This is a genomic window from Nannocystis pusilla (genome assembly GCF_026626665.1).
Lineage (GTDB): Bacteria > Myxococcota_A > Polyangia > Nannocystales > Nannocystaceae > Nannocystis > Nannocystis pusilla.
This window is the reverse complement of the sequence record NZ_JAPNKE010000002.1, coordinates 9,136,452-10,059,197: the sequence shown is the minus strand read 5'-3', so window position 1 is coordinate 10,059,197 and position 922,746 is coordinate 9,136,452. Positions and strand designations below refer to the sequence as shown.

747 protein-coding genes, 33 tRNA genes, 1 other RNA gene and 58 pseudogenes (2 of these 839 running past the window's edge) are annotated in these 922,746 nt (G+C 71.4%); 393 read left to right on the top strand and 446 right to left on the bottom strand.

Annotated features, from left to right (window positions below; all coding sequences use genetic code 11):
- From OV079_RS44525 to OV079_RS44505, 5 genes and pseudogenes are all read right to left on the bottom strand, one after another.
- Positions 1-1,004: the beginning of a xanthine dehydrogenase family protein molybdopterin-binding subunit gene (locus tag OV079_RS44525; RefSeq protein ID WP_267775924.1), read on the bottom strand. It extends 1,270 nt beyond the left edge of the window; 1,004 of the gene's 2,274 nt are visible here — the first part of the coding sequence; it begins with the start codon at positions 1,002-1,004; its stop codon lies beyond the left edge, outside the window.
- Between the two features lie 5 nt (positions 1,005-1,009).
- Complete coding sequence (locus tag OV079_RS44520; protein WP_267775923.1) at positions 1,010-1,477, bottom strand: (2Fe-2S)-binding protein; 468 nt, start codon at positions 1,475-1,477, stop codon at positions 1,010-1,012.
- Positions 1,474-2,136: an Isoquinoline 1-oxidoreductase subunit gene (locus OV079_RS44515; RefSeq protein ID WP_267775922.1), complete on the bottom strand. Its 663-nt coding sequence runs from the start codon at positions 2,134-2,136 to the stop codon at positions 1,474-1,476. Before OV079_RS44515 ends, OV079_RS44520 begins: the two co-directional genes overlap by 4 nt.
- Positions 2,137-2,199: 63 nt before the next feature.
- Positions 2,200-2,733, bottom strand: coding sequence for a PDZ domain-containing protein (locus OV079_RS44510; RefSeq protein WP_267775920.1), 534 nt, complete (start codon positions 2,731-2,733; stop codon positions 2,200-2,202).
- A 263-nt stretch (positions 2,734-2,996) separates the two neighbouring features.
- Positions 2,997-4,082, bottom strand: a pseudogene (locus tag OV079_RS44505) (M61 family metallopeptidase); the annotation flags it as partial.
- Positions 4,083-5,347: 1,265 nt separating this feature from the next.
- Between OV079_RS44505 and OV079_RS44500 the strand changes: the two are divergent.
- Entirely contained in the window at positions 5,348-7,027 is a 1,680-nt protein-coding gene (locus OV079_RS44500) for a hypothetical protein (protein WP_267775918.1), read from the top strand.
- 19 nt (positions 7,028-7,046) lie between these two features.
- Here the strand turns inward: OV079_RS44500 and OV079_RS44495 are convergent, their stop codons facing one another.
- The gene (locus tag OV079_RS44495) at positions 7,047-7,907 is read right to left on the bottom strand and encodes an alpha/beta fold hydrolase (protein ID WP_267775917.1); all 861 of its coding nucleotides are present in this window, start codon (positions 7,905-7,907) and stop codon (positions 7,047-7,049) included.
- Positions 7,908-8,525: 618 nt separating this feature from the next.
- Here OV079_RS44495 and OV079_RS44490 point away from each other — a divergent pair.
- The 7 genes from OV079_RS44490 (at position 8,526) to OV079_RS44460 (ending at position 16,621) form a co-directional block, all read left to right on the top strand.
- Positions 8,526-9,419 (top strand): hypothetical protein, encoded by an 894-nt coding sequence (locus OV079_RS44490; protein ID WP_267775915.1) that lies wholly within the window; start codon positions 8,526-8,528, stop codon positions 9,417-9,419.
- Positions 9,420-9,460: 41 nt separating this feature from the next.
- Positions 9,461-10,810, top strand: coding sequence for an exodeoxyribonuclease VII large subunit (gene xseA, locus OV079_RS44485; protein WP_267775914.1), 1,350 nt, complete (start codon positions 9,461-9,463; stop codon positions 10,808-10,810).
- A 200-nt stretch (positions 10,811-11,010) separates the two neighbouring features.
- A complete protein-coding gene (locus tag OV079_RS44480) occupies positions 11,011-12,627 on the top strand; it encodes a SulP family inorganic anion transporter (protein ID WP_267775912.1) in 1,617 nt (538 codons plus the stop codon).
- Positions 12,628-12,985: 358 nt separating this feature from the next.
- Positions 12,986-13,867, top strand: coding sequence for a penicillin-insensitive murein endopeptidase (locus OV079_RS44475; RefSeq protein ID WP_267775910.1), 882 nt, complete (start codon positions 12,986-12,988; stop codon positions 13,865-13,867).
- A 199-nt stretch (positions 13,868-14,066) separates the two neighbouring features.
- Positions 14,067-14,846, top strand: coding sequence for an SDR family NAD(P)-dependent oxidoreductase (locus OV079_RS44470; protein WP_267775909.1), 780 nt, complete (start codon positions 14,067-14,069; stop codon positions 14,844-14,846).
- A 147-nt stretch (positions 14,847-14,993) separates the two neighbouring features.
- Positions 14,994-15,776 (top strand): crotonase/enoyl-CoA hydratase family protein, encoded by a 783-nt coding sequence (locus OV079_RS44465; RefSeq protein WP_267775907.1) that lies wholly within the window; start codon positions 14,994-14,996, stop codon positions 15,774-15,776.
- 317 nt (positions 15,777-16,093) lie between these two features.
- A complete protein-coding gene (locus OV079_RS44460) occupies positions 16,094-16,621 on the top strand; it encodes a Csp1 family four helix bundle copper storage protein (RefSeq protein ID WP_267775905.1) in 528 nt (175 codons plus the stop codon).
- A 175-nt stretch (positions 16,622-16,796) separates the two neighbouring features.
- On the opposite strand, the gene OV079_RS44455 is transcribed toward OV079_RS44460, so the two are convergent.
- The gene (locus OV079_RS44455) at positions 16,797-17,291 is read right to left on the bottom strand and encodes an endonuclease V (protein ID WP_267775904.1); all 495 of its coding nucleotides are present in this window, start codon (positions 17,289-17,291) and stop codon (positions 16,797-16,799) included.
- A 608-nt stretch (positions 17,292-17,899) separates the two neighbouring features.
- On the opposite strand from OV079_RS44455, the gene OV079_RS44450 reads away from it, so the two are divergent.
- Positions 17,900-19,531 (top strand): WD40 repeat domain-containing protein, encoded by a 1,632-nt coding sequence (locus OV079_RS44450; RefSeq protein WP_267775902.1) that lies wholly within the window; start codon positions 17,900-17,902, stop codon positions 19,529-19,531.
- A 90-nt stretch (positions 19,532-19,621) separates the two neighbouring features.
- Here OV079_RS44450 and OV079_RS44445 read toward each other — a convergent pair whose 3' ends face one another.
- A complete protein-coding gene (locus OV079_RS44445) occupies positions 19,622-20,626 on the bottom strand; it encodes an LIC_10091 family protein (protein ID WP_267775901.1) in 1,005 nt (334 codons plus the stop codon).
- A gap of 50 nt (positions 20,627-20,676) precedes the next feature.
- On the bottom strand, positions 20,677-20,949 hold the full coding sequence (locus tag OV079_RS44440; RefSeq protein WP_267704743.1) for a hypothetical protein: 273 nt from the start codon (positions 20,947-20,949) through the stop codon (positions 20,677-20,679).
- A gap of 92 nt (positions 20,950-21,041) precedes the next feature.
- On the opposite strand from OV079_RS44440, the gene OV079_RS44435 reads away from it, so the two are divergent.
- Entirely contained in the window at positions 21,042-24,719 is a 3,678-nt protein-coding gene (locus OV079_RS44435) for a protein kinase domain-containing protein (RefSeq protein WP_267775900.1), read from the top strand.
- Positions 24,720-25,222: 503 nt separating this feature from the next.
- Here the strand turns inward: OV079_RS44435 and OV079_RS44430 are convergent.
- The 4 genes from OV079_RS44430 to OV079_RS44415 all read right to left on the bottom strand — a co-directional run bounded on the left by OV079_RS44430 (position 25,223) and on the right by OV079_RS44415 (position 31,073).
- A complete protein-coding gene (locus OV079_RS44430) occupies positions 25,223-25,828 on the bottom strand; it encodes an RNA polymerase sigma factor (RefSeq protein WP_267775899.1) in 606 nt (201 codons plus the stop codon).
- Between the two features lie 1,156 nt (positions 25,829-26,984).
- Positions 26,985-28,394 carry a KamA family radical SAM protein gene (locus OV079_RS44425; RefSeq protein ID WP_267775897.1) on the bottom strand — a complete coding sequence of 470 codons (1,410 nt, stop codon included), beginning with the start codon at positions 28,392-28,394 and terminating at the stop codon, positions 26,985-26,987.
- Positions 28,395-28,565: 171 nt separating this feature from the next.
- On the bottom strand, positions 28,566-29,765 hold the full coding sequence (locus OV079_RS44420; RefSeq protein WP_267775896.1) for a sensor histidine kinase: 1,200 nt from the start codon (positions 29,763-29,765) through the stop codon (positions 28,566-28,568).
- 636 nt (positions 29,766-30,401) lie between these two features.
- Positions 30,402-31,073 (bottom strand): winged helix-turn-helix domain-containing protein, encoded by a 672-nt coding sequence (locus OV079_RS44415; protein WP_267775895.1) that lies wholly within the window; start codon positions 31,071-31,073, stop codon positions 30,402-30,404.
- 142 nt (positions 31,074-31,215) lie between these two features.
- Here OV079_RS44415 and OV079_RS44410 point away from each other — a divergent pair, with 142 nt between their 5' ends.
- From OV079_RS44410 to OV079_RS44385, 6 genes and pseudogenes are all read left to right on the top strand, one after another.
- The gene (locus OV079_RS44410) at positions 31,216-32,241 is read left to right on the top strand and encodes a peptidase associated/transthyretin-like domain-containing protein (protein WP_267775894.1); all 1,026 of its coding nucleotides are present in this window, start codon (positions 31,216-31,218) and stop codon (positions 32,239-32,241) included.
- 465 nt (positions 32,242-32,706) lie between these two features.
- Positions 32,707-34,323 (top strand): DNA polymerase, encoded by a 1,617-nt coding sequence (locus OV079_RS56730; protein ID WP_267775892.1) that lies wholly within the window; start codon positions 32,707-32,709, stop codon positions 34,321-34,323.
- Between the two features lie 90 nt (positions 34,324-34,413).
- Positions 34,414-34,770: pseudogene (locus OV079_RS59635) on the top strand (PmbA/TldA family metallopeptidase); the annotation flags it as partial.
- 271 nt (positions 34,771-35,041) lie between these two features.
- Entirely contained in the window at positions 35,042-35,965 is a 924-nt protein-coding gene (locus OV079_RS44395; RefSeq protein WP_267775891.1) for a TldD/PmbA family protein, read from the top strand.
- Positions 35,958-36,692, top strand: coding sequence for a PmbA/TldA family metallopeptidase (locus tag OV079_RS44390; RefSeq protein ID WP_267775890.1), 735 nt, complete (start codon positions 35,958-35,960; stop codon positions 36,690-36,692). Before OV079_RS44395 ends, OV079_RS44390 begins: the two co-directional genes overlap by 8 nt.
- Positions 36,647-37,270, top strand: a complete 624-nt coding sequence (locus OV079_RS44385; RefSeq protein WP_267775888.1) for a metallopeptidase TldD-related protein — start codon at positions 36,647-36,649, stop codon at positions 37,268-37,270. Before OV079_RS44390 ends, OV079_RS44385 begins: the two co-directional genes overlap by 46 nt.
- Positions 37,271-37,548: 278 nt before the next feature.
- Here the strand turns inward: OV079_RS44385 and OV079_RS44380 are convergent, their stop codons facing one another.
- The 8 genes from OV079_RS44380 to OV079_RS44345 form a co-directional block, all read right to left on the bottom strand.
- On the bottom strand, positions 37,549-37,770 hold the full coding sequence (locus OV079_RS44380) for a hypothetical protein (protein WP_267775886.1): 222 nt from the start codon (positions 37,768-37,770) through the stop codon (positions 37,549-37,551).
- Entirely contained in the window at positions 37,767-38,387 is a 621-nt protein-coding gene (locus OV079_RS44375) for an alpha/beta fold hydrolase (protein ID WP_267775885.1), read from the bottom strand. Before OV079_RS44375 ends, OV079_RS44380 begins: the two co-directional genes overlap by 4 nt.
- On the bottom strand, positions 38,330-38,728 hold the full coding sequence (locus OV079_RS44370) for a hypothetical protein (protein ID WP_267775883.1): 399 nt from the start codon (positions 38,726-38,728) through the stop codon (positions 38,330-38,332). The genes OV079_RS44375 and OV079_RS44370 overlap by 58 nt, the downstream gene beginning before the upstream one ends.
- Before the next feature lie 578 nt (positions 38,729-39,306).
- Positions 39,307-39,816: a hypothetical protein gene (locus OV079_RS44365; protein ID WP_267775882.1), complete on the bottom strand. Its 510-nt coding sequence runs from the start codon at positions 39,814-39,816 to the stop codon at positions 39,307-39,309.
- Positions 39,817-40,238: 422 nt separating this feature from the next.
- On the bottom strand, positions 40,239-41,525 hold the full coding sequence (locus OV079_RS44360) for an NAD(P)/FAD-dependent oxidoreductase (RefSeq protein WP_267775880.1): 1,287 nt from the start codon (positions 41,523-41,525) through the stop codon (positions 40,239-40,241).
- A 24-nt stretch (positions 41,526-41,549) separates the two neighbouring features.
- Positions 41,550-42,404 (bottom strand): MBL fold metallo-hydrolase, encoded by an 855-nt coding sequence (locus OV079_RS44355; protein WP_267775879.1) that lies wholly within the window; start codon positions 42,402-42,404, stop codon positions 41,550-41,552.
- On the bottom strand, positions 42,404-44,599 hold the full coding sequence (locus OV079_RS44350; RefSeq protein WP_267775878.1) for a transketolase C-terminal domain-containing protein: 2,196 nt from the start codon (positions 44,597-44,599) through the stop codon (positions 42,404-42,406). Before OV079_RS44350 ends, OV079_RS44355 begins: the two co-directional genes overlap by 1 nt.
- A gap of 276 nt (positions 44,600-44,875) precedes the next feature.
- The gene (locus OV079_RS44345) at positions 44,876-46,504 is read right to left on the bottom strand and encodes an FHA domain-containing protein (RefSeq protein ID WP_267775877.1); all 1,629 of its coding nucleotides are present in this window, start codon (positions 46,502-46,504) and stop codon (positions 44,876-44,878) included.
- A gap of 203 nt (positions 46,505-46,707) precedes the next feature.
- Between OV079_RS44345 and OV079_RS44340 the strand changes: the two genes are divergently transcribed.
- Positions 46,708-48,249, top strand: a complete 1,542-nt coding sequence (locus OV079_RS44340) for a glycerol-3-phosphate dehydrogenase/oxidase (protein ID WP_267775876.1) — start codon at positions 46,708-46,710, stop codon at positions 48,247-48,249.
- Between the two features lie 427 nt (positions 48,250-48,676).
- Here the strand turns inward: OV079_RS44340 and OV079_RS44335 are convergent, their stop codons facing one another.
- The 7 genes from OV079_RS44335 to OV079_RS44305 form a co-directional block, all read right to left on the bottom strand.
- Positions 48,677-48,820, bottom strand: coding sequence for a hypothetical protein (locus tag OV079_RS44335; protein WP_267775875.1), 144 nt, complete (start codon positions 48,818-48,820; stop codon positions 48,677-48,679).
- A 102-nt stretch (positions 48,821-48,922) separates the two neighbouring features.
- The gene (locus tag OV079_RS44330; protein ID WP_267775873.1) at positions 48,923-49,885 is read right to left on the bottom strand and encodes a hypothetical protein; all 963 of its coding nucleotides are present in this window, start codon (positions 49,883-49,885) and stop codon (positions 48,923-48,925) included.
- A gap of 107 nt (positions 49,886-49,992) precedes the next feature.
- On the bottom strand, positions 49,993-51,003 hold the full coding sequence (locus OV079_RS44325; protein ID WP_267775871.1) for a hypothetical protein: 1,011 nt from the start codon (positions 51,001-51,003) through the stop codon (positions 49,993-49,995).
- A gap of 128 nt (positions 51,004-51,131) precedes the next feature.
- Positions 51,132-52,508 (bottom strand): ABC transporter permease, encoded by a 1,377-nt coding sequence (locus OV079_RS56725; protein WP_267775869.1) that lies wholly within the window; start codon positions 52,506-52,508, stop codon positions 51,132-51,134.
- Positions 52,505-53,215, bottom strand: coding sequence for an ABC transporter ATP-binding protein (locus OV079_RS44315; RefSeq protein ID WP_267775868.1), 711 nt, complete (start codon positions 53,213-53,215; stop codon positions 52,505-52,507). Before OV079_RS44315 ends, OV079_RS56725 begins: the two co-directional genes overlap by 4 nt.
- Positions 53,216-53,260: 45 nt before the next feature.
- Positions 53,261-54,049, bottom strand: a complete 789-nt coding sequence (locus tag OV079_RS44310) for a VOC family protein (protein ID WP_267775867.1) — start codon at positions 54,047-54,049, stop codon at positions 53,261-53,263.
- A 56-nt stretch (positions 54,050-54,105) separates the two neighbouring features.
- The gene (locus tag OV079_RS44305) at positions 54,106-54,822 is read right to left on the bottom strand and encodes a hypothetical protein (RefSeq protein ID WP_267775866.1); all 717 of its coding nucleotides are present in this window, start codon (positions 54,820-54,822) and stop codon (positions 54,106-54,108) included.
- 139 nt (positions 54,823-54,961) lie between these two features.
- Here OV079_RS44305 and OV079_RS44300 point away from each other — a divergent pair, with 139 nt between their 5' ends.
- From OV079_RS44300 to OV079_RS44290, 3 genes are all read left to right on the top strand, one after another.
- Complete coding sequence (locus OV079_RS44300) at positions 54,962-56,941, top strand: IgGFc-binding protein (protein ID WP_267775865.1); 1,980 nt, start codon at positions 54,962-54,964, stop codon at positions 56,939-56,941.
- A gap of 124 nt (positions 56,942-57,065) precedes the next feature.
- Entirely contained in the window at positions 57,066-58,352 is a 1,287-nt protein-coding gene (locus tag OV079_RS44295) for a dicarboxylate/amino acid:cation symporter (RefSeq protein WP_267775864.1), read from the top strand.
- Positions 58,353-58,526: 174 nt separating this feature from the next.
- On the top strand, positions 58,527-61,547 hold the full coding sequence (locus OV079_RS44290; RefSeq protein WP_267775863.1) for a serine/threonine-protein kinase: 3,021 nt from the start codon (positions 58,527-58,529) through the stop codon (positions 61,545-61,547).
- A gap of 207 nt (positions 61,548-61,754) precedes the next feature.
- On the opposite strand, the gene OV079_RS44285 is transcribed toward OV079_RS44290, so the two are convergent.
- From OV079_RS44285 to OV079_RS44275, 3 genes are all read right to left on the bottom strand, one after another.
- A tRNA-Cys gene (locus OV079_RS44285) sits at positions 61,755-61,825 on the bottom strand.
- 23 nt (positions 61,826-61,848) lie between these two features.
- Positions 61,849-61,919: transfer RNA gene (locus OV079_RS44280), tRNA-Cys, on the bottom strand.
- Between the two features lie 26 nt (positions 61,920-61,945).
- Positions 61,946-62,016, bottom strand: a tRNA-Cys gene (locus OV079_RS44275).
- Positions 62,017-62,501: 485 nt separating this feature from the next.
- Between OV079_RS44275 and OV079_RS56720 the strand changes: the two genes are divergently transcribed.
- Entirely contained in the window at positions 62,502-64,268 is a 1,767-nt protein-coding gene (locus OV079_RS56720; protein ID WP_267775862.1) for a M61 family metallopeptidase, read from the top strand.
- A 131-nt stretch (positions 64,269-64,399) separates the two neighbouring features.
- Here the strand turns inward: OV079_RS56720 and OV079_RS44265 are convergent, their stop codons facing one another.
- Together OV079_RS44265 and OV079_RS44260 are read right to left on the bottom strand one after the other, a co-directional pair.
- The gene (locus tag OV079_RS44265) at positions 64,400-66,688 is read right to left on the bottom strand and encodes a response regulator (RefSeq protein WP_267775861.1); all 2,289 of its coding nucleotides are present in this window, start codon (positions 66,686-66,688) and stop codon (positions 64,400-64,402) included.
- Positions 66,689-66,724: 36 nt separating this feature from the next.
- Positions 66,725-67,597: a CAP domain-containing protein gene (locus OV079_RS44260; protein ID WP_267775859.1), complete on the bottom strand. Its 873-nt coding sequence runs from the start codon at positions 67,595-67,597 to the stop codon at positions 66,725-66,727.
- Between the two features lie 111 nt (positions 67,598-67,708).
- Here OV079_RS44260 and OV079_RS44255 point away from each other — a divergent pair, with 111 nt between their 5' ends.
- Positions 67,709-68,071, top strand: a complete 363-nt coding sequence (locus OV079_RS44255; protein WP_267775858.1) for a cupin domain-containing protein — start codon at positions 67,709-67,711, stop codon at positions 68,069-68,071.
- A gap of 605 nt (positions 68,072-68,676) precedes the next feature.
- Here OV079_RS44255 and OV079_RS44250 read toward each other — a convergent pair.
- The 3 genes from OV079_RS44250 to OV079_RS44240 form a co-directional block, all read right to left on the bottom strand.
- Positions 68,677-69,564 carry an OmpA family protein gene (locus OV079_RS44250; RefSeq protein ID WP_267778790.1) on the bottom strand — a complete coding sequence of 296 codons (888 nt, stop codon included), beginning with the start codon at positions 69,562-69,564 and terminating at the stop codon, positions 68,677-68,679.
- A complete protein-coding gene (locus OV079_RS44245; RefSeq protein WP_267775857.1) occupies positions 69,534-70,400 on the bottom strand; it encodes a hypothetical protein in 867 nt (288 codons plus the stop codon). Before OV079_RS44245 ends, OV079_RS44250 begins: the two co-directional genes overlap by 31 nt.
- A 169-nt stretch (positions 70,401-70,569) precedes the next feature.
- Entirely contained in the window at positions 70,570-71,076 is a 507-nt protein-coding gene (locus OV079_RS44240; RefSeq protein ID WP_267775856.1) for a hypothetical protein, read from the bottom strand.
- 290 nt (positions 71,077-71,366) lie between these two features.
- Here OV079_RS44240 and OV079_RS44235 point away from each other — a divergent pair, with 290 nt between their 5' ends.
- The 10 genes from OV079_RS44235 to OV079_RS44190 all read left to right on the top strand — a co-directional run bounded on the left by OV079_RS44235 (position 71,367) and on the right by OV079_RS44190 (position 84,240).
- The gene (locus OV079_RS44235; RefSeq protein ID WP_267775854.1) at positions 71,367-72,725 is read left to right on the top strand and encodes a hypothetical protein; all 1,359 of its coding nucleotides are present in this window, start codon (positions 71,367-71,369) and stop codon (positions 72,723-72,725) included.
- A gap of 48 nt (positions 72,726-72,773) precedes the next feature.
- Positions 72,774-74,492, top strand: coding sequence for an IgGFc-binding protein (locus OV079_RS44230; protein ID WP_267775852.1), 1,719 nt, complete (start codon positions 72,774-72,776; stop codon positions 74,490-74,492).
- Positions 74,493-74,605: 113 nt separating this feature from the next.
- On the top strand, positions 74,606-76,309 hold the full coding sequence (locus OV079_RS44225) for an IgGFc-binding protein (RefSeq protein WP_267775851.1): 1,704 nt from the start codon (positions 74,606-74,608) through the stop codon (positions 76,307-76,309).
- Positions 76,310-76,482: 173 nt separating this feature from the next.
- Positions 76,483-78,078, top strand: coding sequence for a lamin tail domain-containing protein (locus OV079_RS44220; protein WP_267775850.1), 1,596 nt, complete (start codon positions 76,483-76,485; stop codon positions 78,076-78,078).
- A gap of 198 nt (positions 78,079-78,276) precedes the next feature.
- A complete protein-coding gene (locus OV079_RS44215; protein WP_267775849.1) occupies positions 78,277-79,590 on the top strand; it encodes an amidase in 1,314 nt (437 codons plus the stop codon).
- Positions 79,591-79,641: 51 nt separating this feature from the next.
- Entirely contained in the window at positions 79,642-80,190 is a 549-nt protein-coding gene (locus tag OV079_RS44210; protein WP_267775848.1) for a gamma-glutamylcyclotransferase, read from the top strand.
- Between the two features lie 310 nt (positions 80,191-80,500).
- Positions 80,501-81,664 carry a MopE-related protein gene (locus tag OV079_RS44205; protein ID WP_267775847.1) on the top strand — a complete coding sequence of 388 codons (1,164 nt, stop codon included), beginning with the start codon at positions 80,501-80,503 and terminating at the stop codon, positions 81,662-81,664.
- A complete protein-coding gene (locus OV079_RS44200; protein ID WP_267775845.1) occupies positions 81,661-82,263 on the top strand; it encodes a sugar transferase in 603 nt (200 codons plus the stop codon). The genes OV079_RS44205 and OV079_RS44200 overlap by 4 nt, the downstream gene beginning before the upstream one ends.
- Positions 82,254-83,267, top strand: coding sequence for a sensor histidine kinase (locus tag OV079_RS44195; RefSeq protein ID WP_267775844.1), 1,014 nt, complete (start codon positions 82,254-82,256; stop codon positions 83,265-83,267). Before OV079_RS44200 ends, OV079_RS44195 begins: the two co-directional genes overlap by 10 nt.
- 304 nt (positions 83,268-83,571) lie before the next feature.
- A complete protein-coding gene (locus OV079_RS44190) occupies positions 83,572-84,240 on the top strand; it encodes a LytR/AlgR family response regulator transcription factor (RefSeq protein WP_276604160.1) in 669 nt (222 codons plus the stop codon).
- Between the two features lie 9 nt (positions 84,241-84,249).
- Here the strand turns inward: OV079_RS44190 and OV079_RS44185 are convergent, their stop codons facing one another.
- The 7 genes and pseudogenes from OV079_RS44185 to OV079_RS44150 form a co-directional block, all read right to left on the bottom strand.
- Positions 84,250-85,083, bottom strand: a complete 834-nt coding sequence (locus OV079_RS44185; protein WP_267775842.1) for a hypothetical protein — start codon at positions 85,081-85,083, stop codon at positions 84,250-84,252.
- A 128-nt stretch (positions 85,084-85,211) separates the two neighbouring features.
- Positions 85,212-86,134, bottom strand: a pseudogene (locus tag OV079_RS59630) (pirin family protein).
- Positions 86,135-86,434: 300 nt separating this feature from the next.
- On the bottom strand, positions 86,435-87,364 hold the full coding sequence (locus tag OV079_RS44170) for a LysR family transcriptional regulator (RefSeq protein WP_267775840.1): 930 nt from the start codon (positions 87,362-87,364) through the stop codon (positions 86,435-86,437).
- Positions 87,365-87,441: 77 nt separating this feature from the next.
- Positions 87,442-87,819, bottom strand: coding sequence for a hypothetical protein (locus OV079_RS44165; RefSeq protein ID WP_267775838.1), 378 nt, complete (start codon positions 87,817-87,819; stop codon positions 87,442-87,444).
- A gap of 367 nt (positions 87,820-88,186) precedes the next feature.
- Positions 88,187-89,494: a caspase family protein gene (locus OV079_RS44160; RefSeq protein WP_267775836.1), complete on the bottom strand. Its 1,308-nt coding sequence runs from the start codon at positions 89,492-89,494 to the stop codon at positions 88,187-88,189.
- A gap of 153 nt (positions 89,495-89,647) precedes the next feature.
- Positions 89,648-90,082, bottom strand: coding sequence for a hypothetical protein (locus OV079_RS44155; RefSeq protein WP_267775834.1), 435 nt, complete (start codon positions 90,080-90,082; stop codon positions 89,648-89,650).
- A gap of 9 nt (positions 90,083-90,091) precedes the next feature.
- Entirely contained in the window at positions 90,092-90,655 is a 564-nt protein-coding gene (locus OV079_RS44150) for a hypothetical protein (RefSeq protein ID WP_267775833.1), read from the bottom strand.
- A gap of 441 nt (positions 90,656-91,096) precedes the next feature.
- Between OV079_RS44150 and OV079_RS44145 the strand changes: the two genes are divergently transcribed.
- Together OV079_RS44145 and OV079_RS44140 are read left to right on the top strand one after the other, a co-directional pair.
- Positions 91,097-91,366: a hypothetical protein gene (locus OV079_RS44145; protein WP_267775831.1), complete on the top strand. Its 270-nt coding sequence runs from the start codon at positions 91,097-91,099 to the stop codon at positions 91,364-91,366.
- 145 nt (positions 91,367-91,511) lie between these two features.
- Positions 91,512-92,111 carry a hypothetical protein gene (locus tag OV079_RS44140; RefSeq protein WP_267775829.1) on the top strand — a complete coding sequence of 200 codons (600 nt, stop codon included), beginning with the start codon at positions 91,512-91,514 and terminating at the stop codon, positions 92,109-92,111.
- Between the two features lie 186 nt (positions 92,112-92,297).
- On the opposite strand, the gene OV079_RS44135 is transcribed toward OV079_RS44140, so the two are convergent.
- A complete protein-coding gene (locus OV079_RS44135) occupies positions 92,298-92,573 on the bottom strand; it encodes a hypothetical protein (RefSeq protein ID WP_267775827.1) in 276 nt (91 codons plus the stop codon).
- Between the two features lie 117 nt (positions 92,574-92,690).
- Complete coding sequence (locus OV079_RS44130; protein ID WP_267778788.1) at positions 92,691-94,331, bottom strand: FG-GAP repeat domain-containing protein; 1,641 nt, start codon at positions 94,329-94,331, stop codon at positions 92,691-92,693.
- 582 nt (positions 94,332-94,913) lie between these two features.
- Here OV079_RS44130 and OV079_RS44125 point away from each other — a divergent pair.
- Positions 94,914-95,129: a hypothetical protein gene (locus tag OV079_RS44125; RefSeq protein WP_267775825.1), complete on the top strand. Its 216-nt coding sequence runs from the start codon at positions 94,914-94,916 to the stop codon at positions 95,127-95,129.
- 79 nt (positions 95,130-95,208) lie between these two features.
- On the opposite strand, the gene OV079_RS44120 is transcribed toward OV079_RS44125, so the two are convergent.
- The 6 genes from OV079_RS44120 to OV079_RS44095 all read right to left on the bottom strand — a co-directional run bounded on the left by OV079_RS44120 (position 95,209) and on the right by OV079_RS44095 (position 99,722).
- On the bottom strand, positions 95,209-95,607 hold the full coding sequence (locus OV079_RS44120; protein ID WP_267775823.1) for a RidA family protein: 399 nt from the start codon (positions 95,605-95,607) through the stop codon (positions 95,209-95,211).
- Positions 95,604-96,284 carry a hypothetical protein gene (locus tag OV079_RS44115; RefSeq protein WP_267775821.1) on the bottom strand — a complete coding sequence of 227 codons (681 nt, stop codon included), beginning with the start codon at positions 96,282-96,284 and terminating at the stop codon, positions 95,604-95,606. The genes OV079_RS44120 and OV079_RS44115 overlap by 4 nt, the downstream gene beginning before the upstream one ends.
- 189 nt (positions 96,285-96,473) lie before the next feature.
- Positions 96,474-97,337 (bottom strand): 3-hydroxyacyl-CoA dehydrogenase family protein, encoded by an 864-nt coding sequence (locus OV079_RS44110; RefSeq protein ID WP_267775820.1) that lies wholly within the window; start codon positions 97,335-97,337, stop codon positions 96,474-96,476.
- 173 nt (positions 97,338-97,510) lie between these two features.
- Positions 97,511-97,595, bottom strand: a tRNA-Leu gene (locus OV079_RS44105).
- 49 nt (positions 97,596-97,644) lie between these two features.
- Complete coding sequence (gene pyk, locus OV079_RS44100; RefSeq protein ID WP_267775818.1) at positions 97,645-99,096, bottom strand: pyruvate kinase; 1,452 nt, start codon at positions 99,094-99,096, stop codon at positions 97,645-97,647.
- Positions 99,097-99,308: 212 nt separating this feature from the next.
- A complete protein-coding gene (locus OV079_RS44095; protein WP_267775817.1) occupies positions 99,309-99,722 on the bottom strand; it encodes a DUF3592 domain-containing protein in 414 nt (137 codons plus the stop codon).
- A gap of 170 nt (positions 99,723-99,892) precedes the next feature.
- Between OV079_RS44095 and OV079_RS44090 the strand changes: the two genes are divergently transcribed.
- From OV079_RS44090 to OV079_RS44060, 7 genes and pseudogenes are all read left to right on the top strand, one after another.
- Complete coding sequence (locus tag OV079_RS44090) at positions 99,893-100,627, top strand: CAP domain-containing protein (protein ID WP_267775816.1); 735 nt, start codon at positions 99,893-99,895, stop codon at positions 100,625-100,627.
- A gap of 87 nt (positions 100,628-100,714) precedes the next feature.
- On the top strand, positions 100,715-101,890 hold the full coding sequence (locus OV079_RS44085) for a THUMP domain-containing class I SAM-dependent RNA methyltransferase (RefSeq protein ID WP_267775814.1): 1,176 nt from the start codon (positions 100,715-100,717) through the stop codon (positions 101,888-101,890).
- Between the two features lie 30 nt (positions 101,891-101,920).
- Positions 101,921-102,901, top strand: a complete 981-nt coding sequence (corA, locus tag OV079_RS44080) for a magnesium/cobalt transporter CorA (protein WP_267775812.1) — start codon at positions 101,921-101,923, stop codon at positions 102,899-102,901.
- Between the two features lie 101 nt (positions 102,902-103,002).
- A pseudogene (gene glgC, locus OV079_RS44075) lies at positions 103,003-104,264 on the top strand (glucose-1-phosphate adenylyltransferase).
- 9 nt (positions 104,265-104,273) lie between these two features.
- Complete coding sequence (gene glgA, locus OV079_RS44070; RefSeq protein WP_267775811.1) at positions 104,274-105,845, top strand: glycogen synthase GlgA; 1,572 nt, start codon at positions 104,274-104,276, stop codon at positions 105,843-105,845.
- An 81-nt stretch (positions 105,846-105,926) separates the two neighbouring features.
- Positions 105,927-106,805 carry an AlbA family DNA-binding domain-containing protein gene (locus OV079_RS44065; protein WP_267775809.1) on the top strand — a complete coding sequence of 293 codons (879 nt, stop codon included), beginning with the start codon at positions 105,927-105,929 and terminating at the stop codon, positions 106,803-106,805.
- Between the two features lie 400 nt (positions 106,806-107,205).
- Positions 107,206-107,514, top strand: a complete 309-nt coding sequence (locus OV079_RS44060) for a DUF3820 family protein (protein ID WP_267775807.1) — start codon at positions 107,206-107,208, stop codon at positions 107,512-107,514.
- A gap of 29 nt (positions 107,515-107,543) precedes the next feature.
- Here OV079_RS44060 and OV079_RS44055 read toward each other — a convergent pair whose 3' ends face one another.
- Complete coding sequence (locus tag OV079_RS44055; RefSeq protein ID WP_267775806.1) at positions 107,544-108,470, bottom strand: LysR family transcriptional regulator; 927 nt, start codon at positions 108,468-108,470, stop codon at positions 107,544-107,546.
- Positions 108,471-108,570: 100 nt separating this feature from the next.
- Here OV079_RS44055 and OV079_RS44050 point away from each other — a divergent pair, with 100 nt between their 5' ends.
- The gene (locus tag OV079_RS44050) at positions 108,571-109,356 is read left to right on the top strand and encodes a 3-oxoacyl-ACP reductase family protein (protein ID WP_267775805.1); all 786 of its coding nucleotides are present in this window, start codon (positions 108,571-108,573) and stop codon (positions 109,354-109,356) included.
- Between the two features lie 42 nt (positions 109,357-109,398).
- Here the strand turns inward: OV079_RS44050 and OV079_RS44045 are convergent, their stop codons facing one another.
- The 5 genes from OV079_RS44045 to OV079_RS44025 form a co-directional block, all read right to left on the bottom strand.
- Positions 109,399-109,770 (bottom strand): hypothetical protein, encoded by a 372-nt coding sequence (locus OV079_RS44045; protein WP_267775803.1) that lies wholly within the window; start codon positions 109,768-109,770, stop codon positions 109,399-109,401.
- A 214-nt stretch (positions 109,771-109,984) separates the two neighbouring features.
- Positions 109,985-110,992: a hypothetical protein gene (locus tag OV079_RS44040; protein WP_267775802.1), complete on the bottom strand. Its 1,008-nt coding sequence runs from the start codon at positions 110,990-110,992 to the stop codon at positions 109,985-109,987.
- 46 nt (positions 110,993-111,038) lie between these two features.
- Entirely contained in the window at positions 111,039-113,108 is a 2,070-nt protein-coding gene (locus OV079_RS44035) for a carbon starvation CstA family protein (protein ID WP_267775801.1), read from the bottom strand.
- Positions 113,109-113,177: 69 nt separating this feature from the next.
- Positions 113,178-113,981: a PAS domain-containing protein gene (locus tag OV079_RS44030; RefSeq protein ID WP_267775800.1), complete on the bottom strand. Its 804-nt coding sequence runs from the start codon at positions 113,979-113,981 to the stop codon at positions 113,178-113,180.
- Between the two features lie 43 nt (positions 113,982-114,024).
- Positions 114,025-114,924 carry an aldo/keto reductase gene (locus tag OV079_RS44025; RefSeq protein WP_267775799.1) on the bottom strand — a complete coding sequence of 300 codons (900 nt, stop codon included), beginning with the start codon at positions 114,922-114,924 and terminating at the stop codon, positions 114,025-114,027.
- Between the two features lie 322 nt (positions 114,925-115,246).
- On the opposite strand from OV079_RS44025, the gene OV079_RS44020 reads away from it, so the two are divergent.
- Positions 115,247-117,103, top strand: coding sequence for an IgGFc-binding protein (locus OV079_RS44020; protein ID WP_267775797.1), 1,857 nt, complete (start codon positions 115,247-115,249; stop codon positions 117,101-117,103).
- A gap of 49 nt (positions 117,104-117,152) precedes the next feature.
- Here OV079_RS44020 and OV079_RS44015 read toward each other — a convergent pair whose 3' ends face one another.
- Positions 117,153-117,572 (bottom strand): hypothetical protein, encoded by a 420-nt coding sequence (locus OV079_RS44015; protein ID WP_267775796.1) that lies wholly within the window; start codon positions 117,570-117,572, stop codon positions 117,153-117,155.
- A 92-nt stretch (positions 117,573-117,664) separates the two neighbouring features.
- A complete protein-coding gene (locus OV079_RS44010; RefSeq protein WP_267775795.1) occupies positions 117,665-120,643 on the bottom strand; it encodes a carboxypeptidase regulatory-like domain-containing protein in 2,979 nt (992 codons plus the stop codon).
- Between the two features lie 538 nt (positions 120,644-121,181).
- Between OV079_RS44010 and OV079_RS44005 the strand changes: the two genes are divergently transcribed.
- The 4 genes from OV079_RS44005 to OV079_RS43990 all read left to right on the top strand — a co-directional run bounded on the left by OV079_RS44005 (position 121,182) and on the right by OV079_RS43990 (position 125,743).
- The gene (locus OV079_RS44005) at positions 121,182-122,090 is read left to right on the top strand and encodes an ABC transporter permease (protein WP_267775794.1); all 909 of its coding nucleotides are present in this window, start codon (positions 121,182-121,184) and stop codon (positions 122,088-122,090) included.
- On the top strand, positions 122,087-123,010 hold the full coding sequence (locus OV079_RS44000) for an ABC transporter ATP-binding protein (protein ID WP_267775793.1): 924 nt from the start codon (positions 122,087-122,089) through the stop codon (positions 123,008-123,010). The genes OV079_RS44005 and OV079_RS44000 overlap by 4 nt, the downstream gene beginning before the upstream one ends.
- A gap of 52 nt (positions 123,011-123,062) precedes the next feature.
- Positions 123,063-124,226, top strand: a complete 1,164-nt coding sequence (locus OV079_RS43995; protein WP_267775791.1) for a hypothetical protein — start codon at positions 123,063-123,065, stop codon at positions 124,224-124,226.
- Between the two features lie 305 nt (positions 124,227-124,531).
- Positions 124,532-125,743 carry a hypothetical protein gene (locus tag OV079_RS43990; RefSeq protein ID WP_267775790.1) on the top strand — a complete coding sequence of 404 codons (1,212 nt, stop codon included), beginning with the start codon at positions 124,532-124,534 and terminating at the stop codon, positions 125,741-125,743.
- A gap of 46 nt (positions 125,744-125,789) precedes the next feature.
- Here the strand turns inward: OV079_RS43990 and OV079_RS43985 are convergent, their stop codons facing one another.
- The 4 genes from OV079_RS43985 to OV079_RS43970 all read right to left on the bottom strand — a co-directional run bounded on the left by OV079_RS43985 (position 125,790) and on the right by OV079_RS43970 (position 129,692).
- Complete coding sequence (locus OV079_RS43985) at positions 125,790-126,386, bottom strand: GTP-binding protein (protein ID WP_267775789.1); 597 nt, start codon at positions 126,384-126,386, stop codon at positions 125,790-125,792.
- Between the two features lie 33 nt (positions 126,387-126,419).
- A complete protein-coding gene (locus OV079_RS43980; protein ID WP_267775788.1) occupies positions 126,420-127,106 on the bottom strand; it encodes a TetR/AcrR family transcriptional regulator in 687 nt (228 codons plus the stop codon).
- Positions 127,107-127,417: 311 nt separating this feature from the next.
- The gene (rtcA, locus tag OV079_RS43975) at positions 127,418-128,455 is read right to left on the bottom strand and encodes an RNA 3'-terminal phosphate cyclase (protein WP_276602944.1); all 1,038 of its coding nucleotides are present in this window, start codon (positions 128,453-128,455) and stop codon (positions 127,418-127,420) included.
- A 1-nt stretch (position 128,456) separates the two neighbouring features.
- Positions 128,457-129,692 carry an RtcB family protein gene (locus OV079_RS43970; protein WP_267775786.1) on the bottom strand — a complete coding sequence of 412 codons (1,236 nt, stop codon included), beginning with the start codon at positions 129,690-129,692 and terminating at the stop codon, positions 128,457-128,459.
- Positions 129,693-129,848: 156 nt separating this feature from the next.
- Here OV079_RS43970 and rtcR point away from each other — a divergent pair.
- From rtcR to OV079_RS43950, 4 genes and pseudogenes are all read left to right on the top strand, one after another.
- Positions 129,849-131,449: pseudogene (gene rtcR / locus OV079_RS43965) on the top strand (RNA repair transcriptional activator RtcR).
- Between the two features lie 246 nt (positions 131,450-131,695).
- Positions 131,696-132,553 carry an SDR family oxidoreductase gene (locus tag OV079_RS43960; protein ID WP_267775785.1) on the top strand — a complete coding sequence of 286 codons (858 nt, stop codon included), beginning with the start codon at positions 131,696-131,698 and terminating at the stop codon, positions 132,551-132,553.
- 81 nt (positions 132,554-132,634) lie between these two features.
- Positions 132,635-133,507, top strand: a complete 873-nt coding sequence (locus OV079_RS43955) for a hypothetical protein (RefSeq protein ID WP_267775783.1) — start codon at positions 132,635-132,637, stop codon at positions 133,505-133,507.
- A 102-nt stretch (positions 133,508-133,609) separates the two neighbouring features.
- Entirely contained in the window at positions 133,610-134,164 is a 555-nt protein-coding gene (locus tag OV079_RS43950; protein ID WP_267775782.1) for a hypothetical protein, read from the top strand.
- 55 nt (positions 134,165-134,219) lie between these two features.
- Here OV079_RS43950 and tuf (OV079_RS43945) read toward each other — a convergent pair whose 3' ends face one another.
- Together tuf (OV079_RS43945) and OV079_RS43940 are read right to left on the bottom strand one after the other, a co-directional pair.
- Entirely contained in the window at positions 134,220-135,368 is a 1,149-nt protein-coding gene (gene tuf, locus OV079_RS43945; protein WP_267775781.1) for an elongation factor Tu, read from the bottom strand.
- Positions 135,369-135,763: 395 nt separating this feature from the next.
- Complete coding sequence (locus OV079_RS43940) at positions 135,764-136,885, bottom strand: hypothetical protein (RefSeq protein WP_267775780.1); 1,122 nt, start codon at positions 136,883-136,885, stop codon at positions 135,764-135,766.
- A 168-nt stretch (positions 136,886-137,053) separates the two neighbouring features.
- Here OV079_RS43940 and OV079_RS56715 point away from each other — a divergent pair, with 168 nt between their 5' ends.
- From OV079_RS56715 to OV079_RS43900, 8 genes are all read left to right on the top strand, one after another.
- Positions 137,054-138,664 (top strand): sensor histidine kinase, encoded by a 1,611-nt coding sequence (locus OV079_RS56715; RefSeq protein ID WP_267775779.1) that lies wholly within the window; start codon positions 137,054-137,056, stop codon positions 138,662-138,664.
- A gap of 15 nt (positions 138,665-138,679) precedes the next feature.
- Entirely contained in the window at positions 138,680-139,474 is a 795-nt protein-coding gene (locus OV079_RS43930; protein ID WP_267775778.1) for a hypothetical protein, read from the top strand.
- Positions 139,475-139,856: 382 nt separating this feature from the next.
- Positions 139,857-141,077 (top strand): beta-aspartyl-peptidase, encoded by a 1,221-nt coding sequence (iadA, locus tag OV079_RS43925; protein ID WP_267775777.1) that lies wholly within the window; start codon positions 139,857-139,859, stop codon positions 141,075-141,077.
- Complete coding sequence (locus OV079_RS43920) at positions 141,074-141,919, top strand: cyanophycinase (RefSeq protein ID WP_267775776.1); 846 nt, start codon at positions 141,074-141,076, stop codon at positions 141,917-141,919. The genes iadA and OV079_RS43920 overlap by 4 nt, the downstream gene beginning before the upstream one ends.
- A gap of 76 nt (positions 141,920-141,995) precedes the next feature.
- A complete protein-coding gene (cphA, locus tag OV079_RS43915) occupies positions 141,996-144,857 on the top strand; it encodes a cyanophycin synthetase (protein WP_267775775.1) in 2,862 nt (953 codons plus the stop codon).
- 21 nt (positions 144,858-144,878) lie between these two features.
- On the top strand, positions 144,879-146,861 hold the full coding sequence (locus OV079_RS43910; protein ID WP_267775773.1) for a Mur ligase family protein: 1,983 nt from the start codon (positions 144,879-144,881) through the stop codon (positions 146,859-146,861).
- Between the two features lie 71 nt (positions 146,862-146,932).
- Positions 146,933-147,535 (top strand): sigma-70 family RNA polymerase sigma factor, encoded by a 603-nt coding sequence (locus OV079_RS43905; RefSeq protein WP_267775772.1) that lies wholly within the window; start codon positions 146,933-146,935, stop codon positions 147,533-147,535.
- A gap of 77 nt (positions 147,536-147,612) precedes the next feature.
- Positions 147,613-148,161 (top strand): cupin domain-containing protein, encoded by a 549-nt coding sequence (locus OV079_RS43900; RefSeq protein WP_267775771.1) that lies wholly within the window; start codon positions 147,613-147,615, stop codon positions 148,159-148,161.
- A 127-nt stretch (positions 148,162-148,288) separates the two neighbouring features.
- On the opposite strand, the gene OV079_RS43895 is transcribed toward OV079_RS43900, so the two are convergent.
- Complete coding sequence (locus OV079_RS43895; RefSeq protein ID WP_267775770.1) at positions 148,289-148,675, bottom strand: globin domain-containing protein; 387 nt, start codon at positions 148,673-148,675, stop codon at positions 148,289-148,291.
- A 280-nt stretch (positions 148,676-148,955) separates the two neighbouring features.
- Between OV079_RS43895 and OV079_RS43890 the strand changes: the two genes are divergently transcribed.
- Positions 148,956-149,864: a serine/threonine-protein kinase gene (locus OV079_RS43890; RefSeq protein WP_267775769.1), complete on the top strand. Its 909-nt coding sequence runs from the start codon at positions 148,956-148,958 to the stop codon at positions 149,862-149,864.
- Positions 149,865-150,211: 347 nt separating this feature from the next.
- The gene (locus tag OV079_RS43885; RefSeq protein ID WP_267775768.1) at positions 150,212-151,171 is read left to right on the top strand and encodes a hypothetical protein; all 960 of its coding nucleotides are present in this window, start codon (positions 150,212-150,214) and stop codon (positions 151,169-151,171) included.
- 26 nt (positions 151,172-151,197) lie between these two features.
- Here the strand turns inward: OV079_RS43885 and OV079_RS43880 are convergent, their stop codons facing one another.
- Positions 151,198-151,638, bottom strand: coding sequence for a DUF2141 domain-containing protein (locus tag OV079_RS43880; protein ID WP_267775767.1), 441 nt, complete (start codon positions 151,636-151,638; stop codon positions 151,198-151,200).
- Positions 151,639-151,770: 132 nt separating this feature from the next.
- Here OV079_RS43880 and OV079_RS43875 point away from each other — a divergent pair, with 132 nt between their 5' ends.
- Together OV079_RS43875 and OV079_RS43870 are read left to right on the top strand one after the other, a co-directional pair.
- Positions 151,771-152,685: a MerR family transcriptional regulator gene (locus OV079_RS43875; RefSeq protein WP_267775765.1), complete on the top strand. Its 915-nt coding sequence runs from the start codon at positions 151,771-151,773 to the stop codon at positions 152,683-152,685.
- A 441-nt stretch (positions 152,686-153,126) separates the two neighbouring features.
- Positions 153,127-153,948: a fasciclin domain-containing protein gene (locus OV079_RS43870; RefSeq protein ID WP_267775763.1), complete on the top strand. Its 822-nt coding sequence runs from the start codon at positions 153,127-153,129 to the stop codon at positions 153,946-153,948.
- Positions 153,949-154,044: 96 nt separating this feature from the next.
- Here OV079_RS43870 and OV079_RS43865 read toward each other — a convergent pair whose 3' ends face one another.
- Positions 154,045-155,259, bottom strand: coding sequence for an MFS transporter (locus OV079_RS43865; protein ID WP_267775761.1), 1,215 nt, complete (start codon positions 155,257-155,259; stop codon positions 154,045-154,047).
- A 192-nt stretch (positions 155,260-155,451) separates the two neighbouring features.
- On the opposite strand from OV079_RS43865, the gene OV079_RS43860 reads away from it, so the two are divergent.
- Both OV079_RS43860 and OV079_RS43855 read left to right on the top strand, forming a co-directional pair.
- Positions 155,452-157,932, top strand: coding sequence for an FG-GAP repeat domain-containing protein (locus OV079_RS43860; RefSeq protein WP_267775760.1), 2,481 nt, complete (start codon positions 155,452-155,454; stop codon positions 157,930-157,932).
- A gap of 85 nt (positions 157,933-158,017) precedes the next feature.
- Positions 158,018-159,058: a hypothetical protein gene (locus tag OV079_RS43855; RefSeq protein WP_267775758.1), complete on the top strand. Its 1,041-nt coding sequence runs from the start codon at positions 158,018-158,020 to the stop codon at positions 159,056-159,058.
- Between the two features lie 61 nt (positions 159,059-159,119).
- On the opposite strand, the gene OV079_RS43850 is transcribed toward OV079_RS43855, so the two are convergent.
- The 3 genes from OV079_RS43850 to OV079_RS43840 all read right to left on the bottom strand — a co-directional run bounded on the left by OV079_RS43850 (position 159,120) and on the right by OV079_RS43840 (position 161,312).
- Entirely contained in the window at positions 159,120-159,806 is a 687-nt protein-coding gene (locus OV079_RS43850) for an alkaline phosphatase family protein (protein WP_267775756.1), read from the bottom strand.
- A complete protein-coding gene (locus OV079_RS43845; RefSeq protein WP_267775755.1) occupies positions 159,803-160,513 on the bottom strand; it encodes an alkaline phosphatase family protein in 711 nt (236 codons plus the stop codon). The genes OV079_RS43850 and OV079_RS43845 overlap by 4 nt, the downstream gene beginning before the upstream one ends.
- A gap of 628 nt (positions 160,514-161,141) precedes the next feature.
- Positions 161,142-161,312: a hypothetical protein gene (locus tag OV079_RS43840; protein ID WP_267775754.1), complete on the bottom strand. Its 171-nt coding sequence runs from the start codon at positions 161,310-161,312 to the stop codon at positions 161,142-161,144.
- A 298-nt stretch (positions 161,313-161,610) separates the two neighbouring features.
- Between OV079_RS43840 and OV079_RS43835 the strand changes: the two genes are divergently transcribed.
- On the top strand, positions 161,611-162,801 hold the full coding sequence (locus OV079_RS43835) for an RCC1 domain-containing protein (protein WP_267775753.1): 1,191 nt from the start codon (positions 161,611-161,613) through the stop codon (positions 162,799-162,801).
- A 327-nt stretch (positions 162,802-163,128) separates the two neighbouring features.
- On the opposite strand, the gene OV079_RS43830 is transcribed toward OV079_RS43835, so the two are convergent.
- The 6 genes from OV079_RS43830 to OV079_RS43805 all read right to left on the bottom strand — a co-directional run bounded on the left by OV079_RS43830 (position 163,129) and on the right by OV079_RS43805 (position 170,537).
- A complete protein-coding gene (locus OV079_RS43830; protein ID WP_267775752.1) occupies positions 163,129-164,295 on the bottom strand; it encodes a hypothetical protein in 1,167 nt (388 codons plus the stop codon).
- Complete coding sequence (locus OV079_RS43825; RefSeq protein WP_267775750.1) at positions 164,292-165,920, bottom strand: rhodanese-like domain-containing protein; 1,629 nt, start codon at positions 165,918-165,920, stop codon at positions 164,292-164,294. The genes OV079_RS43830 and OV079_RS43825 overlap by 4 nt, the downstream gene beginning before the upstream one ends.
- A 31-nt stretch (positions 165,921-165,951) precedes the next feature.
- Positions 165,952-167,301 (bottom strand): APC family permease, encoded by a 1,350-nt coding sequence (locus OV079_RS43820; RefSeq protein ID WP_267775748.1) that lies wholly within the window; start codon positions 167,299-167,301, stop codon positions 165,952-165,954.
- 2 nt (positions 167,302-167,303) lie between these two features.
- Positions 167,304-168,515, bottom strand: coding sequence for a DUF4388 domain-containing protein (locus OV079_RS43815; protein WP_267775747.1), 1,212 nt, complete (start codon positions 168,513-168,515; stop codon positions 167,304-167,306).
- Positions 168,449-170,164, bottom strand: coding sequence for a 3-oxoacyl-ACP synthase III family protein (locus OV079_RS60685; protein ID WP_267775745.1), 1,716 nt, complete (start codon positions 170,162-170,164; stop codon positions 168,449-168,451). The genes OV079_RS43815 and OV079_RS60685 overlap by 67 nt, the downstream gene beginning before the upstream one ends.
- Before the next feature lie 300 nt (positions 170,165-170,464).
- A tRNA-Ala gene (locus OV079_RS43805) sits at positions 170,465-170,537 on the bottom strand.
- A 247-nt stretch (positions 170,538-170,784) separates the two neighbouring features.
- Here OV079_RS43805 and OV079_RS43800 point away from each other — a divergent pair.
- The 8 genes from OV079_RS43800 (at position 170,785) to OV079_RS43765 (ending at position 177,810) form a co-directional block, all read left to right on the top strand.
- A complete protein-coding gene (locus tag OV079_RS43800; RefSeq protein ID WP_267775744.1) occupies positions 170,785-171,480 on the top strand; it encodes a MotA/TolQ/ExbB proton channel family protein in 696 nt (231 codons plus the stop codon).
- Positions 171,477-171,893: an ExbD/TolR family protein gene (locus OV079_RS43795; RefSeq protein ID WP_267775742.1), complete on the top strand. Its 417-nt coding sequence runs from the start codon at positions 171,477-171,479 to the stop codon at positions 171,891-171,893. Before OV079_RS43800 ends, OV079_RS43795 begins: the two co-directional genes overlap by 4 nt.
- A 109-nt stretch (positions 171,894-172,002) precedes the next feature.
- Positions 172,003-173,331 carry an eCIS core domain-containing protein gene (locus OV079_RS43790; RefSeq protein WP_267775741.1) on the top strand — a complete coding sequence of 443 codons (1,329 nt, stop codon included), beginning with the start codon at positions 172,003-172,005 and terminating at the stop codon, positions 173,329-173,331.
- Positions 173,332-173,411: 80 nt separating this feature from the next.
- Positions 173,412-174,047, top strand: a complete 636-nt coding sequence (locus OV079_RS43785) for an MYXO-CTERM sorting domain-containing protein (RefSeq protein ID WP_267775739.1) — start codon at positions 173,412-173,414, stop codon at positions 174,045-174,047.
- Positions 174,048-174,208: 161 nt separating this feature from the next.
- A complete protein-coding gene (locus OV079_RS43780; RefSeq protein ID WP_267775738.1) occupies positions 174,209-174,784 on the top strand; it encodes an MYXO-CTERM sorting domain-containing protein in 576 nt (191 codons plus the stop codon).
- A gap of 73 nt (positions 174,785-174,857) precedes the next feature.
- Positions 174,858-175,199: an FtsB family cell division protein gene (locus tag OV079_RS43775; protein WP_267775736.1), complete on the top strand. Its 342-nt coding sequence runs from the start codon at positions 174,858-174,860 to the stop codon at positions 175,197-175,199.
- Positions 175,196-177,346 (top strand): sensor domain-containing diguanylate cyclase, encoded by a 2,151-nt coding sequence (locus tag OV079_RS43770; RefSeq protein WP_267775735.1) that lies wholly within the window; start codon positions 175,196-175,198, stop codon positions 177,344-177,346. The genes OV079_RS43775 and OV079_RS43770 overlap by 4 nt, the downstream gene beginning before the upstream one ends.
- A gap of 47 nt (positions 177,347-177,393) precedes the next feature.
- A complete protein-coding gene (locus tag OV079_RS43765; protein ID WP_267775734.1) occupies positions 177,394-177,810 on the top strand; it encodes a hypothetical protein in 417 nt (138 codons plus the stop codon).
- Positions 177,811-178,013: 203 nt separating this feature from the next.
- On the opposite strand, the gene OV079_RS43760 is transcribed toward OV079_RS43765, so the two are convergent.
- A complete protein-coding gene (locus tag OV079_RS43760; RefSeq protein ID WP_267775732.1) occupies positions 178,014-178,838 on the bottom strand; it encodes an endonuclease/exonuclease/phosphatase family protein in 825 nt (274 codons plus the stop codon).
- 159 nt (positions 178,839-178,997) lie between these two features.
- Complete coding sequence (locus tag OV079_RS43755; protein ID WP_267775731.1) at positions 178,998-180,086, bottom strand: TIGR04552 family protein; 1,089 nt, start codon at positions 180,084-180,086, stop codon at positions 178,998-179,000.
- A 514-nt stretch (positions 180,087-180,600) separates the two neighbouring features.
- On the opposite strand from OV079_RS43755, the gene OV079_RS43750 reads away from it, so the two are divergent.
- Positions 180,601-181,071: a hypothetical protein gene (locus OV079_RS43750; RefSeq protein WP_267775730.1), complete on the top strand. Its 471-nt coding sequence runs from the start codon at positions 180,601-180,603 to the stop codon at positions 181,069-181,071.
- A 9-nt stretch (positions 181,072-181,080) separates the two neighbouring features.
- Here the strand turns inward: OV079_RS43750 and OV079_RS43745 are convergent, their stop codons facing one another.
- The 3 genes from OV079_RS43745 to OV079_RS43735 form a co-directional block, all read right to left on the bottom strand.
- Positions 181,081-181,212 carry a hypothetical protein gene (locus tag OV079_RS43745; protein ID WP_267775729.1) on the bottom strand — a complete coding sequence of 44 codons (132 nt, stop codon included), beginning with the start codon at positions 181,210-181,212 and terminating at the stop codon, positions 181,081-181,083.
- 104 nt (positions 181,213-181,316) lie between these two features.
- Positions 181,317-182,195: a ribulose phosphate epimerase gene (locus OV079_RS43740; protein WP_267775728.1), complete on the bottom strand. Its 879-nt coding sequence runs from the start codon at positions 182,193-182,195 to the stop codon at positions 181,317-181,319.
- A 145-nt stretch (positions 182,196-182,340) separates the two neighbouring features.
- Positions 182,341-182,766: a hypothetical protein gene (locus tag OV079_RS43735; RefSeq protein WP_267775727.1), complete on the bottom strand. Its 426-nt coding sequence runs from the start codon at positions 182,764-182,766 to the stop codon at positions 182,341-182,343.
- Between the two features lie 254 nt (positions 182,767-183,020).
- Between OV079_RS43735 and lexA the strand changes: the two genes are divergently transcribed.
- The 3 genes from lexA to OV079_RS43720 all read left to right on the top strand — a co-directional run bounded on the left by lexA (position 183,021) and on the right by OV079_RS43720 (position 188,243).
- Entirely contained in the window at positions 183,021-183,659 is a 639-nt protein-coding gene (gene lexA, locus OV079_RS43730) for a transcriptional repressor LexA (protein WP_267775725.1), read from the top strand.
- A 214-nt stretch (positions 183,660-183,873) separates the two neighbouring features.
- Positions 183,874-185,934, top strand: coding sequence for a TonB family protein (locus OV079_RS56710; RefSeq protein ID WP_267775724.1), 2,061 nt, complete (start codon positions 183,874-183,876; stop codon positions 185,932-185,934).
- A 473-nt stretch (positions 185,935-186,407) separates the two neighbouring features.
- Positions 186,408-188,243 carry an AMP-dependent synthetase/ligase gene (locus tag OV079_RS43720; RefSeq protein WP_267775723.1) on the top strand — a complete coding sequence of 612 codons (1,836 nt, stop codon included), beginning with the start codon at positions 186,408-186,410 and terminating at the stop codon, positions 188,241-188,243.
- Positions 188,244-188,318: 75 nt separating this feature from the next.
- Here OV079_RS43720 and OV079_RS43715 read toward each other — a convergent pair whose 3' ends face one another.
- The 7 genes from OV079_RS43715 to OV079_RS43685 form a co-directional block, all read right to left on the bottom strand.
- Positions 188,319-191,921: an AgmX/PglI C-terminal domain-containing protein gene (locus tag OV079_RS43715; RefSeq protein WP_267775721.1), complete on the bottom strand. Its 3,603-nt coding sequence runs from the start codon at positions 191,919-191,921 to the stop codon at positions 188,319-188,321.
- A 226-nt stretch (positions 191,922-192,147) separates the two neighbouring features.
- On the bottom strand, positions 192,148-193,452 hold the full coding sequence (locus OV079_RS43710; protein ID WP_267775720.1) for a cellulase family glycosylhydrolase: 1,305 nt from the start codon (positions 193,450-193,452) through the stop codon (positions 192,148-192,150).
- A gap of 106 nt (positions 193,453-193,558) precedes the next feature.
- A complete protein-coding gene (locus OV079_RS43705) occupies positions 193,559-194,791 on the bottom strand; it encodes a hypothetical protein (RefSeq protein WP_267775719.1) in 1,233 nt (410 codons plus the stop codon).
- Between the two features lie 425 nt (positions 194,792-195,216).
- Positions 195,217-195,501, bottom strand: coding sequence for a hypothetical protein (locus OV079_RS43700; protein ID WP_267775717.1), 285 nt, complete (start codon positions 195,499-195,501; stop codon positions 195,217-195,219).
- A 26-nt stretch (positions 195,502-195,527) separates the two neighbouring features.
- Positions 195,528-196,181, bottom strand: coding sequence for an endonuclease/exonuclease/phosphatase family protein (locus OV079_RS43695; protein ID WP_267775715.1), 654 nt, complete (start codon positions 196,179-196,181; stop codon positions 195,528-195,530).
- A gap of 580 nt (positions 196,182-196,761) precedes the next feature.
- Positions 196,762-196,968 carry a 30S ribosomal protein S21 gene (gene rpsU, locus OV079_RS43690; protein ID WP_346660392.1) on the bottom strand — a complete coding sequence of 69 codons (207 nt, stop codon included), beginning with the start codon at positions 196,966-196,968 and terminating at the stop codon, positions 196,762-196,764.
- A gap of 173 nt (positions 196,969-197,141) precedes the next feature.
- Positions 197,142-197,915 (bottom strand): SDR family oxidoreductase, encoded by a 774-nt coding sequence (locus OV079_RS43685; RefSeq protein WP_267775714.1) that lies wholly within the window; start codon positions 197,913-197,915, stop codon positions 197,142-197,144.
- Here OV079_RS43685 and OV079_RS43680 point away from each other — a divergent pair.
- The 4 genes from OV079_RS43680 (at position 197,914) to OV079_RS43665 (ending at position 200,617) form a co-directional block, all read left to right on the top strand.
- The gene (locus OV079_RS43680) at positions 197,914-198,495 is read left to right on the top strand and encodes a MerR family transcriptional regulator (RefSeq protein ID WP_338089006.1); all 582 of its coding nucleotides are present in this window, start codon (positions 197,914-197,916) and stop codon (positions 198,493-198,495) included. The two genes, OV079_RS43685 and OV079_RS43680, sit on opposite strands and share 2 nt — an antisense overlap.
- A 43-nt stretch (positions 198,496-198,538) precedes the next feature.
- The gene (gene folE, locus OV079_RS43675; RefSeq protein WP_267775712.1) at positions 198,539-199,126 is read left to right on the top strand and encodes a GTP cyclohydrolase I; all 588 of its coding nucleotides are present in this window, start codon (positions 198,539-198,541) and stop codon (positions 199,124-199,126) included.
- Entirely contained in the window at positions 199,123-199,809 is a 687-nt protein-coding gene (locus OV079_RS43670; RefSeq protein ID WP_267775711.1) for a histidine phosphatase family protein, read from the top strand. Before folE ends, OV079_RS43670 begins: the two co-directional genes overlap by 4 nt.
- 91 nt (positions 199,810-199,900) lie before the next feature.
- The gene (locus tag OV079_RS43665; protein ID WP_267775710.1) at positions 199,901-200,617 is read left to right on the top strand and encodes an LON peptidase substrate-binding domain-containing protein; all 717 of its coding nucleotides are present in this window, start codon (positions 199,901-199,903) and stop codon (positions 200,615-200,617) included.
- Positions 200,618-200,983: 366 nt separating this feature from the next.
- On the opposite strand, the gene OV079_RS43660 is transcribed toward OV079_RS43665, so the two are convergent.
- Positions 200,984-202,069: an Mrp/NBP35 family ATP-binding protein gene (locus tag OV079_RS43660; RefSeq protein WP_267775708.1), complete on the bottom strand. Its 1,086-nt coding sequence runs from the start codon at positions 202,067-202,069 to the stop codon at positions 200,984-200,986.
- Positions 202,066-202,473, bottom strand: a complete 408-nt coding sequence (locus tag OV079_RS43655) for a (2Fe-2S) ferredoxin domain-containing protein (protein ID WP_267775706.1) — start codon at positions 202,471-202,473, stop codon at positions 202,066-202,068. The genes OV079_RS43660 and OV079_RS43655 overlap by 4 nt, the downstream gene beginning before the upstream one ends.
- On the opposite strand from OV079_RS43655, the pseudogene OV079_RS59615 reads away from it, so the two are divergent.
- Both OV079_RS59615 and OV079_RS59610 read left to right on the top strand, forming a co-directional pair.
- Positions 202,472-202,684, top strand: a pseudogene (locus OV079_RS59615) (peptide deformylase); the annotation flags it as partial. The gene OV079_RS43655 and the pseudogene OV079_RS59615 sit on opposite strands and share 2 nt — an antisense overlap.
- A gap of 104 nt (positions 202,685-202,788) precedes the next feature.
- On the top strand, positions 202,789-203,121 hold the full coding sequence (locus tag OV079_RS59610; protein WP_267778787.1) for a peptide deformylase: 333 nt from the start codon (positions 202,789-202,791) through the stop codon (positions 203,119-203,121).
- A gap of 161 nt (positions 203,122-203,282) precedes the next feature.
- Here OV079_RS59610 and OV079_RS43640 read toward each other — a convergent pair whose 3' ends face one another.
- Positions 203,283-205,580 carry an NADP-dependent malic enzyme gene (locus OV079_RS43640; protein WP_267775705.1) on the bottom strand — a complete coding sequence of 766 codons (2,298 nt, stop codon included), beginning with the start codon at positions 205,578-205,580 and terminating at the stop codon, positions 203,283-203,285.
- Positions 205,581-205,700: 120 nt separating this feature from the next.
- Entirely contained in the window at positions 205,701-206,618 is a 918-nt protein-coding gene (locus tag OV079_RS43635; protein ID WP_267775704.1) for a SprT-like domain-containing protein, read from the bottom strand.
- A gap of 269 nt (positions 206,619-206,887) precedes the next feature.
- On the opposite strand from OV079_RS43635, the gene moaD reads away from it, so the two are divergent.
- The 8 genes from moaD (at position 206,888) to OV079_RS43595 (ending at position 220,497) form a co-directional block, all read left to right on the top strand.
- A complete protein-coding gene (gene moaD / locus OV079_RS43630; RefSeq protein ID WP_267775703.1) occupies positions 206,888-207,574 on the top strand; it encodes a molybdopterin converting factor subunit 1 in 687 nt (228 codons plus the stop codon).
- Between the two features lie 21 nt (positions 207,575-207,595).
- Positions 207,596-208,477, top strand: coding sequence for a hypothetical protein (locus tag OV079_RS43625; RefSeq protein WP_267775701.1), 882 nt, complete (start codon positions 207,596-207,598; stop codon positions 208,475-208,477).
- Between the two features lie 55 nt (positions 208,478-208,532).
- The gene (locus tag OV079_RS43620) at positions 208,533-211,526 is read left to right on the top strand and encodes a spermine/spermidine synthase domain-containing protein (protein ID WP_267775699.1); all 2,994 of its coding nucleotides are present in this window, start codon (positions 208,533-208,535) and stop codon (positions 211,524-211,526) included.
- Between the two features lie 156 nt (positions 211,527-211,682).
- Complete coding sequence (locus OV079_RS43615; RefSeq protein ID WP_267775697.1) at positions 211,683-214,115, top strand: ATP-binding protein; 2,433 nt, start codon at positions 211,683-211,685, stop codon at positions 214,113-214,115.
- A gap of 193 nt (positions 214,116-214,308) precedes the next feature.
- Entirely contained in the window at positions 214,309-215,127 is an 819-nt protein-coding gene (locus OV079_RS43610) for a hypothetical protein (protein WP_267775694.1), read from the top strand.
- 242 nt (positions 215,128-215,369) lie between these two features.
- Positions 215,370-217,637 (top strand): DUF1592 domain-containing protein, encoded by a 2,268-nt coding sequence (locus OV079_RS43605; RefSeq protein WP_267775692.1) that lies wholly within the window; start codon positions 215,370-215,372, stop codon positions 217,635-217,637.
- Between the two features lie 19 nt (positions 217,638-217,656).
- On the top strand, positions 217,657-218,976 hold the full coding sequence (locus OV079_RS43600; protein WP_267775691.1) for a DUF1501 domain-containing protein: 1,320 nt from the start codon (positions 217,657-217,659) through the stop codon (positions 218,974-218,976).
- Positions 218,977-219,609: 633 nt separating this feature from the next.
- Positions 219,610-220,497 carry a serine/threonine-protein kinase gene (locus tag OV079_RS43595; protein ID WP_338089138.1) on the top strand — a complete coding sequence of 296 codons (888 nt, stop codon included), beginning with the start codon at positions 219,610-219,612 and terminating at the stop codon, positions 220,495-220,497.
- 198 nt (positions 220,498-220,695) lie between these two features.
- Here OV079_RS43595 and OV079_RS43590 read toward each other — a convergent pair whose 3' ends face one another.
- The 4 genes from OV079_RS43590 to OV079_RS43575 all read right to left on the bottom strand — a co-directional run bounded on the left by OV079_RS43590 (position 220,696) and on the right by OV079_RS43575 (position 225,504).
- Entirely contained in the window at positions 220,696-221,106 is a 411-nt protein-coding gene (locus tag OV079_RS43590) for a VOC family protein (RefSeq protein ID WP_267775689.1), read from the bottom strand.
- Positions 221,107-221,112: 6 nt separating this feature from the next.
- On the bottom strand, positions 221,113-222,348 hold the full coding sequence (locus OV079_RS43585; protein ID WP_267775687.1) for an AAA family ATPase: 1,236 nt from the start codon (positions 222,346-222,348) through the stop codon (positions 221,113-221,115).
- Between the two features lie 508 nt (positions 222,349-222,856).
- Entirely contained in the window at positions 222,857-224,329 is a 1,473-nt protein-coding gene (locus OV079_RS43580) for a hypothetical protein (protein ID WP_267775685.1), read from the bottom strand.
- Positions 224,330-224,556: 227 nt separating this feature from the next.
- A complete protein-coding gene (locus OV079_RS43575) occupies positions 224,557-225,504 on the bottom strand; it encodes a serine/threonine protein kinase (protein WP_267775682.1) in 948 nt (315 codons plus the stop codon).
- A gap of 88 nt (positions 225,505-225,592) precedes the next feature.
- Here OV079_RS43575 and OV079_RS43570 point away from each other — a divergent pair, with 88 nt between their 5' ends.
- The 3 genes from OV079_RS43570 to OV079_RS43560 are packed head-to-tail and all read left to right on the top strand — an operon-like array spanning position 225,593 to position 228,554.
- Positions 225,593-226,927 carry a protoporphyrinogen/coproporphyrinogen oxidase gene (locus tag OV079_RS43570; protein ID WP_267775681.1) on the top strand — a complete coding sequence of 445 codons (1,335 nt, stop codon included), beginning with the start codon at positions 225,593-225,595 and terminating at the stop codon, positions 226,925-226,927.
- Positions 226,924-227,661: a glycosyltransferase family 2 protein gene (locus tag OV079_RS43565; protein WP_267775680.1), complete on the top strand. Its 738-nt coding sequence runs from the start codon at positions 226,924-226,926 to the stop codon at positions 227,659-227,661. Before OV079_RS43570 ends, OV079_RS43565 begins: the two co-directional genes overlap by 4 nt.
- Positions 227,661-228,554 carry a polysaccharide deacetylase family protein gene (locus OV079_RS43560; RefSeq protein ID WP_267775678.1) on the top strand — a complete coding sequence of 298 codons (894 nt, stop codon included), beginning with the start codon at positions 227,661-227,663 and terminating at the stop codon, positions 228,552-228,554. Before OV079_RS43565 ends, OV079_RS43560 begins: the two co-directional genes overlap by 1 nt.
- Here OV079_RS43560 and OV079_RS43555 read toward each other — a convergent pair.
- Positions 228,505-229,182 (bottom strand): ribonuclease HI, encoded by a 678-nt coding sequence (locus tag OV079_RS43555; RefSeq protein ID WP_267775676.1) that lies wholly within the window; start codon positions 229,180-229,182, stop codon positions 228,505-228,507. The genes OV079_RS43560 and OV079_RS43555 overlap by 50 nt on opposite strands.
- A gap of 217 nt (positions 229,183-229,399) precedes the next feature.
- Between OV079_RS43555 and OV079_RS43550 the strand changes: the two genes are divergently transcribed.
- The gene (locus OV079_RS43550) at positions 229,400-231,022 is read left to right on the top strand and encodes a hypothetical protein (RefSeq protein WP_267775674.1); all 1,623 of its coding nucleotides are present in this window, start codon (positions 229,400-229,402) and stop codon (positions 231,020-231,022) included.
- Between the two features lie 229 nt (positions 231,023-231,251).
- Here the strand turns inward: OV079_RS43550 and OV079_RS43545 are convergent, their stop codons facing one another.
- Positions 231,252-231,881, bottom strand: a complete 630-nt coding sequence (locus tag OV079_RS43545; RefSeq protein WP_267775672.1) for a glutathione S-transferase family protein — start codon at positions 231,879-231,881, stop codon at positions 231,252-231,254.
- Between the two features lie 113 nt (positions 231,882-231,994).
- On the opposite strand from OV079_RS43545, the gene OV079_RS43540 reads away from it, so the two are divergent.
- The gene (locus OV079_RS43540; RefSeq protein ID WP_267775669.1) at positions 231,995-232,582 is read left to right on the top strand and encodes a TetR/AcrR family transcriptional regulator; all 588 of its coding nucleotides are present in this window, start codon (positions 231,995-231,997) and stop codon (positions 232,580-232,582) included.
- A gap of 142 nt (positions 232,583-232,724) precedes the next feature.
- On the opposite strand, the gene OV079_RS43535 is transcribed toward OV079_RS43540, so the two are convergent.
- The 4 genes and pseudogenes from OV079_RS43535 to OV079_RS43520 form a co-directional block, all read right to left on the bottom strand.
- The gene (locus OV079_RS43535) at positions 232,725-234,833 is read right to left on the bottom strand and encodes a hypothetical protein (protein WP_267775667.1); all 2,109 of its coding nucleotides are present in this window, start codon (positions 234,831-234,833) and stop codon (positions 232,725-232,727) included.
- A gap of 38 nt (positions 234,834-234,871) precedes the next feature.
- Positions 234,872-235,450: a hypothetical protein gene (locus OV079_RS43530; RefSeq protein WP_267775665.1), complete on the bottom strand. Its 579-nt coding sequence runs from the start codon at positions 235,448-235,450 to the stop codon at positions 234,872-234,874.
- Positions 235,451-236,453: 1,003 nt separating this feature from the next.
- A pseudogene (locus tag OV079_RS59605) lies at positions 236,454-236,606 on the bottom strand (hypothetical protein); the annotation flags it as partial.
- 127 nt (positions 236,607-236,733) lie between these two features.
- Positions 236,734-237,309 (bottom strand): thioredoxin family protein, encoded by a 576-nt coding sequence (locus OV079_RS43520; RefSeq protein WP_267775661.1) that lies wholly within the window; start codon positions 237,307-237,309, stop codon positions 236,734-236,736.
- A gap of 175 nt (positions 237,310-237,484) precedes the next feature.
- Here OV079_RS43520 and OV079_RS43515 point away from each other — a divergent pair, with 175 nt between their 5' ends.
- The 3 genes from OV079_RS43515 to OV079_RS43505 all read left to right on the top strand — a co-directional run bounded on the left by OV079_RS43515 (position 237,485) and on the right by OV079_RS43505 (position 242,231).
- Positions 237,485-240,493 (top strand): PAS domain S-box protein, encoded by a 3,009-nt coding sequence (locus OV079_RS43515; RefSeq protein WP_267775660.1) that lies wholly within the window; start codon positions 237,485-237,487, stop codon positions 240,491-240,493.
- A gap of 180 nt (positions 240,494-240,673) precedes the next feature.
- Complete coding sequence (gene radC, locus OV079_RS43510) at positions 240,674-241,408, top strand: RadC family protein (protein WP_267775658.1); 735 nt, start codon at positions 240,674-240,676, stop codon at positions 241,406-241,408.
- 43 nt (positions 241,409-241,451) lie between these two features.
- Positions 241,452-242,231 carry an SDR family oxidoreductase gene (locus OV079_RS43505; RefSeq protein ID WP_267775657.1) on the top strand — a complete coding sequence of 260 codons (780 nt, stop codon included), beginning with the start codon at positions 241,452-241,454 and terminating at the stop codon, positions 242,229-242,231.
- Positions 242,232-242,460: 229 nt separating this feature from the next.
- Here OV079_RS43505 and OV079_RS56705 read toward each other — a convergent pair whose 3' ends face one another.
- From OV079_RS56705 to OV079_RS43460, 9 genes are all read right to left on the bottom strand, one after another.
- Positions 242,461-243,210, bottom strand: a complete 750-nt coding sequence (locus OV079_RS56705; RefSeq protein WP_267775655.1) for a DNA methyltransferase — start codon at positions 243,208-243,210, stop codon at positions 242,461-242,463.
- Positions 243,211-243,728: 518 nt separating this feature from the next.
- Positions 243,729-244,637 (bottom strand): alpha/beta hydrolase, encoded by a 909-nt coding sequence (locus tag OV079_RS43495; protein WP_267775653.1) that lies wholly within the window; start codon positions 244,635-244,637, stop codon positions 243,729-243,731.
- Positions 244,638-244,658: 21 nt separating this feature from the next.
- Positions 244,659-245,771 carry an MBL fold metallo-hydrolase gene (locus OV079_RS43490; RefSeq protein ID WP_267775651.1) on the bottom strand — a complete coding sequence of 371 codons (1,113 nt, stop codon included), beginning with the start codon at positions 245,769-245,771 and terminating at the stop codon, positions 244,659-244,661.
- Positions 245,772-245,990: 219 nt separating this feature from the next.
- On the bottom strand, positions 245,991-246,371 hold the full coding sequence (locus tag OV079_RS43485) for a thioredoxin domain-containing protein (protein ID WP_267775650.1): 381 nt from the start codon (positions 246,369-246,371) through the stop codon (positions 245,991-245,993).
- Positions 246,305-246,646, bottom strand: coding sequence for a glutathione S-transferase N-terminal domain-containing protein (locus OV079_RS43480; protein WP_267775649.1), 342 nt, complete (start codon positions 246,644-246,646; stop codon positions 246,305-246,307). The genes OV079_RS43485 and OV079_RS43480 overlap by 67 nt, the downstream gene beginning before the upstream one ends.
- Positions 246,647-246,742: 96 nt before the next feature.
- On the bottom strand, positions 246,743-246,919 hold the full coding sequence (locus OV079_RS43475; RefSeq protein ID WP_267775648.1) for a hypothetical protein: 177 nt from the start codon (positions 246,917-246,919) through the stop codon (positions 246,743-246,745).
- Positions 246,916-247,389: a retron system putative HNH endonuclease gene (locus OV079_RS43470; RefSeq protein WP_267775647.1), complete on the bottom strand. Its 474-nt coding sequence runs from the start codon at positions 247,387-247,389 to the stop codon at positions 246,916-246,918. The genes OV079_RS43475 and OV079_RS43470 overlap by 4 nt, the downstream gene beginning before the upstream one ends.
- Positions 247,386-248,741 (bottom strand): AAA family ATPase, encoded by a 1,356-nt coding sequence (locus OV079_RS43465; protein ID WP_267775645.1) that lies wholly within the window; start codon positions 248,739-248,741, stop codon positions 247,386-247,388. The genes OV079_RS43470 and OV079_RS43465 overlap by 4 nt, the downstream gene beginning before the upstream one ends.
- A gap of 162 nt (positions 248,742-248,903) precedes the next feature.
- Positions 248,904-250,382: an aldo/keto reductase gene (locus OV079_RS43460; RefSeq protein WP_267775644.1), complete on the bottom strand. Its 1,479-nt coding sequence runs from the start codon at positions 250,380-250,382 to the stop codon at positions 248,904-248,906.
- On the opposite strand from OV079_RS43460, the pseudogene OV079_RS43455 reads away from it, so the two are divergent.
- From OV079_RS43455 to OV079_RS43440, 5 genes and pseudogenes are all read left to right on the top strand, one after another.
- Positions 250,381-251,916 (top strand): annotated as a pseudogene (locus OV079_RS43455) (ABC transporter ATP-binding protein); the annotation flags it as partial. The gene OV079_RS43460 and the pseudogene OV079_RS43455 sit on opposite strands and share 2 nt — an antisense overlap.
- Before the next feature lie 32 nt (positions 251,917-251,948).
- A pseudogene (locus tag OV079_RS59600) lies at positions 251,949-252,041 on the top strand (hypothetical protein); the annotation flags it as partial.
- Between the two features lie 36 nt (positions 252,042-252,077).
- Positions 252,078-252,770: a cyclic nucleotide-binding domain-containing protein gene (locus OV079_RS43450; protein WP_267775639.1), complete on the top strand. Its 693-nt coding sequence runs from the start codon at positions 252,078-252,080 to the stop codon at positions 252,768-252,770.
- A gap of 40 nt (positions 252,771-252,810) precedes the next feature.
- Positions 252,811-253,320, top strand: coding sequence for an SET domain-containing protein (locus OV079_RS43445; protein WP_267775637.1), 510 nt, complete (start codon positions 252,811-252,813; stop codon positions 253,318-253,320).
- Positions 253,321-253,344: 24 nt separating this feature from the next.
- A complete protein-coding gene (locus OV079_RS43440; RefSeq protein ID WP_267775636.1) occupies positions 253,345-254,214 on the top strand; it encodes a tetratricopeptide repeat protein in 870 nt (289 codons plus the stop codon).
- 24 nt (positions 254,215-254,238) lie between these two features.
- On the opposite strand, the gene OV079_RS43435 is transcribed toward OV079_RS43440, so the two are convergent.
- The gene (locus tag OV079_RS43435; RefSeq protein WP_267775634.1) at positions 254,239-254,490 is read right to left on the bottom strand and encodes a hypothetical protein; all 252 of its coding nucleotides are present in this window, start codon (positions 254,488-254,490) and stop codon (positions 254,239-254,241) included.
- Between the two features lie 592 nt (positions 254,491-255,082).
- Between OV079_RS43435 and OV079_RS43430 the strand changes: the two genes are divergently transcribed.
- Positions 255,083-256,759, top strand: coding sequence for a hypothetical protein (locus OV079_RS43430; RefSeq protein ID WP_267775632.1), 1,677 nt, complete (start codon positions 255,083-255,085; stop codon positions 256,757-256,759).
- A 3-nt stretch (positions 256,760-256,762) separates the two neighbouring features.
- Here OV079_RS43430 and OV079_RS43425 read toward each other — a convergent pair whose 3' ends face one another.
- From OV079_RS43425 to OV079_RS43415, 3 genes are all read right to left on the bottom strand, one after another.
- Positions 256,763-256,972, bottom strand: coding sequence for a hypothetical protein (locus OV079_RS43425; RefSeq protein ID WP_267775630.1), 210 nt, complete (start codon positions 256,970-256,972; stop codon positions 256,763-256,765).
- A gap of 32 nt (positions 256,973-257,004) precedes the next feature.
- The gene (locus OV079_RS43420; RefSeq protein ID WP_267775629.1) at positions 257,005-257,625 is read right to left on the bottom strand and encodes a hypothetical protein; all 621 of its coding nucleotides are present in this window, start codon (positions 257,623-257,625) and stop codon (positions 257,005-257,007) included.
- Positions 257,626-258,115: 490 nt separating this feature from the next.
- Entirely contained in the window at positions 258,116-258,418 is a 303-nt protein-coding gene (locus tag OV079_RS43415; RefSeq protein WP_267775628.1) for a hypothetical protein, read from the bottom strand.
- Positions 258,419-259,174: 756 nt separating this feature from the next.
- On the opposite strand from OV079_RS43415, the gene OV079_RS43410 reads away from it, so the two are divergent.
- On the top strand, positions 259,175-260,173 hold the full coding sequence (locus OV079_RS43410) for a hypothetical protein (RefSeq protein WP_267775626.1): 999 nt from the start codon (positions 259,175-259,177) through the stop codon (positions 260,171-260,173).
- Positions 260,174-260,181: 8 nt separating this feature from the next.
- On the opposite strand, the gene OV079_RS43405 is transcribed toward OV079_RS43410, so the two are convergent.
- The 3 genes from OV079_RS43405 to OV079_RS43395 form a co-directional block, all read right to left on the bottom strand.
- A complete protein-coding gene (locus OV079_RS43405) occupies positions 260,182-261,852 on the bottom strand; it encodes a serine/threonine protein kinase (protein ID WP_267775625.1) in 1,671 nt (556 codons plus the stop codon).
- 181 nt (positions 261,853-262,033) lie between these two features.
- Complete coding sequence (locus OV079_RS43400; protein ID WP_267775624.1) at positions 262,034-263,497, bottom strand: ABC transporter substrate-binding protein; 1,464 nt, start codon at positions 263,495-263,497, stop codon at positions 262,034-262,036.
- A 207-nt stretch (positions 263,498-263,704) separates the two neighbouring features.
- A complete protein-coding gene (locus OV079_RS43395) occupies positions 263,705-264,526 on the bottom strand; it encodes a peptidoglycan-binding protein (protein WP_267775622.1) in 822 nt (273 codons plus the stop codon).
- Positions 264,527-264,632: 106 nt separating this feature from the next.
- Between OV079_RS43395 and OV079_RS43390 the strand changes: the two genes are divergently transcribed.
- Positions 264,633-266,345 carry a serine/threonine-protein kinase gene (locus OV079_RS43390; RefSeq protein ID WP_267775620.1) on the top strand — a complete coding sequence of 571 codons (1,713 nt, stop codon included), beginning with the start codon at positions 264,633-264,635 and terminating at the stop codon, positions 266,343-266,345.
- Positions 266,346-266,355: 10 nt separating this feature from the next.
- On the top strand, positions 266,356-267,879 hold the full coding sequence (locus OV079_RS43385; RefSeq protein ID WP_267778785.1) for a tetratricopeptide repeat protein: 1,524 nt from the start codon (positions 266,356-266,358) through the stop codon (positions 267,877-267,879).
- A gap of 491 nt (positions 267,880-268,370) precedes the next feature.
- Here OV079_RS43385 and OV079_RS43380 read toward each other — a convergent pair whose 3' ends face one another.
- A complete protein-coding gene (locus OV079_RS43380; protein WP_267775617.1) occupies positions 268,371-269,384 on the bottom strand; it encodes an ADYC domain-containing protein in 1,014 nt (337 codons plus the stop codon).
- Positions 269,385-269,571: 187 nt separating this feature from the next.
- Between OV079_RS43380 and OV079_RS43375 the strand changes: the two genes are divergently transcribed.
- The gene (locus OV079_RS43375; protein ID WP_267704957.1) at positions 269,572-270,186 is read left to right on the top strand and encodes an RNA polymerase sigma factor; all 615 of its coding nucleotides are present in this window, start codon (positions 269,572-269,574) and stop codon (positions 270,184-270,186) included.
- Positions 270,187-270,275: 89 nt separating this feature from the next.
- On the top strand, positions 270,276-273,536 hold the full coding sequence (locus OV079_RS43370; RefSeq protein WP_267775615.1) for a serine/threonine-protein kinase: 3,261 nt from the start codon (positions 270,276-270,278) through the stop codon (positions 273,534-273,536).
- Between the two features lie 401 nt (positions 273,537-273,937).
- On the opposite strand, the gene OV079_RS43365 is transcribed toward OV079_RS43370, so the two are convergent.
- Genes OV079_RS43365 through OV079_RS43350 form a run of 4 tightly spaced genes read right to left on the bottom strand, consistent with a single transcriptional unit; the run spans position 273,938 to position 287,147 of the window.
- Positions 273,938-275,239, bottom strand: a complete 1,302-nt coding sequence (locus OV079_RS43365) for a reverse transcriptase family protein (protein WP_267775613.1) — start codon at positions 275,237-275,239, stop codon at positions 273,938-273,940.
- Between the two features lie 6 nt (positions 275,240-275,245).
- Positions 275,246-277,156, bottom strand: coding sequence for an SWIM zinc finger family protein (locus tag OV079_RS43360; RefSeq protein ID WP_267775611.1), 1,911 nt, complete (start codon positions 277,154-277,156; stop codon positions 275,246-275,248).
- Entirely contained in the window at positions 277,153-283,866 is a 6,714-nt protein-coding gene (locus OV079_RS43355; protein ID WP_267775608.1) for a HEAT repeat domain-containing protein, read from the bottom strand. Before OV079_RS43355 ends, OV079_RS43360 begins: the two co-directional genes overlap by 4 nt.
- A complete protein-coding gene (locus OV079_RS43350; protein ID WP_267775606.1) occupies positions 283,866-287,147 on the bottom strand; it encodes a BRCT domain-containing protein in 3,282 nt (1,093 codons plus the stop codon). The genes OV079_RS43355 and OV079_RS43350 overlap by 1 nt, the downstream gene beginning before the upstream one ends.
- Positions 287,148-287,364: 217 nt before the next feature.
- On the opposite strand from OV079_RS43350, the gene OV079_RS43345 reads away from it, so the two are divergent.
- The 3 genes from OV079_RS43345 (at position 287,365) to OV079_RS43335 (ending at position 291,335) form a co-directional block, all read left to right on the top strand.
- Positions 287,365-287,826 carry an AgmX/PglI C-terminal domain-containing protein gene (locus OV079_RS43345; RefSeq protein ID WP_267775605.1) on the top strand — a complete coding sequence of 154 codons (462 nt, stop codon included), beginning with the start codon at positions 287,365-287,367 and terminating at the stop codon, positions 287,824-287,826.
- A gap of 202 nt (positions 287,827-288,028) precedes the next feature.
- A complete protein-coding gene (locus OV079_RS43340; RefSeq protein ID WP_267775603.1) occupies positions 288,029-290,173 on the top strand; it encodes a hypothetical protein in 2,145 nt (714 codons plus the stop codon).
- A gap of 385 nt (positions 290,174-290,558) precedes the next feature.
- The gene (locus tag OV079_RS43335) at positions 290,559-291,335 is read left to right on the top strand and encodes an SDR family oxidoreductase (protein ID WP_267775600.1); all 777 of its coding nucleotides are present in this window, start codon (positions 290,559-290,561) and stop codon (positions 291,333-291,335) included.
- 172 nt (positions 291,336-291,507) lie between these two features.
- On the opposite strand, the gene OV079_RS43330 is transcribed toward OV079_RS43335, so the two are convergent.
- From OV079_RS43330 to OV079_RS43320, 3 genes are all read right to left on the bottom strand, one after another.
- Entirely contained in the window at positions 291,508-292,893 is a 1,386-nt protein-coding gene (locus OV079_RS43330; RefSeq protein ID WP_267775599.1) for a monooxygenase, read from the bottom strand.
- 250 nt (positions 292,894-293,143) lie between these two features.
- A complete protein-coding gene (locus OV079_RS43325; RefSeq protein ID WP_267775597.1) occupies positions 293,144-294,538 on the bottom strand; it encodes a sensor histidine kinase in 1,395 nt (464 codons plus the stop codon).
- Positions 294,535-295,233, bottom strand: a complete 699-nt coding sequence (locus OV079_RS43320) for a response regulator transcription factor (protein ID WP_267775595.1) — start codon at positions 295,231-295,233, stop codon at positions 294,535-294,537. The genes OV079_RS43325 and OV079_RS43320 overlap by 4 nt, the downstream gene beginning before the upstream one ends.
- A gap of 55 nt (positions 295,234-295,288) precedes the next feature.
- Between OV079_RS43320 and OV079_RS43315 the strand changes: the two genes are divergently transcribed.
- From OV079_RS43315 to OV079_RS43285, 7 genes and pseudogenes are all read left to right on the top strand, one after another.
- Complete coding sequence (locus OV079_RS43315; protein WP_267775593.1) at positions 295,289-295,738, top strand: RidA family protein; 450 nt, start codon at positions 295,289-295,291, stop codon at positions 295,736-295,738.
- Positions 295,735-296,589: an enoyl-CoA hydratase family protein gene (locus OV079_RS43310; protein ID WP_267775591.1), complete on the top strand. Its 855-nt coding sequence runs from the start codon at positions 295,735-295,737 to the stop codon at positions 296,587-296,589. Before OV079_RS43315 ends, OV079_RS43310 begins: the two co-directional genes overlap by 4 nt.
- 512 nt (positions 296,590-297,101) lie before the next feature.
- Positions 297,102-297,971, top strand: coding sequence for an acyl-CoA dehydrogenase family protein (locus OV079_RS43305; RefSeq protein ID WP_267778784.1), 870 nt, complete (start codon positions 297,102-297,104; stop codon positions 297,969-297,971).
- 436 nt (positions 297,972-298,407) lie between these two features.
- Positions 298,408-298,944, top strand: a pseudogene (gene modA / locus OV079_RS59595) (molybdate ABC transporter substrate-binding protein); the annotation flags it as partial.
- Between the two features lie 67 nt (positions 298,945-299,011).
- Complete coding sequence (locus tag OV079_RS43295; protein ID WP_267775587.1) at positions 299,012-299,176, top strand: hypothetical protein; 165 nt, start codon at positions 299,012-299,014, stop codon at positions 299,174-299,176.
- A 33-nt stretch (positions 299,177-299,209) separates the two neighbouring features.
- On the top strand, positions 299,210-300,013 hold the full coding sequence (locus OV079_RS43290; protein WP_267775586.1) for an ABC transporter permease: 804 nt from the start codon (positions 299,210-299,212) through the stop codon (positions 300,011-300,013).
- Between the two features lie 25 nt (positions 300,014-300,038).
- On the top strand, positions 300,039-300,770 hold the full coding sequence (locus OV079_RS43285) for an ABC transporter ATP-binding protein (RefSeq protein WP_267775584.1): 732 nt from the start codon (positions 300,039-300,041) through the stop codon (positions 300,768-300,770).
- 180 nt (positions 300,771-300,950) lie between these two features.
- Here OV079_RS43285 and OV079_RS43280 read toward each other — a convergent pair whose 3' ends face one another.
- From OV079_RS43280 to OV079_RS43255, 6 genes are all read right to left on the bottom strand, one after another.
- Complete coding sequence (locus OV079_RS43280) at positions 300,951-301,697, bottom strand: hypothetical protein (RefSeq protein ID WP_267775582.1); 747 nt, start codon at positions 301,695-301,697, stop codon at positions 300,951-300,953.
- 42 nt (positions 301,698-301,739) lie between these two features.
- Entirely contained in the window at positions 301,740-302,624 is an 885-nt protein-coding gene (locus tag OV079_RS43275) for a hypothetical protein (RefSeq protein WP_267775581.1), read from the bottom strand.
- Positions 302,600-304,144 carry a serine/threonine-protein kinase gene (locus OV079_RS43270; protein ID WP_267775580.1) on the bottom strand — a complete coding sequence of 515 codons (1,545 nt, stop codon included), beginning with the start codon at positions 304,142-304,144 and terminating at the stop codon, positions 302,600-302,602. Before OV079_RS43270 ends, OV079_RS43275 begins: the two co-directional genes overlap by 25 nt.
- 111 nt (positions 304,145-304,255) lie before the next feature.
- Entirely contained in the window at positions 304,256-305,023 is a 768-nt protein-coding gene (locus OV079_RS43265) for an LTA synthase family protein (protein ID WP_267775578.1), read from the bottom strand.
- Positions 305,020-305,616 carry an LTA synthase family protein gene (locus OV079_RS43260; RefSeq protein WP_267778783.1) on the bottom strand — a complete coding sequence of 199 codons (597 nt, stop codon included), beginning with the start codon at positions 305,614-305,616 and terminating at the stop codon, positions 305,020-305,022. Before OV079_RS43260 ends, OV079_RS43265 begins: the two co-directional genes overlap by 4 nt.
- Positions 305,617-306,769: 1,153 nt before the next feature.
- A complete protein-coding gene (locus OV079_RS43255) occupies positions 306,770-307,693 on the bottom strand; it encodes a hypothetical protein (protein ID WP_267778898.1) in 924 nt (307 codons plus the stop codon).
- Positions 307,694-307,821: 128 nt separating this feature from the next.
- Here OV079_RS43255 and OV079_RS43250 point away from each other — a divergent pair, with 128 nt between their 5' ends.
- Positions 307,822-308,679 (top strand): GNAT family N-acetyltransferase, encoded by an 858-nt coding sequence (locus tag OV079_RS43250; RefSeq protein WP_267778782.1) that lies wholly within the window; start codon positions 307,822-307,824, stop codon positions 308,677-308,679.
- A gap of 12 nt (positions 308,680-308,691) precedes the next feature.
- Positions 308,692-309,331: pseudogene (locus OV079_RS59590) on the top strand (DUF4291 domain-containing protein).
- A gap of 36 nt (positions 309,332-309,367) precedes the next feature.
- Here the strand turns inward: OV079_RS59590 and OV079_RS43235 are convergent.
- From OV079_RS43235 to OV079_RS43215, 4 genes and pseudogenes are all read right to left on the bottom strand, one after another.
- Positions 309,368-310,141: an SDR family NAD(P)-dependent oxidoreductase gene (locus tag OV079_RS43235; RefSeq protein WP_267775576.1), complete on the bottom strand. Its 774-nt coding sequence runs from the start codon at positions 310,139-310,141 to the stop codon at positions 309,368-309,370.
- A 13-nt stretch (positions 310,142-310,154) separates the two neighbouring features.
- Positions 310,155-311,755, bottom strand: a pseudogene (locus OV079_RS43230) (serine/threonine-protein kinase).
- Positions 311,756-311,905: 150 nt separating this feature from the next.
- Positions 311,906-312,856: a hypothetical protein gene (locus OV079_RS43220; RefSeq protein WP_267775572.1), complete on the bottom strand. Its 951-nt coding sequence runs from the start codon at positions 312,854-312,856 to the stop codon at positions 311,906-311,908.
- Positions 312,857-313,240: 384 nt separating this feature from the next.
- On the bottom strand, positions 313,241-313,474 hold the full coding sequence (locus tag OV079_RS43215) for a hypothetical protein (RefSeq protein WP_267775571.1): 234 nt from the start codon (positions 313,472-313,474) through the stop codon (positions 313,241-313,243).
- A gap of 11 nt (positions 313,475-313,485) precedes the next feature.
- Here OV079_RS43215 and OV079_RS43210 point away from each other — a divergent pair, with 11 nt between their 5' ends.
- Together OV079_RS43210 and OV079_RS43205 are read left to right on the top strand one after the other, a co-directional pair.
- Positions 313,486-313,770, top strand: a complete 285-nt coding sequence (locus tag OV079_RS43210; protein ID WP_267775570.1) for a hypothetical protein — start codon at positions 313,486-313,488, stop codon at positions 313,768-313,770.
- 183 nt (positions 313,771-313,953) lie between these two features.
- Positions 313,954-314,379 carry a hypothetical protein gene (locus OV079_RS43205; RefSeq protein ID WP_267775569.1) on the top strand — a complete coding sequence of 142 codons (426 nt, stop codon included), beginning with the start codon at positions 313,954-313,956 and terminating at the stop codon, positions 314,377-314,379.
- Between the two features lie 278 nt (positions 314,380-314,657).
- On the opposite strand, the gene OV079_RS43200 is transcribed toward OV079_RS43205, so the two are convergent.
- Positions 314,658-315,650: a YkgJ family cysteine cluster protein gene (locus OV079_RS43200; RefSeq protein WP_267775568.1), complete on the bottom strand. Its 993-nt coding sequence runs from the start codon at positions 315,648-315,650 to the stop codon at positions 314,658-314,660.
- Between the two features lie 98 nt (positions 315,651-315,748).
- Between OV079_RS43200 and OV079_RS43195 the strand changes: the two genes are divergently transcribed.
- Together OV079_RS43195 and queC are read left to right on the top strand one after the other, a co-directional pair.
- Complete coding sequence (locus OV079_RS43195; protein ID WP_267775566.1) at positions 315,749-316,654, top strand: hypothetical protein; 906 nt, start codon at positions 315,749-315,751, stop codon at positions 316,652-316,654.
- A gap of 36 nt (positions 316,655-316,690) precedes the next feature.
- Positions 316,691-317,391: pseudogene (gene queC / locus OV079_RS59585) on the top strand (7-cyano-7-deazaguanine synthase QueC).
- A gap of 175 nt (positions 317,392-317,566) precedes the next feature.
- Here the strand turns inward: queC and OV079_RS43185 are convergent.
- Together OV079_RS43185 and OV079_RS43180 are read right to left on the bottom strand one after the other, a co-directional pair.
- The gene (locus tag OV079_RS43185) at positions 317,567-318,355 is read right to left on the bottom strand and encodes a zinc ribbon domain-containing protein (RefSeq protein ID WP_267775564.1); all 789 of its coding nucleotides are present in this window, start codon (positions 318,353-318,355) and stop codon (positions 317,567-317,569) included.
- 96 nt (positions 318,356-318,451) lie between these two features.
- Positions 318,452-318,525: transfer RNA gene (locus OV079_RS43180), tRNA-Ile, on the bottom strand.
- A gap of 231 nt (positions 318,526-318,756) precedes the next feature.
- Between OV079_RS43180 and OV079_RS43175 the strand changes: the two genes are divergently transcribed.
- Positions 318,757-320,163 (top strand): lipopolysaccharide biosynthesis protein, encoded by a 1,407-nt coding sequence (locus OV079_RS43175; RefSeq protein ID WP_267775563.1) that lies wholly within the window; start codon positions 318,757-318,759, stop codon positions 320,161-320,163.
- A 3-nt stretch (positions 320,164-320,166) separates the two neighbouring features.
- Positions 320,167-321,270 (top strand): glycosyltransferase, encoded by a 1,104-nt coding sequence (locus OV079_RS43170; RefSeq protein WP_267775562.1) that lies wholly within the window; start codon positions 320,167-320,169, stop codon positions 321,268-321,270.
- Between the two features lie 71 nt (positions 321,271-321,341).
- On the opposite strand, the gene OV079_RS43165 is transcribed toward OV079_RS43170, so the two are convergent.
- Complete coding sequence (locus OV079_RS43165) at positions 321,342-322,262, bottom strand: LysR family transcriptional regulator (protein WP_267775560.1); 921 nt, start codon at positions 322,260-322,262, stop codon at positions 321,342-321,344.
- On the opposite strand from OV079_RS43165, the pseudogene OV079_RS59580 reads away from it, so the two are divergent.
- Positions 322,243-322,995, top strand: a pseudogene (locus OV079_RS59580) (SDR family NAD(P)-dependent oxidoreductase); the annotation flags it as partial. The gene OV079_RS43165 and the pseudogene OV079_RS59580 overlap by 20 nt on opposite strands.
- Before the next feature lie 377 nt (positions 322,996-323,372).
- Here the strand turns inward: OV079_RS59580 and rnpB are convergent.
- The 4 genes and pseudogenes from rnpB to OV079_RS59575 form a co-directional block, all read right to left on the bottom strand.
- Positions 323,373-323,750: RNase P RNA component class A (rnpB, locus tag OV079_RS43155), an RNA gene on the bottom strand.
- Positions 323,751-323,824: 74 nt separating this feature from the next.
- Positions 323,825-324,643, bottom strand: coding sequence for a PP2C family protein-serine/threonine phosphatase (locus OV079_RS43150; RefSeq protein WP_096328098.1), 819 nt, complete (start codon positions 324,641-324,643; stop codon positions 323,825-323,827).
- Between the two features lie 202 nt (positions 324,644-324,845).
- Positions 324,846-326,396 (bottom strand): SpoVR family protein, encoded by a 1,551-nt coding sequence (locus OV079_RS43145; protein ID WP_267775559.1) that lies wholly within the window; start codon positions 326,394-326,396, stop codon positions 324,846-324,848.
- A 16-nt stretch (positions 326,397-326,412) separates the two neighbouring features.
- Positions 326,413-327,509: pseudogene (locus tag OV079_RS59575) on the bottom strand (DUF444 family protein); the annotation flags it as partial.
- A 167-nt stretch (positions 327,510-327,676) separates the two neighbouring features.
- Here OV079_RS59575 and OV079_RS43135 point away from each other — a divergent pair.
- Positions 327,677-329,728, top strand: coding sequence for a PrkA family serine protein kinase (locus tag OV079_RS43135; RefSeq protein WP_267775557.1), 2,052 nt, complete (start codon positions 327,677-327,679; stop codon positions 329,726-329,728).
- Between the two features lie 72 nt (positions 329,729-329,800).
- Here OV079_RS43135 and OV079_RS43130 read toward each other — a convergent pair whose 3' ends face one another.
- The 4 genes from OV079_RS43130 to OV079_RS43115 all read right to left on the bottom strand — a co-directional run bounded on the left by OV079_RS43130 (position 329,801) and on the right by OV079_RS43115 (position 334,601).
- Complete coding sequence (locus tag OV079_RS43130; RefSeq protein ID WP_267775556.1) at positions 329,801-331,642, bottom strand: sensor histidine kinase; 1,842 nt, start codon at positions 331,640-331,642, stop codon at positions 329,801-329,803.
- A gap of 109 nt (positions 331,643-331,751) precedes the next feature.
- The gene (locus OV079_RS43125) at positions 331,752-332,369 is read right to left on the bottom strand and encodes a hypothetical protein (protein ID WP_267775555.1); all 618 of its coding nucleotides are present in this window, start codon (positions 332,367-332,369) and stop codon (positions 331,752-331,754) included.
- A 92-nt stretch (positions 332,370-332,461) separates the two neighbouring features.
- Positions 332,462-333,247, bottom strand: coding sequence for an exodeoxyribonuclease III (xth, locus tag OV079_RS43120; protein ID WP_267775553.1), 786 nt, complete (start codon positions 333,245-333,247; stop codon positions 332,462-332,464).
- A 10-nt stretch (positions 333,248-333,257) separates the two neighbouring features.
- Positions 333,258-334,601: an APC family permease gene (locus tag OV079_RS43115; protein ID WP_267775552.1), complete on the bottom strand. Its 1,344-nt coding sequence runs from the start codon at positions 334,599-334,601 to the stop codon at positions 333,258-333,260.
- Between the two features lie 145 nt (positions 334,602-334,746).
- Between OV079_RS43115 and OV079_RS43110 the strand changes: the two genes are divergently transcribed.
- The 11 genes and pseudogenes from OV079_RS43110 (at position 334,747) to OV079_RS43060 (ending at position 343,956) form a co-directional block, all read left to right on the top strand.
- A complete protein-coding gene (locus tag OV079_RS43110) occupies positions 334,747-335,676 on the top strand; it encodes an outer membrane protein assembly factor BamD (RefSeq protein WP_267775551.1) in 930 nt (309 codons plus the stop codon).
- Between the two features lie 98 nt (positions 335,677-335,774).
- A pseudogene (gene truD / locus OV079_RS43105) lies at positions 335,775-336,505 on the top strand (tRNA pseudouridine(13) synthase TruD).
- A gap of 51 nt (positions 336,506-336,556) precedes the next feature.
- Positions 336,557-337,018 carry a tRNA pseudouridine(13) synthase TruD gene (gene truD / locus OV079_RS43100; RefSeq protein ID WP_338089135.1) on the top strand — a complete coding sequence of 154 codons (462 nt, stop codon included), beginning with the start codon at positions 336,557-336,559 and terminating at the stop codon, positions 337,016-337,018.
- 74 nt (positions 337,019-337,092) lie between these two features.
- Positions 337,093-337,746, top strand: coding sequence for a MotA/TolQ/ExbB proton channel family protein (locus OV079_RS43095; protein ID WP_267775547.1), 654 nt, complete (start codon positions 337,093-337,095; stop codon positions 337,744-337,746).
- A gap of 30 nt (positions 337,747-337,776) precedes the next feature.
- Positions 337,777-338,217, top strand: a complete 441-nt coding sequence (locus tag OV079_RS43090; RefSeq protein WP_267775546.1) for an ExbD/TolR family protein — start codon at positions 337,777-337,779, stop codon at positions 338,215-338,217.
- A gap of 350 nt (positions 338,218-338,567) precedes the next feature.
- A complete protein-coding gene (locus tag OV079_RS43085) occupies positions 338,568-339,023 on the top strand; it encodes an energy transducer TonB (RefSeq protein WP_267775545.1) in 456 nt (151 codons plus the stop codon).
- A gap of 2 nt (positions 339,024-339,025) precedes the next feature.
- The gene (locus OV079_RS43080; RefSeq protein ID WP_267775544.1) at positions 339,026-339,367 is read left to right on the top strand and encodes a hypothetical protein; all 342 of its coding nucleotides are present in this window, start codon (positions 339,026-339,028) and stop codon (positions 339,365-339,367) included.
- Positions 339,368-339,492: 125 nt separating this feature from the next.
- Positions 339,493-340,701: a hypothetical protein gene (locus OV079_RS43075; RefSeq protein WP_267775542.1), complete on the top strand. Its 1,209-nt coding sequence runs from the start codon at positions 339,493-339,495 to the stop codon at positions 340,699-340,701.
- A gap of 736 nt (positions 340,702-341,437) precedes the next feature.
- Entirely contained in the window at positions 341,438-341,818 is a 381-nt protein-coding gene (locus OV079_RS43070) for a hypothetical protein (protein WP_267775541.1), read from the top strand.
- Positions 341,812-343,350 carry a TolC family protein gene (locus OV079_RS43065; protein WP_267775539.1) on the top strand — a complete coding sequence of 513 codons (1,539 nt, stop codon included), beginning with the start codon at positions 341,812-341,814 and terminating at the stop codon, positions 343,348-343,350. Before OV079_RS43070 ends, OV079_RS43065 begins: the two co-directional genes overlap by 7 nt.
- Positions 343,351-343,707: 357 nt before the next feature.
- Positions 343,708-343,956, top strand: a complete 249-nt coding sequence (locus OV079_RS43060; protein ID WP_267775538.1) for a hypothetical protein — start codon at positions 343,708-343,710, stop codon at positions 343,954-343,956.
- A 10-nt stretch (positions 343,957-343,966) separates the two neighbouring features.
- On the opposite strand, the gene pgeF is transcribed toward OV079_RS43060, so the two are convergent.
- The 5 genes from pgeF to OV079_RS43035 form a co-directional block, all read right to left on the bottom strand.
- On the bottom strand, positions 343,967-344,707 hold the full coding sequence (gene pgeF, locus OV079_RS43055) for a peptidoglycan editing factor PgeF (RefSeq protein ID WP_267775537.1): 741 nt from the start codon (positions 344,705-344,707) through the stop codon (positions 343,967-343,969).
- Positions 344,708-344,795: 88 nt separating this feature from the next.
- Positions 344,796-345,632: an RluA family pseudouridine synthase gene (locus tag OV079_RS43050; RefSeq protein WP_267775536.1), complete on the bottom strand. Its 837-nt coding sequence runs from the start codon at positions 345,630-345,632 to the stop codon at positions 344,796-344,798.
- A gap of 136 nt (positions 345,633-345,768) precedes the next feature.
- A complete protein-coding gene (locus OV079_RS43045) occupies positions 345,769-346,038 on the bottom strand; it encodes a hypothetical protein (protein ID WP_096328116.1) in 270 nt (89 codons plus the stop codon).
- 536 nt (positions 346,039-346,574) lie between these two features.
- Positions 346,575-347,255 (bottom strand): hypothetical protein, encoded by a 681-nt coding sequence (locus OV079_RS43040; protein WP_267775535.1) that lies wholly within the window; start codon positions 347,253-347,255, stop codon positions 346,575-346,577.
- The gene (locus OV079_RS43035) at positions 347,252-347,758 is read right to left on the bottom strand and encodes a hypothetical protein (RefSeq protein WP_267775534.1); all 507 of its coding nucleotides are present in this window, start codon (positions 347,756-347,758) and stop codon (positions 347,252-347,254) included. The genes OV079_RS43040 and OV079_RS43035 overlap by 4 nt, the downstream gene beginning before the upstream one ends.
- 368 nt (positions 347,759-348,126) lie before the next feature.
- Between OV079_RS43035 and OV079_RS59570 the strand changes: the two are divergent.
- The 5 genes and pseudogenes from OV079_RS59570 (at position 348,127) to OV079_RS43010 (ending at position 354,785) form a co-directional block, all read left to right on the top strand.
- Positions 348,127-348,901 (top strand): annotated as a pseudogene (locus tag OV079_RS59570) (ADP-ribosylglycohydrolase family protein).
- Between the two features lie 413 nt (positions 348,902-349,314).
- The gene (locus OV079_RS56690; protein WP_338089002.1) at positions 349,315-351,189 is read left to right on the top strand and encodes a histidine kinase dimerization/phospho-acceptor domain-containing protein; all 1,875 of its coding nucleotides are present in this window, start codon (positions 349,315-349,317) and stop codon (positions 351,187-351,189) included.
- A complete protein-coding gene (locus tag OV079_RS43020) occupies positions 351,087-351,422 on the top strand; it encodes an ATP-binding protein (RefSeq protein WP_276602933.1) in 336 nt (111 codons plus the stop codon). The genes OV079_RS56690 and OV079_RS43020 overlap by 103 nt, the downstream gene beginning before the upstream one ends.
- A 54-nt stretch (positions 351,423-351,476) precedes the next feature.
- Positions 351,477-352,985, top strand: a complete 1,509-nt coding sequence (locus OV079_RS43015) for a sigma-54-dependent transcriptional regulator (RefSeq protein WP_267775531.1) — start codon at positions 351,477-351,479, stop codon at positions 352,983-352,985.
- 408 nt (positions 352,986-353,393) lie between these two features.
- A complete protein-coding gene (locus tag OV079_RS43010) occupies positions 353,394-354,785 on the top strand; it encodes a hypothetical protein (RefSeq protein WP_267775530.1) in 1,392 nt (463 codons plus the stop codon).
- Positions 354,786-354,896: 111 nt separating this feature from the next.
- On the opposite strand, the gene rsmI is transcribed toward OV079_RS43010, so the two are convergent.
- Together rsmI and OV079_RS43000 are read right to left on the bottom strand one after the other, a co-directional pair.
- Positions 354,897-355,757, bottom strand: coding sequence for a 16S rRNA (cytidine(1402)-2'-O)-methyltransferase (gene rsmI, locus OV079_RS43005; protein WP_267775529.1), 861 nt, complete (start codon positions 355,755-355,757; stop codon positions 354,897-354,899).
- Complete coding sequence (locus tag OV079_RS43000; RefSeq protein WP_267775528.1) at positions 355,754-356,890, bottom strand: RNA polymerase factor sigma-32; 1,137 nt, start codon at positions 356,888-356,890, stop codon at positions 355,754-355,756. The genes rsmI and OV079_RS43000 overlap by 4 nt, the downstream gene beginning before the upstream one ends.
- Positions 356,891-357,096: 206 nt before the next feature.
- Between OV079_RS43000 and OV079_RS42995 the strand changes: the two genes are divergently transcribed.
- Both OV079_RS42995 and OV079_RS42990 read left to right on the top strand, forming a co-directional pair.
- Complete coding sequence (locus tag OV079_RS42995) at positions 357,097-360,309, top strand: MXAN_5808 family serine peptidase (RefSeq protein WP_267775526.1); 3,213 nt, start codon at positions 357,097-357,099, stop codon at positions 360,307-360,309.
- A 177-nt stretch (positions 360,310-360,486) separates the two neighbouring features.
- Positions 360,487-361,071, top strand: coding sequence for a DUF6892 domain-containing protein (locus OV079_RS42990; RefSeq protein ID WP_267775525.1), 585 nt, complete (start codon positions 360,487-360,489; stop codon positions 361,069-361,071).
- Positions 361,072-361,197: 126 nt separating this feature from the next.
- Here OV079_RS42990 and OV079_RS42985 read toward each other — a convergent pair whose 3' ends face one another.
- Positions 361,198-361,689 (bottom strand): carboxypeptidase-like regulatory domain-containing protein, encoded by a 492-nt coding sequence (locus OV079_RS42985; protein WP_267775524.1) that lies wholly within the window; start codon positions 361,687-361,689, stop codon positions 361,198-361,200.
- Positions 361,690-361,778: 89 nt separating this feature from the next.
- Here OV079_RS42985 and OV079_RS42980 point away from each other — a divergent pair, with 89 nt between their 5' ends.
- Positions 361,779-361,943 (top strand): hypothetical protein, encoded by a 165-nt coding sequence (locus OV079_RS42980; RefSeq protein ID WP_267775523.1) that lies wholly within the window; start codon positions 361,779-361,781, stop codon positions 361,941-361,943.
- A 15-nt stretch (positions 361,944-361,958) separates the two neighbouring features.
- Positions 361,959-362,189, top strand: a complete 231-nt coding sequence (locus OV079_RS42975; protein ID WP_267775521.1) for a hypothetical protein — start codon at positions 361,959-361,961, stop codon at positions 362,187-362,189.
- A gap of 658 nt (positions 362,190-362,847) precedes the next feature.
- Here the strand turns inward: OV079_RS42975 and clpX are convergent.
- From clpX to OV079_RS42900, 15 genes and pseudogenes are all read right to left on the bottom strand, one after another.
- A complete protein-coding gene (gene clpX / locus OV079_RS42970) occupies positions 362,848-364,110 on the bottom strand; it encodes an ATP-dependent Clp protease ATP-binding subunit ClpX (RefSeq protein WP_267705092.1) in 1,263 nt (420 codons plus the stop codon).
- 45 nt (positions 364,111-364,155) lie between these two features.
- A pseudogene (gene clpP, locus OV079_RS59565) lies at positions 364,156-364,752 on the bottom strand (ATP-dependent Clp endopeptidase proteolytic subunit ClpP); the annotation flags it as partial.
- A 192-nt stretch (positions 364,753-364,944) separates the two neighbouring features.
- Positions 364,945-366,303 carry a trigger factor gene (gene tig / locus OV079_RS42960; protein WP_267775520.1) on the bottom strand — a complete coding sequence of 453 codons (1,359 nt, stop codon included), beginning with the start codon at positions 366,301-366,303 and terminating at the stop codon, positions 364,945-364,947.
- A gap of 135 nt (positions 366,304-366,438) precedes the next feature.
- Positions 366,439-371,091, bottom strand: coding sequence for a tetratricopeptide repeat protein (locus tag OV079_RS42955; RefSeq protein ID WP_267775519.1), 4,653 nt, complete (start codon positions 371,089-371,091; stop codon positions 366,439-366,441).
- A 29-nt stretch (positions 371,092-371,120) separates the two neighbouring features.
- Positions 371,121-372,554, bottom strand: a complete 1,434-nt coding sequence (gene accC, locus OV079_RS42950) for an acetyl-CoA carboxylase biotin carboxylase subunit (protein WP_267775518.1) — start codon at positions 372,552-372,554, stop codon at positions 371,121-371,123.
- The gene (accB, locus tag OV079_RS42945) at positions 372,554-373,057 is read right to left on the bottom strand and encodes an acetyl-CoA carboxylase biotin carboxyl carrier protein (protein WP_267775516.1); all 504 of its coding nucleotides are present in this window, start codon (positions 373,055-373,057) and stop codon (positions 372,554-372,556) included. The genes accC and accB overlap by 1 nt, the downstream gene beginning before the upstream one ends.
- Positions 373,058-373,096: 39 nt before the next feature.
- Positions 373,097-373,550: pseudogene (aroQ, locus tag OV079_RS42940) on the bottom strand (type II 3-dehydroquinate dehydratase).
- 7 nt (positions 373,551-373,557) lie between these two features.
- Positions 373,558-373,908 carry a roadblock/LC7 domain-containing protein gene (locus tag OV079_RS42935; protein WP_267705099.1) on the bottom strand — a complete coding sequence of 117 codons (351 nt, stop codon included), beginning with the start codon at positions 373,906-373,908 and terminating at the stop codon, positions 373,558-373,560.
- A 110-nt stretch (positions 373,909-374,018) separates the two neighbouring features.
- Complete coding sequence (locus OV079_RS42930) at positions 374,019-375,014, bottom strand: 3-dehydroquinate synthase (RefSeq protein ID WP_420829586.1); 996 nt, start codon at positions 375,012-375,014, stop codon at positions 374,019-374,021.
- Positions 375,014-375,184 carry a hypothetical protein gene (locus tag OV079_RS42925; protein WP_267775513.1) on the bottom strand — a complete coding sequence of 57 codons (171 nt, stop codon included), beginning with the start codon at positions 375,182-375,184 and terminating at the stop codon, positions 375,014-375,016. The genes OV079_RS42930 and OV079_RS42925 overlap by 1 nt, the downstream gene beginning before the upstream one ends.
- Positions 375,185-375,192: 8 nt before the next feature.
- A complete protein-coding gene (locus OV079_RS42920; RefSeq protein WP_267775512.1) occupies positions 375,193-375,759 on the bottom strand; it encodes a shikimate kinase in 567 nt (188 codons plus the stop codon).
- Between the two features lie 17 nt (positions 375,760-375,776).
- A complete protein-coding gene (gene pilO / locus OV079_RS42915; RefSeq protein WP_267775510.1) occupies positions 375,777-376,394 on the bottom strand; it encodes a type 4a pilus biogenesis protein PilO in 618 nt (205 codons plus the stop codon).
- 9 nt (positions 376,395-376,403) lie between these two features.
- On the bottom strand, positions 376,404-376,958 hold the full coding sequence (locus tag OV079_RS42910) for a hypothetical protein (protein WP_267775509.1): 555 nt from the start codon (positions 376,956-376,958) through the stop codon (positions 376,404-376,406).
- Entirely contained in the window at positions 376,955-378,001 is a 1,047-nt protein-coding gene (gene pilM / locus OV079_RS42905) for a type IV pilus assembly protein PilM (RefSeq protein WP_267775508.1), read from the bottom strand. Before pilM ends, OV079_RS42910 begins: the two co-directional genes overlap by 4 nt.
- A 91-nt stretch (positions 378,002-378,092) precedes the next feature.
- A complete protein-coding gene (locus tag OV079_RS42900; RefSeq protein ID WP_267775507.1) occupies positions 378,093-378,548 on the bottom strand; it encodes a helix-turn-helix transcriptional regulator in 456 nt (151 codons plus the stop codon).
- Between the two features lie 366 nt (positions 378,549-378,914).
- Here OV079_RS42900 and glpK point away from each other — a divergent pair, with 366 nt between their 5' ends.
- Positions 378,915-380,399, top strand: a complete 1,485-nt coding sequence (gene glpK / locus OV079_RS42895) for a glycerol kinase GlpK (protein ID WP_267775506.1) — start codon at positions 378,915-378,917, stop codon at positions 380,397-380,399.
- A gap of 60 nt (positions 380,400-380,459) precedes the next feature.
- Here glpK and ppx read toward each other — a convergent pair whose 3' ends face one another.
- Positions 380,460-381,977: an exopolyphosphatase gene (gene ppx / locus OV079_RS42890; protein WP_267775505.1), complete on the bottom strand. Its 1,518-nt coding sequence runs from the start codon at positions 381,975-381,977 to the stop codon at positions 380,460-380,462.
- 295 nt (positions 381,978-382,272) lie between these two features.
- Positions 382,273-382,416: a hypothetical protein gene (locus OV079_RS42885; RefSeq protein ID WP_267775504.1), complete on the bottom strand. Its 144-nt coding sequence runs from the start codon at positions 382,414-382,416 to the stop codon at positions 382,273-382,275.
- A 492-nt stretch (positions 382,417-382,908) separates the two neighbouring features.
- Here OV079_RS42885 and OV079_RS42880 point away from each other — a divergent pair, with 492 nt between their 5' ends.
- Complete coding sequence (locus OV079_RS42880) at positions 382,909-384,747, top strand: TolB family protein (protein ID WP_267775503.1); 1,839 nt, start codon at positions 382,909-382,911, stop codon at positions 384,745-384,747.
- A 512-nt stretch (positions 384,748-385,259) separates the two neighbouring features.
- Here the strand turns inward: OV079_RS42880 and fmt are convergent.
- The 4 genes and pseudogenes from fmt to OV079_RS42865 all read right to left on the bottom strand — a co-directional run.
- Positions 385,260-385,427, bottom strand: a pseudogene (gene fmt, locus OV079_RS59560) (methionyl-tRNA formyltransferase); the annotation flags it as partial.
- A 113-nt stretch (positions 385,428-385,540) separates the two neighbouring features.
- A pseudogene (locus OV079_RS59555) lies at positions 385,541-386,083 on the bottom strand (methionyl-tRNA formyltransferase); the annotation flags it as partial.
- Positions 386,084-386,112: 29 nt separating this feature from the next.
- On the bottom strand, positions 386,113-387,378 hold the full coding sequence (locus OV079_RS42870) for a hypothetical protein (RefSeq protein ID WP_267775500.1): 1,266 nt from the start codon (positions 387,376-387,378) through the stop codon (positions 386,113-386,115).
- A gap of 1,912 nt (positions 387,379-389,290) precedes the next feature.
- Positions 389,291-390,202: a response regulator gene (locus OV079_RS42865; protein WP_267775498.1), complete on the bottom strand. Its 912-nt coding sequence runs from the start codon at positions 390,200-390,202 to the stop codon at positions 389,291-389,293.
- Between the two features lie 175 nt (positions 390,203-390,377).
- Here OV079_RS42865 and OV079_RS42860 point away from each other — a divergent pair, with 175 nt between their 5' ends.
- Positions 390,378-390,848, top strand: a complete 471-nt coding sequence (locus OV079_RS42860; RefSeq protein ID WP_267775496.1) for a DUF2147 domain-containing protein — start codon at positions 390,378-390,380, stop codon at positions 390,846-390,848.
- Positions 390,849-390,945: 97 nt separating this feature from the next.
- Positions 390,946-391,635, top strand: a complete 690-nt coding sequence (locus OV079_RS42855; RefSeq protein ID WP_267775495.1) for a dienelactone hydrolase family protein — start codon at positions 390,946-390,948, stop codon at positions 391,633-391,635.
- Between the two features lie 74 nt (positions 391,636-391,709).
- Here OV079_RS42855 and OV079_RS59550 read toward each other — a convergent pair whose 3' ends face one another.
- The 5 genes and pseudogenes from OV079_RS59550 to OV079_RS42835 form a co-directional block, all read right to left on the bottom strand.
- The gene (locus tag OV079_RS59550) at positions 391,710-392,012 is read right to left on the bottom strand and encodes a hypothetical protein (RefSeq protein WP_420829585.1); all 303 of its coding nucleotides are present in this window, start codon (positions 392,010-392,012) and stop codon (positions 391,710-391,712) included.
- Positions 392,013-392,322: 310 nt separating this feature from the next.
- Positions 392,323-393,441, bottom strand: a pseudogene (priA, locus tag OV079_RS59545) (replication restart helicase PriA); the annotation flags it as partial.
- Positions 393,442-393,761: 320 nt separating this feature from the next.
- Entirely contained in the window at positions 393,762-394,262 is a 501-nt protein-coding gene (locus OV079_RS42845; RefSeq protein WP_267775492.1) for a primosomal protein N' family DNA-binding protein, read from the bottom strand.
- A complete protein-coding gene (locus tag OV079_RS42840; RefSeq protein ID WP_267775491.1) occupies positions 394,259-394,861 on the bottom strand; it encodes a hypothetical protein in 603 nt (200 codons plus the stop codon). Before OV079_RS42840 ends, OV079_RS42845 begins: the two co-directional genes overlap by 4 nt.
- A 59-nt stretch (positions 394,862-394,920) precedes the next feature.
- Positions 394,921-395,253, bottom strand: coding sequence for a hypothetical protein (locus tag OV079_RS42835; protein WP_267775489.1), 333 nt, complete (start codon positions 395,251-395,253; stop codon positions 394,921-394,923).
- A gap of 221 nt (positions 395,254-395,474) precedes the next feature.
- Here OV079_RS42835 and OV079_RS42830 point away from each other — a divergent pair, with 221 nt between their 5' ends.
- The 4 genes from OV079_RS42830 to OV079_RS42815 all read left to right on the top strand — a co-directional run bounded on the left by OV079_RS42830 (position 395,475) and on the right by OV079_RS42815 (position 399,747).
- The gene (locus OV079_RS42830; protein ID WP_267775488.1) at positions 395,475-396,107 is read left to right on the top strand and encodes a TetR/AcrR family transcriptional regulator; all 633 of its coding nucleotides are present in this window, start codon (positions 395,475-395,477) and stop codon (positions 396,105-396,107) included.
- A gap of 84 nt (positions 396,108-396,191) precedes the next feature.
- Complete coding sequence (locus OV079_RS56685; RefSeq protein WP_267775487.1) at positions 396,192-397,424, top strand: LON peptidase substrate-binding domain-containing protein; 1,233 nt, start codon at positions 396,192-396,194, stop codon at positions 397,422-397,424.
- Positions 397,325-398,575 (top strand): endopeptidase La, encoded by a 1,251-nt coding sequence (gene lon / locus OV079_RS42820; protein WP_267778780.1) that lies wholly within the window; start codon positions 397,325-397,327, stop codon positions 398,573-398,575. Before OV079_RS56685 ends, lon begins: the two co-directional genes overlap by 100 nt.
- A gap of 242 nt (positions 398,576-398,817) precedes the next feature.
- Positions 398,818-399,747 (top strand): serine/threonine protein kinase, encoded by a 930-nt coding sequence (locus OV079_RS42815; protein ID WP_267775486.1) that lies wholly within the window; start codon positions 398,818-398,820, stop codon positions 399,745-399,747.
- Positions 399,748-399,822: 75 nt separating this feature from the next.
- On the opposite strand, the gene OV079_RS42810 is transcribed toward OV079_RS42815, so the two are convergent.
- The 56 genes and pseudogenes from OV079_RS42810 to OV079_RS42535 form a co-directional block, all read right to left on the bottom strand.
- Positions 399,823-401,244 (bottom strand): YncE family protein, encoded by a 1,422-nt coding sequence (locus tag OV079_RS42810; protein WP_267775485.1) that lies wholly within the window; start codon positions 401,242-401,244, stop codon positions 399,823-399,825.
- Between the two features lie 24 nt (positions 401,245-401,268).
- Positions 401,269-401,475 carry a hypothetical protein gene (locus tag OV079_RS56680; protein ID WP_338089000.1) on the bottom strand — a complete coding sequence of 69 codons (207 nt, stop codon included), beginning with the start codon at positions 401,473-401,475 and terminating at the stop codon, positions 401,269-401,271.
- Between the two features lie 755 nt (positions 401,476-402,230).
- The gene (locus OV079_RS42800) at positions 402,231-402,500 is read right to left on the bottom strand and encodes a hypothetical protein (protein WP_267775484.1); all 270 of its coding nucleotides are present in this window, start codon (positions 402,498-402,500) and stop codon (positions 402,231-402,233) included.
- On the bottom strand, positions 402,497-403,084 hold the full coding sequence (locus OV079_RS42795) for an EscR/YscR/HrcR family type III secretion system export apparatus protein (RefSeq protein ID WP_267775483.1): 588 nt from the start codon (positions 403,082-403,084) through the stop codon (positions 402,497-402,499). Before OV079_RS42795 ends, OV079_RS42800 begins: the two co-directional genes overlap by 4 nt.
- Positions 403,074-403,484, bottom strand: a complete 411-nt coding sequence (locus OV079_RS42790) for a hypothetical protein (protein WP_267775482.1) — start codon at positions 403,482-403,484, stop codon at positions 403,074-403,076. The genes OV079_RS42795 and OV079_RS42790 overlap by 11 nt, the downstream gene beginning before the upstream one ends.
- A 438-nt stretch (positions 403,485-403,922) precedes the next feature.
- Positions 403,923-404,402: a 50S ribosomal protein L17 gene (gene rplQ / locus OV079_RS42785; protein ID WP_267775481.1), complete on the bottom strand. Its 480-nt coding sequence runs from the start codon at positions 404,400-404,402 to the stop codon at positions 403,923-403,925.
- A gap of 6 nt (positions 404,403-404,408) precedes the next feature.
- The gene (locus tag OV079_RS42780) at positions 404,409-405,422 is read right to left on the bottom strand and encodes a DNA-directed RNA polymerase subunit alpha (protein WP_267705140.1); all 1,014 of its coding nucleotides are present in this window, start codon (positions 405,420-405,422) and stop codon (positions 404,409-404,411) included.
- Between the two features lie 16 nt (positions 405,423-405,438).
- A complete protein-coding gene (rpsD, locus tag OV079_RS42775; protein WP_267775479.1) occupies positions 405,439-406,068 on the bottom strand; it encodes a 30S ribosomal protein S4 in 630 nt (209 codons plus the stop codon).
- Between the two features lie 3 nt (positions 406,069-406,071).
- A pseudogene (rpsK, locus tag OV079_RS42770) lies at positions 406,072-406,474 on the bottom strand (30S ribosomal protein S11).
- Positions 406,475-406,477: 3 nt separating this feature from the next.
- Complete coding sequence (gene rpsM, locus OV079_RS42765) at positions 406,478-406,852, bottom strand: 30S ribosomal protein S13 (protein ID WP_267705147.1); 375 nt, start codon at positions 406,850-406,852, stop codon at positions 406,478-406,480.
- 10 nt (positions 406,853-406,862) lie between these two features.
- A complete protein-coding gene (rpmJ, locus tag OV079_RS42760) occupies positions 406,863-406,976 on the bottom strand; it encodes a 50S ribosomal protein L36 (RefSeq protein ID WP_096328167.1) in 114 nt (37 codons plus the stop codon).
- Between the two features lie 444 nt (positions 406,977-407,420).
- Positions 407,421-408,737: a preprotein translocase subunit SecY gene (gene secY, locus OV079_RS42755; protein ID WP_267775478.1), complete on the bottom strand. Its 1,317-nt coding sequence runs from the start codon at positions 408,735-408,737 to the stop codon at positions 407,421-407,423.
- A 235-nt stretch (positions 408,738-408,972) separates the two neighbouring features.
- Positions 408,973-409,437, bottom strand: coding sequence for a 50S ribosomal protein L15 (gene rplO / locus OV079_RS42750; protein ID WP_267775477.1), 465 nt, complete (start codon positions 409,435-409,437; stop codon positions 408,973-408,975).
- Positions 409,438-409,465: 28 nt separating this feature from the next.
- Positions 409,466-409,654 (bottom strand): 50S ribosomal protein L30, encoded by a 189-nt coding sequence (rpmD, locus tag OV079_RS42745; protein WP_096328171.1) that lies wholly within the window; start codon positions 409,652-409,654, stop codon positions 409,466-409,468.
- A gap of 11 nt (positions 409,655-409,665) precedes the next feature.
- A complete protein-coding gene (gene rpsE / locus OV079_RS42740) occupies positions 409,666-410,163 on the bottom strand; it encodes a 30S ribosomal protein S5 (RefSeq protein ID WP_096328172.1) in 498 nt (165 codons plus the stop codon).
- 9 nt (positions 410,164-410,172) lie between these two features.
- Positions 410,173-410,532, bottom strand: coding sequence for a 50S ribosomal protein L18 (gene rplR, locus OV079_RS42735; protein WP_267775476.1), 360 nt, complete (start codon positions 410,530-410,532; stop codon positions 410,173-410,175).
- Between the two features lie 21 nt (positions 410,533-410,553).
- Positions 410,554-411,098, bottom strand: a pseudogene (gene rplF / locus OV079_RS42730) (50S ribosomal protein L6).
- 30 nt (positions 411,099-411,128) lie between these two features.
- Positions 411,129-411,518: a 30S ribosomal protein S8 gene (gene rpsH, locus OV079_RS42725; protein WP_420829454.1), complete on the bottom strand. Its 390-nt coding sequence runs from the start codon at positions 411,516-411,518 to the stop codon at positions 411,129-411,131.
- A 21-nt stretch (positions 411,519-411,539) separates the two neighbouring features.
- Complete coding sequence (rplE, locus tag OV079_RS42720; RefSeq protein ID WP_267775472.1) at positions 411,540-412,199, bottom strand: 50S ribosomal protein L5; 660 nt, start codon at positions 412,197-412,199, stop codon at positions 411,540-411,542.
- Positions 412,200-412,214: 15 nt separating this feature from the next.
- The gene (rplX, locus tag OV079_RS42715) at positions 412,215-412,532 is read right to left on the bottom strand and encodes a 50S ribosomal protein L24 (RefSeq protein ID WP_267705158.1); all 318 of its coding nucleotides are present in this window, start codon (positions 412,530-412,532) and stop codon (positions 412,215-412,217) included.
- Positions 412,532-412,900 (bottom strand): 50S ribosomal protein L14, encoded by a 369-nt coding sequence (gene rplN, locus OV079_RS42710; RefSeq protein WP_224192998.1) that lies wholly within the window; start codon positions 412,898-412,900, stop codon positions 412,532-412,534. The genes rplX and rplN overlap by 1 nt, the downstream gene beginning before the upstream one ends.
- Complete coding sequence (rpsQ, locus tag OV079_RS42705; RefSeq protein ID WP_096328179.1) at positions 412,897-413,184, bottom strand: 30S ribosomal protein S17; 288 nt, start codon at positions 413,182-413,184, stop codon at positions 412,897-412,899. Before rpsQ ends, rplN begins: the two co-directional genes overlap by 4 nt.
- 3 nt (positions 413,185-413,187) lie before the next feature.
- Entirely contained in the window at positions 413,188-413,394 is a 207-nt protein-coding gene (rpmC, locus tag OV079_RS42700) for a 50S ribosomal protein L29 (protein WP_267682455.1), read from the bottom strand.
- On the bottom strand, positions 413,391-413,807 hold the full coding sequence (rplP, locus tag OV079_RS42695; protein ID WP_267705160.1) for a 50S ribosomal protein L16: 417 nt from the start codon (positions 413,805-413,807) through the stop codon (positions 413,391-413,393). Before rplP ends, rpmC begins: the two co-directional genes overlap by 4 nt.
- A gap of 15 nt (positions 413,808-413,822) precedes the next feature.
- Positions 413,823-414,495, bottom strand: a pseudogene (gene rpsC / locus OV079_RS42690) (30S ribosomal protein S3).
- Positions 414,495-414,830 (bottom strand): 50S ribosomal protein L22, encoded by a 336-nt coding sequence (rplV, locus tag OV079_RS42685; protein ID WP_096328183.1) that lies wholly within the window; start codon positions 414,828-414,830, stop codon positions 414,495-414,497. The pseudogene rpsC and the gene rplV overlap by 1 nt, the downstream one beginning before the upstream one ends.
- A gap of 14 nt (positions 414,831-414,844) precedes the next feature.
- On the bottom strand, positions 414,845-415,123 hold the full coding sequence (rpsS, locus tag OV079_RS42680; protein ID WP_267775471.1) for a 30S ribosomal protein S19: 279 nt from the start codon (positions 415,121-415,123) through the stop codon (positions 414,845-414,847).
- A 3-nt stretch (positions 415,124-415,126) separates the two neighbouring features.
- Positions 415,127-415,951: a 50S ribosomal protein L2 gene (rplB, locus tag OV079_RS42675; RefSeq protein ID WP_267775469.1), complete on the bottom strand. Its 825-nt coding sequence runs from the start codon at positions 415,949-415,951 to the stop codon at positions 415,127-415,129.
- An 11-nt stretch (positions 415,952-415,962) separates the two neighbouring features.
- On the bottom strand, positions 415,963-416,262 hold the full coding sequence (gene rplW / locus OV079_RS42670; protein ID WP_096328186.1) for a 50S ribosomal protein L23: 300 nt from the start codon (positions 416,260-416,262) through the stop codon (positions 415,963-415,965).
- Positions 416,259-416,912 carry a 50S ribosomal protein L4 gene (rplD, locus tag OV079_RS42665; protein ID WP_267775468.1) on the bottom strand — a complete coding sequence of 218 codons (654 nt, stop codon included), beginning with the start codon at positions 416,910-416,912 and terminating at the stop codon, positions 416,259-416,261. Before rplD ends, rplW begins: the two co-directional genes overlap by 4 nt.
- A 6-nt stretch (positions 416,913-416,918) precedes the next feature.
- Positions 416,919-417,227, bottom strand: coding sequence for a 30S ribosomal protein S10 (rpsJ, locus tag OV079_RS42660; protein ID WP_096328188.1), 309 nt, complete (start codon positions 417,225-417,227; stop codon positions 416,919-416,921).
- A gap of 41 nt (positions 417,228-417,268) precedes the next feature.
- Positions 417,269-418,468, bottom strand: coding sequence for an elongation factor Tu (tuf, locus tag OV079_RS42655; protein ID WP_267775467.1), 1,200 nt, complete (start codon positions 418,466-418,468; stop codon positions 417,269-417,271).
- Positions 418,469-418,573: 105 nt separating this feature from the next.
- Positions 418,574-420,701, bottom strand: a pseudogene (gene fusA, locus OV079_RS59540) (elongation factor G).
- A gap of 281 nt (positions 420,702-420,982) precedes the next feature.
- Positions 420,983-421,471, bottom strand: coding sequence for a 30S ribosomal protein S7 (gene rpsG, locus OV079_RS42645; RefSeq protein ID WP_267682461.1), 489 nt, complete (start codon positions 421,469-421,471; stop codon positions 420,983-420,985).
- Between the two features lie 18 nt (positions 421,472-421,489).
- On the bottom strand, positions 421,490-421,861 hold the full coding sequence (gene rpsL, locus OV079_RS42640) for a 30S ribosomal protein S12 (protein ID WP_096328192.1): 372 nt from the start codon (positions 421,859-421,861) through the stop codon (positions 421,490-421,492).
- A 364-nt stretch (positions 421,862-422,225) separates the two neighbouring features.
- Positions 422,226-426,428, bottom strand: a complete 4,203-nt coding sequence (gene rpoC / locus OV079_RS42635) for a DNA-directed RNA polymerase subunit beta' (protein WP_267775466.1) — start codon at positions 426,426-426,428, stop codon at positions 422,226-422,228.
- Between the two features lie 96 nt (positions 426,429-426,524).
- A pseudogene (rpoB, locus tag OV079_RS42630) lies at positions 426,525-430,637 on the bottom strand (DNA-directed RNA polymerase subunit beta); the annotation flags it as partial.
- Positions 430,638-430,912: 275 nt separating this feature from the next.
- Positions 430,913-431,304: pseudogene (gene rplL, locus OV079_RS42625) on the bottom strand (50S ribosomal protein L7/L12).
- 63 nt (positions 431,305-431,367) lie between these two features.
- Entirely contained in the window at positions 431,368-431,892 is a 525-nt protein-coding gene (gene rplJ, locus OV079_RS42620; protein WP_267775464.1) for a 50S ribosomal protein L10, read from the bottom strand.
- 231 nt (positions 431,893-432,123) lie between these two features.
- The gene (rplA, locus tag OV079_RS42615) at positions 432,124-432,825 is read right to left on the bottom strand and encodes a 50S ribosomal protein L1 (RefSeq protein ID WP_267705182.1); all 702 of its coding nucleotides are present in this window, start codon (positions 432,823-432,825) and stop codon (positions 432,124-432,126) included.
- A gap of 126 nt (positions 432,826-432,951) precedes the next feature.
- On the bottom strand, positions 432,952-433,392 hold the full coding sequence (gene rplK, locus OV079_RS42610) for a 50S ribosomal protein L11 (protein ID WP_267775463.1): 441 nt from the start codon (positions 433,390-433,392) through the stop codon (positions 432,952-432,954).
- A gap of 130 nt (positions 433,393-433,522) precedes the next feature.
- On the bottom strand, positions 433,523-434,059 hold the full coding sequence (gene nusG, locus OV079_RS42605; RefSeq protein ID WP_224192981.1) for a transcription termination/antitermination protein NusG: 537 nt from the start codon (positions 434,057-434,059) through the stop codon (positions 433,523-433,525).
- 21 nt (positions 434,060-434,080) lie between these two features.
- Positions 434,081-434,419 carry a preprotein translocase subunit SecE gene (gene secE / locus OV079_RS42600; RefSeq protein WP_267775462.1) on the bottom strand — a complete coding sequence of 113 codons (339 nt, stop codon included), beginning with the start codon at positions 434,417-434,419 and terminating at the stop codon, positions 434,081-434,083.
- 136 nt (positions 434,420-434,555) lie between these two features.
- A tRNA-Trp gene (locus OV079_RS42595) sits at positions 434,556-434,628 on the bottom strand.
- Between the two features lie 16 nt (positions 434,629-434,644).
- Positions 434,645-434,806, bottom strand: coding sequence for a 50S ribosomal protein L33 (rpmG, locus tag OV079_RS42590; protein WP_267705188.1), 162 nt, complete (start codon positions 434,804-434,806; stop codon positions 434,645-434,647).
- A 151-nt stretch (positions 434,807-434,957) separates the two neighbouring features.
- The gene (gene tuf / locus OV079_RS42585; protein ID WP_267775461.1) at positions 434,958-436,157 is read right to left on the bottom strand and encodes an elongation factor Tu; all 1,200 of its coding nucleotides are present in this window, start codon (positions 436,155-436,157) and stop codon (positions 434,958-434,960) included.
- A gap of 49 nt (positions 436,158-436,206) precedes the next feature.
- Positions 436,207-436,282: transfer RNA gene (locus tag OV079_RS42580), tRNA-Thr, on the bottom strand.
- Between the two features lie 62 nt (positions 436,283-436,344).
- Positions 436,345-436,416: transfer RNA gene (locus OV079_RS42575), tRNA-OTHER, on the bottom strand.
- A 9-nt stretch (positions 436,417-436,425) separates the two neighbouring features.
- Positions 436,426-436,511: transfer RNA gene (locus OV079_RS42570), tRNA-Tyr, on the bottom strand.
- 51 nt (positions 436,512-436,562) lie between these two features.
- A tRNA-Thr gene (locus tag OV079_RS42565) sits at positions 436,563-436,635 on the bottom strand.
- 232 nt (positions 436,636-436,867) lie between these two features.
- Positions 436,868-437,221 (bottom strand): hypothetical protein, encoded by a 354-nt coding sequence (locus OV079_RS42560; protein WP_267775460.1) that lies wholly within the window; start codon positions 437,219-437,221, stop codon positions 436,868-436,870.
- Positions 437,218-438,057, bottom strand: coding sequence for a hypothetical protein (locus OV079_RS42555; RefSeq protein WP_267775459.1), 840 nt, complete (start codon positions 438,055-438,057; stop codon positions 437,218-437,220). Before OV079_RS42555 ends, OV079_RS42560 begins: the two co-directional genes overlap by 4 nt.
- A 179-nt stretch (positions 438,058-438,236) precedes the next feature.
- Positions 438,237-439,964, bottom strand: coding sequence for a HEAT repeat domain-containing protein (locus OV079_RS42550; RefSeq protein WP_267775458.1), 1,728 nt, complete (start codon positions 439,962-439,964; stop codon positions 438,237-438,239).
- A 267-nt stretch (positions 439,965-440,231) separates the two neighbouring features.
- Positions 440,232-440,921: a bactofilin family protein gene (locus OV079_RS42545; protein ID WP_267775456.1), complete on the bottom strand. Its 690-nt coding sequence runs from the start codon at positions 440,919-440,921 to the stop codon at positions 440,232-440,234.
- Between the two features lie 2 nt (positions 440,922-440,923).
- Complete coding sequence (locus OV079_RS42540) at positions 440,924-441,238, bottom strand: bactofilin family protein (protein ID WP_267705195.1); 315 nt, start codon at positions 441,236-441,238, stop codon at positions 440,924-440,926.
- 26 nt (positions 441,239-441,264) lie between these two features.
- On the bottom strand, positions 441,265-441,639 hold the full coding sequence (locus tag OV079_RS42535; protein ID WP_267705197.1) for a bactofilin family protein: 375 nt from the start codon (positions 441,637-441,639) through the stop codon (positions 441,265-441,267).
- Between the two features lie 53 nt (positions 441,640-441,692).
- On the opposite strand from OV079_RS42535, the pseudogene OV079_RS59535 reads away from it, so the two are divergent.
- Positions 441,693-443,232: pseudogene (locus tag OV079_RS59535) on the top strand (glutamate--cysteine ligase).
- Between the two features lie 111 nt (positions 443,233-443,343).
- Here OV079_RS59535 and OV079_RS42520 read toward each other — a convergent pair.
- Together OV079_RS42520 and alaS are read right to left on the bottom strand one after the other, a co-directional pair.
- A complete protein-coding gene (locus OV079_RS42520) occupies positions 443,344-445,089 on the bottom strand; it encodes a hypothetical protein (protein ID WP_267775453.1) in 1,746 nt (581 codons plus the stop codon).
- A 124-nt stretch (positions 445,090-445,213) separates the two neighbouring features.
- Positions 445,214-447,891 (bottom strand): annotated as a pseudogene (gene alaS / locus OV079_RS42515) (alanine--tRNA ligase).
- A gap of 417 nt (positions 447,892-448,308) precedes the next feature.
- Between alaS and OV079_RS42510 the strand changes: the two are divergent.
- Positions 448,309-448,824: a hypothetical protein gene (locus OV079_RS42510; RefSeq protein ID WP_267775452.1), complete on the top strand. Its 516-nt coding sequence runs from the start codon at positions 448,309-448,311 to the stop codon at positions 448,822-448,824.
- A 251-nt stretch (positions 448,825-449,075) separates the two neighbouring features.
- On the opposite strand, the gene OV079_RS42505 is transcribed toward OV079_RS42510, so the two are convergent.
- Positions 449,076-450,407: a class I SAM-dependent rRNA methyltransferase gene (locus OV079_RS42505; RefSeq protein ID WP_267775451.1), complete on the bottom strand. Its 1,332-nt coding sequence runs from the start codon at positions 450,405-450,407 to the stop codon at positions 449,076-449,078.
- A 227-nt stretch (positions 450,408-450,634) separates the two neighbouring features.
- Here OV079_RS42505 and OV079_RS42500 point away from each other — a divergent pair, with 227 nt between their 5' ends.
- On the top strand, positions 450,635-452,548 hold the full coding sequence (locus OV079_RS42500) for a GspE/PulE family protein (protein ID WP_267775450.1): 1,914 nt from the start codon (positions 450,635-450,637) through the stop codon (positions 452,546-452,548).
- 261 nt (positions 452,549-452,809) lie between these two features.
- The gene (locus OV079_RS42495) at positions 452,810-453,496 is read left to right on the top strand and encodes a type II secretion system F family protein (RefSeq protein ID WP_267775449.1); all 687 of its coding nucleotides are present in this window, start codon (positions 452,810-452,812) and stop codon (positions 453,494-453,496) included.
- An 80-nt stretch (positions 453,497-453,576) separates the two neighbouring features.
- Here OV079_RS42495 and OV079_RS42490 read toward each other — a convergent pair whose 3' ends face one another.
- From OV079_RS42490 to OV079_RS42480, 3 genes are all read right to left on the bottom strand, one after another.
- Entirely contained in the window at positions 453,577-455,331 is a 1,755-nt protein-coding gene (locus OV079_RS42490) for a hypothetical protein (RefSeq protein WP_267775448.1), read from the bottom strand.
- A 79-nt stretch (positions 455,332-455,410) separates the two neighbouring features.
- Positions 455,411-456,637, bottom strand: coding sequence for an OmpA family protein (locus OV079_RS42485; protein ID WP_267775447.1), 1,227 nt, complete (start codon positions 456,635-456,637; stop codon positions 455,411-455,413).
- Positions 456,638-456,666: 29 nt separating this feature from the next.
- Entirely contained in the window at positions 456,667-457,155 is a 489-nt protein-coding gene (locus tag OV079_RS42480) for a DUF4398 domain-containing protein (protein ID WP_267775446.1), read from the bottom strand.
- 673 nt (positions 457,156-457,828) lie between these two features.
- Here OV079_RS42480 and OV079_RS42475 point away from each other — a divergent pair.
- On the top strand, positions 457,829-458,110 hold the full coding sequence (locus tag OV079_RS42475; protein WP_267775445.1) for a hypothetical protein: 282 nt from the start codon (positions 457,829-457,831) through the stop codon (positions 458,108-458,110).
- 634 nt (positions 458,111-458,744) lie between these two features.
- On the opposite strand, the gene OV079_RS42470 is transcribed toward OV079_RS42475, so the two are convergent.
- Complete coding sequence (locus OV079_RS42470; protein ID WP_267775443.1) at positions 458,745-459,104, bottom strand: hypothetical protein; 360 nt, start codon at positions 459,102-459,104, stop codon at positions 458,745-458,747.
- Between the two features lie 291 nt (positions 459,105-459,395).
- On the opposite strand from OV079_RS42470, the gene OV079_RS42465 reads away from it, so the two are divergent.
- The 14 genes from OV079_RS42465 (at position 459,396) to OV079_RS42400 (ending at position 471,801) form a co-directional block, all read left to right on the top strand.
- Positions 459,396-460,394: a bifunctional riboflavin kinase/FAD synthetase gene (locus tag OV079_RS42465; protein ID WP_267775442.1), complete on the top strand. Its 999-nt coding sequence runs from the start codon at positions 459,396-459,398 to the stop codon at positions 460,392-460,394.
- 39 nt (positions 460,395-460,433) lie between these two features.
- Complete coding sequence (locus tag OV079_RS42460; protein ID WP_267775441.1) at positions 460,434-460,859, top strand: hypothetical protein; 426 nt, start codon at positions 460,434-460,436, stop codon at positions 460,857-460,859.
- Between the two features lie 222 nt (positions 460,860-461,081).
- Positions 461,082-461,978, top strand: a complete 897-nt coding sequence (gene dapA / locus OV079_RS42455) for a 4-hydroxy-tetrahydrodipicolinate synthase (RefSeq protein ID WP_267775439.1) — start codon at positions 461,082-461,084, stop codon at positions 461,976-461,978.
- Between the two features lie 32 nt (positions 461,979-462,010).
- Positions 462,011-462,835 carry a 4-hydroxy-tetrahydrodipicolinate reductase gene (gene dapB, locus OV079_RS42450; protein WP_267775438.1) on the top strand — a complete coding sequence of 275 codons (825 nt, stop codon included), beginning with the start codon at positions 462,011-462,013 and terminating at the stop codon, positions 462,833-462,835.
- Positions 462,835-463,185 (top strand): ApeI family dehydratase, encoded by a 351-nt coding sequence (locus tag OV079_RS42445; protein WP_267775436.1) that lies wholly within the window; start codon positions 462,835-462,837, stop codon positions 463,183-463,185. The genes dapB and OV079_RS42445 overlap by 1 nt, the downstream gene beginning before the upstream one ends.
- A gap of 78 nt (positions 463,186-463,263) precedes the next feature.
- A complete protein-coding gene (locus OV079_RS42440; protein ID WP_267775435.1) occupies positions 463,264-464,862 on the top strand; it encodes an NAD(P)/FAD-dependent oxidoreductase in 1,599 nt (532 codons plus the stop codon).
- A 96-nt stretch (positions 464,863-464,958) separates the two neighbouring features.
- Entirely contained in the window at positions 464,959-465,228 is a 270-nt protein-coding gene (locus OV079_RS42435; RefSeq protein WP_267705227.1) for an acyl carrier protein, read from the top strand.
- A gap of 7 nt (positions 465,229-465,235) precedes the next feature.
- Positions 465,236-465,796 carry a hotdog family protein gene (locus OV079_RS42430; RefSeq protein WP_267775434.1) on the top strand — a complete coding sequence of 187 codons (561 nt, stop codon included), beginning with the start codon at positions 465,236-465,238 and terminating at the stop codon, positions 465,794-465,796.
- Entirely contained in the window at positions 465,793-467,025 is a 1,233-nt protein-coding gene (locus tag OV079_RS42425; RefSeq protein ID WP_267775433.1) for a beta-ketoacyl-ACP synthase, read from the top strand. The genes OV079_RS42430 and OV079_RS42425 overlap by 4 nt, the downstream gene beginning before the upstream one ends.
- Before the next feature lie 76 nt (positions 467,026-467,101).
- Positions 467,102-467,968, top strand: a complete 867-nt coding sequence (locus tag OV079_RS42420) for a lysophospholipid acyltransferase family protein (RefSeq protein WP_267775432.1) — start codon at positions 467,102-467,104, stop codon at positions 467,966-467,968.
- A 1,421-nt stretch (positions 467,969-469,389) separates the two neighbouring features.
- The gene (locus OV079_RS42415; protein WP_267775431.1) at positions 469,390-469,656 is read left to right on the top strand and encodes a DUF4398 domain-containing protein; all 267 of its coding nucleotides are present in this window, start codon (positions 469,390-469,392) and stop codon (positions 469,654-469,656) included.
- A gap of 24 nt (positions 469,657-469,680) precedes the next feature.
- Positions 469,681-470,517, top strand: coding sequence for an OmpA family protein (locus OV079_RS56660; protein ID WP_267775430.1), 837 nt, complete (start codon positions 469,681-469,683; stop codon positions 470,515-470,517).
- A gap of 79 nt (positions 470,518-470,596) precedes the next feature.
- A complete protein-coding gene (locus OV079_RS42405; protein WP_267775428.1) occupies positions 470,597-470,791 on the top strand; it encodes a DUF3309 family protein in 195 nt (64 codons plus the stop codon).
- Positions 470,792-471,075: 284 nt separating this feature from the next.
- Positions 471,076-471,801 (top strand): hypothetical protein, encoded by a 726-nt coding sequence (locus tag OV079_RS42400; protein ID WP_267775427.1) that lies wholly within the window; start codon positions 471,076-471,078, stop codon positions 471,799-471,801.
- Between the two features lie 787 nt (positions 471,802-472,588).
- Here the strand turns inward: OV079_RS42400 and OV079_RS42395 are convergent.
- On the bottom strand, positions 472,589-475,186 hold the full coding sequence (locus OV079_RS42395) for a protein kinase domain-containing protein (RefSeq protein WP_267775426.1): 2,598 nt from the start codon (positions 475,184-475,186) through the stop codon (positions 472,589-472,591).
- Between the two features lie 283 nt (positions 475,187-475,469).
- Here OV079_RS42395 and OV079_RS42390 point away from each other — a divergent pair, with 283 nt between their 5' ends.
- From OV079_RS42390 to OV079_RS42375, 4 genes are all read left to right on the top strand, one after another.
- Positions 475,470-476,330: an inositol monophosphatase family protein gene (locus OV079_RS42390; RefSeq protein ID WP_267775425.1), complete on the top strand. Its 861-nt coding sequence runs from the start codon at positions 475,470-475,472 to the stop codon at positions 476,328-476,330.
- Positions 476,302-476,739: an HNH endonuclease gene (locus OV079_RS42385; protein ID WP_267775424.1), complete on the top strand. Its 438-nt coding sequence runs from the start codon at positions 476,302-476,304 to the stop codon at positions 476,737-476,739. Before OV079_RS42390 ends, OV079_RS42385 begins: the two co-directional genes overlap by 29 nt.
- A gap of 604 nt (positions 476,740-477,343) precedes the next feature.
- Positions 477,344-478,348 carry a hypothetical protein gene (locus OV079_RS42380; protein WP_267775423.1) on the top strand — a complete coding sequence of 335 codons (1,005 nt, stop codon included), beginning with the start codon at positions 477,344-477,346 and terminating at the stop codon, positions 478,346-478,348.
- Positions 478,349-478,467: 119 nt separating this feature from the next.
- Positions 478,468-479,373: a hypothetical protein gene (locus OV079_RS42375; protein ID WP_267775422.1), complete on the top strand. Its 906-nt coding sequence runs from the start codon at positions 478,468-478,470 to the stop codon at positions 479,371-479,373.
- A gap of 302 nt (positions 479,374-479,675) precedes the next feature.
- Here the strand turns inward: OV079_RS42375 and OV079_RS42370 are convergent, their stop codons facing one another.
- Positions 479,676-480,572, bottom strand: a complete 897-nt coding sequence (locus OV079_RS42370; RefSeq protein WP_267775421.1) for an alpha/beta hydrolase — start codon at positions 480,570-480,572, stop codon at positions 479,676-479,678.
- A 17-nt stretch (positions 480,573-480,589) separates the two neighbouring features.
- Positions 480,590-481,030, bottom strand: a complete 441-nt coding sequence (locus OV079_RS42365) for an acyl-CoA thioesterase (protein WP_267775420.1) — start codon at positions 481,028-481,030, stop codon at positions 480,590-480,592.
- 205 nt (positions 481,031-481,235) lie between these two features.
- Here OV079_RS42365 and OV079_RS42360 point away from each other — a divergent pair, with 205 nt between their 5' ends.
- A complete protein-coding gene (locus OV079_RS42360) occupies positions 481,236-482,075 on the top strand; it encodes a SirB1 family protein (RefSeq protein ID WP_267775419.1) in 840 nt (279 codons plus the stop codon).
- 81 nt (positions 482,076-482,156) lie between these two features.
- Here the strand turns inward: OV079_RS42360 and OV079_RS42355 are convergent, their stop codons facing one another.
- Positions 482,157-482,432, bottom strand: coding sequence for a hypothetical protein (locus OV079_RS42355; RefSeq protein ID WP_267775418.1), 276 nt, complete (start codon positions 482,430-482,432; stop codon positions 482,157-482,159).
- Positions 482,433-482,503: 71 nt separating this feature from the next.
- Between OV079_RS42355 and OV079_RS42350 the strand changes: the two genes are divergently transcribed.
- The gene (locus OV079_RS42350; RefSeq protein WP_267775417.1) at positions 482,504-483,331 is read left to right on the top strand and encodes a DUF4440 domain-containing protein; all 828 of its coding nucleotides are present in this window, start codon (positions 482,504-482,506) and stop codon (positions 483,329-483,331) included.
- Positions 483,332-483,455: 124 nt separating this feature from the next.
- On the opposite strand, the gene OV079_RS42345 is transcribed toward OV079_RS42350, so the two are convergent.
- From OV079_RS42345 to OV079_RS42335, 3 genes are all read right to left on the bottom strand, one after another.
- On the bottom strand, positions 483,456-483,842 hold the full coding sequence (locus tag OV079_RS42345; protein WP_267775416.1) for a hypothetical protein: 387 nt from the start codon (positions 483,840-483,842) through the stop codon (positions 483,456-483,458).
- A gap of 110 nt (positions 483,843-483,952) precedes the next feature.
- Complete coding sequence (locus tag OV079_RS42340; protein ID WP_267775415.1) at positions 483,953-484,624, bottom strand: YceI family protein; 672 nt, start codon at positions 484,622-484,624, stop codon at positions 483,953-483,955.
- A 115-nt stretch (positions 484,625-484,739) separates the two neighbouring features.
- A complete protein-coding gene (locus OV079_RS42335; protein WP_267775414.1) occupies positions 484,740-485,720 on the bottom strand; it encodes an alpha/beta hydrolase family protein in 981 nt (326 codons plus the stop codon).
- 142 nt (positions 485,721-485,862) lie between these two features.
- Here OV079_RS42335 and OV079_RS59530 point away from each other — a divergent pair.
- Together OV079_RS59530 and OV079_RS59525 are read left to right on the top strand one after the other, a co-directional pair.
- Positions 485,863-485,913, top strand: a pseudogene (locus OV079_RS59530) (hypothetical protein); the annotation flags it as partial.
- A 98-nt stretch (positions 485,914-486,011) separates the two neighbouring features.
- A pseudogene (locus tag OV079_RS59525) lies at positions 486,012-487,152 on the top strand (CaiB/BaiF CoA transferase family protein).
- 25 nt (positions 487,153-487,177) lie between these two features.
- Here OV079_RS59525 and OV079_RS42320 read toward each other — a convergent pair.
- From OV079_RS42320 to OV079_RS42290, 7 genes are all read right to left on the bottom strand, one after another.
- Positions 487,178-487,966, bottom strand: coding sequence for an FG-GAP-like repeat-containing protein (locus OV079_RS42320; RefSeq protein ID WP_267778777.1), 789 nt, complete (start codon positions 487,964-487,966; stop codon positions 487,178-487,180).
- Complete coding sequence (locus OV079_RS56655) at positions 487,963-488,502, bottom strand: FG-GAP repeat domain-containing protein (RefSeq protein WP_267775412.1); 540 nt, start codon at positions 488,500-488,502, stop codon at positions 487,963-487,965. Before OV079_RS56655 ends, OV079_RS42320 begins: the two co-directional genes overlap by 4 nt.
- 10 nt (positions 488,503-488,512) lie before the next feature.
- Entirely contained in the window at positions 488,513-491,551 is a 3,039-nt protein-coding gene (locus OV079_RS42310; protein ID WP_267775411.1) for an FG-GAP-like repeat-containing protein, read from the bottom strand.
- Between the two features lie 626 nt (positions 491,552-492,177).
- On the bottom strand, positions 492,178-493,449 hold the full coding sequence (locus tag OV079_RS42305) for a proteinase inhibitor (protein WP_267775410.1): 1,272 nt from the start codon (positions 493,447-493,449) through the stop codon (positions 492,178-492,180).
- 595 nt (positions 493,450-494,044) lie between these two features.
- Entirely contained in the window at positions 494,045-494,734 is a 690-nt protein-coding gene (locus OV079_RS42300; RefSeq protein WP_267775409.1) for a hypothetical protein, read from the bottom strand.
- Positions 494,731-495,843 (bottom strand): chorismate synthase, encoded by a 1,113-nt coding sequence (aroC, locus tag OV079_RS42295; RefSeq protein WP_267775408.1) that lies wholly within the window; start codon positions 495,841-495,843, stop codon positions 494,731-494,733. Before aroC ends, OV079_RS42300 begins: the two co-directional genes overlap by 4 nt.
- Positions 495,840-496,727: an alpha/beta fold hydrolase gene (locus OV079_RS42290; RefSeq protein WP_267775407.1), complete on the bottom strand. Its 888-nt coding sequence runs from the start codon at positions 496,725-496,727 to the stop codon at positions 495,840-495,842. Before OV079_RS42290 ends, aroC begins: the two co-directional genes overlap by 4 nt.
- A gap of 146 nt (positions 496,728-496,873) precedes the next feature.
- On the opposite strand from OV079_RS42290, the gene OV079_RS42285 reads away from it, so the two are divergent.
- From OV079_RS42285 to OV079_RS42275, 4 genes and pseudogenes are all read left to right on the top strand, one after another.
- Positions 496,874-497,104, top strand: a complete 231-nt coding sequence (locus OV079_RS42285) for a SlyX family protein (RefSeq protein WP_267705259.1) — start codon at positions 496,874-496,876, stop codon at positions 497,102-497,104.
- A 3-nt stretch (positions 497,105-497,107) separates the two neighbouring features.
- Positions 497,108-497,299 (top strand): annotated as a pseudogene (locus OV079_RS59520) (DUF6597 domain-containing transcriptional factor); the annotation flags it as partial.
- 58 nt (positions 497,300-497,357) lie between these two features.
- The gene (locus OV079_RS42280) at positions 497,358-497,846 is read left to right on the top strand and encodes a helix-turn-helix transcriptional regulator (RefSeq protein WP_267775406.1); all 489 of its coding nucleotides are present in this window, start codon (positions 497,358-497,360) and stop codon (positions 497,844-497,846) included.
- 310 nt (positions 497,847-498,156) lie between these two features.
- The gene (locus tag OV079_RS42275; RefSeq protein WP_267775404.1) at positions 498,157-498,537 is read left to right on the top strand and encodes a VOC family protein; all 381 of its coding nucleotides are present in this window, start codon (positions 498,157-498,159) and stop codon (positions 498,535-498,537) included.
- A 281-nt stretch (positions 498,538-498,818) separates the two neighbouring features.
- On the opposite strand, the gene OV079_RS42270 is transcribed toward OV079_RS42275, so the two are convergent.
- The 3 genes from OV079_RS42270 to OV079_RS42260 form a co-directional block, all read right to left on the bottom strand.
- Positions 498,819-500,234 (bottom strand): carboxypeptidase-like regulatory domain-containing protein, encoded by a 1,416-nt coding sequence (locus OV079_RS42270; protein ID WP_267775403.1) that lies wholly within the window; start codon positions 500,232-500,234, stop codon positions 498,819-498,821.
- A 139-nt stretch (positions 500,235-500,373) separates the two neighbouring features.
- A complete protein-coding gene (locus tag OV079_RS42265; protein ID WP_267775402.1) occupies positions 500,374-501,201 on the bottom strand; it encodes a PAS domain-containing protein in 828 nt (275 codons plus the stop codon).
- A gap of 605 nt (positions 501,202-501,806) precedes the next feature.
- Positions 501,807-501,968, bottom strand: coding sequence for a hypothetical protein (locus OV079_RS42260; RefSeq protein WP_267775401.1), 162 nt, complete (start codon positions 501,966-501,968; stop codon positions 501,807-501,809).
- Between the two features lie 139 nt (positions 501,969-502,107).
- On the opposite strand from OV079_RS42260, the gene OV079_RS42255 reads away from it, so the two are divergent.
- The 3 genes from OV079_RS42255 (at position 502,108) to OV079_RS60680 (ending at position 507,858) form a co-directional block, all read left to right on the top strand.
- Positions 502,108-504,996, top strand: coding sequence for a WD40 repeat domain-containing serine/threonine protein kinase (locus OV079_RS42255; RefSeq protein ID WP_267775399.1), 2,889 nt, complete (start codon positions 502,108-502,110; stop codon positions 504,994-504,996).
- Positions 504,900-505,625, top strand: a complete 726-nt coding sequence (locus OV079_RS42250) for a hypothetical protein (RefSeq protein ID WP_267775398.1) — start codon at positions 504,900-504,902, stop codon at positions 505,623-505,625. The genes OV079_RS42255 and OV079_RS42250 overlap by 97 nt, the downstream gene beginning before the upstream one ends.
- A 190-nt stretch (positions 505,626-505,815) precedes the next feature.
- Entirely contained in the window at positions 505,816-507,858 is a 2,043-nt protein-coding gene (locus tag OV079_RS60680) for an FG-GAP-like repeat-containing protein (RefSeq protein WP_267775397.1), read from the top strand.
- 130 nt (positions 507,859-507,988) lie between these two features.
- Here the strand turns inward: OV079_RS60680 and OV079_RS42240 are convergent, their stop codons facing one another.
- Together OV079_RS42240 and OV079_RS42235 are read right to left on the bottom strand one after the other, a co-directional pair.
- Complete coding sequence (locus tag OV079_RS42240; RefSeq protein ID WP_267775396.1) at positions 507,989-508,120, bottom strand: hypothetical protein; 132 nt, start codon at positions 508,118-508,120, stop codon at positions 507,989-507,991.
- A 194-nt stretch (positions 508,121-508,314) separates the two neighbouring features.
- Entirely contained in the window at positions 508,315-509,238 is a 924-nt protein-coding gene (locus OV079_RS42235; protein WP_267775395.1) for an FHA domain-containing protein, read from the bottom strand.
- Between the two features lie 488 nt (positions 509,239-509,726).
- On the opposite strand from OV079_RS42235, the gene OV079_RS42230 reads away from it, so the two are divergent.
- The gene (locus OV079_RS42230) at positions 509,727-510,287 is read left to right on the top strand and encodes a hypothetical protein (RefSeq protein WP_267775394.1); all 561 of its coding nucleotides are present in this window, start codon (positions 509,727-509,729) and stop codon (positions 510,285-510,287) included.
- Here OV079_RS42230 and OV079_RS42225 read toward each other — a convergent pair.
- The gene (locus OV079_RS42225; RefSeq protein ID WP_267775392.1) at positions 510,238-510,579 is read right to left on the bottom strand and encodes a hypothetical protein; all 342 of its coding nucleotides are present in this window, start codon (positions 510,577-510,579) and stop codon (positions 510,238-510,240) included. The genes OV079_RS42230 and OV079_RS42225 overlap by 50 nt on opposite strands.
- Positions 510,580-511,129: 550 nt before the next feature.
- Between OV079_RS42225 and OV079_RS42220 the strand changes: the two genes are divergently transcribed.
- Genes OV079_RS42220 through OV079_RS42210 form a run of 3 tightly spaced genes read left to right on the top strand, consistent with a single transcriptional unit; the run spans position 511,130 to position 517,631 of the window.
- Positions 511,130-513,070, top strand: coding sequence for a hypothetical protein (locus OV079_RS42220; protein WP_267775391.1), 1,941 nt, complete (start codon positions 511,130-511,132; stop codon positions 513,068-513,070).
- Positions 512,968-516,273 carry a neuraminidase-like domain-containing protein gene (locus OV079_RS56650; protein WP_267775390.1) on the top strand — a complete coding sequence of 1,102 codons (3,306 nt, stop codon included), beginning with the start codon at positions 512,968-512,970 and terminating at the stop codon, positions 516,271-516,273. Before OV079_RS42220 ends, OV079_RS56650 begins: the two co-directional genes overlap by 103 nt.
- Positions 516,207-517,631 (top strand): hypothetical protein, encoded by a 1,425-nt coding sequence (locus tag OV079_RS42210; RefSeq protein ID WP_267775388.1) that lies wholly within the window; start codon positions 516,207-516,209, stop codon positions 517,629-517,631. Before OV079_RS56650 ends, OV079_RS42210 begins: the two co-directional genes overlap by 67 nt.
- Here OV079_RS42210 and OV079_RS42205 read toward each other — a convergent pair.
- Positions 517,514-518,014 (bottom strand): cupredoxin domain-containing protein, encoded by a 501-nt coding sequence (locus OV079_RS42205; protein ID WP_267775387.1) that lies wholly within the window; start codon positions 518,012-518,014, stop codon positions 517,514-517,516. The genes OV079_RS42210 and OV079_RS42205 overlap by 118 nt on opposite strands.
- Positions 518,015-518,031: 17 nt before the next feature.
- Between OV079_RS42205 and OV079_RS56645 the strand changes: the two genes are divergently transcribed.
- The 4 genes and pseudogenes from OV079_RS56645 (at position 518,032) to OV079_RS42185 (ending at position 528,441) form a co-directional block, all read left to right on the top strand.
- Positions 518,032-520,350 (top strand): Tc toxin subunit A-related protein, encoded by a 2,319-nt coding sequence (locus OV079_RS56645; RefSeq protein ID WP_267775385.1) that lies wholly within the window; start codon positions 518,032-518,034, stop codon positions 520,348-520,350.
- Between the two features lie 368 nt (positions 520,351-520,718).
- A pseudogene (locus OV079_RS42195) lies at positions 520,719-521,455 on the top strand (SpvB/TcaC N-terminal domain-containing protein); the annotation flags it as partial.
- A gap of 45 nt (positions 521,456-521,500) precedes the next feature.
- Positions 521,501-524,941 (top strand): toxin TcdB middle/N-terminal domain-containing protein, encoded by a 3,441-nt coding sequence (locus OV079_RS42190; RefSeq protein ID WP_267775384.1) that lies wholly within the window; start codon positions 521,501-521,503, stop codon positions 524,939-524,941.
- Positions 524,938-528,441, top strand: a complete 3,504-nt coding sequence (locus tag OV079_RS42185) for an RHS repeat domain-containing protein (protein WP_267778775.1) — start codon at positions 524,938-524,940, stop codon at positions 528,439-528,441. Before OV079_RS42190 ends, OV079_RS42185 begins: the two co-directional genes overlap by 4 nt.
- A gap of 304 nt (positions 528,442-528,745) precedes the next feature.
- Here OV079_RS42185 and OV079_RS42180 read toward each other — a convergent pair whose 3' ends face one another.
- The 4 genes from OV079_RS42180 to OV079_RS42165 form a co-directional block, all read right to left on the bottom strand.
- Positions 528,746-529,651, bottom strand: coding sequence for an ADP-ribosylglycohydrolase family protein (locus OV079_RS42180; RefSeq protein WP_267775382.1), 906 nt, complete (start codon positions 529,649-529,651; stop codon positions 528,746-528,748).
- 44 nt (positions 529,652-529,695) lie between these two features.
- Entirely contained in the window at positions 529,696-530,496 is an 801-nt protein-coding gene (locus OV079_RS42175; protein WP_267775381.1) for a tRNA(His) guanylyltransferase Thg1 family protein, read from the bottom strand.
- Positions 530,497-530,608: 112 nt separating this feature from the next.
- Complete coding sequence (locus OV079_RS42170) at positions 530,609-531,649, bottom strand: inorganic phosphate transporter (RefSeq protein ID WP_420829453.1); 1,041 nt, start codon at positions 531,647-531,649, stop codon at positions 530,609-530,611.
- A complete protein-coding gene (locus tag OV079_RS42165) occupies positions 531,642-532,280 on the bottom strand; it encodes a DUF47 domain-containing protein (protein WP_267705273.1) in 639 nt (212 codons plus the stop codon). The genes OV079_RS42170 and OV079_RS42165 overlap by 8 nt, the downstream gene beginning before the upstream one ends.
- A gap of 277 nt (positions 532,281-532,557) precedes the next feature.
- Between OV079_RS42165 and OV079_RS42160 the strand changes: the two genes are divergently transcribed.
- Positions 532,558-534,198, top strand: coding sequence for a protoglobin domain-containing protein (locus tag OV079_RS42160; RefSeq protein ID WP_267775379.1), 1,641 nt, complete (start codon positions 532,558-532,560; stop codon positions 534,196-534,198).
- A 6-nt stretch (positions 534,199-534,204) separates the two neighbouring features.
- Here the strand turns inward: OV079_RS42160 and OV079_RS42155 are convergent, their stop codons facing one another.
- Positions 534,205-534,474, bottom strand: coding sequence for a hypothetical protein (locus OV079_RS42155; RefSeq protein WP_267775378.1), 270 nt, complete (start codon positions 534,472-534,474; stop codon positions 534,205-534,207).
- Positions 534,475-534,834: 360 nt separating this feature from the next.
- Here OV079_RS42155 and OV079_RS42150 point away from each other — a divergent pair, with 360 nt between their 5' ends.
- The gene (locus tag OV079_RS42150; RefSeq protein WP_267775377.1) at positions 534,835-535,686 is read left to right on the top strand and encodes a universal stress protein; all 852 of its coding nucleotides are present in this window, start codon (positions 534,835-534,837) and stop codon (positions 535,684-535,686) included.
- A gap of 83 nt (positions 535,687-535,769) precedes the next feature.
- Here the strand turns inward: OV079_RS42150 and OV079_RS42145 are convergent, their stop codons facing one another.
- Positions 535,770-537,350, bottom strand: coding sequence for a bifunctional 3-(3-hydroxy-phenyl)propionate/3-hydroxycinnamic acid hydroxylase (locus tag OV079_RS42145; RefSeq protein ID WP_267775376.1), 1,581 nt, complete (start codon positions 537,348-537,350; stop codon positions 535,770-535,772).
- A gap of 241 nt (positions 537,351-537,591) precedes the next feature.
- Here OV079_RS42145 and OV079_RS42140 point away from each other — a divergent pair, with 241 nt between their 5' ends.
- On the top strand, positions 537,592-538,329 hold the full coding sequence (locus OV079_RS42140; protein ID WP_267775375.1) for a head GIN domain-containing protein: 738 nt from the start codon (positions 537,592-537,594) through the stop codon (positions 538,327-538,329).
- 1 nt (position 538,330) lies between these two features.
- Here the strand turns inward: OV079_RS42140 and OV079_RS42135 are convergent, their stop codons facing one another.
- From OV079_RS42135 to OV079_RS42125, 3 genes are all read right to left on the bottom strand, one after another.
- Positions 538,331-539,005, bottom strand: coding sequence for an RNA polymerase sigma factor (locus OV079_RS42135; protein WP_267775374.1), 675 nt, complete (start codon positions 539,003-539,005; stop codon positions 538,331-538,333).
- 97 nt (positions 539,006-539,102) lie between these two features.
- Positions 539,103-539,459 (bottom strand): hypothetical protein, encoded by a 357-nt coding sequence (locus tag OV079_RS42130; protein WP_267775373.1) that lies wholly within the window; start codon positions 539,457-539,459, stop codon positions 539,103-539,105.
- 242 nt (positions 539,460-539,701) lie between these two features.
- Complete coding sequence (locus OV079_RS42125) at positions 539,702-542,191, bottom strand: serine/threonine-protein kinase (protein WP_267775372.1); 2,490 nt, start codon at positions 542,189-542,191, stop codon at positions 539,702-539,704.
- A 173-nt stretch (positions 542,192-542,364) separates the two neighbouring features.
- Here OV079_RS42125 and OV079_RS42120 point away from each other — a divergent pair, with 173 nt between their 5' ends.
- The 3 genes from OV079_RS42120 (at position 542,365) to OV079_RS42110 (ending at position 545,054) form a co-directional block, all read left to right on the top strand.
- On the top strand, positions 542,365-543,318 hold the full coding sequence (locus OV079_RS42120) for a caspase family protein (protein ID WP_267775371.1): 954 nt from the start codon (positions 542,365-542,367) through the stop codon (positions 543,316-543,318).
- Positions 543,319-543,332: 14 nt separating this feature from the next.
- Entirely contained in the window at positions 543,333-544,178 is an 846-nt protein-coding gene (locus OV079_RS42115) for a hypothetical protein (protein WP_267775370.1), read from the top strand.
- Between the two features lie 138 nt (positions 544,179-544,316).
- Positions 544,317-545,054 (top strand): CHAT domain-containing protein, encoded by a 738-nt coding sequence (locus OV079_RS42110; protein WP_267775369.1) that lies wholly within the window; start codon positions 544,317-544,319, stop codon positions 545,052-545,054.
- A gap of 16 nt (positions 545,055-545,070) precedes the next feature.
- Here OV079_RS42110 and OV079_RS42105 read toward each other — a convergent pair whose 3' ends face one another.
- The 3 genes from OV079_RS42105 to OV079_RS42095 form a co-directional block, all read right to left on the bottom strand.
- On the bottom strand, positions 545,071-545,967 hold the full coding sequence (locus tag OV079_RS42105) for a toxin-antitoxin system YwqK family antitoxin (protein ID WP_267775368.1): 897 nt from the start codon (positions 545,965-545,967) through the stop codon (positions 545,071-545,073).
- Positions 545,967-546,614, bottom strand: coding sequence for a hypothetical protein (locus tag OV079_RS42100; RefSeq protein WP_267775367.1), 648 nt, complete (start codon positions 546,612-546,614; stop codon positions 545,967-545,969). The genes OV079_RS42105 and OV079_RS42100 overlap by 1 nt, the downstream gene beginning before the upstream one ends.
- Before the next feature lie 314 nt (positions 546,615-546,928).
- Positions 546,929-547,132 carry a YjzC family protein gene (locus tag OV079_RS42095; RefSeq protein WP_267775365.1) on the bottom strand — a complete coding sequence of 68 codons (204 nt, stop codon included), beginning with the start codon at positions 547,130-547,132 and terminating at the stop codon, positions 546,929-546,931.
- 599 nt (positions 547,133-547,731) lie between these two features.
- On the opposite strand from OV079_RS42095, the gene OV079_RS42090 reads away from it, so the two are divergent.
- Positions 547,732-547,983, top strand: a complete 252-nt coding sequence (locus OV079_RS42090; RefSeq protein ID WP_267775364.1) for a hypothetical protein — start codon at positions 547,732-547,734, stop codon at positions 547,981-547,983.
- Positions 547,984-548,102: 119 nt separating this feature from the next.
- On the opposite strand, the gene OV079_RS42085 is transcribed toward OV079_RS42090, so the two are convergent.
- The gene (locus tag OV079_RS42085; protein ID WP_267775362.1) at positions 548,103-548,249 is read right to left on the bottom strand and encodes a hypothetical protein; all 147 of its coding nucleotides are present in this window, start codon (positions 548,247-548,249) and stop codon (positions 548,103-548,105) included.
- Complete coding sequence (locus OV079_RS42080) at positions 548,242-549,468, bottom strand: hypothetical protein (RefSeq protein ID WP_267775360.1); 1,227 nt, start codon at positions 549,466-549,468, stop codon at positions 548,242-548,244. Before OV079_RS42080 ends, OV079_RS42085 begins: the two co-directional genes overlap by 8 nt.
- 35 nt (positions 549,469-549,503) lie before the next feature.
- On the opposite strand from OV079_RS42080, the gene OV079_RS42075 reads away from it, so the two are divergent.
- On the top strand, positions 549,504-550,193 hold the full coding sequence (locus tag OV079_RS42075) for a hypothetical protein (RefSeq protein ID WP_267775359.1): 690 nt from the start codon (positions 549,504-549,506) through the stop codon (positions 550,191-550,193).
- On the opposite strand, the gene OV079_RS42070 is transcribed toward OV079_RS42075, so the two are convergent.
- Positions 550,188-550,661, bottom strand: coding sequence for a helix-turn-helix domain-containing protein (locus tag OV079_RS42070; protein WP_267775357.1), 474 nt, complete (start codon positions 550,659-550,661; stop codon positions 550,188-550,190). The two genes, OV079_RS42075 and OV079_RS42070, sit on opposite strands and share 6 nt — an antisense overlap.
- An 87-nt stretch (positions 550,662-550,748) precedes the next feature.
- Between OV079_RS42070 and OV079_RS42065 the strand changes: the two genes are divergently transcribed.
- Entirely contained in the window at positions 550,749-551,330 is a 582-nt protein-coding gene (locus OV079_RS42065) for a 2OG-Fe(II) oxygenase family protein (RefSeq protein WP_267775355.1), read from the top strand.
- Between the two features lie 45 nt (positions 551,331-551,375).
- Here OV079_RS42065 and OV079_RS42060 read toward each other — a convergent pair whose 3' ends face one another.
- The gene (locus tag OV079_RS42060; RefSeq protein WP_267775354.1) at positions 551,376-552,557 is read right to left on the bottom strand and encodes an FG-GAP repeat domain-containing protein; all 1,182 of its coding nucleotides are present in this window, start codon (positions 552,555-552,557) and stop codon (positions 551,376-551,378) included.
- A 48-nt stretch (positions 552,558-552,605) separates the two neighbouring features.
- On the opposite strand from OV079_RS42060, the gene OV079_RS42055 reads away from it, so the two are divergent.
- Positions 552,606-552,821, top strand: coding sequence for a hypothetical protein (locus OV079_RS42055; RefSeq protein ID WP_267775353.1), 216 nt, complete (start codon positions 552,606-552,608; stop codon positions 552,819-552,821).
- Between the two features lie 226 nt (positions 552,822-553,047).
- On the opposite strand, the gene OV079_RS42050 is transcribed toward OV079_RS42055, so the two are convergent.
- The 4 genes from OV079_RS42050 to OV079_RS42035 form a co-directional block, all read right to left on the bottom strand.
- Positions 553,048-554,817 (bottom strand): monovalent cation:proton antiporter-2 (CPA2) family protein, encoded by a 1,770-nt coding sequence (locus OV079_RS42050; RefSeq protein WP_267775352.1) that lies wholly within the window; start codon positions 554,815-554,817, stop codon positions 553,048-553,050.
- Between the two features lie 284 nt (positions 554,818-555,101).
- A complete protein-coding gene (locus OV079_RS42045; RefSeq protein ID WP_267775350.1) occupies positions 555,102-555,299 on the bottom strand; it encodes a hypothetical protein in 198 nt (65 codons plus the stop codon).
- A 72-nt stretch (positions 555,300-555,371) separates the two neighbouring features.
- The gene (locus OV079_RS42040) at positions 555,372-555,950 is read right to left on the bottom strand and encodes a hypothetical protein (protein ID WP_267775349.1); all 579 of its coding nucleotides are present in this window, start codon (positions 555,948-555,950) and stop codon (positions 555,372-555,374) included.
- 51 nt (positions 555,951-556,001) lie between these two features.
- Positions 556,002-557,144 carry an Ig-like domain-containing protein gene (locus OV079_RS42035; RefSeq protein ID WP_267775348.1) on the bottom strand — a complete coding sequence of 381 codons (1,143 nt, stop codon included), beginning with the start codon at positions 557,142-557,144 and terminating at the stop codon, positions 556,002-556,004.
- 636 nt (positions 557,145-557,780) lie between these two features.
- Here OV079_RS42035 and OV079_RS42030 point away from each other — a divergent pair.
- Positions 557,781-559,691, top strand: coding sequence for a vWA domain-containing protein (locus OV079_RS42030; RefSeq protein WP_267775347.1), 1,911 nt, complete (start codon positions 557,781-557,783; stop codon positions 559,689-559,691).
- A 38-nt stretch (positions 559,692-559,729) separates the two neighbouring features.
- Here OV079_RS42030 and OV079_RS42025 read toward each other — a convergent pair whose 3' ends face one another.
- On the bottom strand, positions 559,730-560,842 hold the full coding sequence (locus OV079_RS42025; RefSeq protein WP_267775345.1) for a hypothetical protein: 1,113 nt from the start codon (positions 560,840-560,842) through the stop codon (positions 559,730-559,732).
- Between the two features lie 191 nt (positions 560,843-561,033).
- Between OV079_RS42025 and OV079_RS42020 the strand changes: the two genes are divergently transcribed.
- A complete protein-coding gene (locus OV079_RS42020) occupies positions 561,034-561,273 on the top strand; it encodes a hypothetical protein (RefSeq protein WP_267775344.1) in 240 nt (79 codons plus the stop codon).
- A 436-nt stretch (positions 561,274-561,709) separates the two neighbouring features.
- Positions 561,710-564,325, top strand: coding sequence for an ATP-binding protein (locus tag OV079_RS42015; RefSeq protein ID WP_267775343.1), 2,616 nt, complete (start codon positions 561,710-561,712; stop codon positions 564,323-564,325).
- A gap of 23 nt (positions 564,326-564,348) precedes the next feature.
- On the opposite strand, the gene OV079_RS42010 is transcribed toward OV079_RS42015, so the two are convergent.
- Both OV079_RS42010 and OV079_RS42005 read right to left on the bottom strand, forming a co-directional pair.
- The gene (locus OV079_RS42010; RefSeq protein WP_267775342.1) at positions 564,349-564,525 is read right to left on the bottom strand and encodes a hypothetical protein; all 177 of its coding nucleotides are present in this window, start codon (positions 564,523-564,525) and stop codon (positions 564,349-564,351) included.
- A gap of 101 nt (positions 564,526-564,626) precedes the next feature.
- Positions 564,627-565,295 carry a hypothetical protein gene (locus OV079_RS42005; protein WP_267775340.1) on the bottom strand — a complete coding sequence of 223 codons (669 nt, stop codon included), beginning with the start codon at positions 565,293-565,295 and terminating at the stop codon, positions 564,627-564,629.
- 395 nt (positions 565,296-565,690) lie between these two features.
- Between OV079_RS42005 and OV079_RS42000 the strand changes: the two genes are divergently transcribed.
- From OV079_RS42000 to OV079_RS41960, 7 genes and pseudogenes are all read left to right on the top strand, one after another.
- Positions 565,691-566,503: a hypothetical protein gene (locus tag OV079_RS42000; RefSeq protein WP_267775339.1), complete on the top strand. Its 813-nt coding sequence runs from the start codon at positions 565,691-565,693 to the stop codon at positions 566,501-566,503.
- 263 nt (positions 566,504-566,766) lie between these two features.
- Positions 566,767-567,210, top strand: coding sequence for a hypothetical protein (locus OV079_RS41995; protein WP_267775338.1), 444 nt, complete (start codon positions 566,767-566,769; stop codon positions 567,208-567,210).
- Between the two features lie 51 nt (positions 567,211-567,261).
- A pseudogene (locus OV079_RS59500) lies at positions 567,262-568,429 on the top strand (alanine racemase).
- A gap of 225 nt (positions 568,430-568,654) precedes the next feature.
- On the top strand, positions 568,655-569,956 hold the full coding sequence (locus OV079_RS41975) for a D-arabinono-1,4-lactone oxidase (RefSeq protein WP_267775334.1): 1,302 nt from the start codon (positions 568,655-568,657) through the stop codon (positions 569,954-569,956).
- 58 nt (positions 569,957-570,014) lie between these two features.
- On the top strand, positions 570,015-570,698 hold the full coding sequence (locus OV079_RS41970) for a DUF3592 domain-containing protein (RefSeq protein ID WP_267775332.1): 684 nt from the start codon (positions 570,015-570,017) through the stop codon (positions 570,696-570,698).
- A 152-nt stretch (positions 570,699-570,850) separates the two neighbouring features.
- On the top strand, positions 570,851-572,155 hold the full coding sequence (locus tag OV079_RS41965; RefSeq protein ID WP_267778774.1) for a cytochrome P450: 1,305 nt from the start codon (positions 570,851-570,853) through the stop codon (positions 572,153-572,155).
- A 7-nt stretch (positions 572,156-572,162) separates the two neighbouring features.
- The gene (locus OV079_RS41960; protein WP_267775330.1) at positions 572,163-572,372 is read left to right on the top strand and encodes a hypothetical protein; all 210 of its coding nucleotides are present in this window, start codon (positions 572,163-572,165) and stop codon (positions 572,370-572,372) included.
- 25 nt (positions 572,373-572,397) lie between these two features.
- On the opposite strand, the gene OV079_RS41955 is transcribed toward OV079_RS41960, so the two are convergent.
- Both OV079_RS41955 and OV079_RS41950 read right to left on the bottom strand, forming a co-directional pair.
- The gene (locus OV079_RS41955; RefSeq protein WP_267775327.1) at positions 572,398-573,147 is read right to left on the bottom strand and encodes a hypothetical protein; all 750 of its coding nucleotides are present in this window, start codon (positions 573,145-573,147) and stop codon (positions 572,398-572,400) included.
- 510 nt (positions 573,148-573,657) lie between these two features.
- On the bottom strand, positions 573,658-574,041 hold the full coding sequence (locus tag OV079_RS41950) for a KGG domain-containing protein (RefSeq protein ID WP_420829452.1): 384 nt from the start codon (positions 574,039-574,041) through the stop codon (positions 573,658-573,660).
- Between the two features lie 439 nt (positions 574,042-574,480).
- Between OV079_RS41950 and OV079_RS41945 the strand changes: the two genes are divergently transcribed.
- The 3 genes from OV079_RS41945 to OV079_RS41935 all read left to right on the top strand — a co-directional run bounded on the left by OV079_RS41945 (position 574,481) and on the right by OV079_RS41935 (position 576,856).
- Positions 574,481-574,726, top strand: a complete 246-nt coding sequence (locus OV079_RS41945) for a hypothetical protein (RefSeq protein WP_267775324.1) — start codon at positions 574,481-574,483, stop codon at positions 574,724-574,726.
- Between the two features lie 107 nt (positions 574,727-574,833).
- A complete protein-coding gene (locus OV079_RS41940; RefSeq protein WP_267775322.1) occupies positions 574,834-575,697 on the top strand; it encodes a hypothetical protein in 864 nt (287 codons plus the stop codon).
- A 73-nt stretch (positions 575,698-575,770) separates the two neighbouring features.
- Entirely contained in the window at positions 575,771-576,856 is a 1,086-nt protein-coding gene (locus OV079_RS41935) for a LamG domain-containing protein (protein ID WP_267775320.1), read from the top strand.
- A 146-nt stretch (positions 576,857-577,002) separates the two neighbouring features.
- Here the strand turns inward: OV079_RS41935 and OV079_RS41930 are convergent, their stop codons facing one another.
- Positions 577,003-577,515, bottom strand: coding sequence for an oxidoreductase (locus OV079_RS41930; RefSeq protein ID WP_267775319.1), 513 nt, complete (start codon positions 577,513-577,515; stop codon positions 577,003-577,005).
- Positions 577,473-579,200 (bottom strand): FAD-dependent monooxygenase, encoded by a 1,728-nt coding sequence (locus tag OV079_RS41925; RefSeq protein WP_267775318.1) that lies wholly within the window; start codon positions 579,198-579,200, stop codon positions 577,473-577,475. The genes OV079_RS41930 and OV079_RS41925 overlap by 43 nt, the downstream gene beginning before the upstream one ends.
- A gap of 115 nt (positions 579,201-579,315) precedes the next feature.
- Here OV079_RS41925 and OV079_RS41920 point away from each other — a divergent pair, with 115 nt between their 5' ends.
- The 3 genes from OV079_RS41920 to OV079_RS41910 are packed head-to-tail and all read left to right on the top strand — an operon-like array spanning position 579,316 to position 582,277.
- A complete protein-coding gene (locus OV079_RS41920; protein WP_267775317.1) occupies positions 579,316-580,302 on the top strand; it encodes a spermidine synthase family protein in 987 nt (328 codons plus the stop codon).
- The gene (locus OV079_RS41915) at positions 580,281-581,471 is read left to right on the top strand and encodes a spermidine synthase family protein (RefSeq protein WP_267775316.1); all 1,191 of its coding nucleotides are present in this window, start codon (positions 580,281-580,283) and stop codon (positions 581,469-581,471) included. The genes OV079_RS41920 and OV079_RS41915 overlap by 22 nt, the downstream gene beginning before the upstream one ends.
- Positions 581,471-582,277, top strand: a complete 807-nt coding sequence (locus OV079_RS41910) for a hypothetical protein (RefSeq protein WP_267775315.1) — start codon at positions 581,471-581,473, stop codon at positions 582,275-582,277. Before OV079_RS41915 ends, OV079_RS41910 begins: the two co-directional genes overlap by 1 nt.
- A 24-nt stretch (positions 582,278-582,301) precedes the next feature.
- Here the strand turns inward: OV079_RS41910 and OV079_RS41905 are convergent, their stop codons facing one another.
- The 3 genes from OV079_RS41905 to OV079_RS56635 all read right to left on the bottom strand — a co-directional run bounded on the left by OV079_RS41905 (position 582,302) and on the right by OV079_RS56635 (position 585,994).
- Complete coding sequence (locus OV079_RS41905) at positions 582,302-583,087, bottom strand: terpene synthase family protein (protein ID WP_267775314.1); 786 nt, start codon at positions 583,085-583,087, stop codon at positions 582,302-582,304.
- A 558-nt stretch (positions 583,088-583,645) separates the two neighbouring features.
- Positions 583,646-584,785 carry an STAS domain-containing protein gene (locus OV079_RS56640; protein WP_267775313.1) on the bottom strand — a complete coding sequence of 380 codons (1,140 nt, stop codon included), beginning with the start codon at positions 584,783-584,785 and terminating at the stop codon, positions 583,646-583,648.
- Between the two features lie 99 nt (positions 584,786-584,884).
- Positions 584,885-585,994 (bottom strand): STAS domain-containing protein, encoded by a 1,110-nt coding sequence (locus OV079_RS56635; RefSeq protein WP_267775312.1) that lies wholly within the window; start codon positions 585,992-585,994, stop codon positions 584,885-584,887.
- A 333-nt stretch (positions 585,995-586,327) separates the two neighbouring features.
- Between OV079_RS56635 and OV079_RS41890 the strand changes: the two genes are divergently transcribed.
- Positions 586,328-587,074: a hypothetical protein gene (locus OV079_RS41890; RefSeq protein WP_267775311.1), complete on the top strand. Its 747-nt coding sequence runs from the start codon at positions 586,328-586,330 to the stop codon at positions 587,072-587,074.
- A 78-nt stretch (positions 587,075-587,152) separates the two neighbouring features.
- Here OV079_RS41890 and OV079_RS41885 read toward each other — a convergent pair whose 3' ends face one another.
- Positions 587,153-588,433, bottom strand: coding sequence for a 4-vinyl reductase (locus OV079_RS41885; protein WP_267775310.1), 1,281 nt, complete (start codon positions 588,431-588,433; stop codon positions 587,153-587,155).
- Between OV079_RS41885 and mddA the strand changes: the two genes are divergently transcribed.
- Positions 588,432-589,160 (top strand): methanethiol S-methyltransferase, encoded by a 729-nt coding sequence (mddA, locus tag OV079_RS41880; RefSeq protein WP_267775309.1) that lies wholly within the window; start codon positions 588,432-588,434, stop codon positions 589,158-589,160. The two genes, OV079_RS41885 and mddA, sit on opposite strands and share 2 nt — an antisense overlap.
- Positions 589,161-589,214: 54 nt before the next feature.
- Positions 589,215-590,855 (top strand): 3-(methylthio)propionyl-CoA ligase, encoded by a 1,641-nt coding sequence (locus OV079_RS41875; protein ID WP_267775308.1) that lies wholly within the window; start codon positions 589,215-589,217, stop codon positions 590,853-590,855.
- On the opposite strand, the gene OV079_RS41870 is transcribed toward OV079_RS41875, so the two are convergent.
- Positions 590,822-591,400 carry a hypothetical protein gene (locus OV079_RS41870; protein ID WP_267775306.1) on the bottom strand — a complete coding sequence of 193 codons (579 nt, stop codon included), beginning with the start codon at positions 591,398-591,400 and terminating at the stop codon, positions 590,822-590,824. The genes OV079_RS41875 and OV079_RS41870 overlap by 34 nt on opposite strands.
- Positions 591,401-591,466: 66 nt before the next feature.
- On the opposite strand from OV079_RS41870, the gene OV079_RS41865 reads away from it, so the two are divergent.
- Positions 591,467-592,384 (top strand): LysR family transcriptional regulator, encoded by a 918-nt coding sequence (locus OV079_RS41865; RefSeq protein WP_267775305.1) that lies wholly within the window; start codon positions 591,467-591,469, stop codon positions 592,382-592,384.
- A 48-nt stretch (positions 592,385-592,432) separates the two neighbouring features.
- Here OV079_RS41865 and OV079_RS41860 read toward each other — a convergent pair whose 3' ends face one another.
- The 4 genes and pseudogenes from OV079_RS41860 to OV079_RS59495 form a co-directional block, all read right to left on the bottom strand.
- The gene (locus OV079_RS41860) at positions 592,433-593,569 is read right to left on the bottom strand and encodes an STAS domain-containing protein (protein ID WP_267775304.1); all 1,137 of its coding nucleotides are present in this window, start codon (positions 593,567-593,569) and stop codon (positions 592,433-592,435) included.
- Between the two features lie 234 nt (positions 593,570-593,803).
- Complete coding sequence (locus tag OV079_RS41855) at positions 593,804-595,357, bottom strand: M16 family metallopeptidase (protein WP_267775302.1); 1,554 nt, start codon at positions 595,355-595,357, stop codon at positions 593,804-593,806.
- A 1-nt stretch (position 595,358) separates the two neighbouring features.
- Entirely contained in the window at positions 595,359-596,603 is a 1,245-nt protein-coding gene (locus OV079_RS41850; RefSeq protein ID WP_267775301.1) for a M16 family metallopeptidase, read from the bottom strand.
- Between the two features lie 23 nt (positions 596,604-596,626).
- Positions 596,627-596,980: pseudogene (locus OV079_RS59495) on the bottom strand (M16 family metallopeptidase); the annotation flags it as partial.
- A 245-nt stretch (positions 596,981-597,225) separates the two neighbouring features.
- On the opposite strand from OV079_RS59495, the gene OV079_RS41845 reads away from it, so the two are divergent.
- Both OV079_RS41845 and OV079_RS41840 read left to right on the top strand, forming a co-directional pair.
- Entirely contained in the window at positions 597,226-597,804 is a 579-nt protein-coding gene (locus OV079_RS41845) for a peptidoglycan recognition protein family protein (RefSeq protein ID WP_267775300.1), read from the top strand.
- Between the two features lie 55 nt (positions 597,805-597,859).
- On the top strand, positions 597,860-599,251 hold the full coding sequence (locus OV079_RS41840; protein WP_267775299.1) for a cytochrome P450: 1,392 nt from the start codon (positions 597,860-597,862) through the stop codon (positions 599,249-599,251).
- A gap of 96 nt (positions 599,252-599,347) precedes the next feature.
- Here the strand turns inward: OV079_RS41840 and OV079_RS41835 are convergent, their stop codons facing one another.
- Positions 599,348-599,929, bottom strand: coding sequence for a hypothetical protein (locus tag OV079_RS41835; protein ID WP_267775298.1), 582 nt, complete (start codon positions 599,927-599,929; stop codon positions 599,348-599,350).
- A 434-nt stretch (positions 599,930-600,363) separates the two neighbouring features.
- Here OV079_RS41835 and OV079_RS41830 point away from each other — a divergent pair, with 434 nt between their 5' ends.
- The 3 genes and pseudogenes from OV079_RS41830 to OV079_RS41820 all read left to right on the top strand — a co-directional run bounded on the left by OV079_RS41830 (position 600,364) and on the right by OV079_RS41820 (position 601,549).
- Positions 600,364-600,804, top strand: a complete 441-nt coding sequence (locus OV079_RS41830) for a DUF4215 domain-containing protein (protein ID WP_267775297.1) — start codon at positions 600,364-600,366, stop codon at positions 600,802-600,804.
- A 64-nt stretch (positions 600,805-600,868) separates the two neighbouring features.
- Positions 600,869-600,934, top strand: a pseudogene (locus OV079_RS56630) (hypothetical protein); the annotation flags it as partial.
- A 33-nt stretch (positions 600,935-600,967) separates the two neighbouring features.
- The gene (locus tag OV079_RS41820; protein WP_267778773.1) at positions 600,968-601,549 is read left to right on the top strand and encodes a hypothetical protein; all 582 of its coding nucleotides are present in this window, start codon (positions 600,968-600,970) and stop codon (positions 601,547-601,549) included.
- On the opposite strand, the gene OV079_RS41815 is transcribed toward OV079_RS41820, so the two are convergent.
- The 3 genes from OV079_RS41815 to OV079_RS41805 all read right to left on the bottom strand — a co-directional run bounded on the left by OV079_RS41815 (position 601,521) and on the right by OV079_RS41805 (position 604,375).
- Positions 601,521-602,960: a dihydrolipoyl dehydrogenase gene (locus OV079_RS41815; RefSeq protein ID WP_267775295.1), complete on the bottom strand. Its 1,440-nt coding sequence runs from the start codon at positions 602,958-602,960 to the stop codon at positions 601,521-601,523. The genes OV079_RS41820 and OV079_RS41815 overlap by 29 nt on opposite strands.
- Before the next feature lie 58 nt (positions 602,961-603,018).
- Positions 603,019-603,825, bottom strand: a complete 807-nt coding sequence (locus OV079_RS41810) for a uracil-DNA glycosylase family protein (protein WP_420829582.1) — start codon at positions 603,823-603,825, stop codon at positions 603,019-603,021.
- A 172-nt stretch (positions 603,826-603,997) separates the two neighbouring features.
- Positions 603,998-604,375 carry an STAS domain-containing protein gene (locus OV079_RS41805; protein WP_267775293.1) on the bottom strand — a complete coding sequence of 126 codons (378 nt, stop codon included), beginning with the start codon at positions 604,373-604,375 and terminating at the stop codon, positions 603,998-604,000.
- Positions 604,376-604,941: 566 nt separating this feature from the next.
- On the opposite strand from OV079_RS41805, the gene OV079_RS41800 reads away from it, so the two are divergent.
- Together OV079_RS41800 and OV079_RS41795 are read left to right on the top strand one after the other, a co-directional pair.
- On the top strand, positions 604,942-606,558 hold the full coding sequence (locus OV079_RS41800; RefSeq protein ID WP_267775292.1) for an alpha/beta hydrolase family protein: 1,617 nt from the start codon (positions 604,942-604,944) through the stop codon (positions 606,556-606,558).
- The gene (locus OV079_RS41795; protein ID WP_267775291.1) at positions 606,540-607,166 is read left to right on the top strand and encodes a hypothetical protein; all 627 of its coding nucleotides are present in this window, start codon (positions 606,540-606,542) and stop codon (positions 607,164-607,166) included. The genes OV079_RS41800 and OV079_RS41795 overlap by 19 nt, the downstream gene beginning before the upstream one ends.
- 38 nt (positions 607,167-607,204) lie before the next feature.
- Here the strand turns inward: OV079_RS41795 and OV079_RS41790 are convergent, their stop codons facing one another.
- Positions 607,205-607,540, bottom strand: coding sequence for a hypothetical protein (locus tag OV079_RS41790; RefSeq protein WP_267775290.1), 336 nt, complete (start codon positions 607,538-607,540; stop codon positions 607,205-607,207).
- A 62-nt stretch (positions 607,541-607,602) separates the two neighbouring features.
- Here OV079_RS41790 and OV079_RS41785 point away from each other — a divergent pair, with 62 nt between their 5' ends.
- From OV079_RS41785 to OV079_RS41770, 4 genes are all read left to right on the top strand, one after another.
- Positions 607,603-608,235 carry a hypothetical protein gene (locus OV079_RS41785; protein WP_267775289.1) on the top strand — a complete coding sequence of 211 codons (633 nt, stop codon included), beginning with the start codon at positions 607,603-607,605 and terminating at the stop codon, positions 608,233-608,235.
- A 238-nt stretch (positions 608,236-608,473) separates the two neighbouring features.
- Positions 608,474-610,381, top strand: a complete 1,908-nt coding sequence (locus tag OV079_RS41780; RefSeq protein WP_267775288.1) for an IgGFc-binding protein — start codon at positions 608,474-608,476, stop codon at positions 610,379-610,381.
- 390 nt (positions 610,382-610,771) lie between these two features.
- On the top strand, positions 610,772-612,721 hold the full coding sequence (locus OV079_RS41775) for an IgGFc-binding protein (protein ID WP_267775287.1): 1,950 nt from the start codon (positions 610,772-610,774) through the stop codon (positions 612,719-612,721).
- A gap of 108 nt (positions 612,722-612,829) precedes the next feature.
- Positions 612,830-613,636 carry a hypothetical protein gene (locus tag OV079_RS41770; protein ID WP_267775286.1) on the top strand — a complete coding sequence of 269 codons (807 nt, stop codon included), beginning with the start codon at positions 612,830-612,832 and terminating at the stop codon, positions 613,634-613,636.
- A gap of 3 nt (positions 613,637-613,639) precedes the next feature.
- On the opposite strand, the gene OV079_RS41765 is transcribed toward OV079_RS41770, so the two are convergent.
- From OV079_RS41765 to OV079_RS41755, 3 genes are read right to left on the bottom strand one after another with little or no spacing between them, the layout of a single operon-like run.
- Positions 613,640-614,494: a bile acid:sodium symporter gene (locus OV079_RS41765; protein ID WP_267775285.1), complete on the bottom strand. Its 855-nt coding sequence runs from the start codon at positions 614,492-614,494 to the stop codon at positions 613,640-613,642.
- 53 nt (positions 614,495-614,547) lie between these two features.
- Positions 614,548-615,354 (bottom strand): glutathione S-transferase family protein, encoded by an 807-nt coding sequence (locus tag OV079_RS41760; RefSeq protein WP_267775284.1) that lies wholly within the window; start codon positions 615,352-615,354, stop codon positions 614,548-614,550.
- Positions 615,351-615,635, bottom strand: coding sequence for a polyhydroxyalkanoic acid system family protein (locus tag OV079_RS41755; protein ID WP_267775283.1), 285 nt, complete (start codon positions 615,633-615,635; stop codon positions 615,351-615,353). Before OV079_RS41755 ends, OV079_RS41760 begins: the two co-directional genes overlap by 4 nt.
- A gap of 268 nt (positions 615,636-615,903) precedes the next feature.
- On the opposite strand from OV079_RS41755, the gene OV079_RS41750 reads away from it, so the two are divergent.
- Positions 615,904-616,722 (top strand): DNA-methyltransferase, encoded by an 819-nt coding sequence (locus OV079_RS41750; protein WP_267707135.1) that lies wholly within the window; start codon positions 615,904-615,906, stop codon positions 616,720-616,722.
- Between the two features lie 87 nt (positions 616,723-616,809).
- Entirely contained in the window at positions 616,810-617,346 is a 537-nt protein-coding gene (locus tag OV079_RS41745) for a hypothetical protein (RefSeq protein WP_267775282.1), read from the top strand.
- 165 nt (positions 617,347-617,511) lie between these two features.
- Here the strand turns inward: OV079_RS41745 and frr are convergent, their stop codons facing one another.
- The 4 genes from frr to rpsB all read right to left on the bottom strand — a co-directional run bounded on the left by frr (position 617,512) and on the right by rpsB (position 620,500).
- A complete protein-coding gene (frr, locus tag OV079_RS41740) occupies positions 617,512-618,066 on the bottom strand; it encodes a ribosome recycling factor (protein WP_267705353.1) in 555 nt (184 codons plus the stop codon).
- A gap of 46 nt (positions 618,067-618,112) precedes the next feature.
- Positions 618,113-618,835: a UMP kinase gene (gene pyrH, locus OV079_RS41735; RefSeq protein ID WP_267775281.1), complete on the bottom strand. Its 723-nt coding sequence runs from the start codon at positions 618,833-618,835 to the stop codon at positions 618,113-618,115.
- 96 nt (positions 618,836-618,931) lie between these two features.
- Positions 618,932-619,585: a translation elongation factor Ts gene (tsf, locus tag OV079_RS41730; protein WP_267775280.1), complete on the bottom strand. Its 654-nt coding sequence runs from the start codon at positions 619,583-619,585 to the stop codon at positions 618,932-618,934.
- Positions 619,586-619,588: 3 nt separating this feature from the next.
- Positions 619,589-620,500, bottom strand: coding sequence for a 30S ribosomal protein S2 (gene rpsB, locus OV079_RS41725; RefSeq protein WP_276602924.1), 912 nt, complete (start codon positions 620,498-620,500; stop codon positions 619,589-619,591).
- Between the two features lie 408 nt (positions 620,501-620,908).
- Between rpsB and OV079_RS41720 the strand changes: the two genes are divergently transcribed.
- The 4 genes from OV079_RS41720 to OV079_RS41705 all read left to right on the top strand — a co-directional run bounded on the left by OV079_RS41720 (position 620,909) and on the right by OV079_RS41705 (position 625,153).
- The gene (locus OV079_RS41720; protein WP_267775278.1) at positions 620,909-621,856 is read left to right on the top strand and encodes a hypothetical protein; all 948 of its coding nucleotides are present in this window, start codon (positions 620,909-620,911) and stop codon (positions 621,854-621,856) included.
- On the top strand, positions 621,853-622,284 hold the full coding sequence (locus tag OV079_RS41715; RefSeq protein WP_267775277.1) for a hypothetical protein: 432 nt from the start codon (positions 621,853-621,855) through the stop codon (positions 622,282-622,284). Before OV079_RS41720 ends, OV079_RS41715 begins: the two co-directional genes overlap by 4 nt.
- A 33-nt stretch (positions 622,285-622,317) precedes the next feature.
- Positions 622,318-622,578 (top strand): hypothetical protein, encoded by a 261-nt coding sequence (locus OV079_RS41710; protein ID WP_267775276.1) that lies wholly within the window; start codon positions 622,318-622,320, stop codon positions 622,576-622,578.
- 442 nt (positions 622,579-623,020) lie between these two features.
- Positions 623,021-625,153, top strand: coding sequence for a tetratricopeptide repeat protein (locus OV079_RS41705; protein WP_267775275.1), 2,133 nt, complete (start codon positions 623,021-623,023; stop codon positions 625,151-625,153).
- Positions 625,154-625,374: 221 nt separating this feature from the next.
- Here the strand turns inward: OV079_RS41705 and OV079_RS41700 are convergent, their stop codons facing one another.
- Positions 625,375-626,235, bottom strand: coding sequence for a hypothetical protein (locus tag OV079_RS41700; RefSeq protein WP_267775274.1), 861 nt, complete (start codon positions 626,233-626,235; stop codon positions 625,375-625,377).
- Between the two features lie 948 nt (positions 626,236-627,183).
- Here OV079_RS41700 and OV079_RS41695 point away from each other — a divergent pair.
- The 6 genes from OV079_RS41695 to OV079_RS41670 all read left to right on the top strand — a co-directional run bounded on the left by OV079_RS41695 (position 627,184) and on the right by OV079_RS41670 (position 633,405).
- Positions 627,184-628,611, top strand: a complete 1,428-nt coding sequence (locus OV079_RS41695; RefSeq protein WP_267775273.1) for a DHA2 family efflux MFS transporter permease subunit — start codon at positions 627,184-627,186, stop codon at positions 628,609-628,611.
- Between the two features lie 563 nt (positions 628,612-629,174).
- Positions 629,175-630,515 carry a polynucleotide adenylyltransferase PcnB gene (gene pcnB / locus OV079_RS41690; protein WP_267775272.1) on the top strand — a complete coding sequence of 447 codons (1,341 nt, stop codon included), beginning with the start codon at positions 629,175-629,177 and terminating at the stop codon, positions 630,513-630,515.
- Complete coding sequence (locus tag OV079_RS41685) at positions 630,512-631,360, top strand: class I SAM-dependent methyltransferase (protein WP_267775271.1); 849 nt, start codon at positions 630,512-630,514, stop codon at positions 631,358-631,360. Before pcnB ends, OV079_RS41685 begins: the two co-directional genes overlap by 4 nt.
- 197 nt (positions 631,361-631,557) lie before the next feature.
- Positions 631,558-632,127 (top strand): endonuclease dU, encoded by a 570-nt coding sequence (locus OV079_RS41680; protein WP_267775269.1) that lies wholly within the window; start codon positions 631,558-631,560, stop codon positions 632,125-632,127.
- A 315-nt stretch (positions 632,128-632,442) separates the two neighbouring features.
- Complete coding sequence (locus tag OV079_RS41675) at positions 632,443-632,889, top strand: HAD domain-containing protein (protein ID WP_267775268.1); 447 nt, start codon at positions 632,443-632,445, stop codon at positions 632,887-632,889.
- Between the two features lie 87 nt (positions 632,890-632,976).
- A complete protein-coding gene (locus OV079_RS41670; RefSeq protein WP_267775267.1) occupies positions 632,977-633,405 on the top strand; it encodes a GNAT family N-acetyltransferase in 429 nt (142 codons plus the stop codon).
- A gap of 61 nt (positions 633,406-633,466) precedes the next feature.
- Here OV079_RS41670 and OV079_RS56625 read toward each other — a convergent pair whose 3' ends face one another.
- The 5 genes from OV079_RS56625 to OV079_RS41645 all read right to left on the bottom strand — a co-directional run bounded on the left by OV079_RS56625 (position 633,467) and on the right by OV079_RS41645 (position 639,732).
- Positions 633,467-634,969, bottom strand: a complete 1,503-nt coding sequence (locus OV079_RS56625) for an FAD-linked sulfhydryl oxidase (protein WP_267775266.1) — start codon at positions 634,967-634,969, stop codon at positions 633,467-633,469.
- Positions 634,970-635,023: 54 nt separating this feature from the next.
- Positions 635,024-635,869: an EF-hand domain-containing protein gene (locus OV079_RS41660; RefSeq protein ID WP_267775264.1), complete on the bottom strand. Its 846-nt coding sequence runs from the start codon at positions 635,867-635,869 to the stop codon at positions 635,024-635,026.
- Positions 635,870-636,245: 376 nt separating this feature from the next.
- Positions 636,246-636,467: a hypothetical protein gene (locus tag OV079_RS41655; protein WP_267775263.1), complete on the bottom strand. Its 222-nt coding sequence runs from the start codon at positions 636,465-636,467 to the stop codon at positions 636,246-636,248.
- Between the two features lie 194 nt (positions 636,468-636,661).
- The gene (locus tag OV079_RS41650) at positions 636,662-638,707 is read right to left on the bottom strand and encodes a hypothetical protein (protein WP_267775262.1); all 2,046 of its coding nucleotides are present in this window, start codon (positions 638,705-638,707) and stop codon (positions 636,662-636,664) included.
- A gap of 599 nt (positions 638,708-639,306) precedes the next feature.
- The gene (locus tag OV079_RS41645) at positions 639,307-639,732 is read right to left on the bottom strand and encodes a hypothetical protein (protein ID WP_267775261.1); all 426 of its coding nucleotides are present in this window, start codon (positions 639,730-639,732) and stop codon (positions 639,307-639,309) included.
- A 276-nt stretch (positions 639,733-640,008) separates the two neighbouring features.
- On the opposite strand from OV079_RS41645, the gene OV079_RS41640 reads away from it, so the two are divergent.
- Positions 640,009-640,461: a hypothetical protein gene (locus tag OV079_RS41640; RefSeq protein WP_267775260.1), complete on the top strand. Its 453-nt coding sequence runs from the start codon at positions 640,009-640,011 to the stop codon at positions 640,459-640,461.
- A complete protein-coding gene (locus OV079_RS41635) occupies positions 640,458-641,777 on the top strand; it encodes a choice-of-anchor Q domain-containing protein (RefSeq protein WP_267775259.1) in 1,320 nt (439 codons plus the stop codon). The genes OV079_RS41640 and OV079_RS41635 overlap by 4 nt, the downstream gene beginning before the upstream one ends.
- 10 nt (positions 641,778-641,787) lie before the next feature.
- Here the strand turns inward: OV079_RS41635 and OV079_RS41630 are convergent, their stop codons facing one another.
- The 7 genes from OV079_RS41630 to OV079_RS41600 all read right to left on the bottom strand — a co-directional run bounded on the left by OV079_RS41630 (position 641,788) and on the right by OV079_RS41600 (position 646,461).
- Positions 641,788-642,906 (bottom strand): STAS domain-containing protein, encoded by a 1,119-nt coding sequence (locus OV079_RS41630; protein WP_267775258.1) that lies wholly within the window; start codon positions 642,904-642,906, stop codon positions 641,788-641,790.
- A 480-nt stretch (positions 642,907-643,386) separates the two neighbouring features.
- Positions 643,387-643,824: a periplasmic heavy metal sensor gene (locus tag OV079_RS41625; RefSeq protein ID WP_267775257.1), complete on the bottom strand. Its 438-nt coding sequence runs from the start codon at positions 643,822-643,824 to the stop codon at positions 643,387-643,389.
- Between the two features lie 292 nt (positions 643,825-644,116).
- Entirely contained in the window at positions 644,117-644,698 is a 582-nt protein-coding gene (locus OV079_RS41620) for a cupin-like domain-containing protein (protein ID WP_267775256.1), read from the bottom strand.
- A gap of 29 nt (positions 644,699-644,727) precedes the next feature.
- Positions 644,728-644,898: a hypothetical protein gene (locus OV079_RS41615; RefSeq protein ID WP_267775255.1), complete on the bottom strand. Its 171-nt coding sequence runs from the start codon at positions 644,896-644,898 to the stop codon at positions 644,728-644,730.
- A complete protein-coding gene (locus OV079_RS41610; protein ID WP_267775254.1) occupies positions 644,895-645,137 on the bottom strand; it encodes a hypothetical protein in 243 nt (80 codons plus the stop codon). The genes OV079_RS41615 and OV079_RS41610 overlap by 4 nt, the downstream gene beginning before the upstream one ends.
- 99 nt (positions 645,138-645,236) lie before the next feature.
- On the bottom strand, positions 645,237-645,755 hold the full coding sequence (locus OV079_RS41605; RefSeq protein ID WP_267775252.1) for a hypothetical protein: 519 nt from the start codon (positions 645,753-645,755) through the stop codon (positions 645,237-645,239).
- A 34-nt stretch (positions 645,756-645,789) separates the two neighbouring features.
- The gene (locus OV079_RS41600; RefSeq protein ID WP_267775251.1) at positions 645,790-646,461 is read right to left on the bottom strand and encodes an EamA family transporter; all 672 of its coding nucleotides are present in this window, start codon (positions 646,459-646,461) and stop codon (positions 645,790-645,792) included.
- On the opposite strand from OV079_RS41600, the gene OV079_RS41595 reads away from it, so the two are divergent.
- From OV079_RS41595 to OV079_RS41580, 4 genes are all read left to right on the top strand, one after another.
- Positions 646,460-646,738 carry a hypothetical protein gene (locus OV079_RS41595; RefSeq protein WP_267775250.1) on the top strand — a complete coding sequence of 93 codons (279 nt, stop codon included), beginning with the start codon at positions 646,460-646,462 and terminating at the stop codon, positions 646,736-646,738. The two genes, OV079_RS41600 and OV079_RS41595, sit on opposite strands and share 2 nt — an antisense overlap.
- A gap of 270 nt (positions 646,739-647,008) precedes the next feature.
- Complete coding sequence (locus OV079_RS41590) at positions 647,009-647,296, top strand: alpha-ketoglutarate-dependent dioxygenase AlkB (RefSeq protein WP_267775249.1); 288 nt, start codon at positions 647,009-647,011, stop codon at positions 647,294-647,296.
- A 48-nt stretch (positions 647,297-647,344) separates the two neighbouring features.
- The gene (locus tag OV079_RS41585; protein ID WP_267775248.1) at positions 647,345-649,483 is read left to right on the top strand and encodes a hypothetical protein; all 2,139 of its coding nucleotides are present in this window, start codon (positions 647,345-647,347) and stop codon (positions 649,481-649,483) included.
- Between the two features lie 356 nt (positions 649,484-649,839).
- A complete protein-coding gene (locus OV079_RS41580) occupies positions 649,840-649,980 on the top strand; it encodes a hypothetical protein (protein WP_267775246.1) in 141 nt (46 codons plus the stop codon).
- 63 nt (positions 649,981-650,043) lie between these two features.
- Here OV079_RS41580 and OV079_RS41575 read toward each other — a convergent pair whose 3' ends face one another.
- The 7 genes and pseudogenes from OV079_RS41575 to OV079_RS41545 form a co-directional block, all read right to left on the bottom strand.
- A complete protein-coding gene (locus tag OV079_RS41575; protein WP_267775245.1) occupies positions 650,044-652,164 on the bottom strand; it encodes a hypothetical protein in 2,121 nt (706 codons plus the stop codon).
- A 53-nt stretch (positions 652,165-652,217) separates the two neighbouring features.
- Positions 652,218-652,715 carry a cupin domain-containing protein gene (locus OV079_RS41570; RefSeq protein WP_267775244.1) on the bottom strand — a complete coding sequence of 166 codons (498 nt, stop codon included), beginning with the start codon at positions 652,713-652,715 and terminating at the stop codon, positions 652,218-652,220.
- Between the two features lie 51 nt (positions 652,716-652,766).
- Positions 652,767-654,452 carry a caspase family protein gene (locus tag OV079_RS41565; RefSeq protein ID WP_267778770.1) on the bottom strand — a complete coding sequence of 562 codons (1,686 nt, stop codon included), beginning with the start codon at positions 654,450-654,452 and terminating at the stop codon, positions 652,767-652,769.
- Positions 654,453-654,571: 119 nt separating this feature from the next.
- A complete protein-coding gene (locus OV079_RS41560) occupies positions 654,572-656,254 on the bottom strand; it encodes a WD40 repeat domain-containing protein (RefSeq protein WP_267775243.1) in 1,683 nt (560 codons plus the stop codon).
- Positions 656,251-657,633, bottom strand: coding sequence for a hypothetical protein (locus OV079_RS41555; protein WP_267775242.1), 1,383 nt, complete (start codon positions 657,631-657,633; stop codon positions 656,251-656,253). Before OV079_RS41555 ends, OV079_RS41560 begins: the two co-directional genes overlap by 4 nt.
- 103 nt (positions 657,634-657,736) lie before the next feature.
- Entirely contained in the window at positions 657,737-658,531 is a 795-nt protein-coding gene (locus OV079_RS56620) for a DUF4384 domain-containing protein (protein ID WP_267775241.1), read from the bottom strand.
- Between the two features lie 244 nt (positions 658,532-658,775).
- Positions 658,776-659,263 (bottom strand): annotated as a pseudogene (locus OV079_RS41545) (glutathione peroxidase).
- An 81-nt stretch (positions 659,264-659,344) separates the two neighbouring features.
- Here OV079_RS41545 and OV079_RS41540 point away from each other — a divergent pair.
- Together OV079_RS41540 and OV079_RS41535 are read left to right on the top strand one after the other, a co-directional pair.
- Positions 659,345-660,508 (top strand): oxygenase MpaB family protein, encoded by a 1,164-nt coding sequence (locus OV079_RS41540; protein WP_267775240.1) that lies wholly within the window; start codon positions 659,345-659,347, stop codon positions 660,506-660,508.
- Positions 660,509-660,605: 97 nt separating this feature from the next.
- A complete protein-coding gene (locus OV079_RS41535) occupies positions 660,606-662,057 on the top strand; it encodes a cryptochrome/DNA photolyase family protein (RefSeq protein WP_267775239.1) in 1,452 nt (483 codons plus the stop codon).
- Between the two features lie 371 nt (positions 662,058-662,428).
- Here OV079_RS41535 and OV079_RS41530 read toward each other — a convergent pair whose 3' ends face one another.
- The gene (locus OV079_RS41530) at positions 662,429-663,088 is read right to left on the bottom strand and encodes a GIN domain-containing protein (protein ID WP_267775238.1); all 660 of its coding nucleotides are present in this window, start codon (positions 663,086-663,088) and stop codon (positions 662,429-662,431) included.
- A 119-nt stretch (positions 663,089-663,207) separates the two neighbouring features.
- Here OV079_RS41530 and OV079_RS41525 point away from each other — a divergent pair, with 119 nt between their 5' ends.
- From OV079_RS41525 to OV079_RS59485, 4 genes and pseudogenes are all read left to right on the top strand, one after another.
- The gene (locus OV079_RS41525) at positions 663,208-664,677 is read left to right on the top strand and encodes a hypothetical protein (RefSeq protein ID WP_267775237.1); all 1,470 of its coding nucleotides are present in this window, start codon (positions 663,208-663,210) and stop codon (positions 664,675-664,677) included.
- 819 nt (positions 664,678-665,496) lie between these two features.
- A pseudogene (locus OV079_RS41520) lies at positions 665,497-665,901 on the top strand (SDR family NAD(P)-dependent oxidoreductase); the annotation flags it as partial.
- A gap of 14 nt (positions 665,902-665,915) precedes the next feature.
- Positions 665,916-666,113, top strand: a pseudogene (locus OV079_RS59490) (SDR family NAD(P)-dependent oxidoreductase); the annotation flags it as partial.
- Positions 666,114-666,195: 82 nt separating this feature from the next.
- A pseudogene (locus tag OV079_RS59485) lies at positions 666,196-666,339 on the top strand (SDR family oxidoreductase); the annotation flags it as partial.
- A 3-nt stretch (positions 666,340-666,342) separates the two neighbouring features.
- On the opposite strand, the gene OV079_RS41515 reads toward OV079_RS59485, so the two are convergent.
- From OV079_RS41515 to OV079_RS41505, 3 genes are read right to left on the bottom strand one after another with little or no spacing between them, the layout of a single operon-like run.
- Positions 666,343-667,077, bottom strand: coding sequence for a hypothetical protein (locus OV079_RS41515; RefSeq protein ID WP_267775235.1), 735 nt, complete (start codon positions 667,075-667,077; stop codon positions 666,343-666,345).
- A complete protein-coding gene (locus OV079_RS41510) occupies positions 667,049-667,894 on the bottom strand; it encodes an AAA family ATPase (RefSeq protein WP_267775234.1) in 846 nt (281 codons plus the stop codon). Before OV079_RS41510 ends, OV079_RS41515 begins: the two co-directional genes overlap by 29 nt.
- Positions 667,895-667,941: 47 nt before the next feature.
- Positions 667,942-668,364, bottom strand: a complete 423-nt coding sequence (locus OV079_RS41505) for an ATP-binding protein (RefSeq protein WP_267775233.1) — start codon at positions 668,362-668,364, stop codon at positions 667,942-667,944.
- A gap of 323 nt (positions 668,365-668,687) precedes the next feature.
- On the opposite strand from OV079_RS41505, the pseudogene OV079_RS59480 reads away from it, so the two are divergent.
- The 4 genes and pseudogenes from OV079_RS59480 to OV079_RS41485 form a co-directional block, all read left to right on the top strand.
- Positions 668,688-669,232 (top strand): annotated as a pseudogene (locus OV079_RS59480) ((2Fe-2S)-binding protein); the annotation flags it as partial.
- Between the two features lie 14 nt (positions 669,233-669,246).
- On the top strand, positions 669,247-671,289 hold the full coding sequence (locus OV079_RS41495) for a xanthine dehydrogenase family protein molybdopterin-binding subunit (RefSeq protein WP_267778769.1): 2,043 nt from the start codon (positions 669,247-669,249) through the stop codon (positions 671,287-671,289).
- Positions 671,290-671,536: 247 nt separating this feature from the next.
- Positions 671,537-672,517 (top strand): FAD binding domain-containing protein, encoded by a 981-nt coding sequence (locus tag OV079_RS41490; RefSeq protein WP_267775232.1) that lies wholly within the window; start codon positions 671,537-671,539, stop codon positions 672,515-672,517.
- 14 nt (positions 672,518-672,531) lie between these two features.
- Complete coding sequence (locus tag OV079_RS41485) at positions 672,532-672,750, top strand: hypothetical protein (protein WP_267705412.1); 219 nt, start codon at positions 672,532-672,534, stop codon at positions 672,748-672,750.
- 10 nt (positions 672,751-672,760) lie between these two features.
- On the opposite strand, the gene OV079_RS41480 is transcribed toward OV079_RS41485, so the two are convergent.
- From OV079_RS41480 to OV079_RS41425, 12 genes are all read right to left on the bottom strand, one after another.
- Positions 672,761-672,844 (bottom strand) — tRNA-OTHER (locus tag OV079_RS41480).
- A gap of 25 nt (positions 672,845-672,869) precedes the next feature.
- Positions 672,870-672,951, bottom strand: a tRNA-Tyr gene (locus tag OV079_RS41475).
- A 29-nt stretch (positions 672,952-672,980) separates the two neighbouring features.
- Positions 672,981-673,066 (bottom strand) — tRNA-Leu (locus OV079_RS41470).
- Between the two features lie 30 nt (positions 673,067-673,096).
- Positions 673,097-673,178, bottom strand: a tRNA-Tyr gene (locus OV079_RS41465).
- A 45-nt stretch (positions 673,179-673,223) separates the two neighbouring features.
- A tRNA-Leu gene (locus OV079_RS41460) sits at positions 673,224-673,309 on the bottom strand.
- 28 nt (positions 673,310-673,337) lie between these two features.
- Positions 673,338-673,424, bottom strand: a tRNA-Leu gene (locus tag OV079_RS41455).
- Between the two features lie 25 nt (positions 673,425-673,449).
- A tRNA-Tyr gene (locus tag OV079_RS41450) sits at positions 673,450-673,532 on the bottom strand.
- Between the two features lie 32 nt (positions 673,533-673,564).
- Positions 673,565-673,650, bottom strand: a tRNA-Leu gene (locus OV079_RS41445).
- A gap of 38 nt (positions 673,651-673,688) precedes the next feature.
- Positions 673,689-673,771 (bottom strand) — tRNA-Tyr (locus OV079_RS41440).
- 21 nt (positions 673,772-673,792) lie between these two features.
- A tRNA-Leu gene (locus tag OV079_RS41435) sits at positions 673,793-673,879 on the bottom strand.
- Positions 673,880-674,073: 194 nt separating this feature from the next.
- Positions 674,074-674,148 (bottom strand) — tRNA-Pro (locus tag OV079_RS41430).
- Between the two features lie 181 nt (positions 674,149-674,329).
- Positions 674,330-674,458: a hypothetical protein gene (locus OV079_RS41425; RefSeq protein WP_267775231.1), complete on the bottom strand. Its 129-nt coding sequence runs from the start codon at positions 674,456-674,458 to the stop codon at positions 674,330-674,332.
- 260 nt (positions 674,459-674,718) lie between these two features.
- Between OV079_RS41425 and trhA the strand changes: the two genes are divergently transcribed.
- From trhA to atzD, 8 genes and pseudogenes are all read left to right on the top strand, one after another.
- Positions 674,719-675,366 carry a PAQR family membrane homeostasis protein TrhA gene (gene trhA / locus OV079_RS41420; protein ID WP_267775229.1) on the top strand — a complete coding sequence of 216 codons (648 nt, stop codon included), beginning with the start codon at positions 674,719-674,721 and terminating at the stop codon, positions 675,364-675,366.
- Between the two features lie 275 nt (positions 675,367-675,641).
- Complete coding sequence (locus OV079_RS41415) at positions 675,642-678,275, top strand: serine/threonine-protein kinase (protein ID WP_267775228.1); 2,634 nt, start codon at positions 675,642-675,644, stop codon at positions 678,273-678,275.
- Between the two features lie 278 nt (positions 678,276-678,553).
- Positions 678,554-679,378 (top strand): ADYC domain-containing protein, encoded by an 825-nt coding sequence (locus tag OV079_RS41410; RefSeq protein WP_267775227.1) that lies wholly within the window; start codon positions 678,554-678,556, stop codon positions 679,376-679,378.
- A gap of 836 nt (positions 679,379-680,214) precedes the next feature.
- On the top strand, positions 680,215-680,679 hold the full coding sequence (locus OV079_RS41405) for a DUF4142 domain-containing protein (RefSeq protein WP_267775226.1): 465 nt from the start codon (positions 680,215-680,217) through the stop codon (positions 680,677-680,679).
- Between the two features lie 289 nt (positions 680,680-680,968).
- A pseudogene (locus OV079_RS59475) lies at positions 680,969-681,154 on the top strand (PAS domain-containing protein); the annotation flags it as partial.
- A 13-nt stretch (positions 681,155-681,167) separates the two neighbouring features.
- Entirely contained in the window at positions 681,168-682,457 is a 1,290-nt protein-coding gene (locus tag OV079_RS41400; protein ID WP_420829581.1) for a PAS domain-containing sensor histidine kinase, read from the top strand.
- Between the two features lie 395 nt (positions 682,458-682,852).
- Positions 682,853-683,242: pseudogene (locus tag OV079_RS59470) on the top strand (ureidoglycolate lyase); the annotation flags it as partial.
- Positions 683,243-683,420: 178 nt separating this feature from the next.
- On the top strand, positions 683,421-684,515 hold the full coding sequence (atzD, locus tag OV079_RS41390; RefSeq protein WP_267775223.1) for a cyanuric acid amidohydrolase: 1,095 nt from the start codon (positions 683,421-683,423) through the stop codon (positions 684,513-684,515).
- A gap of 166 nt (positions 684,516-684,681) precedes the next feature.
- Here the strand turns inward: atzD and OV079_RS41385 are convergent, their stop codons facing one another.
- Genes OV079_RS41385 through OV079_RS41375 form a run of 3 tightly spaced genes read right to left on the bottom strand, consistent with a single transcriptional unit; the run spans position 684,682 to position 688,447 of the window.
- The gene (locus OV079_RS41385; RefSeq protein ID WP_267775221.1) at positions 684,682-685,641 is read right to left on the bottom strand and encodes an ADYC domain-containing protein; all 960 of its coding nucleotides are present in this window, start codon (positions 685,639-685,641) and stop codon (positions 684,682-684,684) included.
- Between the two features lie 29 nt (positions 685,642-685,670).
- On the bottom strand, positions 685,671-686,957 hold the full coding sequence (locus OV079_RS41380) for a tetratricopeptide repeat protein (RefSeq protein WP_267778768.1): 1,287 nt from the start codon (positions 686,955-686,957) through the stop codon (positions 685,671-685,673).
- Entirely contained in the window at positions 686,954-688,447 is a 1,494-nt protein-coding gene (locus OV079_RS41375) for a serine/threonine-protein kinase (RefSeq protein WP_267775220.1), read from the bottom strand. The genes OV079_RS41380 and OV079_RS41375 overlap by 4 nt, the downstream gene beginning before the upstream one ends.
- A gap of 90 nt (positions 688,448-688,537) precedes the next feature.
- On the opposite strand from OV079_RS41375, the gene OV079_RS41370 reads away from it, so the two are divergent.
- Positions 688,538-691,048 (top strand): thiamine pyrophosphate-requiring protein, encoded by a 2,511-nt coding sequence (locus tag OV079_RS41370; protein ID WP_267775218.1) that lies wholly within the window; start codon positions 688,538-688,540, stop codon positions 691,046-691,048.
- 287 nt (positions 691,049-691,335) lie between these two features.
- Here OV079_RS41370 and OV079_RS41365 read toward each other — a convergent pair whose 3' ends face one another.
- The 3 genes and pseudogenes from OV079_RS41365 to aceB all read right to left on the bottom strand — a co-directional run bounded on the left by OV079_RS41365 (position 691,336) and on the right by aceB (position 694,883).
- Positions 691,336-691,539, bottom strand: a complete 204-nt coding sequence (locus OV079_RS41365; protein WP_267775216.1) for a helix-turn-helix domain-containing protein — start codon at positions 691,537-691,539, stop codon at positions 691,336-691,338.
- Positions 691,540-691,860: 321 nt separating this feature from the next.
- A complete protein-coding gene (aceA, locus tag OV079_RS41360) occupies positions 691,861-693,138 on the bottom strand; it encodes an isocitrate lyase (RefSeq protein ID WP_267775214.1) in 1,278 nt (425 codons plus the stop codon).
- Positions 693,139-693,236: 98 nt separating this feature from the next.
- Positions 693,237-694,883 (bottom strand): annotated as a pseudogene (gene aceB / locus OV079_RS41355) (malate synthase A).
- Positions 694,884-694,894: 11 nt separating this feature from the next.
- On the opposite strand from aceB, the pseudogene OV079_RS41350 reads away from it, so the two are divergent.
- The 3 genes and pseudogenes from OV079_RS41350 (at position 694,895) to OV079_RS41340 (ending at position 698,750) form a co-directional block, all read left to right on the top strand.
- Positions 694,895-696,444: pseudogene (locus tag OV079_RS41350) on the top strand (helix-turn-helix domain-containing protein).
- A gap of 322 nt (positions 696,445-696,766) precedes the next feature.
- A pseudogene (locus OV079_RS59465) lies at positions 696,767-696,988 on the top strand (helix-turn-helix domain-containing protein); the annotation flags it as partial.
- Between the two features lie 670 nt (positions 696,989-697,658).
- Positions 697,659-698,750 carry a hypothetical protein gene (locus OV079_RS41340; RefSeq protein WP_267778897.1) on the top strand — a complete coding sequence of 364 codons (1,092 nt, stop codon included), beginning with the start codon at positions 697,659-697,661 and terminating at the stop codon, positions 698,748-698,750.
- Positions 698,751-698,831: 81 nt separating this feature from the next.
- On the opposite strand, the gene OV079_RS41335 is transcribed toward OV079_RS41340, so the two are convergent.
- From OV079_RS41335 to OV079_RS41325, 3 genes are all read right to left on the bottom strand, one after another.
- Positions 698,832-700,043, bottom strand: coding sequence for a GAF domain-containing sensor histidine kinase (locus OV079_RS41335; protein WP_267775213.1), 1,212 nt, complete (start codon positions 700,041-700,043; stop codon positions 698,832-698,834).
- A gap of 489 nt (positions 700,044-700,532) precedes the next feature.
- Positions 700,533-703,436 (bottom strand): serine/threonine-protein kinase, encoded by a 2,904-nt coding sequence (locus tag OV079_RS41330; RefSeq protein ID WP_267775211.1) that lies wholly within the window; start codon positions 703,434-703,436, stop codon positions 700,533-700,535.
- Positions 703,433-706,276, bottom strand: a complete 2,844-nt coding sequence (locus tag OV079_RS41325) for a serine/threonine-protein kinase (RefSeq protein ID WP_267775210.1) — start codon at positions 706,274-706,276, stop codon at positions 703,433-703,435. Before OV079_RS41325 ends, OV079_RS41330 begins: the two co-directional genes overlap by 4 nt.
- Positions 706,277-707,051: 775 nt before the next feature.
- Between OV079_RS41325 and OV079_RS41320 the strand changes: the two genes are divergently transcribed.
- The gene (locus tag OV079_RS41320; RefSeq protein WP_267775209.1) at positions 707,052-707,678 is read left to right on the top strand and encodes an RNA polymerase sigma factor; all 627 of its coding nucleotides are present in this window, start codon (positions 707,052-707,054) and stop codon (positions 707,676-707,678) included.
- A gap of 397 nt (positions 707,679-708,075) precedes the next feature.
- Here the strand turns inward: OV079_RS41320 and OV079_RS41315 are convergent, their stop codons facing one another.
- The gene (locus tag OV079_RS41315; protein WP_267775207.1) at positions 708,076-708,846 is read right to left on the bottom strand and encodes a sigma factor-like helix-turn-helix DNA-binding protein; all 771 of its coding nucleotides are present in this window, start codon (positions 708,844-708,846) and stop codon (positions 708,076-708,078) included.
- A gap of 53 nt (positions 708,847-708,899) precedes the next feature.
- A complete protein-coding gene (gene gshB, locus OV079_RS41310) occupies positions 708,900-709,874 on the bottom strand; it encodes a glutathione synthase (RefSeq protein ID WP_267775206.1) in 975 nt (324 codons plus the stop codon).
- An 84-nt stretch (positions 709,875-709,958) separates the two neighbouring features.
- Between gshB and OV079_RS41305 the strand changes: the two genes are divergently transcribed.
- The 5 genes and pseudogenes from OV079_RS41305 to OV079_RS41290 all read left to right on the top strand — a co-directional run bounded on the left by OV079_RS41305 (position 709,959) and on the right by OV079_RS41290 (position 712,875).
- The gene (locus tag OV079_RS41305) at positions 709,959-710,273 is read left to right on the top strand and encodes a hypothetical protein (protein WP_267775205.1); all 315 of its coding nucleotides are present in this window, start codon (positions 709,959-709,961) and stop codon (positions 710,271-710,273) included.
- The gene (locus tag OV079_RS41300) at positions 710,243-710,467 is read left to right on the top strand and encodes a hypothetical protein (RefSeq protein ID WP_267775203.1); all 225 of its coding nucleotides are present in this window, start codon (positions 710,243-710,245) and stop codon (positions 710,465-710,467) included. The genes OV079_RS41305 and OV079_RS41300 overlap by 31 nt, the downstream gene beginning before the upstream one ends.
- Positions 710,464-710,712 (top strand): annotated as a pseudogene (locus OV079_RS59460) (helix-turn-helix domain-containing protein); the annotation flags it as partial. The gene OV079_RS41300 and the pseudogene OV079_RS59460, both read left to right, overlap by 4 nt.
- A gap of 128 nt (positions 710,713-710,840) precedes the next feature.
- Positions 710,841-711,458, top strand: coding sequence for a tetratricopeptide repeat protein (locus tag OV079_RS41295; protein ID WP_267775202.1), 618 nt, complete (start codon positions 710,841-710,843; stop codon positions 711,456-711,458).
- 16 nt (positions 711,459-711,474) lie between these two features.
- Positions 711,475-712,875, top strand: coding sequence for a GH3 domain-containing protein (locus OV079_RS41290; RefSeq protein WP_267775201.1), 1,401 nt, complete (start codon positions 711,475-711,477; stop codon positions 712,873-712,875).
- Between the two features lie 371 nt (positions 712,876-713,246).
- On the opposite strand, the gene OV079_RS41285 is transcribed toward OV079_RS41290, so the two are convergent.
- Together OV079_RS41285 and OV079_RS41280 are read right to left on the bottom strand one after the other, a co-directional pair.
- Complete coding sequence (locus tag OV079_RS41285; RefSeq protein ID WP_267775200.1) at positions 713,247-713,519, bottom strand: VOC family protein; 273 nt, start codon at positions 713,517-713,519, stop codon at positions 713,247-713,249.
- Positions 713,459-714,376, bottom strand: coding sequence for a VOC family protein (locus OV079_RS41280; protein WP_267775199.1), 918 nt, complete (start codon positions 714,374-714,376; stop codon positions 713,459-713,461). The genes OV079_RS41285 and OV079_RS41280 overlap by 61 nt, the downstream gene beginning before the upstream one ends.
- A 567-nt stretch (positions 714,377-714,943) precedes the next feature.
- On the opposite strand from OV079_RS41280, the gene OV079_RS41275 reads away from it, so the two are divergent.
- The 3 genes from OV079_RS41275 (at position 714,944) to OV079_RS41265 (ending at position 719,488) form a co-directional block, all read left to right on the top strand.
- Positions 714,944-716,638 (top strand): IgGFc-binding protein, encoded by a 1,695-nt coding sequence (locus tag OV079_RS41275; protein WP_267775197.1) that lies wholly within the window; start codon positions 714,944-714,946, stop codon positions 716,636-716,638.
- 161 nt (positions 716,639-716,799) lie between these two features.
- Complete coding sequence (locus OV079_RS41270; protein WP_267775196.1) at positions 716,800-718,629, top strand: adenylate/guanylate cyclase domain-containing protein; 1,830 nt, start codon at positions 716,800-716,802, stop codon at positions 718,627-718,629.
- A 163-nt stretch (positions 718,630-718,792) separates the two neighbouring features.
- Positions 718,793-719,488, top strand: coding sequence for a hypothetical protein (locus OV079_RS41265; RefSeq protein ID WP_267775195.1), 696 nt, complete (start codon positions 718,793-718,795; stop codon positions 719,486-719,488).
- A 53-nt stretch (positions 719,489-719,541) separates the two neighbouring features.
- Here the strand turns inward: OV079_RS41265 and OV079_RS41260 are convergent, their stop codons facing one another.
- The 3 genes and pseudogenes from OV079_RS41260 to OV079_RS41250 form a co-directional block, all read right to left on the bottom strand.
- Positions 719,542-721,677, bottom strand: coding sequence for a caspase family protein (locus OV079_RS41260; protein WP_267778767.1), 2,136 nt, complete (start codon positions 721,675-721,677; stop codon positions 719,542-719,544).
- Positions 721,674-722,468, bottom strand: a complete 795-nt coding sequence (locus tag OV079_RS41255; RefSeq protein ID WP_267778896.1) for a hypothetical protein — start codon at positions 722,466-722,468, stop codon at positions 721,674-721,676. Before OV079_RS41255 ends, OV079_RS41260 begins: the two co-directional genes overlap by 4 nt.
- Positions 722,469-722,493: 25 nt before the next feature.
- Positions 722,494-722,946, bottom strand: a pseudogene (locus tag OV079_RS41250) (RNA polymerase sigma factor); the annotation flags it as partial.
- A gap of 274 nt (positions 722,947-723,220) precedes the next feature.
- On the opposite strand from OV079_RS41250, the gene OV079_RS41245 reads away from it, so the two are divergent.
- A complete protein-coding gene (locus OV079_RS41245) occupies positions 723,221-724,552 on the top strand; it encodes a monooxygenase (protein ID WP_267775194.1) in 1,332 nt (443 codons plus the stop codon).
- 247 nt (positions 724,553-724,799) lie between these two features.
- A complete protein-coding gene (locus tag OV079_RS41240; RefSeq protein WP_276604089.1) occupies positions 724,800-727,322 on the top strand; it encodes a serine/threonine-protein kinase in 2,523 nt (840 codons plus the stop codon).
- 63 nt (positions 727,323-727,385) lie between these two features.
- On the opposite strand, the gene OV079_RS41235 is transcribed toward OV079_RS41240, so the two are convergent.
- The 4 genes from OV079_RS41235 to OV079_RS41220 all read right to left on the bottom strand — a co-directional run bounded on the left by OV079_RS41235 (position 727,386) and on the right by OV079_RS41220 (position 732,423).
- Positions 727,386-728,780, bottom strand: a complete 1,395-nt coding sequence (locus tag OV079_RS41235; protein WP_267775193.1) for a hypothetical protein — start codon at positions 728,778-728,780, stop codon at positions 727,386-727,388.
- Positions 728,781-728,928: 148 nt separating this feature from the next.
- Entirely contained in the window at positions 728,929-730,266 is a 1,338-nt protein-coding gene (locus tag OV079_RS41230) for a serine/threonine protein kinase (protein WP_267775192.1), read from the bottom strand.
- A 28-nt stretch (positions 730,267-730,294) separates the two neighbouring features.
- The gene (locus OV079_RS41225) at positions 730,295-731,494 is read right to left on the bottom strand and encodes an MBL fold metallo-hydrolase (RefSeq protein ID WP_267775191.1); all 1,200 of its coding nucleotides are present in this window, start codon (positions 731,492-731,494) and stop codon (positions 730,295-730,297) included.
- A gap of 272 nt (positions 731,495-731,766) precedes the next feature.
- Positions 731,767-732,423, bottom strand: a complete 657-nt coding sequence (locus OV079_RS41220; RefSeq protein WP_267775190.1) for a histidine phosphatase family protein — start codon at positions 732,421-732,423, stop codon at positions 731,767-731,769.
- A 104-nt stretch (positions 732,424-732,527) separates the two neighbouring features.
- Here OV079_RS41220 and OV079_RS41215 point away from each other — a divergent pair, with 104 nt between their 5' ends.
- On the top strand, positions 732,528-733,217 hold the full coding sequence (locus tag OV079_RS41215) for a helix-turn-helix domain-containing protein (RefSeq protein WP_267775189.1): 690 nt from the start codon (positions 732,528-732,530) through the stop codon (positions 733,215-733,217).
- 406 nt (positions 733,218-733,623) lie between these two features.
- On the opposite strand, the gene rnhA is transcribed toward OV079_RS41215, so the two are convergent.
- The 5 genes and pseudogenes from rnhA to OV079_RS41190 form a co-directional block, all read right to left on the bottom strand.
- Positions 733,624-734,148, bottom strand: coding sequence for a ribonuclease HI (gene rnhA / locus OV079_RS41210; RefSeq protein WP_267775188.1), 525 nt, complete (start codon positions 734,146-734,148; stop codon positions 733,624-733,626).
- 41 nt (positions 734,149-734,189) lie between these two features.
- Positions 734,190-735,011, bottom strand: a complete 822-nt coding sequence (locus tag OV079_RS41205) for a hypothetical protein (protein WP_267775187.1) — start codon at positions 735,009-735,011, stop codon at positions 734,190-734,192.
- A gap of 52 nt (positions 735,012-735,063) precedes the next feature.
- Complete coding sequence (locus tag OV079_RS41200) at positions 735,064-735,567, bottom strand: hypothetical protein (RefSeq protein ID WP_267775185.1); 504 nt, start codon at positions 735,565-735,567, stop codon at positions 735,064-735,066.
- Between the two features lie 466 nt (positions 735,568-736,033).
- A pseudogene (locus OV079_RS59455) lies at positions 736,034-736,396 on the bottom strand (FAD-binding protein); the annotation flags it as partial.
- A gap of 327 nt (positions 736,397-736,723) precedes the next feature.
- Complete coding sequence (locus OV079_RS41190; RefSeq protein ID WP_267775183.1) at positions 736,724-737,176, bottom strand: S41 family peptidase; 453 nt, start codon at positions 737,174-737,176, stop codon at positions 736,724-736,726.
- Between the two features lie 198 nt (positions 737,177-737,374).
- Between OV079_RS41190 and OV079_RS41185 the strand changes: the two are divergent.
- From OV079_RS41185 to OV079_RS41160, 5 genes and pseudogenes are all read left to right on the top strand, one after another.
- Positions 737,375-738,273 (top strand): annotated as a pseudogene (locus tag OV079_RS41185) (SGNH/GDSL hydrolase family protein).
- Between the two features lie 228 nt (positions 738,274-738,501).
- Positions 738,502-739,980 (top strand): penicillin-insensitive murein endopeptidase, encoded by a 1,479-nt coding sequence (locus OV079_RS41175; RefSeq protein WP_267775180.1) that lies wholly within the window; start codon positions 738,502-738,504, stop codon positions 739,978-739,980.
- A 102-nt stretch (positions 739,981-740,082) separates the two neighbouring features.
- A complete protein-coding gene (locus OV079_RS41170; RefSeq protein WP_267775179.1) occupies positions 740,083-740,544 on the top strand; it encodes a YkgJ family cysteine cluster protein in 462 nt (153 codons plus the stop codon).
- Between the two features lie 74 nt (positions 740,545-740,618).
- Entirely contained in the window at positions 740,619-741,761 is a 1,143-nt protein-coding gene (gene serC, locus OV079_RS41165; protein WP_267775178.1) for a 3-phosphoserine/phosphohydroxythreonine transaminase, read from the top strand.
- A 23-nt stretch (positions 741,762-741,784) separates the two neighbouring features.
- Positions 741,785-742,459, top strand: a complete 675-nt coding sequence (locus tag OV079_RS41160; protein ID WP_267775177.1) for a suppressor of fused domain protein — start codon at positions 741,785-741,787, stop codon at positions 742,457-742,459.
- A 71-nt stretch (positions 742,460-742,530) separates the two neighbouring features.
- Here the strand turns inward: OV079_RS41160 and OV079_RS41155 are convergent, their stop codons facing one another.
- From OV079_RS41155 to OV079_RS41140, 4 genes are all read right to left on the bottom strand, one after another.
- Positions 742,531-743,442 carry a hypothetical protein gene (locus OV079_RS41155; RefSeq protein WP_267775176.1) on the bottom strand — a complete coding sequence of 304 codons (912 nt, stop codon included), beginning with the start codon at positions 743,440-743,442 and terminating at the stop codon, positions 742,531-742,533.
- A 323-nt stretch (positions 743,443-743,765) separates the two neighbouring features.
- Entirely contained in the window at positions 743,766-745,028 is a 1,263-nt protein-coding gene (locus OV079_RS41150) for a hypothetical protein (protein ID WP_267775175.1), read from the bottom strand.
- Positions 744,947-748,582, bottom strand: coding sequence for a protein kinase domain-containing protein (locus OV079_RS41145; RefSeq protein ID WP_267775174.1), 3,636 nt, complete (start codon positions 748,580-748,582; stop codon positions 744,947-744,949). The genes OV079_RS41150 and OV079_RS41145 overlap by 82 nt, the downstream gene beginning before the upstream one ends.
- Before the next feature lie 320 nt (positions 748,583-748,902).
- Complete coding sequence (locus OV079_RS41140; RefSeq protein WP_267775173.1) at positions 748,903-749,838, bottom strand: hypothetical protein; 936 nt, start codon at positions 749,836-749,838, stop codon at positions 748,903-748,905.
- A gap of 63 nt (positions 749,839-749,901) precedes the next feature.
- Here OV079_RS41140 and OV079_RS41135 point away from each other — a divergent pair, with 63 nt between their 5' ends.
- From OV079_RS41135 to OV079_RS41125, 3 genes are all read left to right on the top strand, one after another.
- The gene (locus OV079_RS41135) at positions 749,902-750,558 is read left to right on the top strand and encodes a glutathione S-transferase family protein (protein ID WP_267775172.1); all 657 of its coding nucleotides are present in this window, start codon (positions 749,902-749,904) and stop codon (positions 750,556-750,558) included.
- A gap of 193 nt (positions 750,559-750,751) precedes the next feature.
- Entirely contained in the window at positions 750,752-751,501 is a 750-nt protein-coding gene (locus OV079_RS41130) for an SRPBCC family protein (RefSeq protein ID WP_267775170.1), read from the top strand.
- A gap of 191 nt (positions 751,502-751,692) precedes the next feature.
- Positions 751,693-753,381: a receptor L domain-containing protein gene (locus OV079_RS41125; protein ID WP_267775169.1), complete on the top strand. Its 1,689-nt coding sequence runs from the start codon at positions 751,693-751,695 to the stop codon at positions 753,379-753,381.
- Between the two features lie 49 nt (positions 753,382-753,430).
- On the opposite strand, the gene OV079_RS41120 is transcribed toward OV079_RS41125, so the two are convergent.
- On the bottom strand, positions 753,431-753,835 hold the full coding sequence (locus tag OV079_RS41120) for a hypothetical protein (RefSeq protein WP_267775168.1): 405 nt from the start codon (positions 753,833-753,835) through the stop codon (positions 753,431-753,433).
- Between the two features lie 78 nt (positions 753,836-753,913).
- Positions 753,914-757,024 carry a preprotein translocase subunit SecA gene (secA, locus tag OV079_RS41115; RefSeq protein WP_267775167.1) on the bottom strand — a complete coding sequence of 1,037 codons (3,111 nt, stop codon included), beginning with the start codon at positions 757,022-757,024 and terminating at the stop codon, positions 753,914-753,916.
- On the opposite strand from secA, the pseudogene OV079_RS59450 reads away from it, so the two are divergent.
- Both OV079_RS59450 and OV079_RS41110 read left to right on the top strand, forming a co-directional pair.
- Positions 757,008-757,520 (top strand): annotated as a pseudogene (locus OV079_RS59450) (LD-carboxypeptidase); the annotation flags it as partial. The gene secA and the pseudogene OV079_RS59450 overlap by 17 nt on opposite strands.
- 25 nt (positions 757,521-757,545) lie before the next feature.
- Positions 757,546-758,067, top strand: a complete 522-nt coding sequence (locus OV079_RS41110) for a S66 peptidase family protein (RefSeq protein ID WP_267775166.1) — start codon at positions 757,546-757,548, stop codon at positions 758,065-758,067.
- A 105-nt stretch (positions 758,068-758,172) separates the two neighbouring features.
- Here the strand turns inward: OV079_RS41110 and OV079_RS41105 are convergent, their stop codons facing one another.
- Positions 758,173-758,841 carry a SecDF P1 head subdomain-containing protein gene (locus OV079_RS41105; protein WP_267775164.1) on the bottom strand — a complete coding sequence of 223 codons (669 nt, stop codon included), beginning with the start codon at positions 758,839-758,841 and terminating at the stop codon, positions 758,173-758,175.
- A gap of 251 nt (positions 758,842-759,092) precedes the next feature.
- On the opposite strand from OV079_RS41105, the gene OV079_RS41100 reads away from it, so the two are divergent.
- On the top strand, positions 759,093-759,500 hold the full coding sequence (locus OV079_RS41100; RefSeq protein ID WP_267775162.1) for a CPCC family cysteine-rich protein: 408 nt from the start codon (positions 759,093-759,095) through the stop codon (positions 759,498-759,500).
- A gap of 43 nt (positions 759,501-759,543) precedes the next feature.
- On the opposite strand, the gene OV079_RS41095 is transcribed toward OV079_RS41100, so the two are convergent.
- Positions 759,544-759,963 (bottom strand): Maf family protein, encoded by a 420-nt coding sequence (locus OV079_RS41095; protein ID WP_420829451.1) that lies wholly within the window; start codon positions 759,961-759,963, stop codon positions 759,544-759,546.
- A gap of 273 nt (positions 759,964-760,236) precedes the next feature.
- On the opposite strand from OV079_RS41095, the gene OV079_RS41090 reads away from it, so the two are divergent.
- Positions 760,237-760,566 carry a helix-turn-helix transcriptional regulator gene (locus OV079_RS41090; RefSeq protein WP_267775161.1) on the top strand — a complete coding sequence of 110 codons (330 nt, stop codon included), beginning with the start codon at positions 760,237-760,239 and terminating at the stop codon, positions 760,564-760,566.
- Here the strand turns inward: OV079_RS41090 and OV079_RS41085 are convergent.
- The 6 genes from OV079_RS41085 to OV079_RS41060 form a co-directional block, all read right to left on the bottom strand.
- Entirely contained in the window at positions 760,523-762,457 is a 1,935-nt protein-coding gene (locus OV079_RS41085; protein ID WP_267775160.1) for a serine/threonine-protein kinase, read from the bottom strand. The two genes, OV079_RS41090 and OV079_RS41085, sit on opposite strands and share 44 nt — an antisense overlap.
- The gene (locus OV079_RS41080; protein ID WP_276602917.1) at positions 762,454-766,167 is read right to left on the bottom strand and encodes a serine/threonine-protein kinase; all 3,714 of its coding nucleotides are present in this window, start codon (positions 766,165-766,167) and stop codon (positions 762,454-762,456) included. Before OV079_RS41080 ends, OV079_RS41085 begins: the two co-directional genes overlap by 4 nt.
- Before the next feature lie 163 nt (positions 766,168-766,330).
- Entirely contained in the window at positions 766,331-767,152 is an 822-nt protein-coding gene (locus OV079_RS41075) for an enoyl-CoA hydratase/isomerase family protein (RefSeq protein ID WP_267775158.1), read from the bottom strand.
- A gap of 63 nt (positions 767,153-767,215) precedes the next feature.
- The gene (locus OV079_RS41070; protein ID WP_267775157.1) at positions 767,216-767,800 is read right to left on the bottom strand and encodes a nucleotidyltransferase family protein; all 585 of its coding nucleotides are present in this window, start codon (positions 767,798-767,800) and stop codon (positions 767,216-767,218) included.
- 276 nt (positions 767,801-768,076) lie between these two features.
- Positions 768,077-769,927 carry a hypothetical protein gene (locus tag OV079_RS41065; RefSeq protein WP_267775156.1) on the bottom strand — a complete coding sequence of 617 codons (1,851 nt, stop codon included), beginning with the start codon at positions 769,925-769,927 and terminating at the stop codon, positions 768,077-768,079.
- Positions 769,928-769,941: 14 nt separating this feature from the next.
- Positions 769,942-770,823, bottom strand: coding sequence for an XdhC family protein (locus OV079_RS41060; RefSeq protein ID WP_267775155.1), 882 nt, complete (start codon positions 770,821-770,823; stop codon positions 769,942-769,944).
- A gap of 147 nt (positions 770,824-770,970) precedes the next feature.
- On the opposite strand from OV079_RS41060, the gene OV079_RS41055 reads away from it, so the two are divergent.
- The 4 genes and pseudogenes from OV079_RS41055 to OV079_RS59445 form a co-directional block, all read left to right on the top strand.
- Entirely contained in the window at positions 770,971-771,501 is a 531-nt protein-coding gene (locus tag OV079_RS41055; RefSeq protein ID WP_267775154.1) for a hypothetical protein, read from the top strand.
- 162 nt (positions 771,502-771,663) lie between these two features.
- On the top strand, positions 771,664-771,870 hold the full coding sequence (locus tag OV079_RS41050) for a hypothetical protein (protein ID WP_267775153.1): 207 nt from the start codon (positions 771,664-771,666) through the stop codon (positions 771,868-771,870).
- A gap of 145 nt (positions 771,871-772,015) precedes the next feature.
- Positions 772,016-773,848: an ABC transporter ATP-binding protein gene (locus OV079_RS41045; protein ID WP_267775152.1), complete on the top strand. Its 1,833-nt coding sequence runs from the start codon at positions 772,016-772,018 to the stop codon at positions 773,846-773,848.
- Positions 773,841-775,370 (top strand): annotated as a pseudogene (locus OV079_RS59445) (ABC transporter ATP-binding protein); the annotation flags it as partial. The gene OV079_RS41045 and the pseudogene OV079_RS59445, both read left to right, overlap by 8 nt.
- On the opposite strand, the gene OV079_RS41035 reads toward OV079_RS59445, so the two are convergent.
- Positions 775,311-775,514 carry a hypothetical protein gene (locus OV079_RS41035; RefSeq protein WP_267775150.1) on the bottom strand — a complete coding sequence of 68 codons (204 nt, stop codon included), beginning with the start codon at positions 775,512-775,514 and terminating at the stop codon, positions 775,311-775,313. The pseudogene OV079_RS59445 and the gene OV079_RS41035 sit on opposite strands and share 60 nt — an antisense overlap.
- Positions 775,515-775,517: 3 nt before the next feature.
- Entirely contained in the window at positions 775,518-775,697 is a 180-nt protein-coding gene (locus OV079_RS41030; RefSeq protein ID WP_267775149.1) for a hypothetical protein, read from the bottom strand.
- Between OV079_RS41030 and OV079_RS41025 the strand changes: the two genes are divergently transcribed.
- A complete protein-coding gene (locus OV079_RS41025) occupies positions 775,696-777,183 on the top strand; it encodes a trypsin-like peptidase domain-containing protein (RefSeq protein ID WP_267775147.1) in 1,488 nt (495 codons plus the stop codon). The two genes, OV079_RS41030 and OV079_RS41025, sit on opposite strands and share 2 nt — an antisense overlap.
- A 327-nt stretch (positions 777,184-777,510) precedes the next feature.
- Here OV079_RS41025 and trxB read toward each other — a convergent pair whose 3' ends face one another.
- Positions 777,511-778,443, bottom strand: a complete 933-nt coding sequence (trxB, locus tag OV079_RS41020; RefSeq protein ID WP_267775146.1) for a thioredoxin-disulfide reductase — start codon at positions 778,441-778,443, stop codon at positions 777,511-777,513.
- Positions 778,444-778,724: 281 nt separating this feature from the next.
- Positions 778,725-778,904: a zinc ribbon domain-containing protein gene (locus OV079_RS41015; RefSeq protein ID WP_267705507.1), complete on the bottom strand. Its 180-nt coding sequence runs from the start codon at positions 778,902-778,904 to the stop codon at positions 778,725-778,727.
- Positions 778,905-778,990: 86 nt separating this feature from the next.
- Between OV079_RS41015 and OV079_RS41010 the strand changes: the two genes are divergently transcribed.
- Entirely contained in the window at positions 778,991-779,419 is a 429-nt protein-coding gene (locus OV079_RS41010; RefSeq protein WP_267775145.1) for a hypothetical protein, read from the top strand.
- Positions 779,420-780,371: 952 nt separating this feature from the next.
- Entirely contained in the window at positions 780,372-780,956 is a 585-nt protein-coding gene (locus tag OV079_RS41005) for a response regulator (RefSeq protein WP_267775144.1), read from the top strand.
- A 127-nt stretch (positions 780,957-781,083) separates the two neighbouring features.
- Here OV079_RS41005 and OV079_RS41000 read toward each other — a convergent pair whose 3' ends face one another.
- Positions 781,084-783,684: a DUF5916 domain-containing protein gene (locus tag OV079_RS41000; RefSeq protein WP_267775143.1), complete on the bottom strand. Its 2,601-nt coding sequence runs from the start codon at positions 783,682-783,684 to the stop codon at positions 781,084-781,086.
- A gap of 146 nt (positions 783,685-783,830) precedes the next feature.
- On the opposite strand from OV079_RS41000, the gene OV079_RS40995 reads away from it, so the two are divergent.
- Positions 783,831-784,997, top strand: coding sequence for an isocitrate/isopropylmalate dehydrogenase family protein (locus OV079_RS40995; protein ID WP_267775142.1), 1,167 nt, complete (start codon positions 783,831-783,833; stop codon positions 784,995-784,997).
- Between the two features lie 95 nt (positions 784,998-785,092).
- Here OV079_RS40995 and OV079_RS40990 read toward each other — a convergent pair whose 3' ends face one another.
- The 3 genes from OV079_RS40990 to OV079_RS40980 all read right to left on the bottom strand — a co-directional run bounded on the left by OV079_RS40990 (position 785,093) and on the right by OV079_RS40980 (position 791,610).
- Entirely contained in the window at positions 785,093-787,543 is a 2,451-nt protein-coding gene (locus OV079_RS40990) for an ATP-binding domain-containing protein (RefSeq protein WP_267775141.1), read from the bottom strand.
- Between the two features lie 261 nt (positions 787,544-787,804).
- Positions 787,805-790,084 carry an MYXO-CTERM sorting domain-containing protein gene (locus tag OV079_RS40985; RefSeq protein ID WP_267775140.1) on the bottom strand — a complete coding sequence of 760 codons (2,280 nt, stop codon included), beginning with the start codon at positions 790,082-790,084 and terminating at the stop codon, positions 787,805-787,807.
- Positions 790,085-791,196: 1,112 nt separating this feature from the next.
- Positions 791,197-791,610, bottom strand: coding sequence for a hypothetical protein (locus OV079_RS40980; protein WP_267775139.1), 414 nt, complete (start codon positions 791,608-791,610; stop codon positions 791,197-791,199).
- On the opposite strand from OV079_RS40980, the pseudogene OV079_RS59440 reads away from it, so the two are divergent.
- The 3 genes and pseudogenes from OV079_RS59440 to OV079_RS40965 all read left to right on the top strand — a co-directional run.
- Positions 791,576-792,153, top strand: a pseudogene (locus OV079_RS59440) (M28 family peptidase); the annotation flags it as partial. The gene OV079_RS40980 and the pseudogene OV079_RS59440 sit on opposite strands and share 35 nt — an antisense overlap.
- 223 nt (positions 792,154-792,376) lie before the next feature.
- Positions 792,377-793,972, top strand: coding sequence for an NAD(P)/FAD-dependent oxidoreductase (locus OV079_RS40970; protein WP_267775137.1), 1,596 nt, complete (start codon positions 792,377-792,379; stop codon positions 793,970-793,972).
- A 120-nt stretch (positions 793,973-794,092) separates the two neighbouring features.
- On the top strand, positions 794,093-795,271 hold the full coding sequence (locus OV079_RS40965; protein WP_267775136.1) for an Ig-like domain-containing protein: 1,179 nt from the start codon (positions 794,093-794,095) through the stop codon (positions 795,269-795,271).
- A 69-nt stretch (positions 795,272-795,340) separates the two neighbouring features.
- On the opposite strand, the gene OV079_RS40960 is transcribed toward OV079_RS40965, so the two are convergent.
- The 5 genes and pseudogenes from OV079_RS40960 to OV079_RS40945 all read right to left on the bottom strand — a co-directional run bounded on the left by OV079_RS40960 (position 795,341) and on the right by OV079_RS40945 (position 798,113).
- Positions 795,341-795,658, bottom strand: coding sequence for an HvfC family peptide modification chaperone (locus OV079_RS40960; protein WP_267775135.1), 318 nt, complete (start codon positions 795,656-795,658; stop codon positions 795,341-795,343).
- A 163-nt stretch (positions 795,659-795,821) separates the two neighbouring features.
- Positions 795,822-796,133 (bottom strand): annotated as a pseudogene (locus OV079_RS59435) (HvfC/BufC family peptide modification chaperone); the annotation flags it as partial.
- Positions 796,130-797,029 (bottom strand): MbnB/TglH/ChrH family RiPP precursor modification enzyme, encoded by a 900-nt coding sequence (locus OV079_RS40955; protein WP_267775134.1) that lies wholly within the window; start codon positions 797,027-797,029, stop codon positions 796,130-796,132. The pseudogene OV079_RS59435 and the gene OV079_RS40955, both read right to left, overlap by 4 nt.
- A gap of 113 nt (positions 797,030-797,142) precedes the next feature.
- Complete coding sequence (locus OV079_RS40950; protein ID WP_267775133.1) at positions 797,143-797,397, bottom strand: hypothetical protein; 255 nt, start codon at positions 797,395-797,397, stop codon at positions 797,143-797,145.
- A 62-nt stretch (positions 797,398-797,459) separates the two neighbouring features.
- Positions 797,460-798,113, bottom strand: coding sequence for a hypothetical protein (locus OV079_RS40945; protein WP_267775132.1), 654 nt, complete (start codon positions 798,111-798,113; stop codon positions 797,460-797,462).
- Positions 798,114-798,278: 165 nt separating this feature from the next.
- Between OV079_RS40945 and OV079_RS40940 the strand changes: the two genes are divergently transcribed.
- The 5 genes from OV079_RS40940 to OV079_RS40920 all read left to right on the top strand — a co-directional run bounded on the left by OV079_RS40940 (position 798,279) and on the right by OV079_RS40920 (position 803,795).
- The gene (locus OV079_RS40940) at positions 798,279-798,488 is read left to right on the top strand and encodes a hypothetical protein (protein ID WP_267775130.1); all 210 of its coding nucleotides are present in this window, start codon (positions 798,279-798,281) and stop codon (positions 798,486-798,488) included.
- A gap of 449 nt (positions 798,489-798,937) precedes the next feature.
- Positions 798,938-799,534: a DUF1802 family protein gene (locus OV079_RS40935; RefSeq protein ID WP_267775129.1), complete on the top strand. Its 597-nt coding sequence runs from the start codon at positions 798,938-798,940 to the stop codon at positions 799,532-799,534.
- Complete coding sequence (locus tag OV079_RS40930; protein WP_267775128.1) at positions 799,531-800,862, top strand: spinster family MFS transporter; 1,332 nt, start codon at positions 799,531-799,533, stop codon at positions 800,860-800,862. Before OV079_RS40935 ends, OV079_RS40930 begins: the two co-directional genes overlap by 4 nt.
- 99 nt (positions 800,863-800,961) lie before the next feature.
- Entirely contained in the window at positions 800,962-802,722 is a 1,761-nt protein-coding gene (locus OV079_RS40925; RefSeq protein WP_267775127.1) for a DUF4215 domain-containing protein, read from the top strand.
- A 71-nt stretch (positions 802,723-802,793) separates the two neighbouring features.
- Entirely contained in the window at positions 802,794-803,795 is a 1,002-nt protein-coding gene (locus OV079_RS40920) for a DUF4215 domain-containing protein (protein WP_267775126.1), read from the top strand.
- Positions 803,796-805,286: 1,491 nt separating this feature from the next.
- Here the strand turns inward: OV079_RS40920 and OV079_RS40915 are convergent.
- On the bottom strand, positions 805,287-805,727 hold the full coding sequence (locus OV079_RS40915; RefSeq protein ID WP_267775125.1) for a hypothetical protein: 441 nt from the start codon (positions 805,725-805,727) through the stop codon (positions 805,287-805,289).
- 269 nt (positions 805,728-805,996) lie between these two features.
- On the opposite strand from OV079_RS40915, the gene OV079_RS40910 reads away from it, so the two are divergent.
- The 4 genes from OV079_RS40910 to OV079_RS40895 all read left to right on the top strand — a co-directional run bounded on the left by OV079_RS40910 (position 805,997) and on the right by OV079_RS40895 (position 809,570).
- Positions 805,997-806,479 carry a hypothetical protein gene (locus OV079_RS40910; protein ID WP_267775124.1) on the top strand — a complete coding sequence of 161 codons (483 nt, stop codon included), beginning with the start codon at positions 805,997-805,999 and terminating at the stop codon, positions 806,477-806,479.
- A gap of 689 nt (positions 806,480-807,168) precedes the next feature.
- A complete protein-coding gene (locus OV079_RS40905) occupies positions 807,169-807,855 on the top strand; it encodes a hypothetical protein (protein ID WP_267775123.1) in 687 nt (228 codons plus the stop codon).
- Positions 807,852-808,250 (top strand): fibro-slime domain-containing protein, encoded by a 399-nt coding sequence (locus tag OV079_RS40900; protein WP_267775122.1) that lies wholly within the window; start codon positions 807,852-807,854, stop codon positions 808,248-808,250. Before OV079_RS40905 ends, OV079_RS40900 begins: the two co-directional genes overlap by 4 nt.
- A 228-nt stretch (positions 808,251-808,478) precedes the next feature.
- Positions 808,479-809,570 (top strand): fibro-slime domain-containing protein, encoded by a 1,092-nt coding sequence (locus OV079_RS40895; RefSeq protein WP_267775121.1) that lies wholly within the window; start codon positions 808,479-808,481, stop codon positions 809,568-809,570.
- Between the two features lie 42 nt (positions 809,571-809,612).
- Here the strand turns inward: OV079_RS40895 and OV079_RS59430 are convergent.
- From OV079_RS59430 to OV079_RS40855, 7 genes and pseudogenes are all read right to left on the bottom strand, one after another.
- Positions 809,613-811,054: pseudogene (locus OV079_RS59430) on the bottom strand (RtcB family protein).
- A gap of 346 nt (positions 811,055-811,400) precedes the next feature.
- Complete coding sequence (locus tag OV079_RS40880; RefSeq protein ID WP_267775119.1) at positions 811,401-812,096, bottom strand: lipase maturation factor family protein; 696 nt, start codon at positions 812,094-812,096, stop codon at positions 811,401-811,403.
- Positions 812,042-812,317, bottom strand: a complete 276-nt coding sequence (locus OV079_RS40875) for a lipase maturation factor family protein (RefSeq protein ID WP_267775118.1) — start codon at positions 812,315-812,317, stop codon at positions 812,042-812,044. The genes OV079_RS40880 and OV079_RS40875 overlap by 55 nt, the downstream gene beginning before the upstream one ends.
- A 15-nt stretch (positions 812,318-812,332) precedes the next feature.
- On the bottom strand, positions 812,333-812,875 hold the full coding sequence (locus OV079_RS40870; protein ID WP_267775117.1) for a hypothetical protein: 543 nt from the start codon (positions 812,873-812,875) through the stop codon (positions 812,333-812,335).
- On the bottom strand, positions 812,872-813,279 hold the full coding sequence (locus tag OV079_RS40865; RefSeq protein WP_267775116.1) for a hypothetical protein: 408 nt from the start codon (positions 813,277-813,279) through the stop codon (positions 812,872-812,874). Before OV079_RS40865 ends, OV079_RS40870 begins: the two co-directional genes overlap by 4 nt.
- Positions 813,280-813,591: 312 nt before the next feature.
- Positions 813,592-813,837, bottom strand: a complete 246-nt coding sequence (locus OV079_RS40860) for a hypothetical protein (RefSeq protein ID WP_267775115.1) — start codon at positions 813,835-813,837, stop codon at positions 813,592-813,594.
- Complete coding sequence (locus OV079_RS40855) at positions 813,834-814,298, bottom strand: hypothetical protein (RefSeq protein ID WP_267775114.1); 465 nt, start codon at positions 814,296-814,298, stop codon at positions 813,834-813,836. The genes OV079_RS40860 and OV079_RS40855 overlap by 4 nt, the downstream gene beginning before the upstream one ends.
- A 73-nt stretch (positions 814,299-814,371) precedes the next feature.
- On the opposite strand from OV079_RS40855, the gene OV079_RS40850 reads away from it, so the two are divergent.
- Entirely contained in the window at positions 814,372-814,551 is a 180-nt protein-coding gene (locus tag OV079_RS40850) for a hypothetical protein (protein ID WP_267775113.1), read from the top strand.
- A 911-nt stretch (positions 814,552-815,462) separates the two neighbouring features.
- Complete coding sequence (locus tag OV079_RS40845) at positions 815,463-817,157, top strand: AgmX/PglI C-terminal domain-containing protein (protein WP_267775112.1); 1,695 nt, start codon at positions 815,463-815,465, stop codon at positions 817,155-817,157.
- A gap of 60 nt (positions 817,158-817,217) precedes the next feature.
- On the opposite strand, the gene OV079_RS40840 is transcribed toward OV079_RS40845, so the two are convergent.
- Entirely contained in the window at positions 817,218-817,874 is a 657-nt protein-coding gene (locus tag OV079_RS40840; protein ID WP_267775111.1) for a deoxynucleoside kinase, read from the bottom strand.
- 53 nt (positions 817,875-817,927) lie between these two features.
- Positions 817,928-818,359, bottom strand: a complete 432-nt coding sequence (locus OV079_RS40835; protein WP_267775110.1) for a hypothetical protein — start codon at positions 818,357-818,359, stop codon at positions 817,928-817,930.
- 235 nt (positions 818,360-818,594) lie between these two features.
- Here OV079_RS40835 and OV079_RS40830 point away from each other — a divergent pair, with 235 nt between their 5' ends.
- The 3 genes from OV079_RS40830 (at position 818,595) to OV079_RS40820 (ending at position 823,276) form a co-directional block, all read left to right on the top strand.
- The gene (locus tag OV079_RS40830) at positions 818,595-820,484 is read left to right on the top strand and encodes a hypothetical protein (protein WP_267775109.1); all 1,890 of its coding nucleotides are present in this window, start codon (positions 818,595-818,597) and stop codon (positions 820,482-820,484) included.
- The gene (locus tag OV079_RS40825; protein ID WP_267775108.1) at positions 820,481-821,353 is read left to right on the top strand and encodes a UbiA family prenyltransferase; all 873 of its coding nucleotides are present in this window, start codon (positions 820,481-820,483) and stop codon (positions 821,351-821,353) included. Before OV079_RS40830 ends, OV079_RS40825 begins: the two co-directional genes overlap by 4 nt.
- 165 nt (positions 821,354-821,518) lie before the next feature.
- Positions 821,519-823,276: a nitrite/sulfite reductase gene (locus OV079_RS40820; protein ID WP_267775107.1), complete on the top strand. Its 1,758-nt coding sequence runs from the start codon at positions 821,519-821,521 to the stop codon at positions 823,274-823,276.
- Positions 823,277-823,402: 126 nt separating this feature from the next.
- Here OV079_RS40820 and OV079_RS40815 read toward each other — a convergent pair whose 3' ends face one another.
- The 3 genes from OV079_RS40815 to OV079_RS40805 form a co-directional block, all read right to left on the bottom strand.
- Complete coding sequence (locus OV079_RS40815) at positions 823,403-824,725, bottom strand: tetratricopeptide repeat protein (RefSeq protein WP_267775106.1); 1,323 nt, start codon at positions 824,723-824,725, stop codon at positions 823,403-823,405.
- A 267-nt stretch (positions 824,726-824,992) separates the two neighbouring features.
- Entirely contained in the window at positions 824,993-826,324 is a 1,332-nt protein-coding gene (locus OV079_RS40810) for a S1 family peptidase (protein ID WP_267775105.1), read from the bottom strand.
- 149 nt (positions 826,325-826,473) lie between these two features.
- The gene (locus OV079_RS40805; protein WP_267775104.1) at positions 826,474-827,100 is read right to left on the bottom strand and encodes a hypothetical protein; all 627 of its coding nucleotides are present in this window, start codon (positions 827,098-827,100) and stop codon (positions 826,474-826,476) included.
- 274 nt (positions 827,101-827,374) lie between these two features.
- Between OV079_RS40805 and OV079_RS40800 the strand changes: the two genes are divergently transcribed.
- Positions 827,375-827,659, top strand: coding sequence for a hypothetical protein (locus OV079_RS40800; RefSeq protein ID WP_267775103.1), 285 nt, complete (start codon positions 827,375-827,377; stop codon positions 827,657-827,659).
- A 105-nt stretch (positions 827,660-827,764) separates the two neighbouring features.
- Here OV079_RS40800 and OV079_RS40795 read toward each other — a convergent pair whose 3' ends face one another.
- Together OV079_RS40795 and OV079_RS40790 are read right to left on the bottom strand one after the other, a co-directional pair.
- Positions 827,765-829,045, bottom strand: coding sequence for a collagen-like domain-containing protein (locus tag OV079_RS40795; RefSeq protein WP_267775102.1), 1,281 nt, complete (start codon positions 829,043-829,045; stop codon positions 827,765-827,767).
- A 138-nt stretch (positions 829,046-829,183) separates the two neighbouring features.
- Positions 829,184-829,579 (bottom strand): AMP-binding protein, encoded by a 396-nt coding sequence (locus tag OV079_RS40790; protein WP_267775101.1) that lies wholly within the window; start codon positions 829,577-829,579, stop codon positions 829,184-829,186.
- 197 nt (positions 829,580-829,776) lie between these two features.
- Here OV079_RS40790 and OV079_RS40785 point away from each other — a divergent pair, with 197 nt between their 5' ends.
- On the top strand, positions 829,777-830,670 hold the full coding sequence (locus OV079_RS40785; protein ID WP_267775100.1) for an ATP-grasp domain-containing protein: 894 nt from the start codon (positions 829,777-829,779) through the stop codon (positions 830,668-830,670).
- Positions 830,671-830,825: 155 nt separating this feature from the next.
- On the opposite strand, the gene OV079_RS40780 is transcribed toward OV079_RS40785, so the two are convergent.
- Positions 830,826-831,662, bottom strand: coding sequence for a PhzF family phenazine biosynthesis protein (locus OV079_RS40780; RefSeq protein ID WP_267775098.1), 837 nt, complete (start codon positions 831,660-831,662; stop codon positions 830,826-830,828).
- A 45-nt stretch (positions 831,663-831,707) separates the two neighbouring features.
- Here OV079_RS40780 and OV079_RS40775 point away from each other — a divergent pair, with 45 nt between their 5' ends.
- Together OV079_RS40775 and OV079_RS40770 are read left to right on the top strand one after the other, a co-directional pair.
- Positions 831,708-831,995, top strand: coding sequence for a hypothetical protein (locus OV079_RS40775; protein ID WP_267775096.1), 288 nt, complete (start codon positions 831,708-831,710; stop codon positions 831,993-831,995).
- Positions 831,996-832,030: 35 nt separating this feature from the next.
- On the top strand, positions 832,031-832,357 hold the full coding sequence (locus OV079_RS40770; RefSeq protein WP_267775095.1) for a hypothetical protein: 327 nt from the start codon (positions 832,031-832,033) through the stop codon (positions 832,355-832,357).
- A gap of 273 nt (positions 832,358-832,630) precedes the next feature.
- Here OV079_RS40770 and OV079_RS40765 read toward each other — a convergent pair whose 3' ends face one another.
- The 4 genes from OV079_RS40765 to OV079_RS40750 are packed head-to-tail and all read right to left on the bottom strand — an operon-like array spanning position 832,631 to position 836,835.
- Positions 832,631-832,780 carry a hypothetical protein gene (locus OV079_RS40765; protein ID WP_267775094.1) on the bottom strand — a complete coding sequence of 50 codons (150 nt, stop codon included), beginning with the start codon at positions 832,778-832,780 and terminating at the stop codon, positions 832,631-832,633.
- A gap of 17 nt (positions 832,781-832,797) precedes the next feature.
- Entirely contained in the window at positions 832,798-833,799 is a 1,002-nt protein-coding gene (locus tag OV079_RS40760; protein ID WP_267775093.1) for an FAD binding domain-containing protein, read from the bottom strand.
- A gap of 58 nt (positions 833,800-833,857) precedes the next feature.
- The gene (locus tag OV079_RS40755) at positions 833,858-836,200 is read right to left on the bottom strand and encodes a xanthine dehydrogenase family protein molybdopterin-binding subunit (RefSeq protein WP_267775092.1); all 2,343 of its coding nucleotides are present in this window, start codon (positions 836,198-836,200) and stop codon (positions 833,858-833,860) included.
- Positions 836,201-836,202: 2 nt separating this feature from the next.
- The gene (locus tag OV079_RS40750) at positions 836,203-836,835 is read right to left on the bottom strand and encodes a (2Fe-2S)-binding protein (protein WP_267775091.1); all 633 of its coding nucleotides are present in this window, start codon (positions 836,833-836,835) and stop codon (positions 836,203-836,205) included.
- Positions 836,836-836,885: 50 nt separating this feature from the next.
- Between OV079_RS40750 and OV079_RS40745 the strand changes: the two genes are divergently transcribed.
- Positions 836,886-837,533: a hypothetical protein gene (locus OV079_RS40745; RefSeq protein WP_267775090.1), complete on the top strand. Its 648-nt coding sequence runs from the start codon at positions 836,886-836,888 to the stop codon at positions 837,531-837,533.
- Positions 837,534-837,572: 39 nt separating this feature from the next.
- Here OV079_RS40745 and OV079_RS40740 read toward each other — a convergent pair whose 3' ends face one another.
- Positions 837,573-839,228: an alkaline phosphatase D family protein gene (locus tag OV079_RS40740; RefSeq protein WP_267775089.1), complete on the bottom strand. Its 1,656-nt coding sequence runs from the start codon at positions 839,226-839,228 to the stop codon at positions 837,573-837,575.
- Between the two features lie 104 nt (positions 839,229-839,332).
- Here OV079_RS40740 and OV079_RS40735 point away from each other — a divergent pair, with 104 nt between their 5' ends.
- The 4 genes from OV079_RS40735 to OV079_RS40720 all read left to right on the top strand — a co-directional run bounded on the left by OV079_RS40735 (position 839,333) and on the right by OV079_RS40720 (position 844,434).
- Positions 839,333-841,192 carry a M61 family metallopeptidase gene (locus OV079_RS40735; protein WP_267775088.1) on the top strand — a complete coding sequence of 620 codons (1,860 nt, stop codon included), beginning with the start codon at positions 839,333-839,335 and terminating at the stop codon, positions 841,190-841,192.
- Between the two features lie 68 nt (positions 841,193-841,260).
- Positions 841,261-842,361 (top strand): sigma 54-interacting transcriptional regulator, encoded by a 1,101-nt coding sequence (locus OV079_RS40730; protein ID WP_267775086.1) that lies wholly within the window; start codon positions 841,261-841,263, stop codon positions 842,359-842,361.
- 305 nt (positions 842,362-842,666) lie between these two features.
- A complete protein-coding gene (locus tag OV079_RS40725) occupies positions 842,667-843,827 on the top strand; it encodes a hypothetical protein (protein WP_267775085.1) in 1,161 nt (386 codons plus the stop codon).
- Complete coding sequence (locus tag OV079_RS40720) at positions 843,778-844,434, top strand: GNAT family N-acetyltransferase (protein ID WP_267775084.1); 657 nt, start codon at positions 843,778-843,780, stop codon at positions 844,432-844,434. The genes OV079_RS40725 and OV079_RS40720 overlap by 50 nt, the downstream gene beginning before the upstream one ends.
- Before the next feature lie 123 nt (positions 844,435-844,557).
- Here the strand turns inward: OV079_RS40720 and OV079_RS40715 are convergent, their stop codons facing one another.
- Positions 844,558-845,517: an alpha/beta fold hydrolase gene (locus OV079_RS40715; RefSeq protein WP_267775082.1), complete on the bottom strand. Its 960-nt coding sequence runs from the start codon at positions 845,515-845,517 to the stop codon at positions 844,558-844,560.
- 67 nt (positions 845,518-845,584) lie between these two features.
- Here OV079_RS40715 and amrS point away from each other — a divergent pair, with 67 nt between their 5' ends.
- The 3 genes from amrS (at position 845,585) to OV079_RS40700 (ending at position 849,177) form a co-directional block, all read left to right on the top strand.
- Positions 845,585-846,640, top strand: coding sequence for an AmmeMemoRadiSam system radical SAM enzyme (gene amrS, locus OV079_RS40710; RefSeq protein ID WP_267741427.1), 1,056 nt, complete (start codon positions 845,585-845,587; stop codon positions 846,638-846,640).
- A 20-nt stretch (positions 846,641-846,660) separates the two neighbouring features.
- On the top strand, positions 846,661-847,497 hold the full coding sequence (amrB, locus tag OV079_RS40705) for an AmmeMemoRadiSam system protein B (RefSeq protein WP_267775081.1): 837 nt from the start codon (positions 846,661-846,663) through the stop codon (positions 847,495-847,497).
- A gap of 483 nt (positions 847,498-847,980) precedes the next feature.
- Positions 847,981-849,177: a hypothetical protein gene (locus OV079_RS40700; protein WP_267775080.1), complete on the top strand. Its 1,197-nt coding sequence runs from the start codon at positions 847,981-847,983 to the stop codon at positions 849,175-849,177.
- 185 nt (positions 849,178-849,362) lie between these two features.
- On the opposite strand, the gene OV079_RS40695 is transcribed toward OV079_RS40700, so the two are convergent.
- On the bottom strand, positions 849,363-849,731 hold the full coding sequence (locus OV079_RS40695; RefSeq protein WP_267775079.1) for a hypothetical protein: 369 nt from the start codon (positions 849,729-849,731) through the stop codon (positions 849,363-849,365).
- Entirely contained in the window at positions 849,728-850,063 is a 336-nt protein-coding gene (locus OV079_RS40690) for a hypothetical protein (protein ID WP_267775078.1), read from the bottom strand. Before OV079_RS40690 ends, OV079_RS40695 begins: the two co-directional genes overlap by 4 nt.
- 35 nt (positions 850,064-850,098) lie before the next feature.
- Between OV079_RS40690 and OV079_RS40685 the strand changes: the two genes are divergently transcribed.
- Positions 850,099-850,485 (top strand): hypothetical protein, encoded by a 387-nt coding sequence (locus OV079_RS40685; RefSeq protein ID WP_267775077.1) that lies wholly within the window; start codon positions 850,099-850,101, stop codon positions 850,483-850,485.
- Between the two features lie 85 nt (positions 850,486-850,570).
- Here OV079_RS40685 and OV079_RS40680 read toward each other — a convergent pair whose 3' ends face one another.
- Positions 850,571-850,864, bottom strand: a complete 294-nt coding sequence (locus tag OV079_RS40680) for an acylphosphatase (protein WP_267775076.1) — start codon at positions 850,862-850,864, stop codon at positions 850,571-850,573.
- A 308-nt stretch (positions 850,865-851,172) separates the two neighbouring features.
- Here OV079_RS40680 and OV079_RS40675 point away from each other — a divergent pair, with 308 nt between their 5' ends.
- Positions 851,173-851,586, top strand: coding sequence for a hypothetical protein (locus tag OV079_RS40675; protein ID WP_267775075.1), 414 nt, complete (start codon positions 851,173-851,175; stop codon positions 851,584-851,586).
- 177 nt (positions 851,587-851,763) lie between these two features.
- On the opposite strand, the gene OV079_RS40670 is transcribed toward OV079_RS40675, so the two are convergent.
- On the bottom strand, positions 851,764-853,407 hold the full coding sequence (locus OV079_RS40670) for a DUF5777 family beta-barrel protein (RefSeq protein ID WP_267775074.1): 1,644 nt from the start codon (positions 853,405-853,407) through the stop codon (positions 851,764-851,766).
- Between the two features lie 89 nt (positions 853,408-853,496).
- Here OV079_RS40670 and OV079_RS40665 point away from each other — a divergent pair, with 89 nt between their 5' ends.
- Genes OV079_RS40665 through OV079_RS40655 form a run of 3 tightly spaced genes read left to right on the top strand, consistent with a single transcriptional unit; the run spans position 853,497 to position 855,366 of the window.
- On the top strand, positions 853,497-854,195 hold the full coding sequence (locus tag OV079_RS40665) for a hypothetical protein (RefSeq protein WP_267775073.1): 699 nt from the start codon (positions 853,497-853,499) through the stop codon (positions 854,193-854,195).
- The gene (locus tag OV079_RS40660) at positions 854,192-855,010 is read left to right on the top strand and encodes an arsenate reductase/protein-tyrosine-phosphatase family protein (protein WP_267775072.1); all 819 of its coding nucleotides are present in this window, start codon (positions 854,192-854,194) and stop codon (positions 855,008-855,010) included. Before OV079_RS40665 ends, OV079_RS40660 begins: the two co-directional genes overlap by 4 nt.
- A complete protein-coding gene (locus tag OV079_RS40655; protein WP_267775071.1) occupies positions 855,010-855,366 on the top strand; it encodes a 2Fe-2S iron-sulfur cluster-binding protein in 357 nt (118 codons plus the stop codon). The genes OV079_RS40660 and OV079_RS40655 overlap by 1 nt, the downstream gene beginning before the upstream one ends.
- 152 nt (positions 855,367-855,518) lie before the next feature.
- Here the strand turns inward: OV079_RS40655 and topA are convergent, their stop codons facing one another.
- Complete coding sequence (gene topA, locus OV079_RS40645) at positions 855,519-858,476, bottom strand: type I DNA topoisomerase (RefSeq protein WP_276604075.1); 2,958 nt, start codon at positions 858,474-858,476, stop codon at positions 855,519-855,521.
- Between the two features lie 329 nt (positions 858,477-858,805).
- Positions 858,806-859,315, bottom strand: a complete 510-nt coding sequence (locus tag OV079_RS40640) for a hypothetical protein (RefSeq protein WP_267775070.1) — start codon at positions 859,313-859,315, stop codon at positions 858,806-858,808.
- Positions 859,316-860,078: 763 nt separating this feature from the next.
- On the opposite strand from OV079_RS40640, the gene OV079_RS40635 reads away from it, so the two are divergent.
- Positions 860,079-862,064: a hypothetical protein gene (locus tag OV079_RS40635; RefSeq protein WP_267775069.1), complete on the top strand. Its 1,986-nt coding sequence runs from the start codon at positions 860,079-860,081 to the stop codon at positions 862,062-862,064.
- Between the two features lie 125 nt (positions 862,065-862,189).
- On the top strand, positions 862,190-862,984 hold the full coding sequence (locus OV079_RS40630; RefSeq protein ID WP_267775065.1) for a hypothetical protein: 795 nt from the start codon (positions 862,190-862,192) through the stop codon (positions 862,982-862,984).
- A gap of 93 nt (positions 862,985-863,077) precedes the next feature.
- Here the strand turns inward: OV079_RS40630 and OV079_RS56615 are convergent, their stop codons facing one another.
- Entirely contained in the window at positions 863,078-865,177 is a 2,100-nt protein-coding gene (locus OV079_RS56615) for an FG-GAP-like repeat-containing protein (RefSeq protein ID WP_267775064.1), read from the bottom strand.
- A 51-nt stretch (positions 865,178-865,228) separates the two neighbouring features.
- Between OV079_RS56615 and OV079_RS40620 the strand changes: the two genes are divergently transcribed.
- From OV079_RS40620 to OV079_RS40610, 3 genes are all read left to right on the top strand, one after another.
- Positions 865,229-865,606, top strand: a complete 378-nt coding sequence (locus OV079_RS40620) for a hypothetical protein (protein ID WP_267775063.1) — start codon at positions 865,229-865,231, stop codon at positions 865,604-865,606.
- A 547-nt stretch (positions 865,607-866,153) separates the two neighbouring features.
- On the top strand, positions 866,154-868,481 hold the full coding sequence (locus tag OV079_RS40615) for a DUF4215 domain-containing protein (RefSeq protein WP_267775062.1): 2,328 nt from the start codon (positions 866,154-866,156) through the stop codon (positions 868,479-868,481).
- 256 nt (positions 868,482-868,737) lie between these two features.
- Entirely contained in the window at positions 868,738-869,565 is an 828-nt protein-coding gene (locus OV079_RS40610) for a hypothetical protein (protein WP_267775061.1), read from the top strand.
- Position 869,566: 1 nt separating this feature from the next.
- Here OV079_RS40610 and OV079_RS40605 read toward each other — a convergent pair whose 3' ends face one another.
- Positions 869,567-871,075 (bottom strand): flavin-containing monooxygenase, encoded by a 1,509-nt coding sequence (locus tag OV079_RS40605; protein WP_267775060.1) that lies wholly within the window; start codon positions 871,073-871,075, stop codon positions 869,567-869,569.
- 280 nt (positions 871,076-871,355) lie between these two features.
- On the opposite strand from OV079_RS40605, the gene OV079_RS40600 reads away from it, so the two are divergent.
- From OV079_RS40600 to OV079_RS40570, 7 genes are all read left to right on the top strand, one after another.
- Positions 871,356-872,462, top strand: a complete 1,107-nt coding sequence (locus OV079_RS40600; protein ID WP_267775059.1) for a hypothetical protein — start codon at positions 871,356-871,358, stop codon at positions 872,460-872,462.
- A 130-nt stretch (positions 872,463-872,592) separates the two neighbouring features.
- On the top strand, positions 872,593-873,333 hold the full coding sequence (locus OV079_RS40595; protein WP_267775058.1) for an alpha/beta hydrolase-fold protein: 741 nt from the start codon (positions 872,593-872,595) through the stop codon (positions 873,331-873,333).
- Positions 873,334-873,395: 62 nt separating this feature from the next.
- On the top strand, positions 873,396-874,997 hold the full coding sequence (locus OV079_RS40590; protein ID WP_267775057.1) for an FAD-binding oxidoreductase: 1,602 nt from the start codon (positions 873,396-873,398) through the stop codon (positions 874,995-874,997).
- A gap of 292 nt (positions 874,998-875,289) precedes the next feature.
- Positions 875,290-875,766 carry an RNA recognition motif domain-containing protein gene (locus OV079_RS40585; protein ID WP_267775056.1) on the top strand — a complete coding sequence of 159 codons (477 nt, stop codon included), beginning with the start codon at positions 875,290-875,292 and terminating at the stop codon, positions 875,764-875,766.
- 231 nt (positions 875,767-875,997) lie between these two features.
- The gene (locus OV079_RS40580; RefSeq protein WP_267775054.1) at positions 875,998-878,205 is read left to right on the top strand and encodes a M28 family peptidase; all 2,208 of its coding nucleotides are present in this window, start codon (positions 875,998-876,000) and stop codon (positions 878,203-878,205) included.
- Positions 878,206-878,327: 122 nt separating this feature from the next.
- Positions 878,328-881,045: a DUF4215 domain-containing protein gene (locus OV079_RS40575; protein WP_267775052.1), complete on the top strand. Its 2,718-nt coding sequence runs from the start codon at positions 878,328-878,330 to the stop codon at positions 881,043-881,045.
- Positions 881,046-881,149: 104 nt separating this feature from the next.
- Positions 881,150-881,875 carry a hypothetical protein gene (locus OV079_RS40570; protein ID WP_267775050.1) on the top strand — a complete coding sequence of 242 codons (726 nt, stop codon included), beginning with the start codon at positions 881,150-881,152 and terminating at the stop codon, positions 881,873-881,875.
- Positions 881,876-882,033: 158 nt separating this feature from the next.
- Here the strand turns inward: OV079_RS40570 and OV079_RS40565 are convergent, their stop codons facing one another.
- Positions 882,034-882,387, bottom strand: a complete 354-nt coding sequence (locus tag OV079_RS40565; RefSeq protein ID WP_267775048.1) for a hypothetical protein — start codon at positions 882,385-882,387, stop codon at positions 882,034-882,036.
- A gap of 100 nt (positions 882,388-882,487) precedes the next feature.
- Positions 882,488-884,053, bottom strand: a complete 1,566-nt coding sequence (locus tag OV079_RS40560) for an alkaline phosphatase PhoX (RefSeq protein ID WP_267775046.1) — start codon at positions 884,051-884,053, stop codon at positions 882,488-882,490.
- A gap of 213 nt (positions 884,054-884,266) precedes the next feature.
- Between OV079_RS40560 and OV079_RS40555 the strand changes: the two genes are divergently transcribed.
- The 5 genes from OV079_RS40555 to OV079_RS40535 all read left to right on the top strand — a co-directional run bounded on the left by OV079_RS40555 (position 884,267) and on the right by OV079_RS40535 (position 889,919).
- Complete coding sequence (locus OV079_RS40555; RefSeq protein WP_267775045.1) at positions 884,267-884,740, top strand: hypothetical protein; 474 nt, start codon at positions 884,267-884,269, stop codon at positions 884,738-884,740.
- A 221-nt stretch (positions 884,741-884,961) separates the two neighbouring features.
- Positions 884,962-886,392, top strand: coding sequence for a hypothetical protein (locus tag OV079_RS40550; protein ID WP_267775043.1), 1,431 nt, complete (start codon positions 884,962-884,964; stop codon positions 886,390-886,392).
- Between the two features lie 171 nt (positions 886,393-886,563).
- On the top strand, positions 886,564-887,427 hold the full coding sequence (locus OV079_RS40545; protein WP_420829450.1) for a hypothetical protein: 864 nt from the start codon (positions 886,564-886,566) through the stop codon (positions 887,425-887,427).
- 47 nt (positions 887,428-887,474) lie between these two features.
- Positions 887,475-888,845: a DUF4785 domain-containing protein gene (locus tag OV079_RS40540; protein ID WP_267775039.1), complete on the top strand. Its 1,371-nt coding sequence runs from the start codon at positions 887,475-887,477 to the stop codon at positions 888,843-888,845.
- Between the two features lie 42 nt (positions 888,846-888,887).
- Positions 888,888-889,919 (top strand): fibro-slime domain-containing protein, encoded by a 1,032-nt coding sequence (locus tag OV079_RS40535; protein ID WP_267775038.1) that lies wholly within the window; start codon positions 888,888-888,890, stop codon positions 889,917-889,919.
- Positions 889,920-889,998: 79 nt separating this feature from the next.
- Here the strand turns inward: OV079_RS40535 and OV079_RS40530 are convergent, their stop codons facing one another.
- A complete protein-coding gene (locus tag OV079_RS40530; RefSeq protein ID WP_267775037.1) occupies positions 889,999-891,426 on the bottom strand; it encodes a c-type cytochrome in 1,428 nt (475 codons plus the stop codon).
- Between the two features lie 25 nt (positions 891,427-891,451).
- Between OV079_RS40530 and OV079_RS56610 the strand changes: the two genes are divergently transcribed.
- From OV079_RS56610 to OV079_RS40435, 20 genes and pseudogenes are all read left to right on the top strand, one after another.
- Positions 891,452-892,594 carry a TetR/AcrR family transcriptional regulator gene (locus OV079_RS56610; protein WP_267775036.1) on the top strand — a complete coding sequence of 381 codons (1,143 nt, stop codon included), beginning with the start codon at positions 891,452-891,454 and terminating at the stop codon, positions 892,592-892,594.
- A gap of 225 nt (positions 892,595-892,819) precedes the next feature.
- Positions 892,820-895,069 carry a type VI secretion system Vgr family protein gene (locus tag OV079_RS40520; RefSeq protein ID WP_267775035.1) on the top strand — a complete coding sequence of 750 codons (2,250 nt, stop codon included), beginning with the start codon at positions 892,820-892,822 and terminating at the stop codon, positions 895,067-895,069.
- A 10-nt stretch (positions 895,070-895,079) separates the two neighbouring features.
- The gene (locus OV079_RS40515; RefSeq protein ID WP_267775034.1) at positions 895,080-895,601 is read left to right on the top strand and encodes a hypothetical protein; all 522 of its coding nucleotides are present in this window, start codon (positions 895,080-895,082) and stop codon (positions 895,599-895,601) included.
- Positions 895,544-896,311, top strand: coding sequence for a hypothetical protein (locus OV079_RS40510; protein WP_267775033.1), 768 nt, complete (start codon positions 895,544-895,546; stop codon positions 896,309-896,311). The genes OV079_RS40515 and OV079_RS40510 overlap by 58 nt, the downstream gene beginning before the upstream one ends.
- Positions 896,305-898,959, top strand: a pseudogene (locus OV079_RS40505) (DUF6531 domain-containing protein); the annotation flags it as partial. The gene OV079_RS40510 and the pseudogene OV079_RS40505, both read left to right, overlap by 7 nt.
- A 544-nt stretch (positions 898,960-899,503) precedes the next feature.
- Positions 899,504-899,977, top strand: coding sequence for a hypothetical protein (locus tag OV079_RS60675; RefSeq protein WP_476703791.1), 474 nt, complete (start codon positions 899,504-899,506; stop codon positions 899,975-899,977).
- Positions 899,916-900,869, top strand: coding sequence for an RHS repeat domain-containing protein (locus tag OV079_RS40500; protein WP_267775030.1), 954 nt, complete (start codon positions 899,916-899,918; stop codon positions 900,867-900,869). Before OV079_RS60675 ends, OV079_RS40500 begins: the two co-directional genes overlap by 62 nt.
- A 73-nt stretch (positions 900,870-900,942) precedes the next feature.
- A complete protein-coding gene (locus tag OV079_RS40495; protein WP_267775029.1) occupies positions 900,943-901,560 on the top strand; it encodes a hypothetical protein in 618 nt (205 codons plus the stop codon).
- 1 nt (position 901,561) lies between these two features.
- Positions 901,562-902,011, top strand: coding sequence for a hypothetical protein (locus OV079_RS40490; protein WP_267775028.1), 450 nt, complete (start codon positions 901,562-901,564; stop codon positions 902,009-902,011).
- A gap of 789 nt (positions 902,012-902,800) precedes the next feature.
- Positions 902,801-902,871 (top strand) — tRNA-Met (locus OV079_RS40485).
- 174 nt (positions 902,872-903,045) lie between these two features.
- Positions 903,046-903,132, top strand: a tRNA-Asn gene (locus tag OV079_RS40480).
- Between the two features lie 259 nt (positions 903,133-903,391).
- Positions 903,392-903,464: transfer RNA gene (locus tag OV079_RS40475), tRNA-Asp, on the top strand.
- A 129-nt stretch (positions 903,465-903,593) separates the two neighbouring features.
- Positions 903,594-903,664: transfer RNA gene (locus OV079_RS40470), tRNA-Gly, on the top strand.
- A 212-nt stretch (positions 903,665-903,876) separates the two neighbouring features.
- Positions 903,877-903,949 (top strand) — tRNA-Thr (locus OV079_RS40465).
- A 16-nt stretch (positions 903,950-903,965) separates the two neighbouring features.
- Positions 903,966-904,037 (top strand) — tRNA-Val (locus OV079_RS40460).
- 104 nt (positions 904,038-904,141) lie between these two features.
- A tRNA-Arg gene (locus tag OV079_RS40455) sits at positions 904,142-904,213 on the top strand.
- Between the two features lie 99 nt (positions 904,214-904,312).
- Positions 904,313-904,385, top strand: a tRNA-Arg gene (locus OV079_RS40450).
- A 20-nt stretch (positions 904,386-904,405) separates the two neighbouring features.
- Positions 904,406-904,477, top strand: a tRNA-Trp gene (locus OV079_RS40445).
- A 107-nt stretch (positions 904,478-904,584) separates the two neighbouring features.
- Positions 904,585-904,656 (top strand) — tRNA-Val (locus tag OV079_RS40440).
- Between the two features lie 103 nt (positions 904,657-904,759).
- Positions 904,760-904,832, top strand: a tRNA-Pro gene (locus tag OV079_RS40435).
- A 263-nt stretch (positions 904,833-905,095) separates the two neighbouring features.
- Here the strand turns inward: OV079_RS40435 and OV079_RS40430 are convergent.
- Both OV079_RS40430 and OV079_RS40425 read right to left on the bottom strand, forming a co-directional pair.
- Positions 905,096-905,491, bottom strand: a complete 396-nt coding sequence (locus OV079_RS40430) for a cupin domain-containing protein (protein WP_267775027.1) — start codon at positions 905,489-905,491, stop codon at positions 905,096-905,098.
- A gap of 112 nt (positions 905,492-905,603) precedes the next feature.
- Positions 905,604-906,029, bottom strand: a complete 426-nt coding sequence (locus tag OV079_RS40425; RefSeq protein WP_267778761.1) for an MBL fold metallo-hydrolase — start codon at positions 906,027-906,029, stop codon at positions 905,604-905,606.
- Here OV079_RS40425 and OV079_RS40420 point away from each other — a divergent pair.
- Entirely contained in the window at positions 906,025-906,318 is a 294-nt protein-coding gene (locus tag OV079_RS40420; protein WP_267775025.1) for a hypothetical protein, read from the top strand. The two genes, OV079_RS40425 and OV079_RS40420, sit on opposite strands and share 5 nt — an antisense overlap.
- A 145-nt stretch (positions 906,319-906,463) precedes the next feature.
- Here OV079_RS40420 and OV079_RS40415 read toward each other — a convergent pair whose 3' ends face one another.
- Both OV079_RS40415 and OV079_RS40410 read right to left on the bottom strand, forming a co-directional pair.
- Positions 906,464-907,297, bottom strand: coding sequence for an alpha/beta fold hydrolase (locus OV079_RS40415; protein WP_267775024.1), 834 nt, complete (start codon positions 907,295-907,297; stop codon positions 906,464-906,466).
- Between the two features lie 6 nt (positions 907,298-907,303).
- A complete protein-coding gene (locus OV079_RS40410; RefSeq protein WP_267775023.1) occupies positions 907,304-908,779 on the bottom strand; it encodes a catalase in 1,476 nt (491 codons plus the stop codon).
- A 479-nt stretch (positions 908,780-909,258) separates the two neighbouring features.
- Between OV079_RS40410 and OV079_RS40405 the strand changes: the two genes are divergently transcribed.
- Positions 909,259-910,080: an alpha/beta hydrolase gene (locus OV079_RS40405; RefSeq protein ID WP_267775022.1), complete on the top strand. Its 822-nt coding sequence runs from the start codon at positions 909,259-909,261 to the stop codon at positions 910,078-910,080.
- Positions 910,081-910,166: 86 nt separating this feature from the next.
- On the opposite strand, the gene OV079_RS40400 is transcribed toward OV079_RS40405, so the two are convergent.
- Positions 910,167-911,432, bottom strand: coding sequence for a DUF4215 domain-containing protein (locus tag OV079_RS40400; RefSeq protein ID WP_267775021.1), 1,266 nt, complete (start codon positions 911,430-911,432; stop codon positions 910,167-910,169).
- 145 nt (positions 911,433-911,577) lie between these two features.
- On the opposite strand from OV079_RS40400, the gene OV079_RS40395 reads away from it, so the two are divergent.
- Positions 911,578-912,051, top strand: a complete 474-nt coding sequence (locus OV079_RS40395) for an ExbD/TolR family protein (protein ID WP_267775020.1) — start codon at positions 911,578-911,580, stop codon at positions 912,049-912,051.
- Positions 912,052-912,062: 11 nt separating this feature from the next.
- Here OV079_RS40395 and omp85 read toward each other — a convergent pair whose 3' ends face one another.
- A complete protein-coding gene (gene omp85, locus OV079_RS40390) occupies positions 912,063-913,421 on the bottom strand; it encodes an Omp85 family outer membrane protein (protein ID WP_267775018.1) in 1,359 nt (452 codons plus the stop codon).
- A 57-nt stretch (positions 913,422-913,478) separates the two neighbouring features.
- Here omp85 and OV079_RS40385 point away from each other — a divergent pair, with 57 nt between their 5' ends.
- The gene (locus OV079_RS40385) at positions 913,479-914,804 is read left to right on the top strand and encodes an MFS transporter (protein WP_267775017.1); all 1,326 of its coding nucleotides are present in this window, start codon (positions 913,479-913,481) and stop codon (positions 914,802-914,804) included.
- Positions 914,805-914,806: 2 nt separating this feature from the next.
- Complete coding sequence (locus OV079_RS40380; RefSeq protein WP_267775016.1) at positions 914,807-916,255, top strand: pyridoxal phosphate-dependent decarboxylase family protein; 1,449 nt, start codon at positions 914,807-914,809, stop codon at positions 916,253-916,255.
- Here OV079_RS40380 and OV079_RS40375 read toward each other — a convergent pair.
- The 3 genes and pseudogenes from OV079_RS40375 to OV079_RS40365 form a co-directional block, all read right to left on the bottom strand.
- A pseudogene (locus tag OV079_RS40375) lies at positions 916,252-917,359 on the bottom strand (TauD/TfdA family dioxygenase). The gene OV079_RS40380 and the pseudogene OV079_RS40375 sit on opposite strands and share 4 nt — an antisense overlap.
- Before the next feature lie 66 nt (positions 917,360-917,425).
- A complete protein-coding gene (locus OV079_RS40370; protein ID WP_267775015.1) occupies positions 917,426-918,637 on the bottom strand; it encodes a hypothetical protein in 1,212 nt (403 codons plus the stop codon).
- A gap of 75 nt (positions 918,638-918,712) precedes the next feature.
- Positions 918,713-919,042 (bottom strand): PepSY domain-containing protein, encoded by a 330-nt coding sequence (locus OV079_RS40365; RefSeq protein WP_267775014.1) that lies wholly within the window; start codon positions 919,040-919,042, stop codon positions 918,713-918,715.
- A 96-nt stretch (positions 919,043-919,138) separates the two neighbouring features.
- On the opposite strand from OV079_RS40365, the gene OV079_RS40360 reads away from it, so the two are divergent.
- Positions 919,139-920,590 carry a pyridoxal phosphate-dependent decarboxylase family protein gene (locus OV079_RS40360; protein ID WP_267775013.1) on the top strand — a complete coding sequence of 484 codons (1,452 nt, stop codon included), beginning with the start codon at positions 919,139-919,141 and terminating at the stop codon, positions 920,588-920,590.
- A gap of 24 nt (positions 920,591-920,614) precedes the next feature.
- On the opposite strand, the gene OV079_RS40355 is transcribed toward OV079_RS40360, so the two are convergent.
- Positions 920,615-921,577, bottom strand: coding sequence for an outer membrane protein assembly factor BamB family protein (locus tag OV079_RS40355; protein WP_267775012.1), 963 nt, complete (start codon positions 921,575-921,577; stop codon positions 920,615-920,617).
- Between the two features lie 572 nt (positions 921,578-922,149).
- On the opposite strand from OV079_RS40355, the gene OV079_RS40350 reads away from it, so the two are divergent.
- On the top strand, positions 922,150-922,746 hold the 5' portion of the coding sequence (locus OV079_RS40350) for an HTTM domain-containing protein (RefSeq protein ID WP_267775011.1). It continues 582 nt past the right edge of the window; only the first 597 of its 1,179 coding nucleotides appear in the window; it begins with the start codon at positions 922,150-922,152; the stop codon falls past the right edge of the window.

Below are 922,746 nucleotides of genomic sequence, written 5' to 3'. Positions count from 1 at the left end.
CCGACGTCGCCGACCTCGCGGACGACCACGCCGGGCAGGCCGACGGCGGCGAGCAGGGTCTTGCGGTAGGTCTCGGAGTCGTACTCGCCGTTGGCGCCGGCGGCCCAGGTGATCTCGAGCTGCGCGCGGCCTCGCATCGCCGACCAGGTGTCGTCGGCCACCACGGCGATCCCGCCGAGCGGCTGGAACGCGAACGGAGGCGTCGGCGCCGGCAGCGGCACGACCGCGCGCACGCCGGGCACCGCCAGCGCCCCCGTGGCGTCGTGCGCGGTGGCCCGGCCGCCGACCACCGGCGGGCGGGCGACGATCGCCGTCCGCATCCCCGGCAGCACGATGTCGGCCCCGTAGGCCGCGCTCCCGTCGACGATCGCCGGCCCGTCGAGCAGCGGCAGATCCTTGCCGACGTGCAGCAGCTCGGCCTTGGGCCGCAGTAAAATGTCCTTCGGGACAGGCAGCTTCGAGGCCGCGATCGCCAGCTCGCCGAAGCCCAGCGAGCGCCCGCTGGCCTCGTGGTGGACCGCGTGGTCGTGGGCCGTGCAGGTGTTCGGCGCCACCTTCCACTGCTTGGCCGCGGCCGCGATCAGCATCATCCGCGCGCACGCGCCGAGCTTGCGCAGCGCGTCGTAGAAGCCGCGCACGCTGTGCGAGCCGTCGGTGTTCTGGTCGCCGTAGGCCGGGTCGCCGGGGGCTTGCACGACCTCGACCCGGCTCATGTCGGCGCCGAGCTCGTCGGCGATCAGCACCGGCAGCGAGCTGCGCACGCCCTGCCCCATCTCCGAGCGGGCGCACACGATCTGGACCCCGCCGTTCGGCGTGACGTGGACGAACAGGTTGGGCCGCAGCCCCGCGCCCTCGGCCTCGGCCGCCGCCTTCGCCGCTGGGTCGACGGCGGGCGGCAGGGCCGGCTCGGCGCGGGCGAACGAGCCGAGCGCGAGCCCGGACAGCGCGCCGCCGAGGCCGGCGAGGAAGCTGCGGCGGAGCAGGCGGATCGGCGGCCCGGACATCGCGCTCACTTCTCCTTGCCGCCGGCCGCCGCCGCTTGCTTCACGGCGGTGCGGATCCGCAGATACGTCCCGCAGCGGCACAGGTTGCCCGCCAGCGAGGTGTCGATGTCCGCGTCGGACGGGCTGGGGTTCTTGGCCAGCAGCGCCGCCGCGGTCATGATCTGGCCGGCCTGGCAGAAGCCGCACTGCGGCACCGCGAGCTCGACCCACGCCTTTTGCAGCGGGTGCGAGCCGTCGGGCGAGAGGCCCTCGATCGTCGTCACCGCGCGGCCGTCGGCCCGGCGCACCGGGGTGACGCACGCGCGCACCGCCTCGCCGTCGAGGTGGACCACGCACGCGCCGCACAGCGCCTGGCCGCAGCCGTACTTGGTGCCGGTGAGGCCGACGTGGTCGCGCAGCGCCCACAGCAGCGGCATCTGCGGATCGATGTCGAGGACGTGCGGCTTCCCGTTGACGTGCAAGGTGATCGTCATGGCCCCTCCCCCGCCGGGCAGGCCGCGCCGTCCGCGACCCACGCGGCCATCAGCGCCCCGAATTGCGCCTGCGTGCCCGGGGCCGGCGTGCGCCCGTGGCCGGGCTCCCAGCCCCACGCGACCAGCTCGTCGTGCGCCGAGTGCTCGACGAGCTGCGCCAGCGTCTTGCCGCCGTTGCGCTTGGGATCCTTGATCTGCTCGCACAGCGCCGCCGGCGTGAGCCCGACCCACGCCATCTCGATCGGCGCGAGGTGCCACTTCGGCGCCCCCGGCACGCGCGCCAGCTCGAGGTTGGCGTCCTGGTGGCACGACGTGCACAGAAGCCCCGGCACGCCCTCGTTGGCCGGGCCGCGCACCACCGGCGGGTCGTGGATCTGCGCCGCGTCGCCCTGCAGCGGCGTGTCGCCTGCCGGGTGACAATTGGTGCAGCGCGGGTGCAGCATCACCTGCGACGCCTCGAGGAACAGCGCCCGCGAGCGCTCGACCGGGTCGGCGATCCCCGCGAACTGCTCCGGCGCGCGCAGCCCTCCGGGCTCGGCCGGCGCGATCGACACCGGCTGGGCTGTCTGCGCCTGCTGCTTCGCCGGCTCGGACGCGCCGCGACAGGCGACGAGCGCCGCCAGGCACGCGCAAGGCACGAGGCATGCCGGGAGGCGCATCGCCCAGTGTGTGACCGGATTTGCCTCTCGCGCAAGCGGCGAGCGCACCGCGGGCCCGCGCTGCTACTTGGCGGGCGCCTTGGCCGGCTTCTTCGCCGCCGGCTTCTTCGCCTTCTTCTTGCCGCCGGCCGGCACCACCACCACCGAACCGTCTTCGGGCTCGGCGCCGATCGTGGGGTCCTGGTTGAACAGCTTGAGGGCCGCGTCGCGCAGGGTGCTGTTGCCGCTCGCCGGGGCGGGCGCGGTGTAGCCGAGCCAGGCCTGACGCAGGACCATCTGTTCGTAGGTGGCGGCCGGATCGAGGGCGATCTTGTAGGTGACAGGGCCGCCGGTCGCGGGCACCGCGGTGCGCTCGATCATCCGCGCCCCGCGCTGGATCGTCAGGGTGTGGCGCGAGTTGCCGGCCATCGCCTTGATCTGCCGCTTGGCCTCGGCCGCGCCGGCGATCTTGAGGCCGTCGATGGCGACCAGCACGTCGCCGTTGGCGAGGCCCGCCTTGTCGCCGGCGCCGCCCTGGCGCACCAGCTTGATCGTCGCGCCCTTGTCGCCGCCGTCGGCGAACACCAGCTCGAGGTCACCACCTGTCTCTTGGACCATGTCCATCTTGTAGCCGGACAGGCGCAGGTGCTTGGCGTACTCGATCTCGTCGAAGCCGTGGACGTACTTGCGGAACAGCTCGCTGATCTCGGCGCCCGCGGCCCGCCGGCGGCGACGAAGGTGGCCTCGAGCTCGGTCGGCGAGATGCCGGCGCCGGTGTTCTTCCACCGGCCGTAGAGCTCGCGCATGACGGTGTCGAGGCTGCGCTGGCCGCCGGAGATCCGCCGCAGCTCGAGGTCGAGGGCGAGGGCGATCAGCATGCCCTTGTTGTAGTAGTCGACGTAGCTGTTGCCGCCGTCGTCGGGCCGCAGCCAGGCCTCCCACGAGGCCTGCTCGACGGTCATCAGCTTGCGCCCCGGCGACTCCTGCAGGCGCTTTATCTGCTCGCCGAGCGCCTCCATCGCCTCGGCCTCGCTGGCCAGGCCGGCGCGGGCCAGGATCACCCACGCGTAGTAGCTGGTGAAGCCCTCCGAGAACCACAGCATGCTGGTGTGGACCTCGCGCTCGTAGGCGAACGGGCCGAGCACGCCGGGGCGGATGCGCTTGACGTTCCACGCGTGGAAGAACTCGTGGGCGGCGGTGCCGAGGAACTTGCGGTAGGCCGCGGGGTCGCCGAAGATCCACGGCTCCAGGCCGATCGCGGTCGAGTTGCGGTGCTCGAGCCCGCTGCGCCCGCCCGGCCGCAGGTGCAGGATGTACGTGTAGTCGGTGAACGGCACGCCCTCCTCGCCGCCGAAGATCGCGTAGGTGGTGTCGGCGATCTTGGCGAGGTCGGAGCTCAGCTTCTTGTCGCTGTAGTTGCCGATGCCCTGCAGGGCGACGTGGAACTGGACCTTGCCGGCCTTGAAATTGATGGTGTCGACCTTGCCGACGTGGACCGGCGCATCCACCAGCATGTCGTAGTCGCCCGCCTTGAACGCCTTGCCGCCGCCGCCCGCGCGCGGCAGCGCACAGACCACCTGCGCGCCCGGCAGGCCCTCGACGCGCAGCTCGATCGGGCGGTCCTTGTGGCCGACGGCGTAGGGGAACAGGTACACGCCGTTGAAGAAGCCGAACTCGTCGTCGAGGAAGGCCCCGCCGATGCCGCTGTAGCTGCCGCGGTAGACGCGGTAGCGGACCTTGAACGGCTGGCCGCCGTGGCTCACCCGCCAGGTGATCTCGTCGACCTTGACGACCGGGATCGGCTTGCCGCTCGCGGTCTCGGCGACCATGCCGCGGACGTTGCGGTGGGCCTCGGTGACGCGGTAGGCGCCCGGGTTCCAGCGCGGCAGCTGCAGGTCGGTGACCTCGCCCGGCAGGTCGGAGAAGCCGAGCTCGACCTGGAATTCGTGGCGGTGCGGGTCGTCCATCGCGACCTTGTAGACGAACGCGTCGAGCTTCTTGGCCGCCGCCTCGGCCCCCGGGGCCGCCGACGTGGTCGCCGGGTCGACCAGCAAGAGACCGAGCGCCAGCGCCGCGGCGAACCGGCGCTTCGAGAGCAAGCGGGACAGCATGGGCCGGAGGATACTCGAAGTACACCCCGGGGCGCCCGCCACGGGGCGTCTGCTGCCCGTGGAGCCGCGGAGAAAACGAGTACACTCCGGCCCCTTGTCCCTCGCACCGCCCGAGCGCCAGCCCGCGCGCCCCCATGCCGGCCCCCCCATGCCGGCCCCGGCCCGTGGCCGCTCGGGCTGGTCGCCGGCGCCGTCGCGGCGCTGGTGCTGGTCCCCGGCTACGGGGCGCACGGCCTGTGGTCGCAGGGCGAGATCGGGGCGCTGCAGCGCGCCCAGGCGGCCCTCGGCGCCGCGCTCTCGGGCCTGGAGCGCAGCCCGTGGCTGCCCGACGCCCTGCGGACGCAGGCGCTCGCGCTCACCGGCGACCCGGCGGCCATCCGCCTGCCCGGCGCGATCGCCACCTGCGTCCTCGTCGCGCTCGCCGCCGGCCTGGCCCGCGCGCTCGGCCTGTCGCCGACGATCGCCCTGCTCGCCGGCGCCTTCGCCCTCGGATTCCCGCTGTCGCTCACGCAGGGCCGCCTGGCCCTCGGCGACCCGGTCGGCGAGCTGGCCGCCACCGCCGCCGCCCTGCTCCTCGCCGCCGCCCTCGCCAGCCCCCGCCTCGCCCGCGGCCTCGCCCTCGCCGCCGCCGGGGCCGGAGCCCTCGCCCTGGCCGCCACCGCCTCCGGCCTGTGGCTCGGCGTGGCCCTGCCGCTGGCCGCCGCGGCGCTGTGGGGGCCTGCCTCTTCGGACATGTCCGTGGGGACATTGCCTTCGGGGCATGGCGCGGAGGACATGTCCGAGAGGGCAGCCTCGACGCGCCCCGTCGACCCGGCCTCCGCGCCAGGCTCCTCGCTCGCCGGCCCCGCCTCCTCGGCCGCTCCGTCCTCCGCGCTCGCCGCTCGCACGTCACCTGTCCCTTCGGACCTGTCCCCGCCGCCATCCGCCCTCCAGCGCCCGCTGCGGCTGGTGCTGGTCGCCGGCGCGCTGGCGGCCGCCGGCGTCGCGGGCTTTTTGGCCTATCACCAGCAGGAGGGCTACATCCCCGCGCTCGGGGCGGCCAAGGACCTCGCGCTGCGCGAGCGGCCGCACATCCGGGGCTTCCACGCCGCGCTCGAGGACTGCGGCTACCAGCTGTTCCCGTGGCTGCCGCTGGTCCTGCTCGGCCTGCTGCAGCCCGGCGCGCGCGCTGGCCGGCGCTGTGGTTCGCCGTCGGCCTCGCGCTGGTCAGCGCCTCCTCGCTGCTGTACGGCGCGCGGGCGGTGCCGCTGACCGTGCCCGCCGCCGTCCTCGCCGCGGCCGCGTTCGCCCGCCTCGTGTCCGCGCGGACCCCCGCGGCGGCCCGCCGGCTGGCCCTCGTGCTCGCCCTCGCGGGTTGCTGGATCTTCGCCAAGGACGCCCGCCGCACCCCCAGCCGGATCGGCGCCGCCCTGGTGCCCGCGCGCGGCGAGCACAACTACCCCGCCGCCGACCTCGGCGCCGCCGACCTGCTGGCCGGCCTCGCCGGCGGGGCCGCGCTCGCGCTTGTCCTTTCGGCCATGTTCTCCGCGCCAGGTCCCGGAGGACAGGGCGCTTCACGCATGTCCCAAAGGCTATACCTGGCGCGCACCCGCCTGCCCGCCTGGCTGCCGGCCGCGGTCATGATCGCCTGCCTGGGCCGCCAGACGTGGAGCTACGGCCGCGACCTGCTGCCGCGGACCAGCGAGCAGTTCTCGCTGCTGCGCCCGCTGACGCGCTGGGCCGCGTGGGCCGAGGCCGGGTCGCTGCCGCCGACGCTCGGCGTCCACCGGGTCACCGACCCCGGCCTCGACCTCTACGGCCCGGCCGCCGACCGGCGGGTCCCGCTGGCCACCCGCGAGGCGCTCGGCGGCGCGCTGCGCCAGCCGGCCCCGGCGGCGGCGCTGATCCGCACCAGCGAGCTGGCCGCGCTGCACCAGACCGCCCGCGCCGCCGGCTTCCCGCTGTACGTGCTCGACGCCAGCAACCGCGACGTCCTGCTGGTGGCCAACACCCTGCCGCCCGGCGAGACCGACGTGAACCCGATCCGCCGGGTCCTGTTCGACGAGCCGCCGCAGCTGGCCCACCAGACGCTGGTGCGCTTCGACGACTTCGTCGAGGTGATCGCGTGGGAGTGGGACGAGCCGGTCGTGCGTGGCCGCGACGTCGAGCTGCGGGTGGTCCTCCGCCCGCTCAAGGCCATGCCGAGCGGCAGCAAGATCACCGTGCGCCTGCAGCAGGGCCGGCTGTCGCGCGTCAACCCGATGCCTCACGACCTGGTCGAGAACATCTACCCGCCGCAGTACTGGCGCCCCGGCGATTATCTGCTGCACCGCTTCCGCGTCCACGTGCCGACGCTCGAGATCGTGCCCGGCCCGCACGAGGTGGTGATCGGCATGCGCCGCACCGAGAGCACCAATTATGAATTACGGTCCCCGAGGGCGAGACGGGCGAGCACGGCGTGCGCGTGTTCGCCGGGCCGCACGAGTTCGCGGTCGTCGGCGAGCTGCAGGTCTGGTAGCGGCCGCACCTGTCCGCCGGGACAGATGCTCCCCGGCGCAGTCGTCGGCGACGGACCGCAGACAGGACGGGCACCGGGCCAGCGGCGACGGCCCGTGCTCGTCGGTGAAGCCGCGCAGATCATCCCGGGCCCCGCCCGCGCATGCACATGTCCTTCCGGACAGGCATCGCAGCGCCGTCAGGTCGCGGCCGCGCGCCCCGACGTGGCCGGCGCATCGCCGTGCCCGTCACGTCGCGCCCGCGCGACCCGACGTGGCTGGCGCATCGCAGCGCGCGTCACGTCGCGCCCGCGCGCCCCGACGTGACCGGCGACCGCCGTGCCGTTCACGTCGCGGCCGCGCGCCGCGACGTCGTGCGCACGAACGCGGCGATGTGCTGCGCGCTGGCCTCGGGGTGCTGGTGATGCGGCCCGTGGCCGGCGGACGGGTACGTCAGCAGCTGCACCGTCGGCAACGTCCCGTTCAGCGCGTACCAGTTCTCCACGGGAAAAATGATGTCGTGGTCGCCGGCGATGTGGAGGATCGGCACCGTCGTGGCCCGCAGCGCCTCGAGCACCGGCAGCGCGGGGAAGATCGGCGCAGCGTGATCGGAGGACAGGTTGGCGCGGGCGAACTCGACCGGCACCGGCGGGCTGCGGTCCTGGGTGCGGGCGGCGATCCGGTCGGCCGAGCGCCGCGCGGCCGCCCGGCTCTCGGGCGAGCGCGGCTCGAAGAACAGGATCACCTCGTCCTCGAAGTCGTTGACCTCGCGCGCCGCGGTCGTGAAGAACAGCTCCTCCGCGGGCTTGACGATCGGCCCCGGCGGCGTGGTCCCGAGCAGCACCGCGTGGCTCACGTGCGTCGCGTGCAGCGCGACCACCACCTGGGCGACGAGGCCCCCGAGCGACCAGCCGCCGATCACCACCTCGCGCAGCCCGAGCGCCTCGATCAGGTCGCGCGGGTCGTTCGCCATCATGAACGGGTTGTAGGTGGCGGTCCCGCTCGACAGGCCGAGGCCGCTGTAATCGAACGTGATCACGCGAAAGCCCGCGGCCGCCAGCGCGTCGAGGAAGGCGGGGTCCCAACAGTCCAGGTTGCCGCGGAAGCGCGTGCAGAGGAGGAGCGGCTGGCCCTCGCCGAGCGTCCGATACGCCAGACGGCGGCCGTTCGTCTCGATGAACTGGGTGGGTGCGTCGATCGCAGGCATGGTGCCGGTGTAGCGAGCTCCGCAACGGCGTGAAACCCGACCAAGGTCGGGGTGCGGCCTGACGACGATCGCGTGAATCGAAGGTCGGGCGAGCAGCGGAGCCCGGCGCCCGTGGTGCCATCAATGGCTCCCTTGTTCTTTATCAAAAGACACCGCTGAATCACGACCGACATGATTACCCGATTGCGATCGCGTCGCCCCCGCGGCGCCGCGGTCCAGCTCGAGAGGGGGAGGCAGCCGGGCGCGGGACGGGGTCGGCGCGCGAGCGCCGCGCGATCTCCTCGGACGCCGCACGGACCCGGGACCGCCGAGAAAAGCCCGTCCCGCGCCGCCCGACGGTCGTGGCGGCGGAGGCCGATCGCGGTGACGGATCGCCGGCCTGGCGGCCACCGCCCCGCCCGGACTGTCCGAAAAGACATGCTATGAGCCGTTCGACGCCGCGGCGCTCTCGGTCCATGCACGAACAAACATGTCTCTCAGGACATTTTGCATCCCCGCCGACTGGTGCCAATCGAGGCGGCTCGGCGGATTCCGAGGCAGTCACCGGGGAAGCTTCCTGAACACAACGCGGTAAACACGCAGCATTCGCGCGTTTTTGCGTCGTGATAGCTTCCGGCGATGCGGAAACATCGTCTCGCCTCCCCTGCATTCACCTTCCTGCTTGCGATCGCCGGTTGCGGCGACCCGGCTGCTGTCACCGACACGCTCGCCACCGATACGAGCACCACGACCGGCACCGGCACCGATACGACCACCGGCACGCCGCCGACCACCACGGACAAGCCGACCGGCACCACCGACGAGCCGACCTCGACGTCGACCACCGAGCCGGGCACCTCGACCACCACGTCGACGACCGACCCGATCACCGGCACCACCGATCCGGGCACCACCACCTCGACCGATACGACGGCGACCACCGATACCACCGACGCGACGACGAGCACCACGACCGACGCGACGACCGACACCACCACCACGACCACCGACGCGACGACCGACACCTCCACCACGACCACCGACGCGACGACCGACACCACCACCACGACCACCACCGACACCACGACCGACACCACGACCGACGCGACGACCGACGCGACGACCGACACCTCCACCACCTCCACGACCGACACCACCACCGACACCACCACCACGACCACCGGCGAGGAGCCCCCGTGCACCCCGGGCGAGGCGCTGTGCGTCTGTCTCAACAACACCTGCAACAACGGCGCGGAGTGCCTCCTCGGCGAGTGCCCCGAGCTCACCGGCCTGTGCGACTGGGAGGGCGACGGCGAGTGTGACGAGCCCTTCCTGTGCGACGAGGGCACCGACCCGTTCGACTGCTGCGCCACCCCGAACGACGGCACGTGCGAGGAGCACAACTTCCCCGGCGGCACCTGCTCCAAGGGCTCCGACTTCTGGGACTGCGGCTACTGCCCGTGGGTCGACGACGGCGAGTGCGACGACGGCATCTACTGCCCCGTGGGCTCGGACGTGAACGACTGCGCGTGACGCCGCCCGCGCGGGCGGGGCTCTGCTAGCCTCGTCCGCGCATGGCCCCCGTCGCCCCGCACGTCTTCGCCGTCAGCGAGCTGGTCAACCGCGCCCACCGCAGCATCGAGCAGCAGTTCCCGCCGCTGTGGGTGGAGGGCGAGATCACCAACCTGCGGCTCGTCAACAGCGGCCACGCCTACTTCACGCTGCGCGACAGCCACGCCGTCCTGCCGGTGGCGATGTGGCGCAGCGCCCTCTCGCGCCTGCGCCACCGCCTGGCCGACGGCCAGCTGTTCCGCGTCTACGGCCGCCTCGGCATCTACGCCGCGCAGGGCAAGTTCCAGCTGTACGCCGAGCGGGCCGAGCCGGCCGGCCTCGGCGCGCGCATGCAGCAGCTCGAGCAGCTCAAGGCCAAGCTGGCGGCCGAGGGTCTGTTCGCGCGCGAGCGCAAGCGGCCGGTGCCCGCCTGGCCGCGGATCGTCGGCGTCGTCACCTCGGCCAGCGGCGCGGCGATCCACGACATCCTCAAGGTCGCGCGGCGCCGCTGTCCGGTGCGGATCCTCCTGTCCCCCGCGCAGGTGCAGGGCGAGGACGCCGCCTTCAGCCTGGTGCGCGCGCTGCTGCGACTGCAGCGGCGGCCGGGCGTCGACGTGATCATCGTCGGCCGCGGCGGCGGGGCCCAGGAGGACCTGTGGGCCTTCAACGACGAGGGCCTCGCGCGGGCCGTCGCCGCGTGCCCGGTGCCCGTCGTGTCCGCGGTCGGTCACGAGGTCGACATCACGATCTGCGACTTCGTCGCCGACCTGCGCGCCGCCACGCCGTCGCACGCCGCCGAGCTGGTGGTCCCCGACCGCGATGGCTACCTCTCGCGCCTGCATCACGTCGAGCGTCGCCTCGTCCTCGCCACCAAACGCCGCGTCCTCGACGAGCGCGGCCGCCTCGAGCTGCTCACGCGGCGCCTCGCCGCCGCCGGCCATCGCCTCGTCCTCGCGCCGCGCCGTCGCCTCGACGCCCTGCTCGCGCGCCTCGGCAACCAGCACCCGCGCGCTCGCCTCGCCCGCGACCGCCGCCTGCTCACCGCCTTGCACGCGCGCCTGCTGGCCCAGCACCCGCGCCACCGGCTCGACCGCGCTCGCCGCCGTCTCCTCGCCGCCGAGCTCGCCCTGCGTGAGCGGGCCCGGGTGCTGGCACAACCGGCGCGCCTGCGCCTCGCTCGTGCGGCCGCGGCGCTGAACGCCCTGAGCCCGCTCGCCGTGCTGCAGCGCGGGTTCGCGGTCGTCAGCACGGACGCGGGCGTCGTCACCGACGTCGCCCAGGTCGCCGCGGGCGAGGCCGTCCGCGTGGAGCTCGCGCGCGGGGCCTTCGCGGCGCAGGTCACCGCTGTCGAACCGGTGAAAGTCCCTTCATGATGAAGTTCGGTTCATCGCCGTTCGCCCGCTGCGGCCTGCGGACCTGAATCGGCCGCGCCGCGCCGCGCGGGCGGATGAATCCTGTCCTGGCTCTCTTGAACCGCGCTTCTGCTCTCGACTAGGCTGAGCCTCGGGTCTCCACACGAACGGCGTACGTCGCCGTCTGTCTCGTGGGACATGTCTTCAAGGACAGCATCGCAATGAGCAACCGCAACGTCCCCGCCGACGGGCTCGCCGGCCTGCGTCAGAACCTGCAGTCGGACCTGGTGGCCGGCTTCCTCGTCTTTTTGATCGCGCTCCCGTTGTCGCTGGGGATCTCGATGGCCAGCGGGTTCCCGCCGGTCGCCGGCATCTTCACCGCGATCATCGGCGGCCTGGTCGTCAGCCTGTTCATGGGCGCGCGGGTCACGATCAAGGGGCCGGCGGCCGGCCTCATCGTCATCGCGCTCGGCTGCATCGAGGAGCTGAGCCGGGGCGTCCCGCCGACGCTCGGCTATCAGTACGCCCTGGCGGTGATCGTCGCGGCCGGCGTGATCCAGATTATCTTCGGCCTGATCCGCGCCGGCGTCATGGCCGACTTCTTCCCCTCGGCGGCGGTGCACGGGATGCTGGCGGCGATCGGCATCATCATCGCCTCCAAGCAGATGCACATCATGGTCGGCGTCGACCCGACGGCCAAGACCCCGCTCGGCCAGATCGCCGAGCTGCCGCAGCGGATCCTCGACAACAACCCCGAGATCGCGCTCATCGGCCTGCTCAGCCTCGCCATCCTCGTCATCATGCCGCGGCTGCGGCACCCGCTGGTGCGCAAGATCCCCGCGCCGCTGGTCGTGCTGCTGCTCAGCATCCCGCTCGGCATCTACTTCGACCTCGACCACGAGCACAACTACAGCTTCGCCGGCCACGAGTACCACCTCGCGCCGACCATGCTGGTCAACCGGCTCGACAACCTGCTCGGGATGGTCACGTTCCCCGACTTCTCGAACCTGGGCAATTGGACCTCGATCAAGTGGATCATCGCCTTCGCGCTGGTCGGCAGCATCGAGTCGGTGGCCAGCGCCAAGGCGGTCGACACCCTCGATCCTTTCAAGCGCAAGTCGGACTTCAACCGCGACCTGCTGGCCGTGGGCGTCGGCAACACCGCCGCCGGCATGATCGGCGGTCTGCCGATGATCTCGGAGATCGTGCGCTCCTCGGCCAACATCAACAACGGCGCCAAGACCCGCTGGGCCAACTTCTTCCACGGCGCCTTCCTGCTCGGCTTCGTCGTCCTCGCGCCCGGGCTCATCCACATGATCCCCAAGGCCGCGCTGGCGGCGATGCTGGTGTTCACCGGCTTCCGCCTGGCCCACCCGCGCGAGTTCATCCACACCGCGCAGGTCGGCAAGGACCAGCTGCTGGTGTTCCTCGTCACCATCGGCGTCACCGTCGGCGAGGACCTGCTGCTCGGCATCTTCGCCGGCATCTTCACCAAGCTGCTGCTGCACATCGTCCGCGGCGCCCCGCTCAGCGCGCTGTTCAAGCCCGACCTCGAGATCCGCGACGAGGGCGCGAACACGACTCGCATCACCGCGCGCAAGGCCGCGATCTTCAGCAACTACATCGGCCTCAAGCGCGCCATCGATCGCGTGCCCGCGCCGCGCAACGTCGTCGTCGACCTGCAGGCCACGCGGCTCGTCGACCACACCGTGATGGAGCGTCTGCACGAGCTCGCGCGCGACATGGAACACGAGGGACGCGAACTGACAGTCGTGGGTCTCGAAGGCCACAAGCCCGTGTCGGGCAATACGCTGGCTGCGCGAACGCGGGCTGCATGAACTCGATTTCGGCGAACGGCGCGCGCCGTTCGTCGAAAACTTGATTTGCGTCTCGTCGAGGGGTTGCGCCCCCCGATGCTTCCTCCATAGACTGCCAACTCCCCGCAGCAGCCTCTGCGGGGATCTGCAGGGAGACCCATCGATGCGTGACGCAGCGGATAAGCTCTCTCCACGACCCCCGGCGCAGCGCTGGACGCTGTACGCCGCGCTCACCGCCGGGCTCGGTCTCGTCACTTGCGTCGCCGTGCCGGCGAAAGACAATGCGCCGATGGCGGTGCAATCGGTGCTCGCCGCGGGGGCCGATCTCCCCGCAACGTCAATCCCACCGGCGCGCGCCCCGACCGACGATATCCCACCCGTGATTTCGGCCTCGGCGGATTCCGCGAATGCGCAATCGGGGCCCCAGACCCCCGCGCTCGCCGGCGATCCGTCCGAGATCGAGGACACAGCGGTCGCGCTCGCTGACGAGCCGCTGCGCGAGGTGTTCTGGACCGCGCACGAGAACATGTCGCTCGACGCGCTCGCCATCGCCTGGGGCATCAAGGCCGCACAGCTCAGCGAGCTCAACCCGGAGCTCGACCGCGAGGCCCCGGTCGGCGAGGGCACCAAGCTGCTGGTCTACCGCCACGACCCCGAGCACCCGCCGCAGTCGATCGGCTCGCCCAACCGCGGCAAGCTGCGCAACGGCATGCCCCTGCCCGAAGGGCCAGGTTGGCGCCTGCGCACCCACCGGCCGCGCACCTACGGCACCGTCAACACCATCCGCGCGCTGGTCGACGCCTTCGAGGACTTCGGCGAGCGCTACCCCGACGGCCCGAAGATCCGCGTCGGCGAGCTGGCGCGCCGCACCGGCGGCCGCGTGCCCCCGCACCGCTCGCACCGCTCCGGCCGCGACATCGACATCGGCTACATCTTCCACGGCATCGATGACGGCGAGCACCGCTGGAAGTACATGAACGTCCGCAACTTCGACGCCGAGAAGAACTGGGCCCTGGTCCAGGAGCTGCTCGAGACCGACCAGGTGCAGACGATCTACATCGCCAAGAAGCTGCAGAAGCTGCTGCACAAGGAGGCCCAGAAGCACCTCCCGCCCGAGCAGCTGGCCGCCCTGTTCGAGTACCCGAAGACGCCCGAGAGCCCGCACGCGAAGATCCAGCACTGGCGCGGCCACTCGAACCACATGCACGTCCGCTTCCTCTGCGAAGAGGGCAACCGCCGCTGCAGCGCCCGCAGCAAGTGAGCGACGCGGCGCGGCACGCCCCGAGCAGCCGGCGCATCGCGCCGCTCCTCGGGGCGCGGCGCTTCACGCTCGTGCAGGCCTGCAGCTGAATTCGGCTCGCCGCCGAGATTCGGCGCTCCGGCGGACCCGGCCGGGGGCTCGACCTCACGCCCCGGCGGCTTGCCCGCACGGCCCGGCGTTTGCGACGCTGGGCCGCGTCATGTCCGCCAAGCCCATCATCGATCTCAGCGACAAGGTAGCGATCGTCACCGGTTCGAGCCGCGGGATCGGGCGGGCGATCGCCGAGCACCTGGCCCGCGCCGGCGCGCGGGTGGTCATCTCGAGCCGCAAGCCGACCCCGTGCGACGAGGTCGCCGAGGCGATCCGCGGCGCCGGCGGGCAGGCGCTCGCGGTCCCGTGCAACATCTCGGAGAAGGCCCAGGTCGACGCGCTCGTCGATCGCACGCTGGCCGAGTGGGGCAAGGTCGACGTCCTCGTCTGCAACGCCGCCACCAACCCCTACTTCGGCTCGCTCGACGGCCTCGGCGACGAGGTCTTCCACAAGATCATGCACAACAACGTGCTGTCCAACCTGTGGCTGGCCAAGCGCGTGGCCCCCGGGATGATCGAGCGGCGCGACGGCGCGATCCTCATGATCTCGAGCATCGGCGGCCTGCGCGGCGACCCGCTGATCGGCGCCTACAACATGAGCAAGGCCGCCGACATGCAGCTCGTGCGCAGCCTCGCCGTCGAGTGGGGCCCGCACAACGTCCGCGTCAACGCCATCGCCCCCGGCCTGGTCAAGACCGACTTCGCCCGCGCCCTGTGGCAGAACCCCGACCTCAAGCAGCTGGTCGAGCGCCGCACCCCGCTCGGACGGATCGGCGACCCCGACGACATCGCCCCGCTCGCGGCCCTGCTGTGCTCCCCGGCCGGCTCGTTCATCACCGGCCAGGTCCTCGTCGCCGACGGCGGCGTCACCATCGCCGCGGCCTGGTGAGTGACCTGTCGTATCGAACATGTCCTGAAGCGCAGCCCATGACTGCGCCCGGGGCGAGCGCTCGGACAGCTCTGTTTGTCTGACGCCAGGCAGGCCGCTTCGGCCGCGCCGTCTCCGGCCCGCCGCGTTCTGGTCTATCCTCGCGGCATGTCCGTCCGTACCGAGCGCAACGGCCCCGTCACCACCGTCATCCTCGCCCGCCCCGAGCGGCGCAACGCGGTCGACGGGCCGACCGCGGCCGCGCTCGAGCAGGCCTTTCGCGAATTCGACGCCGATCCGGCGGCGCGCGTCGCCGTGTTGTGGGGCGAGGACGGGCACTTCTGCGGCGGCGCCGACCTCAAGGCGTTGGCGAGCGGCGAGGCGAGCAACCAGCTCCACCTCGACGCCCCGGCCGACGCGCTCGGGCGGCCGGCGCCGATGGGGCCCACGCGGCTGCTCCTGCGCAAGCCGGTGATCGCCGCCGTCAGCGGCTACGCGGTCGCCGGCGGCCTCGAGCTCGCGCTGTGGTGCGACCTGCGGGTGGCAGACGCCGACGCGGTGTTCGGCGTGTTCTGCCGCCGCTTCGGCGTCCCGCTGATCGACGGCGGCACGGTGCGCCTGCCGCGGCTCGTCGGCATGGGCCGCGCGCTCGACCTGATCCTCACCGGCAGGCCGGTCGAGGCCGCCGAGGCGCTGGCGATCGGCCTCGTCAACCGCGTCGTCCCGCCCGGCCAGGCCCGCGCCGCCGCCGAGGCGCTGGCCGCCGAGATCGCCGCCTTCCCGCAGGAGTGCATGCAGGTCGACCGCCGCTCCACCTATGGCCAATGGGACATGTCCCTCGAGGAAGCCCTGCTCGCCGAGGGCCGCGGCGGCGCCGACGTGATCGCTCGCGAATCGATCGCCGGCGCCCGCCGCTTCGCCGCCGGCCAGGGCCGCCACGGCGCCGCCTGATTCCCCGTCGAGCCGCGAACACCGGCGAATCGACCGTCGACGAGGGCCACCACGGCGCAGCCCGAGCTGCCGTGGCGCCGCGCTCGTGCCTCGCCACCGACGGCGAATCGCCGCCGATCCAATCAGATGTCTCTTCAGACAGGCGACCTCTCGCGTTCGCGGCCGACATCCTCGCGGCGATGGCCTCCCGCTCACGCCGCGCCCCTCCTGGCGACTGCCGCGGCCTTCTCCGTCTAACAGAGTTTCGCGGCCGCCCAGGCCGTCGCCTCGCGCCTGCGTTGCCGCCCCCGCGCGATCGCCCCTATAGTCGCGCTCGCATGCAACGCCGCGAATTCGTCCTCGGGTCCCCTGCCGTCCTCGCCACCACCGCCTGCAGCAGCGCGCCCGACGAGCTGCCGCCGCCGCCGGCCAAGACGCCCGGCAAGACTACCGCCCCGCCGCCGGCCCCGGCCGTGCCGACCCCCGCGACCGCCGACCCGCACGCCGGCCACGACAGTCACGCCGGCCATCACGCGGGCGACGACGCCACCCTCACGGTCGCGGCCGAATGCCTCAAGACGGGTGAAGTCTGCGTGCAGCACTGCTTCGTCTTGCTGGGCCAGGGCGACACCAGCATGGCCGCCTGCGCCCGTTCGGCCCACGAGATGCTCGCCGTCACCCGGGCCTTGCTGGCCCTCGCGGCCGGGCCCTCCGATCAGCTCGCCGCCCAGGCCCGCGTCGCGCTCGCGGTCGGTGAGCGCTGCGAGGCCGAGTGTCGCAAGCACGAGGCCAAGCACCCGGCGTGTAAGGCCTGCGCCGAGTCGTGCGAGGCTGCCATCACCCGCTACCGCACCCTCGTCGGTTGAGCTCGCGGCCGCGGCCGCGGTAGCTTCGCCAGCGAGGAGCCCCGCGCCCTCGTCAGCCGCCCGTCATGGCATTCGCCTCCGCCCCTACGAGGTGTCGGGCGAGGCACCGCATTCATCCGCGATTGCGCGGATGACTCGGCCTCCTCCGCTCCCGCGATCGCGCGAGCCTCACCGCTCACCCACGACGGCACAGCTGATCGACCAGCCGCAGCAGCGTCGGCACCCGGTGCGGCCCGTGCATCGCTTGCACATGTGCGGCCGCCTCGTCGGCGCTCATGCCGAAGGCGGTGACGAACAGCGGCCGGCGGCTGTCGCCGCGCAGCACCTCGCGCGCGGGCGCCCCGCGGAACGGATTCTTGGCCACCCCGACCACGGGGGTCGCCTCGCCCAGCGCCCGGTACAGATGGACCCCGAGGCCGGGCCGGTCGGGTCCGAGCCACACGTGACCGTCGATCACGATCGTCGACGGCGGCGCCGGGCAGCGGCCCAGCGCCGCCAGCAGGCACGGCAGCTCGCGCATGAAAAACGCCCCGGGCTCGTACTCCGCGGCGGCCGGGCTCACCACGGTATAGCTCTCGAGGACATGTTCTTCGGACCATGTCTCGAAGAGCACGCAGGCGGTGACCGCCGCGTCCGGCCGGTAGTCGACGTCGAGCGCGGCGATCGCCACCCCTCGTCGATACCAGCTCACGGCCACGGGCGCGAGGCCCCGACGCATCGGGGGCCGTCATGGAGCGCGATCTCGCGCAGCGCCTCGGCCTCGCCGCGAGCTCCCATACAAAGTTACAGCGAAGAAGCGCCGGTTCGCCTCGCCGGCCGAGGCCGCGCGCGCCTCCCTGGCTGCGGATCAACACGGCGGCAGAGCCAGGTGGCGCGAGGGGAGGCTGCCGCGATCGCTTTCGACCGTCACGCCGAGTGACATGTCCACTTCGACATGTCCAGAAGTATCCGCGCGTACGAGGCCCATCACGCCCGCCGGGCGCCTTGTTGCGGCCCGGCAAACGAGATAATCCCTCGGACGTGACGACGACCAAGCCGCGCAGCAGATCGAGCCGGTCGACTGACAGTGATGCGAAGCCCGCCGGCGCTACGGCCAGGCGCAAATCGGCCGCCGGCGAGCAGACGAGCCCCCCTGCCACGAAGGCGACCACTACCGTCGTTGCGAAGAAGCGCAAGCCGAGCGCGGACGAATCGAAGGCCGCAGCCAAACCGACCGCGCGCGAGGCCGTCGCCATCTTGACCCCGCGTGCGCTGCGATCGCCAGGCCAGGCCGCGCCGGTGGCAGTGCCCTCGCGCTTCGCCGAATTCGCCGCGCGAGCGCCCGTGTCGGCGTGGGCCGACGCCAAGCGAGCCGTCACGATCACAGGCGACGATGCCCCGCAGCCCGTCGCGCTCAAGCTCCCCCGGGGCGCCGAGATCACCGGCGTCACTCTCGGTGACGAGGGCACCCGGCTCGGCGTGCGCGTCACCACGCCCGGGCAGGGCTCGCGTGTCCACGTGCTCGCGCCCGACGGCGCCGGCACCGTCCACGAGAATTGCGTCGCGGTCGGCTTCGGCCCGGACGGCGACTTCTACCTCGCGCGCCCCAAGGAGATCGTGCACCTCTCACGCGCCGGCGATTCGCTCGGCGAGCCGCGTCCGACCGGCGGCTACCTGGCGGCGCAGCTGCGCAGCGACGGCGCGGCGTGTTTTCCCAGCTACGGCCAGATCCGCGTGCTCCTCCCCGACGGCCGCGCCGTCGCGCTCACGGCCGGAACCGGCCCGGTCGCCGCGGTGCGGATGCACCCCACCCTGCCGCTCGTCGCCGGTCAATGGGTCGAGGAGGGCGTGCTCCGCGTGTTCGCGTGGGACGACTGCCGCGTCTTGCTCGAGGTCGCGGCCCCGTGGTGCCGCGGCGTCATGAGCCTCGCCTTCGCGCCCGACGGTCAGGCGATCGCGGCGATCGGGCCCGGCGTGAACGTCTATTCGCTGACGACCGGCGCCCCGGTGCTCGGATTGCCGGGCGGCCGCGAGATGACCGGCGGCTTCGTCGACGCGACGACGTTGCAGATCGGCGCCGGCCTGCGCTCGACGCATTCGCTCGGCGCGCCGGCGGAGCTCGCCGCCCCGGTGTTCTCGCTGGCGCTCGCGGGCGACGATCGTTTCGTGCGCGAGCGCGGCGGTGCGGTCGAGCTGGGGTCGATCGCGTCCGGCGAGCGGACGACCGCGCTGCCGGTGACCGGCGCGCAGCGGGTCGCGTTCGCCCGCGACGGCGCGATCGTGCTCGTGACCACCGGCGAGGCCACCCTCGCGCTCGACGCGGTCACCGGCGCGGAGCTGTTCCGCCGGCCGCACCTCGGCGAGGCCGCGGCAGACCTCGCAGTCGCACCCGACGGCGCCAGCTTCGTGGTCGCCGACGCGACCCTGACCCGCGTCGACCTCGACGGCTGGCGCCTCACCACCCTCGCCAGCGCGGACACCGGCTTCGCGGCGGTCGCCTGGAGCGGGACGACGATCACCGCCCGACGCGGCGACGTGATCGTCGCCATCGACGCGGACTCGGGCGCGCTCACGGCCGAGATGACCCCGGGCCGCGACGCCGGACCCGTCGTCGCCACCGCCGTGCTCGGCGAGTCCTTGCTCGCCGCCACCGACACCGCGCTGTTCGCCGCCCCGCTCGCCGGCGGGTCTCTGCGCGGCAAGCTCGTGCGCAGCGACCTCGCCGGCCCCATCGTCCCGAGCCGCGACGGCCGCCGCCTGTTCGTCCTGGTCACCCGCGGCGAAGCCACCGAGGCGCAGCTCCTCGATCCATCGCTGGCCCCGATCGCCCGCTTCCCCGCCGACGCCGTCACCGCCGCCGCCTTCGACCCCGCCGGCGCCCGCCTCGTCGTCAGCCGCGACGGCCAGCTCGAGCTCGTCGACCTGCCCTGATCCTCGCGGCCATCACATGTCCCAAGGGACATCTCAAATCGAGAATGGCACGACCCCGGCCGGCGCAACATTTCTTCGAGGACATCCACCTCACCGAATCACGGCACGCCCCGAGCGGCGCGCCGCAGCTCGTCGATCAACATGTCCCCGAGGACATATCATCATCAAGGCCGCGGCCGCCCCGGGTCGACCACGTGGACGCGCCGGCTGACCAGGTGTTCCCCCTTTAAATCCGCGGATCCGGTAGACCGAGCGGACCTTCGGGTTCTGCGCCCAGGCCTGGAAGTCGGCGCCCTGTTGCAGGATGTACTCGAAGCCTGCCGGGCGGCCCGGCAGCGTGCGCAGCACCTGCCCGCCCGCGAGCGGCAGCCCCTGCACGTTTTGCCGGAACTCCGGCGTGTACAAGAAGTACTGCTCGATGTTCGACAGATACAACAGCCCCACCCGCAGGCCCGCGGCCCGCAGCGCCTCGCCGACCGCGCGGACCGTGCCCGCGCGCGTGAAGTCGCCGCGCAGCGCGATCACCCGGTTCGCGCGCACCAGCCCGGCCACCCGGGCGTACAGCGTCGGGTCCGACAGCAACCACGCCCGGCCCTTGCTCGTCATGTGGCGCTGCAGCTCCGCGAAACGGCGAGCCACCCCCGGACGCGCGGCCACGAACGTCTCGACCAGCGCCTCGCCGCCGGCGGCCTCCACCAGCGCCAGCGCCTCGGCCTCGCCGGCCGGCGTCCACAGCCGCGAGAACTCGGCCGGGCCCGGCGCCGCCGCGAAGAAGGCGGCGTAGATCCGGTGCAGCGCCACGATCGCCGGGTCGAGGTCGATCAGCACCAGCGCCTGCGCGTCGGCCCACGCCGCGAGGATGTAGCCGGGGTCGGCGGCGACTGCCACCACGACCTCGCCGGTGTCCTGCACCGCGTCGGCGACGAGGTCGAGGTCGCGCTCGTTCGAGGCGAAGTAGTGCAGCCCGTTCGTCAGCGGCCCGGTGTCGGCGTCGGCGGCGAGGCTGCGGGCCGCCGCGGTGAATTCGTCGACGTCGGCGCGCGCCGCCGCGGGCAGCAGCGCGAGGGCGAACAGGGCCGGGAGGAGGCGGCGCACCCCGGCTCTACGCCCCACCGTTTGCGGTGATTCCACCGCAGCGGGTGCGCTCAGCCGTGGAAGCCGGTGCCGTCCCAGCGGTGCGCCGGGTCGGGGTAGAACAGCGCGCCGCCGGTGTCGCGATACTCCTGGCAGATCAGCACCAGCCACCCGCCGGGCACGCGGGTTCGATACGTCTCGATGTTGTTGCTGGCGGTGAGGCGCTCCCACACCACCTGGGGGCGCTTCATCCCGCGCTCGGTCCAGTAGGCCTCGCTGTTGGGGTCGCCTTCGGTCTCGTAGCCGCCCTCGTCTTCACCGCGCATCATGTTGCTGATCGCCATGGCGGGGCGATGGTGACATAGCCCGGCAACCCCGACCAGGGGGCCTGGACCATTGTCGCGTCCGCTCGGCTTTGGCATCTTCGAGGGGCCCCGTGCACAAGGACGCTCCGGCGGACGCCCCCGACGGCGACTCTTTCGCCGCGCAGTTCGCCGCGGCCGAGCCTCCGCGGCCGCGCGAGGCGCCCGCCGAGCACACGCGCGCCCGCCTGGCGGCCCAGCTCTTCGGCGCCGCGCTGCAGGTCCCGCCGCTCGGACCCTACGCCGTGCTCCGAGAGATCGGGCACGGCGCGATGGGCGTGGTCCACGAGGGCCGCGGCCCCGGCGGGCAGCAGGTCGCGCTCAAGACGCTGCGCCGGCCCGACCCCGCGGCGATCGCCCGGCTCAAGAAGGAGTTCCGCAACGTCGTCGACGTCGGCCACGCCAACCTCGTCGCGGTCTACGAGCTGGCCCTCGATCAGGCGCGCGGCGAGTGGTACATCGCCATGGAATATGTCCCCGGGGACAGCTGGCTGGCGCACCTGCGGCCGGCCGGCGAGCGCGCCCCCGAGGCCGTCCTGCGCGCCGCGCTGGGCCAGCTCGCCTCCGGCGTCTACGCCCTGCACCGCGCCGGCCTGCTGCACCGCGACCTCAAGCCGTCGAACGTGCTCGTCACCGCCGAGGGTCGGCTCAAGATCGTCGACTTCGGGCTCGCGCGGCTGGCCGACGGCGGTCACGAGGGCCTGGCCGGGACCGCCGGCTACCTCGCCCCCGAGCTCTTGGCCGGCGCCCCGCCCTCGCCCGCCAGCGACTGGTTCGCCGTCGGCGTGATGCTCTACGAGGCGCTCGCCGGCCGACGCCCGCGCGTCCCGCCCGGCCCGACCGCGATCGACGGCATCCCGGCCGACCTGCAGGCGCTCTGCCGCGATCTGTTGGCCGAGAACCCGGGCGCGCGCCCCAGCGGCCGCGACCTCCTGCTGCGCCTCGGCCTCGACGCCCCGCCCGCGCCCTCGCCCGTGTTCGTCGGCCGCGCCGACGAGCTGGCCGCCTGCGCCCGCGCCCTCGACGACGCGCCGGCCCTGCTGCTGCTCGTCGGCCCCTCGGGCGCCGGCAAGTCGGCGCTGCTCGCCCGCGTCGCCGCCGACCTCCACGACCGCCGCGGCGCCCTGGTCCTCCACGGCCGCTGCTACGCCGGCGAGTCGGTCCCCTACAAGGCGCTCGACGGGGTGGTCGAGGCGCTCGCCCAGCACCTCGAGACATGTTCTCCAGGACATGTCCTAAACGCCATGCCCGAAGAGGCAGCCGACTTGCGGCGCGTGTTCCCGGCGCTGCACCGGGCCGTCGGCGCCGTCGGCCTCGGCGAGCCGGTCGACGCCGCCCCGCGCGAGACCCGGCGGCGGGCGGTCGCGGCGCTGCGGCGGCTGCTCGCCGAGCTGGCGAGCGCGCGGCCGATCGTGCTGGCGATCGACGACCTGCAGTGGGGCGACGCCGACTCCGCGCGCCTGCTCGGCGAGCTGCTGGCCCCGCCCGATCCGCCGCCGATCGTCGTCGCCGCCAGCGTGCGCAGCGACGCCCGGCCCGGCTCGGCGTTCTTCGCCGAGCTCGACGCCGCCCCGCTGGCGTGCCCGATCCACGAGGTCGAGCTCGCCCCGCTCGGACCCGCCGAGGCCGAGCGCATGGCCGCCACCATCCTGGCCGAAGGGCCAGGTCGCGGCGACGACCCGGGCCTGCGTCAGCGCCTGGCCGCCGCGATCGCCCGCGAGTCGCAGGGCAGCCCGCTGTTCATCGAGGCCATGGCGCAGCGCCTGGGCGACGGCGCCGAGGGGGTCGCGACCTCGCTCGACGGCGCGCTGCAGGCCGAGGTCGCCGCGCTCGAGCCCGGCGAGCGGCTCGCGCTCGAGCGCCTGGCCGTCGCCGGTCGGCCGTTGCGCCGCGACCTCGCGCTGCCCCGCGAGCTCGGGGCCGCGGCCGCGCGGGTGCTCGACGGCGCCGCCCTGGCGGTCCTCGGCGCGCGCCGGCTGGTCCGCCCGTGCGGCGAGGGCGACAGCGTCGAGACCTACCACGACCGCGTGCGCGAGGTCGTGCTGCACCGCCTCGGCGCCGCCGGCCGCCGCGACCACCACCGCGCCCTCGCCCGCGCCCTCGCGGCCGCCCCCGACCCCGACCCCGACGAGCTGGTGCTGCACTGCCACGGCGCCGACGACCTGCCGCTGGCCAGCCGCTGGGCCCTGCGCGCCGCGGAGCGGGCCGCCGCCGCCCTCGCGTTCGCCCGGGCCGCCAGCCTGTACGAGAAGGCCCTGTCCTGGGGGACATATCCTCCAGAACATGTCCTCAAGTACACCATCGCCCGCGCCGACGCGCTGGTGTACGCCGGCCGCTGCGCCGAGGCGGCGCCCGTCTACCTCACCGCCGCCGCGCTGGCCCCCGATCGCCTGCAGGAGCTCGAGCTGCGCGGCCGCGCCGTCGAGCACTACCTGGTGTCCGGCCGCGTCGACGCCGGCCTGCACGTGCTCGGCCCGCTGGCGCACGAGCTCGGCCTGCCGTTCCCGGCCACCTCGGCCGGCACCGCGCTGCGCCTGGTCGGCGAGCTCGCCCGCCTCGCGATCGCCCGCCGCCGGGCCCCGCGCGAGCCCGTGGCCGCCGAGGACGTCGCCGCCGAGCTGCGGCTGCGCATCGATCTCTGCTGGTCGGCCGGCAAGGGCCTCGGCTTCATCGACCCGATCCGCGCCGCCGCGATCTCGGCCCAGGGCCTGCGCCTCGCCCTCGCCAGCGGCGAGCCGCGGCGGATCGCCCGCGCCGCCGCGTACCTCACCATCGTCGACATCAACGCCCCCGACCCGCGCCGGGCCAGCGCCGCCGCCCGCGAGCTGGCCCTCGCCCGCGGCCTCGCCACCCGCCTGTCCGACCCTCACCTCACCGGCCTCACCACGATCCTCACCGGCGTCGCCGCCCTCAACAACGGCCAATGGCGCCGCGCCCTCGCCGGCGTCGAGTCCGGCGCCGACCTCCTGCGCGCCCGCTGCGTCGACGTCCACTGGGAGCGGGCGATCGCCCACGCCATGGCGATGCACGCCCACCTCATGCTCGGCGACTTCGCCGGCCTGCGCGCCCGCGCCGAGTCGTGGCAGCACGAGGCCGAGGACATCGGCGACCGCTTCGCCCTCGTGGTAGCGATCCTCTACACCGCCCACGCCGCGGTGGCCGCCGGCGAGCCCGCCCGCGCGCGCGCGGCTGTCCGCAAGGCCCTGTCCCTTTGGCCATACGAGGGCTTCTCGTTCCAGCACTGGCTCGCGCTCGGGGTCGAGGTCGACTGCGACCTCTACGACGGCCGCGGCCGCGAGGCCTGGGCGCGGGTCGAGCGGGCCTGGCCGGCCCTCGTCCGCTCGCAGCTGATGCGCATGCAGATCCCCCGGATCGACGCCCATCGCCTGCGCGCCAGCGCGGCCCTGGCCGCCGCCCGCGCCGGCCAGCGCGGCCTGATCCGGGCCGCCGCCGCCGACGCCGCCGTCCTCGCCGGCGAGCGCATCGAGCTGGCCCACGCCGCCGAGGACCTCATCCGCGCCCAGATCGCCGCGCTCCGCCGCCGGCCCGCCGCCGACCTGCTGCAGCGCGCCGCCGACCGCTTCACCGGCGGCAACATGCCCGCCCTCGCCGCCGCCGTCCGCCACGGCCACGACCGCCAGCTCGGCCGCCCCCCCACGGCCGCCGAGCTGGCCCTCGTCCGCTGCGGCGTGCGCGACCCGAGCCGCTGGTCCGCCACCGTCGCCCCTGCCCTCTACGCCATGCCCCAATGAACATGTCCAAACGGACATTCTCTATGAAGCATGTCCATCACGACATCCTCGAGCGCCGAGCCCGACCGCGGCGAGAACTCCGTGCCGCCCGTCCGCGAGAGCCTGTCCCTTACGACCTGTCCTCTCCAACTTCCCGCGTCGAGCTCCGCGCGGCCCGTCCGCGAGAGCCTGTCCCTTACGACCTGTCCTCTCCAACTTCCCGCGTCGAGCTCCGCGCCGCCCGTCCGCGAGAGCCTGCCCCTCACGACCTGTCATCTCGGACTTCCCGCGCCGAGCTGCGCGCCGCTCGTCCGCGTGAGCCTGTCCCTCACGACCTGTCCTCTCGGGCTTCTCACGCCGAACTGCGCGCCGCCCGTCCGCGAGCGCCTGTCCCTTACGACCTGTCCTCTCGGACTTCCCGCGCCGAGCTGCGCGCCGCTCGTCCGCGTGAGCCTGCCCCTCACGACCTGTCCTCTCGGACTTCCCGCGCCGAGCTGCGCGCCGCTCGTCCGCGAGTCTGTCCTTTACGACCTGTCCTCTTGGACTTCCCACGCCGAGCTCGGCAGCGCCGCGACCCACCGGTCGAGGTCGAGATCGACCGCCGGCAGCTCGGCGAGCGCGTCGCCGGCCGCGAGGTCGGCCATGTGTCGGCGCAGCTGCGCCTTGGCGCCCTGGAGCTTGCCCTTGACCGAGCCCAGCGTCACCCCGAGCGCCGCCGACAGCTCGCTGTGGCTCATGTGCTCCCAGTAGTGGAGCTCGAGCAAGATCTGCAGGTCGAGGGGCAGCCGGCGTAGCGCCGCCGCCAGCAGCCGGGCCGCCACCGCCTCGTCGACCAGCCGGCTCGGGCTCGGTCCGAGGTCTTCGAGCGACGTGTGGACCGCGTCGAAGCGCTCGTGCAGGTGCTTGCGGTAGTGCGCGTACAACACGTTGCGCGCGGTGCCGAAGAGGTACGCGCGCACGCTGGTCGTCGACTCGCCGGCGATCCGGTCGCGCCCCTCGACGCAGGCGAGCATCGTCTGCTGGATCAGGTCTTCGACGTCGCGCGACACCTTGCCGGCGAAGAAGCGGTACAGGCCGTCGAAGTGGCGTTCGAACAGCGCGTTGCCGGCCGCGAGGTCCCCTCTCGCCATCGCCGCAGCAGCTCGCGTTCGTCGTCCACTGCACGCATCGTAGCCGCCTCGTCGACCCGCGTGCCACATCCGAGGAACCTGCAGGCGCAGGCCCGCAAAGCCCCCTGTGCAAACCATCGACATGGCCGCAAGGCCATGGCAGAACGGTCACGCGGGAACCCCGCTAGAGCTCGCTGGACTGCAGATGTCCGCGCCGTTACAGCGCGTGAACGCGATTATTTTCAGAAAGACAGATCCTTGTGGGCCTGGCCATCACTACTAAGGCAACGACTGGACGGCCCCCCATGTCCCCGACCAAGCCCACGCGCACCCTTGCAGACGCCACACCTCCGCGCGAGGTGTCTGCACCGGAGCTGTCGTCACGGACCTCCCCCCTCCGAGGTCGACCCGCTGCGCCAGCTCTTCCGTCGTCACGCGAATCACTTTTCTGGCGTACGCGCCCGCCAGATCCAGCACCGCCTGCGTGACCGCCTCTTCCGCGAAATCCGGGTGAGCCCGAGACGACCTGAGCGACGCCCGACGGCAGCGCCTGCGAAAATCCCCCACCGCTGCGCGCGCGGCGGATGACGTCGTTGCGACGTGCGACGTCCTGTCGCAGCGCGCCGCTCTCGCCTTGCCCTCCGCGACCCGTCCCGCGCCGCCGCGCAGCACGAGGCCCCTGGCGCCGCGCATCACCCACGCACAGCGCTCGTAGCGTCCTGCGAGGTGCGCATCACCCACGCACGGCGCTCGTAGCGTCCTGCGAGGTGCGCATCACCCACGCACGGCGCTCGTAGCGTCCTGCGAGGTGCGCATCACCCACGCACGGCGCTCGTAGCGTCCTGCGAGGTGCGCATCACCCACGCACGGCTCGCAGGACGTCGCGCTGCCGAGGCCGCGCCACGCAACCTCGTCGAGGCCGCGCCGCTGCGCATCAGAAAGACGCACCGCTCGCAGGACGTCGCGCTGCCGAGGCCGCGCCACGCAACGAGCCCTCGTCGAGGCCGTGCCGCTGCGCATCAGAAAGACGCACCGCTCGCAGGCGTCGCGCCGCCGAGGCCGCGCCACGCAACGCCCTCGTCGAGGCCGCGCCGCCGCGCTTCCTCGACGTGGCGCGTCCTCACCGACCTCGCCCGCAGGCCGCGTGCGTACCCGCGGCCGGGCTCACGTCATCGATTCAGCGCCGACGGTCGCGCGCCGCGGCGATCGCCTCGCGCACCATCACGTCGTGCTCCGCGGGGTCGGCCCAGCGCTTCTGGCCGGCCTCGGGCAGCAGATGGATCGGGTCGAAGTACAGGTAGTGCGCGTCCGCGTTGACGTTGGGGCTGCGGTACACGCTGATGCCCGTCTCGCGGTTGTAGTGCTCGAACGAGTGGCAGTCGCGCTTGCCGCCGCCGCCGGGCGCGTCGACCACGAAGGTCGGCGTGTTGAAGCCGGCCGTCAGACCGCGGACCTGCTTCTCGAGCTCGATCGCGGTGTCGACGGTGGTGCGCAGGTCCTCGACGCCCTTCACCAGATCGTGCACGTACACGTAGTACGCGTGGACGTTCAGATAACTCATGCGCTTGATGAGCAGGCGCATCGCCTCGGGCGTGTCGTTGACGCCGCGCTGCAGCACCGACTGGTTGCGCACGAACACGCCGGCGGCGAACAGCCGGTTCATCGCCCTTTGCGTGATCTCGGTCAGCTCCGACGGGTGGTTGAAGTGCGTGTGCAGCACCACCTCTTTGTGCAGCTTGCGCCCGCGCTCGACCACGCCGACCAGCGCCGAGAACCACGCGTCGTCGGTGAGGATCTTCTGCGGCATCACGGCCGGACCCTTGGTGGCGAAGCGCATGCGCCGGATGTTGGGCATGTCCAGCAGGCGGTTGCCGATCGCCTCGATGTGCTCGGCCCGCAGGTTGTACGCGTCGCCGCCGCTGATGACGATGTCCTCGAGCTCCGGCCGCGACGCCACGTACGCGAAGGCCCGCTCCCAGCGGTCCTGCGTCGGCCGCAGGTGCACCTTCTCGACCTGGTCGGTGTCGATGCCGACCGCGTAGCTGCGCGTACAGAACCGGCAGTACACCGGGCAGGTGTCGAGCGCCAGGAACAGCGCCTTGTCGGGGTAGCGGTGGGTCAGCCCCGCCACCGGCGCGTCGGCCTGCTCGTGCAGCGAGTCGAGGTCGAGCTTGGGGTGGTCGGGCAGGAGGCGCGAGCCCATCGGGATGAACTGCCGCCGCAGCGGGTCCGCCACCGGATTCGACCAGTCGACGAGGCTCAGCAGATACGGCGAGACCCGCAGGCTCATCGGCGAGCGGTGGAACCCGTCGCGCACGTCGGCGATGAACTCCGGCGAGGCCAGCTCCTGCACCGCCTCGAGCAGCTTGTCGGGCCGCGTGATGGTGTGCTTGGCCTGCCACTTGTGGTCGAGGAACGTGGCCTCGTCGATGTCGCGATACGCGGGGATCTTGCGCCAAAAATCGCCGCCGAGTAGCTGCCGGTGGACGAGCGTGGCCGGGTCCACCGGCGGTTTGAGTGCCGGCACCGGCTCGCTGCCGGCAGCCGCCGTGGGGGTCACCACGGGCAGTCGGATCGGGCTCGTCACGCTGCTCTCCATAGCGGTCAAGGTGTAGTCGAAAACCCCGCTCGGGGGCACAGAGGCGCGGATCTTCGCCGCAATCGCGCCCAACTCGCGGCCCTCGCTGCGAGCTTCGCCACGCGCGAGGGGCCCGCACACCTGTCCACAAGCGCAACGGCGCACACGCCGGGATCTAGCTCACAAGTGCGCCTCCTGCGTGGAATCAGCAACCTCTGCGCATACGCGAGGACCGATGAAATCGACCTGCAGCCCGCCGCCCGGCGGACCGTCGAACACCAGCTCGAGGCCGTGCAGCGCGGCGACGCGGGCCGCGATGTGCAACCCGAGCCCCTGCCCGTCGGGCGCCCGCGTGCGCGCGGCGTCGCTGCGAAACCCGCGTTCGACGAGCCGCGCCAGCTCGTCCGCAGGCACCCCGGGGCCGTCGTCGACCACGCGCAAGCGGAACCTGTCCCCGGCGATACCTTCGAGCACCACCGCCACGTGCCCGCCCGCGCGGTTGTGACGGATCGCGTTGTAGACCACGTTGCTGACGGCCTGCTCGAGCAATGTGACATCGGCGACGACGTGGAGCGGCGACTCGGGCACCGCGCCGTCGAGCTCGACCTGCAGCCGCCGCGCGATCGGCCGGTGACGCGCCAGCACCCGCTCCACCAGCACGCCCATCGCCACCGGCTCGCGGTGCAGCCGCGGCGCGTCGGCGTCGATCTTCGCCATGACCGCAAGGTTATGCACGATCGCCGCGATGTAGTGCGCCTCCCCCATGGCCGCCACCAGCGCCCCGCGATCGACCGCTTCGCCGGCGCTCGCGCCCTCGACAAGCTCGCTCAGATGGCCCTGCAGCACCGTCAGCGGGATCATCACGTCGTGCGTGGTGTTGGCCAGGAACTCGCGCAGCGCCGCCTCGCGCCGGTCCTTCGCGGCCAGCTGCGCCCGCACCTCGCGGCCCGCGGCCTCGAAGGCGCGCGCGAGCTGGCCGACCTCGTCGTCGCCGTCGATCGGCACCGCGCTCGCGTAGCCGGCCGACGCCGAGCGCCGCACCGCCTCGGTGAGGCGGCGGATCCGTCCGACGATCGGACCCATCGCCAGCAGCACCGCGGCGAACAGCGCCACCAGCGGCGCCAGCCAGATCCGCGTCGGCGGCAGCACCGCACCGAGCCAGCCCGGCACCGTGCTGCCCTGCGCCAGCACCCGCGCGCACGGCCCCGAGTCCCACGGCATGCGCACCAGCACCTCGACCTCCGCGCTCACCCACGACCGCACCCACGAGCGCGGCCAGGTCGCAACCTCCGAAGTCGCGATCGCCGCCACCAACGGCTCGCCGAGAGCCGGCGCCGCCGGGTTGGCCGACCGCTGCGCCGCGTCGTACGCGAACAGCACCGCCGGCCGCCCCCGCGGCCGCCCGTCGTCCGGCGGCGGCGGACGCCCCCCGCGGCTCGGCCCGCTCGCTCACCTCCCCCTCACGACCGCGCGAGTCACTCGCCACGCCCTCACGACCTCGCAAGTCACTCGCCACGCCCTCACGACCTCGCAAGTCACTCGCCACGCCCTCACGACCGCGCAAGTCACCCGCCTCGCCCTCACGACCGTGGAAGTCACTCGCCTCGCCCTGGCGCTCTCGCAAGTCACTCGCCTCGCCCTCACGACCGCGCGAGTCACCCGCCCCGCCCTCACGACCACGCGAGTCACTCGCCACGCCCTCACGACCGCGCAAGTCACCCGCCTCGCCCTCACGACCGCGCGAGTCACTCGCCACGCCCTCGTCCTGCCTCGCCTCGCCCGGCTCTCGCCCCTCCCGCGGCGGAGGCCCGCGCCCCGGCGGCAGCTCTCCGCCCCAGTGCGCCGGATCTGCCTCGCAGCGGTCGCGTCCGCCGGGCTCCTGCATGCGCGTCAGCGCGTAGCCGGCCAGCGCCTCCTCGGCCGCGCGGTGGCGGGCCGCCGCGTCGAACAGCACCAGCGCGACGACCATCGGGATGGTCACCGCGATCGTCGTCAGCGCCAGGCGCAGCCGCAGGTTCACGGCGCGGGCTCCGTGCGCAGGCGATAGCCGATGCCCCATACCGTCTCGATGCACTCCTCCGGCGCCAGCTTCTTGCGCAGGCGCGACGCGTGCACGTCGAGCGTGCGCTCGCTGCCCTCGCGGTCGGGGCCCAGCACGTGCTCGGCCAGCCACGCGCGGGTGAGCGCCGCCCCCGGACGGCGGGCCAGCGCCGCCAGGAAGTCGAATTCGACCCGCGTCAATTCCACCGCCCGCCCGCGCACCTGCACCGTCCGCCGCGCCCGGTCGATCGTCAGCGCCCCGACCGTCAGCGTGTCGTCGCGCTGCAGCGTCGGCCGGCGCAGCCGCGCCCGCACCCGCTCGACCAGCTCCTCCGGCCAGAACGGCTTGGTCATGTAGTCGTCGGCCCCGAGCTTGAGCGCGCCGACCTTGTCCATCGTGTCGGCGCGGGCGCTCAGCACCAGCACCGGCACGTCGGCGCGCGCTCGCAGGTCGCGGAGGATGTCGAGCCCGTGCGTGCCGGGCAGCATCAGATCGAGGATCACCAGCGCCAACCCGGCCGCGTCCTCCGGCGCGATCGCCCGCCCCTCCGTCCACCACGTCGGCTCGTAGCCGGCGCGGCGCAGGTGCAGCACGATCTGCCGCCCCAGCTCGCGGTCGTCCTCGATGACCAGCACGCGCTCCGCCACGCTCCAGTGATTCTCGATCCGCCCGCCCCGCGCAACGCCGCCCCGCGTGAGCCGCCTGCACGACGCCAGTTGGGTTCACCCGCGAGCTGCAACATTTGCTTAAGATCGGTCGCCTACGGTTCCAGACGAGGGAGCGAACACCATGACAGCGCATTCCATTCTTCGACGTCCGACACGGCGCGAATTCGCGCTCGGCGCCCTCGGCGGCGCCGCTGCGGCGGTCCTGGTCGCTTGCGGCGACTCGAGCGGCGGCGACACCGACACCACCACCGGCACCACCACGGGCACCACCGACGGCGACACCACCAGCACCACCGGCGGCACCGACTCGACCACCGGCCCGACGTCCACCACCGGCCCGACCACCGGCGACGCCAGCACCAGCGGCGACGCGACCACGGGCGACACCACCGGCGCCGCCTGCGGCAACGCGACCGCGTGGGCCACCGGCGGCACCGCGGCGATGACGATGAAGCACTGCTACCCCGACCCGTTCGCCGGCGGCGTCACCGAGTGCGTGCTGATGTGCGAGACCACCGAGGGCCCCTGCACCGCCGACACGATCGAGCGCCAGGACGTGAGCGAGGGCTGGGCAGGCCTGCCGGTCCGCCTCGCGCTGCTCGTGGTGGCCGCGGACACGTGCGAGCCGCTGGCGAACGCGAAGGTGGAGATCTGGCACACCCAGCGCACGGGGGTGTACTCGGGCGTGACGCCGAGCGGGGCGTTCTGCTACGGCGACGACCCCGAGGCGGAGAACTACCTCTACTTCCGCGGCACGCAGACGACCGGCAGCGACGGCCGCGTCGACTTCGATACCTGCTTCCCCGGCTGGTATGGCGGCCGCGCGGTCCACATCCACTTCCGCGTGTACGTCGACGACGCGCTGCACGCGACGTCGCAGCTGTTCTTCAGCGACGACCTCAACGCCGAGATCTTCGCCGGTCACGCCGAGTACAGCGAGTTCGGCCAGCCCGACACCACCAACGAGACCGACAACATCATCGGCGGCGAGGACGACAAGACCAACTACCTCCTCACCGTCGCCCGCATGCCCGACGGCGCCATGCTGGCGTCGAAGGTCATCGCCATCCGCTCGTCGCTCGACCAACAGTCGTGCGCGACCCAGGGCGGCGGCGGCGGCGGCGGCATGCCCCCGCCGATGCCGTAAGCTCCGCGCTGCAGAGCGACGCGGACGCAGTCCTCTCGTGGCGACGACGCGCGCCGGGCAGCGACGCGGCCCGGCGAACCTCGCCAGTGACTGTTCGTCCCGCCGTCTCACGGCGCTCGACTCGAGCGCGATCTTCTTTGATCGCGCTCGAACTCTCCAACCTTGCGAACACCGCCCGACTCGAACGCGCCGAGATCTCTGAACCCCCCTCCGACCGCGCGAACCTTGGCGCTGCGAGATCGCGTCCTCACTTCGCCCGAAGTCCGACCTCTCCGATCTCACGAGGCTCGCGCATTGGATCGCGTCCTCACTCCGCCTCGACACGCCCTCGCGAACGACCTCGCCGCGCCCTAGCTCGCGTCCTGCTACCACTCGCGCGATCGCCGGCCGGCTCAGCGTCCCGTATGAGCCACCGTAGCCCTCCGGCGTCGAAGCGCGGGCGCGCTCGCGCTACACTGGCGGGCCGTGACCGCGAACGCCAGCGAGGACGTGCTCGACGCCGCGGGTCTGCGGCGCGCCGTCGACTCCCTCGCCGGCAGCCCCGTGCTCGGCGTCGCGGTCGTCCTCGCCGCGCCGCACCCCGACGCCCCGCGCGACGCCGCCAGCGACCCGCGGCGCGTCCGCGTCGACCTGCTCGCCCTCGCGGCCGAGGGCCGCACCTTCGTCGTCCACTGCAACTGCTTCTCGCCGTCCGACCTGCTGCAGCTCGTGCCGGTGCTCGCCGGCCCGCACGCGCCCTACGTCGTCTTCCCCGACGCTCACTTCCACCTCACCGCCCTCGCGCTCCTCGGCCTGCCGGTCGCGCGGGTCGGCTGCACGCGCACCGCCGCGACCTTGTTGGCCGAGGGGGCCCTTGCCCGCCACGACGAGCTCGAGATCGCCGCGCTGGCTCGCCGCCACCTCGGCGCCGGCCTGCCCGGCGAATGGCTCTCGGGACAGGTCCTTCCGGCCTGGTCGCGGCTCGAGGTCGTCGCCGCCGCCGCCGCCGCCGCGCCCGCGCTGCTGCGCGTCCTCACCCCCGAGCTGCGCGCCCGCGGCATGTCGCGGGCCTACGAGCTCGAGTGCAAGCTGCTGCCCGCGGTGGTCGCCATGGAGGCCGCCGGCGTCGGCGTCGACGGCCCGCGCTGGAACACCATCGCCGACGGCTGGCGCGCCGAGCTGCAGGTCACCGAGGCGCCCGAGCGCAAGGCCCAGCTCGAGAAGTTGGTCTCGACCTACGCCCACTGGCCGCGCGAGCACCTCGGCGACGACGGCCGCATGCGCCCGCACCTGCACCCGTTGGCGACCGACTCCGGCCGGTTCGCCTGCAGCCAGCCCAACCTGCAGCAGGTGCCCTCGGAGCACACCGCCCCGGGCCTGCGCTCGTGCTTCCGCGCCGAGCCGGGCAACGTGCTGGTGATCGCCGACTACGCGCAGATCGAGCTGCGCGTGGCGGCCCACCTGGCGCCGTGCGCGGCCATGCGGGAGGTGTTCCACGCCGGCCGCGACCCGCACCGCGCCACCGCGGCCACCCTCGCGCGCAAGCCCGAGGCCGAGGTCACCGCCCACGAGCGCAAGCTCGCCAAGGCCGTCAACTTCGGCTTCCTGTTCGGCATGGGCGCGCGCCGCTTCCAGGAGTACGCCGAGGCCAGCTACGGCCTCACCCTCGACCTCGCCGCCGCCGAGCGCGCCCGCGAGGCCTTCTTCGCCACCTTCCCCGGCATCGCCGCCTGGCACCGCAAGGTCTCGGCCCTGCAGCCCCGCAGCGCCCGCGAAGACCTGACCGTCCGCACCGCGCTCGGCCGGCGCAAGCGCTTCCTCGCCGGCAAGTTCAGCTTCAACGCCGCCCTCAACATCCCCGTGCAGGGCACCGCCGCCGAGGGCTTCAAGAAGGCCATGGTCGCCCTGCATCCGGCGCTCGCCGAGCTCGGCGGCCGGGGGATCCTCTGCGTCCACGACGAGTACCTGGCCGAGGTCCCCGAAGAGCACGGCGAGGCGGCCCGGGCGCTGGTCCAGCGGGTCATGCAGGACGCCATGGCCGAGGTCGTGACTTCGGTGCCGATCGTCGTCGACAGCCGGGTCGCGCGGCACTGGGCCGAGTGATTCCTGCCGACCGGCCACATCCTTGTATCGCGGCGAAACCTCACGCCCATTTCTCGTTTCCAAGCACGCCAGCACCACGCGGAGCCCTTCATGTCTCAGACCCTATCTCGCCGCTCGTTCGCGGCCGTCTCCACCCTCGGCCTCGGGCTCCCGGGCTTGCTCGGCGGCTGCCGAGGGACCACAAAGGCCGGGAGCACCACCATGATCCCCGGTGAACAAGCCCCCCTCGCCGACCACCTCGGGTGGTTCTCCGTCGACAAGCCCACGATCGCGCGCGTCATGACCGAACTGACCGCGCGCGGCGCCGACGCTGCCGACCTCTACTTCCAGTACAGCCGCGACAACTCGATCACGATGGAGGACGGCATCATCAGCCGCGCCAGCTCGTCGGTCGACCAGGGCGTCGGCCTGCGGGTGGTGGTCGGCGACCAGACCGGCTACGCGTTCACCGAGGACCTGTCCCTCGAGGCGATGCTGGCGGCGGCGCGCACGGCGGCGGGCATCGCCCACGCTGGCGCGGCGCACGCCCCGGTCGAGTTCAAGCAGCGCTCGCGGTCGACCAACTTCTACACGCTGAGCCAGCCGTGGGCCGAGGTGCAGACGGTGCAGAAGCTGCCGCGCATCGAGCACCTGGCCGCGCTCGCGCGCAAGGCCGACCCGGCGATCCACAAGGTCACGGTCAGCTGGGCCGACGGCGAGGCTGGTCCTCATCGCCGACATGCACGGCAACGTCCACACCGACGTGCGGCCGATGACGCGCCTGTGGTGCATGCTGACCGCCAAGAAGGGCGACGTCACCCAGAGCAACAGCGCCAACCTGGCCGGCCGCCACGGCTTCGACTGGTACACCGACGAGCGCCTCGAGTTCCTGGCCAAGGAGGCCGTGTCGCGCACGATGGTGCTGTTCGACGCCAAGCGCCCGCCGGCCGGCGAGATGCCGGTGGTGCTGGCCGCCGGCGCCAGCGGCATCCTCCTGCACGAGGCCATCGGCCACGGCATGGAGGCCGACTTCAACCGCAAGAACACCAGCATCTACGCCAGCATGATCGGCAAGAAGGTCGCGCCGGACTTCGTCACGATCGTCGACGACGCCACCCAGGCGGGCGAGCGCGGCGCGCTCAACGTCGACGACGAGGGCAACCCGGTCGAGAAGACCGTCCTCGTCGACCACGGCGTGATGGCGTCGTACCTGCACGACAGCATCAGCGCCAAGCACTACAAGGTGAAGGCGACCGGCTCGGGCCGGCGCGAGTCGTTCCGCCACTCGCCGATGCCGCGCATGCGCAGCACGTACATGGAGAACGGCCCGCACACGCGCGAGGAGATCATCGCCTCGGTCAAGAAGGGCATCATCGCCGAGACCTTCACCAACGGTCAGGTCCAGATCGGCGCCGGCGACTTCACCTTCTACATCAAGAACGGCTGGCTCATCGAGGACGGCAAGATCACCGCCCCGATCAAGGACATCAACATCATCGGCAACGGCCCCGAGGCGCTGCGCAACGTCACCATGGTGGCCAACGACTGCAAGCTCGACTTCGGCGGCTGGACCTGCGGCAAGGACGGCCAGAGCGTGCCGGTGTCGCAAGGCCTGCCCACCACCCTGGTCTCGAAGATGACCGTCGGAGGCGAGAATGTCTGACCTGATCCAAAGCGCCCGCACCGCCATCGACCTGGCCAAGAAGGCAGGTGCCCAGGACGCCTGGGCCGCCGTCTCGCGCGACCGCTCGGTGTCCCTCGTCTACCGCGACGGCAAGGTCGAGAAGGTCGAGGAGAGCACCTCCCGCGGCCTCGGCATCAGCCTCTACGTCGACGGCCGCTACTCGTCCCACAGCACCACCGACCTGCGGCCCGACCGCCTGGCCGGCTTCATCAAGGAGGCGGTCGCGCTCACCCGCGTGCTGCAGCCCGACCCCTTCCGCGTGATCCCCGACCCCGCGCTGTTCAAGGCCCGCCCCACCGTCGACCTCGAGCGCGTCGACCCCTCCGTCGCCAAGCTGACCCGCGAGCAGCGCGAGGCCTGGTGCGCCGAGATGGACGCCAAGGCCCACAGCGACTCGCGCGTCATCTCGGCCGAGAGCAACCTGTTCAGCGGCGAGTCGCAGGGCGCCGCCGCCAGCAGCAACGGCTTCGACGGCACCTGGGACGGCAGCTACGTCGGCTACTCCTGCACCGCGACGGTGCGCGAGGGCGAGGACAAGCGCCCCGAGGGCTCGGCCCACGCGGTCGGCCGCTTCCTCGCCGGCCTGCCCGAGCCGGCGGCCGTGGCCGCGCTGGCGCTGAAGCGGACGATCGATCGCCTCGGCAGCACCAAGGCCCGACGGTGCGCACGACGATGGTGGTCGACCCCGAGGCCGCGGTGTCGTTGATCTCGCGCGCCCTGTCGCCGCTGTCGGCGGCGTCGATCCAGCAGGGCCGCTCCTACCTGGCCGGCAAGCAGGGCCAGAAGGTGTTCGGCGACAAGCTGACGATCACCGACGACCCGCTGGTGCCGCGCGGCCTGAGCTCGCGCCACTTCGACGGCGAGGGCATCTCGGCCAGGCGCATGCCGCTCATCGAGGCCGGCGTGGTCCGCAACTACTACGTCGACACCTATTACGGGCGAAAGCTCGGCTGGGCCCCGACCACCGGCTCGGCCAGCAACCGCGTGCTCGCCCTCGGCGACAAGTCGCTGGCGGCGCTCATCGCCGACGTCCAGGACGGCATCTACGTCACCTCCTGGCTCGGCGGCAACAGCGACGCGACCACCGGCGACTTCTCGCTGGGCCTCCGCGGCCACCAGATCAAGGGCGGCAAGATCGGCGCCCCCATCGGCGAGATGAACGTCACCGGCAACCTCGCCGCCCTGTTCGCCAAGCTCGCCCTCGTCGGCGACGACCCCTACCCGTACTCGAGCCTGCGCGCCCCCACCCTCGTGTTCGAGGACGTGCAGTTCAGCGGGACATGACCCGAAGGACCTGTCCATCCGGGCAGGTCCTCTGAGACAGCCGAGAAGGGCGAGCCCGCGCCGCGGCCTCGCCCTTCTCACGTGGAACGGGACGGACGAGCCCGCGGCGCGAGTCGAGACGCCCCTCGCGGGCGCCGGGCGGCCCGCGGGGCGCAGTCCGTCACTCCTCGGCGATCGTCACCAGCCCCATGTCGACGTGGCGCCGCGGGTCGCAGACGGTCACTCCTCGGCGCTCGTCACCAGCCCCCTGTCGACGTGGCGCCGCGGGTCGCAGTCCGTCACTTCTCGGCGATCGTCACCAGCCCCATGTCGACGTAGCGCTGCTGCGCCTCGGCCCCGGTCAGGTAGGTGTCGTAGCCGGGCTCGTCGCGCAGCCATCGCCCGTAGTACGCGACCACGTAGGCGCGCGCGAGCTCGTTGACGACGGCGTTGTCGAGCGTGGGCTGCTGACAGAACGAGCAGGTGATCCCGCACGACGCCACGTCGTCGAGGAAGCTCATGTGATTGGCGCCGTTGACCGTGACCTGCAGCGCGGGCGCGCCCGCCTCGGCGTAGAAGGTCGTGAAATCTCGGCCGCCGGCGCGCAGGCCATGAAGCCGGCGGTGTCGAGGGTCTCGCCGAGGAAGCCGAGCGGGATGGCGATCGGCAGCATCGCGCTGGCGTCCGGGCACGCCTGCATGTTCGGACACATGTTGGCGCCGTCGACCGGATCGAGGGTGAGCGAGGCCTTGACGCGGGCGTCGTACATGGCCGCGAGCACGGAGATCTTGCCGCCCAGCGAGTGACCGGTGGCGCCGACGTTGCTCACGTCGGAGATGTCCCCGAGGACAGGATGCTCGGCCGCCCAGTCGAGCGCGGCGAGCACCTGCTTGGCGTTGGCGACGTGGTCGACGGTGCCGAAGATGTAGCCGGCGTGGTCGACGTTGAGGACGACGTAGCCGTGCGAGGCGAGCCGGGTGGCGTAGCTGGTGTACTGCGTCGGCGGCAGGTTGAAGCCGTGGGCGAGGGTCACCACCGGATAGGGACCGGCCTCGGGCCCGCCGGTCGGGTAGTAGGCGGTCACCCCGATCGCCACGCCGTCGACGTCCATCTCGTCGGCGAGTTCGTCAATTGCCACGGCCCGTCCTCGGCCGGATCGTAGATCGCGTCGCCCGGCTCGTCGGTGGTGCCCTCGGTCGTGTCCACACCCGTGGTGTCGATGCTGGTCGTGCTCGTCGTGGTCGAGGTCGGCCCGCTCTCGGTGGTCGGAGCGTCGGTCGTCGTGCTCGTAGACGAGGGATTGCTCGTCCCCGTCGGCGTCATCGTGCTGGTCACCGGGTCGTCCCCGGTGGTGCTGCCGGTACTGACGCCGGTGCCTGTTCCAGTGGAAGAGCCGGTGTCGCCGTCCGTGCCCGACGACGTCCCGCCGCCGTTGCACGCGATTGTGAGTACAAGGAGAGAGAGGGCAGACCGCTGCATGTGGCCACGTCTAGCGGCGCCCCCGATCGCGAGCAATCGTGCAACGCTCACGAAACCGCCGTAAAACCCGGTTGAACGCCGGATCGTGGCGACGCGCCGCGGCCTCCGGGCGACACCGCTTTCGTCGTTCACGCCGCGCCTTCTGCTCTCTTTTGCGTTTACCAGCGCCCGCGAGGTCTCGACGCCACGAAATCACAGTTTTGCGTAGATTCGCCGGAAGAGGCTGCGAACCGCCGTGCGCGGCCGCGGCCGACGGCGCCGACCTCCATCTCTACCGTCTTTTAAGACATGTCGCGAGGGCCATATCACGCGGAGCGTCGTCGCCTCGACCTGGCCGCCCTGACCCGCTCGGGCCCGCGTCTGCTGCCGCGCCTGTGCGAACGCCTGACCTCGCCTCGGTAAGGGCCGTCGTCGCGGCTCCCCCGCTGCGTCACCTCGCCGCCCCGTTCGCCAGGCACCTTCTCGTCCGTGACGACCCCTACCGTCCCTACGCGCCCCACTCGTGTTCGAGGAGGTGTGGTCCGCGTCAACATGTCCTTGAGAGCATGTTCAACCAGACATGTCCCGCGGCGACGCGCTCAGCCGCCCGGGCACCGCGGCTCGCCCGTGACCATGTCGATCGCCGAGCCGAGCGGCTTCCAGCCCGGCTGGTCGGGGTAGCAGCCGCTGCGGAACTGCCACATCACGCCGCGCGGGTCGCGGGCGCGGCCCATCGAGTCGGTGCACACCTCGGCGCGCGTGCAGCCCGCGAGGGTCAGAGGCTCACGGCAGTTCGGATAGCCGAAGACCTCGCCGCAGAACGCGTGGGCCCGGCACTGTTCGACCCGCAGGCGCCCGCAGTCGCAGAACTCGCGGTCGTCGTCGGCGCAGCTCACCGAGACCCTGAAGACCTCCGGCAGCGCCATCGCCCCGCGCACTTGCGGATGGGTCGCCACCACCAGCACGCTCCCCAGCGAGGAGTAGGTGTGGATCTCCCGCGCCCCGTCGGCCTGCAGGCGCTCCATCACCCGCTGCCGCCGCGCCAGCTTCTCGGCCTCGGTGTACTCGACCCGATCGCCGCGCTCGTCCGTCCAGGACTCGTCGAACACGAGGGTCCAGTCGAAGCGCACCCGCGGGTGCGCGCGCCTGCAGGCAACGCGCGAGGTAGGACGGCGCGTGGCACTTCGCCTCGACGTCGCCCGGCGCGAGCTCGGCGCTGACGAGCAGCGACGGGTCGACGCCGACCGGCTCGACGACCTGCTTCTTCCCCTCCCGCGGCGCCTCGGTGCGCGCGGGCTCGCCCTCGGTCGGCGGCGCCTCGGTGCGCGCAGGCTCGCCCGCGCGCGCGCACGCCAGCGCGAGGCTCAGCCAGCCGGCCGCCGCGCGGATCTTCGGGCTCCCGGGCGCTCCTCCCATCCCGGCGACCGTACCACCGAACCTCCACGTTCCGCATCGGACGCGGATCGGCCGCTCCCCCGTCGTGGCCACATGTTCCTTCAAACATGCCCCGAAGAGCATGTCGCAACGCCGCTCAGCTGTAGCGGCGGATGTACTGGCGCATCAAGAACCGGCGGAACCAGATGTTCACCGCCGCGAAGTCGACCACCAGCCGGCCGTACACGACCAGCGACTCGTCGCCGATGCTGACCCCGTGGGGAAAATCCTCGCGCAGCGTGTGCGGGCGCAGCGGCGGCACCCCGTGCGGGTATTCGGGCGCCTCGCGGGCCAGCCGCGTCAGGTTGTCCGCCGTCAGCCACGCCTGCCACAGGCACTCGATCGCCCGCTGCATCGTCGGCCACTCGCCGGCGGCGCTCTGCACCCGCGCCGCGTCGCCGATGGCGAAGATGTCCGGCCGGGTCGGCTTCGGCGTGGCGAAGCACTGCAGGGTCGGCCCCACCGCCAGCCAGCCGGCGGCGGTGCGCGGCAGCGGCAGCCTGGCGAGCACGGGGGCCGGCCGCACGCCACCGGACCAAAAGGCCATGTCGCAAGGGACATCCACCGCGTCCCCGCCGGGCCCGGCCGGGCGCACCGCGGCTGTCCCGGCGGCCAGGCGCGTCAGCCGGGTGTTCAGCCGCAGCTCGACGCCCTGGGCCTGCAGGTGCTGCTCGGCCTTGCGACCGGCGCGCTCGCACAGGTGCGGCAGCAGGCGCGGACCCGAGTGGATCAGGACGACCTTGGGCGCGCGCCAGCCGGCCGGCCTGACGCGCGCGAGGCGGGCGAGGTCGCCGGCGAGCTCGACGCCGGAGATCCCGCCACCCGCGACGACGATCGTCGGGCGCTCGCCGGCCGGGCCGCTGGCCTCGCCCTCGCGGTAGGGGCCGTCACCGCTGCTCACCCGCCGCGAGACCTCGCCGCCCGGACCCAGCAGGGCCGCCAGCCGCTGGGCCGCGCTGGCGAACTCGCCCTCGAACTTGTAGTCGACGAACCGCTCCGCGCCCTCGATGCCGGCCGGCGGCGCCAGCACCGAGCCGAGCGCGACGACGATGAAGCGCCCGCGCAGCCGCTCGCCCGAGGCCAGCACGACCTCCTTGCGGTCGGGGTCGAGCTCGACGACGTCGCCGACCACGTAGCGCGCGGCCGCCTTCTGCTCGACGGAGCGCCGCGTCGGCAGCACCGAATTCGCCGGGTCGAGCCGCCCGACCAGCCGCTCCTGCACCAGCGGGATGTACGGGTGCTCGGCCTGGCGGTCGACCACGGTGATCTTCAGGCCCCGCCCGCGCGCGCTGCGGCGCAGCTGGTGGACCAGCTCGATGCCCGCGAAGCTGGCCCCGAGGATCAGGACGTCGGCGGCGCCGTCATCATGTGTCCCTTCGGCCATGTCCCTTGCTCCCTGTCCCTGGATTCAGTTGCCGAACACGTGCACGCGGTCGCGCACGCCCGCGGGGAAGCGCTCGCGCGCCAGCCGCTCGGCCTCGGACCGGCTGTGGCGCATGCTGCGGTGGACCAACACCAGCGCCTCGCCGGTGAACCGCTCCGACTCGGCGACCAGCTCGTCGAGGTGGGTGTGGCCCCACCGGCGCGTCTGCGCCACGTCGCGCTCGTCGGTCCAGCTCGTGACCTCGTGGACCAGCACCCGGCAGCGGCGCACCAGCTCGTGCTGCTGGAAGAACTCGATCTGGGTGTCGCCGGTGACGCAGATCAGCGGCTCGGTGTGGGCGTCGAGCACGTCGACGCCGCTCCTGCGCAGCGCCGCGATCTCCGGCCCCGGCAGGCCGACGTACTCCGGCTTCAGGCGGCTGGTGGTGCGCTCGACGATCCACCCGAGCGACGGCACCCGGTGGGTCGTGCGCAGGCAGTGCGCCGCGCACCCGCGGGAGAGCCCGCCGCCGAGCGGGAAGCGGTCGCCGGGCGCGTGCCCGTGCAGCTGCCACTGCAGGTCGAAGCCTTCGATCTCCGCCCAGCCGCGGAGGATCGCCGTCAGCGGCGCGTGGACCTCCTGTGGCACGTGGATCGCCGGCGGCGGGGCGCGCATCAGCTGGCGCTGCGACACCAGGTAGCCGACGCCGCCGAGGTGGTCGGCGTGCCCGTGCGAGACCAGGATCGTGTCGTACTTGAGCGCGCCGGGCGGGCACATGCCGACGTCGAACATGACCCCGAGTTCAGGTACCATGAGACAGGTCTCGATCCCGCCGCGGGTGATCCCGCGCAGGGTGAGACCGCCGACCTTGAGCTCGTCGAGGACCGCCGCTTCGTGCATCAGGTGACCGAGTTACGGCTCGGCGTCCACAAGATCTGCGGGCGCGCGAACACGTCGGCGCTGCCGCGCGCCGGCCGGGCGGGCGCGGCCGCGTCGGCGGCCGGCTTGGCCCGGCGGATCGACATGACCTCGAGGACAGCCGCGTGGACCTTCTCGGGGCTGACCACGATCTGCTCCTCGATCTCGATCGGCGACGGGATGCCGGGGCTGGGGTCCTGGCCGAGCACGCGGGTGATCACGTTCTCGCCGGCCATCGCCTCCTGCACCGCGCCCTGGATCTCGCGGCCCAGGCTGGCGAACACGCGGTCCTCGTGGACGACCAGCAGGCGGCCGGTCTTGCGCACGCTGGCCAGCACGGCCTCGCTGTCGTAGGGCACGATGGTGCGCAGGTCGAGCAGCTCGACGTCGACGCCCTCGGCCGCGAGCTTCTGCACCGCCTCGTTGCAGAACAGGGTGCAGCGGCCCCAGGTGACCACGGTGATGTCCTTGCCCGGGCGGCGCAGCGCGGCCTTGCCGAGCGGCACGCGGAAGTCGTCGGGCAGGTCGGGGATGTGGCCGCCGAAGCCGATGCTGCGCTTGAGCGCCGCGATCTCCTTGGGGTCGGTCGGCTCGCCGGGGAACGCGTCGCCCAGCGTCATGCGGTAGAGGCCCTTCGACTCGAACACCAGCACCGGCCCCGGGTACTCGGCCGCGCTGCGAAGCAGGCCGTACATGTCCCGCGAGGTCGTCGGCGCGACGATCGTGATGCCCGGGATCGAGGCGTAGAAGCCCTCCATGCACATCGAGTGGTAGACCGACCCGCCGTGCAGCGGCTCGACCGGCAGGCGCAAGATGACGTTGACGTCGACCGTGCCCGCCGACTGCCAGCGCTGGTTGCCGAGCAGCACCAGCCAGTGCAGCGTGTTGAGCGAGTAGTCGGAGAACTGGATCTCCGGGATCGCGGTGGCGCCCTTGTGCAGGGCGAACCCGAACGCGGTGCCGAGGATCAGCGGCTCGTTGATCGGCGCGTCGCGGACCTGGTCGGGGAAGCGCTCGTAGAGGCCCTTGGTGGCCACCATGACGCCGCCCTTCTTGCCGACGTCCTGGCCGTACACCCACGACATCGGGTTGGCCTTGAGGATCGCCTGCAGCGCCGAGCGGATCGCGCCGTTGATCGAGATCGCGGTCGGCCGGTTCTCCGGCGGCGCCTCCTCGACCGCCGGGAACGGGGCGCGGATGTCCGTAAGGACAGACTCGTAGCTCGGCTCCGGCTCGGTGGCGCAGATCGCCATCGTCTCGACCACGTAGTCGTCGGCCGCCTTGGCCAGGGTGCCCCAGTCGTGGCGGCGGAAGTAGTCCTTGCCCTCGGTGACCGCGTTGCGGCGCAAGACCTCGTGCGGAGCCAGCACGCCCGCCTGCACCAGCGCCTCGCCGAAGTCGATCAGCGGGTCGTAGCTGTCGAACTCGAACGTGAAGTCGGCGGCCGAGCTGTGGTTGTTGAGGCGCGACAGGTTCTTGACCCACATCAGCGCCGGCGCCTGCTGCTCCTTGCAGTACTCCGCGGCCGCGCGGGCGGTCTCGTAGCAGCCGAGGAAGTCGTTGCCGTCGCACTCGAAGTAGGCGAAGCCGAAGGCGGCAGCGTAGTGCTCGAAGCTGCGGATCCCGCGGCCGTCCTCAGGCCGCACGCTGATGGCGACGTTGTTGTCGGTGACCGTCAGCAGGACCGGCAAGCGCAAGATCGAGGCGCCCGTCATGCCCTCGTGCATGTCGCTCTCGGCGGTGGTGCCGTCGCCGACGACCGCGACCACGAGGCCGTCGTCGTGGCCCTTGCGCCGCAGGCCCTGGGCGTAGCCGACGGCCTTGCCGAACTGCATGCCGAGCGCGCTCTGCACCGGCAAGGTGTTGAAGCGCAGGTCGTTGAAGTGCGCCGTCATCAGCCGCCCGCCCGTCCACGGGTCGGTCGACTTGCACAGCTGCTGGCGCATGTGGTCGAGGTGGAAGTCAGGGTAGCCGCGCAGCCGCGACCACATGGCCAAAAGACCAGCCGAGCGGTAGTGGGCGCAGATGCCGAACGCCTCCGGGTTGACGACCTCGGCGAACGCCAGCGCCTCCGCCGCCCCGTGCAGCTCCTCGCCCGAGCCCCAGATGGCGAACTTGATGGTGCCCTTGGCGCACTCCTGGACCACCCGCTCGACGTGACAGCGGGCGAGCAGCATCTCCTGATAGGCCAGCCGCAGCAGCTCGGGGTCAGGCTCGGGAACCGCGGCAGGTCGCGGAGATCGAAGCGGAGGGTCTTGCTGGGCGTCGGCATGTCCATGCGCGAGGCAAAGCCTAGGCGAGATCGGCGCTGGGGTAAACCGACCGCAGACGAGCGCCAAGTCGCAGCGCAGCGGGCGCGAACGAACCGCGTGACGTGGCGCATGCGTCACGCGCGGCGAACGAACGCGGGCGCGAAGACGAAGTGGCACCTGGCGGAAAGGCCAGGTGCCACTTCAGCTCGCCGTCACGCCGGCGACGCGCAGGCTCACGCGCTCGGGAGGACGCCCGCGGCCGCACCGAGGCGCGCGCGCCTCGCTCTCGGGGTCGCCGCCCTCGTGCTTGCGCCGGACCCAGAAGTACAGCCACACGCTCAGCGCCGAGAAGAACGCGAACAGGAATGCGGTCACGCCGTTGACGAAGATGCTGTTCAAGATCCCGCCGAGCGGCAAGAAGCCGAGGATCAGGCCGACGATCACCATGGCGATGAAGACGGCCAGGACGGCGCCGAACACCGCGGCGAGGATCGGCACCAGCTCCTTCTTGAGCAGTTCGAAGTTGCGCTTGATCACCGGGACGAGCTTCTTGTCCTCGACGTAGTAAATCGGCGCCGCGAACACGCCGAGCACGATGCCGGGGACGAAGCAGTTGACGGCGACGTCGGCGACCTTGGCGATCGTCTCCTGCACGGCCGCCTGGATCGAGATCGGCTGGCCGAGGTAGCTGCTCAGCATGAAGCGGCCGAGCGCGGGCATGAGGATGACCATCGCCGCGAGCTGCACCAGCGACAGCAAGGTCGCCAGCAAGGCGGCGATGCTGAGCGGGAGGATCAAGAGGCCGAGCTGCGCGAGCAGGCCGATCGGGATCAGCACCGCGCCGACGGTCGCGACCGCGGGGGCGGCCACCGGCTGGAACACCTTCCAGCCCTCGCCGAGGATGAACTTGACCTGCGAGACGAGATCGCCGCCCACGGGACCGACGGACGCGGCCGCGGGCTCGCCGGCCGGCGGGGTGTCGAGCACCGCGGACTCGGGCACCAGCACCGGCGGCCCCGCAGGCATCGGCGGCGCGGCCATGGGCTGGGAGATCGGCGTCGGCACGGCCTGCGGCGGCGGGGTGGCGATCGCGGACTGCGGCGGGGACCCGAAGGCGCCCGGCTGCGGCTGGAACCCGCCGGTCGCCGGCTGCGGCTGGAACCCGCCGGTCGCCGGCTGAGGCTGGAAACTGCCGGGCGGCTGGGCCGCAAACCCGCTCGGCGGCGTCGGCGCGGGGAACGGCGCCGGCCCACCGCCGGGGAACGGCGCGGGCTGCGGCGGCGCGGCGGCGAAGCCACCCGGCGCGCCCGGGGCAGGACCCCCCGGCGCGGGCCGGAGCAGCGGCCCCTGGTGTTGCGCGGTCGGCGCGAAGGCGAAATTCCCCGGCTGGGGCGCGCCGAAGGGCGCAGGCGGGGCCGGCATCACCGGGCCCGGCGGGCGCGCCGCCGCCGGCTTCATCGGCGCGGGGAAACCGGGGACCATGCCCGGCGCGGCGATCACGGTGCGACCCTTGCCGGCGCCGCTCGAGCCGAGCCCGTCGATGCTCTGCACGGTGATGAGCGAGTTGCCGACGCGGAGGGCGATGCCCGGGGTGAGCTCGAGGTTGGCGACGCGCTGGCCCTGGAGTAGGAAGCTGCCGTTGGTGGAGCCGAGGTCGGTAAAGCGGAGGGTCGCTCCGTCCCAGAGGATCTCCGCGTGGCGGCCCGAGACCTGGCTGTCGTGGAGGACGATGTCACCGGCGTCTCGGCCGATGAGGACTTTGGGCTGGGAGATCGTCCGGGTCTCCGCTGGGCGGTCGACGTACTGGATGTGGAGCGTGTACGAGGCCATCGAGGTCTCCGGGGGTCGCGGTAGGCTTGGGCAGAGTGTCACAAATGCCCGCCGTGCGGCGCAACCATCGCGCCGATATCCTGCCCGTACAAGAGTCGCCCCCGCCGTGGGGCCCGGCCGAGATCCGCTCGCTTCGGGACCGCTTGCGGCGAGCCGACGCCGATGGGCGCGCCCGAGCCGAGCCCGCGTGGGACCTCGTGGTCGTGGGGGCCGGGATCGCCGGCGCCGGGGTCGCCCGCGACGCCGCCCTCCGCGGCCTCAAGGTCCTCGTCGTCGAGGCGCGTGACCTGGCCTTCGGGACCTCCTCGCGCTCGAGCCGACTGATCCACGGCGGCGTCCGCTACCTCGAGCAAGGTGAGCTCGGCCTCGTCTACGAGGCGCTGCGCGAGCGGCGGCTGCTCTACAAGATCGCCGGCCACATCGTCCAACCGGCGCGCTTCCTGTTCCCGGCCTACCGCGGCGACCGCCTGCCGCTGTGGAAACTGCGGATCGGCCTGTCGCTCTACGACGCCCTCAGCCTCTACCGCAGCCACGGCCACCGCGTGCTGCGCCCCGCCGCCGCCCGCGCGCTCGAGCCGCTGCTCCGCGAAGAAGGGCTCCGCGGCGCGGTCACCTACGAGGACGCGGTCACCGACGACGCCCGCCTCACCCTCGCCACGCTGCAGGACGCCCGCCGCCACGGCGCGCAGGTCCTCACCTACGCGCCGGTGGTGGCGATCCGCCGCGAGGGCGAAGCCCAGGTCGTCGAGCTCGACGGCGGCCTCCGCGTGCGCGCGCGCAGCGTCGTCGTCGCCGCCGGGCCGTGGACGTCGGAGCGACTGCTCGGCGTCGCCGGCGCCCACTTGCTCGCCCTGTCGCGCGGCATCCACCTCGTCCTGCGCTCGGCCGACATCCCGATCCGCCAGCCCCTCGTCGTCCAGGCGCAGAAGGAGCGCCGGATCTTGTTCGTCGTGCCCTGGGGTCCGCGGACCTACCTCGGCACGACCGACACCGCCTACGAGGGCGACCCGGCCGCCGCCGGCGTCACCGCGGCCGACACCGACGAGCTGTTCGCCCTGATCGGCAAGGTCTTGCCGCGCGCGGTCCTCGGCCAGAGCCGCATCGTCAGCGCCTGGGCCGGCGTGCGGCCGCTGGTGCGCGACGAGCATGCCGCGTCCGGCGACCCGACGGCCGAGATCTCCCGCACCCACCGGATCCTCGAGACCGCGGAGGGGGTAATCGCCGTGGTCGGCGGCAAACTGACCACCTACCGCTCGATGGCCGAGGAGACCGTCGACCGCGTGGTCCGCCGCTTGCGGCAACGCGGCCAACTCCCGGCCGGGATCGGCCGCTGCCAGACCCACCGCCACCCGCTGGTGGCCGGCCTGCCGCTCTCGGCCGAGGAGCTGCACGACCCGCGCCTGGGCGATCTGGCGCAACGCCACGGCCCGCTCGCGCGGCAGCTTTATGGGCAGGTCCAGTCCGACCCGCGGCTCGGCGCCCGCATCATCCACGACCTGCCGTACTGCTGGGCGGAGGTCGAGCACGCCATCACCCACGAGGGCGCCGTCCACCTCGAGGACATCCTGCGCAGGCGGATCCCCCTCGCCCTCACCGACGAGGGCCTCGGCGCCAGCGTCGCCCGCGAGGTCGCCACCCGCCTCGTCGAGGCCCGGGGCGGCAGCGCGGCCGACATCGAGGCCGAGCTGCAGCGCTACCGCGAGGCCATGTTCGTCGAGACCGGCCGCACCCTCGGGCCCTGCTGAGGCTGTCTCTCGGAGCATGTCCCTTCGGGCATGTTTTTAAAGCATGCGCAGAGGGACATGCTCTCGTGAGCATGTCCCCTCGATCGGTCAGCGCTCTGCGGCGCGGGTGAGATCACGGGGCGCTGCTGCAGCTCGAGACGCGCCATCGACGAGGCGCGTCCGCAGCGTCACGAGCCGCGCGAGCCGAGCCGTTAGCCCTCGCCGCTCACGCTGCGGCTCCCGGCTTTAGCCGAGCTGGCCGGCGCGAGCCGCTGCGGCTCGTGGCTTTCGCCGAGCTGGCCGGCGCGAGCCGCTGCGGCTCGTGGCTTTCGCCGAGCTGGCCGGCGCGAGCCGCTGCGGCTCGCGGCTTTCGCCAGGCTGGCGCTCGCCGCTGCGGCTCGTGGCTTTCGCCGAGCAGGCCGGCGCGAGCCGCTGCGGCGCGCTGGCTTCAGCCGCCGAGCAGGCCGGCGAGGCCGGTGACGGCCCAGGCGATCCAGCCGTCGGGATAATGGGCGCCGACCAGCACGCCGCCGCCGAAGATCCCGCCGAACACGAGGCTCGGCACGCCGACCCAGCCGATGAACCAGGCCACGCGGGACGGCGGCGCCTCTTCTTCCTCGCGCTTGGCCGGCTGGTTGCCCGGGGGGTCCTGCCGCTTGGGGCTGTTTTGGGGGCGCGGGCGGGGGCGGCCATCTCAGTTCTCTCCTTGAAGCGCGGCCTCGTCGGCCGGCTGCGGGGGGGCGTCTTCGACGACTTCGGCGGTGAAGGGCAGGTGCTTGCGCTCGAGCAAGATCCGCCGCTCCTCGGCCGAGAACGCGATCGGGTCGGCGTCGGCGGCGACCGGGTCGCTGCCCATCGCCTGGGTGACCGCGCGCAGCAGGCTGCGGAGGTGCGGCGCGGGCGACGTCGGGTCGGAGCTGAACGCGATCGCGGCGGTCGCGTGGTGCGTGGCGGTGGTCGGGCCGGCCTGCACAGGCGTGCGGATGTTGCGGCCGCCGAGGCCGAGCACCAGGTCGGCGCCGTCGCTGCCGACCCGCTCGAGGTCGGCGAAGGCCACCTGTCCCGAAGACCAGGCGGTCGGCCAGGCCACCACCCCGCGCAGCTCGAGCTCGACCCCGAGCTCGCGCAGCAGCACCTGCGAGGCCCAGCGGACGTGGCGCTCGGCGTAGTCGATCCAGTCGCTGCGGCGGTCGAACACCTCCTCGTCGACCACCACCTTGACGCGCAGCTTGAGCGGCTCGCCGAGGCGGGCCTGCAGCTCGGGGGGCAGCGGCGCCGGCTCGGCGACCGCGACCGGGAGGCCGGCCGCGGGCGGCGGCGGCGTCTCGACCGGCTTCGGCGGCGCCTCGACCGGCTTCGGCGTCGGGTCCGGCGTGGTCGTCGGCTCCGGCTTCGCGGGCTCGGGCGTGGCCGTCGGCTCGGGCTTCGGCGGCTCCGGCTTCGGCGGCTCCGGCTTGGCCGTGTCCGACGGGGGCTTGCTCGGCTCGCCGGGGACCTTCACGTCGAGGCCGAGCCAGTCGCGCTCGAACGAGAGGATCGTCGTCCGGTGCCCGTGGCCGACGTAGACGCCGGCGCCGAACAGGCCGACGACGAAGGCGACCGGCAGGCCGATGAGGACGGCCAGCTTGCCGAGACTCTTGAGACGCGTCGCGCTCATACCTGTGGAGGCAGTATACTGCGCCTTTAAAAGGACCAGGCCGGGCCGCGAGATCGGCGAGAATTCGCCGTCTTCGCCGACTCCGGCCGGACCACGGGCGCCCTCGCTCAGAGCCCGTCGAGCGCGCTCTCCGGGATGACGCAGCTCTTCGGGTCGCCGAAGCCGTAGTCGGGCGCTTCGAGCGCATAGGGCTCGTTCAGCGAACGCCACGTGAGGAAGCCGTCGGCACCCTGGCACTCGTCGAGAAACAAATCGCCGTGCTTCAAATCGCCGACGCCGTCGACCTCGAGGATGCTGCCGCGCGCCCGGCCGTTGCCCTCGCCGTCCCACGCCGCCTGCACGCTCGCCTTCTCCTGCTCCGGCCCGCTCCAGCCGTAGTCGTCCCACTCGCCGTACAGCGTCAAGTCGAAGGTCCCGCCGCCCTTCGGATCGCGGGTGTAGCTGTACTTGTCGTCGCTGTAGAACACGTCGTCGTCGAGGTAGCCGAGGTACTCGAAGCTGACCGCCTTGAAGTCGAGGTCGATGCGCTTCTCCTCGGTCTCGACATCGCGCTCGAAGGTGACCTCCACGAACCCGCCGATCACGCTCATGTCGGCATCGGCGCCCTTCATCTCCGGGTACTTCTCGACCACGTCGAAGTCCATCTTGAAGCCGCCGCTGCGCTTGGTGTCGTCCTTGTGCAGGTCGCCCGCCATCAGCAGCGCCATCTCGTCCTGCGCCTTCGCGTCGCGGCTGCCGACGTAGATCTGGTAGTTCGCGCCGTCCTCGAGCGTCTCGACGCGGACCAGCCACGCCAGGTCGCGGCCGTCGTTGTCGGCGTACGGCCCGTAGATGCGGGTGTTGCCGTCGCGCTCGCTCGGCTGCACGTCGTCGAGGTAGGCGATCACGCGCGCGCAGTGCTCGACCAGCACCGTCACCCAGCGGTTGACCTGCCCGGCCGTGTACTCGACGCCGATGTGCAGGGCCCCGCGGACCTGGCCGCCCTCGCGCGCCGCGATCGACTCCGGCAGGTCGATGCGCACGTCGTCGGCCTCGACGAAGGGCGTATCCTCGTTTGTGAAGAAACAGCCGGTGGACAGGGCCGCGGACAGGGCGAACAGCGGGGCGAGGCGAGTCATGCCGGCCCCTCTAGCGGAGAACGTTCCACCCGCCGCGGCCTGGTTTCACCAGCGATCGCGGGCGCTTGGCGCTGCGAGCAGATCCGCCCCGCCGGGCTGTGGCGAGACGCCACGCCGCGGCGCGCCACTCATCGGCCGGTGAGGACCGCCGCCGGGTCCATGCGCGCGGCCCTGCGGGCGGGCAGCCACGCCCCGAGGACGCAGAACCCCGCGGCGAAGCCGAGCGCGAGCGCCACGAGGTCGACGCTGAACGCGAAGTACGTCTCGGGCTTGTACGGGAAGTCGGGCAGGTGCTGCGCCGAGATGTAGTCGAACACGCGGCTGGCCGCGTACGCCAGGCCGACGCCGATCGCCCCCGCGAGCAGGCCGACGCACGCCGCCTCGCCGAGGATGATGCGCTGGATGTCCGAGCGACGGGCCCCGACCGCGCGCATGATCCCGATCTCCCGCTGGCGCTCGTACACCAGCATGAAGAACACGTGCATGATGTTGACCGCCGCGATGCCGACGATGATCGTCGACAGCAGGCTGAACACCAGCACGAACACGCTGATGAGGAAGCCGGCCTGCTCGGCCCCGCCGTCGGTGACCTCGAAGCCGAGCTCCTCGATCGCCTTGGCGACCGCCGCGACCTGGTCCTTGCTCTCGATCTTGATGATGATCGAGTGGTAGCGGGTCGCCGCCTCGGGCGAGCCGAAGTGGACGTTGTAGCGCGCCACCTGCGACAGCGGCAGCGTCACCCCCAGCGGCACCGCCTTGTCGGAGAAGCCGACCAGCTTGAGCCGCTCGAACAGCAGCTCGTCCTTCTCGGCCGCCTGCACCATCGACGCCCCGACCCGCATCTCGAGCGACACGCCGACCAGATAGTCCGGGTTGAGCCGCGGCAGGTTGTAGGCCCGGCGCAGCGAGCCGTTGTAGATCTCCAGCATGTGCGGCGAGGCGATCACCGGCACGTAGTCGCGGCACACCTTGCCCGGCCCGCCGCGGTAGGGCTTGCCGCAGTACTGGTCCTTCGCGCAGGCCGACTCGTCGCTGCAGGCCGTCGGCGCGGCCGCCGGCTCGGGCACCTCGCGGAACTGGTCCGCCCCGGAGAACTCGCCCTGCACGAGCGCCGGGTCGACGCCGTCGATGATGAGCTCGGTGCGGATGTCGTTGCCGATGATCTCCTTGCCGCCGAGCCCGATCGCCGGGGCCGTCAGCTTCATCTTCGGGTAGACCCCGCGCACGCCCGCGACCCCGCGCAGCTGCTGCGCCGCCGTTTCGTCGAGCACGTCGCTGGCGAGCCCGAGGCTGACGGGGCCGACGTCGAGCGACATCGACTTCGCGATCACCTCGAGCTGGTCGAGCGGGAAGATCTTGCCGAGCACGACCTCGCGCACGCCGGCGCCGAGGGCCAGGAAGAACGCGAACGCGGCGATGCCGACGATCACGCCGACCGACGCCAGCGCGAAGTGGACCGCGTTGTTGCGCAGGTTGCCGCGGACGATCGCTCCGATGCTGCTCACGCGCGCACCTCCTGATTGCCCGGCACCAGCTCGACCACGCCGTCCTTGATCTCGATCACCCGGTCGGCCGCCGCGGCGACCGTCGGGTCGTGCGTCACGATGATGAGCGTCACCCCCGACTCGTCGCGCAGCTTGCGGAACAGCGCGATGATGGCGGACGCCGAGGCGCTGTCGAGGTTGCCGGTCGGCTCGTCGCAGATGAGCAGCTGCGGCTTGTGGTAGAGCGCCCGCGCGATCGCCAGCCGCTGCTTCTGCCCGCCCGACAGCGTGCCCGGCCGGGTGCCGATCTTGTCGGCGATGCCGACCGTCTCCATCAGCTCGCGCGCGCGGGCCAGCCGCGCCTCCTTGCTCTCCTTGCCGCTGGCGCGGAACAGCCCCGGCAGGGCCACGTTGTCCTCGCAGCTCAGGTGGTCGAGCAGGTGGAACGCCTGGAACACGAAGCCGATGGTCGCGTTGCGGTAGGCGCTGAGCTCGGCGTCGGACAGCGTGCGCAGCTCCTTGCCCGCGACCTTGAGCTCGCCGGAGTAGTCGCTGTCGAGCCCGCCGAGCAGCGCCAGCAGCGTGCTCTTGCCGCTGCCCGAGCGGCCGATCACCGCCGCGAACTCGCCGTCGGCGACGTCGAAGTCGACGCCACGGAGCACCGGTAGTTCGCCCGACCGTGCGCCGGCGAGGCGGTAGCTCTTGCGGATGCCGCGGGCGCGGATCATCGCCGTGGACGCTACTCGCTGCGGGCGATCGCGGTCAACCCCCGCTCAGGGCGAAGGTCCGCGGGCGGCCTGTCCGTAGGCGACGATCGAGAAGATTCCCCCGTGTGGGTCGCTCAGCACCGCGAAGCGGCCGACCGGCGGGATGTCGCTCGGGGCGACCACAATCGCGCCGCCGAGCTGCGCCGCGAGGGCCGCGCCCTCGTCGCAGTCCTCGACCCGGAAGTACGTCATCCAGTGCGACGCCATCGAGCCCCACGCCTCGGTCATCTGCAGCATCCCGCCGACCTTGCGCTCGCCGACGAAGAAGTCGGTGTAGTGCGTCGACTCCACCGCCCGCTCGCTCCGCCGCCAACCGATGACGTCGCTGTAGAAGACACCGGCCTCGTCCGCGTCGCGCGTGTTGAGCTCCCACCAGCACATCGTCGCCGGTTCATCGATGAGCCCGGCGCCCGCGTGGTTCACCGCCTGCCACAACGCCAGCCGCGCCCCGCTCGGGTCCGCCAGCACCGACATGCGGCCCGAGTCGTAGACCTCCCGCGGCGGCACGATCACCTGCCCGCCGCGCGGCTCGACCCGCGCCATCGCGCGGTCGATCGAGTCGACGTTGACGAACGGCATCCACCGCGGCACCTCGCCGCGCGCCTCCTCGTCGGCGCGCATGCGGTGGATCGCGACCACGTCGCGCCCGCGCTTGGTGAGGATCGTGTAGCCCTTGCCGTGGTGGATCCCGAGGTCGAACAGCCCGCTGTAGAACCGCGTCGTCACCGCCGGCTCCGGACTGCCGAGCTCGGCCCAGCAGAAGCTCCCGTGCTTGTAGCGATCGACGACCGTCACCCCAGGCAACCTACCAAACCGGCTCGGATCCGCCCAAGCGTTTTCGAGCCGCGACGTCAGCGCGCCGCGATGAGTCCGAACACGAACTCCCGGGGACATCCGGACCCCGGCAGGTTCGCCCGGGCCGCCTCGACGTAGGCCATAAACGCCCCTTCGTCCCCGGCCGCCGAAGATGTCCCATCGTACAGGCGGAGCGGCGCGCCGCCCGAGAGCTGCAGGTCCAGCGCGGCGCGGCGGGTCTCCCCGCAAGCTGTCTCTTCGACCATGCAGGTGCCGGCCGCCTCGCGCCACGCGAACGGCGCGGCCCACCCGCCGCCCTCCGGCGGATCGACGCGCGCGCCGACGGCCGCCGCCAGGAGCAGCGCCCCGCCCGCGTCCTCGACCCGCAGCCACACGTCCGGGTCGTTCGCCGCCTCGCCCGGCGCGACGATCGAGCGGATCTGCAGCACCTGCCCGGTAGCGAAACCATCGCCGGCCGGCGCCGGTTCGGCCTCGACGAACAGCCGCGCCGCCGCCCCGTCGCACACGAGCTCGAGGACGCGAGACCCCGGGCTCCCGCTCGCCGCCTGCACCTCGCACCTCAGCTCGGCGCTCGCGTCGCCCGGCATCGGCTCGAGCGCCGCGCGGAAAAACGCAGCCTCCGTCGGCACACAAGGTGAGAGCTCCGGGCCTGCCTCGTCGGGCGGCAAGATGTCGTCGCTGGGCGCTGCGACCTCGCAGGCCGCCAGCAGGAGCCCCGCCGCGCAACGTCGTCCTCGCCCGCCGGCCGCCACCTCCGCCAATTTAGCCGGCCGCCCGTGGGCCTGTCCACAAGGACATACGAGGGCTCGGGCCGATCCCGGGCGCGCAGGCGCGGACCCTGGTGTCCGCCTGGATCTTGTCGGGCCGTGGCGACCGCGGCACCATCGAACCATGACCTTACCCCGGCTCGCCTGTCCGACCCTGGCCCTCGCCCTGGCCGGCTGTCCGGGACCGTACACCCCGGCCGAGACCGAGAGTGAGTCGACGGCGACCACCGCGACCACCACCGCCACGATCGACACCACCGGCACCTCGACCACCACGAGCACCGCCGGCCCGACCAGCGAGCCGACCACCGCCGCGCCCACGTGCGACGGCCCCGGCGAGCGGTGCGACGGCGAGCAGCACCAGATCTGCGTCGGCGGCCTCTGGATCCCCGACGCCTGCCCCGACGGCTTCGGCTGCCAGGACGGCGCGACATCGTGCCAGCCGTGCGACTGCGTCGCCCCGCCGACCTGCGCCGACGCGATGACGATCGAGACCTGCGGCTGCCTGCTGCCCGAGCGAGTCACATGTCCCGAAGACCAGGCGTGTGACGAGGCGACCGCGACCTGCAGCGCCGTGATCTGCACCCCCGGCGAGCAGACCTGCACCGACCAGAACACCCGCCAGACCTGCAACGACCACGGCACCGGCTTCGACCCGCCCGAGCCGTGCGACGGCGACGAGCTGTGCGACCCCGACATGGGCTCCTGCCAGCCCGCGTGCGCCGTGGTGGCCAAGCGGCAGTCGAGCCTCGGCTGCGAGTTCTGGGCGGTCGACATGGCCAACGTCCCGCCGCGCGACGCCTTCGTCTACGCCGTCGCCGTCTCCAACCCGAGCGCCACCGAGTCGGTCAACGTCGAGATCTTCGACGGCAACAAGAACGACGCCGAGCAGAAGCTGCTGACCGGCGTGATCGCACCGCGCCAGGTCCGGACCTTCCTGCTGTCGGGCAGCAGCAACAACCAGACCGGCTACTACCCCGGCGACGCCGGCTTCACCGGCTCCGGCATCGCCCTCGGCCGGGCCTTCCGCGTCGTCTCCGACCTGCCGATCGTCGCCACCCAGTTCAACCCGCTCGGCGGCGCGCTCGCCTTCACCACCGACGCCTCGCTGCTGCTCCCGACCCACGCGCTCGGCACCCGCTACTTCCACCTCGCGTGGGGCGAGGGCCTCGGCAGCGGCTCCTCGCTGGTCGTGGTCGCCACCGCCGACGGCACCACGGTCTCGCTCAAGCCGACGGTCAACGTCGTCGGCGGGCAGAACGGCATGCCGCCGATGCTCAAGGGCGTGCCCACCGAGATCACGCTCGACCGCTACGACTACATCCAGCTGCAGACCAACGCCGGCGACACCACCGGCTCGGAGATCGTCGCCGACAAGCCGGTCGCGGTGTTCGGCGGCCACTCGTGCGGCCAGGTGCCGAACAAGCAGGTCAGCTTCTGCGACCACCTCGAGGAGCAGATCTTCCCGGTCGAGACGTGGGGCGTCGAGTACATCGGCCTGCGCAGCCCGGCCCGCGGCACCGAGGACATGTACTGGCGAGTGCTCGCGCGCGAGACCGGCGCCACCGTCACCTTCACGCCCAAGCCCGAGGGCCTGGGCGAGGCGACCCAGACCATCCCCGCCGGCGGCTTCCTCCAATCCAACGCCAGCGGCGACTTCCGCATCCAGAGCAACAACCCGATCCTCGTCGCCGGCTACATGTACGGCTCCGAGGCCCCCGGCGTGCCGGCCGACGGCAACCCCGGCGACCCCTCGATGGTCCTCATGGTCCCGACCGAGCAGTGGCTCGGCGACTACGTGTTCCTGGTCGACAGCTCGTACGCCAACGACAACGTCCGCCTCGTCCGCAAGGCGATGAACAACAACGTCGAGCTCGGCTGCCTCGGCGGCCTCGTGCCCGCCGATCACTGGCAGCAGATCGCCGGCACGCAGTACGTCACCGCCACCGTCAACATCAACCCCGGCGAGGTCAACTGCGAGCCGGGCACCAACACCGCCTCGGCCAAGACCACCACCTTCGGCGTCATCGTCGTCGGCGAGGCCCAGGGCGCCTCGTACGCCTACCCGGGCGGCATGGCGCTGAAGGAGATCGCGCCGGGCTGAGCGCTCGGCGGGCCCGCCTCCGGCCCGCGCCCGCCCGCGGGGCGGCGGATTTTCCGCCGCCGACCGCGACGAATCGCGCCTCCATGCGCGCGGATGGGTCCGCATGTCCTACCATGCGCCCCACATGCCGCTGCACACCCGGATCTTGCTCGGCCTCGCGGTCGGTGCGGCCCTCGGCCTCGGCGCCAACCTCGGCCTCGGCGCCGACCATGGCGTCGTCCAGTTCGCGCTGAAATACGTCGCCGGACCGCTCGGGCAGGTCTTCCTGCGCATGTTGTCGATGGTGGTGATGCCGCTGGTGTTCGCCTCGATCGCCCTCGGCGTCGCCGGGGTCGGCGACATCCGCCGCGCCGGGCGCATGGGCGTCAAGACCCTCGCCTTCTTCTTGATCACCACCGCGCTCGCCTCCGCTCTCGGCCTCTTCCTCGTCAGCGTCGTCGACCCGGGCGCCTACGTCTCGCCCGCCGTGCGCGACGAGCTCGTCGCCCAGTACGCGCGCAACAGCGGCCCGCCGCCCGCCCCGACCGCCTTCGGCGTCGAGACCTTCGTCGGCATCGTCACCCGCAACCCGCTCGCCTCGGCCGTCCACGGCGACATGCTCGGCGTGATCTTCTTCGGCCTGATGTTCGGCGCCGGCATCACCCTCATCCGCGAGGACCGCCAGAAGACCATGCTCGGCTTCCTCGAGGCGCTCGCCGACGTCATCTCGGCGATCGTCGACATGGCCATGAAGATCGCGCCCTACGGCGTGGCCGGCCTGATCTTCGGCGTCACCGCCCTGTTCGGCTTCGCCCTGCTCGCCCCGCTCGGCGTGTACGTCGGCCTGGTCCTGTTCGCCCTCGCGCTGCACGCCGTCGGCACCATGGGCCTCGTGATCCGCGGCGTCGTCGGCGTCAGCCCGCGGATCTTCCTCTCCCGGATCCGCGCCGCCCTGGTCACCGCGTTCTCGACCTCCTCGAGCAGCGCCACCCTGCCGACCAACCTCCTCGTCGGCCAGCAAAACCTCGGCATACCGCCGCGGATCTGCGGCTTCGTCTATCCGCTCGGCGCCACCATGTGCATGAACGGCACCGCCCTGTTCGAGGGCATCACGGTGATCTTCCTGTGCCAGGTGTTCGGGGTGACGCTCAGCCTCGGCCAGATGGCCGTCGTGATCGCCATGGCGGTGCTCACCTCGATCGGCGCCGCCGCCGTCCCCGGCGGATCGATCCCCTTGCTGGTCGGCATGCTGACCATGTTCGGCGTCCCGGGCGAAGGGATCGCCGTCATCATCGGCATCGATCGGATCCTCGACATGGCGCGCACCGCCGTGAACGTCCTCGGCGACCACGTCGCCGCCGCCTTCGTCGCCCGCAGCGAAGGCCTGTGGAGCCCCGACTATCTGAAGAAAGCTGTTCCTGCAGACAGGTGAGCCCGCCTCGCACCTCGCGTGGGTGCGGCCCTTGTCCCCCACCCCCGCGCGGCTCGGGCCGGCCCGGAGCCGCGCCGCCGCCAGGCGCGCGCACTCGATCGCACATCGAAACCGCGAGGTCGAGTGGCGGGCCCAGTCGTCGGGGCCCACAGAACTCGGGTATGTTAGTGCTCCATGGCGCCCCTTCTCGAGCAGGCTGGCGATGTCGCCGCGTGGAAGCCTCGTTCTGCGCTTCTCGGCGTGCTGCTGGCCAACCGCTACCGGATCACCCAATCCATCGGTCAGGGTTCGACCGGCGCGGTCTACCGCGCCGACGACCTCTTGATGAACCGCCCGGTGGCGGTGCGAATCCTCGTCCCGAGCCTCGCGCAGAACCCTGCATTGGTCTCGCGGATCCGCGCTCGCATCGACCGCAACGTCAAGATCCAGCAGCAGCAGCCTGATGCGTTGGTCAACCTCGTCGATGCCTTCGACGTCGGCATGACCCTCGAGGGCGAGCTGTTCATCGTCACCGACTTCCTCGACGGCGACCACCTGTCGGCGATGCTCGAGCGAGGCGGTCGGCTGCCGTGGTCTCGCGCCCGCCACCTCTTCATTCGCCTGAGCCAGCTCCTGCAGGCCCTGCACGAGCAGGGCATCGTCCTCGGCACGCTGCAGGCGCAGCACTGCTACGCGGTCCGCAACCGGCCGAAGAACGAGGCGATCAAGATCGTGAGCACGGCGGTGCTCGAGCACATCGCCACCAACCTCGGCCCGAGCGCCGGCGAGGTCGGGGTGCAGATGGCCCGCTACGCCGCGCCCGAGCAGGGCTGCGGCGAGCCGATCGACATCCGCACCGACGTCTACTCGTTCGGCATCATCGCCTACGAGCTCTTGACCGGGAAGGTGCCGTTCAACGACACCAACCCGATCCGCCTGGTCGCGCAGCACCTGCACGCCACGCCGATGCCGCTGCGGCAGGCCGCGCCCGACGCCGAGATCCCGGCCGCGGTCGAGGAGGTCGTGCTCAAGGCGCTGGCCAAGTCGCCCGCCGATCGCCACCCGAGCATGGAGGCCTTCGTCGCCGCGCTGTCGGCGATCCCCGCCGACGAGGCCGGGACGCCGGCGGTGGCCGCTGCCGTCGCCGCCGAGCCGGCCCCGGCCCCCACGCCGCCCCCGCATCCGCCGGCCCCGCCCAAGCCGCTGGCCTCGACGCTACCTGTCTCTTCGGACAACCTGTCCGCACCTGTCCCTCCGGTCAGCTCGGCCGCCGCCGCCGGGGCCGCCGTCGAGGAGGCGCACCCGCTCCCCAGCACCGCGCCGGCGAAGATCGCCCCGTCCGTGGTGATGCGCGGGCTGATCGACGCCCCGGCCACCCCGCCGGGTCCGCCCCCGCCTCCGCCGGCCTCGATCGCGCCGCCGCCTCCCGTCGGTCCGCGGCGTCCGCCGTCGATCGCGGTGCCGACGCTGATCCCCTCGCAGCGCAAGCCGTCCGAACCGGTCGCCGCCGCGCCTGCCTCTCCGGCCATGTCCGAAGGGACAGCCGAGAAGGCCGCCGAGCCCACGCCGCCCGCAGAGGCGCCCGTGCCTCCGCCCCCGCCCTTCGCCGCGGAGCCCGAGCCCACGCCGCCTCCGCCTCCGCCCGCCGCGGCGCCTGTCGCTCCTGAGCCCGCCGCTCCTGCGCCGGCTGCTGCCGAGCCCGCTCCTGCTGCGCCCGCCGCTGCTGTCGCTGCTGCGCCCGTCACTCCCGCCCCCGCAGCGGCCGAGCCCGTTCCTGCTGCGCCCGTCGCTGCTGCGCCCGTCGCTGCTGCACCCGTCGCTCCCGCTGCTGCCGAGCCCACTCCTGCGACGCCCGTCGCTGCCGAGCCCGTCGCCGCCGCAGTCGCTGCTGCCGTCGCCGCGCCCGTCACTCCTGCACCCGTCGCTGCCGCGCCCGTCACGCCTGCGCCCGCCGCCGCTGCGCCCGTCACTCCTGCGCCCGTCGCCGCCGAGCCGCCGCCTCCGCCTGTCCCGGCGCCGGTCACCGCGGCGCCGCCTCCACCTGCCCCTTCGGACAGGCCCGTCGAGGCCCCGCGTCCCGCCGAGATCGTCCGGATCCCCGCGCCCGGCGACTCGGCTCGCGCCACCGCGAGCGAGTCGATGCGCGCCTCGGTCCTCCACGACTCGATGCGGGCCCCCGCCGACTCGATCCGCGCCCCCGCGCCCGCCGACTCGGTCCGCGCCCCGGCGCCCGCCGACTCGGGCCGCGCGCGGGCGCCGGCCGCCGAGATCGTGGCTGTCCCTGCGGCCCTGTCCTCTCAGCCAGACGAGCTCCCGCCGACCGCCTCGATGAGCGCTCGCCGGGTCGCGGCCGCCGACGTCCATCCGGACGCGCTGCGGGCCGCCGCGCTGCGGCAGTCGCAGTCGGGCGAGCGCCTCACCTCGAGCGCCGAGCTGCGGCCGACCGAGTCGATCATCGCCGAGCTGCCCAAGCGCAAGACCCCGTGGGTCGCCATCATCGGCCTCGGCGCCGCTCTGGCCGCGGGCGCCGCCGCGTACATCCAGACCGAGCCGGAGCTGGCCCCGCAGGGCAACCGCGCCGTCCCCCCGCCGCCGGCCAAGGTCGAGCCCAAGCCCGCCCCGCCGGTGAAAGCCGAGCCCCCGCCGACCCCGACCAAGGTCGAGCCGCCGCCGCCGGATCCGGTCCCGATCGTCGCGCCGCCCGCCGACCCTGAGCCGCCCCCCGCCGACGTCGAGACCGAAGAGCCGAAGAAGAAGAAGAAGAAGCGGGCCAAGGCCGCCGAGCCCGAGGAGGAAGAGGAGGATCTGTTCGATCAGGTCCGCAAGCACATGGAGGCCAAGAAGGCCCAGGAAGAGGCCTACAAGAAGGCCGCCGAGGCCGGCACCTCGCTCCCCGGGCCTGCGCCCACGCCTGCGGCCACGAACCCCACGCCTGCGCCCGCGCCCAAGCCCGCCGCCGACGACCCCGCCACCAAGGCCAAGGACACCCTCGACCGCGCCCGCCAGGCCGCGCAGCAGGGCAACCACCCGCTCGCCTACAGCCTCGCCAAGCAGGCCAACGCCCTCGCGCGCACGCAGGAGGCCATCGAGCTCATGGGCGTGTCCGCCTGCAAGGCCGGCAACGCCGACAACGCCAAGTCGGCCGCCGACCAGCTCACCGGCGCCCGCCGCAGCGCGGTCTACAGCGCCTGCGCCGGCAACGGCATCACCCTCTGAGCGCGGTCCTCACCGCCCTCGCCTGGCCGCCCGCTGCCCGTCAGCGCGGCGGCCGTCGCATTTGTCGAGCCGGCGAGGCCGCGAGCCCCGCCGGTTCGACGCGCTGGAACGGTAGCCCGCAAAGACATGCCCTTAAAAACATGTCTCAAGAGCCATCAACGCCGCGCGAGCGGCGGGCACCTGACCGCTCTTCTCTCCCTCAATCAAAGGTCCCGTCGGGATTCGAACCCGACTAACCCACTTTGCAGGCGGGCACCTGGCCACTCGGACACGAGACCACTTTTTCCTCTCCCTCAATTGAAGGTCCCGTCGGGATTCGAACCCGACTAACCCGCTTTGCAGGCGGGCACCTGGCCACTCGGACACGAGACCGCTCTTCTCTCCCTCTATTATATTAAAGGTCCCGTCGGGATTCGAACCCGACTGACCCGCTTTGCAGGCGGGCACCTGGCCACTCGGACACGGGACCTGAAGCTGGAATCAGCAATGATGCATACATTGCCGCGACGAATCGCCGGCAGCAATCATGCGACCGCGGATCGGTCATGGACACGGCATTCGCAAGCGAATGCACCGAGTCGCACCGGGCGGAGCCGGCCACGGACACCTCGTCCACGCGTGAAGGCCGGGCCCGTGGGCCGATTCCCTGATTCAGGGCAATTGTGCCTGCAGCTCGGACCGAGCCGCGCCTCAGGGCCGACAACAACACAACGACGTCGCCAGCCGCGGCTGGAAGCGCGCGCGGCGACGGTGCGATGTTGGCGGCAGGGGTCATGATGCGAATGAAATACCACCGGCTCGCCGGCGCGTCAACTCCTACGATTGCCGCTCGACGCATTTTTTCGCCGCAGCCCCGCGCGGCGCACTCTGAAGATTCGCCATTGCAGCCAGCCGGCAGCGTCCGCATCCCCCGCCGCTTGAGTCGCCCGCGCGCCCCCGTTACTGTGCGCGCCCGTGCCTCGCCGCTCGCTCGCGCTCGCTCTCCTCTCGCACCTCGCCCTCGCCCTCGCCTGCAGCGCCCCGCGTCCTGCTCCGAACCCGGCCCCCGAGCCGCAGCCCGCAGCCGCCCCTGCCTCTAAGCCCGAGCCCGTCGCCTACGCCCTCTCGCCGGTGTTCGAGAAGGACGCCCTCGTCGCCTTGCAGGTCGAGGTGCGCCTGCGCGGCGACGCCGACGGCCTCACGCGCCTCAAGCTGCCCGACCACTGGGGCACCGCCCGCGAGCTGTGGACCCTCCTGCGCGACTTCACCGTCGAGGGCGCCACCGTCGGCGCCGACGACGATCCTTCTATTCGTCCGCTCACCGCCGCCCCGAACGCCCCGCTGGTCGTCCGCTACCGCGTCGTCTCCGGCTTCGACCGCGACCCGACCGCGCTGGACGGCCAGCCGTTCCTGCCGATCATCCGGCCCACCTGGTTCGACGTGTTCGGCGAGGCCCTGTTCGCCTACCCCGAGGGCCGCGAGGACGACCCCGCGACCTTCGTGTGGCGCGACGCCCCGGCGGGTTTCCAGTTCGCCAGCGACCTCGAGCACCTGGCAGGCGCGCGCCCCGGCGTCGTCGGCGACGTCATCGAGAGCGTCGTCATCGGCGGCCCCGGTCTGCGCACCCGCGCCAATGGCCAGGTGCGCGTGGCGATCCTCGGCGACTACGACTTCACACACGACGCCTTCTTCGACCTCTCGCTGGCCGTCATCGCCTCCCAGCGCGAGTTCTGGGGCGACAAGGACGCCCCGTTCCTCATCACCCTCGCGCCGCAGGAGCGGGTCGAAGGCAGCATGACCTACGGCGGCACCGGCCGCTCCGACGCCTTCACGCTCACCGTCGCCGAGAACGCGACGATCGCCGACCTGCGCCACCTCCTCGCCCACGAGTACTTCCACACCTGGAACGCGCGCCAGCTCGGCGGCCAGGCCGACGGCACCGCCGAGGGCGCCGGCAAGTGGTTCGCCGAGGGCTTCACCGAGTTCTACACCTGGCGCCTCCTCCTGCGCGCCGGCATCTACAGCCTCGAGGACTTCGTCACCGCCTGGAACGAGGCGCTCGTCGAGTACTGGACCTCGCCCGTGCGCGACGAGCCCAACGCGCGCATCGTCGCCGACTACTGGAACGACCACAAAGTGAGCCGCCTGCCCTACCGCCGCGGCCCGCTGCTCGCCGCGATCTGGGAGCAGCGCCTGCGCCAGGCCACCGCCGGCGCGCGCGACCTCGACGATGTCCTGAAGGCCATGCGCGCCAAGGTCCAGGCCTCGCCCGTCAAGTTCGCCCCCGACGCCGCCAGCGTGTTCCCGCCGGTCTACCGCGAGCTCGGCGGCCCCGACATCGCCGCCGACCTCGAGCGCTTCGTCGGCCAGGGCACCGCGATCCGCATGCCCGCCGACGTGTTCGGCCCGTGCGTCCGCGTCGTCGACAGCGTCCGCCGCGACTTCGAGCGCGGCTGGGACGTCGACGCCACCGCCGCCGCCGGCCGCGTCGCCGGCCTGCGCAAGGGCTCGGCCGCCTGGCGCGCCGGCCTGCGCGACGGCATGACGATCCTCGAGCGCGACGGCAAGCCGGGCGACTCGACCGTCCCCTACGTGCTGCGCGTGCGCGACGGCAAGCGCGAGCGCGTGATCCGCTTCAAGCCCGAGGGCGACAAGGAGATCCCGCTGCAGCAGCTCGAGCTCGCCCCGGGCCTCACGCCGGAGCGCCGCGCCGCCTGCGTCCGCGAGCTGTCCGGCGCCTGACCGCGCGCCAGGGCCGTCGTCGCCGCCGCGCCCGTCGTCCGGGCATGTCTCTTAAAACATGCCCGAATGGGCATGCCCGATCGAGCATGCCGCTCGGGACATGCCCTTCGGAGCATGTCCCCCGCGCCAGCTCAGCGCCGGACGAAGTGCGCCGCGAGGCGGCGGATCTCCCGCATCAGGCGGTTGCGCGAGTACATTCCTTTTTGGATGACCTGCTCGACGCGGCCGCCGAGGCGCTCCCAGTCGTCGCGGGCCAGCTCCTGGGCCGTCATCACCGCGACCGGCACGCGCACGAACTCGGGGCGGCTGCGGATCCGCTGCAGCACCTCGTAGCCGTCGAGCTCGGGGATCTTCAGGTCGAGCAGGATCAGGCCCGGGCGGCTCTTCTCGATCATCTCGAGCGCCTGCGGCCCGGTGCTGGCCACGCGCACCGACCAGCCCTCCTCGAGCAGGGTGCGCTGCAGCAGCTCGCGCAGGCCCTCGTCGTCCTCGACCACCAGGATGTAGCCGTCGCGCACCGGCACCAGCCGCTGGATGCTGGCCACCAGCTGCTCGCGGCGCAGCGGTTTGGTCAGGTAGTCGTCGGCCCCGAGCGCCAGCCCGAGCGGCTTCTCGTCGAGCATGCTGACCACCACCACCGCCGTGCCCTTGAGGTCCGGGTCGGCGCGGATCGCCTGCAGCACCGCCCAGCCGTCCATCCCGGGCATCATGATGTCGAGCGCGATCACCACCGGCTTGAGCCGCTTGGCCAGCGCCAGGCCCTCCTTGCCGGTCGCCGCGCCGTAGACCTCGAGCCCCTCGCGGCTCAAGATCCGCTCCATCAGGTCGTAGACGTTGGGGTCGTCGTCGATGACGAGCATCGCCTGCGGCGCCGAGTCGTTGCGCGGCCCGAGCGGCAGGCTCGGCTCGCGCGAGCCCTCCTCCGCCGGCAGGCTCGAGCCGATCACCCGCGCCGGCAGGCGCACGCGGAAGGTCGACCCCGTGCCCGGGATGCTCTCGACCGCGATCTCGCCGGCCATCATCTGGCAGAAGCGGCGGCTGATCGCCAGGCCGAGGCCGGTGCCGCCGTACTTGCGGGTGGTCGACGAGTCGCCCTGATAAAACGTCTGGAACAGCCGGTTCGTCTGCTCGGCCGACATGCCGATGCCGTTGTCGGCGACCACGAACTCGAACCAGTCCTGGCTGCGGTCGCGCGGCTCGCCGGCCTCGGCCGCGGCGCTCGGCAGGCGCCGCACCTCGAGCGCGATGCGCCCGTTCTCGGTGAACTTGGCCGCGTTGCTGAGCAGGTTGAACAGCACCTGCCGCACCTTGGTCAGGTCGGCCGTCATGTCGCCGAGCTCCTCGGCGAGGTGCAGGTCGAACGCGTTGCCGTTCTGCGCCATCAGCCGCTGCGCCGTGTTGCACACGTCGTTCAGCATGCTCTGCACCGAGAACGTCTCGATGTGCAGCTCCATGCGGCCGGCCTCGATCTTCGACAGGTCGAGGATGTCGCTGATGATCCCGAGCAGGTGGTTGCCGGCGCCGTGGATCTTCTGCACGTCGACCCCGACCTGGTCGCGATGCCCGCGCAGCTCCTCGAGCACGATCTCCGAGTAGCCGATGATCGCGTTGAGCGGCGTGCGCAGCTCGTGGCTCATGTTGGCCAGGAAGGCGCTCTTGGCCCGGCTGGCCTCGATCGCCTCGTCGCGGGCCACCTCGAGCTTCTCGTTCAGCTCGCGCAGCCGCCGCTCCGAGCGCACGCTCTCGCTGATGTCGGTCGCCACCCCGATCGCCCCCAGCTGGGTCCCGTGCGAGTCGTGGAACGGCGCCGTCCACGTCTCGAAGTGGCGGTCGGTGAACTCGAACACCCCGCGCAAGCTCAGGCCCTTGAGCGCCCGCCGCACCCCGTCGAGCAGCGCCGGCAGGCCGGCGAACACCTCGTACACCGGCTCGCCGAGGTAGCCGCGCGGCTCCAGCCCCAGCGCCTGCAGCCCGCGCCCCTCGAGCAGCAGCAGCGCCCCGCGGGCGTCGGTGGCGAACAGCACGATCGGCACGTTGGCGACCACGCTGCGCAGCACCTCGCCCTGCAGCGCACGCGGGTCCTCGGCCGGGCGCCCGACCACGCACACCTCTTCGCAACCTGGCTCTTGGACCATGGTCCAAGCGACAGCCAGCTCGCCGGCCCGCGGGCGACAGACGACGCGGGCCGTCTCGCCCGCGCACGCGCGGCGCCAGGCGTCGACCCACGCCGGCTGGTCGACCGGGCGCAGCAGCTCGACGAACAACATGCCGAGCGGCGGACCGCCGAACAGCTGCCGGAGGCCGACGTTGGCCGCCTGCAGATCGCCGGCGGGGCCGAGGATGGCCAGCCAATCGCTCGAGAGATCGAGGAGGCGGGAAAGCTCGCGCTCACGAGGTTCGGCATGCCCGGACGGGCACATGGTAGCCGGACGCGCGGCAAAAATGCTACGCGCGGGCTATTTCGCCCCGAACACCTGCGTCCACAGGTGGCCCCATTCACCGCCGGGGTAGTACCCGACGCCGATGTGCTCGAAGTCGGGGTTCATGATGTTCGCGCAGTGGCCGGCGCTGTTCATCCACTGGTCCATCGTTCCGGCCGCGTCGGGCGACCCGCCGGCGATGTTCTCGCCGGCGTTGCTGTAGTTGCCATAACCCGCCTTGCCCATCCGGTCCCAGGGCGGCTCGCCGTCCGGGTTGGTGTGGTCGAAGAAGGCGCGGTCGTTCATGTCCTTGGAGTGCATGCGCGCCGCGCACCGCAGGGCCGGGTCCATCGTCAACGGGCCCGCGGGCCCGAACGTGCCCTCCGCGCCGCAGTTCGCGCCCTCCGCCCGCCTCTGATTGACCAGCACCAGGACGTCCTCCTCCAGCTGCTTCCAGGCCGGATCCCAGGCCTTGGCCGGCTCGCAGTAGGGCACGCCGTCGGGGACGTCGGGGTTCGCAGGCTCGCCGGTGGTGGACGTCGAGGTGGTGCCGGGGTCGGTGGTGCCGGCGGAGGGATCGTTCGTGGTGCCGGTGCCGGGCTCCGGACCGGTGGTCACATCCGACCCGGTGGTCGGCGTGGTGTCGGTGGCGGGCCCTCCGCCGGTGGTCGCGGCGGGCGAGGTGGTGCCGTCGTCGTCCGTGGTGGTGCCGGGATCGGTCTGCGCGCCCGACATCGACCCGCCGCTCCCGCCGTCGCTGGCGCCGCCGCTCTCGCCGATCTCCGTGCCGCCGCCGCCGCCGTCGGTCGAGCCGGAGATCGGCGCGGTCTCGTCGGCGCCGATCCCCGAGTAACAGCCGGCGACCAGGACCGCGAGCACCACCGCCGAGACGCGAAGCGAACTGAGCATGCTCCGACCTTAGCCTCCGCGTCGCGCTCGCCTCAAGCCCTCGTCATCCGCGACGCATGCTTGGGGCCTGCGGACGACATCTGGCGCGCGTCCCTCCGGGTAACCTCCCCCATGCCCAAGCTCATCGCCCAGCCCACGCGCGTCGTCGCCGACGGCGAACCGCCCAAGCTCATCGACGAGTACGTCGGCCGCGTCAACACCCACGCCACCGCCGTCAGCATCGCCCACATGCGCTCGCCCGCGGGCTGGCAGGAGCGCGGCCAGCGGCCCGAATTCGACGAGTACTCGCTGGTCCTGCGCGGCACCCTGCGGGTCGAGCACGACGGCGGCACCCTCGACGTCGGCGCCGGCCAGGCCGTCCTGGTCCGCGGCGGCGAGCACGTCCGCTACAGCACGCCCGGCGACGAGGGCGCCGAGTACATCGCGGTGTGCCTGCCGGCCTTCTCGCCCGACACCGTCCACCGCGACCCGTGACCGTTCGAACATGCCCTCCGGGTCATGCCCGTGAGGACATGTGACTCGGAACATGTGCGCTCGGACAGGCGCTCGGCGCCGGTCCGCTGCGAGCGCCGCGAGACCTCGCCGCCCCGGCGTGGCGACAGCGACCCGAAGGGCCGCACCGTCGAGCGCGGGCCAGTGAAGCGGGACGCCAGGACAGGCGATCGGCGCCGGGTCCGCTGCGAGCGCCGCGAGACCTCGCCGCCCGACGTGGCGACAGCTACCCGACAGGCCGCACCGTCGAGCGCGGGCCAGTGAAGCGGAGTCGCCGGGCCGAGGACGACCTCATGAGCGGGTGGCGAGCGGCGAAGCCGAGAGCGGCCCGGGACCGGGCGTTCGCGGCTCGCCGAACGACCTGTCCCCCGGGACATTCGCGGGAGCGAGTCGCCGGCCCGCAGGACGACCTCACGCGCGGGTGGCGAGCGGCGGAGCCGAGAACGGCCCGGGACCGGGCGTTCGCGGCTCGCCGAGCGACCTGTCCCGCGGGACAGTCGCACGAGCGAGTCGCCGGCCCGCAGGACGACCTGTCCCGCGGGCCAGCTGGGTGCCCGCGGGACGACCTGTCCCGCGGGACAGACCCGCTACTTGCCGCCGCCGGTGGCCGGGGCCGGCGTCGCCGTCGGGGCGTCGCCGTCGTCGCTCGAGGAAGCGCCCTCGGGCCGGTCGATGAGCACCTTGAACTCGATGCGGCGGTTCTTGGCGCGGGCCTTGGACGTCTTGGCCGGGTCGATCGGCTTGTCCGGGCCGAAGCCGGTCGTCTTGATGCGCGACTCCTCGATGCCGTGCTCGACCAGGTAGCGCTTGACCGAGTCGGCGCGGCGCTGCGACAGCTCGAGGTTGAAGTCGCGGCCGCCGACGTCGTCGGTGTGACCCTGGATCTCGATCTTGAGGCTCGGGAACTCCTTGAGCACCGCGACGGCCACGTCGAGCGTCTTCTCCGAGCCCTTCTTGATCTTGTCGGAGCGGGTCTCGAAGTTGATGCCCTCGAGCGGTCGCTTGTCCCACTCCTTGGCCTTCTCGGGCAGCTTGTCGGGGCAGCCGTCGCTGTCCTCGAAGCCGTTGTACGACTCCGGGTGCATCGGGCACTTGTCGTCCTTGTCGATGATCTTGTCGCCGTCGGCGTCGGGCGGCGGCGGGCAGCCGGGCGCCTCGGGCCACGGCTCGGTCGGGCACTGGTCGTCGGCGTCGATGATGCCGTCCTTGTCGGTGTCGGGCGGCGGGCAGCCGTCGGGCGCCACGCCGGCCTCGAACGGGCACTTGTCGACCTTGTCGAGGAAGGTGTCGTTGTCGGAGTCGATCGACGGGCAGCCGTCGGGCGGGTCGCCGGCCAGCTTGGGGCACTGGTCGACGTCGTTGAGCACGCCGTCCTTGTCCCAGTCCTGGTCCTTCGGGGCCGGCTGCGGGCGCACGCGCCCGAGCACCAGGCTGAAGCCGACGGTCACCTGCGCGTGGCTGGTGAACGCCGGCATCGGCTTGGCCGCCTTGGCCGAGATGATGTGGCGCGCGTCGACGCGGAACGCCGCCATGCGCGAGATGAAGATCTTGAGGCCGCCGCCCCAGTGGCCGGCCGGGTCGACGTCGCTGCCGAGGCCGTTGCCCGGCGAGCTGATGCCGAGCATGCCGTAGCCGCCGAGCAAGAACGGCGTGACGCGGTACGGCAATGCAGCACCGCGCTGCCGCGCAGGCCGTAGACGAACGCCGGGCTGTTGTGGACGTTGCGCACGAACGTCGGCGTCGCCGAGAACTCGGCCTCGACGCCGAAGATGCGCAGCGGGAAGTAACCGACGCGGGCGCCGACCGCCGGCCCCAGCCGCCACAGCGCCTTGTGCTCGTCGGGCCGCCCGGGCACCGGCTTGTAGAGGTCGTGGTCGTCGGGCGGCAGGTTGAGGCCGCCGAAGATCCCGAGCTCGAACAAATGGCGCTCCGGCGAGTAGCGGTGGATCCACTTGCGGGTGTCTTTGACCTTGCCCGTCTTCTCGTCGAGGATCACGCCGTCGGGCGCCTGCCGCCGCCCGGACTTCCTGGCCTTCGGGACAGATGCGTCGGCCTTGACCTCGGCCTTGCCCGCGCCCGCGCTGGCCTGCGCACCCGCGCTCGCGGGGGCGGCCGGCGGTGCGCTCGCCTCGGCCGGCGCCGCGCTCGCCTCGGCCGGCGCCGCGCTCGACTCGGCGGCCGGCGCCGCGTCCGTCGCCGGCGCCGCGGGCTCCTGGGCGGCCGCGAGGGCCTCGGGCGAGGCCGCGGCCGCGAAGAGCAGCACGCCGGCGGGGATCAGAGCAGCGGTGCGAGGCTTGGAAGTCAGGGTCATGCGGCGGCCGAGGAGGTGTTAGCGACCAGGTTACAGGAAGAGCGGGAGAAATGGGGGTCAGAAGCGGAGCTCGACGACCTGTCCCGGAGACCAGGTCGAGCAGACTCTCGGGCGAGCGGCCGACAGGCGCTGGCGGGCAAGGCTCCGGGGCACGGGCGCATGCGAGGCCCTACTTGCAGGCGTTCGCCTGGTCCGGGCACTCCGGCGGCGGCGGGTTGGTGCCGCCCAGCTTCTGGATGTAGCAGCCGTTGCACTCGTCGGTGCCGTCCATGCACGCGGGGGTCGCCGAGCACGCCTCGACCACGCACTCGGTCAGGTCGAACAGCTTGAGCCACTCGACGTAGTTGATCTCTTCGAGGCAGTTGGTGAAGAAGCACTCCTGCCACGGGTACTCGGGCGGCGTCGGATCGGGAATCATGATCGCGCACTGGAGTGCGCACCCGATCGCGTCGCGGCAGCTCTTCGGCGACGGCGGGGGCTCCGGCGCCATCGTCGTCTCCATCGGCTCGGCCGTGGTGAACTCCGGCACCACCGTCGGGTCGACCTCGGTCGTCCCCGACGTCGAGCCGGGGAACTGCTCGCGGTCGTCCGAGTTGCAGGCCGCGCCGGCGAGCGCCGCGGCCGCAGCCCACGCGAGGGCCCGAACCGAGAGGTGCAGGGGGTGCGCCCGGGTCATCTCGGGCACCATACCAGCGGCGGCCATGGCGACCAAATGTTCCTGTGGCGCCTGTGTTGGCCGGACCACACCCGCTCTGACACGAATGTCATGGGCCTCGGCCGTAGACTGCGAATGCGCGCGGACTCGCCTCGCTTGTCACTCGCGGCGAAAAGGTGCCAAAATCGAGGAGCCCAGGGCCTCCTGGGGCCATACGCCCGCTGCGCCGACGCCTGCTCGCGCCCGTCTCTCCCCCGCGCACACGGGCAAAACTCGCCTCCCGAGCCCGCCTGCCTTAAGGAACTTCTGCCATGAGCCATCGACGCTTCGCCTCCACCGGCCTCGCTTACGTCCTCGCCATGTGCGCCGCCTGCGACCTCGAGTCGTGCGTGCGCGGGGAGCAGCAAGAGCTCGACTGCAGCGATCACCAGGAGGGCTTCGAGAAGACCGTCGCGCGCGAGGGCGTGCTGCTCGACGCGATCCCGGAGAAGGCCAGCTTCCCGATGGCGCTCGTGATCTCCGAGAACGGCATCGCCGAGCTGCTGAAGGGCATCACCAGCGACACCAACCCGGTGGCCGGCGGCAACCTCACCCTGTTCGGGCTCAACCTGCAGATCGTCCCCAAGAAGACCGAGGTCGAGCTGACCAGCGAGCTCGACAAGTGCAGCCGCTGCGTCATCTTCGCCGTCGATTTCGCGGTCCAGGCCGTCACCGACGGCGGCACCTCGCAGCTCGCCGGCACCGGCAAGTCGAAGATCAGCATCCCGCTGCGGCTCGAGCAGCTCGAGGGCGACACCAGCGCGCTGGTGGCCGCCTACGACCAGCTGACGATCCTCGACCTCACCATGTCGGCGATGGGCTTCATCACCTCGGAGTACCCCGAGTTCGAGAAGGCGCTCGAGATCAAGATGACCGAGCTCATCCGCGAGCAGTCCGAGCCGGTCCAGCTGATGAAGTTCGAGCCGTGGACGATCGGCACCAACTCGGTCAAGGTCGCGGCCAAGCAGTTCGCCATCTTCCCCGAGGCCGGCGTCATCTCGCTGGGCATGCAGACCAACCTCGACCTGCCCAAGGCCGTCGCGCTCGAGGTCGGCCAGGCGCTCGACGGCGACGCGATGATGGCGGTGCAGATGCACCCGGGCCTGCTGCTCGGCATGGCCGAGCGCATGCTCGCCGAGGACGTCATCCCGCGCCGCTACGACGACGAGGGCAACCCCGACCCCGACGGCGCGCAGGGCATCACGCTCACCGGCCTCGGCAAGAACGCCATCGGCGCCAACGACCTCGACGTCACCTTCCGCGTGTGGCGCACCAAGGGCGACTACTGCGGCTACGCCAACGCGGTCAGCGTGCTGCGGCTCGGCCTCGAGGACTCGGACGGCATCCAGGACCGCATCACCGTCACCCCGACCGACGAGCTGCGCGTGCTCGAGGGCGGCCAGGGCGTCGGCGAGCTCTACGAGGACAACCAGGACCTGGTCGAGGAGAACAAGGGCCTCGTCGACCACTTCAAGAGCAGCCTGGCCGACCAGATCGGCATCACCGTCAACTACAACGAGCTCGCGGTCGACGGTCAGAACATCGTCTTCGACGCCACCGGCCTCACCGTCACCGACAAGAAGATCGACATCCTGCTCGACTTCCTGGTGCTCGCCGCCGAGGGCGGCTGACCCGCCGCGCGCGGTGTGCTTGTCTTCTCCTGCCCCTGAACGTAAGCGATGCGACACCTCCACCAAGCCCCCCTCGCCGCGGTCCTCGTCCCGCTCCTTCTGACCGGCTGCCCGGGCCTCCTGGGCAACACCACCGCCGGCGGCGACACCGACACCACGACCACCACCGACGGCCCGCCGCCGACCACCGCCCCGGACCTCACCACCACCGGCTTCATGCTCGAGTGCTACCCCGGCACCCAGCGCTGCGACCCGAAGAACCCGGGCGTCGTCCAGGAGTGCAAGGACACCGGCCTCGCGTGGGAGTCGCTGCCCTGCATCGGCCTGGAGGAGTGCGTCGAGGAGAGCAACGAGGGGACCGCCTCGTGCGTCGGCCCGTGCGAGAAGCTCAGCAACCAGACCTCGGTCGGGTGCGAGTTCCTCGCCATCCGCATGAACAGCTTCAACTTCGAGGACACCGACAAGGACGTCCTCATCGTCGGCAACACCGACACCACGAACACCGCCCAGGTCCAGCTCTACTTCACGCCGAACAACAGCTTCACCGAGGAGCCGCTGTTCGAGCCGGTGCTGCTCGCGCCCGGCGAGTCGCACATCTTCGACGTCGTCAACGAGACGCTCAAGGGCTACACCGCCTTCCGCACCGGCGGCGTGTTCCGCGTCGAGAGCGACGTCCCGGTCACCGCCTACCTCCACTCGGCGCTCAACAACACCGCCAGCAACGACTCGTCGATGCTGCTGCCGACGAAGACCCTGCGCCAGGACTACGTCATCGCCTCCTACCCCGGCTTCGCCGACCCGATGAAGCCGGACGAGATCAACGGCCGCCCGAGCTACTTCAACGTCATCGCCGTCGAGGACGGCACCACCGTCGAGTGGGTCGCCCCGCGCGACACCGCCGCCCAGGGCGTCCTCGTCCCCGCCGTCCCGGCCGGCGAGAAGGGCACGATCACGCTCAACCGCTTCGACGTGCTGCAGGTCGGCTCGTCGTCGGCCACCAACATGGACATGATCACCCACGACCTGTCGGGCACGGTCGTCAGCGCCGACAAGCCGATCTGGGTCATGGGCGCGACCGAGTGCGCCTTCGTGCCGTTCAACGTCGGCTACTGCAACCACTTGCAGGAGCAGATGATCCCGCTCGAGTACTGGGGCAAGAAGTACGTCGGCCCGCACTCGCCGTCGCGCGCGATGGAGAAGCACTACTGGCGGATCTACGCCGGCAAGGACGGCGTCACCGTCACCATCGAGTCGAACGACGCGGGCGTGAAGATCCCCCCGCTCACCCTGGTCAAGCGCGGCGACTGGAAGGAGATCGAGGTCCCGCACGACGCGAGCCTGATCTTCACCGCGACCGGGCCGATCTTGCCGGTGCAGTACCTGACCGGCGGCAAGGCGGCCGACAACATCGGCGACCCTGCCATGTACCAGATGATCGCCGTCGAGCAGTGGCTCAATCGCTACGTCGTCGTCACCGGCATCGGCTACGACCTCAACTACGCCCAGGTCATCCGCAAGAAGGGCTCGGCCGACGTCACGATCAACGGCCAGACGGTCACCGGCTGGTACCTGATCAACGGCACCGGCGCCGACAACCAGTGGGAGGTCGCCGACTACCAGCTCATGGACGGCGCCGAGGCCCGCAGCTACGTCGCCGAGTCGACCGACCCCTTCAACATCGTCGTCCTCGGCTACCAGCCCGGCATCCCGAGCTCCGCCTACGCCTACCCCGGCGGCATGAACCTGAAGAAGATCTACGTCCCGTGACCCGGCCGCGGCCCGCCGGCCGCGGCTGCTGTCTCTTCGCGCCTGTCCTTTTGCGCCTGGCCCTTTGCACCTGGTCTTCGGACCAGGTCCTATTCTTATGATTGGATTAGCCCATGTCTCAGCGCCTCCGTCCCGCGCGCCTCGGCGCGCTCGTGCTGCTCGCGGCCTGCCCTGACCTGCTGCCCGCCGACACCGACAGCGCCGGCACGACCGCGCCGGCCACCGGCGAGCCGGCGACCACCGGCGCGTCCGACCCGACGACCGGCTTCGTGCCGCTGTGCCTGCCCGGGCAGACGCGCTGCGACCCCGAGCAGCCGAACGTGCTGCAGACCTGCAAGGACACCGGCGCGGCTTGGGAGTCCAGCGCGTGCGCCCACGAGTGCGTCGAGGCCATCGACTCGGCGGCCTGCGCCGGCCCGTGCGACAGCGACGACGACCCGACCTCGATCGGCTGCGAGTTCCTGGCCATCCGCATGGCCAGCTTCAACGGCCCCGACGACACCGACGCGCTGATCGTCGGCAACACCGACCCGGTCGAGCTCGCCGCGGTCCAGCTGTGGTTCACCCCCGCCAACGAATTCACCGAGCAGGCGGTCCTCGACCCGGTGATCCTCGCGCCCGGCGAGTCGCACGTGTTCGACATCACCGTCGACCCGCTGGCCTTCACCAACTTCCGCAACGGCGGCGTGTTTCGCCTCGTCAGCGACCGCCCTGTCGCCGCCTACCTGCACTCGCCGCTCGCCAACGAGGCCAGCAACGACGCGTCGATGCTGCTGCCGGTCCGCTGGCTGGGCAAGGACTACGTGGTCGCCTCGTGGCCGCCGTTCGTCGACGCCGACGAGCCCGACGCCGTCAACGGCCGCCCCAGCTACTTCACGGTCATCGCCCTCGAGGACGACACCACGGTCACCTGGAGGCCGCGCCGGCGCACCGCCGGCCTCGGCGGCCAGTTCGACCCGGTCGAGCCGGGCGGCGCCGGCACCAAGACGATGCGGCGCTTCGACGTGCTGCAGGTCGCCGCCTCCTCGCCGCCGGGCGACACCGACTACGCCCACCACGACGTGTCCGGCACCCTCGTCAGCGCCGACAAGAACGTCTGGGTCATGGGCGCGACCGAGTGCGCCTACGTCCCGTTCGGCTCCGGGTGGTGCAACCACCTCCAGGAGCAGATGATCCCGCTCGAGTACTGGGGCAGCACCTACGTCGCCCCGCCCTCGCCGCCGCGCTCCGGCAGCGAGAAGCAGTACTGGCGCGTCTACGCCGGCGACGACGACGTCACGCTCGGCGTGTCCCGGACCGACCAGCCCGGCACCCAGTTCGTGACGATCGCCGAGCGCGGCGACTTCCGCGAGTTCGAGGTCGACTTCGGCGTCACCCTCCTGTTCGTCGGCCTCAACCAGGCGCCGATCCTCCCCGTGCAGTACCTGGCCGGCAACCAGGCCGCGGGCGGGATCGGCGACCCGGCGATGGTGCAGATGATCGCCGCCGAGCAGTGGCGCGAGCGCTACGTGTTCGTCACGGGCGCCGACTACGAGGCCAACTTCGTCCAGGTCGTGCGTCGCACCGGCGGCGCCGATGTCACGATCGACGGCCAGGTCGTGGGCGGCTGGAAGCTGGCCAACTTCGCGGGCGCCGACAATTACCAGATCGCCGACGTCCCGCTGGCGAGCGGCGGCGAGGCGGCCACCTACGTGGCGGATTCGGCCGAGCCGTTCGGCATCACCGTGGTCGGCTACAACCCCGCCGGCCCCGGCAAGAACACCTCGGCCTACGCCTATCCCGGCGGGATGCGGCTCGAGAAGCTGTTCGTACCGTGAGCGCGCACGGTCGCGTCACGGACTTGCGACGGACTTCTGCCTGGGGCCACGACGGTCGATCGTCCGCGTGGCCAGACGGGCTCGACCTTGCGGGGCTGTGAGGCGGAGAAAGCTCGCCTCGTCGCGCCGTCGGGACCGTGCCGTCGGCGCGGCTTTCCGCTACCCTCCCGCCCATGTCGAAGCTCTCGTATCGTCTTGGATTCGCCCTCCTCGTCCTGCCTGCGTGCAGCAATCCGGCCCCGGCCGACACTGACAGTGACACCGACACGTCGACCAGCACGTCGACCACCGACGGCACCACCTCGGTCGGCCCGACCAGCGAGCCGCCGACCACCTCGACCACCGAGGGCACCACCGACTCCACGACCCTCGAGCCGACCACCACCGAGCCGGTGACGTCGACGACGACGACCTCGACGACCGAGACCACCTCGACGACCGAGACCACCGACACCACCGACACCACCGACACGTCGACGACCTCCACCACCGACACCACGACCGAGGGCACGACCGAGACGACCTCGACCACCGAGGCCCCGGACCAGTGCGCCGACGGCGAGTTGAACGGCGGCGAGACCGACATCGACTGCGGCGGCCCGACCTGCTCGCCCTGCGCCGACGGCGGCGTCTGCGCCGAGGACACCGACTGCGCCAGCGGCAGCTGCATCGAGGGCGTCTGCGGCCAGCTGCCCGTGGCCTGCGCCGACGGCCTGCAGAACAACGAGGAGACCGACATCGACTGCGGCGGCTCCGAGTGCCCCGCCTGCGCCGACGACCTCACCTGCGCCGTGGCCGACGACTGCGTCTCGAAGGTCTGCACCGACGAGGTCTGCGTCGCCGCCACCTGCGAGGACCAGGTCGTCAACGGCGAGGAGTCCGACGTCGACTGCGGCGGCCTCACCTGCGACAAGTGCCTCGACGGCGACACCTGCAACAGCGGCAACGACTGCGAGAGCGGCGTGTGTGACAACAGCGTGTGCTCGCCCGCCACCTGCGAGGACAACGCCAAGAACGCCGGCGAGACCGACGTCGACTGCGGCGGCCCCGACTGCGACCCGTGCGGCGACGGCCTCGCCTGCGAGACCAACGACGACTGCGCCGACAACAACTGCACCAATAACGTGTGCGTCGGCATCTCCTGCCAGGACGGCATCCAGAACGGCCAGGAGACCGGCATCGACTGCGGCGGCCCCGACTGCGCCGCCTGCCCGATGCCCGGCCTGATGATCAACGAGGTCGACTACGACGCCGTCGGGACCGACACCGACAAGGAGTTCGTCGAGATCCTCAACACCACCGCGGCCCCGATCGACCTCGCCAACCACTCGCTGGTGCTCGTCAACGGCTCGAACAACACGCCCTACGCCACGATCAAGCTCGACGCCGCCGGCACCATCAACCCCGGCCAGTACCTCGTCGTCGCGCCCGCGGCCTTCACCGTCCAGCCGGGCGTCCTCAAGGTCAACACCGCCGGCAAGACCGACCAGATCCAGAACGGCGCGCCCGACGGCGTCGCCCTGGTCGACATCGGCAACGGCACCCTCATCGACGCCCTGTCCTACGAGGGCGCGATCACGACCGTCACCATCCCGATGGTCGGCGCCGTCAGCCTGGTCGAGGGCACCGTCCTGCCGATGAACGTCGCCGACTCGAACACCGAGGAGGCCTCGCTGTCGCGCCTGCCCAACGGCAACGACACCAACAACGCCGCCACCGACTGGAAGCTGTCGGCCACCCCGACCCCCGGCGCTGCCAACGTCCCCTGAACCCCGCTATGCTCGGCGCATGATCGCCGAGTACGAAGACCTCGACGGCCTCGCCCTCGCCGCCCTCGTGCGCGCGGGCGAGGCCTCGCCGCTCGAGCTGGTCGACGAGGCCATCCGCCGCTGCGAGGCCGACGGCGTCCCGCTCGGCGCCGTGGTCGCGCCGATGTACGAGCGCGCCCGCGACCTGGCCAAGGGACATTGCCCGAAGGACCGTTCCGCGGCGTGCCGACGCTGCTCAAGGACCTGGTGTCGGGGGCCGAGGGCGCGCCGCTGCAGGCGGGCAGCCGGTTCCTGCGCGGCCACGTGTCGTCCGCCGACTCGGAGATCGTGCGCCGCTACCGGGCGGCCGGCCTCATCCCGGTGGCGAAGTCGGCGACCTCGGAGTTCGGCATCGTGCCGACGGTCGAGACCCTGGCCCACGGGCCGTGCAAAAACCCGTGGGACCTGTCGCGCTCGGCCGGCGGCAGCAGCGGCGGCTCGGGCGCGGCCGTGGCCGCGCGCATCGTCCCCCTCGCCAGCGGCAGCGACGGCGGCGGCTCGATCCGGATCCCCGCCTCCTGCTGCGGCCTGTTCGGCCTCAAGCCCACGCGCGGCCGCACCCCGCTCGGCCCCGAGCGCGCCGAGGCCTGGCAGGGCTTCGCCGCCCTCCACGCCCTGACCCGCTCGGTCCGCGACAGCGCCGCCCTGCTCGATGCGACATGTCCTCCGGAACATGGCGCTGCGTACTACCCGCCCCCGCCGGCGCGCCCCTACCTGGCCGAGGTCTCGACCCCGCCGGGCAAGCTGCGGATCGCCGTCACCACCCGGCCGATGCTCGGCGGCCAGGTCCACCCCGACTGCGTCGCGGCCCTCACCTCCGCCGCCGCCCTGCTGCAGGACCTCGGCCACCACGTCGACGAGGCCGCGCCCGAGGTCGACGGCCCGGCCTTCTCGCGCGCCTTCTTCGCCATCCTCTGCGGCGAGGTCGCGGCCGACATCGACGAGGCCGCGCGCCTGACCGGGCGCCGCCCGCGAGCGAGCGAGTTCGAGTTCGTCACCTGGACTTTGAGCCAGATCGGTCGCGCCCTCCCGGCCGCCGACTTCGTGACCGCCAAGCGCCAGCTGCAGCAGGCGGCGCTCAAGATCGGGCCGTTCTTCGCCGACTACGACGTCCTCGTCACGCCGACCCTGGCCCAGCCGCCGGCCCCCCTCGGCACCCTCGGCCCGCAGGGCCTGTCCGCCTCGCTGATGAAGGTGCTGGGCCGCGCCCGCGCCGGCGGCCTGCTGCGCCACCTCATGGCCCACGACCCCAGCGCCGACCAGGTCTACGCCTACCTGCCGTGGACCCCCGTGTTCAACGTCACCGGTCAGCCGGCCATGTCGGTGCCGCTGCACTGGAGCCCCGAGGGACTGCCGATCGGCGTCCAATTCGTCGGCCGCTGGGGCGACGAGGCGACCCTGTTCCGCCTCGCCGGCGAGCTCGAGCGCGCCCGCCCGTGGGCCGGCCGCCGCCCGCCGCGCCTCACCGCCTGACCTGCTTCTTCGAGCGAAATGACCTGTCCTCGAGAACCTAGCCCCGACGACATGACCGATCAGACATCTCTGTGGTTGTTCGGCTACGGCTCGCTGATCTGGCGGCCGGCGATCCCCTACGCCGAGCGGCTGCCGGCCCGCGCCGCCGGCTACGAGCGCCGCTTCTACCAGGGCTCGACCGACCACCGCGGCGTCCCCGAGGCGCCCGGTCGCGTCGTCACCCTCGTCCCCAGCGCCGCGGCCTTCTGCCACGGGGTCGCCTACCGCGTCGCGCCGCCCGACGTCGCCGCGGTGCTGCACACCCTCGACGTCCGCGAGCAGGGCGGCTACACGCGCCTCGAGCTGCCGGTGCAGGTGCTGGGCGAGGCGCCGCGCGAGGTCACGGCCCTCACTTACGTCGCCGCGCCCGACAACCCCAACTGGCTCGGCCCGGCCTCGGCCGCCGCGATCGCGCTTCAAATCGCCCGCAGCCGCGGCCCCAGCGGGATGAACCGCGAGTACCTGGTCCGCCTCGCCGCCGCCCTGCGCGAGCTCGCCGTCGACGACCCCCACGTCTTCGAGCTCGAGCGCGAGGTCCACGGCCACGAAGAGCTGCCGTGAGCCGCGACGGCCACGCCGGGCCCGCCCCGGCGAAATCACATGTCCCTCGGGCCATGCCGACGTGCTCGCGCGTGCGCCGTGGCCGACGCGCTCTCCGAGCCGATCGCGTGTGCCCGATGCGAGGCGACGTGATGCGCATGTCCTGAAGGACATCTTGCTCGCGCCGCTGCGACCGCGGCCGCGCCATCCATCCTCGTCGAATGCGACCGACTCACTTGGAGCGTGTCCGCAAAGGCGCGCCGCGACGCGGACGCGATCGCCGGGCGGTCGCCTGTCCTCCGTCCGCGCGCGCGCGTGCTATCCTCGCCGCATGCGCCCCGTCGTCGGCGTCTCTCTCGCCTTCTGCGCCCTCGCGGGCTGCTTCTCCGACAGCCCCCCGCAGCTGTCCACCGGCGGCCTCTCGACCACGGGCGAGCCCGCGACGACCCCCTCGTCCACCGCCGACGCGAGCACCACGACGACCACCGCCTCGACCGCCGTCCCCACCACCGACGCGCCGACCGCCACCACCACGGAAAACTGTCCCATGGGACAGCCGCCGAAGAGCTGGTACCCCGACGGCGACGGCGACGGCTTCGGCGCCGGGGAGCCGGTCACGGTCGCCTGCGAGGCTCCCCCGGGCGCGGTCGACGTCGCCGGCGACTGCGACGACACCTGGTTCGAGGTCCACCCCGGCGCCGCCGAGCTGTGCAACCGCGGCGTCGACGACGACTGCGACGGCCTCGTCGACGAGTACTCGGCCGACAACCTCGCGTGCGGCGGCTGCAGCCTGTCGGAGCTCGGCGGCGCCGTCTTCTGGGTGTGCAGCGAGGCCGTGGGCTTCACCGCCGGCGAGGCCTTCTGCCAGCAGTTCGGCCCCGCGGTCCACCTGGTCCACCCGCTCAACGCCACCGAGCTGGCCTTCGTGCGCGACCGGATCTTCGACCACCTCGGCGAGCAGCCGGCCGACCTGGGCTTCTGGACCGGGCTCCACCGCCGCGAGGCGCTGTGGGACCAGTGCACGACCAACCCCGACGCCGCCGACTGGGTCGCCCTCGACGGCGCCCCCGTCGACTACCTGCCGTGGCGCGACGGCGAGCCCAACAACTCCGACTGCTCCCCGCTGTGCACCACCGAGCTCCTCGATGACCCCGAGTGCCTGCGCGAGAACTGCATCGAGCTCGGCGAGGGCCCCACCGGCGCCTTCAACGACCGCGCCTGCAGCGTCGACGCCGTCGGCCTGGTCTGCCAGGCCCGCCTCGATCCTGAACCTCGCCCCCGCGACCGCTCGACCGCCGCCCGCGACCGTTCGCCCGCCCGGCCGCCCCCGGGCGGATGGCCGCGTGCCACCTTGCGCGTCGAGCCCTCGATGACCGACCTCCTCGACGTCACTCTCACCGCCGCGCACCTCGTCTTCGCGCTCGCGCCGCTCGCCCTGGCCGCCTGCGCCTTCCTGCCGCTGCTCGACCTCGCGGTCCTGGAGGACCTGCGATGAGCGCCCTCGCCCGCAAGCGCGCCTTCGACCTCGCGCTGCTGCTCCCGCTCGTCCCGCTGTTCGCCCTCGCCGTCGGCGCCCTCGCCTGCGGCGTCTGGGTGTGCGACGGCCGCCCGATCTTCTTCACCCAGCCGCGCATCGGCCACGGTCGTCGCCTCTTTCACATCGTCAAGCTGCGCACCATGACCTGCGAGGCCGACCCGGCCGCGCGCAGGCCGACCCGCTTCGGCCGGTTCCTGCGGCAGCGCGGCCTCGACGAGCTGCCGCAGCTGCTCGTCAACGTCCTGCGCGGCGACATGAGCCTCGTCGGCCCGCGCCCGCTCACTCCCGCCGACGCCGAGCGGCTGATCGCGGAGCACCCGCCGTTCGCGCGGCGCTTCGACGTCCCGCCCGGCCTCACCGGCCTGGCCCAGGTCTGCCTGGCCCAAGGGTCAGCCTTGACCGCCGCGCTCGACGCCGCCTACGCTGAGCGTCGCAGCGCCCTCCTCGACCTCCGGCTGCTGCTGCGCACCGCCTGGATGAACCTCGTCGGCAAGCGCCGCGGCGCCCTCCGCACCACCCTCCCGATCGGCCGCCCGCGCCACCTCTCATGGCCCTGATCGTCTCCACGCTGCAGGCTCTGCTCGCCCCCCGGCGGCTCGTCCCGATCGTCCTCGTCAGCGTCCCGCTGGTCGTCGCGCAGCACCGCTACTCGCCCGCGCGCGACCCGGGCGCGGTCGTCGTCGGCCTGCTGATGTGCCTCGTGTTCGCGCTGATCGCCCCGTGGCTGTGGCGGGTCACCGCTGCGCGCGGCTGGCTCGGCCTCGCGGTCTACGGCTGCGTCGGCTTCGCCGTGGTGGCCGTCCTCGGCCTCGTCCTGCCGGCCCTGTTCGGCGTCGGTCGCACCTTCCTCACCGAGGACGCCAGCCTGCTGGTCGCCCTCGCCCTGTTCCTCGTCGGCGGCTGGGGCCTCGGCCGCGACATCGACCTCGAGGCCAGCCTCGACCGCGAGCGCGCCCGCGCCGAGGCGCTCGCCCGCGAGGCCGAGCGCGCCCTGCTCGCCCTCCGCAGCCACCTCGACCCGCACTTCCTCTTCAACACCCTCAACGCGATCGCCGAGTGGTGCCGCACCGACGGCGAGGTCGCCGAGCGGGCCGTCCTGCGCCTGTCCGCCATGCTGCGCACGATCCTCGACGGCGTCCGCCTGCCCGCCTGGCCGCTGCGCCGCGAGCTCGACCTCTGCCGCGACCTGTTCGCCCTCCACGCCGTGCGCGACCCCGGCCGCTTCGACTGCGGCGTCGACGGCGACCCCGGCGACGTCCTCGTCCCGCCGCTCTTGCTGCTGCCGCTGGCCGAGAACGCGATCAAGCACGGCCCGGCCGCCGGTCACCGCGGGCCGGTCCGGATCCACCTGTCCTCCGGGACATCCGGCCTCGAGATCGTGATCGACAACCCCGGCCCGTTCACCGGCCCACGCCCCGGCGGCGAGGGCCTGCACATGGCCCGCCGCCGCCTCGACCTCGCCTACGACGGCCGCGCCGGCCTCGTCATCGGCCCCGCCGACCACGGCACCCGCGCCGTCGTCACCATCCCCTCCGGCCCCGCCCCCACCGTCGTCACGTGAATCTCCAAAGGACATGTCTCATGGGCCATGAGGCGAGCGCCGCGACGCCTCGCGCCCGCCGCAGTGCACCGCTCACGAGGCACGTCTCGCAGGCCGTGCCTTACCGGTCGCGCCTCACCCTCGACGTCCATGAGCGAGCGCCGCAGCGGAGCGCCGCGCCCGCCGGGTGCCGCCCACGGGACATGTCTCACAGGCCAGGCTCCACCTGTCGCCCCATCACGCCACCCGCATGACCTGAAGGACATGTCCCCATGACCACTCTGCGGATCCTCATCGTCGACGACGAGAAGCGGCGCGCCGCCGGCTGGTCCGGCTGCTCGCCGACCTGCCCGGCGTCGAGCTGGCCGGCGAGTGTGACGGCGGCCAGGCCGCGCTGGCGCGCCTGCGCGAGCCCGACGCCGACGTCGACGTCGTCCTGCTCGACATCCGCATGCCCGGGCTCACCGGCCTCGAGACTGCGGCCCTGCTCGGCGACGACGGCCCCTACGTCGTCTTCACCACCGCCCACGACGACCACGCGGTCGACGCCTTCGACCTCGGCGTCGTCGACTATCTCCTGAAGCCGATCGAGGCCGTGCGGCTGCACCGCGCGCTCGAGCGGGCGCGCCAGCGCCTGAGCGGCCTGCGCGGCGGCTCGCGCGAGCTCGTGCGCCTGCCCGTCACCACCCGCGAGGGCATCATCCTCGTCGACCCGCAGGTCCTCACGCACGCCGTGTTCGACGGCGCGCTCGTCACCCTTCACCTCGACGGCCGCACCCTGCTCACCGACCAGAGCCTGCAGGACCTCGAGGACCGGCTGTCCGCCGCCGCCTTCGAGCGGGTCCACCGCCGCGCGCTCGTCAACCTCGAGAAGATCGAGCGCCTGGAGCCGCTCGAGACCGGGGGCTACAACGCCCGCATGCCCGGCGGCGACGTCGTCCCGATCTCCCGCCAGGCCGCCCGCCGCCTGCGCCGCCGCCTCGGCCTGTCCTGAAGGACATGTTTATCTTCGGCGCCGGCGGGTGAACGTCCACGCCAGCGGTCCGAGCAGCCACAAGGCCGGCGCCGCTCCGCTAGCGCCCATCTTGCAGCCGCTGCCCGCGTCCGGGTCGGACGCGATGTCGGCCTCGGTGAGCAACACCGTCGCGCCGCGCTTGCCGTCGGCGGCGACCGGCGTGAGCGCGACGGGAAGCGGCCCTGGCGGGATCCTCGCCTCGTCGTCCTGCGCGGGCCCTGACACCACCACGAGCTGGCCGTCGGCGTAGGCCGCCTCCACGTACCCGCCCTCCGCGAAGTACTGCGCCGAAAAATCGATCGAGAGCGCGATGTAACCGGGCACCTCGCACGGCGCCAGGCCGGTCGGTCCGCAGCTGTGGCTCTCGGGCTCCGCCTCGCGCGCGTCCAGCTCGCCGAGCGCCTCGGGCGGGGCTGCCGGCGCGGCGTCGTCGCGGACGTGGAGCGTCCCCGGGCTCCGCGAGTCTTCGGGGTACGCGGCGAACGCCCCGCAATCGAGCTCGTAGACCGCCCCGGGCGCGAGCGGCTCGGCCGGCACGAACTGGGCGACCACGCTGAAGGTCTCGGCGTCCTCCGACTCGCAGATGCTCGTCCCTCGCAGCGCGACGGTCACGTCGATCCGCGTGTCACCGTTCACCAGCGCGCAGTCGTCGGGCGCGGCCGCCTCGATGTCCGTGCACCGCATCACCATCCACGGCGCCACATCGGCCGGCACCTCGGCCCCGTCGAAGAACATCGCGCTGCCGTAGTCGCCACCCCACCCCCAGCTCGCGCAGCTGCGGGCCGCTGCCGGCTCCGGCCGCGCCCACAGGCCCAGGGTCAAGCAAACGACGAGAGCGAGTCGATAATCCAGTTGCACGCAGCCACCACCTATCGTTAGTGGCTCGAGCATAACCAAGCTGCGGCGGCGCGGCAACCACCGCGCCGCCGTTCACCCCATCAGGCCGGCGCTCACGCCGGCACCGGGCCGAACTTGCCGAGCTCGAAGTCGCGGACCGCGGCCGCCAGCTCGCTCCGCGTGTTCATCACGAACGGCCCGTAGGACGCGATCGGCTCGTCGATCGGCTCGCCGGCCATGACGAGCAGGTGCGAGTCCTCCTTGGCGACCAGCTCGACGAACGCACCGCTGTTCTCGAACACGAACAGCTCGCCGTCGCGAGCGTGCTCGCTGCCCGACTTCGCGTGGCCCGACTCGACCAGCACCAGCGCGTTGTGGTGCTCGGGCAGCGGCACCCGCACGCGGTGCCTGGCCCTGCATCGACGTCGAGCAGGGTGATCGGCGTGTGCGTGCGCGCCGGTCCGCGGGCCCCGGCGAACTCGCCGGCGACGACCCGCACCTTTCCGGCGTCCTCGGCGAGGGTGACGGTCGGGATCTCGCTCGCGGTGATCGGCTGATAGCCCGGCGCGCTCATCTTCAGCCGCGCCGGCAGGTTGACCCATAGCTGCACCAGACGCACCGCGCCGCCGCGGCGGGTGAACTCTTGTTCTTGATACTCTTCGTGCAAGATCCCCGACGCCGCCGTCATCCACTGCACATCGCCCGGCCCGATGATCCCCGAGTGCCCCGCGGTGTCACGGTGCGCGATCGTGCCTTCCCACGCCAGGCTCACCGTCTCGAACCCGCGGTGCGGGTGCCAGCCCACCCCGCGTCGTCCCTGCGACAGCGCCGGATAGTGCTCGCGCGGGTGATGGTCGAGCAGCAAGAACGGGCTGGTCCGCTCCATCGGCAGGCTGCGGCTGGGGAACACCCCGCGCACGTGAAAGCCGTCGCCGACCCAGTGCATCGGGCCGCCGCGGTGGACGCCTTCCACGCGGCGCGCTCGCCCCGTGGACTCGAAGGCATGAAGGGTGGGAGTCGTGATCGTCGTATCCATCGCCGAACAGGATGGGACCACGCATCCGCCGACGAAACTGCCGCGCACATGATGGCCGCCATCACGCCGTGTGATGCCTCGAGCTCGCCGCCCTATCGAGCCGTGGCCTCGCCTCCCACAACGCGTCGGTCTGCGGCCGACCCCGCCTCGCCCCGCGGACGCTGGCGATCGTCGAGACGTCCTGTCGCTCGCCGCACCGTCACCCAGGCGCCACGGATGAGGACCGATGCACGACCGCGATTCCCTCGTGCCCGACGATGACGCGTGAGATGCTCGCGTCGCGGGCGCGAGCCTCTCGCTTCACGGCGACGACGGCACCGTCTCGATCAGCGCCAGGCGGCACAGGTCGGTCAGCCGCTCCACCGCCCAGGTCGCGACCGGCCCGAGCGCCGAGCGCTTGCGTCGCACCAGCGCCAGCTGTCGCAGCGGCGCCGCAGTGCCCCACGCCACCAACTTCAGCGCCACCAGCCGCCCGCGCGCCAGGTCGTCGCGCACCAGGTGCTCCGGCTCGTAGCCCCAGCCGAGCCCGCCGACGATCAGCGCGTGCTTCGTCGACAGGTCGGCCACTCGCCACGTCCGCGTCGACAGCACCCCGCGGTCGGCCGAGCCGCGCCCCTCGGTCGCGCGCTCGCTGAGCACGATCTGCACCGCCGACGCCAGCGCCGCGTCCTCGATCGGCCCTGCGATCGCGGCCAGCGGGTGCGACGGCGCCGCGACCGCGATCATGCGCAGCTCGGCGAGGTGACGCTGCTCGAGCCCCGCGAGGTCCGCGTCGGTGCCGGCGATCCCGAGCGTCGCCCGGCGGTCGCGCACCATCGCCGTCACTGCTTCGAGCATCTCGGTGGCGATCGTCAATTCCACGGCGGGATGCGCCGCCGCGAACTCGCGCGCGAAGCCGACCAGCGCCGCATTGGGGAACATCGCGTCGACCACCAGCGACAGCCGCGTCTCCTCGCCGCGTTTGAGCCGCGCGACCAGGGCCTCCACCAATTCGACGTCTTCGTGGATCTTCTCGGCCGCGGCGACCAGCGCCGCGCCGTGCTCGGTCAGCGTCGGCACGCGACCTGTCCTATCGAACAGTTTTAGTTCGAGCTGGCTCTCGAGCCGCTGGATCGACTGACTGACCGCCGCCTGCACTCGCCCGAGCTTGCGGGCCGCCGCGGTGAAGCTGCCGGCCTCGGCGACCGCGCGGAGGGTGCGGAGCTGGTCGATGCTGATCGCCTCGAGCACGGGCGCCAGTTCACCACGACCCGCCGCGCGTTGTCACGCGGGCCGGGTCCGCATCCCATGTCCGAAGGGACATGTCCTCAGAGGTTGGCGAAGATCGCCTTGCAGCTGCCCGCCTCGCACGCGCAGTGGCCCCCGCAGTCGAGGGTGTTGGGCGCGCACTGCATCGTACACATCACGTCGGTGCAGTCGGGCTTCTGCGCCGCCGGCACGCAGCTGGCCGGGTGGCAGCACGAGGCCGGCACGCAGTCGGCGTCGACCTTGCACTGGCCCTCGCCGCCCTCGCCGCCCGCGGTGGCCGGCGCCGGCTTCGGCGGCTCGCTGACCGGCGGCGCGTCGGGTACTTGCTCGGCCGGCGCCGGCTTGGGCGCGCAGGCGGACACGAGCAGGCCGAGCAGCGCGGCGCCGAGGCGCCCACGGGCCCGCCCGGCCGATTCGTTCGGAAGACGGAGAAGCATGCGCCCTGTATGCCGCCGAACGCGTCCGCATTCCACGACTGATTCGCGGGTTCGCGGCCGCACCGCGCGACCTGACGAGCCTCGTCGACGGACGGCCCAGTTCGCCCCGCAAACGGCGCCGCCCCCGCGGCGGACGCGCGAGGCCGCCTGTCTCTCGGGACATCTCGCCCCGCGGCACGTCCCCCGACCTCGCGCGCTCCCGCGTCCGCGCGCCGCCTCGGCGACGCCGACGTGCCCGCGCGTCGTCACGAGCCGTGGAACACCGCCAGCGCCGCCGCGGCCTTGCGCACCGCGTCCCGGTCCGGCGTCTCCGCGAACATCTCGCGCAGCGGCAGGTCGACCAGCGTCAGCGCCTGTTTCTCCAAGATTAGCGTGCAGTCGCCGTGCGCCGCCTCGACCCGGTGCGGCAATCCGAAGTGATCGCCCAGCCGCGAGCCTCGAGCTGCGCGACGCTGCGAGCCGGCGCGCAGCCCTCGCGGAGCGCGAAGGTGATGCGATCGGGGTGGAGGTTCAGACAATCGAGCAGGTCGAACACCAGGCCCGGGACGTCCAGCCACGCCGGTCGCAGCGACAGGTGCTCGACGAGCACGCCGCGGGTCTTCTCCGTCGCCGCGTACGAGACGCTGTAGTGGCCGTCGGGGAACGCCAGGCCGCAGCCCTCGACCGACACCGCCGACGAGGCCCACTTGAACCGCGCGCGCAGTCGGCTGACCGTGCGCCCGAACTCCCCCTCCAAGTAGTCACCGAGCGCCGCGTTCGCCCGCGCCTCGAGGTACGCCTGCGAGTAGTGAGTGCGCGACAGCTCCGTCAAGATGTCCTTGACCGCCACCTGCCGCGCGCCGACCGACAGCTCGACCGCCTCGAACAACCGGCCGTCGACCGCGAGCGCGCCCGGGCTCAGGACCGGCCCGCTGAAGTCCGCCAGCACCATCGCCTCACCCGTCGACTCGAGCAGGATCGGCCGCGCCGACCGCTGGAGCTGCGCCGAGAGAGAGCCGTGAAGGCTCGCCACGGTCAACCGCCGCTCGGCCAGCGCCTGCGGCTCCTCGCCGCGCAGCGCCGGCAGCAGGAACGCGGTGAACGAGCTGTGCTGCGGGTTCGGCGAGCGCGTGGTGCCGCGGCCCACCGAGGCCAGGAGCGCCAGGTCCTCCGCCCCGCGCAGCGCCGCCGCGAGGTCCTCGCGCGAGACGCCGGCCGAGCCGACGTCGAGGATCACCAGCTTCTGCTCGGCCCGCGCGCCGCTCAAGATCTCCGCGACCGTGGCGACGGAGATCAAGCAGCTCGGCTCGTCGTCCGCGAACGCGTCCTGCGGCACCAGGTAGCTGTGCGGATCGCCGGCGATGCGGTGGCCGCGGCCGCTGAAGTAGAAGATCAGGCGCTCGCCCGCGACGCTCGACCGGGCGAGCTCCCGCAGCCCCTTGATGATCTCGCCGCGCGACGGCGTCGGGCCTCGCTTCGAGACCAGCGCCTTGACGGTGCCCGGCTCGGCGTCGAGCTGCGGGAGGTCGCGGAAGCAGTCGGCGAACCCGAGCGCGTCGTTCCTGCAGGTCGTCAGCGGCTCGAAGCCGCACTCGCGGTCGTAGTCGTCGATGCCGACGGCCAGCACTCTGGCCCGGCCGAGCGCGAACCGTCGCGTCAACGCGTCGCCCTGGCGCTGGTCGAGTCCGCCCGTCATGCGAGCGGGCTGCCTAGCACGCCGCCCAGACCCGGGCAACCGCGGCGACGGAGGCCCGCGCGGCGTGCGGTGCGCTGGACGCGAGCCGAAGATCGACCTGGTCCCGACAGCTCGCGTGGCACGCAGTAAGATGTCCCAAAGGCCATGTCGATCTCACACGCTCGTGCGCACCAGCGCCGGCCGCTCGGGGTCGGCCCCCGGCAAGCCCGCCGCCTCGGCCAGCGCAGCGGTCACCTCGTCCGCCAGCGCCCCGCCGAACTCCGCGTCGGCCATCAGGCGCACCAGCGGATGCGCCGCGCCGCGGGCCGCCGCTCGCCACGTCGACGTGCTCGCGGCCGTGGTCAACGCGTCGATCGTCCCCGCCGCCTGCAGCGTGCGCAGGTGCGCCACCGCCAGCCCGCGGACCTCGTCGCACAGCCAGTCCCAGCCCTCGACATCCCAGTCGCGGACCAGCGCGCGCAGCTCGGCCTCGGGCAGCGGCACCGCGTAGAGCGGGAACCCGCGCGGGTGCGCCGAGACGTGGGCTTCGGCGGCCGCGCAGGCGAGCGCGCGCAGCGGACGGTCGAGGGCGTCGAGCAGGTCCTGCACGGGTTCACCTCATTCCTTGCCCGCGGCGGAGTCGTCGCCCAACACTGTCATGGCTTGAATCGGTGTCATGCACGCGATCTCCAGGTTCACCTTGCGGAACTCGTCGGGCGGGGGAGGTTGAGCCCGCAACACGCCGATCACCTCGACCCGCTCCCCCTCATGGCGCGCGATCACTGCGGGCTCCGGCCGAGTTTCGGGGTGCCATGGGTTCTCGAGCAACACGAAGCCTCCATCGGGCAGGAGCAGCACGGGCCACACGTTCGTCACTCGCCCTCCCGGCGTGGTGAAGAGCTCCAGCGCGTAGATCCCGACGAGCCGACATGCCGCGCCCTTCTCGCCGTCGAGCTCGCAGGCCGGGACCTCCATGGCCACCGGCGCCGCGGACGGCGTCGTCGCCGGCCGCGGCTGCGCGGGCGCGACCGCGAGGCTGGGCGGGGGCGCCGGATCGGGGCACCGATGCGTGCATCCGGCGGTGCAAACGAGCGTCGCCGCGACACACCACGCACGCGACCCGGCCGCGGACGACAGGCGCCGCGCCGATCCGGGGATGTGCCGTTCGATCGCCGCCCACACCGCCGCGTGAGACTATCTCGAGTCGGGCAGGCCGGACAGCCCTCCGACCGGTTCGGTCATGCTAGCCTCGAGGTCGACCGTGCGCGCGTCGTCCCTGCTTCTCCTGGTCTTCGGCTGCACGTCCAGACCCTGTCCGGAGGCCCCCGGCGCGGTGCCTCCGAGCGTCGAGGGCCCGGTGCGTGAGCCTCGTGCCGAGGATGCTCCCCCGCTCACGCCGGACTGCTCGCTCACCCGCGAGCAAGCGGGCGAGCGAGCGATGGCCGGACTGGCGACGCTCGCGGGAGCCGAGGCCTCACCCCGGGCTTCGCGCTGCGCGAGCCGTGCGCGTCGCATTGTCTACGCAGGGGCGACTCGGCCGAGGCGAACGACGTCTGCCCCTCCTGGCAATGCGGCATCGACTACGGCGCGTCGCAGACGTGGCAGGGCTACCTCCCCTTCACCGTGTACGTCGCGCGATGCGGTGAACGGGTCTTCACTGGAATGCGCCTCGATGGTTGCTTTCGCAAGCCGCACCGCTGCGCATTCGCGGTCGATCGGGTCGAGGCGCTCCGGATCGCCGGGACGACGCCGGACGCTGACGAGATGGAGCTGATCTGGGACCCCGAGAGCGAGGAGTTCTTGTGGGTCGTCGCTCGTGACGGCCGCATGCTCCGGGACGGGAGCGTCATGATCAGCGCTCACGTCCCGGCAAGAACTCCTCCCCGTCGGTGACCAGACGCTCCGCATAACGCAGTGCATCAGGCGCCCTCGCGCCGCTGCGGAGGGGCGTGAGCGGCGTCATCCGTCATCGTTGCCGCGTCTGCGACGCGTCGCATATTCAAGGCCGCCCGGATGGGTAGCAACCGGCGGAGAGCCCATGAACTACACCATGATCGCATTGAGCGGCCTATTGTGCACAATCCCCTATCTTCAAAAATGTGAGCTCGACCATCACGACGACGATCACGACGACGATCACGGCGGCGAGCTGTACTGGGCCGAGGGGCCGCAGGTGGACGTGCCCGCGGGGGACCTCGTCGGCTGGTCCGAGTGCTTCTCGAATCTCTACGACCAGTCCGAGCCCGACCTCACCCAGGACATCCTCGGCCAGGATTGCACCGGCTCCAAGCTCCTGATGGCCTGCCGCCAGGTCGGCGCGGACAACTTCCAGGTGCTGGCGATGGGCGAGCGCGCCGACGTGCTGTTCGACACCGACGCTCAACCCAACGGCACGCACGAGGCCAACGGCGTCGCCTGGTACTTCAGCGCCGACTTTTCGTGGGGCTTCGCGGCCGCCGGTGACGACGTGAATCGTTCGTCGTGCGACTCTGTCTTCGGGGGCCCGGAGACCAACTCGGATCTGCGCCTGTGCTGGCACACCGTCGGGGACGGGATCGCGCCTGGCTGGCGCTGCGGAGCCGATGAAGATCTCAATGATTCGAGAGACTTCGAGAGGTTCGTGTTCGAGGCCGATTGACGGCATATCTCGGACGCTCCATGCGTCGCCGACGAGACGTTCACTGGTATTAGAACGCCACGCGAACGCCCCCTAAACCGACCTGAATCGGGCGGCTGCGTCGGTGCCGGGTCAGCTTCACGCCCAAGACAGCCGTCCCCACGATCGAGCCGGCACAGACGACCGCCATCACGATCCCGGCGGTCATCATCGGATCGGGCGGACAATCACCAAGCACTTAATGTCGGGATCGCTGCTGCCCGACAGGGGAATGAGCGCGGCGGCCGAGATCAGAGACGCTCCCGTCAACGCGCCGAAGATGCCCGTCCCGAGCTTGAGACGGCGCTCGCGCTGCTCCCAGGCGAGCTTGATCGTCTTCTCGCGCTGCTTCAGCTCCCACGCGTCGAGCGGCGGTCCCTCGACCTGCGGCAACGGGACTGGAGCCGCCAGAGAACACAGGACCGTCAAAGTGAGCAAGTTCATCGCCTCAAGATGAACGGCTCGCAGGCCGCCGTCAAACTGGAGGGCGCCGACCCACTCGTGCTCCCTGCGATCGCGCCCCGTCGAGCGACGGGACGCGGCCCGCGAGCGCCGGAGCGATCACTGCGGCGGGATGCAGATCTCGCCGCCCTCGATCTGCGAGTTGGTTCGGAACGTGTTGAGCGACTGCCACCACGGCTCCTCGAACTGCGGGATCTTGCCGTCCTCGCGCACGTTGGTCACGTGATAGGTGTGCTGGTTCCAGATCCGCCGCGGCTGGATCCACCGGTCCTCGATGTCGCGGATCACCTGCACCGTCGGCGCGGTCTGGTTGCCGCCGAAGCCCGCGTCCGAGACCACCACGATCTCGGCCGAGCCGTCGTTGTCGACGTCCGCGACCACCGGATACTCCGCCAGCGTCCGGGCGCTGCGCGGCACGTTGAGCAGCGGCTGGCCGTTGCCGTCGAACACGTAGAGGTTGGTCTCGTCGGCGTACATCGCCTCGGCCACGCCGTTGCCGTCGAAGTCGAACGCCGTGCCCGCCGCCCAGCCGCTGGCGTCCTGGACCGGCGCCAGCCAGTTGACCGTCAGGTCGCCCTCGAACATCACGTACGAGTTCGACGCGCTGGTCGCCACCTCCGACACCTTGTCGCCGTCGAAGTCGTGCACCGTGCCGGGCCGGAACCACGACGACCCGCCGCCCGGCTTCTGGTTCTGGTACTTGATCGCGCCGGTGTGCTCGAGCAGCGTCAGGCCGCTGCCGCTGTTGACCATGATCTCCGGCTCCGGATCGCCGTCGAGGTTGGCGACCTGGGCGAAGCCCCGCTCGAGGTTGGGGTTCTGGTAGTAGACCGAGCCGTCGTGGTGGTACGCGTTGGCCCCGATCACGATCTCGAGGTCGCCGTCGCCGTTCAGGTCGGCCGCGACCGTGGTGAAGTTCTCGGCGAACCCGTTCTCGGGCAAGGTGACCACGGTCTGACCGTTGTGGTCGATGATCAGCTTGTCCATGCTGATCTCGACGTCGCCGTCGTTGTCGAGGTCGGCCAGGGTGATCGCCCCGCCCTGGCTGTGCGTGATGCCGGTGTTGTTCTGCCACTTGACCGTGCCGTCGTGCTCGAACGCGATCGCGGCCGACGGCCCGCCGAAGCCCGGGCCGGTGGCGGCGACGATCTCGGGCAGGCCGTCGTTGTCGATGTCGCCGATCGCCGGGTTGATCGACCACGTCAGCGCGACCGGGATCATGAAGTGCTGCGTGCCGGTCGCCCCGTCGAGCACGTAGATGTGCCCGTCGTTGGGGAACTGGGTCACCATCACGATCACGTCCGGCGTGTCGCACAGGTCGATCTCGCCGTCGCCGTTGTCGTCGGTCAGGTTGGCCACCAGCGGCGTCACCAGCGACTCCTTCTCCAGCCCCGGCCCGGTCCAGCTCCACTGGACGTCGGGCTCGAACGCGTCCGGCGGCGCCTCCATCGTGCAGTCGCCCACCCCGCCCATGTCGTCGTCGGTCGCCTTGCACACGTCGACCGGAGCGCCGGTGGTGCCCGTCGTCTCGGTGTCCCCGCCGACGTCGAACTTGGCCCCCGTGGTCCCGTCGCTCTCGCTGCTCGGCATGGACGTCCCGCTCGTCTCGGTCATGCCGGTCGTGCCGGTCGTGGTCGTCGACGTCGACGTCGGAACCCCGGTCTCGCTGTCGGTGCCGGTGCCCTGCTCGGTGTCGGTCCCGGTCGCGGTGTCGCTGCCGCCGGTCGTCGGCCCCGTCATCGTCACGCCCGTCATCGTCGCGCCGGTCTGGCTGGCGCCCCCTGGGTGGCAGTGGTGCCGCCGTCGTCGCCGCAGGCCGCGAGCAGGAGGAACATCGTCACCGGGAGCAAGCGAGTCGAAGTACGCATCGGCGGCGACGATACGCCGGCCCGCCGGCCACGGCCAGATGGGATTCACCTGTCCCAAGAGCCATCGTCGCAAATTCGCCCGCGCGAGCCACCGGCGCACCTGCGATCGGCGGCTCCTCGCGTGCGCGTCGCTCGCTAGCCGCTGGCCGCGGACGCCCACGCGACTGGCCGCCACGCGACTCGCGTTCGCGTCGCAGGCCCGCTCGCCCTCGCCCACCGCGGGGCGGGGCTCCGCCCGTCTGGCGCACTCGCGCGCGCGTGGCCAGCGAGCGCGCGCCGGCGGCACCATCCTGCCGTCCGCCCGTGTGACCAGGACGCCGCCGCCACCGCTCGCGCTCGTCCGCACCGCCTCGCTCGCCCGCGCCCGGAGGGACGGCCGCGCGTGGATCGCCGCCCGCTCCGTCGGCCCGCGCGACGTCCTCGCCCAGCACCGGCGTCAAGCACGACGCCGTGGATGCAGGAGGACCCGATCTTCGCCGTCGACGTGGAGGCCAGCGGCGACGCAGCGCTGCTGCGCTTCACCGTCAGCTTTCACGAGCTCGGCGCGACCCACGGGCTCGTGGCGATCCGCGAGCGCGTCAGCGGCGGCCCGCTGCGCCTGTTCGCAGCCCGCTCGACCTCCGCCCGCGCCGCTGAGGTCCCGACGCCCGCGCTCTGCGAACGCCAATGACATGCCCTTTTGAACATGTTTTATTAAACATGCCCATCGAACCATGCCCTCACGGACATGCCCGAGAGTACAGCCTCTTTCACCCCGGCGCGACCGCGTCGGCCTCGATCTCGATCAGCATCGCCGGGTCGATCAGCCGCCGCACCTCGACCATCGTCGTCGTCGGCCGGTGCTCGCCGAAGAACTCGGCGTGGGCGCGCCCGAACTCGGCCCAGCGCTCGATGTCGGTCACGAACATCCGCGTCCGGGCGATCCGCGTCCGGTCGGTCCCGAACGGCCGCAGCGCCCGCTCGATCAGCTCGAGGCACCGCCGCGCCTGCGCGTACGCGTCGCCCGGCGCGAACGCCCGGCCCTCCTCGTCGATCGGCGCCGTGCCCGTCACGAACACCAGGTCGCCCGCTCGCAGCGCGCGGCAGTAGCCGACCTGCTGCTCCCACGGCGCCCGCGAGTAGACCCGCTCGAAGTCTGTCTGGCTCACGCCGTCACGCTAGCACGGCCCGCCGGCGCGACGTCCTCGCCCGCGCACACCCGCCGGTGCACCGCCCGCACGAGCCCCCACAGCCGCCGCGGCGCGCCCTCGATCGCCAGCGCCCGCAGCGTCGGCCGATGATCGACCAGCACCACGGCGCAGGCCGCCGCCGCGACGACGAACCACGTCGCGCTGAACAGCGCCCGCCGCCACGGCGACGCCGTCTGCCCGCGGAAGAAAGCCGCGTGGAACTCGAGGTGGGCCTCCTCGTCGCCGCAGATCTGCCGCAGCGCCCGGCCGATCGAACAATCTTTTTCGAGGCGCTCCGCGAGCAGGCCGTAGAAGCCGATGCCGATGACCTCCGCGGCCAGCAGGACCAGCAGCTTCAAGCGCAGCCCGAGCAGCCGGCGCCCGTGCACGAACAGGCGGTCGGTCCAGGCCGTGCCGCGCAGCGAGCCGCCGAGCCCGCGCACCATGATCGCGAGGATCCGCGCGTGCCGGCCCTCCTCCTTGACGAACAGCTTCAGCGCCGCGCGGTAGTCGTCGTCGATCCCCGCCAGGCGCGAGCGCTCGATCTCTCGCACGATCCGCCCCTCCCCGCTCTCTCCCACCTGGAAGATCGCCAGCGACCGCATGAGCGGCGCGCGCCAGGCCTCCGGCACCCCCTCGACCTCGATCGCCGGCAACGGCCGGCGCGCATTGTCCTCAAAGTGTCGTCGCCACGAGCTCCACATGCGAGCGCCTCCTGCGCTCGCTCATACGCCCGCGCCTGGACCGTCCATGCCGGTCATCCCGGCGAACGGTCGCAAGCGCGGGGCGAACGGTCGCGGCGCAGCCGACGGCCGCGCCGGGCCGCGCTCACCCGCGCTCGCCGCTCACCACTTGTAAAAACCTTCGCCGGACTTCTTGCCGAGCTTGCCCGCCGCGACCATCTCGCGGAGCAGCGCCGGCGGGCGGAAGTGGTCGCCCTGCTGCAGGTTCGCCGCCAGGTACTCGGCGATGTTGAGGCGCACGTCGAGGCCGACCAGGTCGGTCAGCTTGAGCGGGCCCATCGGGAAGCCGTAGCCGAGGCACATCGCCTTGTCGATGTCCTCCGCCGACGCCACCTTCTCCTCGACCATGCGGATCGCCTCGAGGCCGATCACGAGGCCGAGGCGGCTGGTCGCAAAGCCAGGCGAGTCACGGACCACGATGCAGTCCTTGCCGAGCTTCGCGCCCCACGCCTGCACCGCCGCCTGCACCTCGGGCGCGGTCTGCTGCCCGACCACGATCTCGAGCAGCTTCATCACGTGGACCGGGTTGAAGAAGTGCGTCCCGATCACCCGCTCCGGGTGCGGCAGTCCGGCCGCGATCGCCGTCACGCTGAGCGAGCTGGTGTTGGTCGCCAGCACCGCCGTGGCCGCCACGTGCGCCGCCACCTTCGTGAACAGCTCCTGCTTTAGCGCCAGCTTCTCCGGCACCGCCTCGACCACGATGTCGGCGCCGGTGACGGCCGCCTGCAGGTCGCTCTCGCCGCGCAGCGCGGCCAGGGTGGCCGTCCGCTGGGCCTCGGTGACCTTGCCCTTGGCCACCCCGCCGTCGAGGTTGGCGCGGACCTTCGTCAGGCCGGCCTCGACCAGGTCGGCGCGGACGTCGTAGAGGCGGGTCTCGAAGCCGGCGGCGGCGGCGACCTGGGCGATCCCGTGGCCCATGGTGCCGGCGCCGATCACGGCGACCGTGGAGATGGCGGACGCAGTCATGGCGCCGGGTTATAGCCCGAGCCCGCCGCGCGCGAGCCCGGCAAACTCGCGGCCCCGCGTGAGGCGCGAGCGCCCCCGGGCTCGCGTGGTGCGCGAGCCCCGGCCGGTCCGCGGATCTCCCCGTGACGGGCCGGCGGACCCAAAGAAAAACGCCGAGGAGAGCGTCCTCGGCGTGGTGCGAAGGGAGGGACTCGAACCCTCACAGGTTACCCCACTAGATCCTTAGTCTAGCGCGTCTACCAATTCCGCCACCTTCGCGTGGCTATTTGGCCTCCCCCAGGGCTCGCCCAAGGGGAGGCGCTGTGTATCACATGTTTGGCGGGGGAGGCAAGCTCTCCCCGACCACGTGGAGCTTGAGGAGGTTCACGGACTTGTGATCTTTCACCGGGTAGCCGAGGGTGATCACGATGCGGTCTCCGCGCGCCAGCATGCCGCGGCTCAGGATGAGCCTGTCGATGTCGACGAAGATGCTGTTGCCGTGGGGGCTCGACACCGTGAACAGCACCGGGACCACGCCCCAGTACACGGCGAGCGCCTGGTAGGTCGACGGGTTGGGCGTGAACGCGAAGATCGGGACGCGCGGGCGGTAGTCGCTGACGAGGCGGGCGATCCCGCCGGACACCGTGTACGTCACGATCGCCTTGGTGTCGGGCAGCGACTTGCAGCAGACCACGGCGGCGCGGGCGATCGCGTTGGTCGAGTGGCCGAGGTCGAGGTCGGACGGCTCCCGCCAGTAGCGCTCCTGGCGTTCGATCGAGCGCACGATCTTGTCCATCGTGTGCACGGCCTGCAGCGGGTACGCGCCGGAGGCTGTCTCTCCGGACAGCATCACCGCGTCGGAGCCGTCGAGCACCGCGTTGGCGACGTCGGACGCCTCGGCGCGGGTCGGCCGCGGGTTGCGGATCATCGAGTCGAGCATCTGCGTCGCCGTGATCACCAGCTTGCCGACGCGGTTGGCCAGCTCGATGCCCTGTTTCTGGATCACCGGCACCTCTTCGGGCCCGATCTCCACCCCGAGGTCGCCGCGGGCGATCATGATCCCATTCGACACCTCGAGGATCGACTTCAGGTTGGTCACCGCCTCGGGCTTCTCGATCTTGGCCACGATCGGCACCACCCGCCCGTACTCCTCCATCATCGTCCGCACCGCCAGCACGTCCTCCGGCTGGCGCACGAACGAGATCGCCACCAGGTCGACGCCGAGCTCGAGCGCGAACCGCAGGTCCTCCTTGTCCTTCTCCGTCATCGACGGCAGCGACAGGTGGACCCCCGGCAGGTTGACGCCCTTGCGCGACGTCAGCAGGCCGCCGGTCACCACCTGCGTCTTGATGTCCGTCCCCTCGACCCCGGTCACGCGCACCTCGAGCGCCCCGTCGTCCATCAGGATGCGGTCGCCCGGCTTCACCTCGCCGGCCAGGTGCGGGTAGTCGATCGCCACGCGGCCCGCGTCGACCTTGGCCTCGGGGTCGACGCTGAGGATGAACTCTTCGTTGACCTTGAGCTCGAGGCCCGGCGCGGGGATCTTGCCGACGCGGATCTTCGGGCCCTGCAGGTCGGCGAGCACCGCCACCGCGAGGTCGCGCGCCGACGACTCGCTGCGGATCGCCTGGAACACGCGCGTGTGGTCCTCGTGCGACCCGTGCGAGAAGTTGAGGCGGGCGACGTTCATGCCCGCCGAGATGAGCGCGCCGACTTGGTCCTGGCTCGAGGGACCGATCGTGCAGACGATCTTGGCGCGGCGAAGAGGCGGAAGCGACATGGCGCGCATCATGCCACGACGCCCCCGCCCCGCCATATCCCGCTTCGGTGACGCATTTGCCACGGCGCACATCTCGGCCGCGCGCCGCGCGCGGCCGACCTCTCGCACGCCAGAGCTCGTCAGCCTCGCAATCCTCCCGCCCCCGCGCCTGTGAACGCGCCTTCACGACCTGTCCCGAGGCGCGCCGTCCTGCGCGGCGCAGACCGGTCCGCTCACCAGCGCGAGTAGAGCGTCCCGAGGTCGACCGGGGTGCTGACGCCGAAGGCGTTGCCGATCGCCGTGATGCACACCTGCCCCGGCTTCGCCGGATCGACGATGACCTCGCACGGCGCCCCGGCGATCAGCAGCGACTGCAGCATCTCCGGTACCACGATGTCGGCCTCGAGCTGCGTCTCGCCGGTCGGCAGCGCGACCTTCAGCGTCACCGGCCGCGTGTAGATCTGCAGCGACCCCTGACGCGACGAGACCCGGCCGGCGCCCACCGCCAGGATCGTCCCCGTCACCTTCGTCCCGCTCGCGCGCAACTGGTCATGCTTGGCCTCGGCGACCTTGCCCTCCACGAGGAGGAGGATGACCAGCCAGAGGATCATCCCCATCAAGACGACCAGGCCGATAAATTCGAGCATGCGCCGATGGTAGTCGTTCGCGGACGCGACATGGCCGCACGTCGCGCTCGGGCACGCTCGCGCGCGCACTCCCGATCGGGGCCGCGAGGCTTCCACCTTGTACACGCGCACCCCCACGCGGCCACAGCCCGCGCCTGCTATGTTCGCCCTCGCTTTTTACGGAGGTCGTCATGCGCATTCATGTCTCGCTGGTCCTGCTCGCCCCGCTGTGTCTCGCCGCCTGCTCCGTCGACAAGGATCCGCTCGACGGCCTCACCGCGGTGCCGAGCACCGACGGCGGCACGGTGGGCACCGAGGGCGGAACCGAAGGCACCGTCGGCGGCGGCGTGACCACCAGCGACGACGCCGGCACCGCGACGATGGTCGGCCCCGAAGATCCGTCCGACACGACCGCGACGGGCGACCCGCCCGACCCGACCGGCACCAGCGCCGCCACCACCGGCGCCGATCCGTCGGCCGGCCCGACCAGCGATCCCTCCGCCGGGCCCACGAGCGATCCGGGCTCGACCGGCGACCCCGGCGACCCGTACGAGCAGGCCCGACAGCTCTGCGTCGACACCGTCAACATGTACCGGGCCACGCTGGGCCTGCCGCCGTACCAGCGGTGGACCGACGCCGAGAGCTGCAGCGACGGCGAGGCCGCGGCCGACGGCCAGAGCGGCACCCCGCACGGCGCCTTCGGCATGTGCGGCGAGTTCGCCCAGAACGAGTGCCCCGGGTGGCCGAGCCCGGCCGAAGAGTCGCTGCCGGGCTGCCTCGAGCAGATGTGGGCCGAGGGTCCGGGCGAGGACTTCCAGATGCACGGGCACTACATCAACATGTCGAGCGAGCAGTACACCATGGTCGCCTGCGGCTTCGCCGACGCCGGCGGCGGCAACATGTGGATGGTGCAGAACTTCAAGTGACGGCCCGCGGCGCGGCGGGGGCAGCGACTTTGCGACTTCGTCTGCGCCGACTGTGATCGACGTCGCAGTCGCGCTAGACTGGACCTGATGCGCGAGCTGTTCGCCGTGGCCCTGCCCGGGCTGGAGCCGCTGGTCGCCGCCGAGCTCGACGGGCTCGGCCTCGGCCCCGCGCGAGTCGTGCCCGGCGGCGTCGGCTTCCGCGGCGACTGGGCCGCGCTCGTCGCCGCCAACCTGCACTTACGGACAGCCACGCGCGTGCTCGTGCGCCTGGCCGAGTTCCCGGCCGTCGGCTTCCCGGTGCTGTCGAAGCGGCTGGTCGACATCCCGTGGGAGGACCTGTTTCCGCCGCACGCGCCGGTCCGCCTGGCCGTGCGCGCCACCGCCCACAAGTCGCGCCTCTACCACACCGGCGCGATCGCCGAGCGCGTCCACCTCGCCGTCGCCGCGCGCCTCGGCGGCCACGTCGAGCTCGCGCACCCGCACGACGACGGCGAGGATGGCCCCGAGACCAGCTCCTCGCATGCGACCGTGTTGCTGGTGGTCCGCCTCGAGCGCGACCGCTGCACCGTCAGCGTCGACAGCTCCGGCGACCCGCTGCACCGCCGCGGCTACCGGCTCGCCACCGCCAAGGCCCCCTTGCGGCCCACCCTCGCCGCCGCCTTGCTCGCCGCCGCCGGCTGGCGCCCCGGCGAGCCGCTGCTCGACCCCTTCTGCGGCTCCGGCACGATCGCCATCGAGGCCGCCCTCATGGCTCACGGCAAGCCGGCCGGGGCCCTGCGCGACTTCTCGTGCGCGCGCTGGCCGGTGCTCGCCGCCGCCTACCCGGCCCTGCGCAAGGCCGCCGCGCGTCTGTCCCAAGAGCCATGTCTCTACGCGCCGATCGTCGCCTCCGACCGCGACGAAGGCGCGGTCACGGCGGCGCGCGCCAACGCCCAGCGGGCCGGGGTCGACGGCGCCATCGCCTTCTCCGTGCGTCCGTTCGCCGCCTGCGAGCCGTTCAGCCCGCGCGGCCTCTTGCTGACCAACCCGCCCTACGGCGTGCGGGTCGGCCGCGCCCGGACCTTGCGCGACCTCTACGCCCACATCGGACACGTCCTTCGGGACAGGTTCCCCGCGTGGCGCGCCGCGCTGCTGTGTCCGCCCGACCTGCGAGTCACCGTCGGCGTCGCGCTGCAGCCGGTGCTGAGCACGCGGACGGGCGGGCTCGCGGTCGAGCTCGCGCTGGCCGAGCAGGCGCGCGCCGACCTCCGCCCGCGCGGGTGAGGCTCGCGGCGCGCGTGGTACCCTCGGCGGGTGTTCACGCTGCACGCCTTTCACCCGACGCGCGGGCACTGGCACGAGACCGACCTCGGGGCCGTCCCGCGGCTGCTCGCGGAGCCCGACGTCACGATCTGGCTCGACCTCCAGGACCCGACCGACGACGAGGCGCGCGTGCTCTCGGAGGTGTTCCACTTCCACCCGTTGGCCATCGAGGACATGCTCCACGACTACGGCCACCCCAAGCTCGACGTCTACGACGACTACGTGTTCCTCATCGTCCACGGCGTCGACTTCCACAGCCTCGACCTCGACAACGGCTTCGTCGTCAACACCCTCGAGCTCGACATCTTCGCCGGCCCGCGCTACGTCGTCACCCACCACTCGGACAACACCTTGCGGTCGGTCAGCGAGCTCCACCGTGACGTGTGCGACCCGTGTCATCGCCCGTGGATCTCCGTGCGCGTGCTGCACCGCCTGCTCGATCGCCTGGTCGACAATTATTTGCCGGTGATGGACCGGATCGGCGCCCGGCTCGACGCGCTCGAGGACCTCATCATCCACCGGCCCGAGCCGGAGCACCTCGAGCTCGTGCTCGACGCCAAGAAGACGATCAACCGCCTGCGCCGGATCACCGGTCACCAGCGACTGATCTTGGAGTCGCTCGCGCGCGGCCACATCGACCTCATCCCGCGCGACAGCATCGCCTTCTTCCGCGACATCTACGACCACTTCGTGCGCGTCGCCGACATCTCCGAGGCCAACCGCGAGGGCGTGCAGGCGGCGGTCGAGGCCTATCTGTCGGTCTCGGCCAACAAGACCAACGAGATCATGAAGGTCCTGACGCAGATCTCGACCGTCATGCTGCCCCTGACCTTCATCGCCGGCATTTACGGCATGAACTTCGACATCATGCCCGAGCTGCGGTGGACCTTCGGCTACCCGTTCGCCCTGGCCTTGATGGCCCTCACCGCCGCCGGCCTCATCATCTGGTTTCGCCGGCGGCACTGGCTGTGACGCTGTCCCGGTTGCGTTCGCTCGGGCAGCGGGCGGCCGTCCTGCCGCGATGTTGATCTCGCGGGCCGGCCGGTGGTACATGAGGTGAAGGAGGGCCTACGATGGTCTTCGAACCGCGTCTCCGTGAACTCACCCGAACGGCGCTGACTCTCGTGTTGGCCGGGGGCGCGGCAGTCGCCTCGCCGCCCTCACCGATCGCCGAGCCAAGCCGGCCGTCTATTTCGGCGGCAAGTTCCGCATCATCGACTTCGCGCTGTCGAACGCCATCAACTCGGGGTTCCGCAAGATCTCCGTGCTGACGCAGTACAAGTCGCACAGCCTCCTGCGTCACCTGCAGCGCGGCTGGAGCTTCCTCCGCGGCGAGATGGACGAGTTCGTCGACCTCCTGCCGGCGCAGCAGCGGCTCAACGAGGAGAACTGGTACCGCGGCACGGCCGACGCCGTGTGGCAGAACCTCGACATCTTCCAGAGCCTACAGCCGTCGCACGTCATCGTCCTCGCCGGCGACCACATCTACAAGATGGACTACGGCAAGATGCTGTGGCAGCACGTGACCCGCGGCGCCGACGTGACGGTCGCCTGCTTCGAGGTCCCGCGCAAGGAGGCCAGCGCGTTCGGGGTCATGGCGGTCGATCCTGGCGGGCGCGTGGTCAAGTTCGTCGAGAAGCCGGCCGACCCGCCGCACATCCCGGGCAACCCGGAGATGTCGCTGGCGAGCATGGGCATCTACGTGTTCAACGGCAACTTCCTGTTCGACCAGCTGCGCCGCGACGCCGAGGATCCCAACTCGAACCACGACTTCGGCAAGGACATCATCCCGTACCTCGTGCAGGGGCGGGCCAGCGTGTTCGCCCACCGCTTCCAGGAGAGCTGCGTCGTCAGCGAGTCGGGCGGCACGCCGTATTGGCGCGACGTCGGCACCGTCGACGCCTACTGGGAGGCCAACATCGACCTCACCAACATCATCCCGCCGTTCGACCTCTACGACCCGCAGTGGCGGATCTGGACCTACCAGGAGCAGCTCCCGCCGGCCAAGTTCGTCCACGACGAGGACAACCGGCGCGGCATGTGCCTCGGCAGCATGGTGTCGGGCGGCTGCATCATCTCCGGCTCGCTGGTGCGGCGCAGCCTGCTGTTCTCGAACGTCCGCTGCAACTCCTACTCGAAGCTCGAGGGCGCGGTGATCTTGCCCGACGTGGTCGTCAACCGCAGCGCGCGGCTGACCAAGGTCGTCGTCGACCGCGGCGTCGAGATCCCCGAGGGCCTGGTGGTCGGCGAGGACCCGGAAGAGGACGCGCGCCGGTTCATGCGCACCAGCGGCGGCGTCACCTTGATCACCCGCGAGATGATCGACCGCCTGTAGAGTATCCGCATGCGCGTCCTGTTCGTCGCCTCCGAAGTCTATCCCCTCGTCAAGACCGGCGGCCTGGCCGACGTCGTCGGCGCCTTGCCGATCGCGCTCGCCGAGCTCGGCGTCGACGTCCGCGTCCTCGTGCCCGGCTACCCCAAGGTGCTCGCCGGCTTGCACGCGCGCGGCCGCGAGGTCGAGCTGCACGGCCTCGTCGGCGGCGGCCCGGCCAAGCTGATGTACGGCCGCGTCGGTAAGCTCGAGCTGCTCGTGCTCGACGCGCCGCACCTGTACAATCGGCCAGGTAACCCCTACGTCGACCAGCACGGGCGCGACTTCGGCGACAACCACCTGCGCTTCGGCGCCCTGTGCCACGCCGCGGCCTGGCTCGCCGGGCCCGAGGGCGGCGACCGCTGGCGGCCCGAGCTGATCCACGGCCACGACTGGCAGTCGGGCCTGGTCCCGGCCTACGTCGCCCTGATGCCGCCGCAGCAGCGCGTCGCCACCATCACCACCATCCACAACCTCGCCTACCAGGGCGTGTTCCGGGCCGACGTCATGGGCGCGCTGCGCCTGCCCGGCTCGATGCTCGACATCCACGGCGTCGAGTTCCACGGCCACCTCGGCTTCCTCAAGGCCGGCCTCTGGTACTGCGACAAGATCACCACCGTCAGCCCGACCTACGCCCGGCAGATCCAGACCGAGACCTACGGCCACGGCCTGCACGGCCTGCTGCGGCGGCGCGACGCCGACCTCTACGGCATCCTCAACGGCATCGACACCGACGTCTGGAACCCGGCCACCGACCCGCACCTGCCGGCGCCGTACAGCGCCGACGATCTCACGGGCAAGCGGATCGGCAAGCGCGCGCTGCAGCTGGGATTGGGGCTTCACCCCGATCCCGACGCGCCCTTGTTCGTGGTCGTCAGCCGGCTCGTGACCATGAAGGGCCTCGACCTGCTGCTCAGCGCCGGGCGGTCGATCCTCGAGCGCGGCGGCCAGCTCGCCGTGCTCGGCTCGGGCGAGGAGCGCCTGGTCGACGGCTTCCAGCAGGCCGCGCGCCTCAACCCCGGCCGCGTCGCCTACCGCGGCGGCTACGACGAGCCGCTCGCCCACCGCATGCAGGCGGGCGGCGACGCCATCATCATCCCCTCGCGCACCGAGCCGTGCGGCCTCACGCAGATGTACGGCCTGCGCTACGGCACCGTCCCGGTCGTGCGCCGCACCGGCGGCCTGGCCGACAGCGTCATCGACACCACCCCCGACACCCTGAGCGCCGGCCTCGCCACCGGCGTCCTCTTCAACGACATCGACGCCTCCGCGCTCGCGTGGGCGCTCGGCCGCACGATCGCGCTCTACCACAACCGCCCGGTGTGGCAGCAGATCGTCCGCCACGGCATGCAGGAAGACTTCAGCGGCGCCGCAGCGCCGCCCGCTACCTCGACCTCTACCGCCGCGCGCTCGGCTACTGAGCGGACTGCCGAACGACTCAGCGTTGGGTCCCTCGCGTATTTGGCACCATCTCCCAGTGTGAGAGGGTGCCGTGTCGCTGCCCGAGCGACGATGTGTTACGAGAGGCTGCGCCAGGCGAGATGAATCAGGTCGCTCCAGGTCCGGATTTATCGGTCTACGGTGAGCCGACTTCGAAGAACCCCTGGCTGGCGTCGCGGAGGGACAATGAGACCACGATTTATCACCGACCTCGCCTCCCTTGAGGCGACAGTTCAGATGGGGGTTACCCTCGAGGATGAGTATCTGGAATTCAAGCAGAAGGTGGCGATCGGGAGCAATCTGCCAGAGAAAACCAAGATCGAGAACCGGATCGAGCTCTGCCGGGATGTCTCGCAGTTCGCCAACACTGACGGCGGCTGTCTTTTGATCGGAGTGTCGGAGACGAGGTCTCGATCTGGAATCGCCGTGGCACAGGAGGTCGTGGGGGTGCAGGACGCCGAGAACCTCCGGCAGCAGATTGAAGACACGCTCAACGCTTTCCTGGTGCCCTCAACGTTCCGACGGACCGTGGTGCCGGTTGATGTCCCGAAAAGAGGTGTCGTGCTGGCGGTTAACGTGCCGGCAAGCGATCGGCCAGTCATCGTCTGGAACCACCGTGATGGCTCGATGGCATGCTACCGGCGCAGTTCCAGGGGCAAGGTTGCCCAGAATCCATCAGAATTGGAGGGTTTGCTCATGGACAAAGCACGTGCGGTTCGGCTTCGGCTTCAGCGGCTTGTCACCGATAGTTCTACGTCGGTTACGATTCACAGTGGGGTGTGGGCGGAGGAGCAGGGCCTCCCGTCCATGGCACCGATGCCGGAACAAGTCTCGGTGACTCTGTTGCGAGACTACCGCGCCTCGATATCGGTCATTGGCGAGAGCGAGTTTACGATCACGCTCTGTTTATCGAACGGGACGACGTTGGCGATCAACATCCCCTATGGGTTCGTTGAGGAAGTCTGGCTGGGGGAGTCGGGTGCGGCCACCCTCAGCCTTACGCGGAAGTTAGGCATCAACAGCGAGCCGCGTCTGTACCTGGAACGGAGGCCCATGCGAATATGATCGAGCGTGCATCTCCAGGGCCTGTTCGTGGAGTCTCTCCTCGGGCGGCTCGCTATGGCCCAGCGCGGCTCGTAGCGCGCCGAGAGGCAGTTGGGTGCGCATGTGGTCGGCCATGGATCTTCCTGCTCGCGGCATGGATCTCCGCCACCTCCCGGACGAGCACCGCGTTCTCCTGCGCTCTCGGCGATGGCTCACAGGTCTTCCAAGCATAGAAGCCGCTCCGCGAGACTTCGAGCGCGGCTGCGTGGTCGTCGCCGCCGACCACGCACATCTGGGCCCGGCCCGACAGCAGCTCGACCGAGCGATCAACCGGTCGACGTCCTGCAGAAACTCAGGCGGCTCGTGCGCGCGATCGATCCCATCAGCTTGTGGGGGAGATGCAGCGGATGCACGACCTCGAATGGACCGCGAGCTGAGCGCGCCTGCGCCGCGCCACGATGTCGCCGTCTCACGCCGCACGCGCCGCACTCCTGCGCTACCCTGCGCGCGTGGCGGAACTCAGCTCGACCCCGAGGCGCTGCAGGCCCTCATCGACGCGCGCATGCCGTTCGGCAAGTACCAGGGCGTCGCGCTGCTCGACCTGCCCGAGCCGTACCTGGTGTGGTTCTCGCGCCAGGGCTTCCCACCGGGCAAGCTCGGCCGGCAGCTCGCGCTGACGCTCGAGATCAAGACCAACGGCCTCGAGAAGCTGCTGCGACCCCTGCGCTGAAGGACATGTCCCGCGGGACATGTCCACGCTCAGCGGTCGGCCCGGAACCGCTCGGCCAGCTTCTCGCGGCGGAAGTGGGCCACCAGCGCATCGACGAACGCGCGCGTCTTCGCCGGCAGCAGCTTCTGCGCGCCGAAGTAGACGAAGATCGCCCCGGCGTCGGCGTGCCACTTCGGCAGCACGCGGACCAGCCGGCCGCTGTCGAGGTGGGGCACCGCGTGCGGCATGCTGACGAGGCCCACGCCCAGGCTCATCGACGTGGCCTGACAGATCGCCTCCATGTCGTTCAGCACGACCCGCGGGCGCGGCTCGAGCGGCGCCTCCTCGCCCGACTTGCTGCGGAACGCCCACGCGCGCACCCGGCCCGACTGCGGCGAGCGCAGGACGATGCCGTCGTGGCGTGCCAGCTCCGCCGGCGACCTCGGCGTTCCGTGGCGGGCGAGGTACTGCGGCGTCGCGGCGGCGACGATGTGGGCGCGGGCCAGCTCGCGCGCGACGACCCCCGAGCGCAGCTCGAGCGCCGCCCCGATCGCCGCGTCGAACTGCTCGCCGACCAGGTCGACCTGGCGGTTGTCGAGGTGCCAGTCGGGCGTGATCGCCGGGTACCGCGCGAGGAACTCGCCGAGCATCGGCAGGACGTAGTCGCGCCCGAACGTCGGCGACATGCTCACCCGCAGCGTGCCCGCCGGCTCGTGCTGCGCGCTGGCCAGCCCCGCCATCGCCGCGCGTAGCGTGTGCAGCCCGCTCGCCGCCTCGCGCAGGAACTGCTCGCCCGCCTCGGTCAGCTTCAGGCTGCGGGTCGTCCGCTGGAACAGCCGCACCCCGAGCCGCTCCTCGAGCCTGGCCACGCTCTTGCTGACCGCGGCCGGCGTCACCCTCAGCTGGCGCGCCGCGGCCGAGAAGCTGCCGGCCTCGGCGCTGGACACGAAGTGCTCGACTGCGGCCAGGCTCTCCACGGGGCGTCTTCTCTCTCGTCTTCACTTTCAACGAACGGTTGAAAGTGTTGCGAACGACTTGTTACTACCGGTCAACGCCGGTCGCAAGCATCTTCCTCGCATGACCACGACGCACCCGGCCACCGTCACCGCCGCTACCACCCTCTCCCGCCCGCTCGCCGGCAAGGTCGCCCTCGTCACCGGCGGCTCGCGAGGCATCGGCGCCGCCATCGTCGAGCGGCTCGTCCGCGACGGTGCAGCCGTCGCCTTCACCTACGCCGGCGCCAAGGACCGCGCCGAAGCCCTGGTCGCCGCGCTCACCGCCGCCGACGCCCGTGTCCTCGCCATCGCCGCCGACAGCGGCGACGTCGACGCCGTGCGCGCCGCGGTCGACCGCACCCGCGAGGTCTTCGGCCGCCTCGACATCCTCGTCAACAACGCCGCGATCGCCCGCACCGCCCCGCTCGTCGACGTCGGTGACGACGACATCGAGCGCATGCTCGCCGTCAACGTCCGCGGCGTCGTCGTCGCCACCCGCGAGGCCCTGCGCCACATGGGCCGCGGCGGCCGGATCATCAACATCGGCAGCATCAACAGCGAGTACGTCCCCTTCCCTGGCGCCTCGCTCTACGCCCTCACCAAGGGCGCGCTGTCCGGCTTCACTCACGGCCTCGCGCGCGAGCTCGGGGCCCGCGGGATCACCATCAACAACGTCCAGCCCGGCCCGGTCGACACCGACATGAACCCGGCCGCCGGCCCCAACGGCCCCTACCTCACCGGCCTCGTCGCCGTGCAGCGCTTCGGCCACGCCCGCGAGATCGGCGGCCTCGTCGCCTACCTCGCCGGTGACGAAGGCGCCTACGTCACCGGCGCCGACCTCCGGATCGACGGCGGCTTCGCGGCCTGACCCGGCGAGCCGCGGCGGCGCTCCGACGGCCCGCTCCCGACCTCAACCCGCCGCGTCGGCGAGGCTGTCGAGCCAGTCCAGCGCCTCGGCCTCGGCGGAGAACGAGCGGAAGTCGCGGGCCCCGCCGGCGAACCGGATCATCACGTTGATCGCCGCGCGCACGATCCCGTTCGTCACCACTGCGGCGATCCCGAGGTACTTGCCCTGCGTCGTCGGGAAGTACCGGCGCGCCTCGGGCTCGTACTCGATCCCCTTCTCCGTCAGCAGCAGCACCCGCCACCGGTGATTCGGCCCTCCGGGCGCGACGCGGGCGCCGAACGCCTCGGCGTCGGCCAGCGCGACGAGGCCGCTCGAGCGGATGACGAGCAGCGGCGCGCCCTTGGGAGTCGTTGCCTCTTCGAAGCGGAGCGGCATGCGAGTCTCAGAACTTAGGGACCGTGCCGCGAGGGTGTCAACCGCGGAGGCGAGCGCAGACATGGTGACGTACTCCCGGGTTTGTTCCTGCGGGTGTCTGCGATCGCCCGGTCGATCTGCCGCTCGTCCGGGTCGGCGGGCCGCCGCGTTCCCGCGCGCCGGCCTCGCCGAGGCTCTCACTCGTCCGCGCGCTCGGCCAGCGCCACGAGCGTCCTCAAGACATCCGCGGGAAGCTCGGCGCTGCGACCGGCACCGACGCCCCGGCCAGGCGCGGCAGCGCGGCGAAGTCTCCGCGCAGCGTCCGCGGGACCTGATCGATCAAGGCCGCGAGCCGCTCCTCGCGAGTCATCCGGATCGCCGCGAACGCGCGGCCGGAGCGCTCGACATGGCTGCGCAAGCCGCCCTCGTCGAGCTCGAGCGTCCACCCTGGCCACAGCGCCGCGCACCCCGGCCCCGGGTGCGCCCACGGCGGATCGGCCTGCCACCAGTGGACGCTGCGCCGTGCCACGTCGACGAACAGCGTCTCGCGGACGTCGCGTTCGAGCCCTGCTCGCAGCATCTCGGGCCGCGGCCCGCCGATCTGCGCCAGCGCGACGAGTCGCGGGCCGAGGCGAAGCAGGCTGCCGAACCCACGCGAGCTGCAGCGCTGGTCGTACAGCGTGCCGTCGGTCGCGCGCACCGTGACCCATGCGTCGAGGCCTCGCTCGGCGAAGGCGCGCACCGCCTCGACGCCCTCCGCCGCGACCCACGCCGCCTGGTCGTCGGCCACGCACGCGAAGTCGGCCTGGTGTTCCAGCCACGAGGCAGTGAACAGAGCGTCGTCCGCGTCGACGAGGGTCGCGTCGGCGCGCGCCCGCTCGAGCTCCGGCGGCGTCCGCTCGAGCGCCGCCGCGAACTCCAGGAGCGGCAGGGCGGCCTCACGCAGGCGCCACTGCGGCCATCGCATCCTCGACAGCCGCAGAAAGTCGCCGCGCAGCGGCCCCGACCCGAACAGGTCGCCTGCCCAGTAGAGAAGCGCGCGGCGGTCGAAGTCGACGAATACTGCGCCGCACAGGCAGATGTCCATGTCCGGCGCCTTCCTCGGGTCGAGGCTGCCGACGTACGCGTCGATGTGCTCCGGCCCGCGCAACAGCGTGTGGGCGATGTGCGGCGCCGACCAGCGGCCGGCGTAGAAGCTGTCGCGCCCGGCGCGGCGGACCGCGTACATGCCGTCGCTGCTCATGCCCTCGAGCTTGCCACGCTTTCACGCGCGGCGAACAGGCCGACGCTCACGCGGCCATGCGTGCGCGCAGCAGCTCGCGCCACTTGCGGGCGCTCATCACCACGATCGCCAGCACGCACGTCAGCAGCGTCGCCGTCACCACCGTGTTGACCACCCCCATCGTCGCCGTCGCCGGGTCGCGGGTCATCGGCACGTAGACCTCGACCAGCGAGCGGAAGCCGGCGGTCAGCGTCGTCGTGCCGACGAACAGCAGCGGTCCGAGCGTCACCCACGCGTAGGCCGGGCGGCGGCCCTCCTTGAGCACGATCGTCGTCCCGACCGCCAGCGCCACCGAGGCCAGCAGCTGGTTGGCGATGCCGAACATCGGCCAGATCGTGGCGATCGATCCGGTCAGGATGAAGTAACTCCACCCTGCCACGATCACCAGCGACGACAGCACCGCCCCCGGCAGCCACGACGGGTCGCCGAGCTTGCGGTGGAATCGTCCCAGGAACTCCTGCAGCAGGAACCGGCCCACCCGCGTCCCCGTGTCGATCGTCGTCAAGATGAACAACGCCTCGAACATGATGGCGAAGTGGTACCAATAGTCGAGCAGCGTGCGCATGCCGGGCAGGCCGGAGAACACCCGCGCCATCCCGACCGCCAGCGACACCGCCCCGCCCGTGCGCGCCGCGATCACCTCGTCGGTCGCCTCGGCCAGGGTCGGCAGGTCCTCGACCTTGACCCCGAGGCGCTTGAAGTCGGCGGCGCTCAGCTCCGACGCGTGGACCGAGCCCGGGTCCGCGTGGAAGCCCAATGCTGCGAGTGACCCATTGGACAGGCGCAGCACCTCCGACAGCTTGAGCGTCTTCTCGGCCGCGGCGGTCGCCGACTGGCCCTCGCTCAGGCCGAGCCGCCGCCGATCGTCCGCCGTCATCACCGGGTCGAGCGCCGCCAGGGCCTCTCGCGTCGGCGCCAGCCCCCTCGCGTCGGCGATCACCGCGACCTTCGGGTCGGTGTTGATCGCGAAGTAATCGGCGGGCGGCAGCGCGGTCGCGGCCAGCAGCGCCGTGATGCCGACCAGCCCCTCCATCAGCATCGCCCCGTAGCCGATCGGGCGGATGTCGGACTCCTTGTCGATCATCTTCGGCGTGGTGCCTGAGGCGATCAGCGCGTGGAAGCCCGAGATCGCCCCGCAGGCGATGGTGATGAACACGAACGGGAACAGCGAGCCGCGGACCACCGCCGGGAACACCTCGCCGTCGACCGCGATCGTCCCGGCCCCGACCGCGTTGACGAGCGGCATCTCGATCACCGGGTTGACCAGCACGATCCCCAGCACGAGCAGCGCGATCGTCCCGATCTTCATGTACGACGACAGATAGTCGCGCGGGCACAGCAGCATCCACACCGGCAGCACGCTGGCGACGAACCCGTAGGCCGCGATCAGCAGCGTGATCGTCGTCTCCGACAATTGCAGCATCTCGCCCAGGGAGGAGTCCTGGACCTGCTTGCCGAACACCACGCACACCAATAGCAGCAGCACCCCGACCGCCGTCGCCTCGCGCACCCCCTGCGAGCTGCCGCCGCGCACCTTGTAGATGAAAAGGCCCATCGCCAGCGCGATCGGGATCGACGCGCCGATGGTGAACACGCCCCACGCGCTCTCGGCCAGCGCGCCGACGACCACGCGGCCGAGACCCGCGAGGGCGATGACGACGATGAACAGGATCGCCACGCCCGCGACCGCGCCGACGCCGGGGCCGAGCTCGTCACGGGCGATCTCCGCCAGCGAGCGGCCGCCGCGGCGCACCGACGCCGTCAGCATCACCAGGTCGTGGACCGCCCCGCCGAGGACCACGCCGATCAAGATCCACGAGTACCCGGGCAAAAAGCCGAACTGGGCCGCCAGCACCGGGCCCACCAGCGGACCGGCGCCGGTGATCGCCGCGAAGTGGTGGCCGAACAGCACCCAGCGCGACGTCGGGTGGTAGTTCTGGCCGTCGTTGCGCTCGTGCGCCGGTGTGCGCCGGGCGTCGTCGAGGACCAGCACCCTGGCCGCCAGGAACGCCGAGTAGTAGCGGTAGGCGATCGCCAGCACCGCCAGAGCCAGGATCATGAACCACAGCGCGTGCATGGACGGACGGCAGGCTACCACGCCCGCCGCTCACCGGCGCCGGCGGGCTCGGGCGCCCGGCCGGCGCGCTCAGGCGCGGCGCCCCGGCGCCGACGCGAGGGCGTGGGCCACCCCCGCCTTGAGGTCGCCCAGCACGGTGACCTGGCCGAAGTCGACGCCGAGCCGCACGATCGCCTGCGCCACCGTCGGCCCCACCCCGGTCACCACCGCCGCCGCGCCGAGCAGGCGGACGCCCGCGGCGGCCCGGGCGAGCGCCTCGATCGCCACGGTGTCCATGCGGCGCACGCCGGTGACGTCGAGGATCGCCGTGTGGGCGCGGTGCTGCGTCACCCCGGACAGCAGCGTGTCGGTCATCTGCGCGGCCCGCTGGGCGTCGAGCTTGCCGATCAGCGGCATTACCAGCACGCCCTCGGCCACCGGCAGCAGCGGCGTCGCCATCTCGAGCGTCGCCTCGAGCTGCGCCTGCGCCTCGGCGTCCTCGGCCAGCTTCTTGGCGGTCACGTCCTCGAACCACCCGATCACGCCGACGATCGCCCCGCTCGCGTCGCGCAGCGGGATGCGGTGGCGGTCGATCCAGAGCGTGCCGCCTTTCTCGTCGGGGAACGCCAGGCGCACGTACAGCCGCTGCTCGCCCGACTCGATCACGTCGACATCGTCCGCGCGGTACTCCGCGGCGCTGTCTCGCCACCACAGGTCCGTGTCCGCGAGCCCCACCAGGTCCTGCGGCGCGGCCAGGCCGCAGAGCTTCGCCATCGCCTGATTGCCGCCCAGGTACCGCGAGTCGCGGTCCTTCCAGAACATCGCCCACGGCATCGAGTCGGCCACCGCCTGGAACAGCGCCAGTCGCCCTGCGAGATCGGGACCTTCAGTCATGCGCGGCGACCGTATCACGCCGCAAAACGCCGTAAAGGGGTCCTCAGACGGCGCGTGCTGCCGACGGAGACGCCTGCGCCACCGGGAACGCATGCTCCAGCGCGGCGAGGTCGTCACGCGAGAGGGTGAGCGCTCCGGCCGCCGCGCTGTCGATGGCGCTGGTGATCTTGCTCGCCCCCGGGATCGGGATGATCACCGGCGAACGGGCCAGGAGCCAGGCGAGGGCGATCTGGAACGGGGACACGCCGTGGTCGGCGGCGACGCGGCGGAGCGTCGGATCGTCGGTGACGCGGTGCTTGCCGCGCGAGCCGTTGACGGGGCTGTAGGCGAGGTAGGCGATCTTCTCCGCCTCGCACAACGAGATCACCCCGTTGCCGAAGTCGCGGCGGTCGAACACCCCGCAGCGGTTCTGCACGCTGACGATCGGCGCCACCTGCTGGGCCCGGCGGATCTGCGCCGCTGTCACATTGGACAGGCCGATGTGCATGATCTTGCCGGCGCGGCGCAGCTCGGCGAGCGCGCCGACGCTGTCTTCGAGCGGCACCACGTCGTCGACCGCGTGGAGCTGGTAGAGCGTGATCGCCGGGACCTTGAGCGCCTTGAGGCTGGCCTCGCAGGCCGCCTTGAGGCGACGGGGGTGCGCGTCGGTGACCCATGCGCCGCCGGGTCGGGTGAGCCCGCCCTTGGTCGCCACGACCACCGACTCGGGCGCGGGCCACTGCTCGAGCGCCGCCTCGATCAGCTTCTCGTTGTGCCCGATCTCCGCCTGGTCGAGGCAGTACACGTCGGCCGTGTCGATCAGCGTCACCCCGGCGCGCAGCGACGCGTGCACCACCTTGATCGCCTCCGACTTGGACGGCCTGCCTTCCAGCGAGAGCGGCATGCCGCCGAGGCCGATGCAGGACACTTGGAGACCGGTGGAGCCGAGCGGTCGAAGGTTCATCGTGGTGGTCCTCGCGGGTGCGAACCGACCACTTAGCACAGAACCTAGAACATCGGACACGGGCACTTCTGCCCGCGTCCGTGGCCACTGCGCGTTGTCGCACGACGGCGCGTCGCCGCGTGTCCACCGCCGGTGAAACCCGTGAAGCCGATTTCATCTCACCGGGGTTTTCGCGGTCGTCGATCGAAGGACGAGCGCCGTGTTGCGGTCGCGTCATCCGGACGGCGCGCGTCCGTGCGCCGCGCGTCGCACCGCTGCGATGGCGCCCCCGATCGCGCGGGCTCGTGGTATGGCGGACGTCATGGTCTGGACAACTCGCAGCTTGCTTACTCTTGGTGTCGCGCTCCCACTCGCCGCGTGCAGCGACGACGGCGGGCGCCTCGACTCGGCCTCGGCCACCTTGCCGACCACCAACGCGACGGTGAACCCGTCGACCACCGTGTCGACCGACACGCCCACGGGCAGCGGCACCTCGACCGACGCCGGCACCGCCAGCGACAGCGACGGCAGCAGCACCACCGACGGCGTCGACTCGATCACCACCCTGCCGACCTCGACGACCTCGACCACCGTCGGCCCGACCACCGACGGTCCGGACACCACCTCGACGACCGTCGAGGGGCCCTGTCCCGAAGACCAGATCGAGTGCGACGGCACCACCGCCAAGGTGTGCGACGGCATGGGCGGCTTCAAGTCGGAGACCCCGTGCGCGATGGCCTGCGCCGAGCCGCTCGGCTGCGTCACCTGCGTGCCGGGCTCGACCCAGTGCGTCGGTCAGGTCTCGCAGGTGTGCAAGCAGGACGGCAGCGGCTGGGAGGACCAGAACGACTGCGACCCGGTGCAGGGCCTCGCGTGCGACCCGGGCACCGGCCAGTGCCTGGGCGCGTGCGCCGACCTCGGCCTGTCGTACATCGGCTGCGACTACTACCCCACCGTGCTGCAGCAGCTCGACGGCTTCCAGGCCAACCCGTACGCGGTCGCCGTCGCCAACACCAGCGCGAGCCCGGCCAACATCACCGTCACGCGCGGCGCCAACCCTGTAGCGATGGCCACCGTCCCGGCCAACAGCGTCCAGGTGATGGAGCTGCCGTGGGTCGCCGAGCTGTACTCCGGCACCGGCCCCTCCGTCCTCGTGACCGACGGCGCCTACCGCCTGCGCTCGACCCAGCCGGTCACCGTCTACCAGTTCAACCCGCTCAACGCCGACGTCACCAACGACGCCTCGCTGCTCCTGCCCGTCAACACCTGGACCGGCAACTACCTGGTCGCCTCGTGGCCGTTCTGGAACGGCTTCGGCTACGCCGGCTTCTACGCCGTCACCGCGCGCCACGACAACACCACCGTCACCCTCAAGGCGCCGAAGGGCGGCACCCCGACCCAGGCCGGCGGCGGCGTCGACGGCCAGGGCAACGGCGTCGTCGTCCTCAACGAGGGCGACGTCATCCAGGTCCTTTCGGCCACCAACGGCGACGAGACCGGCGCGATCGTCACCGCCGACAAGCCCGTGCAGGTGTTCGGCGGCCACGAGTGCACCCAGGTCCCGATCGGCATCACCGCCTGCGATCACCTCGAGGAGTCGATGTTCCCGATCGAGGCCCTGGCCAAGGAGTACATCGTCGTCCCGCCGTCGCAGGTCAACGGCAACGCCGAGAAGGCCGTGATCGTCCGCATCGTCGCCTCCGAGGCCAACACCACCCTCACCTTCGACCCCGACCAGCCGGTCAACAAGGTGCTCGCCAACGCCGGCGACTTCGTCGAGATCCCGACCACCGTCGCCAAGTTCGTCGTCACCGCCGACAAGAAGATCCTCGTCGCCGAGTACATGGTCGGCCAGGACGCCGGCTACGGCACCTCCGACCCGGCCATGCTCCTCGCGGTGCCGACGGCCCAGTTCCGCTCGAACTACCTGATGTACGCCCAGCCCGGCTGGAGCGCCAACTTCGTCGACATCCTCGCCCCGACCGGCGCCAGCGTCCAGGTCGACGGCGCCGCCGTCGGCAACTTCTCGGCCATCGGCGCCACCGGCTTCAGCCTCGCCCACGTCCCGCTCAACAACGGCACCGGCGGCACCCACAGCGTCAGCGCCGATCAGAAGGTCGGCATCAGCGTCTACGGCGTGCTCAACTACGGCAGCTACTGGTACCCGGGCGGCCTCGACCTCGACGTCATCCCGCAGTGATCCGACGATGTCCCCGGGGACATGTCTTTTACAACATGTCCCTGGGGCCTCATACGCCGCGCCGCTCGAGCGCGGCGAACAGGTCGGCCGTGAACTGCACCTCGTCGGTGGTCGCGTGCAGGTCGCGGCCGAGCGTCAGCGCGGCCACGGAGATCAGCATCGCCACCACCTTCGAGCGCACCAGGTACTCGACGTGGTCGAACGCGTCGTTGTGCTGCTTGCCCCACCGCTTGAGCTCGTCGCGGGCGGCGGGCGAGTAGCCGGCCATCTCGGCCCACTCGTGGAACACGGTCAGGCGGCCGAGGCTCATCTCGCGCTCGGCCCGACCGGTGTAGAATTGCAGGGCCCCGAGCGTCGCCTGGCCCTTGAGCCTGGTGATGAGGAACCGCTCCGCCGGGCGCCACAGCAGCACCTCGGTGCCGTCCACCTGATAGACGTCCGCGTCTGCGTCGTTCCAGGCGAAGCCCACCTCCGCAGGTGTGCCCGAAACCCCTGGCGGTGGGAAGTGCGCAAACGCCGGGCGGACATTATCGCCCGCCGCGTCTCGCCACGGCGCCGCGTTCACGGCGGCGCCGCGGTGGTGAGCTCCACCGTCACGCCGCGGGCGAGTCCGAGGCGCAGCGTCGTCCCGATCGCCACGCGCGTCAGCTGCTCGTACAGGTAGCGCCGCTCGCCGGTCACGTCCTCGCCGTCGACGCTGACGATCACGTCGCCGGCTTGCAGTCCGGCCGCCGCCGCCGGCGAACCGGGTCGCACCAGCGCGACCTCGAACTTGCGCTGCGAGGGGTCGGCCGCCGGCGCGCCGAGCTTGATCGCGTAGCCGAGGTCTCCGATGGTGTCGCCGGACTTGAGCCGCTGCTTGGCGACCCGGATCGGCGGCAGCTCGACCTCGGGCCCGCCGGCGATGGTGGTCGTCATCGTCGTCTGGCTGTACTCCACCGCCGCGCCGCGCGGCGCCGCCACCAGCAGCGTCACCAGCCCGACCGGCGCCCCCTCGACCGCGAAGCGGCCCTGGGCGTCGGTGCGCGGCACGTCGCGGTCGTCGACGGTGAACCCGCGGCCCTGGCTGACCCGCACCGCCGCGCCGACCACCGGTGCGCCCTCGAGGTCGACCACCGTCCCGCGCAGCTTGACCTTCGCCGCCAGCTCGACCCGCACCCCGGCCCGCTCCTCACCTGACCCGAGAGACACCTCGGTGTCCTGCGTGCCCTCGGGGGCGCTGACCGACAGCTTGTAGTCGCCCGCCGGCAGCTCGGCGAAGCTCCACGCCCCACCTGTCCGAAAGAACCGGTCGGTGCGCTGGTAGCCGGTCTTCGCGTCGCTCAGCGTCGCCGAGAATTCCTGCGGCGCCGCGCCGCCCTTCACCGCGACCGTGCCCGCGAGTCGTCCGGTCGGCTCGATCGTCAGCGTCACCTCGGCGCCGAGCGCCACGTGCTCGACCGTCGTCTCGCCGCCGCCGCGGCGGAACGCGCGGACCGTGTACTTGCCGGGGAACAGCTCCTCGACGGCGAAGCGGCCCTCGGCGTCGGTCAGGTGCGGCCGGTCGTTCAACGCGAAGTACCGCGGCGGCGCGCCGCCCGGCCCGCGCGCGCTCTCCGACTCGCGCGTGGCCTCGACGAACGCGTCGCTCACCCCCGCGCCGCCCTCGTCGCGCACCACCCCGACGATCTTGCCGTTGCCGGTCTCGACCACCAGCTTGACCGTCGCCACCGCGTCGGCCTCGACCGTCACCTTCGCCCCCTGCACGTCGTCGTCGCCGGTCCCCGGCGCGCGCAGCTTGATCCCGTCGCGCGTCGCCGACACCCGGTACTCGCCGGCGGCCGCCTCGGGCACGTGGAACGACCCGTCGTCGCCCGTCATCGCCGACGAGCGCCGCCCGGGCCCCTGCAGCGACACCTGCGCCCGCCCGACCGGGTTGCCGTGGACATCGCGGACCTTGCCGCGGAGCTGCCCCGACGCCGGCAGCTCGACGCGGATGTCCTCGAGGTCCTGTCCTTCGGGCAAGATGACTTCGATCGGCTTGTCCGGGGTCGGCCGATTGGCGCCCTTCGAGAACGCGCGCACCTCGTACTTGCCGGGCAGGAGCCCCGCCAGCGCGAAGCGGCCTTGCCCGTCCGAGTCGACGAACGCCGGCCCGGACGCGCGCGGCGGCGCCTGTCCGGGCTCGCCCTTGATCCGCGCCATCACGCTGATCCCCGCCGCCGGCTCGCCCTTGGCCGTCGTCACGGTGCCGCGGATCGCCCGCCCCGGCGCGACGTCCCACCGCAGATCCTCGATCGGCGCGTCCGCGACCGTCACCGGCGCGTACTTCTCGGCCGACACGAACCCCTCGCAGCGCACCGTCACCTCGTAGCTGCCCGCCAGGACCCCGGGGATGCGCACCCGTCCGTCGGCCTCGATCTCCGCCCCGAATTCGCGCTCACCTGCGCCCTGCAGGCTCACATGTCCCTGAGGACAGGACGCCCCGCCCGGCGTCACCACCACGGCGCCCGCGACCGTCGTCGCCGGGTGGGCCTCGATCACGATCGCCTCCGACGTCTCGCCGAGCCCGAGCACCACCTGCTCCGCCGCCATGCCGAACGCGTCGTCGGCGGTCACGCTCGGCTTGTACGCGCCGGGCGACAATTGAGCGATGCGGAAGTTGCCGCCCGCGTCGGTGATCGACAGGCCGCCGCCGCCGCCGAAGAACGTGTCGCCGCGCTCCGCGGTGACCTTCGCGCCCTCGACCGGCGAGCCGTCACCCGCGCGCACCACCTTGCCGACCAGCACCGACTCCGGCGTCAAGAACAGCTCGAAGCGGTGGCCCGGCGCCGCCCCGCGGTCGCTGCCGGGCGCGTAGCCGTCGGCGCGCGCGAACACCTGCGGCTGCCCCGGCGCGATCCACAGCGAGAACGTCCCCTCCGCGGCCGACGTGGTGAACGCCATGCCCGTGCCCGCCCACACGCCGCCCGCGCTGACGATCGCGCCCTCGACCGCCCCGCCGCTCAAATCTTTGACGACGCCGACGATCTCCACGCCCCCGCCGCGCAGCGTGATGTCGACGCCGAGCGCCTCGCCGCCGGCCGCGAGGTCGACCATGTCGAGGTTGGCCGGCTGATCATCGCGGGTGTAGAAGGCCGGCACGTGCCCCGGCGCCGACGCGCTCACCGAGTGACGCACCGCCCACAGCCCCTCGATCCGGTAGTGCCCGTCGCGCTCGCTGGCGGCGCACGGCGGCGTGAAGGTGTCGCGCGCGTCGAGCAGCCCGGACGCCGCGATCGCGCACACCTGCGCGCCCGCGATCGGCTGGCCCTTGTCGTCGCGCACGGTCCCGGCGATCGCCGCCTTCGCCAGCTTGCGCGGATCGATCTGCACCGCCGGCGCGGGCGGCCCGCCGACCACCGGCTGGACCGCCGGCGCTTCCTTCGCGCCCTCGACCTGCGCCCTTTCTTCCTGTCCCTTCAGACATGTCGCCCAGCCCACCCCGGCGACCCCCAGACCGATCGGCAGAAACCACAAGATCCGCGACCGACCCTCGCGTCCGCCGTTCCGCTGCGTCATGCGCTCCTGTCTAGGCCCTCGGGCCGGCGACCGTCAAGGCAGCCAGGCGGCCGCCCCCCGCAGCGGCACCGCCGGGGTCGTGACCCGGAGGACCTCCGTCGCGCCGCTCCGGGCCACCGCCCGGCGACGCTCTGGCCCATCGTCGCTTCACCGGCCGCGTCCGCCGCGGCCTTGGACCTGACTTCAAGGACAGGTCGGCAGTCGGCGGGGTTCTCGACCACGCCTCGCCCGGGCCTCGCCGGCCGTCAGTGCGCGCGGACGACCGCCGCGACCCGGGACGAGGGATGGTCGAGATCCCGCACCGACCGATCGTTCATCTCGCCTGGCTGGCCGCGGCCGCGTCGGGGAGGACCAGGGTGGACAGGGCGGCGAGCGAACCGCCGACGAGCAAGACACCGAGCAAATAGAGGGCACCGGGACCGCGAGGACGATAGCGTGGGCGCGTCATGCTTCGGGTCAACGACGCGCCTTCACCCGCGGTCTGCCGGCGCTGTCACTCTTCTCGCGTCCCGCGACCTCGGATAAGCTCGGCGTCGGCGTGGCCACCTCATCCACTTTCTTGCGCGACGCGTGGCTGATCGCCGGCTTCGACCTGCGCGAATCGATCCGGACCCGCCGCGCCCTCGTCCTCGCGCTCCTCTATCTGCTGGTCGCCTCGATCACGAGCTACATCTACGTCGAGGTCGTCCGCCTCGCCCAGGAGGCGACCTCGGAGGTCATCAGCAACATCTCCGACACCGGCGAGCAGGTCGCCGCGGCGGCCGCCGCCGGGGCCGCGCAGAGCGCCGGCTACAGCGGCCTCCTCTACATGATCGCCGGCGGCGACCAGGCGATCGCCAACCACCTGGCGACCTACCCGCCGATGGTGCTCGTGTTCGCGTGGTTCTCGCTCGGCGCCTTGCCGTGGCTGATCGCGCTCACCAGCTACGACCTCGTCGCCGGCGACCTCCACCTGCGCACCGTCCGATTCGTCGCCCTGCGGACCAGCCGCGGCGCGTTCGTCCTCGGCAAGCTGCTGTCGCAGGTGCTGCTAGTCGCGCTGATCGCCGGCCTCGGCATGCTGCCCGTGCTCCTGATCGGCGGCGTCTATTTGCCGCGCTTCGACGTCGTCGACACCGTGCTCGCCCTCCTGCGCGCCTGGCCGATCCTGGCCCTGTTCGCGTTCGCGGTGCTCGGCCCGGTCGCCTGCGCCTCGCAGCTCGTGCGCGGGCCCGGGGCCGCGCGCGCCCTGGCGACCTTCTTCCTGTTCGTGCTGTGGATCCTCGGGATCTGGGCCGCGTTCGCCCCGGGCCTGTCGGCGCTGCGCTGGCTGACCCCGTTCGCCTACAAGACCTATTTCTTCCACCCTGACCTTTTGTACAGGTTGATGAACGCGGCCGGCTGCGCCGCCCTGTGCGCCGGTTACACCTGGCTCGGCTTCCAGGTCTTCCGCCGGAGGGACCTGTGAACGCTCCCGCGCTCGCGCTCGCCGCCGTCCACAAGCGCTTCGGCGCCGTGCACGCCCTCCGCGGCGTCGATCTCCGCGTCCCTCGCGGCTCGATCTTCGCCCTCATCGGCCCCAACGGCGCCGGCAAGACCACCCTCTTCTCGGTCGTGTGCGGCTTCCTCCGCGCCGACCAGGGCAGCATCGACGTGCTCGGCGGCCCGCCCGACGTCATGCGCTTCAAGGGCCGGCTGGCGGCCCTGCCGCAGGACGCGGTGCTCGGGCGCGAGCTGACCGTGCGCGAGCACTTGACCTTTCTAGCCCGCCTTCAGGGCATGTCCCCAGAGACAGCTCGCCGCGAGGCCGAGCGCGTGCTGGCGATCGTCGACCTCGGCGAGCTGGCCGGGCGGCGCGCCGGCACCCTGTCGCACGGGCAGGTCAAGCGGGTCGGGGTCGCGCAGGCCTTCCTCGGCGACCCCGAGCTGATCCTCCTCGACGAGCCGACCGCGGGGCTCGACCCGCGTCACGCCCACGACCTGCGCGAGGCGCTCCGCGGCCACCGCGGCCAGCGCACGATCGTGATCTCGTCGCACAACCTGCAGGAGCTCGAAGCGATCTGCGACGAGGCGGCCTTCATCGAGAAGGGCCAGACGCTCGAGGCGGGGGCGGTGTCGGCCCTCACTGCGCAGGACGCCGAGGTGTTCGTGGTGCTCGCGCCGGGCCCGGAGCCGATCGATCAAGTGCGCGCGCACCTCGGCGACGTCGCGGTCGAGTGGGACACGCAGCGTCGGGTGCTCCGCGTGTCCTTTCAGCCAGGTCCGAACCGGGCCGCCGAGGACGTCATCGCCGCCGTGCTGCGCGAGCTGCTGGCCCAGGGCGCGCGCATCTCCGGCGTCGGCAAGGGGCGCTCGCTCGAGCAGCGCTACCTCGAGGCGACGCGCTGAGCTGTGACGCCATCCACGGTCCCCGGCGCCGAGACGGCGCTAAGGAATCGGCATGGCTCGCTCGATGTCGCATCGTGTCCACCTATGGTTCGCGTGGACGCTCGTGGTCGCGTGCACCGACAATGACGGACAGCGTGGGGAGCTCACGGACGGTGGACCACCGCTCGACAGCCCGACCGCGGCGAGCCTGCCGCCGGGCATCTTCCTCAGCGACGGCGAGGCAGGGGGCACCGGCGTAGGCGCCGGCGACAAGCTCGACCTGCCTGCCGGCGACGACAGCAGCAGCGGCGACGACGGCCTCGGCCCGCGCGGCTGCGACAAGGTCGACTTCCTGTTCGTCATCGACAACTCGAACTCGATGGCCGACGAGCAGAGCAGCCTGATCGCCTCGTTCCCCGGCTTCATCGCCGCCATCGAGGACACCCTCGAGGCCGACGACTACCACATCATGGCGATCTCGACCGACGACGGCGACCCCGCCAACGGCGATCAGGACTGCGACTTCCAGGAGTGCATCTGCGCCCCCGCGCCGACCTGCTGCCAGGACGTGTGCGACACGATCTTCAAGGGCACGACCTGCAACGGCACCCCGTGCGACCAGGTCAGCATCGACGCCTGCGAGCTCCAGTACGGCAGCGGCCGTCAGTTCGATCAGTACGGCAAGCGCTGCTCGATCGCCGACGGCCGCCGTTACATGCTGCAGTCGCAGCCCGACATCGTCTCGACCTTCGCCTGCACCGCCGGCATCGGCGCGTTCGGCAGCGGCGACGAGCGGCCGATCCAGGCCGCGCTGGCCGCTCTCGGTTCCGTGCAGAACGGCCCCGGCGGCTGCAACGAGGGCTTCTTGCGCGACGACGCGATCCTCGTGCTCGTCCTCATCACCGACGAAGAGGACGACAACGTCGACGTCGGCGAGGGCTCGCCGGGCGAGCCGGCCGCGTGGTACGAGGCGGTCGTGGCCGCCAAGCACGGCGTCCCGGACGCGACGGTGGTCCTCGGCCTGGTCGGCGACGGCAACCTCCCGGGTAGCCTGTGCCCGCCGGTCTGGGACCCCGACCAGGACGGCGCCGAGCCGTCCCCGCGCCTGCAGGAGTTCGTCCAGATGTTCTCGGGCGGCGTGATCGGCAGCGTCTGCTCCACCGATTACACGCCCTTCTTCCTCGAGGCCGTCAGCGTCATCGACACCGCCTGCGACACCTTCGTCCCGGTCGGCTGAGCCGCGCATCGCCGCGGCTCCTCGCCCGCCCTCGCGCCGCGCGCCCCGCCGGCTCGAGGGCGGACGACGTCTCGCGGGCCGGCTCACCGCGGGCGCGCGCGGCGGCCCCTATGATCATACCGCGCGCCGACGCGGCGATGATGGTCGTCACGCCTCATGGCATTCGCAAAGATCCGCCCCTCCGGCCGAATCGAGCCGCGGAACACCGTTATTGAGGGTACCACCCTGTATGATGATTGTCGCCGCCGGTGACGCCACCCACGCGCCGGTCATCTGTTCGCACGGGCGGGGCTAAATAGTTGGACATGACTCGCACTACGAAGACCGTTCTTGGCGGGTGGCTGATGTGCGCCTCGGCCCTCACCGCCTGCGTCGACAAGGATACGCCAGGGGTGGACTCCGACACCGACACCACGGCGAGCGCCGTCACGGCCACGCCACCGGCGACCGGGGCCGTCGACACCGAAGACGCGCCGCCGGGCACCTCGGCGGACAATCCCGACGACTCGGGTGGCGGCACCGGGGCTGCGAGCGCCGGCAGCTCGGACACCTCGACGCCGCCCGAGACGACCGGGGTCGACGGCACCACCGGGCTGGCCGCGACGGGCTGCCAGAAGGTCGACCTGCTGTTCGTCATCGACAGCGACCTCACCATGAAGTCCGAGCAGGAGGGTCTCATCGCCGCGTTCCCGGCCTTCTACGACGGCATCAAGTCGACCCTCGGCATGCAGGACACGCACGTGATGGCCGTCGGCGCCGACGACGGCAAGGGCCTGTCCAACACCAGCCAGTGCCTGGGCGGCGGCAAGTGCTTCTGCGGCCCGGCCCCGGTGTGCTGCGCCAACACCTGCGAGGGCGGCAACGCCGAGACCTGCAACGGCGTCGCTTGTGCGGGCCTGCAGATCAGCGAGTGCGCCTCGCAGTACGGCGCCGGTCGCGACTACAGCAACGCGGGCAAGTTCTGCGAGATCGCCGACGGCCGCCGCTACATGCTCGACAGCCAGCCGGACATCCACGCCACCTTCGGCTGCGCGGCCGCGGTCGGCCAGTACGAGGCGCAGACCGACAAGCGGCCGATGTTCGCCGCGACCGAGGCGGTCAGCGCGGCGATGAACGGCGCCGGCGGCTGTGACGAGGGCTTCTTGCGCAGCGACGCCCTCCTGGTCGTGGTGTTCGTGTCCGACAAGGACGACAGCAACGAGAACGGCGGCACCGGCTCGCCGGGCGGCCCGCAGGAGTGGTACGACGCGCTCGTCGCGGCCAAGGGCGGCAGCGCCGATTCGGTCGTGGTGCTCGGCCTGGTCGGCGACGGCAACATGACCGGTGGCGGCTGCGCGCCCGGCATGACCCCGGACATGGAAACCCTCGCCGGCGGTCCGGCCCCGCGCCTGCAGGAGTTCGTCAGCAAGTTCTCCCACGGCGCGATCGGCAGCATCTGCGCCGCCGACTACGCGCCGTTCTTCACCAACGGCATCACCGTAGTCGAGCAGGCCTGCGACGCCTTCACCCCCGGCTGAAGCGCTCGGCCCATGAAGGGCCGCGAGACCCCGACGCGGGCTGCCGTCACTGCCCGGCGGCCCGCGGCGCCTGCAGCGGCTCGATCGCCCGCCGCGTCACCGCGCGCAGCGTGTCGAACACACCCTCGCCACGGATGGCCACGGCCTCGAACTCCGGCCACCCCGCGGGGTTGAGCGCCGACCGCAGCTCCGCCAGCGGGAGCGCGGCCGGCGTGTCGCGCTTGTTGTACTGCATGACGTACGCGTCGCCGAGCTCGAGCCGGTTCTCGGCGACGTCGTGGTGCAGGTTGTCGAGGCTCTCGCAGTTGGCGTCCATGCGGTCCGCCTGCGAGTCGGCGACGAACACCACCCCGTCGGCCGAGCGCATCACCAGCTTGCGCGTGGCCGCGTAGTGGACCTGCCCCGGCACCGTGTACAGGTGGACGCGCAGGCGAAACCCTCCGATCGTCCCGAGCGTCAGCGGTATGAAGTCGAAGAACAGGGTCCGCTCGCTGTCGGTGTTGAGCTGCAGCAGCGGCCCGCACCGCGACGGCTCGGTCCTGTGGTGGATCCACCGCGCGTTCTCGGTCTTGCCCGACAGACCTGGCCCGTAATACACGAGCTTCAGGTTGATCTCCTTGGCCGCGTAGTTCACAAACGGCATGATCACCCTCCTCCGGGCCTCCCCGGACGAACTTCAGTTTTCAACGCGACGACGACATGTCCCTCGGGCCATATCGACCCGAACACCACGACCGACTAGCAACCTTCGCTCAAGCGACCAGCACGGACAGGCCGACGTCCACCATCTGCCGCAGCGCCGCGCGCCCGCCCCCGCGCGGCTCATGACGCCGAGCCCGTAGAGCGTGTTGACGAGGTGCCGGGCCAGCGCCCGCGGCTCGCTGCCGGCCCGCAGCTCGCCGGCCTCGTGGGCGCGCGCCAGCGCGGCGTGCAGGGCCTCCTCGACGCGCCCGAAGTAGGCCCGCACGACCCCCTGGATCTCCGGATCCGTGTGGCCGACCTCGATCGCAGTGTTCGCCATCAAGCACGAGCCGCGGTCGCGGTCGAGCACGACCTCGGCCAGGAACAGCTCGAAGAACCCGCGGATCGCCACCAGCGCCGTCAGCGGCCGCTCGATCGGCCGGCTCCACCCGGTCCGCGTCAGCGTGTCGAGCATGCCCTCGACCGCGAGCGCCTCGTAGCGGGCCAGCACCTTCAAAAAGAGCGAGCGCTTGTCGCCGAAGGTGTCGTAGAGGCTCTGCCGCGAGATATCCATGTGATCGAGCAGGTCTCGCAGCGAGGTCCCTTCGTAACCGCGGCGCCAGAACAGATCGAGCGCGCGATCGAGCGCCGCTTCGGGTTCGAACTCCTTGATGCGAGGCATCTCGTGTAAGTGCTGGTAGTAGGCCCGCGGGCGGGGCCGTTCTTGAGCGTAGAATTCTGGACCACCCAGTCAAGATAGTGGTACCAGACCGGTCGGTCAAGAAAATTGCCGCGCAGCAGGGCCTGCGCTCGCGCTCACGAGGTGGCCGAAGGCCGATCTCGCGGGGCTGGGCGGAGCCATGTCTGAACGGACATGGCCTGTTCGACATGCTCTTTTCGCCCTGTCCTATCGGACATGTCAAAGCGACGCTGCCGCATCGATCCTTCGCGCTCGACGTTGCCGAGCACGAAGTTCTGTCCGCACACCGCTGCTCAGCGGGCGCCGACCGTCACGCGGCGCGTGTCGCCGGGCGCGTCGGTCACCGCGAACTTGACCGGCAGGAAGCGCCCGACGATCTCCATGTTCGTCAGCGTGTGCTGCGTCAGCGCGTGCGAGCGGAAGCTGCCGCCGCCGGCGAGGGCCAGCGGGATGAGCAGTTGGTCGGCGAGGTGCGGGCCGACGGGCGCGTCGGAGCCGAGGTGTTCGCCGAGCTCCTTGACCACGCGCGCGGCGACCTGCTCGGCGGAGATCCGCTTCTCGCCGAACGCGGAGAACAGCTCGCAGCCGTGTTCGAACTCGACGGACAGCAGCAGCGCGTTGCCGGGCCCGGCGCTCTCGACCTCGATCGCGCGCAGCTCGGAGCGCTCCCACCCGAGCAGGTTCTGCACCGCCCGCAGCTCGCGGTCGGCGATCGACTTCGGCAGGTTGGCGTAGATCGCCCGCGCCTGGCGGCGCACGACCTGGCCGCGCTCGTGCCACTCCAGCGGCTGCAGCGGCTCGCCGCCGGTGACCTTGGCGGTGAAGCGGCCGCCTCCGGCCGGGTAGAAGCCGACGCGCTCGAGGTTCGCCTGCACCTGCGCGCCCATGCGGCGCAGCAGCGGCAGGAACACCTCGGCGATGAACTCGAACGGCGGCGCCATCGGGTTGTGCGTCCCGCCCTCGAAGCTCAGCGTCGACGTGCCCGGCGCGTGCAGCAGCGGCCAGATCACCGTCTGCAGCACCAGCGTCACGCTGCCGGCGCTGCCGACCGAGAACGCGTACTCGCCGTGCTTGACCGGACCTGGCTGAAAGACCAGCTCTTGCGAGCCGAGCGCGTCGCCCTGGACCTTGGCCGCGCCGACGCTGGTGGCCGCGCGCACGGCCGTGAGGTGCTGGCGGAGCAGCCCCGGCTTGTGCCGACGCGCCCGCAGCTTGATCAGGTGGAAGGGCCGCCCCGTGATGAGCGACAGGGCCAGCGAGGTGCGGAGGATCTGGCCGCCGCCCTCGCCCTCCGAGCCGTCGATCACGATCGCGTCCTTCGGCGCCTGCATCCTATCCCTTCACGCAGACGACCTGGCGCAGGGTGTGGACGACCTCGACCAGGTCGCGCTGCGCCTCCATCACCGCGTCGATGTCCTTGTACGCCATCGGCGTCTCGTCGATCACGTCCTCGTCCTTGCGGCACTCGACGCCGGCGGTCGCCTTGCGGTGGTCGGCCACCGTGAACCGCTTGCGCGCCTCGGTCCGCGACATCGCCCGCCCCGCCCCGTGGCTGCACGAGTGGAAGCTCTCGGCGTTGCCCTTCCCGCGGACGATGTACGAGCGGGTCCCCATGCTGCCCGGGATGATCCCCAGGTCGCCCGTGCGGGCCCGCACCGCCCCCTTGCGGGTCACGAGCACGTCCTTGCCGTAGTGGTGCTCGCGCGCGACATAGTTGTGGTGGCAGTTGACCGCCGTCGCCCCGAAGGTGAACGGCGGGATGCCCTTGCAGCCAGCGACCGCCTTGATCGTCGCCTGCATCATCAGCTCGCGGTTGTGCCGCGCGAAGTCCTGGGCCCACTCGACCGCCTCGACGTAGTCGTCGAAGTACTTGGTGCCTTCGGACAGGTACGCCAGGTTCTGATCGGGCAGGTTCACGAACCACCGCTTCATCTCCTCCTTGGCGAGGGCGATGAAGTGCGAGCCGATGCGGTTCCCGACCCCGCGCGAGCCCGAGTGCAGCATGAACCACACCTGGTCGCGCTCGTCGAGGCAGACCTCGATGAAGTGGTTGCCGGTCCCGAGCGTACCCAGGTGGACCGCCGTGTTGCTCTTCTCGATCGCCTTGTGCTTGTCGACGATCGCGTCGAAGCGCGACTCCAGCTGCTTCCACACCGTCGCCACCGGCGCCGGCGGCGAGTGCCACGCGCCCTTGTCGCGGCCGTGGTTGGTGGTGCGGCCGTGCGGCACGGCCTTCTCGATCGCCGAACGGACCTCGCTCAAGTTGTCCGGCAGGTCCGACGCCTTGAGGCTCGTCTCGACCGCCATCATCCCGCAGCCGATGTCGACGCCCACGGCCGCCGGGATCACCGCGCCGACGGTCGGGACCACGCTGCCGACCGTCGCGCCGATGCCGAGGTGGACATCGGGCATCGCCGCCACCCAGCGGTGGATGAACGGCATCTGCGCGATCCGCTCGAGCTGCGCGATCGCGTCCTCTTCGACCTGCACCCCGCGAGTCCAGCGCTTGATCGGGACCCCGCCCTTGGGTTGATGGACCTCGTAGTTTTGCGCGTCACGGTTGGACATCGGCGTTCTCCTGAAGCCCGGTATCGCAGAGAACGTGCCTGGCGGCCGTGACTCAGGGATTAACGAGATATTTTCAAGATCTTACCGAAGGCCACCGAGCCTTGGCCAGCACAATTTTCTATCCGAATCTATAATCTCTGATAGATTGGGCGCCATATGCGGAGGCCCACCGTCGTCCTGGGGATCCTCGGCTCCCAGATGGACATCGGCGGCCGCAACCGCTGGGACCGCTGGCGGCCCACCGTCGACCTCTGCCGGCACGACGACCTCATCGTCGACCGGCTCGAGCTCATCCACGGCAACGCCCACACCGAGCTGGCCGAGGCCGTCACCGCCGACATCGCCCAGGTCTCGCCGGAGACCCGGGTCCGCCTGCACACCCTCGATTTCGCCGATCCCTGGGCCTTCGAGGAGGTTTACGCCGGCCTCCTCGACTTCGTGCGGGCCTACCCGTTCCGCCCGGACGACGAGGACTACCTGGTGCACATCACCACCGGTACGCACGTGCAGCAGATCTGCCTGTTCCTGCTGACCGAGTCGCGCTACCTGCCCGGCCGCTTGCTGCAGACCATCCCCCCGGCGCGCCGCGACCAGGGCGACCCGGGCGGCCACGCGATCATCGACCTCGACCTCGCTCGCTACGCCCCGATCGCCGAGCGCTTCGCCGAGGACGCCCGCGCCGGCGAGTCCTTCCTGAAGGCCGGGATCGCCACCCGCAACGCGGCCTTCAACGAGCTCATCGCCCAGATCGAGCAAGTCGCCGGAGTAACGCGCGCGCCGATCCTGCTGACGGGCCCGACCGGCGCCGGCAAGACCCGCCTGGCCCGCAAGATCTTCGAGCTCAAGCAGCACCGCCACCAGATCCGCGGCACCTTCGTCGAGCTCAACTGCGCCACCTTGCGCGGCGACGCGGCCATGTCGGCGCTGTTCGGCCACGTCCGCGGCGCCTTCACCGGCGCCGTCCGCGACCGCGCCGGCGTGCTGAAGATGGCCGACGGCGGGCTCCTCTTCCTCGACGAGATCGGCGAGCTCGGCCTCGACGAGCAGGCCATGCTGCTGCGCGCGATCGAGGATCGCGTGTTCCTCCCGGTCGGCAGCGACCGCGAGGTCCGCAGCGAGTTCCAGCTGGTCGCCGGCACCAACCGCGACCTGCGGGCCGACGTCGTCGCCGGCCGCTTCCGCGAGGACCTGCTGGCCCGCATCGACCTGTGGTCGTTCCGCCTGCCCGGCCTGCGCGAGCGTCGCGAGGACATCGAGCCCAACCTCGACTACGAGCTCGAGCGCTGGTCGCAGCGACATGGCCGAAAGGCCAGCTTCTACGGCCAGGCGCGGACCGCCTTCTTAAGTTCGCCACCACCGCCGACGCGGTGTGGTCGGGCAACTTCCGCGACCTCGCCGCCGCCATCGAGCGCATGGCCACGCTCGCGCCCGGCGGCCGGATCGCCGTGCGCGAGGTCGAGGCGGAGATCGCCCGCCTGCGCGCCGCGTGGTCGAGCACGCCGGTCAACACCGGCGACGACCTGCTCACGCGCCTGCTCGGCCGCGAACGCCTCGCCGAGGTCGACCCCTTCGACCGCGTCCAGCTGGCCGAGGTCGTACGCGTGTGCGCGGCCGCCCGCAACCTGTCCGACGCCGGCCGCACTCTGTTCGCCGCCTCGCGCCTGCGCAAGCGCTCGAGCAACGACGCCGACCGCCTGAGAAAATACCTGCAGCGCTTCGACCTCGAGTGGGCCGACATTCACCCTGAAGACGCGTAGCCGCGAGCGACGACCCCCCGAGAGAATACCTGCGGCGCTTCGACCTCGAGTGGACATCCTGAGACGCGTAGCCGCGAGCGACCGGACGAGAAGACACCCGCGGCGCTTCGACCTCGAGACCTCCACCCTGACGTTGCGTAGCCGCGAGCAACGCCCGCTCGCAAAGACACCCGCGGCGCTTCGACCTCGAGCGGGCCGACCTCCACTATGGAGACGCCTGGCCGGCCGGGTTGATATCCTCCCCGCATGCCCGGCCCGATCCTCGTCACCGGCGCGACCGGCAACGTCGGCAGCGCCGTCGTCGAGCGACTGCTCGCCCGCGGCGTGGCCTGCAGCATCGGCGTCCGCGATCCCTCGCTCCTCGCACCTCGTCAGGGAGTCACCCCGGTCGTCCTCGACTTCCGCCGGCCCGACACCTTCGCGTCCGCGGTCGCCGGCGCCGGAGGCCTGTTCCTCGTCCGGCCGCCGGCGATCGCCGACGTGCGCCCGACCCTCTGCGCCCTCGTCGACGCCGCTGCTGCCGCCGCCGTACCGCACGTCGTCTTCCTCTCGGTCATCGGCGCCGAGCACAACCGCATCGTCCCGCACCACGCCGTCGAGCGGCACCTCGCCCGCGGACATGTCCCTTGGACCATCTTGCGGCCGGGCTTCTTCGCCCAGAACCTCGGCACCGCCTACCGAGCCGACCTGCGCGAACGCGACGAACTCTACGTGCCCGCCGGTCGGGGTCGCGTGGCCTGGGTCGACACGCGCGACCTCGGCCAGCTCGCCGCCGACATCCTCGTCGAGCCGTCCGAGCACCGCGGCCGCGGTCACACGCTCACCGGCGGCGAGGCGCTCGACTTCACCGAGGTCGCCGAGCTGCTCACCCGCGCGCTCGGGCGACCGATCCGCTACACCCCGGCGAGCGCGTTCGGCTACGCCCGGCGGCTGTCCTCACGCGGCTTGCCTTTGGGACAGGTCATCGTCCAGACGCTGCTCCACCTCGGCCTGCGTCGGGGTCACGCCGCGACGATCGACCCCACCCTCGGCGCTCTCCTCGGCCGGCGCCCGCGGACCCTCACCGACTACGTCGCCGACCATCTCCAGCTGTGGCGCCCGTGAGCCGCGCGCAAACCCGCCCCTGTTCGTCGGTGTAAGCGCCACCGACCGGCCGCGTTCGGGTCGCGCAACCGGACGAACGCCATGCCCCGCTCCACCGTCGTCGCCTCGCTCCTCCTCGCCTCCGTCGCCGCCCTCGCCGCTTGCAGCAAACACCCCGGCGTGGCCCACCTGAACGCCCCCGAGTCGGCCGGCTACACCCCCGCGAGCACGCCCCAATCTCAGCTCTCCGCCACCGCCGACGAGGCCGCGCCGATGGCCCCGGGCGGCGGTGAGGCGAGCGTGAGCGGCAAGCTCGCCGAGCGCGAGCGATCTCGCGGCCTCGGCACTGCCTACGGCGAGCAGCGCTCCAGCTCGGTGCGTGGCACCCGGTTCGAGCGCGCCGACGCCTACAACCCCGATCTGGTGCTCAGCCTGCGCTACAACGACGCCGCGGGGGTGCAGCAGATCGCCCAGCACAAGACGGGCTCGCCCCACCTGTTCCCGGCGATCCAGCAGAGCGACGCCGTGAGCGTCACCCTGCGCGACGAGTACGGCGCGCCGCTGTCGGCTGCGCAGGTCGGCGGTGATGTCTACGCGGTCGGAGAGATCGGCGCGCGCTACACCATCGGCGTCGAGAATCACACTGCCCAGCGCGTCGAGGTCGTCGCCTCGGTCGACGGCCTCGACGTCCTCGACGGCGGAGAGGCGGACTTCCACAAGCGCGGCTACGTCGTCGCCCCGTACACCAGCTTCGCCATCGAGGGCTGGCGGACCTCCGACGACACCGTCGCCGCCTTCCGCTTCAGCGACACCGACAGCGGCTACGCCGCGCAGATGGGCAAGCCGCGCAACATCGGCGTCATCGGCGTCGCCTTCTTCCGCGAGGCCGGCCACGACGACCTGCTGCGCCGCGACACCGCCGACCCGTTCCCCAACCGCTACGCGCCGCCGCCGCCGACCTACCGCGGCTACTGACGTGCGACCTCGACCTGCCGCGAGGACCCGTCGAACTTTCTTCGCGTCGCCTGTAACAGCGACGCCGGACCGGGGACTCGAGCAACGAAGGACGCACGCTTTATGTTGATTCGCTCCCTGCCCCTCGTTCTGCTCACCGCCCTCTCGCTCGGCACCGCCGGCTGTGACATCGATCTGAACGGCTCCGTGTTCGATCGCGACGGCGACGGCGTCGAAGATCCCGAAGACAAGGACGACGACAACGACGGCGTCGACGACGACCAGGACGACGACGACGACGACGACGGCATCGATGACAAGGACGACGACGACGACAAGGACGACGTCGACGACGACGGCATCGACGACGAAGAAGACGAGGACGACGACAACGACGGCACCCCGGACGACGACGACGACGACGCCGAGGACGAGGACGAGTCCCCCGAGGACGAGGGCGACGGCGAGGACGAGGCCCCCGAGGACGAGGGCGACGGCGAGGACGAGTCCCCCGAGGACGAGGGCGACGGCGAGGACGAGGCCCCCGAGGACGAGGGCGACGGCGAGGACGAGGCCCCCGAGGACGAGGGCGACGGCGAGGACGAGCCGCAGCCCGAGGACGAGGGTGACGGCGAGGCCGAGGACACCCTCGATCCTGGACGCCTCCTCGTTTGTTAGCAAGAGCGCCGACCGGTTCGACGAACCGGCCGGCGCTCATTTTTTCAGGAGCGACTCACTCGGCAGCCAGGACCACGCCTGCGCCGACCGTCTTGCCGCCCTCGCGGATGGCGAACTTCATGCCCGGCTCGAACGCCACCGGCTTGCCGAGCTTGAAGCGCACCGTCGCGCGGTCGCCCGGGGTCACCGAGCCGAGCTCGCCGACGTCGAGGATCGCCGTCGAGTCGCACGCGCCGAAGAAGAACTGCGGCGCGTAGCCGGTGCCGAAGCCCGTGTGGCGGCCGCCCTCCTTCTCGGTGAGCGTGAAGATCTCCGCCGTCCCTGCCGAGTGGGGCCGCATCGAGTCGGGCGCGATCACCACTTGCCCGCGCTCGACCTGGTCGCGGTCCACCCCGCGCAGCAGCATGCCGACGTTGAGCCCCGCGCGGGCCTCCGGGATGTTCTTGTGGAACATCTGGATCCCCGTGACCACCGCCTCGAGCGGGCGCCCGTCGACGCGGCCGACCACCTGGATCGTCGCCCCGGTGGTCAGCGTCCCGCGCTCGACGCGGCCGGTCACCACCGTGCCGCGACCGGCGATCGTGCAGACCCCTTCGATCGGCATGAGGAACGGCCCCGCGACGTCGCGCTCGGGCAGGGTCATGCGGTCGAGCTCGGCGAGCAGCGCGAGGATCGACCGCTCGTCCTCGCCCCGCAGCGCCTGCAGGGCCGACCCGCGCACGATCGGGATGCCGTGGTACCCCTGGCGCTCGAGCATCTCGGTGACCTCGAGCTCGACCAGCTCGAGCATCTCGGGGTCGGCGACGTCGACCTTGTTGAGGAACACGACCATCTGCTTCACCCCCACCTGGCGGGCCAGGAGGATGTGCTCGCGGGTCTGCGGCTGCGGCCCCTGGCTGGCGTCCACCAGCAGGATCGCCGCGTCCATCTGCGAGGCCCCCGTGATCATGTTCTTGACGTAGTCGGCGTGCCCGGGGCAGTCGATGTGCGCGTAGTGGCGGCCCTCCGTCTCGTACTCGACGTGTGCGGCGTTGATCGTGATCCCGCGCTCCCGCTCCTCGGGGGCGTTGTCGATGTCCTCGAAGGCGCGCGCCTTCGAGCCGAAGTGCGCGGCGCAGACGCGGGTCAGCGCCGCGGTGAGGGTGGTCTTGCCGTGATCGACGTGGCCGATCGTCCCGCAATTCAGGTGGGGCTTGATGCTCATGACATACTCACATCTTCTCCTGGTCTCCCAGGCACTACGCAATGAGATCCTCGGGGGTCGCACCCGATGGTCTCGTCAGGCCAATGCTTCGCATGTCCCTTCGGACATACGCAGCAATGGCGACAATGCGAGGTCCCGGCGCAGCACCGCCGATCGCCAGCGCGATCGCGGCCTGAGCCGGACCTCGGCGCTCAGGCGCCGAAAGCCTCGCAGACCGGGTCTACCACCCGGTCAAGCGCGTCCTGCAGCTCGCCCGGAGCCGCCGCCTCAGGCGCACAACAAATCCAGGAGCTGCGGCTGCGAGAGCGCGAGCTGCGACTGGAGCATGTTGGTGGCGCGAAGCATGACGGGCAGGGAATAACACGACCCCGCCGCCTCGTCAACTATCATCATTCTCAAATCGGACGACCGCGCCACGCGGCCGCGCGGCGCGATTGTCGACACCGGCGCGCCGGCTGGATCTCGAAGCGCATGCCGCCGCCGAACATCACCCCGCCGCCGAACGTCGGCGCGGCGCCGAAGTTGACGCCGTGCTTGCGCATCTTGGCCATCCCGGGCGACTCGCGGTGGACGAACATCAGCGTGGTGAAGGCGATCGTCGAGGCCAGGGCGACGCCGCCGAGCACGAGCATGCCGGTGGTCGCCTTGGCCATGTTCTCGCCGCGGGTGCACTGGTTGGCGACCGCGGCGTTGGTCACGCCGTCGCCGAGCGGCGCGCGGGCGTTGCGACAGATGTCTTCGCCCTCGCCGTAGCGCACGTCGTCGTCGGTGGTCTTGGTGTCGTACGAGTCCTCGGCGAGCTGCAGCATCTTCTTGAAGACCGGCCCGTTCGGCTTGCGCCACGCCATGAACAGGCCGATGCCCGCGCCGAACGCCAGCACCGCGACCGTCGCCGAGGCCGCCAGGCCGGCCTTCTTCCACTTCGGCTGGTCCTTGTAGCGGCCCCACACCAGCTTCGACTTGCCCGCCTCCGGCTGCGGCTCGGGCTCCGGCTCGGTCTCTGCCGGCACCGGCTCCGCGGTCTTCTCGGCCCCGAGCACGCGGCCGACCAGGTCCTTCGCGGTCGCCTGCACCTGCCCCGCCTCGAGCGCCGACGCCGGGTACTCCGCGGTCACCGACTCCTTCACGCTCGCCCCGCCGACCTCGAGCAGGTTGAGCTGCACCACGTACCCGCCGCCGCTCTTCGCCAGCGACCCGTAGACCATGTTGTCGACGCCGAGCGTGCGCCCGCCCTCGGCCAGGCACTTCGGCGACGGCGGCTCGTCGCAGCCCATCGTCAGCTTCAGCTCCGACAGCGACATGTCGCGCCCGCCGCCGACCCCGCGCGCCGCGAACTCCGACTGCAGCGCCTTCGTCAGCGCCACCGCCTTGGCGGGATCGTCGCCCTCGAGCGTGAGGACCGAGCCCTTGCCCGCCACGGGCGCGGCGGCCGCGGTCGTGGGCAGGCTGAGCGACAGGGCGAGCGCCAGCGACAGGGCGGTCGCAGGCGGGGACAGTCGGCGCGGGCGGGGCGACATCGGGGCCCAAACGTCGCACGGGATGCGCCGCCAGGGAAGAGGCCCGCGTCATCAGGCGGCGGACGGCCGCGGCCGCCGGACCGCGCGCACGGTTTTTCTCACCGACCCGGGCCTTACCGACGCCTTGCCGGTTTTGCCGGCCGCGCCGACGCGGCATCATCGCCGCGCGTGCCGCCCGGGCTCCCCCCACCGCCTGCTCCGCCTCTGCGCCTGCGCCACAGCCTCGCCGCGCGGATCACCGCGCTCGTGGTCCTCGTGGTCATCACCAGCGGCGTCACCTCGCTGCTCATCATCCGCGAGCTGCGCGCCCTCAAGGTCAGCTTCGACCTCCTCACCATCATCTACGTCAAGTTCAACCAGGACCTCACCACCGCCTATCGCCAGTCGGTCCGCATCACCACGCACGCTCGCGAGCGCCGCGGCAGCGAGGTCCAGCGCCTGAGCCCCGGCCTCGAAGGGGTCCTCGCCGAGGCCTTCGAGACGCGCGCCGAGCAGGTCCAGCAGGCCCGCTCGGTGCTCGACAGCGCGATCGCCCACCCCGATCGGCTCGGCGGCGAGGAGGCCGTCCGCACGCTCCGCGAGTTCCGCGAGGTCCTGAGCCGCCTCGAGGACCTGGCCGCCGCCGCCGCCAACCTGAAGCCGGCCGAGGCGCTGGCCGACGTGCGCAGCGAGAACGAGATCAACGAGCTGTTCCGCCGCCTCGACGACCAGGTCTCGCGCGCGATCATCGACCTGCAGATCCAGGTCAGCGAGCGCGAGCGCGAAACCGAGCGGACCATCGCCCTGCTGGCCGCCGCCACCGCCGTCATGGCCCTCTTGGCCGCGCTCGGCGTGATCTGGACGCTGCGGCCGCTGCGGCGCCTGGCCGCCAGCGTGCGCCAGCTCGGCGAGGGCGACTGGGCCCAGCGGGTGGCCGCCCCCGGGGCCCTGCGCGGCGACGAGGTCGGCCGCCTCGCGCTCGAGTTCAACCACATGGCGGAGGCGCTGCAGGAGCGCGAGCGCCGGCTGATCCGCGGCGAGCGCCTCGCGGCCGTGGGCCAGCTCGCGGCCCAGGTGACGCACGAGATCCGCAACCCGCTGTCGAGCGTGGCCCTCAACGTCGAGCTGCTCGACGACGAGATCGCCTCGGCCAGCCCCGAGGCGCAACAACTCCTGCGCAAGATCACCGCGGAGATCGATCGCCTCACCGCGATCACGGAGGACTACCTGGGGCTGGCCCGGCGCAAGCCGCCGGAGCGCGTGCCGACCGACCTCGCGGCCGAGCTCCACAGCTTGGTCGACTTCATGGCCGAGGAGCTCGGCAGCGCCGGCGTCGAGGTCGAGGTCGACGCGCCCGGGCCCGCGTGGGTGCTGGGCGACGCGGGCCAGCTGCGGCAGCTGTTCATGAACCTGCTGCGCAACGCCCGGGAGGCGCTGGTCGGCAGCCGCGGCGGGGCCGCCGACGACGTGAGCGACCTCGGCGATCTCTCCTCGGACCTCGCGCGGACCCCGAAGATCGCCGTGCGCCTGCGCCAGGGCGCGGGCGTGGTGCGCGTCAGCGTCGAGGACAACGGCCCCGGCCTGCCGGTCGAAGACGTCGACAAGGTGTTCGAGGCCTTCTTCACGGCCAAGCCGCAGGGCACCGGGCTCGGGCTGTCGATCGTCCAGCAGTTGGTCCAGGACCACGAAGGCAGCGTCCGCGTGGCTTCGACCGGGCCCGGGGGCACCGCCTTCGAGGTCCAGATCCCGGCTTGCGCTCCTCCGCCCCCCTCCGTATCCTCGGCGGGCGTACCCGTCTAAGGCCGCACACCGCTCATGCCCATCCGCTCGCTCGTCGCCTCCGCCCTGTTCGCCGTGGTCGCCTCGCTCGGCTGCAACTTCATCATGAACCCCGACGGCGACGGCGTGTTCCGCTGCGACAACCCGGACGACTGCGACGTCCCGCTCCAGGACGCGCTGGCCGACAAGCGCACGCAGTCGCGCTGCGCGGCGGCCGGCGGCGGCGGCGGCGGCTTCACCCAGAGCCAGGACAACAAGGTCTGCAGCGTCCTCGACAAGGAGGACGTGAGCTGCAACCCGGCGCCCTACGCCAACGACGACAGCGTCCCGGTGGCCAAGGCCTACAACGACGCGCTCGACGAGGGCGGCGCCTACTCGTGCGCCCAGGAGCTGTACGGCAGCGCCGGCTGCCCGCCCAACGGCAGCACCTGCAACGAGGGCCTCGAGCTCCGCACCTACGAGACCCTGAGCGGCGACGCCGACAACCCGGAGCAGACCGAGGCCCGCGTGTGCGCGCCGAAGGGCGTCGCCGCGGTCGCCGGCAACAGCGCGGTGCGCGGCTTCGACGTGCTCGACCAGCACTGCCGCTCGTACTTCTGCGACGACGCGTTCGTGTGCAACCGCGGCAGCGGCACCAGCAGCGGCTGGCGCTGCGTCCGCTGCGACCCCGACAAGGCCTACGGCAACGGCGGCTGCGGCACCATGTACCTGCAGGGCGCCCCCTCGACGGTCTACACCGCCGACCTCGGCGGCGACGCCTGCGACGACGTGGCCTCGGCCGACAAGACCGAGTTCGGCCCCGTCGTCCCCGCCCCGGTCGTGGGCCCGTAGGCCCGGCCGCTCCGGATACGCCCCTTCGGGCATGTCGGTTCGGGCATGTCCGCCAGGACATGTCGCCACGGGCATGTCGCCACGGACATGTCGCCATGGGCATGTCGCCACGGACATGTCCCTGCGGACACGCTGCTCTCCGCACCGCGCCCTCGGCCCCCCGCGACCCGCTGCTCTTCAGACCGCGCCCTCGGCCCCCTGCGGCCCGGTCTCTGCGGCCCGGTCTCTGCGGCCCGGTCTCTGCGACCCGCTGCGGAGGCACGCCGCGCCTCCTCCTCTCCTCGGGCTCGCCTGCGGAGGCGTCCCCCCTTCGGCTGACGGACCGCCCCCGCCGCCGCGGCCGCTTCCCGGCCCTGGCGAGCTCGGCTAGACTCGCGGGCCGATGGCTGGCCCTCCTGGCGCTTCCGGACATGTCCCTTCCGCCAGCCCGTTGCTGCAGCTGCTGCGCGGCGCCGAGGTGTTCGCCCCGGCGCCGCTCGGCGTGTGCGACGTCCTGCTCGCCGCCGGCAAGATCGCCGCGATCGCCCCCGAGCTCCCGGCCCTCCCGCCCGAGCTGTGCCGCGTCCACGACCTCCGCGGCCACCGCCTGATCCCCGGCCTGCTCGACGCCCACGTCCACCTCATCGGCGGCGGCGGCGAGGCCGGCCCGAGCACCCGCGTCCCCCCGGTCACCCTCAGCCAGCTCGCGCGCGCCGGCATCACCACCGTCGTCGGCGTCCTCGGCACCGACGGCACCACCCGCACCGTCGCCGACCTCGTGGCGCGCACGCTCGGCCTGCGCGACGAGGGTCTGTCGGCCTGGTGCTACACCGGCAGCTACGAGCTCCCGGTGCCGACCCTGACCGGCAGCGTGCGCCGCGACCTCGTGTTCGTCGACCCGATCATCGGCGTCGGCGAGCTCGCCCTGTCCGACCACCGCTCCTCGCAGCCGACCCTCGACGAGCTGCTGCGCGTGGCCGCCGATGTCCACGTCGGCGGCATGATGGCGGGCAAGGCCGGCATCGTGCACCTGCACATGGGCGACGGCCTGCGCGGCCTCGACCTCGTGCGTCGGGCCCTCGACGTGAGCGAGCTGCCGCCGCGGGTGTTCCACCCGACCCACGTCAACCGCAACCGCCGGCTGTTCGTCGAGGCCGGCGAGCTGGTGGCGCGCGGCTGCAGCGTCGACGTCACCGCCTTCCCGCCCGAAGATGACCCCGGGGACAGCCTCTACGCCGCCGACGCGATCGACCGCTGGATCGCGCAGGGCCTGCCGGTAAGCCGGCTCACATGTTCTTCCGACGGGGCCGGCTGCATGCCGGTGTTCGACGCTCACGGGCACATCTGCGCCATGGACGTCGGGCGGCCGACCACCCTCAGCGACACCCTGACCGAGCTGCTGGCGCGTGGGCAGGAGCTGGCCACGGTCCTGCCGATCTTCACCACCAACGTCGCCGACCTCCTGCGCCTCGGGCACAAGGGCAGGCTCGCCGCGGGGGCCGACGCGGACCTCGTCGCCCTCGACGACCACGGTCACATCGCCGGCGTGATCGCCCGCGGACGTTGGCTGATCCAGGGCGGCCAAACAGTGGTATGCGGGCCCTTCGAGAGGTCTGCCTCGTGAGCCCAGCACGCATCGAAGAGCACCACAGCCGCGGGTGGATCGTCCCCGTCGGCGGCGCTGAAGAGAAGGAGCAGGACCCGGTCATCCTCCGCCGCTTCGTCGAGGTCAGCGGCGGCGCGGGCGCCCGGATCGCCGTCATTCCCACCGCCTCTCGCCTGCCCGACACGGGCGCGCGCTACGAGAAGATCTTCCGCCAGCTGGGCGCCCACAGCGCTCGCGCCTTGCCGTTCGAGACCCGCGCCGACGCCGAGCGCGAGGACTGGCTCGGTATCCTCGAGCACGCCACCGGCGTCTTCTTCACGGGCGGCAACCAGCTCCAGCTCAGCACGATCCTCGGCGGCACCCCCGTCGCCAAGTCGATCCGCAAGCTCAACGCCCGCGGCGTCACCGTCGGCGGCACGTCCGCTGGCGCCGCGATTCTCTCGGAGCACATGATCGCCTTCGGCCAGGGGGGCGCGACCCCCAAGGCTGGGCTCGCATCGCTGGCGCCGGGCTTCGGCCTGACCAACCGCGTCGTCATCGACCAGCACTTCCGCCAGCGCGACCGGCTGGGCAGACTGCTGTCGGTCCTCGCCTTCAACCCCTTCGCCGTCGGCATCGGCCTCGACGAAGACACCGCCGCCTTCCTCGGCCCGGACGACGTCATGCACGTCGACGGCGCCGGCGCCATCACCCTCGTGGACGTCGCCAACCTCGAGCATTCGTCGATGGCCTTCGCGAAACCCGGCCAGCCCATCTGTTTGACCGGCATCAAGCTGCATATCCTCACCAAGGGCGCGCGCTACAACTTCGTCACCCGCGAGGCCGTCCTGCCGCTGCCGCCGCCCGACGACGACGACTGACCGACCAACCTCCGCCTCGCGGCGCTTAGCCTCCCCGCCTCACGGCGGCCTCCGACAACCTGCCCCAAGGGACATCATGCAGATCCTCGAGCGTCGCGTCTACCGCGGTCCCAACCTCTACGCCCACTTCCCGGTCATCCGGATGAACCTCGACCTCGGCGAGCTCGAGCAGTGGCCGAGCGCGACGATCCCGGGCTTCGTCGACGGGCTGCTGGGGGCGCTGCCGAGCCTGCAGCAGCACACCTGCTCGTACGGCGACGCGGGCGGGTTCGTCCGCCGCCTGCGCGAGGACAGCGGCACCTGGCTCGGGCACGTGCTCGAGCACGTGGCGATCGAGATCCAGGTGCTCACGGGGGCCAAGGTCAGCTTCGGCAAGACGCGCAGCACCGGCGCCACCGGCCAGTACTACGTCGTCTACGAGTACGAGGAAGAGCGCGTCGGCGAGGCCGCCAGCGACCTCGCGCTCGACCTCCTGCACTCGCTCCTGCCCGACGGCTTCGAGGGCCGCAAGAGCGTGCCTGACGGCTTCGACTTCCAGTCGCGGCTCGAGGACCTGATCGCCTTCGCCCAGAAGCGCCAGTTCGGCCCCTCGACCGCCTCGCTGGTGCGGGCGGCCGAGCGGCGCGACATCCCGTGGATCCGCCTCAACGACCAATCGCTGGTCCAGTTCGGCCACGGCCGCTACCAGAAGCGCATCCGCGCCACGGTCACCTCCGAGACGCGGCACATCGCCGTCGAGATCGCCAGCGACAAGGAGGAGACCAACAAGATCCTCGGCGACCTCGGCCTGCCGGTCCCGCGCCAGCACCTCGTGCGCACCGCCGACCGCGCCGTCGCGGCCGCCAATCGCCTCGGCTTCCCCGTCGTCGTCAAGCCGCTCGACGCCAACCACGGCCGCGGCGTCTCGATCGACCTGCAGAGCGAGGCCGCCGTGCGGGCCGCCTTCGACAAGGCGCAGGAGCACTCCAACAGCGTCATCGTCGAGACCTACATCCCCGGCTTCGACCACCGCATGCTGGTCGTCGCCGGCGAGCTGATCGCCGTCGCCAAGCGCGTCCCGGGCCACGTCGTCGGCGACGGCGAGCGCACCATCGCCCAGCTCATCGAGCAGGTGAACAGCGACCCGCGGCGCGGCATCGGCCACGAGAAGGTGCTGACCCGCATCGAGCTCGACTACCAGGCCCGGCGCCTGCTCGAGCTCAAGGGCTACGGCGCCGACACCGTGCCCGCGGCCGGCGAGGAGGTCTACCTGCGCAGCACCGGCAACCTCAGCACCGGCGGCACCGCGATCGACCTCACCGACGTGTGCCACCACGACAACCGCGAGATGGCGGTGCGGGCGGCCAAGGCGATCGGCCTCGACATCTGCGGCATCGACTTCATCACCCCCGACATCACCCGCAGCCACCGCGAGGTCGGCGGCGGCATCTGCGAGGTCAACGCCGCGCCGGGCTTCCGCATGCACGTCGCCCCGACCGAGGGCACCCCGCGCGACGTCGCCGGCCCGGTCATGGAGATGCTGTTCCCGCCCGGCACGCCGAGCCGGATCCCGATCGCCGCGGTCACCGGCACCAACGGCAAGACCACCGTCTGCCGCATGATCGCCCACATCCACAAGATGTCCGGCGCCACCGTCGGCCTGTGCACCACCGACGGCGTCTACATCGACGGCGAGCGCACCGTCGTCGGTGACATGACCGGCCCGGTCGCCGCGCAGATGGTCCTGCGCGACCCGCTGGTCGACCTCGCCGTCCTCGAGACCGCGCGCGGCGGCCTCCTGCGCGCCGGCATGGGCTACCGCGCCTGCAACGTCGGCGCCGTCCTCAACGTCACCTCCGATCACCTGGGCCTCGGCGGCATCGACAACCTCGACCAGCTCGCCGAGCTCAAGCGGATCGTCGTCGAGGTCGCGCGCGACTGCGCCGTCCTCAACGCCGACGACGAGCACTGCCTGCGCATGGCCGACTACACCCAGGCCACGCGGATCGGCTACGTCACGACGAGCCCCAAGCACGACCTCGTGCGCCGGCACATCCGCGCCGGCGGCCTCGCGGTCGTGCTCGAGGAGGGCATCAACGGCGACATGATCACCGTCTACGACCGCGGCTCGCACATCCCGCTGCTGTGGACGCACCTCATCCCCGCCACCCTCGAGGGCAAGGCGCTGCACAACGTGCAGAACGCGATGTTCGCCACCTGCGTCGCCTACGCCATGGGCGTCAAGCTCGAGAACATCCGCCAGGGCCTGCGCACCTTCGACAGCACCTACTTCCAGGCGCCCGGCCGGCTCAACGTGTTCGAGGAGCTGCCGTTCAAGGTCATCCTCGACTACGGCCACAACCCCGCGGCGGTGCGCGCCATGGCCAGCCTGGTGTCGCGGCTCGACGTCAAGGGCAAGCGGGTCTGCGTGCTCGCGGCCCCCGGCGACCGGCGCGACGCCGACATCGCCGAGATCGCCCGCCACGCCGCGCCGGCGTTCGACCAGTTCATCATCCGCCAGGACGACGGCCTGCGCGGCCGCGCCTCCGGCGAGGTCGCCGACCTGCTGCGCACCGGCCTCGTGCAGGCCGGCGTCGCCGAGGACAAGATCCAGATCATCCTCGACGAGCAGCGCTCGATCGACGCCGCCCTCGCGGCCTGCGATCAGGGCGACCTGCTGCTGATCTTCGGCGACAACATCTCGCGCTGCTGGAAGCAGATCGTCCGCTTCCGCGAGGACCGGTTCGCCCCGGCGAACCGCGCCGCCGCGACCTCGAGCGTCGGCCAGCTCGCCGTCGGCCTGCCGAGCAACCCCACCGGTCACCTCGCCGGCCAGCCCGCCGGCCTGACCGGCCCGGTCAACGACGACCGCCCGCTCGACGCCCACCCGGCCCCGGCCGGCGTGGTCGAGGACGCCCGCGGCGTCCGCATCGCCCGCGACGCCGGGATCGAGGACTGACCTGACCCGAGGGACAGCAGCATGCGCCTCCTCGACGCCCGCCGGCTGACCGGGGTCAACCTCGACCTGGACGGCCCGGGCGCGATCGCCGAGGTCGAGTTCGAGGCCGGCGACGACGTCGCGCGGGCCGTCGCCGCGTGGCGAGACGCGGTCGCCCGCGCGGCCCGCCTGCTCGGCTGGGACGCGCCGCCGGTGGTGCGGCGGTGGCTCGGCGATCGCGGGGCCGCGCTGGTGTTCCCGGCCCCGGCCGACGCGCTGTACGTCGCCGTCGACGTCACCGAGTGGGCCGTCGAGTGCGCCCAGCGAGCGCTGAGCGGCGAATCCCCGCGCGAGCTCGACGAGCTCGCCCCGACCCTCCTCGCCGCCCGCGAGCGCGAGCGCCTCGCCGTCCTCCCGGCCCTGCAGGCCGCCGCCGAGGCCCACGGCGTCCCGCTCTTGCTCGACGACGACCACCTCTCACTCGGCGAGGGCGCCCGCTCGCGCGTGTGGCCGCGGACCCTCGCGCCCGCGCCCGCGGATGTCCCGTGGGACAGCCTCGCGCCGATCCCCGTCGCCCTCGTCACCGGCACCAACGGCAAGACCACCACCGCGCGGCTGCTGGCCCGCATCGCCCGCACCGCCGGCCATGTCCCCGGCAACACCTCCACCGACGGCCTCGCGGTCGCCGAGCAGGTGGTCGAGACCGGCGACTGGACCGGCCCCGGCGCGGCGCGGATCGTCCTCCGCGACCCGCGGGTCACCTTCGCCGTGCTCGAGGTCGCGCGCGGCGGGATCCTCCGCCGCGGCCTCGCCGTCGACCGCTGCGACGCCGCCTGCATCACCAACGTCTCCGCCGACCACCTCGGCGAGCACGGCATCGACGACCTCGCCGCCATGGCCCGGGTCAAGGCCGTCGTCACCCGCGTGGTCGCCCCCCACGGCCGCATCGTCCTCGGCGCCGACGCCCCGATCGCGGTGCCTGGCCCTTCGGGCATGTCCCCTGGGACCTTGCCCTCCGAGCATGTCTCTTCGAACATGCCCGATCGGTCACCTGCAGCGGCCGGGTCTCCGCCCGCCGGCACCGGACCGTCGGAGCCGGCCCTCGGGCAACCCGTGGGCGCGCCCGTGTCCGCCGGCGGCCCGCCTGAACCTTCGGACATGTCTGTCCGGACACCCGCCGATGGCCCGCCGTCCCCGCGCGCCTCGGCCACCCCGCAGCCGAACCCGCTGCTCGACCTGCCCGCGGACGGATTCCCGGCGCCGGTCGCGTGGTTCTCGCGCGACCCGCAGCACCCGCAGCTCCAGCGCCACCGGGCGGCCGGCGGCGAGGTGTGGTTCGTCTCGGCCGCGGGCCAGCTCACGCGCGGCCGCGGCGGCGAGCCCGACGTCGCGGTGGTGGCGATCGATGAGCTGCCGTTCTGCTTCGGCGGGGCGGCCACGCACAACGTCGCCAACGCGCTCGCCGCCGCCGCGCTGGCCGCCGCCGTGGGTCTGCCCGACGCCGCCATCGCCGCCGGCCTGCGCAGCTTCGTCGACAACCCCGGGCGAGCGCAGCTGGTCGCGCTGGACCACGCCAAGCTGTTCCTCGACTTCGCCCACAACCCCGCCGGCATCGCCGGGCTCGCCCCGCTGCTGGCGCAGATCCGCGCCGGCGCGCGCCTGCTCGTCAGCCTCGGCGTCGCTGGCGACCGCCGCGACGACGACATCCGCGACATCGCCCGCGCCGTCGCCTCGCTCGGGCCCGACCTCGTGCTGACCCGCGACCTCGAGCACTACCTGCGCGGCCGCCAGCCGGGCGAGGTCCCCGCGCTGCTCGAGCAGAGCTTTGTCGGGCTCGGGATCGCGTGCGAGCGGGTGGAGAGCGAGGTCGCGGCGATCCGCCGCGGCCTGGAGTGGGCGCGGCCGGGCGACGTGATCGCGATCCTCGTGCACGTCGACCGCGACGAGGTCTGGGCCGAGCTGCGCGCCCGCGGCGTCGCACCCGAGGCGGGCGAGGACCGATCCGGGCGCCCCGGAGCGGCGTAAGAGCGTGACGACCTCGCACGCTCGCCATGCTTGACGCGCACGCATACGCCCGAGCATATAGTCCAGCACCCGTGTCACGGCTGGGCCCAAGCTCGCCCTCCGGCCCTCCGGGCCCGCGAAGCGAGCGCAGCGACATCGAGCTCCTCGCCGCCATGGCGTGCGGCGACACCGACTCGCTCGGCGACCTGCACGACCGCTACGTCGGCCTGCTCCTGGCCACGGCGATCCGGATCCTCGGCAACCGCCGCGAGGCCGAGGACCTCGTGCACGACGTGCTCATGGAGGTCTGGCAGAAGTGCGCCGACTACGACCCCGAGCGCGGCAGCGTGCGCACGTGGCTGCTCGTCCGGCTGCGCAGCCGGGCCCTCGACCGCTGCCGCCGGGCCGGTCGCTTCCGCGTCGAGACCCTCGAGGACCGCGACCTCGACGACCTCGGTCAGGCCGGCGGCGACGAACCGGGCCAGAGCCTCGACCACGACCGCGTGCGCCGCGCACTGCTCGAGCTGCCGGCGGCGCAGCGCCAGGTGCTCGAGCTGGCCTACTTCGAGGGCCTGTCGGCCACCGAGATCGCCGAGCGGCTCGCCGTTCCGGTCGGCACCGTCAAGTCGCGGACCGCCGCCGGGCTCGCCAAGCTGCGCGCCGCCCTTCATGCTGAAGACAGGGGGGACCGATGACCGGCCGCGACCGCGAAGACCCGCCGGACCGGCGCCCGGGCCATCCAGCGGCCCTGCAGGAGGATGTCCTGAAGGACATGCCCCTTTGGGCAGGCGAGGACATGGCCGAGGCCGCCGTGGCCGAGGCCTTCACCGCCCTCTCGCTGGCCCTGCGGCCCGCCCCCGCGTCCGCCGCCAGCCGCGCTCGCCTGCTCGCCGCCGCCGCCGCGCCCGAGCGTCGCTTCAGCCCGTTCGTCGCCCGCCTGTCCCACCTCCTCGACCTCGCCCACGAGCGGGTCGGCGAGCTGCTCGTCAGCCTCGCGCGCGCGGACGTGTGGGAGCACGTGCTGCCGAACGTCGAGCTGTTCCACCTCGAGGGCGGCCCGGCCACCGCCGGCGCCGACGTCGGCTTCGTCCGCGTCGCCGCCGGCGCCCGGTTCCCACACCACAACCACCTCGGCGACGAGCACGTGCTGGTGCTGCAGGGCGGCTTCGTCGAGGACGACGGCACCGTCGTCCGCGCCGGCGCCGGCAGCTTCCGCGCCGCCGGCAGCGCCCACAGCCTCACCGCCCTGCCCGACCAGGACCTCCTCTACGCCGTCGTCGTGTTCGGCGTCGAGTTCCCCGGCCTGCCCCCGCGGGCCTGAGGCTGCTGGGACTGCTTGTCTTTGGGGGCATGTCCCGAGCGACATGCCCCCGCGGCCATGTCCGCAAAGCCATGTCCGAAGCGTCGCCGACCCGCGGCGCTGCCCGCCCACGCGGACGCACCCGCGGCTACCCGCTGTTCATCAGGAAGGTCGCGGTGTCGGCGAAGAACCCCCGCAGCGTCGCCGCAGCCCCCGGCTCGAGCTGGGCCTCGACGAGGGCGGCCTCCATCAGCGCGACCCAGCGATCGCGGGCGCGCAGGTCGAGCTTGAACGGCATGTGCCTGGCCCGCAGCCGCGGATGCCCCCGTTGCGCGATGTAGCGCTGCGGACCGCCGAATCGGCCGACCAGGAAGTCGCGCAGGCGGGCCTCGGCGCCGACCATGTCGTGGCGCGGGTACATCGGCCCCAGGATGTCGTCATCGGACACACGGCGGTAAAAGGCCGCTACCAGCCGCGCAAAGCCCTCCTCGCCGATTCGGGCATAGATCTCGTCCTCCGGGGCCGGCTCGTGCATCGCCGTCAGTGTGCCACGAGCGCAGCCCGCATCCTCCGTCGCGCGCGTGAGACAGGCGCCCTGCCGCCGCGCGGTGGGCCGATCGCCGTGATCGCGGCGACCGCGAGCGTGAACAAACGCCGGGCCGCGAGGGCCCGGAAGTTCGCCGCTTCGCGGTGTCCCCGGCCCGACGGGCTCGACCTGTCCCAAGGTAGGGGTTACCCGTCCGCGGCGCCCGCCCCGCCCCCTCCTGCGCGGAGTTTTCCCGCCCGCGTCGGGCCCCGTGGTAGCCTGGAGCCCGGTGCAGAGCCTGGCGCAGGACGAAGAGGACACCCTCGAAGCGGGCACCCTCGTCGCGACCTACTTCCGCGTGCTCGAGTTCATCGGCCCCGCCAACTTCGGCGAGCTGTACCGCGGCGAGCACATCCAGATGGGCAGCCGCTGCGCCGTGCGCGTGCTCAGCCCGCAGTGGAAGAGCCTCGTGCGCGGCGACGAGGACGTCGACCGCTTCCGCCGCATGGCCCGCGCCGCCAGCGACACCTCGCACCCCAATATCGCGCAGGTGTTCGACGGCGGCCGCCTGGCCGACGGCCGGCTGTTCCTCGTCACCGAGCTGCTGGTCGGCAGCAGCCTGTTCGAGGCCATCGCCGAGCGGCGCTACCTGCCGGTCCTGCGGGCCGCGCGGATCCTCCGCGACGTCGCCCGGGCCGTGCGCGCCGCCCACAACGCCGGCCAGGTCCACCGCGACCTCAAGGCCGAGAACGTCATGCTCGTGCCGCTGCCCGACGGCGACGGCGAGGCCGTGCAGGTGCTCGACTTCGGCATCGCCGCCTGGGCCGAGGCCGAGGCGCGCAAACAGAACCCCGGCGCCTTCGTCGCCACGCCCGAGTACATGGCCCCCGAGCAGGTCCTGGGCAAGCCCGCGAGCCCGCTGTTCGACATCTACGCCATGGGCGTGATGCTGTTCGAGGCCCTCGTCGGCGAGACCCCCTTCTCCGGCAACCCGCAGACGCTGATGAAGGCCAAGGTGGCCCGCCCCGCGCCCACGCTCGCCAGCAAGCTGCCCGGCATGCCGCGCCGCCTGTCGGAGCTGGTCGACGACTGCCTCGCCACGGACCCGGCCATGCGCCCCCAGAGCGCCAACGAGTTCGTGGTCCGCATCGAGGAGATCCTCCGCACCTTGAACCGCACCTCGGGACCGCAGACATGAGCCCGCCGGCCGCCCCCGGCCGCCCCGCTCCCCCTGCCCCGAAGCACATTGTTCTTAAAGCATGTCCCATTGGACATGTCCGCGTGGACATCCATCTGACCTCCGCCGCGCCCGCGCGCGCACTCTCCCCGCGCTCGGGCGCTCGGGCCGTCCCCGCCGCGGGTGCCCCCGAGAGAGCATGTCCGCCGGGACATGTCTTATCAGACAGACACTCGCGGCCTGCCGGCGTCGAGCCCCCGAAGGGCCTCCCGCTCGGGCTCGGTTCTCCGACTCGCCGCCCGCTCCTCCCTACCGCGGCCGCCGCCGCGAGAGCATGTCCCCATGGACATGTTTTCCCAGCCATTCCGATGCGCCGCGGCCTCGGGCCCTCGCGGCCTCGGGCCATCCGCTCGCTCCTCGCCGCGATCCTGTCCCTCGGGTCATGTACTTCGAGCCCTGTCCCTTCCGACAGCCCCGGCGCCCCTGCCCCCGCCCCCGCGCCGGTCACGGACGGCGCCGCCGAGTGCCCGGAGTTCGCCGCCGTTCCCAGCCCCGGCGCCCTCACGCCGCCGGAGATCGTCGAGGCCTCGGGCCTGGCGGCCAGCCGGCGCAACCCGGGCGTGCTGTGGACCCACAACGACTCCGACGCCGGCGGTCCGCTGGTCTACGCCTTCGCGGTCGACGGCGCGCGCCACCTCGGCCGCTGGCGGCTGGGCGGCGCCGAGGTCCATGACTGGGAGGACATGGCCCTCGGGCCAGGCAAGGACGGCGGCGACGCCCTCTACGTCGGCGACATCGGCGACAACCAGCGGAAGCGCCGCGAGGTCGTCGTCTACCGCGTCGCCGAGCCGGCCGTCGACCTCGCCGCCGCGCCCGCCGAGCACCGCCTGGCCGGCGTCGAGCGGCTGGTCTTCACCTACCCGGGCGGCCAGGCCCACAACGCCGAGACCTTGCTCGTCGACCCTGTCCGCGGGGACATGTGCATCGTCACCAAGAGCCGCGGCGGCTCGGCCGTGTTCTGCGCCGCCGCCCCGCTGACCTCCGGCGAGCTGACCGCCGCCGGCGAGCTCGGCGTCCTCGGCCTCGTCACCGGCGGCGCGGTCAGCCGCGACGGCACCCTGGTCGCCCTGCGCACCTACCTCGCCGCCCGCGTGTGGCGCCGCGACCCGTCCCGCCCGCTCGCCGAGGCCTTCCGCGGCCCCGACTGCGACCTACCGCTCGTCCTCGAGCGCCAGGGCGAAGCCCTCGCCTTCGCCGCCGACGACCGCGGCTACTACACCGTCAGCGAGGGCGCCGCCCCGGCCCTCCACGCCTACGCGCGCCGCTGATCCCGCCGCGCGCTGTTTCGATCCGGCTAAAAGTATTGGATCACGATCCGCTGGATCGCCCCGTCGGCGCCGACGGTGAACTTCGCGTCGCGGTACTTCGGCGGTCCGAACCGGCCCTTGGCGTTGTTCGAGGCGGCGTATCCCTCCTTGGGGATCCCGACCCAGGTCGTGTCCATCTTGTTGTTGCCGTTCTCGTCGTGGACGATGGCGAACGCGTACTCGCCGGCCGGCACCGCCAGGTCGACGCGCGCCTGTCCTCGCGCCACCCGGGTTACCGCCGTTTTCCACGCCTTGCTCGGGTCGCCCGGGAAGCCGGCCTCGCCGCGGAACACCGCTATCAGCACCTGTCCGTCGTCGTTGCGAAAGCCGCTCATGCGGATCGACAGCTCGGCGTCGGTCTCGGCCGGCGCCGCGGCGAGCGCGGCGGTGAGCGCGAGGATGAACGTGTTCAGGCTTTGTGCCAGCATGAGGGACCACGATCGCAGGCAGGAGATGGCGCCGCAAGCGGTTGCAGGGCGCCCTGGATCGCAGTATACAAACTTTGCGAAGAGTTGCGAGCAACCTTCCGCAAGGCCTGAACCTTCTCCGTCTTGGACGCCGTGAGTACCGGACGATATCGCATCCAGTCGGTGGCCGAGATGACCGGTGTGTCGGCGGCCACACTTCGCGCGTGGGAGCGCCGCTACGGCCTCCCTGCCCCTCGCCGTTCGTCGTCAGCCTACCGCCTCTACAGCGACCGCGACGTCGAGCGGATCCGCCGCGTCCGTGAGCTGTGCGAGGCGGGCATGGCGCCGTCCGAGGCCGCGCGCACCGTGCTGGCGACCGACGACGAGACCGCCGCGGCCGCGCGCGTCGAGGCCGACAACGACGAGCTCGCCGTGCAGCGGATCCTCGAGGCCGTCGACCATTTCGACCCCGACCGCATCGAGGCCGCGGTCAAGAGCTCGCTGTTCCTCGGCCCCGCGGTCACCGTGTTCGAGCGGGTGTTCAGCCCGGCGCTCGTGCAGATCGGCGACCGCTGGGCCCAGGGCAACCTCAGCGTCGCGCAGGAGCACCTGGCCGCCGAGATCCTCGGCAGCACCATGCGCTTCCTGCTGCGCCTCGTGCAGCCCGAGCACGCGCGCCGGCAGGTCGTCCTGGCCTGCTTCGCCGACGAGGAGCACACCGGCCCGCTCTACGGCGTGGGCCTGCGCCTGGCCACGTGGAGCATCAAGTCGATCGTCCTCGGCGCCCGCACCCCGCCCGAGGCCATGCGCCACATGATCGACCAGTTGCGCCCCGACATCGTCGGCCTGTCCGCGACCGTCGTCCCCGCCCCCGACCGCCTGCGAGCCCTGCTCGACGGCTACGCCGAGGCCTGCGGCGACACCCCCTGGATCGTCGGCGGCCTCGCGGCCGAGGCCATGCGCGAGCCCCTCCTCGCCCGCGGCGGCCACATCGCCCCGACCACCAAAGAGCAGCTGCACGAGCTCATCCAGAGCCTCTGCCCGCTGGAGTCCGCCACCGGCGATTGACGCGCGAGCTTCAAGACATGTCCAACAAGACATGTCTTGAAGAACACGTACTCGAGGACACGTCCTCGAGGACATGCCCTCGAGGACATGCGATCGCACTCGGCCCCTGCGTGTCGGGGACGCCGATTCTTCGGCCGGCGGTGCCCGCCGAAGCTCGCCTCGCGTCGACCGCCGGCCCTCGCCCTTCGCTGCGACTCGCCATGTCGCCGAGCCCGGCGGTCGCTTCTCTGCGCCCTCGCATCCCGTCGTTCGACCCGAACTCCGCTCGCGTCGGGCCGCTCGCCGACCCGAGGATCGGCGTCCCCGACACGCCGGCGCTGGCCCGCCGAGGCTCGCATCGCCCCGCAGCGGCTCGCCCTCGCGTCCGACCCGCGCGGGCCTCGCGTCGCGCTCGCTTCTCCCTTTGACAACGCCGGCGCCGCGCGTCAAAACCGCTCGACGATGTCGCCTCGCCGCTTCGCCCCCGCCCTGTTCGTCGCCCTCGCGCTGGCCTGCACTCGCAGCGGCGAGAGTGCCCCGCCGCCGGTCGACACCCCGCCGCCCGAGCCGCCCGCGGTGGCCGCCGAGATCGCCCCCGAGCCCGAGCCCGAGGCCCCGCCCGAGCCCGAGGCACCGCCCGCGCCCACGCTCGACCTGCTCGCCGCTGCCAGCGAGGCCGGCGGCGTCACCACCTTCCTCTCGGCCGTCGACGTCGCCGGCCTGCGCGAGACCCTGCAGGGCCCCGGTCCTTTCACGATCTTCGCCCCCAGCGACAAGGCCTTCGCGGCCCTCCCCAAGGGCGAGCTCGACCGCCTGCTCAAGAACAAGAAGAAGCTCGCGGCCCTGCTGCAGCACCACGTCGTCGCCGGCCCGCCGCTGCCCGCCAAGGCCTACCCCTCGGCGGTCGCGCCCGCAACCGAGCCGGCCGCCCCCGAGCAGCCCGCTCCCGACACCCCGCCTCCCGTCCTCACCACCCTCGCCGGCGCCCCCCTGCCGCCCCTGCCCGCGCTGGTCCGCGCCGACATTCAGGCCACCAACGGCGTCCTCCACGTGATCGACGCCGTCCTGCCCGCCCCCGGCAAGGCCAAGCCCGTCAAGCCCGCGACTGCGACCAAGCCGGCCGAACCCGCGACCAAGCCCGCCGACCCCGCGCCTGCCACGAACAAGCCCGCCGAGCCCGTGACCAAGCCCGCCGCGACCAGGCCCGCCGACCCCGCGACCAAGCCCGCGAGCAAGCCGGCCGGCTCCGCCCCCGCCAAGGCCCCCGAGCCCCCGAGCCCCTGACGCCTGCTCCGAGCGACATGCTCCTTCGGACATGCCCCCCAGGGCATGTCCGAAAATACTGTCCCGCGCCCGCACCGCGGCCGACCTCGCTCGAGCTCAAGCCACGTTCGCCAGCTCGGTCTCGCCGCGGCGGACCAGCCCGTAGTGCTGCACCGCCGGCAACACCCCGATCACGCACAGCACCGCCGCGAGCAGGAAGTGCGTCGCGTAGCCGAATTCAGCCGCCGAGAAGCCCGACAGCGCCGAGCCGAGGCCGGTGGCCAGGACCACCACGCTGGCCTGGATCGTGTAGTCCGTGCCGGCGGTCTGCGGGCGGGCCGCGTCCATCATCATCGTGAACAGCGCGGCCGTGGCCATCCCGCTCGAAAAATGTTCGAACGTGCACAGCGCGTACAGCACCCAGCCGTCGCGCCACCCCGCGGCCGGGATCGCGTACGACGCGACCGCCAGCGCCTGCACCGCCGCGAACACGAACAGGCAGCGGTAGCGGCCGTAGCTGGCGACGAACGCCCCGCCGACCATCGCCCCGATCAGGCTGGCGAAGAACCCGGCGGTGCCGGTCAGCCAGCCGATGTCGGCCAGGCCGAGGCCCAGGTCGATGAAGAACGGGCGCAGCATCCCGACCCCGAACGCCTCGCCGAGCTTGAACGCAGCGATCGCCGCCAGCCACGAGCCGACCCCCGGGCGGCGGAAGAACTCGGTGAACGCCAAAAGCCCCGGGCGCTCGCCCTGCCCCGGCCGCGGCTCGCCGCGGAACGCCGCGATCGGCAGCGTCGTGAGCGCGATCGCCCCGGCCATGCACTGGCACACGCGGGCCCAGCCGAGCCACGGATAGAGGATCAGCAGCACCCCGCCGCACAGGATCATCCCCAGGCGATAGGCCGCGACCTGCACCCCGTTGCCGAGCCCGCGCTCCGCCGGCGCGAGGATCGTCACCGCCAGCCCGTCGGTGGCGATGTCCTGCGTCGACGCCAGGAAGTTGAGCGCCAGCACCCCGATCACCAGCGCCTGCAGGTCGACCGTCGGCTCGACCTGCGACAGCGCCAGCAGCGTGACGACCGTGAGGATCTGCAGCGGCACGATCCAGCTGCGCCGCCGGCCGAAGCGGTCGAGCCCGTGGCGGTCGACCAGCGGCGCCCACGCGAACTTCAGCGCCCACGGCAGCGCCAGCAACGACGCCAGGCCCACGCCCTCGAGCGACACCCCCTGCTCGCGCAGCATCGCGGGCAAGAACTGCGAGAAGAACCCGTACGGCATCCCCTGCGCCAGGTAGAGCGATGCGAGCAGCGCGAGCTTGCCGGCGGAGGTCATTGGGCCCGCGGACGATAGCGCACCGGGGCCGCCGCCGCACGCGCCTCGCTCGCCGCCCGCATTTGTCGGCGCACGTCGCGACGCGCGCGTCTTCGGTGCGTCGGCGACTTCGCATCGGCGGCCGCTCACATGTCTCTTCGGTCATCTTCGTGTTCGCTTGACGCTCGCGCGCGCCCGGGCGATGGTCCTCCGATGAAACGCGCCTACGCCTTGCCTTGTACGCTCGTCCTCGCGCTCGCCGGTTGCGGCGACAACGGGCGCCCGGCCGACGACGGCACCGCCACGCTCCCGACCTCGACCACGCCGAACCTCACCGATCCGACCGGCACCACCGACCCGTCGACCGGCACCACCGCGCCGACCACCACCGACCCGACGACGAGCACCACCACCGGCGGCCAGGGCACGGGCGAGGCGGGCGAGCCCTGTGGCGTCAGCGCGGAGTGCAAGCCCGGCCTGGTGTGCGCCGGCGGCGAGTGTGCCCCCGGCGAAGGCGAGTGTCAGACCGACGACGACTGCAGCGGCGACACGTATTGCTGCGCCGACGGCTGCCTCCCGGTCGGCGAGAGCCCCGCGGTGTGCATCCCGTACGGCGAAGGTCCCAACCAGTGGAGCAACGACGAGTGCGTCGGCGACGTCACCATCGGCCTGTTCGAGCCGGCGGTGCAGTGCGAGTGGACCGCCCCGCCCGACGGCGACCCTTACCCGGGCCACAAGTCGGTGCTCACGACCCCGCTGATCTTCGACCTCCCGCACGGCAGCAACGTCGAGTTCCCGCAGGCCGAGATCGTCATCGTCACCTACAACTACACCGACGGCGGTGAGCCGTCCGGCTGGGGCTCCGACCCCAACTACTACGGCGTCATCCGCGTGCTCGACGGGACCACCTGCGAGTTGATCGAGACGATCGACGACCCCGCCAACCGCATCATCGCCGCCAGCCCGCCGACCATCGGCGACATCGACGGCGACGGCCTGGCCGAGATCGTCACGCACCGCGCGGTGTCCGGCACGATCGCCTTCGGCTGGGACGTCGGGCAGAAGAAGTACGTCACCAAGTGGGTCGCCACCGGCACCGACTACAGCATGACCACCCGCTGGGACGGCCCCTCGCTGCACGACCTCGACGACGACGGCGTCGCCGAGGTCATCACCGGCAGCGAGGTCTACGACGGCGCCACCGGCACCCGCCTCAACCCCGGCCAGGTCGTGCCCGGGGCCGGCGCCAACCGCTTCTCGGTGATCGGCGACCTCGACCAGGACGGCGCGGCCGAGCTGGTCGGCGCCGGCGTGTGGCGCTGGAACGTCGGCACCAACACCTGGGACATGGCCTGGCCGGGCGACCCCGACGGCGGCGCGCACTACGGCTTCGCCGACTTCGGCACCCCCGGCCCCGACCCGGCCAGCTTCAACGGCACCGCGCTCGACGGCCGCGCCGAGATCGTCAGCGTCACCGGCGGCGTGGTCGAGCTCTACACCCTCGAGGGTCAGCTGATCTTCGCCGCCACCACCGACCTCGGCAGCGGCGGCCCGCCGACCATCGGCGACTTCGACGCCGACGGCTTCCCCGAGATCGCCAGCGCCGGCGGCAAGGCCTTCAGCATCTACGACCTCGACTGCAAGGACGGCATGGCGCCCGGCTGCGTGGCCCCGTGGATCCGCTGGTCGCAGGCGTCGCAGGACCTCTCGTCGCAGAACACCGGCTCGTCGATCTTCGACTTCGAGGGCGACGGCGCCGCCGAGGCCGTCTACGCCGACGAGTGCTTCCTCCGCGTCTACGCGGGCGCCACCGGCGAGGTCCTCTACTCGACCTTCCGCACCTCGTGCACCTGGTACGAAAACCCCGTGGTCGGCGACCCCGACTACGACCAGAACACCGAGATCCTGGTCGGCTCGAACGACAACTGCAACGTCGTCTGCCCCGACATCGACCCGATCCACCGCGGCCTGCGCTGCGAGACCGGCGAGGAGTGCGGCGAGCCGTTCATCTGCGACGCCGGCTTCTGCCGCTGCAGCGACGACACCCAGTGCGTCGGCGGCCACGCCTGCACCGAGCCGCTGGCCGGCACTCCGGGCGCCGGCAACGTGTGCCGCGCCGTCCACCCGCCGGGCGTCGGCCTCACCGGCCTGCGTGTCCTTCGGGACAGGCTCGACCGCTGGGCCTCGTCGCGTCCGCTGTGGAACCAGCACGCCTACTCGGTCACCAACGTCGACGACGACGGCGGCATCCCGGCCACCTCGCAGTGGCCGGCCAACTTCCTCCAGCCCGACCTCAACAACTACCGCCAGAACCGCCAGGGCGACACCCCGCCGGCCGCGCTGCCTGACATCACCGGCAAGCTGGGCGACCAGAGCTGCATGGGCAAGGACGGCAAGGTGGTCCTGACGAGCACAGTCTGCAACCGCGGCAAGAAGGCCGTGGGCGCCAACCTGCCCGCGACCTTCTACCTCGGCGACCCGGCCGACGGCATGGTCCTGTGCGTCGCCTACACCTCGGAGCCGGTGCCGGTCGAGGAGTGCCGCGACGTCTCGTGCGCCATCGACGACAGCGTCAACGGCACCGTCACCGTGGTCGTCGACGACGACGGCCAGGGCGGCGAGTTCGCCCTCGAGTGCTTCGAGAACAACAACAGCGACGCCATCCAGATCAAGGACTGCAGCCCGGTCGGCTGAGCGCCGCCGCGCCCGTGAAAAACCGCGCTCGCCGCTTGCCTGCGCCGCTCTGGGCAGGCTCGCGGCGAGCGCCTAGACTCGGCGCGTGCTGCCTTTTGTCCCGCGGCTCGGCGTCGCCCTGGCCCTGCTCCTGCTCCCCGGCTGCTTCAACCCCACCGGCGCCACCTCGACTGGTTCGACCGGCCCCGGCGACGACAGCGAGACCGTCGCCGACGCGACCTCGACGACGACGTCCGGCAACACCACGCCGCCGACGACGCTGCCGTCGATGACCGAGCCGACCACCACGCTGGTCACCAGCACCGACCCGGTCACCGACACCGACCCGGTCACCAGCACCATGGCCCCCCCGGCCTTCTGCGGCGACGGCAACATGGACCCCGGCGAGCTGTGCGACGACGGCAACACCGACAACACCGACGACTGCCTCGACAGCTGCACGAAGGCCGTCTGCGGCGACGGCTTCGTCCACGCCGAGCTCGAGGTCTGCGACGCCGGGCTCGACAACGCCGAGGACGCCCCCTGCACCCTCGCGTGTCAGCCGGCCGCCTGCGGCGACAAGTACATCTGCCCCGCCTGCGGCGAGCAGTGCGACGGCGGCGTCGCCTGCAACGACGACTGCACCTTCAAGCAGCGCTACGTGTTCGTCACCAGCGCCGTCTACAAGGGCCCGCTGGTCGGCGGCCTGGCCGGCGCCGACGAGCGGTGCGCCCAGGCGGCCGGCGTCAGCGACCTGCTGGTCGGGCGCACGTTCGTCGCCTGGCTCAGCACCAGCGAGGTCAGCGCGGCCGACCGCCTCGACAAGTCCTCCGTCCCGTACGTGCGCCTCGACGGCCAGACGGTCGCCATCAACTACGAGGACCTCCTCGACATCGAGTCGCCGATGCTGGTCCCCATCGACATCGGCGAGAACGGCCAGATGGTCACCGGCAACCTGTCCGCCTGGACCGGCACCCAGGCCGACGGCCTCAAGTCCAACGCCGTCGAGATGTGCGGCGGCTGGATGGACGACCAGGGCACCGGCCGCAAGGGCACCATCACCTCCGAGACCTCCACCTGGACGGACGACGGCACCATCCCCTGCAACGACAGCGCCCACCTCTACTGCTTCCAGACCATCCCGTGAGGTCATCTACATGACTCTCGGGACATGCTCTTCCAGGCATGTCCTCGAGGTCATGCAGTCATCAAGGCTTCTCAGGGTAGAGCTCGGCGCAGCGGGTCACCGCGCCGGCGTCGACCTGCGGCAGCGTGACCTGCGGCGGCTTGGCGTGCGCCGGGACCGAGAAGTCGAACATGTCCCACGGCGCCAGGGCGTTGGCGTCGCGGGCGGTCAGGGCCGGCAGGACGAAGCGGGCCTCGATGAAGCGGAGGATCGACGTGTGGTCGTAGACCTCGTGGCTGACGTGGTGCTTCTTCGCGTACGGTGACACGACGATGAACGGCACGCGCGGGCCCAGGTGGTCGAAGCGGCCGTGCTGGTCGTGCGGCTGCAGCTCCGGCTGGTGGGCGTCGGGCGGGCAGGCGGCCGGCGGCGGCACGTGGTCGAACAGGCCGCCGTGCTCGTCGTAGGCGAAGAACAGCGCCGAGCGCGGCCAGTTCGGGCTCTTCAGCAGCGCGTCGACCACCCGCGCCACGAACAGCTGCCCGAGCTGCGCCACCGACGGCGGGTGCTCCCACGTCGCCTTCGACTCCGGCGCGTCGAACGTCGCGTTGACGAACGACACCGCCGGCAACTTGCCCGCCGCCGCGTCGGCGAAGAAGCGCGCGATCGGCTGCCGCTGCGTGGCCGGCTCGGGCAGCATCCCCGTCAAGAAGTCGCCGAGCCCGCCGGCGTCGCTGAAGTACACGCGGAAGCTGACGCCGCGGGTCACCAGGTGGTCGAAATTGTCGCCTCCGGTTTGAAGTTGACGTTGACCGTGCGCCCGTACGACGAGCCGGCGTAGAGGTACATCCGGTTCGGCCACGTCGGCCCCGGCACCGAGCTGAAGTAGCGGTCGCCGAGCGCGAACTCGTTGGCCAGCCAGTAGTAAAACGGCAGGTCGGGCTCGTCGTAGTAGCCCATCGCGCGCTCGCCCTTGAGCGTCGCGTCGATCACGTCGTCGCCCTTGCCCTCGTTGGTGCTGACGAACCCGTCCATCTTGCCGCCGGCGAGCTGCTCGTGCACCGCGTCCCACGAGTGATTGGTGTTGCCGAAGCAGGGCTGCTTCTGGTGGTAGATGGAGACCGGCGCGCCGTCCGGCCCGGGATTCGAAAAATGGACCGGCGCGACGTCGGCCTCCGGTTGCCCGCGCACCGGCAGCATCTGAAAGTAGTGGTCGAACGAGCGGTTCTCCTGCATCAGCACGACGATGTGATCGATCGGGATCTGCTCCCCGCTCGGGTACGACTCGCCCTGCGTCTCCGCCGGCAACGCGCCCACCTCGTACTTGCAGCGGCTGCGCCCCTCGGCCGCGTCCGCGTCGCTCGGCGGCTTCACCGGCCGGTCCCAGTCCGCCTCGGTCCCCGCCGTCTGCTCGCCCGTCGTGGCGACGCACGTCGCCAAACACACCAGCGCTCCGATCCGTGCTCTTCGTGCCATGCCTGGCTCCTCGCTCGCGGGCACCTCGCCGATCGGCCGGTGCGCGCGCGGCCAGCCGGGTAGCACGCGCCCGCGCCCGCGCGAGCCCCCGCGCCGGAGCCCGCCCTCGCCGCATCCCCGCCGCGCTCGCGCCTGGCCCCCGGCTCACGGGCGCGGCCTCCGCCCGCGGCAGCGCCTCGGCATGTCCCTTACGACATGTCCTCTCGATCACACAACGAGGAGCGCCGCGGCGCCCGCCGGAGCGGCGCGCGCTCCGCCTGTCCCTTGCGACAGGGGCCGTCATGTCCGGCGATCCCGGCCGTTGTCGCAGTCGACGATCGCCGAGCCGCTTCCATCCGCGCGAGGTCGCTTTCATCACCCCGCCAGTTCGCCCGCAGCGGCCCCGCGCGTCAATTCCACCGGCGCTCCGGCGCCCGCGCCTCACCTCGCCCGCTTCACCGACGAATCACAGCCTCGCGGGCCGATCGCCGCACATGCACCGTTCCGTCGTCGCCACCACTGGCACGATCCGCACACCACTCGCGTCTTCAAAAATCTGACACCACGCGCCTTCTGCCATCGACCCGATCGGTCGACGCCGTGTTTCACCGCGACCCCTTGCGACGCGCGTCGCCGGTCGCAGGCCCGCTCACGAAGCGTTCTGCTCGACCGCGGCCCGCAGCGCCGAGACCGACGCGGTGCGCAGGTAAACCACCTTGGTGTCGTCGGTGACGAGGTCTTTGATCTGGTCGCGGAGCGCGTGCGAGACCATGCCGACCATCACCACGACGAGCGCGATCTTGCCGGCCCCGTGGCGCACGCCCGGGGGATCCGCTGCTCGAAGTGCCGGAGCGAGCAACCGAAGCGCTGCGCGACCTCGCGATAGCGGCTCGACATCCCACCGTGTCCACCCACGACCACGACCGTCGACTCGCTCGCCTCTTTTTTCTCCTGCTTGGTAGCCATGCCCCTTGGTTGTGCAACGCCCGGGCCAACCTCGATCTGGGCTGCATGCGGGCCCAGATACCCCTACGCCGTATTCCCAAATATTTTCGTTTGTCATTTTGGCACGCGCTCGGCCGACGCGGTGCCACGGGGATGGTCTACCCTGCGGCCACATGCGTCTTCGCTCGCGCATCGCGCTCCTCGCCCTCGCTCTCGCTGCGTGCGATGGCGGCTACAAGCCTCCGCCGCGGCCACCCACGCAGGCTCCGCCGACCCCGCAGCCGCAGCCTCAGCCGCGCCCCCAGCCGCAGCAGCCGGCGCCTCCGCCAGCGGACCCGACCGTCGCCGTCTCCGCGCACGGCGAGCACAACTGTATCCGCCGCAAGTCGGGCGCGATCGCCTGTTGGGGCAAGAACAGCGACGGCCAGCTCGGCGACGGCGGCCGGGCCGACCTCCCGCGGGCCGCGCCCGTACCTGGTCTTTCGGGCATGTCCGAAGTGTCAGCCGGCGGCAACTTCACGTGCGCGCGCAAGCCGAACGGACAGGTGCTGTGTTGGGGCAACAACGAGGACGGCCAGCTCGGCGACGGCGCCGGCGCGCGCCCGGGCGTCCGCAGCACCAGCCCGGTGGCGGTCGCCGGCCTCGGCGACGCGGTCGAGGTCGTCACCGGTGCCGCGCACGCGTGCGCCCGCCGCAAGGCCGGCGGCGCGGTCTGCTGGGGCCTCGGCGAGAACGGCCAGCTCGGCACCCAGGCCGACCGCTCGGCCCGGCCCGTGGCTGTCCCTTCGACCAGCCGGGTCGTCCAGCTCGCGGCCGGCGACGCCCACACCTGCGGCCGCACCGACGCCGGCACCGTCCTGTGCTGGGGCCGCAACACCGAGGGTCAGCTCGGCGACGGCCTCCACGCCGGCCGCTCGACCCCCAAGCCGGTCCCCGGCCTCTCGGACGCCGTCGACCTCGTCGCCGGCGCCAAGCACAACTGCGCCCGCCGCAAGGCCGGCGGCGTGGTCTGCTGGGGTCACAACCAGGACGGCCAGCTCGGCGACGGCACCACCGGCACCTTCGCCCAGCGCACCCCCGTCGCCGTCGCCGGCCTCACCGGCGCGCAGGAGGTCGCCGCCGGCGGCGCCCACACCTGCGCCAAAGTCCAGGGCGACAAGGTCCTGTGCTGGGGCGCCGGCCGCAACGGCCAGGTCGACGGCGGCGCCGCCTCGCGCCCGCGCCCCACGCCCGTCCCCGGCCTCACCGGCGCCGTCGACCTCGCCCTCGGCGCGGCCCACTCGTGCGCCCTGCAGTCGACCGGCAACATCACCTGCTGGGGCAGCGACGAGCACCGCGCCCTCGGCCCGCGCCGCCTGCCGTGAGGCCGACGGCTTTTATGTGACCCTGAGGACATGTCCAGAGGGTCATCTCACACGCCGCCGTCGGCAGGCCGATGACGGCCGGCTGGGCTCGCATCGACATGCATTTAAAGACATGTCCCAAGGGCAGCTTTACCTGCGGCGCGGACGAGCGCGTCACCGGCGGTTCCACCCCGGCCGTCCGGCGGAGCGCGCCGAGAAACATGCTCCTATAGACATGTCCCGATGGACACCTCGCCGACCCTCGCGCACGGCGCGGGCGAGCGCGCCCTTTCACGTGTCCATCGGGACATCTCCCGATAAGCACGCGCCGATCCTCGCGCGCGGGCCTCACGGCGCGAACGAGCCCAGCCACGGCACGACCTCTTTTTGAAGCACCACCAGCTCGCCGCACCGCCCGCGCGTGACCTCCACCAGGGGCCTCCCGTTCTCGCGCCCCGCGAGCGTCAGCGGCGCGATGTGGACGACCTGCCCCGCGAACGACATGCGGTGCAGCTCGACCGACAGCGGCGCGTCCTTGGCCGCCTGGCGGGCGATCGGCAGCAGCAGCGCGTCGGCGTCGACGTGCGCGCGAACCAGCTCGGGCGCCCCGTCCGGGCCCGCGACCGCGACCTCCGTCTCCCACAGCGTCGCCCCGTCCGCGAGCGACAGGCCGATCGCGGTGATCCTCTCCTCCGGCGCGAACCACCGCTGCAGCACGACCACCTGCCCGTCGGGCGTCACCACCAGGTCGTTGAGAGCGCCCGAGGGGGCGTTCGGCTCGAGCAGGTCGCGCGTCCACAGCAGCATCCCCGCCGCGTCGGCGCGAATCACCTGCATCACCGCCGCCTCGTTGTTGGGCCACATCCCCACCGCCGCCACGATCTCCCCTGAAGGCCCGAGCGTCAGCGACAGCGGCGCCAGGTGGCCCGAGGGCAGCATCTCCAGCTCCCACAGCGCCCCGCCGGTGTCGATGTCCACCCGCGCCAGCCACGTGCCGTCCTGGTGCGACGAGAGGCCCAGCAGCACCGCGGTGTCGTCCGCGGGCAGCGCGAGCGCCTTCGGCACGTCCAGCACCGTCGTCTTCAGCACCGCCCGCGACAGCTCCGGCTCGCCCGCGTCGAAGCGGGCGATGAACGGCAGTTGTTGCTCACCGACGACGCCCCTGCCGCTCACGATCACCGTCTCGTCGGCCGCCACCGCCGCCCCCGCCACCTCGAGGTGCTCCAGCGCCTGCAGCTCGCCCGTCTTCCACCCGAGCGGCGCCCCGTCGGGTGAGACCCACGCCACGCTGACGCCGAAGGTCGAGTCCGGGAGCCGCGCCGTCGCCGGCACGGCGATCCGGCCGTCGCTCAGGACCAGCGGTCCTCCGGCGACCAGCCGCTCCGCGCCTTCCTCCTGCTCGACGAGCCCCGACCACAGCGGCGTCAGAGTCGGCTGACTGTTCGGACAGGTCTCGTCATCCGGCCCGTCGGTCGTCGGCGCCGGCCCTTCGGTCGTCGGCGCGTCCGTCGTCATCGGCGCGGCCGACGTCGAGGGACCGCCCGCCGTCGAGTCCGACGACGACGAGCCGTCGGTCTCCCCGTCCTGCGGCGCCCCCGGCCCGCACGCGCACGCCAGCAGCAGCACCGGGGCCAATCTCGTCCATCGCATGCCTCCAGCGTGCCGCGATGGCCGATCCGGGCCCAGGGACCGCGATCGGACCCGGCGCTAGCCCACCACGCCGGCGGCCTTGACCGTGAACTCGCGCGCGTTGCGGAACACCACGTCGAACACTGGCAGCCCCTTCGCCAGCACCGACAGCGTCGCGGCTTGCTGGATCTCCGCCAGTCGGCGGATGTCCTTGCGGAGGATCCCGTACTCCGCCTCGCCCAGCGGCAACAGCTCCGGTGGGTCGTGAAGTAGCGCGCCACCTGCTCGCGCATGAAGTCGGCCACCTGCGGGTGGTTGACGAAGATCTGCACGCCCGCCGTCCCGCAGGCCGGGGAGATCAGCGGCACGCGGGTGAACGCCCACACGCCTTGCTCGAGGCGGACGTTGACGACCGCGCCTTCCTCGTGGCCGCCGCCGAGGATCACCAGGTCGAGCTCGACCATCCCGTTCCAGCGCAGCGAGAACAGCGCGCGCAGGAACGCCTCCACCAGCGGGCGGCGGATCAGGTAGCGCTCGGGGTGCTGCAGCATCAGGCGCAGGTGGCCGCAGCCGAGGTTGCCGGGCGTGATCATGTGCCCCAGCACCAGCGGGCGCAGCGCCTCGGGCGGGCTGTGGAGGAACGCGCGCCACTCCTTCGGCCCCGAGCTGGTCGGCGGCAACCTGTCCGAGAGCGCAGGGTCGGCCCGCATCGCGGCGATCAGGTTGTTGCCGGCGGTCGTGTCGGAGTGGATGTAGAAGTGGCCGAACGTCTCGACGTAGCCCTCGAGCAGCGCGGCGATCCGCTCGAGCGGGACCGGCTGGCCGGTCACGCGCTCGACCGCCGCCAGGGCCAGCAGGAACTCGCCCGCGTCGCCGCCGGGGGTGCCGACCACCGCGTGGTCGTCGCGGCCGTCGACGCACGACGTCTTGCTGTGCAGCATCAGCGCCGCCATCTTGACCCACCGGACCCGCTGCGCGTCGCCGATGTGGGCCTCGATCTGCGCCTGGCTCAGCGGCCCGGGCGCCGTCTCGATCTCGACCGGCGGCGGCGCCGGCACCTCGGCCTGGCGGAAGATCGCCTCGTCGCGCATCGTCGCGAACCCGAGCTTGCGCCACGCCGAGATCCCGCCGTCCATCACCGCGACGAACTCCATGCCGAGGCACTCGAGCGCCTGGGCCGCCTGAGCCGCCCGCGGCCCGCCGTTGCGCGACACCAGCACCACCGGCGTCCCGGGCGCCCAGCGGCTCGCGGCCTCGTGGATGCGGGCCAGCGGCAGCCACACGCTGCCCGGCACGTAGCCGAGCGGGCCCGTCAGCTCCTCGGCCTCGCGCACGTCGACCAGCTGGACCGTGCGGCCCTGGCGGCCGACGAACTCGACCGGCAAGAGCGGCGTCCCGTCGGGCGCGGTCCACAGCTGTCCGAGCCAGTTGAGCTTCACCAGCCGCTCGTGGACCGGCATCGTCAGCAGCGCTTCCGAGGTCACCGCCTTCGGGTCTGTCCGTTTCAACATGTCTCTCCACACATGCTCGTAAGGTCCTGTCTCAAGGCGCAGGCGCATCGGCTCGCCGGCGCAGCGCCACGAGATAATACGGCAACGGCAGCAGCAAGCAGCCGGCCGTGAGCGCGACGATCGTCGCCCCCGAGCCGGCGATCATCAGGGCGACCACGGCCAGGCCGACCGATGCGGTCCACCGCCCGCGGCGGCGCTGCTGCGGCGTGAAGCGGTCGGGTTCGCGCCGCATCAGCACCAGCTGGGCCGCGCAGGCCGCCCCGATGGCGACCAGCGCGGTCGCGGTCGAGAGCAGGGCGATGAAGTTGTAGATCTCGAGCATCGACCCGCTGAAGTAGAGCCCGACCAGCGCCCCCGACAGCACCGCCGTGAGCACCAGCGCGCGGGTCGGCGTGCCGAAGCGCGGGTGCAGCCGCGCCAGCGCGCGCGGCCCGAGCCCGTCGCGCGCGGTCGCGTGGGCCATGCGGCTCGTGACCAGCACCCAGCCGTTCAAGATCCCCGCCACCGACACCAGCGCGCCGACCGTCACCAGCGTCGCCGCCGTCGGCCCGAAGTGGTGCGCCGCGACGTCGGCGAGCGGGCTGGCGCTCTTCGCCAGCAGCTCGGCGGGCACGGCCAGGCTGAGCGAGCCGAGGACCAGCAGGTAGACCGCGCTGGTCATGAGGAAGCCGATGTAGACCGACTTCCGGATCGTGCGACCGGCGCCGACGATCTCCTCGGCCGGCACCGTGACCGACTCCATGCCGACGAACAGCCACGACACCAGCGACACCGCCGGCAGCAGCGAGCCCCAGCCCTTCGGCGCGAACGGCTCGAGGTTGTCCAGCGACGCCATCGGCCACAGCGCGACGCTGAGGATCACCAGCGGCGCCAGCTTGCAGATCACCGTGACCACCTGCACCGCCCCGCCCGCGCGCACCCCGATCGCGTTCGTCAGCGTCAGCGCCCACAGCAGCGCCTGGCTGACGGCGAAGGCCGTCCACGGGTCGCCGGCGGCCGGCCACAGCACCGCGAGGTAGCCGACGAAGGCCGTCAGGAACGCCGCGTTGCCGATCACTGCGCACAGCCAGTAGAGAAACCCGACCTCGAGCCCGACGAGGTCGCCGAAGGCCCGGCGCGCGAACGCCTGCAGCCCGCCCGACACCGGGTACGCGCCGCCGAGGTCGGCGAACACCGCGGTGAGGCACAGGTAGCCGGCGGCGTTGATCGCCCACGCCACCATCCCGAGCGGCCCCGCCGTCTCGGCCAGGCTCGACGGGATCACGTAGATCCCCGAGCCGATCATGTTGCCGACCACGAGCGCGGTGGTGGCCACGAGCCCGAGCCCGCGGAACATCCCCGACGGGGTGTTCGGCGCCGCAGTCCCGGTCGCGCGGCCCACCGTCACCCGATCGGCCGCAGCCGGCTCATCAGCGGCTCGACCTGCTTGCTCAGGCTCTGGTCCTTCGAGCGGCGCACCAGGCTGCCGGCGGTGAACAGCGCGAAGCTGACGTAGTCGTACAGCAGCTCCTTGAGCTGGCGCTCGATGTTGGCGCCGGCGAACAGGGCTCTGGCGTTGTCGACCACCCGCTGGGCCTCGAACGCGCCCTTCTCGGCCGGGCCGGCGCGCGAGAACAGCTGGTCGTAGGTCGGGTCGACGAAGCTGGCCAGGTTGTTGCGCAGCACCGTGCCCTTGCCGCCGGAGTCGGCCTCCTGGTGGATCTGCTGCAGCACCGCGTTGGCGGTCTCGACCACCTCGAGCGGCCCGCCGCGCATGCGCGGCTTCTGCATCGCCACGTGCTTCGACTGGATCAGCTGGAACAGCTGCTTGGTGGTCTGGAACTCGCCGAGGCCGAGCACGCGGCCGAGCTCGATCACGCTGAGCACGCCGTCGATCGCCTCGTAGATCGCGCGGAACTCCTTGGGCGGCTCGGTGCGGCCCTCGACGCGGTCGGGCACGTAGTCGCCGCTCGGCACCCGCTGCCGGAAGTAGCGCATCTCGTCCATGCGCGTGACCCCGTCCATCAGCAGGTTGTTGAGGCTCAGCGAGTGGTGGAACGGGACCGCCTCGTCGTCGAAGCCGTCGAGGAAGCAGAACATCCCGTCGCTGACCTGCATCGACGCCAGGACGATCTCCTCGGCCTGCTTGCCGAGGTACTGATAGACCTGCGAGTGGGTCGAGATCCCGAGCTCGACCGCCATGTCGCCGAAGCGCAGGCCGCTCTCCTTCTGCTTGTCGAGCGTGTGGCGCAGCTGGAACTCGTCGATCGCGCCGAAGCGGTACATGATCTTGCCGAACCGCTCCTCGTCGACGTCGCTGGTGGCGCACACCGCGTTGCCGGAGTCGATGAAGATGCTGCGGACGTGCTCGCCGTCGCGGACCGTCAGCTCGCCGCGCCAGTTGGCCTGGGCGATCAGCGCGATGACGTCGCACATCGTGCCGGGTTGGGTGATCTCGCCGGCCAGGCGGACGATCGCGCCGTCCTCCTCGTCGCGCCGGCCGTCCTGGCCGGTGAAGCGCATGAACACCACGTGGTTCGGCGTCGGCATCAGCCGGTACGCGCCCGCGCGGGCGCGCATCTGCGTGCCCGCGTGCTCGCCGTGCGGCTGCGCCACGCCTCGCTCATCGATGAAGACCAGGTCGTCTTGCGGCTTGCGCATGCGCTGCGCGGAGTCGGATCCGCGTTCTCCGCATGCTTGGTATCACCCGCGCGATCTGCCCGCAAGCGGCCGCGGGACCTCTGCAACGCGTTGCGCTCGCCGCCCGAACCAGGGAGACAGCGTTCCACGCGCCGCCGCCGGTCCGCGCACGCCTCAGTCGAGGCGGAACGTGAACAGCACCGTCTCCTGCGGCTCCTCCGCCCCGCCCGCGGCCGCGTACAGCCGCATCGCCGGGGTGTTCGAGCGCTCGGTCGCCACCCACGCCACGCGGCAGCCGAGCTCGCGGCCCAGCGCCAGCGTCGCCTGCAGCAGCGCCTGGCCGAGCCCCTGCCCGCGGTGCGACGAGGCCACGCCGACCTCGTTGATCCACAGCTCCGGATCGGCCTTGTCGGGGTGGAGGTAGTCGACCGCGGAGACCATGCCGACGATCGTGTCGCCCTCGAGCGCGACCACGAGGTGGTGGTGCGGGTCGGCCAGGAACTCGCGCGCGCGCCGGCACGATCGGGTCGTCGAACACGTCGGCGGCGACCCGCTCCAGCAGCTCCGCCTCGTCCGCCGCCAGCGGCCTGATCTCTCGCGTCATGCTGTCCTCTTCGACATGTCCTAGAAACAGTCACGGAGCCGGCCCAGGTGAAGCCGGCGCCGAAGGCGGCCATCAGCACGCGGGAGCCCGGGCCGATCTTGCCGGCGCGCCACGACTCGCTGATGCCGATCGGGATGGTCGCGGCGGTGGTGTTGCCGTAGCGCTCGATGTTGTGGACGACGCGGTCGTCGGGGATCCCGAGCTTCGCGGCGACCAGTTGGTTGATGCGCATGTTGGCCTGGTGCGGCACGAACATGTCGATGTCGGTCATCGTCAGGCCGGCGCGGCGGACCACCGAGTGGGCGACCTCGGGCATCTTCTCGGTCGCCCAGCGGAACACCTGCTTGCCGTTCATGCGCGGGAAGTGGCGGCCCTCGTCGAACATCTCCGGGGTAAGGCGCGGGATGTACATGCTGGCCGGGGCCTCGACCCACAGCTCCTGGGCGCCGACGCCGTCGGCGTGGAGCTCGACGTTGTGGATGCCCTGGCCGTCGCGGGTGGCCTCGCCGACCAGCACGCAGCCGGCGCCGTCGCCGAACAGCACCGCGACGTCGCGGCCGCGCTCGTTGAACTCCATCCCGGTCGAGTGGACCTCGGCGCCGGCGATGAGCACGTTCTTGTACACGCCGGCGCGGACCCACGCGTCGGCGACCGACAGGCTGTACAAAAAGCCCGAGCACTGGTTGCGCACGTCGAGCGCGGGCACGCCGGGGATGCCGAGCTTGTGGGCGAGGAAGCAGCCCGAGCCGGGGAAGTTCACGTCGGGGCTCAGGGTGGCGAAGATCACCGCGTCGACGTCCTTCACGTCGCGGCCCGCCTGCTCGAGCGCCATCTTGGCCGCCGGCAGCGCCAGGTCGCTGGCGCCGATGCCGGTGCGCTCGATGAAGCGGCGCTCGCGGATCCCCGTGCGCTGGTGGATCCACTCGTCGCTGGTCGGCATCAACTTCGACAGGTCGTCGTTCGTCACGACCCGCGTCGGCACGTAGTGGCCCGAACCCAGAATAGCGGCGCGCTTCGTCATCGCCCGGCATGGTGCCACCCGCGCCGCGGCGTTCAAGCTGAAAGCCCTTGCGCACCGCCTCTGCAGGCCGGGCGCAGCGTTTTTCGCAGGCTCAGCGCACGTGAGCGCGAGCGCAGCCGCGGGGGTCCGGGTCCTGGCCGCGAGGGTCCCCAGGGCGCGGACGCGAAGGTCCCCCGAGCGCGAAGGGCCGCGGCGGTCGAGGGCGACAGTCGCGACCCTTGAGCGAGGACCCAAGACCGAGACCGAGCAGGCGGTGTGCCGGCTCGGTCTCGTGTGGTGCGGGTTTGGGTTCCCGCGGGGTGGAGGCGAGGGGGATCGAACCCCTGACCTTCGCGCTGCCAGCGCGACGCTCTCCCAGCTGAGCTACGCCCCCAGGTCGTTTGGTGGGCGGAGTGTCTAACAGCGATGCCCCCCGCTCGTCAAGCCCTCTTACGTGAGCGCACTCCCATGGCGGCGGCACCGACAGGTTGCGACAGGCCCCTGGCAGAGAGTACACCGCTTCAATCCGCTCCCGGCGGATCTTTTCCTCTCCTCCCGCCCCCCGGCCTGCGTCCCGGGCGGCATCGGGCAACACTCACGGGCCTACCGCCGAGGCTCTCCGACCGGGCGAACGAACCACGATGGATCTCAAGGAACTCTTCGAACAGGGCGGGCCCCTGATGTGGGCCATCTTGGTCGCCTCGATCGTGGGGGTCGGCATCTTCTTCGAGCGGCTGTGGTCGACCCAGCGGTCGAAGGTGCTGCCCCGCGCCTTCGTCGACCGCATCCGCGCGCTCGTCGCCAAGGGCAAGGTCAACGAGGCGCTGCTCCTGTGCGAGGAGAACGCGTCGTCGATCGCCCTGGTCATCGCCTCCGCGCTCCGCGCGTTCGAGCACAGCACCAGCCGGGCCGACATCAAGGAGGCCGTCGAGGAGGTGGGCGCTCGGGAGATCGCCCACATGGACCGCAACGTCGAGATCGTCGGCACCGTCGCCACCATCTCGCCGCTGCTCGGCCTCCTCGGCACCGTCGTCGGCATGATCCAGGTGTTCCGCAACTTCGTCGAGGCCTACGCCTCCGGCGCGGTCGGCCCCGACACCTTCGCCCAGGGCATCTGGCAGGCCCTCATCACCACCGCCTACGGCCTGACCGTGGCGATCCCGATGCTCCTCCTCTACCGCGTGCTGCTCGACCGCACCAACAAGCTGGTGCTCGAGATGGAGGAGGACGCGATGGCGATCGTCAACCTGCTCGAGGACGGCCGGCGCGCCGCCAAGGCCCGCCCCGCCCCCGCCGTCTCCGAGCCCAAGCCCGTCGCCGCCGAGGTCGCGCCGTGAACTTCCGCGGCAAGAACGGCCGCAAGCGCCCCGGCAGCGGCGGCAACCTGGTCGACCTGACGCCGCTCATCGACGTCACCTTCCAGCTGCTCATCTTCTTCCTGCTGACCGCGACCTTCAACACCGACAGCGCCTTCAAGGTCAAGCTGCCCAAGGCCTCGAGCAACGAGCCCGCCAGCGAGGCCAAGACCCTGGTCGTCGAGATCAGCGAGGACGGCCGCTTCGAGGTCGACCGCGTCGTCGTCGACGACCGCGAGCTGCAGATGCGCCTGTGCAACGCCGCCAAGGACAAGCAGGTGTCGACGGTCAACATCAAGGCCGACCAGAACACCCGCCACGAGAAGGTGGTGCAGGCGATGGACGTCGCCAAGGTGTGCGGCATCGAGAAGCTCGGCATCCTGCACCGCCACTGAGCGCGACCGCCCCGAGCCCGCCGGCCGACGCGCGCCGGTGACACGGCTGCCCGGCCGATTTGACAGCGAGAGCCCTCACCGTCGAGATCGATCGGGAGGAGGGTCATCGATGACGTACGCGCCGCTGACGAGAGAGCCGAAGCAGAACCACGCACCCGGCCGCAAGCCGGCGGCGAGCCGTCCCTCGGGCAAGTTGCTGCGACTCGGTTCGCCGAGCGACCCGCTCGAGCAAGAGGCCGACCGAATCGCCGCTCGCGTCTTGAGCACACCTCCGGACGCCGCGCGCACCCCGCCCCTCGCGCGGGTCCACTCGAAGGTCCACGACGCCGCGCTCGTCCGCCGCAAGTGTGCCGCCTGCGAGCACGAAGACGAGCTGACTGTCCGCCGCAAGTGCTCTGCTTGCGAGCACGACGACGAGCTCGCCGTTCGCCGCAGCCCAACGACCCCCGGCAGCCGAGAAATCTCTCCGGCGCTGCAAGACCAGGTCATGAACCTCCACCGTGGAGGCGGACGACCCCTGCCCCGACCTGTCCGTATGGACATGGAATCCCGCTTCGGTCGCGACTTCGGCGCCGTGCGGATCCACGAAGGTTCACGCGCTGCCGAGCTGGCCCAGCGACTCCACGCGAAGGCGTTCACTGTCGGCCAGCACGTCGCCTTCGCCGGCGGCCAATTCGCCCCTACCCGTCCCGAAGGCCGACGGCTGCTCGCGCACGAGCTCGTGCATACCCTGCAGCGCTCCGACCCGGGCGCACCGGTCCTCTCGCGCGCGCTCGCTTCGCCCGAGGGCAAGAATGCGGCGAACGAACAAAGCGGCAGCGTCGTCTCGTGCGCTCCAGCGGACGGACATGACCCCGCAGAAGTCAGGCAGGCGCACGCTCGCGCCGTCGCCATGACGACGGCGGCGCACCGCGCCCTTCCAGCAGCCTCCGATGTCCTGGTCCCAGGCGGCGCACAGGTCTCGAGCCGAGTACGCGAACTGGCCCGCTTGTGGTTCAAACTCAACTGGCCCGCCCGGGACGCACACGAGCGCGCCCTTTGGCAACATCTGGTCGAGGGCGTGAGGGTCTTTCACAGCCAGGGCCCGAGCACCCGTTACAAGTGCTCTCCTTGCAACCAGGTCGGGCTGGTGCTGCCTGGAAGCCGATATGTTCGGCTCTGCGAAGCGTGGTGGGACATCAAACCCGTCGAGAAACGGGCTGCGATCATCATTCATGAATGGGGCCACTATTGGGGCGGGCCTGCGGGTCTGATGCGTCGTGCTGTCGAGGCCTACTGCGGGCGCAGCCGGTTCATGAAGTTGTCGTCGGCGAAGTTGGTCCAAATGCCTGACGCGTACATGGGCTTCATCTTCGAACTTGCCCTGAGTCGCGTCATGACGGCCGATAGTGCGTGTCGCTACAGGAGTGAGCTCCACCCCGGCGCGAGCTCCACATGACCGAGAACAGCCGGGAAGGGCGGAGCTTCTCGCGCCGGCCGAGTTGACCCCGTCCTGCAGGTCTGGGAGATTTGCTGCGAGTGAGAGCTCCGTCGTACCGCAGCAGCTCGCGCTTCGCCTTGCTCGCCGGCACATGGCTGCTGCTCCGCCCCGATCCAGCGTCGGCCTGCAAGCCGCCGCAGTTCGTCGCCGAACGCCTCGACTTCACGCTCGTCGCCGCACGGCGGGCCGGGCAACCCGTCTCGCTCGAGCAATTGCCGCCGACCTTGCGCGCCCGGAGCACTCCGTATGCTCATCTGCTGGTCCGCGACATCGGTTATCTGAAGCTCATCGAGGCCACTCGACCACTCCCTCGTCCGATCGAGCGCTACATTCGCCGTCAGCGGCGCATCGCCAAGCCGATCTGTGCCATCCTCGTTTATCGTGAACCAGCGGTGCCCGGCCGCTACGCCCCGGATCTCGACCCTCAATACCACGAGTCCGACGATCCTCGATGGACCGCTCTGTGGCCGCTGGACGTGCCGGGGGTCGTCGAACTGACGCCGCACCGCGATCGCCTCCTCGTGACCATCGAGCGGCCCGACGCGCCGCTCGAGCTCGAGTACCGCCTCACCCATGCCACCTTTTCGAGCTGCGACGTCACCTCCAATGAGGATCGTCCGCCCGCCGTCCTCGCGCTCCTCGCCCTCGCGCTGCGACGGCGACGCCGCGAGTGACGGAGCCCCCAGCGCTCACGAGAGCCCTCCTCCCTGTCTCATAGGACAGACCAAATCGCTCAACCCGCACGCGGATTGACGGCCGGCTCGGTCCGGGTCAGCTTCGAGCTCGAGACACGGTTTCACGCCTGCACCTTGGCCTACTCGCCGGCGCGCTGCTCTTGCTTCGACCCGCGCCGGTCTCGGCCTGCAGGCCGCCGCCTTTCCTCCCCGAGCGCCTCGACTTCGAGCTCGTCGGCGCACGCAAGAGCGGCCGCCCGCTCGCGCTCGATCACTTGCCCGCACGCGTGCGAGCGACCAGCACGCCGTACCGACACATGATGGTCGAAGACATCGGCTGGCTGAAGCTGCTCGAAGCCACCTCGCCGCTGCCGACCAGGGCCGAGCGCTACCTTCGGCGGCAACGCCGGCTCGCCCGACCGATCTGCGCCGTCCTCGTGTACCGCGAACCGGCAGTGCCGGGCCGCTACGTGCCCGACCACGACCCAGACTACGACGAGCACCAAGGCGCGGTATGGGCCGACCTGTGGCCGCGCGACGTCCCGGGCGTCGTCGAGTTGACGCCGCACCGCGATCGCCTGCGCGTGACCATCGAGCGGCCCGACGCGCCGCTCGAGCTCGAGTACCGCCTCACCCACGCCACCTTCTCGAGCTGCGACGTCACGACCGGCGATGGTCATCCGCCCGCCGTCCTCGCGCTCCTCGCTCTCGCGCTGCGACGGCGACGCCGCGAGTGACGCGGTCGGTCGCCTGTCCGCACTGCACGGGTGCGCAGCATCGCGCACTCGGCCGGTCGCTCTCGCCGAATTTTTGCCCCGATCGATCACCCCGGCCAAGGTCGGCCCGCTCCCCATGCAATGGGTCAACCGGATCCTGCTCGCCGCGCTGCTCGCGTTCGCGATCGCCTACCTGCCGCAGCACGTCGCCACCGGCGGGAGCGCCGAGGACCTCGCGCGCGTGGAGAAGGAGCACGCCGCGCTGCGCCGCGGCAACGAGCGGCTGCAGGGCGAGATCGAGGCCCTGCGCGCCGAGATCGCCGCTCTCAAGCGCGACCCCGAGGAGGTCGCGCGGATCGCCCGCGAGGACCTCAACCTGATCCGGCCCGGTGAAGTGGTGTTCGAGATCCGCCGCGACGACAAGACCAAGCCATGACCACGCTCGCCCGCACCCTCCACGGCCTCCGCCTCCGCGCCCGCGAGCGCTGGAGCCTCCTCGTCCTGCTCGCCACCTGGCTGGTGCTGGCCGTGGGCGCCGCCACGCCGACCGCCTTCGACGAGGGCAGCCCGGCGCTGGCCGCCTCGCTGATGGTGTTCGCCGCCACCCTCGTGCGCGCGCTGGCCCGCGAGCTGCGGCCGAACGCCGCCACCTACTCGCAGACCCACGAGCTCGAGCTCGGCCTCCTCATCATCACCGGCACCTACCTGCTGATCGCGGTCACCGGCGGCCTCGCCAGCCCGGCCCACCCGCTGGTCTACGCCCTCGCCTCGTTCCTGCTGCTGCTCCACCGCGCGCGCTGGATCGCCGGCGTGTGGCTCGCCTCGATCGCCCTGCTCGAGGTCGCCGTCGGCTGGTCTTCGGGACATGACTCCGGGGCCAGGATCGCCTTCCACCTCAGCTACATCGCCTTCTTCGCCGCCGGCAACCTGCTGATCCTCGGCGCCCTGGTCCGGCGCCTGCGCGGCGAGCACGCCCAGCGGCTGGCCGACGAGCTGACGCACATCCGCCAGGAGGCCCGCGATTTCCGGTTGGTCGCCGCCGCCGCCCCACGCAAGAGCCGGGACGCCGAGGAGGCGCAGCTGACCCAGTCGGCGGTGCACGCGATCCACGAGCAGGTCGCGTTCAGCCTCGAGCTCATCCGCGGCGACCTCGAGCTGCACACCTGCGCGCTGCTGTGGATGTCCGAGGAGGAGCTCGTGCTCAAGCGGGCCGCCTCGGCCGGGGCCGCGCTGGTCGGCGCGCCCGAGCTGGCGAACCCCGGCGTGCTGGCCGGGCTGCTGCGCAACCCGAGGACGCTCGTCCTCAAGAACATGTCCGAGAAGCATCTTCCGCCGTACTACGGCGCGCCGGTGGCGGTCACCGACCTGTGCGCCGTGCCGCTGGTCCGCGGCGAGCGGCTGCTCGGGGTCCTGTGCGCCGACCGCATCGACGCCAGGCCGTTCACCGCCGCCGAGCAGGACAAGCTGACCGCCGCGGCGCAGCACGTGCTGCGGACCGTCGACCACGAGCGGGCCTTCATCACCGCGATGCGCAGCCGCTACGAGCACGAGCAGCTGTACCGCGCGAGCGAGCTGCTGAGCGGCGCGCTCGGGCTCGAGGCGCTGTACGGCAAGAGCTTCGAGGCGATCCGGGCGATCGCCCCGTACGACCTGGCGGCGATCTCGACCTACGATGAGCACGCCGAGGCTCACCGCGTGCTCGCGGTCGACGTCCCCGGCGACCGCGACCCGAACCACGGCGCCGGCTGGCGCAGCATCGCCGAGTCGCTGCGCGACCGCGTGTTCGAGCACGGCTCCGGCCTCGTCGCCATGGCGACCAAGAACCGCCACTTCATGCCGGCCGCCGACGAGCGCGTCGAGCCCGAGACCGTCGTGTTCGACGTCCACACCCGCCTGCGCCCGGCCCAGAGCGTGCTGGTGCTGCCGCTTCTGCACGGCGAAAAAGTCCTCGGCACCCTCACCCTCGCGGCCGCGCGCGAGCGCCAGTTCCCGCGGGCGACCCGCGAGATCCTCCGCGTCCTCTCGCACCAGCTCAGCGTCGGCCTGCAGAACGCGCGCATGTACCGGGCCATGGAGGAGCGCGCCACCACCGACGGTCTCACCGGCCTCACCAACCACCGCGCCTTCCAGGAGCGCCTGGCGCAGATCCACGCCCTGGCCGAACGGACAGGTCGCAACTTCTCGCTGATCCTCACCGACATCGACCACTTCAAGAAGGTCAACGACACCTACGGCCACCCGATCGGCGACGCCGTGCTCAAGCGGGTCGCCGCGGTGTTCGCCGGCCGCGCGCGCAAGGTCGACATCGTCGCCCGCTACGGCGGCGAGGAGTTCGTGCTGGTCCTGCCCGACACCGACGCCGAGGGCGCGGCCATCTTCGCCAACAAGCTGCGCGAGGAGGTCGCCGCCCAGACCATGACCAGCGACCAGGGCCCGTTCGCGGTCACGATCTCCATGGGCGTCGCCGAGTACCCCACCGACGGCCACGCCACCGCCGAGCTGATCGAGCGCGCCGACCAGGCCCTCTACCACTGCAAGCACAACGGCCGGAACTGCGTCACGCGGGCCAGCCAGCTGGCCTGAGCGCCCGCGCGCCCGCCGACTTGCCACCGATCTGCCATACTGATCCCATGCGATACGCCCGGCTCGTCCCCCTCCTCCTGGTGTTCGCCCCGGCCTGCGCCGAGCAGCACAACTACAGCGAAGGCGAGATCTGCGTCGACGCCCCCGCCCTCGCCTCGTTCGCCGCCGGCGACGAGCTCGAGGTCGTGGTGGTCCTCGACGACTGCATGGCCTGCCCCAAAGACTTCAACGCCAACTGCGAGGTCGACCGCCAGGGCAGCACGATCAACCTCCACGCCGGCGGCGTCTACACCCAGCGCAGCGGCCCCTGCGACACCTGCCTGACCCTGTCCGTCGCCTGCATCGTCGGCGGCCTCGAGCCCGGCAACTACACGATCCGCAGCGGCGACCAGACGCTCGAGGTCAAGCTCCCGCAAGCCGAAGCTCCCAAGCTCGACCCGACCTGCGACGTCGTGCAGTGGTGAGCCGCGAGAGCGCCGCGAAATCGCTGCGAGCCGGAACTTCCAAGCCGCGCTCCTGCCGAGCCAGCGGACGCATCGTTCCTGCGCCGTAGGCAGCTCGAAGCCCGCGATCTTGGGGAACCGGGGCAATCACTGCACGGCCGTGGTCGAAGATCACGACCGCGCCGCTCCGACAGTGCGCCCCGCGTGCTCGCCACGAGCTTCCGTCACTCGCCCAGAGCGATGCGCACCGGGCAGTGGTCCGACACCGAGCGCAACTTCGCCGGCTCCGTCGTCTGTTCCTCGCACGCCAGGGCCGCGCACATGCCGAGCACCTCGGGTGTCCCGAAGGACAGCTCCTTCGCGCCGAGGAAGTGATCGAGCAGGCTCGCCTCCCAGCGCGCCACCTTCTTCTTCGGTTGCCAGTACTCCGAGCACCCGAGCCCCCCGGTCGGCAGCTGCAGCGCGTGGCGTTCGACCATCTCGTCGATGAAGCGGCGCTCGGGGTGGTTCTCCACCAGGTACCCCGTCGTATTGAAGTCACCGGCGACCACCACGTCCCCGAACTCCTCGCGCAGCGCCGGCAAGATCGCCGTCAACCACTGCCACTGCTGCTTGCGCTGTTCGAACCGCCGCGGGGCACCGCCCGAGTCGAAGTGCACCGACACCAGCGTCAGCGCCCGCCCGGCGCGCGTCCGCAGCGAAGCCAGCAGCGCCGGCGCCTGTCCCGTGGGACAGACCTCCCCCTTGCTGAGCGAGCGGTGGTCCTTCAGCTCGAGCCGCGCCGTGTCGTACACGACCCCGACGCTCAGCCGCCCCTTCCTGTTGTGCCGGCACGAATCGGTCAACACCGCCGCGTAGCGCCGGCCGCTCAACGCGCTCGCGCGGTCCAGCGTCGCGGAGAACCGCCCGGGATCGCGGATCTCCTGCACCGCGAACGCGTCGGCGTCGAGCTCGGCGATCGCCGCCGCCACCGCCTCGTCGACGGTCTCGCCGTGCGGGAAGGTCTGTATATAAACGTCCCGAGCACCAGCGGCGCCTCGCGGCGGCACCACAGCAGCAGCGCGATCGCCACCAGCAGCACCCACAGCCACACGCGACGACGACGGGGACGACGACGGTGATCCTGCATTGCAGGATCGACGGTAGACGCCGCCCCGGAGCTCACAAGACGACGAGATCGCGCCTCATGCGGGCGCGCCGTGACGACCTCAGCCGTCCCGCGGCTCGCGGAGCAGGCGCATGCGCACGTGCTGGTGTTGCCGGCGCTTGTACTCCGCGTGGGAGCTCTCGCCCTGCTCGTTGGCCTCGGCGGTGCGCTTGTCCATCACCTGGAACTCGGCGAGCACGAACACCACGCGGCCGCGGCGCTCGTCGTGGTCGTGGGGCAGCAGCGCGTCGACGCGGACCGGCAGGTCGGCGACGAAGTTGAGCACGTGGAAGCTCTTGCCGGAGAACTCGTTGGACGTCGGCTGCGCGCGGTGACCGGCGTCGGTGTCGAAGTTCGCGTCGGCGCCGAGGACCTTCAAACTGTTGAGGTCGATCAGCGAGTTGACCGTCTGGTCGGGCACCACGTAGTTGAACGGGATGCAGCGGTGCAGCATGATCCGCAGCGTCGGCACCAGGTCGTCGGGGTTGCGGACGATCAGGCGGAAGCGCAGGCGGTCGAACACGCGCGCCGCGTTGGTCTCTTTCTTGAGCAGCAGCTTGGTCAGCTGCGACTCCTTCGACTTGCGCGACCACGAGAACTCGACCACCGGCACCCCGGCGGTGCGCAGCTCGTCGAACATGCGGGTCACGCTCTCCTCGACGAGCGAGAAGATCTCCGAGTCGGAGATCGCCAGCGACGCCCGCATCTCGCGCGCCTCGAGGTGATTGAGGATGTGCATCACCTTGAGCAGCGTGCAGGCCTGGCGCTGGTGCGCGCTGGCCTTGCTCGAGGCGATCTGCGGCAGCTGCACCCACGGCACCTTGTCGGCGATGGTGTCGTCGAGGCGCAGCTTGAGCACGTCGCTGATGTAGCGGACGGCTTGCTGGCGGAGGTCGGCGAGGCGGGCCTCGTCGCGTGGGTCGCCGAGGTCGAGCCCGTTGAGCGCCAGCAAGCGGCGCACGTCCTCTTCGGAGCTCAGCGCCAGGCGGTGCCAGTCGATGACCGACTGCCCGCGCAGCAGCAGCTGGATCTCGTTGATGTCCTGCAGCGACAGCTCGGCGTGCTCGCCGCCCTGCGCGGCCTCGCGCCACAGCGCTTGCGAGGCCAAGAAGGCGCCGAATTGATCGGAGCGCTGCGGAGGCCTGGCCATCGCGCCGCAGCCCAGCTCAGCCGCTTACTTGCCGGGAGAAGCGGAGGGTACCGACGAGCAGGCCGATCGTGACGAGGGCAGCACAGATGTTTCCGAGGTAAGCGGTCATGAACCTTGTTGCTCCAGTCCTTGCAGTCGTGTGCTCGGGACTTATCACGGAATCGGGCGAGGTCGGAAAAAGTGGGAGATGTAGGACAATCTCTCGAAGCTCAATCCAAGGTTCGCAAGGCAAGGGATCCGGGCGCCGGGCCCATAAATCAAGCTGGAGCGGGGGGAGTTCAGACCGGGAATTCGGGCGATTTCGGGGTCCTGCGGCCTGAAGGCGCCGGGCCCCCGTCTTCTGGGGCCAGAACGCCGGATGGCAGATAACACATTCCCGCGGCCGTTGGAAAGTCCCCCGCCCGGCGGCCTGGGCGCCAGAAGCCTGGCGCGGCCCGCGGAAGGCCTCTCCGGGACGCGTGGGCGCACCTCGGGACGGATGGCCACGCGTGCGCGGGGGCGCTACTGTGACGCCATGCGCGACCCCGAGGACGACGATGTGCCACCCCGCGACGACCGCCTCGGGTTCACCTCGAGCAGCTTCCGGCGCAAGATCGGCGAGGGCCTCGCCGGCCTGCTCGATCCCGACGGCGCGATCGGCAAGGGCAAGGAGATCGTGACCGGGGTGACGCAGGCGACCAAGAACGAGGTCGTGCGGATGGTCAGCGCCGAGGTCCGGCAGTTCCTCGACGGCATGGACACCGTCGAGTTGTTGCAGCGGGTCATCGCCGGCCTCGTGATCGACGTGAAGGCGGAGATCCGCTTCTCCATCGACCCCGAGGGCCAGCTCAAGTCGGCGATCAAGGCCGAAAAGGCGACGGCGCGCTCCAAAGAGCAGCAGCCCCCGAGGGAGCCGGCTGCCCGCGAGCCGTCGTCGCCGCAGCAGGCGTCCGGCACCCCGCCGACGCCGCAGACGTCGCCGGGCTCCCGGACGCCCAAGGAATGAGCGGTAGCCTCAGCTCTGCGCCGCCGGGTCGACCGGCACGACCTTGTTGTCGCCGTCGTCGTCGGGGAGCCCGAGCTTCTTCTTTGACCGCCTTGTAGATGTCGGCCCCGAGCTTGAGCCCGAAGCCGGTGATGATGGCATTCACGAGGAGCCGCATGTCCGGCAGCGTAGCAGCAAGGGCCCGGTCGACCTGACGCGGGTCCCTGCTTCCTCGTCTCCAGGCGCTCCGAGCGCTAGCCCATGCATCAGGCGGGGATCACGCAAACCCCGACATCCTCATACGAGGGCGGAGCCATTCCCATCTCGAAGAACGGCGTGCACTCCTCGCCCGCCTGGCACGGCCCGTTGCCGCCGCTGACCGGGCAGAACGGGGTGCAGCAGCCGGACGAGTTCGGCGGGCAGTTGGCGACCGCGGCCGTCGCTGCGCAGAACCCGCCCTTCTGACATTGATTGATGTACTGGCATTCGTCGCCGGGCCCGCCCTCGCCGGGCATCGCCGACTCCTTGAAGCACACGAACAGATCCCCGGCCGAGTTGTAGCAGCCCTGTCCTTCGGGACAGTCCTGCAGCAGCGGGTCGCACGAGCCGAGGCAGATCGGCAGCGAGCCGTCGTTGTAGACCACGCAGTTGGCCGTCGGCGTGTCGGGGCACGCGTCGTTGGTGTCGCAGAACTCGACGCACACGCCGCCCGCGCCCTCGTCGTCGGTCAGCAGGCAGATGTTGCCCACCGCGCAGTTGTCGATGCCGGTGTACTTGCCGTCCTCGACGTCGCACGGGTCGCCGACCGCGCCGTCGCCCTTGATCTCCACGCACGTGTTGACGCCCCACGGCTCGCCCTCGGCCGGCGCGACCGCCGTACACTTCTGTCCTTCGGGACAGTCTTGCACTCGCGGGTCGCACTGGCCGCTGATGCCGCCGTCGGGCGGGACGATGAAGCCCGCGCTGGTGGAGGTCTCGCCCTCGGACGTGCTCGTCGGGCCCACCGGTCCGCTCGTGGGGTTGGTGCCGCCGGTCTGCTCCGTGGTCGAGCTCGTTCCCGGCCCGGTCGTGTCCTCGGGCTCTTCGGTGTCGTCGCCCTCGGAGTCGGGCGGATCGCCGGTCTGACCGGTTTGGCCGGTCATCATCCCGGACTTGTCGCCGCATGCGCCGAAAGCGACCACGGCGACGGACACGAACCAAAGCTGAAGCGATCTCATGAGTGGACCTCCCAGCACTCACGCTATCACAGAAAGCAGCAAACACTCGAAACCTGCCGGGAGCTTCGGAGGTCTAAGGCCGCCTTCCGCCGAGGCCGACCTGCGTCAGCGCGTCGAGGGTCGCCGAGAGCTCCGCGCGGATCTCCGGCGCCAGCCCCGGATCCGCCACCGCAGCCTCCAGGCGCCCGATTCGCGGCAACCAGGTCGAATGGGCCGTCTCGTCGAGGGCGACCCCGGCGGGGGTCAGCGCCGCGGCCTCGTCATGCAGGACCTGCGCCTCGCTCAGCGAGATCGGCGTCGTCTTGACCGGCACCACGGGCGGTGCGGCCGCGGTCACCTCGACGGGAGCCGGCTCGATCCCGGAGGCGTCGGCCTGCAGGCCTTGCAGCGCCACGGCCGCCACCACCCCGAGCGCGGCCGCGGCGAGGATCGAGGGCCACTGGCGCCAACGCGGCTCCGGCAGGCGCCGGCGGGAGCCTTGGTTGACGCGTCGCTCCACGCCCGGCGCGATCGCCGGCCGCGAAGGATCGCGGCGGTCCCTTCGCCCCTGCCTCCTGTCGAGATCCGGACCCATGCCGGAAGGGTCTGCGCGGCCGCTTCATCGGGCAAATTTCAGGCTTTGGCGGGCTCTGTCGGCCGGGGCATGTCGGCGCCTTTCGCAGTTCCGCATAGCTTGACCTGAGCAAATTTGTTGTATACACCCGTTCAGTGCCGAAGGCGTGATCTCCGCAGCCGCCGCAGGAGGCTCTCCCCGTGAAACCCCAGCTCACCCACCGCCAGCAGCAAGCGCTCGACTTCATCTCCTCCTGCCTGGATGCGAACGGGTACCCGCCTACGCTGCGCGAAATCGGCGAGCACATGGGGATCCGCTCGACCAACGGGGTCAACGACCACCTCAAGGCGCTCGAGCGCAAGGGATACCTGGTCCGTGAGGAGCTCAAGAGCCGCGCGTTGCGGCCGGTGGATGCGCCGGAGAGCGCCGCGCGCGTTCGCACCACGGACATCCCGATCCTCGGGCGCGTGGCCGCGGGTCAGCCGATCCTGGCCGACGAGAACGTCACCAACCGGATCAGCGTCGACCAGTTCTTCCTCCACGGCAATCAGCCGCGCGAGGTGTTCGGCCTCGTCGTCTTCGGCGAGAGCATGATCGAGGATGGAATCTTCGACGGCGATTACGTGTTCGTCCGTCGCCAGGCCAACGCCGAGCGGGGCGAGATCGTCGTGGCGATGATCGAGGGCGAAGTGACGTGCAAGCGTTACTACCCCGAGGGCGACAAGATCCGCCTGCAGCCCGGCAACGCGGCGATGCAGCCGATCTACGTCCACCGCGGCGATCATCGCGCCTTCGAGTTGGTCGGCAAAGTGATCGGCGTCTACCGCAGCCTCCACTAGCTGGCAGGCGGCCTCGGCCGCTGTCGCCGCCGTGAGTGCAGGCAATGGCGGCGGCGAGCTCTGGCGATAGATTTCCGCTACAGTGTTGCCCGTGCCGCGGCCGCCCACACCTGGCGCTCTCGCGCCTGGGGACCGCGCTCGGCGTCGTCGGGATGCCGGGCCACTCGCGCTCCTCGCCTGCTTCCTGTTCTCCGCGGGCATCAACGTCGCCGCGGTGAGTACCAGCCTGCTGGTGCTCATCCGCTCCGACGACCGCGTCGCCTCGCACCCGGTCGCCCGCAAGCCCGCGTGCGTCAACGGCTACGAGCGCGGCGTCGACCTGCTCGAGAAGGCGCTGTCGGGCGACGAGGCCAAGCTCTACGACGGCCTCTTGCACACGATCGTCGACGGCAAGTGCGAGACCGAGGTGGTCGTCGCGCTGGTCGACGACAAGGATCCGATCGATCCGCTCGCGGAGCTCGACGACCCGGAGCTGCCGGAGCCGAAGAAAGAGCGCGAGAAGAAGAAGAAAGAGAAGGAGCTCGAGAAGCCGCCCGAGCCGCTGCCGGTCGAGGAGCCGAAGCCCGAGGAGAAGAAGAAGGAAGAGGAGAAGCCGCCCGAGGAGGAGCAGCCGAAGGAGAAGATCGACTTCGAGCTGTTGCAGCTCAAGATGGTCGAGCAGCTCGAGGAGAAGGACGAGAAAGAGTCCCCCGACGACGCGCACTACCTCTCCAACGTCAACCGCGACGTCACCGAGGAGACCCGGGCCGAGATCACCAACCTGCAGAAGGACGCCGAGCAGGCCAAGGCCTCGCAGCAGGAGCCGAGCGAGGACCCCACCAAGGGCATGGCGGCCGAGGACAAGATCGCCGAGACGCGCGAGCAGAAGAGCCAGCTGGCGCAGGAGGCCCCCAAGGTCCAGCAGAGCCCGGAGACCAAGATCCCCGAGCAGAACGACCCCAAGGCCAAGAGCATGCTGTCGATGCGCGACCTGGCCCCGCGGGAGCACTCGCCCGAGATGCTCAAGCACGAGGCCGCCGCCGACGCCGCCTCGTCCGGCGAGCTCGCGCCCGACCAGAAGGCTCAGGCCGCGGTCATGCAGCGCAACAAACAACAGGCCGGCTCGTCCGACACCAAGTCACCTGTCCTTCGGTTCAGGTTGTCGTCCAACGAGATGAACGCGCTGTTCGGGCGCGACATCGCCGAGAAGAAGGACCTCATCTCCCAGCGCCAGTCGAAGAAGAAGGGCATCTGGGAGGAGGCGCGCGAGCTCTATCAATCGCCGCTCGAGAACATGGTCCCCGAGGTGCGGCCCGGCAACCAGACCGCGCTGCGCTCGCGCAAGCACCCGTTCGCCCAGTTCATCGCCACGATGCACCGGACGATCCACGACAAGTGGGCGTTCGGCTTCCTCGAGCAGCTCGACACGATGGGCCGCGGCAACGCGCTCAACAAGCCCGACCTGTGGACGCGCGTCGAGATCGTGCTCAACAGCGACGGCTCGCTCGACAAGCTGCGGACCGTCCGTTACTCCGGCAACATGCAGTTCGACGGGGCCGCGCGCGAGGTCGTGCGCAACGCCGGGCCCTACCCGCAGCCGCCGCGCGAGATCTTGAGCGGCAACGGCAAGGTCTACATCCACTGGGCGTTCCACCGCGACGAGCGGGCCTGCGGCACCTTCGGCGCCGAGCCGTTCATCCTCGACAACTCCGGTCAGGGCGAGCGCCCCGATCCGAACCGAGCTGTCCGTCCGGCCAGCTCGGAGTCGGAGGCGGGGGCGTCGCGTCGACTCGCGCGCCAGATGGGCCCCGCCGCGCCCGGGCCGTCCGGCCCCGAGGGTCCCGCCGCGCCCGGCGGCGGGCACAACCACGAGCACGGCGAGGGCGACGGTCACAACCACGGCACCCCGCCCGAGCAGGGCAGCGGCGACCAGCCCGACGCCGAGGCCGGGCACGCCGCCAACGCCTGGCTCAAGGTGTTCGCCGCCCGCGACGCCGCCAAGCTGGCCGCTCGCGCCAGCCTGCCGTTCGTCATCGGCGACCAGGTCGTCGCGCGCACGCGCGAGGAGCTGCAAGGTGTCCTCCAGGCCATGCTCGACGAGGCAGGCAGCGGCGCGCCGGGGGCGGCCGAGGTGTTCACCGCCTCGGGCCTGCGCAAGCGCTTCGGCAGCGTCCCCGCCGGCGTGCAGGAGGGCCTCGGCCGCAACTACGCCGTCAGCAAGGTCCGCGGCGAGCCCTTCATCCTGATCCTCGAGCGACGCTTCGGCGACTGGCGCGTCGTCGGCGTGGCTCGCTGACCTCCGCGCAGCCGCAAGCCATCGTGCGTGCGGCGAGCGGCCGCAGAGCGGCGCTTCGGCGACTGGCGCGTCGTCGGCGTGGCTCGCTGACCTCCGCGCGAGCGCGGGCCATCGTGCGTGCGGCGAGCGGCCGCAGAGCGGCGCTTCGGCGACTGGCGCGTCGTCGGCGTGGCTCGCTGACCTCCGCGCGAGCGCGGGTGATCGTGCATGCGGCGAGCGGCCGCTCGCCGCGCGCTTTGCGAGGCGGGCTCGAGCGTGCGTGGGCCCGTCGCTCGCCCGCCCCTGGGGACATGTCCCTTCAGACAGGACCCTCGGTCCCATGAACGTCGTTTGCGCGGCTACGCCGGGCTGGCCCACGAACGAGGCTCCCGCGCGTCCACGCCCCGCGAGCCCCGGAAATCTCCGCCGGGAAGGCGCCTGGACAGGCGTGCGAGCCTTCGCTACAAGAGGTGCCACGTTGGAGCGCCTCGATCATGGCTGACACACACCTCGCTCAGATGTTCTTCGACCGCGCCCGCTCCGAGGGCCAGAGTCCGGGTTATCGCGTCCGTCAGGGCGGCGCCTACGTCGACGTGGCGTTCAGGGAGGCCGCCGATCGCGTCGAGGCGATCGCCTCCGGGCTGTTGAAGGGCGGCCAAGCGCCCGCGCCCGGCACCTGCGTCACGATCATGGCCAACACCCGGCTCGAGTGGATCCTCGCCGACTGGGCGCTGCTGTCGCTCGGCTACCGCACCGTGCCGATCTACGTCAGCCTGCTGCCGCCCGAGATCGGCTACATCCACGCCGACACCAAGGCCGAGATGCTGGTGGTCGAGAACAAGGAGATGCTCGACAAGGTGCGCGCGGCCCAGCGCGGCTTCAACTTCTTCGAGGTCGAGTACCCGGCCGACGCCGTCAAGCTGAAGCGCTTCATCGTCATCGACCCGACCGGCATCGCCCCGGGGTCCGACTGGGAGAGCCTGGCCGACGTCGAGGCCCGGGGCCGCGCCGCGCTGGCCGAGACCAAGGGCGAGCGCGACAAGCGGCTGCAGACGATCCAGCGCTCGGACGTCGCCACGTACACGTACACCTCCGGCACCACCGGCCCGCCGAAGGGCGTCATCCAGACGCACGACAACATGCTGAGCATGCTCGAGAACGTCGAGGAGGTCGGCATGTTCAGCGAGAAGGCGCGGGTCGGCGGCGCGTTCCTGTTCTTGCCGCTGGCGCACTCGTTCGGCCGCCTGGTCGAGTTCGGCGGCGCTTTCTTCCGCTGCAAGATCGTGCTGTCGTCGATCGCCACCGTCGCCGAGGACCTCGGCCTGTCGCGCCCCGGCTTCCTGCCGGCGGCCCCGCGGGTGTACGAGCGCGTCTACGGCAAGATCATGACCACGGTGTCTTCGAGCCCGCCGCTGCGGCAGAAGATCTTCCACTGGGCGCTCGGGGTCGGCAAGGCGACCATCCCGTACCGCCAGAAGAACAAGCCGCTGCCGCTGGCGCTCAGCGTCAAGGCCGCCCTGGCGGAGAAGCTGGTGTTCTCCAAGCTCAAGGCCAAGCTCGGCATGGACCGCATGCACGTGCTGCTGTCCGGCTCGGCGCCGCTGCCCAAGGAGGTCGGCGAGTTCTTCATCGCCCTCGGCCTCAACGTGTGCGAGGCCTACGGCCTCACCGAGACCTGCCCGGGCCTCACCACCAACCGCCCCAACAACTGGAAGATCGGCACCGTCGGTCCGGCGATCAAGGGCGTCTCGCTGCGCCTCGCCGAGGACGGCGAGATCCTCGCCAAGGGCCCCAACGTCGTGTCCGGCTACCTCAACCGGCCCGACGCCACCGCCGAGGCGTGGGACGGCGAGGGCTGGTTCCACACCGGCGACATCGGCGAGTTCGACGAGGACATGCACCTGCGGATCACCGACCGCAAGAAGGACCTCATCAAGACCAGCGGCGGCAAGTACGTCGCCCCGCAGAAGATCGAGGCCCTGCTCAAGACCAAGCCGATCCTCAGCGAGGCGGTGGTCATCGGCGACGGTCGCAAGTACTGCGTCGTCCTCGTCACCGTCGACAAGGAGAAGCTGGCCGCCTGGGCCCAGCGCACCGGCAACGCCCCCGACATCGCCAGCGACGCGGTCCACAAGGAGGTCCAGGGCTACCTCGACGAGGTCAACCAGGGCCTCGCCTCGTTCGAGTCGATCAAGTACTTCAAGATCGCCCCCGAGGAGTTCACGGTCGACAACGGCATGCTCACCGCCTCCTTCAAGGTCAAGCGCAAGGAGGTCTCCAAGCGCTACAAGGCCCTGATCGACGCGATGTACCCCGCCGGCAAGGACTGAACCTTCGGGCATGGCCCGAAAGACATGGCGCAGAGGACACGCCCTCGGCGCCATGTTCTTTTATGTGGATCAGAATCACAGCGGCTTGTCGAACGTGCCGAGGTCGACGTAGGCGCGGTCCTTCATGATCACGAACGGCCGCTCCTCGAACTTCAGCTGGCCCTTGCCGTCGTGCTGGACGATCTGCAGCTTGCCCATGCCGTAGCCCATCGGTCCGCGGCTGAAGTAGTGGGCCTCGAGCTTGTACGGGAACGCCTTCGCCTCGCCCTCGATCGTGAAGCACTCCGGCCCGTAGCCGGTGGTCACGTCGGCGTACAGCTGGCCGCCGCTCGGCAGCCGCTTCTGGGAGTAGAAGGCGTGGTCCTTGCGGCCGTCGTGGACGTGGAAGTCGACGTCGTTGGCGTCCGTCTCCCAGTTGATCACGAACCGCGTCGACGGCCCGCTCGGCAGCGGGATGTTCAGCCCATCGAGCGTCGCCCGCACGGTGAACGCCACGGACGGCTCGGCCTTGATCCACGCCGCCGCCACCAGGCCCAGGTCCTCGCGCAAGATCTGGTCCGTCCCCGCGAAGCGGCCCCACGGGTACGTCCGCGTCACTCCGGCCTTGAGCGCCTCGAACGCCTCCTTGTGCTTGCCCGCCTTGAGCAGCGCGTAGGCGTACAGGCGGTGGCTGGACGGGTGATCGGGCCGCGACTCCACCGCCTTGGCGAAGGTGTCGATCGCCAGCGTCGAGCCCGCCTCGCCGAGCCGCTCGAGGCGCGCGCCGACGTAGCGCCGCAGGTCCGCGCGCGACGGGAACAGGTCGATGATCGAGCCGTAGGCCCGCGCCGCCGTGAGCATGTCGCCGGCGGTCTCGGCCGCCTCGCCGAGAGCGATCAGCGCCAGCACGTCGCCCGGGTCCTGCTCGTGCCACTCCAGCGCCAGCGCGACGGCCCCGCGCGCGTCCTTGCTGCGCAGCTTCTCGGCCACGTCGAAGAACTTGCCGGTGTACGGGCTGTTGGCGGTGCGCTCGGCCTCCTGTTGCTCGGCCAGCCGCTGCGCGTCCTGCTCGCGCATGCGGACCAGCCCCGCCTCGAGCTCCGCCTGCTGTCGCGCCAGCTCTTCGGGCGTCGGCGGCGGCGGCGGCGTGTAGTCGGTCGGCACCCCGCCGCCGGGCTCGAGCACGAACGGGTACGTCACGGTCACCGAGCCGCCGCCCTGCGGCTTGGGGAAGGTCCAGCGCCGCACCGCCTGGGCCATGCAGCTGCCGACGCGTGCGTCTCGCATCGTGCTCTCGGACACCACCGCGGTCGGCACCTTGCCCGTGCCGCCGATGACGAACTGGATCGCCACCCGCCCCTTGGCCCCCGGATCGCGCGCCAGCGCCTGGTTGTAGCAGTAGCGGATCTCGTTGATGTGGGCGCGCACGATCCGGCGGATGATGTCCTTGTCGAGCGCCCCCTGCACCTCGGCCTTGGCCTGACGCACCGTCGGCACTCGCGTCCCGCGGCCGCCGAAGCCCGCTCCCGCGCCGCGGCCGTAGCCGGAGCCCGTGCCGCCGCCACCGCCGCGACCGATGAGCCCCGTGTTGCCGAGGCCGATCGTGCCCTCGCCCGTGCCGCCGCCGCCGCGACCGGTGCCGACCAGCCCGAGCCCGCCGACCCCGTACGCCTCGCCGATCTCCGTGCCCGTCAATCCGCCCCACACGTCGGCGTCGTCGTTGCCGACCGCGAACGACCCGCCGTACGGGCTGGCCAGGAAGTGACCTGACTCTTGGGACATGACCCCGAGGATCCCCGCCTGCCGCTGCGCCATCTCCGGATCGAAGTTGCGCGCCATCATCGGGATGGCGTCGCGCCGCGGCTCGGCCGGCGCCTTGAACTCCTCGCGCTCCTCTCGACGCACCAGAGTGCCCGGATCGGGCTTCTGCGCCGCCTGCGGCGCCGACTTGCGGTTGTACAGCTCGACCCCGGTCGCGCCCACCGTCAAGATGTCGGCCAGCGCGTTGCGATCGATGTTGAAGCGCTGGTAGTCCCACTCCGACTCGAGCACCAGCAGCGCGGTGAAGTCGCTGAGCACGCGGTACTTGGTCGACAGCTCGACGATCGTCTTCTGCAGCCCCGCCCGCGCCGCAGTGTCGGTCTCCGCCAGGCTCGAGCGCTGCGCCTGCAGCCGCTCGACCTGCGCGCGCACCCACGCCCGCTCGAGCAGCGGCCGCTCGACGGCCGTCGTCGGCACCTCGGCGTCGATCCGGTCCTGCCCCTCGATCACCACGCGCATCGCCGCGTCGACCGGCAGGTCGGCGTAGACCAGCATCTCGTCGCCCGGCTGCGCGCCCTCGATCGTGTCCGGCCACACCCACGCGGCCCCGGGCACCGTCACCTTCATCGCCGGCAGCGTCGCGCTGCCGAGCTTGTGCGCGATCGTCTCGAGCGGGAGGCGAGCGTCCATCACCACGCCGTCGCTCGGGAAGTCGGCGGTGGTCAGCGCCTTGAGGCTCGCGGTGTCCTGGATCCCGCCGTCCACGATCGCGTCGGCGCGCTCGAACCCGGCGGCCGCCAGCGCCTTGCTGACGTCGCGCAGGGCCGCGTGCTCGGCCGAGCCCGCGGTCGTGATGCCGTCGGAGAACACCAGCAGCCGGCGCGACCCGCCCGCGTCGGCCGCCAGCGACGTCAGCGCTCCGGCCAGGTCGGAGGCTCCGAGCGCCCGCCGCGAGGCGATTCGCTCGAGCTGCGCCTGCCCGAACCCGCTGGCCGGCCCGTCGTAGACCTCCTCGGTCGCCTGGTCGAAGCACACCACGCGCAGCGGGAAATCGGCGCCTGTCTCTTCGCGCATGCTCTTCAGGACATCCGCGAGCCGCCGCAGCTGGCGGTCGAAGCCGAGGGCCCGCGACGCGCTGGTGTCGAACAGCACCGTGAGCGCGCCGATCGGCACCGCCGGCATGTCGCCGACGGGGGCCACGCGCGCGACCGCCAGGTTGGCGTGGCGCAGGCCCATCAACGCCGCCGGGCGGTCCGAGCGGACCTCGAGGTCGCGCTCCGGCAGGTACTTCTGCTTCTTGATCTCGATGACGCTGGTCTTGACCGCCGCGCCGCCCAGGCTGGTCGGCGCCGCGGAGTCACCGGGCTCGCGCAGGATCACGCTGGCGTCGAGCTCGTCGAGCTCGGGCAGGCCGCGCAGCATCAGGCGGTACGGCTCGGCCGAGCTCGGCAGCTCCTGCGAGTACGAGACGATCAGCTCCTTGCGCTCCCGCGGTCCGATCGGGAACACCCGCGCGCTGAACGAGTTGCCGGCCTTGTTCTCGAGCAGCGCCGGGTCCTGCCGCTTGTGCAGGAAGTCCTCGTAGGCGACGCGCGCCGCCTGCCGCTCGACGACCTCGCCCTCCTGCCAGCGGTCGTGGATCTTCATCGCGAAGCGGGAGATCGCCGCGCCGGGCGGCATGTCGATCTCGAAGCGGCCCTCGATCTGGCGGTCGTTCGGGTTCTCGAACACGAGGTGCAGCTCGGTGAACGCCAGCGGCTCCTCGACCACGCCCCGGGCCTTCAAACTCACCAGCTTGAGCCCGGTCCCGTCCGACGCGGTCAGCGACACCGGGGCTCGCCGCGTGGCCCCGTCGTCGGTGAGCTTCACGCCCTTGCTCGGCAACGCCATCGTCGTCGCCGTCGCCTCCGCCTTGCCCGGATTGGCCGTACAGGCCATCGTCAGCGAGGCCAGCGCCGCCGCCGCGCCACACCTTACTGCCAGTCCATTGCGACATGTTCCAAACAACATGTCTTTTTCTTTCAACGAGGGCGCGGTCGCGCGAGCACGGCGGTCGAGGCGTGGCATACGGGGCCTCAGACAACCTCGCCCCGGGGAGGTTCCGCCGCGAACGCCCCGCCCCGCGCGAACGCGGGTACATGTGCGCCGGGCGACGGCCCCCGCGTCAGAGCGGCGGCAAGCCGACGAGCGCCGCGTGGGCGTCGGCCCACATCTTCATCCCTGCGCCGTCGAGGGAGTAATCGCTCGTCACGCTCCACGGCCACGCGCCCGCGTAGCCGTTGGCCAGCAGGACGTCGAGCCGCGCGGCCGCCTGGTCGGAGGCGACGAACTCGCCCACCACCATCGGCCGGTCGAGCCCGAGGTCGGCGTACGTCTGCACCGTCGGCGAGAACTGCACCGTGCCCAGCTCCGGGTCGCCGTTCCACATCTGCCCGTCCATCCACGGGTAGTAGTGCGTCTGGTAGAAGTCGAGCCCCAGCGGCGGCAGCCCGTGCGCCCCCGCGAACTCGGGCGTCCACACGCGGTACCACTTGAGCGACGCCGACCCCAGCGTCACGTACGCGGACGTGTTCGCATGCACCGCGTCGGCGACCGCGGCCGCGAACGCGTAGAAGTCCTCCAGCGGGACGGCATCGGCGCCGCCGTCGGGCGACGCGGCCGGCAGGTCGGAGATCGACCACTCCGGCTCGTTCATGATCTCCCACGCCAGGATCGCCGGCTCGTCGGCGAACGCCTGCAGCAGCGGCACGATCGCCGCGTCGACCAGCGCCGCCCGCTTGGCCGGATCTTTCAAAGTGTCGCTGCGCCCGCCCGTCTGCACCCCGTTGTTCTGCTGCGACCAGAACATCCAGTGGAAGTCGAGCAGCACCGGCACGAGGTAGATGCCGCGCGCCCGCGCGATCGCCACGGCTTCCTGCATGTCCGTGAGAACATGTTCTCCGAGACCGGTCGGCGTGCCGTCGCCGGCGAACGAGATCCCCGCGCGCCCGTCGGTGAACACGAACCATCGTGCGACGCGCAGCCCGTCCCCCTGCATCGCGTCGAAGTGCGCCCCGATCTCGGCCTGCTTGGTGTGCACGCCGTAGGTGCCCCAGTTGTTGGCGCCGAAGTCCCCGCCGTAGTTGAGCCAGGGATAGTTGGCGCCGAGCAGGAAGTAGTCACCGTCGCCGACGGGGATCGCGCTGCCGGGCGGCACGTCCTGCCCACCGGTGGTCCCGCTGCTCGAGCTCGTCGAGGGGTCGCTCGTGGTGCTCGTCGAACTCGTCGTGCCGGTGCTCGAGCTCGTCCCCACGCCGGTCGTCGGCGTGGTCGTGCCCCACGTCGTCGTCGAGTCCCAGGTCGTGCCCCACGTCGTCGTCGTCGTCATCGACGAGGTCGTGTCGAAGTCGCTGGCGAACGTGGTCTCGAACCCGTCGTCCAGCTGACACGCGAGCCCGAGCAATCCGAGGACCAGGACCTGACGATGCATCCCAACCACCATAACGACGTCCGCCGCGCGACGCACCGAGCCCACAAATGGCCGAGGGGCCGCCCGGCGACGCCGGACAGCCCCTCGCGTGCTGACGTGCAGCAGATCAGTTCGACGCGATCGAAGCGGTGACCGAGCCAGCAGCCTGGAGCTGCCCGCCGAGCTTGCCCGCCGCGTCCGTGATCAGCTTGGCGGCGTCCGGCAGGAGGCCGATCGCACAAGCCGCGCCGATCGAGGCCTTGAGGTCGCCCGAGGCCTTGAGGGTGCCCGCGGCCGAGTTGACCGCGGCGACGCCGGCGTCGCCGAGCTTGGCGCTGACGTCGATCAGGCCCTCGGCGCGCGCGATGGCGGCCAGAAGCGCCGAGTAGCGGAGCTTGAAGGAGCTGATGAACGCCCTGAGCTGGAGGTCGCCGTCCGAACCCGCATCGACGGTCAGCTTGTACGAGACGTCGAGCGACGGCGGGTAGCACTGGACGCTCGCCTCGGCCTTGGCCTCGACGGTCGCCTCGCACTCGGCCGAGACCTCCGGCGGGGTCGCCTTGCCGTCGCAGCCGCCCTTGCACTGGACGTTCGCCTCGGCCGACGCCGAGCAGCGGACCTCGGCGCTCGCGTCGCAGTCGGCGCTACCGGGGTCGTACTCGCAGGTGCCGGTGCACTGGCCGTTGCAAGTGCCGCCAGCGCTGAGCTCGCAGGTACCCTTGCATTCGGTGTCGCAACGACCCTCGAAGTTGGTGTTGCCGTTGCACTCGCCGCGGCAGGTGCCATCGCACATGGCCCCGGCCTCGATACGGCACTCGCCCGTGCAGGTTCCGGTGCACTCGAACTTCGGCGCCTGACCCTTGCATGTCAGGCCACCCGCCGCGCGGCAGTCGGCCTGCGCGCTGGCGTCGACCTCGCACGCGCCCGAGCAGGTGACCTCGACGCTGCCCGGCTTGGCCATCACGTCGCACTCGGCGGCCGCCTTCGCGGTCACGTCGAGCGACGCCTCGCAGCGCGCCGGCTCGGCCTTGATCTGCAGGCCGGCGTCGATGTCAATCCACGCCGACAGCTTGGCATCCAGCGCGGCCTTGAAGTCACCGCCAGCTTCCACCCCGACGAGCGCGTAGAGACCCGCGAGCTCGGCCTGGATGTCGGCGGCGGTGGCGTTGATCGCCCCGGAGACATCGAGCGTCGCGCTGAAGAACGCGTCGATCTCGGCGATGCCGGAGACGTTGAACTTGCCGTTGATGAACGCCTCGCTGTCGCAGGTGAGCCCGCACTGCTCTGCGAGGTTACCGACCTCGTCGCAGCCCTGCGTGGCGGTGAGCGACAGACCGGCGATGAGGCCGCCAGCGATCAACCCAAAGGATCCCATTCGATTCGTGATCATGATCTTCATTGCTCCTTACCAAGCTCTGCGATGAACTCGTCGGTAGTTCCCACGGAATTCTCGCCGCATGGGCGCGGATGCAGACACAGCCGCGTCAGACGGTCGAGATGGTCCCATGACCGAATGACCCTGCAAAGCCCTTTAAGGGAACGAGCCCGGGCGCAGCAACGAAGGCACTGCGCCGGGCTCGTCACGAACCGCAAGCCAACCACCCGGGGGAGGGAGGTTAGCTTTGCAAGGTTCGATCGCGAAGACAGGACCAGACATGGAAGCCGATGGTGCCCTTGGACAGCGCGACCGCGCAAATCTTCAGCCGGGCGGGCGGGGTTTACCATGCTCCTTGCGATGCGCCAGCAATGACCGCGCGCGAAACCGACGCGGACCCAACTTCTATGTCAGGGGTCGTCGTCGGCCGCACGCTCGAAGTCGACGATGACCGGGCAGTGGTCGCTCACATCGGCGTAGTCGCGCTCGGGATAGGTCGGGGTCGAGCGGAACGACTGGCAGGCATGACGCGCGCAGTGTAGGAGTGGTTCCGCGTGTACCTTCGCGACCTCGGCGGCGAGGAACCCGCGGACCCACACCAGGTCCAGAAGCGAGGGAACATGCCAGGCGTCGCGCCGGCCCCCATCCCAGTAGGCCGAGCAGCCTGAGCCGTTGACCACTCGCTGCAGACCCACGGCGCCGAGCCGCGCATCGAGGGCCGTCAGCTCTTCTTCGGGCCGGCCCCGGTCGGTCCCGTGGCGTTGAAATCGCCGAGGAGGATGACATCGTCGTCATCACGCGCGATCTCCTCGACGATCTCCGCCAACACCTCCCACTGCGAGCGTCGCAGCGCGTAGCCCTCGTCGCGCGCCTTCAGATGCACCACCAGCACGTGGAAGTCGGGCCCTCCGCCGCGGGCGCGCAAGTAGCCCGAAAGGCCCGGTCGCACTTGACCGCCCATCGTCAGCCGCTCGTGCTCTCGCGGCGCGCCGATCAGCTCGAACACCGCCGGGTCGTAGAGGAAGCCGAGCCGCTGATCGTTGCGCCCGCCGGTCGTCGACAGCACCAGCTCCCAGCCCGGCATCGCCTGCTTCAGCCGCGCAGCGTCGTGGATCTCCTGCACCGCGATCACGTCGGCGGCGAGCTCCGGCAAGCGAACAGCCAGGCGCGCGAGGTCCTGTCCCTCCGCCGGGAAGTTGCGCAGGTTCCAGGTGGCGACCCGCAGCCCGCTCGCGGACTTGCCTGGCGCGGCGCCCTCTCCGGGCAGCCCCCACCAGCGTCGCAAGCTCTCGCCCGCCAGCGTCCACGCGAGCACCAGCGCGAGCACCAGCACGAGGCCGAGCCAGCGCGGCGGCCCTCTGCGTCGCCGCGCCACGCCTCAGGCCTCGAACTCGTACTCGGTGAAGCCGAGCTCGAAGGTACACGCCAGCGCCGGCACGATCGCGGTCGGCGTGCCGGCGGCGTGCTGCACGACGTACCGACCGGCCAGCCGCACCACCGCCTCGGGCGCGTGGGCGAGACCTGTCCCAAGGTCAGGCGCCTGCCGCCGCCCGGCGTGTCCGCCTGCGCCAGCAGCTGCAGCGCCGTCGCCTCCTCCGGGCCCTGGGCGTAGAGGTCGCAGCCGGCCGCGTCGGCGGCGGTCTGCTCGACCTCGACCTCGACGCGCATCGACCAGCCGCGGCGCGTGGCCCGGCGCTGCAGATCGGCGAGCAGGTCGGCGGCCGCGAACTCGTGGATGTCGTCGTCGTCGAGCGCCCCGGGCTGACCGACCGGCAACGCCACGGTGTAGACCGGGCAGAACACCGCGCCCCCGTGCGGATCGCCGACGCCGAACACGCAGCGCAGGGCGATCAGGCCGGGGGCGGTACATGCATGTTCGGACATGTCCCTCGGGACACCGTCATCGCGCCGGGGGGCGACCAGACGCAGCCGCATGGGACCTGTCCGAAGGACTGCTAGCCCTCGCCGCGCATCATCGGCCGCTTGCGCTGGCGACGCTTCCGGCGGCGCTCGGCCTCACGGAGCTTGCGCTTCATCTTGACGCTCGGCTTCTCGTAGTGGCGGCGGCGCTTGATCTCGCGGAGCACGCCCTCGCTGGCCATCAGGCGGCGGAGCTTGCGGATCGCCCGCTCGACGCCGCGCTCGTCGACCTTGACCTCCAGCGGGCGGCCCGTCACCGGCCGATGATCGTTCACGGTGGTGGCGGGGTTCGGGAGCGGCTCGCGGCGCTGGTTGTAGTCGGAGAACTCTTCGTCGGTTTGGCGGGCCATGGTTGAAGGCCGCAATGGATAGGAGATCCCGCGGCGCCGGTCAAGCGGCCCGCCTGGCCGCGGGTTCACCCGGCGACCCCGCCAGCGGCCGACCGCCCGCCGTCGACGGCGATGACCTGGCCGCTGACGAAGGCGCTGCGGGCCAGGAACAGCACCGTCTCGGCCACGTCTTCCGGCGTGCCGATCCGCTGGAGCGGAATCGCGCGCACAATCCGCGCGCGGATCTCCGAGCCCTCGGCGAACCGCGGATCTTCTTCAGGCCAGGCGACGGTGCCGGGGGCGACGCCGTTGACCCGCACCGCCGGCGCCAGCTCGACGGCCAGCGCCCGGGTCGCCATCAGCAGCCCGGCCTTGGCGGTGCAGTGGTCCAGATAGCCGCGCCAGGGCTGCATCCCCGCGACGTCGAGGATGTTGACCACCGCCCCCCGCGCCGCGACGAGCGCCGGGGCCAGCGCCCGCACCAGCGACAGCGGCGCCACCAGGTTCACCTCGAGGACGCGCCGCAGATCGTCGTCGCTGCGCCCCGTGAACTCGCCCCGCTCGAAGCTCGCCGCGCTGTTGACCAGCAGGTCCAGCCGCCCCCCGGCCGGTCCCTGCGGGTCGACCACCCGCGCGGCCAGGGCCGCTCGCGCCGGCTCCGCTGCGAGATCGGCCTGGATCGTGCCCACGCACCGCTCCCCCAGCGCCGCCGCCAGCTCGGCCGCCGCGGCCTCGCTACGGTGATAGTGCAACCACACGCGATAGCCCGCCTCGGCGAGCCGGGTGACGATCGCCCGCCCGACTCGCACGGCCCCGCCCGTGACCAGCGCGATCGGCGCCGCCTGCTCGGAGTGCTCCATGGCGAGCAGAGCCTACCGATCTCACGCGCCGGCGCCACCGACAAACCCTCTCGTAATGTTGACTGTTACGATAGGTCACGCGTACGTTTTCCGTATGTCGGGGACGGAACGGACGCTCAGTTTGAAGGATATGCTGGCCGGAAGCGGCTGCACGCCGCGAACGGTGCGGTTTTACGAGCGTGAGGGGTTGCTGCGAGCCACGCGGACGCGCGGGGGCCACCGCGCGTTTTCGCCCACCGAGCTCGACCGTCTCAACTTCATCGTCGCCCTGCGGGAGGCCGGCTGGTCGCTGGAGGAGATCGCCGAGCTGCTGGCGGTCCGGGGCGCCGCCGCCAGCGACCGCGACGCCTGCCTGCAGCTCGAGCGGACCCTGGGCGCGCGCCTCGGCGAGCTCGAGCGCAAGCTCGACGTGCTCACGCGACTGCGCAGCGACCTCGAGGGGACTCGTAAGGCGCTGGCGGTGTGCCGCGACTGCACCCAGGCGGCCCCGGACCGGGCCTGCTGCCTCGGCTGCACCCGGCTGCCGGAGCCGACCGAGCTGCCGCGCGGGTTCCGTCTGACCTGGCGCGGCGAAGGCTAGCGCCCCTGCCCCGGCCGCGCGGACCGGGGTATATCGGGGCGACATGTCCTCTCCCAAGCGCGCTGAGCCACCGCCCGCGGTGAGCGACCGCCAGTTGGCGCTCGAGCAGGCGATCGCGTCGCTCCTCGACGCCTGCGGGCTCGACCGCCAGCACAAGGACTTCACGAGCACGCCGAGCCGGGTCGCGCGCGTGTGGTCGCAGGAGTTCCTGTCCGGCTTCGAAATGGACCCGGCCAAGATCCTCGGCGACCCCGTCGAGGGCGAGGGTGAATCGGCGCTCGTCGTGGTGCGCGGCCTCCCCTTCCACGGCCTCTGCCCCCATCACTTACTGCCCTACACGGGCACCGCCACCGTCGCCTATCTCCCCGCCACCAAGCTCGCGGGCTTCGGCCGCCTCGGCGATCTCGTCGCCTGCTTCACGCGCCGCCTCACCCTGCAAGAGCGCGCCTGCAACGACGTCGTCGACGCGCTCATGGAGCACCTCGGCGCCCGCGGGGCCGGATGCGTCATGCGAGGCCGCCACACCTGCCTCAGCATCCCGGACAACAAGCACGAGGCCCAGGTCGTGACCAGCTCGGTGCGCGGCGAGCTGTCCGGGCGGCCCGACCTGCAGGCCCAGCTGTTCGCGTGACCGGGCTCCGCCTCTACCTCGCGCGCCACGGCGAACCTGTCGATTCGGACATGTTCATCGGCCACGCCGACGTCGGCCTGTCGCCGCGCGGCCTCCGGCAGGCCGAGGCAGTCGCCCGGGCGCTGGCCGACGTCCCGCTGCGGGCGATCTACAGCTCCGACCTCGTGCGGGCCACGATCGGCGCCGCGCGGATCGCCGCCGGCAGGCCTGAGCATCCTGCGCCGCTGGCCCTCCCGGCCCTCCGCGAGATGAACCTCGGCGTGCTCGAGCGCGTGGCCTTCCGCGACGGACGCGCACATGCGCCCGAGCTCGCCAGCATCGGCTACGACGACCTCTTCGAGCACCGCTTCGCCGGCGGGGAGAGCGTCCGCGACCTCGCCGAACGGGTCGTCCCCTGCATCACCACGCTCGTCGCTCGCCACCTGCGCGGCCCGGACGAGCCCCGTCGCAGCCCGGCCCCGGCGATCGCGGTCGTCGCCCACAACACCGTCAACCGCGTCGTCCTGGCCTGCGCCGCGGGCCTCGGGCCGGCCGGTTATCCGCGCTTCGAGCAGGCCCACGGCGCGCTCAGCCGCGTCGACTTCCCCGACCGCTGGAGCGCGGCGGACCCATGGGCGGGCACACGGATCGGCCTGGTCAACTGGCTGCCGGAGACGTTCAGAGCGAACGAGCGGAATCGCTAGAGCCATACCTGCGCGGTTGTGCCCGGGCCGGCCTGTCGGCCCGCGGACTGGTGGCGGCCGGCAGCACGCGGGGTATAAAGCAGCGTCGCCCATGCTCACGGCCAGGTCCACACCGCTGCCCGAAGTTCTGGCGGCGCTGCCGATCTTCCCGCTGCCGAACGTCGTCCTCCTGCCCGGCATGGTGCTGCCGCTCAACGTGTTCGAGCCGCGCTACCTGCAGCTCGTCGACCACGCGCTGAATGAAGGCCAGCACATCGGCGTGCCGCTGCTGCGGCCGCGCGGCGAACGGACGGCAGACCGCCGCCCCGCCTTCGAACCAGTGTTCGGGCTCGGCAAGCTGGTGTTTCACCTGCGGATGCCCGACGGCCGGCGACTGATCCGCCTGGAGGGCCTCGGCCGGGTCCAGCTGGTGCGCGAGCTGCCGATGACCAACCTCTTCCGCCAGGTCGAGGCCGCGGCGCTGCCCGAGCCGCCCGTGTTCGACAAGTCGACGCTGCTGCTGCTGCGCTCGCAGATCGAGCGGCTCGCCCGGCTGTCCGGCGACGACGGCGACGCGCTCGGCTCGCTGCTCGCGCTGCCGGACCCGCGGATCCTGCTCTACGCGCTCACCGCCTTCCTCCCCAGCCTCGAGCTCATGGGCGGCCACGACGTCGCGTCCGCCGCCGCCCGCCGCGAGCTCGTGGACCTGCAACAGCAGAGCCTGGCCGCCGACACCCCCGAGGACCGCCTCGGCTTCCTCGTCGACCGCACCGCCACGCTGCTCCGCCGCCTCGGCGAGGTCACCGAGGCCTCGATCCTGCTCAACTAGGGCTGCTCGATCGGACATGTCCCCGGCGGCATGTCCGCTGCGACATGTTCCATGCGGCATGTGCGAACGGTCATCTGCTCCTGCAGCGCTCGCGCCGCGTCACGCGTGGCCAGGGTCGACCTCGCCGAGCGGTCGGCCGAGACCTCTCCGGCCAGAGCCGTCGCCTGCCAGACCACTGACGGGTCGCGGCGCTCTCTCTCTCGGCAGGGCATGTCGCAGGGCGGGTGACCGAGAAGACCCCGCTTCGGCTGCGCCCACGCTCCCGCGGCCAGGTTCGCACACTCCGCAGCCCGCGTCTTCGGAGCCGCGCAGCGAGCGGCTCGCTCGGGCCGCGGCCGCTCGAGTCCCCGGAGGAGCGACGCGGCTTCAGGTCACCGTGCGCAGCAGGCTGCTGCGCTTGGGCCCGGTCGCGCTGAGCTTGCTGAGCGCCAGGGCGGCGCGAGCGGCCACGTCGGACAGGGCCTTGGCCTGCTCGCTGGCGGGTGCGCCCTCGACCACCGGCACCCCGGACTCGCCGCCGTAGGACACCTTGTTGTCGATGGGCACCTGGCCGAGCAGCTCGACGCCGAGCTCGCGGGCCAGCGCCGCGCCGCCGCCGCTGGCGAAGATCGCGTCGTGGTGGCCGCAGGACGGGCACACGTAGTAGCTCATGTTCTCGACCACCCCGACGACCGGGACCTCGAGTTTATCGAACATGTTGACCGCGCGGCGGACGTCGATGAGCGCGACCTCCTGCGGCGTGGTGACCATGATCGAGCCGGTGATCGGGATCAGCTGCGCGAGCGAGAGCTGGGCGTCACCTGTCCCCGGGGGCAGGTCGACGATCAGGTAGTCGATGTCGCCCCAGTCGACGTCCTCGAGGAACTGCTTGAGCAGCTTGTGGATCATCGGCCCGCGCCAGACCACGGCGTTGCCGGGCTCGACGAAGAAGGCGACGCTCATCACCGGGATCCCGCGGTACAGCGCGGGGCTGATGCGGTCGCCGGCGAGCGTGGTCGACGTCTCGCGCTCGGGGGTGCCGAGCATCTTGGGCACGCTGGGCCCGTAGATGTCGGCGTCGAGCAGCGCCACCTTGGCGCCGAAGCGGTGCAGCGCCATCGCCACGTTGACGCTGACGGTGCTCTTGCCGACGCCGCCCTTGCCGGCCGCGACCGCGAGGATGTTCTTCACCGTCGGCAGGCGGTTCAGGTCCTGGCGCGCCGGCTTCTGCGGCACCTTCAGGCCCCACTCGATCGTGCCGCGGAGGTTGCGAGCGGCGAGCGCCGCGCGCACCGACGCCTCGAGGGCGTCGCGCAGCGGGAAGCCCGGCGAGATCAGGTCGATCCTGAACGTAGCCTCGCCCGCAGCGTCGACGCGGACGTCCGAGACCTGGTCGGCAACGATCTCGCGGCCGGTCGCCGGGTCCTTCACGCCCGACAGCGCGGCCAGCACTTGCTCCACGGTGACGCTCATGATGCCTTCTTCTCCTCCGCCGCCTGTGCGTCGGGATCCTCATGCCCCGCGAGCGCGGACAGGTTGAGCAGGTTGTCCTTGGGCAGGCGGTGGCGCCGCAGCGCCTCGCCCGGCTCGCCGGCGAGCACATGCTCGTGCATGAGCGCGTCCGCCGTCGCCACGTCCATGCGCCCGTAGTAGGTCGCGCCGCCCTTGTCGTCGACGACCAGCACGGTGACCCCTGACTCACACGGACCGAGGCACGTGCAACCCATCACGCGCAGCTGCGTCTTGAGACCGAGCTCGACGCGCAACTGCTTGAGCCGTTCGAGCACGTCTTTGCTGCCACGACGCATGCAGCTGCCCTGAATCGCGTCAGGGTCGCGCAGGTTCTGGCAGACGAACACGAGCGAAGGCTGCTTCATGGCGCGGCGCTCACCTGTAGCACGAGGACTTTGCTCGGCCGGCGCGCCGGCTTACAATGTCGGCGGAGCCAACGCACAGGTTATGGCAGTCCTCGACATCGTCAAGTATCCCGACCCGCGGCTGCGCGAAGCGACGTTCGACGTCGGCGAGATCACCGACGACATCCGTCAGCTCGTCCGCGACCTGATCGACACGATGTACTCGCTCAACGCCGCCGGTATCGCCGCGATCCAGGTCGGGCGGCTCGAGCGGATCTTCGTCCTCGACGGCAAGGTCCCCGCCGGCGGCGACGACAACAGCCCCCGCTCGTCTTCATCAACCCCGAGCTGGTCGAGTCCGGCAAGGGCCTCGCGGTCGCCGAAGAGGGCTGCCTCAGCTTCCCCGGCGTGTACGTCGAGATCAAGCGGCCGCGCTGGGCCAAGGTCCGCGCCCGCGACCTCGAGGGCAACACCGTCGAGGTCGACGGCGACGGCCTCCTCGGCCGCGCCCTCCAGCACGAGCACGACCACCTCACCGGCAAGCTGATGATCGACCTCGTCGGCACGATCAAAAAAGAGGTCATCAAGCGCAAGATGAAGCGCTGGCACGCCGAGCACGACGGCGAGAAGCCCGCCGCCGCCACGCCCAGCCTGCCCGAGCTCGTCTGAGTCCCCGCCGGACTCGCCGGCCTGTCGACTCCGTCGCGGCCGCTCGGTCCCCCGAGCGGCCCACGCTTTTGGGTCCGCCGGGCCCTGCGTCGGCCCGGCCTTCGTGGCGGCCGCTCGGTCTCCCGCGCGGCCCATGCTCTCGAGCCCGGCTCCGCCTGCGCTCACACCAGCGCGGGCGAGGCGCCGGCGTCGGCCTCTTCCTTCTGGGCCGCGACGACCGTCAGCGCCGTCATGTGGACGATGTTGTCGACCGAGCAGTCGCGCTCGAGCACCGTCACCGGGCGGGCCATGCCGAGCAGCACCGGGCCGACCGACGGGACCCCGCCGAGCTCGCGCATGAGCTTGTAGGCGACGTTGCCGGCCTCGAGGTTGGGGAAGATGAGCACGTTGGCCGGGCCGGTCAGCTGCGTCGACGGGAAGATGCTCTGCATCAGCGCGTAGTCGACGGCCACGTTGGCCTGCATCTCGCCCTCGACCTCGAGGTCGGGGCGGCGGCGGCGGAGCAGCGCCGTCGCGTCGGCGACCATCGTCGAGCGGGGGTCGCGGACCGAGCCGAAGTTGGAGAAGCTGAGCATCGCCACCCGCGGGGTGACGCCGAACGTGCCGGCCGCGTCGGCCGTCATCTCGGCGACGTCGGCCAGCGTGGTCGCGTCGAAGTCGAGGTTCACGGTGGTGTCGCCGAAGAACAGCATGCCGCCCTTGTGCAGCATGAGGTACATGCCGCAGATCTTCCGCGCCCCGGAGCGGATGCCGATGATCTGCAGGGCCGGGCGGATGGTGTCGGAGTACGAGAAGTTGAGGCCCGTGACGATGCCGTCGACGCGGCGCTCGGCGACCATCATCATCCCGAAGTGGTTGCGCTCGCGCATCAGCAGGCGCGCCAGCTCGGCGGTGACGCCCTTGCGCTCGCGGCGGCGGTGCAGCAGCTCGGCGTAGGCGGCCGCGTCCGCGTCCTCGCGCGGGTCGACGATCTCGTAGGTCCCGTCGAGCAGGTCGATGTCCTGGTCGCGGATGATCTGCTTGATCTGCTGCGGGTCGCCCAGAAGGATCGGGCGGGCGATCTTCTCCTCGGTGATGATCGAGCAGGCCTTGAGGATCCGCGGGTCGTCGCCCTCGGGGAACACGATCTTCTTCGGCGCGCTGGCGGCCATCCGCACGAACTTGCGCATCACCGCCGTCGAGCCGCCGAGCAGGCCCTGCAGGCGCTCGACGTAAGCGTCGAGCTCGAGCTGGATCTGCGCCACCCCGGTGTCCATCGCCGCCTTCGCCACCGCCGGCGCCACCCAGTGGAGCACGCGCGGGTCGAACGGCTTGGGGATGATGTACTCGGGCCCGAAGTGGAACTCCTCGCCGTAGGCGGCGCTGACGACCTGCGGCACGTCCTTGCGCGCCAGCTCGGCCAGCGCGTGCGCGGCCGCCACCTTCATCGTCTCGTTGATCTGCGTCGCCCGCACGTCGAGCGCCCCGCGGAAGATGAACGGGAAGCCGAGCACGTTGTTGACCTGGTTGTTGTAGTCGCTGCGCCCGGTGGCGACGATCGCGTCGGGGCGGGTCGCCTTGGCCGTCGGGTAGTCGATCTCCGGGTCGGGGTTGGCGAGCGCGAAGATGATCGGCCGCGGCGCCATCGTCAGCAGCATCTCCGGCGTCACCAGGCCGGCGCGCGACAGCCCGAGCAGCAGGTCGGCGCCGACCAGCGCGTCGGCCAGGGTCACCGCCTCGGTCTCGCGCACCCACTCGAGCTTGGGGTCGCCGGCCTCGAGCTTGCGCTTGTGCGACAGCACGCCCTTCGAGTCGCACATGACGACGTTCTCGAGCTTGACCCCGAGGCTGACGTAGAACTTGGCGCACGCGATCGCCGACGCCCCGGCGCCGCTGACGACCACCTTGAGCTCGGCGAGCGACTTCTTCTGGATCACCACGGCGTTGAGCAGCGCCGCGCCGCTGATGATCGCGGTGCCGTGCTGGTCGTCGTGGAACACCGGGATGTTCATGCGCTGCTTGAGCTTCTCCTCGATGTAGAAGCACTCGGGCGCCTTGATGTCCTCGAGGTTGATGCCGCCGAAGGTCGGCTCTAACGCCGCGACGCACTCGATGAACTGGTCGGGGCTCGTCGCCTTGACCTCGAGGTCGAACACGTCGATGTCGGCGAACTTCTTGAAGAGGACGCCCTTGCCCTCCATCACCGGCTTGCTCGCCAGCGGCCCGATGTCGCCGAGACCGAGCACCGCGGTGCCGTCGGAGATGACCGCCACCAGGTTGCCGCGCGCCGTGTACTTGTAGACCTCGGCGGGGTCCTTGAAGATCTCCATGCACGGCTCGGCGACCCCCGGCGAGTACGCGAGCGACAGGTCGCGCTGGGTCGTGAGCGGCTTGGTCGGGACGACCTGGATCTTGCCGGGGCGGCCCTTCGCGTGGAACTCGAGGGCGTCCTTGCCGCGGTTGGAACGGGGGTTCGACATAGGGCCTGCAAGATACTCGCAGCGCCCCGGGTCGTCACGTTCCTCGCGCGCACGTCGGCGCGCAGGCCGGTTCACGGGCGCGCGCAGGCACCTACGCGCGACGGTCGAGGCTGGCGCTCGCTAGCGGTCGAGCAGCTTGTGCACCTGCGTCCGCTCCCACAGCACCGCCTCGGCGTAGCGGTCGAAGAGCGCCTCTGCGCGGCGGAACTCGGGCGTGTGATAGACCCGGCGGCCGTCGACGATGGGCATGTCGTGCACCTCGTGAAGCATCTCATGGTAGATGATCCACTCGACGAAGAAGCGCGGGACGTCGGCGGCGTCGAGCACCGGATGCACGCGGATGAGCCGCTCCTCGATCGAGTAGCTGCCGAGCTTGATCGACTCGCGCCCGGGCTTGCGGCGGGTCCGCGGACCCCAGGTGATCTTGGCCTCGATGGTCCCGCCGAAGTAGCGGGCGTTGAGGTCGTCGAACAGCTCCTGCAGGTTGAAGTGCGCGCCCTGGGTGTCGAGCTGCTGCGTGCGCGGCTTCTCGGCGTCGCGGATGAGGTGCTCGTTGCCGTCGATGTAGCGGCGGAGCAGCGCGCCGGCGTCGCGGTCCTGCGACTGCGCGTAGCGGGCGACCGCCCGCAGCACCGCGGGCGGAGCCGCCGCGAACATCCGGTGCATGCGCAAGGTGTAGACGCCCTGCCCGCGCTTGACCGACAGCATGGTGTGGACGTTGTCGGTGAAGATGATGCGCGCCCGATGGCCCGCCTTCAGGTAGGCGGACAGCCGCCGCTGCAGCCACTGGCGCAGCGCGTCCTCGGTCGCCGGGTCGAGCTCGCCGACCGCCGCGCGCTCCGCCGCCGCAGTCAGCGCCTCCTCGAGGTCGTCGCCGAACTCGCCGCCGACATCGAGGTCGACGTCGACATCGTCCTCCAGCAGGGCCTCGGCGTCCCGGGCGCCGCGCGAGCTCGGCTCGGGGGCGTCAGCCTCCGCCGGGGTCTCGGCGTCGACGAGGCGGAGCGCGGGGGCGGTGGCGGAGCGGTTGGACTTCATCGCGGCGGAGCGCCCTGCGGGCGCCTGGCGACCACGCAGGTCGGATGCGGTCGAGTCTCTCGGGGCGAGCGGCATCATAGGCATCGGTGTCGAGGTTACGAGTTCGCGGTGATCTCGATGGGATCAACGAGCTCGGATGTAGGATATCCGCCTACGCAACGGCGTCGAATTCGTGGGGTAACGGGCCCGCCTCGCCGGTCGCGGCGCGAATTGATCTGTCCTGCGCGATCTGGAAGGCGCCCCGCCGCGGGGCAGTACACTCCCCGCGCATGCACCTGCGCGTCCTGCTCTTCGCGGGCCTCCGCGAGCGCCTCCGCCGCGACAGCGTCGACCTCGAGCTGCCCGCCGGGGCGCGCGTCCGCGACCTGCTCGCCACCCTCGCCCGCGAACAACCTGATCTTTCGGCCAGCCTCTCGGTCTGTCGCGTCGCCGTCGACCACGAGTTCGTCGCCGCCGACCACGTGATCGCCGAGGGCAGCGAGGTCGCCGTCATCCCGCCGGTCAGCGGCGGCCACGACGGGCCCGCCGCCTATCCATTGGCCGCCTATCAATTGATCAAGGACCGCCCGCTCGCGCTGGCCGACGTCGTCGCCGCGGTCGCGCACGCCGGCGCGGGCGGCATCGACATCTTCGTCGGCAACGTGCGCGACAGGAGCCGCGGCCACGACATCGCGCGCCTCGAGTACGAGGCCTACGAGCCGATGGCGCTGCGGGTGATGCAGCAGATCGGCGCCGCGGTGGAGGCCGAGACCCCCGGGGTGAGGGTGGCGATCCACCACCGCCTCGGGGTGCTGCAGATCGGCGACAGCGCGGTGATCGTGGCCGCCTCCGCGCCGCACCGCGCCGAGGCGTTCGCGGCCTGTCGCGCGGCCATCGAGCGGCTCAAGCAGGACGTGCCGATCTGGAAGCGCGAGGTCGCCACCGACGGCCACGCATGGGTCGTGCAGGGGCCCTGACGATCCTCTACCGTGGGGGGCATGCGCGCCCGCCTCGCCTTGCTCCTCGCCGTCGTCGTCCCCGCCTGTGCCGAGGGTGAGAGCTCGTCGGGCTTCGGCAGCGCGCCGGGGGTGACGACCGCGACGATCACCGCGACCAGCGACGCCACCACGACCAGCGGCACCGGCACCACGGCGCCCACCACCGGCGGCGGCGCCTGCGGCGACGGCACCTGCGACGGCGGCGAGTACTGCGAGACGTGCCCGGAAGACTGCGGCGGCTGCGAGGCGGTGTGCGGCGACGGCATGTGCGTCGGCGCCGAGGACTGCCTCGCGTGCGCGAGCGACTGCGAGTGCGCGCCGTACTGCGGCAACGGCACCTGCGACATGCAGCTCGAGAACTGCTTCAACTGCGCCGGCGACTGCGGCCCGTGCGGAGTGTCCTGCGGCGACGACACCTGCACGCCCGGGCGCGAGGACTGCTTGAGCTGCGCCGCCGACTGCGGTGACTGCCCGGCCGGTTGCAACGACGGCACCTGCGGCCCCGACGAGAACTGCACGACCTGCCCCGCCGACTGCGACGCCTGCCCGCCCGCGTGCGGCGACGGCACCTGCGATGTCGGCCTCGACTCTTGTGAAAGCTGCCCGCAGGACTGCGGCGCCTGCCCGCCTCAGTGCGGCGACGGCACCTGCAACGGCGCCGAGACCTGCGGCTCGTGCAAGGCCGACTGCGAGGCGCAGTGCACCCCGTGCGCGTGCAAGGACGGCGACCCGAACTTCAACAACGTGTGCCACTGGCCGCCGAACACCCCGGCCTGTCCTCCGACCGCGCCCGGCGGCTACTGCGACCCCAACGGCGACGGCAGCTACGACGACGGCGACTGGCAGAAGGGTTACTTCGAGTACGCCGACAAGTGCCCGTGAGTCCCGCGCGCGGGCGAACACGGCGCCCGCCCGCTGGGTTACTCTCGCCCGGCCCATGGCCCGCTACGCCCCGCTCTTCCTCCTCTTCTTCCTGTCAGGCATCAGCGGCCTCATCTACGAGTCGATCTGGTCGCGCTACATCAAGCAGTTCGTCGGCAGCGCCGCCACCGCCCAGGTCCTCGTCCTCAGCCTGTTCATGGGTGGCATGGCGCTCGGCTCGCTGCTCGCCTCGCGCAAGCTCGCGGGCGTGCGCCGTCCCGTGCGCGCGTACGGCCTGATCGAGGGCGGCATCGGCCTGTACGCGCTGGCGTTCCCGTGGCTCAGCGAGCTGGCGATGCGCGTGTGCTACGACCACGTGTTCCCCGGGCTCGGTGGCGGCTTCGCCGTCGAGGCGATCAAGTGGAGCGTCGCCGGCCTGCTCATCCTCCCGCCGTGCGTGCTGCTGGGCATGACCTTCCCGCTGATGAGCGCCGGCATCCTCCGCCGCGACCCCGAGCGCTCGGGCGAGATCCTCAGCTTCCTCTACTTCACCAACAGCATCGGCGCGGCGATCGGCGCCCTGCTGTCGGGCTTCGTCCTGGTCGCCAACTTCGGCCTGCCCGGCACCCTCGCCTGCGCCGCCGGGCTCAACATCGTCATCGCCGCGATCGCCTTCGCCCACCGCCGCGAGCACGCCCCGATCGTCGAGGACACCGCGGCGTCGGCCGGCACCGACGACCTCGTCAAGCTGCTGCTGCTCGTGGCCTTCGGGACCGGTCTGTCCTCGTTCATGTACGAGATCGGGTGGATCCGCCTGCTGTCGATGATCATCGGCAGCGCGACCCACTCGTTCGAGGTCATGCTGTCGGCGTTCGTGTTCGGCCTGGCGATCGGCGGCCTGTGGGTGCGCAAGCGGATGGACCGGTTCAAGCGCCCCGAGCTGGTGCTCGGCATCGTCCAGCTGATCATGGGCGTGGCCGCGATCGCGACCTTGCCGGCCTATCAATGGGCGGTCGAGGCGATCGGCTGGCTGCTGGTCGACTCGCAGGGCGCCCGCACCGAGCCCCTGTGGCTGCAGTTCAACGTGCTGCGCTACGCGCTGTGCCTGCTCATCATGTTCCCGGCGACCTTCTGCGCCGGCATGACCCTGCCGCTCATCACCCACGTGCTCTTGCGCCGCGGCCAGCCCGAGGGCGTCATCGGCCGCGTCTACGGCTTCAACACCTTCGGCGCGATCGCCGGGGCGGTGCTCGCCGGCCTCGTGCTCATGCCGATCATCGGCCTCCAGCGCGTCATCGTGCTCGGCGCCGCCGTCGACGTCGCCCTCGGCCTCGCGCTCGTGTTCGGCGACGCTCGCCGGGCCAAGAACCCGGCCAAGATCCGCAGCTTTGGCCGGGTCGCCGCCGGCAGCTCGCTGCTCACCCTCGCGTTCGGCCTGTTCGTCGTCAAGATCGACCCGATGGTCCTGTCGGCCACGGTGTTCCGCAACGGCCGCACGCGCCTGCCCGAGGGCTTCGAGCTGCTGTCCTACGTCGACGGCCGCACCGCCTCGGTCTCGGTCATCCGCCTCACCGACGACCGCGAGTACCGCGTCATCTACACCAACGGCAAGCCCGACGCCTCGGTGGTGCTGAACCGCTACCCCAAGGACCGCGACCCCGAGCTCGGCCCCGACTTCGCCGGCGACGAGCCCAACCAGGTGCTGGTCGGCGTCCTGCCGCTGATGGCCCGACCCGAGGCGACCGACGTGGCGCTGATCGGCTTCGGCTCCGGCGTGACCGCGCACGTGCTGCTCGGCTCGCCGACGCTGCAGCGCCTCGACACCATCGAGATCGAGCGCGAGATGGTGACGGGCTCGCGCAACTTCTACCCGGCCAACGCGCGCGCCTACGACGACCCGCGCAATCACTTCTGGTTCGACGACGCCAAGGCCTACTTCGCCGGCGCCGCGCGGCAGTTCGACATCATCGTCTCGGAGCCGACGAACCCGTGGGTCAGCGGCGTCTCGAGCCTGTTCACCGTCGAGTTCTACCGCGAGGCCAAGCGCTACCTGAAGCCGGGCGGGGTCCTGGCCCAGTGGCTGCAGGGCTACGAGCTCAGCGACGAGCTCCTGCTCACCGTCCTCGCCGCCCTCGACCAGGAGTTCAGCGACTACCAGATCCTCCGCGTCGGCGCGAGCGACTGGGTCATCCTCTCGGTGGCCGACGGCGAGCTCGGGCGCCTCAGCGAGCAGCCGTTCGCGTGGGCGGCGATGAAGCCGGAGCTGCAGCTGCTCGGCCTCCACGACATCGGCCAGGTCGACAACCTCATCGTCGCCAACCGCCGCATGCTGCACCCGTTCCTCACCGGCCGCCCGGCCAACTCCGACGCCATGCCGCTGCTCGACACCGGCGCGGAGAAGGCCCGCTTCCTCAAGGAGTCGGCCGGCTTCCTCCACCGGATCCGCTGGACCCCCGCGCCGCTGCTCGAGGTGCTCGGCGGCGTCGAGCGCCGGCCCTACCCGGCCGGGGGCATCGGCGACCGCCGCGACCCGCACGTGTTCGAGGAGGCCGAGACCGCGGTCGCGCTGCTGCGCTTCTACGCCGACCCCACCTTGCGCTTCGCCGAGGACATCAGCCTCACCACCATGAACCAGTGGATCGACGAGCAGCGGCGGATCGTCGCCGGCATCGACGACTGGAACGCGTGGGTCGAGGCCACCTACGGCGTCTACATCAACCTCGTGCCGCACATCCGGCTCGACGACGTCGCCTGGTGGAAGGAGGTCCGGGACACCGCCCGCGACCACCACGCCGCGCCCGAGGTGCTCGCCTTCCTCGACGCCCTCGACGCCCTCCAGGCGCGCGACCCCGCCCGCCTGCGCGCCCGCCTCGACGAGCTCGACGGTCAGCGCAGCAAGCTGCTCACCAAGGGCATGCGCGCGATCTCTGGGATGGTCGCCCGCGAGCTCGCCGACGACGCGCCGGGCCGCCGCGAGTGGGCCGCGAGCAACATGGAGGGAGTCGCCGACGCCGAGCTCCGCGGTGAACGCCTGGCCTACGAGGCCTTGAAGGCCTACGCCAGCCGGTGAACGCGGCACCTGTCTCCAGGGACATCTCACTCCTGCCTGCATGCGGTGACCCGCGCCCACCGGCGCGTCTTCTCGTGCAGAGCTCGCACCTCTCGCACGTGCGGCGTCGCGGACCCGCCGGCGCGCGCGAGGTGTAGTCTGTAGGCGACGCGCGGGATGGGGAGCGACCGAGAGCACGAGCGACGGGTCCGACTCGCCCGGGGAGTCCTCGCCTGGCTGACCGCGTGCGGCGGCCTGCTCATCGTCGCCGAGGTCGCGAGGTTGCCGTCGCGTCACGCCTGGCAGCACCTCGCCGGCCTCGCCCTCGCGCTGGTGTTCGTCGGCGCCTGCGGCCTCGGCCTCCGCCGCGCCCGCGTCGATCCGGGCCGCGCGCTCGAGCTCGCCTACGTCACCGTCCTCGTCGCGCTCGCGGGCAACGGCCTGCTCGTCGCGCTGCCGCTGCTCGTGCTCGCCTGCGCCGCCGCGTTCCTGATCCTCGCCACCGCGCCGCGGGTGGTCGCGCCGGCGCGCGTCGACCTGTGGACCGCCGTCGCGGTGTTCGCCGCCCTCGCTCTCGGCGCGCTCGAGCTGGCGCCGCTGCCCACCCGCGTCGCCGACACCGACGGCGGCCCGCTGCGCGACCTCGCCTGCGTCGGCGCGCTGATCGTCGCCGGCGTGCTGGCGGTCCGCGACTTCTCCCGCTACCCGCTCAAGATCAAGCTCACCCTCGTCACCCTCCTCGTCGCCCTCGCCCCGCTGTTCGTCGTCCGCGTCGACGCCCACCTGCGCCTGGCCGCGAGCGACCTCGAGGCTGCTCTTTCAGACATGTCCGAAAGTGCAGCACGATCCGCGAGCGCGTGGGACGGCTTCCTCGCCGAACGGCAGGCCGCCCTGCGCGACCTCGCCGGCGGCGACGAGGCCCGGGCCGCCTGCGCCGGCGCGGCCGAACCGCGCGAGGCGCTGACGCGGCTGCTGCGAGGCGCGGCCGAGCGCTCCGACTCGCCGGTCCGCGCCGCCGGGCTGTGGGGCGCCGTCGGCCAGCGCCTGCTCGGCGTCGGCGAGTTCCCGCTCGCCGCCCCGCCGCCCGCCGCGGTCGCGTTCGCGGTCGACGGCGAGGGCCGCGACGTCCTCGTGCTGTCGACGCCCGTCGTCGGCGAGTGCGTCCTCGCCGTCGCCCTGCGACCCGGCCTCGTGCGCGCGTGGAGCGACGAGCTCGCGGCCAACGGCGTCACGGTCGTCCTGCGCGACCGCGAGGACCACCTGCTGTTCGGCCCGGGCGACCTCGCCGCCGCCGTGCCCGGCTACGCCGCGCTCCCGCCGGTCGCGGCCGCCGGTTCGAAGTTGCCGCTGCCTCGCCCCGCCACCGAGGACACCGCCGCCGCGCGCCTGAGCGACGGCCGCATCACCGGGGTCGCGCGGATCGCCGGCGCCGACTGGACCCTCGCGCTCGTGCGCGACGCCGTCGACCTCGACGCGGTCACCGCCGAGCAGTCGCGCCGGGTCCAGTGGATCACCCTCCTCGTCGCCGCGCTCGCCAGCCTCGGCGCGTTCGCCCTCAGCCGCCGCCTCGCCGCGCCGATCGCCCGCCTCGCCACTGCCATGGCCGAATTCACCGGCGACGACGCGCGGGCGGCCACCGGCGGCGGCGACGAGATCGACGCCCTCGCGCGCCGCTTCGAGCTCCTGGCCGAACAGGTCGGCGCCCTCCTGCGCGCGCAGGAGCAGCAGACGCGCCGCCTGCAGGCCGAGGTCGCCGAGCGCAGCGAACAGGAGCGCCGCCTGCAAGCGCTGAACCGCGAGCTGAGCGCCGTCAGCGACCAGTCGCAGGCCGCCAGCCGGGCCAAGAGCACCTTCCTCGCGCACATGAGCCACGAGCTGCGCACGCCGCTGTCGGCGATCATCGGCTACGGCGAGCTGCTGCTCGAGCAGGCCCGCGATCACGGCCACGACGGCTACGCGCGCGACGCCGACAACATCGTCCAGGCGGCCCAGCACCTGCTCACGATCATCAACGAGATCCTCGACCTCTCGAAGATCGAGGCCGGCAAGATGGACATGGTGCTCGAGGAGTTCGACGCCGCCAGGCTGACGCGCGAGGTGGCCGACACCGTGCGCCCGCTGGTGGCGGCGAACCGCAACAAGCTGACGCTGCACATCGAGCGCGACCCGGCGCCGATGTACAGCGACCGCCACAAGCTGCGCCAGGTGCTGCTCAACCTGCTGGGCAACGCCGCCAAGTTCACCGAGGACGGCGAGATCGCGCTGAGCCTGGGCCAGCGCAGCGCCGCGGACGTCATCTGCCTGGTGTTCACCGTCCGCGACACCGGCCGCGGCATCGCCAAGTCGGCGCTCACCGCCCTGTTCGAACCGTTCACGCAGGTCGCCGATCCGGGCTCGCGCCGGACCACCGGCACCGGCCTCGGTCTCGCCATCACCCGCCGCTTCTGTCGCCTCATGGGCGGCGAGGTCGAGGTCACCTCCACGCAAGGCACCGGCTCCACCTTCACGGTCACCGTCCCCGTCAGCTACCGCGGCCTGCGTGAGAGCGGCTCGTGGCGCCCGGCGAAGACCCCGCTGCGCATGGACGAGACGGCCCGCTTCAAGCCGTGAGTCGCGCCCGCGCGACCGTGTCGGCGCCGTGAATTCCAACCGTCGCGGCCGGCCTGTGCGGGCGCCCACTGCGGCCCCTGCTCGTCGCGTTGCGGGGCCTCGCAGTCCCTCCCACATTCAGCGAGACAGCGTGCGGTCGCAGAGCGGCCCGACCGACGCGCCTATCACCGCGGCCGCCCGAACGAGACAGTCTATGATCCGACCCGCAACCCGAGCGGCGGCGCTAGTCGTCGCGCTATCTCCACTCACTTTCGTCGCATCGGCCCACGCCGCGCCCGTCCCGAGCAACGACGACATCGCCGACGCCATCGTCATCACCGAGCCGAGCTTCAGCGACAAGCTGAACACGGGCGCCGCGACCACCGCCCCGGACGATCCTGTCTGCTTCGGCAACAGCGCCACCGTCTGGTACGAGTACACGCCCGCGGTCGACGAGCGGATCCACATCGACACCTTCGGCAGCAACTACGACACCACGCTCTCCGTCTACACTGACGGCTCGTCCGAGCCGCTCGTCCAGCAGGCCTGTGAGGACGACACCATCGGCCTCCAGTCGGCGATCGACTTCGAGGCCACCGCGGGGGTCACCTATTTCTTCATGGTGGCCGCGTTCGGCGAGGGCAACAGCGGCGGCGCGACGCGGTTCAACTTCGAGGTCGACGCGCCGCTCGAGATCTCGGTCCAGTTCGACCCGGGCGTCCTCGGCGAAGTCGGGGAGGCGTTCCTCGGCTTCACGGTGATCTGCTCGCGCCCCGCGACCGTCGACCTCTCGGGCCTGCTGACGCAGAAGAGCAAGGGCCTCACCCGCAGCGCCCCCTTCGAGTTCGGCCCCATCGATTGCGACTACGTGCTCGAGGGCGGCGTGGGCCCGCTCTTCCCCGACACCGGCGCCTTCGTGCCCGGCAACGCCCTGGTCGACTCCTTCGCCTCCGCCACCGCCCTGGACGACGGCGAGACCGCCGAATTCGCCGGCGCGCAGAAGATCAAGCTGGGGATTGAGCGGAGGTCGTAGCGACCTCGCGCACGAGCGCCGCGCGTCTGCTCGCACATGTCTGCACGGTCAGCCGTCGATCGTGCGCGGAACTGCGACCGTTCACGCCTCCTGGGTACCGGCCCGCGCGCCGCGAGGCCGCTGACCCCCGCTCGTCACGCTTGCTGTGCTCGCCGGCCCCGCGATACCTTGCGACCGTGCCCCGTGCGCGGGGGAGGCTTCGTATGACCTCGACTGGCAAACGGCGCTCTGCGCCAACGCTCATGGCCCTCGGAGTCGCCGGCATCGCCGCCGGTGTGCTCGGCGCTTGCAAGGACGGCGGCGTCGACGGTGACGGCGACAGCTGCGTCTCGACCCGCGAGTACTTCGCCAACGAAGTGTGGCCCAAGGTGCTCGGCAAGACCTGCATCACCTGCCACGGTCCGGCCGGCATCGCCGAGGAGCAGGGCGCCGAGTTCCGCCTGCTGCCGGCCTCCTACCCCGGCTTCCTCGACGCCAACCTCGCCTCCGTGACCGAGAACGCCTCGGTCAGCTACGACGACCTCTCGGCGCTGCTGGCCAAGCCGACCGCCAAGACCAAGCACGGCGGCGGCGAGGTGATCAAGGCCGGCAGCGAGGAGTACCGGATCCTCGAGAGCCTGCTGAACCAGCTCGACGCCCCGCGCGAGTGCCCCGGCAGCGACGGCGCCGACCTCGACGCGGTCGAGCTGATGGGCCCCGAGGAGACCCTGCGCAAGGCCACCCTGCACCTCGCGGGCCGCCTGCCGAGCGCCGAGGAGCTCAAGGAGGCCGCCGCGAGCGACGAGGCGCTGGCCGAGACGGTCCGCGGCGTGCTCGAGGAGGACGGCTTCTACGACCGCCTCGGCGACATCTTCAACGACCTGCTGCTGACCGACCGCTACCTCGTCTACACCGGCTTCGCGGTCAACATCCTCAACTCGGAGGACTTCCCGAACGCCGGCGCGTGGTGGGAGGGCCTCGAGGGTCAGGACGAGCTGCGCGAGCAGGTCAACCGCGCCGCCGCGCGCGAGCCGATCGACCTCATCAACTACATCGTCCGCAACGACCGGCCCTTCACCGAGATCCTCACCGCCGACTACACGGTGCTGAACCCGTTCTCGGCCCAGCTTTATGACCAAGAGCTCGGCTTCGCCGATCCGACCGACCCGCGCGAGTTCAAGGAGGCCAAGCTGTTCAGCGTGCGCGGCGGCAAGAAGACCCTGCCGCACGCCGGCGTGCTCAGTTCGCCGATGTTCCTCAACCGCTTCCCGACCACGCCGACCAACCGCAACCGCCACCGCGCGCGGATGACCTACAAGCTGTTCCTCGCCACCGACGTGCTGCGGATCGGCGAGCGGCCGATCGACCCGTCGCTGTCGGAGGCGTACTCGAACCCGACGCGCGACGACAAGCAGTGCAACTTCTGCCACCAGCTCATCGACCCGGTGGCCGGCGCGTTCCAGAACTACGACGACTACGACATGGAGGTCCTGACCACGCGCGAGTGGTTCCCGGAGATGTTCGCGCCCGGCTTCGACGGCGAGGACATCCCGAAGTCCGACTTCCCCAGGTCGCTCGAGTGGCTGGCCGCGCGGCTGGTCAAGGACCCGCGGTTCGTCATCGCCACCGTCCACACCGTCTTCCGCGCGCTGACCGGCACCGAGCCGCTGCTGTTCCCCGCCGACGCCGAGGATCCCCTGTACAGCGCCAAGCTGAACGCCTGGGAGGCCCAGGACGCGCTGTTCCGCCAGATCGGCGACGACTTCGTGGCCGACGACTACAACCTCAAGACGGTGATCGTCGGCGTCGTCATGAGCCCGTACTTCCGCGGGGTCTCGCTCGACAAGACCGAGCTGTCCGAGGCCGAGAGCGAGGAGCTCGCGGTCGTCGGTCACGGCCGGCTGTCGACGCCGGAGCTGCTGGCGAACAAGCTCCAGGCGACCACCGGGATCCGGTGGATCCGCGGCTGGGACCTCGAGGACTGGCTGACCACCGACTACCGGATCCTCTACGGCGGCATCGACTCCGACAGCATCACCCAGCGGCTGTCGCACATGAACGGCATCATGGGCGCGGTCGCCGGGCGCATGGCCAACGAGGTCGCCTGCGCCGTCACGGCCTACGACTTCTCGCGCGGGGCCGACAAGCGCAAGCTGTTCCCCGAGGTCACGCTCGACACCGTCCCGCTGTCCGACAACGGCGCCGAGGTGCCCGACAACGTCGCCGCGATCAAGGCCAACATCGTCCACCTGCACCAGCGCGTCCTCGGCGAGGCGCTGGCCGCCGACGACGCCGAGGTCGGGCGCGCCTACGACCTGTTCCTCGAGACATGGAAGGACGGCAAGGCCAACGTCGCCAGCGGGGCCGAGAACGAGTGGCTGAGCTGGTGGTGCCAGGCCCGCGTCGACCCCAACACCAACGTCGACCTGCCCGACGCCGAGAAGATCGAGACCGACAAGAACTACACGATCCGCGCGTGGATGGCGGTGATGACGTACATGCTGTCGGACTACAAGTTCCTCTACGAGTGACGACGAAGGAGCCACCACCATGGATCGCCGCAACTTCTTGAAGATCGCCGCCATGACCGGGCTCGCCGTCGCCGCGCCGGTGGGGGTGCGCCGCGCCCTCGCCGACGCCGAGCCGTACGAGGGCCCGTACTTCGTGCTCATCAGCGCCTCGGGCGGCTGGGACCCGGTGTACCTGTGCGACCCGAAGGAGCAGGGCCCGCTGAACCGCCTGTACTCCGCCGCGGCCACGCAGGGCAACATCAGCTACGCGCCGATCGGCCTCGACCCGGTCGCGCTCGGCCTCGAGGAGGCCGAGGTCGCGTACCTGATGTCGAACACCGACTTCTTCACCAAGTACGCCAGCCGGCTGCTCGTGCTCAACGGCGTCGACATGGCGACCAACAACCACGACGCCGGCGCGCGGGCGACCTGGAGCGGCCGGCTGCCGGAGGGCTTCCCGTCGTTCGGCGCGCTGGTGGCGGCCGCGCGGGCGCCCGAGAGCACGTTCGCGTACGTCAGCGCCGGCGGCTTCGACGCGACCGAGGGCATCATCCCGCTGACGCGCATCAGCAGCGTCGACGCGGTCAAGAAGATCGCCAACCCCAACCTCACCGACCCGAACAACGCCGAGACGGACAAGTTCCACTCCGACAAGACGATGGAGCGGATCCGCAAGGCCCAGACCGCGCGGCTCGAGGCGCAGATGGCCGCGGCTCGCCTGCCTCGCAGCAAGGCGGCGATGAACGAGCTGTTCCTGTCACGCGGCGGCGAGAAGCTGCTGAAGGGCCTGACACTGCCGGCCGAGCCCGCGACGCTGCCGGGCTATCAGCTCGGCGACCTGCAGGGCTTCATGCAGCAGAGCCAGTTCGCCGTGGCCGCCTTCAAGGCCAAGATGGCCGTGGCCGCCAACCTCAACCTCGGCGGCTTCGACACCCACGGCAACCACGACCGCGACCACGTGCGCCAGCTGGCCAAGCTGCTCGCCGGCGTCGACTTCTTCATGCAAGAGGCCGAGGCGGCCGGCATCGCCGACAAGCTGACCCTCGTCATCGGCTCCGACTTCGCCCGCGGCCCCGGCTACAACGGCGACAACGAGTACGCCGGCAAGGACCACTGGTCCGTCACCAGCGTCATGATGATGGGCAAGGGCATCAAGGGGAACCGCGTGGTCGGGGCCACCGACGCCGAGCAGTACGGCGCCCTCGTCGACCCGGCCAGCCTCGCCGTCGGCAAGGGCAAGAAGCTGACGCCCGAGAGCATCCACCTCGCGCTGCGCAAGCTGGCCGGCATCGACACCGCCGACGTCACCGCCCGCTTCCCGCTGGCCGGCGAGGACATGCCGAAGCTGCTGGCAGGCTGAGCCCGTTCGCTGCAACACCCGTCGCCCTCGCGCCACGCGGCGCGAGGGCGTTCGCGTGTTCGCCGCGACCGTCGGACATGTCCCGAAGACCGCGTGAGTGGACGCGCACGACCACGGCCTCGTGCGTCGCCCGATCGCCGTCCACGACTCACTGTCACATGTCCCGAAGAACATGTGCGACGACGCGCGCGGCCGAGCCCGCTGGCCGCCGCGGCCGCGACCGACATGTCCCGAAGAACATGTGCGACGGCGCGCGCGACCAGGCCCGCCGAGCCCGCCGTCGGCACGCCGTCGGGACGTCGGCGCGGCCGCACCGCCGGTCTCTTCATACATGTCGCAAAGACCATGTGCGTCGGCGCGCGACGCAGCGGCCCCAGGGCTCGCGCGCACGTTCGCGCGCCGGTCCGCACACTTGTGCACAGGCGCTGTGAATCTCCGCGAACTCGTTTGGGGATCGTCGGCTCGCCGCGCTCGAGTCGCCGCGGGGATCGAGCTGTCCCGAAGACATTGCCGCCTCGAGTGAGGCGTGGTTACTCTTGTTCACCCCCGAATGCATGAACTCAAGCGAGATCGCGAACCCGACGCGCCGCGGGCACGATGTAGCCGCCGCGCTCGGTCGACCTCACCGGTCGCATCTTAGGCGGCCGATACAAGCTGCTCCGCCGCCTCGGCCACGGCGGAAGCGGCGCCACCATCTACGAGGCCGAGCACGTGGAGATCCGGCGACGCGTCGCCGTGAAGGTTCTCGACCCCGGCCTGTCCGACGCCGACGCAGTCGCGCGCTTCACCCACGAGGCCCGCGCCGCGGCGGCGCTGCGCAGCGAACACATCATCGACATCCTCGACTTCGTCCGCGACGACAGCGAGCTGGTGTACATGGTGATGGAGTGCCTCGAGGGCGAAGACCTCGCGGCGACGCTGGCGAACGACGGCCCGCTCGACTGGCGACGCGTGCTGTCGATCGGCACCCAGGTGTGCCGGGCGCTGATCGACGCGCACGCCCGCGGCGTGGTCCACTGCGACATCAAGCCCGGCAATTGCTTCCGCATCAGCCGCGACGGCACCGACGATTTTATCAAGGTGCTCGACTTCGGCGTGTCGAGCGTCGGCGCGCGCACGGGCGACGGCCGCCCGATGTCGGGGCCCGTCATCGGCACGCCCGGCTACATGCCGCAGGAGCAGCTGCGCGGCGGCCCGTACGACCACCGCGTCGACATCTTTGCCCTCGGCGTGCTGATGTTCCGCCTGCTCACCAACAAGATGCCGTACTCGGGCGGCAGCCTGTTCGTCCCGCGCCGCCCCACCAGCGGGCCCATCGCCCTGCGCCGCGCCGCGCCGGCCGTGGAGATCCCCGACGCCTTCGAGGCGGTTATTCTCAAATCCGTGGCCGCCGACCCCGCCGAGCGCTATCCAAGCGCGAGCGAGCTGCTGGCCGCGCTCCTCGCCGTCGCCGACGCCCCTACGCCGTCGCGCCTGGCCCGCGACCCGCTGGCATGGGGCGAGCGCCCCTCCGCGGCCTGAGCCGCGTTTTCGTTTGAAAAAGAGAGCCTGTCCTTTCGGACAGGCTCTCTTCGCTTTTCGGTGAGGCCGCGTTCTTTACGAACATACTTCGGCGAGGCCCGCCTTCGCGGGCTGTCTCATCCGGCGCGAGCGTCGGCATTCGACCGCCGGCTCGGCTGATTCGCATGTCCCTTCGGACATGTCAAAAACAGCAGACGCTCACGGGCTCACGAGCTCGTCGTAGCCGCGGCCCTTGAACTGGACGAGGCACACGCCGTGGCCCCACGGGTCGGCGAGCAGCGCCATGCGACCCCACGCCGATACGCGGATCGGCCCCTCGACCGTGGCCCCCTCGGCCTGCGCCCGCGCGAGCGCCGGCTCGATCGCCTCGACCACGACGTCGAGGTGGACCGGCGTCCAGTGGCGACCGTAGTCCCGCACCGCCGAGCCGACCGGCGCGGCCGGCGTGCCGGCTGGCTTTTCAAGCAGGTACAAAGGGACACCCGCGCCGAGCAGCTCGACCGCCCCGGGCCCCAGGCGACGACCCACGGTGAAGCCGAAGGCACGCACATAAAACGCCTCGGCAGCGGAGACGTCGGGGACATCGATGTTGACGAGCAGGTCGGGCATCAGACTTCATTCCTCTCGCGGAGCGCCGCTGACTTCCAAACCGGGCAGCGGTCGTGCTTCTTGACTTAGCACGATCACGTGCGGCTTGAGCCAGTGCAGCCGTCGCTTGATCGTTTCCGCCAGCACCGTGCGGTCAGCCGGCCGTGTGTGTGGATCTTCCTCGAGCCAGAGCACGACGCTGCACTTCTTCTTGATGGCGAAGAACTGAGCGAGCAACGAGCGAAGCGAGTCGGTATCCGCCCCGCGATCCATGGCCCATACGAGTCCGGCGATCGTGTCGCGGACCTTGTTGGCGACCTCATCGGCGAGCGCCCCACTGCTCAGCCGCCGCTTGTTCTCGATCCGGTAGTCACGGAAATTCTTGACCTCGATGAAGTAAGGGTCGGACCCGAACAGACCGATGAAGTCGACCGCAGCCGTTGTGGCCTGCAGGCCCAGGCCCGCGGTGTAACCTGCATGCTTGTCCCACTGCTCCATCCGTTGCCACGGCTCACCGAAGCGAAAACGCAGCCGCGACTCGATCACTTCGAACATCTCAGCCTCCTGGCTGCGATCGAACAGCGTCCGCTCGAAGTCATAGTGGCGGGCGAACTCGTCGACGATCGGGTTGTTCGGCAGATCGGCGAGGGTATCCCCGCGAGAAACCGAGACTGGGCCGTCCGGTTCGCTGCGGGCGAGCCCGAAGAACCGCACGGTGTCGCGCGGTAGCCTGTCGTACTCGGCGAGCAGCGACAGCCGATGCGACAGCAAGTAGTCGTGGGTGGCCAGGACGATCTGCACGCCGTTCCTCGCCAGTTCGATCAAGACATCGACGACCTGAGTGATCAGCCTCGGGTTCAAGTTAGTCTCCGGCTCGTCCCAGAACAGCACGCCCCCCGGTGCGATCCCGCCGTTCGCCACGAGACGAGCAATGGTAGCGATTTTCCTCATTCCCTCCGCGACGAGATGCGCTTCCACTTTGTCGCCGCTCGTCGGTTGCACGTAGAAGCGGTTGCCCTCGAGCAGCACCTTGCCCCAGAGGACCGCCTCAAGCTGCTGCAGCAGCGGAGCGACCTGCTCGGCCCGCTCGCCGCGCAGCGCGTTGGCATTGAGGGCGACGCAGAGATCGAAGAAGGTCTCATCGAAGGACAGCTCGCGACTCTGGTAAGCAGCGATGAAGCCCTCATACATCGAGAAGACCTCCCGCGACGGGATATAGCATGCGGGCAGCCATCGTCCACGCTCGTTGAAGACCGAAACCATCCCCCCTGCTCATGAATCACAAAAAGTCGACCCTTCCCCTCAATCCACCACCCAACTCGAGCTTCCAACTGTCCTCGACGAACGAGCCGCGATACGTCGCCATTCTCGGGCAGGAAAACCCGAGCGAGTTTGGGAGCGTACAAGCTCTTCTTTTCGTCGCCGATCAGGGCGTACATCGCCTTCATCGCGTGGGACTTACCCGTACCGTTTGCACCGATCAGCACGTTAATACCGGGGCACAGTTCCAGCGTGGCATCGGCGAAGACCGTGAAGCTCTGGAATGTGACGACTTCGAGCGTCATGCCGCCGAACCATACCTCAGGTCGAGTGCATGCGCATGTCACGCCCAGCACAGTCTCAGCGTCCGAGGTTCGCATCCACCAAACAATTTCGCCTCAACCCCCTCATGGAATAACGGACCGACGAGCCCGAAATAGAGAACTCCGCCGCCGTCGAGGCTTCACGACACGACGGGCGTCGCGCCGACCGTCAAGGGATCAACGTGCCGTCACCCTCGCGCCCGCAGGTGCGGCCGCGCCTGCGCGTAGCACCACGCGAGCACCAGCAAGAGCGGCACCAGGCTGAGCGGGCCCGGCAGGCCGAGCATGCGGCCGAGGTTGGCGGGGCCCGCGTAGCCGGTGTCGGTCGCCCAGATCCGCGGCCACGCGTGGCCCCACAGCGGGTCGCCGAATTGCGGCGCTTCGGGGGCCGCGGCGGCCAGCAGCAGGGTGAGCGCGCCCGAGATCAGCGCCAGGCCGACGACCGCCCGCGGGACCGCGCGGATCGCCGGCGCCAGCGCCAGCGCCAGGAACGGCAGCATCGGCACGCAGTGGCGCGGGCCGATCGCCGCGCCGCCGTCCCACATGTAATAGCCGGCGTTGAGCGCCAGGTAGAAGCCGACGATCGCCAGGCACACGCAGGCGACGTGCTTCACCGGCCATGTCCCTTCGAGCATGCTCTTCGGGACAGGCGGCCAGCCGCGCAGCTCGCACGCCAGGCCCCACGGCGCCAGCAGCAGCACCGGCGCGAGGTAGAACAGCCCGCGATAGGCGCCGAACAGCAGCTCGAGCAGCACTCGCGGGTCGGGCGCGTGGATGCCGTAGTTGACGCGCATGCCCTCGGCGAACTCGGCCAGGTAGACGAAGTCGTAGCCGGTCTTGAGCGGGCCGCCGAACGCGACCGTGTGGTAGACGGCGAGGACCGCCGCCGCCGGCGCGCCGCCGAGCGCGGCCACTGCCGCGAAGCGGGGGCCGCGGCGCAGCCAGGCGAACAGCCACAGCAGCGCCACCGGCACCGCAGCCGGGTACTCGCACAGCACCGCCAGGCCGAGGCACATGCCTGTCCCGAAGGCCATGGTCCATCGGCCCTGCCCCAGGAGGATGCCGGCGAACCCGAGCAGGAGCAGGTCGGCGCACAGCTGGTGGCCGTAGAAGGCCGAGCCGTAGATCAGCGCCGGCGTGGCGAGGGCGTAGGCGGCCGCCAGCAGCAGCGCGCCGGCCCGGTCGCCGAGCCGCCGCAGCGCCAGCAGGTACAGCGCCAGCGCCCCGAGCACCGCGAACACGCCGACCGAGCCCACGCGGCTGACGTAGAGCGCGGTGCGGTAGGCCTGGTTGTAGGCCAGGCGGTCGCCCGGGCGGCGGGCCGCGGGGTCGCGGTTCGGATCGCGAGGGTCGAGCGGGACCAGGCGGACGTCGGGCGGCTCGGCGCCGACCAGGCGTCGCGCGCCGTGGTAGAGCGCATAAGCCGGCATCGCCAACAGCGAGGTGCCGGGCGCCTTGTCGCTGTAGAAGTGGCCGTCGCGCAGGCTCTTGTCGCCGGTGGTCGCGTGGTAGTCGTCGATGACGGTCGTGCCCTGCTCGACCAGCGCACGCGTCAGCGCCAGGCGCGAGTTCTGGTTCCACGCCGGCGGGCCCGAGAAGTACGACGTCGCCGCCAGCACCGCCACCGCCAGCGGCAGCAGCACCGGCGCCTCCGCCCTCACCAGCGCGCGCAAGCTCGTGTCTCGCCGATGCGCGCCGTCACCGGCATCCGGCGCCGCGGGTGTCGCAACAGCTCGGTCACTCGCGCTTGGCCGGCCCACGCCTTCGCTATGACTCCCGCCGGCTTGCGCTGCGCGCTCGTCCGTGGCCGTCGCGGCCGGTTCGTCGCGCTGCGGCCCGGCCTGCGCCGGCCGTGGGTCGCCGGTGCCTGGCCTTGCGGACATGTCCTTCAGACCATGGCCCGACCGCTGGCCTCGACCACCAGCGCCCCCAGCTCCTGCTGGGCGCGCTCGGCGGCGGTCGCCTCGGGGCACTGGGCCAGGCGCTGCAGCACCTGGTACGCGTTGGCGTAGCGGCGGGCCGGGTCGCGGTCGAGGTTCTTGCGCACGATCTCGGCCAGCTTCGGCGACAGCCCCGGCAGGCGGCGGCTCGGGTGGCCGGCGTCGAACTTGACGATCGCGTCCATCGTCTTGAGGTCGTCGTCGGCCTTGAAGCAGCGCTGGCCCTTCAGCATCTCCCACAGCATCACGGCCAGGCCGAAGATGTCCGAAGAGACAGTCGCGGCCGCCGTCCCTACGACCCGCTCCGGGGCCATGTAGGCCTTCGAGCCGGCCTGGGACATGTCGCTCTCGCGGGCCAGCCAGATGCTGGTGGCGGAGTTGTAGTCGGCCAGCATGACCTGGCCGGTGCGCGACAGCAGCACGTTGGCCGGGCAGATGTCGCGGTGCACCACGTTGAGCTCGACCAGCTTGCCCTTGTCGTCGGCCTCGGCGGTGTGCACGTGGTGCAGCGCGTCGGCCAGCTGGCCCATGATGTAGACCGCGATCTCCTTGCTGACGCCGCGCGGGCTGCCGACGTCGTGGCCGAGCAGCACGGACAGGTCGCAGCCGTCGATCGCGTCGAGGACGAGATAGCGCACGCCGTTCTGCGCGCCCTCGGCGTGCGCGCTCGGGATGCCCGGGTGATTGAACGCCTGATAGAGGCGGATCTCGTGCTCGAATTGGGCCGCCAATATCGCGTGCTCGGGGCCCGAGCCCGACGGCAGCAGCTTGACGACGTAGGACGGCGGCGCCGCCTCCGGGTCGTCCTCGTGGCGCGCGAGGAACAGGTGGAACACCGAGCTGCGCACCGCGAGCGGCCGGACCAGACGGAACTTGCCGAGACTCTGGAGCTCCATGGACGAGCTGAGTGTGCCGCCCGCAGATCCGCGTGTCCATCGCCGAGTGCGAGGCGCCGCCCGCCGGGACCTGCTACAAGAGCGGCCCATGTCATCGCCCCCGCGAACGCCGCTCGTGGTGCTGGGAGCCGGCCTGACCGGGCTCTCGGCCGCCTGGCACGCGCGCGGGCCGGTGCTGCTGGTCGAGCGCGAGGCTCGCGTCGGCGGCCACGCCCGCAGCTATCGCCGCGACGGCTTCACCTTCGACGTCACCGGGCACTGGCTGCACCTGCGCGACCCGTCGATAAAGGCGCTGGTCGAGGGTCTGTTCAAGCCGGGCGAGCTCGCCACCGTGGCGCGTCGCACCTGCATCCACAGCCACGGCGTGCAGCTGCCCTACCCGTTCCAGGCCAACCTGCACGGCCTGCCGCTCGAGGTAGTGCAGGAGTGCCTGGTCGGCTACGTGGCGGCGCGCGAGCGGGCGGCGAAGGGCGCGCCGGAGCCGCAGACCTTCGTCGGCTTCGCCGAGGCCCGCTTCGGCGCCGGGATCGCCAAGCACTTCTTCGTCCCGTACAACCGCAAGTTGTGGGGTGAGCACCTCGAGCGGCTGACCGCCGATTGGGTCTCGCGCTACATCCCGATCCCCGACACCGCGCAGGTGATCGGCGGGGCCATCGGCCTGTCGCAGGAGGGCCTCGGCTACAACGCCAGCTTCCTCGTCCCCACCGCCGGGGGCATCGACGCGGTGCCGGAGCGAATGCGCGCGGGCCTCGCCAGCCGGCCCGAGGTCGAGCTGCGGCTCGGCAGCGACATCGACGAGGTCGACGTCGTCGGTCGGCGGATCAAGCTCGGCGCCGAGGCCGACTGGCGCAGCTACGACGCGCTCGTCTCGAGCATCCCCTTGCCCGAGCTGGTGCGCCGGATCCCCGCCGCCCCGGCGGAGATTCGCGACGCCGCCGGCGCCCTGCGCCACGTCCGCTGGCGCTACCTCGACATCGCCGTCGGCGCCCCCGCGCCGTGCGACTATCACTGGGTCTACGTGCCCGAGCCGCGCCTGCCCTTCTTCCGCGTCGGCGTCTACTCGAACGCCGCCCCGCGCATGGCTCCGGCCGGCTGCAGCGGGCTGTACGTCGAGCTGAACGAGCGGACAGGTCCGATCGACCTCGCCGGCGTCTACGCCGGCCTCGTCGAGGTCGGGGCGCTGCGGGCGGCCGAGGACGTCCGCTTCGTCGAGGTCCGCGTGGTCGAGCACGCCTACGTCGTGTTCGACGCCGCCTACGCCGCCGCTCGCGCCACCATCCTCACCTGGCTCGAAGGACAGGGCATCCACAGCTGCGGCCGCTACGGCGGGTGGATCTACAACAGCATGGAAGATTGTCTGCTGGCCGGGCGCGCCGCCAGCGAGTGGGCCGCCGCGCGGCTCGCCGGACAGGAGCCGCGATGAGCGAGTCGTCCGCGAGGCCCGAGGTCAGCGTCGTCATCCCCGTCTACAACGAGGAGGCGATCCTCCGCGACAGCGTGCACGGCCTCGTCCGCGGGCTCGACGCCGCGGGCCTGTCGTTCGAGCTGTGGCTGGCCGAGAACGGCAGCCGCGACCGCACCCGCGAGATCGCGGCCGAGCTCGCCGCCCTCGATCCGCGGGTGAAGTGGTTCTCGTGCCCGTCGCCCAACTACGGCGCCGCGTTGCGCATGGCGATCGAGCAGGCGGCCGGCGAGTTCGTCCTCTGCGAGGAGATCGATCTGTGCGACCTCGACTTCCACCGGCGCGCGCTGGCGCTGCTGCGCGCCGGTGCGGCCGACCTCGTGGTCGGTTCGAAGGCGATGCCCGGGGCGCACGATCGTCGCCCGCTCGGCCGGCGCGCGGCCACGCGGGCCTACAACGGCCTCTTGCGGGTCACGCTCGGCTATCGCGGCACCGACACGCACGGGCTCAAGGCGTTTCGCCGCGCCGCGCTGCTGCCGGTGGTCGCGCGCTGCGTCGTCGGTCACGACGTGTTCGCCTCGAAGCTGGTGATCCGGGCCCAGCGCGACGGCGTGCCGGTCACCGAGATCCCGGTCGAGCTGGAAGAGAAGCGCGCGCCCTCGATCCACCTGGCGCGGCGGGTGCCGCGGGTGCTCAAGAACCTGGCGCGCCTGATGGCCGCGATCCACCTCGGACGCGGCGCGAAGGAGCGGTGATGACGACCGAGCTGCGCGGCACGATCCTCAGCGTCGACCTCGACGACCTCGCCTGCTACCACGCGATCCACGGCCTGCCGCCGCCGACGCCCGAGCAAGCCGACGTGGTGCTCGGGCGCTGCTTGCCGCGGCTCCTCCGGCTGTTCGCGGAGACCGGCGCGCGCGCCACCTTCTTCGTGGTCGGCCGCGACCTCGAGCGCGACATGAACGGCCCCGGCCACGGCGCCGCGCTGCTGACCCTGGCCGCGCAGTCGGGGCACGAGCTCGCCAACCACAGCTACAGCCACGCCTACGATCTGGTCGACTGGCCTTCGGGACAGGTTTATCGCGACCTGCGGCGCTGCGACGACCTCTTGCGCAAGCTCGGCGCCGAGCCGCGGGGCTTCCGCGCGCCGGGTTACTGCCACGACGAGCTGCTGCTGCAGCAGGTCGGCGCGCTCGGCTACCGCTACGACAGCTCGCTGCTCCCGTCGCTGCCGTACTACGCGGCCAAGCTGGCGGCGATGGCGTGGATCCGCGTGCGCGGGCGCCGTTCGCAGTCGCGGGCTCGCGGCCTGCGGAGCTTCGTCGGGCCGGCGCACCCGTACTACCGGGCGGACGTCGGGATGTGGGAGGTGCCGATCAGCGTCAGCCCGCTGCTGCGCCTGCCGATGGTCGGGACCTTCGTGCTGCGCGGCGGCCCGCTCTACCGCGAGGCGCTGCGGCTGCCCGCGCTGCACCTCGAGCTGCACGCGCTCGACCTCGCCGACCCCGACAGCGACCCGATCGATCCCGCGCTGCGCAAGCGGCAGCCCGAGCTGCGGACCCCGCTCGAGCAGCGGCTCGCGCGCCTGCGCGAGCTGATCAAACGGCGGGGAGGGGCGACTTCGATCGCCGCCGCGTTCGGGTCCTAGAGTCCTCGCGGCGGACGGCCATGGTCGCCAGCTGGTCGGCCTCTTCGTTGCCCGACTGGCCGGCGTGGCCGCGCACCTTGAGCAGCTCGACGGCGGTGAACTCGCCGAGCTTCTCCTTGATCTTCTCGATCAGCTCGACGTTGGCCTTGGCCTTCCAGCCGCCGACCAGCACGCCGAGGCTCCAGCCGCTGTCGGTATAGAGGAGGACGTGCGCGTCCTTGTCCTCGGGGCGCAGCATCTCGAGCGCGCGGAGGATGGCCGTCAGCTCGGCGACGTTGTTGGTGCCCTCGCCGATGAACTCGCTGTGCTCGACGGCCTCTTCGCCGCGCTCGATGAGCACGCCGATGCCGGCCGGGCCGGGGTTGCCGCTGCAGGCGCCGTCGGTGTGAATGATGATGGTGGCGTCGGTCGGTGCGCGAGTCGGCTCCTCGCGAACTACCTGAACAGTCGCCACGGGGGTGGGAGTCCCCGAGAAGGCGTCGTCGGAGAGGATCTCGGTGTCGTCCGGAATCTCGATGAGATTATCGGGCGTGGCGCGATAAGACTTGCTGGCCCCCAGGCGGTAGCGCATCTCGATCCGGCCGCGGTGGACGATGGGCTTGCCGGACGCGAGGACGCGAACGAACACCGTTTGATCCTTGAAAACGAAGCGTTTCCACGCCATGTGCGAGCTCCGACCAGGCCACCGAGCGGCCGCTGGTTCCGCTGCAGCGTACGGCCGCGCTGCAGAATTGGGCAGATTGGATCACTATGTACCGACAGGCGGAAAGACACATCCTCTCCCGGCCTGTACCCGGGTTATTTTGGTTGATCGATTAAAATTCGTGGCGTATTAGTGCCCCGCTATGAAGCGGACGATCCTCACGACCCTCGCTGCCACTGCGCTCCTCGCGATCCCCGCCTGCAAGGGCGGAGCGAGCGCCGCCGGCGGCAAGCTCATCCCTGAGCAAGCCACCATCATGGCCGGCATCGACGTCGGCGGCTTGCTCAAGAGCAAGCTGTACGCCGACAACAAGGCCATCGCCGAGTCGCAGGCCGGCTACAAGGAAGTTGTCGAGGCCGCGAAGGCCTGCAACCTCGATCCGGAGAAGGCGGTCACCTCCGTGCTCGTCGGCACCGACGCGAAGGACGGCGTCTCGGTCGTGATCACCGGCACCGGTATCGGCGACGAGAAGAACCTGACCTGCATCGCCGACAAGGCGAAAGAGAAGAACAACGGCAAGGTCCCGTTCACGGTCGTCGACGAGGGCGGCAAGAAGACCATCAAGGTCGAGGACGGCGAGGCCACCGGCTACATCGTCGACGCCGGCACCGTCGTGATCGCCAGCAAGCCGTGGGCCGCCGCGGTCAAGGATCTGGTCGACGGCAAGGGCAAGGCCGCCGTCGATGGTCCGCACAAGGATCTGTTCACCCGCGCCGACCAGAGCCGCCACATTTGGTTCGCGGGCGTCGCCCCCGAGCAGCTCGCCGGCATGGCGAAGGCGCAGGGCCAGGTCGACGTGAAGGACTTCTCGGGCTCGATCGACCTCAGCGACGGCCTCGGCGTCAAGCTCGCCGCCGGCCTCGGCTCGGCCGAGCAGGCCTCGGGCCTCAAGAAGAAGGCCGACGAGGCGCTGCCGATGGCGAAGATGGGCCTGGCGATGGTCGGCCTGCCCGCCACGGTCGCCGACACCGTCAAGATCGACGCCAAGGACACCCTCCTCAGCTTCGAGATCTCGCTGAGCGCCAGCGACCTCAAGACGCTGCAGGAGAAGGCCGGCGGCCTCGGTGGCCTCGTCGGCGGCGGCGCCGGTGGCCCGCCCCCTCGGCCGAGCCGGCCATGCCGCCCCCGGCCGCTCCGGCTGACCCGGCTGCCGCGCCCCCGGCCGACCCGGCCGCCGCGCCCGCGCAGTGAGCCCCCGACGCCGCGCGCTTGCGCCGCGGCCGTGGATCCTCTAAAGAGTCCCGGCCCTCTCGACTCCGCGTCGAGAGGGTCGCTCCTTTCGGGCCCTGTCCACACCGGCCAGGCCCGAAACCACCCCCTTCGTAGCTGCTCATGGCGGCGAACATCGAGGCGGATCGCAATGCCCAAGACCACACCCCTGCAACACGTCAAGAAGCTCTTCGGTTCCAAGGACCAGCTCGTCGCCCGCGTGGCCGAGCTCCTGCCCAGCTCGTTCGCGGGCGAGTCGGCCGAGGACTTCAAGAAGCGCCTGAAGTACGTCGCCAACAGCAAGCTCATCCGCCTCGTCGAGATCGGTGAGAAGGCCAAGAAGCTGGGCGGCGTCCAGGCCATCGTCGACAAGATCGCCGAGCTCAAGGGCCAGGCCAAGGACAAGGACTTCAAGGCCGCGCTCGCCAAGTTCAGCCTGCCCAGCCTCGTCGACCTGCACCAGAGCCTGACCCGCAAGGCCAAGAAGGCGCCGGCCGAGGCCAAGCAGCCCGAGGCCAAGAAGACCGAGAAGAAGAAGGCCGAGAAGAAGGCCTGAGCACCTGTCCGTAGGGACAGCCCAGGAGGGCCGCGGCACGTCGCCGCGGCCCTTCGCGCTTCGGGCCCCGAGCGTCCGCACGCCCGACGGCGAGCGGCGCGGAGGTCCGGCGAGCGCCGCCTCGCCGCTGGACGCGACGGCGAGCGGCGCGGAGGTCCGGCGAGCGCCCGCCCCGGCCGCTGGACGCGACGGCGAGCGGCGCGGAGGTCTGTGAGCGCCCGCCTCGCCGCTACGCCGCGGCGCGTGGCTGCGGCCACGGGTCGGCCCACGCGGGCAGCCGGCGCAGGCGCTCGAGCCAGCGGACGACGTTGGCGAAGTCCGCCAGCGGCATCTCCGACTCGCGCCAGTCGGTCGCCATCGACGCGAGGTGGAAGTCAGCGATGGTCAGCCGCCCGCAGGCGACGAACTCTCGCCCCTCGAGGTGCCGGTCGAGCACCCGGGCGAAGCGCCGCAGGCCGTCGACCTTCGCCTTCAACGCCTCGCGGTCGGGCTCGCCGAACCCGAACGACGGCTTGATGATGTGCTCGAAGTAGAACGGTCCCACCGCCTCCGCCCAGTGGCAGTCGTTCCAGCCGAGCCAGCGCAGCACCTCGACCTGCTCGGCCGGCGCGTGCGCGGGCCACATGTCGGAGCCAGACTGAATGCACAGATGGGCCATGATCGCCGACGACTCCCACAGCACGAACTCGCCGTCGACCAGGGTCGGCGCCTTCATGTTGGGGTTGAGCCGGGCGTACGTCGGCTGCTTGAGATCGCCGCCGACCAGGTCGACCTCGATGAACTCGGCCGCGATCCCGAGGTGCTTCGCCAGCGCCACCACGCGCCGCGGCGCCTGTGCCTTGAACCAGTAGATCTGCATGATCATCCTCCACGAGCGGCGCGTATCGACCGCTCGCCGGCAAACGTAGCCCACGCCTACATATGTTCAAGAACATATTCTCCGTCGTGCTACCACCATCGAGGAACCTCGCGATGCCCTACACCGCCGAGCACAAGGCCCGCACGCGCGAGCGCATCGTCATGGCCGCGCGCGCGCTGTTCAATCGCCACGGGTTCGAGCCGGTCTCGATCGACCAGATCATGGCCCGCGCCAAGCTCACCCGCGGCGGCTTTTACAACCACTTCCCCAGCAAGGCCGCGCTGTACGCCGAGGCCGTCGGCAGCTACGTCGACTGCAACCCGTTCGCGCTGCGCCTGGCGCAGTCGCGGCGCCCGCCGCCCGAGGCGTCGAAGCTGGCGCGCATGCTGATCGAGCGCTACCTCAGCGACGAGGTGCTCGAGGACAGCGACCAGCACTGCCCCCTCTACGCGTTGCCGTCCGACGTCGTCCGCGCCGGCCCCGAGCCGCAGCGGGCCTACACCGCGGTGCTCCACAGCATGGCCGGGGTCCTGCGCCGCGCGCTGCCCGACGGCTGCCCCGACGCCGACACCCGCGTCCAGCTGATCGTGACGCTGTGCGTCGGCAGCATGGTCCTCGCCCGCGCGACGCACGACCCGGCCCTGAGCAAGGCCGTCCGCGCGACCGCCCGCAAGCAGGCGCTCGCGCTGCTGGCGGCGTGACGGCGACCTGTCCGCAAGGACAGGCACCGCGTTCAGTCTCCCAGGTTACGGCGCGGCCGTCATGGACATGTCCGAAAGGACAGCCGACGCCCTCATCTTCGCAAGCGAGGCGCGTCTGACGACCTGTCCGCGGGGACAGGCGCTACTTGTCGGCGATGACGGCGTGCGAGCCGATGTTGCCGAAGGCGTCGCGGGCGCGCAGGACCACGCGGTGGCGGCCGGGGGCCAGCGGCTCGGGGAGGGTCAGCTGGAAGCCCTCGCGGCCGGTGTCGAACAGGCCGTCGCTCGGGCTGGCGGCGCGGAACGGGCCGCCGTCGACGCTGAAGGCGACGTCGTGGATCTGGCCGCCCTCGTCGCTGGCGGTGCCGGTGATCGCCAGACCGCTGACCTTGACGCCGTCGATCGCGGGCCGCTTGTGGTCGACGACGAACGGGGCCGAAACGACCTCGTCACGCGCGGCGCGGGCGATGCCGTTGCTCGGCTCGTCGCTGGCGATGACCTGGGCCTCGTAGACGCCGTCGGGCACGCTGTCGAGGTCCCACTTGTACTCCTTCTTGGTCACCTGCTCGGCGCCGCTGAGGGAGATCCACTCCTTGTCGGAGGTGCCCTCGGGGCGCACGCGGACCTCGTAGACCAGGTCGTCGTCGTCGCGCGCCTCGGCCTTCCACTTGATCGTCAGCTTGCCCTCGGGCTCGTCGTCGTCGCCGAGCTCGAACTCGGGCCGGGCGACGTCGACCCCGGCGACCAGCGGCGCCAGGTTCTCGGGGGCGTAAAACAGCTGCACGTCGCGCAGCTCGCCGCCGTCGGCCAGAGTCACCTCGAGCTCGACGAAGCGGCGCGTCGGCAGGGCCAGCGCGCCCGCCAGAGCGTCGCCTTCCTTCTTCAGGCCGACCGGCTTCCACTCGCTCCAGCGCTTGTCGGGCTCCTCGCCCGGGCCGCTGCGGGCGCGCAGGGTCACGCCCTTGCCGCGCAGGTACACCGCGCCGAACGTCGACGGCTGCTTGGCGTCGAGCACCTTCGTCCGATACCTGGCCTTTTGGGCAGGTGCGACCGCGAGCCGATAAGCGCCCGCGCCGTCGCCGGTGGTCGCCAGCACCGCGCCGTCGCCGAGGCGGCACAGCGCGGTGGCCTGGCGCTCATCGAGGTCGGCGACGGTGGCGACGTCGCGGCGGCCGCGGACGCGGTAGACCTTGCCCTGCTGCGAGGCGGACACCAGCACCTCGCTGCCCTTGCCGCCGGCGAGCAGGCCGGTGAAGTACTGCTTGTCCTTGTGCAGCCACGACTCCCAGGTCGCCTCGGAGGCGCGGGCCAGGTCGCGCTTGGCACCGAGGGCGACGAAGAACAGGTCGGCCGACGACTGCGCCCCGCCGCCGCCCGACGTCGCGTCGAGCGTGCCCTCGGCCGGCTGACCGACCAGGCTGGTCCGGTTGAGGTTCTTGGTGAGCGCCTGGACCGACGACAGGCCGCGGTCGCTGAAGTCGTTGACCGCCGCGACCAGGCCGCCCTCGACCAGCGCGAGCGCGCGGACCTCGTCGCCGGCGAAGTCGTGGACCAGCACGCCGTCGCTGGCCGGGCCGACCTGCAACACCTTGGCGCCGGGCGAGGTGCCGACGACCACGTCCTTGCCGACCGGCAGCACCGCGAGGATGTCCTTCTCGTCGGAGTCGAGCACGACCTTGGGGTCCTTGCCGCTCATGTCGAGCGAGAACAGCTCGCCCTTCGGACCTGTCCCGACGAGCAGGCGCCCCTCGTGCGGCACGAGGGCCCAGATCTGGTCGACCGCGAGCTTGGCGAACTCGCTGACCTTGCCCTTGGCGTCGATGCGGTGGATCGTGCCGCCGGGCAGCGTCGCCGCCAGGACGTCGCCGCCGGGCAAGGTCGTCAGCGCCGACACCACCGCGCCCGGCAGCTCGGCCAGCTTGGTGGCCGCCGGCTCGGCCGCGCCGGCCTTGCTCGGGGTGGTCAGCTTGATCCGCTGCACCGCGGACTTATCGGCCGTGCCGAGGTACACCGCGCCCTTGTCCTTCGGGTCGGCCGCGCACGAGAACACGCTCGCCGCGCCCTTCACCTCGCCGCGCGCCGGCACGAGGCCGACCGTGACCTTGCCCGAGCCCTCGATCGCCGCGCCCTCGGCCTCGCCGGCGTCGAAGTCGTCGAAGTCGCCGAGGTGGAAGCTGCGCGTGCCGCCGGCCCCGGCGCTCGCGGGCGCGAGGACGAGCAGCAGAAGCGGCAAAGATGTACGAAGGAACATGCGCGAAGAGACAGTCATGGTCGAGGCTGGACGAGTCGTCAATCGAGATCCGGCGCGGCGAACTTCCGCTTCGGCTTGACGCTGAGCTTGAGGGTGTGCTCGCCCTCGATCAGCGCCGGGCGCGGGATCACCCGCCGCGCCATCTGCTTGAAGCGGACCGCCGAGGTGGTACTGCCGGTGTGCGCGAGGCTCTCGAGCACGCTGGCCGGCAGCTCGGGCAAGAGCCCGTGGCGGGTCGAGAGGCCCTCGGCCTCGCGGTAGATCGTGGCGACCAGGCTGCGCGCCGGATAGGTGTCCTGCAACGTGTCGATCAGGTCGTCGAGCGAGCTCGGCATCGGCCGCGGCGGGCGAGCGTTGTCGCCGCCGGTGACCTCGATCTGGATGTCCTGCTCGGCGGCGTCGTCGGGCACGCGCAGGGCCAGGGTCTCGGTGTGGGTGGCGCCGCGGTAGTCGCGGAGGCGCAGCTCGAGGTTCACCAGATCGCCCGCGTGCACGTCGGCGTCGGCGAGGCGGATCGACTCGAGGATCTCGACCGGGCTGTCGTAGCGCAGGGTGGCGGTCTGGCGGACGCCTCGCAGCTTGGCGACCTCGAAGTCGTTGTTGAGCAGCGCCGCCATGATCAGCGCCCCGCGGCCGCGGCCGAGCGCGCGCGTCGACGCCGGCCGGGAAGAACTCCTCGGTCTTGACGGTGACGGTGCGCGGCCCCTTGCTCGTGGTGACGTCGATGTGATGGACGACCTCGGCGACCACCTCGGTGCCGTCGGCCGCGCCCTCGCCGAGCGCGTCGACCAGCAGGCTGGCCGTCAGCGCCGGGGTGAGGTCGACGCCGAGCGCGACCTCGCTGTGGTAGACGCGCGGCGGCATGTCGGGCTCCGGCGCGCGCAGCTCGGTGGTCACCGGGATCATCGGCGCGCCGACGTCGGTGCGCAGCGAGATCGCCGCCTGGCGGTCCTGAATCATCGACCCGCGCACGTGCAGCGCGCTCGACAGCTTCACCGAGCGCTCGACGCTGGGGATGATCACGTGGACGCGCGCGTCGGCGATCGGCAGGTTGCTCGGGCCGGCGCCGAGCATCTCGTGGCCGAACGCCAGCAGCTTCTCGCCCTGCTTGCCGCCGACCCACGTGATGGTGCCGTTGGGCGCGACCGCGTTGTCGCCGCGGATCAGCACGACCGACACCGAGTCGCCGCCCTGCCAGGTCTTGGCCGGCGCGGTCTTGGCGTCGCCGACGGCCGTGCCGCCGCTGCCGCCGCGCGCGGGCACGAGGCCGAGAGTGTCGGCGAGGTAGCGGGTCGCCTCGGCCCCGAGGCCGCTCACCGACATCGGCGCGCCGAGCGGCGCCAGGCCGCCCTGCGGCGTCAGGTCGTCGGGGCGGCGTCGCGGCGGCAGGGGCGTGGTGCCGAGGCCGAGCATCGCGTCGGCCCACCCGGCCGCGCCGTCGCGGGCGGTCGCGCGGACCCGGTTGTGCGGCAGCACTTCTGGCCGAAAGGGCAGCTCGCCGACGGCGAACATGTTGGAGATCGGGGTGATGCCGCCGATCGGGTCCTTGTTGAAGCGGTAGCCGTAGGCCAGCGCGCCGACCAGCTTGCCGTCGATGTAGATCGGGCTGCCGCTCATGCCGCCGACGATGCCGGAGTGGACCATCCGCGGGTCGGAGGAGCGGAACAGGATCGCGTCCTGACGCGGCAGGTAGTCGCGGATGACGTCGATGACCTCGATCTCGAAGCGGTCGGTGCCGGTGCCGGAGAAGACGGTGACCGCGTGACCCTTCATGCCGGGGCGCACGTCCTCGACGGGCATGATGTCGGGCCGCGCGGCGGCGGCGGGGCGCAGCGCGAGCGCGCCGAGCAGCGCGAACCCGGCGGCACCGCGGCGAGCGTAGCGACGCACGTTGCGGGGCTCAGGACTTGGCATGGCGTTCGAGGGCTTGACGCATCGCGCCGACGAGGTCGTCGTGCGGCGAATAGTAGTACTTGTAGCGGCGACGCGAGGCGTTGAGCAGCTCGCGGTCGAGCTCGCCGGCGGCGTCGAAGAACAGCACGCGCGGGACGTAGCGGCCGTCGGGGCCGTACTGCTGGCTCGCCGGCTCGAGGTCCTGGTCGACGTTGATCATGACGAAGCGGTCCGACAGGTCGACCAGCGCCGGGTCGGAGAAGGCGGGCCGCAGCGCCTTGCACTGCGAGCACCACGACGCGTGGACGACCAGCATGATCGGCCGGCCGAGGCTCGCGGCCTCGCGGAAGCCCTCCTCGAGGCCGCGCCAGGCGATGCCGTCGCCGAAGCCGTTGGCCGGGGCGGTGGCGGTGCGCGCGGGCCCGGCCGGAGCCGCGGCGCCGGCCGCCGGCGCGGGCTCGCCGGCGGGTCGCTGTTGAACGGCGGTCGACGGGTCGCCGCCGCAGCCGGGGAGGAGGAGCGCGCCGGCTGCCGCGACGGCAGGTGCGAGGGCGAGCGCGAGGACCAGGCGGGTCGAGGTCACGGCCCGCAACCATACCACGCGCGATCTGCGAGATCCCGCGTCGAAGCAGCAGCGAGCCGGTGTGCGTCGACGCGGCGGCGAAGGAGCCCGCGTGCGCCCCCTCATGGACGGTTGCCGGCGCCGCGCGGCCGTGCTGTCATGCCACCACTCCAGGATGCCGCCCTCGCTCAGCGACATGCTCGAGGATAGCGACGAAAAGTTCGCGGCGGTCGACGCCGACGGTCGCATCCTCGTCTGTAGCCGCGCGCTCCGCGAGACGCTCGGCTGGTCTGAAGAACATGTCGCAACGGCCAGCTTGCTGGCGGCCGTGGCGCCGGACTACCGCGACAAGGTGCGCGGCCTCCTGAGCCGGGTGTTCGCCGGCGAGGCCGACGTCCGCGGCCACACGCAGGTGATCACGCAGGACGGCCGGCGGCTCGAGCTGTACATGCGGCTGCACCGGATCCGCGACGGCAAGAGCGCGTGGGTGGCCATGCAGTGCGAGATGGCGCGGGTCCACGGGCAGATCGGCGGCATCCTGGCGACCGCCACCGGGGTCGGGCTGATCGCGGTCGACATCGCCGGCCGGATCGTCCGCTTCAACCGCGGGGCGGAGCGGATCTACGGCGTCGCCGCCGAGGACGTGCTCGGCCGCCACTTCGACACCCTGCCGAGCGACCCCGACGAGGTCGAGGAGCGGATCCGCGAGCTGTCGCAGGAGTTCGGCCGGCCGGCCACCAAGCTCGACACCTACACGCTGCGCGCCCGCGAGTACGGCTCCGACGACCACTCGTCGACGATCCCCCGCGCCGACGGCACCCGCGCGTACGTCGAGGTCGTGACGTCGCCGCTGCGCGAGGCCACCGGCGAGGTGATCGGCTACGTCGGGATCTTGCGCGACGTGACCGCCTCGCGCGTGGCCCAGGCCGAGCACGAGCGGCTGGCCAACCGCCTGCGCGGCGCGCTGCTGGCGAGCACCGACTCGATCGTCGTCACCGAGCGAGTCGACGACGAGGACGGCCGCTTCGACCTCGTGATCGTCGAGGTCAACCCCGGCACCACCCGCCTGATGAACCGCCCGCGCGAGAAGCTGATCGGCATGCGCGTGTCGGAGTTCGCCGGCGCGCGCCGGATGTCGGCGTTCCTCGCCAAGTACGAGCGGGTGTTCGCCACCGGCGAGGCGCTCGACGAAGACATCCGCATCGACTCGGAGGTCCTGCCCGGGGTCGAGTGGCTGCGCCACCAGGCCGTGCGCATCGGCGGCGGCGTCGCCATCACCACCCGCGACATCACCAAGCGCAAGCGCAGCGAGGTCCAGCTGCGCAACAGCGAGCAGCGCCTCAACATGGCGCTCGAGGCCGCCGGCGACGAGCTGTGGGACTGGGACCTGGCCGCCGGCACCGTGTTCTTCACCCGCGGCCGCGACAACGCCAGCCACACCTACTCCGAGGCCGAGCTGGCCCACGCGGTCCACCCCGACGACCGCGAGGCCTTCCACGAGGCTGTCCGTAAGCACATGTCCGGAGAGGCACCCACGTTCCACTGCGAGTACCGGGCGCGCACGGCCAAGGGCGGGCACCGGTGGGTGCTGGGGCGCGGGCGGGTGGTCGCGCGCGACGGCGCCGGGCGGGCGCTGCGGCTGATGGGCACGCAGACCGACATCAGCGCGCGCCGGCGGCAGGAGGACGCGCTGCGCCAGGCGGTGCGCGCGGCCGAGGCGGCGAGCCGGGCCAAGAGCGAGTTCCTCGCCCACGTGAGCCACGAGATCCGCACGCCGATGAACGGCATCCTCGGCATGGTCGAGCTGGCGCTGCTCGACGACCCGCCGCCGCCCGCGCGCGAGCGCCTGCGCGTGATCCAGGACTCGGCGCGCTCGCTGCTGGCGATCATCAACGACCTGCTCGACGTCACCAAGATCGAGGCCGGCAAGCTGGCGCTCGCGCCGGTCCCGTTCGACCTGCACGCGACCATGCAGCGCACCATCGACGCCCTGCGCCCGCGCGCCGAGGAGCAGGGCCTGCGGTTCGCCGCCGCGCTCGCGCCCGCGGTCCCGCGCTGGCTGGTCGGCGACCCCGACCGCCTGCGCCAGGTGCTGGTCAACCTGATCGGCAACGCGATCAAGTTCACCGCGCACGGCGAGGTCCAGGTCGAGGTCGGCGCGCAGGTGGCAGGCGAGCGGGCCCGCCTGCGCTTCGCCGTGCGCGACACCGGCATCGGCATCGCCCCCGAGCGGCTGTCGGCGATCTTCGTCCCCTTCGAGCAGGGCGACGCCTCGACCACGCGCCGCTTCGGCGGCACCGGCCTCGGCCTGACGATCGCCGACCGCCTGGTGCGCCTGATGGGCGGCGCGATCGCGGTCGACAGCAAGGTCGGCGTCGGCAGCGTGTTCTCGTTCGAGGTCGAGCTGCCGTGCGCGCGCGAGACCCAGCGGCCCGAGTCGCGCGCGCCGCCGGCCAAGCTGTCGCGCGCGACCCGGCGGCTGCGCGTGCTGCTGGCCGAGGACCACCCGATCAACCAATTGGTCGCGGCCGAGATGCTGCGCGGCGCCGGCCACGAGGTCGCGGTGGTCCACGACGGCCACGCGGCCCTGGCGGCCGTCGCGTCGACCCGCTTCGACCTGGTGCTGATGGACGTGCAGATGCCCGGCATGGACGGCTGGGAGGCGGCGGCGGCGATCCGCAAGCACCCGGACACGCGCGTGCGCGCCGTCCCGATCGTGGCGATGACCGCCCGCGCGACCGAGTCCGACCGCCTCCACAGCCTCGAGCGCGGCATGGACGGCTTCCTCACCAAGCCGGTCCAGATCGCCGACCTGCAGGCGGTGCTCGCCACCATCGGCGAGCGCCCCAACGGCGCGGTCGAGGACTGGGACGCCGTCAGCGCGCGCGTGGCCGGCTCGCGCGCGACCCTGCTGCGCATGATCGAGATGGCCCGCGAGGAGGCGCCGAAGCTGGCCGAGGTGCTGCGCTCGTCGGCCCCGAGCGACCCCGAGGTGATGCGCCAGGCGGCCCACCGCGCCGCCGGCACCGCGGCGATGTTCAGCGCCGGCGAGCTGCTCGGCCTCGCCCGCGAGCTCGAGAGCGTCGCCACCCAGGTCAGCGAGAGCGAGCGGATCGCCCGCGTCGAGCGCCTGATCGACGCCATGTTCCGCCTCACCGACGACCTGGTCGCCCACGGGCGCGAGCTGGCCGCCCAGACCTCGTGAACTTCAAGACATGTCCGTGCGGGCATGTCTGAACGAGCATGGTCGAAAGGGCATGTTCCGACCCCGCCGCGTCGGTGTCCAGCCGGCGGGACGCCCGGCCAGCCGGCGGGACGGGCCGTGACCGCGGCGCCGCGTCGCGCCGCGGCTTCTCGCTGGCACGCGGCTTGAAGTCCTCGGGACATGTCTCAAGGGAGCGGCGAGAGTTGCGGTGATGACCCCGAGGCCGGCGCGCGGGCGCGGGCGATCGAGCGGCCCCGCGAGCGCATGTACGCGTTCGGGCCGGCGGTGCTGAGCAACGTCGAGTTGGTCGCGCTGCTGCTCGGCGGCGGGCGGGCCGAGCAGCGGGCGCTGGCGCTGCTGCAGCGCCTGGGCGGGCTGTCGGGGCTGATGCGCGGCCTGCCGCACGAGCTGGCAGAGTCGCCGGGCATCGGCGAGGCCTCGGCCACCGCGGTGTGCGCGGCGGTCAAGCTGGCGCGGCGGATAGGCCAGCTCCATCTGCCGGTCGAAGCCGCGGTGCGCGGCTCCGACGACGTGCGCCGGTTCGTCCACGCCCACCTGCGCGGCCGCTCGCAGGAGGTGTTCATGATCCTGGGCCTCGACAGCCGGCGGCGGATCCGCCTGATCAAGGAGGTCGGGCTCGGCAGCGTCGCCCACGTGCACGTCCACCCCCGCGAAGTGTTCCGCCCGCTCACCCAGGCCGGCGCGCACTCGGTGATCCTCGTCCACAACCACCCCAGCGGCGAGCCGAACCCCAGCGAGAGCGACGTCGGGCTCACCCACCGCCTGGTCGAGTGCGGCTGGCTGATGGGCATCCCGGTCGTCGACCACCTCATCGTCACCGACGGCGGCTGCACCTCCATGCTGGCCCTGGGGCTCCTCCCCGAGCCTCCCCTGCCCCCGGAGGCCCCGCTGTGACCGCCGTGCCGCGCGCGCGCGAATCGTGCTACGTCCTCGCGCCATGGACCTCGGTCTCCAGCAGAAAGTCGCGATCGTCACCGGCGGCAGCGAGGGCATCGGCCGCGCCACCGCCCGCGCGCTCGCCCTCGCCGGGGCGCGCGTCGTCATCTGCGCCCGCCGGCCCGACGTGCTCGCCAAGGCGATGCACGACCTGTCCGCAGAGACAGGCACCGAGGTGCTCGCCATGCCGGTCGACGTGCGCGAGCCGGCCGACGTCATGCGCCTGGTCGACGGCGTGGTCGCCCGCCTCGGCCGCATCGACGTCCTGGTCAACAACGCCGGCACCTCGGCCGCCGGCGCGTTCGAGTCGCTCACCGACGACGCCTGGCAGGACGACCTCGACCTCAAGCTGTTCGCCGCGCTGCGCCTCGTCCGTATCGCCATCCCGCACATGCGCAAGGCCGGCGGCGGCAGCATCGTCAACCTGCTCAACATCGGCGCCCGCCAGCCGGCCGCCGGCTCGATGCCCTCGACCATCAGCCGCGCCGCCGGCCTGGCCCTCACCAAGGCGCTGTCGAAGGAGCTCGCGCCCGACCAGATCCGCGTCAATGCGGTCCTCATCGGCCTGGTCAAGAGCGCCCAGCACGACAAGAAGCGCAACCCGTCCCTCGACCGCGACCGCTTCTACGCCGACATGGCCCGCCAGCGCCAGGTGCCCCTCGGCCGCGTCGGCGAGGCCGAAGAGGCCGCCGACCTCATCACCTTCCTGGCGTCGGCCCGCGCCGCCTTCATCACCGGCACGGCCATCAACTTCGACGGCGGCGCCAGCGCGGTGCCCTGAGGTAGCGGGCAGCGTAGCCTTTCGGACATGTGCCGCGGGACATGTCCTGAGAATCACCCGGGCGCGTTCGGGCCCGCCGTGGCCGCTCCTCGGCCGTCCGACAGCGGCGCGCGGTCCGAGGCCCGGAGGTCCTTCCGGACATGTCCTCAGAGTCACGCTGATGCCCCCGGACCGGCCGCGGCGCTTCCGCGGCCAGGCCGCGGCGCGCGGGCCGATGTTCGCAGGACCTTCAGGACATGTCCTGAGAGTCACCCTGGCGCGCCCGGGCCCGCCGCGGCGGCGGGATCGGCAGCGCGGCGAGGCGCGGGATCCCGGCGGCCGCGGCGGCGAAGAACTCGGGGTCGAGCTCCACCCCCACGCTCTCGTAGCCGACCGCGGCCGCGGCCGCGATCGTCGAGCCGCCGCCCATGAACGGGTCGAGCACCACGCCGCGCCCGAGCGGCAAGGCGGCGCGCACGAGCTGGCGCATCAGCGCCTGCGGCTTGAGCGAGGGGTGCGGCGAGAGGGCCCGCTCCTCGGGCCGCGTCGGGGCGGAGGCGATGACGTCGGCGAACGGCTGCTCGGCGCTGATCCGCCGCAGCCCGCCGGTGCCCCAGCGGCGCAGGTTGTCCTGCACGCGGCCCTCGCACGGCTTGCGGAACAGACCCCACGGCTCCCACGCGGAGCGCGGCATGACGGTGACGTCGGCGAACTCCTCGTGGGCGTTCTTCGGCCGGTCGCCGCCGCGCAAGGTCTGGACGAGGCGGATGATCTCGGCCCGCTTCTCGAAGCCGGCGGCGAGGAACGGCCCGTACACCAGGTGCGACAGCAGCGGGTTGCCGGCGATGAACACGTGCGCGCCGGGGACGAGCACGCGCATCGCCTGGGCCGCGAGGTCGGCGAACAGCCGCTCCAGGGCGTCGCGCTCGTCGCCCGACAGCACGGTGAAGCGCGGCAGGGGGCTGCGGGTGCTGCCGCCGAGGGTCGGGGGATCCGCCACACCCCGCCGTTTCCGCTGCGCAGCTTGGCGGTCTCGAGCGCGGTGTACTCCTTGAGCCCGTAGGGCGGGTCGGTGACGATCGCGTGGACCGATCGCTCGGGCCGCGTCGCCATCCACCGCAGGCCGTCGCCCTGCACCAGGGTGTAGCTGGCCTCGCCGAGCCGGTGCGAGCTCGAGACGAAGTTGTCCTGGTCGGCCGCGACCACGCGCGCGCGAGCCTACCACGCGCCCGCGCCGGGTCGCCGCAGACCCGCCGCGCGAACCGTCGAAGCTCCGATCGGGCCGCGGGGTCGCGCTCGAACGCGGCGACGAGGACCGCGTGGCAGGCCCCGGAGGCCGCGCAGCGCCGGTGCGAGCGCCACGCCCAGGCGCCGCCCAAGGCGACCGCGACCGGTGCACGCCAGGGCGAGTCCTCGGCGCCCCCGCACGGGCGAGCCCCGCGGCCCCCACGACGTCGCCCTCGTTTCGCCCCGGGCGACCGCTCCGTCAGGTCGACGGCATCGACCGCACGCTGCGCTTCAGCCGAGCTCCGCCCGCAAGAACTCGCCGATCCGCCGGATCGCCCGCCGCGCCTCGGGCAAGAGGCCGGGGAACACCTGGAACACGTGGATCATGTCGTCCCAGACCTCGAGCTCGACCCGGCCCTGCCCGGCCCGCACGCGCTCGGCCAGGCGGATCGCGTCGTCGTGCAGGACCTCGCGGGTGCCGACCTGGATCAGGATCGGCGGCAGGCCGCGCATGTCGGCGTGGATCGGCGAGATCAACGGGTGCCGCGGGTCGCCGTCGGGGCCGACGTAATAGCGGGCGAACGCCGCCAGGTCGCCGCCGAGCATCGGGTCGAGGGCGGCCCGCGTGCGCACCGACTCACCGGTGCCGGTGAGGTCGGCCCACGGCGACAGCATGAACGCGGCGGCCGGCAGCGGCACGCCGGCGTCGCGCAGGCGCACCAGGGTGGCCGCCGCCAGGCCGCCGCCCGCCGAGTCGCCGCCGAGGGCGATCGACCTGGCCGAATAACCCTGGTCCAAGAGCCAGGTATAAGCGGCCACCGCGTCGTCGAGCGCGGCCGGGTACGGGTGCTCGGGGGCGAGGCGGTAGTCGAGCGCGAGCACGCGGACGCGGGCCTCGCGGCTCAGCGCGGCCGTCAGCGGCCGGTGCGAGGCGGGCGAGCCGGCGACGTAGCCGCCGCCGTGGAGGTACAGCAGGACCTTGTCGGCGCGGGCCCCGACGGCGTGGATCCACTCGCCCGGGACGGCGCCGGCGCGGGTCGACTCGAGGTAGACGCCGGGCGGCGGGCGGCCCTGCTTGACCCCGCGCTCGATGGTCTTGCGCACGCTCTTGTAGCTGTCCGGGCCGAACTCGCCGATCGGGTGGCGGCGGCGCCAGTAGCGGATCATCTGGTACAGGAGGTGGCTCTGCAGGCTTGCCATATGTCCCTCACGACATGTTCTTCAGGCCAGCGACTGAGTGAGCGCGCCGGTGTCGATCGGCGCGACGGTGTAGCGAGGTCCGATGCCCCAGGCCAGGGGCGAGCGGACGAAGGGCGACGAGCAGTAGATGTTTGGGACCTCGCCGCCGGCGTCGCCGCGGTCGACGATCGACTTCTCGAGCACCATCGAGGTGTACTGCGACAGGCTGCTCTCGAGCGCGTTGCCGTTGAGGACGACCTCGGCGCCGTACTTGGCGGCGTGCTCGCGCAGGCTGCGGAGGCCGGAGGCGCGCGGCAGGTAGCTCTCGGGGCACAGGCCGTTCTCGGAGATGGCGAACACGCCGCGGCCGGCCGCGTGGAACACGATCGAGTGGTTGCCGAGCGTGTGCCCCGGGGTCCACACCAGCGCGAGCCCCTTGCCGAGCCACACCGAGCCCTCGACCGCGAGGATGCGCTCGGCCGGCACCCCGTCGAGCGCCTCCTCGATCCACCACGGCCGCTGCAGCGGGTGCAGCGCCTGCAAGGTCTCGATCTCGCGGCGATTGACGATGAGCCTGGCGTTCGGATAGAGCGGCGGCCGCCCGCCCTCGCCGACCAGCCCGCGCCGCAGGTCCTGCACGTGGAGGTGGTCGAAGGTGACGTAGTCGATCTTGGCCGGGTCGACGCCGAGCCGCTCGCGCGCCAGCGCGGCCGGACCGTCGGCCCGCTGCAGCAGCTCGGCCGGGGCCCACGGCACGAGGTCGCGCCGCAGCTGGTCGAAGAAACCTGCCCTTGCGGACAGGTCGGCCTCGCTCGGGTTGACGAAGATGGTGCGCACCTGCCCGCTCCAGTCCTCGAACTCGATCAGGTTGCAGCGGTTGCGCATCAGGAGGTACTTCGCGCGGGTCGGCGGGGCCTGCCAGAAGCCGAACGCGACCGGGTACGGGAACGGCAGCAGGTCCATGGTGCGAAAGCCGCGGACCGGGCCGTCGGCGCGGAAGCGGCGGGCGAACGCCTCGCCGCGGGCGCGCAGGTCTTCGAGGCGAAAGCCCGGCCTCGGCTCGCGCCAACCGTCGTCGAGCTCGGCGATCGCGCGGAAGTTGGCGGGCAGCTCCGCCGCACACAGCGCCGGGACCTGGGGCCTGTCGAAGGGCATCGCCGTCACCTTATCGCGGCCGCTGCCGGGCGTCAGCGGAGGTCTCCCCGGTGCGCTGGCGACGTCGGTCCGGCGCGCGAGTCGTGCTGCGCCGCGAAAATCTACTCGCCCGGCGTCGCCTGTCGCCTGCCGCGGGCGGCTCTGCGCACGCACGCGAGGGCTCGCCTCGTCGCGAGCATCGACGCATCGGCCCGACGAGAGCGCCCGCATCGGCGCGGGTCAGCGGCCGTAAGTCCGCTGCAGGTGAGCGACGGCCGCTCCTGCGCCGCGGACGTCGACCCCAGGACCGGGGTCGAGCAGCGCGGGCAACTCGGCGCGACCGGTGCGCTCGGCCAGCTCGGCGAGCTTGGCGCTGCCGCGGCCGCAGGTGCGCCAGCGATAGGCGATCTCGCGAGCGCACAGCCATTGACGGATCTGCCGCGCCTCGGCCGAGGTCTCGTCGGCGAACAGCTCGAGCGGCCGCGCCGGCGCCTCGGACGCGATCGCCCGCACGCGCGGCAGCGCCAGCGAGGCGAGGCCGCTCGCCAGCGTCGTCAGCGGCCCGAGCCGCAGGGCCAGCGGCACGTGGCCGTCGCCGTAGCGGTCGACGAGGTGGCGCACGATCGCCGACGACTCGCGGATGAGCTGCCCGTCGTCGACCAGCTGCGGGAACGGCGGGACCCGCCCGGGCCGAAGCGCGTGCCGCCCGGCGGGCACGGCCGCATCGTCACGTCGAGGTCGAGCCACACCAGCGCCTCGCGGACCTTGCGGCAGAACGGGCACGCCTCGAACTCGTAGAGCACCAGCTCGCCCGTCGGCCGCGGCCCGGTGGCGCCCACGCGGCCGCCGAGCCCGAAGCGCACCGCGGTCGCCACCGCCGAACCCAGCCGCGTCATGCCCTGCACCTCGCCGTCGATCCGCTCGCGCGTCGCGTCATGTCGCCGCCCCGGGTGCTTGCATGCGCGACAATTTCGCCGGCGCAACCGCCCACGTCACGAGCGGGCCTTCGGCAGCTGCTTGCGCAGGAACTCGACCGCGACCTGGCAGAACGGGCGGAACTCGTGGCCGTCGCGGCTCGACCAGCGCGCGATCTCCCGCTCGAGCGCCGCCCGGGACCACGTCTTGTCGCTGTACTTCTTGCTCAGGCGGGCGATGAGGCCCTCGATCACGCGACGGCGCAGCTGGCGGAGGTGCGGCGCGTTGAGGCCGAGCACCTGGTCGAGGTCGCGGTCGGCCTCGGAGTCGGCGCCGACGATCCGGCCCTCGACGAAGCCGTAGCGCACGCGGTGCTCGACGCCGGCCACCGGGTCGAGCGCCAGCGGGCTCGCCCCTTGCGCACGTCGCAGTGGCGGATGTCGCGTTGCTCGTGCGTCGGGTTGTCCTGTCCTCCGGGACAGGCCGCGAGCAGGTTGCGGTGCGTCAGCTGCTGCGCGCGGTGCTCGTGCTGCGGCCGCAGGTGCTCGATGCGCAGCGACTCGAGCTCGATGCGGTTCATGCAGTAGCAACAGATGGCCCCCTGCTCGCGCAGCAGGGCGCGCCGCAGCTCCTGCTTCCACGGGCCCGGGTCTTCGAAGCTGCCGCCGCCCTGGCGGTGCTGGGTCAGCGCCGCCGGCTCGCGACCTTTCTGGATGTTCTTCATCCCGCGGCCTCGTCGTCGTCCTCGGCGAGGAACGCCATCATGCTGCCGAGGCGGACCACCTCGGCGTCGTGCGGGCCAAAGTCTGCGACGAGCCCGGCCAGCGCCGCGCGGGCCTCGGGCCAGCGCTCCTCGTCGATCAGCCGGGCGACCGCGCGGACCTTGGCGGCCGAGAAAGGCGGGTACGTATCGACGCCCATCACCTCGTAGAGGATCGCGTTGCTGTCGCGACCGAGAGTGTGCGGCGGCTCGCCCACCAGCCGGAAGTCGCGCAGCAGCTTGACCTGCTCGCGCGGCACCAGCGACAGCACCTGCGGCGAGTGGGTGGTGACGATGAACTGCAGGTTGGGGAACGTGCGCTCGAGGTCGGGGATGAGCGTGCGCTGCCACTGCGGGTGCAGGTGCAGCTCGACCTCGTCGATGAGGACGATGCCGCGGCCCTGCAGCGGGTCGGCGAGGTTCGGGTGGGTGATCGCCAGGCGGCGGGCGATGTCGCCGACCAGCACCAGGAGGCCCTGCTCGCCGCCGGACAGCTGCGAGAACGCCAGCTGCGTGCCGCCCTTGCGCAGGATCAGCGCGGGGCGACGGCCGACCACGAAGTCGATGTGCGCCGCGCCGGGCTCGCGCGTGGGCCGGCGACGGAACCGCAGGTCGGTCCAGTCGGGCAAGAACGAGAGGATCGCCCGCCGCACCGCGGTCAGCTGCGGGTCAACGTGGTCGCGGCGCTCGCGGATGAGCTCGTTCTCGAGGTCCTCGCGCAGCAGGAACCACCGCAAGAAGTCCTCGCGCCGGGCCCCGCGCGACCAGCCGTGATCGGCGTAGAGGCTGGCCGGGCCCGACGGCAGCTCGCCGCGGGCCACGTCCTCCTCGGCCTCGACGTAGCGCTCGTGCGAGTAGGTCGCCAGCATCGGCGCGTCGAGCACGACCCCGCGGGCCTGCGCGTCGTGCCAGCGCGCGGCCCAGCTCGCGGTCTGCGGCGTGTCCGGCTGCGCGCCCGTCCAGCGGCCCCAGCGGTGCGCGAGCTCGTGGCGCAGCACGAACGACGCCTCACCCTGCTCGAGGTCGGCGAACAGCTCGTCCTTCGCGGCGGCCGGCGGCGGCGTCCACACGAACTCGCCGTGGACCACGCAGCGCTCGGCGCCGGCGCGCACGTCGGCCAGGGTCAGGCGCGTCGCGTCGTCGCCGAGGCCGGTGCGGGCCACCGCGAGCGCCAGCAGGTAGGCCACGGCGTCGAGCACCGACGTCTTGCCGGACCCGTTGACCCCCACCAGCGCGGTCGTGCGGCCGTGCGACAGATCGAGCTCGAGCGCCGCGAAGCCGCGGAAGTTCTCGAGCTGCAGCCGATGAATCCGCATCGAACGACGACCCGGCGGAAGTGTAGGCCCCGGCGCGCGGCGCTCGCAAGTGCGCGCGTTCGTCAACGCCGACGCGACAGGCTCGCGCCGGCCCCGACTCCGTGCGGCGCACGGCGGCGGAACGCGATCCCCGGGACCTGGGGCTCGATCTCGCCGCTCGAATCAGTGCTGCGCGCGGCGGCGGAACGCGGCCACCAGCGCGTCGGCGTCGACCTTGCCGGGGCCGACGCCCGGCTTCGGCCGGACCATCCCGAGCGACGCCATGTCGTGCACGTAGGCCGGCCGGCGCATCCCGACCAGCACGCACGTGACCGGCAGCGCCAGCAGCGTGAGCACGGCGCGGCGCGACAGCGGCAGCCCGCGCCACGCCGCCGGGGTGGCGGCGGCCAGGCGGTCGCCGATCGCGTCGGTGAGGGCCTGCGCGCGGGCGCGGAAGTCGTCCTCGATGGCGTCGAGCGCGGCCAGCATCTGCTGCCCGTAGTCGTCCCAGAACGCGCGGAACTCCGGCAAGAGCCCCGGGTCGAGGTCGCTCGTCAGGCTGGCCTCGATCTGCGCGCAGTGGGCCGAGATCACGTTGTTGCGCAGGTGCAGCCAGTGCCCGAGGTCGCGGATCTGCCCGAGCCCGGACTGCAGCTCGCTGCCCCAGCGCAGCAGGTCGCGGATGCCGTCGCCGTACTCGGCGGCCAGGCGCGCGCCCAGGCCCTGCGCCCACTCGCCCTCGAGCCGCTGCAGCGCCCGCAAGATCGGCAGCGGATCTCTCGGCTGGTCTTTGGGACCTGGCGCATCGGCCAGGCGGATCATGTGCGGCCCCTCGCCCTCGTCGACGAACGCGTTGAGCGGGCGGTTGACGAGCAGCGCCAGGCCCTCGCGGCGGGCCAGCGCCAGCGTCGACGGCGACCCGTCGGGCTGCGCCTCGGTCAGCGCGCCGAGCTCGTAGAGGTTGAGCGGCAGCTCGGCGACGGCGAAGTGGTGCAGCGCCCCGAAGGCCTCGCGCGCGAGCGCCAGCGCGCCGCCGAGCGAGACGTACTGGCCGCTGTCCGGCGGGTCGACGAAGGAGTTCGACGACACCCCGTACCAGGCGATCTCGCCGCGCAGCACGGCCTGCTCGAGGAACCCGAAGGCCTCGCGCAGGCGGCGGTCGAACTCCTCGCGGTCCTCGGCGGTGACCTCGCCGGCGCGGTTCTCGCGGTCGATGAAGAAGTACTCGGGGTTGTGCAGCAGGAACACGTCGATCGTCTGCAGCCCGAGGCGCTGGCGGCTGAGCGCCAGCTGGTCGGCGAGGAACTCGGGGTGCAGGCAGTGCCAGCAGCTGTCCTGGTAGCGGACGAGGTCCGGGTACGGCGGCTGGCGCTCGTGGGCGAGCTCGAGCGCGGTGCCCTGCAGGTACCCGGCCTTGGTGACGACGACGACGTCTTCGCGGCCGGCGACGCGCCCCTCGAACAGCTCGCGCAGGACCTGGCCGATGAGGATCTCGCTGCCGCCGTCGCCGTAGTTGGCGCTGGTGTCGACGAGGTTGACGCCGGCGCGCACGGCCTCCTCGAAGGCCTGGCGGTGCAGCCCCGACTCGACGTGCACGCGGTAGGCGCCGAAGCCGACGGGCGCGACGTGGAGGCCGGTGCGTCCGAGCGGGCGGGCGTCCATGCCGAAGCGTCGCGCACGCTCGGCGCTCGCCGCCGGCGCCGCGCGTCCGGGCCACAGAGGTCGCTCTTCGTCGCGCATGGTGGCGCGAGCAGTACGACAGGCCGCGGGGGCCGTCAACGCCGGCGGCGACCTCGGGCGGCGCCGCAGCTTGCACGTGCAAGCGCCGGTGGGCGACCATGCGGGTCCGGCCGCGGCCGCCCGCCCGAATTCGCGCCCCATGTTCAGCGCCCTGCGCCACCTGCTCGAATACCTCCGGCCCTACCGTCTCGAGGTGTCGCTGCTCCTGGCGGGGCTGCTGATCGACCTCGCGTTCAACGTCCTGTTCAGCCTCAGCTTTCAGTACGTCATCGACGAGGCGATCGCCAAGCACGACCAGGCGCTGCTCTACAGCATCCTCGTCGCATTGCTGGTCGCCGTGGTCGTCGCCGCCGGCGTCGCGGTGATGCGCGACTACCTCTACGCCCGCCTCGGCACCGCGGTGATGAACGACCTGCGCCTGCGGATGTTCGAGCACCTGCAGCGGCTGTCGCACAACTTCTACACGCGCATGCAGGTCGGCGACATCCTGGCCCGCTTCTCGACCGACCTCGGCGCCGTGCAGAACGCGGTCATCCTCGCCATCCCCGAGACGATCCTCGGCATCCTCGGCGTCGCCACGATCGCCACCCTGCTGTTCATCTTCTCGTGGCAGCTCGCGCTCATCACGCTGATCGGCCTGCCGCTGGCGACGCTCGGCCCGCAGGTGCTGGGCCCCCGCGCCGAGCGCGACAGCTACCTCGTGCGCCACGAGGAGGCCCAGATCGCCAGCACCGTGCAGGAGAACCTCGGCGCCCACGCGGTCGTGCGCGCCTTCCAGCTCGCGCCCGAGCAGACGAGCCGGTTCCGCTACAAGCTGCGCTCGCTCTACCGCATCGGCGTGCGCTTCAACCTCAGCACCTACCTGGTCGAGCGCACCCCCAACCTCACCTTCCTGCTGCTGCAGATCCTGGTGTTCGGGTTCGGCGCGCTCAAGACCTTCCAGGGCGAGCTGTCGCTCGGCTCGCTGGTCGCGTTCAACATCCTGCTCGGCTACCTCAGCACCTACGTCACCGCGCTGACGCGGGTGATGCCGCCGCTCTTGATGGCCGCCGGCGAGATCAAGCGGATCCAGGAGCTGCTGAGCGCGCGCCCGCAGGTGCAGGAGAAGCCCGGCGCGCAGGCCCTGACGCCGCTGCGCGAGGCGATCACCTTCGAGGACGTGTCCTTCTCGTACACCGGCGAGCACAAGAACCTCGACCGCGTGAGCCTGAAGATCCCCCGCGGCACCAACGTGGCGATCGTCGGCGCCAGCGGCTCGGGCAAGAGCACCGTGCTCGGCCTGCTCGCCCGCTTCTACGACCCCGACCACGGCAAGGTCGCGTTCGACGGCGCCGACATCCGCGCCGCCTCGTTCGACTCGCTGCGCGGCCAGCTCGGCATCGTGTTCCAGGACAGCTTCCTGTTCAACACGACGGTCCGCGAGAACATCCGCATGGGCCGGCTGAACGCCACCGACGAGGAGGTCGAGAGGCCGCGCGCGCGGCCGAGATCCACGACCTCATCGCCGGCCTGCCCGAGGGCTACAACACCATCGTCGGCGAGCGCGGCAGCCGGCTGTCGGGCGGTCAACGCCAGCGCGTGGCGATCGCCCGGGCGATCCTCCGCGACCCCCAGATCTTGCTGCTCGACGAGGCGACGTCGGCGCTCGACCCGACCACCGAGGCGGCGATCAACGGCACGCTCGAGCGCCTCGGCCGCGACCGCACGGTGATCGGCGTGACGCACCGCCTGGCCTCGACGCGCCTCGCCGACCTGATCCTCGTGTTCGACAAGGGCCGCCTGGTCGAGCAGGGCAACCAGCGCGAGCTGCTCGCGGTCGACGGCCTGTACCGCCGGCTGTGGAACAAGCAGCAGGGCCTGGTCGTGAGCGAGGACGGCACGCGCGCCGAGGTCGAGCCCGACCGCCTGCGGGCGATCCCGATCCTCAGCACCCTGTCCGACACGATGCTCGCCGCGGTCGCCCGCACCTTCCTCAGCGAGCGCTTCAGCGAGGGCCGCCCGGTCATCCTCGAGGGCGACACGACGGTGGAGAAGTTCTACATCGTCGCTCGCGGCAAGGTCGCGGTGCTCAAGCGCCAGGAGGACGGCAGCGACAAGCAGATCGCCACGCTGCAGGAGGGCGACTACTTCGGCGAGGTCGCGCTGCTGCGCGACGCCCCGCGCAACGCGACCATCCGCACGCTGACCCCGTGCATCCTGCTGACCCTGCAGCGCCGCCAGTTCCTCGAGCTGATCCAGAGCGACCCGCGGCTCAGCCACGAATTCGACTCGGTGGTCCGCAGCCGGGTACATCCGGTCACCATGGCATGACGCGCCGCGACCTCGCGGCGCGCGGGGGCGGGAGGCGGACATGACGAGGGAATGGGAAGGCTGTGAGGCGCCGCGGCCGCGCTCGCTGGCGTCGCCGAAGATCGAGCTGCGGACGACGGGCCTCGGGCGCGGGGTGTTCGCGACCGAGGCGATCGCGGCGGGCGAGCTGCTGATCGCCGTGGCGCACGTGTTCGTCGCCGAGGCCGGGCAGTACACGATCCAGCTCGACGACGACCGCCACCAGGCCGGCACCGGCGAGATCGACGACTTCCTCAACCATGCCTGCGAGCCGAACGCCGCCCTCGACGCCGAGCGGCTGTGCTTCGTGGCCGTGCGGCCGCTCGCATCGGGCGACGAGGTCACCTTCAATTATCTGACCTCGGAGTGGGACATGGCCGCGGCGTTCGAGTGCCGCTGCGGCGCCGAGCGCTGCTTCGGCACGATCCGCGGCTATCGCCACCTGAGCCGCGAGCAGCAGGACTCGCTGGCCGCCGCGATCACGCCGTTCTTGCGGCGCAAGCGGGCGTCCGGCTTGCCAAGCGCGGCTTAGCGCCTCTACTATCGGGGCCCCCACATGTCGATGCAGCTCCTGGTGTCCGCCCTCGTCAGCGTCGTTATGGTCGCGCCCGCCTCCCCGGCGACGAAGCCGGCGGCCGAGACCAGCAGCAGCGCGACCGCGCCGGCCGCCACGGCCGAAGACGCCAAGCTGAAGCGCGCCGAGGAGCTGTTCCTGAACGGCCGCCAGCTGTTCAAGGAGGGCTCGTACGAGGCGGCGATCCTGGCGTTCCAGGAGAGCTACGAGCTGTCGAAGCTGCCCGAGATTCTCTACAACATCGGCAACTCCTACGAAAAGCTCGGCGACTTCGCCAACGCCCGCAAGTACCTCGACCAGTACCGGGCCTTCGCGCCGGAGAAGGAGCGCGAGCTGCTGGGTCGGCGGATCCAGAACCTCGACCAGCGGCTGCGCGAGCAGGAAGACAAGGCCCGGGCCGAGCGCGAGCGGCAGGAGCAGGAGGCCAAGCAGGCCGAGCCGGGGCCCGTGGCGCCGCCGCCGGTCACGCAGCCCGAGCCCACGCCCGAGCCGAAGAAGGACCGCGTGTTCGGCCCGGCCGCGGCCGCCCTCACCGGCGTCGCCGTGGTCGGCCTCGGCCTCGGCATCGGCTTCGGCGTCAGCGCGCAAGGCCAGCGCAACAAGGCCCTCGAGCACTGCAGCGACGTCGGCGACCAGACCTTCTGCGACGTCGACGCCCAGCCCTTCCTCGACGCCCAGAAGTCGCGCGCGCTCGGAGCCGACATCAGCTTCGCCATCGCCGGGGCGGCCGCGATCGCGGTGATCGCCATCGTCGCGGTCAAGGCGTCGCGCAAGAAGCGAGAGCAGACCGCTCGCCTGACGCCATGGGGCAGCCCGCGCGGCGCCGGCCTGGCGCTCGGCTTCCGCTTCTGAGCGCTTCGAGACATCGGCAGTCACTCACGGCGTCGTCGTGAGGGGCGCACGTCTCTGCACCACGAGACTTCGCCCTTGAATCAAGCCGAGCACGAAGTAAAGGGGCGCGCAAGCCGACACCAGCAGTCGCGCGTGCTCGAGAGCGGTTCGCGGAGGCCGTGCATCGCGGCGATCGTCGATCGTCGCTTCGCGGATGGCATCGCGGCGATTGTCGATCGTCGCTTCGCGGAGGCCATGCATCGCGGCGATCGTCGATCGTCGCTTCGCGGAGGCCATGCATCGCGACGATCGTCGATCCGCGCTTCGCGGAGGCCATGCACCGCGGCGATCGTCGATCGCCGCTTCGCGGAGGCCATGCATCGCGGCGATCGTCGATCGTCGCTTCGCGACTGCCGACTGCGCCTCGCGGGGGGTCCGGGGAGGACCGGCCGCGAGTTAACCGGCGGGATGGACACTCGTTCCTCGCGCCCATCTCGCCTCTAATTCGCGGCCGGCCCTCCCCGGACCCCTGGCACGGCTGCAGCCGTGAAGGGCCGACCCGCCGTCGTCGGCTCCGATGAGCGAATGTCTCCCGGAGCAGAGCGCCGGGCGCCGGTTCGACGGCCAGGGCTGGCCGCCGAACCGACGCCATCTCGCGTCAATCACGGCGTGTCCTCCCCGCTCGACGTCTCTCCGCTCGGCCTCGCGGGGGCGAACCGGACTTGCCATGTAGAGCTTGGGGCCCACGGCGCGAGCCCACGACGACGATCATCGAGCCGAGCAAGAACTAAAAGGAGTTGCAAGCTTCAGCGCCGATGCCGTCGACCTGCGGCACCTTCCGCGGCTCATGCCGTCGACGATCGAAATCGCGCATGCTAGCTTGACGGCCATGTTCCGCCTCGCGCTCGTCGCCGCCGCCCTCGCCGGTTGCACCCTCGACTGGGACGCGGTCTCGCAGGCAGGCCACGCGCTGCCGCCCCTGACGACCAGCTCGACCGGCGACGAAGCGACGACGTCGGGCGAGGACGCGAGCACCGGCACAAGCACCGACGCCAGCACGACCGACGCCGGCACGACGACGTCCGGCCCGGTGACCCTCGGCGGCAGCGGCAGCGCGAGCGACAGCGACACCGGAACGAGCGGCGACGACACCAAGGCGGTCCCGGTCGAGGTCGAGGTCGTGATCAATTCTCCCTCGCCGATGGTCGACGTCGGCGAGGTGCAGGTCTCGGTGTGGACGTCGCGGCCGGTCGCGTCGATCGACGTCTTCGACAATGACGCGCCGCTGGTGCTCGGCGCGGCGCCCATCAACCCGGTGCACGTGTTCGAGGTGACGTCCGACGATGTCCCCGGCGACGGCACGCACACGATCCGCGCCGTCGCCCATGCGGCCGACGGCGTCAGCGGCCAGGACGCGGAACAGCTCGTGATCGACGTCCAGCCCGGCGGGACCGACGTCTGGCCGCCCTACGTGAAGCCCGGGCCGATCAACGGCTTTACGAGCGCGGCCATCCGCGGCAACGGGATCGACGTCGCCGGCTACTTCGAGACGAACGACGGACTCGAGGCAGTGGCGGTGCGCATCGATGGCACGAAGGGACAGCCGGAGGGCGAGCCGATCCACCTCGGCCCGGTCGCGGTGATCGGCGGCGGTCGTGGGCCGACGATCGCCGTCACCGGCGACGATGCGGCGTTCGTGGCGTGGACGCTGCCGGACAGCGGCTCGACGCGGTGGGCCCTGACCGAGATCCATTTCGGCGAGCCGCAGGGGCCGACGAGGATCGGCACGCTCGGGACGTCCGTAAACGCAATGACCGCCGTCGACGATGTGCTGATCCTCGTCGGCGCAGACGAAGTCAGCCCAGGCACGCACGACCTCAAAGCCTGGTGGATCTCCGCCACGGACGCCGAGATCGTGCACGAACGGACGTTCGCCGCGCCGAGCGACGAAGACAAGTTCAATAGCTGGGACGAGGTCGCCCGCGGTGTGGCGGTCGTCGATGACGAAGTCGTCGTGGTCGGCGAACGCCAAATCCCGGACACCGAGCAAGCCCTCGTCCGAAGGACCGTCGTCCTGCAGCATCTTCTGGAGGGGACGCCGCTCAGCGAGTGGACCTCCCCGGGCGAGCTCTTGGAAGAGGACGCGGGGATGGCCGTCGCTCCGCTTCGTGCTGGAGGCTTCGTCGTGGTCGGGTGGGCGCGAGACAAGGGCTCGATTCGTCAGGTGATGACGCGCTGGTTCAGTGCCGAGAGCGAGCTGACCTCGTTCCGGATCGAGCCGACACCGGGCAACGACGCGAGCGGCCTCGCTGTGGGTGAGGACCGCGAGGGCAAGCTCATCATCGCCGGGACGCTGCAACAGCCGAAAACGGACGCAAACGCGTGGATCTTCGCCCTCCCCGGGCCGGTTGGCGCCCCGGCTTGGCAGGTGATCCGCAACGGGCCCGGTCAGGGCCCCGACGAGGCCGCGAGCCTGGCGATCGACACCTGGGGTTACACGTACATCGCGGGCAGCGAGTTCGACGCGTTGCAGCCGCGTGCGTTCGCCCTCCGCCTCTACCCGTAGCCCTCATTGAGGCACGAACACATCACACTGCGACTTTATCATCTTCGCCGCCGCTGCGAAGTAGTCGCCGTACCCATCCGCGCAGATCGAGCCGAACGCCGCGTTCGGCTGCATGAGCTCGGTCCAGATGCGTAGCTCGTGGTCGACCCCTTGAGGATGGTAGCCGCACAACCCTTCGGGTTCGTCGACGTCGGTCGAGATCACCAGTAACACCACCGCATCGGCGTCGCCCCCCTTCGCCTCGATCAGCGCGTCCCGCCAGTCCTCCGCGGTGCCGTCGCTGCCCTCGTCATAGGTGTCCTGGATGGCGACGACGACGAGCAGCGCGTCATCACGAAGAAAGCCCTCGTTGCACCCGCCGGGCCGTCCAGCTCGTCCCCGAGCGCCAGTACGGTGGTCTCGGCGACGCCGTCGGCGCCGTTGATCCCCATCGACGCGACGCAGGCGAACGCATCCTCGAGCATGGGCTGCCCGGTGGTGATGTAATGAAGACCGCTGGCGAGCTCGCAGCGCTCGTTGCTCGCGTGCTCGCCGATCGGGTACGTGACCCCCGCGCCGCGAATCGAATCACAGGGCTCCGGCGACGTCCCGCACGGATACTCGGGCAGGTCGGCGCACACGTCCTGGCAGCCGACGCAGCTCGGATAGCCCCAGAAGCCGGACGTGTTCGAGGACATGATGTGATAGTCGAAGTCCGCGAACTCGCTCTCCAGCGTGGCCATGAAGCCCGGGAAGCTCGCCTTCAGCCGCGCCTGCTTGGGCTCCATCGTCGGCGCGCTGCTGATCGTGAACAGGAAGTCGACCTTCCCCTTGCACCCCGGCGGCGGGCCATCCCCTCCGTCCGGAATGACTCCCAAATCGGGCACCCCCCGAGCCGCTCGACCCGCTCGTCCCCACCGAACCGGCCGCCGTCGAGTCCTCGCCCGTCGTGCTCGCGGTCGACGTCGTCGAGGAGACAGGCTCGGCGCTCGTGCTGCTCGTGACCGGCGCCGTGGTGATGCTCGAGCTGAACCCCGACTGCTGCCCCTCGCCGTTGTTGCAGGCGAACGTGGCGACGAGCGCGGCGAGCCCGAGACGGCGCATCACGTTCAGCCTAGCGCGCGCCGCTCGTGATGTCACTCCGACGAGCCCTGGATCCGCCTCGACTCGCGGACGCAGAACGCGTGACGCAGTTCGCATGGACCCTGCTGGCTCTTTCGCGAGAGGAGCTCTCGCATTGCCCCCTTTGGGGTCGCGCCGCCGCGGTTCGCCCTCACGGGACGGTCCCTCTTCGGCCGTGGCGACTCCTCGTCCTCGCGCCTGCGAGCCGTCGTGCGTCCTCGTCTTCTCGCAACCGGAAAGTCGTTCCGCCTCCACTCAATTTCGGTCGGCAGCCATGAGGCCTTCGCTCGGCCCTCGTCCGCTGGCGACAGCCATCGCTCCTCCGGCGAGCGCCTTGCCCGCCCCGGCCCCTTCGAGGTGCGAGCGAAGCAGCCGCCGCTGCCACCACCCGAGAGCGAGCGACATGGCGGCGACCACCAGCAATGCCCCCAGCACCGCCCTCCAGGACGGATAGAACGCCGACATGAAGAAGACGAACTCGAAGAGCATCTCGGCGATGCCCTTCGCCCGGCCGAACAACCGCGCGAAGGCGTAGTCCCAAAACTCGGCCGTCGCCACGATCGGCTGCTTTCGCTGCGGGTCGCTCGCAGGGGCGAGCGAGCCCGGGGCCGCGGATGGGACATCGGACGAGCGGAGCACGCACCGGTAGCGACGTACGAAGTATCTCCGGCTCCACCGCTCCACGAGGCCAGCCCAGACCGTCATGAAGACCATGCAGCCGAGCCCGTTTTGCCACCAGGGCAAACCAAGGGTACGCAACCAATCATAGAAGACGACGGCGGGGAACCAGCAGGCGAACGAGACGGGGGTCAGCGCCGCGAGGTTCCAAAACGGCTGGGTCGGCAAGAACCCCCACCGCTGCGCGGGCAAGGGCCGGCGCGAGGGCGTCAGTCGCTGCTGCAGCTCTCCTGTCTCACGCGAACCCACCTGTTCCTGACCCTCCATCATCCTCCGTCGGCACGACGACCGAGACGTGACCGACCTTCCCTCAACACGAATCAGCCCCCGAGCTCGTCTGCTCGGGAAGGCCAGCCAGGAGTTCCTCGCCGGTCGCAGCGGGCGCCCGAGCGACCGCGAGAGACGACAACAAGGGTGCGACGGCCACGGCGTGAACCATTCCCCTCCATACCGCGCCCGCAGGTCGCCACGCGCGCACGCACGCAGGAGCAGCCGTATCTGCGTGGCGCTTCAAAGGTGGGCGGACCTGCACGAAGAGGCGGAGACAGCGGCGCGGCTTGGCAATACCGCTCGGGTTCGCCGAGACTCTGTTGTCGTCCGCTTGTGGCCCGCCGATCTTTGGCCATGACGAAACATATGCTCACCGAATTCTTCGTCGCCGCCTCGCTCCTCGCGGCGTCCGCTGCCAGTCCCGTGCCCGCCACGCCGGACGAGTTTCTGGACCGCGTGCAGGCGCCGGTGGACTTCTCGGCCGACGCGGTGACCGCCGCCGTCGACCTCTCGGAGGGCGTGCACATCGATATCGCCTACGAGCTCGCGGGCGTCGGGCACGTGCGGCTCGCGGCGCATGGTGAGCTCGACGGGCAGGCGGCCGTCATCCTGCTCGTGGACGACACCATCATCCTCGACTTCGGCGGCGAGTGGACCGAACTGCCCGAGCAGGCCTGGAAAGCATTTAATAACGATTATCTCGCGACCCTCGAATACGAGGAGGCGGTCGCGCTCTTCAACAGCCTCGTCCAGGTCTGGACCACGACGGAGGTCGAGCAGGCTCTGGCAGACGCCGCGGAGGCGGCGCCCCCGCGCTCGGTGATATGCGATGTCGCCGGCGCACTCAGCGCCGGAACGATCGGGGAGCTGCCGGAGCCGGCTGCTGGTGGTTCTCCAAGAAGCTTGGTACGTGCAAAAGCGTCGCGGTTAGCGTTGGCGGCTACATCTTCAGCCACATCAAGGACAAATGCGAAGGCGCGCAGAACTGATGCCCCTCAAGGGACCGCTGCCACCCCAGCGATTCGGTTTCTTGCCGACCCAGGAGTTCTGGGAGCTCGCGATGTACACGCCGCTCTTGTCGCTGAGCTGCGTGGGCTATATCTGCCTGATCTCCGCGCTCGCCCATCTTGTGGGCGTCAGCGTCACCGCCTTCACGTGGTGGCATCATGTGCTGCTGGCCTGCGCCCTCAGCGAGGTCTGGAGCGGCATCTTCGAGCTCGGTTGTCGACGAGTGCTTCGGCGACTGAGCAGGCCACGCCTTCCGGCCTGAACCGAACGCCCTCCATTCGGCGGGCTCGACCTCGCCACGCATCTCGAAGTGGACCGGCCACTGCGGCTCCGGGAACCGGCTCGACTCCGGCATAGACGCGAGCTCAAGCGATGCGGCGACAGGCTCGATCCGGGAGCCAGGCGCGACGCATGTCTCTCGCGCCATGCTCTCGAAGACATGCCCCAAGGGACATGCCTCCGCGAGCATGTCCCTTCACTTTAAAGGGATTTTTGATCTCTTCGTCGCCCTCGTCGGGCGCCGCCGCCTCGACCTTCGTGTCGGCCTGCGGCTTGTTCGGCTTCTTGTCGGGCTTCGGCTTCGCTTGCGCGTGCACCGGGGCGGGCGTGGGCGTCGGCGCGGCGGCCTTGGCGACCAGCTGGCGTTCGAAGGTCTTGTCCTGGTTGGGGATGACCTCGATGAGGTGGTCCTCGTAGCCGGGGGCGCGGAGGATGAGGCTCATCTTGTCCTCGGACTTGACCACCTCGACGCCGTCGGGGCTATTGGTCACGCCGAGCTGGCCCTGGTCTGCGGCGTCGAGGATCTGCGCGTCCACGCCGGGGGTGGCGATCTTGAAGCGGACGCGCTCGGCCTCCGGCGCGACGACCTTCGGCTGCTCGCTGACCGGCGTCGGCGCCGGCGTCGGCGGGACGATCACGGGCGCGGCCACGGGGGCCGGCGGGAGCTGACCGTTGTCGACCGGCACCATCGCGTAGACGACCGCGCCGACGGCCACCACCGCCGACAGCACGCTGAGCCACACCCAGCTGCGCTGCTGGCCCGCGGGCACCGCGTTGAAGCGGGCGGTGACGGGGCCCCAGGGGGTCTTGATCTCCTCGTCGACGACGGTGACCGGGCTCGCGCCGGTGCCGACGGCCTCGACCGCGGCGGCCATCTCGTTCATCGACTGGAACCGCAGGCTGCGGTCCTTCTGCATCGCCTTGAGGATGATCGCGCCGACCTCCTCGGGGATGTTCGGGTGGCGGATGTCGGGCACCTCGAACATGTGGCGGTTGAGCACCTCCATCATGGTGGCGCCGGAGAACGGGATCTTGCTGGTCAGCAGCTCGTAGAGCAGGACGCCGAGGGCGTAGATGTCGCCGCGGTGGTCGATCGACTGGCCCCACCCTTGCTCGGGGGACATGTACTCGGGGGTGCCGACGACCACGCCGCTCTGGGTCAGGCCCTTGGCGTCGGGCTCGTGGCCCAGGACCTTGGCGATGCCGAAGTCGAGCACCTTGACGTGGTCGACGGTGCTGCCGCGCTTGACGAGCAGGATGTTGCCCGGCTTGATGTCGCGGTGCACGATGCCCTGCTCGTGCGCCGCCTGCAGCGCGCTGCAGACCTGCAGCAGGATCGGCCGGGCCCGCTTCCACGCCATCGTGCCCTCGCCGACGACCTGCGCCAGGTCCTTGCCCTGCAGGTACTCCATCACGAAGAACGGCTGGCCGTCGGGCGTCTTCCCGAAGTCCGTGATCTCGACCACATTGGGGTGGTTGATCATCGAGGCCGCCCGGGCCTCGCGCATGAAGCGGTCGACGTGGTCCTCGCGCAGCGACAGCTGGGCGCTCAGCACCTTGATCGCGAACTTCTTGAGGATCGTGGTGTGCTCGGCGAGGTACACCGCACCCATGCCGCCGTCGCCGATGCGCTCGAGCACCTGGTAGCGGCCGAGCAGCAGGGTCCCGACGAGGTCGGCGCCCATGCCGGAACCGCGTCCGGCGTCCCCGGAGTCGCTGATGGACGTGGCGATGCCGGCGGCCGACGTTCGGACCATCGTCTTCGGAGTCTCGATACCTGCCACCTTCAGCTCCCGGCGCCCTTCAGCCTACACGAGGAAACCGAGTCGGCGAGCCCGCCGCAAAAATCCGCCCGCAGCCGCCGACCTCCGCCGAGCCGCCTGAACCGTGCGCCGGAGGCGATGGAGCCAGCGATTGCGGACAGTCTCGCCGCCTGGCTCACATCTCCTCCATCACCGTGTCGAACCGGAAGCCGCTGCCCCCGTCGGAGACGATCGTCCAGCGGATCACCGGCGCCGTCGTCTCCTCCGTCATCGGGTCGTAGTCCAGCTCGCCGGAGGCGCCGCTGACGTTGATGCTGCGCTTGGCCTTGAACGCGGTCTTGATGCCGTTCCAGGTCGTCGACACGACGTCGTAGGTCTCGCCGGCGCTGATCTTCGTCAGCCCCTCGGCCATCGCCGGGCCCTCGATCTTCTGGTCGTTCTGAAAGTACGACCAGGCCGCGCCGTAGATGGCCAGCCACGTCGCGTCGTAGGTGTGCGACGAGTACGACGCGTCCGTCGCCAGCTCGGGGAAGGTCGCGTTGTAGGTGGTGTTGAAGAACTTGAAGACCTGGCGCGCCGTCGGCTCGCCGGGGAACACGCCGCGGACGTTGGGGTACAGCGCGGCCGCCTTCAGCTGCGTCTGCTTGATGACGTCGCCGTTGTACGCGGTGTCGCCGAAGAACAGCTTGACCTCGGGGTCGGCGTAGAACGGGTTGGCCGCCGCCGCATTGAGGAAGCTGGTCACCTGGGCCACGTCGGAGGCGATGAAGACGATGGCGAAGTTGTCGGGCGTCCCGGCGCCGTTGGCGATCTCGACCACCTTCGTCGGGATCTCGCTCGGATCCTGGTACTCGTCGAGCTCGATCTTGTCCTCGAAGTTCTTCTGCAGCTCGATCGCCAGGCCCTTGCCGTAGGTGTTGCCCTCGTAGACGACGACGGCGTTGGTGATGACCTCGTCCTCCATGTACTGGGCCAGCTTGGCGCCGAGCACCGAGTCCGGCGGGGCGGTGCGCCAGAACAGCCCCGGCTTGTCGGTGTCGATGCTGGTGAGGCTGGGGCTGGTCGCCGACGGCGAGACGATCAAGGTCCGCTCGGCGTGCTCCGACTTGGCGAGCTCCTTGTAGACGGCCTCGGCCAGGCCCGAGGTGCCGGGGCCGACGATCGCCGGGGTGCCGAGCTGATCGACGAGGTACTTGGCGGCCTCGACCGCGGCCTCCTCGGAGGTGAGGTCGTCGATCTTGGCGTTCTCCTGGTAGTCGCAGTGGACGATGGCGAAGCTGCGATCGCCGAGGCCGCTCATGTTGGCCTCCATCACCGCCAGCGTCGCCGCGTTGACCAGCACGCGGTCACCCGTGCTCTCGGTGTGGTCGAACAGCGAGCCGAACACGATCGCGTCGCGGTACTTCTCCGGCGCCTCGAGCAGGTCGACCGGGTACACCTCCTCGCAGCGCTCGAACCCCTCCAGCTTCTCGCACAGCGCCTGCTCCCCGCACGCGTACCCGAGGCCGAAGGCGCCGCGGCAGTCGGCGCTGCTCGAGCAGGGCGCGTAGTCGACGCTCGAGACCGCCGAACAGCCGAGAACCGCCGCGAACGCGACCGACGACGCCGGCCCGACGCGCCGAGAGAGGAGGTGCTGCATCGGCGGCATCTTATGCCAAAAAACCGGCGACTTCCTACCTCCGCCCGCCCCCTCCCACCGTGACCCGGCACGCGCCGCACCGCTTCCGTTTTACGGACAACATCCGTATTTACACCGTCGCGGACGGCTGCTCCCGCGGCCTTTGCAGGCCGGCGGCGCGAGCGCGCGCACGCCGACGAAGCCGCCGCGACGGGCGGCGCGCCGGCTTCATTCTGCCTGATCGAACATGTCTTCCGGGACATGGCTCGAAGGCCATGGCTCGCCTGGCGCGGTGGCCTCGGCCACCAGCGCCGCGGCCTTGAGCGCCCCCTCGAGCGCGCGCGACCCCTGCAAGCGATCGCCGGCGGCGAGGTGACCGGCTGCCGCCGACCTGAACCAAGGACCAGCCGCCTCGGCCGCCCGCCACGCCCGCGCCCGCGCCCGCGCCGCGAGCACCTGCGCCTGCTCGACGCCGGCGGGCTCCGTCGCGGCCGCCTGCCGCGAATCACTCGCGCCGCGCCCGTCCTCGCCGTGAGCCTCGGCCGCCTGCCGCGAATCACTCGCGCCGCGCCCGTCCTCGTCGCTCGCCGTCGGCGACGCATCCGTCGCGCCGACGAAATGGCCGCTCACTCCAGAGTTGCGCGGCGCATCGATCTCCGCCTGCGTCGCGCGCTCGCGGCCGAGCGCCGCGCGGCGCCAGTGATTCGCCGCCTCGAGGGCGCTGCGGGCCTCGGCCAGGCGCGACGCCCCGACCTCCTCCTCGGTGAGGCTGGTCGGTCGTCCGGGGTGACGCGCCCGCATGGCCTCGATCTCGCGCTCGCGGTCGCCGGCGATCTGACTGTAAAGCGCGGCTGCGGTCTCGGCGGCCGCGGCGGCCCGGGCGTGGGCGTCGGCGTGGACCGCTTCCGCGGCGGCCTGCGCCCGCTGCAGCAGCGCGGGCGTGATCTCGCCGGTGGCCGCGAGCCCGAGGCGACGCTGCAGCGCTTGCACGGCGGCGCGCGTGGTCGCGACATCGTCGACCTCGGCGAGCACGGCCAGCGCATCGAGCACGCAGCGGACCGCGCGTCCGGCGGCTTCTGGAGCGAGCTGCGATGCGGTGGTCCGGTGCGCCTCGCTCAAGTGCCCTCGGCGGGCGGGATGGTACACTGCCGGCCCGTTGGAGTCCAAGGAGCCCACCCGCCCGACCCTGGCCGCGAGCGCCAGCTTCGACCGCACGCTGGCGGGTCCGGCCCAACCGACGCGGCCGCCGAGCCTCGTCGACACCCGCGCCGAGACCTTCGCCGGCGATCGCCGGTCGGGCGCGGCGGACCGGCAGATCCAGCACGGCCAGCTGATCGGCCGCTACATGGTCCTGAGCCCGCTGGGCTCCGGCGGCATGGGCGTCGTCTACGCGGCCTACGATCCGCAGCTCGACCGCAAGGTCGCGCTCAAGCTGCTGCACCCCGAGGCGGTGTCGGCCAGCGGCGCGACCCAGAGCAAGATCGACGGCCAGGAGCGGCTGCTGCGCGAGGCCCAGGCGATGGCCCGCCTGCACCACCCCAACGTCGTCGCGGTGCACGACGTCGGCAAGTACGACGAGCGCATCTTCATCGCCATGGAGTTCGTCGAGGGCGGCACGCTCAAGCAGTGGCTGCGCGCCCGCCCGCGGACCCGGCAGGAGGTGCTCGCGGTGTTCGGCCAGGCCGGCCGCGGCCTGCAGGCCGCGCACGAGGCCGGCCTCGTCCACCGCGACTTCAAGCCCGACAACGTGCTGGTGTCCGACAAGGGCCGCGCGCAGGTCCTCGACTTCGGGCTCGCCAAGCAGACCGAGGACGGCGACCGGCCGCTGCCCGAGCGGCCGACCACCGGCGCCGCAGTGTCCCTCAACACCGCGCTCACCCAGGTCGGCGCGATCCTCGGGACCCCGGCGTACATGTCCCCGGAGCAGCACCTCGGCGAGGCCACCGACGCCCGCACCGACCAGTTCAGCTTCTGCGTCGCCCTCTACGAGGCGCTCTACGGCACCCCGCCGTTCCACGGCGACAGCATGGCCGCGCTGGCCACCGCGGTGCTGACCGGCGAGGTCGCCGAGGCCCCGCGCGAGTCGTACGCGCGCGTGCCCCCGTGGCTGCGCAAGATCTTGCTGCGCGGCCTGGCCGTCGACCCGGCCGAGCGCTACCCCTCGATCGCCGCCCTGCTCGACGACCTCGCGCGCGACCCCAGCTCGCAGCGCAAGCGCTGGCTGCTGGCCGTCGGCGCCGCCGCGGCGGTGGCCCTCGGCGCGGCCGGGTGGGCCGCTGCGCGCCCAGACGGACGCGCTGTGCGAGGCGGCCCGCGACGAGCTGCAGGGCGTGTGGGACCCGGCGCGCAAGCAGCAGGTCCAGGCCGCGTTCGCGGCCGCCGGCGATCCGGCCTTCACCGCGCAGACGTACCGCCGCGTCGAGGCCGCGCTCGACCTCTACGCCGCGACCTGGACGTCGACCCAGATCGTCGCCTGCCGGGCCGCGCAGGGCGGCGCCGGCGTCGACGAGCTCGGCGGCCTGCGCAGCGCCTGCCTGGCCCGCCGCCTCAACGAGCTGCGCTCCGTCGTCGACGTCCTGGCCCGCGCCGACCGCCAGGTGGTCGAGCGCGCGGTCAACGTGGTCGCCGGCCTCGGCGACCTGTCGGCCTGCAACGACGAGCAGCAGCTGACCTCCAACGTGGTCCCGCCGCCCACCGAGGCCGTGCGCGCCGAGGCCTCGGCCCTGCGCTCGCGCCTCGACGCCGCCCGCGCGGAGGCCCGCTCCGGCCAGTACGGCCCCGGCCTGTCGCAGGTGCAGGCGGTGGTGGTCGAGGCGCGCGCGCTGGCCTACGCGCCGCTGCTCGCCGAGGCGCAGCTGGCCCTGGGTGACCTCGAGGCCATGTCCGGAAGGGCACGTGAGGCCGAGGCCGCCTACAGCGACGCGATCCGGGCCGCCGCCGAGGGCCGCCACCCGCGCGCCGCCGCCGAGGCGTGGGTCCAGTTGGTCGACAACATCGGCGGGCGCCAGGCCCAGGCCGACCGCGCGCTCGGCCTGCAGCTGGCCGCCGAGGCCGCGCTCGCCTGGGACGGCTCCGACCCTGTCCTTCAGGCCAGGTTCCTCACCGCCCTGGCGCGGATCCGCCTCAACCAGGGCGACTCGACCGACGCCGCCGAGCTGGCCACCCGCGCGCTCGAGCTGCTCGAACACCCGTCGACGCCGGCGACCGGCGGCGACATCGGCCGCCAGCTCGAGCGGGCCAACGTGATCACCATGCTCGGCAAGGCCGCCTACTCGCGCGGCGAGTTCGAGGTCGCCGACCGCCACTACCAGTCGGTGCTGACGATCCGCCGCGAAGCGCTGGGCCCCGACCACCCGGACGTCGCCTCGGCGCTCAACGACCTCGGCGACAACGACTACGCCCGCGGCCGCTACGCCGAGGCCCGCGCCAACCTCGAGCAGGCGCTGGCGCTGCGGACCCGCGTGCTCGGGCCCGGCCACCCCGACATCAGCAACACCGAGACCAGCCTGGGCGCGCTGTTCTACGCCACGGCCGACTACCGGGCCGCGCGCGACCACTACGCGCGGGCGGTGGCGATCCGCAGCGCCGCGCTGGGCCCCGACCACCCGCGCACCGCCGGCGCCCTGATGAACCTCGGCAACGCCGAGATCGTGCTCGGCGACCTCGACCGCGCCTACGAGCACTACGAGGCGGCGCGAGCGATCCAGGAGCGCGTGCTCGGGCCGGAGCACCCCGAGGTCGCCTACTCGCTGACCAACCTCGGGTTCGTCCTGCGCAACTTCACCAAGCAGGACCGCCTGGCCGAGAGCATCCGCTTCTACGAGCGGGCGCTGCAGATCCGCGAGAAGACGCTGGCGCCCGACGACCCGACCATCGGCCACACCCTCGACAACCTCGGCGAGGCCCAGGCGGCCGCCGGCAAGCTGCCGCAGGCGCTGGTCACTCTCGGCCGGGCGCTGCAGATCCGCGAGAAGGCGTTCGGGCCCGACCACCCCGACGTCGCGGCCACTTTATTGAATCTCGGCGACGCCACGGCCCGCAGCGGCGACCCGCAGGAGGCGCTGGCGCTGCTGCGGCGGGCCCTGCAGATCCTCGACCGCGCTCTCGGGCCCGAGCACCCCGACGTCGGCCTGGCACTGATCGCCCTCGCCGAGGTCGAGGTCGGCGTCCACGACCCCGCCGCCCGCGAGCACGCCGAGCGGGCCGTGAAGTTGCTGGACGCCGCCGCCGACGTGTCCCCCGGCGACCGCGCCCACGCCCAGTTCCTGCTGGCCCGCGCCCTCGACGACCGCGGCCGCGCCCTCGAGCTGGCGCGGCTCGCCCGCGAGAACTACGCCCGCGACCCCAACGCCGACCCGCAGGCGCTCGCCCGCGTCGACGCCTGGCTCAAGGGCCAGGGCTGAGCGCGAGCTCGCCGGAGCCCGGCGCCGCAGCACCTGCTCGAAGCGACAGCTCCGGCGCCGGCGAGCCTCGCCGTCACCAGATGTCTCAATGAACATGTCTCGAGGGACATCACGGCCCCGCGCCGCTCGGCGAGCTTCCGCTACGCCTCTCAGGCGTCGCGCGAGCGCCAGTTCGACCGGCGAAGACGTGCGCTCCAGAGCATCGACCTCCGAATCGCGAGAAAACTGCGCGAGACGCGTCCGCAGCAGCGTCTCGGCAGCCTGTCTGCCGCTTCGGCAATAAATCTGTCTCGATGGACAAAGATAGCCGTTACCGTCCATCGAGACCGCGATACGAATAGGCAGACATGTCCCTTGGGACATTTTAGCGGGAGATCGCGGGGGCCGGGCCCGATCGCGCGATCGGGCCCGGCCTCGCGCCCGGGGGCCCCCGGCGAGGCGCGAGCGCGGGGGTCCTCGGGGCAGAGGAAGTCGTCGCGGCGGACGCGGGCTCAGGGGGCCTTGGTCCAGAAGTAGGTGTCGGCGAAGTCGCCGAGCTTGGCGTCCTTGCAGTCCGGCAGCTTCGCCCCGTTGCACTCGACCCCGGTCAGCTGGATCTCGGGGCGGCGCGGGCGGGTGACGCAGGCGGCGCCCTTGGGCCCGAAGAACGCCTCGGTCTTCAGCAGCGGATCGGCGAAGGTGTGGTAGCCCCACTTGTCCTCGAGCTCGATCGCCGTGCCGGGCTTCGTCCACGAGTCGCCGTCGCCGCAGTAGTCGGCGCGGATCGTGCGGATCGCCCCCATGAACTCGTAGTAGCCGATGTCCCACGGGCGGAAGCCCCACAGCGCGGACTTGCCGATGCCGCCGTCGAGACAGGCGATGTTGATGAGGTCCTTCTCGTTGTCGACGTAGCCGTCCTTCATGTCGACGTGCAGGTCCTCGTAGACCACCGCCTCGAGGCCCTCGCCGTTGATGTCGCCGCAGGCGCCGAGCATCCCGGTCTCTTTGATCGGCTGGGTCTTCTTCGTGTAGTAGTGCAGCCCGTAGGTCACGTCCTTGGGGTACGCGAACACGTACTTGTGATTGCCGTCGACCTCGTCGTAGCGGTACTTGTCGATGAACATCTTGCGCTTGCCGATGCCGCCGCCGTAGGTGGCGAGGTCCCAGCGCGAGCCGACGAAGGCGCTGCCCTTGTAGTACACGTCCTTGATCCGGCCCCGCAGCTGGCCCTTCTCCGACCACACCTCGTCGAGCTTGAGCCAGGAGATCTGGTCCTTGTAGACGATCTTGAGGTACACCGCGATCAGCTGGACGTCCTCGTGGAGCTCGCCGAAGCGGTTGAGCTCGTGCAGCGGGTGATCGCCGATCGCGTTGGTGTTGAGCAGCACGCCGCCGGCGCCGAAGCCACCCGGCCGGAACTCGAGCCCGTCGTCGGCGCCGAACTCGCCGTCCATGCCCTCGTCACAGGCAGAAGCGGCCGAAAGAGACAGGGCGAGGGCGAGGAAGAAGGGAGTGCGGGACATCATGGGCTCCGGTTCGGGGCGTCGCTTTCGCGATTTCCTTACAAGTGATCCGGGCCCCGCGAACAATTGCGTCCGCCGACGATTTTTCTGGGTTGCCGGCGACCGCCCGATTTCGTGCGCCCGCGCGCCGAAACTGGCGATCCGCCCGGGCCTGACGAGCCACTCACGGTGGGGTATGATGTTGACGCCGATGCCTGACGATCAGCAGCTCCTCGAGTCCTGGCGCCGAGGTGATGAGGACGCCGGCGAGCAGCTCTTCGAGCACTACTACGAGGGGCTCGCTCGCTTCTTCCGCTCGAAGGCCGGAGACGGCGCTGCGGACCTCATCCAGCGCACGTTCCTGATCTTGCTGGAAACAAAGTCGCGGATGCGCGAGGGCACCAGCTTCCACTGCTATTTGTACGGTATCGCCCGCAACGTGCTCTACGAGCACTACCGCGGCAAGCGGCGCGACGGCGAGCGCTTCCAGCCCGACGAGAACTCGGTCGAGGACCTCGGCCCGACGCCCACGACCCTGATGGCGCAAGCGCAGGAGACCCGCCTGCTGCTGCAGGCGCTCCGCCACATCCCGCTCGAATCACAGCTCATCCTGGAGCTGTATTACTGGGAGCAGATGACGGCCAAGGAGATCGCCGACGTCCTCGAGGTCCCCGAGGGCACGGCCCGCACGCGGATCCGCCGCGCCAAGCAGCTCCTCGAGGCCCAGCTCGAGGCGCTCGCCGACACCCCTCAGCTCTTGCAGAGCACCGTCACCGACCTCGACAGCTGGGCCCAGCATTTGCGCACGGCCCTGAAGCCGCGCTAGGGGTTATCATCGGGGTCGCGCCCGTCGCGCCGATCGCGCTCGCACTTCGGCGCAATTGCCGGAGGCCCGGGCGTCACTGAAACGGGGAGATGGTCCCTCTCCGCCGTGTCCCCATCTTGACCGCCGACAAGGACATCAGCCTCGAGCAGACGGCCATCTCGGCGGACGGGCACCTGTCCGCCCCGCCGATGCGCTCGCGGGCGAGGATCGCGTTCGAGGAGACCCGCATCGGCGAGTCGACCGCGGGCGACGAGGTCGCCGATTCGAGCCCGCCGCAAGGCGACATCGGCCTGCACGAGACGCACCGCTCGGACGCGCCGCTCGGCGACAAGCCGATGCCGCGGCTGATGGCCGACAGCGGCGACGAGCTGCGGATGAAGGCCCTGATCAAGGGCAAGCTGTTCCGCGGCCGCAGCACGCCGATCAAGATCGGCCGCTTCACCGTGCTCGACCGCCTCGGCGAGGGCGGCATGGGCGTGGTCTACACCGCCTACGACGACAAGCTCGAGCGCAAGGTCGCGGTCAAGGTCCTGCGCGGCGAGGCCACCCGCAGCGACGACTCCGGCCGCCAACGGCTCATGCGCGAGGCGCAGGCGATGGCCCGCCTGTCGCACCCCAACATCGTCACGGTCCACGAGGTCGGCGACTTCGAGGACCAGGTGTTCGTGGCGATGGAGTTCGTCCGCGGCATGAGCCTCGACGCGTGGATGCGCCGGCGCGACCGCTCGTGGCGCGAGGTGCTGGCGGTGTTCGTGCAGGCGGGCCGCGGCCTGCAGGCGGCCCACGCGGCCGGCATCATCCACCGCGACTTCAAGCCGCACAACGTGCTCGTCGGCGACGACGGCGCGGTCAAGGTCCTCGACTTCGGCCTCGCCCGCGCCGTGGAGCACGCCGGCAGCGACGACCTGGCGATCACCGCGAAGAGCGGCGAGTCGGCCGGCCACGCGCTGATGGTGCCGCTGACGCAGACCGGCGCGATCATGGGGACGCCGGCGTACATGGCCCCGGAGCAGCACGAGGGCCGCCCGGCCAGCGCCGCCAGCGACCAGTTCGCGTTCTGCATCTCGCTGTACGAGGGCGTGTACAAGCGCCACCCGTTCTCGACCGACTCGCTGGCGAGCCTGATCGGCGACGCGATCCTCGGCCGCGTGGCGCCGCCGCCTGCGGGCTCGCGGGTGCCGACGCGGATCTTCAAGGCCCTGCAGCGCGGGCTGTCGGTCGCGGTCGACCGCCGCTTCGCGTCGATGACCGAGCTGCTGGCCGAGCTCGAGCGCGAACCCGAGGGCCGGCGCCGGCGCCTGTTCGCGTCGACGGCGTTCGCCGGGTTCGTCGGCGTCGCCGGCTTCGGCGCGGCGGCGCTGCAGCAGCCGGCCGCCGCCGCGCCGATCTGCACCGGCGCGGCCGACGAGCTCGCCGCGGTGTGGAACGGCGAGCGCAGCGAAGCTGTCCGTTCGGCCATGTCGGCGACCGGCGTCCCGTACGCGGCCGACACCTGGTCCAAAGTACAGCCGCAGCTCGAGGCCTACGCGGGCGCGTGGTCCGCGATGCGCGGCGAGGCGTGTACGACCCACGCGTCGGGCCACCAGTCGGACCACCTGTTCGACCTGCGCACCGCCTGCCTCGACCAGCGCCGCGCCGCGTTCGCCGGCCTGGTCGACACGCTGGCGTCGGCCGACGCGGCGGTGATGGAGCGGGCGATGCAAGCGCTGTCGACCCTGCCGACGATCGAGCGCTGCGGCGACGTCGCGGCGCTCACCGCCGAGGTCGCGGCGCCCGACGATCCGCGCGCGCGCCTGCGGGTCCAGGCGGTGCGCGAGACGCTGGCGCGGGCGGCCGTGCAGGAGAACGCGGGCCGCTTCCACGCCGGGCTGGCCACGCTCGCCGCGGCCGGCGACGAGGTCGCGGCGATCGACTACCCGCCGCTGCGCGGCGAGCTGGCGCTGCGCCAGGGCAGCTTGCAGATGGAGGCCGGCGACTACCCGGCCGCCGACGCGGCCTTCGGCCAGGCGCTGTGGACGGCGCTCGCGGCCGACGACGCCCGCACCGCCGCGCAGGCGGCGTCGAAGCGGATGTTCGTGCGAGCGGCCCGCATGAACCAGCCGGCCGAGGCGCTGCGGGACCTCGAGCTCGCGCAGGCGCTGCACGTCCGCGTCCAGGGCGACGTCGAGCTGACGGCCGAGTTCGAGAACAACCTCGGCAGCGTGTACATGATGGCCGGCGACTACGTCGGCGCGCGCGAGCACATGCTGGCCGCCGTCGCCGCGCGCACCGAGGCGGGCCGGCGCGACACCGTCCTGAGCGCGTACACCTACAACAACCTCGGCTACCTCGAGACGTACCTCGGCAACCAGGCCGGGGCGGCGCGGCACTACGCGGGCGCGCTGGAGCTCGGCGAGCGATTGCTCGGGCGCGACCACCCGAACGTGCATCACATGCGCCTCAACCTCGGCACGGCGCTGATCTGGCAGAACCGTCTGACCGCCGGCGTCCCCCTGTTGCGGACCACCGTCGACGCGCTGCAAGGGGCGCAGGCCACCGGCTTGCCGGTGTACGCGTGGGCCCGGTCGCGGCTCGGGCTGGTCGCGCTGCACCGCCGCGAGCTGGCCCAGGCCGCGGCGGAGTTCGAGGCGGCGCGAGCGGCGTTCACCGCGATCGACGCCGACAACGACGGCGAGCGCGAGGCGCTGTACGGCCTCGGCGACGTCGCGGCGGCCCGCGGCGACGTCACCGGCGCGCAGGCGATCTACGACGGCATCGTCGATCGCCTCGAGCGCCGCTTCGGCGCCGATCATCCGGAGACCCTCGTCGCCCGCGTGCGCTTCGGCGAGATGTGGCTGCTGCACGCCGACCGCCCGCTGGCGGCGCTGGCCCAGCTCGACCGCATCACCGCCAGGTGCACGGACACGACGCCCGATCTGGCGGTGCTCTGCGGCGACGCGGCGCGGCTGACGGGCGACGCCAAGCTGCGCCTCGGCGCCCCCGGCGAGGCGAGCGAGCCGCTGCAGCAGGCGCTCGCGCTGTACGAGCGCGTGCAGGGCGGGTCGAGCCCGGAGATCGTGGCGACGCTGCGGCTGCTCGGCGAGGCGGCGCTGGCCCAGGGCCGCCGCGACGAGGCCGTCGCGCACCTGCGCCGCGCCGCCGCGCTCGCGCTCGCCGGCTTCGACGCCGATCACCCCGACCTCGCCACGACGCAATTCAGCCTGGCGAAGGCGCTGGCCGCCGACCCGGCCGCGACCCCCGAGGCGCGCGAGCTGGCCGACAAGGCGCTCGCCATCTACAAGGTCCGGGCCGAGGCGTTCGCGCCCGAGGTCGGCACGATCGAGGGCTGGCGGGCGGCCCACTCGGCCTGACCCGAAGGACAGGCGAGCTCCGCTCCGCGAACGCCCGCTCCGCGTCGACGTCCGCGCCCGAGTCGCACGATCGAGGGCGTGCAGGCGCTCCACTCGGCATGACCCGAAGGACAGACCGGCGCGCCGCGAACGCCCGCTCCGAACCGCCGGGCTCCGGGCCGAGGCGCTCGCGGGCCGACAGGCGGCCTGCTCGACCTGCCCCGAAGGACAGACCGTGATTCGCTCCACCGCAAGCATCGACATGTCCCCGAGGACATGTCTCAAACTCGTACCCCGGGCGACCTCGCAAGCGTCGCCGGCGGAGTCCTGGCCCGCGACGTCGACCGCCGCCTGGGCAGCGAGCCGAGGCGGCGGAGGTCGAGACCTGGCCCGGCGCGCGCGAGCGCGGCGAGCCTCGCCTTTCACACGCGGTCGAGCGCGGCGAGCAGCTGCTTGCCGAGCTTCTTGTCCGTCATGTAGATGTAGGCGATCCGGCCGGCCAGGCTCGACAGGGTCTCGCCGTCCTTGAGCGGCTTGCCGTGGGCCAGGTTGTGGACGGCGGCCCGGACCTCGCGCTTGAACTCGCGGGTCACGCGGGGGCCCTGCTTGCCGTTCACGACCAGGCCGGTGACCTGCTGGCGACCGCCGGAGCGGTGCACGCGGGTCTTGTCGGGGTGGACGGTGAAGCCTTCGGCGGCGGCGATGATGGAGATCCCGCCGAGCAGGCCGCCGACGCGCGGCTTGCCCTTGTGCTCGTTGGGCAGGCTGAACGTCAGGTCGTCGGCGTAACGCGTGTAGCGCCAGCCGAGCTTCTTCGCCAGGCCTTGCAGGCGCCGGTCGAGGCGCAGGCACAACGTGTTGGTGATCGCCGGGCTCGTGGGCGCGCCCTGCGGCAGGCAACGTGGCCCGAGGGACAGGTAGTAGGTCGTGCCCTCGACGTCGGCGACGTGGCGCGGCGCCTCGGTGCACAGCAGCGCCAGCAGGGTCGCGATCTGCTCGCGGTAGCCGGCCTTGCGGAACACGCCCTTGACCCGCGGCAGCGTCACCGTGGGGAAGAAGTCCTTGAGGTCGACCTTCAGCAGGATCTGCGAGTCGCGGTGGACCGCCGCGTTGGTGGCGGTCGAGCGGCCGTGGAGGAACCCGTGGGCCGCGCCGTGGACCGGCAGGCGCTCCACCACCTCGCGCAAGATCCACCGCTGCGCCGCCTTGAGCTTGCGGTGCGGCGCCCAGATCGCGCGCTTGCTGCCGTCGCGCTTGGGGATCTCGAAGCGGTAGTAGTTGAGCTTCGTCGCCGCGTCGCGGTGGTACGCCAGGCGGCGCAGCTCGGCGATGCTGACGCCGAGCGCCTCGGCCAGCTCCTTCGGCTTGTCGAGCTTCGGCAGCTCGTTCTCCGCCTGGCGCTCCTCGGCGCCGGGCAGGTCCCACTTGTCGTGGTCGAGCTGGTCGTTCCAGAACACGCCCTCGCCGAGGTGGACCAGGTGCGAGGCCTTGTAGGCGAGCCACGCCTCCTTGGCCAGGCGGCGCTTCTCGGCCGCCTCCTCCTTCAGCGACTTCTTGTAGCGCTCGAGCTCGGCCTTGCTCATGCTGTCGGTCGGCTTGCGCTCGACCAGATAGCCCTTCTCCTTGAGCTGAGCCTCGATGTACTTGTCGCGGCCGCCGGCGGACTCGACGGCCCGCCAGGTCTCGAGCATGCGGCTGTAATCAATGCGGTTGGTATTCGCCATGATGGTCTACCCCGCGCTCCCGTCGAGAAACCCGCGCGCCTCGAGGTCGTCGACGCGCTCGAAGAAGGCCGCTCGCGCCTCGGCGACCGAGCCGAACACGAAGCTCTGCACCCGCAGCTTGGCCGCGCCGCGCGGGCCCCAGCGGATCCGCAGGCGCTGGCGGTCGAGCGAGAGCTGCACGATCTCCTCCGACTCGCCCGTCGCCCCCGGCGCCGGCGGCAGGCGGCGCGCGTAGGTCCGCGTCTCGAGCGTGATCGTCCCGCGCTCCGAGCCGCGGGCCTGGCGGCGGCGCTCCTCCTCCTGCGCCTGGGCGATCCGCAGCGCGATCAGGTGGGCGCACGGGCCCTCCTTCAGCTTGTGCTTGCGGTAGAACGCGCAGGTGCACTCGGCCCCGCGCACGCGGCCGTCGTCGTCGAGCGTCAGCTGCGGCCGGTAGTCGCGGCGGTCGGCGGTCACGGTGACCTTGCCGGTCAGCTCGAGGCCGACGCCGTAGATCCGGTTCTCGCTGGCGATCTTGACCGCGCCCTTGGCCACGAGGTCGTGCGCCACCTTCTCGCGCGGGTTGCGGTAGACCAGGCGGCCGAGGTCGATCGCGCCGCCGAGCAGCGGGCGGTAGCGGTAGCGGTCCTCGGACAGGTCGTACATCACCTGGCCGTGCTGGCAGGCCTTCTGCAGCGCCGCGCGCACGTCGGCGATCGGCTTCTTGGTCGCCTTCGCCAGCTCGTCCGCGGACGCGACCCACACCTCGCCGAGCTTCTTCAGCACCGCCGAAAGCACCGCGGCCGACTCTTCGTTGCGGTCGCGCGGCAGCAGCTGGTCGAAGCCGACGGCCTGCGACCAGTTGGCCGAGGTGAAGCCCGACAGGCCGAGGGTGAAGGTGACCGGGCCGGCGCGCAGCACGTAGAAGCTGGGCAGGCCCGAGCCGAGCAGGTGGATGTCGACGGTCTCGACGAACGGCAGCAGGCGGCGCAGCAGGCCGAGGCGCCGGCGGCCCCAGATCCGCACCAGCGCCGGCTGGCGGCCGGTGAACGGCCCGGCGCTGGTGGCGAGCACCAGCTCCCACGGCTCGAGCACCAGCCGCGGCGGCTCGCCGGGCACCAGCTCGACGCGGACGCCGCGGCCGCCCTGCTTCTTGTCGGCGTTGAGCCGCAGGTGGCGCAGGACGTTGTAGAGGTCGATCGCGGCGATGCGCACCGCCGTGGTCGGCAGCGTCGCCGCCGCTTGCACCTGCAAGAACCCGCGCAGCCAGCTGTCGGGCAGCTGGATCGACTTCTCGATCACCGGCGGGCGCGTCGCGTCGCTGGCGACGCTGACCGCGTCGGTGCCGATCGTCAGCTTCGTCTCGCGGTAGCTGCGGACCCGCTGCACCCCGTCGAACAGCGCCTTGCTGAAGTCGATGTTGGTGGTGCCGTGCTGCAGCTCGCCGCTGCGCTCGATCGCCGACCAGTCGATCGCCATCTGCGCGTAGGCGCCCTCGTCCTTGGAGAACACCTCGAACAGCAGCTTGTCGGGGTGCACGGTGACGACCGGGTCGAGCACCACCCACGCCGACGGGTCGTTTCGCGCCAGCCAGTCGAAGTAGGCCTGCTGGGCCTGCCACGCGCTCTGCCCGGCGGTCTGCTTCTTCAGCCGCTGGTAGGCGAGGTACGCGGTCCTGTCCTTCGGGACATAACGGAAGTCCGAGCTGACGACCTCGTACAGCGCCGACAACGCCTCGCGCACCAGCAGCGGCTGCTTCAGCGCGCCCTCGGCCCGCACCGGCGGGCGCTCGGTGTTGGCGAAGATCTGCAGCTTCGACGCGCTCTCGCCGGCCTCGAGCTGGCTGGCGCCGGCGTAGCCGAGGCGGACCGGCGTCCGCGGGTCGCTGAGCTGCTCCTCGGGCTTGCTCGACTCGGGTTCCTTGGTTTCCTCGCTCACAGCGACACCTCCCAGCGGCTACGGCGGACCTTCGGCGAGGCGGCGGCGGCCTTGATCCGCTTCGCCCGCCGGAGCGCGCGCCAGGCCGCCTTGCGCAGCTCCTCGTCTTCCTGCTCGTCGGCCCCGATCTTGCGCAGCGCGTCGAACGCCGCGTCGTCGCCGATCTGGCCCAGCGCCTCGACCAGCCCCATGCGGGCCGTCTCGCTGGCGTTCTTGTCGGCCAGCGCCTTCGTCAGGCCGGCCACGTCGCCCAGCTTGACCAGCCAGGTCAGGACCACGCCCTGGCGGTGCACGTCGGCCGCGGACCCGCGCAGCGCGGGTTGGGCCTTGTCTGCCCCCTGGGACAGCAGGCGCGCCAGCGGGTCGGCGTCGTCGAGCACCGTCGCGGCCAGCGGGGCCACGTCGCCCTTGCGCTGGCTGAGGCCCGCGGCGGCCAGCGTGCGCAGCTCGCCGTCGCTGCCGCCGAGCACGGCCTTGAGGGCCTTGTCGCCGGCGGCGCCGCCTGCCCCCGCGGCCAGCTCGATGACCGCCTGGCGGCGGATCTTGCGGCCGTGCGCGGCGTGAGCGGTGCCGTCGGCCGCGAGCGAGACGGCCGCGACGAGCTCGTCGCCGCCGACGTCGAGGCGGGCGCAGGCCCACAGCAGCGCGAGGTACGGGCCCTCGAGCTCGCCGAGGCGGTGCGACTCGCCGTGGACCAGGCGCCGGTACTCGGCCAGCCAGGCCTCGCGGTAGGCCTTCGTCGCGGCGATCAGCGCGTCCTTGTGCCCCGCCGCCTTGGCGCCGGCGCGGCCGATCACCTGGGCCGCGACCATCGCCGTGCGCGGGTGCGCCAGCGACAGGTGCGGGGCCGCGGCGTCGATCGGCAGCGGGTCGCGGTTGGTCAGGATCTGCACCAGCGGCCCCATGTAGAGGTCCTGGCGGCGCAGCTTCGGCAGCAGCGAGAACAGCCGGACCACGTCGCCGCGGTCGCGCAACCGGTTCAGCAGCTCGCGCTCGAGCGGGGCGTGGTAGCTCAGCACCATCGCGTAGTCGGGCTCGAGCGAGTCGGGCCCGTGGTGCTTGCGCAGGCTGTAGGCCAGCGCCTGGGCGACGGCGCTCTGCCGCTCCTCGCCGAGCCGCGCGGTCAGGAGATCCGCGGTGGTCGGGTCGGCGCAGTGCTCGAGCAGCGCGGCGACGGTCTGACGCACGCCCGGATCGGGGTCCTCGACGCGGCCGCGGATCAGGTCCCAGGCCTCGCGGGTGCCGAAGTAGCGCAGGCCGATCAGGGCCCGGCGAGCGACGCCACCTGTCCCCTTGGCCAGGCGCGTGAGGATCCCGAAGATCCGCTGCGGCTGGCCCGGCTGGGCCTCGGCGCCCTTGCCCATGTGCCCGAGCGCCTCGGCGGCCTCCTCCTGCAACGCGTGGCCCTCGTCGGACACGAGCCGCAGCAGGGTGTCGAGCGCGCGGATGTCGGCCAGAGCCCCGAGCGCCCGCACGGCGCGCCGGCGCAGGTCGAGGTCGGGCTGCAGGTCGACGCTGGTGAGCAGGACGCTGCTGCCCTCGCCGCGACCGCCGAGCGCGAGGCCCTCGGCGGCGAGGAACGAGACCGTCGGGTCGCTCGACTTGAGCGCCGCGAGCAGCGGCTCGGCCGGACCTGACCTCTTGCGCAGGCGCCAGCCGATCGCCTCGGCCGCGCGGCTGGCGATCTCCGGCTTCGGGTAGGTCCACAGCGGCGCGAGGCTGGCGTCGACCTCCTTGCCGCGAGCCCAGCGGAGGCTCGGCAGGACCGTCTGCAGGGTGCGGTCGTCGGACAGCCGGCGCGCGGCCTCGGCGATCTGGACCAGCACCGCGTCGTGGCGCGGGAACTGCTTCGACTCCCAGTCGGCGACCCGCGGGCCGGAGCTCACGTCGTCGTCGTCATCGTCGGCATCGTCGTCGCTGAAGTCGTTGCTGTCGTCGTCGTCGTCGTCGTCGTCGTCGTCGTCGTCGTCGTCGTCGAAGTCATCGTCGTCGTCGTCGTCGAGGCCGGCGTCGCGCAGGGACGACGGGCTCTGCGGGCCGGCGTCCTCCGGGTCTTCGATGCGCTGGTCGTAACCGGAGATCACGAGCAGCGCGCCGAAGGCGGCGGCGCGGCGCTTGGGGTTGTCGACGTGGGCGAGGATCCGCGGGACATCGGCGACCTGGCGGAAGCCGGCGGCGGCCTGCAGCAGGTTGTCGACGCGGGCAGTGCCGGCCGGGTCGCGGTCGATGCGGTCGAGGAAGGCCTGCGCCGCGCGCCCGTCACCGAGCCGCTGCAGCGCGCGGATCGCCTCGCTCTGCTCGCCCGACTGGTCGGAGCGCAGCATCTCGACCAGCACGTCGAACGCGGCCGCGTCCTTGTGCGTGGCCAGTTGCAGCGCCGCGGCGAAGCGGACCGCGCGGTACTTCGAGGTCAGCGCGACGCGCAGCGCCTTGGCCGCGGCGCCCTTGCCCTCGGGCTCGTAGTTGGTGGCCAGGCCCTGGACCGCGGCCAGCCGCAGCTTCTCGGCGCGGGCGCCGAGCGACAGCGTGTGCACGAACACCCACGCGTCGCGCCTGGCCTTTTGGCCAGCTTCGCTCTCGGCCTCGGGCGAGCCGGGACGGACCCCGCTCTTCTTTTCGGCGAGCAGCTTGGCGGCCTCCTGCTCGAGGCCGTCGTCGCGCTGCAGCAGCGTCTCCTCGAGCACCTTGAGGCCGGCCGCGGCGCCGCCCTCCTGCGACAGGAGGCCGAGGCCCCACGAGCCGGTGTCGCTCTGGCCGGTGGCCAGCGCCTCGGCGGCGAGGGTGGTGTTGTCGACGCCGAGGCCCTTGAGGCCGTCGAAGGCCTGGCGGCGGATCGAGCCCTGGGCGTCGCCGAGCGCCGGGACCAGCACCGACACCGCCGCGGCGACGTGCTCCGGCGCGCCGGGCTTGCCCGACTTGTAGCCGGCCAGCGCCAGCACCCGCGACAGCGCGGTCTGGCGGATGCGGGTCTCGGCCGAACCGCCGGGCAGGCGCGACAGCGCCGCGTAGGCGCCGAACACGATCTGCCGCAGCTCCTCCGGCGCGTAGGCCAGCTTGGCCGCGACCTTCTGGCTCGCCTGCTGCTTGGCCGCCGCCAGCGCGCGGTGGAACCGCTTGCCGAACACGGCCCACACGCGGTCGAGCGTCTCCTGCTTGTCCTCCTGCAGCGCCTCGAGCAGCCGCGCGGCGCGGACCTTGAGCTGCGGGTTCGAGCGGCTGTCGCCGAACGTCGCCAGCTCGGCCAGCGCGTGCACGTCCGCCTCGGCGAAGGTCCACTTGGCCCGGCCCTCGCCGCGGTCGTTGAACAGGTCGGTGACGAACTTCGAGAAGGCGGCGTCGTCGCCGAAGCTCTCGAGCGCCTGCGCGGCCAGCAGGCGCACGCGCGGGTGCGCCGACGCCAGCGCGGCGAGGCAGCGGTCGGGCACGCCGTCGCCCTCGACCATCTCGCGCATCATCAACAGCAGCAGCGCGCGGCTCTGGATCTTCTCGTCGTTCGAGTCGAGGAACGAGACCAGCAGGTCCTCGTTGCCGAGCGCCAGCGCGGCCAGCAGCGCCTGCGCCGGCGGCGGCGCGGCCTTGCCGGGGGTGAAGATCAGCGACGCGCCGGCCGGGTCGCCGATGAACGCCAGGCCGAGCGCGGCCTCGCTCTGGACCGCGGGGTCCGAGTGCTGCAGCGCGGCCTGCAGCGCGAACACGGCGTTGGCGTTGTCGGGCCGGGCCATCCACGACAGGGCGGTCGCGGCGGCGCGGCGGATCTGCGCCTCCTTGTGCTGCAACAGCGGCAGCACCGCGTGGCTCGGGGTCGGATCGCCGAGCTCGGCCAGGCCGCCGAGCGCCCGCACCACGCGGTCGAGCCACTTGGCCCGCAGCGCCGGCACCTCGGGCTCGGGCGCCTCGACCATCGCCTGCAGCGGCGCGCGCACCGAGCTGTCCCCGTGGACAGCCAGGGCGCAGGCGGCCCGCACGACCACGTCGGGGTACTTGCTGGTCAGCGCGGCCGGCAGCGCCTCCTCGCCCTCGCCGGTCAGCAGCGCGTCGACGGCGAGCTGGCGGACCGCCTCGTCCTCGTCGTCGATCGCCTTGACCAGCAGCTCGTGGGTGCCGGGCGCCTTGCGCTTGGCCAGCACCTTGACCGCCTCGACGCGCAGGTCGATCCACCGGCCCGCGAGCGCGACCGACAGCGGCTCGGCGCCGATGCCCTTGGTCCGCTTGAGCGCGAACTCGAAGGCGTCCTTGCGCAGGCTCGGGTCGGCGTCGCCGAGGAGCTCGAGCAGCAGCGGCCAGGCCCACGACTGGGAGATCTGGCCCATCACCTCGCCCATCACCTCGCGGCGCACGTCGGCGTGGATGCTCTTGAGGACGAAGCGCAGGCTGCCCGCCCCGCCGCCGCCGACCTCGAGGCTGAGCGCGGCCTTGAAGGCCTCGCTGCGGACCGTCTTGCCGGCGTCGCCCAGGGCGCGCTCGAGCAGCGCGATCGCCTTCGGGTCCTCCTTGGCCTTGGCCTTCTTGATCTGCTTGATCAGCAGGTCGAGGCCGCGCCGGCGCACGTCCTCGTGCTCGGCGAACAGGCCGGACTCGGCGACCGCCAGCGGGCCGCCGTCCTCCAGCCCGGCGAGCGCGGTGAAGGCCGCGTCGCGCACGCTGGCGTCGCCGTCGCGCAGCATCAGCCGCAGGCGCGCCCCGCCGCGCGGGTCACCCAGCTCGGCCAGCGCCTTGCAGGTGTCGACCCGCACCGACGGCGTGCTCTCGCGGGACAGCTGCAGCAGCGTGCCGAGGGCCCGCGGATCCTGCAGCGAGGCCAGCGCGGCCGCGCCGGCCAGGCAGGTGTCGAGCGCGCGGCTCGCCATCGCCTCGAGCAGCGGCCGCTTGTCGGCCTCGTCGAGCTCGGACAGCGCGACCTGCTTCGGCTTCGGCAGCTCGTCCTCGACCTTGCCCTTGGAACCTGTCTCTTTGGACTTGCCCGCAGCGCCGGCTCCGGCCGCGGCCTCGGCGGCGGCCGCCTTGACCTCGTCGACCGGCGAGCGCGCGGTCTCGATGTCGTGCAGCTGGCGGTGCAGCTGCTTGTCGCGGCAGCGCAGCGCGGCGGCCAGCTTGGGCCGGGCCAGCAGCGAGATCAGGAACGCCGCCTGGCGCACGCCCGCGTCGGTGTCGGCGGAGAAGCGGCGCAGCGCCGCCTGGACCTCCGGCAGCGCCAGCATGCCGCGCTGGTAGAAGCGGATCAGCGCGGTGCGGCGGATGTCGGCCTGGGTCGCGCGCAGGGCGATGAGCTCGGCCTCGGGCGAGCTGGCGTCGTGAAGGTCCTCGAGCGCGGCCAGGGCGGCGACGCGGACCTCGCGGGGCTGGCCCGACAGCGCGGTGACCAGGCGGGTGAACGCGAGGTCGTCCTTGCGCGCGAGGTCGGTCAGGGCGGTGATCGCCGCGGTGCCGATGTCGCGCTTGCCGACGGCCAGCGCGAGGTCGAAGATCCGCAGCGAGTCGGCGCCCTCGAGCTTGAGCAGGCCACCCAGCGCCGCCAGGCGGACGGCGTCCTCACCGGCGCGCAGCAGCGGCTCGAGCAGCTTGATCGCCCGCGGGCTGCCCGACTCGCCGAGCAGCGAGGTCGCCAGCACCTTGAGGCCGTGGTCGTCGTCGTTGCTGACGCGCTGCGCCAGGGTCTCGAGCGACTTGGCGTCGTTCCAGCCGGCCAGGGCGCGCAGCGCCGCCTCGCGCAGCTTGGGGTCGCGGCGCTTGAGCTCGTACTCGGCCCACTGGTGCGCGCCGTAGTAGACCAGCTCGCGGTCGCCGAGCTTGCCCTCGGCGTCGATCGGGAACAGCCGCAGCGTGTTGTCGATGCACGCGGCGACCAGGTGCTCCTTGCCCTTGTACTGGCCGAGCGCGAGCGCCACGACCTTGGCCAGGCCCTCTTTCTGGGCGGCCGGCTTGCGCTGGCCGGCGCCGCGGACCCACGCCTTGATCTGCGAGTCGAGGCCGGAGGTGTAGAAGCGGTCGCCGGTGCCGTTGACGATCGCGGTCGTCTTGTCGCCGTGGCCGTTCTTGCCCGAGCGGTCCTCGGGGTCGAGGTCGCCGCGCACGTGGGTGAGCAGCAGCTTGTGGTCGACCGCGGCCGACATCACGCGCAGCTCGTCGGGCTCGAAGCACAGCGCCGTGACCGCGCCCTCGTGCAGCTTCTTCGACTCGCCGGCGTAGAACGCCTCCTTGTTCTCGCAGTCGAACACGCTGAGGGTGCCGCGGTCGCTGCCGACCACCAGCCAGGTGCCCGACGGGTCGGAGGCGATCGTCGTGGCGAACTCGGCGAGCTCGATGCGCTGCAGCTCCTTGCCGTCCTTCTTGGCGAGGATGACGAGCTGCTTGCCGGCGACCACCGCGAGGCGGCCGTTCGCGGCCGGGGCGAGGGCCACCGGCGGCGGGTCGAACACCGGGCCGAGCGGCTTCGGCTCGCCCTTGTCGAGGCCGGCCTTGTAGACCTGGCCGTCGCTGCCGGCGACGAACACGTGGCCGTCGTCGGCCGCGAGCGCGACGCCGCCGGCCGGCAGGTCGCCGACCACCAGCTCGCCGGTGTCGAGGTTCAGCCGGTACAGCGCGGTCGCCTGGCCCTCGGGGTGGACCGCCGCGATCAGCAGCTGGACGCCGTGGGCGACGATCGCCTTGAGGTCGCCGCGGATCTGCGTGTACTTGTCGTTCGTGAAGCGATCGGTGACGGGCGTCGACATCAGGCGGCCTCCGGCGAGAGCTTGAGGTCAGGGTGAGCGGCGCCGACGCGGGCGAGGGCGACCAGGCAGGCCGCGCGCTCGCTGGCGCCGCGCGAGCCCATGAATTCGACCAGCACCGGCCCGGCCAGCGCCGCGAACGCGGCGTCGGCCTCGGCCAGGTCGCGCATCGCCTCGACCAGCGCCAGCTTGGCCTTGCGCGCCGGCAGCGGCCGCAGCTTCCTGGCCTTCGGGGCATGTTCGACCGGCGCCGCCACGTCCTCGGCGTCGGCCTGCTTGGCCTCCGCGCTCGGCTTGGTCGGCGGGATCGTGAACAGCAGGCGGCGCATGAAGTCGCGCAGCGCCTCGCCCGGCGCCGGCAACCCGCTCGGCCGCGCCGGCGCGCCCGGACCCTCGGGCGGCTCGATCTCCGCCTTCTTCGCGGTCGCGCCGGCGCTCGGCTTCGGCCCCGGCGCGGCCTTCTGCTCGGGCCGCGGCGCCGGCTTCCAGCCGCCCGTGATGCCGCGGTCGCGGTAGAGGTGCCAGATCGTCCGCACCACGAAGGCGACGACGTGGCGGTCGGGGCTCTCGCTCAGGCGGAACAGCTCCTCGGGGATCGCCAGGCGAGCGTCACGCCGCACCAGGCCCATGCCGATCGCCCGCACCTCGGGGACCAGCGACTCGCAGAACGGGTAGACCGCGGCCGGCGTCAGCGTGGTCGGGTCGATGCGGAAGCGCTTGTTGTCGGCGTTGTCCTCGGCGAAGAGCGCCTTGGCGATGAACTCGCGCACCTCGGAGTAGGCCGACTCGACCACGCCGAGCAGCTCGGACAGCGGCGGCGACCAGCGGGCCAGCTCCCAGCGCGCGAGGTCGAGGCCGAACTGCCGCACCGGCGCGCGGCTGTCGGTGAGCAGCGGCTTGACGCGGGCCCACGACAGGAACTCGGCGGGGATCTCGGCGCCCGGATCGACGGGGCGATCGGTGAGCGCGAGGCTGATGTCGGGGTGGTGGCGGCGGATGTACTGGCGGGCGAAGTCGGCCTGCGGTGCGTCGGCCGGGCCGGGGCCGGTGGCCATCTCCCACAGCCGCTCGCAGCCGGCCTGCACCGAGTCGCCGCTGAAGTTGCGCTGCTCGCCGGCCAGCATCTGCAAGAACGCGGTCTCGGAGATGATCTTGATCGGCGCGCCCTTCTCGACCAGCTTCTCCGCCGCGACCTGCTTGCTGCCCTTGCGGCCCTGGCCGTACAGCGGCGAGCCGTCGTCGCCGATCACCAGGTAGTCGAGCTTGGCGGTCACGCTGCCGGCGTTCTTGCCCTTGGCCGTGGTGACCTTCTCCTCGGCGTCGTCGCGCTTCATCGTCGCCAGCTTGCCGGTGAAGAGGAAGGTCTTGCCGCCGAGGTCGATCGCCTTGGCCTTGCCGGCCTTGGCCTCGGCCTTCGGCGCCTCCTCCTGCTTCGGCGCGAAGTCGGCGGGCACCAGCGCCTTCGTCATGTATTCGAGGGCGAAGCCCCGGTACTGCGGCTCGGGCCGCAGCGCCAGCTGCATCAGCCAGTCGAAGCCGAGCTGGCTCGGACGGAACCGCCGCACGTCGCTGAGGAAGCCGAGCGCGGTGGCGGCGAGGCCCTCGTCGAACTTGAGCTCGCGGGCCCACGGGCGGCCGCTGGCGATGAGCTCGGCGATCCACTTGTCCTCGTCCCAGGTCGGCTGGAAGCTGGCGGCGCGCCAGAAGCCGGCGTCGATGTCCTCGGCCTTGATCTTCTCCTCGGAGATCCACTTCAGCAGGGTCTGGCGCGCGTACGGGTGCAGGACCATGCGCGCGAGGAAGTCCTTGCCGAGCTCCTCGCCGGGGAAGCGCGACAGCGCGTCCAGAGCGAAGTTGGTGGCGTTGGCGGAGATCCGCGGGTCGTCGAGCAGGTCGCGGAAGTACTCGGCGCCGAGCGACTTGTAGGTGTGGACCTTCGTCAGCAGGTCGGAGGCGAACGCGAACACCTTCTGCCGGCTGTCGAGCAGGCGGTCGGTGAACCACGCCGGCGTCAGCTCGCGCGCGCTGAAGTGCTTCCTCAACGCGGCGACGGCGAGGTCGTGGCCGTGCTGCGTGCCGAGCAGGCGACCCCACGCGTCGAGGCCGATGTCCTTGCGCGGGTCACGGTCGCCGAGCAGGTCGGCGACCAGCTTGCGCACCTCGGCGTTGCTGTTGTTGGCCAGCAAGATCAGGCGGTCGAGCGCCAGGTCGCGGGCGTGGGTGCGGGCGTAGTTGGCCGCGTAGGCGCGGGCCGCGTCGGCGCGCGAGTCGAGCAGCTGCAGCACCGGCTCGTGCAGGCCGAGCTCGCGGAAGCTGCCCTGGTCGAACTTCGGCACGTTGCCGAGCAGCCAGATCACGAACTCGTCGACCGTCGCCGAGCCGACCGCGATCAGCCGCGCCGCCCACGGCGCCTCGACCTCGCGCAGGTTGGCGCGGAAGTCGGTCTTCAGCGCCTGCACCGCGAACTTGCGCACCTGCTCCGAGCGCGCCCGCTCGAGCAGCTGCAGCACCGGCCGCGGGGTCCGCCGCCACAGCTCGGCGAAGGCCCGCTCGTTCAGCTGCAGCGCGCCCGAGCGGTACAGCTTGAAGTTGCGGCGCGTGTACTTCTTCGTCTCGTGATGGAGGATGTGGTTGTAGACCCACGTGTTCTGCCACGTGGTGCTGTCCTCGTAGTGGCGCAGCACCGCCGCCGCCGCGTCGACGTAGGCCGGCGCCGCGGCCTCGCCGAGGCGCCGCAGGTATCGCCACGCCCGCCGCACCAGGTAGCCGAGCGTGTGTCGCGAGATCTCGCCGACCTTGCGCTGCTTGGTCGCGTACGCGTGGTCGAAGCGGACCGCGAGCGCGCCGAGGATCTCGACGTCGCCCTTGGCCTCGGCCTCCTTGAAGATCTGCTTGAGCCCGCGCCACGGGCCCCAGCGCAGCGGGACCTTCTGGATCGCGTCGAGCAGCGCGGCCCGCTCGTAGGCGCCGGCGGACCGCTGCCACAGATCGAGCAGCACCTCGTGCAGGCGCAGCCGCGGCGGCAGCGGGGTCTCGGCGTCCTTGGCCTCGAGCGCGCGCATGCTGTCGATGCGGTAGCGGGCCCGCTCCTGCGGCTTGGAGCGCGTGAACTTCCAGCTCGTGAGCTGCTGGGTGAAGGTCGCGTAGGTCAGCGCGCCTTCTCGCGGCGGCTTGTCCGGCCGCGGGTCGGCCGCGTTGGCGAGGCTCACGATCAAGGTGGACAGTTCCGGGTCCCGGCTGTCCCACGCGCGGCGGATATCATCGAGGCTGAGTTCGAGGGCCATCGCCTGCTCCCGGAGAGGAGGCCGGAGCATGCCGCGAAGGGTCGAGCGCTTTCAACTGTCACCGTCGCGCCTGGGCTGTCTATTTGGACAGGTGAAGCGCTCGATCCCGCGCCCGCGAGCGGGACATCCCCGTAATAGTCGACGACTCGAGGGTCACATCCTTGCAGGTACAGATCGCGCCGAGATCCTCCCCTCGGGCCGTGATAAAAGCGTTGACATGACCCAGCGGACCTCGTGGACCCTCGCGCTCTCTCTCGCCACCCTCGTCGCCCTGCCGAGCTGCAAGAAGGAAGCGACCACGCCCCCCGACGGCTCCGGCGGCGGTGATGCGGCCGCAAGCGAGGGCGGCGGCGGCAACGGTGGCGGCAGCTCCGACGGCGCGAGCGAAGAGCCCCTCACCGCCGACACCTTCGAGGAGGCGATGCAGGCCAGGCAGGGAGACGTCGCCGATTGCTTCGCCCAGGCCAAGGAGGCCAAGCCCGACCTGGCCGGCAAGCTCGCCCTCGACGTCACGGTGGCCGGCGACGGCTCGGTGTCCGCCATCAAGTTCACCGACACCAGCACGATCAAGGAGCCCACCATCACCTCCTGCATCGAGGAGAAGGCCAAGGGCTGGAAGTTCAACAAGACCGCCGACGGCAACCCGATGACCCTCGGCTACTCGCTCAACCTGTCGTGACGACGCCGCGCGGCCCGCGCGGCCCCGCGCCCCTTCCTTATTACCTGGCTCGAGGTGACGGGGACGTCGACCGCCGGCGACGACCCACCCTCCGCGTGCGCCAGCAACCTCGGCTCCCGAGCTCGTGTTCGAGGGACGCTCGGCCCTCCGCAGAGGATGTCCTGTTGCCTGTCAAGGGCACGTCCGGCGTACCGTCGGCGGCATGAACCGCGCCGCCCTGCTCCGCCTCGCTCGCCTGTTGACCGTGTCGTCGCTGCTCGCGTGCGGCGGCGATCCTGCGGTCACGACCGGCAGCGACAGCGAGACCGGCGGCGCCGGGACGACGAGCGAGACCACGGCGGGGCCGACGAGCGGCGCGACCGAGCCGTCGACGGGTGACCCGACCACCGACGCGCCGACGTCGACCTCGACGTCGAGCCCGACCTCGACCGCAGATCCGTCCTCGACGTCGACCGAGGGCACGACCACCACCGAGGGCACGACCACCGGCGGCGCGGTCGAGGGCGGGCTGTCGCAGCGGCCCGGCGATCCGGTGGTGCTGGTCGGCGGGCAGGTGCCGGGACTGGCCGGAGTGACGGCCGGCGACGTGGTGGGCTTCGCGCGCAAGGACGGGGCGTGGCTGCAGATCCCGCTGCAGGTCGACGAGCGGGTGCTTGTCGATTTCTGCACGATCTACGCGGAGGCGCTGCTCGGCGAGGACGCGCCGTGCAAGACGGCGCAGACGATCCAGGCGCTGTTCTACGCCGACCCGAACACGTACACGGGGGCCGACACCGACCCGAGCCTCGACCGCGACGACGAGGTGGTGTTCATGGCCCGTGACGCGGGCGACCGCACGACGCCGGGCGACGAGCCGGACGGGGTGGTCGCGGGCTCGGGCGTCGAGGTCGAGCTGGTCGACGGCGACGAGAGGGCGTGGGTGTACCTGTTCGCCCGCGCGAGCGCCGACCTCGACCCCGGCGCGGGCGTCGACCTGGTCGGCTACGAGCTCGGGTTGGCCGGCGACATCGACTACAAGACGGAGTACCCGTTCATCGGCAAGGGCAGCTGCGGCAACGCGACCTGCGACCCGCCGATCCTCGAGGACTCGACGATCACGAGCCCGCACTACGAGCGCCACTTCGCGGCCCGGTGGGTCACCGACAGCCTGCGCGTCACGATGGCCGACTCGACGGGCGAGGACATCCTCGACATCGCCCAGGCCCGCTTCGCGCCCGACTTCTGCGGCCGCCACGTGCTGACGTTCTCGACGTCGGAGGGGGCGTTCGTGGCCAACATCGACGGCCCGGTGCGGGCGATCCGCTCGTACCTCGGGGCCAACAGCGGGCCGCTGACGCAGCGCACCCACCTGTTCTACGACCAGGTCGAGGTGGTGCAGACGTTCCTGCGCGTGCACCCGATCCCGGCGATCATGGAGCTCGTCGACTACTCGCCCGACGCCGAAGGGATGACGTACTACAACGAGCACAACGAGGCCGGGCTGCCCATCGACGGCGAGCCCGACTTCGGCTTCGACGACGCGCAGTTCTCGTGGGAGCTGGTCAGCGGCCCGCACGGCAGCGTGGTCAGCGTGCTCGACCCGCACCTGTCGCAGCCGCTGACGACGGTGGCGTACTTCGAGGACAACCTGAACACGCCGAACGACCAGTGCTCCGCCTCGAACACGCTCGACGCGCCCGACGACGCGGCGTTCGGCACGTCGGGGGTGTGGATCACGTCGGCGATCCCCGAGACCGACCCGCGCAACGGGGCGCAGGACCACGTGTTCATCCAGCGCACGAGCTTCTACCAGCCGCCCGACCTGGCGGTCGAGGCGGCGAAGCTGCTGGCGGCCCGGATCCAGCAGCCCCCGCAAGCGCTGGCCCGCGGCTTCGCGGGAGCCGTCGGGGAGACCTGCGGCGACGCGACGTGCGCGCCCGGCGAGGAGGCGAGCTGCCCGCTCGACTGCAACCCGTTCGACGCGAGCTGCGGCGACGGGCTGTGCGACCTCTGGGAGACGTCGGTGAGCTGCGCGGAGGACTGCGGCGACGGCCTCATGCCGGGCCCGGGCTGCGGCGACGCGACGTGCGACGCGGGCGAGCACGAGCTGAGCTGCGCGGCCGACTGCTGGATCGGGACGTTCGAGCCGCTGGTGAGCTGCATGGACGCGTCGTGCCCGGCACAGAAGGGGGCCTGCAGCGACGAGCTGCCGTGCGTCGACCGCATCGTCTGCGTGGCGGAGTGCGTGGCCGGCGGTGGCGCGCTCAACGCTTGCGCTTCGATGTGCGCGATGCAGATCCCGGCGACGCCCGAGCAGGCTTCCTTCGCGAATGCGCTGATGACGTGCGCGCAGCAGAACTGCCTGTGACTCGCGGAGGGGCGTGGCCGGCCGGGAGACAGCTGTCAACGACGGGCGCCCGGTCGCTCCGCGGCCCGACCGCGCGCAGTTCGACGACCTGTCCGATGAGACATGCGAGGGCCGCAGGGCCTCACGCCCGCGCGGGCACGGCGAGCACGGCGAGCTTGCCCGTCTCCGAGCCGACTGCCATGCGCGTGCCGGCGGGGTAAGGCGATCGCGGCGACGCGGTCCTTCTTGCCGAGCACCTTCTGGCAAAAAATCTCGCCGCCCCGATTAGTGAGCAGCACCACCTGTCGGATTTGCCGATGGCCAAACGCTGACCGTCGGGTCGGAAGGCAAAGGTCGTCACGAGCCACCGCTGGCAGCGGATGCGGGCGGTGATATGCAAGCGGGCATGACCTCTTCATCCTCCACGCGCGGCGCCATCGTCACCGGGGCGGGCCGCGGGATCGGGCGGGCCATCGCTCGCGCGCTGCTGGCCGACGGCTACCGCGTGGTCCTCGTCGACGTCGACCGCGAGGCCGGCGAGGACGCGCTCGAAAAAACCCTCGCGCGGCCGGACGCCGCGTGGTTCGTGCAGGCCGACCTGAGCCGCGAGCCCGAGGTCGCGGCCGCGGTCGCCGAGGCGCTGACGCGGCTCGGTCGCCTGGACGCGCTCGTCAACAACGCGGCCGTCGCCGACCCGCACGCCGGGCCGCTGACGGCGCTGCCGCTGGACCGCTGGGAGCGGGTGCTGGCGGTCAACCTCACCGGGCCGATGCTGTGCTGCAAGCACGCGGCGCCGCACCTGCAGGCGACGCGCGGGGCGATCGTCAACGTCGCTTCGACGCGCGCGCACCAGTCCGAGCCCGACACCGAGGCGTACGCGGCCAGCAAGGGCGGGCTGGTCGCGCTGACGCACGCGCTCGCGCGCAGCCTGGGGCCCGCGGTCCGCGTCAACTCCGTCAGTCCGGGCTGGATCGACACCCGCGACGAGCGCGGCCCGGGCCGCCCCGAGCCGCCGCCGCTGCGACCCGTCGACCACGCGCAGCACCCCGTCGGCCGGGTCGGCCGGCCCGACGACGTCGCGGCGATGGTGGCCTTCCTGCTGTCGGACCGCGCCGGCTTCGTCACCGGCCAGGACTTCGTGGTCGACGGCGGGATGACGCGGGCGATGATCTACGCCGAGTAGACGCCTCATTCCATGTCTTTGTAGACATGTCCATGAGGACATGGAGAGACGACGCCCCTGCCGTGTCCGGTCGGTCGACGGCAGGGCGTCACGCGACGCCTCGGCGAGCGGCCCCGCCTGGGACATGTCGGAGGAGACATGTCCCGGGGGTCAGATGAGAACAAGCGCCGCGTCAGGTGCCGGTGACGTAGACGATGCCGAGGCACATCTCGTCGCCGGTGCCCTCGCCCCACAGGATGTCCTTGGGCTGCTGCTGCACCCCGTTCTCGACCGGCTGGTTCTCGGCGGTGTTGTCCCACTCGCACTCGAGGCGCAGCTTGTCGCCGGGGCGGACCGTCACCGGGGCGGTGAGCTGGTAGCTGCCTTGCCAGTTGAAATCCCAGCGCGGGATGTCGAGCAGGCAGGTGTCCTGGCCGCCGGTGAGGCCCAGCGAGCCGCGCACACCGCGGGTGTGCATGTGCAACGCGGCCGCGTGGACGACGAAGGGATCGCCGGCCTGAAGCCCGCCGTCGGGGAACAGCAGCGGCAGGTAGTTGCTGACGTCGGCGGCGAAGCTGTGGACGACCCCGGCCTCGCCGGCGGGGATCAGCATCGGCTCGCTGCCCTGGACCCACGCCGGGTTGGTGAACGGCATCATCACCGCGACCCGGTCGACGCTCGCGGCGGTGCGGATCTGGATCCGCGACTGATCGGGCCCCGCGCCCGGGTAGGTGTGGTAGTGCATCTGCACCGCCACGAGGGAGCCCGGCTGCACCTTGATACCTGTCCCTTCGGGCATGTCGCCCGGGGCGCCGCCGGGGACCCAGGCGCCGAGCCAGGGCACGCGGCCGTCGTTGATCTTGCCGCCGCTCGGGCCGCCGTAGCAGAGGTAGCCGGGGTCGGGGTCGGCCTCGTCGAGCGCGCGGTAGGCCTCCGCCTGGTCGGGCGGGATCGCGAAGGCGATCACGTGATGCACGATCTGCCGCTCCCCGGGCGTCACGCTGAGCGCGGTCACGAAGGTCTCCGCTTCCTCCGGCCAGGGCATCAGGAAGCAGCGGTACTCGTCGGGCGCGATCGTCGGGGTGTAGGGCTCGGGCAGCTGGAGGTCGATGTCGAACGCGATCGGCTCGGGCGCCTGGGCCGGCGGCGGGGCGTCGGCGGGGTCGCCCTCGGGCGCGCCGAGCTCGACCCAGTCGAGCACGAGCTGGCGCGCGTCGTCGTCGATCGAGCGGTCGTGGAGGTAGGTGCCGCAGGCGGCGTCGGGCGGCCACGGGGGCATGGTCCCGGCCTCCAGCGAGGCCGGCAGGGCGCTGGCGACCGCGCTGGCGTCGGCGTACGAGGCGAGCGAGAACGGGGCGAGGTTGCCGGGGCTGTGACAGCCGACGCACTTGGCGTCGAGGACCGCCTTGACGTCGCGCCAGTAAGTGACCGCCGCGGCCTCGCCGGTGGTCGAGCTGCCGGCCGTGTCGCTGCCGGCCGTGTCGCTGCCGGCCGTGTCGCTGCCGGCGCTGCCCTCGGAGACGTCGCCGCACGCGACGAGGAGGAGGCCGAGGGGGAAGATCGCGGTGATGCGCTGCATGGCCTCCAGTTCACCACTCAAGTTGTGGAGAGTGTGTGGAGAACCGCCGCGATGCGCGCGACACGGAGCGGGGTCACGATGCCCCACGGCTGAAGCTTGCTGTCTCGAGAGACATGTCGACGGAGGGCTTGACCGGAATCCATGGAGACCCGCTCCGGCAGGGTTGCCTCGAGTCACGGCCTCGCCGGCGCCGGGGGGAATTGCTCGCGCGCCGGGCCGTGGCCGGATGCTGCGCGCGCGGGCGTGACGCTCACGCGACCTGCGGCGGGCCGCTGACGGGGCCGTGGATCGTCGCTCGCAAGCCGCGCGGCTCTTCGCCGGCGAGGGTCAGGGCGAAGCCGGCGCGGCTGCACACTTCTTGCGAGATCGCCAGGCCGAGGCCCCCGCCTTTCGGGTCGCGGCGGCGAGCCTCGTCGGAGCGGAACGTGCGCTCGCCGATCTTCGGCAGGTCGGCCGGGGGCACGCCGGGGCCGTCGTCGACGACGGTGAGACCGAACGAATCGGGACCTGTCTCTTCGAGCAGGATCGCCACGTGGCCGCCGGGGTCGCCGTGGGCGACGGCGTTGTGGACCAGGTTGGCCAGCGCCTGCTCGGCCATCGCCGGGTTGCAGCGGGCCCACACCGCGGCGTCGGGGCGAGCGCCGTGGACCTCGATGCCGCGGGTGCGGCCGAGCGCGGCGAAGCGACGAGCGACGCGGTCGACGACGGCGCACAGATCCACGCGCAGGTCGCCGTGCAGCGGGTCGGCGCCCTCCTGCAGGCGACACGCGAGGTAGAGGTTGTCGATCAGCGAGCCCATGTAGACGACGTCGCCGATGGCTCCGCGGACCAGGCCCTGGTCGTCGGCCGGGCGCGCGCCTCCGGCCAGCTGCTCGAGCGCGATCTGCAGCGACGCCAGCGGCGTGCGCAGGTCGTGGGCGATGTTGGCGAGGTGCTGCTCGAGCGCGCGGTGGCGGGCCTCCATGCGCGCGGCGTCGGCGGCGATGCGCGCGTGGGCCTGGTCGAGCAGGGCCGAGAGCTGACCGAGGTCGTCGCGCGCGGGGTCGCCGGCGGAGGCGTAGCCGGCGGCGTGACCGACCTGCTCGGTGGCGCGGCGCAGCTTCTCGAGGCGCAGGGCGATCGGTCGCACCGCGAAGAAGCTGGCGAGGCCGACGGTGAGGGCGACGCTGCACGCGAGCAGGCCGAAGATGATGAGCAGCGCGTAGCGGCGCTCGGAGGTGCTGAGCTTCCAGCGCAGCTGGACCAGCGCGCACGGGCCGTGGTCGGCGGCGCGGCGCAGGCTGGCGCCGCCCCATGGGTTGACGAAGAAGTACATGCGCGTCGGCGCGGCCTCGCCGGCCTGCAGGCGCGCCAGCAGCTGCGGGTCGAGCGGCGGGGCGTCGGCGACCGCGGGCGCGAGGGTGTCGCCGTCGTAGACGACGAGCTCGAGCTCGGGGCCGTGCTGCGCGGTGAAAGTGGCCGGGTCGCGCTCGCACTGGGCCAGCGAGATCGCGTCGAGCTGCGGCGCGAGCGCGCCGATCCGCCTGATCGCCTGCTCGATGAACAGCGACGGCATCACCACCGCCACGAGGGCGACGCTGAGGCCGGCGCAGATCGCCGCGGCCAGGAACACGCGCCCCGACAGGCCGCGCAAGATCCGGGTCATGCCGACTCCGGCGCGTCGAAGCGGTAGCCGATGCCCCACACCGTGGCGATCCGCGCGCCCGCCGGGCCCAGCTTGCGGCGGATCCGGGCCACGTGCGAGTCGACCGTCCGCTCGCTGCGGTCGCCGCCGGCCGGCAGCGCGGCCTCGGCCAGCTGGCGCCGGGTGATCGCACGAGCTGGCCTTTCGACCAGGTACAAAAGGACATTGAACTCGTGGGCGGTGAGGCCGAGCGGCTCGCCGGCGAGGGTGACGGTGCGGGCGTCGAGGTCGAGCAGCGCGCCGTCCCAGCCGAAGGTGCGCGTCGGCGCGGCCGCGTCGGGCAGACGCAGGCGGGCGCGCACGCGGGCCAGCAGCTCCTCGATCCAGAACGGCTTGGGCAGGTAGTCGACGGCCCCGCCGGCGAAGGCCTGCAGGCGGGCGTCGAGCTCGGTGCGGGCGCTCAGCACGATCACCGGGGTCGACAGCCGGCCGCGCCACAGCTCGAGCACCTCGAAGCCGCCGAGCTCGGGCAGCATGAGGTCGAGGACCACGAGGTCGAACGGGCGCGCCAGGGCCAGCTCGGCGCCGCGGCGGCCGTCGTGCGCGAGCTCGACGTCGAAGCCCGCGCCCTTGAGCCCGCGCACGATGCCGGCGGCGATCGCGGGGTCGTCCTCGACCACGAGGACCGCGGGGACGCTGCGTTCACGGGTCGACATGCGCGGGCTCTCGTTCGACGGTAGCAGCCCGGTCGCGGCGAAGGATGGAGGATTTGTGGAGCGCGTGCGAAGCTCGTCGGCGATGACGGACGAGGCGAAGGTCCCCGCGCGCGCGATCCTCCCCGACGGCTGGCAGCGGCCTCGCGGCTACAGCAACGGCATGGCGGCCCGCGGCGAGCTGCTGGCGATCGCCGGCATGATCGCCTGGGACGCGCGCGAGCAGCTGGTGTCCGACGCGTTCGCGGCGCAATTCCGCCAGGCGCTGGCCAACGTGGTCGCGGTGGTGACGGCGGCGGGCGGGCGGCCGGAGCACGTGATCTCGCTGACGGTCTACGTGACGGACAAGCGCGAGTACGTCGCCGAGCTGGCCGCCGTCGGCGCCGCGTACCGCGAGCTGATGGGGCGCCACTACCCGGCGATGGCGCTGGTCGAGGTCGCGGCGCTGCTCGAGCCGCGGGCGAAGGTGGAGATCCAGGGCCTCGCCGTGCTACCAGATCTCCCGTGACCCGCTCCGCCGACCCCGACCTGCGCGACCTGCCGCTGCCGCGGCCCGAGAGCTTTTCGTACGAGGAGCGCGAGCGCGTGGGGGTCATCACCCTGACGCGGCCCGACCGCTTCAACGCGCTGACGTTCCAGGTCTACCGCGAGCTCACCGACCTGTTCACGGTGATCGACCGCCGCGCGCACGCGGAGGGCGGCGCGCGGGCGCTGGTGCTGCAGGGCGCGGGCCGGGCGTTCTGCGCCGGCGGCGACGTCGACGACATCATCACCCGGCTGTTCGAGCGCGACACCGAGGCGCTCCTGCGGTTCACGCGGATGACGGGGGAGCTCATCCACGCCATGCGCCGCTGCAAGCTGCCGATCGTCGCCAGCGTCAAGCGCGTGGCCGCCGGCGCCGGCGCGGTGATGGCCCTCGCCAGCGACCTGCGGGTGATGGGCAAGAATTCGTTCTTCGCGTTCCTGTTCCCGCAGGTCGGCCTGTCGGGCGCCGACATGGGCGCGAGCTGGCTGCTCCCGCGGGTGGTCGGCCTCGGCCACGCGAGCGAGATCTTGCTGCTCGGCGACCGCGTGCCCGCCGACCGCTGCGCGCAGATCGGCCTGGCCACCCAGGTGGTCGACGACGAGCCCGACCGCGACGCGGTCGACCGCGCCGCGTTCGCGCTGGCCAAGCGCGTCGCCGACGGGCCCCACTTCGCCGCCCGCATGACCAAGACGATGCTGCAGCAGGAGCTCGACATGGACTTCACCGCGGCGATCGAGGCCGAGGCCCAGGCCCAGGCGGTCTGCATGCAGCACCCCGACTTCGCCGAGGCCGACCGCGCGCGCCAGCAGAAGCGAGCGCCGAGCTGGCGCTAGGAGCATGTCCTGAAACACATGTTTTCAAAGGCATGTCCGAGGGGACATGCAGCCCAGGCCGAGGCGGAGCCCGCCCCGCCCGCCGGCGCGCCGCCCGATCGCCCGCGAACGGAACCTGTCCCGAGGAGCATGTCCCGATGAACATCCTTCACCCGAGCGCCGGCCCGTCCGCGAAAGGCACGCCCCGATGAACCAGCTGCTGACGCCCTACGTGACCGAGCGGGCGCTCGGGCTGCTCGACGGCGCGCGCTGGCGGCCGCTCGAGGACGCGCTGGCGACCTTCGTGGCCGACCTGCGGGCCCGGCCGGTCGACGAGGAGGCCAGCGAGGACGCGGCGGCGCGGACCTACCTGCTGCGGCTGGCGACGGCCGGGCTGCTCGAGTGGGTGGTGCCGTCCGCGTACGGCGGCGCCGAGCTCGAGGCGGGCCACGCGGGCGGGCTGTCGTCGACGGCGATCTGCCTGATCCGCCAGTGGCTCGCGCGCGAGCGGGGCGCTCGACACCGCCTTCGTGATGCAGGGCCTGGGCTCGTACCCGCTGGCGCTGGCCGCCAGCGAGCCGCTGCGCCGCTACGTCCTGCCGCGCGTGGCCAGCGGGGCCACCGTGTGCGCGTTCGCGTTGACCGAGCCGGAGGCCGGGTCCGACGTCAAGAACCTGCGCACCACCGCGACCGCGGCCGACGGCGGGGTGGTGCTCGAGGGCACCAAGTGCTTCATCAGCAACGCCGGCCTGGCCGACAGCTACGTGGTGTTCGCCCGCGAGGCCGGCGAGGGCAAGCCGCGCTTCTCGGCGTTCTTCGTGGCCGGCGACGCACCTGGCCTTTCGGTCATCCGCACCCGCGTCCTGGCGCCGCACCCGATCGGCACGGTCAAGCTCGAGCGGGTGTTCGTGCCCGACGCCCACCGCGTCGGCGAGCCCGGCGCCGGCCTCAAGCTGGCGCTCGGCAACCTCGACGTGTTCCGCGTCAGCGTCGGCGCCGCGGCCCTCGGCCTGGCCGACCGCGCGCTCGCCGAGACCGTGGGCCACCTCAAGCGCCGGGTCCAGTTCGGCAAGCCGCTGGCCGAGCAGCAGGGCCTGCAGTTCGCGCTCGCCGACCTGGCGACCGAACAGCTGGCGGCGCAGCTGCTGGTCTACCGCGCCGCCGCGGCCCGCGACGCCGGCCACGCGACGTCGGAGATGGCGGCGATGGCGAAGATGCACGCGACCGAGTCGGCGCAACGCGCCATCGACCGCGCCGTGCAGAGCTTCGGCGGCCTCGGCGTGACGGTGGGCCAGGTGCCCGAACGGCTCTACCGGGAGATCCGCGCGCTGCGGATCTACGAGGGCGCGACCGAGGTGCAGAAGCTGGTGATCGCGCGGGCGCTGCTCGACGAGCGCGGCTGAGTTCGGCAGGGCTCGTGATTCCTTCTGGCCGCAGGGGCCGACGGCCACACGACCGCGCGAAGTCCTCGCGTGACACGGACGAGGCCGCAAACGAGGCTTCCGCCCGCTTCACGAACCCCCGGCTGAGGTCGAGTCGGTGCGTGAAGCGCCTCCTCGTTCGCGCCGACTTTCCCCCGCTTGGCGAACACCGGGTGAGGTCGAGGTCGGTGTGTGAAGCGCCTCCTCGTTCGCGCCGAATCCTGCGACCCGAGCCGCTTCGCGCCGGTGCGACCGCGTGGGGGAGCTGCGGCAGACGAAAGGAAGCAAGCTCGCGGAGGCCCCGGCTCCTGCTGGCGAGCGGTGGCGGCGGGCCCCTGTCGCTCGGCTCGCGGTCGCCGGCCCGCGGCGGCGACAAAGCGCTTGCCCGCCGGCGCGCGGCGTCGCTACGCTTCGCGGCATGACCAGGCTCCGAGGCCCCGCGCTCCGCGTCGTCCTGCTCGCCGCGGTCGGGCTCGGCGGCTGCTCGTCCTCCCCGGGCGCCGGCAAGACCGAGCTACATGTCTCTGCGGCCATGTCCTTGAAGGAAGCCTTCACCGACCTCGAGGCCGGCTTCGAGGCCGAGCACCCGGGGCTCGACGTCGTCTTCAACTTCGCGGGCTCGCAGATCCTGGCGGCGCAGATCGTCGCCGGCGCGCCGGCCGACGTGTTCGCCTCGGCCGACCGGGCGCAGATGGAGCGCGCGGCCACCTCGGGCCGCCTGCAGCCGGCGCGGGTGTTCGCCAGGAACCGCCTGGTGATCGTCGCGCCCGCCAGCGATGCGTCGGTCCAGGGGCCGGCCGACCTTACGCGGCCCGGCCTGCGCCTGGTGCTCGCCGGCGAGTCCGTGCCGGTCGGCGCCTACGCGCGCGAGGCCCTCGGCCGCGCCGGGGTCCGCGACGCGGCGCTCGCCAACGTGGTGTCCAACGAGGAGAACGTGCGCGGGGTGCTCGCCAAGGTCGCGGGCGGCGAGGCCGACGCGGGGGTCGTCTACGCCACGGACGTCACCGGAGCTGGCCGACGAGGTGCGCACGGTCGCCTTCGCCGGCGCCGACGACGTCGTGCCGGCCTACGAGATCGCCGCCCTCGCCGACAGCCCGCAGCAGGCCCTCGCAGGCGCCTTCGTCGACCGCGTCGCCGGCCCGGCCGGGGCGGCGGCGCTCGGCAAGCGCGGCTTCCTGCCGCCGTGAACGGGCTGTCCCGAGGTACCTGTCTTGGACGACATGTCCTTCAAGCCCGGTCGCCCGGGGCACGCGCACCTGGCGATCGGCCTGCTCGCCGGCGCGGCGGTGGTGTTCTTCGCCTTGCCGCTGCTCGGGCTGCTGGTGCGGGTCGCCCCGGCCGAGCTGTGGCGGCAGCTGGCGGCGCCGTCGGTGCAGGCCGCCCTGCGGCTGTCGCTGTACGTGTCGCTGTGCGCGGCGGGCCTGTCGCTGCTGCTCGGGCTGCCGCTGGCGTACGCGCTGGCGCGGCTGCCGTTCCCGGGCCGCGGGCTGGCGCGGGCGCTGGTGACGCTGCCGATGGTGCTGCCGCCGGTGGTCGGCGGTACGGCGCTGCTGGCCGCGTTCGGACGACGCGGCCTGCTCGGGGGTGTCTTGGAACATGGCCTCGGGGTCATCTTGCCGTACACCACCGGCGCGGCGGTGCTGGCGGCCACCTTCGTGGCGGCGCCGTTCCTGGTGATCACCGTCGAGGGCGCGCTGCGCGGGCTCGACCCACGCCTCGAGCAGGCGGCGGCGACCCTCGGCGCGAGCCGGCTGCGGATCGTCGGCACGGTGGTGCTGCCCGCGATCCGCCCGAGCCTCGTCGCCGGCCTGGCGCTGTGCTGGGCCCGGGCCCTCGGCGAATTCGGCGCGACGATCACGTTCGCCGGCAACCTCCAGGGCCGCACCCAGACGATGCCGCTGGCGGTCTACGAGGCGCTGCACGACAGCCCCGACGGCGCGGTCGCCCTCAGCCTGATCCTCCTCGCAGTGTCGCTCGTCCTCCTCGCCGCCCTGCGCGGGCATTTTTTCAAAGGGGCGGGATGATGCCGGGCGACGGAGGCGCGCAGCGATGACGGCGACCGCGGGGCTGTCGGCCGACATCGCGGTGCAGCGCGGCTCGTTCTCGCTCGAGCTGAATTTCGCGCTGGCGCCGGGCGCGACGGTGGCGGTGCTCGGGCCCAACGGAGCCGGCAAGTCGACGCTGGTCGACGCGCTCGCCGGGCTGGTCCCGCTCGCGCGCGGCGAGGTGGTGCTGGCCGGGCGCACGCTCGAGCGACCGGCCGCGCGGGTGCGCCTGAGCCCGCAGGAACGTGGCCTCGGGGTCATGTTTCAAGGGTACTGTCTGTTCGGACACATGAGCGCGCGCGACAACGTCGCCTACGGGCTGCGAGCCCGCGGGGTCGCGCGGACGCGGGCGCGGGCCGAGGCGCAGGCGTGGCTCGAGCGGCTCGGCGTCGGCGAGGTCGGCGACCTCCGGCCGGCGGCCCTGTCGGGCGGGCAGGCCCAGCGGGTCGCGCTGGCGCGAGCGATGATCACCCGCCCTGCCCTGCTCCTGCTCGACGAGCCGCTGGCCGCGCTCGACGTGTCGGCGCGCGCGCAGGCCCGCCGCCTGCTGGCCGGCTGGCTCGCAGAGGCCGCCGCGATCTGCGTGATCGTCAGCCACGACGTGCGCGACGCGGTGGCCCTCGCCGACGAGCTGCTGGTGATCGAAGCCGGCCGCCTCACCGCCCGCGGCACGGCGGCCGAGCTGCGCGCCCGGCCACCCACGGAGTACGTGGCGGCGGTGCTCGGCGAGAGCTGACGGAAGCCGCAACGGCCGCGGAGCACTCGCCGAGCTCGTCGCGCCGCGGAGCGCTCGACGAGGACGCAGACTGCCGCTTCCTGGCGTGCTTCTCGGCGATCGCGGGCGCGAGGGCGGCACAGGCGGCGTGGAACTCCTTCGCCATCGGCGCGCGCGACCTCGGAGGTTCTGACCCGCTCTCTACCCGCACGAGAACAGCACGCACGAGCCGCTGCAGCACTGGCCGCCGCTGTTGCAGCTCTGGCCGGCCAGGCGGCAGCAGCCCGCGAAGCTGTAGGACTTGCAGTTCGCGGCGCAGGCGAGGTCGCCGCCGCCGTAGTTGCTGGGGAAGTCCGTGCACTCCTTGCCCTTGAGGTCGGTGCCGTCGCAGGTCTCGCCGGTCTCGGCGAGGTCGTTGCCGCACGTCGGTCCGGGCATCGTCGTCGTGTCGGTCGTCGCGTCGGTCGTCGTCGTCTCGGTCGTCGTGTCCGTCAGCGTGACGGTGAGGGTGTCCGTCAGCGTGTCCGTCAGCGTGTCGAGCGTCGTCGTCGTGGTCGTCGACGTATCGTCGGTGGTGCTCGTGCTCGTCGACGTGCTCGTGCTCGTCGACGTGCTCGTGCTCGTCGTCGTCGTCCCCTCGGTCGTGTCGACCGTGGCCGTCGTCGACGTCCCGGTCGTCGGCGGCTCGCTGGTGGTGGGGATCGTCGTTTCCGGGGTCCCGGTGGTGGTCGTGACCGCGCCGCTGTCGGACTCGCGGCGGCAGGCCTCGACGGTCACCGGCTCGGCCACGCAGCCGTCGTTGCTGGCCTCGCACAGGTTGCAGAACGGCCGGTTCGGGTCGCGCTCGGCGCAGCTGACGTCGCCGGACTGGTTGCCGCAGTGGCTCACGTTGGGGACCGAGCACCCGGCGAAGAAGGCGAGCCCGAATGCGAATGTTCTCCAGGACATGTTCCGAACAACCTGTCTCTTAGGTCAAATAGGATGCGACGGTCAGAACGAGCCGGCCAGCGACAGCCCGGCGGCGCCGCGACCGACGCTGGGCAGCCAGGACACGCGGCGGTGGGCGGCCTTGCGGTCGAGCGCGAGCAGGACCGCGCCGGTGATGGCGGCGGCGAGGCCGATGCTGAGGGTGGCCACGCCGGCGGGCCGGGTGGAGATCGAGTAGAGCGGCATGTCGGGGTCGGGGCGCGGCTGCTTGATCGCCAGGCCGAGGCCGACGACGAAGCCGACGCCGCCGACGGCGAGCAGGGCCACGCCGGCCTTGCCGCGGCCGCCGAGGCCTTTCGGCGGCGGCGGCGGCTCGGGCTTGGGCAGCTCGGGCGGCGGCGCGGCGGCCTTGAGCCGGGCCTCGCGCTCGGCCTGGGCGAAGTCGCGGACGAACGGGACCAGACGCTCGATCTCCGAAGTCCCGCGCTCCACCGCCTCGCCCTCCGTGCACAGGCGGCACTCGGTCTCGTGCACGCTGTCGCCGACCGGGTCGTCGCCGACGTAGAGGCCGGAGCCGATCACGTAGCCCGGCTCGTCGCCCGGCACCGCGCGGACGGTGATGCGGATCCACGGGTCGCGCGGGCCGCGGCCGGGCAGGACCTCGGCGCGGCGCAGCTGGCGGTTGCCGACCTCGTCGAGGCGCTCGTGGATCACGGGGCCCGCGGGGCCGGCCCCGTTGGTGTCGATCGCCAGGCTCGCGCGGGCGATCGTCTCGCCGGAGAGCGACGGAGCGGCGGCGCCGCCGGTGGTGGGGCTCGCGGGCGTCGCCGTCGACGGGCTCGCCCCGGCGGCCGGGGGCTGCGCGGGCGCGGCGTGGACCTGCGCGGACGGGATCGCGGCGACGGACAGGGCGCAGACGAGGCTCAGCCCCCGACACGCTTTTGGCACAGCTTGAGCCAACCTTGAGCCTCCTGGTCTTTGAGACCTTTCCCTACGGACATGCATCCTGTGAAGTCACCGAGCTCCATCAACGCCTTGGTCTCGAGCTTGCGCGCCTCGGCGCTCGAGGCCCAGCACTCGCGCTGACGGGTATAGTCTCGCAAGATCGCCCAGCGCTGGGTCCGGCGGGCCTCCTCGGCCGACGTGCGGACTCGCTGGCAGCGCGGGCTCATGTGCGCGTCGCTGCCGGGGCGCGTGCCCGCCTTCGCGGTGGGCTTCACGGTCGCGCCCTCGGGGGCCGGCGGAGTCGGCTCGCTCGGCGGCGGCTCGATTACGGGCGGCTCGCTCGGCGGCGGCGCGATCGCGGGCGGCGGTGTCGAGATGTCCTTGGGGACAGGTCCTGGATCGACCGGCGCGGGCGGGACCACGGCCGCGAGCTCGGCCGGCGGCGGCGTCTCGGGGCCGGCGCGCAGCAGCCACACCGCGGTGGCGAGCCCCACCACGGTGAGCAGCGCGAGCACGATCGTCGCGGTGCGGCCGCGCGGGGCCTCGCGGCGCAGCGGCGCGAGCGTGGTCCCGGGCGTCGGCTTGGCGGCCGTCAGCGACGCCGCGGCCGACGGGATCGGGGCGGTGAGCGTCGCCTGCAGCGGCAGCTGCGAGCTCGCGCCGGGCGAGGTCGGCCCCGACTTGTGCCGGCTCTGCGAGTCGCGCCGCATGTCCTGCAAGATGACGTCGAGGCGGGCCGCGACCGCGTCGCCGTCGGACGGGCGCTCGCCCGAGTCGGTGGCGAGGCAGTCGGCGATCAGCCGGACCAGGCCGGCCGGCAGGCCGGGGCGGCGGGTCTCGACCGACGGCGCCGGGCGGTTGAGCTTGAAGGCCAGCAGTTCGAACGCGTTGCTGGCCGAGAACGGGATGTCGCCGGTCAGCATCTCGAACAGCATCACGCCCATCGCGTAGACGTCGAAGGTCGGACGCGCGGGCATGTTGGTGGCCTGCTCGGGCGCCATGTACTCGGGCGTGCCCATCAGCGAGCCGGGGCTGGTGATGCGCTCGGCCCCGGCGACGATGAGGCCGGTGTTGGCGGCGATGCCGAAGTCGAGCACCTTGACGGCCTCTTCGCCGGCCTGCGGCACGAGCATGATGTTGCTCGGCTTGAGGTCGCGGTGGACGATGCCGGCGCGGTGACCTGCCCCGAGGGCCAGAGCGATCTGGCGCATGATGGCGCACGCGCGGCGCGGCGGCTCGACCGTGGTGTTCTCGATGAGCTCGGCCTCGAGGTCGCGCCCGGCGAGGTGCTCCATCACCAGGAACAGGCGGCGATCGGGCAGCGCGCCGGCGTCGAACACTTGAACGATGTTCGGATGGCCGATCGTGCTGGCGGTGCGGGCCTCGGCGCGGAACCTGCGGACGATCGAGTCGGTCTGGCTCCACTGCGGCAGCAGGACCTTGATCGCGACCTTGCGACCGACCTCGACGTGCTCGGCGAGATAGACCGAGCCCATGCCGCCGCGGCCGAGGACCTGCAGCACTTGGTAGCGGTCTACGAGGATCGTGCCCGGGGGAAGTCGCCCTGGGGTGCGGCGGCCTCCGGCTCGGCGTCGATGGCGAGGTCGAAGCTCACGGCGCTCCGCCTCAGGCTATCACGGACCCGGCTCCGTCCCCGAAGGGAGCGCGCGGGCGAGGTCGTGGTCGGCGATCGCCCGCGACACCGCCAGCGCGCGCCGGGCCCGCTCCACCAGCCCCGTACAGGCTTCCCGCTCGATACGGGCCCCTTCGGCCGTAAACAGGCCCCTCCGGGGGGATGTCCTGCCCGGCGACCGCGAACAGGCGCTCGTCGCCCACCGCCGAGCCGTCGGGGAGGGCAGCCACCCCCGGCCGGCCCGAGCCGGGACCAGCGGTCGGCCGACGAAGGCGGGCGGCGCCGGCACGCCGAGGTAGTGCAGCCAGGTCGGCGCCAGGTCGACGTGGCTGCCCACGGCGTCGACCTCGCCGGTCACCTGTCCCTTGGGCAAGACCAAAAAGCCCGGCACCCGCTCGAGCCGCAGCCGCAGCGAGGGCGACCCGGCCGGCTCGCCGGCGAGCGCCGCGATCTCCGGCGTCACCCCCAGGCGGGCGTCGTGGTCGCCGTAGATCGCCACCGCCGTGCTGTCCGCGAGGCCAGCCGCCTCGAGCCCGGCGAACAGCTCGGCCAGCGCCGCGTCGAGGTGGTGGATCCCGTGCAAGTAGTTGCCGAGGCTCGTGCCCTCGAGCGCGCCGAGCTGCAGCCGGCGCAGGGCGGGCGGGAATTCGTCGTACGGATGGTGCAGGCTGAGCGTCACCAGGAACGCGAAGAACGGCTTCGGCGCGGCGGCCAGCTCCGGCAGCATGCGGGCGAAGAACGCCTCGTCGGCCAGGCCCCAGCCGATCACCGGCCCCGGGCCGAGCTCGCGGTCGAACAGCGAGCGGTCGAAGCCGTAGCGGGGTGCAGCGTCGCGCGGTTCCAGAACCCGCGCTTGAACGGGTGGGCCGACAGGGTCGCGTAGCCGGCCGCTTTGAGGGCGTGGGCGACCGTCTCGAAGCGGTTGCCGGCGCGCAGGAACGCGACCGCCCCCTGCCCCAGGGGGTACTGCGAATTCAGGATCGCATACTCCGCGTCCGAGGTCATACCCTGGGCGGTGATGTCGACCACCGCCCCGTAGTAGAGCGCACGTGCGCGCAGGCGGTTCAAAAACGGCGTGATCTCCTGCCCGGCGACAGTGGCGCCGATCGTCCAGCCCTGCAGCGCCTCGGCCTGGATCACCAGCAGGTTGGCCCCGCGCGCCAGGCCGAACCCGGGCAGCGCGGCCTGGTCGCGCTCGGCGAAGAACGCCGCGATCTCGGCCCGCTCCGCCGCCGACAGCGAGCGCTGACCGATCGCCCCCGCGAGCGTGCGCACCACGTCGAACCAGTGGGCCCCGAGCACGCCGAAGCGGCCGGCGTTGTGCTGCTCGGAGAACACGCGCGAGCCGAGGCCGCTGCGCATCGCCTCGCCGAGGCTGGTCACGAGCGGCAGCGAGGCCAGCAGCAGCGCCGCCGCGCCCGCGAGGGTCACGCGCCGCCGCGCTCGCGGGCTCGGCTGGGCCTGGGCGCGCGCCCGCGGCCACGCGCACGCGAGCACGAGCCCGGCCAGCGGCGCCGCGGCCAGCCACGCGTACTCCGGCCGCAGCAGCGCGCGCACGCTGGCGCCGATGGCCCCGACCTGGTGCGCCCCGATCAGCGCCTGCACCGGCACGATCGCCCCGAGCACGTGCATGTACAGCAGATCGGCGAGCAACAGCACGGCTGTCCCGAGGGACAGGATGAACGCCAGCCACGGCCGCAGCCGCCCGGGCACCAGCAGCACCAGGAGGCCCGGGACCGCCGCCGCGCCGATCGAGGCCGCGCGGCCGCCCTGCCACAGATCGATCGCCGCCAGCTCGTGGAACGCCGCGCCGAGCCCGGCCAGCGCCGCCCACAGCCACAGCGCCGGGACCAGGTCGAGCGCGGCCCACCGCCACGAGCCGGGCGCCGGCCTTCGCCGCCGCGCCAGCACCACCGCCGCCACGGTCGCCAGCGCCAGCGCCGACTGCCACCAGGCCGCGCGCAACGTGACCTTCACGACATGTTCCGAAGGACCGCCGGTCGACGGCGGGAACCACCGCACCTGCTCGCGCACCATCGCCAGCGCGAGCGTGTAGCTGCCCGCGCGCGGCGGGCCGGCCACGCGCACCGCCACGGTCGCGGTCTCGCCGGGGGCGACCGCGTGCGGCAGCTCGGTGCGCACGCCCTCGTGCTGCAGCGGCGTGCCGTCCTCGCCGCGCCAGCGGTACGACAGGCGATCGCCCGCGCCCGGCGACCACGCCTCGGCGCCGGTGTTGCGCACCGTGACGGTGAACGTGTCGCTGTCCGACGCCGCCAGCCGGCCCGGCCAGTCGGCGGCCACCAGCTCCCACGCCAGCGCCGGCGGACCGACGGTCGCCGCGGCCGCCAGCTCCTGCTCGGGGGCGATCCACGCCTCGCCCTCGCGGACCAGCCGCGGCGCCAGCTCGTAGCTGCCGGGCGCGTCGGGCGGGCGCACGCGCAGCTCGAGCTCGACCACCTCGCCCGGCTCCACCGGCTCCGGCAGCTCGGTGCGGATGCCCTCCAGGACATGTCCCTCAGGACCTGTCCAAACGTAGCTGACCTTCAGGCCCTGTCCCTGGAGCCATGTCTCGTCGCCGCGGTTCTCGAGCGCGATCTGGGCCAGCGCCGGCAGCCCGGCCTGCAGCGGCGGCAGGCTCAGCGACAGCGCCGCGAACGCGTCGCGCGGGGCGCCCACCCGCACCTCGGCCGTCGCCGCGCCGCCGCCGGGCCCGTACCAGGCCACGCCCTCGCGGACCGGCTGCCACGCCAGGGTGTAGGGCCCCGGCCGCGCCGGCGCGCAGCTCGGCCGGCAGGACCACGCAGCCGCCGGGCTCGACCCGCGCCGGCAGCGAGGTGCGCACGCCCTCGAGCCGCTCGCCCTCGCCGCCGAGCCAGTGGTAGCTGAGCGCGTCGCCGAGCTCGTCGGCCCACGCGTTGGCGCCGGTGTTGCACAGGCGCACCCGCGCGGTCGCCCGCGCCCCGGCGGCGAGCTCCCGCGGCGCCTCGACCTGCTCCATCGACCAGGTCCCCGGCGCCGGCCCGACGTCGACCGCGACCGCGTCGCCGCCCCCGACCGGCGGGTCGTACCAGAACGCGTCCTCGCGCACGAGCGCCCAGCGCAGCACGTAGCGCCCCGCGGCCGCCGGAGCGACGAGCGCGGCGGTCAGCGCCACGGTCTCGCCGGGCCCGACCGCGTAGGGCAGCCGCGTGCGCGCCCCGTCGCGCTCGAGCACGGCGCCGCCCGGGGACTCCCAGTGGTACGACAGGTGGTCCTGCTGTCCCTCGGACCATGTCTCTCGGCTCAGGTTCTGCAGCACCACGCGGACGCCGACCCGCTGCCCCGGCGCCAGCGCCTTCGGGGTCGACTCGCCCGCCAGCCGCCACTCCCGGGCCGCCCGCGCCTCGCCGGCCGCCCCCGCGGCCACGCCGAACGCCAGCAGGAGGACGCGCGCCGACACGGACCCCGGACCGTAGTGCCGCGCGCCCGGGATTTCAACCGCCTTCGCCCGCGAGGCGTCTCGCCCGCGAGTACGCCGCCCGCGGCGAGCCCCGCGATCGCGCTCCCCCTGCTCGCCGCGATCGCGCCCTGCGATCCGCACGACGCGACCTGCTACCCTCGCGGCATGGCCCTCGCGCACCGGCCCGCGGCCCACGACGACTACGCGACCTTCGCCCGCCTCTTCCCCGAGCTCGACACGGGCGACCCGATCCCTCGCCCGCGCACTGGGCCGCGGAGATCGTCCCCGACACCTGGCTCTTCGAACAGGACGGCGAGGCGGTCGGCTACCTGTTCTTCGAGCGCCTCGACGGCGTCGGCTACATCCGTCACGTCGTCGTCGCGCCCGAACACCGCGGCCAGGGCGTCGGCCTCGCCATGCTGCGGGCCGCCGCCGCCGAGCTGCGCGCGGCCGGGTGCGCCACCTGGTGCCTCAACGTCAAGCCCGGCAACCTGCCCGCGGTCGGCCTGTACCAGCGCCTCGGCATGCGCGAGGCCTACCGCTCGACGGCGCTGCGCTTCGCGTGGGCGCAGACCGACGCCCTGCCCGCTCCCGGGCGAGCGCTGGAGACGCGGGCGATCGAGCCGGGCGACGACGCGGCGATCGAGGCGGCCTTCGCCCTGCCGCGCGGGCAGCTCGCGGGCGGGCGCGCAGCCAAGCGGGTGCTGCTCCGCCTCGTCGACCCGGCCGAGCCGAGCGCGGTCCACCTCGGCTTCGCCTCGTTCAACCCCGACTTCCCCGGCGCTTTTCCGTTCCGCGTCGCCGAGCCCGAGTTCGCGGCCCCGCTGCTGGCCGGCCTGCGCCCGCACGCCCGCCCCGACAAGCCCGACATGGGCATCGTCGCCGAGGCCGACCCCGGCCTGACCGCGCGCATGGTCGCCGTCGGCGCCCGCGTCCACCTGGAGTTCTCCCACTTCAAGGGACAGGTCCCCACGGACATGTCCTGAAAGCCATACCCTATGAAACTCGTCACCGAACCCTATCACCTACAAAAACCCGCTGGCCGCAGCGAGGCCGGCACATCCTGGCGCAGTTCGACGCCGACACGATCGTCGTCTATCAGGCCTACCGCCCGGCGATCGGCCGGTTCGCCGCCGAGCACCAGCGCTTCGGCGGCCCGTTCAGCCTCGAGCGGATGTCGTGGATCAAGCCCAACTTCCTGTGGATGATGTACCGCTCGGGCTGGGGCACGAAGGAGGGTCAGGAGGTGACTCTGGCCGTCCGCCTCCGCCGCGACGCCTTTAATAAAGTACTGGCCGAGGCGATCCACTCGACGCACGTGCCGGAGGTCTACGGCGAGCGCTCGGCGTGGAGCAGCTCGGCAAGCGTTCCGACGTGCGCCTGCAGTGGGACCCCGACCACGGGCCGTCCGGCGACAAGCAGGAGCGGCGGGCGATCCAGCTCGGCCTGCGCGGGGCGGCGATCGCCAGCTACGCGCGCGAGTGGATCGTCGAGATCGAAGACATCTCCGCGTTCGTCGCCGAGCAGCGCCGGGTGTGGTTCGAGGGCGACCGCGAGGCGCTGGTCACCCCGCGCGAGGAGGTCTATCCGGTCGCCGATCCGGCAGTGGCCGCCAAGCTCGGCATCGGCCTGGCCTGAAGAGCATGCCCTCGGGGACATGCCCTTCGGGTCATGTCAGCGGAACGAGGTCAGCGTGCGGCCGCCGTCGATCGTGTGCAGGCCGCCGGTGATCCAGCCGGCCTCGTCGCTGACGAGGAACGTCGCCAGCGCGGCGATCTCCTCCGGCTGGCCGGGGCGGCCGAGCGGGTGCGTCGACTTGGCGCGCTCGAGGAAGGCCGCGTAGTCGGCGACCGCCCCGGTGGCGGTGTGCAGCTCGCTGACGACCACGCCCGGGCAGATCGCGTTGACCCGGACCCCGCGCGGCGCCAGCTCGAGCGCGAGGCACTGGGTCAGCATGTCGAGCGCGGCCTTGCTGACGCAGTACGAGAGGATCGTCGGGTACGGGCGCAGGCCGGCGATGCTCGACAGGTTGACGATCGACGGCCCGCGACCGTGGACCAGCGACGGAGCTGCCCTTCGGGTCAGGTCGTAGACCGCCTCGAGGTTGGCGTCCATGATCCTTCGCCACTCGTCGGGCTTCGGGCTGTCGAGGATCGAGTCGTTGCCGATCACCCCGGCGGCGTTGACCAGCACGTCGAGGCCGCCGAGGCCCTGCAGCGCCTCGTTGACGGCGCGCTCGTTGTCCTCGCCGCGGGTGTGCTCGGCGGCGATCGCCACCACCTCGGCCCCGGCCGCCCGCGCCCGCTCGGCGGTCTCGTCCAGCCGCTCGCGGCGCCGCCCGGTGATCGCCAGGTTCGCGCCCTCCTCGGCGAACCGCAGGGCGATGGCCCGCCCGATCCCGCTGGTCGCTCCGGTGACCAGCGCCCGCTTGCCCGTCAGTCGCTTCATCGCGGCGACGCTATCACATCGTGAAGGTGTGCCGGTGCGTCGACTTGGCCCGCGTCGGCCGCAGCAGCGCCGTCTTGACCACCCGCGCCACGCAGTTGCCGAGCGTGCTGCCCTCCTGCGACCCGGTCGGCGCCGCGCTCTTGACCGCGCCGTCGGGCCCCACCACCACCTGCACCGTGACCTCCATCTTGCGCAGCGAGAAGCGCGAGCACTCGAGCTTGACCCGCGCGCCGATCTTGCTCATCGCGCTCGCGAACTCGCCCGCGGTCAGCGCCGCGGGCCCGCTCTTCGGGCTCTTCGGCGCGGCGCTGCGGACCGCCGGCTCCGGCTCGGCCTCGGTGCTCGTGTCGGCCTCGGCGGCCGACGTCGTCTCACCCGCCGCCTCGACCGGCGCTTCGACCGGCGGCTCGGGCGACTTCACCGGCTCGGGCGGCGGCGCTGCCACCGGCGGCGGCTCGTCGATCGCCACGACGGGCGGGGTCGCCAGCTTCGGCGCCTCGTTGATCGCGGGCTGCGCCGGCGCGACCGCCGGCGCCGCGGCGATCACGGGCGCGGTCGCGGCCGGCGGGGTCACCTGTTCCTTCGTATAAAACCTTTTGGCCATGGTCCAAAGGACAGCCGAGAACACCAGCAGGATCGCCGCCCCGGCCGCGAGCGCCACGCGCGGGCGGATCCCGGCCGGCTCGGGCTCGGGCGGCGGCGGCAGCGGTAGCGGCGGCGGGACGAGGGCGGCGTCGGCCTCGGCGATCGCGGCCCGCAGCGCGGCCGCGAACTCGCCGATGGTGTCGTAGCGCTGGTCGCGGTCCTTGGCGAGGGCGCGCAGGACCACGGTGTCGACGGCCTCGGGGATCTGCGCGTCCGGCTTCGCCTGCGACGGCGGCGGCGGCACCTGCATCAAGTGGGCGGTGAGCGTCGACATGAAGCTCTCGCCGGCGAACGGCAGCTTGCCGACCAGCAGGTCGTAGAACATCACCCCGACGGCGTAGATGTCGACGCGCGCGTCGGGCTTGAGCCCGCGGATCAGCTCGGGCGCGACGTACTCGGGCGTGCCGAGCAGGCCGCTGGCCGCGCTCGACGGCCGCTCGACGTCGCTGTCCTCGAGCACCTTGGCGATCCCGAAGTCCAGCACCTTCATGAAGTCGGGGTCGTTGCCGCGGCGGATCCGGAAGCAGTTCTCCGGCTTCATGTCGCGATGGATGATCCCCTGCGCGTGCGCGGCCTCCAGCGCCGCCGCGATCTGCAGCACGATCGCCGCCGCCCGTCGCCACGGCAGCGCGCCTCGCGGGCGCTCGTGCTCGAGAGGTCCTCGCCCTCGAGGTACTCCATGACGAGGAACACCAGCCCGTCGCTGGTCGAGCCGAAGTCGGTGATGTCGACCACGTGCTCGTGGCGGATCTTCGAGGCCGCGCGCGCCTCGTTCAGGAACCGGTCGACCTCGGTGCGTCGCTCGCTGTGGGCCGCGTCGAGCACCTTGACCGCGACCGGCTTGCGGATCACGACGTGCTCGGCGCGGTAGACCGTGCCCATGCCGCCGTGGCCGATCACCCGCTCGAGCTTGTAGCGGTCGGCCAGGGTGTGGCCGAGCAGCGGATCCGGCCCGTCGGCGGGCCACATCCCGCGGCCGGAGCCGCTCGACCTGCGCGGGCCGAAAGAACGCGAAGCCATCGGGCCGCCCCAGCATAGCGGAAGTCGCCCCGCCGCGATCCTCGCAGGCGGCGCGTGAAGCATGACTCATCTGTCCCGAGAGACAGAAACGCGCGGCCGTCAGAACCGCCAGCGCAGCGCCGCGCCGCCGCCCGACGGCGAGGCCAGCGGCCAGACCGCGACCGCGGCCGGCTCGGGCGCGGCCGGTCGCCCGGACGCCTGCCTCGCGCGCGCCCCGACCACCAGCAGGGCAATTCCGGCGCCGAGCGCCAGCGAGCCGAACACCCCGCCGACCACCGCCATCGCGTTGTCGCCGCGACCCCGGCGCTCGAGCTCGGCCAGCTGCGGGTCGTCGGGCATCAGCCCCGGCATCGCCTGGACCAGCGCGGCCCCGTCGGCCTCGGTGCGCTGGCCGCGGACCATGCCGCCGACCATCAGGCCGAGCAGCGCCAGGCCCACCCCGGCCGTCACGCCGCCGGCGATCAGCAGCTTGTTCGGGTCGCGCGGCTTGCCCGGGCCGTCGGCCGGCGGCGGCGGCGGCGGCTCCTCCTTCTCGGGCACGCGCGGCAGCTCGAGCGCGGCGCAGTCGAGGTCGGCCTCGCGGGCCTTGGCGGTCATGAAGTCCTTCCGGACCTCCTCGCGCAGCCCGGTCGCCTTGACCATGTCGGGCGACTTGCGGCCGCGCTTGCGCTCCTGCTCGGTCTCGATGAAGTCGGCCAGGGCCCGGTCGGCGGCGCACAGGTGCGCGGCAGGGTGCTCGTTGCCGCGGCGCTCGCCGCCGGCCGTGTAGGCGCCGCGGTGGGCGTCGACCAGGTCGAACAGCACCGCCGCCCGCAGCTCGCGCTGGCTGACGGGGATCTGGGCGTAGGCGGCCGCGAACTCGCGCGCGGCGGCAGGGAAGCGCCCGGCGTCGCGCTCGGCCAGGCCGCGGTCGTAGGCGCTCTGGGCGGCCTCGGAGATCGGCGCCGGCTCGGGGGCCGCTGCGACCCGCGTGGGCCCCACCAGCGCCGCAGCGACGACCACCCCGCACCAGCGGGCGCGCGAACACGAGGTCGCCAGCGAGGTCAACATGCGGGAGGAGCTGCCGCGCGGAAGCGCGCAGACGGACGCGGCGACGCGAGGATAGATCGCCGCCCGCAGGCGACACAAGCCGCGCCGTACGACGACACCCCCGCGAGCGAACCCACGCGTCGCGCGGTTCGCCGGCGCCGCCCGGGGAATGCGGGCTGTGCACCTGTCCCCGGACAGGTGAAATACGGATCGGCGACACGGACCGGTACGGGGTCGTCGGCCGTGCAGCGAGAGGCCACGTAGCCAGCGGGCGCGGCGGATCGAAGGAGCGTGAGCCGGAGCGCGAGCGCGGCGCGCCGACGACCTCCACGCGCACGGGATGCCGGCGCAGTCCGAGTCCCTCGCGCGCGCGAGGGCCTGCGTCCTCGCCGGAGCGCAAGAATCTCAGGCGCCGACGCTCATCACCGGGGCGCGGTGGGCGGCGCGGATGATCTCGTCGGCGGCGGCGGCGAGGATCTCCGCGCGGCCGCGGCGGTCGAACGCGGCCAGCGGCTTCATCGGGTCGTTGAGCCCGTAGAAGCTCGAGATCCGCACGCTCCTGGGCTGCAGGCCGTTCGGGTCGGCGAACTGGTACTCGACGAACGCGTCCATCGCCGGGCGCATGTAGAGGCACTGCACGGCCGCGCGCGGTGGTTTTGTTCGGCGAGCACGGCGGGCAAGCGGTGCTCGGTGATGAACGCCGACGCGAGGAAGCCCGGCGAGATCAGCAGCACCGTCACGCGCGCGCCCGCGAGGGCCCGGCGCAGCTCGGGGGCGGCTCCCGCCACGCGCAGGTCGTCCCAGAGGTCGAGCATCCACGCCTTCTGCAGCGGCTTCAGGTGGACCTGCAGCTCGCCCAGCAGATCGCGCTCGCGGTGGCTGTAGGCGATGACGACCCCGTGACGGACCGGCTGCGCCTGTTCGCGGGGCGATGACGACGTCGAAGTGGCACTGACCGACGGCCCGCTCCTCATACCGGCTCCCTTCTAACAGATTCCGCTACACTTTCGCGCATGCCCTTGCGGTCTGTCCCATGCGCCCTGTCCGTCCTGGCCCTCGCGCTCGTCGCTTGCGGTCCGTCGCCTGAAGCGTCGAAGGCGAAGCCGACCGCCGAAACTGTGAAGTCGGCTACGCCCGCGGCAGCACCGACGCCGGCGCCGACGGCACCGTCGGAGGGACAGCAGTTCTCGACCAATGCGCCGGCGTCGTCGGTACCCGACCCGTCGTGGTTCTCACCGGCGCTGCTGCCGGGCACGTCGGTGACGAAGAAGGGGCGCTCGCCCACCGATGACCAGGGCCGCTTCACGGCTCAGATTCTGTTCGCGTTTCCGGCCGGCGCCACCTTGAAAGACTGCGTCGATCCGCTGGCCGCGGCGCTGGCCAAGATCGTGCCCGCGGTGCAGCGCGAGGAGAAGGAGGGCCGCGTGACGCTGACCGGCGACACCGCGGACCAGCACGTGATGTTCATGTGCGGCGACGCCAACGGCACGCTCACCGCCTTCGTCAGCTACCGCTGGACGCAACCTCCGCCGGCCGCGCCATAGGGCCGCGCAGGGGGTTCCACTCGCTGGTCCTGCTTCACGCCTCACCTCGCCGGCCGCGTGGCTCGCCGGCCGCGAGCGTCACGGCGTGAGCGCCGGCGGATTTCGCCCCGCGCGACGGCCGACCTGCCCCGCATCCGTCGTGAACGAGGGTCGACCTGCCATCACGGCGCGCGAGGGTCGACCTGCCATCACGGCGCGCGAGGGTCGACCTGCCCTCGCATCACCTCGCGCGCGGGTGACCTCGCGTCACGGCGCGAGCGAGGGCCGATTACCCCGCATCACGGCACCGGCCTGCGGTCGACCTGCCGCGAGGGGTCGGCGTGAGGCCTCACTTCTTCTTGTGGCTCGCGCGCCGCTGCTCTCGCGCGCGCTCCTTGTGAATTTCTTGGCCGCGGGGTTGTTGCGGTTGGCCTTGGGGGCCGGCTGGCCGTCGGCGGCGAAGCGCGGCGGGGACTCGCCGACCTCCGGGATCGTCTGCCCCTCGCAGAACTGCAGCATCTGCGCTGGCCGGCGTTGAGGAACGGCGCCACCCCCAGCATCATCCGCTTCTCGATCTGCATCAACGCCACTTGCTGGCGCACCGGCAGGCGGATGTTGCGGGCCACCACCTTGTCGAAGCCCGGCTCGCGCGCGTCGGAGCCGGTCGGGTCGCTGACCACGAAGTGCATGCGGCACACGTTCGGGCGCACGTCCCACACGCGGCAGCGGTGGGTCTGCGGGTCGAGCAGCGGGCACAGCTCGCCGCGCCTGGCGAACGCCGCCCGGCCGTCCTCGACCGCGGCGTCGGTCATCGCGATCTTCTCCGGGTCCTTGCCGGTATGGCGCTGCTGGATCTCCTTGAACTGCGCCTCACCGAGCTCGGCCAGGCGCTTGGCGACGTCGGCGAAGTCGCGCCACGGGCGGATCGTGCGGTAGATCAGCAGCGCCTCGACGCCGCTGACGCCGACCGGCTGCTCGTAGCAGCAGCGGAACCCCTCGGGCGTGCCGGGACGGGCGGCTGACCCCAAGTTCATGTGCTTCGCGACAGCCTCGACGTAGGCGTCGTAGGCGGCGACGAAGCGGGCGGCGGCGGCGTAGAAGCCCTTGGGGGCGCGCTTGTTCAGGGCGATGTCGGCGAGCCCCGGCAGCGCGGCGAGCTCGTCGAGCGCGGCCTGGATGGCCGCGACTTGCGGCTCGGTGGCCTTGCGAACTGCCCGCGGGATGCGGGTGATCTGGTCGCGCGGCATTTTCGGCCGGCGTCCGAGGAGCCGCTTGAAGAGAGCCAGGACCATGAGGCGGCGACTTCTTAGCAGACAGGCAGAGCTTTTTCACGGGCGTGCGCCTGCGGCCCGGTTGCACCGCCTGGCTCGCGCGGTTAGCGTTGCCGCCGATGTCGACCCCACGCCACCTGCTCCGCCGTTCTGCGGTCTTCGCCCTGTTCGTCGCCCTCGCCTCGTCCCCGCTCGCCTGCAAGAAGGGCGCCGACACGGCCGGTCCCGACGCCGCGGGCGGCTCCGCCGAGCAGGCCGGGGGCACCGAGCTGCGCTACAAGGCCGGCGCGTACAAGCTGAGGGCCGACGTCAAGTTCAGCTTCAAGGCCACCTCGCCGCAGGGCGTCAACGAGGCCGCGGGCGACCTCTCGGGCCTGCTCGACGTGACCGACGCCGGCGGCGGCAAGATCAAGGTCGGCCTGGCGGTCGCCGAGGTCCGCGAGTTCGTCCTCGGCAAGGACATGCTGCCGCCCCCCAAGGAGGGCGAGACCCCGGTCGACCCCAAGGCCGCGGTCCAGGGCTTCACCGGCGCCTTCGTCGCCGACCTGCGCGGCGAGCTCGACGAGGCCGGCACCAAGGCGCTGCCGGAGACGGCGGCCGCCAAGGAGAAGAAGGGCGTCGAGGCCGCGGTGGCCGGCTTCGCCACCGGCGTGCTCGGCCTGCCCGAGCTGCCGAAGGCCGCGCTGGTCGAGGGCAAGACGGTCGAGACGACCGAGCGCAAGGACGAGAACCTGCAGGGCCTGGTGATCCCGGTCGACACCACCAGCAAGTTCACGCTGGTCAAGATCGACAACGCCTCGGGCAAGCGGGTCGCCGAGGTCAAGTACGAGTCGGAGTCGTCCGGCGCGGTCGAGCAGGGCAAGCAGATGATCACCCTCGACGTCGCCGCCGAGGGCACCGTCCTGTTCAACCTCGACGACCAGCTGCCGGTCCGTCGCACCTCGTCGTCGACGACCAACATCTCCGCCGGGCAGATGGCGATCGAGATCGTCAACACCATCGACTCGACGTTCGCGCCGGCCTGAGCGCACGGCTCGCCGTCTTCAACCTCCGAGGTCGTCATGACCGAGCCCATGCGCGCCGTCGTCCTTCTCAGCGGCGGCCTCGACTCGACCACAGTGCTCGCGCTCGCCGCAGCCGAGGGCCGCGAGACCTACGCCCTCAGCTTCCGCTACGGCCAGCGCCACGAGGTCGAGCTCACCAGCGCCGCGCGCCAGGCCGCCCGCTTCGGCGCCCGCGCCCACGAGGTCGTCGACCTGGCCCACCTCGGCCGCCTGGTCGCCGCCGGCACCTCGCTGCTGCGGGCAGCAGCGAAGCTGTCCCCAAGGACAGCACGTCCGCAGGCGAGATCCCCAGCACCTACGTGCCCGCGCGCAACACCCTCTTCCTCGCCTACGCGCTCGGCTGGGCCGAGGTCCTCGGCGCCGGCGAGATCTGGGTCGGCGTCAACGCGGTCGACTACTCCGGCTACCCCGACTGCCGCCCGCATTCGAATGCGTTCGAGCGCCTGGCCGCCGAGGCCACCCGCGCCGGGGTCGAGGGCAAGCCGCTGCACGTGCGCGCGCCGCTGATCAGCTGGTCGAAGGGACAGATCGTCCAGGCCGGCCTGGCCGCCGGCGTCGACTACGCCGACACCGTGTCCTGCTACGACCCCGTCGTGACCGACGACCGCCCCCGCGCCTGCGGCCGCTGCGACAGCTGCCGCCTGCGCCGCGAAGGCTTCGCCGCCGCCGGCGTGCCCGACCCGACCCGCTACGTGTGAATCACATGGTTGAAGGGACAGGTCCTCTGGCACCTGTCCCTTCAGACATCCCTGTCACTCTCGGTAGCGAGCGCGAGTCTCGGCAGCTCTCGTTCGCTCGGTTCGCCGTGGCGCCTGTCCGCCCCGACAGGCCGCTCGGCGCGCAGCGGCCAGCCTGACCGCGCCGACAGCTTCTTCACCGCCACGCGCACGCGCACGCCTGTCTCTTCGGACAGACGAGCGCGCCCGCGCGTTCAGAACTCGCGCACGCCGGGGATGACGTCCTCGGCGGGCTTCGGCTTCTGTTGTCGTCGTCCTTCTTCGACTCGAAGGTGTTGTGGTCTTCGGGGAAGTGGCCCGACCAGTAGAGCAGGCGGCCGCAGGACTCGCAGGCGGGGATCTCCCGGCCCTTGAGCAGCCGGGTGTACATGATGTGCGGGATGACCATCTTGCAGGCGGTGCAGCGCTCGCGGTGGGCGGCGACGAACGCCACGCCGCCGAGGCGCTTGCGGATCCGCTCGTAGGACGCGAGCGTCTCGCGGTCGATGTCCTTGACCAGGCGGGCGCGGACCTTCTTGGCCTTGTCGATCTGCTCGTTCAGGCGGCCCTGCTCCTCGCCGAGCTTGGCCTTCTCGGCCTCTGCGGTCTGGCGCAACGCCTGCAGCGCCGCGTCCATCTTGGCGATCTGGGCCTCGGTCTTGTTGACCGCCTCTTGCAGCTTGCCGATCTCGCCCGTCCGGGTCTGGACCATGCGCCGGGTCGTCTCGAGCTCGCGCTGCTGCGCGTTGAGCTCGCGGGCGGTCTTGATCGCGCCCAGCTTGGCCTTGCTGCTGCGGATCTGGTCCTCCTCGTCGTGGAGCTGCATCTCCTGCCGCTGCTGGAACGACCGCGTGTCGTCGAGCTTGTTGCGCTCGGCCGAGAGCATCTGCTCGAGCTTGTGCAGGTCGGTGTCGAGGGTGGTGATCCGGCTGGGGATCTCCCTCAAGCGCCGCTCCATCAGGGTGAGGCGACGGTCCTGTCGCTGGAGCGTACGAAGGGCGGGGATTTGCGGGTGGATATCTGTCATGGGGACGCCTGTGGGTGGGCCCACCTGGGCTTGAACCAGGGACCAACCGGTTATGAGCCGGCCGCTCTGACCGACTGAGCTATGGGCCCGTGCGACGCTGGGGGATCGTCATCTCCAGAGTAGGTAACGGAGGGCGGGGACGTCAAACTCGGCGGCGTCGCGCAAACGCCGCAGGCGCGGGCTCCGCTGCCTGCGACGACGGCCCGGGGGCCCGCGCTGGGGCTACTCGGTGCATCGTGTTAGTCTGCGCGACCCGTGGCCACAGACGCCAGCGAACTCAGCAAGGGCGGCCTTTCTCTCGGCTTTGCCAAGCTCTTCTTTTGCTCGCCGGCTACGCCGTCTCGATCGCCCTCACCCGCCTCGTGCCTCCAGGCACGTTCGGTGATTACACGGTCGTAAGCCAGATCATCGCCATCCCGAACATGGTGCTGATCCAGACGCTGCTGTTCGCGGTCAGTCGTCCGATGTCGGCCGAGTACGACGCCGGCCTGCCGTCCTACGACGACCTGCGCCGGCGCGGCTTCCGCCTCGCCGGCCTGCTCGGCGGCCTCGTCGCCGTCGTCTTCATCCTCGGCGCCGACCCGCTCGCGACCTACGCGCTCAAGGACCCGTCGCTGGCCGGCGCGCTGCGGGTGGTCGGCATCATCCCGCTGATCTACGCCGCCTACGCGGTCAACGTCGGCACGCTCAACGCCGTCCGCAAGTTCCAGTTCCAGGCCGGCCTCGACATCTTCATGGCGATGACGAAGACGACGCTGATCATCGGCGCCGCCGCCATGGGCTTCGGGCTGGCCGAGATCCTCGGCGGCTTCACCTTCGCGTCGCTGCTGGCCCTCGGCCTGTCGATCCTGTTCGTCAGCCGTTGCCGGCCGCGCACCGCCGGGAGCGGCAACGGCCCGTTGCCGGCGATGGCCGAGTTCACCGGCCTCTTGTTGGTGTTCACCGCCGGCGTCAACCTGCTGCAGGCGCTCGACCTGGTGCTGCTCAAGCAGTTCGCCGCCTCGCAGGCGCAGAAGGACGCCGTCGGCTTCTACTCGAGCGCCAACCTGGTCGCGCGCGTGCCCTACAGCATGATGAACGCGGTCAGCCTGGTGATGTTCCCGCTGATCGCGACGATGCACGCGCAGAGCGACCGCTCGCAGGTCCAGCGCTACGTCACGGCGACGGCCAAGGTCAGCGTGTTCCTGCTGTGCTTCATGAGCAGCGTCGGCGCCGGCGCGGCGGCGGAGGTCCAGCGGCTGCTGTTCCCGGCCGCCTACGGCGAGGCCGCCGGCGAGCTGCGCCTTTTGGTGTGGGGCATGTCGGGCTACTCGCTCACGGTCACCGCGGCGTGGATCTTCAACAGCACCCGCCGCTCGCAGCTCGCGCTGCTGCTGATCGCGGTGCCGCTGGTGGTCGTCGGCGCGGCCGGCTTCGTGCTGGTGCCGCAGAGCTTCACCTCCGGCGCGGCCACGGCGGTGGCGATCGGCGGGGCCGCCGGCGCGGTCGCCAGCCTGATCGCCCTGGCCCGCAGCCTCGGCGCGGCCCTGTCGCCGGTCTACCTGCTCAAGCTGCTGGCCGCGGTCGCCCTGGTCGAGGCCGCCTCGCGCGCCTTCGCCCCGACCGGCAAGATCCTCATCATCGTCAAGCTGGCGCTGCTCGCCGCGGTCTTCCTCGGCACCGCCGCAGTCACCCGCGCCGTCACGCCGGCCGAGCTCCGCGAGCTCCGCAAGAAGCGTGCCCCTTAGGACATGTCCCAAAAGCCATGGCTCATCATCTCCAAGCCGCTGCGGCCGCCGTTCCGCGACGGCAGCACCGTGCTGCTGCGCGACCTGGTGCAGCACATGCCGGAGAGCCGGTCTCTGGCCTACCTCGGCGACCCGGCGGCGCCGCTGCGGCCGGCCGGCGACCGGGTGATCGGCGCGCCGCCGGCCGGCTACGCCCCGACGATGACCGACAAGCTGCGGGCGCTGGCCGCGATGCTGCGCCACCCGGGCATGCCGGTCCACCTGTCCTTCACGCCAGGCAAGGCCACGGCCGCCGTCGTGTCGCTGCTGCGCCGGCTGCAGCCGCGGCGGCTGTTCGTGCAGAGCTTGATGTCGTCGCACGGGGCCGAGGCCTGGACCCCCCTGCTGCGCCCGCTCGACGCGGTGGTCGCCCTGTCCCACGGGACAGCCCGGCGCCTGCGCGACGCCGGCGTGCCCGAGAGCAAGATCGCCACCATCCGCCCGGCGGTGGCGACCACCGCCGCCGATCACCCGAGCGAGGTCGCCGGGCGCAAGCGCCTCTTGTACGCCGGCGACCTGGACGGGGAGATCGCCGCCCGCCTGGTCGCGCTCGCCCGCGCCACCGCGCCGAGCGGGTGGTCGCTGACGATCGCCTGCCGGCCCAAGGCCGAGGGCGACGCCGAGGCGCGCGCCGGTCTTCAGCGAGATCTCGCCGGCGATCTCGCCTCCGGTCGGGTCGAGCTGCTGGCCGAGGTCGCCGACATGGACGCGCTGTACCGCCGCAGCGCGCTGCAGCTGTTCGCCGCCACGCACACGCGCAAGAAGGTCGACCTGCCGCTGGCGCTGCTCGAGGGCCTGGCGCGCGGCGTCCCGGCCGCGATCGTCGACGTCTCGCCGGCCGCCGAGCTGCTGCACGTCGGCCACGACGCCGGCCTGCGCGCCGGCCTGGCCGCCCCCGCCGAGCCCGACGCGTTCGCCCGCGCGATCGCCGAGGTCGTGCACGGCGACACCGTCGCCTCCTGGTCGGAACACGCGGCCGCCCTGGCCGCCCGCGAGTTCTCGCTGACGCAGATGGCCGGCCGCTACGACGCGCTCTACAGCGACCTCGAGAGCAAGCGCCGGAAGTGACCTGCCCGAAGGGGCATGTGCATTCGGACCTGTCCGGATGGCCATGCACATGTCTCTCGGGACATCCGGCCTCAGCTCTTGCGCCGCCGCCCGCCCTTCTTCTCGCCCTCGCGCAGCACCTTTAAAAAGGCCCGCAGGTTCGCCGGCACGTGGCGGACGGCCGGGTAGTAGAGGCACAGCCCCGGGTACGGCGGCGTCCAGTCGTCGAGCACGCGGACGAGGCGGCCGGCGGCCAGATCGGCGGCCACCGACCACTCGCTGAGGAACGCCAGGCCGGCGCCCGCGAGCGCGGCCTGGTGGCGCAGCTCGTCGTCGCCGAGCGTCAGCCGGCCCTTCACGTCGAGCGCCAGCTCCTCGCCGCGGCGCTCGAACTCCCACCGGTACACCACCCCGCTGGCCATGCGCAGGCGGATGCAGTCGTGCTGCAACAGGTCGGCCGGCAGCTTCGGCCGCGGGTGGCCGGCGAAGTACGCCGGTGAGCCGACCACCGCGAAGCGCACCGGCCCGCCGAACGGCACCGCCACCATGTCGGGCGCGACCAGGTCGACCTCGCGCACCCCGGCGTCGAAGCCCTCGGCGACGATGTCGATCAGGCGGTCCTCCGTCACCAGATCGACCTGCACCTCCGGATAGCGGCGCAGGAACTCGAGCACCGGCGCGAGCAAGGCCCACCGGGCCGCCCCGCGCGACGCGTTGATCCGCAGCCGTCCGCGCGGCGTCGCCCGGAAGTCGTCGACCGCGCGCATGGCCCCGGCGATCTCCTGCAGCGCCGGCCGCACGCGCGCGAGGAAGTGCGTCCCCGCCTCGGTCAGCGACACGCTGCGGGTCGTGCGGTGGAACAGCCGCACGCCGAGGCGCTGCTCGAGCCCCGCGATCGCGTGGCTCAGGGCCGACGGCGACAGCCCGAGCTCGACCGCCGCGGCGCGGAAGCTGCGGTGCGTCGCCACGGCCACCACGCCCTCGAGCTCCGTCATGCCGGTGGTCTGCCTCATTGTGCGAAATCCTGCATCAATGCATCGCAGATCGCACGGATTGTCGCCAGCGGCCCCGGGGACTACTCCTGGGCCCATGACTCGCACCGTCCTCGTCACCGGCACCTCGACCGGCTTCGGCCGCGCCGCCGTCCACCGCTTCGCCCGCGCCGGCTGGAACGTCGTCGCCAGCATGCGCTCGCCCGCCCGCGAGACCGAGCTGCGCGACCTCCCCGGCGTCCTCGTCACCCACCTCGACGTGCAAGACGCGGCCAGCATCGACGCCGCCGTCGCCGCCGGCCTCGACCGCTTCGGCCGCCTCGACGCCCTCGTCAACAACGCCGGCTTCGGCCTGTTCGGGCTGTTCGAGGCCACCAGCCCGGCCAAGGCCCGCGAGCAGTTCGACGTCAACGTGTTCGGCCTGATGGCGGCGACCCGCGCCGTCCTGCCACACTTCCGCCGCCAGCGCAGCGGCGTGGTCGTCAACATCACCTCCGGCGCCGGCGTGTTCGCGCTCCCGACCAGCTCGCTCTACTCGGCCAGCAAGTTCGCCGTCGAAGGTTTCTCCGAGGGGCTCGCGTGGGAGCTCGCGTCGCAGGGCATCCGCGTGAAGCTGGTCGAGCCCGGCGGCGTGCTCGCCACGCGATTCGGCCAGCGCGCCGGCGAGGAGGCCGTTCACGCCGCCGACCTGCCCGACTACGCCGCCTTCCTCGCCCACGCCGGCGCCGTGTTCGAGCGCCTGCGCGGCGACCGGCGGCTGGCCACGCCCGAGGACGTCGCCGACGTCATCTTCACCGCCGCCACCGACGAGAGCGACCGCCTGCGCTACGTCGCCACCCCCGACATCGTCCCGCTGGTGAGCGCCCGCCGCGAGACCTCGGAGGAGGCCTACATGGCCCTCATGCGCGAGCGCTTCGGCTTCGCGACGCCGCGGCCTCGCCCGCGGAGTGACCTGCGGCATCTCGCCCGGCGGCCGCGCTCGCATGCGCCTGCGCCGCCCGTCAGCCGAGCGCGGCGCACCCGCGAGCCGCGCGGCCTGCTGCGCTTCCGGACAGGTCCTTCGAGCCATGCCCGTGCGGACATGTCCCCAAGAACATGTCCTTTCCATCCAAAAAGAAAGCGGGAGAGGAGCGGACGAGCGGGGTCGTAAGCCGGGTTTGTCCCTGGGTTCGTCGCCTCCCCCAGGTGGCGGTCATTCTTCTACGCGGCACTACCCGGGACGGGACGGGCAGCCCCTGGTGACTTCCTTGCGGAGAGCCACCGTGTCCCTGTTTGGCCTTGCTCCGGGTGGGGTTTACCGTGCGGTCCCTGTCGCCAGGTCCCCGGTGCGCTCTTACCGCACCTTTTCACCCTTACCCGCGCGGACGCGGGCGGTCTGATTCTCTGTGGCACTTTCCTTCGGGTCGCCCCGACTGGCCTGCGCCAGCACCCTGCCCTGCGGAGCCCGGACTTTCCTCGAGTGCTCTCGCCCGTGAGGGCTACTCACCCGCGAACGCCTTGTCCCCCTCGGCCGCTCCTCTCCCGCGGGCGGTGTAGCACGCGGGCGCGCGCCGACCAAGCGGGGCGCGGCGCGCGAGCGGCGGTCAGGGCAGCGACGGCAGCGTGTCGGTCGCCGTCTTGCTGAGCTGACGGACCGCGTGGCGCTCGTCGTGGTCGTTGCAGGCGAGCACCACCACCACGGTGATGTTGTCGTCGCCGCCGCGCTCGAGCGCCAGCTCGGTACACACCTGCGGCAGCTCCGAGTACAGGTTGTCGCGGGCCAGCGCCGCCAGCTCGTCGAGCGACACGTAGTTGGCGAAGCCGTCCGAACACAGCAGGTACACGTCGCCGAGGTTGACGTTGACCGGCACGATGTCGGCCTCGACCAGCCGCTCGAACCCGACCGAGCGGGTGATGATGTGCTTGAGGTCCGACTCCTGCGCCTCTTCCTCGGTGATGAGGCCGGCGAGCACCTGCTCGTTGAGCCAGGAGTGGTCGGTCGTCAGCTGACACGCCATCGCCGAGCGCAGCAGGTACGCGCGGCTGTCCCCGACGTGGACCACGTAGCCGCGGTCGCCGTGGAACAGGATCCCCGTGAGCGTGGTTCCCATCCCGTGCAGCGAGCGGTCCTGCTGGGCCTGATCGTAGATCCGCGCGCTCGCCTCGCTCGCCGAGGCCTGGAGGATCTCCGCGATCGCCTCCGACCACGCCTGCTGCGGCATGCCGTGAAGGCGCGCCATCCCGCGGCGCACCACCTTGTTCACGACGTCGGCGCACATGGCACTGGCATGCGCACCGCCTGCGTGGCCGCCCATGCCGTCGGCGACGAGGTACAGCCCGAGCGAGCTGTCGACGAGGAAGCTGTCCTCGTTCGCCATGCGGACGCGGCCGACGTCGGTGGATGCCCACGCGATCAAGCGCACAACCTGGACGATACCACGTACGGCTGCGAATCGAGACCCATCTCGCGCGGCCTTCGGGTCGCCGAGACGGGCCGCCGGTGCAGATGCCGGGGCGCACGCAGCGCGTGAGTAAACCGACGGCTCCGCGCCGCGCCGGCGGGCAGCGCGGCGTCGGAGCCGGTCTTTGAGGCCAGGTGGCTCTGTGGGCGCCTGGGCGCCCGAATCACACGCGGAAGGCCGCCGGCTCGTCGGACATGGAGATCTCCGCGCCGTCGAAGCGGATCCGCTTGGGCTTGTCGTCGAGGACCGTGAGGATGGAGACCGGGCGCCGCCAGATCCGCTCGACGTTGCGGAGGGTGTCGCGGGCGTAATCCATCTTCAGGTCGACGCCCTCGTGGCGGTGACCGAGCAGCAGCTCCGAGCGGTTGAGGTAGTTGGCGTCGACCACGTAGATGAACGGCTGGCCGAAGTTCGACAGCTGCTGGAGGATCTGCTGCTTGATCTTGCTGAACTCGCGGCCTTCGATCTCGAGCCGACCGGTGCGGCGGTTCTCCTTGTAGGTGAAGAATTTCTGCTCGCGGCAGAAGTCTTCGGTGAAGAACTCGTCGAGGAAGGTGACGTCGTTGTGCATGCGCCGGACCTCGTAGAGCTTCTGGCGCCCGAGACCGAGCTTCTTGTCCCACGCCGCGCGCTGCGACAGCGAGGTGCACTCGTCGTACTCCTTGCCGAAGCGGCCGGTGTTCCAGCGGTCTTCGATGTGGCGGTAGAGCTCGACGCCGAGCTTGTACGGGTTCAGCTGGCCGGGGCCCATCGCGGTCACGCCGCTGGCGGCGTCGGCGTAGTCGATGAGCTCGTCGTCGCGCAGCGCCCGCGTCGTCATGATGCGCGAGTGCCAGTACGTGGCCCAGCCCTCGTTCATGATCTTCGTCTGCATCTGCGGCAGGAAGTAGTAGGCCTCCTCGCGGATGATGCCGAGCACGTCGGCCTCCCACGCCTCGAGCGGCGCGTACTGCATGAGGAAGCCGAGCACGTCGCGCTCGGGGTGGGGCGGGTTCTTGCGCTTCTGGGCCTCGTCGGCCTGCTTCTTCTTGGCCTTCTGCGCGGCCAGCAGCTCGGGCGGGTTGATGTAGCCCTCGAGGTAGCTGCGGGTGTTGTGGAGGCGGCCGGGCTCGGGGCCGAGGGTCTCGCCGGAGGCCTCGGCGGCGGGGGCGGGCTCGGAGGCGGGGCGGCGGCTCTCCTTGCGGCGGAACGGCAGCCAGGGGTCGATGAGGTTGTCGACGGACAGGCAGGTGTCGACGAAGGTCTCGACGTTGGACACGCCCTGGCGGTCCATGTAGCGGCGCACGCGGGACGCGTTGTTGGCCATCCCGTCGATCATGCGGCGGTCGGTGTGCGAGAAGAAGTAGTTGTTCTTGAAGAAGTCGCAGTGGCCGTAGACGTGGGCCATCACCAGCTTCTGGTCGACGAACGAGTTGCCCTCGAGCAGGTACGCGTAGCAGGGGTTGGTGTTGATCACGAGCTCGTAGATCTTCGAGAGCCCGTACGTGTGGCTCTTGAGCATGTGGTCGTACTCCATGCCGAAGCGCCAGTGGGGGTAGCGGACCGGGAAGCCGCCGTACGCCGCGATCTCGCACATGTGGCGGTAGTCGATGGTCTCGAACACGACCGGGAAGGTGTCGAGGCCGAACTCGTCGGCGTACGACTTGATCTCCTCTTGCAGGTCGCGGAGCGCGGGCGGCAGCTGGCCGGAGGGGCTGTAGAGCGACTTCGACACGGCTAGCGGCCCCCTTCAGGAATTCGCGGATCGAGTCCATGATGTCGTCCTTGCTCTTGATCTCGCTGGTGACGAGGGCGATGTTCTTGGCGAACGCGGACCTCAGGTCCTTGATGAACTGGCCCGAGCCGTAGGGCGACTCGACCTGGCCGTAGCCGAACTGGTTGCACTTCGGCAGCAGCTGGTGCTTGACCAGCTGGATGCACGTCGCGGTGTCGTCGACCGACCAGTTGTCGCCGTCGCTGAAGTGGAACGCGTAGATGTTCCACTGCTCGGGGCTGAACTCGGCGTCGATGAGCTCCGCACACAGCTTGTAGGCCGAGCTGATCATCGTCCCGCCCGACTCGCGGGTGCGGAAGAAGACGTCGCGCTCGACCACCCGCGCGGTCGCGTCGTGGATGATGTAGCGCGACTCGAGGCCCTTGTACTGGCTGCGCAGCCACGTATCGATCCAGAACGACTCGATGCGGACGATCTCCTTCTGCTCGTCGCCCATCGAGCCGGACACGTCCATCATGTAGATGATCACCGCGTTGGTCTGCGGGCGCGGGTCGGTGCGCCACGAGCGGTAGCGGCGGTCCTCGCGGATGGGCACGATCACCGGGCGCGCCGGGTCGTACGAGCCCATCGCCACCTGGCGGCGGAGCGCGCGCTTGTAGGTCGCCTTGAAGTTGCGCAGGCTCTCGGGGCCGGTGTTGCGCAGGCCGACGTAGCGGTCCTTGCGGGTCTCTAGCGAGTGCGTCCCCTTCGGCTGGATGTTCGGCAGACCGAGCTCTTCCCCCATGATCTGAGCGAGCTCTTCGAGGGTGACCTCCACCTCGAGCGCCTTGCCACCCTCCTGCTCGCCGGCCTTGCCCGCGCCGCCCTGGCCGTCCTTACCGCTGCCGCCGACCGGGTCGCCGGGCTCGCCGTCGCCCTGGCCGACGCCCTGGCCGCTGTTGTCGCCGTGGACGAACCGCGGGATGTTGATCTGCGGCATCGGGATGGCGACCGTGCCCTGGCCCTTGGGGGCGACCATGTCGCCGCGCGAGATGTATTTGCGCAAGTTCTGCCGGATTTGCCGCGAATGATCTCTCGGAAGCGGCTGTGGTCCTGCTCGATGCGCGAAATCATGGATAATCAGAGTATGCGAGGTGCGCGGCAGATGCGAGGCGGATCCCAGCGCTCGCGCGCCCGGCGGCGCCAATGCGAGTTTCTCCGCGGTGCGCGCCGGCGTGCCTGCGGGCGCGTCGCTTCCGCGGTGGCCGCTTCCGCGACCCTCGTGTACCATGACAGGTAAGATGTCATCCGTCTCGCTCGTCGACCGCGTCGCCGCCCTTCAGGACCAAAAGCGCTACGAAGACCTGCACTGGACCGGCACGTTCGAGGAGTACCTCGACCTCGTGCGGCGCAACCCCCGGGTCGCGCGGACGGCCTACGAGCGCCTGTACGACATGGTGCTGTCGCACGGCACCGAGGAGTACGTCGACAGCAAGAAGAAGATCACGCGCTACCGCTTCTTCCAGGACGAGGTCCACGAGGGGCGCGACGCGATCTTCGGCCTCGACATCCCGCTGATGCGGCTCGTCAGCGTGCTCAAGGCCGCGGCGCTGCGCTACGGGACCGAGCGGCGCATCATCCTTCTTCACGGCCCGGTCGGCTCGTCGAAGAGCACGATCGCGCGCCTCTTGAAGAAGGGCATCGAGGAGTACAGCCGCTCGCCGGAGGGCGCGCTCTACACCTACGAGTGGACGCTGCCCGAGGGGCTGCGCTACCTGACGGCCGGTCAGGAGAGCTTCTCGTCGCCGATGAACGAGGAGCCGCTGAAGCTCATCCCGTCCGATGTCCGCGAGCAGGCGATCACCTCGCTGGGCCTCGAGCGCGACGGCTTCCGCCCGTACATCCGCGGCAACCTCAACCCCGCGTGCCGCTTCATCTTCCGCGAGCTGATGCTGCACTACAAGGGCGACTGGTCGAAGGTCGTCCGCCACGTGCGGGTCAAGCGGCTGCTGCTGTCCGAGGAGGACCGCATCGGCATCGGCACCTTCCAGCCGAAGGACGAGAAGAACCAGGACTCGACCGAGCTGACCGGCGACATCAACTACCGCCGGATCGCCGAGTACGGCAGCGACACCGACCCGCGCGCCTTCAACTTCGACGGCGAGTTCAACGTCGCCAACCGCGGCGTGATCGAGTTCGTCGAGATCCTCAAGCTCGACGTCGCCTTCCTCTACGACCTGCTCGGCGCCACGCAGGAGCAGAAGATCAAGCCGAAGAAGTTCGCGCAGACGGACATCGACGAGGTCATCATCGGCCACACCAACGAGGCCGAGTACAACCGCCTGCTCGAGAACAAGTTCATGGAGGCGCTGCGCGACCGTACGGTGAAGATCGACGTCCCGTACATCACGAAGCTCAGCGAAGAGATCAAGATCTACGCCAAGGACTACAACCCGAAGAAGGTCCGCGGCCGCTTCATCGCCCCGCACACGCTCGAGATGGCGGCGATGTGGGCCATCCTCACCCGCCTCGAGGACCCCAAGAAGCACCAGCTGTCGCTGCTGCAGAAGCTCAAGCTGTTCGACGGCAAGACCCTGCCCGGGTTCACCCAGGACTCGGTCAAGGAGCTGCGCAAGGAGGCCATCCGCGAGGGCATGGAGGGCATCTCGCCGCGCTACATCCAGGACAAGATCGCCAACTGCCTGGTGTCCGAGCGCGGGCAGATGAGCATCAACCCGTTCATGGTCCTCAACGAGCTCGAGGGCGGCCTGCGCAGCCACAGCCTCATCAACAACGACGACCAGCGCAAGCGCTACACCGAGCTGCTCGCGGTCGTCAAACAGGAGTACGAGGACATCGTCAAGAACGAGGTCCAGCGGGCCATCAGCGCCGACGCCGACGCCATCGCGCGCCTCTGCGGCAACTACATCGACAACGTCAAGGCGTACACCCAGCGCGAGAAGGTCAAGAACCCGTACACCGGCCAGGACGAGGAGCCCGACGAGCGGCTGATGCGGTCGATCGAGACCAAGATCGACATCCCCGAGTCGCGCAAGGACGACTTCCGCCGCGAGATCATGAACTACATCGGCGCGCTCGCCATCGAGGGCAAGCAGTTCGACTACCGCACCAACGAGCGGCTCTACAAGGCGCTCGAGCTCAAGCTGTTCGAGGACCAGAAGGACAGCATCAAGCTCACCAGCCTGGTCTCCCAGGTGGTCGACCGCGAGGCCCAGGAGAAGATCGACGTGGTCAAGCAGCGGCTCATCCGCAACTACGGCTACGACGAGATCAGCGCGTCCGACGTGCTCACCTACGTCGCCTCGATCTTCGCCCGCGGCGAGATGAAGTAACCCGGCGACGCCCGGCGTCGACGCGCAGCGGGGGCCCAGGCGCCCCCGCTTCGCCGTCGTGGACCCGGCCGGCTACGACGGCGCCGGCGCGAGCGGCAGGTCGACGCGGAAGGTGGTGCCGACGCCCGGCTCGGACTCGAGGCTGATCGAGCCGTGGTGGGCCTGGACGATCTCGCGGGCGATGTAGAGGCCGAGCCCCAGGCCGCTGAACGAGCCGACGCGGTGGGCCCGCTCGAACGGCTGGAACAGCTTGGCGCGGGCCTCCGGGGCGATGCCGATGCCGTGGTCCTCGACCTCGATGCGGGCGGTGTCCGGCCGCGGCAGCGTCAGCCGCAGCGTGACCGGGTGATCGGCGCCGTACTTGAAGGCGTTGCTGACCAGGTTGTCGAGCACCTGCTCGATGCGCCGCCGGTCCCACGCGGCCACCACCGGCGCCTCGCCGCGCGGCGGCAGATCGAGGTGCAGCTTCGTGCGCGCGCGGACGTCGTGCTCGCACAGCTGCGAGCAGAAGGTCGTCAGCAGCTCGACGACGTCGGCGTCCTGCGGCTCGAGGAACAGCTTCTTGTGCGACAGGCGGGTGGCGTCGAGCATGTCGCCGACCAGCGAGTCGATCTTGCGCGCCTGGCGGATGATGAGCTGCAGCGCGGCGACGAGCGGCTCCTTGATCGCGGGGTCGGGCGGCGCCGGCAGCCGGCGCAGCAGCGACTCGGCGCGCAGCAGGATCGAGGTGATCGGGGTGCGGAGCTCGTGGCTGGCGACCGAGAGGAACTCGTCGCGCACGGCGATGGCGTCGCGCAGGACCTGCTCGGCCTGCTTGCGCGCGGAGATGTCGACGAGGGTGCCCGACATGCGCACGGCCTCGCCGCCGTAGTCGCAGAACACGCCGCCCTGGGAGAACAGCCAGCGGTCGGGGAAGTCGGGGTCGCGCAGGCGGAAGTCGGAGCGGAAGGTGGTCCGGGTGGCGAGCGCGGCCTGCAGCGCTTGACCGACGCGGTCGCGGTCCTCCGGGTGCAGCAGCTTCATGAAGTCGTGGACGTCGTGCGGCTGATAGTCGGGCGACATGCCGAGCAGGGTCTTGGTCGTGTCGGACCAGATGACCTGGCCGGTGCGCGTGTCCCAGTCCCAGATGCCCGTCTCCGCCGCGCGCATCACCTCGCTCACGGGGGTGTACTCGCGCAGGCGCGTGCTGAGGTCGACGACGTAGCCGATGAACTGGTTGAGCTGCGGCCGGACCAGCGCGTAGCCGATCAGCACCGGCACGCGGCTGCCGTCCTTGCGCAGGTAGTCCTTCTCGTAGGGCCGGCACCGGCCGGTGCGCAGCGCCTCCTCGATGCCCTGGTGGTCGCGCATGAGGTGCTCGGGCGCGGTGCAGCGGTCCCAGCGGAAGGTGCCCTGCTCGAGCTCGTCGCGGGTATAGCCGAGGATCCGCAAGTACTCGTCGGTGGCCTCGACCAGCTCGCCGTGCATGTCGCTGACGAAGATGCCGACCAGCTGGGCCAGACCGCCGGCCTTGGCGGCCTCGTAGACGGCCGTCTCGCGCAGGTTCTCGACCACGCACACGGCCCCGAGCAAGCTGCCGTCGGCGGCGAGCACCGGCCTCGCGCTCTCGCGTACGCGGAGCTGCCGGCCGTCGCGCCAGCTCAGCGCGTAGCTGTACGCCGAGGTCCGCGCCCGCGTCCGCAGCGCGACCGCCACCGCCGAGTCCTCGCGCCGCAGCGGCGCCCCCGACAGGGTGGCGAGCTCGTCGGCGGGGCAATACGGCGGCGAGGCGGCGGACGACAGGCGCAGCAGCGCCGCGGCGTCGGCGTTGTACGCGACGACCCGCCCGTGCAGGTCGCAGACATAAGCCGCGTGCGGCAGCGCCTCCAGCAGGTCGCGCGCCCCGAGCATCTCCAGTGCGTCGGTCCCGGTCATGGAAGCGCAACGACTAGAGTACCGCGTGGCGCCGCAGCGTGGCTGTCCCGACCGCAGCCGGCCTGGCCTGCGGGCGGCCGGCCGAGCTCGACCGGCCGCCCGGCCGGCCTCATCGGCAACGCCCCGACGCAGCCGTCCTCATCGCGTCGGCTTCCAACAGGCGGCCACGCCGGGAGACATCGCCTTCACGTAGGCGCGGCCGGTGACGTCGAGGTAGTCGAGCAGCACCTCGAAGCGGCCGCACTGCAGCTCGACCCACGCCGGCTCCGGCTCGCCGGCGGCGACACAGCCCCATCTCCAGCTGCGCGCGCCAGCCGGCCACGAGCGCGACCCCGGCGGCCTCGTCGGCCGCGACAACGCTGACCTCCGCGGCGGCCACGGTGCCGGAGATCGGCTTCGGCTCGACGATCGTGTTCGGCTGCGGCGCCTCGCCCTCCGTCGCCGTCTGCAGCAGATCACCGTCGGCGGCAGCTCCTGCTGCGGGAACGGACAGCCCCACTTGGTGTAGCCGGGCTTGGTCGACCCGCACCCCCATGATCTCCTCCGGCTCGGCGCAGCCGATCGCCAGGTCGCGGGCCGGCCGCGACAGCGCGCAGATCGCCGCGAGTGGCTCTTGGGACATGTCCTTGCCGCACGCCGGCAGCGCCGCCGGGTCGACGTCCGGCGGCGGCCGGGTCCGCGGGGCCGGCGACAGCGCAGGGGCCGCGGGCAGCGGGTGCGCTCGCAACCTGTCCCGAGAGACAGCATCGAGATCAGCGGCACCACGCGGCCGGGCGACACGCCCACGAGTTCACCGCGCGGCGCGGCGGCCGTCAAGCGTCACGGTCCGCGGAAGGTCGCGATCACCGGGATGTGGTCGGACGGGGCGTCCCAGCCGCGCGGGGTCTTGTCGTGGACCACCGACTCGCAGCGGGCGTACAGCGGGGCGCTGGCGTAGACGTGGTCGATGCGCATGCCGCGGTTGCGGTCGAAGTCGCCGCGGCGGTAGTCCCACCAGGTGTACTGGCCGGGCCGGTCGTCGTGCTTGCGGAAGCAGTCCTGCAGGCCGAACGCCAGCAGCTCGCGCAGGGCCGCGTGCTCCTGCGGCGAGAAGTGGGTGCAGCCCTCGAGCGCGCGCGGGTCGACGACGTCGCGCTCGTCGGGGGCGATGTTGAAGTCGCCGCACAGGATGACCGGCGTGTCCGGCGAGTAGTGCTCGGCGAGCTCGGCCTTGAGGCGCGCCAGCCAGGCGAGCTTGTAGGTGAAGGCCTCGGTGCCGAGCGCGGTGCCGTTGGGGACGTAGAGGTTGTAGAGGCGGAGGCCGTCGATCTCGGTGTTCAAGATCCGGCAGTGCGAGTCGGCGTCGCCGCCGCGGAAGCCGGTGACCACCTCGGTCGGCTTGACCTTCGACAGCGTGGCCACGCCGGCGTAGCCCTTGGCCCCGTGGATGTGCACGGTGTAGCCGAGCTCCGCGAACGGCACGCGCGGGAACACCTTGTCCTCGCACTTGGTCTCCTGCAGGCAGGCGACGTCGGGGCTCTTCTCGGCGAGGAAGCTGAGCACGTCGTCGAGGCGCGCGCGGATCCCGTTGACGTTCCACGTCAGCAGCGTGAAGGGCCGGTTCATGGCGCGAACCTTAGCGCAGCCGCGGCGCGACGACGAGGGCGTGCAGCAGCAGCGCCAGCCCGAACCACCCCGCCGCCATGAGCACCGAGAGGTCGCCCTTGGCCGCCAGCGCGCCCAGCACGAACACGCTCGAGCCGATGTAAATCAGCGGCGCCCACGGGTAGAAGCCGAGGCGGTACGGCCGCGGATGCTCTGGATCTTTGCGCCGCAGGACGATCACGCAGGCGACCGCGAGCGAGCCGGAGATCAGCATCGCCGCCGCCGCGTAGTCCATCAGCTGCTCGAAGCGATGGCTGAGGATCAGCGCCATCGCCAGCGCCGCTTGCAGCCACAGCGCGACCACCGGCGTGCCGAAGCGCTCCGACAGCCGCCCGGCCGCGGGGATGCAGTGGCCCTGCTGGGCCATGGCGTAGGCGATCCGCGAGCCCGTCATCACGGTGCCGTTGATCGACCCGAGCATCGCCAGCAAGATCATCAGCGTCACGACGATGACGCCGGCGTGGCCGAACAGCGCGCCCGCGGCCGCGGTGCCGGCCTCGCCGACGCCGGCCAGCTTGTCGATGTCGAACACCGAGAGGTAGCCGGCGCACAGCACGAAGTAGAGGATCGCGACCGTGAGGGTCCCGCCGACCACCGCGCGCGGCAGGTTGCGCCCGGGGTCCGCGATCTCCCCGCCGATGTAGATCGCCGCGTTCCACCCGGAATAAGCGAAGTAGATCGACAGGTATGCCTGGGCGACGGCGGACCCCGACGGCCCGGGGTGCAGCCCGACCCGCAGGGCCTCGCGCGAGACCTCGACCGTGCCGATGTCGCCGACCACGAACAGACTCACCGCCAGCAGCACGGCCAGCGGCACCACCGTCAGCACCAGCTGCACGCGCCCGGAGAGCACGATGCCGACGTGATTGAGCCCCGTGAGCGCGACCACCAGCGCGATCGCCCAGAACGTCGGGCCCTCGACCGTCAAAAGGCCGAGGTCGACCGGCGCGGCGAAGCTCGGCCCGAGCAGCACCGGCAGCTGGAACGCGGCTGTCCCGACGGCCATGGTCGCGAGCGAGCCGGGGAAGGTCGCCAGCAGCTGCAGCCAACCTGTAGCGAAGGCGATGCCCGGCCCGTAGGCCGCGCGCAGGTAGGGGTACTCGCCGCCGGCCCGCGGCATCATGGCCCCGAGCTCCGCCACACACAGCGCCCCGCACAGCGCGGCCAGGCCGCCGGCGGCCCACAGCAGCAGGAACCACAACGGGCTCTGCACGTGCGTGGCGACCACCGGCGGGGCGATGAAGATGCCGATGCCGAGCATCGAGCCCGCGACCAGCGCTTGCGCCGCCCAGCGGCCGAGGTGTCGCGTCTCCATCCGGGGCAGCCTAACCGATGATCGGGGTCCGGGCGGCCGGACGCAAGAAACCGGAGCCGCCGCACGAGCCGCCCGCCGATAACCGGCGCGCGAGGAACTTGGCCTTTGACAGCGGGCCGGGCCGCGGCTAGCTTCGCGGCTCGGCATGCGGCGGCTGTGCAGCGCGGCGCTGGCGGTGGGGCTCAGCCTTGCAGCCTGCAAGACGGGTCCCAATCTCAGCACGGACTACGGCCAGACCGCGCGCGAGAACTACGAGCTGGCGATCGGTGAGTTCACCGACAAGGACTACGAAGAGGCGATCCAGTACGCCGACTTCGTACGCATCCGGTTCCCGTTCAGCCGCTACGCCGTCGAGGCCGAGCTGCTGATCGCCCGCGCCGAGTTCGCCCAGGGCAACTACACGACCTCGCAGGACCAGTTCAAGCAGTTCTACAAGCTGCACCCGACGCACAAGCACGTGCTGAACGGCTGGTGCGCGTACATGGCGGCGGTCTCGGCCTACATGAACGCGCCCGAGGGCTTCTTCCTGATGCCCCCGCACTACCAGCGCGACCAGGACCAGCTGCAGGACGCGCTGGTCGAGCTGGCCTACTTCTTCGATCACTACCCGAACAGCCCGATGCACCCGCTGGCGATCAAGCTGCAGGACGAGGTCCGCCGCCGCCTGCTCGAGCACGAGCTCTACGTCGCCAAGTTCTACCTCGACCGCGACCGCCCCGAGGCCGCGATCGGCCGGCTCGAGACGGCCCACAAGTCGTACTCGGGCATCGGCCTCGACGCCGAGGTGCTGTTCCTGCTGGCGCTGACGTACCTGAAGATGGACGAGATCGAGCTGTCGCGGACGACCTTCGCCGAGCTGCAGGCGCAGCACCCGAAGCACCACCACGGCCGCCAGGCTCGCCTCTACCTCAAGTACATCCAGGACACCTACGGCCCGGCCGACGCCAGCCGCAAGCGCCCCGACCGCAGCCCGCCGCGCCCGATCGCCCCGCCCCGCCCCAAGCAGGTCGACGACCGCGAGAGCAAGGCCGGCAAGCCGAAGGCCGCCCTCGAGGGCCGCACGGGTTCGCTGTGAGCCGCGACCGCCAGGACGACGAAGCACCTGTCCCCGCGGACAGCCCCGAGCCGGCTGTCTCCGAGGACATCTCGCCTGTCTCCGAGGACAGCCGAAACATGCCTGTCCCGACGGACAGGAGCCTCGACGCGGACCCGGCCGGCCCGCGCGGCGATCTCCCGCCTGTCCCGACGGACAGGAGCCTCGACGCGGACCCGGCCGGCCCGCACGGCGATCCCGCATCTGTCCCGAAGGACAGGCACCGCGGCGACGCCCCGACCGCAAGCGACGCCCGGGCGCGCCGCGGCCTGTCGGCCTCCGACCTCGAGCGCCTGCGCGAGCCCCCGCTGCAGACCGCCGACCTGCCTGGCGTCGGCGGCGCCATCCGCAGCCGCCCGGAGGACTTTCGCGTCCTCGAGGTCCCGGCCTACGACCCCGACGGCCGAGCGAACGCCCACGTCCTGCTGGTGCTGACGAAGCGCGGCGTCGGCAGCGAGGAGGCGGTCGCCGAGGTCGCGCGCCAGCTCGCCATCCCGCGCGCCGAGGTCGGGCTCGCCGGCCTCAAGGACAAGGACGCGGTCACCGAGCAGTGGATCTCGCTGCCCGCCGCCGCCGCCGCGCGCCTCGGGCAATTGTCCATTCGGACATATCCCTCGGGACAGCTCACCCCCACGGCAACAAGCTGCGCCGCGGCCACCTGCGCGGCAATCGCTTCACGATCGTCGTGCGCGATCCGGTCGTGGCGGTCGACGAGGCGCTGGCCCGCTGCCGCGCCAAGGTCGAGCGCCTGCGCGCGCTCGGCGGCCTCGACAATCTCTACGGCGAACAGCGGTTCGGCAGTGACAATTGACGCGAGGCCTCGCCGCTCTGGCGCGCGCGCCGGCGCGGCCGGGCCGACTTCCTGCTCAGCGCCGGGCAGTCGGCGCTGTTCAACCTCTACCTGCTCGAGCGCCGCGCCCGCGGCCTCATGCGCGAGGTGCTGCGCGGCGACATCCTGAAGAAGACGGCCACGGGCGGCCTCTTCGAGTGTACCGACCCGGTCACCGACAAGGCCCGGCTGGACGCCGGAGAACTCGGCATCACCGGGCCGATGTTCGGCAGCAAGATGCGGGCGCCGGGTCCGGACACCCCCTCGGGGGCGCTGGAAGCGGAGATCCTGGCGCGCGCGGAGATCGACCTGCCGACCCTGCAAGGCTTAGGTCACACCCTCGAGGGGACGCGGCGGCCGCTGCAGATCGCGCCGCTCGCGGTCGACATGGAAGCCGTGCACGACGACTTCGGCCCCGGGGTCTCCCTCAGCTTCGAGCTGCCCTCCGGAAGCTACGCGACGGCCCTCCTGCGCGAGCTTCAGCGCCCCGCCTGAGCAGCCGTGCGCCCGCGTCGCCGGCGAACACTGGCCGTTTCGCGCCGGCTGGGCTACGGTTCGCGGGCCCACCAATGAAGCTCTCGGAAAAATTCCTCGAGCTCTCGGCGGTCGGCTCGGAGTGGATCCTCTGGATCCTCGTCGGGCTCTCCGTCGTGAGCGTGGCCGTGATGATCGAGCGCCTGATCTTCTACTCGGGCGTCCAGGGGCGCGACTCGGCGCTGGTCCGGGCGCTGCACGCCGCGCTGGCCGACCGCGACCTCGCCAAGGCTCAGGAGCTCTTGCGCGGCGCCACCAGCCCCGGGGCGCGGATCGCCGCGCAGATGCTGGAGACCAGCCAGCGCGGCGCCGCCTCGATGGCCGCGATCATGGCCGCGCTGCGCCCGGGCGAGAAGCTCCGGCTCGAGCGCAACCTCAACTTCCTCGGCACCGTCGGCTCGAACTCGCCGTTCATCGGCCTCCTCGGCACGGTGCTCGGCATCATCGAGACCTTCCGCGCCATCGAGCGCTCGGGCGTCATGGGCAGCGCCGAGTACTCGAACGCGGTCATGGCCGGCATCTACGAGGCGCTGGTCGCCACCGCCGTCGGCCTCCTCGTCGCCATCCCGGCCGTCATCGCCTTCAACTTCTTCCAGCGCCGCGTCAAGGCGCTGCTCGGCGAGGCCGACGCGCTCACCAACATGGTGCTGTCGCTGTCGAGCTCGGGCAACCAGGACGCGGCGCACTGAGCCGCCGGCCTGCGCAAGGGGATCCACGCCGTGGCCGCCGACACCAGTTCCGACGACGAAGAGGGCATCAACAGCATCAACGTCACCCCGCTGGTCGACGTCATGCTCGTGCTGCTGATCATCTTCATGGTCACGACCACGAAGATCCAGGAGTCCGAGGCGCTGGCGATCGACAAGCCCGACGCGCAGACCGGCCAGAAGCTCGAGCCCAAGCAGCACCACATCCTGCTGACCTGCGCGAAGGACGGCAAGCTCGAGGTCGACCACAAGCCGGTCGACGGCGACGCCGCGATCAAGGAAGCGATCACGCGCAAGCTCGCCGAGGGCCGTGACCTCCAGGGCATCATCCAGTGCGACGAGGAGGCCCAGGTCAAGTCGATGATCCACCTCGTCGACCTGCTGCGGGACGCCGGCGTCAAGAAGTACGCGATCGCCACGGAGAAGCCCAAGGCCACCCCTGCGCCGAGCTGAGCGAGATCTGCGATGCGCCTCGGCGGCAGCTTTCTCTCGATCCGGCACCGGGGCGTTCGGCTCGCTCGGGCTCCACGCCGTGCTCGCAGTGGTGCTGGGCTACCTGTCGGTCGAGCCGCCGAAGCCCGAGGAGCCGCAGATCGACCTCGTGGAGTTCGAGATCCCGAGCCCGAGCCCGAGCCCGAACCGGAGCCCGAGCCCGAACCGGAGCCCGAGAAGCCGCAGGAGACCCCGCCCGAGCCGCAGCCGGTGCCGGAGGTCCGCAAGAACGAGCCCCGCCCAAGCCGCGGCCCAAGGCCAAGGCCGACACGCCGCCGGCCGAGCCCGACGAGGCCCCGCCGCCGCTGCGCATGGACGCCAGCCAGACCACCACCTCCGGCAACAGCGGGGTGAAGATCACCCCCGGCACGCCCGGCGGCACGCCCGGCGGCACCGGCAGCCCTGAATCGAAGGGCAAGGGCGGCAGCCCCAAGGGCACCCCCGGCGGCACCGGCGACGGCGGCCCCACCTGGGAGCCGCGCGGCGAGCTCTACATCCGCGAGCTCCCGGCCGTCGTCAACGTGCCCCAAGAGCAATGTCCTGCGGTACAGAAGCTCGGCATCGAGGGCGTCGTCATCCTCACCGTCCAGGTCCGCCGCGACGGCACCGTCAAGGACGTGAAGATCGCCAAGGACATCGGCCACGGCTGCGGCAAGATCGCCACCAAGGCCCTGCGCAAGGCCAAGTTCCGGCCCGCCATCGCCACCAACGGCCAGCCCGCCGACTTCGAACTGCGCTACGAGTACGAGTTCCAGCTCGGGGACTGACGATGCTCGCACGCGTCCTGCCGACGCTCGCGCTGTCGCTCTTCGCCTGCGCCGCGAAGCTCCCGTCCGGGATCAGCCAGCTTCCGTTGACCGTCTCCGTGCCGCAGGTGACCTGCCCCGCGGTGACGAACGGAGCGGTCCACGGCACCGTCGTCCTGGACGTGCAGGTCGGCCTCGGCGGCCGGGTCGAGTTGGTCCACATCGATCACGACATCGGCGGCGGCTGCGGAGAGATCGCCGCCGCCGCCCTGCGCGAGGCCGCGTTCCTCCCCGCGCTCGACACCGACGGCCACCCCGTCGCGCACCTGTTCCGCTACGAGTACGAGTTCGCCGCGGCGAAGTGAGGCTGGTCGGCCTCCTCGACGGCGACCTGCTGTCGCGGGTCTCGTCGCCCCCGAGCCGCGCGGCTGGGCGCGTGCGGGCGCGCGTTTGCCCCCCGCCGGCGATCGGCGCTATCGTCCGGGCCGCCGTGCCGCGCGCGCTCCGTCCTCACGACCCCGGTCCGTCCGCTTCGGCCCGCCGCGCGCCGCTCGCCGCCCTCCTGTCTCTCGGGACATGTCTCTTCGGACTGGCCTGCGCCCCCGACCTGCCCGTGAGCCAGCGGATCGCCGACGCGCGGATCCTCGCCCTCCGCAGCGACGTCATCGTCCCGCTGTTCCCGGACGACGAGCCGGCCGACGCCGGCACGCGCTGCGAGGCCTTGCCGTTCGAGACCGTGCGCGTCACCCCGTTCATGGTCGAGCCGACCGGCGTCCTCGACATCGCCGGCCCTGACTTCGACCCGATCTGGATCGCCTGCGGCCTCGGCCCGGGTCAGGGCCTGTTCGCCTGCCTGCGCGCCGCCGTCCCGCTCGAGCTGGACGAGCTCGAGGAGTGCCCGGTCCCGAGCTTCACCGACATCGACCCGAGCGCCATGGCGCTGCCGGAGTACCCGAGCCCGTGTCGCCTGCCCGACGACGGCAGCGACGACGGCCGCCTCGACTTCGTCGCTCCGTTCGCCGCCAACCTGCTGCTCGGCGGCGACATCGAGCTGACGATGATCAGCCAGGGCCCCGGCTCGCCGAGCACCCGCGAGTGCGCCGAGGCCATGCTGAGCAAGGCCGCCGACCTGCCGAACGACTGCATCTACGCCGTCACGCGCGTCTCGGTCGGCCCCATCGAGAAGCTGCTGTCGTTCGCCGGCATGTTCGGCTTCGACCTGCCGCCGGAGCTCGGCGAGGTACCTGACCCCGAGGACATCCCGGACGGCGACCGCAACCCGCGGATCTCCAGCTTCCGCGTCACCGTCCTCGACCCCGAGGCCGACGAGGCGCTCGAGCTCGGCGAGCTGCCGCGCGGCGCCGTGGTCAAGGTCAAGCGCGGCCAGACCCTCGAGATCGACACCGAGACCCCGGCCCACGACCTCCAGACCTACCCCGTGCCGATCAACAACGGCATCGGCGGCACGGGCAGCGAGCTCCAGACCGAGCGCATCGACGGCTCGTGGTACCGCACCTGGGGCCGCCTGCTGTCCGGCGGCAGCGACGACCGCCAGGCCTTTAATCAATGGACCATGCGCAAGGGCGAGCAGGACGCGGACGAGCTCCCGCCCGACGGCCGCGCCACCCTGTTCTATGTCTTGAGGGACAGCCGCCTCGGCGTCGACTGGTGGTGGCTCGAGGTCGAGGTCGAGCCCTGAGCCGCGCGCGCTGATCGGCGCTCTACGACATGTCCTCGGGGACAGGCCCGACGCCGGTCTGCCCACCGCGCCACCTGACCTCGGAGACACCTCCGACGCGAGCGGTCGACGGCTTGCAGCCGCCGGCGAGTGCGCCTGCGCTCCATGGACCTGTCCCCGGGGACAGCCATGACAGGAACCCCGACAGCTCGACACCTCCGACGCGAGCGGTCGACGGCTAGACGCCGGCGAATGCGCCTGCGCTCCACGGACCTGTCCCCGGGGACAGCCATGACAGGAACCCCGACGGCTCGCCGCTCGCTCCGAGTCGCCGGCGCCTCGCACATGTCCTCGGGGACAGGTCTGCGGCTCGCGGCCAGCGACCATCCGCTCCCTGGGCGCGCCCGCACGCGCCGCGCGACCCGGCGATTCTGTCCGCGAAGACAGGTACCGGCGGGGGTCGACCGGGGTCGGCTCCGGGTCGGGGGCGAGCCCGCCGTGCGGCCCCGCAAAGAGCGCCGTCCGGGGCCGCGTCGCCGCGATCGACGGGTTTTCGGTCGGACCTGGCTCACGTGCTCCGGCCGACCCCCGGTCGGCCCCGATAGTTTCAGCCTGCAAGGCAGCCCCGAGCCCTGCCTCGCCGGTGCGTCCCTGCCAGGCTGGGCGCCACCGGCTGCGCGGGCGCCCGGTCTGGCCGCACACCCGGGAGGTGCCGCTTGACCCCGCCGGCCCCCGGCGTTAGTAGCCCTCTGGATCCGTGCTGGGCCTCACCGTAACCCTGCTCGCTGCCCTGCTCGCCGCCCCCGCGCCGGGCACCCTCGATCCGACGACCGGCATGCCGGTCGACGTGCAGCAGCGGGCCAATCCGCCGCCGGTGGAGGCCCGTCCGGCGCCGGGCGTCAACTTCGGTCAGTCGCCGACCAGCGTCACGCCGCCGGCGACTCGGCCCCCGAGCCCCTCCGATCCGTCGGCGCCGCGCACCCCGCTGATGCGGCCGCGGCCCGATGCTGCCCCTTCGACCACGTCCCCCGGGACAGGTCCTTCGAGCAGCTCGCCCCGAGCGCCCCGGCCCCTGACCCGGCGACCCTCTACCCGCTGTCGTTCGCGGCCGAGGAGCTGTCGCTCAGCGACGTGTTGAAGAGCGCGCTCGACGGCAACATCGACCTGCGCAACAGCGCGATCGACATCGCCATCACCGAGAAGCAGATCACCGCGGCGCTCGGCGCCTACGACGTGTTCTTCCTCGCCGGCGTGACCGCCAGCAAGGCCGTCACCCCGCAGCGTGGTTCGCAGCTGACCTTCAACGTCGGCCAGCAGCAGCTGTCCGGCAACTTCGGCTTCGAGCGCAAGCTCGAGTCGGGCGGTACGATCAACTTCACCGTCACGACCACCCGCAGCTCGACGCTGCAGCCGCTGAACATCCAGAACGCGGCGGCCGGCGTCCGCTCGCTGAACGCCTACCTGATCTCGCCGAGCCTGACGCTGACCCACCCGCTGTTGCGCAACGCCGGCGTGCGGGTCAACCGCGCCGACATCGACCGGGCCCGGATCGCGCGCACGCAGATGGAAGCCAACCAGCTGCAGATGGCGCAGACGGCGATCCACGACATCATCCTCGCCTACTGGGACGTCCTGTTCGCCTCGCGCGACCTCGAGAACAAGCGCCGCAGCGCCGCCACGACCTCGGAGCAGCACCGCCGGGTCAAGGCCGAGGTCGCGGCCGGCCGCAAGTCGCAGCTCGACCTCGACACGATCTACCAGTCGCTGGTCGCGCGCGAGAACGAGGTCGTGCTGGCCGAGAACACCCTGCTCGACCGCAGCCTGACGCTGCGGCAGTTCATGGGCCAGGAGTTCTCGAAGCGCAAGGTCCTCGGCGTGCTGCCGCAGACCGACCCGCAGGCGCTCGCGCCGCGGGAGATCGACCTCGAGGCCGAGATCAAGAAGGCGTTCCAGGCCAACCCGCAGCTGCGCTCGCTCGAGATCGGCATCGCCAGCCGCCGCATCGACGAGCTCGTGGCCGCCAACGCCCGCCTGCCGATCCTCGACTTCCGGTTCCAGTTCGCCCCGCAGGGCCGCAGCATCGACCAGATCGCGGTCGTCGACACCGGCATCCCGGCCAAGCGCGCCTCGTGGCCGGAGGCGTTCCAGAACTTCTTCACCGCGACCGACGTCGCCAAGGTGAACTTCAACACCGGCCCGTTCGCCGACTTCAACATCAGCGGCTCGCTCAACTTCAACTTCGACATCCAGGGCCGTACGCCGAAGGCCAACCACGAGCGCGTGATCCTCGAGATCCGCAAGGCCGAGTACAACCTGCAGAAGTCGCAGCAGCAGATCTCGATCGCCGTCATCCGCTCGGTCAACGCCATGCGCACCGCCAGCGCGCGCCTCACGATCACGAGCGAGGCCGTGCGCCTGGCCGAGTCGAACCTGCGCGCCGAGGAGGCCCGCTTCCGCGTCGGCCGCTCGACCAGCTACGACGTGCTGTTCCGCCAGGACGAGCTCGCGCTGGCCCAGTTCAACGCGCTCTCGGCCCAGATCGACTTCCTCCGCGCGACCGTCGAGCTGCAGACCCTCACCGGCCAGCTGCTCCCGTCCTACGGCCTCGAGCTGAGCGGCGCCGCCGGAGCGCGCCGGACGTCGAGCCCCACCGGCGGCAAGTACCGCTGAACGCCGGCGACCGCGGAGCGGCGCCCGACCTCGCCCGGCAAGCACCGCTGCTCGCGGAGGAGCGCGGCGAACGGCCTGTCTCCAAGGACATATCATTCGCCCGCCCCTCGGCCGGCCGCCCGCGTGTGAGCGCTGGCGAGCTCGCGCAGCACCGCCTCCCCGACGAGCCAGGCCGCCCGGGGGCCGGGCCTCGTGTAGCAAGCGCCGCGGGGCGCCGAGGCGAGATCTCCGGACCGGGACGCCGGGAGCGCCGGGGCGCGGGCTCCGCCGGGCCTGGGCCGCGCGCTCGGCTTGTTTCGCCGGCGCCGCTCGTGCTAGGTTGCTGCGTGCTCGCCCACGGGCGCCTGGAGAGCAGCCATGTCCGCTTCTGAAATCGCCGACAACAAGTGGGAGCTCGAAGCTTCCAAGCCCCCGGTCTCCGACGTCGGAGGCATCCTGCAGATCGTCGTCGTCGGGGCGTTCACCCTGATGTTCGCCTGGATGATGCTCTTCACCTTCCAGGGCATCTTCGGCGGCAAGCGCGAGACCCTGGCCGACCAGTACGGCAACCTGACGGTCGACGGCAAGAAGAAGGAAGCCGCGCCCGCCGCTCCCGCCGCCGAGTGAGCCCCGGCGCTCAGGCGCCGCGAATGCCGATGAACGCGAGCATCTGACCGATGCCCGCGCCGTCGCGACGATAGCTGAAGTACTGCTCCGGGTGCCGGCAGGTGCACCCGCCGACGCGCTCGATACTGTCCTTCGGGACACCTGCCGCCACCAGCTGAGCCCGGACTGCCGCCACCAGATCGACGTGTGGCCGCGCTCCGGGCTCTCGGCGCACGTGCTCCGCCGCGAATTGCTCGGCGACCTCCTCGCCGACCTCGAACGCCTCGACCTCGATGCACGGGCCGATCGCCGCCACCAGCTGCGACGGCTCCACCCCATCGTCGGCCAGCGCCGCGACCGTCGCTCCGACCACGTTCGCCACCGTCCCGCGCCAGCCGCTGTGAATCGCCGCGACCGCCGACGCCGCGCGGTCGGCCAGCAGCACCGGCACGCAGTCGGCCGTCATCACCCCGACCACCACCGGCCCGTCACTCGCGCGGGCCCACAGCGCGTCGCCCTCGGCGCCCGGCGTCAACGCCGACGCCCGCCAGGCCGCCGCCCCGTGGACCTGCCGCACCAGTCGCAGCTGCTCGGGCGCAAAATCACCGGCCGCGGCGACGCGCCGCAGGTTCTCGTCGACGTTGCCGGGTTCGTCACCCCAACGACGACCGAGGTTGAGGCTCTCGAAGCGACCGCGACTGACGCCGCCGGTGCGATCGGTGAAGCCGTGGACGAGACGCGAGGAGGCGAGCAGCGCGGCACGAGCGAGCACCCCGACCTCTTAGGGTCCCGCGCCGCCGAGCGCAACATTCAAGGTGCGCCGCGGTTCCGAAGCACGAGAACTCGCCCGCAGAACCCGCTCACGGCTCCGCGCCGCCGAGCGCCACCAGCAAGCCCTGCAGCTCGGGCGGCAAACGGCTCTCGAAGTCCAGCTCGGCCCCGGAGATCGGATGAGAAAATCCGAGCACCGCGGCGTGCAAGGCGTGGCGCCCCAAACCCTCGGCGAGCGTGCGGATGGCAGGAGGGCCGCCGAGCCCGCCGTAGAGCGCGTCCCCGACGATCGGGTGGCCGAGCATGCGGCAGTGCATGCGGATCTGATGCGTCCGCCCGGTCTCGAGGCGGAACTCGAGCAGCGCCGCGCCGGTCAGCCGTTGCAGCGTGCGCAGGTGCGTCACTGCGCGCCGGCCGTCGCTCGCGTCCCACGTGAAGCGGCGGCGATCGATCGGGTCGCGCGCGTGCCCGGTGCGCAGCGTCTTCTCGGCGAAGGCCGGCGCGTCGCGCACCACTCCCAGATAGCGACGGCGCAGCGAGTGCCGGCGAAACTGGGCCGCCAGCCCCTCCTGCGCCTGCATGTGCTTGGCGACCACCAGCAGCCCGCTCGTATCGCGGTCGAGGCGATGCACGATGCCCGGTCGGGTCGCGTCGTTGCCGGGCAGCACCGGCAGCGCCTCGGCGCCGATGCCCAGGTGGTGCAGCACCGCGTTGACCAGCGTCCCGTGCGAGTGGCCGGGACCGGCGTGGACCACCATCCCGGCCGGCTTGTCGATCACCAGCAGGTGCTCGTCCTCGAACACCACATGGAGCGGCAGTGCCTCCGGCGTCGCGTGCAGCGGCTCGGGCGCCTGCAGCTCGACCTCGACCTCGACCTCGGCATCGACCAGGCGAGACGCCTTGAGCGCGCCCCGCCGGCCGCGCACACCTTACCGGCCGCGAAGGCGCGAGCCAGCTGGGAGCGCGTGCAAGGGCTCCCGCGGCGAGCGAGCTCGGCGACGAGACCTGGTCGAGGCGACGCCCGATGGCGTCGGTTCCGAGGTGGAGGCGCAGGCCCGAAGCCTACCAGATGTGGGTCTTGAGGCTCGCCATCGGCTTGATCACGCGGTCGACGATGGCGCGGTCGTAGTAGTTCTTGCGGAACAGCTCGGGCGTCACGCGGCCACGGAACAGGTCGCGGCCTTCCATGATCTCTTCCCCGAGAGCGTCGAAGAAGTTGTCGTTGATCAGCGCCTCTTCGATCTTCTGCTTGTTGTAGAGCTGGATGTCCGAGGCGATCGCTCGGGCGAGCTGCTGCGCGCGGGCGTCGTTGTCGATGGGCGTGGCTGCCATGCCGCGAGAATGCCACAGCGCCGCGGCCCCCGCCAAGTCGCCACATTTCGCCGACAGCGCCTCGAAAACGCCCTCCGCCGCGCAAGTCCAGGAGATCTCGCAACCCTGTACGTCCGGAGCAGGCCGCGCCCGAGGAACGCCAATTCTGCGGGTATCCCGCCAGTCGGAGCCCCGTCGAGCCGCACATCAGCGGCTCGCCTCGAGGCTCTCATCGGCAGCGGCGGAGGGCTGCCCTGACCAGGCGACGGAGGTCGGCGGCACGCACATCCCGCCCCGGGGAAAACCGCCCCAAGACCGGCAGCCATCGGCGCTTCGTTCGCCGAACTTCGCACCGCGCATACACGCGCCGCTCGAGCCGCTCCGCATCGACGGCAACCAGCTCCACCTCGACATCTTCCGCGCCGTCAGTCCGCATCATCGAGCGCCGCCCGCACACCCGTTGCGCATCGGCGTGCAACGTCCGGAGCTCGTCACAAGCGACGCCGACGATGACCCGCGCCGTCGCACCGCACGCTCACCTCGCTGAGGTGCCCCGTTCACAAGAACAACCGCAACGCCCGTTGCAAAAACTCCCGCACCACGCTCGTCGTCGCGGCCAGGGGCAGGGCCGGGAGCGCGCCGAGCAGCGCGAGCACCAGGATGTCGCGCGGCTCGAACGGCACCAGGCGGATCCCGCGGACCACCGCGTGGCATGCAGCCAGATCTGCGAGCGACTGGATGTCGGGCGTGCCGAGGAGTGATTCCTCCCCATGCTCCCCCGGCGCGAGCCACTTCGCCTCGAACCGTCGCGCGTAGCGGCTGCCCAGCACCCCGTACTGCAGGAGCCCGCGCAGCTTCAGGCGCAGGAGCGTCGGCGCCACCACGAACAGCGGCCCCACCACGCACAGGAGCGCCAGCACCAGCGCCGCCACGTAGCTCGAGTGGTACTGCTCGAGCGTCGCGCCGGCGAACAGGATCCGCGTGGCGATCGCGCTGGCGATCGCCGCGCTCATCGCGAACACGGGGATCGCGAACGGCAACAGGCCGTCGCCGAGGAAGCCGAGCCCGCCGGCGCGATCGGGGTGCGCGGCGGTGAGCTGCAGCTCGAGGCGTGACACCTGGCGCAGGAATCGTCCCCACACGAACAGGCGGTGGACCCAGCGAACCAGCACGAAGTGAAACAGCGGCAACGAGACCAGCGCATACCACCCGCCCGCCAGCGTGAACCCGCGAGTCACGCCTCGCACCTGCCACGTGTCTTCCACTCCCCCTCGCCGAACGACACCACGCCCGCGGTGGTGAGGTAGGCCGCCGCGAGCACCACCGCGGCCGCGACCCGCGAATCACGAGCGCGCCGCGCGGCGACCAGGATCCCGGCGAAGAGGGCCCGATCGTCCTCGCGCACGAGGTCGGCGGCGATGAACTGCGCGGTGCAGCGATCGAGCCGCGCGCCGATCGGCAGGTCGGCCAGCACCAACAGAGGCACCGCGACGAGGAACCGGGTGTGCGCCGACAGATCGAGGAGGAACGGCAAGGTCGCGCCGCCGACCAGCACCCCGTCCATGCCCGCGAGCACCACGAGCGGCAACCACGCGAACAGAATCACCTTTAAAACCACCGCGCATGCGCGGCCTCGCAGCGGCGCCACGCCGCACCGGCGCAGCGTGCCGGCGCCCGGTCCGCCGTCGACCCAGAACAGCGCCTCGGAGATGTCGCCGCCGGACGGACGAGCCTCACGCATGCGACCGAAGCGTGAGGGCCGATCGAGCGCCGCGGAGGGGCGCTGCGAGCCACGGCCCCGCGCCCGGCCTCGTCGACCACGCGCGCCCCCGTCGGCGCGCGTTCGCAGCCCGCGCCCGCGAGGTCGCCTCTGCGCTCTCACATGTCGCAAGGGACAGGCGCAACTTCGACCGGGCGGCCGGCCGAGATCTCCGCAACCTCGGTCGGGACATGTCGCAAGGGACAGGCGCAGCCCTGGCACGCGACCTGGCTCTCCGCCGCCCCCGGCCGGACCCATTGTTTCCGACCCAAAACGCCCCGCCTCGCCTCGCCGCGGCCGGAGCAGCCGGCGGGCTCTTCCGCGCCGCGAAGGCGAGTATCCTCCGCCTCATGATCGCCGCGATCGCCGGGGACATCATCGGCTCGGTCCACGAGCGTGCCAACATCAAGCGCACCGAATTCACCCTGTTCAAGACGCACAGCCGCTTCACCGACGACACCGTGATGACCCTCGCGGTCGCCGACTGCCTGCTCAACCGCAAGCCCTACGCCGCCACCTTCCGCGAGTACGGCCGGCGCTACCCCGATCGCGGCTACGGCGGCATGTTCCGCAAGTGGCTCATGGACGACGCCATGGGCCCCTACCAGAGCTTCGGCAACGGCTCGGCGATGCGGGTCAGCCCGGTCGGCTTCGCCATGCGCACCCTCGACGACGTCATGTCCGAGGCGCGCGACTGCCTTGCCCACCCACGATCACCCCGAGGGCATCAAGGGCGCGCAGGCCCTCGCGGTCGCGGTGTTCCTCGCCCGTCGCGGCGCCGACAAGCGGAAGATCCGCGACGAGATCGAAGATCGGTTCGGCTACGACCTCCGTCGCCAGGTCGCCACCATCCGCCCCGGTTACTCGTTCGACGTCACCTGCCAGGGCTCGGTCCCCGAGGCCATCATCGCCTTCCTCGACAGCGACGACGTCGAGTCGGCGATCCGCCTCGCCATCTCGCTCGGCGGCGACGCCGACACCCTCGCCTGCATGGCCGGCGCGGTGGCCCAGGCCTTTTATAAACAGGTCCCCGAGGCCATCGTCACCGGGGTCGAGCAGCGGCTGCGGCCGGAGCTGTGGCAACTGCTGCAGGAATTCTGCGCCCGCTATCAAGTGCCCGCCTGACCGAAGGGACAGCCGCGGTCCCTTCAACGCCCGGCCCGACTCGGGCGGGCGTCCGCCTGCGAGACGGGTGATGCTCCCCTGCGGTCCCCGAACCGTCGGCATCGCCTGCCGCCGCTTCGTCCGCGTTCACCAATTCCGTCGCGCCCGCGTCGCTGCTGAAGATCGTTCAACCGACCGCCGAGAGCACGCCGGTGGGCGGGCCTCGCCCGGCGATCCACCTGCGCGTCTCGAGTCGGGCGACCGGGCTCGTCCGCCGGCGCTCCGCGGCCCCTCGGCGCCCCGGAAGGCCCGCCCGCTGCGGCCTGAACGACGATCTGCACCGCCTCGACGGCTCCGCGGCGGCGTCTGCGGCCGGGGCGCGCAAGACGGTTCACCGACTCGCCTCGCGGGCGCGCTGCTACCATCTGCGCCGCGTGTCCGGGTCGAACCTCTACGCCAGTCTGAGCTCGCTGCTCGCCGCCGCCGTGGCCGCCGCGATCGGCATCAGCGTCTACCTGCGCGACCGCTCGCGCGTGCAGTTCTCGCGCTTCTTCGCGTTCTGCCTCAGCCTGTGTCTCTTCCACCTCGCGCGCTTCTTCGCCGGCTTGCCCAGCCTGCCGCGCTCGCAGTGGATGGCCGACACCTTGAGCCTCTTGCTGCCGCTGATGGCGGACCGCTTCCTCTCGGGCTTCTTCCCCGCGGCCGGTCCGGCGCCGGGGCGCAACCCGCTGCAGGGTCCGCTGCTCGGCGTGTTGCTCGTGCTGCAGGTCATCGCCCTCGTCTTCCCGCAGCTCGCCGAAGAGCCGTGGTGGGTCGTCGTCGACATCAGCATCACCACCTACGTCGTCGGCGGCCTGTTCTTTGCCGTCATGCGGATGTGGCGAGCCGCTCGCGCCGCCGAGGGCACCGCCGCCGGCCCGCGCCTGCGCTACCTGTTCTACGCCGCCCTCATCGCGCTCGCCCTCGGCCAGCCGGGCATCCCCGTCATCGGCCCGATCGCCACCGCCGTCTACCTGTACTTCATGGCCCAGACGCTGACGCGCGAGCGTCTGCTCGACCTGCCGGAGATCCTGGCGCGGATCGCCAGCATGACGCTGCTCGTCATCACGGTCACCGCCGTCTACGCCGCGCTGGTGCTGTGGGTCCCGTGGACCTTCGCCGGCGAGCCGATGCTGCTCGTCTTCAACACCCTGCTCGCCTCCTTCGCCGTGCTCGTGCTCATCGACCCGCTGCGCAACGAGCTCGATCGCCGGCTCGAGAGCTGGCTGTTCCACGACCGCACCGTCTTGCGGGCCCTGCTCGACCGCCTGCGTCGGCGCCTCGTCAACCTCATCGATCCCGACGAGATGGTCCGCGTCGTCATGAACACCTTGCGCGGCTCCGAGCGCGTCACCCGGGCCTCGCTGTTCCTGCTCGATCGCCAGGGCTCGGCGCTGCGGCTGCGCGGGCACACCGGCGCGCCCACGCCGCCGTCGAGCCTCGATCTCGCGACCCGGCGGCCCTTGCTCGAGCGCATGCGCCAGAGCGGCCCGCTGTTGCGGGACGTGCTCGAGCGCCAGCGCGAGCGGGCCAACAACGAGCTCAAGGCCGAGCTCGACGAGTGCCTCGACACCTTCGCCGAGGTCGGCGCCAGCCTCGCCTTGCCGATCCGCGGCCTCGCGGGCGAGCAGATCGACGGCGGGCCGCCGCGGCTGCACTTGCTCGGCGTCCTCTTCGTCGACGACGAGCGCTTGCTCGAGCCGTTCTCGCGCGAGGAGGTCGAGCTGTTCGAGGGCGTCGTGGCCCAGGCCGCGGTGATGATCGAGAACTCGACCGTCTTCGAGCAGCGCAAGGAGCGCGACCGCCTGGCCGCGCTCGGCGAGATGGCCGCCGGTCTGGCCCACGAGATCCGCAACCCGCTCGGCGCGATCAAGGGCGCCGTCCAGGTCGTCGAGCCCGGGCTGCAGAACGCCGACCCGACCACCCGCGAGTTCCTCGGCGTGATCGTCGAGGAGGTCGAGCGGCTCAACCGCGTCGTCACCCAATTCTCACCTACTCGCGGCCCTTCACCGGGCAGATGGGGCCGGTCGTGCTCGGCGAGGTCGTGGTCACCACCATGCGGCTGCTCGACGAGGACGCCCGCGGGCGGGTCACCATCACCCAGGCGGCGAACCTGCCGCCGGTCCGCGGCGACGCCGAGGCCCTGCGCCAGGTCCTGCTCAACCTCTTGCGCAACGCCTTCGACGCGCTGGCCGGCCAGAGCCCGCCGGGGCGGGTGTTCGTGGCGCTCGGCCTGCGCCGGCACGGGCTCGGCAGCGGTGACGCGGTGACCCTCACGGTCCGCGACAACGGGCCCGGGTTCGCCCCTGGCGCGCTGGCCAACCTGTTCGTCCCCTTCCACACCACCAAGGCCGCGGGCACCGGCCTGGGGCTGCCCATCAGCCAGCGGATCGTGGAGAATCACCGCGGGCTCATCGAGGTCAGCGCCCCCGAGAGCGGGGGTGCCCAGTTCACGATCGTCCTGCCCGTGTACGCCCAGCCGCGCGCCGAGTCGCCGACCTGAGGCCCGCCGAATCTCTCCGCTCGAGTCTCATCTGCCCCTTCAGACAGGTTCATCTTGTCCCAAGTACAACACCGGATCCTCCTCGTCGACGACGAACCCAACCTGCGCAAGGTCCTCGGCGCGCTGCTCAAGCAGCTCGGCTTCGAGGTCCACGCCGAGAACGACGGCGCCGCCGCGCTCGCGCGCGTCCGGGCCGCGCCGCCGGGGACCTTCGACGTCGTGATCACCGACCTGCGCATGCCCAACCTCGACGGCATGGGTCTGCTCAAGGCCTTGCAGGTCCACGAGCCCGGGCTGCCGGTGATCCTGTTGACGGCGCACGGCAGCATCGACAGCGCGGTCGAGGCGGTCAAGCTCGGCGCCTTCGACTACCTCGAGAAGCCGTTCGACAAGGACCAGATCCACCAGATCGTGCAGAAGGCGATCACGACGCGCGAGCGCAGCGGTCCGAGCATCCAGCCGAGCCCGCCGCCGGGCGAGATCGCCGACCCGTGCGCCGCTGCGGGCATGGTCGGGCGCTCGCCGTCGATGCAGGCGATCCGCGAGATCGTCGCGACCGTCGCGGCCAGCCCGTCGACCGTGCTCATCGCCGGCGAGAGCGGCACCGGCAAGGAGCTGGTGGCGCGCGCGCTGCACCTCGGCTCGGCGCGGCGCAGCCAGCCCTTCATCAAGGTCAACTGCGCCGCGATCCCCGGCGGTCTGGTCGAAAGCGAGCTCTTCGGCCACGAGCGCGGCGCCTTCACCGGCGCCGTCAGCTCGCGCGCCGGTCGCTTCGAGCTGGCCGACGGCGGCACTCTCTTCCTCGACGAGGTCAGCGAGATCCCCAAGGAGATCCAGGTCAAGCTGCTGCGCGCGATCCAGGAGTCGGAGTTCGAGCGGGTCGGCGGCGTCAAGACCCTGCACGTCAACGTGCGGCTGATCGCGGCCACCAACCGCAACCTCGACGAGCTCATCCGTGACGGCCAGTTCCGCGAGGACCTGTACTACCGGCTCAACGTGGTGCCGATCCATCTGCCGGCGCTGCGCGAGCGGCTCGAGGACCTGCCGTTCCTCGTCTCGCACTTCGTGCAGCGCTGCAACGAGCGCCTCGGCAAGAGCGTGCAGGGCCTGACGCCGGCGGCTCTGGCGGCGCTCGAGCGCTACCCGTGGCCGGGCAACATCCGCGAGCTCGAGAACCTGATGGAGCGGATGGTGCTGTTCGCCTCGGGGCCGCTGATCGACGAGGACGACCTGCCGGACGCCTACGCCGGCGAGGCGGGCGCGAGCGCGCCTGCGGCCGCGGAATCGAGCACCCGCCTGACGGACCCGGCCGACCGCCAGATCCGTCTGCCGCTGTCGAGCCTGGGCCAGGACCTCAAGGAGGCGGTCAAGGCCGGCTCGCGGTTGGTCGAGGAGGCGCTGATCCGCGAGGCCCTGGCGAAGACCGACGGCAACGTCACCCGCTCGGCCCGCGCCCTCGGCATCAGCCGGCGCAGCCTGCAGTCCAAGATGAAGGAGCTCGGCCTGCGCGAGAGCCCGGACGACGGCGGGCCGAAGGGTCCGCCGCCGCAGCCGGCGAGTTGAGGCGACCCCCGAAGTCGGGGCCGGGCGAGGCGAGGCTCGCGGCAGATCTCGCCCACACGCCCGCACGCCGCGCCCGGGCCCGCCGCGCGGGGTCCGCGGCCTTTCGGGGCCTCGCAGGCCGCCGAGCGGCCGGAAACGTGGTCGAGGCCGCAGCGAAAGGGTCCCTTCTCCCGGGTTTTTCACCGCGGCGCACGAGGCTTGCGGTGCCGCGATCGCGGCGGGGATCGTGGCCGGCCCGGCCGCTTCGGCCCAGGAATGTTGACGCTGCCGCCCGCGCGCTGGTAGCGTGCAGCGACCCCTCTTGAGGTGCTCCCTATGCGGAAACTGTGCCGCCTCCTGCCCGTCCTGACTCTTCTCGGCGCGGTCGCTCTCGCTGCCCCCACGGCGAACGCTGCCGAGGTCACGCGAGTGGCGAGCTCCTTCGACGGCGACAACAAGTTCGATTTCCACTTCGGGGTCGGTTACGACTTCAACTTCAAGCAGGCGGCGATCCTCCGCGAGTGGAGTGACCCGAACAACCCGAAGAGCACCATGGTGCGCGACCTGCTGTACCGGCAGATGCGGCACGTGGTCACGCCGACGATGGAGATCGGTCTCTACAAGGACCTCGCCATCTACGCGGCCCTGCCGATCGTCGTCAGCGACCAGCGGACCTACGGCTTCGACCAGAAGGCCGAGCCCTGTGTGTACGCCGACGAGGCCAGCGGCACCAACCCGGCCACCTGCGTCCGGCACGACAACAGCACGACGATCCGCGACGGCATCATCCCGCGCGACGGCTTCAACGCGATGAACGCGGCCAGCCCGTTCGGCGCGTTCGGCGGCGCGGGCACCGAGACGATCTTCAAGGGCGCCAACCGCTACGGCCTCGACCAGCTGATCGTCGGCCTGAAGATCGGCATCTTGAACCAGGACCGGCTGTCGCACATGCCGAAGTGGGTGATCGGCCTCGAGGGTCGCTTCGCCGTCGGCAAGCCGATGACCTTCTCGCGCGACACCGTCGACGCCGACCCCGCGGGCAACCACCGCGTCGGCCGCGGCACCCACGAGCTCGGCGTGTGGACGGCCCTGTCGCGCCGCTACCGCTTCCTCGACCCGTTCTTCACCGCGTGGTGGTACCAGGCCATCCGCGCCAACAACTCCGAGTTCAAGAACTACGGCCCGACGCAGGACCGCATCAACCCGCAGTCCAACGTCGGCGTGTCGTTCGGCACCGAGATCGTGCCGTTCGAGCGCAAGGCCAAGGGTCAGAAGGTCGCGCTCAACCTGCGCGGCCTGGCGATGCTCAAGTACGGCGGCCGCGGCTACAGCGAGGCGTGGGAGCTGTTCGCCGACAGCCCGGCGCTGGTCGGCACCTACCAGCCCGGCCAGCCCAACCTCCAGTGCGACCGCGGCGCGGTCGACAGCGTGGTCCAGTACGCCAAGGACAACCCGCAGAACGGCGACCCCCTGTCGGGCTCCGGCGTGACGGGCACCTCCGGCGGCGCCGGCTGCCAGCGCTTCAACGGCATCACCAACATCCAGGACTTCGCCACCTTCGGCCTCAACATCGCGCTGCACGCCCAGCTCAACAAGTACGCGATGCTGATGATCGGCACCACGCTGACCACCGACACCCGCCACCTCATCACCGCGGCCAGCCGCGGCAAGGCGGCCCTCGGCGGCGACACCAACCTCGTCGACCAACCCAACGAGATCAACCCGGTCCGCCGCGACGTGATCGACCAGGTCGGCCGCCGCTACGCCGTGGGCGACGTGTTCGGCGCCATGGGCTACTTCCGCTTCCTGCTCACCTTCTGAGCCGAAGCTGCCCTTCAAGACATGTCCGGACGGCCCTGGCCGCCCGGACATGTTCGTTTAACCATCCGACTTCACCGCGCGACGCTCGGGCCGCCTGCCCCTTCGGCCAGCTCACTCGGCGCCGCGGCGGAGCGCCCCGAGCTGCTCGTAGATCGCCCGCGCCTCGAGCCCGGTGAGCGCCGCGATCTGCTTGGCCTTCTCGCGCGGCTTCAGGCCCGGGTCGCAAACCAGCTGCCACAGCGCCCGCGTCGCGTCCTGCACCGGGTCGCCCGCGGCCTGCGCCTGAGTCCCTGACAGCACCACGGTCACCTCGCCGCGCAGCGCCTCGTCGACCGTCTGCGCCAGCTCGGCCAGCGAGCCGCGCAGGATCTCCTGGTGCTGCTTGGTCAGCTCGCGGCCGATCGCCACCCGCCGCGACTCCGCGTCGGGCAGCGCCGCCGCCAGGTCGCGCAGCAACGCCGGCACGCGGTTGCCGGCCTCGTACAACAGCACCGTCCCACGCTCGCGGGCGATCGACTCGAGCCGCTCGGCCCGCTCCGGCCCGCCGCGCGGCAAAAAGCCCAAAAAGCGCACGTCCTCGGCCGGCAGACCGCTGAGGCACAGGGCCACCGCCGCGGCCGTCGGCCCCGGCACCACGTCGACCGCGTAGCCGGCCTCGACCGCCGCCTGGACCAGGCGCAGGCCCGGGTCGCTCCACACCGGCAGCCCCGCCTCCGACACGTACGCGACCACCTTGCCGCGCTCGAGGTTCTCGAGCAGCAGCGCCACCCGCTCGCCCTCGTTGGCGACGAAGCAGCTGATCCGCGGCGGCAGCGTCGCGCCCTCGCCGAGCAGGCGCAGCGGGCTGCGCGTGTCCTCGCAGAACAGCACGTCGGCGCCGACGATCGCCTCGCGGGCGCGCGGGCTGAGGTCGCCGCGGTTGCCGAGCGGCGTGCCGACCAGCACCAGCTTGCCCGGCGCCTCGGCGCTCATTCGTGACCCAGCGCGATCTGGACCGCGTCGCCGAGCTCGGCCTGCAGGAACTCGCGGAGGCGCAGGACCATGCGCTTCTCGAGCTGGCGCGCGCGCTCGCGGCTGACGCCCCAGCGGTCGCCGAGCTCCTGCAGCGTGATCGGCTCGTCGGCGACGATGCGGTCGCGGAAGATCTCGAGCTCGCGGCCCGACAGCGTCGCGCCGAAGCGGCGCAGCTTGGCGTGGAGGATGTCCTTGAACTCGGTCGACTCGACCTCGACCTCGGGGTCGTCGCTGCTGTCCTCGATGATGTCCATGCGCGTGCGGCCGTCGTCCTCGTCGCCGCCGCCGGTGAGCGGGGCGTCGAGCGACATGTCGGGGGCCGACAGCCGGCGGTCCATCTCGATGACCTCGGCTTCGCTGACGTCGAGGGCGGCGGCGATGCGCTCGGGCGTGGGGTCGACGCCGGCCTGCTTGAGGCGGTCGACCTGCTTGCGCAGGTTGAAGAACAGCTTGCGCTGGTTCTGGGTGGTGCCGATCTTCACCAGCCGCCAGTTGTTGAGGATGAACTTGAGGATGTAGGCGCGGATCCACCAGCCCGAGTAGGTCGAGAGCTTGACCCCGCGATAGGGGTCGAACTTCTTCACGGCCTGGATCAGGCCGACGTTGCCCTCCTGGACCAGGTCGAGCAGGTTCTGGTAGGCGCGCTTGTACTCGTGGGCGATCTTCACCACCAGGCGGAGGTTCGACGTCACGAGCTGCTTGGCCGCCTCGGCGTCGCCGCCTTCGACCCACCGGACCGCGAGCGCGTGCTCCTCTTCGCGCGTCAGCAGCGGGTGGCGGCGGACCTCGGCCATGTACTGGCCCATCGGATCGCGGCGCACCAGCGCCGTCACGGGCGCGGCCTGGGCCTGCGGCTCGGCGGGGCGGACCCCGATCTCCGCCTCGATGAGGTCGAGCTCGGCGTCGGTCGCCGGCTCGGTCTCGGACAACACCTCGTCCTCGTCCTCGTCCTCGTCCTGCGGTTCGGGCTGCGCGGCGACCGGCGGCGGGGCCTTGACGGGCAGGGCCTTGTCGGCGGGCGCCTCGACATCGACGACCGCCGGCGCCTTGCGCGGGGACTTCTCGGACGAGCTGCGCTTCGGTTGAGACATGCCGGGGCGGAGTCTACGCCGCCGCTCGCCATCTTTGACAGGTCGGCGGAGGTTCGCCCGTGCGCGACCTCCGGGCGGCGACCCCGGACCGGAGCCGGCGGTTTCGGCCGTGCCGCTGCGCCGCCACCGCGCGCCGCCGGCCCGCCTACACGCGCCCGGCTGCCTCGCGGTGGCCATCACAGTTTCCCCCCACTACACTGGCGATCGTGATCGCTCCGCTTCGTGGTCGACTCGGTCGGGCCTCCACCCCGGCCATCGTCTTCGGCTCCTTCGCCCTGGCGCTCGGGCTCACCGCCGTGCAGGACAGCGAGGCGCTGGCCCAGCGCAGCGAGGCGCGCGCCCCGGCCCGGGCCGCCGCCCAGACCTACGACGCCACCGACCTGCGGATCCTCGACTGGACCCTCTGGTACGTCGCCAAGTACTACGTCGAGCCCGAGCGCATCGACCCGCATCGGATGACGATCGCCGGCCTCGAGGGCCTCGAGCAGGCGATCCCGCAGGTGCTCGTCGAGCCGCTCGGCGGCGGCAAGAAGGCCACGCGGGTCAAGGTCCGCGTCGGCACCGCCGAGCAGGAGTTCGAGCTCGGCAGCGTCGACGCGCTGTGGGCCGTCGGCACCCACGTGCGCGACGTGTTCCGCTTCATCGCCCGCCACACCGCCCTGACGGAGGACGACCGGCGCGACGCCGAGTACGCGATCGTCGAGGGCGTGCTGGGCACGCTCGACCCGCACACCAACCTGCTGCGGCCCGACGAGTTCGACGTCATGAAGACCAGCACGAAGGGCAGCTTCGGCGGTCTCGGCATCGAGGTCGGCATGCGCGACGGCATGATCACGGTGATCCGCGTGATCGACGGCAACCCCGCCAGCAAGGCGGGCATCGAGTCGGGCGACCGCATCGTCCAGATCGACGAGGAGTCGACGGTGACGATGACGCTGAACGAGGCCGTCGACCACATGCGCGGCGAGCCCGGCACCCCGGTGGCGCTGCACATCCGCCGCGAGGGCGTCGACAAGCCCAAGCGCTTCCGCATCACCCGCGACGTCATCACCCTCGACAGCGTCACCGGCACCGTGCTGCCGGGCGTCAACAACGAGGGTCAGCCGGTCAAGGTCGGCCTGGTCCAGATCAACCGCAACTTCGCCCAGACCACCGGCAAGGAGCTGCGGGCCAAGCTGGCCGAGTTCGAAAAGGCCGGCGTGCGCGGCATCGTCCTCGACATGCGCGACAACCCCGGCGGCCTGCTCACCGCCGCGGTCGAGGTCGCCGACGCGTTCCTCAAGTCGGGCGTGATCGTCTCGACCGTCGGCCCCGGCGCCCCGCGCGAGGACCTCACCGCCGACGACCGCTACGACTTCGCCGACGTTCCCGTGGTGGTGCTCATCGACCAGGGCTCGGCGAGCGCGACCGAGATCGTCGCCGGCGCCCTGCGCAACCTCGGCCGCGCCGTCCTGCTCGGCCGCCGCACCTTCGGCAAGGGCTCGGTGCAGGTGCTGCACGACCGCAAGGTCGCCGACAAGGAGCTCGCGCTCAAGCTGACGATCGCCCAGTACCTCACCCCCGGCGACGTCTCGATCCAGTCGGTCGGCGTCAGCCCCGACCTGGAGACCCTCCCGGTCGTCGTCACCAAGGACTTCGTCGCCTACCACGGCCGCAAGCGCTTCGACCTGGTGCGCGAGGAGTCGCTGGCCTCGCACCTCACCTCGACCAAGGCCGACCCGTCGCAGAAGATCACCGCCGGCCCGCTCTACTTCCTCAGCAACGCCTTCGTCCCCGACGAGGACGGCAACGACGAGAAGTCCGAGGCCGCCAAGCAGAAGGAGCGCGACAAGGCCCGCGCGGCCAAGACCGACAAGGCCGGCAACCTGACGGTGGACGCGCTGCTCGAGGACCCGGAGATCCGCATGGCCCGCGACCTGGTGGTGTGGGCGCCGTCGCCGTCGCGCGACGCGATCCTGGCCAAGATCGGCGACTTCGTCGCCAAGGAGACGGCGCTCGAGGAGAAGCGGCTGACCGAGGCGTTCGCCAAGCGCGGCATCGACTGGAGCCCCGGCGCCGCGCCGGAGGCCGGCAAGGGCGCCGTGCTGCGCATGACCGTCAAGACCGACAAGAAGGACAACACCGTCCTCGCCGGCGAGACGGGCACCGTCACGATCAGCGTCACCAACGAGGGCACCGCGCCGGCCTACCAGGTCCGCGCCTTCACCGACTCCGACTACTCGTACTTCGACGAGCGCGAGCTGCTGCTCGGCCGCATCGACCCCGGCCAGACGCGCACCGCGACCGCCAAGGTCAACGTCAACGAGCACGAGCTGTCGCGCACCGACCGCATGGAGCTGCAGCTGTTCGACCGCCACGGCTCGACGGTGTCGCCGAGCTCGCAGCGCTTCATCGACATCAGCAGCGCCGGCATCCCGCGCCCCGACTTCTCGCTGGCCTACCAGCTGCTCGACGACCCCAAGGCCGGCGCTAACATCCACGGCAACGGCGACGGCGCGCTGCAAGTCGGCGAGCGCGTGCGCCTGCGCGTCCACGTGCGCAACACCGGCGAGGGCCAGGCGCTCGACGCCTGGGTCAACCTCAAGAACATGAACGGCGAGGCGGTGTTCCTCCACACCGGCCGCGAGCAGCTCAAGGCGATGCCGACCGGCGACGGCCGCGTCGTCGAGTTCGACTTCGAGGTCAAGAAGGCGCCGACCGAGGGCGAGGTCAAGCTGCAGCTGTCGGCCCACGACGCCAAGATCGGCGTGGCGCTGGCGCAGAAGCTGCACTTCCCGCTGGCCCAGAGCACGGTCACGGTGGCCCCGGCGACCGGCACGGCCGCGTGCGAGAAGACCTGCGAGCTCGTCCAGAGCCCGCTCGCCGCCGACCAGGTGGTCGCCCGCGCCGAGCCCGGCTCGGGCCTCAAGGTCACCGGCCGCGCCGACGGCTGGCTGCGCGTCGACCTCGACGGCAAGCGCTTCGCCTTCGTCAAGGAGGCCCAGGCCAAGCTCGGCGAGCGCGGCGGCAAGCCGAAGATCACCGACGTGTTCGCCATCAGCCCGCCGCGGATCTCCCTGGCCCAGAGCCCGAGCCAGACCGCCGACCCGCGCATGAAGGTCAGCGGCACCATCACCGACAGCGAGGCCGTCCGCGACGTCTTCATCACGGTGGTCAACCCCTCGCGCGACCTGTTCGGCAAGGCCGAGAAGGTGTTCTACCAGGCCGCCGCCAACCCCAAGGACGGCAAGCTCGAGTTCTCCGCCGACATCCCGCTGACCCCGGGCAACAACTTCATCGAGGTCCGCGCCCGCGAAGACGACGACGTCAGCGCCGCCAAGCACATGTGGGTGCTGCGCACGAGCGGCCTCGAGGAGGCCCGCTCCAACGAGCTCCACAAGTCGACCGGCAAGCTCAGCGTCGACACCCTGTCGAAGTGACGCGAACGGCCGGGGCCGCCAGCAGCTCGGCGATGTCTCGGAGGACATGTCCTCCGGGACATGCTTTTTCATTCGTTCCGGTCACCGAGGCCGCGGCGTGAACGGATGTCTCGCGGACCCGCCCCGATGCATGGGCCCGCCTTGCCTTGCGCGAGCCGCGGCGGCTACCGTGGGCGCGTGCGTACCCCCGACGAACAGAACTTCCACCTGCTCTTCCTCGACCACCTGCTGAGCGACGAGCGCGTCACCCCCGACGAGCTCGAGCAGTTCGTGCGCGAGGGCCTCGACCTCGACGCCCTGCGCAAGCTGGCGCGCGACGAGGGCATCCCCGGCGAGAAGAAGGCCACCAAGGCAGTGATCGCCCGCCTGTCCGAGTTCCCGGTCAGCGACGACGACCTCGCCGCGATCAAGGTGCTCGCGACCGACGGCGGCGACGACATCTACATGTTCCTCGAGAGCCAGCTGACGCAGGTCGACACCGGCGGCGAGGAGGACTGGTACGACACCAAAGGCTCGCCGGACATCCGCCGCTGCGTCAACGTCACGAAGATCCTCGCCGACTGCTACTTCCAGGGCCTCGACTGCTCGCTGCTGACCGAGCTGCCCGCCCTGACGGAGGTCCACCTCGGGCGCTTCTGGACGAACGCCGAGGCGCTGCTGCGGGTGCCGGCGCTGAAGACGGTGAGGGCGAGCCAGCCGCTGCCGCCGCAGCTCGTCGCCGACCTGCGGGCCCGCGGCGTCACGGTCGAGGCCGGGGGCTAGAGCAGCGTCGAGGACGAGGACGATTGAAGTTTAGCGCCGCCGCCGCGACGTCCTCGGTCGCGGCGCGATCACCTGTCCTTCGAGACATCCTCCCGCGCGCGGGAGGACGCCTCGCCCGAGAGCGGGTCACTTCTTCTCGGCCAGCTTGATCGAGCCGATGTCGAACACCTCGCCCTCCTTCATCGCCCCGTTCATGGCGAAGCCGAGGGTCGTCTGCCACTTGCTGCCGACCTTCACGGCCACGCCGTACTCGCCGAGCGGCACCTCGGCGAAGGTCCACACGCCCTCGGCGTCGGTCTTGCCGGTGAAGCGCACCGGCTGGTCGGCGCACGGCGTCTTCGTGTAGATGAACGACGGGTTCGGGCACACCTCGAGCGTGGCGCCCGAGACCGGCTTGCCGTCGTTGTCGACGATGGCGCCCTTGAGGCCGCCCTTGCGCACCTCGCCGGCGCCCGGCAGCGCGGCGGGGCCGCTGCCGACGACGAGGATGCTCTTGATCTCGCCGGCGATCTCCGGGGCCGCGCCGCTCAGCCACTCGTTCCGGGTCCCATCGGCGCCGATCACCGTGAGCCCCGCGTCGGAGCCGATCCACACGCGCCCGCTGTCGTCCGCGCCCACCGCCCAGATCGACCCCTTTAAAATGCTTGCCGCTGCGCAGCATCTGCAGCTTGCCGGACGGATCGCTCGCGGTGACCTTGTCGACGTCGATGAGCGCGAGGTGGCCGTCGACGCTGACCGAGAGCTCGGTGTACGAGCTGGTGCCGCCGAGCTTCAGCTTCTTGGGCGGCTGGCCGTCGACGAGGTGGAACACGCTGTCCATGCCCATCGCGTACACGCTGCCGTCGGGCGCGAGCGCCATGCGGGTCAGGTAGTACGGGCTGCGGGCCTTGGCCGGCTTGAGGTCGACCGCCGTCCAGGCGTCGCCCTGGCGCACGAACACCTTCTGGCTGGTGGCCAGCCACGGCTTACCGGCGCGGTCGACGGCGATCGCCTGCGGGAAGTCGTCGGCCGCGAGCGCCAGCACCGACACCGGCTCGCTGGTCCACGCCTTGCCGTCGAAGTGGTCGATCGCGCTGAAGGTGGCGCTCCAGATCTGCCCGTCGGCCGCGACCGCGTAGTCGGTCGACGAGTTGGGCTGGCGCGTGTCCCCGTCGCCCACCACCACAGTGAAGCTGTCGGCGTCGAGGCGACCGATCTGCGAGTAGTTGGCGGCGTACACCTTGCCGTCGGCGCCGACCTTGAGCTGCTTGTACGAGCCCGTCTCGGCGCCGCTCACCGGCGTGAATTTGCCGCCGTCGAGCCGCACGATGCCCTTCTTCTCGACGGCGATGAACGCCGGCCCGGGCGCGCCGGCGGTGACCGTCAGCGGCGCCGCTGCGGGCTTCGGCGGCTCGGCCGGGGCCTTGTCGTCGGGCTTCGCCTCGGCCTTCTCCTCGACCTTCGTCTCGGTCCGGGTCTCCGTCTTCGTCTCGACCTTGGCCTCGACCTTCGCCGGCGGCTCGGTCTTCTTCGCCTCGGGGGTCGGCGTCGACGGGCCGCCGTCACAGGCGGTCATCCACAGCGGAGGGCACAAACAAACAGCTTCGTCCTGGGGGTGGGCACGCGGCGATTTTGCCAGCCCGGACTGCGCTGTCAACGCCGACTGTCCCTCGGGCCATCTGGACCGGACATGTCTCTCAAAACATGTCTCCCGGGACATGAGGTCGTCCCCGGAAACGGAGAAGGGCCGCGCCGGCGGTGCCGGGCGGCCCTTCGGGCGAGCCGGGACGCAGCGGCTCAGCTCGCCTCTTTCTTGGCCTCGCCGTCGTTCGCGTAGACGACCACGGGCTGCTTGCCCTGGAGGATGCAGTCCTCGTTGACGACGACCTCGCGGATGTTGCCCTGGCTGGGGATCTCGTACATCACGTCGAGCATCGCGCGCTCGAGGATGGTCCGCAGACCGCGGGCGCCGGCCTTCTGGGCGCGGGCTCGCTGGGCGACGGCCTTGAGGGCGCCGTCGGTGAACTTGAGGCCGACGCCGTCGATGCCGAGCAGGCGCTCGTACTGCTTGACCAGCGCGTTCTTCGGCTGGGTGAGGATGGCGACCAGCGCGGCCTCGTCGAGGTCGTGCAGCGGCGCCACGATGGGCAGGCGGCCGATGAACTCGGGGATGAGGCCGAACTTCATCAGGTCCTCGCTCTGGACCTGCTGCAGGAGCTCCCACTGGCGGAGCTCCTTCTTCTGCCCGTGCTGCACGCCGAAGCCCATGGTCTTGGCGCTGATGCGGTGGTCGATGATGTCCTCGAGGCCCGCGAAGGCGCCGCCGCAGATGAACAGGATGTTGGTCGTGTCGACCTGCAGAAAATCCTGCTGCGGGTGCTTGCGGCCGCCCTTGGGCGGGACGCTGCTGATCGTGCCCTCGAGGATCTTGAGCAGCGCCTGCTGCACGCCCTCGCCGGACACGTCGCGGGTGATCGACGGGTTTTCGCCCTTGCGCGCGATCTTGTCGATCTCGTCGATGTAGACGATGCCCCGCTGCGCGCGCTCGATGTCGTGGTCGGCGTTCTGCAGCAGGTTGACGATGATGTTCTCGACGTCCTCACCGACGTAGCCGGCCTCGGTCAGGCTCGTGGCGTCGGCGATGGCGAACGGCACGTCGAGGATGCGCGCCAGCGTCTGCGCCATCAACGTCTTGCCCGAGCCGGTCGGTCCGAGCAGCAGGATGTTGCTCTTCTGCAGCTCGGTCTCGTCGGGCAGCTTCTTGGCGTTGATGCGCTTGTAGTGGTTGTAGACCGCGACGCTGATGGTCTTCTTGGCCAGCTCCTGGCCGATGATGTAGTCGTCGAGGACCTTGCGGATGTCCTTCGGCTTCGGGATCTTCGCGCTGACGTCGGCCCGCTCTTCCTTCTGGACCTCCTCGGCGAGGATGTCGTTGCAGAGCGAGATGCACTCGTCGCAGATGTAGACCGAAGGCCCGGCGATCAGCTTCTTCACTTCCTTCTGCGACTTGCCGCAGAAGGAGCAACTGAGGTTCCCGTTGTTGTCGCGCTTGGAGCTCATGGAGTCGTCCCCCGTCGGCGTCGGCCGCTCCTTCCGCGGCCGGCTCAGCACCTCGTCGATGAGCCCGTAGCTCTTGGCCATCTGCGGGTCCATGAACCTGTCGCGCTCGGTGTCACGCAGGATGTCGTCGACCGTCTTCCCGCTGTGCTCGGCGAGGATGGCGTTCAAGATGGCCTTGAGGCGCCGGATCTCCAGCGCCTGGATCTCGATGTCGGTGGCCTGCCCCTGCACGCCGCCCGACGGCTGGTGGATCATGATGCGCGCGTTGGGCAGCGCGAAGCGCTTGCCCGGGGCGCCGCCGGCCACCAGCACCGCGCCCATCGAGGCCGCCTGGCCGATGCAGTAGGTGGCGACGTCGCAGCGCACGTGCTGCATGGTGTCGTAGATGCCCAGGCCCGCCGTCACGACGCCGCCCGGGGAGTTGATGTACATCGTGATGTCCTTCTCCGGATCCTCGGACTCGAGGAAGAGGAGCTGGGCGATGATGACGTTGGCGACCTGATCGTTGACCCCGGTGCCCAGGAAGATGATCCGGTCCTTGAGGAGCCGGCTGTAGATGTCCCACGAGCGCTCGCCGCGGTGCGTCTGCTCGATGACGAAGGGGATGTTTGCGACCGGGCCCAAGTCTGCGTGGTGATTCATGCGGCGGCTCCGCGCTCCTTCTAGGTGTCTCGGCTATCGTGACCGCCTCGTCGCGGCGATGCAAGGCCCCAGAACGCGCGGCCGCATCACCACTTTCTCACCGGCGATCGAGAAAGCGGCTGGAGCCACCCTGGGGTGGCTCCTGCTCGATGTTCGGCGCGCCCGGCACCGGCGCGCCCTGCGACTCGCTCGTCAGGTCGCGGCGGTCTCGCCGCTAGACTCCGACGCGGCGGGCGCCTCCGGCGTCGGATCGGGCGCCTCGGTGACCTCGGCCTTGCTCATCAGGAAGTCGAGGATCTTCTCCTCGCGAAGCTGAGCGCGCAGGAGCAGCAGCTGGTTGTTCTTCTCCATCGTCGCGCGCAGGCGATCGATGTTTTGGTTGCGCTCGGCCGCCATCTCCTTCAGCTCGGCCTCGACCTCTTCCTCGGCGACGACGATGTTCTCGGCCTTGCCGATCGCGTCGAGGAGCAGGAACGCCTTGACGTTGAACAGCGCCTGGGGCCGGTACTGCGAGCTGAGCTGCTGCTCGGTCACGCCGAGCCGCTGGAGCGTGAGGCCCTGCTGCTGGACCTGGCGCTTGAACAGGTCGACCTGGGCGGCGACCTCGCGGGCGACCAGCGACGGCGCGACCTCGAAGGTGTTGCGCTGGAGCAGGACCTCGACGAGGCGCTTGCGGGCGTCGCGCTCGGCCTCGTTCTTGTCCTCCTCGAGCAGGCGCTCGCCGATCTTGGCCTTGAGCGCGTCGAGGCTGTCGGCCTCGCCGGTGTCGCGGGCGAAGTCGTCGTCGAGCGCGGGGACGTGCTTCTCGCGGACGTCGCGGAAGCCGATCGTCAGCACGGCCTCGTGGCCGCGCAGCTCCTGCTTCAGGCGCTCCTGCGTCGGGCTGAAGCGCACGGTCTGGGTCTTGCCGACCTGGTCGAGGGTGACGTTCGCCAGCGCGGCGGCGAGGCCCGGGATGTACTCGTTCTCGGTCTCGCCGATGTCGACGCGGAGGTCCTTGCGCGCGATCTTCTGCGGGCCGATGGCGCCGTCGAGGTCGACGGTCCACACGTCGCCCGGCTGGGTCGCGGTGCGCTCGTTGCCCTCGGCGAGCGGACGCAGCTCGGTGAGCTCCTCCTGCTTGGCCTTGAGCTCGGCGGCGATCTTGGCCTCGTCGGCGACGGCGGGGCGGCGACGGACGGCGATGCCGGTGTAGTCCTGCGGGGTGATCTCCGGCGGGACTTCGAACCGCGCGGCGTACTTGAACGCCTCATCCTTGTTGAGCGTGCCTTCCTCGAGCACCGGCTGCGTCAGCGGCACCTTGCTGTGCTGCGTGACGGCGGCCTGGAAGGTCTCGTCGACGAGCTCGCGCGCGAGCTCCTCACGGACGCCCTTGCCGAACATGCGCTCGAGCATGTGCGGCGGCACCTTGCCCGGACGGAAGCCAGGCAAGCGAGCCTTGCCCTGCAGGTCGCGCAGCTTGGTGGCGAACCGGGGCGAGATCTCCGCCCACGGGATTTGCACACGCACGCGGCACTCGACCGCACTGATCCTCTCGATTTGACTTTCCATAGCGAGCGAAAGCGGGGACGGTCCAGTACCAGAGGGCCGCCACGATCACAAGCCTGGGCCATCACCGCCGCCCGCACGCAGGCCCGCGGCGGCCATGACCGGCCGCGCGGGGGCGTGACAAGCCGCACGGGTCTCTCAGCCCTCGTGCTCGGCCAGCAGCTCGTCGCGGTCGCGGTAGCCGGGGCTCACGTCGCGCAGCGCCTCGGCGGCGGCCGCGGTGTCGCCGAGGGTCATGTAGACCTCGGCCAGGCGGTACTGGGCCGCGTCGCGCTCGTCCTCGTCGTTGGCGCTGGCGACCGCGTCGCGCAAGGCGGCGACGGCGACCGAGGGCTCGCCGCGGAGGACCCGGAGGTCGGCGATCATGACCTTGGCCCGCGACTGCCAGGTGCTGTCGGCGGCGGCCAGCCCGAACTGGGTCAGCGCGTCGTCGATGAGCCCCATCTCGTGATAGGCCATCCCGAGGTCGAAGTAGGTCTGGGCGTCGGCCTGCTCGGTGAGGGTGGCGACGGCCCGCTGCTGCGACGACTTCTTGCGGCTGACCGGCGACGGCTCGTCGAAGATCGAGGACAGGAAGTCGTCCTCGTCCTCCTCGTCGTCGAGGCGCAGGACGGTGCTGCCGGGGCTGGCGGCCGCGGGCGGCGCGGCGGCGACCGGCGGCGGGGTGTCCTCGATCATCACCGGCGCGGCGGCCGACTCGAGCTTGGCGCCGGTGGCGAAGCGGTCGGCGAATTCGGCGAGCGCCGGGTGCCCCGGGAAGCGCCGCTGCAGCTCGAGGTAGGTGAACTGGGCGTCGTCCTCGAAGCGGCTGCTGATGAAGAACCGCAGCTCCTCGACCTCGTCGGTGATGTCCGGGTAGTCCGCCGGCGCGGCGGGCTCCTCGGCGGAGATCTCCTCGACCGCCTCGAGCTCCTCCAGCTCGGCGCTCAGCAGGTCGGAGGCCTTGCTGTCCGCGGAGACAGGCTCGGTCGCCGTCGCTGCCTCGGCGGCGGCTTCGGCGGGCTCGGCCTCGATGTCCGAAAGGACATCTTCCGGCTTCTCGCTCGCGGGGGCTTCGGGGGCGTGGCTGTCCGCGGGGGCAGCTTCGGTGGGGGCGGGCTGGCTGTCCGCGGGGACAGCTTCCGGCTTCGCCTCGCTCGTCGCCTGGCTGTCCGCGGGGACCGCTTCCGACTTCGCCTCGCTGTCCGCAGAGACAACCTCCGGCTTCGCCTCGCTGTCCACGGGGACAGCTTCCGGCTTCGCCTCGCTCGTCGCAGGCTGGCTGTCCGCAGAGACAGCCTCCGGCTGCGCCTCGCTCGTCGCCTGGCTGTCCGCGGGGACAGCCTCGCTCGTCGCGGGCTGGCTGTCCGCGGAGACAGCCTCGCTCGTCGCCTGGCTGTCCGCGGGGACAGCTCCCGGCTTCGCCTCGCTCGTCGCGAGCTGGCTGTCCGCAGAAACAGCCTCGGGCTTGGGCTCGCTGGTCGGCGCGGCCTCGGTCGTGGCCTGGCTGTCCGCAGAGACAGCCTTGGGCTTGGGCTCGCTGGTCGGCGCGGCCTCGGTCGTGGGCTGGCTGTCGGCAGAGACCGCCGGCTTCGCCTCGCTCGACTGGCTGTCGGCAGAGACCGCCGGCCTCGCCTCGGGCTTCGCGGGCTTCGCGGCAGGGGTCGCCGCGGGCTTCGGCGCGCTCGTCTCGCCGAGGCGCGTGACCGGCTTGGCCGGCTTCGAGGAGCCCAGGCGCATGGCCCGGAGCTTCGCCGCGGCGTCGGACTTGGCGGGGGCGGCCGGCCGGACGATCTCCGCCTTCGGCACCTCGGGCTTGGCGGCCGAGGTCTCGGGCGTCGAGGCATTGGCCTCTGCGCTGGTCGCATCCACGGCGGCCGGCTCGCTCGCCGAAGCCTCGGCCGATGTGCTCGCGGCTTCGGACTTGGCGACTTCGGCCTGCTTGGGGCTGTTCGCTTCGGGCTTCGCGGCGGTCTCCGAGCTGTCCGCAAGGACAGCTTCGGACTTCGCGGCAGCTTCCGCGCTGTCCGTCGGGGCAGCCTCGGCCTTCGCCGCCTGGGCGTCCGCGGGGACGGACTCCGGCTCGGCCGCGGCATCCGAGCTGTCCGTCGGGACAGCTTCGGACTTCGCCGCTGCGAAGTCCGTCGACACGGCCTCGGGCTTCGCCTCGGGCGCAGTCGCCTCGGTCGTCGTCGAGCTGTCCGTCGGGGCAGCCTCGGGCTTCGCCGCGACAGCCTCGGTCGTCGTCGAGCTGTCCGTCGGCACGGCCTCGGGCTTCGGCTCGACGGCCGCGGCCTCGGGCTTCGCCGTCACCACGCTCTCGCTGCGCGGCGGCGGCTCCGGCCGCTTCGTCACCACGCTCTCGCTGCGCGCCGGCGGCTCCGGCCGCTTCGTCACCACGCTCTCGCTGCGCGCCGGCGGCTCGGGACGCCTGGTCACCACGCTCTCGCTGCGCGGCGGCGGCGGCTCCGGACGCCTGGTCACCACGCTCTCGCTGCGCGGCGGCTGGGGCGGACGGGCGGGCGTCGGCGGGCCCTTCTTGGCGGGCGCCGGCTTGCGCGGCGCCGGCTCCGGCGCGGCTTCGACGATCTCGTCGACCTCGAGCTCCTCGACCTCTTCGGCCTCGAGCTCCTCGACCTCTTCGGCGCGCGGCGCCGGCTTGGCGGCCGACTTCTCGCCGGGCGGCTTCGCGGGCGGACGGCGCGGCGGCTTGCGGCCGGCCTCGACCGGCTCGCTCGCCGGCTCGGCCTTCGCCTCGGGCTCGGCCTTCGCCTCGGGCTTCGCCGCCTCGCTCGCCGCTTCGCTCGCCGCGACGTCGGGCTTCGCCGCCTCGCTCGTCCCGGCCTCGCTCGCCGCGACGTCGGCCTTCGCCGCCTCGGGCTTCGCGTCCGCGGCTGTCTCTGCGGACAGGTCCGTCGGGACAGGCGTCTTGTCGTCCGCCTTGGCCGGCGGCTTGAAGGTCGGCAGCGGCGTCTTCTCGCCGAAGACCCGCGGCAGCGGCGTCTTCTCCGAGAACTTGGTCGGCAGCGGCGTCTTGACGCTGCTGTCGCCCTCGTCGCGCGCGGTCGGAGCCGCCAGGCCGAGCGCCAGGTTCTTGAGGCCGCTGTGGTCGCGGGCCGCCTCGGCCTCCTCGACCGGCGCGGCCGCGGCCGCCTTCGGCTCCTCGGGCAGCGGGGCCGGGGCGGGCGTCGGCGTGAGGTCGGCCTGCTCGCCGGAGCCCGACTCGCCAGGCGCGGCGACCTCGGGGATCAGGCCGCTGCGCGCCGAGTCACCCGCCGAGCTCATGCCGGCGCCGCTCTGGCCGGCCTGGGGTGGCGGCGCCTCGGCGTCGCCGGCCAGGCGCTCGTGCTTGGTCCCGCGGACCAGCGGCGCGGCCTCGTCGGGCTGGCTGCCGCTGGCCTCGAGGGCCGTCAGGACCATCTCGGCCTTGGTGTGGTTGGGCGCGAGCCGCAGCGCGCGCTCGAGGTGGTCGCGGGCGATCTTCAGATCGCGGCCGGCGACCAGCTGGGCCAGGCGGACGTAGGTGTCGGCGGCCTCGGGGTTGCGCCCCAGGGACTCGAGGATCGAGGCCTGCAGCTCGAGGGCCTGGGTGTTGCTGGCGTCGCGGACGAAGATCGAGTCGAGGTGCCCGAGCGCGTGCTCGAACATCTTGTATTTGATGTAGACCCGGACCTCGAGCAGCAGCTTGTCGACGTCGCCGACGTTGTCCTCAGGCTCCTCCGCCGCGCTGGGCGCCAGGTTCGCGCCCACTCCTGCGAAAGGGCGCGAAGGCACGTCCTCGACTTCCACGTCGAGCTCGAGGTCGGTGGCGGTTTGCGCCGCCGCGGCCTCCTCCTCGACGACGTCGATGTCGAGCCCCTCCTCTTCCCGGTCCTTCGGATCGATCGGCAGCGCCGCGATCTCGGCGTCGATGTCGGCGACGGTCTTCTTGAGCTCCTCGGCGTTCTCGGGCCCGAGGGCGATCGCCTTGCGCAGCACGCGGGCGGCCAGCACCTTGGCCTTGCGCCCGCCCTTGCGCTGCTCCTTGGCCAGCTCTTGCAGCACACTGACCGACTTGTCCTGCTTGCCCAGCGCGACGAACGTGTCGGCCAGCAGCTCCAGGCCCTCCGGGTCGGCCGGGGCCGAGCGCAGCAGCGCGTTGAGCTTCACCAGCGCGCGCCGGTTCTCGTTCTGCGACAGGTAGATCCGCGCCAGCGAGCGCAGGACCGGCAGGTCGTCTTCCTTGTGGTAGATGAGCCGCTCGGCGACGCGGATGTAGTCGTCGATCCGGCGGTCGGAGAACAGCTTGTCGGCCGCGAGCCGGAAGTGCTCGACCGCCTGCGGCACCATGCCCTCGCGCGAGTACAGCTCGGCCAGCCGCAGGCGCTTGCCGACCGCGCCCGGGTCGAGCTCGGCGACCATGCGGAAGCCCTCGAGGCCCTCCACGATCTGCCCGCTCTGGAAGTACGCCTGGGCGACGAACTCGTAGGTGGCGATGGCGTCCTGGATCCGGTTGAGCTCCTTGTAGAGCCCCGCGACCTTGGACTGCACGTCGAGCCGGCCCGAGTCGATCTGCAGCACCTGCCGGTAGACCGCGAGCGCCTTCTGGTGCTCACCGGCCTCGGTGTAGTGCTTGCCGACGAACACGAACCGCTCGCTCGCGCCCGCGGTGTCGCCCATCTGCCGCAGCGCGTCGGCGTAGAGGAGCCAGGAACGGATGTCCGAAGGGTCAGCTTCGACGACCGCCGCGTACTCCTTCGCCGCCCGGTCGTGCTGACCCTTCGCCGCGTACTTCGCAGCCGCTGCCAGTGCCTTGTCGCGGTTGAACGCCACCCGTGTCCTTCTTCCTGTCTTCCTTCTCCTTAGCCTTGCACTTCGGCGTCGGCCTCGGCGCGCACGGCCTCGGGGTCGAGCGACGCCTCGAGGAAGTGGGTATCGTATTTACCACTAATGAACGCCGGTTGCTTGAGAAGCCACCGATGGAGCGGGATATTGGTCTGGATGCCCTCGATGACGCATTCGCCGAGCGCGCGCTGCATCCGCCGGATCGCCTGCTGGCGGTCCGGGGCGTGGACGATGAGCTTGGCCAGCATCGAGTCGTAGAAGGGCGGAACCGTGATGCCCTGGTACATGTGGCTGTCGACCCGGACGCCGTAGCCGCCCGGGAAGTGCAGCGCCGAGATCGTCCCCGGCTGAGGGATGAACTTGATCGGGTCCTCGGCGTTGATCCGGCACTCGATCGCGTGGCCGCGCGGCCGGAACTCGCGCATCAGGTGCCCCAGCGGCTCGCCCGTGGCCAGCCGGATCTGCTCCTGCACGAGGTCGACGCCGGTGATCATCTCGGTCACGCAGTGCTCGACCTGGACGCGCGTATTCATCTCCATGAAGTAGAACCGGTCGCCGTCGAGCAAGAACTCGATGGTGCCGAGCGAGTGGTAGCCGATCGCCTTGGCGGCCTGGACCGCGGCGGCGCACATCTCCCGCCGCAAGGTCTCGCTGAGGACCGAGCAGGGCGCCTCTTCCAGCACCTTCTGGTGGCGCCGCTGGACCGAGCACTCGCGCTCCAGCAAGTGATTGGCGTTGCCGTGCTGGTCGGCCACGACCTGGACCTCGACGTGGCGCGGGCTCTGCACGTAGCGCTCGATGTACATGTCGCCGTTGCCGAACGCCTTGAGCGCCTCGACCTGGGCGGTCTGCAGGGTCTGCGGCAGCAGCTTGATGTCGCGGACGATCTTCATGCCGCGCCCGCCGCCGCCCGCCGAGGCCTTGAGGATGACCGGCAGGCCGATCCGCTCGGCCTCGGCCACGGCGTGCGCGGCGCTCGTCAGCACGCCCGTGCCCGGCAGCACCGGGACGCCCGAACGCTCCATCGTCTGGCGCGCGGTGACCTTGTCGCCCATCACGCGCATGTGCACCGGGTCGGGCCCGATGAACGTCAGCTTGCACTTCTGGACGATCTCGGCGAACTCGGCCCGCTCCGACAAAAAGCCGTAGCCGGGGTGCACGGCGTCGGCGCCGGTCAGCTCGGCGGCGGCGATGATGTTCTTGATGTTGAGGTAGCTCTGCGACGACGGGCCGGGCCCGATGCAGACCGCCTCGTCGGCGAATCGCACGTGGAGCGCGTGCTCGTCGACCGTCGAGTAGACGGCGACGGTGCGCAGCCCCAGCTCGCGGCAGGCCCGGATTACGCGCAGGGCGATCTCGCCCCGGTTGGCGATCAGGACCTTGCGGATCTCCCTCAGGGGCGGCGGCTGGCTGGGCCGCGGCGCGGTCGGATGAGGCGTCTTCGTCGGCATCAGAGCTTGCGGACCCGGAACAGCTTGGCCCCGTATTCGACCGGCTTGGCGTTGTCGAGCAGGCACTCCTCGATCACGCACGGGAACTCGGCCTCGAGCTCGTTGAACAACTTCATCGCTTCGACGATGCAGAGGGTCTGGCCGCGCTGCACCATGGTGCCGACCTCGACGAAGGAGGGCGTGTCCGGGCTCGCCGAGCGGTAGAAGGTGCCGACGAACGGCGATGTGATGAAGGTACCGGCGGCAGGCGCGGTCGCGGGCGCAGCCGGCGCCGCAGCCGCCGCAGCGGGCACGGCCGCAGGCGCCTCGTAGACGGCCGGACGCGCCGCCACCGGCGCGGCCTCGAGGCCAATGTTGCGCCGGAGCAGCACGCGATGCTCCCCGCTCTCGATCTCGATCTCGTCGAGGTCGTTCTGGCGCAGCACCTTGGCCAGCTCGCGGACGTACCGCAGGTCCGGCAGCGAATCAGGCCGTGGAGACGAATCCCGAGGTTCGGACGACATGCACTCTCCGTCAGGGTCGAAGGGTCCCGGGCACGTCGCTCACGACGGGCGGGCCGTGTGCTCGGCTACGAGGTAGCGCAGAGCGAGGTGATACGAGGCAGTGCCGAGGCCCATGATGACGCCGACACATGCTACGCCAGACAGGGATACCTGGCGCAAGCTCTCGCGGCGGTAGAGGTTGCTGAGGTGGACCTCGACCGCCGGCACGGGCACTCCACGCAGCGCGTCCTGGATGGCCACGCTCGTGTGTGTAGGCGCCCGGATTGATGATGATGCCGTCGGCGGTGCCGTACGCGGCGTGGATCCAGTCGAGGATCACGCCCTCGTGATTGCTCTGCCGGCAGGTCAACTCGGCTCCGAGTTCACCCGCCAGCGTCTGCAGCGAGGCGTCGAGCTGGGCCAAGGTCTGCGCGCCGTAGATGCCCGGTTCGCGCTGGCCCAGCAAGTTGAGGTTGGGCCCGTGAATCACGAGCACCCGCGGCGCCGCCGACATTCGCAGCCTACAGACTGGCGAGCAGGTCCGGCGCCGCGCTCTTCAGCACCCAGCGCCCCTTGCCGAAGCTCCCCGAGTCCTCCAGCAGCACGATCGTGAAGAACTCCTCGGACAGGCAGCGCACCAGCAGGGTGCCGCGCTCGGCCTTGATCGTGATGTCGGTGAGCGCGCCGAGGTCGAGCGCCTTCGTGGCCTTGAGCAGCTCGACGAACCGGAACGAGAACTCGGTCGCGATGCCCTCGATGTCAGCCCCGCTGCCGCCGTCGTACTGCTCGACGGCGATGCCATCAAAGCCCATCAGAATGGCGCCCTTGGCGCCCGGGATCTTGTCGACGATGGATTTGAGGGTGTCTTTCATGGTTGGCGCAGTCCTCGCGCGGGCCGCCAGGTTGGCAGAGCAAATCGGTTCTGGCAAGCCTCAACTCGGCCGCAAAACGGCCTTCACACTCGGTTGTCTCGGCCCTGCGCTCACTCCGCGGGCAATTGCGCCCGCTGCCGCAGGAGCCCCAGGATCTCGCGCGGCGTCAGCGGCAAGACCAGCGGCTCGCCCACCCGCGCCAACGCCACGTAACTCACGGTGCCGCCGACGCGCTTCTTGTCGACCGCGAGGGCGCGCTCGACGGCGGCGCCGCGATCCCCGGACAACCACGCGTCGAGATCTTGCGGCAAGCGCAGGCGAGCCAGCGCCTGCGTGACCATCGGCTCGAGCCCCGGCTCGGCGACGCCCTTGAGCTCCGAGACCCGCGCGGCCGCCCGCAACCCGAGCGCGACCGCGTCACCGTGCGGCACCTCGTAGTTCGAGGCGGCCTCGATCGCGTGCGCCATCGTGTGCCCGAGGTTGAGCAGCACCCGCCCCTTGCCCGCCTCGCCCTGCTCCCACGGGTCGCGGCCGATGCAGGCCGCCTTGAGGCCGACCGAGGTCGCCACCAAGGGGGTGATGACGTCGACGTCGCGGGCGTAGATCGCGTCCGCCCGCCCGAGCAGCTGCTCGAGGTGGTCGCCCGAGAACAGCAGGGCGTGCTTGAGCATCTCGGCCAGGCCCTGCGCGAGCTCGCGGTCGGGGAGCGAGCTCAGGACCTCGGGGTCGATGGCGACGAACAGCGGGAAGTGGAACACCCCGACCATGTTCTTGGCGCCGGGCAGGTCGACCGCGACCTTGCCCCCGACCGAGGCGTCGACCTGGGCCAGCAAGGAGGTCGGCACCTGGACGATCGGGATGCCGCGCATGAAGAGCGCCGCGGCCAGACCCGAGAGGTCGCCGACGACGCCGCCGCCGAGCGCCACCACGGCGTCCCGTCGACTGAGACCGCCGGAGATCATCTGCTCGAGCACGCCGAGCAGCGACGGCATGTTCTTGTGCACCTCGCCCGCAGGAACGACGATCGGCACGACCTGGAAGCCGTGCGCCTCGAGGGCCGAGCGCGCCGCGGCGCCGTGCAGCCGGGCCACGTTGGCGTCGGTGATCAGCGCGACCGAATTGCCCCGCCGAGCCGCTGCCGCAGCTCCGTGCCGATCCGCGACAACATGCCGCGGCCGATGAGCACCGGATAATTGCGGCTCTCGGCCGGGACGTGGACGTCGAGCACCAGGGGCCGAGGGCGCTTGCGTTGACTGGATGACCCGCTGTCTTGCATGCAGGACCTCAGGGGATGCGGAGGCTGGTGGACAGCGCCGTCAGCAACCGGTGCGCCACATCTTGCGGCGGTCCGTTGCCGTCGACAACTCCGTCCGCTTCCTCATACGCCGACCTCCGCTTGTCAAGGAGCTCGCGGACGCGCGCCGCGACCGCGCCCTCGTCCGACCCGAGCAGCGGGCGCCCGCCGATCGCGGTGGCGCTCAGTCGGCGCGCCAACTCGGCCGCCGGGACGTCGAGGAAGAACACGACGCCCGCTTCGCGCATGGCCGCGCGGTTGGCCGGGTCGACGACGAGCCCGCCGCCCGCGGCGACCACGACGGTGCGCGAGCGAAAGCCGGGCTCGGCGACCAGGAGCTGCAAGGCGGCCCTTTCGCAACGGCGGAAGTGCGACTCGCCGCCGGCGAACAGCGCGGGGATCGCCGCGCCGAAGATCCGCTCGATGCGACGGTCGAGGTCGATGAACGGCGCGCCCCACAGCGCGGCGACGATCGGCCCGACGGTCGACTTGCCGGCGCCCATCATCCCGGTGAGGAAGAGCGGTCGTTGCGGATCGTCTGCACGGCGTGAATTCATGGCGGTGAGAGAGCTCATCAGCGTATCGCAGGGACCTGGGCCGGCGCCGTCGGTCGCGCAGGCGGCTCGGCGAGCTCGGCGCGGACCCGCAGCGCGCCGGCGCGACAGGAGATCTCCAGCGCCTCGCCGGCGTCGGGCCAGCGCAGCACGAGGTCGTCGATGACGACGGTCTCGGGTAAGGCAGCGAGCTCGGCGACGAAGGCGAGCAGCGCGTCCCAGCTGCCGCGGGCGTCGACCCGCACCGGCGAACGCACGCCCCACTCGCCCGCGGGCTCGTCGGGCAGCGGCTGCCAGCGATCGATGTCGAGGCCCGACGCGCGCGCCACTTCGGGGACGATGAAGAGAAGGTCGGCCCGGTCGCCCGCAGCGCCGGGGGTCGCAGCCAGCGCCCGCGACAGCGCCTCCTCGTCGACGGCCAGCGCCGCGGCGAAGCTGTGCTGCTCGTCCAGCTCCTGCGCGACCTGGCGCTGCCGCGCCTCGGCGGCCGCGAGCTCGTTGCTGGCGGCGAGCAGGTCGGCGCGGGCCGGCCCGTAGAAGAGCACGTAGCCGACGATCGCCGTGACGCTGGCGCCGAGCACCCAGACGAGGAGCGTCTGCAGGACCGACAGGCGCGTGAGGCTCTCGGGCGACAGCACGGGGACGTCTCACTCGTTCGGCGCGGCCTCGAGGTCGAGGCGGAAGCGCAGGCCGCCGTCGGCGGTGCGGGCGTATTCTGGCCCATAGGACAGGTGGAACTTCGCCTCGCGGCGGACGCGGGCGACGAACTCGGTGAGCGCGGCGACGTCGCGGGCGAGGCCCTCGACCCGCCAGACGCCGAGGTGAACGGCGTGCGCTTCGAGCGGCCGCAGCGCCGCGCCGGCGGGCTCGAACAGCGCCGCGAACGCTGCGAGCGCGGCCGCCGGGGCGCCGCGGGCCTCCTGCAGCCGCGCCAGCGCTTCCTGGCGGATCCGCAGCACCCGCTGGCGCTCGGCCAGCGCCGGGTTGTCGCGCTTCTTCTCGAGCCGCCGGGTCACCACCGTCACCTCGGCCGCGCGCTCGCGCAGCTCGGCCGCACGCGCGCCGTGGCTGGCGATCCACGCGTAGCCGGTGGCGAGCACCGCGGCCCAGCCGAGCAGCATCGCGCCGCCGAGCACCGCGCCGCTGCGCAGCCGCAGGCGTCGCCGCCGCTGGGCCTTCGGCAGGAGGTTGATGCGGATCAAGGCGAGTCGTCCTCCCGCCGCAGCGCCAGCCCGAAGGCCAGCGCCGCGGCCGCGCCCTCGGCCGCGAGCGCGGCCGCGTCGACGCCGGCGTCGACCGCCAGGCGAGCGAACGGCTCGACGCGCTGCACCGCCGCCCCGAGGCGTTCGCCCAGCGCCGGCGCGAGCGTCGGCGTGGCCGCGGCGCCGCCGGCCAGGTAGATGCGCGACAGCGGCTCGGCGACCGTCGAGTCGAGGAAGAACGCGAGCGAGCGCTGGACCTCGCCGGCGATCGCCTGTGACACCGGGAGGAGCACCTCGGCGAGGCGGGCCGCGACCTCGGGCTCGGCGGCCGCGCGCCGCTTCAACGCCTCGGCCTCGCTCGCGCTCGCGCCCGTAGCTCGCTGGATCGCCGCGTCGTAGTCGCGCCCGCCGGCGCCGAAGTCGCGCCCGTACGCCGGCACCCCGTCGGCGACGATCGTGATCGTGGACGTCGACGCGCCGACCGCCAGCACCGCCGCAGTCTCGCCGCCGACCAGGCCGTGGGCCGCCTCGACGCAGTTGTGCAGCGCGAACGCGGCGGCGTCGACGACCACGGGCCGCAGCCCGCAGTCCTGGGCGACGCGCAGGCGCTGGCGGACGATGTCGTGCTTGGCCGCCACGAGCAGCACCTCGATCTCGCCCGTGGCCGGGTTCTCGCGCAAGATCGTGTGGTCGACCAGCACCTCGCCGCGCTGCTGCGGCGCGACGATCTGGTCGGCCTCCCACGCGATCTGGGCGACCAGCGCCTCGGGCCTGAGCTGCGGCACCGCGAAGCGCTTGATGATGACGCCGTTCCCCGCGACCGCGAGGGCGACGTCGCGGCCGAGCGGTCGCACGCGCGCGAGCACGCGCCGGACCGCGGCGACCGTCGCGTCGTGGTCGACGACCTGGCCGTCCTCGATGCAACCTGGGGCCAGCGGCTCGACGCCGAAGCGAGCGACCCGCAGACCCGAGCGGGCCTGTCGCAGTTGCACGAGGCGGACCGCGGAGGTGCCGAGGTCGAGGCCGAAGCAGCGCCTGGTCATGCGTTTAGCGCCGCCTCGCGTGCGGCGGGCCGCGACGCGGGCTCGCGGGGCGGGGAGTGTTGGACCGGCGCGATGCGGCCGCGAACGCGGCTCAACCCTGGTCGATGTCGGGGCCGAACACTTGCTCGCGCGCCGAGGGGCTGAGCCCGAGCGCCTCGAGGATCTTGCGCTTGGTATCCATGCGGCATGGACATCCCGACTCCACGCGGTCGATGGTTAGCGGGCTGACGCCGGCACGTCGCGCGAGCTCGGCCTTGCTCATCATGGCGGCCTGGCGCAGCTTGCGGACGTTGTTGGGCTGCACGCCGCCCTTGGCCTTCGCGCCCGCGGCCCCCGACTCGGTGGTGGCGGCCTTGCGGGCTCGCTTCGGCGCCGGCGCTTCGACCTCGGAGGTGTTCGCGGCCGCGGGCTCGCCGACCTCGTCGCCTTCGTCTGCCTCGCGCTCGCGCGGCGCCGCGTCGGGGCGGGTGTACAGCTCGGCTGTGTCCGCGGGAGCGGCTTGCTGCGGCGGCGGAGCTGGAAGCTCCTGCTTCGGGGTCGCGGTCATGGGGCTGGCCGGTCGGGCTACGCTTTCCTACACATTGTCAGCCCCGGCAAGGGGTTCGTCAACGTGGCGGAACCGTCTCAGTGATACGTAAGTGAATGTTAGTGATAGGGATTTGATAGGTCTTTGTAGCGATCCGAGCGATGCCCGTCACCGCCCCATCCGGCTAGGTAAAACGCCTCTGAAGGGTGCTGCGGGGCCACAGGTCGCGGTCCACGACACATGTGCGATTTTGCCCATTCGCGGGGTCGCCGCGCGCGCGTCCACGCACGCGAGGGGTCCGGGCAGATCTCCCTGGGTCGGGCCGGCCAATGCCGAGGCCGCCGGCCCGGGCGCCGCGATGCGCGCAGGTGATACGCTCCCGGCGCCGTGACCACCGCAGACTTGATCCTCGCCATCGACCAGGGGACCACCGGCAGCACCTGCTTGCTCGTCGACCCGCAGCTCCGCGTGCTGGCGCGCGCGACTCGGGAGTTCCCACAGCACTTTCCGCAGCCGGGGTGGGTCGAGCACGACCCCGAAGAGCTGTACGCGTCGGTCCTCGCCGCTGTCGCCGAGGTGCTGCAGACGAGCGGCGTGGCGCCGGCGCGGATCGCCGCCATCGGCATCACCAACCAGCGCGAGACCAGCCTGCTGTGGGGCCGGCGCGACGGACGACCGCTGCACCGCGCGCTCGTGTGGCAGGACCGCCGCACCGCCGACACCTGCGAGACGCTCCGCGCCGCCGGCCACGAGGACCTCATCCGCGCGCGCACCGGGCTGCTGCTCGACCCCTACTTCTCGGCGACCAAGCTGGCGTGGGTCCTCGACCACGTGCCCGGCGCCCGCGCGCGCGCCGAGGCAGGCGAACTACAGGCCGGCACCATCGACACCTACCTCGTGTGGCGGCTGACCGCCGGCGCCGCGCACGTGTCGGAGCCGAGCAACGCCTCGCGCACGCTGCTCTGGCCGCTCAAGGGCGGCGGCTGGGACGAGGAGCTGTGCGCTCTGCTGCGGGTGCCGTCGGCGATCTTGCCGCGCGTCCTCCCGTGCACCGCCCGCTTCGGCGAGACCCGCGGCGTGCCCGGCCTGCCGGACGGCATCCCGATCCACGGCATCGCCGGTGACCAGCAGTCGGCGCTGTTCGGCCAGGCCTGCTTCGGGCCCGGCGAGGCCAAGTGCACCTACGGCACCGGCGCCTTCGCCGTGCTCAACACCGGCGACACCCCGGTCGCCTCGCGCCACGGCCTCCTCACCACCGTCGGCTGGCAGATCGGCGAGCGCACCACCTACTGCCTCGAGGGCAGCGCCTTCATGGCCGGCGCGGTCGTGCAGTGGCTGCGCGACGGCCTCGGCTTCGTCGTCAAGGCCAGCGAGATCGAGGCGCTCGCCGCCAGCGTCCCGGACAGCGGCGGCGTCGTCCTCGTGCCTGCGCACGCGGGCCTCGGCGCGCCCTACTGGCGGCCGCACGCGCGCGGCCTGATCAGCGGCATCACCCGCGGCACCACCCGCGCGCACATCGCTCGCGCCGCGCTCGAGGGCATCGCCTTGCAGATCGCCGACCTGCTCCGCGCCATGAGCGCCGACATCGGTGCCCCGCTCAAGGCGCTCAAGGTCGACGGCGGGGCCGCGGCCAACGACCTCCTCATGCAGCTGCAGGCCGACCTCCTCGGCGTCCCGATCGCCCGCCCCACCATGCTCGAGGCCACCGCGCTCGGCGCCGTCTTCCTCGCCGGCCTCGGCGTCGGCGTGTGGTCCGACACCACCGCCCTCGCGGCCGCCTGGCAGCAGGACCGCGCCTTCACCCCGAACCCGCCGACCACCGCCCTGGCGACCCTGCGCAGCAACTGGGAGCGCGCGGTCGCCCTGGCCTGAAGGACATGCCCTGAAAGCCAGACGCGCTGGTCCGTCGCTCGTGGCGGACCGGGCGGCGCGTCAGCGAACGCGGAGCTCGAAGCCGATCTCGCGCAGCTTCTCGGCCTCTTCGACCAGGTCGGCGAAGGTCAGCGGATGGGCCTCGATCCAGTCGGGGAGGAACCCGAGCTCGAGCGCGCCGCGGCGGGCCGTCGCGGTGAACGGCGGCAGCGGCGTCGGGCTGCGGCTGCGGGCCAGGCGGAGCGCGACGCGCAGGCAGATCGTCAGCGACTTGGCGAGCTCGGCCTCGCTGTTCGGCAGGCCGGCGAACACCTCGCGCGTGAGGCGCTTGCGCTGGCCGAGCAGCATCGCCGCCAGCAGCTCCTGATCGGCGCGCGAGAAGCCCGGCATGTCGGAGTTGGCGACCAGGTACGCGCTGTGCTTGTGGTAGCCGGAGAACGCGACCGACAGCCCGATCTCGTGCAGGCGCGCGGCCCAGCCGACCAGCTGTTGCCCGAACTCCGGGTCGAGGCCCCAGGCCTCGCGCACCTGGTGGAAGCAGTGCAGCGCCAGGCGCTCGACGCGGCCGGCCTGGGCCGTGTCCACGTTGTAGCGCTGGCACAGCTGGCGGATCGTCTGGTCGCGCACGTCTTCGTGGCGGATCCGGCCCAGCAGGTCGTACAGCAGCCCCTCGCGCATCGACCCCGTCGAGATCGCCATGTGCTCGATCTGCAGGCCCTCGAACAGCGCCAGCAGGATCGCCACCCCGCCCGGCAGCACCGGCGCGCGGTCGGCCTGCACCCCCGACAGTCCCGCCCCCTTGTTGATGGTGCCGGCGGCGATCAGCGCCTTCTTCAGCTGGCGCAGCCCGGCCGCCGTGATCCCGCGGTCGCTCCAGCCGTTGGCGCGCAGGATCGCGTCGACCGCCGTGATCGTGCCCGACGAGCCGACGCAGTTCTCCCAGTTCGCCTCGAGGTAGCGGCGCTCGAACGGCTCGAGCTTGAGGCGGGCGGCGATCTCGGCCTTGCGGAAGTCCTCCGCGCGGATCTTGCCGTCGACGAAGAAGCGCAGGCTGTAGCCGACGCAGCCCATGCCGAGGCTGTCCATGCGGACCGGTTCGAAGCGCTCGCCGACGATCAGCTCCGTGCTGCCGCCGCCGATGTCGATCACCAGGCGACGGCCGCGGTCGTCGGACAGCGTGTGCGACACCCCGAGGTAGATCAGGCGCGCCTCTTCGCTGCCGGCGATGATGTCGATCGGGTGACCGAGCGCCGCCTGGGCCTGGGCGAGGAACGCCTTGGCGTTGCCGGCCTGGCGCATCGCGCTGGTGCCCACGGCTCGCACGCGGCCCTCGGGGAAATCGCGCAGCCGCTGGCCGAAGCGCTCGAGGCAGGCGAGCGCGCGCTCCTGCACCTTGTCGGTCAGCTCGTGGTGCTCGTCGAGCCCGGCGGCCAGGGCCACGCGCTCGCGCAGGCGGTCGATGATGTGGAAGTGGGTGTCGTCGACGACCCGGCCGACCACCATATGAAAGCTGTTCGAGCCCAGGTCGACCGCGGCGACGCTGTCGGAATCGGTGACCGGCGTTGTCGGCTCGTTCATCGCGGTGGGCGACCATACGGCCGCGCATCCCGGCGCGCAAGCGCGACGAGCGGCGGCGACGGTCCGGCACCTTACGTGACTGCCACGGTCATCGCATCCGCCAGACCGCGTGCGATCGGCGCGGCCGCGAACGTTCACGTGCGGCGGGCGGCCGAGGCTTCTCGGGCCCGGTCGTTCAGCGCATCACGACGAGGACGACATGCCGACCTCGCGCAGGACGACCTCATGAAAGAAGGCTGGCGACACCCGCGCGGGCCGATGAAGTGAAAGCAGCGCGGGAGACGGCAGAGGCCGCTCAGTCGGCCTCACCGAGCACGACTTCGCCCGGCGTGGGCACCGGGCTGTCGCTGTCCGACTCGGCGGTCGCGTTGGCGGCGGAATCGGCCGCGCCGTCGGGCGTCGGCGGCAGCTCCGACGTGGCGGCCGGGCTGGCGGGCACTTCGGGCGTCGGCGGCAGCTCGGCGGCTGGCCCGATGACCAGGTCGAGGTCGGCGTCGGGCGCGGCGAACTTGCGCCACGACAGCTCGAGCGTCAGCTTGCCGCTTCCCCTTGTCGGACGCCGCCAGCGAGAAGCCGACCACCCCGCGCGGTCCGAGGACCACCTGCTCCGCCCCGCGATGGACGCGGACCGACCCCGACTTGAGCGCCGTCACCAGTTGTTCGAGGTAGGCGATGACGTGAGGCACCTCGACCGCGCCGTCGATCTTCAATCCCTGGCGTGAGCTCTTCATCTCCGGGCTCCTCCCACGATTTGGCCGGGGAGGTCACCTTGCCACGGTCGATTTGTCGCAGCAAGGCGCCGGCTGGCGGGCCGAGCGGGGCGGCCGAAACCGGCATGTTTCGCCCGTCGTCTTGTGCGAAGCTCGCGCTCATGGCTGGCTCCCCCGACCGCTCCGCCTCTCCCGACCGTTCCGCGAGCGACCTCGACGTCTTGCGCCGCAGTCACCGCGGCAAGTTCGTCGCGCTCGCCGCCCTGCTCGCCACCGCCGGCGGGCTCGTGTGGTGGAACCAGCGCCCCAAGCCGATCGGCAACGACGAGCAGGCCGAGCGGGTCCTCGTCGTCCCGGCCGCCAACTGGCGCTACAAGCCGTACCTCGAGAAGTGGGGCTTCGTCGCGCAGGAGGGCCGGCTCAAGACAATGGTCGACGAGCTGCACGAGAAGCTCCCCGAGGCCAAAGAGGACGGGCCGGCGGCCGTGCTCAAGCTGGCCGACTGGGCCGGCTTCGCCTTCGTCGCCTTCGAAGATCCGGCCGCGCTCGACTTCGGCGGCCTCGACATCGAGGGCGGCGTCCCGACCTTCGAGAAGCACCACCGCTTCGCCGTCGTCAGCGCCGGTGACTACGCCTTCCCGCACAAGCTCACCGTCAACGCCGAGCCGTCGAAGTTCATGAACGGCCCCGAGCTCGACCTGCTGAGCGCCCTGTTCGCCCAGGAGCCGCTCGCCAGCACCCTGCGCGACGACCCCAAGAACGGCCCCGACATCATCGTCCTGCGCACCAAGGTCCAGGAGGGCATCGACGCCATCGACGCCATCAAGGCCGCCGAGGCCACCGTCGCCAAGATCGCCGACAAGGCCCGCGCCCTGCTCGTCGACAAGGAGCAGGCCGATCCCAAGCCGACCCTCGTCGGCGGCGTGCAGGAGAGCGTCCACCCGATCGCCCTCGCCGACGGCGGCATCCTCCTGCTCACGCGCAAGGCCAACTTCTCGAGCAGCACCGGCTTCAACGCCGACCTCGAGCTCGATCGCACCGAGCAATTCTTCTATATCCCCGCCGGCGCCGACCCCGTCGAAGGCCGCGTCCCGTGCACCGGCCTGCTCGGCGGCTCGCTCGAAGTCAGCGGCCGCGTCCTGCTGGTCCGCAACTCGCCGCAAGGCGACGCCCTCCTGCTCCACGACGGCGGGCGCTCGCGGCTGTTCAAGCTCGGCAGCGGCGGCTGCAACTTCTCCGAGCTCGGCGAGATCACGGTCCCGATCCCGCGCGGCGACAACCCGGGCGAGCCGCACGCCAGCGGCCGCGTCGCCCGGGTCTACGACGACAACGGCGAGAGCGCCGTCTCGCTCGTCAAGCCCGGCGACCAGGTCGCGAGCGACCTCGTACGCACCAGCAAGCTCTCGCTCTCGCTGCCCGTGTGGCTCGACGACCAGGTCCTCGTCGGCACCGGCCGCGACACCATCGCCGACGGCACCGGCGCCTACCGGCAGGCCCTCTTCTTCTACGCCGCCGACCGCCCCGACACCGCGCTGCGCATCGACGCCCAGAACTTCGACGCCGCCGACGGCCTGGCGAGCGTCGCCTGGGTCCCGCCCGGGCCGCAGGGCGCGCGCCTGCTCGTGCAGGCGTGGAGCTCCGGCGGCGGCGAGCGCCTGTTCCGGGTCGACGCGCCCGCGCCCGCGGCCAAGCTGTTCGCCGACGCCGTCAGCGCGGCCGACAAGACCCCGACCTCGGCCGAGGTGCGCGACGGCATGGAGCCGCGGATCATCCCGATCGACACCCGCGACTGGACCTTCACCCCGATCCTCAACGAGTTCGAGACCTACGACGCGGCCGTCTCGCCCGACGGCCGCCTGGTCGCCTTCAGCAGCGACAGCGAGATCCACGTCGTCCTGCTCGCCGGCGGCCCCGTGCGCACGTTGACCCGCAACGAGCTCCAGGACCACACGCCGATGTTCACCGCCGACAGCAAGACGGTCCTGTTCCGCACCCGCTTCCCGATCGAGAAGACCAACTGGACCCTGTCCACCGCCCGCACGGTCCCCGCCGGCGAGTGAGCCGAAAGAGCATGGCGCGAAGGACATGTCCCTTCGCGCATGCTCTTGAAGACATCCTCGGTCGCCTCGACCGCGCCCCTCGCCTCAGCGCGCCGGCCGTCGCCGGTGTCTCGTAGGCGTGGACGCGACCTCCGTATGCGACCGACGCGGTGATGCACGCTGGCCGGAGCGAAGTCGTTCACAGGGGTCGAAGCCGGCGGGCTGTCCGCGACAGAGTCTCGACGTCGACTGCCCCAGCGCTTGCGAGCATGACGGGACGTCCGTGTGCGAGCGCCGTGGTGATGCCGCTCGCCTGCTCCGCGGTGGTCGGCCCGCGCTCCGCTGCCTCCGACCGAACGCATGCCCGCCACCGCTCGAACCGCCGGCGGCGCGCCGCCTGTCCCGCGGGACATCCCGCGCCTCACTCCGTCTCGGAGCGCGGAGGCGTCGAGAACCCTTCCCCCTTTAAAAGACTTGCCGGCGGCGTAGGCCTGCGCTGGCATGCGCTTGGCGCCGGCGGCCTGGACCTCGGCGATCCGCACCACCCCTTCGCCGCACGCCACGTGCAGCCCGGCGCGGTCGACCGCCAGGACCTCGCCGGGGTTCGCGCCCTCGGGCCGGGGCAGCGGTGACGGCCCGGCCCGGTACAGCTTGACCGGCGTCCCCTCGCGCCCCGTGACCGCGGCCGGCCACGGGTCCATCCCGCGCACGTGGTTGATGACATGTCCCGAAGACCATGTCCAATCGACCACCCTTCCTCCTTGCGCAGGATCGGCGCCAGCGTCGCCAGCGACGGATCTTGCGGCGTCGGCGGCGGCACGTCCGGGAACTCGCCGAGGAACGCCGCCAGCAGATCGCCGCCGAGAGTGGCTAGCCGAAGAAACAGCTCGCCGCTCGTCTCCTCCGGATCGATCGGCGTCCGCGCCGCGCGGAACACCGGCCCGGTGTCGAGCCCCTCTTCCATCTGCATGATGGCCACCCCGGTCTCGCGGTCGCCGGCCAGCACCGCGCGCTGGATCGGCGCCGCCCCGCGCCAGCGCGGCAGCAGCGACGCGTGCACGTTGATGCAGCCGTGGCGCGGCACCTCGAGGATCGCGCGCGGCAAGATCCGCCCGTACGCCGTCACCACGATCACGTCGGGCGTCAGCGCCTGCAGCTGGGCCGCGAGCGTCCCGTCGCGCACCTTGACCGGCTGACTGACCGGCACCCCCAGGCGCAGCGCCGCCTCCTTCACCGCCGGCGGCATCAGCTTGCGCCCGCGCCCCGCCGGCTTGTCCGGCTGCGTCACCGCCAGTACCAGCTCGCACGTACGAGCCACCGCCTCGAGGCTCGGCACCGCAAAGTCGGGCGAGCCCATGAACACCGCACGAAGCCGCGAAGATCCGCTCACGTCGCCCCGATCTGCGCCAGATAGGCGCTGTGCAGCGCGTCGTCGGAGAGCACGTCGCGCGCCTCGTCGAGGGCCGCCAGCAGCTCCTCGATCTCCTCTGCCAACTCGACCCGACTGTCGGGCTCGAGGCTCTCGCAGAACGTCGCAGACAGATCTGCATGCGCGCGCAGCACCTCGGCCCGCGACGCCTCGCGCGGCAGCCCGAGCAGCGCGAAGTAGTCGCTCTCGCGCGCCAGTCGCAGGCGCTCGCGCACTCGCTGGCGATCCAGCGCCGTCAAGGTCGCCGCCGGATCGTCGATCTCCGGCGCCAGGTGCCCCAGCAGCTCGAGCACGTACACCACCGCGCGAATCACCGCTTCGTCGGCCACCGCCGCCGCGACCAGCTCGCCGACCCGGGTCTGGCCGTCGAAGCGCTCGGTCACGGCCGCCACCGCCGGCCAGCGCAGCTCCGCCGCCAGCGCCTCCGGCCCCGCGAACGCCAGACGCGGCTTGCGGTCGTCGTTCACGGCCACGCGCAACTGCGACAGCGTCGACCCGCGCTGGACCCCGCCGGCGATCATCGCCGCCAGCGGCACGCCGAGCTCGACCGCCACCGCCGGTGATTCACCCGGCCACAGGCCCCACGCCACGCTCCCGCTCTCGGCGATCCGCTCGACGATCCGCCGCACCGGCTCCCGCAGCGCCTCCCGCATCTCCTGCGGTTTGATTAAACCCGACTGGGCCAGGCGTTCGACGTCGCGTCGCGGGTCGCCGGTGCCCCAGCGCGCCGCCAGCTCGAGGTGCGTCGGGCTCAGCAGCCCGCGCGCGGCCAGGCGACCCAGCACCGACTCGCCGGCAGCAACGCTCGCGCCGCCGATCACCTGTCCCTCCGACCACCACAGACGTCGCTCCGGCGCGCCGCTGGCCGCCACCCGCAGCCCGCCCGTGAACCGCTCGCGGCGCAGCTCGGCCAACAGCGACGGCGCGTCCGATTCGCCGCGTGCCTGGGCCCCCGCCAGCGACGACTCGCTCTCGACGCTACCTGTCTCCGGGGACAGCCGCGGCTGCTCCTCGGCGCGCGGCTGCTCTGCGACCGGAGCTCGTCCTGCAGCGAGAGACAGCTCCTCGGTGAGCGAGCGCCCGCCGTGCCTCCCCGACCGCGCGCCGACTCCCTTCATGTCCTCATGAACATGTCGATCCGGCCATGTCTCTTGCGACAGCTCGACCTTCACCGGCGCGGTCCGGTCGGACGAGCGGCGCGACCAGTGGCGCGCAGGCAACACGAGCGTCGCCTCCTCGGCTCCGCGCCCGCCTGGTTCGCCGTCCTCTCCAGCCCGCTCCACCTCGCGCGCGGGCTCCGCAAATCGCCCCGCACCTGTCTCTCGAGCCAGCCCCTCGCCCTCCGCGAACCGTCCCCGTCGAAAATCAGTGGCGCGAGCCAACCCCTCGCCCTCGGCCAACCGTCGCGAATCCGTCTCTCCTGCCAGCCCTTCGCCCCCCGCGGACCGTCCCCGCCTCGTATCCGTCTCTCGAGCCAGACCTTCGTCCCCCGCGAACCGTCCCCGCCTCGCATCCGTCTCTCCTGCCAGCCCTTCGCCTTCGGCGAACCGACCCCGTCTCGCATCCGTCTTGCGAGCCAGCCCTTCGCCCCCCGCGAACCGTCCCCGTCTCGCATCCGTCTCTCGAGCCGGCCCCTCGCCCTCCGCGAACCGTCCCCGTCGCGCAGTCTCCTCGCGAGACCCTCCGGCTCCGCTCGCCGCGGGCCCATCGCCCACCGCACCTGTCCCGCGAGACAGGCGCACATCCTGCCCACCCGTGTGGCCTCCGCGATCCAGCTCCTGAGCAGGCTCGTCGAAGCGCTGCGCGAGACCCCGGCGCTCGGGCGTCTGCGGTGCATCCGCAGCTCCTTCTTCATCGACCGCGAACCGCCCCACGCGACGGCCTCCGCTCGCGTCCTCCTCGCGCCCGCGCCGGCCGAGGTCGAACCGCGAGTTCGGTCGCTCGCTCCGGGGCGCTTCCGTCGCCGCTGCCTCGTCGACCGCGAACCGGCCCGCGCCGCGACCTCTCGCCTCCTCGCGCCCCGTTCGTCCGAGCTCGGACCTCGTGCCCGATCGATCTGCCTGCGGTCGCGCTGCCGGCAACTCGGTCGTCCCCTCGCCGTCGACAGCGAAGCGTCCGCGCCGACGCGTTCCCTCCGGCAGCGCAGCTCCTTCCACAGATCCGGCACGCGAGCGCTCGTCTCGCCGCCACGCGTCGCCGCGCGCATCGCCCTGCCCAGGCTTCACCGCCCCGGCCGGCTCCATCCCCGCGACTTCCGCGGCTTGCGGAGCCTGCAGTCGCGGCCGCTCGCGCACCAGCTCCTCCGTCCGCTCGCTGCGCCCGGCACCTGTCCCTTGCGCCAGCCCCTGCGGCTCCTCGCCTGGCGAGCCCCATGGGCCTCGCCGCCCGCCTGTCCCTTGCGACAGCCGCTCCGGCTCCTCGGACCGCGCCAGATTCGGCTCGGTGCTCCACGAGCGCCGCCGCTCACCTGTCCCTTGCGCCAGGTCTCCCGACTCCGCGCTCCAAGCACCGCGTCGCCCACCTGCCCCTTGGGCCAGCTCATCCGACTCCGCGCCTCGAAAACCGCGTCGCCCACCTGCCCCTTGAGCCAGCTCCTCCGGCTCCGCGCTCCGCGAGCCTGACCCTTGAGCCAGCTCCTCCGGCTCCGCGTTCCGCGAGCTCGGCCCAACTGTCCCTTGCGCCAGCTCCCCTCGTCCCGCGCTCCGCAAATCCGGCGGCCGCCCTCTTGCGCAAGTTCCTCCGGCTCCGAAGTCCGCCTTCCTTGCGCCGGCTCCTCGGCCCGCGAGCTCCAAGAACCTCGCTGCCCGCCTGCCCCTCGAGCCAGCTCCTCCGGCTCCGCGCCCCGCGAGCTCCGTGTCCCTTGCGCCAGCTCGGCGCCGTCTTCGCCTCGACGCGCCGAGGGTGCACCAGCGTCCGGCCGAGGCGCCACGCCAGCGAGCCCTTTGCCCGCCCGCGGCCGAGTGCCACGCGTCAGCTCGATCGTCTCCTCGACGCGTCCTGCGCCGGAGTCGACCTCGTCCTCGCCCTGCAGGCCACGCGACGAACCTGTCCCTCGCGCCAGCTCACCGCGGTGTCCGCCGCCCTGCGACCGCCACGAGCCCTGTCCACCACCTGTCTCTCGAGACAGCTCGCTCGTCACGCCGAGCCGACCTGCCTCCGCCGGATCATCGGGCGGCGCCTCGTCCACCGCCCGCCCCTGTCGCTTCGACCAGGTCTTTGGGACAGCTCCCCCTCCGCCGCCTCGCGCGAAGCCGGCCGCGACTCGCCCCATCGGCTCGCGCGGGCCTTGCGAACGTCCTCGCGCGCCGCGGTGGCGACCGAGGCCGTATGCTCGCTGTGGGCCTCTGCAGGGGCCTGCGGGCCCGACTCCGGCGAGATCTCCCCGTCGCGCGAAAACGTGAGCTCGCTTCGGGTCGCCCGACGACCGACCCGCGATTCGTTCGTCGGGGGCAGCCGCTGGGTCGGCTCGCGCAGCAGCTCGAGTTCGCCGCTGTCGTGCTCTGGGTCGACGTCGGGAACGGCGTCCAGGCCCATCGCCTCGAGATCGATCCCGTCGCGATGGCCGTCGACCGACTCTTCGCGGGTCTCGAGTCGGGCCGCCAGCACCTCGAGCGTGTGATGCAGACGACTGAGGACCGGGTCGCTGCGAACGGGGCGAGGAGCGGGCGAGGCCTCGCGGATCTCGGGCCGCGCTGCGCCTGCGGGCGGTCCAGCGAGCTCGGCCAGCGCCGCCTTGAGCTCTGCCTCGTCGACCGGCGCCTCGAGGAAGCGGTCGGCCCCGAGCTCGAGCACCGCGGCGAGGTCACGCGTCTCGCCTTGCAGGCGCCCGTAGAGCAGCACCGGGATGCCCATCGTCTCGGGCCGCTCGCGCAACGCCTGCACCAGCCCGCTCGCGCCGGCGGAGCCGAGGCAGACGATGACCGCTGCCGGGCTGGGGTTTTGCGCGGCGCGCAGGACCAGCTTGCGCTCGCGGACCGGGACCACCGTGTAGCCCAGGTCTTGCACGCGAGGGACCAGTTCGCCCCGGTGGGCACGGTCGCCCGTCATGAGGATCTCCGGACCCACGGCGACGGGAGTGTACTCCAGTCCCTATGCGCGGCGACGCACCCGGGGCCCGGCGATCCGGGGGACAATTTCTTCCAGGGGTGCCTGAAGCGGCGCGCCCGGCGAGCGTCTCCCCTGTCACCTTCCCGCAACCGACCAAATCAGCCAGGATCTCACCATGCACCTCAAGTCCGCTCGCACGTCCCTGCGCCCCGTGAAATCCGTGTTCGCCGCGCTGTTGGCCGCGGTCATGTCCGCCTCGGCGACCGCCTACGCCTTCTTCTCCGCCAGCGATTCACCCATCGGGAGCTGGAAGACGATCGACGACGAGACCGGTGAGACGAAGTCCATCGTCAAGATCTACGAGGTCGACGGCAAGATCTACGGCCGCGTCGACCGCCTCCTCCTCAAGCCCGGCGCGCTGTGCGATCAGTGCGAGGGCGACGATCACAACAAGCCCATCGAGGGCATGGTGGTCATGTGGGGTCTGTCGGCCGACGACGGCGAGTGGAGCGGCGGCAAGATCTTCGACCCGCAGAAGAACAAGACCTACCGCTGCAAGATCTGGCTCGAGGATGGCGGTCGCAAGCTCAAGGTGCGCGGCTACCTCGGCCCGTTCTTCCGCACCCAGACCTGGATCCGTCAATAACTCCCTTCGCGGGGTGCGCACCGCCGGTCGCATCCTGCGCCTGAGGCCGCCGCTGGCGGCCTTTGTCGCGACGCGCGCGGCCCCTACCATGGTCGCCATGGAACATGGCCGAGCGATCAGCTTCCCCCGCCCCGACGGACAGGACGCCCCTGGCGTGCTGTTCTCCGCCGCCGACGGCGCTCCCGGCGTCGTCCTCATTCAGGAGTGGTGGGGCATCAACGACCAGATCCGCCGCGTCGGCCAGCGCCTCGCCGACGCCGGCTATCGCGTCCTGATCCCCGACCTCTACCGCGGCCGCGCCACCGCCGTCGCCGACGAGGCCAAGCACCTCATGACCGGCCTCGACTTCGGCGAGGCGCTGAGCGACATCGCCGGCGCCCTCACCTGTCTCAAGGGACAGGACCCTTCGACCAGGGTCGGCATCGTCGGCTTCTGCCTCGGCGGCGCCCTCACCCTCGCCTCGCTCTGCAACGTCCCCGGCTTCGCCGCCGGCGTCTGCTACTACGGCATCCCCGGCGCCAGCGCCGACGCCAGCAAGCTGCTCGCCCCGCTGCAGGCTCACTTCGCCGAGTTCGACGACTGGTGCACCCCCGACGCCGTCCGCGCCCTCGAGGACGAGCTGCGCGCCGGCACCACCGAGTACGAGCTCTACCGCTACAGCGCCCAGCACGCCTTCTTCAACGACGCCCGCCCCGAGGTCTACGATCCGGTCGCCGCCGCCGAGTCGTGGCGCCGCTCGCTCGACTTCTTCCACCGCCACCTCGGCGGCCCGCAGCCGGCTGTCTGATCGAACAGGTCTAAAAAGACAGCCCTCGGGGCGCTAGGCGTCGGAGGTGCGCGACCGCATCCGGCGCCACGCGCTCAGATCAGCGACTGCGGGTCGACATCCACGTTCGCCATCGTCTTGAACTCCCCGCTGCCCGCCTCGCCGAGGCGGGGCCGCAGCTGTCGCAGCAACCAGCGCAGCGGAGGCCGGCTGCTCGCGCGGATGAGCATCTGCCAGCGCACGCGGCGGTTCACCCGCTCGATGAGCGATGCCTTCGGCCCCAGCAGTTGCACCGGCGGCGGCGCCTCGGCGCTCCCCGGCTCCTCCGCGTGCTTGCGCCGCACCTCTTCCGCGGCCGCGCGGATGACCACCGCCAGCTCCTCCGCGCGCCGCTGCACCGCCACCTGGTCCGGCCCCGAGATCCGCACCAGCGCCAGGTGGCCGAACGGCGGGTTGTGGAGCTCGCGGCGCTTGTCGAGCTCCCACGCCGCGAACGCCTCGAAGTCGTGCTCGGCCGCGAACGCGATCGCCGGGTTCTTGATCCCGTAGGCCTGGATCAGCACGCGCCCTGGCCTGTCCCCGCGGCCAGCTCGGCCCGCCACCTGCGTCAGCAGCTGGAACGTCCGCTCCGACGCGCGAATGTCGGGCAGCCCGAGCCCGTGGTCGCCCTGGAGGATCCCCACCAGCGTCACCCCGGAAGTCGTGCCCCTTCGACAGCATCTGCGTCCCCACCAGGATGTCGGCCTCGCGCCGGCGGAACTGCGCCAGCGTCTCCAGCAACCCCTTGCCGCGGCTCGTGTCGCGGTCGAGCCGCAGCACCCGCGCGCCCGGCACGTCCTTCGCCAGCGCCAGCTCGATCCGCTCCGTCCCCGCGTTGCCGTGCAGCAGCTCGCCCTCGCCGCACTCCACGCAGCGCTCCGGCGGCGCCTCGATGAACCCGCACCAGTGACACATCAAGCGGTTGCGCCCGAGGTGGTACGTCATCGCCGGCGCGCTGCAGTCGGGGCAGTGATGCAGCGCCCCACAGTGATCGCACAGCAACGTGGTCGCAAAGCCGCGGCGGTTGAGGAACACGATCGCCTGCTCGCCCGCCGCCACCGTCTCCGCCAGCGCCGTGCGCAGGCGTCCCGTCAGCAGCGTCTCCGGGTCGGGCCGATGCGTCGCCAACGAGATGAGCTCCACGGCGGGCAGCGGCCGCGTCGTCGGTCGCGTCGTCATCCGCAGCCAGCGGATCTTCCCCGAGCGCGCCGACTCGTACGTCTCGAGCGCCGGCGTCGCGCTGCCCAGCAGCGCCACCGCCGACGCGTCGCGCGCCCGCACCAGCGCCACGTCGCGCGCGCTGTAGCGGACCCCTTCCTCCTGCTTGAACGACCCGTCGTGCTCCTCGTCGACGACGATCACCTTGAGGTCCGGCACCGGCGCGAACACGGCCGAGCGAGCCCCGATCACGATCGGCCGCGCACCCATACGGATCTGCTGCCACGCGTCGAGCCGCTGGCGCGGCGTCAGCCCGCTGTGCAGCACCGCCACCGTCTCACCGAAGCGCGCCCGGAAGCGATCCGACAGCTGCGGGGTCAGGGCGATCTCCGGCACCAACACGATCGCTCCGCCCCCGCGCGCCCGCGCGTCCGCGATCAGCTGCAGGTACACCTCCGTCTTGCCGCTGCCGGTCACCCCGTGCAGCAGCGACGCCGCGAACTTGCCCGCCTCGAGGTCGCCGCGCAACGTCGCCAGCGCCGCCGCCTGATCGGCCGTCGGCGCCTGCGGCAGCGACGGCTCGATCGTCTCCGCCGCGAACGGATCGAGCGCCCGCAGCCGCTCCTCCACCCCCACCAGCCCGGCCGCGATGAGCGGCTCGAGCAGCTTCTTGTAGCCCGGGAACGGCCCGCGCAGCTCGCCCGCCGGCACCCACGAACCTGCCCCTTCGAGCAGGTCGAGCAGCGCCCGCCGCTGCTTGCTGCGGCCGATGTGCTCACGCAGCGTCTCCTCCGCGGTGGCCGCTCCGCGGAGATAGTCCGTGCGGCGGTAGTGGGCCTCGACGCGCGCCCCCTCGCCGCCGGCCTCGTCCCAGGAGATCGTGCACAGCTCCTTGGCCGCGAGGTCGCCGATCAGCCGCAGCACCCCGGGGATGCGCGGGCGCAGGTCGATCAACCGTTCGACCGCGAGCTCGCCCCGGGCGCCGACGCCAGCGCCGCCAGCACCCGCTGCTCCGCCGCCGTCGGCAGCCCCGCGTCGTCCACCGGCTGCAGCACCACCTCGCGCGCGGCCGTCAGCGCCTGCGCCCCGGCCTCGGACAACATGACCCTTCGGACATCATGTCCCGTCAGCAAGCCCGGCAGCGCCAGCCGGTAGACCTCGCCGACCGGCGCCACATAGTAGTCCGCCACCCACTCGCACAGCCGCGCCAGCTTCGGCGTCAACGACGGCGCGCCCGGCGGATCGAGCACCTCCTCGAGCAGCTTGATCCGCGCCCCGTTCAGCTTCTCCGGCGGGGCCGCGCGCACCACTCCCACCAGCCCACGGTTGGCGAACGGCACCAGCACGCGCGCCCCCGGCTCCGGCGCGCTCGGCCACGACGTCGGCACCGCGTACGTGAACCCGCGGTCGAGCGCCACCGGCAGCGCCACCGAAACCAGCCGCTCGCTCACCGCGAACTCTCCTCCGCCTCGCGCCGCGTCTGGTACAGCGCCCGCCGCAGCGCCCCGCGCATCAGCACCAGCTCGAGCACCGCGGCCACCAGCGTCACGCAGCCCGCCGCCAGCAACGCGCGCCGGAGCCACTCCACCCACAGCGCGACCAGGCTCGCCTCTCCGGCCGCGACCCCACGCGCCGCCCCGGCGATTACCCCGCGCACCGCCAGCGCCAGCACGATCAGCACCGCCACGGCGACCACCGCCGAACCGACGCCAGGTCGCACCGCGCCGACCCGGCCGAGCCGCGAGCGCTCACCCTCGACCCAGCCGAATGAACCGCTCGCCGCCGTCGCCAGCGTCACCACCACGGCCGCCCCGGCCACGACCATCGGCCAGGTCGCAAAGCACATGTCCCAAAGGACATACGCCCCCTCGCCCGACCACGCCGCCCGCAGCGCCGACGCCAGCGACGCATCGAGTCGATGCGGGATCGCGGCCGCGAGCGCCAGGCACAGCAGCGCCGGCACGAGACGCGGAGACCTCGGCCGCACACCGACCCGCCAGGCGAGCGCGACGCGAGCGCGGCTCGGCGGGGTGGTGGCGTCGAGGTCCACGGAGCGAGGCTTTTAGCGCGCCCGGGCGCGCGCCAAGAACCTGCGCAAGTTTCAGCTTATCAGCCGGCCACTTCGGGGCGGTCGAAGGACAGCTTGAAGCCGGTGAGACAGCGGGTGGCGCCGTTGCCGACCTTGTAGGACGGCACGATCTCCACCTGGGTCTGCGAGCGGAGCGCGTCGAACAGCATCGAGATCGATGCGGCGCTCACGTTACGGCCCGGGCACAGCGACCCGCCCCACTTGTAGTCACGCTTCGTTCCGGACTTCTCGCGCACCGACAGCACGCCGTTGGCCATCGCGTAGTCATCGCTGCTGCTCTCGTAGACGGTCACGGCGTCGACGTTGCCGATCGAGCCGGCCGAGTCGGCGAAGGTGGTGGCGGGGGCGGACACAATCATCATACCGGCGAGCAGGGACAGAACTGGGCGAAGCGACATGGAGGGTTCCTCGTGCGATTTCGGGGGCCTTCAGACCCGGGGGTGCAGGGTGCTATTCACGAGCCGCCGCTGCAACGCCGGCGTATGCGTCCGCTTGACCTCGATCGGATCACCGGGCGGAACTGCTCGCGCGCACGTTTGTGTTTTCAAACGATGAATGATGTAGTGGTTTCGTCATGGCTCAGTCCGGGACGTACCCCGCGGGAGACCTCGGCAACCCGAGGCGCGCGCAGATCCTCGACGCCGCCGAGCGACTGCTCCACCACTACGGTCACGCCAAGACCACCGTCGCCGAGATCGCCCGCGAGGCTCGAGTCAGCGTCGGCTCGGTCTATCTCGAGTTCGAAGCCAAGGACGCCATCTGGGTCGAGCTCTCGCATCGCCGCCACGAGGCGGTGCTCGCCGCCATGCGCGGCGCCGCCAACGCGCCCAAGAAGCTCTACGCCCACCGTCTGCAAGCGGCGCTCGTGGCGCGAACGCGTGCCTTCCTCGCCCTCGCCGAGCGCGGCGCGCACGCCGCGGAGCTCGTTCACTGTCACGCTTGCCCGGCCATCCGCGAGGCGCAGGAGATCTACCACCGGCGCGAACGCGAGATCATCGCCGAGCTGCTGCAAGCAGGTGCAGACGCCGGCGAGTTCGCGATCAAGGATGCGTCCGCCACCGCGGCGACGCTGCTGCAGGCGTTCGTCGCGTTCGTGCCGCCGCTGCTCTTCGGTCGTGCACCTGACGAGCTCGAGCGTGAGGTCACGGCTCTGCATCAACTCCTCGTCCACGGGCTCTGCCGCGCCGATCCCCGGCCCCGCAGTTGACGGCGAGTTGAACGGTTTTAAGTTCGGTTCAACCGTCATCACGTACCCCTGCAGGCTTAGCCGCGGGGAGCGAAAGGAACCGAGATGAGCCACCCAGAGTATCCTTCTGTGATCCCGCTGCTGCCCCTGCGCAACGGCGTCCTCTTCCCTGGCACAGTCATCACCGTCCCGGTCGGTCGCGCCCGTTCGATCGCCATGATCGAGGCCGTCGGGCAGGACGCCATCGTCGGCATCGCCGTCCAGCGTGACGCGCGGATGGTCGATCCCGAGCTCGCCGACCTCCAGCCGGTCGGCACCTACGCCCGCGTCCGCCAGATCCGGCGCACGGGCGAGCGCAACTATCAGGTCGTACTCGAGGGCCTCGGTCGCTTCTCGCTGAAGACGATCCTCCACGGCAAGCCTTACTGGACCGCCGAGGTCGAGCAGCTTGCCGACGAGAATACCGATCCCACCGAGGCGAAGCTGCTCGCCGGCGCTCTCGGCTCGCGCATGCGCGAGAAGCTGCAGGAGATCGCGCCCGACATGTCTTCGAGCTTCGGTCAGTGGATCGAGCTGCTCGGTCGCGGCGACGACTCCGGCCTGCTGGCCGACCGCGTCGCCGCGGCGCTGAGCCTCGACACCGACAAGGAGGTCCAGGTGCTGCTCACCCGCGACGTGAGCGAGCGCCTGCGCCTGGTCTCGCGCCTGCTCGACGAGGCCATCACCCTCGCGGAGCTCAAGCACAAGATCGACTCCGAGGTCCGCCGCGGCCTCCACAGCAACCAGCGCGAGGTCCTGCTGCGCCAGCAGCTGCGCGCGATCCAGAAGGAGCTCGGCGAGGAGCCCAAGTCCGACGACTTGCAGGCCCTGCGCGAGCGGCTCGACAGCGCCGGCTTGCCCGAGGAGGCCCGCAAGGTCGCCGACCGCGAGCTCGCCCGCCTCGAGGCGATGAACAACGCCCACGCCGAGTTCGGCGTGATCCGCACCTACCTCGAGTGGATCGCCGACCTGCCGTGGAACAAGCGCGCCTCGGGCACGCTCGAGATCGACGCCATCGCCAAGAAGCTCGACGCCGACCACTTCGGCCTCGAGGAGGTCAAGAAGCGGATCTTGGAGCACATGGCGGTCCTCAAGGTCTCGGGCAACACCCGCGCGACCTTGCTGTGCCTCGCCGGGCCTCCGGGGTCGGCAAGACCTCGCTGGGCCAGTCGATCGCCGACGCCACCGGCCGTCCGTTCGTGCGGATCGCCCTCGGCGGCGTGCGCGACGAGGCGGAGATCCGCGGCCACCGGCGCACCTACGTCGGCGCGCTGCCCGGCCGACTCCTGCACGCCCTGAAGAAGGCCGGCAAGAAGAACGCGGTGGTGCTGCTCGACGAGATCGACAAGCTCGGCAACAGCTGGATGGGCTCGCCCGACGCGGCGCTGCTCGAGGTCCTCGACCCCGAGCAGAACAAGAACTTCACCGACCATTACCTCGAGCTGCCGTTCGACCTGTCGGAGGTGCTCTTCATCTGCACCGCCAACAGCCTCGACACCATCTCCGCGCCGCTCCGCGACCGCCTCGAGGTCATCGAGCTCAGCGGCTACACCCTCGAGGAGAAGCTGCACATCGCCAAGGACCACCTGCTGCCCAAGCAGATCAAGGACCACGCGATCGCGACCGGCACGCTGACGGTCACCGACGACTCGATCAAGACGATCATCCGCGAGTACACGCGTGAGGCCGGGGTGCGCCAGCTCGGGCGCGAGCTGACCAAGCTGTGCCGCGCGTTGACCCTGGAGATCGCGCGGGCCGACGAGGGCAAGTCGCCGCGACTGCACATCGACGCGAGCGACCTTCACAAGTACCTCGGCAAGCCCAAGTTCCAGAGCGAAGTCGCCGAGCGCACCGCCGTCCCCGGCGTGGCGACCGGCCTCGCCTGGACCCCGGTCGGCGGCGACATCCTGTTCGTCGAGACCTCACGCATGCCCGGCAAGGGCAGCCTCGAGATCACCGGCCAGCTCGGCGACGTCATGAAGGAGTCTGCCCGGGCCGCCCTCACCTACGTCCGCAGCAACGCCAACCAGCTCGGGGTCGACGTCAACTTCCTCGATCGCCAGGACCTGCACATCCACGTCCCCGCCGGCGCCGTCCCCAAGGACGGCCCCTCCGCAGGCGTCACCATGTTCACGGCCCTGACCTCGCTGCTGACGGGTCGCCGGGTCCGCAACGACACGGCGATGACCGGTGAATGCACCCTCCGCGGGCGGGTCCTCCCGGTCGGCGGGATCAAGTCGAAGGTCCTGGCCGCCCACCGGGCCGGCATCAAGCGGGTGGTGCTCCCGCACCGCAACGCCCGCGACATCGAGGACGTGCCCGAGGACGTGCGCCAGCAGATCGAGTTCATCTTCGCCGAGGACATGCGGCAGGTGCTCGACGCCGCGCTCGAGCCCGTCGTCCTGCCGCCCGAGAGCCTCGCCGCGGACAGCCCGCGCGCCGAGGCGTGATCGAGCGGGCGCCCACGGCCGACGACGCATCGCCGCTGGCCGTCATGCGCCCGACCCGGGATCCGCACCATACGGCGCGGATCCTGTTTATTTTGCGAGAGCGTGACCGGCGCACGCTGAGCGCGAGGGCCGTGGCCGGCCGGCCTCGGCCCTCGACCTGCCCGTGACGTCGGACAATTCGGGCGAGCCCGCGCCTCGCCCCGAATTGACGAACTCCGACGCGTGGGCCGAGAATCACCGCGTTGACCACGGCCCCCGACAAGATCGGTCCCTACGAGGTGCTCGAACGCATCAGCGCCGGCGGCATGGCCGAGGTGTACAAGGCCAAGTTGACCGGCGCCGACAGCTTCGAGCGCCTGGTGGCGATCAAGCGAATCCTGCCGCACATCGCCCGCGATCCCAACTTCATCGCCATGTTCCAGGCGGAGGCGAAGCTGGCCGTGCAGCTGCAGCACGGCAACATCGCCCAGATCTACCAGCTCGGCCGCCACGACGAGTCCTTCTACATCGCGCTCGAGTACGTCGAGGGCCGCGACGTCGGGGCGCTGCTCGACCTGCACCAGAAGGCCGGCAAGGCCCTGCCGCTCGCGCAGGCCTGCTACATCATCACGCGCTGCGCCGAGGGCCTCGACTACGCCCACAACAAGAAGAGCGACGACGGCAGGCCGCTCAACATCATCCACCGCGACATCAGCCCGCCCAACATCCTGATCTCCTACGAGGGCGAGGTGAAGCTGATCGACTTCGGCCTGGCCAAGGCGACCAGCTCGTCGGTGCAGACGCAGGCCGGCGTCATCAAGGGCAAGCTCGCGTACATGTCGCCCGAGCAGGTCCGCGGCGCGCCGCTCGACGCCCGCAGCGACGTGTTCGCCCTCGGCATCGTGTTCTTCGAGCTGCTGACCGGCCGCCGCCTGTTCCGCCGCGACAGCGACATCGAGACCTTCGAGAGCGTGCGCCAGTGCAAGGTGCCGCGGCCGAGCGAGGTCAACCCGGCGATCCCGGCGCCGCTCGAGCAGATCCTGCTGCGCTCGCTGGCCCGCTCGCTCGACGACCGCTACCCGTCGGCGGCCTCCCTGGCCGAGGCGCTGCGCGAGTTCGTGTTCACGAACCAGCTGCGCTACCGCGGCGACCAGCTCGGCGCGTGGATGCGCCAGGTCTTCCGCAAGAACTAGCGCGCGGGCCCGCAGCCTTCGCTCGGGCGCCTGCACGCCGGCGCGAGGATGCTCGAGCGTCCGCGCGCTCGCAGCTCAGCCGCCGAGGCCGATCCGGCGGATCATCTGCAGCCGCCGCGGCGAGGCGCTGTCGAGCTCGACGACCCCGATCGTGCTCGCCAGCGTGTGCACGACGTACAGCTTGCGCCGCGCCTCGTCGACGACCAGCTCGTTGGGCCCGTCGTCGACCGGGATGGTGGCGATCACGGTGAACGAGCCGAGCGCGACCGCGGCGACCTCGTCGTCGGAGTAGCAGCTGATGAACGCGATCGCCTCGCCCTGCTTGGGCCGGTGGACCGCCAGCAGGTTCGGGTTGTGACACAGCGCGACGCTGTCGATCGGGTCGTTGAGCGGCTCGCCCGACGCACCGAGGCTGGTGTCGACCAGCGACAGCGACGGCGGCGTGGTGTGGACCGCGAGCAGGCGGTCGCCGACGTCCGGGTCGAGGAACTCGATCTCGCCCATGAACGGGCGGTCGCCCGCCGCGTACGGGTTGACCCCGAGCAGCCAGTGATTGCCGAAGCGCACGATCGTGTCGCGCCCGGTCTCGACGCTGAACAGCCGCACGCCGGGCCAGAAGCGGTGCGAGGCGTACAGCAGCGGGCGCGTGCAGCCCTCGCTGCTCGGCGGCGCGTCCGTCGGGTCGCAGGCGCGCTGGTCGACCGCGAACCCGCCGGCGAGCACGCCCTTGCCGAGCGGCTCGGTGGAGAAGAAGCTCTGCGAGGCGTCGGTGATGTCGGTGATCTTCGGCCCGTACTCGGCGTCGAGGGCGATGAGCGTCATCCTCGCCCCGAGCAGGTGCGGCAGGTAGGCGAAGCGATAGCCCTCGCGGTCGACGAAGATCCGCGCCGGATCGGACGGCAGGCGCGCGCCGGCGGGGTCGTTGCCGAGCCGCTGCAGCGAGTGCGCCGCGTCGCACTCGCCCTCGCCGTCCTGCCCGCAGTCGACCTCGATGCCGCCGGCCTCGCGCACGACGTCGATCCACGTCACCGCGCGCTCCTCGAGGCTCGACGGCACCAGCAATCGCCACGGCCCGTCGTCGCCGATCGGCCGGTCGAGGGCGATGTTGCCGGCGCCGCTGGTGAACCGGACCGAGTGCGCGCGCTGGATGAAGTAGCGCTCCTCGCACTCGACGACCTGCTGCGCCTTTTCAGCTGTCTCTTTGGACATGGCCTCGGAGACACGGCAAGGCGACGCCGCGCTGAGCTCGGCGTCGGCCGGCGCCGGCTCCTCCGCGAACGCCTGGTCGAGCGCGCGCAGGTTGAGGACCACGAGCGTGCTGGTCTTGACCCCGAGGTCGAGGTTGCTGTTGCTGACGAACAGCCACGCGCCGTCGGGCGAGAGCAGCGCGCCGGTCGGCAGCCGCAGCGCCTGCAGATCGGCCGGCTCCGGCTCGCCGCGCCCGCAGGTCGCCAGCAGCAACATCGCGGCGCACCAGCGGTGAGACAGGCGGAGCATCCGACGAGGGGACGTTATCACGCCTCAGGCGCGCGGGAGGGCCTGCAGCCACGCCTCCGGATGGACGGCCCAGGCCGCGGCGAGGGCGGTGAGCGCGGCGACGGCGACCAGCCACGACCGGCTCGCGGCCGCCACCGCTGCGACCGGCCCGGACCTCGCGGCGCACGCGAGCGCGAGCTCGAGGACGGCCGCGGTGAGCAGGACCGGCGTCGCCAGACCGAGCGCCAGCAACGTGACCTCGTGGGCCGCCGCGCTCGCCGCCGCGACGTCGAGCTGCAGCTGCCACCCGTGCGGCTCGCCGACGGGCCAGCGCGTCGCACACGCCCGCAGCCCGGCGAGCAGCGGCCGGTGCAGCCCTGCGACCAGCGCCAGCGAACCGACCAGCGCCAGCTGCAGCGCCGCGAACGCGCGCGCGGCCGAGCCCGAGCGTCATCCCCGAGCGGCTCGCCGCCCCGAGCGCGGCCTCGCCGGGCAGGCTGACGAGGGCGCCGAGCACCGCGCCGAGCAGCAGCTCGAAGCCGGCCGCCAGCAACCACCACGACCACGCCACCGGCGCGATCCGCCCCGGGGTCCACGCCGCCGCCAGCACGGCCGCCAGCGCGCCGGCGATCGCCCACCACGTCCCGCCCGCGGCCGTGCGCCACAGCGTCTGGGCGTGCAGGACCGCGAACAGGCGCAGGGTCAGCCAGGCCCACGCCGCCAGCGGCCCCGCGATCACCGGCCCCACCGTCCGCGAGTCACATGTCCCTGCGGACAGCTCCGGTCACGCGCCCGAGCGCGCGAGCGCGTGGAACGACGACTCATGGGCCCCGCAAGCACGCGCGTCGGACTCGGCGCGCGTGGCGACGCGAAGCAGATGTCCCCAGGGACAGGTCCTCGCTCCGAGCACGGCGCTCGTGGCCGCCCCACCCCCACCCCCTGCGGGACGTGTCCGCTTGCCGGGCCCGGCGATCGCCGCTCCGACCCCACCTGTCCTGGAAGACATATCATTCGCCGCGCCCGATCGCGGGCAGCAGCGCCCACAGCCCGCGCGTGTACGCGGCGGTCCCGGCCAGCCACTGCGCGCCGAAGCACCACACCACCGCGAGCACCGCGGTCGCGCGGGCGAGCAGCACCGGCGCGGGGTCGGTGACGCCGAGGCGGTGGCACAGCCAGCCGATCGCCAGCGCCGCCCCGGCCGCAGCTCCCGCGGCGGGCGCGATCATCCACGCCGCCTGGACCAGGCCGTCGCCGATCGCCTCGAGCGCGACGGTCACGCGTAGCCCTCCACGAGGCCGCGGATCACCGCGTCCCACCCGTCGACGGCCAGGAACAGCAGCACCTTGACCGGCAGCGCGACCGCGGGCTGCACCTGCGCCGCGAGACCGATCAGCGCCACCAGCTGGGCCAGCACCAGGTCGACGAGCACGAACGGGACCAGGATCAGCGCCGCCATCTGCAGCGCCTCGGCGAGCTCGGTGACGAGGAACGCCGGCACGAGCGCGAGCGGGTGCGCGAGGTCGACCGCGTTGAGCGAGGCGAAGTACTCGACCTCGGCCGGGTCGGCGTGGCGGTCGAGGAACGCCGACAGCGGCGCGAACAGGGCCCCGACGTCGAGCGGCGCGCCCGAGCCGTACAGCGCGGCGGCCTCGAACCCGACCGGCCCCATGATCACCGCCGTCACCACCAGCGACAGCGCGAACACGGCGCTCCACGGCAGCAGGGCCTCCGCGCCGAGCCCGACGCGGATCGCCGACAGCACGACGCTCGCCTTGGCGAACGCGGTGCAACCGACTGCGGCGATCGGCGCCAGCGACAGGGCCACCCACGTGGCAGCGCCTGTCGGCAGCTCAGGGACCATGCGCGCGCCACCCCTCCGTGCTGCGCGAGGCGTCGGCGCGCCACTCCTTGGTCGTACGCGGTCCAGCGGCGCGCCAGTTCTCGGCGCTGCGCGCGGCGTCGGCCACCCACGGCGGGGCGTCGAGTTCGGCGGGCGCGGCGTTCCACGGCGCCGGCGGCGGGTCGGGCAGCTCCAGCAGCAGGTTGGGCGGTCCGCCGGGACCTGTCCCGACGAGCAGGCGGCGGCCGGCCACCTCGACCACGTGCAGCGCGTGCGCCGGCGTCAACCCGACGACGGTCTGCGCCCGCTCGCGTCGCCCGCCTCGCACCCCGCGCCCGAGCCAGACGAGCAGCAACAGCGCGACGAGCAGCCCGCCCCCGACGGCCACGAGGTGAAGGTACGGTTCGATGTCTTCCAGCACGCCCTTCAGCGTAGGGAGGACGGCCAGCGCGGGCAAAAAACCCGCGACGTCGGCCCTGCACGGCCACTTCGCGCGCATGCACGAAGCGCGGCCGGGCGCGAAAATTCGTCCGGCTCGACGATGCGCGCAACGAAGAAGAACACCGACGACCGACGCCAGCCTGAGAGCCGGCAGACCGGGCGGCGCGGAAATGAAGCCCGACGACCCGCTCGCGGCGACGGGGTCGCCGAAGCGCACGCTCGACCGGCAGAGCGCATCCCTACCGGTGAACCCGGCGCGTGGCAGGAGACCCGCTCCACCGTCACACGAAGCCGCACGCACGGAGGACCTGTCCCGAAGGACAGCCCGCGCTGTCGGCCCCCGCGACCCAAAGCAAAAGGCCCGCGCCGGAGCGCGAGCCTTCCTGCTCGGGATCAGCGGCCGGGTGGCCGCCGAGCGTCAGTCGGCGGCCGACTCGGAGCCGGTGGACGACGCACCGCCGGCGGCCGCGGGAGCGGCCGAGGGCAGCTTGAACGTGACGATCTCGAGGATCGCCATCGGCGCGGCGTCACCGGGGCGGGTGCCCACCTTGAGGATCCGCGTGTAACCGCCGTTGCGGCCGCGGAGCTGGGGGGCGATGTCGGTGAACAGCTTGTGCAGCGCGTCGCGCGAACGGACCATGCGGCCGGCCATGCGAAGGGCGTGCACGTACTTGCCCTGCTCGGCCGGGGACCGCTGGTCCTTCGGCTTGGTGAGCAGGTCACCGAGGCGGAGCGCGGTGGTGATGGTGCGCTCGGCCAGGCGCCGAAGCTCCTTGGCCTTCGGCTCGGTGGTGGTGATGCGCTGGTGCTCGAGCAGCGACGTGACCATGTTGCGGAACATGGCGCGGCGGTGCGACGAGTTGCGGCTGAACTTGCGGCCAGCGTTCTGGTGGCGCATGGCGGATCAGGTCTCCTCACGGGCCGGCGGCGGGCCCTGCCAATTGTCGATCTTCATGCCAAGCGACAGGCCCATCTGCGCCAGGATCTCTTTGATCTCCTTGAGCGACTTGCGGCCGAAGTTCTTGGTCTTGAGCATCTCGGCCTCGGTGCGCTGCACGAGGTCGCCGATGTAGTGGATGTTGGCGTTCTGCAAGCAGTTCGCCGAGCGGACGCTGAGCTCGAGCTCGTCGACCGAGCGCCACAGGTACTCGTTGAGCTTGTCGCTCTCGCTCTGCTGCGGGACGGCGGCCTCCTCGATCTCCTCACGGTTGATGAAGATCGAGAGCTGCTCCTTGAGGATCTTGGCCGCGTAGGCGACCGCGTCCTCGGGACGGACGGAGCCGTCGGTCCACACCTCGAGCGAGAGGCGATCGTAGTCGGTGCGATGGCCGACGCGCGCGTTGGTGACGCGGTAGTTGACCTTCTGGATCGGGGAGAACAGCGAGTCGATGGGGATCACGCCGATCGGCATGCCCTCGGTCTTGTTCTGATCCGCGGTCGCGTAGCCGCGGCCCATCGCGCAGGTCATCTCCATGCGCAGTCGGCCGCCCTTGCTGAGCGTGGCGATGTGTTGTTCGGGACGAAGGGCGGTGACGCCGGTCGGGCATTGGATGTCCGCACCGGTGACCTCGCCCTCGCCCTGCTTGTCGACCACCAGCGTACGCGGGGTGGCGTCGTCCATGCGGAGGAGCAGCGCCTTGACGTTCAGGATGATGTCCGTGACGTCTTCGACGACGCCGGGCACCGTTGTGAACTCGTGGAGCGCGCCTTCGATGCGGACCGTCGTGATCGCAGCGCCCTGCAGCGAGCTCAGGAGCACCCGCCGCAGGCTGTTGCCCAGGCTGATGCCGTAGCCGCGTTCGAGCGGCTCGCACGTGAACTTGCCGTAGGTGTCGGTGAGCGAAGAGGTGTCGACCTCGAGCTTCTTCGGCCGAATCAGGTCGCGCCAGTTCCTGGCGATGGTGTTTTGGTCCTGCATTCGTCCCTCCGTGTGGTTACTTCGAGTACAGCTCGACGATGAGCTGCTCGTCGATGTCCGCCGAGATGTCCGACCGAGACGGCAGCGCGGTGATCTTGCCGCGCATGTTCTCCTTGTCGAGATCGATCCACGCCGGCCGCGGGACCCGGTCGACCTGCCCGAGGGCGTCGACGATGCGCTGGATCTTCTTGCTGTTGTCGCGGACCTCGACGATGTCGCCGGCGCGCACCTGGTAGCTCGGGATGTTGATCCGCTTGCCGTTCACCAGGAAGTGGCCGTGACGCACGAGCTGACGGGCCTCGGCGTGGCTCGACGAGAAGCCGCAGCGCAGCGTGACGTTGTCGAGCCGGCGCTCGAGCAGGGCGAGCAGGTTCTCGCCGGTCACGCCCTTCATCCGCGAGGCGCGGTAGTAGTAGCCGCGGAACTGCTTCTCGAGCAGGCCGTAGATGCGCTTGACCTTCTGCTTCTCGCGCAGCTGCTGACCGTAGTCGCTCGGGCGCTTCTTGCGGCCCTGACCGTGCTGACCCGGCGGGTACTGGCGCCGCTCGTAGCCGCACTTGTCGGTGAAGCAGCGATCGCCCTTGAGGAACAGCTTGGCATCTTCACGCCGGCAGAGCCGGCACACGGGACCGATGTAGCGAGCCATGGTTCAGACCCTCCTCCGCTTGGGCGGGCGGCAGCCGTTGTGCGGGATCGGCGTGACGTCCTTGATCGATGAGATCCGCAAACCGGCCGACTGCAGGCCGCGAAGCGCCGACTCGCGGCCGGCACCGGGGCCCGACACGCGGACCGACACGGTCTGCATGCCGTGGTCCTGAGCCTTGCGCGCGGCGTCGTCGGCAGCCATGGGCGGCGAACGGCGTCGACTTGCGCGAGCCCTTGAAGCCACGCACACCCGACGAGGCCCACGCGATGGTGTTGCCGTTGACGTCGGTGATGGTGATGAGCGTGTTGTTGAAGGTCGAGTTGATGTAGACGACGCCGGTCGAGACGTTCTTCTTGACGCGGCGCTTGGACTTGCCCTTGTCGGCATCTGCCTTGGTGTTCGCCATGGCTCAGACCTTCCTCTTGGCCGCCACCGTGCCCCGCTTGGGGCCCTTGCGCGTGCGGGCGTTGGTGTGGGTGCGCTGGCCGCGGACCGGCAGGCCGCGACGGTGACGGAGACCGCGGTAGCAGCCGAGGTCCATCAGGCGCTTGATGTTCATCTGGACGTCGCGGCGGAGGTCACCCTCGACCTTGAGGTCGCTCTCGATGACGCTGCGGATCGACGCGAGTTGATCGTCGGTCAGGTCGTCGGTGCGGATCGCCGCGCCCACGCCGGACTTGTCGAGGATCTTCAGCGCGGTCCCGCGGCCGATGCCGTAAATGTAGGTGAGCGCGATCTCGATGCGCTTGTTTCGGGGCAGGTCGACCCCTGCAATGCGTGCCATGGTGGTTCTCCTAGCCCTGCCGCTGCTTGTGCTTGGGGTTGTCGCAGATCACCCGCACGACACCTTTGCGGCGGATGACCTTGCACTTGTCGCAGATCTTTCGAACGCTGGCTCTGACTTTCATTGTTCCTCTTGGCGAAGGTGCGGCTCAGGGCTGGCGAAGCGCCAACCCGGTGATGACACCGCGACCTGGATCGAGACTGGCCCTGCGGACCAGCACACGCTGCCCCGTCCGTACGTGCACGCCGAGGCGCCGCGCCTCCGCAGACAAGCTGGCCGTGAGGACAGCTTGCGTCGGCGGCTCGGCCTCGAGGCGGTACAGCTGCTGGGGCAACTCAGCGACCACTGTGGCCTCGAAGGTGTCGGCGTGCGGATGATTCACAGAGAAGAGACCTTGGTTCCTCGAGTCGTCGACCCGAGGGTCCATTGCTGTCCGCCCGAATGGGCCGACGAAGACTATGCTTAGCTCAAGGACCCCCAGGGGGGGTCAAGGAAGGGCGAAAAGGTGGCAAAAAGGCCGCCGTTAGTCCAGGCCGGCACCCGACCGGCGCGGGCGGCTCCGTGTGAGTTAGCCCCGACGTCCGCGGATCCGCGGCCCGCCAGGACCGGCAAACCCTTCGTACGAACGGGTCACCAGGTGACTCTCGATCTGCTGCGCCGTGTCGAGGGCGACGCCGACGACGATCAGCAGCGAAGTGCCGCCATAGTAGAACGGGACGTTGAATTTGGTCTGCAGCAGCGTCGGCAGGACGCACACCGCGGCGATGTACCAGGCGCCGGCGAAGGTCAGGCGCGTGAGGATGAAGTCGATGTACTCGGCCGTCCGCTTGCCAGGGCGGATCCCGGGGATCGACGCGTTCTGCTTCTTCAAGTTGTCGGCCACGTCGACCGGGTTGAACTGCAGCGACGTGTAGAAGAACGTGAAGAAGATCACGAGTCCGACGAAGGCGGTGAGATACAGCCAGCCGTCGTAGCGCAGGGCGTTGGAGAACCACTGCATCGACGAGCTGCCGGTCATGCCCGCGATCTGGCTCGGGAACATGAGGATCGAGCTGGCGAAGATCGGCGGGATCACGCCGGCGCTGTTGAGGCGCAGCGGCAGGTAGTTGGCGTTGCCGCCGAACATCTGCCGCCCGACCACCCGTTTGGCGTACTGCACCTGAATCCGCCGCTGCCCGCGCTCCATGATCACGACGAAGGCGATCACGGCGACGACGAGCGCGCCGAGGATGGCGATGAACATCGGCCCGAAGTTCTCGGGATCGTCCTGGGTCTTCTGCCACAGCTGGTACAGCGCGACCGGGAGGTCGGCGACGATGCCGGCGAAGATGATGAGCGAGATCCCGTTGCCGATGCCCTTCTCGGTGATCTGCTCGCCCAGCCACATGATGAAGCATGTCCCTGCGGTCAGGGTCAGGATCGTCATCAAGCGGAACGGCAGGCCGGGGTCGAGCACCAGCGTCTGCCCGGGGGCGTTCTGCGACTCGAGCCAGGTGGCCATGAACCAGCCCTGGACCACCGACAGGAACACCGTGCCGTAGCGGCTGTACTGGTTGATCTTCCGCCGCCCGGTCTCGCCTTCCTTGCTGAGCATCTCCAGCCGCGGAATGACCGCGGTCATCAGCTGCATGATGATGCTGGCGCTGATGTACGGCATGATGCCGAGCGCGAACACGGACAGGTTGCTCAGCGCGCCGCCGCTGAACATGTTCAGATAGCCGAGGAAGCCGCCCGCGCCCTGGCGGACGATGTCGTCCATCACGGTACGGTCGACGCCGGGCACGGCCACGAACACGCCGAAGCGGTAGACAGCCAGCATCGCCAGCGTGAAAAGCACACGCTTGCGCAGCTCCGGCAGCTTGAAGATGTTGATGATGACACCCATCGGCGTTCCCAGCTTGCCCTTCTCGTGCCCGATCTGACGGCCAGACGGGCGGGCCCTCAGGCCCGGGGGCTACGGCGACAACTTGTACCCCATGCCGCCCGGCGCCGCAGCCGGCTCGGCAACGAACTTCGGCCGGGCCCCTCACGGAGCCCGGCCGACGCATGAAAGGCCGCGCACCCGGTGACCGGTATCACGGTGCGCGGCCTGCCGACCGAGCGGCCAGACGAAGGACCTGTCAACCCTCGGCGGGCGCCGCGGGCTCCTGGATGGAACCCCCGGCCGCCTCGACCTTCTGACGGGCCGACTCGCTGACCTTGGCGACGTTGATCTTGAGCGCGGTCTTGAGCTCGCCGGTGCCGAGCAGCTTGACCTGCTTGACGCGCTTCGGGACGAGGCGCTTGGCCCGCAAGGTCTCGAGCGAGACCTCTTCGCCGGCGGCGAACTTGCCCTCGAGCAGGCCGACGTTGATGCCGTGGTACTCGTCGCGGTTCAGGCTGATGAAGCCCCGCTTCGGCACGCGGCGCTGGAGCGGGTTCTGACCGCCCTCGAAGTGGTCGGGCATCTGGTTGTGACGCGCGAGCTGACCCTTGACGCCGCGGGTCGAGGTCTTGCCGCGACGCGAACCGATACCGCGACCGACGCGCTTGCGACGCTTGCGGGCGCCGGCCGGCGGCTGCAGTGTTTCAAGTGTAGTACCCATTTGGGATGTCCCCTTCGGCCGTATCGGCTTACTCGTCGGCCGGCTCGACGGCGACGAGGTGTTGGATCTTACGGATCATGCCGCGGATCGACGGCGAGTCTTCGAGCACCCGCGAGTGATGCAGGTGGCGCAGGCCGAGGCCGCGGACAGTGTCCTTCTGCGACTGCTCGCGATGGATCGGGCTGCGGACGAGGGTCACTTTGAGCTTGAGGGCCATGGCTGTGCCTCCTACTGCGTAAGCTCGGCCACCGCGAGGCCGCGGCGACGCGAGACCGACTCGGGCGCGCGCAGCCGCTGGAGCGCGTCCAGCGTCGCGTGGATGACGTTCTGCGGGTTGTTGGTGCCGATGCACTTGCTCAGGATGTCGTGGATGCCCGCGCACTCGACGACCGCACGCACCGCGCCGCCGGCGATGACGCCGGTACCCGGCGAGGCCGGCCGCAACAGCACCGTGCCGGCGCCGTGGTGACCGATGACCTCGTGGGGGATCGTCGCGCCCGCGAGCGGAACCTGGAACAGGTTCTTGCGCGCGAGGTCGTTGGCCTTGCGGATCGCCTCCGGGACCTCCTTGGCCTTGCCGTAGCCGATGCCCACCCAGCCGCGCTCGTTGCCGATGACGACCAGCGCGCTGAAGCTGAAGCGCCGGCCGCCCTTGACGACCTTCGCCACGCGGTTGATGTAGACGACGCGGTCGACCAGTTCTCCGAGAGATTCGATGTCGATCATGGCTGGTTCCTAGAAATCGAGCCCACCGGCCCGCGCGCCGTCGGCCAGGGCCTTGACCCGGCCGTGGTAGATGTAGCCGTTGCGGTCGAACACGACCTTGGTGATGCCTTTGGCCAGGCAGGCCTTGGCGATGGCGGTGCCGACGAGCTCGGCCAGCTCGCGCTTGGTCTTCTCGCTCTCGGCGGCCAGCTCCTTGATGAGCGAGGAAGAAGCCACGAGGGTCGCCGACGTGCTGTCGTCGATGACCTGCGCGTAGATGTGCTTGGCGCTGCGGAACACCGAGAGGCGCGGGCGCTCCGTGGTGCCGTGGACCCGCTTGCGAATGCTGGCTTTGCGGCGCAGCCGGATCTGTTCTTTGGGCGAGGGCATGGTCGAACTCCCAGCGCGCGGCTACTTGCCTTTACCGCGAGCCTTGCCTTCCTTCAGGGTGATTTTCTCGTTCAGGTAACGCACGCCCTTGCCCTTGTAGGGCTCCGGCGGCCGGAAGCTGCGCAGGTCCGAGGCGACCTGGCCGAGCAGGGCCTTGCTGGCCGACTTGACGTGCAGCTTGCCCTCCTTGTCGACCTCGGCCTTGACGCCCGCGGGCAGCTTGTAGCTGACCGGGTGCGAGAAGCCGAGGGTCAGGTCGACCACGTCGCCCTTGACCGCGGCGCGATAACCGACGCCGACGATGTCGAGCGTGCGCGTGAAGCCGACCGAGACGCCGGTCAGCATGTTGGCCGTCATCGCCCGCGCGGTGCCGTGCAGCGCGCGCACGTCACCGGTCTCACCGGTACGGGTGAAGGTGATGTTGTCACCCTCGACCTTGAACTGGATCGCGGCCGGGACCTCGAAGTTGAGGTCGCCCTGGGGACCCTTGACCGAGAGCGTCTGCCCCTTGGCGGTCACGGTCACCCTTTCGGGATCTTCACTGGGGTTTTGCCGATACGACTCATGGTCTTGTTCCTTCGCGGCGACGGGTCGGATCACCACACGCTGCAGATGAGCTCGCCGCCGATGCCCTGACGCCGGGCGGCGCGGTCGGTCATCAGGCCCCGCGAGGTCGAGACGATCAGGATCCCGAGGCCGTTGTGGACCTTCGGGATGTCCTTGCCGCGCGAGTAGGCGCGCTGGCCGGGGCGGCTGATGCGGCGCATGCCCTCGATGGCGGCCTCTTCGCCCTGGTACTTGAGCTTGACCGACAGCAGGCCCTGCTTGTCGTCGTCCTCCCACGAGAAGTCGAGGATGTACCCCTCCTCCTTGAGGATCTGGCAGATGCGGAGCTTCTGCTTCGAGCCGGGCATCGTGCAGCTCGGGTGCTGGGCGTGCTGGGCGTTGCGGATGCGCGCCAGCATGTCGGCGATGGGATCAGTCATGGACATAGTTGCGACTCCTCCTTAGGCGCGCCGGAACGGCATCCCGAGCTTCTCGAGCAGGGAGCGACCCTCGTCGTCGGTGCCCGCCGAGGTGTGAATGCAGATGTTCATGCCCGGCACCTTGTCGAGCTTGTCGATGTCGACTTCGGGGAAGATGAGGACTTCCTTGACGCCGAGCGTGTAGTTGCCGCGGCCGTCGAAGGCCTTGCGGCTGACGCCACGGAAGTCACGCGTACGCGGGAGGGCGATCGTCAGCAGACGATCGAGGAACTCCCACATGACGTTGCCGCGCAGCGTCACCATGCACCCGATCTTCATCCCCTCGCGGAGCTTGAACGTGGCGATCGACTTCTTGGCGCGTGTCACCACCGGCCGCTGGCCGGTGATGTTGCCGAGCACCTCGAACGCCTGCTCGAGCAGCTTCGGCTGGCGAATCGCCTCGCCGAGACCGATGTTGAGCACGATCTTCTCGACCCGCGGCACATTGAGGACGTTCTTGTAGCCGAACTCGCTGACGAGCGCGGGCTTGGCGACCTCGCTGTACTTTTGAACGAGCCGGGGTACGTACCCCTCCTCGCGCTTGAGCGGCTCCTCCTGGACCCGCTGAAACTTGAACCCGAAGCCGGCGGCTTCCTTCTTCTTGGCGGGAGGTGCCCCGCCGGCGCGTGCTGCCTTGGCCATGACGACGAATTCCGGTTACTTGTCGATCTGCTCGCCCGACTTGACCGCGACGCGGACCTTGCGGCCGTCATCGAGGACCTGGAAGCGCACCCGCGTCGGGTCGCCCGACTGCGGATCCGCGAGCATCACGTTGGAGAGGTGGACGGGGGCCTCGCGCTTCACGATGCCGCCCTGGGGGTTCTCTTTGCCGGGCTTGACGTGCTTGGTGACGACGTTGACACCCTGCACGACCACTCGGTCGGTCTCGGGCACCACTCGCAGCACCTTGCCGCGACGACCCTTGTGCTTTCCGGCGATGACGACGACCTCGTCGCCCGAACGAATCCGCTGCATCACAGCACCTCCGGCGCCAGCGAGATGATCTTGAGGTAGTTCTTCTGCCGCAGCTCGCGCGCCACGGGCCCGAAGATGCGGGTGCCGATCGGCTGCTTCTGCGCGTCGATGAGGACGGCGCTGTTGGTGTCGAAGCGGATCACGCTGCCGTCGACGCGACGCACGCCCTTGCGCGTGCGGACGATGACGGCCTTCATGACCGAGCCCTTCTTCACCTTGCTGTTCGGCAGCGCGTCGCGGACCGAGACGACGATGATGTCGCCGATGGTCGCGTAGCGGCGCTTCGAGCCGCCCAGCACCTTGATGCAGAACAGCTTGCGCGCGCCCGAGTTGTCGGCCACGTCGAGGACGGACTGGACCTGAATCATACGAGCGTCGCTTTCTCCACGATCGCCTGGAGCGCCCAGCGCTTCTCGCGGGACAGGGGCCGGCAGCTGACGATGCGAACAACATCGCCGACCTTGGCCTGGTTGGTCTCGTCATGCGCCTTGTAGCGCAGCCGCTCGCTGACGTACTTGCGGTAGCGGGGGTGCTTGAAGCGCCGCTGCACCTGGACGACGATGGTCTTGTCCATCTTGTCCGACACGACGGTGCCCGTGAGGACCCGGCGCTGGCGCGTCTCGGTCTCGGTGGTGGTGTCTTGCTCAGTCATGGCTCATGCCTCTCCCGCGATGCCGCGAGCGCGCTCGTGGAGGACGGTCTTGATGCGGGCGATGTCGCGGCGCAGCGCGCCGAACTGGGCGAAGTTGGTGGCCCGCTGGGTCGCCTTGGCGACGCTCAGGCGGACGAGCTTGTCGCGAAGCTGGCCCTCGAGCTCGGTGAGCTCTTCGGTGGTCTTCTCGCGGAGTTCGAGCGCTTTCACAGGGCAGTGTCCCTTCGGATGAAGCGGGTCTTGATCGGCAGCTTGTGGTGGGCGCGGAGGAACGCCTCGCGGGCGAGCTCCTCGGTGACACCCTCGATCTCGTAGAGGACGCGGCCGGGGCGGACAACGGCGACCCAGAAGTCCGGGGCGCCCTTGCCCTTACCCATGCGGGTCTCGGCCGGCTTGCGCGAGACGGGCTTGTCCGGGAACACCCGGATGTAGAGCTTGCCGCCGCGCTTGACGTGGCGGTTGATCGCAATACGAGCGGCCTCGATCTGGCGCGCGGTCAGCCACCCGCACTCGACGGTCTGCAGGCCGAAGTCGCCGAAGGAGACCTCCGACCCGCCCTTGGCCTGGCCGGCCATGTGGCCCTTTTGGACCTTGCGGTACTTGACTCTGGATGGGGAGAGCATGTTGGGATGCCTCGCTTACTTCTGGGGCCGCGGGAAGCGCGGGTCGTTCTGTTGCGTGGCGCGCTGGCCGTAGACCTCGCCCTTGAAGATCCAGCACTTCACGCCGATCGCACCGGCGGTCGTGTGGGCCTCGGCGAAGCCGTAGTCGATGTCGGCGCGCAGGGTGTGCAGCGGCACGCCACCGGCGCGGTAGGTCTCGCGGCGCGACATCTCGGCGCCGGCCAGGCGGCCCGAAGCGGCGACGCGGATGCCCTTGGCGCCGAACTTCATGGCGGTCTGCATGGCCCGCTTGAGCGCGCGGCGGAAGGCGATGCGGCGCTCGAGCTGCTGGGCGATGTTCTCGGCCACCAGCTGCGTTGGTCTCGGCCTTGCGGACCTCCTGGATGTTCAGGAACACCTCGGACTCGGTCAGGCGGGAGACCTTCTTCTTCAGGCCCTCGACGCCGGCGCCGCGCTTGCCGATGATGATGCCGGGGCGCGCCGAGAAGATGTTGATCTTCAGCTTGTTGGCGGCCCGCTCGATCGTGATGTCGGCGATGCTGGCGGCGTAGAGCTCCTTCTTCAGGAAGCGCCGGATCTTCAGGTCCTCATGCAGCCACTGGCGGTAGCGCGTGTGCTCGAACCACTTCGAGCCCCAGGTGCGGACGATGCCGATGCGGAAGCCGATCGGATGTGTTTTCTGTCCCATTAGCTGCGAACCTCCGCCACCTCGAGGTGGATGTGGCTGGTCTTCTTGAGGATCCGATTGGCGCGGCCCATCGCCCGCGGGCGCCAGCGCTTGAGCGTCGGGCCCTGATCGACGGTCACCTTGGTGACGACGAGGTTGTCGACGTTGACGTCGCCGGTGTCTTCGGCGTTGGCGACCGCGGACACGAGCAGCTTGAAGAACTGCTTGGCGCCCGACTTGTGCAAGAAGCGAAGGTCGTCGATGGCGCGGGCGACCTGCTTGCCGCGGATCAGGTTGGCGATGATCCGGGCCTTTCGCGGGGTGATGCGCGCGTGGCTGAGACGTGCGATGGCCATGGGTACCTCGGTGATTACTTCTTCGTGGCCTTGCGGTCGCCGGAGTGACCACGGAAGGTACGGGTCGGGGCGAACTCGCCGAGCTTGTGCCCGACCATGTTCTCGGTGATGAAGATGGGGATCCACTTGTGACCGTTGTGGACCATCACGTTCGCGCCGACGAACTGCGGCAGGATCGTGGAGCGGCGCGACCAGGTCTTGACCACGCGCCGGCTGCCCTCCTTGAGGGCGACTTCGATCTTCTCGACCAGGTGGGAGTCCGCGAACGGGCCCTTCTTGATGGAGCGTGCCATGCGTTACTTCTTCCTACGGGAGACGATGAAGACGTCGGTGCGCTTGTTGTGCCGCGTGCGGTAGCCCTTCGACAGGATGCCCCACGGCGAGCAGGGGTGCCGGCCGCCGGAGGTGCGGCCCTCGCCGCCGCCCATCGGGTGGTCGACCGGGTTCATGGTGACGCCGCGGTTGTGCGGACGGATGCCGAGCCAGCGGGTGCGGCCGGCCTTGCCGAGGCTGACGCGGCTGTGGTCGCCGTTGCTCAGCGTGCCGACGGTGGCGCGGCAGTCGATGTGGACGCGACGAACCTCGCCGGAGGGCAGACGGACCTGCGTCCAGTCGCCCTCGCGCGCCATCAGCTGGGCGCCCGAGCCGGCGGTGCGCACCAGCTGGCCGCCCTTGCCGATCTTGATCTCGAGGTTGTGGATGATGGTGCCGACCGGGATGTTGCGCAGCGGGAGGCTGTTGCCCGGCTTGATGTCGGCAGCCTGGTCGCTGATCACCGAGTCGCCGACCTTCAGACCCTCGGGGGCGAGGATGTAGCGCTTCTCGCCGTCGGCGTAGTTGATGAGCGCGATGAAGGTGGTGCGGTTCGGGTCGTACTCGACCGTCGCGACCTTGCCCGGCACGCCGAACTTGTCGCGCTTGAAGTCGATGACGCGGTACAGCTGCTTGTGACCGCCGCCGCGGAAGCGCGAGGTCTTGCGGCCGTAGTTGTTGCGCCCGGTGTGGCGGTCGATCTTCTCGACCAGCGCCCGGTGCGGCTCGCTCGCCGTCACCTGGTCGCGGGTGTTGACGCTCATGCCGCGTCGGCCCGGGGAGGTCGGCCTGTAGACTTTAATGCCCATGGTGCGCTCCTTCAGCCCTTGTCGGCTTGATCTCCGTAGAGGTCGATCGAGTCACCGGGGTGAACGGTGACGATCGCCTTCTTCCACGACCGCTGCTTGCCGGTGAACTTGCCGACTCGGCGGAGGTCGCCGCGCACGACCATGGTGCGCACGTCCCGGACGCGGACGCCGAACACCAGCTCGACGGCCTTGCGGATCTCGATCTTGTTCGCGGCCTTGGCGACCTCGAACACGTAGTGGTTGTGGCGGCCCTGCACGTCGGTCGACTTCTCGGTGACGACCGGGCGGACGATGATCTGCTGCGGGGTCATGCGACCTCCTTCGGGGCGTCGGACTTGGTGCCCGACAGACGGGCCTCGACCGCGCGCAGCGAGGTCTCCGAGATCAGCAGCTTGGGGAAGCGCAGGATGTCGTAGACGTTGAGGCCGCGGACGTCGAGGAAGCTCGCCGCTGCCAGGTTGCGCGTGCTGAGACGCAGGTTCTTGTTGTCGCCGGCGTCGACCAGCAGGGCCTTCGGCGCGCCGAGAGTGGTCAGCGCCTGGGCGATGGTCTTGGTCTTGACGGCCTCGAGCTGCAGGTCGCGGATGACGATCAGGTCGCCCTTCGAGGCCCGCACGGTCAGAGCGGTGCGCAGCGCGCTCGCCATGACCTTCTTGTTGACGTGGAAGGCGTAGTTGCGCGGCTTGGGCCCGAACACCTGGCCGCCACCGCGGAAGATGTTGGCGCGGCGCGAGCCGTGACGGGCGCCGCCGGTGCCCTTCTGCTTGTGCAGCTTCTTGCCGGTGATGGAGACCTCGGCGCGGGTCTGGGTCGAGTGCGTACCGGCGCGGCGAGCCGCCCGCTGGTAGCGCACGACCTCCCACAGGAGGTGCTCACGCACGGGGACGGCGAACACCGCGTCGGCGACGTCGATCTCGCCGACCTGAGCGCCCGTGAGGTCTTTGACGATGAGCTTGGCCATGGTGCCTCAGGTCTTGATCTCGACGTCCACGCCCGCCGAGAGGTCGAGCTTCATCAGCGCGTCGAGGGTCTGCTTGTTCGGTTCAAGGATGTCGAGCAGCCGCTTGTGGGTGCGGATCTCGAACTGCTCGCGCGACTTCTTGTCGATGAAGGGGCTGCGCAGGACCGTGTACTTGTTGATCTTGGTGGGCAGCGGGATCGGGCCCGCGACCGTCGCGCCGGTGCGGCGGGCGGTCTCGGCGATCTCGCTGGCCGACTGGTCGAGCAGCTTGTGGTCGAAGGCTTTGAGCCGGATGCGAATCTTGAGCGTGTCCACGGCGATATCCCTTGGTCTTTGCCGGCGTACTCGAGCGAGCTCTACTCGAGGATCTTGGTGACGACGCCGGCGCCGACGGTCTTGCCACCCTCGCGGATGGCGAACTTCAGGCCCTCTTCGCAGGCGATCGTGCTGTGCAGCTCGACGGTGATCTCGATGTTGTCACCGGGCATCACCATCTCGACGCCCTCGGGCAGCGTCACCGAGCCCGTCACGTCCGTCGTGCGGAAGTAGAACTGCGGCCGGTAGCCCTTGAAGAACGGCGTGTGACGGCCGCCCTCCTCCTTCTTCAGCACGTACACCGTCGCCTTGAACTTCTTGTGCGGGGTGATCGTGCCCGGCTTGCAGAGCACCTGGCCGCGCTCCACGCCCTCGCGGTCGATGCCGCGGATCAGCAGGCCGACGTTGTCGCCCGCCTGACCCTGATCGAGCAGCTTGCGGAACATCTCGACGCCGGTCACCGTGGTCTTCTGCGTGTCGCGCAGACCGACGATCTGAACCTCGTCGCCGACCTTGATGATGCCGCGCTCGACGCGACCCGTCGTCACCGTGCCGCGGCCCGAGATCGTGAACACGTCCTCGACCGGCATCAGGAACGGCTTGTCCAGCTCGCGCACCGGCTGCGGGATGAACGAGTCGCACGCGTCCATCAGCTCCCAGATGCACTTCGCGTCCGGGTGATCCCACGACGGCGCGTTCAGGGCCTTCAGCGCGCTGCCACGGGTGATCGGGACGTTGTCGCCGTCGAACTGGTACTTCGACAGCAGCTCGCGCAGCTCCACCTCGACCAGCTCCAGCATCTCCTCGTCGCCGGCGCCGATCATGTCGCACTTGTTCAGGAACACCACGATCGCCGGGATGCCCACCTGACGCCCGAGCAGGATGTGCTCACGCGTCTGCGGCATCGGACCGTCCGGCGCCGACACGACGAGGATCGCCCCGTCCATCTGCGCCGCGCCCGTGATCATGTTCTTGATGTAGTCCGCGTGACCGGGGCAATCCACGTGCGCGTAGTGCCGCGCGTTCGACTCGTACTCCACGTGCGCCGTCGAGATCGTGATGCCGCGCGCCCGCTCCTCGGGCGCCTTGTCGATCATGTCGTAGCCCTTGAACTCCGCCTGTCCCTTCAGGCTCAGCACCTTCGTGATCGCCGCCGTCAGCGTCGTCTTCCCGTGGTCGACATGGCCGATCGTGCCGATGTTCACGTGGGGCTTGTTCCGTACGAATGTTTCCTTCGCCATGGCTGTGCTTCGCTCAGTGAGGGGTGTTGGAGTCTGAGGGGCGGGATCTACCAGCTAGTCAAGGATTGGAAAAGCCCGATCGCGTCGCCTGAGTGAGAGAAACCGCTAATATCCGCGGGCGCGGGTGACGATCTCAGCCTGCCGGTCGCTCGGGACCTCGGCGTAGTGGCTGAAGTGCATCGTGTAGCTCGCCCGGCCCTGGGTGGCCGAACGAAGCGCCGTAGCATACCCGACCATCTCGGCGAGGGGAACTTCCGCGTCGATGACCTGAAGCCCGCGGAGGGGCTCCATGCCCTGCACACGGCCGCGGCGGCCGCCCAGGTCGTTGACCACGTGTCCGGTGAAGTCCTCGGGGACCTCGACTTCGACCTTCATCATCGGCTCGAGCAGGCGGGGGCCGGCCTTCTCGAAGGCCTCCATGAGGCCCATGGTGGCAGCCGCCCGAAGCTCACGGCGGTCGAGTCGCCCTCGACGTAGGCGCCGTCCTTCAGCCGAACCTCGACGTCGACCAGCGGGTAGCCGAGCAGCGGGCCGCGGGTCAGGGCATCGGTGGCGCCCTCGCGGACCGCCGCGATCATGTCGGGCAGCAGCTTGGGCGGCTCGAGCTTCTGGCCGCGCTCGCGGACCGGCTCGGGGATGAGGTTGACGAACGAATTGCCGGCGCCGCGCTCGCGCGGGACCACCTCGAGGACGATCCGGGCGTACTGCCGCTTGCCGCCGATCTCCCGGTCGTACTCGATGGGATGGGTCAACAGCTGGCCGACCGTCTCGCGGTAGGCGACCTGCGGCTTGCCGACGTTGCTCGGGACGCGCGCCTCACGGGCGATGCGGTCGACGATGATCTCCAGGTGCAGCTCGCCCTGCCCGCCCATCAGCGTCTGGCCCGAATCGGGGTCGACCCGCACGGTGAAGCTGGGGTCCTCGCGCTGCATCCGCTCGAGCGCCTCGGTCAGCGCCGCCTGGTCGGCGGTCGCCTTGGCCTCGATCGCGCGGAAAATCACGGGCTCGGGGATCTCCAGGCCCGGCAAGATCACCTGCTCGCGGTCGGTCGCCAGGACCACCGTGTCGCCGGTGGTCGTGAAGCGGAGCCGACGGCGGCGGCGATGTTGCCGGCCGAAACCTCGTCGATCTCCTGCATCTTGTTGGCGTGGACCTGCAGGAGCTTGTTGACCCGCTCCTTGCGATCGCGCGTGACGTTCTGGATCTGCTCCTTGACCTTGAGCACGCCCGAGTAGACGCGCAGGAACACCAGCGGGCCGCGGTGCGGGTCGTGGACGACCTTGAACGCCAGCGCAAGCAGCGGCTCCTCGGCCGCCGCGTGCCGCTGGACCTCGCCGTCGTCGGCCTTGCGGCGGGCGACCACGGGCGGCATGTCGAGCGGCGACGGCAGGAAGTCGATGACGGCGTCCAGCAGCGGCTGGATGCCCTTGTTCTTGAGCGCCGTGCCGCACAGCACGGCGACGCCCTTGTTGGCGATCGTCGCCCGGCGCAGGCCGGCCTTGAGCAGGTCGAGCGGGACGCCCGCGGCACCTGTCTCGAGGAACACGTTCATCGTCTCGTCGTCGACCTCGGCCACCGACTCGACCAGCGCCTCGCGGGCCAGGACCGCCTCGGTGTGCAGCTCGTGCTCCTCGGTCACCGACTTGCGCGTGAGCTGAGTGCCGCTGTCGTCGGTCCAGACGATCTCCTCCATGGTGAGGAGGTCGACGACGCCGGTGAAAGCCGACTCGAGGCCGTTGGGGATCTGCACGACCATGGGGTGGGCGTGCAGGACGGACTTCATCATCTCGACGGTGCGGTCGAGCGTGGCGCCGACGCGGTCCATCTTGTTGACGAAGGCGATCCGCGGGACGCGGTAGCGCTCGGCCTGCCGCCACACCGTCTCGGTCTGCGGCTGCACGCCGGCGACGGCGTCGAACACGGCCACGGCGCCGTCGAGCACGCGGAGCGAGCGCTCGACCTCGATCGTGAAGTCGACGTGCCCGGGGGTGTCGATCAGGTTGATCCGGTGACCGCGCCAGAAGCAGGTGGTCGCCGCGGAGGTGATCGTGATGCCACGCTCCTGCTCCTGCTCCATGAAGTCCATGACGGTGTTGCCGTCGTGGACCTCACCCATCTTGTGCGAGATCCCCGTGTAGAAGAGCACGCGTTCCGTCGTCGTGGTCTTCCCGGCATCGATGTGGGCCATGATGCCGATGTCTCGGATGGCCGCGATGTCGTTGGAGGATTGCATGGCACGAGGGGGGAGCCGTTTCGGGAACGACACGAGGGCCGCTCCGCCGGCCATCCGTCTCCACAAACTCGGGAGGGGTTATGGCAGGCGAGGGGCCCGGCTCGGGATCTGCTGCGAGGGGACCAGTGGTCCGATCGCGGGGCAGAATCGAGGGTTGTCGCGCTCTTGTCGGCTCGGGTCAGTGGGTCATCGGCGGGTGGCCCGCGAAGGGGCCGGACATCCGGAGCTGAAGGAGAGGAGAGAAGATCGAACGGCCCGCGCGGGACGAGCCGTGAAGTCGACTACCAGCGGTAGTGGGCGAAGGCCTTGTTGGCCTCGGCCATCTTGTGCGTGTCTTCGCGCTTCTTGACGGCGCCGCCGCGGTTCTGGGCCGCGTCGAGCATCTCGTTGGCGAGGCGCTCGCGCATGGTCTTCTCGGGCCGCGAGCGAGCGAAGCCGATCAGCCAGCGGTACGCCAGGGCCTGGCCGCGCTCGGGGCGGACCTCGATCGGGACCTGGTAGTTGGAGCCGCCGACGCGACGCGAGCGGACCTCGAGGCGCGGGAAGACGTTGGAGATCGCCTTCTCGAACACCTTGACCGGGTCGTCCTTGGTGCGCTCGGAGATGATGTCGAAGGCGCCGAAGACGATCTTCTCGGCGATCGACTTCTTGCCGGCGCGCATGATGCCGCAGATGAACTTGTGAATGTTCCGGTTCACGTCCACGGGGTGGTCGGTGTACCGGATGTCGTTCTGCGGGCGCTTCCGCGTGGTGATACCTTTGCGCGACATGGTCGTCCTTCTAAGTCACTACTTGGGGCGCTTGGCGCCGTACTTGGAGCGCCGCTGGCGACGGCCGTTGACGCCGGTGGTGTCGAGGGTGCCGCGCACGACGTGGTAGCGGACGCCGGGGAGGTCCTTCACGCGACCGCCGCGGATCAGCACCATCGAGTGCTCCTGCAGGTTGTGACCCTCGCCCGGGATGTACGTGGTCACTTCCATGCCGTTGGTGAGACGGACGCGAGCGACCTTGCGGAGCGCAGAGTTCGGCTTCTTCGGCGTGCAGGTGTACACGCGGACGCACACGCCGCGCTTCTGCGGGCAACCGCGCAGCGCCGGAGCCGTCGTCTTCTTCTTCTGCAGTTCGCGTCCCTTGCGGACAAGCTGATTGATCGTCGGCATGCGCCGTGAAGCCTTTCCAGAATTCGGGCCGGGCTCAGGCCCGGAGAGCCGTGGTGGGTTTCGCAAGGTCCGAGCCCGGAGAGTCGGACCTGTTCGCTTTTGCCCCCTGCGGCTGGGGGGCTGTTTATATAGGGGGGCGCCAGCCAGATCAAGCATCGCCGCCGGCGGGGCGCGGGGGGCCGGACCGCCGTCCGAACCCCTCAGAGCGAGGAGGAACGGCCTGGAGTGCGAATCCAGGCCCGGGCTGTGGGGGCGGGGCACGCGTCGCGCGTGTGCTGCCGCAGGGGTGTGATCGGGAGATCTGCTCCCCGCCCCTCCCACGGACGGGAGTCGGCGCATCCTGCGCCGACCCCGTCGAGACGCATCAGTCCTGCACGTTGATGAGGTCGCGCTCGTTGGAGCGACGCGCGACCGGCTCGGCGTTCGGGTCGTGCTGCGCCTGGTCGTCCGAGACCATGTGCAGGCGATCGTAGACCGTGAGGCCGGTACCGGCGGGGATCAGCCGGCCCATGATCACGTTCTCCTTGAGGCCGCGCAGGAAGTCGATCTTGCCCTGCAGGGCCGCCTCGGTGAGCACCTTGGTGGTCTCCTGGAACGACGAGGCGCTGATGAAGCTCTCGGTCGACAGCGAGGCCTTGGTGATGCCGAGCAGCAGCGCCTGGCCGGTCGCCGGCGTGCCGCCGAGCGCCGCGACGCGCTGGTTCTCTTGCTGGAAGATCTGCCGCTCGACGTGATCGTCGGCCAGGAAGTTGGTGTCGCCCGGATCCTTGATCCGCACGCGCCGCATCATCTGCCGGACGATCGTCTCGATGTGCTTGTCGTTGATCTTCACGCCCTGCAGTCGGTAGACCTCCTGGATCTCGTCGAGCAGGTAGGTCGCCAGCGCCTTCTCGCCGAGCACCGCGAGGATGTCGTGCGGGTTGGCCGGGCCGTCCATCAACTTCTCGCCGGCGCGGACGCGGTCGCCCTCGCGCACGAGCAGGTGGCGGACCTTGGGTACCAGGTACTCCTTCGGGTCGCCGTGCTCGGCGGTGACGATGATGCGCCGCTTGCCGCCCTTGTCCTTGCCGAAGCTGACGACGCCGTCGATCTCCGAGATGATCGCGTGGTCCTTCGGCGTGCGCGCCTCGAACAGCTCGACGACGCGCGGCAGACCGCCCGTGATGTCCTTCGTCTTGGTCGACTCGCGCGGCAGCTTGGCGATGACGTCGCCGGCGACCACCTTCGTGCCCTCGGTGAGGGTGAAGGCCGCGCCGACCGGGAGGAAGTAGCGCGCCTCGTGCTTGCCGTGGACGCGGATGACCTCGCCGTCGTCGTTCTTGATGACGAAGCGCGGGCGCGCGTCGGGGTCACGGCTCTCCTGCACGACCATGCTCGAGTGCTGGGTGCTCTCGTCGACCCGCACCGCCATGGTCACGCCTTCGATGATGTCGCCGTACTCGACGGTGCCGGTGACCTCGACGATGATCGGCAGGGTGAACGGGTCCCACTCGGCCATCAGCTGGCCGGCCTTGACCACCTCGCCGTCCTTGACCCGCAGCTTGGCGCCGTAGACCAGGTCGTAGCGCTCGCGCGGGCGGCCCTTCTCGTCGAGGAGGTTGAGCTGCGCGTGGCGGTTCATGACGACCGAGTACTGGCCGTCCTTGTCCTCGCGGCCGGTCGTGAGCTCGATGTCCTCGAGCTTGACGGTGCCGCCGAAGCGGGCCGCCAGTTGCGACTGCTCGGCGGTGATGTTACCGACGCCGCCGATGTGGAACGTGCGCATCGTCAGCTGCGTGCCGGGCTCGCCGATCGACTGGGCGGCGATGATGCCGACCGCCTCGCCGACGTCGACCATGTTGCCGCGGGCCAGGTCGCGCCCGTAGCACTTGGCGCAGATGCCCCGGAGCGCCTCGCAGGTGAGCACGCTGCGGATCCGCACCGACTGGATGCCGGCGTCGTCGACCTGACGCGCGCGCGTCTCGTCGATGAGATCGCCCTCGGCGATGATCAGGTCGTCGGTGCCCGGACGGTACAGCGGCTCGAGCGCGACGCGGCCGAGGACGCGGTCCGCCAGGCGCTCGATGACCTCGCCCGACTCGACCAGCGCGGTCATGTCGAGGCCCTGGATCGTGCCGCAGTCGAACTCGGTGATCACGGCCTCCTGGGCGACGTCGACCAGGCGGCGGGTGAGGTAACCGGAGTTCGCGGTCTTGAGCGCGGTGTCGGCGAGGCCCTTGCGCGCGCCGTGCGTCGAGATGAAGTACTGGAGAACCGTGAGGCCCTCGCGGAAGTTGGTCGTGATCGGGAACTCGATGATCTCGCCCGAGGGACGAGCCATGAGGCCGCGCATGCCGGCGAGCTGGCGCATCTGCTGCCGCGAACCGCGGGCGCCCGAGTCGGCCATGATGTAGACCGAGTTGAACGACGGCTGCTTGACCTGCTTCCCGGTCCGCTCGTCGGTGAGGACGGCGGTCGAGATGCCCTCCATCATCGCGTTGGCGATCTGCTCGGAGACGTTCGCCCAGATGTCGATGATCTTGTTGTAGCGCTCGCCCGAGGTGATGAGGCCGTCGGCGTACTGCGCCATGATGCGCTTGACCTCGGTGGTCGCCTGCTGGAGCAGCTTCTTCTTGGCCTCGGGGATGACCATGTCATCCATGCAGATCGAGATGCCGGCCTTGGTCGCCTCGCTGTAGCCGGTGCTGCGCAGGTAGTCGGCCATCAGGACGGTGGCCTTCTGCCCGCACAGGCGGTAGCAGGTGTCGATCAGCTCGTTGAGCTCCTTCTTGCCCAGCGAGCGGTTGACCATCGAGAACGGGATCTTCTTGGGGATGCCGCCCTCGTACAGCAGGACGCGGCCGACGGTGCTGTCGAGCATCGGCTTGCCGGGCTCCATGCGCACGCGGACGCGGGCCTGCAGGTGCGCCGCGCCGTGGTCGTAGGCCATGCGCACCTCGGCCGGGGAGCCGAAGTGACCGATGAAGAAGCCGTCCTGGGCCGGGTTCTCGTTGACGCCGCCGTGGGCGAAGGCCCGCTCGCGCGTCATGTAGTAGAGGCCGAGGACGATGTCCTGCGACGGGACGATGATCGGCCGGCCGTGCGCGGGGCTGAGGATGTTGTTGGTCGACATCATCAGCACGCGCGCCTCCATCTGCGACTCGATGCAGAGCGGGAGGTGAACGGCCATCTGGTCGCCGTCGAAGTCGGCGTTGAAGGCGGTGCAGACCAGCGGGTGCAGCTGGATCGCCTTGCCCTCGATGAGCACCGGCTCGAACGCCTGGATGCCGAGGCGGTGGAGCGTCGGCGCGCGGTTGAGCAGCAGCGGGTGCTCCTTGATCACCTCGTCGAGGATGTCCCAGACCTCCGGGGCCTCCTTCTCGACCATCCGCTTGGCGCTCTTGATGGTGGTGACGAGCCCCTGCGCCTCGAGCCGGTTGTAGATGAACGGCTTGAACAGCTCGAGCGCCATCTTCTTGGGGATGCCGACCTCGTGCAGGCGCAGCTCGGGCCCTACGACGATGACGCTACGACCCGAGTAGTCGACGCGCTTGCCGAGCAGGTTCTGGCGGAACCGGCCCGACTTGCCGCGCAGCATGTCGGACAGCGACTTCAGCGGGCGCTTGTTGGGGCCCGTGATCGTCTTGCCGCGGCGGCCGTTGTCGAACAGCGCGTCGACGGCCTCCTGCAGCATGCGCTTCTCGTTGCGGATGATGATCTCCGGCGCGGCCAGCTCCTGCAGGCGCTTGAGCCGGTTGTTGCGGTTGATCACCCGGCGGTACAGGTCGTTGAGGTCGGAGCTGGCGAAGCGGCCGCCGTCGAGCGGGACGAGCGGGCGCAGGTCGGGCGGCAGCACCGGCACGACCTCGAGCATCATCCACTCGGGCTTGTTGCCGCTGTTGCGGAAGGCCTCGACCACGCGCAGGCGCTTGGCCGCCTTCTTGCGCTTGGCCTCGCTGGTGGCGCCGGCGATCTCCGCCCGCAGGTTGCGGGCCTCGACCACCGGGTCGATGCGCGACAACAGCTCCTTGATCGCCTCGGCGCCCATGCCGGCGTTGAACGCCTCGGGGCCGAGCTCCTCCATCAGCTGGTCGAAGCGCTCCTCGCTGAGCAGCTCGCGCTCCTCGAGCCCGGAGTCCTTCGGGTCGATGACGATGTAGGCCTCGCAGTAGAGGACCTTCTCGAGCTTGGTCAGCGGGATGTCGAGGATGTTGCCGATGCGCGACGGCAGGCTCTTGAGGAACCAGATGTGCGCGACCGGAGTCGCCAGGTCGATGTGACCCGCGCGCTCACGCCGGACCTTGGAGTGGATGACCTCGACGCCGCACTTCTCGCACACGACCCCGCGGTGCTTCATGCGCTTGTACTTGCCGCAGAGGCACTCGTAGTCCTTGATGGGCCCGAAGATCTTGGCGCAGAACAGGCCGTCGCGCTCGGGCTTGAAGGTCCGGTAGTTGATCGTCTCGGGGTTCTTGACCTCCCCGTACGACCAGTCGCGGATGACCTTCGGCGAGGCGACGCCGATCCGGAGCGCGTTGAAGTAGGTGGCCTCTTTCTGCTTCTCGAAGAAACTGAAGATGTCTCTCATGGCCGTGTCTCCTTGTTCGCTTTCTCCGGGTGATTACTCCGCCGCCGACATCGCCTCGCGGGAGACGCCAGTGACCACGCCCGTCTCCGCGTTGACGTCGACGAGCTCGATGTTCAGGCACAGGGCCTGCAGCTCCTTGAGGAGCACGTTGAACGACTCGGGCACGCCCGGCTGCATGGTCGGCTGGCCCTTGACGATGGACTCGTACATCCGCATGCGGCCGACGACGTCGTCCGACTTGACGGTGAGCAGCTCCTGCAGCGCGTAGGCGGCGCCGTAGGCCTCGAGCGCCCAGACCTCCATCTCGCCGAGGCGCTGGCCGCCGAACTGGGCCTTGCCGCCGAGCGGCTGCTGCGTCACGAGCGAGTACGGGCCGATGCTGCGGGCGTGGATCTTGTCGTCCACGAGGTGGTGCAGCTTGAGCATGTACATGATGCCGACGGTGACGTTCTCCTCGAACGCTTCGCCGGTGCGGCCGTCGAACAGGATCGCCTGGCCGCTCTCGGGCACGCCGGCCTTGTTGAGGGTGCCCTTGACCTCGGTCTCGAGCGCGCCGTCGAACACCGGCGTGGCCATGTGGACGCCGCGCCGCAGCTTGTCGGCGAAGCGGATCACGTCGTCGTCGCCGAGACTGTCGATGAAGCGCTGGGCCTCCTTGGTCTCGTAGATCTTCTTCAGCTGGGTGCGCAGGACCTCGGGCGAGAACTTGGTCTGCATGTAGCGGTCGATCTGCTGCCCGAGCTCGTAGGCGGCCCACCCGAGGTGGACCTCGAGGATCTGGCCGACGTTCATGCGCGACGGCACGCCGAGCGGGTTGAGCACGATGTCGACCGGGCTGCCGTCCTCGAGGTACGGCAGGTCCTCGATCGGCAGGATCCGCGAGATCACGCCCTTGTTGCCGTGGCGGCCGGCCATCTTGTCGCCGACCTGCAGCTTGCGCTTGATGGCGACGTAGACCTTGACCATCTTGATGACGCCGGGCGGCAGCTCGTCGCCCTTGGTCAGCTTGGCGATCTTCTCGCGGTAGATGGTCTCGATCTCGTCGAGGTCCTTCTCGAGGCGGCGGGCCAGAGCCTCGACGACCTCGGTGTCCTCGGCGGTGGTGAGCGAGAACCGGCCCCACTCGCCGCGCGGCACGTCGGCCAGGTTGGCCTCGGTGAGCACCACGCCGGCGGTGATGAGCTCGCGGCCGGCGTCGTCGACCAGCTTGGCCGCGGTGGTCTTGCCGACCAAGATCTCCTTCATCCGGTTGTAGTAGCCGTCGGACACGATGGCGACGTTGTCGCGCCGGTCCTGCATCAGCTTCTCGCGCTCGGCGTCCTCGATCTGCTGGGCGCGCGTGTCCTTCTCGACCGACTTGCGGGCGAACACCCGCGCGTCGATGACGATGCCGCTGACGCCCGGGGGCAGGCGCAGCGAGGTGTCACGCACGTCGCCGGCCTTCTCGCCGAAGATCGCGCGCAGCAGCTTCTCCTCGGGGCTGAGCTGGGTCTCGCCCTTCGGGGTGATCTTGCCGACCAGGATGTCGCCGGCCTTCACCTCGGCGCCGATGCGAGCGATGCCCGCCTCGTCGAGGTTGGCGAGCGCGTCCTCGCCGACGTTCGGGATGTCGCGCGTGATCTCTTCCTTGCCCAGCTTGGTGTCGCGGGCGACGCACTCGAACTCCTCGATGTGGATCGAGGTGTACACGTCCTCGCGGACGATGCGCTCCGACACGAGGATCGAGTCCTCGAAGTTGTAGCCCTGCCACGGCATGAACGCGACGACCACGTTCTGGCCGAGCGCCAGCTCGCCGCGCTCCGTCGCCGCGCCGTCGGCGATGACGTCGCCCTTCTTCACGCGGTCGCCGACGCGGACGATCGGCTTCTGGTTGAGCGCGGTGTTCTGGTTCGAGCGCTGGAACTTGGTCAGGTTGTAGATGTCGGGCTTGGCGCCGAGGATGCCGCGGTTCTCCTCGGTCTTGCCGGTGACCGGCTTGACGACGATGCGCGCGCCGTCGACCTGCTCGACCACGCCGTCGCGCAGGGCGACGACCGTCGAACCCGAGTCGCGGGCGACGTGCATCTCCATGCCGGTGCCGATCAGCGGGGCCGCGGTGCGCAGGCACGGGACGGCCTGGCGCTGCATGTTGGAGCCCATCAGCGCGCGGTTGGCGTCGTCGTGCTCGAGGAACGGGATCAGCGAGGCCGCGACCGAGACCAGCTGGCTCGGCGAGACGTCCATCAGCGTGACCGAGGCCGGGGCGACCGCCTCGAACTCGTCGTTGTGACGGACCTGGACCTGGTCGGCCAGCAGCTTGCCGTTGTCGTCGGTGACGGCGTTGGCCTGGGCGATGAAGTGGCCCTGCTCCTGCAGCGCCGAGTAGTAGTCGACGTCCGACGAGGCGACGCCGCCGTCGACGGTGCGGTACGGCGTCTCGATGAAGCCGAACTCGTTGATGCGCGCGTAGGTCGAGAGCGACGCGATGAGGCCGATGTTCGGACCTTCCGGCGTCTCGATCGGGCAGATGCGGCCGTAGTGGGTGTTGTGGACGTCGCGGACCTCGAAGCCGGCGCGCTCGCGCGTCAGGCCGCCCGGGCCGAGGGCCGACAAGCGGCGCTTGTGCGTGACCTCGGACAGCGGGTTGGTCTGGTCCATGAACTGGCTCAGCTGCGAGGACGCGAAGTACTCCTTCACGACCGCCGAGACCGGCTTGGCGTTGATCAGGTCGGCCGGCATGAGCGCGTCCATCTCCTGGGACATGCTCATGCGCTCCTTGATCGCCCGCTCCATGCGCACGAGGCCGATGCGGTACTGGTTCTCCATCAGCTCGCCGACGGCGCGCACGCGGCGGTTGCCGAGGTGGTCGATGTCGTCGATCTGGCCGCGGCCGTTGCGGAGCTCGACCAGGTACTTGACCGTCTCCATGATGTCGCGCTTCGTCAGCACGGTGGAGGTCAGGCTCTCCTCGAGGCCGAACTTGTGGTTCAGCTTGAGGCGGCCGACGGTCGACAGGTCGTAGCGCTCGGGCTTGAAGAACAGCGACTCGAACAGGGTCCGCGCCGTCTCGGCCGTCGGCGGGTCGCCGGGGCGGAGGCGGCGGTAGATCTCGAGCAGCGCCTCTTCGGGCGTGTGCAGCTTGTCCTGCAGCAGGGTGTTGCGCAGGTACGGGCCGACGTTGAAGTCGTCGATGAAGAGGATCTTGAAGCTCTTGATCTTGGCGTCGGCGAGGCGACGGACGTGCTCCTCGGTGAGGTCCTCGTTGCAGTTGAGGAGCACCTCGCCGGTGATCTCGTCGATCACGTCCTCGGCCGAGACCTTGCCCACCAGGCTCTCCGCGTCCATCGGCAGGGTGCGGATGCCCGACTGCCGCATGCGCTTGATGTTCGCCTTGGTGAACTTGCGGCCCTTGCGGACGATGACCTCGCCCGTCTCCGGGTCGCGGATGTCGTGCGAGGCGCGCTGACCGGCCAGCAGATCGAAGTCGATCGCGCGGGTCAGGACGCCGCCCTCCTCGATGTTGATCGTCTCCTTGTCGTAGAAGAAGTCGAGCAGATCGGGGGTGTTGTAGCCGAGCGCGCGCAGCAGCACGGTCGCGTGCAGCTTGCGCCGACGATCGATGCGGACGAAGATCGCGTCCTTGTGATCGAACTCGAAGTCGAGCCAGCTGCCGCGGTACGGGATGATGCGGGCCGAGAACAGCTTCTTGCCCGAGGCGTGGGTCTTGCCCTTGTCGTGGTCGAAGAACACACCGGGGGAGCGGTGCAGCTGCGACACGACCACGCGCTCGGTCCCGTTGATGATGAAGGTGCCGTGCGCCGTCATCAGCGGGATCTCACCGAAGTAGACTTCCTGCTCCTTGACGTCGCGGATCGACTGGGTGCCGGTCTCGTCGTCGACGTCCCACACCACCAGTCGCACCACCACCTTGATCGGCGCCGCGAACGTCATGCCGCGCGCGCGGCACTCGTCCTCGTCGTACTTGGGGCGGTCGAGGCTGTAGCTGACGAACTCGAGCGAGCTGGTCTCGCCGAAGTCCTTGATCGGGAACACGCTCTTGAAGACGGCCTGGAGCCCGATCTCCTCGCGGTTCTCCAGCGGCACGTCCCGCTGCAGGAACTTGTCGTACGACCGCTTCTGGATGTCGATGAGGTTGGGGACCTCGATGATGCGCTTGAGCTTTCCGAAGTTCTTGCGCACACGGAAGTTGTTCTGGATCATCGGTGGCATCGCGGTTCCTCAGGGGGACGAACTGCCGAGTGAGGCAGTGGAGCGGGCCGGCAGGTTGTCTAAGCGCTAAGCGAGGCAATTGCTCAAAACTTCGGGCCTTGCGGCTCGTGAGCCAGCGAGATCGCGAAGCGGCAAAAAGTACTCGAGAATCGATGTGAGCCAGGGCTCACGGGGGCGCGAAAATGCGCCATTACAAACGCGACATGTGCACGACGCGCAGGGGCTTCCCCCTGGCGCCGTACACGCCGGAGCAGCTTGGGCGGCGGGCCCTGAGATCACTTGATCTCGACCTCAGCGCCGGCCTCCTTGAGCGCTTCGCCATCTCCTCGGCCTCGGCCTTGGAGATGCCTTCCTTGATGTTGGCCGGGGCGCCCTCGACCAGGTCCTTGGCCTCCTTGAGGCCGAGGGCGAGGTTGAGCACGCGGACCGCCTTGATGACGTTGATCTTCTTGTCGCCGAAGCCCTTGAGCACGACCGTGAACTCGGTCTGCTCTTCCTTCTTCTCGGCGGCGGGAGCGGCACCACCGGCGGCGGGGCCAGCGGCGGCGACCGGCGCGGCGGCCGAGACGCCCCACTTGGTCTCGAGCTCCTTGACCAGGTTGGCGATCTCGATGACCGGAAGGTTGCTCAGGTAGTTGATGACTTGGTCGCGGGTGATGTCGGTCATGACGAATTCCTCGAAGTCTGTCGGTACAAACGGTGACGGGTTGATGGGGGACGAGCGCCGGCCTCAGGAGGCAGCGGCGAGCTGGTCCTTGCGGGCATTCAGGAGGTAGAGGAAGCTCTGCGGGCCGGCGTTCAGCACGCGGACGAAGCTGGTCGCCGGCGTGTTGAGCAGGGCCAGGAACTGCGCCTTGAGCTCGCGCGGCCCGGGCATGTCGGCGAGACGATTGACGCCGCCGGCGTCGAGCGTCTGACCGTCGATGATGCCGCCCTTGACCTTGAAGTTCTTGGCGTCCTTGGCGAAGTCACGCGCCACGCGAGCCGCTGCACCCGGGTCCTCCGGCGAGAACGCGATGCCGGTCATGCCCTTCAACAGGGCGGTGGCCGGCTCGTGCTTCGTCCCGGTCACCGCGTAGTGGATGACCGAGTTCTTGTAGACCTGGTAGCGGCAGTTGGCGTCGCGGAACTTGTTGCGGACGTCGCTGGCCTCGGCCACGGTGATCCCGGTGTAGTCGACCAGGATGAACGCGGACACGCCGCTCAGTTCGTCGCGGAGCTTCGCCGATTGTTCGTGTTTGCTCAGGGTGGGCATCTGTGGCTCGTCTCCTCGGCCCTCCGGGTGGAGGACCGCCGAGATGGAGGACGGACGACCCGTCCCCGCTTCCTCTCGTCGCTCGCTCCACTCTCGGCAGGCCGCTCTCGCGTTTACGGTCGGAAGGCCGACCACCTGCTGTCTTCGAGTGCGTGCGCCCTCGCGGGCGGCTGCATCACGTCACTACTGCGACAGACTTGGTGAACTCCTCGAATGAAAGTCCGGGTCGGCCTAGCGCTCGAGCAGCGCGGCGACCTCGTTGGTGTCGAGGCGGACCGACGGGCCCATCGTCGACGACAGCGCGATGCTCTTGAAGTACTTGCCCTTGGCCGTCGACGGCTTGAGGCGCTGCAGGGTGTCGAGCAGCGAGAGGATGTTCTCCCGCAGCTTGTCCGGCCCGAACGACATCTTGCCCACGGGCGCGTGGACGATGCCGGTCTTCTCGGTGCGGAACTCGATGCGACCGGCCTTGATCTCGCGGACAGCCCGGGCCACGTCCATGGTCACGGTGCCGACCTTGGGGTTGGGCATCAAGTTGCGGGGGCCGAGGATACGGCCGAGGCGGCCGACGAGGCCCATCATGTCGGGCGTGGCGATCGCGCTGTCGAACTCGAGCCAGTTCTCCTTGAGCACGCGGTCGACCAGGTCCTCGGCGCCGACGAAATCGGCGCCCGCCTCGCGCGCCTCGTTGGCCCGCTCGCCCTTGGCGAACACGACCACGCGCAGCGACTTGCCGGTGCCGTGCGGCAGGGCGCACGACGAGCGGATCATCTGGTCGGCGTGCTTCGGGTTGACGCCCAGGCGGGCCGCGACGTCGATCGTCTCGTCGAACTTGGTGAACTTCAGCTTCGGCAGCAGTTCGACCGCTTCGGCGAGGGTGTAACGCTTGTCGCGATCGACCAGCTTGCGGATCGCCTCGTACTTCTTGCCCATTGTCTCTTGCCCTTCCGGGGTCCCAACGGCCTTCACGGCCTCCCCCGGGGTTGTCCCGGCCCACGCGAGGCCGGGGCTCCTGCCCGCATGTCTTCAGGGACAGGAAGGAATTCTCGCCGCGAAAGCTCAGGCCTCGACGACGTCGATGCCCATCGAGCGCGCGGTGCCGGCGATGGTGCGCGCGGCGGCGTCGATCGAGGCGGCGTTCATGTCCTTGAACTTGTACTCGGCGATCTCGCGGACCTCGGCGGTCGTCAGCTTGCCGATCTTCTGCCGGTTCGGGACGCCCGAGCCGCCCTCGATCTTCGGGTTGGCCGCCTGCACCTTCTTCAACAACAAGATCGACGCCGGCGGGGTCTTGGTGATGAAGGTGAACGAACGGTCCGAGTAGACGGTGATGACCACCGGAATCACGAGGCCCTGGTCCTTCGCCGTGCGGGCGTTGAACTGCTTGCAGAACTCCATGATGTTGACGCCCTTGGAGCCGAGCGCAGGGCCGATCGGGGGCGCGGGATTCGCCAGTCCGGCCTTGATCTGGAGCTTGACGTACGCGGTTACCTTCTTCATGGCAGTTCTTCGTGACGAAAAGAGTGGGTCAGGTGGGCCGGTGCGACTGGCGCCGGCCTTCAGGGACCGTGAGCTTGACGCCGCTCACTGGGCGGGACAGGCGTGCTGGCTTGTCGCAGATCCGCCGGCGTTACACAACCGGCTCGACCTCGGAAAAGTCGACCTCGACGCGCGTCGGGCGGCCGAACAGCGACACCGACAGCCAGATCTTCTGCTTGTCGTTGTTGATCTCCTCCACCTCACCGGTGAAGTTGGCGAACGCCCCGCTGCGGACACGCACCTGCTGGCCGACCGAATACGTGATGTTCGGCACGACCTTCTCGACGGGCGCCTGCTCGTCCGGCGGCGCCTGGCCGAGCATGCGGTTCATCTCCGCCTTGCGCACCGGCTTCGGGTTCTGACCGCCGAGGAAACCGGTCACCTTCGGCGTGTTCTGGACCAGGTGCCAGCTCGCCTTGGTCAGGTCCATGCTGATGAAGATGTAACCGGGCAGAAGCTTGTTGGTCTTCTGGACGGTCTTCTTGCCGCTCCGGGTGGTCACCTTCTCCGAGGGGATCAAGATCTCCCCGAACTGCTCCTCGAGACCGGCATTCTTGATCCGATCCTCCAGGGCCTTCTTTACCGAGTTCTCGTAGCCCGAGAAGGTGTTGACGACGTACCACTCCATGAGAATTTGTGCCCCGATCCGTCAGAGAGCGTAGAGCCAGTCCGTCACGTTGGACCAGAACAGGTCCATCATCGCCAGGATGACGGAGCAGACGAGCGTGAGGACGACGACCACGATCGTGGCGACCCGCGTCTCCGCCTTGGTCGGCCACGTCACCTGCGAAACTTCGACGGCGACCTCGCTCACGAACGTGAACCAGCGCTTGTTCCGCCAGGCGATGAGGGCGCAGATCAGGGCGACGCCAGTGCCGATCGCCGAAGCGAGGTTCGGCGCCGGGCGACCGAGCTGCCGGGGCCAGTACGACCACAGCAACGCCCACATGTCCTCGGTGAGGTTGCTCAGGACGTACGCGAGCAGCAAAAAGCCCAGGAAAAACGCTGCGTGGGCCCACCGACTGGGGTCGAACTCACGGGCGACAACGAGCTTTCGATTGCGCGGCGGGGTCGTCATGGCAGGGGCTCAGAGTGTCCGAAGATCGGCCATCTCTGACAGGAAGCAGGGGGTGGGGGACTCGAACCCTCGGCCTGCGGATTTGGAGTCCGCTGCTCTACCAACTGAGCTAACCCCCTGTAAGAACCCACTCTCTTACTTGGTCTCCTTGTGATCCGCGTGCTTCCGGCAGTGGCGGCAGAACTTCTTGAGGACGACCTTCTCGGGCGTCGTCCGCTTGTTCTTGGTCGAAGAGTAATTGCGCCGCTTGCAGGTCTGGCACTCGAGCTGGATGATGATGCGGTTGCCGGCAGCCATGGGAGCCTCAACAGGCGAAGGGGTCCGGTTCTAGCAAGACCCGTTCCGGTTGACAAGTTCGAGCCCGGAGGCCGGCACTGGCCGGCAAACCGGGGAGTTAGGGCAAAACAAGGCGGGGGTCACGCCCCCCGCCCTGCCGTTCTCGAGTGGTTTACTCGATGATCTTGGTGACGACGCCAGCGCCGACAGTCTTGCCACCCTCGCGGATGGCGAACTTCAGGCCCTCTTCGCAGGCGATCGTGCTGTGCAGCTCGACGGTGATCTCGATGTTGTCACCGGGCATCACCATCTCGACGCCCTCGGGCAGCGTCACCGAGCCCGTCACGTCCGTCGTGCGGAAGTAGAACTGCGGCCGGTAGCCCTTGAAGAACGGCGTGTGACGGCCGCCCTCCTCCTTCTTCAGCACGTACACCGTCGCGTTGAACTTCTTGTGCGGGGTGATCGTGCCCGGCTTGCAGAGCACCTGGCCGCGCTCCACGCCCTCGCGGTCGATGCCGCGGATCAGCAGGCCGACGTTGTCGCCCGCCTGACCCTGATCGAGCAGCTTGCGGAACATCTCGACGCCGGTCACCGTGGTCTTCTGCGTGTCGCGCAGACCGACGATCTGAACCTCGTCGCCGACCTTGATGATGCCGCGCTCCACACGACCCGTCGTCACCGTGCCGCGGCCCGAGATCGTGAACACGTCCTCGACCGGCATCAGGAACGGCTTGTCCAGCTCGCGCACCGGCTGCGGGATGAACGAGTCGCACGCGTCCATCAGCTCCCAGATGCACTTCGCGTCCGGGTGATCCCACGACGGCGCGTTCAGGGCCTTCAGCGCGCTGCCGCGGGTGATCGGGACGTTGTCCCCGTCGAACTGGTACTTCGACAGCAGCTCGCGCAGCTCCACCTCGACCAGCTCCAGCATCTCCTCGTCGCCGGCGCCGATCATGTCGCACTTGTTCAGGAACACCACGATCGCCGGGATGCCCACCTGACGCCCGAGCAGGATGTGCTCACGCGTCTGCGGCATCGGACCGTCCGGCGCCGACACGACGAGGATCGCCCCGTCCATCTGCGCCGCGCCCGTGATCATGTTCTTGATGTAGTCCGCGTGACCGGGGCAATCCACGTGCGCGTAGTGCCGCGCGTTCGACTCGTACTCCACGTGCGCCGTCGAGATCGTGATGCCGCGCGCCCGCTCCTCGGGCGCCTTGTCGATCATGTCGTAGCCCTTGAACTCCGCCTGTCCCTTCAGGCTCAGCACCTTCGTGATCGCCGCCGTCAGCGTCGTCTTCCCGTGGTCGACATGGCCGATCGTGCCGATGTTCACGTGGGGCTTGTTCCGTACGAATGTTTCCTTCGCCATGGCTGTGCTTCTTTGCGGGTGACGGGTTCAGTCGTCGAGAGAGATTCTCTGGAGCCCATGAGCGGATTCGAACCGCTGACCTCATCCTTACCAAGGATGTGCTCTACCAACTGAGCTACATGGGCGTGAAGTTGTCAGGACGCGGAGGGCCAGGAGGGCCCGATGCAAGTGCGCGGGACGCGCAGAGAGCGGGAGACGAGGGTCGAACTCGCGACATTCAGCTTGAAGGCTGACGCTCTACCAACTGAGCTACTCCCGCGGTAGGCAGTGGATGGGGAAGGATTCGAACCTTCTGAAGCGCGGTGCGCGGCAGATTTACAGTCTGCTCCCTTTGGCCGACTCGGGCACCCATCCTCGTGGTCTGGAACGATCGCTGCGCTGGCCCGGAGGCCGTTCGGCGTGGAGAGCTGGCGATGGGACTCGAACCCGCAGCCGCCTGATTACAAATCAGGTGCTCTACCAATTGAGCTACGCCAGCGTGTGGTGAGAATTCCTCCGGGGTCTTCGTGGCGGTCGTTCCGCCGGGCAAGTGTCGGGCTTCAGGCTAACGGTAAGCGTCGGGCCCGGTGAGGGTCCGAAAGTGGACGCGGTGTATAGCCGCGGATCTGGGAGAGTGTCAAGCCACGTGGGGCGCGGCCGACCGCCCGTGCCGGCAGGCCCGCAGGCCGCGTTTTTTGCCCGTGCGCGGGCTTTGAGCGGCCTTGCGGGCGTCAGAGCGGCGTCAGCTCCGGCACGAACAGCTTGCGATCGACCGGGCTGGGCTCGCCGGCCGCGGAGGCGATCTCCCCTGCCCCGATTTCAGGGCGGGCTTCGGGCGCCAGCGGCGGGTGCGGCTTGCCGAGAGTCGTATCACCCGCGAGGAGCACGGCCTGCAGCTCGCTCAGCTTGGCCTCGGTCTGGGCCGTGAACTCGCTCTCGTAGCCGAGACGCCGGGCGGTCGCGAGGTTCTTCTCGAACACCCAGATCGCCTTGTTGACCACCGGCCTCAGCTGACTCTTGAGCTCCTCGTAGTAGACCTGGCGCTGCTTGTCGTCGAGCCAGTCCGGCACGGGGGCGTGCATCATGGCGTCGTAGAACTCCTCGAACAGGCTGCCCAGTGGTAGCCGGCGGCCGAGACCCAGAACATGTGCTTGGCCTTGATGGTCTCGTTGTAGGCCTCCTGGGCCTTCTCCAGCAGGGCGAACTTGCGGGCGAAGTCCTCGGTCATCTGCTTCTCGGGCAGGCGGATCGGGACGTCGCGGAAGCGCCGGTGCCACACGGCGGCGCGGTAGAAGCGGGCCATGCCGACGAAGTAATAGTTGCTGAAGCGCTCGCTGTTCTGCTCCTGCGAGGCCACGTAGACCTGGTCGGCCTGCTGCAACAGGGGCTCGGCCTGGTCGAGCTGGCCGAGCTCGAAGTGGGCGTAGCCCTGGCGGGCCAGCGCCTCGACCTTGGCGCTGGGGAGGGTCGCGCGGGCGAAGGCCTCGGCGTAGCTGTCGGCCGAGGCCTTCCACTCGCCGAGTTCCGCGTAACAGGCGCCGCGGCGGGCGAACAGGTCGGCGGGGCCGTCGCTGAAGCGGGCCAGGTAGGCGTCGTAGGCGCGGATCGCCGCGGCGCAGTCGCGCAGGAGCTCCTGGGCCCGCGCCAGGCCGAGGTAGGCCTGGCGCACGCCGGTCTCGTCGGGGTCGCCGCCGAGGTAGCCGGAGAACAGCGCGACGGCCCGGGCCGCGTCGCCGCCGGCGAGCGCCGCCTCGGCGTCCGGCAGGGTGGCCGGGCCGGTGGGCACCGCCGCGGCCGCCTCGCCGGGCTGCACCGTGACTGCCGCGTCCTCCGGAGTGACGACGCCGGCGGACTTGCCGGCGCAGGCGACGGGCGCGCCCGCGAGGACGACGAGCGCGAGCCGGACGAGCGAGCGATGCATCGGCGTGAGCATGGCACACGAGGCCGTGGACATCACGGCTTGATTGTGAGTTGTCGCGTCGGAGATCGCTCCGATCAGCTTCGCGCGGCGAGGGTAGGCGCGCGTCACGGACGTGCAAAGAGGACGACGACCGGCGCCCTTCAGCGCGCGGACGGCGTCCTCGACGAGGCCGGGCCTCGCTACTCGGACAGCTTGGCGATCGTGTCGCGGGCGGTCAGCACGGCCTTCTGGTAGCTGATGTCCGTCGTGCCCTTCTCGCCCTTCATGATGTCCTCGAGGGTGTCGACGCACTTCTGGCAGCGCTTGCCCTGCATGATGCGCGAGGCCATGAGCGCCATCGTCACGCGGGCGTCGACCTCGCGGACCTTGTAGGCCTGGGCGATCGCCTCGGCGACCGCGGCGTCGCCGGGCGCCACGCGGGTCAGCTCCATCGCCGCGTTCTCACGCGCGACCCAGCTCGCGTTGGTGTCCTTGAGGGTCTTGAGGTAGCAGTCCTTGTCGTTCTTGCAGGTCTCGAGGGTGGTGAGCGCGGGCTCCCACTGCTTGAGGCCCTCGGCGACCTTGGGGTCGGTGTTGGCGGCGAAGGCCTCGCGCACCGCGGCGACCTGGTCGGGGCCGGCGGCGAGGACGGCGAAGCGACCGGCCTCGATGCGGATCGACAGCGGCGTCTTGTCGGTCGACGGCAGGGTCTCGGGATCGCTCTCGGCGGTCTTGACGAAGTTGGTGAGGCACTTCACGGCCTCTTCGCCGCCCACGTAGCCGAGCGCCTCGGCCATCATGAACTGCTCCTCGAAGTGGACGGTGGCCTGCGTGCACGGGCAGATCGCGGCCGCGGCCTTGGGGTCGCCGATCTGGCCGAGCGAGGTGACGATCGCGTTGCGCAGGTTCTCGTTGTCCGCCTTCTCCGGATCCTCTTCCTCCTCCTCCTCGGCCTTCTTCTTCTTGTCCTTCTTCTTCGGGTCTTCCTTGACGACCGGCTTGCAGGAGTCGGCGGGGATGTTCTTGATGAGCGCGTCGACGGCCTGGGGGCTGCCGAGCGAGCCGAGCATCAGCGCGGCGGTGAAGCGGACCACGGGCACGGTGCTGCCGGCCTCGACGACCTTCTTGATGACGATGTCGTCTTCCTTGCCGGTGAGCAGCTCGACGAGGCGCGGGACGGCCGGCTCGCCGATGCTGTTGAGCGCCAGCTTGACGCGGTTGCTGAGGTTCTTGCTGTCGGTCTGATCGTCGGGGGTCGAGAAGTTGGCGATCACGAGCGGCTCGATGGCCGCGGGGTCACGCAGGCTGCCGAGCGCCTCGGCGACGATGCGGTGGATCTGCGGCGGCCGCATCTCGGTCGGCTGCTGCAGCGCGGCGATCAGCGCCGGCCCGGCCTTCGGGTCCTTGAGGAGCCCCAGCGTGCGCGCGAGCTCGCGGCGGATCTCCCCCTCGGCCTTGCCCTTGTCCTTGCTCGGGTCCTTCGTCAGGCCCTCGAACAGGCCGAGCACCGCGTCGGTCGAGCCGGTGGCCTTGGCGCGCTGGATGCCCTGCAGGGCGATCAGCACGCGCTTGCGGCCCTCCTCCGAGCCGTCGAGGGTGCCGAGCGCCTTGCTCCACAGCGGGGCGGCCTCGGGCCGGCCGATGTCGCGGAGCATCTCGAGCATGTTGACCTGGTGCTCCGGCGAGGAGTCCCACTGCTCCTCGAACACCGGGATCACCTTCTGCACGAACTCGTCGAGCCGCGGGCCGTTGTCGGGCGAGGTGATGACCGTCTTGACCAGGTCCTTCATGCCCGAGAAGCCGATGCCCTTGGCGCTGGTGTTGCGGATGTTCTCGATGTGCGTCTCGAAGGCGTAGGGGTCGGGCTCCTTGCAACCAGTGGTGAACACCGACAGGGCGAACAGGGACGAGAGAAGGAGCTTGCGCATCAGGCCGACCTTTCAGGATGAAGGCCCGCTCGGGCCCAGGGAGGAGATGGGGAAGATTCGGCCAATGGGGCCGAATGCGGCCGCGCGGGCCATGACAGACTTGCGCCGGATGTTACCAAAGCCGCGCGCAGGATGTTTGCCGCAGTTTCGCCGGGCGTCAAAAACCCGGCGGGTGCGCGCGAAGACTCGGCGCGCACCCGTCGGTTCGCCGCACGCGTCGGCCGCGGCGGCATGCTCGTTGTCGCGGGCGAGTCGCCCGGGGAGCGTTCAGATGCGCTCGACCTTGTGCTTGCCGCGGGCCAGGACTCGCGGGCGCGCGACCTTCTTGGCCCGCTTGGCGCCGTCGGCCCAGTCGGCCTCGTCGGCCTCGCCGTAATGCTCGCCGCCCTGCTCCTCGTGGCGGGGACGGGCGAGCGACGGCTTGGCGAGCACGCTGTCGCGCCGCGGAGCGGTCCGCTGCGGGGGCAGACGAACGCCGTTCTGTGTGGCGTAGGGGGCAGCCGGACGCGGCTGGGCCGGGCGGGCCTGGGCCGCGGCCTGCGACCACTGGCGGCCTTCGCGGCGCTCGCGGCTCGACTCGGCCTCGGCCTCGGCCTCGTCCTCGTCGGGCGGCTCCATGCTGACCTGGCCGCGGAAGGCGGCGCCGGGGGCGACGATGAGGCGAGGGGCGCGGAGATCGCCGACCACGCGCGCGCTGGCGGCGAGGACGATGCTGCCGGCGGCGGTCAGGTTGCCGACCACGGTGCCGGCGACGACCACGTCATCGGCGTACACGTCGGCGGCGATGATGCCCTCGGGCTCGACGTAGAGCGTGGCGGAGAGGTGGATGCGGCCCTCGATCGTGCCGTGGACGCGAATGTCCTCCTGGCCAGACAGGCGACCGACGATGTGCGTGCCGGGGGCGACGACGGTGGTGGCCTCGTCGGGCGAGGATTGCGTGGATTCCGACTGCGACACCTTCATCCCCCCATGTCAACGTTGCCCTTGAACGAGGCGCCGTCGGCGATGAGGATCCGCGGGGCGCGGATGTCACCGATGACGGTGCTGCTCGGGCGCAGCTCGGCGCGCTCGCTGGCGGCGACGTCGCCGCGGAGCGTGCCCTGGACTGTGATCGAGGCCGCGTCGACGGTGGCCTCGACGACCCCGCCGTCCTCGATGACGAGGGTGTCCCGGACCTGGATCCGGCCCTTGACGGTGCCCCGGACGACGAGGTGCTCTTCGCCGGTGATCTCGCCGTCGATGAGGATGCTGGAGCCGATGACGGTGCTGGACATGTGTGGTGCCTGCGAGAAGGTGAGGGTCAGCGGGCGCGCGGTTGCCGGAGGACGTTGCCGGGCAGCGGGACGTCCATCTCGACGGCGCCCTTGAACTGCGCGCCGTCGGCGATCTCGACGCGCGGTGCGCGGAGGTTGCCGACCACGCGGGCGCCTTCCCGCAGGGTGATGCCCTCGGCGGCGACGACGTCACCCTCGACCTGGCCGTGGATCTCGACGCTGTCGGCCTCGATGTCGGCGGCGACCAGGGCCGGGCCGGCGATGAGGAGGTGCGCCGTCAAGGCGATGCTCCCCTCGACCCTGCCCTGCACCACGACGTCTTCCTCGCCGACGAGGGACCCGCGGACGGTGATCCGCGGGCCGATGACACAGGGAGCTTCGTGGACGGCAGATCCAGCCATGACCTTTACGCCGGCGAAGAGTAACGGCGGGCCTGCGCCGCGGTCAAGCGCAGGTGACGGTCGGGGCCGGCGCCGCGGGACCTATAGGCCGTTCGTCACGCGGCGGCGGCCTGCAATTCGCTGTCAAGTCTCGCAGGACGCCACGTACACTGCTCCTCCGCCAGCCTTGGCGACGACCCGGAGCCTTCTGTGAGCAGCACCCCGAGACCCCCGCCTCCAGCGCGCCGCTGCAGCCCGAAGACCTCACGGGGTTCTTCCGCCGCGCCGAACGCCCCGACCGCCAGACCCACAAGATCGGCACCGAACACGAGAAGTTCGGCGTGTTCGTCGCCGACGGCAAGTACCGCCCCGTCGAGTACGAGGCCCACGTCCTGGCGGTGATGCAGGGCTTCATGGCCCGGTTCGGCTGGAAGCCGGGCGGCGAGCGCGGCAACGACGGGGCGCTCATCAGCCTCGAACGCGACGGCGCCTCGATCACCCTCGAGCCCGGCGGCCAGTTCGAACTCAGCGGCAAACCCCTGGCGGACGTCCACCTGACCTGCCAGGAGTTCACGCAGCACCAGCGCGAGCTTCACGCGGTGTCGCAGGAGCTCGGGATCGCCTGGCTGGCGTCCGGCTTCCACCCGTTCGCCACCCGCGACGAGATCCACTGGATGCCCAAGCCGCGCTACGCGGTGATGCGGGCCTACCTGCCGACCCGCGGCCAGCGCGGGCTCGACATGATGCTGCGCACGTGCACCGTGCAGGCCAACTTCGACTACGCGTCGGAGCAGCAGGCCGGGACCCGGCTCCGCCTGGCGATGGGGGTGTCGGCGCTGACGACGGCGCTGTTCGCCAACTCCCCATAAGGAAGGCGAGGACCGCGGGTTCGCGTCGCTGCGCAGCGACAACTGGACCGACGTCGACGCCGCCCGCTGCGGGCTGCTGCCGTGGGCGTTCGAGGCGCCGTTCTCGTACGAGCGCTACGCCGACTGGGCGCTCGCCGTGCCGATGTTCTTCATCCGGCGCCAGGGCCGCTACATCCCGCTGCACGTGCCGTTCCGCGAGTACATGGCGACCGGCTACGTCGACCCGGACGGAGTGCGCCACACCGCGACGTTGGGCGACTGGGAGCTGCACCTGAGCACGCTGTTCCCGGAGATCCGCCTGAAGCCGTACCTCGAGGTCCGTGGCTGCGATTCGGTGCGGCAGAACATCCTCTGCGCGCTGCCGGCGCTGTGGAAGGGGCTCCTCTACGACGACGACGCCGGCGAGGCGGCCTGGGAGCTGGTCGCCGACCTCGACTTCGGCGAACGCCTGGCGCTGTGGGCCGAGTGTCGCCAGGCCGCCCTGTCGTCGCCGCGCGTCCGCGCGCTGTGTCAGCGGCTGCTCGCCATCGCGCGCGAGGGGCTCGACCGCGCCGACATCCGCGACCATCGCGGCCGCACCGAGGCGTTCTTCCTCGACTCCCTGGAGGCCCTGGTCAACGCCGGCACGTCGCCCGCCGACGTCGCCCGCGCCCAGCTCGGCCCCCGCCCCGGCCGCGACCTCGAGGGCCGCCGCGCCTTCGTCCGCGCGTTCCACTTCGCCGGCGCCGGGCTCGAAGTGACCTGACCGTTCGCGCATGTCCGATGGAGCATGCTCCATCGAGCATGTCCCCGGGCCAGCCTCATTCGTCGTCGTCGCGCAAGTAGGACGGCAGGTCCTCGATCAGCTCGACGCGGCTCAGCTCCTGGATGTCGTCGTCGACCGGGGCCGGCGGCGGCGGCGGCTTGCGGGCCGGCGGCGGCGGCTTGCGCGGCGGCGGCGGCTGGGGCTGGGCCCGCGCGGACCGACCGCGCCCGTGCCGGAGCCGGCGCGCGGCTTGGCCAGCGGGGCGCCGAGCTCGACGACCTTCTTCTTGGGCGTGCGGTGACGCAGCACCGGGGCGCCGCTGTCGCCGTCGACGTCGATCGCCGGCAAGCCGGGCATCGGCGGGGTGTCGCGGGTGCGCACCGGTTCGGCGCTCGTCTGGTCGTCGTCGTCGGTCGACGACAGCGCGTCGTCGTCGTCGTCCAGCACGCCCCGCACGTCGTCCAGAGACTCGTGCCGCGAAGGCGCCGAGGCCCGGGTCGGCGGCGCCTCGTCGTCGTCCACCAGCGCGCTGCGCACGTCGTCCATCGACCCGCGACGCACCGGCGCCGACGAACGGGTCGGCGGCGCCTCGTCGTCGTCCACCAGCGCGCTGCGCACGTCGTCCACCGACGGGCGACGCACCGGCGCCGACCCGCGCACCGGCGGCGCCTCGTCGTCGTCCACCAGCACGCTGCGCACGTCGTCCACCGACGAGCGCCGCACCGGCGCCGACGAACGGCTCGGCGGCGCCTCGTCGTCGTCCATCAGCGCGCTGCGCACGTCGTCCATCGACGACCGCCGCACCGGCACCGACGAACGGCTCGGCGGCGCCTCGTCGTCGTCCATCAGCGCGCTGCGCACGTCGTCCAGCGACGGCCGCCGCGTCGGCGCGATGAGCCGGCGGACATCCTCGATCGACGGGCCACGCAGCGGCCGATCTTCGCCGCGCCGCACGTCGTCCGCCGCGCGCCGCAGCGGCGACTCGTCGTCGTCGACCATGACGCTGCGCACGTCGTCCAGCGAGGTGCGCCGCACCGGCGAGTGGTCGTCCAGGCGCGCTGCCGGGAGGCCGCTGCCGAACGGCGAGACGTCGTCGAGCATCGGCGCGGCCTCGCCCGGCGGATCGTCGTCCTGCAGCGTCGGCAGCGGCAGGTCGTCGTCGTCGTCCTGGATCGGCATCCGCACGTCGTCGTCGTCGTCCTGGATCGGCATCCGCACGTCGTCGTCGTCGTCGATGAAGCCCGACGCGTGCGAGCTCGTACGCGAGGACACGGTCGTCGACAGCCGCGAGCCGAGGAGGTCGGGGTTCGCGTTCGGGTTGAAGAAGTCGTTGAGGCCCGAGCCTTCGCTGCCGTCTTCGTCGGGGATCCCCAGCACCAGCGCCGCCGACTCCTCGCTGCTGATGCCGAGCGCGGCGGCCAGCGGCAAGGTGGCCGAGAGGTCGGCCGGGGGCGACGGCGTCGACGAGGGGTAGTCGGACTCGCGCTGGGCGGCGAGCGCGAAGCTCCGCATCAGCGTCGGGCGCGGCTCCTCGACGACGGGCTCCGGCTGCCGGACCGGGTACGGACGGCTGAGCTTGAGCATCGACTGGAAGCGGGCGAACCCGCCGAGCCCGGAGTCGGGGTCGTCGTCGATCACCGGCGCCGACGGCTGCGGCTGCGACGAGGTCGCCGCCGTGACCGCCTGCCGCAGGTCGGCCGGGATGTCGCCGTCGAGCTCGTCGAACTCGTCGCGCTCCTCGGGGAGCTCGAAGCTGTCGCGGCGGGCGGCGAAGCTGCTGTCCCGCGAGACATGTCCCGAAGTACCACCGAGCAGCTCGCCGAGCGTCGAGTCGGGGTCGAGCCCCTGCAGCAGCACGTTGGCGCGCGCGCGCCCACGCGAGCAGGGCCGGCACGTCCTTGGGGGCGTAGCCTTCGCGCGCCAGCAGGTCATCAGGCTGCATGTGATTTCACGGTATCACAGCGCGCACGGGCGATGCGGCTCAGCCGAGCTGCGCGGCGAGGGCGCTGCCGGCGGCCTCGATGGCCGCGGGCAGGCCGGCCGCGTTGGGGCCTCCGGCCTGGGCCAGGTCGGGCCGGCCCCCGCCGCGCCCGCCGACATGTGCGGCCAGGGCGGCGATGAGGTTGCCCGCGTGCACCTTGCCGGCCAGGTCCTTGGTGACGGCGACGAGCAGCGAGGCCTTGCCGTCCTTCTCGGCGCCGAGGACGATCACGCCCGAGCCGAGCCGGTCGCGCAGGGTGTCGGCGGCCTCGCGCAGGGCCTTGGGGTCGGCGACGGCGACGACCTTGGCGAGCAGCTTGACGCCGGCGACGTCGGCGACGGTGTCGGAGCTGCCGCCCCCGCCGACGGCGAGCTTGCGCTGCAATTCGGTGATCTCGCGCTCGCGCTTCTGCGCGCTCGCCTGCAGGCGGCCGAGCTTGTCGAGCACGTCGCCGGGGCCGCTGGCGTGGAGCTCGCTGGCGGCCTTGTCGAGGATCTGCACGGTCTGCTGCAGGTGCTGCAGCGCGTTCATGCCGGTGACCGCCTCGATGCGGCGCACGCCCTGGGCGATGCCGACCTCGCTGACGATGGCGAACAGGCCGATGTCGCCGGCGCGGTGGACGTGGGTGCCGCCGCACAGCTCGACGCTGTCCGTGCCGATCCGGACCACCCGCACCTGCTCGCCGTACTTGGCCTCGAACAGGCCGATCGCGCCGGCGCTCTTGGCGTCGCCGGGGCTCATCTCGCGCGTGTCGGTGTCGGCGTTGGCCAGCGTCATCTCGTTGACGATGCGCTCGATCTGCAGGCGCTGCTCGGGGTGATCGGCCGCGGGTGCGAGAAGTCGAAGCGCAGGCGGTCGGGCGCGACCAGCGAGCCCTTCTGCGCCACGTGGGTGCCGAGCACCGCGCGCAGGGCGTGGTGCAGCAGGTGCGTCGCGCTGTGGTTGCGACGGATCGCGGCCCGGCGGGCGCCGTCGACCGTCAGGGTGACGAGGCGGCCGACCTCGAGCGTGCCGCGGGTGACCTTGCCGCGGTGGACGTGCAGGTCGCCGGTCGGCTTGAGGGTGTCGGAGATCTCGACGCGCAGGCCGTCGCCCTCGGCGATGCCGGTGTCGCCGACCTGGCCGCCGCTCTCGCCGTAGAACGGGGTCGAGTCGGTGATGAACTCGACCTCGTCGCCCTCCTTCGCGGCGGTCTGCTCGACGCCGTTCACCGCGAGCGCGAGCACGTTGCCGCGGCCGCTGAGCTCGGCGTAGCCGGTGAAGCTGGCCTGCCCCGCGAACCGCTCCTTGAAGCGGAAGTAGAGGTTGTCGATCGCCTTGTCGCCGCCGCCGAGGTTGGCAGCCGCGGCGCCGGCGGCCTGGCGCGCCTGGACCTCCTGCTTGACGGCCTCCTCGTCGAGGGTGAGGCCCTTCTCGCGGCTCAGGATGCCGGTGAGGTCGATCGGAAGGCCGTAGGTGTCGTACAGCTCGGCGGCGACGCCGAGCGGGAACGCGGTCTCGCCGGCGGGCAGCTCGGTGACCGCGCCCTCGAACAGCCGCAGGCCGCGCTTGAGGGTGCGACGGAAGCTCTCCTCCTCGCCGCGCACGACCTCGTCGATGGTGGCTGCCCTTTCGACCAGGTTGGGATAGGCCTCGCCGAACTCCTCGACGACCTTCTTGCACACCTCGTGGAAGAACAGGTTCTCGAGGCCGACCTTCTCGCCGAAGCGGATCGCCCGGCGCATGATCCGGCGCAGCACGTAGGGCCGGGTGTCGCGGTCGGGGAACACGCCGTCGGCGATCAGGAAGGCGGTCGCGCGCGCGTGGTCGGCGATCACGCGGAACGGCGCCTCACCGGCCCCGAGGTCGTGCGCCGGCGCGCCGGCCAGCCGCTTGGCGAGGTCGATCAGCGGGGTCAGCAGCGAGGTGCGGTAGTTGCTGCCGACGCCCTCGAGCACCGAGGCGAGCCGCTCGAGACCGGCGCCGGTGTCGATGCTCGGCTTCGGCAGCGGCACGAGGCGGCCGTCGTCGAACTTCTCGTACTGCATGAACACGAGGTTCCACAGCTCGGTGTAGCGGGTGTCCTCGTAGGCCGGGCCGCGACCGGCGACGCCGGCGTCCGGCGGGGCCTTGTCGCCGTGGAAGATGTGGATCTCCGAGCACGGCCCGCACGGACCGGTCGGCCCCATGGCCCAGAAGTTCTCCTTGGCCGGGAAGCGGTAGATCCTGTCCTTCGGGACATACGCGGTCCACAGCTCGTAGGCCTCGTCGTCGGCGGGGGCCGACTCGCCCTCGCCGCTGAAGACGCTGACGACCAGGCGATCGGCCGCGATGCCGAGGTCCTCGGTCAAGAACTCCCAGCCCCAGCGGATGGCGTCCGGCTTGAAGTAGTCGCCGAACGAGAAGTTGCCGAGCATCTCGAACAGGGTGTGGTGCCGCTCGGTGAAGCCGACGTTGTCGAGGTCGTTGTGCTTGCCGCCGGCCCGCAGGCACCGCTGCACGGTGACGGCCCGCTTGTACGGCCGCGGGTCACGCCCGAGGAAGGTGTCCTTGAACTGCACCATGCCCGCGTTGGTGAACAGCAGCGTCGGATCGTTGGCCGGCACCAGCGACGACGACGGCACGACGGCGTGGTCGCGGGCGGCGAAGTAATTGAGGAATCGGCTGCGGATCTCGTGAGCGCGAATGGGCCGCTGCATGGGCGGGGAGAATAATCGATCCGCGCGGCCACGAGCCCCCGCGCGCACGGTGACCGCCGCGTGCGATTTCGCGCGCACTTCGCGCACGTCGCAAGCAGGCGTGAGCGCGCAGATCCGGCCCGCCGGCTGGCTCACGCGGGGCCACGGGCGTATAAGAGGAGGCATGTCCCTCCGCGGAATCCTGGCCGGCATGGCGTCGATCCTCGAGATCCAGCCGCCCGAACCGCCCCGCCCGCGCCGCGCCGCCAGGCGCAAGCCCCGCAGCGCCGCATGAGCGATGCCGAGGCGATCGCCCGCGAGTTCCTGGCCATCCGTCGCGACCTCGCCGGCATCTACGAGAGCTACGCCGATCGCCTGCCCCCGCGGTAGTACGCGCGCGAAGTTGCGCGCGAATTTCGGCGCGCTAGCCTCCGGCGCGTGTCTTCTGAAGAGCTCGTCGTTCCCGCAGAAAACGAACCTCGCCGCGCCGAGGGCCGCGAGCTCTCGGGGCGCTCCTCGATCTCCATCCTCGCGATGTTGCGCGGCTCGAGCCCCTTGCCGTCTCCCGAGCAGCTCGCCGCCTATCCGCCGGAGGGCCGGGAGCTGATCTTTCGCATGGCGCAGGCGACCCAGGCGCACCTGCACCGCATCGAGCTCGAGCGGCTCGAGCTCCGCCGCGAGAAGCTGCGGGCCCGCGCGCTCGATCGCGCCGCGCAGCGGCGGCAGATCGCCCGCGGGCAGTACCTCGGCTTCGGCATCTGCGTGCTGTTCCTGGCCGCCAGCGCCGCCGTCGCTATGCTCGCCACGAGCGGATGGGGCCAGCTCACCGCCAGCTTGCTCGGCGGCATCGGCCTGTCGAGCCTGGTGTTCGTGTTCATCCGTGGGCAGCAACCGCGAGCCTCGCGGCGCCTGCGGCTGCGCGCGCCGCCACGGGCCGCACCGCAGTCGAACTGAGGAGCTGGAGCTGACACGGCGATGCTCGGTCACTCCTTCTCACGAGCCGGACCCGCGGCGCCGCGGATCGGCCTCTTCGAGCGCCTCGCGCCGACGCGAACCGAAACGTCGGCCCTGCGTCAGCCCACTGCGCCCGTTCGAGCGCCGCGGACCGGAGCACTCGTAGCGCACGAGCTGGCTGTCCGTAGGGACAGCTCCCAGCCTCCCGCGAGCGAGCTGTCCAAGGGACAGCCCCTACCCGACCGCCGCTCTCAGTCGAACTGCAGCAGCTTGATCTTCAGGTAGCGGCCCTCGATGAAGGCCGGCGGGACCGGGAAGTCGGGCGGGAGGCCGCACTCGCCGACCAGGCGGGCGGCGCGGCCGGCGGCGTGGACGCCCTCGCCGACGGCCAGCAGGAACTCCTCCTCGCCGAGGCGCACCGCGTTGCTGATCGCCAGCACGTGGCCGCCGGGGCTGACGACGCCGCTGACGGCGCGCATCAGCTCGCCGTAGTCCTTGAGCGCGCTGAAGGTGCTGCCCTTGACGTTGCTGAACGGCGGCGGGTCGACGATCACGAGGTCCCACACCCGGCCGCGCTGGCGGAACTTCTCGAGCAGCGCGAACGCGTCGCCGGTGATCGTCTCGATCGCCTCGGGGTCCATCTTCGAGGCGCTGAGGTTCTGCCGGCAGCGCGCGTGGCTGCGGGCCGCGGCGTCGACGTGGGTCACCGAGCGGGCGCCGCCGCGGAGGGCCCGCAGGCCGAACGCGCCGGTGAAGCTGAACAGGTTGCACACGCTGCGATCGCGCGACCACGCCTCGAACAGGCGCCGGCCCTCGCGGAGGTCGAGGAACAAGCCGGGCGAGACCGGGGCCGTCACGTCGACCAGGAACTTGAGGCCATCCTCGTCGAGCTCGATCTCCGGCGGCGCGGCCTTGCCGGCCAGGTGGAACGCGGGCGGCCGGCGGTCGTCGGGGGTGACGCCGCGGACGCGGTCCTGCATGTAGATGCCGGCGGGCTTGAACTCCTGCTCGAGGATCGGCACCAGCGCGTCGAGGTAGGTCTCAGCGATCTTGGCGTACTTGTAGACGAGCAGGTGGCTGCCGAGGCGGTCGACGGCGAGGCCGGGGAAGCCGTCGGCCTCGTTGTGGATCAGGCGGCAGGCCTCGGCGGGCACGCCGAAGCTGCGACGGCGCGCCGCGGCCCGCACGCGCGCGAGCATCTCGGCCTCGTTCCACTCGAACTCGGGCGTGAGGCTCAGCATGCGGATGGCGATCGCGCCCTCGGGCTCGTGGAGGCCGTGGCCGATCAGGTAGCCGTCGGGGTCCATGACCGGGATGACGGCGCCCTCGGGCAGCGCGAGCGGGCGCAGGACGGCGTTGCGGAACACCCACGGGTGACCGGCGCGCAGCAGTCGCGCCACTTCGTGCGGCACCTTGACGTGCGGGCCGCGGACCGCCGGGCGCGGGTGGCCGCCCTGGGTGCGGCGGCGCGGCGGCGCGTCGCTGCCGGCCTCACCGCCGCTGCTGCGTCGCTGCGGCCGCGAGGGTTCGGCGGGGCGAGTGGCGGGGCGAGTGCGCAGCGGACGGCCGTCGTTGGGTGGCATGGCGGCCGCGGAGAATAGGCGATAGCGCCGCGACGTGGCGAAAAAATCAGGTCTCCTGGCCATGGAGCCGGTCGCGCCGCCGCGGCCGGACAGCGGTCCGTGGGCCCGGGCCGTGGCGCAAAGGACAGGCGCTCCCGGCCGCGAAAGTTTCCTCGCTTGGCGGGCCGGGCGGTGAGCTGTAGGCTTTTGCGCCCTGGGCCGCGCCCGCCGGCGCCGGCCGAGCCCGCATGGCAGACCGACTCGGCGAACTCCTGGTCCATCGCGACCTGATCTCGCTGCCGCAGCTCCAGCGGGCGCAGTCGGAGCAGCGCGCGTTCGGCAAGCGGCTGACCACGATCCTGCTGCGCCTCGGCTTCATCAGCGAGCGCCAGCTGGCCGGCTTCCTCGCCGAGCACTTCAAGGTCCCCTACTTCGACTTCGCCACCCACGAGATCGATCCGTCCGTCATCCGCACGGTCGACAAGTCGCTCGCGGTGCGTCACCTCGCGGTCCCCGTCCAGCGCGCCGGGTCGAAGCTCATCGTCGCTATGGCCGACCCCAACAACATGCTGGCGGTCGACGACCTCAAGTTCCACACGAGCCTCAACATCGACGCGGTGGTCAGCCTCGAGCCCGCGATCGAGGCGGCGATCGCCCGCTACTACGACAAGGTCGATCTGGCGGCGCCGTACGGCGAGGTCCTCGGCGGCCTCGGGCTCGAGCCGGCGGTCAGCCTGCCGGAGCGCGAGCGGCCGCCGCCGCAGCTGTCGGAGCCGGAGCAGACGATGGCCGGGCGGCTGTGCGAGGCGATCTTGCGCAACGCGCTGGCGAAGGGCGCGTCGGACATCCACATCGAGCCGTACGAGAAGGGCATGCGGGTCCGCTACCGCATCGACGGCGCGCTCTACCACGAGATGGACCCGCCGCTCGGCTACGGGGCGTCGCTGATCGGCAAGTTCAAGCAGCAGGCCGGGCTCGACGTCGGCGACCGCCGCTTGCCGCTCGAGGGCCGCCTGCGCTTCAAGGCCGGCAAGGAGCGCGAGGTCGCGTTCCACGTGGTCACCCTGCCGACGGTGTTCGGCGAGGCGCTGCGCCTGCGCCTGCTCGACCGCGCCGCGCTGCCGGCCGACCTCGCGCGGCTCGGCATCGACGGCGAACCTCTGCGCCAGGTCCGGGCCGCCCTGCACCGCGCGCACGGCCTCGTGCTGGTCGCCGGCCTCGCGGGCGCCGGCCGCTCGACCACCCTGTGCACCGCGCTCGGCGAGCTCACCGCCGACAGCGTGCGGATCGCCACCGTCGAGGACCCGGTCGAGTACCACTTGCAGGGCGTCTCGCAGGTCCAGGTCCACCCCGAACTCGGCCCCGCGGCGGCCGTGCGCGCGGTGCTGCGGCAGGACCCCGACATCGTCATGGTCAGCGAGCTGCGCGACTTCGAAACCGCCGAGCTGTGCGCCAAGGCGGCCGCCGGCGGTCGGCGCGTGCTCGCGGCCCTGTCCGCCGGCGACGCCGCCGCGGCGCTGGTCCAGCTCGTCTACCTCGGCGTCGAGCCGCACGTGATCGCGGCCGCGGCCTCGCTGGTGATCGCCCAGCGGCTGGTGCGACGCCTGTGCCCCGAGTGCGCCGAGCCCGACCCGAGCTGCAGCGTGCAGCGGCTGGTCGACGCCGGGGTCCCGCCGGCGCTGGCGCGCGACGCCTCGCCCCGGCGCGCGCGGCTGCAAGGCCTGCCACGGCGGCTTCCGCGGGCGCACCGCGATCTTCGAGGTCATGTCGATCGGCGAGTCGCTGCGCGAGCGGATCATGGACGGCGCCGGCGCCTTCGAGCTGCGGGCCGAGGCGGTGCGGCTCGGCATGCGCCCGCTGCGACAGGCGGGGCTGTTGCGCGTGGTCGACGGCACGACCTCGATCGACGAGGTCCTGCGCGTGACCACCGACTGACCCGAAGGACAGGTATGCCGCTGTTCGTGTGGGAGGCTCGCACCAGCGCCGGGGAGATCCGCGGCGGCGAGCTGGCGGGGGTCGACGAGGTGCAGGTGATCGAGGCGCTGCGCCGCCGCGGCCTGCGAGTCACCCGCGTCGACCGCAGCAGCCGCCGCGGCGCGCCGCGCCTGGCGGAGGCCCCCGCAGAGGCGCTGCTGCCGGCCCTGCGGCAATTTCGACCTTGAGGACAGCCGGGGTCGGGGCCGCCGAGGCGCTCGAGCTCGGGGCCCGCAGCAGCCGCGGCGCGGTCGCGCGGGCGCTGCACGGGGCCCAGCTCGCGGTCGAGTCGGGGGCCGGCGTCGGCGAGGCGTTCGCCCAGCACGCGACCACTCTCCGGCGGGCTCGCGGCCCGTGCGCTCGGCGAGGCCGACGCTCGCGGCTCGTTCGATCAGACTCTGGCCGCCCTGATCGAGCTGCTGGCCCGGGCCGACGCCACGCGGACCGCCGTGCGCGCCGCCGCCATGCGCACGATCACCGCCGCGGCGGTGCTGCTCGGCAGCGCGGCGGCGCTGTCGACGGTGCTGGTCCCGGCCGTCGGCGGCCTCTATCGCCGCCTCGACCTGGTGCCGACCGGCGCGGCGGCGGACGTCCTGGCGGTCGCGCCGTGGCTGTCTCTCGGGACAGGTCTCGTCGCCGCCGCAGTCGTGGTCGCCGCGGCGCTGCTGGCGATCTTCCCGTCGCTGCGAGCCGGCGCGCTCGGCCTCGCCGCCGGGCTGGTCGAGGCACGACGGCGCCTGGCCCTGGCCCGCTTCGCCCGCGCGCTCGCGCTGCTGGCCACGGCGGAGGCGCCGCGACAGGTCACCCTCGAGCTGGCGGCGTGGGAGGCCGGCGACCGCGAGCTGGCGCAGGCCGCCCAGCGGGCGCGCGCCGGCGTGGCGCAGGGCGGCGAGCTCGGGGCCGCGCTGGCGGAGGCCGGGCTGCCGGCGGGGTTCGCCCGCGCGGTCCGGGCGGCCGACCGCGGCGGCGAGCTGGCCGCCACGCTGCGCCGGCTCGCGGAGCTCGAGGAGGACGCGGCCCTGCAGTGGCTGTCCCGCAGGACAGGTCGCTTCGCCCGCGTCTGCCACGCCGCGTCGATCACCCTGGCGGTGACCGCCGCCCTGGCGCTGGCCGCCCCGCTGCTGCGCGCCACCTGACGGTCGCCCGCCGATACGACGAAGGGACATGCCCTCGCGGACATGTCCCTCGCGCCCTGTCCCGGAGGACCTGTCCCTTTTTAGAAGGTGATGACCGGGCCGATGTTGAGGTCGATGAGGAGGCTCGTGGTGCGGGGGAACCACACGCCGACCTGGAGCTCGCCGAACAGGCCGAAGTGCTTGGCGGCCTGCCAGTGGAAGCCGAACACGCCGCCGAGCATGCCGCCGCCGATCCGGACGGTGTCGATGCGCTGGGTCTTGTCGGCGTTGGCGGAGACCTGGGCGGCCTGCTGGCCTGCGCCGACGCTCGCCATCGAGCCCGGGTCGCCGCAGTCGTACTTGTACGGCCACACGGCGGTGCACTGGCCGCCGTTCTCGAACGCGGTCTCCTTGTCGTCGGGCACGCTGTTGCCGTTGCGGTCGTTGGCGAAGCCCATCGGGACGCGGAGGCGGGTGAAGCCGCCGCCGAGGAAGCCGCCGACGAACAGGCGGAACTTCTTCTCGTCCGAGCCGAGGAAGTACTTGATCTTGAGGCCGCCCGCGATCGTCACGCCCGGCTTGCTGCGGATGCCTTCCGGGTTGGGGTTCGTGACGTCGTTCATGTACGAGTCGGGCAGCGAGGCCTTGGGGTCGTCGCGATAGACCTTGGAGCCGGTCACCGCCTGGATGCGGAGGAAGCCGGACAGCACCAGCTTCGACTTGCCGAGCCGGCCGCCGATCTCGGGGGCGATGTGGAACGGCGCCGAGGCCATGCCGGTGCTGACCTTGTGGTGGGCCGCGCACTCGCCGGCGTTGTAGGCCCCCGCCAGCTGCTCGACCGAGTACGGCGTGCCGTAGGCCATCACCGTCGGGCCCATCTGCGTCTGGTACTGGACCGGGTCGCCGGGCAGGTCGCCGGTGCCGCTGCTCCAGCGCGCCAGGGCGCAGGCGAACTCCTTGAGGCCGTAGTTGAAGTTGCCGGCCGGGGTGTACTGGCTGTAGCTCTGGTCGGCCACGCCGCGGGCCACGCCGACGCCGGTGCCGAGGCCGATATTGATGAAGATCTTCGGCAGCGAGTGCTTCGGCGGCGGCGGCTTCTCCGGCTCCTTCTCCTTCGGCACTTCCTTCACGCACTTGACGTCCGCGACCAGCGGGTTGTCCTGCGCGCCCTTGTTGCCGAGCGCCTTGTTGGCGCCGTCGTAGACGTAGACGAAGTACTCGACCGGCTTGTCGCCGTGCTCCGAGGCCAGCACCTGGGCGGTGGCGATGTTGCCGAAGGCGTCCATCGTCACCGACTTGAACTCGCCGGAGTCGCCGACGTTGCGCCAGTAGAGCCCGGCCTGGCCGCCGTCGGGGATGCCCGAGGTGAGGACCTCGAACTTGAGGTCCTGGCCGCAGCCGTCGACCGACGGCGAGGTGTGGCGGACGTACTCGCTCGGGGCGCTCGCGCCGGAGTCCTTGCGCGCCTTGTCGAGCAGCTTCTGCAGGTCGGGCGAGCGCAGCTCGGTCGGGATGGTGACGTTGTAGTCGGCCTTGACCGCGTCGACGAACGCCGCGGTGGTCTCGTTCTTGTTGCCCGAGTTCGAGAAGATGATGACCGCCCGCAGCATCCGCAGCGGGGCGGTCGCCGGGTCGTCGGCCGTCGTGCCCGCCAGGCCCTCGTTGAGGGCCGCCAGCGCCTGGTCGAGCTCGAGGTTGTTGTACTGCCCGAGCGCCTTGTTGTAGGCGGCCTTGAGGTCGTCGCGCGAGTCGGCGAGGGCTGTCCCGGAGGACAGGATCACCGCCAGCGACAGGGCGGCGGACAGCAGGCCCGCAGGGCGGAGTCGACGGGGACGGACGAGGGTCTGCGTTCGCACAGGATCTCGAGCTCCTTCTAGCCGAACGCCGGCTCGGAGCCGGCGTTGGGTGTCCAGGGGGTTCGGCGCGCGGCGCCGATCACTGGATGGTCTTCTTGCAGTCCTTGAGGTTGAACTCCACGCGACGGTTGTTGGCGCGGCCCTCGTTGGTCTTGTTGCTGTCGATCGGCTTCTCCTCGCCCCAGCCGATCGGCTCGAGGCGGGCGGTGTCGATGCCGGCCTTGACCAGGTAGTCGCGCACGCTGTTGACGCGCTTCTGCGACAGGGTCTTGTTGTACTTGTCGGAGCCCTTGCTGTCGGTGTGGCCCTCGATGAAGATCTTGATGTCCGGCGCGGCGTTCAGCGTGTCCTTGACCTCGTCGAGCACCTTGAAGCTCTTCGGGTCGATGTCCCACTTGTTGAACTTGAAGTAGATCTTGTCGGACAGCTTGATCTGGCAGTTGTCGATCTTCAGGACATCCGGGCAACCGTCCTCGTCCTCGACGCCGTCGTAGTCCTCGGGCAGGTTGCGGCAGTCGACCTCGACGCCGTTCTCGGTCTTCTTGTCCTTGTTGATCCACTGGTACGTCCCGTCGGGGTTGCGCACCAGCTCGGCCGCGTCGAGGACCTTGTCCTTGTCGTTGTCGACGTCGGGGCAGCCGTCCTCGTCCTCGAACCCGTCGAAGTCTTCGGGGTCGTTCGGGCACTTGTCGTTGACGTCGAGGATCGTGTCGCGGTCGTTGTCCGGATCGGGGCAGCCGTCCTCGTCCTCGAACTGATCGACGTCCTCCGGCTCGTTGCGGCAGTCGATCGTGCGGCCGTTCTCCGTCTTCTTGTCGTTGGTCGACCAGGTGTAGCTCTTGCGCGCCTCGTCCTTCGTCAGCTTGTCGGCGTCGAGGACCCCGTCCTTGTCGTTGTCCTTGTCGGGGCAGCCGTCGTCGTCCTCGAAGCTGTCGAAGTCCTCCGGGTCGTCGGGGCACTTGTCGGCGATGTCGTCGTAGCCGTCCCAGTCGCGGTCGTTGGCGCCGACCGGCGGGCGGCTGACCACGTTCGGGTCCTTGCAGCGGACCGGGTCGGTCTTCTTGCGGGCCAGCTGCGTGTACAGCTCGGCCTTCTCGGCGTGGTCCTTGCCGCGGTAGTACTCGCCCATCGCCAGCGCGTCGCGCGAGAAGCGGATGTTCGCCTCGGCGATCGCCGTCTCCTTGGGCGCGCAGCCGATCGACTTCGAGCCGTCGGCGATCGCGCCCTGCAGCACCGTATCGGTGCCCTGGACCTTGCCGAGCAGGCGCTCGCCGAGACACCCGAGCCCGACGAAGGAGCTCGCCACCGTGGCGACGACACAAACAGTAAGGCGGTTCACTTGCCACCTCCGACCGACACGCCGGCCTTGACCTCGCCCTTGGCGCCGCCCGCACCGGTCGAGCCGCTCGCCTTCGCGTCGCCGCTCGCCTTGCCGTCACCGGCCGCCTTGCCGTCGCCGGTGGTCCCGGCCGGCAGCTCGTCGGGGGTGGCCACACCCTCGGCGCGCTGGTCCATCTGCCCCTTGCGCCGCATCTCGGCCTTCTTCTTCGCCTCTTCGGCGAGCTGCTTGGCGCGCTCGCCGTAGTCGAACGAGCGCTCGTATTCGCTGTAGCCCATCAAGATCTTCGACTGCTCCAGGTAGGTCACCGAGCCCCAGTACTCATAGGGCGCGTTCTCCTCGGCGCCGGCCGCCTCGGCGTCCGCCACCGCCCGGGTCGACTCCTTGGCCACCTTCTTGAGGTACCCAAAGGGTCCACAGCCCGCGGTACACGCGGCCGCGACGACGATGGGGATCAGCTTGACGAATCGCGTTGTTCGCAGCACCAGAAGGCTCCCTGGTTCGAGATCGTGGCAGGCGTCGGTTTGGAGGGGTCGTAAGATCCGGCTCCGGACCCGAGGGTCATGGAGCCGGGGTGTGCCCGGGCGGGCGCGGCGACTGCCGAAATCGCCGCGACGATACCAGGGGCCGGCGCAAAGGGTCAACAAGCCGACCTCCACCGCCACGGCCCCGTCAGAGCCGCCCTGCACGGGACTTCAGGACGCGGGCCCGCGATGGATCCGCGATTTACCCGCGTCCTGTCCGCGATTTCTCGGTGATTTCGCGGCCGCGGCCGAGTCCCTGCGAGCCGTGGGGAAAAGCCCTCCCGGTCCTCCCGGTCGCTCCTGGCTCTCCTGTGCGCTGACGGGTACGCTGCAAGCCGATGCCGTCACGCCGCCAGCGGCCGCTCTCCGCGCGCCTGGCCGCCCGCCTCGCCGCCGGGATCGCGCTCGCAGCGGCCCTCGCCTGCACCCGGGTCAGCGACACGCCGCGCTTCGAGCCGATCTCCGAGCGCCTCGAGATCCTCGAGACGATCCCCGGCCCCATGGCGGAGGACGTGCCTCCGGGGCCCAGATCGACTTCTGTTTCTCCGGCACCCTCGACCCGCGCGCCCTCGACGACCTCGACGCCTCCCTGCGCTCCGGCCTCGTCACCTTCGACACCCAGCTCGACCTGCAATTGTTCGCCTGGCGCCCGCCGGGCGAGAGCAGCGGCACCGCCGACGCCCCGTGGTGCCCCGGGAGCGTCGTGTCCCTGCGGGCCAAGGAGCCGCTGGTCCCCGGCGTGCTCCACCGGGTCCGCCTGGCCCCCTCCGCGGTCGGCTGGGCCGGCGAACAGCTCGACGTCACCACCCCGGGTGGGTCGCCGACGACGGCGGCCCCCTCTTCATCCTGCAGTTCTACGTCCGCGAGCCCGACGACGACGGCAAGACCGACCCGCCCGAGCCGGCGCCGACCTTGACCGACCTGTTCGCCCCCGGGCAGGTGTTCTCCAGCAACAACCCCGCCTGCAGCTGCCACCGCGACCCCGACGACCTGGCCTACGAGCGCCTCGACCTGTCCTCGCCGCAGGACGCGTTCGCCGGCCTGGTCTTGCCGACCCGCCGGCAGTCGACCGGCTTCCCCATGGTCGTCCCGCGCCGCCCCTCGGAGAGCTTCCTCGTCCAGGTGCTCCTGCGCGACGACGACGGCCAGGCCCTGCACGGCGTCCGCGGCGACCCGATGCCCCCCGACGCCCCCCTGCCCTACCCGGAGATGCTGGCGATCGTCCGCTGGATCGAGGGCGGCGCCCTCCCTGATCCCGGCCGCGCCAGCGAGCACGACCGTGGGCCGTGCCCCGCTCCGGCCGCGCATCGTCGCTTCACCCGAATGGCGACGGCGACCCGGGGCCGCTGGAGTTGCGCGGTCCAGTCCTTGGACCGCCTGATGGGCCGCAGCGGCGGCCAGCGAGCACGACCGTCCGGGCTCGACTTTTCCCCGGCCTCGACGAACAGATCGCTCCTCTTCGGCCAGCGACCACGACCGTCGCCCCGGCCGAGCCCGCGGCGGCGAACCGTGCTCCCTGATCGATCCCCGGAATGGCGTCGGCCAGCCGCTCAGGGTGCCTTGCCGCCCGGGTACTCGGGCTGCTCGAGCTCCCGCAGCGTCGAAAGCATGCCCTGCAGCCGCTTGGCCCGCTCGCGCGCCTGCTCGCGCGTCCGCTCGAAGTCGAGGTCCTTGAGGCCGAGCGCCGAGGCCTTGTCGTACAGCGCCAGCGCCTCTTCCTGGCCTTTGAGACAGCTTTGGATCTGGTCGGCCGAGATCACGTTCTGCCCGAGCTGCTGATCGAAGACCAGCTTGCACGGCCCGCGCTCGGCCTCGCCTTCGGCCTTCATTCCTTGCGTGTACACCTCGCGGGCCGACTCTCCGCAGCCGAATACGAGGATCAACCAGAGCCCGAGCGACAGCCGCGGCATGCTGAAACCCTACACCTTCTCGCCGCAAGCCGCCGGCCCGTCCGCGCTTCCGCTCTCACTCGCCTCAGCCCCCGGCCGCGCCACTGCCTCCTCGACCTCCTTACCGGCGAGCAGCCCGATCTCGCCTCCGTGACGTCACCGTCCCTTCGTGCCCCGGCAAACCCGCCCGTCACGCTCCGTCCTGCTGCGAACCGACCCGCCGACGCCGTCCGGCGCCCCGCGCGTGAGCCAAGCCCCGCGCCGCCCGCGCTCCGCGCCCTCATACGCGTGCTAGCTTCGCCGCCGGTCGCCATGCGCCTCCTGCGGCAGCCCACGCCCCTTCCTCCCGGCACGGCAGCGTGCATCGGCGCCTTCGACGGCCTCCACCTCGGCCACCAGGCGCTCCTGCGCCGCGCCGCCGGCCTGGCCCCGCGGGTCGCCCTCGTCACCTTCGATCCGCACCCCGCCCAGGTCCTCGCCCCCGAGCGCGCCCCGCCGCGGCTGCAGACCCTCGCCCAGCGCGCCCGCGTCGCCGCGGCCCTCGGCGTCGACAGCCTGGTCGTCCTCCCGTTCACCCGCGCCCTCGCCGACACCAGCCCCGACGCCTTCGTCGAGCACCTCTTGCTCGCCGGCCTGCGCCCCGCCGCCGTCGTCGTCGGCCCCGACTTCCGCTTCGGCTCCGGCCGCGCCGGCGGCCCCGACGACCTGCGCCGCGTCCTCGGCCCTGCCGGCGTCCGCGTCGAGGTCGTCGCCGAGGTCAGCCTGCCCGCCGATCCGGCCCAGGCCAAGCTCGGCAGCTCGGGCATCCGGCGCGCCGTCGAGCGCGGCGATCTGCCTGCCGCCGCGGCCATGCTCGGGCGCGCCTACAGCGTCGAGGGCCCGGTCGTCTCCGGCGCCCGCCGCGGCCGCGATCTCGGCTTCCCGACCGCCAACGTCGCTGTCCGCAACCCGCTGCTGCCCCCGCCGGGCGTCTACGCCGGCGCGCTCGCGCTCGTCACCCCCGATCCGGACGCCGGCAAGCTCTGGCCCGCGGTCATGAACCTGGGTCAAAACCCGACTTTCGGCGAGGGCGGGACCCAGACCCTCGAGGTCCACGCGCTCGACGTCGACCTCGGCCAGTCGCTCTACGACCGCCCGGTCGAGGTCGCCTTCGCGGCTCGCCTGCGCCCGGAGGAGCGGTTCCCCTCCGCGGCGGCGCTGGTGGCCCAGATCGCCCGCGACGTCGAGATCGCGCGCCCCCTCCTGACCCCGGCCTGGCTGGCCCACGCGGTCCTCGGCGCCGCCGCCACCTGGGAGGACGACCATGGCTGAAGCGCCCACCCTCGTCAGCGCCACGCTCGCCCACTGTACATGCAGCAGGACCACCTCGAGCAGGCGCGCCGGGTCGTCGCCCGCGTGCTCGCGGCCGATCCGCTGCACGGCCACGCCCTCGCGCTGGCCGATCGCCTGGCCCAGCGCTCGCGCGCGCGCCTCTACGCCGCCTTCCAGCCCGGCCGCGGCGTCGTCGTCCGCTGGCACGACGCCCCCTCGGACCCCGCGCTGCACCTGATCCTCGCCGTCTTCCGCGCCGTCCCGGCTCTGCCCGGCCGCACGAGCACCTGGATCACCTCGACCCGCTGCCCCGCCGACGCCGGCGAGCACACCTTCCCGATCGCCGGCGGCCCGCGCCCGAGCCCGGCCAGCGCCAGCCTGTGTCTGGCCCGCCTCGGCGAAGGCGGCCTGCAGTATTTGGCGGTCCACGAAGCGATCTCCTGGCCCACCCCGCCGGGCCCGTAGCCGCGGGGCCGAGCGCTGGACAGGCGGCGGCCGCCGGCGGCGCTCGATCTCTCTTCGTCTCCCACCGACCCGCGCTCGACCCCGCGGCTCCTCGGCGGTCGCTCGCCGGGCCGCTCGCGCGCGCCCTCGGTGGCGCCGCGCACAACGTTCGCGCGCGTCCGGAGCCGCGCGCGCCCGCGGACGCGCGCGCGCCTGGGAGCCTGTGCTAGTGTCCGCCCGCTCATGTTCCGCGGAGCACTCACCGCCCTGATCACTCCCATGCGGCGCACCGCCGGCGGCGCGTCCGAGCTCGACGAGCCGGCCCTGATCGCCCTCGTGGAGGCGCAGATCGCCGCGGGGATCCACGGCCTCGTGCCGTGCGGCACCACCGGCGAGGCGACCACCTTGAGCGCGGCCGAGCACGTCCGCGTGGTCGAGCTGACCGTCAAGACCGCGCGGCGGCGCGTCCCCGTGCTCGCGGGCGCGGGCGCCAACGACACCGCCCACGCCGTCTCGCTGGCCAAGGCCTGCAAGGCCGCCGGGGCCGACGGCACGCTGCAGGTCACTCCTTACTACAACAGGCCGACCCAGGCCGGCCTCGTCGCCCACTTCCGCGCCGTCGCCGAGGCCAGCGGCCTGCCGGTGGTGGTCTACAACGTGCCCGGGCGGACCGGCTGCGATCTCCTGCCGGAGACCGTCGCCGAGCTGGCCGGCGACCCGAGGATCGTCGGCATCAAGGAGGCCACCGGCGACCTGAACCGGGCCGCGCGCCTGCGCGAGCTGCTGGCCGGGCGCAGCGACTTCGCCCTGCTCTCGGGCGACGACTTCACCGTCTTCCCGTTCCTCGCGCTCGGCGGCCACGGGGTCATCTCGGTCACCTCCAACGTCGCCCCGCAGTGGGTCGCCGGCCTGTGCGACGCCGCCGCGGCCGGCCGCTGGGACGAGGCCCGCGCCCTGCACGACCGCCACTACCCGCTGGCCCGGGCCCTGTTCAGCCAGCCCAACCCGATCCCGGTCAAGGCGGCGGTCGCCCTCCAGGGCCGCTGCACCGACGACATCCGCCTCCCGCTCGTCCCGCTCGACCGCCCCGCCCGCGAGGGTCTGGCCGACACCCTGCGCACCCTCGGCCTCCTGTCCTGAGAGACAGGTCCCAAAGGCCAGACGATACCACCATGACGACCGAACGCCTCGTCCCCATCAGCATCGTCGGCGCCCGCGGGCGCATGGGCAAGACTCTCATCCGCGAGATCGTGCTCAGCGACTCCATGATCCTCGAGGCGGCGGTCGACCGCGAGGGCGGCGCCGGGCTCGGGCAGGACGCCGGCCGGCTCGCCGGGCTGCACGACATCGGCGTGACCGTGGTCGACGAGCTGCGGCCGCGGCGCAACAGCGTCGTCGTCGACTTCTCGCTGGCCCCCGCGACCGAGGCCAACATCCGCCGCTGCGTCGAGGCCGGCGTGCCGCTGGTGCTCGGCACCACCGGCCTGCAAAAGTCCACCCGCGAGCTGCTGCGCAACGCCTCGCGCGAGATCGCCATCGTCAGCGCCGCCAACTTCAGCGTCGGCGTCACCCTCCTCACCAAGATCGCCGGCCTCGTCGCCGGCTCGCTCGGCGAGAGCTGGGACGCCGAGCTGCTCGAGATCCACCACAGCCACAAGCGCGACGCCCCCTCGGGGACGGCCCTGCGGATCGCCAAGGCCGTGGCCAAGGCGACCGGGCGCGAGCTCGAGGGCGTCATGCGCACCGACCGGGCCGGCGAGCACGCCCGTCCGCGCGAGCGCGGCGAGATCGGCGTCGCGGCGGTCCGCGGCGGCGACTCGATCGGCGAGCACACCCTGATGTTCCTCGCCGACGGCGAGCGCCTCGAGCTGACCCACCGCGCCTTCGACCGGGCGATCTTCGCCCGCGGCGCCCTGCGGGCCGCCCGGTGGGTGGCCAGCAAGGCGCCTGGCCTCTACTCCATGGCCGACGTCATCGGCCTCGGCGACCTCGGCTGATGCGCGACCGCTTCGACCTCGAGCTGGTGCGGCGCAACGACACCGCCGGCGGCGAGACCGCGACCTTCGCCGTCGGCGTCCCCGCCGACCTGCTCTATTTCGCCGGCCACTTCCCCGGCGAGCCTGTGCTGCCCGGGGTGGCCCAGCTGGTGGCCCTCGTGCTCGACCGGGTGCAGGCGCTGTGGCCCGAGCTCGGCGAGCCGACGCGGGTCGGCAGGCTCAAATTCAAGCAGCCGATCGCTCCGGGCGACGCGCTCGGGCTCACCGTCGAGCTCGAGCGCGGCGAGGGGGCGCCGCGGGTGCACTTCCAGATCGATCGCGAAGGTCAGGCCTGCACTCCGGGGTCATGACCTTTGCCACGGCGGCCGAATCGCAGGGTTGAGCGCCGGCGCCGTCCATCGGCTATGTCATCACCTCCCGGAGGACTCGTGGAAGCTGTTCGAACCGTCGACGTCGCCGTGCTGGGCGGCGGCCTCGCAGGCAATCTGATCGCCCGCCAACTCCGCCGCCAGGTCCCCGGCTTGTCCGTCGCGCTGTTCGAGAAGAGCACCGAGGGGTCCTTCAAGGTCGGCGAGTCCTCCGTGGAGATCGCCGGCAACTATCTCACCCGGCGGCTCGGCCTCACCTCCTATCTCTACCAGCACCAGCTGCCGAAGAACGGCCTCCGCTTCTTCTTCGACACCCCCGAGAAGAACGCCGAGCTGTACGACATGACCGAGCTCGGCAGCCGCCACCTGCTGCGCCTGCCCTCGTTCCAGCTCGACCGCGCCCGCCTCGAGACCGACCTCCTGCGCATGAACCGGGACGCCGGCGTCGAGGTCCACCTCGGCGCCAAGGCCCACGACCTGGCCCTCTCGCCCGGCACCGAGGCCGGCCCGGGCCAGCACGAGTTCACTGTCACCGAGGGCGAGCAGCAGACCCGGTGGCGCTGCAAGTGGCTGATCGACGCCAGCGGCCGCGCCAGCCTGGTCGCCCGCGATCAAGAGTTGCGCGTCCCGACCGACCTGCCGATCAGCGCCGTCTGGGGCCGGTTCCGCGGCTACGCCGACATGGACGACATGGGCCCGCCGGAGTGGCGCGGCCGCGTGCAGAACACCGCGCGCTTCCTCAGCACCAATCACTTCTGCTACCCCGGCTACTGGATCTGGTTCATCCCGCTGGGCCAGGAGGTCATGAGCGTCGGCTGGGTCGGCGAGAAGGCCCAGTTCAGCGACGCCTGGCGCAAGCCCGAAGGCTTCCTCGAGTTCCTCAAGGGCCACAAGGCCGTGTGGGACCTGCTGCGCGGCGGCGAGGCCGAGCTCGTCGACATCCTCTCGTACAAGCAGCTGGCCTACGGCACCAAGCGGTTCTTCCGCGGCGAGGACCGGTGGTTCCTCCTCGGCGAGGCCGCCGCCTTCACCGACCCCTTCTACAGCCCGGGCAGCGACTTCATCTCGATCGAGAGCGACTACATCGTCGACCTGATCGCGCGCGACGCCGCCGGCGAGAGCCGCGCCGACCTGCGCGAGCGGTCGGACGCCTACGACGAGTTCATGCAGTTCCGGTTCGCCGCCACCGTGCTGCTGTACCGCGACCTCTACTCGGTGCTCGGCAGCTACGAGCTGCTGAAGCTCAAGTGGGACTTCGACATCGCCTGCTACTACAACCTGTGGGCGGCGCCGTTCTTCACCGACCAGCACCTCGACCTGAAGTACTTGAAGAGCGAGCTGCGGCGCAAAGAGTTCGTGCTCCAGGGGCTCGAGAACTTCGCCCGCTTCTTCAAGCAGATCGAGGGCGAGATGCACGCCCGGGGCGGCTACTACCGCAAGAACCTCGGTCAGTACTGCTACCAGCTCGACCTGGTCGACTTCATGGACGACATGTTCGCGCCGCGGCCGCGGCGGCAGGTGATGCGCACCACAGAGGCGATCTTCAACGGCACCCGCGACCGCGGCCTCGCCATCTTGCAGGAGCTGGGGGTCGTCCCCACGCGTGAGGCCCCCGCCCTGCCCCTGTACGAGTTCATGCTCCAAGAACCCCTCGCCTGAGCCGCCGAGCCAGCGGCTCCACGGCCCTCCGAGCCCCCCGGGAGCGCCTTTACCTCCCCGGGCCCTGCAAGTACCATTCGCCGAACGACCCCCAGCATGACGCGCGCGGAAATCTACAATCGGATCGTCGGGATCCTGGTCAAGAGCTTCGAGCTCGACCCGAACGACATCCGCCCCGAATCCCGGCTCTTCGAGGACCTCGACCTCGACAGCATCGACGCCATCGACATGTTCGTCGAGCTCCACGAGGTCACCGGGCGCCGCATCGACGTCCAGGTCGCGCGGAAGATCCGCACCGTCGAGGACATCGTCAAGCTCGTCGAGTCCGAGCTCGCCAGCGCCAACGTGCCCCCGACCCAGGAGTGACGGGCCCGTGGCCTTCCCGCCGCTCGACGAGATCTTGCCGCATCGCCCGCCGATGCTGCTGCTCGACGCGCTCACGGCGGCCGAGGCCGAGTCGGTGACCTGCCGCGCCATGGTGCGGGCGGGCGCGCCGTTCGTCGCGGGCGGGCGGGTCTCCGCGCTCATCGCCCTCGAGTACTTCGCCCAGGCGGTCGCCGCCCTGTTCGCCTACAAGAGCAGGGGCGGCCCGGGGCCGTTCCGCGGCCTGTTGCTGGGCGCCCGCGACCTCGAGCTGGCCGTCTCGCACCTGCGCGTCGGCGACGTCCTCGACGTCCACTGCCGCGAGCAGTGGGCCAGCGGCCCGGTCGCGCAGTTCCAGTGCATCCTCTCGCGCGGCGACGAGCGGCTGGCCACCGGCGCAGTCACCGTCCTGCGCGGTGACCCGGCCGAGTTCGCGGCCGCCTCGCCGGCCGCGGGGGCCGGCAGCGACCTGTCCTCCGGGACACCCGGCAGCGACCTGTCCTCCGGGACATCCAGCAGCCCCCGCCTCGACGGCCGCGACGGCCGTGACCATTCGGAGCCCGCGCCATGAACCCGCGTCGCGTCGTCATCACCGGCGTCGGCATCGTCTGCCCGATCGGCCACAACCTCCCCGAAGCCAGCGCCTCGCTGCGCAGCGGCCGGCACGGCATCGTCGCCATGCCCGAGTGGGGCCGCGTCGAAGAGATGCGGACCCGCCTGGCCGGCGTCGTCACCGGCCTCGAGCTCGAGCGCCGCTGGCACCGCAAGAAGACCCGCACCATGGGCCGCGTGGCCCTGCTGGCCGCCTACAGCGCCGAGCAGGCGCTCGCCGACGCCAAGCTCGACGAGGAGACCCTCGGCTCGGGCGCCACCGGCCTGTCGTACGGCTCCAACTCGGGCTCGTCCGAGGCGCTGGCCGAGTTCTGCACCACCCTGCTCACCACCCAGAGCATGAAGGGCCTGCAGTCGACCAGCTACCTCAAGTTCATGCCGCACACCTGCGCCGCCAACCTGGCCCAGTTCTTCGGCATCCGCGGCCGGGTGGTCCCGGTGACCTCGGCCTGCGCGAGCGGAGCCCAGGCGATCGGTAGCGCCTACGAGGCGGTCAAGTACGGCCTGCAGGACGTCATGGTCGCCGGCGGCGCCGACGAGATGCACTACACGACCGCGGTCACGTTCGACCTGATGTTCGCCACCTCGACGAACTACAACGAGCGGCCCGACCTCAGCCCGCGGCCGTTCGACGCCAAGCGCGACGGCCTGGTCGTCGGCGAGGGCGCCGCGACCGTGGTGCTCGAGTCGTACGAGCGCGCGAAGGCCCGCGGCGCGACGATCTACGCCGAGGTCCTCGGCTTCGGCACCAACTGCGACGGCCTCCACATCACCGCCCCGTCGGAGCAGGGCATGCGCGAGGCGATGCACCGCTCGCTGCGCGACGCCGGCCTCGGCCCCGACCGCGTCGACTACGTCAACGCCCACGGCACCGCCACCGACATCGGCGACGTGGCCGAGAGCAACGCCACCCGCGAAGTGTTCGGCCGCCCGGTCGCGGTGTCCTCGACCAAGAGCTACACCGGCCACACCATGGGCGCCTGCGGGCCCATCGAGGCCGCCTTCTCGCTCTCCATGCTGCGCGAAGGCTTCCTCGCGCCGACGCGCAACCTCGTCGAGGTCGACCCCCGCTGCGCCGACCTCGACTACGTACGTGAGGTCCGTGACGTCCGCCCGGCCATCATCATGAGCAACAACTTCGCGTTCGGCGGCGTCAACACGAGCCTCATCCTCGGCCGGCTCGACTAAAACCGGCCGCGGGCCCCAGCCCGGCGAGGCGCGCCTTGCCCCTCGCTCTATCCCCCGGCCCCTCAGGCAGTCTCGCGTGCCCAAGTTCCTGCGCATCCCCCTGTCCGGCCTCGCGTTCGTCGCCTTCTTCTCGTTCGGCTGCGTCGCCGGCTGGATCGGGCTGCCGATCCTGGCGATGTGGCCGGGCAGCCCGGAGGAGAAGCGACGGCGGATCGAGCGGATCATCTGCGCGATCTACCGCCGCTTCATCGACATCCTGCACATGGTGCGGCTGATCGACTACGCCCGCCCGGAGCTGCCGCCCGACTTCCCGCGCGGCGGCGGCTACGTCGTCATCGCCAACCACCCGTCGCTGATCGACACCCTGATCCTGATGGGCCTGGCGCCCGGCCTGTCGTCGGTGGTCAAGCCGAGCTGGTACAGCTCGTGGATGCTGCGCGTGCTGATGCGCTACGCCGGCCACATCCCGGGGACCGACCGCACGGCGGCGCTGACGGATGGCTCTTCAGACATGTCGCAAGAGGCAGGCTCGGACGGCGACATGCCGGCGGTGGTCGACCGCATGGTGGCGCACCTGCAGGCCGGTCACGCGCTGGTGATCTTCCCGGAGGCGTCGCGCTCGTGGGAGCGCAAGATGCGACGCTTCCGCCGCGGGGCGGTCGAGGCTGCGGTGCGCGCGGGGGTGCCGATCGTGCCGGCGTTCATCTCGGTGAACCCGCCGATGCTGATGAAGCACCAGCCCTGGTACGAGGTGCCCGACCGCCGCGGGGCGTTCCGCGTGGAGTTCTTCCCGGTCATCGAGACGGCCGGCCGCGACCTCGACCCGCGTCAGCTCAACCGCGAGCTGCGGGCGATGTACGACGGCCGCTTCGCCGAGATGCTGCGCGAGCGCGACGCGACCGCCCTGGCCGCGGCGCCGGTGGCTCAATTGCCGCAGACCTGAGCTTCGCGGGGTCTGGCCAAAGGCCATGAATCGCGGCGGTTGGGGTGGGTCGCTTCGCATATTGCCGACTGCGCCTCGCGGGGGGTCGGGGAAGGACCGGCCGCGAGTCAACCGGCAGGATGGACGCTCGTTCCTCGCACCCATCTTGCCTCTAATTCGCGGCCGGCCCTTCCCCGGACCCCTGGCACGGCTGCAGCCGTGAGAGGCCGACCCGCCGTCGTCGGCTCCGATGAACGAATATCGCTTGGAGTCGATCGCCGGGCGCCGGTTCGACGGCCAGGGCTGGCCGCCGAACCGACGCCATCTCGCGTCAATGACGGCGTGTCCTCGCCGCTCGGTGAAGTGTGCTCGCCAGCCAAGCCTGGCCGCCGAACCGACACCATCTCGCATCGACGACGGCGTGCCCTCTCCGCTCGGTGAAGCTTGCTCGCCGCCCAACCGACGCCATCTCGCGTTCATCACGTCGTGTTCTCTCCGCTCGGTGAAGCCTGCTTGCCAGCCAGATCTGGCCGCCAAACCGCCGTCATCTCGCATCGACGACGGCGCGTCCCTCTCCGCTCGGTGAAGCCTGCTTGCCAGCCAAGCCTGGCCGCCGAACCGACGCCATCTCGCCTCCATGACGGCGTGTCCTCCCCGCTCGGCGAAGCCTGCTCGCCAGCCAGATCTGGCTACCGAACCGCCGTCATCTCGCATCAACCACGACGTGTCCTCCCGCTCCGCGAAGCCTGCGCGCTAGCCAGCGCTGACCGCCGAACCGACACCAACTCGCATCAACAACGGCGTGTCCTCCCCGCTCGGTGAAGCCTGCTCGCGGGCCAGGGCTGGCCGCCGAACCGACGCCATCTCGCCTCCATGACGGCGCGTCCCTCTCCGCTCGGTGAAGCCTGCTCGCCAGCCAGGGCTGGCCGCCGAACCGACGCCATCTCGCCTCCATGACGGCGTGTCCTCTCGGCTCGGTGAAGCCTGCTCGCCAGCCAGGGCTGGTCGCCGCGCCGGCACCATCTCGCATCAACAACGGCATGTCCTCTCCGCTCGGTGAAGCCTGCTCGCTGACCCAGAGCGTACGCGCTTCTTCAGAGCGCCCGGATCGTCGACGAAATCGACGCATGTTTCATGGCACTCGAGGCTGTCCGGCCGCCGGGTGAGGATGAACGGGCGGGTCCGGCAGAGCTCCCTTCGGCGGCTCGCCTCTCGTCGCGCAGGCGAGCGGGCGGCGAATGTGCAGTCCGTTGGCTCGGCCGCTCGCTCTCGCGGTCGGGAGGCGAGATTCGAGTCGTCGGGCCCGGTTGATCGCAATCGCGCTCATGTCATAGTTGACTGCGTCGAGTCCTGTCGTGGGAGTTCATATGAGAGCGACATTCATCAGCCTCGTAGTCGTCTTGTTCGCCGCCGGATGCGCGACCGCCCCGGAGTCGCGAGAGTTGACCTCGTCGATCGCCTCGGTGAACACCGCGGAGAAGCTCGGCGCGTCGCAGGTGCCGGAGGCGGCGCGGGCCCTGGAATCTGCCAAGCACGAGGTCGCCTGGGCCCGGGCGCTGATCGTCAACGGGAAGCACGGGCGGGCCCAGCTCATGGCGGAGCGCGCCGAGATCGACGCGGCGCTGGCGATCGCCCTCGTCCGCGAGCACGAGGCCCGGCGGGCGGCCCAGCAGGCGGCGCCTCCGGGTGCGGCGACATCGACCCACTGATCCTCATCCTCGCGGAGGTCCATCGTGACACACCATCGGCTCATCGTTCTCGCAGCGCTCCTCGTCCCGACTGCTTGCGCTCACAAAATCCCGGAGGAGCTCCGCGAAGCCCGCGCGTCGTACAAACAAGCCGCCGCCGATCCGGCCACCCGGAAGGAGACGCCGGCGGAGCTCGACGAAGCGCGTCGCTCGCTGACGCGGGCCGAGCGCTCCTACGTCGTCGAAGGCGACTCCCCGAAGACGCGCGACCGCGCCTACATCGCCACGCGCAAGGCGGAGCTCGCTATCGTGATGGGCCGCACCGCCGATCACGTCGAGGCCGCCAGGAACGCGGAGCTGTGGCAGGCGCGCGAGGCCCTCGCCGCCGAGCAGGCCGAGAACGCCGCCAACGCGTCTCGGCTGGCGACCGAGCAGGAGCTGCGAGCCGAGGCCGAGCAGCGGGCGGCGCTGGCGATCACCGCCCTCGCCGAGATCGCCGCGGTCCGCAGCGAGCCGCGCGGGACGGTGGTGACCCTCTCGGGCAGCGTCCTGTTCGCCAGCGGCAAGTCCGAGCTGCTGCCCTCGGCGACCTCGCGCCTCACCCAGGTCGCCGAGGCCCTGGTCGCCAGCGATCCCGGCGCGCACTTCCTCGTCGAGGGCTACACGGATTCGAAGGGCCGCGCGGACTTCAATCAGCAATTGTCGGAGGCGCGCGCGCAGGCGGTCCGCGACTTCCTGGTCGAACACGGCGTGGCCGCCGATCGCATCGAGGCGCGCGGCCTCGGCGAGACCCAACCGGTCGCCAGCAACGCCACCGCGGACGGCCGGGCCAACAATCGCCGCGTCGAGATCGTCATTCAACCGCCGCCGCCGTCGCAATGATCCTCGCCTCGTCGGCCGGCCCGCGACTCGTCGGTGATCCGACGAATCTGCGCCTCATGCGTGACCCGGAGACACTGCCATGTTCGGCTTCTGGCTCGTCATCATCCTGGCGATCTTGCTCCTCGGCGCGTTGCCGAAGTATCAACACAGTCGGCGCTGGGGCTACTACCCGAGCGGAATCATCGGCCTCATCCTGCTCGTCGTGATCTGCTTGATGTGGTTCGGCCTCATCGTCTTCTCGTGGCCCTGGGGCGTCCCCGCCGCCCTGCCCTGACGCAGCGGTTGACGGACTTCTGAAAGATCGCCAGGCCCTCACGGCTGCGCGCCCTCGTCGTCCACTGGCGGCCGAGCGGCCCGCTCGGCCCTCACATCGGTCGGCCGTGTGGCGGCCACCAGCTCGGGAGTTTTGGGCGGAGGTCCTTGCTCGTCGTATTCCCGCGACGCGCTCCAGGCTCGCGCGCCTTCGGGGAACAGACCGCGCGGAGCGCACGGCCGCGTGTGAGCCGCGCGTCATCGCCCCTCGCGTGAACCCGGCTTGCCACCTGCTACGCTCCGCGCGTGGTGCCTCGCCTCTCTCTGGTGGCAGCGTTCTTCCTCGGTCTGTTCGTCGGTGTCGCGCCGGTCGGCGATTCGCGCGCCGGCAACTGCCAGAAGCCGGGCGACTGCCCCAGCGGCTTCACGTGCGCCCGGGGTTCGTGCGTCGCCGATCAGCTGCGCTGCGTGTTCGCCTGCGAGGGCCGCGACGTGCAGGGCGAGTGCGTCACCTACGGCCAGGACTTCTGCGCCGCCGACGCGGTGTGTGCCAAGGACTGCGCCGTCCGCAGCACCTACGGCGACTGCCACACCTGGGGCGCCGACGCCTGCGGCGAGGCCTACGCGTGCGCCGTGCGGTGCAAGGAGCGCAGCACCGACGGCACCTGCCTCGCCTACGACCGCGACGCCTGCGGCACCCGCTACAAGTGCGCCAAGCACTGCGTCCAGCGGGCCCAGAACGGCACCTGCATGGCCTACGGCCCCGACGCGTGCGGCCCCAGCATGGCCTGCACCCCGCGCTGCGTCACGCGCTCGACCCACGGCGACTGCACCATGTGGGGCCAGGACGTGTGCGGCCCCTCGGTCGCCTGCGCTCGCCGCTGCGTCTCACGCGACGGCGGCGGCACTTGCCTCGGCTGGGGCGGCGACGTGTGCGGCGAGGGGGCCGTGTGCATCAAGCACTGCAACAGCCGCGGCAGCTTCGGCGCCTGCTTCGGCTTCGGCCCCGACCAGTGCGAAGCCGGCGGCTGACGGGAAGGCACACCGCACCGAAAGGCCGTGAGGTGGCTGCTCGTCGAGCAGCCGCCCATCGATCGCCTCTCGGTTCACGAGGCCGATGCGCCGGCCTCTCCTTCAAGCGAAGCTCGACGGGCCTGTCCCCCAGGACACCTCGCATCGAAGCGAAGAATCCTCGCCGCAAAAAATGACGCGCCGAAAAGAGCGAGATGGCGGCTGTTCGACGGCCAGCCCTGTTCGTCGAACTTCCGCCTACCGGTCGCCTCTAAAATTCGTGAGGCCGACGCAGTGCGCCGGCCTCTGACGGCTCACCGTGCAAAGCGAGATCGCGACCGAACCTGTCCCCCAAAACACCTCGCCTCGAAGCGAGGAGCATCCCCGCCGCGAAGAATGACGCGCCGAAAGGCCGCGAGAAGGCGGTTGTTCGGCGGCCAGCCCTGGCCGTCGAACAACCGCCCCCCTGTCGCCTCCTCCACGACGCCCCCCATCGGAGCCGAGAGCGGCGCGTCGGCTTCTCACGGCTGCAGCCGTGCCAGGGGTCCGGGAAGCGGTGGCCGCGGATTAGAGGTGAGATGGGCGCGAGGAACGAGTGCCCATCGCGCCGGTTAACTCGCGGCCGCCGCTTCCCGACCCCCCGCGAGGCGCAGTCGGCAATATGCGAACCACCACCCAACCGCCCCCACACACCAATTGCCCCATCGGACATGCTCCATCGGACATGCCCCATCGGACATGCCCCATCGGACATGCCCCATCGGGCATGCCCCATCGGACATGCCCCATCGAGCACCCCCTACAAGCCTCAAACGCTCCACATCGACTGCACCCGCGCCTTCACCTTGCGGCGAGCCTCGCCGAACCCCGGCAGGTTCGCCATCGGCTTGAGCGACGGGCAGCGATCGATCCACTCGACATCGATGAGCACCGAATCGGCCGCCTTCTGAAAGTACACCAGCGCGTCCTCATAGAACCCGCGGGCGCAGTAGATCTCGACCGCCAGCTGGCAGATCAGCGTGTAAAGGCGCGGGCTCACCCCGTCGGCCACGATGCTGAGCACGTACGCGTCGAGCTCTGCCTTGTCGAGCTCGCCGAGCAGTCCGCGGGCGTAGCCGACCGAGAACTTCGCGAAGCCCACCATCACCTCGTCGCGGACCGAGTCGAGCACATCGCGGACGCGGTCGAGGTCCCCGTACCAGCCGGCCACGCGCAGGCGGATCTGCGTCGTCGGGTTGCGGTAGCGGGCGTCCGCCTCGATCTTCTTGAGGATCTCCTCGTACTCGACCAGCTCGCCGCGCAGCGCGTGGACGCGGGCCACGTCGAACAGCCCGACGAACAGGCGCGGCTCGAGGTCGACTGCCAGGCGCGCGCGCGACACTCCCTCGCGGGTGTTGCCGGCCTCCACTTGCAGCTGAGCCAGGTACTGGTGCGCGTGCGCGTAGGTCGGCGCGATCTCCAGCGCCTTCACCAGCGCTTGCACTGCGTCGCGCCACTCCCCGGTTTGCACCGCCAGCATCGCCTTCGCCAGGTGTGTCTCGGCCAGGTCGTTCGCGTCGGCCAGCGCTCGCGCCAGCGCCCGGCGGGCCTCGGCCGCCCAGTCGCGGTCCGAAGGCGCCTCCGAGAACGCCGGCAGGAACCACGCGCGCATGCAAGCGATCGCGTAGCTCGCCAGCGCCGGGCGGAACTCCGGCGCCAGCTGCATGCACGCCTCGAGCAGCTCGATCGCCCCGTCTTCGCCGAGGATGTGCAGGCTCGTGATCTTCCGCCGCGCGCGCAGGTACAGCGCCACTGCCTCTGCCGGAGCGTCGCCGCGGGCGGCCACCGTGTTGAGCTCGACGCGGAGCGCCTCCGCGATCCGCTTGCTCATGCGGTCCTGCATCTCGAACACGTCTTCGATGCGGCTCTCGAACCGGTCGCTCCACAGCTGCGTCCCGCTGGCCACCTCGACCAGGCGGGCGAGCACGCGGATCTGCGACGGCGAGCACTGCACCGTCGCGTCGACCACCGCGTCGACCCCGAGGTTCGTGCCGATCGCGCGTGGGTCGCGGTTGTCGCGGTACTGCGCCGTCGCGCCGCTGCCGAGCACGCGCAGCCCGCGGGTCCGCGACAGCACGTCGATCAGCTCGTCGCTGAGCGCGTCGCCGAGGTAGCTCTGGTCTGGCGGCCCCTGGTAGCGGAACGGCAGCACTGCCAGCGCCCGCTCGGTCGACGGCACCGGCGCCAGCGAGCGCATCGCCGAGGTCGGCAGCATCGAGCGCCCCAAGTTCGTCGCCACCCCTGAGGGTCCGCCCGACGTCGCGTGCGAGGGCCCGCTCGCCAGCGTCGACGCGGCCGGGCGCGCGGTCGAGTGCGGCGTCAGCACCGCCCCGGTCCCCACGATCGTCGTCGCCTCGCGGTGGGCCTCCGCGGCCATCGCCGCCAGCAGCGGCGCCCCGGCCTGCGGCGCCGCCGACTCGCCGACGCTGACCAGCCACGCGCGCAGCCGCTCGGCCACCGCCGCCGCCCCGGCCGGCCGATCGCCTGGCTCTTGGGACATGCACTGAAGCACCAATTCCGCCAGCACCGGCGGCAGGTCGGCCCGCGTCGCGCGCGGGTCGGGCGGCGGCTCGGTCAGGCGGGCCAGCGCGACCGTCAGCGGCGACACCGGCCCCGACGCCCGGCCGTCGCCGGCGAACGGCAGCGCGCCCGTCAGCATCTCGTACAGCATCAGGCCGACCGCGTAGACATCGGTGCGGGTGTCGACCGGCTTGCCGGCGACCTGCTCGGGCGACATGTACAGCGGCGTCCCGACCAGCCCCTGCGTGCGCCCGCCCTCGTCCGTCAGCGCGCGGGCGATGCCGAAGTCGGTGAGCACCACGCGACCGGTGTTCTCGATCAGGATGTTGGCCGGCTTGAGGTCGCGGTGGACCACCCCCGCCGCGTGGGCCGCCGCCAGGCCCTCGCACACCGCCAGCATCACCCGCGCGGTGCGGGCCGGCTCCAAGGCCAGGCGCCGCCGCTCGCCGTCCTCGCGCACGCGCAGCACGTCCTGCAGGGTCGTGCCCTCGATGAACTCCATGGTGATGAAGTGCGTCCCGCCGGCCTCGCCCATGTCGTGGGTGCGCGCGACGTTGGGGTGAGTGATCCGGCGCGCCAGCCGGACCTCGCGGCGGAACCACTCGAGCTGGTCCGGGGCGCGCGTGATCTCGATGTCGAGCACCTTGAGCGCGACCACGTCGCCGACCATCGCGTCCACGGCGCGGTACACCGCCCCCATCCCACCGCGACCGACCTGGCGCTCGACCCGGTAGCGCCCGGCGTAGAGCTCGCCCGACACGGGGACCGGCCCCGGGGAGGCCGCGGTCGGCGTCGCAGTCACGTCGCCGAGCAAGGTCTTGTCGAGCGGATCGAACTGCTTGACCACCGGCGCGAGCGTAACAGACCAGGTTCCGCCTGGCAGCGCGGCGGCGCGACGTCGGGCGGCGCGCACGCCCGCGAACGGGAGCCCGTTCTCGCGCGTCGCGCGCAACCCCGCCGTGCGCGCGGGCTGTCTTTTCAGTCAGCGACGCTCCCGCGCACCCCACGCCGAGACCCCGACCCTTCTTCGCAGCGGCGACACGCGCTCTCGACCGCCGCGTTCGCCGGCGATCGGCCGCGAGCCGCGGCCGCGCGGCGGGCGGGTCCGGCGGCTGTGCTACGTAGCCGGCATGCACGACCCGGAGCTCGCGCTCGCGATCGCCGCCGCCCACGCCGCCGGGGCGGTGCTCCTCCGCCACTTCGAGGGCGTGTTCGAGGTCGAGACCAAATCGTCGCCGATCGACCTCGTCACCTCCGCCGACCGCGCCGCCGAGGCGGTCGTGATCGAGGCCCTGCGCAGCGTCCATCCTGACCATTCGTTTCTGGCCGAAGAGTCAGGTCTCTCCGGACATGACCCGAAGTACACGATCCTCCCCGGCCCGGGCGAGCTGCGCTGGGTGATCGACCCGCTCGACGGCACCACCAACTTCGCCCACGGCTTCCCTCACTTCTGCGTCTCGATCGCGCTGTGCGACCAGCACGGCGCGCGCCTCGGCGTGATCCACGACCCGATCCGCGGCGAGACCTTCGTCGCGGTGCGCGGCCAGGGCGCGCGCCTCGACCGCAACGCGCGGCCCGGCCGGGCCCTCGCGGTCTCGCAGGCCGGTCGCCTGCAGCAGGCGCTGATCGCCACCGGCTTCTCGTACCAGCGGGCCACCACCCGCGACGACAACCTGGCCGAGTTCTGCCGCGTCGTGCCGCAGGTGTGCTGCGTGCGGCGGGCCGGCAGCGCCGCGCTCGACCTCGCCTACGTCGCCGCCGGGCGGCTCGACGGCTACTGGGAGTACCACCTGCAGCCGTGGGACGTCGCCGCCGGCTCCCTCCTCGTGCGCGAGGCGGGCGGGCAGATCCGCCGGCTCGACGGCGCGCCGTGGCAGATCGGCTGCGCCGACGTCGTCGCCGCCGGTCCGACCCTGCTGCCCACCCTCCTCGCGAGCTGCGCGCGGCCAAGATCGAGGCGCCATGAAGCGGCAGCAGCAGGCCCGCGGTAGCGCGCGCCGGACCCAGCGACTGCTGCTGTGGTGCGCCGCCACCGACCGCACCTTCGAGCGCGCGGTCGCGGGCGACGGCCGGGCCGTGCTCACCGGCAAGTGCATCCACTGCAACGCCCGCCACACCCTCACCGAGGACGGCGCCCCGCTGACCTCCGCCACCATCGAGCACATCGTCCCGCGCTCGCAGGGCGGCACCGACGCGATCGCCAACCTCGCGATCGCCTGCGCCCGCTGCAACTACGGCAAGGGCCACCGCCTCGACGACCGCCCGTGGCACGACCCGACCCTGCAGCGCGTCATCGCCACCCTGCAGGAGCGCCGGGCCGCCCGCATGCGCCCGCCGCCGGACTGGCTCGACCTGCCGCCGCTGACCGCCGTGCCCGACGGCGAGGCCGACGAGCCCTGAGCCGCGCTCCCTCACGATTGCGGACGACCTGTTCTTTCGGACACTTTCTTCCGACCGAGCGGTCGCTCTCGCCTGCGAGCACCCGAGCGCCCGACCTCACAGGTCGCGAGCTGCGTCCTCTCTCGGCCGCGAACCCGCCCGCGCACCCGAGGCGCGAGTGTTCGACCTGTCCTTTCGGCCGCCCTCGCCTGCCCTCGCCGTCCCTCGCCGTCCCTCGCGGCGCTGTCCCTCGGCGCTCGACGCCGTCCCGCGAACGGGCGACCTGTCCTTTCGGCCACCCTCGCCCGACCTCGCCGTCCCTCGCGGCGCCGCTCCTCGCCCCTCGGCGCTCGACGCCGGCCCGCGAGTCCGCCCCGTCGCCCTGTCGCTCGCCGTCCCCACACGCCGCCGCCTCGGCGCCGCGGGAATAACCGCCACCGCCTCGCGCGTGACATCTCCAGCCGCGCGCAGTGAGCCGCGGCCCCCCATGACTTTCAGAGCATGTCCGATCGGACAGCTCACCAACGACGCGTGAGGCCTGGGCGCGGGCCGCACGCGGCCGGAGGACCCACAGCCATGACCTCGATGCCAACCAGCCCTCTCGTCTCAGCGACGCACTCGAGCCTTGACCCTCGCCGTCGGCCTCGCCGGCCTGTGCGTGCTCGCCCTCGCGGTGTGGCTGCCGCCCCCGAGCGAAGCCGCCGGCAGCCAGGCGATCCGCGGCGCCGGCCTGTTCGCCCTGCTCGCCTTCGGCTTCCTCCTGCTCGGCGCCTCGCTGCGGCGCGTCCAGCTCGGCTGGCACCGCAGCCTGCGTGGCCTGCTCGTCGGCGCCGGCGAGGCCGTGTGGCGCCTCAGCCTGCGCCTGTGGCCGCGCGATCCCTCGGCCGACGCCCAGACCCCGCCGATGCGCCTGGGCGAGCGGATCGCCCTCGTCGCCGGCCTCGGCCTCACCGCCCTCGACGTCGTCCTCACCACCTTGCTCCTGCGCGACGTCTTCCCCGAGCCGCCGTACCGCTTCGACCTGTTCGGCATGCTCTCGCCCGAGGCCGCGGAGTGGTCGTTCTACGTCGCGGTCGCCGCCTTCAAGGCGGTGCTCGAGGTGTGGTTCGGCGTGTTCGACACCATCCGCGGCGGCGGCAGCACGCTGCGGTGGTTCGTGCTCGGCGGCGCCTCGGCCTTCGACGCCGCTCTGGCCGCCTCGCGCGGGCTCGTGCTCGCCGAGCAGGGCCTCGTCGGCTCCTCGGTCATGGTCAGCAACATCATCTTCATCGGCTTCGGCCTCGCCGTCCCGTGGGTCGCCGCGCACACCGGCGGCCTGCTGGTCGGCGCCATGGACGGCTGGCTGGCCCGCCTCGGCGTCCTGCGCCTGATCTCCGCCCTCCCGCGCCTGTGCGTGCTCGCCCTCGTGTGGCTGGCCGCGATCGCCGTCGGCGCCCCCGCGGTCGTCCTCGTGCTCGCCGTCGGCCTCCTGGTCGGCGTGTGGTCGGCGCTCGACGACGTCATCGCCACCATCCTCGGCCACGACGACGGCGCCCAGGCGCTCGCCCTCCCGGCCGAGGTCATGCGCGCCGTCGACGAGCCGCCGAGCCCGCCGCACGCCCCGCTGCAGATGTCCGGAAGTGTCCCGTGAGACATGTCCCTTGATTCACCCTGACTCCCCGATCGGAGCTGTCCCATGAGCCACCTTCAACCCCTCGCCGCCCTCGGCGGCCTGCTGCTCGGCGGCGCCCTCCTCGGCGGCCTGCTGTGGTGGCAGTCCGGTCTGCAGCCCGCGGCCCCGCGGGACGACTGGCGCCCCCGTGCATCGCCCGCCTCGGCAAGACCTACGCGTCCTTCGGCCCGACCAGCGCCCCCGACCAGCGCCCCGCCCGCAACCTGCTGTTCGGCGTCGACCGCAGCGGCAGCAACCGCGAGCTGGCCGACGCCCAGCTCGACGCCGCGGTCGCCTACGCCGCCACTCTCGGCCCCGAGTCCGGCGTCGGCGTCCTCTTGATCACCGACCGCAGCGACCGCTCCACCACTCCCGACATGCCCTTCGAGCCAGGTGAGGGCGGCACCCGCTGGACCGCCGAGCCGGTGCTGTGCGACGGCTGCAAGCCCGACAGCCTGTTTCAACAGAAGTGCCTCGAGCAGCTGGAGGTCGCCCAGAGCGCGCGGGTCGGCGAGCTCAACGCCGGCGAGGACGCCCGCCGGACCCGCCTGCAGGAGGAGCGGGCGGTGCGGATCCACGGCTGGCGCGACCAGGTCGCCGGCTACACCCCCAAGCCCGGCACCTCGCTGCTGGCCTTCTTCACCAAGCTCGCCGACCTGCCCCCGGTCCGCCGCGAGCCCGAGCGGACCACCGTCGTCGTCATGTCGGACCTCGAGGCCAGTCAGGCCGGCGAGCGCAAGCAGCTCGACAAGTTCGAGCGCGCCTACCGGTCCTCCGGGACATGTCCCGAAGCATCATGGCTGCCGAAGGGCCTCAGCGGCCTCGAGATCGCCCTGGTCCAGAGCGTGCGCGACGGCATCGACGCCGACCTGTGGGCCCGCCGCTGGGACGCCGTGCTCACCTGCGCCGGCGCCCACGTCCGCCGCCACCGCTACAGCGCCGCCGTCCCGCTGCGCCAGCTGCTCGACGAGCCGGCCGCCCCCGCCCTCGCGCTCGCCGACTGACGGGACCGAGCATGGCCTCCTGGACATGCTCTCAAAGCCATGTCCTCATGGGCATGGACCCGCTGTCGGCCTCGCCGACAGGACCTCTCGCCGCCGCCCGGCTCGCTGGGCCTTCGCTCGCCGCTCGGCCTCGCCGCTGCCCGACTCACCGGGCCTTCGCTCACCGCTCGGTCTCGCCGCCCGGCTCGCAGGTCCTTCGCTCACCGCTCGGTCTCGCTACCGCCCGGCCCGCCGGTCCTTCGCTCACCACTCGGCCCTGCATCCTCCGAGCATGCCCTTTCGAGCATGCCCTGGAGGACATGTCACTTCGCCGTCAGCACCCCGAGCTCGTGCAGCCACGCCAGCATCGACGCCGGCCAGGTCGCCATCTGCGGCATCCCGGCCCGCTGGGCCAGGCCGACGCCGTGGCGGCCGTCGTCGTAGAGGTGCAGGCGCGACGAGGCGCCGCGGGCGCGGGCGGCCTCGTCGTACAGCTCGCTGTTGTGGAACACCACCTTCTTGTCGTGGCGCGAGTGGACCAGCATCGCCGGCGGCGTCTCGGCCGTCACGCGCTGCTCGAGCGACAGCCCCTGCACCAGCGCCGGCGTCGCCGGCTCCTCGCCGAGCATGCTGCGCTTGCTGCGTTGGTGGGCCCAGCGGTCGTCGAGCGTGACCACCGGATAGACCATGACGATGAAGTCGGGCCGGCACGACGTCTGCCCGACCGGATCGCTCGCGCTCAGGTCGCCCTCCTTCTTGCACGCGGTGGCGACGAAGCCGGCCAGGTGCCCGCCGGCCGAGAAGCCGACGAAGCCGATCTTGCCTCCGTCGACCCCGAGCTCGGCCGCCTGCGAGCGGACCCGCTGGACCGCGCGGCTGCCGTCGGCGAGGAAGTCGCGGTGGTGGTAGCCGTCGCCGCTGACGCGGTAGCGCAGCACCACCGCCACGAAGCCCTGCTCGCTCAGCCAGCGGGCCGTCGGGAACGCCTCCGGCCGCAGCCCGCCGGTGTGCGCGTAGCTCCCGCCCGGCGCCACGATCGCCGCCGCCCCGTTCGACTTGCCCGGCGCCGGCAGATAGTAGAAGAGCTCCGGCTGGTCGGCCTTGGCCGTCCCCTTGGCCCCCGGCGCCCCCTCGGGCCACAGCAGCTCGCGCCGGGCGAAGTCGCGCGGCGTACAGCCCAGCGCGAGCACCAGGCCGATCATACATGTCCCCAAGGACATGCATTTAAGAACATGTCTCATGGGCTGGCCTCGGCCTCGATGTGCGCGCAGTACGGCGCGATCTCGGCGCGGAAGGTCGGGGTCCAGGCGCACGGCCGCTTGGTCTCCGGGTCGACGCGGACCACCGTGCGGCGCCCGTTCGCGTGCTCGACGTCCTCGTCGAGCGGCATCACGCGCATACCGAAGGTCAAGCTGGTACGACCGAGCCGCTCGACCCACACGCGCACCCTGACCTGGCCGGTGCCGATGACCGGGCGCTGGTAGTCGAGGGAATTCGCCCGCACCAGGTGGTACTGGTCGGGGTTCGTGTTGAAGTCGAGGACCCCGGCCCAGCCGAGGTGGCGCCAGAACGAGCCGATCGCGTGCTCGAAGAGGAGCAGGTAGCGGGCGTTGTGGAGGATGTGGAAGGCGTCGAGGTCGTCGAAGTAGACCCCGTGGATCGTCTCGTGGAACCGCATGACCGTCCACGAGCGGTATACCGCACGCCGGGCCCGGCGCGGACCCCCATGAGGCGATGAAGCGGCGATGAAGCGGCCGATGGAGCGGCCGATGAAGCGCCGGCCGGCGTCCGGACACTCGTTCGCGGGTCCATGCGGCAGCCCTCACACCGGCCGTCGCGGCCGCCGCCGGGGTTGTGAGTTATCGTGATCGCAGCGCCTCGGGATGGACGCCCGCCAACACCACGCCCGCCAGCAATTCACCCGCCTCGCGGCTTCGCCCGATCACGCGCTCGACCTCGGCGAGACGGCGCTGTGGATCGGCGCCGAGGAGGACGGGCCGGTCGACGTCGAGGACTACCTGACCCGCCTCGACGACCTGGCGGCGACCCTGCGTTCGCGGCTTTCGCCCGACCACACCGCGCGCGAGCGGCTCGACCAGCTGCTCGCCTACGTGTTCCGCGAGCTCGGCTTCCACGGCAACGAGTCCGACTACTACGACCCGCGCAACAGCTACTTCCACCAGGTGCTCGACCGCCGCTGCGGCCTGCCGATCTCGCTGGCCCTGCTGCTGATCGAGCTAGCCCGGCGGGTCGGCCTGCGCGTCGCCGGGGTCGGCTTCCCGGCCCACTTCCTCGCCGTCGACCTCGACCTGCCGCAGCTCTACATCGACCCGTTCCACGGCGGTCGCCTGCTGACCGAGTACGAGTGCCGGGTGATGCTGCGGCAGAAGACCCAGGGCCGCATCGAGTTCGACCGCAATCAGCTGCGCCCGGTCGGCGGTCGCCAGCTGCTGGTGCGCATGCTCAACAATCTGAAGAGCGTCCACCTGAGCCGCGGCGACCTCGAGCGCGCGCTCGCGGCGAGCGACCGGATCCTCCTGCTCAGCCCCGGCGCCGCCGAGGAGTACCGCGACCGCGGCCTGTGTCAGCTGCAGCGCCGGGCCTACCGCGCCGCCGCCCTCGACCTCGACCACTACCTCAGCCTCGCGCCGATGGCCGACGACCGCCAGCTGATCGCCGCCCGCGCCGCCGAGGCCCGCAACAAGGCCCGCCTGGCCAATTGAACAGCTTCGGCGCGCGCGCCGATCGCCGCGCGCGCCGCCCATGAAAAAGAGCCGCCTGGTCGATCGACCAGGCGGCTCGGCTCACACGTCGTGGGCCATCTGCAGCATCTGCGGGATGAAGTGGACCCGCACCTTGATCATGCTCTCCCACTTGCGCGCCGTCCGGCTCTGCACCCCCTCGTGATCGGGCTTGAGGGCGTTGCTGTTGACGGTGTCGTTCTCGAAGTCGTACAGCTGGGTCGCGCCCTTTTTGCCCTGGAGGGCCGCCGCGTCGGCGTCGGCGTCGGTGCGGGCGGCGGGCGCGGCCCAGGCGGTGGTGGAACAGAGCAAGAGCGAAGCGAAGACGATGAAGCGCATGCCGATCTCCTGTGGGGTGAGGACCAGCAACGCCGGCCCCGGGCGGCCGATCTACGTGCTATGAGATCGCCGTGCGTCGCGTCATCGCCGTCGTCTTCGCCGTCGCGCTCGGGGCCTGCGCCGAGAAGTTGCCCGAGGCTCACGTCATGCCGCTGGTCGGCGCCGAGCGTAACTTCGGCCGCGAGGTCGCCGAGCTCGGGGTGGTCGACGGCTTCACCCGCAACCTCGCCGTCGACGCCGTGCTCCTCCGCCCCGAGCCGCAGTCGGCCGCGCAGGCGCTCGCCGGCCCCGCCGGCTTCACCTTGACCTGGGAGCCCGCGTACGCCGAGATCGCCGCCTCCGGCGACCTCGGCTACACCACCGGTCCTTATCAGGCGCACGAGCGCGACAGCGGCGAGGTCAAGCACGGCCACTACGTCAGCGTTTGGCGCAAGGAGGGCGAGCGCTGGCGCGTCGTCGTCGACGGCGGCAGCGCGCACCCGCCCCCGCTCAACCTGCCGGACCGCTTCACCCACGCGCCCGCGCGCGAGCCCGCCACCTCGCCCGATCGGGCCGCCGAGCTCAAGAGCCTGCGCGCCGCCGAGGACGCGCTGATCACCGGCCTCAACGCCGAGGGCGGCCGCGCCCTCCTGGCCGCCGCGGCGCCCGACCTCCGCTGGTTCCCCCGGGCAGCTTCCCCGTCACCGGCGCCAACGCGGTCCAGACCGCCCTGCTGGCCCGCAGCGACGTCCTCACCTACATTCGCCGCGGCGACGGCGTGTCCGCGGCCGGCGACCTCGGCTACGTCTACGGCGAGGCCACGCGCACCGTCAAGCCGAACGCCCCCGCCGAGCGCGGCGGCTACCTCCGCCTGTGGCGCCGCGACGAGGCCGGCCGCTGGCAGCTCGCGCTCGACCTGACGATCACCGCGCCCCAGACCCAGGCCGCGCTCGACAACCACGACTCCAAGCACGACTCCAAGCACGACTCCAAGCACCAGCCGTGACGCATCGAGGGCATGTCCTGGCGGACATGCCCTCTGGTTCATTGCCTTTCCGCCATGTCCGAAGGCACCGGGCCCTTCGGACATGTCCGTCCGTCACCGGCGCTCGGGCTTGGCCAGGCCGATGAAGCCGGCGACCAGCACCAGGGCCGCGGCGGCGAACGCCAGGTAGCCGCCGACCTCGAACTGGATGCCCGCGGGGCGGTCGTGGCGAAGTAACACAGGCCGACGCCGATCAGGCCGAACAGCAGGTGGAGCACGCCGAGGCCGCGGGCGAAGCCCTTGCGGCCGACCACCACGCCGAAGAACGACGGCAGGATCGACGGCACCGTGAGCATGAGGCCGAGCCCCATGTTCTTGATGTCGCCGGCGAAGGCGCCCTCGGTGATGCCGATGAGCGACCGGAGGGAGGAACAGCGCGACGGCACTGAGGAGAAGCGCGACGAGGGCGAGCTTGGGGGCCATGCGCGGCTGATACCACGAGGCCGTGTCGCGGCGATAGTGACATCGAGGCGACGGCGAGCGAACGCCGTTACGTTCAGCTGGCCTTGAACTTGAGGTCGAGCTTGAGGAGGACCTCGTCCTTGATCAGGTCGTCCGGCTTGCCGGGGTACTCGATCTTGAAGTCCTTGCGGTTGATCGTGAACTCGGCCTGGCCCTGCGCGCCCTGGGCGTCGACGGTGACCTTCGCGGGGAAGCGGATCGCCTTCTTCTGCCCGTGCAGCTCGAGCTCGCCGCCGATCTCGTGGGTCGCCCCGTTGTCGCCGGCCTTGGCCAGGAACTCGTTGGCCGAGAACACCGCGGTGGGGAACTTCTCGACATCGAAGAAATCGGCGCTCTTGAGGTGACCGGTGAGGTCGGGCGCGTCGGAGGTGACCGAGGGGGTCTGCACCGTCACGCGCAGCGACTCGATCTTGTCGCCGGCGACCTTGGCCTCGCCCTCGAACTCCTCGAAGCCGCCCTTGTGGTCGCCGGTGAGCTTGGCGCCGACGAACTGGACCGAGCTGCCTGTCTTGTCGAGCTTGAGCGTGCGCGCAGCGGCGGCCGGCGCGTCGGTCTTCGTCTCGGTCTTCGTCTCGGCCTTGGCCTCGGTCTTCTTGACGTCCTCGACCTGCGCCTTGGGCTTGCCGTCGATCTCCGAGGAGCAAGCGCCGCCGAGCGACGCCGCCAGCGTGAGCGACAGCAGCGAATAAAACGTTGTACGTGCCATGGTGCGCGGGACCGTAGCACGAGCCCGCCGCGGCCGGCAAACCGCGGCGGCCGGGCCGCCGCGTCGCGACGAATCCTCCGCCGAACGGCCCGTTGCGTGGGCCCTCACGTCGGACTCAACGCCGCCCCGCCTGCAGCACCAGCGGGTGCCCCGACAGCTGATCGAGCTGCTCGACCACCTCGCTGTCCTCGCGGACATATGCGTCGAGGAACGTCGAGATCACCTCGACGAAGAAGTTTCGCAGCGCGTCGCCCGGGGCCGTCGCGCGGTGATCGAGGAACGAGCGCCCCGTCGTCGGATCGTCGGGGTGGCAGAACGAGAAGTGATTGGCCCCCGCGAGCAGGAACATGTGGGCGTCCCCACGCCCGCCGGGCAACGCCTCGTGGAAGGTGCGCCGGATCAGGGCGAACGCGTCCGCCGGCGACGACCCGTAGCGGTGACTGCTGGCCGCGATCACCCCGTCGCGCTCACCGCCGAGGAGCAGCAGCGGCACCTCGCCCGGCAGCGGCAGCAACGAGTCTTCCGCCCAGCCGAGCGCCGTGAGGGCCCCGGCGTGGCCCGCGTAGGCGAACGCCGCCGAGAGGTTGTTGAAATAGCGCAAGGCCGCGTTCTGCAGCGCTGCGCAGCCGCCGGCGGAGTGACCGCCGAGGACGACGTGCTCGAGATCGAGCAAGCCGGCGAGGATGCCCTCGCACTGCAACCTGGCCAGCTCGTCGAGCAACGGCCCGATCGTCGTCGACGTCGGCGCGTGCCCGAAGCCGTCCGGCCCGAGGCGCGACGCGTCGAGCCCGGGCGTCAATCCGATCACCCCCGGCTCGCCGGGCCGCAGCTCGCCGACGCACGAGAACGTCACGAACACGTGACCGCGGTCCGCCAGCGCCTGCGCCAGCCAGCGATAGCTCTCCGGCCCGACGTTGACCCCGGGCAAGAAGATCACGACCGGAAAGGGCCCGGCGTCGGCGTCGGCCTCGACCGCCCCGAGGTCGCGCTCCGCCTGCGCGCCCGTCAGCCTGCCCGGGTAGAACACCCGCGCGTGCAGCGTGTCGTGCGGCGCCCGCAGCCCCGGCAGCCGCACCGCGCGGTGGAGTGCCCGCACGATGCGAGTCATCGCCGCGCCTCCGCGCCACCTGTCCCGAAGTACAGCTCGGCTCCCGTCATGCTCTTTCGCCTCCCGTGCGGGTCGCCGATAGTATCCTCCGACCCATGGAAAAGCCGCTCTCCCGCTCGCCGGCCTGCGCGTGCTCGACCTGTCGCGGATCCTCGCCGGGCCCAGCGCCGCCCAGCTGCTCGGGGATCTCGGGGCAGATGTGATCAAGATCGAACATCCTCCGGGGACGACACGCGCCGCTGGGGCCCGCCCGACTTTGAGGGCGGCGCCGCCTACTACTTGGCCTGCAATCGCAACAAGCGCTCGCGCGTGCTCGACTTCAAGCGCCCCGCCGACCGTGAGGTATTGCTCAGCCTGCTCGCGGGCGCCGACGTGCTGCTCGAGAACTTCAAGGTCGGCGACCTGGCCCGCCACGGCCTCGACTACGCCGCGCTCGCGCCCGGTGCCCGCGCCTGGTCTACTGCAGCATCACCGGCTTCGGCCAGACCGGCCCCGACGCCGGCCGCGTCGGCTACGACGCGCTCATCCAGGGCCTCGGCGGGCTCATGAGCATCACCGGCCAGGACGCCGAGCATCCGACCAAGGTCGGGGTCGCAGTGGCCGACCTCGGCACCGGCCTCTACGCCGTGGTCGCCATCCTGGCGGCGCTGCTCGAGCGCAGCCGCAGCGGCCTCGGCCAGCACATCGACCTCGCGCTGCTCGACACGCAGGTCGCCGGCCTCGCCAACATCGCCATGAACTTCCTGTGCACGGGCGAGGTCCCGCGCCCCCTCGGCAACGCCCACCCGACCATCGTGCCCTACCAGAGCTTCGCCACCGCCGACCGCCCGCTGATGCTGGCCGTCGGCAGCGACCTGCATTCGCCAGCCTGTGCGTGGCCCTCGGCGAGCCCGGCTGGGCCGTCGACCCCCGCTTCGTCACCAACCCCGCGCGCGTCGCCCACCGAGCCGAGCTGGTCGCGCGGTTGGAGCAACGCCTGTCCCAAAAGACACGTGACGAGTGGCTGCAGATCTTCGCCGCCGCCACCCCGCAGTTCCCGCACGGCCCGATCCGCGACCTCGCCGAGGTGGCCGCCGACCCGCAAGTCACGCACCGCGGCCTGTTCATCGCGATGGACGACGGCCGCACCCCCTGTCTAAAAATCCGATCGTGTTCTCGCGCACCCCGATCGATCACTACCGCCGCCCCCTCACCTCGGCGAGCACCCCGACGCGACCTGGCTCGAAGATTTTTCCTGATCGGCCAGGTCCATCTCCGCCGTCCCAAAACCGACCTGTCCGATCGGTCAGACCTCCTCGCTCGCAACACCGGCGCCCCGCAACCACCCGTCCCGGAGGACAGGCGTATCGCCACACCCGCGCGCCGAGCTGCGTCAGCCGCAGCGGCCCTGCATGTCTCCGAGGACGCCCCTGTCTCGTAATCACCTGTCCCGAAGGACACCCCTCTCACCGCGCCCGCACCCCGAGCCGCGTCAGCCCCTCGCGGTCGACGTACACCCACTCGGCCCCGTCGTCGTCGAGCCGCGCCCGGCGGAGCTCCCCGTCGGCGGTCGTCTCCGACCCGCCGTCGGGCAACGACTTGTGATGCAGCGCCAGCTCCCCGGCCCCCCCGCGACCGAACACCAGCTGACGCGACGTCCCCGCGACCAGCACCGCAAGCACGTCGGTGACCCCGTCGCCGTCGACGTCCTCGACCGCCAGCCCGCCGATCGCAGCCTCCTCTGCTCCGAGCGTGTGGTCGCGGCAATCGCCGCGCGGCCCGTCCTCCCCGCCGTGGCACACCCGCAGCGTCGCCCCGCCGTCGTACCCGGCCGCGGCCAGCAGATCGCCGTACCCGTCGCCGTCGACGTCGCCGGTCACCAGCGGGCCCGAGCTCCAGCCGATCGGCCACGTCTGCGGCGCCCCTGCGAACCCGCCGCGCCCGTCCCCTCGGTACACGTGCGCCCCTCCGCCCCACGACAGCAGCATCGCGTCGAGCCGCCCGTCCCGATCGACGTCGCCGAGCCAGGGTCCCAGCGCGCCCTCGCTCACGAACGGCCCGCTCGTCCCCTCCGCCAGCCCCTCGAGCCCGCCCGCGTGCGTCACCAGCATGCCCGCGTGGTGGAGGTAGACCAGATCTGCATCACCGTCGCCGTCGACATCCCCGGCGCGCAGCGGACCGCTCGCGTCGATCGCAAACGGCAGCGCCGCCACCAGCTTCCACCGCTCGCCTCGCGCCCGCCGCAGCTCCGTCACCGGGCCGTCCCCCGCGAGCGCCCACAGCAGCTCCTCCGCCCCGTCCCCGTCGACGTCGAGCAGCAGCCCGCGCGCCCGCACCTCTTCGCCCGGCCACGCATCTGCTCCATAGAACATGTCGTAAAGCACAGGTTCCAAGCACCTGCTCTATCAAACTTGCCCAGGCCGACATCGCCGCCGCGACCCAGCGCGACCAATTCGTCGCGGCCGTCGCCGTCGACGTCGCCGAGCTGCAGCCCTCCCGCCTGGGCCGCCCGCAGCACGCTTTCTCGATCGGGCAGCAGCACCGCCTGCGGCCCGCCGTGCAGCACCTGCAGCCCGTCGAGCCCCGAGGCCGCCAGGTCGGGCGCGCCGTCGCGGTCGAAGTCGGCCACCGCCAGCGCGCGCGGGCGATTGCTCGCCGTCGTCGTCCCCGCGGGCACCAGCTGCGGCAGCCACGGCAGCGCGTGCCCGAGCTGCACCGTCGCCACCGGCTGGAGCAGCCGCTCGGTCAGCGCGATCGCGTCGGTCCGGCCGTCGCCGTCGAGCTCCGCCACCACCACCTCGTCACAACGCGCGCGACACCGTCACCGCCGGCGCGAACGCGTTCCACGCCTGCCCCGCCGCCACCATCAACCCGTCCTCGCGGCAGACCAGCAGGTCGGCGAGCCCATCGCCGTCGAAGTCCGCCCGCGTCAGCCCGAGCGTGCGCCCTGCGGGCAGCGACCCCGCGACCCACCGTCGCCCCGAACTCCGGCTCTCGATCACGATCTCCTGCCCCTCCGTCCCGCTCCCGACCCGCAGCAGCTCGTCGCCGACGTGCTCCTTCGAGAAATCACCGACGATCACGTCCTCGCTGGCCGCGAACTCGAGCGACATCGACTTGTCGACCAGCGCGAACGCGTCGTCCGTCAGCGCCAGCGTCAGCAGCCCGGCCCCCGCCTCGTCGCTGTCCGCCGCCGGCGTCGCCGTGAACGCCGCCTGCAGCGCCAGCAGCTCGCTGCGGCCGTCGCCGTCGCCGTCGAACCCGACCACGCGCCGCGGGTCCCCGGCGAACGCGAACTCGACCGGCGACTCGAAGCGCTCGCCGACCCCGCGCGCGCTCCACAGCGAGCCCGCCCGCGCCTCGTCGACGCGCACGTAACCGGCGCGACGCCACGTCACCACGTCGTCGACGCCGTCGCCGTCGAGGTCGGCCAGCGCCAGCGCGGCCGCGTCCTCGGGCCCCGGCGAGCGCACCGGCGCCGCGAAGCCGCCCTCCTGCCCGCGCAGCAGCGCGATCTGGCCGCGCTCGCCGTCGCTGACCACCAGATCGATCCACCCGTCGCGGTCGACGTCGCGGGCCACCAGCGGCCCCGCGAGGTCCGGCCAGTCGCCGGCGAACCACGGCGAGAACCCGAACCCCGGCCGCTCGCGCAGCACCGTCGCGCCCGCGGCCGCGTCGCGGACCACCACCTCGTCGACCGCGTCCCCATCGAGGTCGCCGACCGCCAGCCCGTCCCACGCGCTCGCGTCCATCGTCGTCTGCAGCCCGGGCGTCGCCAGCGGCAGCCGCGTCAACGCCGGCTGCAGCGCCGACAAGATTAAAAGTTCATGTCCTTTTGGACCTGTCCGATACACCATGTCCCGAGGGCCCGCCGGCACCGGCCACCGCCGGGTCTCGCGCGCCCCGCCTGCGCCGTCGCCGAGGACCACCGCCGCCTCGTCGAGCAGGTCGTCGATCACCGCCAGGTCGAGCGCCCCGTCGCCGTCGACGTCGACCGCCAGCGCCTGCCGCGGACCGGCACCCATGTAGAGGTCTCCCGCGGCCCGCAGCCCGCCATCACCTGTCCCGAGGAACAGCCGCGCCGCGCCCTCGCCGGCCAGAGTCACCACCACGTCGACGCGACCGTCGCCGTCGAAGTCGCCGGTCGTCAGCCCCGTGGGCCCGTCCCCCGCCGCGATCGCCTCACCGACGACCACCCCGTCGACCCCCACGCCCAGCACCCGGAGGTCGCCATCATCTTCATCCGCGACCACCAGCTTCGCCACGCCGTCCCCGTCCAGATCGGCCGCCGCCAGCGCGACCGGCCGCGACCCCACGGCCACCCGCTCGCGGCGTCCCAGCCGCCCGGGCCCCGCGCCGCGCAGCAGCGCCACAGCCCCCTCGCCTGCCAGCGGCACCGCGACGTCGAGTCGACCGTCACCGTCGACGTCGGCGATCGCCAGCCCCGCCGGAGCCTGGCCGATCGACCAGGTCCGAGCCGCGCCCGACCAGCCCCACGCGACGGTCAACGTCCCCAGGCTCGGGCTGACTCCCACCCACTCGGCCGCGCCGTCGCCGTCGAGGTCGCGCACCAGCGCCGGCCCGTCCCCGCCCCCGCCGACCCCGAAGCGCTCCCCGGGCGCCGCGCACACCTGGTCGATCGCACATTGCTCCGAGGCCAGCTCACACCCGGCCGCGAGCGCCGCCAGCAGCGCGACGCGTCTCATTCGCCGATCCGCTCCATCACCACCGCGAACGTCACCGGCTCGCGTGCGTCGGTCTCCGCGCGCAGGAAGTACTGCCCTGCCGCGAGCCCCGTCTCCTGCACCTCGCCGGAGCGCAGGCGGGCCAGCATCGCGCGCTCGCAGCCGCCGCAGCTGCCGATCGCCGCGCGCACGGTCGGGTCGCCTCGCAGCTCGATCTCGAAAACGCCCGGCCGCCGCGACCTCGAAGCCATGGACAGTCCGCACGTGGACGCCGGCCTCGCCGACCGCCGCCGCGTCGTCGCAATCGAGGGTGAACCAGCGAGCCAGCCGCTCGCCGTCCCACGCCACCTCGGGCGCCTCGCATTCGAGCAGCTTGAAGCGGTACGCCGAATAGTGGCAGTCCGCCCGCTCGGCCTCGAAGTCGGCGACCACCTCCTCGAGCGTCGCCCCGAACACCGAGCGGAACTCGCGGGCCAGCGCGCGGTACGGGTCGGCGTACCAGGTGCGGCGATAGAACTCGAGGTGTTGCCGCAGCCCGAAGCGGTCGATCAAGTAGCGCGTGAACGCCCCGGCGATGAAATAGTACTCGCCCGGCAGCCAGCTCGAGCGGTCGCGCAGCGCCGCCAGCACCCGCGGCGCCGGCTCGACCTCCGCGTCCGGCTGCGGCTCGTCGTCGGTCGGCTCCGCGTCGCGCGCCCCGCCCTCGAACGCCATCGCCAGCCCCTCGACGAAGAACGGGTGCGCCAGCCCGAGGTCGCTCGCCGCCGAGTGGACCAGCTCGTGCTCGTGCGGCATCTGGCTGGCGTAGACCGTGCGGATCACCGCGCACGCCGGCATCCCCCCGCACGGGTTGCGCCGCGCGTAGTGCTCCGGCGTCATCCAGCGGAACGTGATCCACGGCTCGTCCGACAGCGGCAGCCCGATCTCCTCGGCGAACCGCTCCACGAAGCGGTCCATGTGCTCGAGCGTCCCCGCGCACATTTTCAAAGGTGCGTCGGCCTCGACCTCGACCTGCCGCCCGCGCGTCTCGGCCGTCTCGAGGCAGCCGAGCAGCAGCAAGCTACATGTCTTATAGAACATGCCCTTGACGACATGTCCTGGCGCGCAGCCGCGGCGGGCGGGAGCAGTGGAGGTGCGCGCGAGGACGGGGGGCATCACCGACCTCGGCAGGCTACGTCAGCGACCGCGACGCGATCACCGACGAAGTCAAAAAGCATCAACGGTGAGCGCACGGCGGTCCGCCCGCCGGCATTCACGAGAGCGGCGCGCCGCTCGCCGCGCCTCGGCTCATTGCGAGCAGCGACCGGCCGATCATCATCCACCCACCGGAGCCCTGCAGTCCTCGATCGCCGGTACCGCCGACACCTCGCTCTCCTTCAAGACGAGCGGCGCGCGGCTCGCCGCCGCATCGACGGAGATCCGCTCACAGCTCACCGCGGGCTTGACCCGCCACCACCGCAGACAGGCGACGTCACCGGCCTCCCACCCCACCGGCTCGAGTGCGACCTGTCGCGGAGGCTTCGAGGTGGCCCGCCGTGTCCGGCTGTACCGTGTACAAGCGCATCAGTCCGCCCGCCCGCGAGCTTCGGGGTGAGCGCGAACGCCCGAACGAGCAGCAGCTCGTCGACACCTCGATGAAGCGACGAGCTCCCGCGCATCCTCCCGACGAACGCCACCCCACTTCTTCGCAGGCGGCGACCGACGATCATCGCACCCGAATCGCGCCTGCTCCCACCGACGAGGCGCCGCCCGCCTCGCGGACGGCGCCCGGCGCTCGCGGCTCACCCCCCATAATCAAACAGGCAGCGGGTGATCGGCACGCCGATGTCGGCCAGCACATACAGATAATACGTGCTCCCCGCCTTCAGCACCGCCGGCGAACCGTCCTTCGGGAACGCCTGGCGCGCCCCTTCGGGAAGCTGGCCGTAGCGGACGCTGCGGCTCGGCATCGGCGAGCTGTCCCACGGCACCTCCACGCGCCAGAGCGTCCCTTCGGGCAGGTCGAGGTTCGGCGGCACCCCGGGGTTCGGCGCGTCGGCGGCCAGCACGTAAACGTAGCGGGCGCTGCCGCCTTCCCACGTGATCGTGCCGTCGGCCGCCACACCCTCGCCCTCGGCGCAGACCTGCGGCTCGAACAGGTACTGCTGATAGAACGGCGCCGGCGTCGGGTCGGCGTCGGCGAAGTCCTCGGGCGACAACCCGCGGTGCTCGAGCTCCGCCGCGAAGAACGCCCGCATGCGCTCCGGATCGGTCGTCGGCAGCCCGGTGCTCGCGCGGTCGAAGCCGTTGTTCTCGGCGGCCGGATAGGCCCCGAGCAGCGACGAATCGAGGAACCCGCCGGCGAACGCCAGCCCGTACGGCGTGAACGTGTTGATCCAATTGCCGGGCGCCTCGAGGTCCCAGATCGCCGCCCCGTCGGGCGTCAGGCTCGTCTGATGGCAGCACACGCACGCGCACGCCGACACCTGCTCCGTCACCCACGCCAGCTCCTCCGCGTAGGCCGCGTCGCCGAGCCGCGGGTCCTCGACCTCCGGCTGCGGCGTCGGCTGGGCCGAGTACGGCCGCTGCGTCCGCACCATGTCGCACGACGCGTACGCCGAGAAGTCGCGCCCCGGCTCGGTGCAGCCCGAGATCATCGACCACGTGCAGACATCGCCGCCCTCGCCCTGCCCCGCCGGCTCGCCGTCCAGCGGCTGCTTGCACTCGAGCACCGGCCACTGGAACACGTTGCCCTCGACCGGGTCGGGCAGATCTTCGCCGCCGCACACCGGCCCGGGCACGAAGATCCCGCCGCCGAAGATCTCGCAACCCCGCTCCTGCTGCCGACAATCACCGGCGTCGGCCCCGGGCACGACGACGCGGATCACCCGCTCCGGATCGCCGAGCACGCAGGCGCCGAGGATGTCCTCGTATTCGCACGCCCCGCCCTCGAGCTCCGCGCCCCACTCACCACAGTCCGCGCTCGCCCCCGCCTCGTCCCAGCGGTCGCCGCGGTATTCACGACACTCGGTCCGATCGGAGAATCGATTTTTATAAGTGCAGTGCCCGAGCACCGTCTCCGGAATCAGGGGATCGCCGGTGCGATTGCAACCCCCGCCCGCCAGTACGAGCGGCGCAAAACGAGCAACGGCAGAGGCCAGGGCGAGCGAAGCGGCAGCATGGTGCTCGAGTCTGATAAAGGTTTGTCCATGCGTCAAGGCGTGAAACTATGATTTGATAGGCAAAAATGGGACATGTTCTAGCATTTTCGCTCGCAACCGCGCGTTTGCGAACAAACCTTGGACGCCCACATCCGTGGAAGCCTTCGATCTTCTCTGATCCACATCGCTGCCTCGGGCCAGCGGGAGCGGCCAGCGCGGTTCAGTCCGGCCGGCGCCGCTCTGCGCAATCCCGACATTCGCCCGACCGCACCGACCGTCATGAACGCCTCCGATGCTCGGAGCCTCGCCAGCGCGACGCTCATCCCGGTCCCACGAATGCGCTCGGCGACCTCGCTCGTGACACTGCAGCTTCGTGCCGACGCGCAGCGCCGGCGAGCCCGCCGCGGGGACCTGCGCCGGGCGGGGCTTCTTCGGCCACGAGCACTTCTACCGCCCCGGTCGAACCTCGCCCCGACCGCCGCGATTCACTCGCGCCCCGACCGCCGCGTCAGCCCATGAAGCGCAGCGGGTCGTCGGGCCGCTCCGCCTGGCTGCGCAACGCTCCCTTGCGCTGCGACGCGATCGCCACGCGGGCCCGGTCGACCAGGCTCGCGGGCACGCGATCGGAGAGCTTCCCGGTGAGCACCACCCCGCCGGTCAGCAGGTCGCGGCTCACTCGCTGCACCGCCGAGAACTGCAGCCGCTGCGGCTCCCCGCGGCGGGGCACCTCGAGGATCGCCGTGTCGGTGACGAGGATCGCCCGCTGGCTGAACTGCTCGCGCACCAGCCACAGCAGCATCGGCGACAGCAGCACCGCGATCGGCCGCCACAGATCGGCGAACGGCTGGTCCCAGAACTCCGGCGCCAGCAGGCTGGCCACCAGCAGCACCGCCGCGCTGATGCCCCCGATCCACGCCAGCGGCCGCAGGTCGTAGCCCGCCTTCGCGTCCCACCACACCAGCGCCTCGCCCATCCGCAGGTGCCGCGCGATCTCCAGCGGCGCCGTCCCGGGCGACTGCGGGGCTCCGGGCGCCAGCACACGTGGCCCTCCGGGCATGTCCATGAAGACAGGTTCGCCCGTCACCGCCTCCGGCGGCGCGTCGATCACCATCGGCCCTGGCGGCAACGCCGGCCGCGCCTCGCCCCCGGAGACCACGCGGAACGCCCGCCGGCGCGCCTCGGGGGACTCGTCCGTCATCGCCGCAGCCCGTCCATCGTCGCCAGGCGGGCGCGCAGCATGTGGTCGCACAGGACCAGCGCCGCCATCGCCTCGACCATCGGCACCGCCCGCGGCAGCACGCACGGGTCGTGGCGCCCGCGGGCCTGGAAGGTCACCGCCTCGCCGGCGCGGCTCACCGTCTGCTGCGGCTGGAAGATCGTCGCCACCGGCTTGAACGCCACGGCCAGGCGGATCGCCTCGCCGTTGCTGATCCCGCCCTGGATCCCGCCCGAGTGATTGGTGGTGGTCCGGATCTGCCCGCTCTCCGCGTCTTTGACGAAGGGGTCGTTGTGCTGCGAGCCGCGCAGCTTCGTCGCCGCGAAGCCGTCGCCGACCTCGAAGCCGCGGCTGGCCGGCAGGCTCATCATCGCCTTGGCCAGGTCGGCGGTCAGCTTGTCGAACACCGGCGCGCCCCAGCCCGCCGGCACCCCGCGCACCACGCAGCGGACCACCCCGCCGACCGTGTCGCCCTGCTTGCGCGCCGCCTCGATCACCGCCGTCATGGCCTCTGCGACATGTCCCTCGGGACAGCGCACCGCGCTGGCGTCGACCTGCGCGCGCGTCAGCGTCGCCTCGTCGATCGTCGGCAGCTCGACGTCGCCGACGGCCGCCACCCACGCCACGATCTCGACCCCGTGCAGCGCCTGCAGCAGGTCCTCCGCCAGCGTCCCCGCCGCGACCCGGCCCACCGTCTCGCGCGCCGACGCCCGCCCGCCGCCGGCCACCGCGCGCAGGCCGTAGCGGGCGTCGTAGGTGTAGTCCGCGTGCGACGGCCGGTACAGCGCCGCCAGGTCGTCGTAGTGGTGGCTGCGGGCGTCGCTGTTGCCGACCATCATCATGATCGGCGTGCCGAGGGTGCGCCCCGTCTCGGGGTCGAGGCCGCTGTAGACCTGGACCGCGTCGGCCTCCTGGCGGGCCGACGTCAGCTTGCCCTGGCCCGGGCGCCGGCGCGCCATCTGCTCGGCGATGCGCGCGTGCGGGAACGGGTGGCCGGCCGGGCAGCCGTCGACGACGACCCCGAGCCCGCCGCCGTGCGACTCGCCGAAGGTCGTGACCCGAAAGACATGGCCGAAAGTGTTGCCGCTCATAATGCCTCGAGGAACATGTCCTTCATGCCATGTGTTTCAGGCCAGGAACTCGAGCACGAGCGCGCGCCAGCGCTCGGCCGCCTCGATGGCGACGGTGTGGCCGACGTCGGGCAGCACCTCGGCGCGGGCCCGGGCCGGGAAGGCCGCCGCCAGCGCGTCGAGCTCGCCGGCGGGCGCCAGGCGGTCGAGCGCCCCGGCCAGCAGCAGCGTCGGCGCCTGCACCCGCGGCGCCGCTGGAGCGGCGCCCACGGCGAGTCCGCGCCGTCGTCCAGGGTCTGCGTGAACAAAGCCGAGATCCCCGCGTACGTGTTGCGCTGGACCGTCGCCTTGACGAACGCCTCGAGCACCGCCTCGTTGGCCTCGAGGTAGCGCGGCCCGAGAGTGTCGCCGAGGCTGATCCACGCCAGCGCCTCGAGGTCGCCGGTCCGGAGCGCCTCGCGCCAGGCGCGGACGATCACGCGACCGAGCGCGCCGCGGCCGGCGCTGACGCCCGAGAGCACCAGCCGGCGCACCCGCTCGGGCCGCTCCGCCGCGATCGCCAGGGCGATCCGCCCGCCGAACGAGAAGCCGCACAGGTCGACTTGCCCGGCCACGCCGAGCGCGTCGAGCAGGCGCTCGAAGTCCTCGACGTGGACCGGCGGCGTCACGTCGCGCAGGTCGAGCCGCGTCTGCCCCTGCCCGCGCGCCTCGTACACGATCACCGGCCGCTGCCCCGACAGCGGCCGCACCTGCCCGCCCCAGCTCGACAGCGTCTGCGTCATGCCGCCGAGGATCACGAGCGGCGGCGCCGTGCCGCCGTCCGGCCCGGGGCGCCGGTCGACCCGCACCTGGCCGACCATCCCCGCACCGGCCACGGGATCGAGGATGTCGATGAACTCGGGCACGCGCGCTCCGAGCCTAAGGCCCCGCGCCGGGGGATTCAACCCGCCCGCCGCCGCGTTCGCCGCGACGCGCCAGGCCCTCGTCCAGGCGCGCGGGCGGACCCGTCCCCGCTTGCACGCGCCGCGCGCCCCGCGTATCCCGAGGGCCCGTGCCCGCCACCGACGCCGACATCGCCAGGCTCGAACAGCGAATCACCGAGCTCGAGGTCAAGCTCGCGTTCCAGGAGCGCACCATCGACGACCTCGACGCCGTCCTGCGCCGCTTCACCACCAAGGTCGAGGTGCTCGAGCGCGAGCTCTCGCGCGTCCGCGGCGACCTCGCGGACGGCCCGCCCAGCACCGCCGACGTGCTCGCCGCGCTCGACGACGAGGTCGAGTAGCCGGTGTACCGCGAGCACCCGGCCCCGCGCGAGCTCGCCGACGTCGTCGACGCCTTCTGGACCCGCTCGGTCGACGCGCCGCAGGACGGCCGCAGCTACCGCGTGCTGCCCGACGGCTGCATCGACGTGATCGTCCACCTCGTCGGCAGCCCGCGCGTCGAGGTCGTCGGCGCCATGACGCGCGCGCTCGTCGTGCCCGACGGCCCCAGCGAGATCGTCGCGGTCCGCTTCCGCCCGGGGGCCGCGCGCGTGCTTGGCCGGGCCCGCCGACGCGATCACCGACGCGCGCGTCCCCGCCGGCGAACTCGGGCTGCCCGCGGCGCGGCTGCTCGACGTCCTGGCGACGCTGCCCGACAGGGCCGCCCGCGTGCGCCACCTCGCGAGCGTACTGACGCAGCACCGCCGCCATCCCCTCGACCCGCTCGTCCAGCGAGCCGCGCGCGCCCTGGCCCAGGCGCGTCCGCCCAGCGTCGCCGAGCTGGCGGACTCTCTCGGCGTGGCCCGCCAGTCGCTCGCCCGCCGCGTGCGCCAGGCCGTCGGCGTCGGGCCCAAGGAGCTGGCCCGCGCGCTCCGCCTGCAACGCGCCGTCCAGGCCCTGCGCGCCGCCCCCCGCGATCACGCGGCCCTCGCCTGCGAGCTCGGCTACCACGACCAGGCCCACTTCATCCACGAGATGCAGGCCCTCGGCGGCCTGACCCCCGGCGCCTACGCCCGCGCCCTGGCGACCGGGCAAGACGTGTGACCTCGCCTCGTCGCCTGTGCGTCGCGCGAGCAGGTCGAAGCGCTCGTCGTCGCGGGACATGACATGTCCCTTCGGCCAGTTCGCCTCTCCCCGCACGCAGTCTCACACCCGGGGCACATCAGAGCCGCCGCCGGGCCACGGAAGGCTCGCTGAACTCGCCGTCCGTGGCCCATCGGGGCCGCGCGCGGGCTCGACGGACGACATGTCCCTTCGGCCAGCTCGCCGCGCCCCCATTCGCGCGCGCGCGGTCTCACGCCCTGCGCACCATTTTTACAATCCCCGCGCCGTCGCCCGTGGCATGCCTCTGCGCGTGAACTTCACGCGAATCACCCCCGTGCTCGTCGTCGACTCGGTCGAGGCCTGCCTGCCCTTCTGGGTCGACCGCCTCGGCTTCACCCGCACCGCGGAGGTCCCGCACGGCGATCGCCTCGGCTTCGTCATCCTCACCTCCGGCCGCACCGAGGTCATGCTGCAGAGCGTCGCCTCGGTCCGCGACGACATCCCCGGCGCCGCGCCCGGCCCGGGCCGCACGTCCCTGTTCATCGAGGTCGACGACCTCGCCGCCGTCCAGCGCGCCCTCGGCGACTGGCCGCGCCTCGTCGCCCAGCGCGACACCTTTTATAAGATGCGCGAGACGATCGTGCGCGACCCGGCCGGCAACGACATCCTGTTCGCCCAGCGCATCGGCTGAACGCCATGCCCCCAAGGACATGCCCCGGCGAGCATGTCCCGAAGCACACCCGAGAGCAGCACTCGTTCGGCGCGCAGGCGCTGCCGGCCTCCTGCATCGCGCAGAAGGCCCTCACCGCAATCGGCGTCCGGCAGGCGATGAGCGTGCAGTCGTTCGAGGGCGAATCGTACTCTCGCGGCACCGTGGCACCGCGCACGATGGCGCCCGCCAGCCACTGCCGACCGCCGATGAGCGCGCCTTCGTCTGCCGCGGCCCACCGACGATCTGTCCCCGAGGACAGCTCAATGCGGCGGCGGCATCTCGAACGGCCGGCAGCTCGTCAGCTCGCCCAGGTCGCAGCGCGGGCCGTCGGCCGGGCAATCGCCGGCGGGCTTCAGCCAGTGCCCGTGGACCGTGAAGGGGCTGGTGCATTCCTCTTGCCCCGCCGGCGGTCGCACGACGATCGAGTAGTCGCCGAGCGGGACGTCGGCGAAGCGGAACGAGCCGTCGACCGCGGCGGTGGCGGAGCGCGTCGACGGGCCCGCGGGGCAGCGGTCGTCGCCGGCCGGCGACGGGCACAGCTCGACCGCGGCGCCCGCCAGCGGCCTGGCCTGCTTGAAGGTCTTGAGCCGGCCGACGACCTCCCAGGTCTTGCCGGGCCGACCCGACGGCAGCCGCGACGGCCCGGCGCCGATCACCGCGATCTGCGTCACCCTGCCCGAAAGGCCAGGTAGAGAACCGAACGGCCACTCGGCCAGCTTGCGCCCGTCGCCGCCGACCACCCCCAGGCCGACGTCGGTCGCCAGCCACACGCGCCCGGCCCCGTCGACCGTCATCTCCGCGATCCGCGAGCCCGCCAGCGGCTCGCTGGCGACGGTGCACCCCGCGGCCGTCGCGGCCGCCAGCTGCACGGCCGCCTTCCCGTGCTCGGGCGCCGCGACCAGGCCGACCTCGCCCACCGCGCGGCGGACGTTCAACGTGGACGGCCACGCCAGCGCCTGCCAGCTGTCGCCCTCGCGCAAGAACCAGCGCTCGCCGTCGCCGGCGATCACGCGATCGCGGTATGTCCATAGCGAGAGGATGCCGGTCCCGGGCGGCGGCTCGACGGGCTGCCAGTCGCGCCCGACGCCGCGCCACATGCCGTTCCACGAGGCCACCCACACGGCGCCGGCGGCGACCGCCAGGCCCGCGAACTTGTTGTCGTCGTATTTGCCGGCGAACTGCCGCCGGTCCCGCAGCGGCCGCCAGCGCGCCCCGTCGTAATGCACGACCTGCCACTCGATGTCGCTCGTCACCGCCCACACGTCATTGTCGGCGCCGACGATCAAATGCTCGTAGCGCGGCCCGGAGTCGCCGCGGCGCCGATGGACCTTGCGCGTGCGCCCGTCGGGCGTCATCACGTCGACCCCGTCCCAGCCGCTGAGCCACAGCGAACCGTCGGGCCCGGCCGTCATCTCGAGGTCGCCGGCGTCGACGCCCTTGGCCAGCGGCAGCACCGTCGTCACCGCGCCGTCGTCGATGCGCAGCACCCCGACGGCATCGACCAGCACGTACGCCGGCCCCGAGCCGGGCGCGGCGATCGCCGGCTCGGACGCCAGCGGCCGACAGCGCGGCTGCTCGGCCGCCGCGGGCTCGCTCGCCGCCGGAGCCGCCGGCGCGACCGACTGCGGCCCCGCCAGGGCCCCTGCGTCGCCGTCTCGGCCGCCTGCGGGCGACACCCGAGCGCCAGCAACGAGACCAGCGCGCCCCCGACTCGCCTGCTCCGCCCCGTCACGCGCGCGAGCCTACCACGCCGCCCGCGGAGCCGGCGCAGCTCCTCCGGCCCGCGTGACCGCGCTCGCCACGAGCCCGCCCGCCTCACTCGCGCAGGGCGAAGGCGATGCCGCTGGCGAGCGTGGCCAGGGTGGTGACGCCGCTCAGGTCGACGTCGAGGCCGACCAGAGTCTGCGCGACCTCGGGGCTGATGCCGGTCAGCACCACGCGCGCGCCGACCAGCCGGGACGCGCGGGCCGCCTGCACCAGCGCGCGCGCGACCTCGGCGTCCATCATGCGAATGCCGGTGACGTCGAGGATGGCCGTGTGCGCGCGGTGCTCGGCGATCCCGCGCAGCAGATTCTCGACGATCTGCCTGGCGCGCTCGGGGTCGACGACTCCGACCAGCGGCACCGCGAGCACGCCCTCGGCGATCGGCAGCAGCGGCGTCGACAGCTCGCGCAGCGCCTCGCGCTGCGCATCGATCATGCGCTGCTGCTCGAGCTCCTGCTGCTTGCGCTCGGTGATGTCGGTGACGAACCCGCCGATCCCGATCAGCTCCCCGTCGTCGCCGTAGACCGGCAGCTTGACGGTCGAGAAGTGACGCCGGCCCTTCGGCGTCACCACCTCCTCCTCGTAGGCCAGCGGGACCCCGCTCTCCATCACCTTGAGCTCGTCGGCCCGCACCTGCGCGACGAACTCCGGCGGCATGATGACCTCGTCGCCGCGGCCGTACATGTCGGCCAGAGTCTTGTTGCTGTCGCGGCCGAAGGTGCGATTGATGAATGTGTAGCGGAACTCGGTGTCCTTGAGATACACGAGACTGGGCGAGCTGTTCACCAGCGCCATCACCCGCTCGAGCGTCACCTGCGGATCTGGCTCGCTGCGTCCGCCCTCCGCCGCGCGCGCCCCTTCGTCCGATCGGTCAGCCATGGCAATCCCTCCCGGACCTTCAGTCCTACGCGAGCGCGTGCGAGGGGGCAAGCGCGCCGACCGCGAACACGAACACCGATCGGCTTCGGTCGGGCCCTGAGGCGCAATCGCAGCAGCGGCGCGAACTCGCGCCGCGGTCGCCAGCCCTTTCGTACAGGTCACGTAAGACATGCACACCGTCCCGCTGCCTGCAATCAATGTCAGCGGAGAGATCCGGTGATTGATGCAAGAATCGTCGCACCCGCGCGGGAGCGCGCGCCCTGCGGGCGTGAGGTCCGCGAGTGGGTCCTCCCGACAGCCGGTCAGCGCACGCCCGTCGGACGTCGATCGGCCCGCGCGGCCGACCGTCATCGACCGCGAACATGCGTCCGAAGTGATGAAAGCACCGCGCCACGCCGAGGCCGGCGCCCGGGGTAGTTCCCAGCGGGACATGCACCGCGTCTCCGCGCCGCGGACCGATCGGGGCAATCCTGGACGGCCCGTACGGATTCGCGGCAATCCTCTCGACATCCACGGCGCGAAGCGGGACGAACGAACACGAATCTTCTGCACCGTCAATCATGTCCGCTTCGCCATGTCTCCATGGACATGTCCTAAAGAACAGTCTATGCCTCGCGCTGCTCGCCGAGCCAGGCGTCGATGAACTTGAAGTGACCCGCACGCCGCGCCCACGGCGCGAAGCGCGGCGTCGCTGCGGCCAGCCCGGACTGGCGCCGAGGCAATTCGCCGCGGTCCTGATCACGGATCCCGGACGCGGACAGTGCCACGATTCGGCGCCTGGGCCGCCAGCGGCGACCCCGCCCGATCGCGTAGCCTGTGCCCGGGCTTACGCAACGTCGGGGCCGGGTAGCGCGATCGGTGGTGATCGGCAGCACCATCGAAGCGCGCCATATCTGGCGCGACCGCATGAGCCGCGAACATCACGGTGAGGAGACCGCGCCGACCCTCGAGATTCAGTCGAGCGGGCGGCCGGCGTTCGAGCCGCCGGCCCACGGCGACGTGCCGCGGCCGGGCGCGGTGAAGTTCGCCCGCGGCACCCTCATCGACCGCTACGTCCTGCTCGAGCACGTCGGCGCCGGCGCGATGGGCGTCGTCTACGGCGCCTACGACCCCGAGCTCGATCGCAAGATCGCCCTCAAGTTCCTCAAGTCGCACGCCCGCGACCCCAAGGCCCGCGCCCGACTGATCCGCGAGGCCCAGGCGCTGGCCAAGCTGGCCCACCCCAATGTCGTCACCGTCCACGACGTCGGCGCCTTCGACGAGGAGGTGTTCGTGGCCATGGAGTACGTCCACGGCGTCACCTTGCGGCAATGGTTGCACTCGCGCCGGCGCGGCTGGCGAGACATCGTCGCCGTCTTTACCGCCATCGGCCGCGGCCTGGCCGCCGCGCACGACGCCGGCCTCGTCCACCGCGACCTCAAGCCCGAGAACGTCATGATCGGCGTCGACGAGCGCGTGCGCGTGATGGACTTCGGCCTCGCGCGCGCCGCCGGGGGCGAGCCCCGCGAGCGCCTCGTCCCGCCGCTGTGCGATCAGCCGATCGAGCTGACCCGCACCGGCACCCTGCTGGGCACGCCGGCCTATATGGCGCCGGAGCAGTGGGAGGGCCTCGAGGCCGACGCGCGCACGGATCAGTTCGCGTTCTGCGTCGCCATGTGGGAGGCGCTCTACGGCTCGCGGCCGTTCTGCGGCCAGACCCCCTCGGCGCTGCTGCAGGCGATCACCCGCGGCCACATCACCCCGCCGCGCGACGCTCGTCGCGCCCCGCCGTGGCTGCGGCGCCTGCTCGAGCGCGGCCTCGCCGTCGACCCCGCCGCGCGCTGGCCGTCGATGACCGCGCTTCTCGCCGAGCTGACGCGCGACCACCAGGCCCCGCGGCGCCGCCTCGGCGTGCTGTTCCTCGGCATCCTCGCGCTCGTCGTCGCCGCCCTCGCCGCGCGCCGGATCGACGAGCGGCGGGCGGCGGCGGAGGCGGCGAGGATCGCGAGCGAGGAGCGCGCCGCGAAGGCCGACGACGAGCGCGAGGCGGCCAGCTTCGAGGCGCGCAACCGCGAGGTCTGGCGCCTGTCGACCGTCGGCGCCCACGAGCGCGACGCCCTCGGGCTGGCCCTCGAGGCGCTCGCCCCGTTCGCTCCGAGCTTCGACGAGGCCCCGCAGGTCGTCATCGACGCCCTCACCGGGGCCATGCAGGCCATGCTGCCGGTGGCCACGATCCCGACCAAGGAGCGGTCGCCGCGGGCCGTCGAAGTGTCCGACGACGGCACCTTGCTCGCCGTCCAGTTCGCCAGCGACGTCGAGCTGTGGTCCACCGATCCGGTGCGTCGGGTCGCCACGGTCGCCACGGGCGCGGTCAACCACGCGTTCGTGCGGATCAGCCCCGGCAACCGCCACATCGTCGTCCGCGACGACGACAGCTGCACCGTCCATGCGATCGCCGGGGGCGCGCGCAACGTCCAGGTGCCCCGCTGTCACGACCTCGTGTTCGCCCCCGACGACGCGCGCTTCTTCGCCCTGAAGGCCCACACCGCGCCCATCGATCACCACACCTTCACCCTGCTGTTCGACGCCGTCGGCGCTTACCGCAGCGACGACGGCCGGCCGATCTGGTCGATACCGCTGACGGCCCGCGGCGCCGCGCTCGCGCTCCACCCCGACGGCGAGCACCTCGTGCTCGCCACCGACGCCCTCGCGCCCACCTTTCTCTCCGCCGACACCGGCGTCGCCGAGCGCCCGATCGTGTGGCGCGACCTCCCGGCGTGGAACGAGTCGTGGGCCAGCCGGCGCGACCCTGCCTCGCTGGCAGTGTCGCCCGACGGCCGCTACGTCGCCCTCGCCCATCCTTCGGCCGCGGAGGGGGCGCTGGTGTTCGACAGGCACCGCCAGCGCGTCGAGCGGCTGCCTCACCTCGCGCGCACCGTCCTGTTCTCCTCCGACGGCCGGCGCCTCTTGACCGCCAACAACCACGACGAGGACACCATGGTGTTCCACGCCGCCGCCGACCTCGCCGTCGGCGGCTGGGAGCAGGCGCACCGGATCGTCGGCAAGCTTCACGACGCCACCCGCGACGACGAGCTCTTGCTCGTCGGCACCGACCTGCAGCTGTCGGAGACCCCGAACCTGCGCCAGAGCACCCCGCCGATCTCGAGCGTCCACGGCGAGCACCTGTCGACCTCGCGCGGCGGCACTCGCTTCGTCATCCTCTCCTCGGGCGTCACTTTGTGGGAGTCGGCCGACCCGCTCGAGGTGGGGCGCTGGACGCCCCGCTCGGCCAGCAGATCGTGCGATTCGACGAGCGCGAGGTCGCGACGCGCGACGCCGACGGCTTCGTCCGCCTGCACGATCGGCGGGGCGAGCGGCCGCCGCTCGTGCTCGCCGAGCCCGACGCTCCGGGCGAGCGCTCGTCCGCGTGGAGCGTCGACGGCGGGATCTGGCGCGAGCCCGTCGGCAGGACCCGCGGCCGCGGCCTCATCCGCTTCTACGACGAATGGGGCCACCCGCGTTACGCGCGGACCTACCCGCCCGGGGGCGGGCGTCAGACCGTCGCCCTCGCCGCCCGGGCCGCGCGGATCGCCGCCGCCAACCTCGACGGCAGCGTCGACGTCGTCGAGCCGCTCGAGTCGACCCCGCTGTGCAGAATCCCGGGCGACGGCACCCGCGTGCAGGAGGTGCGGATCTCCAGCGAGGGCACCTACGTCGGCGTGCTGTTCGGATCCGGCGCGCTGGCGATCTGGTCGACCCCCGCGTGCGAGCAGGAGCTGCGCGCCTCCCCGTTCGCCATGGCCGATCAGGTCCTAAACAGCCTCATCAGCTTCCTGGGCAGCGAGCTGTTCCTCATTCGCGACGACAATCGCACCAGCGTGTTCGACCCGGAGACCGGCCTCGAGCGATGCCTCGCCATCGACACTTGCCCCGACGGCGAGCGGCACAAGGGCTTCTCGTACATCTCGAGCGACGGGCGCTTCCTCCTGACCTCTTGCCGCTCGCGCGACAACCTCAAGGAGGTCGCGCTGTGGGAGGTCGACTCGGGCACCCGCCTGTCCGACATCGACTTCTCGGCCTACAGCGGCGTCGCCTACAACCCGGCGCCGCGCTCGCCGGGGCTCGAGGACGCGGCCCTCCTGGAGTTCGCGCACTCCGGCGAATTCCTGGTCGCGCGCACGCAGAAGGGCCAGCTGGCGATCCTGAGCGTCCCGGCGCTCGAGGAGCAGCAGCTCCTCCACACCCGCTCGGTCGCCGACGACTTTCGCCTGCGCAGCGACGACCGCTTCATCGACGTCCTCGACGCCGAGAGCGGGGCCATCCACACCTATCCGGTCACCCGCGCCGGCCTCGTCGAAGCCGCCTGTCACGCCCTCGCGCGCACCGACATCGCGCAGCGGGTCACCCCCGTGTGCAGGCGGATCTCCGGCGCCTTCCTCCGTTGATGCGAGGGCCCGGGCGGTCGGGCCGCCGATCGCACGCACGCCTGGGCTCGCCGTCCACTGCCAATGTACAGACCCGCGAATGCTGGCAGCACGAGCCTGCTTTGCGCCACGGCGCCGCGCACGGCGACGCCCGACGGCGGTAATACGGGCGTAACGATCTGCGTTTCGCTAACGTGACGCTCAAATGAAAATGCGTCCCGCTTCGAAAACCTCGCGTCCCTCGCGTCCGCGCCGGCTGCTCGCCCTCGGCGCCCTCGCCCTCCCGCTCGCGGCCTGCGACGCCGCCGAGACCGACGGTTCGCCGCTGCCCACCTGGGAGGAGTTCCGCGACGCCGCCACCCGCCACGTCGACGGCCGGCCGCGCTACGTCGTCGACGGCGACCTCCCCGTCACCCTCGACCAGCTCGCGGACGCCTACGCCGACCTCGTCGCCGCGCGCGAGGGCACCGCGCCGCGCAGCATCGTCAACCTGCACGACGGCGCGTTCGACCGCTGGCAGGCGGGCCGGGAGCACGAGCTCACCTATTGCGTGTCGGACGAGTTCGGCGCGAAAAAGGACCGGGTCGTGCGCGAGATGGCCGAGGCCACGCGGTCGTGGGAGCAGGCGGCGCACGTCGACTTCCGCTACCGGCCCGCCGCCGACGCCGACTGTCGGCCCGGCGCGGTCGCCCTGTTCGCGGTGCAGCCGTGGCACACCGGCGGCGCCATGGCGTTCTTCCCGGCGATGCCCGAGTCGACGCGGGTCCTCTACATCGATTACGCCGACTTCGACGAGAACCCCGACTGGAAGGCCGCGACCCCGAACATCACCACCGTCGGCGTCCTCCGCCACGAGCTCGGGCACGTCCTCGGCCTGCGCCACGAGCACACCCGGCTGCCGACCAGCGTCTGCTTCGAGGACGACGCGTGGGCCGAGCTCGGCGAGTACGATCATCGCTCGGTCATGCATTATCAGTGGTGCACCGGCGGCGTCTCCACCACCGATTACACCCTGACGATCGCCGACCAGGAGGGCGCGCACCCTCTACGGTCCGCCGGCCGTGGTGCGGCACCAGCCGAGGGTCGCCGTCGACTTCGACCACGACGGCCGCAGCGACCTCGCCCTGACCGGCGCGTCCGCCTGGAGGGCGGTGCCCATGGCGTTCGCGGCCGGCCGCAGCTTCAAGGAGACCGACCTCGCCGACCCCAACCTCGCCGCCGCCGCCGCCCGGGAGGGCGTGCAGATCGCCACCGGCGACTTCGACGGCGACGGCCGCACCGACGTGGTCCTGTCCGGCGCGCCGGATTGAAGTCGCCGATCCTCGCCCGCTCCCGCGGCGACGGCGGCTTCGCGGTGTCCACTCCGGCCCTGGCGCAGTGGCATGAATGGGCCGCCCGCGACAACGCGCACCTGCTCACCGGCGACTTCGACGGCGACGGCCGCACCGACCTCGCCCTGCTCGGCGCCGAATCGGCGGACCGCGTCGTCGTCGCCCTCTCGCGCGGCGACGGCGGCTTCGAGCTCGCCGAGCACACCGGCGACGACTTCGCCGCCGCGGCCGCGGCCCCCGGCGTCCGCACGGTCGCCGGCGACTTCGACGGCGACGGCACCACCGACCTCGCCCTCGTCGGCGACCACCGTGAGCCCGCGCTCCCCGTCGCATTGTCGAACGGCGACGGCTCGTTCACCGTGGTGCGACGGCCCGCGCGCCGCTTCGCCACCGCCGCTGCGTCCGCCGACGCCGTGGTCCTGGCCGGCGACTTCGACGGCGACGGCACCACCGACCTCGCAGTCACCGGCTCGGCCGGCTGGAAGACCCTCCCCGTGGCGCTCTCGGCCGGCGACGGCTCGTTCACCTTCGTCGACTCCGCCACCGCCGAGCTCGGCGACTGGGCCGAGGACGCCGGCACCCGCGTCCTGCCCGGCGACTTCGACGGCGACGGCAAGACCGACCTCGCCCTCGTCGGCCGCACCGACAGCGTCCCGCTGGCGCTGTCCCGCGGCGACGGCACCTTCGCCCTCGCCCAGCCCGCCGCGACCACCTTCGGCGCCCGCCTCAAGGTCGGCGCCCGCGTCGTCGCCGGCGACTTCGACGGCGACGGCCGCAGCGACCTCGCCATGACCGGCCCCGGCGACTGGAGCACGATCCCCACCGCCTATTCCAACGGCGACGGCTCCTTCACCCTCGCCGACCAACCCGCCGGCGACTTCGCCACCCTCGCCGGCCACGAAGGCGCGCACCTGCTCGAATGATCGCACCGCGCCGACCGGCGAATCGTGCTCCGACCACCTCGGCCAGCAACTGTCCGGTGTCGACGTCGACCGCGTCGACGCGCATGCAGCTTCGCCGGCTCCGACGATCACCGCACCAGCCGCCGCGCATTCACTCGACCTCGGTGACGAGCAGCGCCAGCCGCCACAGCCGATCGATGACAGTATCCACTGGCGCCTCGCCCGACTGCGGATAGCGGCCGACCGCCCAGCTCCCCGCGGTTCGAGACGCCAGGAACAGCACCCCCCACCGCCCAGGCCCGCTCCCCGCGCCGGGCCATGCGTGCAGCTTTGACTCTCCGAGTCGCCGCAGCTCCTCGAGCTCCGCGTCGAGGTCGATCGCTCGCACCTCGCCCCGGAGGGCAGCAACGTCGACGACGCAGAACGGCTCGTCTCTGCCCGTGCGTACTCACCGGCTCCGAGTCGGCATCGACCCCATCAATCGAGCGGCCGCAGCTCGATGCGCGCTGGACCGAGCCGGATCTGCCGGGTCCCCGGGCGGCGCTCGACCAGCGACGCCGCGTCGGCGACCCCGAGCCGACCGAGCTGCGTGCGCGCCCGGTGGATGCAGATGTTTAGATGATTGTCGTCCATCCGCAGCATCTTGAGCAGCTCGTCGGCGGTCAGCCAGCCTTGCTCCGCAGCCGGCACCCCGGCCCGCTCGTCGGCGAGGCGCCGGCGCGCCAGCAGCAGCAGCACGTAGTGATGCGCGCGGCGCTGCAGATCGAGGCGGCGGTCGCCGCAGCAGGCCACCAGCTCCACCCGCTCCTCGTCGCGGCTGAACGCGAAGCACAGCCGCAAGTTCGCCACGCACAGCCCGCCGTCGCTCTCCTGCCACGTGCCGGCGCAGAACTTCGGCAGGTACACGCGCCAGAGCCCGTCGCCGAGCGCCAGCACCGCCCGGTCGTCGATGGACGCGACCTCGGCGCCGCGCTCGCAGATCCACGAACCATGCGGATCCTGATAAATCGAGCACTCCGGCTCCTGCAGATCCGGCAGCGCCAAATAGCCGCCCTCGCCGACTCGCCATTGTGCCGCCGGCAATCGGTGCGCCATCAGCTGCGGCCCGGCCGCGTCCTCCAGGTTGAAGACCGCCGATTCGCGCCCGAAGCGGATCTCCGCCCCCTGGCGCAGCACCAGGCGCTCTCCCGCCGCCAGCCGCGCCCCGTCGACGCAGGTCCCGTTGCGACTGCCGAGGTCATGCAATTCCCAGTGGTCGCCGTCCCACTGGATCTCCGCGTGGCGCCCGGATACGTCCCGAGCGCCCAGCACCAGGTCACATGATTTTGAACGCCCTACCAAACAGCGGTCAGGTAAAACGAGGCGCTCTTGGGAACTATGCGCGCGCAGGACGGCCACCATCACCGATCTTAGCCCGGATCTTTCAATGGACCACCGCCGGTCTGGCGCCCTCGGCCGGTCGCCGCAATCCCGGCGCGGGCGCTCCGCCCGCCTGTTCGAACTGTCTATTCGCTGAAAACACCGTCCCCTTTCGATCGCCCCCCTGAAAAACTCGCAGCCCCGACGCATCGGGTCGGCGCATGCTCGCGGTCCCGCCCCGTCGATTCGCAGCGTCCTCGCGTCCCCATGCTGCTCACTCCATTCGTCGTGTTCTGGCGGCAGTTCCGCGAGACGGCGAGCCACTCGACCGCCTTCCTCGGCTCGACATGCCTGAGCGCCGGAGCCGCCGCCCTCGCGATGTTCCCACCCAGCTCGAGGTCGCGGCCGACCATGACCGCGAGCTCGCCCCGGCAAGCTCGTGCACCCAAGCCCCAAGAAGGACCCCGAGGGTCTCCCGGACAAGCTCGTCATCCCGCCCACGCGCCCCTCGGACGACGCAACGCCCCCCGGTGACCAGGAACGAACAGGTCATCCTCGACCCCCCGATCCCGGCGAGGCACCCGCCGCCCAGCAAGACGCTCGGCGGCCCGCCGAGCGACCACGACCCCCCCGGCGACCCGTTCGGCTCGACCGATGGCCGGTCCGAGCTCCACAAGGCCAATGACCCGTGGCCCACCGAGGTCCAGCGCGCGCTCGATGACATGCCCGTGGGCACCTTCGGCACCGAAGGCGAGGACGTGGATCTACAGGTTCCGCCGCGCGGTCTGCCCCGAGGGCGCCCTCCCGGCGCAGTTCAAACAGACACTGGCGACCCGGCCCTCGACACGCGAATCGAGAACGCCACCGAGACCCTGCAGGTCAACCTCCTCGCGCTCCTGCAAGCGCCACAAACAATTGAAGTACGACTTCACCTGGCGCTGCAAGAACACCGGCCGCGACACGGTGCAATAAAGCCCTCCGATACCAGCAACCTCCGGAGCGCGGCCTTTATTCCCGACAGCCAAGCTTTTGCGCGGCTCGTCACGGCGCGTCGTGCTCGTAACCGTGGAAGTAGTGCTGGCCGCCGTTGATCGGCGTCTCGACCACCAACTGCTCGCCCGGGCCGAACGCGATGCCTTGGGGGTACGTCAGGTGGCTGAACAGGTGCCCCGGCTCCGAGACGCGGTTGAACGCCACGCGGTCCTGGGTGCGCCGTAACCGCCCGATGACCGGAAGGCCGCCCTCGTTGACCAGCGTCCACGATGTCAGCACGAACACCTTGCCGGCGGGTACCTCATACACGGTCTGGATCGGTTCGGCGCCGGACTCGAAGTAGATGGTCCGCAGCTCGCCGGCGGTCACACAACAATTCTCTGTGGGCATCGCGACTCCTTATCATCCTATCGGGCCGGAGCACGGGTCTCCGCGCTCGACTCGCAAGGACCCTAACACGTCGGTTCTCACCGAGCAACGCGTGGATCCGATCGCCGCATCGTGCGCTCCTCGCGTCGCAGCCGGCGGGACCGAAGGTCGAGCACCAGCCATATCGGGGGACTTCCATGTCGCACCCAAGGCCACCCAACTGCAGTTGGTGAATATACGCACTGCCGTGAACCAAGCCCTGCGTACCACAGGGCACCCAACAGCCAACGCAGCACCGCGTGACGCGGTCTCCCGTCATTCGCGTATCTCGTCTTTCGCGCAGGCGAACCGTCGCGTCTCCAGGGCGAATTCAGACGTTGCAGACAGCTCGAGCGCGGTGCTATAGCCGTGCATCGACGAAAACGGGGTTCCCGCGCGGAACCCGCGATGGGTACTGACCTCCGAATCTGGGAGGTCCGGAAGGGTATTGCGTATGACGAATGCGATCCGTGGGAAGGTCTCGAGCTCGGGTAGTGGTAGTCCTCTTACCAATGTAAAGGTAGAGTTCGCCTTGGATGTCGGCCTGGAGTTCGAGCCCAGGCCCGAAGTGGACCGCTCCTCCGGCCAATTGCCGCCCTGGACCGCGATGACCACCAGCTTCGGTCTTTTCACGATCCCGCTGACCGACGAAGACGTGGAGCAGATCCTCGGCGGCGGTCGCCACCGCGAGTTGGTCTTCCGCGTCTACGACTCCAACTCCATCATCATCGGCACGCAGACGGCCTACGTCTCGCGCGCCCTGTTCCGCGGCAATCAGACCGTCAGCCTCACCGCCAACCCCTCGTACAGCCTCTCCACGGGCGCTCCGACCTTCTCGGTGAGCGGCTTCGTGACTTCGGCCGACGGCACGCCGATCGGTGGCACCGCCATCATCGTCTACAAGAAGACGCTGCGTAACGAGATTCAGCATGCGACCGGAACGAGCGGCACCGACGGGCGCTTCATGATCCGCTATCCGGGAAGCGCCGGCGGCCACCCCGACTTCGCCGACTTCACCATCTATCTCAAGGCCGCCTCCATCTCGGCGAGCACCGCCAAGTTCTGCAATCCGCCGGCCGACCTCACCGTCCGTCTGGTCCAGAACAACGCCCCCTACGTGGGCAAGTCGAGCTACAACCTCGACCAGACCCTCCTGAGCGGCCTGCTCGACAACATCACTTTCCCCCAGATTACCCCCGACGACGTCCGGTTCATGCAATGCCGTACCGACGTCGATCGCTCGGCCGTGACGACCATGGCGCGCGCGCATGCCCTGAACGCCAAGTATCCCACGCTCACCCCCGACGTCTTCGTCGCGTTCGCCCACGCCGGCATCCCGCTCTCGACCACCTCCGTCACCGGCCTCACGCCGGCCGATATCACCCGAGCCATCAACCAGGCGGTCGCAGACAACGTCGTCCCTTCGGCGCTGGCGACGCAAGTCGCCACGATCACCGACACGCTGAAAAACGCCCGCACCGATCGCATCGTCCCCCAAATCAACCCCGGTACCACCCCGGTCGGCTCGATCCTCGTGGCCGCCGGCCTCGAAAGCCAGGCACGTGCTTTCGCGCTCAAATACGCGGACCACACAGGCACGGCCGAGCAGTTCTGGAACGACCTACGCGCCCCTTCGAGCCTCGGCGCCGCTGTCGTCAGCAAGATCCAGTTCGCCTTGCAGGTCGGCGCGATCACCGGCGGTCACGCCCGGATGATCACGCTGCTCGATGCGAAGCGTACGGCCAACGTCTTCTCGCGCGCCGCAGAGCTCGCGCAATACACCGAGGCGAACTGGGTCTCCTTCATGGGCGAGCTCGTCGGCGGTGTCGCGGTGCATACGCCGGCAGGTGTGCCTGGGACCAGCGCCGAGCAGCGCAGCAACTACGCCGCCGCGATCACGCGCATGATCGCCGACCTCTACCCGTCCGCGCACCTCGCTTATCGCCTGCCGGCCGGCTCAGTCACCAGCAACGTCGCTGCGTTCGTGGTCCAAAACCCCGACTTCAGCTTCGACCGCACCTACATCAAGAGCTTCTTCCAGGGAGCCACCGGCTTGCCGCCGCTCACCGCCGATCGAGATGCCTTGCGTCAGGACCTGCTCAAGGTCCAGCGCGTCTTCAACTTGTCGCCGCGATACGGGCGCACCGACACCGCGCGGGCGCTGCTCGAAGCAGGAGTGACCACGGCCGCGCAGATTCAGAGCATGGGTCTGGCGGCCTTCCGCGGCAAGTTCAGCGGCATCCTCGACGCCGACGCTCTGGCTGCGGTGTTTGAGAAGGCCGACCAGATCGCCACGGCCTCCACGCACGCGTGGCTGCAGATGAGCGCCAAGGCCAGCGCTCCCATCACCAAGGTGATCCCGACCCCCGCGTGCGGCGACCCCACTCTCGAGCAGCTGTTCCACAACCTCGACTACTGCGCCTGCACCCACTGCAATCGGTCCTCGGGCCGGCGGCGTACTTCACCGACCTGATGCACTTCCTCAAGCTTCGCCACTATGGCGGGCTCAACCTCTCGCTCCACGGCCTGCTCAACGTCGCGCGGCCGGAGCTCAAGTACATCGACCTCAATTGCAAGAACTCGGACACGCCGGTCCCCACCATCGACCTCATCATCGAGGTGCTCGAGGCCCGGGCGCACATGCCGCTGGGCCTCGTCGGCTCGCCGAACCTCAATCGGCAGACCACCTGGACCGAGGAGGACCTGCAAGTCTACCCCGAGCACATCAACCCCGCCATCTATGTCGAGCTGGCCAAGCCGACGAAGTGCTACCGCCCCTTCGAACTCCCGTTCGACCTGCACCTCGAGGACGCGCGCTCCTATCTCCAGGTCATCGGCACCTCGCGGGTGGCGCTGCAGGACGCCTTCGAGTGGTTCGGCGGCTTCGAGGCGACCCAAATCTTCCGCGTCGACGAACGGCTCGGCTTGTCCAAGGGTCAAAGCGACCTCGTCCGCGATGTGCTCGACATGCCGAGTCTGGAGGAACGCTGGGGCTTCCCGCTCGGCAGCGGCACCTGGATCACCGAGATCAACAAGGTCGAGCTGTTCATGGAACGCGCCAGCCTCGACTTCCCCGCGGTGCAGGAGCTGCTGCGCACGCGGATGTTCGCCGACGAGACGAAGATCGTCTACGCCACCCCTTGCACGCTCAAAGACGCGGTGTTCCGCGACATCGCCAACGAGACCCAGCCCGGCTTCGACTCGACCCAGCTGCGGCACATCCAGCGCTTCCTGCGGGTCAAGCGCGCGCTCGGATGGACCACCGCGGAGCTCGACGCGGTCCTGCACGGCCTCGGCGCCACCCTGGTGATGGCCGGCCTCGATACGCTGGCTCGCTTCGTCCGCCTGCGTCAGCGCTTCGCGCGGCTGCCCCTCGGCGAGGTACTGTCCTGGTTCGCCCCCCTCGACCGCCACGAATACGTCGAGGGTGAGCCGACCTACTACGACCAAGTCGTGCGGCCGAAGATCCGCGACGCGGCCTTCACCGCGCTCGACGGGAGCAAGCTTCTCAAGGATTTCCGCGGCGACCTACTCGGCATCCTCAAAGTCGACGAGAGCGAGCTCGACGCGATCCTCGCCGTCACCGGTCTGACCGGCGACGACGACCTGACCCTCGAGAACCTGTCGAAGCTGTATCGCGTCTCCTCGATCGCGCGTGCCGTCGATCTCTCGGTCGACGAGCTCATCACTCTCACCCACTACACCGCCAGCCTGAACGAAGGTGCGGGCCCGTTCGCGGGCACAGCGATCGCGCCGGTGCGCGAGCTCATCGACCGCGCCGAGGCCGTCAAGGGCTCCCGCCTGTCTGTCCCCGCGCTCGACTGGTTCATCCGCAACCAGCAGAAGGATAAGTTCGGCGCCGGCGACCTCGACGTCACGCGCACCTTCATCGGCCTCATCACGGCCCTGCAGCAGGCCCACACCGACCACGAGCAGAGCCTCCCGCCGCCCGAGCTGGCGAAGATCGATCGGATCGCCAAGCTGCTGGCGCTGTTCCTCAGCGAGGCGGACACCAAGGCGGCCGTGGAATTCATCACCCAGGTGACGCCCGTCCCGGACGACGGCGTCGCCGCGGGCCTGCGGGATCAACTGCTCTTCTTCCTTGTGGAGGAGAGCCCCGCGTGGCTCGAATTCGGCAAGGGGAGTGGCAGCTGGGGCACCGTCGAAGCGCGCGTCAACCTGATCCTCCCCGTGGTCGAGGCCTACGTCCGCCAGCAGCGGCTCGAGAGCGTGGTGATCCGTCAGATGGCCGTCGCCCTCTCGCTCGAGGTCGCGGACGCCGACATGCTCCTGCGCAAGTTCACGCATGGCACTCCGACCGCTCTCGCCATCCTGACCGACGATGCCTTCTTCTCCACGGCTTCGTACAGCGTCGACGCTGACGCCCCGCTGATCAAGAACGTCGACTTCCCGGCGCTGTTCCTCGATCGCACTGGCGTCAAGGTCCCGGCCGCGCTCTACCGCAACCTGCGGCGCGTCGCTCTGGTCGCCGCGACCTTCCGCCTCGGTCCGGGTCTGTTGCGGTGGCTGCTCGAGCAGCCGACCGACCCGCAGGTCACCCTGCCCAACTTCGTCGCGCTGCCGCAGGATGGAACCAACAACACTCTGGTGTACGCCACCTTCGCGGGCTGGGACTGGCTCCGGCGCGCGATCGACATCCGCGACAACGTCCTCACCGACCCTGAGCAGCTCACCGTCCTGCTCGACCAATTCTTCGCCGCCAACCCGCCACCCGACTGGAAGTCGAAGTTCCTCGGCCTCCTCGCCGCCGCGGCCGACTGGGACGTGAATGCCCTCACCGCCTTCGAGACCGTGGAGCCCATCGAGGTGGTCGATCTCAAGCGCATCGAGGCCGTCGAGGCGTTCGCGTCCGTGCTCCGCATCAGCGCCCAGCTCGGCGTCGACCCCTTGACCGCGCGCACGTGGGCCGACGACGCCCCCGTGAGCGTCCCCATCGCCGCCGCAATTCGAGCCGCCGCCCAGGCGAAGTTCAAGGGCGCGAACTGGGCCTCGATCGCCCAGCCGATCCGCAACCGCCTGCGCGAGAAGCAGCGCGACGCCCTCGTCGCCTACTTGATGAAGGCCGAGAACATCAAGGACCGCGAAGACTTGTTCGGCGTCCTGCTGATGGACGTCGACCTGGCCCCGTGCAACAAGACCACCCGCCTGCTGTTCGCCACGGCCGCCCTGCAGCTGTTCATGCAGCGCGCGCTGATGGGCCTTATCCCCAACGTCAAACTGACCCCCGCCGACTCCGACGAGTGGTCGTGGATGAAGCGCTACCGCGTCTGGGAGGCCAACCGCAAGCTGTTCCTATACCCCGAGAACTGGGTCCAGCCCGAGCTCCGCGACGACATCACCCCCCTGTTCGAGCGCTTCACCGCCGAGCTGGCCCAGACCGGCATCGACGAGGCCTCGATCGAGAAGGCCTACATCCACTACCTCGAGGGCCTGCACGAGGTCTCGCACCTCGACGTCAGCGGCATGTACCACGAGACCGAGGGCACCAATCCGCTCACGGTCGACCGCATGCACGTGTTCGCCCGCAGCCCGGCCGACCCGACCGAACTGTTCTACCGTCGGCGCGAGGATGACGCCTACTGGACGCCGTGGAGGAGCTGCCCTTCGCCGTCGAGAACAAGGGTGTCCTACCCGTCGTGTCCCATCGACGCCTGATACTCGTCTGGCCGAAGACAGAACTCGTCCCCAAGCCGCCCAAGAAGGAGGAGAACTATCTCTATCACGAGCGAAAGGTTACGATTCGCTGGGCTGAGAGGCAGTTCAGTCAATGGGGCAAGATCCATACGGTTGGGGAATCCGCCACCACAGACTGGCCCGACACATCGAGCAACCCCGACCCCGAAGACCCCGATTTCAACGAGGATATCAGCATGGTGTCCTGGACCGATCAGGGAGGTCTGCAGGTCGGCGTAAACAGGGCATACGAGTACCTCTTCGAGGACCGAATGAAGAAGCTTGCCCAGTGGTCATACAACGGCTGCTCGGGGTCCCTGCACTGGTATGGTTTCGGCGATCAAGACGATGACGCAAAGATCGGTGACTTGGAAGGACCTTGGCCCGTCCCTTCGCCGCATAGTGAGGTCTACTTTCAAGCATTCGGGCTCGGCGGAGGCCCGGGCAAACTCCTGATGCCGTTTGAATCGAATAAAGGGCTGGCCTATTCCGGGCCCATCTTGAAGCTGCCGGGCGGTGTATACAAATTTCTCTCGATCCCTCATCAGGACGAACGGCTCGATTGCAGTCGACCGTTCATCTACAGCGACAAGTACGCCTCTTTGTACTTGCGCCCCTCGAACAGCGGCGCCGGCACGAACGACGCCAACCCCGACAAGCTCTTCCTCCAGCAGATCGGCCAGAACCACCTCCAACCCTACTTCGGGCTGGCCGGCATCACCGTGCCATACCAGGCGCCACCCGCCGATAACCAGCTCGTCAAGGAGCTCTCGGGAGGAGATAACATCGCCTCGATGCAGCAGTGGGGCTCTTTCGGGAAATACACCAAGTACTCGGCCTCGGTCTTCTATCACCCGTACACTTGCTTGTTCCTCGAGCGGGTGCGGAGATTCGGCGTCGCCGGGCTCCTCGACCCGGCAGTGGCCACCCAGGGCGGGGACGTCTCGCTGCAGTACCAGGCCGTGGATCAGCCCCTCGCGCCCGATCACGAGTACTTCGACGATGAGACCATCGTCTATCAAGAATACCCGACCGCTGACATCGACTTCCGCTACGGCGGCGCCTACAGCGTCTACAACTGGGAGTTGTTCTTCCACATTCCGATGTACATCGCCGATCGCCTGATGGCGGAGAACCGATTCGAGGAGGCCCAGCGCTGGCTCGGCTATATCTTCGACCCGACGCGTAACCCGCAAGAGGTCGGCAACACCGACTGCCTCCACTACTGGAATTTCAAGGAATTCCGCGAGAGCTCGAGCACATGTCGATCGCCCAGCTGCTCGAGCTGCTGCACTACCCCGGCCCCGACAACGAGCTCATTGGCAAGAAGAAGGAGATGATCGACCAGATCGAGCAGTCGCGGCTCCGTCCGTTCCGGCCGCACGTCCTCGCGCGGCTGCGCCCGACCGCGTACATGCGGGCCACGGTGATGAAGTACCTCGACAACCTGATCGCCTGGGGCGACGACCTGTTCCGCCGGGACACGCGCGAGAGCACCCAGGAGGCGGCCCAGCTGTACCTGCTGGCCCTGCAGATCCTCGGCAAGCGCCCGCGCAAGATCGATGGCGACGAGCGGCCGGACAAAGACTACAACGACGCGGCCAGCGAGCTCGACGCCTTCTCGAACTTCCTCGTCGAGCTCGAGAACGATCTCATCGGCTTCGCCAAGAAGGACGTGCTGTTCAAGCTCGACGTCAAGGCTCAAGAGGACGTTCAGTGGCACACGCCGACTCTCTACCAGTGGGCGGCCGCCGAGTCGCCGACCCCGCAGGGCACTGGATCCGATGCCTCGGGACCGGTCAATCGTGCCCCCCGCCGAATATCCGCATCATCGTCGACGGCGACGACGACGGACCGACGGCCACGCGCCTCTACTTCTGCATCCCGCCCAACGACAAGCTGCTCGGCTACTGGGATATCGTCGCCGACCGCCTGTTCAAGCTTCGCAACTGCCTCAACATCGAAGGCGTCCGCCGGGAACTCGCCCTCTACGACCCGCCGATCGATCCGGGCCTGCTCGCCCGTGCCGTCGCCCAGGGCATCGACATCGGCACCGCGATCAGCAACCTCTACGCTCCGCTGCCGCACTACCGGTTCCTGCCGCACCTCGGCATCGCCAAGGAGTTCGTCAGCCACGTCAGCAGCCTCGGCAACGGGCTTCTGCTGGCGCTTGAGAAGCGAGACGCCGAAGCCCTGGCCAACCTGCGCGCCGGTCACGAGGTCGCGCTTCTCAAAGAGGTCCGTGCCGCCAAAGAAACGATGTTGCAAGAGGCCCGGGAGAACATCCAGGCGCTACAGCGCGGCCGCGAACTCGCGGCTCTTCGCGAGCAGTACTACTCCACGCGGGAGTTCATGAACGAGCTCGAGATCAAGGAGAATGATCTCTCGCTCGAGGCTTCGAGGCACGAAAAATCGGCCGCAGACGAGCTTCAGCTGTCCACCATTCTCTCCCACATCCCGAACTTCAGCCTCGGATTCTCGGGCAACGGTGTTCACTCTACGATTTCGAGTGGCGGCCAAATCGCCGCGCTGGGCTCACAGCTCAATAGCCAAAAACAGAATGTTAACGCCACGGCGAAGAGCCGCGAGGCCAACCGCGCCGGGACGATGGCCTCGTACGTCCGCCGCAAGGACGAGTGGAAGCACCAGCGGGATCTTGCACGTGCGGAGCTCAAGCAGATCGACGCGCAGATCACCGCGGCGGAGATCCGGCTGCAGATGGCGCAGGTCGACCTCGCCAACCACGACAAGCAGTCCGAGCAGGCCCGCGAAGCGCTCGACTTCATGCAGACCAAGTTCACCAACGCCGAGCTCTACTCGTGGATGAGCGGCGAGATCAACAAGGTCTACTACCGGGCCTACCAGATGGCGCTCGACCTGTCGCGCCGCGCCGAGCGTTGCTACCGCTACGAGCTGGCGATCGCCAGCACGGTCCCCGAGTTCGTCCAGTTCGGCCACTGGGACAACCGCCGCCAGGGCCTGCTCGCCGGCGAGCGCCTCGCGCACGACCTCCGGCGCATGGAGGTCGCCTACTACGAGAACAATCGCCGCGAATACGAGCTCACCAAGCGCGTCTCGCTCGCCAGCCTCGACCCCGTCGCGCTGATCGCCCTGCGCAAGACCGGCGCCTGCCACTTCAGCCTGCCTTCGATCATCTTCGACCTCGACCACGCGAGCCACTACCTCCGCCGTATCAAGCTCGTCAGCGTCGCCCTGCCCGCCGTCACCGGCCCCTACACCAACGTCGGCGTCACGCTCACCTACCTGTCCGGCAAGACACGTCCGGCGGCGGACGGCACTCTCACCGCCGACGGGGGGACCGTCGCCTCCCTGGCCATCAGCGTGAACCAGGACGACTCCGGCCTGTTCGAGCCCAACCTGCGCGACGAGCGGTACCTCCCGTTCGAGGGCCGCGGGATCGAGGAGAGCCAGTGGCGCCTCGAATTGCCGGAAGTGGTCCGCCAGTTCGACTACGAGACCATCTCCGACGTGATCCTCACGATTCGCTACACCGCGCGTGAAGGCGGCGACGTGAGGAAGGGCCTCGTCGGCGACCTCAAGCACTCCCTCGATCACATCGAGCGCGGGCCAAATCTGGAGCACGGTGAGGGCCAGGTCCAGATCTTCAGCGCCCGGGCCGAGTTCCCCGAGGCCTGGCGCAGCTTCGTCGCGGCCGGGTCCGGCATGAACAGCACCGCGCTCAACCTCGACCTCACCGAGGAGCGCTTCCCGCACCCGCCGACACCGGGAGGCACCCGCAAGATCACCCAGGTGGTCATCTTCGCCCGCTGGCCGAGCGCAGCTGAGGGCCCGGCGGAGAACACCTTCGACAATGCAGAACTCAACGGACCCGGCGGGGAGCTCGAGCTCGGCAATTTCCTCAAGTACAAGATGAACGAGCCGGGGGCAGACTACGACTACATCCACTTCGCTACCAGCGGCAACGGCCTCTCCAGGAATCTCGGCATCTGGACACTGACACTCCCAGAGGGCTGGACCGCCGGGCAGGATCCCGAGGACTTCTACATCGTCGTCGGTCACAAGATGGATTCGGTCTAAGCAGCGAGCGGGGAGGGTGAAATCATGGCAATGAAGCGCGACAACGACGCCACGGGCGGCCGCATGGCCGATCCGTCGGCCACCCAGAAGAGCAACAACCAGTCCACCGACAGCGCGGCCCGCCCGAGCGGCCACCGGGCGGGCCCGGGCCCTCCCCCGCGGTCAGCAACAAGCCGCAAGACGCCCGTGAGGCGGCACCCGGCGCGGCAGCCTCCGCGGGCACCGGCCAGCAGAACGCGCAATCACCCGCCCCGGCCGCCCCCAACCCCTCCGAGCTCGCCCCTTCGATCTCCCTCCCCAAGGGTGGCGGCGCTCTCAAAAACATCGGCGACAAGTTCGAGGCCAACGCCTTCAGTGGCAGCGGCGGTATGAGCATTCCGATCGCCGTCTCGCCGGGTCGGGGCCTCGCCCCGACCCTCGCGCTCGGCTACAGCACCGGCGCCGGCAACGGCCCGTTCGGCATGGGCTGGCAGCTCTCGGTCGCCTCGATCTCGCGCAAGACCGATAAGGGCTTGCCGACCTACGACGACGCCGCCGAAGCCGACACGTTCCTCATCTCCGACGCCGAGGACCTCGTCCCGCTGCTCGAGGAGAACCTCGGCGAGTGGACGCGCAAGGTCTTCACGCAAGACGGCCACCGCGTCCACGCTTATCGCCCGCGCGTCGAGGCCGGCTTCGCCCGCATCGAGCGCTGGGTCCACCTCGGCACCGGCGACGTCCACTGGCGCACCTGGTCGCGCGACAACGTGCGCAGCACCTACGGCGCCAGCGCGCTCAGCCGCATCGCTGACCCCGCCGATCATACCCGCGTCTTCACCTGGCTCATCGACCAGACCAGCGACGACCGCGGCAACATCGTCCGCTTCGAATACAAGCAGGAGGACCTCGAGGACGTCGACCTCGAGAGCCTCGAGGAGCACGAGCGCCTGGCCGTCACCCAGGCCCAGGCCCAGCGCTACCTCAAGCGCATCTATTACGGCAACGCCACCCCGTACGTCGCCGGCGATTGGCACTTCGAGGTCCTGCTCGACTACGGCGAGCACGACGCCTACGGCACCGAGACCGGCACCTGGCCCGCGCGCCACGACACCTTTCGAATTTCCGCGCCTGCTTCGACATCCGCACCCGCCGGCTGTGCCGACGGATCCTCATGCTCCATCACTTCGAGGAGCTGCTGCCCGCCAGCTCATACCTCGTCGCTGCCACCGAGCTCACCTACTCCGAGAACCCCACCGCCACGCTCCTGACCGCCGCCAGGCACCGCGGCTATGTCTATTCCAGCGGCGCCTATACCCACAAGGCCTACCCTCCGGTCGAGTTCACGTACAGCGCCGCGCAGATCGATCCGACCCTCCGCCTCGTCGACGCCGACACTTTAAAGGATGTCCCGGGCGCGCTGGGCGGCCGCTTCGAGCTCGTCGACCTCGACGGCGAGGGTTTGCCCGGCCTCCTCACCGAGCAGGCCGGCCACTGGTATTACAAGCGCAACGAGGGCAACGGCACCTTCGGCCCGCTGCGCAGCCTCCCGAGCCTGCCGAGCAACGCCCGCCTCGGCAGCCAGCGCCTCCTCGACCTCAACGGCGACGGCGCCCTCAGCCTCACCAGCTTCTCCGGCCCCGCGCCCGGCTTCTACGAGCGCCCGCTGCCCATGTGCGGCGTCGCGGCCGAGGATTGGCAAGCTTTCCGCAGCTTCCGCGCCGTCCCCAACATCGACCTCAACGCTCCCAACGTCCAGCTCCTCGACATCAACGGAGATGGCCTCGCGGACATCCTCGTCTGCGAGGACAACCGCTTCATCTGGTACCCCTCCGAGGGTCACGATGGTTACGGAGAGCCGCGCGTCCTCTCGCGCCCGCGCGACGAGCGAGTCGGTCCCCAGCTGATCTGGACCGACCCGCAGCAGGCCATCTATTTCACCGACATGACCGGCGACGGCCTCGCCGACATCGTCCGCGTCCGCAACGGCTCCGTCGTCTACTGGCCCAACCTCGGCTACGGCCGCTTCGGCCGCCAGATCGGCATGCGCGGCGCCCCCGTGTTCGACCGCCCCGACCGGTTCCGCGCCGATCGCCTGCGGATCGGCGACATCGACGGCAGCGGCACCACCGACCTCGTCTACGTCCGCCAGGACGGCGCCCGCGTGTGGCACAACCAGGCCGGCAACAGCTTTTCAAGCGCCGTCCAGGTCGACATCCCGCCGGTCGACAGCCTCTCGTCCGTCCAGCTCGCCGACATTCTTGGAAAAGGCACCGCCGCGCTCGTCTGGTCGACCGACCTACCGCACCGCCAGGGCACGCATATCGCCTTCGTCGACCTCATGTCGGCGGGCAAGCCCTATTTGATGCTCTCGTCCAAAAACAATATGGGCGCCGAGACCCGGGTCGAATATGCCCCATCGACCAGGTTCTATTTGGAAGACCGCGCCGCCGGTCGGCCGTGGAAGACCCGCCTCCCGTTCCCCACCCACGTCATCGAGCGCGTCGAGGTCCGCGATCACGTCACCGGCCACACCTTCGTCCAGCGGTATCGCTACCACCACGGCTACTTCGACGGCCCCGAGCGCGAGTTCCGCGGCTTCGGCATGGTCGAGACCGAGGACACTGAATCCTGGGCCGACTACAATTCTCCCAAGCTTTTCCCCACGGGCCACCAGATCGTCGACGAGGAATTGCACAGCCCGCCGGTGCTCACCAAAACCTGGTACCACACCGGCGCCTACCTCGGCGGCACCAGCCTCGCGCACTGCTACGGCGACGAGTACTACAGCGACAAGACCCTCGAGAACCCGGCCGGCATCGCCATCGACCTGCCCGAGACCCTGATCCCCGACGGCCTCACCCCGATCGAGGCACGCGAGGCCGTGCGAGCCCTCCGCGGCCGCGCCCTCCGCGTCGAGGTCTACGGCCGCGACGGCACCGAGGAGCAGATCCACCCCTACACCGTCTCCGAGGCCAACTTCGCCGTCCGCCTCTTGCAGCCGCGCGGCGCCCAGGAGCACGCCGCCTTCCTCGTCCACGACCGCGAGTCGCTCTCCTATCATTACGAGCGCCTCCCGGACGCGCCCGGCGTGCGCCACACCGCCGTACTCGAGGTCGACGCATTCGGCAACCCGGTCCGTTCCGTCAGCATCGGCTATCCGTACGCCAAGACCTTCCCGATCTACGGCGACATCACCGAGCAGACGCGGACTCACGTCGTGCTCACCGAGGTCGACCTCCTCAACGTCCACGACCAGCCCGACACCTATCGCCTCGGCGTCCCGGTCGAGACTCGCGCCTACGAGCTCCACGGCCTCGGGGGCGACCCCACCAGTCCCTTCACCCACGCCGAGCTGCTGGCCCACGCGGACGCCGCCACCGAGCTCGCCTATCACGAAGCCGCGACCACTGGCGCCCAGAAGCGCCTGCTCTCGCGCGCCCAGGTCTACTATTATTCCGACAACCTCGCCTCGCGCCTGTCTCTCGGGCAATGCGGCTTGCGTGCCCTGCCCTACGAGACCCTGACGCTCGCCTTCACCCAGGACCACCTCGACGCGCACTTCGCCGGCAAGCTCACCGGCCTCGCGCTCGACACCGAGAGCGGCTTCCGCGAGGACGACGGCCGGTGGTGGCGCCCGAGCGGCCGCGTGATCTTCGACGCCGCCAACTTCTACCGCGTCACCGAGTCCCGCGACATCTTCGGCAACGCCACGACCTTCACCCACGACACCCACAGCCTCCTGATCGAGGCCGCCGAGGACGCCCTCGGCAACACGATCAGCGCCCACAACGACTACCGCCTGCTCGCCCCCGACCTCGTCACCGACCCGAACGGCAACCGCCAGGCCGTCGCCTTCGACGCCCTCGGCATGGTAATCAAGACGGCCGTCATGGGCAAGGACGGCAGCAGCGACGGCGACACCCTGACGCACCCCACGACCGAGCTGGAGTACGACCTCGACGCCTGGATGAGCGACGAGCAGCCGACCGTCGTCCACACCATCGTCCGTGAGAACCACGGCGCCGGCAACCTCGCCTTCCAGCACAGCTACGCCTACTCCGGCGGCCTCGGTCAGGTCGTTCTTCAAAAGTCCAGGCCGAGCCCGGCCTCGCGCCCAAGCGCGACGAGAGCGGCGACCTCGTGTTCGACGGCGGCGAGCTCGTCTTCGAGGACACCAGCCCGAACCTCCGCTGGGTCGGCAACGGCCGCGTCATCGTCGACAACAAGGGCAACCCCGTCAAGCAGTACGAGCCCTTCTTCGACTCGAGCCCCGCGTACAACGACGAGCGAGAGCTCGTCGAGTGGGGCGTCACCCCGTTCATCCACTACGACCCGCTGGGTCGGGTCGTGCGCACCGACATGCCCGACGGCACCTTCAGCACCGTCATCCGGACCGCCTCGGTCGAGGGCACGCTGGACGCCAATGGCAACACCACCGCAAGCGATTGGTACGCTCAGCGAATCGCCCTCACTCCGGGCACCCCGCACAACGATGGCGAGATCTACGCCGCCGAGCAGGCCGCCCTCCACGACGGCCTCCCCAAATATCGCTACTTCGATCCGCTCGGCCGCCCGTTCTACGACCTCGCGCTCATCTACGACGAGGACATGAACTACGTCCCGATCGCCACGCGCGTCACCCTCGATATCGAGGGTAACAACCTCGTCGTCACCGACGCCAACGAAAACACCGCCGAGACCAACACCTTCGCTCCCGGCGGCCTGCAGCTCAAGACCGAGAGCCAGGACGCCGGCACCCGCTGGGCCCTGCCCAACGCCCTCGGCGCCCCCCTGCGCGCCTGGGACAGCCGCGCCAACGTGCGCCGCTGGACCTACGACGACCTCAACCGCCCCACCCACGCCTATCTCAAACACGACATCGACGACGAGGTCCTCCAGCAGCGCATCATCTACGGCGAGAGCCTCGGCGCCGGCGCCGACGATATCAACCACCGCGGCCAGGTCTACCGCGTCTACGACAGCGCCGGCGTCCAGACCTGCGTCGAGTACGACTTCAAGGGTAACCTCCTCGCCACCGAGCGCCGCCTCGCCGAGGACTACAAGGCCGCGCCCGACTGGATCGCTCTCGCCACCGAGACCGACCCGGCCCTCATCCACGCCGCCGCCGCGCCCTTGCTCGAGGCCGAGACCTTCACGACCTCCTGGACCTACGACGCCCTCAGCCGCGTCCTCACCCAGACCACGCCCGACGCCAGCGTCACCACCCAGGATTTCGGCCCCGGCGGCATGCTGAACTCCGTCGCCGTCCACGTCCGCGGCGCCGTCACGCCCACGGGCATCGTCACCAACATCGACTACAACGCCCGCGGCCAGCGCACCCTCATCGAGTACGGCAATGGTTCGACCACCGACTACGAATACGACCCCAAGACCTTCCGCGTCACTCGCATTCGCACCATTCGCCCCAACCCCGACCCCGACCTCTGCATCGTCCAGGACCTGCGCTACCACTACGATCCCGTCGGCAACATCGCCAGGATCCGCGACCAGGCCCAGCAGGGCGTCTTCTTCGACAACGCCTACGCCGACCCCACCCAGTCCTTCGTCTACGACGGCCTCTACCGCCTCACCTCCGCCACCGGCCGCGAGCACGCCACCCTCACGATGCCCACCGCCGAGGGCTTCGCGCCCATTGCGCACCCCCAGGACATCCAGGCTCAGCGCAACTACAGGCAGACATTCACCTACGACCCGGTCGGCAACCTCCTGCGGATGAAGCACGAATCCGGCATGTCGGTTGTCTGGGAGCGCGGTTACGCCTACCATCCCGGAGGCAACCAGCTCAAGGCCACCAGCGACCCTCTCGACGACATCGACGACCCGCTGACCTACTCCGTCCCCTACACGCACGACGCCCACGGCAACATGACCGCCATGCCCACCATCCCCGGGGGCCTCACCTGGGACGACGACGATCGTCTGCAGAGCAGCGACGCCATCGGTGGCGGCAAGACCTACTACGTCTACGACGGCGCCGGCCAGCGCGTCCGCAAGGTCCACGTCAACCTCTCGGGCTCCATCAGCCAGCAGCGCCTCTACGTCGGCAGCTGGGAGACCTACCGCGAGCACAAGAACATCAACACGACGAACGATCTCGACCTCGATCGCGAGACCCTCCACGTCCACGACGACCACGGCCGCGTCTGCCTCATCGAGACCAAGACCGTCGACGCCGGCGCTCCCGTCGTCGCCCCGGCCAACGTCGCCCGCTACCAGTACTCCAATCACCTTGGTACCGCCAACCTCGAGCTCGACGACGTCGCCGAGGTCATCAGCTACGAGGAGTTCCACCCCTACGGCACCAGCAGCTACCGCGCCGCCAACAGCGCCATCGAGGTCAGCGCCAAGCGTTACCGCTACACAGGACAGGAACGCGACGAGGAGACGGGCCTCGCGTACCACGGCGCGCGCTACTACGCGCCATGGCTCTGCCGCTGGATAGCTGCGGATCCTACTGGAATCGTCGATGGGATAGCACGCTACACATATGTGAGCTGCAGCCCGATCAGGTTCCATGACCCCGACGGGACTCGAAAGGTGACAACACCTGGCAGCGATGAATTAATGCGGCAAGCCCTGGCCCTTCAGGGCCCGCCTCTTAGCTCGACAAATGGAGCCGCGCCGTCCGACCTTCTGGCCATCCCAGACAATGGGAGGGACTGGGTCAAAGATTACGCCGTGGCCCAAAAGAGAGGTGAAGCCGCTATTCAGAAACATCGGGAATTGAGCAACCAACTTGGAAAAGAGGTCGCAAAGGGAGTAGCGAAGCTATATGCTGTCGGAGCAGTAGCAGGTCTCACGGCGACATGGGTGGGCTCAACAGCAGTCGTACAGACGGCTCTCGAAGCGGGCGGCGCCAAAGCCCTCGTCGCCGAGACGTTCATCGGAACTGTGTCTGGAGCTGCAGGTGGCGCAACGGAAGCTGGCCTCACCGAGGCTAGCCGCCAGCTTGAGGAAGGGGTTTTGCGCCCAAGCGAACTGGCAAAGGAGATTGGAAAAGGAGCAGGAGTGGGCAGCTTGATTGGCGCTGGAACAGGCTTGTTATTCGGTCTCGCCACGCGCGCCATTACTCCTAGAACCCCCTCAGCATCTCCGGCTTCGAGGCCCACAAAACTCACCAACGATGCGACATCACAGGCTTCTACAGAACCGACCGGCACGGGCAATCGAACTATCGGTAGTGATGCGGAACTTCTCGCGGCCGCAGAGTCGGCGAGAGATACACTTGCCACTCAAATGGGGCCAATGAGGAGAGCTGCACGGCCCGCCGCGGTCACCGCTGGTTACAACATCGAGACGGGACAGATTGCGGCGCAACCCTCCGGCAATCTAATGTGTGCCGAGAAGCGCGTCGTCCAGACGTTAGGCGGGGATATCCGAAAGGTTCGTATGACATCAGCTGTCCGCCCTCGCCCGCAGACACCTCCATTCGCGGAAGTCCCGGTCTGCACGGATTGCGAATTCTGGTATGGACGATCGCCATTTCCTTCAGGGACACGCTTTCAAGGGGACGAAGGACATGTGGAAATTGACAGACACAACTGGAACCAATTGCGAGCCGCACCGTTTGAGCACGCCGAAAAGATCCCCGAGGCGCTGAACGGACTGATCAGAGCTTCAAACACAGAGGAAGCAGACCATGCTTATTGGAAGCTGGACAATGTTGTCATCGTTCAGGGGATGCTTCATGAGTCGGCGCTCGCAGCATGCTCGTGCCTTGTCGTGGGACTTGGCAGAGCCACCCCCTCCGCGAGACCTCGCATGCTTGAGCTCATGGTCCAGATAGGTGGAGGAGAGCCCTCCAGACAGGAAATCCAGCAGAACCGCTCCGACCTTCATGCTTTGTGTCTCAGGGAGTTGAAGCACGGTTATGCCCTATACCTTGACATCCTGGAGCGGGGAACCCAAGAGGAGCAGGTGCATTGCGTAGATCTTTTAGGAATGTGCGCAGAAGAAGATCCTTCCCTACGGCCACAAGTCGTCTGGCACCTAACGCGATACGCCAGCACCGTTCAGGATAGTATCCTTCAAGAATTTCTGAAAAACTGGCTGGATGCTCTATCAGGGTGCGCGGTCGTGGACCAGCAATGATCTTGCGATGGGAGCATCTATCTAACCCAACGCGGCAGCGCTACAGCGACATCACCACCCCAGGGTCACGGCCTAAGCCTTCGACGCCGGCGATACGCCGATGTCCCTCGTCGTCGATATCCGCTGCCCTGACCTCGACCGACGATAGAGGAACGGTTGTGTCACGCCGTCGTGCCCGCACTCCCTGCGCGCACAAGGATACTGCACATGATGAACTACTTGTTCTGCAACAGTACCTTCTCTGCCAGGAGGCAACCATCCTTGCAGCCATGTCCAGCCAATAGGCTTGGACAGACTGGTCGCCTCACAGCAACGCCTCACGCGCCTCCACCCACCGCCCCGGAATCCCAACCTCCCCCACGCTCATCGCCACCACCCCGCCAACCATCGCGCACGTCGTATCACGATCCCCGAGCCCCGCCACCGTCTCCCAGAACGCCTCTTCATAACTATCCAAATGCCGCGAAGCACAAAGCAGCGCGAACGGCACCGTATCCCACGCCAACACCCGGTACCCGCTCCCGAGCCGCTTCGCCGCCACCGTGCTCGGCACTCCCTGCGCGCGCAGCTCGATCGCCTGCACCAGCCCATGCCGCGTGAGCCCTTCGGGCGTGTGCTCGACCACCGTCGCCAACAGCCGCTCCCCGTCCGGCGCCTCGCGCATCTGCCACGCCAGCGCCGCAGCCACTGCGACCGCGATCGCCCCCGCCTGCGCGTCCGCGTTCGCGTGCGTCGGCAACGCCGAAGTCCTGGCAGCCGCGATCACCCTCTCCAGGTCATCGGCGAAGTACGCCCCGATCGGCGCCACGCGCATCGCAGCCCCGTTGCCCATCGATCCTTCCCCGCCGAACACGGCCCCCGACACCTCGCGCCACGGCTTGCCGGACGCGATATCCGCCAGAATCTCGTGCGCCGTCCCGCCGTACCCGCGCTGCGGCTCGAGCTCGTAGCGCCGCGCGAACGCTCGCGCGAGGAAGTCCGCGTCGACGTCTCCGAACCGCTCGAGCGTCGCCACGATCGACAGCGCCATCGCAGTGTCGTCGGTCCAGCTCCACGGCCCTGGCGGCTCGGTGCGCTCGGCGATGGCCCGCTCGACTACCGAGTCGCGGCCGAAGAAGCGCTCCCCGAGCGCATCCCCCACCGACAGCCCGGCGAGGGACAGGCGGGCGCGAGACATCCTTACCTCGTGATCGGCGGGCAACGAGACCATCCACGCATCCTACCCGCCGCGCCCGCCGCTGTCATCCTACGCAATCAATCGGGCTCCGCCCCCTCGAAAAGCACCGCCACGCGATTGCGCACCTTCCCGAGCGGCGGCAGCTCCAGCGCCACGTAGTCCGTCCGCTCGATCATCAGCTCGGGGTTCCTCCGCGCCTCGTGCATCGGCGGCAGTTTCTCCAATTCCTCCGCGTCGAACTTGCGCAGCGACTTCCGCCGCTGCACGTACGTCCCGCGCTTGAAGAAGTCGGGATAATCGTTCCACTCGACCCCCTTGTCGCGCAGCATCGCCTGCATCTCGGCGCCGTTCTTGTTGTCGAGCTGCTTGTGGCTGTAGTGGGCCCGCGCCGCCATCGCGACCGAGTTCTTGACCGCGTCGAACTCGCGCCACAGGAATGTGTTCGCCGCCTCCTCGAGCGAAGGCAGGTTCCACACCCGCGCGTCGAAGTGCGGCAGCTTCTCGCCGTACTCGCCCGGCAAGAACTCCGGCAGCCGCCTATTAAAATACGCGGTCGTCAGGCTCGCCAGCACCGACACCAGTTCTGAAATACGCCCGTCGAAGATGATCTGGCTGTCGAACGTCGGCGTGTACCAGGCCAACGTGATCTCGTCGGACTGCGTGTAGCCGCACACCGCGTTCGTCTCGCGCACCAGGAATTTCACCGTCTCGATCATCAGCTGCGACAGCCGGCGATCGAACGGCCGCTCGAGCCCGTGCGTGAACTTTGAAAATGACCGACCGTCGATGCGAGCGACGATCGGCAGCAGCGGCATGCACTTCCGGCCCGCCTCTGCCATCTCGTACATCTTCATCCGGTCCCCGAGATCGTCCGTCATCGCGCCTCCTACTTGCTCAGCGGGAGGCTCGCACGGTCGACCCAAACAGTCGAGGAGGCGGCCCCGCGCGCCTACGCGCGGACCCGCCTCCCTCCACACCTCGAAGCAAGACTCAGGCGTTGTCGCCGAAGATCGCGCGCAGCCCGTACAGCGACAGGAACGCGAAGCCGGCGCTGGCCGGGATCGTCAGCACCCACGCCAGCACGATGTTGCCGGCCACGCCCCAGCGGACCGCGGACAGGCGCTTGCTCGCGCCTACGCCCATGATGCACGCGCTGATGCAGTGCGTCGTCGACACCGGCACGCCCATCGCGCTGGCGGTGAGGATCGTCGCCGTCCCGGCCGTCTCGGCGGCGAAGCCCTGGAGCGGCGTGATGCGGATGATCTTCGCGCCCATCGTCTTGATGATGCGCTTGCCGCCCGCCATCGTGCCGAGGCCGATCGCCGCCGCGCACGAGAACACCACCCACGTCGGCACGCCCTTGTCGACCGGCAGCATCGACGCCGGCAGGCCGGTGTAGCCGGCGGCCATGAACGACACCAGCGCCAGGGTGATGATGCCCATCGCCTTCTGGGCGTCGTTCGAGCCGTGCGAGAACGCCATCATGCATGCCGAGACCAGCTGCAGCCGCCGCGAGCCGCGCTGGACCGTCACCGGCTTGAACGCTCGCACCACCCACAGCAGCGCGATCATGAACAGGAACGCGATCGTGAAGCCGGCCAGCGGCGACAGCACCAGCGGGATCAGCACCTTGTCGATCAGCGTGCCCCAGTTGAAGGCCGACATGCCGGCGTGAGCCACCACCGCGCCGGCGAGCCCGCCGATCAGCGCGTGCGACGAGCTCGACGGGATGCCGTACCACCACGTCAGCAGGTTCCAGATGCAGGCGCCGATCAGCGCCGCCAGCACCACCACCTGGGTGACGATCATCGGCTCGGCGAAGCCGGAGGCGATCGTCTTGGCCACCGCGGTGCCTGTGATCGCGCCGACGAAGTTGAGGATGCCGGCGAGGATGACCGCGGTGCGGACCGGCAGCACCCCGGTCGAGACGACGGTGGCGATCGCGTTGGCGGCGTCGTGGAAGCCGTTGATGTAGTCGAACACCAGCGCGACCACGATCACCAGGATCAGCAGCGTCAGCATGCTAACCATGTTTCACCGCCAGGTTCTTGAGGCGTTCGGCGACCGTCTCGCACTTGTCGATCGCCTTCTCGAGGTCCTCCAGGACCTCCTTGTCGCGCAGCAGCACCTTGGCGTCGATCGCCGGGTCGTGGAACAGCTGCCCGACGGCGTTGCGGAAGATCCGGTCGGCCTCCTTCTCGTGCTGCTTGATCACCCGGCCGACCGCGATCAGCTTGGCGTACTCGTGGCGCCGCAGCGCCGGCAGCTCGGCCTTGAGCAGCTCGGCCATCACCACCAGGATGTTCATCAGCTCGATCATCGGCGGCGACGGCTCGGGCACCGCGTACAGCTCGAAGGTGCGGCCGGTCAGGTTGATCAGGTCGACGATGTCGTCGATCGAGGCCGCGAGCAGCTGGATGTCTTCGCGATCGATCGGCGTCACGAACACGCGCGCCAGCTGCTCCTCGATCTCGTAGACGATCGCGTCCGCCTGATGCTCGAGCTCCTGCACGGTCTCGCGCACCCGCTCGGCCGGCACGCCGCGCGCGAAGTCGGCGAGCGCGCGGGCCGCTTGCTCGAGCAGCTCGCTCTGGCGCTCGATGAGCCCGTAAAACACATCCTCCCGCGGAAGGAGCCAACGGATGACGTCCTGCAGAGCCATGGTGCTTCTCCGCGCGGGAACCTAGCCGGCCTCTGCCGGCGAGTCCATCGCTTGCTCGCGCATTTTGCGCACCGGCGACGCGCCTGTAACACGGCCGTCACAGCGAGCGGGTAGAGGGCCGCCGCTGCTCGTGCACGGCGGCCCTGACGTCGCCGCGTGAGGTACCACCACGCCGCGATCGTCTCCGAGACCGGCAGCGCCGCGAGCGCGACGCACCGGCAGCGCCGCTTGTCGGCCTCGATCGTCGCGTGTACATCCCAGAGCTCCGGGCCTGGCGATGCAGACCCTCGAGACGCGGTTCGAGGAGCTCAAGCGCTACATCGGCTTCACCGCCGAGGACGCCGAATACCTGCGTGCGGCGCACGAGCTGGCCGCGCCGCACTTCGAGCGGATCGCCCGCGAATTCTACGAGCGGATCCGTCTGCACGAGGAGGCCCACGCGGTGTTCACCGGCGAGGCCCAGATCGCCCGCCTGCACCGCTCGCTGATCCGCTGGCTCGGGCGCCTGTTCGGCGGCGTGTACGACGAGGCCTACTACCAGGGCATCGTCACGATCGGCCGCGTCCACGTCAAGGTCGGCCTGCCGCAGCGCTACATGTTCACCGCGATGGCCCGGATCCGCGGCTCGCTGGTGGCGCTCGCCGAGGCCTCGCCGAGCGACGGCCCGCGCACCGTCGCCGCGGTCTCGCGGCTCCTCGACCTCGAGCTGGCGGTCATGCTCGAGAGCTACCGCGACGACTTCGTCGCCCGCATCCAGCAGGTCGAGCGGCTCGAGAAGCAGGCGCTCGGTCGCTCGCTCGCGCGGACCGAGCACCGCTACATCAACGCGGTCGAGCTGGCCCGCGTGCTGATCGTCGGGCTCGACGTCGACGGCTGCGTGCGCCTGTTCAACCGCGAGGCCGAGCGCGCCACCGGCCACCAGCGCGACGAGGTGCTCGGGCGCTCGTTCGTCGCCGCGCTGCACATCGACGACCGCGGCGACGGCCTGCGCCTGCGCGAGCGACTGGCGCGCTTCGCCGAGCTCCACCGCACGAGCCCCGAGCCGCGCGCCGCCGGCGACGACGACGACGAGCCTCCGCTCGAGACGACCGTGCAGACCCGCAGCGGCCGCACGCGGGTGGTCCGCTGGCGCCTCACCTACGCGCCCGCGGAGGGCGACGAGGTCGCGGTGTTCGCCCTCGGCATCGACTCCACCGACGAGACCGCCCTGCTCGCTCGCACCCAGCAGCAGGAGAAGCTCGCCGCGATCGGCACCCTCGCCGCCGGCCTGGCCCACGAGATCCGCAACCCCCTCAACGGCGCGCAGCTCCACCTCACCCGCCTCGAGCGCGCGCTCCGCCGCGGCGACACCAGCCCGCGCGTGTTCGAGTCGGTGACCGTCGTCGGCGACGAGATGAAGCGCCTGGGCGCGCTCGTCACCGAGTTCCTCGAGTTCGCCCGCCCGCGCCCGCTCCGGCTCGAGTCGGTGTGCGTGCAACCACTGCTCGAGCGCGTCGCCGAGCTGGTGGCCGCCCAGGCCGGCGAGGGCAAGGTCCTCGTGCGCCTCGACGTGCCGATCGCCCCCATCGAGCTGCGGGCCGACCGCGCCAAGCTCGAGCAGGTGCTGCTCAACCTCGCCTGCAACGCGATCGAGGCGCTGGCGCCGAACGGCGGCGGCAACGTGGTCGTGCGCGCCCGTCGTCAGCCGCGCACGGTCACCCTCGAGGTCGAGGACGACGGCCCCGGCGTCGCCCCCGACACGCCGATCTTCGACGCCTTCTACTCTAGCAAGCCGCAGGGCACCGGCCTCGGCCTGTCGATCACCCACCGCATCGTCACCGACCACGGCGGCACGATCGACGTCGACAGCGCCCCCGGCCGCTCGCTGTTCCGCGTGGCCCTCCCGCTCGCCCCGCTCGACAGCCCGCGGCGGCGCTGAGCCGCGTCACTGCGGCGACTCGCCGTGCTTGGCCGACTGCGCGCAGTTGCGGACGCAGGTCCAGCGATCGCCGTCGCCGAGCTCGCGGTCGGCGTGGCAGGCGTCGACGCAGCCCGACAGCCGGTCGAGCGATTCGTCGGTCACCGCCGGGTCGGCGGCCCGCGCCCTTCGCTTGCACCGCTTGCCGCACCGCCGCGAATCACCGCACTCGTGCAGGCACCTGGCGGCCGCGTCGAAGGCCGGGTCGACGGCCGTCGCCGCGACCTTGAAGGCCATCTCGCAGTTGCGGCGGCAATGGCCGTGTCGCCGGCGTCGAGCCCCTGCGCCGCGCAATCGTCATAACAGGCGGACAGCCCGCCGCGGTCGCCGCTGGCGTTGTGCTTGCTCTCTTCGAGCTTGGGCGGCGACTCCACGTGGATCATGTCGCAGGCGGCCAGAGCGAGCAGGACAGCGGCGGAGCGGGCGAGGATCGACATACCCATTCATGGTGAGCTGTCCGTGGTTCGGCGACCACGAAACTCCTGCGCGCCGCGACGTCACCCGACCCGGGCGTCCCCGATCGATCACACGCGCCGCAATGTCACGACCCCGCTCCGCCGCCGCGGGTCGCGTGATAAGCTGACGGCAAACCCAGCGATGACATCGTCGACAGCAAACTCATGGATCGTCGCCCTCGACCTGCGCGACCGCAGCCGCGGCGCCCTCGCGTTCGCCGGCTGGCTCGGCGCCGCCGGCGAATCGGTGGTCGGCGCCTACGTGCTCGAGGCGTGGAGCCGGCCCTACATCCGCGGCGACGTCGAGGCCGACCTGCGCGCCGCGGCGGCTCGCGCGGCGCAGGCGCTCGGCTGCCGCCCGCCCGAGCGGATCGTCACCGAAGAGGCGGAGACCGCCGAGGCCGGGCTCGCTCGCATGGCCTTCGGCGCGGCCGGCCTGATCGTCGGCCGCGTCGCCGCGCACCCGCGCCGCGCCCTGTCCCGCCTCGGCCCGGTCGCGCGCCGACTGCTGCGCCAGCTGCCCGCGCCGGTGGTCGTCGTCCCGCCCACGCTCGTCCGCGTCGCGGCCGGCCCGATCCTCCTCGCCACCGACCTCGGGCCCGCCAGCGACGACGCCGCCCTGTTCGCCCGCGACCTCGCGGCTCGCGTCGGCCGCGACCTCGAGGTCGTCCACGTCGGCGAAGATTTTTACGAGGAGGACGACGAGGTCCGCGACCCGGTGTGGCAGCGGGCGCGCGACGCCTACCGCGCCGAGGTCGCGCAGGACACCGAGCGCTGGGCGGCCGCGCAGGGCCTCGCCACCGCGCCGCGACACCTCCGCCACGGCGACCCGGTGCTCGAGCTCGCCGACCTCGCCGAGGCCCGCGACGCCGCCCTCGTGGTCGTCGGCTCGCGCCGCCTCGGCCTGCCGGCCCGCTTCTTCCTCAGCAGCACCGCCTCCGCCCTCGCCGGCCTGGCCGCCTGCCCCGTCGCCGTGGTCCCGCCGCGCGATTGAACGCCATGTCTTTGTGGGCATGCTCTCAAGTCCATGTCCGATGGAACATGGCCTCTGGATCATGTCCTCGAGATCACCCGCGACTACCCCGGCGGGTCGCGCAGCGCGTCGGCCAGCGCGCGGCCGAGGCTGGCCGCCGCGTGCGCCGGACCGCCCGCGAACACGTGGCGATCCGGCCGGACGATCGCCAGCGCTGCGCGATGGCGGCGGAACCACGCCGTCAGCCGGCCACTCGCGTCGACCACGTCCACGAGCCCCGGCTCGCTCGCGCCCGCGGCCGCGCGCACGCGGACGAAGCGCGGGCGCAGATTTTCTAGAAGACCGTCTCGGTCGACCGTCCGCGGATCGACCTCGAGCCCGACGACCGCGAAGCCCGGCCCGAGGAGCTCGTCCGAGCGGCCGGCCTCGCCGCCGACCTGCGGGAAATACGTGCCCTGGGCGCCGTTACGCGGCCTGCGGCCGCCGGCGATGAAGCCGGCGCGGTGCAGCGGCGGCGGCTTGAACTCGAGGTCGCCGATGAAGCGGCGGATCCACGCGACCCGCTGCAGCGCGCGGAGCACGGCGTCGCGGGCGGCCGCCAGGCGCGGCGCGACCGTCAAGAACACCTGGCCCATGCGCGCGCTGAGGTCGATCATCGCCTGCGTGTGCGCCCGCCGCTCGACCTCGTAGGTCGTCAGCAGCTTCGGGTGAGCAACCCCGGTCAGCACTGCAGCCAGCTTCCACGTCAGGTTGGCGACGTCGCGCAGGCCCGAGCACAGCCCCTGGCCCATGAACGGCGGCATCTGGTGGGCCGCGTCGCCGAGCAGGAACACGCGACCGACCTGCCAGCGCTCGGCCACGTGCTTGCCGAAGCGATAGGTCACCGCGCGGGTGATGCGATAGCGGTCGGGGTCGACGAACGGGGCCACGAATGTGCGCACCGCCTCGGGCCGCTCGAGCGCCGCCGGATCTTCGCCGCGGAGGATCCGGCTCTCGATGCGGACCCCGCCGGCCGGCCCGAGGCTGACGAACGCCGGCCGCGCCGGGTCGCACACGAAGCGGGTGTTGGCCACGCGCAGCGCCCCCGGCTCGGCGAAGCCCGAGATCGCCAGCCACGGCTCGTCGCAGCGAGCGCCGCGCATCGAGACCCCGAGCAGCCGGCGGATCGTGCTGCGCGCTCCGTCGCAGCCGAGCACGTAGCGGGCGGTCAGCGTCGCGGGCCCGGTCGCGCCGCGCAGCGACAGCGTCACCGCCTCGGCCTCGGCCCGCAGCCCCGTCACCGCGCAGCCGAGGCGCAGCGACACCGTCGGGAAGCGGCCCATGCCCGCGCGCAGGGTCGCCTCGAGCGTCGGCTGGTGGAAGAAGTGCAGCGGGCTGTAGCCCGAGCCGAAGTCGACGCGGGCGAACCGGATCTGCGCGAACTGACGCCCGGCCACGCCCGTGTAGTCGACCTGGTCCGCCGTGACCATGTCCGCGAGCAGGCGGTCGACCAGGCCGATCTGCTGGTAGATCCGCAGCGCCTCGTCGTCGCAGCTGAACGCCCGCGGCTGGCCGTGCTCGACCGCCTCGCGCTCGAGCACCACGCACGACAGCCCCGCCATGCCGAGGAAGTTGGCCGCCACCGCCCCCACGGGCCCGCAACCGACGACAGCGACATCACATTCGACGGCGGGAGCTCCGGTCATGGCGCGAGGACCCCGCATCATCCCCGAGAACCTCGCATCCGTCGAGCCCGCGGGCTTTTCCTCACGACCGCCGATGAGCGAACCGACTGTCATGATTCGTGCGGCTGCCACCAATACCGCGAGCCCCGCATTGCCGCGAGCGGCCGTCGTCGCTCTATCGTCATTGACCGCCCGTCGGCCGCGCGCTTTCGCCCATCACTACGCCGGTGACACCCCTCGGCCCGCGCGGTGTTGCATCGCCATGCCTCGCCTCGCCCGCCACACCTGTCTCCGCTCCCGCCTCGCCGCCTCGCTGGCGCTCCCGTTCGCGCTGGTCGCCGGGGGCTGCTTTATGGCCATCGGCGACGGCGAGCTCGCAGTCGACGAGCGCTCGCTCGCCGGCTTCGACGCGGTCGTCAACGACAGCGCGCTCGACGTCGAGATCGCCCTCGGCGAGGCCGACGCGGTGCGCGTGGTGTGCGACGCCAACCTGCTGGATCGCGTCGAGACCGTGGTCAAAAATGGGGCGCTGCGCATCGACCGGGCCGGGCTGTACGGGCTCCACCCGCGCGCTGGCTGCCGCGTCGAGGTCGAGGTCGAGCACCTGCGCGCCGTGTCGAACAGCGGCTCCGGCGCGATCCTCACGCTCGGCGACGTCACCGAGCTGACCGAGATCCACCAAGAAGGCTCGGGCTCGATCACCGTCGAGGCGCTGACGGTGACGCACGCCGACGTGACCTCGACCGGCTCCGGCAGCGTCCACCTGGCCGGCACGATCGACGACGTCGTGTTCGTCAACACCGGTTCGGGCAGCATCCATGCCCGCGAGCTGCTGGCCGAGACCGCCCAGGCCCGCAGCACCGGCTCCGGCGGCCTCGAGCTCCACACCAGCGAGCTCGTCGACGCCGAGCTGACCGGCTCCGGCGACATTCACGTGTGGGGCTCGCCCGACGACCGCCACACCCGCGTCACCGGCTCCGGCCGGGTCGTCTTCCACTGACTCACAGCTTCTTCGGGTTCTTGTCGTCGACGTGTTGGCGGATCTCCCGCATCCACGCGTCGAAGTCGGCGTCCTGCAGCACCTGCCCGGGCTGCACCCGCGCCCACTCGCGCCGCAGCGCCTCCTTGGCCACGCGCAGGCGCCCGGCCACCGTCTCGCGCGACTTCAGCTTGAGCACCTCCTGGATCTCCGGCTCCGTGAGATCGGCCCAGTAGCGCAGCTCGAGCACCGTCTGGGCGTTGATGGTGAGCCGCCGCAGGCACTCGAACAGCATGCGCGCCTGCTGGTTGGCGAACACGTACGAGGACATCGCCGGCAGGCCGGTGTCGACGACGGCGTGCACCTCCGGGTCGAACGATTCGAAGTCCTTGCGCTTGCGCTCCTGCAGGTGGCGACAGAGGACGCGATAGGCGATCGCGAACAGGTAGCCGCGGAAGCTGCACTCGCCGCGGAAGTTCTGCCGCGACTTGATGCACTCGAGGAAGGTCCGGTTGGTGAGGTCCTGGTAGTGCGACTCGTCCTTGCTGAGGAAGAACCGCCGCAGCCGGGCGTAGTGGCGCTTGGCCAGGACGTTACCCGCGCGCGGATCGCCGGCGCACCAGGCGTCGAAGAGGGGGCGGTCGTCGTCGGCCACGGGGGTTCGAGTCTCGGTCGTCGTCGTCGTCGTTGCGAGCATCGCGCAGCTCCTGGACGGCGCGGAGGCCGTCCAGGAGCGTGGTGCGCCGGCCGGGGGCGAACGATCACCCCCGGTCTGAAAATTCTCGCGGGGGCCGCTAGACCCCGAAGGCCACGCGCCGCACGGGGTCCGGCTTGGTCGGCTCCTTCTTGGTATCGACCCGGATCTTCGCCGCCGTGCCGGTGGTCTCGGCGACCAGGACGACGGTCGTCTCGGTCTCGCGGTCGGGCAGCAGGAACGACAGGTGCTGGCTGGTGCTGTTGCTCGTCAAGGCCGGAGACTCGAGCCGAAGGGTCTGCCCCGCCGGGTGCTGCACGTAGACGAAGGTCCCGCAGGCGACCTCGAGCTGGTTCGAGCCGGCGCTGCCGAACGACAGCGTGGCCTGGTCCTCGTTCAGGTCGGGGTTCCCGGGAGCGGTGAAGATCACGTTCAATGTGGTCGGTGTGGTGGTCATGTTGCGTCCTTGCTGAAAGAGAGGGCTGCGAATGATTCGATGTTCTTCTGGCCGTAGATAGTCGCGTGGAATCGGTTCCTGAGCCGGGGTTGTCGAGAGCTATGAACAATTCCGGCGCAGCTCGACCGCCGCCTGGCGTAATTCTTCGACCCCTGGAGGAAGCTCGACTTCGTCGACGAGGGTCCGCGCGAGGAGCTCCAGCTCGTCGGCATAATCCTGGCGAGCTCGACAATCTGCGTCCCTCAGGTTCGCGCGACGCTCCAAGAGCAGATGAACCGCCGCTTCGGGACGTCCGAGGTTGACGGCGGCGGCCGCTGCGTTGCCGAGCTGACGCCCGTAGATCCAGCTGCGGTCGCCGGCGGCCTCGAACACCGCCGCGCCGGCGAGTAACGCCTCATGCGCCGCCGCGAAGTCCTCGCGCTCGAACGCGATCTTGGCCCGCATCGCCCACGCGTCGGCGCGCTCTCGTGGATCGATCTCCGACAGCGTCTCCATGCCCGCGAGCACCTGGTCGACCGAGCGCTCGGCACATTCGAGGCACCCCCGTCGATCGCAAAGTTGGCGTATGCCAGGCTGCGACGGTGCACCGCGCGCGGGTCCCACCCGCCGTCACGGTAGATGTCGGCCGTCCGCTCGAGATCGGCGATGCACTCGTCGAGCGCGCGCGGGTCGCTCTCGGCAAAGTCCCGCATGTACGTGCATTCGGCCTCCGCCAGCCCGGCCACGCTCTCGAGCGTCTGCGGGTGCGCCTCGCCGAGCTGGGCCCCTCGGATCTGCACAGCCTGCACGTAGTGCTCGCGGGCCAGGTCGAACTGCACGTCGCGCTCCCGACCGCTCGACTCCCGCGAGAGGCCCGAACGACTCACGCCGAGGCTGTGGTGCGACTTTGCGGTCGTCGGATGCTCCTCGCCCAACAGTTCCTCGCGCAGCGCGAGCGCCCGCGTGTGATGGGTGACCGCCTTCTCGTGGTCGCTCTGCCCCTCCAGCCGCAGCCCTTCGGCCTCTTCGAACTCCGCCTCGAAGCGGCGACGGATCAACGACTCCGCCTGCACATGGTCCATCGTCGTCTGGATATACGTGGCCTTCTGCGCCGCCTCGTCGTGTTTACCGAGGTCGTTGACCAGACTCTTGAGCTGGTAGGTCGCCGCACGTGCGAAGGTGTCGAAGTCGCCGACCTTTGCCGCCTGCTTGGCCGCATCTTCCAGTCGATCGATCGCGGCCCGAGACGAGGCCGAGGACGCATCGAGCCAGCCCGAGAGATGGAGCGCTCGGGCGTGCGCCGCCGCGTACCCATGGCTGGCGTCCAGCGCCACGGCGACGCTGGCGGTCGCCCTTGCGAAGTCGCCCGCGACGATCTGCAGCTCCAGCCGGTCGAGGAAGTCGCGCAACCACTCCGGCGTGTCGGCCTGCATCGGCGCGCCGGGCCGCTCGCACTCCGCAGGCTCGTCGAGGCTGCCGAGGACATCGATCATACGCGTGACACTCTGCGGATCGGGTCCTTCGTACAGTTTTAGCAATTCGTCGAATCGCCCGAGCTGCCGATCGAGACAGGTCCGCTTCGCCTCGTTCGGGGCGGCACACATCGCCGTGTGGGCATCGACCCAGCGCTCGCTGTAACCGTCGGCGAAGCTCTGCAGCGAATCACTGGCCCGCTCGGCGAACGGCAGCTCGACGCCGGTGACTGCGGCCGCCACGGCGGCGGCGCGAGGATCGCTCCAGACGGCCGCGACCTGCTCCTTGCCTTCATTCACGCAGGGATCGGGGCCCGCCGCGTACGCCGCCCAGGCCCCGCCGAGGATCACGGCGACCGCGGCTGCGCTGACCGCGATCGTCAGCCGTCGCTGCGGGCGGGCGGTCAACGCCGCCAGCAACGCTGCCATGTCGGGAAACCGGGCATTTGGATCTTCCGCCAGCCCGCGCCACAGCGCCCGCACCAGCGACGCCGGCGGCTCGCCGTCCCAACGGCGCGACCGCAGCTCCACCCCGGGCCGCGCCAGTCTGTCGAACAGCGCCTCGCACAACGAGACGCAGAAGCTGTACTGATCACTGTGTGCCGTCGCACGGCCGCCCCGCTCACACTCCGGGGCGATGTACCCCGGCGTACCCAGGCGGTGCCCATCCTCCGTGAGGGGTGGACGGTTCTCACTGGCGGGGCCCGACTCCGATTGCGTCTCCTCCGAATTACTCAGCGGCTCGTCGGCCACGAACGCGAACCCGAAGTCGCCGAGGACCGCCCCGACGTGTTTGTCGATGAACACGTTGTCGGGCTTGAAGTCGCGGTGGACGATTCCTTCCTGGTGAGCCGCTTGCAGCCCGCGGCCAGCCGCCACGAACTTGTCCAGGATCTCCTGCCAACGCCGCCGCTCCTTGAACCAGTCGCGCAGCGACTCGCCCGGCTTGATCTCCATCACCAGGTAGGCTGCGCCCTGAAACGTCCCGGCGTCATGCACTCGGACCACGTTCGGATGCTCGAGCCTCGCCAGCGCCTTCGCCTCGCGCAGAAGTCGGGCGTTTTGCACCGCCTTGCGATGCTCGGGCCCGAGGCGGATCAGCTTCAGCGCCACCTTGCGGTCGAGCTTCGGGTCGTACACGGCGTACACGTCCGCCTGTCCGCCTTTCCCGAGATGCCCGAGCGTCGTGAATCGATCGATCTGGGTCCCTGGCGGCAGCGGGTGCGATGCATCTACGGGCCGAGGAAGAAGCCTCGGCGAGCCGTCCGCCAGCTCGAGCACCCGCAGCGTGTCCGCGAGCTCCGCCTCGATGTGGCGGGGGCCCTGGCGGACCCGTCGGCGCTGTCGGTGGACATGCTGTGACCGTAGTGCTCGGAACTCGGCCGATCGATCACCACCGATGCATCGGCGCGAAAGCTCGCCGGGGGTCCGGCCGCCCGTGCTACCATGACCTCGTGCAGGCCCTCCTGATCGGCGCTCCGACGCAGGGGCTCGCGGGCGTCGACCGCGACCTCGCGGGAATGGCCCGCCTCGTGCGGGCTCGCCGAGGCGAGCCCGTCGTCCTCCCGCGCGCCACCTTGCCTGCCATCCGTCTTGCCCTCGCCGCGCTGGTCGACCGCTGCACCGCCGACGACCCCGTGCTCCTCTACCTCACCGGCCACGGCAGCGCCTTCGTCAACGCCGAGCACGACCCGCGGGCCGCCTGCCCCGGCCCTGCCCGCCTGTCTTACTTCATCGCCACCGCCGACGCCGCCGAGGACGCCCTCTTCGACCTCGAGCTCTCGCTGTGGTGCGCGCGTCTGGCCGGCAAGACCCGCAACGTCACGGCGATCCTCGATTGTTGCCACTCGGGCACCCTGGTCCGCAGCGACTGCCGCGGCGACGCCATCAGCGACCGCCGGCTGGCCGCCTTCATCGCCTGGCGCGCCGCCCATCAACCGGAGATCGACGCGCTGGACGTCGAGGCGCACCCCGACGTCGTGCGGCTCGCGGCCGCCGGCATCAACGGCCGCGCCTGGGCGCCCGACGAGCGCAGCGCCCTCACCTCCGCCTTGCTCGCCGAGCTCGCCGCGGCCGGCGACGCCCCCTCGTGGATCGCCCTGTTCGCCGGCATCGAGCGCCGACTCGTCCTCGCCGGCCTGCGACAGCAGCCGCGCCTGTCCGGCCCGGTCCGGCGTCGCGTCTTCAGCCTCGCCGAGGCCCTGCCGCCCGGCGCCGTCCCGGTGCGACGCGACGGCGACCGCATCATCCTCGAAGCCGGTCAGCAGCACGGCGTGCGCCGAGGCGACCTCTTCCTCGTCGACATTCCTTTTAAAAATCAACGAGTGTGTCACGTCGACGCCCTCGCCCCGGACCACGCCGTCCTACACCCGCGCCCCCCGACATGTCCCCCGGGACAGGCATCATAACAGCTCCCGGAGACATGTCCCTCGGGACAGGCAGCCCCGACAGCTCGGCTCTCCCGCCCGACCTGTCCCTCCGGCCAGTCTCATCCTCCCCGCTCCACCTGTCCCTCGGGCCAGCCGCATACGCCCACCCGCTGCGCCTCCGCGGCCACGGCGGCATCGCCCTCACCGGCCCGGCCGCGCGCACCGCCGCGCCCGCCCTGCGACGAGCAGGCTGGGAGATCGACCCCGCCGGCGGCGACGTCCTCGCCACCCTCGAGTGCAGCGACACCGCGATCGTCGTCCACCCCGCCGACGCCTGCGCCCCTCTGCCCGCGAGCGACCTCGCCGGCGCCCTGGCCGTCCTCCAGCGCCTGGCCCGCAGCGCCCGCCTGCAGCACCTCGGCGCCGGCGACCTCGGCGCTCTCACCATCAGGGCCAGCTGGGGCCGCGTGCACGCCGGCGCGTGCGAACCCTTATCGCCCCGCGGAGCCGAGCTCGCCGACACCTCTGCAATCTTCGTCCGCCTCGAGAACGCCGCCGACGCCCGCCGCTTCGTCAGCGTGTTCTGGCTCGCCGACGACGGCGAAGCCGCGCTGCTGTCCCGCTCCGAATCGATGGGCATCGAGCTCCCGCCGGCCACCACCCACGTCCTCGGCGCCCGCCCCTTCGCCCGCGTCCCCCGCGGCGTGCTCCTCCCGCGCCGCCCGCTCGCTCCCGACGAACATCGCCACGAGCGCCTCGTCGTCCTCGCCACCCCGCACCGACACGCCCTGTGGAGCTTCGAGTCGCCCCGCCCCGCCGGCACCCCGCACCGAGGTGACCACGGGACCTGCGTCGAGGTCTTCGCCTTCACCGTCCTGGCCGCCGCCCCGCCGTCATGAACAAACCGTCGATCTACCCGCTGCATCAATCCTGCTCGACCGCTTCAGCAGCTCGAGCTGCGGCAGCTCGCGCTCTACCACTGGGAGGGCGTCAGTCCGCAGCTGCCCGGCGACTCGCTGTCGCACGCCGAGCTGTGCATGCATCTGTGCAACGCCCTGCAGCGCCAGGGCCTGATCGACGCCGAGCTGTTCGCCCTGCTCGAGCGCGAGCGCCCGCGCTTCCGCCCGGACATCGACAAGCTCCGCCGCCACTTTCAGGCCGGCAGCGCGAGCGCTCCTGCCCCCGATTCGAACCGGCTGCTCATCGCCTTCGTCGCCGCGAACCCGCAGATCTTGCCCCCGCTGCGCCTCGCCGAGGAGGCGAAGAGCATCGAGGACAAGCTGCGCGGCACCGCGGCCCGCTTCCACTTCCAGTCGACCTGGGGCGCCGGCCCCGACGACCTGCTCGACACCCTGGTCGACGCCTCGCCCGACATCCTCCACTTCGCCGGCCACGGCGGCACGAACGGCGCGCTGCTGCTGCAGACCGCCGACGGCGGCGCCCATCCCGTCGCCCCCGCGGCCCTCGCCAAACTCATCGCCGCCCGGCCGTGGCGCCCGCGCCTCGTCGTCCTCAACTGCTGCTACAGCGCCATCCTCGCCAACGCCCTGCGCCCCCACGTCGACGCCGTCGTCGGCATGCGCGGCGAGGTCCCCGACGAGGCCGCCCGCCAATTCGCGGTCCAGCTCTACCGCGCCCTCGCCCAGCGCGACAGCCTCGCCACCGCCTTCGACACCGCTCGCGCCGCGCTCATGGTCCACAACCTCGCCGCGGACCACCTCCCGCAGCTCACGGTGCGCAGCGACGTCGACCCGCACCGCTACCGCCTCTTCTGATGATCGAAGGCCGCGGTCAACAGGCACAGCCCCGCCCCTTGCGGCAAGTCTTGTTGCGAGCGATGCAGGAGTCCCCGCACGGCTTGCCGGTCGAGCAATATCGACAGCAGCCCTGCTCGGGCTCCTCCTCGTAATCCTCATAGGCCTCCTCGCGCTCCACGCGACGCCGCTCGCGCTCCACTCGGCGCCGCTCCGCCGCGAGCTTCGCCTCTGCCGCACGGACCGCCCGCGCCTCCTCGGCCTTCCGCACGCGAGCCCGCGCCTCGTGCTGCGCGAGCAGCTTGCGGTCGCGCTGCGCCTGTTCGGCGGTCGCGCCGAGGTCGACGAAGATCGGCTCGGCGGCGATCCGCCCCGGCCCGACGCACAGATGCGGCCCGCACACCTGCCGCCGCTCGCCGCCCTTGTCGACATAGCTCAGCACCGCCTCGGTCAGCGCCGTCGCTTCTTTCGGCTCGGCCCCGAGCTCGCCGAAGAACCCCTCGACCAGCCCGCGCCGCGCCACCGCGGCCTCGGGCGCTCCGGGCGTGAGCCCCAGCTCGTAAACCCGCCCCTGCGGCGAAGGCAACGACCAGTACCACCATTGCCCCGTGCGCACCCCCGCCGCGTACGTGCCGCGCTCGCTGCGATCGCCGCGCTCGTCGAAGAACGTACACCGACCATCGCGCGCGCCGTCGCGGTATTCACACTCCTCGAGCTTGACGCCGGAGACCGGGTGATACGACACCCCCCAGCCGTGACGCACGACCTGGCCGTCGGGCCGCGTCTTGCCGCAGAAATACTCGCTGCCGTGCGGCGGCGCCTGCCCGTGCCAGCTCGCACCGTCCGGGCACGGCGCGGGCGAGGCCGCCAGCGCGGGCAAGCTCAGGACCGTCGCGGCGATGCACCCCAAGAACCAGCGATCGAGCCGCCACATCAGAACTTCACCTCCAGGCCGAGACCACCCGTCGGCCGAATCACCAGGTTCCGCGCCCGGTTGCGCTTGCGGACCCCCGCGAGCGCCACGCTGCCGCCCGTGATCAGCAGCACCCCTGCAGTCACCGCCAGCCCGATCGACCGGCCGCGATAGAGCCGCACCTCGCCGCGCAGGCCGCTCGTGTCCTCGAGCGGCAGGCCGAACATCTGCGCCGCCTCGTTGTTCACCTCGGCCACCGCCAGCCGCTCCTCGCTCTGGCCGTGCAAGTGCCACGAATACAGGCTGCCGGCCGCCGACGCCGCCGCGCACCCGAGCACCACCAGGCCGCCCTTGATCAGCGGCTTGCCGTCGTCGACCGGGACCGACTCGGGCTCGGGCTCCGGCTCGCGCCGCACCACCTCGGGCCGCGCCGGCGAATCGACGTATGCCGGCTCGCTCCACGCGACGTCGGCCTGCGGCGGCAGCGGTGCCGGAGGCGGCGGCGGCAGCGGAGGCGGCGGCGCCTCCCACTCCGGCCCATCCGCCGACGGCACGTCGATGCGCGAGCGATCGACCACCGGCGCAGCGACCTCACCGGCGAACGGATCGGCCGCCGGGTTGGCGCCGACGACCACCGCGATCACACCATTCACGAGACCATGCATCATGGATCTGTCTCCGCAGCCAGGTCCGGCGCGCAGCGGAACCCCACGTCCGAAAGCCGCCGCCCTTGCACCCCGCGCTCGGCCACCACGACCCCGCCGAGAGCCACCGCGCCGAACATCACCGCCGGCAGCACGCGTCGCGCCCCTCGCCCCTCCGCGGGCCGCCCACCGCCACTCGATCTCCCGCGGCAGCCGCTTGCCGTGGAACCTGCGATCCACCCGATCGTCATCGGCATCCCTCCACCAGCGCCCGGACTCTATCACGAGCGCCAGCGGAGCGGCCAGCGACGATGACGACCTGGCCCGATGTGCAGTGACTAGTGTAGGCGGTGCAACCTCCAATACGCCCCGCGATTGCACGAGCGGATCGGCGGAAACGCGTCGCCTCGCTGCAGCGAGATCACTCGCTCTTCTTGCGTCGGCGGCGGCACCGAAGCGCCGTTCGTGTAACCATCGAAGCCGTACACCCCGCTCGCCGCGCACGTCTCCCCTGTCTTGAATCGATCACCTACGCTGGCCATTCGCCCCTCCTCGCAAAATCCTGATCCCGAGGTGCCCGGCCCAGTCGCCATCGGTCACTGCGAGCACCCATTAAAATGGCAGTGTTCACTCACGTGCCGGCGCGTGACGGGTCGGCCCGCGAGCGACACGCATTCCGGTTCGGCTCGCTGCGGTCCGCGCCTTGACAGCCCCCCGGGGCGCGAGTAATGTCGTCTCGGCCCCAGCGATGGGGTCAGCCATGCGTATCTGATCCGCGAGTCTTCGAGCACACCGACGCGGCGCCCCACCGGGGTCGCCAGCCGCGGCCAGTGTCGATTTCTCCCGCTCTGCGGCCATTGCGCCAACGAGCGGTTGCGGGTCGCGCATGCGACCATTCTTCGGCACGCCGGGGCTCTCGGTACTCGGAGGACGATGCTCCTCGCGCGAGCGCCTGTGCGCCGCGCGAGGCCGCGGAGCCGCGGATTCACCGTCCGGTGAATCACGCGACCGCGGGTCCTCGTCGTCCGTCGCGCCCGCTGAGGGGCGCGCGCCGGGCCGCGTCGTCATGTCTCCATTTCCCGCCACCGGCGCGCGGGCTCGTCACGTCTGTCCTTTCGGACAGGCTCGTAGGATCGCGTCCATGCCTCGAATCTCCTTCGCTCCCAAGTCCAACCCCGACCTCACCACCCCTGAACCGCAGCCCGACCCGGCGCCGCGGCCTGCGCGCGAGCACACCGGCCCGCTCTCCTGGAGCCTCGGCGGCGCCCCGGCCGCGCGTCCGGGCCCCGCGCCTGCCAAGTCCGAGCGCCGGCGCGAGTCGGCCCCGAGCCGGCAGCCCGCGTCGAAGGACGTCCGCCGGCGGCGCAGCCCGTCGTCGGGCTTCCGCGGCTGAGCGGCGGTCACCGGGCTCGCCGTCCGCCGGGCGGCGCGCGCTCGTTCATAACACCTGTCTCCGGGGACATCCACCGCGCCATCGCACGAATGGCACGACATGTCCCCGGGGACATCTCATCAGCGCTCGGCCCGAGCCAGCGCGGCCTGCGTCGCCGCCAGCTGCGGGTGCTGCAGCGCCGCGCGCAGCGTCTGCGCCTGCGCCAGCAATCCCCGCGCCTCGGCACCCGTGGTCGCCGATCCCGCCAGGTGCAGCGCATCAGCCAACCCCCACGCATAGCTCGGTCGCGCCTGCGCGACGGCCAGCGCCTGCGCGGCCGCCTCGTCCACCCCGCGGCCCGCCGCCAGCGCCCGCGTCAGCGCCGATTCTTAGATCGATCACGAACAGGCCGAAGCCGCAGGTCTCGGCCAGCACCAGGCCGCTGCGGATCGCCCGCTCCGCGTCGACGAAGCGCCGCTCGGCCAGGCAGATCTGCGCCTCCAGGACGTGGCAGCGCAGCACCACCTCGACCTCGCCGGTCGCGGTCGTCCACGTGCGCGCGCGCTGCAGGTGGTCGCCGGCGCGGTCCGGATCTGGCTCCTCGCCGGCCAGCGCCAGCGCGCCGAGGATCGTCTCCGCGTGCGCGCGGTGGCCCGCCCAGCCGAGCTCGTGCAGCCCCGCGAGGTTGCCCTCGATCTCCGCCCGCGCCGCCGCCACCCGGCCCAGCGCCAGCGCGTGCTCGGCCGCCCAGAACGAGCGGCGCGCGAACGGTCGATCGCCGAGCGCCCGCGCCTCGGCGAACCCCGCCTCCGCCGCCTCCACGCGCCCGAGGTCGTGCAACACGCGGGCCCGCAGCGCCAGCGCCCGCGCCGCGTCCCCCGGCGCCTCCGCGCGGATCGCCACCTCTGCCGCCGCCTCGCACAGCTGCAGCGCCTCGGTCAGCGCGCCCGCCAGCCGCTCCGTGTAGGCCAGCGCGCGCAGGCTCGTCGTCAATCCTTCCAGGTTGCCGGCCTCGCGCACCAGCGCCCCGTGGATCCGGTAGCAGCGGCTCGCCTGCGCCAGATCGCCGAGCGCCCCCGCGTAGAGCCCCCAGTCGTACACCAGCCGCGCCCGCCGGCCCGACTCGAGCGCGATCGCCATGCGCGCCGGATCGCCGCCCTCCGCGAACGCGCGCACGATCCGGGCCCCGCGGCTCATCGCCCCGAGCTGCAGCCCCAGGTGCGAGAACCCGCCCAGGCTGCGGAAGTAGATCGACGCCGCCTCGCCCGTCCGACCCGCGCGCAGCGTGTGCATCAGCAGCGCCTCGTACGTGTCGAGCCGCGCCTCCGCGTGCGGCCCCGGCCCGTGGACATCGAGCCGCGCGATCAGGTGCTCGCGCTCGACCTCGTGGATCGCCGCCGGCGGCCCCGCGAGCAGCGAGCGGAAGTACTCCGCCACGAACGGGTGGGCCGTGTAGCGCCGCGGCGCCGCGCGAGCGACCAGCCCCAGCCGCTCGAGCCGCGCCACGATCGGCCCGATCTGCGCCGCAGAGAGCCCCGCCAGTGCTCCTGCGACCGCTCCTCCGGCCGCCGCCAGGCGAGCCAGCAATTCGACCTCCGCCCCGGCAGGGAACAGCGCCAGGCGGGCCACCAGATCGCGCTCCTCCGGCGCCAGCGCGCGCGTACGCGGCCAGCACCGCCAGCAAGCGGCGCGCCTGCACGTCGTCGCGCGCCGCCGGCTCGAGCGCGATCGCCTGGGCTCGCGCCCCGTCGCCGTCGAGGAACGTCCCCGCGTACGACCCGAGCATCGCCACCGACAGCGCGTGTCCGCCGACCTTCTCCACCAGCGGCCGCAGCGACGTCCCCGCCGCCAGCCCCCAGCGCTCGAGCAGCGTCGAGCCCTCCGCCGGCGACAGCCCGCCGAGGCGCAGCGTCGTCAGCCCCGCCCCGTCCCACGCCTGCAGGTCGCTCGGTTCGAACCGCGTCGTCAGCACCACGCGCGCCGCCCCAAGCCCGCGCGCCGCGCTCATCAACAGCCGCCGCAGCGCCCCGTCGCCGATCCGCCCGTACGTCGAGTCATCGAGCCCGCTGCCCTGCAGCACCTCGAGCCCGTCGAGCACCACCACGTGCGGCGGCCCGGCGGCGAGCGCCTCCTGCAGCGCCTGCGGCCGCTCCCCGGCCGGCACCTCCGCCCCGCCGGCGAAGTACTTCGTCGCCGCCGCGAAGAACGCCTCCACCCGCGTGTCATCATAAAAGCTCCACACCAGCAGCCCGCCCGCGAGCGGTCCCTCGCCCAGGCCCGCCACGAACCGCTCCACCAGCGCCGTCTTGCCCGCCCCGCCGATCGCCACCACCGCGATCACCCCGCGCCCCGGCGCCCGCAGCAGCGCCAGCGCCTCCTCGCGGCCGACGAAGTGGCGCGCCCGCGGCAGCGTGCGCGTGGCACGGCCGCCAACCTTCGAACGCCGCCTCCTGAACCGTCGCCTCTGCCGCGATCACCAGCTCGCTCTCGGCGATCCCCAGCTCGCGACTGAGCGCCCCCAGCAGCCGTCGCCGGCTCGCGTTGCGGACCACGAAGCCCTCCGCCGCCTCGTTGACCGCCCCCGACTCGTAGCGCCGGTACGTGCGGACATCGACCCCGGCCGCCGCCGCCGCTGCCTCTTGGGTCAGGTTCAGCTCGGTGCGGACCCGCGCGAGCAGCTCGTGGTTGAAGCGGAGCACGGCCGGAGCGCCATCGTAGCCGGTCTTGCCCGGTCCTGCCCGGCTGCGATCCTCGTCGAGCGGGCGCCCGGGCCGCACAGTCCCGGCATGCACACCGCGACCCCGACCACCATCATCCCCGACCGGGTCTTCACCGTCCGCGACTTCCTCGCGCCCGACGAGTGCGCCGACTGGCTGCGGCTCGCGCAGGGCATCGGCTTCGAGGCGGCCCCGATCACCACCAGCCGCGGCTTCGTCATGGCCCCGGAGATCCGCAACAACACCCGGGTGATCCTCGACGACGTCGACCGCGCCCGCGCTTTATGGCAGCGGCTGGCCCCGTTCGTGCCCGCGCGCCGTCACCACTGGCAGGCCGTCGGTCTCAACGAGCGGTTCCGCTTCTACCGCTACGAGCGCCGCCAGTACTTCCGCTGGCACCACGACGGCGCCTTCCGCCGCGGCCCCGACGAGCAGAGCCTGCTCACGGTCATGCTCTACCTCGACGCCGACTTCACCGGCGGCAGCACCGACTTCGACCACGGCGGCGAGATCGTCCGCGTCGTCCCCGAGCGCGGCATGGCGCTCGTGTTCGACCACCCGATCGCCCACCAGGGCGCCCCCGTCGAGCGCGGCGTCAAGCACGTCCTGCGCACCGACGTCATGTACCGCCGCGACCTTGTGCAATCTTGAGGACATGTCCATGCAGACATGCCCTTGAAGACACACCATGAATTGTCATGGCCCCGTCCGCAGGACGATCGCCTGCGACGAGCCGACCGTCGCAACGACCACGTCGGCCTTGCCGTCGCCGTCGATGTCGCCGCTCGCCAGCCCGGCCTCGCTCGTCGCGTTCGCCAGCGTGTAGTCCTGCACGCACGACGCCGCGAAGTACACCACCCCCAGGCCGGGCGGCCCCGCCGTGGCGATGAGCAGGTCGCCGCGTCCGTCGCCGTCGACGTCCGCGATCGGCCCGGGCTGGCCCTTCCAGGGCAGCGACAGCTCCTCGTTCATCCCCTGCGCCCACGCCCGCACCATCGCCAGGCTGGGGATCTCGCGGTAGAGCGCGACGTCCTCGGTCCCGTCGCCGTCGATGTCGCCGACCGACACCTCTTGATAGCGCACCTCGCCGTGGCCCGTGATGGTCGCCACCCGCTTCAAGGCCCCATCCACCAGCTCGAGGATCTCCGCCCCCTGTGGGTCGTGCGCCGTCGACACGATGTCGACCTGCTGACCGCCCGCGACCTTCCCGGCGCCGATCGGAAACACCGCGACCGCCGACTCGTCGAGCACGACCTCGGGACCGACCCCGCCCATCCCGTCACCTGTCCGGAAAGCCAGCTCGGCCAGGACCGGCGTACTGCGCGCCAGCACGTCGACGAGACCGTCGCCGTCGAAGTCGCCGGCGAACAATTGCTGCGGCTCCACGCCCAGCGTCGACACCAGCGGCGCCGCGAACACACCGCCCTGATTCACGACGAGGCTCAGCTCGCCCACCGCGGACGGGGCCGTCGACACCACATCCGGCCGCCCGTCCCCGTTCAGGTCCGCGATCGCCATCCGCGAGGCCCCGGAGGACATCCCGGTCGGAAACACCGCCCCTGGGCCGAACCCGCCCGCGCCGTCGCCGAACCGCAGCTCGACGACCGCGTCGTCCGGCAGCGCCGCCAGCAGATCGAGCACGCCGTCGTCATCGAAGTCGGCCAGCGCCACCGTCGACGCCGGACCCGCGAACGTCAGCTCCGACGAGGTCATCGCCTGACGTTCGCAGGCCCGAAGCGGCTGCAACCACTCACAGTACTCGCCCACACACTCCTGGCCGGCCGGGCATGGATCTTCCTCGTCGACCAGCTCGCACGGACCGTAGTCGCACGCATCCGCGTCGTACCAATCGCAGGTCTGCACGCCCTCCCGCCGCACACCTCGCACTCTCGCTGCGCGCCGATCAGGCAGTTGCACCACGGATGGGTGTCCGTGTCGCTCTCCGGCTCGGAGCTGTCGGAGCCCGGCAGCGACGTGCTCTCGCTCGATGACGTGCTCGTCGGTGGACCCGCGGTCGCCGTCGACGCCTCGCTCGTCGATTCGCCCGCGCTCTCGGTTCCGCTCGTCCCGGCCGCACCGGGACCGCAGGACGTGAACCACAACCCGAGCGCTACGACAGGAATCAACCTGGGCATGACATGAGATCATGCCACGGCCGGCCCGCCGACGCATCCCACAGGCCTCGACCCTGTCACTTCACGCGCCCGCGCCGGTCCCGAGCGCGACCGACGACCAGGCCGCATATCCCCGGCCGGAAGGACGCAGGTCCTGGAGTCAAGAACGACGCTTCATGCCGCAAGGCCCAACCTCGAGACATGAACGCAAGAGCATGTCCTCGAGAACATGTCTTCCCAAACATTTGCCCGCCTCACCGCGGCCGCTGGCGGGCGTCGGCGTCGAACAGCCGCTCGAGGTCCGCGCTGAACTTCTTGGCCGACGCGATGAGCGCCGCCTCGTCCTCGTGGATCGCGTACTGCTCGTTCAGCACGCGCTCGTCGTGCTCGCGGAACATCTTCACGTACTCGCGGGCGTCGCTGGGCGTCACCCCGAGCTCCTCGAGCGACAGGCGGGCCGCGTCGAGGCTCGACAAGAAGGTCTCGCGCACGATCACGTGGGCGCCGTGGGCCATCAGGCGGAACGCGTGCGGCCGGTTGCGCGCGCGGGCCACGATCCGCAGCTCCGGGAAGTTGCGGCGGACCGCCTCGACCGTGCGCATCGACGCCTCGACGTCGTCGATCGCCACCACGATGAGGCGCGCCTTGTCGGCCTTGGCCGCGCGCAGCAGGTCGACGCGGGCCGCGTCGCCGTAGTAGATCTCGTTGCCGAAGCGGCGCAGGAAGTCGACCTGAGTCGTGTCGACCTCGAGCGCGGTGAACGGGATCCGGGTCATCCGCAGCACGCGGCCGACGATCTGGCCGAAGCGGCCGAAGCCGGCGATGATCACCGGGTTCTCCTCGTCGATCGCGTCGAACTCGCGCCGGTTGCTCGCCGCGCGGCGGGCCGTGATGCGGTCGCGCGCGATCAGCAGCAGCGGCGTCACCATCATCGACAGCGTCACCGCCACCACCAGCAGGTCGATCGCCTCGCCCGTCACCAGCCCGGCCGTCTTCACCACCCCGAACAGCACGAACGCGAACTCGCCGCCCTGCGACAGCGCGATCGCCAGGCTCGCCGCCGACCCGAGCGGCATCTTCGCCAGCCGCCCGATCGCCAGCAGCGCCAGCGCCTTGATCGCCACCAGCCCGATCACGATCCCCAGCACCTGCAGCGGCTGCGCGGCGATGAGCCCCAGGTCGGCCGACATCCCCACCGCCACGAAGAACAGCCCGAGCAGCAGCCCCTTGAACGGCTCGATGTCGGCCTCGAGCTCGTGTCGGTACTCGCTGTCGGCCAGCAGCACCCCGGCGAGGAACGCCCCCAGCGCCGCCTCGAGGTGGATCAGGTCCATCAGCAGCGCCGTGCCGATCACCACCAGCAGCGCCCACGCCGACGACAGCTCGTTGACGCGGGTCGACAGCACCCAGCGGAACAGCGGCCGCAGCAGCACGCGCCCGGCCAGCACCAGCCCTGCGATCACCGCCGCGGCGATCCCCAGCGACATCCACGGCCCCTGCGTCGCCTCCGAGCCCTCGCCGCTGCCCGTCAGCAGCGGAATCGCCGCCAGCACCGGGATCGCCGCCAGGTCCTGGAACAGCAGGATCTTGAACGAAGCCCGCCCGTGCGGCGCGGTCAGCTCGAGCCGCTCGCCCAGCACCTGCAGCACGAACGCCGTCGACGACAGCGACAGCGCGAACCCCACCACCAGCGCCGCGGCCGGCGGCAGCCCGAGCAGCCACGCCCCTGCGGCCAGCAGCACCGAAGTCACCGCCACCTGCGCCGACCCGAGCCCGAACACCCCCGCCCGCATCTCCCACAACCGCTTCGGCTGCAGCTCGAGCCCGATCACGAACAGCAGCACCACCCCGAATTCCGCGACGTGCAGCGTGTCCTCGACGTGCTCGACCAGCCCGAGCCCGGACGGCCCGATCACCGCCCCTGCCGCCAGATAGCCGAGCACCGAACCGAGCCCGAGGCGCTTGAACAGCGGGACCACCACCACCGCGGCGGCCAGGAAGATCGCGGATTGAGCGAGCTGCACCGACCCCGAACATACCCTGCGCCGCGCCCTTTATGACGCACCTCGTGCGCCGCGATCTCCGCCGGCGCCCCGCATCGCCGCACACCGCCCATGACGCGGCGATCCTCACCCGAGCCCTCGATCACTCCCGGCCCGCCGCCCACGAGACCTTCGTGCACGCGATCGAGACACCTCTCACCCGCGACGCCACGACCCCGTCGCACCCGACCTGCCCCGCAGGGAAGAATCACTTGCGCGGACCGTCCTCACGCCATGTCACGCCACGCGACCCGCGGCCTTCTCCCTCACCCCTCGCTCGCGCCCCGCAGCTGGCGCCGGCCTTCGTCCTTGAGCGCCACGCGAAACCCTGCCTCGCCGTACTTCACCCCGACCAGGCCCCGCGCGTGCAGCTCGCTCGCCGCGCTCAGCAACCTCGCGTAGCGCACCTCGCCGTACTCGCCCACGCTGATGGCGACCGATCCGTACTCCGGCAGCAGCGCCACCAGCTCGCTTCGTCCTCCGTCATCCGCGCAGGGTCGCCGCGCCCGCGCAGAGTTTCACCAAAAACTTCGCACTCAGAACCGCCCGCTGAGCACCACTCCGCCGAGGCTCGGGGCCACGCGCACGCCGCTCCAGCGGGCCGCGCGACCGGCTCGCACGTCGCGGGCTCCCGTCGCCATCAACGTCGCCCCGAGCGCAGCTCCGAACACGGCAGTCACCGCGCCGGCCGCCAGCATCGTCTCGCCGCGGCCTTGCTGGGCCCGCAGGGGCGCCAGCGCCTCGTCCGAATAACCTGTCCCACGGGACAGCTCGCTCGCCGAGAACCGCTGCACGTACCACCCGCTCACCATCACCCCGAGCCCCACGACCCCCACCCCGAGGAACGCCGCGCCGGCGAACATCTGCGCCCGCCCGCGCCGCCATCGGGCCCGGTCGCCGTCGGGACTCAGGTCGAGCTGACAGCGCGCCACGTCCTCCGCCGGCCCCTCCGCCTCGACACCGTCCACCTCGCCCGTCACGACCCCCGGAGCCGCGGTCCCATCGCCCGCGCTCGCGATCGCCTGCTCGCTCCCCGCGCTCGCAGCGGGCTTCGGCGGCCGCCACTCGTGCGCCGGCAGCTCCGCGGGCACCTGCATCATAAGACCCAAAGACATGTCCAAACAGACAGCATAAAAATACCCGCGCTCACGCTCGATTCGGATACATCAATTGAACTGCGCCCCCGAGAGGATCCACCGCAAGATCACCTGCGCCTCCGCGGCCGCGATCGGCGGCCCCCCGAACGGCATGCGCCCGCCCACCGCCGGCGTCGTCAGCACCAGCTTGTGCATCAAATAGCTGTTCGTCGGCGCGTCCGCGTACACGCGGGGCATGTCGACCTGCTCCGCCCCGTCCTCGACCAGCTCTTCCCACAGCCGGTCGGGCTCGCGATCGAAGCGCAGGTCGCCCGGCTCGACCCCGTCCACGTGGCAGCCCGCCGTCGCGCAGCGCTGATCCGTGATCGCTCGCACCTGCGTGAACGTGGCCGCCGGCGGGTCGTGGTCGATCACCTCCACCGCCACGGCAGCGCTCGTCACCCCGCCCGCGCTCGCGGTCAGCTCCACCGTCCCCGGCGACACCCCGAGCAGCACCCCTTGCCCGTCGACGTACAGCGTCAGCTCCGCGCTGCTCTTCCACGTGAGCGTCGCCTCGATCGACTCGCCGTCCGGATCCACCACCACCGCCGTCACCGGCAGCGTCTCGCCGACCTGCACCTGCAGCGACCCGTCGACGTCGATCTCCACCTCGCCGACATCGCCGCCGCTCTGCCCCGGCGCGCACGCGAACGTCGCCGTCTCCGGCGCGCCCGCGGCGATCCACGCGGTGATCGTCGCCACCTGCCCCGTCGACAGGCCGCCGCCGATCGGCATCTGCTGCCCCACCGACGGCCCCGGCAAGATCTTCTCGAGCAAGAAGCTGCTGTCCGGATCGCCGGCCGCCACGCGCAACACCCCCGGCGCCGAGCTGCTCTCGACCCCCACCAGCGCCGCGAACGACTCGCCCTCCGCCAGCGACAGGCCGGCCGCCGGCTGACCGCCCGCGTGACAGCTGCAGCTCCCCGTGAAGATCGGCTGCACCGCGCCCGCGAAGTCGCAGTCGGTCGGCGTCCCGCCCGACGGATCGTTCGGCCCCGTGGTCGGCAGCTCGCCCGTGGTCGGCCCGGGCTCCGCGGTGGTGCCGCCCGGGTCCGTGTCCGTCGACCCGCCGTCGGTGTCGGCTCCCGGCAGCCCGACCAGGTTGCAAGCAGAGGAGAGCGCGCCGCCCAGCAGCAGCGCAGAACACGATCGAACCAGACGACGAAGAGTCATTGCTCGCACCTCGAGTGCCCGCAGTTCCGCGAGAGTTACAGCGAATGCCTGCAATTTCTCAATCAGCGTCGTCGCCGCCGCCCTGGCTCACGCGCACCATGTCTCCAGACCTCCCCTTCGCCGCGCCGGATCCGCCCCCCGCTTTGTCTCGCGGGACCGATGATCCCGGCGTCCATCTCACATTCGGACAGGGCGCTCCCGGCCTCTCACCGCCGAGCCTGCAGCGAACGGCGCAGGTCCGCGTCACCGCATTGCATGTTTCTCAGGACATGCCCTTCGAGCCATCTTGAATCTGCTCCGCGTCGGCCTCACCGCGATCCGCCCGCGCCGTCCGGACCCCTGCCACCCCGATGAGTCCTCGCGCGAGCGCCGACGCGAACGCGTCCCCGGTCCTCCGATAACCTGTCCCTCAGGACATCTCATCACCGACCGGCGGGCTCATCCTCCTCGCTCGGCACCCTTCCTCCCGATCTGTCCTCGAGGCCACTTCGCGCCGAGGTGAGACGTCCGCCTCGCCCTCGCGCGCCCGCGCCCGCGGCACCGCCTTGCGCACCCGCGATCGCGTACCGGGGCGTCGAGATCGCGCCCGGACGACCCCCGATGCGGCGTCCGGGGCCTTTCGCTACGCTGGGCGGCATGACATTTCGCTATTGCCGTCCTGCGGCATTCATCGCGCTCCTCGCGGCGTGCGGCGACGACGGGATCCGGGACACCGCGGCCACCGGCAATCAGCCGTCGACGGCCCCGACCTCGCTCACCGAGGCCACCACCGGCCCCACCACCACCGACGCCCCCGGCACCACCCAGACCCCCGACCCGGGCACCGGCACCACCGACGGGCCGACCAGCGCGCCGACCACCACCGACGCCCCCGGCACCACCTCCGTCGGCACCACCGACGGTCCGGGCACCACCACCGGCGGCGACGACTGCCTCCCGCCCGACGCCCTCATCCTCCTCGACCGCACCCAATCGATGCACCGCACCCCCGACGGTCAGACCCCCGTCGACGCCCCCGCCTACGCCAGCAGCAAGTGGTCTCTGGCGATCTCCGCCATCGAGACCCTCACCGCCGCCCCGCAGGACGACACCGTCCGCTTCGGCCTCGAGCTGTGGCCGCGCGATCCGGGCGGCGGCGCCTGCGTCACCCTCGCCGAGCGCATCGAGCAGAACAAGACCGCCACCAACCCAATGTGCGAGGCCGGCGAGGTCGTCCTCGCCCCTGCGCTCGGAAGCGGCGCCGCGATCGCCGACCTCATCGATCCCGCCACCACCCTGCTGTGCAACACCACGCCCACCGGCGCGGCGCTCATCACCGCCGGCGAGCACTTCGCCGCCAACAAGGAGCCCGGGCGCGAGCAGTACGCGATCCTCGTCACCGACGGCGCCGACTGGGACTTCAGCTGCCCCGACCCCTCGCCGCTGACCGCCGTGCAGGACCTCGCCGAGCAGGGCGTCAAGACCTTCATCGTCGGCTTCAACGGCGAGGAGGCGATGCTCGGCGCCACCGAGTACCTCAACGACCTCGCCTGCGCCGGCCGCACCGCCAAGGGCTTCCCCGGCCCGTGCGTGCCCACTGCCGACGGCTTCGTCGCGGTCGAGGGCGCCGACATCCCCGTGTACCTGCAAGCCGACAATGCCGTCGAGCTCGGCGCCGCCCTCAAGTCGGTCGCCGGCCAGCTGTGCTGCGGCTGCGACAAGACCTGCGACGCCCCCGACGTGCTGTTCGCCCTCGACCGCACCCTCAGCATGCACCGCACCCCCGACGGCGAGACCCCCGTCGACGCCCCGAACTACGCCAGCAGCAAGTGGTCGCAGGCCATCGACGCCATCGAGCAGGTCGTCGGCGGCGGCCTCGACACCGACCTGCGCTTCGGCCTCGAGCTGTGGCCGCGCGACCCGGGCGGCGGCCTGTGCATCACCCTGGCCGAGCGGATCCTCGACACCAAGCAGGCCATGAACCCGAGCTGCCAGGACGCCGAGATCCTCGTCCCGCCCGCCCTCGCCAGCGGCGCCGCGATCGCCCAGGCGGTCGACCCGCTGACCACATTGATCTGCAACACCACGCCCACCGGCACCGCGCTCGAGACCGCCTCGACCTGGCTGGTGAACAACGCCGTCCCCGGCCGCGAGCAATACGTCGTCCTCGTCACCGACGGCGCCGACTGGGACCTCAGCTGCCCCGACCCGTCCCCGCTGCTCGTCACCCAGAAGCTCGCCGCCGCCGGCATCCGCACCTACGTGGTCGGCTTCTTCGGCGCCGAGGCCCAGGCCGGCGCGGTCCAGTTCCTCAACGACGTCGCCTGCGCCGGCCAGACCGCCAAGGACTTCGACGTCGATGCAAGCAGATGGGCAGCGGCTACCAGGCCCAGAACCCCGACAGCATGGTCCCGCTGTACCTGCAAGCCGGCAACGGCGAGCTGCCGCAGACCCTCGGCACGGTCGCCGACGAGATCTTGCAATACTGCATCCCCGGCTGAATCTTGTCCAAAAATGACATGTCCGCAAGGACATGTCATTGCCCCACCCCGAGTGACATGTCCGTAAGGGCATGTCACTTTAAGACAGACGCGGCGCCGACCTCGTCAGCGCCGCGCCCGTCGCCGCCGCAGCAAGCCGCCGAGCACCACGAGCGCCAGCACCCCCGGCCGCTCGTGCGTGCTGCAGCCGCCGCCGCCCGACTCCACCTGCTCGCCCGGGTCCACCGCCCCCGTCTCGCCCGCAGACGACTCGTCTTGCGGCGCGACCGGGGCCGGATAAACCTGTCCATCGGGCCAGGTCGTGCATTGCTCCGGGTCCCACGAATCCTCGCCCTCGCACACGTACGCCTGGCCCGCGCACGAGGCCGCCAGCGTCGCCGTCGGGTCGAGGTCCAGCGGCCCGAGCGCGCCGGCCAGGTCGTCGCCGTGACAGCGCTCGTCGACGAACACCTCGCCGCGCGCCAGGTCGAGCGCCTCGAAGCGCAGGCAGCCCGGCGCCCGCAAGTTCGCCTGCACCCCGATCCACGGCTGCTCGTCCGGCCCGAACAACCGACCCGCGAAGTTGCTCGCGGCCGCCGCGCCCAGCGCCTCGCGGTCGAAGTCGTACACGACCTCGAGCTGCCCGTGCTCGCGCAGGTGCGTGCAGAATCCCGGATGGTACTCCACGCGATACGGATCGCCCGCCGGACAGTGCCCCTGGACCTGCCGCAGCTGCGGGTACGCGCCGTCGCAGCAGACCAGGTCCGCGAGCGTGTCCCAAGTCTCGACCACGTGCTCGCTCGCCACCAACAGCGGCGGCGCGGCCGGGGCCGGCAGCGGCTCGGCCGCGATCGTCACCTGCGTCTCCTGATCGTAGGTGATACAGGCCCCGGGCGGCGCGCTGTACTCGGCAGTGGCCCACGCCGCGGTGTCGATGTGCGTGATCACGGTGTACGTGGCCCCGGCGCTCCACGGCTGCGCCGGCCGCCAGACGAACACCGAGAAATCCGCATAGACCTCGAACGCGCCGGCGACCTCTTCCCCCATCGCGTCGAGCACCTTTATCTTGAAGAACTCGAGCGCCCGCTCGGCCCGCGCGTGACCCGGGCTGAACGCGAGCACCCCGTCGGCCGCCAGCGCCGAGCTCGTCGGCGCCAACCACAGCGGCAGCGGGTTCGTGCACTCGTCGCCGCAGTGCGCCCACGCCGTTCGGGCGGCCGCCCAGCTCAGCCCTGCCACGATTGTCGCCACTACCCGAGATGAACAAGTCAAGCGCCGCACCCCACCACTCTAACGCGAGTCGCCCGCCGCGAACAGGCTGTCCCTGGAGCCGGAGGCCGCGAACAAGGCCTCGACCGGATTGCTGGACCACCGTGGTGAAGCGCGGTTCGGGTTGACGCGAGAGGGGCCAAGGATGCCATCGAAGCATCGTGCGGCCTCGTCTCGCTCTCGCGCTCGTCACGAGCTGCGGGCGGCCTCCTCGCCCGGGCGACGCGTGCCCGCGGCCCGGATGCGAGGCGCTGGCGGCCGCGATCGCCGGCTGCCACGGCCCCCGGAGCGACGCCCTCGACCTGCAGGCCGATCCGGCCGTCCCGCTGCAGCGGATCCTCGACCTGGCGATCGCCGGTCGCCGCGCGGGCAAGTGCGTGGGGCTCGAAGATCCGGATTGAGGCGGCGCCGACGCTCATGTCCCCACGGGCACTGCGCGCCGGCGAGCTCGTCGGTTCGCGTCCCGGGCCCCACGCTCGATTGCCGGCTCGGCTCGGTGTCTCTCCGGACATGTCCCATCGACCATCCTATCAATGCCTCGCGCGCCGCGACGGCGACCGCGGCGCCGGCCGCCGCGGGCGCCGAATGAACGCTGCATCATTTCGGCGGCGTCGCCGACCCTGCTCGATGCACGCTCTCCGCGTCGTACGACGCTTTGATTAATCCCAGACGCCGCGCCTTGAACTCCTGAGATCGACCTTTAACCTCGCGACACACGCTCGCGTCTCCTGACGAGCGGTGGCAGCAGCGCCGTGGGCGTGGCGACCGCGAGGACTTCGGATGGCCCGTCTCATCGACCACGCTCGCTACAGCAAGGCTCGCCGATACCTGGTCGCCGTGGGAGTCACCGCCCTGGCGGCCGGGGTGCGGCTCGTGGCCGTCATTCTCGAGCCGCAGCCGCCGATCCTCGTCCTCTTCACCGGCGCCGCCGGCGTCTCGGCGTGGTTCGGCGGGCTCGGCCCGGCGCTCCTCACGATCGCGCTGTCGGTCGTCCTCGACTTCTGGTTCTTCGACCCGCACCTCGCCTTCGCGCTCGACCGCTGGACCGACCTGCTCGACCTCGGCATCTTCGCCCTGGTCGCGTTCGCCGTCGCATGGTTGTGTGAATCGCTGCACGCCGCGCGGCGCCTGGTGGAAGACCGCGCCCACGAGCTGTCGCTGGTGTCGGCCAACGAGCGGGCGTGGAAGGACCGCTACGAGGCCGCGGTGCGGGCCAGCGGGCACATCCTCTACGACTTCGACCGCGACAGCGGCCGTACCATGTTCAGCGGCGCCTGTCAGGCGATCCTCGGCTACAGCGCGGAGGACATGGGAAGCAGCGTCGACTGGAGCGTCCTCGTCCACCCCGAGGACCTGGCGCGCTACCGCCTCTCGCGCCGGCCCGGCGACGGCCTCGAGGTCGAGTACCGCGTCCGTCACCGCGGCGGCCGGTGGATCACCCTCCACGACGTCGGCCAGAAGATCGTCGGCCTCGACGGCCGCGTCGTCCGCGTCGTCGGCTTCTTGAAGGACGTCACCGCCCAGCGGCAAGCCGAGGCGCTGGTGCGGGCCAGCGAGGAGCGCCTGCGCCTCGCGGTCGAGGCCACCGGCCTCGGCGTCACCGCCACGGTGTTCGGGCCGGACCGCGACGTCCGCTTCGAGTGGACTCGCGAGGCCCGGCGCGCCTTCGGCGTCCCCGACGACGTCGAGCTGACGGTCGCCGAGCTGCTCGCGCGCATCCACCCGGCCGACGTCGCCGCGGTGCGGGCCGCCGTCCACGCCTCGCTCGACCCCGCCGGCGACGGCAGCGACAACCTCGAGTTCCGCGTCGTCCGCCCCGAGGGCGCGGTGCACTGGCTCTGCTGTCAAGGCCGCACCGTGTTCGACATGAACGTCGACCCGCCGCGACCGCTGCGCAACATCGGCATCGTCCTCGACGTCACCGAGCGCAAGGTCATCGGCGAGCAGCTCGCCGAGAGCTTCGCCCTCATCGACGCGCTCGTGGTCAAGGCGCCGATCGGCATGGCCTTCATCGACCACGGCTTCCGCTACGTCCGCGTCAACGAGAAGCTGGCCGAGTTCAACGGCATCCCGGCGGCCGACCACATCGGCCGCACCGTCGCCCAGATCGTGCCCGACCTGTGGCCGACGCTCGAGCCGATCCTGCGCGAGGGCCTGTACGAGGACCGCGACGGCGTCAACCTCGAGGTCGAGGGCCGCACCGCGGCGCAGCCGGAGCGACGCCACTGGATGCTGAGCCAGTACCCGATCCGCGCCGGTGGCAAGCTGCTCGGGGTCGGCGTCACCGTCATCGAGACCACCGCACAGAAGCGCATCGAGGCCTCGCTCCGCGACGCCGACCAGCGCAAGGACACCTTCATCGCCATGCTCGCCCACGAGCTGCGCAACCCGCTGGCGCCGATCCGCAACGCCCTCGCGCTGCTCGGCGTCGTCCGCGACACGCCCGAGCGGACCGCGAGCCTGGCCGTGATCGGGCGGCAGATCGAGCAGATGGCCCACCTCCTCGACGACCTGCTCGATGTCTCCCGCATCACCCGCGGTCGCCTCACCCTGCGCCGCGAATCGATCACCCTCGACTCGGTCATGGCCCGCGCCGCCGAGACCGCGAACCCGTGGATCGTCGGGCGCCGCCACGACTTCGTCGTCGACCTCCCGACCTCGCCGGTCGCCCTCGACGCCGACCCGATACGGCTCGCGCAGGTGTTCTCCAACCTCTTCACCAACGCCGCCAAGTACACCGAGCCCGGCGGCGCCATTCGGGTGACGGCCGCGATCGTCGACGGTCGCGTCCAGATCCGCGTCACCGACAACGGCGTGGGCCTCGCGGCCGAGCACCTGCCGCGGGTGTTCGAGATGTTCTCGCAGGTCGGCCCGACCGAGAATCGCTCCGAAGGCGGCCTCGGCATCGGCCTCGCGCTCGCCCGCGGCCTCGTCGAGATGCACGGCGGCGAGATCACCGCCCACAGCGCCGGCCTCGGCCGCGGCAGCGAGTTCGTGGTCGACCTGCCGCTCGCCGCCGCCGACGCGGCCCGCGAGGCGCCCGCGAGCGCCGCTGTCGCCCCGCCGCCGAGCGGCCGGCGGATCGTCGTCGCCGACGACAACGTCGACAACGCCGACACCCTCGCGATGCTGCTGGAGGCGCTCGGCAACGACGTCCACGTCGTCTACGACGGCGACGCGGCCGTGCGCGCGTGCGCCGAGTTCCGCCCCGACGTGGTCTTCCTCGACATCGGCATGCCGCGGCGCGACGGCTACGAGGTGTGTCGGTGGATCCGCCGCCAGGCGTGGGGCGCCGCCCCGGTGATCATCGCCCAGACCGGCTGGGGCCAGGACGAGGACCGCCGGCGCGCCGAGGCGGCCGGCTTCGACCATCACCTCACCAAGCCGGCCGACCCCGATCGCTTGCTCGCGCTGCTGGCCCGCGCCGGCTCCCTGCGGACCTCGGCCGCGTGATGACATGTCTTTAAAACATATCGTCACAGCGCCCGGAAGCGGTCGCCGAGCCCGGCCGCGCCGATCAGCAATCTGTCCCCGAGGACATATTTACCAGACGCCCGGGAGGGCCCGGCCAGCAACATGTCCCTGAGGACATATTTCCTCGGCGCCCGGAAGCGGTCGCCGAGCGCGGCCGCGCCGGCCCCGGCCAGCAACATGTCCCTGAGGACATATTTCCTCGGCGCCCGGAAGCGGTCGCCGAGCGCGGTCGCGCCGGCCCGGTCAGCAACATGTCCCCGAGGACATCTTTCCCCCGCGCCTAGAAGCGGCCGCCGAGCATGAAGGTGCCGCCGTCGAGGAACGGCGTCGGCGCCATGTTGGCGCGCAGGCGGGTGCGGCCGAGCTTGAAGCCGTCGACGTCGGCGACGCGCTGGGCCTTGCCGTCGTTGACGAACATGATCGTGCCGGCGATGCCCATGGCGAGGCCGGCGATCTGGACCAGGCCCGGCAGGGCCATGAACACCTTCGGGGTGATCGCCTCGGTGCGCAGATACGGGATCGTCATGAACGGCCCGATCAGCGGGATCAGCGAGAAGCCGGCCGCGCGCCTGCAGTTGGGCGCGTCGGCGACGCTGCAGGTGTCGTGAATGATGCCGGCGACCAGCGCAGTGAACAGGTACGACGAGCCGAACATGGTCCAGCCGGCGATCATCAGGCCCTTGCGGCGCTTCACCGGCTGGGGCGGCGGCGCGTAAACGGGGGTGCCGGGCGCGGGGCCCTCGGGCGGCGGCGCCACGGCGCCGGGGTCGGCGTAGGGCTGGGGAGCCGGGGCGGACGCATCGGCCGGCGCGTCCTCGGGCGCGGCCTGGGGGTCCTGCGCCGCGGCTGACCAGGAGGCCAGGGTCGAACGGACAGGCGCGGCCGCGGCCTCGGGACAGACGAGCGACGCGGCGACGACGACGGCGAGGGGCAGGGCAGTGCGGGTCATTCGGGTTCCTGTTGTCTGCAGCCTAAAGCCCGCCTCGGCAAGGCGTAAACGCGAATCGACGTGCGCAGTGCGCGGGACCCCGCCGCCGTCGCAGTTTCGCACTGTCGATAATCCGCCCTCCGCTCGCACCTGCACCCCCACGACGGGCAACCTGCCCATGTCCCGAGAGACAGGTGGCCGAATGATGTTCTCACCCCGCTGTGCCCGCTGACGGCCCCACGGACGAAGCCGCATGCGCCGATCCGCGGACCTTCGAGCGCGCATTCACGACCCCGCGCAATACACGCGCTCGCTTGCGAGGCTTCGCGGCTCCGCGCCCGGCATCGGCCGCGCTCGCGGTTTTGGCCCGCGCTCGCGGGGCTGTGTCCGCAGCGTCAGAGGCGTAGGATCGGGCGATGCTCGTCCCGCTCCGGCAGGCGTTCGTCCTCGATCGCGGGAACCTCCGTGAACCGACGTCCGGACGGCCAAGCTCTGCGACCTGCGGCGACGATCCGGGCCGCAGCACCGCCGCCGAGGCTGGTACGAGTTCTAGCGACGCGAGCAGCGAGATCTCCCCGGCCCTCGCCGGCACGACCCTCGAGGCCGGCGAGTACGACGATTGCCGCGACGACCCGGGCGACCTCGCCGACCCGAACGTCTGCGAGCTCGACTGCCACCGCGACGAACACCACCGACGAGGACGACCGTGCCTGCGTCCTCGACCGCCTGAACGGCGCGACCTGTCCCAAAGGCAAGGTATGCGCCGATGCCTCCTGCCGCTGGCCCGCCCCGTGATCGCCGTGCCCCGACTCCTGCTGCCGCTCGCGCTCGTCCTCGCCTGTGCCCACCTCGTCCCGCCGGCCGCGCCGCAGGAGAACGGCATCCCGGTGGTCGACTCGCGCGAGAAGCCGCTGCCCGAGCCGGTGCAAGTCGCTTCGGCCCGGGCGCACGGCGGCTGCGACACCGGGGCCCAGTGCGTCGAGCACCTCGACCCCGCACATTCGGTCGCCGATGGCCAGCAGGTCTGCGAGGCCGACGGCGCCCGCTGGCTCGCCAGCGCCTGCCCGCACCGCGGAGCGCACAGCGCCTGCATCACCGAGCATTTCCTCGTGTTCGAGTACGGCAAGCCGCGCGCCGAAGAGTTCGGCAATCCGCTCCACCGCGACCTCGTCGCCGCCCGCGAGGCCTGCCTGACCCAGAGCGGCGAGTTCTACGAGCTCACCCCCTGAGACTCTCTCTCTAAAAAGACGTCGACGGCGTCGACGGGCCCGATGGATCGTGGCCCCGAGCACATGTCCTGAAAGACATGTAATGCCAATGCTTCCCCCGAGCAGGCGGCCCTGCGCGCCGCCTTCTCGGGCCCCTTCTTTCATTCATCTGTTAAAGAATTCGAGGTCGGCGGTCCTTGGGGGTGCCTCGTCTTCGGCCGCGTGCGCGGTCCTGCTTGACGCGCGGCGTCGCTCATTGTACACCACTGAACGGAAGATCAGCCATGCACGACAGCGACAACGCCGATCCCGTTTCTCCTGCGCTCCTCGACCTCGTGGCCATTTTCGAGGGCCCGCTCGCCGACGTTCAGTTCCCCGGGGTCGACCAGGGCATTCTCCGGGGCCTGGTCGATCAGGTGCGCGATCACGCGCGCGAGCTCGACCAGTTGCGGGCCCAGCTCGACGCCTTGCACAACCACCTCACCGAGGCCCGCCTGCGGCTGCTCCGGGCGGCCGAGCAGGGCCTGGCCTACGCCCGGGTGTTCGCCGCCGACGATCCCGAGCTCGAGGCGCGGCTGGCCGACATCAACCTCGGCGGCAAGCCCGAGCCGCGCCGCCGCAAGCTCGAGGTCGCGGCCGCCGATTCCGGCAACAGCGAGCCGCTGCGCTTGCCGCCGCGTCGGGGTCGCAAGCCGCGCGCCGCCGAGGAGGCGCCGACCGGCTCGTGATGGTCGCGGCGATCGTCCGGGTGGTAAAACCCCGCCTGTGACTTACGCCAGCTGCGCGCCGCACTCCGCCACGAGCACCTCCCGCTCGCCTACTGCGACCTCGACCTCCTGGCCGTCAACGCCCGCAGCTTGATCGAGCGTGCCGGCAGTCTGCCGATCCGCCTCGCCTCCAAGTCGATCCGCTGCCGCGACATCCTCCGCCGCGTGCAGGCGATGAGCCCCGTCTTTCAGGGCATCCTCTGCTACAGCGCCGCCGAGGCCGCCCATCTGGCCGCCGATGCTGTAAAGATCTGGTCGTCGCCTACCCCACGGTCGACCGCCACGACCTCGATCTCGCGTGCACGGCGATCGCCGGCGGTGCGGAGATCTGCCTGATGGTCGACGACCCGCAGCAGCTGCCCTTCCTGTCCGAGGCGGCGACGCGGGCCGGCGTCACCTTGCCGGTGGCGATCGACCTCGACATGTCCTCGACCTTGCCCGGCCTCCACTTCGGCGTGCGGCGCTCGCCGGTGGCCGGGGTCGAGGCCGCCGTCGCCCTCGCCGACGCCATCGCCGGCACCCCGCACCTCCGCCTCGACGGCCTCATGGGCTACGAGGCGCAGCTCGCCGGGTTGCAAGATCTGGTGCCCGGTCAGCGGCTCAAGAGCGCCGCCGTCCGGGCGCTCAGCGCCGCTCCCAGCCGGAGGTGTTCGCGCGCCGGGCCGCGGTCGTCGCCGCCATCAAGGCTCGCGGTCACGAGCTGCGCTTCATCAACGGCGGCGGCACCGGCAGCCTCGAGCAGACCCGCACCGACCCTTCGGTCACCGAGCTCGCGGCCGGCTCCGGCCTCTACGGCCCGACGTTGTTCGACGGCTACGACAGCTTTCGGCCGCAACCGGCCGCCGGCTTCGCCTTGCCGATCGTGCGGCGGCCGATCGCCAACATCTACACCTGCTTCGGCGGCGGCTACATCGCCTCCGGCAGCCCCGGCCGCGATCGGCAACCGACCCCCAGCTTGCCGGCCGGCGCCACCCTCCTGGCCAACGAGGGCTGCGGCGAGGTCCAGACCCCCGTCAACTACGCGGGTCCGGAGATCCTCGCCCTCGGCGACCCGATCTTCTTCCGCCACGCCAAGGCCGGCGAGCTGTGCGAACATTTTACGGAGCTCGTCCTGCTGGCCGGCGCCGCAGTGATCGGTCGCGTCCCCACCTACCGCGGCGACGGCCGCAGCTTCGTCTGACCGCGCCTTCCGTTTCTCGGCCTCGAAGTTCACGATTCGCGGAGGGTTGCGCGGCTCGCGGAAGCGTGACGGCGTTCGTCGCCGCGTCGCAGCCGGACCGCCTGCCGGCCTCGCCTCGCCATTTTTTCGCCCCGGGCCTGCGGCTTCCGCCGGCGACTGTCTCAGTTTCGTCGGCGCGCAGTCGGCGGCTTCGTCGCCGCCCGGTCGCCTGGTACCATCCCGGCGATGTTCGCGCGCAAGACTTGGTCCAATTGGTCGGGCGGCGTCACCTGTCGTCCGGGCCAGTTCGTGGTCCCGAGCACCGTCGACGCCCTCAGCGACCTGGTCCGAGAGACAGCCAGCGCCAACGGCAAGCTGCGGGTCGTCGGCGCCGGCCACTCGTTCACCCCGGTCGTCGCCACCGAGCACACCCTCGTCTCGCTGGCGCGGATCGCCGGTCTCGCCGAGATCGACCGCGAGGCCGGGGCCGCCACCGTCCTGGCCGGTACCACCATTCGCAACCTCGGCGGCCTGCTCGGCAAGCACGGCCTCGCGCTCGAGAACCAGGGCGACATCGACAGCCAGGCGATCGCCGGCGCGGTCAGCACCGGCACTCACGGCACCGGCATCGCCTTCGGCAGCATCAGCACCCAGGTCCGCGCGCTCACCCTCGTGCTCGCCAGCGGCAAGCTGCTGTCGTGCTCGCCGACGCACGAGCCCGACATCTTCAAGGCCGCCCAGGTCGCGCTCGGCAGCCTCGGCGTGCTGGCGCGGATCCGCCTGCAATGCGTGCCGAGCTACGTGCTCCGCGACGTCCGCAGGAACGTCGACCTCAATCAGTGCCTCGCCGACTTCGAGGACAGCTGCCGGCGCCACCGCCACTTCGAGTTCTGGTGGTTCCCCTACAGCGACCGCGCCGCCACCAAGGCGCTCGACATCGTCGCCACCCCGAAGCCGCGCTCCGCGGTCAAGCGCGTGCTCGCCGACAAGCTGCTCGAGACCGGCGTGTTCTGGGCCGCCTCCGAGGCCGTGCGCATGTTCCCCGGCCTCTCGCGCCCGGTCGCCCGCTTCGCCTCGCGCGCCATCTCCGAGACCGACTACGCCGACCACAGCCACCGCGTGTTCCCCAGCCCCCGCGACGTCCGCTTCAACGAGATGGAGTACGCCGTCCCGGTCGAGCGCGGCCCCGACTGCCTGCGCGAGCTCAAGGCCTACATCGAGCGCGACCGCGTCCGCGTCCACTTCCCCATCGAGTACCGCGTGGTCGCCGGCGACGACATCTGGCTGAGCCCGTTCTACCGCCGCGACAGCGCGGTCATCTCCGTCCACATGTACGCCGGCATGCCGTACGCCGACTACTTCGCCGGCTGCGAGGCCATCTTCCGCAACCACCGCGGCCGCCCCCACTGGGGCAAGATCCACAACCTCACCGCACATGAACTTCAGGACATGTACCCGGAGTGGCACCGCTTCCACGCCATCCGCCGCCGCCTCGACCCGCGCGGCGTGTTCATGAACGACCACCTGGCGAAGATCTTCGGCGCATGATCCTGCGGACGTCGGCGACCCGCTTGATCTCGCACCCGCGCGCGGCGACCATGGTCGGGTGAAGCTCGTCTGGTCGCTCATCGCCGGCCTCGGCGGCCTGTTCTTCGCTGTCGGCCTCGTGCTCCTCGCCGTCGACCTGCACTTCTTCGCCGACGCGCGCCGGACCGAGGGCGAGGTCATCGACCTGCGCCGCAACAACAAGGGCAGCGCCGCCCCCGACGTCGCCTACGCCGACCACCTCGGCCGCGACCACGTCCATCGCTCCAATATCTACTCGCGGCCCTCCTACCGGCTCGGCGATCGCGTCATTATCGCCTTCGACCCCGACGAGCCCGACGACGCCACGATCGACAGCCCCACGAATCGCTGGCTGCTCCCCGGCATCTTCGGCGGGATCGGCCTCGTCCACCTCGGCATCGGCTCGCTGGGCCTGCTGCGCCGCGCCCGACGCAAGCGCGAGATCGCCTGGCTGCTGCGCGAAGGCCAGCGCGTCGACGCCACCGTCACCACCATCACCCAGGACACCTCGATCCGCATCCATCGCCGCAGCCCCTGGGTCATCCATTGTCAGGCCACCTTGCCGGGCGAAGCGGTCGCGCGCACCTTCGTCAGCCGGCGCTTCTGGTACGACCCCGGCCCGCACCTGCGACGACCCACCCTGAGCGTCTGCTACGACCCCCGCTCCCCGAAGCGCCACGTCGTCGACACCGGCGACCTCGACCCCCGCCGCGCCCTCGCTTGAGTTCGCGCGAAGCCGTCACCTGGCGCTCGCGTGCGGCGGACCGCCGCACCCTCGCCATCCTGGCCGCCCCGCGTTGACGCCCGACCGGCCCCGGCGCACCCTCCAGGCGTGTCGACCCGCAGCGCGCTCCGCCTGGCTCCCGGCGCACCCTCCTGCAGACCTACCGCTACGCCCGCGACCCGTACGGCTTTTTCGTGAAGATGGTCGAGGAGTACGGCGACCCGTTCACCGCCCACGTCGTCAACGGCGACGTCGTCATCACCGGCAGCCCCGCCGGCGCGCAGCAGGTGTTCTCCGCCGACCCCGACACCTTCGCCCCGTTCGGCCCCGAAGTGTCGCGTCCGCTGCTCGGTGAAAACTCGCTCCTCTTGCTCTCGGGCGAGCGCCACCGCAGGGAGCGCAAGCTGCTCATGCCCGCCTTCCACGGCGAACGCATGCGCGCCTACGGCGAGACGATCCGCAGCGCCGCCCACGCCGCTGCCGCGACATGGCCCAAAGGCCAGCCGTTCGTGTTTCAGGACAGCTCGCAGTGGGTTTCGCTCGAGGTCATCATCCGCGCCGTCTTCGGCGTCGTCGATCCGGCCCGCGTCGAGGATGTCCGCAAGGCCATCCTCGAGTACGTCGCCGCCATCGCCCCGAGCCTGGTGTTCTTCCCGTTCCTGCAGCGCGATTTCTTCGGCATGGGCCCGTGGGCGCGGTTCCAGCGGGCCCGCCAGCGGCTCGACTTCCTCGTCTCCGCCGAGCTCGCCGCCCGCCGCAGTCGGCCCGAGGAGCTCGGCGACGACATCCTGAGCCGCATGCTCGCCGCCCGTCACGACGACGGCAGCGGCATGACCGACGCGCAGATCTACGACGAGCTGCTCACCCTCCTGTTCGCCGGCCACGAGACCACCGGCATCGCCCTCGCGTGGTCGATCTACTGGCTCCACCGCGACCGCGCGCGCCTGGAAGAATTGCTCGCGGAGCTCGACGCCGCCGGCGAGCGCCCCGAGCCCGAGGTCCTCACCCGCTTGCCGTACCTCGAGGCGGTCGTCCACGAGACCCTGCGCCTCTATCCGATCGCCCCCGACGCGCCGCGCATGCTCGCGCGCCCGCTCGAGCTGGCCGGCTACACCTTGCCCGCCGGCGCCGGCGTGGCGGTCGCCATGGGGCTCGTGCACATCCGCCCCGAGATCTACCCCGAGCCGCACGCCTTCCGCCCCGAGCGCTTCCTCGACCGCAAGTACGGCCCCTTCGAGTACGCCCCGTTCGGCGGCGGTCATCGCCGCTGCCTCGGCGCCGCCTTCGCCACCTACGAGATGAAGCTCGTCCTCGCCACCTTGCTGCGGAACTACCGCCTGCGCCTCTCGGAGCCGCGAGAGGTCAAGCCGGGCCGCCGCAACGTCGTCCTCGGCCCCTCGACCGGCGTGCGCGTCACCTACCTGGGCCCGCGCCGCGCCGGCGATCCGCCCGCCTGAGTCGGCCATGAACGACCAAATCGACCGCGACAAGAAGCTGCGAGAGGCGGAGCTCGCCAACGCCGACGAAGCGGTGGAAGAGCTGGGCCGGCAAGGCTTCACGCATCGTCGCTGCCTGCGCTGCGACGGCAGACTCGGCGTGGACGACCGGGGCTGCGGATACACGGTCTACTGCGAGACGCAGAATTGCCTGCGCCTCACGTTTCGCGGGATCTGAGCTCCGCGCCGAAGGTCGCGCGCCCTCACGGCTCGCCGACCGCGATCGCCGGCGACTCGTCCCGCCACGCCGGCGCCCCGGCGATCTGCCAGCGCACCAGCAGCTTCTCCGCGCGGTAGCCCTGCGGCGTGGTCGTCACGCTGCGCACCAGGCCGATCCCGCGGACATAATAATTGTCCTCGGTCTGCACGTGCTCGACCGGCGGCGCCGCGACCGCGGTGGTCATGCGATTGTGCGTCTCGCAGCGGACGTGCACCGCCGTCTGTCCGCGGTACGAATCGTGGCCGACCACCGCGCAGCGGCCGACCACCGACATCGACGACACCGGCGTGTCGAGCTCCTGCCGCCAGTCCCAGCGCATCCCCGGCGACAGCTCGCGCGGCAGGTACACCCCCTCGGCCACGCGCGCCTTCACCTCGCCGACCGCGCTCGTCATCGAGCCCAGCTCCGGCGTCACTCCCAGCGGCGAGATCACCAGGTCACGCTCGCTGGTCCCGCCGAAGAACTCGCTGCGCACGCGGGCCACCAGGCGATCGCCGCGCTGCTCGGCCGCGAGGATGCGGTCGATCGACTGCGTCGTCGGCACCTGCACCGCCGGGTGCGCCTGCGGCATGGCGTACACCCACTCGTCGCCCACGCTCGCGGGCGCGTACGGATGATGCGCCGGCGCCGTCGCCTGCACGTCGCAGCCGACGAACACCAGCGCCCCCGTGATGAGCAGCTGCCAGCCCGGCCCCGGCTCGAGCTCCGTCGTCGTGCTGCGGCGCTGGGCCATGCCGCATCGTCCCCGGCCTGCATCGACCTCGCAAGCCGCGAAGCTTTCCTGACGCGCCCGCGCGACCGATAGCCGTGATCGCGCAGTCAGCCCGCCACGAGACGGCCGGCGAGAGATCGCCTCGTCCCGCCATGCGCGCGAGCGGAGGCCGCCCGTCTGCCCGCGGAGGTCACCGCGAGACCTTCTCGCGAAAGAACCACCGGAGATCTTTCCAGGCTCGCGCTCCACCATCGCGCGAAAGAGACCGACGGAGATCGCTCCCGGGACCCGCCCACACCCGCCGAAGCCTCGACCCAACGACCCGAGCCTCTGCGTCGATATCCTTCGTTCCCGCGCTCGGACAAGCACGCGAACGATCCCCCCTCGGCGATCGCCCACAATGCGTCGAGCCAGCGAATCGCCCGACCACGCCGAATTCTTGGTCGAATGGCGAAATGAACAATGGTGCGGGCGGCCGTACGAGACGGCCACCCGCGAGTCACGAGGCGGAGCTCGCGACTGCAATTATGATTAGTGGTCCTGCTCGCCCTCGTCGCGGCCGCTGGACAGCGACTCGCTGCGGGGCATCTCGGAGCGGTTCTCGGGGGCGGCCGACGACGTCGACGCCTCGCGGTCTTCGACCATCGTGTTCGGCTCGTCGGACACGCCGGTCATCCCCATCGCGCCGCGCTGGCCGCGGCCGCGTGCGGTGGCATGAGCGGCGCGGTTGCTGTGCGACGCGTGGCCGCCCTTCGCCCCGATCTCTGCCATGTGCTCGCGGTTCTGGCTCACGACCTCGCCGCCCTTGCGGCCGGCCGCGCGGGCCTCCTCCGAGTCGAACTCGTGGGCCGTGCCCTTCTCATGCGCCGCCCGGCCGCCCTTGCGCGCGATCTCCCGCTGCTTCTCCGCGTCCATCCCCGCGAAACCGCGGCCTCCGCGGCGCTCCCCTGAATTCCCGGTGCTGTTCGGCATTGCTGGTACCTCTGTCGCGGACTGTGGTCCGCGCCGTGATGGGTTCTTGGAATCGATGTCCTCGGGGCCTGCGCGCTGATTGCGCGGCCAGGGGACGTTTCGTGGGAACCATGGTCGACTGCGTCACCTCGGCAAGGCGGAGCTCGGCGCGCCTAGGGGTTTATGGACCCCAACCCTTCAGGCGATCCCGCCGCCGGGGCCGCTGCGACGGGCGCCGCGCCGCTGAGGCCGCTGTGCGGATCCGGGAAACCCTTAGAAAAGTGCGCCTGCGCCGACCGCAATTTTCACTCAGCGCGGCGCGCGAATCTGCGCCGCGGCCGCGATCGCGTTGACACCGCACTCTGCCGGAGGGACGCTGGGGTCACGATGACCCGCATTCCTCGTGTTTGCCGTGACCGCGTGCCTCGCCGGACTGGTCGGATTCGCCTGCAAGAGCGGCGGTGGTGGTGGTTCGCAGGCGCCCGGGACCGTCAAGGCGATCGAAGGTCCCTCGTCGTGCCCGCGGTCGGTGCCCTCGCGCGGCGCTCCATGTCCGCGGGGCGAGTCCGAGTTCTGCGTCTACCGCACCACTGGCGGCGACTTCGCCTGTGTCTGCGGCGGCGGCAAGTGGGGCTGCGGCTCCAAGTAATGGAGATCTGGCGGTCCGCGAACGGACCGCCGCGCCTGCGTCGGCCGAGGGGCCCGTCGCGCCCGCGCCGCTGGTTCGCCGGCGCGCGGCTGCGATACCCTCCGACGATGCTTCCTTATCTCGTTCGCGCCCGCTGGACCGGCTTCGCTCTGCTCCTCGCCTGCAGCTTCGACGGCAGCGGCCTGGTGAGCGCGGGTCCGCCGACTCCGACCAGCAGCACGACCGGTGATACGACCACCACGACCGGCCCGGGGACCACCGTTACGCCGACCACCGTGGACTCGGAGGGCTCCGCGAGCGAGGGCGCGACGATGAGCACCACCACGCCGGTCGACCCGACCGACGGACCGACCTCGACCTCGACCACCACGCTCGGAACCACCACCACGACCACCACCGATCCGGACACGACGACGACCTCGACCACCGGTCCGGACACCACCACGAGCAGCACCACCAGCACCGATACGAGCACCACCACCGGGCCCGACACCACGACGGGCCCGATGTGCATGGACACCGGGATGGAGCCGAACGAGAACGAGGGCGAAGCGGTCGACCTCGGCGATCAGTACTGCAAGGCCCAGCCGAAGAGCTTCCAGGGCGTGCTCGACGGCGACGGTGACGTCGACTGGTTCCGCTTCTTCGGCGACTTCAGCGGCAACCAGTGCAACGACAACGACAACGACCCGATCGCAAAGGTCGTCGTCACCGCCGATGGCCCGCTCGAGGTGTGCATGTACGCCGACTGTGACATCGACGGCGAAGTCAACATCACCTGCCCCAACGGCACGACGATGACCAATTCGCCCGACGGCCGCAAGGGCTGCTGCGGCGCCGGCACCATGGAGTACGTCGTGAACTGCAACGACGGCCCCGACGAGAGCGCGGAGATGTACGTCCGCCTGCAAAAGGCCCCCGTCGACGCCTGCCTCGCGTACAAGGTCGATTACAGCTATTTCAGCCCGTGACGGCCGGCGCCCCCGCGCGCTCGCGCGGCTTTGCGCCCTCCACGGCCGAGCCCGCTGCGGTAGCCTCGGGCCGATGCCGCGTCCGCAGTTCCGCCGCCTCGCCGCGCTCGCGCTCCTCCTCGCCGCGTGCAGCTACGACGGCAGCGGCCTCGTGAGCGCCGGCCCGCCGTCGTCGACCTCGTCGACCTCGACCACCGACGAGCCGACGACGACCACCACCACCGCGCCGCCGCTCACCACCAGCAGCCCCGAGCTCACGACCACCGGCACCACCGCGCCCGTCGATCCGACCGTCGACGCGACCACCACCGACGCGACTACCACCACGTCGACGACCGCCGCCACCACCGAGCACTCGACCTCGACCACCACCGGCGACGAGACCACCGGCGAGCCGCCGCCCATGCTCGTCGACGAGGGCCTCCTGGTCCGCTACTTCCTCGACGAGGCGGCAGGCGGCCAGGGCCCGAAGTACGCCCTCGACGCCGCGCCCGACCCGCTCGACCTGCCGCTCGTCTACGACATGGGCGCGATGAACCCGGTCTACGCCGAACAACGCGGCCACCGCGGCCTGCGCTGGCCGATGGCCGGCCTCCACGGCCGCGCGACGCTCCCCGTCGCCGACACCAAGGTTCAAACAGCCCTGCAGAACCGCACCGCCGCCACGCTCGAGCTCGTCGTCGACATCGACGCGGTCACCCTGCTCGGCTCGCGCCTGGTGCACGTCGGCCGCAGCTTCGAGATGGGCCACTTCACCCTCCGCTCGAGCGCCCTCGACCGCCTCGAGTTCTACTGGAAGGGCAACAACCTCGCCGGCGTGTGGCCGGTCGACTGGGCCGGGCTCGGCCGCGCCGTCGTCCACGTCGTCCTCGACACCGGCCAGCCGGAGCCGATCCACCGCGTCCGCCTCTACGTCGACGGCGCGGCGGTGGCCGACGGCATGGACATCTCGCTCGTCCATCCCAACCAGAACGAGGCCGTCGCAATCCCCACCGACCCCAACATCCCGCTGTACTTCGCGCTGGGCAACCGCGGGGCCGACGGCGACCGCTCGTTCCAGGGCACTCTGTATTATGCGGCGATCTACGCCACCGCCCTGTCGGAGACGCAGCTGCAACAGAACGCGGAGATCCTCGCCGGCACCGACGACGCGCCGTGAATCTGTTCATGGCTGAACGCGGACCGACGCGCTCGTCGCGGCCGCCCAGGCCATGAGCACGCGCCGTGAATCATCGCACCGCGGCGGTTGCAGCTGCAACCGCGCTCACCCGCGCGGGCGAGCCGCCAGGTACTGCGGCGGCCAGGTCACCCCGGTCCGCGGTAGTTCTGCTCGGCCGCCGCGCGCAGCGTGAAGTGTGGGTCGAGCAGGTGCGGGCGGGCCAGCGCGCACAGGTCGGCGCGGCCCGAGGCGATGATCGTGTTGACCTGGTCCCAGTCCTGGATCGCCCCGACCGCCATCGTCGTCACCCCCGCTTCGTGGCGGATCCGGTCGCTCAGGTGGGTCTGGAACATGCGGCCGTAGATGTCCGGCCGCGACTCCGGCGTCGTCTGCCCGGCCGACACGTCGACCAGGTCGCAGCCGTGGGCCTTGAGCAGGCGGGCGATCTCGACGGCGTCCTCCTCGTCGAGGCCGTCGGGGATCCAGTCGGTCGCGGAGATCCGCACCGACACCGGCTTGTGCGCCGGCACGACCGCCCGCACCGCGCCGAGCACCTCGAGCGGGAAGCGCATGCGATTTTGAAGCGAGCCGCCGTACGCGTCGGTGCGCGCGTTCGTCAGCGGCGAGATGAACGAGGCCAGCAGATAGCCGTGGGCCATGTGCACCTCGACCAGGTCGAAACCTGCCTGTTCGGCCAGCTGCGCCGCGCGCCGGATTGCTCGACCACCGCCGCCATGTCGGCCGGCGTCATCTCCCTGGGCACCGCGAAGCCGGGCGCGTAGGGCACCGCCGACGGTCCGAGCAATTCCCAGCCCTCGGCCAATCCTCTGTCCGCGCCCTCCCACGGGTGCTCGGCCGAGCCCTTGCGGCCCGCGTGTCCGAGCTGCACCCCGATCTTGGCCGTCGAGTGCGAATGCACGAAGTCGACCACCCGGCGCCACGCCGTCGCGTGCGCCTCCGTCCACAGCCCGGTGCAGCCGCGGGTGATCCGCCCCTCCGGGGCCACGTTCGTCATCTCGGTCATCACCAGGCCGGCCCCGCCGACGGCGCAGCCGCCGAGGTGGACCAGGTGCCATTCGTTCGGCAGCCCGTCCTCCGCCGAATACTGGCACATCGGCGACACCACCACCCGGTTCTGCAGCGTCAGCGCGCGCAGGCGCAGCGGCGTGAACATCGGCGGCGGCGCCGGCTCGTGCGATTCGCAGCCGTGCTCGCCGGCGAACCACTTGTCGAGCCGGCCGACGTACTCGCGGTCGCGCACGCGCAGGTTCTCGTAGGTCACCCGCTTCGAGCGGGTCATCATGCTCAGCACGAACTGCTGCGGCGGCAGCTCCTTGTAGCGGCGGACCTCCTCGAACCACGTCTGGCTGACCTTGGCGGCGCGCTGCAGCTTGGCCACCTCGAGCCAGCGGGACTCGTGGTAGGCGGCCAGCGCCGCGGGCACCGTCGACTCGCGCAGCAGCGCCTCGCACAGCGCGATCGAGTCCTCCATCGCCAGCTTGGTCCCGGAGCCGATCGAGAAGTGCGCGGTGTGGGCCGCGTCGCCGATGAGCACCACGTTGCCGGACCACCAGCGCGCGCACTTGACCTCGCGGAACGACAGCCAGCTCGACTTGTTGCTCATCAGCCGGTGCCCGCCCAGCTCCTCGGCGAACAGGCGCTCGCAGTAGGCCACGGACTCGTCGGTGCTCATCGCGTCGAGCCCCGCGCGGCGCCACGTCTCCGCGTCGGTCTCGACGATGAACGTGCTGGTGTCGCGGTCGAACGGATAGGCGTGCACGACGAACAGCCCGTGCTCGTTCTCGCGGACGTAGAACGTGAACGCCGACAGATGCTTGGTCGTGCCGAGCCAGATGTACTTCGCCTTGCCCTCGGCGATCGTCGGCGCGAACACCTCCGCCAGCTGCGAGCGCACCTTGCTGTTGATCCCGTCGGCCGCCACCACCAGATCGGCGCCCGCCACGGCCGGCGAGTTCAGCCCGTCGTGCTCCGTCTCGAACGCGACGTGCACCCCCAGCCCCAGCGCCCGGTCTTGCAAGATCTCGAGCAGGCGCACCCGCGCGATCCCGCAGAACCCGTGGCCCCCCGAACGAATCACCTGGCCCTTGAAGCAGGTGTCGATATCGTCCCAGTGGATGAACGAATCGGTGATCGCCGCGTACGTCTCGGGGTCGGCGCGGCGGAAGTTGCCGAGAGTGCCGTCCGAGAACACCACGCCCCAGCCGAACGTGTCCTTGCGCCGGTTGCGCTCGACGACCACGACCTCGCAGTCGGGCCGCGCTTTTTTCATGAGCACGCTGAAATACAGGCCCGCAGGGCCGCCGCCGAGGACCGCGATCTTCACCGCGCAATGCTAACCCGCCGCTCGGCGCCCGCCCAAGTGAGAAGCCTCGCGGTGCTGCGAGCGAACGTCTTCGGGTCCGCGCCGAATGGGGGGCCGCCGTGTATGCTCACGCGGCATGTCAGCAACGACCGGCCCGCGCGACGGCCTCCTGCTGGTCGCCGCGTTCGCCTCGGGCGCGGCGGCCCTCGCCTACGAGATGCTGTGGACGCGCATGTTGGCGCTGTCGCTCGGCAGCGAGACCGTCGGCGTGCTCGCGACCCTGGCCGGCTTCTTCGCCGGGCTCGCGCTGGGGGCCGCGCTGCTGCACGACCGCAGCCTCCGCGCCCGCGACCCGGCGCGCCTGTTCGTCGCGCTCGAGCTGGTCGCCGCCGGCTTCGCGGTCGTCTCGCCGCATCTTCTGCAGCTGCTCGCGCGCGTGTTGCCGGCCTGGCTCGGCCCGGTCGCCGCCGCCGGCGGGGCCGCGGCCCTGGCCGCCTCGACTGCGGTCGCCGCCGCCGTCCTCGCTCTCGGCGCCGCCCCGCTCGGCGCCTCGCTCGCCGCGCTGGTCGAGGCCCGCCGCCGCACCTGTCCTTCCGACCAGGACGGCCGCGGCCTCGGGCGGATCTACGGCGCCAACACCCTCGGCGCCGCCCTCGCCGCCCTCGTCAGCGTCCACCTGGTGTTCCCCGCCCTCGGCTACGGCCTCGGCGCCGCCCTCGCCGCCCTCGCCGGCGTCGGCGCGGCGCTCGCCGCCCGCGCCTGGAGCGCTCGCACTGCCGGGCATGTCCCCTCAGACATGCCCTCTTCGACCGGTCCCTCGGGACATGTCCACGGGGACATGTCTGGAACGACATCGGCCGCCGTCCCCGGAGCCTCTGCTCCCGCCGCCCGGGACCTCGCGTCCGAGACCCCGGCATCACCGGTCCCCGGCGACTTCTCCGGCACCCCCTCGCCCGCCGCGCGAGGTTGCCCGGCTCGCCGGGCGCCCCGGCGGTCCTCGCATCACCTGTCTCTCGGGACACCTCTGCACCGCCCGTCGCGGTCGACGCCTCGCGCGACCCCGACCCCGACCTGCTGCGCGAGCCGTGGCTGCTCGACCTCGTGGCCTTCGGCGCCGGCCTGACCGGCATCGGCCTGCAGGTCGTCGGCGTGCGGGTGCTCGGCCAGCACCTCGAGAACACCATCTACACCTTCGCCCACATCCTCGCCGCCTACCTGCTGGCGACGGGGGTCGGCGCGCTCGTCTACCAGCGCTTCGCCGCGCGGGCCGTCGCCGGCCGGCCCGGCACCGTCACCGCGATGCTGTTGTGGTTGCTCGCCCTGCTCGTCGTCCCGGCGGCGATCGTCCTCGCCCAGGGGCCCGCGCTGCTGCAGGCGCTGGCCCCCGAGGCGGCCGGGCTCGCGCGCGCCGGCGCGGCCGAGCTCGCGGTCGCGGCCCTCGTGTTCGCGCCCTCGGCCCTGCTGCTCGGCGCCCTGCTCAGCCACGTCATCGGCCTGGTCGCGGCCACCGGTCGCGGCGTCGGCCGCACCTACGCCTGGAACGCCCTCGGCTGCGCCGCCGCCCCGTTCCTGTTCGGCCTCGTCGCCGTCCCGCGGCTCGGCTACGCCGACGCCTTCTACGCCGTGCTCTACGCCTACCTGGCGCTGTTCGCCGTGTTCGGGTGGTTCCGCCGCTTCTCGCCCGTCAAGCTGATCGGCGGCGTGCTCGTCGGCGTCGCCCTGACCGCCGCCGGCCCGCGCTCGCTCGCCCTCGTCAGCGACAGCGACGGGTGGGTCCGCCGCGAGGAGCGCCAGACCCTGCACGGCCTCGTCGCCGTCAGCGAGCGCCCCGGCCCCGGCGGCGCCCCGCTGCGCCGGCTGCAGATCGGCAAGCGCTTCCGCATGGGCGGCGCCGCCGGCTTCGGCGAGCAGCGCATGGGCCAGGTCTGCTCTCTCCTGTCCCATGCGTCAGGTCCCGAAGGACCTATCCCGAAGGCCCTGTACCTCGGGCTAGGTACCGGATCGACCATGGGCGGCGCGCTGGCCGTGCCGCACGCGGCGGCCGAGGGCGTCAAGCTGGTGCCGGAGATCGTCGAGCTCCTGCCGCACTTCGCCGACATCAACCACGACCTCGCCAAGCGGCCCGAGGTCACCCTGCACGCCGCCGACGCCCGCCGCTACCTCGCGGCCGCGCCCGGCAGCTACGACCTGGTGGTCGCCGACCTGTTCCACCCCGGCCAGGCCGGCGCCAGCAGCCTGTTCGCCCGCGAGCACTTCGCCGCCGCGAGGACCACCTGCGCCCCGGCGGCCTGATGTGCCAGTGGCTGCCGCTCTACCAGCTCGACGAGGCCGACGTGCGCACGATCGTCCGCACCTTCCTCGACGTGTTCCCCGAGTCGTACGCGTTCCTCGGCATCTACAACGCCCAGAACCCCGCGCTCGCGCTGATCGGCCGCGCCCCCGACCCGGCCGCGGGCCAGCTCCACCTCGACGTCGCGCGCCTGCAGGCCGACACCGCGGAGCTGCAGAACATCGTCGATCCGCGCGACCTGCTGGCGTCCTACGTGATGGGCCCCGGCGAGCTCGCGGCGTGGGCCGGCGACGGCCCGCGCAACACCGACCTGGCGCCCGAGATCGCGTTCCAGGCCGCGCGCGTGGCCTACCGCGACGACCGCACCCTCGGCGCCCACAACCTCGGCGTCATCCTGCAGCGCGCCGTCGCGGCCCCGGCCGCCCTGCTGACCGGCAGCGGCGCCGAGGCCCTCGCGGCCGCCAGCGCGCCGTTCACCGCCGCCGCCCGCCACTACCTGGCCGGCGAGATCGCCCGCGGCGACACGGCTGACCTTTCGAGCATGTCCTGGGAGACAGCCGAGCACTTCGTCCGCGCCTACGAGGCCGACCCCGCGTTCGCGCCCGCCCGCGGCGCCCTCTACACGATCGCGCGCAAGAACCAGGCCCTGGCCGCGAAGCTCCTCCCGCGCATGCTGGCCCGCACGCCCGACGAGCCCCGCGTCTACGAGGCCTACCTGCTCCACCTGCGCGCCGCCGGCGACCAGGCCGCCTACCAGCAGCTGCGCGCCGAGGCGGCCGCGAAGTTCCCCGGCGCCACGCTGCCGTGAGCGCGATCAACTCAGGGAGTAGCCTCACCCGCGCGACGCGTCGTAGCGCGGGCTCGCCAGCGACCACTCGATGTTGCCGCGCTGCCACTCGAGCAGCCCCTGCAGGTACGTCTGCACCGCCGCGTCGTGCGGGTACAGCCCCATCGCCTCGCGCACGCTCGTCTCGAGCTCGCGGGCCTCGGCGTTGACCAGCTCGGTCGCCTCGCGCAGGGCCGCCGCGAGCGAGCAGCCGCGCTCGCACATCAGCACGTGGACCAGGTTGTTGGGGTTCTTGTGGCGCAGCACCTCTTTGGGGAACGACACGATGTCGTTGAAGTAGCCCACGGTGCGGCTGACCGCGCGGCGGGCTCGCAGCACCGCCGGGCTGTCGCGCACCGCCGGGGCCACCGAGATCTGCGCCGCCACCTCGATCAGGTCGAGCGCCGTCAGCACCCCGCTGTCGTGCTCGCGCTGGCTCAGGTACTCGCGCAGCGGCGGCGTGCGCGAGGTGCCCCAGTTGCGCACCGCCGGCAGCACGCCGAGCGACATGTGATCGGCGGTCACGCACCACAGCCTGTCGAGCCACGCCCCACCGACCAGGTCGAGCGCGCCGCGGCGGAACTCGAGCAGCAGGCGGTCGAGCGCGTCGACCTCGCCGGTCGGCTGGCGCGCGCCGGACAGCAGCGCCAGCGCGTGATCGATCTGCCGCCGCACCCGGCTCTGGTCCTCGCGGCTGCGCAGCTCCTCGTCGTGCATGTCGTCGAAGAAGAACAGCCAGTTACACCACGTCGCGCACAGCACCCCGCGCTCGACGCTGGCCGCCGGATACACGTGGCGCCCGAGCGTGTTGAAGGCGTCGAAGCGGCCGCGGTTGTCGGCGTGGACCAGGCCCAGCCCTTCCGCCAGCGCCAGCGAGCGGGCCTCGATCTCGTCCGCGCGCGGATTTCGCGCCGCGGGGCCAGGGTCACGAAGTCGTCGGGGGAGAAACCGAGCAGCTGCGCGCGCACACCGGGCGCCAGGGGCTCGGGTCGAGAGGTCACAAAAAACTCGTTCGTCGCGTCCGATACGGGCGAGAGGGTCGTCATGGGGGGGTCAGGTCTTGTTGTCCGAGGGTCGCTGGACCGGCAACTTCGCAAGCTATGGTTCGCCGGGCCGGGGGCAGGGTGGCGCGCACCATGAGCGACGCGGGACGCCCGAATGGATCTCGGCCTTGTGTGGCCGAATTGCGGGCCTTCCTCGCAATGCGCGCCTGGCGCAGAAAGTCCTCGCAACCCGCGCTCGTGGCGGCGGGTCCGCGTCGACGCCGGCTGCGCGGCGGCGTTCATCACAATGGGTCGGTGCATGCGCAATGGATAGAGGACGCGTCGATCGGGGATCGTCGCCAGCTCGTCACTTGGCCGTCACGGTCGTCGGCTTGCGCTGACTCATCTGCACGATGCAGTACTTGAGCGCGTCGCGGAGCTTGGCGAACACCGCCACGCGGGCGAGGTCGACGCCGAGCGCGACGATGGTCTGCGCGATCGTGGGGTGGATGCCGGTCAGGATGCCCTCGGCGCCGAGCAGGCGGATGGCCTGGATCATGCCGATCAGGTGGCCGGCGGTGCCGGTGTCGACGACCTCGACGCCGGTGAGGTCGAGGATCGCGTAGCGGGCCCGCGTGCGCGCCACCGACGTCAGCAGGTTGTCCATGATCTCGGCGGTGCGGACGCTGTCGACGAGGCCGACGATCGGCAGGGTCAGCACGCCGTCCCACACCTCGATGATCGGCGTCGACAGCTCGCGGATCACCTCTTGCTGGCGCTCGATCAGCTCGAGCTTGGTGCGCAGCTCGATCTCGCTGCGGCGCGCCTCGGTGACGTCGAGCGTGATGCCGACCACCGCCGCGTCGGCGGCGTTCTCTTGCATGGGGATGTACCAGGTCTGCCAGTGCATCCCGTGGACCTCGGCCGGCAGCGCCGAGATCGGCTCGCCGTGCAGGGCCCGCGTCACGCCTCCCAGGTCGCCGCCCTCGCGGTAGACGTCGAAGATGTTCTGGCCGACGTAGTGATGCGGCGACATCCCGGCCGTGCGCACGCCCTTGCCGTCCTGATAGAGAAACGTGCCCTTGCGATCGATCGCCCACAGGGCGATGTCGAGGTACTCCTTGATCGCCTGCAGCATCGCCGACTCGAGCAGCGAGCGGCGCTCGACGATGATGCGGGACGTCGCGTCGTGGCCGTAGAGCGTCGCGCCGCGCGGCTCGCCGTCGCCGCCCCGGTCGACCTGCCACCACGATTCGAACAGCATCGGCTGGTCCCCGGCGCCGCGGATCTCCCAGACGCGCGCATCCGCGCCCGGCTCGAACAGCGACGTCCACCTGTCCGCGGTCCCGTGCAGCGGCAGCACCTCGTCGAGCCCGCGCCCGAGCGCCGCCGCCTGCGGGGTCTTGAAGGTCTGTTCCGCCCGCCGATTCCAGCCGGACACGCGAAGCGCCGGGTCGACGTCGATCACGACGAGGGGCGCGTCCTGCAGCAAGGTCCGTTCGTCCACGCTTCCTTTGTACCGTGTCCGCGGACAGCTGTCCGTATCCACTTGTGCGGACCTTGCGGGCGGCTTCGCCCGGGCGCCGGCGCCGCGCGATCGCGGCGATCAGGCCTTGCGGGCGGCGAGAAGCGTGTGTTTGAGGGCGTCGCGCAGCTTGGCGTACACCGCGACGTGGGACAGGTCGACTCCGAGCGCGACGATCGTCTGGGCGATCGTCGGGTGGATGCCGGTGAGGATCCCTTCCGCCCCGAGCAGACGGATCGCCTGGATCATCTTGATCAGGTGGCTCGCGGTGCCGGTGTCCACGACCTCGACGCCGGTGAGGTCGAGGATCGCGTAGCGGGCCCGCGTCTGCGTGACCGCCTGCAGCAGGCTGTCCATGATCTCGGCGGTGCGGGCGGTGTCGATGAGGCCGACGATCGGCATCGTCAGCACGCCGTCCCACACCTCGATGATCGGCGTGGCGAGCACGCGGATCACCTCTTGCTGGCGCTCGATCAGCTCGAGCTTGCTGCGCATCTCGTTCTCGAGCCGCTTGGCCTCGGTGACGTTGAGCGTGACCCCGACCAGCCGCGGCTCGCCCGGCTTGCCCGCGATCGGGATGTAATACGTGTCGAGGAACATCCCGTGGCTCTCCGCCGCGTACGTGCGCGCCGGCTCGCCGGCCAGCGCCCGCTCGATCAGCGGGTTGTTGCCGAGGTCCTTGTAGAGCTCGAGCATGTTGAGGCCGACGAACTGGTGCGGCGCGATGCCCATGTCGCGGATCGCCTTGCCGTCCTGGTACAGGAACACCCCGCGCTCGTCGATCGCCCACACCGCGATGTCGAGGTTGTCCTTGATCGCCTTCAGCATCGTCGTCTCGAGCGCCGCCCGGCGCTCGGCCGCCACGCGCGCGCCCACGTCGTGACCGAACAGCCGCGCGCCGAGCGTCCCGCCGCCCTCGCCGCGGAGCACCTGCGACCACGCCTCGATGGACCAGGCCGCGTCGGCGCGGCGGATCGTCAGCACCCGCGGCGAGCCGTCGCCCTCGTCGAGCAGCGCGCTCCACTCGCCCTCGCTCAGCGGCAGCAGCTCGGTCAGCGGCCGGCCGACGGCCGTCGCCGCGTCTGTCCCGAAGACCAGCTCGGCGCGGCGGTTCCAGGCGGTGACCACGAGCCGGGGGTCGACCTCGATCACGATCAGGGGTGCGCCCTGCAGCTGGCTGGCTTGGCTCACGAACCATTGTTTATCCCAACGCGAGGTCGGCTGTCCGCGCCCGCGTTCGCCGTCTCCGGGCGCGCTCCCGCGCGCGGTCGAAAGCTGTCCTTTCGGACATGTCACTGCGCCGACGACGGGTGCGATCACTCGCGCGCAACCTCGATCACGGCCGGCAAGTCCTCTAAGGTGCGGCATGCCTCGCGTTCGACCGCAGCTCGGGCTCGTGTTCGCGCTCCTCGGGTCGCAGCTCGCCCGCGCCGACCAGTTCAGGCCACCGGAGGACAAGAGCGCGGTCGAGGTCACGATCACGATCGAAAACCTCGATGCGTACCCGGGATACCTGTTCGTCCTGTGGCCCGCCGCCTGCCTTCTCAACTCCGAGAACCGCGCCGCGCACACCGTGTTGAATCGGAGTACGACCAAGGCCACCCCGACTTCGAGGACTCTTATGGCGGCTGCCACCAGCAGCGGCTGTTCGCCTTCCCGAGCGACGCCTACTCCGACGACGACGGCGACCTGACCGAGAACGGGCTGCGCCAGCTGAGCGACGAGCCGCCGAGCGACCCCCGCGTGTTGGTGCGGGAGATCGAGGCCGAACAGCGGTGGTGGGTGCCGGACGAGGTCAGCATCGACCTGCACGGCATCGAGGACGTGTACCGCGTCGGCATCGAAGGCGCCGTCCTGACGCTCACCCCCACCCGCGTCCGCTTCGACCTCGGCGACGGACACATCTTCGACCGCGCCTTTCACAAGGGCCGTCGCCCGCGGCTCCCGCGAGAGGAGGACATCCGGCGGCTGAAGGCGCAGGAGCCCGCGGCGCCGGCCCCCGCGAGCGCCGGGGCGCCGGCCGAGGCGAAGCTCGAGCCGAACCCGGCCGCGACGGCGCAGGCGAAGGCCGAACCGGCGCCCCCGCCGACCCCGGCCGAGACCCCGACATCGACGCCGGCGCCTCCGTCGTCGACGGCTCCGGCACCCGCCGGCGACGAACCTGCCGGGGAGATCTCCGCCACCCCGTGGCCCCCGCCGCCGCTGCTCTACGGCGGCGCGTGCCTGCTGGTCGCGGTCGCGGCCGGCGTCGGCCTGCGCCGCCGCGCCTAGGACCCTCTCGAAGATGTTCTATAAGGCATGTCCGTTCAGACATTCCCTTTTGGACATGTCTCAAAAGAAATTTGCCGATCAACCGAGCCGCTCGACGCGGAAGCGGCACACCGGGTCGCCGCAGGCGATGCACGTCTCCTCGACCGTGTGGAACGTGCCGAACCGCTCGGACAGCGGCCCGCTGCCGTAGATGAGGGCGAAGATCCCGGCGGCCGCGCCCTTGTGGCCGTGGCAGTGCGGCGTGCTCGTCGAGCCCAGGTACGCGAGGGCGCCGAGCGCCTCGTAGCCGTTGACCGACTCGACGATCATCCGCTGGCCCGGCTCGAGCCCGGCGATGTGCCACTGGCCGAAGCCGAGCGCGTTGCAGAACGTCATCGCCGCGAACAGCGGGTCGTCGGGTCCGCGCACCATCGGCGTCACCAGCCCCTCCCACTCGGGCGAGCTCATCACCCCGCGATACGTATTGAGCGCGCAATACTCGGCCTCGGCCGCCAATAGTCGCTCCGCGGTCGCCCCGCGGCCGACCCGCCGCATCTCCGCCAAGAACCCGATACACACGCGATTGTAAAAATCGGCCGGCATGCACGCGAGGTAGACCCCGAACGCGGGGATGAGCCCGTCGTCGCCGCCCGCCACCGGCATCGCCACCAGCGCGTCGATGATCGCCTGCTCGTCGATCGCCGGCGAGCGCAACCACTCGCCGCGCTCGCGCGGGCGGAACACCAGCGGCCGCTTGGTGTTGAGCGCCAGCGGCTCCGTCCGCCCGCGCTCGACCGCGAAGCGGCACATGGGCGCGCCCTGGGCCATGCACTCGACCTCGCGCACGTACACCCGCTCGCCCGTGACCGCGTGCACGGCCCCCTGCAAGTAGCCCTCGGCGAAGCTGCAGACCATCCGCTCGGGCCGCCCGAGCCCGGCGAACCAGCCCTCGACGAAGTGCGACGCGGTCGCAACGACCACCCCCTCGGCCACGCGCGACAGGTCGAGCCGGCCGAACCCGAGGTGCGCATAGAGGCGCTCGGCCACGGCCCAGCGGACGGCGGTGCTGTCCCCGGCGCGCAGGGCCTGCTCGACGTGCTCGGCGAACACGCACTCGGCGGCGCCGACGATCAGTTGCTTGCCGTCGACGAGGTCGGCCGACTCCACGGTCCGCTGCAGCCGCGCGTTGTAGTGATGGCAGTGCAGCAGCACGTCCTTGCCGGCGATCACCCGCCGACCGCTCGCCGCGTCGTAGCGCAGGACCAGACGTTCCGCGAGGAAGAGATCTCCATAAACATAAGTCCCCTTGCCCGCAGTGTGCCACGTATGCGCCGGCGCTGCGCTGTCGCGCCGACACGCCCCCTCGTACCATGCAGGCATGGGCCGCGTCCTCGTCCTCGGTTACGGCGTCGTCACCTACATCGTCGTCCTCGCGGTGTTCACCTACTTCGCCGGCTTCGTCGCCGACGTACTCGTACCGAAGGCCATCGACGACGGCACGGTCGGACCGTGGCCGCGCGCGCTGACGATCGACCTGGCGCTCATCGCCGGCTTCGCCCTGCAGCACAGCGTGATGGCCAGACCATGGTTCAAGCGCCTATGGACAGTGTTCGTGCCCGAATCCGCCGAGCGCTCGACCTACGTCCTGCTGGCGTCGCTGCAGCTCGCGCTGACGATGTGGGCCTGGCGTCCGCTGCCGACGCCGATCTGGCAGCTCGGCGACGGCCTCGTCGCCGGCATCGTGCAATGCCTGGCCGCGAGCGGCTGGGGGCTCGTGTTGGTGTCCACGTTCGCCGTCGATCACTTCCACCTGTTCGGCCTGCGCCAGGTCGTCGACCACTGGCTGGGCCGTCCGCCGCACGAGCCGGAGTTCCGCGTCCGCGGTCCCTATCGCCTGGTGCGTCACCCGATCATGTTGGGGTTTCTGATCGCCTTCTGGGCCGCGCCGACGATGAGCGTCGGCCACCTCGTGTTCGCGCTGGCGATGACGCTCTACGTCCTCGTCGCGCTCGAGCTCGAGGAGCGCGACCTCCGCGCCCAGCACGGAGCGCACTACGACGGCTACAAGTCCCAGATCCCGCGCCTGAACCCGTTCGCGCGCCGCTGAGCCACTTGCGCCGCGTGGCGGCGTTGGCCCAAACTCGCCGGCCTGGAGCCCCGCATGTACCTCACCGGCTTGATGATGCACTCACCCCTGCTGATCTCCGGCCTCATCCGCCACGCCGCGCGGGTCCACGCCGACCAGACGATGGTGTCGCGCACCGTCGAGGGCCCGCTGCATCGCACCACCTGGGGCGAGCTCGAGCAGCGGTCACGCCGGCTCGCCGAGGCGCTGCAGGGCCTCGGCGTCGGCCCCGGCGACCGCGTCGCCACCCTCGCGTGGAACGGCTTCCGCCACGTCGAGACCTACTTCGCGGTGTCCGGCATCGGCGCGGTGTGCCACACCCTCAACCCGCGCCTGTTCTTCGACCAGCTGGTCTACATCCTGGGCCACGCCGAGGACGTCGTCCTGCTGACCGACCTCACCTTCGTGCCCCTGGTGGAGAAGCTGGCCCTGCGCTGCCCGAACCTGCGCGCGGTGGTCGTCATGACCGACCGCGAGCACATGCCCCAAACGACATTGCCGAACGCACATGTCTATGAGGACATCCTCGCCGCCCAGCCCGGCGCGCTCGAGTGGCCGACGTTCCCCGAGGACACCGCCTCGTCGCTGTGCTACACCAGCGGCACCACCGGCGAGCCCAAGGGCGTGCTCTACAGCCACCGGTCGACCGTGCTGCACTCGTTCGGCATCTCGTTGCCCGACGTGTTCCGCCTGAGCGAGCGCGAGACGGTGCTGCCGGTGGTGCCGATGTTCCACGTCAACGCCTGGGGCCTGCCCTACGCGGCGGCGCTGACCGGCACGCGCCTGGTGATGCCCGGCCCGCGGCTCGACGGCGAGAGCCTCTATTCGTTGTTCGAGGACGAGGGCGTGACCATGAGCGCCGGCGTGCCGACGGTGTGGATGGGCCTGCTCGCGCACATGAAGCAGCACGGCAAGCGCTTCACCACCCTGAAGCGCGTCGTCATCGGCGGCTCGGCCGCGCCCGAGGCGATGATCCGCGGCTTCCAGGACGACTACGGCGTCGAGGTCCTGCACGCCTGGGGCATGACCGAGACCAGCCCGCTCGGGACCGCGTGCGGCCTGAGCCCGGCGATCCGCACCTGGCCCGAGGACCAGCAGATCGCCGTGCAGCGCAAGCAGGGCCGGCAGGTGTTCGGCGTCGAGCTGCGCATCGTCGGCGACGACGGCCGGCCGCTGGCGCACGACGGCGCGGCCGCGGGCGACCTGCAGATCCGCGGCCCCTGGGTGTGCAGCGCCTACTACAAGGCCGAGTCGACCGCGCACCACGACGGCTGGTTCAGCACCGGCGACGTCGCCACCATCGACCCGGCCGGCTACATGCAGATCACCGACCGCTCGAAGGACGTCATCAAATCCGGCGGCGAGTGGATCTCGTCGATCGCGCTCGAGAACCTCGCGGTCGGCGTGCCGGGCGTCGCCGAGGCGGCGGTGATCGGCGTCGCGCACCCGCGCTGGGCCGAGCGGCCGCTGCTCGTCCTGGTCAAGCAGCCCGGCGCCGACGTCGACCCAGCGGCCGTGCTCGCGCACATCGCCGAGAGCGTCCCGCGGTGGTGGTTGCCGGACGCCGTCGAATTCGTCGACGCCCTGCCGCACACCGCCACCGGCAAGATCTCCAAGCTGCAACTCCGCGAGCAGTTCAAGGACTACCGGCTCGCCACCGACGCCGCGCAGCGCTGACCCTTCGATCGCGCGTCGCGCGGGCCGGGCCGCGCCGCGGCGGGAGCATCAGCCCCATGCTCCCGCCGGGTGGCGCGCCCTGGCCCGCGCGACGCACGGTCGCGGGCGCGCTCACGCGCGGGCGCGGGCCACTGCGGCGCCGCGTGCTCGCCGGCGACCGGGCGCGCGTTCGGGTTCAGCACCCCGGCGAAGCTGTCGCGGTAGGCCCACGCGAGGTACGCCTCGAGGCCGACGATGAACGCCAGCATCCCGTAGCCACCTGGCTCGAGGGCCAGGTGGAAGGCGACGATGTTGACGATCACCGGCGCGAGGAGGATCAGCGCCAGCGGCACCAGGCGGCCCGACAGCAGCAGCGCGCCGCCGACCACCTCGGTGCCCTTGATCAGCGGGAACATGTAGCCGCTGGCCGCCAGCGCCCCGAGGAACTCGCCGGCGCGGCCCGGGTGCGGCGGCATCGGCAGGAAGTGGAGGAAGCCGTTGAGCCCGAACACGAGGAACAGGAGGCCGAGGAGGGAGCGAGCGACGGTGGGGAGCAGGCGGGACATGCAGCCGAGCTTAGGGCTTGCCGCGGAGCCGACCAGATGGGATAGTCACAACTCATCGTTGCTCCCATGACAACAATCGATCCGGTCAAGGTCGCCGCGTTCGTGCGGGTGGTCGAGGCAGAGAGCTTCACCGCCGCGGCCCAGCAGCTGGGCTTGCCCAAGTCGTCGGTCAGCCGCAGCGTCGCCCGCCTCGAGGAGGACCTCGGCGTGCGGCTCTTGCAGCGTACCACGCGGCGCCTGCACCTCACGGACGCCGGCAGCGCGTTCTATCAGAAGGCGCGCGGGGCCCTGTCCGCGCTCGAGGAGGCCGCGCTGACCGCCGCCGACCACGGGCACGAGCCGCGCGGCACGGTGCGCATCACCGCGCCGGTCGACCTCGGCGAGTTCCTGGCCGAGCCGCTGACGCGGTTCGTCCGCGAGTACCCGCAGATCCAGATCGATCTGGTGCTGACGGCGCGGATCGTCGACATGGTGCGCGAGGGCTTCGACCTGGCCCTTCGGGCATCTCGCCTGAAAGACTCGAGCCTGATCGCCAAGAAGCTCGGCAGCTTCGCCGACGGCCTGTACGCCGCGCCGGCCTACCTCAAGCGCCGCGGCACGCCGACGGCCCTGGCCGAGCTCGCCGAGCACGAGTGCGTACTGTTCCGCGCCCGCGGCGGCCGCAGCACCTGGACCCTGCGCGGGCCGAAGGGCGAGGAGCACGTCGAGGTGGTCGGCTCGATCAACGCCGACGACCTGTCCTTCGTCGTCCACGCCGCCGAGGCCGGGGCCGGCGTCGCCTACCTGCCGCACGTGCTCGCGGCCCGCTCGGTGGCCGCGAAGCGCCTCGTGCGGGTCCTGCCCGAGCACTGCTGGACCCACGCCGACCTGTCCCTGGTCCTGCCGACCGGCCGCCACGTGCCCACGCGCGTGGCGCTGCTGCGCGACTTCCTGGCCGAGTCGCTCAAGTCGACCTTCGGCGGGCACCGCAACATGAAGTCGTGATGCGCCGGGGCCATCGCCTGGTCTTCGAGACAGGTTCCTCCGCGGCCCTCACTTGCGCGCGCCGGCCATCGCGCGGATGCAGTGCACCAGCGCCTCGCGCAGCGTCGCGCGGACGGTCAGCCCTGTGGTCTCGAGGCCGAGGTCCACGATGGTCTGTGCGATGTTGGGGTGGATGCCGGTGACCACGCTCTCCGAGCCGAGCAGGCGGACCGCGCGGACCAGGCCGAGGAGGTGGCCGGCGGTGCCGGTGTCGACCTCCTCGACGCCGGTGAGGTCGAGGATGGCGAAGCGGGCGCGGGTCTTGGCGACCGCCTGCAGCAGGTTGTCCATCAGCTCGGTCGCGCGGCCGCTGTCGATCATGCCGATGATCGGCACCGTCAGCACCCGGTCCCACACCTCGATGATCGGCGTCGACAGCTGACGGATCACCTGCTGTTGTTGCTCGATCTGCTGCAGCTTCTCGCGCAGCGCCTTCTCGCCCTCGCGCTGCTCCGTCACGTTGAGCGACAGCGCCACGAGCAGCTCGATCGTCCCGTCGTCGCCGCGCACCGGGATCATCCAATCTTCAAAACTCGCCCCGTGCACCTCGGTCGCGGTGTGTTGCAGCGCCCCGGCCAGGGCGGCGTCGAGCGGCTCCGGCCCGAGGTTCTTGTAGAGCTCGCGGATGTTCTGGCCGACCAGCGCGTGCTGCGGCATGCCGATGCTCTCCAGCCCCTTGCCGCGGTGGTATGTACATAGGCCGTCGCGCCGCATCGTCCACACGATGATGTTCATGTTCTCGATGATCGCCCGCAGCATCGCGCCCTCGAGGCGCAGCGTCGTGTCGCGGGCGGCCCTGTCGCGGATGTCCTGGCCGTAGCAGGCGACCGACGCGATTCGTCCCTCGGCGTCGTGCTCGATCTGGCAGGTCCATTCGCAGGTGACCTCGACCCCGTCCTTGCGCGTGTGGGTGACCGTCCGCGGGCCGTCCTCGGCGAGGCCGGCCCAGAACTCGCCCTCGGCCGGCAGCAGCTCCTCGATCGCGGCTCCGAGCGCCTCCGCGGCCGGCACCGCGAACACCCGGGCGGCGGCGCCGTTCCACACGGTGACTTTCCGCCGCGCGTCGAGCTCGACGGCGATGAACGGCGCGCCACGCAGGAGTCGAGCCTCCCGCGCCTCGGCAGCGGGATCGGAGGGGTTTGCCATTTCATGAGTCAAACACGCCAGCTGTCCACGCGCAAACCATGTGCGGACGGCGTCCCGCCCGTCGGGCGCGCTCGCGCGCGGATGCGGTCAATCCTGCGACCTGGAATGCGTGGACCAGCGCGCCCACGCGCACTCGACTATGTACATTCCCCCGCCTCCCGCCGCCTGACGGTCAAAGACGAGCGCGCGGTCCGAGGACCGCGCGCTCGCTACAATCTCCGAAGTCGGCTTCGCCTACTCGGTCGGGCGCTTGGTGGGCTGGGCGTCGGCGTCGAGCACGACCACGCCGCCGGCGCCGAACAGCTTCTCGGTGGCGATCGCGTCGAGGTCGCCGAGCACCTTGTTCGCGTCGCCGACGACGAGGACGACGAAGTCCTTGGCGCGCAGGTGCTTCTCGGCGGCCTTACGGACGGCGGCGATGTCGACCGCGCGCAGGCGCTTCTGATAGCCGTCGTACCAGTCGAGCGGCAGGCCGAAGAACTTGAGCTGGCGGAACGCCATGAGGGTCGACGTCGGCGTGTCGAACTCCGCGGGCAGGGCCAGGAGGGCGCCTTCCTGCACGCGGAACAGCTCGTCGGGCTTGGCGTCCGTGGTGCGCATGGTCGCGATCTCCTTGGCGATCTCGCGCAGCGACGGGCCGGTCGCGTCGGTGCGGACCTGGCTGCTGGCGGCGAACGTGCTGCCGGCGCGGCGGTAGCCGAAGCCGGCGCGGCCGCCGTAGGTGTAGCCCTTGTCCTCGCGCAGGTTCATGTTGATCCGGCTGGAGAACGAGCCGCCGAGGATCTCCGCCATCAGGTCGGTGGCCTCGTAGTCGGTCGCGTTGCGCTTGGGCCCCGCGTGGCCGACGTAGACCGACGACTGCGGCGCGTCCTTGACGTGGACGAAGAACACCGAGCCGAGCCGCGGCTTGGCGGCCGCGACGTTGACCTTGGCCGGCGCCTTGCCCTTCCACTCGGGCAGGCGCGACGCCAGCTCTTGCTTGATCTCGTCCTGGGAGATCTGGCCGACCACCCACAGGCGCGCGCCGCCGGGCTTCAGCTTGCCGACGACCTTGGCGCAGTCCTTGAGCTGGACGGCGTCGATCGTCTTGTCGGTCTCGATGCGGCCGTACGGGTGGTCGGCGCCCCACAGGAGCGGCCCGATCACGCGGCCGGCGATCGAGCCGGGGTTGCCCTTGGCCTGCGCGATCGAGGCCTTGCGGCGGTCCTTGAGGCGTTCGAAGTCGGCCTCGCGCATGCCCGGCTCGCGCAGCATCTCGGCCAGCAGGTCGAGCGCGGCCGGCAGCTCGCGCTTGAGCGAGCGGACGTTGAGGTTCGACGTGTCGGAGCCGGCGCCGGCGCTGACGCTGACGGCGTGGTCGGCCTGCTTCTCCTCCCACGCGACCTTGTCGAGGTTCTTGGTGCCCTCGTCGAGCAGGTCGAGGCAGATCGAGTGGAGGCCGACCTGGGTCTTCGGGTCGCTGACGGCGCCGAAGTCGAACTCGAAGTTCATGTACACCGTCGGCAGCTTGTCGTTGCGGACGAGGTAGACCTCGAGGCCGTTGTCGAGCTTGAACGTCTCGACCTGCGGCAGCTTGAGCTCGGCGACCTGGCCCGCGGTCGGGCGGGTGGCGCGGTACGGCTCGTCGGGCCAGTTGGCCGGCGGCGGCGCGGCCTCGGTGTCGCTCGGCGCGGTCGCGACCGGCGCCGTGGACGGCTGCTCGACGGGCTCCTGGGTGGCGGTCTTGGGCTTGCACGCGGCGACTGCGGCCGACAGTGCGAGGAGGCTCAGCGTAATCGTGGTCTTCATGTCAGCCCTCCTTCGCGGCGGCGGCGTCCGCCGGCTTGTCTGCGGGCTTCTTCGGCGCCGGCTTCTCGGCCCCGGCGGCGTCGGCCGGCTTGTCGGCGGCGGCGGGCTTCTTCTTGGCCGCGGCGTCGGTCCCGGCCGCGTCGGCGGCGGGCTTCTTCTTGCCCGCGGCGTCGCCGGCCTCGGCGGGCTTCTTGACACCTGTCCCTTCGGCCTTGGCCGAAGCGCCAGGTCCCTTGGGACCTGTCCCTTCGGGCGGGCCGGCGGCGGGCGCGGCCGGCTTGGTGAGGATCTCGGCGTGCGGCTTGACCAGCCACTGGTTGGCGACCTCGCGCACCCGCTGCGGCGTGACCGCGCGCAGACGCTGGAGGTACGTGTTGGCGTAGCCGGGGTCGCGGGCGTAGTGGTTGAAGTACTGCAGGCGCTCGACGCGGCCCATCACGTCCTCGAGGCCCCACACGAACGACGACTCGGTGCCGACGACCACGCGCTTGAGCTCGGCGTCGCTGACCGGCTCGCGGAGGATCTTCTCGAGCTCGCGGCGGATCGTCAGCTCGGCCTTGACCGGGTCCTGGCCGGGCTTGAGGTCGACGATCACGTGGAACGTGCCCGAGTGGCCGGCGCCGCCCTGGTAGGCCGAGACCGACTGCGCGCTCTTGTCCTCGAGCACCAGCGCCTTGTAGAGGCGACCCCAGCCCGACGAGCCGAGCACGTCGGCCAGCACCTCGAGCTCGATGTCGCCGCCGCCGAGGCGCGGCGGGCTGTGCCAGGCGTAGTGGATGCGGTAGAGGCGGGCGAACGGGTCGTCGAGCTCGCGGCGGACCGTCTGCGTCAGCGCCGGCGTGCCGATCTGCTGGTGGGCCGGCTGCGGCAGCGTCGGGAACGTGCCGAACCACTTCTGGACCAGCGCCTTGGCCTGCTCGGGCTCGAAGTCGCCGGCGATCGTCAGCGTCGCGTTGCTCGGCACGTACCACTTGCGGAAGAAGCCCTGCACGTCGGCGACGCCGGCGGCCTCGAGGTCCTCGTGGCGGCCGATCGTCAGGTAACGATAGGGGTGGCCTTCGGGGTACAGCGCCTCGGCGACGGCGAAGCGCTCGCGGCCGTAGGGCACGTTGTCGTAGCGCTGGCGCCGCTCGTTGCGGACCACGTCGCGCTGGTTGGCGAGGCTCTTCTCGTCGAGCAGGTCGAGCATGTAGCCCATGCGATCCGACTCGAGCCACAGCGCCGTCTCGAGCTGGTGGCTGGGCACCACCTCGAAGTATTGGTGCGATCCGAATTGGTGGTACCGTTGATCCCGGTGCCGCCGATCTCCTGCAGGATCTTGAAGTGGACGTCGTTGCCGATGTGCTTCGCGCCCTGGAACATCATGTGTTCGAACAGGTGGGCAAAGCCGCTCTTGCCGGGCGTCTCGTCGCCGCTGCCGACGTGGTACCAGAGGTTCGTGACGACCAGCGGCGCGGCCTGGTCGCGGTGCAAGATCACCTCGAGGCCGTTGGGCAGGACGTAGCGTTCGTAGGGGATGTCGACCCCTGGCGAGTCCGCGGCGGGCTTCGCAGGCGCCGCCTGGACGGGAGCCGCCGCGCTCAGAAGCAGCGCGAGAGGCAAGAGCAGGTGCCGTGTGGCCATTGTTTCTCCTCGTAAGCCTTTTCGCGCATCGCCCGGCCGTCCGCAAGAGCAAACGCGGCTCATGGGCGGCGCGGCCGCGGCGACTTCCCTCGCGCCGCGGCCGCGAAACCACCTCGAAGCCGCCGCGAGGCCGCGCCGAGCCGGCCGCCACGTTTCGCGGCCGGGGCGGCCGGTTGCCCATTCGTACGTTGTTACGGCGGCGGGTCGGACTCGGGCGGAGGGTCCGTGCGTAGTGGCGGCGAGCCATGCGTCGTCGTTCCCTGCTCGCCGCTGCCTGCACCGCCCTCCTGCCCGCGCGCACGCATGCGCGGCCGCCCGAGATCGACGTCGCGGCCAGCAACGCGGAGCTGTTCGCGCGCCTTCGCGCCCCCGGCGCGCCGCTGCGGGACTGGCAGTGGATCGTCGTGCATCACACCGCGGCCGAGTGGGCCACGCTGGAGGGCATCGACCGCTACCACCGCAAGCGCTTCGGCGACCCGCTCGGGGCCGAGTACCACTTCGTGATCCACAACGGCAAGAAGCGCCCCGCGGGGCTCGTCGAGGCGGCGCGCTGGCGCTATCAGGAGCTCGCCACCCACCTCTTCAAGCCCGAGAACGCCCCGGCCTCGATCGCCATCTGCCTGATCGGCAACTTCGAGGAGCGGCCGCTGCCCGCGCCGATGTTGGGCGCCCTCGTCGACCTCACCGCCGCCCTCATGCGCGAGTGCTCGATCCCCGGAGAGCGCGTCAGCACCCACCGCGTCGTCGACGACAAGCTCACCCAGTGCCCCGGCAAGCACTTCCCGCGGGCCGAGTACCTCCGCCGGATCGGCGCGGGGACATGACTCTTCGGACAGGTAACCCGCGTCCGTCGATCGCCGCGTGATACAATCCGCGGCGATGCTCGCGTCGCTCCGCACCGCCATCGTCCGCACCACCGACCGCGCCGCCATTCGTATGATCGGCGGGGCGCGGCGAGCCGGGGAGCCGCCGATCGTCCGCCCGCGCCTGCCCTTCCTCGGCCACGCGCTCGAGATGGGGCGCGACCTGACCGCCCTGCTGCGCGCGTGCCAGCGCGAGCACGGCGACGTCTTCACCCTGCTGGTCGCAGGTCGCCGCATGCACTTCGTGTGCGACCCGTTCAGCTACCCGCACGTGCTCAAAGCCCAGGACAACCTGACCTTCCACGAGATCGGCCAGGAGATCGGCACGCGCGCGTTCGGCTACTTCTCGCCGCCGGCCGGCCCCGAGCTCGACGAGCTCGAGCGCTATTACCACGACCACCTCAAGAACGCCGCGCTCGCGCCGTTGACCGCGCGCATGGAGGAGCGCCTGGGCGTCGCCTTCGACCGCTTCACCGGCGACGACTGGCGCGAGGAGGGCCTGTTCGACTTCAGCGCCCGGGTGATCTTCGCCGCCGGCATGGAGACCCTGTACGGCGAGGGCATCGCCGACGACGCCGCGCTGCGCGACTTCCAGCGCACCGATCGATGGTTCCCGCTGCTGGCCGCGGGCGTCCCGGCGGGCGCGTTCCCCGGGCTGCTCCGCGCCCGCGAGCGCCTGCTCGCCCGCGTCGACCGCATGCGCCCCGACGCCAGCGCCTTCATCCGCGCGCGCGACCTCCTGCTGGCCCGGACGACCACCCCGCGCAATCGCCAGCACCTGCAGGCCGCGATCGTGTGGGCCTCGCAGGCCAACACCTTGCCGGCGGCCTTCTGGTCGCTGGCGCACCTGCTGTGCGACCCGCCGGGCCGGGCCGCGATCGTCGCCGAGGTCGAGGAGCGCGGCTTCGCCGACTTCAAGCGCCTGCCCAAACTGTTCAGCAGCATCAGCGAGTCGCTGCGGCTGTGCAGCGAATCGCTGACGATCCGCCTGGTCCACCGCGACTGCGAGCTCGCCCTGGCCGACGGCCGCACGGTCGCGCTGCGAGCCGGTGACCGGGTCGCGCTGTGCCCCCAGCTGATGCACCGCGATCCGGAGATCTTCGCCGACCCGGAGCGCTTCCGCTTCGACCGCTTCCTGTCCGAGGGCGGCGGCCCGCGGCAATTCAGCAAGGGCGGCCAGCGCGTGCCGATCCCGCTGATGCCCTATGGCGGCGGCGTCAGCATGTGCCCCGGCCGCTTCCTCGCCAACAACGAGGTCATGCTGTTCGCCGGCCTCGCCCTCACGCGACTCGACATCGAGCTGCTGGAGCCGAGCCTGCCGCCGCTCGACAAGACCCGCGCCGGCCTCGGTGTGCTGTCACCCACCCGCGAGTTGCGCTGCCGGATCCGCCGCAGGCCGCGGGCCTGAAACCGCCGAGCTGGCCTTTCAGACACCTCGCATTTGCACGAGTCACCCAAAGGACATGACCCGAGGGCCATGTCCCATGATTCGCGGATTCGCGGCTCACGAGGCCGGCGCAGCGGGCACGGCCTTGGGCGGCGGGGTGGCCTCGACGCGGGCGACCTGGGCGCAGTTGAGCTCGCAGGTGGCCTGGTCGGTCGCGCGCACGCCCTTGCCGGTGTGGCAGAGCTTGACGCACGACGACAGCTTGGTGAGCACCTCGGGCGGCGGCGAGAAGTCCGCCTGGTCCGCCATCGTGTTGCACGAGTTGGCGCAGGCGTCGCCGTCCTGGCTGCCGTTGCAGCTGCCGAGGCACGAGGTGATGCGGGCGATCGCGTCGTTCTCGGTCGGCTCGGCGGCGCCGCGGGCCTCGGCGCCGTACGCGGTGTCACAGTTGAGCCGGCAGGTCTTGCGGTCGGTCGCCGCGTGGATGTCGTCGCACGAGGTCAGACAGTCCGACAGGGTAGCGAAGGTGCCGACGCCGCTGGCCGAGGCCGCCGTCTTCGGCGCGACCACGGCGGGCGCGGTGGCCTTGCCCTCCTTGGGAGCCGCCGAGGCGACGGCGATCTCCTTCTTGAGCATGTCTTGCTGGTCGCAGCCGACGGCGAGCGCGAGGACGAAGAGGACTTTGAAGGCGTGATTCATGACGACTGTTCCTTTCCAAGCCGTCCATCGACGGGGGTGCTGAAACCCTGTGCGAGGCGGCGGCTGTCGACCCGTGGCGGGCTGCAGCCCCGCGGCCGGCGATGAATCGCGCGCCTTCGAATGATCACACCAGCGCGTCGCGCAATTTGCGCATTGGCAATTGTCCCACGATCCCGCGAATCACAGCAGATCGTGCGCCTCGCCGCCTGCGGCCGAGCCCGCCGCCGCGCCGCGATGGCGCAGTTGCTCGTACATCGATCACCGCACCTGCCCTTTCCACCATGTCATCATTGGCAGCGAGGCGACCTGGACCGCGCACGCGGACTGGCCCGCGCGCGCGGATCCATCCGTGGGCGCACGGATGCCTACCGCTCGGCACTCGGAGACCTGTGCGTCGGCTTGACGGGCCCCGGAGCCGCCGGGAAGATCGGCGCATGGTACGCGCGATCATCGGGGGTTTGGCGGTGCTCTGGCTCGGAGGATGCAGCGGCGGCGAGGCGCTCGACACCGGTAACACCAACGCGTTCACGACCGCACCGCCGACCATGCCGATGGCGAGCACCGCCGAGAACACCAGCACCGGGGCGCCGACGACCGAGAGCCTGCCGACCTCGACCGGTGAGAGCGGCAGCGACAGCGAAGCGAGCACGAGCACCACCGACGCCACCACCGACGCCACTGCCACGGCCACGGCCACCGCCACCGCGACGATGGGCACGACCGGCGAGCCGGACCCGGTGTGCGGCAACGGCGTCATCGAGGCGGGCGAGGCCTGCGACGACGGCAACCAGATCGACACCGACGCCTGTCGCAACAGCTGCGTCGCCGCGGCCTGCGGCGACGGCGTGGTCCAGATGGGCGCCGAGGCCCAGTGACGACGGCAACCAGGTCGACGACGACGCCTGCAGCAACGCGTGCAAGGCGGGCGCCTGCGGCGACGGCGTGGTCCAGATGGGCGAGGCCTGCGACGACGGCAACGTCGTCAACGAGGACGCGTGCCTCAACACCTGCGCGGTCGCCAAGTGCGGCGACAGCGTCGTGCAAGCCGGCGTCGAGGTGTGCGACGGCGGCGGCGAGACCCCGCAGTGCAACGGCGACTGCACCGCGTCCGCCTGCGGCGACGGCAAGGTCAATCCGACCGCCGGCGAGCAGTGCGACGCCGGCGGCCAGACCGCGCAGTGCGACGACGACTGCACCACCGCGGCCTGCGGCGACGGCAAGATCAACGCGGCTGCCGGCGAGGACTGCGACGACGGCAACGTCAACGCCAACGACGGCTGCTCACCCGCGTGCAAGATCGAGGTGTTCGCGCAGAAGTGCCAGCAGGGCAACGACCCCGGCACCGGCGCCCCGTGGGTCGTGTGCGACGCCAACGCCAACTGGGCGTGGGTCTCCGCCAACAACCAGGGCAGCTACCACCACGAGCTGATCTGCCAGAACCTCGGCTACGCCGGCGTCGGCCAGATCGGCGGCACCTGCGGCAACGTGTGCGGCTACTGCGAGGGCGGCACCAGCTGTCAGTCCAACGGCCAGCAGGTGTTCGACGGCGGCGGCGCCTGCGGCCAGGACGGCCTCGGGCCCCTGCTCTGCGTCACGGTCCACTGGACTTGCGTGAAGTAGCGCCACCGGTCTTTGCGGACATCTTGGTGCGCAGGTCGATCAGCGCCGAGCGCAGGCCCTCCTCCACCACCGGGTGGTAGAACGGCAGGCGCAGCACCTGGTCGACCGTCAGCTCGCTCTGGATCGCCCACGCCAGCAGGTGCGCCAGGTGCTCGCCCGCCGGCGCCACCAGCTTGGCGCCGAGCAGCGCGCCGGTGGCGTCGGAGCCGTACACGCGCAGCAGCCCGTGGTTCTTGGCCATCACCCGCGCCCGGCCCTGGTCGGCGAAGTCGACCTGGCCGATCGAGCAGGTCGACAGGTCGAGCGAGTCGAACCGGCGGCCGACCGACGCGACCTGCGGGTCGGTGAACACGATCGCCAGCGGCGCGCGGCGCTCGCCCGGCAGCACCTCCGGGAAGGCCGCCGCGTTGCGCCCGGCGATCTGGCCGTCGTCGATCGCCTCGTGCAGCAGCGGCCGCAGCCCCGCCGCGTCGCCGGCGATGAACACCGGCGCCGAGCCGCACTGCAGCGTGGTCTTGTCGAACTCGCGCGGCCGGCCCTTGTCGTCGAGCAGGACCCCCGCGCGCTCCAGCTCGAGGCCGCCGAGCCGCGGCGCGCGGCCGGTCGCCGCCAGCACCAGGGGCCATGTCCCTTCGGACACCTCGCCGTCCTCGCCGCGGAACCTGACCCACACCTCGTCCCCGCGCTCCTCGGCCGCCTCGAGGTTCGAACGCGTGTGCAGCGTCATCTCGCGCGCCAGCGCCGACTTGGCCGCCGCCAGCACCGCGGGGTCGCGGATCGCCGCGACCTTGCCGTCGGCGCACAGCACCGTCACGCGCGTGCCCAGGCGCGCCAGCGCCTGCCCGAGCTCGACCCCGATCGGCCCCGCGCCGACCACCAGCAGGCGCTCGGGGATCGCCTCGAGCTCGAACACCTTGTCCGAGTCGATCACCCGCGACGACTCGAGCCGCGCCAGGATCGGCGGCAATCGCACGGCCGAGCCGACCGCGACCACCACGGCCCGGCGCGCGGTCACCCGCAGGTCGTCGCCGACCGCGAGCACGTTCGGCGCGACGAAGCGAGCTCGACCGTCGATGAGCAGCCCGCGCTCGCTCAGCGACTTCGCGTCCTTGAGCTGGAAGCCGACGAAGCGGTCGCGCTCGCGGCGGACGCGGCCCATCACCTCGCCGGGGACCACGCGCGGCTCGCCGGCGTGGACGCCGAAGTGCCTGGCCTCGCGGACCGCGTGCGCCGCCTCCGCGGCCGCGATCAGCAGCTTGGAGGGCATGCAGCCGACGCGCGCGCAGGTGGTCCCGAGCGGCCCCGGATCGATCGCCACCGCGTGCGCCCCGGCCTTCTCGGCCGCCCGCCTGGCGTTGAGCCCCGCCGTCCCCGCGCCGATCACCGCGACATCGACCGTCTGCTCGCGCATGCGGGAACTATAGCCAAGACTGACGGCGCGGCGCGCCTGGGCGGATCCGCGCCCGCCCTCAGCCCGCGGACGCCCTGCGACCGGCGGCGCGCCTGACCTTTTCGACCTGTGTCTTCGGACCTGTCTCTTGCAGCAGGCCCGCGAGCGGACAGACCCCGAGCGCGGCGAGGTCGGCCGCGGCCGCCTCGGCCCAGCCGTTGTTGGCGATCGGCGACGCCGGGCTCGGGTGGAGGATCTTGCCGATCCTGGCCCGCGCGCCGACGACCTTCTGCGCCCGCTTCTCGGCCCACGCGCCGATGCCGATCACCCACGTGGGCTCGAGCAGCTCGACCAGGCGCAGCAGGTGGCGGTCGCACGCGGCCTCGAGCGGGGCGCGCTGCTCGGCGGGCAGCTTGTCGGGCGTGAAGTTCTTGCCGCTGGCCTCGATGAAGGTGAGCGGGCAGTAGTTGGCGACGTAGTGGCGGTCGAAGAACCGCTCCGCGGCGCCCCAGCGCTGGGCCACCGCGCCCCACAGGCGCGAGCCGCTGACCTCGGCGCGCGTGCACGCGAAGCCTTGCACTGGCCGCTCCGGGTGCTCGCGCGCCGGTCGCGACACCGGCGCCTCGATCTTCAGGAAGTCGCGCACCGCCTTGACCTCGCCGAACGGCACCCCCGTCTGCGTCATCCCGAACGGCCCCGGGTTCATGCCGAGGAACACCACGTCCTTGCGCCCGCGCCCGTACGCGGCGATGTACGCGGCGTGGGGCGCCCACGCGTAGTCGAGCGGGTGATACACGTGCGTGATCGGCTCGGAGAACGCGAGGCTCCGCACCTCGTCCGCGAGACGTCTGGCTGCGGCCTGCAGCTCGGCGGCGATCGTCGTCATCATGACAGGGTCGCGATACGCCGAAACCGCGCGACGCAGCAAGGCCCGAGCATTCGCCGTTTTTGTATGCTCGCTCGCAAGAGTTTCACGGCTGCGAACGTCGCGCGAATCGCCGGCGTGCATCGCTCCTTGCAGAGGCAACGAAACGGCGCCGCATCGTCCCCATCGCGGCCTACGCGCTCGGCGGCCTCGACTGCGCGCGAGAGGCCGTCCAGGCGCGCAAGATCTCCGCCAGCGCCCCCGCCATGTCGCGCGTCGCCGCCAGCGCCGTCGACTCGAGCCCGAGACTCACCATCACCCCCGCCACCGCGGGTTGCAGGCCGCAGACGATGCAGCGGGCTCCGAGCAGGCGGGTCGCGCGGGCCAGCGCGACCACGTGCGCCGCGGTGCGGGCGTCGTCGGTGGCAGTGACCTCCTCGAGGGTACGCGAGGAGATCGCCGCGGCGCGCTCCTGATCGACGACACCGACGGTCGGCATCCGTTCGTGATCGATCTCCCCGGCCGTCGTCGCCCCGACCAGCCGCGTCGTCGCCGGCGGGCGGGCCCGCACTGCCGCATGGAGCGCCTCTGGTCTCGTTCGCTCGACGCGGACATCACCGCCAGTCGGGCGGCGTCCCGGCCTCAGGTGGCCGCCGAAGCGCTGGTCCGCGGGCCTCCGCGCGGTCGTCGTCACGATCGATGCCATAACACCTCCGCGCGGACCTTCGAAATCGCGGTCGCAGCGATGGAGGCACAGCCTCTCAAGTCATGTGCTCGTCGTGACCGAAATACCCCGCAAACGAGGACTGCAACCAGCTACGAGGCCTCTAGCGGCCTTCTGGCGGCCGCTTGGAGCGGAGTCCGCGGAATCACCTCTCGTGCGTTATCGCGCGCGTTCGCAACGTTATCGCGGCAGGGCGATACCCGCAAGAATTTCCCCTTGCCTCCTGCTGCCCCGCTGCGGCCCGCCTGACGGACCGTGCGGCGAAGCCGACGAATCATGGGCGGTCGCACTATCAGCAATCGCGGCGATTGGGGGCACTCCCAGTCTGTAGTCACCGAGAGCAGCCCGTGTACGTGCATCGACCGGCTGCGGCGCGTTGCGCGGTCCCGCACATCGCTGGTATATTTCTTGGCATGCGATGGTCCCCCCGCCTCGTCGTGCTCCTGTTTCCGTTCGCGTGTGGTTTTGAGGAAGACGGCTCGACCGCCTCCCAGGGCGGCGGAAACGGCGACGGCACCACCACCACCACCACCACCACCGGCGAGCCGACCACCGGCGCCGAGCTACCGCCTGGTTTTTGGCCCGGCGTCGCCTGCGCGCCGCCCGCCGAGGAGCAGGAGTCCGGGCCGAAGATCTATTTCGACCTCGACGCCGGCCGGGTCGGCGGCCGCGATTTTTTCCGCCTGCCCTTCCCGCTCGACGCCCGCCGGCGCGGCGGCGGCATCGACCTCACCGGTTTCCCGAGCCCGCCCCCGGACCTCGACCCCGCCTTCGGCAGCGTCGTCGGGCGCTGGTTGTCGCATCTGCGCGCCGACGCCCCGGGCTTCGCGGTCAACAGCGCGGTCCTCTTTCGCAGCACCCACGGCATCGGCAGCCCGCAGGGCATCTTCATCGTCAACATCGACCCCGACCACCCGAGCTACGGCAAGAAGCTCGAGGGCCTGTCGTACAGCGCCAAGAACGGCGACACCAGCGGCAACAATTACATCTGCCGCAACTGGCTCGCCGTCGAGACGATCGACGGCGTCCCGCTCGACCCCGGCACCACCTACGCGGTGCTGATCACCGACGAGCTGCGCACCGTCGACGGCGACCGGTTCAGCCCGGACGCTGACTTTTCGGCCATGCTCCAAGGGACAGCCCCGGCCGACGCCCGGCGCAAGGCCGCGTGGGACACCTTCGCCCCGCTGCGGCAGTTCCTCGCCAGCGCCGAGAACGGCGCCGGCGTCGACGTCGCCGCCGGCGAGCTGATCGGCGGCAGCGTCTTCACCACCGCCGCCAACACCGACGTCCTCGTCGGCGCGCGCGCGGCGGCGCGGGCCGCCCCGCTCTACGTCTCCGACCTGCACCTGTGCCAGGCGGCCGGGCCGAGCCCGTGCTCCGGCTTCCCCGGCCTCACCGCCGACGAGCGGGCCGAGCGCGAGTGCGGCGCGCCGTCGCCGGACCACCTCGAGGTGCAGGGCCGCGTGCGCCTGCCGATCTTCCAGGAGGGCATCCCGCCGTACGCCGAGATCGGCGGCCGCATCGACGTCGAGGGCGGCATGCCGGTCCAGCGCAGCAGCTTCGACGCCTGCTTCAGCCTCACCCTGCCGGCCGGCCCGGCGCCCGCGGCGGGCTGGCCCGCGGTGGTCTACGCCCACGGCACCGGCGGCGGCTTCCGCAGCCCGCTGATCGACGGCACCGCCCGCGCGCTGGCCGGGCGCGGCCTGGCGACGATCGCCCTCGAGGGCGTGATGCACGGCGAGCGCCGCAACGACAGCGACGACGACGGCGAGGTCGGCGGCCTCGACGTCGATCAATTGGTGTTCAACGTCTACAACCCCGAGTCGGCGCGCGACACGATCGTGCAGGGGGCGATCGATCAATTCACCGCGGTCCGCCTGGCGGAGGAGTGGCAAGACGCGACCTTGCTCGAGGGCCAGGTGCTGCGATTCGACGCGAGCGCGCTGTTCTTCATGGGCCACAGCCAGGGCGCCAATCGGGCGCGCTGTTCCTGCCGTTCGAGCCGCTGGTGCGCGCCGCGGTGCTGAGCGGCGGCGGGGCCAAGCTGCCGCGCACCCTGCTCGGCAAGGAGGAGCCCAAGGTCGAGAACCCGGCGGGCGGCGACCCGCTGGCTCCCCGCGAATTGTTGCAGCTGGCGTTCCAGGAGCGCCCCGACCGCCCGCTCGACACGCCGCACCCGATGCTCGTCCTGCTCAACACCTTCGTCAATCGCTCCGACGCCGACAACACCGCACCGCTGATTCGCCGCCGCCCGCAGGGCGGCGTCCCGGCCAAGCACGTCTTGAATTACATCGGTCACGTCGACAGCTACAGCCCGCTGCGCGCCGCCGGCAACCTCGCCATCGGCCTCGGCGCCCCGATCGCCGGCAAGAATCTGTTCCAGCCGCCCTGTGATGATTACACCGACGAGAACGAGCGGATCGCCTGCGGCTGGACGTCCGGCCAATGGTTGCCCGAGGTCGCGCTCCCGGTCACCGGCAACGCCGGCGGCGGCCAGCTCACCGTCGTCACCCGCATGCTCCCCGCGCCCGCCGGCAAGGACGGCCATTACGTCGCCTTCGAACCGGCCGAGATGACCCGAATCGCCGACTTTTTCGAGAGCGCCCTGACCGACAAAGCCCCGACAGTCAAATGAGCGGATTCGCGCTCCCACGGCCGACGCGACGTTAGTTTTTATATTTTCAACCGAAAGTTTTGTGATATTCTCGGCGGCATGGCTCCCCAGCCCCGCCGCCGAGTCGTCTGGTTCGCCCTCGCCCTCGCCTGTGCCTGCGGCCCGAAGTCGCCCGCCGAGACCGACACCATCGATTCGCCGGGCACCACCAGCGGCCCGGGCACTACCGGCGGCCCGGGCACCACCAGCGACACCACCCTGGTCGAGACCACCTCGACGACCGGCGGCAATCCCTCGACCGCCGGCTCGACCGCGCCGAATCCCACCACCGCGAATCCTACGACCACGAGCGACAGCGGCGAGACCACCGACACCACCGGCACGCCCTTCATCACGCCCCTCGACTTCGGCGGCCCCGGCTGTCCACGAATCAGCTTCGCGATCCATGGTCGCAGAATTGCCCCCCGACGAAAAGTGCGCCCCTTCGGACGGCGGCTGCGACGTCTTCACCCAGACCGTCTGCGACGAGCTCTCGAGCCGGCCTGTGCCGATCGGCGGCACCTGTAAATCCGAGGGCCGTCCGCTGAGCGGCTTCAATGATTGTGAGCTCGGCGCCACCTGCTGGTTCATCGACCCCGAGAGCTTGCTCGGCACCTGCGTCAGCCTGTGCCACGGCTCCCCCGAAGCCCCCGATTGCTCGCACGTGCCCGGCACCGCCTGCGTGCTCGCCCACGACGGCTTCGACGCCCCGCTGTGCCTGCCGACCTGCGACCCGTTCGAGCCGACCTGTCCCGCAGGACATCATTGCCACCCGAGCGCGCTCACCCCCGAGCTGTTCGCCTGCACCCCCGACGCCTCGCTCGGCGCCGCCTTCGAGCCGTGCGGCAAGGCCGACTGCGCCGCCGGCCTGCTGTGCAGCGAGCCCGGGGCCGCCGCCGTCGAGTGCGCCCCCGACACCAATTGCTGCACCCCGCTGTGCGACCTCGGCGCCCCCGACTGCCCCGGCGCCGGCCAGGTCTGCCTGCCCTATTATGAAATGGGCCAGGCCCCCGCCGGCCTCGAGGACGTCGGCCGCTGCGGCCTTCCGTGACGCCCGCAGCCGCGCCCGATCGAGCGAGCCCGAACGTGGGTCGACGGCGCGCTGGGGAGCGCGTCGGAGGACGCCACGGAGCTCGCACGAGCTGTCCTGAAGGCCATGTGCGTGCCTGCCCGTGCCGGCTCGCGTATCGCGCCGCGCCCGCGCGCTCCTGCCCGTCCGCGATCGCGAGCCTGATCGCCCCGGACGCGCCGGCCGGCGGGCCGGGCGGCGGTCGTGATACGACCCCTCAATGCTTCGCCTTCGCCGTTACGCCCTCCTCGCGCTGCCGCTCGCTGCCTGTGTCGACGGCGGTGAAAACACCGGGGCGGTGACCGACTCGTCGCCGACGACCGTGCCCGTCACCTCGAACCCCGACGTCACCACCGACACCGCCGGCCCCACCACCGCCCCGACCGGCACCGGCACCGATGGCACCGGCACCGACAGCGCCACCGAAGGCACCTCGGTCGGCACCACGGACACCCCGCCCACCGGCACCGACGCGACCACCGGCACGGTCACCACCGAGAACGTCAGCGTCTCGACGACCGCCGCCACCGACGGCACCAGCACCACCGGCACCACCGGCGAGCCTCCCATCTGTCCCGAAGACCAGATCGTCTGCGACGGCAACACCGCCCAGGTGTGCGACGGCATGGGCGGCTTCAAGAGCGAGGAGGCCTGTCCGACCCTGTGCGCCCCCGACCTCGGCTGCGTCGAGTGCATCCCCGGCGAGACCGAGTGTCAGGGCGACAACGTCGCCACCTGCAACGACGCCGGCACCGGCTTCGACATCACCGACAGCTGCGACCCGCTGCAGGGCCTCGCGTGCGACGCCAACTCCGGCGCCTGCGCCGGCGCCTGCGCCGGCCTCGGCCTGTCGTACATCGGCTGCGACTATTACCCCACGGTCACCAAGCAGTACGACCTCTACAACACCGCCCCGACGCACGTGTTCGCGGTCGCCGTCGCCAACACCTCGGCCCAGACGGTGAACATCACCGTCACGCGCGGCGCCAACATGGTCACCTCCAGCACCGTCGCCGCCAACACCGTGCAGATCCTCGAGCTCCCGTGGGTCGACGCCCTGACCAAGGGCGACGGCCCGAGCGCGCTCGTGGTCGACGGCGCCTACCGCCTGCGCACCACCGGCCCCGTCACCGTCTACCAGTACAACCCGCTCAAGGCGACCACCACCAACGACGCCTCGCTGCTGCTGCCCGTCAACACCTGGACCGGCAACTACCTGGTCGCCGCGCGCGGCCAGTGGAGCGGCATCCCCGGCTTCTACGCCGTCACCGCGCGCCAGGACAACACCACCCTCACCCTGACGCCCTCGGCCACCGGCAAGGTCATCTCCGCCGGCGGCGGCGTCGCGGCCGACGGCACCGGCGTGGTCGTGCTGAACGAGAGCGACGTCCTGCAGGTCGTCGCCACCGCCAGCGATCCCACCGGCACGATCGTCACCGCCGACAAGCCGGTCCAGGTCATCGGCGGCCACAAGTGCACCAACGTGCCCACCAACGTCGCCGCCTGCGATCACCTCGAGGAGTCGATGTTCCCGATCGAGACCCTCGCCAAGGAGTACGTGGTCGTCCCGCCGGTGCAGGTCCCCAACGACCAGCTCGACAAGGCGCAGATGGTGCGGATCATCGCCAGCGAGCCGAACACCACCCTCAGCTTCAACCCCGACCAGCCGGTCGCCAAGACCCTCACCAACGCCGGCGACTTCATCGAGATCGCCACCACCACCGCCAAGTTCGTCGTCACCGCCGACAAGAAGATCCTCGTCGCCCAGTACATGGTCGGCCAGGACGGCGGCTACGGCACCAGCGACCCGTCGATGCTGCTGGCCGTCAACCCGCTGCAGTGGCGCAAGGACTACCTCGTGCACGCGCCGACCAACTGGGTCGCCAACTACGTCGACCTCATCGCCAAGACCGGCGCCGCCGTCAAGGTCGACAACGTCGACGTCCCCTCGTGGGCCCCGATCGGCAACACCGGCTACGCGGTCGCCCACGTCAAGCTGAGCAACGCCGGCGACGGCAACCACCGCATCACCGCCGATCAGGGCGTCAGCGTCGCCGTCGGCGGGGTCATGAGCGCCGGCAGCTACTGGTACCCCGGCGGCCTCGACCTCGACCTCATCCCGCAGTGAGCGGGTACTGACATTCGCGTGTCGCCGACATCCCGGCGACGCGCGAATCATCGCACCTCTGCGCCGCCGTCGCTCACCCGCGGCCGCGCGCGAATCATCACCCCCTCCGCGCCGCCGCCGTCACCCCGCGGCGGCGCGCGAATCATCACTCCCTCCGCGCCGCCGCCGTCACCCCGCGGCGGCGCGCGAATCATCGCACCCGTCCGCGCCATCCGCGTGCGAGCGGCTGCGAGCCGCCCGCAGTTCACCTCGTCCCCATCGCGTGACTGTCCGCGTCTGCATGCGCGCGCGCGACCGTTCGGCGGCCGTTACGGTCGTATGAATGGCGAGCTCTGCGGGCGCGACCGCCCCTGCGCACCCGGCGATTTCCCCTCATGGTATGACGCGCGGATGCTCCGCCTCCGCCACTACGCCCTGCTCGCTTTGCCTCTCGCCGCCGCTTGCGGCGACGACGGCTCGACCGTCGCCTCTGCCACCCTCTCCACCACCTCCCCGGACAGCGCCACCGCCGGGCCGACCACCGACACCGCCGGTCCGACCACCGACGCGCCGACCACCGGCACGCCGACCACCGACGGCGGCAGCGAGTCTGCCACCGGCACCACCGCCGCGACCACCGTCGTCACCACCGACGACACCACGGCCGGGCCGCAGACCAGCACCACCGACGCGACGACCAGCACCACCGACGCGACCACGAGCACCACCGACAACGTGTCGGCCAGCGAGACCACCGACTCGTCGACGAGCACCACCGGCAACCCCGCCTGTCTCGAAGACCAGATCGTCTGTGACGGCAACACCGCCCAGGTGTGCGACGGCCAGGGCGGCTTCAAGAGCGAGGAGGAGTGTCCGGTCACCTGCGCGCCGGGCATCGGCTGCACCGAGTGCGTCCCCGGCGACAGCCAGTGCGTCGGCAACGACGTCCAGAAGTGCAGCGAGAGCGGCACCTGGGAGGCGTTCGAGACCTGCGACGGCCTGCAGGGCCTCGCGTGCGACGCCGACGTCGGCGCCTGCCTCGGCGCCTGCGCCGGCCTCGGCCTGTCGTACATCGGCTGCGACTACTACCCGACGGTCCTGCAGCAGCACGACAGCTACAACACCGCGCCGAGCGCCGAGTACGCGGTCGCGGTCGCCAACACCTCCGACCAGGCGGCCCAGGTCACCGTCACCCGCGGCGCCAACCAGATCACCCAGGTCATGGTCGCGCCGATGAGCGTGCAGCTGATCGTCCTGCCGTGGGTCAACGAGCTGACGAAGGGCCAGGGCCCCTCGGTGCTCGTCACCGACGGCGCCTACCGCCTGCGCAGCACCCGGCCGGTCACCGTCTACCAGTACAACCCGCTCAAGGCGACCACCACCAACGACGCCTCGCTGCTGCTGCCCGTCAACACCTGGACCGGCAACTACCTGGTCGCCGCCTGGCCGACCTGGACCTTCACCCCGGGCACCAACTACCCCGGCTTCTACGCCGTGGTCGCCAACCAGGACAACACCAAGGTCACCCTCACGCCCTCGACCACCGGCAAGATCGTCCAGGCCGGCGGCGGCGTCGCGGCCAACGGCGCCGGCGTCGTCACGCTCAACGCCGACGATGTCCTTCAGGTCATGTCGGGGGTCGGCGGCGACCTGACCGGCACGATCGTCAGCGCCGACAAGCCGGTGCAGGTGTTCGGCGGCCAGGAGTGCACCAACGTCCCGCTCAACGTCACCGCCTGCGATCACCTCGAGGAGACGATGTTCCCGATCGAGACGCTGGCCAAAGAGTACGTGGTGGTGCCGCCGGTGCAGGTCCCGAACGACCAGCTCGACAAGGCCCAGATCGTGCGCGTGATCGCCAGCGAGGACAACACGACCCTGGTGTTCACGCCGGACCAGCCGGTGAACAAGGTGCTGGCCAAGGCCGGCGACTTCGTCGAGCTCGCCACGACGACCGCCAAGTTCGTCGTCACCGCCGACAAGAAGATCCTGGTGTCGCAGTACATGGTCGGCCAGGACGGCGGCTACGGCACCAGCGACCCGGCCATGCTCCTCGCGGTCAACCCGCTGCAGTGGCGCAAGAACTACCTGTTCCACGCCCAGCCGAGCTGGACCGCCAACTACGTCGACGTGCTCGCGCCCAAGAACGCCACCGTCACCGTCGACGGGGCCGCGGTCGGCAACTGGCAGGCCGTGGGTGCCACCAATTACCAGGTCGCCCACATCAAGCTGAACAACAACGGCACCGGCAACCACACGGTCGTCGGCGACGTCGGCGTGGGCATCGGCGTCTACGGCGTGCAGAGCTACGGCAGCTACTGGTACCCCGGCGGCCTCGACCTCGACATCCTCCCGCAGTGAGCGAGGCGCCTCGCGGGCGCGCGCGACTACGCGCGCCCGCCAGGCCCGGCAAAATCTTCTGCGCGCCGCCGAGTTGACGGATCCCGGCGGCTCGCCGACGATCCATGCGTGCATGGCCTGCTCCGCCTCGTCGCCTGTCTCGCCCTGACCGCGTGCATCGACCGCACGACGCCCGAGGACGACAGCGACAGCGGCGGCTCGACCGCGCCGTCCCCCGGCACCACCGTCGCGCCCGACGACTCTACCACCGCCGAACCGACCACCGGCGATTCGACCGCCGGCGACTCGACCACCGGCGACGGCGTGCCCGGCGTCCACGCCGGCGCGTGCAAGCCGGTCCTGGGCAACACCTGTCCGATGGGACATACCTGCTGTTCGGACGACCCGGCGGCGCTCGGCGCCCTGCCCAACTACTTCAACCCCGACGTGGTCGACGACCAGTTCGGCCCGCCGCTGTTCTCCGACACCAACAACGACCTCAGCTCCTGGGGCTTTTGCATCGAGACCGGCGGCTTCCCCAGCCCGCTGAGCAACGGCTGCCCGGTCCCGTGCGACCCGCACTGGAACCTCGAAGAGCGCGTCCTCATCTGCGGCGGCTCGCAGTGCTGCCCGTTCACCGCCGTCGACGTGAACAAGGACTGCATCCTCGACCCGGACACCGGCCGCTGGCGCACGGTGAACGGCTCCGACGTCCTGCTGAAGCGCAGCGAGTGGGGCGACGCCCACGCCACCAACCAGGATCCGCAGCTCGAGAGCTGCACGCAGCTCGCCGCCGGCGACGAGAACGCCATGGTCGACTGCGTCGCCAAGCTCGCCGTCGCCGACCGGCGCGGCTTCTGCTTCAGCGGCGAGTGCCCGTGCGTCGAGGACGTGTGCGCGCAGAAGAACCCGGACTACGTCCCGCGCTGCCAGTGAGGATCACCCGCGATAGCGCCACCAAAGCGTCAGCAGCGACGCCGACAGCAGCACGAACAGCGCGTACAGCAGCGGCAGCCACAGCATCCGCTCGTGGAGCGCGGCCGGGAAGCTGGCGAGGATGATGCCGAGCGCCAGCGGGCTGTTCTGGATGCCCGTCTCGAACGCGATCGCCCGCCGCCCCGCCTGCGGCACCTTGAGCAGCGCGGCCAGCAGATAGCCGAGCCCGAAGCCGATCACGCCCAGGGCGATCGCCGCCGCGTACATCGCCGGCGTCGTCTGGGCCAGCAGCGCCCCGTTGTGAACCAGCCCGGTGACGATCAGCAGCGCCAGCACGCCGATCCCGGACAGGCTCCCGACCTTCTCGAGCGCCGCCGCAGCGCGGGCCCAGCGGGCGCGGATCGCCATCCCCAGCCCCAGCGGCACCAGCATCACCGCCAGCGTGGTCGTGATGTTGCCGTACGGGACCTTGAGCGCCGCGTCGGTGAACCCGCTGGCGTACACCACGAGCAGCAGCGGCATCACCACCACCGCGACGATCGTCGACACCGCGGTCATGCTGATGCTGAGCGCCACGTCGGCGCGGGCGTAGTAGGTGAACAGGTTGGAGGTCGTGCCGCCCGGGGTGCAGCCGACGATGATCAGGCTGATCGCCTGGTCGTTCGGCAGGCCGAGCGCCCTGGCCAGAGCGAAGGCGATCAGCGGCATCCACCCGTACTGCGAGGCGAGCCCGATCAGCGGCCCGCGCGGGGTCTTCAGCACCGCGCGGAAGTCGGCCACGGTCAGCGAGGCGCCCATCCCCATCATCAAGACGACGAGGAGCAGGGCCAGGAGCGCCTGTTCGAGGCCGGACAGCATCCCTCGATGCTCGCACGCGAGCGCGCGCGCGGCAACCTGGCCGGAACGCGGTTCTATCCTGTCCCGGAGGACATGTCCGAACGGCCTTGCGCGCGCACCGGCGACCGCTCCTCGGCGAACAGCCGCAGCGCGAACGCCCCGGCCGGGGCCGCCCGCACGCGCGCCGACCACTCCGCGAACGCCGGCGTCAGGGCGTGCGCCGGCATGGGATAGCCGTACTGCGGGGGCATCAGCGCCGGGCCGCACAGGGCCGCGAAGGTCAGGTCGGCGGCGGTGAAGCGGTCACCGACGAGGTAGCGCCTGCCGCCGTCCAGGGCCCGCGCGACCTCGTCGAAGATCGCGTCGAGCCGCGCCTGCGAGCGGCCCGTCGGCGCCGGGTAGAGCTTCAGGGCGCGGGTCATCAACGACTGCATCGGCGCGGTCAGCAGGCGGCCGAGCCGGCGCTCCCAAACAGGTCCGGTGCAGGTCAGCAGATCTCGCGAGCCCCGCCGATCGCTGAACATGTGAAAGTAAGCGACGCGACGGACCGCGGGCCCGACGACCTCGTCGAAGCGCGCGACCCATTGCTCGACCTCGGCGCGCAGCGCCGGCTCCTCCGGGAACAGCTTGCGCACCGCGGGCAGCGACTCGTCGGCGAAGCGGACGATGTCCGTCGACTCGCACAGCACGCCTCGCGGCGTCACCAGGGCCGGCACGGTGCGCCTGGCACCGGCGGCGCGGGTGGCAGCGAAGTGGAACAGCGGGACGTGGTCGGCCTCGACGTAATCGAGGCCGGCGTGGTCGAGGGCCCAGCGGGCCTTCTCGCAGAAGTGGCTGAACCCGATCGTGATCAGGCGCAGCGGCACGGACGAGCGGCTCACGAGGAAGCGGTGAGCTTCTCGAGCTCCTTGCCCAGCGTCTCTTCGATCTTGCCCTTGAGCGGGGTGAGCATGAAGCCGAGGTCGAGGTTCACGTCGACCTTGTTGTCGCTGATGATAAGCTTGCCCTCGACGCCGGTCCCCTTGACGTTGAGGGTGCGATCGTCGGCCCACGAGGTCTTGGCCTGGTACTTCTCCTGGAGCTTCGCGCCCAGAGTACTGATGCGCTCCTTGATCACGGCGGGCTCGAGGGAGTGGTTGCGGGACAGGTTGATCTTCGGCATCGGCCAGTCTTAGTACCAAAAAGCTCGCGGGTCCTGCAAACCGGGGGCGGCGCGGGCGCCACGGGGCCCGCAGGCTTTCGTCACAATGGCCCGCAGGGCGCCCCCGTGGAAGCTGCGGCCCGTGCTCCAAAGCGTCAGCGCCACCGAGACCGCACTGCCTCCTTCGGACCTGAGGGCCCCCGCGAGCCCGAAGGCCCCGGCCCCGGGCGTGCAGACGCCGCAATCGGGCCCGGCCCGGGCCACCAGCGCGCGCGCGACCACGCCGGTGGTGGTGCAGAAGCCTCTGCCCGAGCCGACCTGGCGCTCGGCCGACAACCGGGCGCGACTTTACAAGGGCGACTCCCTCGAGATCTTGGAGCGCGTCCCGGCCGAGTCGGTCGACGTGATCTTCGCCGATCCCCCGTACTTCCTGTCGAACGGCGGATCGACCTGCCGCGCGGGCAAGCGGACCAGCGTCGACAAGGGCGCGTGGGACAAGTCGAACGGCGTCGAGGAGAACCACGCCTTCAATCACCGGTGGCTGAGCGCGTGCCAGCGGGCGCTGAAGCCCAACGGCACGATGTGGGTCTCGGGCACGGGCCACGTGATCTACTCGGTCGGCTACGCGATGCAGCAGCTCGGCTTCAAGATGCTCAACGAGATCGTGTGGGAGAAGCCGAACCCGCCGCCGAACCTGTCGTGCCGCTACTTCACGCACGCGACCGAGACGCTGCTGTGGGCGGCCAAGAGCCGCAAGAGCCGCCACGTCTTCAACTACGACCGCATGCGCGAGATGAACGACGGCAAGCAGATGAAGACGGTGTGGCGCCTCACCGCGCCCGGCCAGAAAGAGAAGCTGCTCGGCCGCCACCCGACGCAGAAGCCGCTGGCCCTGCTCGAGCGCCTCCTCCTCGCCTCCTGTCCCGACAACGCCCAGGTGCTCGATCCGTTCAACGGCTCCGGCACCACCGGCGTGGCCGCGGTCACCCTCGGCCACAGCTACATGGGCATCGATCTCGAGCAGGAATACATCGACCTGACCCAGGCCCGCCTGCTCGACGCCGTCCCGTCGCTGCGCGAGCGACCCGCACTGCAAGTGGTGCGCTGAGACGTGTCACTTTCGCGGTCGGCTCGTCTCTTCCGCGTCGCGAGCGAGCGACAGATCGCGGGCCCCCTGGCCATCTTCATGAGGACCATGCTGGAGCGCTCGCTGTTCATCTTCGTGATCGCCGCCTGTGGCCCGCAGCCGCCCGACGACGGCGCTACCGTCGGCGACACCAGCAGCGGCGCGACGACCACGACGGGCCCGGCACCGGCGACCACGACGGGCCCGGCACCGACGACCACGACGAGTTCCACATCCGGCGCGACCGACGACAGCGGCAGCGCTGCGAGCGTCGATCCGACGATCGGCAAGCTCGACCTGACGCCGCCACCCGACGAGCCGCCGCCTCCTTCGCCGCCCGCCTGCGATCCGCCCCCCGAAGTCCCGGCGGACGCGCACTGCGAGGTCCTGGAGCACCGCTCCTGGCAGTTCATCTACGCATGCCTGGAGGGCGCCGATCCCGACGCCTGCCCCGACGCCGCGGCGGCCACGGTCCTGGATCTGCTCAATGACTGCTCGCGGTGCGCTGGCCTCGGCGGAGAGGCGATGTGCGGTCCGGACCCGCGGCGCCAGGACGCCTGCTGCTACTGGGGCTTCGATGTGAGCTGGGCCTGCCCTTTCCCGTGAGCGGCGAGCGTTCGACGGATCGCATCGTGACCCCCGGCGCGAGCGGCCTCGCCCGCCCGGCCGACGCATCCTTCGCCGGCGCACAAAAACAAAAGGGGCGACGATCGCTCGCCGCCCCGCCGCGCGCCGCCCGGGCGACGCGCGACCTGCCCCTCGGGACAGGTGTCAGACCTCGGTGATCTCGGCTTCCTTCTTGCTCAAGATCTCCTCGGCCTGCTTGACGAACTTGTCGTGCATCTCCTGCACCTTCTCGAGCGCCTTCTTGAGCTCGTCCTCGGTGATCTCGCGGCCCTTCTCGGCCTCCTTGAGGAACTCGTTGGCCTCGCGGCGCGACTGGCGGATGGCGACCTTGGCCTCCTCGCCGAGGTCCTTGACCTGCTTGACCAGGGCCTTGCGGCGGTCGCCGGTGAGGGGCGGGATGGCGAGGCGGATCACGACGCCGTCGCTCTGGGGGTTGATCCCGAGGTTGGCGGCGTTGATGGCGCGCTCGATCGGGCCGACCATGTTGCGGTCCCACGGCTTGACGACGAGCAGGCGGGCGTCGCCGATGGAGACCGTCGCGACCTGGTTGAGCGGCATCAGGGTGCCGTAGTTCTCGACGCGGATCTCGTCGAGCATGGCGGGGTTGGCCCGGCCGGCGCGGACCTTGGAGACCGCCTTGCGCAGGTGGTCGAGCGCCTTGTCCATGCCGTCTTGGGCCAGTTCGAGTGCGTCGTTCATCGTCGTGCTCCGTCGCTAGGATGGGTGTGGTTCGAGAGGGCGCGGGCTACTCCGCGCAGACCAGCGTGCCGAGCTCCTCGCCGCAGACCACGCGGCGAATATTGTCCCGCCCGAGCATGTTGAAGACAAGGATGGGCAGGCTGTTCTCCTTGCACAAGGAGATCGCCGTGCTGTCCATGACGTTGAGGCCGCGGGCCAGCACGTCGAGGTAGGTGAGGCGGGAGTAGCGGACCGCGTCGCTGTGCTTGTGCGGGTCCTTGTCGTAGACCCCGTCGACCTTGGTCGCCTTCATCAGCACGTCGGCGTGGACCTCCATGGCCCGCAGGGCCGCCGCCGTGTCGGTGGTGAAGTAGGGGTTGCCGGTCCCCGCCGCGAAGATGACCACGCGGCCCTTCTCGAGGTGCCGGGTCGCGCGCCGCCGGATGTACGGCTCGGCGACCTCCTTCATCTCGATCGCCGACATCACGCGGGTGTAGACCCCGCGCTGCTCGAGCGCGTCCTGCAGCGCCAGCGAGTTCATCACCGTCGCCAGCATGCCCATGTAGTCGGCGCTGGCGCGGTCCATGCCGGAGGCCGCGGCGGACAGCCCGCGGAAGATGTTGCCGCCGCCGATGACGAGCGCGACCTCGACGCCGAGGCCGACGACTTCCTTGACCTCCTCGGAGATCGTGCGCAGCACCTCGGCGTCGACGCCGTAACCCTGCGTGCCCTGCAGGGCCTCGCCGGACAGCTTGAGCAGGATCCTCTTGTAGCGGGGGGCGGCTGCCATGCGGACCGTCTCTCCGGCCCGCGGGGCCGGCACAAAGGAAACATCAGTACGCAAATAGCGAGAGAGCGGGGGTCACCCGCTCTCTCGCTCGCGTCTTTACGCCTTGATCTGCGCCGCGACCTCGGCGGCGAAGTCTTCCGACTTCTTCTCGAGGCCTTCGCCGAGCTCGTAGCGGGTGAAGCGGCGGATCTTGATGTTCTCGCCCAGCTTCGCCACCAGCTCCTGCTGGAGCAGCTCGATGGTCTTCTTGTCGTCCTTGACGAACTTCTGCTCGAGCAGCACGTGCTCCGAGTAGAACTTGCCGACCTGGCCGTCGACGATCTTGTCGACGATCTTCTCCGGCTTGCCCTCGGCCAGCGCCTTCTCGCGCAGCAGCGCGCGCTCGGACTCGACCTTGGAGGTGTCCATCTCTTCACGACGGACGCAGACCGGGTTCATCGCGGCGATCTGCATCGCCACGTCGGCGCAGAAGGCCTGGAAGTCGGCCGTCTTGGCGACGAAGTCGGTCTCGCAGTTGACCTCGAGCAGCACGCCCACGCGATTGTTCATGTGGATGTACGAGGTGACCGCGCCCTCGGTGGCGATCCGGCCGGCCTTCTTGGCCGCGCCCGCGATGCCCTTCTTGCGCAGGTACTCGACGGCCTTCTCCATGTCGGCGTCGACCTCGGTCAGCGCCTTCTTGCAGTCCATCAGCCCCGCGCCGGTCCGCTCGCGGAGGTCTTTGATCATGTCGGAGGTGATCGTGGCCATGGCTCAGTCCTCTTTGGTGCCGGCGTCTTCGTCGGGGGTGGCAGCGGCCTCGGGGGCCGGCAGCTGGGTGCGGCGCGAGACGACCTCGACGCGCGGGCCGTCGCCGCCGGTGGTCACGCGGATCGTCTCGGGGACGTTGTGACCCTCGGGCTCGTTGACCGCGCGCGACTTGCCGAGGCGCGCGCCCTCGAGGCAGGCGTCGGCGATCTTGCTGCAGAACAGCTTGATCGCGCGGATGGCGTCGTCGTTGCCGGGGATGACGTGCTGGATGAGGCGCGGGTCGGCGTTGGTGTCGGCGACCGCGACCACCGGGATGCCGAGGCGGTTGGCCTCGACCACGGCGATGTGCTCCTTGACCGGGTCGATCACGAACACGGCGCCGGGCAGCTTCGGCATGTCCTTGATGCCGCCGAGGTTGCGCTCGAGCTTGCCGCGCTTGCGCTCGAACATCAGCGCTTCCTTCTTCGTGATCGCCTCGTACGTGCCGTCCTGGCTCATACGCTCGATGTTGCGCAGCTTGTCGACCGACTGGCGCACCGTCGTCCAGTTGGTCAGGGTGCCGCCGAGCCAGCGGCTGCACACGAAGAACTGGTTGGCGCGATCGGCCTCCTGGCTCATCACGTCCGCGGCCTGCTTCTTGGTGCCGACGAACAGGACCGGCTTGCCCTCGGCGGCGATGCTGCGGATGAACGCGTACGCCCGCCGGAACATGACCGCGGTCTGCTGCAGGTCGATGATGTGGATCCCGTTGCGAGCCCCGTAGATGTAGGGCTTCATCCGCGGGTTCCAGCGCTCGGTCCGGTGACCGAAGTGGACGCCCGCCTCGAGCAGCTGGCGCACGGTGATGATCCGCTGGCCGTCCGACATGTCGAGCGACTGCTGCAGGTCGCCCTGGGAGACATCTTGATTGCTCATCTTCTTGTTCTTTCCTGGCGTTGGGCCGCTGCCCCGCTCCTCGGACCCCGAACACCGCGACCACGGTGACGCCACGGGGCCCTCCCGAGGCATGTGTGTTGGTTGGGCGGGCCGTTTAGCACGCACCCCGGCCACCGGGCAAGGCGCCGCCCGCCCCGCCGACCCGGCCGCCTCACCCCCGTAAACGCACTCGCTGGCGCCCACGAAAGCCCCCGGGCAGCCCCGGGCCTCGCGCCCGGACGCGTGAGCCTGCTCGTCTGGCCCCGCGACTCCGCAGCCGTCGCCGTCCGGGTCCAAGCCGGCGAGGTGCGGCGGTCCGCGTCTCACGCGATCGGACGGCCCCGTCCCTGCTCTCCAGGCCAACAGCGCTGATCGCGCAGCCACCCGTGTGATATGAGCGCCTTGTCGATGTCTCGTCGCCCGCTCCTCGCCCTCGCGTTCGCCCTCGGCGCCCTCGGCGGTTGCTTCCTCACCCCGAACCCGCCGCCGTCGTTCCGCTACCACTGCTCGGCCGACAGTGACTGCCGGGTGCTCACCTGCCGCGGCGACCTGGTGGCGATCTCCGACGCCGAGGCCGCCGGCATCGTCCTGGCCGAGGACTGCGACGAGGTGCTCGAGGCCGACAAGAGCAAGTACTACGAGGCCCGCCAGGCCTGCCTCGACGGCCTGTGCGAGTACCCGTGCGAGCTCAGCACCGACGTCTGCCCGGCCGGGAAGGGCTATAACCTCTGCTTCAACGGCACCTGCGCGACCGCCTGCGGCTTCGACGACGAGCGCTTCCCCGACCCTGACGCGACCTGCTCGGGAAAGCAGCAGTGCGTCCTGTACGGCGACGACATCGAGCTGGCGCTGATCGAGGATCTGCTCGGCGGCAGCGCCGGTGGTAGTGGCGGCAGCAACAGCGGCTTCCCGGGCGGCGGCGGCGGCAGCACCAGCGTCGAGGACCTCATCGGCACCGGGGTGTGCGGCATCCGCTGCGACGCCGAGGGCGCCCGCGCCTGTCCTCCGGGACAGTACTGCAGCGGCGCCATGTGCCTGCCCGACTGCGCCCACGAGGGCGCGACCCCGTGCGCCGACACGGCCCAGTGCTTCGCCTTCGGCGGCTTCTCGACCTGCATCGCCAAGTGCGACCCGAACGGCGAGAACACCTGCGAGAAGGGCGAGATCTGCGTCCAGGGCCTGGGCCTGTGCCTGTCGACCTGCCTCGGCGAGGACGCGACCACCTGCCGCGACGGCTTCACGTGCAGCGAGGAGCTGGCGATCTGCGTCCCCGAGGATCTCCCGACCGACACCGACTCGACCACCGACGTCAGCGACACGGAAGCTCCCACCAGCGAAACCGAGACCAGCGGATGACTCACCCACCGCTCCACCGCCCCGCGGGCCACGACGTCTCCCGCCGGCTCTGGGTCGCCGCCCTGGCGCTCAGCACCGCCTGCGCCACGACCACGGCCGACCTGCCGCAGCCCGACCACCGGCTGGCCTCGATCGGCAACGTCGGCACGCGCTCGAACTTCGAGATCCGCACGCTCTACGCCGCGCAGGACCCGGCCCCGCCGCCGGCCGACGACCGCTCGAGCAAGCGCCGCCGCCCGGTCACGCCGATCCTGTTCTACCTCGGCATCTCGATGGCCGTGGCCGCCGGCGTCGGCACGATCGCCACCAGCTTCGCCTCGTACGGCCTGCGCCGCAAGCTCGACGACAACTACTTCGAGAACGGCTTCGACTACGACGAGTACGATCGCACCGTCCAGACCGGCGACCGCCTCAGCAAGGCCAGCTAGGGCCTCGGCCTCACCGCGGTCGCGTTCGCGGCGATGGCCCTGATCTCCTACAGCGTCGACTGGTCCCGCTGCGGCCCGCTCGCGCCCAAGCGCCGCCGCGACACCGCGCCGCGCGGCCGCTGCGAGGAGTTCCACCCCGATCACAAGAGCCCCGACGGGCCGCTGATCGCCCCCTCCTCCCAGCCCGCGCCCGCCGGCCCCGGCCTCGCCCCGACGCCCACCGCGGCCCCCCAGAGCCCCGCCCCGGCGTCCCCCGCGGCCGAGGGCCCCGCCCCCGCGGCGCCCGGGAACTAGCCCCCGCGGCCATGTCCTCCGAGCCATCTGGCCCCAAGGACATGTCTGAACCGCCGGCGGCCGACCCGGCCGCGCGTTCGGACATGTCCTCCGGGACAGCGTATGATTCGCCGCGGCCTGCTGCTTCGGCCATGACATCCGGGACGCCCGGAACATCTGCGCCGGACGCCGCGCCCCCGGACCCGCGCAGCCCTGTCGCTTCGGACATGTCCTCCGGGACACATGATTCGCCTCCGCCCCCCGAAGCTCCCGCATCAGGGGCGCGAGCGCGATCACCTGGTCGCGCGCCTCCGGAGTCGCACGACCATGACGCTCCGGGCGTGTCCTCCGGGTCACGCGATTCGCTCGCCGGGGCCCCCGCATCGGGGGCGCCGACGCGGTCGCCTGGTTCCGTGCCTCCGGATCCTCACCCCCTCGCTGCTGCGGATATCTCCTCCGGGACATGCGATTCGCCCGCCGAGGCTCGCGCATCGGGGGCGCCAGCGCGATCGCCCGCCGATCCGGGCATCTCTGCCCCTTCAGACATGTCCTCCGGGGCGTTCGATCCCTCGAGAAGAACCTCTCGCCGCGGCTCGCGCTGTTCGGGGTGCTCTCGCTGATCGCCCTCGTCCACCTGCCGTTGCTCGGCTACCAGTTCGTCTACGACGACGGCTGGACTCTGGTGGCCAACGGCTTTCTGCGCGTGCCGACCGACCTCGGCCTGCTGTTCTCGCCCGAGGCCGTCGCGCGCCACGTGCCCGACGCGTTCCGCCCCGGCCTCGTCGTGTTCGACCTGCTCGGCTACCAGCTGCTGGGTCTGTCGTCCGGCCTGCACCACGCCCTGTCGATCGGCCTCCATCTCGGCGTCTGCGCCGTGCTCGTCCGCTGGCTGCGCGTCCTCGGGGCCCCCTTCGACCTGGCTCTCGGGACAGCCGCTCTGTTCGGCCTGCTGGCGCTCCACGCCGAGGCCGTCGCCGTCGTCTCCTACCGCGAGGACCTCCTGGCCGCCCTGCTCGGCCTCGCCGCCGCCCTCGCCGCCACGCGCGGCCGCCTCGCCGCCGCCGCGCTCCTGTCCCTCGGGGCATGTTCGATGAAGCTCAGCGCCGGCGCGATCCCGGCGCTGTGGCTGCTCGCCGAGGGCCTCTCTCCGTGGCGCCCGCGTCCTCCCGCCGCCCACCTGGTCCGCGGCGCCCTCGCGCTCGGCCTCGGCGTCGCCGCCGTCCTCGCCTACACCTTCGCCCTCTACGGCGCCCTCGACCCGTACGGCGCCGACAACCTGCGCGTCTTCAGCCACCGCGTCGGCCTCGGCCCCGTGCTCGCCGCCTCGCTGCCGATCCACCTCGGCTACCTGCAGCAGATGCTGGTCCCGTTCGGCCTCTCGCCCGAGTACCCCGACCACGGCACCGGCCTCCGTGACCCCGCCGTCGTGCTCGCCGGCGCCGCCCTGCTCGCGCTCGCCGGCTACGGCCTCGCCTGCGTCCGCCGCCGCCCGCTGGTGGCCCTGGCGATCCTCGGCGCCTTCGCCCTCGCCGTGCCGACCAGCAACCTGTTCCCGATGCCCAACATGCGGGCCGACCGATTCATGTACCTGCCGAGCGTCCCGGCGTGCCTCGGGCTGGTCGCGCTCTTGCTGGCCGCCGGTCGCTGGCTCTCCGGACATGTCCCCGAGGACATCAAGCTGGTCGCCCGCGTCGCCCCGCTGGCCGCGGTCGTGGTCGTCCAGGGCTCGGTGCGCGTGGCCACGGCCGCGGTCTACCGCGACAACTCGCACCTGTGGGGCGTGGCCCGCGAGCGCGCCCCCGACTCGGCCCGCGCCCACGCGGTGCTCGGCGAGCTCGTCGTCCGCAACGTCCCGGCCGACGCCCCGCGCGAGGACAAGGCCCTCGCGTACGCCCGCGCCGAGGCCCACTGCCGCAACGCCGAGCGCCACGACCCCCGCTACGAGCTGCCGCAGCTGTGCTTCGCGCGCCTCGCCGCGGCCCGCGAGGACTGGCCCGAGGCCTATCGCCGCTATCAGGCGGCCCTCGCCGTGAGCCCCGACCGCAACGCGGGGATCTTCGCCGGCCTCGCCGAAGTGAGCCTCGACCTGCCCGCGACGTCCGAGACGACGCGCACGGACCTGGCCCGCCGTCACCTCGCCGAGGGCCTGGCGAGCTACCCGTACAGCCCCGAACTGCACGCCACGGCCGGGCGGATCTTCCATCGCCTCGGCGACCCGGAGCAGGCCGCGGCGCACTACCGCCGCTCCTCGACCTCGCCCCCGAGCGGCCCGAAGCCCTGCTCGCGAACGTCGAGCTCCTCCTCGACCTCGGACGTCCGGCCGACGCCACCGAGCTCCTGCTCCGTGAAAAAACCGCCTGGCTCGCCGCCGATCCCGACGATCGGACCGCGCTTGTCGCGCGGCACCGTGACGCCTTGCGGCTGTTCGATCCTTCCACGATACTCTCAGCCGACCCCGTCGGAGTCTTCGCCCATGAGCCGTAAGTTCTTCTCCTTCCTGCTCCTCACGGCCCTCATGATCGCCGCCGGCAGCATGGCCTGTCTGCAGACCGTCGAAGAGTTCGACAAGCAAGACGAGACCGACGGCGCCACCTAGCCGCTCCGGCCCTCGCAACACCTGGCGCTCGGGACAGGTCGCCTCCGCGACCTCCCGGGCGTCGAGCTTTCGAATGCTCCGCGGACCGCGACTTGCGCGGTCGAACCACGGGCCGCGACGCGCGGCCGAAGCCTCGCGCCCGACGGAAGACGAGACTCACGCGCGCGAGGCGTGCTGCTTCACGGGCCGAGCTCCCGGCCTGGTGACCCGGCTATCGCGGCTCACCAGCCGTGGGCGGCGAACAGCCCCGGGCCCTGGACCGGGACCACCTCGCGGCGCTGCTCGTCGCGGTGGCAGTGGGCGGTGCAGCCGCAGGCGTCGAGGCGCATCCCGTGGCGCTCGGCCAGGCCCTTGAGGCCCTCGACCAGGGCGCCGGTCGCCTGGGCCGTCAGGCGCCAGCCGGTGCTGGTGGGGGCTGCGTCGCGGCTCTGGGCGGCCGGGGGCACGCCGTAGCGGCGCAGCACCGAGGTCATCGTGTCGGCGTCGAGCACCGCCGACAGCGCCCCGATCCGGGCCGGGGTGAGGCGGCCGGGCACGAAGTGGAGGTCGCGCAGCTCGGCCGCGGCGATGTGGCGGAGCAGCGGCTCGAAGTCGGGGCCGAACGGGCGGTCGTGGAGGCCTGCGAGCAGCGGCCCCAGGTGGACCGAGACCGGCACCCCGAGGCGGCGCAGGTACTGGGCCTGCAGCAACAGCTTCGGAGCGGCCTCTGCCTCGGCGCCCAGGAGGGCCCGCTGGATCTCCACCTTCTGGTGCGCGATCTCGTACGCCACCGACGCCTGGCAGTCCTTGGCCCGCAGGACCAGGGAGCGGGCCAGGGTGGCCGGGCTGCGGAGGATCACGCGGCGGCCGTGGGCCGTCAGCCAGCGCAGCGCCGGCTCGGCCCAGGTCGCGTCCTCGCGTCGGGCCAGGCGAAGGGTCACCACCGTGACGCGCTCACCCCGCGCCTCGAACTCGCCGAGCAGGCCGGCCAGGGCCAGCTCCGGCGAGGCCGAGGGCACCGGGGCACCCGCGCGGCTGCCGAGGATCACGTGCAGGCCGGTGCAGGACGACAGGACTTGCAGGGTGGTGAATCCGGAACTCATGGTCAGCTTGCTCGCCTGTTCAGTAAAGTGCGCCTGGCAAGCAGTGGGGTCAATGCAGCGCGTGATCTGGTTCAGATCAAGCGACCCGCGAGCGAGCCCTATCCCCATGTTTCACCGATGATTTTATATAGTGTTTTCAATCACTTCCATGGCTGCTCGGTTTTGCACGTCGCTTCCTGCTTCGCTTTGACTCCGGGCCCGGGCGGCGACGCTTTGCGCCGCAGGGGCAGAGTCGCCCGGACTCCTGGCGGGCGTGTTCGCGCCCGGCCCGGGGTTCGCCGGTCACGACCACGGGCCGGTCCGGGCGTCTCGGCGACCGCGCGCGCTCCCCTCACTGGCGCACTCCCGGCGTCGGCGGCCCCGACTTCGGCATTGCCACTGACACAAGCAGGCCGGCGCAGGCGATCGACGCCGTAAGGAGTGACTCGCTCCTCCGCCGGGAATGACTTCTGCGCGGGGTGCCCACGCGAACCGGTCGCTTTGCGGCTCACCTCATTCATCGTCCTCGCGGCGAGCGAGGCCCAGTTCGTCCTGCGGATGCATCAGCGGCCCGACGGGCCTCTGGTTCGTGGTGCACCTCGCCTGGGGCTCGGGACCTGCCGACGTCGCCACCGGCTCGCGCGCGCACCGCTGGTGCGTTCGTCGTCGGCCGCCTGAAGTTCCGAAGATCGCATCTGCTGCGCCGGTGATGCACGCGTTCGTCGCGCGGGGACAGCACGTCTCGCGTCGGCTCGCGCGCGCAGCCTCCAGCGCTCCGACCGTCATCGTCTGCACGCCTGACGTGCGGTCGCAGGTCGGCGACCTCGCGAGTCCTCGACGTCCGATTCGCCCGACACCGCCGCCGATCACGCGCGGCCGTGCGCCCCGCGAGGTCGACCCGGCGAATCGGCGCACTCCGCCCGCGTGATGACGTCGCGGCGGTCCGCTGGTATGGGGACGGCCCGCCTGATGGATCCGCTCGAAGAGCCGCGAGTCACTCGCTTCTGGCCGTTCATGTTCGCCCTGTTCGTCGGGTCGTTCATGTCGGTGCTGAGCTCGAGCACCATCACCATCGCCATCCCCGAGCTGCAGCGGTACTTCGGCGCCGAGCTCTCGCTGCTGCAGTGGACCTTGACCGGCTTCATGCTCGCCATGGGCACCTGCGCCCCGCTCACCGGCTATCTCGGCGGGCGCTTCAGCTTCAAGTCGCTCTACGTCGCCAGCCTCGTCGGCTTCACCCTCGCCTCCGTGCTGTGCGGCATGGCCTGGGACGCGCGCTCTCTCGTCGCGTTTCGGTTCCTCCAGGGTGCGTTCAGCGGCGCCATCATGCCGGTGACCATGACCCTCATCTACCAGCTCCTGCCCCGCGAGCGGCAGGCGCTGGCGGCCAGCCTGTGGAGCTTGGCGGCCAGCCTGGCGCCCGCCTTCGGGCCGACATTCGCCGGCTGGCTCATCACGCTCGGCGACTGGCGGTGGTTGTTCTTCATCAACGTCCCGCTCGGCGTCCTCGCGGTCGCCCTGGCCGGGCGGACCATCCCGTACTACCGCCTGCAGGTCCCGCAGGCCTTCGACCTGCCCGGGCTGCTCACGGTCATCATCGGCACCCTGTCACTGCTCATCGCCCTGAGCCAGGGCCGGGCCTGGGGCTGGACGCACGCCGGCACCGTCGCCCTGATCTCGCTCGGTGTCCTCTCGCTGATCGCCTTCGTCGTCCGCGAGCTGAGGACGCGCCATCCGCTGCTCGACCTGCGCGTCCTCGTCAATCGCCGCTACCTCGTCACGCTGATCGTCGCGATCATCATCACCATCAGCCTGTACTCGGGCGCCTTCCTCGTGCCCGTGTTCCTGCAGACGATCCAGGGCGTCACCCCGCTCGAGACCGGCCTCGTCCTGCTCCCCGCGTCTCTGGCGATGGCGCTCCTGATGCCCGTGGTCGGGCGCCTGTACGGCCCGCTCGGGCCCCGCTCGCTCATGACGGCCGGCGTCCTGATGATCGCCGGCGGCACCTACGCCCTGAGCCGCTTGACGCCGGAGATCTCCCAGACCTACGTGCTGGTGTGGATGCTGGTGCGCAACGTCGGCATCTCGCTGGCGATGATGCCGGCCAGCAACGCGGGGATGGAGGAGATCCCACGCGAGCAGATGGGCCACGCGTCCTCGATCAGCAACTGGCTGCGCAACGTGTTCGGGGCCTTCTCGATCGCCATCTTCACGGCGCTCCTGTCCGTCTTCTCGAGCCACGAGGCGGAGGCGCTGGTGCGCCAGGGAGTGACGGAGCGCGCCGCGATCGAGCAGCTCTCGCTGGTCGCGGGCATCAACGACGTCTACCTGGTGGCCACGATCGTCGCGCTCATCGCCGTGCCGCTCGGCCTGAGCGTCCGCAAGCTCCGACCCTGAGCGCGAGAGCCCGTCGCGGGTCAGAACCGCCAGCGCAGCGCCGCGCCGCCGCCCGACGACGAGGCCAGCGGCCAGACCGCGACCGACGACGATCTCGGACGCGAGGTGAGCTCGTGCAGCCGACGAGTCGATGAACCCCGAGCAAGCGCCGGCGCGCGACCTCCGCCGGCGACTCGAGCCACGACTTCAGGCCCGCCGCCTCCCCCTGCGCGCCCAGCGCGAAACCGCCCTCCCTGCCCGAGAAGCCGTCGCGTCGCGCCCGCCCCCGAGGCCTCCTCGCTCGCGCGTGAGGCCCCCGAGCCGCCGCATCTGCTGGCGGGACTCGCGCACGAAAACTACCGCAACGGGCTGCGCTGGCGGCTCCCTGGCCACTCACCGCGAGCCCGCGGCCGGCACTCGCCGCAAAACAAAACAAAATCAACCCCTTCCACTCCTTTCACCGCCCCCCGCCCCGACCCGTTGCCCGATCTCCCCGTCCCTGTCCGCGACCTTGCGCAAAAGCGCGCATCATCGGCTTTCCACCATCTCGGACCGCCCGTGTGGTAGAGGCGCAGCAGCACGCGATGCCCGAAGTGAAGGCAAGCAGCCCCTCTGTTCCGACGCCGCCGCGCCTTCAGGGGGCCATCTCCATCCGGGATGTCGACCCGGACGCGCTCAAGGTCGTCCGCAAGCTGGTGGCCGGAGGCCACGAGGCCTACCTGGTGGGCGGTTGCGTGCGCGACCTGTTCCTCAAGCGGAGGCCGAAGGACTTCGACGTGGCCACCAGTGCCACGCCGGAGACCATCCGCAAGGCCTTCCGCAACTGCCGCATCATCGGCCGCCGCTTCAAGCTCGCGCACGTGTTCTTCGGCCCGAAGATCATCGAGACGAGCACCTTCCGGACCACGCCGATCACCGCGGAGGACGACCCGCTGATCACCCACGACAACGAGTGGGGCTCGGTCGAGGACGACGCGCGGCGGCGCGACTTCACCATCAACGGTCTCTTCTACGACACCGACGCCGACGCCATCGTCGACTTCGTCGACGGCCTGGCCGACCTCGAGCGCGGCGTCATCCGCACGATCGGCGACCCGCTGCTGCGCTTCCAGGAGGACCCTGTGCGCATGCTGCGGGCGGTCAAGTTCGCCGCGCGGCTCGACTTCACGATCGAGGAGGCCACCTGGCGGGCCCTGCTCGACACCGTGGGCCACATCGGCAAGTGCTCGCGCGCCCGCGTGCTCGAGGAGATCTACAAGCTCCTGCGCGGCGGCGCGGCGCGGCGCAGCTTCGAGCTGCTGCTCGAGTCGCGGCTGATGACGGAGCTCATGCCGAGCTACGTCGACCTCTACCGCAAGCTGAGCGCGAGCGGCCTCGCGGGCCCGGCCAGCAAGACCCGGCCCGGCGAGCCCTCGCGGGTGATGTGGAACCTGCTCGAGGCGCTCGACGAGTACACCAGCGCCACCAGCCAGGTCGCCAGCAACGGCGTCCTCCTCGCGGTGTTGTTCGCGCCGCTGCTCGACGAGCAGTGGCACACCGCCAGCCGGCAGGGCCTCGATCGTTTGATCGACGACCTCATGGGCCCCGTCTGCGTCAGCCTCGGCGTCGCCCGCCGCGACCGCGAGCTGGCGCGGCAGATCCTCATGGCCCACCGGCGCATGGTCGAGTCGCTGAACCGCAAGAAGCGGCGGCCCTCGCTGGTCCAGCGCCAGTACTTCCACGAGGCGCTGGTCTTCCTCGGCCTCACCGTCAAGGCCCGCGGCGGCGACGGCAGCGAGCTCGGACACTGGCAGCGCCTCGCCGCCGTCACCCAGCCGATGCGCATCGAGTCCGAGGGCGAGTTCGACGGCGGCCCGCGGCGCAAGCGGCGTCGGCGGACACGCCCGGACGGTCGCCGTCACTCCGCCGAGTCGGGTTCGCCGTGACGCGGCGCAGCAAGGGCCCCCTCGACCCCGAGGCCCTGCTGCGACTGGGCACCAGCGAGCACTACGAAGACCCCGAGCTGTACGACTTCGAGTACCGCGACCATCGCCACGACGTCGCCTGGTACCGCGGCCTCGCCCGCGACAGAGGCCCGCGCCAGCGGGTCGTCGAGCTCGGCGCCGGCACCGGGCGGATCAGCCTGCCGCTGTGCCACGACGGCCACACCGTCGTCGCCGTCGACCGCATGCCCACCATGCTCGACCACCTGCGGCGCAAGGCCCAGGGCGTCGCCGGCGACGTCGCCGCGCGCCTCGAACCTGTCCTCGGGGACATCACCGCCCTGCCGCTGCCCGACGCGAGCGCCGACCTCGTGTTCGCCCCCTTCAACGTCCTCATGCACCTGTACTCGTGGGAGGACCTGCTGCGCTGCTTCCGCGAGGCCGCGCGCGTGCTCGTGCCCGGCGGGCGGTTCGCCTTCGACGTCCTCCTGCCCGACCTCGAGTGGCTGACCTGGGACCCCGAGGAGCGCCACAGCGTCACCCACTTCACCCACCCGCGCACCGGCGCAGCCATGGTCTACTCGACCAATCACACCTACGACCCGCACACGCAGGTGTGCCACGTGCGGATCTTCTACGACGACGCCCCCAAGCGCCCGCGCGCCTTCAAGCCGCCGCCCGAGCCGGCGCAGGTCGTCCACCTCGCCCATCGCCAGATCTTCCCCGAAGAGCTGCGCCACCTCGTCGCCGCCGCCGGGCTCACGCTCGACAGCCTCGGCGGCAACTTCCGCGGCACCCGCCTCGCCCCCGGCGTCGACTCGCAGTGCGGCCTCTGCACCAAGCCCTAGGGACATGTCCGAAGCGACATGTCCTTGCGAGCACCCACGTCCTCGACTTCGCCGATCGTCCCAGGCGCCGCCCGCGCTCTCGTCGCACCTGTCTTTCGGGCCAGCCACCGCGGCACACCGGCCGCAATTGCCGAAGAACAATGTTCATATGACCCGCCCGACCCGCTCGGGCGATTCGCCCCTGGCGTGAGCCGCTGATGCCCGCGATCCGTCGTCTCTCGAATTTGCTCGGCGTCGACGACGCCCCGTTCGCGCGCGAGCACCGGGGGGACGTGGCGATCATCGGCACGGTCTGCACCTCGGGCCGGCTCGACGGCGTCCTGCGCAGCAAGGTCCGCCGTGACGGCGCCGACGCGGCTCGCCGGATCGCCGCCATGCTGCTGGGCTCGCCGTTCGCGGAGGCGGTCCAGGCGGTCGTCCTGCAGGGCATCGCCCTCGCCGGCTTCAACGTCGTCGACCTCGACGCGCTGCACGAGGCGATCGCTCGCCCCATCCTCGTCGTCGCTCGTCGTCCGCCCGACCTCGTGAAGATCCGCGCCGCCCTGGAGCGCCTCCCCGGTGGGGCCCGCAAGTGGAACCTGATCCAGCGCGCCGGCGCGATGGAGCCGCTGGGCGGCGTATGGGTCCAGCGCAAGGGGCTCGCCGTCGCCGAGGCCGCCCTCTTGCTCGAGCGCGGGCGGGTTCACGGGGCCTTGCCCGAGCCGCTGCGCCTGGCCCACCTGATCGCTGGCGCATTCGGGCGCGGGTACAGCAAGGGCCGGGCCTGAACGCCCCTTGCGGACCTGCCTGAAAAGACAGGTGCAAACATTCACTCTAGCAGCGCGCCGCGACAGTTCGTGGCCGCAAAATTCAAATGAGGCGCATTTCATTCGCCGCTTTCGGCGTGCGTTGCGATCGCAGGTCGGAGGCCGCCCGAGTCGTTGCAGCTCCCATGTTCCACGAACACCGATGCGTGGTCGCGACGCGGCTCGGCGAGTGCCCGAGTCGAGCGTGCGGCCTGACCTTGACGACATGTCCGACGAGTCGGACCGCGCGGATCCATGACGCTCGAGTCGGCCCTGTCACGGTGCTAGCCTCGAATCGTGCCGGTCAAGGTCATCTTCCTCGACATCGACGGCGTCATGAACAACATCGGCACGCGAGCGGAGCCCGAGCGCCCTGGCATGGCCGCGTGCCTCGATCCCGACAACGTCGCGGTGCTCAACCAGATCGTGCGCGCCACCGGAGCGGTGGTGGTGCTGTCGTCGTCGTGGCGCCTGTCGCTGCCGCTCGCCGAGCTGCGGGCCAGCTTCGCCGCGGCCGGCTGTGAGGCCCAGGTCGTCGGCATCACGCCGGACGTCGACGGTCCGCGGCGCGGCCGGGAGATCCGCGCGTGGCTCGACGCGCAGCCCGAACCGCCGACCCGCTACGTCGCCATCGACGATCAGTTCGACATGCCCGAGCTGCCGGGACACCTGGTCAAGACCTGCCGCGTCCACGGCCTCACCGCCCGCGAGCTCCCACAAGTGCTCGCCCAGCTCGCCGACTGAGCCGCGGCGCTCGGCGAAGCGCTCCGCGCCCAAGCGTCGACGCAGCCCGCCTGGTCGCCGTCCGCGTCGCGCAGTATCCTCCGCCGCATGTTGAATTACCGCGAGGCCGCGCTGGCCGACATCCCCCGCCTGCAGGTGATCCGCGCCGCCGTCCGCGAGAACGTCCTGTCGAACCCCGGCCTCGTGACCGTCCCCGACTACGAGGAGCACATCCGCGGCCCCGGCAGGTCGTGGGTCGGCGAGGAGGACGGCCTCGTCCTCGGCTTCTCCTCCGCGCACCCGCGGCCCGGATCGATCTGGGCCCTCTTCATCGACCCCGCCCACGAGCGCCGCGGCCTCGGCCGCGCCCTCCTGGACCGCGCGGTCGCCTGGCTGTGGTCGCACCCCGAGCTCGACGCCATCCAGCTCACCACCGCCGTGGGCACCCGCGCCGACGCGTTCTACCGCGCCGCCGGCTGGAGCGACGTCGGCCGCTCGCGCAGCGGCGAGGTCATCTTCCGCCTCCCGCGCGCCTGAACCATCGAGGTGCCTGAATGGACATGTCCTCGAAGACATGTCCACTCAGACGCTCGCGCCCTCAATCCTCGGTGTAGAGCCCGCTCCGCCCGAGCTTCTCCTCCGCCTCGGAGAAGCCGACGGTCAGCGGGTCGCTCAGGTTCGGATCGAAGTGATAGTTGTCCTGCAGGAAGCGCTCCTCGATCACGCGGGTCTCGAGCTGGCGGATGTAGTCCTGGGCGATCGTCTTGGCCTGCAGGGCGCTCGCGGCGTCGCCTCGCGCCAGCAGGCGGTGCAGCTCCAGGCGCACGCCCGCGAGCCTGCCCACGGGGCCCATCAGCCGGAAGTTGCTCTCCACCCGCTCGACGGGGATGCTCGGCTGATTGAACGCCCGGGCGCGGGCGAGCTCGGCCGCCAGGCTCGGCCAATAGCGCGTCGTGTAAAAGGCGCCGTCGTCGCGGTGGTACCACTCCTCGGAGCGGGCGATCGACGACGACACGGTGTTGTGGAGCTTCCACAGGAACAGCCGCAGCGACGGCCCGTCGCTCACCGAGCCCAGCTTGTCGTCGATGGACATGTTGAAGCTGGTCGCCTCGAGGTCGTGGCCGAGGAGCAGGTACTCCACCGGGTACATGTCGACCTCGCGGTTCTGCACCACGTAGGCGTTGAGGTGGTGCCGGCAGTACGGGCACGGGTACATCGTGGCGAACAGCTTGAAGAACTGCTTGAACCCGGCGGCCAGCCGCTGCTGCTCGGCCGCGGGCTTGTCGCACGCGATCTCCGCCACCGTGTGGAGGAAGCGCCACACCGCCGGCCCGATGAAGTACGGGAAGCTGACCCGCATCTGCGCGTCGCGCACGTCGTTGCGGCCGACGTACACGTCGATGAAGCTGACGTACTGCGAGATGCTGCCCGAGTCGCGCCCGAACTCCGCCCGCTCGCGCCGCTTCTGCACCCCGTTCAAGTAATGGCGCGACAGCCACCAGCTCTGCAACAGGCGCAGCTTCTCCGGCGGGCTGCAACTCGGGAACGCCGCCACCAGCTCCTTGCCGTAAACCGCGAACTCCCCGGCGTCGTGCATCCATTGGAACCACCCGTCCATCACCGGGTCGGTCGGCGCCTCGCAGGTCGCGACGTGGCTGGCGTTGCTGACCGAGAACGCGCTGAGGAGCTTCGGCATGAAGTCCTCGTACCAGTAGCGGACCGGCATCATCGCGCCGTCGACCGTCTCCAGCGCGTTGTCGAGGATGACCCGGTGCCACCGGTCGAGGTAGGCCTTCGCGTCGCCCGCCGCCTGCGCCTGCCCGGGCGCCAGCTCCTGCGCCAGTTCCTCCGTGCGCAGGCGCCTCAGCTCGTTGAGGGCCAGCACGCCCTCGACCACGTCGCCCAGACCGAGCCGCTGCTTGCGCATGCTGATGGCGAACTCGACGCCCGCGGCGAACTTCTCGCGCGTGTTCTCCGACCGACTGCGCGCCGCGACCATCGCCTCGTGCTCGGCCAGCATCTCCGCCGTCTTCGGCACGGTCTGCCAGTTCGCGATGCGATGCTGCAGCCGCGCGTACTCGGCCTCGAGCGACTCGACCACCGCGTCGAGCGTCGGGTGGCACCTCCTCGACCACCCCGAGCGCCTTGTACAGGCTCATCGCGGTGCGCACGAACGGCACGAACTCGGAGATCCGGTACGGCAGGTTGCGCACGCGCAGGTGCGTCTCGTGGTTGGCCGAAAGCTCTCGCGGAAGCAGCGGTACGCCGCGCCCTGGATCAGGCGAAACAGACCGATCTGGAGCTGCAGGACGGAGGTCCCGCGGACCTTGCCCGCCTCCGAGTTGCGCGCGCTCTGCTCGCGCAAGCGGGCGATCTCGGCCTCCACCGTGGCCTGCGGCTCGTCCGCCGCGGGCGCGGGCTCGGGCTCGGCCTCGGCCCGCTCGCGGGCCTCCACCTCGCCGGCGATCGCCGCCGCCGTCGCGCCCGCGCTGGCCAGCGGCGCCGCGGTCTCGAGCGCGCCCGAGGGCCGCGTCGGCACGGCCTGCGCGAGCTGGCAGAACTCGTCGAAGCCGATCGATCCATCGCCGTCGACATCGACCTCCTTGATCATCTCGTCGAGCTCGCGCGCGGTCAGCCCGACCTGACTCATGACCCCGCCCATCTCCTCGGCGGTGATCCGGCCGCTGCCGTCGCGGTCGAACACCGCGAACGCGAGCTCGAGCCGGCTCCGGCGGTCGCCGTAGCGCGCGAGCATCAGGGTCGTGAACTCGCCGAAGTCGATGTGCCCCGACCCGTCGGTGTCGACCTCCTCGATGAGACCGCGCACCTGCGCGTCCGTCGGACTCTGCCCCAGCGATCGCATCACCACCGCCAGCTCGGCGGGGGAGATCGCGCCGCTGCCGTCGGTGTCGAAGATACGAAAGGACTCCCAGAGCCGGTCGACGTCGCTCTTGTCGAGGGTGAGCTCTGCTGCCGATGAACCGCTGGCTGACATCGTCATCTCGCCCGCGACTATAAAACGCCGACCATTCCCCCTGAAGCAAAAAGGACGCGAGAGGACGCGAACGACGCTTCGGGCTCGGGGCCGCCCGCCCGCCCGGAGACGGCATGCAGCGCCGCCTCGGCATCGGAGCGAGCCGGCAGGTCCCCGCGTGACCCGCGGATGTGAGGCCAGCCGCGCTCAGACCGGACGCGTAGCCGGCGCGACATCCACGGCGAGCGCGTGCCTCTCGGCCCGTGGAAGCCCAGCCACGTGTAGCGGGTTCGGTGACGCCGTCGCGCACGCTCGTCGCCGCGACCCGGCCGCCCGAGCGTCGGCCCTTTCCAGCTGTCTGAAAGGGCATGTCCCTCGAGACATGCCCTTTTAAATAGAGACCTCACACCGGCTTCGGCCCGGGCGCGTCGTCGAGCGCGTCGAGCAGCGAATCCCACTCCGCGTCGTCCGCTGCGGCCGCAGGCGCTCCCGCCTCGCCGCCGAGCAACGGCGCGACCGGAGGCGGCGCGGGCGAAATCACGGGCGGAGCGACGCTCGGCGCCTGTGCCACCGGCGGCAGCAATCCCGCGCCCGGCCCCACCCGCGGCGGCGCCACCACGGACACCACCGGAACGACCGGGGCCGCCACGGGCCCGCTCGGCCTCGACACCGCCGGCGCGATCGGAGCGCTCCCCGTAGCTGCAGCGGGTTTCGACGGCAGCAGGGGCGCCAGGGGGCTCCCAGCCGTCCCGCCCGGCGACGGCCCGGCCAGGCCCGCCCCGGGCGCGCCCACGTGGGTCCCCGACAGCGACGGCCCCGTCAGCTTCGGGACGTCAGCGCCGCTCGTCCCCGGCACGGCAGGAGCCGGGCTCTTCGCCGCCATCGACGGGACCCCCGGCGGCGGGCGCAAGCCCCCGCCCACCGGCAACCCCCCTGCGACGGCCGGCTTCGGCAGCGGCACCGAGAACGCCGGCGGCTTCCCCCTGCTGCAGGCGACGGCCCGGACGCGCGGCCTGCCCCCGGCAACGACCCGGCTTGCGGCGCCGAGGGAGCCCCCAGGTGCCCGAACAACGACCCGACCGACGGCGCCGTACCCGGCGACCGTGTCCCAGGAACCGCCGGCCCCGCAGCGGGAGCAGCCGAGGACACACCTGTCTCTTCAGCCCTGTCCTCTCGAACAGCCCCGGAAACCACCTCGCGGACGACCTCGTCGCCCCTGCCCCCGAGGAGAGCCTCGTCGCGACCCGCGAGCGTCGACCCACCGACCGTCACCTCGCGCGCAACTTCAGCGCCCCTGTCCCCAAGGACAGCCTCGTCGCTACCCGCGAGCGTCGAACCGCCGACCTTCGCAACCTCGGCTCCCCTGTCCCCAAGGGCAGCATCCCCACGACCCGCGAGCGTCGAACCGCCGACCTTCGCGGCCTCGGCTCCCCTGTCCCCAAGGACAGCCTCCCCGCGACCCGCGAGCGTCGACCCGCCGACCTTCGCAACCTCGGCTCCCCTGTCTCCAAGGACAGCCTCCGTCGCCCCGCCGACCTTCGCCCGCGCGCCCTCGGCCATCCTGTCCCCAAGGACAGCCCCGCCGACCTTCGCGGGCGCGACCTCGTTCGCCCCCGCCGTCACCGTCCGCGGCGCCTCGGCGCCGCCGGACCTGTCCTTCAAGCCACCCGAGGCCACGTCCTCGCGCCCGGCGGCGACCTTGCTCACCGGCCGCCCCGCGCTGCGCGCCGGCGTGCTCGGGGCCCGCTGGGTCACCCGCCGCTCGGCCTTGGCCGCGCGACGGGCCGCCCGTCGCTCCTCGCGCCGCGCGTTCCGCTTCCCGCGCGGCTTCTCGGCCTCGCGCTCCGCCGATCGTTCCGCCTCGACCTCCGCCGCCACCGGCAGCGCCAGCATCACCCCGCCCGGAGCCGCCGCCGCCGGGCGCGTCTCGACCGCGGCCCGCGTCGCGATTCTCGCCGCCGCCTCGCGCTTCGCCCCGCCGGCCGGCGCCCCCGCGACCTGTCCCTTCGGACCTGCCCCCGGCGCCATGTCCTTTGATTTCGCTGCATCGTCCTTGCGATCGGCCGCCCGCGTCTCGAGCTTGCGCGCCCGCTTCTCGCTCGCCTTCGCCGCCGGCCGCAGCAGCCGGCGCGCCCGCTCGACCAGCGCCTGCGCCAGCGCGTCGGGCCCGGCCTCGAGCCCCGCCTCGGCGCCGCGCAAGGCCGACAGCGCCGTCTCCGACGCCCCCGCGCGCTGCTCGAGCAACGCCCGGGTCGCCAGCACCCGCGGCGTCGCCCCGAGCGCCGCCTGGGCCGCGTCGAGCAGCGCCCGCACCTCGTCGGCCCGCGGCTTCCCGGCCAGCAGCTGCGCCGCCGCCAGGTGCAGCAGGTCCCACGGCCCCAGCGCCTGCCGCTTCGCCTGCGACTGCAGCAGGTCGCGCGCCTGCTCCGGCACGTCGGCCACCAGCAGCGCGTGCGCCTGCGCCGACACGATCCCCGCCGGCGGATCGCCCATCAACCCGGCCAGCCGCGCCGCCTCCGTCAGCGCCTTGGCCGACGCCCGCCCCTCGCCGCGCACCAGGTGCAGCCGCCCCTCCTGCACGGCCGTCCACGCGAACGGCGCGAACCATCGCACCCGCCGTTGCTGGCGCAGCGCGTCGAGCAGCCCCGGCGCAGTGCTCGGCGTCGCCGCCAGCACCGCCCGCTCGAGCGGACCGAGCAGCCCGTGCACGATCACCGGGAACAGCGCGAACCTCAGCACCGCCGCCGCGAGCAGCCCCCAGAACACCGGCCCGCGCGGCGCGAAGATCAGCCCCCCGCGATCACCGCCATCGGCACGTAGATCCGCGCCGCCGCCGACGCGACCGGCCGCTTCGAGCGGAGCCACAGCGTGGCGGGCAGAGGGTCCGCACGGGCTCGGGCGGGGCGGCAGAGTTCGGGGCAAGATCGCTCACGGAGGCCAATTCCAGGGCGAACTTGCCCCAACACCCCCGGCGTACGCAAGCGCGCGTCTCCCGTCCGTTTGCGCCATCGCCACGCCGACGCCGGCCCGGCCGTCCCCCTCACGAACCGGCCAGGACACCTCGCACGACGCTCACCGGCACCCGTCATTCGCGCCCGCGGCCATCCACGGATCATTCACCGCTCGCAACGCACCCTCGCCCCTCTCAAGCCGCTGCGAGTCGCAGCGCCCATCATCGATCGCCGCTCGCAACCAACCTCCGCGCCCCTCGAATCGCCGCCAGCATCACGCCGCGACAGCTACCCATCACTCGCGCTCGCAACCATCGCGCCCCGCGAATCGCCGCGAGCCATCACGCCCCTCACTCACCGCTCACGGCCAACCTCCGCATCTCGTGCCGCCGCCCGCCCGCTCGCCGCGCCCATCATCCCGCGCCGCTCACGAACGACCTCCGCGCCCTGCCACCGCCCATCGCTCCGCGCCTGCTCATCCTTCCGCCGGCCTCGTCGTGACGCCGCGCGCCGTCACGGCGGCCCACAGATGCTGCGCTTCTCGCTCCCGCCGCCCGACGAGCGGCACACCGTCCCCGGACCTGCGTGCGTGAAGCAATACGCCATCGGGTCGGCGTCGAGGCGCGCCTCGTCTTCGCAGCTGACCCAGCAGCGCTTCGTCTCGTCATTCGTCAGCGGCGTGCAGACGTGGGCGACTCCCGGCATGCACTCGCCCGCGAGCGCGCAACAATCCTCGTCCCGCTCGCAGGTGTGCGTGCAATAGCCGGCCTCGAACTGGGTCTCGCAGAAGACCTCTCCGAGCAGCGCGTGGTCGACCTCGCGGTAGCAGTCCGCCGCCTCCGCGCACAGCGACCCGGTCGGCTGTTCGTCCGGCGGCGGCTCACCGCAGGCGAACCCGAGGATCGCCGCGCTCACCACCGCCGCGGTCATCGTGCGCATGAGCCATCGAAGCCTCGCCCTGTGCATGCAGGCGAACCATGGTGCGGTCCGTCGACCCTGCCAGGCCGCATCCGCGGACCTCGCCGCACGAGCGCGCCAGGGCCCGACGTCCCCGCATTTTCCGCAAACTCATGCGATTCCCGAGCGCCCCGCTGGCCGGCCCGCGGTGCCCCCGCGAAGGACGGCGCCGTCATCACCCGCCTCGCGCGCCCGCGCCCCTCGTGTCGCCTCGATCCCCCGCGCCGTCGCAGCCGGGCGCGCGGTACCTTCGGGCCCATGCAGCAGCCCAAGCTCGGCCTCGCCCTCCTCGCCGCCCTCGCGGCCTGCGGCGACGGCGGTGCCAACATGACCGAAGGGACAGTTTCCATCGGCACCGGCGGTCCGGACGGCGGCGACTCGACCGCCGGTCCCACCGGCGCGCCGACGGGCAGCACCACCGGCGGGCCGACCGAAGGCGGCAGCGACGCGACCGGCAGCCCGACCAGCGCCACCGCCACCGGCGACCCCTCCGGCGACCCGACCGACACCGGCGAGCCGCCCCCGCCGCCGCCCGCCGGCACCTGCGACGTCCCCGTCGAGCTCGCCGACACCTCGAGCCCCACCACCGTCGTCGGCGACGGCACCCCGCGAGCTGCACCGAGGCCGCCCTGGCCGCCGCCGTCGCGGCCGGCGGCGTCGTCACCTTCGACTGCGGCGGCCCCGTCACCATCACGCTTTCTCAGGCCTTGAAGGTCACCGGCGACCTCGTGCTCGACGGTGGCCACGAGGTCACCCTGTCCGGCGGCGGGGTCACGCGGATCCTCGACATGAACACCGGCAACTTCGAGTCGCAGGGTCCGCGCCTCACCGTCCAGCGCCTGCGCTTCATCGACGCCAGGGCCAGCGGCACCGAGACCCCGCTCGGCACCGACGTCGACGGTGGCGGCGGCGCCATCTTCCACCTCGGCGGCGAGGTCACCGCGATCGACAGCACCTTCGAGAACAACGAGGCCGCCACCTGGGGCCCCGACGTCGCCGGCGGGGCGATCTACGGCATCGGCGTCGGCGCCACCACGATCGTCGGCTGCACATTTAAAGACAACCGCGCGGCCAACGGCGGGGCCGTCGGCGCCCTGCACACCGCGCTCACGATCGTCAATTCCACCTTCACCGCCAACGAGGCCACCGGGCGCGGCGCCAATTACATCGACATGATGGGCGAGCAGGCCGGCAACGGCGGCAACGGCGGCGCGATCGTCATGGACGGCAGCGGCCGCGAGCTGAAGATCTGCGGCGCCACGGTGCGCGGCAACAAGGGCGGCGCCTTCGGGGCCGCCCTGTTCCGCACCGGCTACGAGGGCGAGCCCACGATCATCGACCGCAGCACCTTCGCCGACAACGAGATCCCCGACCACGACGACGACGACTCGCCGAGCAGCGGCGCGCTCTACATTCAGGGCACCGCGGTCACCCTCACCAATTCGACGATCTCCGGCAACAAGGCCCGCGGCTCCGCGGGCGTGTGGATCCTCGGCCACGGGGCCCAGGCCGCCGTCGCCGACCTGACCAACGTCACCATCACCGGCAATTCGACCTGGCCGCAGGCCGACTTCACGACGCGGGGGATCGGCGCCGGCCTCACCATCGGCGACGACACCACCGGCACGATCCTCAACTGCACGATCGCCGGCAACGCCGCTCAATTCGGCTCCGGCATCCTGCGCGTCACCCCGCTCGTGGTCCGCAACACCATCATCAGCAACGACGCCGAGAATCAATACACCCCGCTCAACTGCACCGGCTCGATGTTCGCCACGCCGCCGGGCACTGGCGATCACAACATTCAATGGCCGACCGGTCCCCAGGACGACATGGACTGCACGCCGGGGATCTCCCGCGTCGATCCCTTGCTCGGCGCGCTCGCCGACAACGGCGGCCCGACCCAGACGGTCGCCCCGCTCGCCGGCAGCCCCGCGCTCGCGGCCGGCAGCGACTGCCCGCCCACCGACCAGCGCGGCGAGCCGCGCGGCGACCCGTGCACTCTCGGCGCGCTCGAATGGCGGTGACGCCCGCGCCTCAGGTGCGCGGCCGCGACGGCCGCCCGAGGCGGGTGATGCAGTGCGTGAGCGCGTCGCGGAGCTTGCCGAACACGGGCACGCGCGAGAGGTCGACGCCGAGGGACACGATCGTCTGGGCGATGAGCGGATGAATGCCGGTGAGGACGCCCTCCGCCCCGAGCAGGCGGATCGCCTGGATCATCCCGATCAGGTGGCTCGCGGTGCCGGTGTCCACGACCTCCACCCCGGTGAGGTCGAGGATCGCGAACTTCGCCCGCGTGCTCGTGACCGCCTGCAGCAGGTTGTCCATGATCTCTGCGGTGCGGACAGTGTCGATGAGGCCGACGATCGGCAGCGTCAGCACCCCGTCCCAAACCTCGATGATCGGCGTCGACAGCTCGCGGATCACCTGCTGCTGGCGCTCGATCAGCTCGAGCTTGGCCCGCAGCTCGAGCTCGTTGCGCTTGGTTTCGCTGACGTCGAGCGACACCGAGATGACCGACAGGTCCTTGTCCTGCAGCGGCAGGGTCCACGACAGCCAGTGGACGCCGTACACCTCCGACGGCACCGCCACCTGCGCCTCGCCGTTCATCGCCCTGCGGGTGGCCTCGCACGCCTCGATGTCGCCGAACAGGTCGAAGTAGTTCTGACCGACGAATTGATCCGGGCTGAGCCCGACGGTCCGCAGCGCCTTGCCCCGCTGGGACGCGAAGTTGCCCTGCTTGTCGATCGAGCACACCACGATGTCGAGGTTGTCGAGCAGCGCGGCGAGCATCGTCGAGTCGACGCCGCGCCGGCGGAACTCTCGCTCGCGCGCGGTGATGTCGTGACCGTGCAGCGTCGCGCGGGCGACCCGACCCTCGCCGTCACGCGTCGCCTCCCACCACGCTGCGAAGTACAGCTCGCCCGCGGGTCGGTCGATCCGCAGCACCTCCGGCTCCTCGCTGTCCGCCGCGAGGCGCCGCGTCCACCCCTCGGTCTCACCGGCCACCGGGACGAGCTCCTCGAGGAGGCGACCGACCGCCTCGTCCGCAGCGACGCCGAACACCCGCTCGGCTCGCCGGTTCCAGCCGGTGACCCGGAGAACGTCGTCCACTTCGATCGTGACGTGAGGGGCCCTGTCGCTGCGTTCGTCCACGGGTCGAGAGTACCCAGACCCTGCGGTGAAGTACTCCTCCGCCGTTGCGGAAACGCCTGGGTGGACGAACGTGGTCACACGCCGCTCACGACAGGTCGCGCGAGACATGTCGGCCGAACTCGACTTCGCCGGGCAAATGGCCCTTGGGCCAGATCGTCGCCGTCCGACACGCTCCGCGCGCTCGCCCTCGGGAGCGGCGGGGCCGGCGCCCGAACCCGAATTCGCGCACCGAGGCCGACCTCGTCGCGGTGACGGATCGCGTCCGGGACCGGGATCGTTCGCCGCGCGACGGGCCTGCCGCGGCGACGCGCCGAGGGACGGCGACGCTACTCCCATCAATCGGCAATGCAAACACCCGGGCGAGCACGCCCGGCGCACCTCGTCAATCACCACAGGGTGACCGACGAGGCCGACGCCGCGGATCGCTCCGCTGGGGAGGACCGCGGCGAACCGAGAGCCGCGCGGCGCGGCTCGCCGCGATCACAGGCGCACGAGGCCGGTGCGCAGCATGTACACGAAGCGGCGCCGCTGCTCCTCGGCCAGGAGCGCGTGGATCTTGCCCACCGCCACCTGCACCGCCTTCTGCACGCGCTCGGCCGAACGCGTGCGCTCGGCCGCGATCTGCGACGCCGCCGCCTCGTCGAACGTGTCGGCCGCCAGCAGATCGGCGTAGCCGCCGCTGGTGCGGCGGAGGTCGAGCTCGGCCTGGGCGCGCTCGACCTTGAGGCCGTCGAGGATCACCGCCAGCTCGCCGACCTGTCGCTCGTCGAGCCCGAGCTTGTAGGCCAGGAACCGCAGCGGCCGGCGCACGCCGAACGGGCCGCCGCCCCAGAAGAAGCCCTCCGGGCCGCCTCCGGGATCGCCGCCGCCACCACCTTCGTCTTGGTCGCCGCAGCGACCCCTACCAAACCACCGCAATGCGCGTGCTCGTGCCCGTAATGTCGAGACGAGGCCACCCGGCGCGCAAACCCGCGCCACGCAGAGAACCAGGGATGCATGATTGTCGCTTTCTGCCGGGGCTCTCGCTCCCGGCGCTGTCCGGACCGCGCGGGCGTCTTGCCTCGCGCGTCCTCCGAGTATTCGGTCCGGGCCTGCGGCTGTCAACCGCGCACGGCCGAGATTGCCGCGAAGCGGCCGCCGAGATCGCCGTGAGCGCCGGCCCCCGGGCGGCGCGCAATCGGCGAATGCGACGCCTCTCCGTTCGCCGGCCTCAGCCGGGCGCGCCGGGCTTGTACCACTCGAAGTCGTTCGGCCACACGAAGTTATTGAAAGCCACGCTGATGCTGAGGTCGAGCGCGCGCACGTGGTGCCACCAGCCGACCGGCAAGAACAGCGCCTCGCCCGGCAGCAGCACCTCGTCGAAGCCGAACGCCTGCGCCAGCTCCGGGCCCGGCCGCTCCGGGTCGAGCGTGCTGTAGACCCCGCGCGCCGCCGCCAGCAAGCGCGGCTCGTCCGGCGGGTACAGGCGGAAGCGCTTACGCCCGACCACCTGGAAGAACAGGATGTTCGAGGTGTCGTGGTGCAGCGACGTCACGGTGCCTGCCGGCCCGAACCTCAGCGCCCCGCAGCTGGCGCTGCGCGACGCGTCGAAGTAGCCGGCCGGCAGCGCCACGTCGTCGAGCAGCCCCGCGAGCCCGGGCCGGGCCAGGTTGCGGTTGTTGGCGATCAGGTACAGGTCGTTCGTCTCGCCCGCCGCGAGCACGCGCTCGACGTACTCGCCGAGCGTCGCCCGACGCAGGTGCTGCTTGAAGCGGACATCCGGATCGTCGTCCGCGGCGCGCCCGATCGACATCTCGATCTCCGCCGCCCCGAAGCGCTCTTTTAAAATGCCGGACTCCAGCGCGAGAACGCCGGCCAGCGCGGCACCACGTCGGTGAAGATCACCGGCGTCCCGGTCGACCAATAGCGGGCCAAAAACTCCCGCGGCGACGGCAAGCCGACGCGCTCGATCGCCGGCGACATCGCCCGCAGCGCCCCGCGCAGCCGGTTCACCAGCGCCTCGCGCCGCAGTCCCGCCGCCGCCGCGCGCCTCCGGCCAGCTCGGGTGACCGCCGCGCCCGCGCCAGGGCCCCGGCGATCGCGTCCTCCGGCACCCCGCCTTCGGCCAGCGCCGCCCGGATCGCCGCCGCCTCGGCCCCGCGCAGCAGGTTCTCCGCCAGCCACGCCCGGTACGCCGGGGTCAGCCGCGGCCGCCCGCGCCGGGCCGCCATCTTGACCGCCCTGAAGCTCATGTCCGCACCTGCATCTTTGCGCATGCCCTTTGCGGCATGTTCTCAAGAACATGTACCCATGGACATGCCCCGGGCGACATGTCCATAAAGCCTCCCGGCCTACGGCGCCGGCATCGGCGGGATCGCCGTCGTCTCGTCCTCGCCGGTCGTCTGCGGCGGCGGCATCGGCGGGATCGCCGTCGTCTCGCCCTCGCTCGTCGTCTGCGGCGGCGGCATCGGCGGGATCGCCGTCGTCCCGCCCTCGCTCGTCGTCTCCGGCGGCGGCATCGGCGGGATCGCCGTCGTCCCGGCGGTGTCCTCGGTGGGGTTGTGGGTCGTCGTCGGCGGCGCCATCGGCGACACCGTGGTCGTGCCCTCGGAGGGCGTCGGCGGCACCATCGGCGGGATCAGCGTCGTGCTCGCCGAGGTCTCGCCGGTGGTGGACATCGACGTCTCGGTCGGCTCGTCGCTCGACGTCGGCCCGGGCATCGGCGCCTGCGTCGTCTCGCTGGCCGACTCGCTGGTCTTCTTGCCCTCGCCGCAGCCCGCGGCGCCGAGCGTCACCGCGATCAGCGTCGTGCGCACCAGCGCTGGTCCGGGCGGCAGCGGCGTCGGCCTTGGGGGTTTGGGCTCCGTCATCGCTCGCCCAGCTCACGCGGTCCGGCGCGGCCTGTCAAGCCTCGCCGCGCCGGGCCGCCAGCGCCGCCGCGAGCACCATCAAGCCGCCGCCGATCCCGAGCCGCAGCAGGTCGGCCTGCTCGCCGAAGACCGTCAGCGCCACCAGCACCCCGAGCGGCACCTTGAGGTTGTTGGCGACCGCGAGCGCGCCCGCGCCGACCTGCACCGCCCCGCGGTTCCACAGATAAAACCCCATCCCGGTGGCCAGCACCCCCAAGTACGCGAACACCAGCCACTGCGTGCTCGACACCTTCGTCAGCGTCGCCCACCCGCCGCTCAGGGTCGTCGCGATCACGGTCACCGCCACCCCGCCGAGGTACAGCAGCGCGATCACCTCGCGGTCGCGCAGGTCGGTCCGCTCGCGCCGCAGCCGTCGGTACGCCGACTGGCCCCACGCGAAGCACACGCTCGAGAGTTGCACGAGCAAGAAGCCGAGCCACGCCACGCCCGCGCCCTCGCGGTGCTGGATCACCGCGGCCCCCGCGGCCGCCATCGCCGCCAGCGCGACGTTGACGGCGTCGAACCGGCGCGCGTACGCGTCGCAGATCAGCGCCACGTACAGCGGCGTCAGCACCGTGTACAGCACCACCTCGTGGGCGGCCGCGAACTGGAACGCGGTGATGTAGCCGACGTACATCAGGCCGTACTGCACCGCGCCGATCGCCATGAGCCGCGCGACGAGCCCCGCCCCGAGCGCGCGCGCGCAGCAGCGGCAGGAACAGCGGCAGCGCGAGCACGAGCCGCATCGCCGCCACGAAGTTCGGATCGAGGCCGCCCAGGTGGCGCTTGATCAGCCCGAAGGAGAACGCCCAGAGCAGGGTCGCCGCGAGCAGGGAGCGCATGGCCTGGCCGCCATCTCGCAAGTTCGCCCCGCTTGCAAGCCCAGCCCACGCGCGCAATTGCACGCGGCGGCGGCGGCGGGCGCGTGGCAGCATGACGCATGACCGCGGCGGTCCCCGGCCTCACCCTCGTGCCCGAGTGGATCTCCGGCGAATCCGAGCGCGACATCATCGCCGCCGTCGACGCCCTCCCGTGGGACGACGGCCTGCGCCGCCGCGTCCAGCACCACGGCTACCGCTACGCCTACCGCGGCCGCAAGGTCGACGCCGCCGAGCCGCTCGGCCCGCTGCCGAGCTGGGCCGCCGAGCTGGCGGCGCGGCTGCATCGTGAGTCGATCTTCACCTGTCCTCCGGACCAGGTCATCGTCAACGAGTATGTGCCCGGCCAGGATCTCCGCCCACATCGACTGCGTCCCCTGCTTCGGCCCGGTGGTCGCCTCGCTCAGCCTCGGCAGCGGCGCGAGCATGGGATTGTCGCACCCGACCACGGGCTCGCGGGCCGCGGTCTGGCTGCCGCCGCGCAGCCTCCTGGTCCTCGCCGACGACGCGCGCTACCGCTGGCGCCACGCCATCCCCGCGCGCAAGAGCGACCCCGATCGCGGCCCACGCGGTCGCCGGCTGTCGCTGACCTTCCGCACCGTCCTCCGCGAAAGCCGCGGCTGATCGCGGTCCCGAGACCACCCGCGGGTCGCCGCGTTACACTGAACCATCGTGTCTGCCGCGTCCCGGACCCTCGCCGTCGCAGCCGCCCTCGTCCTCGGTCCCCTGGTCGCCGGTCCGGCCCGCGCCGACAACCTGCACATCGACGTCCAGTCCAACCCCGAGCGCAACTTCACCCCGGTGCAGGAGCTCGCCTACGAGGCGATCGTCGCTGGCGTCGACGGCTACAAGGTCGACCTGCGCCTGCGCGTCACGTTGCACAACGCCAGCAAGCGCCGCCAGGACGCCGTCCTCAGCCTCGCCCTGCCCCGCGACGCCGAGCTCCTCGGCCTCGCCGTCGCCCGCGACGGCACGTGGAGCCCCGGTCGCCCCGCCGGCGTCGCCGTCGAGCCGGCCCACCGCGCCTCCGGCACCGTGTTCGCCCGCGCCCTCGCGCCCGCGGTCGCCGGCGACCTGCCCGCGGCCGAGGTCGTCGTCTTCAACCTCGAGCCGGAGGTGACGATCCAGCTCGAGCTGCAGCTCAAGGTCCCGCCGCGCCTGCGCGCCGATCGCTGGGAGCTCGAGCTGCCGAGCCGCGGCGACGACCGCTGGGGCCTCGCCCCCGAGCGCCGCGTCGTCGTCCAGGGCGCCCGCCCCGGCGACATCCCCCGCTTCTGGCTCGACGACCGCCCCAGCGACGGCGCCGGCGTCCTCCTCTCGCGCCCCGAGGACAGGTCCGTAGTTTCATGGCCTCATAAACATGTCTCGAAGGACAGAGGCATCCTCGACGGCCACCTCGAGATCTTGCCCGACCCGACCCCGCCCGGCGTCAAGGCCAGCGGCGGCCGCTTCCGCGCCTACCTGCGCCTCGGCGCCGCCCCGCCGCCCCGCCCGGACCACGTCGTCGTCGTCCTCGACCGCTCGCGCAGCACCGCCCCCGACCTCCACCGCGACGCCTTCGCCGCGCTGACCGGCCTGTTCGACGAGCTGCCGCCGACCCTGACCTTCGACGCGATCAGCTTCGCCCGCACCGCCCGCCCGCTGCTGGAAGGCGGCGAGTTCCCGAGCGTGCGCGACCGCGGCGCCCGCGACCGCGTCGCCGCCGCCCTCGACGCCGGCGCGCGCGAGCAGGGCACCGACCTCGCCGCCGCCCTCGCCCTCGCCGGCCGCCGGATCGCCGCCCGCGACGCCCACCGCCCGCTCGTCGTCGTCATCACCGACGGCATGCTCCCCGCCGGCATCGGCGCGCAGCAGATCGGCCATGTCTTTTCGGACAGCCTGACAAAAGCCACCCGCCCCGAGCTGCTGTTCATCGTCGACGAGCCGATGATGCTGCGCGGCGGGATCACCCCGCAGCACCCGATCACCAGCGTCGCCACCGCGCTCGGCGCCCGCATCAGCCTCGAGTCGCTGGCCCAGCACGCCCGCCGCAGCGGCGGTGAGCCGCCCGAGGGCCTCACCGAGGCGCTCCTGGCCGCCCCCGCCGTCCTCTCCGACCTCGAGCTGCAGCTCCCGCGCCGCGCCGCCCTCGACGAGCCCGCCCCCGGCGGCCTCGTCGCCGGCAACGTCCTCGTCGTCCGCGGCCACTACACCGGCGCCCCGCCGAGCGTCGGCGTGCGCGGCAAGCTGGCCGGCGTCCGCACCAGTCGGACCCTGCGCGCCGTCGCCTCGAAGCCGCCGCCCGCCGCCCTGGTCGCCTCGTTCGGCGTGTCCGACCTCGACCGCGCCGCCGCCGACGGCTTCACCCGCCCGCCGTGGTTCGGCCTCAATCAGCAGCGCGTGGCCCGGCTCGGCATCACCTGGGCCGGCCGCGGCAACGGCGACGAGCGCGGCTTCCTCGACGAGAAGATCTTCCGCAACTACCTGGGCATCCGCGTGTTCCCCCGCGCCCGCGCCTGCTTCAATAAGGCCCTCACGCGCGACCAGCAGCTCGGCGGCAAGGTCGTGTTCGAGCTCGAGGTCGGCAAGGGCGAGGTCATGCTGGCGAAGGTCGACGCCGCCGGCCTCAACCACCGCGAGCCCGGCTTCGAGGCCTGCCTGCTCGAGGCCGCCTGGGCCCTGGAGATCCCCGCCGGCCGCCTCGACGACCAGATCTACCGCCTCCGCTACCCGGTCGTCTTCAACCCGCCCGCCGGCGGCCGCCCGGCCATGGAAGACGACCCCCTCGGCCCCGGCACCGTCGAGCTCATCCTCGGCCTGCCGAACCGCTGAGCGAGACCTGCCCCGAAGACATGCCCGAGTCAAGCATGAGTCGCATCGAAGAAGTCCTCCTCCGGCTGACCAAGCGAGGGCTGCTCGGGGTCTACTCGCTCGAAGGGTGCACACCCGCGAGATCGACGAAGTCGCTCGATTCGCCGGGCACCCTCTACCCGACGCGTACGAGCGGTTCCTGCGCCTCGCGGGCCGCGATTCGGACACCATCACCCGAGGCTCGGACGCTTACTATCCTGTCCTCTTTCGCCTGCGAGAGTGGGCGGCCCAATGTCTCGCCGATGCAGGTTGCCCCTACATCCTGCCTCCCGACATGTTCGTCTTCTCCATGCATCAGGGATACGATTTGCAGCTTCATGCTGAACCAGGGCGCAGATCCGCCGGTGCTCCAATTCGTGCTCGGGGTTACTGATGCGGTGGGTCCCATGCCGCAATGGGACTCCTTCTCGAGCTACATCCAGGAGTTGCTGGGCCAGGCTGAAGCTGCCAGGTTCTAGCGACCACGCCGCGCCTCGTCGACCGAACAGGCGACGGCGCGATCGACCCACGCTAGCGAATCGTCACTCGCTCGCGCGCACCCCGAGTGACCGCTCGATGTCGCGGACGCGGATCTCCATCAGCTCCTGCTCGATCCGCCCGCGCTCCTCGTAGCTCGAGTAGTCCGTCTCGCCTCCCGACGTCCCCTCGATAAAACGCTCGATCGTGCGGGCCAGCCCGCCGGGGCCGAAGTACTGCCCGCCCTCGGTCGCCAGCCCCTCCGGCGTCTCGCGCAATTGCAGCGCCAGCGCCCCCAGGCTGTCCGCGGCCGCCAGCGTCCCTTCCATGCGTCGCCGCTCTTGCACCTTCTCGACCCGCTCGATCTTCGCGTCGAGCCGCAGCCACTCCTTGAGCCGCGCCTTGTACGCGGCCGACTGCGGCACCTTGTTGATCACCTCCGGCGTCAGCGACGAAAACCGCCAGTAAGGCTGGTTCTGCGACGGCAGGTAGCGCTCGCCCTCGAAGTGGCGGCGGCCCATGAACATCCCCATTAAAAACGCGTGGTCGAGCAGCAGCGTCGCTGCCGCCCCGGGCGCCGTCACGATCGGTCCGACCTTGGCGAGCCGCGGCTCCCACGTCGACCCGCGCTCGACCTGCTGCGCGAACTTCGGGTCGGTCGAGATCGTCAGCGTCGAGCCGACCAGGGCCACGTTGACCTCGCGCCATTTCGGCACGGTCACCACGTGCCCGCGCGACTTGCTGCGCTTCACCTTCAACCCCGCGAGGCCGAGCGGCGAGCTCGGGAGCTTCGCCATCGTCACAGCGACCAGCGCCGCCGCCGTGACCGGATCTTTAAAAGACAGCGCGAGGTTGAAGCCGAGCTCCGCCTTGCCGCCGCCGCGGGCCATCGCCGCCACGTCCGCGGCCGTCAGCGCGAAGCTCACCGTCCCCTCGAGCATGGCGAGCGCCGCCTTCGGATCGCCGCCGACGTTGCGCTGCAGCTCCGCGAACAGCTCGTCGGCGCTCTTGCCGATCGCGCGCAGCGACGCGTCGAGCCCCTCGCTCACGTCGAGCTTGCCGCCGACCCCGAACAGCACGCGTTCGTTGGCCGCGGTGATCGCCAGCGGCGGCCCCGCTCCGGCCGTCACCACGCGCCGCAGCAGCGCAGTCTCCGGCACCCGTGCGCGCGCAGTCCCGGCGATCGCCTCCGGCGAGAGCGACACCTCGATCACGATCGGCCCCAGCGGCCCCAGCACCGCGCTCCACAGCTCCTGCTCGCGCCGACGCTTCTCGCGGAATTGCTGCTCCGACGCCTTCTGCTCGGCCGCCACCTGCTCCCAGCGCGCGATCTCCTCGGCCGCGCCCCCGTGCTCGCGCAGCCGCTGCAGCTCCTGCTCCGCCCAGCTTTCCACCCCCTGCTCGTCGCGGCGGCGGGCCGCCTCGACCTCCGCGCGGACCATCCCGCCGGCGTCGATGAACGCGAGCAGGTCGCGCGGCTCCGCCGGGCCCACCGCCTGCTGCCAGCGCGGCGACGCGGTCAGGCCGCGGGCCGGGTCGACGCTGGCCAGCTCGCGCGCGAAGTCGTAGGGCGCCAGGCTCGGGTTGCCGACGATCACCATGAACGCGAAGTCGTCGCGCAGCACCAGCTGATTGCGTGCACCTGGCTCATGAGCCAGGACGATCCCGCGGTCCTCGTAGATCGGCTCGAGCGAGCCGCCGAGCTTCGCCCCGACGCGATCGACGAAGTCGCGGAAGCGGAGCGGGTCGGTCAGCGAGATGAAGTAGCAGCTCGTCTCGCTGCCCGCGTCGAGCAGCGCCGCGCCGACGGGCCGGTCCGGGTCGACACCGATCTCCGGCCAGCGCGCCGGGTCGAGCAGGTTGTGGCCGAACGACTGCTCGAAGTACGCCCCCGCCTGCTCGTAATACGGGCGGTACGTCCCGATCAGCGTCGCCACGTCGACCACTCGCAGCAGGTGGCGCACGCTCGCCGCGCTCACCACCACGCCTGTCCTTTCGGGCAGCAGGTCGATCGGCGCCTGCGCCGGCACCAGAGCCGGTGGCCGCGCGGCCTTGCGCGACGTCGTCGCTGCGGGCGCCGTCGTCGACGTCGTCGGCGACGTCGCCGTCTCCGGCTTGGGCCGACAGCTCGGGGCCACGAGCATCGCCGCCAGCACCGCGGACCTCGACCTCGAATGCGAGCGCATGTCCCATCCTAGCACCGGGTCGACGCGCCGGCGTTCGCCCGCGCGCGCCGGCCTCAGAGCGACGGCGGCACCTTCTCCCACGCGTCGTACTTGGCTGCCGGCTCCGGGCCTGCGAACACCTGGATGGCGACGAGCGGCTCGGCTCCGTTCTCGAAGCTGACGAGCGCGCCCGGCGGCATGTAGATCGTCGTCCCCGGGCCCACCTCGTGCGATTGGCCGTCGATCGTGAACTTGCCCGCGCCGCTCAGGATGTGGATGTACTCCTCGGTCGGGTCGCGGTGCTCGGGCACCTTACCCCCCGGGGCCATCTCGAGCTTGCCGAGGAACGCGTTTTGGCCCCGCGCGAGCGCCCAGATCTGCGCTGCCCCGCCGCCCTTCTGTCGGTGCTCGGCCTGCGCCAGCGACGTCACCGCCGCCGGCAGCGGCGGCGACTTCGGCGGCTCCGGCTTGGCCACCTCCGTCGGCGCCGGCTCGCTCTTCGGCGCCGGCGCGCGGTCGCAGCCCGCAGTCATCGCAATCACGAAGAAGATCGCCAGGCCGTCGCGTGACATCGCGCCGCAACGTACATCACGACGCGTGCGCCTCGCAACGGCCCGGCCGGCTCACAACACCGGAAAGTCGAACTCGAGGTTCTCGCGCCGCGACGTCGGGGTCTGGGCGCCCTGCGTCAGGCGGCGCACCTCGCCGACCACGTACTCGCGCAGCTCGGACACGCGGACCGTCCCGTCGCGGTCGAGGTCGGCCTGGCCCGACGTCAGCCCTTGCAGCACGCTGAACGTGAACACCCCGTTTTGCCACTGCGGCGACTCGAGCGCGAACTCGGCCCCGCTGGCCGACGAGATCACCGCCGCGCCCGACCCTCGGCGCAGGTCGGCGAACAGCTGCGCCAGCACCTCGTGCGAGCTGTCGGGGCTCTGGATCGCCCCGCTGTAGCTGAACGAGCGGAAGTCGGTCGCCAGCTTCACCTGCCCCGCGTCGCCGCGGGCCGCCCCGCCCGGCAGCGGCGGCGGCGTGCGGACCGCGTCCTCGTCGACCTCGCCCGAATGGCAGGTGTCCATCATCATCAGCTTGCGCCGCGCCGGGATCCCGTCGAGCAGGCTCTCGAGCTGATCGTACGACAGCCCGCGCTTGCCGGGCGCCTCGCGTTCGAAATCGTGGGTCACGAAGTAATAGTCGAGGTTGGTGTCGAGCATCCCGTGCCCGGCCACGAACACCACCACCTGATCGTCGATCTTGGTATTGAGCAGCTTCTGCCGGGCCGCCAGGATGTTCTCGCGCCGCGCCTCGCCGTCGAGGATCTGCAGCACCTCGACCTTGCCGAACCGCGACCCGCGGGCCTTGAACATCCCGGCGATGTCGCGCGCGTCCTTGGCCGCGTACTTCAGGTTCATCTTCACGTCGGCGTACTTCGACACCCCGACCGCCAGCACGTACAGGTCCGAGCCCGGCGCCGGCGCCGTCGACACCACCTCCACCGTATCCTTGCGCGACTCGGTGCCGGCCGAGTTGAGCGTGGACACTTGGATCTTGTTGCGCCCCGGCAGCAGCTCGACCGCGATCGATCGCTCGTGGTGGCGCGCCTTCTCGCCGCGCAGGTCGATGCCCCCCGAGCCGTGGATCGGCACGTCGTTGACGTACACCAGCAGGCGGTCGAGCTCGAAGCGCGCGTCGTCGGCCGTCACTTGCAGCTGCAACGTGCGTCCCGGCGTGCTGACCGGCACCTCGCCGGCGATCTTCGCCGTCGGCAGGTGGTAGGTCGGCTGCAGCGCCGCCTCGTCGATGCGCATCTTCTTCAGGCGTTTTTTATAGGCCTTCTCGTACAGCGCCAGCAGCTCCGGCGGCGCGTAGCCGAACCGCTTCAGCACCAGGTCCGGGCGGTTGAGCCGCAGGTCGAACAGCTCCACCGGCACCACCGTCTCGCCGAGGCGGAACGACACCGACTCGAACCCCTGCCGCGACGCGGTGTAATAGTGGTCGGGCGTCTCGATCACGTAGCCGTCGGCCCCGATCGTCACGATCGTCGCCACCTCGGCCTTCGTCGCCAGGTCCCACACCTTCACCGTCAGGTCGTAGCTCGCGGTGGCGACATAGCGGTCGTCGTGGCTGAACGCCACCGAGTCGACCTCCGCCGCGTGCCCCGCCAACGTCGTCATCAGCGAGCCCGAGCGCATGTCCCACAGCTTCGTCGTGCGGTCGGCGCTGGCCGTCGCCAGCACGTTGCCGTCGCGGCTGAAGTCGGCCCCGAGCACCGCCAGAGAGTGCCCCTGCAGCCGGTGCAGCAGCGGCATCTCGCCGGCCAGGCCGAACACGTGGACCGAGTTGTCGCCGAAGCTGACCTCGCTGATCGTCTGCGCCAGCATGTGCGTGCCGGCGCCGATCGCCACCTTGTCGCGCGCGTCGGACCAGGTCACCCCGTTGATGCGGTTGCGGTGGGCGCAGCCGCCCTGCCCGAGCGCGAACGTCTGCGCGTCGAACTCGACGAACGTCGCCGTCTCACGGAACACCACGTACAGCTTCTTCGCGTCGGCCGACCACCCGAGCCCCGACACGGACGCCGACGTCGAGATCGTCTCCGACCCCATGCTCTTCTGACAGTCGGCGTCGAGCCCCCGCCCTTGCTGCTGCGCAGCTTCTTGCCGGTGGCCACGTCGAACACCGACACGATCGCATCGCCGTGGGCGATCGCCAGCGACTTGCCGTCAGGCGCCATCGACTCCGCGGTCGCCCCGCCGACCGCGAACCGCCGCCACAGCGTCAGCGTCCGCGCGTCCCACATCGACACGCCCTCGAAGTCGCGCGTGAGCACGTGCTGCCCGTCGCGCGAGAACTGCACGTCGTCGACGAGCCCGACCTGGGCCCACTGAAACCCGAGGAAGTTCTCCTCCGACGGGTCGCGCTCGATCTTCGGCCCCGCGGTCACCGCCTTGGGCGCCGCCCCGCGCCGCAGGTCGAGCACTCGCAGCATGCCGTCGAAGCCCCCCGTGGCGATCACCGGCGCCGTCGGGCTCCACGCCACGTGCAACAACTCGGCGTCGTTGCCGAACGCCCCGCCGACGGTGCTCCAGAACGTGCTGCGGAACGTCCGCAGCTTCGCGCCGGTCGACCCGTCGTAAAGGTCGACCTGCATGTCGTCGATCGCCGCCGCGATCCGCCCGCCCGGTGACAGCTCGGCGCGCACCAGCCCCGAATCTTCCGCAGCCGCGAACCCGCCGAGCTTCCGCCCGCTGCGCGGCTCGACCCGCAGCAATTCACGCCCGCGGTGTACCACCATCTCGCCGTCCGACGCCCAGCCCACCAGCGTCCCCGGCACCCGCGAAGCCTCGGCCCACGAGCCCGCGTCGTACACGTGAACCGCGTCGCCGACGTCGAACGCCACCAGCTTCCCGTCGGGGCTGAAGCGCAAGAGTCTCCCGCCGGGCCCGTTCGCCGCCACCGCGATCGTCCCCAGGAGGCCGCCCGCCTCGGCGTTCCATACGTGGATCTCGTCGGTCACCGTCAGCAGCGTCTTGCCGTCGCGCGACCACGCCAGATCCTTGATCGCCTTGGTGTGCATCAGCGCGTGCTTGACCGCCCGCTGCTCGAGGTCCCAGATCGCCACCACCTGGTCCTGCAGCTGCGCCGCGCTGGCCAGCCGCTTGCCGTCGGGCGAAAACTCGATGCTGCCGACCCACCCGCTGTGCCCCGGCAAGGTCGCCACCTCGGCGCCGCTCGCCACGTCCCACACGTGAATCGTCTTGTCGAAGCCCGCGCCCGCCAGTCGCTTGCCGTCGGCGCTCCACGCCGTCGTGTACACCGGCCCCGCCGCGCCCGACAGCGTGCGCCACTCCTTGCCCATGCGCACGTCGTAGAGTTTGATGAGACCGTCGACGCTGGCGACCGCGAGCCACCGGCCGTCGGGCGAGAACTTGGTGTCCTTCACCCAGTGGCTCGAGCCGGCCTGCACCACCAATTCCGGCTGCAGCCCCGCCTCCGAGCTCGCTACCGCCGCCTCCTCCGGCGCGCGCACCGACTCGCGCTTGCACGCGCTCGCCCCGAGCGTCGCGCACCCGAGCCCCGCGAGCCCCCACGCCCGCATCATCGACTTCCTCATCGCGACCCCTGGAACCCGATCTTCAGCCCCGCGTGCCAGCGCCACGCCCGCCCGAACCCGCGCTCGCCGTCGATGTGCCGCTCCGCCGCCGGGAAGTCGTTGGTATAAGCATAGGCCGGCAGGGTCACCCCCGCGTACGGCGCCAGCTCGAACTTGCGGGTCACGCGAATGTGCAGCGCGAAGTCGCCGCCGAACAATCCGCCGATGCCGATCGCCCGCCCCTCGTTCACAGTCGGCACCGGCAGGTTCGGGTCGGCCTCGCCGACCAGCGAATCCCTGCGACCGAAGCCGAGCCCGAACCCGAGCAATACCATCAGCGCCGGGCGCACCCGCCAGTCGGGCGGCAACGCCAGCACGTCGAAGCCGTAGATGAATTCGACGCGGCGCACCAGCAGCTCCTCGACCTTGGGCACCTGCCACACGTCGCGGTGGAACATGAACTGCACGTACGCCCGCGGGTGCAGCAGCGCCCCGATCGAGATGTCGAACGCGCTCTTCTCCTGCAGCTTGAGCCCCGACAGCGAGTACTCGCCGAACGCCTTGCTGTAGTCGCCGCCGACGAAGATGTACGAGCTCGGCGAGCTGCTGCGCCAGTAGTCCTTGATCTCGCCCGCCAGGCGCCCCTTCGATCGCCGCGGCTCCGGCTCGGGCGTCGGCGTCGGCGTCGGCGTCGGCTCGACCGGCACCGCCTCGACCGGCGCCGACGGAGCCGGCACCGGCTCGACTGGTTGCGACGGCTCCGGCTGCGTCACCGGCACCGGCGCCGCCGCGACCCCGCGCGGCTCGGCGGCACGGATCCGCTCGACCGCCTTCTGCCCCAGCGCGGCGACCATCAGCGGCGTCAAGATCTTGCGCTGCTGCGCCTCGGGCCCCTGGGCGACGAACAGCTTGACGACCACGTTGTCGACCCGGAACACGAGGTTGTACATGATGACCTCGATGCCGATGCCGTACGTGTCGCCCTGCGCGGTGAACATGCGCGTATCGGCGCCGACGGCCGGCGGCGTGTTCACCGGCGGCAGCCCCTCGCGCAGCTCCTCCATCGCCGCCGGCATGAACCGCTGGGCCGCGTCGGCGCTGGGGAACACCCACCGCAGATCGTGCACCTGCCACACCGCCGTCGACGCGTCCTTGGCCGTCCACAGCTTCTTTCCCCAGTGCGTGCAGCCGAACTGCGCCGCCCCCGGCTCGCACCCGGCCTTGGCCCAATCACCCGTCATGTCCGACGGGCTCGCCAGGTCGCCGGCCTGCAGATACGTCGCCTGAAAGCTGGCGTCGTCGGTGCCCCACGGCGGCCCCGCGTGGGCCACCGACGTGAACGCCAGCGTCGCCGCCAATACACACAGAGCTCGAACACCCGCCCGACCCGGCGCCGTCATTGCGCGCATCGTATCACTTCCTCGCTGCGGCGATACCCGCCGCGCCCGCGTGACCCGGGCCGGCCGATTCGGCCGGCCCGGAGACGACCCTCGAAGCCCGCGATCAGGGCGTGTGCTGGAACGCGAAGATCTGGTGGATGCTGGTCGCACCCGCCGTGTTGGCGGCCTTCATCGACACACCCGGCGCGTCGCCGGGCTGGGCGAGGCCGAACGTGCGCGCCTGGGCGCCGCCGCACGCTGTCCCTGGATTGTATGAAAGGTCGCGAGCGCCGCACGCCAGCTCGTCCGCCGTCGTGTTCTGCTTGCCGAGCGCCGTCTCGAGCCGGGTCAGCGGCTCGACCGACGCGACGATGTGGACCTGCTCGAGCCCGACCCCTTCGGCCTCCAGCGTGAAGAAGCCCGGCTGCGGCGGGATCCGCAGGTCCTTGCCCGCGGGCAGCGGATTGGCCATGGGCATCTGCGGATGCGGGAACATCACGTTGATCCCGCCCGCCGGCGTCTCTTGATATAGATAGACGTGCGCCTGCGCGCTGGTGCGCAGCGTGAAGTACACGTTGGTGCCGGTCGGCATCGAGCCGTTCGGCGGGACCACCGAGTATTGCGACTCGCCTGGCTTTTGCGCCAGCACGCCGAACTCGACCTGGAGGTCGACCGCCTGCTCGGCGGGGACCATGGCCACGTAGATCTGCTTCAGCGCCTTCTGGTACGACTCCGCGTCGGGCGCGTGCTCGAGGACCAGCAGCAGGCTCTCGAGCTTCTCCATCCGCTCGCGCAGCGACCTCGCCTCGCCGCGGTACTCGTCCGGCGACATCGCGCCGTTCTTGTAATCCATGCACAGCGTTCGCCAGCGCGACAGGTAGCGCTCGACCGCCGAATCGACCTCGCGGACGGCCGCCACCGACGTCTCGGCCTCGACGCCGAATTGCCGGCGTTGACGCGCCCCTCCACCTTGCGCGCGTCGTAGCGGATCTCGCTATCACAATCGGGGCTGCCGCTGCCGCCCGACTTCTTGCAGCTGCCCAGCGCGAAACCGAGCGCAAGTGTGACGAATGCTACTCCAACCCTCGAGCCAGCGCGCATGTGCGGAGGCACCCTGCCCGCATCGGCCCGGGGCTGTCAATGGTCATGTTCGACAGAGTCGCTTATGCGGACAGTGCCCGCTCGACGGCTTGCATCACCTCGGGCGCGAGCGGCTCGATCTGCGGTTCGAACCGGTGCGACACGCGGCCGTCCTTGCCGACCAGGAACTTGGTGAAGTTCCACTTGATCTCGCCGCGCAGGCCCTCGGGAGCTCCTCGGTCAGGGTGCGGTACAGCGGCGACTTGTCGCCCTTGGCCTTGACCTTCTCGAACAGCGGGAAGTTGACCGAGAAGCGGGTCGAGCAGAACTGCTGGATCTCCTCGGGCGAGCCCGGCTCCTGCGCGCCGAAGTCGTTGCACGGGAACCCGAGCACCGAGAAGCCGCGGCCCTTGAAGCTCTGGTGCAGCGCCTCGAGCGCGTGGTACTGCGGCGTCAGCCCGCACTGGGAGGCGGTGTTCACGATCAGGAGCACCTGGCCGCGGTAATCGGCGAGCGAGCGGGTCGCGCCGGCGAGGGTCCGGACTTCGTGGTCGAGCGCGGGGCCTTGCATGGCCGGCACCCTACCACGCCGCCGGCCGCGCGGGGCACCTCCTCGCGTGCGCGGCGCCCGACGTGTGGCACGCTCGTGGCCATGTCCGGCGTCCCAGCCCGCGTCCACAACCTCCCGGCCGCGCGTGCTCAGTTCGGCGACCTCATCGGCCGACTCCTGCCCGCCTTCGAGCGCGCCGACCCGCTCGCCGACGCCGCCGCCGCGTGGCTCGCCACCTGTCCCGAAGGACATGTCGTTTTCCAGGCCGCGCTGGTCTCGCCCGAGCGCGCCCCCGAGCCGCTCGCCGCCCTGCTCGAGTCGGTCGCCGGCGTGCCCGCGTGGGTGGAGCCGGCCCGGCTCGCGCGCGCCAGTCACCTGTTCTCGCGGGCAGGTGTGGTCGGCGGCTTCGTCCTCGGCCTGCGCTCGCTCGTGCTCGGCTACGCCGCGCCGGCGGGCAACAAGCCGCTCGCCTTCAGCGGTCGCCTGCGCGAGGCCGCCCCGCGTCGCCTCGCCGAGACCGCCCGCTTCGTCACCGCGGTGTGCGAGCCGGGCGGCCTCTTGCCTGGCGGTGAGGGCCGCGCGATCGCCTTGCACGTGCGCCTCATGCACGCCCAGGTGCGCCGCCTCTTGCTCGCCACCGGCCGCTGGGACCGCGCCGCCTGGGCCGTGCCGATCAACCAGCACGACATGCTCGCCACCGGCCTCCTCTTCAGCCACGTCTACCTCGACGGCCTGCGCCTGCTCGGCCTCCAGATCGGCGCCGACGAGGCCGACGACTACGTCCATCTGTGGCGCCTGGCCAGCTGGATCCTCGGCGTCGACGACGAGCTCGTGCCCGATCGCGAGCCGGCTGCGCGGCGCCTCGCCGAGTGCATCTTCCTCACCCAGGGTTCGCCCGACGCCGACTCGCGGGCGCTCACCGCCGCCCTGTTGCAGGCTCCCCTTCAGGCCGCGCGCACCCCGGGCGAGCGTCGCCTCGCCGCCGCGCGCGTGCGCCTCAGCAGCAGCCTATGCCGCCACCTCGTCGGCCACGGCCTCGCCGACGCGCTCGGCGTCCCGTCCGAGCGGCACCCCTTCTCCGTCCCTCTGCTCGCCTCCGTGTTCGGCGGCCTCGATCGCCTGCGCGCCGCTCTGCCGCCGATCGACGCCTCCGCCGCCGCGCTCGGTCGCCGCTACTGGGACCTCGTCGTCGACGTCGGCATGAACGGCGAGCGCCCGACCTACCCCATGCCCGACCGCCTCGGCCGCCGTCCCACCGCCGCCTGACTTCTTTTAAAAATCACATGTCCTTCAGGTCATTCGCGTGACATGTCCCGAAGGACATCCTCGCCATCACGTTCCCCGCCCGTCCCCGCACCTCCCCATGCCGACCCCTCACGAGCTCCCCGACGCCCGCGTCACCGCGGTCAACGACGCCCCCGTCCGCCCCGACGGCGACTACGTCCTATATTGGATGATCGCCTATCGTCGCACCCGCGGCAATCACAGCCTCGACCGCGCCCTCCGCTGGGCCCGCGAATTGAACAAGCCCCTCCTCGTGTTCGAGCCGCTGCGCTGCGACTACCCGTGGGCCTCCGACCGCCTGCACGCCTTCGTCCTCGCCGGCATGCGCGACAATCAGCGCCGGTGCGCCGAGGCCGGCGTGGGCTACTACCCCTACGTCGAGCCGCAACAGCGGGCCGGCGCCGGCCTGCTCGCCGCCCTGGCCGAGCGCGCCTGCGTGGTCGTCACCGACGACTGGCCGTGCTTCTTCCTCCCGCGCATGGTCGCCGCCGCCGGCAAACGACTCGGCGTCCGCCTCGAGCAGGTCGACGGCAACGGCCTCCTCCCGATCCGCGCTCCCGGCCGCGTCTTCCCCACCGCCTTCGCCTTCCGCCGCTACCTGCAATCGACATTCATCAAAAATATCGACGAGGGGCCGCGCGCCGACCCGTTCGCGCGCCTGCGCCTGCCTGCGCTGCCCGCATTGCCCGCCGCCGTCACCCGCCGCTGGCCCGCGCAGATCCCCGACGACCTCGCGTCCTTGCCCATCGACCACAAGGTCACCCCGGCCGGCCGCGGCGGCAGCGTCGCCGGCCACGAGCGCCTCGACGCCTTCCTCGGCGACACGCTCGCCGGCTACGAGACCGGCCACAACACCCTCGACGAGCACGGCACCAGCGGTCTCTCGCCGTACCTTCACTTCGGCCACGTCGGCGCCCACGAGGTCTTTGACGCCGTCATGCGCCGGGCAGGCTGGAGCGTGGAAAAGCTCAAGAAGAACGCCGGCGGCAAGCGTCACGGCTTCTGGGGGGTCGCCCAGGACACCGAGGCCTTCCTCGATCAGCTCGTCACCTGGCGCGAGCTCGGCTTCAACATGTGCACCTACCGCGACGACTACGCCGACTACGACAGCCTGCCCGGCTGGGCCCGCCAGACCCTCGCCGACCACGCCGACGACCCGCGCCCGCACCTCTACACGGTCGACCAGCTCGAACGCGCCGCCACGGCCGACCCGCTGTGGAACGCCGCCCAGACCCAGCTCGTACGCGACGGCGTGATCACCAACTATTTGCGCATGCTGTGGGGCAAGAAGATCCTCGAGTGGAGCCCCAGCCCGCAAAAAGCGTTGGCCTGCCTGATCCGCCTCAACGACAAGTACGCCCTCGACGGCCGCGACCCCAACTCCTACACCAACATCCTGTGGATCTTCGGCCGCTACGACCGCCCCTGGGGCCCCGAGCGCCCGATCTTCGGCAAGATCCGCTACATGAGCAGCGACAACACCGCCCGCAAGATGCCGACCCGCGACTACCTCCGCCGCTACGGCAGCTGACCGCCGCCATTCACGGCGGTACCCGAGCGAGCGACTCCCCCGTCACGACGCAGCGGCAGGCGTGATCGTCATGGACATGCCTCGAAGGACATGACCTTCGTAGCATGTCCTTTCCGTCATGCACCGAAATCCGCGCACCTGCGGTCTGACCTCCTGGCAAGTACCACTGCTCGGCTGCGCCCACGAGGTTCGGCGCGCCTCCGACCGCAAGCGGCCGCGCTCGGCCGCCTTCATGACCGATACGACATGCCCCTTCGGTCACTCGCAGACGACCGTCACCCGCTCGGCTGCGCCCACGATCCTCGGCGCGCCTCCGACCGCAAGCGGTTGCGCTCGGCCGCCCGCATGTCCGTTCCGACATGCCCCTTCGGTCACTCGCAGACGACCGTCACCCGCTCGGCCTCGCCGACGATCTCCGGCGGCGCCCCGCTGGTGCACACCGTCACGCTCGGCGCGCCTTCCTCGATCGTCACGGTCACGTGCTCGGCGGTCAGCCGCGACGCCTCGACGTGCGCCATGTCGGCGACCGCGACCGCCAGCTCCGGCCCTGAGCCGGCCAGCATCACGTAGCTCACGTCGCGGGCGACCACGTTCGCCGCGACTCGCGTCAGCTCGCTCGCCTCGACCACGCTCGTCAGCTCGGCCTCGATCGCCAGCGCCTCGCTCGCCCCGTGCACGCGCACCACTGCGCGGTCGGTCGCGAACACGCCGCTCAGCGCCGGCACCTCCAGAGTCACCGTCGGGATCACCTTCAGCTCTTGCAGCAGGTTCGGGTTGGCCGCGATGGACAACAGTCCATCCCCATGGACTTCAGTAAACAGCCGCGAGAGCGCGTTCGAGTCGCCGGTCACGTGCAGCGTCACGTCGGCCTCCGGGTCGAGCTCGGGGCGCACCGTCACCGTCACCTCGAAGTCGTCGAACACCTCGATCTGCGAGAACGGCGGCACGGTGCGCACCGTCTCCTTGGGCACCCCGTCGCCCTTCAGCTCACAGCCCGCCAGCAGCGCGAGCGTTGCGATCGTCCTGCGCACGGACGGCACCCTAGCGCGTCCGGGCCCTCGCGGCGCGCGCGATGTGGCCGTGCGGAAGCGCCCGCCGCCCGCCACGGCAGGCGTGGACGGCTTCCCGGCGCGCGTGGCAGCATCCTGCGATGGTCTCCGTCTCGCGCTCCCTGCTCCTCACCTCGCTCGTCCTCGTCGCCTGCGGCGACTCGCAAGGCAGCACCGCCGCCACCGCCACCGAGTCGACCGGCGAGGCGACCGGCAACAGCGAGGCGAGCAGCGGCAGCGAGGCCACCAGCGCGCCGACCACCACCGAGGCCCCGCCGACCACCGCCAGCACCACCGAGGCCGGCGAGGACGTGCGGCCCAACTGGCACCAGGACATCGCCCCGCTGGTCACCGCCAGCTGTCAGAGCTGCCACGCGTCCGGCGGGATCGCCCCGTTCGCGCTGATGACCTACGAGGAGGCCAAGCCGTGGGCCGGCGTCATGGCCAGCGACGTCGCCCAGGGGATCATGCCGCCGTGGCACGCGCTCGAGACCGACGAGTGCCAGCCGCCGCTGCCCTACCTCCACGACCCGCGGCTGTCGGATGACCAAAAGGACATGTTCCAGCAGTGGGCCGATCTGGGCGCGCCCGAAGGCGATCCCGCGCTCGCCGCCCCGCTGCCGACGCCGCCCTCGCTCGACCTCGCCAACCCGACCAAATCGATCACGATGAGCACCCCGCTGACCGTCGACAAGGTCGGCAACTCGCTCGACTTCTTCCACTGCCTCAGCCTCGACCCCGGCAACGACGCGCCGGTGTACGTCGACGGGATCCAGGTGCTCGCGGGCAACCCGAAGATCGTGCATCACGTCCTGATCTACGTCGACGCCGGCGCGGACTCGGCGAGCTGGCCCGGCGGGGTCAAGCAGAACTGCGGCGGCGGGGCCGGCATCGGCAATGCGCAGCTGATCGGCGGCTGGGTCCCGGGCGGCATGCCGATGGTCGCGCCCACGGGCGTGACGACCGAGCTGCCGGCCGGTGCGCGGCTGATCCTCAACGTCCACTACCACGCCACCGGCGGCGGCCCCGAGGAGGACAGCGCGACCGGCCTGGCCCTGCGCTGGAGCGACACCGCGGCCGAGTGGTCGACTTTCTTCACGCTCATCGGCGCCCCCGGCGTCGGCGAGTCGCTGAACGGCCCGCTGATGATCCCCGCCGGCGAGGCGGCCCACGTCGAGGAGTACGAGTACGTGGTCCCCGACAACATCCCGGCGTTCGCCGACGTGCGCGTGTGGACGGTCCTCAATCACATGCACAAGGTCGGGGTCGACATGCGCGTGTGGGTCGAGAACGCCGGCGGCGAGACCTGCCTGCTGCACACGCCGAAGTGGGACTTCAACTGGCAGCGCTCCTATCAATACGACGCGCCGATCACCGAGAGCTTCCGGGTCCGCGGCGGGGACCGGGTGCGTCTGCGTTGCGTCTACAACAACACGATGTCGAACCCCGGGGTGGTCGAGATGCTGGCCGAGGCCGGCCTCGACGCGCCGGTCGACGTCGGCCTCGGCGAGGGCACCCTCGACGAGATGTGCCTGACGGGCGTCGGCGTGGCGATCAAGGGCGGGCTCTGAGGGGCTTTCGCTCGGAGTGGTGGCGCGCGGACTTCGCCGCGCGCAGAGCGGGGCGTGTCGCTCGCGATTGCCGACTGCGCCTCGCGGGGGTTCGGGGAAGGACCGGCCGCGAGTTAACCGGCAGGATGGCCGCTCGTTCCTCGCATCCATCTCGCCTCTAATTCGCGGCCGGTCCTTCCCCGAACCCCTGGCACGGCTGCAGCCGTGAGAGGCCGACTCGCCGTCGTCGGCTCCGATGCCGGGTGTCGCAACGAGCAGATCGTGGGGCGCCTGTTCGACGGCCAGGGCTGGCCGCCGAACAGACGCCATTTCGCTACCTTTACGGCGTGTCCTCCGTCCGCGTCGAAGACCTCACGGCGACCCTCGCTTCTCATTGCACATGCGCCTCGCATCCGCAACGAGGACCTCGCTCCGCATCACACGTGCACCTCGTATTCTGCGACGAGGACCTTGCGGCGAGCCCTCGCTCGCATCACCCATACGCCTCGAATCCGCGACGAGGACCTCGCGCCGACCTCTCGCTCCGCATCACCAAACGCGCCTCGCGTCCTCGTGTTCGCCACGAGAGCCTCGCAGCAGCCTCTCGCTCCGCATCATGTCGTGCACATCGCATCTTCGTCGCCGCGACGAAGACCTCTCCCCGGCCTCTCGCTCCGCATCACGACATATTCTTCGCGTCCTCGTCGCCGCGACCCATCCGCCCACGTCACACTTTGCGCGACGCGCTCTAGTCGCCGTGCGTCGTTCCGTCCTTGTCACAACGCGTGCGTCACCTCTTCGCCGCGCGAAAAGAACCTCTGTGGTTCCTCGGTTCGCTCGATGACGTTCGCGGCGTTACGCGCGAACGTCGCCCGTCTGCCGTCTCGCGCCTGCCCCCCATCCATGGCAAAGTCGCGCCCGATGCTCTCGCTCGCCGGTCTTCACGTCCTCGTCACCGGCGGCAGCCGTGGCATCGGCGCCGTCGTCTGCCGCCGGTTCGCCGCTGCCGGCGCAGTCGTCCTCGTCCACTACCGCGACCGCCACGACGTCGCCGAGTCTTTTCTGAACGAGCTGCGCGCCGTCAATGACGCCTCGCACTTGCGGTTCGCCGCCGACCTCGCCGACCCGACCCAGGTCGACGCCATGTTCGAGCACGTCGCGCGCGAGTGGGGCCGGCTCGACTGCCTCGTCAACAACGCCGGCGTGTGGGAGGCGGACGAGCTGTCGCGCTTCGACGTCGACGTCTATCGCCGCACACCATGGACGTCAACGTCCTCGGCCCCTTCCTCGCCGTCGCCCGCGCCTTGCCGCTGCTGCGCCTGTCCCAAAGGGCATCCATCGTCAACGTCACCTCCACCGCCGGCCAGCGCGGCGAGGCCGACTACAGCCCCTACGCGGCCTCCAAGGGCGCATTGATCTCCGCCACCAAGTCGTGGGCCGTCGAGCTGGCCCCGGCGATCCGCGTCAACAGCGTCGCGCCCGGCTGGGTCGACACCGACATGACCGCCGGACCGCTGCGCCACGACCTCGACGCGCGCTCGCATCGAGAGCCAGATCCCCCTGCGCCGCGTCGCCACTGCCGACGACATCGCCGCCCCGATCGCCTTCCTCGCCTCCGACATGGCGCGCCACATCACCGGCGAGATCCTCAACGTCAACGGCGGCAGCGTCCTGTGCGGCTGAGCTTCACGGCGAGGCGTGCCGCGAGAAACCGGCGAGCAGACGGCGCAGGGTCGGCTGCTCGAGACGCATGACTACGGCCGCGAAGGACAATCCCAACTCATTCACCCTACGGGCGGGAAAACGGGTCTCCGCGAGCCGCCGGTTGTACTTCGCCTGGAACGCGACTTCATCCTTGGGACGCACCTGCTCATCCAATAGATGCGGCTGACGCTGCCACTGTTCGGAACGAGCAAGGGCCTCGTCGTACCGCGGACGGGTTTCGGCCAGGATTCTGAGCGCTTCTTCGGTGTTCTGAAACAACCAGCTCTCGACGCTCCAGAACGGAACGACGTGTATGATGCGGTCAATCACGTCGACGCGCCCGTGCCTGTCGAGGATGGCTCGAACGCGGGCGAGGATCTCCTCGTCGAACCGATAAACGTTCTCACACAGGTGCTCAGGGTCGCGCTCGGACCAGCGTCGATCACCGTCGACATGCACAAACACGAGCGCCGACCCCTCGGAGCGGAGGAGATGCGTGACGATCGCCTCTGCCAACAACAGCTTCTTGGCGTAGTCGCGCGGGCTTCTGCTCTTGTAGCAGTTGAAACCCATCCCCTTCCTGGCGCGCTCGTCGGCACGCGGGTATTTCAAACGTTTCGAATCCAGGCCGGGCTCGACGAGGAACAACATCTTCTCGACTAGCGACTTGACCACCGCATGGGCGTCGTCACCTGTATCCTCGGTGAGCAGTAGCACCGAGAGCTCGTCCACTACCACAGGCCCCAGCTCCGCAGGATGTCGTTGACGTGCGAGATGCCGACCTTGTAATCGCGGTAAAATTCTCGGCCTCATCGACGGTCATGTTGCGCCAGACCATCTGCTCTTGTCCGTCTACCTCGTCATTCGAGCACAGGATGAACGTGCGTCGCACCTCCTCTGCATCCTCGAACTCCAAGTTGTCCAGCAGCAGCGGGTTCTGGGTCGCCAGGAACGTTTGCCGTCCACGGACGACTTCAAGGCAGCGCTCAATCATAGAGTGATGCATACCGTTCGTCAGCTCGTCGACGATAACGATGTGGGGATGCATCGCCGCATAGTACAGGAAGGCAAACAGGCGCTGCTGCCCGAAGCTGAGCTCTTCCGGACTGAGCCGCGATCCGTCGCGCTTGACGAAGCGAAACTCGTAGCGCCCGTAAGCGTGGATCGCCGGTTCGAGGCGCTCGGGCGCGGCGGGAGTGACGCGGACGACATCAAGCCGCATCGATGCTTTGGCGTACCCGAGCACCTCGACGGTCTGGGCCAGAAATTCCAGATGATCCTGGCTGAGCAACAATGGCCCTCGTCCGCCGACGTCGAATTGCGCAACCGCTGACTCACGCACGCTATCCGGGGTGGAATTGCCCACCGCTCCACGTGCATGAGGGCTCGTTTCGTAAATCTTGAACCCTCCGTCGCGAAGGCTATCTTCGAGCCATCGGGTGCTTTCATCGAGGCGAGCTATAGGGCGCCCATCCACCGCAAAGAGCCGGTCGAGCTGCGCAACACGCACTCGAGCTGAGTTGAAGAGCGCCAACGTCGAGCCAGTGACAAAGGGGTACTCGAAGAAAGATGGTAACGGCCCTAACTCGCTACTGCGCTCGCCTTGTCGGACGCGAGCTTCACGATCTTCAAACTCGAACTCGATGGGCTCCTCGTTCGGCTTTGAATCACCAGATGGCCACGCGACTGTGAAGCGCGTAAGCGAGCAGTCGGTGCCAGCCCTGATTCGTCAGCCAACGGCAATTGGGGTGATTCGGGTGCACCGTATCGGACTTCGACGGCGTAGGTGACACCCGCGTGCTCGAACTCGTATTCGACATGAAAATCGACACGTTCCAGCCCTGCGAACAGCCCACTACACACCATCGACAACAGCTTAAGCAGCGTGGTCTTACCCGACCCGTTGATCCCGAGGAGCACGTTCGATCCCTCGTTGAACACGAGCTCCGTCCCAGGCTTCACCCGTGGGAACTTGTGGATCGTCAGTCGCTTGAGCCTCGGCATCCGGGTCTGGCTGAGGATGCCTCGAACCCGTCAGCCACGCAAACTCGCGCTGCGCACCATTGACAAGCCTCGCGCGCACGCCGCACCATCCCGACGCATGAGCCCACCGATCTCGCGGCGCGGCATCTTGCGCGGAACTCTCGGCGGCACCACCGTCCTCGTCGGCGAGCTGCGCCCCGAAGATCGTCAGCGAGCGCGCCGAGGCACCTGCTGCGGCCGCCCCTGGCACCGCCCCCGACGCCCCCGCGCAAAAGCTCGAGCTCACCGTCAACGGCGCCGTCAAGTCGTTCGACGTCGACCCCGAGCGCACCGCCCTCGAGCTCGTGCGGAGCGACCTCGGCCTCACTGGTTGCAAGGAGAGCTGCGGTCACGGGGCGTGCGGCGCTTGCAGCGTCCTCCTCGACGACGTCCCCGTCGCCGCCTGCCTGCTCCCCGCCGTCGCGCTGCACCGCCGGCGCCTCACCACCGTCGAGGGCCTCGCCCCGGCCGGCGAGCTACACCCGGTCCAGCGCGCCTTCATGGCAGAGGACGCCCTGCAGTGCGGTTTTTGCACCCTGGCTTCGTCGTCGCCGCCAGCGCCTTTTACACCCGCTGGCGGGCCGAGCACGGCAACCGGGAGCCCGACCGCGACACCGTCGCCGCCGCGCTGGCCGGCAACCTGTGCCGCTGCGCCGCCTACGACGGCATCATCCGAGCTGTCCAAAAGGCCAGCTCCGGCGCCTACGAAAAACCACTCGGCCCCGAGCCCGCGGCCCCGCGCCACGACGCCCGCGACAAGGTCACCGGCGCCGCCAAGTACACCGTCGACGTCCGGCTGCCCGACCAGCTCGAGGGCAAGATCTTGCGCTCCCCGCACGCCCACGCGCGCGTGCGCAAGGTCGACTGGTCGAAGGCCCTCGCGCTGCCCGGCGTGTTCGGGGCCGTCGACCTGCTGAACGGCGGCACCACGATCCGCTTCGCCGGCCAGGAGATCCTCGCCATCGCCGCCGTCGACGCGCGCACCGCCGAGGCCGCGCTCGCGGCCGTCGAGCTCGACCTCGAGGTCCTGCCCGCGCTCGTCGGCATGGACGCCGCGCGGGCCGACGGCGCGCCCCCGTCTACCCGACCCGCAACACCCGCAAGTCGGCCCCCAACGCCAGCGAGGGCCCGCTGCTGCCGCTCGGCTGGGACGGCAACCTGCGCGGCCCGTTCAAGCTGTTCAGCACCGCCAAGCACAAGGCCCGCCGCGCCGTCGACAAGCTGCGCGAAAAGCCAGCCGAGGGCATCCTGGTCGAAGGGACATACAAGACCCAGGTCCAGTGCCACTCGGCCCTGGAGCCGCACGCCTGCGTCGCCCACTGGACCGCCGCCGACGCGGTCACCGTCCACCTCTCGACCCAGTCGGTCCACGCCGTCGCCGAGGACATCGCCCAGCGCTGGGGCCTGCGCCGCGACCACGTCCGCGTGCTCGCGCAGTACATCGGCGGCGGCTTCGGCGGCAAGGCCACGCTGCAGCTCGAGTGCGTGGCCGCGGTCGAGCTCGCGCGCGTCACCGGCAAGCCGGTCCGGGTGGTGCTCGAGCGGCGCGAAGAGCTGACCACGGGCGGCCTGCGTCCGGCGCAGGAGATCGAGCTGGCCCTGGCGACCGACCGCGACGGCTACCTGCAAGGCGTCACCGCGCGCGCCTTCGCCGACGCCGGCTGCGGCGTCGGCTCGAACAGCACCGTGCTGCTGCGCCTGATGTACGCCAACGCGCCGAAGGACATCGCCGACTGGGACGTCGTCAACCACGCCCCGCCCGGCAAGCCGTTCCGCGGCCCCGGCGGCCCGCCGGTGTTCTGGGCCCTCGAGCAGGCCGTCGACGTCGCCGCCGAGCGCCTGAAGCTCGACCCGATCCTGCTGCGCAAGCGCTTCGACCCCAACCCCGCGCGCAACCGCCTGTACGACTGGGCCCTGTCCCTGAGGACATGGCGTGAGAGACAGCCCGCGCAGAGCGACCGCGGCCGCTATCGCCGCGGCATGGGCCTCGCCGTCGGCGGGTGGTTCTACTTCGTCCAGCCGAGCGCGCGCCTGCAGATCGACGCCGGCCCCGACGGCATCGTCGCCTCGACCGCGTGTCAGGACATCGGCAACGGCACCCGCACCGTGATCGCCGAGACCGTCGCTTCGGTCCTCGGCATCGCCCCCGCCGACGTGAAGGTGCAGATCGGCGACTCCTCGCTGGTCCCCGGGCCGATGACCGGCGGCAGCCGCACGACCGCCTCGCTGGTCCCGGCCGCGATCATGGCCGCCGAACAATTGCGCGACGAGCTGCTGGAGCGCGCCGAACAGCTCCTCGGCGTCAAGGGCGTGGCCGTCCCCGGCGGCGTCCGCCACCCGCGCGGCGTCGTCACCTGGCAGCAACTGCTGGCCGGCTCGCCGCCGCTGCGCTTCGTCGGCACGCGCAAGCGCGACCAGGGCGGCTACTTCCTGCCGCCGATCGCCGACATCGCTCCGGGGCGCTACGTCGCGGGCTCGCTGCAGATCATCGAGGTCGAGGTCGACACCCGGCTCGGGCGGATCCGCGTGCTCCGCTCGCACACCGGCATCGCCGCCGGCCACATCGTCGCGCCCGCGCTGGCCCGCAACCAGGCCCTGGGCGGCGTGATCCAGGGCATCGGCTACGCCCTCTACGAGGAGCGCCGCCTCGACCCCAAAACCGGCGCCCTCCTCACCGGCGGCCTCGAGGACTATCGAATCCCCGGCATCGGCGACATCGGCGAGCTCGACGTCCACTTCGTCGAGGACGGCTACGAGCGCGTCAACGGCCGCAGCGTCGGCCTCGCCGAGCTCGTCACCCTCGCCCCCGCCGCCGCGATCGGCAACGCCGTCGCCCACGCCACCGGCTTCCGCCCGCGCGAGCTCCCGCTCCGCCCCGACCGCGTCCTGCAAGGACTCCGCGGATGACCCGCACGATCCTCGCCGAAGGCCCCGCTCTCTCTTCAGGCGGTCCGCACATGTCCCCCATCACTCCTGCCACCGGCTCACGCAAGCGCTCGCGCTTCGATCTCGCTTCCGACAGCCCGCGGATGTCCCCCATCCCTCCCGTCACCGATTCGCGCTCGCGCTTCGCTCTCGCTTCCGACAGCCCCCGGATATCCCCCATCACTCCTGTCACCGATTCGCGCGCGCGCCTGCTCCGAGGAGGACGCGGATGACCTCGCTCGAGCTCCCCACCTCCCTCGACGCCGCGCTCGGGCGCAGCGGTGAGCCCCGCGCCGGCGGCACCGACCTCACCGAGCGGCGCAGGCTCCACCTGTCCCGAGGGACAGTCGTCGACCTGCGCGACGTCCCCGGCCTCGACGCCATCGCCTGGCGCGAAGGACAGCTCCACCTCGGCGCCCTCGTCACCCTCGCGGCGGTGGCCGAGCACCCGGATGTCCGCGCCCGCTACCCGGCCGTGGCCGCCGCCGCGGCCAGCATCGCGACCCCGCAGATCCGCGCACGCGCGACCGTCGGCGGCAACCTCCTGCAGCACGTCCGCTGCTGGTACTACCGCCGCCCCGGCGCCGACTGCCTCAAGAGCGGCGGCAGCGGCTGCCCCGCCCGCACCGGCGACCACCTGTTCCACGCCTGCTTCGACCTCGGCCCCTGCGTCGCGCCGCACCCGTCGTCGCTGGCCACGGCGCTGCTCGCCCACGACGTCCGCGTCGAGGTCGCCGGCGACCGCGAGCACACCCTCGCCAGCCTCTACGGCGACGCCTCCGACGCCCGCCGCCAGCACATGCTCCCGCCCGGCGCGCTGCTGACCGGCGTCGGCCTCGGCGCGCCGCTGGCCGCCGAGCAGGCCGCCTACGTGCGCGCGACCAGCCGGGCCCGCGCCGAGTGGCCGCTGGTCGAGGTCGTCGCCCGCCTGGTGGTCGCGGGCGATCAGCTGCAGACCGCGCGGATCACCGTCGGCGGCGTGGCCAACCTGCCGCTCCGCCTCGGCGCGGTCGAGGCCCTGCTCGTCGGCAAGCCCGCCACACCCGAGACGCTCGCGGCGGCCGCCGCGGTCGCGGCTGACGGCGCCAAGCCGCTCGCGGGCACGGCCTACAAGCTCGACCTCCTCCGCGGCGCGGTCCTCGACGCGCTCGAGCGCGCCCTCGCCCAGCCCCCCACCCAGGCCGCACCGCCGGCCCCGGCCCCGACCTGACCGAAAGGACAGCCATGCAACTGTGCCGCCACCTGCGCTGGAAGGGCCACTCGCACGACGCCGCCGAGCTGGCCGAATTCCAGCTGACCTTCGCCCGCAACCAGGTGCCCTACTCGTGCCTGCACACCTGCCAGCCCTGGGGCCCCGACGACGAGCTCGCCGCCCCGGAGGCCTGCAACGACAGCCGCCCCTGCTACAAGCCCTCGCCGCTGGTCAACCTGCGCCTGAGCTGACACACACGCATGCGCAGAGAGGGACTCGAACCCTCACGCCCCTCACGAGGCCCTCCGCCTGAGCGTCGGCGTCTACCAATTCCGTCACCTGCGCCTCTCGTCCCGCCTTCACAAATGAGTCCGCGGGGCAGGAATCGAACCCGCCTGCGCCGAAGCGCCCCCGGTGTACAGCCGGCTGCCTCCCATTGAGGCGTCCCGCGGAAAATCTTCTCCTCACTCACTCGACAAAATGCGCAGGGAGGGACTCGAACCCTCACGCCCCAGCTGGAGCCTGGCCACCTCAAGGCCAGCCGTCTACCAATTCCGTCACCTGCGCGCTCTCGTTCTCTTCTCCACGACAAAAAAGTCCGCGGGGCAGGAATCGAACCCGCCTGCGCCGAAGCGCCCCCGGTGTACAGCCGGCTGCCTCCCATTGAGGCGTCCCGCGGAAAATCTTCTCCCCTCGTCTCTCCCCTTCTTCTCCTCTCTCGACATGCGCAGGGAGGGACTCGAACCCTCACGCCCCTCTCGGGGCCCGGCGTTCTGAGCGCCGTACGTCTGCCAGTTCCGCCACCTGCGCGAATCGCTACACTTCTCCCCAAAATCAATGCGCAAGGAGGGACTCGAACCCTCACGCCCCGCTCGGGGCCTGGCGTTCTGAGCGCCAGCCGTCTACCTGATTCCGTCACCTGCGCGTATCTCTCCGCCTCTTCACAAAAGTCCGCGGGGCAGGGATCGAACCTGCCCGCGCCGAGGCGCCGTCGGGTTACAGCCGACTGCCCCACCATTGAGGCGTCCCGCGGAAATTCTCGCCATCTTCCCCCTCAAAAAACAATGCGCAGGGAGGGACTCGAACCCTCACGCCCCAGCCGGGGCCTGGCGTTCTGAGCGCCAGCCGTCTACCCATTCCGTCACCTGCGCGTGCCTCTCCGTCTCCTGGTCCCTTCCTCCTCAAAAAGTCCGCGGGGCGGGGATCGAACCTGCCCGCGCCGAAGCGCCGTCGGTTTACAGCCGACTGCCCCACCATTGAGGCGTCCCGCGGAAATTGCTCAACCCTCGTGAATGCGCAGGGAGGGACTCGAACCCTCACGCCCCTCCCGGGACCCAGCGTTTTGAGTGCCGGTTGTCTACCGAATTCCAGCACCTGCGCGCTTTCCAAAAAATCCTCTCCTCTTCGTTCGTCGTCCGTTCGTTCGCCGCATGAAAAAATGCGCAGGGAGGGGCTCGAACCCTCACGCCCGGTGGGCCTGGCGCTCTCGAGGCCAGTTGTCTACCAAGTTCCAGCACCTGCGCGTATTGTCGTCACTCGTACCCCTCGGGCCTTCCGTGGCCCGAATACGGGGATCGGGGCAGCGGGATTCGAACCCACGACCTTCTGTGCCCAAGACAGACGCTCTGACCAGGCTGAGCTACGCCCCGAAGACGATCATGACGGGACCTCGCACGAAAGCCACTGTCACATGCCCGTCGCCCGGCAGCGCGATCGAATCATCGATCGAACTGCACGTGCGCGCGCCGACGCGCTCACGCGGAGGTGCGACGATTCGGTTTTCTCCCGCGCTCGTCGCAGCGCTGCCTGCACCCCGACCGGGGCGCCCCTTCACCGGGGTAGATACGGCAGGCGTAGATACGGCGGTAGCGGGGCCAACAGCGCGGGGAGCAGCAGGAGCCCCGCCGTACGCGGCTGGCCCTGGAGCATCGACCCGATGATGTGCTGATGGTTCGTCACGACCTTCACCCTGACTCGGTCCGGGGTATGTACAGCATGCCGATTCGCCGGTCAAGTCCCTCGCACGATTTTTTCGCGAGTCGCCCGACAGTCCCCACAATCGACCCTCCCCCGCATCACGCCACCCGAATCCGCGCACCACGCTCCCACCATTGCACTCTCGGGGGTCGATCGATTCCTCCGCCCCGGAGACGTCCGCGGTCGCCGCCCGCCGGCCTCGCCCTCGCGTCCGCGCGCCGCTCGTGTATCCTCGCGCCCGCGTGTCCTCGACCTCGCCGACCTCCTCGGTCCTGCGCCCGCGCCTCCGCGGCGTCGCCGACATCTACGCCGCCGCCCTCGCGGTCCCGGCCGTGGTCGCCCTGGTCGTGTGCGCCCGCGAAGGCGCCGCGACCCTCTCCGCCCTCGTCTACGGCGTCTCGCTGGTGGTCCTGCTGGTCGGCAGCGCCGTCTACCACCTGCCGGGCTGGCCGCTGCGCACCGCGCTGTGGCTGCGCAAGCTCGACCACGCCAACATCTATCTGCTCATCGCCGGCACCGCCACCCCGCTGGCCCTGGCCCTCGACGGCGCCGCCAGCGTGTGGCTGCTGTCGGCCATGTGGCTCGCGGCCGGCCTCGGCATCATCAAGACCTTCGCCTGGCCCCGCGCGCCCCGCAAGCTCAGCGCCGCCCTCTACGTGCTCATGGGCAGCTTCACCCTGCCCACCGCGCCGGTCCTCCGCGTCGCCGCCGACGAAGTGTTCCTGCTGTTCGCCACCGGCGGATTGCTCTATGTCTGCGGCGCGGTGATCTACGCGCTGCGCTGGCCCAATCCGGCCCCGCTGGTGTTCGGATACCACGAGCTGTTCCACGTCTTCGTGTTCAGCGCCGCCCTGGTCCACTATATGGCGATCTGGGCCCTGGTCACCTGAGCCGCTCGCGCCGACCCCGCAGGTCGGTACGTCTCCGCGCTCGCACCCGCACGCACCATGGCCGCGGGTTCGCGCATCACCTGTCGCGCCCGGCACATGCGAGCAGTCTGCGGCCAGTCGCACGATCGGAGATTTTTCCAAAGCCTCGACACCATGAACAGAGCTTGACTACGTCGGAGGATCGGGCCTCTTAGCAAAAGCGTCTCGTGTCGAATTCGTCTCCAACGATGCGCGCTCCTGCAGGTGGCGGCCGCGGCCCCCGGCAGGGCGCGGGCATGCCGACCGGGTCCACGCGGACGACCCTGGTCCCCCACGCCCTGCCGGACCCGATCGCGCTCGAGCCGGGCCACGAGATCGGTCGCTTCACCGTCCTCTCGTACCTCGGCGCCGGCGCGATGGGCATCGTCTACGCCGCCTACGATCCGGAGCTCGACCGCAAGGTCGCGCTCAAGGTCCTGCGCCCGCAAGGCCGCCCCGACAGCCACGGCCGCGTGCGCCTCCACGACGAGGCCCAGGCGATGGCCAAGGTCTCGCACCCCAACGTCGCGGTGGTCCACGAGGTCGGCCTCCACGAGGACGGCATCTTCATCGCCATGGAGTTCGTCCGCGGCAGCACGCTCCACGCCTGGCTCGCCAGGCAGCCGCGCGGCTGGACCGAGGTCCTCGGCGCGTTCATCCAGGCCGGCCGCGGCCTCGCTGCGGCCCACGGCGCCAACCTCGTCCACCGCGACTTCAAGCCCAGCAACGCCATGATCGGCGACGACGGCCGCGTCCGCGTCCTCGACTTCGGCCTGTCCTGCACCCCCGCCAAGGCCGGCCGCGAGGTCGTCGGCACGCCGGCGTACATGCCCCCCGAGCAGTTCCTCGGCCAGCCCGTCGGCCCCGCGTCCGACCAGTTCAGCTTCTGCGCCTCGCTGTACCAGGCGCTGTTCGGCCAGCTGCCGTTCCCCGGCGACAGCACCGACGAGCTGCGCCTCAGCATCACCAGCGGCCAGGTGCGCAGCCCGCCGCGCCACGTCCGCGTGCCGTCGCGGCTGTGCGCGGCGATCCTGCGAGGATTGCGACAGGACCCAAAGGACAGGTTCGCCAGCATGGAAGAATTGCTGCGCGACCTCGATCCCGACCGCACCCGCGGCCGTCGCACCTTGATGGGCGCGGTCGCCGGGGCGGCGGTCCTCGGGCTCGGCGGCGGCTACCTCGGCGCGCGCCCGCAGGCGACCGACCCGTGCAGCGGCGGCGCGGCGCACATCGATCAGGTGTGGAACGCGGACTCGCGAGCGGCGATCGAGCACGCCTTCGACGCGCTGCCGCCGGCGTTCGCCACCAACTTGTGGCCGCAGGCGCGCCGCGTGCTCGACGACTGGGGCGCCGAATGGCAGCAGAACTACCGCGCCGCCTGCGAGGCCCGCGAGCGCCACGAGTTCTCCGAGGAGCTGGCCCTGCGCAGCGCCGCTTGCCTCGAGCGGGCCCGCGCCGCGCTCGCCTCGGCGGTGGACGTGCTGCGCAAGGCCGACGCCGACGTCGCCCTGCACGCGCTCGAGGTCGCGACCTCGCTGCCCGACCCCGGCGAGTGTCGCAGCAGCGCCAGCCTCGTCGCCCACACCCAGGCCTCGCGCGACATCGGCACCGCGGTGCGCCGCCGCCGGGTCATGGCCGCCCTCGAGGACGTCAAGGTCCACGCGCGCGCGGGCCGGATAGACGCCGCGAAAGATCTGGCCGACGACGTGATCCGCGAGGCCCACGCGCTCGGCGACCGACCCACGCTCGCCGAGGCGTTCCTCCAGCGCGGCCGCCTCGACCTCGAGGTCGACCCCGCCCACGCCGAACCATTCCTCGGCCGCGCCTACCTCGTGGCCCTCGGCGCCGGCGAAGACAACCGCGTCGTCGAGGCCCTCGCGCTGCGCCTCTACGCCCGCAGCCACGCCCGCGACGGCCTGCCGCGCGCCTTCGAAGATCTCGACGTCGTCACCGCCATGCTGCCGCGGATCGGCGACCCGCCGAGCCTGCGGGCGCTCGCCTTCAACAACGCCGGCTCGCTCTACCTCACCGCCGGCGACGCCGAGCACGGCGAGCCCTATTTGCGCGAGTCGCTGCGCCTGCGCCGGGCCGCAGGCGAGGACGACGTCGAGGTCGCCAAGACCCTCAGCAACCTCGCCCTGCTGGCGAGAGACCCGTCGCGCGCCCGCGAGCTCGTCGGCGAGGCCCTGCAGATCCTCGAGGACAACCTCGGCGTCGCCCACCCCGAGGCCATGGGCGTCCGGATCCTCGCCGGCGCCCTCGCCCAGGACCCGCTGGACGCCGTCCAACTGCTCGAGCGCGGCTGCGACGCCCTCGACGAGTACCGCCGCGACGACCTGCGCGCCCGGGCGCAATGCCTGCAGCACCTCGCCGCGCACGCCCGCGACGCCGGCGAGCAGGCGCTCGCGGACGAGGAGATCTCGCGCGCGCGCGCGCTGATCGAGCAGCTGCCGGACGCCGACCCGTTTCGCTTCGACAACGCGCTGATTCACGGCTACGCCGGCCTCGTCGACGGCACGCACGCGGCGGCGCTGGCGTACCTCGGGCGGACCTTCGACGAGCTGCGCGGCGGGGAATGGTGGCAGCGCCGCAAGGTCGCCGAGGTCGAGCTCTGCATCGGCCTGAACCTGCTCGCCGTCGGCGACGTCCCGGCGGCCCGGCGCGCGCTCGCGGACAGCGTCGCTATCTTCGAGCAGATCGCCGCCAAGGCCCACGACAACGTGCTGCCGCGCACCCTCGCCGCGGCTCGCATGAGCCTCGCCGCGGCGCTGAGCGCCGGCTTCGACCCCGAGGCCGCCGCGCATGAGCTCGCCGCCGCCGAATCATGGTACCGCGAGTCCGGGGGCGAATTCGCCTGGCGCCTGCCCACAATCGCCGATAGACGTCAGTGACTGGAGAAAATCATTCGCGGCATCCTCGCACTCGCCGCCGCGAGGCCCGCGCGGGGCCTCCCGGCGCGCCCATCATTCGCCGCGGCGCCGTCCCCTTCCTCCCGTGGGGGGCACAACACAATCGAGGCACTCGGAGGTGTTATGCGACACTGGCGAATCAGCGGCGTCATCGTGGTCCTATCTACCCTCGCCTCGGGGTGCGACGACCCCTCGATCGAGGACACCGAATTTCGCCCCTACATTGCCCGACCTGGCAGTGTGGCTTCAACTCCGCGGAGGTGAATGGGCGCTCGATCCGCGAGCTCAACCTCGACGGTCAGGCCAACGGCGACGGCGTGCGCGTCGTCGGCTTCGTCGCCCCGCAGGGCCTCCTCGGCAACTTCAAGCTCGACACCGACGGCGACCAGATGGTGGCCCGCAACGAGCAGGGCCAGACGCTGCGCGGCCTGCAGCTTATCGGCTCGATCATCCTCGTCAAGCGGGACGGCCTGCTCGAGCTGCCGGTCCCGCTCACGGTGCTCGGCTATCAGGAGATCGACTCGTGGGCCGCCGGCGCGGCCAAGGTGCCGACCTACGCGCTCGTTTATCCCGACCTCGGCGCCCTGCTCGGCGTGCGCAACGTGTGCAACGGCGACCTGCTCGACGCCCTGGCCACCGCGGTGACGGTGATCGGCGGCGAGACCTACGATCTGGCGCACAAGACCGTCAACGCCGGCCAGACTCGGTGGTTGACGCTCGCCTGCGCGGGCTCGGCGGCCGCCAAGATGCGGCTGATGAACTACGGTCCCCACGCCGACTTCGACGGCGAGGGCCACCCGGCCACGGTGGCGCAGCGGCAGGCCACCCTCAAGATGTTGACCGCCGACTACTGCGGCACGGGTCACAGCTACACCGCCAACGGCACGCCGCTGCAGTGGGAGAACCAGGACGGCACGGTCGCCTCGCCCGGCCCCTACGGCGACCTCGAGGCGATCTGGACCGCCACCGGCGCGGTCTGCCTCGACGCCACGCGCCTGCCCGACGTCGACGTCGCGTGCACGCGGCCATCGTGCTCCACCTATACCGGGCCTGCCGGCGAATGGTCGACCTGGGTGCCCCACTGACCCTTCATTCTCGCTCGCCCACGCCCCGTATTCACGAATATGCCGACGGCGGCGGCCTCGCACCTCCGCCCCTGCCTCGCGTCCGACCGCGCCCACGACCGGGAACACGATCCCTCCGCGGAGCCGCGTCCCTTCCGGCGGGCGGCCGCACAGGGAGGGCATACGGCGCGGACCGGCAGCTCTGCATCGCGCTGGTGGCGGCGCTCTTCGTGGGGTGCGACGACCCCCAGGCTGAGGCCATCGAGTTACGCCCCTATCATTGCTCCGTGACGACAAGTCCGTCGTGCCCGGGCGCGATCGCTGGCTGACGATCGCCTGCGCCGGCTCGCCGAGATGCGGCCGATGACCTTCGGTCTTCACGGCGGCTTCGGCGGCCAAGGTCACCCCCGCCTGCGCCGCGCAGCGGCTTCTCGCGCGACGACGGCGAGTGGGCCACCTTCCGGCGGAGCGGGCGAGCGGAGAGCAATGGCATGACATGACCCTTCGGTCATATATCGAAGGTGGTGGCGCCTGCGCACGCCCGCCCGCGCCCGCGTCGCGCGGCCCGCCCGCCGGCCGCGGGCGGGCTGGACGGCGCGCAGATGCGCTTGCGATCCACAGCACGTGGCACCGGGGGGCGACTGCGGCCACCCCTCGGGCCATGCACCACCGCAAGCTTTCTCTGGTCACGCTGTCGCTCGTGCTCGCCGCGGCGTGCTCGCGCACGAACCCGGACACGATCCCCCCGAGCCAGGTCTCGACCGACCTGCCGGCCACCAACGCCAAGCCGGACGACCCGGCCGCGGTCGCCGTGGCCGCCATGCCGGAGGACGCCAAGGTCAAGGCCCCCCGAGTACATGACCAACGACGACGAGATCTTCGGCGTCCTCAACATCATCAACGAGGAGGAGATGAAGATGGCGGAGTACGCCAAGAAGTGGGCCAAGGGCACCCGCGTCAAGGAGTTCGCCGCGCTGATGATCACCGACCACGGCGCCATCAAGTCGCGCGAGCACGAGACCCGCGACCGCCTCGGCCTGCGCCAGACCGACAGCCGCCTGCGCGACGACATCAAGAACGACGCCAAGCAGAAGATGGAGGTCCTGGAAAAAGTCGACAAGGGCGACGCGTTCGACAAGACGTACATCGACATGCAGGTCGACGCCCACGCCATGTGGATCAACTTCATCGACACCAAGCTGCTGCCGCACGCCCAGATGCCGGAGCTGCGGGTCGAGCTCAACAACTTCCGCTCCACCCTCGAACGCCACTACAACACGGCCAAGGAGATCCAGGCCTCGCTCACCGCGCCCAAGAGCTGAAGCGATCGTCGGCCCGCTCCCGCGACGGCGGCGAGGCCAGGAGGGCGACGCGAGCGCGCCCGCGGCGTGCGCCTGGGCCGATCCGGCTGCCCGAGGCCTGCTCCGACGACCCGCCGCGACTCGAGCGCCGCGACGGGGCAGGCGCGCGGCGAGACGCGCCGCACGCAGGATCGCCGCGCCTTCGGCACCAGCCTGCTCGGGGCGAGCAGAGCGCGTCTGCAGCGTCGGCTCGCGCCACGAATCGCATGAGACCGCTGGTCGTACGCAGCGGCGGAAGGATACTCCGGCGATGCCGGGCGCGACGCCGCCGAACCAGCAGAACCTGCTGGACTTCACCCACGAGGGCGTCATCGCCCTCGACGAGGATGAACGCGTCACCTTCTGGAACCAGGCGGCCGAGCAGATGTACGGCTGGACCGCCGCCGAGGCCGCAGGCCGGACTCTGCCGAAGCTGCTCCGCGCCGACTGCCTGCGAGACGCCCCACGCGCTGCGCTCGCACGGGGCTGCCACGCGGGCGCTCGAGTTCGTGTCGTCCCGCAAGGACGGCACGACGCTGTGGGTCGCGGCCAGCCTAAGCGCCTGCCGCAGCGACGACGGACGGCTCGTCGGCTTCGTGGCGGTGCACCGCGACGTCACCGACCGCAAGCTCGCCGAGGCGAAGTTGCGCGAGAGCGAGGCCCGCATGCGCGCCCTCGTCGACGCTTCGCCGCTCGGCATCGACATCATGGACCTGGCCGGTCACCCGGTGTTCTTCAACCCGAAGTGCGTGGAGCTGCACGGCCTGGACCTCGGGGACGCCCATGACCGCGGGTGGACGGAGGCGATCCATCCCGACGATCGGGCCCGCGTCGTGTCGTCGTGGTACGAGGCCGCGGGGGCGAAGGCGCCGTGGTCGCAGACCTACCGCTTCCTGCATCGAGACGGCCGCGTGGTGTGGGTGAGCGGCCGCGCGGCGCCGATGTTCGTCGACGGCGAGCTGGTCGGCTACGTCGGCACGCTCGAGGACATCACGCCGCTGAAGCAGGCCGAAGCCGACCGCGAGCGGCTGCTCGACGCCGAGCGCGAGCTGCGGGTGCAGGCGGAGCGAGCGACCCGCCAGCGCGACGAGACGCTCGCCGTCGTCGCCCACGACCTGCGCAATTTCATCAGCACGATCTTGCTGGGCGTGGCCCGCCTCGAGCGGCCGAAGCTCTCCGAGGACGAGTGCGCCCGGCGGGTCGCCGTGATCAAGCGCTCGGCGGAGGCCACGGAGCACCTCATCCGCGATCTGCTCGACGCCTCCCGCATCGAGTCGGGCGCCCTCGCCATCGAGCGCTCCCGGGTGGACTTCGCCGCGCTGTTCCGCGGCGCCGTCGAGCTCATGCAGCCGCGCGCCGCGGAGCTCGGGATCGTCCTGGACTACGCGATCACCGAAGACCCCCTGGAGGTGAGCGGCGATCGCAGTCGTCTCCTGCGAGTGCTCTTGAACCTCCTGGACAACGCGCTCAAGTTCACGCCGCCTCCGGGTCGGGTGAGCCTGCAGGCCCGCCGCTCCGGCGGCGACGTGGAGATCGCGGTCGCGGACACGGGCCGCGGAATCGACGCAGAGGCCTTGCCCCACGTCTTCGACCGCTATTGGCAGGCCAAACGGACCTCGCGCGCCGGCGCCGGCCTCGGCTTGACGATCGCCAAGGGCATCGTCGAGGCGCACGGCGGACGGATCTGGGTCGAGAGCACGCCGGGACGCGGGACCGTCCTCCGCTTCACCGTCCCCGCGACGGACGAGCGCCGCCCGTGACGCGGCGGTACGATCATATGTCCCCGAGGACAGCACGAATCTCTCGCGTGACCGGAGACGACGAGGCGCTCGAGCAGGCCGTGGCGATCGGGTCGAGGCCGATCGATGCGGCGGGCGAGGACCAGGCGGGTCCGGCTCCTCGTCGTCGCCGAGGACGCAGGCGAGGGAGCGAGCGATGGCGACGCCGAGGCGCCTGTCGCCGGCCCCGGGATGCGCCGCGCCGGCCCCGCGTCGAGCCGGCCGGCAGACGGACCGACCACCTCGACAGCGACACGGGTCTGCCTCCTCGGCGAGACGCCGCGGCGACGCGCGCACTCCTTTCGCGCCCGTGAATCGAGGCCGCGGCCCGGCGCGGATTGCTTCGCCGCGCGGCCCCGTGGCAAGATGAACGGGTCATGCAAGCCGTCCGCGACATCGACGTCCCCGTCGTCCCCGCCACCCGCGAGGCCGTGGCCGACTACGGCCTCTACATCGGCACCGAGGTCCCCCAGGCCGGCCTCGGCATCCCCTTCTACAAGGGGGCAGTCGAAGAGGGCCACAACTTCGCGTTCAAGTGCAACGGCCGCTGCGTCATCCGCTCGGCTCGCATCCACCGGCGCCCCGCCGAGGTCACCTGGCTCGAGCGCCACATGAACATGACCCAGCTGTTCGTCGGCCTCGGCGACCAGCCGTTCGCCATGGTCCTCGGCAAGCCGACCCACCAGCGCGGCATGGACACCCCCGACCTCGACGACGTGCGCTGCTTCGTCCTCCCGCCCGGCAGCGGCATCATGATCCACGAGGGCACCTGGCACGACTTCCCGCTGGCCGTCGAGGGCCCCGTCACCGTCCTCACCGCCAACTCCGAGGAGGTCGTCGAGGCCCTCGCCAGCATGAAGGAGCCGAGCGAGATGGCCCACGGCGACGTGTTCAAGATCGACATCCGCAAGCGCCTCGGGGCCCGCTGCGCGCGGTGCTGTTCTGATGCGCGTCGACGCCTTCAAGCTGCCCACCGACGGCCCCGCCGACGTCCGCGGCCTGCAAGCCCTGCTCGACGACGGGGCCGTCCGCGCCGACGAGCTGGTGTGCGTCCTCGGCAAGACCGAGGGCAACGGCGGCCGCAACGACTTCACCCGCGACCTGGCCATGCGTGCGCTCGAGGACCTGCTGGCCCCGCGCCTCGGCCTGCCGCCCGCCCGCGTGCAGGACCGCGTGGTGTTCTCGCTGTCGGGCGGCACCGAGGGGGTGGTCTCGCCGCACGTGGTCGCGTTCGCCCGCTCGGGCGCCTGGTCCGAAGCACCTGGCCCGAAGCGCCTGGTCGTCGGGACAGCTCACACGCGGCCGTTCACGCCGGCGGAGATCGGGCGGATGCCGCAGATCGAGGAGACCGCCCGCGCGGTGGCGGAGCTGGCCGGCGAGCTGCGCCTCGCGCCGGGCGACGTCCACCTCGTGCAGATGAAGGGCGCGATCCCGAAGGCCGACCACGAGGCCGTCCTCGCCGCCCGCCGCGCCGGCGCCCCGCTGCGCAACGACATGGTCCACTCGCGGGCCGCCAGCGCCCTCGGCGTCGCCCTCGCCCTCGGCGAGGTCGCCCGCGCCGACCTGTCCGACGACGTCGTCTGCGACGACTGGTCGCTCTACTCCGGCGTCGCCTCGTGCTCGGCCAAGCCCGGCCTGCAGCGCACCGAGATCCTGATGTTCGGCAACAGCGACCGCGCCGGCGGCGACCTCGTCGTCGGCCACACCGTGCTCAAGGACATCCTCGACGTCGACGCTGTCCGCGCCCTGCTCGCCGAGCTCGGCCTGCCCGTCACCGGCGGCCAGCTGGCCCCCGAGCAGCGCGCCCACGTGCTCGGCGTGTTCGCCAAGTCCGAGGCCGACCCCCGCGGCTCGATCCGCGGCCGCCGGCACACGATGCTGTCCGACGACGACATCGACGACACCCGCCACTCCCGCGGCGCCCTCGCGGCCGTGCTCGCCAGCGTGATCGGCGACCCCTGCATCTACGTCAGCACTCGCGCCGAACACCACGGCCCGCTCGGCGGCGGCCCGCTGGCGATCATCGCCCGCGTGCCGTGAGCCGCCGCGAACGCCCGCTCGGCGACGACGTGCGCTCGCGGAGGCCTCCGCAGCGCGGCCCCGCCTCAAGCTCTTCCGGACATGTTTGAATGTATATGTCCTGAAGAGCATGTTCTCGAGCATGTTCTCGAGAGCATGCTGTCGAGGACATGCCCCCATCACCACCTCACGGCGCGGCCGCGTAGGTGACCCACTCGCCGTCGTCGACCGCGAGGCCGGCGCAGCTCGGCAGGCTACAGTCCGCCACGGTGCCGGCGATGCGCGGGGTCCCGAGGCACAGCGCGCCGTCCTCGGTCCACACCGCCTCGACGTCGCCGAGCTGGCCGGACTGCGGGGCCACGGTGCCGCTCGCGTTGGCCCAGTGGACCTCGGTGCCGTCCTGCGTGTAGCTCTCGCCGCCGCCGCAGTAGTCGGCGGTGACCATCTTGAGCGTCGCCTGCCGCTGCGCCGGCGTGGTCGCGCTCGACTGCGGGCCGTAGCCGAGCAGGCGCATCTTGGCCGCGGCCGAGCCGGCGCAGGCGATCGTCAACCACCGCGACCGGCCCGCGTTCACCGTCTTGTCGGCGAGGTCGTAGGTCTCGCCGCCGATCACCGTCGCCGCGCTGGCGAGGGTGTCGAGCAGGTTGCCGCTACAGACGTTGCGCACGCCGAGCAGCGCCGCCAGGTCGGGGTAGAGGAGCGCGTAGGTCGGCACCTTCGGCGCGCCCTCGGCCCAGGAATCGATCTCCTGGTAGCCGAGCACCGAGATCGGCACCGGCAGCGCCAGGAGCCCCGGCGCCTGGACGAGGATCGTCGCGCCGACCAGCTGCAGCCCCTTGAGGGTCTGGCCGCTCGGGTTGCGGGCGACCAGCGCGTCGTTCTCGACGGTCAGTTGATAGTTGCCGAGCAGGCCGAGGGGCGCCACGAAGCCGACGATCCGCATGCCCTCGCTGTTGGCAGCGCCGTCGAGGTTGAGCTCGCGGATCGATCTGCCGTTCACCTCGGCCGAGTTGAAGCCGCACTTCCAGACCGGGCACGCATAGGGCCGCAGCGCGATATCGTCGCCGCCGGCTGGCTCGGCCTCGTCACAACCCGCGGCCAGCGCCACGGCTCCGGCGAAGATCCAGTGATATGTCTTTCTGTACATGTCGGTTACGCCTCCGGTGTCCGCCCACTTTATGGGCCGATCGCGGTCGGGGTGCCCGTCTGGGCGACAAACCGCTCGGTCCGCGCCAACTGTCGCGCAAAGCTGGGCCCGGCGCTGCGATAAAATCCGAGCGAGGCCGCGAGGCTCGCGCGAGCCTCCGGGGTCCGGGCGAGGTCCAGCGCCACCCATGCCTCGACCAACCCTCGGCGAGTGCGGGCCAGCGCGGCGCCGAGGCGCGGCTCCGAGTCGACGAGGCCCGCGTAGTCCGCAACGGCGGTCACGAAGTTGCCGCGCGCCTCCTCCGGACGGCCGGCCGCGAGCAGGTTGTGGCCGAGGATCGATCGCAGCTCGGCCGCGTCGGCCCGGGACCACCACGCCTCCGGGAGCTGCCCCAGGGCCGCCTCGATCCGCCGAATCGCCGCTTCGTGAGCGCCCGTGCCGAGCGCGGCGTAGCCGACCAGCGCCGCCGCCTCGTGGTCCGTCAGCCGCGGGCCCGCGCGCACGTCGTCGACGAGCGCCGCCCCGGCCACGAACGCGAGCTCCGCCTCGTCGTCGTCGCCCAGCTCGAGCGCGAGGCGCCCGAGATAAAGCAGGCAGCGCGCCCGACCGACGACGTCCCCCGGCAAGAAGCGGTCGAGCGCCGCGCAGCCGGGGCGCAACAGGCCCGGCCCGGCCGCGAAGTCGGCGAGGTGCGCCGCGGCCAGCCGGCCCTCGATGGTCTCGGGATGCGCAGGCCCCAGCGCCAGTTCGAAGATCGCCACCGCGCGCGCGAGCAGGCGCTCGCGCTCCGGCCCGGGCTCGCTGGCCAGCGCCAGGTTGACCAGCGCATAGGCCACCTCGAGGTCCTCGCTGCCGAGCGCCACCTCACGCACCGCCAGCGCCTCGGTGAAGTAGCGCCGCGCCTGCGCCGGCTCCTGTCGGGCCAGATAGGCGGTGCCGATGTTGTTGAGCACGAGCCCGCGCAGCGCCGCCGGCGTCGGGCTGCGGTCGGCCAGCGCCAGCGCCAGCGGCTCGTCGGCCAGCGCCCGCGCGACCTGGTCGGGCTGGCGCGCGAGCGCGTAGATCCGCAGCGCCAGCGCCTCGGCCGCGATCGCGTCGACCCGCGCCTCGAAGCCGGCGCTGATCGCCCGCGTCAACCGGTCGACCTCCTCGCCTGTCTGATCGGGCAGGTGCAGCTCGAGCTTGCTGCGCAGCAGCAGCGCCTCGGCGCGGACCGGCGGATAATCCAGCGCCTCGCTCGCGGTCACGATCTCGTGCGCCCGCGCCAGCGCGTCCGGCAGTCGACCCGAGCGCGCCAGCACCTGCGCCTGCGTCATCTGCCCGCGCAGCTCGGCCACCCGCGCCGCGCTGTCGGGGTCGTCGGGCGGCGGCTGCTCGGACGACAGCGCCTCGAGGTTGCGGCAGCCCTCGAGCGGCGGCAGGTCGCCCGCGACCTCGAGCGCGCGCAGGGCCACGTCGGCGTCGGCGGCCGCCAGCGTGGCGACGGTCTCGGCGAGCGCGCCGCGGCGCTGGTCGAGGCAGCGCATCTGGTGATCGAGCAGGGCGCCGGAGCGCTCGCCGTGGCGGTGGGCGAGGCAGGCCTCGCGATGGGCCGCGCCCCAGCCAGCTGCGTAGCCGTCGAGCTCCTCCTGCACGCGCGGCCACACCACCGACGCGTAGCCGGGAGCCGCGGCCCCGAGCGCCGTGGCCACCGCGTCGCGCTGCGCTTGCCCCCACACCTGCGCCAGCTCCTCCGGCGCGCGCGCGCAGGTGTCGTCGTCGCCGGTGCGTGCGAACACGACCCCGGTGCCGGCCACCGTCCCGGCGAGCACCGCCGCGACCACCCAGCGCCGGCGCCCGCGGGCGCGCCCGCGGTCGAGCGCGGACAGCAGCGCCGGCATCCCGGGGTACCTGTCCTTGGGTCATTCTTCAGACCGCGCATCACCACCGGCGCCAGCCAGGCCGGCAGCCCGCGCTTGCGCGGCGGCTCGCTCGCCTGCCCGTGCAGCACCTTGAGCACCAGCTCGGCCGCGTCGCCGTAAGGGAACGGCGCGAGCCCGTACAGCGACTCGTACAGCGCGACGCAGAAGCTGAACTGATCGGCGGCTGGCTCGGGGGACAGGCCGCGCCAGTGCTCCGGCGCCATGTAAGCCGGCGTGCCGACGATCTGGTCGTCGTGCGTCAGGTGCATGTCGAGCTTGCTGTTGCCGTTGCTGTTGCTGTTGCTCCCCGAGCCCGGCGCCCCGCGCGTCACCTCCGGCACGGCCGCACGCACCAGCCCGAAGTCGAGCACCCGCGCCCGCCCGGCGTCGTCGATCATCACGTTGCTGGGCTTGAAGTCGCGGTGGACCAGGCCGGCCGCGTGCGCCGCCGCCAGCCCGCGCCCGGCCTGCACGAACACCTCGACCACCTCCGCCCAGCCGCGCGGCCCCGCCTGCAACCACGCCCCGAGCGTCTGCCCGCGGATGAACTCCATCGCCACGTAGACCTGCCCGCCGGCCACGCCGGCCTCGAGCACGGTGACCACGTTCGGGTGCGAGACGCGCGCCATCGCCTGCGCCTCGCGCAGCAGCCGACGCTGCGCGCTCTCGCCGGTGTCGCGCAGCACCTTGACCGCGACCTTGCGGTCGAGGGTCTCGTCGTAGGCGGTGTACACCACCCCCATCGCCCCCGAGCCGAGCGGCTCCAAGATGATGAACCGGCCGAGCTTGCCGCCCGCGACCGTGGTCGACGGCTCGATCGCCGACGACACCTCGGGGTCGCCCAGCGCCGGCGAACCGGCCAGGCCGGTGGTCTGGAGCGCGGTATCGTGGATCCCCGGGGCCATGGTGAACGGTGTTCCGGGCGCCCTCTCGTCAGCTGCGGCATTGTCGCATGGTTTGCCCACCTCCGCCCACCGCATTACCCTCGCGGGCCGATGCCCCGTATCCACACCGCGCTCACCCAGGGGGGCGACGAGCTCGTCGTTTTCCTCCACGCCGTCGGCGGCGACCACAGCACATGGCGACCCCAGGTCGAGGCCCTGCGGGCGCGCTACAGCACGCTGACCTTCGACATGCGCGGCCACGCCCGCAGCTTCAGCGCCGACCGGCCCGAGATCTCGATCCAGAACTTCGCCGACGACGCGATCGACCTGGTCGAAGAGGCAGGGTTTTACCGCGCCCACTTCGTGGGACTGTCGATGGGCGGCGTGGTGGCGCAGGAGATCTTCTCGCGCGCGCCGGAGCGGGTGCAGTCGCTGACCCTGGCGGCCACGTGGTGCTTCCACCCGCAGGCCGAGGCGCGGCGGACGTGGATGCAGGACAAGCTGAACCGCATGTCGATGGCCGAGAGCGCCGCCATGGACATGCCGAACCTGTACGCGAGCGACGCCCCGCGCGAGCTGATCGACGCCGCGATCGCGATCGAGGGCGGCAAGGACCGCGACGTGTTCCTGCAGTCGTGGCACGCGATGTTCCAGGTCGACTACCGCGACCTGTTGCCGCGGATCGACGTGCCGGTGCTGCTCGTCGGCGGCAGCGACGACCGCATCACCCCGGTCGACCCGCTGCTGCTCGACCTGTTCGCGCGCGTGCCGATGGCCGAGCTGCGGGTGCTCGCCGGCGGCGGCCACTTCTGCAACCTCGACCGCGCCGAGGCCTTCAACGCGGCGCTGGTGCCGTTCCTCCGCCGCGCCCGCGCCCGCGCCCCGCAGGCGCTGGCCCTGCCCCCCGCGCCGCCGGCCGCCGGCAGCGCCGCCACCGTCGCCGAGGCGCTGCTCGACCAGCTGCATCGCCGCGACGTCCCGTGCCTGTTCAGCAACTCGGGCACCGACTTCACCCCGCTGATCGAGGCGCTGGCGCGCCCGGGCGCCCCCGCCCCGCGCGTGGTCGCGGCCGCCCACGAGAACACCGCGATCGCCATGGCCCACGGCTATCAATTGCTCTCGGGACAGGTCCCCGCGGTCATGGCCCACGTCAATGTGGGCACCGCCAATCCGGGCCTCGGCCTGATCAACGCCCGCCGCGCGCGCGTGCCGATGCTGGTGATGGCCGGCCTCACGCCCTACACCGATTCGCCGGCGGTCCCCGGCCACCGCACCAACTTCGTGCAATGGGGCCAGGACAGCTTCGACCAGGCCGCCTACTTCCGCGAGTTCACCAAGTGGGACTACCGCCTGGCCACCGCCGATCACCTCGAGGTCGCGGTCGACCGCGCGCTGGCGATCGCCGACAGCGACCCCGCGGGCCCGGTCTACCTGACGCTGCCCAAGGAGGTCCTGTGCGCGCCGGCCAGCCACGCCCCGGTGTCGCCGCGGCCGCGGCTGCGCCCGAACCCGCCGGCCCGCCCCGACGCGGTCGCGCTCGCCCGCGTGGCCCACGCGATCCGCAACGCCAAGCGGCCGCTGATCCTCACCGCCGAGCTCGGGCGCTACCGCGGCGGGCCCGAGGCGCTGTGGCAGCTGGCGACCCGCCACGGCATCGGCGTGGTCGAGTTCGGCAAGCGCAATTTCTTCAACCTGGCGACGCACTGTCCGGTCCACCTCGGCTTCGACCCGGGCACGCAGGTGCCGCAGGCCGACCTGATCCTCGCGGTCGAGGACCCGGTGCCGTTCATCCCCGCGTTCGTCGCCTTGCCGCACGGACAGGTGCCGCCGATCGTGCAGATCGGGGTCGACCCGCTGTTCTCCGACCTGCCGCTGCGCGGCTTCCCCAGCGACCTGGCGCTGCCCGGCGACCCGGCCGAGAGCCTGCGCCTGCTCACCCGCCTGCTCGACGCCGACCCGGTCCCCGACGTGGTCGCCCGCCGCGGGGCGCTGCGCATCGAGCACGAGGTGGCGTTCGCCAACGCCCGCGTGGCCGCCGACACCGACGCTCACCGCCCGGCGATCACCAAGCGCTGGCTGTCGCGCTGCGTCGGCCAGGCGGTCGACGACGAGGTCGTGATTTTTAATGAGTACCCGCTCGACCCGCTGCTGGTGCCGCGCCGGCTGCCCGACAGCTGGTTCGAGAACTCGATCGCCAGCGGCCTCGGCTGGGCCCTCGGCGCGGCCCTCGGCGGCAAGATGGCCCGTCCCGACCGCACGATGATCGCGGCGGTCGGCGACGGCAGCTTCCTGTTCAACACGCCGCTGTCGGCGCTGCACGCCGCGACGGCGCACCGCCTGCCGATCCTCATCGTGGTGTTCAACGATTGCGCGTGGAGCACCATCCGCAAGTCGACGCGCGGCGACTTCCCCGGCGGCCACGCCCAGGCGACCGGCAACTTCGCGCTGTGCGACCTCGGGGCCGACCCGGCGTACGACCAGATCGCCAGCGCCTGCGGCGGCGTCGGCGTGCGCGTCGATCGCCCCGACGCGGTGCCCGAGGCGCTCCGCCGCGGCCTCGAGCTGGTCCGCGGCGGCGACCGCTTCGTCCTGCTCGACGTCCGCTGCGAACGCGACGTTTAAATGAAATGGTGCGGCCCCGCCGATCGGCGAGGTCGCATCGAGCCCGAGCCGGGAGCGGCGGGCGGAGGGCTGCGAGACCGCATCGCGGCCCTCGCACGCCCGGCTGGGTGACAGTTATTTTTTAAGCGAATGTCATGACCCTCGAGCCATGCGTAGGTTTTGACGCCGACCATCGATACCGCGATCGACGGGTCCATCGCGCGCCAGCGATTGCGCGGAGGAGCGGTCGGCGAATCAGCTCAATACAATAGGCGTAAGCGAAGCGAGCGCGGATCTGCGCGCCCGGGTCAGCTGGCGGACACCACCGGGGCGGTCACGCGGCGCGGCCAGTCGATGCCGAGTTTGATGATACGGCGCTTCATGGCGTGGCGGGTGATGCCGAGGAGCTGGGCGGCCCCGACGATGTTGCCGGCGCGCTCGAGGGCGGTGGTGCAGAGGCGGCGCTCGGCGGCGCCCAGGTTGAAGTCTTCGAGGACGAGTTGTTGCTGCATGCGAAGTCTTGTACTTCACGAGCTTGTTCCAGCGCGGATCAACACCGGTTGAATAAGCGCCGCGCGCCGTCGTACGCCCGGTTCACGGCCGACCCGCGCGTTTGCGCGCGGCCGGGCCGGTGCCCGGCGAGTCGCTGTCGACCGTCGTTCGACGCGGATCGCGGCTCCCGACCGGAGCCTTCGTATCGTCGATTCATTCGGCACAGTCGAACGGCTCGAGGTGTCATGGAGATCCATCCACGGCTCGAGCCGGTCTCCTCGCATTCAAGCCAGACCCACGGCTCCGACCCCGCGCATTCGTCCGGACGAAACCCGTCGGCCTCACGAGGCGATCGCGCGCGGCCGGGGCGGGTCGTGGGATTGGTGGGCCTCGGTGCTGTCATTGAGGGCCAGGGTCGAGGTGTCGCCGCCGGAGATGATCTCGGCCACCGCGTCGAAATAGCCGGTGCCGACCTCGCGCTGGTGGCGGGTCGCGGTGTAGCCGTGGACCTCCGCCGCGAACTCGGCCTCCTGCAGCGCGGCGTAGGCGGCCATGCCGTCGTCGCGGTAGCGGCGGGCCAGCTCGAACACCCCGTGGTTCAGGGCGTGGAAGCCGGCGAGGGTGACGAACTGAAACTTGTAGCCCATCGCCCCGAGCTCGCGCTGGAACGTGCGCAGCGTCGATTCGCCGAGGTGTTTCTTCCAGTTGAACGAGGGCGAACAGTTGTAGGCGAGCCACTTGCCGGGCTGCTCGGCGAGCACCGCCTCGGCGAAGCGGCGGGCCTGCGCCAGGTCGGGCGTCGAGGTCTCGCACCACACCAGGTCGGCGTGCGGCGCATAGGCGCGGGCGCGGGCGATCGCGGCCTCCAGGCCGCCGCGGAGCCGGAAGAAGCCCTCGGGCGTGCGCTCGGCCGCGGTGATGAACTCGCGGTCGCGCGGGTCGACGTCCGAGGTGATGAGCTTGGCCGCGTCGGCGTCGGTGCGGGCGACGATCAGGGTCGGCACGTCGAGCACGTCGGCGGCCAGGCGAGCCGCGGTCAAGGTGCGCACGAACTGGCGGGTCGGCACCAGCACCTTGCCGCCGAGGTGGCCGCACTTCTTCTCGGAGGCGAGCTGGTCCTCGAAGTGAACCGCCGCGGCGCCGGCGGCGATCATCGCCTTCGTCAATTCATAAGCGTGCAGCGGCCCGCCGAAGCCGGCCTCGGCGTCGGCGACGATCGGCGCCAGCCAGTAGCGGCGGCCCTTGTGGCCCTCGGCGCTGTCGATCTGGTCGGCCCGCAAGAGCGCGTGGTTGATGCGCTCGACCAGCGCCGGCACGCTGTTGCAGGGATAGAGGCTCTGGTCGGGGTAGGTCTGCCCGGCGAGGTTGGCGTCGGCGGCGACCTGCCAGCCGGACACGTAGATCGCCTCGAGCCCGGCCTTGACGTGCTGCACCGCCATGTTGCCGCTCATCGCCCCGAGCGCGGGCACGAACGGGCGGGCGGCGAGGAGCTCGCGCAGGCGGGCGGCCCCGAGCTCGGCGAGGGTGTGGCGGATCGTGAAGGAGCCGCGCAGGCGCTCGACGTCGGCGCGGCTGTACGGGCGAAGGATCGGGCTCGATTGCGGATGCACGATGTCCATGGCTGTCCTCTCCCCGGCGATCGTGTCGCCGAAGCTTGTCGAATGGGCAAAGAGCGCCGCGCGGGCGAGGGCCCGACGCGCATGTCTCTCGGGTCAGGTCACTGGGCGGCGAGCTCGGGCTCCACCGCGGTCACGTCGTCGGCGACGAGGGCCTCGTAGGCGGGCAGCGTCGAATTCTTCGCAGCGCTCGGCGGCGACGAGGCGCTCGAACAGGGCGCGGGCGGCGGCGAAGCGGCCGGCGGCGTAGCGCTCGTGCCCGAGCTCGGCGCGGAGCTCGGCCTCGACCGCGTCGATCGCCTCGCGCACGCGCGGGAAGTCGAGGGCGGTGCCGTCTTCGAGGGTGGCCGAGTACTTGAGCCACTGCCACACCTGGGCGCGGGAGATCTCGGCGGTCGCGGCGTCCTCCATCAGATCGTAGAGCGGCACGCAGCCGACGCCGCGCAGCCAGGCCTCGATGTACTGCACGCCGACGGCGATGTTGCGGCGCAGGCCCTCGGCCGTGCGCGGGCCGTAGGGGACGGCAAGCAGGTCGGCCGCCTGCACGTGCACGTCCTCGCGGACGCGGCAGATCTGGTGGGGCCCGGGCATGTGGGCGTCGAACACCTCGCGGGCGATCGGCACCAAACCGGGGTGCGCGACCCAGGTGCCGTCGTGGCCGTCTCGCACCTCGCGCTCCTTGTCGGCGCGGACTCTGGCGATCGCCTCGGCGTTGCGCCGCTGGTCGTTTTTAATCGGGATGAACGCCGCCATGCCGCCGATCGCGTGCACGCCGCGGCGGTGGCAGGTCTGGATCAGCAGCTGCGAATAGGCGCGGAGGAAGCCGCGGTCCATCGTCACCAGCGCGCGGTCGGGCAGCAGCGTGGCGGGGTCGCCCTGGCGGCGCTTGATGAAGCTGAAGATGTAGTCCCAGCGGCCGCAGTTGAGCCCCGCCGAGCGCTCGCGCAGGGCGTGGAGGATCTCGTGCATCTGGAAGGCGGCCGGCAGGGTCTCGATCAGCACGGTGGCGCGGATCGTGCTGTTCGGCAGGCCGAGCATCTCCTCGCTGGCGCGCAGCACGTCGGCCCACACTTGCGCCTCGGCGGCGCTCTCGAGCTTGGGCAAATAGACGTAGGTGCCGAGGCCGCGGCGCAGCCGCTCGGCCGCGTTGTGGAAGGCGTAGAGGCCGAAGTCGACCAGGCAGCCGCGGGCCGGGGCGTCGTCGACCAGGACGTGCGCCTCGGGCAGGTGGAGCCCGCGCGGGCGGACGAACAGCGCGGCTGTCCGTTCGGCCAGCTCGTAGAGCTTGCCGCCCTGCTCGAGGCGGATCTCCCGCCGCACGGCGTCGATCAGGTTGCGCTGGCCGTCGACCAGGTTGTAGAGCGTCGGCGCGGTCGCGTCCTCGAAGTCGGCCATGAACACGCGCGCCCCCGAGTTGAGGGCGTTGATGATCATCTTGCGTTCGACCGGGCCGGTGATCTCGACACGGCGGTCGAGGATGTCCTCCGGGGCAGGTCCACAGGTCCACGCGGCCTCGCGCAGGTCTCGCGTGTCGCGGGCGAAGTCCAGCCGCTCGCCGCGGTCGAGGCGGCACTGGCGAGCCTGGCGTGCCACCATCTGCCGGCGAATCGCGGCCCGAACCGGCGCTGCAGCTCGGCCACGAAGGCCAGGGCTTCATGGCTCAGGACGGTGAAATCGCCGGGGACGCGGGGGCCGCGCAGGATCACGCCGGGGGTGTGGAGAGCGGCTGCATCGACGCCCGTGACAATGGACCGAGTCGATGCAGGACTCAATCAAGCGCAGCTGTAAGGGTTGCAACGGCATTTCACCATTGTCGACACCGGGATGTCATGCTGTAAATCGTGTCGATGAGCGCCCCCCGAAGCCCGCCGCCGGCGCCCACGACGCCCCGCGATTCGGCGCGAAGATCCGGAGCCTGCGCCGCTGTGCCGGGCTGTCGCAGGCCGAGCTGGCCCAGCGGCTCGACGTCTCGCCGTCGTACTTGAACCTGCTCGAGCACGACAAGCGGGCCCTGCCCGCGCCGCTGCTCATCCGCCTGGCGCGGGTGCTCGAGGTCGACCTCGCCTCGTTCGCCGGCGAGGACGACGCGCGGCTGGTGCACGACCTGCTCGAGGTGTTCGCCGACCCGCTGTTCGAGGGCGCGCCGCTGACGAACACGGAGATCCGCGAGGTCGCGTCGGCGAGCCCGGCGGCGGCGCGGGCGGTGCTGCAGCTGTACCGGGCGTACCGCGGGGCGCAGGGGGCGACCGACGCGTTGTCGTCGCGGCTCGAGGCGGGCGACGAGGCGGGCGGGGCGTCGCGCTCGTCGCTGCCGAGCGAGGAGGTCAGCGACCTGCTGCAGCAGCACATGAACTACTTCCCGGGGCTCGAGGAGCGGGCCGAGCTGCTGCGGCGCGAGGCAGGGCTCGGCGAGCTCGACCGCTTCGGGGCGCTGGTCCGTCACCTGGCGCGCGCGTGCGAGGTGCGGGTAGAGATCGCCCGCTGCGGGCAGCCGGGCGCGGCGCTGCGGCGCTTCGACCCGCAGAGCCGGGTGCTGACGCTGTCGGAGCTGCTGCCGACGCGCTCGCGGCTGTTCCAGCTGGCGGCCCAGGTGGCGCTCATCGCCCACGCGGACGTGCTCGACGGGCTGGGCCGCGACCCGTTGCTCACCAGCCCCGAGAGCCGGGCGCTGGCCCGCGTGGCGCTGGCGAACTACTTCGCGGGGGCGGTGTGGATGCCCTACGCGGAGTTCCTGCGCGCGGCGGAGGAGCTGCGCTACGACATCGACGTGCTCGGCCGCCGCTTCGGGGTGGGCTTCGAGCAGACGTGCCACCGCCTGACTTCCCTGCGCCGGCCGACGCAGGAAGGAGTGCCGTTCCACATGGTGCGCATCGACGTGGCGGGCAACATCTCCAAGCGCTTCTCGGCCAGCGGGATCCGCTTCGCCCGCTACGCGGGGGTGTGCCCGCGCTGGAACATCTTCACCGCGTTCCAGACGCCCGGGATGATCCGCGTGCAGGTGTCGCGCATGCCCGAAGGGGCGAGCTTCTTTTGTATCGCTCGCACGATTCAGAAAGACTCGGGGGATATCATGCGCAGCAGCCGGTGCAGGCGATCGGCCTGGGGTGCACGGTCGAACACGCGCCGCGCTTGGTGTACGCGGACGGGGTCGATCTGCACAATCCAGGGCTGGTGACGCCGGTCGGGGTGAGCTGCAGGCTGTGCGAGCGCACGGCTTGCGAGCAGCGGGCGCTGCCTTCGCTGAAGGTGCCGCTGCGGGTCGATCCGAACTATCGCGGGCTCTCGTTGTACGCGCCGGCGCCGGAGTGATGCTCATTGCTCGACGATTGTCTTGTCGTGCTTCGCGACTGCCGACTGCGCCTCGCGGGGGTCCGGGGAAGGACCGGCTACAGCCGTGAGAAGCTGACCTGAGAGAGGCTTCGGCCTAATACCGGCACGTCGAGCGGCGAGCAGTGCGTGCTCGACACGAAGCCCCTCCTCCGCGAGGCGCGCATCGGCGCCATCGCGAGGATCAGGCGACGCAGTGTGATCCACACCGTGTCGGCGCGTATCCGAGCATAATGTCAGCGAACAGTGTTATCCCATAACTTAAATCCCATCGGCGTAGGGTCTTGCATTCCGATGGGATTCCATGAATAGTCATGAACTTCCGGGAGATTGTATGGCCATCCATACCCTTGAAGAGCTGGGCGCCCTGGTACGGCTGTTTCGTGAGCATCGCGGTCTCACACAGGAACAACTAGCGAAACACGCAGGTGACGTACCAAGAACCGCCGTGGCGCATCTTGAGCAGGGACATCGGCTACCAGCCGCAGACCACCTGAGGAAGCTCGCCAAGCATCTGGACCTTCCGGATGGCCTTGTTCAACCGTTCCTTCGACCAGAGGCGGCGCGGCGTGTCGAGTTTGAGGCCGAGCTAGGAGAATTAGTGGGACAGACAGTGTCTATCGCTGACTTGGACGGGCAAGCGGCACTTGCCGTGGAGACAGCGATCACGGCGCTCATGGGGGCGGCTCTAACTAACCAACAGGCATTCGATACACTGCGGGAGATCCAGGTGTTCTATGGCATCGCTCCCGTGTCGCAGCAATTCTTCGAACGATACTTCAAGGCCGATTCATTTCAAGATCAGGGCCACTTCTCGCTGGCAGTGAAACGCTATCAGTCTGAGGCTATCCGCCTATTCCCTACTTTCATGCAGGCATACGCCGCGATGAACCGCGGTGACCTTCGTAACTTGGTGGCTGACCTTGGAAGCCGCACGTTGGACGAATACCGCAATCGAGCGCCATGGAACCGAGTTGAGAACATCGACGAGGGACACCTGCGTGACTTAGGGTACATCGCCGCGGCAAAGCTTGAACAGGAACGGAAGGAGCGCGAAGAACTCGTAACGTGGCTGCGGGAGATGGCTGCGTTCATTCGCGAGAAGGGGCGAGGTGATATCGAAAAGTATAAGCCGAAGCGGCGCCGAGAGATGGAGTCTTTGCTTCGGAAATTGGTCGCGATTGGACCACGGACCCATGTCGCCCCTGTTCAGCCCGGCGCCCGAGGAATTGGAGGCAGAAGCGGAGAACCTCGCACCAAAAGACGAGACAGACCGCGCTCGGATCGCTGCGACTCAGGCGGCCGGCTTGCGCAACCTGTCGCAGTACCTCGCCGCCGACCACATGGACGTATACGTTGCCACGTCGATGCGAGAGGACTCGGATTTTGTGTCCGTGAATCGATTCGTGCTGCAGCTCTTCGAGCATCCTGAAGTGAAACCGCTGAAGCTGAGATACTTCAACCCGACACAGTCTTGGGTTGAAGATCGAATCGCCAAAGGGCTCGTCGAGGCCCTGATGCTTCGACGCTCAAAGGCTACCATATACATGGCCCAGAAAGGTGACACATTCGGGAAAGACTCTGAGGCATCGGTGGCGCTGGGACAAGGCAAACCTGTAATCGTCTATGTCCCAAAACTCGTGGTTCCAGAGCTAGATTTGGATTCCTCGGCGTTAGCCATGGCACCCGAAGATGATCTCCGTCGCATGCTGCACGGCCTTGATCCAGACGAGCTCTCTCCGGCGATGGATAATGAAGCCATCCTTGGTGCGATTCTCACTCGGCGACTCACGGGAGCCTCGGACAACGTGATCGCGCGCACTGTCGCGCGTCATTGGGCCGATTTCGGACTCGACGCCGAGACCGAGCGGTTCAAGGAAACACGCGGAATCTATTTGGAGTGGTTACGCGGCGTGACCACTACTCCGGATTCACCTCCAAGCATCCCTGATGGGCTCCGAAAGGACATCGAGGGCATTCTCGTTGCCTCGGCCGTGCGCTTCGAGCGCCGCGCTTCGCTGTTTCGGGAAAAGCATCCCCTTGCTCTGCAAGTCATCCTGAGCACGGGTGTCTTGAATGGTATCCTTGTAGCCCGTTCAGTAGAATCTTGCGCTGGTTTGTTGCGGCGCCTGTTTGAGAACAGCCTCGATCTCGATCTCGTCCGGGGCGAGGAGAGCTATCGTCTCGTTGAGCGTACGACCCAATCCACGATTCGCGTAATCTCTAAACACAGACTTTTGGCGAACGCATTCGCCAGTTACTATGCTAGTCGTGGACAAACAACCTGAGATGGCGCTTCTCTGCGGGCGCTCGTCAATCACGAACATCGAGCGCGTTGATGACATGCTCTTTCGAGCATGTCACATCATCTAAGAGGTCTCGCGCGGGAGCGTCAGCGTGAACGTCGAGCCGCGGCCGGGTTCGCTCTCGGCGACGATGTCGCCGCCCATCAGTCGCGCGTAGCGGCGGCTGATGGCGAGGCCGAGGCCGGAGCCGCGGAGCTCGGCTTCGTGGTCGCCGTGGACCTGGGAGAAGTCCTGGAACAGCAGGGCCAGCTTTTCTCGCGGGATGCCGACGCCGGTGTCGCGGACGCGCACGGCGATCGTGCTATCACCGGGCGCGAGCGTGACGTCGACCGAGCCGCGCTCGGTGAAGCGGATCGCGTTGGCCACCAGGTTGTAGACGATCTGGCGCACGCGGGTCGGGTCGGCGACGATCGGCGCCGGGCCGCGGGCGACGTTCAGCGCGACGGCGCGGCCGCGCAGCAGCGGGCGCACGGTCGCCTCGACGTCGGCCAGCAGCTCACCGAGGTCGAACGGGCGCGAGCGCAGGCGCGGCTGGTCGAGCTCGAGCTGGGCATACCCGAGAATGTCTTCGACGACCTCGAGCAGGTGCGAGCCGGCGCGGTGGATCGCCCGCAGGTCGTCGGCGCTGCCGCCCTGCGCGCCGACGGGGCCCTCGAGCAGGAGCTCGCTGAGGCCGAGGATCCCGCCGAGCGGGGTGCGCAGCTCGTGGCCCATGGTGGCGAGGAACACGTCCTTGGCGCGCACGCCGGCGAGGGCCCGGTCGCGCGCGTGGGCGAGCTCGACGAGCTGTCGGCGCAGCTCGAGCTGCGCGATCACCTGACGACCGAGCACCGTGAGGCCCTGGCGCTGCACCGCGTCGAGGTGACGCGGCACGCGATCGATGACGCACAGGGTGCCGAGCGCGAAGCCCTCGGCGTTGACCAGCGGGGCCCCGGCGTAGAAGCGGATGTTCGGCTGCGACGCCACAAGCGGGTTGTCGGCGAAGCGTGGGTCGGCGCTCGCGTCCTCGACCTCGAACACGCCGCGCTGCAAGATGGCGTGCGAACAGAAGGCGATGTCGCGCGGCGTCTCGGCGGCGTCGAGGCCGACGCGCGCCTTGAACCACTGCCGCCCGGCGTCGACCAGGCTGACCAGCGCGATCGGTGTGCCGCACAGCTCCGAGGCGAAGCGCGTCAGCTCGTCGAAGTCGGCCTCGGGCGTGCTGTCGAGGACGGCGTAGCCGCGCAGCGCCGCCAGTCGCTCGGGTTCATCCTGCGGGAGCGGGGCGACCTTCATGCATCTCAGCGTAGGCGAGCTCGACGGGGCGCAGCAACACAGTTCCCCGCGGCCGAGGGTCGCGCCGTCTGCGCCTGCGCTTCGGGGCGCACCGGAGCTGGCTCTTGAGACATCTGCGGCAGCGAACTGCGGACAGCCGTCCGACATGTCCTTTGCGACAGGTCTTCATCAGCGCCACGGACACGCGTCCGAGCATATGTCCTCTTGGACATGTCCGAATGGTCATTGGATGCACCCCTCCACGAGCGCGAGTGCGGACCGAGCCGGCACGGCAGGCGCCAGCGAGGGCCGCTCGCAGCGCCTCGCCGGTCGCGCCGGTCGTTCTTGCGCTCGCGCAGCCTGCCGTCGCGCCTCGTCGGCCCCGCTCGCGGAGCGCCTCCTCGGCCGCGCGCGCCCGGGTGGCGCTCGCGCGGCCTGCCGTCGCGCCTCGTCGGCCGCGTGCGGCTCCTTGCGCTCGCATCGTCAGGGGCAGCGCCCTGTCCGCGGGCGCTAGCCGCTCTTGCGCTCTTGCAGCCACGCGTCGACGGCGGCGACCATGCGGACGTCGCTGGCTGCGGCGGCGAGGGCGCGGGCCTCTTCGGCGACGTGCTCGGCGCGCTCGCTCTGGCCCGCGCGGGCCAGCGAGCGGGCCAGGCGGAACGCGCTGGCGTAGCGGAGGGACGGCTGGACCAGCTCGCCGCGGGCGCTGGCGACTGCGTAGGCGCGCTCGGCCACGGTCACCGCCTCGGTGGTCTGGCCGGAGTTGGCGAGGATCTCGGCGAGCACCTCGAGCGCGCTGGCGATGTAAGGCTCGTCCTCGCCCCACGCGCGCTCCGCGTCGACCACGGTCGCGCGGATCTCCGCCTCCGCGCCGGCGAGATCGCCCTGGCGCAGCAGCGCCCGCGCCAGCCACACCCGCAGCTTGAACAGCTCCGGGTGCAGCGGGCGCGCGTCGATCGGCAGGCCCACCGTCGCGCTGGTCGCCCCGAACAGCGCGCGGCGGATCAGCCGGACCGCCTGCGCCAGGTCGTCGCGCTGCATCAGCGCCTCGACCGCGCCGTTCGTCAGCTGCAGCGCGAGGTGACTGTCGTCGGGCACCAGGCCGGCGATGCCCTGCTGGGCGCGCTCGAAGATCGCCGCGGCCGCGTCGGACTGGCCGTGGCGCAGCGCCAGCATCCCGGCGGAGCGCAGGCTGGCCGCGAACTCGGGGTGACTCTGGCAGCAGCCGGCTTCGGGCGGGGCCGCGTCACCGGCCGCGATCAGGGTGTCGTAGTCGACCGTCTTCGCGGTCGTCGTGCCCGCGTCACACAGGCGCTCGCGCAGGGTCACGAGGGCGCGGTCGACGTGCTGCTCGGCCTTGTCGAGCAGACCGAGGCTGGTGGCCGCGTCGGAGGCGAGGCGGAACAGCACGCTGACCTCGGGCAGGTGCGACGAGCCGGCCGCCTCGTGCATGGCGATCGCGCGCTCGAAGTGGCCGAGGGCCTCGGCGTGGCGGCCGGTGGCCAGCGCGACTTGGCCCTGGGCCTCGGCGAGGGCGGCCCGCTGGGGCGGCGCGCCGCCGCGGGCGAGCAAAGCATCGACGTGGCGAACCCACCGCTCGGCGGCCGTGAAGTCGGCCAGGTGGACGCCGGTGACCTGGACCAGCTCGATGGCCGCGGCGATCGCCACCCGCTCGCGCGCCGACTCGAGGGCCGCGAAGTAAGCTGTCTGAAGGGACAGCAGGGCGTCCTTCGGCCGGCCGCTGCTGACGAGCACGCGGCCGCGGGTCAGCTCGTAGTCGGCGCGCAGCGGCAGCTGGCCGTCGGGCAGCGCCAGCGAGTCGAGCACCGCCAGCGCCTCGCCGAACTTGCCGGCGCGGCGGTGGGCCTCGGCGCGGGCGATCGCCGCGTGCTGCTCGGCCAGGGTGCGCGCCAGCTCGGGGTCGCCGGACGGCGTCGCGTGGCGCTGCAGCTCGAGCGGGTCGGAGCACGACTGCGGCGACTCGAGCCCGGCGACCAGGTCGGACGCGTGCACCGCGAGCGCCACGTCGGGCCGGCCGAACAGGTCGAGCACCGCCTTGAAGTCGCGCAGGCGGTCGCCGAGGCAGGCCCGCCGCAGCTCGTACAGCGCGGGCGACTGCTCGTGGCGGACCTCGGCGGCCACGCAGGCGTCGGCCGCCACCTCGACCCAGCGCTCGGCGTACTCGTCGTACTGGCGGCGCGCGACCGTCCACGACTGCGCCACCGTGGGATCGACCGCGCGCAGCGAGGCGCCGATGCCGGCGAAGCGGCCCGGGTTCCACACCTCTGCGATCTCCTGCCGCGCCCGGTCCTCGCACACCTGGATGTCCACACCTGTCTGATAGGACAGACCGACCCCGACCGCGGCGAACGCCGCGGTGAGGCCGGCGGCGGCCAGCCAGGCGGTGCGCGGCGGCTCGACCACGCGGTCGATCGCGGCGATGAACGCGTCCATCGACGGGTAGCGGTGCTCGGGGCGGACCTGCAGGCCGCGCAGCACCGCGGCCCGCAGCGCCCGCGGGACCTTGGCGCTGCCGGGCTCGCGCAGGTGGCCGGCCAGCACCGCGCGCATCAGCTCGGCGAGGTTGTCGCCGGGGAACGGGCGGCTGCGGAACAGCGCCTCGTAGAGCGCGACGCACAGCGCGAACTGGTCGGAGCGCGCGTCGGCCCGGTCGCCGCGGAACTGCTCCGGGGCCATGTACGCGGGCGTGCCGATCAGCGAGCCGGTGAGCGTCAGCGAGGTGTCGAGGGCGCGCAGGCTGGCGCCGGCGGACGAGCCGGAGCCGAGCCCTTGCTCGCGGGTCCGCTCGAGGTCGGCGAACAGCTGCGGGTCGCCCTCGGCGCGGGCCAAGCCGAAGTCGAGCACGCGCACGCGGCCGTCGTCGCCGACCATCGCGTTCTGCGGCTTGAAGTCGCGGTGGACGAGCCCGGCCTCGTGGGCGGCGGCCAGGCCCGAGGCGGCCTGGCGGAACACGTCGACGATCTCGCGCCACGGCCGTTGCTGTCTCTTGAGCCATGTACTCAAGGTCACGCCGTGGACGAACTCCATGGCGACGTAGACCTGCTCGTGGTGGGTGCCGACCTCGTGGACGCTGACGATGTTGGGGTGCGACAGGCGGGCCATCGCCTGGGCCTCGCGCAGCAGGCGGGTGCGCGCCTCGACCACGTCGGCGGTGGCCTCCGAGTGGAGCAGCTTGACCGCGACCTTGCGCTCGAGCTCCTCGTCGTAGGCGGCGTAGACGACCCCGGTGCCGCCGCGGCCGAGCTCGCGCAGCACGGTGAAGCGGCCGATCTTGCCGGGCGCGACCGGCTCGTCGAACAGGCTGGCCATGATCGCCTGCTTGACGCGCTCGTTGGCGAAGTCGCCCTCGACCTGCGGGCGCAGGACCTCGGGGGAGAGGGTCGGTCCGCTCATCGCTGGCCTCCGCGCTTCATCGCCTGCTTGGTGAGGAAGTCGTCGATCTCCGTCACCCACTTCTTGCTGTCCATGCGCTGCTTGACCGCGAAGGCGCGGGCCTCCTGGGCCAGCCCGGTCGCGCGCGCGTCCTCGCCGACGCCGGCCAGCGCGAGCGCCAGGCGCCAGATCGCGTAGTAGTGCCAGTGCTCGTTGGCCGGGTTGGGGTCGCGGCGGGTCAGCGCCAGCGCCCGCTCGGCGTAGGCGACGGCCGCCTCGGGGCGGCCCTCGAGGTGGTTCAGCTCGGCCAGGTTGAGCAGCACGTGCGTCAGCCGCGGATCGCTGGGGCCCCAGCTCTTCTCGGCGCGCGCCAGCGTGGCCGTCAGCTCGGCCTCGGCCTCGGCCGGGCGCTTCAGCTTGCGCAGCAGCATGGCGAGGTTGTTGTGCATCTCGTAGCTGTCGCCGAGCAGGCGGTCGCTCGAGCGCTCGAGCACCGCGATCGCCTCGCGCAGCGGCTGCTCGGCCAGCTCGAGCTGCTGCATCGCCTCGCGCGCGAAGCCGGTGTTGGCCCACAGGGTCATGTAGACGTGGTTGCGCTGGTTCGGCAGGTCGACCGCGGCGTCGAGCGCCTCCTTGAACACCGCCAGCGCCCGCTCGTACTGGCCGTCGATGCGGAGGGCCAGGCCGAGGCTGTTGTGGATCATCGCCACGTCGGGGTGCTGCGGCCCGAGCTTGGCGCGCATGATGGCGAGCGCGCGCTCCTGCTGGGCGATGCCCTGCTTCGTCTCGCCGTTGCCGATGAGGTTGTCGCCGTAGAAGCGCAGCGCCCTGGCGAAGTCGACCGTGTCCTCCTGGCCGGCCTCGTGGTAGAGGCGCATCGCCTCGGTGAGGGCCTTGCGGCCCTCGCCGTGCTCGCGGGCGAGGTTGGCGATCGCCCCGCGGCTGGTCAGCGCGCGGGCGCGGCGGATCGGGTCGCCGCTGCGGGCCGCGTAGATCTCGGCGTGCTTGAGCCAGTCGCGGCTGGCGAACGAGTCGGACAGGCGGCGGCCGACCACGTAGGCCAGGCGCGTGGCGGCGTCGATCGCCACCTCTTGGTGGCCGGCGGCGATGGCGAGGAAGAACGCGTCCTCGAGGCTGGCGCGCGCGCCGAGGTAGTCGCCGTCGTTCTCGCGCACCGAGCCGCGGCGGAACGCCAGCTCGGCCTGCACCGGGAGGTAGTCGGTCGCGGCCGCGGCCGCCTCGGCGGCGCCCAGCACCTTCACCGCCTCGTCGAAGCGCCCGAGGAGCTCTTGCGTGTCGGCGCGCACCAGCTCGGCGCGGGCCGCCGCCACCTTGTCGGCCACCGCCGGGTCGGGCGGCGGGACCTTGGCCCGCAGGTACTTGTCGTCGCTGCACTGGGCGATGCTCGGCAGGCTGGCCGTCAGCTCGTCGACCTTGGCGACCAGCATGTCGTCGGGCCGCTCGAACATGTCGATCGCCGCCGCCAGCCGGTCGCGCCGCTCGCCCAGGCAGGTCATGCGCAGGTCGAGCTGCTCGGCCGACTCCTGCCGGCACGCCTCGCCGTAGGCCTCGGCCCACTCGGCCCCGTAGCTGCCGAACGCCGCGGCCGCGCGCGACCACGCCGCCTCGGCCTGGGCCACGCCCGAGGCCCGCGCGACGTCGGCGAGGCGCTCGCGGACGTCGTGGTTCCACACCGCCGACAGCCGCTCCTCGCCGCTGCACGCCTCGGCGAACGCACCTGTCTGATAGGCCAGGCCGACGCCGCCGCCGAGCAGGGTCGCCGCCACGCCGGCGGCGATCGCCCAGCTGCGGCGCGCCGGCGGGCGGGCGAACTTGGCCAGCTCGGCCAGCAGCGGGCGCATGCTCGGCCAGCGAGCGTCGGGGTCGCGCGCCAGGCCGCGCAGCAGCAGCGCGCGGACGGCTCGCGGCACCCCGGCCGGCGCCGGCACGTCGCGCACCTGGCCGGCCAGCACGCTCGACATCAGCTCGGCCAGGGTGTCGCCCTTGAACGGGCGCTCGCGGTAGGTCGCCTCGAACAGGGCGACGCAGAACGCGAACTGGTCGGCGCGCGCGTCGACGCGGCCGCCGAGGAACTGCTCGGGGGACATGTACGCCGGCGTGCCGAGCATGACGCCGGTGACGGTGATCGAGGCGTCGAGCGAGCGCAGGTTGGCGACCGCGGAGGCGTGCGCCTCGGCGGGTCGCATGTCCCCGAGGCCAGGTGCCGGCCCGGGCTCGAGCTCGGCGCGGGCCAGGCCGAAGTCGAGCACGCGCGCGCGGCCGTCGCTGCCGACCATCACGTTGGCCGGCTTGAAGTCGCGGTGGACCAGCCCGGCCTCGTGCGCCGCGGCCAGCCCCGACCCGGCCTGCACGAACATCGCCGCGATCTCGGCGAAGCTGCGCCGCTGCCTTTTGAGCCAGGCGTGCAGCGTCATGCCGCGGACGAACTCCATCGCCACGTAGACCTGGCGGCCGAACGTGCCGACCTCGTGGACGCCGACGATGTTGGCGTGCGACACCCGGGCCATCGCCTGCGCCTCGCGCATCAGGCGGGCGCGCGCGACGTCCTCGCGGGTCTCGGAGTGCAGCAGCTTGACCGCGACCTTGCGGTCGAGCTGCTCGTCGAAGGCGGCGTAGACCACCCCGGTGCCGCCGCGGCCGAGCTCGCGCAGCACGGTGAAGCGGCCGATCTTCGCCGGCGGCGGCGCCTCCTCGACGCGCGGCGGGCGGGCGAGCGGCCGGGTGTCGGCCGGCACGATCGGGATCAGCGTGGGCGCGTTCGGGTCGATCTGCCGCCCGTCAGGCGTGGCCCCGGCCGGCGTGTGCTGCAGCGTCGGCTCTCCCGAGGAGGAGGACGACAACGCGCGGATTCGGTCTCGGAGCCCTGGCATGACGACCGGCTTTCAGGGTGCTGTCCCGGAAGGGGCCTGCTGGATCGCGGCCCTGGGAACTTTTTTCGCTACGGCGAACCCGGAGAATGGTGACGGGGCCATCCGGGACGAGGAAGTCTGCATTCGCGAGAGGCCCGTCGGACGCCCGGCCCCCGTACGCGCACGAACGCGCCGCTCTTCCCGACCGCGGTGGCCCTGGCAGCCAAGCGGCCCGGCCTGGCGGGGAACGGGCCGGGGGTGCGGACCGGGGCGTGGCCGCGCGAGCGGGCTGGGGGCTGAGATCCCCCGGCGGGAGCAGCCAGGGTGCGAAATCGCTCATCGCCGTGAGGCTGCTCTGTCCGGGCGCGTCGAGACGAGCGCAGGGGGATCGCTCGTGCGGCTGGTATCGAGCCGCTCCGAGCTCGCTCGCCGCGGCGACCCGGCGGACCGCGAGCGCCGCCCCGCGGATGCGGCCGCGGGCCTCGTCCGAGCCGTCCTTCTCGTTGCGAGATCCGGTCGTCGGCCGTGGCTCCGATCGTCCGCCGTCGCCACGCGTGCGTCCGCGAGGACCTCGTCCGCACTCTGGTCTCGGCGTCGTCGACCGCGGCCGGGGAGGCCTCGTCGCCGGCGCCGAGCCGCGGCTCGTCCACCTGCGCGAGCGACCGGCGACGACGCGCTCGCGGCGGCTTCGGCAGGACTCTCGCCTGGGGCCGCTGACTTCGGCCCGCGGCCCGCCCTCGCGGCAGTCTGTTAGCATCGCCGCCCGGTGGTGGAGGACAGCGACGCGGCGCTCGTCGACGCCTGGCGCGGCGGCGATCGGGAGGCGGGCAAGCGCCTGTTTCAGCGCCACTACGCCGCGATCGCGCGGTTCTTCCGCAACAAGGTCGGCGAGGCGGGGCCGGACCTGATCCAGCGGACCTTCCTCGCCTGCCTCGAGGGCCGCGAGCGCTTCCGCCACGAGGCGGCCTTCCGCAGCTACCTGTTCGCCATCGCCTACAAGGTGCTGTGCAAGCACTACCGCGAGCAGCGGCGCGCCGAGGCGCGGGTCGACTTCGCGGAGGACTCGGCGCACGAGCTGTCGTCGCCGATCAGCGCGGTCGCGGCGCGGCAGGAGCAGCGGCTGCTGCTCGAGGGCCTGCGCCGGCTGCCGGTCGACTACCAGGTGGTGCTCGAGCTGCACTACTGGGAGGGCATCAGCGCGGCCGAGCTGGCCGAGGTGCTCTCGATACCGGTCGGCACCGCCAAGACCCGCCTGCGCCGCGGTCGCGAGCTGCTCGAAGAGCGCCTGCGCGAGCTGAGCACCTCGGCGGTGCTGCTGCAGAGCACCCTCGCCAACCTCGACGCCTGGGCCGCCCGCCTGCGCGTCCAGGTCCTCGGCGACGAGCCGGAGTGACCTCTTTCGCGGCGAGGGTCACGCTGGCATGTCCTTCAGGACATGTCGTTCGTCTCGATGCCGCGGGCTTGCGGCGGCTCCTGCCGTGACATGTCCTTCAGGACATCCATGAGCGCCGCGCCCGGTGCGACCGCCCATGACCTCCGGAGGCGAGCGCCGGCGGACACCGACCGGCGGCCGTGACCTGTCCTTCAGGACATCCATGAACGCCGCGCCCGGCGCGACCGCCCATGACCCTCCGGAGGCGAGCGCCGGCGGACACCGGCCGGCGGCCGTGACCTGTCCTTCAGGACATCCGAAACCCACGTCGTCTGCGGGGCGTCCCGCCCCGAGAGGGCCCCGGGACCCGCCGTCCATTCCTACTACTGGTGTCCGCCCGCCGCGCGGGCGTTTCCTACTATGTTGGCACCCCGTCGTCGCCGAGGGCCACGCCGACGAGCGCCTCGTACTGCTCGGGGGACGGCTGGACGGGCGGGAGGGTGCGGTACAGCTCGGCGATGTCGCGGTGCTCGGGCTCGTCGTTGTAGGCGGCGGCCGGCACGTCGGCGGTGTGCGGCGGGAGCCTGACGAAATCTGTCTCGAGGGCCAGGTTGAGGCGACCCTCGCAATAGCAGGGGTTGTGGCGGTCGATGTGGCCGCAGCGGGGCGCCAGGTAGTCCTCGAGGCGGCGGCGGGCGCGGGTGAGGCGGACGCGGAAGGCGCTCTCCTTGATGCCGAGCAGCTCGGCCGCGGCCCCGGGCGGGAAGCCGAACAGGTCGGTGACCACGAACGACACGCGCACGCCCGGCGGCAAGGCGCCGAGCACCGACGCCAGGCAGGTGCGCTTGAGCTCCCACAGCAGCACCGGCAGCCGGCTCAGGTCGCCCTCGATCGGCGGCTTCTCGGCGTCGATCGGCTGGGTCTCCTCGCTGCGCAGCAGGTTGTCGAGGATGACGAAGCTGTGGTCGGCCTTGCGCCCGAGCGCCTCCTCGATCCCGCGGGCCAGCTTGCCGAGCAGGTAATCGTTGGGGCGCTCGGCGGCCAGCAGCGCGTCGCGGTCGAGCGTGCGGAGCGACTCGCGGACGTGGACGAGTGCCTCGTCACGCGCGCCGCACATCACGTACGCGAATGCGTAGAGGCGCGGGATCGCGGCGCGCACCAGGGTCGCGAGCTCAGTCGGGTTGGACATCGGGGGCGAGTTCAATCTAGCATCAATCGCGCGGCTTGGGTCGCGCGGCGGTGCTAGCGCAGCCGCGGCTCGAGGGCGGCCCAGAACCTCGCCTGCATGGTCTCGTCGCCGGTGAGGCCGCCGAGGCGATTGATCTCCTGCATGCCGGTCGGGCTGGTCACATTGATCTCGGTGAGGAATTCGCCGAGCACGTCGATGCCGACGAAGAACTGGCCCCGTTCGCGCAAGAAAGGCCCCAGGGCGGCGCAGATCTCCCGGTCGCGGGCGCTGAGCTGCGTCAGCGCCAGGCTGCCGCCAGCATGGAAATTGTTGCGCAGCTCGCCCTCCGCCGGGACCCGCATCACCGCCCCGATCGGCTCGCCGTCCACCAACAAGATACGTTTGTCGCCGTGCTTGGCGGCGGGCACAAACTCTTGCGCGATCGTCCAGGTGCGGCCGTCGCGGGTCGCCAGCTCGAACAACGTGCTGAGGTTCGGGTCGCCGTCGCGGGCGATGAGCACCTCGCGTCCGCCGAATCCGAACACCGGCTTCAGAATCATCTGCCCGCCGAGTTCGGTGAGGGCGTCGCGCAGGTCGCCGATGTTGCGCAGCAAGAACGTGCGCGGGATGAACTCCGGGAAGTCGAGGATCGCCAGCTTCTCGCTCAGGTCGCGCAGCCCCTGCGGCTGATTGATCACCAGCGTGTGGCTCACCGCCCGGTCGAGGCACCAGGTCGCGGTCACGAAGTCGGGGTCGACCGGCGGGTCCTTGCGCATCACCACCACGCGGAAGCTGGCCAGCGCGCGCACCTGCGGGTCGCCGGCCGGGGCGAGCGGCGCGCCGGGCTCGTGGAGCCCCAGCGGCACGGCGCGCGCGACGGCCTCGGCGCCGCGGAGGAGCAGCCCGGGCAGCTCGACCGACCACGGCTGATATCCACGCCGCAGAGCCTCGGCGATCATGAGGTAAGAGCTGTCCTTCTTTGGGTGGATCGTCTCGAGCGGGTCGAGCACGAACAGCACGTCCCCCCGGGCATGCTTGGCGATCGGCATGGCCCCAGGATACCCGCTCTGGGGGCGGTCCCGCGCCCGCAGGAATTGGAGGTGCATGTCCTACATGCACATACTTGTGGACCCATGGCCGCCGCCGCCCGAAGACCCCGCGCTGCATCCGCGCCCAAGGCGCAATTGCCCGAACCGGGCTGGGTGAAGGTCCAGAAGGTCCAGCTCATCCGGCGAGAGATCCGCGAGATCCTGGCGCCGAGCGCCCTCGAGCTGCTGTTCAAGTACGGCGAGCTGGTGATCGAGGCCGGGCCGGAGCTCGGTCGCGGGCGCCGCGCGCCGGGCCACCGGTTCTACGCGACGGTCATGGTGACCGTCGACCTCGGCGCTGCGCGGCCCACTTCTGCGAGCCGGCCGACGTGGCGACCGCGGACAAGCTGGCGGAGCTGATGCTGGGCAGCGTGCGCGTGCGGCAGAAGCTCGTGGCGCTGGCGCGGCCGGAGCTGGCGCGGCTGGCGGGTGTGCCGGCCGCGCAGCTGCACGTGGAGATCGATCATCACGTGCGCAGCGAGGGCACCCGAGTCTTCATCGACGGCGATGCCATGGTATCGCTGGAGACCGCACGCGAGGCGAGCAAGCGATGAGCGAGACGACCGAGACCACCATCGCAACGTCGGACCCGTCGGCGCAGTCGGCCTACGCGGTGCGCGACGTGTCGCGCCTGTTCGAGCTGCCCGAGAGCCGCCTGCGCTACTGGGCCCAGACCGGCTTCATCAGCCCGTCGATCCGCGTCCGCGGGCGCACCTTCTACAGCTTCCGCGACCTCATCGCCATCAAGGTCGCCCGCGAGCTGCTCGGCGCCGGGATGCCGCTGCAACGGGTGCGCCGCAGCCTCGACTCGCTGCGCGTGAAGCTGCCCGAGGTCGACCAACCGCTGGCCCGCCTGCGCGTCCGCTGCGAGCACGAGCGCGTGGTCGTCGAAGACCAGACCCACAGCCTGAAGCCGCGACCGGCCAGGTGCTGCTCGACCTCAACGTGCAGACGCTGCACCAAGAGGTCGCGCAGGTGCTGGCGATGCCGCGCCCGCAGGGCCCGACGCCCGACCGCAGCGCCTACGAGTGGTTCCTCTACGCCTGCGAGCGCGAGGCCGCGTGGTCGGGCGACGACCCCGACGACCCGGCCTTCACCGAGGCCCGCGAGGCCTACGACCGCGCCCTCGACCTCGACCCCGAGTTCGCCGCGGCCTACACCAACCTCGGCGCGCTGCTGGCCGCCGTCGGCGACCTCGACGGCGCCCGCGACCACTTCGACCAGGCGCTGCGCTGCGACCCCGGTCAGCACGAGGCCCAGGCCAACCTCGCGGCCCTGGCCCTGCGGACAGGTGACCCGGAGACCGCGATCGCCGGCTACCGCCAGCTGCTGCGCGCCGTGCCCGACTCGCTCGAGGCCCACTACGGCCTCGCCCGCGCGCTGCTGGCCGTCGGCGGCAAGGGCCAGGCGCTGGCCCACCTCGAGCGCTTCATCGCCGGCGTCGACGGCCTCGCCGCCGCCCAGCAGGCCGGCTCCCTCCGCGAGCGCCGGCAACACGCGACCCGCGTCGTCGCCGCCCTCCGCCGCGAGCTCGGCTCCGGCTGAGAAAGAGGCCCCGCGCATGTCCGACCCGAGGCCGCTGCGCGCACCCGGACGCGACCGCTGCCTCGAGCGCCTCGTCGACCAGCTTGGCGCCGGTGAGCTCGGTCGCTCCTTCGGCCTGCGACGGATCTCCGGCCTGCCCGACCTGCGCGCCCAGGTCCCCCTGCTCGACGCCCGCGCCCACGCGGCCCGCGTCGACCCGCTGCTCGACCTCGACGGCCCGGCCGACGCCGGCGCGGCGGCCGAGCGCGCCGAGGTCGTGACGGTCTGGAGGACATGGCTCTCCGAGCATGTTCGTTCGGGCATGTCCGAAGGGACCGATCTGCGCGCCGGCCTGCTGCAGGCCCGCCGCGCCGACCCGGCCGTCGACGCGATCGCCGAGGACGACCTCGCGGCGCTCGGGGCCGAGGTGCTGCGCCTGCACGCCCTCGACGACCCGGCCCACGCGCTCGAGCGCCTGGCCGCGTTCGAACCTGGCCTTCTGGTCAGCCCGAGCGCGGCCGGGTTCGCCTGCCTCGAGGAGCAGGTCCGCGGCCCGCTCGAGCGCCGCCTGCCCCGCCTGCGCCTGCTGCTGGCCAGCTTCGACGTGCGCCTGCGCCTGCGCGCGCGCGCCGAGCTGCACTCGGGCGGGTGGATCGACCCGCGCGCCGGCCGACTCGGCCTGCCGTCGCTGCGCCCGCCCGCCCGCGGCTTCACCCTCGCGCTCGCCAGCGCGATCGTCGAGCTGCTGCCGCCCGGCGACGACCGCCGCGGCTCCGACGAGGCGGCCGCGCTGTGGCCCGAGCACGCGATCGTCGGCGAGCGCTACGAGCTGGTGGTGTCCTCGGGGACAGGTTGCCTGCGCCTGCGCACCGGCGAGTTCGTGCGCGTGGTCGGCTTCGACCCGCCGACCGCGCTGGTCCCGTTCCCCCGCCCCCGCGTGGTCCGCCTGCCCGCGCCCGACCCGGCGGTGCCGCTCGCCGGCCTGTCGCTGCCGGGCGCCGAGCTGGCCGCGAGCGTGCGCGCGGCGTTCCGCCCGGAGGACCCGGCCCTGGTCGCGGCGACCGTCGGCCCCGACCCGCAGAGCGTGGCCGACGCGCCGTCGCCCGCCGACTCGCGCCCGAACCACTTCGTCGACACGGAGCTCGGCTCGGCCGACGTGTCGGGGATCCGCCAACCCCTGCGCGCGACCGGCTTGCACGTGCAGGTCGAGGTCCAGGGGGTGGCGCGAGCCGACTTCCGCGCCCGCCTCGGCCGCTCGATCGACGACGACCTGATCCGCCGCAGCCCCGCCTACGCCCACCTCCGCGCGCAACGCCTGCTCCGCCCGCCGCGGATCGAGCTGGTCCCGCCCGGCGCATTTAAAGAGGCGTGGGACCGCGCGGCCCGCCGCCTCGATCACAAGGTGGCCGGATCCGTGGTGCGCGTGCTCGCGGGTTGAGCTGTCTTTTAAAACATGTCCGCCGCGCCAGGTTGCTGGTGCGCTCCGGCTCACGGCGCGCTGACGCTCACGCGCCGCGCAGCTCCTCGAGGTCGCCGTGCAGCCGGCCCGCGTCCGAGGCCAGCATCGGCTCGGTGCTCAGGGCCTTCACGCGGTCGAGCGCGGCGAGCACCCGCGCATACAAAGCGGCTTCGACCGGCGCGTGCTTCCAGCGCACACCTCGCCGAACCAGTCCGAGAACAGCCCGAGGGTGCGAAGAGAATAGCATGTCCTTCAAGACATGTCCCAAGGCTCCTGCGGCCCAAATGCGACGGCGCGCCGCCTCGCCCTCGAGGTCGGCGCGCCGCCGGTGCGTCCGCTCGGAGGTCCGCTCAGGACTGCGGCTTCTGCTTGGCCATCTCGGCCTTCATGCGCTCCGCCATCTGCTCGGGGGACACGTCCTCCTTGTGCGTGGCGATGCCCCAGGCCAGGCCGGCCGGGTCGACGATCATCCCGTAGCGGTCGCCCCAGAACATGTCGCCGATCGGCATGAGCGGCTTGCCGCCGGCCGACGTGGCCTTGGCGAACACCGCGTCGGCGTCGGTCACGTAGTGGTGGAGCGACACCGGCGTGCCCTGGTAGTCGGCGATCGACTTGCTGCCCATCTCGGGAAGCCGTCGGACAGCATGATGACGCTGTCGCCGATCACGATCTCGGCGTGCATGATCTTCTTGCCGTCCTGCGCCAGCATGCGCGACTTCTCGGTCGCGCCGAACGCGTTCTTGTAGAACTCGATCGCCGCGTTGGCGTCGGCGACCGCGAAGCTCGGCGTGACCGTGTGGTAGTCCTTCGGCAGCTTGTCGGCGGCCGGGGTGCCGGCGATCTTCTTCCACGCCGGCGCCGCGCCCTTCTTCGGCTTCTTCTTCGTCGGCGTGAAGGCGATCTTGGCGCGCTCCGCCAGCTGCTCCGGCGTCAGGTCCTCGACGTGCGTGGCGATCTCCCAGCGGTGGCCGAACGGGTCGGTGACCTCGCCCCAGCGGTCGCCCCAGAACTGGTCCTCGGCGGGCATCGTCACCTTCGCGCCGGCGGCGGTCAGGGCGGTGATCGTCGCGTCGACGTCCGGCGAGTAGATGACCAGCGGCGCCGGCGAGCCGCCGAGGGTCAGCGGGCTCTTCATGTCGCCCGACTCCTCGTCGATCATCACGATCGAGTCGCCGATCTTGACCTCGGCGTGGATCGACTTGCCGCCCTCGCCGGGGATCGTCATCACCTTGGTGGCGCCGAGGTTCTTGGTGTAGAAGTCGACCGCCTCGTCGACGCCCTTGACGACGATCTGCGGGGTGACGGCAAAGAAGCCCTCGGGGATCGGCTTGACCTCGGGCTTGGGCGGCTCGGGTGCCGGCGCCGGCGGAGCCGAGGCCGTCGACTCCGGCGTCGCGGTGTCGGTCTTCGCAGTGTTGCTGCACGCGAGCGGCAGGAGCGTCAGCGCGACGAACAGGAATGAGGGGTGGGTCTTGGTCATGGGGTGCGCAACCTTGCAAAGCAGGGCGAAAATGTCCAGCGGCCTGATCCGTGTTCCGGTCGCTACACCCCGCATGCGGCGAAACCCCAGCGACTGGGGGCAGAATTTCCACTCGCATTCGGGCGAATGGTATGAGTGGCTGGATCCAAACTCTCACGTTTACCGGTAGTCCACGGAGGACATCGCGGTATCTACAAGAACCTGTTCCATCCGCCATGTCGCCATTTTCTGTCCTTCGGGACAGATCGAGAACAGCGGTGCGCTGCGGTGATTGGCCGCCGACGACAATGATGCGGCGGCGGAGAATGTGAACCGACGCGACGGCTCGCGTCGCGCCCTGCTGCACACGAGGTCGAAGCTCCCCCGGCTCGCTCGTTTGCCCCGCGCCGCACGGACGCACCCTCGACGGCCGCGAGGGTCTCCACGCGCCCCCGACCGGGCGTCACGCGCGAACACGCGAGGTGCCGCGCGCGGCTGCGGAGCCGCCGGCGCGGGCGCGCAGCGAGGCCTCGCGCTCGGCTTGACGCGTGTGCGCGCGGCGACGTAGCGTGAGCCTGGAGGCTCCTCTTGCAGCGCAGCACGACGCGTCCGCTCCTCTCGTTCAGCGCCCTCGCGCTCGCCCTCGCCGGCTGCAGCGACCCGGGAGGCCGCGACTCCGCCAGCGAGGGCTCGGGCATCACCTCGGTCGGCAGCAACAGCAACCCCACGGTGAGCACCACGGTCACGCCGTCGACCACGGCCGGCGCGACCGACTCGACCGCCGGCGAGACCGCCTCCACCGGCGAACCCGCGCCGACCACCGACGGCGTCGACAGCACCGGGCACCACACCAAGCTCGACATCGGCGGCCTGCCCGACTTCGCCGACGACACCGGCGACGAGCAGCCGCTGCCGCTGACCTGCGAGAACATCGCCATGCAGGCCGCCACCAGCGTCGGCTGCGAGTTCTGGGGCGTCGACCTGCCGATGCTGCAGTACAACGAGATGGCCTACGGCATCAGCGTCGGCAACATGGCCGAAGAGCCAGCCATGGTCACCATCGAGGACCTGCGCGGCCCGAACGGCAGCTTGCGCGTCGTCACCCAGTTCGAAGTCGCGCCCAAGCAGAGCCAGCTCGTCAAGATCAACGGCATCGACGGCGTGATCGGCGGCGACCACAAGGTCGCGGCCCAGGGCATCACCCCGGCGGCGGCGTTCCGCGTGACCTCGACGGTCCCGGTCACCGCGATGCAGATCAACCCGGTCGGCGGCGGCCCGTCGCACGTCGCCGAGGCCAGCCTCCTGCTGCCGCGCCAGGCGCTGGCGACGTCGCACTTCGCCACCTCGTACGCCTGGTCCTACGGCATCTGGACGGTGGTCGTCGCGATCGAGGACGGCACCACGATCACCACCTCGACCGGCGACGCCGCGCTCGACGCCTTCGACGCCTGGACCTTCACGCCGGGCAGCGACACCGAGGCGTTCTTCGTCGGCTCCGACAAGCCGGTGGCCGTGTTCTCGGGCACCGATTGCGTGCTGATCCCCGGCGACCCGTGGTTCGCGTGCGACCACCTCGAGGAGCAGGTGGTGCCGCTGGCCTCGTGGGGCACCAGCTACGTCGGCGCCCGCCACCCGCAGCGCGTGCCCGACATCAACCCCGCGCCGGAGGAGGTCCGCTGGCGGATCGTCGGCGCCGTCGACGGCACCACGGTGCAATTGCAGCCGCCGCAGCCCGGCGTCGGCGGGCAGATCAACATCGCCAAGGCCGGCCAGATCGTCGAGTTCGCCAGCACCGAGAGCTTCGTCGCCACCGGCGACCAGCCGTTCATGCTGCTGCAATTCATGACCGGCTGCTACAACGTGATCAAGACCACCGGCAACCCCAACAGCTGCAGCCAGGGCGCGACCGGCGATCCGTACATGATCCAGGTGCCGCCGATCGAGCAATGGATGACGGCGCTGCCGTTCCTCACCGACACCTCGTACCCGCGCGACTTCGCGATCCTCATGCGCGAGGCCGGCACGACGATCGAGCTGGCCTGCCTCGGCGTGGTCCCCGACGACCACTTCACCGCGATCGCCGGCACCAACTACGAGGTCGGCTACGTCGAGCTCGACGACAACAGCGGCGAGGGCAACTGCGTCGACGGGGCCCACTTCATCAGCGCCGACGCGCCGATCGGGGTGATGGTCGCAGGCCTCGACTGGGCCACCTCCTACGGCTACCCCGGCGGACTAAACTTCAAGTCATTGTGGGTCCCGCCGACCGAGCCGCCGGGCTGAGCGCCGTTCCTTCAAGGAAGATGTCCCCAGGGACATGTCGCTCCGGCAGCCGGCCCTGCGTTTGCCACGACATGTCCTCGGAGACATGTGACGCGCGAACGTGCGTGAACGCGCGCCGCGCAATTCGGCCGCGCGGCGCCGCCCTGCTAAAGTCGGGCGTGATGCAGCCGGAAGTCTACGCCTGGGAGTTCGACATCCCCGTCGCCCGGCCCTCGCTGTGGGCCTTCGTGTCCGACACCGACCGCCTCAACCGGCTGGCCGGCGCGTTCCCGGTCCACTATCAATACAAGCCGCTCGACACCGGCGGCAGCGAGGTCGTCGCCGAGGCGCGGGCCGCGGGGATGCTGCTGCGATGGGTCGAGCGCCCGTGCGAATGGGTCGAGCCGGAGTACTTCCGCTTCACCCGCGATTACAGCAAGGGCCCGTTCGTGCGCCTGGTGTCCGAGGTGCGCCTGCGCGACGGCGACCGGCCGGGCAGCACCCAGTTGACGCACACGATCACGGTGACCCCGCGCCACTTCATGGGTCGCGTGCTGGCGCGGGTGGCCATCGGCGTGCAGACGCGGGCCGGCTTCGCCCGCGCCTACGCCCTCGCGCCGCAGTGGGCGGCAGGGCAAGAGCTGCCGGCGATCGGCAGCGAGCGCGTGCCGTCGCGCGGGTTCGCGGCCCGCGAGCTGCGGCGCGTGCTGGTCCCGCTGGCCCACCGCCTCGGCGACCCCGCGCTCGCCGAGCACCTGTCGCATCACCTGCTCGCCAAGCCCGACAGCGAGCTCGACAGCCTCGCGCCGTACGTGCTCGCGGGCGAGTGGCAGGTCGAGCGGCGGCCGCTGCTGCGCCTGTTCCTCCACGCCACCAAGGCCGGCCTGTTCGACCTGCAGTACCACCTCATCTGCCCGTCGTGCCGGCGCAGCAAGGCCAGCGTCGCCTCGCTCGTCGATCTGCGCGAGCACGGCCACTGCCCGAGCTGCAACATCCGCTTCGGCGTCGACTTCGACCGCGCGGTCGAGGTCCGCTTCTCCCCCCGCCCGCTCGGTGTCGGCGAGGAGGCCGCCGAATACTGCCACGCCGGCCCGCGCAACACCCCGCACCGCGTCGCCGGCTGGAACTTCGAGCCAGGTACTTCGAGACAGGTCGACACGGTGCTCGGCGCCGGCCGCCATCAATTCGTCTCGCCGCAGGCCGGCTCGGTCTACTTCGACGTCGTCGACGAGCCCGACGCCCCGCGCGAGGCCGCCCTCACCCTCGCCACCGACGGCCTGTCCGGCGCGCCCGAGCAGGTGCGCGCCGGGGTCGTACGATTCGCGGTCGACAACCACTTCGGCGTGCCCGCCGAATTGATGATCGCCCGCGCCCGCTGGGCCGACGGCGCGGTCACGGTCGCCGAGCTGACCGCGCTGCAGGAGTTCCGCGGGCTGTTCGGCAGCGAGCTGCTGGCCCCCGGCGCCGAGTTCTCGATCCAGAACATGGTGTTCCTGTTCACCGACCTGGTCGGCTCCACCGCCATGTACGAGCGGCTCGGCGACGCGGCCGCGTTCGGCCTGGTGCGCCGTCACTTCGACCTGCTGGCCGACATCTATTCGCAGCACGGCGGCGCGTTGGTGAAGACGATCGGCGACGCGATCATGGCGGTGTTCCGCCGCGGCGACGACGCCTTCCGCGCCGCCCTGGCGATGCACGCGAAGATCCCCGGCCTCCGCGAGGCCGAGGGCGGGGTCGGCCTGGCCCTGCGGATCGGCCTCCACCGCGGGCCGTGCATCGCCATGACCGCGAACGACCGCATCGACTACTTCGGCACCACGGTCAACACCGCCGCGCGCGTGCAAGGCGTGGCCGGCGGCCACGAGGTGGCCCTCAGCCCGGCCATGCTCGAGCTGCCCGAGGTCCGCGCCGCCCTCGCCGAGACGAAGCTGCCCGCTCGCACCGAGGAGCTGGGGCTCAAGGGGCTGGCCGGACGCCACGCGATCTCGATCGTCCAGGTGCCGCCGGCTTGATGGATCTTCCATGGAATGTCTTTGACGACATGCCCCGGAGGACATCTTGTGAATGGCAACCTTCGGCCGCGAGGGGCGGGCGCCGCGGCGAACGCCTCGCCGCCGTCGGCGTACCGCGAGATGCCGGTCAGGAAATCTCGATTATGCTGTCTCGTCGCAGCCCATGCCGCGAAGCACCCTCGAATGGCCGTTCGCCCTCGCGCTCGCGACCGCCGCGTGCAGCGCCGAATGGGGCGAGCCGGAGCGAGCGGGCGCCGAGGCCTTCGCGCGCGCCGGCGATCGTTCCAACATTCTCTCCGCGCGGGGCCTCGACTCGTGCGCCACGCCGCAATTCGCCGACAGCGCCGGCCCCGGCACGCTCGTGCGCTGCGAGGGCCAGCTCGCCAAGTCGTTCTTCTACTACGATCAATGCAAGCTCGCCTGCGGAAACCCCATCAAAAAACCTGTCGAGCCGGTGGCCTTCCCTGCGGACGACGAGGTGGCAGCCTGCTGCGAGGCGGGCGCGTCGGCGGAGGCTCTGGCGGCGACCTGCAAGAGCGACTGCGCCCACGGGGCCTGCCTCGGCGCGCTCCTCCGCTTCGACGAGTTGATCGCCGACCCGGCGACCACGGCCCCGTGCGGCGCCCTCGCCGGCTGCAAGGCTCGCGTCCTCGAGTCGCTCACCCATTATGAAATTTCCTCGCCGCCAACTTCGCCGCCTGCGTGCAGGCCGTCGTCGCCGATCAGCTGTTTCCGCTCGGCGAACCTCCGTGCGGCCCGTTCGCCGGCTGCCTCAAGACCGGCAGCCTCGAGCTGCATTGCGAGATCTCGGGTGTCAAAAGCGACGTCGTCCTCGAGCCCGTGTGCGAGCAGGCGCTGAACCAGCCGCCCGCGCCGTGACGTGTCCCGAAGGACATGCTCCATCGCGCAGGGTCACAGCGAGATGCCGACCACGAAGCCCGGCCACACGCGCATCTCGTGCGGGTCGATCGGCGCGCGCTTGACCACCCAGCCGTAGCCCATGCGCTCGCGCCCGCCCTGGAAGTCGATGTCGAGGTTGAGGGTCGGGCCGCCCCACACCGCGAACCTGCGGTTCTCCTGCCAGCCGAACATCACGCGCAGGCTGTTGATGAGCGCCGGGTTGTCGCGGAAGCGGAACTGCGGCTGGGCCCAGTAAGTGGCGAGGTCGATGTCCAGGTAAAAGCGCTGCTTGATCGGGATGTGGCCGCCGAAGCCGACGCCCGACATGAAGCCGCGGCCCTGACCGGCCGGGTGGAGGCCGATCGCCAGGAACGAATAGGTGTACTTGGCGCGGAACTTGACCGCGAGGTTGAGCGCCGCGATGTCGGAGGTCCAGATGTCGGCGTAGACGCCGCCCTTGCGCGTCACGTTGATCACGCCGACCTGGGCGTCGGCCTCGTCGGCGTAGTTGATCACGCCGATCTGCGCGCCGCGGACCTTGCCGGCGGCGACGCCGATGACGCCGACCTGGGCGCCGTGGATCTCCTTGGTGACGTTGACCGGGGCGATCTGGACGCCGGCGACCGAGCGGGCCCAGTTGACGCCGCCGACCGCCTGGATCCCGCGCATGTGCCCGCGGACGACGTTGACGCCGGCGGCCGCCTGCACGCCGAGGGCGTCGCCGCCGACGCTGTTGAAGCCGGCCGCGCCCTGGACCCCGCGCAGGTTGCCGCGGGCGATGTTGACGCCGGCGGTCGACTGCACGCCGTGCACGTTGCCGCCGACGTAGTTGGCGCCCGCCGACAGCTGGACCCCGCGCACGTCCTCGTCGACCCAGTTGCCGCCGCTCGACACCTCGACCCCGTGGATCTGCGCCGCGCGACCGAGGATGAGGTTGAGCGAGAAGCGGTTGATGACCTTGCGCTGCTTCTCGATCTTGTTCGTGGTCAGCGGATAGACGAGGCCGAACTGGAACGGCATGACGCGGTACTGCGACGGATCGATCGGGACCTCGTCGCCGCGCATCGTCGTCGTCTCGGCGCCGACCGGCGTCAGCTCCGCGCGCGTGAGCTCGTTCTGCACGCCCGGGCGCACGTCGACGGTGCCGCGCCACATCTTCGCGCCGTCGTCGATGACGACCGAGTAACGCCCCGGCTCGAGCGCCAGCGACACCGCGCCGGCGCCGACGCCCTTGTACAGCTCGGCCGCCAGCCGGCCGTCGGCGTCGCGCACGTAGACCCGCCCGCCGACGCTCGAGTGGATGTCGAGGACCGCGGTCGTCTCGCGCAGGTCGGTCATCACCAGGTCGCCGGTGCCGACCAGCTGGATGTCATAGACCGGGTGCTGCGCCCGCCCCAGCGTCGTCTCGGTGCCCTTCAGCGTCTCGTCGAACGCGAAGCGGTAGGCCTCGTGCAGCGTGACCCGGCGGTCGCGGTTGACGTCGGCCGCGCCGCGAAGACCCGACACCAGATAATGCGTGAAGTAGGAGCCGCCGATCCGGTCCGACTCCTGCGCGGCTTCCTCGGCCGAGCTCGACGTCAGGAAGGCGTGCCCCTGGATGTTGGCGTCGCCGGTCGACAGCGGCGGCCGCATCTTCCCGCCCTTGAGCCGCACGAACGCGCCCGACGAGCACGAGTCGAGCAGGCCGAGGCGCACCTGAGCGTCGACCGCGTGGATGAGGCCGCGCAGCTTGGGGTAGTCGATCTGCGACGCGCCGAGGTGGACCCCGCGATCGTCGGCGTGCCCCGAATAATAGAAGAGGAACTGCACCCGCTCGCCGGCGGCCCGCGCCTTGGCGACGCGGTCCTGGGCCCAGCGAAAGCCGTCGAGCAACTGGGTGGGGTTCGGATCGAGGAGCACGAAGGCGTCGCGGCGATCGATGCCGCCGACGTCCGCGAGCACCCGCGACAGCGCCTTGGCGTCGCTGCCGGCGTAGCGCAGCTTGACGCGGCCGGGCCCGCCGTCGTTGGCGCCGACGATCAGCGCGACGCGCCGCGTCTGCGGCTGCGGCACCGGCACCGCGGCGGCGTCGTCGTAGACCGGCTCGCGCGGGGCGACGGTCAGCGCGCTGCTCAGGGTGAGCGCGGCGAGCGAGGTCAGCGTGATCATGGCGACACCTTCTCGACGAGGAACGAGGACTGCGCCCAGCTCGCCGGCAACGCCAGCGGCCGCGTGGGGGCGTCGGTGAACGGCGCCACCGTCTTGAGCGCCGCGACCACCCGCGACGCGTCGATCGGCGCGTCCGCGGTCACGAACACGAACCGCTCGAAGTTCGGCGCCGCGTCGAGCTCGTAGGCTTGGGCCAGGCGGATCGCCCCGCCCTGGCGCAGCAGCGTCGCGCCGCCGGCCTCGGCCGGGAAGTGCAGCGTCACCACCCCCGCGCCGTCGAGCGAGGCCACCACCCCGTGCGTCGCCCCGGCCGCGACGTAGCTGACCTGAAGGACATCTCCGGCCCCGGCCCGCGCCGGCGCCCGCAGCTGCTCGGCCGCCTCGCCGACCTGGCGATGCAGCACCAGGTGCGAGGCCAGACCTTTGATTCGGACCCCGTCGGTAGATTCCCCTTGGGACATGTCGCCAAGGACAGATGGTCCCACCATCGGCGCTTCGGGGTCGCCCGGGCGCAGCATCACGATCGCCACCGCCGCGGCCGCGGCCATCGTCGGCAGGCCGAACCACCACGCCGCGTGGCGCTGGCGGTGCGCGCGGGCCTCGGCCCTCCGCTCGCCGGCCCGGCGCCCGACCTCGGCGGCCACCGCCGCGGCCGGGTGGGCGGCCAGGATCGCCGCGTTCGAGGCCCGCAGCGCCGCCAGCTCGGCCTCGTCGATCACCCCGCGCCGCTCGCCGGCCGCGATCTCCTCGACGTGCAGCGCCGGTCGCTTCCTCGTCTCCGCGTCGCTCATGCGGCCCCTCTCGCGCCATCACGCCGGCGCGCAGCGTCCGGAGCCGCTTGCGGACCCCCGAGACCGACATCCCCACGCTCTCGGCGACCTCCTCGAGCGTCATCCCGTCGACCAGGTGCATCACCGCCATCGTCCCGGTCGACACCGGCTCGCGCGCGAACAACTTGTCCAGCACGACCCGCGCCACCCCGCGCGACTCGGCGTCGTCGATCGCCGCGATCTCGGCCAGCAGCTCCGACTGCGGGTCCTCGGGCCGCCGCCTGCGCGAGCGGATCTTGTTGAGGCACACGTTGGTGGCGATCCGCCACAACAGGCTGCACGCGCCCTTGTCGACCAGGCGCTCGCGGTGCACCAGTAGTTGTACGAAGACATCGTGCATGGCATCCACCGCCTGCTGCTCGTCTCGCAGCAGGCTCCGGCAGCGGCGCAGGACCATCGGTCCGTGGCGCTTGTAGGTCTCCTCGACGTCGATGGCCATCAGCCCCCGCTCGCCTCGACCCTGCAACACCGCCGCCGGCCGGGCCTGTCACCGCGTCGGCGATTTTTTTGCCCCCTCGCGCGGCCATGCGCGCGAAGCCGCGCCGGCGTCGGCGGCCGCGCTTGCGAGGCCGCTCGGGCGAGCCCCTGTGAGGGACCGCCCTGCCCCCCGTTCGCGCCGCGCGGCATGGCGGGATGATGGTCCAGGCGCACACCGCCTCGCAAGCGCGACGCAGGCGGTGACACTTCCGCGAGCGCGCGGTGTTCGAGGTCGCATGCTCCGTGACCTCCGCTATCTCACCCCGGCGCTCCTCGTGCTCGCGAGCGCGTGCAAGGACGAAGAGCCCCCGCCCGCCGACGAGACGACCACTACTTATTGGCAGCACGTCGCGCCGATCTTCTTCGACAAGTGCGTCGGTTGTCACACCGAGGGGGGCATCGCGCCGTTCCGCCTCGACAATTACGAGGACGCGCGCACCTGGGCCCAGTCGAGCGCGGCCGCCGTGGCCGCGCGCACGATGCCGCCGTGGCTGCTGACCTCCGACGGCAGCTGCGGCGAGTACCGCGACTCCATGGCCCTGTCGCAGGAGCAGATCGACGCCATCGCCGCGTGGGCCGACGCCGACGCGCCCGAGGGCGAGCCGCGCGACGACCTCAAGCCGGCGAGCCCGCCGAGCCTCGACGCCGGCCTCGACCTCGTGACCCCCGACTTCGTGCCGAAGGCCGAGGGCGGCCCGCTGGCGGCCTTCGACGAGTACCGCTGCTTCCTCGTCGAGCCCGGCCTCGACCACGACCAGTTCATCACCGGCTACGAGGTCACCCCGGGCAACCCGCAGCTCGTGCACCACGTGCTCGCCATGCCGGTCGACCTCGACGCCGAGTCGTGGCGCGGCGACGGCAGCACCAACCGCGAGGTCATCGAGGAGCTCGACGCCGACGGCCGCGACGGCTGGCCGTGCTTCAGCGCCGCCGGCGACGGCGTCTCGGTCGAGCAGCAGCCGGTCACCTGGGCCCCGGGCATGGGCTTCGTCGACTACCCCGCCGGCACCGGCGTGCGCGTCCGCGACACCGACGTGTTCGTCGTGCAGATCCACTACAACCTCCACGACGGCCCGGACAGCACCGCCTCCGACAGCACCCAGGTGCGCCTGCGCCTCGCCGACTCCGTCGAGCGCGAGGGCGTGTTCCTCATGATCGACAATTTCCTCGACACGCTGTTCTACGGCGAGCCCGCGGAGCTCCCGCCCGGCCAGCCCGCGGCGCGCTACGAGTCCGTGTCGGAGGTCGGCGACTGGCTGCTCGCCGAGGTCGGCGCCGACTCGCTCGAGGTCCACGGCATCTTCCCGCACATGCACGAGCGCGGCCGCAAGTGGCGCGTCACCCTGTCCGACGACGCCGGCGAGCAGTGCCTGGGCGACGTCCAGCGCTGGGACTTCGCCTGGCAGATGTACTACTTCTTCACCGACCCGCCGCTCATCACCCCGAAGTCGCGCCTCAAGATCACGTGCGAGTTCGACACCAGCGCCGACAAGGAGCCGATCACGCCCGGCTGGGGCACGCAGAACGAGATGTGCCTGGCCGGCCTGTTCGTGGTCCCGCCGAAGTGAAGCTGCGGGATCCGTCGAGCTGTCGCATCAGACATGTCCTCACGGACACTCCCGAACTAGAACATGATCTCGCTCGGCCCGCGCGAGTTCGAGCGGGCCGGTCCGTGAACGCGGGCGTGAATGCTGCCTCATGTGACAGGGGCGACCCGGCCAGCGTTTATACTCGGCTGCTTGTCGGACCCGGCCGGCGACACCATCCGCGCGAGCTCGCTGGCGCAGGCGTCGGACCTGAGCGCGTCGGTGCTGGCTGCGACTCTCGGGGCCGCCAGGGCCGACGAGCCGCCGCTCGAGCTCGCCTCGGGCGAGGCGGTCGATCGCTACATCGTCCTGGCGCGGCTCGGCGCCGGCGGCATGGGGGTCGTCTACGCGGCCTACGATCCGGAGCTCGACCGCAAGGTCGCGCTCAAGCTGCTGCGCGCCCGCGCCGACGAGGCCGACGCGCGCCCGGCTGCTGCGCGAGGCCCAGGCGATGGCGCGGCTGCAGCACCCCAACGTGGTCGCGGTGTTCGACGTCGGGGCCTTCCGCGGCCACGTGTGGGTGGCGATGGAGTTCGTCGAGGGCCAGGCGCTGTCGTCCTGGTCGGCGGCGCTGCGCCGCAGCTGGCGCGAGGTCCTCGACGTCCTGTGCGCGGCCGGTCGCGGGCTCGCTGCGGCGCACGCGGCCGGCCTCGTGCATCGCGACGTCAAGCCCGACAACATCATGGTCGGCAGCGACGGTCGCGTGCGCCTGATGGACTTCGGCCTCGCGCGCAGCGGCGCGGGCGAGCTCGTGCCCGCGAAGGCTTCGGCGAGCGACGTCCCGCAGGACCTCGTCGCCACCCATGTCGGCGCGATCCTCGGCACCCCGGCTTACATGGCGCCGGAGCAGTTCGCCGGCCTGCCCGCCGACGCGCGCACCGATCAGTTCGGGTGGTGCGCGACCTGCTGGGAGGCGCTCTACGGCCAGCGGCCGTTCGCCGGCGACAGCCTGGTCGACCTCGCGCTCGCGGTCGGGAGCGGCGCGCTGCGACCTCCGCCGCCGACGGCCCCCCGCTGGCTGCGACGGGCGCTCGAGCGCGGACTCTCGGCCGAGCCGCGGGCCCGCTTCGCCGCGATGGACGACCTGCTCGCCGAGCTCGCGCACGGCCAGGGTCGCGCGCGTCGGTGGTGGCAAGGCGCGGCCCTGACGAGCGGCCTGCTCGGCCTCGGCGGCCTGTTCGGCGCGCAGGAGCTCCAGGCCGCCGAGACCGTCGCCGCGTGCGAGCGGGCCGGCGCCGCCGTCGATCAGGTGTGGAACGACGGCGTGCGCGCCCGCCTCGCGTCCGTCTTCGCCGGCACCGGCGCCCGCCTCGGCGCGATCGCTGCCGAGCACAGCGCCGAGTGGCTGGACCGCATCGCGGCCGACTGGAAGACCACCCGCGTCGCGGTCTGCCGCGCCGCCACCGTCGATCACACGCACGCCCTCGAGCTCGCGGCCGGTCAGGTCGCGTGCCTCGACGAGCGCCGCATCGACCTCGAGGCGGTGGTCGGCGTGCTGGTCGAGGCCGACGCCGAGGTCGTGCAGCGCGCCCCGTACCTCGCGTCCGGGCTGGTGCCGGCGTCGACGTGCCTGCGCGAGGTCCGGAGCCCGCCCCCGGTCGACATGTCCCATGGGACAGCCATGGCCGCGCACCCGATCGCGCTGCGCCGACGGCTGGTCCGCGCCGCCGCGCTCGAGGACTCGGGCAAGTTCGCCGAGGGCCTGGCCGCCGCGCGCGACGTGCTCCACGAGGCCGAGCGCTTCGGCCTGCCGGCCCTGCGGGCGGAGGCGCAGATCCGGATCGGCAACCTCCACGAGCGCCTGGGCGACGCCGCCGCGGCCGAGCGCGCGCTCGAGGAGGCGGTGTGGATCGCCACCGGCGAGGGCCACGACGAGCTGGTCGCCGAGGCCACCTCCACCCTGGCCTTCACGGTCAGCTTCCGCGCCGGCCGCCACGACGACGCGCTCCGCTGGGCCCGCCTCGGCCAGGCCGCGCTGCACCGCCTCGGCGCCGAGGACTCGCTGCGGGCCGCGCGGTTGCACAGCGTCCTCGGCACGGTCTACCGTCTGCGCGGCGACCTCGACGCCGCGCGCGAGCACTCCGAGCGCGCCCTGGCCCTGCGCGAGGCCCTCCTCGGCGCCGAGCACCCCGACGTCGCCCGCTCGCTCAACACCCTCGGCAACGTCGCCCTGGCCCGCGGCGAGTACGAGCAGGCGGTGCGCTACCACGAGCGCGCCCTGGCGATCCGCGGCAAGGCCTACGGCGTCGACAGCCACGACGTCGCCACCTCGATGCGCAACCTCGGCGACGCCCACCTGGCGCACGGGGCCGTCGACGAGGCGTTCATGTTCCACAACGACGCCCTCGCCCTGCGCGAGCGCCTGCTCGGCCCCGACCACCCCGACGTCGCGGCGGCGCTGATCGACCTCGGCCGCACGCAGACCGCCCGCGGCGAAGCGACCGCCGCACGCGACGCGTTCACCCGCGCCGCCGAGCTGCGCGAGCGCATCGCCGCCGGGGCCGACGCCCGCGCCGAGGCGTGGACCCTGGCCGGCGAGGCGAACCTGGCCGTCGGCGACCCGGTCCGCGCCGCCGCGGTGCTGCACCGCGCGCTCGAGCTGCAAGGCGAGGTCGGCCCGCCCTCCGAGCGCCGCGCCGCCACCCTCGCCGCCCTCGCCCAGGCCCTCCGCGCCCAGGGCCTCATCGCTCGCGCCGACGCCATGGCCCGCGCCGCCGACGACGAGGCCGCCCGCGCTCACCGGCGCAAGTGAAGTTACCCATAGGACATGTCATGAAGGACATGCCCTGAACAGCATGTCCTGAACGACATCCTCTCAACCGAAGCCGTCCTCGATGACCCAGCGGAAGCCGCGGGTCATCAGCGGCGCGTGCTCGGTGTCGAGGCGCTGGAGTCGCACCGTCACCGTCCCGCCGGCGAGCGGACCGCGGAGGATCATCTCGTCGACCGCAGGCCGCTCGAGCGCCAGCACGTGGGTCGCGTCCGGATCGGCCATGCTCGTCAGCGTCAACTTCCCGCCCGCCTCGTCGTACGCCACGCCGTAGCCGGTCTTCTGGCCGCGCATCCCCCGGACCATCGCCATCGGATACGGCATGATCACCAGCTGGCGCCAGCGCAGCTCGTCGTGCTGCGACCACGGGCGCACCTGCCCGTCGTGGACGAACTCCACCACCTCCCACGCGCCCGCCAGCGGCCCGGGCTCCGGCCTCGGCGTGGCTTGACGGATCGCCAGCTTCACCGGCGTCTCGAGGATGCTGACGAACACGACCGCCTTGAGCACGACGCGGGCGATCCGCATGCGGCGGCCGAGCACGGGGGGCGGATCGGCGAGCGCGGCCGGCCTTCCGCGCACGAACAGATCGATCAAGGCGCGGGCTTCGTGCGCCGCCAGGAACAGCGCCATCAGCAGGAACAGCGACGAGTAGATCTTGACCGGCACGTCGTAGCAGAAGTTGAGCACCGCCACGTGCGCCATCACGCCGGCCGTCACGAGCGCCCCGAGCGTGGCCGTGCGACGCCACAACAGCAGCGCCCCGCCGATCACCTCGGCCATCCCCGTGAACCCCTTGTAAAAGGGCGAAAAGCCCATGAACGACCACAGCAGGCCGCCAGGCGACGATTCGCCGTAGGTCCGCGACAGCTCCGCCGGACCGAGCGGCGGCATCTGCACGCCGAACACCTTGATAAAGCCATACGACAGCATCATCATCGCCAGGCCGTGGCGCAGGATGATGCGCAGCCACGCGTACTGCGTCGGGAACGGCGATCGGCGGTGCGGCAAGGCGGCCCACACGAGCGCGCCGACGACCGCGAGCACGAGGTACCAGAACTGCTGCACGTAGTTCCAGGTCATGTCGCTGCTGCCGGCGATCTCCATCGAGATGGGCCCTTCGATCCCGAGCGCCGCGTTGCCGAGGATCGGCATCAACTTCACCCACAGCGTCAACCACAACATCCCGAACCAGTCGTCGAGCAGCGGCACCGACAGCAGCATCAGCGGCACGATGTTGAGGCAAAAATAAATGCCGACGAAAGACAGCCCTATTCGCCGCGCCAGACTCCAGCGTTCACCGTCGTCGCCCATGCAGCCGGATGCCTCCGGACGCCATGACAGCCGCAGCGCGCCGGGTTCCGCACAATTGATTTTTCTCGCCAGATTACGTCGCGCCCTTCCGCGGCCTTCACGCAGACTGGTCGCGCGGGCGCGCATCACCCCGTCGACGCGCTCGGCCCCGCGAATACCATGACGTGGTTATCGACGTTCCGCGCGTCGGCGCTCGGCTGCAGTCAGCTCGAATGCGTCGACCCGGTCGCAGGTCGCCGCATTGCTCGCGCGGCCTGACGAGCGCCCCTGTCCCTCAGGCCAGGTACTCAGGGCTGCCGACCCCGCCGAAGCGGGTCGCCAGCGTGCGGACGAACGCCGCCAGCCACGGCTGCATCGCGTCGAGCTCGCGCTCGATCGTCTTCTTCGTCACGACCACGAGCTCGCTGTCGGTCAGCGCCACCACGCTGGCGGTGCGCGGCGAGGCGGCGAAGATCGCGGTCTCGCCGAACACGTCGCCGGGCCCGAGCTGGCGCAGCACCACCCTGCCCTGGCCCAGCTTCAAAACCTGGAGCTTGCCGGCGCGGACGATGTAGGCGGCCTCGCCGACCTCGCCCTCGCGGATGACGAGCTCGCCCGCGGCGACGCCCGTGACCGCGAAGCTGCCGCCGCCGCGCAGCAGCGCCTTGATGTCGTCGATGAGGTCGTCGACGCGGCGGTAGCGGTCGTCGGGCTTGACCGCCAGCGCCTTCATGCAGATCCGCACCAGCTCGGGCGGGAAGCTGACCTCGGGGCCGACGACCACGTCGGGCGAGGTGACCTCGCCGCGCTGCGCCATCTTCAACACCCGCTTGGGGTCGGGGTCTTGATAGAGCGGGCGACCGGTCAGCAGCTCGAACAGCAGGCCGCCGAGCAGGAACACGTCGGAGCGCTCGTCGAGCGACTTGCGGCGGCCCATCGCCTGCTCCGGCGACATGTACTCGGGCGTGCCCCAGACGATGTTGTCGGCCTCCTCGGGCCGCAGCGGCGGCAGGCTCTCGCGCGCCCACACCTCCTCGCTGCCGGGCCGCGGCGGCAGCAGGAACGCGTTGCCCCAGTCCATCACGAACACCTGGCCGTACGCGCCGACCATGATGTTGGCGGTCTTGATGTCGCAGTGGAGCACCCCGCGGCTGTGGGCGAACGCGACGCCGTCGCACACCTTGACGAACGCGTCGAGGCGGCGCTGCAGCTGGTCGGGCGTGCGCGCCGGGCGGCCGTTGATCAGCGAGTAGAGCGAGCGGCCCTCGATCAGCTTCATCGTGAAGAAGATCCCGCCCTCGGGGTCGCGGCCGAGCTCGTAGATCGGCGCGATGTTGGGGTGGTCGAGCTGGCCCGCGACCTGGGCCTCGCGGATGAACGCGTGGACCAACAAGTAATAGTTGTACGAGCCGGCCTGCAGGGTCTTGAGCGCCATGCGCCGCTGCAGCGACTTGTCGAAGACGAGCCGCACCGAGCCCACGCCGCCGGCCGCGATGACGTCGCCGATCCGCAGGTGGTTCATCGCCGTCGGCAGCACCGACTGGACCAGGGCGCAGGTGCGGGCGTCGAGCGTGATCACCTCGCCGTCGAGCCCGACGACGGTGATCGGGATCTCCGGAGTCTCCTCGATCATCGCCCCTCACCCTATCACGCGGCCGCGCTCATCGCATCCGCTGCAGCTGGTACCGCAGCTGTCGCAGACCGCCGCGCATGCGGGCCTGCAGGTGCCCGAGGTTGCGCCGCGTCAGCAGCTGCCGCGGCCGCAGGTAGACCTCGGCGTTGTACATGGACAGGAGGATCCGGTGGCGGCGCCAGTTCTTGGCCCCGCGCCGCACCACCAGCCGCGCCGACACCCCCAGCGTCTGCAGCCCGAACGGCTGCGTCAGCGCGAACAGCAGCGGCTGCCCGCACACCTCGACGTCGACCTTGCCGCCGGTGACCGGCTCGCAGCGGCCGCGCGCGAGGTCGAGGCGCAGCGTGACCTCGAGGTCGCGCACGCGGACGATCACGGGCCCCAGCCACCCGCGCAGCAGCCACGCCGGGTAGTGCGCGGCGAGGCGGGCGGCCAGCGCCTCGGCGGCGGCGACGAGGGCGGACAGCTCGACCGGCGCCGGCGGGTCGAGCGGGGCCGCGCCCCCACGCGCGAAGGCCTCGTCCCAGAACTGCAGCGCCGGCCGAGAGTCCCACGCGCGCCCGACCTCGTAGACCTCGCCGGGCGCGAGCACGTCGAGGCGCAGCCCGAGGTGTTCGAACGCCGCCGCGACGTGACTCGGCGTGTTGGCGTACGCGTTCATGTACGCGTTGTCCTCGCACGAGAAGCGGACGAAGCTGGCGATCGGGATCGTCGTCTCGGCGCCGAGGTCGCGATGGTTGGCGATCATGCTGTCGACGACCGCGCGGGCCTTCCGCGGCAGCCGCTCGTCGCGGTCGGCCTCGCCGCCGTAGCCGGCCAGCGAGAACTGGTTCAGCACCACCTGCGCCGGCCCGAGGTCGCCGCGGATCAGCCGGCAGTCACCGGCGTCGGCCTCGGCGTCGTTGACGTTCACGAGACATGTCCCATCGGCCATGACCGCGAGGACAGAGTCCATCTGCCCGACCTGGTAGCAGTAGACCTGCAGCCCCGGCCGCAGGTCGACCAGCGCGCGGTGCGGCAGCAGACGGACGTTCGCGAAGCCGAGGCGGGCGAACGCCTGCGGCATCTTGTCGGAGGGCATCTGCTGGAACAGCACCGTCACGCGGCGCTTGAACGCGGCCGGCAGGTCGCGCAGCGTCGGCAGGTGGAAGTGGTCGGGGTGCTCGTGCGAGACCCATAGGTAATCGACCTGCTCGAGCCACGCCGCGTCCCACGCCGGCGGCGCCACCAGCGACCAAGGTATTGAAGACCTTGCCGCCGAGCCACGGGTCGGTCCAGATCGTCGCGCCGCCGGCCTCGATCAGCAGCGACGCGTGGGCCACCAGTCGCAGCTTCATCGCCGGACCTCGCGCGCGCCGTCGGCCGACGCGATCGGTCGGTCGCACGACGACGCTCGCAGCGACCACGAACTCAAGCATGCCCGTCCTCGCTCGGGCTCACGGTAGCAAGCGGCCCAGGTCCTGCCAACCGCGGCCCGAGGCGGCCCGAGGTCTTCGGGCCTCATCCTCCGAGATCGAGCTCTCCGAGGTGGTCCGTGGCATTCTGGACATGGATGTCCCATCGGCCATCCGCGCGGTGGCGCAGGCGGTACACGCCCGCCAGCGAGACCGGCAGCGCGATGGCCTCGGCGTGGGGCATGCCGGTGAGCGCGGCGATCACGGCCTTGATCACGCCCTTGTGCAGCACCGCGACCACGCGCGGGCTCGCGGGCGCGGCCAGGACCCGGCGCGCACCCGCCTGCACGCGGTCCCAGAACGCCTGGCGCGACTCGCCGCCGGGATAGGTGAAGCCGAGGCCCTCGGCGAGGTAGCGGCCGTGGCCGCTCGGGTCGCGCTCGGCGACCTCGGCGAACGTGAGGCCCTCCCACGCGCCGAAGTCGACCTCCGCGAACTCGGGCACCACCGTGACCGGCGGCGGCGGGCGCTGCCCGGCGGCCACCAGCGCCGCCGCGGCCCGCGAGCGCTGCAGCGGCGACGCCAGCACCGCCGCAAAGCCGGGCTCGGCCGCCAGCGCGGCCGCCACCCGCTCGATCTGCTGCAGCCCCAGCGACGACAGCGCCACGTCCGTCGCCCCGTGCAGGCGGATCGACGACTGGCCCTCGGTCTCACCGTGGCGGACCAGCACGAGCTCGGCCGGGGATGACGACGCGGGGCGCAAGCGGCCTGGGCTTACGCGAGGTCGGCCAGGCCGTCAACGACCGCGGGCGTGCATACGCCGCGCTTGCGGACGCGGCGGCCTCTGACATATAACGAACCCGCGAAATGGCCTCACGAACGCCACGGCGCCCGGCTTCGGAGGCTGTTCCCGCTGCGAGCGCCCCGCGCCCGGCGGGGGCCGAGCCCGAGTCCGGCGGCCGCTCGTCCGCCGAGGCGGCGTCGGAGATCGCGCTGCTCGGCGAGGGCGACATCGGCGCGGCCGAGCTGACGCGTCGCCTGGCCGACAACATCCGCACGCTCCGCAAGGCCCGCGGCTACTCGCTCGACGACATGGCCCGAAGGTCAGGTGTCTCGCGGGCCAGCCTGTCGCAGGTCGAGACAGCCAAGACCAACCCGACGATCGCCATCCTGTGGAAGATCGCCGCCGGCCTCGAGGTCCCGTTCTCGGCCCTGCTCGGCGCCGACAAGACCGAGCGCGTCAGCGTGCTCCGCCGCCCCGACCAGCGGGTCCTCCGCTCGGCCGACGGCCAGCTCGAGAGCCGCCCGCTCACCCCCGCCGGCACCCTCGGCGGCGTCGAGGTCTACGAGCTGCGCCTCGCCCCGCGCGCGGTCCACAGCTCCGAGCCCCACGCCCCCGGCACCGGCGAGAGCGTCACGGTCCTGGTCGGCCACTGCGCCTGCGCGTCGCCGAGGAGGTCCACGACCTCTCCGCCGGCGACACCGCCAGCTTCGCCGCCGACGTCCCGCACAGCTACGAGAACCCGGGCCGCACCCACACGCTGGTCCACAACGTGATCGTCTACCAGCGCTGAGGCGGCCGAAGCATGCGGCCGTGCGCCTCGGCCTGTCCTTCGGGACAGGCTGGTCACGCCGCTCGCCTACCAGCCCCGAGGCGGCGTGACACCGAGGCCGAGGCGAGCCCCTCGCCGTCTCCTCCGGGACAGGCTGGTCACGCCGCTCGCCTACCAGCCCCGAGGCGGCGTGACACCGAGGCCGAGGCGAGCCCCTCGCCGTCTCCTCCGGGACAGGCTGGTCACGCCGCTCGCCTACCAGCCCCGAGGCCGCGTGACCCCGAGGCCGCGGCGACGCGCACGTCCTTCGGGGCAGATCGGCGTGCCCGGCGTTCGCCGGCGACCTGTCCTCCTGGACAGGCTCTTCCGTCCGGCGACAGCCTGTCCTTCAGGTCATGTCCGGCGTGGCCTCAGCGCTTGACCGCGAGGCCCGGCGCGTCGCCGACCGAGATCTTGTCCTTCGGCGCGTACCCGCTGCGAGCCGCGTCGCGAGCGGCGACCGCGAGCCGGTCGCAGCGCTCGTTCTCAGGATGCCCGCTGTGACCGCGGACCCAGTGAAAGCGGATCTTGTGGGTCGCGAGGAAGCCGTCGAGCGACTGCCACAGGTCCTGGTTCTTGACCGGCTGGCGGTCGGCGGTGCGCCAGCCGGCGCGCTTCCACCCGGGCAGCCACTCGGACATGCCCTTCAAGACATATTGCGAGTCGGAGTAGAGGTCGACGGTCATCGGCCGGCGCAGCGCCGTGAGCCCGCGGATCACCGCCATCAGCTCCATCCGGTTGTTCGTCGTGTGCGGCTCGCCGCCCGACTCCTCGCGCTGCTTGGCGCTGGCCGGGTGGATCAGCACGTACGCCCAGCCGCCCGGGCCGGGGTTCCCGGCGCAGGCGCCGTCGGTATACAAGAGGACATACGCGAGACGCGGGTCGTCCGGTTGCATCGGCGCTGCAACCTACCCGACCCGCGCCCCGCTGCCAACCTCTACAGGTCGAAGCCGCAGCACTCCGCGGCCGCCTGGGACTGCTGCTCGGTGTCCTGGTCGCAGAAGCCGGCCGGCGCGGGGCACTCGCCCTGGGGCATGTTGTCGACCAGGCAGGTGCAGGTGTCGCCCTCGCACTTGAACTCGACGATCCCTTCGGGGCACTCCTGGCCGATCGAGCAGCTGTCGGCGCCGTTGCTCGAGCCGAAGCCGGCGCAGTCGGAGCCGGCGCAGGTCATGCCGACGGCGTCGAACTCGTCCTGGCAGGGCCCGAACTCCTCGTCCTCGAACGCCTTCATCAGCTCGTCGCAGGTCATGTCGCCGACGCAAGAGTTGAACGCCACCGTGACCTCGAGGCAGCCCTCGCCGCTGCCGGTCGCCTCCGCGCAGTCGGCCTTGCACGCGGCGACGTCGGGGAACGGCGGCATCGGGAAGCACTCGAAGAACTTGTCGCAGGCCGCCATGCAGGCCGCGTCGAGCTCGGGCGGGACCGGCTCGCCCGTGTCGGTGTCGGTGTCGACGGGCATCGTCGTGGTCTCGTCGACCGTCGTCCCCACGGTCGTCTCGCCGCCCATCGTGTCGGTGCCCGCCGTCTCGGTCCCGGTCGCGCTGCCCTCGGTCGGCGTGCCGGTCGACGTCGGCGTGTTCGTGGTCCCCTCGGTGCCCGGCTCGGTCGCGGTGCTCGGCTCCGTCGCGGTGCTCGGCTCGGTCGCGGTGCCGGTGCTGCTGTCCGTCTCGTTCTCCTTCTCGGGGCACGCCGCCAGCGGCAGCGTACACACGGCGAGGAGGAGCGCGCGAAGGTTCGTGTGAAGCGTAAGGCTCATGCGGCGAAGGGTGCAGCGGGCGCCCTGCGAAGTCCAGGCGCGATGTCGTCCCTCAACCGACGCGGTGCAGCTTCTCGTAGAGGCCCGGAAACACGCCGTGCGGATCGAGGCGCCGCTTGGCCGCCGCGTAGTTGTCTTCGTCGTAGATCGAGAAGAAGCGCTCGCGGGTGTAGTGATTGCGCGAGATCAGCGTCTTCACCCCGTCGCACGCGTACGTCTGCGCCTCGAACAGCTGCGACCAATCGAGCTCGGGATCGCCGTTCGGCATGCCGTACACGGCGCAGTCGACGAGCAGCGAGTCGCCGATCTTGTCGACCATCGCCGGGCTGAGCCACGGATACCACCTCGGCAGACGATAAGGGATCACCCAAAGCGGATAGAACCGCGGCTCGCGGGCGTACCACCCGTAGAAGTCGAGGATCCGCCGGTGCGGCACGAACAGGTCGACGACGACGTCGGGCCGCCGCTTGATCGCCCCGAGCAGCGGCGCGAGCCGGTTCGACCAGCGAATGAGGTTGGTCGAACCGAGCACGTGCTTGCCGACCAACCTGCGCACGAGCCGGTTCTCGAGCCCCGGGACGGTGCGCGTCAGCCAGTGACACTCGGTGTCGTAGCGGAAGAAATAGTCGCGCGTCCGCAGGTAGTCGACCGCGCGCGCGCGTGCTCTTGTAGAAGATGTCCTGTCGGCGGTAGTCGCTGACGTACGGTGCCCGGGCCACGAACCGACCGAGGCACAGCACCAGCTCGTCCGGCCCGTGGACGATGCCGTCGATGAACGTGTAGTCGCCGGCCTCGCAGTAGGTCCGCATCGCCGCGAAGTAGCTGCCCGGGTCGCGGTGGCGCTCGTAGGTCAGCTCGACGAACGGCTCGGCCGGCGCCAGGTCGAACTCGAGGCGCGTCACGATCGCCAGCGTCCCGTACGAGCCGTGGACCATGTCGAACGCCAGCGACTCGCGCTCGCGCGAGCAAGTGAGGACCTCCCCCGCGCCGCTCACCAGCTCGAGCTCGCGGCAGGTGTCGTGGAAGCCGCCGACCCGGAACGAGCTCGACTCGACCGCGCACCCGGCCACCGCCCCGCCGATCGTGATGCCCTCGAGCTCCGGCACCACCGCGGGCACCAGTCCCAGGGGCAATGTCGCATCGACCAGGTCGGCGAAGGTCAGCCCCGGCTCGGCCACGCAGCGCCGCGCCTCGCGGTCGATGTGCAGCACCCTGCGCAGCGGCGACACGTCGATCGCCGGGCTGCGGAAGCGACGGTCGCCCGGGAGCGGCACCACGTGGTGGACCCCGCCCTTGTCGATGTGGACCCGCTCCCCGCGAGCGGCCCGCTCGCGGACCTCGGCGGCGATGGTGTGGACGCGGGCCTCGTGCTCGGCGGCGATCATGTCCGCGAGTGTTTTGGGTCCGGCCCGCCCGGGCAAGCCCGGAGGCGAATGCGGGTGCGGAACGCTGTGACGCAGCCTCTTCGCGCCGCGAGCCGCAGAAGGTCCGGCGAAGGCCCGAAGCCGCGAGGGAGCGCTCGGGGCGGAAGGTCGCCGAGCCTCGAGTCCAGCCGGACGACGCCCACCGACCGCCCCGCCCCGCGACCCGGTCCCGGACCGAGCCCGCGCGCCGGCCCGGAAAATAACGCGAACAGCCCCACGGCGCGAGGCGCCGGGGGCCGTCGGGAGCGGACAGGAGGACCGCCGGGAGCTGAGCCGTGCGGCTCGGGCTCACTTCTGGACGCGGATCAGCTGACGCTCGAGGGTGACGAACTTGTGCCCGCTGCAGCGGGTCGCGACCTCGATGGTGACGCTCGTGCCGGACGGACCGCGGAGGGCGGCGGCCCAGTCTTCGACGCTCACCGGGTACATGCCGTCGACCGACACGAGGTGCATGCCCTCGCGGAGGACGCCGTCGGCGGGCGCGCCGGGGAGGACATCGCGGACGACCACGAACTCGCCGCGCTGCTGGATCACCGCGCCGATGCCCGAGTAGGTGTAACCGCGTTCAGCGACGGCGACGGTGCGCTGGGCCTTGCAGTTGGTGCCGGCGTAGCGCTGCAGCAGGGCGGCCGAGGTGGCCATCGAACCTGCGAGGATGATCGAGCCGAGGATGATCTTCCGCGCTGTCCGCCAGCGGGAGATCGAAGTGGCCAGGTTGGTGTCGGTCTCTGGATTGTGCATGACCATCGCTCCTGTGCCTGACGCCTCGAGGTCGTGGATGCTCAGGCTTGTCGAGTGTTTCACAGCTTCGCGGGGGTTGCCAGCGGCGCAAATACCGGCCTTGTGGCGGCGCCATTCCCGGCTCCTGCTCGGGTTCGCCCCGGCGAACTGCCACCTTCTTTGCCAAGCGGCCGGCCTTCGGGCTATAGGCGTGGCCCCATGCCCCTCCTGCGGCTGTTCGTCCCTCTGACCCTGGTGTTCGCCCTCGCCTGCGACAAGGCGACGCCTGCGACCCCGGCGCTGACGCCCCCGCCCGCGGCGATCCCCTCGGATGAGCCGCCGGCCGCTGAGCCTGCTCCCGCGGCCGCGGCGGCGCCCCGGGAGCCCGCGATCGCGCCGGCGACTCCGGAGCCCGCGCCCGTAGAGGTTGCCGCCGCCCCCAGCGGCCCGCGCAAGGTGCTCGTGCTGGGCGACAGCCTGGCTGCGACCGGCTTCGGCGCGATGCTGGAGAAGAAGCTCGACGAGCACCCCGACATCGAGTGCTTCCGCAAGGCCAAGAGCGCGACCGGCCTGGCTCGGCCCGACTTCTATGACTGGGAGTCCGAGGCCAAGAAAGCGGTCGAGCAGCGCAAGCCCGACCTCGTCGTCGTCATCATGGGCGGCAACGACGGCCAGGACCTCACCACCAAGTCCGGCAAGGGCAAGCGGGTGGCCTGGAAGTCCGACGGGTGGAACGACGCCTACAAGGCGCGGGTCGCTGAATTCCTCAGCGAGATCTCCGCCGACGGCCGCAAGGTCCTGTGGCTCGGCCTGCCGCGCACCGGCACAACCAGCTCGAACAGAAGCTGACCACGATCCGCGACGTGCAGAGCCAGGCGCTCGCCGACTTCGGCGAAGCCGGGGTCTACCTCGACACCAGCCCCTTCATCACCGACTCGGACGGCGACCTCATCGACACCGCGACGGTCGGCAAGCGCAAGGCCCAGGCCCTCCGCGAAGAGGACGGCATCCACTTCACGATGGCCGGTAGCGAGTTCTTCGCCGACAAGGTCTATCCCGAGGTGCTGCGCGTGCTCGGCGTCGAAGACGCCGCTGAGGGCAAGAAGCCCCAGAAGTGACAGGGGAAGATCTCCCTGCGCGACGCCTCGCGCGCCGCGCACCTGACCGATTTGCAACCCGATTGTAGTTGCAATTTTGCCTGCCGCGCCACGTGTTCGCCGCCGTTCGGCCGCACGGCGCGGCAATAGCCGCAGGCTCCGCGGCCGGCGCCGACGAGGGCGAGGTGCGCGCGACTGACGTGCCCGCAACGGACAGCCTCTGCTAGCTTGTCCGGTGCTCTAGCCCGCATGACCCGGTCCTCGTCCGCACACCCCTTCCGGCACGCCGCCTTCGCGCGGTGGGGGTCGTTCTGGGCGCTGCTCGTGGTCCTGTGCGCCGGCCTGGCCTCGCCGCTGGTGTCCGAGGCCGCAGCGGCCGCGAGCAGCGGCAAGTCGAGCAGCAGCAAGAAGAAGTCGTCCGGCGGCAAGTCGAGCGCGAAGAAGAAGTCCGGCGGCAAGGGCAAGAAGGCGAGCAGCAAGTCCGCCGCGCCGAAGCCGATCCGGCCGTTGCAGCGCGACGTGGTCGGGCCCGAGGCCGTCCCCGACGGCGACTGGGCCGAGGGCGAGACCGACACCGACGGCGAGGGCGACCTCGAGGAGGACACCGGGGACGCCGGAGATCCGGAGTCGGAGCTCGAGGCGATCGAGCGCGAGCTGCTGTCGCAGCCGGCCGGCCCCGAGCCCGAGATCGTCTACGCCGAGGGTCCGCCTCCGCCCCCGCCTCCGCCGGTCAAGCCGCGCTCGCTCAAGCACGCGCTGATCCCCGGCGAGACCCTCGACGACGTCGCCGCGCTCTACAAGGTCGAGGTCGGCGACCTCGCCAGGTGGAACGGCATCCGCGCCGGCGAGCCGATCCCGAAGAAGAAGAAGGACCTGCGGGTGATCACCACCCACAGCCCGCCGCCGCGCGAGAAGCTCGAGCACCTCATCAAGCGCGGCGACACGTGGGACAAGATCGCCGCCGAGTTCGGGGTCGAGGTGGCCACGCTGCGGCAGCAGAACCCGCGCCTCGGCGACAAGCTCGAACCCAAGCCGAAGCAGAAGCTCAAGGTCGTCGCCTGGAAGGACCTCGACGTCTCGCCCTCGGCCGGCCTCGGCACCAAGCTGTCGCAGATCCGCGTGCGCGCCGGCGGCCTCAGCATCGGCAAGCCCAACCGCGGCAAGCTGGTCCGCGGCGTCAAGCTGCCCGACCGCCCCGACCTCTACGTCAAGCGCAAGCCCGACGAGTCGTACGCCTCGACCCACACGGTGATGCAGACGATGGCGGCGATCACCCGCTTCCGCCACGAGAGCAGCTTCAAGGGCCAGGTCGTGATCGGCGGGATGAGCCGGGCCCGCGGCGGCCGGTTCCGGCCGCACAAGTCGCACCAGAGCGGCCGCGACGTCGACATCCGCCTGCCGGTCCTGCGCTCGGCCGAGGGCAAGCGGCACACGACCTCGGCCGACGTCGACTGGAAGGCGACCTGGCAGCTGATGCGCGCCTTCCTCGACACCGGCGAGGTCGAGTACATCTTCCTCGAGTACAACCTGCAGAAGCGGCTCTACAAGGCCGCCCGCGAGTCGGGCGTGTCGCGCGAGCAGCTCGACGCGTGGCTCGAGTGGCCGGTGAAGATCAAGAAGCGCAGCAACAAGCGCGTCCTCATCCGCCACGTCGAGGGTCACACGACGCACATGCACGTGCGGATCCGCTGCGGCCCCAACGAGAAGCACTGCTACTCCTCGCGCTGACGCCACGCGTCTACGTGCCAGGCCTCGCGCCGCGTGCGGCGTCGCGCTGCGATCCGCGCTCTCGTTCACGTCCTCGGCGACTCACTCGCTCCCGCTCTCCGCATGTCCCTCGCCACTCTGTGTCAGCGCTGCGCCCTGTGTTGCGACGGCGACCTGTTCGCTACTGTCCCGCTGCAGCCCGGCGAAGTCGACGCGGTGCGGCGGCGCGGCCTCGTCGTCCTCGACCGCGACGCGGGGCCCGCCCTCGCCCAGCCGTGCGCCGCCCTGCAGGCCCGGAGCTGCACGATCTACGACGACCGCCCCGCCCCCTGTCGCACTTACGAATGCATGCTGTACGCCGCGCTCGCGGCCGACGAGGTCGGGCTCGAGGGCGCCCTCGCCACCGTCGCCGAGGCGAGGGCGCGGCTGGCAGCCGTCGCCGACGCGCTGCCCGGCGAGGGTCCGGCGCTCGCGCGGGCGCGGGTCGCGGCGCGCGAGGGTCACCTGTCCCCGGAGACATACGCGCTCGTGGTCCACGCGAGCGAGTTCCTCGAGCGACGTTTCCGCGGTCACACGCGCCGCTGAGGCCCTGCGCGGCCGCGCGGGAGTGCGCAAACCCACGACCTTGGCCGCGAGCGGCGCTGATATGCTCCTGCGCCATGGACAGCGGCAAGCCCAAGCTGTGGAACTTCTCGGCCGGTCCGGCCATTCTCCCGCCGGTGGTGCTCGAGCGCGCGGCCGAGGCCGTGCACGAGCTGCGTCAGGACGGGCACGCCAGGGACGCCGCCGGCGTCGGCATGTCGATCCTCGAGATCTCGCACCGCAGCGCCCCCTACGAGGCGATCACGTTCGGCGCCGAGAAGCTGGTCCACGAGGTCCTGGGGGTCCCCGAGACGCACCAGGTGCTGTTCCTGCAGGGCGGCGCCAGCCTGCAGTTCGTGATGGTGCCGATGAACCTGCGCGAGGCCGACAAGTTCGCCGCCTACGTCGACACCGGTGTGTGGTCGGGCCGGGCGATCGCCGAGAGCGAGGGCCTCGGAGCGACGCGCGTCATCGCCAGCTCCAAGGCCACCAACTACGATCGGATCCCCGAGTTCCCGGCGGCCGACAGCTACGCCGGCGCCAGCTACCTCCACATCACCACCAACAACACGATCTACGGCACCGAGTACGCCGAGATCCCCGAGGCTCAGGGCGGCGTGCCGCTGGTGATCGACTTCTCGAGCCACGCCGGTTCGCGGCCGATGGCGCTGGGGCGCGCCGCGCTCGGCTACGCCGGCGCGCAGAAGAACCTCGGCCCCTCGGGCGTCACGCTCGTCTACGTGCGCAAGGACCTGCTGGCCAAGAAGCCCGCCGCGCACGTCCCGGTGTACCTGCGCTACGCGACCCACGCCAAGGAGCCGAGCCTCTACAACACGCCCAACACCTTCGGCGTGCTGGTGCTCAAGCTCGTGCTCGAGTGGATGCGCGACGAGGGCGGCCTTGAGGCGATCGGCGCTCGCAACGAGCGCAAGGCGCAGAAGCTGTACGACGTGCTCGACGACAGCAAGGTGTTCCAGGCGCACGCCCAGCCCGGCAGCCGCTCGCACATGAACGTCGCGTGGACCTGCGGGCGCGCGCCCGAGGCCCAGCGCGAGTCGATCGCCAAGAAGTTCCTGGCCGAGGCGCAGGCGCTCGGCTTCGACGGCCTCAAGGGCCACCGCTCCGTCGGCGGTTTCCGCGCCTCGATCTACAACGCCTTCCCCGAGGCCGGCGTCGCCGCCCTGTGCGAGTTCATCACCGAGTTCGAGCGCCGCCTGTAGGCCTCGCCCACGACCTCCGCCGCATGTCCGAAACCATGAAGGCCCCGGGCTGGGCCGCGATCGACGCCGCGTGTCAGCGGCTCTACGCGCGCCAGGTCCCGCACCAGTACACCAGCAAGACCGCCTACGAGCTCGAGACCGCGAGCCCGCTGCCGGCGATCACCGTGTGGGAGGGCCAGCGCCCGGCCCACTGGCACTACGTCACCTACGGCCTCACCGAGCTGTTCGAAAAGACGTCGCACGACCCGAACGTGTCCGGCTTCGGCTTCGAACTGACGATGCGGGTGCCGCGGGCCGAGGGCGAGGACCAGCCGCCCGCGTGGCCCCTGCGGACCCTGCAGAGCCTCGGCCGCTACGTCCTCGGCAGCCGCAAGGGCTTCGACACCGGCCACCGCGCCGACCTCGGCGGACCTATCGCCCCCGGCGTGACCACCGAGCTCACCGGCCTCGTCTGCGTCCCCGACCCGCTGCTCGGCAAGATCACCGGGCCCTACGGCTCGCTGCTGTTCCTCCAGGTCATCGGCGTCACCCCCGACGAGCTGGCGGCGATGGAGCGCCTCGACCACGAGGGCGTGGTCCACATGATGGGCGAGATCGACTTCCACGGCCTGACGGACCCGTCCCGCGGGTCGTGGCTCAAGAACCCGCAGAAGGCCCCGGTGGTCCGCCGCTACCAGCTCGGCATCCTGCGCGATTGAAAGACCGCCGCGGCGACTTGCTGTTGGGACATGCTCTATCGGACATGTCCTGAGGGCCGGGCCCCGCGGCGTCACGGCGAGTCGGGCGGCTGGACGCAGCGGGTGAACTCGCCGCAGCTCTCGATGGTCAGGCACTTGCGCATCTGCGGCCGGTTCCAGTCGGTCACCGCGAACTCGCACATGCGCCCGCACGACCGCACGTAACGCTCGCGCGCCTTGCCCTCCGGCGGGGCCATGTTGTTGGCCTCCGACTCGCACCCGAGCTGGCGCTCGCACAGCTGCTGGCACAGCGCAGCCTCGTCGTTGGCCGGCCTCGGCTCGCTCACCGGCGTCGTCGTCGCCGGCGCCGGCCCGCTGCCCGGCGACGCGGGCGTCGTCGGCCCGGGGTACCCGGACGCGACGCAGGTCCCGTCTGGCTTTCGGGACATGCCCACAGGGCAAGGTTCCATCGCGCAGGTCTGACCGTCCCACCGGCTCCCGGCAGGACACGCCGTCGGCTGCGCGACCGCCAGCCCCGGCAGCGCGCTCAGCTCGATGCGGATCAAGGCGCCGCACCCCTCCGGCGGCCGCAGGTCGGCCGTGGTCGAGGCGTCGCAGCTCGCAGGCTGACCGTCGGCCGACAGCGTCTCGCGCTCGGCAGTCGAACCACCGCCGGCGCCGATCTGATTGAAACCGGCGCCGACCTTGATCTCCCCGGCCCCGCCGGCGAAGAAGTGGAACGCCCCGACCTGCACGCCGGAGATGATGTGCGTGGCCGCGTCGCAGTCGCCCGCCAGCAGGTCGCGCCCGGGCCGGGCCTGCGGCGCCTCGAGCATGCCGACCAGGGCGATCTCGACGTCGAGCTCGCCGGCGCGGGCCAGCTTGCCCTCGAGCCGGGCGGCGCCGAGAGGAGCTGGGCGTAGAGCTCGTCGGCGCTGCGGATCTTCACGCGATCGTTCTTGCGGGTGAGGCCGAGGTACGAGTACTCGCCCTGGACGTCGCACTGTCTCAAGACCGAGATCTCGCAACCATCGACGCGCACCGCCACGAGGCCGCGCTTGAGCCGAGCCTCGAGGGAGGCCCGCTCGGCGGCCGCCCACTCGACCACCAGCGGGTGCGAGGCGGCGCCACCGACGACGCACTTGCCCTGCCCGGGGATCTCGAGCTCCGGCGGCTTCGCCAGCCGCTCCGCCGGGCTGCGACAGGAGCCGAGCGCCAACACCAATCCGAACCAACCGCCGGGGCGAATCACCGCGCCAGCGTAGCAAACCCCGACGTCCGCGCGCCGCGAGCCATGGGCGGCCCCGCGTGACGTCGCGCCGCTCCGTCACGGCCGCGCGGCCACGACCTGCGCCTTCAACTGAGCCCACACCTCCGGCCCGAACAACCGCGACAACCCGGGGTGCGACTGCATGCGCTCGAGCGCGAGGTACGGGGTCTCGCTGGTCGTCAACGCGGCGTCGATCCACCGCAGCGCCGCCGCGCGATCCTCCATCGCCGCCGCGAGGTCAAGCTGCTCGGCGAGCAAGCGCGTGTGCAGCTTGTCGCGCGCCGGGAACGTCCGGTCCGCGGTCACCCGAGCGTACGCGGCGCCGAACGCCTCGCGCGCGGCCGACAACCGTCCGGCCCGCGTCAGCGCCAGCCCGCGCGCATAGTCGATCGTCACCAGCCGCTGCAGCTCCAGCGGATCTTCCGGCGCCGCGCGCGGATCGGTGGCCGCGAGGTGATGCAGGACGACGTCGACGTCCTCGGGCCGCAGCGACAGCGAGACGGACGGGTCGAGCACCAGATCGACGAGCCGCGGGCCGAACGAGGCGCGCGCCGCCAACCACGCCGCCGCGTCGCCCCGTCGCAGCCGCTGGTGCAGCGCGTCGTACACCGGGTCGCTCTCGCCGACGACCGCGAGGAAGGTCCGGATGTCCGCCGCCGCCCGCTCGACCTCGCCGAGCCCGAGCCACGCGTCGATGCGCCACACCTGCTGCGCGCTGCCCGGCGCGGCCGACGTCGACGCCTGCACCGCCGCGGCCAGCTCACCCTCGGCCAGCAGCCACGCCGTTGCGTCCGCGCTCGCAGCGGCCGAATCGCTGGTGAAGCCGGTGAGGCGGAGCGAGCGCACCCACACGTGCCCGACGAAGTCCGGCTCGACCGCCTCGGCGAGCACGCGCAACGACAGCGGACCGGGCGGCGGAGTGCGCGTCGCGTCGTTCCACGCGCTCACGAGGCGGCGCCGCTGCTCGCCCGACTCGAGCTCGCGGATCGTCGTCGCCAGCCCCGGGTACACCGCCATGCGCACGCGCACCGTCGCGCCGTCCTGCACCACCAGCACCGGCTCCTGGCTGCCGAGGCTCACGCGCGTCTCGGGCCGGTCGCTCTGGCCGAACCCGCCGACCGTCGCCGCCAGCCACGGCTCCTGGTCGCCATCCGCGACCACCAGCGACAGCTTGTTGCCCCACTCCATGCGGTCGACCTCGAGCTCGACCTCGAGCGCCGCCGGTCCGCCGTCCCACGTCAGCGGCAGCTCGGCCAGCACCGGCGAGCGCGAGGCCCACAACGACAGCGCCTGCCGCCCCGGCGCGCGCCGCAACGCCACCGGATCGGCGACTCGCCAGCGAGGGTCGAGCGGCCTGTCGAAGCCGAGCGCGAGCTCGGGCGCGGCGCCGTGGCGGTCGTCAGCGCCGCCAGCTCGGCCTCGACCGCGGCCCGCTCGCCCGTCTCGACCACCGCCAGCCGCTGGCGCGTCAACGCCTCCGCCGCCGCGAACTCGCCCAGCCGGCGCCGCGCCGCCGCGGCCCCGGCCAGCGCCCGCGGCGCCAGGTCGGGCCGGCTCGCCGCCGCCACGTAGCGCTCGGCCGCCAGCGCGTCCTCGCCGATCGCCGAGTAGAGTTCGCCTGTCCGCAGGAGCATGTCCTTTTCGACATTGCCCGAAAAACCTGCGATATCGGACAGCTCGTCGGCGGTCCGGCGCGGCAGCCCGATCGCCGCCAGCTGCTCGGCGTTCGCCCACGCCTGGGCGATCGCCGGGTCGGTGATGCCCGGCGGGATCGGCCGCGGCTCGCGGTCGAGCGGCGGCAGCGGCGGCAGCGGCGAGGTCCCGGCCCCGAGCACCAGCAGGCGCGGGCTCGCCTCGAACGTCGCGGCCACGATCTCGGCGCGGCCGTCGTGATCGAGGTCCTCGACCAGCAGCGGCGCGAGGCCGCCGATCTGCTGCGGTCGGAGCGGCGCGTCGGGGCGCCAGCGCAGCAGCATCGTCCCCAGCCCCTGGACGCCGATCACCGCCTCGTCCTGGCCGTCGCCGTCGAGGTCGCCCGTGTGCACGCGCGTGAATCGTTGCTGCGCGCCGTCCTCGGCCTGCGCCGGCACGTGGCCGAGGATCTCGAGCGCCCCCGAGCGCAGGCCGACCACGTAGATCCCCGCCGGCTCGCCGAGCGGCTTGTCGACCGGGAACCTGCCCGGGGCGATCTGGCCGTCGATCTTCGACAACACCAGCAGGTCGCCGCCGGGTGCACGCATCCTCTGCACGCCCTGCGCCTGGTACGAGCCGAACGCGCGCCGCACCACCAGGTCGAGCTCGCCCGCGGGCGTCGGTTTGAAAATTCGCAGGTCGTAGGCCTTCCACGGCCCGGCCGCGACCACGATCTCCGGCCGTCCGTCGCCCTCGAGGTCCGCGGTGAGCACCGCCGACAGATCTGACCCGGCCGCCTCGGTCGGGCCGTGGGCCGAGCGTCGCGTCCACCTGCCGGCCTCGTCTCGCTCGATGCGCCAGAACCGGCGCGCGTACGCCTCGGTGCCGAGGTAGACCTCGCGCCGGCCGTCGCCGTCGAAGTCGAGCGTCGTCGCGTGCATCTGCACGCTGTCAGGCCACACGTCGACCACGCGCGGTGACTCGCCGGCGACGTCGAGCATGCGCACCTCGAAGCGGTTGGGGTCCGGCGTCGGATAGCTGGCGAACAGCAGCGACTCGCCGTCGGCCGCCTCGACCCGCCGCGCCTCGCCGACCTCGATCGTGCCGATCGGCGTCAACGCGACGTCGGCCCGCAGCAGCTGCGCGATCGGGCCCGAGCGCCAGGACAGCACCTCGCGCGCGCCGTCGCCGTCGATGTCGATCGCCGCCAGCGTGCGCGGCAGCGCCTGCGGCTCGGGCCCGAGGCGGCCCGGATCGATCTCTGTCACACGGGACAGGTCCTCCAGGACATGTCCCCAATTGTCCTCATCGCCGCTCGCCAGCACCCGCGCCGCCGCCGGCAGGTCGCGCTGCGCCAGCGCGGCCGCCAGCCGGACCGCCTGCAGCGCCGGCCGCGTCGCCTCCTGCGGGGCCTGCCGCTCCAGCACCGCCAGCGCGGCCGCGGCCTCCGGCACCTTGCGCTGCGCGCTCAGCCGCTCGATGAGGCCGAGCAGGGCGGCCTGGGCATCCTCCTCGGTGCGCGCGGCGATGTAGGCGCTGCCGTACGCGTCGACCGCCTCGGCGTGGTCGGTCTGGGCCGCCGCCCACTCGAGGTACGCGCGAGCGACCACCGCCAGGCCGCGGTTCTCCGGCAAGGCCACGAACGTGCGCAGCGATCGGCGCGCCTCGTTGGTGTCGCCGCGAGCGCGGAGCGCCTCGATCTGCCCGTGCAGCGCCTCCAGCCGGCGTAGCGCCCGGCGCTCGCCCGCGTAGCGGCTCGCCGCGGCGTAGCCGAACATCACCCCCGCGACGAGCACCGCGGTGCCGACGATCGACCCGGCGATCTGGAGCGCCCGTCGCCTTCGCTGCTGCCGCTCGGCCTCGGGGTCGCGGGTCAGCAGCTCGACCAGCTCGGCGAGCGAGGCGAAGCGCTCCTCCGGCCGCTTCGCCAGCCCGCGACACACGGCCGCGTGCAGCCACGCCGGCACCCCCGCGCGCGGCGGCGAGGTCGGCAGCGCGTGCTGCTCGATCGCGGCGGTGAGCGTCGCCAGCGTCTCGCCGTCGAACGGCCGCGCGCCGTACAGCGCCTCGTACAGCGCGACGCAGAACGCGTACTGATCGCTGCTCGCGGTCGCCGAGCCGCCGCGCAGCAGCTCCGGCGCCATGTACACCGGCGTGCCGATCAACGCGCCTTCGCTGGCCAGAGTCGCGGTCGTGCCTCCCGGTCCCAGCGCCGGCTCGCCGCGAGATCCAGTCATCCCGCCGCGACGCGCCGCCAGCCCGAAGTCGGCCACGCGCACGCGCCCGTCCTCGCCGACCAGCACGTTGCTCGGCTTGAAGTCGCGGTGGACGAGCCCCTCGCGGTGCGCCGCCACCAGGCCCGCGCCCGCCTGACGCAGCACCGCCAGCGCCTCGCGCCACGCTCGCGGCGCCTCCGTCAGCCAGCGCTGCAGGTCGACGCCGGCGACGTACTCCATGGCCACGAACACCGCCTCCTCGACGGTCCCGACCTCGTGGACCGCGACCACGTTGGGGTGGGCCAGCCGGGCCAGCGCCTGGGCCTCGCGCAGCAACATCGCCCGCCCCTGCGACGCCTCCTGCCCGCGCGCCGCGTGCAGCAGCTTGATCGCCACCTTGCGGTCGAGCTCCTCGTCGTACGCCGCGAACACCACGCCCATCGCCCCGCGCCCGAGCTCGCGCAGGAGCACGAAGCGACCGATCCGCCCGCGCTGCAGCACCGCGCGCAGGGCCGGCGGATCGCCGGCGGCGAACCGCTGCTCGGCGCTCAGCGTCGTCTCCTCGGTCGCTCCCTCCTTGCGCTCCGCGGCGCCGACCGTGCCCGCCGACACCCGCGTCTCCTCGAGGTCGCTCGCAACCTGCTCGCGCTCCGCTGCACCGGCGCCCGCCGGCGCCCGCGTCTCCGCGAGGTCGCTCGCAACTTGCTCGCCCTCCGCCGCACCGATGCCCGCCGGCGCCCGCGTCTCCGCGAGGTCGCTCGCAACCTGCTCGCCCTCCACCGCACCGATGCCCGCCGGCGCCCGCGTCTCCGCGAGGCCGCTCTTGACCTGCTCGCGCTCCGCCGCACCGATGCCCGTCGGCGCCCGCGTCTCCGCGAGGTCGCTCCTGCTTGCTACGGCGATCGGCGCCGCGATCGGGACGTCCTCGAGGTCGCGCGTCGGCTCGCTTGCGAACGGTGACAGACCGGCCCGCGTCTCCTCGAGCCCGGCTCGGCCCGGCCCGCCCGGCTCGTCTCTCGCGCCCATCGCCCCCGCCACGGTAGCACGCGCCGCACCGCCTCTACCGCGGCACCTCGGGCGAATTCGCGCCGTCCTCGCGCGCGGACACGACCTGTCTCTTCGGCCATCTCCATCGCGGGTCGGCCCCAGCGCGGCCTGTCTCTTCGGCCATCTCACCGACGCTCGGCTGCGACCGCATCGCCCTCGCGCTGCCGGCGAACGGCGCATCACCTGTCTCTCCGACCATCTCGAGTCGCCCGCCGAGACCTGTCTCTTCGGCCATATCACTGAAGGGAAAGAGCGCGGCCGGTCGCCCCGCCGCGCTCTCGCTCCGCTTCAGGCTCGCCTCAGATCCCGCAAGACCACTTGGCCAGTGGGTCGGCGCCGCCGTCCTTGAGCTTGAAGATTCGGTCGCCGCCGCCGCCGTCGGTGAGGACCGCGTTGACCCACACTTCTTGCGACTTGTCGCCGTCGAGGTCGATGAACGCGCGGACCGTGTAGGTCTCGGTGTCGTTGCGCGACTCGTGCAGCGGCACCCACTTGCCCGGGGCGTTGCCGCGCTGCAGCAGCACGCCGCTGTACGACAGCTTCTCGCTGTCCTTCGGGTTCACCACGTAGACCGAGAACAGCTTGTCGGCCTGGCCGTCGCCGTCGACGTCGAACGACACCGACTGGTTGATCTGCATCTCCGCGTCGGGCTTGATGAGCTCGGACAGCGCCTTCTTCTCGTCCTCGCTGGCCACCCGGCCCTTCTCGCTGTAGGTCTCCGGGTCGACGCGGTTGATCAGCTTGCCCATCGACTTCGGGAACACCGCGTAGTCGAACGTCTCGCCGGAGTCGACCGACGGGATGCCGATGCTGGTCGGCTTGTCCTCGCCCGGCTGGCACATCGAGCTCTTGGGCGCCCCGGCCTTGTCGAGCTTCTCCACGCTGTTCGAGCGCAGGTACACGTCGTCGCCGGCCTTGACCAGGCCGAGGCAGTCCTTGCCGCCCGCGAGCTTCTTCTTCGCGCTGTCGTAGCAGCCGATCGGGATGAGCGCGCCGTCGACCGTGAAGAACACCACGCTGGCCTCGGGCGGCACCGGCCCGCTGAGGTCGAGCGCCTGCACCGCCTTGTCGAGGCTGGTCGCGTCGTTGCGCTTGGTGTCGATGACCTCGGTCTTGGCGTCGGCCTTGGCGTCCTTGGCGTCGGCCTTGGCGCCCTTGGCGGGGTCGCTGGCGCCGCCGCAGGCAGCGAGGACGAGGGCGAGCGTGAGGGGGTAGGCGGCCTGGCGTGCGATCATGGCGGGCGCACGATAGCAACAGGACTGTCCACCGCCAAGCCGCTGCTCTACGCTCCGGAGCGCATGTCCAGGCCGCACAGCCCCGAGCTCGTCCTCGTCATCGGCGACAAGCGCAAGTCGTCGTGGAGCCTCCGCCCGTGGCTCGCGCTGCGGGCCACCGGGTACCCCTTTCGCGAGCGCAAGATCCTCCTCGATCGCGACAGCACGCGCGCCGAGCTCGAGGCCGCCTCGCCGACCGCCCGAGTGCCGGTGCTCCTCGACGGTGAGCTGCCGATCTGGGAGTCGCTGGCGATCTGCGAGACGCTCGCCGAGTGGTTCCCCGCCGCTGGTCTCTGGCCCGCCGACCCCGGCGTCCGCGCGCAGGCGCGCAGCGCGGCGACCGAGATGCACGGCGGCTTCGCCAACCTGCGCGGCGAGCTGCCGATGGATCTGACGCTGCGCACGCGGGTCACGCCGTCGCCCGCGACCCAGCTCGAGATCGAACGGATCTGCCAGCTGTGGCGCGACTGTCGGGCTCGCTTCGGGGCCGGCGGCGACATGCTCTTCGGGACATGGACGATCGTCGACTGCATGTACGCCCCGGTCGCGACCCGCTTCCGCAGCTACGGCGTCGCGCTCGACCCCGTGTGCGCGGCCTACGTCGACGCGGTCCTCGCCACCCCCGACATGCGCGCGTGGACCGAAGAAGCCGAGCGCGAGGTCGCCGGCGCTGCGCCCTGAGCAGGCGACTGGCGGCCGCGAACCCGTCGGCGCGGCCGCCTCAGCGGGCTCGACCGTGAGCCCGCGACTTGCACGACGCGGCGACCAGAACCAAAGCATGGCGCCGCGCCGCGGTAGAGGTGCCATGTTCGACAAGCTCCGAGACCTGCGTCGCCACCTCGGCGACCGAACCGATTGGCCTGATGAAGTCAACGTGCATCCGCTCGAGCGCGCCGCCTCCCTGGCCGGCGCCGTCGGGTGCTTCGCCCTGGCGGCGATCCGTCGCACCTGGGGCAGCATCCCGGTGATCGCCGTCGGCGGCGCGCTGCTGCACCGGGCGCTGACCGGCCACAGCCCGCTCTACGCCCGCCTCAAGGTCAGCACCGCCCACGGCGTGCGCGGCCCCAGTGCCAGCGTGCCGCACGGCCAGGGCGTCAAGCTGCTGCACACGATCACCGTGCGCCAGCCGCCCGAGCGCGTCTACCGGTTCTGGCGCGAGCTCGACAACCTGCCGCGCTTCATGCGTCACCTCGAGTCGGTCACCGTGCTCGACGAACGGCGCTCGCGCTGGCGCGTGCGCGGCCCGGCCGACATCTCGGTGTCGTGGGACGCCGAGATCATCAACGACGTCCCGGGCGAGCTGATCGCCTGGCGCTCGCTCGAGGGCGCCGAGCTGCCCAACGCCGGCTCGGTCCGGTTCGAGCGCGGCGTCGGCGGCCACACCACGCGCATCACCGTCAACCTCGAGTACCACCCGCCGGCCGGCGTGATCGGCACCATGATCTCGAGCGCGCTCGGGGCCAACCCGCAGAAGCAGATCGAGTCCGACCTGCAGCGCTTCAAGGAGCTGCTCGAGACCAACGTGCCGCACGCCGACGCGCCGCAGCGCGGCCGCCTGCGCGACGTCAAGGATCTCGAGACCGCCCGCCAGGTGCTCCAGCTCGACGACCTGACCAAGAACTGATCCCGCGCCCGACGCCACGCGCGTGGCCATCACCGCCGGATTCCGTCGCGCAGTCGGTCCCCCACCGGCGGCGCGGCCTCGCGAACCGTCACCTCCGACGGCCGCGAGCTCACCTTGTGCGCGAGCCGCCCGGCGTGAAATCGTGGCGGCATGATCGCCCTCGATGGAAGCAGGCGCCGCGCGGCGGCTAGGTGCTGCTGCTCGCGGCGTGCGGGCCGACGCCCGGCGACAGCGACAGCGACAGCGACGACACGACCACCAGCGCGAGCACGACCGAAGGCGACGCGACCACGACCACCGCGGCCGAGCCGACCACATCCGACGCGCCCGACACGACCGTCGCGCCCACGACCACCGACGCCCTGCCCGCCGATTGCCTCGCGGGCGACGTCTTCATCGACGAACACGACACCGAGGCGGCGATCGCCGCGCTGGCCGGCGTCGAGTGCATCACCGGCGCCCTGTCGTTCCTCAACGTCGACCGTCCCGATCTCGAGGGCTTGGAGTCGCTGCGGCAGGTCGGCGACTACCTCCAGATCAGTCAGAGCAAGTTCGTCTCGCTGGCCGGGCTCGAGAACCTCGAGCGCGTCGGCCACCTCGGCATCACCAGCGGGCCGATGCTCACCGACATCGGCGCGCTGGCCAACCTGCAGGAGATCACGGACGGCGACCTGAACCTCGACGGCATCCCGATCACCAGTCTGCCGTTCCATCACCTCGAGCACGTCTCCGGCGCGGTCCAGATCAGCAGCACCGGCCTGACCTCGCTCGCCGGGCTCGAGGGCCTGACCTCGATCGAGGAGTTCCTCGCGGTCTCGTTCAACGACGCGCTCACCAGCCTCGCGGGCCTGGACAGCCTGGCCTCGGTCGGACAGTTCGTGCTGATCGAGCGCAACCCGCAGCTCCTCGACCTCACCGGCCTCGCCGCCCTCGCCGAGATCGGCGAGTACCTCGAGGTCGAGCAGAACGACGCGCTCCAGCACCTCGGCTCGCCGGCGCTGACCACGATCAGCGGCGATCTGCGGATCGTCGACAACGCCGCGCTGCAGAGCCTCGACCTGCCGGCGCTGACCACCGTCGGCGCCGACTTGAAGCTCGCCGACAACGACGCGCTCGCGTCCCTCGCCGGCTTCGAGTCGCTCACCGCCGTCGGCGCGGCGCTCGAGATCTCCAGCAACCCCGGCTTGCTCGCCGCCGAAGGCTTCCCCGCGCTCGAGTCGGTCGGCCTCCTCGCCGTCGAGTTCAACGGAGGCCTGACGGCGCTGGCGGGGTTCGACGCGCTGGTCGCCGTCGACACCCTGCGGATCTACGGCAACCAAGCTTTGACGGAGATCGCGGGCTTCGGCGCGTTCATGACCAGCCCTGGGAGCCTCGAGATCGCCAGCAACGACTCGCTGGCCGCGCTGACGGGGTTCTCGCAGCTGCGGCAGATCCGGCGCGTCGACCTGGTCGGAAACCCCGAGCTCGCGTCGCTCGTCGGGCTCGGTCAGCTCGAGACCGTCGACGAGCAATTCACGCTCTCGGACCTCGCCGTCACCGACCTCTCGGACCTCGCGTCGCTCCGGAGCGCCGCGCTCCACATCGGCCACAACCCCGCGCTCACGAGCCTCGCCGGGCTCGAGGGCCTGGAGTCCGCCGAGTTCGTGAACGTCGAGGCCAACCCCGCGCTCACCTCCGTCGCCGCCGTTCAGCTCGGCGCCGGCGGCTCGCTGGCGACCGCCGAGGGGCTCAGCATCGTCGGCAACCTGGCGCTGGCGACCTGCGACGCCGTGGCCGTCCCCGCGGCGATGACGGTGAAGCCGACCTTCCTCTGCATCCTCGGCAACCAGGACGACGTCTGCCAGGACATCGAGCAAGACTGCGTCGTCGAGACGCCCTAGCTACATGGCTTCAGGGACATGCCCGAAGAGGCATGTCCCGAGCGCCACCTCAGAGCTCGCGCCGGGCCCCGAGCGCGCCGCCGAGCCGGCCGGGGATCAGGCACGCGAACGGGGCGGCGAGCACGAGCCACATCGGGTGGGGGATCACCCACAGGTTCATCGCGCTGGCGACGAGGACCACGAGGCCGACGATCACCCCGAAGCGCTGCGGGCGGCGGCCGCTGGCCACCATGGCGGCCACGGCTCCGCCGCAGAAGGCGCCGGTGGCCCAGGCGATCGGCACGAAGGCGAGCGCGAGGAACGGCGCCTGCTCGATGTAATCGCGGATGGCCTCCGGGTCATCCACCCGGAGCTCGCTCGGCGGCGGAAAGACGGCGTGGCCGATGAGCTCGACGACCATGATCGCGAACACGGCGACCGCGATCCCGAGGACCACTGCGAACAGGTTGCGCATGGCCGGGAAGGTACTCCCCGACGTCCGGAGCGGCAACGGCCGTCACGGAGCGCCGGGGACCGACTCCGCTCGGGCCGCTCAGGCCGCGACTTCCTTGCCGTGGCACTTGCGGTAGAGCTTGCCCGAACCGCAGGGGCACGGGTCGTTCTTGCCGACCTTCGGCAGCTTCTTCTCGGCCGGCGGCGGCGCCTCCGCCTCGGCCGCCGGAGCCGCCGGGGCCGCTGCGCCGGCGGGCTGAGCGACGCGCTCGCGCACGGCGCGGGACGCCTCCTGCAGCTTGGACAGCTCGGCCCGCACCTGGGCCATCTGCCGCTGCGCCGAGGACACCTTGTCGCCGGCCTGGCGGGTGGCGCGGGTGACGGCCGTCTCGTACTCGGCGCCCTCCTCGGCCTGCCGCTTCTGGTCCGCGGTCAGCTTCATCGACATCACCTTGCCGAGCACGGTGTTCTCGATGCCCTCCCACATGTCCTTGAAGAGGTTGAAGCCGCGGATCTTGTACTCGTTCTTGGGGTTGCGCGTGGCGTAGCCGACCAGGCCGATGCCGGTGCGCAGGTGCTCGATGTTCTTGAGGTGGGCGATCCACTGCTCGTCGATCTCGCCGAGGTAGAACTGGCGGACGTAGAACAGGAACGTGTAGAGGTCGAACTCCTGCTCGGGCCGGGTCAGCAGCGCCTCCACCGAGCGCCACACGCGGTCGACCAGCTTGTCGACGCTGTCCTCGACCTGGCTGAGGTCGGTCTTGACCCTGAAGCGCTCGAGCAGCGCCTTCTCGAGGCCGGGCAGGTCCCACTCGTCGGGGTGGACGTCCTCGGGGCACAGCTCGAGCACCGTCTGCTCGACCAGCTTGAACGCGAGGTCGTGCACGCGCTCGCGCTGCTGGATGAGCGAGCGGGCGACCACGTCGATCATGCGCGCGAGGATCTTCTCGCGGTCGTGCTTCACGTCCTCGAGGTTCACCAGCGCGCCGTAGTGGCGGTAGATCTCGTGGGTCAGCTTGTCGGGGACGATGCCGCCGGGCGGCAGCGCGTTCGGGACGATCGGCTGGCCCTGCGCCTCGAACAGCGCGGCGGTGTGGTTGTTCAGGATCTGGGTGAGGCGGGTGCGGACCGCCTCGGACAGCGAGCCGACGGTGTGCGAGCCCGACTTCTCCGGCGGCGGCGGCAGGCTCTTGGCCTGCTCCTTGCGCGCCTGCTCGTCGAGGATCTCCGGCTGGTAGCGGCCCTCGAGGATCTGCTTGCGCAGGGCGTAGATCGCCTTGCGCTGGTCGTTCATGACGTTGTCGTACTCGAACAGGTTCTTGCGCGTGTCGAAGTGCATCGCCTCGACGCGCGACTGGGCGTTGGCGATCGCCCGGTTGACCAGCGGCGCCTCGATCGGCACGTCCTCTTCCATGCCGAGGCGCTCCATCAGGCCGGTGATCCGGTCGGCGCCGAAGATGCGCATGAGGTCGTCCTCGAGGCTGAGGAAGAACCGCGAGCGGCCCGGGTCGCCCTGGCGGCCCGAGCGGCCGCGCAGCTGGTTGTCGATGCGGCGGCTCTCGTGGCGCTCGGTACCGACGACGTAGAGGCCGCCGGCGGCGAGGACCTCCTTCTTCTCCTCGTCGCACTGGGCCTTGATCTGCTTGAACAGCGCCTCGTACTTCTCCGGCTCCTTGTCGGGGTCGAAGCGGGCGCGGGCCATCATCTCCGGGTTGCCGCCGAGGAGGATGTCGGTGCCGCGGCCGGCCATGTTGGTGGCGACCGTGACCGCGAACTTCCGCCCGGCCTGGGCGATGATGTACGCCTCGCGCTCGTGGTTCTTGGCGTTGAGGACCTCGTGCGGGATGCCGGCGCGCTCGAGCATCGCGTGCAGCACCTGCGACTTCTCGACGCTGGCGGTGCCGAGCAGGACCGGCTGGCCGCGCTTGTTGGCCTCGACGATCTCGCTCACGACCGCGCGGAACTTGCCGCGCTCGTTCTTGAAGACGAGGTCGTCCTCGTCCTTGCGCTGGATCGTGCGGTTGGGCGGGATGACGATGACGTCGAGGTTGTAGATCTTGTGGAACTCTTCGGCCTCGGTGTCGGCGGTGCCGGTCATGCCCGCCAACTTGTCGTACATGCGGAAGTAGTTCTGGTACGTGATCGTCGCCAGCGTCTGGCTCTCGGGCTGGATCTCCACGCCCTCCTTGGCCTCGACCGCCTGGTGCAGGCCGTCGCTCCACCGCCGGCCCTCCATCTTGCGCCCGCGGAACTCGTCGATGATGACCACCTGGCCCTTCTCGACGATGTAGTTGACGTCCTTCTTGTAGAGGACGTGGGCCCGCAGCGCCTGGAACACGTGGTGCAGCAGCTCGTTGTTCTCGGGCGCGTAGAGGTTCTTGCAGCCGAGCAGCCGCTCGATGCGGTCGACGCCGGCGTCGGTCAGCTGCACGCTGTGCGCCTTCTCGTCGACGGTGTAGTCGAGGTCGCGCCGCAGCGACGGGACGACCTTGTTGACGGTGATGTAGGTCTCCGGCGGCTTGTCGCTCTCGCCCGAGATGATGAGCGGCGTGCGGGCCTCGTCGATCAGGATCGAGTCGACCTCGTCGACGATCGCGTAGTACAGGTCGCGCTGCACGTACTTCTCGATCGTCTCCTTCATGTTGTCGCGGAGATAATCGAAGCCGAACTCGTTGTTGGTGCCGTACGTGATGTCCGCGCGGTAGTTCTTCTGCCGCTCGGTGTGGTACATCCCGTTGACGATCACGCCGGTCGACATGCCGAGGAAGCCGTAGATCTGGCCCATCCACTCGGCGTCGCGGCTGGCGAGGTAGTCGTTGACGGTGATGAGGTGGGCGCCGCGCCCGACCAGAGCGTTGAGGTAGAGCGCCGAGGTGGCGGTGAGGGTCTTGCCCTCGCCGGTGCGCATCTCGGTGATCTTGCCCTGGTGCAGGCCGATGCCGCCGATCATCTGCACGTCGTAGTGGCGCATGCCCAGCACGCGCACCGAGGCCTCGCGCACCGCCGCGAAGGCCTCGGGGATGAGGTCGTCGAGCGGCTTGCCGTTGGCGACCTGCTGCTTGAAGTCGGCCGTCAGCGCCTTCAGCTCGGCGTCGCTGCGAGCCTTCATCTTGGGCTCCAAACCCGCGATCGCGCTCACGAGCGGCTGCAGCTTCTTCATCTGCCGCTCGTGCTTGGTGCCGAAGATCTTCTTGATGAGTCCGTTGAACATGGCGGGCCGTGCGCGGGGCAAAGGGTACGGGCGAGGCGCGCCCGTGTCCACGCGGCATGGTCGCAGAAGAAAGGCGATAACTGACACGCCCGCTGGTACTGTCGCGCCCGTGAAGGCCGCTCTCGTGCGTCCGCCCCCGTCTGGCCCCAGCGGCCGCGTCGTCGTCGTGGCCCCGTCCGGCCCCGTCCCCGAGGCCAGGCTCGCCGAGGGCCTCGCGGCCCTGCGCGACTTGCAGATCGGTGAGATCTCGCTCGCGGCCAACCTGGGCGTCAAGACGGGCTATTTGGCCGGCGAGGACGCCGTCCGCCTGGCCGCGCTGCAGGCGGCGCTCGACGACCCCGAGGTGACGGCGATCGTGTGCGCGCGCGGCGGCTACGGCCTGACCCGCCTGCTCCCGCACCTGCGCGCGGAGCGGTTTCAGGCCGCGCCCAAGCTGCTGGTCGGCTTCTCCGACGCGACCGCGCTGCTGTGCTGGGCCCTCGGCGCCGGGGTGTGCAGCGTCCACGGGCCGGTGGTGACGCATGGGCGCGCTGCCGCCGGCCGACGCGCTGCGGCTCGGTGCGCTGCTGCGCGGCGAGCTCCCCGCCACGCTGACCGGCGAGGAGGGCGTCGGCGAGGCCCGCGTGGCAGCGCCGCTCGTGCCGGCCAACCTCGAGGTGCTGCGCTCGCTGGTCGGCACGCCGTGGCTGCCCGAGCTGGCCGGCACGATCGTGGCGCTCGAGGAGATCGGCGAGCGGCCCTACCGCATCGACCGCGCGCTGACGCAGCTCATCACCAGCGGCGCGTTCGCGGGGGTGCGCGGGTTTGCGATCGGTCAGCTGTACGCCTGCGACGAGCCCCCCGCCGGCAACCCCGACAGCCCGGACGCGCGCACGGTGGTGCGCGAGCGCCTGCAGTCGCTCGGAGTCCCGCTGGTGTTCGGCTTGCCCTTCGGACACCTGCCGCACGAGCACGCGGCCCTGCCCTGCGGCTCCCGCGTCGAGCTCGACCCCCGCCGGGCGACGCTGTCGCTGCTCGAGCCGGTCGCGGTGCGCCCGGGCTGAAGACGGCGGCGACCGGGCTCGCGTCGGCGCGAATCAACGTTCGAGCGAGAGGCCGAGCGCGACGGCGGCGAGGCAGCGTGACGGTCGAGCTCGCGTCGGAAAAAGTCACCGCCCGAGCAGGTGGTCGAGCGCGGCCTGGGCCTCGGCGCGCGTCGCCGCGGCGAGGGGGATCTCGAGCTCGCCGGTTGTCAGCGGCCCTTGCAGCGTCGGCGCCGTCAACACCTCGTCGTCCTGGACCACCGCGAGGCGACGGCCGCGATGCTCGGCGGTCAGCGCCGCGAAGCGCTGGCTGTCCTCCGGGACCAGGCGCAGGCGGATCCGCGGCCGATTGTCGGGGCCCTCGATCAGGTCGGCGGCCGCCAGCTCGCGCAGCGCGAGGCCACCGGCGCGGACGCAGTGCATGCGCCAGGAGGTCCGGCCCTCGCCGTCGCGCAGGCGCTCGTAGCCGAACGCCTGATCGGCCGGCGGGGCGAGCTCGGGGTGGGTGCGGATGTAGTCCTCGAGGACATGTTTCTCGGGACCTGTCGCGAAGTTCTCCTGCACCGCCGGCCCGCCGCCCTCGCCGGCGACCTCGCCCGACTCGACCTCGAGGCCCGACTGCGGATCGGCGCGGACGGCCTCGGCGACCCGCTTCAGCGCGCCCTTCGAGTCGTCGACCGGCGTCAGCACCAGCGGCCGCACCAGCTCGACCTCGGTCTTCGCGGCGCCGGTGCAGCCCGGCGTGACGGCGGCCGGGGCGAGCGCGAGCGCGAGCGCGAGCAGCGATCGGTGCATGACTGCAAGATAGCGGGTCCACGGCCGAACCGTCAGCGCGAAGAGGGCGAGACGAGCACCGAGCTGACCCGGAGCTGCGATCGCGACGGCGCGCTCACCGACGGCGCGTGCGGGTGAGCGAGCGCGCCGAGCTCTCGTTCGCGGGCGGACGATCTCCTCGGCCGCGGATCTGCCACAATCTGCGCTGCATGGCGCGGCGAGGCAAACCACGAGCGGCTCCCGCGGCCCCGCTCGGTCCGGAGGAGACGGAGTTGCTCGCCGAGTTCACGCGCCGGCGCGCCGCCTTCGAGGCCGACCTCGCAGCGAGCAACATCCTCCACCACGTGCACACCTGCCCGACGTGCGGCTTCCCGACCCTGAGCGAGCGCGCGAGCTACGAGCTGTGCGCCGTCTGCCTGTGGGAGGACGACGGCGAGGGAGGCGACCCGAACCGCGTCAGTCCGCCCAACGGCGCGTCGCCGACCCAGGCGCGCCTGCACGCGTCCGAGATGCTGCGGCGGTTCGAACAGTCGCACGCGCTCGACGGCTCGATCGACGACGTCGTCCGCGCCATCAAGGCCTTCGTGGCCCGCTGGCGCCGCGGCGACGCGAGCATCGTCGAGGACGACTTCACCGCGAACCTGCGCAACATCGTGCCCACCCGCCCGCGTTCGCCTTGACGCGCGAGCATCCGGGCTGCGAGGCAGGTGCGACGCCCGGCGCTCACGGGCCCGGGAGCAGGCCGGCGGTGCGGAGCAGTCGGGCCACCGCGAGCAGCGGCAGACCGATGATGCCGGTGAAGTCGGCGCTGTCGATGCGGGCGAACAGCTTGATGCCGGCGTCCTCGATGCGGAAGCTGCCGGCGCAGTCGAGCGGCTGGTAGCGGCGGACGTAGGCGGCGGCCTCGTCCTCGCCGTAGGCGCGCATGGTCAAGGTCTGGATGTCGATCGCGGTGTCGCTGACGCCGGAGGTGGCGTCGAGCAGGACCACGCCGGTGACCAGCTGAAAGGTCGCCCCGGACAGGCGCATGAGCTGGGCGATCGCCTGGTCTTCGGTACCTGGCTTATGGAGCAGCTCGGGACCGGGCCCGACCGCGACCTGGTCGGCCCCGAGGATCCACGCATCCGAGTTCGCAGATCGCAAACTTTCTGCTTTGCCCAGGGCCAGCCTGAGAGCGAATCCGGGGCGCCGAGTTCGCCGAAATGCGCGTCTTCGGCTCGCTCGTCGTACGCGGGCGCCGCCGTGAAGAACGGAACATCGAGGCGCTGCAGGAGTTCGCGCCGGTAGCGCGAAGTCGACGCTAGAACAAGGTTCCGCATGCGTTTCGGGAATCTCTCATGACAAAACGGGCGGGGACGGCGCGAGCGAGTTGACCGAAGGTGATGATTTCTTCATATTCGACTCCGGAGACTCATTGTGCCCGATAGGCCCTCGGAGTGGACGTTTCTGACCAATCACGCGCACGTGCTCTTCTGCGTGGCGCAGGACCCGGAGATCCGTCTGCGCGACGTCGCAGAGGCAGTCGGCATCACGGAACGAGCGGTCCAGCGGATCGTCACCGAACTCGAAGAGTCGGGGTACATCACCCGCCACCGAAGTGGACGTCGCAACTTGTACGTCGTGCACAAGAACCTGCCGCTGCGCCATCGCATCGAGGCGCACCGTCAGGTCAGTGACCTGATCGCGCTCGTCGTCCCCGAGGTCACTTCTTCTTCTTCTTCTTCTTCGTCACCGGCTTCTTCTTGACCGGCTTGGCCGGGGCGAAGGCCTCGGGGAAGCGCCCGGCGTAGGCGGTGCGGACGGTGGCCAGGAGCGCCGCCGCCTGGTCGCAGGCCGGATCGGCGGGGGCGCCCGCGGACGTCGCCGGAGCCACGGCCGCCTTGAGCGCCGGGACATAGTCGGCCAGCGGCTCGGCCTGGATCGCCTGCAGCACCGGCAACGCGGCCGCGCACGGCTCGGGCGCCTCGGCGAACTGCTCGAGGTCGCGACGGCGGTTGAGGACGACGTCGATCTGGGCCGCGGCGTCGGCCGGGAGGGCGTCGCGGATCTGTCGCCGCTGGGCCCAGGTGGCCCACGGCTTGGCGTCGTTGATGTAGTGGACGAGGATCGGCACGCCGGCGGCGCCGAGGTCGGTCGCCAGGGCGATCGCGGCGTCGGTGTAGGGCCGCTTGCGCAGCAGGGCGTCGACCTCGTCGATGAAGCCGAGGTCGCGCTCGAGGTCGGGCGACTTCTTCAGCACCTCGCCGTAGCGGCGCACCGCCGACTCGTGCATCGTCGGCCGCTTGGCCAGCTGCCGGGCGTCGCGCCACACCAGCTGCGCGTGGCCCGGGTAGCGCTCGAGCAGGGCGTCGATCTGGGTCTGCGCCTCGTCGAGCTTGCCCTGCTTGATCAGGTCGTCGAGGGTCGCCAGCTCGAGCTCGCTCGGACCTGGCGCAGGGGACATGGCTGAAGGGCCAGCCGGATCGCCCGCCTTGCTCGGGTCGGCGGGGCTCTCGGCGGCGGGCGGCTCGGGCTGGGCCGGCGCGGGCGGGTCGCCGCTGAAGAACAGCCAGTAGATGAGCCCCACCGAGGCGAGCGCGAGCACGACGCAGCCGGCGATCGCCGCCTTGAACCACGTGCGCCGGGACCAGCGGTCGGTCTGCAGCACCGACTCGACGAAGTCGAGCTGGCGCGGGCGCAGGGCCTCGGGCAGCGGGCGGGTGGCGGTGTCGGTGGTGACGGAGCCGATGTCGAGCAGCGGGTCGGAGGTGTCGCCGCGGCCCTTGTGCGACATGTTGCTGCGGTAGCGCTCGAGCGCGGCGCGGACGGTGCGGGCGTCGGGGAACCGCTGCTCGCGCTGCTTGGCCAGCAGGCGGTAGACGATCGCGGCCAGCTCCTGCGGCACGTTGTCGGGCAGCTGCGGCGGCTCGGTGCTGACCTGCATGCGGATCAGCGCGATCGCGTCCTCGTGGTTGAACGGCAGCCGCCCAGTCAGCATCTGGAACATCAGGATGCCGACGGCGTAGAGGTCGGCGCGCGGGTCGATCTCGACGCCGAGCGCCTGCTCCGGGCTCATGTACTGAGGTGTCCCGAAGACCATGCCGGCGCGCGTGAGCGGGTCGCCGGCGTCGCTGCCGACCAGCTTGGCGATGCCGAAGTCGACCAGCTTGAGCAGCTGGTTGCCGTGCGCGTCGCGGGTGAGGAACACGTTCTGCGGCTTGAGGTCGCGGTGGATCACGCCCTGGCTGTGCGCGTGCTCGAGGCCTCGCAAGATCTGGATCGACCACTCCACCACCCGCTTCGGCGCCGTCGGCTCGGTCAGCAGGTCAGCCAGCTCGACGCCCTCGAGCAGCTGCATCACCAGGTAGCGCATGCCGTCCTCGGTGGTGCCGTAGGCGGACACGTGGATGCAGTTGGGGTGGTCGAGCCGGGCCGCGCTCTGGGCCTCGCGGTCGAACCGTCGCACCAGCTCGGGGTCGCGGTTGAAGTCCGGGTGCAGGACCTTGATCGCGACGTCCCGCATCATGATGACGTGGCGGCCGCGGAACACCGCGCCCATGCCGCCCTCGCCGATGAGCTGGTCGAGCCGGTAGGTGCCGTCGAGGACGGTGCCGACCAGCGACGCGAGGTCGCGAGAGGTGCCAGCCGCGGCGTTCATAGCTGGGCCTGGTCTCGAACGTCGCCGCGTAGTCTAAGGGTGGGGGTCATGAGGTGGCCTCGAGGGCTCGAGGCAACACGGACATTAATGCAGGCCCGGAGGGCCGGGAAGCGGAAATAAGGGCGGGCGCGCGTGGGGCAGAACACTGTGCCGGCGTCAGCGCAGGGGCTTGGTCCGCACGGTGTCCTGGTCGGGGGAGACGGTCTGCGCGTCGGCCTCGTCGGGGGTCTCGATGAAGCTCGTGCCGCGGTCGCGCTCGATGCGGCTGAGCGCCTCCTGAGCCCACTGCGCGAGGCTGAGCTCATTGGTCGAGTGGAAATCGGCCAACATCTCTTCGAGCTCGCGGCGCGCCTCGGGCTCTGCCCGAGCATGTGCGCGACTTCGGCGTCGAGCAGGCGCAGCTGATGGTGGGCGAACTGCTCGTTCTGGATGGTCTGGATCCCGCGCCGCGCCTCGGCCAGCATCGCGGCGCCCTCCTCCACCTCGCCCATGCGGGCCAGCGTGTAGCCGAGGAAGCCGCGGTTGAGGTGCAGGTGGTAGGCAAAGCCGTGCAGGCCGGCGAAGCGCAGGGCCTCGCGGAAGCTCTCGGACGCGCCCTCGAAGTCGCCGCTGCGGAGGAGCAGGTCGCCGAGGTTGTGAAGCGGGTTGATGAGCATGCGCGTCACCCCTGCAGCGCGCAATTGCTCCAGGGCGGCCCGGGTCTCCGGAATCGCCCGTTCGGGTTCGTTGCCGAGCACCGCGAGGTAGGCGATGCCGGAGATATAGGCCTGGCGCTGCAGCACCGACACGCGCGAGGCGAGCGGCTTGGCCTGGTCGTGCAGGCGGCGAGCTTCGGCCAGCTGTCCGGCGAGCGAGAGGCAGCGCAGGCGGGTGCCCATGACGTGGCAGACGTAGTGATCCTGCGCGTCGGGGAGGTCGAGGATCTCCATCGCCTCCTTCGAGCAGCGGACCGCGCCGTCGATCTCGCCGGCGCCGAGCAAGATCTCGGCGCGGCGGTTGGCGATCCGCAGCTCGAGGATCCGGTCGCGCGCCTGCTTGGCCGCGACCGCGGCGTTCTGCAGGCGACCGAGCGCCATCTCGGCGTCCGAGCCGCCGTCGAGGGTGTAGCGGTCGACGAGGCCGAGCCAGAACACCGCCTGGGCCCGATGGTCGCCGAGCAGCTCGGCGACGAGGATGCCGGCCTCGTGCTGCGCGGCCTCGCGGCGCGGGTCGTTGAGCGCGCCGGGGGCCCGCTCGACCAGGTTGAGCTGGGCCCGCAGCAGGCGCGGCAGGCCCTGGACCCGACCGAACTTGCGCAGGCGGATGATGACGCGCTCGAGCACCTGGGCGGCGAGGTTCGGCTGACCGGTGGAGAACAGGTCCTCGGCGGCCTTCTCGAGCTCGCTGAGGTACTCGAGGCCGTCGGCGGCGGCGTCGAGCAGGCGGGCGCGCAGGAACACGAACTGCGGGTCGACCGTGGTCTGCTCGGCGATCCGCTCGGCCAGCTCGAGGCGCGTCTCGGACAGCGAGTCTTCGTAGCGGATCCGCACCGCCTCGCGCACGCTCGCGTGGGCCAGCACGACCTGCGAGGCGCCGGTGATGGCGCTGCGCAGGATGAGGCCCTCGCCCTCGAGCCGCTCGAGCGTGCGGCGGAACCGTTCGCGCCGCAGGTCGGTGAGGTGGGCCAGGCGCTCCTCGTCGATCGGCGCCTCGATCAGGTAGAGGATGCTGGCGACCTCCCAGGCCGACACGCCGAGCGCGTCGAGGCGGGCCTCGCTGCGCTGGGCCAGGGTCTTGTGCAGCTGCTCGGCGGCGGCCGAGGCGGAGCGCAGGACCCAGGTGTCGTTGTCGCGGACGAGGATCGACTCCTCGATCAGCACGCGCAGGGTCTCGCGGAAGCTCAGCGGGTGGCCGCCGGTGAGCTTGTCGAGCATGGTGACGAGCTCGCGCAGCGCCGGCGCGTCGCCGAGGATGCCCTTGAGGACATCCATCATCTCCTTCTGCGTGAACGGGCGCAGGTTCCACAGCTCGACCAGCTGCTCGCGGCTCAGCGCGACCAGCTGCGGGCGGAACTTGGGGTGCGGCTCGGTGGTGATGCAGAGCAGCGCGCGCGCCTCGTTGTGGTCGAAGGCGCGGGTGAGCTGCTCGACCAGGACGCGGGTGGTCTCTGTCCCTCGGGCCAGGTCGCTGAGGTAGAGCACGTAGGGGTGCTCGGCGGCGCAGCGGACCAAAAACTCGGTGAGCTGGGCGGCGGCGGCCGACTCGTGGCTGCGGTCGCGGGCGGCGCGGATCAGGTCGGGGTACTTGCGGACGGCCTCGCTGCGCTCGCCGAGCGCGGTCGCCAGCTGCAGCACGACCGGCGCGAACGGGCCGAGGCCCTCGCCGTCGCCGGTCCAGCACGAGCCCTCGACGAACAGCCCGTCGCCGAGCTGGATCTCCCGCCGCAGCTCGCTCAGCAGGCGGGTCTTGCCCATGCCCTCCGGCGCCTCGACGATGACGGTGCGGATCACCCGGCTGCCGCGGTTGCGCGCGGAGTCGGGGCGCAGCACGTCGTGGGCGCGCAGGAGCAGGATGTCGAGGTAGTCGGCGCGGTCGACGAACGGCAGCAGCTCGACGAGGACGCGGGCGAACTCGCGGCGGTCCTGGGCCGACTTCTGGCGGTCGCGGATGTGGCTCGACTCGCGGCGCAGCAGCTCGAGCACGATGCTGCGGGCGCTCTGCGGGCGCAGCTCCGGGTCGGGCGAGAGCATGCGGCCGACCAGCTCGGCGACCACCGGGCCGCACTGCTGCAACAGCGCGCCGGCCAGCTCGGGGCGCCAGTCGATCGCGTTGCGCAGCGCCTCCTTGAAGGTGCGCGAGGGGAACGGCCGCACGCCGCGGACCGCGGTGTAGATCGTCGCGGCCAGCGAGTAGATGTCGGCGCGGCTGTCGATGACCTCGCCGCGGACCTTCTCCGGCGCGCTGAAGCCGGGGGTGCCGCGGACCTTGATCAGCTCCTCGTTCTCGTCGAGCTGGTCGAGCGCGAGGTCCTTGAGCTTGCGGCTGTGACGGAACAGGCGCGCGAGGCCGAAGTCGATCAGCTTGGCCTGCGGCTGGCCGCCTTCGGACTCGGGCTGGCAGACGATGACGTTGCTCGGCTTGATGTCGCCGTGGACGAACCCGACGGCGTGGATGTAGTCGAGCGCGCGCGCCAGCTGCACGAACAGCTCGACGATCGTCTCGCGCGAGGCGGTGCGCAGGCACTCCTGCAGCGACACGCCCGCCAGCAGCTCCTGCGTGAAGTACACGCCGCCGTCCTCGCAGCGGCCGAAGTCGTAGACCGCGGCGAGGTTCGGGTGGTGCAGCTGGGTCAGCAGGCGGAACTCGGCCTTGAACTCGGCGATGTCGTCGCTGACCGCGCCCTGGGTGGCGCCGAAGCTGCGGGTGATCGGGGGCCGCCGGGCGCCGTCCAGGCGCGCGCTCGAGCTCGCGGCGGCCGCCGTCGGCTGGACCGTGCTGGCCGGCGCGGCCTCGCTGGAGCGCGAGCCCGGCGCGTCGAGGCTGGCGTCGCGGCGGATCAGCTTGAGCGCCACCGGGCGCTCCTCCAGCTCGTCGTAAGCCTCGTAGACGGCGCCGAAACCGCCGCGCCCCAGCAGCCCGCGGACCTGATAGCGCCCGGCGATCTTGTCCGGCATCGGCGGCTCCGCCCCGTCCGCCGTGGGCTTCGATTGCTGCGCGTCGGGCTGGTTCATGGCGCGAGATGGACGGGCGATCAGGCGCTCGCGGTGCGCGGACAACGGACCCGTGCCGCCGCCCGGAACCGGCCGAACGCGAGGGACGAGTATTCCACAGCAACGTCCCAGTGACGTATCAATTGAAATATTCGCAGGCCGGCGGGTTTTGGGGCACCGCCGCTCAAGACCGGCGGGGACCCCACGGTGGCACTTCTCCCGCGCGAATCGCGCTGAACGAGGCGCGCCCGATCGCGGCCTGACCGGTGTCGATACAGCGTTCGTAGGCGGCCGCCTCGATGCACAGGCGCTCCGCTTCGGCCTGCCCCGTGGCCCCCAACAGGCCACGCTTGAACACCGCGACAGCGGTCGGGGAGCGTCGTCGCAGGAGTTCGGCGAAGGTGCGCACGCGGGCGAGACCTGCGTCGATGTCCGGGACGATTTCGTGGCACAGACCGATCCGCAGCGCCTCGTCGGCGCCGATCTCTTCGCCCGTGCAGCCGAGCCGGAGCGCGTGCGCCGGGCCCACCGCCAGCGCCAGCTCCGCCGTGCCGCGGGCGCCGGGGATGATGCCGAGGCCCGTCTCCGGCAGGCCGAAGCGGCCCGTCGGCGTCGTCAGGCAATAGTCGGCGGTGAGCAAGAATTCGAGGCCCCAGCCGAGCGTGACGCCGTGGCTCAGCGCGACGGTGAAGAGCGGGACGTGGCGCAGGCGCTGGAGGATCGAGCGCTGGCGGCGGACGTGGGCCTTGACGCGCTCGTCGGGCCAGCCGACGCGTTCGGTGACGTCGGCGCCGGAGACGAAGATCGGGGTGCCCGACTTGCTGGTGCGCCGGCTGGTGGTGCACAGGCAGGCGACCTCGCCGTGCTCGAGCAGCTCGCACAGCGCCTCGAAGGCGTCGAGCGTCACGGTGCCGACCTCGTTGGCCTTGCCGTGGTCGAGGGTCAGCGTGAGGAGCCGGAGCTCGGGGTCGTAGTGCGGATGCAGGGCCTCGATGCGCTCGAACATGTGCGCGGGAGACCATACGAGGGCCGCCGGGCGAGTGCCAGCGGGTAACGGGACCCACTCGGCTCACGGTAGCCGCGCGAGATCGGCGGGCCGGTCGAGGTTGTCCAGCACGGCGGGATCGTCGACCGCGAGGGCGCGGCGGAGGCCGGTGACCTGCGGTCGTCCCAGCAGGTCGCGCGGGCTGTCGCTCGGCCCCAGCGCCAGCAGCTGCGGCACCCACTCGGCCGGCCAGATCAGCGGGTGTCCGCGGCGACCGCCGTGCTCCGGCTGCCACACCTGCGTGGGCGCCGCGCGGAACGCCGCAGCCAGCGCCGCGACCGTCTCGGGCCGTACGTGCGGGCGGTCGACCGTCAGCACCAGCGCGGCGCACCCGGGCGCGAGCATGTCTAACTCTTCCAGGCCGCGGCGCAGGCTGTCCATCTGTCCTTGCGGCCATGTCGGATTGGTCACCTTGATCGCCGGCCCGAGGTCCTCGGCCGGGATGACGACCGCGCCCTCGACGACGACGATCGGGCTGGCCTCCGCGGCCTCGGCCTGGGCGACGGCGTGGCGCACGAAGCTGCGGCCGCGCCACTCGAGCAGCGCCTTGGGCCGGCCCATGCGCTCGCCGGCGCCGGCAGCGAGGACGACCGCGCCGAGGGCGGTCACGGGCGGCCTCCGCGGGGCGGTGCGGCGAAGCCCCGGGCAACGCGGCTCGGCGACGTGCGCGACGCGAGCTCGAGACCTGCGGCCCGACGTGAGCCCCGATCGCGCGGCAGGACGCCACGGTCCGCCCGAGCGAGCCACTCGCGGCCCGCGGCGGGTGCCGATGGCTGGCCGTTCGGGCATGTCCCTGCAGACATGGCGAAAGGACCTGTCCGCCCGGACAAGTCCTTTCGGTCAGGAGCGCGGCTGGGCTCGAGGTGCGCGTACGTACCTGTCCGTTCAGGCAGGCGGGCCCGCCGGCGACGGCTCGCGCGCCGCGCCCTTGTTCGACAGCGGCTTGTCGTTCGGGCGGGCCGGCTCGGCCTTGTCGCCGAACAGCTCGCTGAGCTGGGCGGCGTCGGCCGGCGAGGGCACGAGCACCGCCTTGGGCACGCCGACGGCCAGGCTGCCGAGGTTGGGGTCGAGCTTGACGCCGACGCCCACGGCCCCGCCGATGCGGGTGAAGGCGGCCGCGCCGGTCTCGATCTTCTTCAGGCGCGCCTTGTCGGCCCGCGCCTCGGCGCTGCTCAGCACCGACAGCCGCAGCAGCGCGGCCGGGTCGACGCTGACGCAGAAGTGGCAGCCCTGGCTGGCGGCCCGGGCCAGGCGCAGGCCGACGTCGGCGCCGAGGCTGGTCTTGCGGCCCTTGAGCGCGCCGCCGATGTCGCCGGCGACCTTGGTGGCGCCGGCGCCGACGGTGAACACCGCGAGGTTGCCGGTCACGAACGAGGCGGCCTCGAGCTTCTTCTTGCCGACCAGGAACGGCTCGAGATCGGCTGCCTCTTTGGCCATGTTCTTCGGGACAGGGATCGTCAACAGGTCGCCCTTGACCGGGCCGGCCTTGGCGCCGTCGGTCTTGAGGGTGAAGTTGATCTTGGCCGACTTGTCCTCGCCGGTCAGGCTGTCGAACGCGGCGAAGCCCTTGGCCAGCGCCTGCTCGATGCCGCGGATGGCCGCCCGCGCGCCGGCCTCGTCCTTGACGTTGGCGGCCAGGACCGCGGTGGCCTCGCCCTTCGGCGAGAGGTAGAGGGCGAACACGACGTCGCTCTGGACCTGGTCGAGGACGGCGTGGGCGGCCGCGATGGCGTCCTTGGCGACGACGTCGAAGGGCGCGGGGATCTGGCTCAACGGGACGCCCTTGTCGAGGGCGGTGTGCAAGACCTCGGGGGTGCCCCACGGCATCGCCACGACCAGGGCCGGGCTGGCCGGAAGGACAGCTTCGAGCGCGGTCGGGTCGGTGCGCGCCGGGCCCAGCGGCGACAGACCGAGGCGCGAGAACGGGGCGTCGGCCGAGAGCTGCAGCACGAGGTCGCGGTCGGTGCCGGCGTCGAGCTCGAGCGAGCCCGCGGTGGCCTCGCGCAGGACCGCGAGGACCTGCCGGCGCAGGCCGGCCGGCAGCCCGGAGATGGCGCTGGTCTCGAGCATGCCGGGCGGCAGGTCGGTGCCGCGCAGCCGCAGCCGCCGCCCCTGCCCGGCCTCCTCGGCGAGCCCGGCGGCCCGCTCGAGGTCGGCGTTCGACAGCGCGAACTCGAGGGCCTTCGGCTTCTCGCGCAGGAGCACCCGCAGCTCGCCCTGGACGAGCTCCCACAGGCCGTTGCCGAGCGGCTGCGGCCGCTGGCCCGAGGGCATGCCGTCCATGACTCCCTTGGCGCTGACGGCCGCGAGCGTGCCCGCGAGCTTGAGGTCGTTGCTCGGGTCCTGGGCGAAGAACGTGGCGTCGACGGCGAACGGGCCGGCCAGATCGAGGTTGGCCCACAGGCCCGGTCCGAAGCCCATCTGCAGCAGCATCGCCTGGATCTGCGCCGACGGATCGATCGGCTGCTTGGGGGTCCAGGCGGTGGTGGTCTGCTTGACCAGGGCCATCAGATCGCCGGCGCCGTGGAGAGTGGCGCGCAGCTTGAGCGGCTTGCCCGGGGGCGGCTTGCGCGTGGGAGTCCCGGCCTGGCCCTCACCCGGAGCGCCGCCGGCGCCGTCCGACTGCGGTTCGTCGACCACGACGACGTTGGGCGGCGGTGTCTTCTTGGCGCAGCCAAGTGTGGCAGGAGCGACGACCATGGCGGCCGTCACGAGCGCGACGCGGGCGGTGAACATCGCGGCGGAGTGTATCAGCGGTCGTCGCGCGCGTCGCCTTCGCGGCCTTCGACGCCGGTCGAGGCCGCTGCGCCGAGCCGGGCGAGCGCCTGCGGGACGACATTCATGGCCGCCCCCGTGCCGCCGTGGCGGTCCGCCAGCAGCTCGGCGACGATGCTGATGGCGATCTCGGCCGGGGTGCGCCCGCCCAGCGCAATTCCCACCGGGGCCCGCACGCGCGACAGGTCGGGCCGCGGGCGGCCCAGCTCCTGCTCGCGGCGCAGGACGCGAGCGACGATCGCGTGGACCTTGCGGACGCTGCCGATCATCCCGAGGTAGCGGTGGGGGCGGCGGACCAGATGCGCCAGAGCCCGCTCGTCGCGGGCGTGGTCGCGGGTGAGGATGACGACGTAGTCGCGCTCGCCGAGGTCGGGCACGGCGAGCTCGAGCTCGTCGACGTCGCGGGCGTGCCGCTCGGCGCCGGCGAAGGCGGGGTGCTCGAGCAGATCTTCGCGGTCGTCGACGACGACGACGCGAAAGCCGACCCCGGCCGCCACCGGAGCCACCGCCTGGGCCACGTGGCCGGCGCCGACGAGGACGAGCCGCGCTTCAGGGGCGAGATACTCCACGAACACCTCCATGGCGCCGCCGCAGCACATGCCGAGGTCGCGGACCAGGTGCGCCTTGACCACCCGCGGGCTGCCGTCGCGCAGACATGCGCGGCAGGCGTCGAGCACCTGCTCCTCGATCGCACCACCGCCCACCGTGCCGACCTGCACGCCGTCCTCGCGCAGGAGCAGACGGGCCCCCACGACCTGCGGCGCCGAGCCCGAACGACCGATCACGGTCGCCAGAGCCGCGGGCCCACCCGTCCTTCCGGACAGGACGTCGACGACGGCACGAGCGACCGGGAGCACCGCCGCGAAGTGTAGCCCGGGGCTTGTTCGAGGCGCCGGGCAGTTACAAGGTTGGCCGGACGAGAGATGCGCAGGGTCGCAGCGGTCGCGCTGGTGTTCGGAGCGTGCGCGGAGCCGGAGTCGGCGCCGCGGGCGGAGCCTCCTCCGGTGCGTCCGACGGTCGCCGCGGCCCCGGCGTCGATGACCCCGGACGAGCTGGCCGAGACCCGCCGCAAGGCCGGCTTCCAGGACGGCGCGACGCTCGAGGCGGAGCGCGCCGAGGCGCGCGAGCGAGTGGCTCGCAGCTACGTGCGCGCCAACCTGCCGGCGTACCGCGAGGTGGTGAAGGCGCTGCGCGGCAACGTGGCGGAGATCGAGCGCGCGGCCCGACGATGGCTGCGCGCGAGCGATCCGCAGCGGGCTTACGAGCGCTGGCGCGGGGTCTCGAGACGACGCGCCGACCGTGTCGCAGGGTTGTATCAGCACGTCGCCGATGACGGCTTCGACGGCGGTCAGACCCAGCGTCTGCTGGCCGACGCCTATCGCCGGTGGGAAGAGCTGCGGGAAGATCTCGGCGGAGAAGTCGCTGCCGACGCGCGCTTCTCCGCCCTCCTCGTCGATCTCCGCGACGCGCTCACCGCCGTGTCACGCATGCTCGACGAGATCGAGCACGACGAAGAACTGGCCGCAGAGCCATGAATTCAGGCGTCTGGCGGGCATTTTGCGCGCATTGCGCGGTCGACGTTCAAGAATCTGGTAATTGGCCAAGTTTTGCGGTACCTGGCTAAAGCACCGTCCACGACGACTGCCCCTCGCAAGGGGCCGTGCATTCGCCCCGCGAGGGGAAGCTCAGGAGAACTCATGAAGAAGACGATCGCGATCGTGTTCGCCGCCCTCTCGGTGGCGACCTTTGGCTGCAACAAGAGCAAGACCGACACCGCCAACCCCGACGAGGCGAAGACCGAGACCCCGGCGGAGACCCCCGCCGAGGGTGAGAAGACCGCCGAGGAGACTCCGGCCGAGGGTACCCCGGCCGAGGGTGGCGACGCGGCTGCCCCCACCCCGTAAGCCTGGTCTCCCTCCGGGAGATCTCAGCTTGCTGCTCCATGGGCCAGACTGGCGATTCGCCGGTCTGGCCCATGTTTTTTTCTGCAGTGTAGTGTCCGACCCCCGGCGTCGATTTCTGCTATAGGCCCCGGACCCCGGCTCGCCCGTGTCGCTCGCCACCCGCTTCTTTCACCGGTACGTCCGGCGCAACCTGCCGCAGTACGCGCTGGGCTTCGCGATGTTGGTCGCCACCAACTACGCGGTGGTGCGCATCCCGACCCTCATCGGCAACGCCCTCGACGCCTTCGGCGGTGGCAAGGCGGACGCCCTCGCGGTCGGCCAGGGCATCGCCCTCGAGCTGATGATCTGGGCGGTCGCGGTGGTGGTCGTGCGCACCCTGTCGCGGGTGCTGTTCTTCAACCCCGGGCGCGAGGTCGAGTACCGCGTCAGCGTCGACCTGTTCAGCCACCTGCTGGCGCTCCAGCGGCCGTTCTTCCTCAAGCGCAAGGTCGGCGAGCTGGTCAGCATGGCGACCAACGACACGATGTCGATCCGCCTGCTCATCGGCTTCGCCGGCCTGCAGGTGTGCAACGTCGCCGTCGCGGTCCCGCTGCACCTCGGGCAGATGCTGCTCACCGACGCCTGGCTGACGCTGTGGTGCTTGCTGCCGATCGCGATCGGCAGCGCCTACACGATCGCGGTGGTGCGCCGGTTCTACTCGCTGATCCGGGTGTCGTTCGAGGAGCTCGGGCGGCTGTCGGACCGCGTGCTCGAGTCGTACGCCGGCATCGGCACGGTGCGCGCGCACGCGGCCGAGGCGGCGATCCTGCGCCACTTCGACACCCGCAACCAGACCTATCTCGACCTGCAGCTGCGGTTGTCGTCGATGCGCGCGTTCTCGATGCCGGTGCTCGGGCTGTCGGGCCAGGTGGCGGCGGCGATCGTGCTGTGGGTCGGCGGCGCGCGGGTGATCGCCGGCGAGCTGCCGGTCGGCGCGCTCGTCACCTTCACCACCCTGCTGGGCAGCCTGGTCGCGCTGCTGATGGCGGTCGCGTGGGTGCTGGCCTCGGTGTCGCGCGGCTTCGTGGCGATCAAGCGGGTCGACGAGGTCGTCACCACGCCCGACGGTCTACCTGTCCCGACGGACATCTTGCCGCCCGGGCCGCCGCCGTCGCTCGAGCTGCGCGGCATGACCTTCACCTACCCCGGGGCGGTGGAGCCGTCGCTGCGCGACATCTCGTTCGCGCTCGCGCCCGGCAAGACGCTCGGGATCTTCGGCCGCACCGGCGCCGGCAAGTCGACGCTGATCCACCTGCTGTCGCGCGTGTACACGCCGCCGGTCGGGACCGTGTGGGTGGGCGGCAAGGACGTCACGACCTTGCCTCTGGACCAGGTCCGCTCCCAGCTCGCGGTCGTGCCGCAGGACCCGTTTTTGTTCTCGACCACGCTGCGCGACAACATCCGCCTGCGCGGCGAGCGGACCGGGCACGTGCGCGGCGAGGACGGCGGCGGTTCGGCCTCGTCGTCGCACCTGCGCGCGGACGCGGGGGAGGACCCGCGGCTGCAGCAGGTGCTGCGCGCGGCCTGCCTGGTCGACGACGTGCGCTCGCTGCCCGAGGGGCTCGACACCGTCGTCGGCGAGCGCGGGGTGATGCTGTCGGGCGGGCAGCGCCAGCGGACGGCGCTGGCGCGGGCGCTGTACCGCGGGCCGGGGCTGCTCCTGCTCGACGACGTGCTGTCGGCGGTCGACCAGGGCACCGAGGTGCGCCTGGTGGCGGCGATCCGCGGGCTCCACGACGAGGACGGCGGCGGCCTGATGAAGCAGGCGGCGACCACGGTGATCGTGTCGCACCGCACCAGCGTGCTCGAGCACGCCGACGAGATCCTCGTGCTCGAGCGCGGCGCCGTCGTCGAGCGCGGCACGCACGCCCAGCTGCTCGCGCTGAACGGCGTCTACGCCGAGACCCACCGCCACCAGGAGGCCGCGCACCATGGCTGACCCGAAGACCAGGTCGAAGGGCCGTCCGGAGGGCGCGCCGCAGGGCAGCACCTGGGCCGCGCTGCGCCGGTTCTGGCCGTACGCGCAGGCGCACAAGCGCTGGCTGTGGCTCGGCTTGTGGATGATCCCGGTGGTCGCGGCGATGTCGGCGCTGCGGCCGCTGCTGGTCAAGGCGGCCGTCGACACCGACATCGCCAAGGGCGACCTGATCGGCCTGCGCGTCACCGGCATGCTGTTCCTCGGCGCGGTGATGGCCGAGTTCCTCGCCTTCGCGGTCCAGAACTACGCGCTGTCGCGGGCCGGCCACGCGACCATCACCGACCTGCGCCGCTCGATCTTCGGCCACGTGCTCCGGCTCCCGGCCCGCTTCTTCGACAAGACGCCGATCGGCAACCTGCTCGCGCGCAGCACCAGCGACATCGAGGCGCTGAGCGAGACGCTCGCGTTCGGGGTGTTCACGATCCTCACCGACGTCGCGGTGATCCTGTCGATCCTGGTGGCGATGTTCGTGATGGACTGGCGCCTCACGCTGGTGTCGCTGGCCGCGGCGCCGCTGCTGTGGGTGATCGTGGCCCACTTCTCGGCCCGCCTGCGGACGCTGCAGCTCGAGATCCGGCGCGCCCAGTCGGTCCAGAGCGGGTACCTGGCGGAGCAGCTGGCGGGCGTGACGGTGCTGCAGCTGTTCGGCCGCGAGCGCGCGGCGGTGCAGGAGTTCGAGCGGCTCGGCGACCGCTTCCTGCGCGCGGTCAAGACGGCCAACTGGTACGACGCCGGGCTCTACTCGGTGATGGACGGCGTCAGCGCGCTGTGCGTGGCGCTGCTGATCTACTTCGCCGCGCCGTACCTGTTCGAGGACGTCGCCCGCAGCGGCGTGACCCTCGGCCTGCTGTTCGCGTTCATCGACTACCTGCAGCGGGTGTTCATCCCGATCCGCGAGTTCTCGGCCAAGCTCGCCACCATCCAGCGCGCGGTCGCCTCGCTCGAGCGGATCTACGGCCTCCTCGACGAGCAGCCCGAGGCCCGCCTCGGCGGCGCCGCCGACCCGCTGCAGGGCTGGACCGGCGGGCTGCAGGTCCGCGACCTCCGCTTCGGCTACCGCGAGGGCGCCGCCGACGTGCTCAAGGGCATCGACTTCGACATCGCCCCCGGCGAGGTCGTGGCGGTGGTCGGCCGCACCGGCTCGGGCAAGACCAGCCTCGGGCGGATCTTGACGCGCACCTACGACGGCTACCGCGGCAGCGTCTCGCTGCAGGCGCCGGCCGGCGCGCTCGAGGTCCGCGACGTGGTCCCCGACTGTCTCCGGGGACATGTCCTGATGGTCCAACAGGACGTGTTCCTGTTCAACGACGACGTGGCGTTCAACGTCAGCCTCGGCGAGGCCGGGCTGGCCGACGACCCGGCGCGCATCGAGGCCGCGCTGCGCACGGTGCAGGCGTGGGACTTCGTGCAGGAGCGCGGCGGGCTACAGTTCGTGGTGGGCGAGCGCGGGCGCAACCTGTCGGCCGGCGAGGCGCAGCTGCTGGCGTTCGCGCGGGTGGCCGCGCGCCAGCCGACGCTGCTCATCCTCGACGAGGCGACCGCGAGCGTCGACAGCATGACCGAGCACAAGGTGCAGGCCGCGATCGAGCGGCTGCTGCGCGGGCGCAGCGTGCTGGTGATCGCTCACCGGTTAAGCACGGTCCGGCGGGCCGACAAGATCCTCGTGCTGCAGGACGGCGTGGTCGTCGAGCAGGGACCGCACGACGTCCTGCTCGCGCGCGGCGGCGTCTACGCCGAGCTCTATCGCATGGGCTTCAAAGAGGAAACCGACGACGGGAATAGCGGCGCTCAGCCCCGGTTCCCGCGGCATGAGCTCAACCACGATCCGGTCCCGACGACTCCGTTCGCCGCAGGCGCTGCTCGCCTTCCTCGGCCTGACGACACTCGGTGGCGCAGCGGTCGCACTCAGCTATCACAACCACGCCGAGGCGGCAGGCGAGGTCGCCGCGGCCAACACCGGCAGCGCGCTGTGGCGCGAGGGCAGCGGCGCGCCGGTGGTCGGCGGCGAGTTCGACCCCCGCCGCAGCCTGGCGCCGCTCGTCAAGGAGCTGTCGCCCGCGGTGGTCAACATCCGCGCCTATGGCAAGCGGGCCCAGCTCGACATGCAGGGCATCGACCCACGCATGCTGCCCTTCCTCGATCAGTTCAACATGGGCCCCGGCGCCGAGGCGCCGCCGCAGCAGGGCATCGGCTCCGGCTTCGTGCTCACGTCCGACGGCCTCGTGGTCACCAACCACCACGTGGTCAACGGCACCGAGCGGCTCGAGGTCAAGCTGCACGACGGCCGCATGTACAAGGGCAAGGTGCTCGGCTCCGACCCGTACACCGACATCGCGCTGGTCCAGCTCGAGGGCGCGAGCGGCCTCAAGACGGCGACGCTCGGCAACAGCACGGCGCTGGCGGTCGGCGACTGGGTGATGGCGATCGGCTCGCCGATGGGCCTCGAGCAGACGGCCACCGCCGGCATCGTCTCGGCCAAGGGCCGCGGCAGCCTCGGCCTCTACGCCAACAGCTACATCGACTTCCTGCAGACCGACGCCTCGATCGCGCCGGGCAGCAGCGGCGAGCCGCTGTTCAACATGGCGGGCGAGGTCGTCGGCATCAACACGGCGGTCGGCGGGATCGGCCGCGGGCTCGGCTTCGCGGTCCCGATCGATCAGGCCAAGACGGTGATCCCGCAGCTCAAGGCGTCGGGCAAGGTGGTGCGCGGCTGGCTGGGCATCTCGGGCCGGGAGATCGAGCCGGCCGTGGGCCGCACGCCCGAGGCCGGGGCGGTGGTCGGCGCGGTCCAGCCCGGCACTCCGGCGGCCGAGGCGGGCCTGCGCGCGGGCGACCGGGTGACCGCGATCAACGGCCGCGAAGTGCTCAACTTCAGCGACCTGCGCGGCCGCGTCGCCGACACCAAACCTGGCTCTCAGGTCATCCTGTCGGTCGACCGCGGCGGCAAGAAGGTCGACCTCAAGGCGACGATCGGCAAGCTGCCCAGCGAAGAGGAGCTGCAGCGCTCGGCCCGCCGCATGAACGGCGAGTCCGGCAAGCTGTTCCCCGACGGCCAGCCGCGCCTCGGCGCCCAGGTCGAGGCCAAGGACGGAAGCCTGACGGTCCGCAGCGTGATGCCCGGCTCGCTCGCCGACGAGCTCGGCCTGCGCGAGGGCGACGTGCTGCAGACGATCAACGGCCAGAAGGTGTCGCAGGTCGGCGACGTGGCCAGCGCGCTGGCGAGCGACGACGGCAAGGTCGCCGTCGAGGTGAAGCGCGGCGGCTCGACCCACTCGGCGATGATCGAGCGCCGCTGAGCCCGCCAGCGCGAGCGAGCGAACGAGCCCGGACGTCCTCGCGGCGCCGGGCTCGCGCGCGAGCAACAGCGCTGGCCAGCCCCTCGCCGCGCCGGCTCGCGCGAACGCGAGGGCCTGCGGGCGGCCAGCCATGAACGGCGCGGCCGGCCCCTCGCTGCGGGGGCGCCGTCTAGCGCTTCAGGACATGCTCACAAGGGCATGTCAGAGAGGCAATGTCCCCAAGAACATGCTCTATCGAGCATGTCCCGGAGGCCACTTGCGACGAGACGAGCGCCCGCGCCCCGTCCGCGCGCCGCGCTCGTCTCCCGCGCCCTGCAGGCGCGCCGCTTACAGGTGCTCGGCGAGCCAGCGCTCGGCGTCGATCGCCGCCATGCAGCCGGTGCCGGCGGCGCTGACGGCCTGGCGATAGACCTTGTCGGCCACGTCGCCGCAGGCGAACACGCCGGGGATGTTGGTATAGGTCGAGCCGGGGCGGACCTTGAGGTAGCCGGTCTCGTCCATGTCGAGCTGGCCCTTGAAGATGTCGCTGTTGGGCTGGTGGCCGATGGCGAGGAACAGGCCGGTGACCGCCAGCTCGCGCGCAGCCCCGGTCACGGTGTCGCGCAGGGCCAGGCCGACGACCCGGTCGCCGCCGAGGACGTCGGCGACCTCGGTGTTGTAGTGCACCGTGATCTTCGGGTTCTCGATCGCGCGCGTCTGCATGATCTTGCTGGCGCGGAAGGTGTCGCGGCGGTGGATGAGGTGCACGCTGCGGCACATGCGGGTGAGGAAGGTGGCCTCCTCCATCGCCGTGTCGCCGCCGCCGATCACGGCGACGTCCTGGTTGCGATAGAACGCGCCGTCACAGGTGGCGCAGGCCGTGACGCCGCCGCCCGACATGCGCAGCCGCTGCTCGTTGGGCAGGCCGAGCCACTTGGCCGAGGCGCCGGTGGCGATGATGAGCGCGTCGCCGTGATAGGTGTCGGCCTCGCCCTCGACCACGAAGGGCCGGCGCGACAGGTCGACGCGCACGCCCATGTCGTAGTGGAGCTTGGTGCCGAAGCGCTCGGCCTGCGCGCGGAACTCCTCCATCATGTCGGGGCCGGTGATGCCCTTGGGGAAGCCCGGATAGTTCTCGACCTCGGTGGTGGTGGTGAGCTGGCCGCCCGGTTCGGGGCCGGCGACCATCACGGGCTCCAGGCTCGCGCGCGCGGCGTAGATCGCGGCGGTGTAGCCCGCGGGGCCCGAACCGAGGATGAGGACTCTGCTGTGCGTCGGCATGAGGTCGGAGGATAGCTGCTCTCGCCGGGCCACATGACGGGGCCCCGGCGGGACGGGCCCCTGAGGGACATCACGCCCGCGAGGCCGAACCGCTCGCCTGCGGGCCCGCGGCGGCGGTCCGACCTCGACGCGGGCCGCCGCCGCGGGGCCGATCGCCGCCGGGATCGGCCGGCGCCGCCCCTCCGGGCGCGACGGAGAGGACGCCGTTTCGCCCGCGCCGTCGCGGCCAGTGACATGACCCGAAGGACATGTCCTGCGTGCGGGCGCGAGGCGGGGTCGGCTCACTGCGCGCGCTCGACGGTGACCAGCGGCGAGCCGTCGCGGCGGCGCCGGACCAGCATGCGCCACGGACGGCAGCAGACCTCGCAGTCCTGGATCAGCTCTCCGCGGGTGGCCGGGTCGACCACGATCTCGACCACCTCGAAGCAGTACGGGCACTGGACCTGGGCGACGTCGTCCATGCCCCTCGGATAGCACGGGCCGCGCGGCCGGTCCCGCCGGCCGGGCCGTCCGGGCGTCCGCCGGAGCCTCTGCTATGCTGCGCGCGATGTCCATCCGCGACCAGGCGAGAGATTGGGCCAAGCAGCAGTCCGACCAGCTCCGCAGCGACCCGAAAGGCTGGGCCAAGGCCCAGGGCGAGCGCCTGAAGCAGATGGTCGACGTGGCGCCGTTCAGCGACACGGCGCTCGAGCGCGAGCTGGGCTCCCTGCGCGAGCGCACGGCCCGCCTGAGCGAGCTCGACGCCGACGAGCGGCAGAAGCTCGCCGACGAGCTGCTGGCCCTCCACGAGCGCCTCACCCCCGGCGGCGCGCTGATCAGCGGCGCCAAGATCGGCCTGGCCGCGTCGGTCCTCCCGGTGGTCGGCATGATCACCGGCCCGGTCCTCGGCAGCGCCTACGGCGTGTACCGCTCGCAGCGCCTCGGCGAGGCCCGCGACGAGGTGCAGGCGATGCTGCGCAAGCTCGCTCGCCGCTGAGCCGCCTGCCGGCGAATCGCGGCACGTCGGACACGGCCGAGCCGCGACGCACCGGACCCTGCGAGGCGGGGGCGCGACGGCGATGCTGCGCGAGCACCGGCGCCGCGGACCGCCAGTCCATGCCGGCCCGCCGGCGACATCGCCACAACGACGACGACCCGGGCCACGACGCGCCGCTGCAAGGCGTGGGTGTGATGGCGAGGGTCCGACGAAGTGCGACGATGCTGCGCGAGCCTCGTCAGAAAACCACCGGCACAATGCCGGTCTGCCGGGCCGTCGCGCCGCGCAGACGTCCGATCTGCGAAGACCGGACCGTTGCGAGGCAGGGCGTGACGGCGAGTCGCAGACGACGCTGCGCAAGCCTTCGCGATCGAGCCACGGGACGAAGCCAGTCCCCCGACCGCCGAGAAGGCGTGGACACGGTCGTTCCTCGCGTTCACGCGCGAGCGCGCTCGAGGCACCGCGATCTCGCAGCACGTGTCTCCCGACTCGGCATCTCGTGGTGACGCGTCCACTGCGGCGGCGCGCCTCGGAATGCTCGACCGAGCCCGGCAAGCTCGAGCCTCGCCGTGCATGAGGCGGAGCGTCGCCGGGCATCCGCGCGGCTCGACTCGACGCGGCGAGCGAGCCCGGGTCCCGCGTCAGTCCGCGCCGCGGGTTCGACCCAAACTCGAAGGAGACCACATGTCTCATGCGCCAGCCAGCTCCGCGCGCCCGCTCCACCGCGGCGGATTGTAATTGTCTCGAAAACGCGTCCCGCCCGTGCGGCGGGCCCGACCAACATGCTCCTTGAGACATGTCTTTTAAGAAATGTCATGAATCGGTCTTCATACGGCCGGCGGCTCTCGCGCGCGCGCCGGGGCGGCGCGTGCTAGGGTTCGGGGCGTGGAACAGAAGCAGGTTGTCCGGGTGTTGCTCGCGGACGATCACGCGATCGTCCGGGAGGGTCCGCATGCTGCTCGCCGAGCAGCCTGGCATCGAGGTCGTCGGCGAGGTCGCGGACGGGCGCGCCGCGGTCACGGCTGTCGAGCGGCTGCGGCCCGACGTCGTGGTCATGGACCTGGGCATGCCGGAGATGAACGGCGTCGAGGCGACGCGCGCGATCTGCCGCGACTTCCCCGGCACCCAGGTCCTGGTGCTGTCGATGTACTCCGGCGAGGAGTACGTGCGTCCGGCGATCCGCGCCGGCGCGAGCGGCTATTTATTAAAGGGGTCGGCGTTCAGCAAGCTGCTGGCCGCGATCGCCGCCGTCGCCCGCGGCGGCGCCTTCTTCAGCCCCGCGATCGCCAAGCTCGTGCTCGTCGACTCGCGCCGGCGCGAGACCCATCCGGCCGACGCCCTCACCAACCGGGAGTGCGAGATCCTCCGGCTCGTCGTCCAGGGCCAGTCGAGCAACCAGATCGCGCGGGACCTCGGCCTCAGCATGAAGACCGTCGAGGGCCACCGCGGCCGGATCATGGCCAAGCTCGATGTCCACCACCTCGCCGGCCTGGTCAAGTACGCCGTGCGGGCCGGCCTGGTCTCGCCCGACCCGTAGGCGACATTAAGGCTGCGTTACCGTCGCCCCCTGGCGCGCTCGGCGCATTCGACGGAGCTGCTCTTTCGGACATGCCCCGGAGAACATGGCCGTTCACACATGCTCTTCGGAACATGCCCCCATGCGCTCACAGGCCGAACATGTGCTGCAGCTTGAGGAACAGGATGTCCTCGTTGGCCACGCCCGGGGCGACGAGGTTGGCGAAGCCGCCGAGCGGGCGGTAGCTGAAGCGCGGGCTGAAGTCGGACAGCACGGTGCGGTGGGTGTAGACGAAGAACAGGAAGCTGCCGGGGCGGTACTCCCAGCGGAGGATCGAGTTGGAGATGAAGCTGGTGAGGCCCTGGTCGACCTCGCCGGCGTAGGGCGCGGGGTTGGTCGGGACCAGCGTGCCGGGCCGCTCGAGGATGAAGAAGTCGGTGTGGCGGGCCGAGAGGAAGTACAGCTGGTTGAAAGTCTGCAGCGTCAGGTTGGGCAGGATGCCGAGGGTGCCGCGCAGCACGCCGATGTACTGGGTGACGTAGGCGCGGCCGAACACCGCCTCGTCGAGGTCGTTGGTGGTGGTCCAGCGCGGGCGGCCGAAGCTGAGGTTGAGGTCGCCGCGGAGGGTGAGCTCGAGGCGGGGCACCGGGCGGAGGCGGACCTCGAGGCCGTAGTCGGGGCCGGGGCGGCCGTTCTGCTCGCCGTAGGCCCAGTTGAACACGCCGACGATCTTCTTGTTGTCGGGGCTCGAGGAGGTGCCGCCGATCCACCAGTGAAACGGGACGAGGTAGGGGATCCCGCCGCGCGTCTCGAACAGGTCGTACTGCGGCAGGTGGCCGCCGGCCCACAGCGAGGTGCCCTGCAGCTTGAGCGTGGTCAGGCTGAGGTCGAGGTGCAACTGCTTCTGCAGCAGGTAGCCCTGGTACGACGAGGCCACCTGCGACGACAGCGTCGCCGCCATGCGCCGCACGTTGCCGACCGGCTGGGCGTTGAACACACCGACGTTGGCCTTGCCGTCGATGTAGTTGTTGAAGCGCATGAAGCCGAGGTCGTTGAAGTCGGCGTGCGGCGTCAAGGTCTCGAACACCGCCCCCATCGACAGGTTCTTGCTGGTGCGGTTGATGTCGGCCACCGCGCCCATGCCCTCGCGCCGGCCGTTGTGAGTGCCGATGATCTGCGCCGAGTGCCGCCAGCGCTCGCGGAAGCGGATCCGGTAGTCGAAGCCGCCGGTGAACGCCGACGGCTCGCCGCCGCCGCGCACCACCCCGGTGACCAGCGCGCCGATGCTGGTCTGACCGTCGAACTCGCGGCGCACGCGGATCACCGAGTACTCGCTGATCGGGTCGACCGTGACGCGCCGCTCGAAGCCGTCGGAGAAGCGCTCGACGCCGAAGCTCGCGCCGGTGTTGGCCGTCAGCACGCCGAGGCTCCAGCCCGGCTTGACCTGACCGGTGACGCGCAGGGCCCCGAAGATCCGCGTCAGCGGATCGAGCGCGACGATCTCGCCGTCCTCGCCGCCGCGCGGCGTCTGATCGGCCAGCGCGGCCCGCGGGATCCGGCCGACCCGGCGGGAGTAGAACAGCTGGAAGCGGGTCTCGAAGATCTCCTTCGACTCGAGGAAGAACGTGCGCCGCTCGGGGAAGTAGACCTCGAACGGCCCGAGGTTCAGCACCGCGGGGTCGACCTCGGCCTGGCCGAAGTCGGGGTTGACCGCGAGGTCGAGGGTCAGGTTGCCGCGCAGGCCGTACTTGAGGTCGAAGCCGCCGTTGGGCAGCAGCGGGAACGAGCGGTCGAGGCTGTCGTCACCGCGACGCGGTACGCCGCGCAGCGAGAAGAACGGCCGCAGCTCGAGGTTGAGGCCGGGCTGGATGTTCTTGACGCCGACGTAGTCGAGCGCCCAGCTCATGCGCCCCGGCAGGCCCTGCGGCGTGGGCGAGAGGATCTGCGTCTCACCGTCGTGGTTGATCCACCGGCCGATGTTGACGCCGAAGGTGTACTCGTCGCGGGCGGTGAAGCGGATCGTCGACCACGGGATGAACATCTCGGCCGACCAGCCGGTGTCGGTCAGCTTGGCCGCGCCCTTCCACACGCCGTCCCACAGCAGCTCCTCGGAGTCGTCGCGGAACAGCTGCGAGTCCTCCTGCGAGCCGGAGGCGTTGAGCGCGAACGAGTAGCCGGTGGTGTCGTTGTTGTTGGGGTCGAGCTCGAGCCAGACGATGTCGGACGGGCCGAGTTGGTCCTTGCGGAACACGCCGGCGCGCACGTGCTTCGGGTCGTCGATGCAGTCGAACGCGACGTACAGGCCCTTGGTGCCGTAGGCGACCCGCACCCGCGTCTCGTGCGTCGGCGCGTGCCCGTAGCGCGGCTCGATCTGGACCAGGTCGGGCAAGAGCGGCACCGCCAGCCACGCCGGCTCGGACGTCCGGCCGTCGATGTCGATCGCGTCGTCGTCGATGCGCGCCGACTTCAGCTTGAAGTCGCGGATCCTCGCCTTGCCGACCACCGGCCGCAGCGGCGGCGCGCTGGTCGGGCGCACCCACAATGGCGTTTGGGACATGTCCTGAACGCCAGGAGCCTTCGGCGCCGGCGCCGGCAACGGGGCGCCCGCACCGGGCGCGAGCTTGTCGACGGCGGGCGCGGCCGTGGGCTTCGGCGGCTCGGCGGCGCCTGCGGCCGGCGCGGGGGCGAAGGCCCGTGCGGACACACCCCACGCGACCAGGACCCAGACAGGCAGGAGCTGCGCGACCACGTCGAGATCCCAGGAGGCCGCGCAAAGGTTCGCGGCTGGCCGTGCATGTATACCGCGTCCTGCGCGCAGATTGGGTGAGGATCCACACCGGCGCGGCGAACGGCGCGGTCGGTCGCTCGCGCCGACGCGCGTGTACACCGGAAACCATGGCGTACAAGCTGGTGACCCTTGGCGGGGACGGGACCGGACCGGAAGTGATGCGCGAGGGACTGCGCGTGCTCTCGGCGCTGTCCAAGGTCCTGGATGTCGCGTGGGAGGTCGAGGACATCCCGTGCGGCGGGCAGTTCTATCTCGAGCACGGCAGCCGCGACTGGCCCGAAGGAGCAGAGGAGCGCTGCGACGCGGCCGACCTGATCCTGCTCGGCGCGGTCGGCTGGCCGTCGCCCACCGGCCCGGGCCCGGTGCTGATGAAGGACGGCAAGATGGCGGGCTACTCGCCGGTCATCGGCAACCGCATCCGCCTCAACCTGTTCGCCAACGTCCGCCCGGTCAAGCTGTACGAGGGCGTGCAGCACCGGATCCACGGCGCCAACAAGCTGGTGTGGCAGCCGGGCCAGGTCGACATGGTGATCATCCGCGAGAACACCGAGGGCCTGTACTCGCAGGTCGGCGGCAAGCTCGCCCCCGGCGGCACCACCGAGCTGGCGATCGACACCCGCGTGATCACGCGCCGCGCCAGCGAGCAGGTGATCCGCAAGGCCTTCGAGCTGTGCAAGAAGCGCAACAAGGGCGCGCCGAAGGACGGCAAGCTGCGCGTCACCGCGGTCGTCAAGGACAACGTGCTGCACGGCTGCCGCCTGTTCGCCGAGGTGTTCCAACAGGTCGGCGAGGAGTACCCGCAGATCGAGAAGGACTCGGCGATCGTCGACGCCTTCACGCAGTGGCTGATCGGCCAGCCCGAGTACTACGACGTGGTGGTCACCACCAACATGTTCGGCGACATCGTCACCGACCTCGCCTCGGTGCTGCAGGGCGGCATGGGCATGGCCGTCGGCGCCAACGTCGGCAAGGACCACGGCATGTTCGAGCCGATCCACGGCTCCGCGCCGAAGCACGCCGGCAAGGACAAGGTCAACCCGATCGCCATGATCCTCGCCGTCAAGGAGGGCCTCGACTGGCTCGGCGAGCGCAAGAACGACGACCGCCTCGTCCGCGCCGCCGCCGCCATCGAGGCCGCGGTGGTCGACGTGCTCCGCGACGGCCACCCCCTCACCTACGACCTCGTGGGCGAGGCCAAGGCCGCCCGCTGCTCCGAGGTCGGCCAGGCGATCGCCGACCTCGCGCTGCAGAAGCTGGCGCAGTCGGCGAGCTGAGCGGGTCTTCGGGACATGCCCTCGCGGGCATGTCCCATAGAACATGCAAGGGACATGCTCCGCGGAGCATGTCCCTTGTTCTTTCCTGCTCGCGGCTACTCGAGGCTGGCGACGATCAGGTCCTCGGGGATGAGCTTGCTCGGCGGGCCGGAGCAGACCAGCCACAGCTGGTGCGCGGCGCGGGTGGCCCCGATGTGCAGGAGGTGGCGCGACTCGACCACCTCGGGGTAGTTCTGGACCGTCGGGTCGAGCAGGACGACGTAGTCGAATTCGAGGCCCTTGACCTGGCGGATGTCGGTGACGTCGATGCCGGGGGTGAAGCTGAAGTCCTGGCGGCCGACGCGGCGCAGCTTGGGCACCTCGGCGATCCGCAGGGCGTCGTGGTACACGTCGGCCTGCTGGGGGTAGCGGGTGACGAGCGCGCAGCTGGCGGTCGGCTCGCGCTGCATCAGCGCGCGCAGGGCCTCGGCCAGGAACGCGACCGCCTCGCCGGTGTCGCCGAACTGGTAGTAGCCGACCGGCGCGCCCTCGCGGGCGATGAGCGCGTCCTCGGGGCTGTGCAGCGGGCCGAGCACGAAGCGCGACAGCTCCATCACCTGGCGGGTCGAGCGGTAGGTGATCTTGAGCGGCTGGATCGCCACGTGCGGCAGGCCGGCGTCGCCGAGCAGCTGCGGCCAGTCGACGAAGCCGTTGTCGAAGATCATCTTCTGCGCCCGGTCGCCGGCGATGGTCACGCTCTGGCCGTCGGTCGCGCAGTCGAGCAGCACCCGCACCTCGATCGGCGCCAGGTCCTGGGCCTCGTCGATGACGATGTGCTCGTACTCGAAGCGCTTGCCGCCGAGGAACAGGCCGCCGTACTTGCGCTGCAGCAGGCGCAGCAGGATCGCGTCGTCCTCGGGGTCGAGGCCGACGCTGTGGTGGCCCATGCGCGTGCGCGGCGGCGGCGCCTCGGCCTCGCCGTCCTCGCCGTCGGCGTCGGCCTCGCCCTTCGGCGGCGCCGGCTCGCTGTCGATCGTCGACTCGGCGGCGCGCTCCTCGGCCTCGTCCTCGTCGCGCTCCTCCTCGGCCTCGGGCTCCTCGTCGAGCTCGGCCTTGGCGGCGCACCAGCGGACGATCGTCGCCACGTCGGCGTCGTTGAAGGCCCCGGGCGCGTACTCCCGCAGCGCGGTGCGCAGGGCCTCGCTGTCGGTCATGAGCTCGAGCCAGTCGTCGCAGACGTCGCGCAGGTCGTCGCGGATGGTCCGCAGGGCGGTCTCGGCGGCGGCGCGCGCGGGCCCGGGGATGCTCGGGTCGGCCTTGATCTGGTCGAGCGTGCGCTCGGCGCGGACGACCGGCGGGAGGTCGGCGTTGCGCTGCCACACCGCGAACGCCGCGTCGGCGCCGGCGCGCTCGCCGAGCCGCTTCTTGAGCAGTTCCTCGGCCTCCTCGAGCTGCCAGCCGATGCGGTCGTCGATCATGCGCAGGACGACCGGGTGCTTCTTGAAGCGGCTGACGGCGTCGGGGACGCCGTCGATGTGGCTGATGGGGATCCGCAGCTTCAGCTTGCGCAGCAGCTGGGTGCTCCACTTGCGGTAGGTCGTGACCGGCACGCCGTCGATGCCGAGCGACGGCAGCACGTGGCGGATGTACTCGACCAGGGCCTCGTTGAAGACCATGATGAGCATCTTGGCCGGCGCGAACCGGCGGCGGTCCTGATAGGCCAGGTAGGCCACGCGGTGCAGCGCGACGGTCGTCTTGCCCGAGCCGGCGCCGCCCTGGATCAGCACGATGCCCGACTCGGGCTGCGTGATCAGGTTGAACTGCTCCTTGTCGATGAGCGCCGTGATCTCCTGCAGGTGCTTGTCGGCGCGCGGCTGGTCGTCGTCGCTGTGGACGCCGAGCTGGCCCTGCGGCACGCGGACGGCGGTGCCGACCCCGCCCTCGAGCATCGGCTTGGCGGCGCCGACGGCGTCGCGCCAGCGGCCGCGGCGGTCGCTGACGAAGGTGCCCTGCGGGGCCGACACGCGGCGCAGGCTCGACTCCATCACGGCGACCGAGCGGCGCACCATCACGGTGCCCTCGAGCGAGCGAGCGTCGAACTCCTCCTCGTACTCGTCGTCCTCCTCGTAGCGGTAGTAGAGGCGCGAGACCGGGGCGTTGCGCCAGTCGACGATCGACAGCCCGTCGCCGTCGTCGAGGAGGGTGCGCTTGCCGACCAGCACGTCGCGCAGGCGCTTCGACTTGGCCTCGCGCAGCCGGAGGTGGCCGAAGTACGGGTTCTTCGGATCGACCGGCGCGTCGCGGCCCTGCCCGCGCGTGCGGCTCAGGGCGGCGACTTGGTGCATCTGCTCGACCAGCGAGGCCTGGTCCTCTTCCTTGGCTTCAGCCAGGGCGTCGCGCAGCTCGATGAGCTGGGCGTCGAGGTCCTCGATCTGCCCGGGCGCGTTCTGAGCCTCGCGATCGAGGCGCTCCTGGATCCGCCGCAAGATGTCGAGCTCTTCGGCGACAATTCGGCCGCCCTCGTCGGACAGCGCGTTGAGGTCGGGGTCCTGGTGCTCCTGCGACACGATCGGTGTGCATAGCAAAAGGGCCGCTAGCCGGCCAGTAGCCGAGCACGCCTCGGTGTGAGGCGACCCATAAAAACGCCACGCGGGCCGCTGCGGGCCGCTGCGCCGGGTTTTGTGGCAAAAAATCGACCCCTCGCGCCCGCGGCGACCCGCGGCGATCGGGACCGACGACAAAAAAGGCGGAGGCCGCCTCCGAAAACCGGAGGCGGCCCCTGCGTGCGGCTCGGCCGCTCACGGACCTCGCGGGTCCGAGTCGTCCGCTCAGGCGCGGCGGCGGCGGCGGATGAAGCCCGCCAGGCCGAGAGTGAAGAGCGAGGCGAGCAGGCCGCGGGTCTGACCCTCGGCGTCGTCGACCTTGCACCCGCAACCACCCGCGCTGTCGGTGCTGCCACCGGTCGCGGAGTCGGTGCCCTCGGTGTCGGAGGTCTCGGACTCGCCCTCGGTGTCGCCCGCGGTCGCGGTGACCTGGCCGCCGGTCGGGTTGTTGCCGGTGGTCGGCTCGCCGGAGTCGCTGTCCGTGCCGCCGGACTCGGTGGCGCCGGTGGTCGGCGTCTCGGTGGTGGTCGGCGTGGTGTCGGTGCCCGGGCCGGCCGAGGTCTCGGTCGTGTCGGTCGTGGTGACCGGCGTGTCGGTGGTCGCGTCGGTGTCCGTCGCGGTGACGCCGGTGTCGGTCGTCGTCTCGGTGTCCGTCGCCGTGTCGGTGGCGCTCTCCGACTCCGAGGTGGTGCTGGTCGTGTCCATCGGCAGCGGATCGGGCTCGTCCGTGGTCGGCTCGGGCACGTTGGCGCAGTTGACGAAGCCGCAGCACGGGTCGAACGAGATCTGCTCGATGATGCTGGCGAGCGCCGCCTCGAGGGCCATCTGGTTGTTGGCGTCGTAGTACATCTCGGCGCCGCCCGAGCCCCAGTTCGCCATGTTGTTCAGCTTCGTCATCGACATGGGCGAGTTGACCAGGTCGCCGAAGCCGATCACGTAGGTCGTGACGCCCGCGTTGAACATCGCCTGCAGCGGCGCCTGGACCTGCGCGTCGGTCGACTGGTAGTCGCCGTCGGTGACCAGGATGTTGATGAACTTCGTGTTCGCGTCACACGGGTACGGGAACATCGGGTTCGAGCAGGCGGCCTTGTAGTCCGTGATGTTCTGCTGGACCAGCTGGAGGCCGAGGTGCGTGTACGTGCCGGAGCCGACGCACGCGTTCGGCAGGTTGCCGGCGAAGTCGCACTTCGGCATGTGGCTCAGGGTCTGGGCGTCGAAGCCCGGCGGGTCGATCGCCGAGCCGTCCTTGAACGTCCAGGTGATCGGCGGGCCGCCCCACGGGTCGGTGCAACCGGGCGCCTCGCACGAGGTGTTCGGGTCGAGGGCCCACTGGAAGTTGTCCTTCATGCACGGGCCGTAGTCGACGAGCAGCTTCTGCTCGCCCGGCGCCGGCATGTTGTAGCCGAACACCGCGAGGCCGAGGTGCACCAGGTTCTCGACCGCCTGGTTGCCCATGACGACCTGGTCGAACAGCGAGTTGGCGCCGGCGAGCGCCTCTCGGGCCGCGTCCCAGCCGGTCATGCCCATCGGGCCGGCCTGGGTGCCGTTGTTGATGTTGAGCATCGACGACGAGGCGTCGAGGAGCACCATGATGCGCGGGAGGCCCGGCGCGCACACGGGCTGGATGACGTCGTTGATGATCGCCTGGACGACCATCTTGAGCGCGTCGATCAGCTGCTGCGGGTTGGAGGCGTCGTACGCCGTGCCCGTGCCGCCGTTCATCGCCAGCTCGTCGGCGAACATCTTGCCCATCGCCTCGCCGATGGCGACGACGTAGGTCGGGACCCCGTTGTTGTCGAACAGGTCCTTGGCGGTGATCGACGGGTTCTGGTTGGCCGGCTGCAGCTTCTGGGTGCCCGACGGGTCGGTCCACTCGCCGTCGGTGAGCACCACGATGGCGCCCTTGCGCTGCTGCTTGTCGTTCGGGTGGTCGGTCCAGGTCTGCTGGATGTAGGCCTTGGCCCTGTCCAGGGCGCCCTTGGTCCACGTGCCGATGCCGACGAGGTTGCCGTTGATCGGCGCGGGCACCGACATGATGGCGGTCTTGATCGCCTCGCCGTTACACTGGTAGTAGGCCTTGTCCGGGGCCGCCTCGTCGTAGAAGCCGACGTCGATCTTCTGACCGTCGGTGATGCCCGACGAGTCGTTCTGGATCAGCGTGCCCGTCTGGCCGACGTTGGGGTCGTGGCCGAAGCGCATGAGGCCGAGCAGGACGTTGCCCTGCAGGTAGCCGTTGTCGGCGTCGACCATCGCCACGATCGCGCTCACCGCCGCCTCCCAGCGGGTCTGGTTGGCGTCGAACATGGTGTTCATCGACGTCGAGTAGTCGGCGACGATCAGGAACAGGGGCTTGACGAAGGTGCACTGACCTTCTTCGACACAGACCGGGGCCGCGATCGCGGGCGGCGGCTCGGAGCCGCCGATGAAGGCGATGCCGACGCCGGCCAGGAGACCGACCTGCACGCCGAGGCGCTTCCAACTTCCAATCAGACTGAGACGCTTCATTGCTGGTAATCCTTGTGGGGCTTAGTGACCGGTTCCGACACACCACGCGCGTGCGCGTAACGTTTCGCGGGTTTGGGACAGCGGGGGGCACGGTACGCCAGAGTCCGTGAGGGCGTCAATACACCGGAGCGCGGCCGTGCAACCAGGTTGCACGTGCTGCGTGGTGCCCCTCGAGCACCGTCGAGTTCGCGATGAATCGTCAGGTTCGGTCGAGTAGTGGGACGATGATGCGTGAAGCAACGCACGCAAGCGGGAGCACCGCGATGCCCGAGGTGGCGGTCAAAGGGCGCTAAGAGTCGCTCGTGCGCACGCCGTTTTCGTCCACGTCGCTTCTGTTGTCGGCGGCCCTGATGCTGGCGCCAGGCTGCACACGGCCCGCCGCGACCACCACGGCTGCACCGGTCGAGCGAGCTGATGCGTCGCCATCCCCGACGCCGCTGACGTGGACTCCCGACCGCGCCCGTCTGCAAGCGGACATCGCTGCGCTCGCGCGCGACGAGTTGCGCGGCCGCTTCACGCTGAGCCCCGAGCTCGCCGAGGCCGCGGAGTACTTGGCGCAGAGGCACCGTGCGCTCGGCCTCGAGCCGGTTGCGGGCGATTCGTTCATGGCCGACTTTTCGATTTCCGTCGGCGTGCGGCCGAGTCAGCCTGTGAGCTTGCAGGTCGTCCGCGGCGAGCGGGCGACCGGGATCGCTGGCGGCGAGTTCTCGATCTCGCCGCAGACCGCGAGCGGCGAGGTGCAGGGACCGGCCGTGTTCGTCGGCTACGCGGCCGCCTCGGAGTCGACGCCCGGCGCCGACGGCGAGCCGGCCGAGGCCAAGCCCTACGACGACCTCGCCGGGCTCGACCTCAAAGGAAAGATCGCGGTCGTGCTGCTCGACGCTCCGGGTCGGCCCGACACGATGACCTTCTTTCGCAGGCTTCAGCGCGAAGCGGGCGATTTCGCGGCAGCGGCGGCCCCGCTCAAGCAGAGCGGCGACGCGGCCGGCCTGCGCGCGCTGCACGAGCGCACCCGCGGGCGCGTGATCGCCATGCTGCATCGGTTCATGCCCGAGGCTGACCTGAAGGACATGTGGCTGCTGCCGGCCGACCCGCTCACGGTCGAGTTCGATCTACAGGCGCTCGTCGGCCCGGTCATGCGCGAGGCCGGCAAGCGCAAGGGCCCGCAGTTCGGCCCGGGCGCGGGATCGCTGCGGACCAAGGTCGAGCGTCTGGCCAAGGCCGGCGCCGTCGGGGTGGTCACCGTGAGGGGTCCCCGGAGCTTCCTCGACGCCGAGGAGCGCGAGGCGGACGCGTTCGCGCCGCTGCAGCGCGAGGACGGCGTGATCGGCGAGCCGCTCGCGCTCCCGATCGTCCAGCTCAAGTGGAAAGCGGCCGACCGGCTGCTGCGCGTGGGCAAGGGCAAGCAGAAGATCTCCGCGCTGCAGGAGGCGATCGATACCAAGCTCGCGCCGCAGTCGGCCGAGCTCCGGGGTCGCGCTGAAGCTGTCGGTGGTGGTCGAGCCGGTCCAGGTGAAGGTGCCCAACGTGCTGGCGAAGATCTCCGGCAGCGACCTGCGCGACGAGATCGTCGTCGTCGGCGCGCACTACGATCACATCGGCGCCGTCGGCCGCGGCGAGTGCGGCGAGAGCCGCAAGGGCGACGTGGTCGACGTCATCTGCAACGGCGCCGACGACAACGCCAGCGGCACCGCCATGTTGCTCGAGCTGGCGCGGCACTTCGCCGAGCAGCGGCCGCGGCGCACCGTCCTGTTCGCCCACTTCGCCGGCGAGAGCTGGGGCTGCTCGGCTCGAAGGCGCTGGCGGACAAGCCGCCGTTTGCGCTCGACAAGGTCGTCGCCATGGTCAACCTCGACATGATCGGCCGACTCGGACCGAAGGGCCTGGCGATCGGCGGCATCGTCTCGTCGGACGCCTGGATGCCGCTGCTCGACCGCATCGGCAGCGCCGGCCTCTCGATCCTCTACGAGGCCAGCGTCGCCACCCGCAGCGACCACGCCAGCTTCTACAAGAAGAGCCTGCCGGTGCTGTTCTTCTTCACCGGCACCCACGCCGACTACCACCGGCCGGGCGACCACGCCGACAAGATCAACTACGACGGCCTGGTCGCGATCGGCACGCTCGTGCACGGGGTCACGCGGGCGGTCGCCGACGGCTTGCCCATCACCTACAAGGCCCCGCCCGAGGGCGGCGGCCTCGCCTCCGGCTTGCCCGGGTCGAACCCCGACACCGTCGTCAAGCGGGTCCAGGGACCTCGACTTCGGTCACCGCCCCCGCCGCGGAGTGAGCGCCGTGTCCTCCGCCGTTCAGCGGGTGCGCGTCGACCTCCACCCCGACGCCCTCCTCGACCCCGACGCTCTGCGCCGCGCCGGCGCCCGCGCGGCCGGCCTGCGCGAGGCCGACGTCCGCCACGTCGCGGTCGCCCACCGCTCGATCGACGCCCGCCGCGGCCGCGTCCGCGTCCACGTCGAGCTGCTCGTGCATGTCGGCAAGGACATGCCCGAAGAGCCATGTTACTTGCCACATGTCCTGCCGAACATGTCGCAGGAGCCAGCCGTGGTGATCGTCGGCGCCGGCCCGGCGGGCATGTTCTGCGCCTGGGGCCTGGCGCGCGCGGGGGTGCGGTCGGTCGTGCTCGAGCGCGGGCGCGACGTGCGGGCGCGGCGGCACGACCTCGCCGGCCTGAGCCAGCGCGGCGAGCTCGACCCCGAGAGCAACTACTGCTTCGGCGAGGGCGGCGCGGGCACCTACTCCGACGGCAAGCTGTACACGCGGGCGACCAAGCGCGGCCCGGTCGACCTGGTGCTGCGGGCGTTCGCCGGCTACGGGGCGCCGCCGGAGATCCTCGTCGACGCGCGCCCGCACATCGGCACCAACAAGCTGCCGCGGGTGATCACGGCGATGCGCGAGCACCTGATCGGCGCCGGCGTGGAGTTCCGCTTCGAGGCCCGCGCCGACGCGCTGGTGGTGCACGACGGCGCGGCCGCGGGCGTGCGCCTGCGCGGCGGCGAGGTGGTGCCGGCCCGCGCGGTCGTGGTCGCGCCCGGGCACTCGGCCCGCGACGTCCAGGCCTGGCTGCGCGCGGCCGGGGTCAAGCTGTCGTTCAAGTCGTTCGCGCTCGGGGTCCGCATCGAGCACCCGCAGGCGCTCATCGACCACCTGCAGTTCGGCGCGCTGGCCGGGCACCCGGCCCTCGGCGCGGCCTCCTACCGCCTGGTCGAGCAGACCGCCGCGGGCGCGGCCTTCTCGTTCTGCATGTGCCCGGGCGGCTACATCGTGCCCGCGGCCACCGACCCCGGGATGCAAGTCGTCAACGGCATGAGCCCGCACAGCCGGCGCGGCAAGTTCGCCAACTCGGGGCTCGTCACCGAGGTAGGCCCGCAGCACCTCGCGGCCGCCGGTCTGTCGCCCGACGACCCGCTGGCCGGCGTCGAGTACCAGGCCCGCTTCGAGGCCGAGGCCTACCGCGCCGGCGGCGGCGCCTTCGTCGCTCCGGCCCAGCGCCTGGCCGACCTCGTCGCCGGCGCCGCCTCGCGCGACCTGCCGGCCACCAGCTATCACCGCGGCCTGCAGCCGGCCCGCCTCGACCGCCTCCTCGGCCCGCTCGCGCCGCCGCTCCAAAGCGCGCTGCAGGCCCTCGGCGCGCGCATGCCCGGCTTCCTCGGCGACGACGCGATCGCCGTGGGTGTCGAGAGCCGCACCAGCTGTCCCGTCCGCGTCGACCGCGACGGCGAGACGCTCGAGTCGCCGAGCACGCCGCAGCTCTACCCGTGCGGCGAAGGGGCCGGATTCGCCGGCGGCATCGTCTCCGCGGCGCTCGACGGCCTCCGCGTCGCGGTGGCGATCGCCCGCCGCCTCGGCGCCCCGCACGAGCGGATTACGAGCTGACTCTCAGGACAGGTCTCGCGCGTCCTGCGTCTGCGTGACGTTTTTCACTCCTACACCCGGCGAGGGAGGACTGTCTTCACGCCTGCGCATGCGGTTGCATGTGCGCATGCGCTCGACACGATGTCTTTCTTGGTCCTGCTGACCGCGTGCACCGTCTACGAGGTCCCCGATGGGGATGACACCGACACGACCGGAGCGACCGGCAACGTGACCGGTTTGACCTCCACCGGCACCTCGAACGACGCCACGACCGAACCGCCCGACCCGACGACCTCGTCGACGAGCAGCAGCACCACCGGGCCCGACCCGAGCGCCGGGCCCAGCAGTGACTCGACGGTGAGCAGCGATCCGACCACGGAAGAACCCCCGCCGGCGGACTGCGACTACCCGACCTCGATCCAGCCGATCTTCGACGCCAGCTGCGGCTGCCACCAGAGCAACATGCCGCCGAAGGGGCTGGCGCTGAACGCGGGCCAGTCGTTCGCCGCGCTGGTCGGCGTCGACAGCATGGGCCAGCCGGGCACCCCCTACGTCGACCCGGGCAACTCCGCCGGCAGCTGGCTGGTCACCAAGATCAAGCCCGCGCCGCCGGTCGGCCTGCAGATGCCCGAGGGCGGCATGCTGCAGCCCGACCAGGTCGCGCTGATCGAGACGTGGATCGACGCCGGCGCGCCCGAGGCCGGCAGCTTCGACTGCGGCGGCGGCGAGGACCCCGGCGCGGGGTCGGTGACGATCGACGAGCAGGGCCCGGTGAACGTGGAGATCGGCGAGACCGTGGACCTCGACGTCACGGTCCTCGACCAGAACGGCGACCCGGTGATGGGCGCGACCGTGAAGTGGCTGTCGAGCGACGAGACCGTCCTCTACACCGACTCCAAGGGCACCCTCCTCGGCCTCAACCCCGGCACCTCCGAGGTGACCGCCGAGGTCGAGGGCGTCGTCAGCGCGCCGCTCACCGTCTCGGTCCTCAACAACCAGGCGGTCGCCGCGGCCTCCTTCGCCGACGCGCTCAACGTGCTGTCGACCAACTGCGGCTGCCACAAGGGCGCGATGCCCCCCGCCGGCCTGGCCTTCGACCTCGCCGGCCCGGACGTCCACGCCGCCCTGCTCGCCCCCGCGACCCAGGACGCGCAGACCAAGCGGGTCATCCCCGACCTGCCCGGCCAGAGCTACCTGTTCAAGAAGCTCACCCGCACCGTCCAGACCACCGGCGAACAGATGCCGAAGGGCAAGGCCCCGCTCGACGCCGAGAAGGTGCAGATCCTGTTCCGCTGGATCTTCAACGGCGCCCCGGCCTGAGCCTGGCGCTCGGGACATGCCCACAAGGGCATGTCCCGCACGACATGTCCATCACGACATGTCCGAAGCTCACGCCGCGCCGAGCAGCGCCCCGCGCTCGGCGAGGTCGGCGAAGTAGCCGGCCATCGCCGCCAGGAACTCGTCGTCGAGCGGCGTGCCGAGCTCGGCGCACGCGTGCATCAGCGCGGCCTGCAGCGGCTCTCCGGCCAGCAAGCGGGTCGTCACCGCGGCGGCGCGGGGCGTCAGCTCCAGCACCTTGACCTGGTGGTCCTTGCGGTCGCGGTAGAGCAGCAGCGCGGTCGCCTCGGCCGCGGGCGCCTCGGTCTCGGTGGCCTGGTGGACCGCCCAGGCGTAGCGGTGGAGCCGGACCGTGCCGTCGAACTGCACCGGCTGGTCGAGCGCCAGCGGCTTGCCGCTCGCGGCCTCGCCGCCGGCGGGATCGTTGCCGACCTCGGCATCCGACCACTCGTGCCGCGCCAGGTCGAGCAGGTAGTCCGGCAGCGTCGCGTCCGCTGTCCAGCGCGGCCCGGCCCACTTCGAATTCGCCGGTCAGCCGCCAGAAGTACGGGGCCCTCGGCGCTGCCTCGGCCACGAATTGCTCGATCTCCTGGCGCAGCCGCGGTCGGCCGAGCCGCGCCGCCGTCTTCGGCAAGAACTCGGCGACCGCCGCGCGCAGGCGGCCGTGGACCATGGTCCGGTAGATCGCCAGGCGTTCGGCGGCCGCCTCCGGCAAGCCCGCCGCCACCTCCGGCGGCACCCCGTGGCGGGCGAAGAACTCGCGGACATCGGCCTTCACCGCGGCCGGCGCGTCGAGCTCGATCACGCTGGCGGCGAACGCCCGGATCAGCGCCTCCTCGCTCATGCGGCACCTTCCTTGTACGCCGCGTGGCGGACCAGCGCCGCCTGGTACACCGAGTCGACGCGATCGCGCTCGGCCAGCAGCTCGGCCAGCGGCGGGATGTTCTCGTCGCGCTCAAGCAGCACCGGCAGCGCACCTGTCCTTTCGACCACCCATGCCAGCAGCGCGTCGACCTCGCTGCGGACCGGCGCGCCGTGGGTGTCGATGATCAGGTCCTGGCGCGCGTCGTCCCAGAACTCGTGGCCGGCGACGTGCAGCTGGACCACGCGGCCCAGCGGAATCTTCGCCAGCCACTCGAGCGGGTCGAAGCCGTGGTTGGTCGCGTTGACGAACACGTTGTTGACGTCGAGCAGCAGCCCGCAGTCGGCCCGCTCGAGCACCTCGACCACGAACGCGGCCTCGTCGAGCGGCGCCCCGCCGAGCGGCAGGTAGTAGCTAATGTTCTCGACCAGCATCGGTCGCCCCAACCGCTCGGACACCTCGCGCACGCGGGCCGCCACGCGCTTCGCCGACGCCGTCGTCCACGGCAGCGGCAGCAGGTCGTGCAGCATCTTGCCGTCGTGGGCCGAGAAGCACAGGTGGTCGGAGTGCCACGGCGCCGGCAGGCTCGCGTCGAGGAAGCCGCGCAGCCCCTGCAGGAAGTCACTGTCGAGGGGGTCGAGCCCGCCGAGCGACAGCGACAGCCCGTGCGACAGGATCGGGAAGCGCTCGGCGACGCGGGCCAGGCGGACCGGGCGGCTGCCGCCGCGGGCCACGTAGTTGTCGGGCGAGATCTCCCAGAACGGCACGCGACCGTCGGCGGCCCCGCGATCGACCTCGGCGAGGAACGTGCTGCGCAGGCCGAGGCCGACGCCGGTGGGGACCGCGGCGCGCGCGGCGATGCCTGCTCGAAAAGACATGTCCGAAGAAGCAGTATAGCAGGGCGCCGGGAAAACGCCGGGAAAGCGCCCGGCCCGGGCCCGGCGCCGCGGAGGCGGGCCGAATCCGGGCCGGACGAGCGGGCCGTCTGGGCTCAGTGGGCGGCCGGCGGGGTGGCCTCGGCCGCGGGCTCGGCGGCGGCGTCGCCCTCGCCTTCCTTCTTCGCGCTGCAGCTGCCGTCCTTGTTCGCGCCGCAGCTGCCGTCCTTGTTCGCGCCGCAGCTGCCGTCGGCCTTCTTCTCGCCCTCGGCGGGGACCTCGGTGCCCTCCGCGTTCTTCTTGCAGCCGGTGACGGCGAACGAGGCCGAGCCGAGGATGGCGAGGGTGGCGGCGATGTGCTTGACGTTCATGGTGAGTGCTTCCTTCTTGCTTGGTGGGTCTGGGCGCCCGCGGACGCGAGAGTCGGTCCCGCTCAGGGGCCTGCGGAAGGGCCGGGAGGTCTGGCGAAGATGGCCCGACGGACAGCGGCAGCGGGGGCGGATTGGCGGATCTTCACCTCCCCGTTTATCACATCGAGGCCGAGCCTCCTATAGACCGCGTCCAGCTCGGGGAACTCGGCGCGCGGCAGCCAGGACGTCGCCAGCTCGGTGAACAGAGGGCTGCCGGCCCAGGCGTCGAGCTCGCGCAGCGCCGCCTCGGCCGTCCACACTCGCGGCGTACGGGCGCAGCAGCGCAGCAAGTGGCGCATGGCGGCGTCGAGCGATCTCTCGCCGCCGCCGTCGCGCAGGCCGACGTCGGCGAGCAAGGCGAGCGCCGCGCCGGACCAGTAGACGCGCTGATAACTGTGCGTCTCGTGCATCTCGCGGCTCTCCTGCGCCAGCGGCTGGCCGGTGCCGCCCTTGCGTCCGCGGCCGAACCCGTCGAGCAGCGCTTGCCAGCCGGCCGACTCGCTGCGAAAGCCGCGGCGGGTCGGCAAGATCTCCGTGTAGTACGTGACGAAGCCCTCCGACAGCCACGCGTCGGCCTGCTGCACGAACGGCATCCCGTGGTGCAGGAACTCGTGGATCGCCACCCACTCGCCGGGGAACGCGTGGTCGGCCGCCTCGCTCGACACCAGCAGCTGCACCGACGGCCCCCGCCGCGCAGCGCCATCCCGAAGTACACCGGGCCCCCGCCGCCCGGGAACGGCAGCACCACCACCTGCATGCGCTCGACCGGGAACCTGCCGTAGAGCGTCGCCACCGTCTCGGCCGCGGTCGCGATCCACTTCTCCACCCCGGCCGCGCTGAGCTTGCGCGGCTGGTCGACGATCGCCACCGAGAACGTCGCGCCCGCCGCCTCGACCGTCTGCGTCGTCAGGCCGCCGAACACCGCCTGCGACGCCCACATCAGCGCCGTCACCGGCAAGTGGAACTTGTTCTCGCCGGTCGCGGGCCACGGCACCGACGCGACCACTCCGTCGGCCAGCGCCAGCTCGAGCGCCACGTCGGCTTCGAAGTAGAGCGTCGCCGGGCGCCACAGCACCAGCCGCGGGTCGACCGACACCACCTCGCCGGCGCGCGCGGACAGGCGCGAACCCGAGCCCTCGAGCAGCGCCTCGGTCGCCACCGAGTAGCGCACGCACGCGCCGGGCGGCAGCGGCCCGAGCACGATCGTCGCCGCCTCGCGGTCGAGCCGCGCCGAGCCCTTGTCGGCCGACACCTCCGTCACCGCCGCCACCGCCGCCGCGTCGTCCTCGTCGATCTTCAGCCGCCGCGGCGCCTTGTCGGGGAAGCAGACCTCGACGCGCAGAGGGTCGAGCGTCGCCGGCACCTCGACGCGGTAGCGCCAGCGCAGCGACCCGTCCTGCCCGCGCCCGGGGCCGTGGGCGCAGCCCGCGAGCCCGAGCGCGACCATCAGCGCGGCTCGCCGTCGGCGCCGGAACACCGCCCCATGGTAGCCTGAGCGCCCATGCGGGTCACATCCCCCGTCGCCCTCAAGGAGTGGGCCGTCCTCTGCGCGGGCCTCGGCGCCGGCGACCAGAGCGTCCTCGTGCGCAAGGGCGGGATCCGCGAGCCCCGCGCGGCCGGACAGGCTCCCACCTTCACCCCCGAGCACCGCGGCTTCTGGCTGCTCCCCACCTTCTTCCACGCCCGCGAGCCCGGGCGCGACCGCGACCTCGCCCCGGCCGCGCGCGCCCGCCTGCCGCAGGTCCTGGCCGACGCCCCGCCCGCCGGCCGCCTGCACCTCTCGCTGTGGGCCGAGGTCGACGCCGCGGTCGAGGTCCACGACCTCGCGCGCCTCGCTCGCCTCGGCGACGCCCACGGCCTCGCCCCCGGGTGCGTCGCCGACCGCTTTGCTTACCGTAAACCTGGTCTTTGGGTCCTGTTCCTTCGGACCTATCGCTCGGGACAGGTCATCGACATCGCCGATCGGGCCGAGTACGCCGGCTGTCACTCGTGGGTCGACCTCGCCGAGGTCATCGCGGGCGACGTCGAGCCGGTGCTGACCGACCGCGAGCACGCCGCGCGGGTGGCCGAGCTGCGGTCCGCGCTGGGGGACGCATGAGCGATCCGAGCACCAGCTGGCGCGGCCGGGCCGCGGCGATCCTGACCGTCCTCACGGTCATCAACTTCCTCAACTACATCGACCAGATGCTGCTCAGCTCCGTGCTCGAGCAGATCAAGCTCGAGTTCACCCTGAGCGACACCGCGGGCGGCCTGCTCGGCAGCCTGTTCGTCATCACCTACACGATCGCCGCCCCGCTCGGGTACCTCGGCGACCGCTTCAAGCGCAAGAACATCATCGCCGGCGGGGTCATGCTGTGGAGCCTCGCCACCCTCGCCGCCGCGTTCGCGCGCACCTACGAGGAGCTGCTCGTGTGCCGCGCGCTGCTCGGCATCGGCGAGGCCGCCTACGCCACCACCGCCCCCTCGATCATCGCCGACCTCTACGGCCCCGACGAGCGCAGCCGCAAGCTCGCCCTGTTCTACGTCGCCACCCCGGTCGGCTCGGCGCTGGGCTTCATCCTCGGGGGGCTCATCGGCGAGCACTTCGGCTGGCGCGCCGTGTTCCTGGTCGGCGGCCTGCCGGGCCTCCTGTTCGCCGCACTGGCCGCGCGGATCGTCGAGCCCGAGCGCGGCCGGCTCGACCCCGTCACCGCGCGGACCGAGGGCACCTTCTTCGCCGCGCTGGGGCGGATCGTCCGCACCCCCGCGTGGGGCATCAACACCGTCGGCCTGGCGATGATGACCTTCACCGTCGGCGGCCTCTCGCTGTGGATGCCGACCTACCTCGAGCGGGTCCACGGCATGAGCACCGCCAGCGCGGGCCCCGTGTTCGGCGCGGTCACCGTCCTGGCCGGCCTGTGCGGCACCCTCCTCGGCGGCAGCCTCGGCGACCGCCTGCAGGCCCGCTCCGCCGGCGGTTATTTCTGGCTGAGCGGCGTGGGCTTGGTCCTGAGCGCCCCGCTGATCGTCCTGCTCACCCGCATGGACCACCTCGTCGCGCTGTTCGTGGTCGCCTTCTTCGCCGAGCTGCTGCTGTTCCTCAACACCGGCCCGCTCAACGCGGCGCTGGTCGGCTGCGTCCCGGCGTGGCTGCGGGGCACCGCGTTTGCCGTCAACATCTTCTGCATTCACGCGTTCGGCGACGCGTTGTCGCGCACCTTGATCGGCTACGTGAGCGACCGGGCCAAGACCGCCTACCTCGCCGGTCAGGAGCCGACCGAGGCCGCCGTGCGCGCGGCGGAGGCCGCGGGCCTCAACCTTGCGATCGCGACCACCGCGATCCCGGTGCTGCTCGGGGGATTGGTCCTCCTGTGGGGCGCGCGCCGGATCGCCCGCGCACCGGGCGGCCTGATGACCTACGCGGGCGGCCCGCAGCCGCACCGATGAGGACACGCGACCGGGTGGACGCGCACCCGCCCGCTCTCGTATCGTGTCGGCAATTCTGCGCGCCCGCGTCGCCGGGCGCCTTCTTAGGAGCGCCTTCCGATGATCACCCGCAACGCCGCGGCCCTGCTGTTCTCCTGCATCGCGCTGGCCGGCTGCACCTTCGACAGCTCTGGCTTCGGCGAGCAGCCCCCGACGACCCAGGCGGGCACCGAGACCACCGGCACGACGACGTCCACGACCACGAGCGACGTCACCACCGAGCCGACGACCACGACCATGCCGGGCGACCTGTGCGGCAACTATCAGCAGGACGCCGGCGAGGAGTGCGACCAGGGGCCGAACGGCAACGGCGTGTGCACGCCGAGCTGCGCCTACAACGTGTGCGGCGACAACTACGTCGGCGCCGGCGAGGACTGCGAGGGTGCGGTCGACGGCTGCGTCAACTGTCAGCTGGCCTCGTGCGGCAACGGCATGACCGACGCCGGTGAGGAGTGCGACGACGGCAACGCCGACGAGACCGACGCCTGCCTCAGCACCTGCAAGAACGCCACCTGCGGCGACAGCTTCACCCACGTCGGGGTCGAGCAGTGCGACGACGGCAACGACCTGAACACCGACGCCTGCGTCGACGGCTGCAAGATGGCCGTGTGCGGCGACGGCCTGGTGTGGGACGGCAACGAGCACTGCGACGACGGCAACCAGGTCGACGACGACGACTGCCCCAACAGCTGCGGCCCGCCCGGCTGCGGCGACGGCATCAAGTCGCCCGGCGAGGAGTGCGACGACGGCAACCAGGTCAACGACGACGGCTGCAGCAACGCCTGCAAGAACCCGGCGTGCGGCGACAGCATCGTCCAGAGCGGCGAGGAGTGCGACAACGGCGTGACCCAGAACGCCGACGACGCCGCCTGCACCCTCGGCTGCAAGGACAACGTGTGCGGCGACGGCAAGCCGCACATGGGCGTCGAGCAGTGCGACGACGGCAACCAGGTCGACGACGACGCGTGCACCAACGGCTGCAAGAACCCGGTGTGCGGCGACAGCATCGTCCAGGACGGCGAGGACTGCGACGACGGCAACGACGTCCAGACCGACGGCTGCCTCGACGACTGCAAGAGCAACACCTGCGGCGACGGCTTCCTTTACACGGGCGTCGAGGACTGCGACGACGGCAACGACGACCAGACCGACGACTGCCTCGACAACTGCGAGCCCGCCTCCTGCGGCGACGGCTGGCTGCACGCCGACTCCACCGAGGAGTGCGACCACGGCGCCCACAACAACAGCGACCCGGCCAAGGGCACGTGCAAGACCGACTGCACCCGCAACGGCTTCCTCGTGTTCGTCAGCTCGAAGCTCTACATCCCCGGCAACAACGACTTCAACTCGATCGCCGCCGCCGACGCCCGCTGTGCCGACCTCGCCGCCAGCGACATGGGCTGGCTCAAGATCAAGGGCCACAAGTGGAAGGCCTGGCTCGGCGACGGCGCCGTCGGCCCCGGCAACAACTTCCACAAGAGCTCGGTCCCCTACTACACCCTGCGCAACACCACCACCGCCAAGATCGCCGACAGCTGGACCGACCTGGTCGACGCCGACATCATCACCGGCATCGACGTCACCGACACCAACATGGAGCTGACCGGCGGCTCGGACTGCGACGGCAACCACGTGGTCTGGACCGGCATCAAGGCCGACAACGGCTTCGGCAACCACTGCTCCAAGTGGGCCAGCGGCGACATGCAGATGACCGCCCTCGCCGGCAGCGTCAAGCGTGACGACGGCGGCTGGACCGATGTCTGCGGCGAGGTCGATTGCAACCTGTCGGCCCGCATCTACTGCTTCGAGCAGCCGTCGTGACCGGCGGCCCCCGTCACGGCCCGGCGAGCGCGCGCCTCGCCGCCGGTCCTCTCTGCCATGTCCGAAAGCACATGTCTCTTCGGACATTCTCTCCTCTCCTCGCCGCGCTGGCCCTCGCCGGCTGCTTCTCCGACCTCGGGCCCGGCGACGGCCCTCTGCCCGGCCAGACCGGCGGCGATCCGACCGCCACGACCACCGGCGATCCGACCACCGGCCCCGCGCCGGTGTGCGGCGACGGCCTGCTGCAGGCGGGCGAGCAGTGCGACGCCGGCCCGCTCAACGGCGACTGGGCGATCTGCAAGACCGACTGCACCGTCGCGGCCTGCGGCGACGGCTTCCTCGCCCCGACCGAGGCCTGCGACGGCGGCGACGACTGCCTGCCCGACTGCACCTTCGTGCGCTGCGGCGACGGCATCGTCAACCAGGACGACGAGCAGTGCGACGACGGCAACCGCGACGACGGCGACGCCTGCGCCCACAACTGCCGCGAGACCGGCTGCGGCGACGGCATCTTGCAGGACGGCGAGATCTGCGACCACGGCCCGCACAACGCCGACACCGCCGCCTGCACCACCGCCTGCACCCTCGCGGCCTGCGGCGACGGTTTCGTCGGCCCCGGCGAGGCCTGCGAGCCGGCCGACGCCGACCCGCCGTGCGACGTCAGCTGCGCCCTCGCCAGCTGCGTCGCCAACACCGACCCCGAGCCCGGCGAGGAGTGCCAGGTCGCCGACAAGACCTGCACCGACAAGTGCCTGCTCAACGTCTGCGGCGACGGCGTGCTCGCGCTGACCGAGACGTGTGACGACGGCAACCTCGTCTCCGGCGACGGCTGCACGCCCGACTGCCAGCTCGAGGAGTGCGGCGACGGCCTGCTCGTCGCCGGCGAGGCCTGCGACGACGGCAACCAGGTCGCCGATGACGGCTGCTCGCCCACCTGCGAGCGCGACGCCTACTTCGTGTTCGTCACCGCCGAGACCTTCTCCGGCGCCTTCGGCAACGTCGCCGCCGCCGACGACCACTGCCAGAATCGGCCAAGGACGCCAAGCTGCCGGGCACGTACCGCGCCTGGCTGACCTTCCCCGGCGCGCCGCCGGCCGCCGACTTCGCGCGCCACGACGCGCCCTACGTCCTGCCCGGCTCGCTGACGCCCGTCGCCGCCGACTGGCTCGACCTCGTCGACGGCGACCTCGCCCACGCCATCGATCACACCGCCGACGGCGCCGCGCTCACCGGCGGCCTCGCCTGCAACGAACCCGCCGACCTCGCCTGGACCCACACCCGCGCCACCGGCAGCCCCTTCCCCGGCGACCCGTGCAGCGGCTGGCTGCTCGGCAGCGGCACCGCCGTCGCCGGCCTCGTCCACGCGACGAACCTCGGCTGGACCGAAGGCTGCCCCGCCGTCGACTGCTCGCTGAAGCTGCGCCTCTATTGCGTCGAGCAGTGACGGGTCGCAGGTGAACGTCACGATCGAGTCAGGGAACGCCCAGGCTTCGCTCTCCATGTCTCGGCCGCGGCCGGTGTCGAGCACAGCAGTTTCGCAGCACCTTTCGCGCACCGGACGTCGCCTCGGGCCGTCTGCCGTTTATACTCGACGGAGATGCGTTTCCTCGATCGACCAGGAAAGTCCCTGGCCGCGCTCATCTGCTGCTTCGTGGGCTTCGTGGCGGGATCTGATGCACGCGCCGACCCAGTCGTCATCGTCTCGCCCCAGGATGGGGCCGTACTTCCGACGCAATTCTCGGTCAAGGTCACCTACGGCGATGTCGAATATTGTGACACGGACACGTGCGCCGACGTCCCCGCGAATGTCGTATATCTCCTCGTAGACAGTGCATTAACGGACGAATGTGATCCCTGCCTGACGGGCGAAGTCGACTTTGACATCACGCTCGCTCCAGGATCCTACGAGCTTGAGGCGCGCGCCTCCTATGGCTCCGCGGCCGAATACTCCGGCCCCACCAAAATAACGGTGGAAGATGAGCCCGCGAGCGAGGCAAGCGACAGCTCGGCCTCCGATGCGAGCACGATTTCGGGAGGCGAGAGCGACTCGGCGGAGGGTACGAGCTCGGACAGCGAACCGATGGATAAAGCAGGGTGTACCTGTGGAATGACGCGAATGTCCGGAGCCAATCTCGGTTGGCTCGTCCTCGCTTGTTTGGCCCGCCGTCGTCGGCAGCGGCCGTCGCGGATCCTCACAGCCTATGGAGGACGTTTCACGCGACGGATCGATCGGCAAGCTGCCCTCGCAGACGGCGAAGGCTCCTGTCCGTCCCCTCGCTGCCGAGCCTGCCGCGCCGCAGGAGCGTGACGGCGCCGCGCCCCGCCGCTCCGAGCACCGGACGAACCGCGGTGCGAGATCGCCGTCGCCCACGCGTGCACTTGCGACCGGGGCCTGCGCGACAGCGTCGAACCGACGAAGCGCGCGGCCACTCGCACCAGCCCGCCCACCGTCCGTGGCGCCGATGTCGACAGCCCCTCGCCATCGTCCTCGTCGCCAGACCGGGTCTGCATCCGGGAGCGAGACAACCTGTCCCGCGAGACAGGATCAAGCGGCAATCACCACATCACGCGCCGGGGGGAACCCCGCCCCCGCATCCTCGCGCCCGCGCCCGGCCGCGCGCATGAGGCCCTGCGCACCCGTCCTCTCGCATCCGAACGCCGTGTCGGCCGGCCGCGAGGACCGGGTTAACCTCGCCGCGGAGGTTCTTCGCCATGACCTGCACCCGCGCGACGATGCTCGCAATGTCCCTGCTGTTCGCCGGCGCCTGCGGCGGCGACGACGGCGGCAACTCGACCGGCAGCGACGCCGCGAGCTCGACCGATCCGACCACCGGCACCACCGCCGCCCCGTCGACCGGCGAGACCGACGCACCGACCACCTCGACCTCGACGACGACCTCGACCGCGACCACCGACGCGAGCGCCACCGACACCACCACCAGCACCACCTCGACCAGCGAAGTCGGCCCGACCACCGACACCACCGGCGACGACACCACGAGCACCACCGGCGAGCCGCTGCGCGACTACTCCAGCGATCGCACCAAGTTCTTCGGCGACCCGCGCTGCGACGGCGCCGACGTCCTGCTGTGCGACTCCTTCGAAGCCGGCGCGATCGACCTGGGCAAGTGGCAGGTCACCGGCACCGTCACCATCGATTCGCAGCACGCCGCGCGGGGCGAGCGCCGCCCATGTCCACACCGAGGGCAATGGTTTTTCCTATCTTCGCGAGGTCGTCACCTTCCCGGCCCCCGACAACACCTATTACGGCCGCATGTTCGTGTGGATCGACGCCGTCCCGATCGCCCCCGACTGGGCCCACTGGACCCTCGTCGGCGCCGTCGGCTCCGGCGAGCCGGGGGAGATCCGCGTCGGCGGCCAGTACAACCCGTTCGTCGGCAAGAACCTGTTCGGCGTCGGCTCCGACGGCGGCCCGACCGGCGACTGGACCAACCTCGACGGCGACCCGCGCGGAGCCCCCACCGCGGTCGTCGTGAAGGACTGGGTGTGCCTCGAATGGCTGCACGACGGCGCCAACGACGAGACGAAGTTCTGGTGGGACGCCACCGAGCACCCCTCGCTCGCCACCACCGCCACGAGCCACGGCGGCAATCAGGGCGCTGATTACGTCATGCCGCAATTCGAGTCGGCGTGGGTCGGCTGGTGGCTCTACCAGGGCAACCCGAACCCCGACCACTACGACGTGTGGATCGACGAGGTCGCCATCGACGGCGTCCGCATCGGCTGCATCCTCTGATTGTGGCCCAGTACGAGCGGGGACTTCCACCGAAGTCCCCGCATCTAGGGCGGCGCGGCGAACCGGATGATGAGCGGGTTCGACGTCCATGATTCGTCGTAGGCCGATTCATCGCTCCTCTTCTCCCGACAGCCCTCGACACCGAAATGAGCTCGGCCGGGCAAGCACCTATTTGCAAACATCAGCCGCCCCCAATGCCTCGATTCAGAATCGTCGGGCGGGCACTCTCACCAATCTCGTCCTGGCCGCGTCCGCTGCGCCCCCTCGCCGGCGAATCGTCCTCTCCATCAGCCACCGCCCCGTGCAGGCGTCTGCGCCGGCCTGGACGGAGGTCCACTCGCCTGCGCTTGCGCCTTCGCGGCCCGCGGTGCGCGCCGGAAGCGGACGGCAGTCAGTGACTGATGCGAGCCGCGTATCGCACCATCGTCATACACCGGTCGCGAATCGGACGACGCCGGCAGCCGTCGCCGCGCGGCTGCGCGCATCGGCATAAAATCCGGCGCCTGTCTTCGCTTTCATTGTGAGCTGTCAATCGGTCGACTCGGCGCTCGCGTCGCACCTCGCCGCCCCTCGGGCCTGCCCCGGCGCGCGCGAGCGAAACCGGCTCTTGCGAGCCTGCGGCGATCCGGTACCCTCGCGCAATGTCTAGCATTCAATCTCGCGGGGGCGTGTCGACGCTCCTGGTGGCGATGACCTTTACCGTCGCGTGTGGCAGCCCGGCCAACCAGGGCACCGGCACCGAGTCGGACTCGGACACGGGCACCGGCCTGACCGCCGTCACCGAGGGCACCGGCGTCACCACCGACGGCACCGCCTCGGGCTCGGCCACGGAGAGCACCGAGGGCGGCGGCACCGACAGCGGCTCCGAGTCGTCGCCGACCACCACGTCGCCGACCACGACCACCACCGACTCCACGGTCAGCGAGACCTCGGACTCCACCACCGCGACGACGACCCCGGTGACCTCGACCACGAGCGACACCACCGGCGAGACCACGCTGGACGAGACCACCACCACCGCCGGCGAGACCACCACGACCGGCGAGACCACCACGACCGGCGAGACCACCGACGGCGAGACCACCACGACCACCGGCGAGCCGCCGCTCGAATGTGGCAACCTCAAGGTCATCTACCGCGACTTCAAGCCGCTGCACACCGACTTCGGCTGTCACATGAACGGCAACATGGCCCGCCCGGGCCTCGTGATGCAGATGCTCGGCGGCGACCAGACCCCGGTCTACAACCCGAACCCCCGGGTCCGCCGCCCGGCTACAACGGCACGAACCCGCAGATCACCTCCGCCGCCTCGTTCAACGACTGGTACCACACCAAGGCCGACATCAACTTCGAGGTCGAAGGCGAGCTCGAGTTGACCGAGATTCAAATGGGCATCTGGAGCTTCCAGAGCAACTCGTTCTACCCGCTCACCGGCCAGGGCTTCGGCAACAACGTCACCCCGAACTGGGCCGGCGAGACCTACCCCGACCGCAACGGCTCGTTCACCACCGAGATCCACACCAACTTCATCTACGAGGCCGGCCAGGTCTTCAGCTTCAGCGGCGACGACGACGTGTGGGTGTTCATCGACGGCAAGCTGGCGATGGACCTCGGCGGCCTCCACGGCCCCGTCAACGGCACCATCAACCTCGACACCCTCGGCCTCGTGGCCGGCAACAGCTACTCGCTCGACGCCTTCCACGCCGAGCGCTGCGACAGCGGCAGCAACTTCCGCATCGACACCTCGATCGCCTGCTTCATTCCGATGTGATCGCCGGCCCCGCGGCGAATGTTGCCACCACCGCGGCCGCTCACCCCGTAGCGTGAGCGGCCGCGTGAAGAGACAATCACGTCCGCGAGGCGATCGTCCTTCGCCTCGCGCGTGACGTTCCCCGACGCGCGCGCGAGCGCGGCGGCTTGCGGCCGTGCGCAGATCCGCTACATTCGCACGATGTCTGGCATTCCTTCTCGTGGGGGCCCCTCGGCCCTCCTGATGGTGATGAGCTTTTCGATCGCGTGTGGCAGTCCGGCGCCGCAGGGCAACGGCACCGACTCCGACGCCGGCACCGAATCGACCGCGTCGACGGACGGCACCGCCACCACCGACGACCCCACCGCCGGCACCGGCTCCGCGTCCGACGGCACCGACAGCGGCACCGCGAGCGGCACCGAGTCGACGACGACCACCACCACGGCGCCGACCAGCACCACCGACCCGAGCGCGACGGACACCGACACCGCGACCGCCACGTCGACGCCGGTGACCTCGACCACGACCACCGAGGGCGAGACCACCACGCAGGGCGAGACCACCGAGGGCGAGACCACCACCACGACCACCGGTGAGACCACCGACGCGACCACCGACACCACGACCGACGCGACCACCGACACCACCACGACGAGCACCACCGGCGAGCCGCCGCTCGAGTGCGGCAACCTCCCGGTCATCTACCGCGACATGAAGCCGCTGCACTCCGACTTCGGCTGTCACATGTGGGGCAACGGCGTGCGGCCGACCCTCGTGCAGCCGATGCTCGGCGGCGACGGCAAGCCGGTCTACAACCCGCAGCCGGGCCCGACCCTGCCGGGGTACGGCGGCTCGAACCCGCAGATCACCTCGGCCGCGTCGTTCAGCGACTGGTACAACACCAAGGACGGCATCAACGTGGAGATCGCGGGCGAGCTGGCGCTGACGGAGATCCAGCAAGGCATCTGGAGCTTCGAGAGCGAGGAGTTCTTCCCGCTCACCGGTCAAGGCTTCGGCAACAACGTGACGCCGAACTGGGCCGGCGAGACCTACCCCGACCGCAACGGCTCGTTCACCACCGAGATCCACACCAACTTCGTCTACGAGGCCGGCCAGACCTTCAGCTTCAGCGGCGACGACGACGTGTGGATCTTCATCGACGGCAAGCTGGCGATGGACATCGGCGGCCTCCACCCGCCGGCCATGGGCACGATCGAGCTCGACTTGCTCGGCCTCACCGTCGGCGAGACCTACAGCCTCGACGCCTTCCACGCCGAGCGCTGCGAGGCGGGCAGCAACTTCCGCATCGACACCTCGATCAATTGCTTCATCCCGATGTGATTCGCGGGCGAATCACCACACCGCGGCGCCCGCCGCGGCCGCTCACGCCTTGAAGGTCATGAGCGGCCGCATGCGGGCGACCACATCGCACAGCCCGGCCTCGACCTGGCAGGCGATCACCGGGCCGATCGGCTTGTAGGCCGCCGGCGCCTCCTCGATCCGCCGCTCCTCGCGGAGGGTGATGCAGTCGACGCCGGCGAGCCCGAGGTCCTCGGTCTCACGGCCGCGCCGACCCATCTCGAAGCGAGACGTCGCCCGCCCGGCCCCGTGCGACGCCGAGCCGAGCAGGTGCGGCGAGCCGCGCCCGACCAGCAGGTACGACGCCGCGCCCATCGATCCGGGGATGATCACCGGCTGCTCGAGCCCGGCCGGGCACGCGCCCTTGCGGGTGATCCAGCGCCGCGCCGGACCCTCCACGGGGAGCGTGATGTTGTGCGGCAGGTCGTACACGAGCGGCGCGGCGACCTCGCCGAACAGCTCGCGCAGGCGCTGTCGCAGCAGCTCGGCGAGCAGCAAGCGGTTGAGGAACCCGTAGTTCGCCGCCGTCGCCTCCGCCTGCATATAGCCGGCGACGGCCTCGGGCTGATCCGCCAGCGACAGCGAGAACAGCCCCTCCGGCGGGAACTTCTGGCCCTTCGGCCACATGCTGCGCGCCCGGTCGCGCCACATCGCGCCGACGTGCTTGCCGACCCCGCGCGAGCCCGAGTGGATCATGATCGCCACCTGCCCCGCGCGGACGTCCCACTGCCGCGCGCGCGCCCGGTCGACGACCTCCTCGACCACCTGGATCTCGACGAAGTGGTTGCCGCCGCCGATCGTCGCCAGCCCCCCGTCGCGCACCACCCCTTCCGCCGGCACGATGTCTTCGGGGGCCCAGCGCGGGTCCCCGTCGAGCGCACCGCCGAGGTGGACGCGATCGATCTCCTGCTCGAGCTGATCGAGGTCTGCCCGAGCCAGCGCCCGAGCGGTCGCCGGCGCACCGCCGACAGCCACCCGACCAGCCCCTCGCGGAACAGCCCCTGCATCGCCTCTGCCGTCATCGGCAGGTCGCGCGACGAGAAGAAGTAGTCGCCCTTGAGCCGCTCCACCAACACATCGCGCCTGGCCAGCAGCTGCTCGGCCGACAGGTCGACCACGTGCAGGCGCATGCCGCAATTGATGTCGGTGCCGACGGCCGCGGGGACGACGATCCCCTCGGTCTCGACGATCGAGCCGATCGCCACGCCGGCGTCGCCGGGGTGGAAGTCGGGCGAGGCCCGCACGGTCGTCACGCCGCCGCCGGCCGGGTGGCGCAGCGCGGCGAGCCCGGCGAGCTGGCGCAGCGCCTTGGCCTCGACCGGGAGTTCGTCGGGGAGGAGCACCTCGCCCGCGGGGGCACCTTCGACGTCCTTGAGCCGCACACGGTAGACACGACCGTCGCGCTCGACATGGAGGCCTTCGCGCGCGAGCGCGGCGAAGACCCGTTGCAAGTTCTTTGGCTGCATGACGTGCTGCTCCTGCGCGCGCGTCGGCCCACGCGCGAGCATTGCGACGCGCCGATTCGGTGGCGCGCGCTTCGTGCCTGTGCGACCTGACCTTCGGGGCCGTGTCGTGACGCACAGGTCCTATCCACCCTGGCGCGACGGACAGCCGTGCACCAGGGCCCAGAGAATCCCGAGCAGCAGCCGCGGAACGGCGAGGAAGTTACGAGCACCTCCCGACGAAGTCAAGCCCGAACCACCGGCGCGACCGCGAGCCTCGCACCACCGCTCGCCGCACGCCGACCCACCTTCTACCTGCTCTTTCGGACATCTGATTTTCGCCCCCACCTCCGCCCCGCCCGCCGCCGCCTCACCGCTCCACCTGTCCCTTCGAGCAGGCCACCACCAGCTCGGGCGCCGCCGCCTCGCGCCGCCACCATCCCGCCTCGCCCGGCCGGGTGAACCTGTAGCGCCAGAACTGCACCCGCACGTGCGACGGCCGGTCCAGCAGCGGCGTCACGAAGAACCCCTGCGCCCGCGCCGGCTGCTCGCACAGCTGCGTCAGCAACCGGCGCACGTACCCGGGAGGCGCTCGCCGGGCCCGCAGCCCGTAGAACCACAGCATGAAGTCGAGCCGCGGCTGGTGCGGCGCCACGATCGGCGGCGCCCGATCGAGCGGCCCGGGCTTGTAGCGCATGTCGTACGTCCGCCACGCCCCCGCCGCGAACCCGGCGAACTCCGGCTCGATCCGCACACGGGTGATCTGCGCGAACAGGTGATACGCGTTGAACACGTGCCAAGGCTCCGCGTACCGCTGCAGCGCCGCCGCCCACCGCCCCGCGCCAGCGCCGAGCTCGACCCGCGCGGTCGCCAGCGACAGCGTCACGTACACGACCCCGAACGCAACCAAGAGCCCCGCGCGCAGCCGCGGCCACGCCGGCGCCGACACGCCCTCGCGCGGCAGCAGCACCCGCCCCCACACCGCGCGCCCCGGCAACCGCGCGTACAATTTCAACAGATCGGCGTCGCGCAGCATGAACAGGTGCAGCGCCAGCGCCAGCCACACGAAGAACCCGTAGTTCGCGGTCGCCAGGTTGAGCAGCGGAACCCCGTCAGCACCACAAGCGCGATCAGCCGCCCGCGACGCCCGCAGAACAGCAGCACCGGCACCACCAGCTCGGCGACCAGAGTGGCCCGGCTCTCGAGCGCGTGCCACCAGCCCGGCAGGTTGTGCGCGAACCATGCGAGCGGCGCCGGCAGCGGCGCCGTCTCGTAATAATAGGACATCGCGCTGCCGTCGATCTAGTCGCCGAGCGGCGAGCCCCATTTGGCCAGACCTGACTCGAAGTACAGCTTGAAGGCCGCGAACAGCAGCAGCAGGTGCGCGGCCTGCTGCGGCCGATCGCGCGGCAGCAGCAGCGCCAGCACCCCGCACTCGACCAGCAGGCTGTCCCACTGGAACTGGAGGAACGGCGCGCCGACGCTGACGAAGCTGAGGTAGAGCAGCGTGGCGATCGCCAGCCACACGCGCGGCCACACGCCGACGAGCGCCAGCGCCCCCGCGATCATCCCCGCCGTCGCGGCCCCGCGCAGCGTCGCGTCGCCGGAGCCCCACCAGAACAGCGTCGGCGTCGCGGACCACCCGCCCGGGCGCGCCCCCGCGACCGCCTCGGCGAGCGGCGACAGACCCTCGGCGCCGAACAGTGGCTCCACCTGCGCCCGCAACGAGCCGAACGCGAGCACGAACACCAACCCGAGCAGCGCGTGGAACAACCGCGCCACCACCGGCCCCGAGTCGGGCGAGATCCAGCCGAAGCGGCCGGCCGGCGCGGCGCGGTCCGTCACCCGAGGACGGTACGAACCGATGCAGCCGCTGGCAACCGCGCGGCTTGACCCGCACCGCGCTCATGCGTCACCTTTCCCGCCATGACGCTTATCCGAACCTCCTTAGACCCCGTCCGCGCCTCCCTCTTCGCCGCGCTCGGCCTGCTCGTCGCCTGCGGGCCCGGCAAGAACGAGACCGAGACCGACTCCTCCTCGCTGTCCGAGACCGGCGCCACCACCGACCCGGCGACCACCGGCACGACGAGCCCGGGCACCGGCACCATCGACCCCGGCACCGGCACCATCGACCCCGGCACCGGCACCGAGAGCGGCGGCCAGACCACCACCACGGCCACCACCGACGCTCCGACCTCGACCACCGGCCCGATCCCGCCTGTCTGCGAGGGCACCGTCACCGAGCTCATGCAGGCCTTCGTCGATCCGCCGACGCCCTCCGGCTTCGTGAAGTGCGACGACGGCCTCGTCCACCGCCCCGAGCCCCGCGAGTGCCTGTCGCCGCTCACGCCGAGCAGCTGCCCCGCCGACGCCTCACCCGACGGCGAGTGCCTCACCGACGCCGACTGCACCGAGAAGCCGTTCGGCTCGTGCCAGCTCAACATGGTGTTCGGCGGCATCCTCGCGCCCGGCGACACCTGCGGCTGCGTGTACGGCTGCCAGACCGACGGCGACTGCGCCTCGGGCGAGGTGTGCCGCTGCGCCGGCGACGGCCTCGGCCTCTACACCGAGTGCATCCCCGCCACCTGCATCACCGACGCCGACTGCCCCGGCGAGCTCTGCGGCTTCGCGGCCGACATCTGCGAGCCCGGTCTGTTTTCCTCGCACTGCACCACCCCCGACGACGCCTGCTCCGGCGACAGCGACTGCCCCAGCCCCCCGTGCGTGTTCGAGGACAGCGTCCAGTCGTGGGCCTGCGCCAACGCGGCCTGCGGCCGGCCCTTCCTCGTCGACGAGCAGGCCGTCACCGCGCCGGCGTGCGCACGCGACGACTGGCGCGCCCTCGTCCGCGTCCCGGTCGCGCTGCCGCCGACGCGCGCGCCTGGCCGCGTACTGGCAGCAGATCGGCCTGTGCGAGCACGCCTCGGTGGCCTCGTTCGCGCGCTTCATCCTGCAGCTGCTGGCCGTCGGCGCGCCGGCCGACCTGGTCAAGGACGCGCAGCAGGCCCTCGCCGACGAGATCGAGCACGCGCGCCTGTGCTTCGCGCTGGCCAGCCTGTACGAAGGGACAGGTGTCGGTCCCGGCCCGCTGACCGCCGCCGATTCGCTCGGCGCGCTCGACCTCGACGCGGTGGTCGCCGCGGTCATCCGCGAGGCCTGCGTCGGCGAGACGCTGTCGGCGCTCGAGGCCCGCGAGGCCGCCCTGCGCGCCGAAGATCCCGCCGTGCGCCGGATCCTCGAGCAGATCGCCGCCGACGAGCAGCGCCACGCCGAGCTCGGCTGGCGCGTCGTCCAGTGGGCCCTCGCGCGCGCCGACGCGGACCAGCGCGCGCGCGGAGGCGGTGTTCACCGCCGCGATCGCCGGCGCCGAGGCCACGATCGAGGCGCTCGCGCGCGAGCCCGGCGCGCCCGAGCTGCACGCGCACGGGGTCGTCGACGCGCCCCTGCGCGCCGCGCTGTGGCGCGAGGGCCTCCGCGAGCTCGTGAACCCGACGCTCGAGGCGCTGCGCCAGGCCGCCTGAGCTCGCTCGCTCGTCCTTCGCCAAAAGGCTCGCCGCGGTGCACGCAGACCTCCGCGGCGGCGATGGCGAGCCGAGTCCGAGGACGAGCTCTTCCGCGGCTGCGCAGGCCAGCTGCTCTCGCGCTTCCTCGAGAGGCGCTCGCCGCCGAGGACGTGCTCCTTCGTGGCTGCGGAGGTGAGCTGAGCTCGCGCTTTCGCGAAGCGCTCGCCGCCGAGGGCGAGCTCTTCCGCGGGTGCGGAGTCGAGCTGAGCCCGCGCGCGCTTCTGTTTAAAACACTCGCCGCGGAGGACGAGCGGCTGCGATGGCGAGGCAAGCTTCGTCTTCACCGCCTCCACTCCATGCGCCGGGGCACCTTCGTCGCCGTCGCCGAGTCCACTGCGCGCTGCAGGGCTCGCACCCACATCGGACCTCCGCGCGACGGCACCGCGCCGATCCTCGCAGCGCCGCTGCCCGAGAAAGAGACAGCGACCGCTGCCGCAACCCCCCCGCTCGCATTCCGCCGCGCGCGCCCGATTCGGCCCCCACGCTGTCCCACACGCGGCGCGCGACAGCGCCGCCGCAGCCGGGTTCCCGGCGCCGCGATCGCTGTCACTTTCGCCGCCCGAAAACATCGCCCCCACGCGCGGGTCCCCGGCCGGGCGCCGCGACAACGCGGCCTGACGCAGGTTCCCGGGCGAGTTCGTCGCGTGCGGCCCACACAATTTTTCGTCGCCCGAGGAACCGCGACCCCTGACCTCTGTCTGTAGCCGCGTCGACGGTGCTGCGACGGCGAGACGGGAAGCGGCTGCGAAAGCGGCCCATCCGCCGCCGCGACGGACCCCCGCGCGGCTGGACGAGCCTGCTCGTCGAGACAGTACCCAAAGAACATGTCTATTCGGTCACCCAACGATTGTATGAAAGTCCGTGACGCCATGACCACCCGCAACCATCGAATCGAAGTCAGCTCCCTCCACAACGAGTCCGAGGTGCAGGACGGCGGCCGAGTCGCCGAGGTCGTGGCCATGTACAACGACACCGTCCTCGACGTGCAGCACCTCGGCCAGACCCGTGACGGCCGGCGCAGCGCGCCCAAGTGGCTCGCGGCCGGCGGCGCCCTGGTGCTCGGCGGCCTCGCCCTCTTCGGTCACGACGCCGCCCAGGACTGGGACGGCCACGCCGAGGCCGTCAAGGCCGCGGCGGAGGTCAGCGCCCCGGCCCCGAAGGCCCCCGGCACCGGCCTCGGCGGCCTCGGCTTCGGCCTGGCGATGCTCGGCCTGATCCCGTTCGGCGTCGCGGCCATGCGCATGCAGGACCGTTCGCGCACCGCCTACACCCTCGGCGAGGGCCACGACGCCGCCTTCCACGTCGCCGTCCCCGGCCGCCGCGAGCTCCCGATCGTCCAGGGCGAGCGCGACCACAACCTGCAGTTCACCGCCGACATGGCCGGTGAGGTGCGGATCGGCGACACCCACGTGACCCTCGAGGAGCTGATCCGCAACGGTCTCGCGCGCCAGGTCGAGGCCGGCGTCTACAGCTACCCGCTGGCCGCCGGCGCGAAGGCCCGGATCCGCTGGCAGGGCCTCACCTTCTTCATCCACTCGGTCGCGCCCGGCCGCGTGCTCGCTCGCAAGAGCGAGATCGACAAGCCGTTCTGGTTCCACAACGGCCTGTCGGCGGCCGCGATCGGCAGCCTCATCCTGCTCACGCAGATGATCCCGAACGAGGCCGGCGCGCTGGCGCTACAGGAGGAGCTCGCGGACAGCCGCTTCGTCGGCTACCTCGCGCAGCCGAACGAGCAGAAGGACGAGGCCATCCCGACCGACGAGGAGCAGGCCGACGAGCCCGGCGGCGCCGCGGGCGAGCGCCACGTCGGCGACGAGGGCAAGGCCGGCAAGAAGGAGAGCAAGCAGGTCAGCGGCCGCTACGCCATCAAGGGCAACGCGTCCGCCGTCCCCAAGCTGGCCCGCAACTTCGACCCGGACATGGACGCGCGCAACACCGGCGTCCTGGGCCTGATGAAGGCCGACTCGGGTCACTTCATGGCCACGCCCTTCGGCGACGCCTTCGCGGTCGGCAACGACAACGACGACGTGTGGGGCCAGCTCGTCGGCCGCGACATCGCCGAGTCCAACGGCATCGGCGGCCTCGGCCTCGTCGGCACCGGCCGCTCCGGCGGCGGCACCGGCGAGGGCACGGTGGGTCTGACCTCGGTCGGCCTCATCGGTCACAACCGCCCCGGCGACGGCGAGGGCGGGCTGCTCCGCCGCTCGGCGGGCTTCGAGACCCGCAAGACCCGCTCCCCGCAGGTCCTCGCCACCAAGGCCGAGGTCGTCGGCGGGCTCGACAAGGACCTCATCCGCCGCGTCGTGCGGGCTCACATCAACGAGGTGCGCTACTGCTACAACCAGGGGCTGGCCAAGGACGCCAACCTCAAGGGCCGCGTCGCCGTCCAGTTCACCATCGGCGGCACCGGCAAGGTCACCTCGGCCGTCGTCGGCGAGACCGACCTCAAGGACCGCGCCGTCGGGTCCTGCATCGCCCAGGCGGTCAAGCGCTGGTCGTTCCCCAAGCCGGCCTCGGGCGGCGCCGCGATCGTGACCTACCCGTTCATCCTCCAGCCCGGCTGACCTGAAGGACAGCCTCGCCCGACCGGGCGGCGCCCTCGCGGCTCCGCCCGGTTTTTATTGTTACTCGAGCGCCGCGTCCGGATCGCGCCGCAACTTCAAGATCTTCTCGATGCGCTCGAACAGGTCGATGCGGTCGACCAGGTCGTGGAGATAGTCGAGCTTGTCGGTCTCGATCGTCACCGTCTCCGACAGGTCGTAGCGCGAGAACCACGCGTCGTAGAGCTCCTGCAATCGCCGCAGATAGCTGGTCGGGATCGCCTGCTCCTCCGGTCGCCCGCGCAGCGCGATCCGCTTGCGCAGCGTCCGCATCGAGCATTTTAGATAGATCATCAGGTCGGGCGGCGGCAGCTGCTGCACGATCGCCTCGTACAGCTCGCGGTAGGTCTGATAGTCGCGCCGCGTCATCTGCTTGCGGCGGTACAGGTTCTCCGCGAAGATCTCCGCGTCCTCGTAGATCGTGCGGTCGCCGATCACCGGCTGCGTCGCGCGGATGAGCTCCTGGTGGATGCGAAATTTCTTGGCGAGGAAGAACACCTGCGAGTGGAACGCCCACCGCGGCATGTCCGAGTAGAAGTCGACCAGGTACGGGTTCTGCTCGTTCGGCTCGAAGTGCGGCGTGAGTCGGAACTGCCGCGCCAGGAACGTGACGAGCGTCGACTTGCCGACGCCGATGTTGCCGGCGACGGCGACGAACCTGCGGGGGCGGGCAGCGCTCACCCAAGCCGGGTACCGCGATCGCGCGCGCGTGTCGAGTGCGCGATGCCGCGCTCTCAGTCGTAGTAGACGAACAGCGGCGAGTCCGTCGCCAGCCCCTCGCGGGTGACGCGCCGCAGCGCGTCGAAGAGCTGGCGCTCGCGCTCGTCGAGCTCGACCTGGGCGAGTCGCGTCAGCGTCGCCGTCATCTCGATGTGGGGGACGGGCGTCCCGACCTCGGCGGCGTCGATGTCCATCCAGCCGGTCGAGGCGCACCAGTCGGTCACGAACCGCGGCAGCTCGTCGCTCGCACGCTCGCCGACGCAGAGCTTCCCGAGCAGGATGTCGAACGTCGGCCGGTCGACCTCGATCGCGTGCCGGATCTCCTCGCGGAGGAACCAGACCATCACCGTGCCGGTGCACGGGATCCCGCAATGGCTGCAGGGCAGCACGAGGTCGGCGACCATCACCAGGTCGGACGGCGGAATCCGGCTGCTCTCGCTGGTCATGGATGCTCGCCCCGGATGCTCCGCGACCCTATCACACGGGTCCGCGGGGCTCACCAGGCCGCTCCCGGCCCGGGCGGCGGCCATCACGCTCCCGGGCCCGGAGCGGCGATCGTTCATGACGCGCCGGACCCGTTTGTTTTCTCGTATCATCCGCGCCCACATGCCCGCTGCCGACGACCCTGCCGCGCGCCCGAGCGGGCCCGAGCCATCCGGGTCGTCCGCGCCGGAGCGGCCCGTGCGGCTCGTCCTCGCCGCGCTGCTCATCGTCGCGTTTCACCTGGCGTGGTTCTTCTACTTCGTCCCGCTCGATGTCTGGTGGACCGACACACCGATCACCGGCGTCGACTTCGAGACCCACGTCGGCCAGACCTGGCGCTTCATGGAGGCCATGGACGGCTGGGGTCACAGCTGGCTGTACGACCCGCGGCTGCTCGCCGGCTACTTGCACGGCGTCATCTTCGACGCCGACAACAAGGGCTGGGAGGTCTGGACCTGGCTTTTGAGCCATCTCGGCGTCCCGGCCGGGCTCGCCTTCAACCTGTTCGCCGCGGCCGCGCACCTCGGCGTGCTGCCGGTCGTCTACGCCTCGGCGCGGCTGTTCGACCTGTCGCGCCGCGCCGCCTTGTGGGCCGCCGCGCTCGCCTCGGCGCTGTGGTTCTTCGACTCCTTCTCGCACTGGTGCTGGTGGATCGGCATGGTCGCCTACGCCCTGTGCGGCTACCTCTCGCTGCTGCCGCTGGCCCTCTTCTACCGCTGGACCCGCCAGCGGAGGCCGTGGCAGGGCCTCGCCGCCGGCCTCGCCCTCGGCGTCGCCCACCTCGTCCATCCTTACACCTTCGTCGTCCTGGTCGCGCCGATGCTGGTGCTGTACCTCCGCGAGCTGCGTCGCCTCGGCGCGCGCGGCCACTTCGCGGTCCTGGCGATGGTCGTCTTCACCCTGGTGCTCAACACCTGGTGGCTCGCGGTCGCCGTCCAGTTCTGGCACTACATCCTCGACTCCGGGTTCTTCGGCCAGTCGGGCCTGCAGTGGCTGCTCGCCGACTACCTCGGCCTCGTCCTCGACACCGCGACCTCCGGCCTCCTCGGCACGCGCACCGGCTTCCGCTTCCTCGTCCTCGGCGGCGCGCTGGTCGGCCTGTGGCGCTGGCGACGGGCCCGCGACCCTCGCACCCTGCCGTTCGTCGTCGCGGTGGTGGCGATGGTGCTGCTCGCCTACGCCTCCGGGTACATCTGGCTCTTCAGACAGATCCAGCCCTACCGCCACGTCCTCCCGCTCGCCTTCCTCGCCGTCATCCCCGCCGCCGCCGCGCTCGAGTCGGTGCGCCTGCGCGAGCTGTGGCGCTCGCTCACCCCGCCCGCGCGCGCCCTGCTGGTCGTCCTCGCCCTGCCGGCCGGGCAGATGCTCGTGCGCGACATCCTCTACTTCACCCCCGCGCACCTGCCCGAGGTCGCCCCGCTCTACAGCGGCGAGAAGGTCCTGCTGGCCGCCAGCGGCTACCCGGCGCACCCGGACTACCGCCTGTTCCCGTCGCGGCCGGAGCACGGCGAGGTGTCGAAGTGGGTCCGCGAGGTCGACGACGGCCAGAGCCGCTTCCTGGTCGAAGAGCCAGCCGTGGGCGAGCGGCTGCACTGGCAGACCGACGCCCAGATCATCGGCGGCTTCCGCTTCCGCAACCTCGAGCACAGCATGGCCAACCTCTACCGGCGCCACAAGTTCGGGGTCGCCGGCGACGACCAGCTGCGCACGTACTTCGAGACCTACGCGGTGCGCTGGGTGATCGTCACCAGCAACGCGACCTGGTGGAACCAAAAGCCCGACCTGATCGTCCCGGCCGGCAAGATCGGCCACCACCGGATCTTCCGCACCACGATCGAGCCGCACCTGATCCAGCAGGGCGGCGGCGAGGTGGTCGCCGCGCCCAACCGGATCAGCGTCACCGGCAGCGACCCGAACGTCGACCTGGTGCTGCGCTTCCACTGGATGGAGTACCTGGTCTGTGAGCCAGGTTGTGAGATCCGCCGCGAGAAGATCGACGACCTCGACCACGTCGGCTTCATCCGCGTGCCCGCGCCGCACCCGGCCGACCTCGAGCTCGTCAACGGCTACGGGGAGGCCCGGCGATGATCGCGGCCCTGCGGATCTTGCTCAACGTCGCGGTCTACCGGCTGCAGCGGCTCGAGATGGCCAACATGGGCGGCGCGCTGCTCATCATGCTCGCGCTGCGGCTGTCGCCGACCGAGGTCGCGGTGCGGCTCGGCTTCGCCTTCCTGCTCAACCTGCTCGTCTACCTCAACAACGACTTCCTCGACCTGCCGACCGACCTGCGCTCGCCCGAGCGCGACGACGCCAACACGCGGTACCTCCGCGACCACCGCGGCGCCGCCGTGGGGGCCCAGCTCGGCCTCGTCGGCGCCATGCTCCTCGTCGCCGGCGTGTGGGACCTCGGCCTGCTGGTCCCGCTGGTCGTCGGCGGCGGCGTGTGCTGGCTCTACTCGGCGCGGCTCAAGCACGTCGCCGGGGCCGACATCACCGCGATGATGATCTGGGGCGCGGCGATGCTGACCGTCGCCTTCCCGCCGACGCACGTGCTCGGGTGGGTGCTGGCCGGCCTGCTCGCGCTCGACTCGGCGGTGTTCGAGACGATCCAGGTCATCCGCGACCACGACGCCGACCGCGAAACCGGCGTGCGCACGACCGCCGTCGCCCTCGGGGTGCCGCGCACCCTCGCGCTCGCCCGCGGGCTTTTGGTCCTCGGCGCCGCCGCCGCAGCCGTCGCCGTCCACCCGCTCGTCGCCGTCCCGCCGATGATCGGCGTCACCCTGCCGCTCGGCCGTCCGGCGCGCTACTGGAACCAGATCCGCCTCCTCCTCGGGGTCGCCTTCCTGTTCGCCGCCGGGTGGGTCTGGCTCCACGGGGCGACCGCCGGATGGCTGGTCCGCTGCGCCGCGGACGGCTGTACGGCCTCACCTGGCCTTTCGATCATGTCGCAATAGACAGGCGCAGATCGGCCGCCGTCCGCCGACATCGGCCGCCCGCCATGCTCTATTTTGCGACATGTCGTGTGTAAAATACCCTGAAGGTTTTTCGTTGAACTGGACGCCCTCGTCCCATATGCTGAACAACGCTTCAGTCTAGCGAAGTTGTCGGAGCGGCCGCACATGTCCCAAGAAGCACGTTATGACACCCACTTCTCGAGCCCCGCGGACGTCGAGGAGTTCGTCTCGGTCCTCGAGCGGTTCGAGCGCGGCGAGATCTCGTCGGAGGACTTCCGCACCTTCCGCTTGAAGCGCGGGGTGTACGGCCAGCGGCAGATGGACGTGAACATGCTGCGGGTCAAGTTCCCCGGCGGCATCATGAGCGCGGCCCAGCTGCGCACCGCGGCCGGCGTGGCCCGGGAGTACACGCAGTACCACAAGGGCCACATCACGACGCGGCAGAACATCCAGTTCCACTTCGTCAAGCTGGCCGACATGCCCGAGGTGATGGGCCGCTTCGACCTCACTGGCGCGACCACCCGCGAGGCCTGCGGCAACACCGTCCGCAACGTCACCGGCTGCCCGTACGCCGGCGTCAGCGGCACCGAGGCGTACGACATCACCCCGTACATGCACGCGCTCGTGCGCATGTGCCTGCGCGAGGAGTGGGCCAACAACCTGCCGCGCAAGTTCAAGATGGCCTTCGAGGGCTGCACCCACGAGGACCACGCGCAGACGGCGATCAACGACGTCGGCTTCCGCGCCAAGATCAAGGACGGCGTGCGCGGCTTCGAGGTGTTCGTCGCCGGCGGCCTGTCGACCAGCCCGCGCCCGGCCTATCGCCTGCACGACTTCATCCCGGCCGACGAGATGCTGGCGCGCACCGAGGCGATCATCCGCGTGTTCGACAAGCACGGCAACCGCAAGAACCGGGCCCGCGCCCGCCTCAAGTACGTCATGAAGACGCTGGGCGAGGCCGGCTTCGTGGCGGCGTACGAGGAGGAGGTGGCCCTGCTGGTCGCCGCCGGCACGCTGCAGCGGCCGGTCGAGCTGCCGCCCGAGGAGACCGCGCCGGCGTGGAACGACCGCGCTCTGGCCGGTCCGCGCGCCGCCGACGACGACCCGCAGTACAAGGAGTGGCTGCGCACCGTCGACCCGCAGAAGCAGTCTGGCTTCGCCGCGGTGACGATCAAGCTCGACCGCGGCGACATCTCGGCCGACCAGTTCGACCAGCTCGCCGAGCTCGCCGAGACCTTCACCGACGGCACCCTGCGCGCCGGCAACCGCCAGAACCTCATCGTCCGGTGGGTCCGCACCGAGTACCTGCCGCACCTGTTCACCGCGCTGCAGCAGATCGGCCTCGCCGACCTCGGCTCCAACACGATCCACGACGTCGTCAGCTGCCCCGGCGCCGACAGCTGCAACCTCGCGGTCACCCACAGCATGAGCCTGGCCAAGCACCTCACCCGCTTCCTCAAGAACGCGGGCAAGTCGACGGGCAGCGTCGAGCTCGCGCGCTCCGCCGACATCAAGATCTCCGGCTGCCCCAACTCGTGCGGCCAGCACCACGTGGCCGCGATCGGCTTCCACGGCACCGTGCGCCACGTCGGCGAGGGCAAGCAGGTCCCCGAGTACCAGCTCCACCTCGGCGGCGGCTTCGACGCCGACGGCGTCCAGTTCGGCCGGCATATCGTCAAGATCCCCGCCCGCCGGGCCGGCGAGGCTCTCCTGCGCCTGCTCGACCTCTACCGCGACGAGCGCGAGGACGGCGAGGACGCGCGCACCTTCTTCCGCCGCGTCACCAAGGAGGACGTCGTCGAGGCCCTCGGCGACGCCATCCTCGACAGCCAGTTCACCAACCTCCGCGACGACGACATCTTCGACCTCGGCCAGGAGCGCACCTTCGACGTGGCCATCGGCCGCGGCGAATGTGCCGCCTGACCGCCCCCCGATCGACCGACCAAGACGCGACAGGCTCTCGGGCCTGTCGCTTTTTTTATGTCCGAATGGACATGTCGATCCGAACATGCTCTCCGAGACAGGGAGCAGCCCGGTGATCTCGAAGAATCACTCCTCCGTGAGCGGCGGCTCGACCTGCACCGGCGCCGAGACCGGCTCGATCGGCGGCGGCGCCATCCAGCCGAACAGCTCGCGCTGCGGCAGGTGGGCGCGGGGCAGCCGGCGCTGCAGCTCGGCGCCGCAGAACTCCACCGAGGCGTCGGTGTAGGCGAACGCCGCCGCGCGCTCCCAGCAGAACTCGAGCGCCTGCGTCGCCGACGCCTCGACCGGCGTCGTGTAGTCGCGCAGCGCCCCGCAGTAGGCCTTGATCGCCTCCTCGGAGCCGAGGCCGTCCGGCACCTCGGCGGCCAGCAGCGTGTCGACCTGCGCCTGCACGAGCACGGCGACCCGGGCCGCCGCCGCGAACGCCCCGCGCGCGCTGTCCTTGCGCGCCGCGATCTTCTCGTAGCGGCGGGTCACGTCGTTGGACTGCTCGCGGATCTTCGTCCAGTAGTCGAGGAAGCGCCGCCGCGAGTCCTCGCTCTTGCGCTTCTGCGCGGCGTACTTCTGGCGGTCGCTGGCCTTCGACGAGTACTGCAGGTAGTCCTCGACGCGGAAGTTCAGGTCGGTCGGGGGCCGCACCGCCAGGGCCGCCTCGAGCTCGCGGTCGGCCACGAGGACCTCCGCCTCGTCGAGCGCCTCGGCGACCTTCATGCGCAGCCACGGGTCCTCGACCGGCGGCAGCGCCTGGCCGAGCTCGATCGCCTGCTTCAGGCGCCGCTGCGCCGAGTCGGCGAGCTGGCGGTCGCGCGGGAACACGGTCACGCTCTGCGCCGCCGGCCCCGCGCACGTCACCGTCGGCGGCTTGCCGCGCTTCGGCGCGTCGATCGGCGCCGGCTTCGACGTGACGCACAGGTCCATCAGCCCGCCCTTCTGGTTGCACGCGCGCCGCCACTCGATCGCCGCGACGGTCACCTCGGCGACGATCCGCCGGCCCGGCCCGCCCTTGTTGCCGTGGCGCACCAGGTACTCGATCGCGTGCTTCTGCCGCGCCTGGTCGTCGGGCAATGTCTTCGGGAGCAGGTCGACGCGGGCCCAGTGGACGATCGCGGCGCGCTGCGGGTCCTTGGCGCCGTAGTTCTTCTCGACCTTCTCGAACAGCGCCAGCGCCCGCTGATCCTGGCCGAGCTGCGCGCGAAGCAGGCCCGCCTCCTGCAGCAGCTCGCTCGCCTCGGCCTCGCCCGGGTAGCGCTCGGCGAACCGCTCCATCGCCGCCGCAGCCCGCTCGAACGCCAGGGTCGCCCGCAGGTGGCGCACGAGGGCCAGCAGCGCGACGCGGGTCGCCGGCAGCGTCGGGAACTTCTCGACCAGCCGCTCGCGCGTGGCCACCATCGCGTCGTACTGGCCGGCGGCCTCGTGACAGCGGGCCGCGTACTCGAGCGCCTCCGCGGCTCGCTCGTGCTTGTCGCCGAGCCGCTGCGCCAGCTTCTCGAGCCGCTCGGCGCACGCCGGCGCGCGCGGGATCTCCGGCCTGCGCGACCGCGACCCCGTCGGCGAGGATCTGCGCGTCCTCCGGCGTCATCGGTGGGGCCGCGGCGATCGCCGCCAGAGCCCCGACGAGCACGCCGAGGCCACGCAACCACGGGAGCGAGCGCCGCGTCATCGTCCTCGCCGCCGGCGCGCCAGCAGCAGCAGGCCGCCGAGCAGCCACGAGCTGTCCCGAAGGCCAGGCTGTCCCGAAGTGCAGGAGCAGCCCCGCTCGGCCAGCTCCCCGCCGTCGGCCCCGGCGCTCGCCTCGTCGCCGCTGTCCTCCTCGCCGGTGTCGCCGGTCGGGTCGATCGGCCCCGGCGGCTCGGGCTGCGGTTGCGGCTGCGGCTGCGGCTGCGGTTCGGGTTCAGGCTCGGGCTCGGGCTCCGGCGGCGGCGGTTCCGGCTCGGGAGGCGGCGGTTCCGGTTCCGGCTCGGGCTCGGGCTCGGGTTCGGGCTCCGGCTCCGGCTCGGGCCCCGGGAACGGCCCCTGGCTGAACGGCTCGCCGCAGATGGCGCTCCAGCCTCCGCTCTGCGCGCTCCGGCAGCCGTCGCTCCACGCGCTCTGCGGATCCATCAAGTCGCCGGGGAAGCCGCCGCACTCGGCCGTGGGCGTCCAGTTGCCCGCAGTGTCGAAGCACGGCGACAGGTCGACGCCCGCGGCCTCCTCGAGCCACTGCATGTGCGGCCAGAACATCTCGTACACCGTGCCGAACCCGCAGACCTCTTCGCCGGGCCCCGGGAACTGATCGCCGAGGTGCAGCGTCGAGGCCGCGCCGAGCAGCCGCCACGTGCCGTCGCCCATGCGCAAGTAAGCCGGCCCGCCGGAGTCGCCGAAGCACCCGCCGTGCTCGGGCCCGACCATCACGATGTCGTTGTTGGCGAGCGAGACCTCGATGACCGTCTGGGTGGTGAACCGCTTGCGGCCGCCGCCGGTGGGCAGCGGGTTGCCCTCGGGGTCGAGCACGGCATTCGTCGCGCCGAAGCCGACGATCGTGACCTGCGAGTTCAGCAGCGGGTCGACCTCGCAGCCCATGATGAGCGGCACCCGCGGCACCTCGGGGACCGGCTGCGCGAGCTTGCAGAACGCGAGGTCGTTCACCGTCGCGTTCGGGTCCCACTGCGGGTGCGTGGCGCACTCGGTCACCGGCACCTGGCGCACCGGCGCCGCGACGTCTTCGCCGAACATCACGCTGCCGGGCACGGCCCACGACGTCTGCGGGTCCATGCAGTGGGCCGCGAACACGACCACGCTCGGGTGCACCAGCGAGCCGGTGCAGAAGAACCCTTCGGTGCTGGCGTCGAGCATCGCCACCGCGCTCGGGAAGTCGCACTCGCCCGCCTCTTCGCCGCCGAAGATCGGCTGCGGCGGCGGCGGGCTCGCGTCCGCCAACTCACCGGCGAACGCCGCACCCGCGACCAGCGCCACGAGCCCGCAGACCACCGCTGCCCCGAGTGTACGCATGGGCTGCAGGCTCCCATCCTCGCCGGCCGCGTGCAAGCGCGAACCGGGTATCATCGCGCGCGTGTACGCCCCCCTCCTCGCGCTCGGACTCGCGGCCGCAGCCCCCGAGTCGAGCGCGACCTCGTCACCCGTCGACGCCACCGCGATCGCTACACGTCCATCGGCCCCCGCGACCTCGACCTCCGCGGCCATGAAGTCGGCACCCCGCTCGCGCCCGCGACTCCAGCATCGACACCCGCGATCTCATCCTCCGCGCCCCCGACCTCGACCGCCGCGCCCGCGACTCCAGCATCGACACCCGCGATCTCATCCTCCGCGCCCCCGACCTCGACCGCCGCGCCCGCGACCTCGACCGTCGCGCCCACAACCTCGACATCCGCGCCCGCAACCTCGTCATCCGCGTCCACAACCTCGACCGCCGCGCCCTCGACCTCGACCGCCGCGCCCGCGACCTCGACATCCACGCCCGCAACCTCGACCGCCGCGCCCTCGACTTCGCCCCCACCGTCCGCGCCCGCGACGTCGACCGCCGCGCCCGCAACATCGACCGCCGCGCCCGCAACTTCGTCACCCGCGCCCGCAACCTCGTCACCCGCGCCCGCGCCGTCGACATCCGCGCCCGCGACCTCGTCACCCGACGCGATCACCGAGCCCGGGCCCGTCACCGAGGCGCCCGCCGATGTCGCCGAACCCCAGCCGTCACCCGTCGACGCCGCCGCACCCCAACCCGTCACGTCACCGCCTCCCGAGTCGACCGCCCCCGCGACGTCCTCCACCGCCTCGCCGTCCCCTGTCGCCTCCCCGCCCCCCACGCGCCCGCGCTGGTGGGGCCCCGATCCGCGCCCGAAGGTCAGCGGCTACGGCGGCCCCGCCCTGCGCCTGTCCGGCCTGAACGGCGCGTTCGCGGCCTTCGTCGGCCTCGAGGGCGGCATCAACATCCTGCAGCGGCTCACCATCGGCGCCTCGCTGCAGTGGCTGCTCAATCCCGTCGACGCCGGGCCGTTCGCCCGCGGCGCGGCCACCCGGATCAACATCAATTACGGCGGCCTAGTGGTCGACGTCGCCTACGTCCGCGGCAAGCGGGTCGCCGGCACGCTCGGCGGCCTGCTCGGCGGCGGCGGCGGTTGCGTGCAGAACCCCGAGAACGGCCGCTGTGCCGACAAGACCGCCTTCTTCGTCGGCGAGCCGCGAGCCGGCCTCCGCATCGTCCTCGCCCCCATCGTCCGCCTGCACCTCGCCCTCGGCTGGCGCCTCGTCGCCGCCCGCACCTGGACCGGCCCGGCCAACCTCGGCGGACCCGTGGGCACCGTGATGCTCGAGTTCGGATGGTTTTGAGGACATGCCTTTCAGGGCATGTTCTTTAAACCATATCGGCTCGCTCGCCGGAGCCCCCGACGCCGACTCTGCCCGATCGCCCGCCTGCGCGAGCGCGACGTCCAGTCAAGCCCCCGGCGGGCTGGCGTACAGCGCTCGCGCGGCCGCCCGCTGCAGCTCGCCGCCGACGGTCCGCGGCAGGGCGCCCACCGGGACCTGGACCAGCGCCGCGACCTGCAGCCCGAGGGCCGCCTGGATCCGCCTGCGCAGGGTCGCGGCCATCGTGTTCAACACCACCCGATCGACCGGTCGGCCCTCCGCCACCACCACGAGCTCGTCGCTGAGCTTGCCCGGGCGCGTCAGCGCGATCACCTGGCCGGCGCAGATCCCCGGCACCCGCGCCGCCTCGCGCTCGATCGGCTGCGGGTCGTAGCTGCAGCCCTGCACCACGATCGCGTCGTCGTTCGCCGCGAGCCCGACCTCGGCGCGAGGCGCCGCGCCCCCCACCTCGACCGCCGAAGCGAATGTCGGGTAGGACATGTCCTTACGGACAGTCGCTCCGCCGACCTTCGCCGTCCGCTCGAGCGACTCGCCCCCCACGTCCTGCGGTCGCAAGGCCGCGCCGACCAGCGACAGCACGTCTCGCCCCTTCGATCCGCCGAGCACCGTCGCGCCCTCGCGGACCACGACCTCTCCCAGGACCGGCCCCTTCGTCACGCGGGGCTGCTCCGCCCGCTCGCTCGCCGGCGCGCTGTTCACATCCTGTCCGCGAGGTCCAGCGAGCACGCGGAGCTGCTGCGCCCGCTCGCTTGCCGGCGCGCCGCTGCTTGCATCCTGTCCGCGAGGTCCAGCGAGCGCGGGGAGCTGCTCCGCCCGCTCGCTCGCCGGCCCGCCGCTGCTTGCATCCGGTCCGCGAGGTCCAGCGAGCACGCGGACCGGCTCCGCCCGCTCGCTCGCCGGCGCGCCGCTGTTTGCATCCGGTCCGCGAGGTCCCGCGAGCGCCGCCGTCGCTTCGCTCGCCGTGACGCTCATGTCCTGCTCGCTACGCCCGCCCGGCCCGCCGAGGCCCGAAGCCCCCGCGCTCGATGCAGTGCTCGCCACGATCTGTTCATGACGTCCCATAAGCTTTTCCTGAGCCTGATTCGCGACTGCCGACTCGGCCGCCGCTGCTTGCACTTTCTCGCCGCCGGTCCCGAACACTCGCACGCGCGACGGCTCGGCCTGCTCCTCGCTCGCTGCCAGCGCCGACTCCGCGATCGCCACCGTCACGCCGAGCGCGTCGATCATTCGTCGCCAGCGGACCGCATCACGGACTGCGGGTCTCGGGACCACGAACGGCACCTTGCGGCGCAGCGGCGCCAGCACTGCCGCGATCAAGCAGCGGTCGAGGCCGGCGCACGCCAGCACCTTGTCGCCCGCCTCGGGCGATCGCGTCTCCGCCAGCGCCGCGTCGGCCGCGGCCGCCAGCGCCGCGTGCGTGTAGCTGGTGACCTGCCCGGTCCCGGTGCGATCCGTCGTACAGACGAGCAGCGCCAGATCGTCCCCTTAAAGTGCCGCGGGCGCCAGGAACACCGGGCCCAGCGGGTGCTCGCCGAGGTCGTCGATCAGCTGCTCGCGCACCTCGCCGAGCGGCGGCAGCGATCCACGCGTCGACGGACGGATCACCCGCTGCGCCTCGGTCGCGCGCATCACCTCCGTCGCCTCGGCGCGCCACACCTCCGGCGAGCGGCCAGACGGATCGGGGAGCACCACCGGCACCACCCCGGCGCGCAGCGCCCCGAGTGTCGCAACGACCATGTACTCGGGGTCAGGTGCCGCGATCGCCACTCGCTCGCCGCGGCGGATCCCCCGCGACACCAGCCGCGCCGCGAAGCCCTCGATCGCCACCACCAGCTCGCCGAAGCTGCGGGCCCGCGTCGCGCCGTCGTCACCGACGATCACGAGGCCCGGAGAGGACAGCCGCGGAGAGCCACGAGCGAATGGACCAGAGTCGACACGCCTCACTTTAGCGGCACGAGGGGCCGAGTCGGATGACGAGGTCGCGCACGCCGAGCATCTCTCGTCATGGAGCCGCGGCCGCTCGGTCTCCCGAAGAGGAACTGCGCGCTTCGCCGTCCGCGCTGATAAGTTTTCAACCCGTGCTGCTGTTGACGCAGGCGCCGGACCCGCCGCCCGAGGACGGCGATGACATCGTCGCCTCCACGCGCGCCGCCGTGGCCGCCGGCTTCGATTCGTTGCATCTGCCGCCAGACGCCGACCACCGCGGCGACTTGCTGGGCCCGATCGCCGCCCTGGCGATGCGTCCCGTCCGCGAGCCAGCCGTGTGGATCGGCACGATCCCCGAACCTGCCACCTATCGCGCCGTGTATGCCGCCCTGCGCGCCCGCGGCCTCGACCTCGTCAACGACCCCGACGCGCACCTGCAGGTGATGGAGTTCGACCGCGCCTACCCGCGGCTCGCCGGGCTCACTCCCACCAGCGTCGTCGTCACCGATCTCCGTGACATCGAGGCCGCCGCCGCCGTCGCCGGCCTGCCCGCCTTCGTCAAGGGCGCCGTCCTCTCGCGCAAGCACCTCGGCTGGCGCCACTGCGTCGCTACGACGATCCCCGAGCTGCGCGAGCGCGTGGCTGCCGTGCTGCGCAGCCCGTTTCACTCCCGCGGCCGGGCGATCGTGCGGACCCTCGCTCCCCTCCGCCATCACCGCGTCGCCGCCACCGACGTCCCGATCGCCCGCGAGTACCGCGTCTTCCTTTATCGCGGCGAGCCGCTGGCTCACGGCTACTACTGGCCGTACTTCCACGACTTCGTGGCGCTGTCCCCCGCCGAGGAGGCCGAGGTCCTGGCGCTGGCCCGCCGCGCGGCCGCCCGCCTCGACGCCCCGCTGCTGTCCCTCGACATCGCCCAGCTCGAGTCCGGCGCGTGGATCGTCATCGAACCGGGCGACCCCCAGTTCTCCGGCCTGAGCTTCATCGCCCCGCGCCCGCTGTGGCGCCGCCTCGCCGAGCGCCTGTCCCGCGAGACAGGATCATGACACTTCTTCGAGCAGCGGACGGACGAAGCGCTCTGCCCATCTCACGTCTCCTAAAAACTATGTCCACTCATTCTTCCGAGTAGTCAAAGTTTACGCCGCTCGCGCCTTTCCCGCCCCTCTCGAACGTCCGCCATCAACTGTCCCACAGGCCATGTCTACATCGACATGTCCCTCAGAACAGCCTCGTCCTCCAGATAGAACGTCCCCGACTTGACCAGCACCGCGCGGCCGGTGATGAGCACCCGCTCACCCGCCAGTTCGCACCGCAGCTCGCCGCCGCGGCGGGACACCTGGCGGGCGCGGAGCTGCGACTTGCCGAGGCGTTCGCTCCACAGCGGCGTCAGCGTGCAGTGGGCCGAGCCCGTCACCGGGTCTTCGGGGATCCCCTGCACCGGCGCGAAGAAGCGCGACACGAAGTCCACGTCCGCGTCGGGTTCGCCGCCCGGCGCCGTGGCGATCACCGCGAACACCCCGGACAGCCGGCTCAGCGCCGCCATGTCGGGCCGCAGCGCGCGGACCTCCGCCGCGCTGGCGAACACCGCCACCAGGTCGCGCGACGTCAGCAGCTCGAGCGGCCGCCGACCGAGCGCCGCGACCACCTCTCCGGACATGTCCTGTGGGACAGGTGGGCGCGCCGGGAAGTCGAGCGTGAACTCCTCGCCGACGCGGGCGACCGCGAGCGGACCGGACAGCGTCCAGAAGCGCATGTGGGTCGGCGCGCCGGCGCGCAGGCGCGAGTGGACGAAGGCGGCGGCGAGGGTGGCATGTCCGCAGAGATCGACCTCGACCTCGGGGGTGAACCAGCGCAGGTCGAAGTCGTCCGTACCGGGGCGCGGCACGTAGAAAGCCGTCTCCGGCAGCGCGTTCTCGGCCGCGATCTGCTGCATCGTCGCGTCGGGCAGCCACGCCCGCAGAGGGCACACCGCGGCCGGATTGCCGGCGAAGCGGCGGTCGGTGAAGGCGTCGACGTGGAAGCAGGCGATCTCGGTCACGCGGGTCAATGTACCGGAGCCCCCGCGGGCCGTCATACTGAGGGCGTGGACTCCCGTTCGCCCATGCGGATCGCCGTCGAGTCGCTGGCCGAGGCTCGCGCCGCTGCCGGCAGCGGCGACCTCGTGCGCGCCCTCGACCTCGTCGACGACGGCCTCGCGGCTCTCGGGCCGCACTACCAGCGCTCCGGCCTGATCGACGACTCGGGCCTCAAGCTCACCCTCGCGGCCGTGCGCCGGCGCCAGGGCGACGCCGCCGGCGCGTTCGCGGCGATGGAGCGCGTCCTGGAGGATCGCATCGCCGCCTACGAGGGCCGCAGCGGCGACGCCTCCTGATCGCCGCGCGGCCGCCGATGTGCTGTCATCGTCCCATGCCCGCCGACCCGTCACCGCCCGCCACGCGCTCGCGCCTGTCCACCGCGTCGGCGGTGCTCGCGGTGATGCCCCTGCTCGCGCTCGGCCTGCGGCTCCTTCTCGATGACTTCGTCCGCGGCACCGGCCTCGCCGCCGACATCGCCTCGTCGCTGCTCGAGCTCAGCCTGCTGTGCGTCCCGCTGGCGCTGCCCATGGGCCTGGCCGCGGTCTGGCGCCACCTGAGCGGCCCCTCGCGCCCGGGCGTGGCCCTCGCGCTGCTCGCCACGCTGCTGGCGGGCGCCGAGCTGCTGCTGCTGATCGTCATCGCCAACGCCGAATTCTGAGGCGCCGCGACCTGTCTCTCGACCCCAAGTCCCGGCGCGCCACGACCTGCCCCTTCGAGCAGCCGCGGGCCGACGCCGCGCGGCCGCGCTTCCTCACTCACGCCCTGACGCGCCCGTAGCTGTCTCTTCAGACAGATGGTCGACGAGGCGCTCGCGTGGTGGCTTCGCCCCGTTGCCGCCCAGTCGCGTGCCCCGCGTCGCCTCAGCGCCGCTCGAAGCACTCGCGCCCCTCGGCGCAGCTCTCCGGCACGCTGAGGCCGCCGTCGGGGCCGGTCACGAACTGCGTGCGCAGGCAGTGATAGTGCTCGAGCGGCTGGTGCTGAACGCGTCGGGCGTGTCGCGCCCGTACACGTGCATCGCCTTGGTCCGCAGGTGGCGGCAGACCGGCTGGTCGGGGTCGACGACGCGCAGAAAAGTCGGCATGGCGGGCTCGCTTTCTCTCACTCCGGGAGCGGCACGCCGGCGACGCGGTGCAGCACCTCGCGGAGCAGCCCCTGGGCCAGCGGAATTTTGTAGGCGTTGTCGCGCAGCGGCTTCGCCTCGGCCAGCGCCGCCTTGGCGGCCGCGGCGAACAGCGCCTCGCTCGGCGGCTTGCCCTCGAGCACCGCCTCGGCCTCGCGGCTGCGCCAGGGGATCGGCGCCACGTGGCCGAGGGCCACGCGCACGTCCGTCATCACACCTGACTGAAGGGACATCTTTACCGCGGCCTCCGCCAGCGGCCAGTCGTGCGACTGCTTCTCCTTGACCGCCGCGTAGCCCGAGCGCTGCTCCGGCCCCGGCTTCGGCAAGATCGCCCGCACCAGCACCTCGCCCGGCTGCAGCGCGTGCTCGCGCTTCGCGTCCTGCTTCGGCGTCACGAACAGCTCGGCGAGCGGCAGCGTGCGCGGCGAGGCCCCGCGGATCTCCACCCGCGCGTCGAGAGCCGTCAGCGCGCACGCCAGAGTCGACGGATGGACGATGAAGCTCGGCCCGCCGCCGAGGATCGCGTGGAACTTGTTCTCCCCCGACACCGCCAGGCAGGCGGAGCCGCCCTTTAAACACACCAGATCGGCGTGGCGGAAGTACCAGCAGCGCGGCCGCTGCAGCAGGTTGCCGCCGAGCGTCGCGGCGTTGCGGATCGTCGGCGTCGCCGCCGAGCCGGCCGCCTCGCGCAGCGCCGCGTGGGCCTCGCCGAAGCCCTCGTGCGCCGCCAGCTGCGCCAGCGTCACCAGGGCGCCGACCTGCACGCCGTCGCCCTCGGGCCCGAGCGCGCGCATGACCTCGCGGTCCGCCTCACCCAGCCAGCGCAGCTCGACCAGCCGCGCCGGCGCCTCCAGGCCCTCCTTCATGCGGTCGATGAGGTCGATGCCCCCGGCCCGCAGCGCGCTGTCCTGCGGGCGCGCGCTCGCCAGCTCGGCGGCCTCGGCCAGGGTCTTGGGGCGGCTCAGCACGAACGGTTGCATGGTCTTTCCATCATGTTCGAGAGGACATGTCCCGAAGGTAACCTCGGAGGTCAGCCGGTCAGCCGCCTCCGCGGGTCGGCACCGCGCCGAGCGCCGCGAGCACGCGGTCGGGGGTGAGCGGGAGGTCGCGGACGGCCACGCCGAGCGCGTCGTGGACGGCGCAGGCGATCGCCGCGGCGGTGGGGATCGTCGACGGCTCGCCGATGCCGATCGCCCCGGTGTTGTTGGCGCCGGTGTCGACCGGCGTGAACACCACGTCGATCTCGCGCGGCACGTCGCGCGCGCCGGCGATCTTGTAGGTCTCGAGGTTGGGGTTCAGCATCACCCCGCGCACGCGGTCCATGACGCGCTGCTCGGTCAGCGCGTAGCTGGTGCCGAGGATCACCCCGCCCTGCACCTGCGAGCGGGCGGTCAGCGGGTTCATCACCTTGCCGCAGTCGTGGACCGCCAGCACCCGCTCCACCCCGACCACGCCGGTCCAGGTGTCGACGCGCACCTCGGCGAACTGGACCCCGGCGATCTGGTAGCTGTTGCCGCCCATGAACTTGACCGGATAGGCGCCGTACGTCTCGGGCCGGGTGCCGGTGGCGACCACCGCCTCGCCCTCGATCTTCTTGCACAGCTCGGCCCACGCGATCGACTTGCTGCCGGCGCGCGCCTGTCCTTCGGACCAGGTCACTTCCTCCGGCTTGCGCCCGAGCTGCTTGGCCGCGAGCGCCGTCAGCTGGGTCTTGACCCCCTCGGCCGCCGCGCGCACCGCCGGCGTCACGCTGGCCGTGGTCACGCTGCCGCCGCTGCCGACCGACGGCCCGAGCTCGCTGTCGCCGAGGCGCACGCGTACGGCCTCGACGGGGCGCTGCAGCACCTCGGCGACCACCTGCGCGACCACCGTGGTGATGCCGCCGCCGATGTCCTGCAGGCCGTTCTTGACCTCGACGCTGCCGTCGCGGAGGACGCTGACGGTGGCGACGACCGCCTTGCCGCGGCCGAAGTCGCCCCAGATCGACGCGGCCACGCCGAAGCCGCGGCGCACCCGGGCCTGCTTGTCGCGCAGCGCCGCCGCCTGCTTGCGGCCGGCGTCCCAGCCGAACTGCTTGCGGCCGAGCTCGAACTGGTGGCGCCGCACCGGGTGCTCGTCGTGCGACAGGCGCAGGTCGAGCGGATCGATCTTCAGCTTCTTGGCCAGCTCGTCGATCGCCAGCTCGAGCGCGAACGCCCCCTGCGGGTGCCCCGGCGCGCGCATGGCCGTGCCAGGCCCGGCGTGGGTGAACACGTCGTGGCTCTCGACCAGCACGTTCGGGCAGCGCGAGTAGATGCCGAACGCGTTGCGCCCGACCCCCGCGCCGGTGCCGATGCCCGCCGACCCGTGGGCGACCACGTGGATCGCCGTCAGCTTGCCGTCGGCGCTGGCCCCGATCTTCACGTGCTGGCGCGAGTCGGGCCGGTTGCCGGTGCACAGGTGCTCCTCCTTGCGGTCGAGCAAGAGCCGCACCGGCGCGCCGGCCTTGCGCGCCAGCTCGCCGGCGATGAAGCCCATGCGCGAGCCCGGGGCCGAGGCGCCGAACTTGGCCCCGAAGCCGCCGCCGAGGAAGTCGGTGTGCACGTGCACGTCGGCCGGCTTGAGCTCGAACACCTCGGCGAACTCGTCGCGCACGCTGAAGATGCCCTGCGTCGAGCACCACACCGTGGCCTGCTTGGGCCCGTCCCACTGCACGACGATGCTGTGAGTCTCGAGCGCCGAGTGCGTGTGCACCTGCGTGGTGTACGTCGCCTCGTGCGAGACCTTGGCCATGCGCAGGCCCTTCTTCGCGTCGCCCTTCTTCATCGACGGCGAGGTGCGGACGTTGCCGCGCTGGCCCGCGCTGCCGCCCGCGCCCGGCTCGTCGCCCTCGGTGCTGCGCTCGGTGACCTTGCCGCGGTGGACCAGCGGCGCGCCGTCCTGCATCGCCGCCGCGGTGTCGACCACGAACGGCTCCGTCTTGTAGCCGACGGCGATCGCCCGCAGCGCCGCCTCGGCCTGCTCCGGCGTCTTCGCGGCCACCGCGGCGATGTCCTGGCCGGCGAAGATCACCCGCTCGCCGGGCTTCACCAGCGCCAGCACGGCCGACACCCCCGGCTGCGACTGCGCCGGCGCGACGTCGATCGACTCGACCACCGCGCACGGGTGCGGGCTGCGCAGCACCGCCGCCCACAACGCGTTCGGCGGCACGATGTCGTGGGTGTACTTCGCCGCGCCCGAGACCTTGAGCGGCGCCTCGACGCGCGGGTGCGGCTTGCCGACCACCTTGAGCTCGCTGCGCGCGTCCCACGGCTTCGGCTCGCCCGCCGGCAGCTGGACCTCGATGTCGCGCAGCTGCTCGGCGAACCCGACCTTGAGCGTGACCCTCTGATCGTCCGGCACGGCTACGCGCTCCCTCCGGCGGCGTCGAGCACCGCCGCCACCACGTTCGGATAGGTGCCGCAGCGGCACAGGTTGCCGGCGATCGCCGCCTCGACGTCCTCGCGCGCGAGCTTCTGCCCGCGCGACCGCTCGAGCAGCCCCTGGCACGACATCAACATGCCCGAGGTGCAGAACCCGCACTGCAGCGCGTCGTGGCGGATGAACGCCTGCTGCAGCACCGACAGCTTGCCGCCGCTCGCCAGGCCCTCGACCGTCGTCACCGCCGCGCCGGCGACGTCGTGCGCCAGCGTCATGCAGCTGTTGCGCGCCACGCCGTCGATCAGCACCGTGCAGGCGCCGCAGGCCCCGCGGTCGCACACGACCTTGGTGCCGGTGACGCGCAGCTGCTCGCGCAGCGCCGCCAGCAAGGTGACGTGCGGCGCGACCTCGACGGTCTTGGCCTCGCCGTTGAGCGTGAAGGCCAGCGGCGCCGGACCCGGCCCGAGCGCGGCCTCGCCGGCGCCGGGCCCGGCCGCGCCGCCGGGATCGTCGGTGGTGGTGGGCGGGCGCTCGCTCGGCTTGCAGCCGGCGAGCAGGCCCGCGGTGCCGATGCCGCGGAAGAGCCCGCGACGGGTAATGCCAGCCCGATCGGACATCAGGCCCACGGTACCACGGCGCCCGGACCGCGTATACTCCCGCCCGCTGCATGCAGACCGACCCTTCGCTGCAACCACTGCTGCCTCTCGTCGACTTCGTGGCGTTCACGACCGACTTCGGCCGCGAGCTCGGTGAGCTCCCGACGTCGGCGGCGCTGCAGGCGGGCCTGTCCCTGGGGACAGCCACGCCGCTCCCGCGCCCCGACGACCGCGTCCGCGCCGCCGTCCGCGACCTGCTGCGCAAGGCCGGCTTCAAGCCGACCGGGCGCAGCAAGCCCGCCTCGGAGTACCTGCTCAAGGCGGCCGGCGACGGCAGCCTCGGCAGCATCAACGCCGCGGTCGACGCCTGCAACGTCGCCTCGCTCCACAGCGGCCTGCCGATCAGCGTCGTCGACACCGACCGCGCGGTCCCTCCTTATTCTGTCGGCGTGCCCCCCATGGGCACCAGCTACGTGTTCAACGCCAGCGGCCAGGTCATCGACATCGGCGGCCTGGTCTCGCTGCTGGACGCCGAGGGCCCGTGCGCCGGCCCGGTCAAGGACTCGCAGCGCACCAAGACCCACCCCGGCACCCGCCGCACCCTGTCGATCGTCTGGGGCACCAGCCAGCTGCCCGGCCTCGCCGCCGCCACCGCCGCCTACTACCGCGAGCTGCTGCACGGCCTCGGCGCCGCCACCGAGCTCGTCACCTTCTCCTGAGGACATGCTCTCGGGAGCATGTCCTTGAGAACATGCTCCTCAGGGCACCTGGATGCCCGCCACCCCGGCGAGCACGCTCAGCTCGGCCTCGGTCTCGACCGCGGCCGTCTCGGCCTCGATCGTGTCGACAATTCTGAACTTCGCCCGCAGCTCGGTGCGCGACAGCTCGACCTTCACGTAGCCGCGCGAGTGGGCATTAAAATATTTGATCTGCGGGATCGTGGCGACCAGTTGCTCGATGGTCTCGGGCGGCACGTCGGTCTCCGAGCTCGACGTGATCGAGGTCGTGACGATCTCGACCGCCACCACCGGCGTGTTGGTGTCGCCCGCCACCGCGTTGACGTCGGCCATGCCGCCGACGTGCAGGTCGCCGGCGAGGATCACCACGTTCTCGAGCTGCTCGCCGGCGATGAAGTCGAGCATCCGCTGGCGCGCCTTCGGATAGCCGTCCCACTGGTCCCAGTTGATCAAGAGCCCGCTGAAGTCGACCTTCGAAAACACGATCTGCTGGGCGATGAGCTTCCAGATCGCCGGCGACGCTGACAGCCCCTCGGTCAGCCACGCCTCCTGCTCCGGGCCGAGCATGTCGCCGTCCTCGGTCTCGAGCTCGCCGCAGTCCTCGCCCGGCTCGTCCATGCACAGCTGGTCGGTGCGGTACTGGCGGGTGTCCAATAAAAACACCTCGGCCAGGTCACCCCACGAGAACTTGCGGTAGATCGCCAGCCCCTCCGGCGTCGGCGGGGCGACGCGGATCGGCATGTGCTCGTAGAAGGCCTGGTACGCGGCGGTCCTGCGGGCCAGGAATTCGGGGTCGTCGACCGCCGAGATGTCGGCCACGTAGTTGTTGTCGACCTCGTGGTCGTCCCAGATCACCGCCCACGGGAACCGGTGGTGCGCCGCCTGCAGCTGCGCGTCGCCGCGGTACAGCGCGTAGCGGTTGCGGTAGTCGAGCAGGGTGCGGCACTCCTCGCTCATGTGCGAGCGGACCGGCCCGCTGTCGCCGTTTTCGTAGATGTAGTCGCCGAGGAACAGCACCAGGTCGAGCTCCTCGGCGGCGACGTGGGCGTAGGCGGTGTAATAGCCGGTGGTGAAGCGCTGGCAGCTCGCCGAGGCCAGGCGCAGCCGTTCGGGCGCGCTGTCGGGGGCCGGCAGTGTGCGCGTGCGGCCGACCGGGCTCGTGAAGTCGCCGGCGTGGAAGCGGTAGAAGTACCAGCTGTCGGCCTGCAGCCCCGTGGCGTCGACGTGCACCGAGTGGGCGAACGCCGGCTCGGCGAGCGCCTCGCCGCTGGCGATGACGGCGGTGAAAGCCTCGTCGGTAGCGACCTCCCACGCGACCGCGATCGCGGTCTCGGGCATCCCCCCGCCGGCGAGTGGGTCGGGCGCGAGGCGGGTCCAGAGGATCACGCGGTCGGCGAGCGGATCTCCCGAAGCCACCCCGAGCGTGAACGGCGGCCCCGGCAGCGCCGGCTCGCCCGTCGTCCCGGTCGTCGTGGTCGGCGCGTCGGTCGTCGTCGGCGTCGCCTCGGTCGAGGTGCCGGTGGTGCTCGAGCTGCTGACCTCGCCGGACCCGTCGGTGCCCCCATTCACCCCGCCGCAGGCGCTCGCCGAGGCCGCGGCGACCACCTGCCACAGGAATTCACGGCGCGTCGGGGCGGTGTGGGGTCGCGGGCGAGGCGGGCGCGGCGGCGAGTTCATGCGCGACCAGGATAGCGGAACGCGCGCCCCGCCGGTCCCGGCCGCGTCGCGCTCGCGTGACATCGGAGCGCGCCGACCTCGCCTCGCCGGTACACTCGCCGCGCATGCGATTCTCGCCGCTCCTCCTCGCCCTCGCGCTCGGCGGCGCGTGTGCGACGGCCGTCGCCGCTCCGGCCCCTGCGCCCGCCGACTGGTCGGCGCGCGAGCGCAAGCAGCTGGTCCAGTACGAGGTGGCGCTGGCCGCCCCCGAGTCGCGCTGGCTCGAGGTCGTCATGACCGTCGAGCGCCCTCGCGGCCGCCGCAGCGACGTCGCCCTGCCGGCGTGGATCCCCGGCTCCTACCTGGTCCGCGACTTCGCCCGCAACCTCGACGGGATCGAGGTCACCGACCTCGCCGGGGTCTCGGTGCCGGTCGAGCGCCTGGACAAACAGACATGGCGCATCGGACATGGCGGAAAGAGCTTCCGCGCCCGCTACCGGGTGTGGGCCGACGAGCCGGGGGTGCGCACCAGCGTGGTCGACGACAGCCACGCGACCCTCAACGGCACCGGCCTGTTCCTCTACCTCGTCGGCGAGACGGCGCGCCCGGCCGAGCTGCGCTTCACGGGCCTGCCCGCGAACTGGACCGTGCACGCCGCCTTGCCGCAGCCGACCCCCGGCACCCTGCGCGCGTCCTCGTACGACGTCCTGGTCGACTCGCCGCTCGAGCTCGGCACCCCTGTCGTCCACGCATGGGACGAGGGCGGCACGCGCGTCGAGCTGGTGTTCTCGGCCCCGGGCGGCAGCAACGCCGACAGCGAGCGCCTGGCCCGCGAGCTGAGGCCCGTCGTCCACGCCTTCGCCGAGGCGATGGGCGGCCTGCCGACCGCGCGCTACGTGTTCCTGATGCTCGCCGACGAGAAGGGCGACGGCGGGCTCGAGCACGCCGACAGCACGCTCATGCGTGTCCCTCGGGACATGTTCCAAGATGAAGGCGGCTACCGCCGCGCGCTCCACCTCGCCAGCCACGAGTTCTTCCATTTGTGGAACGCCAAGCGCCTGCGCGACGCGGCCCTCGTGCCCTACGACTACGCGCGCGAGGATTACAGCCAGCTGCTGTGGTTCCACGAGGGCTTCACCGAGACCGTCGAGAACCAGATCCTCGTGCGCGCCGGGGCCACCAGCCCCGACGAGTTCCTGCGCGAGCTGGCGACCGCGTGGACCGCTTACTTGCAGAAGCCCGGGCGCAACCACGTGCCGCTGACGCAGGCCAGCGTCGAGGCGTGGGTCAAGCAGTACAAGCCGTCGCCGGGCCACTTCACCACCACCATCAGCTACTACGAGAAGGGCCACCTCGCCGGCGTGTGCCTCGACCTCGAGCTGCGGCTGCGCTCGCGCGGCAAGGGCTCGCTGCTCGGCGTGTTCCGCCGGCTGATGGCCAGCCACGGCGCGCGCGGCAAGGGCATCACCTTCGAAGACATCGTCGCCGCCGCGTCGGCCGAGGCCGGCAGCGACGTGCGCGACTTCTTCCGCCGCTACATCGAGGGCACCGACGAACTTCCGCTTCCCGCGCAGCTGGCGCGAATGGGCGTGGACGTCGAGATTCGCGCGCCGTCGGCAGGTGAGTCCTCTCCGCTGGCAGCTCGCCGCAAACAGGGTTGGACCGGAATCGTGTTCACCGACAACGCGATCCGCAGCGTCGCCCCTGGTTCGCCGGCAGAGCTCGCCGGGCTGCTGCCCGGAGACGAGGTCGTCGCGGTCGCGGCTCGCCGCACCCGCACCGGCGAAGAGGCCACCGAACGCCTGATGGACCACGCTCCCGGGCAGTCGGTCGAAGTCGCCCTCTTCCGCGGCGGTCGCCTGCTGCAACGCCGCCTCACCATCGCCGACGACCCGCGCAAGGCGTTCCGCTTCGCCGCCTCGCCGACACCAGAACCTGCGGTCCGCGAACTGCGAGACGCGTGGCTCGCCGGTCCGACGAAGTGACGCGCGCGCTCCCGCGAACGATCACCTAGACCCGCGCATGAGGTGCGCTTCATAATGTCCTAAAGGACATGTCCTCACGCGCGCCGGCCCTGCGGCCGCCGCCCGTCCGCGTCTACTATGATGGCATGGACAGCGCGCATCCCGAGGCTCACGGGGAGATAGGGCCCTTGTTCTCGCCGGGCGAGAAGCGCGACCCGACGCACCGCTTCCGCAGCACGCTCCGGTCCGACGACCTTATCGGCCGCTCGCCGCCGATGATCGAGCTGCTGCGCCAGCTCTCGCTGCTGGCCCCCCTCGACGTCTCGGTCCTGCTCACCGGCCCCTCGGGCACCGGCAAGACCCACGTCGCCCGCGTGATGCACGCCTCGAGCCCGCGGGCCGCCGCCGGCAACTTCGTCGAGCTCAGTTGCGCCAACCTGCCCGACAACCTCGTCGAGAGCGAGCTGTTCGGCGCGGCCCTGGGCGCCCACTCGACCGCGGTCAAGGCGGTCGAGGGCAAGGTGTTCGCCGCCCGCGGCGGCACCCTCCTGTTCGACGAGATCGCCGAGCTCTCGCTGCCGGCGCAGGCCAAGCTGCTGCAGCTGCTGCAGTCGCGCGAGTACTACCCGCTCGGCGCCAGCCGCCCGCGCGCCGCCGACGTGCGGGTGATCGCCGCCACCAACTGCGACCTCAAGGCCCGCGTCGCCCGCCGCGAGTTCCGCGAGGACCTGTACTACCGCCTCCACGTGGTCCCGATCCGCGTGCCCTCGCTGGCCGAGCGGCGCGACGACATCCCCGAGCTCGCCCAGCACTTCTGCGTCCGCGCCTGCGTGCGCCACCGCCTGCCGCCGCTGCGCCTGTCCCAATGGACGCTCGTCACCGCCCAGGCCGCGAGCTGGCCCGGCAACATCCGCGAGCTCGCCAACGCGGTCGAGGCCGCGGTCATCCGCGCCGCCGGCGAGGACGCGCGCGAGGTCGAGACGCGCCACTTGTTCCCTGACCGCGAGGACAGGTCCGAAAGTGCAGGCCCGCTCAACTACCGCGAGGCGCTGCGGCGCTTCCAGACCCAGCTGGTCCGCGGCACCCTCGAGGACAGCAACTGGAACGTCGCCGAGGCCGCGCGCCGGCTCGCGCTCACGCGCGCGCACATCTACAACTTGATGCAGACGCTGGACATCTCGCGCCCCTGACCGCGCGAACGGGCCGCGCGCCGTCGGCGATGGACGACCCTGTCCACGCGCCATGACATCCGTGAAACCCAAGGTCCGCCGCGGGCGCCCGCGCGCCCGGCCATGCCCCGCGCGTCCCCGCCGGTGCCCGCGACCCCGCTCGATCCTGCGGAGATCCAGCAGACCGGGCCGAGCCCGGCGTCCACTCCGGTTGACACCGTCGGACGCCCGCCGTCGCGCTTCGTGGACAACGAGGCCGCCCACAACCGCGGGCGCCTCGTTGCGCGCCTGGAATGTGATCTGCAACTCGGGCGGACCGAGCCGTCATGCATCACCGCGCGAACGCCCTGTCACCTGTCCCTTCAAACAGCTTGTTCATCCGCGAGCGAGACTTCGGCGGCGAGGCGGTCGCCCTCGACGCCGCGCCGTCGGCGGTGCGCGTCGAGCTGCTGGGCGGGGCGCGGACGATCGCGGTCACGGTGGTCCCGGCCGAGGTCGAGCTGGCGACCGCGTCGCTGACGGGGGCCTCGCGGGCCGCGGCGCTGCGCGACCTCGACGCGGCCCTCGGGGCGCCGGACACGGCGCTGCTCCTCTACGTGGCGCTGCAGCGGGCGCGGATCTGGCGACGCGCCGCGGTCGTCAGCGCGGAGCCGTCGCTGGCGCCCCTGCAGCTGCCTCCGCTGGCGCACGGCGGCCTGCGAGCGGCGCCGCTCGACGCGACGATGCACCGCCTGTTCCTCGCCTGCGACGAGGCCGGCCGCGCGCTGCTGGCCGGCCGCTTCGTCGCCGAGGCGGCCGCGTGCCTGTCCCGTCACGCCGAGGCGTTCGCCGGCAACGCCTGGTGCCGGGCCGTCCACGCCGGTCGCCTCGCCCGCGAGCAGTACGTCGCCGCCCTCGCCAACACCCACCAGTACGTCCGCTACACCCCGCGCCTGCTGGCCCGCGCGATCTCGGTGTGCGACGACGAGCCGCTGCGCGATCACTTCACCCGCCACTTCCGCGGCGAACAGAAGCACGACCGCCTCATCGAGGCCGACCTCCGCTACCTCGAGGCCGACGTCGAATTCGTGCTGCGCGCGATGGCCCCGTGGGGCCCGACGCTGACCTTCATGAGCGTGCAGGAGAGCATGGTCGCGTTCCACGGCGACCTCACCGGCTTCCTCGCCGCCCCGTTCGTCGCCGAGGGTCTGGCCGCCCGCGTCGGCCCGCTCGTGCTCGACGACCTCGCCGACAACGTCCGCCGCTGGGGCTACCGCGAGCCCGCGCGAGCGACCCGCTTCCTCGTCAGCCACGTACGCGAAGACGGCGGCGACGACGGCCACTGGAACGCCACCCTCGCCGTCCTCGCCCGCCTGCTGCGCGACGACACCACCCAGCAACGCTTCCTCGCCGTCCTTCATTTGGCCGCCGACGCCTTCACCGCCAGCTATGACGCCTATGCCGACTATCTCACCCTCTTCACCCCACCCCTCCTCGCTGACCCTTGAGGCCTTCTGCGCCGCCGAGCGCCCCGACCTCGCCGAGCTCTATTGTCTCGGCCAGGCCGACAGCTACCGCCGCCACCCCGGCAGCGTGGCCGCGCTCTGGACCGTCCACATCGCCGAGGCCTTCGTGGTCCTCGCGCGCGCCCACGACGGCGCCGCCGCCGGCGGCATGCGGGTCCACCTGCGCCGCTCCGGCAGCCCGCTGCCGGTCGAGCGGGCCCTCGCCGCGATATGTCCCATCGAACAGGCGGTCGCCCGCGCCCCCGGCCCGCTGGTCGAGCTGTGCGGCACCTGGGTCGCCCCCTCCTATCGCCGCACCGACCTCGCCGCCAACCTCACCGCCGCCACCCTCGCGGTCGCCCGCGCCCTCGGGGCCGCGCAGATCGTCGGCTGCGCCCACCAGCACGTCCTCGACCTCTACCGCCGCTTCGGCGCGGTCGTCGACGACACCCTGGGCGTCCACCCCTACCCCGACCCCCGCTACCAGACCTGCGTGTTCTGGGCCGACCCGTTCGCCTGCCCCGAAGCCCGGGCCGTCGAGACGTGGGCCGAGGCCCTCCGCGCCGGCCCCAGCGTCGAATTCGCCCCGCTGCCGGCCGCGGCGGCGTAAAGCGATGCCTGTCCCGAAGGACAGGCCTTCAAACCCGCACACGACACATGTCCCGTAAGACATGTGTCGACAATCTCCACGACATGGCTCATGGGACAGGCGCCTCTGTCCCGCAGGCGCCCGTCAGGAGTCGTGCTCGACCCTGCGAATAAAGGCCTCGAGGATCCCCGACACCTCCGTCGGCCGCTGGCGGTGCGCCCAGTGATTGGCGTCGAGGCGATGCACCTCGAGGTCGGCGGCCACCTCGTGGATGTCGTCATAAAGCTCCGGGCGCAGCGCCATGTCGTGGAGCGGCACGAGGAGGCAGGTCGGCACCTCGATGGGGCGCGGCGGCTGCAGCTTGCGGAACAGCGCCTGGCGGTACAGCGCCAGCGGCGTGAGGGCCGCCCGGCGCGCGCCCTCGGCGTCGAAGTCGCGCAGCAGCGGGTCGTCCTTGGCCACCCCGCCGCTGCGCAGCGCTTGAATCCACAGGCGCGGGAACTGGCGCGAGATCAGCTGCTCGGGCAGCCACGGCAGCTGGAAGAACACCATGTACCAGCTCTTGCGCAGCTGATCGAAGAAGAACCCGAGCTCGCGCGGGTTCTTGGCCGCGCGGCCGAGGCGGCGCATCATCAGGTTCGGGTGGGGCCCGGCCAGGATCGACAGCGAGCGCAGCCGCCGGGCGTAGCGCGGCTGCTCGGCGAACATCCACGCCAGCGCGGCGCCCCAGTCGTGGGCCACCAGGTGCACCTGTCCTTCGGGACCGGCGAGGTCGTCGATCACCGCCTCGATGTCGCCCAGGTAGTGCGCGAACGCGTAGCCGTCGCGGCTCGTCGGCGCCGTCGAGCGGCCCACCCCGCGCTGGTCGAACGCCGCCACCGGGTGCGACTGGCCCAGCGACGCCAGCTGCAGCGACCACGTGTCGAGCGTGTCGGGGTAGCCGTGGAGGAACAGCACCGGCGCCCGGCGCTCGCCGCGGTCCCACGGGCGGCTGCGGACGACATGGAGCGAGACATCGTCGTGCGCGACGAACACGTGCTCGAGGCGAGCGAGCTCGGCATGAAGGTCGGCGCGGGCTTGGTCGTCGTGGGGGCGTCCTGACATGGCGGCGCAAGCACACACCCCGGCGCGGACTTGCATGCCGCGCCGCCCGGGCCAAAGCTCGATTCTCATGACCCACCCGGCCCGCTACTGGCACCGCGAGGGCGAGCGCATCGTTTGCACCGCCTGCCCGCGCCTGTGCACGATGTCCGAGGGGCAGCACGGCTTCTGCTACGTGCGCAAGCACGAGGACGGGCGCCTGGTGTCGCTGGCCTACGGCAAGCCCAACGCCGTCGCCGTCGACCCGATCGAGAAGAAGCCGCTGTGGCACTTCCTCCCCGGCACCACGATCCTCAGCATGGGCACCGCCGGCTGCAACCTCGGCTGCCGCTTCTGTCAGAACTGGGACCTGTCGAAGGCCAAGTCGCACCACAAGCGCGCGCTCGAGCTGGCCCCCGAGGACGTGCCGGCGCTGGCCCGCCGCGAGGGCGCCGCCTCGGTCGCGTTCACGTACAACGACCCGACGATCTACCCCGAGTACGTCATCGACGCGGCGCGAGCCGCCCGCGCCGCCGGGGTCGCGGCCGTCGGCGTCACCGCCGGCTACATCTCCGACGCCGCACGCGCCGACATGTACCCCGAGCTCGACGCCCTCAACATCGACCTCAAGGGCTTCAGCGAGCGCTTCTATCACAAGCTGACTTTCTCGCACCTGCAACCGGTCCTCGAGACCATCGAGTGGTCGGTCAAGCGCGGCCTGTGGGTCGAGCTGACCACGCTGGTGATCCCCGGCCACAACGACGACCCCGAGGAGCTGCGCGCCCAGTTCCGCTGGATCGCCGAGCACGTCGGCCCCGACGTCCCGCTCCACCTCACCGCCTTCCACCCCGACTACAAGCTGCAGGACGTCGAACGCACCCCGCCCGAGACCCTGATCCGCGCCCGCGACGAGGCCCGCGGCTTCGGCCTGCGCTTCGTCTACACCGGCAACATCTGGGACCGCGTCGGCTCCGTCACCGCGTGCCCGGGCTGCGACCTCCCGCTGATCGAGCGCCGCTGGCACGCCGTCGCGGCCAACCGCGTCAAGGCTGACGGCACCTGCCCCGGCTGTGCTCGCCAGATCCCCGGCGTCTTCGACGCCCGCAGCCAGTCGACCTCCGGCGGCCGGCGCTATCATCTGCTGTGAATCGTGAACGGAGCCGCGCCATGTCCAACCTCGAGTCGCACCGCCCGCCCGCCGTCGCCGACCGCTTCTACCCCGGGGAGCCCGGCGCGCTCCGCCGCGAGCTCGAGCGCTGCCTCGACCGCGACGTCCGGCCGGTGCCGGCGCGCATGATCCTCGCCCCCCACGCCGGCTATGTCTACAGCGGCGCCCTGGCCGGAAAGACATGGTCGCAAGTACATGTCCCGGACCGCGTGATCCTGCTGTGCCCCAACCACACCGGGCGCGGCGCGCGGAGATCGATCTGGCCCGGCGGCGCGTGGGACACCCCCGCCGGCCCGGTGCCGATCGCCGCCGACCTCACCGACGCCCTGATCCGCCACGCCGGCCTCCAGCCCGACACGGCGGCGCACCTGCGCGAGCACGCGATCGAGGTCCACCTGCCGTTCCTGCGCGCCCGCAACCCGCAGGCCGAGATCGCCGCGGTCTGCCTCGGCGGCCTCGACTTCGCCGAGTGCCAGGTGGTGGGCGTCGGCGTGGCCGCGGCGATCCGCGAGCTCGAGGCCGGCAACCCCGACGCCGCCCCGCGGGTGCTGCTGGCCGCGAGCAGCGACATGTCCCACTACATCCGCGCCGACGAGGCCGCCGCGCTCGACCACCTCGCGCTCGACCGCCTGCTCGCGCTCGACCCCGCAGGCCTTCACGAGACCGTCCGGCGCCACCAGATCAGCATGTGCGGGATCTTGCCGGCCACGGTCGCGCTGGTCGCCGCGCTCGAGCTCGGCGCGCGCCGGGCCGAGCTCGTCGGCTACACCCACTCCGGCCAGGTCACCGGCGACACCGAGCGCGTGGTCGCCTACGCCGGCGCGGTCGTGCAGTAAGTCCTCCGACCGACGCTGACGCCCCTCTTGCAGTCGTTTCTCGGCCGTCACACCGAGCGCGCGGTGGGCCACGCCGGCGTCTTCGTGAAGTCGTTCTCCGACGCGATACCAAGCGCGCCGACAGTGACACCTCCTCGCAGTCGCCCCTCCGGCTTCGGATCGAGCGCGCGGTAGGTCCGCCGGCGGGAGTCGTTCGTCTCGCGGACGCTCGAGGTCGTCGCCTCACGTCTTCGACCAGGAGCGCCGAGCCCTCGCGCTGCTCACCGCCGCGTCGACTCGAGGAAGAGCGTCGTACCGCAACAGCGAACGCTATCGAGGCGCCATCTGGAGCCTCGGCGCGGCGCTTTGACGCGACTCCTGGAGTGTCGGCGCCGGCGTCGCGGCGCGTGCGAACGCCGTGACGCGCCGGCAACGACTTGCACGCGAGCACGCGCATGCGAGCCACGAAATAACGGCCCGGCGGCGGCTCGTTGACGCCGCGTCATGGCCCGCACCCGCGATCTCGTCGCCCTGTCCGCCATCCTCGTCGCCCCGCTCGCTGCGATCCTCGTCTCGCAAGCGCTCCCCTCGCTCGACGCTCCTGCGCCGGCGAGCTCGGAACCGCTCGCCGCGCTCGCACCGCCCGCGCCTGCCCCGACGCCCGCGCCTGCGACGGTCGAGCCGCCGACGCCCGTCGCTCCCGTGGTCGCCGCCGCGGAGCCCACCGCCGCTCCCGTGCCCCCGCCCGCCGGCGTGGGCCAGGCCATGCTCGTGCGCAAGGACGCCCTCGTCCTCCACACCCACGCCGACCTGCGCTGGGCCAGCGGTCGCCCCGTGATCAAGGCCGAGCCCAGCCATTTGCTCGCCACCCGATCTGCCCGTTGGGACAGCCTCCCCGAGCGCCTGCGCGGCCTGCAGGACGCGACCATGGTCGTGCACGCCGCCGACGGCAGCACCTGCGTCGCAAGCGTCGACGCGCCCCGGCTCCACCTCGAGCAGATCGGCGACGTCTTCCACTCGATGGATGACGACGGCCACGAGAGCTTCGAGCCGCCGGCCGACAAGGCTGTCCTTCGGGACATGGTCAAACAGCTATTCGCCGAGGAGGACGACCTGCTGCTGCTGGCCCGCCAGCGCGCCGCCGACGGCCGCCCCTGCGAGGGCCTGTGGGCCCGCCGCGCCGACCTCCCGCCCGCGACCGTGTTCGGGCGCCGGGGCGCGAGCGAGGCCGAGGCCGCCGCCCTGAAGGCCGAGGTCGCCGCAGTCGTGCGTGCCCAGCCCGAGTTCACCGCCCTGACGGGCGAGTACGCCGAGTACCTCGCGCCGATGGACGCCGAGCGCCGCGCCGACCTGCCGGCCTGGGACGAGTTCGTCGCCATCAACCTGAGAACCACCGCGTGGCACGAGATCGGCGGCTCGCGCCAGATCGTCAGCGTCGAGCTGCAGCTCGTCGATCGCATGGCCTGCAGCGACGACTTCGGCGGCAGCCTCGCCCTCCTGCTCGAGCGGCGCGACGGCCGACTCGTCCGCGTCGACCAGCCCGGCTGGCTCGGCCTCACCGCGCTCATGGACCTCGAGGGCGACGGCGTGCTCGAGGCCGTCACCGACGACGGTTTTGAAACCGTCCTCCGCACCCACGACCCGAACGGCGCCGAGCTCCGCGACGCCTACTCGGTGCCCTACGTCGGCTGTCCGTGCTAGGCGCCTCGCGCGAGCAGTGCCCGGCGCCTCGGCTCCCGAGCTGTGCGTCGCCCGGCCACTGCTCGCACCCTCGTCCTACCCCACGAGAGGTACGTTCGCACGCAGCGATCGGCAAGGTGAGCTCCGAGTGCTCCGGACCCGAGCGGGCCACCGCCGCCGCAGACGTCGTACAACGCCGCGCTACGTCACTCGGAGTCGAGCCTCAACAGCGTCCGTACGGCCCGTGCGTGGTGCTGCGCCTGCCCCAGATCTTGCGAGCCGACGTGCTCTCGCAGGTAGTAGTGCGACCGGACGCGCAGCGCCTTCAAGCTCCTGTAGCGCAGCGCGGCTCGCTGTACGGCGACCTCGCGCGAATCTCGAAGCGCGGCGAACAGCCGCTCATGATTGCTGTTACTCGCCGTCGTATCGACGGCGACGACCCGACCTGCAGCGTGATACGTCGCGTAGTAGAGCGCCGCGATCGCCAGTCGCCGCGCGGCTTCGGTGGCGGAGGTCGTCGAGGCCTCGCCGCACTGGCGCAACGCTTCGGACCAAAGCTCGTCGGGGGTGATCACGCGCCGATCTCCTCGAGCGGAACGGCGGGGCCGTAGACCATGAACACGACGTGCCTCACAGGGTCGGGGGCACCCGCCGCGACTGCCCGCTCGACCGCGTCCCAGACCTCGTCGTGCAGCCGGCTGAGCTCGGAGTACGAATGAGAATCGGTCCAGTACTGCAACACGAGTTCCCTTTGCCCGTCTTCGGGGCCCTCGAGCGAAGCATCAAGACGAACGATGCGAGGGCCCAGCGCCGATTCGACCGACGAGACGATGGCCCGCCAGCCCTCGCTGAGGCCGGCCTCGGAGAGGAACGGCAAGATGGCGTCGCAGAGCGTTTCGCCCACCATTCGACCTCCCCGAAGCGCACGCCGATCTGAAGCGCGTGTTCGGCACGGAGCTGCTCCTCTCGCTCCCCGAGCGCTCGACCGTCGAGGCTCTCCAGCGTTCGCTTCGCCTCCGCGGCCAGCCCTGCATCGGCGAGCCCGGCGACGACGTTGAGCGTGACCGCGGGCGGCACCGCCGGGAGGCTCCGCCACAGTTCGAGCGCCCGCCGAGCCTCGCGTCGGGCCTCGGCAGCGTTGCCCGCGAGCACCAGGGCATGGCCGTACGCCGTCGAGGCGATGAGGTTTCGTGGCTCGCGCTCCACCTCCTGCGCCAGCGTTCGCAAGATCTCCGCCAGCAGCGCACCGTCATCCCCATGGAGGGTCCGGAGGCGCTCGCCCAGCTCGACCGACTTGAGCGCAGGGAGGGTCATGTTCGCGCAACCTAGCTCGAGCACGCGAGGTCGTCCAGGCGACGCGCTGTGGGCGAAAGATCACCAACCCGACTTGGGAGCCCCGAACTCGCGCCGCGACTCAGCGCAGCACGATGAAGCTGAGCGGCATCTCGGAGTCGACTGGTTCCCAGTCGACGTCGACCGACGAGACGCGGGCGGAGGGCGGGCCTTTGCGGCACCAGTCGACCAGCGCCTCCACCCTCGCGCGGGTCCCCTGCGCGCGCAGCTCCACGCGGCCGTCGGGCAGGTTGCGGACCCAGCCGCGCAGGCCGAGGGCCTGGGCGCGGGCTTGCGCGCTGGCGCGGTAGTAGACGCCCTGGACGCGCCCGTCGACGCACACGAGCGCCTGGACCACTTCGAGCTCCTGTCCCATCGGCCCTGTCCTCGGTGTCCTGTGCCTTCGTCCATGTCCCGGGGACCATGTCCCCGGGACCATGTCCTCGATTGTCCATCGCTCCCGCGTCGATCCACGCCTTGACCAGGGCGACCTTCGCGTCGTCCATCAGGCCCATGACCGGGGGCATCAGCGTGCCCGCGCCGCCGGCCTCTTCGAAGCCGCCGGCCAGCTTGAGGTACAGGTAGCTGGCCGCCGAGTCGCTCGGCTCGACCAGGTTGAGGTCGGTCGTGGGCGACTTGACGCCGACCAGCGCCCCGTAGGAGTCGCCCATCGGCATCTCGAGCATGCCGTTGGCGGCGCTCGGCGCGGAGAAGTGGCACGAGCAGCTGGCGTCGATGATCGCCTGCACGTTGGCGAAGGTCGGCTCGGCGGGTTCGCCGGTGGTGTCGGTCCCGCCGGTGTCGGTGTCGGTGTCGCCGCCGGTGGAGGCCGGCCCGCCGCCCTCGAACTCGGCGCCGCCGATCCACGACAGGATCACCTGGTTGTTCGGGTTCAGGAAGTCGTTGTCGGCCGGCATGCGCGGCACCGTGCGGGTGAGGCCGAGGCTCGACAGCAGCGCGTCGGGCAGCATCACGATCGCCAGGTACGAGTTCGCGGTGTCGCCGAGCGTCACCAGCGGCACGCCGTTGATCTCGCCGGTGAGGATGCCGTCGAGCTCGTCGCCGGCGAGCACCGGCAGGGTCGCGCCGGGCGAGTGACAGCCGCCCTTGCCGCAGCTGGCCTCGAACGCCTCGCGCACGGCCGGGGGCACGCCGCCGCCGCCGCCGCCGCCGCTGCCCTCGGTCTCGATCGCCTCGAGCTGGTTGCAGCCCGCGAGCAACGTCGTCGTCGCCAGGGCGAGGGACACGGACTTGGATGTCTTCCGGGACATGTCGTTACAGGCTCCACTTGCGGCTGAGGTTGAAGCCGAAGAAGAAGTTGCCGCGGTCGCTGAACGGGTTCTTGCTCTGACCGCCGGGGGCGTACAGGTTGGTGTGGATCTCGCGGGTGTTGGTGATGAAGATCTGGAAGAAGTGCTTGCCGGTGTTGACCGAGCCGCCGATCGCCCACGAGCCGATGTTGCTGCCGTTCCGGTCGGCGTTGCCGCCGCGGTAGAAGAACACGTCGGCGGGGATCGGCAGGTGGTACTCGAGGTCGATGCCCCAGCGCTTCTTCTGGCCGAGCCACACCGTCGAGGCGATGCCGATGCCGAGCGTGCCGCGCTTGTCGCGGACCTTGACCGGCCCGTCGACGCCGTCGTCGGGCAGGTCGACCTGCACGTTGGCCGAGTGGTTGGTGCGCAGGTGGTAGCCGACCGTCAGCTGCGTGCTCCAGCGGTCGAACCACAGCCGGCTGAGCAGCAGCTGGAAGTTGCCGGCCCACGGGTTGGCGGTGTTGCTCGGGAAGTCGCGCAGGTACTCGACCGACGCGTAGCCGCCGAAGCTCAGCTTCTTGCCGTCCTCCTGGCGGATCGGGATGTACTTGGTGCCGAGCTCGTAGCCCTTGCGCGAGTTGGTGCGCCGGATCAGCACGTCCCAGCCGTTGAGGATGCCGTAGGCGAAGCCGTACGAGATGTTGGCGCCGGCGTCGAGGCCGAACGCGCCGCGCTCGGCGCCGACCTGACCGAAGCGGTGGTCGATGCGGAACTCGAAGGTGCGCCGCCCGAGCGTCGTCGTGGTCGGCAGGTTGATCTGGAACGTGCCGTGGAACGGCGGCTTGCCGCGCTCCTTCTCCGCCGGCTTGTCGCCGCCGCCGGCGTCGCTCGGGGCCTCGCTCGGACCCTCGCTCGGCTCGGCCGCCGCGCCGTCGCTCGGCGCCGGCGTCTCGACCGCCGCGCCGCCCGACGACTCGCCGAGCGCGACGATCCACGAGCGCACGAGCTCCATCTCCTTGGCGTTCAGCGGGTCGTCGCCCATCGGCATGACGTCGCCCTTGATGCCCTTGTGGCCGGGCACCAGCTTGGCGACGAGGTAGCTGCCCTCGGGGTCGCCGGGCACGACGAAGCGCTTGCCCGACTCCTTCGACTTGTCGCGCGACAGGTGCGCCAGGTCGCCGACGAGCACGACCTCGCTGCCGCCCGCCTCGTGACAGGCGCTGCACTTGTCGTCGAACAGCTTGCGGACCTTGACCTCGAGGTCGGCCGCCTTCTTGTTGCCGGCCGCGCCGCCGCTGCTGGCCGAAGGGCCAGGTGCCGGCGCGGCCGCGGGCGCCGGCGCGGTCGTCGGCTTGAGGCCGGCGATCCACTCCTTGAGCACCTTCTTCTGGGCCGCGGGCAGCGAGTCACCCGGCGGCATCGCCTCGCCGGCGATGCCCTTGGTGCCCATGACCTTGGCGTAGAGGTAGCTGGCGTCGGGGTCGCCGGCGACGACCATCGGTTTGCCGGTCGCCTTCGACTTCACCGAGGTCAGCCGTGAAGGTGACCCCGCGAGCGAGACCTCGTCGGCGCCATCATCGTGACAGGCGGTGCAGCTGTCTTCGAAGATCGCCTTGACCTTCGCCTCGAGGTCAGGGGCCGGCGCGAGGGCCGAAACGACAGCCATAACGAGTGGTGCTGCAGGCGCGAGCATGTGCGTCAACCGTGAGTGTTACCACAATGCGCGGCGCAGGACTCTCCGATAATATCCGCGCCATGCGCCCAGCTTTCTCCCGGCTCGTCCTCGCGTCGCTGACGCTCCTCGCGTGCAACACGAACCCGGAGTCGGCGACGAAAGACGCCCCCGTCGTCGCCGGCAAGACCGACGCCCCGGAGACCAAGGGCGCGCCGCCGGCCGACGCCAAGGTCGCCCCGCCGCCCCCGTCGACCGAGACGAAGACGGCTGGTGACCCCGCGACACCTCCGCCCGGCGACGCCAAGGTCCCCGAGGACGCCAAGACCGACGCCGCCGCGACCGCTGGCGAGGCCGCTCCGCCGGCGCCCGCGGCCGATCCCGCCGCTGCCGCCGAGGCCAACAAGAAGCTGCTCGACGAGGCAAAGGCGAAGAAGACGTCCGATACGCGCGCCAAGAAGGCGCTCGAGGAGGCCGAGAAGGGCGGCGCCACCGTGCGCGAGCTCGCCGAGTCCGCCAACGCCCGCGGCGAAGCGCTGTTCGACGAGCCCGAGCGCGCCGCCGCGTTCTTCACGTGGGCCAAGGACAAGGACACCACGTACCCGAACCCGGTGTTCAACCTCGCCAAGCAGAGCGCCAACGCCGGCGAGGTCCCGCAGACCGTCGAGCTGCTCAAGGAAGTGTCGAAGCGCGGCGGCAAGACGCTGCTCAAGCAAGTCGGCTTCGACCCGACCTTCGAGATCGTCAAGGACGACGCCGAGGTGCAGAAGCTGATCAAATGAGCGCGCGTCCGGTCGGCGTCCTGTTCGTCTGCTACGCCAACATCGTCCGCTCGCCCCTGGCCGCCGCAGTGTTCACGCGGCTCGCGGACGAGCGCGGCGTCGCGGGCCGCTTCCGCATCGACAGCGCGGGCGTGGCCGCCGACGCCGGCAACCCCGCCCACGCCGGCAGCGTCCGCGTCGCCGCCGACCACGGCCTCGCGCTGACCCACTCGAGCCGCCTGCTGCGCCGCGACGACCTGTTCGAATTCGACGAGGTCCTGCTGCTCGACCGCCTGGTCGCGTCCGAGCTGCGCCGCCTCACCGCCGGCTCCGCGTTCGGCCCGATCGCCGGCACGGACCGACAGGCGCGCATCCGCCTGCTCGCGTCGCTCGCCGACCCCAGCGCCCGCGGCGCCGACCTCGACGTGCCCGACCCCGTGCGCGGCGGCCCCGAGGGTTTCTCTCGGCGTACCGGCAGATCGCCCGCGCCTGCGCGGCGCTGCTCGACGACCTGTCCGTCAAGACATAACTTCGTGGCCTGCTTTGAAAGGCATGGCCGCTCGGACATGGTGCTTCGGGCATGTGCAATCACGCATGTTCGATCGGACACGCGACGGCAGAGCCCCCTACCGCGGCAAGGCGCGAACTCGCCGTCACGCTGCCCTTCGCGCCGCCCTCGTTCGCGAGACACGAGGATCGGCTGGTCGAGAAGCTGGGACTTGGGAGGCTCTTGCGCCGGCGGGCCTCTGTCTCGTGGTACGTTTACATTCATGACAATGGGGCGGCGGCCAGGGCGTCGACGCGCCGTGGCAGAGCACGAATCGAGGAGGCACTGATGGCGAAAGTCCGATTACTGGCCCATGGCCGAACTTGGGAGACCGAGGTCCCTGTCGGCTCGACACTGCTCGCGGCGTCGAAAAGAGTGGGCGCACCCGAGGGCGACATGTGCGGCGGCGTCTGCGCCTGCTCCGCGTGTCACGTCTACGTCACGAAGGGCCGAGAGCTGCTCACCCAGGCCGAGTTGGACGAGGAGGACATGCTCGACAAGGCGTTCGACGTCCGCGCCTCGAGCCGGCTCGGCTGTCAGGCGAAGATCCTGAAGGACGGCGATATCGAAGCGGAGATCTCCCGCGAGAGCCTCGACTCGTTCTACAAGGAGCACCCGAGCGTGCAGGACCCACGCAAGGCGTGATCCCGACCTCGGCGACAGACCGCGCTCTTGCAGCACCTCGCTGCTTCGCTACGCGGGGCGCCTCGCCAAGCCGCCTCGCGCGGTGATGGGTCCGGGCAGGAGCCGCGGGCGCCTCGCGGCGCCCGCTCTTCACGTCTGGGCGACCGCGTCGCTCAGTTGCGCAGCGCCGGCGTCTTCTCGGGCGCGGCCGCGGGCGCCGCGACCACGGTCGCGGGCTTGTTCTCGCCGTCGCTCTTGGCGGCGAGCGCGTCCGGGTGGATCTCGAGCTCGGCGAGCCCGCCCGGGATCAGCAGCTTCGCCACCGGCGTGCCCTCGGCGATCACGCGGCCGTCGCGGCGCTTGAGCACCACGGGCGGGTGGGCCTTCTCGTGGGCGGTCAGCTGCTTGCTGAGCGCCGCCTGCTTCTCCTCGTCGAGGGCCGTCCAGGCCAGGCGGCCGCGGCACTTGGGGAACTTCGAGCAGCCGAGCCACGGGCCGCGCTTGCCCATGCGCAGGTTGAGCGGCGCGCCGCACTTCGGGCACGGCACGTCGACCTCGAGCGCCGGAGGCGTCGGCAGCTTGACGCCCTCTTTCTTGTCGAGGTTGATGACGAACTTCGTGTGCGGGAAGTTGACCGACGCGAGGAACGGGCCGAAGCGGCTGTTGCGGAGCTCCATGTCGGAGCCGTCGTCGGGGCAGACCATGTCGACGCGCTCCGGCAGCAGCGGCCGGCCGTCGCGGGTGATCGGCGCCGCGTAGTCGCACTCGGGGTAGGTCGTGCAGGACAGGAAGCGGCCGTTCTTGCCGAACCGGTAGCAGGTCGGCGACCCGCACTTCGGGCACTTGTAGATCGCCGGCTGCGCCTCGGCCTTGGCGTGCGTCATCGTGTCGCTGGCGATGTCGAGCGAGCGGCGGAAGCCGCCGTAGAAGCGCTCGAGCATCTTCTGCCAGTCGGCGCCCTTGTCCTCGATCTCGTCGAGCTGGGCCTCCATCGCCCGCGTGTAGCCGACGTCCATCAGGTCCTTGAACGCCTCGACCAGCTTGTCGGTCACGACCTCGCCGAGGTCGGTGGCGTAGAAGCGGCGGTCGAGCTGCTCGACGTACTTGCGCTCCTGGATGACCGAGATGATCGACGCGTAGGTCGACGGCCGGCCGATGCCCTCGGCCTCGAGCGTCTTGACCAGCGACGCCTCGGTGTAGCGCGGCGGCGGGCTCTGGAACTTCTGCTGCGGCTCGATCGAGAACGTCCCGAACGCCTGGCCCTCGCCGAGCGTCGGCAGCGTCTGCTCGTCGGTCGCCTGGACCCCGAGCACCTTGAGGAAGCCGTCGAACACCAGCGTGCGGCCGGTGGCGCGGACCACCGCGCCGGTCGGCTTGTCGGCGCGCTCGAACATCACCGCGGTCGCGTCCCACTGCGCCGGCGTCATCTGGCAGGCCACCGTGCGCGACCAGATCAGCGAGTACAGCTTGAACTGCTCGTCGGTCAGCGCCTCGCGCAGGTCCTCCGGGCGGCGGCTGATGTCGGTCGGCCGGATCGCCTCGTGGGCCTCCTGCGCGTCCTTGTTCGACGACGTGTAGATGTTGGGCTTCTCGGGCAGGTAGGGCTCGCCGAAGCGCGACTCGATGAAGCCGCGGATCTGCGTCAGCGCCTCGGCCGACAGCGCGGTCGCGTCGGTGCGCATGTACGTGATGAGACCGACCTGGCCCTCGCCCGGGATGGCGATGCCCTCGTACAGCTGCTGCGCCGCCCGCATCGTGCGCTGGGTCGTGAAGCCGAGCTGGTTGGCGGCGGCGATCTGCAGCGACGAGGTGATGAACGGCGCCAGCGGGCGCGAGTTGGTCCGCTTGGTCTCGACCGACTTGACGCGGTAGCGCGCCGCCGGGTCGAGCGCGCCGGTGATCGTGCGCAGCGTCTTCTGCGGGCCCTTGCCCTCCGGGTTGTCGCGCGCGGTCGCCTTGACGTCGACCAGGCCGACGGCCTCGACCACGCGGGACACGTCGGCGGACAGGTCGCGCGGCGCGGTCGAGGCGGCCGTCAGCGAGAACTTCTCGCCGCCGAGCTCGACCAGCTCCGACTCGATCGCCGCGTGCTGCGACATCCAGGTGTTCTGCGCCTTGAGGGTCGGGCCCTTGCCCTTCTCGTCGACGGTGGCGAGGAACGTGGTCCACGCCGACGCCAGCGGCGCAGCCTGGCTCGGGTCGACGCACAGACGGACGGTGACCTCCCAGCGCTCGTCGGGGACGAAGGCCGCGATCTCGCGCTCGCGCTCGACGATCAGCTTGACCGCGACCGACTGCACGCGCCCGGCCGACAGCCCGCGCGCCACCTTCTTCCACAGCAGCGGCGACGCCTGGTAGCCGACGATGCGGTCGAGGATGCGGCGCGCCTGCTGGGCGTTGACCTTGTTGACGTCGATCGGCCGCGGGTTGGCGAACGCGCGGTGCACGGCCTGCTGCGTGATCGCGTTGAACACCACCCGGCGGGCGGCCTGCGGCGGGATGCGCAGCTCCTCCGCGAGGTGCCAGGCGATCGCCTCTCCCTCGCGGTCCAAGTCTGTTGCGAACCACACCTGCGAGGCGTTCTTGGCCAGCCGCTTGAGGTCGGCGACCGTCTTGCTCTTATTGGTCAGGACCACGTAGGTCGGGCGGAAGCCGTGCTCGAGATCGACCCCGGGCACCGGCTGCTTGGCGCCCTTCTCCGACTTGGTCGGCAGGTCGCGGATGTGGCCGACCGACGCCTGCACCACGAAGTTCGAGCCGAGGTACTTGTTGATCGTCTTGGCCTTCGCGGGGCTCTCGACGATCACCAGCTGCTTCCCGCGCGCCGACGCGCCCTCGGCCTCGTCGCCCTCCTCGGGCGCGGCCTCCGGCGCTTCCTTGGGCTCCTTGGGCGCCTTCGTCGCCTTGGGCGCCTTCGTCGCCTTGGGCGCCTTGGCCGCCTTGGGCGTCGCGGCCTTGGCCGCCTTCTTCGCCGGCGCGGCCTTCTTGGCGGCGCCCTCGGCGGCTTTCGGTTTGGCTTTCGGCTTCGCCGGCGTGGCCGCCTCGGTCGCCTTCGCCTTCACCTTGGCGACCTTGCGGGTCTTGGTGGGGGCGTCGGTCTTGGTGCCGTCTGCAGAAGAAGCTCGCGCCATGGGGGTCACGTGTGAGACGAGATACAGGAAGGAGGGGCAATAAAAAAGCCCCGGACCTGGCGCCGCCAGGTCCACCGGAGCCTACCTCTTTAATAGAAGCCTCACGGCGGCGCCAGCGAGACGCGAACGCCGACGCACGAGGGCGACCGGCGCGGACTGGCGGTCCGAGCGCGAGTTCAGGTCCGGGTCCGGAGCATTGGGCCCCTGGAGTGGCGGTGCAAGATCTCGGCGCGCGGATCTGATCGTGCGATCTCGTCGCGCCGGCCGCCTTGCTCGACGCCTCCGGCGATCTTACGCGCGGGCGCGCGACGCGACCGCGGCGCTGGTGCTCACACGCCCGGCGCGCCGCCGGTGCAGCGCGGCACGTAGTCGGGGTTCTTCATCTCGCACACGTCCTCGACGCACGGGCAGCCGAGCAGGTAGCAGAAGCCGCGCGAGCTGGCGACGCCGAGCTGCTCGATGCAGTCGCGCAGGCTCTTCTGGTCGCCCTGGGCGAAGACCGTGCAGCCCGCGGCGACCGGGTCCTGATTGGTCGCGTGCTGCCCGCCCCAGCCGGAGCGCATGGCGAGGATGTCGGAGCCGTTGGCCCCGCGCCACTTGCCGTCGACCATGATGCAGTCGCGGGCCGGGTCGAGCTCCTGCGTCTGGCAGCACTGCGAGCCCATGCAGATCTCGTTGATCGTGGCCGTGTCCCAATGCGGGTTGCACGGCACGGGGCAGCCGTTGATGAGCGGGCTGTCGAAGTCACCCGTCTTCACGCACATGCCCTGGGTGCTGAGCGCGTTGTTGTTGTCGGAGAACAGCGGGGCGCCGTACCGCTCGTTGCTGACGCCGTCCATGTAGTATTGGGATCTTGCCGCCGACGGTCGCCGGGTCGTCCGAGCAGCACGTCTCCTCGCCTGGGCAGCCGTTGTCGCCTTGCGCGGTCGCCTGCGCCGGGTTGCAGCGGAACGACGGGATATCGAGCTCCGGCTCGAAGCACGCGACCGAGGTCACGGCGCCCACGCTAAACAGGACGGCGTAGGTCAGGGCAGTCTTGAGGAGGTTCAACGCGGTCTCCTTGCGGCAGCGTCAACGTGGCACATCCGGCCACAGCTTGTAAAGCATCCGTCGCGCCCGCCCGCCTGCGCCACCTCGCACACGGCACGCCCCTCGCACACGGCACGCCCCTCGCACACGCCGCCCTGCAGCCGTCGCGCCGTACGCGTCGCCACGCACCCGCCGCCGCGCGCCGCGATGGATGGCGTGGACGGCGTGGCGCGTACCGTCCGTGTGTCCACGTTTTCACCACGCACCGCGCTGCGACGCACGCGTGACGCTGACTTCGCGCGCGTGGCCCAGGAGACGCTCTCGCCGGGTTCTGGCCAGGCTTTTGGCAGTTTCCTTGCAGCCGGCTATCCTCGGTCCACCATGCCAGTATCGCTGGGTCGCGGGGCCTCGCCCCGGCTCGTGCGCGCGCGACCGCTTGCGGTCCGCTGGAGCGCGTTTTTCGCCCTCTGTCTCGCCTGCTCGAGCACCCCGCCTGCGGATCTCCCCTCCGCGCCTGCGCCCCAGGTCCCCACCGGAGCCGCCGCCGGGGCCGCGCCGCAGCCGAGCGAACCCGTGGCGCCGCCCGCAGCCCTCGTGTTCCCCAAGACCAGCCAGCGCGAGCAGTCCGCGGGCCATGCGTGGGTGTTCGACGGCCCGGGCGCCGAGCCCAAGCGGCAGGAGATCGCCGCGGTCGAGGCCGCCGGCTACACGGTGATCGACCTCAGCAACAGCTGGGTGCCGTACATCTTCAGCGAGAAGACGGTCGCCGTCGACGACGCGCAGCCCAACGACTACCGCAAGCGCTACATCGACCTCGCCAACAACCGCGTCGACGCCGACGGCGAGGCGCTCGACAAGCACGAGCGCAACTTCCTCGAGCTGTACGGCATCCCGCCGACGCTGCAGGTCGTCGCCGGCGAGTGGCGCACCGTCGACAGCGAGATCGGGCCGTGTCTGCAGGCCGCCGGGTTCGACCCCGAGGTCCTGCGCGCGTGGACCGGCGGCGGCATCGCCTACGCCGACAAGAAGACGGGCGACGTCCGCAAGCTCGCGCGGCTCAAGGCCTCGCTCGAGAAGGACCTGAAGAAGGCCAAGCTCGACCCCGCCGACCTCGAGCAGGCCAAGGGTCACCCGAAGCTCGGCCGCGCCTACGACAACTGGCGCGCGCTGCAGAGCAAGGTCGACGTCATCGACCACGCCCAGCGCCGGCTCCGCTGCGAGAAGATGTTCCAGTCGGCCGAGGGCGAGGGCACCTACACCAAGGGCGAGTTCGACTCGGCGACCACCCACGCGCTGGCGCAGTTCGAGAAGAAGCACGCGATCATGGGCTGGGGCCACTTCACGCGCGAGAACCTCGAGGCCCTCGCGCGCACGCAGGACGAGAGCGCCCACCGCCGGCTGCTGCGGGTCGTCGAGGAGCGCGTCGTCTCGGGCGCGGCGATCCTCGAGGACGGCAGCGCCGCGCGCTGGAAGCCGAAGTTCCGCTGGAAGGACCGCCGCGGCGAGGAGCAGCCGCTGCGCGACGTCGTGCGCGAGTCGGTCGACGCCGCCGTCGCCGCCCTCGACCTCGGCACGCCCGAGAGCGCCCGACGCCAGCTCGACAAGCTCAGCGAGCTCGGCGCCGGCAACTTCGAGGACCTGCTGGTCGCGGTCAAGCTGCCGCCGCGGCCCGACTACTACCTCGAGGACATGACCTACGAGGTCGTCATCGACCGCGGCGACGTCTGGTACGACTTCCCGTTCGACAGCACCGGCAAGCGCCTGTCGCAGCCGCGCGAGCGCTACCCGCACATCACCGTCTACACCGTCTACGAGGGCCAGAAGATCCCGCTGATCCACTGGCGCACCACGATCGGCTCGTGGCGCAGCGAGCTGTACAACGGCGGCGAGTACTACAAGTACAAGGACTCCGACGTAGGTCCGCGCGTGTGGAAGGAGATCGTGGCGGCGCCGGTGTGGATCCCGCCGGCCACCACGCCGCCGCGCGAGCTGGTGCGCCGCAAGTGGAAGGACGGCCGGGTCCGCACGGTCGTCAACAACGCCGAGTTCGGGCCCAGCTACACCTCGGCCTACGGCCTGGTCGCGGCCTACCATATCAAAGAGATCAAGAACCCCGACGGCACCCTCAAGGCCGACTTCGACAACTCGATCCGGACCCACGGCAGCGTCGACTACATGTCGATCCTCCGCCGCTACTCGCACGGCTGTCACCGCCTCTACAACATGTCCGCGGTGCGGCTGTTCTCGTTCATCCTCGGCCACCGGCAGTTCGTCCGCGAGGGCCAGATCAAGCTCGGGTTCTCCCGCGAATTCGTCCACGAGGACCAGACCTTCAAGATCTCCCTCAAGACCCGCGGCTATCGCTACAAGCTCGCGCAGCCGATCGCCGTCGACGTCACCGAGGGTCGGATCAAGGGCACGCGGCAGAAGCCTATCGAGGGCTACATCCCCAAGCCGAGCGACACCCCTGCCCCCGCTGACGGCCCGGCCGCCGAGGCCGCGCCAGGACCTGCCGAGGCCGCTGCGCCTGCCGAGAACAACGTACAGACTCCCAGTTGATGTGGGTTAGCGCACCCACCCCCGATGTCCTCGCCGCTGCCCTCGCGTGCTGCATGCTTCGCGCGGCGCGCCGGTCCACTGTTCGCGCTTGCTGAGGCGCCGGCCCGGGAGCAAGATTCCGCGCCGTGCAGCGCAACCTCTCGACCGGCTTCGAAGACAGCTACCGTCGTCACCTCGTCGTCGAGCAACGCAAGGCCGTGCTCGAGACCATCGCCCGCGAACTGAGCCCGACGACGACGCTCGGTGACATCGTCGACGCCGCGCAAGAGCTCGGTTGGGGCGACGCGATGGGTGAGCTGTCGCTCGGCGAGTTCGCCGAAGCCCTGCTCGGCGGCGAGGTCGCAGCGCCGGCTGTGCCGCCTGCGGTCGCCGACGCCGGCGAGCCCGAGGAAGAAGAAGAGGAAGAGGTCGAGGCGTTCGCCGAGGAGCCCGAGGACGAGGACGAAGAAGAGGAAGAGGTCGAGGACGACGACGACCTCAGCGAGACCGAGGAGGACGTCGCGCCGCCGCCCCCGCCCAAGGCCGCCAAGAAGACCAAAGCCGCCGCGAAGAAGGCCACCAAGGCCGCCAAGGGCAAGGGCGGCCGCGCCGCCCCGACCCAGACCGCGCTGCCCAACATCCCGCCCGCGCCGGCCAAGAAGGGCGCCGCGGGCGGCAAGAAGCTGAGCAAGAAGGCCGCCAAGAAGGCCGCGATGTACGTCCCGGCGATGCAGGACGACAGCGACGCGATGAACCTCGACCAGGCCGCCAAGCTGCTGGTCCCGATCGTCCGCAAGCTCAAGGAGGCGACCATGCAGGACCTCGAGGAGCAGACCGGCATGGGCCGCCGCAAGCTGCGCTTCCACATCGGCCAGCTGGTCAAGCACGGCCGCCTCAAGCGCCACGGCATGGGCCGCGGCACCTGCTACACCGTCAAGTGACCTGTCCCTCGGGGCAGCCGATCGCAGGCTGCCCCGAAAGACAGCCTGCCCCAAAGGACAGAAGGCGAGCGCCCGACGCTCGCCTTTCGCTTTTCACCCCGGCAGCGGGCACTGACCGGTGCCGCTGGCCGAGTTGTTGTCGACGCGGCACTCGTGCCACGCGTGCATCGGCATCGCGTCGTCGACGACCACCCACACCACGGACGAGCCGTCGAGCACCCCCGGCGGCGCGTTCGGCAGCAGCAGCGTCACGTCCTCGGCCTCGGCGGGGTACAGCACCTTGGTGGTCACGCCGCTCCCGAGCGGCGCCCCGCCGTTCATCGGGTCGCCCTCGAAGAAGTGGACCGGCACCCCGGCCGGCACCGACGCCTCGCCGACGTTGCGCACGCGGCCGACCAGCCCGTACGGGTCAGGCTCGCACGACAGGCGCAGGTCGACGATCAGGTCGGGCGCCGCGAACTCGCCCTCGGGCTGGACGTTCTGGCGGTAGTTGTTGAGCCCGGGCGTCAGCCAGTTGGTCGGCTCGATCGCCGGGATCTTCCCGCCCTCCTCGGTGTTGGTCACGTGGTACGCGTGCTGGTTCCACACCCGCCGCGTGCGCACCCACTGGCCCTCGCTGTCGCCGAAGATCCGCACGCCCGTCTGCTTGGTCCCGTCGCAGGTGATGCCCGAGTAGTTGTTCGACACCGCGACGATGTCCGCGTGGCCGTCGCTGTCGACGTCGGCGATCACCGGGTACTCCTGCAGCGTGCCCGTCGTGTTGCAGGTGCTCCACAGCTCCTCGCCGTCGCTGCCGCGGTAGACGCGGAGGCGGATCTCGTCGGAGTAGACCACCTCCGCGCTGCCGTCGCCGTCGAAGTCGAACACCGACGAGCCGGTCGACGCCGACGAGCAGTCGCGCGTCTGCTTGATCCACATGAACGTGTCCTCGTCGGCGACGTTCGGGTCCATCAGCTTCTTGCCGTCGAACACCGCGTAGCCGACCCCGCCCGCGACCGCGACGTCGGGCGTGCCGTCGCCGTTGAAGTCGGCGATCGTCGGCGGCCCGCCGCCGCGCAGGTTGCCCGCCGAGCCCTCGGGGCACAGATCCGGCGACAGCGCCCCGTTGATGTCGATGCCAGCGCGGAGGATCTGCGCCCCGTTCATCGCCTGCGGGTCGTGGCGCCACAGCAGCAGGTGGTGCGGCACCGTCATGCTGTTGGCGTTCGAGATCACCGCGACCTCCGGCTTGCCGTCGAGGTCGAGGTCAGCGATCGCGGGATAGGTCCCCTCGAGCCCGGTCGTCGCCAGCACCCCGCCGGCCGCGTTGAAGGCCCCGCGCGAGTAGACGATGTCGAGCTGACCGTCGCTGTCGAGGTCGGCCGCCATGTTGTGGCCGCCGACGCCGAGCATCAGCTCGGTCGCCCCGGTCGCCCCGTCGAGCACCGCGCCGGGCACGATCACCTCCGGCTTGCCGTCCTGGTCGAGGTCGGCGATCGACACGAAGTGACACGCCCCGGTGTACGTCGAAGTCCACAGCGGCTGGCCATCGCCGGTGAACGCCCGCGTCTTGCCGGTCGTCGAGCAGGCCACCAGCTCGTTGCCCGGCAGGCCGTCGATGTCGCCGCCCGCGAGCTCGCGCCCGGGCGCGATCGGGTCGACCATCCCGGCGTTGTAGGTCCACTTCTCGACGATCTCGCCGCCGACGATCGAGATCACGCGGATCGTCCCGTTCTCCTGGTACACCCCGCCGACGAAGGTGGTGAACGCGATCTCCGGGATGTCGCGCTCGTCGACGATCGCGTCGCAGTTGTCGTCGTCGAGCTGCACGACGATCGGCGTCATCATCACCGTGCCGGCGTCCCAGTGGTACTTCACCGACGGCGTGAACTGACCGGCGCCCGGGATGTACTGACAGGTCGCCAGGCACGTCGGCGGGTCGCCCGGGTCCTCGCCCTCCATGCACTTCGGCGGCGACGGCAGGCACTTGCCCGTGGCCGGCACGATCCCGCCCATGCACATCTCGTCGCCGCCCATCATCGCCGGCTCGCCGAGGCTGTACTCGCAGTACTCGTCGTCTTCGCACTCGCTGGCGTCGATGCACGAGTCGCCCGGCGTCACGCAGGTGTTGAACGAGCAGATGTCGCCCTGCGGGCAGCACACGTCGCCGCACGCGTGGTCCTCGTCGGGGCAGCACGCCTCGCCGATGCACACTCCCCCTTCGCCTCGCAGTCGGCCGGGCACACGCCCGCGGTCGTCTCGCCGGTGCTGCTCGTCGTCGTCGCCTCGCCGGTCGCCGTCAGCTCGCCAGTCGTCGCCTCGCTGGCCGACTCGCTCATCCCGCCCTCGCTCGTCGACGTCGGCGCGGTCATGGTCGTCGCCGCCTCCGTGTCCGTCCCGGTCGGCGCGCTCGCCCCGGTCGTCGTCAGGCCGCCCGTCATCGTCAGCCCCGCGCTGTCCGTCCGCCCGTCGTCACCACACCCGCTCAGCGCGCCGCACAGCGCGGTCGTCCAGCCCAGTCCCCGCAAGCTCGTCATCATGCCGCGCAAGGTACAGACGCCCCCGCGACCGGGGCAAGCCGACCGACGCGCGCGCCTGCTTGCACACCGCGTCGGCTGCGCCTCGCTCGATAACGATCGATGAAGCCCCTCCTGCGAGGACGGCGCGCGAGACGTGGTGCTTGGTTCATGTCTGAAAAGACATGTCGATCGACGTCCCCCGCTGCGCCGCATGCCCGCGCCGCAGACGGTCCTCTCGCTCGAGCTCGGTGCCGGTCGAGCCTTGCGCGCGCGAGCGAGCCGCGAAGCGGAGCGACGCGCTTCGCATGCTCCAAGAGACAGGTCATTTCGAGGCGGATCCGCCGCCGCCCCGACGACCATGCGACCCGAGCCGCCCGAGCCTCCGGTCCCCGCTGCGACTCAGTACCCCTCCCGAGCTCCAACTGCGGATCGCCCATACCCCCGCGCAAGGGAAACCGCGCCGGTCCGCGGCCCCGTGCGCGCGAGTGCGCCCCGTGATTCGGCGCCCAGCGGCAACGCAGGCGCCGCTGGTGCCCACAGACCCCGCTCTGATATCCAAGAGAGGTCTCTGGGCCACATTGCATGGGTTTGAGCGGGTTGGCGCGGGACGTGGAGGAGTCATGAAGCGATCGATCATCCGAATTAGCGATTGTACGGCTGTCCTTTCGACCATGTTGTTCATCGGCGCCTGCGGGCAGACCGATCCGACCGCCAGCGGCGGCGCGACCGACGGCTCGTCCGGCACCGACGCGCAGACCAGCACGGGCGCGCCGATCTCGACCGGCCCCGACCCGACCTCGACCGGCACGCCGCCGACCACGACGATGGGCATGAGCGGCACGACCAGCGGGCCGACCACCACCGACGCGTCCACGACCACCACCACGACCACCGGCGACACCGAAACCACGACCACCGGCGAGCCCGATCCGGTGTGCGGCGACGGCCACGTCGATCCGGGCGAGGCCTGCGACGACGGCCCCGACAACGGCGCCGGCAAGCCGTGCAACCTGCAGTGTCAGAGCAACACCTGTGGCGACGGCGACCAGGGCCCCGGCGAGGAGTGTGACGACGGCGCCGACAACATGGACTCGAACAGCTGCAAGGCCGACTGCACCAACAACGTGTGCGGCGACGGGGCCGTCGGTCCGGGCGAGGGCTGCGACGACGGTAACGACGACGACGCCGACGACTGTACCAACGCCTGCGCGCTCGCCAACTGCGGCGACGGCATCGTCGCCCCGACCGAGCAGTGTGACGACGGCAACGCCGACAACACCGACGATTGCACCGACACCTGCACCGACGCCATCTGCAGCGACGGCCACGTGCAGGACAGCGTCGGCGAGGAGTGCGACGACGGCAACGACAACGCCGACAACGCCGCCTGCACCACCGCCTGCAAGCTCAACGTGTGCGGCGACGGGGCCCTCTACAACACCGGCAGCGGCGTCGAGGAGTGCGACGACGGCGTCGACAACGGCCCCGGCAAGGCCTGCAACGCCGACTGTCAATTCAACACCTGCGGCGACGGCGACCAGGGCCCCGGCGAGGCCTGCGACGACGGCAACATCGACCCGGGCGACGGCTGCTCCGCCACCTGCAAGCTCGAGGAGTGCGGCAACGGCACCCTCGATCCGGGCGAGGACTGCGACGACCAGCAGAACGGCGACGACGACGACGGCTGCACCGACAGCTGCGAGCTCCCGGCCTGCGGCGACGGCATTCATCAACCCAACGAGGGCGAGCAGTGCGACCTCGGCGGCCTCAACAGCGACAGCGGCGCCTGCACGGTCGCGTGCAAGCTCGCCACCTGCGGCGACGGCCTCGTGCAGGCCAACGTCGAGCAGTGCGACGACGGCGCGGCCAACGGCCCCGGCAAGCCGTGCAACGCCATGTGCAAGACCAACGTCTGCGGCGACGGCGACAAGAGCCCGAGCGAGGCCTGCGACGACGGCAACCAGAGCAACGACGACGCCTGCACCAACGTCTGCAAGCTCGCCACCTGCGGCGACAGCTTCAAGCAGCCCGGCGAGGAGTGCGACGCCGGCATGAACAACAGCAACACCGGCGCCTGCACCCTCGCCTGCAAGAACCCGGTCTGCGGCGACACCTTCGTCCAGCCCGGCAAGGGCGAGCAGTGCGACGACGGCAATCTGTCGAACAACGACGCCTGCCTCAACACCTGCAAGTCCGCCACCTGCGGCGACGCCATCGTCTACCAGGGCGTCGAGCAGTGCGACGACGGCAACCAGAGCAACAACGACTTCTGCAGCAACCAGTGCTTGTCGCCCACCTGCAGCGACGGCGTCAAGAACGGGACCGAGACCGACGTCGACTGCGGCGGCTCCTGCGGCAAGTGTGGCCTCGGCGGCTCGTGCCAGAGCAACAGCGACTGCGCGCAGCAGGCCTGCGTCAACAATGTCTGCACATTGACGAAGAGCTGCAAGGAGCTCAAGCAGGTCAATCCATCGCTCGGCGACGGCGATTACACCATCGACCCCGACGGCGCCGGCGCGATCCAGCCGCTCGGCGTCCACTGCGACATGGACGCCGGCGCTTGCGGCTACACCATGGTCCGCTTCAACGACGGCGCGCTCGGCAGCCACCAGGACGCCTACACCAACAAGTGCGCCGCCGTCGGCATGGAGGTCATCGTCCCGCGCACGAAGGCCCACGCCACCGCGATCGTCGGCTGGAACGGCGGCGTCGTGCCCAACCTCTACAACGTGTTCCCCAAGTACGTCGGCGCCCAGTACATCACCAACTGGATCGGCCGTTGCCAGGGCCAGCCCTGCGACTTCTGGATGACCGACAACGCCCAGGGCAACGTGTCCTGCCTCGCTCCGCCGGCCTCGTTCGAGCCGAACGGCGACAACCTCCTCAATTATCGCATCTACAAGTGGAACGAGGGCTGCGGCATCGAGGGCGGCTGGAACGACGCCAACGCCTCGGTCATGTACACCGGCTGGGTGATCTGCTCGACCAACGACTGCTGACCGCCCGGACCTGGTGCATTCGCGCTTGCCTCGCGCCGGCGGCCCGCGCGGGGCGACCCTCCCGCGCCTGCGCGGGCCTGTGACCGGGCACCCGTCCGCGCCGCAGGATCCTCTCAATCGCCGTTGCGCGAGTCCTCGCAATCACCTGTCCGCCCCGGTCGGCGGGTGATGACATTGTCCGCGCTCGCCGTCGCGCGGCCTCGCGCGCCTGCCCACAACTTGACCGGGCCGCGCACCCGGGCGCACCCTCGGGCCAGTGCTGTCGCCCCGCCTCGCCGCGATCCGTGCCCCGATCCTCGTGATCTGGCTCGCCGCGGCGGTGCTGGCCGCGATCGATTTCCTCCGCGACGTCGAGCCCGCCCACGTGCGCCTCGCCCTCTTCATCGCCACCGTCGTCGTCGAGGTGCTCGCGCTCGCCACCGCGATGGCCGGCCGGCGCGCCCTCGCCGGCGACGACCCGACCCGCGGCGCCAGCACTGCGATCTGCCTCGGCCTCGCCCTGCGCGTCGCCGCCGAGCTGCGCCTCGGCCTGATGTACTTGGCGGCTGTCCCTTCGGTCATCTTGAAGCACCCTGCCCTCGCGGACGCCTTCTTGTACGGTCTGCGCTATCTCTACATCGCCGCCGACCTCGCCCTGCTGCTCGGCGTCGTCCGCACCCTCCGCGGTCTGCGGCGCAGCGGTCTCGGCATTCGCACGCGGCCGCGCGACCTGCTCGCCGTCCTCCTCGTCGTCCCGCTGCCGCTCGCGGTCTACGCATTGCAGGCGGACGTCGTCCCGACCCCTTCCGACCACGGCATCATCACCTTTCGCCTGCTCGCCGCCAGCGTCGGCGCGCTCGCTGGCGGTTACTGCGTCGTGCTCGCGGGCGCCGCCCTGCAGCTCGGCGGCACGTGGGCGTGGATCTGGGGCGCCGCGGGGGTCGCCGGCATCGCCCGCGCGCTGTCCTTCGTCGCCGCCGCCGCCGCCGACCACGCGTTGCCGCGGGCCGGCGCCATCCTGCTCGAGCAGGGCCTGCTATGGACATTCGCCTGCGCGTGGCTGCTGGTCACCGCCCTGCACTGGCAGCACGTGCGGCGGGTCTGAGTCACGTCGACAGCGGCAGCGGCCGCCGCGGCCCGGCCTCGCGCGAGCGCTCGTACTCCTCGAAGATCCCGGCGTAGTCGGCCGCCGTGTAGGGGGCCGTCAATTCGGCCAGCAGCCCGCGCTTGCGGTACGGCGACACCCCCAGGTCCGACAGCATCACGTCGAGGTACTGGTGAAAGCGCGTATTGATGGCACCCGAGCGCGCCGGTTCGAACAAGATGTTCGCCCGCTTCCATTGCTGCACCTCCGCCATTTGCCGCTCGATCTCCGGCCCCGGCGGCAGCTCGAGGTCGCCGCGCAGGTACGCCCCCAGCCACAGCATCGCCACCTCCACCCCGGGCACGTGCAAAAACCCGTGGTTATGGCCCGCGAACGCCAGCCGCGGCGCCTTCGGATGAATCACGTGACGATACAATTGCACCCCGTCCGGCTCCGCCTCGAGCAAATCACGGTACTCCTGCGGCAGGAACGGGAACTGCGGCGACCGCGAGCCGGTCGACACCACCACCAGGTCGCACGCCAGCTCGCGCCCGTCGGCCAGCCGCAGCCCGCGCGGCGTGTACCCGACCGGCTCTCCGCGGTGCGGCTCGATCTGCCCGCGGATCACCTGCCGGTAGTAGTTGTCGGGCGCCACCGCCACCGCCGAGCGCATCTCGAACGGCACCGGCGACCCCGGGATCAGCGTCGTCATGCGGCGGCGCACCTCGGGGTCGCGCCACAGCCCGTGCAGCCCGGCCTCGGCGCGGAGGATCCCCGCGATCAGCGCCCAGAACCCGCGCACCAGCGGGCGCAAGCGCGTGTGCAGCAGCCGCTCGGCCGGGGTCGGATGGACCCACGCCGGGATCATCGCAGTGCTCGCGCGCATGAACATGAGCCGCGTCCCGAGGACCCCGAGGACCTTGCGCGGGATCAGCCAGCGCGGCTCGCGGAACACGTGGTCGACGTGCGAGCCGCGGGCCGCCGCGAAGCTCGCCATGTCGACCGCGGACTTGCCGAACCCGATCACCGCCACCCGCTTGTTCGCCAGCACCGACAGATCCCGGACCTCGCGGTCGGACAGCACCTGTCCTGGAAAACATGATCTGTCGGCCAGCTCTGGCCTGTGCGGCGCCTGCGTGTATTGCCCGCTCGCGACCACCACGAAGTCGAACCGCTCGCGCCGCGGCCCCGCCGGCGTGCTCAGCTCGAGCGACCAGCCGTCCTCGCGGACCTCGCTGGCGCGCACCTCGTGTTCGGTCCGCACGTCGAGGCCGAAGTGGGCGATCGCGGCCTCCATGTAGCGCATCAATTGTTCGCGCGTCGGGTGCAGGTCCGGCGCGAACGGCCACGGGAACTCGGCCAATCGATAGTGTTCGGCCAGGTTTTGCAGGCGGACCTCCGGATACGCCACCGCCCATACACCGCCCGGCCGGGGTCCGCGCTCGAACAGCACGACCTCGTGGCCGAATCGTTGCAGCATCCGGGTCGCCGCGATCCCGGAGATCCCGGCGCCAATCATTGCGATCTTCATCGGCTTTAGTGTGGGTCGGTTCGTCGGCTGGATGGCCGCATCTTACCGTGCCTCGCCTCACGCCGCATCTCGCTCCGGCAGCGCCGCGATTCCGCGCGAAGATCCGCGCCCTGGCCCATTGTCACTCCCATCATTGTATTTGCGCGATCGCCCGGCGCCCTCGCGAGTTCTGTGGCGTCGCGGACCCACGGTTCAGGTCACACGCCATTGGTCGGCGAGCCCCGCCCTGTGCGCTGATACGCGCCCGTCCGCTCCGCTCACCGCGCTAAGGTGACGCCCCATGCCCCGTCGTCCCGCGCGCCTCGCCTCTGCCCTGCTGCTCCTCCTGTCGTGCGGCGGCGACGACCGCGACCCCGTCGACAACCCGCTCACCGATCCCGCCGAGGGCCCGCCCGCGGGCAACCCTGACGGCGCCTGCGACATCCCGGACGAGGCGCGGCCTGTCGACACCAGCGCGCCCGACCGCGTCGTCGGCGACGGCACCGCCGCCAGTTGCACGAGCGACGCCTTCATCGCCGCCGTCGAGCAGGGCGGCGTGATCACCTTCGACTGCGGCCCGGAGCCGGTCGTCATCACTCTGGATCGCACCGCCAAGATCTTCAACGACACCGGCCCGGAGATCGTCATCGACGGCGGCGGCAAGGTCACCCTCTCGGGCGGCGGGGCGCGGCGGATCCTCTATCAGAACACCTGCGACCAGGCGCAGCGCTGGACCACCGACCACTGCGACGACCAGGACCACCCGCGGCTCGTCGTCCAGAACCTGACCTTCGTCGACGGCGACGCCCGGAGCGAGGAGGACGGCGGCGGCGCGATCTTCGTCCGCGGCGGCCGGTTTCGCGCCGTCAACACGCGCTTCTTCAACAACGCCTGCGCCGACACCGGGCCCGACGTCGGCGGCGGCGCGATCCGGGTGTTCGACCAGCACGAGGATCGCCCGGTCTACATCGTGAACAGCACTTTCGGCGGCGCGCCCGAGCTCGGCAACGTGTGTTCGAACGGCGGCGGCCTGTCGAGCATCGGCGTCTCGTACACCGTGATCAACAGCCACTTCTCGCACAACCGGGCCATCGGCGACGGCGCCAACCCGGCCGAGAGCGGCACCCCCGGCGGCGGCAGCGGCGGCGCGATCTACAACGACGGCAACACCTTCACCCTCTCGCTGTGCGGCACCGAGGTGCGCGACAACCACGCCAACGAGGGCGGCGGCGCGATCTTCTTCGTCAGCAACGACCGCAGCGGGACCCTCGCGTTGACCGACTCGCTGCTGTGCGAAAACCCCAGCGACGGCTTCGAGACCGCCGGCTTCCCCGGCATCTTCGTGCTCGCCGCCGGCGACCCGGCGGTCACGCGCAGCACCCTCGCCGAGACCTGTCCCGAAGGCTAGGTCCCGCCGCGGCCGCCCGGCCCCGCCTGCCCCGGTCGCCCCTGGACCGGCCCGATTCGCCCGTCCGGGCCCCGCCGCGGCCGACCCTTGCGCCCGCCCGACGAGCGCCGGCATCATCGAGGCCGCACGCATGCACGCCCGTCACTTGATGCTCGAGAGCCCCGCCATGGGGCGCAAGGTTCACCTGTGGTGTTACGGCCATTACGGCCCGCCCGTCATCGCCTTCCCCTCGGCCGCCGGCTTCGCCCACGAGTGGGACCGCCACGGCATGTTCGAGGTTTTGGGCCCGCTGGTCCGCGCCGGCAAGGTCAAGTTCTACTGCCCGGAGAGCAACGTCTCCCAGGTGTGGACCGACAAGGAGAGCTCGATCGCCGCGCGCATGCAGCGGCACCGCGCCTACGAGGGCTTCATCCTCGACACCCTCGTGCCGTTCATCCGCGAGGACTGCCGCTGGGAGGGCGCGCCGATGACCGCCGTCGGCTGCAGCCTGGGCGGCACCTACGCCGCCCTGTTCGCCCTCAAGTACCCCGAGACCTTCCGCCGCGTGCTGTGCATGAGCGGCCGCTACCTCACCACCGAGCTGACCGGCAAGCACCCGGACTCGGACCTCTACTTCAACAACCCGCTGGCCTTCGTCCCCGGCCTGCACGGCGAGGCGCTCGAGCGACTGCGCCGCAACACCCACCTCACCCTCGTCTGCGGCCGCGGCAAGTGGGAGGAGGGCTGCATCGAGGAGACGATCGCCCTCGGCCAGCTGCTCGAGGAGAAGGGCATCCCCAGCGTCACCGACATCTGGGGCCGCGAGTCGCGGCACGACTGGGACTGGTGGCAGCGCCAGGTCGCCGTCCACCTGCCGCGCCTGCTCGGCTGAAGCCTGTCGCTTCGGCCATGTCCCATCGAACCTGTCCCTCCGCACCTGCCCCTTAAAACATCATGCGCCAGAAGCTCGTCGACCTCCTCACCAAGTACCGCTCGCTGCTGCTGGTCGGCGTCGGCCTGCCGGTCGGCTTCGTCTTCGACGCCGTCCTGCGGGCGCGGGCGCGGGCCTACGAGCTGCTCGGCGCGGCGCCCGAGCGCCACGACGAGAAGGTGCGGGAGATCCAGGAGCAGGTGCGGCGCTGGGCCAGCCAGCCGGCGAACGAGCGCAAGCCGATGTGCACCGACCGGCGCACGTGGATGAACCTCTCGACCCGCTTCGAGCCCAAGCACACCTGGCACAAGGTGCGCATGGGCGCGCTGCGCGACGTGCTCGGCCTCGACGAGCAGGCGCGGACCGTCCGCGTCGAGCCGTTCGTCACCGTCGGCCAGGCCATGCGCTTCCTGGCGCAGCGCGGCTACATGCTGGCGGTCCACCTCGAGATCGCCGACGCCACCATCGGCGGCCTCGCCCTGGCCGCCGGCATGACCACGCACTCGCACAAGGTCGGCATGTTGTTCGAGACCGTGGTCGCCTACGAGGTCGTGCTGGCCGACGGCAGCCTCGTGCGCGTGACGAAGGACAGCCACCCTGACCTGTTCCGCGCCATGGGCTGGTCGCACGGCACCCTCGGCCTGCTGGTCGGCGTCGAGCTCGCCGTCGTCCCGATCAAGAAGTACGTGCACATGCGCTACGTCCCGGTCCACTCGCAGCAGGGCTACTGCGACGAGATGTACCGCCTCGCCAACGCCGACGACGCGCCGCACTTCCTCGAGGCCACCGTCTACGCCAAGGACCGCGCGGTGATCATGTGCGGCGACTTCGCCGACGAGCCGGAGGGTCCGGCCGAGCGGGCCAAGATCAACCACGTCGGCCGCTGGTACAAGCCGTGGTTCTACAAGCACGTCGAGACGTTCGCCGAGCGCGGCGGCGACGAGTACATCCCGCTGCAGGACTACATCCTCCGCCACAACCGCAGCATCTTCTGGGTGGTGGCGCACATGATCCCGGAGGGCAACCACCCGCTGTTCCGCGCCCTGCTCGGGTGGATGATGCCGCCGCGGATCGCCTTCTTGAAGTTCTCGACCACCCCTGCGGTGCGCAAGATGACCTTCACCATGCAGGTGTTCCAGGACATCGTCCTGCCGATGAGCGCGATGAAGCGCGCGATCGACCTCGTGGACGAGCGGTTCGAGATGTTCCCGATCTTGCTGTACCCGTCGCGGGTGTACGACCACGGCGAGGCCGGCGGCCAGCTGCCGCGCCCGTTCCCCGAGGACATCGTGCCCGGCAAGGACTACGCGATGTACTTCGACCTCGGGGTCTACGGGGTGCCCGGGCCGATCCAGCGCGGCCTGCCGTTCAAGACGGTCCACGCGATGCGGGCCATGGAGGCGTTCACCGCCAGCGTGCGCGGCTTCCCGTTCCTCTACGCCGACACCTTCATGACCCGCGAGGAATTCGAGGTCATGTTCGACCTCCGGCTGTACCGCCAGGTCCGCGAGCGCTACGGCGCCTCGGCCGCCTTCCCCGACCTGTACGACAAAATCCGCCCCGAGGTCGACGTCCTGGCCGTGCTCGACGAGGAGCGCGAGCTGGACACCACCCTCGCCGACTGAACCCTCACGCCCGGGTCCGCTGGCCCGGCGAGGCAGCGAACGGCCGTGCACCACCGTTCACCCCCGCGGCGTGCGCCGGCCCGTCCCCCGCTTCGTTGCGCGCCCGCGAACCTCGTGGTATCCCACGCGCGCACAAACGTTTCTGGCACTCGGCTCATTTGCACGCTCGTCTCTGAGTTTGTATCGGTCCTTGTCTCCGGCGACGCTGACCATCGTGGCGCGGCTCCCACGGCGGTCGGGGTGTGAACACGGGGCGAGAGCGCCCACGAGCCGCACGCACGAGACGACGCACATGAGCAACCGACTGTTCGTAGGTAACCTGTCCTTCCAGACCACCGAGGAGGACCTCCAGCAAGTTTTCGCAGACTTCGGCGAGATCGCCGAGATCCGCCTCGTCCTCGACCGTGACACCGGTCGCTCCCGCGGCTTCGCCTTCGTGGCGATGGCCGACGACGAGGCCGCCAAGCGCGCCACCGAGAGCCTCAACGGCCAGATGCTCGACGGCCGCCCGCTCCGCGTGAACGAGGCCGAAGAGCGCCGCGATCGCCCGGGTGGCGGCGGCGGCGGCGGTGGTAACCGCTCCTTCGGCGGCGGTGGTGGTGGTGGCGGCCGCGGCGGCTTCGGCGGCGGCGGCGGCGGTGGTGGCTTCGGCGGCGGCGGCGGCGGTCGTGGCGGCTTCGGCGGCGGCGGCGGCGGCGGCCGCGGCGGCGGTGGCCGTGGCGGCGACCGTGGCGGCCGCGGCGGCGGCGGCGGCGGCGGCCGCTGGTAATCCAGCCCGTCCCTGACGACACTGAAGACGCGAGCAGGAGCCCCCGCTCCTCGCTCGCGTCTCGCGTTCGATTCCCCGACTTCGCTCGGCCCGCCCGGCTCCGCCCTCCCTCGGCCCGCACCGGTGGCCTCGCCGATCCGCGACCTCCGCGAAGCTGCCCTCGCCGAGGCCCCTCGCTCCGCGCCGAGCCCGCCGTCCGTGGCGGCGGTGCGCTATCCTGCGCGCACCGCCGTGTCCCCGCGCCGCCTCCGTCACGTCGTCCTCGCGGCCTGCCTCGGCGTCGCCACCCTCGCCCTCGTGCGCAGCCAGCCGCCCGCGCCCGCCGGCCCGGACGCGCCCCGCGAGACCTTCTCGGCCGCCCGCGCCCGCGACGAACTCGTCCGGCTGCTCGGCGACGAGCGCCCGCACCCGGTCGCCTCGGCCGCCAACGAGGCCGTCCGCGCGCGCCTGGTCGCCCGCCTGCGCGCCCTCGGCACCGAGCCCGAGGAGCAGCGCGGCTTCGCCTGCAGCAGCGGCGGCAACTGTGCCCCGGTCACCAACGTGATCGTCTGGCTCCCGGGACAGGTCGCCGGCCCGGCCCTGGCGATCACCTCGCACTACGACTCGGTCGGCGCCGGCCCGGGCGCGGCGGACGACGGCCACGGGGTCGCGACCGCGCTCGAGCTGCTGCAGATCTTGCTCCCGTTCCCGCGCCGCCCTCCGCTGGCGCTGGTGTTCACCGACGGCGAGGAGGCCGGCCTGCTCGGCATGCGCGCCTTCGCCGAGCACCCGCGCGCCCGCGAGATCGGCGTCGTCCTCAACCTCGAGGCCCGCGGCACCACCGGCGCCTCCAGCATGTTCGAGACCAGCGACGGCAACAGCGCCCTGATCGCCGCCTTCGCCGGCGCCGGCGCGAACGCCCTGTCGCTGTCCTACGAGATCTACCGCCGCCTGCCCAACGACACCGATCTCACCGTCCTCAAGGAACATGGCCTTCAGGGCATGAACTTCGCGTTCATCGGCGGCGTGCTGCGCTACCACACCCCGCGCGACGACCTCGCCCACCTCGACCTCGGCAGCGTGCAACAGCAGGGCGCCGCCGTCCTCGCCACCGCGCGCAACCTGCTGGCCACCGATCTGCCGCCGCCGGCCCCGCACAACGCCCACTACGTCGACCTGCTCGGCCTCGTCCTGCTGCGCTGGCCCGCCTGGCTCGACGTCCCGCTGGCCGCCGCCGCCCTGCTCGCGCTGCTCGTCACCGCAATCCTGCGCCGCCGCGAGCTGTCCGTCCGCGCCGTCCTGCTGGCCCTCGCCGCCCCGTTCGTCGCAGTCCTCGCCGCAGTCGCCGCCGCCACCATCCTCCTCTTCTCCGCCGAGGCCCTCACCCGCCCGCTCGGCCCCTGGTGCGCCTCCACTTCGACGGCTCTGCTCGGCCTCGCCGCCGCCGCCCTCGCCGCCGCCCTCGCCGCTGCGCGCCCGCTCGTCCGCCGCGCCGGCCCGCTCGCCCAGTCGCTCGTCACCGGGTCGCTGTGGACCGGCCTCGGCCTCCTCGTGGCCACGCAGATCCCCGGCGCCGCGATCTTGCTGCTCGCCCCCGCCGTCCTCGCCGCCCTCGCCCCCGCCTCGCGCCTCGCCCCGATCGCCGCCGCCTTGCTCGCGGTCGCCGTCTGGGCCCCGCTCGCCCCGGCGCTGGTCGAGGCCCTCGGCCTGTCCGCGCCGCTCGTCGGCGCCACAGTCGGCTGGCTGTGCACCGCCCTGCTCCCCACCTGCGCCGAGGAACCTGGCGAAAAGACCCTGTCTCTCTGGACATGGTCTTTCGCGCTGGTCGCCATCCTCGCCGTCAGCCTCGCCGCGGTCGCCCCGCGCCACGACATCGACCACCCGGCCAGGGCCAACCTCGTCCACCTCACCGACCTCGACGCCGGCCGCGCGTGGCACGTCGTCGAGGCCCCGGCCGGTGTGCCGGAGCCGCTCGCCGCCGCTCTCGCGTGGGACGAGCCGCGCCCGCTGCTGCCGTGGTCGAGCCGCGCCGTCCCCTCGGCGCCCGCGGCCCTGCTCGGCGACGCCGGCCCGCGCCTCGAGCTGCGCGCACCGGCCGAGGGCGACCCGCCCGGTCGCGCGACCATGACCTTGCGGGCCCGCCCCGGCGCGCTCGCCTCCATGCTCGTGATCCCCGGCGGCGCCGTCGCCACCCTCCGCGTCGGCGGCCGTGTCCTCGACGTGACGGCGCTGCGACCTGGTCCTTCGGACACCCGCATCGTCACCGTCTTCGGCTGCCCGGCCGAGGGCGTCGAGGTCGTCGCAGACATCACCACCGCCGCGCCGTGGACGATCGTCGACCTCGCGCCCGGGCTCGCGCCCGACGCCCCTGCGAGCGCCCGCCCCGAGTGGGCCGTGCCCTATCAATGGGGTGATTTGATCGCCGCGCGACGGAGCTTCACACCGCTCGCCGCGCAATGATTCGCCGTCGACCTTTCGCGCCCGGAAGATGCTCGCGCGCTTGCGAGCGCGCGCTCGCGTTGCTGCTAGACGATCGCCCGTGGTAGCGTCGCCTCGCTGGAGGCTTGGAGAACATGAAGGGCTTGAGGTTTATCTTTGGCTTGGCGACCTGCGTGTACTTGACGGCGTGCTCCGACTCGACCGCCACGACGACGGACACTGCGAATACCGACACCACGACCGAGAGCACGACGTCGCAACAGACCACGACCGGCGGCCCGACCACCGGCCCCGACCCGACCACGGGCGTCCCGACCACCTCGCTGCCGACCACCACGAGCCCGACGTCGACCACGACCTCCACCGACACGACCGACACGACCGCGACCACCGACCCGCTGACCACCACGCAGGGCACCACCACCTCGACCACCACCGACGGCGACACCGACACCACGACCACCACCGGCGGTCCGGTCGCCGAGTGTGGCAACGGCATCGTCGAGGACGGCGAGGCCTGCGACGACGGGCGGGAGAACGGCCCCGGCAAGGCCTGCAACGCCGAGTGTCAGACCCAAGCCTGCGGCGACGGCGACGTCGGCCCCGGCGAGGAGTGTGACGACGGCGCCGGCAACGGCGACATGAACAGCTGCAAGGCCGACTGCACCGACAACGTCTGCGGCGACGGTGCCGTCGGCCCGGGCGAGGGCTGCGACGACGGCAACGACAACGATAACGACGACTGTACCAACGCCTGCGCCCTTGCGACCTGCGGCGACGCGATCGTCGCGGCCACCGAGGCGTGCGACGACGGCAACGCCGACAACACCGACCTCTGCACCGAGACCTGCACCAACGCCGCCTGCAGCGACGGCTTCATCCAGGCCGGCGTCGGCGAGGAGTGCGACGACGGCACCGACAACGCCGACGACGCCGACTGCACCACCACCTGCAAGGCCGCCACCTGCGGCGACGGCCACGTGTGGAGCAGCGGCGGCGGCACCGAGGAGTGCGACCTCGGGGCCGAGAACGGCCCCGGCAAGGCCTGCAACGCCCAGTGTCAGCTCAACGTCTGCGGCGACGGCGACCAGGGCCCGGAGGAGGCCTGCGACGACGGCAACCTCGACAACGGCGACGGCTGCAACGCCATCTGCGGCCTCGAGGAGTGCGGCAACGAGGTCCTCGACTTCGGCGAGGCCTGCGACGACGGCGCCAACGGCGACCCCGACGACGGCTGCACCGACAACTGCGCCTTCCCCGACTGCGGCGACGGCTTCGAGCAGCCGAGCCTCGGCGAGGAGTGCGACCTCGGCGCGAACAACAGCGACAGCGGCGACTGCACCCTCGCCTGCCTCTCCGCCGCCTGCGGTGACGGCCTGATCCACGCCAACGTCGAGCAATGCGACGACGGCGCCAACAACGGCCCCGGCCAGGCCTGCAAGGCCGACTGCTCCGCCAACTTCTGCGGCGACGCCGACGTCGGCCCCGGCGAGGCCTGCGACGACGGCAACCAGAGCAACAACGACGCCTGCACCAACGTCTGCAAGTTCGCCACCTGCGGCGACGGCTTCGAGCAGGGCACCGAGCAGTGCGACCTCGGCGACCTCAACGACAACCTCGGCCAGTGCACCCTCGCCTGCAACCTGCCCGACTGCGGCGACGGCTTCGTCCAGCCCTCCAACATGGAGGAGTGCGACGACAGCAACATGTCGAACACCGACGCCTGCCTCGACACCTGCAAGGACGCCGGGTGCGGTGACGGCTTCGTGTGGGCCGGCCAGGAGCAGTGCGACGACGGCAACCAGCTGCAGACCGACGCCTGCCTCAACGGCTGCATCAACGCGGGGTGCGGCGACGGCCACGTGTGGGCCGGCCAGGAGCAGTGCGACGACGGCAACCAGATCGACAGCGACACCTGCACCCACCTGTGCAAGCCGCCCGCCTGCGACGACGGCATCAAGAGCGGCGCCGAGACCGACGTCGACTGCGGCGGCGGAACGTGCGGCAAGTGCCCGGCCCAGAGCGCGTGCCTCCAGCCCAGCGACTGCATCACCGGCAACTGCGTCGCCAACGTCTGCGCCCCGCCGCAGTCGTGCAAGCAGATCCACACCGGCAACCCGGCCCTGCCGAGCGGCAAGTACACGATCGACCCCGGCTTCGGCCAGCCGCCGTTCGAGGTGTGGTGCGACATGGTGACCGACGGCGGCGGCTGGACCGTCTTCCACGCCAACACCGGCGCCGGCAACGAGCAGCCGCTGACCGGCAACGTCGAGAACCTCGCGGGCAACCCGATGCAGTTCCAGTACTACAGCGTCAGCCGGCTCAAGAAGGCCGGCCTGAGCCTGATCTCCACCGAGTCCATCTTCGTCCGCCAGTCCCCCGCCAACGTGTGGCTGAAGGTCAACAAGCCGGCCTTCACCTCCAACATCGCCCTCCCCAACAAGAACTGGAAGGGCGCGGTCAACATCACGGTCAGCGGAGGCACCAACGCCACCGGCTTCATGGCGTGGAGCAACGCCGACAACAACTACAAGGGCGGCGACTTCGGCATCACCGCCTCGCCCGACGGCCAGGTCACCTGCCCGAACCTCGTCCCGCCCGGCGCCACCACCGTCCAGGGCTTCACCAACGCGGTCGGCGAAGCGTGGGCGCTCAACGCCTGCTGCGAATTCCATTACCTGTACAGCCGCACGACCAAGGAAGCCAGCAACCCCGACCTGGGCCTGCCCGACGTCGACGCCGGCTACGACGCCGAGATCCCGCTCGGCGCATGGACCAAGACGCCGGCCGGCGGGGACGTCGATTGCAACAACGCCAGCGGCGACGGCGGCGTCCTCAAGTTCTACGCCGCCATGCGCTGAACTACGCGGCTCCAGGCAGGCGGGCAGCGATTGGCCCGCCTGCCCGATCGGCGTCATGATCCCTCGATCATGCCCGCCGAAGCCCCCGCCTGCGCGAATCCACCTTGCAGCTGCTCCGCCGCGCAGTGGGCCGCCCGGCCCACTGGCGCGACAAGCTCGGCCGCCTGGCGGTCGCGCTGCGCGGCTGGGCCGACGCGCGCGCCGTCGATCGGCGCCTGCAGCACCTGCACGCGCTCGGCCGCCTCGAGGCCCCGCTGCCCACCGCGATCCAGCGGATGGTCGGCGCGATCGACATGCTGCGCTTCTTCCTCGTCCCCTGCGCCGCCACCTACTATTCACAAAAGAACATCCACTTCGGCTTCCACACCTTGTTGCGCGCCCTCGAAGACCCGGCCTCGATGGTCGACCCGCTCGGCCTCCACAGCGCCCGCGACACCGTCGTCCACCATCTTTTACAAGTCGTCCACGCCAACCCCGACTACGACCTGCAATTGCTCGAGTCCTTCCCCGACGGTTTAATAAAGTTCGAGGCCGAGCTGGAGGCCCTGCTCGCCGGCACCCACGCCCGCGCCGCCGAGCTCGCCGCCACCGTCGAAGATCCGGCATACCACGCCCGCCTGCTCGCCCGCCTCCGCGCCTTCCGCCGCCGCGTCGCCACTCCCCTCCTGTGCGACGAAGTTTTGAAGGACCCGCGCTACATGCAGCTGGAGCGGGTGTTCGGCGACCTCACCTCGACCATGCGCTACTTCTCGCGCCTGCCCGCCACCCCGCGCGGCGCCCTGCACCACCTGCTCACGGTCCGCAGCTTTCCGGCCCACCTGGCAGGCTGAACCGAGGCCGGGGAGGCCCCGCCGTGCCGAGAATTTCACCGGATGTCCGAAGAGACATCCATCGATCGACCCAGCCTCTCGGCGCGCTGACTCGGCCCTCGCCGACCCGCGGACGACTCGAGGGCGCTGCCCGCATCCTCGCGCCGGACTGAGCAGCGTCACTGCCTCGCCTGCGCCCGCCGCAGCAGGTTCTTCGCCGTCCCGCTGCGCTCCCGCCCCGGCCGCACCCACGCGATGTCGATCGTCGACGCGGCAGTCATCGCCTCGTCGCGCGCGGTGTCCGAGCCGAAGCCGCCCACCGTAGCGAACTCGCCGACGTTGTGCCGCGGCCGCTCGAACATGTGAAACACCGTCACCGCCAGCCCCTTCGCCTGCGCGTGGCGCTGGAACAGCAGGTCGGCCCCGCGCGCGTCCCCGACCACGAACCGGCACTCGCCCGCGCAGGCCGCCTCGATCTGCGGCACGTAGTGCGCCGCGAATTCCTCCTCCGTCAGGTCGAGGTGACCGGACACGTACGCGATCGTGAGCGCAGCAGATGACATCGCAGTGACCCCTTCACGGCGGCCGCAGACAAGACCTCGAAAGCATGTCCCGAAGAACATGCCCCGAAGTTCATCCCTCCGAAGCAGCCCCCCGCTTGCGCAGCGCCAGCGCCCCCGCGGCCGCCAGCACCGCTCCGAGCCCCGGCCCGCCGGCGTCGGCCTTGCAGCCGCAGCCGCCGTCGTCGTCCAGCGCCCCGCCGCTCGCCGAGCCGGTCGCGTCCGCATCGGTGCTCTCCCCGGAAGTACTGACCTCCGCGCTCGTCGAGCTCACCCCCCCGCTCGTCGGCGCCGCGCTCCCGCCCGACTCCGAGTCCCCCCCGGTCTCCGTCTCCCCGCCGGTCGTCTCCGGCGGCGGCGTGAACTCCGGAAAGGGCCCGCGGATCGCCAGAGTCAGGTGATCGAACATCAAATTGACGAACAGGGTCTTGCCGTCGGGCGAGAAGCAGACCCCCGAGAATTCGCTGTCGCTCTTGGCGTTGCGGGCGAAGTCGAACACCTGGCCCTTCGCGTCGAGCACGCGCACGTAGTCCTCGCCGTCGCCGTCCTCCGCCATGAACAGCTCGCCCCACGGCGCGATCGCGATGTTGTCCGGGTGGTCGAGCACCTCGAGGTCTTCCGAGCGCGCCAGCAGCTCGAGCGTCCCGCCCTCGGGCCCGTCGACCAGTTTGGAAATTTGCCCGCCGCCGACCGGCCCCCCGCTGGTCGAGCACACGTAGACCGCGCCCTGCCAGTAATAGATGCCCTCGCCGCGCTTGACGATCGCCGCGCCCTTCGCCTGCGCCTGCCCGCGCACGCTGTCGTCGCCCGGCGTCGGCTCGTCGACGTCGATCCACGCGATCGGCACCACCTGCCCCACTTCCATGTCCGACGTCGCGAACTCGTCCTCTTCGACCGCCCGCAGCGCCTGCAGCTTGCCGGTGAACGGATCGGCCTTGTCGCTCGGTACGAACCGGTAGAAGCAGCTGTCGCCGCGATCCTCCGTCAAGTAGGCGACCAGCGTGTCCGGGTCGACGCACGCCGCCTCGTGCCTGAACCGCCCGTAGCCGGCGATCTGCCGCGGCGGCTGCACGCTCGTCGCCTCGGTCGAGCACAGATAGGTGTACCCGTGCTTGCCGTCGACCGTCTCCTCGCACGACAACCAGCCCCACGGGCTCTTGCCGCCGGCGCAATTGCGCAGCGTCCCGAACAGCACCAGGTTGCTCGACTTCACCGCGAGCGTCTCGTTGTCGATCACCAGCCGCGTGACGCAGCCCGAGGCCGCCGGGTTGTACGACTCCGGCGGCGCCTGCTGCTCCGGGTGCAGCGGCGTGTGAAGGATGTCGAGCACGCCGAGCTCATGGTTGCGCATGAGCACCACCGTGTCCTCGTCGGGCCCCGGGAACGCGCCCATCGCGTCCGGCAGCCCCGGCGAGCGATAGCCGTCGCTCATCGGGTCGAACAGCCGCGTGAGTACTTTATACGTGAACCCCGGCGGCAGATCGATGATGCCGTCGGGGTCGGGCACCAGCTCGCCGTACTTCGCCGCCCTGGCGATGCGGTGATACGTGTACGTGAACGGAAGCGCCGACGAGCCGACGATCGCGGCCCCGCCGCGCAGAAGCCCGCGCCGTCCGAACGCCGGGGAAGTCCGCTTCATACGCGGTCATCATCGCCACCTCCCGCCGCCCCTTCAAGGCCCCTACCGTGATGATCATCACCGCCCACGCCGGCCGGCTTCGCCCCTGCGACCTGGCCTTTGCGACAGCCGCGGCGCCGCGCGACGGCCCGCCTCCCGCGGCTCTCTCACCTGCTCCATGAGACATGTCGTCCCGTGTCGGGATCCTCCACCTGGTGCTATAGTCGCCCCCTCGTGCCCGCCTTCGGCCGCGCCAGCCTCCTCGGCATGCTGCTCGCCTACGGCGCCCTCACCCTCGGCGTCTGCGTCCTCTCGCGCGCGGCCGCCTGCGCGGGCGCCGACGCCCCGCGCGGCGCCGGCACCGCCGCCGAGGAGACCGCGCTGTGGGCCTTCTTCGGACCTGTCGCTCCGGGCATGTCGCTCGGGACATGGTCGATCGCACAGGTCGACAGGCCGCGCGGCGGCGCCGTCGTGTTCACCCTGCGCGCCGCCGGCCAGCCCGCTCTCGAGCTCGCGGTCACCCGCCTCGACGCCCACGGCCCGCGCCCGCTCGCCAGCACCGCTCACCTGGCGCTGTTCCTCGCCGGACCTGTCCCTGCGGACAGCCCAACCCCGCCCGCGGCCCTGACCGCGGCCGCCGCCCTGGCCGAGGCGTTGCGAGCCCGCGAGGCCGCCGGCCCGCCGCCCCTCGGCCCGCTCACCCCGTGAGCCCACATGAAGCTCGCCCGCCTCGCCGCGCCCGCGCTGCTCGTCGGCCTCGCCGCCGTCCACCTCGCGCTCGCGTGGCCCGGCGCCGGCGAGCGCGGCGTGATCGCCGAGGAGATCACGCCCTACCTGCCGCGCCACCCCGTCGTGCTCGCCGGCGATGGCGTGCGCCTGCTGCCGCCGCACGACCAGCCCGACCGCCGCGGCTGGGTCTCGACCGCGCAGTGGCCCCAACTCGCCTACGTCGGCGACGCCCGCACCTGGCCCCTTTTATTAAAGGCCACCAGAGCGCCCTCGGCACCTACGCCGGCCTCGCAGCCGCTCCCGCGCTCGGTGACGGCGTCGCCGGCGTCCGTCGCAGCTCGGTCCTCCTCGGCCTCGCGCTCGTCGGCCTCGTGTTCGCGCTGGCCCGCCGCCTCGGCCTCGCCCTCGCCCTCGCCGGCGCAGCCGCCCTCGCCTGCGTCCTGTCGCCCGGCCTCTTCTTCTTCGCCCGCACCGGCTACGGCTTCGAGCTCGCCAGCCGCGTCGCCATGCTCGCCGCCCTCGTGCTCGCCACGCGCCCCCTCACCGTCGCCCGCAGCCTCGCCCTCGGCCTCGTCCTCGCCGCCGCGATCCTCTGCCGCGCCACGATCGCCGCCACCCTCCTGCCCGCCCTGCTGCTCCTCCTCGCCCACCCCGAGCGCCGCGTCGGCCTGCGCCGCCCCGCGCTCGCCCTCGGCCTCGGCGCCGCGATCCCGCTGCTGTTCGCGCTCGCCGTCCAGCTCGCGCTCCCGCTGCACGCGGGCACCGCCCCCGCCGCCAAGCTGCCCCTCGCCGACCTGGCCCAACGGACAGCCACTGCCCCCGCGACCCTCGCCGCCCAGCTCGCGTGGGTCGCCGACCCCGACACCGTCTTGCTGCCGCTGGTCGCCGACCTCTCGCGCGCGCCGCTGCCCGGCCTGGTCTTCGGGACAGCCGTCCTCGCGCTCGCGCTGGCCCGCTGGTGGCGCGCTCGCGCCGGCGACGGCGAGTGCCTGTTCGTCGCCGCCGCCCTCGGCAACGCCCTGTTCGGCGCCTGGCTGTACGGCGACCCGCAGCAGTTCCAGCTCGGCATGGCCCTGGAGCCCCTGTTCGTCCTCGCGGTCGCCCATCAGCTGCAGTCCCTGCGCTCGCCGCGATTCGCGGCGCTCGCCGCCGGTGCCCTCCTGACCGCCCGCGCCTGGCAGTGCGGCGCCCTCCTGTCCGCCGAGCAGGCCGGCACCAACCCGATGCTCAGCGGCGCCGCGCAGCGCCAGCTGACCGCCGCCCTCGCCGCGCGTCACCCCGGCGAGGGCGACATCGTCACCACTACTTACAATCACGTCGGCATGCTCGAGGCCTGGGCGCCGCAATCACCACACCCGCCGATTCACGCCTATCGCGCGCTCCGCCGCGGGGACGACGCAGCGACGGCCTCCGCGTGGCGGGAGATCCTCCACACCTATCCAGCCCGCTTCGTGGTGTTGTCGACTGGCCCCAATCTGTTCGACGGCCCCTTCACCGACAACGCCGCCACCGAGCGCGCCCTCGTCTCCGCCCTGCCCGCGGCCGGTCGGACGATCGTCGCCCGCCACGAATTCCCCTGCGAATCCGGCCGCCCCTGCCTGGCGTTGCTCGAGCTCTCGCCGCGGCCGTGACACCGGGCCCGCTGCCAACATTCCCCGCAGCCGAGTTCAGGAATCGACCGCTCGCAATCCAGTGAATGCAGCTGCGCGCCCGCTCATGCAGAAGGGGCGACTTCGCGCATCTTTTCGATTGACGTCCGGCGCGCGATCCAGCTCTGATGCGCGCTGGAGTGTCCCTGCCTCATGCGTAGCAGCGTGCTGTCGTCCCTGGCCTGTATGGCCGTCCTCGCCCTCCCCGGCCTCGCGCACGCCAACGTCGGCGTCGCCTTCGTCCACGGCACCGGCAAGCAGACGAATGCCCTCGCCGACTACTGGACCACCCCCTTCGTCGATTCGGTGCGGCAGGGCCTGCCGAACCCCGCCAATTACGTCGTCATCAATTGCGACTTCGAACAATACATGTGGGACCCCGAGGCCGCCGGTTGCCTCGCCGGCCAGCTCACCACCTTCATCAACAACAAGAAGATCACCTCGATGGTGGTGATCACCCACTCCAACGGCGGCAACGTGCTGCGGTGGATCCTCTCCAACCCGACCTACGATAGCCGCTACCCCAAGATCATCAGCACCATCCAGTGGGTCGACGCCCTCGCGCCCTCGAGCCTCGGCACACCGCTCGCCGACGCGGTGACCGCCGGCAACACCTTCGAGAAGTCGCTCGGCTGGCTGCTCGGTTACAAGAGCGAGGCGGTCACGATGCAGCAGACCAGCCACATGGCCTTCTACAACAGCAACTACCTCTACGGCACCGCCGGTCGGCCCGCGCTGTCGCGTCAGTTCTGGGCCGTGGTCGGCACCGACGTCGACTCCTCCCCGCTCGACAACGACTCCTACTGCGGCGGCTACACGCTCAACGTCGGCCTCGAGACCACCCAGAACTGGCTCGACGACTGCTCCGACGGCTTCCTCGAGTGCTCCTCGCAGGGCGGCGCCGGCTACGTGTGGCTTTACGACACCGACTTCGCCGCCGGCGGCGAGCCGCTGAGCCACAACCAGAGCCGGCGCAACTGCTTCGGCCTCGACGTCGTCCTGCGCAACGACGTCTGACGCTTCCACCGCGCCGCACTCTCATCTCTTCTCGAGGAACCTCCGTCATGCTGACCCGCCTCCGTCTCCTCTCGCTCGGCGCCGTGCTGCTCGCCGCTCCGACCGTCGCTGCCGCGCCCGCGGCCCCCGGCGCCCGCCTCTCGGCCCCCGTGGCCGGCGACATCGCCGCTGACAAGCTCGCCACCGACGTCCCCGCCGTGTCCGCGAGCATCGACCGCGCGCCGGTGGCGATGAGCTGGCCCATCGAACAGTCCGCCGACGACCTGCAGGACCGGCCCGCGGCCCACCGCGCCGAGAGCCGGGCCTGGTGGCGCCGCCTCGACGTCGCCGCCCTCGCCGCCGGCGTCCCCCTGCCGATCAGCGAGCCCGGCGCGCTGCTCAAGCTCAGCCCGCAGGACGGCGCCGCGATCGCCGTCGACGCGCTCGAGCTCGTCGACCCGCAGGGCCGCGTCTACTCCGGCATCGACGCCCTGCGTCCGCTCACCGACCCGAGCCACCTGCGCAGCGCCGGCGCCTCGTTCGCCCCCGGCACCGCGATGTTCACCCTGCGCCCCGACCTCGGCGCCGGCGCCTTCGTCCTCCGCGCCCGCGTGCGCGCCCCCCTGCTCGTCCACGTGCTCGAGCGCGACGCCGACGCCTACCTGTCCCTCGAGCCAGACACCGACCTCGCCCTGGTCGGCGGGCGGCTGCAGGTGCGCGCCCACCTGCGCGACGGCGAGGCTGTCCTCAAGGCCAGATCGATCCGCGGCGAGCTCATCGCCCCCGACGGCGAGACCACCCGCTTCGACCTGACCCGCGCCCCCGACGGCAGCTATCGCGCCGACGTCCCCGCCCCGCGTCGCGCCGCCGCGCCCGGCGTCCTGCACACCCTGCAGATCCACGCCGAGGGCGTCACCGCGCGCGGCGTCCCGGTCCGTCGCACCGCCACCAACGCGGTGTCGATCGCGGCGCCGACGGCCCGCTACACCGGCGGCGTCACCGTCGAGGACGTGGCCGACGGACGTCTGCGCATTCGTCTCCAGGTCGAGGTCGGCGCCGCCAGCCGCTTCGCCGTCAGCGGCGTCCTCCACGGCACCAACCGCTCCGGCAAGCTCCAGCCGATCGGCGTCGGCCAGGCCGCCCGCTGGCTCGAAGCGGGCCCCGGCGAGCTCGTGCTCGAATTCGACGAGGCCACGCTCAAGGCCGCCGGCCTGCGCGGGCCCTACGAGCTCCGCGACCTCCGCCTCGTCGACCAGGGTCGACTCGCTACCGTCCACCGCCAGGCGCGCGCTGGCGCTCCCGTCCGCGCGACGCTGACCTGTCCTTCGGGACATCCTACCTGCTCGGCCCGTGTGGTCCGGCGCTCGCTGAGGCGGCCGGAACCGCGGGCTTTCGGCTGCCTCGGCGAGTTGCGCCCGTCAGGGCGATCGGTATCCTGAGCAGCTATGAGTTCAAAACACCTCGCCCTAACTCACGCTGTTATGACCCTCCTCGTCGCCGCCTGTGGCGGCCCCGCGACCCAGGGGGACACCGGCAACCTCGGCGACAGCTCGTCGACCACCGTCGCCGACACCACCACCTCGTCGACCGTGCCGACCACCGGACCGACGGGCGGGGCGACCGAGACCGGCACGAGCGACAGCGAGGGCAGCGCCAGCAACAGCGACACGCAGGCGACCACCTCGACCGGCACCACCGAGGCGATCACCGACTCCGGCGCGACCGACTCCACGACCACGACCACGCCCGAGACGACGACGACGACGGGCACCACCACCGACTCCACCACGACGGGCACCACCGACTCCACGACGTCGACCGCGAGCACCACCGACGGCGAGACCGCGAGCTCGACCACCGACGACACCTCGTCGAGCACGACCGACGGCAACACCACGGGCGAGCCGGTCGGCTGCGGCGACACCCTCACCGCGACCATCCGCGACTTCAAGCTCTCGCACCCCGACATGGAGGACTACTGCTGCGGCCAGGTCGACGGCCTCGTGCAAGCGGCCCTCGGCCCCAACAAGAAGCCGGTGTTCGCGTCGGTCGGCAACCCGAAGATGCTCACCGACGCGCCGACCTTCGCGCAGTGGTACACCGACGTGCAGGACGTAAACCAGAAGACGCAGATCGTCCTGAACCTGACGGAGATCCAGCCGGGCCTGTTCTCCTACACGAACAACAGCTTCTTCCCGGTCGACAACATCCTGTGGGGCAACGAGGGCCAGGGCCACAACTTCCACTTCACGACCGAGATCCACACGCAGTTCCAGTACACCGGCGGCGAGACCTTCACCTTCCAGGGCGACGACGACGTGTGGGTCTTCATCGACGGCGACCTCGTCATCGACCTCGGCGGCGTCCACGGCGTGACGACCGGCACCGTCGACCTCGACGACCTCGGCCTCGAGCTCGGCAACACGTACCCGCTCGACGTCTTCCACGCCGAGCGCCACACCGTGGAGTCGAACTTCCGCATCGACACCACGATCTGCGCCGTCCCGATGTGACGCGCCGCCTCCAAGCGCTCGCGCCGGCCGGGTTCTCTTCCATCCGTGAAGGAGACGCGCCGGCGCGCCGAACGCCGGCTCAGATCGTCTTGAGGTACTCGAGCACCGCCGCGCGCTCCTGCTGCGTGAGCGCGTCGCCGAACTCGTGGCCACCGTTGCTGTGCCCCGGCTTGGTGGTGTCGTAGATGAGGTTGCGCTGCTCGAACGGCCCTGCCTGATCCTGGCCGTGGTCGAGCTCCTCGAACGGCCAGCCCAGCGCGCTCCAGTCGTAGTTCGTGCTGTCGAAGTCGACGCGCTTCCAGTACGTCGGCCGCGCGCCGCTGTCGAGCACGAGCTCGAGCGTGGGGACCGAGGCGTTGTGGAAGTAGGGCGCGCTGGCCCACACGCTGTCGAGCGGCGGCGCCACGTAGCCGTGGAACGGCTCGGTGACCCCGAGCTCGGTGACGGTCCCGAAGAAGCTCGACTCGAACCAATCCTCGAGGTAGTTGAATTCGTTCGCGCCGTAGTTGGCGAACACCGGGTCGGTGCCGATGACATCGACCGGGATCAACATGTTGGGGTAGTACTCGTTCTCCCCGTCGGCGGTGTAGCTGCCGTGGCAGCCCGCGCAGTGGCACTGGAACACCTCGGCCCCCGCGGCCGCGAGCTCCTCGTCGACGGGATAGGGGTACTGGGGCGGCTCGATCGACTCGAGGTAGGCCACGACGTCGATGAAGTAGTCGAGGATCACCGCCGCCTCGGCCACCGTGTCGGTGCACAGCGAGGAGGCCAGGATCATGGTCCCCCGGTGGTCGCCGCGCGACATGCCGTTGGCGAACTGCGAGGCCTTCTTCCGCGCGTGCCACCAGGGCGGCGGATCGGCGGGGATCATCATGTCCTCCGGCAACTCCTGGATCGGCTCGTCCAACCACTCGAGCGTGACGGGATCGCGGTGCGAGAGCAGGATGAACGCGAACTCGATCGCCGGGTTGGTCCCCGCCGTGAGCATGATCGAGGCCGGGCCGACCACCGCGAAGCGCTGGATGAACTTGTTGAACGCCTTGCCCGCGTCGTTCAGCGCCGGCAGCGAGGGGACGAGTTGCATCAGCGCGAAGAGGTCGCTGGTGAAGTCGGCGTCGTGGCGACCCAGACCCAGGATCAGCTCGCCGTTGAACTCGGCGGAGTGGCAGTTGAAGCAATTGGGTGCGACGAGCTCCGAGCCGTCCTTCATCTCGAGCACGTTCCACCCGACCGGCACCTGGGCGTTCTTCCCCTCGCGCCAGGCGAGGCTCGGCCCGTCGGCGTACGTGCCGAGGAGGGGCTGCGCGATCGGGAACAGCTCCCACGGGATCCCGCAAGACACGTAATCCTCGGTGAGCAGCGCCTCGAGGCCGATCACGGGATCGCCGGGCAGAGACTCTTCGCGCGGGATCGGGTAGCCCTGCAACCAGGGAGCCTCGGGATTGACGCAGCCCAGCGGCGGCGGGTCGCCGCTGCTCTCCGAGTCGCCGGCCCCGGTCGGGTCCACGCCCGTCGTCGTCGGCGTCACGCCCGTGTCCGTCGAGCCCGCGCCCGTCGTCGTCGAGCCCACGCCCGTGGTCGTCGAGTCGACCGCGTCGCTGTCATCGGGGGCGGACGAGCCTGCAGCGGGTTCGTCGGAGCAAGCCACGCAGGGAAGGATCATCAAGGACGCGAACGAGACGACACGGCTGGCGATGGACATCGGCTCTCACCTCATCACCGATGATGAACCCGAGCAAAGCCCGGACATACTCGGTTTCCCGCGCGCCGTTCGGTTCGCCGGCCGCCTCCGCCAAACCTCCCGGTATCGGCCCGCTGGACGGCCTTCCATCTCCTCCGCGGATGTGCGTCTCCATGTTCTTGGCCCCGTTCATCGCTCGAGATGCTCGGTTTCTCGGGCGAGCAACGGCCGCGGCGCCGACCTCTTGAGCGTGTTGTTGCCCGCCCCCAGCGGCGGTCGACGGTACGGCGTTGGTGCTACAACCGTCATCCGAGTCATCGTCGGTTCGACTCGGGTCCCCCGCATGGCCAGAAAACGCACCACATCCCCGTTGCACCCGCGCAAGCGTCCCACGCAGGCGCGAGCGCAGCGGACCTACCTGGCGATCGTCCAAGCCGGCGCTCGGATCCTCGAGCGGCGCGGCTACGAGGCGCTGACCACCAACCACGTGGCCGACCTCGCTGGCGTCGGCATCGCCTCGCTCTACGAGTACTTCCCCAACAAGCAGTCGCTCGTCGCCGAGATCGTCCGCCACGTGCTCGAAGAATTTCTGGCCGACCTGCGCGCCAACGTCACGCTGGTGGCCGCTTCGCCGCACGAGGACGCCATGCGGGCCTGGATCGCGGCGATCTTCGCCGCCGTCCACAAGCGACGCTCGATCGTCGGGGTGATCTTCCGCGAGGTCCCGTTCCTGTGGGAGATCCCCGCGGTCGAGCAGGCGCGCGGGTTGTTGCTCGAGGTGGCGTTCGCGTCTCGTGACCTGCGCGCGCGCGCCGTCAGGACCGCGATGGTGCCCGACGCGACCGTGTACCTGCTGGCGACGATGACCGGGGCCGCCGTGCTCGAGGCGGTGCTGCGCCCGCCGCCGCAGTACGCGCCCGAGGTGCTGATCGCATCGCTGGCCGAGATCGTGAACAGGGTGAGAGGCGAACGACCGGACCCGACCGCGTCATGACCGAAGACCCCGCGCCCCGACTGTGAGCGTCGGGACCACGCGTGAACGACCCTCGGCGCGCCGGACCGGCGAAGGCCCAACTCGACGTCCCAACCGCGGTTGGCCGCCCCAACTCCCCCTGCCGCATCTCGGCCGAGAAGCGCCGCCGAGAGCCCTGCAGGCATTCGGCCTCGACCTTGCACGAGCGTGCCTCGGCAGTCCCGCGCGGGATCGCCCTCCACCCTCATGCTCCTCTTGAATCCCGATCCCCAGGCGACTCTCGGCTCCGAGCCGCTCCCACCGGCCGAGTTCCATTTCACCTGTGAAGAAGCTTCGGCCGCCGAATGGCACGTCCGTCGCTTCACCCTCCGCGAGGCCCTCTGCGAGCCTTATTCGCTCGCAATCGACCTCCTCACCGCCAGCGTCGATCTCGACGTCGCCGCGCTCCTCGGCGCCCGCTGCACCCTCGAGCTCTGCCGCGGCGTCGACGGCCGCCTCGTCCACGGCCTCGTCACCCAGGCTCGCACCCTCGGCGTCTTCTCCGGTCGCCTGGCCCTGCGCCTCGAGGTCGCGCCTGCCCTTCAACTCCTGTCCCAACAGACAGACACGCGATTCTGGCAGGACCGAACGGCCCCGCAGATCCTCCGCGAAGTGCTCGCGCCCGCCCTGCGCGACCTCGGCGGCGGCCTCGACATGCGCGTCGAGGAGGCCGCCTTCCGTCCCCGCGAGTACTGCGTCCAGTACCGTGAGTCCGACCTCGAATTCGCCGCGCGCCTCATGCACGAGGAGGGCCTCGTCTGGTTCTTCACCCACGCCGCCGATCGCCCCGGCGAGACCCTCGTCATCCTCGACAGCACCACCCGCGCCCAGGAGCTCGAGCACCCGCTCCGCGCAGTGCCCTACGTCGCCCGGCACACCGGAGTCGCGCGCTGTCAGTCCCTCGCCGCCTTCGACTGGCACGGCCGGCTCACCACCACCGCCGTCGAGCAGCGCGACTGGAACTGGCGCGACGTCGAGTCCGCCCCGTATCACCGCGTCGACGACGGCCGTGACGCCCGGGGTCGCGTCCGCGCCCACCATCACCACGACGAGCATCGCCTGCAACACGACGACGGCCGCGCCCGCGCCCGCCGCGAGCTCGAGGCGCACCGCGCCGGCGCCGAGCTCGGTCTCGCCGAGAGCGACGTCCTCGAGATGCTCCCCGGTCACACCATCACCTTGCACGGCCTCCCGCGCCCTCAGCTCGACGGCGACCACCTCATCGTCCGCGTCCATCACCGCGGCGACGCCCCCGAGCACGACCAGTTCGCCGGCGGCGCCGCCGAGCCGCGCTATGTCAACACCTTCGAGTGCGTCCGCGCCGACCGCCCCTGGCGCGCGCTTCAGGCTCCGCCGCGCCCGCGCGTCTACGGTCCGCACACCGCGATCGTCGTCGGCCCGCCGCGCGAGGAGATCCACACCGACGAGCACGGCCGGATCAAGGTCCGCTTTCACTGGGATCGCCGCTCCCCGCCCGACGACACCGCGTCTTGCTGGATCCGCGTCGCCCAGGCCAGCGCCGGCAGCGGCTGGGGCGCCATGTCCATCCCGCGCGTCGGCATGGAGGTGTTGGTGGAATTCATCGACGGCGACCCCGATCGCCCGCTCGTCACCGGTTGCGTCTACAACAGCATCAACCGCCCCCCGCACGCGCTCCCCGACCACAAGACGCGCACCACCTTCAAGTCGGACAGCTCGCCCGACGGCGAGGGCTTCAACGAGCTGCGGGTGGAGGACGCCCGCGGCCGCGAGGAGATCTTCGTCCACGCCCAGCGCAATCTGCGTGAGGTCGTCCGGCACGACCACGAGAGCGTGATCGGTCGCGACCAGCACGTCGAAATCACCGGCGTTCAAGAGGTCCGGGTCGGTAGACGCCAGTCGATCGAGGTCGACGGCCATCGCCTCGTCAACGTCAACCATGGCGACCTGATCCAAGAAGTCCTCAACGGCAGGTGCGCTACCATCGTCCGCGGTCGTCACCAGGTCGTCGTCACGCACGGCGACGATGTCGTGAACGTGCACCGCGGCGGCCATACGACCGCCGCCGAACTGGACGTCGACCTCTCCTCGCGTATCGGCCGGATGCACCTCGCCAGCAGCGGGCAGATGGTGCTCCGCTCGCACGACTCCCTGCTCTCGCTCATCGGCGAGACGAGGGCCGAGCTGGTCGCACGGAAGGAAACCCTCGCCCTGAGGGGCCACACCGACGTCACCATGAGTTCGAAGACCACCAAGGTCGAGATCTCCGCGCCGAACGAGGTGTGCGTGACGAGCCCGCAGCTCGTCGACATCAGCGGCGGCACGATCCGTCTGTCCGCTTTGGAAAAGATCGTCCTCAGCGTCGGCGCCACCAGCATCACCCTCGACCCCGCCGGCGTCACCATCTCCGGGCCGCGGATCACTAGCGCCGCAGTCGGGATCCACGAGATCACCGGCGCGCTCATCAAGATCAACTGAGGTGAGTCGTATGCAAGCCGTCCTCACCGAGCTCGAATCGCTGCTCGCCGGCCTCGTCGAGCGCGATCTCCCCGGCGTCCTCGTCGTCGCCTGCAGCGACGTCGAGACGCTCTACCTCGCCCAGGTCCTCGCCCGCCTCGACGAGCGCTCCGAGTCCGACCTCTTCCTGACCTTCACCGACGCCGCGGCCACCACCGCCGCGCTCGTCGACGCCCTCGCCGACAACCTCGCCTTGCAGCAGGCGAACCTCGCCGAGCAGCTCGGCCCCGGCGCCGCCCTGCCCGACCTTCCCGCCCTCGCGCGCGACCCCGCTGCCTCTCCGGCCACGCGCTTCCACGCGCTCGTGGACCACGTGCTCGCTCTGCTCCCGCCGGGCGATCACCGCCTCGTCATCGCCCTCCTCCCTCCAGCCTCCCACCCGACTTCAGCGTCGAGCTCGCCGAGCCGCTGCTGCGCGCCTCACAGCACCCGCGCGTGCGCCTGGTCCTGCGCGACGATCGAGCTCGCCCCGCGCACTTCACCTCGGCAATGACATGTCCCGATGAACATGTCCTCGCATACAGCCTCGACCTCACGCCCGAGGACGCCGTCGCGGCCGCCGCCGCTGCCGCCCGCGACCCCGAGCGCCCGGCGGCTGCGCGGATCCAGGCGCTCCTGGAGCTCGCCTGGCTCGACCTCGGCCACGGTCGCCTCGTCGACGCCGAGCAGAAGTTCTCCGGCTGCGCCGAGTTTCACGCTCGCACTGCGAGCCCTGCGCTGGCCGCCCTCGCGCGATCCGGCGTCGGCGACGTCCAGCGCGCCCGCGGCGACCTCGCCCGGGCCCGCCGGACCTACGAGACCGCGCTGCTCGAGGCAGCGGCGACCCCGGCGTTTCCGGTGACCCTGCAGATCGTCGTCGCCCTCGCCGACACCTGCCTCGCCCTCGCGCAGCCGATCGACGCCGAGGGCTACTATCAATTGGCCGACACCCTCGCCGCGAAGCTGCTGCGCCCGCACACCCGCGCAGACGTGCAGGAGTCGCTCGGTGTGTGCCATCGAGCCCGCGGCGCCGCTGCTCGAGCCGTTCGCGTGTGGAACGACGCCGCCGAGCTCTGTCGCGCCATCGACTACCCGCAGCGGCTCCACAGCATCCTCGGCCACCTCGCCGCCCATCACAGGCCGATCGATCGCGCCCGACACCGCGCCTGTCTCGAAGAACAGGCGACCATCACCACTCGCTTGCAGGAGGCCCGGTCATGCTGATCGTCGGCAAGCAGATCCGGCCCGCCAAGAACACCTCCGTCGGTGGCGACGAGACCGGCGGGATCCTGAGCGCCCTCCAAGAGGTCGTCGCCGTCCGCGTCGCGCCGTTCATCGCCCCGCGCTCGCCGGCCGAGCAGCGACAACGCGACGAGGAGAGCCCGCTCGCCACCGCCACCCGCCTCCTCGGTGGCAGTCTCGCGTTGCTCAACGTCCCCATCGAGCTCCTCGGCACCGGCTTCGCGCTCCTCACCGCCCCGCTCGGCGCCGCGGTCCCGCCGCTGCCCGCCGCCACCCTCGCTTCGCTCCACCTCGGCGCCCCGCACCTGCACTCGCATCCGCCCGCCATGCCGCTCCCGTTGCCGAGCATCGGCCCGGTCATGCTCGGCGGCTGCACCTCCGTCCTGATCGGCGGTCTGCCGGCCGCCCGCGCCGGCGACCTCGGCCTCTCGATCACCTGCGGCTCGCTCGCGCCTCCGTTCCAGGTGATGACGGGCTCGAGCAAGGTGTTCATCGGCGGCGGCCGGGCCGCGCGCTCGCTCGACATCACCCGTCATTGCCAGACCCCGCTGCCGCCCGCCGGCGCTGCCGCCAAGGTGGCCGCCGGCGCCTTGAACAGCCTCCCCCTGGCCCTCGGCGCCGCGTCTGCGGTCCTGCAGCACCAGCAATCGCAAGCGTGCGCGCGAGACAGCCGCGAATACGCGGCCGCCGGCGACACCACGATGGCCGCGGCCATGACCGAGGTCAGCGCCGGGCTGGCCCTCGGCGCGACCACGCAAGCGGCCCAGACCGCCGTCGACGCGGTCGCTCTCGCCGCCCGCCTCCTCATGGGCAAGGACCCCGGCACTCCGCCGTGCTTCGGCGCGATCATCACCGGCGCCTCGGACGTGCAGATCGGCGGCTTTCCCATGCCCCCCTGGCGCGTCACCATCGGCGCTCTCGGGAAACTCGCGCGCGGCCTCAAGTCGACGACGCGCAATCAGAACCTCGCCGACGCGCTGCACGCCCGCGCGCGCGGGAACTTCAAACCCGGGCGGCTCGACAACGCCCTGCACAAGCAGGATTGTTTCCTCACCGGTCATCCGGTCGACGTCATCGCCGGCCGCGTCATCACCGACGACATCGACCTCGAGCTCACCGGCCCGCTGCGCTTCGGCTTCGAACGCAACTACAGCTCCACCTGGAGCGCCCGCGACTCCGTCATCGGCCACGGCTGGTCGCACAGCCTCGATCAGGCCGTATGGCGCGAGAGCCGGCAGCTCGTCTACCGCGCCGAGGACGGCCGCGAGCTCTGCTTCGAGCTCCCTCGTGACGCCCGCCTCGACAGGCCGCTCCGCCTGTTCGACCCGCGCAACCGCCTGACCCTCTCGAGCGACGGCGACGGCCGCTACACCGTCGAGGACGCCGCAGGACGCCTGCACGAGTTCGCACCTGTCCCCGGGGACACCTCCGGCGAGCTCGGCCACGCTCGCCTCGTCGCCGTGCGCACCCTCGCCGGTCACGCGATCGCCTGCGACCACGACGACCGCGCTCGCCTGCATCGGGTCCGTGACAGCGCCGGCCGCGAGTACCGCCTCACCTACGATCGCCAGTCCCGCCTGCACCGCATCTTCATCCCGCACCCCGACCGCGAGGGCCTCGTCCGTCACCTCGAGTACCGCTATTCGTCCGAAGGCGATCTCATCGAGGTCGTCGACGCCCTCGGCCAGACCACCCGGTACGCCTACCATCGTCACCGCCTCGTCCGCCACACCCTGCGGACGGGCCTCAGCTTCCACTTCGAATACGACGGCCCCGAGCCCGGGGCCGCCTGCGTTCACACCTGGGGCGACGGCGGGATCTATGATCATACCCTCGTCTACGACAAGCAGCGCCGCGTCACCGTCGTCACCAACTCGTGCGGCGAGCCGACCGTCTACGCCGCCGGCGGTCGCGGCGAGGTCGTGCAGATCACCGACCCGCGCGGCGGCATCACCCGCTTCGAGTTCGACGAGCACCTGCGCAGGACCGCCGACATCGACCCGCTGGACCGCGTCACCCGCTACGAGTACGACGCCCGGGGCAACTGCACCCGCGTCGTCGGCCCGGACGGCGCCCAGCGCGTCGAGTACGGCGCGACCGGGCTGCCGCACACCGCGGTCGACGCTCTCGGCGGCCGCTGGCGCTACGTCCACGACGAGCGGGGCCGCCTCGCCACGCGCACCGATCCGCTCGGCCAGAGGACCACCTACCTTTACGAGCGGCTGCACCTCGCCGCGGTGATCGACCCTGCCGGCCGCGCGGTGCGATTCGTCCACGACGCCGCCGGCGCGCTCACTCGCGTGCAGCTCCCCGACGGCACCACGGAGGCATGGGCGTACGATCGCCGCGGACGTCCCGTCGCATGGACCGACGCGCGCGGCAACCTAGAGCGCCGCTGCTACGACCTGCTCGATCGCCTCGTCAGCGTCGATCTCCCGGACGGCGACCGCCGCACCTACGGCTACGATCCCGAAGGACATGTCCTCAAGGTCAGCGACGCTCGCCGCGACGTTCGCATGGCATATACCGGCATGGGCTGCCTCGTCGCCCGCACCGAGGCCGGATTCACCGTGCGATACGCCCACGACACCGAGGAGCGCCTCACCGCGATCACCAACGAAGCCGGCGCCGTCTACCGCTTCGAGCTCGACCCCGCGGGTGACATCAAGGCCGAGCACGGCTTCGACGGGCTCCGCCGGATTTACCGCCGCGACCTGGCAGGGCGCGTCACCGAGGTCTTCCGTCCGGGCGGGCTCCGCACCGCCTACGCGCGCGACGCCGCCGGTCAGCTCACCGGCGTCTTCCACTCGGACGGCAGCAGCGACGTCTTCACCTACCGCGCCGACGGTGCCATGCTCGATGCCGTGCACGTCGAGCCCGACGCCGAGCCGGTCATCGTCCGCTTCGAGCGCGACGCTCTCGGCCGCGTCGTCCGCGAGGCGCAGGGCGAACACTGGGTCGAGCAGGAACTCGGCCCCGACGGCCTGCGCTCGCGTCTGCGCTCGTCCCTCGGCGCGCGCGTGCAGCTCTCGCGCGACGTGATGGGCGCCGTCCTGCGCATCGAGGCCGGCGAGCGCGTGGTCGGCCACCTTTCGACGCGAGGCCGGTGGTCTCGAGGCGCAGCGCGACCTCCCCGGCGACATCTGTTCGCGGTGGCAACACGACCCGCTCGGCTTGCCCACCGAGCACACCATCGAGCACCTCACGCCCGCCCGGCTCGGAGCGCGCACGCACACCTTCGCGCATCATCGTCGGCGCCACACCTGGACGTGCGGCGCGCGCCTCGGCCGCATCGACGACCTTTACCGCGGCGCCATCGAATACGAGCACGACGAGCGCGGCTTCCTCGTCTCCGCCACCTATCCCCAGGGACAGGTAGTCCTGCGTCGACCCGACGCCGCCGGCAACCTCTTCCGCGACGGCGAGCACCGCCGCACCTACGGTCCAGCCGGCCAGCTCCTGAAGTCCGAGGACACCGCCTTCGAATACGACTCCGAAGGCAACCTCATCCAAAAGACCGACGACGCCGGCACCTGGCTCTACCGCTGGACCGCCAGCGGCAACCTGGCCGAAGTGTGCCGGCCCGATGGTGAGCGCGTCAGCTTCACGTACGACGCGCTCGGCCGCCGCACCAGCAAGTCCTTTTAAAAATATTCGACGTACCCGGTGGTTATGGGACGGCGACGTCCCGCTCCACGAGTGGACCCTCTCGCCGGACCTGCCCGAGTTACCGACGCGCGCACCGACCAATCCGGCGGACGAGCGACCGCTCGACATCAGCATACGCTCTCCGAGCGCCGACGATCCCGAGCTGCTCACGTGGATCTTCGAGCCCGCCACCTTCACGCCCGTCGCGCGCCTGTCCTCGCACGCACGCGAGGCTGTCAGCCTCGTCGCCGATCACCTCGGCACCCCGATCGCGGCCTTCGACACCGAGGGCCGCCCGGTCTGGTCCGTCGCCTTCGACATTCACGGCCGCGTCCGCGACCTCGCGGGCGACCGACAACTTTGTCCGTTCCGCTACCCCGGCCAATACGAAGACACCGAGACCGGCCTCTACTACAACCGCTTTCGCTACTACGACCCCGAGGCGGGCCAGTACATCAGCCAGGATCCGCTCGGCCTCGCGGCAGGCCTCGCCTTCTACGCCTACGTCCCCGACCCCCTGAGCTCCTTCGACCCGCTCGGGCTGCACAGATGCGACAAGAAGACACGGCAAACGCGTCCCCTCGATCACCTCGACATCGAGCATGCTTGGAGCCGCCACGCCGGCGAGCTGCTCGGCGGCGCGATGCAAGGACACGTCCACCGCTCCGCCTTCGTCTCGATCCTCGACCGCGCGCGTCGGAGCGGTCTCACGTTCTTCTCGCATTCAGCCTCATCGGCCACCATCGCTCACCTCGCAAGGATCGACGGCAAGTACATCGTGGTCCACTTCTTCCGCGACGGGCCGCACACCGGGAAGGTCGCCAGCGCATGGTGGCCGAGCCAGCGTCAGCTCGGCACGTATCTGCGGCAAGCACGCCGAGACGGCCCATAGGAGCACAATGAGGCGACAAGGAGAATTCTACCCCGTCATCACCATCCTCGCGGACGACGATTTTTCTCGTCACATGCGGAGAGTCATCGACTTTCATCTCTCACGGGGATGGCGGATCGAGCGAGCGCTCGTCGTCCGGAGGGAATCGCTCCCGAACAGTTTTCAGTCGATTGCGGACATCGAGCGCGATCGAGGAGAGTGCGCGGGTGACCCGCCGAACGAGCAGGTGCCGCTCGAACTGCTGCTGGAGCCCTCACGGAGTCTCGTCCGCCAGGGCGCGCACGAACGTCGCCTGCAGCTCGGAATCAGCTCCATCGCGTGTTCGGCCTCGGAACACCCGATCGAGCTCCTGCTCTCGAAGGAGAGCCCGAAGAAGAGCCTGGCGTCACTACGGGAGCTCGTTCAAGGCCTCCGCCCGCCCATCGCCGCCCTCGGCTCGTCGTTGTTCCGCGGTCCATCCCTGGCCGAGTTACGAGAAGCGACAAACCCGTTCCGGGTCGAGATGGAGAGGCTCTACATGTCCCGTGAGGCGCTCCAAGACAAAGCCGACGATCCCTTCGCCGACCTCGAGGCCGTCCCCTGGGAGGAAGGGGTGCTGTTCTCGGGCGACCCGGCAGAGCTTACCCGAAGGTGCTGGCCGCTCCTCCGCAAGTGGGCATTTTCCGTCCCGCGAGCCGAGGCATCCACGTGACATGAACCTCGCCGAAATGATCAAGGCTGCCTTGACCTTGCTCGAATCCATTGATGAACGCCTCGCACATATCCGCTTCGGCGGCGACTGCGGAGAGCTCAGGCTTCTTGCGCACGAGCTTCTGTCGACACCGGCCACCGACCGCCAGGAAACCACCGAGCTCTACTATGATTTCCTGAGCAACATGGTCAGATCGATCTTCCTCGCGCAGTGTGACGGCACGCTTCTATCCAGGGATAAGCTCCGGATCTTCCAGCTGCTCCAAGAGGATTGGTCCGACGAGGCCGCGGAAGGCTTTCGTGCTTCGATGCTCACCCTTCTGGGGCTCAATGAACCGCTTCCGGGCGTGCCCGAGTGGCTGCGCTCAGCCGCGCAGCGACAGCGAGACCCGGCCTACGCCGAAGCGATCCGAGCCTGTGCCGATTGCCCCCGAACGAAGCCGGCCGTCTGACCCGGGCGCGCGCGGGCGATGACGGCAACGCCCGGCGTGCCCCCTTGCCATCGTCCGCGGCGGGCTCATGTTCGCCCGTGGCGTCCTCAATCGCGCCTCGACGACAGCCTCGAAGCGCGGGGCCGAACCTCGGCGCTCTTGCGGCCGAGGCCCTGCGATACATCTCGATACAAACCGATTCGATAGGATAGCATTCCGCCCCGGAGTCTCCCCGAGTCCAATCGGCAACCTGTTGAAATCACGCGCTTTGCCTCCGCGGTTGACTCCTGGCCTGCCGCGTGCTCAAGTGGGGGCAAGGACCTGCGTCATGGCACCGATCGCCGTCACCACGAAAGATACGCACCAGCCCGTCGCCGACGATGCGATGGGCAAGCGTATTAGGCCGTGGCGACGTGGTCGCGGATGCTGACGTAGAGCACTGCAACCGTCCGCGACCACGAAGTCGGCGAGCGTCCAACTGGCGGCAAAACAAACCGCCGCCAGACGCTCAGTTCGCGGCGCGTCGGCAAAGCGTCTCGTCTGCGAGCTTCTTCCAGGTCGCCCTCGCTTCCGGGTTCGGGAGTCCGGGGTCACGCCTCGGGTCGGCGTCTCACGGCGCCGGCATCGGCCGCTCCGGCCGGGTTCGCGTCCTCGACGCGCGCTGTTTTACAACTGAATCGTGGAAGAGGAAGAGAAGATTGCGTCGTCGGGCGGCCCCGACCCTCGGCTCTGACCCGAGGCTTGCTGGATCGACACCAGCCGGCGCAATTCATGCCGTGGCCTCGACGTCTCGTCGACGCCGCGCGAAGGGGTGCCGTGGCCGAGTGACAGGCAGCGCTCTCATAAGGCGCCATACGCAGGCTCGTTACCTGCCGGCACCATCCCTTGACGACAATCGGGCTGCGAGCGAAGGCGCTGGCGAACCCTTGCAAGGTTCGTGTTCACATCGGGGGCGGTACCCGAGCGGTCCACTGGCGGCGTAACGACGCCTGTTACGTCACAGCGAGCGTTCAGCACAACACACGGCGGTCGGAGCCGTGCTCGCACCGACACCTGGGAGCGTCGTCCAATGGTAGGACAGCAGATTGTTAATCTGCCTGGGCTTGGCCCACTCGATGCAAGTTCGATTCTTGCCGCTTCCGCTCTTGGGCCGATGGGACAGATGGATGTCCGGCGGATTCTTACCCCGCTTCAGGCTGGATCGTTACCAGCTCGGCTCGTCACTATTTCTATTCTTTAAATTAAGAATACTCTATCGACCCCGGGCTCCGGCCAGGACGGGAATGGGGCGGACTTTTAATCCGTATGCCGAGCGCGTGCGCTCGACCGAGTTCGACTCTCGGGGAGCTCGTATCCGTATTATTTCGCCAATCCGGTGGCCTCGCCGACTCGAGGCCGTTTGCCGCCGTAGGGGAGCTGGAGTCCCCGCCTCGTTGTCAGCGAGGAGATCGCGGGTTCGAACCCGCCGGTGGCGTCTCGCGCAGGGGCGCGCGCGGTGAGCTACGCGAGGCTTTGAACCTCGCCAGGAGAGTTCGAGCCTCTCCGCCCCTTATCTCTCGTGAATCTTCTCCCCCGTGATTCGTATGCGTGTCACGACTCGCTCGCCGATGTGGCCTAGTGACTGGGCGTCACCCTTCCAAGGTGAAGACGTGGGTTTGATTCCCGCCATCGGCTCTCGCGCGCTGCGCCGCGCTGTTTTTCAAGAATACTGCAGTTCAGGTCTTGTCAGTGAGACGCGTGGTTGCCTACCACGAGGGCCCGGTGCGACCCCGGGGAGCTGCTCTACCGTAATTGCCCTTGCTCCAAGGGAGGGCGCTGCTTGGTATGTAGCGCAGTCCGGGAGCGTTACCCGGCGAGGGCTCCGCCGCGGTCCTGCGGGACCTCCTGCCCCCCAAGCATCAATGGTGATGCGCCGCCCTCGTAGCGCGGAGTCGCCGGGTTCGATCCCCGGGCGGGGCTCTTTCTTTTATTAAAAGGTCCAGGAGCTCCCCGGTCGAGCGCCTGCATGACACGCAGGAGGTACGAGGTTCGATTCCTCGATGGACCAACACTTTCTTGCTCTCGTGGTCTAGAAGATAGGGCCCAGGTCTACGGAGCCTGAGACGGTGGTGCAATTCACCCGAGAGTACTCTGTTTGTTCGTTCTCTGCTTGCTCTCGTGGTCTAGAAGACAGGGCCCAGGTCTACGGAGCCTGAGACGGTGGTGCAATTCCACCCGAGAGTACTTTCTCATTAAAAACAACGCATGGCCTCGAAGTGTATCAGATTGCACGCGACCGTCCGAAGGTCGAGGACTGGGTGCGACCCCCGGCGGGGCTGCCAGGCTCGCGTAGCTCAGCTGGATGAGCATTGGTCTTCTAAACCAAGGGACGCAGGTTCGACTCCTGCCGCGAGTGCTTCGTCGAGGCATCATTGTAGGGGAGAGGTGTTGACGGTGACATGCGGGACTCCAAATCCTGCGAACCGGGTTCGAGTCCCGGCTCCCCTGTTGGTCTAAAGCTCGTGAGAAGAGCGGTGCTCTGTGACAGCACAGGTGAGGGGGCGGAACCCTCTAGCCCACCCGCGCGCCTCGACGCGCGCCATCCTCTCTGGCATGCCCGCGTAGCTCAACGGGAGAGCGGCGTTCTTACACATCGCAGGTCGGGGGCTCGACACCCTCCGCGGGCACTTTTATCGGGAAGAAGCAGCAACCTGGCCCTGTAGTTCAACGGCAGAATCCGCGCCCTCGACGCGGAGACCGGAGATCGTCACTCCGCAGGGTCATTTCATACGAGGTGAAGGCTTGTGGGTAAGCCGCATGCTCGGGGAGCATGAGATTGTGCGTTCGACTCGCACCACCTCGATTTCTTTCGCAAGCAGACAGTACGTCATCGGAGACGGATCGCGGAGTGCGAGGCGTGTTTCGGGAACACGTAGGCGGGGTGCGACACCCCGGTCTCCGACCAACTCTCTCCCGGGTCGCGGGGTGCTGCCGCGGCTCGGGTCTTTTTACCGCGTCAGTGGACGGTGCCACACCTCGTCTGATAAGCGAGCCCTTCGGAGTTCAACTCTCCGGGCGCGGACTTCGACTTCTCTTCCTCTTCCACGGTTCTCGCCCCTGCCGGCGTCACCGTTCCGGCGGCTCGTCGTCACGCGCCGGCGCGGGCTTCGGCTCGGAGGCAGCCGGTGTCGCCTTGACGATCAGGTAGCGCAGCGGGGCGTCGGCTCGCTCGTTGCGCAGCTCGAGCGTCGAGCGGAACGGCAAGAACACCACCGTACCGGGACCGAACGGCTGCGCGCGGCCGTCGACCGTGGCCTCGCCACAGCCGGTCAGGCCGACGACGATCTCCGAGTCGCGCTGCTGGACGTGACGCCCGACGTGGCCCCCCGCCTCCAGCACGCACGAGAGCACCGACGTGAACGGCGCCGCGGGTTGCCCGGCGAGCAGGTCCCAGACGAGCACCTCGCCGTGACCACCGAACATCGCCTGGCGACGCGAGGGAGGGCCGTGACCGATCTGCATCGCCAAAGCGTACCACGACCCGCGCGGGGCGGTGGACGGTTCCGCGCGCCTCGCTACCCCTCCCCGCCGCGGACCCCGAACGCCGCGTCGGGTGCATCCATTCCCGCTATGATCATAGCGTGAGCGTCGCGCCGAGCTCGAGGAAGCGCGCGCGCTCCTCCAGACCCGCGGCCGCGAACGCGCTGCGCAGGTCGGTCTCGGGCTGCTGGAAGTGAGCCCAGCCGGAGCGGTGGATCGGCAGGATCGTCTTCGCATCGAGCAGGCGGCAGGCGGCGATCGCCTCGGCTGCGTCGAAGGTGAAGCGAGCGTGGCGGAACCCCAGCGCGTGCGGGAAGCCGACCGCGCCGCAGTGGGCCACCGCGAGGTCGACCGGTCGCTCGCGGCGGAGCTCGGTCAGCCTCGCCGCGAGGCCCGGGAACATCACGGTGTCCCCCGAGATCCACACGCGCGGTCCGTCGTCGACGTCGACGACGAAGCCGGTGACCTCGTGGACCTGCGGCGCGTAGCGGGGGCCGTGGCGGGCGACGATCGCGGTGATCGTCAGCGGACCGACGCGGGTGCGGGCGTCGGGCGCGAGGCCGACCGCGCGCGCCGAGCCCGAGGCCGCGGCCGGGACCGTCGTGCTTCGCCAGCGGCTTTGCCAGTCGGCGCGCGCTCGGGACCGTGGTGATCACCTGCGCCACGCGGGCCTCGTCGGCCACCAGGGCGCGACCGGCGAGGTCGAGGTTGTCGGCGTGGTGATCGTGGCTGAGCAGCACCGCGTCGAAGCGGCCGAGCGACGCCGGGTCCGCCGGCGTCTCGTAGCGCTTCTCGCTGGCGAACCATGAGCGCGGCGTACACCACAGGCCGAAGTCGTAGGTGCTGCCGATCGCGTCGAACACCGGGTCGGTCAGGAGCCGCGTCTCGCCGACGCGGATCGCCAGCGTCGCGGTGCCGAGGTACGTCAGCTCCATCGCGCGGCTCCTGGCGGACTCACGACGCCGCGCGGCTCTGCAAGAACGCCAGCAGGTCGGCGTTGACGCGGTCCTTCTGGGTCGTCGGCAGGCCGTGGTCGCCGCCCGCGTAGACCTTGAGCTGCGAGCCCTTGACCAGCTTGTGGGCCGCCTGCGCGCTCGCGCCGAACGGCACGATCTGGTCGTCGTCACCGTGGATGAACAGCGTCGGCACGTCGACCTTCTTCAGGTCCTCGGTGAAGTCGGTCTCGGAGAACGCCTTGATGCAATCGAGCGCGTTCTTGAGGCCGGCCTGCATGCCCTGCAGCCAGAAGCTGTCGCGCACGCCGTCCGACAGCTTGCCGCCGGGGCGATTGGCGCCGTAGAACGCCGTCGGCAGGTCTTTGAAGAACTGCGAGCGGTCGGCCTTGACCGCGGCGCGGATGCCGTCGAACGCGTCGATCGGCAGGCCGCCCGGGTTGGCCTCGGTCTTCAGCATCAGCGGCGGCACCGCGCCGACGAGCACGAGCTGGGCGACTCGCATCGTGCCGTGGCGGCCGATGTAGCGGGTGACCTCGCCGCCGCCGGTCGAGTGGCCGATCAACGTCGCCTGCTTTAGATCGAGGTGCTCGATCAGCTGCGCCAGATCGTCGGCGTAGGTGTCCATCTCGTTGCCGTCGTACGGCTGGCTCGAGCGGCCGTGGCCGCGGCGGTCGTGGGCGATGCAGCGGAAGCCGTGCGCGGCGAGGAACACCATCTGGTCCTCCCACGCGTCGGCCGTCAGCGGCCAGCCGTGGCTGAACACCACCGGGCGACCCGTGCCCCAATCCTTGTAGTAGATCTGCGTTCCATCCTTGACGGTGATCGTGGCCATGACGGTTCAATCCTTTCTGTCGTTCGCCGGCGGCGCGGCGTCGGTTTGGTCGATGCCCAGCGCGCGCGCCACCCCGGCGCCGTAGGCGGGATCGGCCTTCGTGCAGTTGGCGACGTGTCGCCGCTGCACCTCGAGCGAGGCGCCGCCGAGCGAGCGGCCGGTGTTGGCGAACAGCGCCTGCTGCTGCGCCGGGGTCATCAGGCGGAACAGGTTGCCGGGCTGCTCCCAGTGGTCCTCGTCGACGCGGTGGTCCCAGTGCGCGACGTCGCCGGAGGCCGCGAGCGTCGGCTCGCCGGCGCCGGGGTTGTCATCCCATTCGCCGCGGCGGTTGGGCCAGTAATGCTTGGTCGCGCCGAGGTTTCCGTCGACCCGCATCGCGCCGTCGCGGTGGAAGCTGTGGAATGGGCATCTGGGGGCGTTGACGGGGATCTGGTTGAAGTTGACGCCGAGGCGGTAGCGCTGCGCGTCGCCGTACGAGAAGAGGCGCGCTTGCAGCATCTTGTCGGGCGAGAAGCCGACCCCGGGGACGATGTTGGCCGGCGAGAACGCGGCCTGCTCGACCTCGGCGAACACGTTGTCGGGGTTGCGGTTCAGCTCGAGCACGCCGACCTCGATCAGCGGATAGTCGCCGTGCGGCCACACCTTGGTGAGGTCGAACGGGTTGTGCCTGTGCGTGCGCGCCTGCGCCTCGGTCATGACCTGAATGCAGAACTTCCAGCGCGGGAAGCGGCCGGCCTCGAGGCTCTCGAACAGGTCGCGCTGGTGGCTCTCGCGGTCCTTGCCGATGACCGCCTCCGACTCGGCGTCGGTCAGGTTCTCGATGCCCTGCTGGCTGACGAAGTGGAACTTGACCCACACGCGCTCGCCCGCGGCGTTGAGCAGGCTGAAGGTGTGGCTGCCGAAGCCGTGCATCGTGCGATAGCTGCGGGGGATGCCGCGCTCGCTCATCACGATCGTCACCTGGTGGAGCGCCTCGGGCAGCCCGCTCCAGAAGTCCCAGTTGTTGTCGGCGTCGCGCATGCCGGTCCGCGGGTCGCGCTTGACCGCGTGATTGAGGTCGGGGAAGCGCAGCGGGTCGCGGAAGAAGAACACCGGCGTGTTGTTGCCGACGATGTCCCAGTTGCCCTCTTCGGTGTAGAACTTGACGGCGAAGCCGCGGATGTCACGCTCGGCGTCGGCGGCCCCGCGCTCCCCGGCGACCGTCGAGAAGCGCACGAACACCGGCGTCTGCTTGCCGACCTCGGCGAACAACTTGGCCCGGCTGTAGCGGGTGATGTCATGCGTCACCGTGAAGGTGCCGTACGCGCCCGAGCCCTTGGCGTGCATGCGCCGCTCGGGGATCACCTCGCGGTCGAAATGCGCGAGCTTCTCGATCAGCCAGATGTCTTGCAGCAGCGCCGGCCCGCGCGGACCCGCCGTTTGAATGTTGACATTGTCGACCACGGGCGCGCCCGTCGCGTGCGTCGATTTGGGCTTGGACATCGGACCCCCGATGTATCGCAGCCATGCCCGCGACAGAAAAACCCGACCAAGGTCGGGTGCCTGCGCCCGCCGCATTCGCGGGCTCGTGGCGCGACCGATCGCTCGGACCTCGGTGGCGAGGCGTCGAGGTCGTCGCGCGGCGACCCCTCGTCTTCGAACGTGGCGATGCCCCACGCGTCGCCGTGCGCCCGCGCCAGCCGACGCTCGCCGTCACCGTCATCGACACGAATGTCACTGGCATGCCCGCGCAGAGTGAGACTCATGGAACCCCTCGGAGCTCGACCCGTAACGGTCCCCGGAAGCAACTTTCCGGAGGTCCTGCGCCGGCGTACGGTCGATTCGCGGCACCCGACCTTGGTCGGGTTTTCCCGGCCCGCGAACGCGGCGATACGGGTACGGCTCCCATGCCTGCGCAGCAGCTCCTGCCACGCTGACGCTCGGCGATGCGTGAGTCGCCCTCATTCACAAGGAACGTCGAGATGAAGCAAGAGAAGTTCGCAGCCAACGACGGCACCCAGCTGCACCTGCGCTCGTGGCAACCCGCGAACGCGCGCGCGGTCGTGGTGGTCGTGCACGGGTTCAAGGCCCACGGCGGCCTTTACGAGTGGGCCGGCGGCCAGCTCGCCGAGCAGGGGTTCGCCGTCTACGCGCTCGATCTGCGCGGGCACGGGGTGTCGGAGGGCGACCGGCTCGAGGTCGGCAAGTTCGGCGACTACGTCGGCGACGTCCACACTCTGGTCAAGCTCGCCAAGGCGCGCAACCCCGGCCTCCAGGTGTTCTTGCTCGGCCACAGCGCCGGCGGCGTGGTCTCCAGCGTCTACGCCCTCGAGCACCAGAGCGAGCTCGCGGGCTTCATCTGCGAGAGCTTCGCCCACGAGGTGCCCGCGCCCGACTTCGTGCTCGCGGTGCTCAAGGGCCTGAGCCACATCACCCCGCACGCCCACGTGCTCAAGCTCGAGGACGAGGCCTTCTCGCGCGACCCCGCGGTGGTCGAGGCGATGAAGAACGACCCGCTGATCGAGCGCAAGGGCTACCCGGCGTACACCGTCGCCGAGATGGTCCGCGCCGACGAGCGGCTCAAGCGCGAGTTCCCGCTGATCACCCTGCCGGTGCTCATCCTCCACGGCACCGAGGATCGCGTGACCCTGCCGCGCGGCAGCCAGCGCTTCTTCGACACCACCGGCTCGCAAGACAAGACGCTCAAGCTGTACGAGGGCCACTACCACGACCTGCTCGCCGACTACGGCAAGGAGACCGTGCTGGCCGACATCGTCGCGTGGATCGTCGCGCGCGTCCGCTGAGCCGAAGATGAACCCGGGCGCGGCAGGCTGGCCGCGCCCGGGCGCCTGCGAGTCGCCCCGGCCACGCGAGCCAGGACGAGCTCGCCTCAATAATCATAGCAGTCGTTCGGCCCGAGCACGAGGCGGCGGACCTGGTCGCCGTCGTGGCCGCCGCAGGCGCCGGTGTACTCGCCGCCGAGGTGATACCAGCTGGCGTTACAGCCGCTCATCGTGAACACCTGCGTCGACACCCAGCCGGTGCCGTCGAGGCTGCAGGTGCTGTCGGCGGGGGCGTGGCTGCAGCCGGCCCACAGCAATTTCTGGGCGTTGGCGGCCGCGAGGGTGGTGGCGAGCGCGCTGTCGCTCGACCACACCCACTTCGGGGTCGAGCAGTTCACCGGCATCCACTTGGGGTTGGACGCACACACGTTCGCCTCGACCGTGCAGGTGGCGCTACAGCCGTCGTTGCCGACGACGTTGCCGTCGTCGCACGCCTCGACCCCGGCCTGCACCTTGCCGTCGCCGCAGCTGGCCTCCTCGCAATTCGGCAGACAGGCGTCGGTGTCGATCGCGTTGCCGTCGTCGCACGCCTCGCCCGCCTGAACGATCGAATCGCCGCACTTCGGCAGCTTGCACGCGTTCGTACACAGGTCGGGGTCGATCGCGTTGCCGTCATCGCACTCCTCGATCCCGGCCTGCACCTTGCCGTCGCCGCAGCTGGCTTTCTTGCAGGTCGACAGGCAGGCATCGGTGTCGACCGCGTTGCCGTCGTCGCACTCCTCGCCTTCCTGGGGAAGGCCGTCGCCGCACGTCACCGCCGCGCACGCCGACGTGCAGGCGTCGGTGTCGTCGGCGTTGCCGTCGTCGCACGCCTCGCCGGGGCCGACGATCCCGTCGCCGCACTTGGCCGCCGTGCATGCGTTGGTGCAGTCGTCGCCGTCCTCGCCGTTGCCGTCGTCGCATTCCTCCCCGGGCTGCGGCACGCCGTCGCCGCACTTGGCCGCCGTGCATGCGTTGGTGCAGTCGTCGCCGTCCTCGCCGTTACCGTCGTCGCACTCCTCGCCGTCGTCGACCTCGCCGTCGCCGCACACGCCGGGCGCGCTGGTGGACGTGTCGGTGACCGCCGAGGTCGTCGTCGACGTCTCCTCGCCGGTCGTCGTGCTCGATGTGCTCGACGTGCTCGTCGTGCCCGTCGTCGATGTCGGCGTATCGGTCGTCGGGGTGTCCGACGTCGCCGGATTCGTCGTCGTCGTCGCCGTCGTATCCGACGTACTCGTCTGCTCGATCGACCCGCTCGAGCCGCCGACCCCGTCGTCGCTACAGCCCGCCAGCAACAACAATATCGCGCCCCCTGACCCGTTCCTCGTCTTCATCGCGGCATCGTCGTCGCCGTGGGCGAGGCGGACAAGCCCTGCGTTTTGCCACGGTCGCGCGCAATGGCGCCGACGAGGCTCCCGAAGTTCGCCCCCCGCACCCTCCGCGCAACAGGACCTCGGCATATGTGCGATGCTCGCGGCGATGCCTCGCCCGCGCGTCCTGCTCCTCGGCCTCGGCCTCCCGCTCCTCGCCTGCGACTCCAGGGCCCTCGAGGCGCAGACGACCCGCGTCCAGGCCTTGGAGGACCGGGTGCATCGCCTCGAGGCGGAGACCGCGGTCCTGACCGCGCGCATGAAGTCCCTCGACGAGGAGCGGCTCCGCCTCGAGCAGATCGCCAAGCTCCCGTCGCTGCCGCCGGCCAGCGCCGGCGCGCCGCCGGCCAGCGCCGTCGTCGAGGTCAAGGCCGACGGCCTTCGCGTCGGCGACGAGGTCGTCGATCTCGACCGCTTCGAAGCCCTGCTGCGCGAGCGCGTCGGTGCCACGCCCGGCCTCGCGCTCCACGTCAAGGCCGACGCGAGCGTCGAGTACGCCCGCGTCATCGAGGTCATGGACCGGGCCAAGGCCGCGGGCGTGGCCAAGATCGCCATGGTCGCCGACCCCGCCCTGAAGCCCTGAGCACCTGTCCTTCAGAACACGTGGCCGACGTCGACGTAGAAGCCCTGCGTCTTGTCGGTCGGCGAGTAGGCGCCGTCGAAGCGGACCAGGAAGGTCTCGCCCCAGCGCACGCGCAGGCCGCCGCCGGTGCCGAGCTTGAAGCTGCCGCCGTCGATGCCGACGCCGCCGAGCTCGGTCCGCCCGAAGTCGGCCCAGATCCGCGCAGCGTCGAGGAACGCCACCGCGCCGACGGCGAAGTGGTTGTTCTTGATCGTGAACTTCCAGAACATGCTGCGGATCTCGAGGTTCTGGATCAGCTTGATCTTGCCGGCGTAGCGCTGGCGCGGGACCCCGCGCAGCGACCAGCCGCCGCCCGGGCCGTCGCGGGGCATCAGCGCGCCGAAGCGCGTCAGCTCGTAGAACGGGGCGTCGCCGGCGATCACGTCGGCGACCCCGCGGATCGCAAACGACAGGTACTCGCCGATGAAGGCCTTGTACCACGCGCTGTTGATGCTGAACGCGGCGTAGCGCAGGTCCTGCTGGACCCCGGGCGAGGCGCGGACCGTCAGCTCGGTGAAGGTGCCGCGGGTCGGCGTGTACTCGTGGTCGCGGGTGTCGAACAGCGCGCCGGCGCTGAGGACCACGAGCGCGTGTGGATCTGTCCCCTGGAGCAGGTTGCCGAGCGCCTCGCCGTCGGGCGTGCCCGAGGCCTCGAGGGCGATGTCCTGCTCGAGCAAGCTGCCGGGGTACGGGCGGACGATGTTGTAGGTGGTGTTGAGCCCGACCAATGCCTCGATGCGGCGGCGCTGCAGCACCGTCGAGCGGTCCCACACCTTGATGCGGGCGTTGAACAGCAGCAGCGGATAGATGTGATCGAAGCGGTGGTAGCGACGCGCCGCCTGATACGCCATCAGGTCCTGGTCGGGGTCGATGCCCTCCCACGGCTCGGTGGCCGCCGAGTCGTTGCCGAACCCGTAATAGCCGGTGTTGGCGAACTTGCGGAAGCCGACGCGCGCGGTGATCCGCAGGCGGTCGCCGGCGAGCCCGGGGAAGTCCATGTTGAGGTAGTCGTCGTGGAACGGCACCTCGATGCCCCTGCCCGGGGCGCGCTTGGCGTTGGCCGACAGCAATAACTCCAGGCGCCAGCGGTACGGGCGATAGCCGGGCGAGAAGCGGGCCACGCTGGCGATGAGGCCGAAGCCGAGCCCGAGGTCGCTGTCGTAGCTGAGGGCCGGCAGCGCGCCGACCTCGATGCGCTCCGGCTTCGGCGGGCCCTTCGGCTTCTTCGGCTTTTTGATCTTCTCCTTGCGGGCCTCGGCCGCCGGCGCGTGCGTCAGCGCCGAGACGACGACGAACACCGCCAGCAGCGCGGGCAGCCGGCTGCGGCACAATGCATATATGCCCGAAAAGACAGGTGACGCGCGGGCCCGCTGTGGTAAGGTCGGCGCGTGTCGAGCTCGCCCTTGAAGCGCCCCCTGCTCCTGGCCTACGCCGCGGGCTCGATCGGCTCGGGCCTGTTCAGCACCGTGCCCGGCCTGCTGCTGCTGTTCTACCTCACCGACACGCTCGGCGTGGCCGCCAGCCTCGCCGGCCTGGCGATCTTGCTGCCGCGGATCTGGGACATCGCCACCGACCCGCTCGTCGGCGCTTGGTCCGACCGCACGCGCTCGCGCTGGGGCCGGCGCCGGCCGTTCCTGCTGGCCGGCGCGCTGCTGCTGCCGCCGGGCTTCATCGCCCTGTTCTCGGCCCCGGTCGGCGACCCGTCGCTGAGCTTCGCGTGGGTGCTGCTGGCCTTCATCTGGGCCACCGGCGCCTTCACGCTGTTCCAGATCCCCTACGCCTCGATGCCGGCCGAGATGACGGCCGATTACCACGAACGCACGCGGGTCGTCGCCCATCGCATGGCCTTCCTGCCGATCGGCATCCTCGCCGGCGGCGCGCTGGCGCCGATGCTGATCAAGGCCAACAGCGGCGGCCCGGCCGGCTACCGGGTCATGGCGGTGACTCTGGCGATCATCGCCGCGGTCGCCATGCTGGTCGCGTTCTTCGGCACCCGCGACGCGCCGCAGCTGCCCGCGCCGGTCGAGACGACCGGCCTGCGCGAGCAGATCCGCGTGGCCCTGTCGCACCGGCCGTACCGCCGGCTGCTGGTCGGCTTCGCCGTGCAGAACATCGGCATCGGCGCCATCCTGGCCGCGGTGCCGTACTTCTGCCACTACACGCTGCGCGGCGGCGAAGAGGCGGTCACGGTGCTGTTCGTGTCGCTGGTCGGTCCGGCGATCGTCGCCATGCCGCTGTGGATGGCGGTTTCGCGGCGGTTCGGCAAGCGCGTCGGCTACATCGCCGCGGTCCTGGTGTTCGCCATATTCGCGCTCAGCCTGCTCGTCGGCGCCGAGGGCCGGCTGGCGCTGGTGGCCGCCCAGGTCGGGCTGCTCGGGGTCGGCTTCGCTGGCCTGCAGGTGTTCCCGTTCGCCATGCTGCCCGACCTCATCGACGACGACGCGGCCGTCACGGGCCAGCGCCGCGAGGGCATCTTCACCGGCCTGTGGTTCGTCGGCGAGAAGGGCGGCCTGACCCTCGGGGCATGGCTCGTGAGCCAGGTGCTCGCCGCGACCGGGTTCGTCGAGCGGCGCGCCGGCGAGCTCGTGAGCCAGCCCGAAGCGGCGCTCGTCGGCGTGCTCGTGGCCACCGCGGTGGTCCCGGCGGCGTGCGCCGTTCTCAGTCTCCCCTTGCTGTTTCACCACGTCGAATCTGCCAGGAACCGAGCGACCTGACCATGAAGCTGCCCGAGACCGGATGGACCCGCGACCAGATCTTCACCGCCCTCGCCGAATTGCGTGCGGGTGATTTGCCCACCGAAGGCGGAGCCGCCTTCGCCTACGTCTACGACTCGGGCGAGCGCGCCGCGAGCGAGCTGGCGGCCGAGGCGTACCGCATGTACCTCGGCAGCAACGGCCTCGACCCGACGGCCTTCCCCAGCCTGCTGCGGCTCGAGAACGAGGTCGTCGGCTTCGCAGCGCAGCACCTCGGCGGCGGGCCGGAGGCGGCCGGCTCGTTCACCAGCGGCGGCACCGAGAGCCTGATGCTCGCGGTCAAGACCGCGCGCGAGTGGGCCCGCGTGCACCGGCCGAACATCACGAAGCCGGAGATCGTCGTGCCGGCGACCGCCCACGCGGCGCTGCACAAGGCGGCGCACTACCTCGACGTCACGCTGGTGCCCACCGCGATCGACCCGGTCAGCTTCCGCGCCGACGTGGCCGCGATCGCGGCCGCCATCACGCCGAACACGATCCTCCTCACCGCCTCGGCCTCGAGCTACGCCCACGGCGTGGTCGACCCGATCGCCGAGATCGGCCAGCTGGCGCTGCAGCACGAGCTGCTGTTCCACGTCGACGGCTGCATCGGCGGGTTCCTCCTGCCGTACTTCCGCCGCCTCGGCGCCAGCGTGCCGGCGTTCGACCTCTCGGTCCCCGGGGTCACCTCGGTGTCGATGGATTTTCACAAGTACGCGTACGCACCCAAGGGCGCGTCGGTGATCGTGTACCGCGACAAGGCGCTGCGCCGGCACCAGATGTACGCGTGCGCCGGCTGGACCGGCTACACGGTGGTAAACCCCACGGTGCAGAGCACCAAGTCGGGCGGGCCGCTGGCGGCCGCGTGGACCTTGCTGCGCGCCGTCGGCGATCAGGGCTACCTGGACCTGGCCCGAAGGACACTCGAGGCCACGCGCGCGATCGTCGGCGCCCTGCGGGAGATCGACGGCCTGCGCGTGCTCGGCGAGCCGGAGATGAGCCTGGTCGCCTTCACCGGCGCGCGCCCCGACTTCCCGCTGTTCGCCCTGGCCGACGCGATGAAGCTGCGCGGCTGGCTGATCCAGCCGCAGTTCTCCGGCTTCGGCTCGCCGGCCAACCTGCACCTGACGATCAGCGCCGCCCACCTCGCGGTCAAGGACCGCTTCCTCGCCGACCTGCGCGCGGCGGTCGCCGAGGTCCAGAGCAATCCGCCCGACCCGGGCCTCGCCATGCTGCTGCAGGCCGCCGCCGCGCTGGACTTTTCGAACATGTCCGAAGAGACATTCATGCAGGCGCTCGCGCTCGCCGGGGTCCAGGGCGGCCGCCTGCCCGACAAGATGGCGGCGATCAACGGTTTGCTCGACGCCCTGCCGCCGCAGGCCCGCGAGGCCGCGATCATCGCGTTCGTCAACGACCTCTACACGCATGCCTAGGTCGCGCCGGTGGGGTCGGCGGGATCGACGGGATCGAAGTAGACGCCCCGCAGCCAGCGCGGGCCGGTGAAGCCGGTCCGCGCGTGCAGCGTGCGGTGGTTGTCGTAGACCAGCCAGTCGCCCGGCTGCAGCCCGACCAGCACGTGGTGCCGCGGGTCGCGGACCAAGCGGATGAAGCGGTCGTGCGCGCGGTAGAACTCGCCCATCTGCGAAAACGGCAGGCGGTGCGGCGCGAGCGTGAAGTAGGAGCAGCGGACCAGGAAGTCGCGGTCGCCGCGGCGGGCGACGATCGGCGACTCGACCACGCGGGCGAAGTTCTGCTGCTTGCGATCGAAGCGGACCGGCACCGTGGCCAGCAGGTCGGCCGCGCGGGCGTCGTGGGCCTCGAGGTGGCGGAACGCCGCGCGCGTCGGCCAGCAGGTTGTCGCCGCCCTGTTCGGCCGCGCGGATGCACTGCAGCACCTGGTAGCGCGGCGGGCGGTCGAGGAACGGCTGGTCGGTGTGGAGGTGGATCGGCGCGTCGGTGTAGCCGAGCTGGTCGGTGTTCTGGTTGGTGGTGTTGTCGGTGCGCAGGTCCTCGATGCGCCCGAAGTGAGTCGCCACCGCGCGCAGCCCCGCGGCCTCGAAGGCGGTCACGATCGCCTCGGTCTGCGCCTCGGGTGAGCGGCTGTCCGAAGGGTCACGTCGCACGACGGCCGCGCCGTGCTCGCGCACGCGGGCCAGCGCCGCGGCGATCTGGCGCCCCAGCGGGAGGTCGACCGCGGACACCTCGATCGCCGCGAGGTCGGCCGCGGGCGCCGGCACGTCGACGCGGTCGCGGGCGTAGGCGTGGGTGTCGAGCCACGCCAGCGGGTACAGGCTCTCGTGACCGTCGGGCTCCCACACCACGAACAGCGCGTCGCCGGCCAGCGACGCCACCCGCGGCCGCACGTCGTCGGGCAGCTCCGACGAGCAGCGCGTCCGCTCGCGCGTGAGCGGGTGCCGCTCGCGGTCGCAGTTGTGGCGCAGCCACCGATAATGAAAATCCGCCGTGTGCCCGCCGCCCAGCGGCACGCGCAACCAGTCGCCGTGGAGCTCGACCGCGTCCCGGAGTGCGTCTGTCATGCTGAAACGAGTTTCAGCAAAATAGATAAGGCCGTCAAGGCCGGAATTCGTGGCCGTACGCGGCCCTCAGCCCCACGGCGGCGCGACGGGCAGGGTGTGCCGGCGGACCAGCGACAACGCGCCGGTCTTGCGATCGCGGCGGATCATGTAGACCCCGCGGTCGCTGCCGAGCCGGGCTTGTCTCGGCTCGTCGCACCCGTCGAGCTCGATCGTCTCCGGCTCGCCGGGCCCGCCGAAGCCCCGCTCGCGCGGCACGTCGCAACCCATCACGCTGTACAGGCTGGGACACACCGACCACCCGCCGAGCGGGTTGCCGTTCGGTGCCACGTCGACGACCTGCGTCGAGGGTCCGACGTGGTACCCCGCCGCGCCCCTGGCGACCACCTCCGACACGCTCTCGCCGCTCGCCAGCTCGCAGCTGCCCATGATCGCCTCCTCGCCCTCGAAGGGGTCCGAGCCGTCGAACAGCACGTGCGTGCCGGACGTGGCGAGGCCCTGGCCTGCACACGAGGTCTCGACCGGGTTGGCCCCGTCCGGATCGACGAGGGTGACGAGCGTCCCGCCGACCGCCAGCCGGTCGCCCATCGCGTCGATGAAGCGCACCCACGACGGCCCGGAGAAGCTCGCCTGCGGCTCACCGGTCCACGACAGCGTCGTCACCTCGTCATCGACGGCGAAGCTCAAGCCCACCGACGTGATCGCCATGTGCTGCGAGGCGACCTCCTTCGTCACCATCAGCGGCTCGCCGATCGGCCCGTCGCCACCCGCTCGCACGAACATCAACGCGCTGTCCGGCGAGCTGCCGAGCACGCCGACCTCGCCCGTCACCCCGTTGACGTGGAACGCGACGACCGAGGCGAAGCCCGCGAGCGCAGTGAGATCGACGCTGCTCGTCAGCCCCGACCCCTCGATCCGCTGCAGCAAGATCTCGCCGGCGAGCGTCTCGCCGACCACCCACGCGCGCTGCTCCTGCGTCAGGTCGAAGCCCCACACGCGGTCGAAGGGCGCCAGCGGGACCGTCCACGCGAGCTCGGGCTCGACCGGCAGCGTGCACGCGGCGGTGCATGCGTCGCAGCCGTCGTCGCCGTCGTCGCACGCCTCGCCCGGATCGACGATGCCGTCGCCGCAGCGACTCGCCGGCAGGTCGAGTCCTCCGCTGCTCGTGCCGCCGGCGTCACCGCTGGTGTCGTCGCTGCTCGGGCCGTCACCGGCGGTGTCATCCTCGCGCGTGGGGCCGCACGCGCAGACCAACGCCACCAGAAGCCAGGAGCCGCGCATCCGCGGCGCAGGTTATCACGCCCTGCGCCACATCAGCGCGACCGCGCCGGGCGGGCGAATCGAGCGCTGCGCGGTTCAGTCGTCGCGGTCCTCGTCCTCGACGGCAAGGATCGCCCCGGTGTCGCCGTCGACCTCGACCTCCTTGCGCGGCTGGGCGCGGTCGGTCGGCTGGATCTCGATGCTGTAGATCCACCGCCCGTGCTCGCGCTCGAGCTCCGAGGCGAGCACCGTCCCGGGCACCTGCTTGAGCGCGGTCTGCTGCGCGGCCTCGGCGGTGATCTTCGGCTTCGCGGCGGTGTCGCGGGACGCGGTCGCCGCCGGCGCCGTCGAGGTGTTGGCAGAGGTCGCCGCGTGGCTGCAGGCCGGCGCGAGCGACAGGACGAGGGACATCACGAAGGTGTGCATGCCGGCAGGATGCCGCCTGCGGCCGCGGGGCGCCTGTTAAGCCTTCATGAAGGCCCGTCCTTGACGCCGCCGCGCCCGGCCCGCGAAGTGCCTCCCGTGGACCTCGACGCGCTCGTGCGACCGATCCTCGAGCTCCTGCGGGAAGCGGACGCGCGGGACGTCCGGATCACCGACCTCGTCGGACCCGAGGCGCACGCCGACGCCTTCGCCGCGCTCGGAGCTCCCCTGTCTCTCGGGCCAGGTGACGAACCGCTCGACCCTGCGACCCTGACGCGGGCGCTCGAAACAATCGTCGCCCGCTCGGTGCGGACCCTGCACCCGCGGTTCTTCAATCAGAACTTCGCCGGCGCCGACCCGATCGCGGTGATCGGCGACTTCCTCGGCGCCGCGCTCAACACCACCATGGCCACCTACGAGGCCGCGCCGGTGTTCACCCTGATCGAGCGCGAGGTGCTGGCGCGCCTGGCCGCGCTGGCCGGCTGGGCCGCGCACGAGGGCGTGTTCGTGCCCGGCGGCTCGTTCTCCAACCTCTACGCGCTGCAGCTGGCGCGCCTGCGCGTCGACCCCGAGGCGCGCGAGCGCGGGCACGACGGCGCGCCGCTGGTCGCGTTCACCTCGACGCACGCTCATTACTCGCTGGAAAAATCAGTCGTGCTGCTCGGCCTCGGCCGGCGCGCCCTTATTAAAATCGCCTGCGACGAGCGCGGTCGCATGCGCCCCGACGCCCTCGCTGCCGCGATCGACGACGCGCTCGCCCGCGGCCAGCGGCCGTTCTTCGTCAACGCCACCGCCGGCACCACCGTGCTCGGCGGCTTCGACCCGCTGCCGGAGCTGGCCGAGCTGGCCGAGCGCCACGGTATGTGGCTGCACGTCGACGGCAGCTTCGGCGCCTCGGCGCTGTTCTCATCGGCGCAGGCGCACCTCATGGACGGCGTCGCCCGGGCCGACTCGCTGGCGTGGAATCTCCATAAAATGCTCGGGGTCACCCAGCAGTGCGCGGCCTTCCTGGTCCGCGGGACAGGTGCGCTGCGGGCCGCCTTCGCCACCGGCGCCAGCTATCTGTTCCAGCCGGACAAGCCGTATGCCGAGCTCGACAGCGGCGACGCCACCTTTCAGTGCGCCCGCAGAGTCGACGCCCTCAAGGCCTGGCTGGTGTGGAAGGCCCGCGGCGAGGCCGGCTTCGCGTCTCGCATCGACCACGCGGTCGGCCTCGCCGAGCACTGCGCCGCGCGGATCGCCGGCGACCCGCGCTTCTGCCTGGCCGCCCCGCCCTCGTGGGTCAACGTGTGTTTTTGGTGGATCCCCCGGACCTGCGGCCCTTCGCCGGCCGCACCCCCGAGGTCGACGCGACGCTGCACGCCCTGGCCCCGCGGATCAAGGCCGCCATGCTGCGCCGCGGCGAGGCGATGCTCGGCTTCCAGCCGGTCGACGGCGGACCCAACTGCTTCCGCCTGCTGTTCATCAACCCGGCGACGACGATCGCGGACGTCGACGCGACGCTCGAGATCGTCGACGCCTGCGGCCGCGAGGCGCTCGCCTAGCCGATAGGACATGTTTTGGGAACATGTCCGATCAGCCACCGCGCGGCCGGCCCAGGTCCTTGAGCACGGCCCCGGTCGCGCGGTCGACGATGCGCAGAGCGACCGCGGTCTTGGGCCCGTCGCACTCGTAATAGACGCGAGTCGCGGTCCCGACCATCGCGTCGCCGCTGCTGCCGCCGCAGGTCGACGTCCACAGCACGGCCCCGGTGCGAGCGTCCACCGCGGTGATGTAGGTCTGCCGGATCAGCAGGGTTCCGCCCACGAGATCGAGGGCCTCGATCCTGTGACCCTCGCTATCGAACAGCACGCGCCAGGTCTGCTGACCCGCGCCGTCGTAGCCGACGAGCGTCACCTCCGGCGTCCCGGGGTCCTTGATCTCGACGCCCACCGAGTCGCCGGTGACCAAGTCGGTCAGCCGCGCTTTCTTGGTATTGAAGTCGCCCTCGCAGCGCGCGTGGGTCGCGGTGTCGCACAGGACCGGGCGCGTCTCCATGTCGGGGCAGGTCGGCGGCGTCGCGGCGTCGTCGCGCTGGCCGGTCGCCGCGTCGAGCACGAAGCGCACCTTGTCGCGCTGATAGACCCCGACCTTGTCGCCCTCGGCGCACAGCCAGTCGACCTCGTCGGTCAACGCGAGCGCGGTGCGGGTCGTGCCATTCGCCGGATCGAGGATCTCCACGGCGCGCGGCTGCGCCAGCACCACCGCGCCGCCGGCGAAGACCCCGAGCCGTCGCGCGTCGTGGACCTCGATCCGGCGATCGGGGCGCCGCCACAGCGGCTCGTAGCTGTGGCCGTCGAACGCCACCACGCCCTCGTCGGCGAACCACCCGACGACCTCCTCGACGCCGTCACCGTTGAGGTCGCCGAGGATCGGCGGCCCGCCCATCCACTGCCGGTACGCCCCCGGCTCCGCGGCGCCGAGACAGCCCGTGACGGCGAGCAGCGCCAGCACGGCCGCGCCCGCGCGACTCCTGCGACCTCCGCGTGCATCCTGCATGACGGGCACTCTAGCCGATCCGGCGGAGCCGCCGGCGCGCGCCGGGGATGCGCGCTCCCGTCACCACGCGCGGTCGCGACCTTGCGATCGATGGGCGACGACCTCGAGGACGGGCTGCCGGAACGACGTGAAGTTCTCTCGCTCGCGCGACCTGTCGCGGCGCGTGCGATCCCCGGCGCCGCGGGCGCAGCGAAGGAGCCGCGATCACCCGAGGCGAACCTCGGCACCACGCCGAGCCGCAAGGGCCGGCACACACCGATCCCCGCGCCGAGCGACCTGTCCCGAAGAACATGTGACTCCAAACCTCGTCCCGGCCTGTGCAGCGGGTCACTCGGCGCCAGGCCGCGACTTGTGCCGGAACGCGGAGAGACCGGCGCGCTCGCTCGCAGACCGGGGAGGACCCTCGCGGATCGGGTGTGACCACGCGGCGCACAGCATGACGTCCGCGCAAGTCGGCGCACGCGGCCGCGAAGAGCTGGTAGAACTATGTCCGTGTGGACGAGCGTGGCGGCCGCCGAAGGTGTGGCCCAAAGAACATTCTGACTCTGGCGATCGGCGCTATCGCAACGGACATGGAAGACCGCCAACACCACGAGCCTCCTCCGCCCCGCGCGCCCTTGTGGGCGCGGCTGTTCGGTCCGGTCGACATCGCCTCGCTGGTCTGTTTCCGCGTCGCCTTCGGCGTGCTGATGATGGCCGAGGTGGTCCGCTACATCCCGCGGATCGAGCGCTACTACATCGACCCGCCGTTCCACTTCTCGTACTACGGCTTCGATTGGGTCCAGCCGTGGCCGGGCGACGGGATGTACGTCCACTTCGGCGTGCTCGGCCTGGCCGCGCTGTGCGTCACGATCGGCCTGTGTTACCGCGCCGCCGCCACGGTGTTCTTCCTCGGCTTCAGCTACATGTTCCTGCTCGAGCAGGCGCGCTACCTGAACCACATCTATCTGCTGTGCCTGATCGCCTTCATCATGATCTTCGTGCCGGCGCATCGAGCCTTCTCGATCGACGCCTGGCTGCGGCCGAAGCTGCGCAGCGACACCGCGCCGGCGTGGGCGCTGCGGCTGGTGCAGCTGCAGATCGGCATCCCCTACGTCTACGGCGGCATCGCCAAGATCAACCACGACTGGCTGCGCGGCGAGCCGATGCGCATGTGGCTGGCCGAGCGC

Bases quoted from the DNA above. Each gene is read 5' to 3' on its own strand.
- OV079_RS43530 (WP_267775665.1), bottom strand. From the start codon at position 235,450: ATGGCGGCGCTGCTCAACAACGACTTCGAGGTCGCCAAGCTGCGAGGC.
- OV079_RS42855 (WP_267775495.1), top strand. From the start codon at position 390,946: ATGGAACATGGCCGAGCGATCAGCTTCCCCCGCCCCGACGGACAGGAC.
- rplW (WP_096328186.1), bottom strand. From the start codon at position 416,262: ATGACCCCGCAGCAGATCATCGTCCGCCCGGTCGTCACCGAGAAGTCG.
- OV079_RS42090 (WP_267775364.1), top strand. From the start codon at position 547,732: ATGCCTCGAATCTCCTTCGCTCCCAAGTCCAACCCCGACCTCACCACC.
- OV079_RS41505 (WP_267775233.1), bottom strand. From the start codon at position 668,364: ATGCCGAGGCTCAAGCGACTGACGATCCACAAGTTCCCACGGGTGAAG.
- OV079_RS43870 (WP_267775763.1), top strand. From the start codon at position 153,127: ATGTCGCCTCGCCGCTTCGCCCCCGCCCTGTTCGTCGCCCTCGCGCTG.
- OV079_RS42135 (WP_267775374.1), bottom strand. From the start codon at position 539,005: ATGCTCGCAACGACGACGACGACGACCGAGACTCGAACCCCCGTGGCC.
- OV079_RS44125 (WP_267775825.1), top strand. From the start codon at position 94,914: ATGCAGGAGGACCCGATCTTCGCCGTCGACGTGGAGGCCAGCGGCGAC.
- OV079_RS44265 (WP_267775861.1), bottom strand. From the start codon at position 66,688: ATGTGCCCGTCCGGGCATGCCGAACCTCGTGAGCGCGAGCTTTCCCGC.
- OV079_RS41705 (WP_267775275.1), top strand. From the start codon at position 623,021: ATGCGATTCGCCCGCCGAGGCTCGCGCATCGGGGGCGCCAGCGCGATC.
- rnhA (WP_267775188.1), bottom strand. From the start codon at position 734,148: ATGCAACCGGACGACCCGCGTCTCGCGTATGTCCTCTTGTATACCGAC.
- OV079_RS42540 (WP_267705195.1), bottom strand. From the start codon at position 441,238: ATGTCCAGCACCGTCATCGGCTCCAGCATCCTCATCGACGGCGAGATC.
- OV079_RS43930 (WP_267775778.1), top strand. From the start codon at position 138,680: ATGCCCATCCGCTCGCTCGTCGCCTCCGCCCTGTTCGCCGTGGTCGCC.
- OV079_RS41815 (WP_267775295.1), bottom strand. From the start codon at position 602,960: ATGCGCGAGCAGACGGTCGATGTCGCGGTGATCGGCGCGGGGACGGCG.
- OV079_RS44230 (WP_267775852.1), top strand. From the start codon at position 72,774: ATGCGACACCTCCACCAAGCCCCCCTCGCCGCGGTCCTCGTCCCGCTC.
- OV079_RS40735 (WP_267775088.1), top strand. From the start codon at position 839,333: ATGCGATTCTCGCCGCTCCTCCTCGCCCTCGCGCTCGGCGGCGCGTGT.
- OV079_RS41315 (WP_267775207.1), bottom strand. From the start codon at position 708,846: ATGTCCAACCCGACTGAGCTCGCGACCCTGGTGCGCGCCGCGATCCCG.
- OV079_RS44520 (WP_267775923.1), bottom strand. From the start codon at position 1,477: ATGACGATCACCTTGCACGTCAACGGGAAGCCGCACGTCCTCGACATC.
- OV079_RS43980 (WP_267775788.1), bottom strand. From the start codon at position 127,106: ATGCCTCGCATCAAGGAGTTCGAACCCGAAGCGGCGCTCGATCGCGCG.
- amrS (WP_267741427.1), top strand. From the start codon at position 845,585: ATGACCCACCCGGCCCGCTACTGGCACCGCGAGGGCGAGCGCATCGTT.
- OV079_RS42470 (WP_267775443.1), bottom strand. From the start codon at position 459,104: ATGCCGCGGCTGTCGCTCGGGCTCTGGTTGATCCTCGTATTCGGCTGC.
- OV079_RS41975 (WP_267775334.1), top strand. From the start codon at position 568,655: ATGTTCGCGCGCAAGACTTGGTCCAATTGGTCGGGCGGCGTCACCTGT.
- OV079_RS41660 (WP_267775264.1), bottom strand. From the start codon at position 635,869: ATGACGATGTCAGCCAGCGGTTCATCGGCAGCAGAGCTCACCCTCGAC.
- OV079_RS41875 (WP_267775308.1), top strand. From the start codon at position 589,215: ATGTACCTCACCGGCTTGATGATGCACTCACCCCTGCTGATCTCCGGC.
- OV079_RS41950 (WP_420829452.1), bottom strand. From the start codon at position 574,041: ATGGACGCGGAGAAGCAGCGGGAGATCGCGCGCAAGGGCGGCCGGGCG.
- OV079_RS40590 (WP_267775057.1), top strand. From the start codon at position 873,396: ATGCGCCAGAAGCTCGTCGACCTCCTCACCAAGTACCGCTCGCTGCTG.
- OV079_RS41860 (WP_267775304.1), bottom strand. From the start codon at position 593,569: ATGGCAAACCCCTCCGATCCCGCTGCCGAGGCGCGGGAGGCTCGACTC.
- OV079_RS42235 (WP_267775395.1), bottom strand. From the start codon at position 509,238: ATGGTGGCCGTCCTGCGCGCGCATAGTTCCCAAGAGCGCCTCGTTTTA.
- OV079_RS40895 (WP_267775121.1), top strand. From the start codon at position 808,479: ATGAGCTTTTCGATCGCGTGTGGCAGTCCGGCGCCGCAGGGCAACGGC.
- OV079_RS41600 (WP_267775251.1), bottom strand. From the start codon at position 646,461: ATGGCGATCGGCGCGGTGCAGTACGGCCTGATGTACGTCGGCTACATC.
- rplQ (WP_267775481.1), bottom strand. From the start codon at position 404,402: ATGCGCCACCAGAACGCTGGCCGCAAGTTCAGCCGCAACTCGTCGCAC.
- OV079_RS43720 (WP_267775723.1), top strand. From the start codon at position 186,408: ATGGCTGACACACACCTCGCTCAGATGTTCTTCGACCGCGCCCGCTCC.
- topA (WP_276604075.1), bottom strand. From the start codon at position 858,476: ATGGCGCGAGCTTCTTCTGCAGACGGCACCAAGACCGACGCCCCCACC.
- OV079_RS43385 (WP_267778785.1), top strand. From the start codon at position 266,356: ATGTCCGGAAGGGCACGTGAGGCCGAGGCCGCCTACAGCGACGCGATC.
- OV079_RS40820 (WP_267775107.1), top strand. From the start codon at position 821,519: ATGTCCCAAGAAGCACGTTATGACACCCACTTCTCGAGCCCCGCGGAC.
- OV079_RS43715 (WP_267775721.1), bottom strand. From the start codon at position 191,921: ATGGCCTGTACGGCCAATCCGGGCAAGGCGGAGGCGACGGCGACGACG.
- OV079_RS41160 (WP_267775177.1), top strand. From the start codon at position 741,785: ATGTCCGAAACCATGAAGGCCCCGGGCTGGGCCGCGATCGACGCCGCG.
- OV079_RS40585 (WP_267775056.1), top strand. From the start codon at position 875,290: ATGAGCAACCGACTGTTCGTAGGTAACCTGTCCTTCCAGACCACCGAG.
- OV079_RS42360 (WP_267775419.1), top strand. From the start codon at position 481,236: ATGGACGCCCGCCAACACCACGCCCGCCAGCAATTCACCCGCCTCGCG.
- OV079_RS40740 (WP_267775089.1), bottom strand. From the start codon at position 839,228: ATGAACTCGCCGCCGCGCCCGCCTCGCCCGCGACCCCACACCGCCCCG.
- OV079_RS43910 (WP_267775773.1), top strand. From the start codon at position 144,879: ATGCGCCTCCTCGACGCCCGCCGGCTGACCGGGGTCAACCTCGACCTG.
- OV079_RS43285 (WP_267775584.1), top strand. From the start codon at position 300,039: ATGACGGCGACCGCGGGGCTGTCGGCCGACATCGCGGTGCAGCGCGGC.
- OV079_RS41335 (WP_267775213.1), bottom strand. From the start codon at position 700,043: ATGAAGGTCGCCCCGCTCCCGCAGGATGAACCCGAGCGACTGGCGGCG.
- rpsH (WP_420829454.1), bottom strand. From the start codon at position 411,518: ATGACTGATCCCATCGCCGACATGCTGGCGCGCATCCGCAACGCCCAG.
- OV079_RS41920 (WP_267775317.1), top strand. From the start codon at position 579,316: ATGTCAGCAACGACCGGCCCGCGCGACGGCCTCCTGCTGGTCGCCGCG.
- OV079_RS42560 (WP_267775460.1), bottom strand. From the start codon at position 437,221: ATGATGCACGCCCCCGTGCCGGACTGGCTCGACGACAAGCAGCGCCAG.
- OV079_RS42555 (WP_267775459.1), bottom strand. From the start codon at position 438,057: ATGCATCGCTCGCTCGTCCGGCTCGCGCTCGTCGTCCTCGCGGGCGCG.
- OV079_RS40865 (WP_267775116.1), bottom strand. From the start codon at position 813,279: ATGAGCTCGGTGACGGTGCCCTCGCAGACAGGCGGGATCGGGCCGGTG.
- OV079_RS43880 (WP_267775767.1), bottom strand. From the start codon at position 151,638: ATGCTGGCACAAAGCCTGAACACGTTCATCCTCGCGCTCACCGCCGCG.
- OV079_RS41955 (WP_267775327.1), bottom strand. From the start codon at position 573,147: ATGGCCCAGCGCCGCAGCACGACGACGGAGCTCGAGCCGGGGCCGGGC.
- OV079_RS43710 (WP_267775720.1), bottom strand. From the start codon at position 193,452: ATGCATCGTCAGGTCCTGGTCCTCGGATTGCTCGGGCTCGCGTGTCAG.
- OV079_RS43640 (WP_267775705.1), bottom strand. From the start codon at position 205,580: ATGTCGAACCCCCGTTCCAACCGCGGCAAGGACGCCCTCGAGTTCCAC.
- OV079_RS40430 (WP_267775027.1), bottom strand. From the start codon at position 905,491: ATGCAGATCGGTCACGGCCCTCCCTCGCGTCGCCAGGCGATGTTCGGT.
- OV079_RS41700 (WP_267775274.1), bottom strand. From the start codon at position 626,235: ATGAGTTCCGGATTCACCACCCTGCAAGTCCTGTCGTCCTGCACCGGC.
- OV079_RS41050 (WP_267775153.1), top strand. From the start codon at position 771,664: ATGAAGAAGACGATCGCGATCGTGTTCGCCGCCCTCTCGGTGGCGACC.
- rpsB (WP_276602924.1), bottom strand. From the start codon at position 620,500: ATGAGCAATCAAGATGTCTCCCAGGGCGACCTGCAGCAGTCGCTCGAC.
- OV079_RS40845 (WP_267775112.1), top strand. From the start codon at position 815,463: ATGACCACCCGCAACCATCGAATCGAAGTCAGCTCCCTCCACAACGAG.
- clpX (WP_267705092.1), bottom strand. From the start codon at position 364,110: ATGAGCTCCAAGCGCGACAACAACGGGAACCTCAGTTGCTCCTTCTGC.
- OV079_RS43790 (WP_267775741.1), top strand. From the start codon at position 172,003: ATGACGTACGCGCCGCTGACGAGAGAGCCGAAGCAGAACCACGCACCC.
- OV079_RS42095 (WP_267775365.1), bottom strand. From the start codon at position 547,132: ATGGCCAGCGTAGGTGATCGATTCAAGACAGGGGAGACGTGCGCGGCG.
- OV079_RS43335 (WP_267775600.1), top strand. From the start codon at position 290,559: ATGACCTCTTCATCCTCCACGCGCGGCGCCATCGTCACCGGGGCGGGC.
- OV079_RS43430 (WP_267775632.1), top strand. From the start codon at position 255,083: ATGTTCCGCCTCGCGCTCGTCGCCGCCGCCCTCGCCGGTTGCACCCTC.
- OV079_RS44460 (WP_267775905.1), top strand. From the start codon at position 16,094: ATGCAACGCCGCGAATTCGTCCTCGGGTCCCCTGCCGTCCTCGCCACC.
- OV079_RS44465 (WP_267775907.1), top strand. From the start codon at position 14,994: ATGTCCGTCCGTACCGAGCGCAACGGCCCCGTCACCACCGTCATCCTC.
- OV079_RS44515 (WP_267775922.1), bottom strand. From the start codon at position 2,136: ATGCGCCTCCCGGCATGCCTCGTGCCTTGCGCGTGCCTGGCGGCGCTC.
- OV079_RS43845 (WP_267775755.1), bottom strand. From the start codon at position 160,513: ATGGCACGAAGAGCACGGATCGGAGCGCTGGTGTGTTTGGCGACGTGC.
- OV079_RS43955 (WP_267775783.1), top strand. From the start codon at position 132,635: ATGCCCCGCTCCACCGTCGTCGCCTCGCTCCTCCTCGCCTCCGTCGCC.
- OV079_RS43495 (WP_267775653.1), bottom strand. From the start codon at position 244,637: ATGGCAAGCCTGCAGAGCCACCTCCTGTACCAGATGATCCGCTACTGG.
- OV079_RS42175 (WP_267775381.1), bottom strand. From the start codon at position 530,496: ATGACGGACGATCTCGGGGACCGGATGAAGATGTACGAGATGGCAGAG.
- OV079_RS41680 (WP_267775269.1), top strand. From the start codon at position 631,558: ATGCCCGCGATCCGTCGTCTCTCGAATTTGCTCGGCGTCGACGACGCC.
- OV079_RS43470 (WP_267775647.1), bottom strand. From the start codon at position 247,389: ATGAAGAACATCCAGAAAGGTCGCGAGCCGGCGGCGCTGACCCAGCAC.
- OV079_RS43515 (WP_267775660.1), top strand. From the start codon at position 237,485: ATGCTCGAGGATAGCGACGAAAAGTTCGCGGCGGTCGACGCCGACGGT.
- tuf (WP_267775781.1), bottom strand. From the start codon at position 135,368: ATGAGCATCAAGCCCCACCTGAATTGCGGGACGATCGGCCACGTCGAT.
- tsf (WP_267775280.1), bottom strand. From the start codon at position 619,585: ATGGCCACGATCACCTCCGACATGATCAAAGACCTCCGCGAGCGGACC.
- OV079_RS42830 (WP_267775488.1), top strand. From the start codon at position 395,475: ATGGCTCAGTCCGGGACGTACCCCGCGGGAGACCTCGGCAACCCGAGG.
- OV079_RS41085 (WP_267775160.1), bottom strand. From the start codon at position 762,457: ATGAACGCCGCGGCTGGCACCTCTCGCGACCTCGCGTCGCTGGTCGGC.
- OV079_RS41800 (WP_267775292.1), top strand. From the start codon at position 604,942: ATGCGATGGTCCCCCCGCCTCGTCGTGCTCCTGTTTCCGTTCGCGTGT.
- OV079_RS43060 (WP_267775538.1), top strand. From the start codon at position 343,708: ATGTCCGCTTCTGAAATCGCCGACAACAAGTGGGAGCTCGAAGCTTCC.
- OV079_RS43620 (WP_267775699.1), top strand. From the start codon at position 208,533: ATGGCCCGCTACGCCCCGCTCTTCCTCCTCTTCTTCCTGTCAGGCATC.
- rplA (WP_267705182.1), bottom strand. From the start codon at position 432,825: ATGGGCAAGAAGTACGAGGCGATCCGCAAGCTGGTCGATCGCGACAAG.
- OV079_RS41370 (WP_267775218.1), top strand. From the start codon at position 688,538: ATGCCCCGTATCCACACCGCGCTCACCCAGGGGGGCGACGAGCTCGTC.
- OV079_RS40905 (WP_267775123.1), top strand. From the start codon at position 807,169: ATGACCTTTACCGTCGCGTGTGGCAGCCCGGCCAACCAGGGCACCGGC.
- OV079_RS43305 (WP_267778784.1), top strand. From the start codon at position 297,102: ATGCAGGGCCTGGGCTCGTACCCGCTGGCGCTGGCCGCCAGCGAGCCG.
- OV079_RS42155 (WP_267775378.1), bottom strand. From the start codon at position 534,474: ATGGCCTTCAAGGTCGCGGCGACGGCCGTCGACCCGGCCTTCGACGCG.
- OV079_RS43435 (WP_267775634.1), bottom strand. From the start codon at position 254,490: ATGGCCTCCGCGAAGCGACGATCGACGATCGCCGCGATGCATGGCCTC.
- OV079_RS40355 (WP_267775012.1), bottom strand. From the start codon at position 921,577: ATGCAGGATGCACGCGGAGGTCGCAGGAGTCGCGCGGGCGCGGCCGTG.
- aroC (WP_267775408.1), bottom strand. From the start codon at position 495,843: ATGAGCGGCAACACTTTCGGCCATGTCTTTCGGGTCACGACCTTCGGC.
- OV079_RS40835 (WP_267775110.1), bottom strand. From the start codon at position 818,359: ATGACCAGCGAGAGCAGCCGGATTCCGCCGTCCGACCTGGTGATGGTC.
- OV079_RS41375 (WP_267775220.1), bottom strand. From the start codon at position 688,447: ATGGCCCCGGGGATCCACGATACCGCGCTCCAGACCACCGGCCTGGCC.
- OV079_RS43830 (WP_267775752.1), bottom strand. From the start codon at position 164,295: ATGACGACGGACGCGCCGACGACCGAAGGGCCGGCGCCGACGACCGAC.
- accB (WP_267775516.1), bottom strand. From the start codon at position 373,057: ATGTCGTCCGAACCTCGGGATTCGTCTCCACGGCCTGATTCGCTGCCG.
- OV079_RS44030 (WP_267775800.1), bottom strand. From the start codon at position 113,981: ATGACTGAAGGTCCCGATCTCGCAGGGCGACTGGCGCTGTTCCAGGCG.
- OV079_RS43750 (WP_267775730.1), top strand. From the start codon at position 180,601: ATGCGCGACCCCGAGGACGACGATGTGCCACCCCGCGACGACCGCCTC.
- OV079_RS40600 (WP_267775059.1), top strand. From the start codon at position 871,356: ATGCCCCGTCGTCCCGCGCGCCTCGCCTCTGCCCTGCTGCTCCTCCTG.
- OV079_RS40715 (WP_267775082.1), bottom strand. From the start codon at position 845,517: ATGTCAGGACGCCCCCACGACGACCAAGCCCGCGCCGACCTTCATGCC.
- OV079_RS41590 (WP_267775249.1), top strand. From the start codon at position 647,009: ATGTGCCCGGCCAGGATCTCCGCCCACATCGACTGCGTCCCCTGCTTC.
- OV079_RS44240 (WP_267775856.1), bottom strand. From the start codon at position 71,076: ATGACCCGGGCGCACCCCCTGCACCTCTCGGTTCGGGCCCTCGCGTGG.
- OV079_RS40930 (WP_267775128.1), top strand. From the start codon at position 799,531: ATGAGCGATCCGAGCACCAGCTGGCGCGGCCGGGCCGCGGCGATCCTG.
- OV079_RS42445 (WP_267775436.1), top strand. From the start codon at position 462,835: ATGCGCGACCGCTTCGACCTCGAGCTGGTGCGGCGCAACGACACCGCC.
- OV079_RS41830 (WP_267775297.1), top strand. From the start codon at position 600,364: ATGGTACGCGCGATCATCGGGGGTTTGGCGGTGCTCTGGCTCGGAGGA.
- OV079_RS42465 (WP_267775442.1), top strand. From the start codon at position 459,396: ATGCGCCTCCTGCGGCAGCCCACGCCCCTTCCTCCCGGCACGGCAGCG.
- OV079_RS41280 (WP_267775199.1), bottom strand. From the start codon at position 714,376: ATGACCAAGACCCACCCCTCATTCCTGTTCGTCGCGCTGACGCTCCTG.
- OV079_RS43745 (WP_267775729.1), bottom strand. From the start codon at position 181,212: ATGCCATCATCACCGGCTTCGGGCTCAAGCTCGGGGCCGACATCTACA.
- OV079_RS44135 (WP_267775827.1), bottom strand. From the start codon at position 92,573: ATGAACTTGCTCACTTTGACGGTCCTGTGTTCTCTGGCGGCTCCAGTC.
- OV079_RS44330 (WP_267775873.1), bottom strand. From the start codon at position 49,885: ATGAGCGCGACGCGTCTCAAGAGTCTCGGCAAGCTGGCCGTCCTCATC.
- OV079_RS43635 (WP_267775704.1), bottom strand. From the start codon at position 206,618: ATGAAGTCCAACCGCTCCGCCACCGCCCCCGCGCTCCGCCTCGTCGAC.
- OV079_RS42390 (WP_267775425.1), top strand. From the start codon at position 475,470: ATGCACGACCCGGAGCTCGCGCTCGCGATCGCCGCCGCCCACGCCGCC.
- rtcA (WP_276602944.1), bottom strand. From the start codon at position 128,455: ATGCAGGCGCCGAAGGACGCGATCGTGATCGACGGCTCGGAGGGCGAG.
- OV079_RS40680 (WP_267775076.1), bottom strand. From the start codon at position 850,864: ATGGGACAGGAGCTCGAAGTGGTCCAGGCGCTCGTGTGCGTCGACGGG.
- OV079_RS41385 (WP_267775221.1), bottom strand. From the start codon at position 685,641: ATGTACAGAAAGACATATCACTGGATCTTCGCCGGAGCCGTGGCGCTG.
- OV079_RS43280 (WP_267775582.1), bottom strand. From the start codon at position 301,697: ATGTCCTGGAGAACATTCGCATTCGGGCTCGCCTTCTTCGCCGGGTGC.
- radC (WP_267775658.1), top strand. From the start codon at position 240,674: ATGTCTCAAGGGAGCGGCGAGAGTTGCGGTGATGACCCCGAGGCCGGC.
- rpmJ (WP_096328167.1), bottom strand. From the start codon at position 406,976: ATGAAAGTCAGAGCCAGCGTTCGAAAGATCTGCGACAAGTGCAAGGTC.
- OV079_RS43130 (WP_267775556.1), bottom strand. From the start codon at position 331,642: ATGACCGGGACCGACGCACTGGAGATGCTCGGGGCGCGCGACCTGCTG.
- OV079_RS42795 (WP_267775483.1), bottom strand. From the start codon at position 403,084: ATGGTCCCTGAGCTGCCGACAGGCGCTGCCACGTGGGTGGCCCTGTCG.
- OV079_RS41340 (WP_267778897.1), top strand. From the start codon at position 697,659: ATGTCGCCCCTGTTCAGCCCGGCGCCCGAGGAATTGGAGGCAGAAGCG.
- OV079_RS40770 (WP_267775095.1), top strand. From the start codon at position 832,031: ATGCCCGCCGACCCGTCACCGCCCGCCACGCGCTCGCGCCTGTCCACC.
- OV079_RS41910 (WP_267775315.1), top strand. From the start codon at position 581,471: ATGTGCCAGTGGCTGCCGCTCTACCAGCTCGACGAGGCCGACGTGCGC.
- OV079_RS43990 (WP_267775790.1), top strand. From the start codon at position 124,532: ATGACTCGCACTACGAAGACCGTTCTTGGCGGGTGGCTGATGTGCGCC.
- OV079_RS42190 (WP_267775384.1), top strand. From the start codon at position 521,501: ATGCTCCATCACTTCGAGGAGCTGCTGCCCGCCAGCTCATACCTCGTC.
- OV079_RS44510 (WP_267775920.1), bottom strand. From the start codon at position 2,733: ATGGTCCAAGAGACAGGTGGTGACCTCGAGCTGGTGTTCGCCGACGGC.
- OV079_RS42780 (WP_267705140.1), bottom strand. From the start codon at position 405,422: ATGCAGGACCAAAACACCATCGCCAGGAACTGGCGCGACCTGATTCGG.
- OV079_RS41260 (WP_267778767.1), bottom strand. From the start codon at position 721,677: ATGATCACGCTGACCTCGCTCGCCGCGCTCACCCTGAGCAGCGCGCTG.
- OV079_RS41610 (WP_267775254.1), bottom strand. From the start codon at position 645,137: ATGAGCTTCAGGGCGGTCAAGATGGCGGCCCGGCGCGGGCGGCCGCGG.
- OV079_RS44295 (WP_267775864.1), top strand. From the start codon at position 57,066: ATGCCGCTGCACACCCGGATCTTGCTCGGCCTCGCGGTCGGTGCGGCC.
- OV079_RS44390 (WP_267775890.1), top strand. From the start codon at position 35,958: ATGTCTGACCTGATCCAAAGCGCCCGCACCGCCATCGACCTGGCCAAG.
- OV079_RS43765 (WP_267775734.1), top strand. From the start codon at position 177,394: ATGCGATACGCCCGGCTCGTCCCCCTCCTCCTGGTGTTCGCCCCGGCC.
- OV079_RS43135 (WP_267775557.1), top strand. From the start codon at position 327,677: ATGTCATCCGTCTCGCTCGTCGACCGCGTCGCCGCCCTTCAGGACCAA.
- OV079_RS43755 (WP_267775731.1), bottom strand. From the start codon at position 180,086: ATGGCCAGGCCTCCGCAGCGCTCCGATCAATTCGGCGCCTTCTTGGCC.
- OV079_RS44440 (WP_267704743.1), bottom strand. From the start codon at position 20,949: ATGGCGATCAGCAACATGATGCGCGGTGAAGACGAGGGCGGCTACGAG.
- OV079_RS41235 (WP_267775193.1), bottom strand. From the start codon at position 728,780: ATGCGCGCCCGCGCGACCAGTCTGCGTGAAGGCCGCGGAAGGGCGCGA.
- OV079_RS43680 (WP_338089006.1), top strand. From the start codon at position 197,914: ATGGCGAGCAGAGCCTACCGATCTCACGCGCCGGCGCCACCGACAAAC.
- serC (WP_267775178.1), top strand. From the start codon at position 740,619: ATGGACAGCGGCAAGCCCAAGCTGTGGAACTTCTCGGCCGGTCCGGCC.
- OV079_RS41645 (WP_267775261.1), bottom strand. From the start codon at position 639,732: ATGCGCACGATGACCGCGGCGGTGGTGAGCGCGGCGATCCTCGGGTTC.
- OV079_RS43440 (WP_267775636.1), top strand. From the start codon at position 253,345: ATGTCGATGCAGCTCCTGGTGTCCGCCCTCGTCAGCGTCGTTATGGTC.
- OV079_RS41560 (WP_267775243.1), bottom strand. From the start codon at position 656,254: ATGAGGAAGTCGATGATGCGGGCGTGGGGGCTCGCGGGGCTCGGGTGC.
- OV079_RS41330 (WP_267775211.1), bottom strand. From the start codon at position 703,436: ATGAGCGGACCGACCCTCTCCCCCGAGGTCCTGCGCCCGCAGGTCGAG.
- OV079_RS42180 (WP_267775382.1), bottom strand. From the start codon at position 529,651: ATGGTCTCGTTGCCCGCCGATCACGAGGTAAGGATGTCTCGCGCCCGC.
- OV079_RS41580 (WP_267775246.1), top strand. From the start codon at position 649,840: ATGCTGAACCAGGGCGCAGATCCGCCGGTGCTCCAATTCGTGCTCGGG.
- OV079_RS40615 (WP_267775062.1), top strand. From the start codon at position 866,154: ATGTTGTTCATCGGCGCCTGCGGGCAGACCGATCCGACCGCCAGCGGC.
- OV079_RS43740 (WP_267775728.1), bottom strand. From the start codon at position 182,195: ATGATGACCGGCCAAACCGGTCAGACCGGCGATCCGCCCGACTCCGAG.
- pcnB (WP_267775272.1), top strand. From the start codon at position 629,175: ATGCCCGAAGTGAAGGCAAGCAGCCCCTCTGTTCCGACGCCGCCGCGC.
- OV079_RS40540 (WP_267775039.1), top strand. From the start codon at position 887,475: ATGCTGACCCGCCTCCGTCTCCTCTCGCTCGGCGCCGTGCTGCTCGCC.
- OV079_RS41105 (WP_267775164.1), bottom strand. From the start codon at position 758,841: ATGCACCGATCGCTGCTCGCGCTCGCGCTCGCGCTCGCCCCGGCCGCC.
- OV079_RS41010 (WP_267775145.1), top strand. From the start codon at position 778,991: ATGTCCATCCGCGACCAGGCGAGAGATTGGGCCAAGCAGCAGTCCGAC.
- OV079_RS40370 (WP_267775015.1), bottom strand. From the start codon at position 918,637: ATGCGCGGCTCCTGGCTTCTGGTGGCGTTGGTCTGCGCGTGCGGCCCC.
- rpoC (WP_267775466.1), bottom strand. From the start codon at position 426,428: ATGAGAGACATCTTCAGTTTCTTCGAGAAGCAGAAAGAGGCCACCTAC.
- OV079_RS41710 (WP_267775276.1), top strand. From the start codon at position 622,318: ATGGCCCTGATCTCCTACAGCGTCGACTGGTCCCGCTGCGGCCCGCTC.
- OV079_RS42105 (WP_267775368.1), bottom strand. From the start codon at position 545,967: ATGTGGCGGCTCGATCGCTGGTTCTTGGGGTGCATCGCCGCGACGGTC.
- tuf (WP_267775461.1), bottom strand. From the start codon at position 436,157: ATGGCGAAGGAAACATTCGTACGGAACAAGCCCCACGTGAACATCGGC.
- OV079_RS44250 (WP_267778790.1), bottom strand. From the start codon at position 69,564: ATGCCGGCGTTCACCAGCCACGCGCAGGTGACCGTCGGCTTCAGCCTG.
- OV079_RS42365 (WP_267775420.1), bottom strand. From the start codon at position 481,030: ATGCGGTTCCACGAGACGATCCACGGGGTCTACTTCGACGACCTCGAC.
- OV079_RS42405 (WP_267775428.1), top strand. From the start codon at position 470,597: ATGTTCGGCTTCTGGCTCGTCATCATCCTGGCGATCTTGCTCCTCGGC.
- OV079_RS41380 (WP_267778768.1), bottom strand. From the start codon at position 686,957: ATGACGCAGGCGCAGGTGCTGGCGCGCTCGGGTCGACTGCCGGACGCG.
- OV079_RS41870 (WP_267775306.1), bottom strand. From the start codon at position 591,400: ATGTCCCGCCTGCTCCCCACCGTCGCTCGCTCCCTCCTCGGCCTCCTG.
- OV079_RS40955 (WP_267775134.1), bottom strand. From the start codon at position 797,029: ATGTCTTTTCGAGCAGGCATCGCCGCGCGCGCCGCGGTCCCCACCGGC.
- OV079_RS41575 (WP_267775245.1), bottom strand. From the start codon at position 652,164: ATGCGCTCGCATTCGAGGTCGAGGTCCGCGGTGCTGGCGGCGATGCTC.
- OV079_RS41025 (WP_267775147.1), top strand. From the start codon at position 775,696: ATGAGCTCAACCACGATCCGGTCCCGACGACTCCGTTCGCCGCAGGCG.
- OV079_RS44315 (WP_267775868.1), bottom strand. From the start codon at position 53,215: ATGATCCGCGCCCGCGGCATCCGCAAGAGCTACCGCCTCGCCGGCGCA.
- OV079_RS40925 (WP_267775127.1), top strand. From the start codon at position 800,962: ATGATCACCCGCAACGCCGCGGCCCTGCTGTTCTCCTGCATCGCGCTG.
- OV079_RS43655 (WP_267775706.1), bottom strand. From the start codon at position 202,473: ATGAAGCAGCCTTCGCTCGTGTTCGTCTGCCAGAACCTGCGCGACCCT.
- atzD (WP_267775223.1), top strand. From the start codon at position 683,421: ATGCGCGTCGACGCCTTCAAGCTGCCCACCGACGGCCCCGCCGACGTC.
- OV079_RS41565 (WP_267778770.1), bottom strand. From the start codon at position 654,452: ATGCCGCTGCTGCACCGGCTGCAGGGGCACTCTCTGGCGGTGCTCGGG.
- OV079_RS43370 (WP_267775615.1), top strand. From the start codon at position 270,276: ATGGTCCCTCTCCGCCGTGTCCCCATCTTGACCGCCGACAAGGACATC.
- OV079_RS42115 (WP_267775370.1), top strand. From the start codon at position 543,333: ATGTCCCTCGGGACAGGCAGCCCCGACAGCTCGGCTCTCCCGCCCGAC.
- OV079_RS43600 (WP_267775691.1), top strand. From the start codon at position 217,657: ATGGATCGCCGCAACTTCTTGAAGATCGCCGCCATGACCGGGCTCGCC.
- OV079_RS40750 (WP_267775091.1), bottom strand. From the start codon at position 836,835: ATGTCCGATCGGGCTGGCATTACCCGTCGCGGGCTCTTCCGCGGCATC.
- OV079_RS41135 (WP_267775172.1), top strand. From the start codon at position 749,902: ATGTCCAGGCCGCACAGCCCCGAGCTCGTCCTCGTCATCGGCGACAAG.
- OV079_RS43950 (WP_267775782.1), top strand. From the start codon at position 133,610: ATGTTGATTCGCTCCCTGCCCCTCGTTCTGCTCACCGCCCTCTCGCTC.
- OV079_RS43615 (WP_267775697.1), top strand. From the start codon at position 211,683: ATGGGGAGCGACCGAGAGCACGAGCGACGGGTCCGACTCGCCCGGGGA.
- glgA (WP_267775811.1), top strand. From the start codon at position 104,274: ATGCGCGTCCTGTTCGTCGCCTCCGAAGTCTATCCCCTCGTCAAGACC.
- OV079_RS42980 (WP_267775523.1), top strand. From the start codon at position 361,779: ATGAGCGCGAGGTGGCCGTCGACGCTGACCGAGAGCTCGGTGTACGAG.
- OV079_RS40985 (WP_267775140.1), bottom strand. From the start codon at position 790,084: ATGAAGCGTCTCAGTCTGATTGGAAGTTGGAAGCGCCTCGGCGTGCAG.
- OV079_RS43835 (WP_267775753.1), top strand. From the start codon at position 161,611: ATGCGTCTTCGCTCGCGCATCGCGCTCCTCGCCCTCGCTCTCGCTGCG.
- OV079_RS44480 (WP_267775912.1), top strand. From the start codon at position 11,011: ATGAGCAACCGCAACGTCCCCGCCGACGGGCTCGCCGGCCTGCGTCAG.
- OV079_RS43865 (WP_267775761.1), bottom strand. From the start codon at position 155,259: ATGACCTCCGCCGGCAAGCTCGCGCTGCTCGCATCGCTCTACCTGGCG.
- OV079_RS44470 (WP_267775909.1), top strand. From the start codon at position 14,067: ATGTCCGCCAAGCCCATCATCGATCTCAGCGACAAGGTAGCGATCGTC.
- OV079_RS42355 (WP_267775418.1), bottom strand. From the start codon at position 482,432: ATGCGCTTCATCGTCTTCGCTTCGCTCTTGCTCTGTTCCACCACCGCC.
- OV079_RS43895 (WP_267775770.1), bottom strand. From the start codon at position 148,675: ATGCACGAGCCGGCCCCGGAGGACGAGATCTATGCCCGAATCGGCGAG.
- OV079_RS40410 (WP_267775023.1), bottom strand. From the start codon at position 908,779: ATGTCCAAGCCCAAATCGACGCACGCGACGGGCGCGCCCGTGGTCGAC.
- OV079_RS43330 (WP_267775599.1), bottom strand. From the start codon at position 292,893: ATGCAGCGCATCACCGCGATCTTCCCCCTCGGCCTCCTCCTCGTCGCG.
- OV079_RS40730 (WP_267775086.1), top strand. From the start codon at position 841,261: ATGTCCTCACGCGCGCCGGCCCTGCGGCCGCCGCCCGTCCGCGTCTAC.
- OV079_RS43505 (WP_267775657.1), top strand. From the start codon at position 241,452: ATGGACCTCGGTCTCCAGCAGAAAGTCGCGATCGTCACCGGCGGCAGC.
- OV079_RS41015 (WP_267705507.1), bottom strand. From the start codon at position 778,904: ATGGACGACGTCGCCCAGGTCCAGTGCCCGTACTGCTTCGAGGTGGTC.
- OV079_RS60685 (WP_267775745.1), bottom strand. From the start codon at position 170,164: ATGACGAAGCGCGCCGCTATTCTGGGTTCGGGCCACTACGTGCCGACG.
- OV079_RS44060 (WP_267775807.1), top strand. From the start codon at position 107,206: ATGGACCGCGAGCTGAGCGCGCCTGCGCCGCGCCACGATGTCGCCGTC.
- OV079_RS42385 (WP_267775424.1), top strand. From the start codon at position 476,302: ATGAAGCGGCAGCAGCAGGCCCGCGGTAGCGCGCGCCGGACCCAGCGA.
- OV079_RS41775 (WP_267775287.1), top strand. From the start codon at position 610,772: ATGCTCCGCCTCCGCCACTACGCCCTGCTCGCTTTGCCTCTCGCCGCC.
- OV079_RS42340 (WP_267775415.1), bottom strand. From the start codon at position 484,624: ATGGCACGTACAACGTTTTATTCGCTGCTGTCGCTCACGCTGGCGGCG.
- OV079_RS43575 (WP_267775682.1), bottom strand. From the start codon at position 225,504: ATGGAGCTCCAGAGTCTCGGCAAGTTCCGTCTGGTCCGGCCGCTCGCG.
- OV079_RS43400 (WP_267775624.1), bottom strand. From the start codon at position 263,497: ATGCAGCACCTCCTCTCTCGGCGCGTCGGGCCGGCGTCGTCGGTCGCG.
- OV079_RS44300 (WP_267775865.1), top strand. From the start codon at position 54,962: ATGACCTTACCCCGGCTCGCCTGTCCGACCCTGGCCCTCGCCCTGGCC.
- OV079_RS42310 (WP_267775411.1), bottom strand. From the start codon at position 491,551: ATGCCCCCCGTCCTCGCGCGCACCTCCACTGCTCCCGCCCGCCGCGGC.
- OV079_RS41605 (WP_267775252.1), bottom strand. From the start codon at position 645,755: ATGACGGAGCCCAAACCCCCAAGGCCGACGCCGCTGCCGCCCGGACCA.
- xth (WP_267775553.1), bottom strand. From the start codon at position 333,247: ATGAACCGGCCCTTCACGCTGCTGACGTGGAACGTCAACGGGATCCGC.
- OV079_RS42035 (WP_267775348.1), bottom strand. From the start codon at position 557,144: ATGACTCTTCGTCGTCTGGTTCGATCGTGTTCTGCGCTGCTGCTGGGC.
- OV079_RS40720 (WP_267775084.1), top strand. From the start codon at position 843,778: ATGCCGACTATCTCACCCTCTTCACCCCACCCCTCCTCGCTGACCCTT.
- xseA (WP_267775914.1), top strand. From the start codon at position 9,461: ATGGCCCCCGTCGCCCCGCACGTCTTCGCCGTCAGCGAGCTGGTCAAC.
- OV079_RS44210 (WP_267775848.1), top strand. From the start codon at position 79,642: ATGACCGATCAGACATCTCTGTGGTTGTTCGGCTACGGCTCGCTGATC.
- OV079_RS44140 (WP_267775829.1), top strand. From the start codon at position 91,512: ATGAACTACACCATGATCGCATTGAGCGGCCTATTGTGCACAATCCCC.
- OV079_RS43560 (WP_267775678.1), top strand. From the start codon at position 227,661: ATGACGACCGAGCTGCGCGGCACGATCCTCAGCGTCGACCTCGACGAC.
- OV079_RS43585 (WP_267775687.1), bottom strand. From the start codon at position 222,348: ATGGTTTCGGTCTTCAACGAGCGTGGACGATGGCTGCCCGCATGCTAT.
- OV079_RS44205 (WP_267775847.1), top strand. From the start codon at position 80,501: ATGCGCCCCGTCGTCGGCGTCTCTCTCGCCTTCTGCGCCCTCGCGGGC.
- OV079_RS41255 (WP_267778896.1), bottom strand. From the start codon at position 722,468: ATGAGCGACGCGGAGACGAGGAAGCGACCGGCGCTGCACGTCGAGGAG.
- OV079_RS41755 (WP_267775283.1), bottom strand. From the start codon at position 615,635: ATGCCGAAGATCAACCTGTCCCGCAACCACTCCCTCGAGCCCGCCGTG.
- OV079_RS40380 (WP_267775016.1), top strand. From the start codon at position 914,807: ATGAAGCTGCCCGAGACCGGATGGACCCGCGACCAGATCTTCACCGCC.
- OV079_RS43490 (WP_267775651.1), bottom strand. From the start codon at position 245,771: ATGCCCTTCGACAGGCCCCAGGTCCCGGCGCTGTGTGCGGCGGAGCTG.
- OV079_RS43110 (WP_267775551.1), top strand. From the start codon at position 334,747: ATGCGGCGGCTGTGCAGCGCGGCGCTGGCGGTGGGGCTCAGCCTTGCA.
- OV079_RS40765 (WP_267775094.1), bottom strand. From the start codon at position 832,780: ATGCCGACTTTTCTGCGCGTCGTCGACCCCGACCAGCCGGTCTGCCGC.
- OV079_RS41215 (WP_267775189.1), top strand. From the start codon at position 732,528: ATGGCCTCACGAACGCCACGGCGCCCGGCTTCGGAGGCTGTTCCCGCT.
- OV079_RS41595 (WP_267775250.1), top strand. From the start codon at position 646,460: ATGAGCCGCGCGACGAGCCCCGCCCCGAGCGCGCGCGCGCAGCAGCGG.
- OV079_RS43900 (WP_267775771.1), top strand. From the start codon at position 147,613: ATGCCCCTTTGGGCAGGCGAGGACATGGCCGAGGCCGCCGTGGCCGAG.
- OV079_RS43535 (WP_267775667.1), bottom strand. From the start codon at position 234,833: ATGTTCCTTCGTACATCTTTGCCGCTTCTGCTGCTCGTCCTCGCGCCC.
- OV079_RS41620 (WP_267775256.1), bottom strand. From the start codon at position 644,698: ATGTCGATCGGGCGCGCCGCGGACGACGATCCGGATGTCCGCTTCAAG.
- OV079_RS41170 (WP_267775179.1), top strand. From the start codon at position 740,083: ATGTCCCTCGCCACTCTGTGTCAGCGCTGCGCCCTGTGTTGCGACGGC.
- OV079_RS43605 (WP_267775692.1), top strand. From the start codon at position 215,370: ATGGCCCTCGGAGTCGCCGGCATCGCCGCCGGTGTGCTCGGCGCTTGC.
- OV079_RS40760 (WP_267775093.1), bottom strand. From the start codon at position 833,799: ATGCAACCGTTCGTGCTGAGCCGCCCCAAGACCCTGGCCGAGGCCGCC.
- aceA (WP_267775214.1), bottom strand. From the start codon at position 693,138: ATGGACATCGTGCATCCGCAATCGAGCCCGATCCTTCGCCCGTACAGC.
- accC (WP_267775518.1), bottom strand. From the start codon at position 372,554: ATGCCGACGAAGACGCCTCATCCGACCGCGCCGCGGCCCAGCCAGCCG.
- rpsG (WP_267682461.1), bottom strand. From the start codon at position 421,471: ATGTCGCGCAAAGGTATCACCACGCGGAAGCGCCCGCAGAACGACATC.
- OV079_RS43195 (WP_267775566.1), top strand. From the start codon at position 315,749: ATGTCGACCCCACGCCACCTGCTCCGCCGTTCTGCGGTCTTCGCCCTG.
- rpsD (WP_267775479.1), bottom strand. From the start codon at position 406,068: ATGGCTCGCTACATCGGTCCCGTGTGCCGGCTCTGCCGGCGTGAAGAT.
- OV079_RS43045 (WP_096328116.1), bottom strand. From the start codon at position 346,038: ATGGCAGCCACGCCCATCGACAACGACGCCCGCGCGCAGCAGCTCGCC.
- rplO (WP_267775477.1), bottom strand. From the start codon at position 409,437: ATGGGTACTACACTTGAAACACTGCAGCCGCCGGCCGGCGCCCGCAAG.
- OV079_RS40935 (WP_267775129.1), top strand. From the start codon at position 798,938: ATGCGGGTCACATCCCCCGTCGCCCTCAAGGAGTGGGCCGTCCTCTGC.
- OV079_RS43540 (WP_267775669.1), top strand. From the start codon at position 231,995: ATGCCCTACACCGCCGAGCACAAGGCCCGCACGCGCGAGCGCATCGTC.
- dapA (WP_267775439.1), top strand. From the start codon at position 461,082: ATGTTCCGCGGAGCACTCACCGCCCTGATCACTCCCATGCGGCGCACC.
- OV079_RS44360 (WP_267775880.1), bottom strand. From the start codon at position 41,525: ATGGCCGAAGGGACACATGATGACGGCGCCGCCGACGTCCTGATCCTC.
- rplX (WP_267705158.1), bottom strand. From the start codon at position 412,532: ATGCAGCGGATTCGTTCGGGCGACGAGGTCGTCGTCATCGCCGGAAAG.
- OV079_RS41230 (WP_267775192.1), bottom strand. From the start codon at position 730,266: ATGATCGAGGAGACTCCGGAGATCCCGATCACCGTCGTCGGGCTCGAC.
- OV079_RS42900 (WP_267775507.1), bottom strand. From the start codon at position 378,548: ATGACCGCGACCCCGAAGCAGGAGCTTCCAGCTCCGCCGCCGCAGCAA.
- OV079_RS42500 (WP_267775450.1), top strand. From the start codon at position 450,635: ATGGCAGACCGACTCGGCGAACTCCTGGTCCATCGCGACCTGATCTCG.
- OV079_RS43350 (WP_267775606.1), bottom strand. From the start codon at position 287,147: ATGGCCCTCGAACTCAGCCTCGATGATATCCGCCGCGCGTGGGACAGC.
- nusG (WP_224192981.1), bottom strand. From the start codon at position 434,059: ATGGAGTGGTACGTCGTCAACACCTTCTCGGGCTACGAGAACTCGGTA.
- amrB (WP_267775081.1), top strand. From the start codon at position 846,661: ATGTCCAACCTCGAGTCGCACCGCCCGCCCGCCGTCGCCGACCGCTTC.
- rplJ (WP_267775464.1), bottom strand. From the start codon at position 431,892: ATGCCCACCCTGAGCAAACACGAACAATCGGCGAAGCTCCGCGACGAA.
- rplV (WP_096328183.1), bottom strand. From the start codon at position 414,830: ATGGCCATCGCACGTCTCAGCCACGCGCGCATCACCCCGCGAAAGGCC.
- OV079_RS41290 (WP_267775201.1), top strand. From the start codon at position 711,475: ATGTCCGACCCGAGGCCGCTGCGCGCACCCGGACGCGACCGCTGCCTC.
- OV079_RS42030 (WP_267775347.1), top strand. From the start codon at position 557,781: ATGACATTTCGCTATTGCCGTCCTGCGGCATTCATCGCGCTCCTCGCG.
- secY (WP_267775478.1), bottom strand. From the start codon at position 408,737: ATGGGTGTCATCATCAACATCTTCAAGCTGCCGGAGCTGCGCAAGCGT.
- OV079_RS43080 (WP_267775544.1), top strand. From the start codon at position 339,026: ATGCTCGCACGCGTCCTGCCGACGCTCGCGCTGTCGCTCTTCGCCTGC.
- OV079_RS44065 (WP_267775809.1), top strand. From the start codon at position 105,927: ATGAGACCACGATTTATCACCGACCTCGCCTCCCTTGAGGCGACAGTT.
- rpmD (WP_096328171.1), bottom strand. From the start codon at position 409,654: ATGGCCCTCAAGCTCAAAGTGACCCTCGTCCGCAGCCCGATCCATCGC.
- secA (WP_267775167.1), bottom strand. From the start codon at position 757,024: ATGTTCAACGGACTCATCAAGAAGATCTTCGGCACCAAGCACGAGCGG.
- OV079_RS40595 (WP_267775058.1), top strand. From the start codon at position 872,593: ATGCACGCCCGTCACTTGATGCTCGAGAGCCCCGCCATGGGGCGCAAG.
- OV079_RS41930 (WP_267775319.1), bottom strand. From the start codon at position 577,515: ATGGCCCACGGCTATCTGCTGGCCTCGTTCATCTCGCCGCTGACGAAC.
- OV079_RS43220 (WP_267775572.1), bottom strand. From the start codon at position 312,856: ATGTTGACCTCGCTGGCGACCTCGTGTTCGCGCGCCCGCTGGTGCGGG.
- rplP (WP_267705160.1), bottom strand. From the start codon at position 413,807: ATGCTCTCCCCATCCAGAGTCAAGTACCGCAAGGTCCAAAAGGGCCAC.
- pyrH (WP_267775281.1), bottom strand. From the start codon at position 618,835: ATGGCAGCCGCCCCCCGCTACAAGAGGATCCTGCTCAAGCTGTCCGGC.
- OV079_RS44165 (WP_267775838.1), bottom strand. From the start codon at position 87,819: ATGCTTCTCCGTCTTCCGAACGAATCGGCCGGGCGGGCCCGTGGGCGC.
- OV079_RS41065 (WP_267775156.1), bottom strand. From the start codon at position 769,927: ATGTTCACCGCCCGCGTCGCGCTCGTGACGGCCGCCATGGTCGTCGCT.
- OV079_RS42925 (WP_267775513.1), bottom strand. From the start codon at position 375,184: ATGCAAGACAGCGGGTCATCCAGTCAACGCAAGCGCCCTCGGCCCCTG.
- OV079_RS42435 (WP_267705227.1), top strand. From the start codon at position 464,959: ATGACGCGCGCGGAAATCTACAATCGGATCGTCGGGATCCTGGTCAAG.
- OV079_RS40490 (WP_267775028.1), top strand. From the start codon at position 901,562: ATGAACCTCGCCGAAATGATCAAGGCTGCCTTGACCTTGCTCGAATCC.
- iadA (WP_267775777.1), top strand. From the start codon at position 139,857: ATGGCTGGCCCTCCTGGCGCTTCCGGACATGTCCCTTCCGCCAGCCCG.
- frr (WP_267705353.1), bottom strand. From the start codon at position 618,066: ATGAACGACGCACTCGAACTGGCCCAAGACGGCATGGACAAGGCGCTC.
- OV079_RS44035 (WP_267775801.1), bottom strand. From the start codon at position 113,108: ATGCACGCGCTGTGGTTCATGATCCTGGCTCTGGCGGTGCTGGCGATC.
- OV079_RS43170 (WP_267775562.1), top strand. From the start codon at position 320,167: ATGTCCCAAAAGCCATGGCTCATCATCTCCAAGCCGCTGCGGCCGCCG.
- OV079_RS44130 (WP_267778788.1), bottom strand. From the start codon at position 94,331: ATGACGGGGCCGACGACCGGCGGCAGCGACACCGCGACCGGGACCGAC.
- OV079_RS40515 (WP_267775034.1), top strand. From the start codon at position 895,080: ATGCAAGCCGTCCTCACCGAGCTCGAATCGCTGCTCGCCGGCCTCGTC.
- OV079_RS42865 (WP_267775498.1), bottom strand. From the start codon at position 390,202: ATGACGGGCGACCGTGCCCACCGGGGCGAACTGGTCCCTCGCGTGCAA.
- cphA (WP_267775775.1), top strand. From the start codon at position 141,996: ATGCAGATCCTCGAGCGTCGCGTCTACCGCGGTCCCAACCTCTACGCC.
- OV079_RS43410 (WP_267775626.1), top strand. From the start codon at position 259,175: ATGCTCACCGAATTCTTCGTCGCCGCCTCGCTCCTCGCGGCGTCCGCT.
- OV079_RS40605 (WP_267775060.1), bottom strand. From the start codon at position 871,075: ATGAAGATCGCAATGATTGGCGCCGGGATCTCCGGGATCGCGGCGACC.
- trxB (WP_267775146.1), bottom strand. From the start codon at position 778,443: ATGCCGACGCACAGCAGAGTCCTCATCCTCGGTTCGGGCCCCGCGGGC.
- pyk (WP_267775818.1), bottom strand. From the start codon at position 99,096: ATGTCGCTTCCGCCTCTTCGCCGCGCCAAGATCGTCTGCACGATCGGT.
- OV079_RS43290 (WP_267775586.1), top strand. From the start codon at position 299,210: ATGTCCTTCAAGCCCGGTCGCCCGGGGCACGCGCACCTGGCGATCGGC.
- OV079_RS41075 (WP_267775158.1), bottom strand. From the start codon at position 767,152: ATGTTCGAGCGCATCGAGGCCCTGCATCCGCACTACGACCCCGAGCTC.
- OV079_RS43995 (WP_267775791.1), top strand. From the start codon at position 123,063: ATGGCTCGCTCGATGTCGCATCGTGTCCACCTATGGTTCGCGTGGACG.
- OV079_RS43885 (WP_267775768.1), top strand. From the start codon at position 150,212: ATGCGCCGCGGCCTCGGGCCCTCGCGGCCTCGGGCCATCCGCTCGCTC.
- OV079_RS40745 (WP_267775090.1), top strand. From the start codon at position 836,886: ATGCAGACCGACCCTTCGCTGCAACCACTGCTGCCTCTCGTCGACTTC.
- OV079_RS40675 (WP_267775075.1), top strand. From the start codon at position 851,173: ATGCCGTTGGCGGCGCTCGGCGCGGAGAAGTGGCACGAGCAGCTGGCG.
- OV079_RS44025 (WP_267775799.1), bottom strand. From the start codon at position 114,924: ATGAACCTTCGACCGCTCGGCTCCACCGGTCTCCAAGTGTCCTGCATC.
- OV079_RS42185 (WP_267778775.1), top strand. From the start codon at position 524,938: ATGAACTACGTCCCGATCGCCACGCGCGTCACCCTCGATATCGAGGGT.
- rpsE (WP_096328172.1), bottom strand. From the start codon at position 410,163: ATGATCGACATCGAATCTCTCGGAGAACTGGTCGACCGCGTCGTCTAC.
- OV079_RS42370 (WP_267775421.1), bottom strand. From the start codon at position 480,572: ATGTCCTTGGGGACATGTATGATCGGCCTGGTGCTCGCGCTGGGCTGT.
- OV079_RS43465 (WP_267775645.1), bottom strand. From the start codon at position 248,741: ATGCGGATTCATCGGCTGCAGCTCGAGAACTTCCGCGGCTTCGCGGCG.
- OV079_RS41935 (WP_267775320.1), top strand. From the start codon at position 575,771: ATGCCGCGTCCGCAGTTCCGCCGCCTCGCCGCGCTCGCGCTCCTCCTC.
- OV079_RS41485 (WP_267705412.1), top strand. From the start codon at position 672,532: ATGCAACTGTGCCGCCACCTGCGCTGGAAGGGCCACTCGCACGACGCC.
- mddA (WP_267775309.1), top strand. From the start codon at position 588,432: ATGGGCCGCGTCCTCGTCCTCGGTTACGGCGTCGTCACCTACATCGTC.
- OV079_RS40400 (WP_267775021.1), bottom strand. From the start codon at position 911,432: ATGAAGACGAGGAACGGGTCAGGGGGCGCGATATTGTTGTTGCTGGCG.
- OV079_RS40405 (WP_267775022.1), top strand. From the start codon at position 909,259: ATGAAGCAAGAGAAGTTCGCAGCCAACGACGGCACCCAGCTGCACCTG.
- OV079_RS44345 (WP_267775877.1), bottom strand. From the start codon at position 46,504: ATGGCCTCGTACACGCTCCACATCCAGTACGTCGACCGCCCAGCGGAG.
- OV079_RS44095 (WP_267775817.1), bottom strand. From the start codon at position 99,722: ATGCTCGAATTTATCGGCCTGGTCGTCTTGATGGGGATGATCCTCTGG.
- OV079_RS44085 (WP_267775814.1), top strand. From the start codon at position 100,715: ATGCGCGAGCTGTTCGCCGTGGCCCTGCCCGGGCTGGAGCCGCTGGTC.
- OV079_RS40700 (WP_267775080.1), top strand. From the start codon at position 847,981: ATGGCCCGCACCCGCGATCTCGTCGCCCTGTCCGCCATCCTCGTCGCC.
- OV079_RS44395 (WP_267775891.1), top strand. From the start codon at position 35,042: ATGCACGGCAACGTCCACACCGACGTGCGGCCGATGACGCGCCTGTGG.
- OV079_RS42040 (WP_267775349.1), bottom strand. From the start codon at position 555,950: ATGTCTTTGGGTCTTATGATGCAGGTGCCCGCGGAGCTGCCGGCGCAC.
- OV079_RS42920 (WP_267775512.1), bottom strand. From the start codon at position 375,759: ATGAATTCACGCCGTGCAGACGATCCGCAACGACCGCTCTTCCTCACC.
- OV079_RS41810 (WP_420829582.1), bottom strand. From the start codon at position 603,825: ATGACGACGATCGCCGCCGAGCTGCAGGCCGCAGCCAGACGTCTCGCG.
- OV079_RS43445 (WP_267775637.1), top strand. From the start codon at position 252,811: ATGACGAGGGAATGGGAAGGCTGTGAGGCGCCGCGGCCGCGCTCGCTG.
- OV079_RS41305 (WP_267775205.1), top strand. From the start codon at position 709,959: ATGGCCGCCGCCGCCCGAAGACCCCGCGCTGCATCCGCGCCCAAGGCG.
- rplR (WP_267775476.1), bottom strand. From the start codon at position 410,532: ATGCCCTCGCCCAAAGAACAGATCCGGCTGCGCCGCAAAGCCAGCATT.
- OV079_RS42425 (WP_267775433.1), top strand. From the start codon at position 465,793: ATGAACCCGCGTCGCGTCGTCATCACCGGCGTCGGCATCGTCTGCCCG.
- OV079_RS43115 (WP_267775552.1), bottom strand. From the start codon at position 334,601: ATGGAGACGCGACACCTCGGCCGCTGGGCGGCGCAAGCGCTGGTCGCG.
- OV079_RS43610 (WP_267775694.1), top strand. From the start codon at position 214,309: ATGATCCGACCCGCAACCCGAGCGGCGGCGCTAGTCGTCGCGCTATCT.
- OV079_RS42170 (WP_420829453.1), bottom strand. From the start codon at position 531,649: ATGGTTAGCATGCTGACGCTGCTGATCCTGGTGATCGTGGTCGCGCTG.
- OV079_RS42935 (WP_267705099.1), bottom strand. From the start codon at position 373,908: ATGAAAGACACCCTCAAATCCATCGTCGACAAGATCCCGGGCGCCAAG.
- OV079_RS42255 (WP_267775399.1), top strand. From the start codon at position 502,108: ATGAGCCGCGAACATCACGGTGAGGAGACCGCGCCGACCCTCGAGATT.
- OV079_RS44495 (WP_267775917.1), bottom strand. From the start codon at position 7,907: ATGCCTGCGATCGACGCACCCACCCAGTTCATCGAGACGAACGGCCGC.
- OV079_RS42160 (WP_267775379.1), top strand. From the start codon at position 532,558: ATGCAGACCCTCGAGACGCGGTTCGAGGAGCTCAAGCGCTACATCGGC.
- OV079_RS41885 (WP_267775310.1), bottom strand. From the start codon at position 588,433: ATGCCTGCATGGTACGAGGGGGCGTGTCGGCGCGACAGCGCAGCGCCG.
- OV079_RS40640 (WP_267775070.1), bottom strand. From the start codon at position 859,315: ATGGACGGCGTCAGCAACGAGCGGTACGGCGCCCCGCTGTTCTCCGAC.
- rplD (WP_267775468.1), bottom strand. From the start codon at position 416,912: ATGGCCAAGCTCATCGTCAAAGACCTCACGGGCGCTCAGGTCGGCGAG.
- dapB (WP_267775438.1), top strand. From the start codon at position 462,011: ATGACGACCGAACGCCTCGTCCCCATCAGCATCGTCGGCGCCCGCGGG.
- OV079_RS43380 (WP_267775617.1), bottom strand. From the start codon at position 269,384: ATGATGTCCCGCACTCCCTTCTTCCTCGCCCTCGCCCTGTCTCTTTCG.
- OV079_RS43375 (WP_267704957.1), top strand. From the start codon at position 269,572: ATGCCTGACGATCAGCAGCTCCTCGAGTCCTGGCGCCGAGGTGATGAG.
- OV079_RS43085 (WP_267775545.1), top strand. From the start codon at position 338,568: ATGGACGCCAGCCAGACCACCACCTCCGGCAACAGCGGGGTGAAGATC.
- OV079_RS43550 (WP_267775674.1), top strand. From the start codon at position 229,400: ATGAAGCGGACGATCCTCACGACCCTCGCTGCCACTGCGCTCCTCGCG.
- rpsS (WP_267775471.1), bottom strand. From the start codon at position 415,123: ATGGCACGCTCCATCAAGAAGGGCCCGTTCGCGGACTCCCACCTGGTC.
- OV079_RS41270 (WP_267775196.1), top strand. From the start codon at position 716,800: ATGCAGCCGGAAGTCTACGCCTGGGAGTTCGACATCCCCGTCGCCCGG.
- rplE (WP_267775472.1), bottom strand. From the start codon at position 412,199: ATGGCCAAGGCAGCACGCGCCGGCGGGGCACCTCCCGCCAAGAAGAAG.
- OV079_RS41285 (WP_267775200.1), bottom strand. From the start codon at position 713,519: ATGGGCAGCAAGTCGATCGCCGACTACCAGGGCACGCCGGTGTCGCTC.
- OV079_RS41780 (WP_267775288.1), top strand. From the start codon at position 608,474: ATGCTTCGCCTTCGCCGTTACGCCCTCCTCGCGCTGCCGCTCGCTGCC.
- OV079_RS44040 (WP_267775802.1), bottom strand. From the start codon at position 110,992: ATGAGCAGCGACGGCATGTACGCGGTCCGCCGCGCCGGGCGCGACAGC.
- OV079_RS41005 (WP_267775144.1), top strand. From the start codon at position 780,372: ATGCTGCTCGCCGAGCAGCCTGGCATCGAGGTCGTCGGCGAGGTCGCG.
- OV079_RS41535 (WP_267775239.1), top strand. From the start codon at position 660,606: ATGCCGACCCCTCACGAGCTCCCCGACGCCCGCGTCACCGCGGTCAAC.
- folE (WP_267775712.1), top strand. From the start codon at position 198,539: ATGTCCTCTCCCAAGCGCGCTGAGCCACCGCCCGCGGTGAGCGACCGC.
- OV079_RS44490 (WP_267775915.1), top strand. From the start codon at position 8,526: ATGCGGAAACATCGTCTCGCCTCCCCTGCATTCACCTTCCTGCTTGCG.
- OV079_RS42140 (WP_267775375.1), top strand. From the start codon at position 537,592: ATGCCTCGCCTCGCCCGCCACACCTGTCTCCGCTCCCGCCTCGCCGCC.
- OV079_RS43685 (WP_267775714.1), bottom strand. From the start codon at position 197,915: ATGGAGCACTCCGAGCAGGCGGCGCCGATCGCGCTGGTCACGGGCGGG.
- OV079_RS40520 (WP_267775035.1), top strand. From the start codon at position 892,820: ATGCTCCTCTTGAATCCCGATCCCCAGGCGACTCTCGGCTCCGAGCCG.
- rplN (WP_224192998.1), bottom strand. From the start codon at position 412,900: ATGATTCAGGTCCAGTCCGTCCTCGACGTGGCCGACAACTCGGGCGCG.
- OV079_RS42225 (WP_267775392.1), bottom strand. From the start codon at position 510,579: ATGCCCACAGAGAATTGTTGTGTGACCGCCGGCGAGCTGCGGACCATC.
- pilM (WP_267775508.1), bottom strand. From the start codon at position 378,001: ATGACCAGGCGCTGCTTCGGCCTCGACCTCGGCACCTCCGCGGTCCGC.
- OV079_RS44350 (WP_267775878.1), bottom strand. From the start codon at position 44,599: ATGCTGCTCGCCCGCTGTCACGTCGAGCGGGTGGTCCAGGAGTGCGCC.
- OV079_RS44090 (WP_267775816.1), top strand. From the start codon at position 99,893: ATGCGCATTCATGTCTCGCTGGTCCTGCTCGCCCCGCTGTGTCTCGCC.
- OV079_RS41720 (WP_267775278.1), top strand. From the start codon at position 620,909: ATGTCTCGTCGCCCGCTCCTCGCCCTCGCGTTCGCCCTCGGCGCCCTC.
- OV079_RS42065 (WP_267775355.1), top strand. From the start codon at position 550,749: ATGCACACCGCGACCCCGACCACCATCATCCCCGACCGGGTCTTCACC.
- OV079_RS43035 (WP_267775534.1), bottom strand. From the start codon at position 347,758: ATGCGTGAGGCTCGTCCGTCCGGCGGCGACATCTCCGAGGCGCTGTTC.
- OV079_RS44195 (WP_267775844.1), top strand. From the start codon at position 82,254: ATGGCCCTGATCGTCTCCACGCTGCAGGCTCTGCTCGCCCCCCGGCGG.
- OV079_RS43565 (WP_267775680.1), top strand. From the start codon at position 226,924: ATGAGCGAGTCGTCCGCGAGGCCCGAGGTCAGCGTCGTCATCCCCGTC.
- OV079_RS41525 (WP_267775237.1), top strand. From the start codon at position 663,208: ATGGTCTCCGTCTCGCGCTCCCTGCTCCTCACCTCGCTCGTCCTCGTC.
- OV079_RS43800 (WP_267775744.1), top strand. From the start codon at position 170,785: ATGGATCTCAAGGAACTCTTCGAACAGGGCGGGCCCCTGATGTGGGCC.
- OV079_RS42535 (WP_267705197.1), bottom strand. From the start codon at position 441,639: ATGGCTGGATCTGCCGTCCACGAAGCTCCCTGTGTCATCGGCCCGCGG.
- OV079_RS60680 (WP_267775397.1), top strand. From the start codon at position 505,816: ATGCGTCCCGCTTCGAAAACCTCGCGTCCCTCGCGTCCGCGCCGGCTG.
- OV079_RS41765 (WP_267775285.1), bottom strand. From the start codon at position 614,494: ATGCTGTCCGGCCTCGAACAGGCGCTCCTGGCCCTGCTCCTCGTCGTC.
- OV079_RS43405 (WP_267775625.1), bottom strand. From the start codon at position 261,852: ATGGTCCGAACGTCGGCCGCCGGCATCGCCACGTCCATCAGCGACTCC.
- OV079_RS44260 (WP_267775859.1), bottom strand. From the start codon at position 67,597: ATGCTCAGTTCGCTTCGCGTCTCGGCGGTGGTGCTCGCGGTCCTGGTC.
- OV079_RS43480 (WP_267775649.1), bottom strand. From the start codon at position 246,646: ATGACGCGGCTGGGTTCGGCGGTGGCGACCGCGGTGCGCTTCGGGCTC.
- OV079_RS41715 (WP_267775277.1), top strand. From the start codon at position 621,853: ATGACTCACCCACCGCTCCACCGCCCCGCGGGCCACGACGTCTCCCGC.
- OV079_RS41670 (WP_267775267.1), top strand. From the start codon at position 632,977: ATGTTGAATTACCGCGAGGCCGCGCTGGCCGACATCCCCCGCCTGCAG.
- tig (WP_267775520.1), bottom strand. From the start codon at position 366,303: ATGGAAAGTCAAATCGAGAGGATCAGTGCGGTCGAGTGCCGCGTGCGT.
- OV079_RS42810 (WP_267775485.1), bottom strand. From the start codon at position 401,244: ATGCTCCGCCTGTCTCACCGCTGGTGCGCCGCGATGTTGCTGCTGGCG.
- OV079_RS41490 (WP_267775232.1), top strand. From the start codon at position 671,537: ATGACCTCGCTCGAGCTCCCCACCTCCCTCGACGCCGCGCTCGGGCGC.
- OV079_RS42100 (WP_267775367.1), bottom strand. From the start codon at position 546,614: ATGATGCATGGTCTCGTGAATGGTGTGATCGCGGTGGTCGTCGGCGCC.
- OV079_RS42505 (WP_267775451.1), bottom strand. From the start codon at position 450,407: ATGCCACCCAACGACGGCCGTCCGCTGCGCACTCGCCCCGCCACTCGC.
- OV079_RS44290 (WP_267775863.1), top strand. From the start codon at position 58,527: ATGGCGCCCCTTCTCGAGCAGGCTGGCGATGTCGCCGCGTGGAAGCCT.
- OV079_RS40365 (WP_267775014.1), bottom strand. From the start codon at position 919,042: ATGCACACCTTCGTGATGTCCCTCGTCCTGTCGCTCGCGCCGGCCTGC.
- OV079_RS43235 (WP_267775576.1), bottom strand. From the start codon at position 310,141: ATGAAGCGACTGACGGGCAAGCGGGCGCTGGTCACCGGAGCGACCAGC.
- OV079_RS43665 (WP_267775710.1), top strand. From the start codon at position 199,901: ATGCTCACGGCCAGGTCCACACCGCTGCCCGAAGTTCTGGCGGCGCTG.
- rsmI (WP_267775529.1), bottom strand. From the start codon at position 355,757: ATGAGCGCCGAGGCGCCGGGCAAGCTGGTGCTGGTCGGCACGCCGCTC.
- OV079_RS41540 (WP_267775240.1), top strand. From the start codon at position 659,345: ATGTCCGGCGTCCCAGCCCGCGTCCACAACCTCCCGGCCGCGCGTGCT.
- OV079_RS44050 (WP_267775805.1), top strand. From the start codon at position 108,571: ATGACCACGACGCACCCGGCCACCGTCACCGCCGCTACCACCCTCTCC.
- OV079_RS43165 (WP_267775560.1), bottom strand. From the start codon at position 322,262: ATGAGGCAGACCACCGGCATGACGGAGCTCGAGGGCGTGGTGGCCGTG.
- OV079_RS41840 (WP_267775299.1), top strand. From the start codon at position 597,860: ATGCTCGCGTCGCTCCGCACCGCCATCGTCCGCACCACCGACCGCGCC.
- OV079_RS41640 (WP_267775260.1), top strand. From the start codon at position 640,009: ATGCAGCAGCCCAAGCTCGGCCTCGCCCTCCTCGCCGCCCTCGCGGCC.
- OV079_RS41205 (WP_267775187.1), bottom strand. From the start codon at position 735,011: ATGAGCCTTACGCTTCACACGAACCTTCGCGCGCTCCTCCTCGCCGTG.
- OV079_RS43355 (WP_267775608.1), bottom strand. From the start codon at position 283,866: ATGTCGACGCCCGTCACCGATCGCTTCACGAACGACAAGTACACGCAG.
- OV079_RS43570 (WP_267775681.1), top strand. From the start codon at position 225,593: ATGTCATCGCCCCCGCGAACGCCGCTCGTGGTGCTGGGAGCCGGCCTG.
- OV079_RS40690 (WP_267775078.1), bottom strand. From the start codon at position 850,063: ATGGTGGGCGAAACGCTCTGCGACGCCATCTTGCCGTTCCTCTCCGAG.
- OV079_RS41995 (WP_267775338.1), top strand. From the start codon at position 566,767: ATGCACGACAGCGACAACGCCGATCCCGTTTCTCCTGCGCTCCTCGAC.
- OV079_RS43940 (WP_267775780.1), bottom strand. From the start codon at position 136,885: ATGTCGCCCCGCCCGCGCCGACTGTCCCCGCCTGCGACCGCCCTGTCG.
- OV079_RS43095 (WP_267775547.1), top strand. From the start codon at position 337,093: ATGAAGCTCTCGGAAAAATTCCTCGAGCTCTCGGCGGTCGGCTCGGAG.
- OV079_RS42860 (WP_267775496.1), top strand. From the start codon at position 390,378: ATGCACCTCAAGTCCGCTCGCACGTCCCTGCGCCCCGTGAAATCCGTG.
- OV079_RS41030 (WP_267775149.1), bottom strand. From the start codon at position 775,697: ATGCCGCGGGAACCGGGGCTGAGCGCCGCTATTCCCGTCGTCGGTTTC.
- OV079_RS41745 (WP_267775282.1), top strand. From the start codon at position 616,810: ATGCTGGAGCGCTCGCTGTTCATCTTCGTGATCGCCGCCTGTGGCCCG.
- rplK (WP_267775463.1), bottom strand. From the start codon at position 433,392: ATGAAGAAGGTAACCGCGTACGTCAAGCTCCAGATCAAGGCCGGACTG.
- OV079_RS41365 (WP_267775216.1), bottom strand. From the start codon at position 691,539: ATGCAGCAACAACTCGTCCTCGAAGACTTCAACCTGGGCGCCGCCGAG.
- OV079_RS40875 (WP_267775118.1), bottom strand. From the start codon at position 812,317: ATGTCCTATTATTACGAGACGGCGCCGCTGCCGGCGCCGCTCGCATGG.
- OV079_RS43590 (WP_267775689.1), bottom strand. From the start codon at position 221,106: ATGCCCGACCTGCTCGTCAACATCGATGTCCCCGACGTCTCCGCTGCC.
- OV079_RS40500 (WP_267775030.1), top strand. From the start codon at position 899,916: ATGGTGAGCGCGTCAGCTTCACGTACGACGCGCTCGGCCGCCGCACCA.
- OV079_RS41845 (WP_267775300.1), top strand. From the start codon at position 597,226: ATGCGTCGTCGTTCCCTGCTCGCCGCTGCCTGCACCGCCCTCCTGCCC.
- OV079_RS44410 (WP_267775894.1), top strand. From the start codon at position 31,216: ATGACAGCGCATTCCATTCTTCGACGTCCGACACGGCGCGAATTCGCG.
- OV079_RS40825 (WP_267775108.1), top strand. From the start codon at position 820,481: ATGATCGCGGCCCTGCGGATCTTGCTCAACGTCGCGGTCTACCGGCTG.
- OV079_RS41695 (WP_267775273.1), top strand. From the start codon at position 627,184: ATGGATCCGCTCGAAGAGCCGCGAGTCACTCGCTTCTGGCCGTTCATG.
- OV079_RS44110 (WP_267775820.1), bottom strand. From the start codon at position 97,337: ATGACTGCGTCCGCCATCTCCACGGTCGCCGTGATCGGCGCCGGCACC.
- OV079_RS42000 (WP_267775339.1), top strand. From the start codon at position 565,691: ATGCTCGTCCCGCTCCGGCAGGCGTTCGTCCTCGATCGCGGGAACCTC.
- OV079_RS43825 (WP_267775750.1), bottom strand. From the start codon at position 165,920: ATGTTGAAACGGACAGACCCGAAGGCGGTGACCTCGGAAGCGCTGCTG.
- OV079_RS43000 (WP_267775528.1), bottom strand. From the start codon at position 356,890: ATGTCTCAACCGAAGCGCAGCTCGTCCGAGAAGTCCCCGCGCAAGGCG.
- OV079_RS44380 (WP_267775886.1), bottom strand. From the start codon at position 37,770: ATGAGCTTCCTCGACGACGTGGCGTCGTGCGGGATCACCTGCTCGTTC.
- OV079_RS40660 (WP_267775072.1), top strand. From the start codon at position 854,192: ATGAGCGCGCGTCCGGTCGGCGTCCTGTTCGTCTGCTACGCCAACATC.
- OV079_RS43970 (WP_267775786.1), bottom strand. From the start codon at position 129,692: ATGTCCAACCGTGACGCGCAAAACTACGAGGTCCATCAACCCAAGGGC.
- OV079_RS41415 (WP_267775228.1), top strand. From the start codon at position 675,642: ATGCCGACCGGGTCCACGCGGACGACCCTGGTCCCCCACGCCCTGCCG.
- OV079_RS40920 (WP_267775126.1), top strand. From the start codon at position 802,794: ATGTCTCTTCGGACATTCTCTCCTCTCCTCGCCGCGCTGGCCCTCGCC.
- OV079_RS44430 (WP_267775899.1), bottom strand. From the start codon at position 25,828: ATGGCGAGAGGGGACCTCGCGGCCGGCAACGCGCTGTTCGAACGCCAC.
- OV079_RS40655 (WP_267775071.1), top strand. From the start codon at position 855,010: ATGGCGAAAGTCCGATTACTGGCCCATGGCCGAACTTGGGAGACCGAG.
- OV079_RS41120 (WP_267775168.1), bottom strand. From the start codon at position 753,835: ATGCGCAACCTGTTCGCAGTGGTCCTCGGGATCGCGGTCGCCGTGTTC.
- OV079_RS44355 (WP_267775879.1), bottom strand. From the start codon at position 42,404: ATGCACGAAGCGGCGGTCCTCGACGAGCTCAAGGTCGGCGGTCTCACC.
- tuf (WP_267775467.1), bottom strand. From the start codon at position 418,468: ATGGCGAAGGAAACATTCGTACGGAACAAGCCCCACGTGAACATCGGC.
- OV079_RS41570 (WP_267775244.1), bottom strand. From the start codon at position 652,715: ATGTCACGCGACGGCCTGGCGATCTTCTTCGTGATTGCGATGACTGCG.
- OV079_RS43320 (WP_267775595.1), bottom strand. From the start codon at position 295,233: ATGTCGACCCGTGAACGCAGCGTCCCCGCGGTCCTCGTGGTCGAGGAC.
- OV079_RS40810 (WP_267775105.1), bottom strand. From the start codon at position 826,324: ATGCGTACACTCGGGGCAGCGGTGGTCTGCGGGCTCGTGGCGCTGGTC.
- rpmG (WP_267705188.1), bottom strand. From the start codon at position 434,806: ATGGCTGCCGGCAACCGCATCATCATCCAGCTCGAGTGCCAGACCTGC.
- rpsM (WP_267705147.1), bottom strand. From the start codon at position 406,852: ATGGCACGCATTGCAGGGGTCGACCTGCCCCGAAACAAGCGCATCGAG.
- OV079_RS41245 (WP_267775194.1), top strand. From the start codon at position 723,221: ATGCTCCGTGACCTCCGCTATCTCACCCCGGCGCTCCTCGTGCTCGCG.
- OV079_RS56685 (WP_267775487.1), top strand. From the start codon at position 396,192: ATGAGCCACCCAGAGTATCCTTCTGTGATCCCGCTGCTGCCCCTGCGC.
- OV079_RS40725 (WP_267775085.1), top strand. From the start codon at position 842,667: ATGCATCACCGCGCGAACGCCCTGTCACCTGTCCCTTCAAACAGCTTG.
- OV079_RS40950 (WP_267775133.1), bottom strand. From the start codon at position 797,397: ATGAACGTCAAGCACATCGCCGCCACCCTCGCCATCCTCGGCTCGGCC.
- OV079_RS43985 (WP_267775789.1), bottom strand. From the start codon at position 126,386: ATGCCGTTTGTGAACTACGCGGCCAAGGAGATCAACCTGAAGCTCGTG.
- OV079_RS42165 (WP_267705273.1), bottom strand. From the start codon at position 532,280: ATGGCTCTGCAGGACGTCATCCGTTGGCTCCTTCCGCGGGAGGATGTG.
- OV079_RS44200 (WP_267775845.1), top strand. From the start codon at position 81,661: ATGAGCGCCCTCGCCCGCAAGCGCGCCTTCGACCTCGCGCTGCTGCTC.
- OV079_RS43260 (WP_267778783.1), bottom strand. From the start codon at position 305,616: ATGCGCAGCGGCCTCGGCTCGCGCGTGTTCTCCGAGCAGCACAACGCC.
- OV079_RS40665 (WP_267775073.1), top strand. From the start codon at position 853,497: ATGCGCCCAGCTTTCTCCCGGCTCGTCCTCGCGTCGCTGACGCTCCTC.
- OV079_RS40395 (WP_267775020.1), top strand. From the start codon at position 911,578: ATGCCTCGCCCGCGCGTCCTGCTCCTCGGCCTCGGCCTCCCGCTCCTC.
- OV079_RS43325 (WP_267775597.1), bottom strand. From the start codon at position 294,538: ATGACCCGGATCTTGCGCGGCCTGTCGGGGCGCGTGTTCCTGGCCGCG.
- OV079_RS43960 (WP_267775785.1), top strand. From the start codon at position 131,696: ATGCCCGGCCCGATCCTCGTCACCGGCGCGACCGGCAACGTCGGCAGC.
- OV079_RS40535 (WP_267775038.1), top strand. From the start codon at position 888,888: ATGACCCTCCTCGTCGCCGCCTGTGGCGGCCCCGCGACCCAGGGGGAC.
- moaD (WP_267775703.1), top strand. From the start codon at position 206,888: ATGCACCTGCGCGTCCTGCTCTTCGCGGGCCTCCGCGAGCGCCTCCGC.
- OV079_RS41145 (WP_267775174.1), bottom strand. From the start codon at position 748,582: ATGGGCGCGAGAGACGAGCCGGGCGGGCCGGGCCGAGCCGGGCTCGAG.
- OV079_RS41405 (WP_267775226.1), top strand. From the start codon at position 680,215: ATGACCAACGACGACGAGATCTTCGGCGTCCTCAACATCATCAACGAG.
- OV079_RS41835 (WP_267775298.1), bottom strand. From the start codon at position 599,929: ATGAATCACGCCTTCAAAGTCCTCTTCGTCCTCGCGCTCGCCGTCGGC.
- OV079_RS41865 (WP_267775305.1), top strand. From the start codon at position 591,467: ATGACAACAATCGATCCGGTCAAGGTCGCCGCGTTCGTGCGGGTGGTC.
- OV079_RS44235 (WP_267775854.1), top strand. From the start codon at position 71,367: ATGAGCCATCGACGCTTCGCCTCCACCGGCCTCGCTTACGTCCTCGCC.
- OV079_RS43860 (WP_267775760.1), top strand. From the start codon at position 155,452: ATGAAACGCGCCTACGCCTTGCCTTGTACGCTCGTCCTCGCGCTCGCC.
- OV079_RS41140 (WP_267775173.1), bottom strand. From the start codon at position 749,838: ATGATCGCACGCCAGGCCGCCTACCCCCTCACGCTCGCCCTCGTCCTC.
- OV079_RS42265 (WP_267775402.1), bottom strand. From the start codon at position 501,201: ATGGCTGACCGATCGGACGAAGGGGCGCGCGCGGCGGAGGGCGGACGC.
- OV079_RS44010 (WP_267775795.1), bottom strand. From the start codon at position 120,643: ATGACGCAGCGGAACGGCGGACGCGAGGGTCGGTCGCGGATCTTGTGG.
- OV079_RS43545 (WP_267775672.1), bottom strand. From the start codon at position 231,881: ATGCAGATCTACTGGTTCAAGGCACAGGCGCCGCGGCGCGTGGTGGCG.
- OV079_RS42005 (WP_267775340.1), bottom strand. From the start codon at position 565,295: ATGACCCGCACTGCCCTGCCCCTCGCCGTCGTCGTCGCCGCGTCGCTC.
- OV079_RS44325 (WP_267775871.1), bottom strand. From the start codon at position 51,003: ATGACTCGCCTCGCCCCGCTGTTCGCCCTGTCCGCGGCCCTGTCCACC.
- OV079_RS42130 (WP_267775373.1), bottom strand. From the start codon at position 539,459: ATGACCACCACACCGACCACATTGAACGTGATCTTCACCGCTCCCGGG.
- OV079_RS43200 (WP_267775568.1), bottom strand. From the start codon at position 315,650: ATGGTCCTGGCTCTCTTCAAGCGGCTCCTCGGACGCCGGCCGAAAATG.
- OV079_RS40910 (WP_267775124.1), top strand. From the start codon at position 805,997: ATGTTCGTGTGGATCGACGCCGTCCCGATCGCCCCCGACTGGGCCCAC.
- rpsQ (WP_096328179.1), bottom strand. From the start codon at position 413,184: ATGACTGAGCAAGACACCACCACCGAGACCGAGACGCGCCAGCGCCGG.
- OV079_RS43340 (WP_267775603.1), top strand. From the start codon at position 288,029: ATGAACCGCGCCGCCCTGCTCCGCCTCGCTCGCCTGTTGACCGTGTCG.
- OV079_RS41175 (WP_267775180.1), top strand. From the start codon at position 738,502: ATGACCCGGTCCTCGTCCGCACACCCCTTCCGGCACGCCGCCTTCGCG.
- OV079_RS40815 (WP_267775106.1), bottom strand. From the start codon at position 824,725: ATGGTGGCCACGCGCGAGCGGCTGGTCGAGAAGTTCCCGACGCTGCCG.
- OV079_RS41855 (WP_267775302.1), bottom strand. From the start codon at position 595,357: ATGAAGACCACGATTACGCTGAGCCTCCTCGCACTGTCGGCCGCAGTC.
- OV079_RS44220 (WP_267775850.1), top strand. From the start codon at position 76,483: ATGTCGAAGCTCTCGTATCGTCTTGGATTCGCCCTCCTCGTCCTGCCT.
- OV079_RS41265 (WP_267775195.1), top strand. From the start codon at position 718,793: ATGCCGCGAAGCACCCTCGAATGGCCGTTCGCCCTCGCGCTCGCGACC.
- OV079_RS40965 (WP_267775136.1), top strand. From the start codon at position 794,093: ATGTCTTTCTTGGTCCTGCTGACCGCGTGCACCGTCTACGAGGTCCCC.
- OV079_RS43460 (WP_267775644.1), bottom strand. From the start codon at position 250,382: ATGGACGCCCGCCCGCTCGGACGCACCGGCCTCCACGTCGCGCCCGTC.
- OV079_RS44255 (WP_267775858.1), top strand. From the start codon at position 67,709: ATGCCCAAGCTCATCGCCCAGCCCACGCGCGTCGTCGCCGACGGCGAA.
- OV079_RS40495 (WP_267775029.1), top strand. From the start codon at position 900,943: ATGCGGAGAGTCATCGACTTTCATCTCTCACGGGGATGGCGGATCGAG.
- OV079_RS42145 (WP_267775376.1), bottom strand. From the start codon at position 537,350: ATGACCGGAGCTCCCGCCGTCGAATGTGATGTCGCTGTCGTCGGTTGC.
- OV079_RS41080 (WP_276602917.1), bottom strand. From the start codon at position 766,167: ATGAACCAGCCCGACGCGCAGCAATCGAAGCCCACGGCGGACGGGGCG.
- OV079_RS40670 (WP_267775074.1), bottom strand. From the start codon at position 853,407: ATGGCTGTCGTTTCGGCCCTCGCGCCGGCCCCTGACCTCGAGGCGAAG.
- OV079_RS44245 (WP_267775857.1), bottom strand. From the start codon at position 70,400: ATGACCCTGACTTCCAAGCCTCGCACCGCTGCTCTGATCCCCGCCGGC.
- OV079_RS43365 (WP_267775613.1), bottom strand. From the start codon at position 275,239: ATGGCGAATACCAACCGCATTGATTACAGCCGCATGCTCGAGACCTGG.
- OV079_RS43770 (WP_267775735.1), top strand. From the start codon at position 175,196: ATGACCACGCTCGCCCGCACCCTCCACGGCCTCCGCCTCCGCGCCCGC.
- OV079_RS41110 (WP_267775166.1), top strand. From the start codon at position 757,546: ATGGGCGCGCTGCCGCCGGCCGACGCGCTGCGGCTCGGTGCGCTGCTG.
- OV079_RS44160 (WP_267775836.1), bottom strand. From the start codon at position 89,494: ATGACGGGCGGACTCGACCAGCGCCAGGGCGACGCGTTGACGCGACGG.
- OV079_RS42010 (WP_267775342.1), bottom strand. From the start codon at position 564,525: ATGTTGCTGGCCGGGGCCGGCGCGGCCGCGCTCGGCGACCGCTTCCGG.
- OV079_RS41190 (WP_267775183.1), bottom strand. From the start codon at position 737,176: ATGCACAATCCAGAGACCGACACCAACCTGGCCACTTCGATCTCCCGC.
- OV079_RS40415 (WP_267775024.1), bottom strand. From the start codon at position 907,297: ATGGCCACGATCACCGTCAAGGATGGAACGCAGATCTACTACAAGGAT.
- OV079_RS42110 (WP_267775369.1), top strand. From the start codon at position 544,317: ATGCATCTGTGCAACGCCCTGCAGCGCCAGGGCCTGATCGACGCCGAG.
- gshB (WP_267775206.1), bottom strand. From the start codon at position 709,874: ATGCCGATCGCCAAGCATGCCCGGGGGGACGTGCTGTTCGTGCTCGAC.
- OV079_RS42460 (WP_267775441.1), top strand. From the start codon at position 460,434: ATGCAGCAGGACCACCTCGAGCAGGCGCGCCGGGTCGTCGCCCGCGTG.
- OV079_RS40545 (WP_420829450.1), top strand. From the start codon at position 886,564: ATGCGTAGCAGCGTGCTGTCGTCCCTGGCCTGTATGGCCGTCCTCGCC.
- OV079_RS41555 (WP_267775242.1), bottom strand. From the start codon at position 657,633: ATGACGGCGCCGGGTCGGGCGGGTGTTCGAGCTCTGTGTGTATTGGCG.
- OV079_RS43345 (WP_267775605.1), top strand. From the start codon at position 287,365: ATGACCCAGCGGACCTCGTGGACCCTCGCGCTCTCTCTCGCCACCCTC.
- OV079_RS44045 (WP_267775803.1), bottom strand. From the start codon at position 109,770: ATGCCGCTCCGCTTCGAAGAGGCAACGACTCCCAAGGGCGCGCCGCTG.
- ppx (WP_267775505.1), bottom strand. From the start codon at position 381,977: ATGAACGAGCCGACAACGCCGGTCACCGATTCCGACAGCGTCGCCGCG.
- OV079_RS42550 (WP_267775458.1), bottom strand. From the start codon at position 439,964: ATGCGCAAGCTCCTTCTCTCGTCCCTGTTCGCCCTGTCGGTGTTCACC.
- OV079_RS41940 (WP_267775322.1), top strand. From the start codon at position 574,834: ATGCTTCCTTATCTCGTTCGCGCCCGCTGGACCGGCTTCGCTCTGCTC.
- OV079_RS44225 (WP_267775851.1), top strand. From the start codon at position 74,606: ATGTCTCAGCGCCTCCGTCCCGCGCGCCTCGGCGCGCTCGTGCTGCTC.
- OV079_RS42150 (WP_267775377.1), top strand. From the start codon at position 534,835: ATGACATCGTCGACAGCAAACTCATGGATCGTCGCCCTCGACCTGCGC.
- OV079_RS42300 (WP_267775409.1), bottom strand. From the start codon at position 494,734: ATGACGGACGAGTCCCCCGAGGCGCGCCGGCGGGCGTTCCGCGTGGTC.
- OV079_RS43625 (WP_267775701.1), top strand. From the start codon at position 207,596: ATGCGCGCCCGCCTCGCCTTGCTCCTCGCCGTCGTCGTCCCCGCCTGT.
- rplB (WP_267775469.1), bottom strand. From the start codon at position 415,951: ATGGGCATTAAAGTCTACAGGCCGACCTCCCCGGGCCGACGCGGCATG.
- OV079_RS41960 (WP_267775330.1), top strand. From the start codon at position 572,163: ATGAACGACCAAATCGACCGCGACAAGAAGCTGCGAGAGGCGGAGCTC.
- OV079_RS40560 (WP_267775046.1), bottom strand. From the start codon at position 884,053: ATGAAGCGGACTTCCCCGGCGTTCGGACGGCGCGGGCTTCTGCGCGGC.
- OV079_RS44370 (WP_267775883.1), bottom strand. From the start codon at position 38,728: ATGCAGCGGTCTGCCCTCTCTCTCCTTGTACTCACAATCGCGTGCAAC.
- OV079_RS40995 (WP_267775142.1), top strand. From the start codon at position 783,831: ATGGCGTACAAGCTGGTGACCCTTGGCGGGGACGGGACCGGACCGGAA.
- rpsL (WP_096328192.1), bottom strand. From the start codon at position 421,861: ATGCCGACGATCAATCAGCTTGTCCGCAAGGGACGCGAACTGCAGAAG.
- OV079_RS43660 (WP_267775708.1), bottom strand. From the start codon at position 202,069: ATGAGCGTCACCGTGGAGCAAGTGCTGGCCGCGCTGTCGGGCGTGAAG.